This window comes from Pandoraea norimbergensis (assembly GCF_001465545.3).
In the GTDB taxonomy this organism is placed as follows: Bacteria; Pseudomonadota; Gammaproteobacteria; order Burkholderiales; family Burkholderiaceae; genus Pandoraea; species Pandoraea norimbergensis.
Map to the genome: position 1 here is coordinate 1,317,728 of NZ_CP013480.3, position 922,746 is coordinate 2,240,473.

General features: G+C 63.2%; 770 protein-coding genes, 17 tRNA genes, 2 pseudogenes and 3 riboswitches (1 of these 792 running past the window's edge). Of the genes and pseudogenes, 446 read left to right on the forward strand and 343 right to left on the reverse strand.

Annotation, left to right across the window (positions count from 1 at the left end):
* Together AT302_RS05965 and AT302_RS05970 are read left to right on the forward strand one after the other, a co-directional pair.
* Positions 1 to 2 carry a 2-nt sliver of a response regulator gene (locus AT302_RS05965; protein ID WP_237172080.1) on the forward strand. Its footprint begins 739 nt before the window's first position, so a 2-nt sliver of its 741-nt coding sequence is all that appears in the window; its start codon lies beyond the left edge, outside the window; only part of the stop codon is in view: it crosses the left edge, with 2 bases visible at positions 1 to 2.
* Positions 2 to 1,360 (forward strand): ATP-binding protein, encoded by a 1,359-nt coding sequence (locus AT302_RS05970; RefSeq protein ID WP_058377648.1) that lies wholly within the window; start codon positions 2 to 4, stop codon positions 1,358 to 1,360. Before AT302_RS05965 ends, AT302_RS05970 begins: the two co-directional genes overlap by 1 nt.
* Positions 1,361 to 1,405: 45 nt before the next feature.
* On the opposite strand, the gene AT302_RS05975 is transcribed toward AT302_RS05970, so the two are convergent.
* Positions 1,406 to 1,840 carry a hypothetical protein gene (locus tag AT302_RS05975; RefSeq protein ID WP_058377649.1) on the reverse strand — a complete coding sequence of 145 codons (435 nt, stop codon included), beginning with the start codon at positions 1,838 to 1,840 and terminating at the stop codon, positions 1,406 to 1,408.
* 346 nt (positions 1,841 to 2,186) lie between these two features.
* Between AT302_RS05975 and AT302_RS05980 the strand changes: the two genes are divergently transcribed.
* Positions 2,187 to 3,737 carry a DegQ family serine endoprotease gene (locus AT302_RS05980; protein WP_058377650.1) on the forward strand — a complete coding sequence of 517 codons (1,551 nt, stop codon included), beginning with the start codon at positions 2,187 to 2,189 and terminating at the stop codon, positions 3,735 to 3,737.
* 157 nt (positions 3,738 to 3,894) lie between these two features.
* Positions 3,895 to 4,341, forward strand: a complete 447-nt coding sequence (locus AT302_RS05985) for a hypothetical protein (RefSeq protein ID WP_058377651.1) — start codon at positions 3,895 to 3,897, stop codon at positions 4,339 to 4,341.
* A 130-nt stretch (positions 4,342 to 4,471) separates the two neighbouring features.
* On the opposite strand, the gene AT302_RS05990 is transcribed toward AT302_RS05985, so the two are convergent.
* The 3 genes from AT302_RS05990 to AT302_RS06000 all read right to left on the reverse strand — a co-directional run bounded on the left by AT302_RS05990 (position 4,472) and on the right by AT302_RS06000 (position 7,431).
* Positions 4,472 to 5,080: a hypothetical protein gene (locus AT302_RS05990; RefSeq protein ID WP_058380128.1), complete on the reverse strand. Its 609-nt coding sequence runs from the start codon at positions 5,078 to 5,080 to the stop codon at positions 4,472 to 4,474.
* 5 nt (positions 5,081 to 5,085) lie between these two features.
* Complete coding sequence (locus AT302_RS05995) at positions 5,086 to 6,093, reverse strand: DUF2515 family protein (RefSeq protein WP_058377652.1); 1,008 nt, start codon at positions 6,091 to 6,093, stop codon at positions 5,086 to 5,088.
* A gap of 315 nt (positions 6,094 to 6,408) precedes the next feature.
* Complete coding sequence (locus tag AT302_RS06000; RefSeq protein WP_058377653.1) at positions 6,409 to 7,431, reverse strand: XdhC family protein; 1,023 nt, start codon at positions 7,429 to 7,431, stop codon at positions 6,409 to 6,411.
* A gap of 339 nt (positions 7,432 to 7,770) precedes the next feature.
* Between AT302_RS06000 and AT302_RS06005 the strand changes: the two genes are divergently transcribed.
* The 5 genes from AT302_RS06005 (at position 7,771) to AT302_RS06025 (ending at position 10,883) form a co-directional block, all read left to right on the forward strand.
* A complete protein-coding gene (locus AT302_RS06005) occupies positions 7,771 to 8,388 on the forward strand; it encodes a CoxG family protein (RefSeq protein ID WP_064675045.1) in 618 nt (205 codons plus the stop codon).
* Positions 8,378 to 8,839 carry a winged helix-turn-helix domain-containing protein gene (locus AT302_RS06010; protein WP_084656040.1) on the forward strand — a complete coding sequence of 154 codons (462 nt, stop codon included), beginning with the start codon at positions 8,378 to 8,380 and terminating at the stop codon, positions 8,837 to 8,839. The genes AT302_RS06005 and AT302_RS06010 overlap by 11 nt, the downstream gene beginning before the upstream one ends.
* Before the next feature lie 121 nt (positions 8,840 to 8,960).
* Positions 8,961 to 9,632 (forward strand): cytochrome b/b6 domain-containing protein, encoded by a 672-nt coding sequence (locus AT302_RS06015; RefSeq protein WP_084656041.1) that lies wholly within the window; start codon positions 8,961 to 8,963, stop codon positions 9,630 to 9,632.
* An 83-nt stretch (positions 9,633 to 9,715) separates the two neighbouring features.
* Positions 9,716 to 10,528 carry a molybdopterin-dependent oxidoreductase gene (locus AT302_RS06020; protein WP_058377654.1) on the forward strand — a complete coding sequence of 271 codons (813 nt, stop codon included), beginning with the start codon at positions 9,716 to 9,718 and terminating at the stop codon, positions 10,526 to 10,528.
* 31 nt (positions 10,529 to 10,559) lie between these two features.
* On the forward strand, positions 10,560 to 10,883 hold the full coding sequence (locus tag AT302_RS06025) for a hypothetical protein (protein WP_058377655.1): 324 nt from the start codon (positions 10,560 to 10,562) through the stop codon (positions 10,881 to 10,883).
* 106 nt (positions 10,884 to 10,989) lie between these two features.
* Here AT302_RS06025 and modC read toward each other — a convergent pair whose 3' ends face one another.
* The 4 genes from modC to AT302_RS06045 form a co-directional block, all read right to left on the reverse strand.
* Positions 10,990 to 12,087, reverse strand: a complete 1,098-nt coding sequence (modC, locus tag AT302_RS06030; RefSeq protein ID WP_058377656.1) for a molybdenum ABC transporter ATP-binding protein — start codon at positions 12,085 to 12,087, stop codon at positions 10,990 to 10,992.
* Entirely contained in the window at positions 12,077 to 12,781 is a 705-nt protein-coding gene (modB, locus tag AT302_RS06035; RefSeq protein WP_237172081.1) for a molybdate ABC transporter permease subunit, read from the reverse strand. The genes modC and modB overlap by 11 nt, the downstream gene beginning before the upstream one ends.
* Before the next feature lie 232 nt (positions 12,782 to 13,013).
* On the reverse strand, positions 13,014 to 13,826 hold the full coding sequence (gene modA / locus AT302_RS06040) for a molybdate ABC transporter substrate-binding protein (RefSeq protein WP_237172082.1): 813 nt from the start codon (positions 13,824 to 13,826) through the stop codon (positions 13,014 to 13,016).
* A 449-nt stretch (positions 13,827 to 14,275) separates the two neighbouring features.
* Positions 14,276 to 14,941: a TetR family transcriptional regulator gene (locus AT302_RS06045; RefSeq protein WP_058377658.1), complete on the reverse strand. Its 666-nt coding sequence runs from the start codon at positions 14,939 to 14,941 to the stop codon at positions 14,276 to 14,278.
* A gap of 491 nt (positions 14,942 to 15,432) precedes the next feature.
* On the opposite strand from AT302_RS06045, the gene AT302_RS06050 reads away from it, so the two are divergent.
* The 8 genes from AT302_RS06050 (at position 15,433) to AT302_RS06080 (ending at position 25,011) form a co-directional block, all read left to right on the forward strand.
* The gene (locus tag AT302_RS06050) at positions 15,433 to 16,665 is read left to right on the forward strand and encodes an efflux RND transporter periplasmic adaptor subunit (RefSeq protein WP_058377659.1); all 1,233 of its coding nucleotides are present in this window, start codon (positions 15,433 to 15,435) and stop codon (positions 16,663 to 16,665) included.
* A 15-nt stretch (positions 16,666 to 16,680) separates the two neighbouring features.
* Entirely contained in the window at positions 16,681 to 19,860 is a 3,180-nt protein-coding gene (locus AT302_RS06055) for an efflux RND transporter permease subunit (protein ID WP_058377660.1), read from the forward strand.
* Positions 19,861 to 19,863: 3 nt separating this feature from the next.
* Positions 19,864 to 21,354, forward strand: a complete 1,491-nt coding sequence (gene adeC, locus AT302_RS06060) for an AdeC/AdeK/OprM family multidrug efflux complex outer membrane factor (protein ID WP_058377661.1) — start codon at positions 19,864 to 19,866, stop codon at positions 21,352 to 21,354.
* A gap of 430 nt (positions 21,355 to 21,784) precedes the next feature.
* Positions 21,785 to 22,045: an acyl-CoA-binding protein gene (locus AT302_RS06065; protein WP_058377662.1), complete on the forward strand. Its 261-nt coding sequence runs from the start codon at positions 21,785 to 21,787 to the stop codon at positions 22,043 to 22,045.
* Positions 22,046 to 22,404: 359 nt separating this feature from the next.
* On the forward strand, positions 22,405 to 22,809 hold the full coding sequence (locus tag AT302_RS27500) for a hypothetical protein (protein WP_157125700.1): 405 nt from the start codon (positions 22,405 to 22,407) through the stop codon (positions 22,807 to 22,809).
* Positions 22,806 to 23,777 (forward strand): PilW family protein, encoded by a 972-nt coding sequence (locus AT302_RS06070; RefSeq protein ID WP_084656042.1) that lies wholly within the window; start codon positions 22,806 to 22,808, stop codon positions 23,775 to 23,777. Before AT302_RS27500 ends, AT302_RS06070 begins: the two co-directional genes overlap by 4 nt.
* Positions 23,756 to 24,487, forward strand: coding sequence for a hypothetical protein (locus AT302_RS06075; RefSeq protein ID WP_157125701.1), 732 nt, complete (start codon positions 23,756 to 23,758; stop codon positions 24,485 to 24,487). The genes AT302_RS06070 and AT302_RS06075 overlap by 22 nt, the downstream gene beginning before the upstream one ends.
* Entirely contained in the window at positions 24,484 to 25,011 is a 528-nt protein-coding gene (locus AT302_RS06080) for a GspH/FimT family pseudopilin (protein ID WP_058377665.1), read from the forward strand. The genes AT302_RS06075 and AT302_RS06080 overlap by 4 nt, the downstream gene beginning before the upstream one ends.
* A gap of 117 nt (positions 25,012 to 25,128) precedes the next feature.
* Here the strand turns inward: AT302_RS06080 and AT302_RS06085 are convergent, their stop codons facing one another.
* From AT302_RS06085 to AT302_RS06095, 3 genes are all read right to left on the reverse strand, one after another.
* Positions 25,129 to 25,677, reverse strand: coding sequence for a DUF3318 domain-containing protein (locus AT302_RS06085; RefSeq protein WP_058377666.1), 549 nt, complete (start codon positions 25,675 to 25,677; stop codon positions 25,129 to 25,131).
* A gap of 13 nt (positions 25,678 to 25,690) precedes the next feature.
* Entirely contained in the window at positions 25,691 to 26,074 is a 384-nt protein-coding gene (locus AT302_RS06090) for a phage holin family protein (protein ID WP_058377667.1), read from the reverse strand.
* Positions 26,075 to 26,237: 163 nt separating this feature from the next.
* Positions 26,238 to 26,513, reverse strand: coding sequence for a DUF883 family protein (locus tag AT302_RS06095; protein WP_087691578.1), 276 nt, complete (start codon positions 26,511 to 26,513; stop codon positions 26,238 to 26,240).
* Between the two features lie 252 nt (positions 26,514 to 26,765).
* Here AT302_RS06095 and AT302_RS06100 point away from each other — a divergent pair, with 252 nt between their 5' ends.
* Positions 26,766 to 27,404 (forward strand): peroxiredoxin, encoded by a 639-nt coding sequence (locus AT302_RS06100; protein ID WP_058377668.1) that lies wholly within the window; start codon positions 26,766 to 26,768, stop codon positions 27,402 to 27,404.
* A 314-nt stretch (positions 27,405 to 27,718) separates the two neighbouring features.
* On the opposite strand, the gene AT302_RS06105 is transcribed toward AT302_RS06100, so the two are convergent.
* On the reverse strand, positions 27,719 to 28,912 hold the full coding sequence (locus tag AT302_RS06105) for an acyl-CoA dehydrogenase (protein WP_058377669.1): 1,194 nt from the start codon (positions 28,910 to 28,912) through the stop codon (positions 27,719 to 27,721).
* Positions 28,913 to 29,115: 203 nt separating this feature from the next.
* Between AT302_RS06105 and AT302_RS06110 the strand changes: the two genes are divergently transcribed.
* Positions 29,116 to 29,964: an IclR family transcriptional regulator gene (locus AT302_RS06110; protein WP_237172083.1), complete on the forward strand. Its 849-nt coding sequence runs from the start codon at positions 29,116 to 29,118 to the stop codon at positions 29,962 to 29,964.
* Between the two features lie 228 nt (positions 29,965 to 30,192).
* Here the strand turns inward: AT302_RS06110 and kynA are convergent, their stop codons facing one another.
* The 3 genes from kynA to kynB all read right to left on the reverse strand — a co-directional run bounded on the left by kynA (position 30,193) and on the right by kynB (position 33,295).
* Positions 30,193 to 31,179 carry a tryptophan 2,3-dioxygenase gene (kynA, locus tag AT302_RS06115; RefSeq protein ID WP_058377670.1) on the reverse strand — a complete coding sequence of 329 codons (987 nt, stop codon included), beginning with the start codon at positions 31,177 to 31,179 and terminating at the stop codon, positions 30,193 to 30,195.
* Between the two features lie 15 nt (positions 31,180 to 31,194).
* Complete coding sequence (gene kynU / locus AT302_RS06120) at positions 31,195 to 32,448, reverse strand: kynureninase (RefSeq protein WP_058377671.1); 1,254 nt, start codon at positions 32,446 to 32,448, stop codon at positions 31,195 to 31,197.
* 187 nt (positions 32,449 to 32,635) lie between these two features.
* Positions 32,636 to 33,295 (reverse strand): arylformamidase, encoded by a 660-nt coding sequence (gene kynB / locus AT302_RS06125; protein WP_058377672.1) that lies wholly within the window; start codon positions 33,293 to 33,295, stop codon positions 32,636 to 32,638.
* Positions 33,296 to 33,343: 48 nt separating this feature from the next.
* On the opposite strand from kynB, the gene AT302_RS06130 reads away from it, so the two are divergent.
* Positions 33,344 to 33,538: a hypothetical protein gene (locus AT302_RS06130; protein ID WP_157125703.1), complete on the forward strand. Its 195-nt coding sequence runs from the start codon at positions 33,344 to 33,346 to the stop codon at positions 33,536 to 33,538.
* 20 nt (positions 33,539 to 33,558) lie between these two features.
* Here AT302_RS06130 and AT302_RS06135 read toward each other — a convergent pair whose 3' ends face one another.
* Positions 33,559 to 33,996, reverse strand: a complete 438-nt coding sequence (locus AT302_RS06135) for a MarR family winged helix-turn-helix transcriptional regulator (RefSeq protein WP_058377674.1) — start codon at positions 33,994 to 33,996, stop codon at positions 33,559 to 33,561.
* An 8-nt stretch (positions 33,997 to 34,004) separates the two neighbouring features.
* Positions 34,005 to 34,523 (reverse strand): flavin reductase family protein, encoded by a 519-nt coding sequence (locus AT302_RS06140; RefSeq protein ID WP_058377675.1) that lies wholly within the window; start codon positions 34,521 to 34,523, stop codon positions 34,005 to 34,007.
* Positions 34,524 to 34,683: 160 nt separating this feature from the next.
* On the opposite strand from AT302_RS06140, the gene AT302_RS06145 reads away from it, so the two are divergent.
* The 10 genes from AT302_RS06145 (at position 34,684) to msrA (ending at position 44,547) form a co-directional block, all read left to right on the forward strand.
* Positions 34,684 to 35,730: a M29 family metallopeptidase gene (locus AT302_RS06145; RefSeq protein ID WP_058377676.1), complete on the forward strand. Its 1,047-nt coding sequence runs from the start codon at positions 34,684 to 34,686 to the stop codon at positions 35,728 to 35,730.
* Positions 35,727 to 36,542, forward strand: a complete 816-nt coding sequence (locus AT302_RS06150) for an alpha/beta fold hydrolase (protein ID WP_058377677.1) — start codon at positions 35,727 to 35,729, stop codon at positions 36,540 to 36,542. Before AT302_RS06145 ends, AT302_RS06150 begins: the two co-directional genes overlap by 4 nt.
* 9 nt (positions 36,543 to 36,551) lie before the next feature.
* The gene (locus AT302_RS06155; RefSeq protein WP_058377678.1) at positions 36,552 to 37,796 is read left to right on the forward strand and encodes an acyl-CoA dehydrogenase family protein; all 1,245 of its coding nucleotides are present in this window, start codon (positions 36,552 to 36,554) and stop codon (positions 37,794 to 37,796) included.
* An 83-nt stretch (positions 37,797 to 37,879) separates the two neighbouring features.
* Complete coding sequence (locus AT302_RS06160; protein ID WP_058377679.1) at positions 37,880 to 39,442, forward strand: class I adenylate-forming enzyme family protein; 1,563 nt, start codon at positions 37,880 to 37,882, stop codon at positions 39,440 to 39,442.
* Positions 39,443 to 39,685: 243 nt separating this feature from the next.
* A complete protein-coding gene (locus AT302_RS06165; RefSeq protein ID WP_058377680.1) occupies positions 39,686 to 40,432 on the forward strand; it encodes an IclR family transcriptional regulator in 747 nt (248 codons plus the stop codon).
* Positions 40,433 to 40,468: 36 nt separating this feature from the next.
* Positions 40,469 to 41,206, forward strand: coding sequence for a transporter substrate-binding domain-containing protein (locus tag AT302_RS06170; RefSeq protein ID WP_058377681.1), 738 nt, complete (start codon positions 40,469 to 40,471; stop codon positions 41,204 to 41,206).
* A gap of 107 nt (positions 41,207 to 41,313) precedes the next feature.
* Positions 41,314 to 41,982 carry an amino acid ABC transporter permease gene (locus AT302_RS06175; RefSeq protein WP_058377682.1) on the forward strand — a complete coding sequence of 223 codons (669 nt, stop codon included), beginning with the start codon at positions 41,314 to 41,316 and terminating at the stop codon, positions 41,980 to 41,982.
* Positions 41,979 to 42,755 (forward strand): amino acid ABC transporter ATP-binding protein, encoded by a 777-nt coding sequence (locus tag AT302_RS06180; protein WP_058377683.1) that lies wholly within the window; start codon positions 41,979 to 41,981, stop codon positions 42,753 to 42,755. Before AT302_RS06175 ends, AT302_RS06180 begins: the two co-directional genes overlap by 4 nt.
* A 19-nt stretch (positions 42,756 to 42,774) precedes the next feature.
* The gene (gene hutG / locus AT302_RS06185) at positions 42,775 to 43,722 is read left to right on the forward strand and encodes a formimidoylglutamase (RefSeq protein WP_058377684.1); all 948 of its coding nucleotides are present in this window, start codon (positions 42,775 to 42,777) and stop codon (positions 43,720 to 43,722) included.
* Positions 43,723 to 43,977: 255 nt separating this feature from the next.
* On the forward strand, positions 43,978 to 44,547 hold the full coding sequence (msrA, locus tag AT302_RS06190) for a peptide-methionine (S)-S-oxide reductase MsrA (RefSeq protein ID WP_058380133.1): 570 nt from the start codon (positions 43,978 to 43,980) through the stop codon (positions 44,545 to 44,547).
* 103 nt (positions 44,548 to 44,650) lie between these two features.
* Here the strand turns inward: msrA and AT302_RS06195 are convergent, their stop codons facing one another.
* Both AT302_RS06195 and AT302_RS06200 read right to left on the reverse strand, forming a co-directional pair.
* The gene (locus AT302_RS06195) at positions 44,651 to 45,364 is read right to left on the reverse strand and encodes a hypothetical protein (RefSeq protein ID WP_058377685.1); all 714 of its coding nucleotides are present in this window, start codon (positions 45,362 to 45,364) and stop codon (positions 44,651 to 44,653) included.
* Between the two features lie 184 nt (positions 45,365 to 45,548).
* Entirely contained in the window at positions 45,549 to 45,908 is a 360-nt protein-coding gene (locus tag AT302_RS06200) for a hypothetical protein (protein ID WP_058377686.1), read from the reverse strand.
* Positions 45,909 to 46,322: 414 nt separating this feature from the next.
* On the opposite strand from AT302_RS06200, the gene AT302_RS06205 reads away from it, so the two are divergent.
* Both AT302_RS06205 and fabV read left to right on the forward strand, forming a co-directional pair.
* Positions 46,323 to 47,861, forward strand: a complete 1,539-nt coding sequence (locus tag AT302_RS06205) for an MFS transporter (protein WP_058380134.1) — start codon at positions 46,323 to 46,325, stop codon at positions 47,859 to 47,861.
* Between the two features lie 189 nt (positions 47,862 to 48,050).
* Positions 48,051 to 49,244: an enoyl-ACP reductase FabV gene (gene fabV / locus AT302_RS06210; RefSeq protein WP_058377687.1), complete on the forward strand. Its 1,194-nt coding sequence runs from the start codon at positions 48,051 to 48,053 to the stop codon at positions 49,242 to 49,244.
* Between the two features lie 72 nt (positions 49,245 to 49,316).
* Here fabV and AT302_RS06215 read toward each other — a convergent pair whose 3' ends face one another.
* The 4 genes from AT302_RS06215 to AT302_RS06230 form a co-directional block, all read right to left on the reverse strand.
* Positions 49,317 to 50,483: a DUF72 domain-containing protein gene (locus tag AT302_RS06215; RefSeq protein ID WP_058377688.1), complete on the reverse strand. Its 1,167-nt coding sequence runs from the start codon at positions 50,481 to 50,483 to the stop codon at positions 49,317 to 49,319.
* Positions 50,484 to 50,589: 106 nt separating this feature from the next.
* Entirely contained in the window at positions 50,590 to 51,810 is a 1,221-nt protein-coding gene (locus AT302_RS06220) for an SAM-dependent methyltransferase (protein ID WP_058377689.1), read from the reverse strand.
* Between the two features lie 114 nt (positions 51,811 to 51,924).
* The gene (pdxH, locus tag AT302_RS06225; RefSeq protein ID WP_058377690.1) at positions 51,925 to 52,572 is read right to left on the reverse strand and encodes a pyridoxamine 5'-phosphate oxidase; all 648 of its coding nucleotides are present in this window, start codon (positions 52,570 to 52,572) and stop codon (positions 51,925 to 51,927) included.
* Positions 52,573 to 52,845: 273 nt separating this feature from the next.
* Entirely contained in the window at positions 52,846 to 54,903 is a 2,058-nt protein-coding gene (locus tag AT302_RS06230; protein WP_237172084.1) for an AsmA family protein, read from the reverse strand.
* A gap of 19 nt (positions 54,904 to 54,922) precedes the next feature.
* Here AT302_RS06230 and tcdA point away from each other — a divergent pair, with 19 nt between their 5' ends.
* On the forward strand, positions 54,923 to 55,771 hold the full coding sequence (gene tcdA / locus AT302_RS06235) for a tRNA cyclic N6-threonylcarbamoyladenosine(37) synthase TcdA (protein WP_058380136.1): 849 nt from the start codon (positions 54,923 to 54,925) through the stop codon (positions 55,769 to 55,771).
* Between the two features lie 150 nt (positions 55,772 to 55,921).
* On the opposite strand, the gene AT302_RS06240 is transcribed toward tcdA, so the two are convergent.
* Positions 55,922 to 57,574 carry an AMP-binding protein gene (locus AT302_RS06240; protein WP_058377691.1) on the reverse strand — a complete coding sequence of 551 codons (1,653 nt, stop codon included), beginning with the start codon at positions 57,572 to 57,574 and terminating at the stop codon, positions 55,922 to 55,924.
* Positions 57,575 to 57,981: 407 nt separating this feature from the next.
* Here AT302_RS06240 and AT302_RS06245 point away from each other — a divergent pair.
* Positions 57,982 to 58,058, forward strand: a tRNA-Arg gene (locus AT302_RS06245).
* 143 nt (positions 58,059 to 58,201) lie between these two features.
* A tRNA-Arg gene (locus tag AT302_RS06250) sits at positions 58,202 to 58,278 on the forward strand.
* Between the two features lie 212 nt (positions 58,279 to 58,490).
* On the opposite strand, the gene AT302_RS06255 is transcribed toward AT302_RS06250, so the two are convergent.
* The 3 genes from AT302_RS06255 to AT302_RS06265 form a co-directional block, all read right to left on the reverse strand.
* Positions 58,491 to 59,930 (reverse strand): efflux transporter outer membrane subunit, encoded by a 1,440-nt coding sequence (locus tag AT302_RS06255; RefSeq protein WP_058377692.1) that lies wholly within the window; start codon positions 59,928 to 59,930, stop codon positions 58,491 to 58,493.
* Between the two features lie 2 nt (positions 59,931 to 59,932).
* On the reverse strand, positions 59,933 to 61,426 hold the full coding sequence (locus tag AT302_RS06260) for an MDR family MFS transporter (RefSeq protein WP_084656539.1): 1,494 nt from the start codon (positions 61,424 to 61,426) through the stop codon (positions 59,933 to 59,935).
* A gap of 193 nt (positions 61,427 to 61,619) precedes the next feature.
* Positions 61,620 to 62,978: an HlyD family secretion protein gene (locus AT302_RS06265; protein ID WP_064675046.1), complete on the reverse strand. Its 1,359-nt coding sequence runs from the start codon at positions 62,976 to 62,978 to the stop codon at positions 61,620 to 61,622.
* A gap of 102 nt (positions 62,979 to 63,080) precedes the next feature.
* On the opposite strand from AT302_RS06265, the gene AT302_RS06270 reads away from it, so the two are divergent.
* The gene (locus AT302_RS06270) at positions 63,081 to 63,836 is read left to right on the forward strand and encodes a CerR family C-terminal domain-containing protein (RefSeq protein WP_058377693.1); all 756 of its coding nucleotides are present in this window, start codon (positions 63,081 to 63,083) and stop codon (positions 63,834 to 63,836) included.
* A gap of 128 nt (positions 63,837 to 63,964) precedes the next feature.
* Here AT302_RS06270 and AT302_RS06275 read toward each other — a convergent pair whose 3' ends face one another.
* Both AT302_RS06275 and AT302_RS06280 read right to left on the reverse strand, forming a co-directional pair.
* Positions 63,965 to 65,413: an amino acid permease gene (locus AT302_RS06275; protein WP_084656044.1), complete on the reverse strand. Its 1,449-nt coding sequence runs from the start codon at positions 65,411 to 65,413 to the stop codon at positions 63,965 to 63,967.
* Between the two features lie 214 nt (positions 65,414 to 65,627).
* A complete protein-coding gene (locus tag AT302_RS06280; RefSeq protein ID WP_084656045.1) occupies positions 65,628 to 66,716 on the reverse strand; it encodes a porin in 1,089 nt (362 codons plus the stop codon).
* Positions 66,717 to 67,027: 311 nt separating this feature from the next.
* On the opposite strand from AT302_RS06280, the gene AT302_RS06285 reads away from it, so the two are divergent.
* A complete protein-coding gene (locus tag AT302_RS06285) occupies positions 67,028 to 67,501 on the forward strand; it encodes an Lrp/AsnC family transcriptional regulator (protein WP_058377695.1) in 474 nt (157 codons plus the stop codon).
* A gap of 192 nt (positions 67,502 to 67,693) precedes the next feature.
* Positions 67,694 to 68,881, forward strand: a complete 1,188-nt coding sequence (locus AT302_RS06290; RefSeq protein ID WP_058377696.1) for an alpha-hydroxy acid oxidase — start codon at positions 67,694 to 67,696, stop codon at positions 68,879 to 68,881.
* A gap of 486 nt (positions 68,882 to 69,367) precedes the next feature.
* On the opposite strand, the gene AT302_RS06295 is transcribed toward AT302_RS06290, so the two are convergent.
* Both AT302_RS06295 and AT302_RS06300 read right to left on the reverse strand, forming a co-directional pair.
* A complete protein-coding gene (locus tag AT302_RS06295) occupies positions 69,368 to 69,799 on the reverse strand; it encodes a hypothetical protein (protein WP_058377697.1) in 432 nt (143 codons plus the stop codon).
* 134 nt (positions 69,800 to 69,933) lie between these two features.
* Positions 69,934 to 70,857 carry a LysR family transcriptional regulator gene (locus tag AT302_RS06300; RefSeq protein ID WP_058380139.1) on the reverse strand — a complete coding sequence of 308 codons (924 nt, stop codon included), beginning with the start codon at positions 70,855 to 70,857 and terminating at the stop codon, positions 69,934 to 69,936.
* Between the two features lie 330 nt (positions 70,858 to 71,187).
* Between AT302_RS06300 and tcuC the strand changes: the two genes are divergently transcribed.
* The 3 genes from tcuC to AT302_RS06315 all read left to right on the forward strand — a co-directional run bounded on the left by tcuC (position 71,188) and on the right by AT302_RS06315 (position 75,153).
* Complete coding sequence (gene tcuC / locus AT302_RS06305) at positions 71,188 to 72,510, forward strand: MFS transporter (RefSeq protein WP_058377698.1); 1,323 nt, start codon at positions 71,188 to 71,190, stop codon at positions 72,508 to 72,510.
* Positions 72,511 to 72,624: 114 nt separating this feature from the next.
* Positions 72,625 to 73,440 (forward strand): substrate-binding domain-containing protein, encoded by an 816-nt coding sequence (locus AT302_RS06310; protein WP_084656046.1) that lies wholly within the window; start codon positions 72,625 to 72,627, stop codon positions 73,438 to 73,440.
* Between the two features lie 138 nt (positions 73,441 to 73,578).
* A complete protein-coding gene (locus tag AT302_RS06315) occupies positions 73,579 to 75,153 on the forward strand; it encodes an amidase (protein ID WP_084656047.1) in 1,575 nt (524 codons plus the stop codon).
* Here AT302_RS06315 and AT302_RS06320 read toward each other — a convergent pair.
* From AT302_RS06320 to AT302_RS06365, 10 genes are all read right to left on the reverse strand, one after another.
* The gene (locus AT302_RS06320) at positions 75,136 to 75,369 is read right to left on the reverse strand and encodes a DUF3820 family protein (protein ID WP_058377699.1); all 234 of its coding nucleotides are present in this window, start codon (positions 75,367 to 75,369) and stop codon (positions 75,136 to 75,138) included. The genes AT302_RS06315 and AT302_RS06320 overlap by 18 nt on opposite strands.
* A 66-nt stretch (positions 75,370 to 75,435) precedes the next feature.
* Positions 75,436 to 76,071: a LysE family translocator gene (locus AT302_RS06325; protein WP_058377700.1), complete on the reverse strand. Its 636-nt coding sequence runs from the start codon at positions 76,069 to 76,071 to the stop codon at positions 75,436 to 75,438.
* A gap of 78 nt (positions 76,072 to 76,149) precedes the next feature.
* On the reverse strand, positions 76,150 to 77,682 hold the full coding sequence (locus AT302_RS06330) for an MFS transporter (RefSeq protein WP_064675047.1): 1,533 nt from the start codon (positions 77,680 to 77,682) through the stop codon (positions 76,150 to 76,152).
* 219 nt (positions 77,683 to 77,901) lie between these two features.
* Positions 77,902 to 78,870 carry an ABC transporter substrate-binding protein gene (locus AT302_RS06335; RefSeq protein ID WP_058377701.1) on the reverse strand — a complete coding sequence of 323 codons (969 nt, stop codon included), beginning with the start codon at positions 78,868 to 78,870 and terminating at the stop codon, positions 77,902 to 77,904.
* Positions 78,871 to 78,933: 63 nt separating this feature from the next.
* Positions 78,934 to 80,235 (reverse strand): c-type cytochrome, encoded by a 1,302-nt coding sequence (locus AT302_RS06340; protein ID WP_058377702.1) that lies wholly within the window; start codon positions 80,233 to 80,235, stop codon positions 78,934 to 78,936.
* 81 nt (positions 80,236 to 80,316) lie between these two features.
* Positions 80,317 to 81,186, reverse strand: a complete 870-nt coding sequence (locus tag AT302_RS06345) for an ABC transporter ATP-binding protein (protein WP_084656048.1) — start codon at positions 81,184 to 81,186, stop codon at positions 80,317 to 80,319.
* The gene (locus tag AT302_RS06350) at positions 81,180 to 82,331 is read right to left on the reverse strand and encodes an ABC transporter permease (protein ID WP_084656049.1); all 1,152 of its coding nucleotides are present in this window, start codon (positions 82,329 to 82,331) and stop codon (positions 81,180 to 81,182) included. Before AT302_RS06350 ends, AT302_RS06345 begins: the two co-directional genes overlap by 7 nt.
* A 6-nt stretch (positions 82,332 to 82,337) precedes the next feature.
* Positions 82,338 to 83,381, reverse strand: coding sequence for an ABC transporter substrate-binding protein (locus AT302_RS06355; protein WP_084656050.1), 1,044 nt, complete (start codon positions 83,379 to 83,381; stop codon positions 82,338 to 82,340).
* Between the two features lie 72 nt (positions 83,382 to 83,453).
* The gene (locus tag AT302_RS06360) at positions 83,454 to 84,350 is read right to left on the reverse strand and encodes a class II aldolase/adducin family protein (RefSeq protein ID WP_084656051.1); all 897 of its coding nucleotides are present in this window, start codon (positions 84,348 to 84,350) and stop codon (positions 83,454 to 83,456) included.
* 30 nt (positions 84,351 to 84,380) lie between these two features.
* On the reverse strand, positions 84,381 to 85,496 hold the full coding sequence (locus AT302_RS06365; protein ID WP_058377703.1) for an LLM class flavin-dependent oxidoreductase: 1,116 nt from the start codon (positions 85,494 to 85,496) through the stop codon (positions 84,381 to 84,383).
* 279 nt (positions 85,497 to 85,775) lie between these two features.
* On the opposite strand from AT302_RS06365, the gene AT302_RS06370 reads away from it, so the two are divergent.
* From AT302_RS06370 to AT302_RS06395, 6 genes are all read left to right on the forward strand, one after another.
* Complete coding sequence (locus AT302_RS06370; protein ID WP_084656052.1) at positions 85,776 to 87,134, forward strand: acyl-CoA dehydrogenase family protein; 1,359 nt, start codon at positions 85,776 to 85,778, stop codon at positions 87,132 to 87,134.
* Positions 87,131 to 87,793 carry a cysteine dioxygenase family protein gene (locus AT302_RS06375; RefSeq protein WP_084656053.1) on the forward strand — a complete coding sequence of 221 codons (663 nt, stop codon included), beginning with the start codon at positions 87,131 to 87,133 and terminating at the stop codon, positions 87,791 to 87,793. Before AT302_RS06370 ends, AT302_RS06375 begins: the two co-directional genes overlap by 4 nt.
* 165 nt (positions 87,794 to 87,958) lie before the next feature.
* Positions 87,959 to 89,578: a rhodanese-related sulfurtransferase gene (locus tag AT302_RS06380; RefSeq protein ID WP_157125910.1), complete on the forward strand. Its 1,620-nt coding sequence runs from the start codon at positions 87,959 to 87,961 to the stop codon at positions 89,576 to 89,578.
* A 159-nt stretch (positions 89,579 to 89,737) separates the two neighbouring features.
* Complete coding sequence (locus AT302_RS06385) at positions 89,738 to 90,877, forward strand: glycosyltransferase family 9 protein (protein WP_064675184.1); 1,140 nt, start codon at positions 89,738 to 89,740, stop codon at positions 90,875 to 90,877.
* Positions 90,878 to 91,063: 186 nt separating this feature from the next.
* Positions 91,064 to 93,376, forward strand: coding sequence for an autotransporter outer membrane beta-barrel domain-containing protein (locus AT302_RS06390; RefSeq protein WP_084656054.1), 2,313 nt, complete (start codon positions 91,064 to 91,066; stop codon positions 93,374 to 93,376).
* A gap of 229 nt (positions 93,377 to 93,605) precedes the next feature.
* Positions 93,606 to 95,333, forward strand: a complete 1,728-nt coding sequence (locus tag AT302_RS06395) for an autotransporter outer membrane beta-barrel domain-containing protein (RefSeq protein WP_058377707.1) — start codon at positions 93,606 to 93,608, stop codon at positions 95,331 to 95,333.
* On the opposite strand, the gene AT302_RS27505 is transcribed toward AT302_RS06395, so the two are convergent.
* Positions 95,223 to 95,864 carry a hypothetical protein gene (locus tag AT302_RS27505; RefSeq protein ID WP_157125704.1) on the reverse strand — a complete coding sequence of 214 codons (642 nt, stop codon included), beginning with the start codon at positions 95,862 to 95,864 and terminating at the stop codon, positions 95,223 to 95,225. The two genes, AT302_RS06395 and AT302_RS27505, sit on opposite strands and share 111 nt — an antisense overlap.
* Positions 95,865 to 96,125: 261 nt before the next feature.
* Between AT302_RS27505 and AT302_RS06405 the strand changes: the two genes are divergently transcribed.
* From AT302_RS06405 to AT302_RS06425, 5 genes are all read left to right on the forward strand, one after another.
* On the forward strand, positions 96,126 to 96,767 hold the full coding sequence (locus tag AT302_RS06405) for a hypothetical protein (RefSeq protein ID WP_058377709.1): 642 nt from the start codon (positions 96,126 to 96,128) through the stop codon (positions 96,765 to 96,767).
* Positions 96,715 to 98,703: a hypothetical protein gene (locus tag AT302_RS06410; protein ID WP_058377710.1), complete on the forward strand. Its 1,989-nt coding sequence runs from the start codon at positions 96,715 to 96,717 to the stop codon at positions 98,701 to 98,703. Before AT302_RS06405 ends, AT302_RS06410 begins: the two co-directional genes overlap by 53 nt.
* Positions 98,646 to 99,095: a hypothetical protein gene (locus tag AT302_RS06415; RefSeq protein WP_157125705.1), complete on the forward strand. Its 450-nt coding sequence runs from the start codon at positions 98,646 to 98,648 to the stop codon at positions 99,093 to 99,095. Before AT302_RS06410 ends, AT302_RS06415 begins: the two co-directional genes overlap by 58 nt.
* Before the next feature lie 65 nt (positions 99,096 to 99,160).
* Positions 99,161 to 100,777: a hypothetical protein gene (locus AT302_RS06420; RefSeq protein ID WP_058377712.1), complete on the forward strand. Its 1,617-nt coding sequence runs from the start codon at positions 99,161 to 99,163 to the stop codon at positions 100,775 to 100,777.
* A gap of 190 nt (positions 100,778 to 100,967) precedes the next feature.
* On the forward strand, positions 100,968 to 101,714 hold the full coding sequence (locus tag AT302_RS06425; protein WP_084656541.1) for an acyl-homoserine-lactone synthase: 747 nt from the start codon (positions 100,968 to 100,970) through the stop codon (positions 101,712 to 101,714).
* On the opposite strand, the gene AT302_RS06430 is transcribed toward AT302_RS06425, so the two are convergent.
* From AT302_RS06430 to AT302_RS06480, 10 genes are all read right to left on the reverse strand, one after another.
* On the reverse strand, positions 101,681 to 102,394 hold the full coding sequence (locus AT302_RS06430) for an autoinducer binding domain-containing protein (protein WP_058377714.1): 714 nt from the start codon (positions 102,392 to 102,394) through the stop codon (positions 101,681 to 101,683). The two genes, AT302_RS06425 and AT302_RS06430, sit on opposite strands and share 34 nt — an antisense overlap.
* 642 nt (positions 102,395 to 103,036) lie before the next feature.
* Positions 103,037 to 103,420 carry a DUF4180 domain-containing protein gene (locus tag AT302_RS06440; protein ID WP_084656055.1) on the reverse strand — a complete coding sequence of 128 codons (384 nt, stop codon included), beginning with the start codon at positions 103,418 to 103,420 and terminating at the stop codon, positions 103,037 to 103,039.
* Between the two features lie 8 nt (positions 103,421 to 103,428).
* Positions 103,429 to 103,821 (reverse strand): DUF1801 domain-containing protein, encoded by a 393-nt coding sequence (locus AT302_RS06445; protein ID WP_058377716.1) that lies wholly within the window; start codon positions 103,819 to 103,821, stop codon positions 103,429 to 103,431.
* 148 nt (positions 103,822 to 103,969) lie between these two features.
* Entirely contained in the window at positions 103,970 to 105,130 is a 1,161-nt protein-coding gene (locus tag AT302_RS06450) for an iron-containing alcohol dehydrogenase (protein WP_058377717.1), read from the reverse strand.
* Positions 105,131 to 105,205: 75 nt separating this feature from the next.
* Positions 105,206 to 105,856 (reverse strand): branched-chain amino acid ABC transporter ATP-binding protein, encoded by a 651-nt coding sequence (locus AT302_RS06455; protein ID WP_058377718.1) that lies wholly within the window; start codon positions 105,854 to 105,856, stop codon positions 105,206 to 105,208.
* Entirely contained in the window at positions 105,849 to 106,622 is a 774-nt protein-coding gene (locus tag AT302_RS06460) for an ABC transporter ATP-binding protein (RefSeq protein ID WP_058377719.1), read from the reverse strand. Before AT302_RS06460 ends, AT302_RS06455 begins: the two co-directional genes overlap by 8 nt.
* An 11-nt stretch (positions 106,623 to 106,633) precedes the next feature.
* Complete coding sequence (locus tag AT302_RS06465) at positions 106,634 to 107,647, reverse strand: branched-chain amino acid ABC transporter permease (protein ID WP_084656056.1); 1,014 nt, start codon at positions 107,645 to 107,647, stop codon at positions 106,634 to 106,636.
* Positions 107,644 to 108,540, reverse strand: a complete 897-nt coding sequence (locus AT302_RS06470) for a branched-chain amino acid ABC transporter permease (protein ID WP_058377720.1) — start codon at positions 108,538 to 108,540, stop codon at positions 107,644 to 107,646. Before AT302_RS06470 ends, AT302_RS06465 begins: the two co-directional genes overlap by 4 nt.
* 111 nt (positions 108,541 to 108,651) lie before the next feature.
* A complete protein-coding gene (locus AT302_RS06475; protein WP_058377721.1) occupies positions 108,652 to 109,962 on the reverse strand; it encodes an ABC transporter substrate-binding protein in 1,311 nt (436 codons plus the stop codon).
* 81 nt (positions 109,963 to 110,043) lie between these two features.
* The gene (locus AT302_RS06480) at positions 110,044 to 111,492 is read right to left on the reverse strand and encodes an NAD-dependent succinate-semialdehyde dehydrogenase (RefSeq protein WP_058380149.1); all 1,449 of its coding nucleotides are present in this window, start codon (positions 111,490 to 111,492) and stop codon (positions 110,044 to 110,046) included.
* Between the two features lie 286 nt (positions 111,493 to 111,778).
* On the opposite strand from AT302_RS06480, the gene AT302_RS06485 reads away from it, so the two are divergent.
* Positions 111,779 to 112,624 (forward strand): IclR family transcriptional regulator, encoded by an 846-nt coding sequence (locus AT302_RS06485; RefSeq protein ID WP_084656057.1) that lies wholly within the window; start codon positions 111,779 to 111,781, stop codon positions 112,622 to 112,624.
* Positions 112,625 to 112,951: 327 nt separating this feature from the next.
* The gene (locus AT302_RS06490; protein ID WP_058377722.1) at positions 112,952 to 113,590 is read left to right on the forward strand and encodes a flavodoxin family protein; all 639 of its coding nucleotides are present in this window, start codon (positions 112,952 to 112,954) and stop codon (positions 113,588 to 113,590) included.
* A gap of 50 nt (positions 113,591 to 113,640) precedes the next feature.
* Here AT302_RS06490 and AT302_RS06495 read toward each other — a convergent pair whose 3' ends face one another.
* A complete protein-coding gene (locus AT302_RS06495; protein WP_058377723.1) occupies positions 113,641 to 114,357 on the reverse strand; it encodes a GntR family transcriptional regulator in 717 nt (238 codons plus the stop codon).
* 162 nt (positions 114,358 to 114,519) lie between these two features.
* On the opposite strand from AT302_RS06495, the gene AT302_RS06500 reads away from it, so the two are divergent.
* From AT302_RS06500 to AT302_RS06525, 6 genes are all read left to right on the forward strand, one after another.
* Positions 114,520 to 115,740 (forward strand): pyridoxal-phosphate-dependent aminotransferase family protein, encoded by a 1,221-nt coding sequence (locus AT302_RS06500; protein ID WP_058377724.1) that lies wholly within the window; start codon positions 114,520 to 114,522, stop codon positions 115,738 to 115,740.
* Positions 115,741 to 116,096: 356 nt separating this feature from the next.
* On the forward strand, positions 116,097 to 117,374 hold the full coding sequence (locus tag AT302_RS06505) for an MFS transporter (RefSeq protein ID WP_058377725.1): 1,278 nt from the start codon (positions 116,097 to 116,099) through the stop codon (positions 117,372 to 117,374).
* Positions 117,375 to 117,450: 76 nt separating this feature from the next.
* The gene (locus AT302_RS06510; protein ID WP_058377726.1) at positions 117,451 to 120,519 is read left to right on the forward strand and encodes an FAD-binding and (Fe-S)-binding domain-containing protein; all 3,069 of its coding nucleotides are present in this window, start codon (positions 117,451 to 117,453) and stop codon (positions 120,517 to 120,519) included.
* A 150-nt stretch (positions 120,520 to 120,669) separates the two neighbouring features.
* Positions 120,670 to 121,755, forward strand: coding sequence for a DSD1 family PLP-dependent enzyme (locus AT302_RS06515; protein ID WP_237172160.1), 1,086 nt, complete (start codon positions 120,670 to 120,672; stop codon positions 121,753 to 121,755).
* 93 nt (positions 121,756 to 121,848) lie between these two features.
* Positions 121,849 to 121,924 (forward strand) — tRNA-Ala (locus tag AT302_RS06520).
* 15 nt (positions 121,925 to 121,939) lie between these two features.
* Positions 121,940 to 122,015 (forward strand) — tRNA-Glu (locus tag AT302_RS06525).
* Positions 122,016 to 122,133: 118 nt separating this feature from the next.
* Here AT302_RS06525 and AT302_RS06530 read toward each other — a convergent pair.
* Together AT302_RS06530 and AT302_RS06535 are read right to left on the reverse strand one after the other, a co-directional pair.
* Positions 122,134 to 122,430: a YciI-like protein gene (locus tag AT302_RS06530; RefSeq protein WP_058377727.1), complete on the reverse strand. Its 297-nt coding sequence runs from the start codon at positions 122,428 to 122,430 to the stop codon at positions 122,134 to 122,136.
* 103 nt (positions 122,431 to 122,533) lie between these two features.
* Positions 122,534 to 123,310 (reverse strand): AraC family transcriptional regulator, encoded by a 777-nt coding sequence (locus tag AT302_RS06535; protein WP_058377728.1) that lies wholly within the window; start codon positions 123,308 to 123,310, stop codon positions 122,534 to 122,536.
* 104 nt (positions 123,311 to 123,414) lie between these two features.
* Between AT302_RS06535 and AT302_RS06540 the strand changes: the two genes are divergently transcribed.
* Together AT302_RS06540 and AT302_RS06545 are read left to right on the forward strand one after the other, a co-directional pair.
* Positions 123,415 to 124,338 (forward strand): DMT family transporter, encoded by a 924-nt coding sequence (locus tag AT302_RS06540; RefSeq protein WP_058377729.1) that lies wholly within the window; start codon positions 123,415 to 123,417, stop codon positions 124,336 to 124,338.
* A gap of 266 nt (positions 124,339 to 124,604) precedes the next feature.
* Positions 124,605 to 125,510: an ATP-binding protein gene (locus AT302_RS06545; RefSeq protein ID WP_237172161.1), complete on the forward strand. Its 906-nt coding sequence runs from the start codon at positions 124,605 to 124,607 to the stop codon at positions 125,508 to 125,510.
* Here AT302_RS06545 and AT302_RS27185 read toward each other — a convergent pair.
* The 4 genes from AT302_RS27185 to AT302_RS06560 all read right to left on the reverse strand — a co-directional run bounded on the left by AT302_RS27185 (position 125,438) and on the right by AT302_RS06560 (position 128,348).
* Positions 125,438 to 125,800: a VOC family protein gene (locus tag AT302_RS27185; RefSeq protein ID WP_084656060.1), complete on the reverse strand. Its 363-nt coding sequence runs from the start codon at positions 125,798 to 125,800 to the stop codon at positions 125,438 to 125,440. The genes AT302_RS06545 and AT302_RS27185 overlap by 73 nt on opposite strands.
* Positions 125,801 to 126,068: 268 nt before the next feature.
* On the reverse strand, positions 126,069 to 126,602 hold the full coding sequence (locus AT302_RS06550; protein ID WP_407668828.1) for a hypothetical protein: 534 nt from the start codon (positions 126,600 to 126,602) through the stop codon (positions 126,069 to 126,071).
* 148 nt (positions 126,603 to 126,750) lie between these two features.
* Positions 126,751 to 127,512 (reverse strand): 3-oxoacyl-ACP reductase, encoded by a 762-nt coding sequence (locus AT302_RS06555; protein WP_058377730.1) that lies wholly within the window; start codon positions 127,510 to 127,512, stop codon positions 126,751 to 126,753.
* Between the two features lie 101 nt (positions 127,513 to 127,613).
* A complete protein-coding gene (locus AT302_RS06560; protein WP_084656061.1) occupies positions 127,614 to 128,348 on the reverse strand; it encodes a YoaK family protein in 735 nt (244 codons plus the stop codon).
* 208 nt (positions 128,349 to 128,556) lie between these two features.
* Here AT302_RS06560 and AT302_RS06565 point away from each other — a divergent pair, with 208 nt between their 5' ends.
* Both AT302_RS06565 and AT302_RS06570 read left to right on the forward strand, forming a co-directional pair.
* The gene (locus AT302_RS06565) at positions 128,557 to 128,982 is read left to right on the forward strand and encodes a TOBE domain-containing protein (protein ID WP_058377731.1); all 426 of its coding nucleotides are present in this window, start codon (positions 128,557 to 128,559) and stop codon (positions 128,980 to 128,982) included.
* A 181-nt stretch (positions 128,983 to 129,163) separates the two neighbouring features.
* Complete coding sequence (locus tag AT302_RS06570; protein ID WP_058377732.1) at positions 129,164 to 129,718, forward strand: nitrogen fixation protein NifQ; 555 nt, start codon at positions 129,164 to 129,166, stop codon at positions 129,716 to 129,718.
* Between the two features lie 43 nt (positions 129,719 to 129,761).
* Here the strand turns inward: AT302_RS06570 and AT302_RS06575 are convergent, their stop codons facing one another.
* A complete protein-coding gene (locus AT302_RS06575; RefSeq protein WP_058377733.1) occupies positions 129,762 to 130,499 on the reverse strand; it encodes a hypothetical protein in 738 nt (245 codons plus the stop codon).
* 231 nt (positions 130,500 to 130,730) lie between these two features.
* Here AT302_RS06575 and AT302_RS06580 point away from each other — a divergent pair, with 231 nt between their 5' ends.
* Positions 130,731 to 131,252, forward strand: a complete 522-nt coding sequence (locus AT302_RS06580; protein ID WP_058377734.1) for a DUF1993 domain-containing protein — start codon at positions 130,731 to 130,733, stop codon at positions 131,250 to 131,252.
* A gap of 23 nt (positions 131,253 to 131,275) precedes the next feature.
* Here AT302_RS06580 and AT302_RS06585 read toward each other — a convergent pair whose 3' ends face one another.
* On the reverse strand, positions 131,276 to 131,857 hold the full coding sequence (locus AT302_RS06585; RefSeq protein ID WP_084656062.1) for a GNAT family N-acetyltransferase: 582 nt from the start codon (positions 131,855 to 131,857) through the stop codon (positions 131,276 to 131,278).
* Complete coding sequence (locus AT302_RS06590) at positions 131,854 to 132,543, reverse strand: type 1 glutamine amidotransferase domain-containing protein (RefSeq protein WP_058377736.1); 690 nt, start codon at positions 132,541 to 132,543, stop codon at positions 131,854 to 131,856. The genes AT302_RS06585 and AT302_RS06590 overlap by 4 nt, the downstream gene beginning before the upstream one ends.
* Before the next feature lie 248 nt (positions 132,544 to 132,791).
* Here AT302_RS06590 and AT302_RS06595 point away from each other — a divergent pair, with 248 nt between their 5' ends.
* A complete protein-coding gene (locus AT302_RS06595) occupies positions 132,792 to 133,406 on the forward strand; it encodes a glutathione S-transferase family protein (RefSeq protein ID WP_058377737.1) in 615 nt (204 codons plus the stop codon).
* 19 nt (positions 133,407 to 133,425) lie between these two features.
* On the opposite strand, the gene AT302_RS06600 is transcribed toward AT302_RS06595, so the two are convergent.
* The 4 genes from AT302_RS06600 to AT302_RS06615 all read right to left on the reverse strand — a co-directional run bounded on the left by AT302_RS06600 (position 133,426) and on the right by AT302_RS06615 (position 136,226).
* Complete coding sequence (locus AT302_RS06600; protein ID WP_058377738.1) at positions 133,426 to 134,187, reverse strand: ABC transporter permease; 762 nt, start codon at positions 134,185 to 134,187, stop codon at positions 133,426 to 133,428.
* A gap of 8 nt (positions 134,188 to 134,195) precedes the next feature.
* Positions 134,196 to 135,125, reverse strand: coding sequence for an ABC transporter ATP-binding protein (locus tag AT302_RS06605; RefSeq protein ID WP_058377739.1), 930 nt, complete (start codon positions 135,123 to 135,125; stop codon positions 134,196 to 134,198).
* Positions 135,126 to 135,280: 155 nt separating this feature from the next.
* Positions 135,281 to 135,709, reverse strand: coding sequence for a VOC family protein (locus tag AT302_RS06610; protein WP_058377740.1), 429 nt, complete (start codon positions 135,707 to 135,709; stop codon positions 135,281 to 135,283).
* Between the two features lie 94 nt (positions 135,710 to 135,803).
* Positions 135,804 to 136,226 (reverse strand): YybH family protein, encoded by a 423-nt coding sequence (locus AT302_RS06615; protein ID WP_058377741.1) that lies wholly within the window; start codon positions 136,224 to 136,226, stop codon positions 135,804 to 135,806.
* A gap of 223 nt (positions 136,227 to 136,449) precedes the next feature.
* On the opposite strand from AT302_RS06615, the gene AT302_RS06620 reads away from it, so the two are divergent.
* Positions 136,450 to 137,103, forward strand: coding sequence for a TetR/AcrR family transcriptional regulator (locus tag AT302_RS06620; protein WP_058377742.1), 654 nt, complete (start codon positions 136,450 to 136,452; stop codon positions 137,101 to 137,103).
* 67 nt (positions 137,104 to 137,170) lie between these two features.
* Here the strand turns inward: AT302_RS06620 and AT302_RS06625 are convergent, their stop codons facing one another.
* Positions 137,171 to 138,085 carry a LysR family transcriptional regulator gene (locus AT302_RS06625; RefSeq protein ID WP_058377743.1) on the reverse strand — a complete coding sequence of 305 codons (915 nt, stop codon included), beginning with the start codon at positions 138,083 to 138,085 and terminating at the stop codon, positions 137,171 to 137,173.
* A 162-nt stretch (positions 138,086 to 138,247) separates the two neighbouring features.
* Here AT302_RS06625 and AT302_RS06630 point away from each other — a divergent pair, with 162 nt between their 5' ends.
* Entirely contained in the window at positions 138,248 to 139,006 is a 759-nt protein-coding gene (locus tag AT302_RS06630) for an SDR family NAD(P)-dependent oxidoreductase (protein ID WP_058377744.1), read from the forward strand.
* Positions 139,007 to 139,061: 55 nt separating this feature from the next.
* Here the strand turns inward: AT302_RS06630 and AT302_RS06635 are convergent, their stop codons facing one another.
* Positions 139,062 to 139,973, reverse strand: coding sequence for a DMT family transporter (locus AT302_RS06635; protein ID WP_058377745.1), 912 nt, complete (start codon positions 139,971 to 139,973; stop codon positions 139,062 to 139,064).
* The gene (locus AT302_RS06640; RefSeq protein ID WP_058377746.1) at positions 139,966 to 140,445 is read right to left on the reverse strand and encodes an Lrp/AsnC family transcriptional regulator; all 480 of its coding nucleotides are present in this window, start codon (positions 140,443 to 140,445) and stop codon (positions 139,966 to 139,968) included. Before AT302_RS06640 ends, AT302_RS06635 begins: the two co-directional genes overlap by 8 nt.
* A gap of 432 nt (positions 140,446 to 140,877) precedes the next feature.
* Between AT302_RS06640 and AT302_RS06645 the strand changes: the two genes are divergently transcribed.
* The 3 genes from AT302_RS06645 (at position 140,878) to AT302_RS06655 (ending at position 144,486) form a co-directional block, all read left to right on the forward strand.
* Complete coding sequence (locus AT302_RS06645) at positions 140,878 to 143,088, forward strand: TonB-dependent siderophore receptor (RefSeq protein ID WP_084656063.1); 2,211 nt, start codon at positions 140,878 to 140,880, stop codon at positions 143,086 to 143,088.
* 183 nt (positions 143,089 to 143,271) lie between these two features.
* Positions 143,272 to 143,856, forward strand: coding sequence for a TetR/AcrR family transcriptional regulator (locus tag AT302_RS06650; RefSeq protein ID WP_058377747.1), 585 nt, complete (start codon positions 143,272 to 143,274; stop codon positions 143,854 to 143,856).
* A 204-nt stretch (positions 143,857 to 144,060) separates the two neighbouring features.
* Entirely contained in the window at positions 144,061 to 144,486 is a 426-nt protein-coding gene (locus AT302_RS06655; RefSeq protein WP_058377748.1) for an organic hydroperoxide resistance protein, read from the forward strand.
* Positions 144,487 to 144,611: 125 nt separating this feature from the next.
* Here AT302_RS06655 and AT302_RS06660 read toward each other — a convergent pair whose 3' ends face one another.
* Together AT302_RS06660 and AT302_RS06665 are read right to left on the reverse strand one after the other, a co-directional pair.
* A complete protein-coding gene (locus AT302_RS06660) occupies positions 144,612 to 145,217 on the reverse strand; it encodes a DUF1439 domain-containing protein (protein ID WP_058377749.1) in 606 nt (201 codons plus the stop codon).
* Between the two features lie 169 nt (positions 145,218 to 145,386).
* Complete coding sequence (locus AT302_RS06665) at positions 145,387 to 145,590, reverse strand: SlyX family protein (protein ID WP_058380156.1); 204 nt, start codon at positions 145,588 to 145,590, stop codon at positions 145,387 to 145,389.
* 114 nt (positions 145,591 to 145,704) lie between these two features.
* Here AT302_RS06665 and AT302_RS06670 point away from each other — a divergent pair, with 114 nt between their 5' ends.
* Positions 145,705 to 146,022: a YnfA family protein gene (locus tag AT302_RS06670; protein ID WP_058377750.1), complete on the forward strand. Its 318-nt coding sequence runs from the start codon at positions 145,705 to 145,707 to the stop codon at positions 146,020 to 146,022.
* 43 nt (positions 146,023 to 146,065) lie between these two features.
* Here AT302_RS06670 and AT302_RS06675 read toward each other — a convergent pair whose 3' ends face one another.
* Complete coding sequence (locus AT302_RS06675) at positions 146,066 to 146,668, reverse strand: helix-turn-helix transcriptional regulator (protein ID WP_322788728.1); 603 nt, start codon at positions 146,666 to 146,668, stop codon at positions 146,066 to 146,068.
* A 128-nt stretch (positions 146,669 to 146,796) separates the two neighbouring features.
* Between AT302_RS06675 and AT302_RS06680 the strand changes: the two genes are divergently transcribed.
* Both AT302_RS06680 and AT302_RS06685 read left to right on the forward strand, forming a co-directional pair.
* Complete coding sequence (locus AT302_RS06680) at positions 146,797 to 148,293, forward strand: MFS transporter (protein WP_058377752.1); 1,497 nt, start codon at positions 146,797 to 146,799, stop codon at positions 148,291 to 148,293.
* On the forward strand, positions 148,290 to 149,426 hold the full coding sequence (locus AT302_RS06685) for a LysR family transcriptional regulator (RefSeq protein WP_058377753.1): 1,137 nt from the start codon (positions 148,290 to 148,292) through the stop codon (positions 149,424 to 149,426). The genes AT302_RS06680 and AT302_RS06685 overlap by 4 nt, the downstream gene beginning before the upstream one ends.
* On the opposite strand, the gene AT302_RS06690 is transcribed toward AT302_RS06685, so the two are convergent.
* Both AT302_RS06690 and AT302_RS06695 read right to left on the reverse strand, forming a co-directional pair.
* A complete protein-coding gene (locus tag AT302_RS06690) occupies positions 149,342 to 150,901 on the reverse strand; it encodes a sensor domain-containing diguanylate cyclase (RefSeq protein ID WP_058377754.1) in 1,560 nt (519 codons plus the stop codon). The two genes, AT302_RS06685 and AT302_RS06690, sit on opposite strands and share 85 nt — an antisense overlap.
* 110 nt (positions 150,902 to 151,011) lie before the next feature.
* Positions 151,012 to 151,476 (reverse strand): Lrp/AsnC family transcriptional regulator, encoded by a 465-nt coding sequence (locus tag AT302_RS06695; RefSeq protein ID WP_058377755.1) that lies wholly within the window; start codon positions 151,474 to 151,476, stop codon positions 151,012 to 151,014.
* A gap of 270 nt (positions 151,477 to 151,746) precedes the next feature.
* Here AT302_RS06695 and AT302_RS06700 point away from each other — a divergent pair, with 270 nt between their 5' ends.
* The 5 genes from AT302_RS06700 to AT302_RS06720 all read left to right on the forward strand — a co-directional run bounded on the left by AT302_RS06700 (position 151,747) and on the right by AT302_RS06720 (position 156,954).
* Positions 151,747 to 152,376 carry a LysE family translocator gene (locus AT302_RS06700; protein WP_058377756.1) on the forward strand — a complete coding sequence of 210 codons (630 nt, stop codon included), beginning with the start codon at positions 151,747 to 151,749 and terminating at the stop codon, positions 152,374 to 152,376.
* Between the two features lie 511 nt (positions 152,377 to 152,887).
* A complete protein-coding gene (cyoA, locus tag AT302_RS06705; RefSeq protein ID WP_084656064.1) occupies positions 152,888 to 153,964 on the forward strand; it encodes a ubiquinol oxidase subunit II in 1,077 nt (358 codons plus the stop codon).
* A gap of 15 nt (positions 153,965 to 153,979) precedes the next feature.
* Positions 153,980 to 155,959 carry a cytochrome o ubiquinol oxidase subunit I gene (gene cyoB, locus AT302_RS06710; RefSeq protein WP_058380157.1) on the forward strand — a complete coding sequence of 660 codons (1,980 nt, stop codon included), beginning with the start codon at positions 153,980 to 153,982 and terminating at the stop codon, positions 155,957 to 155,959.
* Between the two features lie 2 nt (positions 155,960 to 155,961).
* Entirely contained in the window at positions 155,962 to 156,588 is a 627-nt protein-coding gene (locus tag AT302_RS06715; RefSeq protein ID WP_058377758.1) for a cytochrome o ubiquinol oxidase subunit III, read from the forward strand.
* Entirely contained in the window at positions 156,589 to 156,954 is a 366-nt protein-coding gene (locus AT302_RS06720; protein WP_058377759.1) for a cytochrome o ubiquinol oxidase subunit IV, read from the forward strand.
* 237 nt (positions 156,955 to 157,191) lie between these two features.
* Here the strand turns inward: AT302_RS06720 and AT302_RS06725 are convergent, their stop codons facing one another.
* The 3 genes from AT302_RS06725 to AT302_RS06735 all read right to left on the reverse strand — a co-directional run bounded on the left by AT302_RS06725 (position 157,192) and on the right by AT302_RS06735 (position 160,759).
* Positions 157,192 to 158,976, reverse strand: coding sequence for a peptidoglycan D,D-transpeptidase FtsI family protein (locus AT302_RS06725; RefSeq protein ID WP_058377760.1), 1,785 nt, complete (start codon positions 158,974 to 158,976; stop codon positions 157,192 to 157,194).
* Between the two features lie 263 nt (positions 158,977 to 159,239).
* Positions 159,240 to 160,085, reverse strand: coding sequence for a DUF3047 domain-containing protein (locus AT302_RS06730; protein WP_084656065.1), 846 nt, complete (start codon positions 160,083 to 160,085; stop codon positions 159,240 to 159,242).
* A 47-nt stretch (positions 160,086 to 160,132) separates the two neighbouring features.
* The gene (locus AT302_RS06735; protein WP_058380159.1) at positions 160,133 to 160,759 is read right to left on the reverse strand and encodes a LysE family translocator; all 627 of its coding nucleotides are present in this window, start codon (positions 160,757 to 160,759) and stop codon (positions 160,133 to 160,135) included.
* Between the two features lie 235 nt (positions 160,760 to 160,994).
* Here AT302_RS06735 and AT302_RS06740 point away from each other — a divergent pair, with 235 nt between their 5' ends.
* Positions 160,995 to 162,536, forward strand: a complete 1,542-nt coding sequence (locus AT302_RS06740; RefSeq protein ID WP_157125707.1) for a hypothetical protein — start codon at positions 160,995 to 160,997, stop codon at positions 162,534 to 162,536.
* A 9-nt stretch (positions 162,537 to 162,545) separates the two neighbouring features.
* Here AT302_RS06740 and AT302_RS06745 read toward each other — a convergent pair whose 3' ends face one another.
* Positions 162,546 to 163,076 carry a chromate transporter gene (locus AT302_RS06745; protein WP_058377762.1) on the reverse strand — a complete coding sequence of 177 codons (531 nt, stop codon included), beginning with the start codon at positions 163,074 to 163,076 and terminating at the stop codon, positions 162,546 to 162,548.
* Positions 163,073 to 163,696 carry a chromate transporter gene (locus tag AT302_RS06750; RefSeq protein ID WP_084656066.1) on the reverse strand — a complete coding sequence of 208 codons (624 nt, stop codon included), beginning with the start codon at positions 163,694 to 163,696 and terminating at the stop codon, positions 163,073 to 163,075. The genes AT302_RS06745 and AT302_RS06750 overlap by 4 nt, the downstream gene beginning before the upstream one ends.
* A gap of 160 nt (positions 163,697 to 163,856) precedes the next feature.
* On the opposite strand from AT302_RS06750, the gene AT302_RS06755 reads away from it, so the two are divergent.
* On the forward strand, positions 163,857 to 164,822 hold the full coding sequence (locus tag AT302_RS06755) for a LysR family transcriptional regulator (RefSeq protein ID WP_058377763.1): 966 nt from the start codon (positions 163,857 to 163,859) through the stop codon (positions 164,820 to 164,822).
* A gap of 55 nt (positions 164,823 to 164,877) precedes the next feature.
* Here the strand turns inward: AT302_RS06755 and AT302_RS06760 are convergent, their stop codons facing one another.
* Both AT302_RS06760 and AT302_RS06765 read right to left on the reverse strand, forming a co-directional pair.
* Positions 164,878 to 165,480 carry a TlpA family protein disulfide reductase gene (locus tag AT302_RS06760; RefSeq protein WP_058377764.1) on the reverse strand — a complete coding sequence of 201 codons (603 nt, stop codon included), beginning with the start codon at positions 165,478 to 165,480 and terminating at the stop codon, positions 164,878 to 164,880.
* 46 nt (positions 165,481 to 165,526) lie between these two features.
* Positions 165,527 to 166,690 carry a transglutaminase-like domain-containing protein gene (locus AT302_RS06765; protein WP_058377765.1) on the reverse strand — a complete coding sequence of 388 codons (1,164 nt, stop codon included), beginning with the start codon at positions 166,688 to 166,690 and terminating at the stop codon, positions 165,527 to 165,529.
* A 233-nt stretch (positions 166,691 to 166,923) separates the two neighbouring features.
* On the opposite strand from AT302_RS06765, the gene selD reads away from it, so the two are divergent.
* Positions 166,924 to 168,024, forward strand: coding sequence for a selenide, water dikinase SelD (gene selD / locus AT302_RS06770; RefSeq protein WP_058377766.1), 1,101 nt, complete (start codon positions 166,924 to 166,926; stop codon positions 168,022 to 168,024).
* On the opposite strand, the gene AT302_RS27190 is transcribed toward selD, so the two are convergent.
* Positions 167,908 to 169,158: an FAD-dependent monooxygenase gene (locus AT302_RS27190; protein WP_157125708.1), complete on the reverse strand. Its 1,251-nt coding sequence runs from the start codon at positions 169,156 to 169,158 to the stop codon at positions 167,908 to 167,910. The two genes, selD and AT302_RS27190, sit on opposite strands and share 117 nt — an antisense overlap.
* Before the next feature lie 145 nt (positions 169,159 to 169,303).
* Here AT302_RS27190 and AT302_RS06775 point away from each other — a divergent pair, with 145 nt between their 5' ends.
* Positions 169,304 to 170,017, forward strand: a complete 714-nt coding sequence (locus AT302_RS06775; protein WP_058377767.1) for a TetR/AcrR family transcriptional regulator — start codon at positions 169,304 to 169,306, stop codon at positions 170,015 to 170,017.
* Positions 170,018 to 170,061: 44 nt separating this feature from the next.
* Here the strand turns inward: AT302_RS06775 and AT302_RS06780 are convergent, their stop codons facing one another.
* The 4 genes from AT302_RS06780 to AT302_RS06795 all read right to left on the reverse strand — a co-directional run bounded on the left by AT302_RS06780 (position 170,062) and on the right by AT302_RS06795 (position 174,769).
* Entirely contained in the window at positions 170,062 to 170,901 is an 840-nt protein-coding gene (locus AT302_RS06780) for an alpha/beta fold hydrolase (RefSeq protein ID WP_058377768.1), read from the reverse strand.
* Positions 170,902 to 170,915: 14 nt separating this feature from the next.
* Positions 170,916 to 172,490 carry a benzoate-CoA ligase family protein gene (locus tag AT302_RS06785; protein WP_058377769.1) on the reverse strand — a complete coding sequence of 525 codons (1,575 nt, stop codon included), beginning with the start codon at positions 172,488 to 172,490 and terminating at the stop codon, positions 170,916 to 170,918.
* 157 nt (positions 172,491 to 172,647) lie between these two features.
* Positions 172,648 to 174,225 (reverse strand): 3,4-dehydroadipyl-CoA semialdehyde dehydrogenase, encoded by a 1,578-nt coding sequence (locus tag AT302_RS06790; protein WP_058377770.1) that lies wholly within the window; start codon positions 174,223 to 174,225, stop codon positions 172,648 to 172,650.
* Positions 174,226 to 174,298: 73 nt separating this feature from the next.
* Positions 174,299 to 174,769 (reverse strand): DUF4863 family protein, encoded by a 471-nt coding sequence (locus AT302_RS06795; protein WP_058377771.1) that lies wholly within the window; start codon positions 174,767 to 174,769, stop codon positions 174,299 to 174,301.
* 248 nt (positions 174,770 to 175,017) lie between these two features.
* On the opposite strand from AT302_RS06795, the gene AT302_RS06800 reads away from it, so the two are divergent.
* From AT302_RS06800 to boxA, 4 genes are all read left to right on the forward strand, one after another.
* Positions 175,018 to 175,932, forward strand: a complete 915-nt coding sequence (locus AT302_RS06800; RefSeq protein WP_058377772.1) for a helix-turn-helix transcriptional regulator — start codon at positions 175,018 to 175,020, stop codon at positions 175,930 to 175,932.
* 112 nt (positions 175,933 to 176,044) lie between these two features.
* Positions 176,045 to 177,700, forward strand: coding sequence for a 2,3-epoxybenzoyl-CoA dihydrolase (gene boxC, locus AT302_RS06805; protein ID WP_058377773.1), 1,656 nt, complete (start codon positions 176,045 to 176,047; stop codon positions 177,698 to 177,700).
* Between the two features lie 89 nt (positions 177,701 to 177,789).
* Positions 177,790 to 179,217 carry a benzoyl-CoA 2,3-epoxidase subunit BoxB gene (boxB, locus tag AT302_RS06810; RefSeq protein WP_058377774.1) on the forward strand — a complete coding sequence of 476 codons (1,428 nt, stop codon included), beginning with the start codon at positions 177,790 to 177,792 and terminating at the stop codon, positions 179,215 to 179,217.
* Positions 179,218 to 179,276: 59 nt separating this feature from the next.
* Positions 179,277 to 180,530 carry a benzoyl-CoA 2,3-epoxidase subunit BoxA gene (gene boxA, locus AT302_RS06815; protein WP_058377775.1) on the forward strand — a complete coding sequence of 418 codons (1,254 nt, stop codon included), beginning with the start codon at positions 179,277 to 179,279 and terminating at the stop codon, positions 180,528 to 180,530.
* A gap of 149 nt (positions 180,531 to 180,679) precedes the next feature.
* Here boxA and AT302_RS06820 read toward each other — a convergent pair whose 3' ends face one another.
* On the reverse strand, positions 180,680 to 181,330 hold the full coding sequence (locus AT302_RS06820) for a TetR/AcrR family transcriptional regulator (protein WP_058377776.1): 651 nt from the start codon (positions 181,328 to 181,330) through the stop codon (positions 180,680 to 180,682).
* A 163-nt stretch (positions 181,331 to 181,493) separates the two neighbouring features.
* On the opposite strand from AT302_RS06820, the gene AT302_RS06825 reads away from it, so the two are divergent.
* Positions 181,494 to 182,075: a DJ-1/PfpI family protein gene (locus AT302_RS06825; RefSeq protein ID WP_058377777.1), complete on the forward strand. Its 582-nt coding sequence runs from the start codon at positions 181,494 to 181,496 to the stop codon at positions 182,073 to 182,075.
* A gap of 86 nt (positions 182,076 to 182,161) precedes the next feature.
* On the opposite strand, the gene AT302_RS06830 is transcribed toward AT302_RS06825, so the two are convergent.
* A complete protein-coding gene (locus AT302_RS06830) occupies positions 182,162 to 182,719 on the reverse strand; it encodes a DUF523 domain-containing protein (RefSeq protein ID WP_058377778.1) in 558 nt (185 codons plus the stop codon).
* Between the two features lie 224 nt (positions 182,720 to 182,943).
* Between AT302_RS06830 and AT302_RS06835 the strand changes: the two genes are divergently transcribed.
* Entirely contained in the window at positions 182,944 to 184,368 is a 1,425-nt protein-coding gene (locus AT302_RS06835; protein ID WP_058377779.1) for a hypothetical protein, read from the forward strand.
* Here AT302_RS06835 and AT302_RS06840 read toward each other — a convergent pair.
* On the reverse strand, positions 184,355 to 185,377 hold the full coding sequence (locus AT302_RS06840) for a LysR family transcriptional regulator (protein WP_058377780.1): 1,023 nt from the start codon (positions 185,375 to 185,377) through the stop codon (positions 184,355 to 184,357). The genes AT302_RS06835 and AT302_RS06840 overlap by 14 nt on opposite strands.
* Positions 185,378 to 185,519: 142 nt before the next feature.
* Between AT302_RS06840 and AT302_RS06845 the strand changes: the two genes are divergently transcribed.
* The 4 genes from AT302_RS06845 (at position 185,520) to AT302_RS06860 (ending at position 190,014) form a co-directional block, all read left to right on the forward strand.
* Positions 185,520 to 186,515, forward strand: coding sequence for a zinc-dependent alcohol dehydrogenase family protein (locus AT302_RS06845; RefSeq protein WP_058380161.1), 996 nt, complete (start codon positions 185,520 to 185,522; stop codon positions 186,513 to 186,515).
* Between the two features lie 134 nt (positions 186,516 to 186,649).
* Positions 186,650 to 186,757, forward strand: a riboswitch (ZMP/ZTP riboswitch).
* Between the two features lie 98 nt (positions 186,758 to 186,855).
* Positions 186,856 to 188,103 carry a serine hydroxymethyltransferase gene (glyA, locus tag AT302_RS06850; RefSeq protein ID WP_058377781.1) on the forward strand — a complete coding sequence of 416 codons (1,248 nt, stop codon included), beginning with the start codon at positions 186,856 to 186,858 and terminating at the stop codon, positions 188,101 to 188,103.
* Positions 188,104 to 188,121: 18 nt separating this feature from the next.
* Positions 188,122 to 188,604: a transcriptional regulator NrdR gene (nrdR, locus tag AT302_RS06855; RefSeq protein WP_058377782.1), complete on the forward strand. Its 483-nt coding sequence runs from the start codon at positions 188,122 to 188,124 to the stop codon at positions 188,602 to 188,604.
* Positions 188,605 to 188,895: 291 nt separating this feature from the next.
* Positions 188,896 to 190,014, forward strand: coding sequence for an autotransporter outer membrane beta-barrel domain-containing protein (locus AT302_RS06860; protein ID WP_058377783.1), 1,119 nt, complete (start codon positions 188,896 to 188,898; stop codon positions 190,012 to 190,014).
* A gap of 147 nt (positions 190,015 to 190,161) precedes the next feature.
* Here AT302_RS06860 and AT302_RS06865 read toward each other — a convergent pair whose 3' ends face one another.
* Both AT302_RS06865 and AT302_RS06870 read right to left on the reverse strand, forming a co-directional pair.
* On the reverse strand, positions 190,162 to 191,223 hold the full coding sequence (locus tag AT302_RS06865; RefSeq protein ID WP_058377784.1) for a porin: 1,062 nt from the start codon (positions 191,221 to 191,223) through the stop codon (positions 190,162 to 190,164).
* A gap of 524 nt (positions 191,224 to 191,747) precedes the next feature.
* Complete coding sequence (locus AT302_RS06870) at positions 191,748 to 192,686, reverse strand: LysR family transcriptional regulator (RefSeq protein ID WP_058377785.1); 939 nt, start codon at positions 192,684 to 192,686, stop codon at positions 191,748 to 191,750.
* A gap of 174 nt (positions 192,687 to 192,860) precedes the next feature.
* Here AT302_RS06870 and AT302_RS06875 point away from each other — a divergent pair, with 174 nt between their 5' ends.
* From AT302_RS06875 to AT302_RS06890, 4 genes are all read left to right on the forward strand, one after another.
* Positions 192,861 to 193,766 carry a VOC family protein gene (locus AT302_RS06875; protein ID WP_058377786.1) on the forward strand — a complete coding sequence of 302 codons (906 nt, stop codon included), beginning with the start codon at positions 192,861 to 192,863 and terminating at the stop codon, positions 193,764 to 193,766.
* 73 nt (positions 193,767 to 193,839) lie between these two features.
* Positions 193,840 to 194,787 (forward strand): NAD(P)-dependent oxidoreductase, encoded by a 948-nt coding sequence (locus AT302_RS06880; RefSeq protein WP_322788729.1) that lies wholly within the window; start codon positions 193,840 to 193,842, stop codon positions 194,785 to 194,787.
* A 71-nt stretch (positions 194,788 to 194,858) separates the two neighbouring features.
* Positions 194,859 to 196,373 (forward strand): aldehyde dehydrogenase family protein, encoded by a 1,515-nt coding sequence (locus AT302_RS06885; protein ID WP_058377788.1) that lies wholly within the window; start codon positions 194,859 to 194,861, stop codon positions 196,371 to 196,373.
* A 466-nt stretch (positions 196,374 to 196,839) separates the two neighbouring features.
* Positions 196,840 to 198,210 carry a DUF3100 domain-containing protein gene (locus AT302_RS06890; protein WP_157125709.1) on the forward strand — a complete coding sequence of 457 codons (1,371 nt, stop codon included), beginning with the start codon at positions 196,840 to 196,842 and terminating at the stop codon, positions 198,208 to 198,210.
* Positions 198,211 to 198,370: 160 nt separating this feature from the next.
* Here the strand turns inward: AT302_RS06890 and AT302_RS06895 are convergent, their stop codons facing one another.
* The 4 genes from AT302_RS06895 to AT302_RS06910 form a co-directional block, all read right to left on the reverse strand.
* Positions 198,371 to 198,949, reverse strand: a complete 579-nt coding sequence (locus tag AT302_RS06895) for an EF-hand domain-containing protein (protein ID WP_058377789.1) — start codon at positions 198,947 to 198,949, stop codon at positions 198,371 to 198,373.
* A 103-nt stretch (positions 198,950 to 199,052) separates the two neighbouring features.
* A complete protein-coding gene (locus AT302_RS06900) occupies positions 199,053 to 199,298 on the reverse strand; it encodes a hypothetical protein (RefSeq protein ID WP_058377790.1) in 246 nt (81 codons plus the stop codon).
* Positions 199,299 to 199,388: 90 nt separating this feature from the next.
* Positions 199,389 to 199,769: a hypothetical protein gene (locus AT302_RS06905; protein WP_058377791.1), complete on the reverse strand. Its 381-nt coding sequence runs from the start codon at positions 199,767 to 199,769 to the stop codon at positions 199,389 to 199,391.
* Positions 199,770 to 200,166: 397 nt separating this feature from the next.
* A complete protein-coding gene (locus AT302_RS06910) occupies positions 200,167 to 201,378 on the reverse strand; it encodes an MFS transporter (protein ID WP_058377792.1) in 1,212 nt (403 codons plus the stop codon).
* 733 nt (positions 201,379 to 202,111) lie between these two features.
* On the opposite strand from AT302_RS06910, the gene AT302_RS06915 reads away from it, so the two are divergent.
* Both AT302_RS06915 and AT302_RS06920 read left to right on the forward strand, forming a co-directional pair.
* Positions 202,112 to 202,756 (forward strand): TetR/AcrR family transcriptional regulator, encoded by a 645-nt coding sequence (locus tag AT302_RS06915; protein WP_058377793.1) that lies wholly within the window; start codon positions 202,112 to 202,114, stop codon positions 202,754 to 202,756.
* Between the two features lie 11 nt (positions 202,757 to 202,767).
* A complete protein-coding gene (locus AT302_RS06920; RefSeq protein WP_058377794.1) occupies positions 202,768 to 203,724 on the forward strand; it encodes a LysR substrate-binding domain-containing protein in 957 nt (318 codons plus the stop codon).
* 134 nt (positions 203,725 to 203,858) lie between these two features.
* Here the strand turns inward: AT302_RS06920 and AT302_RS28065 are convergent, their stop codons facing one another.
* The 11 genes from AT302_RS28065 to AT302_RS06975 all read right to left on the reverse strand — a co-directional run bounded on the left by AT302_RS28065 (position 203,859) and on the right by AT302_RS06975 (position 214,030).
* A complete protein-coding gene (locus AT302_RS28065; protein WP_237172085.1) occupies positions 203,859 to 204,218 on the reverse strand; it encodes a helix-turn-helix domain-containing protein in 360 nt (119 codons plus the stop codon).
* Positions 204,219 to 204,469: 251 nt separating this feature from the next.
* Positions 204,470 to 205,180 (reverse strand): ABC transporter ATP-binding protein, encoded by a 711-nt coding sequence (locus AT302_RS06930; protein ID WP_058377795.1) that lies wholly within the window; start codon positions 205,178 to 205,180, stop codon positions 204,470 to 204,472.
* On the reverse strand, positions 205,177 to 205,947 hold the full coding sequence (locus AT302_RS06935) for an ABC transporter ATP-binding protein (protein WP_058377796.1): 771 nt from the start codon (positions 205,945 to 205,947) through the stop codon (positions 205,177 to 205,179). The genes AT302_RS06930 and AT302_RS06935 overlap by 4 nt, the downstream gene beginning before the upstream one ends.
* Positions 205,944 to 206,918, reverse strand: a complete 975-nt coding sequence (locus tag AT302_RS06940; protein WP_084656547.1) for a branched-chain amino acid ABC transporter permease — start codon at positions 206,916 to 206,918, stop codon at positions 205,944 to 205,946. The genes AT302_RS06935 and AT302_RS06940 overlap by 4 nt, the downstream gene beginning before the upstream one ends.
* An 8-nt stretch (positions 206,919 to 206,926) precedes the next feature.
* Positions 206,927 to 207,847, reverse strand: a complete 921-nt coding sequence (locus tag AT302_RS06945; RefSeq protein ID WP_058377798.1) for a branched-chain amino acid ABC transporter permease — start codon at positions 207,845 to 207,847, stop codon at positions 206,927 to 206,929.
* Entirely contained in the window at positions 207,844 to 208,743 is a 900-nt protein-coding gene (locus AT302_RS06950) for an alpha/beta hydrolase (RefSeq protein ID WP_058377799.1), read from the reverse strand. Before AT302_RS06950 ends, AT302_RS06945 begins: the two co-directional genes overlap by 4 nt.
* A gap of 159 nt (positions 208,744 to 208,902) precedes the next feature.
* Positions 208,903 to 210,096, reverse strand: a complete 1,194-nt coding sequence (locus AT302_RS06955; protein WP_058377800.1) for an ABC transporter substrate-binding protein — start codon at positions 210,094 to 210,096, stop codon at positions 208,903 to 208,905.
* Positions 210,097 to 210,331: 235 nt separating this feature from the next.
* Positions 210,332 to 211,327: an amidohydrolase family protein gene (locus AT302_RS06960; protein ID WP_058377801.1), complete on the reverse strand. Its 996-nt coding sequence runs from the start codon at positions 211,325 to 211,327 to the stop codon at positions 210,332 to 210,334.
* A gap of 63 nt (positions 211,328 to 211,390) precedes the next feature.
* Positions 211,391 to 211,933, reverse strand: coding sequence for a 3-hydroxyanthranilate 3,4-dioxygenase (locus AT302_RS06965; RefSeq protein ID WP_058377802.1), 543 nt, complete (start codon positions 211,931 to 211,933; stop codon positions 211,391 to 211,393).
* A gap of 64 nt (positions 211,934 to 211,997) precedes the next feature.
* On the reverse strand, positions 211,998 to 212,438 hold the full coding sequence (locus AT302_RS06970; RefSeq protein ID WP_058377803.1) for a RidA family protein: 441 nt from the start codon (positions 212,436 to 212,438) through the stop codon (positions 211,998 to 212,000).
* A gap of 119 nt (positions 212,439 to 212,557) precedes the next feature.
* Entirely contained in the window at positions 212,558 to 214,030 is a 1,473-nt protein-coding gene (locus tag AT302_RS06975) for a 2-hydroxymuconic semialdehyde dehydrogenase (RefSeq protein ID WP_058377804.1), read from the reverse strand.
* 968 nt (positions 214,031 to 214,998) lie between these two features.
* On the opposite strand from AT302_RS06975, the gene AT302_RS06980 reads away from it, so the two are divergent.
* Positions 214,999 to 215,784, forward strand: a complete 786-nt coding sequence (locus tag AT302_RS06980) for a hypothetical protein (RefSeq protein ID WP_064675048.1) — start codon at positions 214,999 to 215,001, stop codon at positions 215,782 to 215,784.
* Between the two features lie 16 nt (positions 215,785 to 215,800).
* Here AT302_RS06980 and AT302_RS06985 read toward each other — a convergent pair whose 3' ends face one another.
* Positions 215,801 to 216,364, reverse strand: coding sequence for an SRPBCC family protein (locus tag AT302_RS06985; protein ID WP_058377806.1), 564 nt, complete (start codon positions 216,362 to 216,364; stop codon positions 215,801 to 215,803).
* Between the two features lie 253 nt (positions 216,365 to 216,617).
* Between AT302_RS06985 and AT302_RS06990 the strand changes: the two genes are divergently transcribed.
* The 6 genes from AT302_RS06990 to AT302_RS07015 all read left to right on the forward strand — a co-directional run bounded on the left by AT302_RS06990 (position 216,618) and on the right by AT302_RS07015 (position 222,517).
* The gene (locus AT302_RS06990) at positions 216,618 to 217,664 is read left to right on the forward strand and encodes a LacI family DNA-binding transcriptional regulator (protein WP_084656070.1); all 1,047 of its coding nucleotides are present in this window, start codon (positions 216,618 to 216,620) and stop codon (positions 217,662 to 217,664) included.
* A 235-nt stretch (positions 217,665 to 217,899) separates the two neighbouring features.
* A complete protein-coding gene (locus AT302_RS06995) occupies positions 217,900 to 218,913 on the forward strand; it encodes an extracellular solute-binding protein (RefSeq protein ID WP_058377808.1) in 1,014 nt (337 codons plus the stop codon).
* A 36-nt stretch (positions 218,914 to 218,949) separates the two neighbouring features.
* Entirely contained in the window at positions 218,950 to 219,774 is an 825-nt protein-coding gene (locus AT302_RS07000) for an ABC transporter permease (RefSeq protein ID WP_058377809.1), read from the forward strand.
* 5 nt (positions 219,775 to 219,779) lie between these two features.
* Entirely contained in the window at positions 219,780 to 220,583 is an 804-nt protein-coding gene (locus tag AT302_RS07005) for an ABC transporter permease (protein WP_058377810.1), read from the forward strand.
* 55 nt (positions 220,584 to 220,638) lie between these two features.
* Positions 220,639 to 221,682: an ABC transporter ATP-binding protein gene (locus AT302_RS07010; RefSeq protein WP_058380163.1), complete on the forward strand. Its 1,044-nt coding sequence runs from the start codon at positions 220,639 to 220,641 to the stop codon at positions 221,680 to 221,682.
* Between the two features lie 7 nt (positions 221,683 to 221,689).
* Complete coding sequence (locus AT302_RS07015; protein ID WP_058377811.1) at positions 221,690 to 222,517, forward strand: phosphodiesterase; 828 nt, start codon at positions 221,690 to 221,692, stop codon at positions 222,515 to 222,517.
* Between the two features lie 2 nt (positions 222,518 to 222,519).
* Here the strand turns inward: AT302_RS07015 and AT302_RS07020 are convergent, their stop codons facing one another.
* The 3 genes from AT302_RS07020 to AT302_RS07030 form a co-directional block, all read right to left on the reverse strand.
* Positions 222,520 to 223,719, reverse strand: a complete 1,200-nt coding sequence (locus AT302_RS07020) for a globin domain-containing protein (RefSeq protein ID WP_058377812.1) — start codon at positions 223,717 to 223,719, stop codon at positions 222,520 to 222,522.
* A gap of 177 nt (positions 223,720 to 223,896) precedes the next feature.
* A complete protein-coding gene (locus AT302_RS07025; protein WP_174554604.1) occupies positions 223,897 to 224,526 on the reverse strand; it encodes a flavodoxin family protein in 630 nt (209 codons plus the stop codon).
* A gap of 67 nt (positions 224,527 to 224,593) precedes the next feature.
* Positions 224,594 to 225,625 carry an MDR family NADP-dependent oxidoreductase gene (locus AT302_RS07030; RefSeq protein ID WP_058377813.1) on the reverse strand — a complete coding sequence of 344 codons (1,032 nt, stop codon included), beginning with the start codon at positions 225,623 to 225,625 and terminating at the stop codon, positions 224,594 to 224,596.
* 84 nt (positions 225,626 to 225,709) lie between these two features.
* On the opposite strand from AT302_RS07030, the gene AT302_RS07035 reads away from it, so the two are divergent.
* Positions 225,710 to 226,348, forward strand: a complete 639-nt coding sequence (locus AT302_RS07035; RefSeq protein WP_058377814.1) for a TetR/AcrR family transcriptional regulator — start codon at positions 225,710 to 225,712, stop codon at positions 226,346 to 226,348.
* 51 nt (positions 226,349 to 226,399) lie between these two features.
* Here the strand turns inward: AT302_RS07035 and AT302_RS07040 are convergent, their stop codons facing one another.
* Positions 226,400 to 227,476 (reverse strand): ankyrin repeat domain-containing protein, encoded by a 1,077-nt coding sequence (locus AT302_RS07040; protein ID WP_157125711.1) that lies wholly within the window; start codon positions 227,474 to 227,476, stop codon positions 226,400 to 226,402.
* A gap of 309 nt (positions 227,477 to 227,785) precedes the next feature.
* Here AT302_RS07040 and AT302_RS07045 point away from each other — a divergent pair, with 309 nt between their 5' ends.
* Positions 227,786 to 228,457 carry a DUF1415 domain-containing protein gene (locus AT302_RS07045; RefSeq protein ID WP_084656071.1) on the forward strand — a complete coding sequence of 224 codons (672 nt, stop codon included), beginning with the start codon at positions 227,786 to 227,788 and terminating at the stop codon, positions 228,455 to 228,457.
* 192 nt (positions 228,458 to 228,649) lie between these two features.
* Here AT302_RS07045 and AT302_RS07050 read toward each other — a convergent pair.
* From AT302_RS07050 to AT302_RS07060, 3 genes are all read right to left on the reverse strand, one after another.
* Positions 228,650 to 228,725 (reverse strand) — tRNA-Thr (locus tag AT302_RS07050).
* Positions 228,726 to 228,911: 186 nt separating this feature from the next.
* Entirely contained in the window at positions 228,912 to 229,925 is a 1,014-nt protein-coding gene (locus AT302_RS07055) for a class 1 fructose-bisphosphatase (RefSeq protein ID WP_058377816.1), read from the reverse strand.
* 106 nt (positions 229,926 to 230,031) lie between these two features.
* Positions 230,032 to 231,315 carry an aspartate carbamoyltransferase gene (locus AT302_RS07060; RefSeq protein ID WP_058377817.1) on the reverse strand — a complete coding sequence of 428 codons (1,284 nt, stop codon included), beginning with the start codon at positions 231,313 to 231,315 and terminating at the stop codon, positions 230,032 to 230,034.
* A gap of 207 nt (positions 231,316 to 231,522) precedes the next feature.
* On the opposite strand from AT302_RS07060, the gene AT302_RS07065 reads away from it, so the two are divergent.
* From AT302_RS07065 to AT302_RS07080, 4 genes are all read left to right on the forward strand, one after another.
* Positions 231,523 to 232,377 carry a LysR family transcriptional regulator gene (locus tag AT302_RS07065; RefSeq protein WP_456088862.1) on the forward strand — a complete coding sequence of 285 codons (855 nt, stop codon included), beginning with the start codon at positions 231,523 to 231,525 and terminating at the stop codon, positions 232,375 to 232,377.
* Positions 232,378 to 232,495: 118 nt separating this feature from the next.
* Positions 232,496 to 234,469: an aconitase family protein gene (locus AT302_RS07070; protein WP_058377819.1), complete on the forward strand. Its 1,974-nt coding sequence runs from the start codon at positions 232,496 to 232,498 to the stop codon at positions 234,467 to 234,469.
* Between the two features lie 331 nt (positions 234,470 to 234,800).
* Complete coding sequence (locus tag AT302_RS07075) at positions 234,801 to 236,225, forward strand: MFS transporter (RefSeq protein WP_157125913.1); 1,425 nt, start codon at positions 234,801 to 234,803, stop codon at positions 236,223 to 236,225.
* Positions 236,226 to 236,316: 91 nt separating this feature from the next.
* A complete protein-coding gene (locus AT302_RS07080) occupies positions 236,317 to 236,910 on the forward strand; it encodes a class I SAM-dependent methyltransferase (RefSeq protein WP_058377821.1) in 594 nt (197 codons plus the stop codon).
* A gap of 20 nt (positions 236,911 to 236,930) precedes the next feature.
* Here the strand turns inward: AT302_RS07080 and AT302_RS07085 are convergent, their stop codons facing one another.
* Positions 236,931 to 237,854, reverse strand: a complete 924-nt coding sequence (locus AT302_RS07085) for a LysR family transcriptional regulator (protein ID WP_058377822.1) — start codon at positions 237,852 to 237,854, stop codon at positions 236,931 to 236,933.
* Between the two features lie 128 nt (positions 237,855 to 237,982).
* Between AT302_RS07085 and metE the strand changes: the two genes are divergently transcribed.
* On the forward strand, positions 237,983 to 240,286 hold the full coding sequence (gene metE / locus AT302_RS07090) for a 5-methyltetrahydropteroyltriglutamate--homocysteine S-methyltransferase (RefSeq protein WP_058377823.1): 2,304 nt from the start codon (positions 237,983 to 237,985) through the stop codon (positions 240,284 to 240,286).
* Positions 240,287 to 240,405: 119 nt separating this feature from the next.
* Here metE and pepN read toward each other — a convergent pair whose 3' ends face one another.
* Positions 240,406 to 243,117, reverse strand: a complete 2,712-nt coding sequence (gene pepN, locus AT302_RS07095) for an aminopeptidase N (RefSeq protein ID WP_058377824.1) — start codon at positions 243,115 to 243,117, stop codon at positions 240,406 to 240,408.
* 212 nt (positions 243,118 to 243,329) lie between these two features.
* On the opposite strand from pepN, the gene AT302_RS07100 reads away from it, so the two are divergent.
* Positions 243,330 to 243,941 carry a DUF4136 domain-containing protein gene (locus tag AT302_RS07100; RefSeq protein ID WP_064675049.1) on the forward strand — a complete coding sequence of 204 codons (612 nt, stop codon included), beginning with the start codon at positions 243,330 to 243,332 and terminating at the stop codon, positions 243,939 to 243,941.
* 128 nt (positions 243,942 to 244,069) lie between these two features.
* Here the strand turns inward: AT302_RS07100 and AT302_RS07105 are convergent, their stop codons facing one another.
* The 3 genes from AT302_RS07105 to AT302_RS07115 all read right to left on the reverse strand — a co-directional run bounded on the left by AT302_RS07105 (position 244,070) and on the right by AT302_RS07115 (position 247,173).
* Positions 244,070 to 244,627 carry a TMEM165/GDT1 family protein gene (locus AT302_RS07105; protein ID WP_058377826.1) on the reverse strand — a complete coding sequence of 186 codons (558 nt, stop codon included), beginning with the start codon at positions 244,625 to 244,627 and terminating at the stop codon, positions 244,070 to 244,072.
* 13 nt (positions 244,628 to 244,640) lie between these two features.
* Positions 244,641 to 244,843: riboswitch (yybP-ykoY riboswitch) on the reverse strand.
* 24 nt (positions 244,844 to 244,867) lie between these two features.
* Entirely contained in the window at positions 244,868 to 246,739 is a 1,872-nt protein-coding gene (locus AT302_RS07110; RefSeq protein ID WP_058377827.1) for a hypothetical protein, read from the reverse strand.
* Between the two features lie 14 nt (positions 246,740 to 246,753).
* Positions 246,754 to 247,173 (reverse strand): type III secretion system chaperone family protein, encoded by a 420-nt coding sequence (locus AT302_RS07115; RefSeq protein ID WP_058377828.1) that lies wholly within the window; start codon positions 247,171 to 247,173, stop codon positions 246,754 to 246,756.
* A 778-nt stretch (positions 247,174 to 247,951) separates the two neighbouring features.
* Between AT302_RS07115 and AT302_RS27835 the strand changes: the two genes are divergently transcribed.
* Positions 247,952 to 248,824 (forward strand): phosphodiester glycosidase family protein, encoded by an 873-nt coding sequence (locus AT302_RS27835; RefSeq protein WP_167365784.1) that lies wholly within the window; start codon positions 247,952 to 247,954, stop codon positions 248,822 to 248,824.
* Between the two features lie 191 nt (positions 248,825 to 249,015).
* Here the strand turns inward: AT302_RS27835 and guaD are convergent, their stop codons facing one another.
* The 6 genes from guaD to xdhA form a co-directional block, all read right to left on the reverse strand.
* A complete protein-coding gene (guaD, locus tag AT302_RS07125; protein ID WP_058377830.1) occupies positions 249,016 to 250,344 on the reverse strand; it encodes a guanine deaminase in 1,329 nt (442 codons plus the stop codon).
* A gap of 19 nt (positions 250,345 to 250,363) precedes the next feature.
* Positions 250,364 to 251,788 carry an NCS2 family permease gene (locus tag AT302_RS07130; protein WP_237172086.1) on the reverse strand — a complete coding sequence of 475 codons (1,425 nt, stop codon included), beginning with the start codon at positions 251,786 to 251,788 and terminating at the stop codon, positions 250,364 to 250,366.
* Positions 251,789 to 252,130: 342 nt separating this feature from the next.
* Positions 252,131 to 253,171, reverse strand: a complete 1,041-nt coding sequence (locus AT302_RS07135; protein ID WP_058377831.1) for an adenosine deaminase — start codon at positions 253,169 to 253,171, stop codon at positions 252,131 to 252,133.
* Positions 253,172 to 253,316: 145 nt separating this feature from the next.
* The gene (gene xdhC, locus AT302_RS07140; RefSeq protein ID WP_237172087.1) at positions 253,317 to 254,444 is read right to left on the reverse strand and encodes a xanthine dehydrogenase accessory protein XdhC; all 1,128 of its coding nucleotides are present in this window, start codon (positions 254,442 to 254,444) and stop codon (positions 253,317 to 253,319) included.
* Entirely contained in the window at positions 254,444 to 256,792 is a 2,349-nt protein-coding gene (xdhB, locus tag AT302_RS07145) for a xanthine dehydrogenase molybdopterin binding subunit (RefSeq protein WP_058377832.1), read from the reverse strand. The genes xdhC and xdhB overlap by 1 nt, the downstream gene beginning before the upstream one ends.
* Positions 256,793 to 256,804: 12 nt before the next feature.
* Positions 256,805 to 258,277 (reverse strand): xanthine dehydrogenase small subunit, encoded by a 1,473-nt coding sequence (xdhA, locus tag AT302_RS07150; RefSeq protein ID WP_058377833.1) that lies wholly within the window; start codon positions 258,275 to 258,277, stop codon positions 256,805 to 256,807.
* Positions 258,278 to 258,486: 209 nt separating this feature from the next.
* Here xdhA and AT302_RS07155 point away from each other — a divergent pair, with 209 nt between their 5' ends.
* A complete protein-coding gene (locus tag AT302_RS07155; RefSeq protein WP_237172088.1) occupies positions 258,487 to 259,479 on the forward strand; it encodes a LysR substrate-binding domain-containing protein in 993 nt (330 codons plus the stop codon).
* 100 nt (positions 259,480 to 259,579) lie between these two features.
* Here AT302_RS07155 and AT302_RS07160 read toward each other — a convergent pair whose 3' ends face one another.
* From AT302_RS07160 to AT302_RS07175, 4 genes are all read right to left on the reverse strand, one after another.
* Positions 259,580 to 260,092: a disulfide bond formation protein B gene (locus tag AT302_RS07160; protein WP_058377834.1), complete on the reverse strand. Its 513-nt coding sequence runs from the start codon at positions 260,090 to 260,092 to the stop codon at positions 259,580 to 259,582.
* Positions 260,093 to 260,350: 258 nt separating this feature from the next.
* A complete protein-coding gene (locus AT302_RS07165) occupies positions 260,351 to 261,736 on the reverse strand; it encodes an amidase (protein ID WP_058377835.1) in 1,386 nt (461 codons plus the stop codon).
* A gap of 2 nt (positions 261,737 to 261,738) precedes the next feature.
* Positions 261,739 to 262,440: a GntR family transcriptional regulator gene (locus AT302_RS07170; protein ID WP_084656072.1), complete on the reverse strand. Its 702-nt coding sequence runs from the start codon at positions 262,438 to 262,440 to the stop codon at positions 261,739 to 261,741.
* 14 nt (positions 262,441 to 262,454) lie between these two features.
* Positions 262,455 to 263,162: a DUF2848 domain-containing protein gene (locus AT302_RS07175; protein ID WP_058377836.1), complete on the reverse strand. Its 708-nt coding sequence runs from the start codon at positions 263,160 to 263,162 to the stop codon at positions 262,455 to 262,457.
* 479 nt (positions 263,163 to 263,641) lie between these two features.
* Here AT302_RS07175 and AT302_RS07180 point away from each other — a divergent pair, with 479 nt between their 5' ends.
* Positions 263,642 to 265,441 (forward strand): cation:proton antiporter, encoded by a 1,800-nt coding sequence (locus tag AT302_RS07180; protein ID WP_058377837.1) that lies wholly within the window; start codon positions 263,642 to 263,644, stop codon positions 265,439 to 265,441.
* Positions 265,442 to 265,635: 194 nt separating this feature from the next.
* Here the strand turns inward: AT302_RS07180 and AT302_RS07185 are convergent, their stop codons facing one another.
* From AT302_RS07185 to AT302_RS07195, 3 genes are all read right to left on the reverse strand, one after another.
* Complete coding sequence (locus AT302_RS07185; protein ID WP_084656073.1) at positions 265,636 to 266,235, reverse strand: PaaI family thioesterase; 600 nt, start codon at positions 266,233 to 266,235, stop codon at positions 265,636 to 265,638.
* 154 nt (positions 266,236 to 266,389) lie between these two features.
* Entirely contained in the window at positions 266,390 to 267,118 is a 729-nt protein-coding gene (ribB, locus tag AT302_RS07190; RefSeq protein ID WP_058377838.1) for a 3,4-dihydroxy-2-butanone-4-phosphate synthase, read from the reverse strand.
* A gap of 96 nt (positions 267,119 to 267,214) precedes the next feature.
* A riboswitch (FMN riboswitch) is annotated at positions 267,215 to 267,392 on the reverse strand.
* 283 nt (positions 267,393 to 267,675) lie between these two features.
* Complete coding sequence (locus tag AT302_RS07195; RefSeq protein WP_058377839.1) at positions 267,676 to 267,873, reverse strand: heavy-metal-associated domain-containing protein; 198 nt, start codon at positions 267,871 to 267,873, stop codon at positions 267,676 to 267,678.
* A gap of 383 nt (positions 267,874 to 268,256) precedes the next feature.
* On the opposite strand from AT302_RS07195, the gene AT302_RS07200 reads away from it, so the two are divergent.
* The 5 genes and pseudogenes from AT302_RS07200 to AT302_RS07215 all read left to right on the forward strand — a co-directional run bounded on the left by AT302_RS07200 (position 268,257) and on the right by AT302_RS07215 (position 275,684).
* A complete protein-coding gene (locus tag AT302_RS07200) occupies positions 268,257 to 270,875 on the forward strand; it encodes a heavy metal translocating P-type ATPase (protein ID WP_084656074.1) in 2,619 nt (872 codons plus the stop codon).
* 126 nt (positions 270,876 to 271,001) lie between these two features.
* Entirely contained in the window at positions 271,002 to 271,823 is an 822-nt protein-coding gene (locus AT302_RS07205) for an endonuclease/exonuclease/phosphatase family protein (protein ID WP_064675050.1), read from the forward strand.
* 7 nt (positions 271,824 to 271,830) lie between these two features.
* Positions 271,831 to 272,211, forward strand: a pseudogene (gene cueR / locus AT302_RS28070) (Cu(I)-responsive transcriptional regulator); the annotation flags it as partial.
* 529 nt (positions 272,212 to 272,740) lie between these two features.
* Positions 272,741 to 272,881 carry a DUF3563 family protein gene (locus AT302_RS27510; protein WP_087686702.1) on the forward strand — a complete coding sequence of 47 codons (141 nt, stop codon included), beginning with the start codon at positions 272,741 to 272,743 and terminating at the stop codon, positions 272,879 to 272,881.
* A 550-nt stretch (positions 272,882 to 273,431) separates the two neighbouring features.
* Positions 273,432 to 275,684: a TonB-dependent receptor gene (locus AT302_RS07215; protein ID WP_084656075.1), complete on the forward strand. Its 2,253-nt coding sequence runs from the start codon at positions 273,432 to 273,434 to the stop codon at positions 275,682 to 275,684.
* Between the two features lie 117 nt (positions 275,685 to 275,801).
* Here the strand turns inward: AT302_RS07215 and AT302_RS27840 are convergent, their stop codons facing one another.
* The 4 genes from AT302_RS27840 to AT302_RS07235 all read right to left on the reverse strand — a co-directional run bounded on the left by AT302_RS27840 (position 275,802) and on the right by AT302_RS07235 (position 278,449).
* A complete protein-coding gene (locus AT302_RS27840) occupies positions 275,802 to 276,347 on the reverse strand; it encodes a DUF995 domain-containing protein (protein ID WP_167365785.1) in 546 nt (181 codons plus the stop codon).
* Positions 276,348 to 276,612: 265 nt separating this feature from the next.
* A complete protein-coding gene (locus AT302_RS07225; protein WP_058377841.1) occupies positions 276,613 to 277,275 on the reverse strand; it encodes a DUF799 domain-containing protein in 663 nt (220 codons plus the stop codon).
* The gene (locus tag AT302_RS07230; protein ID WP_058380170.1) at positions 277,272 to 277,670 is read right to left on the reverse strand and encodes a DUF4810 domain-containing protein; all 399 of its coding nucleotides are present in this window, start codon (positions 277,668 to 277,670) and stop codon (positions 277,272 to 277,274) included. Before AT302_RS07230 ends, AT302_RS07225 begins: the two co-directional genes overlap by 4 nt.
* Positions 277,671 to 277,798: 128 nt before the next feature.
* On the reverse strand, positions 277,799 to 278,449 hold the full coding sequence (locus AT302_RS07235; protein WP_058380171.1) for a CsgG/HfaB family protein: 651 nt from the start codon (positions 278,447 to 278,449) through the stop codon (positions 277,799 to 277,801).
* Between the two features lie 283 nt (positions 278,450 to 278,732).
* Between AT302_RS07235 and AT302_RS07240 the strand changes: the two genes are divergently transcribed.
* On the forward strand, positions 278,733 to 279,209 hold the full coding sequence (locus tag AT302_RS07240; RefSeq protein WP_058377842.1) for a nuclear transport factor 2 family protein: 477 nt from the start codon (positions 278,733 to 278,735) through the stop codon (positions 279,207 to 279,209).
* A 132-nt stretch (positions 279,210 to 279,341) separates the two neighbouring features.
* Here the strand turns inward: AT302_RS07240 and AT302_RS07245 are convergent, their stop codons facing one another.
* Positions 279,342 to 280,652 (reverse strand): Nramp family divalent metal transporter, encoded by a 1,311-nt coding sequence (locus tag AT302_RS07245; protein WP_058377843.1) that lies wholly within the window; start codon positions 280,650 to 280,652, stop codon positions 279,342 to 279,344.
* A 135-nt stretch (positions 280,653 to 280,787) separates the two neighbouring features.
* Here AT302_RS07245 and AT302_RS07250 point away from each other — a divergent pair, with 135 nt between their 5' ends.
* The 5 genes from AT302_RS07250 (at position 280,788) to AT302_RS07270 (ending at position 287,787) form a co-directional block, all read left to right on the forward strand.
* A complete protein-coding gene (locus AT302_RS07250) occupies positions 280,788 to 281,174 on the forward strand; it encodes a hypothetical protein (RefSeq protein WP_058377844.1) in 387 nt (128 codons plus the stop codon).
* A gap of 210 nt (positions 281,175 to 281,384) precedes the next feature.
* Positions 281,385 to 282,338, forward strand: coding sequence for a hypothetical protein (locus tag AT302_RS27845; protein ID WP_058377845.1), 954 nt, complete (start codon positions 281,385 to 281,387; stop codon positions 282,336 to 282,338).
* Entirely contained in the window at positions 282,268 to 283,932 is a 1,665-nt protein-coding gene (locus AT302_RS07260; RefSeq protein ID WP_058377846.1) for a Y-family DNA polymerase, read from the forward strand. The genes AT302_RS27845 and AT302_RS07260 overlap by 71 nt, the downstream gene beginning before the upstream one ends.
* Positions 283,933 to 283,983: 51 nt before the next feature.
* A complete protein-coding gene (locus tag AT302_RS07265; RefSeq protein WP_084656077.1) occupies positions 283,984 to 287,406 on the forward strand; it encodes an error-prone DNA polymerase in 3,423 nt (1,140 codons plus the stop codon).
* 69 nt (positions 287,407 to 287,475) lie between these two features.
* Positions 287,476 to 287,787: a HigA family addiction module antitoxin gene (locus AT302_RS07270; protein WP_058377847.1), complete on the forward strand. Its 312-nt coding sequence runs from the start codon at positions 287,476 to 287,478 to the stop codon at positions 287,785 to 287,787.
* Between the two features lie 63 nt (positions 287,788 to 287,850).
* On the opposite strand, the gene AT302_RS07275 is transcribed toward AT302_RS07270, so the two are convergent.
* From AT302_RS07275 to AT302_RS07300, 7 genes are all read right to left on the reverse strand, one after another.
* The gene (locus AT302_RS07275) at positions 287,851 to 289,224 is read right to left on the reverse strand and encodes a nucleobase:cation symporter-2 family protein (RefSeq protein ID WP_058377848.1); all 1,374 of its coding nucleotides are present in this window, start codon (positions 289,222 to 289,224) and stop codon (positions 287,851 to 287,853) included.
* 394 nt (positions 289,225 to 289,618) lie between these two features.
* The gene (locus AT302_RS07280) at positions 289,619 to 291,127 is read right to left on the reverse strand and encodes an HDOD domain-containing protein (RefSeq protein WP_058377849.1); all 1,509 of its coding nucleotides are present in this window, start codon (positions 291,125 to 291,127) and stop codon (positions 289,619 to 289,621) included.
* Between the two features lie 17 nt (positions 291,128 to 291,144).
* Positions 291,145 to 292,917 carry a putative bifunctional diguanylate cyclase/phosphodiesterase gene (locus tag AT302_RS07285; protein ID WP_064675187.1) on the reverse strand — a complete coding sequence of 591 codons (1,773 nt, stop codon included), beginning with the start codon at positions 292,915 to 292,917 and terminating at the stop codon, positions 291,145 to 291,147.
* A 71-nt stretch (positions 292,918 to 292,988) separates the two neighbouring features.
* The gene (locus AT302_RS27520) at positions 292,989 to 293,348 is read right to left on the reverse strand and encodes a hypothetical protein (RefSeq protein WP_157125714.1); all 360 of its coding nucleotides are present in this window, start codon (positions 293,346 to 293,348) and stop codon (positions 292,989 to 292,991) included.
* 151 nt (positions 293,349 to 293,499) lie between these two features.
* Positions 293,500 to 294,246 (reverse strand): cysteate racemase, encoded by a 747-nt coding sequence (cuyB, locus tag AT302_RS07290; RefSeq protein ID WP_058377851.1) that lies wholly within the window; start codon positions 294,244 to 294,246, stop codon positions 293,500 to 293,502.
* A gap of 116 nt (positions 294,247 to 294,362) precedes the next feature.
* Positions 294,363 to 295,265 carry a transporter substrate-binding domain-containing protein gene (locus tag AT302_RS07295; protein ID WP_058377852.1) on the reverse strand — a complete coding sequence of 301 codons (903 nt, stop codon included), beginning with the start codon at positions 295,263 to 295,265 and terminating at the stop codon, positions 294,363 to 294,365.
* A gap of 169 nt (positions 295,266 to 295,434) precedes the next feature.
* Positions 295,435 to 296,691 (reverse strand): D-amino acid dehydrogenase, encoded by a 1,257-nt coding sequence (locus AT302_RS07300; protein WP_058377853.1) that lies wholly within the window; start codon positions 296,689 to 296,691, stop codon positions 295,435 to 295,437.
* 214 nt (positions 296,692 to 296,905) lie between these two features.
* Between AT302_RS07300 and AT302_RS07305 the strand changes: the two genes are divergently transcribed.
* Positions 296,906 to 297,865, forward strand: coding sequence for a LysR family transcriptional regulator (locus AT302_RS07305; protein WP_058377854.1), 960 nt, complete (start codon positions 296,906 to 296,908; stop codon positions 297,863 to 297,865).
* Positions 297,866 to 297,902: 37 nt separating this feature from the next.
* Here the strand turns inward: AT302_RS07305 and AT302_RS07310 are convergent, their stop codons facing one another.
* On the reverse strand, positions 297,903 to 298,523 hold the full coding sequence (locus AT302_RS07310; RefSeq protein WP_058377855.1) for a hypothetical protein: 621 nt from the start codon (positions 298,521 to 298,523) through the stop codon (positions 297,903 to 297,905).
* 37 nt (positions 298,524 to 298,560) lie between these two features.
* Positions 298,561 to 299,976 (reverse strand): ATP-dependent RNA helicase DbpA, encoded by a 1,416-nt coding sequence (gene dbpA / locus AT302_RS07315; RefSeq protein WP_058377856.1) that lies wholly within the window; start codon positions 299,974 to 299,976, stop codon positions 298,561 to 298,563.
* A 193-nt stretch (positions 299,977 to 300,169) separates the two neighbouring features.
* Here dbpA and AT302_RS07320 point away from each other — a divergent pair, with 193 nt between their 5' ends.
* Together AT302_RS07320 and AT302_RS07325 are read left to right on the forward strand one after the other, a co-directional pair.
* A complete protein-coding gene (locus AT302_RS07320) occupies positions 300,170 to 305,275 on the forward strand; it encodes an NAD-glutamate dehydrogenase (protein WP_058377857.1) in 5,106 nt (1,701 codons plus the stop codon).
* A 277-nt stretch (positions 305,276 to 305,552) separates the two neighbouring features.
* On the forward strand, positions 305,553 to 306,815 hold the full coding sequence (locus AT302_RS07325) for an MFS transporter (protein ID WP_058377858.1): 1,263 nt from the start codon (positions 305,553 to 305,555) through the stop codon (positions 306,813 to 306,815).
* A gap of 821 nt (positions 306,816 to 307,636) precedes the next feature.
* Here the strand turns inward: AT302_RS07325 and pdxR (AT302_RS07335) are convergent.
* The gene (gene pdxR / locus AT302_RS07335) at positions 307,637 to 309,265 is read right to left on the reverse strand and encodes a MocR-like pyridoxine biosynthesis transcription factor PdxR (protein WP_058377860.1); all 1,629 of its coding nucleotides are present in this window, start codon (positions 309,263 to 309,265) and stop codon (positions 307,637 to 307,639) included.
* Between the two features lie 108 nt (positions 309,266 to 309,373).
* Between pdxR (AT302_RS07335) and AT302_RS07340 the strand changes: the two genes are divergently transcribed.
* A complete protein-coding gene (locus AT302_RS07340; protein ID WP_058377861.1) occupies positions 309,374 to 310,099 on the forward strand; it encodes a GNAT family N-acetyltransferase in 726 nt (241 codons plus the stop codon).
* A gap of 106 nt (positions 310,100 to 310,205) precedes the next feature.
* Here AT302_RS07340 and AT302_RS07345 read toward each other — a convergent pair whose 3' ends face one another.
* The 4 genes from AT302_RS07345 to AT302_RS07355 all read right to left on the reverse strand — a co-directional run bounded on the left by AT302_RS07345 (position 310,206) and on the right by AT302_RS07355 (position 315,501).
* A complete protein-coding gene (locus AT302_RS07345) occupies positions 310,206 to 311,498 on the reverse strand; it encodes an NCS2 family permease (RefSeq protein WP_058377862.1) in 1,293 nt (430 codons plus the stop codon).
* Between the two features lie 90 nt (positions 311,499 to 311,588).
* Positions 311,589 to 312,632: a porin gene (locus AT302_RS07350; RefSeq protein WP_058377863.1), complete on the reverse strand. Its 1,044-nt coding sequence runs from the start codon at positions 312,630 to 312,632 to the stop codon at positions 311,589 to 311,591.
* Positions 312,633 to 313,010: 378 nt separating this feature from the next.
* A complete protein-coding gene (locus tag AT302_RS27525) occupies positions 313,011 to 313,757 on the reverse strand; it encodes a hypothetical protein (protein WP_157125715.1) in 747 nt (248 codons plus the stop codon).
* Positions 313,758 to 314,661: 904 nt separating this feature from the next.
* Entirely contained in the window at positions 314,662 to 315,501 is an 840-nt protein-coding gene (locus AT302_RS07355; RefSeq protein WP_058377864.1) for a metal-dependent hydrolase, read from the reverse strand.
* A gap of 158 nt (positions 315,502 to 315,659) precedes the next feature.
* Between AT302_RS07355 and AT302_RS07360 the strand changes: the two genes are divergently transcribed.
* The 4 genes from AT302_RS07360 to AT302_RS07375 all read left to right on the forward strand — a co-directional run bounded on the left by AT302_RS07360 (position 315,660) and on the right by AT302_RS07375 (position 320,122).
* Positions 315,660 to 316,310: a TetR/AcrR family transcriptional regulator gene (locus AT302_RS07360; protein ID WP_058377865.1), complete on the forward strand. Its 651-nt coding sequence runs from the start codon at positions 315,660 to 315,662 to the stop codon at positions 316,308 to 316,310.
* Between the two features lie 92 nt (positions 316,311 to 316,402).
* On the forward strand, positions 316,403 to 318,010 hold the full coding sequence (locus tag AT302_RS07365) for a Na/Pi cotransporter family protein (protein ID WP_058377866.1): 1,608 nt from the start codon (positions 316,403 to 316,405) through the stop codon (positions 318,008 to 318,010).
* 263 nt (positions 318,011 to 318,273) lie between these two features.
* The gene (locus tag AT302_RS07370) at positions 318,274 to 318,516 is read left to right on the forward strand and encodes a hypothetical protein (RefSeq protein ID WP_058377867.1); all 243 of its coding nucleotides are present in this window, start codon (positions 318,274 to 318,276) and stop codon (positions 318,514 to 318,516) included.
* Positions 318,517 to 318,916: 400 nt separating this feature from the next.
* Positions 318,917 to 320,122, forward strand: coding sequence for an arabinose transporter (locus AT302_RS07375; RefSeq protein WP_058377868.1), 1,206 nt, complete (start codon positions 318,917 to 318,919; stop codon positions 320,120 to 320,122).
* Here the strand turns inward: AT302_RS07375 and AT302_RS07380 are convergent.
* Complete coding sequence (locus tag AT302_RS07380; protein ID WP_058377869.1) at positions 320,097 to 321,002, reverse strand: PhzF family phenazine biosynthesis protein; 906 nt, start codon at positions 321,000 to 321,002, stop codon at positions 320,097 to 320,099. The genes AT302_RS07375 and AT302_RS07380 overlap by 26 nt on opposite strands.
* 543 nt (positions 321,003 to 321,545) lie before the next feature.
* On the opposite strand from AT302_RS07380, the gene AT302_RS07385 reads away from it, so the two are divergent.
* Entirely contained in the window at positions 321,546 to 322,856 is a 1,311-nt protein-coding gene (locus AT302_RS07385) for an MFS transporter (protein ID WP_058377870.1), read from the forward strand.
* Positions 322,857 to 323,052: 196 nt separating this feature from the next.
* Here the strand turns inward: AT302_RS07385 and AT302_RS07390 are convergent, their stop codons facing one another.
* The 5 genes from AT302_RS07390 to AT302_RS07410 all read right to left on the reverse strand — a co-directional run bounded on the left by AT302_RS07390 (position 323,053) and on the right by AT302_RS07410 (position 328,209).
* Positions 323,053 to 325,293 carry an NADP-dependent isocitrate dehydrogenase gene (locus AT302_RS07390; protein ID WP_058377871.1) on the reverse strand — a complete coding sequence of 747 codons (2,241 nt, stop codon included), beginning with the start codon at positions 325,291 to 325,293 and terminating at the stop codon, positions 323,053 to 323,055.
* Positions 325,294 to 325,759: 466 nt separating this feature from the next.
* Positions 325,760 to 325,834 (reverse strand) — tRNA-Val (locus tag AT302_RS07395).
* A gap of 255 nt (positions 325,835 to 326,089) precedes the next feature.
* Positions 326,090 to 326,827 carry a DNA polymerase III subunit epsilon gene (gene dnaQ, locus AT302_RS07400; protein WP_058377872.1) on the reverse strand — a complete coding sequence of 246 codons (738 nt, stop codon included), beginning with the start codon at positions 326,825 to 326,827 and terminating at the stop codon, positions 326,090 to 326,092.
* Positions 326,828 to 326,893: 66 nt separating this feature from the next.
* Positions 326,894 to 327,340, reverse strand: a complete 447-nt coding sequence (gene rnhA / locus AT302_RS07405) for a ribonuclease HI (protein WP_058377873.1) — start codon at positions 327,338 to 327,340, stop codon at positions 326,894 to 326,896.
* 11 nt (positions 327,341 to 327,351) lie between these two features.
* Positions 327,352 to 328,209, reverse strand: coding sequence for a methyltransferase domain-containing protein (locus tag AT302_RS07410; RefSeq protein WP_058377874.1), 858 nt, complete (start codon positions 328,207 to 328,209; stop codon positions 327,352 to 327,354).
* Between the two features lie 14 nt (positions 328,210 to 328,223).
* Between AT302_RS07410 and gloB the strand changes: the two genes are divergently transcribed.
* The 9 genes from gloB (at position 328,224) to mdtD (ending at position 340,881) form a co-directional block, all read left to right on the forward strand.
* On the forward strand, positions 328,224 to 329,051 hold the full coding sequence (gene gloB, locus AT302_RS07415) for a hydroxyacylglutathione hydrolase (protein ID WP_058377875.1): 828 nt from the start codon (positions 328,224 to 328,226) through the stop codon (positions 329,049 to 329,051).
* A gap of 351 nt (positions 329,052 to 329,402) precedes the next feature.
* Positions 329,403 to 331,109, forward strand: a complete 1,707-nt coding sequence (locus AT302_RS07420; protein WP_058377876.1) for a transglycosylase SLT domain-containing protein — start codon at positions 329,403 to 329,405, stop codon at positions 331,107 to 331,109.
* Positions 331,110 to 331,306: 197 nt separating this feature from the next.
* Entirely contained in the window at positions 331,307 to 331,489 is a 183-nt protein-coding gene (locus AT302_RS07425) for a hypothetical protein (RefSeq protein ID WP_058377877.1), read from the forward strand.
* Positions 331,482 to 332,243, forward strand: a complete 762-nt coding sequence (locus tag AT302_RS07430) for a lasso peptide biosynthesis B2 protein (RefSeq protein WP_058377878.1) — start codon at positions 331,482 to 331,484, stop codon at positions 332,241 to 332,243. Before AT302_RS07425 ends, AT302_RS07430 begins: the two co-directional genes overlap by 8 nt.
* Before the next feature lie 73 nt (positions 332,244 to 332,316).
* On the forward strand, positions 332,317 to 334,074 hold the full coding sequence (locus tag AT302_RS07435) for an asparagine synthase-related protein (protein ID WP_058377879.1): 1,758 nt from the start codon (positions 332,317 to 332,319) through the stop codon (positions 334,072 to 334,074).
* On the forward strand, positions 334,071 to 335,918 hold the full coding sequence (locus AT302_RS07440; RefSeq protein ID WP_084656080.1) for an ABC transporter ATP-binding protein: 1,848 nt from the start codon (positions 334,071 to 334,073) through the stop codon (positions 335,916 to 335,918). Before AT302_RS07435 ends, AT302_RS07440 begins: the two co-directional genes overlap by 4 nt.
* A 341-nt stretch (positions 335,919 to 336,259) precedes the next feature.
* Positions 336,260 to 338,161 (forward strand): propionate--CoA ligase, encoded by a 1,902-nt coding sequence (locus tag AT302_RS07445; RefSeq protein WP_058377881.1) that lies wholly within the window; start codon positions 336,260 to 336,262, stop codon positions 338,159 to 338,161.
* Between the two features lie 117 nt (positions 338,162 to 338,278).
* Positions 338,279 to 338,851, forward strand: coding sequence for a hypothetical protein (locus AT302_RS07450; RefSeq protein ID WP_058377882.1), 573 nt, complete (start codon positions 338,279 to 338,281; stop codon positions 338,849 to 338,851).
* A gap of 569 nt (positions 338,852 to 339,420) precedes the next feature.
* The gene (mdtD, locus tag AT302_RS07460; protein WP_058377884.1) at positions 339,421 to 340,881 is read left to right on the forward strand and encodes a multidrug transporter subunit MdtD; all 1,461 of its coding nucleotides are present in this window, start codon (positions 339,421 to 339,423) and stop codon (positions 340,879 to 340,881) included.
* Positions 340,882 to 340,942: 61 nt separating this feature from the next.
* On the opposite strand, the gene AT302_RS07465 is transcribed toward mdtD, so the two are convergent.
* Positions 340,943 to 341,869, reverse strand: a complete 927-nt coding sequence (locus AT302_RS07465; RefSeq protein WP_058377885.1) for a LysR family transcriptional regulator — start codon at positions 341,867 to 341,869, stop codon at positions 340,943 to 340,945.
* Between the two features lie 242 nt (positions 341,870 to 342,111).
* Between AT302_RS07465 and AT302_RS28075 the strand changes: the two genes are divergently transcribed.
* On the forward strand, positions 342,112 to 343,509 hold the full coding sequence (locus tag AT302_RS28075; RefSeq protein WP_058377886.1) for a M20 family metallopeptidase: 1,398 nt from the start codon (positions 342,112 to 342,114) through the stop codon (positions 343,507 to 343,509).
* Positions 343,510 to 343,959: 450 nt separating this feature from the next.
* Here the strand turns inward: AT302_RS28075 and AT302_RS28080 are convergent.
* Positions 343,960 to 344,640 (reverse strand): annotated as a pseudogene (locus tag AT302_RS28080) (hypothetical protein); the annotation flags it as partial.
* Positions 344,549 to 345,394, reverse strand: coding sequence for a POTRA domain-containing protein (locus AT302_RS28350; protein ID WP_084656082.1), 846 nt, complete (start codon positions 345,392 to 345,394; stop codon positions 344,549 to 344,551). The pseudogene AT302_RS28080 and the gene AT302_RS28350, both read right to left, overlap by 92 nt.
* 434 nt (positions 345,395 to 345,828) lie before the next feature.
* Between AT302_RS28350 and AT302_RS07490 the strand changes: the two genes are divergently transcribed.
* From AT302_RS07490 to AT302_RS07520, 7 genes are all read left to right on the forward strand, one after another.
* Positions 345,829 to 348,171 (forward strand): bifunctional salicylyl-CoA 5-hydroxylase/oxidoreductase, encoded by a 2,343-nt coding sequence (locus AT302_RS07490; protein WP_058377890.1) that lies wholly within the window; start codon positions 345,829 to 345,831, stop codon positions 348,169 to 348,171.
* A 9-nt stretch (positions 348,172 to 348,180) separates the two neighbouring features.
* Entirely contained in the window at positions 348,181 to 349,005 is an 825-nt protein-coding gene (locus AT302_RS07495) for an SDR family NAD(P)-dependent oxidoreductase (protein WP_058377891.1), read from the forward strand.
* A 64-nt stretch (positions 349,006 to 349,069) separates the two neighbouring features.
* Positions 349,070 to 349,933 carry an enoyl-CoA hydratase family protein gene (locus AT302_RS07500; RefSeq protein WP_058377892.1) on the forward strand — a complete coding sequence of 288 codons (864 nt, stop codon included), beginning with the start codon at positions 349,070 to 349,072 and terminating at the stop codon, positions 349,931 to 349,933.
* A gap of 13 nt (positions 349,934 to 349,946) precedes the next feature.
* Entirely contained in the window at positions 349,947 to 351,155 is a 1,209-nt protein-coding gene (locus AT302_RS07505) for an acyl-CoA dehydrogenase family protein (protein WP_058377893.1), read from the forward strand.
* Between the two features lie 98 nt (positions 351,156 to 351,253).
* Entirely contained in the window at positions 351,254 to 352,897 is a 1,644-nt protein-coding gene (locus AT302_RS07510) for an AMP-binding protein (RefSeq protein WP_058377894.1), read from the forward strand.
* Positions 352,898 to 352,911: 14 nt separating this feature from the next.
* On the forward strand, positions 352,912 to 353,382 hold the full coding sequence (locus tag AT302_RS07515) for an acyl-CoA thioesterase (protein ID WP_058377895.1): 471 nt from the start codon (positions 352,912 to 352,914) through the stop codon (positions 353,380 to 353,382).
* A gap of 2 nt (positions 353,383 to 353,384) precedes the next feature.
* Positions 353,385 to 353,792, forward strand: coding sequence for a RidA family protein (locus tag AT302_RS07520; RefSeq protein WP_058380173.1), 408 nt, complete (start codon positions 353,385 to 353,387; stop codon positions 353,790 to 353,792).
* A 241-nt stretch (positions 353,793 to 354,033) separates the two neighbouring features.
* Here the strand turns inward: AT302_RS07520 and AT302_RS07525 are convergent, their stop codons facing one another.
* The 3 genes from AT302_RS07525 to AT302_RS07535 all read right to left on the reverse strand — a co-directional run bounded on the left by AT302_RS07525 (position 354,034) and on the right by AT302_RS07535 (position 357,104).
* The gene (locus AT302_RS07525) at positions 354,034 to 354,567 is read right to left on the reverse strand and encodes an ureidoglycolate lyase (protein ID WP_058377896.1); all 534 of its coding nucleotides are present in this window, start codon (positions 354,565 to 354,567) and stop codon (positions 354,034 to 354,036) included.
* An 80-nt stretch (positions 354,568 to 354,647) separates the two neighbouring features.
* Positions 354,648 to 355,667: an allantoicase gene (gene alc, locus AT302_RS07530; protein WP_058377897.1), complete on the reverse strand. Its 1,020-nt coding sequence runs from the start codon at positions 355,665 to 355,667 to the stop codon at positions 354,648 to 354,650.
* Between the two features lie 114 nt (positions 355,668 to 355,781).
* Complete coding sequence (locus tag AT302_RS07535) at positions 355,782 to 357,104, reverse strand: C4-dicarboxylate transporter DctA (protein ID WP_058377898.1); 1,323 nt, start codon at positions 357,102 to 357,104, stop codon at positions 355,782 to 355,784.
* Positions 357,105 to 357,457: 353 nt separating this feature from the next.
* Between AT302_RS07535 and AT302_RS07540 the strand changes: the two genes are divergently transcribed.
* From AT302_RS07540 to AT302_RS07575, 8 genes are all read left to right on the forward strand, one after another.
* A complete protein-coding gene (locus AT302_RS07540) occupies positions 357,458 to 358,225 on the forward strand; it encodes an SDR family NAD(P)-dependent oxidoreductase (protein WP_058377899.1) in 768 nt (255 codons plus the stop codon).
* A gap of 2 nt (positions 358,226 to 358,227) precedes the next feature.
* Complete coding sequence (gene treF, locus AT302_RS07545) at positions 358,228 to 359,865, forward strand: alpha,alpha-trehalase TreF (protein ID WP_407668829.1); 1,638 nt, start codon at positions 358,228 to 358,230, stop codon at positions 359,863 to 359,865.
* 222 nt (positions 359,866 to 360,087) lie between these two features.
* Positions 360,088 to 360,849 (forward strand): FadR/GntR family transcriptional regulator, encoded by a 762-nt coding sequence (locus AT302_RS07550; protein ID WP_058377901.1) that lies wholly within the window; start codon positions 360,088 to 360,090, stop codon positions 360,847 to 360,849.
* Positions 360,850 to 361,043: 194 nt separating this feature from the next.
* A complete protein-coding gene (gene carA, locus AT302_RS07555; protein ID WP_058377902.1) occupies positions 361,044 to 362,189 on the forward strand; it encodes a glutamine-hydrolyzing carbamoyl-phosphate synthase small subunit in 1,146 nt (381 codons plus the stop codon).
* A 30-nt stretch (positions 362,190 to 362,219) separates the two neighbouring features.
* The gene (leuE, locus tag AT302_RS07560; protein ID WP_058377903.1) at positions 362,220 to 362,888 is read left to right on the forward strand and encodes a leucine efflux protein LeuE; all 669 of its coding nucleotides are present in this window, start codon (positions 362,220 to 362,222) and stop codon (positions 362,886 to 362,888) included.
* Positions 362,889 to 362,906: 18 nt separating this feature from the next.
* Positions 362,907 to 366,155, forward strand: a complete 3,249-nt coding sequence (gene carB / locus AT302_RS07565) for a carbamoyl-phosphate synthase large subunit (RefSeq protein WP_058377904.1) — start codon at positions 362,907 to 362,909, stop codon at positions 366,153 to 366,155.
* Positions 366,156 to 366,453: 298 nt separating this feature from the next.
* Positions 366,454 to 366,930 (forward strand): transcription elongation factor GreA, encoded by a 477-nt coding sequence (gene greA / locus AT302_RS07570; protein ID WP_058377905.1) that lies wholly within the window; start codon positions 366,454 to 366,456, stop codon positions 366,928 to 366,930.
* Positions 366,914 to 367,441 (forward strand): DUF4149 domain-containing protein, encoded by a 528-nt coding sequence (locus AT302_RS07575; protein WP_084656083.1) that lies wholly within the window; start codon positions 366,914 to 366,916, stop codon positions 367,439 to 367,441. Before greA ends, AT302_RS07575 begins: the two co-directional genes overlap by 17 nt.
* A 190-nt stretch (positions 367,442 to 367,631) precedes the next feature.
* Here the strand turns inward: AT302_RS07575 and AT302_RS07580 are convergent, their stop codons facing one another.
* Positions 367,632 to 368,132, reverse strand: coding sequence for a YhbY family RNA-binding protein (locus tag AT302_RS07580; RefSeq protein ID WP_058377907.1), 501 nt, complete (start codon positions 368,130 to 368,132; stop codon positions 367,632 to 367,634).
* Between the two features lie 148 nt (positions 368,133 to 368,280).
* Between AT302_RS07580 and AT302_RS07585 the strand changes: the two genes are divergently transcribed.
* From AT302_RS07585 to phoR, 11 genes are all read left to right on the forward strand, one after another.
* Entirely contained in the window at positions 368,281 to 368,931 is a 651-nt protein-coding gene (locus tag AT302_RS07585; RefSeq protein ID WP_058377908.1) for an RlmE family RNA methyltransferase, read from the forward strand.
* A gap of 119 nt (positions 368,932 to 369,050) precedes the next feature.
* A complete protein-coding gene (gene ftsH / locus AT302_RS07590) occupies positions 369,051 to 370,925 on the forward strand; it encodes an ATP-dependent zinc metalloprotease FtsH (RefSeq protein ID WP_058377909.1) in 1,875 nt (624 codons plus the stop codon).
* Between the two features lie 398 nt (positions 370,926 to 371,323).
* The gene (folP, locus tag AT302_RS07595; protein ID WP_237172164.1) at positions 371,324 to 372,103 is read left to right on the forward strand and encodes a dihydropteroate synthase; all 780 of its coding nucleotides are present in this window, start codon (positions 371,324 to 371,326) and stop codon (positions 372,101 to 372,103) included.
* 221 nt (positions 372,104 to 372,324) lie between these two features.
* Positions 372,325 to 373,668 (forward strand): phosphoglucosamine mutase, encoded by a 1,344-nt coding sequence (gene glmM, locus AT302_RS07600; protein WP_058377910.1) that lies wholly within the window; start codon positions 372,325 to 372,327, stop codon positions 373,666 to 373,668.
* 450 nt (positions 373,669 to 374,118) lie between these two features.
* The gene (gene pstS / locus AT302_RS07605) at positions 374,119 to 375,153 is read left to right on the forward strand and encodes a phosphate ABC transporter substrate-binding protein PstS (protein ID WP_058377911.1); all 1,035 of its coding nucleotides are present in this window, start codon (positions 374,119 to 374,121) and stop codon (positions 375,151 to 375,153) included.
* Between the two features lie 137 nt (positions 375,154 to 375,290).
* Entirely contained in the window at positions 375,291 to 376,271 is a 981-nt protein-coding gene (gene pstC / locus AT302_RS07610; RefSeq protein WP_058377912.1) for a phosphate ABC transporter permease PstC, read from the forward strand.
* Complete coding sequence (pstA, locus tag AT302_RS07615; protein ID WP_058377913.1) at positions 376,272 to 377,168, forward strand: phosphate ABC transporter permease PstA; 897 nt, start codon at positions 376,272 to 376,274, stop codon at positions 377,166 to 377,168.
* Positions 377,169 to 377,227: 59 nt separating this feature from the next.
* The gene (gene pstB, locus AT302_RS07620) at positions 377,228 to 378,010 is read left to right on the forward strand and encodes a phosphate ABC transporter ATP-binding protein PstB (RefSeq protein WP_087686764.1); all 783 of its coding nucleotides are present in this window, start codon (positions 377,228 to 377,230) and stop codon (positions 378,008 to 378,010) included.
* Positions 378,011 to 378,032: 22 nt separating this feature from the next.
* Entirely contained in the window at positions 378,033 to 378,740 is a 708-nt protein-coding gene (gene phoU / locus AT302_RS07625; protein ID WP_058377915.1) for a phosphate signaling complex protein PhoU, read from the forward strand.
* Between the two features lie 36 nt (positions 378,741 to 378,776).
* Complete coding sequence (gene phoB, locus AT302_RS07630) at positions 378,777 to 379,478, forward strand: phosphate regulon transcriptional regulator PhoB (RefSeq protein ID WP_058377916.1); 702 nt, start codon at positions 378,777 to 378,779, stop codon at positions 379,476 to 379,478.
* A 128-nt stretch (positions 379,479 to 379,606) separates the two neighbouring features.
* Complete coding sequence (phoR, locus tag AT302_RS07635) at positions 379,607 to 380,965, forward strand: phosphate regulon sensor histidine kinase PhoR (protein WP_058377917.1); 1,359 nt, start codon at positions 379,607 to 379,609, stop codon at positions 380,963 to 380,965.
* A 100-nt stretch (positions 380,966 to 381,065) separates the two neighbouring features.
* Here the strand turns inward: phoR and ppk1 are convergent, their stop codons facing one another.
* Positions 381,066 to 383,180 (reverse strand): polyphosphate kinase 1, encoded by a 2,115-nt coding sequence (ppk1, locus tag AT302_RS07640; protein WP_058377918.1) that lies wholly within the window; start codon positions 383,178 to 383,180, stop codon positions 381,066 to 381,068.
* A gap of 152 nt (positions 383,181 to 383,332) precedes the next feature.
* Here ppk1 and ppx point away from each other — a divergent pair, with 152 nt between their 5' ends.
* Positions 383,333 to 384,853 carry an exopolyphosphatase gene (gene ppx / locus AT302_RS07645; protein ID WP_058377919.1) on the forward strand — a complete coding sequence of 507 codons (1,521 nt, stop codon included), beginning with the start codon at positions 383,333 to 383,335 and terminating at the stop codon, positions 384,851 to 384,853.
* Positions 384,854 to 385,001: 148 nt separating this feature from the next.
* Here ppx and AT302_RS07650 read toward each other — a convergent pair whose 3' ends face one another.
* Both AT302_RS07650 and AT302_RS07655 read right to left on the reverse strand, forming a co-directional pair.
* Positions 385,002 to 385,835 (reverse strand): GNAT family N-acetyltransferase, encoded by an 834-nt coding sequence (locus AT302_RS07650; RefSeq protein ID WP_058377920.1) that lies wholly within the window; start codon positions 385,833 to 385,835, stop codon positions 385,002 to 385,004.
* A gap of 179 nt (positions 385,836 to 386,014) precedes the next feature.
* Positions 386,015 to 386,491, reverse strand: a complete 477-nt coding sequence (locus AT302_RS07655) for a SixA phosphatase family protein (RefSeq protein ID WP_058380175.1) — start codon at positions 386,489 to 386,491, stop codon at positions 386,015 to 386,017.
* 209 nt (positions 386,492 to 386,700) lie between these two features.
* Here AT302_RS07655 and AT302_RS07660 point away from each other — a divergent pair.
* The 3 genes from AT302_RS07660 (at position 386,701) to AT302_RS07670 (ending at position 388,492) form a co-directional block, all read left to right on the forward strand.
* Positions 386,701 to 386,777 (forward strand) — tRNA-Pro (locus tag AT302_RS07660).
* A gap of 1,161 nt (positions 386,778 to 387,938) precedes the next feature.
* Entirely contained in the window at positions 387,939 to 388,196 is a 258-nt protein-coding gene (locus AT302_RS07665) for a type II toxin-antitoxin system ParD family antitoxin (RefSeq protein ID WP_058377921.1), read from the forward strand.
* Positions 388,193 to 388,492 (forward strand): type II toxin-antitoxin system RelE/ParE family toxin, encoded by a 300-nt coding sequence (locus tag AT302_RS07670; RefSeq protein ID WP_058377922.1) that lies wholly within the window; start codon positions 388,193 to 388,195, stop codon positions 388,490 to 388,492. The genes AT302_RS07665 and AT302_RS07670 overlap by 4 nt, the downstream gene beginning before the upstream one ends.
* 68 nt (positions 388,493 to 388,560) lie before the next feature.
* Here AT302_RS07670 and AT302_RS07675 read toward each other — a convergent pair whose 3' ends face one another.
* The gene (locus tag AT302_RS07675) at positions 388,561 to 389,487 is read right to left on the reverse strand and encodes a LysR family transcriptional regulator (protein WP_058377923.1); all 927 of its coding nucleotides are present in this window, start codon (positions 389,485 to 389,487) and stop codon (positions 388,561 to 388,563) included.
* Positions 389,488 to 389,585: 98 nt separating this feature from the next.
* Here AT302_RS07675 and AT302_RS07680 point away from each other — a divergent pair, with 98 nt between their 5' ends.
* The 3 genes from AT302_RS07680 to AT302_RS07690 all read left to right on the forward strand — a co-directional run bounded on the left by AT302_RS07680 (position 389,586) and on the right by AT302_RS07690 (position 395,624).
* Positions 389,586 to 393,059 carry a molybdopterin-dependent oxidoreductase gene (locus tag AT302_RS07680; RefSeq protein ID WP_058377924.1) on the forward strand — a complete coding sequence of 1,158 codons (3,474 nt, stop codon included), beginning with the start codon at positions 389,586 to 389,588 and terminating at the stop codon, positions 393,057 to 393,059.
* A 34-nt stretch (positions 393,060 to 393,093) separates the two neighbouring features.
* Entirely contained in the window at positions 393,094 to 394,032 is a 939-nt protein-coding gene (lhpI, locus tag AT302_RS07685; RefSeq protein WP_058377925.1) for a bifunctional Delta(1)-pyrroline-2-carboxylate/Delta(1)-piperideine-2-carboxylate reductase, read from the forward strand.
* A gap of 143 nt (positions 394,033 to 394,175) precedes the next feature.
* Positions 394,176 to 395,624 (forward strand): short-chain fatty acid transporter, encoded by a 1,449-nt coding sequence (locus AT302_RS07690; RefSeq protein ID WP_058377926.1) that lies wholly within the window; start codon positions 394,176 to 394,178, stop codon positions 395,622 to 395,624.
* A 23-nt stretch (positions 395,625 to 395,647) separates the two neighbouring features.
* On the opposite strand, the gene AT302_RS07695 is transcribed toward AT302_RS07690, so the two are convergent.
* Positions 395,648 to 396,520, reverse strand: a complete 873-nt coding sequence (locus AT302_RS07695) for an AraC family transcriptional regulator (RefSeq protein ID WP_237172090.1) — start codon at positions 396,518 to 396,520, stop codon at positions 395,648 to 395,650.
* 21 nt (positions 396,521 to 396,541) lie between these two features.
* Here AT302_RS07695 and AT302_RS07700 point away from each other — a divergent pair, with 21 nt between their 5' ends.
* The 6 genes from AT302_RS07700 (at position 396,542) to AT302_RS07725 (ending at position 402,008) form a co-directional block, all read left to right on the forward strand.
* On the forward strand, positions 396,542 to 397,393 hold the full coding sequence (locus tag AT302_RS07700) for an O-methyltransferase (RefSeq protein WP_407668830.1): 852 nt from the start codon (positions 396,542 to 396,544) through the stop codon (positions 397,391 to 397,393).
* 2 nt (positions 397,394 to 397,395) lie between these two features.
* Positions 397,396 to 398,130 (forward strand): siderophore-interacting protein, encoded by a 735-nt coding sequence (locus AT302_RS07705; protein WP_058377928.1) that lies wholly within the window; start codon positions 397,396 to 397,398, stop codon positions 398,128 to 398,130.
* 198 nt (positions 398,131 to 398,328) lie between these two features.
* On the forward strand, positions 398,329 to 398,907 hold the full coding sequence (locus AT302_RS27540) for a hypothetical protein (RefSeq protein WP_058377929.1): 579 nt from the start codon (positions 398,329 to 398,331) through the stop codon (positions 398,905 to 398,907).
* 500 nt (positions 398,908 to 399,407) lie between these two features.
* Positions 399,408 to 400,583, forward strand: a complete 1,176-nt coding sequence (locus tag AT302_RS07715; RefSeq protein ID WP_064675052.1) for a porin — start codon at positions 399,408 to 399,410, stop codon at positions 400,581 to 400,583.
* A 563-nt stretch (positions 400,584 to 401,146) separates the two neighbouring features.
* Positions 401,147 to 401,359 carry a 30S ribosomal protein S21 gene (gene rpsU, locus AT302_RS07720; RefSeq protein WP_010806331.1) on the forward strand — a complete coding sequence of 71 codons (213 nt, stop codon included), beginning with the start codon at positions 401,147 to 401,149 and terminating at the stop codon, positions 401,357 to 401,359.
* 175 nt (positions 401,360 to 401,534) lie between these two features.
* Complete coding sequence (locus AT302_RS07725; RefSeq protein WP_058377930.1) at positions 401,535 to 402,008, forward strand: WbuC family cupin fold metalloprotein; 474 nt, start codon at positions 401,535 to 401,537, stop codon at positions 402,006 to 402,008.
* 87 nt (positions 402,009 to 402,095) lie between these two features.
* Here AT302_RS07725 and AT302_RS07730 read toward each other — a convergent pair whose 3' ends face one another.
* Both AT302_RS07730 and AT302_RS07735 read right to left on the reverse strand, forming a co-directional pair.
* Positions 402,096 to 403,199 (reverse strand): hypothetical protein, encoded by a 1,104-nt coding sequence (locus AT302_RS07730; RefSeq protein ID WP_157125718.1) that lies wholly within the window; start codon positions 403,197 to 403,199, stop codon positions 402,096 to 402,098.
* 272 nt (positions 403,200 to 403,471) lie between these two features.
* A complete protein-coding gene (locus tag AT302_RS07735) occupies positions 403,472 to 404,347 on the reverse strand; it encodes a CsgG/HfaB family protein (RefSeq protein ID WP_058377932.1) in 876 nt (291 codons plus the stop codon).
* 514 nt (positions 404,348 to 404,861) lie between these two features.
* On the opposite strand from AT302_RS07735, the gene AT302_RS07740 reads away from it, so the two are divergent.
* Positions 404,862 to 405,236 carry a hypothetical protein gene (locus tag AT302_RS07740; protein ID WP_058377933.1) on the forward strand — a complete coding sequence of 125 codons (375 nt, stop codon included), beginning with the start codon at positions 404,862 to 404,864 and terminating at the stop codon, positions 405,234 to 405,236.
* A 4-nt stretch (positions 405,237 to 405,240) separates the two neighbouring features.
* Here the strand turns inward: AT302_RS07740 and AT302_RS07745 are convergent.
* From AT302_RS07745 to AT302_RS07755, 3 genes are all read right to left on the reverse strand, one after another.
* A tRNA-Arg gene (locus tag AT302_RS07745) sits at positions 405,241 to 405,315 on the reverse strand.
* Between the two features lie 104 nt (positions 405,316 to 405,419).
* Positions 405,420 to 405,983, reverse strand: coding sequence for an HD domain-containing protein (locus tag AT302_RS07750; protein ID WP_058377934.1), 564 nt, complete (start codon positions 405,981 to 405,983; stop codon positions 405,420 to 405,422).
* A 132-nt stretch (positions 405,984 to 406,115) separates the two neighbouring features.
* Entirely contained in the window at positions 406,116 to 406,676 is a 561-nt protein-coding gene (locus tag AT302_RS07755) for a helix-turn-helix domain-containing protein (protein WP_237172092.1), read from the reverse strand.
* A gap of 417 nt (positions 406,677 to 407,093) precedes the next feature.
* Between AT302_RS07755 and AT302_RS07760 the strand changes: the two genes are divergently transcribed.
* The 14 genes from AT302_RS07760 to AT302_RS07825 all read left to right on the forward strand — a co-directional run bounded on the left by AT302_RS07760 (position 407,094) and on the right by AT302_RS07825 (position 422,543).
* Complete coding sequence (locus AT302_RS07760; protein ID WP_058377935.1) at positions 407,094 to 408,260, forward strand: porin; 1,167 nt, start codon at positions 407,094 to 407,096, stop codon at positions 408,258 to 408,260.
* Between the two features lie 188 nt (positions 408,261 to 408,448).
* A complete protein-coding gene (locus AT302_RS07765; protein ID WP_058377936.1) occupies positions 408,449 to 409,246 on the forward strand; it encodes a GntR family transcriptional regulator in 798 nt (265 codons plus the stop codon).
* A 58-nt stretch (positions 409,247 to 409,304) separates the two neighbouring features.
* A complete protein-coding gene (locus AT302_RS07770; RefSeq protein ID WP_058377937.1) occupies positions 409,305 to 410,516 on the forward strand; it encodes an ABC transporter substrate-binding protein in 1,212 nt (403 codons plus the stop codon).
* A 4-nt stretch (positions 410,517 to 410,520) separates the two neighbouring features.
* Entirely contained in the window at positions 410,521 to 411,393 is an 873-nt protein-coding gene (locus tag AT302_RS07775) for a branched-chain amino acid ABC transporter permease (RefSeq protein WP_058377938.1), read from the forward strand.
* A gap of 30 nt (positions 411,394 to 411,423) precedes the next feature.
* A complete protein-coding gene (locus AT302_RS07780; RefSeq protein WP_084656087.1) occupies positions 411,424 to 412,500 on the forward strand; it encodes a branched-chain amino acid ABC transporter permease in 1,077 nt (358 codons plus the stop codon).
* A complete protein-coding gene (locus AT302_RS07785; RefSeq protein ID WP_058377939.1) occupies positions 412,493 to 413,269 on the forward strand; it encodes an ABC transporter ATP-binding protein in 777 nt (258 codons plus the stop codon). The genes AT302_RS07780 and AT302_RS07785 overlap by 8 nt, the downstream gene beginning before the upstream one ends.
* The gene (locus tag AT302_RS07790; RefSeq protein WP_058377940.1) at positions 413,266 to 413,976 is read left to right on the forward strand and encodes an ABC transporter ATP-binding protein; all 711 of its coding nucleotides are present in this window, start codon (positions 413,266 to 413,268) and stop codon (positions 413,974 to 413,976) included. The genes AT302_RS07785 and AT302_RS07790 overlap by 4 nt, the downstream gene beginning before the upstream one ends.
* A 10-nt stretch (positions 413,977 to 413,986) precedes the next feature.
* On the forward strand, positions 413,987 to 415,258 hold the full coding sequence (locus tag AT302_RS07795; protein WP_058377941.1) for a 3-isopropylmalate dehydratase large subunit: 1,272 nt from the start codon (positions 413,987 to 413,989) through the stop codon (positions 415,256 to 415,258).
* Positions 415,259 to 415,280: 22 nt separating this feature from the next.
* Positions 415,281 to 415,829: a LeuD/DmdB family oxidoreductase small subunit gene (locus tag AT302_RS07800; protein WP_058377942.1), complete on the forward strand. Its 549-nt coding sequence runs from the start codon at positions 415,281 to 415,283 to the stop codon at positions 415,827 to 415,829.
* The gene (locus tag AT302_RS07805; protein ID WP_058377943.1) at positions 415,823 to 417,538 is read left to right on the forward strand and encodes a hydantoinase B/oxoprolinase family protein; all 1,716 of its coding nucleotides are present in this window, start codon (positions 415,823 to 415,825) and stop codon (positions 417,536 to 417,538) included. Before AT302_RS07800 ends, AT302_RS07805 begins: the two co-directional genes overlap by 7 nt.
* Complete coding sequence (locus AT302_RS07810; RefSeq protein ID WP_058377944.1) at positions 417,535 to 419,604, forward strand: hydantoinase/oxoprolinase family protein; 2,070 nt, start codon at positions 417,535 to 417,537, stop codon at positions 419,602 to 419,604. The genes AT302_RS07805 and AT302_RS07810 overlap by 4 nt, the downstream gene beginning before the upstream one ends.
* 22 nt (positions 419,605 to 419,626) lie before the next feature.
* Entirely contained in the window at positions 419,627 to 420,244 is a 618-nt protein-coding gene (locus tag AT302_RS07815) for a cysteine hydrolase family protein (protein WP_058377945.1), read from the forward strand.
* The gene (locus AT302_RS07820; RefSeq protein WP_058377946.1) at positions 420,241 to 421,683 is read left to right on the forward strand and encodes an FAD-dependent oxidoreductase; all 1,443 of its coding nucleotides are present in this window, start codon (positions 420,241 to 420,243) and stop codon (positions 421,681 to 421,683) included. The genes AT302_RS07815 and AT302_RS07820 overlap by 4 nt, the downstream gene beginning before the upstream one ends.
* Positions 421,680 to 422,543, forward strand: coding sequence for an isocitrate lyase/PEP mutase family protein (locus AT302_RS07825; RefSeq protein ID WP_058377947.1), 864 nt, complete (start codon positions 421,680 to 421,682; stop codon positions 422,541 to 422,543). The genes AT302_RS07820 and AT302_RS07825 overlap by 4 nt, the downstream gene beginning before the upstream one ends.
* Before the next feature lie 125 nt (positions 422,544 to 422,668).
* Here AT302_RS07825 and AT302_RS07830 read toward each other — a convergent pair whose 3' ends face one another.
* A complete protein-coding gene (locus tag AT302_RS07830) occupies positions 422,669 to 423,892 on the reverse strand; it encodes a CaiB/BaiF CoA transferase family protein (protein WP_058377948.1) in 1,224 nt (407 codons plus the stop codon).
* Between the two features lie 244 nt (positions 423,893 to 424,136).
* On the opposite strand from AT302_RS07830, the gene alaS reads away from it, so the two are divergent.
* The 5 genes from alaS to AT302_RS07855 all read left to right on the forward strand — a co-directional run bounded on the left by alaS (position 424,137) and on the right by AT302_RS07855 (position 430,618).
* Positions 424,137 to 426,761: an alanine--tRNA ligase gene (gene alaS / locus AT302_RS07835; RefSeq protein ID WP_058377949.1), complete on the forward strand. Its 2,625-nt coding sequence runs from the start codon at positions 424,137 to 424,139 to the stop codon at positions 426,759 to 426,761.
* 328 nt (positions 426,762 to 427,089) lie between these two features.
* On the forward strand, positions 427,090 to 428,346 hold the full coding sequence (locus AT302_RS07840) for a YbfB/YjiJ family MFS transporter (RefSeq protein WP_058377950.1): 1,257 nt from the start codon (positions 427,090 to 427,092) through the stop codon (positions 428,344 to 428,346).
* A gap of 47 nt (positions 428,347 to 428,393) precedes the next feature.
* Entirely contained in the window at positions 428,394 to 429,164 is a 771-nt protein-coding gene (locus tag AT302_RS07845; protein ID WP_058377951.1) for a class II aldolase/adducin family protein, read from the forward strand.
* A gap of 71 nt (positions 429,165 to 429,235) precedes the next feature.
* The gene (locus AT302_RS07850; protein ID WP_058377952.1) at positions 429,236 to 429,430 is read left to right on the forward strand and encodes a 4-oxalocrotonate tautomerase; all 195 of its coding nucleotides are present in this window, start codon (positions 429,236 to 429,238) and stop codon (positions 429,428 to 429,430) included.
* 63 nt (positions 429,431 to 429,493) lie between these two features.
* A complete protein-coding gene (locus AT302_RS07855) occupies positions 429,494 to 430,618 on the forward strand; it encodes a threonine aldolase family protein (RefSeq protein WP_237172093.1) in 1,125 nt (374 codons plus the stop codon).
* A 243-nt stretch (positions 430,619 to 430,861) separates the two neighbouring features.
* Here AT302_RS07855 and AT302_RS07860 read toward each other — a convergent pair whose 3' ends face one another.
* The gene (locus tag AT302_RS07860) at positions 430,862 to 432,163 is read right to left on the reverse strand and encodes a chloride channel protein (protein WP_058377953.1); all 1,302 of its coding nucleotides are present in this window, start codon (positions 432,161 to 432,163) and stop codon (positions 430,862 to 430,864) included.
* 226 nt (positions 432,164 to 432,389) lie between these two features.
* Between AT302_RS07860 and AT302_RS07865 the strand changes: the two genes are divergently transcribed.
* The gene (locus AT302_RS07865; RefSeq protein WP_058377954.1) at positions 432,390 to 432,920 is read left to right on the forward strand and encodes an NUDIX domain-containing protein; all 531 of its coding nucleotides are present in this window, start codon (positions 432,390 to 432,392) and stop codon (positions 432,918 to 432,920) included.
* A 102-nt stretch (positions 432,921 to 433,022) separates the two neighbouring features.
* Complete coding sequence (locus AT302_RS07870; RefSeq protein ID WP_058380179.1) at positions 433,023 to 433,250, forward strand: sulfurtransferase TusA family protein; 228 nt, start codon at positions 433,023 to 433,025, stop codon at positions 433,248 to 433,250.
* A 143-nt stretch (positions 433,251 to 433,393) separates the two neighbouring features.
* On the opposite strand, the gene galU is transcribed toward AT302_RS07870, so the two are convergent.
* Together galU and AT302_RS07880 are read right to left on the reverse strand one after the other, a co-directional pair.
* Positions 433,394 to 434,278 carry a UTP--glucose-1-phosphate uridylyltransferase GalU gene (galU, locus tag AT302_RS07875; protein WP_058377955.1) on the reverse strand — a complete coding sequence of 295 codons (885 nt, stop codon included), beginning with the start codon at positions 434,276 to 434,278 and terminating at the stop codon, positions 433,394 to 433,396.
* A gap of 29 nt (positions 434,279 to 434,307) precedes the next feature.
* Positions 434,308 to 437,169, reverse strand: coding sequence for a valine--tRNA ligase (locus AT302_RS07880; RefSeq protein WP_058377956.1), 2,862 nt, complete (start codon positions 437,167 to 437,169; stop codon positions 434,308 to 434,310).
* A 110-nt stretch (positions 437,170 to 437,279) separates the two neighbouring features.
* Between AT302_RS07880 and AT302_RS07885 the strand changes: the two genes are divergently transcribed.
* Positions 437,280 to 439,601, forward strand: a complete 2,322-nt coding sequence (locus tag AT302_RS07885) for a UvrD-helicase domain-containing protein (protein WP_058377957.1) — start codon at positions 437,280 to 437,282, stop codon at positions 439,599 to 439,601.
* Between the two features lie 78 nt (positions 439,602 to 439,679).
* Here the strand turns inward: AT302_RS07885 and AT302_RS07890 are convergent, their stop codons facing one another.
* The 3 genes from AT302_RS07890 to AT302_RS07900 all read right to left on the reverse strand — a co-directional run bounded on the left by AT302_RS07890 (position 439,680) and on the right by AT302_RS07900 (position 442,023).
* Positions 439,680 to 440,489, reverse strand: coding sequence for a BPSS1780 family membrane protein (locus tag AT302_RS07890; protein ID WP_058377958.1), 810 nt, complete (start codon positions 440,487 to 440,489; stop codon positions 439,680 to 439,682).
* Between the two features lie 31 nt (positions 440,490 to 440,520).
* Positions 440,521 to 441,492, reverse strand: a complete 972-nt coding sequence (locus tag AT302_RS07895) for a homoserine kinase (protein WP_058377959.1) — start codon at positions 441,490 to 441,492, stop codon at positions 440,521 to 440,523.
* 159 nt (positions 441,493 to 441,651) lie between these two features.
* Positions 441,652 to 442,023, reverse strand: a complete 372-nt coding sequence (locus tag AT302_RS07900; RefSeq protein ID WP_150791001.1) for a hypothetical protein — start codon at positions 442,021 to 442,023, stop codon at positions 441,652 to 441,654.
* A 356-nt stretch (positions 442,024 to 442,379) separates the two neighbouring features.
* On the opposite strand from AT302_RS07900, the gene AT302_RS07905 reads away from it, so the two are divergent.
* Positions 442,380 to 443,624 (forward strand): YeeE/YedE family protein, encoded by a 1,245-nt coding sequence (locus AT302_RS07905; RefSeq protein ID WP_084656089.1) that lies wholly within the window; start codon positions 442,380 to 442,382, stop codon positions 443,622 to 443,624.
* 87 nt (positions 443,625 to 443,711) lie between these two features.
* Here the strand turns inward: AT302_RS07905 and AT302_RS07910 are convergent, their stop codons facing one another.
* A complete protein-coding gene (locus AT302_RS07910; RefSeq protein ID WP_058377961.1) occupies positions 443,712 to 444,446 on the reverse strand; it encodes an LOG family protein in 735 nt (244 codons plus the stop codon).
* Here AT302_RS07910 and polA point away from each other — a divergent pair, their 5' ends adjacent.
* The 4 genes from polA (at position 444,447) to AT302_RS07930 (ending at position 451,055) form a co-directional block, all read left to right on the forward strand.
* Positions 444,447 to 447,185: a DNA polymerase I gene (gene polA / locus AT302_RS07915; RefSeq protein ID WP_058377962.1), complete on the forward strand. Its 2,739-nt coding sequence runs from the start codon at positions 444,447 to 444,449 to the stop codon at positions 447,183 to 447,185.
* Positions 447,186 to 447,427: 242 nt separating this feature from the next.
* The gene (locus AT302_RS07920; RefSeq protein ID WP_058380181.1) at positions 447,428 to 448,855 is read left to right on the forward strand and encodes an NAD(P)/FAD-dependent oxidoreductase; all 1,428 of its coding nucleotides are present in this window, start codon (positions 447,428 to 447,430) and stop codon (positions 448,853 to 448,855) included.
* A gap of 284 nt (positions 448,856 to 449,139) precedes the next feature.
* Positions 449,140 to 450,015: a dienelactone hydrolase family protein gene (locus AT302_RS07925; RefSeq protein ID WP_058377963.1), complete on the forward strand. Its 876-nt coding sequence runs from the start codon at positions 449,140 to 449,142 to the stop codon at positions 450,013 to 450,015.
* Positions 450,016 to 450,206: 191 nt separating this feature from the next.
* A complete protein-coding gene (locus AT302_RS07930) occupies positions 450,207 to 451,055 on the forward strand; it encodes a ZIP family metal transporter (protein ID WP_407668843.1) in 849 nt (282 codons plus the stop codon).
* A gap of 194 nt (positions 451,056 to 451,249) precedes the next feature.
* On the opposite strand, the gene AT302_RS07935 is transcribed toward AT302_RS07930, so the two are convergent.
* From AT302_RS07935 to AT302_RS07945, 3 genes are all read right to left on the reverse strand, one after another.
* Positions 451,250 to 452,134 carry a sulfurtransferase gene (locus AT302_RS07935; protein ID WP_058377965.1) on the reverse strand — a complete coding sequence of 295 codons (885 nt, stop codon included), beginning with the start codon at positions 452,132 to 452,134 and terminating at the stop codon, positions 451,250 to 451,252.
* 52 nt (positions 452,135 to 452,186) lie between these two features.
* Positions 452,187 to 453,041, reverse strand: a complete 855-nt coding sequence (locus AT302_RS07940; protein WP_058377966.1) for a DMT family transporter — start codon at positions 453,039 to 453,041, stop codon at positions 452,187 to 452,189.
* A 340-nt stretch (positions 453,042 to 453,381) separates the two neighbouring features.
* Positions 453,382 to 454,497 carry an aromatic ring-hydroxylating oxygenase subunit alpha gene (locus tag AT302_RS07945; protein WP_058377967.1) on the reverse strand — a complete coding sequence of 372 codons (1,116 nt, stop codon included), beginning with the start codon at positions 454,495 to 454,497 and terminating at the stop codon, positions 453,382 to 453,384.
* A 229-nt stretch (positions 454,498 to 454,726) separates the two neighbouring features.
* On the opposite strand from AT302_RS07945, the gene AT302_RS07950 reads away from it, so the two are divergent.
* The 4 genes from AT302_RS07950 to folE2 all read left to right on the forward strand — a co-directional run bounded on the left by AT302_RS07950 (position 454,727) and on the right by folE2 (position 459,185).
* Positions 454,727 to 454,993 (forward strand): exodeoxyribonuclease VII small subunit, encoded by a 267-nt coding sequence (locus AT302_RS07950; protein ID WP_058377968.1) that lies wholly within the window; start codon positions 454,727 to 454,729, stop codon positions 454,991 to 454,993.
* 81 nt (positions 454,994 to 455,074) lie between these two features.
* On the forward strand, positions 455,075 to 455,980 hold the full coding sequence (locus AT302_RS07955; RefSeq protein WP_157125918.1) for a polyprenyl synthetase family protein: 906 nt from the start codon (positions 455,075 to 455,077) through the stop codon (positions 455,978 to 455,980).
* Positions 455,981 to 456,238: 258 nt separating this feature from the next.
* The gene (dxs, locus tag AT302_RS07960) at positions 456,239 to 458,173 is read left to right on the forward strand and encodes a 1-deoxy-D-xylulose-5-phosphate synthase (protein WP_058377969.1); all 1,935 of its coding nucleotides are present in this window, start codon (positions 456,239 to 456,241) and stop codon (positions 458,171 to 458,173) included.
* Between the two features lie 202 nt (positions 458,174 to 458,375).
* Complete coding sequence (folE2, locus tag AT302_RS07965) at positions 458,376 to 459,185, forward strand: GTP cyclohydrolase FolE2 (protein ID WP_058380183.1); 810 nt, start codon at positions 458,376 to 458,378, stop codon at positions 459,183 to 459,185.
* A gap of 81 nt (positions 459,186 to 459,266) precedes the next feature.
* On the opposite strand, the gene tsaD is transcribed toward folE2, so the two are convergent.
* Positions 459,267 to 460,298, reverse strand: a complete 1,032-nt coding sequence (tsaD, locus tag AT302_RS07970; RefSeq protein ID WP_058377970.1) for a tRNA (adenosine(37)-N6)-threonylcarbamoyltransferase complex transferase subunit TsaD — start codon at positions 460,296 to 460,298, stop codon at positions 459,267 to 459,269.
* A 90-nt stretch (positions 460,299 to 460,388) separates the two neighbouring features.
* On the opposite strand from tsaD, the gene AT302_RS07975 reads away from it, so the two are divergent.
* The 3 genes from AT302_RS07975 (at position 460,389) to dnaG (ending at position 464,335) form a co-directional block, all read left to right on the forward strand.
* Positions 460,389 to 461,639, forward strand: a complete 1,251-nt coding sequence (locus tag AT302_RS07975; protein ID WP_064675188.1) for a BaiN/RdsA family NAD(P)/FAD-dependent oxidoreductase — start codon at positions 460,389 to 460,391, stop codon at positions 461,637 to 461,639.
* A gap of 296 nt (positions 461,640 to 461,935) precedes the next feature.
* Entirely contained in the window at positions 461,936 to 462,382 is a 447-nt protein-coding gene (locus tag AT302_RS07980; RefSeq protein ID WP_058377972.1) for a GatB/YqeY domain-containing protein, read from the forward strand.
* A 69-nt stretch (positions 462,383 to 462,451) separates the two neighbouring features.
* Complete coding sequence (gene dnaG, locus AT302_RS07985; RefSeq protein ID WP_058377973.1) at positions 462,452 to 464,335, forward strand: DNA primase; 1,884 nt, start codon at positions 462,452 to 462,454, stop codon at positions 464,333 to 464,335.
* 14 nt (positions 464,336 to 464,349) lie between these two features.
* Here dnaG and AT302_RS28430 read toward each other — a convergent pair whose 3' ends face one another.
* A complete protein-coding gene (locus AT302_RS28430) occupies positions 464,350 to 464,673 on the reverse strand; it encodes a hypothetical protein (RefSeq protein WP_157125719.1) in 324 nt (107 codons plus the stop codon).
* On the opposite strand from AT302_RS28430, the gene rpoD reads away from it, so the two are divergent.
* Entirely contained in the window at positions 464,657 to 467,047 is a 2,391-nt protein-coding gene (gene rpoD / locus AT302_RS07995) for an RNA polymerase sigma factor RpoD (protein ID WP_084656092.1), read from the forward strand. The genes AT302_RS28430 and rpoD overlap by 17 nt on opposite strands.
* Positions 467,048 to 467,075: 28 nt before the next feature.
* A tRNA-Ile gene (locus tag AT302_RS08000) sits at positions 467,076 to 467,151 on the forward strand.
* Positions 467,152 to 467,236: 85 nt separating this feature from the next.
* Here the strand turns inward: AT302_RS08000 and AT302_RS08005 are convergent.
* Positions 467,237 to 467,692: a carboxymuconolactone decarboxylase family protein gene (locus AT302_RS08005; protein WP_058377976.1), complete on the reverse strand. Its 456-nt coding sequence runs from the start codon at positions 467,690 to 467,692 to the stop codon at positions 467,237 to 467,239.
* A complete protein-coding gene (locus tag AT302_RS08010) occupies positions 467,685 to 468,164 on the reverse strand; it encodes a cupin domain-containing protein (RefSeq protein WP_058377977.1) in 480 nt (159 codons plus the stop codon). The genes AT302_RS08005 and AT302_RS08010 overlap by 8 nt, the downstream gene beginning before the upstream one ends.
* Positions 468,165 to 468,273: 109 nt before the next feature.
* Between AT302_RS08010 and pdxR (AT302_RS08015) the strand changes: the two genes are divergently transcribed.
* The 6 genes from pdxR (AT302_RS08015) to AT302_RS08040 all read left to right on the forward strand — a co-directional run bounded on the left by pdxR (AT302_RS08015) (position 468,274) and on the right by AT302_RS08040 (position 473,974).
* Positions 468,274 to 469,674, forward strand: coding sequence for a MocR-like pyridoxine biosynthesis transcription factor PdxR (pdxR, locus tag AT302_RS08015; protein ID WP_058377978.1), 1,401 nt, complete (start codon positions 468,274 to 468,276; stop codon positions 469,672 to 469,674).
* 3 nt (positions 469,675 to 469,677) lie between these two features.
* Entirely contained in the window at positions 469,678 to 470,358 is a 681-nt protein-coding gene (locus tag AT302_RS08020; RefSeq protein WP_058377979.1) for a Crp/Fnr family transcriptional regulator, read from the forward strand.
* A gap of 109 nt (positions 470,359 to 470,467) precedes the next feature.
* Positions 470,468 to 470,884, forward strand: coding sequence for a RidA family protein (locus AT302_RS08025; RefSeq protein ID WP_058377980.1), 417 nt, complete (start codon positions 470,468 to 470,470; stop codon positions 470,882 to 470,884).
* A complete protein-coding gene (locus tag AT302_RS08030) occupies positions 470,862 to 471,917 on the forward strand; it encodes a 4-hydroxyphenylpyruvate dioxygenase family protein (protein ID WP_237172094.1) in 1,056 nt (351 codons plus the stop codon). Before AT302_RS08025 ends, AT302_RS08030 begins: the two co-directional genes overlap by 23 nt.
* Positions 471,914 to 472,804 (forward strand): prephenate dehydratase, encoded by an 891-nt coding sequence (locus tag AT302_RS08035; RefSeq protein WP_058377982.1) that lies wholly within the window; start codon positions 471,914 to 471,916, stop codon positions 472,802 to 472,804. Before AT302_RS08030 ends, AT302_RS08035 begins: the two co-directional genes overlap by 4 nt.
* A gap of 177 nt (positions 472,805 to 472,981) precedes the next feature.
* Positions 472,982 to 473,974 (forward strand): sulfonate ABC transporter substrate-binding protein, encoded by a 993-nt coding sequence (locus AT302_RS08040; protein ID WP_058377983.1) that lies wholly within the window; start codon positions 472,982 to 472,984, stop codon positions 473,972 to 473,974.
* A 46-nt stretch (positions 473,975 to 474,020) separates the two neighbouring features.
* Here the strand turns inward: AT302_RS08040 and AT302_RS08045 are convergent, their stop codons facing one another.
* Entirely contained in the window at positions 474,021 to 475,148 is a 1,128-nt protein-coding gene (locus AT302_RS08045) for an agmatine deiminase family protein (protein ID WP_058377984.1), read from the reverse strand.
* Positions 475,149 to 475,313: 165 nt separating this feature from the next.
* Here AT302_RS08045 and AT302_RS08050 point away from each other — a divergent pair, with 165 nt between their 5' ends.
* Complete coding sequence (locus tag AT302_RS08050) at positions 475,314 to 476,198, forward strand: LysR family transcriptional regulator (RefSeq protein WP_058377985.1); 885 nt, start codon at positions 475,314 to 475,316, stop codon at positions 476,196 to 476,198.
* 86 nt (positions 476,199 to 476,284) lie between these two features.
* Here the strand turns inward: AT302_RS08050 and AT302_RS08055 are convergent, their stop codons facing one another.
* The 3 genes from AT302_RS08055 to AT302_RS08065 are packed head-to-tail and all read right to left on the reverse strand — an operon-like array spanning position 476,285 to position 477,916.
* Positions 476,285 to 476,806 (reverse strand): phage tail protein, encoded by a 522-nt coding sequence (locus AT302_RS08055; RefSeq protein WP_058377986.1) that lies wholly within the window; start codon positions 476,804 to 476,806, stop codon positions 476,285 to 476,287.
* A 12-nt stretch (positions 476,807 to 476,818) separates the two neighbouring features.
* The gene (locus AT302_RS08060) at positions 476,819 to 477,355 is read right to left on the reverse strand and encodes a phage tail protein (RefSeq protein ID WP_058377987.1); all 537 of its coding nucleotides are present in this window, start codon (positions 477,353 to 477,355) and stop codon (positions 476,819 to 476,821) included.
* A gap of 9 nt (positions 477,356 to 477,364) precedes the next feature.
* Entirely contained in the window at positions 477,365 to 477,916 is a 552-nt protein-coding gene (locus tag AT302_RS08065) for a phage tail protein (RefSeq protein WP_058377988.1), read from the reverse strand.
* A 767-nt stretch (positions 477,917 to 478,683) separates the two neighbouring features.
* Here AT302_RS08065 and AT302_RS08070 point away from each other — a divergent pair.
* Complete coding sequence (locus tag AT302_RS08070) at positions 478,684 to 483,933, forward strand: IPT/TIG domain-containing protein (RefSeq protein ID WP_058377989.1); 5,250 nt, start codon at positions 478,684 to 478,686, stop codon at positions 483,931 to 483,933.
* 80 nt (positions 483,934 to 484,013) lie between these two features.
* On the opposite strand, the gene AT302_RS08075 is transcribed toward AT302_RS08070, so the two are convergent.
* The 3 genes from AT302_RS08075 to AT302_RS08085 form a co-directional block, all read right to left on the reverse strand.
* A complete protein-coding gene (locus tag AT302_RS08075) occupies positions 484,014 to 484,346 on the reverse strand; it encodes a hypothetical protein (RefSeq protein ID WP_157125720.1) in 333 nt (110 codons plus the stop codon).
* A gap of 348 nt (positions 484,347 to 484,694) precedes the next feature.
* Entirely contained in the window at positions 484,695 to 485,246 is a 552-nt protein-coding gene (locus tag AT302_RS08080; RefSeq protein ID WP_058377991.1) for an NADPH-dependent FMN reductase, read from the reverse strand.
* A 277-nt stretch (positions 485,247 to 485,523) separates the two neighbouring features.
* Positions 485,524 to 486,267, reverse strand: coding sequence for an ACT domain-containing protein (locus tag AT302_RS08085; RefSeq protein WP_237172095.1), 744 nt, complete (start codon positions 486,265 to 486,267; stop codon positions 485,524 to 485,526).
* Positions 486,268 to 486,731: 464 nt separating this feature from the next.
* Here AT302_RS08085 and AT302_RS08090 point away from each other — a divergent pair, with 464 nt between their 5' ends.
* From AT302_RS08090 to AT302_RS08100, 3 genes are all read left to right on the forward strand, one after another.
* Positions 486,732 to 488,612, forward strand: a complete 1,881-nt coding sequence (locus AT302_RS08090; protein WP_084656094.1) for a methyl-accepting chemotaxis protein — start codon at positions 486,732 to 486,734, stop codon at positions 488,610 to 488,612.
* A gap of 152 nt (positions 488,613 to 488,764) precedes the next feature.
* A complete protein-coding gene (locus AT302_RS08095; protein WP_058377993.1) occupies positions 488,765 to 489,121 on the forward strand; it encodes a GFA family protein in 357 nt (118 codons plus the stop codon).
* A 255-nt stretch (positions 489,122 to 489,376) separates the two neighbouring features.
* Positions 489,377 to 490,981, forward strand: a complete 1,605-nt coding sequence (locus AT302_RS08100; RefSeq protein WP_058377994.1) for a methyl-accepting chemotaxis protein — start codon at positions 489,377 to 489,379, stop codon at positions 490,979 to 490,981.
* Positions 490,982 to 491,251: 270 nt separating this feature from the next.
* Here AT302_RS08100 and AT302_RS08105 read toward each other — a convergent pair whose 3' ends face one another.
* Positions 491,252 to 492,748: an acetyl-CoA hydrolase/transferase family protein gene (locus tag AT302_RS08105; RefSeq protein ID WP_058377995.1), complete on the reverse strand. Its 1,497-nt coding sequence runs from the start codon at positions 492,746 to 492,748 to the stop codon at positions 491,252 to 491,254.
* A gap of 236 nt (positions 492,749 to 492,984) precedes the next feature.
* Between AT302_RS08105 and AT302_RS08110 the strand changes: the two genes are divergently transcribed.
* Positions 492,985 to 493,917: a LysR family transcriptional regulator gene (locus tag AT302_RS08110; protein ID WP_058377996.1), complete on the forward strand. Its 933-nt coding sequence runs from the start codon at positions 492,985 to 492,987 to the stop codon at positions 493,915 to 493,917.
* Here AT302_RS08110 and AT302_RS08115 read toward each other — a convergent pair.
* Entirely contained in the window at positions 493,845 to 494,411 is a 567-nt protein-coding gene (locus AT302_RS08115; RefSeq protein WP_157125721.1) for a hypothetical protein, read from the reverse strand. The genes AT302_RS08110 and AT302_RS08115 overlap by 73 nt on opposite strands.
* Positions 494,412 to 494,627: 216 nt before the next feature.
* Between AT302_RS08115 and AT302_RS08120 the strand changes: the two genes are divergently transcribed.
* Both AT302_RS08120 and AT302_RS08125 read left to right on the forward strand, forming a co-directional pair.
* Complete coding sequence (locus AT302_RS08120; protein WP_167365786.1) at positions 494,628 to 496,214, forward strand: EAL domain-containing protein; 1,587 nt, start codon at positions 494,628 to 494,630, stop codon at positions 496,212 to 496,214.
* Between the two features lie 339 nt (positions 496,215 to 496,553).
* Positions 496,554 to 496,820, forward strand: a complete 267-nt coding sequence (locus tag AT302_RS08125) for a hypothetical protein (RefSeq protein WP_058377999.1) — start codon at positions 496,554 to 496,556, stop codon at positions 496,818 to 496,820.
* Between the two features lie 34 nt (positions 496,821 to 496,854).
* On the opposite strand, the gene AT302_RS08130 is transcribed toward AT302_RS08125, so the two are convergent.
* The gene (locus AT302_RS08130) at positions 496,855 to 497,601 is read right to left on the reverse strand and encodes a hypothetical protein (protein WP_157125722.1); all 747 of its coding nucleotides are present in this window, start codon (positions 497,599 to 497,601) and stop codon (positions 496,855 to 496,857) included.
* A 584-nt stretch (positions 497,602 to 498,185) separates the two neighbouring features.
* On the opposite strand from AT302_RS08130, the gene AT302_RS08135 reads away from it, so the two are divergent.
* The 3 genes from AT302_RS08135 (at position 498,186) to AT302_RS08145 (ending at position 501,751) form a co-directional block, all read left to right on the forward strand.
* Positions 498,186 to 498,725: a cysteine dioxygenase family protein gene (locus tag AT302_RS08135; RefSeq protein ID WP_237172167.1), complete on the forward strand. Its 540-nt coding sequence runs from the start codon at positions 498,186 to 498,188 to the stop codon at positions 498,723 to 498,725.
* 306 nt (positions 498,726 to 499,031) lie between these two features.
* On the forward strand, positions 499,032 to 500,387 hold the full coding sequence (locus AT302_RS08140) for an MFS transporter (RefSeq protein WP_058378002.1): 1,356 nt from the start codon (positions 499,032 to 499,034) through the stop codon (positions 500,385 to 500,387).
* Between the two features lie 149 nt (positions 500,388 to 500,536).
* The gene (locus tag AT302_RS08145) at positions 500,537 to 501,751 is read left to right on the forward strand and encodes a multidrug effflux MFS transporter (RefSeq protein WP_058378003.1); all 1,215 of its coding nucleotides are present in this window, start codon (positions 500,537 to 500,539) and stop codon (positions 501,749 to 501,751) included.
* A 40-nt stretch (positions 501,752 to 501,791) separates the two neighbouring features.
* On the opposite strand, the gene AT302_RS08150 is transcribed toward AT302_RS08145, so the two are convergent.
* Positions 501,792 to 502,223 (reverse strand): thiol-disulfide oxidoreductase DCC family protein, encoded by a 432-nt coding sequence (locus tag AT302_RS08150; RefSeq protein ID WP_058378004.1) that lies wholly within the window; start codon positions 502,221 to 502,223, stop codon positions 501,792 to 501,794.
* 118 nt (positions 502,224 to 502,341) lie between these two features.
* Between AT302_RS08150 and AT302_RS08155 the strand changes: the two genes are divergently transcribed.
* Positions 502,342 to 502,872, forward strand: coding sequence for a GbsR/MarR family transcriptional regulator (locus tag AT302_RS08155; protein WP_058378005.1), 531 nt, complete (start codon positions 502,342 to 502,344; stop codon positions 502,870 to 502,872).
* A gap of 103 nt (positions 502,873 to 502,975) precedes the next feature.
* Entirely contained in the window at positions 502,976 to 503,428 is a 453-nt protein-coding gene (locus AT302_RS08160) for a hypothetical protein (protein WP_058378006.1), read from the forward strand.
* Positions 503,429 to 503,464: 36 nt separating this feature from the next.
* On the opposite strand, the gene AT302_RS08165 is transcribed toward AT302_RS08160, so the two are convergent.
* A complete protein-coding gene (locus AT302_RS08165; protein WP_058378007.1) occupies positions 503,465 to 505,849 on the reverse strand; it encodes a cytochrome P450/oxidoreductase in 2,385 nt (794 codons plus the stop codon).
* A 345-nt stretch (positions 505,850 to 506,194) separates the two neighbouring features.
* On the opposite strand from AT302_RS08165, the gene AT302_RS08170 reads away from it, so the two are divergent.
* The 3 genes from AT302_RS08170 to AT302_RS08180 all read left to right on the forward strand — a co-directional run bounded on the left by AT302_RS08170 (position 506,195) and on the right by AT302_RS08180 (position 510,006).
* On the forward strand, positions 506,195 to 507,088 hold the full coding sequence (locus AT302_RS08170) for an IclR family transcriptional regulator (protein ID WP_084656551.1): 894 nt from the start codon (positions 506,195 to 506,197) through the stop codon (positions 507,086 to 507,088).
* A gap of 289 nt (positions 507,089 to 507,377) precedes the next feature.
* Complete coding sequence (locus AT302_RS08175) at positions 507,378 to 508,232, forward strand: 4'-phosphopantetheinyl transferase family protein (RefSeq protein WP_157125723.1); 855 nt, start codon at positions 507,378 to 507,380, stop codon at positions 508,230 to 508,232.
* Between the two features lie 169 nt (positions 508,233 to 508,401).
* Positions 508,402 to 510,006 (forward strand): ABC transporter substrate-binding protein, encoded by a 1,605-nt coding sequence (locus tag AT302_RS08180; RefSeq protein ID WP_058378009.1) that lies wholly within the window; start codon positions 508,402 to 508,404, stop codon positions 510,004 to 510,006.
* Positions 510,007 to 510,144: 138 nt separating this feature from the next.
* On the opposite strand, the gene AT302_RS08185 is transcribed toward AT302_RS08180, so the two are convergent.
* Genes AT302_RS08185 through AT302_RS08200 form a run of 4 tightly spaced genes read right to left on the reverse strand, consistent with a single transcriptional unit; the run spans position 510,145 to position 514,967 of the window.
* Positions 510,145 to 511,089: an NAD(P)-dependent oxidoreductase gene (locus AT302_RS08185; RefSeq protein ID WP_058378010.1), complete on the reverse strand. Its 945-nt coding sequence runs from the start codon at positions 511,087 to 511,089 to the stop codon at positions 510,145 to 510,147.
* Between the two features lie 3 nt (positions 511,090 to 511,092).
* Positions 511,093 to 512,832 (reverse strand): dihydroxy-acid dehydratase, encoded by a 1,740-nt coding sequence (ilvD, locus tag AT302_RS08190; protein WP_058378011.1) that lies wholly within the window; start codon positions 512,830 to 512,832, stop codon positions 511,093 to 511,095.
* 48 nt (positions 512,833 to 512,880) lie between these two features.
* Positions 512,881 to 513,660, reverse strand: a complete 780-nt coding sequence (locus AT302_RS08195; RefSeq protein WP_058378012.1) for an SDR family NAD(P)-dependent oxidoreductase — start codon at positions 513,658 to 513,660, stop codon at positions 512,881 to 512,883.
* The gene (locus AT302_RS08200) at positions 513,657 to 514,967 is read right to left on the reverse strand and encodes an MFS transporter (protein WP_058378013.1); all 1,311 of its coding nucleotides are present in this window, start codon (positions 514,965 to 514,967) and stop codon (positions 513,657 to 513,659) included. Before AT302_RS08200 ends, AT302_RS08195 begins: the two co-directional genes overlap by 4 nt.
* 313 nt (positions 514,968 to 515,280) lie before the next feature.
* Between AT302_RS08200 and AT302_RS08205 the strand changes: the two genes are divergently transcribed.
* Positions 515,281 to 516,237, forward strand: coding sequence for a LysR family transcriptional regulator (locus AT302_RS08205; protein ID WP_157125724.1), 957 nt, complete (start codon positions 515,281 to 515,283; stop codon positions 516,235 to 516,237).
* A 19-nt stretch (positions 516,238 to 516,256) separates the two neighbouring features.
* Here AT302_RS08205 and AT302_RS08210 read toward each other — a convergent pair whose 3' ends face one another.
* Positions 516,257 to 517,105 (reverse strand): SDR family NAD(P)-dependent oxidoreductase, encoded by an 849-nt coding sequence (locus tag AT302_RS08210; protein ID WP_058378015.1) that lies wholly within the window; start codon positions 517,103 to 517,105, stop codon positions 516,257 to 516,259.
* Between the two features lie 246 nt (positions 517,106 to 517,351).
* On the opposite strand from AT302_RS08210, the gene AT302_RS08215 reads away from it, so the two are divergent.
* Positions 517,352 to 518,299: a GlxA family transcriptional regulator gene (locus AT302_RS08215; RefSeq protein ID WP_058378016.1), complete on the forward strand. Its 948-nt coding sequence runs from the start codon at positions 517,352 to 517,354 to the stop codon at positions 518,297 to 518,299.
* Positions 518,300 to 518,780: 481 nt separating this feature from the next.
* Here AT302_RS08215 and AT302_RS27545 read toward each other — a convergent pair whose 3' ends face one another.
* Entirely contained in the window at positions 518,781 to 519,011 is a 231-nt protein-coding gene (locus AT302_RS27545) for a hypothetical protein (RefSeq protein ID WP_157125725.1), read from the reverse strand.
* Positions 519,012 to 520,016: 1,005 nt separating this feature from the next.
* Between AT302_RS27545 and AT302_RS08225 the strand changes: the two genes are divergently transcribed.
* Positions 520,017 to 520,820, forward strand: coding sequence for a MetQ/NlpA family ABC transporter substrate-binding protein (locus tag AT302_RS08225; RefSeq protein WP_058378018.1), 804 nt, complete (start codon positions 520,017 to 520,019; stop codon positions 520,818 to 520,820).
* A gap of 165 nt (positions 520,821 to 520,985) precedes the next feature.
* Positions 520,986 to 521,150: a hypothetical protein gene (locus AT302_RS27550; protein WP_157125726.1), complete on the forward strand. Its 165-nt coding sequence runs from the start codon at positions 520,986 to 520,988 to the stop codon at positions 521,148 to 521,150.
* Here the strand turns inward: AT302_RS27550 and prpR are convergent.
* Positions 521,147 to 523,225, reverse strand: a complete 2,079-nt coding sequence (gene prpR / locus AT302_RS08230) for a propionate catabolism operon regulatory protein PrpR (protein ID WP_237172096.1) — start codon at positions 523,223 to 523,225, stop codon at positions 521,147 to 521,149. The two genes, AT302_RS27550 and prpR, sit on opposite strands and share 4 nt — an antisense overlap.
* 393 nt (positions 523,226 to 523,618) lie before the next feature.
* On the opposite strand from prpR, the gene prpB reads away from it, so the two are divergent.
* From prpB to AT302_RS08255, 5 genes are all read left to right on the forward strand, one after another.
* Positions 523,619 to 524,509 (forward strand): methylisocitrate lyase, encoded by an 891-nt coding sequence (gene prpB, locus AT302_RS08235; RefSeq protein ID WP_058378019.1) that lies wholly within the window; start codon positions 523,619 to 523,621, stop codon positions 524,507 to 524,509.
* A gap of 25 nt (positions 524,510 to 524,534) precedes the next feature.
* Complete coding sequence (gene prpC / locus AT302_RS08240; RefSeq protein WP_058378020.1) at positions 524,535 to 525,686, forward strand: bifunctional 2-methylcitrate synthase/citrate synthase; 1,152 nt, start codon at positions 524,535 to 524,537, stop codon at positions 525,684 to 525,686.
* 62 nt (positions 525,687 to 525,748) lie between these two features.
* Positions 525,749 to 528,361, forward strand: a complete 2,613-nt coding sequence (gene acnD, locus AT302_RS08245) for a Fe/S-dependent 2-methylisocitrate dehydratase AcnD (RefSeq protein WP_174554624.1) — start codon at positions 525,749 to 525,751, stop codon at positions 528,359 to 528,361.
* Positions 528,362 to 528,389: 28 nt separating this feature from the next.
* Entirely contained in the window at positions 528,390 to 529,583 is a 1,194-nt protein-coding gene (gene prpF, locus AT302_RS08250) for a 2-methylaconitate cis-trans isomerase PrpF (protein WP_058378022.1), read from the forward strand.
* Positions 529,584 to 529,759: 176 nt separating this feature from the next.
* Positions 529,760 to 531,208: a bifunctional 2-methylcitrate dehydratase/aconitate hydratase gene (locus AT302_RS08255; RefSeq protein WP_058378023.1), complete on the forward strand. Its 1,449-nt coding sequence runs from the start codon at positions 529,760 to 529,762 to the stop codon at positions 531,206 to 531,208.
* Positions 531,209 to 531,222: 14 nt separating this feature from the next.
* On the opposite strand, the gene AT302_RS08260 is transcribed toward AT302_RS08255, so the two are convergent.
* Positions 531,223 to 532,404, reverse strand: coding sequence for an MFS transporter (locus AT302_RS08260; RefSeq protein WP_058378024.1), 1,182 nt, complete (start codon positions 532,402 to 532,404; stop codon positions 531,223 to 531,225).
* A 203-nt stretch (positions 532,405 to 532,607) separates the two neighbouring features.
* On the opposite strand from AT302_RS08260, the gene AT302_RS08265 reads away from it, so the two are divergent.
* Entirely contained in the window at positions 532,608 to 533,537 is a 930-nt protein-coding gene (locus AT302_RS08265; RefSeq protein WP_058378025.1) for a LysR family transcriptional regulator, read from the forward strand.
* Between the two features lie 43 nt (positions 533,538 to 533,580).
* Positions 533,581 to 533,967: a VOC family protein gene (locus AT302_RS08270; protein WP_058378026.1), complete on the forward strand. Its 387-nt coding sequence runs from the start codon at positions 533,581 to 533,583 to the stop codon at positions 533,965 to 533,967.
* A 14-nt stretch (positions 533,968 to 533,981) separates the two neighbouring features.
* On the opposite strand, the gene AT302_RS08275 is transcribed toward AT302_RS08270, so the two are convergent.
* Entirely contained in the window at positions 533,982 to 535,133 is a 1,152-nt protein-coding gene (locus AT302_RS08275) for a glycerate kinase (RefSeq protein WP_058378027.1), read from the reverse strand.
* Between the two features lie 582 nt (positions 535,134 to 535,715).
* On the opposite strand from AT302_RS08275, the gene AT302_RS08280 reads away from it, so the two are divergent.
* The 4 genes from AT302_RS08280 (at position 535,716) to glpK (ending at position 540,550) form a co-directional block, all read left to right on the forward strand.
* A complete protein-coding gene (locus tag AT302_RS08280) occupies positions 535,716 to 536,237 on the forward strand; it encodes a hypothetical protein (RefSeq protein ID WP_058378028.1) in 522 nt (173 codons plus the stop codon).
* A 98-nt stretch (positions 536,238 to 536,335) separates the two neighbouring features.
* On the forward strand, positions 536,336 to 537,184 hold the full coding sequence (locus tag AT302_RS08285; RefSeq protein ID WP_407668832.1) for a DeoR/GlpR family DNA-binding transcription regulator: 849 nt from the start codon (positions 536,336 to 536,338) through the stop codon (positions 537,182 to 537,184).
* Positions 537,185 to 537,396: 212 nt separating this feature from the next.
* Entirely contained in the window at positions 537,397 to 538,947 is a 1,551-nt protein-coding gene (gene glpD, locus AT302_RS08290) for a glycerol-3-phosphate dehydrogenase (RefSeq protein ID WP_058378029.1), read from the forward strand.
* Positions 538,948 to 539,050: 103 nt separating this feature from the next.
* A complete protein-coding gene (gene glpK / locus AT302_RS08295) occupies positions 539,051 to 540,550 on the forward strand; it encodes a glycerol kinase GlpK (protein WP_058378030.1) in 1,500 nt (499 codons plus the stop codon).
* 839 nt (positions 540,551 to 541,389) lie between these two features.
* Here glpK and AT302_RS08300 read toward each other — a convergent pair.
* Positions 541,390 to 542,094, reverse strand: a complete 705-nt coding sequence (locus tag AT302_RS08300; protein ID WP_058378031.1) for a fumarylacetoacetate hydrolase family protein — start codon at positions 542,092 to 542,094, stop codon at positions 541,390 to 541,392.
* A gap of 56 nt (positions 542,095 to 542,150) precedes the next feature.
* Positions 542,151 to 542,570, reverse strand: a complete 420-nt coding sequence (locus AT302_RS08305) for a VOC family protein (protein ID WP_058378032.1) — start codon at positions 542,568 to 542,570, stop codon at positions 542,151 to 542,153.
* 180 nt (positions 542,571 to 542,750) lie between these two features.
* On the opposite strand from AT302_RS08305, the gene AT302_RS08310 reads away from it, so the two are divergent.
* Entirely contained in the window at positions 542,751 to 543,713 is a 963-nt protein-coding gene (locus tag AT302_RS08310; RefSeq protein ID WP_058378033.1) for a LysR family transcriptional regulator, read from the forward strand.
* Between the two features lie 15 nt (positions 543,714 to 543,728).
* Here AT302_RS08310 and AT302_RS08315 read toward each other — a convergent pair whose 3' ends face one another.
* Genes AT302_RS08315 through AT302_RS08330 form a run of 4 tightly spaced genes read right to left on the reverse strand, consistent with a single transcriptional unit; the run spans position 543,729 to position 548,317 of the window.
* Positions 543,729 to 545,255 carry an efflux transporter outer membrane subunit gene (locus AT302_RS08315; protein WP_084656098.1) on the reverse strand — a complete coding sequence of 509 codons (1,527 nt, stop codon included), beginning with the start codon at positions 545,253 to 545,255 and terminating at the stop codon, positions 543,729 to 543,731.
* Between the two features lie 7 nt (positions 545,256 to 545,262).
* On the reverse strand, positions 545,263 to 546,405 hold the full coding sequence (locus AT302_RS08320; RefSeq protein ID WP_058378035.1) for an ABC transporter permease: 1,143 nt from the start codon (positions 546,403 to 546,405) through the stop codon (positions 545,263 to 545,265).
* Entirely contained in the window at positions 546,402 to 547,364 is a 963-nt protein-coding gene (locus tag AT302_RS08325; RefSeq protein WP_058378036.1) for an ABC transporter ATP-binding protein, read from the reverse strand. Before AT302_RS08325 ends, AT302_RS08320 begins: the two co-directional genes overlap by 4 nt.
* On the reverse strand, positions 547,361 to 548,317 hold the full coding sequence (locus AT302_RS08330; RefSeq protein ID WP_058378037.1) for an HlyD family secretion protein: 957 nt from the start codon (positions 548,315 to 548,317) through the stop codon (positions 547,361 to 547,363). The genes AT302_RS08325 and AT302_RS08330 overlap by 4 nt, the downstream gene beginning before the upstream one ends.
* 253 nt (positions 548,318 to 548,570) lie before the next feature.
* Here AT302_RS08330 and folE point away from each other — a divergent pair, with 253 nt between their 5' ends.
* A complete protein-coding gene (folE, locus tag AT302_RS08335) occupies positions 548,571 to 549,137 on the forward strand; it encodes a GTP cyclohydrolase I FolE (RefSeq protein WP_058378038.1) in 567 nt (188 codons plus the stop codon).
* A gap of 109 nt (positions 549,138 to 549,246) precedes the next feature.
* Here the strand turns inward: folE and AT302_RS08340 are convergent, their stop codons facing one another.
* The 5 genes from AT302_RS08340 to AT302_RS08360 all read right to left on the reverse strand — a co-directional run bounded on the left by AT302_RS08340 (position 549,247) and on the right by AT302_RS08360 (position 555,315).
* Positions 549,247 to 549,855: a YbhB/YbcL family Raf kinase inhibitor-like protein gene (locus AT302_RS08340; protein ID WP_237172097.1), complete on the reverse strand. Its 609-nt coding sequence runs from the start codon at positions 549,853 to 549,855 to the stop codon at positions 549,247 to 549,249.
* A 200-nt stretch (positions 549,856 to 550,055) separates the two neighbouring features.
* The gene (cydB, locus tag AT302_RS08345) at positions 550,056 to 551,054 is read right to left on the reverse strand and encodes a cytochrome d ubiquinol oxidase subunit II (protein ID WP_058378039.1); all 999 of its coding nucleotides are present in this window, start codon (positions 551,052 to 551,054) and stop codon (positions 550,056 to 550,058) included.
* Between the two features lie 52 nt (positions 551,055 to 551,106).
* Positions 551,107 to 552,483: a cytochrome ubiquinol oxidase subunit I gene (locus AT302_RS08350; RefSeq protein ID WP_058378040.1), complete on the reverse strand. Its 1,377-nt coding sequence runs from the start codon at positions 552,481 to 552,483 to the stop codon at positions 551,107 to 551,109.
* Between the two features lie 229 nt (positions 552,484 to 552,712).
* The gene (locus AT302_RS08355) at positions 552,713 to 553,372 is read right to left on the reverse strand and encodes a DUF1345 domain-containing protein (RefSeq protein ID WP_058378041.1); all 660 of its coding nucleotides are present in this window, start codon (positions 553,370 to 553,372) and stop codon (positions 552,713 to 552,715) included.
* A gap of 119 nt (positions 553,373 to 553,491) precedes the next feature.
* On the reverse strand, positions 553,492 to 555,315 hold the full coding sequence (locus AT302_RS08360) for a CPBP family intramembrane glutamic endopeptidase (protein ID WP_157125727.1): 1,824 nt from the start codon (positions 555,313 to 555,315) through the stop codon (positions 553,492 to 553,494).
* A 264-nt stretch (positions 555,316 to 555,579) separates the two neighbouring features.
* On the opposite strand from AT302_RS08360, the gene AT302_RS08370 reads away from it, so the two are divergent.
* Positions 555,580 to 556,521, forward strand: a complete 942-nt coding sequence (locus AT302_RS08370; RefSeq protein WP_058378044.1) for a hypothetical protein — start codon at positions 555,580 to 555,582, stop codon at positions 556,519 to 556,521.
* A gap of 35 nt (positions 556,522 to 556,556) precedes the next feature.
* On the opposite strand, the gene AT302_RS28255 is transcribed toward AT302_RS08370, so the two are convergent.
* The gene (locus AT302_RS28255; RefSeq protein ID WP_257786046.1) at positions 556,557 to 556,685 is read right to left on the reverse strand and encodes a hypothetical protein; all 129 of its coding nucleotides are present in this window, start codon (positions 556,683 to 556,685) and stop codon (positions 556,557 to 556,559) included.
* Positions 556,686 to 556,922: 237 nt separating this feature from the next.
* Here AT302_RS28255 and AT302_RS08375 point away from each other — a divergent pair, with 237 nt between their 5' ends.
* Both AT302_RS08375 and AT302_RS08380 read left to right on the forward strand, forming a co-directional pair.
* On the forward strand, positions 556,923 to 558,311 hold the full coding sequence (locus AT302_RS08375; protein WP_058378045.1) for an MFS transporter: 1,389 nt from the start codon (positions 556,923 to 556,925) through the stop codon (positions 558,309 to 558,311).
* A 150-nt stretch (positions 558,312 to 558,461) separates the two neighbouring features.
* The gene (locus tag AT302_RS08380) at positions 558,462 to 559,394 is read left to right on the forward strand and encodes a LysR substrate-binding domain-containing protein (RefSeq protein ID WP_058378046.1); all 933 of its coding nucleotides are present in this window, start codon (positions 558,462 to 558,464) and stop codon (positions 559,392 to 559,394) included.
* On the opposite strand, the gene AT302_RS08385 is transcribed toward AT302_RS08380, so the two are convergent.
* Both AT302_RS08385 and AT302_RS08390 read right to left on the reverse strand, forming a co-directional pair.
* Positions 559,349 to 560,230 (reverse strand): class II aldolase/adducin family protein, encoded by an 882-nt coding sequence (locus AT302_RS08385; protein WP_084656099.1) that lies wholly within the window; start codon positions 560,228 to 560,230, stop codon positions 559,349 to 559,351. The genes AT302_RS08380 and AT302_RS08385 overlap by 46 nt on opposite strands.
* Positions 560,231 to 560,372: 142 nt before the next feature.
* The gene (locus AT302_RS08390) at positions 560,373 to 561,191 is read right to left on the reverse strand and encodes an isocitrate lyase/PEP mutase family protein (protein ID WP_058378047.1); all 819 of its coding nucleotides are present in this window, start codon (positions 561,189 to 561,191) and stop codon (positions 560,373 to 560,375) included.
* Positions 561,192 to 561,765: 574 nt separating this feature from the next.
* Between AT302_RS08390 and AT302_RS08395 the strand changes: the two genes are divergently transcribed.
* From AT302_RS08395 to mnmH, 4 genes are all read left to right on the forward strand, one after another.
* Positions 561,766 to 562,308, forward strand: a complete 543-nt coding sequence (locus tag AT302_RS08395; RefSeq protein WP_237172168.1) for a cytochrome b — start codon at positions 561,766 to 561,768, stop codon at positions 562,306 to 562,308.
* Entirely contained in the window at positions 562,305 to 563,816 is a 1,512-nt protein-coding gene (locus AT302_RS08400) for a glycosyltransferase family 2 protein (protein WP_058378049.1), read from the forward strand. The genes AT302_RS08395 and AT302_RS08400 overlap by 4 nt, the downstream gene beginning before the upstream one ends.
* Positions 563,817 to 563,860: 44 nt before the next feature.
* A complete protein-coding gene (locus AT302_RS08405) occupies positions 563,861 to 564,520 on the forward strand; it encodes a hypothetical protein (protein WP_058378050.1) in 660 nt (219 codons plus the stop codon).
* A 114-nt stretch (positions 564,521 to 564,634) separates the two neighbouring features.
* On the forward strand, positions 564,635 to 565,741 hold the full coding sequence (mnmH, locus tag AT302_RS08410; protein WP_058378051.1) for a tRNA 2-selenouridine(34) synthase MnmH: 1,107 nt from the start codon (positions 564,635 to 564,637) through the stop codon (positions 565,739 to 565,741).
* A gap of 15 nt (positions 565,742 to 565,756) precedes the next feature.
* Here mnmH and AT302_RS08415 read toward each other — a convergent pair whose 3' ends face one another.
* The 3 genes from AT302_RS08415 to AT302_RS08425 form a co-directional block, all read right to left on the reverse strand.
* A complete protein-coding gene (locus AT302_RS08415) occupies positions 565,757 to 566,215 on the reverse strand; it encodes a DUF2846 domain-containing protein (RefSeq protein ID WP_058380189.1) in 459 nt (152 codons plus the stop codon).
* 2 nt (positions 566,216 to 566,217) lie between these two features.
* A complete protein-coding gene (locus tag AT302_RS08420; RefSeq protein WP_237172098.1) occupies positions 566,218 to 566,670 on the reverse strand; it encodes a hypothetical protein in 453 nt (150 codons plus the stop codon).
* A gap of 332 nt (positions 566,671 to 567,002) precedes the next feature.
* Entirely contained in the window at positions 567,003 to 567,836 is an 834-nt protein-coding gene (locus AT302_RS08425; RefSeq protein ID WP_058378052.1) for an AraC family transcriptional regulator, read from the reverse strand.
* A gap of 154 nt (positions 567,837 to 567,990) precedes the next feature.
* Here AT302_RS08425 and aqpZ point away from each other — a divergent pair, with 154 nt between their 5' ends.
* From aqpZ to AT302_RS08440, 3 genes are all read left to right on the forward strand, one after another.
* Positions 567,991 to 568,689 carry an aquaporin Z gene (gene aqpZ / locus AT302_RS08430; RefSeq protein ID WP_058380191.1) on the forward strand — a complete coding sequence of 233 codons (699 nt, stop codon included), beginning with the start codon at positions 567,991 to 567,993 and terminating at the stop codon, positions 568,687 to 568,689.
* Positions 568,690 to 568,806: 117 nt separating this feature from the next.
* Positions 568,807 to 569,631: an SDR family NAD(P)-dependent oxidoreductase gene (locus AT302_RS08435; protein WP_058378053.1), complete on the forward strand. Its 825-nt coding sequence runs from the start codon at positions 568,807 to 568,809 to the stop codon at positions 569,629 to 569,631.
* 114 nt (positions 569,632 to 569,745) lie between these two features.
* Complete coding sequence (locus AT302_RS08440; protein WP_058378054.1) at positions 569,746 to 570,423, forward strand: TetR/AcrR family transcriptional regulator C-terminal domain-containing protein; 678 nt, start codon at positions 569,746 to 569,748, stop codon at positions 570,421 to 570,423.
* Here the strand turns inward: AT302_RS08440 and AT302_RS08445 are convergent.
* Positions 570,409 to 571,050, reverse strand: a complete 642-nt coding sequence (locus AT302_RS08445; protein ID WP_058378055.1) for a LysE family translocator — start codon at positions 571,048 to 571,050, stop codon at positions 570,409 to 570,411. The genes AT302_RS08440 and AT302_RS08445 overlap by 15 nt on opposite strands.
* A 103-nt stretch (positions 571,051 to 571,153) precedes the next feature.
* Between AT302_RS08445 and AT302_RS08450 the strand changes: the two genes are divergently transcribed.
* Positions 571,154 to 572,002 (forward strand): LysR substrate-binding domain-containing protein, encoded by an 849-nt coding sequence (locus AT302_RS08450; RefSeq protein ID WP_058378056.1) that lies wholly within the window; start codon positions 571,154 to 571,156, stop codon positions 572,000 to 572,002.
* An 11-nt stretch (positions 572,003 to 572,013) separates the two neighbouring features.
* On the opposite strand, the gene AT302_RS08455 is transcribed toward AT302_RS08450, so the two are convergent.
* The 3 genes from AT302_RS08455 to AT302_RS08465 all read right to left on the reverse strand — a co-directional run bounded on the left by AT302_RS08455 (position 572,014) and on the right by AT302_RS08465 (position 574,445).
* Positions 572,014 to 572,655: an HD domain-containing protein gene (locus tag AT302_RS08455; protein ID WP_058378057.1), complete on the reverse strand. Its 642-nt coding sequence runs from the start codon at positions 572,653 to 572,655 to the stop codon at positions 572,014 to 572,016.
* A 163-nt stretch (positions 572,656 to 572,818) separates the two neighbouring features.
* Positions 572,819 to 573,439, reverse strand: a complete 621-nt coding sequence (locus tag AT302_RS08460) for a LysE/ArgO family amino acid transporter (RefSeq protein WP_058378058.1) — start codon at positions 573,437 to 573,439, stop codon at positions 572,819 to 572,821.
* A gap of 100 nt (positions 573,440 to 573,539) precedes the next feature.
* Positions 573,540 to 574,445 (reverse strand): LysR family transcriptional regulator, encoded by a 906-nt coding sequence (locus AT302_RS08465; RefSeq protein WP_058378059.1) that lies wholly within the window; start codon positions 574,443 to 574,445, stop codon positions 573,540 to 573,542.
* A 101-nt stretch (positions 574,446 to 574,546) separates the two neighbouring features.
* On the opposite strand from AT302_RS08465, the gene AT302_RS08470 reads away from it, so the two are divergent.
* Positions 574,547 to 576,118: an MFS transporter gene (locus AT302_RS08470; protein WP_058378060.1), complete on the forward strand. Its 1,572-nt coding sequence runs from the start codon at positions 574,547 to 574,549 to the stop codon at positions 576,116 to 576,118.
* 53 nt (positions 576,119 to 576,171) lie between these two features.
* Here the strand turns inward: AT302_RS08470 and AT302_RS08475 are convergent, their stop codons facing one another.
* Positions 576,172 to 576,504, reverse strand: coding sequence for a hypothetical protein (locus AT302_RS08475; RefSeq protein WP_157125728.1), 333 nt, complete (start codon positions 576,502 to 576,504; stop codon positions 576,172 to 576,174).
* A 158-nt stretch (positions 576,505 to 576,662) separates the two neighbouring features.
* Positions 576,663 to 577,379 carry a GntR family transcriptional regulator gene (locus AT302_RS08480; RefSeq protein ID WP_084656100.1) on the reverse strand — a complete coding sequence of 239 codons (717 nt, stop codon included), beginning with the start codon at positions 577,377 to 577,379 and terminating at the stop codon, positions 576,663 to 576,665.
* A gap of 85 nt (positions 577,380 to 577,464) precedes the next feature.
* Between AT302_RS08480 and AT302_RS08485 the strand changes: the two genes are divergently transcribed.
* From AT302_RS08485 to AT302_RS08535, 11 genes are all read left to right on the forward strand, one after another.
* On the forward strand, positions 577,465 to 578,502 hold the full coding sequence (locus tag AT302_RS08485; protein ID WP_058378062.1) for an Ldh family oxidoreductase: 1,038 nt from the start codon (positions 577,465 to 577,467) through the stop codon (positions 578,500 to 578,502).
* Positions 578,499 to 579,731, forward strand: a complete 1,233-nt coding sequence (locus tag AT302_RS08490; protein ID WP_058378063.1) for an iron-containing alcohol dehydrogenase — start codon at positions 578,499 to 578,501, stop codon at positions 579,729 to 579,731. The genes AT302_RS08485 and AT302_RS08490 overlap by 4 nt, the downstream gene beginning before the upstream one ends.
* 8 nt (positions 579,732 to 579,739) lie before the next feature.
* Positions 579,740 to 581,194 (forward strand): NAD-dependent succinate-semialdehyde dehydrogenase, encoded by a 1,455-nt coding sequence (locus AT302_RS08495; RefSeq protein WP_157125729.1) that lies wholly within the window; start codon positions 579,740 to 579,742, stop codon positions 581,192 to 581,194.
* 119 nt (positions 581,195 to 581,313) lie between these two features.
* Positions 581,314 to 582,762: an MFS transporter gene (locus tag AT302_RS08500; protein WP_218918988.1), complete on the forward strand. Its 1,449-nt coding sequence runs from the start codon at positions 581,314 to 581,316 to the stop codon at positions 582,760 to 582,762.
* Between the two features lie 75 nt (positions 582,763 to 582,837).
* A complete protein-coding gene (locus AT302_RS08505; RefSeq protein WP_058378065.1) occupies positions 582,838 to 583,644 on the forward strand; it encodes an acetoacetate decarboxylase family protein in 807 nt (268 codons plus the stop codon).
* 108 nt (positions 583,645 to 583,752) lie between these two features.
* Complete coding sequence (locus tag AT302_RS08510; protein WP_058378066.1) at positions 583,753 to 584,676, forward strand: LysR family transcriptional regulator; 924 nt, start codon at positions 583,753 to 583,755, stop codon at positions 584,674 to 584,676.
* A 150-nt stretch (positions 584,677 to 584,826) separates the two neighbouring features.
* A complete protein-coding gene (locus tag AT302_RS08515) occupies positions 584,827 to 586,107 on the forward strand; it encodes a 3-isopropylmalate dehydratase large subunit (RefSeq protein WP_058378067.1) in 1,281 nt (426 codons plus the stop codon).
* Positions 586,104 to 586,607 carry a LeuD/DmdB family oxidoreductase small subunit gene (locus AT302_RS08520; protein WP_058378068.1) on the forward strand — a complete coding sequence of 168 codons (504 nt, stop codon included), beginning with the start codon at positions 586,104 to 586,106 and terminating at the stop codon, positions 586,605 to 586,607. Before AT302_RS08515 ends, AT302_RS08520 begins: the two co-directional genes overlap by 4 nt.
* Positions 586,608 to 586,648: 41 nt before the next feature.
* Positions 586,649 to 587,329, forward strand: coding sequence for an RraA family protein (locus AT302_RS08525; protein ID WP_058378069.1), 681 nt, complete (start codon positions 586,649 to 586,651; stop codon positions 587,327 to 587,329).
* Positions 587,330 to 587,384: 55 nt separating this feature from the next.
* On the forward strand, positions 587,385 to 588,587 hold the full coding sequence (locus AT302_RS08530) for an aminotransferase class I/II-fold pyridoxal phosphate-dependent enzyme (protein WP_058378070.1): 1,203 nt from the start codon (positions 587,385 to 587,387) through the stop codon (positions 588,585 to 588,587).
* 117 nt (positions 588,588 to 588,704) lie between these two features.
* Positions 588,705 to 589,607, forward strand: a complete 903-nt coding sequence (locus AT302_RS08535; RefSeq protein WP_058378071.1) for a glutamate/aspartate ABC transporter substrate-binding protein — start codon at positions 588,705 to 588,707, stop codon at positions 589,605 to 589,607.
* A gap of 124 nt (positions 589,608 to 589,731) precedes the next feature.
* Here AT302_RS08535 and acnB read toward each other — a convergent pair whose 3' ends face one another.
* The 3 genes from acnB to AT302_RS08550 all read right to left on the reverse strand — a co-directional run bounded on the left by acnB (position 589,732) and on the right by AT302_RS08550 (position 594,764).
* A complete protein-coding gene (acnB, locus tag AT302_RS08540) occupies positions 589,732 to 592,317 on the reverse strand; it encodes a bifunctional aconitate hydratase 2/2-methylisocitrate dehydratase (RefSeq protein ID WP_058378072.1) in 2,586 nt (861 codons plus the stop codon).
* Between the two features lie 229 nt (positions 592,318 to 592,546).
* A complete protein-coding gene (locus AT302_RS08545; RefSeq protein WP_058378073.1) occupies positions 592,547 to 593,332 on the reverse strand; it encodes an AraC family transcriptional regulator in 786 nt (261 codons plus the stop codon).
* A 130-nt stretch (positions 593,333 to 593,462) separates the two neighbouring features.
* Entirely contained in the window at positions 593,463 to 594,764 is a 1,302-nt protein-coding gene (locus AT302_RS08550) for an MFS transporter (RefSeq protein ID WP_058378074.1), read from the reverse strand.
* 303 nt (positions 594,765 to 595,067) lie between these two features.
* On the opposite strand from AT302_RS08550, the gene AT302_RS08555 reads away from it, so the two are divergent.
* From AT302_RS08555 to AT302_RS08580, 6 genes are all read left to right on the forward strand, one after another.
* Positions 595,068 to 596,810 carry an FAD-binding protein gene (locus AT302_RS08555; RefSeq protein ID WP_058378075.1) on the forward strand — a complete coding sequence of 581 codons (1,743 nt, stop codon included), beginning with the start codon at positions 595,068 to 595,070 and terminating at the stop codon, positions 596,808 to 596,810.
* A 61-nt stretch (positions 596,811 to 596,871) separates the two neighbouring features.
* Complete coding sequence (locus AT302_RS08560) at positions 596,872 to 597,837, forward strand: succinate dehydrogenase/fumarate reductase iron-sulfur subunit (RefSeq protein ID WP_058378076.1); 966 nt, start codon at positions 596,872 to 596,874, stop codon at positions 597,835 to 597,837.
* Positions 597,834 to 598,742: a CoB--CoM heterodisulfide reductase iron-sulfur subunit B family protein gene (locus AT302_RS08565; RefSeq protein WP_084656103.1), complete on the forward strand. Its 909-nt coding sequence runs from the start codon at positions 597,834 to 597,836 to the stop codon at positions 598,740 to 598,742. Before AT302_RS08560 ends, AT302_RS08565 begins: the two co-directional genes overlap by 4 nt.
* Positions 598,743 to 598,831: 89 nt before the next feature.
* The gene (locus AT302_RS08570) at positions 598,832 to 599,044 is read left to right on the forward strand and encodes a DUF1059 domain-containing protein (protein ID WP_058378078.1); all 213 of its coding nucleotides are present in this window, start codon (positions 598,832 to 598,834) and stop codon (positions 599,042 to 599,044) included.
* Between the two features lie 127 nt (positions 599,045 to 599,171).
* A complete protein-coding gene (locus AT302_RS08575) occupies positions 599,172 to 600,563 on the forward strand; it encodes an FAD-binding oxidoreductase (RefSeq protein ID WP_058378079.1) in 1,392 nt (463 codons plus the stop codon).
* Positions 600,564 to 600,719: 156 nt separating this feature from the next.
* Complete coding sequence (locus tag AT302_RS08580; RefSeq protein ID WP_084656104.1) at positions 600,720 to 601,898, forward strand: alpha/beta hydrolase; 1,179 nt, start codon at positions 600,720 to 600,722, stop codon at positions 601,896 to 601,898.
* A gap of 30 nt (positions 601,899 to 601,928) precedes the next feature.
* Here the strand turns inward: AT302_RS08580 and AT302_RS08585 are convergent, their stop codons facing one another.
* Entirely contained in the window at positions 601,929 to 602,633 is a 705-nt protein-coding gene (locus AT302_RS08585; protein ID WP_058378081.1) for a TetR/AcrR family transcriptional regulator, read from the reverse strand.
* A gap of 185 nt (positions 602,634 to 602,818) precedes the next feature.
* On the opposite strand from AT302_RS08585, the gene AT302_RS08590 reads away from it, so the two are divergent.
* The 8 genes from AT302_RS08590 (at position 602,819) to AT302_RS08620 (ending at position 610,752) form a co-directional block, all read left to right on the forward strand.
* Entirely contained in the window at positions 602,819 to 604,105 is a 1,287-nt protein-coding gene (locus AT302_RS08590) for an alpha/beta fold hydrolase (RefSeq protein WP_058378082.1), read from the forward strand.
* Between the two features lie 57 nt (positions 604,106 to 604,162).
* On the forward strand, positions 604,163 to 604,810 hold the full coding sequence (locus AT302_RS08595) for a VOC family protein (RefSeq protein WP_322788731.1): 648 nt from the start codon (positions 604,163 to 604,165) through the stop codon (positions 604,808 to 604,810).
* On the forward strand, positions 604,807 to 605,064 hold the full coding sequence (locus AT302_RS28360) for a hypothetical protein (protein ID WP_322788732.1): 258 nt from the start codon (positions 604,807 to 604,809) through the stop codon (positions 605,062 to 605,064). Before AT302_RS08595 ends, AT302_RS28360 begins: the two co-directional genes overlap by 4 nt.
* A 28-nt stretch (positions 605,065 to 605,092) precedes the next feature.
* Entirely contained in the window at positions 605,093 to 606,826 is a 1,734-nt protein-coding gene (locus tag AT302_RS08600) for an AMP-binding protein (RefSeq protein WP_058378083.1), read from the forward strand.
* The gene (locus AT302_RS08605) at positions 606,823 to 607,323 is read left to right on the forward strand and encodes an acyl-CoA thioesterase (RefSeq protein WP_058378084.1); all 501 of its coding nucleotides are present in this window, start codon (positions 606,823 to 606,825) and stop codon (positions 607,321 to 607,323) included. The genes AT302_RS08600 and AT302_RS08605 overlap by 4 nt, the downstream gene beginning before the upstream one ends.
* On the forward strand, positions 607,320 to 608,117 hold the full coding sequence (locus AT302_RS08610) for a maleate cis-trans isomerase family protein (RefSeq protein ID WP_058378085.1): 798 nt from the start codon (positions 607,320 to 607,322) through the stop codon (positions 608,115 to 608,117). The genes AT302_RS08605 and AT302_RS08610 overlap by 4 nt, the downstream gene beginning before the upstream one ends.
* A 34-nt stretch (positions 608,118 to 608,151) precedes the next feature.
* On the forward strand, positions 608,152 to 609,300 hold the full coding sequence (locus AT302_RS08615; RefSeq protein ID WP_058378086.1) for an FAD-dependent monooxygenase: 1,149 nt from the start codon (positions 608,152 to 608,154) through the stop codon (positions 609,298 to 609,300).
* A 69-nt stretch (positions 609,301 to 609,369) separates the two neighbouring features.
* Complete coding sequence (locus AT302_RS08620; RefSeq protein WP_058378087.1) at positions 609,370 to 610,752, forward strand: MFS transporter; 1,383 nt, start codon at positions 609,370 to 609,372, stop codon at positions 610,750 to 610,752.
* A 68-nt stretch (positions 610,753 to 610,820) separates the two neighbouring features.
* On the opposite strand, the gene AT302_RS08625 is transcribed toward AT302_RS08620, so the two are convergent.
* The gene (locus AT302_RS08625) at positions 610,821 to 611,747 is read right to left on the reverse strand and encodes a LysR family transcriptional regulator (RefSeq protein WP_058378088.1); all 927 of its coding nucleotides are present in this window, start codon (positions 611,745 to 611,747) and stop codon (positions 610,821 to 610,823) included.
* Between the two features lie 170 nt (positions 611,748 to 611,917).
* Between AT302_RS08625 and AT302_RS08630 the strand changes: the two genes are divergently transcribed.
* Positions 611,918 to 613,321 (forward strand): M20/M25/M40 family metallo-hydrolase, encoded by a 1,404-nt coding sequence (locus tag AT302_RS08630; RefSeq protein ID WP_058378089.1) that lies wholly within the window; start codon positions 611,918 to 611,920, stop codon positions 613,319 to 613,321.
* A gap of 24 nt (positions 613,322 to 613,345) precedes the next feature.
* Positions 613,346 to 614,671, forward strand: coding sequence for an MFS transporter (locus AT302_RS08635; RefSeq protein ID WP_058378090.1), 1,326 nt, complete (start codon positions 613,346 to 613,348; stop codon positions 614,669 to 614,671).
* Between the two features lie 65 nt (positions 614,672 to 614,736).
* Here AT302_RS08635 and AT302_RS08640 read toward each other — a convergent pair whose 3' ends face one another.
* The 5 genes from AT302_RS08640 to AT302_RS08660 all read right to left on the reverse strand — a co-directional run bounded on the left by AT302_RS08640 (position 614,737) and on the right by AT302_RS08660 (position 619,733).
* Positions 614,737 to 615,513, reverse strand: coding sequence for an alpha/beta fold hydrolase (locus tag AT302_RS08640; RefSeq protein WP_058378091.1), 777 nt, complete (start codon positions 615,511 to 615,513; stop codon positions 614,737 to 614,739).
* A 74-nt stretch (positions 615,514 to 615,587) separates the two neighbouring features.
* Positions 615,588 to 616,277, reverse strand: coding sequence for an AroM family protein (locus AT302_RS08645; protein WP_058378092.1), 690 nt, complete (start codon positions 616,275 to 616,277; stop codon positions 615,588 to 615,590).
* Positions 616,278 to 616,287: 10 nt separating this feature from the next.
* Positions 616,288 to 617,229 (reverse strand): DUF1177 domain-containing protein, encoded by a 942-nt coding sequence (locus tag AT302_RS08650; RefSeq protein WP_058378093.1) that lies wholly within the window; start codon positions 617,227 to 617,229, stop codon positions 616,288 to 616,290.
* Positions 617,230 to 617,275: 46 nt separating this feature from the next.
* Positions 617,276 to 618,922: an OPT/YSL family transporter gene (locus tag AT302_RS08655; RefSeq protein ID WP_058378094.1), complete on the reverse strand. Its 1,647-nt coding sequence runs from the start codon at positions 618,920 to 618,922 to the stop codon at positions 617,276 to 617,278.
* A 34-nt stretch (positions 618,923 to 618,956) separates the two neighbouring features.
* Entirely contained in the window at positions 618,957 to 619,733 is a 777-nt protein-coding gene (locus tag AT302_RS08660; protein ID WP_058378095.1) for an IclR family transcriptional regulator, read from the reverse strand.
* A gap of 188 nt (positions 619,734 to 619,921) precedes the next feature.
* On the opposite strand from AT302_RS08660, the gene AT302_RS08665 reads away from it, so the two are divergent.
* The 5 genes from AT302_RS08665 to AT302_RS08685 all read left to right on the forward strand — a co-directional run bounded on the left by AT302_RS08665 (position 619,922) and on the right by AT302_RS08685 (position 625,441).
* Positions 619,922 to 620,773, forward strand: a complete 852-nt coding sequence (locus AT302_RS08665; protein ID WP_237172099.1) for a MurR/RpiR family transcriptional regulator — start codon at positions 619,922 to 619,924, stop codon at positions 620,771 to 620,773.
* Between the two features lie 245 nt (positions 620,774 to 621,018).
* Positions 621,019 to 622,479, forward strand: coding sequence for an MFS transporter (locus AT302_RS08670; protein WP_058378097.1), 1,461 nt, complete (start codon positions 621,019 to 621,021; stop codon positions 622,477 to 622,479).
* A 54-nt stretch (positions 622,480 to 622,533) separates the two neighbouring features.
* Complete coding sequence (locus AT302_RS08675; RefSeq protein ID WP_058378098.1) at positions 622,534 to 623,211, forward strand: aspartate/glutamate racemase family protein; 678 nt, start codon at positions 622,534 to 622,536, stop codon at positions 623,209 to 623,211.
* A gap of 109 nt (positions 623,212 to 623,320) precedes the next feature.
* Entirely contained in the window at positions 623,321 to 624,679 is a 1,359-nt protein-coding gene (locus AT302_RS08680; RefSeq protein ID WP_058378099.1) for an MFS transporter, read from the forward strand.
* Between the two features lie 513 nt (positions 624,680 to 625,192).
* The gene (locus AT302_RS08685; protein ID WP_058378100.1) at positions 625,193 to 625,441 is read left to right on the forward strand and encodes a hypothetical protein; all 249 of its coding nucleotides are present in this window, start codon (positions 625,193 to 625,195) and stop codon (positions 625,439 to 625,441) included.
* A 210-nt stretch (positions 625,442 to 625,651) separates the two neighbouring features.
* Here the strand turns inward: AT302_RS08685 and AT302_RS08690 are convergent.
* A tRNA-Ser gene (locus tag AT302_RS08690) sits at positions 625,652 to 625,741 on the reverse strand.
* Positions 625,742 to 626,056: 315 nt separating this feature from the next.
* On the opposite strand from AT302_RS08690, the gene AT302_RS08695 reads away from it, so the two are divergent.
* Positions 626,057 to 627,808, forward strand: a complete 1,752-nt coding sequence (locus AT302_RS08695) for an acyl-CoA synthetase (RefSeq protein ID WP_157125731.1) — start codon at positions 626,057 to 626,059, stop codon at positions 627,806 to 627,808.
* Positions 627,809 to 627,921: 113 nt separating this feature from the next.
* Here the strand turns inward: AT302_RS08695 and hemW are convergent, their stop codons facing one another.
* From hemW to rph, 3 genes are read right to left on the reverse strand one after another with little or no spacing between them, the layout of a single operon-like run.
* The gene (hemW, locus tag AT302_RS08700) at positions 627,922 to 629,142 is read right to left on the reverse strand and encodes a radical SAM family heme chaperone HemW (RefSeq protein ID WP_058378101.1); all 1,221 of its coding nucleotides are present in this window, start codon (positions 629,140 to 629,142) and stop codon (positions 627,922 to 627,924) included.
* Positions 629,143 to 629,147: 5 nt separating this feature from the next.
* Positions 629,148 to 629,765: an RdgB/HAM1 family non-canonical purine NTP pyrophosphatase gene (gene rdgB / locus AT302_RS08705; RefSeq protein WP_058378102.1), complete on the reverse strand. Its 618-nt coding sequence runs from the start codon at positions 629,763 to 629,765 to the stop codon at positions 629,148 to 629,150.
* A gap of 2 nt (positions 629,766 to 629,767) precedes the next feature.
* On the reverse strand, positions 629,768 to 630,496 hold the full coding sequence (gene rph, locus AT302_RS08710; RefSeq protein WP_058378103.1) for a ribonuclease PH: 729 nt from the start codon (positions 630,494 to 630,496) through the stop codon (positions 629,768 to 629,770).
* A gap of 179 nt (positions 630,497 to 630,675) precedes the next feature.
* Between rph and AT302_RS08715 the strand changes: the two genes are divergently transcribed.
* The 4 genes from AT302_RS08715 to AT302_RS08730 all read left to right on the forward strand — a co-directional run bounded on the left by AT302_RS08715 (position 630,676) and on the right by AT302_RS08730 (position 635,079).
* Positions 630,676 to 631,605 carry a YicC/YloC family endoribonuclease gene (locus AT302_RS08715; RefSeq protein ID WP_058378104.1) on the forward strand — a complete coding sequence of 310 codons (930 nt, stop codon included), beginning with the start codon at positions 630,676 to 630,678 and terminating at the stop codon, positions 631,603 to 631,605.
* Positions 631,606 to 631,610: 5 nt separating this feature from the next.
* Positions 631,611 to 632,288: a guanylate kinase gene (gmk, locus tag AT302_RS08720; RefSeq protein WP_058378105.1), complete on the forward strand. Its 678-nt coding sequence runs from the start codon at positions 631,611 to 631,613 to the stop codon at positions 632,286 to 632,288.
* A gap of 100 nt (positions 632,289 to 632,388) precedes the next feature.
* Positions 632,389 to 632,595 (forward strand): DNA-directed RNA polymerase subunit omega, encoded by a 207-nt coding sequence (gene rpoZ / locus AT302_RS08725; protein WP_039397582.1) that lies wholly within the window; start codon positions 632,389 to 632,391, stop codon positions 632,593 to 632,595.
* A gap of 63 nt (positions 632,596 to 632,658) precedes the next feature.
* Complete coding sequence (locus AT302_RS08730; protein ID WP_058378106.1) at positions 632,659 to 635,079, forward strand: RelA/SpoT family protein; 2,421 nt, start codon at positions 632,659 to 632,661, stop codon at positions 635,077 to 635,079.
* A gap of 79 nt (positions 635,080 to 635,158) precedes the next feature.
* Here the strand turns inward: AT302_RS08730 and greB are convergent, their stop codons facing one another.
* Positions 635,159 to 635,719, reverse strand: coding sequence for a transcription elongation factor GreB (gene greB, locus AT302_RS08735; RefSeq protein ID WP_058378107.1), 561 nt, complete (start codon positions 635,717 to 635,719; stop codon positions 635,159 to 635,161).
* Positions 635,720 to 635,883: 164 nt separating this feature from the next.
* Here greB and AT302_RS08740 point away from each other — a divergent pair, with 164 nt between their 5' ends.
* The gene (locus AT302_RS08740) at positions 635,884 to 636,801 is read left to right on the forward strand and encodes a pirin family protein (RefSeq protein WP_058378108.1); all 918 of its coding nucleotides are present in this window, start codon (positions 635,884 to 635,886) and stop codon (positions 636,799 to 636,801) included.
* Between the two features lie 83 nt (positions 636,802 to 636,884).
* On the opposite strand, the gene AT302_RS08745 is transcribed toward AT302_RS08740, so the two are convergent.
* Positions 636,885 to 639,452 (reverse strand): cation:proton antiporter domain-containing protein, encoded by a 2,568-nt coding sequence (locus tag AT302_RS08745; protein WP_058378109.1) that lies wholly within the window; start codon positions 639,450 to 639,452, stop codon positions 636,885 to 636,887.
* Positions 639,453 to 639,717: 265 nt separating this feature from the next.
* On the opposite strand from AT302_RS08745, the gene trxA reads away from it, so the two are divergent.
* From trxA to AT302_RS08815, 14 genes are all read left to right on the forward strand, one after another.
* Positions 639,718 to 640,569 (forward strand): thioredoxin, encoded by an 852-nt coding sequence (trxA, locus tag AT302_RS08750; RefSeq protein ID WP_058380195.1) that lies wholly within the window; start codon positions 639,718 to 639,720, stop codon positions 640,567 to 640,569.
* Positions 640,570 to 640,615: 46 nt separating this feature from the next.
* Positions 640,616 to 641,203, forward strand: a complete 588-nt coding sequence (locus tag AT302_RS08755; protein ID WP_058378110.1) for an AAA family ATPase — start codon at positions 640,616 to 640,618, stop codon at positions 641,201 to 641,203.
* 295 nt (positions 641,204 to 641,498) lie between these two features.
* Complete coding sequence (locus tag AT302_RS08760; protein WP_167365787.1) at positions 641,499 to 642,431, forward strand: amino acid ABC transporter substrate-binding protein; 933 nt, start codon at positions 641,499 to 641,501, stop codon at positions 642,429 to 642,431.
* A gap of 99 nt (positions 642,432 to 642,530) precedes the next feature.
* A complete protein-coding gene (locus AT302_RS08765) occupies positions 642,531 to 643,505 on the forward strand; it encodes an amino acid ABC transporter substrate-binding protein (protein WP_084656107.1) in 975 nt (324 codons plus the stop codon).
* 331 nt (positions 643,506 to 643,836) lie between these two features.
* Complete coding sequence (kdpF, locus tag AT302_RS08770; protein WP_064675054.1) at positions 643,837 to 643,929, forward strand: K(+)-transporting ATPase subunit F; 93 nt, start codon at positions 643,837 to 643,839, stop codon at positions 643,927 to 643,929.
* Positions 643,926 to 645,731, forward strand: a complete 1,806-nt coding sequence (gene kdpA, locus AT302_RS08775; RefSeq protein WP_058378112.1) for a potassium-transporting ATPase subunit KdpA — start codon at positions 643,926 to 643,928, stop codon at positions 645,729 to 645,731. Before kdpF ends, kdpA begins: the two co-directional genes overlap by 4 nt.
* A gap of 28 nt (positions 645,732 to 645,759) precedes the next feature.
* Positions 645,760 to 647,886, forward strand: coding sequence for a potassium-transporting ATPase subunit KdpB (gene kdpB, locus AT302_RS08780; RefSeq protein WP_058378113.1), 2,127 nt, complete (start codon positions 645,760 to 645,762; stop codon positions 647,884 to 647,886).
* 54 nt (positions 647,887 to 647,940) lie between these two features.
* Positions 647,941 to 648,525: a potassium-transporting ATPase subunit KdpC gene (gene kdpC / locus AT302_RS08785; RefSeq protein WP_058378114.1), complete on the forward strand. Its 585-nt coding sequence runs from the start codon at positions 647,941 to 647,943 to the stop codon at positions 648,523 to 648,525.
* Between the two features lie 216 nt (positions 648,526 to 648,741).
* Entirely contained in the window at positions 648,742 to 651,579 is a 2,838-nt protein-coding gene (locus AT302_RS08790) for a sensor histidine kinase (RefSeq protein WP_058380197.1), read from the forward strand.
* Entirely contained in the window at positions 651,572 to 652,282 is a 711-nt protein-coding gene (kdpE, locus tag AT302_RS08795; RefSeq protein WP_058378115.1) for a two-component system response regulator KdpE, read from the forward strand. Before AT302_RS08790 ends, kdpE begins: the two co-directional genes overlap by 8 nt.
* 280 nt (positions 652,283 to 652,562) lie before the next feature.
* Positions 652,563 to 652,880 (forward strand): quaternary ammonium compound efflux SMR transporter SugE, encoded by a 318-nt coding sequence (sugE, locus tag AT302_RS08800; protein WP_058378116.1) that lies wholly within the window; start codon positions 652,563 to 652,565, stop codon positions 652,878 to 652,880.
* 250 nt (positions 652,881 to 653,130) lie between these two features.
* On the forward strand, positions 653,131 to 653,727 hold the full coding sequence (locus AT302_RS08805) for a DUF4126 domain-containing protein (protein ID WP_058378117.1): 597 nt from the start codon (positions 653,131 to 653,133) through the stop codon (positions 653,725 to 653,727).
* Entirely contained in the window at positions 653,714 to 656,263 is a 2,550-nt protein-coding gene (locus tag AT302_RS08810) for an ABC transporter permease (RefSeq protein WP_237172100.1), read from the forward strand. The genes AT302_RS08805 and AT302_RS08810 overlap by 14 nt, the downstream gene beginning before the upstream one ends.
* 35 nt (positions 656,264 to 656,298) lie before the next feature.
* Positions 656,299 to 656,745 carry a group II truncated hemoglobin gene (locus AT302_RS08815; RefSeq protein WP_058378118.1) on the forward strand — a complete coding sequence of 149 codons (447 nt, stop codon included), beginning with the start codon at positions 656,299 to 656,301 and terminating at the stop codon, positions 656,743 to 656,745.
* A gap of 54 nt (positions 656,746 to 656,799) precedes the next feature.
* Here AT302_RS08815 and AT302_RS08820 read toward each other — a convergent pair whose 3' ends face one another.
* Both AT302_RS08820 and AT302_RS08825 read right to left on the reverse strand, forming a co-directional pair.
* Positions 656,800 to 657,765: a hypothetical protein gene (locus AT302_RS08820; RefSeq protein ID WP_157125732.1), complete on the reverse strand. Its 966-nt coding sequence runs from the start codon at positions 657,763 to 657,765 to the stop codon at positions 656,800 to 656,802.
* A complete protein-coding gene (locus AT302_RS08825; protein ID WP_157125733.1) occupies positions 657,719 to 658,162 on the reverse strand; it encodes a hypothetical protein in 444 nt (147 codons plus the stop codon). Before AT302_RS08825 ends, AT302_RS08820 begins: the two co-directional genes overlap by 47 nt.
* Positions 658,163 to 658,463: 301 nt before the next feature.
* Here AT302_RS08825 and AT302_RS08830 point away from each other — a divergent pair, with 301 nt between their 5' ends.
* On the forward strand, positions 658,464 to 659,195 hold the full coding sequence (locus tag AT302_RS08830) for an alanyl-tRNA editing protein (RefSeq protein ID WP_058378121.1): 732 nt from the start codon (positions 658,464 to 658,466) through the stop codon (positions 659,193 to 659,195).
* Between the two features lie 43 nt (positions 659,196 to 659,238).
* Entirely contained in the window at positions 659,239 to 659,874 is a 636-nt protein-coding gene (locus AT302_RS08835; protein ID WP_084656108.1) for a DUF924 family protein, read from the forward strand.
* Between the two features lie 25 nt (positions 659,875 to 659,899).
* Here the strand turns inward: AT302_RS08835 and AT302_RS08840 are convergent, their stop codons facing one another.
* From AT302_RS08840 to AT302_RS08890, 11 genes are all read right to left on the reverse strand, one after another.
* Positions 659,900 to 660,427, reverse strand: coding sequence for a DUF2062 domain-containing protein (locus AT302_RS08840; RefSeq protein WP_058378123.1), 528 nt, complete (start codon positions 660,425 to 660,427; stop codon positions 659,900 to 659,902).
* A gap of 257 nt (positions 660,428 to 660,684) precedes the next feature.
* Positions 660,685 to 661,281, reverse strand: coding sequence for an LOG family protein (locus tag AT302_RS08845; RefSeq protein WP_058378124.1), 597 nt, complete (start codon positions 661,279 to 661,281; stop codon positions 660,685 to 660,687).
* A 3-nt stretch (positions 661,282 to 661,284) separates the two neighbouring features.
* Positions 661,285 to 661,953, reverse strand: coding sequence for a TetR/AcrR family transcriptional regulator (locus tag AT302_RS08850; protein WP_058378125.1), 669 nt, complete (start codon positions 661,951 to 661,953; stop codon positions 661,285 to 661,287).
* A 141-nt stretch (positions 661,954 to 662,094) separates the two neighbouring features.
* Positions 662,095 to 662,529 (reverse strand): diacylglycerol kinase, encoded by a 435-nt coding sequence (locus AT302_RS08855; RefSeq protein ID WP_058378126.1) that lies wholly within the window; start codon positions 662,527 to 662,529, stop codon positions 662,095 to 662,097.
* A gap of 38 nt (positions 662,530 to 662,567) precedes the next feature.
* Positions 662,568 to 663,605 carry a glycosyltransferase family 4 protein gene (locus tag AT302_RS08860; protein ID WP_058378127.1) on the reverse strand — a complete coding sequence of 346 codons (1,038 nt, stop codon included), beginning with the start codon at positions 663,603 to 663,605 and terminating at the stop codon, positions 662,568 to 662,570.
* An 89-nt stretch (positions 663,606 to 663,694) separates the two neighbouring features.
* Entirely contained in the window at positions 663,695 to 664,621 is a 927-nt protein-coding gene (locus AT302_RS08865; RefSeq protein WP_407668844.1) for a UDP-2,3-diacylglucosamine diphosphatase, read from the reverse strand.
* 269 nt (positions 664,622 to 664,890) lie between these two features.
* A complete protein-coding gene (locus AT302_RS08870; protein ID WP_058378128.1) occupies positions 664,891 to 665,877 on the reverse strand; it encodes an esterase/lipase family protein in 987 nt (328 codons plus the stop codon).
* Complete coding sequence (locus tag AT302_RS08875) at positions 665,874 to 666,377, reverse strand: RDD family protein (RefSeq protein WP_058378129.1); 504 nt, start codon at positions 666,375 to 666,377, stop codon at positions 665,874 to 665,876. The genes AT302_RS08870 and AT302_RS08875 overlap by 4 nt, the downstream gene beginning before the upstream one ends.
* 298 nt (positions 666,378 to 666,675) lie before the next feature.
* Positions 666,676 to 667,545, reverse strand: coding sequence for a DUF3106 domain-containing protein (locus AT302_RS08880; RefSeq protein ID WP_058378130.1), 870 nt, complete (start codon positions 667,543 to 667,545; stop codon positions 666,676 to 666,678).
* Positions 667,546 to 667,567: 22 nt separating this feature from the next.
* The gene (locus tag AT302_RS08885; RefSeq protein WP_058378131.1) at positions 667,568 to 667,999 is read right to left on the reverse strand and encodes a DUF3619 family protein; all 432 of its coding nucleotides are present in this window, start codon (positions 667,997 to 667,999) and stop codon (positions 667,568 to 667,570) included.
* On the reverse strand, positions 667,996 to 668,568 hold the full coding sequence (locus AT302_RS08890) for an RNA polymerase sigma factor (RefSeq protein ID WP_058378132.1): 573 nt from the start codon (positions 668,566 to 668,568) through the stop codon (positions 667,996 to 667,998). The genes AT302_RS08885 and AT302_RS08890 overlap by 4 nt, the downstream gene beginning before the upstream one ends.
* 447 nt (positions 668,569 to 669,015) lie before the next feature.
* Between AT302_RS08890 and AT302_RS08895 the strand changes: the two genes are divergently transcribed.
* From AT302_RS08895 to AT302_RS08930, 8 genes are all read left to right on the forward strand, one after another.
* Positions 669,016 to 670,785, forward strand: a complete 1,770-nt coding sequence (locus AT302_RS08895) for an acetolactate synthase 3 catalytic subunit (RefSeq protein WP_058378133.1) — start codon at positions 669,016 to 669,018, stop codon at positions 670,783 to 670,785.
* A gap of 87 nt (positions 670,786 to 670,872) precedes the next feature.
* Positions 670,873 to 671,364, forward strand: coding sequence for an acetolactate synthase small subunit (gene ilvN, locus AT302_RS08900; RefSeq protein ID WP_023595471.1), 492 nt, complete (start codon positions 670,873 to 670,875; stop codon positions 671,362 to 671,364).
* Positions 671,365 to 671,443: 79 nt separating this feature from the next.
* Entirely contained in the window at positions 671,444 to 672,460 is a 1,017-nt protein-coding gene (ilvC, locus tag AT302_RS08905; RefSeq protein WP_058378134.1) for a ketol-acid reductoisomerase, read from the forward strand.
* A 249-nt stretch (positions 672,461 to 672,709) separates the two neighbouring features.
* Positions 672,710 to 673,345 carry a phosphatidylserine decarboxylase gene (locus tag AT302_RS08910; RefSeq protein WP_058378135.1) on the forward strand — a complete coding sequence of 212 codons (636 nt, stop codon included), beginning with the start codon at positions 672,710 to 672,712 and terminating at the stop codon, positions 673,343 to 673,345.
* Positions 673,346 to 673,527: 182 nt separating this feature from the next.
* Positions 673,528 to 674,406 (forward strand): CDP-alcohol phosphatidyltransferase family protein, encoded by an 879-nt coding sequence (locus tag AT302_RS08915; protein ID WP_058378136.1) that lies wholly within the window; start codon positions 673,528 to 673,530, stop codon positions 674,404 to 674,406.
* Between the two features lie 223 nt (positions 674,407 to 674,629).
* Positions 674,630 to 675,115 carry a peptidoglycan-binding protein LysM gene (gene lysM, locus AT302_RS08920; protein ID WP_058378137.1) on the forward strand — a complete coding sequence of 162 codons (486 nt, stop codon included), beginning with the start codon at positions 674,630 to 674,632 and terminating at the stop codon, positions 675,113 to 675,115.
* A gap of 215 nt (positions 675,116 to 675,330) precedes the next feature.
* Entirely contained in the window at positions 675,331 to 676,875 is a 1,545-nt protein-coding gene (locus AT302_RS08925; RefSeq protein WP_058378138.1) for a 2-isopropylmalate synthase, read from the forward strand.
* A 236-nt stretch (positions 676,876 to 677,111) separates the two neighbouring features.
* On the forward strand, positions 677,112 to 678,371 hold the full coding sequence (locus tag AT302_RS08930) for a MerR family transcriptional regulator (RefSeq protein ID WP_058378139.1): 1,260 nt from the start codon (positions 677,112 to 677,114) through the stop codon (positions 678,369 to 678,371).
* Between the two features lie 9 nt (positions 678,372 to 678,380).
* Here AT302_RS08930 and AT302_RS08935 read toward each other — a convergent pair whose 3' ends face one another.
* Entirely contained in the window at positions 678,381 to 678,896 is a 516-nt protein-coding gene (locus AT302_RS08935; RefSeq protein WP_058378140.1) for a hypothetical protein, read from the reverse strand.
* A gap of 142 nt (positions 678,897 to 679,038) precedes the next feature.
* Between AT302_RS08935 and AT302_RS08940 the strand changes: the two genes are divergently transcribed.
* The 7 genes from AT302_RS08940 (at position 679,039) to AT302_RS08970 (ending at position 684,166) form a co-directional block, all read left to right on the forward strand.
* On the forward strand, positions 679,039 to 680,313 hold the full coding sequence (locus AT302_RS08940; RefSeq protein ID WP_058378141.1) for a branched-chain amino acid ABC transporter substrate-binding protein: 1,275 nt from the start codon (positions 679,039 to 679,041) through the stop codon (positions 680,311 to 680,313).
* A gap of 251 nt (positions 680,314 to 680,564) precedes the next feature.
* Positions 680,565 to 680,834: a 30S ribosomal protein S15 gene (rpsO, locus tag AT302_RS08945; RefSeq protein WP_058378142.1), complete on the forward strand. Its 270-nt coding sequence runs from the start codon at positions 680,565 to 680,567 to the stop codon at positions 680,832 to 680,834.
* 305 nt (positions 680,835 to 681,139) lie between these two features.
* On the forward strand, positions 681,140 to 683,287 hold the full coding sequence (gene pnp, locus AT302_RS08950) for a polyribonucleotide nucleotidyltransferase (protein ID WP_058378143.1): 2,148 nt from the start codon (positions 681,140 to 681,142) through the stop codon (positions 683,285 to 683,287).
* 215 nt (positions 683,288 to 683,502) lie between these two features.
* Positions 683,503 to 683,578 (forward strand) — tRNA-Ala (locus AT302_RS08955).
* Between the two features lie 162 nt (positions 683,579 to 683,740).
* Positions 683,741 to 683,816 (forward strand) — tRNA-Glu (locus tag AT302_RS08960).
* Positions 683,817 to 683,913: 97 nt separating this feature from the next.
* Positions 683,914 to 683,990, forward strand: a tRNA-Asp gene (locus AT302_RS08965).
* 99 nt (positions 683,991 to 684,089) lie between these two features.
* Positions 684,090 to 684,166: transfer RNA gene (locus AT302_RS08970), tRNA-Asp, on the forward strand.
* Between the two features lie 472 nt (positions 684,167 to 684,638).
* On the opposite strand, the gene gudD is transcribed toward AT302_RS08970, so the two are convergent.
* From gudD to AT302_RS08985, 3 genes are all read right to left on the reverse strand, one after another.
* Entirely contained in the window at positions 684,639 to 685,967 is a 1,329-nt protein-coding gene (gudD, locus tag AT302_RS08975; protein WP_157125734.1) for a glucarate dehydratase, read from the reverse strand.
* 258 nt (positions 685,968 to 686,225) lie between these two features.
* On the reverse strand, positions 686,226 to 686,945 hold the full coding sequence (locus tag AT302_RS08980; protein WP_058378145.1) for an SDR family oxidoreductase: 720 nt from the start codon (positions 686,943 to 686,945) through the stop codon (positions 686,226 to 686,228).
* A 129-nt stretch (positions 686,946 to 687,074) separates the two neighbouring features.
* Positions 687,075 to 687,968 carry a LysR substrate-binding domain-containing protein gene (locus AT302_RS08985; RefSeq protein ID WP_237172102.1) on the reverse strand — a complete coding sequence of 298 codons (894 nt, stop codon included), beginning with the start codon at positions 687,966 to 687,968 and terminating at the stop codon, positions 687,075 to 687,077.
* A 241-nt stretch (positions 687,969 to 688,209) separates the two neighbouring features.
* Here AT302_RS08985 and AT302_RS08990 point away from each other — a divergent pair, with 241 nt between their 5' ends.
* Complete coding sequence (locus AT302_RS08990) at positions 688,210 to 688,836, forward strand: hypothetical protein (protein ID WP_237172103.1); 627 nt, start codon at positions 688,210 to 688,212, stop codon at positions 688,834 to 688,836.
* Positions 688,837 to 688,883: 47 nt separating this feature from the next.
* On the opposite strand, the gene AT302_RS08995 is transcribed toward AT302_RS08990, so the two are convergent.
* The 10 genes from AT302_RS08995 to wrbA all read right to left on the reverse strand — a co-directional run bounded on the left by AT302_RS08995 (position 688,884) and on the right by wrbA (position 699,574).
* Positions 688,884 to 690,251 (reverse strand): MATE family efflux transporter, encoded by a 1,368-nt coding sequence (locus AT302_RS08995; protein ID WP_058378146.1) that lies wholly within the window; start codon positions 690,249 to 690,251, stop codon positions 688,884 to 688,886.
* Between the two features lie 17 nt (positions 690,252 to 690,268).
* Positions 690,269 to 691,999 carry an ArnT family glycosyltransferase gene (locus AT302_RS09000; RefSeq protein ID WP_058378147.1) on the reverse strand — a complete coding sequence of 577 codons (1,731 nt, stop codon included), beginning with the start codon at positions 691,997 to 691,999 and terminating at the stop codon, positions 690,269 to 690,271.
* A 271-nt stretch (positions 692,000 to 692,270) separates the two neighbouring features.
* Positions 692,271 to 692,537, reverse strand: a complete 267-nt coding sequence (locus tag AT302_RS09005) for a type B 50S ribosomal protein L31 (protein ID WP_058378148.1) — start codon at positions 692,535 to 692,537, stop codon at positions 692,271 to 692,273.
* A 168-nt stretch (positions 692,538 to 692,705) separates the two neighbouring features.
* Positions 692,706 to 693,548 (reverse strand): M90 family metallopeptidase, encoded by an 843-nt coding sequence (locus AT302_RS09010; protein WP_058378149.1) that lies wholly within the window; start codon positions 693,546 to 693,548, stop codon positions 692,706 to 692,708.
* A 110-nt stretch (positions 693,549 to 693,658) separates the two neighbouring features.
* Positions 693,659 to 695,278 carry an MFS transporter gene (locus tag AT302_RS09015; protein WP_058378150.1) on the reverse strand — a complete coding sequence of 540 codons (1,620 nt, stop codon included), beginning with the start codon at positions 695,276 to 695,278 and terminating at the stop codon, positions 693,659 to 693,661.
* A gap of 14 nt (positions 695,279 to 695,292) precedes the next feature.
* Entirely contained in the window at positions 695,293 to 695,793 is a 501-nt protein-coding gene (locus tag AT302_RS09020; protein ID WP_058378151.1) for a MerR family transcriptional regulator, read from the reverse strand.
* Between the two features lie 155 nt (positions 695,794 to 695,948).
* Positions 695,949 to 696,302, reverse strand: coding sequence for a hypothetical protein (locus tag AT302_RS09025; protein ID WP_058378152.1), 354 nt, complete (start codon positions 696,300 to 696,302; stop codon positions 695,949 to 695,951).
* A 630-nt stretch (positions 696,303 to 696,932) separates the two neighbouring features.
* Positions 696,933 to 698,354 carry an FAD-binding oxidoreductase gene (locus tag AT302_RS09030; protein ID WP_058378153.1) on the reverse strand — a complete coding sequence of 474 codons (1,422 nt, stop codon included), beginning with the start codon at positions 698,352 to 698,354 and terminating at the stop codon, positions 696,933 to 696,935.
* Positions 698,351 to 698,884, reverse strand: coding sequence for a DUF2069 domain-containing protein (locus tag AT302_RS09035; protein ID WP_084656112.1), 534 nt, complete (start codon positions 698,882 to 698,884; stop codon positions 698,351 to 698,353). The genes AT302_RS09030 and AT302_RS09035 overlap by 4 nt, the downstream gene beginning before the upstream one ends.
* 102 nt (positions 698,885 to 698,986) lie before the next feature.
* Positions 698,987 to 699,574, reverse strand: coding sequence for an NAD(P)H:quinone oxidoreductase (wrbA, locus tag AT302_RS09040; protein WP_058378154.1), 588 nt, complete (start codon positions 699,572 to 699,574; stop codon positions 698,987 to 698,989).
* 178 nt (positions 699,575 to 699,752) lie between these two features.
* Between wrbA and AT302_RS09045 the strand changes: the two genes are divergently transcribed.
* Positions 699,753 to 701,132 (forward strand): YihY family inner membrane protein, encoded by a 1,380-nt coding sequence (locus AT302_RS09045; RefSeq protein ID WP_084656113.1) that lies wholly within the window; start codon positions 699,753 to 699,755, stop codon positions 701,130 to 701,132.
* Here AT302_RS09045 and AT302_RS09050 read toward each other — a convergent pair.
* From AT302_RS09050 to AT302_RS09060, 3 genes are read right to left on the reverse strand one after another with little or no spacing between them, the layout of a single operon-like run.
* On the reverse strand, positions 701,122 to 701,445 hold the full coding sequence (locus AT302_RS09050) for a DUF962 domain-containing protein (protein ID WP_058378155.1): 324 nt from the start codon (positions 701,443 to 701,445) through the stop codon (positions 701,122 to 701,124). The two genes, AT302_RS09045 and AT302_RS09050, sit on opposite strands and share 11 nt — an antisense overlap.
* A gap of 40 nt (positions 701,446 to 701,485) precedes the next feature.
* Positions 701,486 to 702,304, reverse strand: a complete 819-nt coding sequence (locus AT302_RS09055; RefSeq protein ID WP_058378156.1) for an alpha/beta fold hydrolase — start codon at positions 702,302 to 702,304, stop codon at positions 701,486 to 701,488.
* Between the two features lie 14 nt (positions 702,305 to 702,318).
* Positions 702,319 to 703,605: an O-acetylhomoserine aminocarboxypropyltransferase gene (locus tag AT302_RS09060; RefSeq protein WP_058380202.1), complete on the reverse strand. Its 1,287-nt coding sequence runs from the start codon at positions 703,603 to 703,605 to the stop codon at positions 702,319 to 702,321.
* A gap of 474 nt (positions 703,606 to 704,079) precedes the next feature.
* Between AT302_RS09060 and AT302_RS09065 the strand changes: the two genes are divergently transcribed.
* From AT302_RS09065 to aroC, 3 genes are all read left to right on the forward strand, one after another.
* Positions 704,080 to 704,535, forward strand: a complete 456-nt coding sequence (locus AT302_RS09065) for a CBS domain-containing protein (RefSeq protein WP_058378157.1) — start codon at positions 704,080 to 704,082, stop codon at positions 704,533 to 704,535.
* A complete protein-coding gene (locus tag AT302_RS09070) occupies positions 704,532 to 706,451 on the forward strand; it encodes an MFS transporter (RefSeq protein ID WP_084656114.1) in 1,920 nt (639 codons plus the stop codon). The genes AT302_RS09065 and AT302_RS09070 overlap by 4 nt, the downstream gene beginning before the upstream one ends.
* A 64-nt stretch (positions 706,452 to 706,515) precedes the next feature.
* A complete protein-coding gene (aroC, locus tag AT302_RS09075) occupies positions 706,516 to 707,619 on the forward strand; it encodes a chorismate synthase (RefSeq protein WP_058378158.1) in 1,104 nt (367 codons plus the stop codon).
* A gap of 133 nt (positions 707,620 to 707,752) precedes the next feature.
* On the opposite strand, the gene AT302_RS09080 is transcribed toward aroC, so the two are convergent.
* Both AT302_RS09080 and AT302_RS09085 read right to left on the reverse strand, forming a co-directional pair.
* Positions 707,753 to 708,094 (reverse strand): MliC family protein, encoded by a 342-nt coding sequence (locus AT302_RS09080; protein WP_084656115.1) that lies wholly within the window; start codon positions 708,092 to 708,094, stop codon positions 707,753 to 707,755.
* 113 nt (positions 708,095 to 708,207) lie between these two features.
* On the reverse strand, positions 708,208 to 709,878 hold the full coding sequence (locus AT302_RS09085; protein ID WP_058378160.1) for an electron transfer flavoprotein-ubiquinone oxidoreductase: 1,671 nt from the start codon (positions 709,876 to 709,878) through the stop codon (positions 708,208 to 708,210).
* A gap of 178 nt (positions 709,879 to 710,056) precedes the next feature.
* On the opposite strand from AT302_RS09085, the gene AT302_RS09090 reads away from it, so the two are divergent.
* The 3 genes from AT302_RS09090 to AT302_RS09100 all read left to right on the forward strand — a co-directional run bounded on the left by AT302_RS09090 (position 710,057) and on the right by AT302_RS09100 (position 712,678).
* Positions 710,057 to 710,833, forward strand: coding sequence for an SDR family oxidoreductase (locus tag AT302_RS09090; RefSeq protein WP_058378161.1), 777 nt, complete (start codon positions 710,057 to 710,059; stop codon positions 710,831 to 710,833).
* Between the two features lie 275 nt (positions 710,834 to 711,108).
* Positions 711,109 to 712,170 (forward strand): DctP family TRAP transporter solute-binding subunit, encoded by a 1,062-nt coding sequence (locus tag AT302_RS09095; RefSeq protein ID WP_058378162.1) that lies wholly within the window; start codon positions 711,109 to 711,111, stop codon positions 712,168 to 712,170.
* Positions 712,171 to 712,294: 124 nt separating this feature from the next.
* Entirely contained in the window at positions 712,295 to 712,678 is a 384-nt protein-coding gene (locus AT302_RS09100) for an acyl-CoA thioesterase (RefSeq protein WP_058380204.1), read from the forward strand.
* A gap of 39 nt (positions 712,679 to 712,717) precedes the next feature.
* On the opposite strand, the gene AT302_RS09105 is transcribed toward AT302_RS09100, so the two are convergent.
* Positions 712,718 to 713,263 (reverse strand): PAS and helix-turn-helix domain-containing protein, encoded by a 546-nt coding sequence (locus tag AT302_RS09105; RefSeq protein ID WP_058378163.1) that lies wholly within the window; start codon positions 713,261 to 713,263, stop codon positions 712,718 to 712,720.
* Positions 713,264 to 713,501: 238 nt separating this feature from the next.
* Between AT302_RS09105 and AT302_RS09110 the strand changes: the two genes are divergently transcribed.
* A complete protein-coding gene (locus tag AT302_RS09110) occupies positions 713,502 to 714,200 on the forward strand; it encodes a CoA transferase subunit A (protein WP_058378164.1) in 699 nt (232 codons plus the stop codon).
* A gap of 23 nt (positions 714,201 to 714,223) precedes the next feature.
* A complete protein-coding gene (locus AT302_RS09115) occupies positions 714,224 to 714,862 on the forward strand; it encodes a CoA transferase subunit B (protein WP_058378165.1) in 639 nt (212 codons plus the stop codon).
* A gap of 151 nt (positions 714,863 to 715,013) precedes the next feature.
* On the opposite strand, the gene AT302_RS09120 is transcribed toward AT302_RS09115, so the two are convergent.
* Complete coding sequence (locus AT302_RS09120; protein WP_058378166.1) at positions 715,014 to 715,805, reverse strand: 3-hydroxybutyrate dehydrogenase; 792 nt, start codon at positions 715,803 to 715,805, stop codon at positions 715,014 to 715,016.
* A 199-nt stretch (positions 715,806 to 716,004) separates the two neighbouring features.
* Here AT302_RS09120 and AT302_RS09125 point away from each other — a divergent pair, with 199 nt between their 5' ends.
* The 15 genes from AT302_RS09125 (at position 716,005) to AT302_RS09195 (ending at position 733,089) form a co-directional block, all read left to right on the forward strand.
* Positions 716,005 to 716,892: an alpha/beta fold hydrolase gene (locus tag AT302_RS09125; RefSeq protein WP_058378167.1), complete on the forward strand. Its 888-nt coding sequence runs from the start codon at positions 716,005 to 716,007 to the stop codon at positions 716,890 to 716,892.
* A gap of 68 nt (positions 716,893 to 716,960) precedes the next feature.
* The gene (locus tag AT302_RS09130) at positions 716,961 to 717,317 is read left to right on the forward strand and encodes a RidA family protein (protein WP_058378168.1); all 357 of its coding nucleotides are present in this window, start codon (positions 716,961 to 716,963) and stop codon (positions 717,315 to 717,317) included.
* 47 nt (positions 717,318 to 717,364) lie between these two features.
* Entirely contained in the window at positions 717,365 to 719,674 is a 2,310-nt protein-coding gene (locus tag AT302_RS09135; protein ID WP_407668833.1) for a RelA/SpoT family protein, read from the forward strand.
* A 176-nt stretch (positions 719,675 to 719,850) separates the two neighbouring features.
* Positions 719,851 to 719,927: transfer RNA gene (locus tag AT302_RS09140), tRNA-Val, on the forward strand.
* Positions 719,928 to 720,167: 240 nt separating this feature from the next.
* The gene (thrS, locus tag AT302_RS09145; RefSeq protein WP_058378169.1) at positions 720,168 to 722,075 is read left to right on the forward strand and encodes a threonine--tRNA ligase; all 1,908 of its coding nucleotides are present in this window, start codon (positions 720,168 to 720,170) and stop codon (positions 722,073 to 722,075) included.
* Positions 722,076 to 722,127: 52 nt separating this feature from the next.
* Positions 722,128 to 722,646 (forward strand): translation initiation factor IF-3, encoded by a 519-nt coding sequence (gene infC, locus AT302_RS09150; RefSeq protein ID WP_084656116.1) that lies wholly within the window; start codon positions 722,128 to 722,130, stop codon positions 722,644 to 722,646.
* A 176-nt stretch (positions 722,647 to 722,822) separates the two neighbouring features.
* Entirely contained in the window at positions 722,823 to 723,020 is a 198-nt protein-coding gene (rpmI, locus tag AT302_RS09155; protein ID WP_058378171.1) for a 50S ribosomal protein L35, read from the forward strand.
* Positions 723,021 to 723,045: 25 nt separating this feature from the next.
* Entirely contained in the window at positions 723,046 to 723,405 is a 360-nt protein-coding gene (rplT, locus tag AT302_RS09160; protein WP_058378172.1) for a 50S ribosomal protein L20, read from the forward strand.
* A 139-nt stretch (positions 723,406 to 723,544) separates the two neighbouring features.
* The gene (gene pheS, locus AT302_RS09165) at positions 723,545 to 724,558 is read left to right on the forward strand and encodes a phenylalanine--tRNA ligase subunit alpha (RefSeq protein WP_058378173.1); all 1,014 of its coding nucleotides are present in this window, start codon (positions 723,545 to 723,547) and stop codon (positions 724,556 to 724,558) included.
* A gap of 86 nt (positions 724,559 to 724,644) precedes the next feature.
* Complete coding sequence (gene pheT / locus AT302_RS09170; RefSeq protein ID WP_058378174.1) at positions 724,645 to 727,086, forward strand: phenylalanine--tRNA ligase subunit beta; 2,442 nt, start codon at positions 724,645 to 724,647, stop codon at positions 727,084 to 727,086.
* A gap of 61 nt (positions 727,087 to 727,147) precedes the next feature.
* On the forward strand, positions 727,148 to 727,540 hold the full coding sequence (locus tag AT302_RS09175; protein WP_058378175.1) for an integration host factor subunit alpha: 393 nt from the start codon (positions 727,148 to 727,150) through the stop codon (positions 727,538 to 727,540).
* A 65-nt stretch (positions 727,541 to 727,605) separates the two neighbouring features.
* A complete protein-coding gene (locus AT302_RS09180; protein WP_058378176.1) occupies positions 727,606 to 728,001 on the forward strand; it encodes a MerR family transcriptional regulator in 396 nt (131 codons plus the stop codon).
* Positions 728,002 to 728,330: 329 nt separating this feature from the next.
* Entirely contained in the window at positions 728,331 to 730,604 is a 2,274-nt protein-coding gene (locus tag AT302_RS09185) for a bifunctional diguanylate cyclase/phosphodiesterase (protein WP_058378177.1), read from the forward strand.
* Positions 730,605 to 731,065: 461 nt separating this feature from the next.
* Positions 731,066 to 732,649, forward strand: coding sequence for a sensor domain-containing diguanylate cyclase (locus AT302_RS09190; RefSeq protein ID WP_084656117.1), 1,584 nt, complete (start codon positions 731,066 to 731,068; stop codon positions 732,647 to 732,649).
* A gap of 176 nt (positions 732,650 to 732,825) precedes the next feature.
* On the forward strand, positions 732,826 to 733,089 hold the full coding sequence (locus AT302_RS09195) for a hypothetical protein (protein WP_174554605.1): 264 nt from the start codon (positions 732,826 to 732,828) through the stop codon (positions 733,087 to 733,089).
* 102 nt (positions 733,090 to 733,191) lie between these two features.
* On the opposite strand, the gene AT302_RS09200 is transcribed toward AT302_RS09195, so the two are convergent.
* The 4 genes from AT302_RS09200 to AT302_RS09215 all read right to left on the reverse strand — a co-directional run bounded on the left by AT302_RS09200 (position 733,192) and on the right by AT302_RS09215 (position 735,250).
* A complete protein-coding gene (locus tag AT302_RS09200) occupies positions 733,192 to 733,386 on the reverse strand; it encodes a rubredoxin (protein ID WP_039397716.1) in 195 nt (64 codons plus the stop codon).
* Positions 733,387 to 733,594: 208 nt separating this feature from the next.
* Positions 733,595 to 733,930 (reverse strand): hypothetical protein, encoded by a 336-nt coding sequence (locus tag AT302_RS09205; RefSeq protein WP_058378179.1) that lies wholly within the window; start codon positions 733,928 to 733,930, stop codon positions 733,595 to 733,597.
* A 381-nt stretch (positions 733,931 to 734,311) separates the two neighbouring features.
* On the reverse strand, positions 734,312 to 734,626 hold the full coding sequence (locus AT302_RS09210) for a hypothetical protein (RefSeq protein ID WP_058378180.1): 315 nt from the start codon (positions 734,624 to 734,626) through the stop codon (positions 734,312 to 734,314).
* Between the two features lie 90 nt (positions 734,627 to 734,716).
* A complete protein-coding gene (locus tag AT302_RS09215; RefSeq protein ID WP_157125735.1) occupies positions 734,717 to 735,250 on the reverse strand; it encodes a hypothetical protein in 534 nt (177 codons plus the stop codon).
* 300 nt (positions 735,251 to 735,550) lie between these two features.
* Between AT302_RS09215 and AT302_RS09220 the strand changes: the two genes are divergently transcribed.
* A complete protein-coding gene (locus AT302_RS09220; protein WP_058378182.1) occupies positions 735,551 to 735,784 on the forward strand; it encodes a DUF3717 domain-containing protein in 234 nt (77 codons plus the stop codon).
* 31 nt (positions 735,785 to 735,815) lie between these two features.
* Here AT302_RS09220 and AT302_RS09225 read toward each other — a convergent pair whose 3' ends face one another.
* From AT302_RS09225 to AT302_RS09245, 5 genes are all read right to left on the reverse strand, one after another.
* On the reverse strand, positions 735,816 to 738,479 hold the full coding sequence (locus AT302_RS09225; RefSeq protein ID WP_058378183.1) for a sensor domain-containing protein: 2,664 nt from the start codon (positions 738,477 to 738,479) through the stop codon (positions 735,816 to 735,818).
* A gap of 231 nt (positions 738,480 to 738,710) precedes the next feature.
* A complete protein-coding gene (locus AT302_RS09230; RefSeq protein WP_058378184.1) occupies positions 738,711 to 738,929 on the reverse strand; it encodes an RNA-binding S4 domain-containing protein in 219 nt (72 codons plus the stop codon).
* Between the two features lie 91 nt (positions 738,930 to 739,020).
* On the reverse strand, positions 739,021 to 739,602 hold the full coding sequence (locus AT302_RS09235; protein ID WP_058378185.1) for a TMEM175 family protein: 582 nt from the start codon (positions 739,600 to 739,602) through the stop codon (positions 739,021 to 739,023).
* A gap of 89 nt (positions 739,603 to 739,691) precedes the next feature.
* Positions 739,692 to 740,984, reverse strand: coding sequence for a GGDEF domain-containing protein (locus AT302_RS09240; RefSeq protein WP_218918989.1), 1,293 nt, complete (start codon positions 740,982 to 740,984; stop codon positions 739,692 to 739,694).
* Complete coding sequence (locus tag AT302_RS09245) at positions 740,981 to 741,547, reverse strand: flavin reductase family protein (protein ID WP_058380207.1); 567 nt, start codon at positions 741,545 to 741,547, stop codon at positions 740,981 to 740,983. Before AT302_RS09245 ends, AT302_RS09240 begins: the two co-directional genes overlap by 4 nt.
* Positions 741,548 to 741,948: 401 nt before the next feature.
* Here AT302_RS09245 and AT302_RS09250 point away from each other — a divergent pair, with 401 nt between their 5' ends.
* From AT302_RS09250 to AT302_RS09260, 3 genes are all read left to right on the forward strand, one after another.
* Complete coding sequence (locus tag AT302_RS09250) at positions 741,949 to 742,911, forward strand: DUF72 domain-containing protein (protein ID WP_058378187.1); 963 nt, start codon at positions 741,949 to 741,951, stop codon at positions 742,909 to 742,911.
* Between the two features lie 107 nt (positions 742,912 to 743,018).
* Entirely contained in the window at positions 743,019 to 743,630 is a 612-nt protein-coding gene (locus AT302_RS09255; RefSeq protein ID WP_058378188.1) for an alpha/beta fold hydrolase, read from the forward strand.
* A gap of 111 nt (positions 743,631 to 743,741) precedes the next feature.
* A complete protein-coding gene (locus AT302_RS09260) occupies positions 743,742 to 744,389 on the forward strand; it encodes a glutathione S-transferase family protein (RefSeq protein WP_058378189.1) in 648 nt (215 codons plus the stop codon).
* 24 nt (positions 744,390 to 744,413) lie between these two features.
* Here AT302_RS09260 and AT302_RS09265 read toward each other — a convergent pair whose 3' ends face one another.
* Together AT302_RS09265 and AT302_RS09270 are read right to left on the reverse strand one after the other, a co-directional pair.
* On the reverse strand, positions 744,414 to 744,890 hold the full coding sequence (locus AT302_RS09265; RefSeq protein ID WP_058378190.1) for an OsmC family protein: 477 nt from the start codon (positions 744,888 to 744,890) through the stop codon (positions 744,414 to 744,416).
* A gap of 197 nt (positions 744,891 to 745,087) precedes the next feature.
* Positions 745,088 to 745,960: an IclR family transcriptional regulator gene (locus AT302_RS09270; protein ID WP_058378191.1), complete on the reverse strand. Its 873-nt coding sequence runs from the start codon at positions 745,958 to 745,960 to the stop codon at positions 745,088 to 745,090.
* A gap of 298 nt (positions 745,961 to 746,258) precedes the next feature.
* On the opposite strand from AT302_RS09270, the gene AT302_RS09275 reads away from it, so the two are divergent.
* From AT302_RS09275 to AT302_RS09305, 7 genes are all read left to right on the forward strand, one after another.
* Positions 746,259 to 747,401, forward strand: a complete 1,143-nt coding sequence (locus AT302_RS09275) for an ABC transporter ATP-binding protein (protein ID WP_058380208.1) — start codon at positions 746,259 to 746,261, stop codon at positions 747,399 to 747,401.
* Entirely contained in the window at positions 747,394 to 748,299 is a 906-nt protein-coding gene (locus tag AT302_RS09280; protein ID WP_058378192.1) for an ABC transporter permease, read from the forward strand. Before AT302_RS09275 ends, AT302_RS09280 begins: the two co-directional genes overlap by 8 nt.
* A gap of 38 nt (positions 748,300 to 748,337) precedes the next feature.
* Positions 748,338 to 749,132 (forward strand): ABC transporter permease, encoded by a 795-nt coding sequence (locus AT302_RS09285; protein ID WP_058378193.1) that lies wholly within the window; start codon positions 748,338 to 748,340, stop codon positions 749,130 to 749,132.
* A 23-nt stretch (positions 749,133 to 749,155) separates the two neighbouring features.
* Positions 749,156 to 749,617 (forward strand): (2Fe-2S)-binding protein, encoded by a 462-nt coding sequence (locus AT302_RS09290; protein WP_058378194.1) that lies wholly within the window; start codon positions 749,156 to 749,158, stop codon positions 749,615 to 749,617.
* Positions 749,614 to 751,089 carry an FAD/NAD(P)-dependent oxidoreductase gene (locus AT302_RS09295; RefSeq protein ID WP_058378195.1) on the forward strand — a complete coding sequence of 492 codons (1,476 nt, stop codon included), beginning with the start codon at positions 749,614 to 749,616 and terminating at the stop codon, positions 751,087 to 751,089. The genes AT302_RS09290 and AT302_RS09295 overlap by 4 nt, the downstream gene beginning before the upstream one ends.
* Positions 751,082 to 752,227: an NAD(P)/FAD-dependent oxidoreductase gene (locus tag AT302_RS09300; protein ID WP_058378196.1), complete on the forward strand. Its 1,146-nt coding sequence runs from the start codon at positions 751,082 to 751,084 to the stop codon at positions 752,225 to 752,227. Before AT302_RS09295 ends, AT302_RS09300 begins: the two co-directional genes overlap by 8 nt.
* 103 nt (positions 752,228 to 752,330) lie before the next feature.
* Entirely contained in the window at positions 752,331 to 753,377 is a 1,047-nt protein-coding gene (locus tag AT302_RS09305; protein ID WP_058378197.1) for an ABC transporter substrate-binding protein, read from the forward strand.
* Between the two features lie 140 nt (positions 753,378 to 753,517).
* On the opposite strand, the gene AT302_RS09310 is transcribed toward AT302_RS09305, so the two are convergent.
* The gene (locus AT302_RS09310) at positions 753,518 to 753,913 is read right to left on the reverse strand and encodes a BLUF domain-containing protein (protein ID WP_058378198.1); all 396 of its coding nucleotides are present in this window, start codon (positions 753,911 to 753,913) and stop codon (positions 753,518 to 753,520) included.
* A gap of 92 nt (positions 753,914 to 754,005) precedes the next feature.
* On the opposite strand from AT302_RS09310, the gene AT302_RS09315 reads away from it, so the two are divergent.
* On the forward strand, positions 754,006 to 755,538 hold the full coding sequence (locus AT302_RS09315; RefSeq protein WP_058378199.1) for a GGDEF domain-containing protein: 1,533 nt from the start codon (positions 754,006 to 754,008) through the stop codon (positions 755,536 to 755,538).
* A gap of 33 nt (positions 755,539 to 755,571) precedes the next feature.
* Here the strand turns inward: AT302_RS09315 and AT302_RS09320 are convergent, their stop codons facing one another.
* Entirely contained in the window at positions 755,572 to 756,660 is a 1,089-nt protein-coding gene (locus tag AT302_RS09320) for a helix-turn-helix transcriptional regulator (RefSeq protein WP_157125736.1), read from the reverse strand.
* Positions 756,661 to 756,909: 249 nt separating this feature from the next.
* Between AT302_RS09320 and AT302_RS09325 the strand changes: the two genes are divergently transcribed.
* Entirely contained in the window at positions 756,910 to 757,266 is a 357-nt protein-coding gene (locus AT302_RS09325; RefSeq protein WP_058378201.1) for a hypothetical protein, read from the forward strand.
* A gap of 33 nt (positions 757,267 to 757,299) precedes the next feature.
* Here the strand turns inward: AT302_RS09325 and AT302_RS09330 are convergent, their stop codons facing one another.
* Entirely contained in the window at positions 757,300 to 758,217 is a 918-nt protein-coding gene (locus tag AT302_RS09330; RefSeq protein ID WP_167365789.1) for a LysR family transcriptional regulator, read from the reverse strand.
* Between the two features lie 233 nt (positions 758,218 to 758,450).
* Entirely contained in the window at positions 758,451 to 759,230 is a 780-nt protein-coding gene (locus AT302_RS09335) for an AraC family transcriptional regulator (RefSeq protein ID WP_058378203.1), read from the reverse strand.
* 94 nt (positions 759,231 to 759,324) lie between these two features.
* Here AT302_RS09335 and AT302_RS09340 point away from each other — a divergent pair, with 94 nt between their 5' ends.
* From AT302_RS09340 to AT302_RS09350, 3 genes are all read left to right on the forward strand, one after another.
* Positions 759,325 to 760,866, forward strand: a complete 1,542-nt coding sequence (locus AT302_RS09340) for an efflux transporter outer membrane subunit (RefSeq protein WP_058378204.1) — start codon at positions 759,325 to 759,327, stop codon at positions 760,864 to 760,866.
* A 128-nt stretch (positions 760,867 to 760,994) separates the two neighbouring features.
* Positions 760,995 to 762,149 carry an HlyD family secretion protein gene (locus tag AT302_RS09345; protein ID WP_058378205.1) on the forward strand — a complete coding sequence of 385 codons (1,155 nt, stop codon included), beginning with the start codon at positions 760,995 to 760,997 and terminating at the stop codon, positions 762,147 to 762,149.
* On the forward strand, positions 762,146 to 763,744 hold the full coding sequence (locus AT302_RS09350; RefSeq protein WP_058378206.1) for an MDR family MFS transporter: 1,599 nt from the start codon (positions 762,146 to 762,148) through the stop codon (positions 763,742 to 763,744). Before AT302_RS09345 ends, AT302_RS09350 begins: the two co-directional genes overlap by 4 nt.
* A 66-nt stretch (positions 763,745 to 763,810) precedes the next feature.
* Here the strand turns inward: AT302_RS09350 and AT302_RS09355 are convergent, their stop codons facing one another.
* The 4 genes from AT302_RS09355 to AT302_RS09370 all read right to left on the reverse strand — a co-directional run bounded on the left by AT302_RS09355 (position 763,811) and on the right by AT302_RS09370 (position 766,584).
* Positions 763,811 to 764,056 (reverse strand): hypothetical protein, encoded by a 246-nt coding sequence (locus tag AT302_RS09355; protein WP_058378207.1) that lies wholly within the window; start codon positions 764,054 to 764,056, stop codon positions 763,811 to 763,813.
* A gap of 336 nt (positions 764,057 to 764,392) precedes the next feature.
* Complete coding sequence (locus AT302_RS09360; RefSeq protein ID WP_157125737.1) at positions 764,393 to 765,331, reverse strand: Rap1a/Tai family immunity protein; 939 nt, start codon at positions 765,329 to 765,331, stop codon at positions 764,393 to 764,395.
* Between the two features lie 235 nt (positions 765,332 to 765,566).
* The gene (locus AT302_RS09365; RefSeq protein ID WP_058378209.1) at positions 765,567 to 766,367 is read right to left on the reverse strand and encodes a class I SAM-dependent methyltransferase; all 801 of its coding nucleotides are present in this window, start codon (positions 766,365 to 766,367) and stop codon (positions 765,567 to 765,569) included.
* 28 nt (positions 766,368 to 766,395) lie between these two features.
* Positions 766,396 to 766,584 carry a hypothetical protein gene (locus AT302_RS09370; protein WP_058378210.1) on the reverse strand — a complete coding sequence of 63 codons (189 nt, stop codon included), beginning with the start codon at positions 766,582 to 766,584 and terminating at the stop codon, positions 766,396 to 766,398.
* A 171-nt stretch (positions 766,585 to 766,755) separates the two neighbouring features.
* Here AT302_RS09370 and AT302_RS09375 point away from each other — a divergent pair, with 171 nt between their 5' ends.
* A complete protein-coding gene (locus tag AT302_RS09375; RefSeq protein ID WP_157125738.1) occupies positions 766,756 to 767,445 on the forward strand; it encodes a hypothetical protein in 690 nt (229 codons plus the stop codon).
* A 125-nt stretch (positions 767,446 to 767,570) separates the two neighbouring features.
* Complete coding sequence (locus AT302_RS09380; RefSeq protein ID WP_058378212.1) at positions 767,571 to 768,323, forward strand: YoaK family protein; 753 nt, start codon at positions 767,571 to 767,573, stop codon at positions 768,321 to 768,323.
* Positions 768,324 to 768,374: 51 nt separating this feature from the next.
* Here the strand turns inward: AT302_RS09380 and AT302_RS09385 are convergent, their stop codons facing one another.
* Positions 768,375 to 769,850 carry a hypothetical protein gene (locus AT302_RS09385; protein ID WP_058378213.1) on the reverse strand — a complete coding sequence of 492 codons (1,476 nt, stop codon included), beginning with the start codon at positions 769,848 to 769,850 and terminating at the stop codon, positions 768,375 to 768,377.
* Positions 769,851 to 770,098: 248 nt separating this feature from the next.
* Between AT302_RS09385 and AT302_RS09390 the strand changes: the two genes are divergently transcribed.
* The gene (locus AT302_RS09390; RefSeq protein WP_058378214.1) at positions 770,099 to 771,499 is read left to right on the forward strand and encodes a DUF1254 domain-containing protein; all 1,401 of its coding nucleotides are present in this window, start codon (positions 770,099 to 770,101) and stop codon (positions 771,497 to 771,499) included.
* 61 nt (positions 771,500 to 771,560) lie between these two features.
* Here the strand turns inward: AT302_RS09390 and AT302_RS09395 are convergent.
* Positions 771,561 to 771,637 (reverse strand) — tRNA-Pro (locus tag AT302_RS09395).
* Between the two features lie 257 nt (positions 771,638 to 771,894).
* On the opposite strand from AT302_RS09395, the gene AT302_RS09400 reads away from it, so the two are divergent.
* Entirely contained in the window at positions 771,895 to 773,583 is a 1,689-nt protein-coding gene (locus tag AT302_RS09400) for an AMP-binding protein (protein ID WP_058378215.1), read from the forward strand.
* Between the two features lie 51 nt (positions 773,584 to 773,634).
* Here the strand turns inward: AT302_RS09400 and AT302_RS09405 are convergent, their stop codons facing one another.
* Positions 773,635 to 774,408: a sulfite exporter TauE/SafE family protein gene (locus AT302_RS09405; RefSeq protein ID WP_084656120.1), complete on the reverse strand. Its 774-nt coding sequence runs from the start codon at positions 774,406 to 774,408 to the stop codon at positions 773,635 to 773,637.
* 470 nt (positions 774,409 to 774,878) lie between these two features.
* Here AT302_RS09405 and gshA point away from each other — a divergent pair, with 470 nt between their 5' ends.
* Entirely contained in the window at positions 774,879 to 776,531 is a 1,653-nt protein-coding gene (gshA, locus tag AT302_RS09410; RefSeq protein WP_084656121.1) for a glutamate--cysteine ligase, read from the forward strand.
* Positions 776,532 to 776,662: 131 nt separating this feature from the next.
* On the opposite strand, the gene AT302_RS09415 is transcribed toward gshA, so the two are convergent.
* The 5 genes from AT302_RS09415 to AT302_RS09435 all read right to left on the reverse strand — a co-directional run bounded on the left by AT302_RS09415 (position 776,663) and on the right by AT302_RS09435 (position 781,826).
* Complete coding sequence (locus AT302_RS09415) at positions 776,663 to 776,986, reverse strand: AzlD domain-containing protein (protein WP_058378216.1); 324 nt, start codon at positions 776,984 to 776,986, stop codon at positions 776,663 to 776,665.
* Positions 776,983 to 777,732 carry an AzlC family ABC transporter permease gene (locus tag AT302_RS09420; protein WP_058378217.1) on the reverse strand — a complete coding sequence of 250 codons (750 nt, stop codon included), beginning with the start codon at positions 777,730 to 777,732 and terminating at the stop codon, positions 776,983 to 776,985. Before AT302_RS09420 ends, AT302_RS09415 begins: the two co-directional genes overlap by 4 nt.
* A gap of 291 nt (positions 777,733 to 778,023) precedes the next feature.
* A complete protein-coding gene (locus AT302_RS09425; RefSeq protein WP_237172104.1) occupies positions 778,024 to 780,495 on the reverse strand; it encodes a penicillin-binding protein 1A in 2,472 nt (823 codons plus the stop codon).
* Positions 780,496 to 780,671: 176 nt separating this feature from the next.
* Positions 780,672 to 781,304, reverse strand: coding sequence for a LysE family translocator (locus AT302_RS09430; RefSeq protein ID WP_058378218.1), 633 nt, complete (start codon positions 781,302 to 781,304; stop codon positions 780,672 to 780,674).
* A gap of 219 nt (positions 781,305 to 781,523) precedes the next feature.
* Entirely contained in the window at positions 781,524 to 781,826 is a 303-nt protein-coding gene (locus AT302_RS09435; protein WP_058378219.1) for a hypothetical protein, read from the reverse strand.
* Between the two features lie 291 nt (positions 781,827 to 782,117).
* Between AT302_RS09435 and AT302_RS28305 the strand changes: the two genes are divergently transcribed.
* The gene (locus tag AT302_RS28305; protein WP_058378220.1) at positions 782,118 to 783,737 is read left to right on the forward strand and encodes a methyl-accepting chemotaxis protein; all 1,620 of its coding nucleotides are present in this window, start codon (positions 782,118 to 782,120) and stop codon (positions 783,735 to 783,737) included.
* Between the two features lie 103 nt (positions 783,738 to 783,840).
* The gene (locus AT302_RS09445; protein ID WP_157125739.1) at positions 783,841 to 784,236 is read left to right on the forward strand and encodes a hypothetical protein; all 396 of its coding nucleotides are present in this window, start codon (positions 783,841 to 783,843) and stop codon (positions 784,234 to 784,236) included.
* 110 nt (positions 784,237 to 784,346) lie between these two features.
* On the opposite strand, the gene AT302_RS09450 is transcribed toward AT302_RS09445, so the two are convergent.
* On the reverse strand, positions 784,347 to 786,071 hold the full coding sequence (locus tag AT302_RS09450; protein WP_058378222.1) for an NADPH-dependent assimilatory sulfite reductase hemoprotein subunit: 1,725 nt from the start codon (positions 786,069 to 786,071) through the stop codon (positions 784,347 to 784,349).
* A gap of 53 nt (positions 786,072 to 786,124) precedes the next feature.
* Positions 786,125 to 787,957, reverse strand: a complete 1,833-nt coding sequence (locus tag AT302_RS09455) for an assimilatory sulfite reductase (NADPH) flavoprotein subunit (RefSeq protein ID WP_058378223.1) — start codon at positions 787,955 to 787,957, stop codon at positions 786,125 to 786,127.
* 564 nt (positions 787,958 to 788,521) lie between these two features.
* Between AT302_RS09455 and AT302_RS09460 the strand changes: the two genes are divergently transcribed.
* The 4 genes from AT302_RS09460 (at position 788,522) to zapE (ending at position 795,462) form a co-directional block, all read left to right on the forward strand.
* Positions 788,522 to 791,383, forward strand: a complete 2,862-nt coding sequence (locus AT302_RS09460) for a 2-oxoglutarate dehydrogenase E1 component (protein ID WP_157125740.1) — start codon at positions 788,522 to 788,524, stop codon at positions 791,381 to 791,383.
* Positions 791,384 to 791,472: 89 nt separating this feature from the next.
* Entirely contained in the window at positions 791,473 to 792,732 is a 1,260-nt protein-coding gene (gene odhB, locus AT302_RS09465) for a 2-oxoglutarate dehydrogenase complex dihydrolipoyllysine-residue succinyltransferase (protein ID WP_058378224.1), read from the forward strand.
* Between the two features lie 93 nt (positions 792,733 to 792,825).
* Entirely contained in the window at positions 792,826 to 794,256 is a 1,431-nt protein-coding gene (lpdA, locus tag AT302_RS09470) for a dihydrolipoyl dehydrogenase (protein WP_058378225.1), read from the forward strand.
* Positions 794,257 to 794,364: 108 nt separating this feature from the next.
* A complete protein-coding gene (zapE, locus tag AT302_RS09475; protein WP_058378226.1) occupies positions 794,365 to 795,462 on the forward strand; it encodes a cell division protein ZapE in 1,098 nt (365 codons plus the stop codon).
* Positions 795,463 to 795,490: 28 nt separating this feature from the next.
* On the opposite strand, the gene AT302_RS09480 is transcribed toward zapE, so the two are convergent.
* Entirely contained in the window at positions 795,491 to 795,817 is a 327-nt protein-coding gene (locus AT302_RS09480) for a hypothetical protein (RefSeq protein WP_157125741.1), read from the reverse strand.
* Between the two features lie 272 nt (positions 795,818 to 796,089).
* Between AT302_RS09480 and AT302_RS09485 the strand changes: the two genes are divergently transcribed.
* From AT302_RS09485 to AT302_RS09495, 3 genes are all read left to right on the forward strand, one after another.
* Complete coding sequence (locus AT302_RS09485) at positions 796,090 to 796,716, forward strand: DUF2939 domain-containing protein (protein WP_058378228.1); 627 nt, start codon at positions 796,090 to 796,092, stop codon at positions 796,714 to 796,716.
* Between the two features lie 180 nt (positions 796,717 to 796,896).
* Positions 796,897 to 797,373 (forward strand): DUF2147 domain-containing protein, encoded by a 477-nt coding sequence (locus AT302_RS09490; protein WP_064675057.1) that lies wholly within the window; start codon positions 796,897 to 796,899, stop codon positions 797,371 to 797,373.
* A gap of 267 nt (positions 797,374 to 797,640) precedes the next feature.
* The gene (locus AT302_RS09495; RefSeq protein WP_237172175.1) at positions 797,641 to 798,051 is read left to right on the forward strand and encodes a DUF2147 domain-containing protein; all 411 of its coding nucleotides are present in this window, start codon (positions 797,641 to 797,643) and stop codon (positions 798,049 to 798,051) included.
* Between the two features lie 317 nt (positions 798,052 to 798,368).
* Here the strand turns inward: AT302_RS09495 and AT302_RS09500 are convergent, their stop codons facing one another.
* From AT302_RS09500 to AT302_RS09520, 5 genes are all read right to left on the reverse strand, one after another.
* Complete coding sequence (locus AT302_RS09500) at positions 798,369 to 799,685, reverse strand: collagen-like triple helix repeat-containing protein (protein WP_058378230.1); 1,317 nt, start codon at positions 799,683 to 799,685, stop codon at positions 798,369 to 798,371.
* Positions 799,686 to 799,747: 62 nt separating this feature from the next.
* Complete coding sequence (locus tag AT302_RS09505) at positions 799,748 to 800,479, reverse strand: MarR family winged helix-turn-helix transcriptional regulator (protein ID WP_058378231.1); 732 nt, start codon at positions 800,477 to 800,479, stop codon at positions 799,748 to 799,750.
* Positions 800,480 to 800,562: 83 nt separating this feature from the next.
* On the reverse strand, positions 800,563 to 801,822 hold the full coding sequence (locus AT302_RS09510; RefSeq protein ID WP_167365790.1) for a collagen-like triple helix repeat-containing protein: 1,260 nt from the start codon (positions 801,820 to 801,822) through the stop codon (positions 800,563 to 800,565).
* A 313-nt stretch (positions 801,823 to 802,135) separates the two neighbouring features.
* Positions 802,136 to 803,875 (reverse strand): collagen-like triple helix repeat-containing protein, encoded by a 1,740-nt coding sequence (locus AT302_RS09515; RefSeq protein ID WP_064675058.1) that lies wholly within the window; start codon positions 803,873 to 803,875, stop codon positions 802,136 to 802,138.
* 27 nt (positions 803,876 to 803,902) lie between these two features.
* On the reverse strand, positions 803,903 to 804,214 hold the full coding sequence (locus AT302_RS09520; RefSeq protein WP_058378233.1) for a hypothetical protein: 312 nt from the start codon (positions 804,212 to 804,214) through the stop codon (positions 803,903 to 803,905).
* A gap of 1,154 nt (positions 804,215 to 805,368) precedes the next feature.
* Between AT302_RS09520 and AT302_RS09525 the strand changes: the two genes are divergently transcribed.
* The 16 genes from AT302_RS09525 (at position 805,369) to AT302_RS09600 (ending at position 823,179) form a co-directional block, all read left to right on the forward strand.
* Positions 805,369 to 805,554 (forward strand): Flp family type IVb pilin, encoded by a 186-nt coding sequence (locus tag AT302_RS09525; RefSeq protein WP_058378234.1) that lies wholly within the window; start codon positions 805,369 to 805,371, stop codon positions 805,552 to 805,554.
* 24 nt (positions 805,555 to 805,578) lie between these two features.
* A complete protein-coding gene (locus AT302_RS09530; RefSeq protein WP_058378235.1) occupies positions 805,579 to 805,776 on the forward strand; it encodes a Flp family type IVb pilin in 198 nt (65 codons plus the stop codon).
* Between the two features lie 13 nt (positions 805,777 to 805,789).
* Positions 805,790 to 806,269: an A24 family peptidase gene (locus AT302_RS09535; protein WP_058378236.1), complete on the forward strand. Its 480-nt coding sequence runs from the start codon at positions 805,790 to 805,792 to the stop codon at positions 806,267 to 806,269.
* Positions 806,270 to 806,506: 237 nt separating this feature from the next.
* Positions 806,507 to 806,911 carry a TadE/TadG family type IV pilus assembly protein gene (locus AT302_RS09540; RefSeq protein ID WP_167365791.1) on the forward strand — a complete coding sequence of 135 codons (405 nt, stop codon included), beginning with the start codon at positions 806,507 to 806,509 and terminating at the stop codon, positions 806,909 to 806,911.
* Between the two features lie 87 nt (positions 806,912 to 806,998).
* A complete protein-coding gene (gene cpaB / locus AT302_RS09545) occupies positions 806,999 to 808,018 on the forward strand; it encodes a Flp pilus assembly protein CpaB (protein ID WP_058378238.1) in 1,020 nt (339 codons plus the stop codon).
* Between the two features lie 109 nt (positions 808,019 to 808,127).
* Positions 808,128 to 809,522, forward strand: a complete 1,395-nt coding sequence (locus AT302_RS09550; protein ID WP_084656125.1) for a type II and III secretion system protein family protein — start codon at positions 808,128 to 808,130, stop codon at positions 809,520 to 809,522.
* A 28-nt stretch (positions 809,523 to 809,550) separates the two neighbouring features.
* A complete protein-coding gene (locus tag AT302_RS09555; protein WP_058378239.1) occupies positions 809,551 to 810,882 on the forward strand; it encodes an AAA family ATPase in 1,332 nt (443 codons plus the stop codon).
* Position 810,883: 1 nt separating this feature from the next.
* Complete coding sequence (locus AT302_RS09560) at positions 810,884 to 812,263, forward strand: CpaF family protein (RefSeq protein ID WP_058378240.1); 1,380 nt, start codon at positions 810,884 to 810,886, stop codon at positions 812,261 to 812,263.
* The gene (locus tag AT302_RS09565) at positions 812,260 to 813,183 is read left to right on the forward strand and encodes a type II secretion system F family protein (protein ID WP_058378241.1); all 924 of its coding nucleotides are present in this window, start codon (positions 812,260 to 812,262) and stop codon (positions 813,181 to 813,183) included. The genes AT302_RS09560 and AT302_RS09565 overlap by 4 nt, the downstream gene beginning before the upstream one ends.
* 16 nt (positions 813,184 to 813,199) lie before the next feature.
* Positions 813,200 to 814,234: a type II secretion system F family protein gene (locus AT302_RS09570; RefSeq protein ID WP_058378242.1), complete on the forward strand. Its 1,035-nt coding sequence runs from the start codon at positions 813,200 to 813,202 to the stop codon at positions 814,232 to 814,234.
* A gap of 2 nt (positions 814,235 to 814,236) precedes the next feature.
* Positions 814,237 to 815,307, forward strand: a complete 1,071-nt coding sequence (locus tag AT302_RS27560; RefSeq protein ID WP_058378243.1) for a tetratricopeptide repeat protein — start codon at positions 814,237 to 814,239, stop codon at positions 815,305 to 815,307.
* Between the two features lie 76 nt (positions 815,308 to 815,383).
* A complete protein-coding gene (locus AT302_RS27215) occupies positions 815,384 to 816,007 on the forward strand; it encodes a DUF3613 domain-containing protein (protein ID WP_157125743.1) in 624 nt (207 codons plus the stop codon).
* Between the two features lie 6 nt (positions 816,008 to 816,013).
* Positions 816,014 to 818,167, forward strand: a complete 2,154-nt coding sequence (locus AT302_RS09585; RefSeq protein WP_084656127.1) for a pilus assembly protein TadG-related protein — start codon at positions 816,014 to 816,016, stop codon at positions 818,165 to 818,167.
* Positions 818,168 to 818,262: 95 nt separating this feature from the next.
* Positions 818,263 to 819,660 (forward strand): sigma 54-interacting transcriptional regulator, encoded by a 1,398-nt coding sequence (locus tag AT302_RS09590; protein ID WP_058378246.1) that lies wholly within the window; start codon positions 818,263 to 818,265, stop codon positions 819,658 to 819,660.
* Between the two features lie 525 nt (positions 819,661 to 820,185).
* Positions 820,186 to 820,917: a DUF2968 domain-containing protein gene (locus AT302_RS09595; protein WP_058378247.1), complete on the forward strand. Its 732-nt coding sequence runs from the start codon at positions 820,186 to 820,188 to the stop codon at positions 820,915 to 820,917.
* Between the two features lie 369 nt (positions 820,918 to 821,286).
* Entirely contained in the window at positions 821,287 to 823,179 is a 1,893-nt protein-coding gene (locus AT302_RS09600; protein ID WP_170935863.1) for a potassium transporter Kup, read from the forward strand.
* Between the two features lie 78 nt (positions 823,180 to 823,257).
* Here AT302_RS09600 and AT302_RS09605 read toward each other — a convergent pair whose 3' ends face one another.
* Positions 823,258 to 825,615: a Tex family protein gene (locus tag AT302_RS09605; protein WP_058378249.1), complete on the reverse strand. Its 2,358-nt coding sequence runs from the start codon at positions 825,613 to 825,615 to the stop codon at positions 823,258 to 823,260.
* Between the two features lie 171 nt (positions 825,616 to 825,786).
* Here AT302_RS09605 and AT302_RS09610 point away from each other — a divergent pair, with 171 nt between their 5' ends.
* From AT302_RS09610 to AT302_RS09620, 3 genes are all read left to right on the forward strand, one after another.
* The gene (locus tag AT302_RS09610; RefSeq protein ID WP_157125744.1) at positions 825,787 to 826,614 is read left to right on the forward strand and encodes a hypothetical protein; all 828 of its coding nucleotides are present in this window, start codon (positions 825,787 to 825,789) and stop codon (positions 826,612 to 826,614) included.
* 74 nt (positions 826,615 to 826,688) lie between these two features.
* The gene (locus AT302_RS09615) at positions 826,689 to 826,892 is read left to right on the forward strand and encodes a YdcH family protein (RefSeq protein WP_058378251.1); all 204 of its coding nucleotides are present in this window, start codon (positions 826,689 to 826,691) and stop codon (positions 826,890 to 826,892) included.
* 134 nt (positions 826,893 to 827,026) lie between these two features.
* Positions 827,027 to 829,258, forward strand: coding sequence for an ATP-dependent DNA helicase (locus AT302_RS09620; protein WP_064675198.1), 2,232 nt, complete (start codon positions 827,027 to 827,029; stop codon positions 829,256 to 829,258).
* A 66-nt stretch (positions 829,259 to 829,324) separates the two neighbouring features.
* Here AT302_RS09620 and AT302_RS09625 read toward each other — a convergent pair whose 3' ends face one another.
* Positions 829,325 to 830,053 (reverse strand): glutamine amidotransferase, encoded by a 729-nt coding sequence (locus tag AT302_RS09625; RefSeq protein WP_237172105.1) that lies wholly within the window; start codon positions 830,051 to 830,053, stop codon positions 829,325 to 829,327.
* Positions 830,054 to 830,210: 157 nt separating this feature from the next.
* Entirely contained in the window at positions 830,211 to 831,035 is an 825-nt protein-coding gene (locus AT302_RS09630; RefSeq protein WP_058378253.1) for an outer membrane protein assembly factor BamD, read from the reverse strand.
* A gap of 21 nt (positions 831,036 to 831,056) precedes the next feature.
* On the opposite strand from AT302_RS09630, the gene AT302_RS09635 reads away from it, so the two are divergent.
* The 10 genes from AT302_RS09635 (at position 831,057) to AT302_RS09680 (ending at position 843,476) form a co-directional block, all read left to right on the forward strand.
* The gene (locus AT302_RS09635) at positions 831,057 to 832,217 is read left to right on the forward strand and encodes an RluA family pseudouridine synthase (protein ID WP_084656128.1); all 1,161 of its coding nucleotides are present in this window, start codon (positions 831,057 to 831,059) and stop codon (positions 832,215 to 832,217) included.
* Positions 832,198 to 833,043, forward strand: a complete 846-nt coding sequence (gene pgeF / locus AT302_RS09640; protein ID WP_084656129.1) for a peptidoglycan editing factor PgeF — start codon at positions 832,198 to 832,200, stop codon at positions 833,041 to 833,043. Before AT302_RS09635 ends, pgeF begins: the two co-directional genes overlap by 20 nt.
* A gap of 498 nt (positions 833,044 to 833,541) precedes the next feature.
* The gene (phaC, locus tag AT302_RS09645; protein ID WP_058378254.1) at positions 833,542 to 835,383 is read left to right on the forward strand and encodes a class I poly(R)-hydroxyalkanoic acid synthase; all 1,842 of its coding nucleotides are present in this window, start codon (positions 833,542 to 833,544) and stop codon (positions 835,381 to 835,383) included.
* A gap of 62 nt (positions 835,384 to 835,445) precedes the next feature.
* Positions 835,446 to 836,627, forward strand: coding sequence for an acetyl-CoA C-acetyltransferase (locus tag AT302_RS09650; RefSeq protein ID WP_058378255.1), 1,182 nt, complete (start codon positions 835,446 to 835,448; stop codon positions 836,625 to 836,627).
* Between the two features lie 199 nt (positions 836,628 to 836,826).
* A complete protein-coding gene (locus tag AT302_RS09655; protein WP_058378256.1) occupies positions 836,827 to 837,567 on the forward strand; it encodes a 3-ketoacyl-ACP reductase in 741 nt (246 codons plus the stop codon).
* Positions 837,568 to 837,730: 163 nt separating this feature from the next.
* Entirely contained in the window at positions 837,731 to 838,336 is a 606-nt protein-coding gene (phaR, locus tag AT302_RS09660; RefSeq protein WP_058378257.1) for a polyhydroxyalkanoate synthesis repressor PhaR, read from the forward strand.
* Positions 838,337 to 838,591: 255 nt separating this feature from the next.
* Positions 838,592 to 839,959, forward strand: a complete 1,368-nt coding sequence (gene rimO / locus AT302_RS09665) for a 30S ribosomal protein S12 methylthiotransferase RimO (RefSeq protein WP_058378258.1) — start codon at positions 838,592 to 838,594, stop codon at positions 839,957 to 839,959.
* Positions 839,960 to 839,993: 34 nt separating this feature from the next.
* Positions 839,994 to 840,917 carry a sugar kinase gene (locus tag AT302_RS09670; RefSeq protein ID WP_058378259.1) on the forward strand — a complete coding sequence of 308 codons (924 nt, stop codon included), beginning with the start codon at positions 839,994 to 839,996 and terminating at the stop codon, positions 840,915 to 840,917.
* Positions 840,918 to 841,014: 97 nt separating this feature from the next.
* Complete coding sequence (gene bktB / locus AT302_RS09675; RefSeq protein ID WP_058378260.1) at positions 841,015 to 842,196, forward strand: beta-ketothiolase BktB; 1,182 nt, start codon at positions 841,015 to 841,017, stop codon at positions 842,194 to 842,196.
* Positions 842,197 to 842,249: 53 nt separating this feature from the next.
* Positions 842,250 to 843,476, forward strand: a complete 1,227-nt coding sequence (locus AT302_RS09680) for a cystathionine beta-lyase (RefSeq protein WP_237172106.1) — start codon at positions 842,250 to 842,252, stop codon at positions 843,474 to 843,476.
* 52 nt (positions 843,477 to 843,528) lie between these two features.
* Here AT302_RS09680 and AT302_RS27850 read toward each other — a convergent pair whose 3' ends face one another.
* The 4 genes from AT302_RS27850 to serB all read right to left on the reverse strand — a co-directional run bounded on the left by AT302_RS27850 (position 843,529) and on the right by serB (position 851,289).
* Positions 843,529 to 844,383 carry a hypothetical protein gene (locus AT302_RS27850; protein WP_167365792.1) on the reverse strand — a complete coding sequence of 285 codons (855 nt, stop codon included), beginning with the start codon at positions 844,381 to 844,383 and terminating at the stop codon, positions 843,529 to 843,531.
* Positions 844,384 to 845,050: 667 nt separating this feature from the next.
* Positions 845,051 to 846,682, reverse strand: a complete 1,632-nt coding sequence (locus AT302_RS09695) for a deaminase domain-containing protein (protein WP_167365793.1) — start codon at positions 846,680 to 846,682, stop codon at positions 845,051 to 845,053.
* Between the two features lie 245 nt (positions 846,683 to 846,927).
* On the reverse strand, positions 846,928 to 850,113 hold the full coding sequence (locus AT302_RS09700; RefSeq protein ID WP_157125747.1) for a hypothetical protein: 3,186 nt from the start codon (positions 850,111 to 850,113) through the stop codon (positions 846,928 to 846,930).
* A 273-nt stretch (positions 850,114 to 850,386) separates the two neighbouring features.
* Entirely contained in the window at positions 850,387 to 851,289 is a 903-nt protein-coding gene (serB, locus tag AT302_RS09705) for a phosphoserine phosphatase SerB (RefSeq protein ID WP_084656131.1), read from the reverse strand.
* Between the two features lie 1,097 nt (positions 851,290 to 852,386).
* Here serB and AT302_RS09710 point away from each other — a divergent pair.
* Positions 852,387 to 857,630, forward strand: coding sequence for a hypothetical protein (locus AT302_RS09710; RefSeq protein WP_157125748.1), 5,244 nt, complete (start codon positions 852,387 to 852,389; stop codon positions 857,628 to 857,630).
* Entirely contained in the window at positions 857,585 to 863,287 is a 5,703-nt protein-coding gene (locus AT302_RS09715; RefSeq protein WP_157125749.1) for a hypothetical protein, read from the forward strand. Before AT302_RS09710 ends, AT302_RS09715 begins: the two co-directional genes overlap by 46 nt.
* A 22-nt stretch (positions 863,288 to 863,309) precedes the next feature.
* On the opposite strand, the gene AT302_RS09720 is transcribed toward AT302_RS09715, so the two are convergent.
* The 7 genes from AT302_RS09720 to mfd form a co-directional block, all read right to left on the reverse strand.
* Positions 863,310 to 864,326 carry a GlxA family transcriptional regulator gene (locus AT302_RS09720; RefSeq protein ID WP_058378267.1) on the reverse strand — a complete coding sequence of 339 codons (1,017 nt, stop codon included), beginning with the start codon at positions 864,324 to 864,326 and terminating at the stop codon, positions 863,310 to 863,312.
* 45 nt (positions 864,327 to 864,371) lie between these two features.
* The gene (locus AT302_RS09725) at positions 864,372 to 864,938 is read right to left on the reverse strand and encodes a cysteine hydrolase family protein (RefSeq protein WP_058378268.1); all 567 of its coding nucleotides are present in this window, start codon (positions 864,936 to 864,938) and stop codon (positions 864,372 to 864,374) included.
* 111 nt (positions 864,939 to 865,049) lie between these two features.
* Complete coding sequence (locus AT302_RS09730; protein ID WP_058378269.1) at positions 865,050 to 866,102, reverse strand: ornithine cyclodeaminase family protein; 1,053 nt, start codon at positions 866,100 to 866,102, stop codon at positions 865,050 to 865,052.
* 6 nt (positions 866,103 to 866,108) lie between these two features.
* Positions 866,109 to 867,143 carry a threonine/serine dehydratase gene (locus AT302_RS09735; RefSeq protein WP_237172107.1) on the reverse strand — a complete coding sequence of 345 codons (1,035 nt, stop codon included), beginning with the start codon at positions 867,141 to 867,143 and terminating at the stop codon, positions 866,109 to 866,111.
* Between the two features lie 37 nt (positions 867,144 to 867,180).
* Positions 867,181 to 868,464, reverse strand: a complete 1,284-nt coding sequence (locus AT302_RS09740) for an MFS transporter (protein WP_058378270.1) — start codon at positions 868,462 to 868,464, stop codon at positions 867,181 to 867,183.
* A gap of 253 nt (positions 868,465 to 868,717) precedes the next feature.
* Positions 868,718 to 869,935: an acetylornithine deacetylase gene (argE, locus tag AT302_RS09745; protein WP_058378271.1), complete on the reverse strand. Its 1,218-nt coding sequence runs from the start codon at positions 869,933 to 869,935 to the stop codon at positions 868,718 to 868,720.
* A 202-nt stretch (positions 869,936 to 870,137) separates the two neighbouring features.
* Positions 870,138 to 873,602 carry a transcription-repair coupling factor gene (mfd, locus tag AT302_RS09750; protein WP_058378272.1) on the reverse strand — a complete coding sequence of 1,155 codons (3,465 nt, stop codon included), beginning with the start codon at positions 873,600 to 873,602 and terminating at the stop codon, positions 870,138 to 870,140.
* A 108-nt stretch (positions 873,603 to 873,710) separates the two neighbouring features.
* Here mfd and ispD point away from each other — a divergent pair, with 108 nt between their 5' ends.
* Both ispD and ispF read left to right on the forward strand, forming a co-directional pair.
* Positions 873,711 to 874,433: a 2-C-methyl-D-erythritol 4-phosphate cytidylyltransferase gene (gene ispD, locus AT302_RS09755; RefSeq protein ID WP_058378273.1), complete on the forward strand. Its 723-nt coding sequence runs from the start codon at positions 873,711 to 873,713 to the stop codon at positions 874,431 to 874,433.
* Between the two features lie 30 nt (positions 874,434 to 874,463).
* The gene (gene ispF / locus AT302_RS09760; RefSeq protein ID WP_058378274.1) at positions 874,464 to 874,985 is read left to right on the forward strand and encodes a 2-C-methyl-D-erythritol 2,4-cyclodiphosphate synthase; all 522 of its coding nucleotides are present in this window, start codon (positions 874,464 to 874,466) and stop codon (positions 874,983 to 874,985) included.
* Positions 874,986 to 875,112: 127 nt separating this feature from the next.
* On the opposite strand, the gene AT302_RS09765 is transcribed toward ispF, so the two are convergent.
* From AT302_RS09765 to ompR, 4 genes are all read right to left on the reverse strand, one after another.
* Positions 875,113 to 875,640 carry a carboxymuconolactone decarboxylase family protein gene (locus tag AT302_RS09765; RefSeq protein ID WP_058378275.1) on the reverse strand — a complete coding sequence of 176 codons (528 nt, stop codon included), beginning with the start codon at positions 875,638 to 875,640 and terminating at the stop codon, positions 875,113 to 875,115.
* Between the two features lie 59 nt (positions 875,641 to 875,699).
* Positions 875,700 to 876,248 (reverse strand): peroxiredoxin, encoded by a 549-nt coding sequence (locus AT302_RS09770; protein ID WP_058378276.1) that lies wholly within the window; start codon positions 876,246 to 876,248, stop codon positions 875,700 to 875,702.
* A gap of 257 nt (positions 876,249 to 876,505) precedes the next feature.
* The gene (locus AT302_RS09775; RefSeq protein WP_058378277.1) at positions 876,506 to 877,849 is read right to left on the reverse strand and encodes an ATP-binding protein; all 1,344 of its coding nucleotides are present in this window, start codon (positions 877,847 to 877,849) and stop codon (positions 876,506 to 876,508) included.
* 144 nt (positions 877,850 to 877,993) lie between these two features.
* The gene (gene ompR / locus AT302_RS09780; protein WP_058378278.1) at positions 877,994 to 878,719 is read right to left on the reverse strand and encodes an osmolarity response regulator transcription factor OmpR; all 726 of its coding nucleotides are present in this window, start codon (positions 878,717 to 878,719) and stop codon (positions 877,994 to 877,996) included.
* A gap of 169 nt (positions 878,720 to 878,888) precedes the next feature.
* On the opposite strand from ompR, the gene AT302_RS09785 reads away from it, so the two are divergent.
* From AT302_RS09785 to AT302_RS09795, 3 genes are all read left to right on the forward strand, one after another.
* Positions 878,889 to 879,203, forward strand: a complete 315-nt coding sequence (locus AT302_RS09785) for a hypothetical protein (RefSeq protein WP_064675059.1) — start codon at positions 878,889 to 878,891, stop codon at positions 879,201 to 879,203.
* Positions 879,204 to 879,403: 200 nt separating this feature from the next.
* A complete protein-coding gene (locus AT302_RS09790) occupies positions 879,404 to 880,960 on the forward strand; it encodes a DUF1800 domain-containing protein (RefSeq protein ID WP_407668846.1) in 1,557 nt (518 codons plus the stop codon).
* An 8-nt stretch (positions 880,961 to 880,968) separates the two neighbouring features.
* Positions 880,969 to 882,204 carry a DUF1501 domain-containing protein gene (locus tag AT302_RS09795; protein ID WP_058378280.1) on the forward strand — a complete coding sequence of 412 codons (1,236 nt, stop codon included), beginning with the start codon at positions 880,969 to 880,971 and terminating at the stop codon, positions 882,202 to 882,204.
* A gap of 39 nt (positions 882,205 to 882,243) precedes the next feature.
* Here AT302_RS09795 and hpnD read toward each other — a convergent pair whose 3' ends face one another.
* Positions 882,244 to 883,212, reverse strand: a complete 969-nt coding sequence (gene hpnD / locus AT302_RS09800; RefSeq protein WP_084656133.1) for a presqualene diphosphate synthase HpnD — start codon at positions 883,210 to 883,212, stop codon at positions 882,244 to 882,246.
* A 31-nt stretch (positions 883,213 to 883,243) separates the two neighbouring features.
* On the reverse strand, positions 883,244 to 883,657 hold the full coding sequence (locus tag AT302_RS09805; RefSeq protein WP_058378281.1) for a DUF427 domain-containing protein: 414 nt from the start codon (positions 883,655 to 883,657) through the stop codon (positions 883,244 to 883,246).
* 267 nt (positions 883,658 to 883,924) lie between these two features.
* Here AT302_RS09805 and AT302_RS09810 point away from each other — a divergent pair.
* Together AT302_RS09810 and AT302_RS09815 are read left to right on the forward strand one after the other, a co-directional pair.
* A tRNA-Leu gene (locus AT302_RS09810) sits at positions 883,925 to 884,011 on the forward strand.
* A gap of 451 nt (positions 884,012 to 884,462) precedes the next feature.
* Complete coding sequence (locus AT302_RS09815) at positions 884,463 to 884,723, forward strand: hypothetical protein (protein ID WP_058378282.1); 261 nt, start codon at positions 884,463 to 884,465, stop codon at positions 884,721 to 884,723.
* Positions 884,724 to 885,104: 381 nt separating this feature from the next.
* Here AT302_RS09815 and AT302_RS09820 read toward each other — a convergent pair whose 3' ends face one another.
* Positions 885,105 to 885,713: a short chain dehydrogenase gene (locus AT302_RS09820; RefSeq protein WP_058378283.1), complete on the reverse strand. Its 609-nt coding sequence runs from the start codon at positions 885,711 to 885,713 to the stop codon at positions 885,105 to 885,107.
* Between the two features lie 106 nt (positions 885,714 to 885,819).
* Here AT302_RS09820 and AT302_RS09825 point away from each other — a divergent pair, with 106 nt between their 5' ends.
* The 10 genes from AT302_RS09825 to AT302_RS09870 all read left to right on the forward strand — a co-directional run bounded on the left by AT302_RS09825 (position 885,820) and on the right by AT302_RS09870 (position 918,473).
* Positions 885,820 to 886,743: a LysR family transcriptional regulator gene (locus AT302_RS09825; protein WP_058378284.1), complete on the forward strand. Its 924-nt coding sequence runs from the start codon at positions 885,820 to 885,822 to the stop codon at positions 886,741 to 886,743.
* A 1,013-nt stretch (positions 886,744 to 887,756) separates the two neighbouring features.
* Positions 887,757 to 888,446 (forward strand): RNA polymerase sigma factor, encoded by a 690-nt coding sequence (locus AT302_RS09830; RefSeq protein WP_058378285.1) that lies wholly within the window; start codon positions 887,757 to 887,759, stop codon positions 888,444 to 888,446.
* A gap of 146 nt (positions 888,447 to 888,592) precedes the next feature.
* Positions 888,593 to 889,363 carry an STN domain-containing protein gene (locus AT302_RS09835; RefSeq protein WP_157125750.1) on the forward strand — a complete coding sequence of 257 codons (771 nt, stop codon included), beginning with the start codon at positions 888,593 to 888,595 and terminating at the stop codon, positions 889,361 to 889,363.
* Between the two features lie 2 nt (positions 889,364 to 889,365).
* Positions 889,366 to 889,914: an RNA polymerase sigma factor gene (locus AT302_RS09840; RefSeq protein WP_058378287.1), complete on the forward strand. Its 549-nt coding sequence runs from the start codon at positions 889,366 to 889,368 to the stop codon at positions 889,912 to 889,914.
* A 110-nt stretch (positions 889,915 to 890,024) separates the two neighbouring features.
* Complete coding sequence (locus AT302_RS09845) at positions 890,025 to 891,056, forward strand: FecR family protein (RefSeq protein WP_064675060.1); 1,032 nt, start codon at positions 890,025 to 890,027, stop codon at positions 891,054 to 891,056.
* Positions 891,057 to 891,235: 179 nt separating this feature from the next.
* Positions 891,236 to 903,445 (forward strand): filamentous haemagglutinin family protein, encoded by a 12,210-nt coding sequence (locus AT302_RS09850; RefSeq protein WP_058378289.1) that lies wholly within the window; start codon positions 891,236 to 891,238, stop codon positions 903,443 to 903,445.
* A gap of 252 nt (positions 903,446 to 903,697) precedes the next feature.
* Entirely contained in the window at positions 903,698 to 904,396 is a 699-nt protein-coding gene (locus tag AT302_RS09855; RefSeq protein ID WP_058378290.1) for a secretin and TonB N-terminal domain-containing protein, read from the forward strand.
* The gene (locus tag AT302_RS09860; protein ID WP_058378291.1) at positions 904,386 to 904,889 is read left to right on the forward strand and encodes an RNA polymerase sigma factor; all 504 of its coding nucleotides are present in this window, start codon (positions 904,386 to 904,388) and stop codon (positions 904,887 to 904,889) included. The genes AT302_RS09855 and AT302_RS09860 overlap by 11 nt, the downstream gene beginning before the upstream one ends.
* Positions 904,890 to 905,081: 192 nt before the next feature.
* Positions 905,082 to 906,071, forward strand: a complete 990-nt coding sequence (locus AT302_RS09865) for a FecR family protein (protein ID WP_058378292.1) — start codon at positions 905,082 to 905,084, stop codon at positions 906,069 to 906,071.
* A 234-nt stretch (positions 906,072 to 906,305) separates the two neighbouring features.
* Positions 906,306 to 918,473: a filamentous haemagglutinin family protein gene (locus tag AT302_RS09870; RefSeq protein ID WP_058378293.1), complete on the forward strand. Its 12,168-nt coding sequence runs from the start codon at positions 906,306 to 906,308 to the stop codon at positions 918,471 to 918,473.
* 112 nt (positions 918,474 to 918,585) lie between these two features.
* On the opposite strand, the gene AT302_RS09875 is transcribed toward AT302_RS09870, so the two are convergent.
* The 4 genes from AT302_RS09875 to AT302_RS09890 form a co-directional block, all read right to left on the reverse strand.
* Positions 918,586 to 919,761 carry a WD40 repeat domain-containing protein gene (locus AT302_RS09875; protein WP_157125751.1) on the reverse strand — a complete coding sequence of 392 codons (1,176 nt, stop codon included), beginning with the start codon at positions 919,759 to 919,761 and terminating at the stop codon, positions 918,586 to 918,588.
* Between the two features lie 214 nt (positions 919,762 to 919,975).
* Complete coding sequence (locus AT302_RS09880; RefSeq protein WP_322788733.1) at positions 919,976 to 920,809, reverse strand: amino acid ABC transporter ATP-binding protein; 834 nt, start codon at positions 920,807 to 920,809, stop codon at positions 919,976 to 919,978.
* A complete protein-coding gene (locus tag AT302_RS09885; RefSeq protein ID WP_058378295.1) occupies positions 920,806 to 921,756 on the reverse strand; it encodes an amino acid ABC transporter permease in 951 nt (316 codons plus the stop codon). Before AT302_RS09885 ends, AT302_RS09880 begins: the two co-directional genes overlap by 4 nt.
* Positions 921,753 to 922,724, reverse strand: coding sequence for an ABC transporter substrate-binding protein (locus tag AT302_RS09890; RefSeq protein WP_237172178.1), 972 nt, complete (start codon positions 922,722 to 922,724; stop codon positions 921,753 to 921,755). Before AT302_RS09890 ends, AT302_RS09885 begins: the two co-directional genes overlap by 4 nt.
* Between the last annotated feature and the right edge of the window lie 22 nt (positions 922,725 to 922,746).

Below are 922,746 nucleotides of genomic sequence, written 5' to 3' on the forward strand. Positions count from 1 at the left end.
GATGCGCTCGATCCGTCGCCGTCTGCTCGTCGGCCTGCTGCTTACGCTGGTCGCGGCGCTGTTGCTCGCGGGCATCGCCATTTTCCGTCAGGCCCGTACCGAGGCCAACGCGCTGTTCGACTTCCAATTGCAGCAAATGGCGTTGTCGCTGCCTGCCGAGCCGTTTTCCAGCGTGCCGGGCGACCATAGCGATGCGGGCGGGCTGGTGATCCAGATCTGGAGCCGAAACGGCGTCGAACTGTATTACTCGCATCCACGCACCCCGTTGCCGCCGCGCGCCGAACTGGGGTTCACAACGGTACAGACGCCTGAAGGCGACTGGCGCGTGTATGCGGCGCTCGTGGGCGACAACGTCGTGCAACTGGCGCAACCGATGGTGATTCGCGATTCGCTCGCAGTATCGATGGCGCTGCGCACGCTGTTTCCGCTGGTCATTGCGATGCCGATTCTGGCGCTGCTCGTGTGGATTGTCGTTGGCCGGGGGCTGCAACCGCTGCGACGGGTGACGCGCGCACTCGATGCCCGCGCGCCGGGGGCGCTTTCCGAGTTGCCTGAGGCCGGGCTGCCGGACGAGGTGCGCCCGCTCGTGCGTGCGCTCAACAGCTTGCTCGGAAGACTCGACGAAGCGCTTGTACAGCAGAAAGCGTTTGTGGCCGATGCTGCCCATGAGCTGCGTACGCCACTGGCCGCGTTGCAATTACAGGTGCAGTTGCTGGAGCGCGCGCACACGGACGAGGAGCGCGCTGAAGCGATGCGCGATCTGCGTGATGGCGTACGTCGCGCGTCGCATCTCGTGGGGCAGTTGCTGACGTTGGCGCGTCAAGAGCCTGACGCCGCACGCGCGGCGAGTGCGTTCACCGAGTTGCCGCTCACGCCGTTGCTGCAAGACGTGGTGGCGCATCACGCGGCGCTGGCCGTGGCGCGCGGTATCGATCTGGGACTGGATGCGCCTGATGACATGGCTGCGCGTGCGCACGTGCATGGCGACGGCCATGCATTGCAGACGCTCTTCGGCAATCTCGTGGATAACGCACTGAAATACACGCCGCAGGGTGGGCGAATCGACGTGCGGCTCGTGAGCGCTGGCCCGGTGACCGTCGAGGTCGAGGACACCGGCCCGGGCATTGCCCCGGCCGAGCGTGAGCGCGTGTTCGATCGATTCTTCCGGGGCGGGGACGGCGAGCCGAACCAGTCGGGCGATGTCCGAGCGGAAGGCAGTGGCCTCGGGCTGGCGATCGTGCGCAATATTGCGCAGGCGCATGGCGCGCGAGTCGAGTTGCTCGATGCACGCGGCGGTCATGGTTTGCGCGTGCGTGTGAGTTTCGACGCTTCGGCATCCAGCGTCCCGCCAGCGCTTTGATGTGTCAAAAGTGCGCGGCGCAACATCGCGCCGCGCTGCCAGACGTCACCCACGCGTCACGTTCGTGACCTTGTCGTTTTCAATGGTGAGCGTACGGCGCTCGGGGCGATGATCGCGGGTGAGCGGCATGGCCTTGCCGTCCTGCTCGCCGATGCGCCACGGGCAGCCTTGCAGCATCGACTTGGCTTCGGTCAGCGACTTGCCCACGATGGCATTGTCCGACGGTGTTTCCCGCGAGCAGTTGCCTTGGGCCTGCTGCGTGCCCTGCATCCCCTGCGCAGCTTGCATCCCTTGTGTGCCTTGCATCCCCTGTGCTTGCGTCGAATCGGCAGGGCCTTGTGTGCCCATACCGTTGCCTTGCATGCCACTACCGTTGCCCGGGGCGGCCTGCGCGGAAAATGCCAACGCCATGCCGAGTACGAAGCCTGCGGTGCCGACAGCGCGCGCGGCGCGAGCCAACGTCGAATCAGTGGTTTGCATCGTGATGCCTCCTGAATACGTGAGTGGGTGAAGGGTGGAACGTGAAGTCCATGCGGTGCGAAATGGCACCACCTTGCCACCGTAGCCAGCGGGGCACACCGCACGCAAGGCGAACCACGCGAGCCCCGCTATCAAACGCCTGCAAGCGTTACGCATAGCGATCAGCATTGCGTCGCCCTGCGCTCGATGCGTGACACCCTCATCCGAACGGATATCGCGTCGACGCTCTTTGGATTGCCGCCTCTACGATCTCTCGTCGCCACTTTGTCGGGTCTTAAGGTTCTCTTAAGGGAGCCTCTCTACGATCACAGTCATGTCAAACGTGGTCGTCTGGAAGGAGAGACTCATGCGGACTTCGAAGCTCACTCGTACGTTGGTTGCTGGCGCTGTGCTCGTCGCATTGACGGGCGGCTATGTCGCGGGTCGTCAACACTGGCAGGCGCCGCTCGCCTCGGACGTGGTCTCCGACGCCAGCGCGGCGTTGCCGGCCGCTGCCCCGGCAACGGGCGTCGTCAATACGTCGAATACCGCACCGCGCATGCTGGTGCCGGACTTCTCGCAACTCGCGGAACAATACGGACCGGCCGTAGTCAACATCAGTGTGACGCACGATGGGAAACCTTCGGCGGGCCGTGGCGCTTCGACAATGCCGATGCCGCCGGGCATGGATCAGAACGATCCGTTGTTCCAGTTCTTCCGCCACTTCTACGGCGCGCCGGGTAACGACGGCGGCGATGGTGGTGACGATGGCGGCAGCAGCGCCGACAGCGGACCGACGCGCAGCCTCGGCTCGGGCTTTATCGTGAGCCCGGACGGCTACATCCTGACCAATGCGCACGTCGTTGACGATGCGAGTCAGGTGACGGTGAAACTGACCGACAAGCGCGAGTACAAGGCGAAGGTGGTGGGCAGCGACAAGGCGAGTGACGTGGCGTTGCTCAAGATTGCCGCGACCGATCTGCCGACGGTGAAGATTGGCGATCCGTCGAAGTCGAAAGCCGGTGAATGGGTGGTGGCCATTGGCTCGCCCTACGGTTTCGACAACACCGTAACGGCAGGCATCGTATCGGCGAAAGCGCGTGCGTTGCCTGACGAGAATTACACGCCGTTCATTCAGACGGATGTGCCGGTCAACCCGGGCAATTCGGGCGGACCGCTGTTCAATTTGAACGGTGAGGTCATCGGTATCAACTCGATGATCTACTCGCGTACCGGTGGCTTCCAGGGGCTGTCGTTCGCGATTCCGATCGACATGGCGATGAAGGTCAAGTCGCAGCTTCAGCAGTACGGCAAGGTGAGTCGCGGGCGCATCGGCGTGACGATTCAGGAAGTGAATCAATCGCTGGCGAAGTCGTTTGGTCTGCCTAAGCCGACCGGGGCACTCGTGTCGTCGATCGACAAGAACGGCCCTGCGGCGAAGTCCGATCTCAAGGCGGGCGACGTGATTCTTGCGGTGAACGGCGCGACCATCAACGACTCGGTGCAACTGCCTGAGAAGATCGCCGATATGCGCCCGGGACAGACCGCGACGCTGACGGTGTGGCGTAACGGCGCGCAGCAAACGGTGTCGGTGAAGGTGGCGGCGCTTAGTGAGAAGAAGGACGTGGCAAGTGCCGACGATTCGGCCACGCACGGCCGGTTGGGGCTCGCGGTGCGCGAACTTTCGCCGGACGAAAAGCGTGCGGCGCAGGTGACGAACGGTTTGCTCGTCGCGCGTGCAGGCGGCCCGGCAGAACAGGCTGGCGTGCAAGCAGGCGACATCATTTTGTCGCTCAACGGCACGCCGGTGACAAGCGCCTCGCAACTGAGCGACAAGCTCAAGAAGGCGGGCAATAATGTCGCGTTGCTTGTGCAGCGCGACGGGCAACAGATTTTCATCCCGGTCGATCTCGGCTAAGGCGAGTCACGCAGTTGAAGACGCGCCGCCGAGGGCGGCACTCGCGGGATGCCACGCACTACCTTGTGTGCCGGCGCGGCTGCGGTGTCATCGCAGAGAGACCGCCGCCGTACCGGCACGATCCGGCATCGTGAAGTCATGAAACGGGAGGTCGAACATGTGGCAACAATGGCAACGCTGGTCAGTGGCAGGTGCCACGGCCGCTGTGCTGGCAGGCAGTCTGGGCGGTATCGGGCTGGCGCACGCACAGGGCGGCAATCTGCCGCAGGAGATGCATCAGGGCAACGTGACGTACGTCTCCGGGGGCATCGATAGCGACGAGTCCGGCGCGTTCAAGCGCTCGGCAGGCGGCTGGCCGCTATCGATCGAGATGGCGGCGCGCGGCGACGGTGCGAACGAGTATGTGGCCGATGCGCAGGTGCAGATCATGCGTGGCGGCGAGACGGTACTCGATGCGCATTCGCGCGGGCCGTTCATGCTGGTGAAGTTGCCCGCGGGCGACTACACCGTGAAGGCGACTTACAACGGCAAGCCCATGACGCGGGAAGTGAAGGTGCCCGCCAAGGGGCATGCCACGGCAACATTCTTGTGGCCGCACGATTGATGTGCCGATCGATCCGCAGCCACGGATGAGGGAGTAACCCAGGTAGTTTGCAGTACCCGTAGCAACGAGTGAGCGAGTTGCGCCGCCGAAAGGCGGCGTTTTTTTTATGGGTGGTTGTTTTACTTCACGATTAGAGAAACACCACGTCCGATAACGCGATGGTAATCAGATAACGAACCTTGCCCGGTCTCGTTTCTTCGCCGAAGCTGCGAATGTTAATGGACACTTGATACTTGTCGTCAGCCTGCCAGCGGGTCGTCGGTGCATCGTCGTTCTTTTCGATTGCGGCTCTCGTTTCTGGAGAATCCAAGCGTGGATGAGGGCCGCTGTGGTGTTGTACCCGCCATCCGCCTCGTTCGAACTGGTCTTGTAGATCGGTCACGATCGCCATGGCATCGTCGAGTAGCAATGTTCTGACTTGTGGCGAGAGTCTGAGCGACGAGACCTTGCCATGATCGTCATACATTACAGCGAGGAACTTCGCTGGCGGGCTGACGAAACCAAACTGAGCGTCGACGAAACGCAGCGTTGCGGGGCGAGTTACGTGACCGAACCAACCCCGGCCGGGTACTTCGGGGGGGAGTGTGGAGCGCGATCGCTGTCGTGCATGCTCGTACGGCTCCCCAATCGTGAGGGTGACTTCATCAACGGGTCGTGCGATCACGTATATAAACCATGTGGATGCGAGGGCAAGCAGGCCCCACAGCGTGTACTTTTTCCATGGGAAACGTCGATGCATTGTGGTCATCTGGCGTGAGCGATCAGGTATAGCGAGTTTTCGATTAGGACTTTCTGCTTCGGATCCTTGAGCAGCGCGTCAAACTGCGCTGCCAGTCGCAATGTGAATTCCAGACGCTGTCCGACGTTTGAAAGGTCGGCGAAGGGTTTGTCGCTGAACCTCACGACCTTGGTGTCCGTGTTGGGGAGTTCGCATTCAACTGCCAGCGTCAACTGGATTTCCTTGGCCGATCCGGTTGGGAAGCTAGTTACCCAAAGGAACTGGTTTGCGCGCATCAACGATGCAAACATCCAGTCCTCGTAGATTGCGGGTCGCAATATGTTGACCTGCTCGTGGCGGGCAAGATAGTCCACCCCCAGCGCAATATTCCCGTTCTCAATCGCAGAGAATCCGTCCGTTATTTCCGCCCATGGCTCACCAAACGGGACATCATCATTCAGTTCCCACCGCACCCTGCCTCGTAATTGCATGCGTTCACGCAAGCATTGCTTAAACCGCCGAAGCCCATATTCCTTGTAAAACATATGCAGCGGCCAAACATCGAGGAATAGCGCCATATTTCCTTTGGCGAGCATTTCGTACACCGTCGCGGCACCCGCACCTTCCCCCTGATCGGGCATCCGTACGCGCGGCGAGTGAACGGGCGACATTTGCTCCAGCAGCGAGCTACTCCCGCGCCACTTCTGGTAGTCGTCTCGTTGCTGATTCGACTTCTCGAACAAGGCACGGGCATTGAGCAACCCGCACCCAACTTGTTTCGAAGCAAATGCGGCTAGCCCGGCCCATTGAAAGCGCCGGTCACCCAGCCACAACTTGGCGTATTCCGCATTGATGCGGCGATTACGTGCGATCGGATCGGCGACGGCAACGATGGCCTCGGCTTTCTTCTGATAGAAGCGCCACATCTCGACGCATTCGTGTCGGTCGTCGTCGCGCTTTTTGCGCGCGGCAGCGGCGTCATCGAGCCGGTTGGGATAACAAACGGGGCAGCTTTTATCTTCGCAAGGCGTCACGGAGGTTCTTTCGCAGTGTCTTGGTAAGGGGGCGACCGCCAACCATTGCAATGCGGAGAATCAGTGCGAGCAGACGCGTCCTCCACATCGCAAAAGTGACGGTGAATCGAATGTCACGATGGAACGTGTGAGACGCGGTTTTAGATCAGGAATGGGACGAATGCCCCAATTCAGGCGGGAGAATATGAAGAGTCCCATTGAAACCGAGTCCTTTCGGTCTCAATGGGGCACTACGAACCTAACGGATAGCGCAGGGGAGGCGAGCCCCCCACTCAGGTCGACGAAGCTGCCGGCCGCGTGGGGGCAAACAGCCGATCAAGCCGCTGTACGGCATTCCGAGGCGGGTGCTGCGTTGTCCAGATCGTCCTGCGAGCGCACCGCGAACGTTTGCGTCACCGTAATGCCGTTCTTGATGGCGGTCATCTCGGCGAGAATCGCCACGGCAATTTCAGCGGGCGTGCGCGCGCCGAGATGCATGCCGACGGGGCCATGCAGCCGCTCGATTTCCTCCAGACTCAGATCGAACAACGAGAGCCGCTCGCGGCGCCGCGCGTTGTTCACGCGTGAGCCGATCGCCCCGATATAGAACGCGGGCGACTTGAGCGCTTCGAGCAACGCCATGTCGTCGAGCTTTGGATCGTGCGTGAGCGTGAGCACGGCACTGTGCGAGTCGAGTTGCAGCCGTACGATCAGATCGTCGGGCATCTCGCGCGAGAGCTCGGTGCCCGGCACCTGCCATTCGTCCGCATACTCGGTGCGCGGGTCGCAGACGATCACGTGATAGTCGAGCGCGTTGGCCATGCTCGCCACGTATTTCGACAACTGCCCGGCGCCGATGACCACCAGCCGATGGCGCGGGCCGTGCGACGTGATCAGGCGTTCGCCATCGAATTCGACCGACGGCGTGCGATGGCCCGGTGCAATTTGCACCGCACCGTTGGTCATGTCGAGCTCGCGCACGACGAGGCGGAATTGCGAGATGGCGTCGAGCAAATCGGGAATGCGCGACGATTCACGCACCGGTTCGAGCACCAGTTGCAGCGTGCCGCCGCACGGCAAGCCAAAACGATGGGCCTCTTCAGCCGTCACGCCATAACTCGTGATCTGCGGCCGGTCTTGCGGCCAGTCCCCCGCGCGGATGCGCGCGATGAGATCGTCTTCGACGCAACCGCCGGAGACGGAGCCGACCAGATGGCCGTCTTCACGAATTGCGAGCATCGAGCCCACGGGGCGCGGGGCCGAGCCCCACGTACGCACGACAGTGCCCAGCGTGACGAAAAAGCCCGCGCGGGTCCACTGTACGGCGGACTTCAGCACTTCCAGATCGACACTGTCCATTGCACGGTTCCTTCGCCATTACGCGAGCGGCGGCCCGGATGGGCCACGGCACCGAAGACGCGGTCACACGGCAATGCCAGCACGTTGACAACACTTGTCCGCGAAGCGCGGAGGCAAATGCCGATGCAGGCAGCCGAGGGACCGGCTGTTGCCGAAAAGATACCGCTCGATGTGATGCGGCGAGTATATCGCGCCCGCGCCCACCTTGCCTTGCGCTGTATTCGAGCGGATATTCGGCAGGAGACTCCCATGGCGGGAACTCGTGTCACAATGCTTCGATGTTCGAGACGATTCCGTATTCCATATTCCGTATGGCCTGACGGCAAAGGGGAAAGGGCAATGGAACTTCAGAACCGCCGGCAATTGCCGATGGCGCGAGACGTCGCATGGATCGCGCTGAACGATCCCGGCGTATTGCGCCAGTGCATTCCCGGGTGCGAATCGCTCGATCGGCTAGACGACACTACCTGGTCGATCGTGATGTCCGCGTCGGCGGGGCCGGTCAAAGGGCGCTTCACCGGGCGCATGACGCTCACCGACGTGATCGCGCCGACCTCATACACCCTCCATTTCGACGGTCTGGGCCCGTCCGCCGGGTTCGGACGCGGCACGGCCGCCATTACGCTCCAACCGCAAGGACCGATGAACACCGTACTGACTTACGACGTGCACGCCAAGATCGGCGGCGAACTTGCGCACGTCGATAACTCGCTGGTCGACGACGCGGCGCGCCGCTTCGCCGACGAATTCCTGACCCGTTTTATTGCCGTCGTCGCACCGCACCACGCCGTGGGCGAACCCGTGGCCGCCGATGGCGAGGTGGCGGCCGCCATGGCGACGGGCGCGGCGACGCGTGAGCGTTCTCCGGCACGCAGCCCGTTGTCGCGCTGGTGGCCGTGGGCCGTGGCCGCCGTCATCCTGATTCTCATTGTGATGTGGGGGAACCATGCCAGCTGAGCGTCGTTCGGGAAAGACCGGCGCGGCCGGTGCGGCTGACGCCCCGCAAGCGGTGGCCAAGACGCCAGCAAAGCCCGGCGTGGCCGGTTACGACGTGCGCGTGCGCATTCGCGACGGCGACGCGCCCGTGTTCGGTCCCGGGCGGCTTTCGCTGTTGCGCGCCATCGACGAGACGGGCTCGATTTCGGCCGCGGCCCGTGGCATGGGCATGTCGTACCGGCGGGCATGGTTGCTCGTGGAGGCGATGAATCACGAGTTTCGCGAGCCGTTGGTGACGCGCCACATCGGCGGCGTGTCGGGTGGCGGGGCGCAACTCACGCCTTTCGCGCAGAACCTGACCGCGCATTACGACACCCTCATCCGGGAGATTCGCTCCCTGCTAGACGCCCATGTACCAACCTTCGACGCTTATCTGAAGGGCGGCCCGGTACAGGATCCCGACGACGCGTAACCCCGTAATTCCACGAGTCCTGACCAAATCTCACAAAATGATTATCTTTTCGACAGGACTTTGTGACTGAAAGCGCACGACACTGTCTCCATCGACGCCAAAAACAAGCGATGGAGACGTCATGCAAGCCGCCACGAAACCTTCTGCTGCACACGAGCCCGCCGCGCACGCCGAGCGGGCTCCCTCGCCACCCCCGGCCCCCGGCGCCTCGCCGGTAGTTCAGCCGGGCTGGTTGCGCGTCACCCACTGGATCAACGTACTGGCCGTGCTCGTGATGATTACGAGCGGCTGGCGCATCTATAACGCCTCCCCGCTGTTCGACTTCCGTTTTGCCAACGGCATCACGCTCGGCGGCTGGCTTGGTGGCGCACTGCGCTGGCACTTCGCGGCAATGTGGCTGCTCGCGGCCAACGGCCTCGTCTACCTGCTGCTGAATCTGGCGAGCGGGCGCATGGCGCGCCGTTTCTTCCCGCTGTCCGTCAAAGGCATCCTGCACGACGCGTTTGCTGCGTTGCGCGGCCGTCTCGCGCATGCCGATCCACGTCACTACAACTATGTGCAACGCGCGGCGTATTTGTTCGCCGTGCTCGATCTGGTGTTGCTCATCGCGTCGGGGCTCGCCATCTGGAAGCCCGTGCAACTCAGCTTGCTGTGCGATCTGTTCGGCGGATTTCAGGGCGCGCGGTGGGTGCACTTTCTAGCGATGTCAGGGTTGGTGGCCTTCATCGTGGTGCACGTGGTCATGGTGGCGCTGGTGCCCCGCACGCTGCGCACGATGATTACCGGGCGTTGAGCGTCCGGTAATCACCAGAATCCCATCACACGATGTAACGCGATCTCAAAAGCGAACACACAGGCTCAGGACGAGGCACTGCCATGGCTTTCTTCAAACGTAACGACGACAAGACCTCGCTGATCGTGCGCGACGGCGACGCGATCCTCAAGGAAGCGCGCACGCTGGTGACGCGCCGGGTGACAGAGCCGTCGCGCCGTGCGTTTCTTTCCCGCACGTTGTCGCTGGGTGGCGTGGCGTTGCTCTCGGGGTGCTCGCTCGACGACAACGCCAGCGTCGAATCGGCGCTCGACACGATGTCGCGCTGGAACGATCGCGTGCAGGCGGCGCTGTTCCGCTCTGATGTGCTGGCGCCGACCTTTTCGGCGTCGCAGATGACGCGGCCGTTTCCGTTCAACGCGTTCTATTCGATGGACGAGGCCCCGGTGGTCGACGCGGCCGACTACCAGTTGGAGTTATCGGGCCTGATCGCCGACAAGGCGGCGTGGAACCTCGACACGCTGCGCACGTTTGCGCAGGCACGTGCCGCCGAGCAGATTACGCGCCATGTGTGCGTGGAAGGGTGGAGTGCGATCGGGCGCTGGGGCGGCGTGACGTTTTCCGATTTTCTCAAACGTATCGGCGCCGACACCACGGCACGCTACGTCGGCTTCAAGTGCGCCGACGATTACTACACGAGCATCGACATGCCGACGGCACTGCATCCACAGACGCTGCTCGCGCTGACGTACGACGGCCAGACGCTGCCGAGGGAGTACGGCTTTCCGATGAAGCTGCGTATCCCGACGAAGCTTGGCTACAAGAATCCCAAACATATCCGCGCGATTTTCGTCACGAATACGTACCCGGGCGGGTACTGGGAAGACCAGGGCTACAACTGGTTTGGTGGCAGTTGATTTTTCTCACTCAATTCATGGAGCAACGACAATGAAAATGCGATATCTGGCAGTGATGACGATGGGCCTCGCACTCGGCACCGGCGCGGCGTTTGCGCAGGACGCCATGAGCAAGGGCGATGCGATGGGTCAGCAAATGGACAAGAGCGGTTCGATGTCCAAGGACGGCATGTCCAAGGGCGGCGCAATGTCCAAGCACGATGCCATGGGCAAGGGCGACGCGATGAGCAAGGGCGGCGCAATGTCCAAGGGCGATGCCATGGGCAAGGGCGATGCGATGAGCAAGGGTGGCGCGATGTCCAAGGGCGATGCCATGGGCAAGGGCGACGCGATGAGCAAGCCGCAGGGGCAGTGAGAGGCTACCGGGCGTCGCGGTGAAGTTCTGCCGTGACGCCCGGTGTGTTGGTGCTGTCTTGCGGTGCAGTCTTGTTAATGCCTAATGCCTAACGCCTAACGCCTTGTCAGCGTGTGAGAGCGACCGACTTGATCAGCAGATACACCTCGCGCGCCGGCGCCAGTTGCAGTTGATCGGCGGAGAAACGCGTGATGCGCGCATGCATCGGCGTGCCGTCGGGCAGCGTGGCTTGCACTTCCACCGAATCGCCGAGATCGCGTAGCGCGCTGACGCGGGCCGGCAACACGTTCAACACGCTGGTCTGCGTCGGTGGCTCCGTGGCAACGGCAACATCGCGAGCGCGCACCAGAATCCGGCAGACGTCGCCCGCTTCGCCGCTCACACGCGGCACGCGCAGGCGAATCGTGGCGCTGCCATTCACGGCAAGCTCGGTCAGTCCGTAAGCGGCGTCCTGCGCAACCACCTTGGTTTCCAGCACGGTTCCCGGCGCTTCGGCAGCGCCGTCGAGCGCATCGCGATGCAGGTTAAGCACATCTGCGGGATTGCCTTGCGAGATCGTGCGGCCTTCGCGGAACAACACCACCTGATCGGCCAGACGCATCACTTCGTCAAGCGAGTGCGTGACGTAGAGCACCGGCAACTTCAGTTCGTGCCGGATGCGGTTCAGGTAGTCGAGCACTTCCATGCGTCGCGAGTGATCGAGCGAGGCGAGGGGCTCGTCCATGAGCAACAGGCGCGGGCACGACAACAGCGCACGGCCGATACCCACGCGTTGCTTTTCGCCGCCCGAGAGTGCACCGGGCCGACGGCTGAGCAGATGGCCGAGGTTGAGCACTTCGACGACGTGATCGAGCGGGATGGCCCCGGTGCCGGCCGCGCTCACGTCGCGACGTCGCAGCCAGCGGCCGAATAGCAGGTTCTGACGCACGGTCAGGTGTGGCAGCAGGCGGGCGTCCTGAAACACGTAGCCGATGCGGCGCTGCCACGTTGGCAGCGCGATACCGGCGGCGCTGTCGAAGAGCACGTCGTCGCCGACGACGATGCGCCCGGCTTCCGGTTTCAGCAGACCGGAGACGGCATTGACGACCGTGCTCTTGCCACTGCCAGACGGCCCGAACAGCGCGGTGACGCCCATACCAGCGGCGAACTCGGCATCGAGCTGGAACCCGCCGAAGCGGTGTTGGAGGCGAACTTCAACCGTCATAACCAAGCGCCTTGCGATTACCGAAGCGAATCAGCACTTCAGAGAAAATGAGCGTGGCGACAGCCAGCACGACGGAAATGGCGCACAGGCGCCAGACCATCGCGTCGCCGTCGGGCACCTGCGTTGCCGTGTAGATCGCCAGCGGCAGCGTCTGCGTCTGCCCGGGAATATTCGAGACGAAGGTGATCGTGGCGCCGAACTCGCCTAGTGCTCGTGCGAACGCCAGAACGAAGCCGTGCAGCGCGCCGGTGGCCGTGAGCGGCAGCGTGACCGTCAGGAACGTCAGCCACGGACCGGCACCGAGCGTTTGCGCCGCTTGTTCGAGCTTTGTGTCAGAAGCTTCGAGCGCCTGCCGAATCGCCCGCACGAGTAACGGAAAACCCATCACCCCGGCTGCGAGCGCGGCCCCCGTCCAGCGAAACGCGAACGTGAGGTTGAACCACTCGCGCAGTAGTTTGCCGATGGCACCCTGCGCGCCGAACAGCACGAGCAGTGCAAAACCGACGACGACGGGCGGCAGCACGAGCGGCAGGTGGAGGATGGCATCGAGCAGCGCCTTGCCGGGGAAATTCCGGCGCGCGAGCAACCAGGCCGCTGCGTAGGCGAAGGGCAGGCTGCACAGCGTGCCCCATAGGCCGACGCGCAAACTGAGTTCGACGATGCCCCATTCTTCCGGGGTAAGACTCATGGACATACGGCGAGAACACCTTGAAAGGATCCGCGTGAATCGGTGCCTGTGCAACGTGGCAGGCGCACATGGCAAAACCGGGGCTGTCGAGGACAGTCCCGGTCTGGGTTCGCTATTGCTGTCTTGCTGTCCGGGAGCGGTACCCACCGGGGGCACCCGCCTCCCGCATGTTACGAGAGATGGCGCGCGATGCGTGGGCGCGAGGGTGTCGCGTTCACGCTAAATTTGCGCGCGCGAATTAAGGACGCGTGAAGCCGTAGCGCTGGAAGGTCGCGAGGGCGGCCGGCGTCGTGATGAACTTGTAGAACGGATCGGCGGCAGCGCGATCAGCCTGCTTGGTCACGGCGACCGGATAAACGATCGGCGCGTGGCTGTCGGCGGGGAACGTGCCGGCGATACGCACACGCTTCTCGGCGTTCGCGTCCGTCTTGTACACGATGCCGTACGGCGCTTCGCCGCGAGCCACCAGCAACAGCGCGTTACGCACGTTGTCGGCAGCGGCGACCTTACCTTGCACCTTCGACCAGACGCCGAGCTTTTCGAGTGCCGCCTTGCCGTAGAGGCCTGCGGGCACGTGGGCCGGATCGCCCATCGCGAGCTTGCCGTTGCCCAGCTTGCCGTCGAGGTCGACGCCCGGCTTCAGGTCCACGTCGCCCGACGTGGTCGTCGGGGCGATCAGCACGAGTTCGTTGCCCAGCAGGTTGCGGCGCGATGCCGTGTCGATCAGGTCATGCTTTTGCGCGTAGTCCATCCAGTCCTGGTCGGCCGAGATGAAGAGGTCGGCCGGTGCGCCCTTTTCGATCTGGCGGGCGAGCGTGGAGCTGGCGCCGTACACGAGCACCGGCTTTTTACCGGTTTCCTTGGTGTAGGCTGCCGACAGATCGTCGAGCGCGTCTTTCATGCTGGCGGCGGCAAACACTTGCTGGGCGGCGGCCTGGCCGGCGAACAGCAGGCTCGCGCCGATGGCGGCGGCGCCCAGTACGCGGCGCAGCGTCACGCGCGAGTGAGTGGCTTGGGGCTTGTTGGGCGTAGCAGTAACGACAGCTTTCACAGGGTGGTCTCCAGCATGTAGTGGCTTGATGGTCTTGCGAAGTCGTGCGAAATCCGAACGCTGCGCGGGCGATGTCCACGCGATCGCGTTGCAAACGCAGTTGCGAAATTGCAACGGTGGCGCAACGGGGACACTGCGACATTGCGGCGCAATCGCTGCAAGACAGCAGTGAACAAGCGGTGGCATCGGCGCCGTGATGGTGCGTCGCGTTGTGTAGGATTATATATAACGGTGCGACGCTGTACAGGTATACGAAGTATCACGGCGTCCGAATGGATTTCGGCGCGGTAACACCGCATGCGGATGCCGAATATTCGGGACGGCGGATGAAATGCTGTGCTCTCACGCGACGACGCATTCCATACCCATCAAAAGAAGCAGGCACCGCGGAGGGTGCCTGCTAATTAATATATGTACTAAATCGGAAATCGGGGGATTCGGGCGATTCGTTACGCCATGGCTGCCGTTTTCGACGGCGCGCCGGGACGCAGCATGGCGGGGCTGGTGCGCAGCATGTCGAAGAACCCGTCGACGATGGCGTCGCACTCCAGACCGAGATCGTAGTCGGGCAGGAACAGCCAGTCCGACATCATGCCGACCACCAGTGCGTGCAGCATGATCGCCGCACGCCGTGTGTCGAGCCGCGCGGGCAGTTGACCGCGCTCAATGGCCCGTTCCATATCGCGCATGATGCGCTGCTTGCCGTCGGCGCAGGCTTCGCGCTGACGATCGAGCACCGAGAGCATCTCGTTGGTGTATTCACACTTGTGGAACAGAATGTCGAGCACGCGGCGGCGACGCTCGTTGCGCGCCGTTTCCTTGAGTACCAGCTTGCAGATGTCGTGCATGCGCACCATCGGGTCGCCGTGCTCGGGTTCGGCACATTCTTCGTCGATCATCCGTTCCATCGGCAGACGGATACGGTCCGTCATCGCATTGAACAGATCGATTTTGTTCTTGAAGTGCCAGTAAATCGCGCCGCGGGTGAGGCCGGCGGCTTCGGCGATGTCGGCCAGCGATGTGCGCGACACGCCCTTCTGTGCGAACACCGTCTCTGCGGTGTCGAGCAACAGGTTGCGCGTCTCTATCGCTTCCTCTTTGGTTCTGCGGGCCATCGTCGTGTCACGGGAACAGCGGAAATTGTGGAAGGTGATGTAAACCGCGCCGCTTTATGGTGCGACGCAATGCGATTTACATACATTCATGAATGTATCTATAATAGCAGCCGCTTGCTCTATTGCACAGGGACCATTTAAGCTCCTTCGACTACGGGAAACACCTGAAGGGGCCCGAGGGGGCGATCCGACAGAGGAGAGCCGCTCGCGGTTGCCGTCTGTCACCTGGTGTCCCGGAGCCTGTTCGACGATCCACACGAGTGCCAGCACTGGCGGTGTATGCCGCGCTGGGGCACGCGACCGGTAGCGATCCGGGCTCAACCCGATCATTTGCGCTGCCGGTTCGCCGCCGTCCGGTGACCCGTTGCCTGACACTCGCTTGCCCGCCTATGTGCGATGGGATTGCGGACCGGCCTTCGCCGTCGCAATCGTCGCAACGTACTGGTTACTTGTCATTTTGTTTGACCGCATTCCATTTATCGGGGGCGTATATGCACGTCAAGAGAAGTTCACTGGGGATGGTCACTGCCGTGGCACTCGCGGTTTTGACCCTGGCCGCGTGCGGCAAGAAGCCGCAGCAGCCGCAGGGCATGGTGCCGGAAGTTGGCGTCGTGACGCTGCAACCTCAGAACGTAACACTGACGACCGACCTGCCCGGACGCACCTCGCCCTACCGCGTCGCCGACGTGCGTGCGCGCGTCGACGGCATCGTGCTCAAGCGCGACTTCACTGAAGGCGGCGAGGTCAAGGCAGGACAGCGTCTGTACAAGATCGATCCGGCCACCTATCAGGCCGCCTACGAGAACGCCAAGGCGACGCTCGCCAAGGCTGTGGCGAATCAGGCATCCACCAAGCTGCTGGCCGACCGTTACAAGTCGCTGGTGGCCGTTGAAGCCGTGTCGAAGCAGGACTACGACAACGCTGTGGCCGCCGCACTGCAAGCCGATGCCGACGTTGCTGCCGGCAAGGCTGCCGTCGATACGGCACGCATCAACCTCGGCTACACCGACGTACCGGCCCCGATTACGGGTCGCACGGGGCTGTCGCAAGTGACCGAAGGCGCATACGTGCAGTCGGGTGCCGCCACGCTGATGACCACGGTGCAGCAGATCGATCCGATGTACGTGGATGTCACGCAATCGGCCACCGACGGCCTGCGTCTGCGCCGCGCACTGGCCGACGGCAAGCTGCAAAGCGCGGGTCCGAACGCTGCCAAGGTGGAACTGACGCTGGAAGACGGCAGCAAGTATCCGCTCGACGGCAAGCTGCAATTCTCGGACATCACCGTCGACCAGACCACCGGCTCGGTGACCGTGCGCGCGATCTTCCCGAACCCCAACCGCGAGTTGCTGCCGGGCATGTTCGTGCACGCCAAGCTGGCCGAGGGTGTGAAGGAAGGCGGGTTGCTGGTGCCGCAACAAGGCGTCACGCGTGACCAGAAGGGCCAGCCGACCGCACTCGTCGTGAACAAGGAAGGCAAGGCCGAACTGCGCCAACTGGTGACCGATCGTGCGATCGGCGACAAGTGGCTGGTGACGTCGGGTCTGTCTGCGGGCGAACAGGTGATCGTTTCGGGTCTGCAAAAGGCGCGTCCGGGCGCACCGGTGAAGGCCGTGCCGGCGCAACTGCCGGGTGCTGCGCCGGCACCGGCGGGTGCCAGCGCACCGGCCGCTGCCGACCCTGCCACGCAGGCGAGTGCTGCTTCGGCCGCCAAAGCTCAATAACGCGGAGCCTTATTCATGGCAAAGTTTTTTATCGATCGCCCGATTTTTGCGTGGGTGATCGCGATTGTCATCATGCTGGCCGGTGCGCTTTCGATCCTGAAGCTGCCGGTCTCGCAATATCCGCCCATCGCACCGCCTTCGGTGCAGATCACCGCGACCTACCCGGGCGCTTCGGCGCAGACCGTGCAGGATACGGTTACGCAGGTGATCGAGCAGCAGATGAACGGGATCGACAACCTCGAGTACATGTCGTCGACGTCTGACGGCTCGGGTACGGCACAGATCACGCTGACCTTCTCGCAGGGCACGAACCCCGACATCGCACAGGTGCAGGTGCAGAACAAACTGCAACTTGCCACGCCGCTGCTGCCGCAGCAGGTGCAACAGCAAGGTATCAAGGTGGCCAAGGCGACCAAGAACTTCTTGCTGGTGATCGGTGCGTACTCCGACGACGGTCAGATGACCGACATCGACTTGGCGAACTACATCGCAGCCAACGTGCAGGATCCGATCAGCCGTGTGAACGGCGTGGGTCAGGTGCAGCTCTTCGGCTCGCAGTACGCCATGCGTGTCTGGGTCGATCCGCAGAAACTCAACGGCTACAACCTGACGGTCATCGACGTTTCGAACGCGATTCAGTCGCAGAACGTGCAGATTTCGGCGGGTGAGTTGGGCGGTGCACCGGCAGTCAAGGGGCAGCAGCTTAACGCCACCGTGACGGCCCAAAGCCGTCTGCAAACGCCGGAGCAGTTCCGCAAGATTCTGCTCAAGGTGAACAAGGACGGCTCGCAGGTTCGTCTGGGCGACGTTGCGCGTATCGAACTCGGCGGTGAGTCGTATCAGGTGGTGGCACGCTACAACGGCAAGCCCGCTGCCGGTCTGGCCATTACGCTGGCCACCGGTGCTAACGCGCTGCAAACGGCAACCGCCGTCAAGCAGGCGGTCACCGAACTGGAGCCGTACTTCCCGCCCAGCATGAAGGTCGACTACCCGTACGACACCACGCCGTTCGTGAAGATCTCGATCGAGGAAGTGATCAAGACCCTCATCGAAGGTATCGTGCTCGTGTTCCTCGTGATGTATCTGTTCCTGCAAAACCTGCGGGCGACGATCATCCCGACGATTGCCGTGCCGGTCGTGTTGCTGGGTACGTTCGGCATCATGGGTGCGGCAGGCTTCTCGATCAACACGCTATCGATGTTCGGGTTGGTGCTCGCCATTGGTCTGCTGGTTGACGATGCCATCGTGGTGGTGGAAAACGTCGAGCGGGTGATGGCCGAAGAGGGGCTGAGTCCGAAGGAAGCGACCAAGAAGGCCATGGACCAGATCATCGGTGCTCTGGTCGGCGTGGCGCTGGTGCTCTCGGCCGTGTTCGTGCCGATGGCGTTCTTCGGCGGCTCGACGGGGGCTATTTATCGCCAGTTCTCGCTGACCATCGTGGCGGCCATGGCGTTGTCGGTGCTGGTGGCTATCGTGCTCACGCCGGCCATGTGCGCGACGATTCTCAAGCCGATCAAGAAGGGCGAAGTGCACGAGAAGCGCGGCTTCTTCGGCTGGTTCAACCGCACGTTCGACAAGGGTTCGAAGAAGTATCAGAGCCAGGTCGAGCGCATTCTCAAGCGCAGCGCACCGCTGATGATCGTCTACGTGGTGATCGTGGCGGCGGTGGGTTTCCTGTTCGTGCGCATGCCGACGGCCTTCTTGCCGGATGAAGATCAGGGCTACTTCTTCAACCTGGTGCAGTTGCCGCCGGGCGCGACGCAAGAGCGCACGCTCGAAGTCATGAAGCAGGTCGAGAAGCACTACCTCGAGAAGGAAAAGGACGCCGTGCGTTCGATCTTCACGGTGACCGGCTTCGGCTTCAACGGCCGTGGTCAGAACGTGGGTCTGGCCTTCACGATGCTGCGTCCGTGGGAAGACCGTCAGTCGTCCGATCTCAAGGTGCAGGCCGTGATTGCGCGTTCCTATCAGGCTTTCGCAAGCGTGAAGGACGCCATGATCTTCGCGATCAACCCGCCGTCGGTGCCTGAACTGGGTAACGCGGGCGGTATCGACTTCGAACTGCAAGATCGCGCGGGCCTCGGCCACGATGCATTGATGGCGGCACGTAACCAGATGCTGGGTGCGGCGGCGAAGAACCCGAACCTTGCGAACATGCGTCCGAACGGTCTCGACGACACACCGCAGTACAAGGTGGACGTCGACGAAGAGAAGGCGTCTGCGCTGGGTCTGTCGATTGCCGACGTGTACAACACGCTCTCGGCGTCGTGGGGTTCGTCGTACGTGAACGACTTTATCGACCGTGGCCGTGTGAAGAAGGTGTACGTGATGGCAGAGGCGAAGGACCGCATGCTGCCGCAGGACATCAACAAACTCTTCGTACGTAACGCCAGCGGGACGATGGTGCCGTTCTCGGCCTTCGCGACCGGCAAGTGGACTTACGGCTCGCCACGTCTGGAGCGCTACAACGGTGTGCCGGCAGTGGAAATTCAGGGCATGCCAGCACCGGGCAAGTCGAGCGGTGACGCCATGAAGGCGGTCGAGGAGATTGCGAAGGATCTCCCGCCGGGTATCGGTCTAGAGTGGACGGGGCTGTCGTTTGAAGAGCGCATTTCCGGCTCGCAGGCACCGGCGCTGTACGCCATCTCGATTCTGATCGTGTTCTTGTGTCTGGCCGCGTTGTATGAGAGCTGGTCGATTCCGTTCTCGGTGATTCTGGTGGTGCCGCTGGGTGTGTTGGGTGCCCTGTTGGCTGCGTCGCTGCGCGGGTTGTCGAACGACGTGTACTTCCAGGTGGGTCTGTTGACGACAGTGGGTCTGTCGGCGAAGAACGCGATTCTGATCGTGGAATTCGCCAAGGATCTGCAAATGCAGGGCCGCACACTGATGGAAGCGACGATGGAAGCCGTGCGACTGCGTCTGCGCCCGATTCTGATGACGTCGATGGCGTTCATTCTCGGGGTGCTGCCGCTCGCGATTTCCAACGGTGCCGGTTCGGCTTCGCAGCACGCTATCGGTACCGGCGTGATCGGCGGTATGCTGGCGGCAACGTTCCTCGCGATCTACTACGTGCCTGTCTTCTTCGTGCTGGTGCGCAAGCGCTTCGCTCATGAAAACCTGGACACCGTGGAACATCCGGAAGCCCGTCATGAAGCACCGGACGCGCCCGAAGGCCCCGCCAAGGAAGGAAACTGACCTATGAAGCACAAAGCATTGCCGATTGCCTTGGCGGCAGCGTTCCTGGCAGGCTGTACCCTCGCACCGCACTATGAGCGGCCCGAGGCACCGGTCTCCACGACGTTCCCCACTGGCCCGGCTTACAAAACGCCTGGTGCGGCCAACCAGAACGGCGCGACCGATCGCAATGCGGTCATCGCGGCCGAGCTGGGCTGGCGCGACTTCTTTACCGATCCGCGTTTGCAGAAGCTGATCGAGATCGCGTTGGAGAACAACCGCGATCTGCGAGTCTCGATGTTGAACGTGGATGCTGCGCGTGCGCAGTATCAGATCCAGCGTGCGGCGTTGCTGCCGAACGTTGGCGTGGCAGGGCAGGGCTCGGTGCAGCGTTCGCCGGCCGACCTGTCGTCGTCGGGGCGCGCGGGCATCAGCCGCAGCTATCAGGTCGGTGTGGGCTTCACGTCGTATGAGCTCGATCTGTTCGGTCGTATCCAGAGCCTGAAGGATCAGGCGTTGGAGACGTACCTCTCGACCGAAGACAACGCGAAGGCTGCGCAGATCACGCTGGTGTCGGAAGTTGCGTCGGCGTATCTGACGTTGCTGGCCGATCAGGAACTGCTCAAGCTCACGTCCGACACGCTCAAGAGCCAGCAATCGTCGTACGACCTGACCAAGCGCAGTTTTGACGTGGGCACGGCCTCCGGGCTGGATCTGCGTCAAGCGCAAACGCCGGTCGATACGGCGCGTGCAAACTTTGCGCAGTACACGCGTCAGGTCGCACAGGACGAGAACGCGCTGACGCTGCTCATCGGCCAGCCGTTGCCGGCCGATCTGCCGTCAGGGCGTCCGCTCGACGGGCAAGGGTTGTTGGCCGATCTGCCGGCGGGGCTGCCGTCCGATCTGCTGCTGCGCCGCCCGGACATTACGGCGGCCGAGCACACGCTCAAGGGCGCCAACGCCAATATCGGCGCGGCACGTGCGGCGTTCTTCCCGTCGATCTCGCTCACTGCGAGCGCGGGCACGGCGAGCGCGTCGTTGAGCAACTTGTTCAAGGGCGGCCAGGGTGCGTGGGCGTTTGCGCCGACCATCACGTTGCCGATCTTCGCGGGCGGGCAGAACATCGCCAACCTCGAATTGGCCAAGGTGCAAAAGCGTATCGACATCGCGCAGTACGAGAAGTCGATTCAGACGGCATTCCGCGAAGTCTCGGACGGGCTGGCAGCACGCGGCACGCTCGACGATCAGGTGTCGGCGCAAGAATCGCTCGTGAAGGCGAGCGACGAGAGCTACAAGCTCTCGGACCTGCGCTACCGTAATGGCGTGGACAGCTACCTGAACGCGCTGGTTTCGCAGCGCTCGCTGTACACGGCGCAGCAGTCGTTGATCGCAACGCGTCTGGCCCGCTGGACCAACCTCGTGACGCTGTACAAGGCGCTCGGCGGTGGTTGGGAAGAGCGTACGGTCCCGGCGAACGCCAACGCCGCATCGGCACCGGCAGCATCGGCGTCGTGATGGTGTCGTGATCGTGTCGTGATGGTGTCGTAATGGCGTTGCGAGACGTCTTGCCGATGTAAATTTTCGGCGCGCGATTGTCTCGCCAGCCTGCAAGACTTGTAGTGTGAGACGCCCGGCAACTCGCCGGGCGTTTTTCATTTGCGCGCGCGTGTGGCGTTGGCGACGCGCGGTGCGCGGGGTCGTTCGCGTGTCGTCCTGACGCGTGCGTGCGCGTAACGTAGTGATACAACGCGAGCGAAATGCTCACAGTTCCCGAGAGGTTTAGACGCAGGGTTCTACGCTGGCCTCTACCTTGCGTGAGGCTTCATCGTTATCCTTGCCCCAGTTGTATTCGCAACACACCGAGCGTCCACGCGAATGTAGGCAAGTGATGGCAATCGACGCCCGGTGCACTTATAAGCTGACCGTTTTTCCAGGGAGAGACACCATGAGCGATCTTCAAGCCCGTTTCGACGAGGCAGTGGCACAGTCCAAGACGCTGCCCGAACGCCCCGACAATCTCACGCTGCTGCGCATTTACGCGTTGTATAAGCAAGGCACGGAAGGCGACGTGTCGGGCGCACGTCCGGGCGCGATGGATTTCGTTGGCCGCGCCAAGTACGACGCGTGGGAAATGCTCAAGGGCAAGACGAAAGACGACGTGCAACAGGCGTACGTCGAGTTGATCGAAACGCTCAAGCAGGGCTGATGGCGAAACGTTGAGGTCGGCGGGCAGCGGTAGTTTTTGCTGTGCGCAGTGGTCTCGATGGTTTTTGCTTGCGAAGGAACGGCGACTTTGGTCGCCGTTTTTTTATGTCCGGACGGATGCGGCGGTGTGCAGATGTGGCCCCTGAGGCGCACTGTGTTTGCGGAGTGCGGGCGCGTATCGAGCGGTGGTTTTTGCGGTGGTGTCTGATTGGCGTGAGACGTGTGCGGAGCGACGATGAACGCGTTATTCAGCCAACGAGGTAGCGAAGCATGCAACAGGATCGCAGACATCAAAAGCGCCGGTCAGACCGCAAGACGCAGCGAGATGCGGCCCGTGGGAATGGCCGCAGGGTCGTCGTCATGACGCCGCGAGATGTGTCGAAAAACGCGCTGCAACGATTGGCGTATGCGGCACGGGCAACTCACGTCGGGCCTACGGATCAGCCGGTCAACCGGCCCGCTGCCGGGCGGACGGCGCTGGCAGCACTACCCGCACTATCCGCGCCATCGGCGCTACCGGTGCCACGTAAGCCCGCGGCTGCCGAGCCGCGAAATGTGTCGTCGCCCGGCAGGCTGGCGGGCCTGCGACGTACCCGCGCCTACCGCGCGCGAATGCGCGGCGCCGCGTTGCTCGAAGTGATGTTCATGTCGGCGGTGCTGCTTGCCGGTGCCGGTGGATTTGCTCACTGGCAGGCAGTCGGCGGTGTGCCACAGCAAGCTTCGGCGGTTGCCGACGATGCGCAGCAAAGTGGGGAACTGGCATGAGACGTCTCGTCATGGGTCGCCGCCGGTGCCCCGCCCGCGCATGGCATGCGAGGGGATTTACGCTGCTGGAACTCACGCTCGCGATGCCATTGGGGTTGTTGGTGGTGATGGCCGCCATCGCCATCTATCTCGCCGGCCTCAGGCTCTGGCGCGTGCAAGTCGCGCGGCTGGACGTACAGCAACGGGCCGTCTTTGCGCTGACGCAACTCACGCGTGCCGTCCAAATGGCGGGATATCGCAACTGGGACCCAATGGAAGGCGGTGCGATGCCGCCACTCACAGGCAAGCGTGATTGGGTTTCGCTTCGTGCCGCGGACGAATGCGCGAGCAGCGTTGAGACATGTCCACGCCGGGGCTGGCAGGGGAGCGCACTCATGGAAGTGCAGTACCACGGGGCCGGTGTGAAACCCGGTAACGGAGCGATTCAGAACTGCGGCGGGAAACGCGCGCCAACGACCTTCTACTCGAATGACCGGCACATCAACATCTTCTATGTCGCCAAGGGCGAGGACGGCTCGCCGTCGCTGTTCTGCCGATACAACGACCCGGAAAAAATGCCGTCGAAGCTGAAGCCGGGACAGGTGTTGGTGGCGGGTATCGAGGCGATGTATGTGCGATTGGGGGTGCGTGGTGGTGGCAGTCGCGTTATCGGCGGAGAACGGATGTTCTGGATTGATCCGGTGAAAAGTGCACGAGGAAAGCCTCCGCTCGTGCCGATTGGCATGCGCGATTGGGAAGACGTTGAGGCGGTGGCTTTTTCACTTGTGCTGCGTGGCGCGCCTCGTGCGGGCGCGAAGAAAGGCATCGCACGCGTGGTCGAGGTCTTTGACGCGAAGTCTGGCGGGGGGATGTACAAGCGGCTTTCCGATGCGGGTCAGTTCCACCTGCAAGTGTTTACTGCCATTGCGTATCGACGCAACGACGGCGGCTTTGGCAAGGAGGCCGCGTGGTTGGCGTCTTCCTCATGATGTGGCTGGCGGCGCTCATGACGTTGGCGGCGTCGGGCTCGCATCATCGCCAGTTGTCAGGGCGCTTCGCGGCATACACGAATGATCGGGCGCGCGCGTTTGCGGCGGCAGAGGGCGCGCTTTCCGAGGCGCGGCACTGGCTAACACATGACGCAAATGCGGTGGACATTGCCTCGGCACGAGACGATACCGCTGGCCCGTACGGCATCCTCGCGCCCGAGAACCGTATCGATTGGCCGCTGGATCGCACGCGGCGCTGGCAGACGATGCGCTGGGATAGTCGCGAGGCGACGAATGAATCGACACGCGGACGGTACTTTGTCGAGCGGATCGCTTATGCCCCGGAAGCACTCGCCGTCGCCATCGGCGTTGGTGCCCGAGCGGCCGGATCAATCGTGCCGAGTGAATCTGAGAAGCGGGATGCCTTGCCGCGCCGGTACCGGGTCAGTGCTGTGGGGTATGCCGACCTGCCGGGCACGAACGTGTACTTGCAGGCGATCTATGAGGTCAGGCGTGTGGTGGTCCCGGAGGGTGTTTCCGGCGGGGCCGCGCCCGTATTCACGTCGCGTCGCCTCAACTGGCGAGAGGTGACGGTCTGGCAGCGTTCTTCGCCCGAGGGGCGGAATGACCGGATTGATCGTGGAGGGCGTGGAGGGCGTGGAGGGCGTGGAGAGTGGGGCCGCTGGGGCGGTTGGGGGAGGGGACGATGATCGTAGTCGGCGATCGTACGCTGCGTACGCGCGGCATCACCTTGCTGGAGTGCGTAGTGGTGACGGCCGTGTTGGCGATCGCCATGATGGCGGCCGCGCCGTCGATACAGGCGGTTCGCAATCGGGTGGCGGTCGAGATCACGGCGCGCGCGCTGCTTGCCGCGATCAATACGGCGAAAGCCGAAGCGTTGGGGCGACACCGCCGGGTGACCATCGCCCCTCACGATGGCGAGCAATGGGGCAGCGGCTGGGTGACGTTCATCGACGATAACCTCAACGATCGCCACGACGCCGGCGAGCGATACCTCGCCCGCTACGCCCCGCTACCGGCGGGTGTGGACATCACGACGAGATGGTCGCTCTACCAGCAGCCGGTGGTGGCATTCGAAGAAAACGGATTCATGCGTGTCGAGAAGGGGGGATGGCTGTCGGGAAACATCGAGATCAGCGGCCACGAACGGTGCATTCGCATCACCTTCAACGCTTACGGGCGGCCACGCGTGGCGATGGCGTGCGACGTGTGAGTTCGGCGATGGTGTGAAAACACATCGGCCGACGCACGAAGCGTCGGCCGACAGGTTCAAAGCATGGGAGATGAAAGGACGAGCGCGCTAAGGACGAACGTGCTACGGCCGAGCGTACTAAATGAGCGGCGGTGCGCCGCCATCGTTCGCGCCGGGCTTGGTGGTACGTGTCGCAGTCGCCCCCCCGGCCGCATTCGATTGCCCGGTGGTAGCTGCCGGTGATGAGGCGCCATCGGTGGTACCGCCCGGCGTCTGCGATTGCTGCCACATCTTGAAGCCTTGATAGGCCAGCACACCGAGGCCGCCCCACTTGAGGCCACGGCGTACGACGCGCCCGACCGGCGTATGCGACAAACCGGTCAGTGCAAGGGAGGCAACGGAGCTGACGAGCGGGTAACGCTCAAGCAGGCCGCCGAGCTTGAGGCCTGAACCGGCGAGCCCGCCAAGGCCACCGAGGCCGCTGAGCTTCGATAGGCCGCCGGGCAGCAGATAGCGCATCCAGCGGAAATTGCGCAGGCGTTCGCGGGTGTTGTGCGTTACCTGAATCAACTCGGCGCGTTCGACGGCGATACGGGTGAGTACCAGTTCCTTGCGAATCGCCAGCAGGTCGTGACGCGAGCGCCGCGAGGGGCGCTGGCGCCGGGTGCGATTGGGTTCTAGCGGCACGGGGCGGTCTCCTTCAGTCCGGACGCAGCGCGTCGCGGTCCTTTTCGAACTCGGCCAGCGTGGCCTCGAACGGCATCGGGGCATCGCGCAGGATGTTGCGTGCGCGCACTGCGCACCACAAGGCGAGCAGCAGATACACGATGAAAATACCGGTCATCGCCTGGAGACGATACGTGTCCCAGAACACCACGATGACCAGGGCGGTCAGCGAGACGAGCGAGAGAACGCCAAAGAGCATCGCGGCAAGGCCAAGGAAGGCCACACCCATCAGGCGCTCTTTTTCCTCGGTGAGTTCGATGCCGATCAGTTCGATGCGCGACTGGACGATCTCGAGCAACGCGCCGGCGATACGCCGCAGCGAGGGCCGCGGCGGGGTCGTGCGATCATTGTCGGTCATGGGCTGGACTCGGCGGGCCGCCCGAACCTTCGCGCGATGGCGCTGGGTCAGGCGAGCTCCGCTTCAGACTGAATGGGCGAATAGTGAATAGCGGGTAGCTAGTCAGCGGTGCTGTGAACCGTTCGCGCCGGCAAGCGCCGACGCGGCACTGACTGGCAAGCGCTTACTTGCGGTTGAGCAGCAGGCCGATCACCACGCCGATACCGGCGGCGATGCCCACGGCTTGCCACGGATGATCGTGCACGTAGTCGTCGGTCACGCGGGCCGCTTGCTTGCTCTTTTCCACCACGACGACTTGCACGTCGGAGGCTTTTTCCTTCGCTTGCTTGAGCAGCGCCAGGGCCTTGTCGCTCAGCTCGGATGCCCGTTCGCCGGTCGTGTTCGCGGCTTGCTTGAGCAGGTCTTCGGCGTCAGCCAATACGGTTTTGATGTCCGTCATGAACTTCTCCTTGTTGGTATGCACTTGCGACAAAGTCGTCACCTGATTGCCTTGGGAGTCAATGCAAAAAGGGCTAAGGTTGGATATGGGGGTTATCGTAACGCTTTCAACGTGTCGTTGCCAGAAAACAACAACCGTTGCGGCGCTATATTTCCAATTCTTATTTGCAACCAATTTTTTATTCGTTCTTGCAAAGCTTAGCATCCTTTAGTCTTTACCCCACTCAGTTGAAGGATCTCAAGGAGACCGTAAATGACTTTGCGTTTGGGTGACATCGCTCCCGACTTCGAGCAGGATTCGTCGGTTGGCACTATCAAGTTTCACGAATACCTCGGCAATGGCTGGGGCGTTCTGTTCTCCCACCCGGCCGACTACACGCCGGTGTGCACGACCGAACTGGGTCTGACCGCCAAACTGAAAGGCGAGTTCGAAAAGCGTAACGTCAAGGCCATCGCTCTGTCGGTGGACGATGCTGAGTCGCACAAGGGCTGGATCAGCGACATCAACGAAACGCAGAACACCTCGGTCAACTTCCCGATCTTGGCTGACGCTGACCGCAAGGTTTCGCAGCTGTATGACATGATCCATCCGAACGCCAGCGAAACCGTGACGGTGCGCTCGCTGTTCGTGATCGATCCGAAGAAGAAGGTGCGTCTGATCATCACCTACCCGGCAAGCACGGGCCGCAACTTCGACGAAATCCTGCGCGTTATCGACTCGCTGCAACTGACCGACAACTACTCGGTCGCCACCCCGGGCAACTGGAAAGATGGCGAAGACGTGGTGATCGTGCCGTCGCTCAAGGACGAAGCCGTGCTCAAGGAAAAATTCCCGAAGGGCTACAAGGCCGTACGTCCGTACCTGCGTCTGACGCCGCAGCCGAACAAGTAATCGGCCGTGCGCAACCGGTAGCGGTGCCACCGGCGGACACAAAAAAGCCAGCTCGAGAGAGCTGGCTTTTTGTTTTGCATGGGGATCTTCCACCGGCTTCTTGCCCGGCCATGCAGTCCACGCCATACCTTGCCCGCCACTTGCCTTTCAGTCGGCATGACGGCTTGTCGGGTACGCGCCGTTGCTCGGGGGATTGACGGCCCGCAACACGCGGCCTGAGAACGACGCGTACCCGACAAGCCGGGCAAAGCGCGAACCGCATGCACGTCGCGTGCGGTTCGCGCTTTTGATCCTGCGAGAGGATCGGCAGACGATCAGAAGAACGCCTGAATACCCGTTTGGGCGCGGCCCAGAATCAGCGCGTGGATATCGTGGGTGCCTTCGTACGTGTTGACCACTTCGAGGTTCACGAGGTGACGCGCGATGCCGAATTCGTCCGAGATGCCGTTGCCACCGAGCATGTCACGGGCGAGACGCGCCACGTCGAGGGCCTTGCCGCACGAGTTGCGCTTCATGATCGAGGTGATCTCGACCGCGGCCGTGCCGTCGTCCTTCATGCGACCCAGACGCAGACAGCCTTGCAGGCCTAGCGTGATTTCGGTCTGCATATCGGCGAGCTTCTTCTGAATCAATTGGTTGGCAGCGAGCGGGCGGCCAAACTGCTGACGGTCGAGCACGTATTGACGTGCCGTGTGCCAGCAATATTCGGCGGCACCCAGGGCACCCCAGGCGATACCGTAGCGCGCCGAGTTCAGACAGGTGAACGGACCCTTCAGCCCCGAGACACCCGGCATCAGGTTTTCTTCCGGCACGAACACCTGATCCAGCACGATTTCGCCGGTGATCGACGCGCGCAAACCCACCTTGCCGTGGATCGCGGGTGCCGACAGACCCTTCCAGCCCTTTTCCAGAATAAAGCCGCGAATCTTTTCTTCACCGTTCTCGTCGGCGAGCTTCGCCCACACGACGAAGACGTCGGCGATCGGCGAGTTGGTGATCCACATCTTGCTGCCGCTCAGCTCAAAGCCGCCCGCGACCTTCTTCGCGCGGGTGATCATGCCGGCCGGGTCCGAGCCATGGTTCGGTTCGGTCAGGCCGAAGCAGCCGATCCACTCGCCGCTGGCCAGCTTCGGCAGGTACTTCTGCTTCTGCGCTTCGCTGCCGAACTCATAGATCGGCACCATCACGAGCGACGACTGCACCGACATCATCGAGCGGTAACCCGAGTCGACACGCTCCACTTCACGCGCGATCAGACCGTACGCCACGTAGCTCAGGCCGGGGCCGCCATACTCTTCGGGAATCGTCGGGCCGAGCAGGCCGATCTCACCCATTTCGCGGAAGATCGCGGCGTCGGTGCGTTCGTGACGGAATGCCTCGAGCACGCGCGGCATGAGCTTGTCGTTCGAGTACGCCGCAGCGGCGTCACGAATCATGCGCTCGTCGCTGGTGAGCTGTGCGTCGAGCAACAGCGGATCTTCCCAATGAAATTGTGCGTTGCCTGCCATGACCTATCTCCTCCGATGTCCTCGAAAAACAGTCTCGCGACCTGTGTCGATTCAGCGAGTTTGCGGAAATCGACGTCTTGACGAAAGTTCCGCAATGCGGAACAATGTTCTGAAATCGAAGTTAGTTTAACACTAAAGTTTTTTGTCGGGCAACGGCTGGTGCGTGCACCGGCCGTCCTTTATTTCTTGACGCGGAGTGTGCGATGGCTGTGGTCAAAACGTCTTTGTCTGCCTTTGCCGGGGCGCCGGCGCATGGTGTGCCGCCGTCGCATGATGAGCGCAAGTTCGTGACGGCGCTCGCGCGGGGTCTTGAACTACTGCGGGCCTTCGGTCCCGACGACGCATTGCTCGGCAACCGCGACTTTGCGGCGCGCACCGGGTTGCCAAAGGCGACCGTGAGCCGTCTGGCTTACACGCTCACCGAACTGGGATATCTGCGTTACGACGTCGATCTCGGCAAATATGCACTCGACGCCGGTGTGCTGGCACTCGGTTACGCCTTCCTAAACGGCACCGACATGTTGACGCTCGCACGTCCCCACATGCGCGCGCTGGCGAAGGAAATGGGGTGTTCGATTTCACTCGGCTGTCGCGAGGGGCTCGACATGATGTATCTCGAAACCATCCGCAGCGACGCCGCGCATCTCACGCTGGGGCTGACGGCAGGCTCGCGCCTGTCCATGCTGACGAGTTCGATGGGGCGCGTCTACCTCGCGGTGATGACGCCGACCGAGCGCGAGACGATGCTAGCCGACCTGCACGATGCCTACGACACCAACCCGGCAGCGCTGCGCAATATCGGCTGGGCTGCGCTGGAGGCGAGCGTGGAGAAGGGGCTGGAGTCGTACAAGCGCGAAGGCTGCTGCTACTCGTTTCGCGAGTGGCACGAGGGGGTGAATGCGGTGGCGGTCCCGCTGCGCGACGTGCGGCAAAACCGGTGGCTGGCCATCAGTTGCAGCGGTCCGTCGTCATCGATTCCCGACGCGATGTTCCGCGACGAAATCGGCCCGCGATTGAAGCAACTGGCGGCGCGCCTGACAGGGCAGGCGTAATTCGCAAATCGCCACATCACCAAATCGCCAAATCGCCAAATCGCCAAATCGCCACATCACCAAATCACCAAATCACCAAATCACCAAATCACCAAATCACCAAATCGCCAAATCGCCACGGCCCGGACGTCAGACAGCACGATCCGGGCCGTCGATAAAACAATGCCGGCAGCAACGCCACCGGCATCAACAACTTCACAGCCGCATTACAACAACTTCACGGCAACTTCACAGCAACGTACGCACGTGCCAAAGCTCTGGGAACAGCACCACATCGAGCATCTTGCGCAGATAAGGTGCACCGTTCGTGCCCCCCGTCCCTTGCTTGAAGCCGATGATGCGCTCGACGGTCGTCACGTGCCGGAAGCGCCACTGACGGAACGCATCTTCGAGATCGACCAGTTCCTCGGCCATCTCGTACAGTTCCCAGTGCTGTGACGGGTTTCGATAGACCTCAAGCCAAGCCGCCTCCACGCTCTCGTCGTGTGGCGTCGGCGACGTCCAGTCGCGATCGAGCCGCTCCGGTGAAATCGCAAAGCCGCGACGCGCCAGCAATCGCACCACTTCGTCGTAGAACGACGGCGCGTTCAGTGCCGCTTCCACTAGCTTGAACAAGTCCGGCCGATGCTCGTGAGGCTTGAGCATCGCCGCGTTCTTGTTGCCCAGCATGAACTCGAGAATGCGGTACTGGTACGACTGGAAGCCTGATGAGCTACCCAGCGACGGACGCATCGACGAATACTCCGACGGCGTCATCGTCGCGAGCACGCTCCACGCCTGCACCAACTGCTCAAGAATGCGCGACACACGAGCGAGCATCTTGAACGCAGGCGGCAGCGCGTCGTTGTGTACCGCCGTGCGCGCAGCCTGCAACTCGTAGAGCGCCAGCTTCATCCACAACTCGCTCGTCTGATGCTGAATGATGAACAGCATCTCGTTGTGATCGGTCGAGCGTGGATGTTGCGCATTGAGGATCGGATCGAGCGACAGATAGTCGCCGTAGCTCATGCTCTTCGAAAAATCGAGCTTGGCGTCGTGCCATTGCGAGTCACCGGCCGATCCAGCCGCCGAGGTCGCAGCAGCACTGCCCGCCGCCGGTGTATCGGCCGATGCGCCGTGTCCGAACGGGCACCCGCCCTGCGGCGCATCAGGCGCTTGTGGCGCCTTGCCCGGGAGGTCATGCACGTTGCTGGCGGGGGTAGAGGTCTTTGTCATGCGTACTGCTCCTGCTTAGGTCACCGTGCCACGGCGATGGAATTCGGGCTTGTCCCACGAACCGGTGGTGAGCACGTCGCGCAGAATCTCGACCGAGTCCCACACGTCGGCAAAGCTCGTGTACAGCGGCGTCATACCGAAGCGCATGATGCGCGGCTCGCGGTAGTCACCGATCACGCCACGGGCGATCAGGGCCTGAATCACGGCAAAACCTTCCGGATGCTCGAAGCTCACCTGCGAGCCGCGGTCGGCGTGGTTACGCGGCGTCACCAGCGTGAGCGGGAACTCGGCGCAACGTTCTTCCACCAGTTTGATGAACAGGTCGGTGAGGGCCAGCGACTTGCGGCGCAGGGCATCCATCGACGTTTGCGCAAAGATATCCAGACCGCATTGCACGAGGGCGAGCGAAACGATCGGCTGCGTGCCGCAGAGGTAACGGCCGATGCCGTCGTCCGGCGTGTATTCCGGTGTCATGGCAAACGGCGTGCGGTGACCCCACCAGCCCGACAGCGGTTGCCAGAACGTGTCCTGATGACGCTTGTTCACCCACACGAATGCGGGCGAGCCCGGGCCGCCGTTCAGATACTTGTACGTGCAACCCACCGCATAGTCGGCGTTCGCGCCGTTCAGGTCGACAGGCACAGCACCGGCCGAGTGGCACAGGTCCCACACGGCGAGTGCGCCAGCGGCGTGAATCTCGGCCGTGCGAGCCGCCATGTCGTACATCGCGCCCGTGCGGTAGTTCACGTGCGTGAGCAGCACCACGGCCACATCGTCGCCCAACGCGCCTGCCAGCTCGGCGGGCGAGTCGATCAGGCGCAGCGAATAGCCGTCGTCGAGCAGGCGCGTGAGGCCTTGCACGATGTACAGATCGGTCGGGAAGTTGCTGCGCTCGGAGACGACCACCTTGCGTTGCGGTGCGCGCGTGCGTTGCGCGTCGAGCGCAGCAGCCATCACCTTGAAGAGGTTGCTCGACGTCGTGTCGGTCACCACCACTTCACCCTTGCCTGCGCCGACGATCGGTGCCATGGCATCGCCCAGCGTGCGCGGCAGCGCAAACCAGTTGGCATCGTTCCAGCTGCGAATCAGGCCGTTGCCCCATTCACCGGTAATCACTTCTTGCGCGCGCTTGGCCGAGGCGATCGGACGCGCACCGAGTGAGTTGCCATCGAGATAGATCACGCCCTGCGGCAGGTCGAATTGCGCGCGCAGCGGGGCAAGCGGATCGGCCGCGTCGAGGGCCAAACAGTCATTGCGGGAAGACGTCATGGTGTCAGGTAATGAATAAAGACAATGCGTTAAAAATCGAAAAGGTTTGTGAAGTGCAAGGTCATCGTCACCACGCTCGGCGGGTTCGCCGCGTGACGACGATGTCCTTCGTACGGCCCGCGTCAGTCCTTCATTTCATCCGTTTGAGAAGGACCGCGCGTGGCTCTGTGTGTGTTTGTCAGGTGTTTCAGGTAAGCGAGCGCAAGACCGCGCGTACGGGGCTCGCATCCAGTCGCATGAACTTGAGCGGCAGCGCAATCAATTCGTAATCGGCCGGGGCAATCGCATCGAGCACGAGCCCTTCGAGAATCGCCATGCGATGTGCGCGAATGCGATGGTGCGCGTCCATCGTTTTGCTTTCCTGCGGATCGAGCGACGGCGTATCGATGCCGACGAGCTTCACACCGTGCGAGGCGAGCAGATCGATCGTTTCGGCCGCGACGGCGCAAAACGCGCTGTCCCAATGAGACACGGGCGCTTGTTGGTAAGTCCGCAGCAGCACGCGCGGCGGCACGTCTACCAGTTGGCCCGCAACCATGTCGGGCGTGACCACCGGCGATGCGCCGAGGCAATGAATCACGCGGCACGGCCCCAAATAGGTGTCCAGCGCCACTTCACCGATGCACGCACCGTCCTCGTCGTAATGACGCGGGGCATCGGCATGCGCGCCCGTGTGCGGCGACAAGGTGATGCGTCCGACATTGACGGGGCACCCGGGGCCGATCTGCCACACCGCTTCTTCCGAAAACGGCGTGTCGCCCGGCCAGACCGGTGTGTCGGCCGAGAGCGGAGGGCTGATATCCCACACGCGACGTGTGTCGGTGCGGTGGTTGTGAGGTGCGGTCATGGCCTTGCTCAAATACAAGATTCGATACAGGGCATCTTAGAAGAATTCGTGTTGCAAGTGCTTGCGTATTCGCTGGCCGCGGTGACCGAATTCGCCGCCGTACAAACGCTTTTGTGGATTATTCGGCAGAAAATTCGACAATATCGCGATGTGGTCGAATTTATAACGAATGACGCCCGGTTGTTTGGGAAGGCGCTGTGTCAGATCCGGAACGGACCCAAGCAGAAGAATGTTGTGGCTTGAGCGAGGCGCAGACGGAAGCGTCAGCGTGCCATTTCGTCGATGAGCCGGCGCAGCGTGTCCTTGAGTTGCGACGACTGCTCGGCGCCGAAGCGTGCGAGCACACCGGCTTCATGGCGGCGCGCACTGACCAGCAGCGGCGCAACGCGCGCGCGACCTGCGTCGGTCAGCGAGACGAGCGACTGGCGACGGTCGGTCGGGCTTTCGCCGCGCACCACGTCGCCGGTCGCCTCTAGCCGGTCGATGACCTTGGTCACCGTCGGCTGTTTGGCGAGCACGATATCTGCCAGTTGGTTGATGGTGCGCGCCTGCCCGTCGGAGAGCGTGGCCAATACGCGCCACTCCGATACCCCCAAGCCAGCCGCCGCGACTTCACGATGAAACTCATCGGAGACGAGCGCACTCGCGCGGGCGAGCAGATACGCCAGATAGTCGTCGACAAACGGCACGCCGGCTCCCATGACCCGCACTACCCGAGCGACTGCGGCTTGTGGAAGCCACCGGCGTGGAAGACGAGCGGCATGCGATTGGCCACATCGGCGTGTACCCCGCAACGCTCCACTTCACCCACGAAGATGACATGATCGCCTTCGTCGTAGCGGCTGCGGTTATGGCACTCGAACCACGCGAGCGCCCCGTCGAGCACCGGCGTGCCCGACGCCGAGAGCGTGTACGGCACACCCGCGAAGCGATCGCCCTTCATCGTGGCAAAGCGCTGGCAGATGTCGAGTTGATCGGCCGCCAGTACATTCACGGCGTAGTGCGAGTTCTCGCGAAACACCGGCATGCTGCCCGCGCGCGTGGCGAGGCTCCACAGAATGAGCGGCGGCGTCAGCGACACCGAATTGAAGGAGCTTGCCGTAATACCGATGAGCGAGCCGTCGTCGGCGCGCGTGGTAATGACCGTGACGCCCGTGGCAAATTGCCCGAGTGCCTGGCGAAAGGCGGCGTTGTCGAAATCTGGCGCCGTGGCGCGTTTGGCGTTCACTGTCCCTGCACTCCCGTCGGGCAAATTTGATCGGGTTGATTTGTATGAATATTCATATACTATGGCACGAACAACAGATCGACAAGACGCGTGACGGCCGACGATGTGCCACGGAGCATGGGCCCCTGGCAAGCGGGAGGTCAGACGCTCAGGAGACGATATGCTGATCGAGCGAATCGAGCATAAGTGGATCGACGTATTTGCCGAGACCTTGCGGCGCTGCGACATACAACCCGGTGATGTGGTGGCGATTGTAGCTGAAACGCAATCCCGGCCTGTCAATGTGGAATTAGCCGAACTCGCCGCGCAGGCGCTCGGCGCGAGGCCTTTCCGACTGGTCGTACCGAGCCCGCGCGTGAGTGCGCCGGTGCCTGTGCGCTCCACCGGCGCCAGCGATGCACTGGGGCAGCTTGCCCCTGTCGTGGCGGCCCTCAAGGGGGCAGCGCTGGTCGTCGACTGCACTGTGGAAGGGCTGCTGCACGCCCCCGAACTGCCCGAGATTCTGGGTGGCGGCGCGCGCGTGCTGATGGTCTCGAACGAACACCCCGAAATTCTGGAACGCTGCGCCACCGACCCGGCCCTTGAGCCGAAAGTGCGCGCCGCGATCAAGCGTTTGCGCAGTGCAGCAGAAATGCACGTCACCTCGAACGCCGGTACCGATTTGCGCATCAGTTTGCGTGACGCACGCGTCGGCGGCGTCTGGGGCTGGTGTGCCAAACCGGGGCAGGTCGCGCACTGGCCGGGTGGTCTCGCGCTGGCATTCCCCGCCGCGCACAGCGTCAACGGCCAACTCGTGCTGGCACCTGGCGACATCAATCTCACGTTCAAACAGTACTTGCGCGACCGCATTGCGCTCACGGTCGAGGACGATTACGTCGTCGAGATCGAGGGCGAAGGCGTCGACGTCGATCTCATGCGCGAGTACTTCGCCGCGTGGGGCGACCGTGACGCCTATGCGGTGTCGCATGTCGGTTTCGGTTTGAACCAACGCGCCCGCTGGGATGCGCTCGCCTGTTACGACAAGCGCGACTGCAACGGCACCGAGCAACGCGCTTTCGCCGGTAACTTCCTCTATTCGACCGGCGCGAATGAGGTGGCAGGGCGTCATACGCTGGGTCACTTTGACCTGCCGTTGCGCCGCTGCACCATTGCGCTCGACGGCGACGTCGTCGTACGCGACGGGCTGCTGCAAGGCGAGTTCGCATGACGGCCGCCAGCACACCGACGCCCGCCTTCGGATCAGCGGGCGATGGCCCTCTGACGCTGGTGCTGCTGCACGGCATTGGCGGCAATCGCAACGTCTGGCCGTCGCAATTCGACACCTTTACCCGCGACGGGCATCGCGTCGTTGCTTGGGACATGCCCGGCTACGGCGAGAGCCCGATGCCCGCAACCGCCACGATGGCGGCGCTGGCCGACAGCCTGCGCGCCTTGCTCGATACGTTGACAGCGTCAGGTGCCTCGCGCTTCGTGCTCGTCGGGCACAGCATGGGCGGCATGGTGGCGCAGGAATTGATGGCGCGCGGCGAACCGTTCACGCACGACGTGGCGGCGCTGGTGCTCTGTGGCACATCGCCCGCGTTCGGCAAACCGGACGGTGACTTTCAGCGTGAGTTCGTGCGTCAGCGCACCGCGCCGCTCGATGCGGGCAAAACACTGCGCCAGATGGCCGAAGCCATCGTGCCCGGCATGCTGGGCGAGCCTGACGACGCGACACGTGCAAGCGCCCACGCCATTGCCGTGGACGCCATGGGCGCACTCACGCCCGACGCGTATCGCGCGGCGTTGCAGGCGCTCGTCGGTTTTGAGCAACGTTCGGCGCTCGCGCGTCTCACCGTGCCGGTACTGCTCATTGCCGGCGAACACGACACGAATGCCCCGCCGAAGGTGATGGCGCGCATGGCGGAATCGATTGCCAATGCACGCTACGTTTGCCTGCCCGGCGCGGGCCATCTGATGAATCTGACGCATGCGGCGCCGTTCGACGCCGAAGTGCGCGCTTTCCTCGCAACACTCTAGGAGACAACCGTGGCCTATCAGCCCCCTTCGATCGTCGGCGAACACTATCCGCTCACCGACAAGCAACGTCGTCTGCTGGCGCTCGCCGAGCAGGTGGGACGCGAGTCGCTCGCGCCGCGCGCCGCCCGCTGGGACCGTGAAGCCACGTTCCCGTTCGAGAACTACGACGACATGCGCGCCGCCGGGCTGCTCAAGCTCTGCATTCCCGAAGCGCACGGCGGGCTGGGGGCAGACTTCGCCACGTACATGATGGTGTCGGCAGAACTCGGCCGTCACTGCGGTGCCACCGCGCTCACGTTCAACATGCATACGTGCTCGATGATGTGGACCGGCATTCTGGCCGACGATCTCGACATGACCGAGGAACAGCGCGTCGAACACGCCCGCTATCGCGAGCATCATTTCGCGCGCGTGACGAAAGACGGTGCGGTCTACGCACAACCGTTCTCCGAAGGCAGCGCGGCCGCCGCAGGCAAGGCCCCGTTCGGCACCACGGCCACCAAGGTCGATGGCGGCTGGATGATCAACGGGCGCAAGATCTTCGCGTCGCTCTCGGGCGCTGCCAACTATTACGGTGTGCTTTGTACCGAAGACAAGCCCGAGTTGTCGATGAAGGACACGATGTACATCGCCGTGCCGGGCGACGCGCCGGGCGTGACGGTCACCGGTGACTGGGACCCGCTGGGCATGCGCGGCACAGTCTCGCGCACGCTGTTGTTCAAAGACGTGTTCGTGGCGGACGAGCTGCAACTGATGCCGCGCGGTGTCTACTATCAGGCGGCGAGCCGCTGGCCGCACATGTTCATGACGCTCGCGCCCACTTACATGGGCATCGCGCAGGCGGCCTATGATTTCACCGTGAAATACCTGCGCGGCGAAGCCGAGGGCATGGGTGCACCGATCAAGCGCCGGATGTATCCGACCAAGCAGATCGCGGTGGCGCAGATGCACATCATGCTGGAGCAGACGCGCGCGCTTTTCCTGCGCGCGTTGCAGGACGGCCGCGCCGACCCGGGCAAGGAAGCGCGCCTGCGTGCCTACGCTGCGCAATACACGATCATGGAGAACGCTAACGAGATGTGCCGTCTGGCGATTCGCACGTGCGGCGGGCAGTCGATGCTCAAGACGCTGCCGCTCGAACGGATGTATCGCGACTCGCGTTGCGGCGCGCTGATGCTGCCGTGGACGGCCGAACTCTGCCTCGATCGCATCGGGCGTGAAGCGCTTTACGAACCGGGCGAACGCGACGAATAAGCCGCACGAACAAGTTGCACCAATAAGTCGCACCAAAAAGCGGCACTGTGCAAGCTGAAACACCTCTTGTCACGGAGGACAAGTTGACGCCTTTTGTAGAAGCGCTTGCCCGTCACGCGCGCGCCACGCCCGAGCGGCTGGCGCTGCGTTGCGGTGTGGGACAGCAGGCTGAAGAAACCGACTACGCCGCCCTGTGGCGACGCATCGAGCGTGTGGGCGGACATCTGCGCGAGACATGGCGTATCGCCCCGGGAGATCGCATTGCGTGCCTCGGTCTCAACGACGAATTGCAGATCGCGCTGCTGTTTGCGTGTGCGCGCGCCGGTGCGATCTTTCTGCCGCTGAACTTCCGGCTCGCAGTGCCGGAACTTGCTGCCATCGTGCGTCACGCGGGCGTGCGCGTGCTGTGGTTCGACGCCGAGCATCGCAACGCGGCGCGCGAGATTCGCGACGCGCTCGAACAAGAGGCCATCACCGATCTGCCGCCACCGGCCATTGCGCCGATCGAAGGCTTGATCGCCGTGCCTTCGATCAAGCCGGTGGTGTATCCCGACGTCGCGCCGGATGCACCTGTGCTGCTGGCTTACACGTCGGGCACAACCGGCGAGCCGAAAGGCGCTTTGCATACGCAGGCGGGCCTGCTCGCCAACGCCGAAGCCAGTTGGTGGGCGCACGACATGCGCGCCGACGATCACGTGTTGTCGACGCTGCCGATGTTTCACGTCGGGGGACTTTGCATTCAGACGTTGCCGGCGTTGCTGCGCGGGGCGAGTGTCACGTTGCACCCGCGCTTCGATCCGGCGGCATGGCTTTCCGATGTGGCGTCGCAGCGACCCACACTCTCGTTGATGGTCCCCGCCACCATGCGCGCGGTGCAACTGCATCCGGCGTGGCTGACGACCGATCTGTCGTCGCTGCGCGGTGTCATGGCCGGCTCGTCCGTGGTGCCGCTATCGGCGATCGACGCGTTTCACACGCGCGGCATTCCGCTGGGGCAGGTGTATGGCGCGACCGAGACCGGTCCGGTGTCGATTGCACTGCGCTTCGGCGAAGCGAAGGACCATCCGGGAGCCGTGGGCCGTGCGTGTCCGGCGGTGGAAGTGCGATTGGCCGATACCACGGGCAACGAGGTCGCGCCGGGCGAGGTCGGCGAAATTCTCATCCGCGCCCCGAACGTGATGCGCGAATACTGGCGTGCCCCGCAACATGCGTCGTTCGTCGAGGGCTGGTTCCGCTCGGGAGACCTGGCGCGCTTACGCGAGGACGGCTGCTTCGAAGTGGTCGGGCGCAGCAAGGACATGATCATCTCGGGCGGCGAGAACATCTATCCGGCGGAAATCGAAAACGCACTGGTGGATTGCCCGGGCGTACTCGAAGCGGCTGTGGTGGGCGTGGCCGACGAGCGTTGGGGAGAGGTGCCGGTCGCCGCCATCGTCGCTGCACCGGCGGCGGGTTCGTCGGCCGAAGTGACGCCGCAGGCCGTGCTCGATTACCTCGGCACACGCATCGCACGCTTCAAGTTGCCTCGCCGGGTGGTGATACTCGACACATTGCCGAAAAGTGCGCTTGGGAAAGTGCAAAAACCGATTCTCACTGCGTGGCTATCGAAACCGGAGGACGGGCAAATCCCAACTGTCAGTCGATAATCAGAGGACTTCTTCAAATTACTCTGTAAAACGCCAAACCCCTTGTGAATCAAGGGGTTTGGCGTTTTTGCTTGTGTCGCTTACGCAATGCATAAGGGAAAATCCCTATGAGTAAATTCCCATTTTGTTACCATCCCGTGGGAATTTGATTTTTTACTTTGGGAATTTCCTCGCAAGATACGCCCATGTCGTCATCGGCGTTCAACCCCGCCGATTTTTTTGCTTTTTTCTGGTTTTAGGACGATGGACACCACCGAAGCTCACTCGGTCTCCGAACGCGTTTTACAGGTCCTCGTGACCGTAGCGCGTCACGGACGCCCGATCGCGGCACGCGAGATCGCCGCGCAGACGAGCCTGCCGCTCTCCACGGTTTACCGCCACCTCGTACCCCTGAAGAAATGGGGGCTGGTGCAGGAACACGCCCATGAGGCGTTGTATGAACCGGGTCCGGTCGGCGTGCAACTGGCGTGGGGTTTCGACCACAACTCGCATCTTGTCACGCAGGCGCGTGAAGAAATCGACGCCCTTGTGCAGCGCACCGGCGAGACCGTCGGCCTGCTGGTCGCCGCCAACGGTCAGGTGGTCTGCCTCGACATGCACGAGAGCGAGCAATCGCTGCGTTGCTCGTTCGCGAAGGGCCGCGCCCATCCGCTGGTGCACGGCGCCTCGGCCAAGGCCTTGCTCTCCTTCCTGCCGCAAGCGACCCGCGAAACCCTGATCGGCCGTCAGTTGGCTGGCCAGCCGGTCGCACAGGAGCGTCTGATTGCGCAGGTCGAAGAGATTCGCAAGCAGCGTTATGCGGTGTCCGAGAGCGAAGTGGATTTCGGCGTCTGGGGCGTGTCGGCCCCGGTGTTTGCCGCCAAAGAACGCCTGGAGGGCACCATCACGCTGATGGCGCCGGCCGTGCGCGTGGCTCAGCGCCACGAAGAGCTGATCCGCCTGACCGTGGCGGCAGCCGAGCGTATTTCGAACCGATTGCAATATTTTTAACCGGTTACCCGACCGAGACTACACGAGGAGTACCAGATGAAATTGCGTCACATTCTGTTCACGATGGCGCTGGCCGTCACGTGTTCGAGCAAGGTTTTTGCCGCTGACGACGTGCTGCGTGTCGCCACCGATGCCACCTTCCCGCCGTTCGAATACGTGGAAAACGGTAAGCGCACCGGCTTCGACGTGGAAATGATCGAAGCACTCGGCAAGGCCATGGGCAAGAAGGTCGAATGGACCGACATCGACTTCAAGGGTCTGATTCCGGCACTGCAATCGAAGCGCGTCGATGTGGCCGCCTCGGCCATCTACATCACCGACGAGCGCCTGAAGGTCGTGAACTTCACGCACCCGTACTACACCGGCGGTCTGGCCATCATGGTCAAGGCTGACAACAACACCATCAAAGAGCCGGCCGATCTGAACGGCAAGAAGGTGTCGGTGCAGGTGGGCACGAAGTCGGTGCAGTTCCTGACGGAAAACTATCCGAAGGTGCAGCGCGTGGAAGTCGAGAAGAACCAGGAAATGTTCAACCTGGTGGAAATCGGCCGTGCTGACGCTGCCGTGACCGGCAAGCCGGCGGCGCTGCTGTACGCCAAGGCACGTCCGGGCGTGAAGGTGCTCGACAAGACGCTGACGATCGAGCGTTACGGTTTTGCCGTGCGCAAGAGCGACACCGAGCTGACCAACGAAATGAACCAGGCGCTGGAAAAGATTCGTGCCGACGGCACCTACGCCGCACTGGTGACCAAGTACTTCGGCACGTCGAAGTAAGTTCGCAAGCCGCTATGACCTGAGACCGGGCGGATATGTTGTCCGGTCGCAGGTTGGCGGTGGCAAGTAAGTCGCAATAAAGCAGTAGAGTAACTGACGGAGTACGCATGGAACTCGATTTTTCGCCGGTGTGGGCAAACTGGCAGGACCTCGCGCACGGCGCGCTCGTTACCGTCGAGGTAACTGTCTGCGCGCTGGCCTTGGGCTGCGTGTTGGGCTTGCTGGTCGGCATGGGGCGCCTGAATCCGGCGCATCGCATCCGCTACGGCATCTGCACCATTTACGTCACGTTCATTCGTGGCACGCCGCTGCTGGTGCAGCTCTTTATCCTGTTCTTCGGCCTGCCGCAGTTCAACATTCTGCTGCCGGCGTTCCTGTGCGGTGTGCTGGGTCTGGGCATTTATAGCGGTGCCTACGTCTCGGAAATCGTGCGGGGCGCCATCCAGTCGATCGAGCGCGGCCAGATGGAAGCTGCCCGCTCGCTCGGTATGCCCTACGGCATGGCCATGCGCTCGGTGATTCTGCCGCAAGCGATCGTGCGCATGATTCCGCCGCTGGGTAACGAATTCATCGCGTTGATCAAGAACTCGGCACTCGTGTCGTTGCTCACCATTCACGACGTGATGCACGAAGGCCAGAAGATCATCAGCGTGTCGTACCGCTCGCTGGAAGTGTATCTGGCGATTGCGTTTGTTTATCTGATTCTGACCGGTGCCACCACGCTGCTGTTGCAGCGCGCCGAGAAGTCCCTGCGTGCCGGAGGTGCCGTGCAATGAGCAATGTGAAGAAAGACATCGGCGCGCCGATTCTCAAGATCGAAGGGCTGGGCAAGGCCTACGGCAGCCATCAGGTGCTCAAGGGCATCGACTTCGAAGTCGATGCACGTCAGGTGGTCGTGGTCATCGGGCCGAGCGGCTCGGGCAAGAGCACGTTCCTGCGCTGCTGCAACGGGCTGGAGACGGCCGAGCAGGGCACCATCGAGATCGTCGGCAAGAAGCTTGTCGATCACGGCAAGATGATGAACGAGAACGCGCTCAACGAACTGCGCACCGAAGTGGGCATGGTGTTCCAGTCGTTCAACCTGTTCCCGCATCTGACGGTGCTCGAGAACGTCACGCTGGCACCGAAGAAGCTGCGCGGCATGAAGGGCGCGGAAGCCGAGAAGCTGGCGCGCGAGTTGCTCGCCAAAGTGGGGCTCGCCGCCAAGGCCGACGTGTTCCCGGGCACGCTCTCGGGCGGTCAGAAACAGCGCGTGGCCATTGCGCGTGCGCTGGCCATGCAGCCGCAGGTCATGCTCTTCGACGAGCCGACGTCGGCGCTCGATCCGGAACTCGTGGGTGAAGTGCTGCAAGTGATGAAGGCGCTCGCCAACGACGGCATGACCATGCTGGTCGTGACGCACGAAATGGGGTTCGCTCGCGAAGTGGCCGATGTGGTCGTCGTGATGGATCAGGGCCGCATCATCGAAGCGGGCGCGCCCGAACAGATTTTCACCGCACCGCATGAAGCGCGTACGCGTGAGTTTCTGCAAGCAGTTATCGCACGGTAAGGGCAAGGCAGGTACACGTATGACAATCGATCGAACGGTGTGGCAAGGCCGTGTGGATACTGGCGAGGCCGGTCACACGCTGCGTCTGCATCAGGTGCTTCGCGACTACGATGCGGCGCAGGTTGCAGGCGGCGCTGTCGTCCTGGGTTTTTGCAGTGACGAAGGCGTGCGCCGCAATCACGGGCGTCAGGGCGCGGTAGCTGGCCCCGACATGCTGCGCCGGGCGTTGGCGAGCCTGCCCGTGCAGGGCACGCCGGCCGTGTTCGACGGCGGCAACATCGTGTGCGCCGACGACCGGCTCGAAGCGGCGCAAGCCGCTCTCGGCCATCGCGTGGCCGAAGTGCTGGCCGCGGGCGCGCGTCCGGTGGTGCTCGGCGGCGGTCACGAAATCGCCTACGGTACGTTCCTGGGCATCGCCGAACACTTCGGCGACCGCCTGCGCGACGAGCCGATCCTGATCCTCAATTTCGACGCGCACTTCGACTTGCGCGCACAGCCGACGGCTAGCTCGGGGACGCCGTTCTGGCAGATCTCGCAGCTGCTCGCCGGGCGTCAGGCGCCGTTCCATTACGCGTGTCTCGGCGTGAGCCGGTACAGCAACACCGACGCACTGTTCGAACGTGCGAAGGCGCTGGATGTCGACTTCTGGCTCGATTCGGAAATGCTGGCGCATCGTCTGCCGGAAATGTGCGAACGGCTCGAGAAGAAGCTCGCCCGCGTGAGCCACGTCTATCTGACCATCGACATGGATGTATTGCCGGGCGAGAAGGCCCCGGGCGTGTCGGCACCGGCGGCGCACGGCGTGGCGTTCGAAGTGGTCGAGACGCTCATCGGTGTGGTCCGCCGTTCGGGCAAACTGCGTGTGGCCGATATTGCCGAGTACAACCCGACGTACGACCGCGATGGATTGACGGCGCGTGTGGGTGCGCGTCTGCTGCACCCGCTGATCACGCAATTGGAAGGCTGAGCCAAGGCCGAGTGCCTCGCGGGACGGAAAGCACGAAGGGAAGCAGGACGGAAAACCGAATGCACGGTTGCGTGCGGGAGACGATGGGCGAGAAGGGTTATTTGCGCCAATCGCGGAATTTCTGCGCGACAATAGGGCGGGCGATCGATGGTGATCGCCCGCCCTATTTGTTTGGTGCGTTTTTTGGTGCGCTGCCGCAAAATTCCCCGGATTTCGCGGGTCGCGCGCCGTCCGAAGTCGACAAGCGAGGTCACGATGACAGAGCAGACGAATTCCCCCAACGATGCCCACACCGAAGTCGCCACCTTGGCCGGTGGTTGTTTTTGGTGTCTCGAGGCTTGTTACCAGCAGCTCGACGGCGTGAAGCGCGTCGTCTCAGGGTATGAGGGCGGTCAGGTCGATAACCCGAGTTACGAGCAGGTTTGCGAAGGCGATACCGGCCACGCCGAGGTGGTGCGCCTGACTTACGATCCGGACATCGTCAGCTATGAAGAATTGCTGATCGTGTTCTTCTCGATTCACGATCCGACCACGCTGAACCGGCAGGGCAACGACGTCGGCACGCAATATCGTTCGGCGATCTTCTATCACGACGAAAAGCAGAAGCAGGTCGCCGAGCATCTGATCGCCGAGTTGATGGCCGAGATGACCTATCCGGCACCGATCGTCACGCAGGTCGTTGCCGAAGAGACGTTCTGGCCGGCGGAGGCGTATCACCAGAACTACTTCGTTCAGCATCCCGATCAGGGCTACTGCGCGTATGTTGTCGCCCCGAAACTCAAGAAATTCCGCGAGAAGTTCTCGCGCCGCTTGAAGGCTGCTTGAAGGCCGCTTGAAGGCCGCTTGAACGTAAGCGCCGGACTCGCACGTGAGACAGATACCGAGCTCACGTGCGGCGTCGCGTGCCGCGCTTACGCATCGGCGGCGTTCAGAGAACGGCGCAGCGCAGACCGGCCCTCGGCATCGTCTGCGCATCCGCCATCGCCAGTGATTCGGTATCACGGCGTTGATGGCATGTCGCGAGATGGTGCGTGAAATCGGAAATTTGCAGCATCGCCGGCGTGATCTTTGTCTCCCTGTTTTCCCGTGCACCGTGCCCTGCCATCCCCGCGGCCCCGTAATGGAAGTCGATGATGGCCGCGTGAGCGCTCGCGACATCGCGCCGATACTCGTTGGGGGTATCGAGAAACATAAGCTCGCTGGCACCGAAGTCCAACAGCTCCGCCTCGCTGGGCACCCCCTCACTGACCGAGAAGACGCCGCTCGCCACCGCGTGCGCGCCTACGTCATAGCGTAATGCGTTGATGGTACCCGGCGCGTAATCGGGTTCGTCGCGCAGTAGCGACAGCAGACCGATCTGGCCGATGACCCGTTCAAGCGAAGTGGCATCTCCTTGCGGATGCAGCGTGAGAATCGTCGCCAGCATCTCGCGCAGTTGGGCGTTGCCCGGCACGCAGGCGTTCGGGCAACCGTCTCGTGGCGTCAACAATTCCATCAATGCGTTTCGAACATAGCGGTCGACTGGCACCGGCTTGCACTCGACGACACCGAGCCGGAAGCGATCGATCGCCCCGAGGGACAGCGACGGCCCCGGGGGCCGGGCCGGTAGTGCATTGGTCATTGCGCGCAGGTCGGTGGCCACACGGGGCGATTCGACCGAACGCAGGCCGAGGCTGGAGGGTTCGCCTGGCAGGGGAAGGGCGGGAGCGAGGGCGTAGGAAGGTGGGCAAAGCGTTGGGGTGGCGACTGCAAGACTCGGCATGTAACGCGATCTCCGGAGAGTTGAAAAGGATTGAGACGGAGCAGGGAGCTGGCGGGATTGAGTCTCATCCCACCACGTTCACTGGCATTCCCTCGGCTTCGGCGAACAGAATCAGGCAGTGTTCCCCCACGTCCAGCGCGTGACCGTAGGCGGCGTCGAAGCTTTCGAAAATGAAGGCTTCTCGGGCGTCGGCGACCTGTTGCGTCACGATTTCGAACCGATGGTGATCGAACCGGATATCGAGATACGTATCGCTCTCATGAAACCAGACGACGTAGCCGCCGAACGGCAGCGAGGCCGGTGGCTCGCGCACCGTTGCCGTGCCGGGCGTGGCGGTGCCGGGCGCCTCCTGCGCCAAACGTGCATTGGGCGGCTGCGCGTCGAGCCAGCGCTGATAGTCTTCACGAAAGGGCCGATCCGTCATGGGCGTATCTCCTTGGGAATGACAATGGCGCCTGTGAGGCGCCGGGGCGATGGTGCGATAAGTGACGTCCGCCGGTTGTTGCGAACGGGCTTGTCTTTGCCGAATTTGCGTCGGGTCGGGCGCGCAACCGGCATCGAGAGAGGCCCCTTCGACGGCGCGAGGCGCACGATCATCGGGACGTGTTGATAGTGCCTTCCCGGGCCGGGCGGTAGTGCAAGGGACTTCCGAAAACGGTCTAGGACAACACCTCGATCCAGCAAATTCGCCAATCCCCAGACGATTTCCACTGAAAACCCGCGCCGATACTAAACGTTCATATCTTCATTATTTTTCGCATAGAATGACGCTTCCCCTCATGAAGTCTTCAGGTAGTTAGCCGTGCGCCCCCTGCCTTTTCGCGATGCGTTGATGGCCATGATTGGCATCGCGCTCGTCAACATGCTGGTCGCTCTTGACCAGACCGTTGTCAGTACTGCCCTCCCGTCCATCGTCGCCGAACTCAAGGGTTTCGAGTATTACGCCTGGATCGCCAGCATTTATTTGCTCGCGTCCGTCGTGACCGTGCCGGTTTTCGGGCGGCTGGGCGACTATTTCGGCCGTCGCCAGTTCGTCATTGCCTCCGTGGTCACCTTTACGGCGGCCTCGGTGCTGTGCGGTCTGGCGCCCAATATGCCGTTCCTGATCTTCGCGCGCGCGTTGCAGGGCCTCGGCGGCGGGATGATGGTCGGCACGGCGTTCGCGTCAGTGCCCGATCTCTTTCCCGATGCGCGTTCGCGCGTGCGCTGGCAGGTGGTGATCACCACGGCGTATGGCATCGGCACGGCGGCCGGCCCCTCATTGGGCGGTTTGCTCTCCGAGCACTTCGGCTGGCGCTCGACCTTCTTCATCAACCTGCCGGTCGGCCTCGCTGCGCTGTATTTCGTGTGGCGATATCTGCCGAAATTCCCGTCGGTGCACAAGGGCGACGTCCGCGTCGACTGGCGCGGTGCGCTCTGGATCGCGGTCGTGTTGGGTGGTTTTCAGGTGTTCATCGAGAACGTGCCGGCGCATGGCGCGTCGCTCACGAATCTGTTGCTCATCGTGGCGGTGGTCGTCGGTTTTTGGGTGTTGTTGCGCACCGAGCGTCGTGCCACGCACCCGATCGTGCCGCTCGACATGTTCCGGCACCCGCAACTGGTGGTGCTTTTCACGCTATCCGTGCTGATCGGCTTCGTGATGTACTCCCTGATCTTCTTCGCCCCGCTGCTGCTGCAAGGCGGCTTTGGCCTGAGTCCGCAAACGGCCGGGCTCATCGCTACGCCGATTGCCGCGTGCATTGCGCTGGGCAGCTTCATCAACACGCCCATCGTGGTACGCCTGTCGCGCCCGACCAACATGTTGATCCTCGGCTTCTGCCTGCTGGCCGTCGCCTCGGCCGGTGTGGGGCTGGCGCATCGTGAAACCTCGCACGCCGTGCTCGCGCTGATGATGGCGTTCGCGGGCATCGGCATCGGTTTCATCCTGAACAACATGAACGTGTTCGGGCAGGAGATCGCCGGGCGCGAGCGCTTCGGCATCACTACCGCGCTGCTTCAGTCGACACGCATGGTCGGCGGCATGCTCGGCACGACCATCGTCGGCACGCTCGTCAACCACTGGTACGCGAGCGGCGTGGCCGGTGCGGTGTCGGCCTATGACGGCACCCCGGCGTCGCATGCGGTGGCACGTGCCCTCGACCCGCGCATTCTGATCGACCAGGCACTGCGCGGCGACCTGCTCACCGACCTGCGTGCCATGGGGATCGACGGCATGCCGCTGGTCGAAACTGCCCGCCAGACGCTGGTCAACGCCGTGCACGCCGGCGTGCTGCTCACCGGTGTCGCGGCGATCATTGCCGCGCTGCTGGTGCGCCGCATCCGCCAGATCCAGTTTCCGAAGCGGCTCGACCGGTCGGCGGTCGTCGCGCCGGAATAAAGCGATAGCGGGACGACAACACGTCTGCAACGCCTCGGATTTTTCCGAGAACACCCCGGGCGCAAGGCTGAAAACCGAAGCGCCTTGCGGGGAAATGGCCGCCAAAATGCCGAGGGCGCGTCGACCTCGTTTACAATGCGCGGTGTTTGCCGGTATGCGGCATCACCGAATTTTGTGAACGAGGTTTCCATGATCATCAAGCCACGCGTGCGCGGCTTCATCTGCGTCACCACCCATCCCGTTGGCTGCGAAGCCAACGTCAAGCAACAGATCGAGTACGTGAAGGCCCAGGGCCCGATCGCCAACGGCCCGAAGAAGGTACTTGTACTCGGCGCTTCTACCGGTTACGGTCTGGCCGCCCGCATCACCGCCGCGTTCGGTTGCGACGCCGCCACGCTCGGCGTCTTCTTCGAGCGCGCCGGCTCCGACACGAAACCGGCAACGCCGGGTTGGTACAACACGGCGGCGTTCGACAAGTTCGCCACCGAAAAGGGGCTGTACGCCAAGAGCATCAACGGCGATGCGTTCTCCAAGGACATCAAGGCCAAGACCATCGAGACGATCAAGAACGATCTCGGTCAGGTCGATCTGGTCGTCTACAGTCTCGCTGCACCGCGCCGCATCCACCCGGAAACGGGGCAGGTCTTCAATTCCGTGCTCAAGCCCATCGGCAAATCGGTGACGCTGCGCGGTATCGATACCGACAAGGAAGTGGTCAAGGAATCGGTGCTCGAACCCGCGTCGCAGGAAGAGATCGACAACACTGTGGCCGTCATGGGCGGTGAAGACTGGCAAATGTGGATCGACGCGCTGGCCGACGCCGGTGTGCTCGCCCCGGGCGCCAAGACCACGGCATTCACGTATCTCGGCGAGAAGATCACGCACGACATCTACTGGAATGGCTCGATCGGTGCCGCCAAGCGCGATCTCGACGACAAGGTACTGAACATTCGCGCCAAGCTCGCCGCCAACGGTGGCGACGCTCGCGTCGCCGTGCTCAAGGCGCTGGTCACGCAGGCCAGTTCCGCGATTCCGATGATGCCGCTGTACCTGTCGCTGCTGTTCAAGGTGATGAAGGAACAGGGCACGCACGAAGGCTGTATCGAGCAGATCTACGGTCTGTACAAGGACAGCCTTTACAACGCCTCGCCGTTGCTCGACGCCGATGGCCGCGTGCGTACCGATCAGAAGGAACTGTCGCCGGAAGTGCAGACGGCCGTGATGGCGCTGTGGGACAAGGTGACCAACGACAATCTGTACGAACTGACCGATTTCGCAGGCTACAAGCAGGAATTCCTGCGCTTGTTCGGCTTCGAGATCGATGGTGTGGACTACGACGCCGATGTGAATCCGGACGTGCAGATCCCGCATCTGGTCGCATAAGTTGACCCGGTAAGCTTCACAAGGTTGTGCGACGAGGGCCTGACCCCGGCGAATCGCTTGAATTCGCTGGCGTCAGGCCCTCGGCGTTTCTACGTCCGCGGACTCGGTGTGTGGGATGGTGGCATCCGCCGTCGACAGTTCGGCAATTCGCTCCGCCAACGCCTGACACGATAGCGGCGACGAGCCCTCGGCCTTGTTGTTGACGATCACGTAGACGGGGTGACCGGCGAGCGCATAGTGCGTGGCCAGCGCGGCGAGCACGTCGCGCGTCGTCGGATCGGGATCGACGATCTTGTCGAACGGCGCGTACTTCGCCTTGGCTTGCTCGTAGCGATGCCCGCTATTCAGATTCCAGCGGACTACCAACGGTCCGGCGCCGGCTTCATCGAGCATCGCCAATGCGGCCGCCTGCCGTTCGACATGTGGCATACGGGCATGCAGGCCGATGCAGTAACGCACGCCCAGTTGCCCGAGCGCGCGCATCAATCGAGGCGTCAACAACGCGCCGTCGCGAATCTCCAAGGCGTAGCAGGGGCCCGGGGTCGGCGCATCTGAATTCGGATCGCCCGGCAGCGCCGGAAGTGGTGGCAGCGCCGCGAAAAATGCTTCAATACGCTGCACCAATGCGGGAATATCACGCAGCAGTTCCGAGGGCAGCGGCGACATCTGGAAAACCAGCACGCCCGCCTTGGCGCCGAGCCCGGTCAGACAGGGCGTGACAAACTGCTCAGTCGCAATTCGCGCATCGAGAAAGCAGGGGTTCGACGACAGACCTTCGCCTTTCTCGCCGCGCACGACGGCGTCTGTCACCACGCTCGGCGCCTTGACCAGAAATCGGAAGCTGTCGGGCACTTGCTCGGCGTACTTCTGATATTCGACGATCGTCATCGGCTTGTAGAACGACCGGTCGATGCCGACGCAGCGCAGGACCGGATGACTCGCGTACGCGGTGAGCCCCTGACGGGAGAGCTTGGTGTCGCTGTAGTCGTCATCCCAGACAATCCCCTTCCAGCCCGGAAACGACCACGACGACGTCCCCAGCCGGATGTTGCCGGGGAGGGTGTTACCCGTGGATTGCAAGGCGGGGGAGACAGCTGCCGCACCGACACCGCCGCGACGGGGCGTGCCCGCGCGGCGGTCGGTAGATTCGGGGGGGGGTGGGGCAGGGCCTGCCTGCCTGGCGCGCCCGCCCGGCGCAGGATCGTCAGGCGGTGCCCCAAACAGATCGAACTGACTCATGAATACCTACAGATGACGCGATGGATGACGGTATGGACGACGACGGACAACGCGATTAAACCACGTCCGGCGCGTTGGCCGTCGTCCCGCAAATCTCGTCAGCCACTTAGCCGCCGATCGGGTTCGCGTACATGTAGCGGCGCGACCACGGCAGGCCCTTCGCTGGCTGCCCCGCCTTGCGGCACACGATCTGATAAATCGACACATGATCGTGTTCGAACGCATACGCGCAACCGGCCAGATACACGCGCCACACGCGGAAGCGTTCCTCGCCCGCCAACTCGCGCAGGCGCGGCGCCTGCGCTTCGAAGCGTTCCGACCAGAGCGTGAGCGTACGCGCGTAGTGACGACGCAGACTCTCGACGTCGCTCGCTTCGAGCCCCCCACGCTGCATCGACTCCAGCGCAAGGCTGATGTGCGGCAGTTCACCGTTGGGGAATACGTACTTGTCGATGAATTCGCCGCCGCCCATGGCGGTTTCGCCACTGTCCGGGTCGGTCGAGGTGATGCCGTGATTCATCGCGACGCCGTCGTCCTTGAGCAGCGATGCCATCTTGGCGAAGTAGTCCGTGAGGTTCTTGCGGCCCACGTGCTCGAACATGCCTACGCTGGTGATGCGATCGAACTGGCCTTCGACGTCGCGATAATCCTGAATGCGGATCTCGATCTGATCTTGAAGACCCGCTTTCCTGACTCGCTCGGTCGCCAGATCGTACTGGTTCTGCGAGAGCGTAACGCCCACACATTTCGCGCCGAACTTCTTGGCCGCGCGAATCACCAGCGCTCCCCACCCGCAGCCGATATCGAGCAAGGTCTGCCCGGGCTGCACCTGAATCTTCGTGAGGATGTGATCGATCTTCTTTTCCTGCGCCGTATCCAGGTCTTCGTCGCCCTGCTCGAAGTAGGCACACGAATAGACCATGTTCTTGTCCAGCCAGAGCTGGTAGAAGTCGTTCGATACGTCGTAATGAAACTCGATCGAGCGCTTGTCGGACTGTTTCGTGTGATTGAAGTGGCGTGTGATGCGTCCGAGCGGACCGATCGCCGAGAGACTGCTGCCGGCGAGCGCGTAGCTCATGTCGATAACGTCGGAGAGCTTGCCTTCGACGTCGATCTCGCCCTTCACATACGCCTCGCCTAGATTGTCGAGGCTAGGGGTCAGCAAGCGCGTCATGGCCGCAGGGCCATTGACGCGCAACGTCACGCTGGGGTTGTCGAACGCACCAAAATCATAGTGCTGCCCGTTCCAGAGCGCGAGGCGGATCGGCAGGTTGGAGGAAGTCTTGACGCCGCTGACCCAGCTTTCGAGTTTTTTCTCCCACAACATGGATGTGCTCCAAGTGTCACCAAAAAAACTTTAAGTCCGTACCGCACGGCGCGGCGACGTCTCCTCGTCAAACGGGCGGGCAGGCGTACCGCGTCGGCCAAGCCGATGCGTGGGTCAGGGTGAAAGGCGCGCTACGCGCCACGACCCATCGGCAAGCCGGAAATACTTGATGCGATCATGCAGGCGCGACACGCGGCCCTGCCAGAATTCGATGCTCTCGGGGTTGAGGCGATAGCCGCCCCAGTGCGGCGGGCGCGGCGGGGCGTCGCCAAACTGGCGCCGGAAATCCGCTTCACGCTCCTCGATGATGCTGCGATCGGCCACTTCGGCGCTCTGCACCGAGGCCCATGCGCCCAGCCGTGAGCCGACCGGACGCGAGTGATAGTAGGCGTCGCTTTCTGCTTCGGTCACCTTCTCGACGCGTCCCTCGATGCGCACCTGACGCTCGAGTTCGACCCAGTGGAACAGCAGACAGCCGTAAGGCGTCGCGGCCAGTTCCTGCCCCTTGCGCGATTCGTAATTCGTGAAAAACGTGAAGCCGCGTTCGTCGACGCCTTTGATGAGCACGATGCGGGCGTCGGGGCGGCCGTCGGGCGTGACCGTGGCGAGCGTCATGGCATTAGGCTCGGACAGTTGAGCCTTGAGCGCTTGCTCAAACCAGTGCTGGAATTGTTCGATCGGACTGGGCGCTACGTCGCGCTCGGAAAGTGAGCCGAGGGCGTAGTTTTTGCGCAGGTCCGCGAGTGATGGCGTCTGGGTCACGACGATCGTTGTCGGTCAGTTGCGGTTGGGGGTTGCGACACAGTATAGCGAAGAGTCGGCGAATTTGCGCACGTGGTGATTTGTCGCATCGCCGACACGCCATCGCGCCGAATGCCGCGTAGTACGGGCATCCAGCGCCATGTGCTTGATATTTAAGGAGTGAACTATTTTGCGGGCTCGCCGGGACCGGCGGCCGGCGATGATCCCGGCGGGGTGCCGCAAATCCCTGTGGCTGGCATGGGATTTGCGCGTGATTTGCGACCTCAACCGGGCTCAGGGCGCTTCGCGGTCTGCCCCGAAAGTGGGCGCCGTACCGGGGCGCTGCGCGCCGCGTGGGGGCGTGGCCGATTTCCCGCTGGCGCCGGGCACCGGCTTGACGGCTCCCGGGTTGCGGCTCGCCGGGCGTTGCAGGTTGGCGAGCAGCTCACCGCACGGGCTGTCCTTGCCCGGACCGAGTTCGAGCAGTGGCACGAGGGCGGTGTACGGGGCGAGCACCCCGAGCGCGATGGCGCCGCCCGCCCGGGCAACCAGCGTCGGCACGTTCACGCCCACGTCCGGATGCTTGAACGTGCCGTGAACGTACAGGGGTGAGCGCAACGACAGGAGACCGAAGTGTTTCGGCTCGGGGCGGATCGTCAGGTTGAAGCGCTCGCGCTTGAGATCGACCTGCCCGGTCACACCGATGCTCGTGTCGTCGGTATCGATCACGAAGGTGCGGGCGTCCATGATGCCGTCGCGTACGGCAAAATCGGCCGCGGCGCAGCGCATCTCGATCTGCTTGTCGCCAAAGAGCTTGGTGAGCACGATATTGCCCACATTCATGCCGAGGTATTGCAACAGCAGCTTGCTGACCGAGCCGCGATCGATCAGCGTCTTGATCTCGCCGTTCGACGAACCGGCCAGCGCAGCCACCGAGTTTCCGGTGGCGGTGAGTGCGGCGTCGCCGTTGACTTCACCGACGCTGGTCTTCATCAGGTCCACCTCGGGCAGCAATTCCTTCATCTTCAGATGTCGCAACGAGATCTGCGAATCGACCTTCATCGGCTCGGCCTGACCGTTGAGTACCAGATTCGACGTGATGCGCCCGCCCGCCACCCCGAACTCCAGCGGCTTGAGGGAGAGCACGCCGTCGTCGAGCACCACATGCGTGACGAGATTGTCGATCGGCAGGCTCTTGTCTTTGATGATCTTGCGGCCGGTGAACTGCACATCGGCGTCGATGGCGCGCCAGCGGTCTGTCTTGAACGGATCGACGGGCAGTACCTTGTCCGACGGCGGCGCTTTCGGCTTGCCGGAAAGGTCGCTGCCGCCCGATGGGTTCTGGCCGCCCACGACCGGGCCCAGATCGACCAGTCGCAACTGATTCGAGACCACGGCGCCTTGCAGAATATTGCGCGGCTGGCGCTGACGGAACACCAGCGTGCCCGACAGATCGCTCTGGCCGACCTTGCCCTGAAAGCGTTCATAACGCCACACGCCGGCCGTATGCAGCAGGTGGCCGTTGGTTTCGTAAGCGGGGGTTTCCGGCAGCAGCACGCCGGTAATCGGGTAGAGGTCGGCCATCGTCGGGCCGGCCAGACGCAGGTGCATGTCGAGCGCGGAGAGCGTGGCCGGGTTGGTGAACGTGCCGCGCGCCGCAATCTGTGTGCGCCCGATACGCACGGTGGCGTCGAGCGGGTAGGGGTCGCCCGAGTCCTCCAGCGAGAGCACGTCGCCGCCACGCGCCTTACCGGTCACCGCGGCCTTGCGGAAGGTGCCCTTGAGCGTTACGCCGATGCCGTACGGGGCTTGCCCGTCGATGGTGGCGACGTTGGCGGTCAGGTCGAGTTGCTGCGGCACGATATTGGCGCGAATCACGCCGTCTTCGAGAATCAGACGGCCGATGCGAAACTTCCACGGCGAGGGCTCGCCGTTGCTCTTGGTGAAGGTCCAGTTGTTCTGGCCGTCGGCCCGCTCTTCGACAAGAATCTTGGGCGCTGAGAGTGTGACTTCGGGCAGGACGATGTGCTTGTCGAGCAGCGGCAGCCATTCGAGCGAGAACGTGAGGCGGCCGAGCGAGATCATATTCGGCGTCTCGCTCCACGCAACATTGCCTAACACGATATCATTCGCGATCAGGCGAGGCCTCGGCAGCCAGCGCCCCAGTCCCGGGGTCTGGGCGTTCGGGGCGAGCCAGTGCAGTGACAGGTCGCCGCGAATCTCGAACGGACGGCCGGTCGCGGTGCTCACTTCCCGGTTGATCCAGGGCCGGGCGTAGTTCCAGTCAAACCACGTGATGAACGCCGCGAATGCCAGCACGATGGCGACCAGAGTGATCGCCAGCCATTTCAAGGACGTTATCCATCGCATCATGAACAGTACCCCGTCGATTATTGTTGCTCCGGTGCCTGCCACGCCATCGGAGGAGGATTTTGACGCGAACCGCCGTTTTGGCGGTATCGCGCGTTTATACGGTGACGACGGCCTCGCGCGCCTGCGTGAGGCGCACGTTGCGGTCATCGGCATCGGCGGCGTTGGTTCGTGGGTGGCCGAGGCCCTGGCGCGCAGCGCCGTAGGCAGGCTCACCCTCATCGATCTCGATAACGTCGCCGAAAGCAATACCAATCGTCAGGTGCATGCGCTTGACGGCAATTACGGCAAGCCGAAAGTTGCCGCGATGGCCGAACGTATTCTGGCCATCAATCCTGCCTGTCAAGTTACGCTTATCGAGGACTTCGTGGAACTGGAGAACCTCGACACGATGCTTGGCGGTGGCTTCGATTGGGTGATCGACGCCATCGACAGCGTGCGGGTAAAGACGGCGCTTATCGCGTGGTGCGTGGCGCACAAGCAGCGTCTCGTCACCGTCGGCGGGGCCGGCGGTCAGATCGATCCGACACGCATTCGTATCGACGATCTCGCTCGCACGATTCAAGATCCGCTGCTTGCAAAAGTGCGTGCGCAATTACGCAAGCAACATGGTTTTGTCCGTGGTCCCAAAGCCAAGTTCAACGTGCCGGCCGTGTACTCCGATGAGCCGTTGCAGTACCCCGAAGCGGTATGTGCGCCGGGCGAAGCTCCCGATGCCGCTAACGGCCCTCAGGGGCTCAATTGCGCGGGTTTCGGCTCAAGCATGTGTGTCACAGCGACATTCGGCATGGCGGCTGCCGCGCACGTTCTGAAGCAAATGACGATGCGTGCCCCGAAAGCACGCACCTGACGTGTCTTTGTTTTACCAAGTCACGCGCGCCACGTCTGTAACCAAAAGTTACTAATGGGCGCCGTGTCGACGTGACGGCGCGACTGAGCGTGAAATAAAAAACGGCCGGGGGACTGAACAGACCCCGGCCGTTTTTCATTGAGATACCGATCAGCGAAGTTCGCGGCGCAGTACCTTGCCCACGGGCGTTTTCGGCAGTTCCTTGCGGAACTCGATCACATGCGGCACCTTGTAGTTCGTGAGGTGCTGGCGGCAGAAGTCGATCACGATCTGCTCGGTCAGGTCAGACGACTTCTTGACGATGACCGCCTTGACCGCTTCGCCCGTCCGCTCGCTGGGCACGCCAACGACGGCCGATTCGAGCACGCCCGGGCACATCGCGAGCACGCCTTCCACTTCGTTCGGATAGACGTTGAAGCCCGACACGATAATCATGTCCTTCTTGCGATCGGTGATACGAACGTAGCCTTGCTCGTCCATCGTGCCGATGTCGCCAGTGCGCAGCCAGCCATCGGGCGTGACGGTCTTCGCCGTTTCGTCTTCCCGGTGCCAGTAGCCCTTCATGACTTGCGGACCACGCACGCAGATCTCGCCTTCCTGACCGAAGCCGAGGGCTTCGTTGGCGTCGTTGCGAATGCTGACCTCGGTGGACGAAATCGGCAGCCCGATCGAGCCGTTGAACTCGCTGCCGAGCGGGTTGATGCACACGGCCGGCGAGGTTTCGGTGAGGCCGTACGCTTCGATGAGCGGATGCCCGGTCACTTGCCGCCAGCGCTCGGCCACGGCGCGTTGCACAGCGGCGCCGCCACCGAGCGCGCACTTGAGTGCGCTGAAGTCGAGCTTGTCGAACCCCGGGGTGTTGAGCAGGCCGTTGAAGAGCGTGTTCACGCCGGTCATGAACGTGAACTTCCACTTGCTCAATTCCTTCACGAAGCCCGGCATGTCACGCGGGTTGGTGATGAGCAGATTGAGCGCGCCCAGTTGCAGGAACACGAGGCAGTTCGCGGTCAGGCAGAAGATGTGATACAGCGGCAGGGCAGTGACGATGATCTCCTTGCCCTCTTCGAGACCGGAGCCGATCCAGGCGCGCGCCTGCAACATGTTGGCGATCATGTTGCGGTGCGTGAGCATCGCGCCCTTGGCCACGCCGGTGGTGCCACCCGTGTATTGCAGGAAGGCGATGTCGTCGTGACCGAGCTGCACGTCGTTCAGCTTGGCACGCGCGCCTTGCGAGAGTGCATCGCGAAACGACACGGCGTGCGGAATATTCCAGTCGGGCACCATCTTCTTCACATGACGCACCACGTAGTTCACGATCCAGCGCTTCGGGGCGGGCACGAGGTCGCCGATGGCCGTCGTGATGACGTGTTTGACGGGCGTGTCGGGCAGGGCCTTTTGCAGCGTAGCGGCGAAGTTCTCGATGACGACGATGGCGGCGCAGCCGGCGTCCTTGAGTTGGTGTTCGAGCTCACCGGCGGTGTAGAGCGGGTTGACGTTCACGACGACCATGCCGGCGCGCAGGATGCCGAAGACGGCGACCGGGTATTGCAGCAGGTTGGGCGACATGATCGCGACACGCGAACCGCGCTCGAGACCGGGCAGACTTTGCAGATAGGCGGCGAAGTCGCGCGATTTTTTCTCGAGGTCGGCGAACGTCATCGTCACGCCGAGGTTCGAGAAGGACGGGCGATTTGCGAATTTCTGGCAGCTTTGAAGAAACAGGTCGTTCAGCGAACGATACGCGTTGACGTCGATCTCGGCCGGCACGCCGGGCGGATAGCTCTTGAGCCAGACTTTTTCCATGAGCGCCTCCTTGAATATGGTTTTTATCGCATCGTCGCTTCCGGGGGAAGGGGGTTCCCCGTGGCGCCGTGCCTGTTTTGAATGTCGACGCGCGAAATGGTGCGCTGCCCGATGTTCCCTTGGGGAACTGTGCTCGGAGCAAACGGCGCCGTGAGCGCAGAAATCATGCGTCGCAAAAAGCCGTAGGATACCGTGTCGTTTGCGCGCGTAGCAGAGGGAATCCCATGATTTGGCGCGGGTTTGCGTGGAGTAATTGTTCTAGCGGCAAACACTTGCCACGGTGGGCGATTCCGCGCTAATCCCGCATGGAATGCGCGGTGAGGCGGGGAAATCAGGGATATGACAAAAGAATTGCAAAAAACACTTGCGCGGTGAGTTGGTTTCTTACATAATTCTGTTCTCACAGCGCGGCTGTAGCTCAGTTGGATAGAGTACTTGGCTACGAACCAAGGGGTCGTGGGTTCGAATCCTGCCAGCCGCGCCATCTGATTCGAGGGTCTCCTCACGGAGACCCTTAGTTTTTCGGGAGAGTCTTTCCCGTTGGCGCACCTAGTATTAGGCATGCGTTGATGAGAAAGCGTATCGACGGCGTCAAATCGTCTGGTCGGTGTCTCGCGTGCAGTTTGTGCGGCTGTAGCTCAGTTGGATAGAGTACTTGGCTACGAACCAAGGGGTCGTGGGTTCGAATCCTGCCAGCCGCACCACGTAGTAGAAAAAACGCTCCAGAGGCGAAAGCTTCTGGAGCGTTTTTCATTGGTGCGCCGCAAATGACGAAGGAACGTTGCTAAGCTGCGAAAGTGTCCTTGCCCTCCGATAATGCGTTTGCGCATGTTCAATTTTTCGGGATGTTCAAATTTCTTGAACAAGAAAATTGAACATTCCCTACGGCTCGATGCGTGCGCCGATTTGCTTTGTTTTACCCCACCTGCCACCCCAACCCCAGCGCCTTTTGCAGCGTAACGAACGACTTGAGCAGTTGCGCGTCGCCAGCGATGCGGTCTTGTTCTGCGGAGAATCGTGTGCGTTCGGCGTCGAGCCAGTCGAGCGTGCTTGCGGTGCCGGCGCGATAACGTTGACGTGTGAGCGTGGCGGCGCGTGTGGCCGAAGCCTCCACACTGCGCAGCCGGTAGACGTTCTCGCGCTGGTGTCCGTAACGCGTGAGCGCAACGTCGGCGTCGCGTAGCGCCGTCAACACGGCACTCTCGTACTTCGCCTGCGCCTGATCGCGTCCGGCCTTCGCGCCGTCGACACCGGCCTGCACCCGGCCGAAGTCGAGCACATTCCATTGCAGGCGCGGCAGCGCCATCCAACTGAAGTTCTCCTTGCGAACAAGATGACCGGGGTCGAGTGCCGAATAACCGAGCTCACCCATGATCGAGAGCTTCGGGAACCAGTTGGCCGTCTGCACGCCGATCTGCGCGTTCTGCGATGCGAGGCGTCGCTCTGCTGCACGAATATCCGGACGCGCCTGCAACAATGCCGTCGGGTCCCCGATCGCCACTTTCGCAGGCACTGTCGGCAACGCCTTGGGTGTCTTGAACTCCGCGTCGAGCGCGCCCGGTGCACGGCCCGTCAGCAGCGCCAGCTGATCGAGCGATTCGATGACGTCCGCCTCCAGCGGCAACACACGCGATTGCGTCTGCTCCACCTGCGTCACCAGACGTTCCACATCAAGCTCAGATGCCACACCACCGGCACGCCGCTGGCGCGTGAGGTCCAGCATCTCGCCCTCAAGCTGTGCGGAGTCGCGCACCAGTGCCAGACGCGCCTGCTGATCGCGCAACGCGACATACGTCTGCGCAACCTCAGCCGCCAACTGCACATGCGCGTCTGCGAGATCTTCCGACGCCGCATCGGCATCGGCGCTCGCCGCTTCCACGGCCCGGCGCGTGCCGCCAAACAGATCGACTTCCCAACTGGCATCGAAACCCGCGATATACAGATCGAGCGGACCACGCCCGCTGCCGCCATTTCCACCATTCCCGCCGAGCAAGCTCAAATCAGGGGAACGCGTGCGCAGCATGGTCACATCCACCGTGCCCTTCGGCAGCAGATCGGCCTCGTGACTGCGCAGGCTGGCGCGCGACTGACGCACTTTGGCCTGTGCTGCGCGAATGTCCGGACTGTGCGCGATGGCGTCGTCGATGAGGGCGGTGAGTTGCGCATCGTCGAGCGCCGTCCACCAGCGTGCCACGCCGGGCGTATGCGCTTCGACGCCACTACCCGCATGCGGATAAGTACCTGTGCGCATGGCATCACCGGCCACGTCGGGCGCGCCATGGTAATCGGGGCCGACGGTGCAGCCCGCAACGAGAAGCGCCGAAGCAACGGCCAGGGTTCGCAAATAAAGAGTCATGATCAGTGCCCGCCGGAGCTGAAACCCGCGGGTTGCTTGAGCAGCAGGGCAAGCGGCACGCATAACAGCAGCGCAATGCCCAGCGCATAGAAGGTCTCGGAAAACGTAATCACACTGGCTTGCTGCGCAATCTGGGCGGCGAGTTGCGCCGTGGCCTGTAGCTGCGCGTGGGCCATATCGCCCGTCTGCGCAAAGAAGCCGGCCGCGTTCGCCGCCAGATGCTCCTGTCCGAGCGAGCTGTTGGCAGTGATCGTCTCGCGCAGCATGGCGTCGTGATAATCGGTGCGACGGTCGATCAGGGTGCCGAGCAGGGCCAGGCCCACCGAGCCGCCAAGATTGCGCGCCATGTTGTAGAGCCCGGCCGCATCGCCCGCGTCCTGCGCCTCCACGGCCGCCATCGAAGCCTGATTGAGCGGCATCATCGCGAGCATCTGCCCCACACCGCGCAGCAACTGCGACACCGTGAAGTCATGCCCGACGCTCTGCGCCGTCAGGTCGATGTCGAGCATGCAACTGGCGAAGAAACACAGCAGCCCGACAATCACGAGGAACCGGATATCCACGCGGCTGATGAGCCGTGGCAGGAACGGCATCATCAGAAACGCGGGCAGCCCCGAGAGCAGCATGATGTTGCCCGACTGCTGCGCGTTGTAGCCCGCAATCGTCGCGAGAAACTGCGGCAGCAGATATGACACCCCGTAAAGCCCCGCGCCCACCGTGAACACGATGTAGATCACGCTCGCGTAGTTCTTGTTACGCAGCAGCGAGAGCTTGACGATGGGTTTCTCCGCAGTGAACTGCGCCACGAGCATCATGCCGATACCCACGGCCGACAGAATCGACAGCCAGATGATCATGTGCGAGTCGAACCACCGCTCGCGCTGACCTTCTTCGAGTACCACCGTGAGCGAACTCAGGCCGATGGTCAGGCCGACAATGCCGAGCCAGTCGGCTTTGACGAACGCATGCAGATTGGTCGGCTCGCGCTTCAGGCCGAGCATGAGCAGCGAGACGATGGCCACCGAGATCGGCAGATTCAGGAAGAAGCACCAGCGCCAGTTCGCGTTTTCGGTGAGCCAGCCGCCGACCACTGGGCCGAGCAACGGCCCGAGCAGCACGATCAGCCCGAACATCGCCATGCCGACCGCCATCTGATGACGTGGCAAGCGAGTGCGAATGATCATCTGCGCGGTCGGAATCATCGCGCCACCGGCGAAGCCCTGACCGATGCGCCCGATCACCATCTCCGGAAGACTGCTGGAGATGCCGCACATCATCGAGAAGATGGTGAAGAACACCGCGTTGAGCGTCAGAAAGCGGCGCAGACCCAGCACGCGCGTGAGCCACGCCGCGAGCGGAATCATGACGATTTCCGACATCAGGTAGCCGGTCGAGATCCAAGTGCCTTCGGTGCCCGAGGCGCCGATCTGGCCTTGAATCTGCGGCAATGCCGAGTTGGTAATCGAGATGTCGAGCGTGGCGAGCAGGGCGCCCATCGCCCCGGCCGCGACGGCGATCCAGTCAGACGCCGAGGCGTTGCGAGGTGTGGCGGTGGCCGCACTTGCGCTGCTACCGCCGCCGCTGCCGCCACCCGCGCCGGTGCCCGCAGCGACGACGCTGCGCGCTTCATCACGCGAAAGCGTGCCCGACTCGCCCGGCGAGCCTGCCGGGGCGGGGAGCGTGTGTGCTTCAGCCACGTTGCACCCCGGTGCTGTTGCTCCCCGGCGTAGCGTGCGCGTTGGTGTTGGTCGCCGGTCCGACGATGCTGTTCAGCGGCGCACTCAGCGCCAGCGGTGCGATCGCCTGCGCCGACGGGTTTGGCAATGCCGCCTGCGCGGGCTTCGCCGGTGCCGGTGTCGTTTCCTTGCGCCCATGCGTGTCCACGTCCGCGGTGACCGACAAGCCGGGCAGCAGGACTGTGCGCAGCGATTCGGGCACGTCCAGTCGAATGCGGACCGGCACACGCTGCACGATCTTCGTGAAGTTGCCGGTGGCGTTCTGCGCCGGCAGCAGCGCGAACTGCGCGCCCGTGCCCGGCGAGAGCGAATCGACCACACCGTGAATTGGTTCACCGGGCAGTGCGTCGACGTGCACCGTTACCGGCTGGCCTGGGCGCATATGGCCGACCTGCGTTTCCTTGAAGTTCGCCGTCAGATAGACGTTTTGCACCGGCACCACGGTAAGCAGGCGAGTCCCCGGCTGGGCAAACTGCCCGACGCGCACCGCGCGATCCCCCACACGACCGGCCAGCGTGCTCTTGACCACCGTATCGGCGAGATCGAGTTCGGCCTTGCGTGCACTGGCCTGCGCCACCGACAACTGCGCTTTGGCCTGCGCGAGCGCGGCGTTGAGCGTATCGGTCTGGCGCACGCTCGCATCTACGCTGGCTTCGTTGCTCTTGAGCGTGGCGTCGGCGCGTGTGCTGGCGTTGCGCAACTCGGCGAGCCGTTCATCCGTTTCGGCACCCGTGGCGACGAGCGGTGCGTAGCGCTTGACCTGTCCGGCCGAGTACGCGGCATTGGCCCGGGCGCTGTCCAGCTCAGCACGCGTCTGCGCAATGTTGGCGGCATGCTGACCCAATTCGGCTTGGGCGCGAGCGACATCCGCTTCGCGGGCCGCGACCGTCGCCTGCGCTTCGTCGTAAGCGGCCTGATACTGACGGCCGTCGAGCTTGACGAGCGGCTGGCCGAGCGTGACGGTCTCGTTGTCGCGCACCAACACCTCGGTCACGTAGCCGCCGACCTTCGGGGCGACGGTCATGCTGTCGGCTTGCAGATAGGCGTCGTCGGTCGATTCGATAAAGCGTCCGACAAACCACCACTGCGTGCCCCAGCCAACGGCGGCGATCAACGCCAGCACGCCCGCACCGATGGCGAGCCTTTTGCGACGGGGGTTGCCGGGGGCTTTCTGGGCGGGGCGATTCGCGCCGTCCGGCGCGGCGGACGGGGCTGCGGTGCCGGGCGCTGTCTTGGCCTCTTCGGGCTGACGCGTGGCCGTATCGATCGACTGTGCCGACGTTTCGAGTCGGGCCTGCGCTGCGGTAGACATCGGAAAACTCCTAAATTATTCCAATTGGCAGAATTATTCCAGTTGATCGATTTATGTCAAGTGTTATATTTTTGACGAAAGTTTTGGGAAGCAAGGAGATTCATGGCACGGACACCACCGCAGACACAACGCGCGCCACGCGCGGCAGCCCGCCCGCGACACGCGGTCGACACGGGATACCAGCGTGGCGAGGAAACGCGCGCGCGCATCATCCTGGCGGCGATCAAATGTTTCGGCGAGCACGGTTTTGCGGGCGCTTCGACGCGCGACATTGCCAACGAGGCGGGGGTGAACGCCCCGGCGTTGCAGTACTACTTCGATAACAAGGAAGGGGTGTACACGGCGTGTGTCGAGTACATCGTCGACGTGGTGTGGACGCAGTTAGGCGAGGCCGTGATGGCGGCCGAGGCGGTGATTGCCGATCCGGCGGCGGGCGATGCGCGCCTGATCGACGCATTCTGCGCGTTGCAGGACCGCAAGGCAGGCTTTCTCGAAGACGTGCCGCAAATCGACGGCTGGCACATGTTCATGGCGCGCGAGCAGGCAGGGCTTGGCCCGGACGCCGGCTTCAAGGTGTTTCACGAGCGCTTGTCGCGACGGATTGCGGCGGTGACCGGCGGGATCGTGGCGCGCCTTTGCGGCACCTCGACGGACGACGAACTCACGCTGATGCGCGCCGTGTGTATCAGCACCACGGGGATGGCGTTCCGGGTGATGGGCCGCTCGGTCAATTGCTCGATGGGCTGGACCGGCGACGACCCCGAGCGCAATCGCCGGATTCGCGAGGTGATTGTGGGGCAGACGCGCGACATGCTGGAACTGCTGGTGAAGCGCCGCGATAAAAAAACGGATGCGTAACCTCTCGCAACCCAGTGCAACTGTCACACGCTGAAACATCGCGGGGGCGCCAAGTGGCGCCCCCGCTGCATTTCAGTCGAGCCTTTTGCCGACCTTCCCGCTGGACTTCGTGCCGATTTTTCCGGCGATCACGGCTGCGTGGCCGCTTGGGTTTGCGCCTCACCATCGCGCTTGCGATACCAGAGGAAATACACCAGCAGCACCACGGCGACGAACGGCACGCCGAAGAGCAGCGTCATGCGGAACACGCCGGTAAAGAGTGTGGTGACCATGACGGCAGCCATCAGCGCTGCGCCCAGCAGTGTGAGCCACGGAAACCCCCACATGCGAAACGCGAGACGCGGATGATCGCCGCGCTGCCACGCCCGGCGGAAGAAGAAATGCGTGACGAAGATCATCATCCACGTGAGCATGGCGCCGAACATCGAGATCGCCATCATGAACGTGAACGAAGACTCCGGATAAAGGAAGTTCACCAGCGTGGCCAGCGCAATGCCCACCGTCGAGAGCATCAGGGCGGCGAGCGGCACACCGCGCTTGTTCACCTCGCCGAAGCGTGCGGGCGCGTAGCCGGCGCGCGAGAGCGAGAACATCATGCGCGTGGTGATGTAGAGCTGGCTGTTCATCGACGAGAGCGCGGCAATCAGCACCACGAAGTTGATGACCCCCGCCGCGCCCGGAATGTTGATGGCCTGCATCACTTTCACGAACGGGCTTTCGTCGTGACCGGCGGCCGTCCACGGCACGATGGCGAGCATGAGCGCCAGCGTGAGCAGATAAAACAGCACGAGGCGCACGACCGTCGAGCGGAATGCGCGCGTGACGGCACGCTCCGGGTTTTCGGCTTCACCGGCAGCGACCGCAATCATCTCGATGGACAGATAGCTGAAGATCGAGATGATCACCGCGACCCACATGCCCCACAGCCCTTTCGGAAAGAAGCCGCCGTGCGCCGTGTAGTTCGCGAAGCCAGCGGGCGAGTGATCGGCGTTCACCACTGAGCCCGGCGCGATAAACACCACGTAGGCACCGATCATGATGAACGCGACGATGGCCGCAATCTTGATGAGCGAGAAACCGTACTCGATCGCGCCGAACAGGTTCACCGACATGGCGTTCACGAGTACCAGCGCGGCAGAAAATCCGGCCACCCAGTACCAGCCGGGCACCTGCGGGAACCAGTACTTCATGTAGACGGCGATGGCGCTCACTTCCGTGCCAACAGCGAGCACGATGCACGACCAGTAGGCGTAGCGCACGAGAAAGCCGGCCCACGGCCCGATGTAGTGCTCGGCATACGCGCCGAACGAGCCGGACGTCGGATGCGCGACGGTCATCTCGGCGAGGCATCCCATGAGCATCAGCGCGATGAGCGCGCCTATGCCGTAGGAGAGCAGTACGCTTGGGCCCGCAAAGCCGATCGCGAAGCCACTGCCGAGGAATAGCCCGGTGCCGATGGCACCACCGATGGCGATCATGGCCATCTGACTGGCGGTGAGCGAGCGTCGCAGACCTTGCTCGCGGCGTGTGATGTGAGAAAAGCTACGGGGAGACGGGGGCAGGGGAGAACGCGACATGGCACACCTCTTGGGGCGCCGTCGACATCAGGGCGGCACCCGCATGAAAACCGCATTGCTTGTTATTGCCCGTTCGCGCCCGACTGACGAACGCAACTAAAACACGGCGCGACCGGACCCCACCGCCCCGGCCGAAGCCGGGGCGGGTGAAACCACTGCAAAAGTTGGGACTAAGACCAGCGCGGCAGGCGCGGCTGGTGCGGGTGATGCGACATCAGAAGATGTGGCGGATACCCGTGCCCACGCCCACTTGCGTCGAGTTACCCGGCAGTTCGACGCGTGCGGCGCCGCTGACCTTGTTGTAATCGACCGTGCCGTAGACCTGCGTGCGCTTGGACAGCGCGTACTCGGCGAGCAGCACATAGGTGTAACGACGGCCCGAACCGGCATCGCCCGCTTGGGCGTTGATGTTCTTGATGTCGTCGAAGTAGGCGGCACCCGTGATCGCGAGGTTCGGCATGGCCTGAATGGTCGTGCCGAGATAGAACGTCATGTCCTTGCGCGGGTTGTCGTTCAGGTTGCCCGTGGCGACAGTTTGCGACGGATCGTTGAGCGTGCCGTCGAGCCAGCCGCTGCGGTCGCGACCGCCCATGTAGCCGACGAACACCTTGGCGATCGAGACGCTGTAGATACCGCCCAGGCCCCACATCTGCTGCACGCGCTTGCTTGCATCGCGGGCTTGCTGATACACGCCGGCAAGCTGGAACGGGCCCATCGCATAGGCGGCACGCGCACCCCAGTAATTGCTGGCAGCCATCGTGCCGGCCGTGTTGCCGAAGCCGTAGGTCGCACCGACCGACAGGCCGCCAAACGTCCCGGCGTAGCTGACCGCATTATCGACGCGGCCGCGCGTGATGTTGTACATCCACGAGTTGTTTGCGTAGTTGCCGATCGTGAGCGGGTCGAAGTCGCCGTAGACGTTGAACGCCTCGGTGGCCTGACGGCCGATCTTGATGGTGCCGTACTGGTTTTGCAGGCCGACGAAGGCATAACGATCGAACAGGCGCGGGCCGTTGGCCAGCGTTCCGTTCTGCGGGTTGATACCCGATTCCAACTGGAAGATCGCCTTGAGGCCGCCACCGAGGTCTTCTGTGCCCTTGAAGCCGAAACGGCTGTTGGTCACGGCGCCGTTGGTCACTTGCCACAAGGCATCGTTATTGGCATTGGCGTTGGTCTGGTAGCGAACGCTCTGGTCGACGATCCCGTAGAGGGTGACCGAGCTTTGGGCGGCGGCGGTAGTGCTGAAAGCCAGGCCGCAAGCGGCCGTCACAATGGCCAGGCTGGCCGGAATTGCAGACTTCATGGGTCTCCTTTTTAGTCTTGTAGACATCAGCTAATTGTCGAAACTGGCCCGCTTCTCCTTCCGATATAGGAGACGGCGGACTCTTTTTTGCACGACAACGGCGACAACCGGAACTGCACTTTTGGTGCCTTGGGTGGTTGCGCAACGCGAGCAATCCCCCGATGTCCGGCGCAAACAATGCAGCCTCCCGGCTGTAAGCCGAGCGCTATCATATCAATGCAAAATTTGAATTTGCTTGCTATTTATGCCGAGCAACTGGCGGGGAGTCGAAGGATCTGCCAAAATCCCGGAAAACTTGATGGATTCTGCCAATGAACCTTGACCTTGCCGATCTGCGCATCCTGCGCCATCTGGAACTCAACGGCCGTATCTCCAACCAGGAGCTGGCCGATGCTGTTGGTTTATCGCCTTCAGCGTGCCTGCGCCGGGTCAAATTACTTGAAGACCGGGGCGTGATTTCCGGATACCGCTGTATCGTGGACGCACAGCATATCGGTCTGGAGTTCGAAGCGCTAGTGCAAATCACATTGCGTCCGGACGTCGATCAGTGGCATGAAAAGTTTCTGGCTTGCGTGCAGAACTGGCCTGAAGTCGTGACCGCACGAATTGTCACCGGATCAGCCAATTACATCTTGACGGTAAGAGCCCGCAACCTCGCGCATTACTCCGACTTTATCGTCAATGAGCTATACCGGGCGCCGGCTGTGATGTCGATTCAATCGAACATCGTGCTCAAGACAATCAAGAACACGCAGTCGCTCGTTGATCTCGTCAAGCAGAAATAAAACAATAGAAGATATTAACTACCTGTAATTCTCGCAATAATCGCTTCTCAGTCAATTCTCAATCTGCGATACGGGATTTTCAAATTGGAGATGCTCGTTGTATATCATCGCAAGTTGATTTGAATTGAGTCGGATTGCCGTCAACCGATGCCGGTCTTTGAATCGGCACTATCAAAACCAAAGAGACGCAGCATGGCAGTGATTACCACCATCGAGGACTTGCGGGTTCTCGCTCAGCGGCGCGTACCGCGCATGTTCTACGAGTATGTCGATTCGGGTTCGTGGACCGAGTCGACATACCGCGCCAACGCGCAAGACTTCGGCGCGATCGGCTTTCGCCAGCGGGTGGCGGTCAACATCGAGCATCGGAGCACGCGCACGACGATGTTGGGCACTGACGTGGCGATGCCGGTGGCACTGGCCCCGACCGGCATGACGGGCATGCAGCATGCCGACGGCGAAATTCTGGCGGCGCGCGCGGCCGAGGCGTTCGGCGTGCCGTTCACACTCTCGACCGTATCGATCTGTTCGATCGAGGACGTCGCGGCGCATACCAAGGCGCCGTTCTGGTTCCAGTTGTACGTCATGCGCGATCGCGACTTCATCGAGCGCCTGATCGACCGCGCGAAGGCGGCCGGGTGTTCGGCGCTGATGGTGACGATGGATTTGCAGATCAGCGGGCAGCGCCATCGCGATATCAAGAACGGTCTGTCGGCGCCACCCAAGCTCACGTTGCCGAACATCATGAACATGATGACCAAGCCGCGCTGGTGCATGGGCATGCTGGGGACGAAGCGCCGCACGTTCGGCAACATCGTCGGCCATGCAAAGGGCGTGGACGACATCGGTTCGCTGGCGGCATGGTCGGCGGCGCAGTTCGATCCGTGTCTGTCGTGGGACGACGTCGAATGGATCAAGAAGCGTTGGGGCGGCAAGCTGATCCTGAAGGGCGTGCTCGATCCTGAGGATGCACGCGCGGCACGCGACACCGGTGCGGACGCCATCGTCGTGAGCAACCATGGCGGGCGTCAGCTGGACGGCACGATGTCGACGATTCGCGCGTTGCCTGACATCGTGGCGGCGGTCGGGCGCGACACGGAGGTCTGGCTTGACGGCGGCATTCGCTCGGGGCAGGACGTGATCAAGGCGGTGGCGCTGGGCGCGAAGGGCACGCTGATCGGCCGTCCATTCCTGTACGGGTTGGGGGCGATGGGCGAAGCCGGCGTGCGCCGAGCACTGGAAGTGATGGCGAAGGAAATGGATGTGACGATGGCACTGACGGGCCGCACGACCGTCGACCGTCTCGACCCTTCGATGCTCCTGCCGGGCAGCTACCCCACGGGTCTCGGTCCGTATCTTCCGGAGCCGGGCAGGGCGTAAGGGAGATTGCCGGTACGACGTTGGGTATCGACATAGAAAGCCGCAGCCATTCGCTGCGGCTTTTTTCATTGGAAGGCTAGGGTCTTTCCGATAACGGACGGCTGAGCTTCAAACTGGCTCCACGCGGGGCGATGATGCGGCGTTCATCCCTCAACACTTAGTAGCCTGTGGCGGACTATGTCGACCTATCCCTTTACGCTTGAACGAGACACAAATGGCACCCTACTGGTGAGGTTTCCGGACGTGCCCGAAGCAATCGCCGTCGCTGATGACGAGGCTGACGCACATGTGCAGGCACGGGAAGCGCTTGAGGCTGCATTGGTGTTTTACGCGAAACGACCGCTTCCAAAGCCGTCCTGCCCGAAGGCTGGGCAAGCAACCGTCACGTTAGTTGTCATGACCTGACCCCGCAACAAAAAACGCCCTGCAATTCACTCGCAGGGCGTTTTGTCATCCACCAGCCGTTACCACCGGCATCCGCACCAATCAATGACGGTAGTGCTTGTGATGGCCGCGGCGCTTGCCGTGGCGATAATCGTCGTCGTAGGAATTCGAGCGTGACATGTTGCCGCCGAGTGCTGCACCGGCACCGCCACCCAGTGCTGCGCCGATCAGGCCGCCGGACTGGCCGCCCATCGCATTGCCGGCTGCCGTGCCTGCGCCGCCGCCCAGTGCACCACCCAGAATGGCGCCCGTGCGTTCGCGACGGTTCGACGTAATCGCGCCACCGGCACCGCCGCCGACTGCACCACCCACGACTGCGCCCGTGCTGCCGCCGAGCGCACCGCCCACGGCCGCACCGGCCACGCCGCCCAGCGCGCCGCCGAGGGCATTGTTCATATCACCGGCCGTGGCCGTCAGGGAAGTAGTTGCGGCCAGTGCAGCCAGCACCACCATCGGAAGAATTCGCTTGAACATGAGGCTCGTATAGATTCGGGTTAATTGCGCAGCCAAGTATAAGGAGCCCTCGCCACACTGCCCGCACCTCAATGTTTCCTCTTTCGTAAGACGGGTAACAAAGTGTATCGGCACGTGATCTTCGTGCCGTTTGGTTATAGGGCCGGCTCTGCTTTCCGGCGCGACGTCACCTTCATCTCCGCCACATACCGGTAGAGCTGTTCCGCCGCCGGCGAGAGCGGCCGGCCCTTGCTGCGAATCATGCCCATGCGGCGTGTCACCACCGGATCAATCAGCGGCACGCTCGTCAGCAATGGATGCTCGGCCCCCGGCATGGCCATCGTGGGCACCGCCGCCACCCCGAGTCCCGCTTCCACCAGTCCGAGCATGGTCGTCACGTGCTGCGTCTCGCAGATGCTCGGCGGGCGCTGCGGCAACCCCGTCAGCGCCTGATCGAGCAACAACCGGTTGCCCGACACCTTGCCGACCGTGATGTAGTCGTACTCGTAAAGCTCGCGCCACGTCACGCGCTTCTTTCCTGCGAGCGGATGATCGCGCCGGCACGCGGCCACGTAGCGCTCCTGCAACAGCAGCTTGAACTCGATGTTCGGCTCTTGCGAACCGATGAAATTGAGCCCGAAGTCGGCGTCGCCGTTGACCACGGCCGCCAGCACTTCATTGGCGCTCGCATCCAGCACCGAAATGCGAATGCGTGGAAACGCCTTGTGATATCGCGAAATCACCTGCGGCATGAAGTAGTAGGCCGCTGACGGCACGCAGGCAATCGTCACGTGCCCAAGGCTCGTGGACGCCACATCGCGAATGCCCAGCAGCGCGTTATCGAGATCGGCCAGAATCCGCTCCGCATCGCGAGCGAACGCTCGACCCACATTCGTGAGGGCGACCCGCCGTGTGCTGCGCTCGAAGAGCTTCACGCCCAGCGCGTCTTCGAGCTTGTCGATGCGGCGCGATAGCGCAGGCTGCGAGAGATGGATGGACTCGGCCGCGCGCCGGAAGCTCGATAGCTGCGCGACGGCGCGAAAGGCTTGCAGATCGTTCAGATCGAAGTTGATCGCCATGACGTTCGGGGGGGAGAAAAACGTTTGTCTGACGGAGTGTTCGGTGATGGTGTTGTAGCCAGTAAAACGCAACAAAAACGCGCGCGACTCAAGGCGCCGCGAGTCTACCTTGTTACCGCTCGGTCGGTGCATCAGCATCCTACGATTGATAGCGTATGCGCATCAATCTTTCCAAAACTTGCAATTCACAAGGGTGGAACTTACGGCGCAACATTGGCGGCTTCAAAAAAGCGCCCATGACGGTCTCGACACGTCCCCTGGCAGAGGCGCAGCAATGCGACGATTTTTGCGGACCGACCCCCCGGGCCGCAGGCAACACGGAGACAGCGCATGCCACAGCGCCCCCAAGACGCGATTTCGCGTCGACCCTCGAAAGCCGGCGCGGTACTGCGCGTCACCGCCGGCAATTTCCTCGAACAATTCGATTTCTTCCTGTTCGGTTTCTACGCCACCCAGATTTCGCGCGTCTTCTTCCCGACGGACAGTGAATTCGCCTCGCTCATGCTGACCTTCGCCGTGTTCGGCGCGGGCTTCCTGATGCGACCGCTCGGCGCCATCATCCTCGGCGCGTATATCGACAACGTCGGCCGCCGCAAGGGCCTCGTCACCACGCTCGGTATCATGGCGAGCGGCACGATCCTCATCGCCTTCGTGCCCGGCTACGCCACCATTGGCATGGCTGCGCCGGTGCTGGTGCTGATCGGCCGCCTGTTGCAGGGCTTCTCGGCCGGGGCTGAGCTCGGTGGCGTGTCCGTCTATTTGGCGGAAATCGCCACGCCGGGCCGCAAGGGCTTCTACACGAGCTGGCAGTCGGCCAGCCAGCAAGTGGCCATCGTCGTCTCGGCGGCGCTCGGGTTCATCCTGTCGCTTACGCTCACGGCGCAACAGATTGGCGAGTGGGGCTGGCGTCTGCCGTTCTTCGTCGGCTGCATGATCGTGCCGGTGATCTTCGCCCTGCGCCGCTCGCTTCAGGAAAGCGACGAGTTCAAGCAACGCAAGCGCCATCCGTCGGTCGGTGAAGTCTTCCGCTCGATGGCGGCCAACGCCGGTGTGGTGATCGGCGGCGCGATGCTCGTGGCGCTCACGACCACCGCGTTCTACCTGATCACCGTCTACGCCCCGACCTTCGGCAAGAGCGTGCTGCACCTGTCGAGCACCGATGCGCTGCTGGTGACGCTGTGCGTGGGCGTGTCGAACTTCATCTGGCTGCCGATCGGCGGCACGCTGTCCGACCGCATCGGCCGCCGCCCGGTGTTGCTGCTGTTCGCGGGCCTCACGCTCGTCACCGCTTACCCGGTGCTGTCGTTCCTGGTGCAGGCGCCGAGCTTCTCGCGCATGCTGATCGCACTGCTGTGGCTGTCGTTCCTGTACGGCATGTACAACGGCGCGATGATTCCGGCGCTGACCGAAGTCATGCCGCCCGATGTGCGCGTGGCCGGCTTCTCGCTGGCGTACAGCATCGCTACGGCACTGTTCGGCGGCTTCACGCCGGCCCTGTCGACGTACCTGATTCACGCTACCGGTGACAAGGCTGCCCCCGGCTACTGGATGAGCTTTGCGGCCCTGTGTGCGATCTGCGCGACGCTCGCGCTGTATCGCGGCCGCACGGGCGGCCAAGGCCAGACGCGCACCGATCTGCGCACGGCCAACTGATCGTGAGGCGGGAAACATGCGCATCTGCCTGCTTCCCGCCTTCTCTGCTTTCTCTGCCTCGTCGGTCTTGACGCAGGCATCCCCCCAGAAAAACACAATCGAGCGAGACAACTCATGAATGCCCTGACTTCCAAGGCGCGTATGCGCACGGCCCGACGTTTGCTCAGCGCCATTGGCGCCGGCCTGTTGATGGCCACCGCACTCGGTGCCACCTCCGCCAGCGCAGAAGACCTGCGCGTGATGAATTCCGGTGGCTTCACCGCCGCCTACAAGGCGTTGCTGCCGAAGTTCGAAGCGGCCACGGGCGATCACGTCGACACGGCGTGGGGCCCGTCGATGGGCAAAGCCCCTGAAGCCATTCCCAACCGCCTTGCGCGCGGTGAATCGGCAGACGCCGTCATCATGGTCGGTTACGCACTCGACGATCTCATCAAGGCAGGCAAAGTGCGTGCCGATTCTCGCGTGGAACTGGCCGATTCGCGCATCGGTGTCGTGGTGAAGGCAGGCGAGCCGGTGCCCGACGTCAGCACGCCGGAAAAGCTGAAAGCCGTGCTGCTCGCGGCCAAGTCGGTCGCGTATTCCGATAGCGCCAGCGGTGTGTACGTCGAGCGCGAACTGTTCAGCAAGCTGGGCATTGCCGATCAGATGCGCGGCAAGTCGGTGATGGTGCAGAAGACGCCGGTCGCCGAGAAAGTGGCAGCGGGCGACTACGCCGTAGGCTTGCAGCAAGTGAGCGAGTTGCTGCCGGTCAAGGGCATCGCGTTTGCGGGCAAGATTCCCGAGTCGCTGCAATCGGTGACGCGCTTCGCGGGCGGCGTACCGGTGAATGCCCCGCATCCGGACGAAGCGAAGAAGATGCTGATGTTCATGGCCGCCCCTGCTGCGGCGCATGACGTCGAGTCGACCGGGCTGGATCCGCTCACCCACTGACGCATCAACGCACGAACGAAGCGGTGAAGCCGGGAGCGAAAATTTTTCCTCTCGGCAGCCGTGGCGGGTTTGACCGACAATGACGCGTCAGACAACGGCGTCGCCGACAGAGCGACGCCCCGCCAAGGAGAGAGACAAATGGCCTCTGTGCCGAATGTGCCGAACGTACCGACCACGGCGCCGACCCCGGCAGCCGTCGATTCACAAGCGGCCGCCTCCGCAAATTCCCCGCACACTACCCACGCCGCAGAACGACTCGACGACATCGTCGCGCTCGACGCACTGGGTTTGTCCGAAGCGATCCGCACGCGACGCGTGTCGTGTCGCGAAGTCATGCAGGCGTACCTCGCGCACATCGCCCAACATAACGCAGCCGTCAACGCCATCGTCTCGTTGCGCGACGCTGACACGTTGCTGCGCGAAGCCGACGAGCGCGACCGGCAACTGGCGCAAGGTGAGTATCTCGGCTGGATGCACGGCATGCCGCAGGCGGTGAAGGATCTCGCGTCGTGTGCCGGCTTGCCCACACGCAAGGGCTCACCACTCACGTCCACCGGCCCCGACACACAAGACAGCATCAGCGTCTCGCGTCTGCGCGCGGCGGGCGCGATCTTCATCGGCAAGACCAATGTCTCCGAGTTCGGGCTCGGCTCACATAGTTACAACCCGGTCTTCGGCACCACGCTCAACGCTTACGACACCAGCCGAATCGCAGGGGGCAGCAGCGGCGGCGCGGCCAGCGCGCTCGCCATGCGCATGCTGCCGGTGGCCGACGGCAGCGACATGATGGGCTCGTTGCGCAATCCGGCGGCGTTCGGCAACGTGTACGGCTTTCGTCCGTCGCAGGGGCGTGTGCCGTACGGCCCGGCGCCGGAAATCTTTGTTCAGCAACTGAGCACTGAGGGACCGATGGGGCGCACCGTCGCCGACGTCGCGCGGCTCCTCGCCACGCAGGCCGGTTACGACGCGCGCAGCCCGCTCTCGCTGGCGCACGCCCATGATCCAGCGCAGTTCGCGGGTGCGCTGCATCGCGACGTGAAGGGTTTGCGTCTGGGGTGGCTGGGTGACTACGGTGGCTATCTGCCGATGGAAGACGGCGTGATGGCGCTGTGCGAAGCGTCACTGCGCGACTTTACGGAGATGGGCTGCGAAGTCGAAGCGTGCGCGCCCGACTTTTCGATAGATCGTCTGTGGCAGACGTGGCTCACGCTGCGTCACTGGCTCGTCAACGGTTCGCTGGGCGAGATGTATGCCGACCCTGCGCGCCGCGACAAACTCAAGCCCGAAGCGCAATGGGAAGTCGCCGGTGGCGAGCACTTGCGTGCGGCGGATGTGTTCCGCGCTTCGATTGACCGCAGCGAGTGGTACCGGTCGCTCGCGCGTCTGTTCGAGCGTTACGACTTTCTGCTGCTGCCCTCGGCACAGGTCTTCCCGTTTGAAGCGCAAACGCATTGGCCGGCATCGGTGGCGGGCAAGTCGATGGACACCTACCACCGCTGGATGGAAGTGGTGATCGGCCCGACGCTGGCTGGCTTGCCGGCGATCAGCGTGCCGGTCGGTTTCGATGCGCGCGGGTTGCCGATGGGCTTGCAGATCATCGGCCCGGCACAGGCGGATCTTGCCGTGCTGCAACTGGCGCACGCGCACGAGCAGCGCACGCAGTGGGTGCGCCGGTTCCCGCCCGCGATGCTGGCCTCAGGCCGGACCGCGTGAAGCCTTAAGCGGTTTCAGCAAATCGCCGAGCGCGTTGTGATCGATTTCATACATCAGCGCGAGCAGGCGGCCGATCTCGCCCGTGGGAAAGCCTTCGCGGGCAAACCAGCTCAGATAGTTGGCGGGCAGATCGGCAATCATCGTGCCCTTGTGTTTGCCGTAAGGCATCGGCGTGGTGACGAGCCGCAGCAGCGCGTCGGTGTCGAAATCAATCATGTGAACAAATCGCGTGAGCGCCCGGAGGTCGCATAAAGCGTCACGCTATCACATACGGCGCCGATGTCACGCGCGCGCTGTCTGTAGCAATCGCCACCCGACTACGCCGAAGACCACCGCGAGTCCGCCATCGAGCCAGCGTCGCAGCCGCAAATAAATGCGCCGCGCCGTCTGCGTCGAAAACAGCAACGCGTAGCCGCAGAACACCGTCACGCTGATAGTGATGCATCCCGGCAAGATGGCCGGCTGCACCGCGCCGTCATGCGATGACGACAGCGCAACGATCGACACCCAGCTCAACACGGCCTTCGGGTTCGTCAAATGCAGCAGCGCGCCGCGCAGATAGATTCGTTTCAGCGGCTCGCCTTCCGTCGACACGGCGGTCTTATGAGATGACGGATTGAGCGCAGCACGTCCCGACTTGAACGCGAGCCACAGCAGATACACGCCGCCGAAAATCTTGAGCGCGACGAGAAACTGCGAGTAAGCGATCAAGGCCGCCGAAACGCCGAGCATGGCGACTGTCGCCCAGAACATCGATCCCGAGATGACGCCGAGCGCAAACGTGAGCGCGGGCTTGCGGCCATGATTCGCGGCGATGGACATGATCGCCAGATTGCTCGGCCCGGGGCTCGCGGTGCCGACGAAGTAGGCCGTGTATGCCACCAGCAGGTTGGCGGAGAGAAAGGTGACGTCGGCCATCGAGCGCCTCATGCGTCGTTGATCAGGGGAGTCTTCGCAGTGTCGACGCCCCCGTCGTGCGATGCCATAGACAGTTCGTCAATCTCTCACCGAGCCAGTTGCCAGACGCCCGTGGTTGCCGTCGCCGGACGATGCATCGGGGGCATGGCGGCGATAGCGGAACAACACGCCCGCCATGACCACGCACGTCAGGCCGCCGCCGATCATGGCCAACGCGAACCCTTGCGTCATGGCGACACGGTAAGCCTGCGGCAACCAGTCGAGTTGTCCGTCCATCACATGTGCCGTGACGGCCAGACGCGCCAATGCCGAGGCCTCGGCAACGCCATGGACCTGTGCCGCCGAGGCGAGCTCCTGCATGGCGCGCAGGCTCATCACGCTGCCGAGCAGCGCAATGCCCATCGTCATGCCGGTCTGGCGCAAGGCGTTCATCGTCGCGGAGGCCATGCCGGTGCGCTCGGCAGGCGCGAGCCCCATGACCGTCATGCCGGTGGCGGGCACCGCGAGTCCCATGCCGAGGCCGAGCACGGCAAACGACGTGCCGACGATCCAGAACGGCGTGTCGTGGGTAAAGGCGGCCATCGCACACATCGTTAGCCCGATCGCGCCATAGCCCGCGACCATCAACAGGGGCAGGGCGACGCGATGGGCAATGCGGCCGAAGAGCAGCGACGTCACTCCCATCATCAGAAACTGAGGCATCAACTGCCAGCCGGTCGCCGCTGGCGTGTGGCCTTGTGCTTGCTGTAGAAACAGTGAGAGGAAGAACAGACTGCTGTACCCCGCGAAGCCCAGTGCGAACGAGGCGATATTGGCCACCCGCATGCGTGGGTCGCGCAACAACGCCAACGGCAGCAGTGGACGCGCCACGCGCCGCTCGACGCAGACGAATGCGATAAAGGTGACGACGGCGATGGCGAAGACGGCGGCCAGCGATTCGCGCGGGGTGTCGGGCTCACCAAGTTGAATCAACCCATAGGTCAACGCGCCGAGACAGATCACGCTCAATACTTGCCCTGCCGGGTCGAACACACCGTGAGGGTTGCGCTCGCGCGACGGAATGCCCCAGATACCGAGCGTCAGTGCAATAAGCCCCAGCGGTTCGTTCACGAGAAAGATGCTCTGCCAGCCGAAATGCTCCACGAGCAGGCCGCCCAGCAACGGCCCGAGAATCAGCGCGAGCGCACTGAATGCCGACCAGCCGCCGATGACGCGTGCCCGCTCGCGGGGATCGGGAAACGCATGCGTGAGAATCGGCATCGCGCTGGGAATGAGCAGGGCGCCCGCCACGCCCTGAATCGTGCGGCCAACCAGCAACGGGGCGAGGGTGTCGGCACAGGCGCAGACCGCCGAGCCGAGTGTAAAGAGTGCGACGCTCGCGCTCCACACGGGCTTGTGGCCGTATCGATCGCCGAGCGGCCCGGCACTCAGCATGAACGCCGAGATGGCAATGGCATAGGCATTGACGACCCATTGCAGTCCCGCCATGTCGGTGTGCAGACGGAGTTGGAGCGTGGGCAGCGCCACGTTGACGATGCTGATGTCGAGCGACGCGAGGAACGTGCCGAGGTAGGCCGCACAGACTAATGCGCGGCGGCGAGAGGGTGGCATGGTGACATCCCGGTGGTCGATAAATTGAGAATGGTTCTCATCTTAATTAATCGACTGACCGTCGGTCAATGGAATTTTTCTACGCAGTCGAGACGTGTATCGATGCGGCGGTGCGGCGATGCGCAGTGCTGTGGTGTCGTGCTGCCCGGGGTGCCAACCTGAGGCGACGTCCGCCCGCCCCGCACAGCGGAAGTGCCGGGGCCGGGCGAGGCCGTTCGCTTACGCCGTAATCGGGAAGCTTCGGTCGTAGGTTGGTTTCACGTCGAGCGGCTGGCGTAGCAACCCGACCTGCGCGTAGAAGTCGGCGGTGCGTTGCTGCTCGGCGACGAGTGCGTCGTCGATGTTGCGCCACTTGGTTGCACGGCGGGAAAACTGCAAGCGCGCGGCTTCGGGCGGAATGCCGATGATGCGCGCCATGGCTGCCGAGAACGCATCCACGTGCTGATACGACCAGACCTGTGCGCGCACCACGCGCGAGAGGAAGTCGCGCAACACTTCACGCTTCGCGGCGAGCGCCGAGTCGGTGGCCGCGAGGTAACTCAGCCCCGACCACAGCCCCCGTCCATTGACGAGCACGCGCCCGCGCCCTGTGGTTTCCGCGACGGCGGTGTAAGGCTCCCACGTGGCCCACGCATCGACCGACCCGCTGGCCAGCGCGGTGATGGTGTCGGCGGGCGGCAGAAAGCGGAAATTCACGTCGGCCGGTTTGAGCCCGGCCGCCGTGATTGCCTTGAGCGATACTAAGTGACCGATGGACCCGCGCGTCGTCCCGATGTTCTTGCCCTTGAGATCGGCCGCAGTGCGCAGCGTCGAATCCGGCTGCACGATGAGGGCCGTACCGTACGCATCGGAGCGATTGGCGCCGATGATCTTGATCGCAGCACCGGCGGCCAGCGCAAAGATGACGGGCGCGTCGCCGATCGGGCCGCAATCGACTGCCCCCGCGTTAAGTGCTTCGGCAAGCGGTGCGGCGGCAGGAAATTCCGACCACTGAATGTCGTAGGGCAACTGCTTGAGTTCGTCTGCTGCTTCTAGCAGCGCGCGCAGCCCGCCCTTCTGATCGCCAGCCTTCAGCAAGGGGCGTCCTGACTGTGCGAATGCAGAACCCGGCAGCGCAAGCGTAGTGAGTGCACCGGCGGCGCTCGACGTCGTGACGTATTGAAGAAACCTGCGGCGAGAAATCGTCATGGGAAAACCTGTCGTATTAGAGGGAAAGCGGTGGTTGGACGGTCCGGCGATGCCGCCTTGGCATCAATGCACGAAGCCGCCCTTGATGAAGCGCACCGGCTCGTTGTCCATCTGGCGCAGCGTGGCGCTCAGCGGGTCGGGGGCGGCGGGTGATGTGAGTAATGCGCCGACGGATGCGGTGGTGCACAGCAAGCCCCCGTCGGCCCAGCCACGCTTGCCTGCGGGGGCGAGCGCACGCAGCCAGCCGTCGCGGTCGGCCAGCCATTCGGTGCCGGCGAGCTCGGCCGGCGTTGTCCCAGCGATCTGCGCAAAGACGGGCCACGCATCGGGCGAATCGGCAAGGCAATCGGCGCGCGCGCCAAGGGTTGTCGCGTTCGACGCGACCGTCGTCGCGATGGCGGGCCGTGCCGTCGCGCGCAGGCCATCGGCGAGCGGCGCCGAGACACGTCGCACCCCCGCAGTTGCGCCCGGCAGCGCGCGCAGCCGGGTATCGAACACGGCCGTCTCATCGCGACGAATCAGCAGCGTCAGAAAGCGGGGATCTTCGAACGGCGCCGGATGCCGCGCATCGACGGCCACCACACGTACCCGCTGCGTGCCACGCCATTGCGAGAGGCTTCGTGCGGGCGCATCGCCGCAGGTGACAGTCAACGCGGGCAACGCAATCGGCACGGGCCAGCTTCCGCCCGCCGCCATACCTGCTGACGCCGACAGGACGCGCATGTAATCGAGTGCGGCCCAGATTTCCTTGTCACTCAGTCGACCGGTAAAGCCGGGCATCGTTACGCCAGCGTCGTCGCGCATGCCGTAAAGCACATGCCAGAACAACTCGCCGTCGGCGCGACGGCTGAGTAAGGCGCTGGCCATCGTCGGCGGCCAGCGCCGCAGTGCCGCCGCTTGCGGCCCCTCGCCGCGACCATCCGCGCCATGGCATGCCGCGCATTGCGCCGAATACACGTGCGAGCCCCGCGCGATGCTCCCGACGGTGAATCCGCTGGGGTTGGTGTGGAAGCTGGTCGGTACTGCTGCTGTGAGCCATAGCGACGACGACGGCCACGGGGCGGCGACGAGCGATGCGACGGCCGCCACGATCAGCCAACGGCGCGCACGCCGCCAGAAGATGGCGATCAACACGCAGGCGATGGCGAAGGCCAGCGCGGCCAGCGTCCATGCAAACTGGCGGGCCAGCGCAACGTCGATGATGAGGTTCTCACCGGCGATGCGTGAGCCCCACGGCCACGCGGGCGCCCCATGCGTCTCACCCGCGATGCCGAGCGCATGCAGCGCCCACAACAACGCGGCCTGCACGGATTGCAGGCCGAGCAGAAGCGCGTTGAGCCAGACGTGTGTCGGAGGCAGTGTCATCGGGCGCGCTCCGGTGGCGCACCCTTCAGCGTGCTCGTCGGCGCGCCTGTCAGCGCGCCTGTCAGCGCGCCGGTCAAAGTATTACCAGCTTGCATCGAGCCCCAGATGTCGCAGCGCCTCATGACGCAGTTCGGTGATACGGGCATCGCCGCGATGGCGCGGGTAGGGCAGATCGACACGCAGCTCGGCAACGATGCGCGCAGGGCGCGGGCTGAAGATGACCACGCGCTGTGCGAGGAAGATGGCTTCTTCCACATCGTGTGTGACCAGCAGCGACGAGAACCCCGCGCGCTGCCACAGTTCCACGAGTTCGCTTTGCATCGCCAGCCGGGTGAGCGAATCGAGCTTGCCGAGCGGTTCGTCGAGCACGAGCAGACGCGGATCGTTCACGAGCGCACGGGCGAGTGCCACGCGCTGCGCCATGCCACCCGAGAGTTGATGGGGGAACGCGTCTGCGAATTCAGACAGCCCCACGCGCGCGAGTGCCGCGTCGACCCGATCGCGTTCGCGCGACAGCACGCCGCGCGCTTGCAGACCGAGCGCGACGTTATCGCGCACGCGTCGCCACGGGTAAAGCGTCGGGTCCTGAAACACGACGATGCGCGACGGATCGGGGCGCGTAATCGCCGTGCCGTCCTGCGTGATGGTGCCGCGCGTCGCCGTCTCCAGACCGGCGACCAGCCGCAGCAAGGTGGATTTGCCGCAGCCACTCGGGCCGAGCAACGCGACGAATTCGCCGGGTGCCACGCTCAGGTCGACCCCGTCGAGCACCTGCAATGGCGCTTGCCGTGTGCCGAACCAGTGACTCACGCCGCGAATATCAATCTGCGCACCGGTGTGGTTAGCGGCTGCCTGACCGGCATGGGTCGATGCTTCTGTCGCAGCGAGCCGCGCCGCAGCCGAATCGCCGCGCGTCGTATCGGATGAAGGGGAGATAGCCGTGCTTACCATTTGACGGTTCCTTTCTGCCACGCGAGCGCGCGGTCGCGAACGGTGAAGAGCAGGGTGATGACACCGGAGAACAGCAACGCCATGACGATCAGTGCGGCGTACATGTTCACGTAAGAGGCCCAGCCTTGCGCCCACGTGAGATACCAGCCGAGGCCAGACTTCACGCCCATCATCTCGGCCGTTACCAGCACCGAGAACGACGCGCCCAGCCCCATGAACAGGCCGACGAAAACGTTGGGCAGCGCTGCCGGAATGGCCACACGCAGCACGAGAAACGCGTCGGACGCGCCGAGCGTGCGCGCCACGTCGTAGTAGCTCTTGTTCACGCTGGCCACACCGGACCACGTGAGCACGGCGACGGGAAACGCCGTCGACAGCGCAATCAGGAACGCCGCAGCGGAATAGCTCGACGGGAAGAAGTAGAACGTCAGAGGCAGCAGTGCCGTGGCCGGCACCGGGCCGAGCACGCGCAGCACCGGATGCACCCAGTAGCCGATGGCGCGAGACCAGCCGATCGACACGCCGATCAGAAAGCCCGCCACCGCACCGAAGCCGAAACCGAGGCCCAACAGCCGCAGGGTATTGAGCGCGCTGTCGCCCAGACGTTGCCAGTCTTCGGTGTAGACCTCGATGAGCGCTTGCGGCGGGGCAAAGAACGGCGTGGGCAGCGAGGCCGTCTTCGCCGTGAGGATTTCCCAACCCGCGAGGACGACGGCGATGGCCACGAGCCACGGGCCGCTGCCGGTCAGCGCTTCGCGCAGACGCAGCAGGGGAGACGTCGTGCGCCCTGCCACCGACAACACCGCCAGCGCCGCAGCGACCACCAAGGCAACAACCCCCAACTCGTCGGTGAAGGCCCAGTCGGAGAAGCCGACGACCTTGTTGGGCCAACGCAGCGTGATCGCGCCAAACGCGGCCCACGCGAGTGCTGCAACGAAGCCGACGCCCCACAAGGGCGGCGTGCGGGGGGCGGCAAAGAGTTGATCGAGACTCGTGTCGTCGAAGGCGTTGGCAAAGTGACTGGCAGAACCGGTGACGTGTGATGCGCGTTCGCGCAGCGAGGGGCCGTCGGCCTGTTCGGCCAGCTCCAGTGCCCCAGCGGGGCTGGCGGCACGCAATGCGGCATTGTCGAGAATGGCACTCATGGTGTTTTACCCCAAGACATTGGCGTAGACGTGCTGCGCCAGTTTCTGCGGATCGGTCGACTTCTTGAGCACACCGATACGGCGGAAGTCATCGGCGAAGAACGCGATCTCGTCGCGCAGATCGACACCGGTCGGATGGTGCGAGTAAGTGAGCGTGGCGTAGAGCTTGCGCAGGTCTTCGGGGCTGATCTTCGGCGAGTACTTGGCGAAGATCTTGGCGGCCTCGTTCGGGTTCTCATTGACGAATTCGGTCGCCTGCACGATCGAGCGAGCCAGCGCGCTTGCCGCCGCCCGGTCGTTACGCACCAGTTCGCCGCGTGCGCCAATCACGCAGCAGACCTTGCGTGCGTACTCGCCGGTGAGGTTGGTCGCGAGTTCCACGTACGCGCCGTTGGTGCGCTTTTCCAGCAGATAGAGGTTCGGGTCGCCGTCGGCGATGGCCTGAATCTCGCCCTTGTCGACGGCCACGCCGAGCAGGTCGGCCGGGTACTGACGCCACGTGATGTCGCGCTCGGCATCGATGCCGTGTTTCGAGAGCAGGATCTGGAAGAAATGCTTGCCCGGGGCGGCGAGATCGGACACGCCGACCGTCTTGCCTCTGAGCGATTCAAGCGACGTGATGCCGGCGGCCTTCGAGCCCAGCAACCGCACGCAACCGCCGTGCGAGCTGCCGATGATCTTCACGTCGAACCCGGCTTCGAGTGGCTTCAACCAACGGTGAATCATGCCGACGGCAGCGTCGGCCTTCCCAGTGGCAATCGATTCGAGCAACTGGTCGGTCGAGCCGCTGTAGTTGATGAGATCGACCTGAAGCCCGTTTTTCTCGAAGAAACCCCGCTCCTGCGCGGCCACGATGGGCGTCAGGCAGAACGAGTTCTGGTTCCACGCGAACGTGAGCTTGCGCTTCTGCGACCATGCCTTGCGGCCGAGCAGCAACGCTGGCGCCGCAAGGGCCACGGCCCCCCCGGCTCGCAACACCTTGCGGCGCCCCGTCTGCACGTTATCGATCACTGACGACGGCGCGGTATTCCCCTTTTCCAGAAACTTCATGACGACGATTCCCCTGTTTGTTTTTGATGGTGGGTCAGAACTGGTTTCGATGTGGCGGATCAGTCGAGCCAATCAGTCGAGCAGATCGGGCTCCGCTTCGACGAGCCCTTCAAACAGGCTCTCGAAGGAATACAGCGCGCCCTCGGGGCCGCCGACCTGACTGTGCGTATGACGTGCGGTAGCCTCATCGATGGGCTGCGGCGTACCGGCGGCTTCGGCGAGCAACTGCGTGTGGGCGGCGTTCTCTAGCGCGATGTACCACCAGGCGGTGGCTTCTACGGTCGGACCGGCGGTGAGAATGCCGTGGTTCTTGAGAATCACGCCCTTCACCGTGCCGCTGCCGTCGGGCTTGTTCAGCGCGTGGGCGATGCGTTGCCCTTCGCTGTCATCGACCACCATGCCGGTGAAGTCGTCGAACAGTGCGTGGTCCTCGAAGAAGCCGCACGAGTCTTGCGTGAGCGGATCGAGCGCGCGGCCCAGCGTCGACCACGCCTTGCCGTAAGTCGAATGCGTGTGTGCGGCGGCAACGAGGTGCGGATGCGCTTCGTGAATGGCGGCATGAATCGCAAACGCTGCCTTGTTCAGCGGCCGGTCGCCGATGACCGTCTCGCCTTTCGAATTCACCAGCAGCAGGTCGGAGACCTTGATGCGCGAGAAATGCACGCCGAGCGGATTGACCCAGAAGTGGTCGGTCAACTCGGGGTCGCGCGCGGTGATATGCCCGGCGAGGCCGAGATCGAAACCGTGACGCGCGAAGATGCGAAAAGCGGCGGCCAGACGTGTCTGGCGATGGCGGCGCTCGGCGAGCACATCGCTTCGCACGGGCGGGGCATCGAACCAGAAGCGCTGTTGCGGCGCGGCGTTGAGGACCAGCCCCGTGGGCGTGGTGTGTGTCGGGTGAGTGGCGTGACCGGCAACGTTATCGTTGCGGGCAAAGGCGGTGGTGTTGACGGGCAGAACGGCGGCCATAGTGTTTTCCTTGAGGTCGGCTGGACGCGATCAGGCAGCGCGACGTGCAGCGCCGTTTTCACCGTTCTCGCTGTTCTGGCGGTCGCGTTCCGCAACGAGCGTGCGCAGGCGCGGAATCAGTTCGCGGCCGTAGTCGATGGTGTCGCCCAGCGGGTCGAAGCCACGAATCAGGAACGTGCTGACGCCAAGGTCGTAGTAATCGAGGAGCGCGTCGGCGACTTGTTCGGGCGTGCCGACGAGGGCGGTCGAGTTGGAGCGGCCGCCGATGAGCCCGGCGATCTCCGTCCACAGCACTTTGTCGAGGCGTGCGCCCTTGTCGGCGGCCGCCAGCAGACGCCGGGCGCCTTCGCTTTGCAGGGCCGAACCTTGCGACAGCCCGGCAGCGGCGCGAATCGCTTTCGCTTGCGCCAGAATCTGATCGGCGCGGGCCCACGCCTTCGCTTCGGTCTCGGCCAGAATCGGGCGGAACGACACCGAGAAGCGCGGCGTGCGTCCGTGCACGGCCGCCGCCGCACGCACGCGGGTGGTCAACTCACGCACCTGATCGAGCGACTCGCCCCACAGCGCATAGATGTCGGCGTGCTTGCCCGCGACTTCGAGGGCGGCACCGGAAGCACCGCCGAAGAAGATCGGCACGTGCGGCTGTTGCACCGGTTTGACTTCCGAGTAGCCCTGCTTGAAGCGGTAGTACTGACCGTCGTGATCGAACGGGTTGTCTTCCGTCCAGATGCGGCGAAGGATGCCCAGATACTCGTCGGTGCGCGCATAGCGCTCGTCATGCGAGAGAAAGTCACCGTCGCGCGCCTGTTCCTCATCCGATCCGCCGGAAATGAAGTGCACCCCCAGACGGCCACCGCTGAACTGGTCGAGCGTGGCGATCTGGCGCGCGGCCAGCGTCGGCGCCGTAAAGCCCGGGCGATGCGCGAGCATGAAGTGGATGTTCTCCGTCACCGTCGACGCATAGGCGATGGTGAGCGTGGCCGACGGGCTGGTGGAGTGGTGCGGCACGAGAATTCGGTCGAAGCCAGACTGCTCGTGAGCGCGGGCGAACGTGCGCACATAGTCGCGGTCGACTACGGGGCCACTTTTCGGGTGAATTTCGGACTGCTTACTGCTTTGGATCATGCCGATGATCTCGACGCTCATGAGCGCTCTCCTTGCTTTCTCTTGTGGGGCAACAGAGGCGGCAGCGCTGACAGGGCGACGTGGGCCGGTTTGCGCTACACGCCCATCGATCGGAACAGACGGTGAACGGGAGTGAGCCTACGCAAACAAATCTCGGCCGTTAAATAATCATTTACGCAAAGATTATTCAATATGGATGGTTGGGCTTATCCCGCGAGCGCCTTACGCTGTGAGCACTACGTACAACCCGGCGACCCGGTGCAACCTGCACCTAACGCGTATTTGCTTATTCCAAATCTCATGGCTACCGTTGCTCAACCTTTCGAGTTGGCCGCGTCGGGCGACGACCGTACCGGCGTCTCCGGCGCTGTGCTGCATCTGGCAAGCACGCAGGGGGAGGCGCGCCATGCAGGCGCAGATGCCCGTGCCCTGCGTTCCGACACGTTCGCGCGTTCGCTGGACGCGCTACTGCCGCAGCTCACCCGCGACTTCGCTGCGGGGGCGGCCGCGCTCGATCGCGATGCCCGCTTCCCCGTAGATAACTTCGCGCAATTGCATCGTCACGGGCTGATTGCCGCCGTGATTCCGCAGGCCCATGGCGGTCACGGCGCAGGGTTGGCCGAGGCACGCCGCATCATTGGCGCCGTAGCGGCTGGCGAATCGGCGACGGCGCTCGTGCTGACCATGACGTATTTGCAACATCGTTCGCTGGTGCGTACCAGCACGCGATGGCCTGACGCACAACGCAGCGACGTGTTCCGTAGCGCCGTGACCGACGGCGCGTTGATCAATGCGTTGCGCGTCGAACCCGATCTGGGCACGCCGGCGCGTGGCGGCTTGCCATCGACCGTCGCGCGCCGTACGGCAACGGGCTGGCGGCTCTCAGGCCGCAAGCTTTATTGCACCGGCATTCCGGCGCTAAGCTGGCTATCGGTCTGGGCGCGCACGGATGAGGCCGAGCCGCGCGTCGGCGTGTTTCTCGTGCCGAGGCCGGCCAGTTTTCAGGACGCCGGGGATGCGCTGGATCGTCCGGGCATTCGCGTGGTGCCGAACTGGGACCATCTGGGGCTGCGCGCTTCGGGCAGTCATGAGGTCATCCTCGAAGACGTCGATCTGCCGTTTGGCAATGCCGTCGATATTCGTGCGCTGCACGAGTGGGCACCGGCAGGCATCGGCCAGCGCGATAACGACGCGCACATCGAACAGCAGGCATGGATGAGCGTGCTGCTGGGCACGCTCTATGACGCTGTGGCGCGGGCGGGCACCGAATGGCTCGTTACGTTCCTGAATACGCGGGTCCCGGGGAATCTGGGCGCGCCGCTCGCCACCGTGCCGCGCGTGCAGGAAACCGTCGGCGAGATCGCGACGTTGCTGCATGTCAACCAGCGTTTGCTCGATGCCGCCGCTGCTGCTGCCGATGCGGGCCAGCCCGACGACGATATCGCCAGCGGTGCGCTCAAATTCACCGTGACGGGCAATGCCATCCGGGTACTGGAACTGGCCTTGCAACTCACGGGCAATCACGGGCTCTCGCGCAATAATCCGCTGGAGCGCCATCACCGCGACGTGCTGTGCAGCCGCATTCACACGCCGCAAAACGACACTATCCTGAGCGCGGCCGGCCGGCGCGCGCTCGCTGCCTTTCAGGTTCACGCATGACCGCTGCTTTGGTTGAAAACACCCCGCCCAACGTCTCGGACGTTGCTAATTTGTCCGCGCACGACTACGACGCGCTCGATCCGCTACGTAATTTTGTCGCAGCATTTTCACGGTTGCTGGAACGGCGCCCGCACGAGACGACGTTGCTCGAAGAAGGTGCAGGCCTGCTCGCGCAACTGGTCGCGCGTGACGACTGGTTGCCCGACGCGTTTGCTACGCCGCACCCCGAGCACTATCAGCAATACCTGCTGCATTGCGATTCGGGGCAGCGCTTCAGCATCGTCAGCTTTGTCTGGGGGCCGGGCCAGCGCACACCGATTCACGACCACACGGTTTGGGGACTGATCGGCATGCTGCGGGGCGCCGAGGATTCGCTGCCTTATGTGCTCAACGCGAAGGGCGTTCCGGTCGAAGCCGGTGAACCGGTGCGTCTGGTGCCCGGCGACGTGGAGATTCTTTCGCCGCGTCTGGGCGACATTCACCGCGTGACCAATGCCTTCGATGACCGTGTTTCGGTGAGCATTCACGTGTATGGCGCGAACATCGGCGCCGTGCACCGCAGCGTGTTCACCGAAGCGGGCGAGCGCAAAGGCTTTGTCTCCGGCTACGCCAACGCACAATTGCCGAACCCTTGGGGCAGGGCGGCGCAGCGCGTCTGACCCCCTCGTGCGGCATGGCGCTCACGCCATGCCGCAGCGCACCACATCGCGCGGCACGGGCGGCCGGGGCTTCTGCCACAATGGCCGTCTGGCTGCGCAGGCCATGCCCTCCCTTTTGCATGCTTCCGTATTGAAGGAATTGCCGTGTCCGATCATTCGACCGACGTGCCGTCGCAGACGGCTGATACCACCGCCTTCCCCCAACTGACCTTTGCCGACGTGCGCGCCGCGTTGCTCGCTGGGCAGGAGATCGCCCTGCTGGATGTGCGCGAGGAAGACCCGTTTGCGCAGGCGCACCCGCTGTGGGCGGCCAACCTGCCGCTGTCTCGCGTGGAAATCGAAGCGTGGGCGCGCATTCCGCGCCGCGATACGCGCATCGTCGTCTACGGCGAGCACGACGGGCAAGACCTCGCGCCGCGCGCCGCCGCCGTGCTGCGCAAGCTGGGCTATGGCGACGTGACCCTGCTCGCGGGCGGCCTCGATGGCTGGATTGCCGCGGGCGGCGAAGTGTTTCGCGACGTGAATGTGCCGAGCAAATCGTTCGGTGAATGGGTGGAAGGGCTGCGCCACACGCCGTCGTTGTCCGCGCAGGAAGTGCAGGCATTGCTCGACAACGAAGCCGATGTGGTCGTGGTCGATGCGCGGCGCTTCGACGAATACCAGACCATGAACATCCCCGGTTCGACCAGCGTGCCCGGTGCGGAGCTTGTGCTGCGCGTGCGCGAACTGGCCCCTGACCCGGCGACGCGTGTGATCGTCAATTGCGCGGGCCGCACGCGCAGCATTATCGGCACGCAGTCGCTCGTGAATGCAGGCCTGCCCAATCCGGTCGCGGCGTTGCGCAACGGCACCATCGGCTGGACGCTGGCCGGTCAAACGCTGGAGCGCGGGGCGCAGCGCCGTCATCCGGCGCAGGTGCGTGAAGCGACGCTTGCCGTCGCGCGTGAAGGCGCGCGTGCCGTAGCCGACCGTGCTGGTGTGAAGCGCATTGCGCTGGATGGTGTGGCGACGCTGAACGCGCCCGGCCGTACCGTGTATCGCTTCGACGTGCGCACGCCGGAGGAATACGCAGCCGGTCACTTGCCGGATTTCGCGAGTGCCCCGGGCGGACAACTCGTGCAGGAAACCGATCATCAGGCCCCCGTGCGAGGCGCATGGATCGTGCTGGCGGACGACGATGGCGTGCGCGCCGACATGACCGGCTCGTGGCTCGCCCAGATGGGCTGGACCGTGTACGTCGTGGAGCCGCACAGCGCGCACGCGCGCAGTGCACAGGGCGGCTGGCCGTTGCACACGCCGAGCGCGCCGGACGTGGCCTCGGTCACACCCGCGTTGCTCGCCCGCTGGCTCGACGATGCGGCCCCGGGTGAGATTGCCGTGCTCGACTTCACGGCGAGCGCCAACTACGTCAAGCGGCATATCCCGGGTGCTTGGTTCGTGATTCGAGCACGACTGGCCGAGGCGTTGCGTGCCGTCGGTCCGGCGCAGCGTTATGTGCTGACGTGCGGATCAAGTTTGCTTGCACGATTTGCCGCGGCTGATCTGCGACGTCTCACGGATGCCGAGATCGTCGTGCTCGAAGGCGGCACGCAAGCGTGGATCAATGCCGGGCTGCCGCTGGAGACCGGTGAGACCCGTCTGGCCAGCGCGCGCGACGACCGCTATCGCCGTCCCTATGAGGGCACGGATAACGCGGCCGAGGCGATGCAGGCCTATCTGGACTGGGAGTTCGGGCTGGTGGATCAATTGCATCGCGATGGTACGCATCGCTTTCAGGTGATCTGACGCAGCAGCCCGGGCATTCCCGACAATCTCCGACAAACCGGGCAGTCTGCGTCGACGCGGCGGCAGGCGTGGCATACTCCGGTTTTTCCGAGGTCGCCGACGGGCTCATCGACGTGAGCGCGGGCCGGTACGGCGGCCCGCTTGCTCTCCGATTCGATCATGCCATTGCAGCGTTTCATTGCCCGCCGACTGGGCGCCCTCACCGAGCCGAGCACGCGTATCCCCTACGCGTGGGTGTACCACGAGCCGGACGTCTTCCTGCAACGCACGTCGCATCTCACCGTCGCCAAGAAGTATCTGCATCGCCGCCTGCGTCTGGCGCTGAGCGGTCAGGCGAGCCGCGAGGTGCGCCACGTGCCGCCCAACGCGCGCGTGTTGTGGATCTACGGCGGCAAGGCGTCGGTCGGCGACGCCGTGATGGACCTCTCGGGGCGTGCGCTGTTGCGCGGTCGTGAGGCGCCGGTCGATTTGTTGATCACCCCCAGCCTCAAGGCAGTCTTCGAAGGCGACGACATCTTCCGGCACGTCTACGACGACCCGAAGGCTGTGAATCCGGCCGATTACGACGTTGTTGTGATGCAGGAATTCAACTACCCGACGCTGCGCATCAAGCGACGCCATTTCCCGACACTGCCGTTTGCGTGCCTGTTCCGCTTCTTCCACGGCCCGGACCGAAATCAGACGCAATTCAGTCTGGCGGCGGTCAACGATGTCTTTGCCCTCGGACTCGGCCCCGACGAATTGTTCTCGCGCGCCAAGCCGTATTTGCGCGCCGAGACCGATCTGCCCGAAACCATCGCGCAACAACTGCCGCAGCGTCCGTATCTCGTGCTGGCGATGGGCGGCGTGGAGCCGCGCCGTACCTACGCGCACTGGCGCGAGTGTCTGGCGGCCTACGACGCAGCGATAGCCGGTATGCCCGGGTTGCCGGCCGGTATCGTGCTGCTGGGGTCGGGCAATGGCGCAGACGCCGCCAAGGCACTGATGGAAGCGCAGTTCGCACATCTTCAACTCGTCTCGTTTGTCGGTGAACTCACGTTGCGCGATGCCAAGCGTGTGATCGCCAACGCCGCGCTTTTCGTCGGCGCCGATGGTGGTTTGATGCACGTGGCGCACACGACGCCGACGCCCAGCGTCACGCTGTTCGCGAAGGCGGAGCCGCCGTATCTGCGTCTCACGCCGGGCTGCCAGTCCACCCCGCTGCAAACCGAGAGTGACGTGAGTGCGGTCGATCCGGTCGAACTTGCCGATACGATCGTGGCAACGCTGGCGTCGTCGCCATCGGCACTGCCGCGCTGATTTTCGCCTTTCACCCCCAAATCGCCCAATACCGCACCTGTCAACGTTGACAGGTGACGCTGACCCCCGCCAGGCCTATGTTGGTCGCAGGCGGCGGCGTCGACACGGCCATGTCAGGTTCGATCGTACGTGGAGGGTTGTCGCGTTGTGCTGTCCGTCGTTCCTTTCTGAAAAGGAGCCAGCGTCATGCCTACGTCAACTTCCGCGGCACCCCGGCAGCGCGTTCTGGCTTCGGCCATCGGACTCGCCCTTGCGACACTCGCGATGTCGTCACAAGCAGGCACGGTGATCGGGACCAATCAGGTCATCGACGCCCCCGGCGACGCGACCGAAACATGGACGGTCACCAACACTGGCTCACTCACCGTCAATAACGGCGCGGCGACCAACTGGATTGCGATTCAGGGGGCGCCACCGTCAACCGGGCCTTCGACGCTGACGACCGACGGCGCGACGATCATCTCGACCGCACCGGCGACCGGTGGCGGTGCACCGCCCGCCGCGATCACGATAGAGAATTCCAGTGCGACGATTTCGAATTCGACCGTATCGAGCGCGACAAACCCCGGTATCCAGTTGGTTGGGCAGACCACCGCAGGCCTTGTCGCACCCACCGCGACAGTGACGAACAGTACGGTTTCGGGCTTCCAGTACGGCATTTCGGTATCGTCGAACGGCGTTCTCACGTTGAATAACTCGAACGTGAGCGCCGGGACCGGCGCCGCTGGCGGGATCAACGGCGGCGTCGTGAACTTCGACTCGACGGTGGTCGCCACGGGCGGCACGATCAGCGGCAACATCTCCGGCGTGACAGCGACCACGACCAACCTGACCACGGAGACGACCTCTAACACGACCTTGAGCGGCGTCAAAGTGAGCGCCGCGACGGGTGCCGCGATCGTGGTGCAACCGGCCCGTCCGGCAGCCGCCTTCGAGGGCCACACAGCCAATATCCTGATCGAGGCGGGCTCGACACTCACGGGGGGCAACGGTTACGCCTTACAAGCCACCGGCCTGATCACGGCCAATGCGACGATCGACAATTCGACCATCGTTGGCAACGTCAGCGGTGACGGCACGGCTACGCTCAACCTGACGTTGCAGAACAACGCCAACCTGACCGGTTCGCTCGCCAATATCAACGTGCTGGCGGTCAATTCGAATGCGACGTGGTTCCTCGTCAGCGATAACACGGTCGGCACCGTGACGATGAATGGCGGGAACATCGACATCTCGGGTACCGCGCTGGGCACGCCGACCACGCATACGCTGACGATCGCCACGCTCTCCGGCACCGGTACGTTTCTGATGAGCACGAATCTCGGCACCCACACCGGCGACCTGCTCAACGTGACGGGGACGGCCACGGGGACCTATCAGCTTCACGTACGCAACTCGGGCGGCGAGCCGACCAACCTTGCACCGCTCACTGTCGTGCAGACCGGTGGCGGCGGTGCGGCGTTCTCACTGGTCGGTGGCAAGGTCGATGCCGGGGTGTACAGCTACACACTGGAGCAGCAGGGCAACAACTGGGCACTGGTCACAAACCCCGGCTCTCCGGGAGACCCCGGCGAGGGGGATCTGACACCGGGCGCGGAAACCGTGCTCGGCCTCTCCGGCGCGGGGCCGACGGTCTGGTACGGGGAAGCCGCCATTCTCCGGTCGCGGTTGGGCGAACTTCGTATCGGAGACCAAAGTAATAGCGGTGTCTGGGCACGCGCCTTCGGCAAGCAATACAACGCGAAGCCGGAGGACGGGACAAGCTACCGCCAGACGCAGTATGGCGTGATCGGTGGTGTCGACGGTGTCGTCGGTCAGGCGTGGGGAGGCACATGGCTCGTCGGTGCAATGTTGGGCACGAGCCACAGCAAGCTGAGCTTCGACAATGGCTCGACCGGTGGCGTGAACAGCTACACGGCGGGCTTGTATGCCACATGGATCACGAAGGCTGGCTGGTACTTCGACGGCCTGGTGAAGTTCAACCACTTCGTCAACAGCGCGGACGTCATCATGAGCGACGGCACGGGCTCGCATGGCGGCTTCAATAACAACGGCATCGGCGCGACGCTCGAATTCGGGCGGCACATGGAGTTCGGCAACCGCTGGTTTGTCGAGCCGTACATTCAGGCGTCGATGGTGCGCATTGGCGGGGATAACTTCTCGCTGGATAACGGCATGCAGTCTTCGACGTCTCACACCGGGTCGGTCGAAGCCCGCATTGGCGCGGCGTTCGGCAAAACGATCGAACTGTCCGGCGGCGCGCTGCTGCAACCGTACCTGAAGCTCGCCGTGATTCAGGAGTTCATCACGAGCAACCAGATCATGATCAACGGCATTAACTTCAACAACGACACCTCCGGCACGCGCGTCGAGTTCGGGGCGGGTGTGGCGGCACAACTGCGTCACAACATGCAGATTTACGCCGAAGTGGAAACGAGCGCCGGACACAAGATCAGCCAACCTTGGGGCGCCCAGATCGGCCTGCGTTACGCCTTCTGATGACATTCACCCATCGACGGCATCGGTTCTGTGGGAGGATGGGCCGATGAAAAGTCGTGAATATTTCTGAAATTAACCATTAAATCAGTGGTTTACATCATATTTCGCCCTACCGTCTGCCTCGTTGGTCAACTTTCAACGAGGTCTCCTCTTGGCGTATTCGACGTTCTCCCCGCGTTCCCGGGTTTCCACACGTTCCCAGCACTTTCCTCTGCCCACGCCCGCCCAGATGCCGATGCGTCTGCTCGCGGCATCCGTCTTTCTCGCCGTGGCCGCACTGTCCACCGACGCACGGGCGCAAGACCTCATCATCGACACCCCGTGTATCAGTGCTGACCTCAGCGGCTTTTGCACCCGCGAGCACGACGAGCTCGACGGCAACAGCATGACCGTGACCGGCGATGGCCGAGCCCGGCTGATCGGCGCGACGGACCGCGCGACTTCGTTGGAGTATTTGCGGGTGCTGGATGGTGGCACCGTTGAGGCATCGAATCTGCATATCTCCGGCGACATTACCAGCAACATCGCAGACGGTCTTCTGAGCGTCGTCGATGGCAGTCGGCTAGCGTTGTCCGATTCGACCGTCATCAATAGCGGTGACGTCGCGCTCTCGGTCGGACGCTCGACACGAGATCCGTCGCTGGCGCCGGCGATCGCGAGTCTGGAGAACGTGAGCCTGAAAGCCGTCGGACGTGGGGTGCTCCTGACGGGCGACGCGTTGCTCGAGATGTGGGGCGGTGAGGTAATTGCCGAGCGTGGCACGGGCCGGTTGAATTACGCCGTGCAGGTCACCGACAGTGCGTTTCGTGCTTACGGTACGCGCCTGGTCGGTGCCGATCACGCAGTGGTCGTCACGACCGAAGTCAATCCGACAACGGCTGGCTCGGAGGTCATCCTCTCCGGTGCGACGCTTGAGTCGGAGGATGGCGCGGCCATCAGCATCTACCGCGAGCGAGGTTCCACACCGGATGAATTCAACGTGTCGCTCGCCATCGTGAACGGCACGACCATCAAGGCGGGCAACGGCACGCTGATTGAAGTGGGTTTCGATCAGGTGGTCGATGACCCGCTTAGCGTGGACATTACGGTCGACAACAGCCGTCTGGAAGGCGACATCAAGTTCAAGGACTACGTCGATTCCGACCTTACGCTGTCGAATCATGCCGTCGTCACCGGACGCATCGAAGGCGCTGACCGTCTCCATCTCAACGATGGCGGCGAATGGCGCCTGATCGAGAATAGCCAGACGGCAAACATCGCGATGCAGGGCGGTATCGTCGACATTCACGGCACGGCGGCCGAAGGGCAGTACCACACACTGGAAATCGGCTCGCTCTCTGGCACCGGCATGTTCCGCATGGGCGTGGATTTGACCGATGCCGTGAGTGACCAACTGCATCTGACGGGCGGCGATTCGACCGGTGACTTCAGCCTTGCCGTGAAGAACACCGGCACCGAGGCGAAGGTGGAGCGTCACCAACTCGTGCAGGACGACGGCGGTAGTGCCGGATTCTCGGTGGTGGGCGACAAGGTCGATTTCGGTGCCTACTCGTACAGCCTGCAAAAGGAAGTGATCGACGGGAAGACCTATTGGCATCTCGTGCGTGACGGCGGACCGTCGGCGGGGACCGATTCGGTCGTCGGCATTTTCAGCGCCGTACCGACGGTGTGGGCGGGAGAGGCAGCCACGCTGCGTACCCGTCTGGGCGAAGTGCGTATGGCTGAGACAAAGGAAGGTGGCGTCTGGGCGCGTACGTTCGGTAATCGCCACAACGCGAGTCCGACCGTTGGTCAGGGATATTCGCAAGATCAATGGGGTTTGATCGCGGGTGCAGACCGTGTGATCTCACGCGACGACAACGGCACGCTGTTGGTAGGCGCGATGGCCGGTATCGCCTTGGATACGCCCGGTATAGCTGTGGATCGTGCAGTCGAGCACGTCGCCGAGGGCGGTTAGCTTGGCATCGCTCAGGCCGTCCGTTTCAACGCCGTCTGGCAAGTCGAGTCGTCCAAGCAGGGGCGAGCCCGGCGCTTCGGTATCGACGATGTAAGTGAGGAGCGGCGCGTCGTCCGTCACGTCATGCGAGATCGAGGACTCCAGGAAATACGTCAATGTGTGCGCGCGGTCTGCGCGGGGTGCCGGGATCGTAAAAACCAGGACGCCGTTGGTGAATTCGTCCATCGTGATGTCGCGCACGGGCTGTGGCACATCGTCGATTTTGAGATGGACAAAGTCACCGTCATACCAATTGGGCAGCAGGATGGATGTGATCGTCAGGTCATTCGCCTGCCAGGAAGACAGCAGCAACAACTGCTCCGGAAACCCCGTCGGAATGGTGGCCAGGGCGGCCGCGTCGATGACGAGGTTGTTCGGCGCGTCCAGGATGGCGGTGGCCCCTGCCTTGCCCGGCGGCTTGTCCTTCTTGAGCGCGATCTTACGGCGGCCGGGGACTCTGTACTGCGCATAGTTCGCAGAATCGCGTTTCATGGCGGACTCCTTCGTCTACTGATTCGGACGTGCGTCTTGCCCGGCGGTGTTTGACGCCGGGACACTGCCGCAATCGGCAGTCCCGTCGCTCGCACGCAGCGTCGGGGAGCCCATTGTGGAACCGGAGATTTGCGCCCGGTAACTGTCAACGTTGACAGTTGGCGCGCGTGATGCCGGCGTGGCTTGATGGGGAACCGGTTTGCCGGCCGCGCCACGACTCGTGTGGCATTTCTCCGGCGCCATGATCATGCGGAGACGACCATGCTCACGAACGACGCCCTGTCCGCGCTTCAATCCAATGCTTCAGCCAGTGCGGGGGGCAGCGCGGCGGGCTCCCATGTCGTGCTAGCCCCTGTCACGCGCGATCCGACCTATGGCGCACTGGTTGACTTCGCCCCGCCGCAGATCCCGGCGGCGCAAGCCTATGACGGCATCGGCGCGCGCGACGTCAACAAACCCGACGGCAAGATCAAAGTGATCGTGACGCCGAACATTCTGTGGGACATCGGTGACTCGATTGCGCTGTACTGGGGCGACGATCGCGTGGCCGTCGCGCACCACGTGCTCGGGGCCGGTGATCTGGACTTACCGTTGACGCTGGAAGTCGATGTGCTCGTCGTGCAGCGCCTCTACGATGCCTCGGGGCTGCAAGTCAGCCCGGTCGATGTCTGGTACCGGTTCACGACCGGTAATACGGGTGACGAACAGCTCTCGGTGGCAACGACGATCATCGTCAAGCTCACCCTGCCGGGCGGCCCCGACCCCGATCCCATCGGAACACCGTGGACCAATGAGAACCTCGCGCCCGCCGAAATTCCCGAGGGCATCATCGGTGGGCCGGATGCCGACAATGGCGTGCCCGTCGCAGCGCAATTCGCTCACGATTCTCGGCCAACCCGCTGATTTGCCTGCACCGCGTGTGGTGGAGGCAAATGGCGACGAACTTGATCCGGACGATGCCGTGACCGGTGCCAACGTGGTCATCGACGTGTGGCCGGAAATGGCGGCGCAGGATGGGGTGATGTTGCGTTGGGAGGGTGTCAAGGCGAGTGGTGCGCCGTGGGTCCATATCGACGAGCAGATCATCGCGGCGCCGGCCGTGGGCCAGCCGGTCAATTTTCTGGTGCCGCCTGAGTACGTGTCTGCACTCGCCGGTGGCACGGTCACGGTGTATTACATCATCACCCCGGCAACGCCCGGGGCGTTGCCTCGCGAGTCGGCACGCGTCATGTTGACCGTGCTTGGCGAGGTGACCTTGCCTGCCCCCGATGTTGACGGGGTGAGCAACGGCGAACTCAATCCGCCGGACGATCCCGCGGCTGGCGTCAACGTCACCGTCCCTGCGTGGGAATTGATGAGCGTCGGCGACGTGCTGGAGGCGTTCTGGGAAGGGCAGACGGCCGCAGGAACGGTCAGTGCCGAGCACACGTTGACGGCCAGCGATCTGAATCAGCCGTATGTTTTCCTCGTGCCGCGTGAGTTTGTCGATGCCAACGCCGCGGGGCAGGATTTCGTCGACGTGTGGTACCGCGTGACGCGCACCGGGCAGCCCGCACCGCAGAATTCGGCGGTGAACCGGTTCCGCGTCATCACGCCGCTAGCGCCCGCATTGCCACCGCCGGAAGTCGACGAGGCCGTGGGTGACATCCTCGATCCCGAGCCGCTGCCCGCAGCGGGCGCGACGGTTCGGGTGAAGCCGTATGACGGCATGGTCGCTGGCGACGCCATCACGATTCGCTTCGGTGCAGGCTCGGGAGGCGGAGAGCACACGGACACGCTTGATGTCACCGCGAACATGGTCGGGCAGGACATCACCCTGCGGGTGCCGAAATCCAAGGTGCAGTTCCATGCGGGCAGTACCGTCGTCGTCAACTACACCGTGTATCGTCTCGATGGCCGCGAGCAGGATTCGGAGGATCGGGTGCTGACGGTGCGCACCGACGACAAGTGGCCTGCGCCCGGTGTCGACGATGCCGAGGACGATTACCTTGACCCCGAACTGGCGGCGCTGGGTGCGACGACGCGCATTTTCAGCTACGCCGGTATGCAGCGCGATGACCGTGTCGTGCTGCACTGGGGGAACCCGGGCGATGCCGGGTACTACACCGACAGCATTACGTTGAGCACCGAAGTTGCTGTGTCCGGCCCGCTCGCCGATGTCGATGCCCCCGAGTGTGAACAGGCGGTCAATGGCGCGCTCAATCCCGACGATCTGGGTGCGCCGGGCGCGAGCTTCGTCATCAAGGCTTATGCCGGTATGGCGGTCGGTGACTACATCCTGCTGCGTTTCGACGCGGGCGGCCCGAACGAAGCGACGGCCGATTTCGACGTCACGACCAACTTCGTGGGGCAAGACGTCACGATCCGGATTCCCAAGAACAAGATCGTGCCCGCGCTCGATACCGCGGTCGACGTCGACTACGTGATTGAACCCGCCGCCGGTGGTGACAGCATCGCATCCGAAATCCTGTCGCTGTACATCGGCGTGCGTGACGACGTTGGGTTGACGGCGCCGTCGGTCGATGAGGCCGATGGCGATCATCTCGATCCGGAGTACATCGAGTACGGCGTGCGCGTGCGTATTCCCGTGTACGACGACATGGCGATCGACGACGAGATCGTGCTGCACTGGGGGGCCGAGGGCGACGCCGGGTACTACACCGACAGGATTACCGTGCGAGCCGTGCGCGAGGTCACGTTCCCGATCCTGACGGAGAATCTCGAGCCGTTTCTCAACAAGACGGTGCCCGTGCCCACAGCTTCAGGGATGTGCGGCCATGGATGCCGCTCAGAGTGCGCTCGGCTGACGACACCCTCACGCTCAATCCGGCCAACGTGACAGGTTCTGGCGTGCAAGAGAGTTTGCTCGGCTATGCGGCATTCGTCGCGCACCTGAACAAGGGCAACGTGCTGGGTTGGGGCTCGGCCGCTCACGGGGCGACGGTGCCGTCGACCATCATCACGTATGACGACGTGATTGAAACCAGTTCGACAGAGGGCGCGTTTGCCGTGCGTCGCAGCAACGGCCGGATCGCCGTGTGGGGTATCTACAGCGACACGGAAGCCTTCGCCGCCGTGTTGGCGGATGGTGGCGTCGTGACCTGGGGCGTCGCAGCCGGTGGCGGCGACAGTACGGCGGTCAAGCCGATTCTGGATTCCGGCCTGACTTACGAAGCCACGTCTGCCGTGCGGGGCCGCGCATTGACGGCGCTGACACGTCAAATGTCATGAGGTGAATCGCCGCCGGGAGCGCGCCTCTGCGCCCCGGCCTCGCCGGGCATCACCGGAGCACGACCATGTATCTGGACAAAGACACCAGCGGCAAGCGCAACGACGCCGCTTCGCTCGAAGGGCCCACGGTGGAAGAGGCCGAGGGCGACTCGCTCGACCCCGGTTCACCGTCAGCTACGGTCGTCGTGCCGCTATACGAAGGCAAGGCCGTGGGCGACGCGGTCACGATGCATTGGGACGGCGCGACCGACGCGGGATCCACCAGCGACAGCATTCTGGTCACCGCGTCGAACCTGCCGCGCGTCATTCGCTTTCATGTATCGGCACCGTTCATCGAGGCGAACGACGGCGGTTCCGTTGATGTGTACTACGCCGTCATGCGCGCCGCGGGCGGCAACGATACGTCCGACGCGCTCACGCTCACCGTGGGCGAGCCCGCCCCGGAACCCGGGCGCGTGTTGCCGCCGGAGATCGACGGTGTGGTCGGCGGCGTGCTGAATCTGGCGGATGTGCCCGCGGGAGGCGTGAAGGCGAGCGTCGCGCCGTACGGCGGCATGGCGCGTTACGACGTGGTGTTCATCAGCATCAACGACGGCGAGTGGGAAGACGCGAAGTCGATTGCGACCGACGCCGAGGTGGGGCAGCCGGTCACGTTCACCATTGCACGCGACGTGCTGACGCGCTTCGTGGGGCAAGCCGTATCGATACGCACACAGATCATCCCGGCGTCGGGAGAGCCGTTCGAGTCCAACGCGTTGACGGTGCGCATTCTCGAACCGGTCGGTGAGTTGCCGGTGGTCGAGGTGCCATTGGCCGATGGCGATTCGCTCGATCCGGCGCAGGTGGCGGGACCGACCGTGGCGGTGATCGTGAAACCCTATCAGGACATCGCAGAGGGCGATGTGATCACGCTCACGTGGACCAACGCGAGTGGCGCCCCGGCGGCGTTCGTCGAGACGGTGACCGTTGGCGGCACACCGCAACAGGACTACGTTTTCGAAGTGCCACGCGCACACGTCGACCAGAACCGTGATCAATCCGCGTTGTTGTCTTACACGGTCAAGCGCGGTGGCGGGGCGCCGGTCGCATCGGAGGCACTCACCCTCTTCATCGGCGAGGCCTTCGAGGCAGCCGTCACCATCGACGCCACCGGCAAGGGTTACATCGTTGCAGAGAAACCGCCACTGGTCGTGCCGGTGTTCGCGACCTACACGCGCGAGGGCAGGTTCGGCACAGGCCCGTACACCTATCAGACGAGCGACGCGGACGTGGCGCAAGTCAACAACACGGGTGTTGTCGTGGCGACGGGCAATGGCAGTGCGACGATTTCAGCGACCGACAGCCTTGGCCAGACGCGCAGTCATTCGCTGACTGTCGTGGGCATCCGGCAGGTGTTCTTCGTGAGCCCGTCGGCCAACTTTGCGGGCGCGAAGGTGGCGTGTGCCACTGCCGGACTGGACATGGTGTCGCTCGACGACATGAAAGCGTTCTGGCGCGTCTATTACCCGAGTACGGGGCCGGTGGCGGGTTACATGGGATGGTTGAGCTACCTGTTCTGGACCGGCACACAGATCGGTGCGGGCACGGCCTATGCCTACGATCTGAACGGCGGCTCGGAGCAGGGTAATGCGACGGGGCGCAACGAAGCGGACTTCGTGCAGGTGATCGGCATCGCGCCGTGATCGATGAATCTGTATTAGTGGAATTCGGACTATTGACCGATACTTGAAAGCACATGGGTCTGGAAAATGGAAGCAGGCACCTGTCAACGTTGACAGTTTCCGCCCATTTTTGGTGCCGATACCCTTGTTTCATCCAGCCTGTCGACGGAGGTATGCGATGCGGGTAGATGTCCTGAGGGGCGCACAGATGATGCCGTCGACGCGCGCAGAAATCGCACGCTTCAGGCACCGGATCTTTGTTCAGAAGCTGGGGTGGTGTGTTCCGGCGTCACCCGTGGCGGCCCGCGCGACGATTGGTGAAGAATCCGACGAGTACGATCACGACGATACCGTCTACGTGACCCTGCGCGGCGACGGCGACGCCATCGTCGGTTGTGCGCGCCTGCTGCCCGCCACCCGCCACTTCCTGCTTGGCGATCACTTCCGGCATCTCGTCGACGACATGCCGGCTGCCGTCGTCTTCGACTATCAGAAAATATTCAATCTCGAAGCAACGGCGAGCCTTGCAGACGAGTCCACGAGACCGGCTGCCGTGTGGGAGTTGTCGCGATTTGCGCTGGAGTCTGCCGATGTGTGGACGCCCCGGTCAAAAGGCGCGATGGAGCAATCCACGCAGGGCGCGCGCGAGTTGCTGCGGGCCGCCGTGTTCACCGCGCGGGCACTGGGCGCGCACCGGCTCATTGGCGTGACCTATGTCAGCCTCGCACGACTGTTTGCGCGTCTGGGGGTGCCTACCTACAAGCTGGGGGTCGCGTATCGCATTGACGGGCGCTGGGTGGCGGCCTACCGGATCGACATCGATACGGTGGCGCTGGCGGCGCTTGGGTTGATGCGAACCGCCGCACCAGATTCGGATAACGCGCCGGCGCTGCCGTCCACATCGTCCGCTCTGCCGGGCGCGAATCAGCGCCACATGACCAGACGAATGGCGCTTTGAACCTTGTTGCGACAGCCGGTCTTGTCCAGACAGTTGCGGATATGGAAGTTGACCGTGCGTGCCGAAATACCGAGGATGTCGCCGATTTCGTCGGCGGTTTTGCCTTCGGCGGTCCAGAGCAGTACTTCGCGCTCGCGTGCCGAGAGTGAGTCCATATCGAAAGGCGGATGTTGCGGCCGTAGCAGCCGGCTCATCGACTCGTGCGTGTAATTTGACAACACGCCCATGCCAACGTCGAGCGATTGCAGTTCAGAAGCGGACAGCTTGTCGTGGGCTCGCCCGAAGCTCAGCAGCCCGAATTCGCCGTGCGGCCCCCAACACGAACGTCCCACACCGTGATTCAGACCGAAGTCGGCGGCTTCCTGCCAGAAGGCATCTGCGCGCGGCATGCTCGGGTCGCGCCAGACCATTAGCTTGTCGCTTTGCGTGCCGACCAGCACCGTCGGATCCACGTCGAGAAACCCTTGATTGCAGTAGTGCGACATCCAGCCGGTCGGGTACGTGTCGAACACGCGGACTTCGGCTTGCGTCGCAGAGCGGTGGCTGCGAAAGCCGTAGCAGCAATATTCGAAACCGATGCGGCTCGAAAAATTGACGATTCGTTGAAACAGCTTCTGCGCATCGTCGATGTCGATGCAATCGTCGTGAATCGTTTCGAGCAGATGCATCAAGGCAGACATGATGCCTCCAGGGGGAGGGACTTCTAATCAACTTACGGACGACTGGTCTGGCTTGCGGCACCCTGATCTGATCGCGTGCACGCGTCCAGCGCGGTCTTGGCCGCGTCGGCCCTGGGGCGTGCATTCACGTCGGACTTGGTAAAGGAAGGGCGTGACCGAAGGGCTCCCGCAAACCCGGTCAATCTGTTTTCTGACGGGGTGCAATTGCTGCACCGAATGTTTCATTTGTACTTTTGGTCGCTATTTTTTCGGCGACTCGGTTAATTTCGTACGTCGATGTGATGAAGAATATCACCCGGGATCGGAGAGTCAATGCGTTATTTCCTTGTGTTCCGAGACAATATCTTGCGCTTCGAGACGTCTGAGATTAACCGTTACACATTGAATGAATGGTTCTTATTCATCCCGAATGTCAGTGTCCAGTGCAGGATATCGTGCCAATTCTTCTGGTTGTCAGGAGTCTTTGCTGGCGGCATATTGCGGGATTTTTTCAGCGAAAAGGATAATTGATTTGTACTTCTGGTGAATTTCGCAAAATGAAAACTATGTGTAAATCGATGTAACTAATTAATTTTCAATTTACTGTTTTATTTTTGAAAATTCTATTAAGCGGTTATTTATATGAATCGATTTGCGTCGCATTCATGTATTGGAACGCCGTAAAAATGTATCGAATGTTGCAACAAACGATGCGGTGTTACCTCGATTCGTTTCCCGCACAAAGGCACGAAACGCCTCGCTGCGAGCTAGCCATGACTCGATATCGCCGATGATGGTCAGCTTGACCCGGTAGTTCACGAGCTTTTGCAGGATGACGCCGGCGAGGCCGGTTTCGAGCCGGAAAAAGTCGTCGTGCAGCACGTGGGTGTGCAGGGCGACCCAGTCCACATCGTTCTCCCATGCGGCGGACAGCAGGTCACCGACGTCGGCTTCACGGGATAGCGCGTTCGCGGGGGCGTTCCAGATCAGAACGGGACGATGGTCGAGCGTGACGATTTCATCGCGAGGGTTGAGGGCTTGCGGCATGGGCGGTATCAGCGTTGATTGGCAGCGATAGCGGCACGGATGAGGGCGATGAGTGCCTTCTCGTTTACGGTGTCGCCTTCATGGAGGTCGATTGCACGACGGGTATTCCCGTCGAGGCTGGCGTTGAAGAGCTTGGCGGGGTCGGGCAACGAGGCACCTTTGGCGAAGGTCAGCTTGACGGCCGCCTTATACGACTCGCCGGTGCAGAGAATGCCGTCGAGCGACCAGACCGGCACGCGCCACTTCCACTCCTCGGTGATGCCGGGATCGGCCTTCGTGATGATGGCGCGAACGTGGGCGAGCATGTCGCCGCGCCAGTCACCCAGTTCTGCGATGCGCGCGTCGATGAGTGCGGCGGCATCGAGGGGCGCGGGGGGAGTCTCCGACTGGGGCTTCTTCATGGCGAGTGCCTCCGGGGGAACGCGGCAGGCGTTCGGGAGCGCACATTGTAAAACGAGAGGAATTCGGGGAGAAAAACGGGGAGGGGCGAATCAGGGCGAGCGGCAGGCGCTGCGCCCGTCCCGGAGGACGGGCGCAGGGGTAGCTAAATCAGAACGCAGCGCTATAGATAGCAAACGCGTCCGCTTCATTGACTTCGCGGGGGTTGTTGACCAGCAGGCGGGTCTGAAGCATGGCGTCGCTGGCCATCCGTGCGATGTCGTCCTGCTTCACGCCCACTTCACGCAGCGTGCGCGGAATGGCGGTCGCCACGATCATCGATTCGATGTGGCGGATCAGCGCATCGGTTTTGGCTTCATCGCTGCCGGTGGCGTTATCGCGCAGGATCACGTCGGCGAGTTCTGCATAAAGCTTGCTGGCGGCGGACGCGTTGAAGCGCATCACGTGCGAGAGCACCAGTGCGTTCGAGAGCCCGTGCGCCACGTGGAAGATGCCACCGATCGGGTAAGCCAGCGCGTGCACGGCGGCAACGGGCGAGTTGGCAAACGACTGACCGGCGAACATGGCGCCCACGAGCATGGCTTCGCGTGCGTCGCGGTTGTCGCCGTCGTCGCAGGCGGGCAGCAGGTTGCGCGAGAGCAGTTCGAGGGCCTTCACGGCCAGCATGTCCGAGACCGGGTTCTTCAGGTGCGCCGACGTGTAGGCTTCGATGGCATGCACCATCGCGTCGATCCCAGTGGCGGCGGTCGCTGCGCGCGGCAGACCGAGCGTGAGTTCCGCGTCGAGAATGGCCAGATCGGCGAAGAGTTGGGGCGAAACAACGCCCATCTTCGTCGTCTCGCCGGTCGTCACGATCGAGACGGCGGTGACTTCCGAGCCGGTACCGGCGGTCGTCGGCATTTGCACCAGCGGCAGGCGCGTGCCCGTCACCTTCTTCACGCCATACATGTCCTTGAGCGACTGCGTGCCCGGCAGCAGCACGGCGAGCAGCTTTGCCACGTCCATCGACGAACCGCCGCCCAACCCGAGCACGATTTCCGCATCGCCCGCGCGTGCGCGTTCGGCGGCTTCGAGCACCACGTGTTCGGGCGGATCGGCGATCACGTCGTCGATCACCGACACTTGCCAGTCATGCTTCGTCAGATCGGCCAGTGCCGGGTTCAGCAGACCGCTCTTGTGCAGAAAGCCGTCGGTGACCACGCACAGGCGCTTGCCCGACGGAAACTGTTCACGCAGCAGCGCGCCGAGACGGCGGGCTGCACCAAATTCCACAATGACGGTGGGGACCGTCTGGAAACGAAACGGATTCATCATCGTTTTCCTCTTGGTGACTGCGTGCGGCACACATCGATGCATCAGCGCAACGACGGGCCGCACGCCACAAAACTAGACAGACGCCGCGACCATCTGGCCGCGATCGATACGGTAGACGTTATCGAGCACCGCGCCCGCGTGTTGCAGGTCGGCGCCCGACAGAATCACGGCGAGGCCTGCGCCGCGCATCTGACCGATCACTTCCGCGATGCGCTTCGAGAGCGCCGGGGCCACGCCCTCGAACGGCTCATCGAGCATCAGCAGGCGCGAACTCGTCATCAACGCGCGTCCGACGGCCACCAGTTTCTGCTGGCCTCCCGACAATTGCAAGGCACGGCGCGGCGCCCATTCGCGGGCTTCGGGAATGATGCGGTAGACCGCGTCGAGACGCGTCTGCACATCCTTCGCCTTCAGGGCCCACGCGGGCACGCAGAGATTCTCTTCCACGGTCATGTCCGGAATCAGGCGACGGTCTTCCGGCGCGTAGCCGATACCGAGCGACGTGCGCTGATGCGACGGTGCGCGCACCAGATCCACATCGTCGAACGTCAGCGTGCCCGAGGCCGGCTTCACCAGCCCCATGATCGCGCGCAGCGTCGTCGTCTTGCCCGCACCGTTACGGCCGATCAGACCCACGATGGCACCCTTGGGCACCGAGAACTCCACCCCGCGCAGAATGTCCGTCGCGCCGAAGCGCACATTCAGATTCTTGACTTCAAGCATGGGCCACCTCGCCCGTGGTAGTGGCCGAGCCGCCGGTCGCAGGCACTGCGGCCACCGTCTCGCCGATGATCAACTCGCGCACCTGCGCGTCGGCCAGCACCACGTCGGGGGTGCCATCGGCCAGAATGCGGCCGTCGCAAAAGGCCAGCACGCGGTCGCTGTAGCGGCGCACGATTTCCATATCGTGTTCCACGAACAGCACCGTGATGCCGAGCAGGCGCGCGGCGTCCAGCACGCGGTTCATCACGTCGAACTTTTCTTCCGCGGCCACGCCGGACGTCGGTTCGTCGAGCAGCAGCACTTCCGGCTTGCAGACCATCGCCAGCGCAATGTCCAGCAGCTTGCGAACGCCCTCGGGCAGCGTGCCCGAGATCATGTCCGCAAATTCCAGCACGCCCAGACGCGCCAGACTCTCGTTCGCCAGATCGGCCGACAGCCCCGAGATCGCCAGCGCAATCTCGATGTTCTCGCGAGCCGTCTGCGAGCCGAATAACTGCGGAATCTGGAACGAGCGGGCAATGCCCAGACGCGTGATCTTGCGCGGGGCCAGCCCCGTGATGCGCTTGCCGCGAAACACGATCTCGCCGCGATCCGGTTTGATGTAGCCCGTGAGCATGTTCACGAACGTGGTCTTGCCTGCGCCGTTCGTGCCAATCAGCCCGACCACGCTTTGCGCGTCGATATTGACCGTGATGTCTCTGGCAGGTGTCACGCTGCCGAAGGTCTTGTACAGGCCCGTAGCCTCAATGATGTGATTCGATGCCATCTCGCCAGCCCTCATGCCGTCGCGTCGCCCGAGGCGCGCGCCGTCTTCGTTTGCGTGACCGGGTGTGCGGCCGCTGTCTTGCGACGGCCCAGCCCAAGACTCGTGAGCCCGCCCGGCAGGAACGCGATGATCGCCAGCATGATGGCGCCCATCACGATTTGCCACGTGTTGGGTGCGTAGCGATAGGCCATCGCGCGCGCCACTTCGAGCAGCAGGGCACCGATGAACGGCGAGAACGCGAAGCGCGTCCCGGAGAGCACGGCGATGAAGACGAACTCGCCCGACGTCGTCCAGAACGCCATGTCCGGGTCGATGTGGCCAATGTTGAACGCCTGCAACGCGCCGCCCAGCCCGGCCAGTGCCCCGGCGATGATGTACGTCAGGTGAATGTTCTGGCGTGCCGAGGTGCCCAGATACTCAACGCGGATCTCGTTGTCCTTGATCGCCGGACCGAGACGCCCCGGTGTCGAGCGCATGTACAGCGCCACTACCATCACGCAAAGGATCGCCGCGATAAAGCCCACGGCGAACAGGTTGGTGCCCGTGAGTTGCCACGGCGTTGCGCTGCTGCCCAGCGTCGGGGCGTTCACGTTGAAGCCGTCGCTGCCGCCAAGTTCAACGTTGTTGAGCAACAGGCCGTAGCAGATCATCGACAGCGCCAGCGTCAGCATGGCGAAGAAGATGTCGCGATAGCGCGCGAGCAGGAAGCCGAGCACGAACGCGAGCACAGCCGACACGATCATCGACAGCGCGAGCAGGGCAAACAACTCCGTCAGGCCGTAGAAGTTCATGCCGAGGCCGACGCAATACGCGCCGACCGCGAAGAACAACGCCTGACCGAACGAGGCGAGACCCGTGCGCAACAACAGCGCGAGACCCAGCGCCACGATGCCTTTCGACAGCGCGACGGAGACGAGAAACTGCCACTGCGGCAGCGCCAGACCCGCCGCGCCGATGACGACGAAGCCGATCACCGCGAGCCACGTGCCGGGCGCGCGCAGGTGAGAACAGATTGCGGAACTCATATCTTGCGAGCCTCCATCGGAGCGAAGATGCCTTTGGGACGCACAGCCAGCACCAGCGCCATGACGATGTAGATCGAGAACAGCTCGCCTTGCGGCCAGTAATGCACGGCACTCGCGCGCACCAGCCCCACGAGCAATGCGCCGAATGCGGCGCCGGGCAGCGAGCCGAGCCCGCCGATCACCACCACGGCGAACGTCAGCACCACGATTTCAACGCCCATGCCGGGCGCGACCGAGACCGTCGGTGCCGTGAGTGCGCCACCGATGGCGGCGAGCACCGCACCTGCCATGAACGTGATCACGAAGTAGCGGCTCACGCGAATGCCCATCGCCTGACTCACTTCGCGGTCGTGAATCACCGCGCGCAGCAAGCGGCCGCTGCGGGTGAACTTCAGGAACGTCGTGAGGCCCACGCCTGCGATCAGCGCGACGCCCACGATCAGGAAGTTGTAGTTCGGGTACGAGAGGTCACCCACGTCGAAGTTGCCGAGGAAGCTGTACGGCTCCGAGACGGTGTACGGGTCGACGCCCCACACGAGCTTGATCGCGTCTTCCATGATCAGGAAGAGCGCATAGGTGACGAGCAGCAACACCACCGGGTCTTGCCCGTAGAAGCGCTTGAGCACGCCGCGCTCCATGATGAAACCGATGGCCCCGCCCGCGACCATCGCCGCCAGCACGAGCAACAGGTAGCTCACGTAGAGGTTGCCGCCCTGGGCAACCCACGGGCCGATCAATGTCACGCCAGCGTACGCGCCAAGCGCGTAGAGGCTGCCGTGCGCCATATTCAAGATTTTCAGCACGCCGTAGACGAGGGTCAGTCCCAGAGCAACCAGGAACAGCCACGCGGCGTACATCACCCCGTCCACCAGGACGGCGTAGATCTGCGACATCTCGCATTCTCCTTGGAACGCAGAGCGGGCAGCGCGCGATACACGGCGCCCGCCCTGCGGGTACGACTCAAGCTTGCTTTGTTACGTTGAAGCAGCGAAGGCGTGATGGCCTTAGTGCTTCAGGCCGCCCTTGATCCAGTCGGCCGACTTCACACCTTCGGGCGGCGTGACTTCTGCGATCGAGTACTGCTTCACGTCCGTCACGGTGACCTTGCCGTTCACGTTCTTCACGATGCCGAACGCGGTGCCTTGCGCGGCCTGGTGACCCTTGCCCAGCGTCAGACCGATCTTGCCGGCCGGGGCTTCGAAGGCGAGGTGTTCGAACGAGGCGATGACCTGCTCCGGCGTCGGCTGCTTGCCGCCGTTAGCGGCCTGTGCCTTCTCGTAAGCGGCCTTGAGCGCGAGAATGCTCTGGTTCATCTTGTACGACGGGTAGCTCGGCGTGTCGTTGAACTTGGCGCTGTAGGCCGTGCGCAGCCAGCGGTTCAGCGCGTTGTCCGGCGCGAACATGCCGTACATGCCGCGAGCACCGATGATCACGCCGTCGGGCAGACGCGTCTTGCCGTGCGTGGCCGTCTCGCCGGCGGTCAGCACCGTCAGCGACTTCTTGAACAGATCGCGCGGACCGGCCTGCACCACGAGGCCTTCCAGATCGCCACCCCAGAAGCTGGAGTGCAGCACGTCCGGGTGGGCGGCGAGCAGGCTCGAGATGCCGGCGTTGTATTGACCCGCGCCCAGTTGCGGCATTTGCGAGCTGACCGACTTGGCGTTCGGCTTGAGCGACTTCAGCGTGCCTTCGAAGTCGGCCCACGCGTCCTGACCCCACGCGTAGTTCTGGTTGATACCGGCGTACGTTTGCAGATCGGGCTTGCGCTCGGCGACATAGCGGGCGGCGCCCACGTTATCCATCGTGGCGGTCGCCACCGGGCGGAACACGTACTTGAAGCTCGCGTCTTCGAACACGCGCGGCGTGCCGCAATCGAAGAACAGCGTGACCTTTTTCATTTCTTCGGCCACCGGCGCAATCGCCAGACAGTTGCCCGAGGACGTGTAGCCGACCACATAGTCCACGCCCTGATTCAGCAGGTTGCGGTACTCGCTCACTTGCTTGCTGGTGCTACCGGCTTCGTCGATGTAGACGAGCTCGATCGGTGCACCACCGAAGCCCTTGGCGGCGTACGGTGCGGGCACCTTGCCGGCGTTGAGTTCTGCGGCCGTGACTTCGGCGGCGTTCTTGGCGGGCACGCCGAACGGGCCTGCGGCGGCGCCCGACATGAACGTGACGATGCCGATCTTGATCGGCTTCACGGCCGGGGTCTGGGCTTGTGCCGTACCGGCAACCGAGGCAATGGCGGCGGCGGCCGCGAAGGTCGCGGTAGCGAGGGCGAGCGGCTTCATGCCGCGCTGGATCACGCGCTTCATACTGGTTTCCTTTGGTGGTATTGCGACTTGTGTCGTGTTATCGGTCTAGTGCCGTTAGTGGGTGCCTGTTCGTACCGGGCATCACACTTGCAGGCACAGATACTTCAGTTCGAGGTATTCCTCGATGCCGTAGTGCGAGCCTTCGCGGCCCACCCCGGATTGCTTGATGCCGCCGAACGGGGCGACTTCGTTGGAGATCAGCCCGGTGTTCAGGCCGACCATGCCGTACTCGAGGGCTTCGGCCGTGCGCCATGCGCGGGCGATGTCGCGCGTATACAGATAGGCAGCCAGACCGAATTCGGTGTCGTTGGCGAGGGCCACGGCGTCGATGTCGCGCGTGAAGCGGAACAGCGGGGCCACCGGGCCGAAGATCTCTTCGCGCGCCACGCGCATCTGCGAGGTGGCGTCGGCGATGATCGTCGGTGCGTAATACGTGCCGCCCAGCGCATGCGCTTCGCCGCCGACGAGCACTCGGCCGCCACGCGCCTTGGCGTCTTCCACCAGCGTCACGACCTTTTCCACGGCCTTGCCTTCGATCAGCGGGCCGATGACCACGCCGTCTTCCAGACCGTTGCCGACCTTCATTTCGGCCACACGCTTCGCAAACTTCTCGGCGAACGCGTCGTACACGCCGTCCTGAATATAGAAGCGGTTCGCGCACACGCACGTCTGACCGCCGTTGCGATACTTCGCGGCAATCGCGCCTTCGACGGCGGCGTCGAGATCGGCATCGTCGAACACGATGAACGGGGCATTGCCGCCCAGTTCCAGCGACAGACGCTTGATCGTCGGTGCGCATTGCGCCATGAGCAGACGGCCTACGCCGGTCGAGCCGGTGAACGACAGCTTGCGCACGGTCGGGTGTGCGGTGAGCACGCCACCGACGGCGCGCGCGTCACCCGTCACCACTTGGAACACGCCTGCGGGAATGCCGGCACGATGGGCCAACTCGGCGAGTGCGAATGCGGACAGCGGGGTGAGTTCCGACGGCTTCACCACGATGGCGCAGCCGGCGGCGAGCGCGGGCGCGACCTTGCGCGTGATCATCGCGGCAGGGAAATTCCACGGCGTGATGGCGGCGCACACGCCGACCGGTTGCTTGATCGTGACGAGACGCTTGTCGGCCGCCGGGGTGGCCAGCACGTCACCATCAATGCGCTTGGCTTCTTCGGCAAACCACTCGATGAAGCTGGCTGCGTAGGCGATTTCGCCGCGCGACTCTGCCAGCGGCTTGCCCTGTTCGCGGGTCATCAGATACGCGAGATCGTCCGTGTTGGCGATCATCAGGTCGAACCAGCGGCGCAGCACGGCGGCGCGCTCCTTGCCGGTGCGGGCAGCCCACGGCTTCTGGGCGGCTTCGGCGGCAGCCACGGCACGGGTGGTTTCTTCCGCGCCGAGTTCCGGCACGCGGGCCAGCACTTCACCCGTGGCGGGGTCGAGCACGTCGAACGTCTTGCCGCTGTCGGCAGCGATCCACTGACCGTCGACCCAGGCGAGTTGCTTGAAGAGGGTGGTGTCTTTGAGTTGCATGGTGGTGAGCCGGGGACGCCGGCAGAAGTCGTTGATGGAATGACGCGCCACGTGGATACCGAGGTCTCCACTCACTCGGCTGGCGGCTTGCCGTTCCATCTATTGAACGGTATTCTATGTATTGAATTGAATTCTACGTATTGAACGGTATCGGTGCAACTAGGTGGTTTTCCTAGGGCGGAATGAGAATAACTTCCCCGTACCATGCTGGCGGCACGCCACCGGGCGAGCCGTTGTTTCACGCCGTTTTTCAGTTACCCACTTCCCTGAAGCCGATTTCCGATACATGCCCAAGCGCAAACTCGACGTCCCCGCCAACACGACTCTCGCCGCCCATGCCAACACGGCTCCCGAGGCAGAGCCGCTCAAGACCACGGCCCCGGCGGTCGTGCGCGCGGTGAATATCCTCGACGTGATCGCCGCGTCGAGCGAGCCCGTGGGGCTGGCCGATCTGGCGCGCGAGACAGGCGTGCCCAAGAGCACGCTGCACGGGCTGTGCGACACGCTGGTCAAGCTGCGGCTGGTCAAGCGTCACGCCAATGGCGGCATGACGATGGGCTCGTACGTGATGGGGTGGGCGAACGCGTTCCTGTCGCAGACGAACATCACCGAGGAGTTCCGCGCGGTGTGGGAGGACTCGCGGGCGTTTGCGCAGGAGACCGTCACGCTGTCGGTGCTCGATGGCGCCGAGGTGATCTATCTCGCCTGTCACAACGGCAACCGTCCGTTGGGTGTGACGTTCCGTATCGGCATGCGCTTACCCGCCCCCTACACCGCCACCGGCAAGGCCATGCTCTCGACGCTGCCCGCGCATGAAGTCGCCGATCTGCTGGCCGGTGCGTGGCCGGCACCGCTGACCAAGGCGAGCGTGGCGACATATCCGGCGTTGTCCGACGAGATGGCGCAGGTGCGCCGCGATGGGTATTCCATCGACAACGGTCAGATGCGTGAAGGGATGATCTGCTTTGGTGCGCCGGTCTTCGACGCGTCGGGCGAGCACGCGGTGGCGGGGCTGGCGGTGAGTTTTCTGACCAACGAAATCGATGCGGTCACGGGCGAACGTATTGGCCGGCAAATGCGCGAACTGGCCGACCAGTTGTCGATTCGTCTGGGAGCGCCGGCCCGACGCTAAGCCGGCCGAACGACGCGACGACAAAACCCATGCTGGCGGCCCGGCTATTGCGGTTATTGGGCCAGTGCGGCAAACCTCAGGCGCGAACGCTGTCAGCTTCGCGCCATTTTTCTGTCAGAACAATGTAATGGCCCGGACAGCGTGGCGTGGCCGTCCGATTGTTATCGTTTACGGAACAGTCATGTTCACGAATGCGGGCTATCCCCTAAGGGTTATCGCTGGCATCATCTGGCCTTGACTGATGTCCAGACAGCCAACGGAAGCGAAGGGAAGCGCGATCCGGGCGGTGCCATGGGGCGGACATCCTGAGTTAGGAAGCACTACGCCATGTCCAATATCGCAATCGTTTACTACTCGCAAGGCGGCGCAACCGCCATGATTGCCCATTCGGTTGCCCAAGGCGTCAACGACGCCGGTGCACACGCACAGTTACTCAGTATCGAACCGCATCAATTGATCGACGGTCAGTGGCACGACGAAATGATGCTGGCGCGTCTGGCGAATGCCGACGCCATTATCTTCGGTGCCCCGGCGCTGCAAGGCGGTATCGCTGCGCCGCTCAAAGCTTTTGCCGACGCCACGATGGATATGTGGCGGGCGAGCAGTTGGCGCAACAAGGTGGCAGGCGGGTTTTCGTTCAGCTACCGTCCGGGCGACGACAAGCGCAACACGCTCGACTATTTCGCCGCACTCGCCGCCAAGCACGGCATGGTGTGGTCCGACCCGGAAGACCCGGACACGCCGGACGAAGGGCTGCATGCCCGCCGTCTCAAAGACTTCGTGAGCGTGACGGGTCAAGGGGTGGAAGCTGACGCGGCTTACGCGCTCGATCCGGCGGATGTCATCGCCGGCAAGCAATACGGCCGTAGTGTGGCGGCGCTCGTCGCGCGTCTGGCCGGTGAAGTGCTGGAATCGCCCGCCGTGCTCGCACGCCGTGCGCGGGAGGCTGCCGAGCGCCGGCTGTGAGGCGCCCGGCGTCGGCCGGGGAGGGTGCGCGCCTAATCGACTAAATCGACTTAGTCGTTGCGCACGTCCCCGACCGGCTCCGCATGAATCTGCAACACCGCATCGCGCTTGGCGAGCAGGTGCTTGCGCAAAATCTCCGATAGCCGCTTACCGTCTTTCGCTTCGAGTGCGGCAATCATCTGCTCATGCTCGTCGATGGCCCGATCCCACTTATCAGTGCGGAAGTTCGAGCGAAAGCGCAGCGCCATCAAACGGCGATTGATCGAAATGTACGTCTGACGCAACGCCCCGTTGCGCGCGGCTTCATTGATCCGATCGTGAATCTCCTGATTACGCGCGTAATACCCCGGCAGATCGTGCTGCGCACGACACGCCAGCATGGCGTAATGCAGCGCCTTGATCTCGGCCAGTTCGACGGCAGTCATCCGCTCGGCGGCCAGCTCACCAGAAAACCCTTCGAGCGCACTCATCAGCTCGAACGTCTCCCAGATCTCCTTTTCCGTCATGCGTGCCACGCTCGCCCCGCGATTCGGCGCGATGTCGATCAGCCCCTCGGCGGCGAGCACCTTGAACGCTTCACGCAACGGGGTGCGCGAAATACCCAGCGTCTCGCATAGCTCACGCTCGTTGAGCTTCACCCCCGGCGCGAGCACGCCTTCGATGATGAGCTTGCGCAGGTGTTCGACCACGGTGTCGTGCAAACGCAGGCGTTCCACGCGTGGGATCTCGGTTCCGGTAATCGTCGGCAAGTCTTCCATCTTTTGCATTCAAAATCATCAAACCTTCATGGCGGCGATTGTACCGTACTGAATCCCGCTCCCGTCCCGCCCGGGTAAACACCTGTATTAAAAGTGTTTCTCACCCCTTGCGAGAATTTTCGGCTCTGCTAAAGTATTTTGCATGCAAAATTCAAAAGGAGAGAGTCGTTCATGTTGAAGCTCGATTTCCATCCCTCGGGGCGCCACTTCCTGCAAATTCCCGGACCGAGTCCGGTGCCGGATCGCATTCTGCGCGCCATGAGCTATCCCACCATCGACCATCGCGGCCCGGAGTTCGGCGCGCTGGGCCGCAAGGTGCTCGCTGACATCAAGAAGATTTTCAAGACTGAACAGCCGGTGGTGATTTATCCGGCTTCGGGCACGGGCGCCTGGGAAGCCGCGCTCTCCAACACGCTCTCGCCCGGCGACACCGTGCTGATGTTCGAGACGGGTCACTTCGCCACGCTGTGGAAGAAGATGGCCGAGAACCTTGGCCTGAAGCCGGAATTCATTGGCCTGCCCGGCACCGACGGCTGGCGTCAGGGCGTGAAGCCCGAGATGATCGAAGCGCGCCTGCGCGCCGACACCTCGCACGGCATCAAGGCCGTGTGCGTGGTGCATAACGAAACGTCGACCGGCGTGACTTCCGATATCGCGGCCGTGCGCCGTGCCATCGACGCCGCCGGTCACCCCGCGCTGCTGCTCGTCGATACGATCTCGGGTCTTGGCTCGGCGGACTACCGCCACGACGAGTGGGGCGTGGACGTCACCGTCTCGGGCTCGCAAAAGGGTCTGATGCTGCCGCCGGGGATCAGCTTCAACGCGGTCTCGCCGAAGGCGCTTGAAGCCGGCCGCCACGCGAAGATGCCGCGCGCGTTCTGGGGCTGGCAGGAAATCATCGAAGCCAACAAGAACGGCTACTGGCCGTACACGCCGAACACGAACCTGTTGTACGGCCTGTCGGAAGCGCTCGACATGATTCTCGAAGAAGGGCTGGACAACGTGTTCGCCCGTCACCAGCGTCTGGCCGAAGCCACCCGCCGTGCGGTGCTGGCATGGGGCCTCGAGATTCAGTGTCAGGACCCGGCGGTGTACAGCCCGGTGCTCACCGGCGTGGTGATGCCGCAAGGCGTGGATGCCGATGAGGTGCGCAAGCGCATCTACGAGCGTTTCGACATGTCGCTCGGTCAGGCGCTGGGCAAGATTCGCGGCACGATGTTCCGCATTGGCCATCTGGGCGATTGCAACGATCTCACGCTCATGGCCACGCTCGCGGGTTGCGAGATGGGCCTGCAACTGTCGGGCGTGAAGCTGGCCGGTTCGGGGGTGGTGGCGGCGATGGCCTATCTGGCCGAAGCCAAGAGCACGCCGTCGCTCAAGGCCGCCGCCTGATCTGGCGATCGAACGACCCGGCGATCAGGGTGAACAGGCCCTACGGTAGCGCCCCGATCTGGAGGCCGATTCTGTCGCAGACCGAATCGTTGATCGGGGCGTTTGCCGGTTTTTGCGGTGGCTTACCGCTGGCTTGCCGCTAGTCGAGCGGGTCGTTGAACGCCTTTACCTGAGACAGTTTTCGGGAAACGGGCGGGAATTACGGGGTATGCCATGCACGCCCTTGCAGTGAATGCTTTGCTTGCAATTCAGCCGGCGCCGGGCCATGTCACAGAAACTGCCCGTGCCGCAGCAACACCTCACGCGCCGCCTGCTGCGAACGGGCGCGCCCTACGGGCTGTTTCAGGAGACATGCAATGAAGCTTTTCAGAGCGACGAGAGTCGTGCTGGTGATGCTATGCGTCATGTATTTCATCACCTACCTAGATCGCGTCAACGTCAGCACCGCTGCTGCCGGCTTCGGTAAGGAATTCAATCTCAACAAGACCGAAATCGGTCTGGTCTTTTCGGCCTTCGCCTATCCCTACCTTGTCTTCCAGATCATCGGCGGCTGGGTGAGCGATCGCTTCGGCGCCAAGCGCACGTTGCTCGTGTGCGGTGCGTTGTGGGCCGTCGCGACCATTCTCACCGGCATGGCGGGCGGTCTCGTCACGCTGTTGCTCGCGCGTTTGTTGCTGGGCTTGGGCGAAGGGGCAACGTTCCCGGCGGCCACGTCGGCCATGTCGCGCTGGATTCCCAAGGAAAAGCGCGGCTTCGCGCAGGGCATCACGCACGCCGCCTCGCGTATCGGTAATGCGGTGGCACCGGCGCTCGTCGTGGCGATCATGGCCACGCATGGCTGGCGCGAGTCGTTCTATCTGTGCGGTATCGTGAGCCTGGTGTGGGTGGTGGTGTGGGGCTTCACGTTCACGGAGCGTCCGCAAGATCATCCGCGCATCACGACCGAAGAGCTTGCCACGTTGCCGGCACTGAAGGCCAAGAGCCCGTCGGTGCCCTGGGGGCCGCTGTTCAAGCGCATGGCACCGGTCACGATCGTGTACTTCTGCTACGGGTGGACGCTGTGGCTCTTCCTGTCGTGGATTCCGCAATACTTCCTGCATAGCTACGACCTCGATCTGAAGAAGTCGGCGCTGTTTGCGTCCAGCGTGTTCTTTGCCGGGGTGATCGGCGATACGCTCGGCGGCATCGTGACCGACAAGCTCTACGAGCGCACCGGCAGCCTCAAGAAGGCGCGTAGCTGGATGGTATCGGTGTGCATGCTGCTCACGCTGATTTCGCTGGTGCCGATGATGTTCACGCACCACCTGTATGTGTCGATGGCCTGCCTCGCATTCGGCTTCTTCTTTGCCGAAATGACGATCGGTCCGATGTGGGCGATTCCGATGGATATCGCGCCGGAATACTCGGGCACGGCCAGCGGCATGATGAACACGGGCTCGGCGCTCGCGGCCATCCTCTCGCCGGTGATCTCGGGGTATCTGATCGACCGCACGGGCAATTGGGAACTGCCGTTCCTCGGCAGCATGATCCTGATGGGAGTCGGCGTGATCCTCGCCTTCCGCATGCAGCCCGAGAGCAAGTTCTCGAGCGCCGGTGAAGCCAAGGGCGCGAGTGCCACGCGCCAGCCGGCATAAGCCACATTCTCCTGCCGGGCGGGCATTGGCCCGCCCGTGCAGCGACGCCTCAGGCCAGCTCAACGCCAGCAACGTCATGAATCCGCAATCGAAATCCTCTGCTTCCTCTGTGCTCCAGCCCGTGCATCTGATGCCGATGCAACGCGGCGGCGTGGCCCTGACCCCGTTGCAGGAACGACTGCGCCGCGAACTGCGCGGTGAAGTGCTGTTCGACCGCGCAAGCCGGGGCCGCTATGCCACCGACGCGTCGATCTATCAGATCTTCCCGATCGGTGTGGTGGTGCCGCGCGATCAGGACGACCTGATCCGCGCCCTCGATATCGCGCGCGATCAGCACGTGCCGGTGCTCGCCCGCGGGGCGGGGACGAGTCAGTGCGGTCAGACCATTGGCGAAGCGCTCGTCATCGACAACAGCAAATGGCTCAACCGCGTGGTGGCGTTCGATGCCGATGCGCGCACGGTGACGGTCGAGCCCGGCATCGTGCTCGATCATCTGAACGCGTGGCTCAAGCCGCACGGCCTGTGGTTTCCGGTGGATGTGTCCACCGCCGCGCAATGCACGATCGGTGGCATGACCGGCAACAACTCGTGCGGTTCGCGCTCCATCGAGTACGGCAACATGGTGCACAACGTGCTTGCCATCGATGCGGTGCTGGCCGATGGTGCGCAACTGCATTTCGGCTCGCTGCATACGCCGCCGACGGATGCACGCACGCAAGCGATTCTGGCCGGTGTGCACGAGATTGCCGTGCGCGAGCAAGCAGAACTGCGTGAGCGTGTGCCGCGCGTGCTGCGCCGCGTGGCGGGCTACAACCTCGATCTGTTCGACTGTCTGAATCCGCGCGCTTATACCGATGACGGCGTGGCGAACTTGTCGCACTTGCTGGTCGGCTCGGAGGGCACGCTCGCGTATAGCCGTCAGATCACGCTGAAGCTCGTGCCGCTGCCGGTGCACAAGACGCTCGGCGTGGTGAATTTCCCCACGTTCTATCAGGCGATGGATCTCACGCAGCACATCGTCAAGCTGGGGCCGGTTGCGGTCGAGCTGGTCGATCGCACGATGATCGATCTGGCGATGGACAACGCTGCGTTCCGGCCCGTGATCGAGAAGGCGCTGGTGGGCGATCCGCAGGCGATTTTGCTGGTGGAGTTCGCGGGCGACGACGCGGCGGTACTGCGCGCAAAGCTCGACGATCTCTCCACCTTGCTGGGCGATCTCGGCTTGCCCGACAGCGTGGTGAACATGCCCGAGGCCGGGCCGCAGAAGGCGCTGTGGGAAGTGCGCAAGGCCGGGTTGAACATCATGATGAGCATGAAGGGCGACGGCAAGCCGGTGTCCTTCATCGAAGACTGCGCCGTGCCGCTCGAACATCTGGCGGAGTACACGCGGCGTCTGACCGAAGTGTTCCATCGTCACGACACGGAAGGCACGTGGTATGCCCACGCGAGTGTGGGCACGCTGCACGTGCGTCCGATTCTCGACATGCGTCGCGACGGTGCGCACAAGATGCGCGCGATTGCCGAGGAAGCGGCGGCGCTGGTGCGTGAGTACAAGGGCGCTTATTCCGGCGAGCATGGCGATGGCCTGTGCCGCGGCGAATGGGTGGCCTGGCAGTACGGGCCGCGCATCAATGCGGCGTTTGGCGAGATCAAGCAGTTGTTCGACCCGGAGAATCGCTTCAACCCGGACAAGATGGTGCGCCCGCCGAAGATGGATTCGCGCGAGCTGTTCCGCTTCGCCCCGGGATATGCGGCCAAGCCGCTGACGCCCGCGCTCGACTGGAGCGCGTGGAACGTGAAGCGCGAAGCGCTCACGGGCGAGCAGACGGCGCCCGGCACCGGCAGCGACGCCTCGAACGGTCTCGCATCGGCCGTGGAAATGTGCAACAACAACGGCCACTGCCGCAAATTCGACGCGGGCACGATGTGCCCGAGCTATCGCGTCACGCGCGATGAGCAGCACGTCACGCGAGGGCGTGCCAATACGTTGCGCCTCGCAGTATCGGGGCAGTTGGGCGAGGACGGGCTGGCCAGCGATGACGTCAAGGAGGCGCTCGATCTGTGCGTGTCGTGCAAGGGCTGCAAGCGCGATTGCCCCACGGGGATCGACATGGCGCGCTTCAAGATCGAAGCCCGTCATGCACGGGCGAAGCGCCACGGAGTGTCGTTGCGCGACAAGATGATTGCGTATCTGCCGCGCTATGCGCCGTGGGTCAGCCGCGTCGGTGGCCTGCTCGATGCCGCACAGCGCCTGCCGGGCGGGAATGCCGCTAAGCGCTGGCTGGGGCTCGCGCTGGAGCGTTCGGTGCCGGCGTTGCGGCGGTCGTTCCTCGATGGGCAGGCACCGCTCGCGCATCTTGCGAATGGGCGTCAGGCCGCGCCCGGCGAGCGTGAAGTGTTGCTCTTCGTCGATACGTTCAACAACTACATGGAACCCGAGAACGCGCTGGCGGCGAAGCAAGTGCTCGAAGCGGCGGGGTATACGGTGCACGTGAACCGGCGTGACGGTGAGCGGCCGCTGTGTTGCGGACGCACTTTTTTGGCAGCCGGACTTGTGGATGAGGCGAAATCCGAAGCGCGCCGGTTGCTCGATGCGGTGCTGCCGTATGTCGAACGTGGCGTGCCGATCGTGGGACTGGAGCCGTCGTGTCTGCTGTCGCTGCGCGATGAAGTGCTCGGCTACGGCTTTGGCGACACCGCACGCAAGGTGGCAGACAACGCGTTCCTCTTTGAGGAATTTCTGGTTCGCGAGCACAAGGCAGGCCGTTTTTCAGTGAACTGGCAAGCGTTGCCCGATGACGTGGGCGAGGCGCTCGTGCACGGTCATTGCCATCAGAAGGCGTTTGACGCGTTCTCGCCGGTGACGGCGGTGCTTGGTTGGCTGCCGGGGCTGAAGGTATCATCGATCGAGTCGTCATGCTGCGGCATGGCGGGCAGTTTCGGTTACGAGGCCGAGCACTACGACACCTCGCGCGCGATGGCCGAATTGTCTTTGTTGCCAGCCGTCCGGCAACGTAACGCCAATGCCATCGTCGTGGCCGACGGCACCAGTTGCCGTCATCAGATTCACGATGGTGCACACACGCAGGCGCTCCACGTGGCGCGCGTGCTGGCGAAGGCGCTGCCCGCATCGCTGTCCGCGTAATTTGCCGCGCGCTTCCGTCAAAGGATTGTCATGCCTGATTCGGTCAACGCTGTTTCGACGTCTGCTTCTGTAGTGTCTTCCGCTGTGCCGCCGGCAGTCGGCGGCATTGCCGTACCGCCCGTGGCGAAAGTGGGCGACGCGCTCGCCCAGATCGCCACGCCTTCGCTGGTACTCGATCTCGACGCCTTCGACGCCAACATCGAACGTATGGCGAGCGCGGCCGCTGCCCGAGGCGTGGCGGTGCGCCCGCACGCTAAGGCGCACAAGTCGACGAGCATTGCCCGTGCACAAATGGCGGCCGGCGCTGTCGGCGTTTGCTGCCAGAAGGTCACCGAGGCTATTCCGTTCGTCAATGCAGGCATCGGCAATATCCACATCAGTAACGAGTTCGTTGGCGAAGCGCGCGTCGCACTGGCTGTCGCGATGGCCGCACGCGTGACGCTGTCGGTTTGCGTGGACGATGTGCGTCAGGTCGCACCACTCGGCATGGCGGCCAAGCGTGCGGGCGTGCGCATCGCCGTGTTGCCCGAAGTCGACGTGGGGCAGGGACGTTGCGGGGTGGATTCGACGGACGCCGTGGCGGAACTGGTCGATGCCATCGATCACTACGAAGGGTTGCGCTTCGGCGGTTTGCAGGCTTACCACGGTAGCGCACAGCACATCGCCAGTTGGGATCTGCGGCGCGACACGGCGCGGCAAGCGGCAGACAAGGCCGCTGCGTATGTCCGCTTTCTCGAAGCGCGTGGTATCACTTGTCCGGTCGTGACGGGCGGTGGCACCGGCACGGCGGAGTTCGATATCGAAAGCGGTGTATACACCGAGATTCAGCCGGGCTCGTACGCGTTTCTCGACGGGCACTACGGCTCGCTCGAATGGCGCGACGACTGGCGCTTCCGGCATGGGTTGTTCCTCGCGTCGACGGTAATGAGCACCGCGCGTCCGGGCGTGATAGTGTGCGATGCAGGACTCAAAAGCGTGGCGACCGATTCGGGCTTGCCGCGATTCTGGTTGTCGCAGCAGGCGGGCAAGCCGCATTACCGTACGGCCTCCGACGAACATGGCGTGCTTGAGCTGGCGTCGGCAACCGAAGACAGTATGCCGTGGCTTGGTGAGACGATTCTGCTGGTGCCGGGGCACTGCGACCCAACGGTCAATCTGTATGACCGGTATGTCGCGGTACGGCACGGACGTGTGGAAGCGCTTTGGGCAATCGAGGCGCGCGGGCTGAGCCAGTAAAGGCTCGGATGTTGTCGAAATTCTCCAAAAAATTTGGAGAGGGGGCTTCACAACTTCAAAAAGCTGCGCTATAGTCTCACTTCTTCGCCGCACGGGGGTATAGCTCAGCTGGGAGAGCGCTTGCATGGCATGCAAGAGGTCAGCGGTTCGATCCCGCTTACCTCCACCAAACGGAAGACTTTAAGTCCCCTTCGTCTAGAGGCCTAGGACATCACCCTTTCACGGTGAGTACAGGGGTTCGAATCCCCTAGGGGACGCCAGATTCATCGGCGTGACACTCGGTTAGCTCCGGTTGCACGTCAGATAATCGGTTGTCGGCAAACGCGCTTGGCTTCATCGCCAAGCGCGTTTTGTTTTTTGTGCCGCAGAAATTCACCTTCAGCGCACCGGCGTACTCGCCATCTTCCCTACGACGGTCTTCCACGGCCGCACGCGCCACGATTTCACCAGCCCGTTGCGCACATACGGATCGGCATTGGCAAACGCCTCGGCCGACGCCGCGCTTTCGCCCTCGAACAGCAATGCCGCCGTATCGACGGGATCTTCCAGTGCACCCGCCAGCAACAAATCACCCCGATCTACCGCTTGCCATGCGAGCGCCAGATGCGCGTCGCGATATTCGGCGCGCCGGTCGAGATAGTCGTCGACGAGTTCGTAAGTCAGCAGGTAATGCATGAGCGTGTCTCCGTGTTGGGGTTCGTTGTGAAATTCGTGTCGGGATGCGCGGTGGCAAGGTGACGCGTGGGTGCCGTGCGCCGTTCAGCGCATCAGCGGTGGATCAACGATAGAACGCCGACGGCGGCACGCCGAAGTGCCGCTTGAACATCGCGGCAAACGCGCTTTGACTAGCATAGCCGTGATCGAGCGCGACGTTGACGATCTTCTCGCCATGCGCGAGCGCTTCGAGCGCCTGTAGCAATCGTGCCTGCTGCCGCCACCGGCCGAACGTGATTCCCGTTTCCGCCGCAAATCGCCGCTGGAAGGTCTTGGCCGACAGGCTGACTTCGCGCGCCCAATCGTCGAGTGTGGCGGCATCGGCCGGTGTCTGCACCAGCCGGTCGCACACGCGGGCGAGCCGTGCGTCACGTGGCCACGGCAGATAGAGCGGCAGCACGGGCAGGGCGGTCAACTCGTCGAGCAACAGCCGCATGAGCCGGGCGTCGCGCGAGTCCGGGGCGTAGTCGAGCGGAATGGCGATGGCGGCGAGTATCAATTCGCGCACGAGCGGTGAGATGTCCACCACACAGCTCGCTTGCGGCAGCTTGGCGGCATCGGGTTCGACGAATACCGTGCGCATCTTAACGTTGCCGCTCATCTGCACCGTGTGTTCCAGCCCGGCGGCCAGCCACACGCCGCGTGTCGGCGGCACCACCCAGCGCCCGGACGGCGCCGCGACGATCATCACCCCTTCGATGGCATAGAGCAGTTGCGCGCGCCGGTGCCGGTGCGACGCAATGAAGGTGTTATGGGGGTAATCGATCGCCATCGCGGCCATCGGCATGGGCGTGCGTTCGAAACGAAGGTGATCGGTCGGCACCAGATCCGTCGGCGGCATGACGATGTCTTTTTTGAGATAGGTTTGGTTATTTTAGCGTGAGACACCCAAAAGGTTATCACCGACGATGGCCCTTCCTTTTTCTGACTTCTGTGGGAATCGTCATGGGGTACATCCTGTATCCGTTGGGCGCCATGCTGTTGTGGGCCGGCAACGTCATCGTCTCGAAACTCTCTGCCAGCGCCATCGCGCCCTCGGCGATTACGTTCTATCGGCTAGTACTGGCCGTAGCGGTCCTGACACCGTTCGTCATTCGGCCGCTGATGCGCAACTGGTCGCATGTGCGCCCGCAGTTGGCGAAGCTCGGTTTCCTCGGCTTTCTGAGTATGTCGTTCTATCAGAGCCTGTCGTATCTCGCGGCGCACAGCACCACCGCGACGAACATGGCCATCGTGACGGCGCTCGCACCGCTGCTGACGTTGCTCTGGAGTGTGGCGCTGCTGCGCGAGCCGCCGACCCTCGGTATGCTCGTCGGCGGTCTGATGTCGCTCGCGGGGCTGGTGTACCTGATCGGGCGGGGCCATCCGGCCACGCTGCTCGACGGCGGTATTCACTTGGGCGACGTGCTGATGCTGATCGCGTCGGCGTCGTACGGGCTGTACAGCGTGTTGCTGCGCCGCTGGCACGTCGCGTTGCCGTCGACACAGTCGGCGTATGTGCAGGCGTGCGCGGCATTGATCACGATGATTCCGATGGTCGCGCTGGTGCCCGCCGGTCAGGCGCAACTCAACGTGGCGACCGTGCCGCTGGTGCTGTATGCGGGGCTCGGCGCGTCGATTCTGTTGCCGATTCTGTGGATTCAGGGCATTCGCCATCTCGGCCCCAACCGTTGCAGCATGTTCATCAACGTGCTGCCGGTGATGACGGCGGTGCTTGCCGTGCTGATGCTCGGTGAGCAATTACATACCTTCCATATTCTTGGCGGTGGCGTCGCGCTGGTGGGCGTGGCGATCGCGCAGCGCTGGAAGCGTCCGTTGCCGGGCTTCGGCGGGGACGATGCATCGGATTCGGATGAGGTGCCGGCATGACAAGCACAGCGTGGAAATCAACGGCACATCGGGAGCGAGGAACCACACCGGCTAACGGTCATGAGGCCGTGCCGGGACAGGGCGCGGGCGACCGCGCTTCGACGGACGCGCCGTTGTACAGCGGGCAGCAGGGGCCGGGGGGCACCTCGCCCGTGGCGCGGGCGTCGGCAGCGCAGGCATCGCCATCCATCAACTCAGGTACTACACCGGGCAGCGTACCCGGCAACGTCGGGGGCCAAGACGCCCTTGCGCCGCTCTGCGAACGACTGGATCGCCTCACGGCGCTGGTCGAACAGTGGCTGACCGGCGACAAGTCGCCGTCGGTCGACTGGCGCGCTTCGGTGGCCTTTCACTGGCGCGGGTCGCGCGGCGGGCAGGGAGGGCAAGGTGGCGCAAGGCTCGTGCCCGTCACCGATCCGCAACTGATTTCGTTCGACGACTTGCGCAACGTGTCGCGTCAGCGCGAAGTCATCGAGCGCAATACGGCGCAGTTTGTTGCCGGGCATCCGGCCAACAACGTACTGCTCACGGGCGCGCGTGGCACGGGCAAGTCGTCGTTGGTCAAAGCGTGCCTGTACCAGTTCGCGCCGTTGGGGCTGCGGCTGGTGGAAGTGGACAAGGCCGATCTCGATGATCTGCCGCACATCGTCGGCTTGCTGCGTGCGCGCCCCGAGCGCTTCGTGCTGTTCTGCGACGATTTGTCGTTCGAGCCGGGGGAGTCGAGCTACAAGGGGTTGAAGACGGCGCTCGATGGCTCGGTGTCTGGTGGTGCGGCGAACGTGCTGGTGTACGCAACATCGAATCGCCGGCATCTCGTGCCGGAGTCCGCCAGCGACAATCTCGACACACACGCGGGCGCGAACGGCGAGCTGCATCCGGGCGACGCGGTAGAAGAGAAGATCTCGCTCTCGGAGCGCTTCGGTCTGTGGCTGACGTTCTACGGCTTCTCGCAAGACGAGTATCTCGCGGCCGTCGCCCTCTGGCTCGGGCATCAGGGCTTCGACGATGCGCAGATCGCCGAAGCACGGGAAGCCGCCTTGCAGTGGGCGCTCACCCGGGGCGCTCGCTCCGGGCGTATCGCCGCGCAGTTTGCCCGCGACTACGCGGGGCGGCGCTTCGCGGCGTCGCTGGACGCGGCTAAATCAGACGTCCCGCCCACGGCTACCCCGTAAGTGCTCACTATGCGACGGTCCTGCTCGGCGGCGGAAAACGCCTCCCAGAGCAGGCCGTTGCAATCGGTGCTGCTGCTGTATTCCGGTGTGGTGTCGTCTTCGAAGCCGACGTGGCGCAACTCCCCTGCCCGCGAGGGCGACTGGTTGATCGAGAAGTTGAGCAGGTCGGTGCGCCACATGGCGTAGGCGCCGGGCACCACGGCCGAGGGCGGCTGGCCGAGGCGGACCGAGTAATCTTCGATGGACTGGTCGAGATCGCGCACAGCGAGCGCGATGTGAAAGCGTTTCATGGGGTCTCCCTTTTTCAGTGACGAACGACGCACGCGAAGGATGCGACGCGAGCGATGGCTCGCTTACCGTATCGGCGGTCGTTGTCACAGATCGTAGGAGAGGCTGGCGCCGCTAGCCAGACGGCGCGTTATCCCGGTACCCACGGTAACGGGCTGTCAAGCCGTAAGGCGAAGGGGGAGCGTTGGTCTCGCGTCCGGTGATGTTGCCGGAGCGCGCGCGCCCGCGTGATGGGCGCCGCATAGATGACCGCAGGCCGTGAGCGGGCGCTTACTGGGGCCGCTGAAAATCGTTGGCGACCCACGCCTGAGCGCTGTTACGCGAGAGCTTGAAGTTCGGCTGAACTTTCACCGACGCGATGGTTTCGCCGAAGCGGTCGATCGCGCTGAGGGTGGCGTACGGATCGTACTCGTCGGGCACGATGTCGAGCGTGACTTCGATGTCGCCGTCCGGGCCATCGACGCTCACCCGTTTGTGCATTTGTGCGCGCAGTTGCTGCTCGTGACGGCGCAGCACTTCGGCGGCGGTCTTCACCAGCGTATTGAAGGCGTTCACGTCGAGCGGTTTCGGATTCTTCTTGTCGCGGCCCATCGTCCACGGACCGACAAGGGCGGGTTCGGACTCGCCATCTTTGTACATCGCGACGGCCCAACCGTCGTCTTCCTCGTTCTTGATCACCTTGGCCGTCCAGCCGTCGTCGCACCACAGACGTGCCTCGTGGATGACGCCATCGTTGTCGATGAGGTCAGCGTCGGCAGGGGTCTCGGGGGCGTTCGGATAGGCGTTGGCGGGTGTTGCAGTCACGGTCGGGTCAGGAGGGAGAGAGGCGAAGTGCGCAATTTTACCGCGTCCGGCGTTAGCGCGGACGCGGCCGTAGCTGACGGGGCTGCGCATCGACGTTCAGCCCTGAAGTTCCGCCCCGAAGTTCAGCCCCGAGGTTCAGCCCCGAAGTTCAGCCTTTCACCAAGCCCCCGTCCACGATGAGATTCTGTCCCGTCACGGCGCGCGCCCACGGCGAGAGGAAATACAGCACGGCGTCGGCGAACTCGTCGGGTGTCGTGACACGGCGCAGCGGCGTGAGGCTTGCGATGAGGTCGAACACGGCTTCCGGCGTGGCGGCGCTCGCGTCGGTCACGCGCAGCAGGCCACCGGAGACCATGTTCACCGTGATGCCGTCGGGACCGAGATCGTTGGCGGCCGTGCGCGTCAGTGACAGCAGCGCAGCTTTGGCGGTCGTGTAATCGTGGTACGGCACCACCGGGTTCTGGAACAGGTTGGTGCCCACGTTCACGATGCGTCCGAAGCCAGCTTCGCGCATGCCGGGCAACGCGGCCTGCATGGTGTTGAGCGCGCCTTTGACGGCGCCTTCGAACTGCTGCGTGAAGCGCGACCACGAGATATCGGCCAGTTGCGGGCGCGCGTCGCCGTCGAAGCGGAAGTCAGCCAGCGCATTGTTCACGACCGAGACGATCGGGGCACCGGTGCGCTCTCGGGCTTCGGCAAAGAGCCGGGCGACGGCCTTCTCGTCGGTCACATCGGCTTGCAAGGCAATCGCGCGCGGTCCGATCGACTCGGCCAGCGCACGCGCGGCGGCATCGCTGCGCAGATAGTTGATGATCACCCCTGCGCCCTCGCGCGCCACGGCGCGCGTGATGGCCGCACCCAAACCGCGGGCGCCGCCCGTGACGAGCACCCACTGCGATTCCAGCTTCATTCCGATGTTCCTTGTCGTGTGCTTGTGATGTTCTGATGCGCGTCGTGCGCACCGGGCGCCATTATCGCGCGTTCTACGGGGTGCCTTGTGCCGGAGGCACGTCACTCATTCGCTGCGGCCAACGCACTCAGCAGGACCACGGGCAACAACACGCACCAGAAACTTGTCCAGTGATACGCGAAGCCGCCGAAAACCGCGCCCACGGCAAATGCCGCCAATGCCGGAATCATCTTTTTCAGGCGGGTACGCGCCGCCTTGTCGTCGCCCGAGTTGCCGCTCGCCAGTTCCACCATGTCGATGACGATTTGCGTGGTGTTGCCCGTCATGATCGTCGTGGGTGCGAGGTCGGCCAGCAGCAGTCGCCCGATCGCGTTCTGAATCGCCAGCGCGGCGACGCCGAACATGCCCGCCAGAATGGCCAGCGGGGCATCGGCCGAGACGATGGGGCGCGCGATCATGCCCACGATCATGAAACCGAGCAACAGCAGCGTCTGCGTGGCCAGCAGCAGACGCAGCGGACGGCGCCCTGCGCGTGAAAAACCTTGCACCGCCAGCTTGACCATGGCGACCACCGCGACAAACACCGGCAACGCGAGCAATTTCGCAAGCACGCCGACATGTGTGCTCGCCACAAGCTGCACGCCGATCATCACGAAGTTGCCGGTGACATGAGCCGTGAACAGGCCGAACAGCGCGATGAAACCCACCACATCGATATAGCCGGCGACAAAGGCCAACGTCATGCCGATGTTGGTCGGCTTTGCGAAATGAGTGACACAGAGGCGGGCGAATGACGCGGCTTGCGTCGGTGTGGGGATGTGGCGGGGCGTTCCCATGAGGACTCCTGTTCGCAAGGCGGCGCGGTGCAGTGCGGGGCGTACGTGGGCATGGCGGGTGCTGATGAAGCATATCACCGCAAGTTGGATGTCTCCGTCAGGTCGACCCGCTATACTTCAACCCACTGCGTGGCACACGGCATGAAACACTGAACAACATGCTGTGCGTCACGTATTGTCCGAACCAATGAATGAATGGAGATTCCCGATGAAGACCAGCGCACGCAACCAGTTCACCGGCAAGGTCGTCGCCCTGCAACGTGGTGCCGTCAATGACGAAGTGACGCTGCGCACCGATGCGGGTCAGGAAATCGTCGCTGTGATTACGCACGAGAGCACCGTGAACCTCGGTCTGAAAGAAGGCAGCGAGGCTGTGGCGCTGATCAAGGCGTCGTCGGTGATCGTGATGGTCGACGCTGACGCGAGCAAGGTGTCGACGCGCAACGTCATCACCGGCAAGGTGTCGCGCGTGGAAACCGGCGCTGTGAACAGCGAAGTCGAGATCAAGGCCGATAACGGCGCGGTGATCGCGGCCATCGTCACGAACGAAAGCGCCAAGCGTCTCGGTCTGCAAGCCGGTCGTGAAGCCGCCGCGCTGGTCAAGGCGTCGAGCGTGATCGTGGCGGTTGCCTGAGCGTTCATCTGCGCGATTTGCTGCACGCGCGGATCACTGTCGATCCGCGTGACTGAACCGCAGCGTCACGGAGGGCTTTCATTCCGATGACGCTGAGCATGTTGTAAGTTCGCCGGCGCAATGTTGCGCGCCGGCATTTGTGGGAGCAGCGTTATGTGGATTGCCATATAACGCGACGACGATGACATCGTTGAGTCTTTTGCAACCTTCGCACGCGCGCCCAGAAGGCGCGATCTTCGCGGCGTTGTTCCTCCCGAACGCGACGCCTGAGCGGGCTGCCCGGCTCGGGCTTTCGGGGGCCGCATTCGCGGATCTGCTGCGCCGCCATTTCGCGCCCGTGCCTGCCGAGTGGCGCGCGCTGGTGGCGGATCTGCCGACGCCCGCCTGGGCGGCCCACGCCACGTTCGTGGTGGAAATGCGCGAGATGCTGCGCCGCCGCGCCGACCCGATTCTCCACCCGACCGACGCCGCCGATATGGCGACGATTCTCGCCACCGCCTGCCTGCGTCCCGATCACCTTTGGCGCGATCTGGGCTTGTCGGGGCGCGACGACGTCACCGCACTGCTCACCCATTTCTTCCCGACACTCGCGGCTGAGAACACGGCGAATCTGCGCTGGAAGCGGTTTCTTGCCGAGGCCTGCGCCACTGCGTACGGCCGTGCGCCTGCGCCCGCACCGGGGTGCCCCGGTTGCGAAGCCTACGGCGAGTGCTACGCGCATCTGCGACAGCGCTAGGGCGCGCCATCAGTCGTGTATGCGTTGCAGTCGCGCGGTGTCGCTAAGCCGCTACCGCTGCTGGCGACATCAGATGCGTCATCAGAATCGACAGGTTTTCGGCGTTGCGTCCTGCCTGGGCGGTGGCATTGCCGTCGTTGACCGTTTTGTCGAGCACGCGCTCGACGGTCTGGTTGAGGTCTTCGGCAAAAATGCCTTGCTCGTCATTGCAATGCAGTCCGAGAACGGCCAGCGCATGGCAAAGCGCCGGGGAATTCGCGAGAAACGCGCTCTGGGCACGGAGCACGGAATCGGCCGTTCTATCGAGCACCGTGCCCACACCGAATTCGTGGAAATGCGTGGCGACGTGGTGCCCGTTGTAGCGCATGGACAGGAGCAGACGCGCCTTGTCTTCCAGGTTCAGCCCCGGGTCGCCGAATTGCGCGAAACTCATCCAGTCCTGTTTGGCCGGCAGCGTGAAGTCACCGATCTGAAAGGCGCACGACGGCGTCTCGCAGACGTGCCAAGTGAGCAGATCGTCGCGTGAGGGCGCGATAAGGTCAGTAAGCCTCCTGAACGCCTCGAACTGGTCTGCGGCGGTCTCGGCATGCGCCAGCCGGAACAGGGTCACCTTGGCGTCTTCCTTGCACGTGCCCAGAAAGTAGTCTTTGATTCGCCCCCACAGGCTCGTGACATCCCTTTCGTACTTGGCGCTCACGCAGAGCCGTATATTCGCGGCATCCAGCGTGCGGTAGTCGTAGTTGCCGATGCACGTGGCAGCGGCGGTGATGGCGGTCGACATGACAGGCTCCTCTTGGGTTTTGGTGGCAGCCCCGGTGCGTCTGCGGTCGCTGGAAAGCAAGGACCGCCGGGGTCAGTCGGGAGTGTGAGGTGCGGGGGATGCATCGGGATTTCACAAATCGATCAGTACGGACCGGTGCACGGCGAGAATTGCCTTGCGCTGATAGCATGTGCGTTTGCACGGCGCAGTGCCCGCTGCGCCCACGTCCCTGCCCCCGGAAGGAGCTTCACCATGTCGATTTCCCTTTATCGCGCCACCGTTCCCGTCTACCTGCGCGGCTTGACGGTCATGGCCGACTACATCAAGAAAGCGCGCGCGCATTGTGAAGAAAAGTCGCTCGATCCCGAGACGATTCTGAAGGCGAAGCTGGCGCCGGACATGCTCGATTTCACCTCGCAGGTGCAGCGCGTCAGCGATACGGCAAAGTTTGCCGTGTCACGGCTGACGGGCGTGGAGTCGCCGAAATTCGAAGACAACGAAACGACGTTCGATCAACTGCGTGATCGCATCGCCAACACCGAAGCGTTTATCGCCGGTGTGCTCGAAGACCGTTTCGAAGGGGCGGAGTCGCGCGAGATCACCTTGAAGTTCAAGGCCTACCAGACGACGATGGATGGCGTGGATTATCTGCTGAAATTCGGCTTGCCGAACTTCTACTTCCACGTGACGACGACGCACGACATTCTGCGCGCGCAAGGCGTGGCCGTCGGGAAGACCGACTACCTCGGTCCGTACGAAATGGAAAAGATCTGAGTCTGAACCGCCGCCGTCAGCGGTCAGTGCGTCGAAATCGGCAGGTACATGCGTAACTCGTCCTGATACGTGTTGCCGATGCGCATGGCATCGGGCTCACGGCCGATTTCGACAAATCCGAACGATTGATAGAGTGCGATCGCCGCCCGGTTGGTCGCACTCACTTGCAGCGTCAGATGGCGCAGGCCGGGTTGGGAGCGCGCGAGCGCCACCGCCGATTCGATCAGCGCCCGGCCAATGCCGCGCCCGACGCTGTCGGCCTGTACATACATCCCCCACAGAAACCCCACGTGCGCGAACTTGCTGGCCTTCTGCCGGCCTAGCCCGAGCACGCCGACGAGACGTTCGTCGCTGCCTTGGCGATCGAACGCACCGAAGACGCCCACATCCGGGCGCACCTCCAACCACTCGCGCACCCGCTCGATCGGCCAGTCTTTTTCGACTTCATAGCTGGAACCGAATGCTTCCGGGTGGGCCTGCAAGCCCGCCAGACGCAACGCCTGAAAGGCGAGTGCGTCGGCCGGCACCAGACGCCGCACGTCGACGTCTGCGGCAGCGGCCGTGGTCGTCGTTTTCGCCATCGTCGGACGGGCAGGAGGACTCATGGCAGACGTGGCTCCATCATGGCGAGTACCGTGCGGGCGGCCTCTTCGGACGAGGCGGGATTCTGACCGGTCACGAGGCGGCCGTCGCCGACGACGTGCGATTGCCAGTTGTCGGCCTTTTCATACAGCCCGCCCAGCTTCGCGAGTTCGGTTTCTACGAGGAACGGCACGATGTCAGTCAGCCCGACGGCCGCTTCTTCATCGTTGGAGAAGCCCGTTACGTGCCGCCCGCGTACGAGCGGTTCGCCATTGGCATCGCGCACTTTCAGTAACACCCCGGGCGCATGGCAGACAAAGCCGATGGGCTTGCCGGCGCGCTCGAAAGCTTCGATCAGACGGATGGAGTTCGGGTCTTGCGCGAGATCCCATAGCGGGCCGTGGCCGCCGGGATAGAACACGGCGTCGTAGTCGTCCTGCTTGACGTCGGCCAGCCGCAGCGTGGTGGCGAGTGCCTTTTGCGCGTCGGGGTCTTCGCGAAACCGGCGCGTGGCGTCGGTCTGTGCGTCGGGCTCGTCGCTCTTCGGATCGAGCGGCGGTTGCCCGCCGGCCGGTGAGGCGAGTGTGACCGCGAGCCCTTCGTCGATGAAGACGTAATAGGGCGCGGCGAATTCTTCGAGCCAGAAACCGGTCTTCTTGCCCGTGTCGCCCAAGCGGTCGTGCGAGGTCAGAACCATCAGGATGTTCATGAAACGTCTCCCTGTCGAGTCAGCCGTGCGAATCATTTTACCTGCCATAGCGTTCACTCGCAGGCGACAGGTTGTGGCGTTACATGTTCCCGGTCAGGTGCCTGAATTCAATGGGTGGACGACGGTTACCGGCGCGGCTTGTGAGCAGAATTGACAGAAAGCCGCAAAGGAATTCGATTTGCGGGCCGCAGCGCGTCCGCTATGCTTGTGCGGATGCGGGCCACGCCCGAAGCCCACTGGAGCGAGACATGCAATTGATTGGAATGCTGGATTCCCCGTACGTACGCCGCACGGCCATCTGCCTGAAGCTGCTTGGCCTGCCGTACGAGCATCGCTCGCTGTCGGTGTTCAGCACCTTCGACGCCTTTGCCGCGATCAACCCGGTGGTGAAGGCCCCGACGCTGATCGCCGACGATGGCACGGTGCTGATGGATTCGACGCTGATTCTGCAATATCTGGAGTCGCTGGTCGATGCCGAACAGCGCTTGATTCCGGTCGACCCGGCCGAGCGGCTGCGCGCCTTGCGCCTGACGGGGCTGGCGCTGGCGGCCTGCGAAAAGTCGGTGCAATTGGTGTACGAGCGCGAACTGCGTCCGCTCGAGAAGCGGCACGAGCCGTGGACGGATCGTGTGCGCACGCAGGTGCGTGCGGCGTTTCGTGGGCTGGAGGTGGAGCTGGCGCAGGTGCCGATTCTGGCAACGCCGGACGCGATCGGCGAGCATGGCGTGACGATCGCCGTGGCCTGGCGCTTTCACCAGTTGCTCTTGCCAGAGGTCGATTTCAGCGCGGAGTTTCCGGAAGTGGCCCGGTTCTCCGCGCAGGCAGAGGGGATGCCCGCGTTTCGCGAGACCCCTCCGATCTGAAGATGGCGAGTGTCGGACGTCAGTTCTTGAGACGGTAGCCCGTCTTGAACATCCACGCGATCACGGCGACGAACACTGCGAGGAACACCAACGTCATGCCGAGGCTCACGCCGACGCTGACGTCGGCCAGCCCGTAAAAGCTCCACCGGAACCCGCTGATCAGATACACCACCGGGTTGAACAGCGTCACCGTGCGCCAGAACGGCGGCAGGATATGCGTCGAGTAGAAGCTGCCGCCCAGGAACGTGAGCGGCGTGATGATGAGCAGCGGCACGAGTTGCAGTTTCTCGAAGCCGTCTGCCCAGATCCCGAGGATGAAACCGAGCAGGCTGAACGTGATCGCGGTGAGCACCAGAAACAGAATCATCCAGAACGGATGCTCGATGCGCAGCGGCACGAACAGCGCCGCAGTGCCGAGCATGATCACGCCCAGAATGACCGACTTGGTCGCCGCCGCCCCGACGTAGGCGAGCACGATCTCCATGTACGACACCGGCGCCGAGAGCAACTCGTAGATGGTGCCGGTAAAGCGTGGAAAGTAGATCCCGAACGAGGCGTTCGACACACTCTGCGTGAGCAGCGAGAGCATGATCAGGCCCGGCACGATGAACGCGCCGTACGGCACGCCCTCGATCTCCGGAATGCGCGAGCCGATGGCCGCGCCGAACACCACAAAATACAGCGACGTCGAAATCACGGGCGAGATGATGCTCTGCATCAGCGTGCGTCGCGTGCGCGCCATCTCGAAGTTGTAAATCGCCTTCACGGCGTAAAAATTCATGGCGCGGCTCATCCTTCTTTTTTGTGCACGAGCGAGACGAAGATGTCTTCGAGCGAGCTTTGCGTCGTATTCAGATCCTTCACAGCGATGCCGGCGCGTTCCAGATCGCGCAGCAGGGCGGCGATGGTCGTCTGTTCGATGTTGGCATCGTAGGAAAAGACCAGTTCGTTGCCTTCCTGTCCGATCGTAAGACCGTAGCCGCCCAGCGCATCGGGCACGGCCGAGAGCGGCTCGCTCAGTTGCAGCGTCAGGTGCTTGCTGCCGAGACGGCGCATGAGTTCGGTCTTCTCTTGCACCAGCGTGATTTCACCGCCGGTGATGATGCCCACGCGGTCCGCCATTTCTTCGGCTTCTTCGATGTAGTGCGTGGTGAGAATGACGGTCACACCGGTCTCGCGCAGCGACTGCACCAGCCGCCACATGTCGCGGCGCAACTCAACGTCGACACCGGCGGTCGGTTCGTCGAGGAACAGCACACGCGGCTCGTGCGAGAGCGCTTTGGCGATCAGCACACGCCGCTTCATACCGCCCGAGAGCTGCATGAGGCGGTTGTCTTTTTTCTCCCAGAGCGAGAGCGAGCGCAGCACCTTTTCGATGTGCGCCGGGTTCGCGGGCTTGCCGAACAGGCCGCGCGAAAAAGAGACCGTGGCCCACACCGATTCGAACGCGTCGGTGGTCAGCTCCTGCGGCACGAGACCGATGGCTTCACGCGCAGCACGGTAGTCGGTGACGATGTCATGACCGTCGACCGTGACCGTGCCCGAGGTGGGCCGCACGATGCCGCAAATGGTGCTGATGAGGGTTGTCTTGCCGGCGCCGTTGGGGCCGAGCAGTGCGAAGATCTCGCCGCGGTGGATATCCAGGTTGATGTTCTTGAGCGCCTGGAAGCCCGATGCGTACGTCTTCGACAGATTTTGGATTGAGATCACTGGAGGCATGGCGGCGACGATAGCACAGGCTTGCGGAATCTGTTGGCGAGGGGCGACGGCTGTGCCGCGTGCGAAACGGGCACCGGGTCGTTGCCAACCCGATGCCCGTGGACCCGCCCTTGAGGGGGCGGGCTGATGCATTGCTTGCTGCGGACTTTCGTACGTCAGGCCTTCGGCATCTCGCGCGGCACGATCACCATCCAGTTCATGCCGAAGCGGTCCTTGACCATGCCGAACGTGATGGCGAAGAAGGTCGGTCCGAGCGGCATGCCGATCTCGCCGCCGTCGGCCAGTGCGTTGAAAGCCTTTTCGGCGTCTTTGCTTTCGGTGAAGTCGACCGACAACGAGAAGCCGTTGAAATTCGGCTTACCGCTCACCCGGCCGTCGGACACCATCACCATCGTCTCGCCAATGGTGATCTCGCCGTGCATGATCTTGTTCTCGCTGCCCGGCGGCAGCATGCCTTCCGGACACGATTCGGGGCTGTCGCCGTAACGCATCATCATGCCGGGCTTGGCACCCAACGCCTTTTTGTAGAACTCCAGCGCTTCTTCGCAACGACCTTCGAAAAACAGATAGGAATGAACTTGCATGGAATGCTCCTCGATCTCTTCTGGGGATGGGGGGCTGATACCCGCAGGCGACGGCCCCTGATACGGTCAAACAAGGTGAATCAACAGTGACAGCTCAACACGGTGCCATCGTCATCGGCACCGACGCATGCTCGTGCACGACACGCCAGCGGCCCTCGGTCTTGCGATAGCAGACGGTGGCTCGCACGGTGGCGCCACGCGACTGGCCGTCCGGGCTCGTATTGCGCACAGTGTTCACGCTGTGACTGAACGCCAGTTCACCGGCGAGCGTGAGTTGCCACTGCGCCACTTCGAAATGAATCGGCCCGACCGCATGGCTGAACCAATTCTCGAGCAACTCGCGGTACGCCTCGATACCGCGATGCTCAGCGGGTGGCATCACGTCGAACAGTACGACCTCGGGGTCGTAATGCGTGAACAGCGTGCCGACCTTCTTGTTGCGCACGGCGTCGAGCCATGCCGCATTGATCGCACGAATGGCGGCTTCGTCGCCGTGTGCGGGATACGTCTCAACCATAGTGCCTCCTGATGCAAAGCGTGTGACTTCGGGGGGACTGCAACGGCGACGAAACGAAACGACTGAAATGAACGCGGGCGCGGCGTAAGAGCGGGGGGAATGACGCCTGCGTCGACCGTCCCGGCGCGTGCAAATGACACTTTTTGCGCACTGCAACTTGCCTTTGTGGACAGTGTACACAAACAATAGCAGACATAATGGACACTGTCCACAAGGAGTTGCAATGACAGAAGAAGACACAACAGCGGGGCCGGTGCGCACGACTTACCGTCACGGAGACCTGCACCGGGCCTTGCTGGAAGCGGGGATTGCGCTTGCGCGCGAGGGTGGACCGGACGCCGTGATCCTACGTGAAGCCACCCGCCGGGCCGGGGTGGTTCCCAACGCCGCGTATCGGCACTTTGCCAACCGGCAGGATTTGCTCGACGCCGTGCGTTCTGCGGCGCTGGCTGAACTGGCGCTCGCAATCGAGCAGGAACTCGCCACCCTCGACGCCATGCCGCAGGACGATGCGGTGGCGCTCGCGCGTGCGGGGTTGCGGGCGGTAGGGATTGGCTATCTGCATTACGCCCGGCACCATCCGGGGCTGTTTCGCACGGCGTTTGCGAGTTCAGAGAATGTGCGCGGGCCGGCCGATCCGGAGAAGGCGGGAGCGAGTGGGTTGAACCCGTTCCAGTTGCTCGGCGCGGCGCTCGACCGGATGCTGGCGGCGGGGATCATTGCGCCGTCGCAACGGCCCGGTGCGGAATATCTGGCTTGGGCCGCCGTGCACGGGTTGTCGGTGTTGGTGATCGACGGCCCGTTGCGGGATCTGCCGGACGAACAAGTCGATGCGCTCGGCTATCGGCTCGTGGCGATGGTGGAGCAGGGGCTGTAAGGCACCGGCGGCATCCGGGGCGGGATGACGTGCAGGCCGACGTGCCGACGTGCTGGTGTGCTGGTGCCTATTTGCCCTCGGTTGCCGTCAGCTTCGGCGTGAGCAGATCGGCAAGCCAGTTCATGAAAGCCTGCGCGCGGCGGGGCAGGTGGCGGCGGTTGGCGTAAAGCAACGTCACCGCCAGCGGTTCCGCCTGAAACTCCGGCATCACCTCGCGTAACGTGCCTTCCGCCAGATGCGCGCGCACGCCGGTTTCCGGTGCTTGAATCAGCCCAAGTCCTGCGAGGCAGGCCGATTGATAGGCATCGGTATTGTTCACGGTCAGCACGCCGTCCATTGGCCACTGAGCGTAACGCTCACCATCGAAATACTCCCAGCCGATGGGCCGCGTGCCGAGTGTGGTCGTGTAGTGAATCAACCGATGCTCATGCAGGTCTTCGAGTGATTTCGGCTCGCCATAGCGCTTCAGATAGGCGGCACTGGCGACGTTCACCTGACGCAGCGATCCTAGTGGCCGTGCGATCAGTGTCGAATCGGCGTTGGTGCCGATCCGCAGCACGCAATCAAACCCTTCTCGCACGAGATCGACGCGCCGGTCGGTGCTCGACAGCTCGACGCGCAGCGCCGGATGCAACGCCAGAAACGCCGGGAGTTGCGGAATCACGACGGTGCGCGCGATTGTTGCCGGCAGGTCGACGCGCAGCCGCCCGGTGAGCGCTTCATCGCGCGCCACGAACATCGTTTCCCACTCTTCCATATCGGCGAGCAGGTCCTTGCAGCGCTCAAGGCACGACTGACCGTCCTGCGTGAGTTGCACGCGCCGGGTGGTCCGGTGGAGCAGGCGTGTGCCCAGTTTGGTTTCGAGTTGCTTGATGGCGTTGGACACGCTGGCGCGCGGCAGTCCCAGACTGTCGGCGGCCTGCGTGAAGCTGCCGGTCTCCGTCACCCGGACGAAGATGCGCATGGCGTCGAGTTGATGCATAGCGGGCGGTGGCCGGTGGACGTGCCGGTCGATTGTTATCGGAATTTGATCAGTTTAATCAAATTCATCGGGTTTATTGGTGGAATTCGTTGCAATAGGATGTTGATACCGAGGCGTTGTCAGCACCTACCGCATGCAGCGCTCGAACTCAGGAGTTACACCATGACCCGCAAGATCGTTCTCATCACCGGTGGCAGCCGCGGTCTGGGCCGCGCTTCGGCACTGGCCGCCGCCCGTCGCGGTAACGACGTCATCGTGACCTATCGCAGCCAGCGTGCCGAAGCCGACGCGGTTGTTGCCGAGATCGGCAAGCTTGGCGCGAATGCCGTGGCCCTGCCGCTCGACGTTGCCGACAGCGCGCAGTTCGCACCGTTTGCCACCGAAGTGAAGCGCGTACTCAAGGAAGTCTGGAAGCGCGACACGTTCGACTTTCTCGTGAACAACGCCGGCACGGGGCTGCACGCACCGTTCGCGGAAACCACCGAAGCGCAGTTCGACGACCTCGTGCGCATTCACCTGAAAGGCCCGTATTTCCTCACGCAGACGCTGCTGCCGTTGATCGCCGACGGCGGGCGCATTCTGAACGTGTCGAGCGGTCTGGCGCGCTTCTCGCTGCCGGGCGCATCGGCCTACGCGATCATGAAGGGCGGCATCGAAGTGTTCTCGCGCTATCTCGCGAAAGAGTTGGGCGCGCGCGGCATTCGGGCCAACACGGTTGCGCCGGGGGCGATTGCCACCGACTTCAACGGCGGCACGGTGCGTGACAACGCGGGCGTGAATCAGATGGTCGCTGCGAACACGGCACTCGGCCGCGTGGGCGAAGCCGAGGATATCGGCGGCATGGTGGCGGCGCTACTGGCGGACGAAACGGGCTGGATCAACGCGCAACGCATCGAAGCCTCGGGCGGCATGTTTGTCTGATCGGCGAGCGGTTGTGTCACACAGGGGCTTCGGCCCCTGTTTTTTACGTGTGGCCTCAATGCGCGCCGCGACGCCCGCGCATCCAGCCGGACCATGCAACGGCCCCGACGATGCACGCGCCGCCCACGAGCATCTTGAGCGTGGGTGAGGTGCCGAACAGCACCCACGCGAAGGCGATGGCGTACACCGGTTCCAGCGCAATGACGACGGCCGCCTGACTGGCTTTCACGGTGCGCAATGCGTGGATGAACAGGGTGTAAGCGAGCGCCGTGCATACGATGCCGAGGCACGCGAGCCAGCCCCATTGCGACGCGGGCAGGTCGAGCGCTTCGCGGCCGACGAAGGGCGCGAGCACGATCACGATGGCGAGGCACTGCCACCAACTGGCCTGCAACGGCGACGCCTGCGCACTGAGCACCCGGTTGGAGAGCGCAATGACGGCGTAGATCGCGCCGGAGAGCACGCCCCACGCGAGGCCGATGGTGGCGTTGGCCTGCCAGTCGAATTGCGGTGTGACAAGGGCAAGCCCGATGCACACCAGCGCGATGACACCCGCGTCGCCAAACGTCGGACGCTCACGGCGCAGCGGCCATTCGAGCAGGATGACGAACGCCGGGAAGCACGCAAAACCCAGGGTGCCGACGGCGACCCCGCCTTCCTTGATGGCAAGAAAGAAGGCCAGCCAATGCACGGCAAGCAGGACGCCTGCGATGAGCAGACGCACCGCAGACGACGGCGCGAGACCTTGCCAAGGCGCGCCGCCCGAGAGCCGCGCAGCACTGCGCAGGCCGGCGAGTCCCGCCATGGCGATGACAGTGAGCGCCAGCCACGAGAACAGACCGCGGCCGAACACGATCATCGTGCTCGATGCCGCAATATGCTCGCCGAACAGCGCGGACGCGCCAAAGAGCATGGCGGCCGTGTGCAAGGCAAGTTGTTGACCGAAGTGCGACGTGCCCTCAGGCATCGCCGGACGCGTCGGGCACCGGCACCGCAGTCGTGTAAAGCACCTGCTTTAGCGCGAAGCTGGAGCGGATGTTGCGAATGCCGGGGATGCGCGAGATACGATCGGTGATCAACGTCTCGTAGGCGCTCATGTCCGCTACCATCACGCGCAGCAAATAGTCGGCGTCACCCGACATCAGATAACACTCCATGACGTTAGGCAGGGCGGTGACGGCGGCTTCGAAGGCGTCGAGGCCGTCGCGATGCTGGTTCTCCAGCGTGACGTGAATGAACACGTTGATGTGCAACCCGAGTCGCGCCGGGTCGAGCAACGTCACGCGTTGCCGGATATAACCCGCCGTTTCGAGCGCTTTTACCCGCGCCAGACAAGGCGAGGGCGAGAGGTTCACGCGCGAGGCGAGTTCCACGTTGGTGAGGCGGGCGTCGGCTTGCAGCTCCCGCAGAATCTTCAAATCAATGGCGTCGAGTTCCATACCACAATGCGCTGCGGCCCCTGATAAGGACCGGCGTTCCAGTCAATTGGCCGCCCGGTAGGCGACAGTGCCGCAATACTAGCGTATTTATCGCGTATTTCGCGCTGGTATCGACGCCCCCTCCATCCCCGCCACTTAGGCGCCCCATTTGCCGCCCCGCTTGCGTCCCCATTAGCCCCCGGTTGGCCCCCCGTTAGCGATGCGCTCGCGTCGCAGGGCACCTGACGAGAGATACCCCCGCCGTCAATATTCCCTTCGTCGTAAGGGTTTGGAATGTTGTATTTGGGTGTTGTTTCTCCCGGCACGGCTCAACGTTTGTTGACGATGCGTGACAGTCTGCTAACATCCCGCGTCACAAATGAGAACGTTAACGATTCTCATTACCAATAATTAGCAAAAAGCATATTGCACTCGTCACTCGGGATTTTTGTCATGTCTTTCGATTACGCCTCACGTGCACGCCGCGTGGCCGGCCGCCGTATTTCCGGCACCAAGTTCGTTCCGTTCACGCCGATCACCTTCGCCGCCATGTTGGCATTGGGCGTGAGCGCCCCGGCGCTGGCCCAGTCGGCCGACACAAGCGCGCAGGCGCCTGCCGCTAGCGAGACGCAGGCCAACGACGCCAACGCCGCGCAGGCCACCCTCAAAGCCACGACCGTGACCAGCTCGGTGCTGCGGGAAACCCCGCAGAACCTGAAGCAGTCCGTGTCGAACGGCGCGCTCGGCTCACGCAGCCAGCTCGATACGCCGTTCTCGACCACGGTGGTGAGTCAGGAACAACTCGAACAACGTCAACCGGCCAAGCTCGGTGATGTGTTCTCGACCGACGCCTCGGTCACCGACGGCAGTAACGCATTCGACGCGTGGGCCGGTTACGTCTACGTGCGCGGCATGCCGATCGACTGGCAATACGGCTTCAAGCTCGACGGCCTGCCGGTGATGACCTACGGCGTGACCATGCCCTACGAACAATTCGACCGCGTGGAACTGCTCAAGGGCCTGTCGGGCTTCATGTACGGCTTTGTGGCACCGGGCGGCGTGATCAACTACGTGACGAAGAAGCCCACCGACGAGCGCATCGCCAGCGTGGACGTGGGCTTCCACTCGGAGGGCATCTGGCGCGAACACGTCGATCTGGGCGGGCGTGCCGGGCCGGACGATATGTTCGGTGCCCGCCTGAATTACACGCACGAAGAGGGCCGCACTTATACGGACGGCAATCTGAATCGCGACACGGTGTCGGTCGCGCTCGACGCCCGCATCACGCGCGACCTGACGTGGAATTTCGGCGCGATGTATCAGGACCGCCGCGCGACCGGCACGTCGCCGTCGCTCTCGACGTACAGCTTCACGGGCAATCAACTGCCCGGTCCGATCAACGCGTCGACGTCGAACCTGCAAACGCAGGCAACGCACCTGAACACGATCACGCAGTTCTATACGACGGGTCTGCAATATCAGATCAATCCGGACTGGAAGGTGTCGGCGAACTACGCGTTCAACAAGTCGACGCGCGACCGTAACGAGGCGACGCTGTATCTGTTGAACGGTGCCGGCGACTTCAGCGGGCAGAACGATCTGGGCTCGGAGACGAACATGTTCCGCGCGTGGCAGATCACGGCCGAAGGCAAGCTGCGCACGGGCCCGTTTGCTCATCAACTGACGTTCGGTATCGCCTCGCAGTACCAGACGAACGACTATGCCTATGTCTACAGCCCGACCTATCTGGGCAATCTGTATCAGGGCACGTCGTATCAGTACTACGGCAACGGCACGCCGCTTCAGGCGCAGCGCTCCAGCGCCATCGAGCAACGCTCGGCCTTTGCCTCGGACACGGTGCAGCTCACGGACCGCTGGTCGGTACTCGCCGGGGTGCGCTTCACGAACTACAACCAGACGAACGCGCAGGGCGTGTCGACGTACTCGAAGAACGGCGTGGTCACGCCGACCATCGCGGTGATGTATAAGCTCACGCCGAATACCACGGCTTACGCGAGCTACGTCGAGGCGCTGGAAGCGGGCGAAGTGGTTGCCGTGCAGTACGCGAACGCGGGTGCCGTGCTTAACCCGGTGAAGAGCCGTCAGTACGAAGTGGGCGTGAAGACGGAGCAGTCGAACTGGAGCGCAACGGCGGCGCTGTTCCGCATCGAGCGCGGTGCCGTGTACACGGATGGCAGCAATGTGCGTGTGTCCGATGGCCAGTCGATCTATCAGGGGATCGAAATGGCCGGCTCGGTGAAGCTGGGCACGCAATGGACGCTGGGCGCCAGCGCCATGGCGCTCGATAGCTGGTACTCGCGCACGAATGGCTTCGATGGTAATCGGGTGGGCGGCGCGCCGCGCTTCGTGCTCTCAGGTAACGTCGATTACAAGATTCCGTATGTGCCGGGCCTGTCGGTGGGCGGCGACATCCGCTACAACGGCCGTACGGTACTGAACCCGGCGAACTCGCTCACGGTGTCGGGCTACACGCTGATCAACATCGGCGCGACGTACCGCACGCGCGTCGCCGGCAAGGACGTGACGCTGCGCGCGGCTGTGAGCAACCTGACGAACCGCAAGTACTGGGAATACCAGTACGACAACTACATCAAGCCGGCCGACCCGCGCATGGTCAGCCTGAACGCCAAGATCGATTTCTGATCGACGCGCCGGGCGTGATCCGGCAGGCAAGATCAGCAAGACCAGACAGCGGCTTTCGGGCCGCTGTTTTCTTTTGGGCGGGAAGGGTCGGAGAAGGCCACAATCGCCCCGATTGAAAGAATCAATCGACGTCACTCGAAAAACACCTTGCTTATCTATCTACCAGTAGATAAACTTCGCTACATGAATCGCACAACGACATCGCCGGGAACCCCCACCGTCAGGGAACATCTGCTCGAGCAAGCGCAGACGTTTTTGATGACGCGAGGCTACAACGGCTTCAGCTATCGGGATCTGTCGGAGCGGGTCGGTGTGAAGACGTCGAGCATCCACTACTACTTCCCCGCCAAGGAAGATTTGGTGCTTGAAGCCGTGAAGGCTTATGACGAGGCGATCGGTGCAGGGCTGGCAAGCATCGATGAGGCATTGCCGGCAGCGCAGAAGCTGTTGCTGTACGCCGAGGCGTTCGGACGTATCGCCGCCGATGGCCATCGCATCTGCCTGTGCGGCATGCTCGCGGCAGACATTGAAACGCTGCCCGAACCGGTGCGCGAGGCGGTGCAGAAGTTCTTCGCGTACCACGAGGCTTGGCTGGCACGTGTGCTGGCGGAGGGTGTCGCAGATGGATCGCTGAAGCTGACGTCCTCGCCGGAAGCGGCGGCACGAGCGCTGTTCGCGGGGTTTCAGGGCAGCGTGATGGCATCGCGACTCTTCCGGTCGCCGTCGCGGCTCGGGGACGTGGTCACGTCGGTGTGTGCGATTGCGTGAGCGGGTGAAGCACCCGACAGGGTTAAAGGAACACGGGAGCAAGACTCCCGTTTATTTGAGTTCATTTATCTATCTATGAGTAGATAAATAAATATGAGGTTGTTGTCTAAAGCCAGACAAACGGGACGCATGAAATCGGTTAGCGTCACGGTTATCGTCAGGCAGGTGCATTAAGATCGTTTTTCCACTTACCAGGAGTTCGTCATGTCGATCGAAAAAGTGCTGTACACCGCCCATGCCACCGCCACCGGGGGCCGTGACGGCCGCGCCGTTTCGTCGGACGGTGTGCTTGATGTGAAGTTGGTGGTGCCGAAGGAAATGGGCGGCCCGGGCGTGGGCGGCACCAATCCGGAACAACTGTTCGCCGCCGGTTACTCGGCTTGCTTCTTGGGCGCGCTGAAGTTTGTCGCCGGTAAGGAAAAGGTCGCGCTGCCGGCTGAGACGAAGATCGACGGCAGCGTCGGTATCGGCCAGATCCCGACGGGCTTCGGCATTCAGGCCGAACTGAAGATCAGCGTGCCGGGACTGGATCGTGCCGTGGTCGAAGCGCTGGTGCAAAAGGCCCACATCGTGTGCCCGTACTCGAACGCGACGCGTGGCAACATCGACGTGACGCTGACGGTGGTCTAAGCAGAGGGCTTGCGCTGATTCGTCCGCGTTGACGAGCCAGTAGTGAAGCAGAAAGGGCTGAGTGCCATACGGCAACTCAGCCCTTTTGCATTTTTCGAATCGCGTGGCGTGGGCCATCGTCCCGGCTACTTCGTCTTGACCTCGACCTTGATGCCATCGGGCAGTACGGTGATCGCGCCGGGTTCGACATCGCGTCCGCCGTAGCGCAGTTGTTCCGGCTTGAAGGTGTAGATCGCGTATTGATTAAGCACCTGTTGGGCGACGGTGCCGCCCACGGCGCTTAGTTGCTGACCATAGGCGGGCGGCATGCCGTCGACATCCACGCGCTCGACGCTCGGATTGTCGAGCACGACCGCCCGTTTGACCGGATCGTATTTGAGCGCACTCGACATGGCGATCACGCCCTTGAGCGGCTGCCCGCCGATCAGCACGTTCGCGACCTGTGCATCGACCTGCGTGTTCACGCGATTGGCCTGCGGATTGAATCCGAGCTGCGGATGCGTCAACTCCACCGAGAGCAACTGGCCGTAACGCAGTGTCGTCGGGAAACGCTTGTCGACCGCGCTCTCGATTTCCTGACGCGTCATCGTGTATTCCCCCGTCCAGATGTTGTACGCGGCGCGCGCCGGACGTACGGCAGGCACGAGTACGAGGCCGAGCGCGCCGGCAGCGGCGAGTCGCAGCATGTCGCGGCGTGAGGGCGAGGCGTGCTCGTCGGTGATGCCGCTCATATCGGTTGGGGAAATGCGAGGCAAGCTACGGCGTGAAGTCATATCGCGATGGGCCGGGAGGCCACGGGAGACGTAATCGCACGAGAGGCCCGTGCGCAAACCGTCGATGGTGCTGGGACTGCGCTGGCGCCGATTCGTTCGCAATGGGCGTGCCGCCTGCCGGATGCCATCAATAGTGCGGGGGAATTTCGTGGCGCGGATTGCTGTCGTTGCCACCCTGTCCCTGCGACAGCATTTGCTGGTACAGCGCGCTGAACTGCTTTTGCAGCAGATCGATCTGCCGCTCCTGACGCGTGACGATCTCGTTGAGCGTCTCGATCAGGTCTTCCTGAAACGCCGTCTTGACTTCGAGTTCGACGATGCGCGATTCCAATGATTCCATGACCTTCTCCGGTGAACGCGGCATTGTAGGCTATCGCCGGATGCATTGACGCACGCGATGTAGGCCTTTGCCGGACGTGGCAGGGGTTCTGGGCATAATCGCACCATGAAAACCTTTCTGCTTTATGTCGTCACGGCTGTGGCGGAAATCGTGGGCTGCTATCTGCCGTGGCTGTGGCTTCGACAGGATCGCAGTGCATGGCTGCTGGTCCCCGGCGCGCTGGCGCTCGCGCTGTTCGCGTGGTTGCTCACGTTGCATCCGGCCGCTGCCGGGCGTGTGTATGCGGCGTATGGCGGCGTGTACATCACGGTCGCCATCGTCTGGCTGTGGGCCGTCGACGGCATGCGCCCGACCCCGTGGGATCTGGCGGGCGTGGCGGTGGCGCTGCTGGGCATGGGCCTGATTGCGTTTCAGCCGCGCTGAAGCGTCGGAAACCAATGGCCTCGCTGGCCTGATGGCCCGGCGCTCAGTTCGTCCGAACGCGATACGTGCAGCGCTGACCACCCGCGAGAATATGCGTTTCGCGCGTGACGGTGCCGCGCGCGCCCACCAACTCTTGAAACAACTCCAACTCGCTGCTGCAAAAGCCCTGACACGTCTTGGCGGCGGCGCAGATCGGGCAGTGATCTTCGATCAGCAGCCAGTCGTCGCCGTCACGCTCAACGCGCGCCATATAGCCCTCCGCCGACCGAATCTCCGCGAGTCTCGTCAGCCGTTGCGACAGCGTCGGCAGCGGATCGACCGCGTGTTTGTACTGCGCTCGCGTTTCCGCCGCGCGTTGCGAGATCAGGCGATGCAGCCCCTCGTCGCCGAAGAGTTGCTTGATCGAGCCGATCAATTGAATGGTGAGATGGGAATGGGCATCGGGAAAGCGGTTGTGACCGGCGCCGGTGAGCATCCACGCCTGACGCGGTCGCCCGGCGCCGCGTGACGGCATTGTCTCGCCCACGACCAGACCGTCTGCCACCAGCTTCTGCACCTGCTGACGCGCCGCTTCCGCCGTGATGCCCAGCCCGGACGCGACCTCCGCCGTCGACGCCGGTCCCTGTGTCTTGAGCCAATGCAACACACGCTCGTGTGCGGCATTCGGAACCGTCGCCCTATTATCCAAGTGGTTATTTGGGTAATTCATTGTGCCGCATGTAATATCCAAGAATTATCTTGCATATTAGTCGGCCTGCGGTCGACTGTCCATCTATGACTACAACAACGACGACAAATGCTGCGGCGCCGGGATGGCGCGATCTGTTGACCGGCAACAACGGCTGGCGATCGCTGGCGCTGGCAGGTGGTGTGGCACTGCACGCCACTAATGTGTATGTCGCGACGACGGTATTGCCGTCGATCGTGCGCGAAATCGGCGGTCTCGATCTCTATTCGTGGAACACCACACTGTTTGTGGTGGCGTCGATTCTCGGGTCGGTGTTCGCGTCGAAACTCTTCACGTCGCTCGGGCCGCGCACCGCGTACGTTGCGGCCCTGATCGGTTTCAGCGCAGGGACGATCGTTTGCGCGGCGGCCCCCACGATGGCGTGGATGCTGGCAGGGCGCACGTTGCAGGGCTTCGGCGGCGGCATTCTGCTCTCGCTCAGTTATGCGCTGATTCGCGTGGTGTTCGCGCCGCCGCTGTGGTCGCGAGCGATGGGACTGGTCTCCGGCATGTGGGGCGTCGCCACGTTGTGCGGACCCGCCGTGGGCGGTGTGTTCGCGCAATTCGGCCACTGGCGCTGGGCGTTCTGGTCGCTCTTGCCGGTGGTGGTCGGGCTCGCGCTGATCATTCGCGCGCAGGTGCCAGCCGGGCGCGTATCGCAAGCGTCGGGGAGCGCAGATGCAACACAAGCCGACGAAAACCACGCGGTGCCTTGGTTCAAAGTGATTCTGCTGTCGGCGTCGGTCGTGGCGATTTCGTTGGCCGCCGTGGTCAGCTCTCATCTGATGGCCGCCGCGTGGGTGATCGTCGGTTTGGCGCTGGCGTGGTGGCTTGCCCAGCGCGAGCGCAGCGCCCGACATGCAGTGCCGCGTCTGCTGCCGACCGGGGCGTACTCGTTGCGCACGCGGCTCGGCGCGCTGTACGCCGCGATGAGCTTGCTCGGTATCGCGACGACGAGCGAAATCTATATCCCGTATTTCCTGCAAACCCTGCACGCTCAGACGCCGTTTGCCGCCGGTTATCTGGCGGCACTGATGGCGGCAGGCTGGTCGGTCGGTTCGATGACGAGTGCCGGGCGGCACGGCAATGCCGCTGAACAGCGCGTGAGACTGGGGCCGGTGATCGTCACGCTCGGCATGATCGCGCTCGCTTGGTTGTTGCCGCAGGCCGCGCTGTTCGAAACGGCGACGGGTGTCACGGCGCTTTGCGTCGCGCTGTTTGCGGTCGGCGTCGGTGTCGGCATGGGCTGGCCGCATCTGCTCACGCGCGTGATGACGGCGGCGCGTCCGGGGGAAGCCCATCTGGCGTCGGCCTCGATCACCACCGTGCAGTTGTATTCGATGGCGCTCGGTTCGGCACTCGCGGGGCTCGTCGCGAACTTGGCCGGTCTGGCCGATGCGCAATATGCCGACGTGCAGCGTGCGTCGGTCTGGTTGTTCGCTGTATTTGCGCTGGCACCGGCCGCGGCCGCCGTGCTGGCTTTGCGGGGCCGCGTCGCGGCGCCAGCGGCGTCCCTTCCCGAGCAGGAGCAGGAGGCATCATGATCGATCGGATCACCGCCATGCGCACCTTCGTGCGTGTGGCCGACGTCGGCAGTTTCACCAAGGCAGCGGCCTCGCTCGACCTGCCGCGCGCCACGGCGACGACACAGGTACAGCATCTGGAGCGCTGGTTCGGCGTGGCACTCTTCACGCGCTCGACGCGGCGTGTCGCGCTCACGATTGAAGGCGCGGTCTACTACGAGCGATGTGCGGCAATTCTCGCCGACATTGAAGAGGTGGAAGCGGGGCTGTTCGGTGCTGAAGTGCAGTTGCGCGGACGCCTTGCCGTCGTACTGCCTCCGGTGATCGCGCGTGAAGTCGTGATGCCGGCGATGGCGGAATTTCAGGCGCGCTATCCCGGGCTCGAAATCGCAATCGATGCGACACCGGCGCACGGCGACTGGCGTGGCGATGGCGTGGAGTGCGGGGTGGTGCTGGGCGAGTTGCCCGATTCGCGGCTGGTGGCGCGGCATCTGGGGGACTTGCCACGCGTGACCTGTGCGAGTCGTCGCTATCTTGAAACGCATGGCGTGCCCGACGATCTCGAAGCACTGACCGCGCATACATCGGTGAAGTGGCTGACGGCGCCTGCGGAGGCGCTGTCGTCGGCTTCGGTGTCGGCTTCGGTGTCCGCTTCGGCAGGGCAGGCGCCCCGCTCAGCTTCGGCAGCGAATGACCCGTTGCCTGCGCTCGGTTCGATGCTCGTCACTTCGTCGCCGCCCCCGGCGTTGGTCACCGCCCGGTGCGGCGATTTGACCTTGATGGTCGGCGATCGGGCCACGTGCGTGCGCACGCGCGGACAACTTCATGTGGGCGATGAGGCCGCGTATCTTGCCGCAGGGCTCGAAGGGCTGGGGCTGATTCAACCGACGCTGCTGGCAGCGGCCCCGTATCTCGCATCGGGACGTCTGGTGCCGGTGTTGCCGAAGTGTCCGCCACCGCCGTTGCGACTGTCGGTGGCGTACCCGGCGCAAAAGCGCGTCTCACCGCGCGTGCGCGCCTTCGTCGACTGGCTCGCGCAGATTTGCGAGCCGCTCGCTACGCAGCACGGTTATGCGCCACCTACGCCACCCGCCGGTCCGCTGCCGGAGGGCAAGCCGTCCAGCACGCGCCGCTCGTTCAGACTGCCGGCGTAGTGATTGCGCTTTTCTTCGTACATCAGCAGATCGGCTTTCTGCACCGTGGCTTCGAGGCGCTCACCGGCCTCGCACGTGGCCATGCCCATCGAGAACGACAGCGGCGTGCCCGGATAGAACGAGTTGTTGAGTTCGACGAGTTGACGAATGCTCTCCATCATCGCCGCACCGCCCGTCGCATCGGTTGACGGCAGCAGCAGCGCAAATTCGTCACCGCCAATGCGCGCTGCAATCTGCGGCGCCACCACCGACTTGCCGAGCACTTCACCTGCACGACGCAACAGCGCGTCGCCTGCGGCGTGGCCGAGCTGGTCGTTCACCGCCTTGAGTCCGTTCAGATCGGCGACGATCACCGTCACCGGGAAGGGGCCCTTGCGCTCCAGACGGTTCAATTCATCCACATAGAACGAGCGGTTGCGCAGCTTGGTGAGTACGTCGTGCTTGCCGAGGAATTCGAGATACGACTCGGCCTTCTTGCGCGCGGTAATGTCCGTGAGCGCGACGAGCACCAGATCCCAGCGCGGCTCATGGCCGGGGAGCACGGCAAATTGCAGATGGACGTTGATCTCGTTGCCATCGAGCGCGTAGTTCACGACTTCGCGCTGCTGGAAGAGTTTGTTTTCCCACAGGTCGATCAACTGCTCGCGGAAGTTGTGCCGCATGTCGTCGCGAAATACATCGGGCAGACGCGAGAGCAGGGTGGCCTTGTCGGTTGCCACGAACATCGCGAGCGTGTGACGGTTCACGTCGAGCACGTGAATCTCGTTCATGCAGCGCTCGACAAACTCGGGATGCACGTCGGTGAAGGTGCGAAAGTCAGTGATGCCGCGCGCACGTGCGTCGTCGAGCAGCAACTTGATCGCGCTGAAATCTTCCACCCACAACGAGACCGGCGAGTATTCGAAAAGCCCCCGCGCGTATTGCTCGCCCATGGTCACGCGCTCGCGTGCATGTTCGAGTTCGGTCACGTCTTCGAGCGAAATCAGCACGCGGTCGAGCGTGGTTTCGTGCCCCGGGAGGACCGAGCCGTTGAGCAGCACGTCCAGCCGCCGTCCGTCGAGCGTGTAGTTGACGGTCTTGCTGGTGAAGTGCGTACGGCCATCCCAAAGCTGGCAGAGCTCTTCGATATGCGTCTTGAGCATGTCGTCGCGGAACACGCGCGGCAGGTTCGCCACGAGCGCGTCGAGCGACGGCGCGTTGAACATCGAGAGCGTTTTGCGATTGACTTTGATGACGCGAATGCGCTGCGAGCAAGCCGACACGTGTGCCGGATCGGTCTTGAAGTGCGCACGCAAATCGGTCACGCCTTGTGCCCGCCATTCGTCGAACAGATGCCGCACGCCGCTGAAGTCTTCGAGCCAGAGCGAGACCGGCGCAAGATCGAACATGACGGCGTCGTCGCTGGCAGCAGACGGGAGATTGGCCGCTGGGGCAGCGGAAGACGTGGAAGGTACGGCAGGCATGGCGTCCGGCATGTGGCACCTGAAGTCGGGTCAGGCCGTCATTCTAAGGTGAAAAGGCCTTAACCCCTATGGGACGAAATGGGGCCGTAATCACGAAGCCACAGGGAAGAAACCGCACCGAATCACAGCAACGGCGCACCGGTGTCGCGTTTGACTTCACGCAGCGAGAGCATCGACTCGATGGAGGAGACGCCGGGCAGTGCGCGCAGCACGTCGCGCGTGAACAGGCCGTAGTCGTCGAGATCGGTGGCGACCACGCCGAGCAGATAGTCGGCGCTGCCTGAAATGTTGTGGCACGACACGATGCGGTCGATGGCCTGCACCTCACGCTCGAACTGCTCGGAAAGCGCCCGGTCATGCACGGCAAAGCGCACGTGCACGAAGGCCACGACACCCAAGCCCAGCGCACGGCGGGAGAGTTCTGCCCGGTAGCCAGTGATATACCCGTCGGCTTCGAGCCGCTTGAGGCGGCGCGCACACGGGGTTTCGGAGAGCGACACGCGCTCGGCAAGCTTGGCGTTGGAGATGCGACCGTCGCGCTGGACGATGGCGAGAATCGCCCGATCGATGGCGTCGAGTTCGTTCATGGTGGGTATCCCGCTACAAAATCTGCTGCAAAGACGGCATTCCACCACGATCTGCGGTGCTGGGGAAGTGTTACCCCTCATCCGGATGGCTTAAGTCGCCCGGATATCGTTAAAAAACGGCCTTGAAGGATTGTCTTTTGATTTCTCTTGATATGGAGGAATCAACTAAATATGGCCATTATTGATGATGGAAAACGCCACGTTTCTCTGCGTGATTAGCGAGATCATGAATGCCTTTCCGGTCATTGTGACCGGCTCCGGAGACGTTTCATGGTTTCGCTTCAGTTGCTCACGGTTTTCATCGGCGCGCTTGTGGTGGTGTACGCATTGCCCGGCCCCGACATGGCGCTGGTGATGCAAACGAGCATGGTGCGCGGCGTGCGGCATGGGTTGGCGACGTCGGTCGGGCTGGCACTGGCACGCGCCGGTCATGTGACGCTCTCGGCGTGTGGCGTGGCGGCGCTGCTGCGCGCGGCTCCGTGGCTGTTCGAGACGGTACGTATTGCCGGCGCAATCTATCTTGCGTGGATCGCGATCCAGATCTGGCGCTCGCCGGCGTTTGGCATCGAGGCGCTGTCGACGTCGCGTGAAGCGGCGCCACCGCTGACGCAGGCGGTGCGCCGTGGCGTGTTGTCGAGCGTGCTGAATCCGAAGGCGCTGCTGTTCTGTTCGGTGTTGTTGCCGCAGTTCGTGCGCCCGGAAGCGGGGCCGGTGTGGTCGCAAGTGCTGGAGTTGGGGGTGTTGCTCGTGGCAGTCGGCGCGGTGTTCGACGTGACGCTGACGTTCGGCGCAGCCCACATCGCGCGCTGGTTGCGTACGCGCCCGCTTGCACAAAAAGTACAACGCTGGTCGTTCGCGGCGGCGCTCATGGCGTTCGCACTCAGGCTGTCACTCGATTGACCTGACTCGCGGTAAGCTACCGCACTTCCCTCTGGGCAAACCACTGCACCAACCCGGTGCATTTCGCTGCGACACCGCAATTATGGGTGCGACAGAACGTCGCACCTATTGAAAAATGGGAACGTTCCCCAATTGCTGCATTGCACAGCGTTTGCCGTCAAAAGCCCCCATAACTACGTTGAAAACGTCGCGCGCGTACGCGGGTGACCGGCGCGACACATTGTCGCGCAGCCGTGCCCATCATGTCCGGCCTTATTAAACTTCGGCATAATGCCGCACCGTGATGGAAGTAAAAGCCAAGAAGTCGGACAGTGACTTGAGGCCTGCGGGCGGCAATCTGCCCCGGTTCCCGTCTTTTCGATGACACAGTCGTCGTAGTTCGGCCGGTGCAATACCGGCGCGGCGACTGCTCCCGTCTCACCTTAACCCTTGCCATCCTCCTGCGACCCTGCATCAGGCCGGTAAGCCCGTGTTGTGCCGTTCGCTGGCCAACTCAACCCTGTCGTGTGACATGAAGAAACACAGAAACCCGCGATTGCTTAGGCTCCTCGCCTTGTGTTCGCCGCTGCTTTTGGCTGGCTGCGACATGGCGCTGCTCAACCCCAAAGGGCAGGTCGGAGAAGAGACCAAATCCCTGATCCTCACGGCCACCTGGCTGATGTTGATCGTTGTGATTCCGGTCATCGTGATGACGCTGTGGTTTGCGTGGAAGTACCGCGCGACCAACAAGTCGGCCCGCTACGAGCCGAATTGGTCTCACTCGACGGCCATTGAGGTCGTGGTGTGGCTCGTGCCGATCATCATTATTGCGATCCTCGCGCGCATTACCTGGGTCAGCACCCACGAACTCGATCCCTACAAGCCGCTGCAAAGCGACGTGAAGCCGATCACGGTCGAAGTGGTGTCGTTGAACTACAAGTGGTTGTTCATCTACCCGGAACAAGGCATCGCGACGATCAATGAACTGGCCGTTCCGGTCGATACCCCCGTGAATTTCAAGATCACGTCGGAATCGATCATGAACTCGTTCTTCATCCCGGAACTCGGTAGCCAGATCTACTCGATGGCCGGCATGGAAACGAAGCTGCATCTGATCGCGAATCACGTCGGCTCGTTCGACGGCATTTCGGCGAACTACAGCGGCGGCGGTTTCTCGGGCATGCGTTTCAAGACGCTGGCGATGACGGACAACGACTTCCAGCAATGGGTGACGAAGGTGCGTGAGTCGAAGAAGGTGCTCGACAAGTCGACCTACGCTTCGACGCTGGCACCGATGAGCGAAAACACGCCGGTAACGTATTACAGCTCGGTCGACGCGAACATGTTCCAGTCGATCCTGCACGCCCCGATGGCCGCGGGCATGGCTCAGCAGCACGAGGGTCACGCCGCCGGTCACGATGCCCATGAAGGCATGGACATGAAGGGCATGGACATGAAAATGGAAATGAAGGGCGCGGGTACTGACGCGGTGGCGGCTCCGGCTGCGGCAGCGAACGTGCAGAACGGCCAGCCCATGACCATGGCCATGGACGCCGGCGCGCACGCGATGCACGCCGCCGGTACGGCCGCGCACGCGCACAAGGAGTAAACAACAATGTCAACGCTGTTTGGCAAACTGACCCTCGAAGCCATCCCGTACCACGAGCCGATCATCGTCGGCGCCGTGGGCATGATGGTGCTGGGTGGGCTGGGCATCCTCGCGCTGCTCACCTACTTCGGCAAGTGGAAGTACCTGTGGAATGAGTGGATCACGTCGGTCGATCACAAGAAGATCGGCATCATGTACGTGCTCGTGGCGCTGGTCATGCTGTTGCGCGGCTTTGCCGACGCCATGATGATGCGTACCCAGTTGGCACTCGCCCACAACTCGCCTGGCATTCTGCCGCCGGAACACTACGACCAGATCTTCACCGCCCACGGCGTGATCATGATCTTCTTCGTGGCAATGCCGTTCATGACGGGCCTGGTGAACCTCGTGGTGCCGCTGCAAATCGGCGCACGCGACGTGGCTTTCCCGTTCCTGAATACGCTGTCGTTCTGGCTGTTCGTGGCCGGTATGGCGCTGGTGAACCTGTCGCTGGGCGTGGGTGAATTCGCACGCACGGGCTGGCTGGCTTACCCGCCGCTCTCGGGCATTCAATTCAGCCCCGGCGTGGGCGTGGATTACTACATCTGGGCTTTGCAGATTTCAGGCTTGGGGACGTTGCTCACGGGTGTGAACTTCGTTGTCACGATTCTGAAGATGCGCGCTCCGGGCATGAACCTGATGAAGATGCCGGTCTTCACGTGGACGGCACTGTGCACGATGGTGCTGGTGTGCGCCGCGTTCCCGGTGCTGACGGTGACCCTGGCGCTGCTCTCGCTCGACCGCTACCTCGACTTCCATTTCTTCACGAATGAGTTGGGCGGCAACCCGATGATGTATATCAACCTGATCTGGATCTGGGGTCACCCTGAGGTGTACATCCTGATTCTGCCGGCGTTCGGTATCTTCTCGGAAATCATCTCGACGTTCTCGGGCAAGAAGCTGTTCGGCTACAAGTCGATGGTGTACGCCACGGCCGCGATCATGGTGCTGTCGTTCCTCGTGTGGGCGCACCACTTCTTCACGATGGGCTCGGGCGCCAGCGTGAACGCGTTCTTCGGTATCGCGACGATGATCATTTCGATCCCGACGGGCGTGAAGATCTTCAACTGGCTGTTCACGATGTACCGCGGTCGCGTGCAAATGACCGTGCCGGTGCTGTGGACGCTGGGCTTCATCGTGACGTTCGTGATCGGCGGTATGACGGGCGTGCTGCTCGCCGTGCCGGGTGCCGACTTCGTGCTGCACAACTCGCTGTTCCTGATTGCTCACTTCCACAACGTGATCATCGGCGGCGTGCTGTTCGGTTACATCGCCGGTATGAACTACTGGTTCCCGAAGGCTTTCGGCTTCAAGCTCGACGAGCGTCTGGGCAAGTACAGCTTCTGGTGCTGGATCATTGGTTTCTACCTCGCCTTCATGCCGCTGTACGTGCTGGGTCTGATGGGCATGACGCGCCGTCTGAACCACTACGACAACCCGGCCTGGCAGCCGTGGCTGATCGCCGCACTGATCGGTGCGCTGTTCATCGCCGCCGGTATCGCCTTCCAGGTGCTGCAAGTGGTGGTGTCGATCAAGAACCGCAAGGCGCTGGCCGACACGACGGGTGACCCCTGGAACGGCCGTACGCTGGAGTGGATGACGTCCTCGCCGCCGCAGTTCTACAACTTTGCCGAAGAGCCGCGCGTGCACGATGTGGACGAGCTGGCCTACCGCAAGGAACACGGCATCAAGAGCGATCTGAAGACGAGCTACGCCCCGATTCACATGCCGAAGAACACCGGCGCCGGTTTCATCATCAGCGCGTTCTCGCTGGTGTTCGGTTTCGCCGCAATCTGGCACATCTGGTGGCTGGCTATCGTTGGCTTCGTCGGCATGATCGTGGCATTCATCTGCCGCAGCAACGACGATTCGATCGACTACTACGTGCAGTCGCCGGAAGTGGTGGCCATTGAAAAGGCCCACCATCAGGCACTGGCTGTAGCAGCAAAGGCTTAATCATGACGAGCGAAGTTCTTAAACACACGGGCTCGCATGCGGATGCGCATGCGCATGACCACGCGCACCACGACACCGGCGGCAATACGATCTTCGGTTTCTGGGTGTACCTGATGACCGACTTGGTGCTGTTTGCCGGCCTGTTCGCCACCTTCGCGGTGCTGCGTGACTCGTCGGCAGGCGGCCCCACCGGCAAGGAGCTGTTCGACCTGAAGTTTGTGCTGGTCGAAACGTTCATCCTGCTGTTCTCGTCGATCACCTACGGCTTTGCCATGGTCGGCCTGCACGGCGGCAAGAAGGGCACGGTCATGGGTTGGCTGGCGGTGACGTGGCTGCTGGGCGCCGCGTTCATCGGCATGGAACTGTATGAGTTCCATCACCTGATCCTGGAAGGCGCCGGCCCGCAACGCAGCGCATTCCTGTCGTCCTTCTTCGCGCTCGTGGGCACCCACGGCCTGCACGTGGCCTCGGGCCTGCTGTGGATGGCCGTGCTGATGTTCCAGATCGGCAAGAAGGGCCTGAGCTCGACGAACACGACCCGCCTCCAGTGCCTCTCGCTGTTCTGGCACTTCTTGGACGTGGTCTGGATCGGCGTGTTCACGGTCGTGTACCTGATGGGAGCGATGTAAATGAGCAATAGCAAATCGGTGCAATCGCACGGCCACGAAGCTGGCCATAATGCCGCCGGTGGCAGCCACGGCAGCGTGAAGTCGTATCTGATCGGCTTCGTGCTCGCAGTGATCCTGACCGTGGTGCCGTTCAAACTGGTGATGGACGGCACAATGCCCCCGTCGACAGTGCTGCCGCTGATTCTCGGCGCAGCCCTGATCCAGATGATCGTTCACCTGATCTACTTCCTGCACATGGACCGCTCGTCGGAACAACGCTGGAACATCATGGCGTTCCTGTTCACCGGGCTGATCGTCGTGATCGTGCTCGTGGGCTCGCTGTGGATCATGCACAACGCCAACTCGCTGATGATGCCGGGGATGTAAGTTTTTCCTTCTCGGTGTTAGTGGTAAACAAAAAGGGCAGTTCGAATGATCGAACTGCCCTTTTTGTCTTGAGGGTTACGATGCGATGACGCCGACCGTTTGACTACCCGCTCCGTCCTCTCCCGCCACCCCGGCCCGCGGCGCTTGCCGGCCCTCCGGCTCACTCCAATTTAAAGTCGCTCCGCCAGAGGGCCGACAATCACCGCTCATATTTCCCGTCGTTTCACCACTCCCACCCTATCCATGCGGTCCCGGATCGTCCGCTGGTGTATCCGTGGTCGGGGCAGCCAATATCACGCCCGGCTTCACCGGCAAGTCCGGCCTGATGCCCAACAAGGGCAACGCTTGGGATGCAATCTCCGCAAACGCCGGGCCCGCCGCCTGTCCCCCAAAGTGCTGCGATGCCTTCGGCTCATCCACCGACACCGCAATCACCAATCTCGGTGCCGACAACGGCGCAATCCCCACAAACGACGCCCGATACTTCGAGTGATCGTAGCCGTGCACACCCGCCTTGTACGCGGTACCCGTTTTGCCGCCAATGCTGTATCCCGCCACCTGCGCCGTCGTCGCCGTACCCCCCGTATCCACCACGGCCGCCAACATCTTTCGCATCTCCGATGCCGTACGACTATCAATCACGCGTACGCCCTCCGGCTGCACCTGAGCGTCCGGCTTGATGATCGTGATCGGTACCAACACCCCATCGTTCGCAAAGATGGTGTACGCACGCGCCAACTGGAACAACGACGCCGAAATACCATAGCCATACGCCATCGTCGCCTGCTCAATGCGCCGCCACGATTTATACGGACGTAACCTTCCCGAGACGGCCCCCGGGAAACCGAGCTTCGGCTGCTGACCCAACCCAATCTCGGTGAACATGTCCCACATCTCCTCCGCCCGCAACATGGTCGACACCTTGGTCATGCCAATGTTGCTCGACTTCTGAATCACACCCGCCGCCGTCAATACCCCGTTCGCGCTATCGTCGCTGATGGTCGCCCCCTCGAACACATACCGGCCCGGGCCGGTGTCGATGAGGGTGGCCGGCGTCAGACGATGCAAGTCCAACGCCAACGCCATGGTGAACGGCTTGAGAATCGAACCCGGCTCGAATACGTCGGTGAACACCCGGTTGCGCAACTGCTCACCGGTCAAATGCTCGCGATCGTTGGGGTTGTACGTCGGGAAATTGGCGAGTGCCAGCACCTGTCCGGTCTTGGCATCGATGACGACGGCCATCGCCGCCTTCGCGCCGGTGCGATCCAGTGCGTTCTTCAACGCCTCGTACGCGATGTACTGCACGCGGGTGTCGAGCGTCAGGCGAATGTCCTTGCCGTCGCGCGGCGGGCTGGAGTCGTCAAGATCCTGAATGGTGCGGCCGATACGGTCCTTGATGACCCGCCGTACCCCGGCTGCGCCTTCAAGCAAGGGCTCTTCGCCCAACTCCATGCCTTCCTGTCCCTTGTCCTCGACGTTGGTGAAACCCACGACGTGGGCGGCAACGTCGCCTTCGGGATAGAAACGCTTGTACTCGCTGCTCTCGTACACGCCGGGAATGCCCAGCGCTTCGATCTGCTTGCCGATCTCGGGCGATACCTGCCGCTTGATGTAGACGAATTTCTTCTCGCCGATCAACTTGCTGCGCAAGTCCTTAGCGGGCATGTCGAGCAACTTGCTCGCTTGCTGGATATCGCTGTCGGACAGGTCGTCCGGTACTTCGGTCGGCACGGCCCACACGGTGCGCATGGGCAGGCTGGTGGCCAGCACGCGACCGTCGCGGTCTTCGATCTTGCCGCGCACGGCCGGCATGACGATGGTGTGCTCGTAACGCTTTTCACCCTGCGCGATGTAGAAGCCGTTGCCGGGCCCCGCAATCCAGAAGGCTCGCACGACCAAACCGATGAACGCGAGGGTGATGACGATGACGACAAGTTTGGAGCGCCACAACGACATGCGCGATTGAAGGACCGGACTGGCGGAGAACGTGACGTCCTTGGGCTGGCGTTTCTTTTGCATGGCGCTCGCGGGGCGTTGAGATGCGATGACTGCGGTGAGCCAATCAACAGACTCTGGCTCAAATTCTAGGCCAGATAGCGTAGCACGCAAGCGACTGTTGCAATAGCGCAAAAGCCCCGTCAGACGGGGCTTGCGGCGTTTTTTTCGGTGACGTTGCGATGTGCTCGCGTATGGGTGTCAGCAGGTGAAACCGGACGCGAAAAATCGGCGGGAAAACTTCCGCCTCGATTCGCCTCGATTCGCCTCCACCCGCTTCGGTGACACTACTTCGCTGCGCCGAATCGGATGTCGCCGTACCAGGCGTGTGAACTCGCGTGAGTGTTGTCGCTGTCGGTGAAAACCCCATAGCCGAGCAATTTGCCGGGCTTCTGGTGATAAACGCGCTCGTAGTCGGCCGCGAGATTGCGCGAGAAGGACTGCCATTTGCCGACGCTGGCGTCGCCACCCGCCACGACGAGCATCTGCACGCGGTCGGTATGCGGGTTCTGGATGACGCTGCCGGGCGCGGCATCGTTGGACCAGATGTACATCAGCGTGGCGTAGGGCAGGTCTTCGCCGCCCGCCTTGGCGAGGCTCATCGCCGCCCGGTCGCCGAAGGGCAACGACGATTTGTCGCCATCGAAGAAGAAGACGATCCGCGCAGGCGAGTCCTCTTTGTCGGCCTCGCGGTTGTTGGCGCCGGGAATAGCACCCGCCACTTTCCAGCGCCACGAGACGGTCGGGGTGGCCGCGAGATCGATGCCGTCGCCCTTGTACATGAGCGCCGAAGCCGAATCCACGGAGTTGGCTTCGATCACATTGCGCCCCTCGTCCGCCACGACGGTGTATTGCGTGATTTTCTTGCCTTTGACGACGGGCAGATTCTGCGCCCCGGCAGGCAGCGCGTTACCCACGGCTGCCTTCGAGAAGAGGGCGCCACTCTCGGCATCGCCATCCGCCGCCAGCGCCACGCGCGGGGCGAGGCCAACGAAGGTGAGGGCGAGTGCTGCGGCGTACAGGGCGTACAGGGCGCACAGGGCGCGCCCGCCCGGAGAGATCAACGGGCGGCGGAAGGTGCTGGAATTGCTGGAATTGCTGGAATTGCGAAGCGGCGAGACGATGCGTTGCATAGTGAGCGACTCCGGCTTTGAGAGGGGCGCGGCAGGCCCCGGAACACTTACCGCTGCTGCATGGCGACGCGCAAACCGAGTCCGATGAAGATGGTGCCGATGATCTTGCCCTGCCAGCGCAGCAGCCACGTAAAACGCTTCACGAACCGGCCGAGCGGGCGTACCGACAAGGCAATGGCCGCCGTATACACGGCACTCATGGCGACGAACACCATCCCCAGCACCAGAAACTGCATGAACACGTTGCCTTCGCTCGCATGCACAAACTGCGGCATGAAGGCGAGGAAGAACAGCGCGGTCTTGGGGTTGAGCACTTCGGTGGCGACGGCCTGCGCAAACGCGCGCGTGGGCGATACCTGCGGTGCCACAGGCAACTGCGGATCGCTGGGGCGCTCACGCAACGCCTTGATGCCGAGATAAATCAGATAGCCCGCCCCGATGTACTTGACGACGTCGAACGCCAGCGCAGAGGTCATCAGCACCGCCGACAAGCCCACGGCAGCACACAAGGTATGGACGAGATCACCGAGGGCGATGCCCATGCCCGTCATGATGCCGGCGCGGCGTCCGCCCTGCACGGTGCGGGTGATGGTGAGCAGCACGGCAGGCCCGGGAATCAGGAACAGTCCGAGCACGACAGCGAAGAATGTGGCGAGGGTGGCAATGGTCGGCATGGTGTCTCCGTAGAACAAGACCGCTTGAGCGGCAGCCCGGTGCGGCGCAGCCGCCAACAGGCAACTGCCGCCGGACGGCACGATTGCGACATCATCCCAGATTTGGGGCGCGCCTGCTGCGGCACCCGCCACAATGCGTTTTGCCACAGGGCTCTTGGAAATCACGGAAGCGTGGCGGGCCGCGCCACTTCATGCTGCGCAGCTCTTCAATGCTACCGGGATACCCAAAATGCCAATGCTGACTCCAGTTGATCTGATGTCTCGTCTGGTGCGTCCGGGTCAGGCGTTCGGGCACGTGCTGGACGTACTTCGAGCGGGTGAATTCGCGAGCAACGTCGCGAAGGTACAAAATTGCTCGCAAACCTACGGATGCTGTGAGCGCACGACGATCAACGAAACGGCCATGGTGCTCACACACTGTGACGAAGGGCCGGATTACTTTCGCGCCGAGAGCTATATCCATGGCATCAACGGATTCAGCGAATATTGGGCGCCCCTCGTCGCGCTCGTCTCCACGGGCCTCGGATGGTCGGCGCAGGCCGCACTCGACAAGCTATTCGCGTCGTGGCTGCATTCGTCCCATTGGATTCCACCGACGATCGGCGGGGCATTTCCGCCACCGGCCAACGACGAAGCCTCCGCCACGACACCATCGGATATTTCGCCGGACGAGTTGCGCGCCAACCAGCAGTACGACGCAGCCCGCGAGCTGGCAGCGTGGAGAAAGCCCGACTTGCCGCAGGCAGACGCGGACATTGCCCGGGCACTGATCGTGCATCTGGCGAACACGCCGCGCGCGAGTGACATGGATAGCTGGCACGTCATTGCGTTATGCGGGCTCTTGGCGCATGGACTCGACTTCCAACTGAGCCAAGCGGACGCGCAAAACCTTCGCATCATCCCCGGGATGCCTTCGTTGATTCGTCGCGACGATATGTTCGTGTTGCTCCACGATGTGCTCGTGCCGGAGTGGGAGACAGACGACGAGGGAGCACCGACGTTTTCGGTGCATCCGGTCGATGTCCAACTATTCGATCCGGATGAAACCACTGACGATCTCGGCGAAGATCCGAGGGGCACGCCTTTTCGATCGTCGCCAGAGACGATTGCACGCCGAAAGCGGGAAATTCGCGAGTGGCGGGAGCGCATTACGGAGGTGGGCGCCACAGAGCGAGTCTGCTCGCGCGTCGTGTCACTGATCGCCGCGAGCGTGCGCAACGACTGCGGCGTGCGAACCGATTGGCGATATCTCTTCAACATGCAGATGTCCATCGCGTCGGTGTATCTCGAGACCTGCGCAGACGTACTCGAGCGCATCGGCAACAGCGTCATGGCGGATGTCTCGCCGCGGGACATCTGGAAGTGGCACGACGCGGCCCCGATCGATACCCATGGACCACGGCTGCCGTCAATGCCGATGCCCGTGGCGCAGTGGCTGGCGCGTGTTCTGATTATCGAAGCCGGGGTTCAGACAACGCCGACGGTGCATTCGGCATTCGGATTTGCGGCGATGGCCCGGATGGACACACCGCCTGCGCTGGTCATCGGTTCACCCGCGTGGAGCGAACTCGTCAAGGGCGTGGAAGTCATGGGCAACGCGCACTGGCGTGTGTCGTTCGATACGGTCAGCCGGGCTGGCAGAACCGGAGAGAACCCGGTGCCCGACGCGAGCAAACCGGATGCCCCCGAGCGTGAAGCGTCGGCTCGCTGGCAAAAACCGACGCGTAACCGGACAGCACGACGCAAGCACGGCCACGCGAACTGGCGCCACGGTTGAGCGCTTCGCTTACAGCCACGCGCCCCCAACCAACCCCGCCACACTGCCCGCCGCCAACCACCACAGCGGGTGGACACGCGTCCGGATAGCCAGCACGGCCACGCTCGCAGTAATGCCAGCAAGCAGCCACGACGTGGCCGACGCCTGAGCAATGAGTGCGGCACTGGCGGCAACGAGTCCGGCCGTCATCGGCATCAACCCGGCCTGAACGATGCGTCGCCACGGCCGGTCCTTGAACCGTTGCCACAGGTGCAGCACGAAGATCGTAATGAGCGACGACGGCCCAAACTTGGCGAGCGTGGTGACGAGCATCCCCTGCCAACTGGCGACATGCCACCCCACCAGCGTGACGATCATGAGATTCGGGCCAGGCGCGGCCTGCCCGAGCGCGAACAGCGCGCTGAATTCTTCGGAGGTCATCCAGTGATGGATGTCGACGACCTGACGCTCCATCTCCGGCAGGATCGTGTTGCCGCCGCCGAACGCGAGCACGGACAACTGCGTGAAGATGAGCGCGAGCGAGATAAGGGTGCCGGTCATTGCGAAACCCTCCACGTGGCATAGATCGAGAGCGGCGTCATGATCAACATGGTGAGCACGAGCGGCACGCGCAATACGGCAATCATGATGAAGCACGCCGCCGCCACACCGGCCAGCACGGCAGACTTGCGCAGCGGCCAAGACACTTTCCACGCCATCTGTATCAGCAGGCCGGCCGCCGCTGCCGCGAGCCCCGCGAAGAGATGCTTCACGTGCGGGTCGTTCTGAAAGTGCTGATAGACCATGCCGAGCATGATCACAACGGCGGACGGCGCGGCAATCAATCCGAGAATCGACGCCAATGCGCCGCGCCAGCCGTGAAAGCGCATGCCCAGCGCCACGGACAAGTTGATGATGTTGCCGCCCGGCAGAAACTGGCACAGCCCGAGCAGATCGGTGAATTCATCCGGCGTCAGCCAGCGGTGCCTGTCGACGATCATGCGGCGTGCGAGCGGCAATGCGCCGCCGAACGCGGTCATGCCCAAGCCGAGAAAGCCAAAGAAAAGCTGACGAATGCTCGGGACGACGGTGTCGTGGGTGTCTGGAGTACCGGAGATCGGGAGATCAGGCGGACGTGTCGCCGGGGTGGCGAGTTTGGTGGACGGAGCCGGAATGCGCATGGCGGGAATCTTCTGGAACTACAACAGCCGTGGGGGCCGCCCGGCAGGAGGTGACATCGCTGAAGGAGATGCACGGGCGCCGCGCGGGACAACGTCAGAGTAGGTCGATTGCGCTATATTGTCCAATATATGGAAGTGACTGGAATCATATCGAACCAATATGGCAAACATCGACATCCGGCTGCTGCGTTATTTCATTGCGGTGGCCGAAACGGGCCACATGACGCGTGCGGCTGAGCGGCTCGGCATCGGTCAGCCGCCGCTCTCGCAGCAGATTCGCGTGCTGGAGACACAACTGGGCGTGACGCTCTTCGAGCGGTTGCCTCGCGGCATGGCGCTCACCGATGCGGGGCAGGCGTTTCTGGGGGATGCCTACGACGTGGTGCGCAAACTCGATCAGGCGGTAGATGATGTTCGGCGTGTGGCCGCAGGCGTAAAGGGGCGGCTCGCCGTGGGCTTTACGAGTTCGTCGGCGCTGCATCCGTTCGTGCCCGCTGTGATTCGTGCGTTTCGAGCCGATGCGCCAGCGGTCTCGCTGATGCTCGACGAGAGCAGCACGACGGAATTGCTTGATGGACTGCGCGACGGTCAGCTCGACGCGGTCTTCATTCGTCAGCCGTTGGGCGATATTGCGCAGATTGCCATCGTGCCGGTGTTGGAGGAGCCGATGGTGCTCGCGGTGCCCTCATCGCATCCGCTGGCGCTCAAAGGGCGCGCGGGCAAGGCAGCGGTACCGCTGACGGCGCTCTCGGCGGAGAAGCTGATTCTCTATCGACGCCGCACGGGGCAGGGGCTGTACGACGCGATCATTGCCGCGTGTCACGGCGCGGGGTTCAGTCCGCACATCGAGCAGGAGGCGCCGCGTCTGCCGTCGACGCTATCGCTGGTGGCGGCCGGGTTGGGGGTGTCGATCGTGCCCGCATCGCTCATGCGCATGCAGGTGGAGGGCATCGTCTACCGGCCACTGACACCGGCACCGCGCGCGCCGCTGCACTTCGCATATCGGGAGGGGGTACTCGCCGGGCCGACGGCGCGTTTGCTCGATCATGTGCGCACGGCGGCGAAAACGGGCGGATGGGGCGACGTTAGCTTGTTGAATGGAATGAGTGAGAAGGGCGGGAGGTGACGTTCGCCGGACAGCGATCGCTATCCGGCGCGGCCATCTTCCTCGATGGATGTCCTCAAGCCGTAGAACCCCCGCCGCCCTGTTGCAGCAACGCCTCGATATGTCCGTGCAGGCCGACGTCGGTCCATTCGAGCTCGCCCATGCGCCAGAAGCGCGCATTGCCGGCACGGTCGACGAGGTAAGTCGCCGGCAGCCCGACGGAGCCGTAGCGTTTGAATACCGAACCGTCGCGATCGAGCAGCACGGTGCCGTCGATGGGCAATTTCGAGAGAAATGGTTTGACGGTCGGCGGCGACTCTTTCACGTTCACGGCCACGAGGGCCAGTCCGCGATTGCGATACTGCCGGGCGACTGCGCCCATTGCCGGAATTTCTTCGCGGCACGGGCCGCACCACGTGGCCCAGAAGTTAAGCACCACCACACGCCCGCGCCATTCCGATAACGCATGCTGCTGACCGTCCAGCCCCTCCAGCGTGAACGCCGGGGTTGCCCCGCGCCACGCCGAGAGCGTGCCGCCGGAGTTGCCCGCGAGCGCGCTGTCGTCGACTTCGGCACCGGGCTTGCCCGGCCCTGCGGCGAGCGCCGGGGTGTCGATACCGGTCAGCGCCCCGGCCGTGCCGAGTGCGCCCAGCGTCTGAAGAAAATGACGGCGTTGCATGGTGAAGCTCTCCTTCGTTGTCTGATGCAAGTCCTGCAAGTCCAGATCAGGCCTTGAGTTCGCGCGCGCTCATGCGATAGCGGAAAGCGTCCGGGTCCAGACTGTCGAGCCGGCCCTGTGCCACTTCACCATTCGGATACATGAGGAACGGCACGGAGCCGTCGCGCTTGTCACGCGCGCCCGGCAGCGGCACGTCGGCACCGTGATTGAACGCGACCCAGTTCATTTCCCACTGGCCGAACAACATCGCCCGCGCCGCACGCACGCGCAGATCGTTGACCGGCAGACCACCCGGCACTTCTTCGAGCACGACCTTGCGGACGTCCGCCGGATCGACCGGCACCCAGCCATACCCAGCCGCATAGAACTCAGCACGGCAATGCTGGGCACGCGTCACGTCGCCCGCTTTGCCAAGACTGTTGAACCCGTGATTCGACGCCGCCACGCGAACGCCGTAAGCATCGCGTGCGGGAATGCCGACCGACCGTGCGAGCGCGGTGAACAAGGCGTTGATGTCGGCGCACTTGCCTGCAAGGTCGCCCGTCGTGAGGATGTAGCGTACGTCGCCGGTGCCGCAACCGCGCACCGACCCTTCGCGGCGGCAGTTGTCGACGATCCACTGATAGATGGCCTGCGCTTTCGCCACGTCGCCGTCCTGCCCGCGCGTGATGCGCTGGGCCGTCTCGCGCACGAGACCGTCAGTCGGTTGCAACTCGGTCGGTTGCAGATAGCGGCGCAGCACTTCGGCCGACTCGCGCGGCGCATTCGCCGACGGCGGCTGCGACAGATCGACGCGGCGGTCGCGCGTGGCAAAGGTGTTGATGAGCGTCACCGTCCGTGCCGGGCCACCCTGCGCAGGCGCATCGGGCCATGCGACGGCGAGCATCGGCACGTCGACACCGGCGGCACCGCGCACCTTGCGCAATTCCGCTTGTGCGCCCGGCGCTTCCCAACGCGTGCCGAGCGCTTGCTGGTACGTGGCGGAGGGCGAAATCGCGACCGGCAGCCAGACGTTGGCAGGGCCAGCGGAGGCGGGCAGGTCGACTTGCGTCGTCAGCTCGAAGGTGCGCCAACCGTCGGCCGCATTGGGCGCATTCGTTGCGGCGGGTTGCGAGGTAGCGGCATCGGCCCGGCCGGAAATCAGCGCGGCGGGCAGCATGGCAGCGGGTACGGTGGACGCGGCGAGCGAGAGAAAACGACGACGTTGCATGATGGAATCCCCGTCAGAATCAGCGCCCACGGCGCATGGTGGTTGGGATGTCGTTCGACCGGCGACGCCATAGCACGGGCCATCGGGCGAAAGCTGCTCCATAATACGTCGTCTTTTGGCAAACTGTCGTCATCGCACCGCAGGGTATGTACGTAGTCTGAGACAGACATGCCGCACATCCCTTCCGCGCGCCACGAGCGCCACGAACGCCATCCAATCCAACGCCAACGACCATGACCGCACACGATGCCACTCAGGTGGATGCTTCTCAAGCCGCGCCGCAGACGACGCCTGCCGCCCCGCGATTGACTTCGCTCTCGCACGGTGGCGGCTGCGGCTGCAAGATCGCACCGGGCGTGCTCTCGGAACTGCTCGCACGCAACGACGCGCCCATGCCGATGCCGGCCGCCTTGCTGGTGGGCACCGAGACCTCGGACGACGCGGCGGTCTATCAGTTGAACGACGAGCAGGCGATCATCGCCACGACCGATTTCTTCATGCCGATCGTCGACGATCCGTTCGACTTCGGCCGCATCGCCGCGACCAACGCGCTCTCTGACATCTACGCCATGGGCGGCAAACCGATCTTTGCGCTGGCGATTGTCGGCATGCCGATCAACGTGCTGCCGCGCGAGACGATCCGCGACATTCTGCGTGGTGGCGAATCGGTGTGTGCCGAAGCCGGTATTCCGATTGCAGGCGGTCACAGCATCGACTCGGTGGAACCGATTTACGGGCTGGCGGCGATGGGCGTGGTGCATCCGAAACGCATCAAGCGCAATGCCGACGCACAGGCAGGCGACGTGCTGGTGCTGGGCAAGCCGCTCGGCGTGGGCGTGATGTCGGCGGCACTCAAGAAAGGCCTGCTCGACGCTGACGGCTATCGCAGCATGATCGATGCAACCACGCGTCTGAATCGTGTCGGCCCCGCGCTGGCCGCACTGCCGGGCGTGCATGCGCTCACCGACGTGACGGGCTTCGGTCTGCTGGGACACACGCTGGAAATGTGCCGGGGCGCCAATCTCGCGGCGTACCTGCGCATGTCCGACGTGCCGCTGTTCGATGGCGTGCGTGAACTGGCCGACAAGGGCTGCATCACGGGCGCCTCGGGACGCAACTGGGCGTCGTACGGCAGCGCCGTGGAACTGGGCGAGCGCCTCACCGACCGGGATCGCGACCTGCTGTGCGACCCGCAGACGGCGGGCGGGCTGCTGGTGTCATGCGCCCCGGGCGCGGTCGACGATGTGCTCGCCGTATTCCGTGCCGACGGTTTCGCCGAAGCCGGTATCGTCGGTGCCATGCGGCCGGGCAAGCCAGGCGTGCGTGTGATCTGATCCGGCCAGCAAGCCGTCGAGTAAGTCACCGATTTCGATGCCGTTCTTGGCGGCATCCATCTGCTCGTCGGGCATGGGGCCGTTGCGCCGCATATCGACGAGCGCTTGATTGAGATCGACGTAAGGTCGCATGCGCTCCTCGTATTCGGCAAACGCATGCGCCGGGTTCGGCCAATGCTGGGCCAGCGAATACGCCAGCACGGCCGCACCGACCAGCGCAAGGCTGGTGCCTTGCCCCGAGAACGGTGAGGCGCAATGCGCCGCATCTCCTGCGAGCGCCACGCGTCCCTTCGACCACGACGGCATGCGAATCTGCGCCAGTTCGTTGTAATAGAACTCGTCGGTGGTCTGCATAGCCGCGATCAACTTGGGGATGTCGCCGCCCAAGTGTTCACAATGTGCCGCGACGAGCCGCTTCTGCGCTGCCATGTCGCTACGCGGCAATGCAGGGACCGGGGCCGTGAAGCCCACGCCGATACGCAACGAATCCTGATCGAGGCTCGGGTAGATGATGTACCCCACGCCGCCCTCGCGATGGCCCAGTTGCCAGTCCTTCAGGTCGATCAAGTTGGGCCTGGAGAACAAGGCCAGCACCATGTTCAACGGCCGCACGACGCACGCCTCATCGTCGAAGCACAGGCGGCGCACGTTGGAATAGGTGCCATCGGCGCCAATCACCAGATCGAAGCTGCGTGTCGCGCCTTTCTCGAAACTCACCACGACTTGATCGCCCTTATCGTCGATGGCACGAATGCTGTCGTCGTAAAGCCACTCGACGTCCTCGCCAAGCGCACCTGCCAGCAACTCACAGAGATCGTCGCGGAAGACTTCGATGTCGCCGATGTTGATCCGGCCGCCGCTGAAGGTCCGCTCTTCGGAGCGATCGACTTCGTTGCCCTGTGCGTCCAGCATCGACATGCCTTTGAGTTGTGTTCGCAGCGCCTTTGCCGCCCCCAGCAACCCCATCGCCTCGACCACATCGAGCGCAACGCCACGAATGTCGACCGCCTGACCGCCCCGGCGCAGTTCGGGCGCGCGCTCAACCAACGTGGTGGCGAAGCCTGCGCGGTCAAGCCAGTAAGCCAGCGCCAGACCACTCACGCCAGCGCCGGAGATCAATACGTTTGCCTTCATGAATGCCTCTCGTTCGGATAGGTCGTTCCGGACATCGACGGGGCGGCGGTCGCCATCCATTCGCCAATGTTTCCAGTGGAAAGATTTTGACGAGACTCCCGATTGCCGTCAATATATTTTTCCGTTGGAAACATTGACCTCAGGTATGACAGACAACTCCCCCGGCAAGCCTGCCGACAATCCAGCCGATGAAACCGCCCGCACGCCGCGTGCCGGCCGTGGCGCGAAAGTGCGCCCGTACCATCACGGTGGTCTGCCGGAAGCGCTATTGCAGGCCGCCGAGACGGTGCTCAAGCGCGATGGCCTGCGCGGGTTGACGTTGCGCTCGATTGCGCGTGAGGCGGGGGTGTCGCACACCGCGCCGCAGCATCACTTCGGCGATACGGCAGGGGTGTTGAGCGAACTCGTGGCCGACGGGCATCGGCGGCTGGCGGCGGCGATGTCGGCGCGTGCCAGCGAAGCCAAACCCGGCCCGGCGCGTCGTAAGGCGGTCGCGCACGCGTATATCGATTTCGCGGTGGCGAATCCGGACATGTTCCGCCTGATGTCACGAAACGAGTTGCTCGATCTGGCGCGCACGTCGTTGCAAGACGCTCGCCGTAACTCCATGCGCTTGCTCTCAGGCGTGCTCGACCCCGCACCGGTGGTGGATGCGCAGGGCAATAACGAGTGGTGGGGAGAGTTGGATGCCGAGCGGGCCGTCACGATGGCGGCGGGCTGGGCGTACGTGCATGGTCTGGCGGCGCTGCTGGTCGATCAGCGCTTTGCGGGGCTGGTGCGCCGCACGCCGTCCATCGAGGATGCCAAGGCGCTGGTGTATCGCGCGATCGAGGATATGGCGATTGCGCCGGAGCGTTGAGCCCGCCCCGGCGCGGTGAATCGGTGAATCCGTAAGCAGGTGAATCAGGCCGCGCGCTGATCGCCCGCCGCTTCGACTTCGCCGCCGCCGTCGATAAACGACACGATGGCTTGCGCCAGCGCCTCGGGTGCATCGCGATGCGGGGAGTGTCCGCAGTCGGGCAGCTTCACCACTTTCGCATGCGACACGTTGGCGGCAATGCTGTCCATCTGCGCCATCGTGCCGTACTCGTCGTCTTCGCCCTGAATCGCGAGCAGCGGCTTCTCGATACTCGCCACGGCACCGACCAGATTCCACTCGCGAAACGCCGGGTTCAACCAGATGTCGTTCCAGCCCCAGAAGGCGCTTTCCACATCGTCGTGATAGCGCGCGAGCTTCGTGCGCAGATCGGTCGTCTCGAAGACGGTTTTCGTCTTGGCAATACTCTCGACCGACACGTCTTCCACGAACAGATGCGGTGCCAGTACGACCGCGCCTGCGAGCCGGTCGGGGAACGCTGCCGAGAACAACAGCGCAATCGAGCCGCCGTCGCTATGGCCTACGAGCCACACGCGCCCGGCGGCCTCGGGGCCGACACCGACCGCATCGAGAAACGCAGGCAACACCTCGCGCGCCTGCTTGTGCATGAAGTCGACCGGCCACTTCTCGTCATGCGGGCGCGGCGTCGAACGGCCATAGCCGTTGCGTGAAAACACGAGGCCGCGATAGCCGCCCGCGTCGCACAACTGCTGCGGCCAGTCTTTCCACATCGCGACCGACCCCAGTCCTTCGTGCAGAAAGACCAGCAACGGCGCGTCGGTGCGCTCACGATTGAGCCACCGGTATTCCAGCGAGAGCGGCCCGTGCGAGGCCGTCTCGATCCGGGCGAACTGTACGTCCGACATTGTCTCGTCTTCTCCTATAGCAACTCGCGCAGCTTGAAGCGCTGGACCTTGCCCGTCGCCGTCTTCGGCAGATCGTCGACGAACACCAGCTCGCGAGGGTATTTGTGCGGCGCCAGACGCGCCTTGACGAACGCCTTGAGCGTCGTCGCCATCTCGTCATCGGCCACGACACCGGGCTTGAGTACGACAAACGCCTGCGTCTTCGTCAGACCGTTGTCGTCGCGGCCGACCACGCCCGCTTCGAGTACCGCGTCGTGCTGCATGAGCACCATCTCGACTTCGATGGGCGAGACATATTGGCCGCTGACCTTGAGCATATCGTCACTGCGCCCGGCATAGACGTAATACCCATTGGGCAGACGCTGGTACTTGTCGCCGCTCTTGAGCCAGTCGCCGAGGAATGTGGCGCGCGATTTCTCGCGATTACACCAGTACATCAGCGCGGCACTCGGGCCCTTGATGTACAGGTCGCCGATCTCGCCGTCGGGGACGGGCTGGCCGTTCTCGTCGCGCAGTTCCACCGAATAGCCGGGCACCGCTTCGCCGGTCGTGCCGTAGGCCACTTGCCCCGCGCGATTCGACAGGAAGATGTGCAGCATTTCAGTCGAGCCGATGCCATCGAGAATCTCGGCACCGAAATGCGCGGTGAAGCGCTCGCCGATTTCGCGCGGCAACGCTTCGCCTGCCGACGTGCACAAGCGCAGCGCGACGTCTTCGCGGGCAGGCAGGTGCGGCGATGCGAGCAGGTTCGCGTAGAGCGTGGGTACGCCGTAGAAGATCGTCGGGCGATGTTGTTTCAGGCGCTGCGCCACCGCTTCGGCGGTCGGCCGCTCGGCCATGAGCAACACCGTGGCGCCGACGGACAACGGGAACGTGAGGGCGTTGCCCAGCCCGTAGGCGAAGAACAATTTCGCGGCCGAAAAGACCACGTCCTCTTCGCGAATGCCGAGCACGTTGCGGCCGTAGGTTTCTACCGTCCAGTACAGGTTGGCGTGCGTGTGCACGGTGCCCTTGGGCTTACCGGTGGAACCCGACGAATACAGCCAGAACGCAATGTCGTCGCCTGCGGTGTCGGCGGGCACGGCGCTGGGCGGCCCGTCGATGAGCGAGTCGAACGTGACGGGCGGCGTGTGTTGTGCGGCATCGGCAGCCTCCGCGACGGCGATCGGCTGCGACACGACACACGGCGGCGGTGCGCTGGTCTTGTCGAGTGCCGCCTGCACGGTCGGCATCAACGCGCCCGAGGCGATCACGAGTTGCGCCTTGCTGTGCGCGATCATGTACGCGTAATCGTCGGCGGTGAGCAGCGTGTTGACGACAACCGGCACTACACCGGCATACAGCGCGCCGAGAAAGGCGACGGGCAGGTCGATGGTGTCGAGCATCACGAGCAGGATGCGTTCTTCCCGATGCACGCCTGCGCGTGCGAGTCCCGTAGCGAAGCGCCGGCTACGCTCGGCAAGCTCGCCATAGGAGAGCGATTGTGTGTCGTCGAGATACGCCGTCTTGGCGGCGCGAGCGCGATTGAGCGCTTCAAGGTGCGCGGCGAAGTTGAAGTTCGCCGGCGGTGGGGTGAGTACGGCTTCCATGTTGCCTCCGGTGGATCGCCGCGCGTGCCCTGCACACGTGCGAGGGCAACGCGCACGTGGCGTTGGTTCTCTTCGGCGCTCTGACGGCGCCTGTATGAAACACCTTGACTACGACGGCTTGCGACTGCTTTCAGCGACGTTCGACGGCTACCGGCCACTACTTCGGTAATTCAACGGCATCCGCCGTCAGGGATTCGACCAACGCTGCGGGGCCTTGTATGGCCGAGCGCACGTGATAGAAACGCAGCGCACGCAGCCCGCCCAGTTCTTCACCGCCACCGGCGCGGCCCGGGCCGCCATGCAGCGACTGCGGCATGACGTTGCCGTGACCGGTCTGTGTCTTGGCGACCGACGGATCGACGGCATGCACACGGCCATGCGCATCGGCCAGCGCAACAGCGGGCGCGTGCATGGCGAGTGCGTCGTTGCTGAACAGCGACACGACGAGTGAACCCTGACCGCGTTTGGCCAGTGCAATGGCCTCGTCGATATCGCGATAGCCGACGAGTGTTGCCACCGGCCCGAAGACTTCCGTGTCGTGCACGCGCTGACCGGACGCGCCATTGCGCAGGCCGAGCAGTACCGGCGCGACGCAGGCGCTCTCCGCGGCGGTATCGACAAAGGTGGCATCGCGATTGCCGTCATAAAGCGTTTCCGCTTCGGCTTGCAGATCGGCAATGCCTTCCAACACGGCACGCTTTTGCGACAGGTTCACGAGGGAACCCATTCGCACGGTGTCGTTGCGCGGGTTGCCCACTACGGTCTTCGCCAGCCGCTCGGCAATCGCTGCCGCTGCCGCATCGAAGTGTTCCACCGGCACCAGCGCGCGACGAATGGCGGTGCATTTCTGGCCCGACTTGACGGTCATTTCGCGGGCCACTTCGCGCACGAACTGATCGAACGCAGCGGTGCCGGGCGCGGCATCGGGCAGCAGCAGGGCGCTGTTCAGACTGTCGGCTTCGACGTTGATGCGCGCTGAGCGCTCGGTGAATGCGGGATGTGCGCGCAACGTGGCGGCGGTGGCCGCCGACCCGGTGAACGACACCACGTCGAACGGACCGATGCGATCGAGAAGCCCGGCGGCGCTGCCGCAAATTACCGAGAGACTGCCTGCCGGCAGTACGTTGGCGGCGACGACATCGGCCACCATGCGCTGCGTCAGCCACGCAGTGGAGGTCGCAGGCTTCACGATCACGGGCACGCCTGCGAGCAGCGCTGCGGCGGCTTTCTCCCACAACCCCCACGACGGAAAGTTGAAGGCGTTGATGAAGAGCGCCACGCCCGGTGTCGGGCGCAGGACATGGCGCACGGCAAACGAGCCATCTTTCGCGAGCGGCGTTGCCGCGCCATCGAGCAGCGTATGCGCGTCACCGAGTGCGGCGCCAAGCTTGGCGTAAGTCGACAGCGTATAAATTGCCCCGTCGATATCGACGGCGGAGTCGGTGGCCACGGTGCCCGAGTTGGCGGTGGCAATGGCGTAGTAGTCGTCGCGATTCGCCTGCAATGTGGTGACGATCTGCGACAGCCGTTGCGCGCGCTCGGCGAACGACAGTGCCCGCAGCGCAGGCCCGGCGGTATCGCGCGCGAAGGTGAACGCGGCATCGAGATCCAGTCCGTCGCTCGACACACGGGCGAGGGTGTCGCCGGTGACGGGGTCGGTGAGGGCAGTCCCCTCACCACGACCGGCGACCCATTGGCCAGCGACGTAGTTTTCCAGCAAGACAGGCGTACTCATGGCAAAGACTCGGTGAGCAAGCGCACAGGCACCGGGCGGCCGCGTGGGAGCGCGGCCACCGCAGGATTGGGCGTCAGGCGCTGCGGGTAAATTCGATGGCCCCTTGGGGCAGGAGATAAAGCACCAGCGCGCGACCGTGCGCCACGGTCGGGCGATGCGCCGTGCCGGGGCCGTAGACGCACCAGCCTGCGGGATGCCCGTCGAAGGTCGCGCCGGGCGTGAGCGGCATGATCAGATCGATTTCGCCATTCGGATGCGTATGGTGCGGACCGGCCAGATCGGCCATGTCAACCACATCGACGGAAAAACCGTGGGTATCGGGGGTGGGCTTGATCACACGGCCATAACGAATGCCACCGCCTTCGCGGTTACACAGCCAGCCATCGGCAACGCCGGTCCGGCAGGCGGCGGTGAGGGCCGCGAAGCCTTCGGAATCGGCACCGTAATGGGTGTTGAGCCAGTCGGCGAGGCCGGCGTCGAGCGCACGGCCGTCGAGCTGTCGCGTAAGGTCGGCGATCAGCGCCTGAAATTGGGGCACATCCATCCATGTCTCCTGGGGATGACGCAATGGCAAGCTGACCGCTTTTCACCTCGGCGATCGCCATCGGGCGATGGCATGGCGGCGGCTCGCACTGTCTTGTTCTGACGATCTTCCGTCCAACGGTTTGACGTCGATCAGGCCGGGCTAACGCCCGTGTTTGCTTTTTTATCGACGCATGGTGAAAATTAGAGCATGCAATTTTCGCTGTCAAGCAATATATTACATGTTACGTGTTCTGAGGATCTCGCCCAATGAATAAGAGTGCGCCTGCCGATGGGGTGTTGACGGCGCGTGCCGCCGTAGAGAAAGACCCGTTTCTGGTTGCGCTGGGCGAGCGCGTGCGCACGCTGCGCGCCCGTCGCGGCCTGACACGTAAGGCGCTGGCGCTCGACGCCGATGTGTCCGAGCGCCATGTCGCCAACCTGGAGTCGGGCGTGGGCAACGCGTCCGTGCTGTTTCTGCGCCAGCTTGCACAAGCACTAAATTGCACATTGGCGGAAATCGTCGGCGATGAGACCACGTCCTCCGCCGAGTGGCTGCTGATTCGCGAAATCCTGCACGGTCGCGATGGCGAGGCGCTCACGCGGGCCCGTCAGGCGCTCAGCGAGTTGTTTGCGGGCAGCGAGCGTGACCCGGACCGGCGTGGGCGCATTGCCCTGATCGGGCTGCGTGGCGCGGGCAAGTCCACGCTGGGCCGGATGCTGGCCGACGACATGCATGTGCCGTTTGTCGAACTCAACCGCGTGATCGAACAACTGGCCGGTTGCCCGCCTTCGGAAATCTATTCGCTCTATGGCGCTACGGCCTACCGCCGCTATGAGCTGCGGGCGCTGGAAGCCGTGGTGGCCGAGCATCCGCGTGCCGTGATCGCGTCGCCCGGTGGCATCGTGAGCGACGCGTCCACCTTCAATTTCCTGCTCACCCATTGCTACGCGGTCTGGCTGCAAGCCTCGCCGGAAGAGCATATGAAACGGGTGGTGGCGCAGGGCGACTTGCGTCCGATGTCGGGCAACGCGGAAGCGATGGACGATCTGAAGCGCATTCTCGCCGGCCGGCAGGACTTCTACGCCAAGGCAGATATGAGCTTCGATACGGGCGGGAAGGCATTGGCGGACGCCTATTTGCAGCTGCGCGGACGTCTCGCAGTGCAGTTATCGTCCGACTGAATGTCTCGCATCTGCAAAATAATTCATTTTTATTCAAGTTAACCGTTGACGATGGGTTTGTGCTGCACTATATTGCAATTCAACAAGATCATTATTCGAGTTGGAGGCAATCATGTTCGGCAAACCCCACGTCGACTACCGTACGGACCCCACGCAGTACAAGCACTGGAAGCTGAGTTTCGAAGGCCAGGTCGCCACGCTGATGATCGACATCGCAGAAGACGGCGGCATTCGCGAGGGCTACAAGCTCAAGCTCAATTCGTACGATCTGGGTGTGGATATCGAGCTGCACGATGCCGTTCAGCGCATCCGCTTCGAACACCCTGAAGTCAAGACCGTGGTGGTCACGAGCGCGAAGGACCGCGTGTTCTGCTCGGGCGCCAACATCTTCATGCTGGGCGTGTCCTCGCATGCGTGGAAGGTCAATTTCTGCAAATTCACCAACGAAACGCGCAACGGTCTGGAAGACTCCAGCCGCTACTCGGGCCTGAAATTCCTCGCCGCCGTGAACGGCGCTTGCGCAGGCGGCGGTTACGAGCTGGCGCTGGCCTGCGACGAGATCTATCTGGTCGACGACCGCTCGTCGTCGGTGTCGCTGCCGGAAGTGCCGCTGCTCGGCGTGCTGCCGGGCACGGGCGGTCTCACCCGCCTGACCGACAAGCGCCATGTGCGCAACGACCGCGCCGATATTTTCTGCACCATCGTGGAAGGCATTCGCGGCGAGCGCGCCAAGCAATGGCGTCTGGTCGATGACGTGGTCAAGCCCGCGCAGTTCGCACAAACCATTGCGGCACGCGCGCTGGAACTGGCGCAGCAAAGCGATCGCCCGGGCGGCAAGGGCGTGACGCTCACGCGTATCGAACGCACCGACGAAGCCGACGCCATTCGCTACGAATTCGTCGATGTGGAAATCGATCGCACCAATCGCACGGCCAGCCTGACCGTGAAGGCACCGAAGTCGGCACCGCCGCAGGACATCGCCGGCATCGAAGCCGCCGGTGTGCGCTGGTGGCCGTTGCAGATGGCGCGCGAACTCGATGACGCCATTCTCAATCTGCGCACCAACGAACTCGACATCGGCACATGGCTGCTGCGTACCGAAGGCGACGCCCAACACGTGCTGGCGGCCGACGCCTCGCTCATCGCACATCAAAGCCACTGGCTCGTGCGTGAAACCATCGGCATGCTGCGCCGCACGCTGGCCCGCATCGACGTGTCGTCGCGCTCGCTGTTCGCGCTCATCGAGCCGGACTCGTGCTTCACCGGCACGCTCGCCGAATTCGCCTTCGCCGCCGACCGTACCTATATGGCCGCGCTGCCCGCGAGCGAAGAAGACGAACCGGCGATCACGCTCTCGGAAGTGAACTTCGGCTTGCTGCCGATGGTGACCGATCAGTCGCGTCTCGCCCGCCGCTTCTACGAAGACAAAGCGGAACTCGACGCCGTGCGCGAGACCATCGGACGCCGCGTGCGTCCGGACGAGGCCGAACGTCTGGGGCTGGTTACCGCTGCGGTGGACGATCTCGATTGGCCGGACGAGATTCGCATCGCCATCGAAGAGCGCGCGGCCATGTCGCCCGATGCGCTCACCGGTCTGGAAGCGAACCTGCGCTTCAACGGCAAAGAGACGATGAACACGCGCATCTTCGGGCGTCTGTCGGCCTGGCAGAACTGGATCTTCACCCGTCCGAACGCCGTCGGCGAGAAGGGCGCGCTGAAGGTCTACGGCAAGGGCAACAAGGCGCAGTTCGACCTGACCCGCGTCTGACCCGACCCAGCGATAAGACGCGCGACACGACACCGCGCGACACGACGAGACGTTTCCACAGATACGCACGAGACACGAGGAACCCCACGATGGCTTCGATCAACTACAGCGAGAAGATCCCCAACAACGTCAATCTGTCTGACGACCGCACGCTGCAACGTGCGCTCGAACAGTGGCAGCCGAACTTCCTGTCCTGGTGGGGCGACATGGGCCCGGAAGGCTCGCACGGTTTCGACGTCTATCTGCGCACTGCCGTCAGCGTGGACCCGAGCGGCTGGGCGCACTTCGATCATGTGAAGATGCCGGACTATCGCTGGGGCATTTTCCTCACGCCGGGCGACACCGATCGCAAGATTCATTTCGGCGAACACAAGGGCGAAGCCGTGTGGCAGGACGTGCCGGGCGAGCATCGTGCCAACCTGCGCCGCATCATCGTCACGCAAGGCGATACGGAACCGGCGTCGGTGGAACAACAGCGCCATCTGGGCCTGACCGCGCCGTCGATGTACGACCTGCGCAACCTGTTTCAGGTGAACGTGGAAGAAGGGCGCCACCTGTGGGCGATGGTCTATCTGCTGCATCGCTACTTCGGCCGCGATGGCCGCGAAGAAGCCGAAGCGCTGCTCGGCCGCCGCTCGGGTGACGAAGACAACCCCCGCATTCTCGGCGCGTTCAACGAGAAGACGCCGGACTGGCTCGCGTTCTACATGTTCACGTATTTCACCGATCGCGACGGCAAGTTCCAGCTCTCGGCATTGGCGGAATCGGGTTTCGATCCGCTCGCCCGCACCACCAAGTTCATGCTGACCGAAGAGGCGCACCACATGTTCGTGGGCGAGTCGGGCGTGTCGCGTGTGATCTCGCGTACGGCGCAGGTGATGAACGAACTGGGCACCGACGACGTCTCGAAGCTGCGTGCGGCAGGCGTGATCGATCTGCCGACGATTCAGCGCTACATCAACTTCCATTATTCGGTGACGATCGATCTGTTCGGTGCCGACCAGTCGTCGAATGCGGCCATCTTCTACAGCTCGGGTCTGAAAGGCCGCTACGAAGAAGGCAAGCGCGATGACGACCATCAACTCAATGGCCAGATGTACCGTCTGCTGGGCGTGGACAACGGCAAGCTCGTGGAGCGCGAAGTGCCGATGCTCAACGCGATGAACGAAGTGCTGCGCGACGACTACATCAAGGATTCGGTGGCCGGCGTGAACCGCTGGAACAAGGTGCTGGAGAAGGCCGGTATCGACTTCCGCCTCACCGTGCCGCACAAGGCATTCAATCGCCAGATCGGCACCTTTGCGGGTGTGCGCGTGTCGCCGGATGGCCGCGTCGTGAGCGAGACCGAATGGGCTGCACACGAACGTGAATGGCTGGCCACGGCAGAAGACCGCGCCTATGTTGCATCGCTCATGGGCCGTGTGATCGAGCCGGGCAAGTTCGCCAACTGGATTGCGCCGCCCCCGCTGGGCATCAACCGCCAGCCGATCGACTTCGAATACGTGCGGTTCAACTGAAGCTAAAGCTGAAGCGGGCCAGTCGAGCCCGCAGCGCAACCCCACAAGGAGACAGCATCATGAACGGCCCTGTTCCGGTCGAAGTCCTGAAGCAGCATTTGATCGATCCGGAGATCTGCATTCGCTGCAATACCTGCGAGGAGACGTGTCCGATCGACGCGATCACGCATGACGAGAACAACTACGTCGTGCGCGCGGACACGTGCAACGGTTGCATGGCGTGTATTTCGCCGTGCCCGACAGGGGCCATCGACAACTGGCGCGACGTGCTCAAAGCCGAGTCGTATTCGGTCGACGCGCAGCTCACGTGGGACGAATTGCCGATACAGGACGATGCGCTGGCCGGTCAGGGCGCGATCGGTGAGGCTGCGGAAGGTGCCGCGCAAGGCGATGCCGAGTCTGCCGAGCCGGTGATTGGCGGCTCCGATCTCGTGCGCGGTTCGGTTGTGCCGCCGTGGTCCGCCGCCAAGCCGTACGTCAATCTGTACAACCACAAGGCGCCGGTGCAGGCTACCGTCGTCGGCAACTATCGCGTTACCGACGCGAGCACGGAAAGCGATATTCATCACATCGTGCTCGACTTCGGTAAGCAGCCGTTTCCGGTGCTCGAAGGCCAGTCGATCGGCATCATCCCGCCGGGTACGACGGCGGACGGACGCGCGCATCACGCGCGGCAGTATTCGATTGCCTCGCCGCGCGACGGCGAGCGCGCGGGGTACAACAATCTGGCGCTGACCGTGAAGCGCGTGACGAAGGATCATCACGAGCAGGAAGTCGGCGGTGTTTGCTCGAACTATCTGTGCGATCTGAAGAAGGGCGATATGGTGAACGTGATGGGCCCGTTCGGCAGCACGTTCCTGATGCCCAATCACGCCGACTCGCATTTGCTGATGATCTGCACGGGCACGGGGGCCGCGCCGATGCGCGCGATGACCGAATACCGCCGCCGCCGCCGTCTGAAAGGGGCGACGGGCAAGCTCATGCTGTTCTTCGGGGCCCGCACGCAGGGCGAACTGCCGTACTTCGGCCCGCTGCTGAATCTGCCGAAGGATTTCATCGATACCAATCTGGCCTTCTCGCGCACGCCGGGGCAAGCCAAGCGTTATGTGCAGGACGCCATGCGCGAGCGCGCGGCCGACGTGGCGGCGCTGCTGCGCCATGAGCACACCTACATCTATGTGTGCGGCCTGAAGGGCATGGAAGACGGCGTGTTGCAGGCACTGCAAGCGATCGCCGGTGAAGCGGGACTTGACTGGCAGGCGTTGTGGCAACGGATGAAGACGGAAGGGCGCCTGCATCTCGAAACGTATTGAATCGTCAGATGCCTGTCCGGTTACGGCAACGTGGCAGGACAGGTACACACCATTGACCGACGGCGCTTTGCGCCGGCTTGACACCGCGTGCTTCGGCACGCGGTTTTTTTTGTCCCGTCGATGGTTGACGTGGATGTGCCGCGATGGCGCTACCGGATCGGCTTTGCGATGGGGGACAGCATGCGCAGGCACGCCTCTGAGAGGCTTTGCGCAAACTTGGTGCAGTCTTGCGCGCGCTTCGGTTTGGCCGCGATGAGGTCGTCTGTCGCGCCGTGAACGCCCGAGTAAATCAGCAGCGCCACCACGCGAGGTTCCTCCGGCGCCCACGCGCCCGCCGCTTTGCCGCGCACGATGATGTCGGTCAACTGCTCGAGAATCGCGTTCTTGTCTCGATTGGCGCGGTCGTGGTGGTGGTGATGGGTATAAACGATGTCGTGCGTGCGGTAGGTCTTCACATACGTTTCGACATTCGTCTGAATCCACACGCGAAGCCGTTGCACCCAGTCGTCTGCTGCGCAGGCATCGACGGCGTCCTGCAACGTTGCCATGAACTGCGCGGTATAGCGTTGGCCCAGCGCGTCGAGCATCTCGTTCTTGGACGCGAAGTAGTGATAGAAGGTGCCCTTGGCCACCTGTGCCTTCTCGACGATTTCATTGATCGTCGTGGCTTCCACGCCCTGTGCCAGAAACAATGCTTCGGCTGCCCCCATCAGTTCTTCAAGACGAACCTCCGCCGGTTTGGTACGGGGGCGCGTGGGGGCGGTCTCCGGCAGCTTCGCTTTAACGGGGCTCACAGGCATCGGGTCAGTTCACGAGAGTCAATAATGGGGCAGTGCCGGGGCAGTGTCGGGGCAGCGGCGTCAGTTTAAGGGAAGTCCGCCAACGCTGTCCCGAGGGCGTCACCGGAATTGGGTAACATGGGCGTGCTGTTTCCTTCCATTTTTTCTCTGAACGGAGAGTCTCATGGGCAAGAAGCGGATTCTGGTACTGGCTGGCGACTACGTCGAAGACTACGAACTGATGGTGCCCGTGCAGGCACTGATGGCCGTGGGGCATCGCGTGGAAGTGGTGTGTCCGGGCAAGAAAGCGGGCGACAAGGTGCGCACGGCGATTCACGATTTCGAAGGCGATCAGACGTACAGCGAGAAGCGCGGTCACGATTTCACGCTCAACGCGACGTTCGATGGGTTGTCACCGGCCGATTTCGATGCGCTGGTGATTCCCGGTGGACGCGCGCCGGAGTATCTGCGCCTGAACGAACAGGTGCTCGCCGCCGTGCGGCATTTTGCCGAGAACGACAAGCCGATCGCGGCGATTTGTCACGGCGCGCAATTGCTGGCGGCCGCCGGTGTGATCGAAGGGCGCGAGTGTTCGGCGTATCCGGCGTGTGCCCCGGAAGTGCGGCTCGCAGGCGGCAAATACATGGAGATCGAGATCGACGCGGCGCACACCGACGGCAAGCTCGTCACAGCACCGGCATGGCCCGCGCATCCCGCGTGGATTGCACAGTTCCTCGCCGTATTGGGGACGAAGATCGAGCTTTGAGAATGCGATGATGCCGTAAGCAGCGGGGGCCAATGACGGCCCCCGTTTTTCATTGCCGTCACGGGCCTTGCAGATCTCAGGACACTTCAGCTGCCTTGGCCGTCCAACGCATGCAAACGGGCGTCGGCGGCGGCGAGCGTGTGTTCGCTGAAGACTTCGATGCCGTGCTCGCGCAGTAACGCAGCGGCCACCCCGCGTCCCGCGATCTTTGCGCCGGTAAATGTCCCGTCGTACACGAACGTGCTGCCGCACGACGGGCTTCCTTCCTTCAATACCGCAATCCGGATGCCGTGACGCTGGGCGATGGCCAGTGCACGCTGGGCGCCGTCGATGAATTCGGCCGTAACGTCGGCACCGGTGTCGTCGATCACGCGCGCGACCTGCTGCCAAACACGTTCACCGCCAGCCGCAGCGCTGATCTCGGCGGGCGGGCGCGGTGTGGCCAAACCGCCCGCGACCTCCGGGCAGACGGCGGCAATGAGGCCCGCCTTGCGCCAACGTTCGAGGATGGCGGCGCCGTCGGCTTCGCAAGGCGCCGCGCGCCCGTGATAGCGAACCGGCTGACCGAGCAGGCAACTGCTGACAAGAATGCGCGGGGTGCGAGCGGCGGGCATCGCGAGGAGAGAAGTGGGCTGCGTAGACATGCGCCGGAGCCTATCACGGGGCGCGCGTGGGTGTGAATGTGTCAGCGCAGTCAGCCCCATCGGGTTAGTCAGGTTTGTCCGAATGCGGCGCATTTTCGAAAGCCTTTCGTCGCGCGGCGCAGCAGAATCCGCCGATTCTGACCACGGCTGTTGACGCGCAGAACGGGCGCGCGGCGGTGGTCTCTTCAAACGATCAAACGATCGCACGATGATGGAGGATCGCCATGCACCGCGTTGACCTTGCCCGTACCTACGGCGTTCCGGATGGCACGCGCCTTTCGCCTGTGCCGGAAGTGTTGCCGCCGCCGCATGCCGCTATCTCAGCGCTGCCGGAGATGGGGCCGCACGGCATGCACGACGCTGTTGTTGGCCACGACGGCAGCGCGGCGGCCTTGCCAGCGATCGGACCCTATGATTTCTCGTCGGCAGAGCGCGTGCGTGACGCACTGCCGATGGGCGCGACAGGCGCCGCAGTGCGCATGACACTCGCGTCTCACTCGAATGCCACGCAATACGTGGTCAAGCGTTGCCCCGATGCGTGGCACACCACACAGGCATGGCTTGCGTCGCGTCTTTTCGGCGTAATGGGGTTGCCGACCCCGACGACGTTTCTCGTGCGCGGGTGCGACGAGGCTTTCGACGGCACGCGCGAGTCCGGCCGGCTGCATCTCGCGAGCGTCTATCTGGCATCGTATGAAGACTTCGGCCTTTGGCTGATCGGTGAAGAAGCGCGCCGGGCGGTCGTAGGTCAGGCACAAGACAGCGAGCGCACGACGATCTGCGACGGCGCGCGCATCGGCGCCCACATGGCGGGCCGAGTCATGGACAAGTTGTGCAAGCAGGAGGGTGCGGCGTTCTGGGCACTCTCGCCGCAATGCGCGCGGATCTACGCGGACGAGCTAAAAAGCCGTAATGCCATGCTCGGCCTGCTCTGCGAGATGTTGCCCGACGTCTACCAATGCGAACTGGAGCGGCACTACATCGCAGCGCTCTGGCTGGGTAACTGGGACTTGTGCAACGTGTTCATGGAAAACGTGGGCGTGTGGCGCGACAAGGAGGATTTGCCGCGCATGATGACCGTGGACTTCGGTGCGTGTCTGGAGATGGGATTTCAGGGCACCTGCAAGGACACTGGCTACGAGGTGGCGGTGAATCAACGCACTGGCTTGCCTGCGCTGCCGCCGCTGACGTTGACGTTCCGGCGTGATGCCGCATGTTTCTCGGCCGAATTGCCGTCCGATGCGCTGACCGATCTCACGCAATTTCCTTACGGTGAACAGTACGCGCCGTTCGTGCGCCGCTTGAAGGGGTTCACACCCGACGCCACGGAAGACGTTGTCGTCGAGGCGTTGAAGAACCCGACCGGCACGCGTGCCGTGGCTGCCGAAATGGCCTATCGGCTCGGCAGAATTCATCAGGAAACGCTCTTGCCGTGGGCGAGCACCGCCAGTGAGCTTGCCCGCGCGGAGACGGGCGGCCCTCTCCACGGCCGATGCGATGCGCCCGAGCAGGTGCACCGCCTGCTGTCCCGGCGCGACAGTCTCGTGCGGTTGTTGGGCGGGGAGTGGGCGGCGCAGGCGTGGGCGCGCGCGCATCCGACACGCGCGTGCGCCATCATTGCCCAGCAGTCACCGTTTATGCGCCCTTGAATTCCGGCATGAGCGCAGACACTAGCGCGTCGATGGCGGCGCGCAGCTTCGGCGACGGATGGCGCGTATCGGGCCAGACGAGATGCAGCGGGGTGCCGGCCGCGCGCGTGTCAGTCATCAGTCGAACCAGTGTGCCGTGGCTCAGCGGCAGGGCGGCTACCCAGTGCGGAATGCAAACGACGCCGAGCCCTTGCTCCGCCGCCGTGACCAGTGCCACGAGATCGTCGAGTACGAAACGCGCCGTGCGCCCCCGGCGAAAACCGGCGGCCGCGTGGCCTGCGGGCAATGAGGTATTGGCAGCGTTATCCGTCACGGTATCGGTATGCGTTCCTCCGCCGGCGTGCGCGACGTTCGCCACCGCGCAGGGCACAAACGTCGGCCATTCGTAAAGATTGCCGCCCCGGCCGTACATCAGGCGTTCGTGATCGGCCAACTCGGCGAAGGTGCGCGGGGTGCCGTATTCGGCCAGATACCCGGGTGACGCGCACAGGATCATCGTCTGCTCGCCGAGCGAGCGCGCCTTGAGGCCGGGTGTGTCGTCGAGCCGCCCGCTGCGCACAGCCAAGTCGTAACCTTCTTCGATCAGATCCACGCGCCGGTCGCTGAACGCCATTTCCAGACGCAATTGCGGGTGCGCCTTCGCCATGGCCAGCAGCACCGGGGCAATGCACTGCCGCCCGATCTGCACTGGCATCGTCACTCGGAGCTTGCCCATCGGCGACTGCGTGCCGGCGCTCAGTTCGTCTTCCGCCTCCGACAATTCGGACAGCACCTTGACGCAGCGTTGATAGAACGTCTCGCCTTCGTCGGTCAGATGCTGGCTTCGCGTCGTGCGGTAAAAGAGCCGTACTCCCAGCCGCGCTTCCAGCCGGGCGATGCGTTTGGCCACCGCCGAGCGCGTGAGATGCAGCCGCTCGGCGGCGCCGGCAAAGCTGCCTGCGTCTACCGCCGCCACAAAGGCGGAGATGCCCGAGAGCCGGTCGGGGGTATATCCGTCACTGATTTCCATTAATTGATTCCAATTTGTCGCCAATAAGTGGATAAATTGCCATCACTGCTTCGAAGTATTCTCCAATAAGCTGATTCCTGTCTACCCGACGCGCTTTCCGTGCGGTGGGGCTCCCCAAGATAAGGATCAAGCGATGAAAACGATGAAACAGTGGCAAATGGCGACGCTGGGCGAAAACGCACTGGCGCTTGCTACGGTCGACGTTCCCCAGCCTGGCCCGGGTGAAGTACTGGTGAAGGTGAAGGCGGTGTCGCTCAACTTCCGCGATGCGCTGATGATCGACACCGGCATGGGCTTGCCGGTGACGTTCCCGTTCGTGCCGGGCTCGGACATGGCGGGCGAGGTGGTCGCCGTCGGCGAGGGTGTGACACGGTTGGCGGCGGGCGACCGGGTGATCAATACGTTCTGGGACCGCTGGATCGACGGCGAAGCTGCACCGGACGGACTCAAGGTCTTCGGTGGCACCTTGCAGGGCGTGCTGCGTGAATATGCCGTCTTTGCCGAAGACACGCTGCTGGCGGCGCCGGTCACGCTCGATGACGTGGCGGCCTCGACGCTGACCTGCGCGGGGCTGACCGCATGGTTCGCGCTGTTCGAAGTAGGACACAAGTTGCAGCCGGGCCAGACGGTGCTCTCGACCGGCACTGGCGGGGTCGCCTTGTTTGGCGCGCAATTGGCGCTCGCGCATGGGGCGAAGGCGATTGTGACCAGCGGCAGCCCGGACAAACTGGCGCGCGCGGCGGCGCTGGGCGTGACACATGGCGTGCTGCGCACGGAAGGCTGGGCCGACGAGGTGCTAGCGCTGACGAGCGGGCGGGGCGTCGAACAGGTACTGGAACTGGCCGGCGGCGATATGGCCGGGACCATGCGGGCGCTGGCGCCTAACGGCAAGGTGTCCGTGATCGGCATGCTCGACGGCGAGACCCTGCGGGCGCCGGTTTATGGCGTGTTGGGCAAGCGGGCACAGATTCAGGGCATCGGCGTCGGCCATCGCCGGGCGCTCGAAGCGCTGGTCGCTGCCGTGGATCGCCATGAAATCGTGCCGGCCGTCGACGCCGTGTACGACTTCGCCGATGTCGGTCAGGCGCTGGCACACCTGCGCCGGGGGGCGTTCGGTAAGGTTGTGGTGCGCGTGTGAAGGGGATAAAGCGGAGATAAAGCGGAGATAAAGCGGAGATAAAGCGGGGCGGCGGCGGGAGGTAAAGGGCGCCAACCGCGGGGCGGCAAGGGCGGTTGCCTAACGCCCAAAGCTCGCATACACTATCGACGCCACAAACCCCGCGTGACTGGCGATTAGGGTGCACAGCCTTGTGTGCCCGAGGTGGAGCAACCCACCGGGAAGCGCTGGGGTCTTATTTGCCGTTCGCCTGGGCAGCCGTGATGGTTGGTGCTGCCCTGTCTATCGTCTTCCAAAGCACAAAGGAAGATGCGCTGCGCCATCCCCTCCCGGAAAACCTGTTCAATTCAACGCAAACGCCATGTTCGATAAATCGAAATCCACTGTTGCCGCCGTCGATCCCGAAGTCTGGGCCGCGATTCAGAAGGAAGATCAGCGTCAGGAAGACCACATTGAGCTGATCGCGTCGGAAAACTACACCAGCCCGGCCGTGATGGAAGCGCAGGGCTCGCAGCTGACCAACAAGTACGCTGAAGGCTATCCGGGCAAGCGCTATTACGGCGGTTGCGAATATGTCGACGTCGTTGAGCAACTGGCGATTGACCGAGTGAAGGCGCTGTTCGGGGCGGAAGCCGCGAACGTGCAGCCGAACTCGGGCTCGCAAGCCAATCAGGGCGTGTATTTCGCCATGCTCAAGCCGGGCGACACGATCATGGGCATGAGCCTCGCCCACGGCGGTCACCTGACGCACGGTTCGCCGGTGAACATGTCGGGCAAGTGGTTCAACGTGGTCAGCTACGGCCTGAACGAGAACGAAGACATCGATTACGACGCTGCCGAGAAGCTCGCGCAGCAACACAAGCCGAAGCTGATCGTGGCCGGTGCCTCGGCCTTCTCGCTGAAGATTGATTTCGAGCGTATGTCGCAGATCGCCAAGTCGGTCGGCGCGTACTTCATGGTCGACATGGCGCACTACGCGGGTCTGATCGCTGCCGGTGTGTACCCGAACCCGGTGCCGCACGCCGACTTCGTGACCACCACGACGCACAAGAGCCTGCGCGGTCCGCGCGGCGGCGTGATTCTGATGAAGGCCGAGTTCGAGAAGCCGATCAATTCGGCCATCTTCCCGGGCATTCAGGGTGGCCCGCTCATGCACGTGATCGCCGGTAAGGCCGTCGCGTTCAAGGAAGCCGCTACGCCGGAATTCAAGGCTTACCAAGCGCAAGTCGTGAAGAACGCTCGCGTGCTGGCCGAGACGCTGGTGGCGCGCGGTCTGCGCATCGTGTCGGGCAAGACGGAATCGCACGTGATGCTGGTCGATCTGCGCGCCAAGAACATCACCGGCAAGGCAGCGGAAGCCGCCCTGGGTGCTGCGCACATCACCGTGAACAAGAACGCGATCCCGAACGATCCGGAAAAGCCGTTCGTCACGAGCGGTGTGCGTCTGGGTTCGCCGGCCATGACCACGCGCGGCTTCAAGGAAGACGAAGCCAAGCTGGTCGGCAACCTGATCGCCGACGTGCTCGACAACCCGGAAAACGAGGAAAACCTGGCCAAGGTGCGTGCACAAGTGGCCGAGTTGACCAAGCGTTTCCCGGTCTACGGCTAAGCGGACGGCCCCGCACGCATGCGTTGCCCGTTCTGCCGGCATGACGACACGCAGGTCATCGACTCGCGTGAAGCGGAAGACGGCGCTGCCATTCGGCGGCGCCGGCGCTGTCCGTCGTGCGACAAGCGATTCACCACTTATGAGCGCGTCGAGTTGACGATGCCGGCCGTCGTCAAGAAAGACGGCAGCCGTGCGGAGTACGACCGTGCGAAGGTGCGCGCCAGCATGCAGTTGGCGATTCGCAAGCGCCCCGTGAGTGCCGAAGCGATGGATGCCGCGATTGCGCGCATCGAGTACAAGCTGCTGGCCGGTGCGGAGCGCGAAGTGGTGAGCCAGCGCATTGGCGAACTGGTGATGCGCGAGCTCAAGCGTCTGGACAAGATCGCGTACATCCGGTTCGCGTCGGTGTATCGCAGCTTCGAAGACATTGCGGAATTCCGCGATGTGCTCGAAGAGATCGACAGCACCGACGTCAAGCCTAAGCGAAAGCCGGTGGCCTGAGCGCGAACGCGGCAAACGCTGCACATGCAGGACGGAAAACCCGTCGTTCCCGAAAGGGTACGGCGGGTTTTTTATTGGCTATTCATTCCGTGAAGTTAATGTCGGGAATTTTCAATGTTGGGAAATAATTTAATTGAAGATTGGGTGATGTATTAAAAGACTGCAGGGGTGACCGGCTTTCAATAAGTCGCCTCATAGAATTCGCGATCCTTGACGGATGGCCGTCTGCCACCGTCTGGAAGGTGATGAAGCTATTCATCATTTCTCGCGAATTAAATGAGGGGTTATCAAATGAAAGCAGTGAGTCATCAATCGTTCGCGCTTCGTATCACCGGTATGTTCTCGGCGGCGGTTGTGCTTGCCGCGACAGCGGTGTCGCCGGCGAATGCCGAAGACGTGGCTGAAATGCGCCGCACGCTCATCGTGCTTTCGGGCGCGGCGCTGTTGAACGACGCCGCGACGGCGCAAGGGGCGGCCAGTGCATTCCAGCGGGCCATGCAAACGCGCACGATGAGCGGCGGCGCGACGTTCGATGACGCCACCGGCAAGGGCGTTGCCCTCGGCAGCAGAGACCTCGTCGGCTGGGCCTCGTTCACCGGCGAGCGCTCGCATCAAAACGGCGAAACGGGGTTGTTCGATGTGCGTGGTGTGAACGGCGCCATCGGCGTGGACTCGCGAATCGGTGCGAACACGATCGTCGGCGGCTCATTGGGCGTGGGCAATCACAACTCGCAAATCAATGACCAACTCGGCGAAGCCCGGGTCAACAGTGTCAGTCTGGGCGTGTACGCGTCGCATCTGAGCGACCAGCAGTGGCTCGTCAACGGCGGCGCGTCGTACACCAATCACAGCCTGAAGACCGATCGCAGCAGCGACACGAGCGGTGTGTCGCCGCGCCTCAAAGGCAACACACGAGGTAACACCTTCGGTGCCTTCGGTGAAGTGGGACGGCGCAATTCGGTCGCCGGCATCAACGTGGATTCGACGTTGGGCCTGCGCTTTCTGTCCACACGCGTGAACGCCTTCAATGAGACCGGTGGCGGCGACATCACCGCTCAGAATGCCCTGAAAATCGGCGCGCAGTCGCGGACGTCAACCCGTGGCATCGTCGGTGTGCGCCTGTGGCATGAGCTGGTCAACGTGGGGGGCGGCAAGGCGATCCCCTCGCTACGCGTGGCGTACGAGTACGAGTTCGGCGACAAGCGCAGCAGCCTGACCAATGCTTTCTATGGCGCCACGCGTTCGTTCACGGTACAGAGCGCGAAGCTCGGGGCCCACATCGTCACGGCCGATCTTGGCGTTGACGTGCAGTTCCAGAAGCAGCTCGAAGTGCATGTCGGGGGCAATATGAGCGCACGTCGTGGCGAAACCAGCGTGGGGGGCGGTGTCTCGGCGAGGTATCGCTTCTAAGCCGGGACTTCCGCCCGATACGTGACGGCAGAAAGTCGCGACCACCGCGTGCACAAAGCTAAACCCGCCGCAGCCCAAAGGGCCCGGCGGGTTTTTCGTGACGCGACCGACTTGACGGCCTTGCGCTGTCACGCAACTGCCGCGACTTCAGAAGGAGTGCGAGATCCCGATATACGCCCCGGTCTGGCCCTTCCCCGGCGGCGGATTGTCGAGCGAATCGCTCGGAATCGCGGCGACCGAGAAGCTCTGGTTGGCGCTGTTCAACACGTAAGCGACCGTGCCATACAGGAAGGTGCGCTTTGAGAGGTTGTACGTCGTGCCCAATTCGAACATCGTCGCGTGACCGAAGCTCGGCACGTTGACGTGATACACGGCGGCATTCGCGGCCCACACTTGTGTCGCCTGATACTTCACGCCGGCCCAGTAGTGATCGGCGCGCGTAGCGAAGTTCGGTGTCGGTGCATCGGGTGCCGACATGTGCGTGTAGCCCAACGACACCGTGAAGCGGTTCAGGAAGACGTTGGCACCGGCGAAGTACTCGCGTGACGACGCGAACACGTCGGTGAATCGCCCGTTGGAATCGCGAATTTCGTCATACAACGCGCGCAACTGGAAGCGGTCGTGGGTGTACGTCAACTGGGCGCCCAACCCCCGGCCGCTGGTGAACTGGCCGACGACGTTCGAGAAGGCGTACTGGCTCGCAATGTCGAAGCCATACCAGTTCGGGCTCTGATAATTGACGGTGTTACTCGCTTGCGGCCAGTTGCGTCCGCGTACCAGCGACGCCGACGAGAAGGCCTGCTGCTGGAACGGATCGAAGTCCCACACCCCGTTACTGATGAACAGGTTGCGCCCGATCGTGAACTGCCCCCAACCCTGCGAGACGAAGCCCACCAACGCGCGCCGGTCGAAGATCGAACCCGAGCCGTTGTTGTTGTAGCCGTTCATCAACTGGAAGCCGCCTTCCAGATTGAATACCGCATGCAATCCCTGCCCGAGATCTTCATAGCCACGCAGGCCGAACAGGCTCGTGCCGTAGTCACCGCCCTGCGCACTCCAGCGCGAGGTGGTGCCGCCGTTGCCGTCCTGCAAGTTGCTCATGTACTGAAAGCCGCCATCGAGACGGCCATAGAGTTGCACGCTGGATTGCGCGTGCGCGATCGTTCCGATGCTGCAAAGCAGGCTAGCTGCGATGAGCTTCTTTTTCATGGTCTGCTCCCCAGGTTGCGTTTGCCCCGCACCTTCGACTTGCGTGGTTATGACCGTCGTCGTCGCGCGCCGTCCATGCGGAGACAACGCATTACGGTTTCGGTAAAGCCTGAAAAATCGTCACGAGTGGTGAGACATCGGCATGCAGGAACGCCGGGGCAACGCGAGCCGCGTGAGGGGACGCGGGCGCTTGCGAGTGATGCCGTCACGCTCTGGTCGTCAGAGTTCGTAGTCATGGCAGTCCACTGGCGTTGGGGATGCAGCGGACGCGATCCTGACGCGGGCCGTGCAACCGGAATCGGTGGCGAAGGGGGCGTGTGGCAACCGTTGGCGGTGCTGTCACGCAAAGGAGACTTTTGCTGTTACGCAAAGCGCACCTTCGCTCGAATGGCTCATTTATATCCGAATTCGATGCCTCGCAACATCGGGTAAAGGCTTAGTACCCCGATTGTTGCGTGGCTACAACCTGGTGGCGCTATTCCAAACTGCCAAACTGCCAAACTGCGGTATTGCAAACGAGGCAATCAGTCGGGGGCGCCGAACGCCTCCATCTTGCTGGCCAGATGGGTGAGCAAGCGATTGGCCGCGCCGGAAAGGCGCCGCCCCGCACGGGTGATGAGATGCGCTTCGGCGCTCGCCAGAATCGGATGATCGACGGGTAGCGCACACAGCACACCCGCCTCGACTTCTTGCGAGACGGCAAACGTCGGCAGAAAGGTCGCGCCCAGCCCTGCGCGGACGAAGTGCTTGAGCACCGAGATCGAGTTGGTCGTCACGGTCGCGTTCAGGCGGTGCTTCTCGGCCTGCTCGGCCAGTTCCATCAATTGACGGGTGCCGTACGCGCCGTGCATGAGCGCGAGCGGGGTGTCGTACAGGTCGTCAAGCTTGAGCGCGGTGCCCGGCGGTTGCTGGGCGAGGCGGGCGCGCAACGGCGAATCGGGTGCCACGATGGCGTGCACGGGCTGACGCATCTGGGCGCGCGAGACGATCTTGGGCTCGGCGGGCGGGTTGTACACGAGCCCGATATCGGCATCGTCCTCGGCCACGGCCCGCATGACCTCGTTCGTGCCCGCCAGATCGAGCGTGAGCGTGATGTCCGGGTAGCGCTTGCAGAAAAACCGCAGTGGCGCGCCCATCAGATCGCTCACGAAACCTTCTCCCACGGCAAGCCGGATATGGCCGCGCCGCAGCCCTCTTACTTCTTGTAGTTTCGCCAGCAGGTCCTCTTGGTGCGCCCGCTGCTCGCGGTAGTACTCCATGAGCAGGCGGCCTGCCTGGGTCAGGTGCACGCCGCGCTTGTGACGCTCGATCAGCGGCAATGCGAGTTCCGCCTCCAGCAGGGCGATCTGACGGCTGACGGCGGACGGCGCGATGTCGAGCCGGTCGGCGGCAGCGCGGATAGTGCCGCACTGCACGGCTTCGAACAGATAGGGCAGGCGGTTTTCATTGATGGCGGGTGTCATGCCCTAAAGACTAATAATTAGAACAAAAATCTTCAAGCGTTGTCATTGAGCGTCGTTTTTTTTCACTCCACACTGCGAAGCATGCGGATCGGCCCCATCGACGGGCAACGAACCCAGGCGAGGCCCGACGACGGCGGCCCGATTCCGCGCCAGATTTCACGTGAGGTGCCGTAGATGATTCCTCCGGGCAATACCCGATTCGGTATCGATCATCCGCTGGTCACAGTGCATGACCATCCGCGGCGTCTTTCGCATTACCAGCGTATGGGCTTCACCCCGTCCCCGGTGTCGTATCACCCGTGGGGCACGGTGACCTCGCTGATGATGTTCGGCAACAACTTCATCGAACTGATCGGCGTGGACGACGCCCGGAAGTTCGGCACGAATGCGCAGGGCGACTTTTGTTTTGGCCGGTTTCTTGGCCGCTTTCTGGCTCGCGAGGAAGGCGTATCGCTGGTCGCGCTACATAGCAAGGACGCGCGCGCCGACCATAGCCGGCTGACGCAGGCCGGGCTCGAAACCCAGGGTTTCATCGACTTTCGACGCTCGATGACGAAACCCGACGGCACGCCTGACGAAGCCGTGGTGTCGCTGGGGTTGTTCGTCGATGACCGGCTCGGCGACGCTTCGAATTTCATCTGTCACCAGCATCGGCCCGAGCTGATCTGGGTGCCGGATTGGCAGCAACATCCCAACGGGGTGACCGGCGTAGTGGGCGTCACGTACGTGACACCCGACCCCGAGGCGCTACGCCAACTGGCCACGCGCTGGCAACGGATCTACGGCGCACGCCATGTCGACCTGTATCAGGGCGGCGCGATGGCCGATACCGGATGCGGGCATTTCCGGGCGCTCTCGCCGCAACGGGCCGAGGCCCGCTTTGCCGCCGTGGGGTTGCCGATGGCACAGGCCACACGCACCCATGCTGTGGCGCTCACGCTGCACGCGCCGGACCTCGCGCACATCGAGGCGCTGTGGCGCGAGAACGGGGTGCCGTATGGCTACAACGAGCATGGCCTCGTTGTCGAACCGGAGTTCGCAGGTAACGTGGTGCTGGAGTTCGTGAATCACCATCACTGATGTATCTCTGAATATTCCGTAGTATTCCAAAAAAATAGCGTGCTATGAATAGACAACCCGCCGGTGCAGACCGGTGGGTGGAACAACGCGGCGTTGCCCGTGGGGGCGGCGCCATTCTCGCAGTGAAACTGGAGTCAACATGAAAATCATCGGAGTGGTCGGTCTGGGCAATATGGGGCGTGGCATGGCGCTGTCGTTACAGCGCGGCGGCTTCACGGTGCTCGGTTTCGATCCGTCGCCGGCCGCCGGGGCGGCGCTGGCGGAGGCGGGCATCGGCTTGCGCAATTCGGTCGCGGAACTGACCCGTGAAGCCGACGCGCTCGTGCTCTCGCTGCCGACCTCGCAGGTTGTCGAAGCCGTGGTGAACGGTGCCGACGGCATTGCCGCCAACGGCCGCGAAGGGCTGATCGTGATCGACACGTCCACGGCCGATCCGCAAAGCACGCGGGCGCTGGCCGCGACGCTGCGCGAGAAAGGCATTGCGCTGGTCGATGCGCCGGTCTCGGGTGGCCCGAAGGGCGCGTTGAACGGCACGCTCACGATGGTGCTGGGCGGGTCGGTCGACGACATCGCCCGCATCGAGCCGGTGCTGGCCACGATGTCGGCCAAGCGTGTGCACATCGGCGATGTGGGCGCGGGTCACGTGACCAAGCTCATCAACAATCTGATGTGCGCCGCACACCTGATCGTGGCGGGTGAAGCGATGCGTCTGGCGACGGCAGCGGGTGTGGAGCCCGCACAGGTGCTCGAAGGCCTGAACGCCGGCTCGGGCCGCAGCGGCATTACGCAGACCAATTACCCGACGTGGATTCTGAACGACGCGTTCGACTCGGGCTTCACGATGAAGCTCATGCGCAAGGACGTGCGCTTGGCCATCGCGCTCGCTGAACAGACCGGCACACTCGATAGCGGGCCGCTGTCGGCCGAAGTCGGCCGCCTGTGGGCGGCCAGCGCTGCGTCGGTCGGTGATGACGAAGACTTCAACCGCATCGTGCAGTTCATCGAAGCCGGTCGCGCTTAATTTCCCCACATTCATTGATACCCCGAGGCGCCGCTACGGCCGCCTCGGGGTGCATCGCACGGAGTATTTTCATGGCAGACAACCAAGCCGCCGCCTTGCTTGGCGCATTCGCAAAGTTTTTCCCCAACGCGACGACCATCGGCTCGTACGTCAACGGTGAGCTGGTCGCGGGCACCGGCGAGAGCACGATCGACATCGTGAACCCGGCGACCGGCCAGACGGTATTGACTTACCGCGACGCCGGCGCCGACGTGGTGGCGCAGGCCGCCGACGCGGCGCAAGCTGCGCAAAAGACCTGGTGGGCGCTGACACACGCCGCACGCGGCCGTGTCATGCAGGCCATTGGCGCGAAGGTTCGCGAGAACGCCGAAGCGCTGGCGCAGCTCGAATCGATCGGCGCAGGTAAGCCGATTCGCGATTGCCGTGGCGAAGTCGGCAAGGTGGCCGAAATGTTCGAGTACTACGCCGGTTGGACCGACAAGTTCTTCGGCGACGTGATTCCCGTGCCGAGCACGCACCTGAACTACACGCGCCGCGAAGCGATGGGCGTGGTGTTGCAGATCACGCCGTGGAATGCACCGGTGTTTACCTGCGGCTGGCAACTCGCTCCGGCCATTGCGATGGGCAACGGCGTGCTGCTCAAGCCGTCGGAACTGACCCCGGCCAGCTCGCTGGCGGTGGCCGCGCTGGCAGAACAAGCCGGCCTGCCGCGCGGCCTGATCAACGTGCTCGCAGGCTTCGGTCACACGACCGGGCAAGCTGCGATCTCGCATCCGGTCATCAAGAAAGTGGTGTTTGTGGGCTCGCCCGCGACCGGCAGCAAGATCGCTACGGCAGCGGCGCAGCGCCTGTTGCCGAGCGTGCTGGAACTGGGTGGCAAGTCGGCCAATATCGTGTTCAACGATGCCGACCTCAAGCGTGCGTGCCTTGGTGCGCAAGCGGCCATCTTCTCGAGCGCCGGTCAGAGCTGCGTGGCGGGGTCGCGCCTGCTGGTGCAGCGCGGCGTGTATGACGAGATGATCGATATGCTGGCGCGCGGTGCCGAAAAGATTCGTGTGGGCGAGCCGATGGACGACGCGACCGAAGTCGGTCCGATCTGCAACCGCACCCAGTATCAGCACGTGATGAACATGATCGATGCGGGCGTGGCGGGCGGGGCGCGTCTCGCGGCCGGTTCGCAGCAACGCAGCGACGGCGGCTTCTTCGTGCGCCCGACCGTGCTGGCCGACGCGAACAATCAGATGGGCGTGGCGCGTACCGAAATCTTCGGGCCGGTGGTGGTCGCCATTCCGTTCGATACGGAAGAAGAGGCACTGGCGATCGCCAACGACAGCGAGTTCGGTCTGGCCGGTGCCGTCTGGACGCAAGACGTCGCGCGCGCGCATCGCGTGGCTGCGCAGGTCAACGCCGGTACGTTCTGGATCAACGGCTACAAGACGATCAATGTGGCCTCGCCGTTCGGTGGCTACGGCCATAGCGGCTACGGTCGCTCTAGCGGCGTGGAAGCCCTGTACGAATACACGCAGACCAAGAGCGTGTGGGTCGAGACGGCTGCCAACCCGGCAACGCCGTTCGGCTACGTCTGATCGTCTGATGGTTTGACGCGTAGGGCGCGCGGTTTTCCGCTGGTTTCCCGCCGTGCGGGAGCCGCGCGCAAGCCGTGAGAATGTGCTGTCTTCTTGCGTGTAGTTGTCTGGAAAGTGAGGTTAACGTGTCAGGCGCGGGTCGCGAGGCCCCGTTTGTCGCGTCGCCGTTTCAGCCTGCGAGATTCGTGGCCTGAACGGGTTTTTTACCCGCGTATAATGCCGCCCTTCGGGTGGTTCTGCGCGGGGCGCTGTTACTGTCACCGAGGCGTGCCAACATGTCGCTGCGAGGCGCTGTGGGGGAAGTCCGCAGCCGTTGGGCGGACGGCGCGTCGAATTACCTCGACCACCGGTTGATCCAGCATTGACCAGCGGTTACTTACAACGTTAATCACCGAATTGTTCGTACCCCGTCCGGTCGACCGGATGGCACCGGACCGGTTCAACAGCAAGTGCAGTGGAGACCCAGATGGCAGTCATGGAACAAAACGCGGCCAAGCCGCAAGGGGGCGCCTTCAACGATGGCGTGCGCCTGTACGTATGGGCGATCGTGATTCTTGTGATCGCAGAACTGATTGGCGCAATCAGCATCAAGGCCGGTCACGGCAAGATCGTGCTGTTGCCGATGGTCTGGGCGTTGTTGCTCGGCGCAGCGCTCGGTTTGTCGTCGGCACGTCTGCCGCGCTTCGCACAGATCGACCTGTCGATGCAACACAAGGCTGCCGCCATTCTGCAACCGGCGCTGCTGCTCTTCGTCGCCAAACTCGGTCTGCTCGTGGGCGGCTCGCTGCCCAAGCTCGTGGCCGCCGGTTGGGCGCTGGTGTTCCAGGAGTTCGGCCACTTCGTCGGCACGATCATCCTCGGCCTGCCGGTCGCCCTGATGCTCGGCATCAAGCGCGAAGCCATCGGCGCGACCTTCTCGGTCGGCCGTGAGCCGAGCCTCGCGATCATCGGTGAAAAGTACGGCTTCGATTCGCCGGAAGGCCGTGGCGTGTTGGCCGAGTACCTGACCGGTACGATTTTCGGTGCCGTGTTCATCTCGCTGTTCGCCGGCTTTATCGCCAGCCTGAACATCTTCAACCCGCATGCGCTCGCGATGGGTGCCGGTGTGGGTTCGGGTTCGATGATGGCCGCTGCTGCCGGCGCCATCGCGGCGCAGCAGACGCCGGAAGTCGCCAAGGAAGTCGCCACGTTTGCCGCGGCGTCGAACCTGATCACGACGACGATCGGTACGTACTTCACGCTGTTCATCTCGCTGCCGCTCGCCGTCTGGGGCTATCGCGTGATGGAGCCGGTGCTGGGCCGCATGACCAAGCGCGGCCGTGCCAACGCCGAAGCCGCTGCCGTGGCCGACGCCGAAGCCGCACAGGAACTCAAGCAAGCCAGCAAGGCGCACACCGTCGACATGAACTTCGGCGCGCGTTTGTTCGCCTGGGTGTTCTCGGGCGCGCTGGCACTGCTGGGTAACAGCATGGCCTTCAAGACGTCGTTCATCGACGGTGTGCCGGGCATGCTGGTCATCATCGGCGCCGTGCTCGTGGGCGAAGCGCTGTACTACGTCACGCGCCGCAAGGTGCCGGCCGTGTGCTGGGTGTCGCTGGTCGCCATGTTCCTGACGTCGCCGGCCTTCCCGTACGCGCCGATCGTCGAGCAGTTCACCGGCAAGATCAACTTCCTGTCGCTGGTGACCCCGATGCTGACCTTCGCCGGTCTGTCGGTGGCCAAGGACGTGCCTGCTTTCCGCAAGCTGGGCTGGCGCATCGTGGTCGTGTCGTTCCTCGCGAACGCCGGCACGTTCATGGGTGCAGCCGTGATCGCGCAGTTCTTCACGCATCCGTAATGCCTGCACGTGGGCGCTTGAAAAAGTGCCCGCGACGTGAAGTCTCCGGTGGTCGACCGCCGGGGGCCGAAGTTTGAATAAAAAACGCCACGGCAATCGTTTGCCGTGGCGTTTTTTATTGGCCGGAGAGTGGCGGGTTGTACTTACCGCCTAACCCGGTTCAGGGCTTCGTCGTGGCCGCGTCGGCCTGAGCGCGCTCGTGATAGTAGCGGCGGAAGTAGGCGCGAATCTCGGCGGGCGAGAGTTTGCCGTCGTGATTGACGTCGATTTCGTCGAAATGCTGATACAGGAACGGTTCAGCGGCGGCGACCTCGTCACGGCTCAGATAGCCGTCGCCATCCTTGTCGGCCGCTTTGAAATAGCGCTCGAACGTGGCACGACGGGCTTCGAGTTGACTGCGTTGATAGGCCGCCCATTCATTGCGGTCGATCTTGCCGTCGTGATTGGTATCGATGGCATCGAACGAGCGCTGCAAATACAGACCGAGTGCGGCGTTCTGGTCGGCAGCATCGCCGAAGTCGGGGCCTGCGGCAGGCGGCGGCGGGGCCGTCGGGGTCGTGGGCACGACACCGTTGATCGGTGCGGCCGACTGCGCGTAGCTCGGCAGCGCGACCAGCGAGAGAGCGGCAGCGCCGGCACAGAGCGTGATCGCGGCCAGCGTCGCGCGGCCGATACGGCGCGTGCGCAGGGTTTCAATCGTTCGAAGGGAACGTTGGCGTTTGGATTCGGAAGTGGTCATGTCGCACTTTCTCCTGAAGGTGATGCGGTAGGGCGGGGCGCAACGTCGGGCTTACCGTCGAGGGTCAATGGTCGAGGGTCGAGGGTCGATCGTTGATCGCCGATCAACGACGGCGATCGCCCGTCACGACGTTACCGATCACGCCGCCGACGACGGCACCCCCGACGGTGGTGCCCAGATCGCCACCGGAGATCAGTGCGCCGCCAAGCGCGCCGACACCGGCACCCACGGCGGTGTTACGTGACTCACGCGGCGTCATACCACCGCAACCTGCCAGCGAGCCGATCAGCGCGGCCCCGAGAAGCAGGGTGCCGGCAGTGCGCGAGATCCGTTGTTGAGTCGTTTTCATGAAGCATGGCTCCTTCAAAGGGGCGCGTTGCCCCGGGTGTTGCAGGCCACGCGCGATTGGATCGTGTGGGCCTGCTGTTCGTGGAATGCATCAGTGGGCCGTGTCGGACCCGTTCTCCGGTGCGCCCATGCCATTGGCCGGGTTGCTCTCCCGATACGCAGGAGGCGGGGGCGGCGGCGGATACGGACGCCCTTGGGCATCGGACGGATACGGACGGCCATAGCCATCGGTCGGCGGGTACGGACGCCCGTAGGCATCGGTCGCCGGGGCCACCGGCGGGGGCGGTGCGGCGTATGGGCTGCACGGCGTGCCAGCGGCATACGGCGGCGGCCCGCAGTCAGACTGATACGCCGGGTTCGTCGACTCGTTGCCGCGATACGGCAGGCGAGGTTGCGGCGGTGCCTGATACGCGCACCCTGCGATCGTGAGCAGCACTGCGGCGAAACCCGTCGCAGTGACGGCTGAAGCCACGCGCCGCGTCGGGAGACTCGATGTCCGCGGCGCGCCTTGATGGGTATTGCCAGCAGCGCCGGAATTAGCGCCAGTTCGGTTGATTCGCATCATGACCTCCTTGCGAGGGTAGTGTTCATCCCACCCGTCGTCATCATGGATAGACAAGGGTTCGACGCTCGATGCGTGAATAAGATCGCGCGATCTTGTAAGTCTTTGTAATGGCCTCGAGCGGTACCGCTTCGCGAACCCAATCGACTCGAACTACGCAAGTAGCGTTAGTTAACTTTAGTACATGTGATGCACTCCGAACTATGTAGGAGGGCACTGACACCTGATGAAGGAAGGCGATGTAGGACGCGCGGACGAGCCCATGGGAAAAGCGATTGCGTGCCGCTTTCATGCGGTTGTCGTTGCATCACAAGAAGTTCGCGCTGCGCTTACCGGTCGCGTGCACTGCGCATGCAAGCAAGCCCGCCGCCACACCGAATGCACAGACGCCGTCCCAGCCCCACGCACTCCATGCCATCACGCCAAGTGCGGAGCCCAGCGCGCCCATCAGGAAATAGACACTCATGTAGAGCGTGTTCAGACGGCTGGCGGCTTCGGCATCGAGCGCGAAAATGCGCGTCTGATTGGCGATCTGCCCCGTCTGCACGCCGAGATCGAGCACGATCACGCCGAGTGCGAGGCCCACGAGACTCGCCTGTCCGACCCAGAGCGTGGCGAACGACAGCACCACCGCACCGATACCTGCCCACAACACGCGATGCGGTCCGCCGCGATCGGTGAGGCGTCCGGCAAGCGGGGCCGCAAGCGCGCCCACGATACCGATGACACCGAAAGTGCCTGCCACGCCAGCGTGCTGCCCATGCACAGGACTCGCGAGCCAGAGCGTGAGCGTGGACCAGAAGGCGCTGAATGCCGCAAACAGCAGACCGCCGATGAGCGCCGATGCGCGCAGCGCAGCGTGCCGCCCAAAGAGCGTGACCATCGAACGCAGCAAAGCAGGGTACGTCATCGACGTAGTTGGCGGCGCGTATGGCAGACGTCGGCCGAGCAAAGCCGCCAGACACAGCATGGCAAGGGCGGCCATGCCGAACATCGCGCGCCAGTGCCACCACGTAGCCACCCAACCTGCGAGCGTGCGTGCGCCGAGAATGCCGATGAGCAGGCCGCTGACGACCGTGCCGACGACAGCGCCGCGCCGCTCGGGCGGTGCCAGTTGTGCGGCGAGGGGCAGGATGTGCTGGGCGACAGTGCCTGTCACGCCGATGGCAAAGCTAGCGACGACGAGTATCCAGAAGTGCGGTGCCGATGCCGCGAGCAGCAGCGACGCACACAGACCGAGCATCTGCCACACGATCAGACGCCGGCGGTCGGCAACGCGGTCGCCCAATGGGGTGAGCAGCAGCAGGCCCGCCGCATAGCCCAGTTGCGCGGCGGCGGGCACCATCGACAGTTGCCAGCCCGACGTGTCGAAGCGCGTGCCGATGTGGCCGAGCATCGGATGACAGTAGTTGAGATTGGCAACCGCCAGCCCGCAGGCCACGGCCATCAGCCAGATATCGGCGCGGCGCAGCGGGGCAGCGTGCGGTGCCGGGGAAGGAGACGCGTTGGATCGGAACATGATGAGCGGCGCACGGGCTCATCCGGGGCATGGCATCGCGTATCGCGTCGTATATGACGTCGACCGTTTCCCGTCAGCGCGTTGACAGCCCACCGACAGCTCACTGACAGCTCACTGACAACCCATCGGCAACCGGCGGTCAGTCATTCGTCAGTGCGCTACCGGCGGGGACGCGGCGAGGCAAAAGTCTCGCAGACAGCGCCTCGATTCACGCTCGGAAAATAGCCATTGAAAAATGAGAATGCCGAACGGGTGACGGCTCACACGAAGGTTTCCCGGAGGCACGGCGGCAAGCGGAAAGTCCCCATGCTAAGGACGATGCCGTGGGCTGCGGGCATGCGCGCTAAAACATCAGATAAGTCCCATGACGACATTGCCGCCGTGGCTTGCGGATAAAGGCGTACGGCCGCGAATGCCACACGCGGCGCAGCGTTTTTTCGTCGGAAAAAAGGCTCGCCCGTACGGATAAAACACCCCGTTTTCTATCGATTTTCGAGGGAATGGGCCATGCGCGTAATACGCGGTAATCCGGCGCATAACGCGATGTCTGTCATCGTAAACCGCGTTGTATGCGTTGGAATACCGGGAAAGTCCGGGGGAGTGTTTGCGCTTAGTTTTCGCCGCAAGCTGCGTGAGCGCTGGCATACTACCCCCGCTGACGTTCGGTATTGACCTCAGCGTGAGGTTGAGAAATTTCGATTGAGGTGCGTGGCCTAACCGCGCAGGCTTACTCATGCCACAAGTCAAGAAAGAAGACATTCGTCTGGCCATCCTCGAAGCGTCGCACGCCCTTTTTCTCGAGAAAGGGTACGTCGAAACGACCATGGTGCAGATCGCCAAGCGCGCGGGTATTTCGCACGCGAACATTTACAGCTACTTCACTGCGAAGCTGCAAGTCTTCTTCTGCGTCTACGAGCGCTGGTTCAAGGCACGCATCGCTACGCTCGAAGCTGAAGTGCTTGCCGCCCACGGTGCCCACGCGCGCATGCGCAGCCTGCTCAGCGGCCTGCTGGTGGAGACGCCCCGGCTCGACAACGGCTTCTCGCACAACCTGGTGCAGGCACTGGCCACGGTGACCCCGGGCGACCCGTACGACCCGACGCTGTTGCAATGGTTTCGCGAGCGGCTCTCGGCCATGCTGGCCGCCAGCGCGCCGAGCCTCGCGCGTGACAGCGTAAGGCGTGCGCGTCTGGTCGACATGCTGGTACTGACGTTTGACGGCTGTCTCGTGAATCATCACGTCAACCCGTCATCCCTGCCGGATGTGGCGATGCTCGAAGAGTTCGTCACCGCCTTTCTGTCGGCCGAGCCTGCCGACCCGACACCGGTGCCGCAGGGGGCCGGGCCGGGTTCGCCGCCCTCGGCGGCAGCGGCCTGAACAGGATCCCGATGCGTTCATTGCCCTGGACTGCCCTCAACCTCGGGCGAAAGCTCAAGTTCCATCAACTTCAGGTATTCGATCGTGTGCTCGAGACGGGCTCGCTGGTGCGTGCCGCCAACGAGACGGGCCTTACGCAACCTGCGGTGAGCAAGATCGTGCATGAGCTGGAGGCCTGCTTCGAAGGGCCCTTGTTCGTGCGTAGCAACCGGGGCATGCAGCCGACGGAGCTGGGCGAATTGCTCGGGCATCGCGTCAAGTCGCTGATGGCCGAGTTGCGCTACCTGACCGATGAAGTCAACGCGTTCAGCGCGGGCACCAGCGGGCATGTGATTGTCGGCACGCTGATTTCGGCGTCGGCCGACCTGCTGCCACGCACGATCGCCATGCTCAAGTCGCGGGCGCCCGGCGTGCTGGTGACGGTGCGCGAGGCGACCACGGCGCAACTGTTCCCGGCGTTGGCCAGCGGCGATCTCGACATCGTCGTCGGCCGATTGCCCGAGCGGGCGCTGCCGGTCGCCAACGCCTTCGCCCTGACACACGAAATTCTCTTCAACGAATCGCTCTGCGTGGTCGGTGGCATTCGTCACTGGGCTGACTCGGCGGCGCGGGTGCCGCTGGCGCAATTGCGCGAAGGGTCATGGATTCTGCCAGTGCCCGAGTCGCCGTCGCGGCTGGCCGCCGAGCGCCTCTTTCACGATGCTGGGCTGTTGCTGCCCGAGGACGTCGTCGAGTCGCTGTCGATCCTGACCAATATCGGTTTGATGCTCGAATCGCCACGCGTGGCGCTCATGCCGCGTGCGGCGGCTAAACCGTTTGTCGACTCTGGCCTGCTGCGGGTATTGGCCGATACGGTATCGGGCAGCTTTGGCGACGTGGGTTATTCGCTGCGCTCGGACAAACAGCCGAGCCCGGCGTGCGAGCGCTTTGTGGTGTGTCTGCGCGAGGCGTGCGGCTTGAAGCCCTGACGGGCGACGCAGGAGAGAGAAGGGACGGCGGCAGCGACAGCCACAATGGGCAGTTCGGGCAGCTCATCGACGGTGCGCCGACCGCCGCCCTAAGCATCTGCGCGTGATGCGCATCCGCAGTTCATTGCCGGGCATCAGAGTCCGGCGAGCGCCGAGACGAGCCCCGGATTCTGTTGCACGAGCCGGATCAGGCACACCGCCTGAGCATTCGGCCGTGCGCGGCCTTGTTCCCAGTTTTCCAGCGTGCGCGGATTCGTCCGCAGGTAATGCGCAAAGACATTGCGTGACATGCCCAGATGCTTGCGCAAGGCGAGCAGTTCTTCGGGAAACACTTCCAGTTTGGGTAGCGGGGTACGCGGTAATTCCTTGATGTTGAGCGGCAAGTCCGCAGGGAGTCCGCTCTTGACGTGCGTCGGCTCGGTGGGCGGTGGCGCCCCGGTGTCCTGCGTGAGCAGCCAGCGGAACGGATTGGAAGGCGTATTCGAGTAAGCCATAGTCCTGCCCGGTGTCAGTGGGTGAAAGTTAAGTGGAGAGCGTGCGCGGATGGTGTAAGTCGCGCCGGGCTTGTGAAGTCAATCAAGCGGGACTGATTGCAACACAACGTTTGCCCGGGCGCTTTCACAAAACTCTCGTGGTTTTCGCGTCTGACACCTATCGAGTACTACGCACTCAGGTGATGCCTGAGTGCCGCAGAGTGGGTGCGCGGGCGCAGCGCACGGCCGCCACCCGTCACTTCAGACCGTGCTCACACGCCGAGATAGGTCTGCAACTGCGCCATGTCGCGACGCAGCCCGGCGGAGTCTCCCTGCCACGCCACACGGCCCTTGTCGACGATGTAGTGACGATCGCCCAGCTCGAGCATCGGCGCCAGATTCTTGTCGATACAAAGAATCGACAAACCGCTGCCTTTGAGTTGCTTGAGGCATTGCCAGATTTCACCGCGAATGAGCGGCGCGAGGCCTTCCGTCGCTTCGTCGAGAATGAGCAATTTCGGATTCGTCATCAGCGCGCGCCCAATCGCGAGCATCTGCTGCTCACCACCCGAGAGATTGCTGCCGAGATTTTTCTCACGCTCGCGCAGGCGAGGGAACAGGTCGTAGATGCGTGCGAGCGTCCACGGCGAACTGGCACCGTGGCGATTGCCTGCCGTCGCTACGAGGTTCTCGCGCACGGTCAGTGTGGGGAAGATCTGGCGGCCTTCGGGCACCAGCCCCATGCCGGCGCGGGCAATGCGATGCGACGGGCTGGCGTGAATCGGCTGACCGTCGAAGACGATCTCGCCGCGCGCAGGGCGCATGAGACCGGTGATCGACTTCACCGTGGTCGACTTGCCCATGCCGTTGCGCCCGAGCAGCGTGACGAACGCGCCGCGCTCGATATCGAGCTGCATGCCGAACAGTGCCTGACTCGCTCCGTAATACGACTCGACGCCGGCCAAAGACAACAGAGTGCTCATGCCGTCGCTCCCAGCATTTCGTTGCGGGTTTCGTCCCCGAGGTAGGCTTCACGCACGCCCGCATCGTTGCGGATCGTGTCGGCGTCGCCGCAGGCAATCGCGCGGCCGTAGACCAGCACCGTGATGCGGTCGGCCAGCGCGAAGACGGCGTCCATATCGTGTTCGACGAGCACGATGCCGTAGTCGCCTTTGAGTTCGGCGAGCAGATGCGTCATCTGCTCCGATTCGGCCTGCGACATCCCCGCCATTGGTTCGTCCAGCAACAGCAGCCGGGGTTGCCCGGCCAGCGCCATGGCGAGTTCCAACTGCCGATGCTCGCCGTGGGCGAGGGCGGACGCGGGAACGTTCATGCGTGCTGCCAGTCCGGTGCGCGCCAGAATCTCCCGTGCGGGATCGACGAGCGACGCCTGACGAATAGCCGGACGCCAGAACCCGAAGCTGTGACCTTGCATCGCTTGCACGGCCACCAGCACATTCTCGAGCGCGGTGAATTCGCGAAACACCGAGGTGATCTGATACGAGCGGGCGAGACCGGCACGCGCACGTTGCTCGATCGGCATGCCGGTGATGTCGCGTCCGTCGAAATGGATCGACCCTTCGTCGGAGCGCAACTCCCCGGCCAACTGGCCGATGAGCGTGCTCTTGCCGGCGCCGTTCGGCCCGATGATGGCGTGCAGCTCGCCCGGGGCAACGTCCAGACAGAAGTGATCGGTGGCGGTGAGCCCGCCGTAGCGTTTGACCAGTTGGTCGACTTTGAGCAGGCTCATGCTTTGCCCTCCACTGCGCGTGCGCGGCGCGCGAGGCGCACTTGCAGGTCACCGAGCAGGCCGTACAGGCCGCGTCGCGAGACCAGCACCGAGATCACGATCAGCGGGCCGAAGATGATCATCCAGTGCTCGGTCAGTCCCTTCAGGCCTTCTTCGATGAGTAGCATGGCGGTGCTGCCGAGCACCGGGCCGAAGAACGACCCAAGCCCGCCCAGCACGACCATCACGATCAGTTCGCCCGACGCCGTCCACGCCATGTAGGCGGGCGAGACGAAGTGGGTGAGGTTGGCGTAGAGCATGCCGGCCACGCCGCACACCATCGCGCTGATGATGTAAGCCACGAGCTTGTAGCGCAACGTCGGGTAGCCCAGCGCACGCATGCGGCGGTCGTTCTGGCGGCTGCCGCGAATAACCATGCCGAAGCGCGCGTCGACCAACCGGCGGCCCGCCCACACGCACAGACAAAGCACGGCGAAGGCTACGTAGTACAGCACCGTCGGGTTATCGAGCGACACATTGCCGAAGCGGCTGGCCGCGGCGACCGGCAGTCCATCGTCGCCGCCGTACTGCTTCAGGCCCACGGCCAGAAAGTAGAACATTTGCGCGAAGGCGAGCGTAATCATGATGAATGCGATGCCGGTCGTGCGCAGCGAGAGCAGGCCGGTGAGGGCGCCGACGAGGGCGCACACCAGCAGCGTCACGCCCAGATGCACGAAGCCGTTATCGATGCCGTGAAAGCTCAGGATGCCGACCACATAAGCGCCGAGCCCCAGATAGAGCGCATGACCGAAGCTGACCATGCCGCCGTAGCCAAGAATCAGATCGAGCGAGACGGCGGCGATGGCGAACACCACGATGCGGCCGAAGAGGGTGAGATAGAACGGCTGTTGCACGGCCGTCGCGTAAATGGGCACCAGCGCCAGAAAGGCCAGCAACAGCAGCGGCACGGCGGTGCGAAGATTCAGTTTCATTTCCATCGTCAACCGTGTTTGACCGGGAACAGGCCTTGCGGACGAACCGCGAGTACCGCGGCCATGACAAGGTAGATGAGCATCGAAGCGAGCGCGGGGCCGGCGGTGTCGGCCGTGCTGCGCTCCATCAGACTGCGAAGCAGCGTGGGCAATGCCGTGCGGCCGACCGTATCGACCACCCCGACGATGAGCGCCGCGAGAAACGCGCCGCGCACCGAGCCGATGCCGCCGATCACGATCACCACCATCGTGAGAATCAGAATCGGCTCGCCCATGCCCGGTTGCACCGAGAGAATCGGGCCCGCCATCAGACCGGCGATGCCCGCGAGAATCGCCCCCAGCCCGAACAGCAGCGAGTTGAGCAGCACGATATTCACGCCAAGCGCACCGACCATCTGACGATGCGTCGCCCCGGCACGTATCAGCATGCCGATGCGCGTGCGGTGAATCAGCAGATAGCAGCCGAGTGCGACGGCCAGCCCCACCAGAATGATGAGGAAGCGATACGCCGGGTATTGCAGGCCGAACAGATCGACGGTGCCGCCCAGCCACTCGGGCACTTCCATGTAATAGGGCGACGGGCCCCAGATCATGCGTGCCAGTTCGTTGAAGAACAGGATCAGGCCGAACGTGGCGAGCACCTGGTCGAGGTGATCGCGGTCATACAGCGTCTTGAGCGCCACGAATTCGACGATCAGGCCGATGATCAGCATCGCCGGAATGATCGCAATGGCGGCCAGCGCGAACGACCCCGTATGGTTGTAGACGGTGGCCGCGATGAACGCGCCCATCATGTACAGCGAGCCATGCGCGAGGTTCACGAAGTTCATGATGCCGAACACCAGCGTGAGCCCGGCCGCCATCAGGAACAGCAGCACCCCGAGTTGCAGCCCGTTCAGGCACTGCATGATGAAGAGGGTGAGGCTCATTTGGCTTCCCTGTGGTTCGTGGCGGTGGCCGTGCCGGCGAGCAACCCCATCTGACGGAAGATGGCCTGCGTGAGCGGGCTGGCAGGGTCGTTCAGCGTCAGCACGATATCGAAGTGATTGGTGCCGGGCATCGGCACGTATTCGCCGGTAAAGCCGCGCTCACGCCATGCCGCAAGGTAATCCACGCTCTGGCGCTTGAACTCGGCCGTCTCGGTTTCGCCGTAGGACACGACGATCGGGCAGCCGTGGGCGGGCAAATGAAACTGCGGGCTGTTGCGGGTGGCATCGTCCGCGCTGAGCTTCATCCATTCGTTGATGTGCGTGAACGGAATCGGCGTGAGATCGAACAGGCCAGAGAGCGGTGCGGCACCGGCAATCACGTCTTCCGGCACGCCATATTTCGCATGCCAGCCCTGCGCGAGCAACATGCCCGCGAGATGCCCGCCTGCGGAGCTGCCGCACACGTGAATGCGTTTCGGGTCGCCATGATGCGCCCCGATGTGACGATGCACCCACGCGAGCGCGCGGCGGGTCTGATCGACGATCGTGTCGAGCGACGCGCCGGGGGCCAGCGTGTAGTTGATCGCAACGACAGTGGCCCCGGCCTGCGTGAACGCGGGCGCCATGTTGCTGGAGTCGCTCTTGTTCAGGGCGCGCCAGTAGCCGCCGTGCACGAAGAAGAACACGGGCGCACCGGGCGTGGGGGCGGGAAAGATGTCGAGCGTCTCGTCGGGATGATCGCCGTAGGCGACGTCGAGTACGCAGGGAACCGTGGCGCGGGCGTGCGCGCTATCGGCGGCGTATTGCTTCAGGATGTCGAGGACGTTGGGCGTGGTGGCGCGGGCGTTGTACTCAACGTCCAGCTCGGCCTCGTCGAAATTGCGGTAGCGCTTCATAAACCCTCGTAGTGCTCAGGTAATGCTCAACTGGTCCAGCGGATACGGGTCGTTCAGATGTGCAGGTCGTGCAAGAACAGTGCCGCCGATGCAATGGCACCGGGGCACTTGCGCCCGCCCGCATTTGGCACGGGCGGTGTCACGAGATACGACGCAGGCTTACGACTTGATCTTGCACTGCGTGGCCAGGTCGGCACGCGTCTGGATTTTGATCTGGCCCTTGGTCGCGAAGGCGGCACCTGCGCTGTCCTTGACCACATCCACGCGATAGAACTGCGCGATCGGAAACTGGTTGCTGGCAAACTTGAACGGGCCACGCACCGACGAGAAGTCGGCTTGCTTGAGCGCCGCGCGCAGTGCTTCGCGATCGGCCACGCTGCCCTTGGTCTTGGTGAGTGCCGAATCGATCAGGTTGGCCGCGTCATACGACTGCGCGGCGTACATCGACGGCACGCGGTTGTATTTCTTCTGGAAGGCCGTGACGAACTGCTTGTTCTGCGCGTTGTCGAGGTCCGGCGAGTAGGGCGCGCTGGTAATGGCGCCCACGGCGAGTTCCTTCAGCGCGGGCAGGGTCGAGCCGTCGATGGTCGACACGGAGATCAGCGGAATCTTGCCGAGCAGTCCGGCCTGACGGTATTGCTTGACGAAGTTCACGCCCATGCCGCCCGGGTAGAAGACGTAGACAGCATCGGGTTTGGCCGCCTGCAACTGGGCGATTTCTGCCGAGTAGTCGGGCTGGTTGACCTGCGTGTACACCTCGTCGACGATCTGGCCCTTGTAGTCGCGCTTGAAGCCGTTCACGGCGTCGCGTCCGGCCTGATAGTTCGGGGCCATGACGTACATCTTCTTGTAGCCCAGATCGCTCGAGAGCTGACCACCGGCCTCATGCAACTCATCGTTGTCCCACGAGGTCGAGAAGAAGTTCGGTGAGCATTGGGCGCCCGCAATCGGGGTCGGGCCGGCGTTTGAGCCGACCATGACCACACCCGCGTTGGTCACGTTCTTGTGAATGGCCATCATCACGTTCGAGAACGTCACGCCGGTGATGATCGACACCTTGTCGCGCTCCACCAGCTTTTGTGCAGCCTGCACGCCCACGTCGGGCTTGAGCTGGTCGTCTTCTTTGATCACTTGCACCGGCACGCCGCCCAGCTTGCCGCCCTTTTGCTCGACGGCGAGCATGAAGGCGTCGTACTGATCCTGACCGAGCGCACCGCCCGGGCCGGAGAGCGTACCGATGAAGCCGATCTTGACCTCGGCATGCGCACCGCCGGCGGTGAGCAGTGCTGCGGCGGCGGCAATAGCGCCCAGGACTGCGATCGTTTTGCGTTGCGTGGTCTTCGTTCCCGTCATCATGGTCTCCAAACTAAGTTCCGGAACTGGCAAACACTGTGAGCAGAGGGGGCGTGCCGGGCGACCTGAGCGCTTCTTCATGGCGGTCATCGTCAGCCGGGCACGTCGGTCATACGTAGGCGTTATTTCGATGGCTTACGTTAAATTGTTTAAGCATCAAATATTTCAGTGCCCAGCCTAAACGACGCCTATTACGTAGGCAAGCAATTTCAAAAACACCTCGGGAAAGCACCAGTTACAGCCCGAAGAACTCCCGGGCGTTGCCGGCCAGAATGCGTTCGCGGGCGTGAGCGTCCAGCCCCGGCTGATCGGCCACCAGCTTGCCGATCTCCTGTTCGCCGAGCGGGAACGGGTGGTCCGAGCCGAGCATGACGCGCTCCACGCCCATCGTGTCGACCAGCAGGCGCAGGGCGCGCGGATCGAACACGGCGCTGTCTACGTAAAAGCGGTCCAGATAATGAGACGGCGGATGCGGGCTGTCGGCGCGCACGATGTCGCGGCAATGCCACGCGTTCTCGGCGCGGCCCAGCAGGTAAGGGAAGCCGCCGCCGCCGTGAGCGAAGCACAGCTTGAGCGAGCGCGGCAGGCGCTCGAACGCTCCCGAGAGAATCAGCGACAGGATGGAGAGCTGCGTCTCGGCGGGCATGGCCACGAGCCAAGGCATCATCCATTTCTTCATGCGGCCATCGGTCATCATGTCCCACGGGTGCACCAGCACGGGGATGTGCTCGTTGCCGCAGTGCCGCAAAAACGCGACCAGATGTTCGTCGTCGAGGTCTTTCGGTCCGAGGTGATTGCCAATCTGCACGCCGACGTGGCCGGTGGCCTTGGCGCGCGAGGCTTCGGCGCAAGCCAGATCGAGGTCCTGCAAGGGCACTTGCGCCATCGCCTTCAGGCGCGTGGGCGCATAGGCGCAGTGCTCCAGCGCGAGATCGTTCATGCGCTGCACCCAGTCCATCACGGCATGGCCGTCGTAGCGATAGCCGAACATGATCGGCGTCGCGCAGACCACTTGCAGGTCGATCCCGTGGCGGTCGAGTTCTTCGATGCGCAGCGCGGGGTCCCACAGCGCGCGATAGACCGGGCGGAAGGCTTTGTCGGCGAGCATGATGTTGCCGGTCTCGCCGTTCTCGTCAATGCGCAGCCACGGCGCGGTGGCGGCGTCCAGTCGGGCCGCTTCTTCCTGCGTGATACGCGGGAAGAAGTGGGCGTGCATGTCGATTTTCTTCATGAAGTGACTTGTTCTGTCGGGTAGTGGGCGTAGGGCCGGGGGCCGAGGTCGACGGGCGCCGCGTCAGGCCGCCGCCGGGGCTGATGCAGCGCGCCCCGGGTGGATCTCGCCGCAGCTCGGGCAACGGCGCAATGTCTCGCTGCCGTAGAACGCGTCGAACAGCGGCGGCAGGTCGGTCACGATGCTCTTCAGTTGCACCTCGACGCGATGCACCTGCGTGCCGCACTTCAGGCAATACCACTCGAAGCCGTCGAGCAGGCCCGCCGGACGCTGGCGCTCGATGACCAGACACAGGCTGTCGGCCTCGGGGCGTTGCGGCGAGTGGCGCACGTGCGGCGGCAGCAGGAAGATGTCGCCTTCCTTGAGATCGACACGCGCTTCACGGCCATCGATCCAGAGCTTGAGCCACGCGTTGCCCTTGAACTGATAAAAGAATTCTTCGAGCGGATCGTCGTGATAGTCGGTGCGGTGGTTGGGGCCGCCGACCACGGTCACGATGAAGTCGCTGTCCTGCCAGACTTGCTGGTTGCCGACCGGCGGCTTGAGCAGATGGGCATGCTCGTCGATCCAGTGCTGGAAATTGAAGGGTTTGCCGTACGTCAACATGCTGTCTCCCGAATCATGTCGCGTTGAATTTCTTGCTCGTGGGCGCTTGTCTGTCTCGCCTTGTTCAGCGTGCGCGCGGCGAGTACGCCACGCACTTGATCTCGATGAGCAGCAGCGGATGCGGCAACTGGTGCACGGCCACGGTGGTGCGCGTGGGGCCGTTCTCATCGAAGTATTCGCCGTACACCTCGTTATAGCCGCCGAAGTCGTTCATGTTCACGAGAAACGAGCCCACTTCCACCACATCGGCCAGCGTCGCGCCTTCGCTCGCGAGGATGTCGCGAATGTTCTCGATGACGGCGCGGGTCTGTTCGCGAATGTCGAGCTGGGTCACGCCCAGCGCATCGACCTGCGCACCGGCGTAGCTGTTGTCGGGCCGGCGCGAGCTGGTGCCCGAGACGAACAGGAAGTCGCCCGCGCGCTTGATGTGCGGGAATTTGCCGCGCGGCTTGGCCTTGCCCGCGACGACGCGGGCTTGGGTGTCTTGCGATTGCGTTGCGCTCATGGGTGACGCGTCTCCGTGTTTTTTCGTGGGCTTCTGTTGTTTTGTCAGCGTGCGGCGCACGGGCGCGGGGGTATCGACCCCCATCGATAGCCCCCGCGCCGTCGCCTCACATTGTCAGGTCAGAGTTTGATGCAGATGTTGGTGATTTCGGAATAGAAGTCGAGCGAGTGACGCCCGCCTTCGCGCCCGAGCCCCGACAGCTTCACGCCGCCGAACGGCGTGCGCAGGTCGCGCAGGAACCACGTATTCACCCACACGAGACCGGTCTGGAACTGACGCGCCACACGGTGCGCGCGCGACAGGTTTGTCGTCCACACGCAGCCGGCCAGACCGTAGTCGCTGTCGTTCACGCGGCGGATGACTTCGTCTTCGCTGTCGAACGGCGCGACGTGGCACACCGGGCCAAAGATTTCTTCGCGCACGCAGCGCGCCGTATCGGGCAGGCCGGTCCAGACGGTCGGCTGTACGAACGCACCTTCGTCGCGGGCATCTCCAAACACGGGGACACCGCCACCGGTGACGACAGTCGCGCCTTCTTCGACGGCCAGCTTGTAATAGGACAGCACTTTTTCACGATGCTTGCGCGAGACGAGCGGGCCCATCTGCACGCCTTGCGCGTCCGGGGCGTCGATGCGCAGGGCAGCGGCGCGCTCGGCCAGCGCCGCGACAAAGCGTTCGTAGATCGGACGCTCGACATACACGCGCTCGGAGCACAGACAGACTTGGCCGGCGTTGGTGAACGACGAACGGACCACGCCGTCGACGGCGGCGTCGAAGTCGGCATCGGCGAACACGACGGCGGCGTTCTTGCCACCGAGTTCGAACGAGATTTCCTTCACGCCATCGGCCACGGCTTTCATGATGGCGCTGCCCGTGCGCGACTCACCGGTGAACGTGATCGCAGAGACATCGGGGTGCTTGGTGAGGAATTCGCCCGCCGAGTTGGGACCGAAGCCGTGCACGAGGTTGAACACGCCGGGCGGCACGCCCGCGGCGTCCATAACTTCGGCGAGCAGCGTGGCCGACGACGGGGTTTCTTCCGACGGCTTGGTCACCACGCAATTGCCCATGGCGAGCGCCGGTGCCACTTTCCACGTGAAGAGCAGCAGCGGCAGGTTCCACGGCGAGATGATGCCGATGACGCCGAGCGGCTTGCGGGTGACGTAGTTCATCACGTCGCCGCCATCGGCCGCGCGCATCTCGTACATCTCGGTGCCCGCCGTCTTGATCAGATCGGCGAACATGCGGAAGTTAGCGATGCCGCGCGCGATGTCGAGCGTGCGGGCCTGTTCGACCGGACGGCCGGTGTCGGCGACTTCAGCGGCGACGAAATCGTCGAAGCGTGCCTGAATACCGTCGGCGATGCGATGCAGCACCGCGGCGCGCTCGGCCGGGGTGGTCTTGCCCCACGGGCCTTCGTGCAGGGCGCGGCGGGCGGCGACGACAGCGCGGTCGACGATGGCGGCATCGGCTTCGCAAACCTTCGCGATGAGCCGGCCGTCGACAGGGCTCACGTTATCGAACTGACGATCGGTGGCGATGAACGCACCATCCACGTAGTGCCGCAGCAGCGGCGGGGTCGCAAGGCTCACGAGGTCTCCAGATACATTAGTGTTTTGCGGGGCGGTGGCGCTTGGGCGGGCGTGTCGCCGGGAGCGTCACGCGGTAGCAGGCGACAGCCACCGCCAGATGCCCTCCAGTCTAGGCATCCAGCGATATAAAAAATAATGAAATCTGGAGTGGTGTCTATTCCTTTGTGGAATATCGACATCTGCCGCAAGGGGCTTGGCCCGAAAGCCATCAGACGGATGTCAACAGCGCTTCCAGGGGGCCACACCGAGAATTGGCGCTCTTTTCTCTTGGGCTGCCGATGGCTGGGTTAGCTTGAGCTTCACGTTCTGAGGCTCGGGTGCCGCGTCGTTTTCCGCGCCGTCTGCGCCCATCCCGACCCGCCTCAATGAAACCTGCCTGCTCTGCGGCACCCGGTGCCGACCGCTTTTCTCCCTATCTTTCTACCTATCCGAATCGCCCCCGATCGGGCGTTGCCCGCGTGTCCTCGCAGACCCGGCATCAGACTGCCATGCCTCGCCTTCCGGCGTCCGCCACCGTTCACGGTCTCGATACGCCGCCCAGCGAAGCGACGATCCACCAGTTATTCGCCGAGGCCCTTGCCAGCGTGCTGCAATCGCACGTCGATCTCATCAGCCCTCGTTATCCGACGGTTAGCGTGGCCCCGTGGAAACACGACGTCGGCGTCTGGGTGATTCGCTTCTCAACGCCCGGTCCGTTGATGCCTGCACCAAGCTCACCGACCTCACCGACCTCACCGACCTCACCTATCTCACCGCCCCCGGCGGGGGAGGCGGGGGCGAGTTGTGCGCCAACCCGCAGGTTGCACCTCACGCTCAGTCATTTCGATTTTGCACGTTGCGAAGTCAGACAACGCAGCGGTACTGTCCCCGAAGACCGCGCGCTAGCTTGGGCAGGCGCCGCAGCCCGGCAATGTCAGCGAGCGCAGACTGCGCAAGGGCGGGCTTCCACATCAACGAACGAGGGCCCATTGCGCTGGCATTGGCAAGTCGAGGCACTGCCGCCACTGCGTACTGAGGACGTCGACGCGTTTGAACTGGACCTCTCCGGCTATCTGCAACGTCTGGTACGTACCCCAACGCCACCACCGGTGCCGGTCTCCACCCGGGCCCACACGACAGGTTCCACATACTCTGCGGTTTCGGCCGCTTCGGAATGCGAACCCGCCGCGTCTGCGCCGCCCGACATCGCTTCGCTGGCGTGGTGTCCGGAGGGCATCCCGATGTTTCACGCATCGTCGCCAACGCTGATGCGAACCCGGGATCTCGCGCGCTACCTGTTTGCACGCCGGCGCTTCGCCCCCGCGCGTGACCTCTGGCGTGAACTCAACGCGTGGGGCGTTCCCAAATCGGCACTGGCAACGTTCCTGACCAACGACATGGCGACTCGCGCGCATGTCGAGCGGGGGCTTCGTGAAACCTGGAATGGGCGATTGGTCTGTCTCGACGATCTCGTGGCGTGGGATGCAACGGCAGCACGTTACGAGGTGAGAGAAGACCGGGTGGAGGCCGCGTCAGGGTTTGCGAAGTCGCGCCATATCGACTCGCGACAGTTTGAAGAGGTGACGTCGATAATCGCCCTGAACGAAGTGATGGTCTGTCACGCACAGGGCAGGCCGCTCGAAAGCCTCGATCACGAATGTGTCGGTCTGGATATCTCGGTGATCAGACGTGCAGCCACGCTGCCGCCGACGTACCTGTTCAGAATGCGTCGCGCCAGACTGACGCGTGACACGGCCAACACGTCACCGCCCTGAGGAATGCGACAGCGCGTCACCGCCCGTCATGACTGGCCCGGGCACGGGCGGCGCGCAGGTCGCGCGGCGTGCGGTCTTCGCCAATGGCGGCAGGCGGCAGGTCCGTATCGAGGCATTCCACCAGATGCGCATTGAGCACGGCAGCAAGCCCTTCACCGCCACGGCGCATCACGTAATTGTGGTTCCAACGGAATAACGGCTGGGCGAGCGGTGCCAGCTTGCTCATCCATGCACGGTTGGTGCGCACATCCCATCCATAGCGAACGACGGTAATCGACCCCTCGGTGTCGAACCGCCACAGGCCGGTGCCTTCCGCATCGCCGCTGGCCTCCACCCGGATTTCACGCATCGATTCGACGTGTGTGACCCGCGTGTCGAAGGTGAGCGAGTAGGGCAGCGCGCCGTGCCACGTCAGACGCCGCAAGGCACCCACGCCATCGGCTCCGCCGGCATCGAGCGTTTGGACTTCGCGCACGCAGGGCCACCAGCGGGCCCAGTGGTCGACGTCGCGAATGGTGTCCCAGACTTCTTCGAGCGGTGCAGTGAGCCGCCACAAGGTGAGGAAGTGATATTCGTTCATGGCCAATCCCGGTCGTAGTGGGTGGGGGTGCCGTCACGCCCGATGCATGGGGAATTTCAGTATAGGTCGCATCCCCGGGCTTCGGCGGCGGCGAAAAAGGGCGGCCGGCTGTCATCAATTCATCACAATGTCTCCATAGAATCCCGGAGTGAAAACGTTTTCGTAAACGTTTACATTTACGCAAAAGCCGCTAACGGTCGATATTGCCCCAATGGGCCGATTCGCCGCGCGGCACCACAAGAGGAGACTTGGCTTGGCAGATATCCGGGATGTCGCGCAACGCGCGGGCTGTTCGATCGCCACCGTGTCACGTGCGCTCAATTCGCCGCAACTGGTGCGTCCGGAGACGCTTGCCCGTGTGCAGGCGGCTGCCGCCGAGTTGAAATTCCGGCCCAATGCGCTGGGCCGCCAGTTGCGCGGCGAGCGCACCGGCCTCATCGGGGTGATGCTGCCGACGCTGGGCAACCCGGTGTTTGCCGATTGTCTGGAAGGCATCGAAGCCGCCATCGACGGCACCGGCCGCCGCCTGTTGCTGGTCACGACCCAATACGACCCCGAGCGTGAGCGCAACGCCATCGAGACGCTGCTGCAACAGCGCGTGGACGGCCTGCTGCTCACCTTGGCCGACGCCGAACACAGCGCGCTCGTCGACGACCTCGCCGCCGAAGGCGTGGCGTGCCAACTGGTCTACAACGACGCCCCGAACCGGCCATGTGTCTCAGTCGACAATCGCGCCGCCGCCGCGCAAGGCGTGGCCATGCTGATCGAGGCAGGGCATCGTGACATCGTCATGGTGACCGGGGCGCTGCACGCGTCCGATCGCGCCAAGCGCCGCTTTCTCGGCTATGGCGACGCGATGCAGGCCGCCGGGCTCACGCCGCTGCCGGCCTTCGAAATCGATTTCAACAGTGGTGCACGTGGCGAGCGGGTGCGCGAGTGGCTGGCGCAGCGCGAGCGCGACGGCGCACGTCCCACGGCGTTGTTCTGCTCGAACGATCTGCTGGCGCTCGGCGTCATGCGCGCGTTGCGTGAGGCCGGGCTGCGGGTACCCGACGATATCTCCGTGCTCGGCTTCGACGGGCTGGCCGTGGGTGAGCTGCTCTCGCCGACGCTTGCCACCGTGGTGCAACCCAGCGTGGAGATTGGCCGGCACGCCGCACAACGGCTGCTCGCTCAGATCGAGGGCCGGCCGGCCGGCGGCGCTTCGCCCACGTCAGCGACGGCAGAGATGAGCCACGCGCTAATCCTGCCGCACGCGATTCGCCGGGGCGGCACGGTGGCGCCGCCGCCGCGCAAGTGACATCAGGTTTCAAGCAACACGTTTCAGGCAGGACAGCAGCACAAAGCATCGACAAGGAAATTGGCCGGCGACTCGCTCCATCACTTCGTGGCAGAGAGCGCAGCGACGGCCGAGGCAATCAGGCATCAGGCCGCAAGGCCCGAATCGTCAACATCGACAGCAACGCAGTACCGACCGCACCTACCCGGCAGCACGCGAGTGCCGCCAATGGTCAGACGCTCAGGAGCCCACAGAAATGAAGCTTTGGATCACCCGCGCCGCCCGCACGCTGGCGCTTTTCACCCTGCTCGGCGCTGGCGCCGCGCACGCCCAGCAGACGGCAATCTGCTACAACTGCCCGCCGGAATGGGCGGACTGGGCCGGTCAGGTCAAGGCCATTGCGCAAGACACCGGCATTCGTGTGCCGCTCGACAACAAGAACTCGGGCCAGGCCGTTGCGCAGATGATCGCGGAACAGAAGGCGCCGGTGGCCGACATCGTCTACCTCGGCATCACGTCGGCGATCGAAGCCGGCAAGAAGGGCTTGCTCGCCCCGTACAAGCCGGCCCATTGGGATCAGGTGCCGGCCAATCTGAAGGACCCGAACGGCCTGTGGACCACCATCCACTCGGGTACGGTCGGCTTCTTCGTGAACCGCGATGCGCTGGAAGGCAAGCCGGTGCCGCGTTCGTGGGCCGACCTGCTCAAGCCGGAATATCGCGGCATGGTGGGCTATCTGGACCCGAGCAGCGCCTTCGCCGGCTACGCCGCAGCGATTGCGGCCAATCAGGCACTGGGCGGCTCGATGGACAACTTCGCCCCGGCCATCAGCTTCTTCCAGAAGCTCAAGGCCAACGCGCCGATCGTGCCGAAGCAAACGGCCTACGCGCGCGTGCTCTCGGGTGAGATCCCCATCCTGATCGACTTCGACTTCAACGCCTATCGCGCCATCTACAAGGACCGCGCCAACGTGCAGTTCGTGATTCCGATGGAAGGCACGGTGTCGCTGCCGTACGTGATCGCGCTCGTGAAGAACGCCCCGCACGCGGACAACGGCAAGAAGGTCATCGACTACACGCTCTCGGACAAGGGTCAGGCGCATTGGTCGCAAGCGTTCCTGCGTCCGGTGCGTGCCAGCACGATGCCGGCCGACGTGGCGGCCAAGTTCCTGCCGGCCACCGACTATGCACGGGTGAAGCCGGTTGACCTTCAGAAGCTCGCCGACCAGCAGGATGCGTTCGGTCAGCAATATCTGAAGAACGTGCGCTAAGCACGCCCTACGGGACTGAGGAAGAGGAACGAGACGATGCGTGACCTGACCCTGCCGCGCGCCTGGCGTGTGGCACTCCTGCTGCCTGCGCTGGCGGTGTTTCTGGCCTTCTGGCTGTTGCCGATGGCCGCGCTCGTGCAGGTGAGCGGCGACGGTCATGCGTTCGAGACCTACCGCGCCATTCTCACCAACGCGCGGTATCTCGACAGTCTGTGGCAAACGGTGGTGCTCTCGGCACTGGTCACACTCGCCACGCTCGCGTTGTCGCTCGTCGCAGGCCTCTTTCTCACCCGGCATGACTTCGCGGGCAAATCGATTCTCGTGTCGATGCTCACGTTGCCGCTGGCGTTCCCCGGCGTGGTGGTCGGCTTCATGGTCATCATGCTGGCGGGACGGCAGGGGCTGATCGGCGATTTGACGCTCAAGCTCGTCGGTCACAAGCTGGTGTTTGCGTATTCTTTGGCCGGGCTGTTCCTCGGCTATCTCTATTTCTCGATTCCGCGCGTGATCCTCGCCGTGATGGCCGCTGCGGAGTCGCTCGATCATTCGCTCTCGGAAGCGGCGTCATCGCTCGGCGCCGGGCCGTTTGCCATTCTGCGCGACGTCACGCTGCCGGCGCTCGCCCCCGCACTGATCGCATCGGGCGCGATGTGTTTCGCGACCTCGGTCGGTGCCTTCGGTACCGCGTTCACGCTCGCGACCGACATCGACGTGTTGCCGATGACCATCTACACCGAGTTCACGCTTAACGCGAATGTGGCGACAGCGGCGGCGCTCTCGGTGATTCTCGGCATCGTCACATGGGCCGTGCTGATGCTCGCGCGTAATTTCGCCGGGCAGACGGTTGCCGCCGGAGGCTGATCCCCATGCTCAAGAAAACCCTTTTCACGCTGCAACTGCTGCTCACGCTGCTGATGTGCGCGTTCTTGCTGGTGCCGGTCGGCATGTCGGTGCTCGCCGGTTTGTCGGTCAATTACTTCCGGGGTCCGTCGGCCGGTCTCACGTTCAAGTGGGTGATTCAGGTCTGGCAGGACTATCACGACGCCATTCTCAACTCGCTGTACGTCGGCGCGGCCACGCTCATTCTCGTGACGCTGCTGGGTGTTCCGGCCGGCTACGTGCTGGCGCGCTGGAATAGCCGCATGGCCCGCTGGATCGAAGAGCTGCTGACGCTGCCGATCGCCCTGCCGGGGCTGGCCAGTGCGCTGGCGTTGATCAGCGTGTATGGCGGCATGCGCGACTTCCGCCAGAGCCTCGCGTTCATCGTGGTGGGGCACGTGATCTTCACGCTGCCGTTCATGGTGCGTGCCGTGGCGGCTGCGTGTGCCGATTCGCGCATCAAGCTGATGGAAGAGGGCGCAGCGAGTCTCGGCGCGACCTTTCTGCGCCGCTTCATGACGGTGGTGCTGCCCAATATCCGCAGCGAGATCGTGGCGGCGGCGCTCATCGTGGTGACGCTCTCGCTCGGTGAATTCAACCTGACGTGGATGCTGCACACGCCCGATACCAAGACGCTGCCCGTGGGGCTGGCTGACGCGTATGCGTCGCTGCGTCTGGAGATCGGCAGCGCCTATACGGCGGTGTTTTTCGTGCTGATCGTGCCGCTGCTCGTCGTCATGCAGATGACGGCGCAGCGCGCCAAGGTTCGCAATGCGCGCGGCCGTACTTGATACGCACAAGCACACGCACGCGCCATTGCACACAAAGCATGCCAAGGAAATTGCGATGAAACTGACTTCGATTCCGATCCATCTCGAACGCTGTGCCAAGACGTTCAACGGCAACACGGTGTTGCAGCCGCTCGATCTGACGATCGGCGCAGGCGAGACACTGGTGCTGCTCGGCCCGTCGGGCTGCGGCAAGACCACCACGCTGCGCATGATCGCAGGCCTTGAGCGCCCCGATGCGGGCGGGCGCGTGCGCTTTGGCGATGAGGACGTCACCCGTCTGCCGATCGAAAAGCGCCGCGTGGGCATGGTCTTCCAGAACTACGCGTTGTTCCCCAACTTCACGGTGCGTGGCAACGTGGCCTACGGGCTGAAGTTGCGCGGGCTGCCGTCGGCGCAGGTCGACAAGCGCGTGGACGAATTGCTCGACCTCGTGCACCTGACGCCCTACGCCGACCGCGCCATTGCGCAACTCTCGGGCGGTCAGAAGCAACGCGTGGCGCTGGCCCGTGCGCTCGCGCCGGAACCGCGCGTGCTGCTGCTCGACGAACCGCTCACCGCGCTGGACGCGAAGCTGCGCGAAACCGTGCGCGCCGATATGGACCGTCTGCTGCGCGGTCTGGGGGTGACGACGGTGTATGTCACGCACGATCAGGACGAAGCGATGGCGCTGGGCGACCGCATCGTGGTGATGAGTGCCGGGCGTATCGAACAGATTGGCGCGCCGCGCGACATCTATTACCAACCGGCGTCGCGCCACGTGGCGAACTTCGTCGGCACGCTCAATCGCATTGCCGGGGTGTGGCGCGAGGGGCACTTCCATACGGAAGGCGGACGGCTGGCGTGCCCGGACGTGCGCGCCGATGCGCAAGAGCTGTATTTCCGCCCGGAAGACGCCATTGTGGTGCCGCCGGTCGATGCGCCGCTCGTCGGAAAAATCGAAGCCGTGCAGTTTCTCGGCGATCGCACCCGTCTCACTGTCGGTGGGGTGTCACCGGCGGGCGCGGTGCTGGTCGAAGTTTCGAGCCGTCGCGAATGCCGCGTCGGCGACCCGGTGGGCCTGTCGTTGCCTGCCGCTCATGTCTTTACGCTTCACGGATAACCCGCTCATGCTGTTCGCGCAAATCAGCGACCTTCACATCAAACGGCCCGGCAAACTGGCCTATCGGCGTGTGGATACCGCCGCCTATCTCGAGCGCTGTGTGGCGCGTCTGAATACCCTCGTGCCGCGCCCCGACTTTGTGGTGCTGACGGGCGATCTGGTCGACTTTGGTGCTCGCGAAGAATACGAACACCTGCGCCGCCTGCTGACGCCGCTGGCAATGCCGTACTACCTCGTTATCGGCAATCACGATGGCCGCGACGCCCTGCGCGAAGTGTTTCCGGAACACACGTATCTCGGCAAGCCGGGCGCGTTCGTGCAGTACACGGCGATGTTCGGGCCGCTGCGGCTGGTGGCGCTCGATACGCAAGACCCGCCCAATGGCGGCGGCCGTCTGTGCGACGAGCGGCTCGACTGGCTCGAAGCAACACTCGCCGCCGATACGGCGACGCCGACGGTGATCGCCATGCATCACCCGCCGTTCGCCTGCGGTATCGAACATATGGACGTGCAGGCGCTTGATGCGGGCGATGCGGCCAAGCTGGCCGCTGTCGTGCGTCGCTTCGATAACGTGGAGCGACTCATCTGCGGCCACGTGCATCGTCCGATTCACACGCGCTTTGCCGGCACCATTGCCAGCGTGTGCCCGTCGCCTGCGCATCAGGTCGCCCTCGACTTGCGCGAGGGCGGTCCGTCTGCGTGGGTGCTCGACCCGCCTGCGTTCCAACTGCACCGGTACACGCCGCAAAGCGGTCTCGTGTCACACCTTGGCTTCGTCGATGATGCCGGTGGCACGCACCCGTTCTACGACGCGGCGGGCAAGCTGATCGACTGAAATCAGCCCAGATCGAGCGCTTCCGGACCGAACACTTCGCGATGGATGCGCTCGGCAGGCACGCCCTGATCGCGCAGTGCACGCCATTGCGTCTGCATGAACGGCGTCGGGCCGCACAGCAGGTATTCAGCGCCCTCGGGCAACGGCAGACGGGTCACATCCATGCGCCCGGCGAAGGTGTAGTCAGTGCCTTCGCACTCACTCGCCAACGGCGTCTCGAAGAACGTGGCGACGCGCAGATGCGGCAATTGCGTACCGGCATGCAGCCATTGACGGCGCAGTGCCACGTGGGCGGCGTTACGCGCCGCGTGAGCAAACACGATCTCGCGGCGCGAGCCGTTGGCCGCCAGCGTGGCGAGCATCGACATCATCGGCGTGATACCTACGCCAGCACTCAACAGCACCAGCGGATGGGCGGCGTCCAGCGCCGTCGTGAATTCGCCATACGCCGGGCTCACCTGAATACGATCGCCCGCCTTCAGATTGACGTGCAGCCAATTCGAAACTTGTCCGGCCGGTTTGCCGTTCGACGCATCTTCGCGCTTGACGGTAATGCGCCAGTGCGGCGCCGTGGGCGAATCCGACAGGCTGTACTGGCGGCGCTGATGCAGGCCGTCCGGCAGCGTGACGGCCACGCTCACATATTGTCCCGGCACGAACTCGCCCGGCGAGGTGCCTTCCGGCGTTTGCAGATAGTACGAAACGATGTGCTCGGTCTCGCGATCGACGTCGGTCACGACCAGTTCGCGCAGCGCGCCCAGCGGTGCCTGCGTGCGCTCGGAGAGACGCGCCTCGGCTGCGATCAATTCCCCCGCCAGCAGCCAGTACGCTTCGTCCCACGCGGCGATCAACTCAGGCGTCGCGGCCTCGCCCAGCACGTCCTTGATGGCGGCCAGCAGATGGCGCCCGACGATGGGGTAATGGGCCGGCGTGATACCGACCGAGACGTGCTTGTGAACGATGCGCTCCATCACGGGCGCCAGCGCAGCAGCGTTGTCGATGTTGGCCGCGTAGGCAAACACCGCCGACGCGAGCGATTGCTGCTGCGCGCCGCTGGCCTGATTCCCCATGTTGAAGAGATCGCGCAGTTCGGGATGTGCCTCGAACATGCTGGCGTAGAAATGTCGCGTGATGGCGAGTCCGTGGTCGCGCAGCACCGGGACGCTGGCGTCGATATACGGGCGGGAAGCAGCGGAAAGCATGGGGCACACTCCGAAGTGTTATGAGTTCTGTCACGGGCGCGACGCTGAGGGCTTCAGACGTCGCGCACCACGGAGTGATTATAAGATGTAAATAAAATGCATCTTTAAGGGTGCGCCCAAATGCCGCATCTCAGGCGAGGGGGATTCGGTGCGCTTTCCCACGGCAGATGCGAAGCGTCAGGCGAGCGCCGACGCAGTAGACAGCCCCGGCACGTGTTGGGCGATACGTCCGCGTGCGAACTGAAGGGCTGTCTGGGCGACGCGCTCGCCGAGATGACGTGCGGTGGCGAGGTCCGCTGCGGGCGGTGCCAGATCGGGGCCCTGATCGGTGTTCGATTGGGCTGCCGCGCCTAGCCAGAAGCCGAGGCGGTTGAGATCGTTCGCCGAGCCCTGCGTGGAGTTGTTTGCGGGCGGCAGACCGAGGTTCACCCAGTGCATGCCGTGCTGCGCGGCAAAGAGCGCCATCTGGATGAGGGTGGCGAGTTTGTCACCGGCGTGTGCGCCGGAGTTGGTAAAGCCCGCAGCGATCTTGTCTTGCCACACGTAGCCTTTCGTCATGACGATGTTCGACGTGGCTTCGGCAAAGACTCTGAATTCTGCCGACGTGCCGCCCATGAAGGTCGGCGCGCCGAAGATGATGGCGTCGGCCTGTTCCAGATCGTCCCAGCGCGAGGGCGCGGTTTCGCAGGGAATCAGGAGGGCGCTCGCACCGTCGGCGCGTTCGACACCTTCCTTGACGGCGGCGGCTTGTCGCGCCGTGTGGCCATAGCGACTGTGAAACACGATCGCGACGTTTGTACTCAACATGCTGGACTCCATTCGATCAGGGGATGAGAGGGGGATGGGGTATAGGTCGTATCTCAAGGGGGCTTGCTCACAACTCGACCAGCACCACACCTTTGAGCTTGCCCGCGCAGGCTTCCTGCAAGGCGAGCGGTGCGTTCTCCAGGCCGTGGAACATCGTGCACGGCAGGTGAAAGCTGCCGTCGAGCCGCCACGCGCTCTGACGCTTGATCCATTCGTCGAAGACGTCCTTGTCGTCGTCCGCGCTGTAGCCGCGCAGCGTGATGCCTTTGATCGGTAACTGGAAGGCGTCGATTTCGGTCGGCGCCACCGACGTGGAGTGGTTCGCGTGCAACTCGGCACCGAGTGCGCCCAGAATCGCGAAGCGCGCCCCGTCGCGGGCTTGTGCAACGGCGGCGGTCAATTGCTCGCCGCCGACCATATCGACGAAGACGTCGATGCCGTCGGGTGCGGCTTCGGCCAGTTGGGTCGCGAAGGGTTTGCCGTTGCGCACGATTACGGCGTCGTAGCCGAGGGCCTGCGTCATCCAGCCCGCTTTCTCGGCACTGCCGGTGCTGCCGATGACACGTGCTGCGCCGAGGCGGCGGGCGATCTGACCGGCCATCGAACCGATGGCACCGGCACCGCTTGAGACCAGCGCGGTGTCGCCACGTTTCACCGTGATACCCCGCGTGAGCGCGGCGTAGGCCGTCCAGCCATGGCCGAGATAGGCAGCGGGGTCGAGTGGCCCGCCCGGCAGCCGTTTGCACTGCCGCGCGTCAACCACGGCGTGTTCGCGCCAGCCGAGCCAATGCGAGACGATCATGCCCGGCGTCAGGCCGGATTCCGGCGTGGCGGCGATCACTTCGCCAATCGCGCCGTCGGCGAGCGCGTCGCCGGGTTTGAGTGTGGGGAACGGAATACCCTTGATGGCCGTGGCTTCGCGGCTGGCCATCAGCCGTGTGGAGATCGAGACACGAAACCATCGGTTGCGCACGAGCACTTCGTGCGGTGCCAGCGGCGGCAGCGAGCGGTCGGTGAGTGCGAAATATGACGAGGTCAGCGTGCCCTCGGGATGGGCTGTGAGCGTGACTTCTCGGGTGGTGCGGGGCAGGGCTGACATGGCAAAGTCCGTGGCAAAAGCAGGGGCAACATGCGCTCGGGAATCGACGCAGGTATATTGGAATTTTTGCGTGGAACCCCCGCCATGCCTACTCGCCTTTCCTCAGGGCCGGTCGCAGCCCGCAGAGTCCCGCGACAGCAGCGTTCGCGGGCGACGGTCGATGCGATTATCGAAGCGGCGGCTCGCGTTCTCGGCGCGCGCGGCTGGGCCAAATTCAATACCAACGAAGTCGCCAACGTCGCCGGTGCGAGCATTGGCTCGTTGTATCAATACTTCCCCGACAAGCTGGCGCTGGCCGAGGCGATTCGGGAGCGCCATCTCGACGCCGTACTCGCTGTTCTGCCCGATCCGGACGCGCCGCAAGTACCGACGCGCCTCGACACGCGCGTTGCCGACCTGATCGACGGCGTCATCCGGATTCACGCAGGTGACCAGCGTATGCATCACGTGTTGCTTGAGGAGGTGCCACTCTCGACCCGTACGCAGGCCTTCGACGTGGAGTATCTGCGCCGCTATCAGGCGCTGATCGTGCCGGACGGGCAGGCGGCGTGCGAACCGCGCGACGCCGTTGCGGCGAGAGTGCTTGCTGCCGCAGTCGAAGGGGTCGTGCATGCGGCGGTATCGCGCGGTGAACTCGGTTCGCCCGAGGTACGCCGGGAGCTCAACGGTTTTGTGGGCGCTTATCTGCGCGAGCGCCACGGTGGACTGGCGCTCAGGGGCTGACGCACAAGCGATGGCGATACGCGCCGGGCAAGCCGGATATCGGGCCGCCGCTCAGCCGCGGTTACCGGCGCCTGTCCAACGCGCATAGTGCGACGCGAGAAAGATGAAATGCTTGCGCTGAAATTCAGGGAGCAGGTCGATGGCCGTTTCCCCGCTGGCGTTGACGCTAAGGATATCGCCGCCGGCGGCCAGTGCCGCTACGATCGCAATGATCGCCGCGCTGTACTGCGTGGATTCGGGGCGTAGGGTTCGGGCGAGGTGATGCAACACCGAGTTCATTTCCCGGTCCGTCGCCAGTGGCGGCGCGCCGAACTGGAGTGCCACGCGCGCGGCATCGATATAACCGTCGACGACAAGGCGCGCGGCGAGTGGCATGCCGTTCAGATCTACGACGGACATGTCGGCACCGTGTTCGGTCAATAGCCCGATGCGATCTTGCAGCGTACGGTTCATCTCGTGAGACGTCACGCCGGCATTGCGGGCAGCGCGTGTCGCGGAGGCGAGCACGGTGTGGAGCAGGGGGCGGCCACTCGAATCGCACTGACTGGCGCACGGGCTGATGTCCAGCAAGAATGGCAGCCAGTCAGGCGCGTGCGTGGCGCACAGATGCGAGAGCGGGGGCAGGCTGTGCCCCATACGGTACGGATCCGGGACATCAACGGCGGTGTCGCGTCCGACGGCGACTAGGACCCGCAACGCCGGGCCAAGATTCGGGGGACGGGGGTCCGGTACGACCTGTGAGTGCAACTGTTGGCTCAAGTGATCGACGAACAGCCGTTGGTAGCCATCCGGCGTCGCGCCGTACTTGAGCCAGAGCAGCAGCCCTTCATCGGAAAACAGCAGGTCGAGGTTGTCGCGACTGGGCCAGTCGCGCAGGGGCGCCGTGCAGAACATGCCGGTGTCCCGGAGCTGATCGAATGTGCGGGCCGTCACCGGCCGAGTGAGCAGCGAGATCACGGCCGTGCGCAGCTTCCCCGTGTCGTCGCGACTGGCTTGGCCTTCGAGGCTTGCAAAGGCGCAGAGCGAGAGCAGTTCATCGGCAGCAGCGCACCCGGGGCACGAGAGAATGCTCGTGAGCAATGCCGTACCGATGCGGCCTTCCCGGGACTCGGAAAGTACGTGGGCCAAGGGTTGTCTTGCTAACGCCCCGAGGTGGGCGTTGGGTCCTGCGGCGGTGGTGACGGGCGCGGCGTGAGGGGACAGCGGGCGACACAGTGGGTGAAACCGGGGGCATGAACGGATTGATGCGAGGCATGGCGGCGTGAGGTGGCATGGATGCGGTGAGGGAGAGCGGCATCATGCGAGCGCACCGGCGTCGCGGCTGTCGTTTCCTGCGGTGGCGTTGCTGACTCTGTGCGATCCGTGACGCGCTTACAATGTCGCCTTGATGCGCCGCGCTCATGCGTCGCCATGATGCTTTTTTCCAGTAGCTTGCCCATGTCCGATTCGAATGACCTCGGCGCCACGTCGCCCGAGACAGAACCCCAGACCGAAGCGACCGCAGCCGTGATTGCCGCCACCCGTCATTGGCTCACGCGCGCCGTCATCGGCCTGAATCTTTGCCCGTTTGCCAAGGCCGTGCATGTGAAGCGCCAGATCCGCTATGTCGTGAGCGATGCGCACGACATGGAGGGCGCGCTGCTCGATCTGGAGCGCGAATTGCAGTGGTTGGCCGAAGCCGACCCGGAAGCGGTCGATACCACGCTGTTGATCCTGCCCGATGCGCTGCTCGATTTCCACGAGTACAACGACGCGCTGTTTTTCGCGGAGCGCATGCTCAAGCAACTGCGCTTCGAGGGCGAATTGCAGGTGGCGAGTTTTCACCCGGACTATCAGTTCGAAGGCACCGATCCGGACGACGCGGAGAACTACACCAACCGCTCGCCGTACCCGATTCTGCATCTGCTGCGCGAGGCGAGTATTGATCGCGCGGTGGAGGCGTTTCCGGATGCGGAGGAGATCTTCGGACGTAACGAATCGCTCTTGCGCAAGATGGGCGTGGCGGGTTATCACGCGTGGATGGCAGAGCCTGCGGAAGACGAAGACGGGGCGAATGACAACGCGATGGGTGAAGCCGATGCCGGCAAGCCGACGGGGGGTGGAGAGTAAGGCTTCGCTGGCAAGCCACGTGGGGGTATCGACAGCGGGTAGGTGACGATACCCCCAGAACTACCCCCAACAAGCGTTGGCGCGTACGAGATTGAGCGTGGAAAACAAAAAAGCCGCGCGACGGAATCGAGCGGCTTTCTTGTTGACTACGTACTACCTTCTGCTTGCATGACCAGGGACTGAAGAAGTCGCTGGTGCCGGAGAGAGGAATCGAACCCCCGACCTTCTCATTACGAATGAGCTGCTCTACCGACTGAGCTACTCCGGCGCTGCGAAGAAGTGAGATATTAGCAGGTTTTCCGCGATTGTCACGACTTTTTTCAGAGATTTTTTGTCGTCAGCGCGCGTGCGCCGCGTAAATCCTTGAAATTACAGAATTCCTGCGCTTCGTCATCGCGAAAATTTTTTGCGCGCAGTGCGCCAACCTCGCGATGACGAAAGCCGTCGGCCTCACTTACGCCTTGTCGGCCTCGTGGTGATAGCCGGTCACGCGCTCGACTTCGTTCTTCGAGCCGAGGAACACCGCCACGCGCTCGTGCAGTTTCTGCGGTTGAATGTCGAGAATGCGCTGCACGCCGTTGGTCGCGGCACCGCCCGCCTGTTCGACGAGGAAGCTCATCGGGTTGGCTTCGTACATGATGCGCAGCTTGCCCGGCTTGTCCGGATCACGCTTGTCGGCCGGGTACATGAACACGCCGCCGCGCGTCAGGATACGATGCACGTCGGCCACCATCGAGGCGATCCAGCGCATGTTGAAGTCCTTGCCGCGCGTGCCTTCCTTGCCTTGCAGCAACTCGCCGATGTAACGCTGCACCGGCGGGTACCAGTGGCGCTCGTTCGACATATTGATGGCGAATTCCTTGGTGTCTTCCGGAATGCGCATGCCTTCTTGCGTGAGCACCCACGAGCCCATTTCACGATCGAGCGTGAAGCAGTTCACGCCATGACCCGTGGTCAGCACCAGCACGGTCTGCGGGCCATACACGGCATAACCGGCGGCGACCTGTTGCGTGCCCGGTTGCAGGAAGTCCTGCTCGGTCGGGTCCGTCACGCCTTCCGGGCAACGCAGCACCGAGAAGATCGTACCGATCGACACGTTCACGTCGATGTTCGACGAGCCGTCGAGCGGATCGAACATCAGCAGGTATTCGCCTTGCGGGTAACGGTTGGGGATGTGGAAGACGTCTTCCATCTCTTCCGACGCCATGGCCGCGAGATGGCCGCCCCATTCATTGGCTTCGAGCATGATCTCGTTGGAGATCACGTCGAGCTTCTTCTGGACTTCGCCTTGCACGTTTTCACTGCCGGCGCTGCCCAGCACGCCACCGAGGGCGCCCTTGGACACGGCGTGGCTGATCGACTTGCACGCGCGCGCAACGACTTCGATCAACAGACGCAGCTCGGCGGGAATGTTGCTGTATTCCCGCTGCTGTTCGATGAGATATTGGGTGAGGGTCTTGCGGCGCATAGGGGCCTCCAAAAGCAAAAAAGCGTTCGTATTTCGCGACGGACGCAATTTTACCCGCAAAGACCCGCCGCCCCGGCGAAAAAACGCGGGGCGGGGCACTGAAGGATCAGTCGAGTCCGTCGAACAGGGCGTCGTCCGGGCCGACATGCGAGGGCGAGCGCCACGTGGCGTCGCGCATGCTGTGCTGCACTTGCTTGTCCACGCCGAGCAGAATCGCGAAGATCGCCATGCGCACCGGAATGCCGTTGTCGGTCTGGCGGAAGATCGCCAGACGCGGGTCGTGATTCAGGTCGGTCGACAGATCGTTGGCGCCCGGGCGGCTGTCGCGCGGCAGCGGGTGCATGATGATCGTGCGGCTGTCGCAGTACGTGTTGATGAGCGCTTCGTTGATCTGGAAGTCCGGCGTGTAGCCTTCGATCGCTTCGTCGGCAAAGCGCTCTTTCTGAATGCGCGTGGCATAGACCACATCTGCACCGGCCAGATCGGCAAGCGAGTTGCTTTGTACGATGACGTGGCCGTTCTGCGAAATCTGATCGAGAATGTACGTCGGCATTTCGAGCGACGGCGGCGAAATCAGCGTGAACTTCAGGCCGCGATAGAGCGCGAGCAGTTTGATCAGCGAGTGCACCGTGCGGCCGTAGCGCAGGTCGCCGACCATCGCCACATGGGCGCCGTCGACCAGTTTGCCCAGACGCGAGAATTCGCGGCCGATGGTGTACAGATCGAGAATGGCCTGACTCGGGTGTTCGCCGGGACCGTCGCCGCCGTTGATCACCGGGATATTGGTGGCGCGCGCAAACTCGGCGACCGAACCCTTTTCCGGGTGACGCACGACCAGCGCGTCGACATAGCCGCTCATCACGCGGCTCGTGTCGTAAATCGACTCGCCCTTGGCCATCGACGAGAACGTGAAGCCGGTGGTGTCGCACACCGAGCCGCCGAGTCGGCAGAACGCCGAGCCGAAGCTCACGCGGGTGCGGGTACTGGCTTCGAAGAACAGATTGCCGAGCACTGCACCTTCGAGCACGCGCGAGATCTTCTGGCGGCGGGCAATCGGTTGCATGATGTCGGCGACGTGGAACAGCTCTTCGAGCGAGTCGCGCGAGAACTGATCGACGGAGATCAGATGCGGCTTGCCGTCGAGACCCATGCGTTCACGCAGCGGCTTGTGTGCGCTTTGCGTAGATTCCGCAGACGGCGCTTCACGGCCGAGGATTTCGCCGACGAATTTCTCGACGATGCTCGGCATCGTGCGATATTCGCTGGAATCTTCGGGGAGCAGCCAGGTGTCGAGGGCGCGCCGGCGAACGCCGATACGCTCGGCGAAGGTGTCGCGGGTCATGTTCAGGCGACGCATCGCGTCGCGCAGGAAAGTCTGCTGTGCACTCATGGTCGGGTCGGCAGGGCTGTGTACGCGATGCGTATAATAGGCGTCGATTCGTTGTTTGTCCAGCAAAAGACGTGCCCCTTGTAGGGCCGCGCCAGCCGGGCGTTTCCGGCATTTCCGGCGTATTGCCGCACAGGTATGGAAAACCTTCTCCGCAAGCTCGACCTCACTTCTTTGCGCCTTTTCGTGGCTGTCTGCCAGGAGCGGAGCATGGCGCGCGCGGCTGAGCGCGAATTCATCGCGCCGTCGGCCATCAGCCGGCGTATTGCCGATATCGAAGCCATCGTCGGCCTGCCGCTGATTCAGCGTCATCAGCGCGGCATTACCGTCACGCCGGTGGGCGAAACGGTACGCCGCTACGCCGAGCGCATTCTCGGCACCATCGAGTCCCTCGGTGCGGAGCTGTCGCAGTTCCATGAAGGGGCGCGCGGCAGCGTTCGTATTGCCGCCAACCTGTCGGCCATCGTGCAGTTTCTGCCTGAAGACCTTGCCGCATTCGGCCGCGTGTTCTCTGCGGTGGACGTCGAACTCGACGAACAGCACAGTAATGAAGTGCTGCAACGCGTGGGTGAACGCGCCGTGGACGTGGGCATCTGCAACGCCGTGGCCGGGATCGAAGCCTTCACGATGGTGCCGTACCGGCGCGACCGGCTGGCCGTGATTCTGCCGGTCGGCCACCCGCTCGCCGCCCGCACGGGTGAGATTCCGTTTTCGGCCTGCGTGAACGAAACGCTCGTCGGCCTGCAAGGCAACAGCGCCCTCACGCAGTTGCTGCGTCAGCAGGCGAGTGCGGCGGGCGCGTCGCTGCGCATCAAGATCCGGGTGTCGAGTCTGGACGCGCTGTGCCGCATGGCGCACGCCGGGCTGGGCATTGCCATCGCGCCGGAGCAAGTTGGCCAGTTGTATGTGGGCAAGCTTGACGTGGTGGTGCGTCCGCTCACCGACGAGTGGGCCCATCGCCAACTGTGGATGGTGTTTCCGTCGCGTGAACAACTCAGTGCGACCGCTTCGGCCGTGGTGAATTTCCTCGCGCAGGGGCAAGGGCAGCAGGGCGAACCATCGTAAAAGGTGATGGGGGATAGGTGAGGGCCAGGCCTTCGCAAACCGTCATGCCGGGATTGCCAAGACGGCACGGCAGGCCCATAAGGCCGCCGCTATGCTGTCTTTCGGAGGTAATCGCTGCATGGAAGACATCATTCGTTTTGACGGCCGCATTCTGTTCTTGTCCGACGACCCGGCCATCGTGCGCCGGCAGATCGCGGGCGAGATCGTCACCCGCGCCGAGGCCGGCACCTTGCGTGAGAACGTCTCGACCGACGAGATCACGCCCGTCACGGTCATGCTCACATACGACGAGCGCCTTGGCCGCTACCCTTATGTCGGTTTCAAAGCGGGGAACGAACTCCCCATCGGCGAGCACGACATTCGTCGCGGCGGCTTTCAGGTCACTGTCGCCGGCAAACGCTACGGCAAGGGCTCATCGCGCGAATCGAGCCCGCTCGCGGAGTTGTCCGCCGGCATCCGGCTCATCGTGGCCGAGAGCTTCGAGCGCATCTATCAGCAGAACTGCGACAACATCGGCATTCTGACGACGACCGACTTCGGCGTGCTCGATCGCATTCTCGCGGGCGAAGCCATTCCCATCACCGAATTCCTCAAGGGCCGCGACGCCCTCACGCAGCAGATCATCCGCAGCGGGGGCCTGCTCGCCTACAGCAAATTTGCCGAATGGCCCGTGCCGGTGGCCGATGAAGTCAATGCAACGGCGGCTTCCACCGCTGACGCGCCGCCGCGCACGCTCGTCGAGAAGATCATTGCGCGCCGCCTGCATCCGGCCACGCCCGGTGCCGCGCGCGGCGACGGCGTGTTCGTGGCGGTCGACTGGCGGTTCTCGCACGATTACTTCACGGGCATGTGTGCGCACTTGATGCATCGGGCGTTTGGTGAGCCCGCGCCATTGCACGACCCGGCGCGCATCATCGCGTTTCAGGATCACCTCGTGCTGGCCGCGCAGAGTCACCCGCACGTCACACAAGGCTTGCTCCCCGGTGTGGCGAATCTGACGAGCGGTCACCGCGAGTTTGTGGCGCGTTATCCCGTGTTGGCGCATGGCGAACTGACCGATGTCGACGGCGCTTCAGGAGACGCCGGCGCCGACGGTATCTGCCACGCGCTCATGGCGGAGCGTTATGCGCTGCCGGGGCAGATCGTGATCGGTACCGATTCGCATACGCCCCACGCCGGTGCGCTGGGTTGCCTCGCCTTCGGGGCAGGGGCCACGGACATCGCGAATAGCTGGACGACGGGCTACGTGCGTTGCAAGGTGCCCGAGACGCTGCGCATCGAGATCGACGGCGCGTTGTCGCCGGGCGTGACCGCCAAGGACGTGGTGCTGCATTTGCTGCGTCTCGACGCGATTCGCAGTGGCGGCGCGATCGGTCTGGTGTTCGAGTACGGCGGCAGCGCCGTGCGCGCCATGTCCATCGACGAGCGCGCGACGCTGACCAACATGGTGGCGGAGCTGGGAGGATTCACCGGCATCGTCGCGCCCGACGAGAAGACGGTTGCCTTCCTCAAGACGCGCCGTGGTGTCGACTTCACCGTCGAGTCGTGGATGACGAGCGATGCCGGTGCGGTGTATCGCGACGTGATCCGCATCGACGCGACGTCGCTCACGCCGATGCTCGCGCGCCCCGGTGACCCGGGCAATGGTGTGGCGTTGAGCGCACTGGAAGCGCCGGTGTCGATCGATATCGCTTACGGCGGCTCGTGCACGGCGGGCAAGCGCGACGACTTCGACGCGTATCACGACGTGCTCGCATGGGGGCTCGTGCACGGCATGCGCGTAGCACCGGGGCGCTCGCTGTTTCTGCAATTCGGCACGATGGATGTGCGCGCGTACTGCGAATCGCGCGGCTATCTGAAGACGTTCGAAGCCGTGGGCGCCACGCTCATCATGCCCGGCTGTGGCGCTTGCGCGAACTGCGGGCCGGGGCAGTCGACCACGCGCGAGCAGGTCACCATCAGCGCCATCAACCGCAATTTCCCGGGGCGTTCGGGGCCGGGCAGCGTGTGGCTTGCGAGCCCCTATACGGTGGCGGCGAGTGCATTGGCGGGGCGTATTGCGAGCTTCGACGAGCTTCAGCGCATGGCGTAATTTGGAGTAGAAGCCGATGCTGTGCCGTTGAGCGAAACCGAAACGATGTGCCGTGTGGTGTGCTTGCAACGACGGTGTCGTGCCGCCGATTCTGAACATCACAAATTTTCGTTGTGCATGAGAAGTGTGAAGAAAGCGGTGACCGGCGCGACATCATTCGTGGCAGAATTTCGGCCTCGCGCCTGTTGATTCATGGTGTATCGCGACGCAACGCCCACGTAGTTTCATGTGCTTCAAACGTGATGTCACTGGGCGATGCGTCGACAAAAAGCTGTTCGGCCATGACCGGACAGGCCCGGAGACGACTTTCATGCCATCCCCCCAAGTTTCGATGCCTTCCTCGCCTGCCACCTCTGCCGCCGCCCATGCGCGCGCGGCCTCAACGCTCACTGCCGGTGAGATTTCTGCCCGCCTCGACCGACTGCCGCCCACACGCACCGTGTGGAAACTGGTGGTGCTGTTGAGCCTCGGGTTCTTCTTCGAACTCTACGATCTGCTCTACACCGGCTATATCGCGCCGGGACTGGTCAAGAGCGGCATCCTGACGCCGACCACGCCGGGCTTGTTCGGCACCACGGGCGTCGCGAGTTTCATCGCGGCGCTGTTCTCCGGCCTGTTCATCGGCACCATCGCCTGCGGCTTCCTCGCGGACCGTTTCGGACGTCGTGCAGTCTTCACCGGCTCGCTGCTCTGGTACACGGTTGCCAACGTCATCATGGCGTTTCAGGAGACGGCCACGGGCGTGAACTTCTGGCGCTTTATCGTCGGCCTCGGCATCGGCGTCGAGCTGGTCACCATCGGCACGTACATCGCCGAACTGGTGCCCAAGCAGATTCGCGGCCGCGCGTTCGCGTGCGAACAGGCGGTGGGCTTTACCGCCGTGCCGGTCGTGGCGTTTCTCGCTTACTGGCTCGTGCCGCGCGAATTCCTCGGTCTGGAAGGCTGGCGCTGGGTGGTGCTCATCGGTGCCCACGGTGCCGTGTTCGTCTGGTGGATTCGCCGCGCATTGCCCGAGAGCCCGCGCTGGCTGGCGCAGAAAGGGCGTCTGGAAGAAGCCGATCGCGTGCTGAGCGCGATTGAAGCGAAGGTCGCTGCCGAGTACGGCAAGCCGCTGCCGCCGCCGGGCGTGCCGGAGCCGGTCGTGCCCAAGGGCGCGTTCCGCGACATGTGGGTGCCGCCGTACCGCAAGCGCGCCATCATGATGATTCTGTTCAACATCTTCCAGACGGTGGGCTTCTACGGTTTCGCCAACTGGGTGCCGACGCTGCTCATCAAGCAAGGCGTCACCGTGACCACGAGCCTCGGCTATTCGAGCGTGATCGCGCTGGCGGCGCCCATCGGGCCGCTGATCGGCCTGTGGATGGCCGACAAGGTCGAGCGCAAGCACGCCATCGTGTGGACCGCGGGCATCGGCATCGTGTGCGGGCTGGTGTTCTCGCAGGTGACGTCGTCGTTCCTGCTGATCGCGATGGGCATTGGCCTCACGCTCGCGAACAACATCATGTCGTACAGCTATCACGCTTATCAGACGGAACTGTTCCCCACGGGCATTCGCGCTCGCGCCGTCGGTTTCGTGTATTCGTGGAGCCGTTTCTCGGCAATCTTCACGGCGTTCCTGATCGCATCGGTGTTGCGCAATTTCGGCGTGACCGGCGTGTTCGTGTTCATCTCGCTGGCGATGCTCGTGGTCATGCTGTCGATCGGCCTGATGGGCCCGCGTACGCGTGACGTGGCGTTGGAGAAGATTTCGCAGTAAAAACGATTCACCGGCTTCGGGCGATCGACGGATCGTGAGGTGCCCGAAGCCTCGAAGCCTTCACACTTCACGTCCCTTGGAGGACGAGACCATGGCGGATCTGCAAACCGAAGCGGCCTACGAGGCCAATGCCGTACGTTACAGCGAAGACTGGCTCAACCAGCCGCCGCCGGACGATATGTATGCGCTGCTGGTGCGCCACTTCGTGCCGGGCGGTCGCACGGTCGATGTCGGCTGCGGCAATGGACGCGATGCGGCGTGGCTGGCGCAGGCGGGATTCGATGTGACGGGTTACGACAACTCGCCCGCGCTGGTCGACCTCGCGCGCAAGACGTTTCCGTGGGTGTCGTTCCATGTGGGCAAGCTGCCGCAACTCGAGAACGTGACCGACACCTTCGACAACGTGGTCTGCGAGACGGTGCTCATGCATCTGAGCGCGGCTGACGTGCCCGCTGCGGCCGACCGGCTCTGGACGCTGGTGCGCCCCGGTGGCGTGCTCTACGTGTCGTGGCGCGTGACCGAGGGGGCCGACCAGCGTCATGAAGACGGCCGCCTCTATAGCGCGTTTGCACCGGATGTCGTGCGTGCGGCGTTGCACGAAGGCGTCGTGCTGCACGAAGAAGACGTGACGAGCGCGAGTTCAGGCAAGCGCGTTTGCCGCCTGATCGTGCGGCGGCCCGCCTGACGCCACGCCATTCAGGATCTTCAGAGCAGTTCGATTTCCGGCAACGAGAGCAGGCTCGTCTCGCGCATCAGCGAGACGAATTCCCCGATATACGGACGCGCCGTAATCGCGGGTAGCGTCGCCGCCCACAACTCCGAGGTCAGCCCCTTCGGCGTGATCGGCCGTGCGCTCACATAGCGCCGCTCCAGATAGCCGGTGACGGCCCACAACGGCAGGGCCGCCAGCCCGCGTCGGCTCGCCACCAATTGCAGAATCGCGACCGTCAGCTCGGTGGTGCGGCGCGTGGGTTCGATGCCCGCCGGGCGCAGCACCTGACGCACGATGTCGAGCATGTCGTCGGGCACCGGGTAGGTGATCAGCGTCTCGTCGCGGAAATCCTCGGCATCGAGGTGCGTCTTCGCGGCCAGCGGGTGATCGTTGGCCATCAACGCCATCATCTGGAAGCGGAACAGCGGGTGAAAGTCCACCGCTTCGCCTTCTTCACGCTCCGAGATGATCGCCAGATCGGCGCGGTCCTGATGCAGCAGGCCGATCGGGTCGGCATGAAAGCCCGACACGATATCCAGTTCGACTTCCGGCCAGCGCACGCGAAACGCGTCCATGGCGGGCATCAGCCAGTCGAAGCAGGTGTGACACTCCACCGCAATGCGCAGCGTGCCCTGCGTGCCCTGTGCCAGCCGTGTGAGATCGCGCCCGGCCTCATCGACGGCAGGCACCACCTGTTCTGCCAGTGCTAGCAAACGCTTGCCGGCTGGCGTAAAGACCAGCGGTGACGACTTGCGCACGAACAACGGCAGCCCGTAGAAATCTTCCAGCGCCTTGATCTGGTGCGAGAGCGCCGATTGCGTCAGATGCAGCCACAGCGCCGCACGCGACACGCTACCGGTATCGCGCAACGCCAGCAGCGTTTGGAGGTGCCGAAGTTCGATGGGTGATCGCTGCATGAATTAATTTAATGTTAAATGGCAAAAACTTTCGTTTGAATAATACATGGGCGACCGGGATACTGCCACTCTGGGCGGAAATTACCCGCCGGTTTCGCACAACATCCGCCTTCTGGAAGACCCCGCTCATGGCCCAAGCCCACGTACTCGGACTGCCGCGCATTGGCGCGCAACGTGAACTCAAATTCGCGCAGGAGGCGTTTTGGCGCGACGACATGGACATCATGGCGTTGCAGGCCACCGGGCGCAGCGTTCGCGCTGCCAACCGCGCTGCGCAGCGTGCCGCCGGGCTCGACTGGATTACCGTAGGCGACTTCCATTGGTACGATCAGGTGCTCTCCACGCTGGCACTCGTCGGCGGCCTGCCGGAGCGGTTCGGTGCCAAGCCCCAGGCGCTCACGCTGAACGACTACTTCACCGCCGCGCGCGGCAACGCGCAACACAGCGCGATGGAAATGACGAAGTGGTTCGATACCAACTACCACTACCTCGTGCCCGAGTATTCGCCGCAGACGCGCTTCGGCAAGGGCGTCGACTGGTTGTTCGAAGAAGTCGCCGAGGCGCTGACCGAGGGTGCCAACGTCAAGCCAGTGCTGCTCGGTCCGCTCTCGCTGCTGTTTCTCGGCAAGGAGAAGGGCGGGCTTGAGGATCGTCTGACGCTGTTGCCCGACTTGATCACGCAGTATGTACGCGCGCTCTCGCGTCTGAAGGCGCAGGGGGTGACGTGGGTGCAGATCGACGAGCCGATTTTCGCGCTCGACTTGCCGGAGCGCTGGCGCGAGGCGTTCGCACCGGCCTATGCCGAACTCGCCGACGTGGCGCCGTCGCTGCTGCTCACGACCTACTTCGGGGATGTCAGCGAGCATGCGTCACTGCTCGCGTCGTTGCCCGTGGCCGGTGTGCATCTCGATGGCGTGCGCGCCCCGCAACAACTGGCCGCATTCGCCGCGTGCTGGCCCGCAGACAAAGTGCTGTCAGCAGGCGTTGTCGATGGCCGCAATGTGTGGCGCTGCGATCTGGCACGCGCACGGGCATTGCTGATGCCGCTGGCCGAGCCACTGGGCGAGCGCCTGTGGGTGGCGTCCAGTTGCTCGCTCATGCACTGCCCGGTCGATCTGGCGAGCGAAGTGTGTCTCGATAAGGAAGTCCGCAAGTGGTTGGCGTTCGCTGTGCAGAAGCTGGGTGAAGTCGCGTTGCTGCGCCGTTCGCTCGACCCGGGTGAGTTTGCGTCGGCCGATGTGCGTGCCGCGTTTGTCGCCGATGGCACGGCGCAAGCGGAGCGCCGCACCTCGCCGCGAATTCACAACAGCGTGGTGCAAAAGCGGCTGGCGGCGCTGACCGATGCCGACGCGCGCCGCGCCTCGGCCTATCCGGTGCGTGCCGAGGCGCAGCAGGCATGGCTCAAGCTGCCGGTGTTGCCGACGACCACCATCGGGTCGTTCCCGCAGACGCCCGCCATTCGCAGTGCACGCGCCGACTTCAAGCGCCGCGTGATGTCGCATCTGGACTATCTGGAAACGATGCGCGCGCAGATTCGTCTGGCGATTGAAAAGCAGGAAGCGTACGGCCTCGATGTGTTGACGCATGGCGAAGCCGAGCGCAACGACATGGTCGAGTATTTCGGTGATCTGCTCTGGGGGTTCGTGAGCACGGAACACGGCTGGGTGCAGAGCTACGGTTCGCGTTGCGTGAAGCCACCGGTCATCTACGGCGACGTGTATCTGCCCGAGCCGATGACGGTGACGTGGAGCGCCTATGCGCAGGAGCTGACCGACAAGCCCGTTAAGGGCATGCTGACCGGACCCGTGACGATGCTGCAATGGTCGTTCGTTCGCGATGACCAGTCACGCGAACTCACGGCATTGCAGATCGCGCTGGCGTTGCGCGAAGAAGTGGCGGCGCTGGAAAAGGCCGGTGTGCGGGTGATCCAGATCGACGAGCCGGCGCTGCGCGAAGGGCTGCCGCTGCACGCGAACGACTGGCCGTCCTATCTGGCTTGGGCCGTGCGGGCGTTCCGTGTGTGTTCGTCGGGCGCGGCAGACGACACGCAGATTCACACGCACATGTGCTATTCGGAATTTCACGACATTCTGCCGTCGATTGCCGCGCTCGATGCCGACGTGATCTCGATTGAAGCTGCGCGCTCGAATATGGAACTGCTGGGTGCTTTCGAAGCGTTCGAGTACCCGAACGAGATCGGCCCGGGCGTGTACGACAATCATTCGCCGCGCGTGCCGTCGCAGGCGGAGATGGAGCGCCTGATCGAGGCCGCTCTCGTGCGGATTCCGGCCGAGCGGCTGTGGGTCAATCCGGACTGCGGTCTGAAGACGCGTGACTGGGGGCAACTCGACGGCGCATTGACGAATCTCGTGGCGGCGGCAAAGGCGGTGCGTGAGCGATTGGGGCTGGCGGTGACGGCACAGGCTGCCTGATTCATCGGCTGATTCGGCTGATTCAGCTCAGACGCCCGGCCATGAAGAAAGGCGATGCGTATTTCTCGCATCGCCTTTTGCTTGTCTGCGTCACCACATCAGCGTGACTGCCCAGCCGTTCAGGCCAGCGCCTTCTCCACGATTTCGCGCACGTCTTTCGACAGTGCTTTGTGGTCCGCGACTTGTTGCAACGCATCGCGCATGCGGTCACGCAGCGTCGGCGTGTACTTGCGCCAGCGGTCGAGCACGCGTGCGAGGCGTGCAGCGACTTGCGGGTTCAGGGCGTCGAGCGAGAGCACTTGTTCCGCCCAGTACTGATAGCCCGAGCCGTCGGCAGCGTGGAACTGCGCCGGGTTGCCGCTACAGAAGCTGAAAATCAGCGAGCGTGCGCGGTTCGGGTTCTTGATCGTGAACGCCGGGTGACGCATCAGCGCGCGCACCGCATCGATCACGCAATGACTGCCGTCGCCGCGTTGCATGGCCTGCAAGGCAAACCATTTGTCGATGGCCAGCGCTTCGTGTTCAAAGCGCTGATAGAAGTCGTCGAGTGCCTCGGCGGCGTGATTCTGACCATGCGCCGCATCGCCGTCACGCGCGGCACCGCCACGTTGCACGAGCGCCGTGAGGGCGGCGAAACGGTCTGTCATGTTGTCGGCGGTGTCGTATTGCGTGCGGGCGGTTTGCGCCACGCCGGCGTCCGACAGTTCCATCAAGTACGACAGCGCGAGGTTCTTGAGCGCGCGTTCGCCAGCCGATGCGGCATCCGGGCGATAGGCACCCGGCACGCGGTGGTTGTGATACGCGGCCAGCCACTCGGTATGCAGCGAGGCGGCCAGACGCTGACGCAGATACTGACGCGCCGCATGAATCGCGGCCGGGTCGATCTCGCTCATCTGCTCGCCGAGGTACGACTCGGCCGGCAACGTAAGGGCCTGCGCGCGGAATGCCGGATCGAGCGTTTCGTCGCGCAACACCTGACGGAAGGCTTCGAGCACGTAGCTGTCCACGCTCGGCAGTTGGCCCATCTGAATCGATTCGACCAATGCCAGCAACTGACGCGTGGCGAGACGCTGGCCCGCTTCCCAACGGTTGAACGGATCGCTGTCGTGCCCCATCAGGAACGCGAGTTCGTCGATGGTGTATTCGTGCTCCACGATGACCGGCGCGGAGAAACCGCGCAGCAACGAGGGCATCGGCGTGTGATCGACGTCCACGAACGTGAAGCTCTGACGCTCCTGCGTGAAGTCGAGCACGCGCGTGGTGGCTGCCGGGGCGTCCGTCGATTCACCCGCCAGACGCAGCGCCATGTCGCGACCGTCGCGATCGAGCAGGCCCACGGCAAACGGAATATGGAACGGCTGTTTGACGAGCGCGCTGTCGTGCAGCTCCACGCCGACCTTCGGGCAGCGTTGCGTGAGCGTGAGCGTGTAGGTGCGTGCGGCTTCGTCAAAAGTGGCATCGACCGTCACGCGCGGCGTGCCGGCCTGGCTGTACCAGCGGCCGAATTGCGTCAGGTCGCGCTGATTGGCGTCGGCCATCGCGGCGCGGAAGTCGTCGCACGTCACGGCTTGACCGTCGTGACGCTCGAAGTACAGGTCCATGCCCTTGCGGAAGCCGTCGCGGCCGAGCAGCGTCTGATACATGCGCACGACTTCGGCGCCTTTCTCGTAGACGGTGACGGTGTAGAAGTTGTTGATCTCGACGTAGCTCTCGGGGCGCACCGGGTGAGCCATCGGGCCCGCGTCCTCGGGGAACTGCGCCTGACGCAGCACGCGCACGTCGTCGATACGCTTGACCGCACGGCCCGAGTCCGAGCCCATCATGTCGGCCGAGAATTCCTGATCGCGGAACACCGTCAGGCCTTCCTTGAGACTCAACTGGAACCAGTCGCGGCAGGTCACGCGGTTGCCGGTCCAGTTATGGAAATACTCGTGGCCGACCACGGCTTCGATGTTGCCGAAGTCGTCGTCCGTCGCGGTGGCGGCATCGGCCAGCACATACTTCGTGTTGAAGATGTTCAGGCCCTTGTTTTCCATCGCGCCCATGTTGAAGTCGCTCACGGCGACGATCATGAAGCGGTCGAGATCGAGCACGCGGCCAAAGCGCGTCTCATCCCAGCGAATGGAATTGATGAGCGAGTCCATCGCGTGTTCGGTCTTGTCGAGGTCTTGCGGCTGGACCCAGACCTGCAACAGCTTTTCGCGGCCATCGCCAGCGACGATGCGGGCTTCGCGGCACACCAGACGGCCTGCGACGAGTGCGAACAGGTAGCTCGGCTTCTTGAACGGGTCGTCCCAGATCGCGAAGTGACGGCCATCGGGCAAATCGCCCTTGTCGATCAGGTTGCCGTTGGCGAGCAGTACCGGATACGCTTCGCGATCGGCGCGCAGCGTGACGGTGTAGGTCGCCATCACATCCGGACGATCGAGGAAGTAGGTGATCTTGCGAAAGCCTTCGGCTTCGCATTGGGTGAAGAAATTTCCGCCCGACACGTACAAGCCCATCAGCGACGTGTTCTCCTGCGGGCAACAACGCGTGACGAGCGTGAGTTCGAACGCTTGGGGCGGTGCCTCGACGGTGAGCGTCTCTTCGCCGGTGCGGTAGCCGCTCCACGGCTTGCCGTCGACTTCGAGGCTCACCAGTTGCAGGCCCTGACCGGCCAGTTCGAGATCGCCACCCGCGCCTGCCGGGTTGCGATGCACGCGCAGGCGGCTGGTCACGGTGGTGACGTCGGGAGCGAGGTCGAAGTCGAGTTGGACGGTGTCGATCAGGTACGCCGGAGGCGTATAGTCGGAGCGCTGAATAAGGCCAGCGATATCGGTTCTGAGCATGGACGGTGATTTTGCGGACGGCCAAGGATTCACAAATTGTAACGGATTGCCGCGTTTTGGCTCGTCACTTGGTGCAACGTCGAAAAATTGGGAGAATTTTGCCCGTGCGGAACCGTCAAAGATTCGGGAGGTGCACGAGGCACCGTCCTATGCTTAAATCGGCGCGAGGGGCTCGCTTTGCCGTACTTGGCATTTCTCTGGAGCAGTGAATCATGTGGAAAAGATGGGGAATGGCGACGCTGGTCGCTGCCAGCGCCATGCTGGCCGGCTGTGCCAGCACGGTCACGAGCCAGGTGACCGCGTTTGGCGACTCGCCGGGCTTTGATGGGCCGCGCACCTACGCGCTCACCCGTACCCCGGAGCAGCAGAACAATCAGGAGCACGCGACCTACGAGCAGTGGCTGCGTAACCGGCTGGCCGGTGACGGTTTCGCCGAGCAAAGCCCGTCGTCGGCGCACTATCTGGTGGGGATGAGCTACGGCATCAGTCAGCAGATGATGCGCGTGGCCGAGCCCGCTTACGACCCGATGTTCGCGCGGGGGCCGTGGGGCCCGTGGGGACGTCCGTGGGGTTGGTACGGTTATCCGTACGGGGGCGCGATGCCGGCCTACATCGAGCGCGACTATCCGTATGCGCTCAAGGGGCTGCAACTGCGCTTCACCGACCGGGCGAGCGGCAAGGAGGTGTATCGCGTGTCGGCCGAGACGAGCGATGGCGGCACGTCGCTGGCGTCCACCATGCCGTATCTGATCGATGCGGCGCTCAAGCAGTTGCCGTTCCCGAGCGGGCGCACGGTCAACGTGGAGCAGAAGGTCGGACAGTGATGGGTGAGGGCGCAGCACGGCAGGCCGTGTGCTGCGCTGTCATGTGACAGGTCACGCAGACGCCGGGCAGGGCGTCGTGCCGCTGGAGAGCGGCGCGACACCTTGCCCGGCGTTTTTGCTTTTCTGCGTTACTGCATCAGCGTGATGATGCCGAGCACCAGGAAGATGACGGCGGCCACCGCATGGACGGCGCGCGTGGGCAGGCGTCCCGAGAACTTGTGACCGACCAGTACGGCGGGCACGTTGGCGAGCATCATGCCGAGCGTGGTGCCGGCGACGACGCCGAAGAAGTCCTGATAGCGTGCGGCGAGCATCACCGTGGCGATCTGCGTCTTGTCGCCCATTTCGGCGATGAAAAACGTGAGCACGGTGGAGGCAAATACGCCGAGCTTGCGCTTGGTGTTGGCGTCTTCGTCGTCGACCTTGTCCGGAATCAGAATCCAGATCGCCATGCCGATGAACGATGTGACGACGGCCCACTTCATGATCGACGGGCTGATGGCGGTCGACAGCCATTCGCCGAGCGCACCGGCAAAGCCGTGATTGACGAGCGTGGCGACGAGAATGCCAAGAATGATCGGCACGGGCTTTTTAAAGCGCGCAGCGAGAACGAGGGCCAGCAATTGGGTTTTGTCGCCGATTTCGGCGAGACCGACGACGCCGGTCGAGATGAGGAATGGGGACACCTTATTTTTCTCCGCCGGGCCACGTTAATGCGAGCCAATGACAATGCATCCCGGCCCGGTTGGCGGAAGCATCGTCATCGGTCTCGCCAGGCCCTTCGGCTGCGCACGCCATAGCCGAAATCGGCCAAGTCTGTTGACGTACGCCCCTGCCGGTACACGCAATACTCGCAAGACGCGATGTGCACGACAGGGCGGCTACTCCCCAATGAATCGGAGCGGATTATAGCATCGGTCCCGGGGCTATGCGCAAGCGACCTGATCGGGGCGCAGTCTGTGATGTTCGCTGGCCCCCATGCCGAGGCGGCTGACGATCAGATCCAGTTCCGCCTCATGCAAGACGCCGGCCTCGATAGATGCCTCAATCTCCCTCACGTCCTTCTCGATCGTGTGCATGGCGCGCTTGTGGCCGTTGCGCACGTCGCTGCGCGGCTCGGTTTGCGACGCTAGCAGATGGGTGAGTAATTCACGTTTCAAACGTGCGAGCGTGAGTTCCGTTTCGGCCTGTCTGCTCGGCTCGTTGCCGACGTGCACCTCCGACGAGAGATAGCCGGTTGTCTTCTCGGTGATGACACGGCGATACGGAATGTGACCTTGCCAGCTGGCGTGGCGCTCCGGCGTGAACATGTCCTTGTGTTCGAGATAGGCGACGTTGTGCCCGAGCAGGGCAAACGGCTCCAGCGCGCCGCTGCGAATGCCAACCAGGCGTGACCCTGTTTTCGAGAGCAGGGTGTCGATGAAGTACCACTGATTTTCCCGCGCCGCGAGTAGCTGTTCTCCATCGAATTTGCCGTTCCAGAACCGGCCGATTTGTGGCCGGATTTCCGGGCGGTTGGGATGACGGTCGAACGTCCCTTTGGGCAGATCTGACGCAGGGTTGATGTAGGTGTCGGCGATGTCAAACACGTTCAGACCTTCGTCTTTCAGGCGACTCGCAATCTGTTCGAACATGAGTGGGCGCGAGATTGCCTGCGACTCGCGTTCGTTGGCGCCTTCGCGATCGGCAATCCAGAGTCCCACGCTGTTCTTGTCGAGTTTGTGGTGTCGCACGAGCGAGTCGACGGCGTCATCGATGCGTTGACGTGTTCCCGGTTCGACGAGATTCCATAGGCGTTGACGGATTTCCCCCGGCAGCGCATTGGCGCGTGCTTCGCTTTGCGCAAATTGGCGTCGAATGAGTTCAGTGGTGACCGAGATATGGAAGATGTGTTCATCCTTGGCGATCAACGCCGTCAGGCCGGCGGCGCCAGGGCCCGCCTTGAACTTGTCGCGCGTGTTCGGCTCGTCGAGGCTCTCCCGGGCGTTCTTGAGCGCCTTCCCGGTATCGTCAAATTTGAAGATCGAGACGCGCTCCTTTGCGTTTGCAATGCCGTTCTTCTCCAATGCTTCGGTCATCACCTTGCGAGCGGTCTCGGCATCTTGTGCCTGACGCGTCACTTCCTTTGGATCGCCTTGGGCGGCATGGCCGATCACGACGTTCAGACGAGGCTCCATCAGCGCGGCAATGATCAACGTGTACCGGTCGCCGGTGGCATAGCCGGGCAAGAACGTGAAGACTTTCCTGTTTTCGTCTTCGAGCACGGCGGCGAAGGGCTTGTCGCGCTCGTGAAGGTACGGCAGGCCCTTGCCGGTCGCCGGGTCGATACAGAATTCCTGATTCCTCATCACATTGGCCTTGCCGACGATATGTCCGCGCAAGGGCATGTGTGTGGCACGCGCCGTTGCCTGCCTGAGGGCCTCTGCGCCGATATCGGCACGGAATCGCCGCGAAGAATCGAAGTGTTCTCCAACGTGCCGCTCCAACTGGGCCGTCGCGTTCGTGGTTTCGCCGGCAGGGTTGGAGGCACTGAATCGCTCATCGAGCCGCGTGTCGCATTGCAGTGAGGAATCTGCGTGCGTGGTGGTATCTCCCAAGCTCGCGCGGGTGGAAGCGCCGGAGATTTCAGCAGGCGTCTTGGGGAGTGAGATATCTGAGGCAAGCGTGTTGCCCGTCATCGCCAGAAAATCGAAAAGATGGAGATCGGGAAACTCGCGTTCGGGGCTGATGGAGACGCGTCCGATGGATTTCGGCGGTGCTGCCAAAGCGTGGTTGAAGTAGGTTTCGAATTGAAGCATGGGGGGGCTCGTGATCAGGTGTTAAGCAAGTGGAGGGTGCGGTTCGGCACGGATTCGCTGACGTCGCACATCGTGCGATGGATTTGCGATCGCATGTCTGCGAGGCGGGCGACACGCTTGGACAATTGCTCCGGCGTCGCCTCGTGTGGGCCGAATGAGTCGAACAGACGCACCGTATCGGTCGGGCGGTGCATGGCAAGCCAAACGCTTCCCATCGTCTGAATCTCTGCATTCAGGTGAAGGAGGCAGTCTCTGGCGGCGCTGTCGAGTGAGGCGGCGGGCAGGGGCAGCGACGTGTGAATGACCAGCCGGTCGTGCCCCGCAACGGTGTCGACGTGCCACGTCTGTCCGTCGGCATCGGTCACGCAGAGGGAGCGAGGTTCGGGGGGGCCGTCGGCATGAAGATCGCGGGCCAGCCGGGACAACGCTGCCATCGGGGTTTCAGCAAGGGGGCGGGGGGCGTGCAACTGACTAACTCCAGATTGAATGGGCCAAGACGTCGTGTCATGACACGACATCGTTACGAAGGCGCAGGACGACATGCCCGGCGCACTCACTCTGACTGCACGCCGGAAAGGCACGTTCGCCGGAGAAGCCCCGGTGAAACCCGTTTGTGCCGCCTGCGCTGATGCGTCGTGGGAATTCCCTTCGATGTTGGCAAACGACGGGAGGGCGGCGACGCCGTCACCGGTTTGAATACGGTCTTGTGTGCGCTTTCGCACCGCAACGACGCGAATGCCACAGTTCCGTGCAGTGAAGGAGAAGCGATGGCAGGGACGGCGTCATGCAAGTGGATTGCGCTGGCGTGGGAATGCACCCATGAGGAATCGCGCGTCGCATTGGCGAATGCGAAATGCGATGCCCGGAACCGACAGCGCAGGAGCCGAAGTGCAGCGACGATGCGTGCCCGTTTCCGATGACGCGGTGAGCGCCGCTAACGCGGTATCACTCGTGCCTCGTCGAGGCAAACCTGGAGAGTCAATGCTGACTGTGGTCAAAGCGCGAGGGCCAGCCGAGTGTCCATCTACCTACCGGCAATCGGACGCGGCCGACACGCTGGTGCGCTCGCTGAAGGCTGTTCGGCAATTGCCGGGGATCCCCCCTTTATCGACGGCACCGTCCACGCGTGACGAGCGGTTGACGCGCGCAAAGGCGCTTATGAGCGGTGTCGCGACGCGGCGCCATGTGCACGTGCGGAGCGTTGCGCCCGGGATGATTCTCGTCAGGGTCGCGGGCGATGCGCGATGCTTTGCCCGCGTGGGGATGGACGACGCGTTTTCCGACGGGCCGGATATGGCGTACCAGCGACTGGCCTATGTATCGGTGGCGTGGCCTCAGCATCAGAGCCGGGTGCTGGGCGGTAATGCCGGGCTCAGTAGCGTAGATGCGCTCGCCAACGAGGCCTTTGGGGCATCGAACGGCACCGGCGGTGCGGTGATCAACGGGGCTTTTTTCAATTTCCAGCGACGCACCGATGCCGGGCACCCGGAACATGCGCCAATCGGCGCGCTGCGCGCATCCGGGCGGTGCAGCGACGGACTGCCGTTACCGGCGGCGTATCTGGACGACTACGTGGGGGTGCGATTCGACGACGGCTCGCATCTCGAGACGGCGCCCATGTTGTCTGCGCGCGGCAACGCCGCATTTACGCGCGAACGGCTCGCAGGCGACGCGTACCATCTCCCGCCCGATTTCTCATTCGCCTCGGCCTGTATCCACCCGGGAGAACTACAGCACGCTGCCGATCCCAACCCGCGGGCGGCGATCAGCCTGCCGATGGCATTCCAGCGCAATAACGTCAGGCTTGTCGTGGGCATGGCGAACGGACGTGGCAGTACCTGTCGCTCGGGTTATTCGCTGCCGGCGTGGGCCGGTGTCATGGCGCGCATCGATCGTCTGGATGCATTGCCCCATCAGTCGGTCAATCTGGATGGCGGCAATTCGATTGCGCTGGTGATCAGCGACGGCGAGGGGCGTCGATACCGCATCGGTCAGCCGCAGGAGGACCGGCATATCGCCAGCGCGATTGCGTTTGTGCGCTATGCCACGCAGGTAGGTCCGTCATGCCGGTCTGGGGGCGGTTGACGGCGGCGCGCAGGATGCAAAAAAGGGCGGCCGAAGCCGCCCAAGGAGATCCCCGACCGCATGCCCCTTGCGCACGGTCGGCGACCGCGGGGGAACGTGCGCCGCGCCAAGGCGGCGGCGTACGTTTCCTCGCGAAAGCAATGCAACAACGTCATGCACGGCATTACTGCGCAAACCTCAGCGCCTCGATGTCAGTGCGCCGCGCGTCGGTGCACCGGCTTGCCGGCGGCGTACGTCGTGGCGATGGCACGGTCGTCGCCGAGCATCGCAAACGCGAACAGCAACTCTTCGAGCGACTCGGCCAGTGCCGAACGGCGGGCGAGCAACGGCGTCGCCTTCGGATCGAGCACCACGAAGTCGGCTTCCGCCCCGACTGCCAGCGTCCCGATGGTGCCGTGCAGATCGAGCGCATGTGCGGCGCCTTCGGTGGCCAGATAGAACATGCGTTCGGCCGTGAGGTGATAGCCCGACAGGCGCGCGACCTTGTGCGCCTCGTTCATCGTTTGCAGCATCGAGAACGTCGAGCCGCCGCCCACGTCGGTGGCAAGCGTCACCGGCATGCGCGTGGCTTCGGCGGACGCGAAGTCGAACAAGCCGCTGCCGAGGAACTGGTTGGACGTCGGGCAATGCGCGGCGACGGTGCCGGTCTCGAACATGCGGCGGCGGTCGTGGTCGTCGAGCCAGATGCAATGGCCGTACACGGCGCGCCGGCGCAGCAGCTTGTAGTGGTCGTACACATCGAGATAGCTGCGATGGCCCGGGAACAGCGAGCGCACCCATTCCACTTCGTCGGTGTTCTCAGCCACGTGGCTCTGGATGAACACGTCCTGATAGCGCTGCGCCAGTTCGCCGCATACGCCGAGCTGGGCTTCGGTCGAGGTCGGCGCGAAACGCGGCGTCAGGGCGTACATCTGACGGCCGTGGTTGTGCCAGCGCTGGATCAACGTCTCGCTGTCGCGGCCGCCGCTCTCAGCGGTATCGCGCAGGAATTCCGGACAGTTGCGATCCATCATCACCTTGCCGGCGATCATGCGCAGGTTGCGCGCATCGCTGGCCTTGAAGAAGGCATCTGCCGAACCCGGGTGCACCGTGCAATACACGAGCGCCGTGGTCGTGCCGCCACGCAGCAGTTCATCGAGGAAGAACTGGGCGACGTCGGCCGCGTATTCCGGGTTTTCGAAGCGGCGTTCGGTCGGGAACGTGTACTTCTCGAGCCAGGGCAGCAGGCCGGGCGCAGGCGACGCGATCATGTCGGTCTGCGGATAGTGAATGTGCGTGTCGATAAAGCCCGGCGTGATGATCTTGTCGCGCAGGTCGTCGATGGGCGTGCCGGCGGGGAGCGTGGGCGCCACCTTGGCGTAGTCGCCCACGGCGGTGATGCGGCCGTTTTCATACGCGACGATGCCGTCGGTGTGATGCACCGTGCCGGGCGTACCGTCGAGGTAGGCGCGTGCCGGGTCGTGCGTGAAGTAGACCAGTTGCGCGCGTACGGCGCGCAAGGCTTGGGTCGTGGTGGACATTTGCAGGGTCCTTATGTCGTTACATTTGCGTGAGCAGCAGCACTGCCAGCGCGGCGACGATCCACATCGCCGGCTTGATTTCCTTGGCGCGCCCGGTGAACAACTTGAGCACGACGAAAGCGAGGAAGCTGTAAGCGATGCCGTCGGTAATGGAGTACGAAATCGGGATCATCACGAGCGCGATGAAGCTCGGGATGGCCTCGTCCATGCGGTGCCATTCGATGCGGGCGACGGATTCCATCATGAACACGCCGACCAGAATCAACGCCGGGGCAGTCGCGATGGCGGGCACCAGCGAGAGCATCGGCGAGAGGAACAGGAACGGCAGGAACATCAACGCGCAAACGACGGCCGTCAGGCCCGTGCGTCCGCCTTGGGCAATGCCCGCGGCCGATTCGATGTAGGCGTTGGCCGGGCTCGTACCGAGCGGGCCGGAAATCAGCACCGAGAACGAATCGACGATCATGGCCTGACGCATGTTGCGCGGATTGCCGTCGCGATCCTTCATGTTACCGGCTTCGGCAATGCTCATGAAGGTCGAGAGGGTATCAAAGAACGCGGTGAACAGCATCACGAAGATGAACGGCAGGTACGCGACTTTCAGCGCACCCAGCAGGTCGAGCTGGCCGATGCCGGAGAAATCGGGGGCTGCGAAGAAGCCGTGGAAGTTCACAAGCGTGGCGGTGGCGATTTCCTTGGGGAAGTACGCGGTGCCATCGCCCCAGAAACGGCCGATGGGAATGGCCATCAGGGTGGTGACGACGATACCGATCATCAGCGCGCCGTTAACCCGGCGGGCGACCAGCACGGTGGTCAGTGCCAGCCCGATCAGGAAGGTGACGGTCGGCGGCGACAGATGCGCGAGACGCACAACGGTGACCGGGTCGCTCACCACGAGCTTGGCGTTGACCAGCCCGATCACGGTGATGAACAGGCCGATACCGCACGAGATCGCATAGCGCAGGTTGGCCGGAATGGCATCGACGACGAAGCGTCGCACGTTCAGTGCCGCGAGCAGCGCGAACAGAATGCCCGACCAGAACACGCAGCCCAGCGCGGTCTGCCACGGCATGCCGACGCCATGCACCATGGTGAAGGCGAACAGGGCGTTGAGGCCCATGCCGGGGGCGACGAGGACCGGGTTACGGGCGTACAGGCCCATGGCGCAGCTGCCGAAGAAGCTGATGAGCACGGTGGCGGTCAGCGCGGCCGGGAACGCCATGCCGGTCTTCGACAGAATGGCCGGGTTCACGACGATGATGTACATCGCCGCGAGGAAGGTGGTGATACCCGCTATCACTTCCGTACGGAACGTCGATCCGAGTGCCGTGATACCGAAATAACGATCGAGTGCCGATGCAGGCTGCGCGCCCGCCACGCGCGTGGTGTCGTGTGCCGCTTCGGGCGCGGCGCTGCCTGCCGGGGGGCTGAGCGATGAGTCCATGGGGTGTTGTCTCCGATGTTCTTAGATGTCGTGTGCCTCTTTGACGTCGCCGGTGTGGGGGCACCGGGATGCGCGCATTTGGGCACGCTCGAAAAATAGCATTCACGTCTGGTGAAAATATTCCTTATGCGGAATGTCGGTCATCACCCGGGGCTAATACATCGTGCCGACATTCCCGGGGAATAGCGGTGGTTCTCAATGCGGCGTCTCACATTCCCACGGCTGGCATCGCTTGAAGGATTGCCGTGCGTAAATCGCCATAAAAAAACGCCCGAAAATATTTCGGGCGTTTTTGTGATCGCGTGGTGCTGAATATGCGCTTAATTCACACGCGATTCACGCTTACGTCGCGTTGGCCGCGCGGAATTGCGCCAATTCGCTGATTAGCGCGTGTTTTTCGCCGTCACTGATGAACGACGCCTCAAAGCTGTTTTGCGCCAGCGTGTACGCATCGTCCATTGTCATATCGAGCGCATGGAAGGTCGCGAGGAAGTTTTCATTCAGATAACCGCCGAAATACGCCGGATCATCGGAATTGATCGTCACGGCCAAGCCTCGCTTCAACAACTGATGCAAGGTGTGCTGGCCCATATCCTCGAACACTTTCAAACGCACATTCGACAGCGGACACACGGTCAACGCGATCTTTTCGCGCGCGAGGCGCTCAAGCAACGCTTCGTCTTCGATGGCGCGCACGCCGTGATCGACGCGCTCGACTTGCAGGGTGTCCAGCGCTTCGTAAATGTAGGCGGGCGGGCCTTCTTCGCCGGCATGCGCGACGATGCGCAAGCCCAGCGCCCGGCAGCGCTCGAACACGCGTGTGAACTTGGCCGGCGGATGCCCCTGTTCCGAGGAGTCGAGCCCGACACCGATCAAACGATGCCCGTGGCTGTTGAAGTACGGCAGTGCGGTTTCCAGCGTCTGCAACGCGTCTTCTTCCGACAAGTGACGCAGGAAACACAGAATCATGCGGCTGGAGATGCCGTGCTGCGTCTCGGCTTCGGCCAGCGCGCGTTCGATGCCGTTGATCACCGTCTCGATCGAAACGCCGCGTGCCGTATGTGTCTGCGGGTCGAAGAAGATTTCGGTGTGACGGATGTTGTCTTGCGCGGCACGCGCGAGGTACGCGCGCGTCATGTCGCAGAAATCGTCCTCGGTCAGCAGGACGCTCGCGCCCGCGTAATAGATGTCGAGGAACGATTGCAGATCGGTGAAGGCGTACGCGTCGCGCAAGGCCTCCACGTTGGCGTACGGCAGCTTGACGCCATTGCGTTCTGCCAGTTGGAAAATCAGCTCGGGCTCCAGCGTGCCTTCGATATGCACATGCAGCTCGGCCTTGGGCATGGCACAGATGGTCTTGGCTTGTTCTGGCGTGAGTGGCATGGAATTGGGTGTTGTTGTTGGGGGATTGGGCGGGATTCTACCGTCGCAGGCGTGTGCCGGTCACGTGCACTGCGCAGGGCAAGGCGTGTGCGATGCGCACGAATGGGTTGTGCACTCACCGGGGGAGGGTGGGCAAGGCCGGCTGTCAGATCGGCGCACCGGCGCGATCGGGCGCCGTGGCAGGGGCGTCGCCGTGGCTGCCGGCAGCACCGGCCGTCGTGCCCGCTGGCGCACTCAGATGCATTTGTTGTTCGCGCACCCGCAGCAACTGTGCGGCGACGGCGATGGCAATCGTTGCCGGGGCCTTGCCGGTGATACCCGCCACGCCAATCGGGCAGATCATCTGCTCGAAACGCTCCGGCGGCACGCCCCGGTCGCGCAGCCGGTGCTCGAACTGGCGGCGCTTGGTCATGGAGCCGATCAGCCCGAAGTAGGCAAAATCGTCACGCTTGAAGATTTCTTCGCACAGCCGCTGGTCGAGCGCATGGTTGTGCGTCATCACGAGGAAGAATGCGCCCGGCGGCGCTTCGGCCACGACGGACTCGGGGGTGTCGGTGGATTCGACCGTGGTATTGGGCGGTACGGTGTCGGGAAACGTCTCGTGGCGCTCGTCGGCCCACGTCACGCGGCAGGGCAACGTCGCGAGCACTTGCACGATGGCCTGACCGACGTGACCGGCCCCGAACAGCACGATATGGAAGTCGCTCGGTGCGAGTCGCTCGCTCAGCCACAACCAGCCGTCGCTGCCTTGCCAGAAAGCGCAGGCGGCGTCATCGGCGTCGCGTGTCAGCGTGTGCGGATGGGCCAGCGGTTCGCTCGCATCGAGTTCGGTCAGCAACACCGGGCCGCCTTGCTGCTGGCTGGCCACGGCGTTGGCACCGGGGGCGCCGAAGGCCACACTGCGCAGGCTGGATTCGCCTGCGCTCAGCCGCTTATGCAAGGCGCTGACCCACGCCAGATCGGTGAGTGTCAGCACTTCAAAGGCGAGCGTGACGGCGCCGCCGCAGCACTGGCCCAGACTCGGGCCCAGCGCAAAACGCTCGACGTGCCGCCCGCCCTGTTGCCCGTACTGTTTGAGCAGTTGACGCGCGACTTCCATCGCGCGCCATTCCAGATGGCCGCCGCCGATGGTTTCCCACACGTGCTCGCGGGTCACGAGCAAATGCGTGCCCGCTTCGCGCGGCGCCGAGCCTTCGACGCGCGCGATCGTGACCAATACGGCGGCTTCACCGCGCGCGAGCAGTTTGTGGGCGGCGTCGACCCAGCGATGCATCAGCCGGCGCTCCGCGTGCGCAACTCGGTAATTGCCATGAGCAGCGCCTCGGACGTGGCCGGCGCATTGAGCACCGGTTCGTCGCGATGGTCGTTCACGCTGGCGACGGCGTCGCGCAACGCATTGAACACGGAGAACGGCAGCAACAGCGGCGGCTCGCCCACGGCCTTCGAGCGATGGATCGAGTCCATCACGTTGGTGTTGTCGAAGAGCGCCACGCGGAAGTCGGTCGGGCAGTCGCTGATCCCCGGGATCTTGTACGTCGACGGGGCGTGCGTCATCAACTTGCCGTCCTTGTTCCACCATAGCTCTTCGGTGGTCAGCCAGCCCATGCCCTGAATGAATGCCCCTTCGACCTGCCCGATATCGAGCGCCGGGTTGATCGACTTGCCCGCGTCGTGCAGCACGTCGGCACGCAACAGGCGCCATTCGCCGGTCAGCGTGTCGAGCACGACTTCGGACACGGCCGCGCCGTACGCGAAGTAGTAGAACGGATTGCCGTTCATCTTCGCCGCATCCCACGACAGGCCCGGCGTGGCGTAGAAACCGTCAGACCACAACTGCACGCGCGCCCAGTAGGCTGCTTCGACGAGATCGGGGAACGCGACTTCATTGCCGTTGGCCGTCACGACATCGTTGGCGAATTGCACGTCGTCAGCTGAGCCGCCGTATTTTTGCGCGGCAAACGCGGCCAGTCGCTGGCGAATCTGCCACGCGGCATTTTGCGCTGCCTTGCCGTTCAGGTCGGCACCCGTCGACGCTGCCGTCGCGGAGGTGTTGGCGACCTTGCTGGTGTCGGTGGCCGTCACGCGAACGTGCGAGAGATCGACGCCCAGCTCGTGCGCCACGACTTGCGCCACCTTGGTGTTCAGCCCTTGCCCCATCTCGGTGCCGCCGTGATTGACCAGCATCGAGCCGTCACGGTAGACGTGCACCAGCGCACCGGCCTGATTGAAGGCCTGCACGTTGAACGAGATGCCGAACTTAAGCGGCGTGAGTGCCAACCCCTTGCGCAGCACGGGGCTCGTGCGATTGAACGCGTTCACGGCGTCGCGGCGTGCGCGATAGTCGCTGGTCGTTTCCAACTCGCTGACCAGCTCGTGAATGATGTTGTCCTTTACGGTCTGCCCGTACGGCGTGGTGTTGCGATCGGTGGTGCCGTAGAAGTTGACGCGACGCACGTCGAGGGCATCTTTGCCCAGACGGCGTGCAATGGCGTCTTGCAACACTTCCATGATCAGCGCGCCCTGCGGGCCGCCGAAACCACGGAAAGCGGTGTTCGATTGCGTGTTGGTCTTGCCGCACAGCGCGCGCAGGTCGGCGTCGGGCACGTAGTAGGCATTGTCGAAGTGGCAGATCGCGCGCGTGGCGACCGGGCCCGACAGGTCGGCGGAGAAGCCTGCGCGCAGCGTCATGTCGACCTTCGCGCCGGTGATGCGGCCGGTGTCGTCGAAGCCTACGTCGTACTCGAAGTAGAAGCCGTGACGCTTGCCGGTCATCATGAAGTCGTCGTCGCGATCGAGGCGCAGCTTCACGGGGCGCTTGAGGCGCGTGGCGCACAGCGCCGCGACGCAGGCAAACAGGCCCGATTGCGATTCCTTGCCGCCAAACCCGCCGCCCATGCGACGGCATTCGACCAGCACCTGATGGCTGTGCCAGTGCAGCGCATGCGAGACCAGCATCTGCATTTCGGTCGGGTGCTGCGTCGAGCAGTAGACGTGCACGCCATCGTTCTCTTTCGGAATGGCGTACGAAATCTGCCCTTCGAGATAGAACTGCTCCTGCCCGTTGCATTCGAACGTGCCCGTCAGGCGGTTCGGCGAGGCTTGCAACGCCGCATCGGCATCGCCACGGCGCAGGTGATACGGCGGCAACACGCCGGCGCCTGCGGCCTTGGCGGCCTGCGGCGTAAGAATGGACGGCAGGTCTTCGTATTCGCCCTTCGCCAGACGTGCAGCACGGCGCGCCGCGTCATGCGATTCGGCCACGACGGCAAACATCGGCTGACCGATGTATTGCACGATGCCGTCGGCGAGAATCGGATCGTCGTGGATGACCGGGCCGCAATCGTTCACGCCGGGAATGTCGGCGGCGGTCAGCACGGCGACCACGCCTGGCGCTTTGCGCACGGCGTCGAGATCGAGTGACAGAATGCGCGCGTGCGCCTTGGGCGACGGGCCCAGTGCGCAGTGCAGCGTGCCTTGAACTTCGGGGATGTCGTCGGTGTAGGTGGCTTCGCCAGCCACGTGGAGGACGGCCGATTCGTGCGGACGCGAGCGGCCCACCTGGGCGCTCGATGCCGTGGTGGTACCGGTCTGCGTCATGAAGCCTTCAACTTGCGTGTTCATGGGCGGCTCCGGTCAGACGTTGGCAAACGCATTGACCTCGTGCGCCGCCAGCGGCGCGTCGGTACGCGTTTCCAGGAAAAAACGATACAACAGATTCTGCGCGCCCGCGAGCCGGTAAGCACTCGTCGCTCGCATATCCGACAGCGGCTGGTAGTCCGTCGGCAACGCGGCCATCGCGGCGCGCACGGTGGCCTCGGTCCACGGTTGTCCGTTCAGCGCCGCTTCGATGGCGGCACCGCGCTTGGGCGTCGCGGCCATACCGCCGAAGGCGATACGGGCCGAGCGCACCACATCGCCGTCGAGGTCGATGGCGAAGGCCGCGCACACGGCGGAAATGTCCTGATCGAAGCGCTTGGCCAGCTTGTACGTGCGGAATCGCTGGGGCGTGCGCGGATACGGCACGCGGATGCCCTGCACGAACTCACCCGGCTCGATGGCGCTCTTCTGATAGGCGATGTAGAAGTCCTCCAGCGGCATTTCGCGCACGCGGTCTTCACGGCGCAGCACGATGGACGTGCCCAGCGAGATCAGGCCCGGCATGGAGTCGCCGATGGGCGAGCCGTTGGCGACGTTGCCGCCGAGCGTGCCCGCGTTGCGAATCGGGAACGACGCGAAGCGCTGACGCAGTTCCGCCAGTTCGGGGTAGTGCTTGACCAGTGCGTCGAAAGCATCGTTGAGCAGGGCGCCTGCGCCGACATAGATGCCGTTCGGACCTTCCGAAATCTCGCGCAGTTCCGCGACTTGCCCGATATAAATCAGGTGTTTGAGATCGCGGAATTGCTTGGTGACCCACAGGCCCACGTCCGTGCTGCCCGCGAGAATGCGTGCGTCCGGGTGCGCGGCGCGCAGCGTGCCCAGCTCGGCCAGCGAGCGCGGGGCGTGGAACAGGTGGTTGTCGTGTTCGTACGTCAGCATCTCACCGCGTTGCAGCGCTTGAAGCTGTTTGGCGAGCGCGGCACGATCGAATTCGTGGCGCGGCAGGTCGTACATCTTCTGCGCAGCATCGACGATCGGGCGGTAGCCGGTGCAACGGCACAGGTTGCCGGACAGCACGTCGTCGATTTCGCGACGGCTTGGGCAGCCCGCCGATTCGGGGCGGTTCAGATACATGGCCCACAGGGACATGACGAAGCCGGGCGTGCAGAAGCCGCACTGGGAGGCGTGGCAGTCGACCAGCGCCTGTTGCACCGGATGCAGCTCGCCGGTCGGCGCGCGCAGGTCTTCTACGGTGAACAGGGCCTTGCCATCGAGGGTGGGGAGAAACTGGATGCACGCGTTGACCGCGCGCAGGGAGACATCGCCATCGCCGGCCAGCTCGCCGATCACGACGGTGCAGGCGCCGCAGTCGCCTTCGGCACAACCCTCCTTGGTGCCGGTGCAATGCAGGTCTTCGCGCGTGTACTGGAGCACGGTTCGGGTCGTATCTTCGCCCGTGACTTCGTGCACCTTGCCGCGGTAATAGAAGCGGATGGGTTGTGTCTCCATGATTCTCAGTGTAGTGCAGTGAATTGTTGTCGATGCGCCGGGACTGCTCCGGCGTGGGGATGAGCCGAAGATAGCACCGGCGCGGGAGGTAAATATTTCGTGCCCATGATGATGGCTATTCGGTCGCCCCGATGACGCGGCATTGTCATAAACTATCGTTCATCCCCCCGTTATCAGACGTTCAACACGTCCACCGAGCCCCCGTCCCCATGCAAAGACCCCGCGAACAGATCGACGCCTACCTGCTGCGGGTGCTCCATACGCTGCTCACCGAACAAAGCGTTTCACGCGCCGCGCTCAAGCTCGGCCAGTCGCAACCGGCGGTCAGCAACTCGTTGCGCCGGCTGCGCGAAATCACGGGCGACGCCATTCTGGTGCGCGGCAAGAGCGGCATGGTCGCCACCGAACGCGGCCGCGAACTGCTGGGTTTTGCGACCGACGCGCTCGCCGCCATCGACCGTATCACCCATCCGGCCACCGAATTTGCCCCGCAGACCACCACGCGGGCGTTCCGGCTGGGCGCGCCGGACTATCTCGACGCGGTTTTCCTGCCCAATATCGCCGAAGTGCTGCGCCGCGATGCGCCGTCGGCGCGCTTGCACGTCCAGCCGATCAATGCGGGCTTCGACTATGCCGGTGCACTGGAAAACGGCTCGCTCGATGTGGTGATCGGCAACTGGCTGGAACCGCCGCCGCAACTGCACATGTCGCGTCTGTTCGACGACGAAGTGGTGTGCATGCTCGGTGCGCAGCATCCGCTCGCGAACAAGGGCATCTCACTGAAGCACTATCTGGAATTGCCGCATCTCGCGCCCACGCCCTACGTGGCCGAGCGGCAGAGCTTTATCGACGGCTGTCTGGCGGAGCAGGGGCTGCGGCGCAACATTCAGATGACGATGCCGTACTTCGGGCTCGTGCCGTACGTGCTGATGCGCACGGATCTGGTGTTTACCACCGGGCGGCAGTTTGCGCAGCACTACGCGCGCTATTTGCCGATTCGCGTGCTGCCGTCACCGTTCGCGTTCCCGCCGATGCGGTTCTATCAGCTCTGGCACGAGCGGACCCACGCGGCCCCAGAGGTGACGTGGCTGCGCCGGCGTGTGGCGGAAGTGGCAACGGAGCTGGATGCGGCCGGGAGTGGTGCCGGTGCAGGCAATGGCGCGGGGCTCACAACGGATGGCACGGTGGCCGGACGGCCTTAAAGACAAGACTGGCCGCCCGGGAGGACGGCCAGTGAGACAGACTTCGATATCGGGCGGTGCCCAGCGGGCACACGTCGATATCGAATCAGGGAACGACGCCTTAGCGCAGCGAAATCGCGCGACGCGGACGATGCAGCGCCAGCGCCAGAAAAATCACGACAAACGCGGCCAGCGACCACATCGGCAGCGTCAGGCCGAGAATCGGCGGATACATCGTCTGACACATGCCCTGCACCTGGAAAACCTGCGGCAGCATGCGCGAGGTCGGCAACGCGTCGACAAATGCTTCGACGACGTCGTAGCCGCAGCTCACCATCGGATTCGCCTGCACGTAGATCAGATAGGCCGATGCGGCCATGCCGCCAATCGCCGACAGCGCTGCAAGCACGCGCGCGAACTGAATGCCCGCCCAGCCGCGCGAGACCGCCCCGACCAGCCCGAAAATCGCGATCAGCACCAGCGAGTAGCGCGCCAGAATGCACAGCGGACAAGGGTCTTCGTGCAGCACGTACTGGAAGTACAGCGCGCCGCCCAGCAGGGCCAGGCACACGAGGGTCAGCAGGAAATACAACGAGCGTTCGCGGCGCAGGGCCGGGTCGATTTGAGCGTTCATGTCACTTCGGGCGGATGGACTATCGGATAACAGACGGCACGCTGATGCCCGTAAACCCCCGTATGACGCGGGCGCCGGGCACATGGGCTGGCATTGTAACCCCGCGTCGATTCGCGCGTGAGACGAAAAAATACGGAACTTTCCGCCCAAAAATCAGACGTTTGCGCTCCCCGGAGAGCTATCAGAACTCACAGGGTGCCTGAAGCCGGTGGCGACGAACCGGACGGGACGTCACCACCGCGACCGCCAGCCGCTGGTTCAGCCGCCCAGTCCTGCCGCGCGCAACGTGTGCTCGATGGCCCGGCCGACCGGGAACAGGCGCGCATCGTCGCCCGCTGCGCCGCTCACCATCAGGCCGATGGGCGCTTCGCCAGCCGCCTGACACGGCAGCGAAAACGCGCAGCCGTCGATCATGTTGATGGCCGTGGGGTTGCGCAGCACCAGCGCATTGGTGGCCGTGAAGGCCTCGTCGCTGGCTTCCAGCGGGGCGATCGCCGGCGGCGTGAGCGGCACGGTCGGGCACAGCACTGCGTCGAAGCTCTGCCAAACGGGATTTGCTGCCCCGATGAGCGCGGCTCGCGCTTCGATCAGGTCGATATAGTCGGCCGCCCCGGCAGGCTCGCCCTTGCGGATGCGTACGAGCACTCGCGGGTCGTACCCGTCGGCGCGTTCGGCCAGCAGCTTGCGATGCCACGCGAACGCTTCAATCGGCGAGAAGCCGAAGCGGTTGATCGCGGGCAAGTTCTCGAAGGGGGCGAATTTGAATTCGACGAGCGTCGCGCCGGCCTTGGCCAAGGCGGCGAGTGCACGTTCATAAATAGCGATGGCGGCGGGCTCCGCGCCATCGAGCACGTAGTTCGTCAGCACGCCAAACCGCATGCCCTTGAGCGAGCGCAGCGGCGCAGGCGTTTCAATCACCGGTTGACCGGACAGAATGGCATCGACCCACGCGCAGCAATCGACCGAGCGGCCGATCGGGCCCACTGAATCCAACGTGGTCGAGAGCGGCACGGCGCCGTCGCGCGGTGTGCGCGAGGCGGTCGGCTTGAAGCCGGTCAGGCCGCAAAATGCCGACGGAATACGGATCGAGCCGCCCGTGTCGGTGCCCAGCCCCACGGCGGCCATACCGTCCGCCACCGATGCAGCGGCGCCCGAGGACGAGCCCCCGGCCACGTGGCCCGTCTCGCGCTGCCACGGCGAGCGCGGATGGCCGTAATGCGGGTTGAGGCCCAGTCCGGAAAACGCGAACTCGGTCATGTTGGTGCGACCGACGATGACGGCCCCGGCCTGACGCAGGCGCGCCACGGCGGGGGCGTCGCGCGTTGCCGGTGCGGCGTCGGCCAGCACGGTAGACCCGGCGCGCGTGACTTGTCCCGCCACGTCGAACAGGTCCTTGACGGACACCGGCAAGCCCATCAGCGGCGACAGGCGCACACCGGCGCGACGCAGGGCGTCCAGACCGTCGGCGGCGGCGCGCGCAGCGTCAGCGTCCACCTGCGTGAAGACGACGTTGCCTTGACCCGCCGGATCGGCGATGCGCGAGAGCGCTTGCTCGGTCAGGGCGCGGCTGGTGGTGCGGCCGCTGTCGAGTGCGGCGGCCAGGTCGGACAGGGGGCGTTTCAGATCGATGGCGTCGTGGCTCATGTTCAGATCGCTTTCAGAATATGGGTGCGGAATTCTTCGATATGCCGGGCAATTGCCCGGCGGGCGCGCTCGGCGTCGTGTGCCGCCAAGGCTTCATAAAGTTCGAGATGCTCGTCAAACACGCCTTCCAGATGGCTCGGCGTGGACAGTGCGAGAAACCAGAAGCGCAGCGAGCGCTCGTGCAGGCCGCGCAGCAACTCGGCCAGCGTCTGGTTGCGCGAAGCGCGCGAGATCGCCAGATGGAAGTCGCGGTCGATGGCCATCATGACGGCCACGTCGCGTGCCGCGATGGCCTCGCGCGAGCGCGCCAGCACGGCTTTGATGGCCGCGAGGTCGTCGGGTGTCGCCGCGCGGGCGGCCAGTTCGACGCAGTAGGTCTCGTTGATCATGCGCACGTCGATGATTTCGAGCGCGTCGTTGAGCGAGACCGGCGCCACCATCGCGCCTTTGCGCGGCAGGATCACGAGCAAGCCTTCGAGCGCCAGACGATGCATCGCCTGATGCACCGGCGTGCGCCCGAGCCCTGTCGACTGCATCAGTTGGGCCTCATTGAGCGTTTCGCCCGGGCGCAGCCGCAAGGTGATGATGTCGTGCTTGATTGCCTCGTAGGCGCGCTCGGTAAGACTGCGGCCATCGGCGGGCGCAGCGGTGCGAGCGGAGGCCACAGGGGCGGGGGCGGAAGCGTCGGGCGTGTCGTTGAGCATCGAATCGGGGGAGATCAGTCGGCGATGGCCAGCGCCTGCGTGGCGTAGCGATGCCGGATAGCGCGGCCGAGCACCGGGTCGCGCAGTTCGATTTCGAACACGTCGCCTCCGGCGACGCCGCCGATGGCAGCGAGTGTGCCACAGAACATCGCAGCACCAGCAGGCAAGCCGTCCGGGCCCAGTTTTGCCATCAATTCCTGCGGCGAGAGCAGGCTGGCCACCGTGCCTTCCTGATACAGATGCCGGGCACCGTCGCGCGTGACCCACGAACGAAGTTCCAGTTGATCCCAGTGACCTGCCACGTCGGCAAAACGCCACGCCTCGCGCGCAACCGGCTTGCCGCAGATCTGTTTCGACACCGTCACGCCGTACGCCTCGACTTTGCGGTCGGTGTGGTCGGAGCCCACGCTCACCAGCAAACCGGCGTCGCTCTGCACGAGCACGCACTCGGCTTCGCCGCTGCTGGTCTGGCCGACCACGTCGATGGCGTCGTCCTGCGACAGCAAGGCCGGGGCCAGCCGGTAGAAGCACGGCGTGGTCGACGGACGGCGCACCCCGAGGGCAGCCAATTCGGCGATGTGATGCTCGACCGCGTCACGGTCGCGCCCGGCCCAGCCGGCAATGATCAGCGTATCGACACATGCGGTGACGGGCACCTTGGCGGCCACGGAGGCGTCGCCCTGTGACACCGCAAGCACCGCAAACGACAAACGGGAACTCATGAAAACGCACTCCTGTGAAATTCGATTGATATTGTTGTGATATTTCACAGTGCGACGCGACAAAACGCAAGTAAAAAAATTTCATCGGAAGGGGCGATTCGCAGGAATTTTGGGGAATTTTTTGTGAAGAGCCCCGTCAATCATGGGTTGCGCGCGTCTCCGCCCATCGCGTATATTGATTCGGCGCGCGCGGGTTGTATCGCGGTCGCACTGTGCCTTGCGGACATTCCCCCTGCGTTGGACCTCCAGCGCCGGGTATCCGAATGAGGCGCATGCAAGACCGATCGCCCGGCGGCAAGCCCGCGCCAGGGGCGACACGCGCAACGTCTATCAAGCCGGCAGGGTCTCAGCCGGCTTCCCACCTTTATCAAGCATCACGCCTTGTGTTGGCGCGGCGGCCTTCGGGTTGCGGCGCGGCGTTTGGCGTGACATCAAGAACAGCAATACCGGCGTAACACGCCGCGGGGAGAACGTATCGGATGCATCACGCCATCGACTTCATTCAGGACCTGGCCGTCATCATGCTGCTTGCCGGCATCGTGACGGTCATCTTCAACCGGTTCCGGCAACCGGTCGTGCTCGGCTACATCGTGGCGGGCGTGATCATCGGCCCGTACACACCGCCGTTTGCCCTCATACATGACGAGAAGACGATCGGCATTCTGGCCGAACTCGGGGTCGTGTTCCTGATGTTCTCGCTGGGGCTGGAATTCAGCTTGCGCAAGCTCGCACGCGTGGGTGTGACCGCGTTCGTGGCGGCGCTGACCGAGATCGTGTTGATGCTCTGGATCGGCTACGAGATCGGCCGCTTCTTCGGCTGGAAGGCGATGGACTCGATTTTCCTCGGGGCCATGCTGGCGATTTCGTCGACCACCATCATCGTCAAGGCACTCGACGAACTCGGCATGAAGAAAGAGCGCTTCGCACAGCTCATCTTCGGTGTGCTGATCGTGGAAGACGTGCTGGCCATCGGCATGATCGCGCTGCTCTCGGGCATTGCCATCAGCGGCTCGGTCGATGCGGGCGAAGCCACGTTCACGCTGGGCAAGCTGCTGCTGTTCATGGTCGTGTCGCTCGTGGTGGGCATCTTGCTCGTACCGCGCATTCTCGGCTACGTGGCGAAGTTCAAGAGCGACGAGATGTTGCTCGTGGTGGTACTCGGCCTGTGCTTCGGCTTCTGTCTGCTGGTTATTCAGATGGGCTACAGCGTGGCACTCGGTGCGTTTCTCATCGGCGCGATCATGGCCGAAGCGCGAGAGTTGCACACCATCGAGCGGCTGGTCGCGCCACTGCGCGACATGTTCAGTGCGATCTTCTTCGTGACCATCGGGCTGCTGCTCGATCCCCATGTGCTCAGCACGTACATCGTGCCGATTCTGGTGATTACGGTGGCAGTGGTGGTCGGCAAGATCGTGTCGTGCGGGCTCGGGGCGTTCATGTCGGGGCAGGATGGCAGAACCTCGATGCGGGTGGGCATGGGCCTGTCGCAGATCGGTGAGTTCTCGTTCATCATCGCGTCGCTGGGGCTGTCGCTGAAGGTGACGAGCGACTTTCTGTATCCGATTGCCGTGGCGGTGTCGGTCATCACGACGCTGCTCACGCCGTACCTGATTCGTGGCGCCGATCCGTTCACGGGCTGGCTCGGCCGTGTGATGCCGGGGCGTCTGTCGTATGTGCTCGGGCAATACACGCAGTGGCTGCAAAGCATTCAACTGACGGGCGACAGCGCGGCCATCGTGGGCATCGTGCGACGCATTGTGGTCAGCGTGGCGATCAATCTGGCGCTGGTGGTGACGATTTTCCTCGGCGGCGCGTTCTTCTACCGCCGTCTGGCGGAATTGATGTCGCCGTGGGTGCGCGATCCGAGTCTGCAAAGCGCGGTGGTCTGGGGCGGTGCGCTCGTGGTGTCGCTGCCGTTCCTGATTGCGGTGTATCGCAAGCTCAAGTCGCTCTCGCTGCTGCTTGTCGAGTTGTCGGTGCCGCCGAGCCTGACGGGACGCTATACGCTGCAAGTGCGTCGCGTGGTCGCCGAGATTCTGCCGATCGCGGCAATGGTCGGCGTGATTCTGCTGGTGGCGGCGCTCTCGGCGAGCATTCTGCCGTCGACCGAGATGATCGTGCTGATCGTTGCGGGGACGGTGGTGCTGGCCGTGGTCATGCGAAGCTGGTTTGTGCGCATGCACGCCAAGCTGCAAATCGCGCTCAAGGAAACCATGGAGCACCAGCCGGAAAGCGATCACGGTGGCGGCCCGCAGGGCGGTGGTGGTGGTTCGCACTGAGTTGCACGGATTGAAGTGACTGACGGCGCGAAGGATGTTGCGCCGTAGTCGCCTATAAAAAAAGCCCGCCGGAGCATGGTCTCCGGCGGGCTTTTTTGTTCCGTGCCCTGACGTAATCCGCGTATTACGCCTCGCGCCGCTCGCCCCTTCGATCTCGCGGGCTTACGACCTCTCGACCTCTCGACCTCGCGGCCTTATCCCTTGCGCGGCGGGAAGTCGAAGACTAGGCAAGTCGTGGTCGCGTGTGCGTAGAGCGTGCCGTCCGGTCCGACGATACGGGCTTCGGCAATCCCGACCTGACGCCCGACCTGAATCACTTTGCCTTCGGCGCGCACCAGCGGCACGTCACGCGTGAGCGCGCGCACCATATTCGTCTTGAGTTCGAGCGTGGTGTAGCTGCGCCCGGCGGGCAACGTCGAATGGATGGCACATCCAACGGCGGAATCCAACAGCGTGGCGAACCAGCCGCCGTGGATCGAGCCGAGCGGGTTGTAGTAGGGAAGCGCCGGTTTGCCCTGAAAGATCGCGTGACCATCGGCGATATCGATGGCGATGAACCCGAGCGTTTCGCTGATCGGCGGCATCGGCAGCTTGCCGTCGAACATCGCCTGAAAAATCTCGTTGCCTGACAGGCCGATGACGTCCGATGGGTTCGCCACGCCATAGCGAGCTGCGCCATCGCGCTCGACCCGTGCACGCACGGCGGCTTCGTCGGCTTGCCACTGGGCAAGCACCGCAGCAGCATCGGGTTTGTCGGATTTGACGGATTTGAGGGTGGGGGCACTCTGCGTCATGACGTCTTCCTCGTAACTTTTATGATGATAGGCATGTCAGGCGATTATAGAAGCGGTTTCGCATGACCGTGTATCACGGCGTTAGAGGGAAATGTCGACGGGGCCAGTGTGGGTATCGCATCCCGGAGAGCGTGCGATACCCATCTCGGCGTGCTTACGCTGCTTGCGCCTGATCGCGGCGGTACGTCGCCAGTTCGTCGATCGTGAGGATCGGCAGGTTGTGCAATTCGGCAAAGCGCTCGATCTCGGCGCCACGCGTCATGGTGCCGTCCGGGTTCATGAGTTCGCACAACACGGCGGCTGGCTTCAGGCCGGCGAGCATCGCCAGATCGACCGAACCTTCCGTGTGGCCGCGGCGCGTCAGCACGCCGCCCGGCTGCGCACGCAGCGGAAAGACATGACCGGGGCGTGACAGATCCGACGGCTTGGCGTCGTCGGCAATGGCGGTGCGAATGGTGGTCACGCGGTCAACGGCAGAGACGCCGGTCGTCACGCCCTGACGTGCTTCGATCGTTACCGTGAATGCGGTGCCGTAACGGCTCTGGTTCTGGTCGACCATGGGCGGCAGATCGAGACGGCGCAGGGTTTCGTCGGGCAGGCAGAGGCAGACGATGCCGCTGCACTCGCGAATCAGCATGGCCATGGTGGCGGGCGTGATCTTCTCGGCAGCGATGATCAGATCGGCTTCGTTCTCGCGGTCGAGATCGTCCATGAGAATGACGGGACGGCCCTCGCGCATCGCTTCGAGCGACGCGGCAAGGCGCACTTCGACCGGCGGCAGATTGGCGAACGCGGGGTAGGCCAACAGGTTGTCGTCCGCGTTGGCGGCGGTGGCTGTCGAAGCTTGCGGTACGGCTTGGGTGTTGCTGGTATTGACGGACATGAAACGCTCCTCGCGTAAATGGATCGGGCGAAAAACGTTTCAGGGCATGCGAACGGACGTCACCATGGGACGGCATCCCATGGAGCGCGGGTATCGACGCATCTTCTCTCATCCGGACTATGACCGTCGGCTCTGGCTTCGCACCAGATCTGCTGACCCTGCCTGTGTTGCGAAAGCAACGGTGGCAAGCGCTCGCGGGCTCATGAGCGTGCAGCGCGAACTGCACCTCTCACATACCGCCGGTGGGGACTTTCACCCCGCCCTGAAGACGTGTATGCCAAGGACGCAGCGTGTCATGAATGCCATGAGTGCCCCAAAGGGCGGCGACTGCATCTTCAGCGAGACAAAGCGTAGCACAAGGTGCGGGAAGTCTGCTCGGGAGGCAGCGTTGGCGGCAGGGGAATGCGGGGGCGGTAATTGCGTGTCCGGGGGCAGTTGTGAGGTGCGGTGCTGCGCGGGGAATGTGGGGGAACGACGATGCGGAGGACGTGGGTGGAAGTCCGGGGAGCGGGGCGTCCGTGAGGCGGGCCCGCCTCACGGTTCTCCGGCCGCCGTGCTTAGTTGGTGCTCTTGACCGTATAGCCGGCGTCGGCGATGGCTGCCGTCACTTCTGCCGGGGAGAGGCGGCTGTCGACATCGACACGGCCTGCGCCCAGATCCACATTGACCTTCGCGGCAGCGTCACGCTCGGTGATGGCACGCGTGACGGCCTTGACGCAATGACCGCAGCTCATTCCTTCGACTTGTACTTGCATGATGTACTCCTTGAGTAACTGACCAACAGGTTCGAGGTTGGGGGAGCCCGGAGGCTTTCGTAACTTCGGTTTCCCTCTCGACGTGAAGCGATCATAGACCTTCCTATAACGGGAAGCTCAAGCGATTTTTCAGCCTATTCGTGTGACGCGTCAGACGCGGCCCAAACCCGGGTGGTTCCGGTGGCGTTATGGTGATGGCTTGTCTTGCGATGGGTTTGCGTTCTCGCCGTCGGCCCGCCGATGCCCGGCAATCGCTCGCCAGAGGATGGCCAGCGGCCGCCGAGGCATTATGTCGCGGCGAGTTGCCGCAATACGCTTGACCTTCCTGTCATGGCAAGGTCTATGCTTCGACACATGATGACAGTGCTCATGGAGGCGCTCAAATGACTCAGAACTGGTCGGTCGGCATCGAAGGCATGACCTGCGCTTCGTGCGTGACGCGTGTCGAGAAGGCATTGCGGCGCCTCCCCGGCGTCGCCAACGCGACGGTCAATCTCGCCACGGAGACGGCGGCGGTGGAGGCATCGCCGGACGTGACGCCGTCGGCATTGCTGGGCGCCGTGGAGCATGCGGTGAGCGACGCCGGCTATCAAGTTGCGGAGCAATCGTTCGAGTTGGCCATCGGCGGCATGACCTGCGCGTCGTGTGTCGGACGTGTCGAAAAAGCGTTGCGTGCGGTGCCCGGCGTGGTGGAGGCGAGCGTTAATCTGGCGACGGAGAAGGCCACGGTGCGCGGCGTTCGCGGCGCGGTGGATGCGGCCGTACTCACGGCTGCCGTGCAGAAGGCAGGCTACGAAGCGACGCCGGTCACTGACCCGGCGGCCGAGGCGGCCTCGCATGAGGGCCCGGCGTGGTGGCCGGTTGCCGTAGCGGCGGTGCTGTCGTTGCCGTTGTTGTTGCCGATGCTGCTCGAACCGTTCGGGGTGCATCTGATGCCGCCGTCGTGGGTGCAATTTCTGCTCGCCACGCCGGTGCAGTTCTGGCTTGGCGCCCGGTTTTATCGCGCGGGTTACAAGGCCGTACGGGCCGGCAGCGGCAACATGGATCTGCTCGTCGCGCTGGGGACGACGGCCGCTTATGGCTTGAGTCTGTACGAATGGTGGCGCGCGCCCGAGGGCAGCATGCCACATCTGTATTTCGAGGCGGCGGCGGTCGTCATCACATTGGTGCTGCTCGGCAAGTGGCTTGAGGCGCGCGCCAAGCGCCGTACGGTCGAGGCGATCCGCGCGCTGGCGGCGCTGCGTCCGGAGACGGCGCGTGTGCTGCGAGACCCGCATGGCGCGGCCAATGAAGTGAGCGTGCCGCTCGGTCAGGTGGTCGTCGGCGATTGGGTCATCGTGCGTGCCGGTGAACGGTTGCCCGTCGACGGCGTGATTCGCGACGGCGCGAGTCAGCTCGATGAGTCCTTGTTGACCGGCGAGCCGTTGCCGATCGACAAGGCGGCAGGCGACACCGTCGTCGGCGGTTCGATCAACGGCGCGGGGACATTGCGTGTCGAAACGACGGCCGTGGGTGCCGATAGCGCGCTCGCTCGCATCATTCGCATGGTCGAAGACGCGCAGGCGGGCAAGGCGCCGATTCAGCGTGCCGTCGACCGGGTGGCCGCCGTGTTCGTGCCGGTGGTCGTAGTGATCGCACTCATCACGCTGGTGGCAGGCTGGGCCTTGGGAATCGGGTTCGAAGCCGCCATGCTCAATGCAGTGGCAGTGCTGGTGATTGCTTGCCCGTGTGCGCTGGGGCTGGCGACACCCGCCGCGATCATGGTGGGCACGGGAGCCGCCGCGCGGCAGGGCATTCTGATCAAGGATGCCGAGGCACTTGAACTGGCGCATCGCGTGAGCGTCGTCGCCTTCGACAAGACGGGCACGCTGACCGAAGGCAAGCCACGTCTGGTGGCCTACTTGCCCGCACCGGGTGTGGAAGCCCAAACGCTGCTGCGCTGGACAGCGGCCGTGCAGTCGGGAAGTTCGCATCCGTTGGCGAAGGCTGTGATCTCGGCCGCTGACGAGGCCGGTCTCGCGGCTAATGTGCCGGTCGCGAGCGACATTGCGGCGTTGCCGGGACGTGGCATGCGCGCTCGCGTTACCGAGTCGGGTGTCGTGCACGCGCTGCAATTGGGCAATGCACGGTTGCTCGACGAACTGCATGTGTCGCAAGGCGAATTGGCGCAGGAGGCCGCACGGCTGGCCAGCGAAGGGCGCACGGTGTCGTGGCTGGTGGATATGGGGCGCGATGTCGGTGGCAACGTGGGTGGCATCGGCGATGGCGAGGCTCAGGCAAGTGCCGATGCGAACGGTATCGAATCTCCCCGGTTGCTGGGTTTGCTGGCCTTCGGCGACACCGTCAAGGCCTCGGCGCGAGAGGCAGTCGAACGGCTGCACGCATTGGGCGTGCGCACGGTGATGGTGACGGGCGACAACGCTGGCAGTGCCAATGCGGTAGCGGCGGCGCTGGGGCTCGACGAGGTGCACGCCGATGTGTTGCCTGAGCATAAGGCGCAAGTCATAACGCAACTCAAGCGCGACGGCGCGGTCGTAGCGATGGTCGGCGACGGTATCAACGACGCCCCGGCACTCGCGGCAGCCGATGTCGGCATCGCCATGGGGTCCGGTACCGACGTCGCGATGCAGACCGCCGGTATTACGCTCATGCGTGGCGACCCGCTGCGGGTTGCCGACGCCATCGACGTGTCGCGCCGCACATGGTCGAAGATCCGGCAAAACCTGTTCTGGGCGTTCGCGTACAACGTGGTCGGCATCCCGCTGGCCGCCTTCGGGTTGTTGAGTCCGGTAATCGCCGGGGCGGCGATGGCACTCAGCAGCGTGAGCGTCGTGAGTAACGCGCTGTTGCTGCGCCGCTGGCGTCCGGCGAATAGCACGATCGGGGCGGGTGGAGCGGGCGCAGCGACGGCGGTTGCGGGCGTGGGAGAGAACGGAGCGCCGGGGCAAGCTGCCCGGGCGGCGCCGGGCGATTTGCCCGGGCACACGCCGAACGGCGCATAATGAATCGATCAGGGGCGACGCACTGGGGGATCACGCCCGATGCGGCGCCCAGATCTCAACGTGACTTGAAATTCGCCGAAAGCGACCTCATCTGCTTGATATCGTCTGTCTTCCGGCGTCAGGTCCATGCTGCCGAATATGAATAGTCTGCATATCGCGAGTTACAACATCCACAAGGGCTTTTCCGCATTCAACCGTCTGCGGGTCCATGAGTTGCGCGCCGGGCTGGAAGGGCTCGCGCCGGATCTCGTGTTCTTGCAGGAGGTGCAGGGCATGCACCAGCGCCATGCCTCGCGCCACAGCAACTGGCCGATACAGCCGCAGCACGAGTTTCTGGCGGGCGGCATCTGGCGCGACCACGCTTATGGGCGCAACGTGGTGTACGAGCACGGACACCACGGCAATGCCATTCTGAGCCGCTATCCGATCGTCAGATCGGACAATCACGACATCACCACCTATAGTTTTGAAAAGCGCGGCATGTTGCACTGTGAAATCGCGGTGCCGGGCTTGCGGCAGCCGTTGCATTGTCTTTGTGTGCATTTGTCGTTGGCCGGGCCCGGACGCCGCCGGCAGTTCGACATGCTGGCAGAGCGCGTGGCAGACGGCATTCCGGCGGATGCGCCGCTGATCATTGCCGGCGATTTCAATGACTGGAGCAATCAGGCGGACCGGCTGCTCGCAGAGAAACTGGCGCTGACCGAAGTATTTCAGAACCGGGTGGGGCGTCCCGCCCGTAGTTTTCCGAGCGGCTTGCCGCTTTTACGACTTGACCGCATTTACGCACGCGGCTTTGATATCGAAGGGGCGGAGGTGTTGCATGGCCGCCCCTGGTCGAGAATCTCCGATCATTCGCCCATCAGCGCCCGGCTTATGCCGTCGGACGATGAGAAAGCGTCAATGAATGGTGCTTCCACCCCGCCGTTCAACCCTCGATCCCCCCTGTGAGGCAGCTATGAACATCGGACAAGCGGCGCAGGCCAGCGGCGTGACGGCCAAGATGATCCGGTACTACGAAAGTATCGGCCTGATGCCCCCGAGCCCGCGCTCCGACGCCGGTTATCGGCGTTATGGCGAGCAGGATCTGCACCTGCTGCGTTTCATTCGTCAGTCGCGGCGGCTGGGCTTCGGCATCGATCAGATACGCCAGTTGCTCGCGCTCTGGCAGGACCGTGGGCGCTCCAGCGCGCAGGTCAAGGCGCTCGCGCAGTCGCATGTCGACGAGCTCAATCAACGTATTGGGGAATTGGTCGCCATGCGCGACACGCTCTCGCATCTGGCCGTGCACTGCCATGGCGACGATCGTCCCGACTGCCCGATTCTCGAGGGCATTGCCGCAGCCACCTTACCGACGCCTTCCAGCGCATCGGCAGCATCGACGCCGGTGACGGCATCGGCCGGAGGCGCTAGTGCGGTGGCATCCACGGCGGGCGCAGCGAATGTGCCGGTGCAGCAAGCGGCGGCGACAGGGGGCGCCGCCGGGGCACCGTCAGGGACATCGGGCAAAGACGGGGACGCTCAGGCGTGCCACGTGCCACAGGGCTAAGCCGGTCGGCGCGGCGCTGCCAAGCGCTTGCGCATCGTCTCAGATCACCCATGATGCGCCGCAACAGCGGCGCTTTTTTTGATCTGTTGTTTTTTGACCGGCATCCCGCGACGCACTGCCGCAGGCGATTTTGTAGATCTCTGAAAATTTCTATCTATATGATTGTTAAGATATTTATTTGGAATTGACTGGATTCGAAGTGACGCTCTAGCAGAATTTGTGTGGTTTTCACATATCGGGGCTAACCCTTTACGGGAAAACCCTATATAATGCGAAGCACTGCTGCGATGCAGCACACTAAATGAATTGGAGAAACGTCATGTTTGCCGCCCTGTTTGAAGTCGTGAACACTTGGTTTGAAACTGCTGAACGCCGTCGTCGTGAATCGTTCCTGGCTGAGTCGAAGGACATCATTGAGCTGGAACAACGTATCCGCGCGCTCGAAACCGCCGGTTACTAAGTAGTTAAGCAGCCAATAAGCCGCTAAAAAGTAGTTGTAAGTCCCCCGGACGAACGGTCGTCGCTGGCGCAATCAGGCTGGTCGATCGTCACATTGGGCGATTCCCGTCATCGTTGTGATGACGTGCGACAGCGCCCCAGCCGTGAGTCCGGATGCCATGTCCTCGTAGTTCCGGACTGGCACACGCAATAGCCCGCCAATTGGCGGGCTTTGTCGTTTACGGCCGAAACGTCAGAAGTTACCAACGCATCCCGCTCAACGGTCCGGTGAGCATTTTCATCGTTATCCACCGAAACACGCGTATTGCCTGACCTCCCATAAATAACAGGCTCACTGAGTTGTATTTGAGTAATTGATAACAGTAATGATTCTCATTAAACTTCAGGCGAGCTGAGCTGTCGCGTAGGAGGTGTTGTCGCGAGGGCTGGCTCCAAGACGTCGGTGTTGTCGGCGGCAGCGCGCTTTGTCGTACGAAGCCCGCCGCCGGCGAAACGCTTCCAGTCCCGGATGGCCTCGCTTGCCGGGACGTATTCTTCAAGCCGTACCCCTCATGTCTGACTCCACCAGTTTGTCTCTGCCGACGCGTGTTGCACGCGGTCGTGCTTTTGCGTCCGCCGCTGCCGGTGCACGCTATCCGGTGCTGCGCCCGACGGTCGCCGCTGTCGCGCTCGCCTTCGGTTCGCTCGTGTTCTCGGCGGGTGCTGTCGCACAATCTGCGACGCCCAATGCCGCCGCACAGAACGACGTGGCGCTACCCGCCGTCACGGTGCAGGGTGCCCGCGAGGCATCGCCGAACGATCCGCCGCCCGCGTATGTCGGCGGTCAGGTGGCGCGAGGCATGAGCTTTGGCGTGCTGGGGAATCAGAACAATCTCGATGTGCCGTTCAGCATGAGTGCGTACACATCGAAGATGATCGAGGACCAGCAGGCCCGTACGTTGGCCGACGTGCTGGATAACGATCCGTCGGTGCGCATGTCGCGGGGCTTCGGCAACTTCGCGCAGACCTTCGTGATCCGGGGCTTCACGCTCGCCGGTGACGATATTTCGCTCAATGGTCTCTACGGCATCACGCCGCGTCAGTTGGTCTCGACCGAAGCGCTTGAGCGCGTGGAGTTGTTCAAAGGTGCCAACGCGTTTCTGAACGGCGCGTCGCCGGGTGGCTCGTCCATCGGTGGCGGCGTGAATCTGCAACTCAAGCGTGCGGAAGACACACCGCTCACGCGCGTGACGGTCGACACCAGCGGGTCAGGCGAGCTGGGCGCCCATGTGGACGTCGGCCGCCGCTTCGGCAGTGAAGGCCAGTTCGGCATTCGCGTGAATCAGGCCGTGCGCGATGGCGAGACGTCCGTTGACCGCGAGCATTCCAACTCGAATACCACCGCCGTGGCGCTCGACTGGCGCGGCGACAAAGTGCGCGTGTCGGCCGATTTCCTGTATCAAAAGGAACACATCGGTTCGGGCCGTGCGCTCTACAACTTCACGGGCAACGTGTTGCCCGCGCCCCCGGCCGCCACGTCGAACTACGCCCAGTCGTGGAGCTACACCACGCTGGAAGACAACGTCGGTATCGTGCGTGCCGAGTACGACTTCCTGCCGAACTGGACCGCGTACATCACCGGTGGCGTGCGTCACACCAACGAGAACGGCGAGTACTCGAACCCGACGTGGAAAGGCTCACCGAGCACGATTACCGCCACGCGCCTGAACGCACCGCACCAGGAAGACGCGCTCTCAGGCGAAGTCGGCGTGCGCGGGCGTTTCAGCACCGGGCCGGTATCGCATTTCGTAACCGCTGGCGTGTCGGGCACGCGCCTCGATTCGCAGTCGGCCTACACGTATGCGGGCGCATTCTCGACGAACTTCGTCAACCCGCCGCAGGTGCCGTATCCGGCCACCACGCTCAAGGGCGGCAACCTCGACGATCCGCAGACCACGGCACTCACGTTGCTGCGTAGCGTGGCGGTCTCCGATACGGTGGGCTTCTTTAACGACCGCGTGCTGGCGACGGTCGGCGTGCGTCATCAGTCCATCGGCGTGAACAACTACGGCTACACCGGTGTGCAGACGCTGGCGTACAACGACTCGATCACCACGCCGGTGTTCGGTCTGGTGTTCAAGCCGTGGCAGAACGTGGCCTTCTTTGCCAACCGCAGCGAAGGGCTGGCGGCAGGCTCGACGGCGCCGCAGGGCACCAACAACTATGGCCAGTCGCTGCCGCCGTACCGCTCGAAGCAGTACGAATTCGGCGCGAAGTACGACACTGCGCGTTTTGGCGCATCGGTGGCGTTCTACCAGATCGAAAAGCCGTCGGCGTACACCAACGCGGCCAATTTCTATGTGGCCGATGGGTCGGAGCGCCATCGCGGTGTCGAAGCCTCGGTGTACGGCAGCCCGGTCAAGGACGTGCGCGTGATTGCCGGTGTCTCGTACATCGATGGCGAGTTGCTCAACCAGTCGAGCGCGGCCACCAATGGCAATCGTCCGGTGGGCGTGCCCACGTTCCAGTACAACCTCGGTGCGGAATACGACGTGCCTTGGGTGCCGGGCCTCACGCTCAATGCCCGCTGGATTCATACGGGCCGTGAGTACGCCAACATTGCGAACAGCGCGTCGATTCCGGCATGGGACCGCTTCGATCTGGGGGCGCGGTACGCCATGCAGATCTACGGCAAGCCGACGACGTTCCGCGTGAGCGTACTCAACGTGACGAACAAGGCTTACTGGTCGAGCGTGTCGTCGAGCAACTACCTGACGCTGGGCGCACCGCGCACGTTCCTGATGTCGATGACGACGGACTTCTGAGTTGACCGTCGTGTTGCCCCCTCTGCCACACTGACGACGGAAAACGCAGTCGACGCAGTCGCGCCCCGGCGCTGTTCGCAGCCCCGGGGCGTTTTATCGTCTGGCGGTCGCGTTTGGTCACTTCTCGATGCTGAACTCCGTGGCCATGGCCGCACCGTTGGCGAGCGACGGCACGCCGTAATACTTGTCGCCCACCTTGAACATGAACCGGCACCAGTTCTCCGTCAGGGAGCGCCACTCCAGATTCACACAGTAAGAGCCGTTGTCGTTGACCGACCACGTACCGGTGGCATGAGCGGTCTGCACAGTGCGGGTGGTGGAGCCGATGCCGCCTTTGTTATCCGTGGTGGCGTTGAGCGAGCCGTCGGTCTCGTTGACCCACTTGCGCGTGCTGCCGTTATTGAGCAGGTTGGTGATGTGCGCGCCCGGCATCAGCGAACGCAAGTCGTCGACGGAGAGTTGCTGCCCGTTGGCTTGCTTGATGTCGGACAAGTGCATCGGGTCGGCGTGTGCGACGGACGACAGGGCGCAAAAGCAGAGCGCGGCGAATGAGCCGAATGCACCGAGCGTAAGGGGAGTAAGGAGAGAAAGGGAAGAAAGGGAAGTGCGGGGAAGGTGACGGAAGCGGAAGAGGCTGATGAAGCGAGTGGTGAGGCTGAACATGGTGACTCCCGGACGAAGCCTGAGCACGACGCCTGCGCACACAAACACACGCGTAAGCGTGTATCGACGGCGGTGTATGACGTACGGCAAATGGCGTCTTGCGATGCATTCCCGCGCTTGGGTGCGCGGTGTGGCTATCGGTCCGGGTAGTGCGTGTAATGCGTAATCACTATAGGCGCTGGCAGGCGTGAGCCCAATCCGGCGCAACCCGGGGACGGCACAGTTCGCACCACCCCGGGGCAAAACAAACGAGCGCCAGACGTGTTTAGTCCGTGCCGTATTTCGGCGAACGCGGGCCGTAGAGCATGCCATTCGGACGACCTGCCGAAAGCAGCCGTGCGTTGGCCGTGCCGGCGACAGAATAGCCGGCATTGGTCACGCTGTTGATGACTTGCTTGAGCGCTGCCGTGACCAGCATGCCGATCAACCCACCACCGCTGCTGTTGCCGCCTTCGTTGTTGGACGCCGACGCGGTGCCGCTCCACAACTTGGCCCCCGTGCGCAGATCGACGAGTTCTGCCGATGCCGTGACCACCGTTGCGCTGTCGAGCACCATGTACTTGGTGCCGTACTGCGAAATCTTGATGTAGAGCGCCGCGTCGGCGCCGAAGATTTCATGCAGCTTGGCGGGGCTCACCTGATGAATGTCACCGGCGACCGTCAGGCCATTCTGGCGAAACGATTCGTCGACGAGCGTCACTGGCAGCACGTAGTAACCGGCTTCGGCCAGCGGCAGTGTCACTTGCGAGAGCACGCTGTAGGTGGCGTCGATGTCGGGCGACTCGTTCAGCGGCGGCAACACCACGATCGACTTCGGCTTGCTCTGCTTGAAGGCGGTGTAGTCGTACTTGGCCTGATTTACTGCGCAACCGGTCATGAGGGCAGCCAGTGCGGCGACCGTCATCCATTTGAAAACACGGGCGATCATTGCTTCACCTCTGCGGTCTTGGGCGTTTGGGAGGTCTTGGGCGTCTTGTCCTTGAGCAGGAAGTCGATGTAGCCGGCCGACTCAGGGAACAACTGCTTCTCGGTCTGGAATTCCTCGACCATCTTGTCGGACTTGCCGACCGAGGCGTAGAGCAGGCCAAGGTGCGCGTGATAGCCCGGCGGCGCAGCGTTGTTGGCGGCCTTGATCTTCTCGAGGTCGCGCTCCAGCGCAATGATCTGCGCTTCCTTCGATTCGCCTTTGAAGTATTCGTAGACCTGCGGCTGATAGCCTTCCCAGTCGTACAGGGGCTTCGGCGCGGTGGCGCAGCCGGTGAGTACGGCGCCACCGAGGGCGGCGGCCATGGCGGCGCGCCCGAATGAGAACTTGCGTTGCATGGTGATGGAGTCCTGATGAACGTGTCTGCGTGCGGTGTCACAAGACGCGCCGGCTTGCACGTGGCGTGCGAAGCCGGCGTCGTCAGTGACAACGCCGGTGACATGCTGCAAATGGAATGGGGGCTGGCTTACTTGCCGGGCTTCCAGGCGCCGCTTTCGATGCCGGTCACCAGGTTGTTCACGGCTTCGCGCATGGCCAGGTCGAGGACCTTGCCGTTGAGCGTCGAGTCGTAGCCTGCCGTGCCGCCGAAGCCGATGACTTCGCGATTGGACAGCGCGTATTCGCCCGCACCGCCGCTCGAGTAGACGACTTCCGAGGTGGCGATATCCACCACGTTCAGGTTCACCTTGGCGTACGCAATCTGTTCGCGGCCACGGCCGAGAATGCCGAAGAGCTGCTTGTCGCCCACTTCCTTGCGGCCGAACTCCACGACGTCGCCGGTGATCACGTAGTCGGCGCCCTTGAGCTTCTGCTGCGTCTTCTTGATGTCGGCTTCCTGACGGATCTCGGCCATGTTGTCGCGGTCGAGCACGTTGAAGCGGTTGGTCTGTTGCAGATGCGTGATCAGAATCGTCTTGGCCTGACTGCCGAGGCGATCGACGTTATCGGAAAAGACACCACGCATGTAGGCGGAGCGGTTGTCGAACTTGCCCACGGCGATCGGCGTACGCACGCCGACAAACGGACGGCTGGCGCTTTCGACCTTGGCAACTTCAACGGAGCGCGAGCTTTCGGTGGCGCAACCGCCGAGGACGCCGACGGCGAGCATGGCGGCCATGGCGATGCCCGGCAGCGCGATGCTGAACTTCTTGTTTTGCACGGTGATACCCCTGTAGATGTCTTGGCGCCCGGCAGGCGGTGCGCAATGCACACTCGCGGCGGGCGCTGATTTCCTGGTTCGCTGGCTTCCTTACCGACTTCTGCTTTTTTATAAAACTGCATTGGTAAGGGGTGCTGATCTTAGCATGCAGATTTGGGGTGTTGGGGGGTGACGAGCATCGCTGTTCTCTTGGCGATACACTCGCACCACCCGTGTTCCTATTTTCGAAAGGAGCGTTGCCATGGCAGACAGTGAAGCCCGTCCTCCGTTTCCGCCGTTCACCCGCGAGACGGCCATTCAGAAAGTGCGCATGGCCGAAGACGGCTGGAATTCGCGCGACCCGGCGCGCGTAGCGTTGGCATATACCGCCGACAGCCGCTGGCGCAACCGTGCGGAATTTCCGCGAGGGCGTGACCAGATCGTCGAGTTCCTGACGCGCAAGTGGCAGCGCGAGCTGGACTACCGGCTCATCAAGGAGTTGTGGGCGTTTACCGAGAACCGGATTGCCGTGCGCTTCGCCTATGAGTGGCGGGACGATTCCGGTAATTGGTTTCGCTCTTACGGCAACGAGAATTGGGCGTTCGATGCGCAGGGGCTGATGGCCGAGCGCCACGCGAGCATCAACGACACCCGCATCGCCGAGCACGAGCGGTTGTATCGCTGGCCGCTCGGCCGCCGTCCCGACGATCACCCCGGGTTGAGCGATCTCGGCTTATAGGTGTCAGGCCTGCTTAGGATTTTTTAGCCTCTTCAGGTTGGGCACGGTTTAGGCGTCCACCCAGAGATGGCGATGCGTTTATCGGCATAGGTACGCAACTATGTGTTTGCACGCCTGAGCCACGTCCTTCTCTCAATCCAACCCGACGATCAGCAGCAGGTTCGTCGCGGTAATCACGATAAACAGCGCCCACGCAACGACTTGCGTGGGCCGCCCGATCGTATTGCCCTGCATCACGCGCGGGTCGCTGACCGAGCGGATGAGCGGCCACATCGCAAACGGCAATTGCAGACTGAGCAGCACCTGACTCCACACGAGCAATTTGCCGACGGACCCATCGCCTAGCCACAGCACACCGATCAACGCGGGAATGAGGGCGAGTCCGCGCGTGATCAGACGTCGCTGATAGCAGGGGATCTTCATGTGCAGAAAGCCATCCATGATGACTTGTCCGGCGATCGTCCCGGTGAGCGTGGAGCTTTGGCCCGAGGCGAGCAGGGCAATGCCGAAGAGGAAGGCCGCCGCACTGCCCGCGATGGGCGTGATGAGCTGATAAGCCTGTTCGATGTCGGTGACGCTCGTCTGGCCGCTGGCGTGGAAGACCGAGCCCGCGAGGATGAGGATGGCGGCGTTCACGAACATGGCGATCACTAGCGACACCCACGTGTCGATGCGCACGAGCGCGAGCGTGTCGCGGAAGTCCCCGCGTTTGCCGCCGGCCACGCGTCGTGTCTGCACGATGGACGAGTGCAGGTAGAGGTTGTGCGGCATGATCGTGGCGCCCACGATACCGAGGGCCAGCACGATGGCATCGCGCCGGTCGTGGCTGGGCGCGCCGGGGACGAGTCCGGCGGCCACCGCGTGCCAGTCGGGCGGCACCATGGCCACTTGCGCGACGAAGCAGAACGCCATGGTGGCGATGAGCCCGAGCACGATGGCTTCGATCTGCCGGAAGCCTTTGCCTTGCAGGCCGAGCACGATCATCGTGTCGAATGCGGTGAGCACGATTCCCCACGCAATGGGCACGCCGAGCAGCAGTTTGAAGGCGAGAGCGCAGCCGAGGACTTCGGCGATATCGCAGGCGATGATCGAGACTTCCGCCGTGACCCATTGCACGATGCGTCCGGTGCGGCCGTAGCGTTCGTAACTGGCCTGAGCGAGATCGCGGCCGGCGACGAGGCCGAGCCGGGCCGCGAGCATCTGGAGAAAGATGGCGGCGATGCTCGACAGCGCGACGACCCAGAGCAACGAGTAGCCGAATTGCGAGCCTGCCTGAATATCGGTGGCCCAGTTGCCGGGGTCCATGTAGCCGATGGCGACGAGCAGGCCCGGCCCGGCAAACCGTTTGAGTTTGCGCCAGCGCGATTCGCTGGCGTCGATCACGATGCTGCCTTTGACTTCGGCGGGACAGAACGGCGCAGTGGCAGTGGTCGGCAATGGCATGAGGGGGAGGGCGAGAGCGCGCAATTGACGACGAGCATACCGGTACGCCGGTGTTGTGGCGACCCTCAGTATTTCGCTTGAGTGGCGCTGGCGTTTGCCAGAGAATGCTCAGTGCTCGAATAACGGGGGAACACAATGAGCAAGGTTACGGGATCGGTTGCGGTGAACGAAACAGGGTCGAAGCGCAAGCGTGCGCTTGGGATTTATGCGTTGGCACTCGTTGTCGGATGGCTGATTGCGGAAGCCATTCAAATGTTCACCGGCCGAAGATCGGAAATGCATGCGGTGCTGCCCTTTGGCTTGTTCTTTTTGTGGGCAACGCTCTTTGCCGGCGCGCTGTTCATCAATACGCTCGGTGTGCTCGGCAAGCTATTCGGCGGGGGCTGGGCTCGTCTCAAGGGAGATCGGTATTACGGGGAAGAAATTCCGCTCGTGAGCTGGTTGCGCGAACCGAGTGGGTTCTTCGCGATTGTCCTGCTCCTTACGCCGAACACTATCCTCTGGCTGAAGTCGGCCTTCTAGCCCTGGCCTGAGCCCGGTCGCATGCTTTGATTGACTGGCGTGCGCCTCGCGCGGCTGGCTGAAATTGCCGACTGAAGTTACCAACGAACCACAAAGCCCCGGCGCATCGGGGCTTTGTCGTTTTTATCGACGCCCCTTCAACACCCACACAGACACGCCAATAGCGTTCTACCTGCTATACTGTATATTCATACAGTATTTTGGTGTGTCATGACCCTGCCGCTCTCCTCTTTGCCCGCCGGGCTGTGGCGTGCCAGTGAACTGGCGCAATACCACCGTGCCGGCCAACCGACAGGCTTTGCCGCGCTCGACGCGGAGCTGCCCGGTGCCGGCTGGCCGCATGGTGCAGTGACCGAGTTACTGAGTGAGCGCCCGGGCATCGGTGAGTGGCGGCTGCTGGCACCTGCCCTGCGCGATCTCACGCAAGCGGGCCAGCCGGTGATGGTCATCGCGCCGCCAATGCTGCCGTATGCCCCGGCGCTGGCGGGGTGGGGCATCGATCTGCGCTGGTTGAGCGTGGTGACGCGCCCGGAGCGTAACGCGCCCCGTTCGGCACCGGCAACGCGAACGACCACACGAATGGCAGCAGGAACGACCACACGAACAGCAATACGAACGACAGCAGGAACGACAGTAGGAACGACGGCACGCGCGCGCGGTGTTCGCGCAGAAGATCGCGACATGCTCTGGTGTGCCGAGCAGGCACTCAAGAGCGCGTGCTGCGGGGCCGTGCTGGCATGGCTGCCGGCAGCGACGCCCGAGCAGATCCGGCGGCTTCAGGTCGCCGCGGGCGGGGGAGATGCACTCGCATGGGTCATGCGCCCACCGACGGCAGCGGCCACCGCGTCTGCCGCATCGCTACGGCTTGGGTTGAGCGTGGGCGAGGACAGCCGCCTCGGTGTGCAATTCCACAAACGCCGGGGGCCGCCGCGTACCGAGCCGCTCTGGCTGACATTGCCTGCGCCGTATGTGCGTGCGGAACACCCGACACAACCGGTGGCCGGGGACGATGCTGCCGTACCGTTGGCCCCGCGGCCAGCGCCTTCATCCGCACCCTCTGCGGTGCCTTCTGCCTCTGCTTCCGGAGTTTCGCATGGCTTGCTGGATCGCCCTGCACCTGCCATTTCTCGCGCTCGAGATCGCCTCCCCGCCAACGCGGGCTGACGTCGACACGACCGTCGTGCTCGCGCAGTCGCGCGTCTGGCAGGCGAGCGAGGCGGCGCAGGCAGCGGGCGTGCAACCCGGCATGCGTCGTGGGGGTGTCCTCGCGTTGTTGCCGCAAGCCCGATTTCACGAGCGCGACGAAGCCGCCGAGACCCTCGCGCTCGAAGCCTTGGCACTGGCGTTGTTGCGTTTCGGTCCTGATGTCGCGATCGCGTCGCACCAGTGCGTGCTGATCGACGTCGCGCCGAGCCTGCGTTTGTTCGGCGGTCTGGCGTCGTTGGCGGCACAGGTGCTCGATAGTGCCGATGCTCTCGGGCATCGCGCGTCGCTGGGTGTCGCGGCGACGGCCAGCGCAGCCGCATTGCTGGCACGTGTCGGCGACAGAGGGGATGCCCCGGTGTTCGCCGGGACGCTCCCCCCGTGTTTGCCACCACCGCTGGCGGCGCTGCCGCAGCAACTCGATCCGTTGTCCGTGGCGTTGCTGCACGAGGCGCAGCCGTGGCTCGACTGGCTGGCGCAGATCGGTTGCGCAACGCTGGGCGAATTGCGTGCTCTGCCCGCTAGCGGCATGCGACGCCGTTGCGGTGCGGCGTTGCCGGCGTCGCTTGCGCGGGCTTATGGCGAAACCCCTGAAGCCCCGGACTGGTATCGCGCGCCGCCGCACTTCGAGGCGGTGCTGCCGCTGCCGTCGCTCACACATGATGTGGAAGTCTTGCTGTTTGGCTTGCGCCGCCTGCTCGCACAACTCACTGGCTGGCTGACGGCCGGGCAACTGGCGACGCGTGCCCTCACGCTGGTGCTTGAGCATGAGCCGCTCGGGCGTCACACGCTTGAACCGACGCGTTTCGACATTCGGCTGGCCGAGGCGAGTGCGGCGCCGGCGCACCTGCTTTCGCTGTGCAAGGAACGATTGGCACGTTCGCCGCTGGTCGCGCCGGTGCTCACGTTGCGGCTGGATGTCACACAAACCGCAGCACACGTGCCACTAAGCGGCAGCCTGCTGCCCGAGCCGGGACGCGCCCGGCAGGATTTCGTACAACTGATCGAGCGCATGGCGGCGCGTTTGGGCGACGAGCACGTGCGACGGCTGCAAGTGCGTGGCGACCACCGGCCCGAAGCGGCGTTTGCGAGCGTGGCGTATGGCGCGGGCGGGGCCGCGACAGGGGCAGGTGGGGGCAGCGGGGCAGCAAAGACAGCCAAGACGGCAAAGCGCCCGGGCACCGGCAATGCCCGGGGAGACAGCGTGTTGACCGAGAACGTGGCGGCAGCGGGTTCGCGCGGCGAGATCCCGCTAGGCATCGCCCATGGAGAAGCGGCGGCACGCGCGGCGCGTGCGCCATTGCCGCCTCGCCCAGCGTGGTTGCTCGATGCGCCGCAGCGGCTCATGGTGCGCGACGAACGCCCGTGGCGGCAAGGGCCGTTGCAGTTGGTCAGTGGCCCCGAGCGTATCGAGGCGGGGTGGTGGGAGCCGGGTACGGTCACGCGCGACTACTTCATTGCGGCCGATACCACCGGGGCGTTGCTGTGGCTGTTTCGCGAGCGGCCCGTCCACGGGGCGGACGCCGCGTGGTATCTGCACGGCTTGTTCGGCTGAACGCGCCTGAGCGAGCCCGAGCGAGCCTGAACGAGCCGGAAGGGTGTTTCCATGGATATCGACGATTTCTTACCTTGGCAGGGCCCGACCGAAGGCCTCGCCGCCAACGATGACAGTGCCGACGAATCGGTTGCCAAACCCACGGCGCCGGTCGACCCGCGTGCGGCCGACGACGGCAGCCTGCCCGCGTATGCCGAACTGCACTGCCTGTCGAACTTCTCGTTTCAGCGCGGGGCATCGCATCCGGAAGAGCTGGTCGCACGTGCGGCGCATCTGGGCTACACCGCGCTGGCGATTACCGACGAATGCTCGCTCGCGGGCGTGGTGCGGGCATTGGCTGAGGTCGTGCAGCATCCGTCGGTATCACTCATCGTCGGCAGTGAATTTCGGCTGACACCAGAGGCACCGGACACCGCCTCGTCATCGACGAAAGCGACGACATCGTCACAACGCGACGGACTAGGTCGTCAGGTAACCGGTGAGTTCTCGACAGACTTGTTCACTGACGCCCTCTCGTCGGACCTTCGAGCACTGGGCACCGTGCATCTGGTGGCACTCGCTCAGCATCGCGAGGGCTACGGCAATCTCTCCGAGATGATTACGCTCGGGCGCATGCGTGGCCCGAAGCGTGGATACCGGCTGCATGCGCGCGACTTCAGTGCACCGGACGAAGCACAGGCGCATCTGCGCGGCTTGCCCGGTTGTCTGCTGATTCTCGTGCCCGATGCCGACGCGAGCGCCGCGCAGATACTTGCGCAAACCCGCTGGGCGGCAGCGACCTTCGGCGAGGGGCGCGTGTGGCTTGCACTTGAACGGCGCCATCGTGCCGACGACGAAGCCCATCTGGCGAAACTGCGCGCTATCTCGACCGAATGCGGCGTGCCACTCGTCGCCACGGGCCATGTGCTGATGCATGTTCGCTCGCGCAAGCCATTGCAGGACACGCTGACCGCCATCGGGCTGGGCCAGCCGGTACAGACGTGCGGGCTGGCGCTCACGGCCAACGCAGAACAGCACCTGCGGGCGCGCTTGCGGCTTGCATGGCTCTATCCAGCGGAGGCGCTGGCCGAGACGATTGTCATTGCTTCGCGTTGCCATTTCGATCTGCGCAGCCTGCGTTACGAGTATCCGGAAGAGCTGGTGCCGGCAGGTCACACGCCGCCGACTTATCTGCGTCAGGAGGTCGAAGCCGGGCTGAAGCGCCGCTACCCGGCGGGCATTCCGCAGAAGGTCCGCAAGCTCATCGAAGACGAGCTCAAGCTCATTGGCGAGCTCGAATACGAGCCTTATTTCCTGACGGTCTACGACATCGTGAGCTTCGCGCGCAGCGTGAACATCCTGTGTCAGGGGCGCGGCTCGGCGGCCAACTCGGCGGTGTGCTATTGCCTGGGCATCACCGAGGTCGATCCCGATCAGGTGAAGTTGCTGTTCGGGCGGTTTCTGTCGAAAGAGCGCAACGAGCCACCCGATATCGACGTGGACTTCGAGCATCAGCGGCGCGAAGAGGTCATCCAGTACATCTACAACAAATATGGCGTGGACCGCGCCGCGCTGGCGGCGACCGTAATCAGTTACCGCATGCGCAGCGCGGTGCGCGATACGGGGCGCGCGCTGGGCATTGATCTGTCGATCGTCGAGCAGGTGGCGCAGAGCCAGCAGTGGTGGGATGGCCGCGAGAATCTGCTCGCGCGGATGGCGGCGCAGGGGCTCTCGCCCGATGCGCCGACCACACGGTTATGGGCGGATCTGGTGGCGCGGCTGATTGGCTTTCCGCGTCACTTGTCGCAGCACGTGGGGGGCTTCGTGATCTCACGCGACAAGCTCTCTCGGCTGGTGCCGATTGCACCGGCGGCGATGGAGAATCGCTACGTCATTCAATGGGACAAGGATGACATCGACACCCTCAAGCTGCTCAAGGTCGACGTGCTGGCGCTCGGCATGCTCAGTGCGTTGCGCCGCACGCTCGATCTGCTGGGCGAGTGGCGAGGTGTGCCGATGACGCTGGCCGATATTCCGAAAGAAGATCCCGCGACGTACGGCATGATTCGCCGCGCCGACACCATCGGCGTGTTCCAGATCGAATCGCGTGCGCAGATGAGCATGCTGCCGCGGCTAAAACCGGAAACGTACTACGACCTCGTGATCGAAGTCGCGATCGTGCGGCCGGGGCCGATTCAGGGCGGCATGGTGCATCCGTATCTGCGGCGCAAGCAGGGCAAGGAGAAGGTGGAGTATCCGCGCGAGGAGATCAAGGCGGCGCTGGAGCGCACGTTGGGTGTGCCGATTTTTCAGGAGCAGGTGATGCAGGTCGCGATGATTGCGGCCGACTTCACGGCTGGCGACGCCGATCAGTTGCGACGCTCGATGGCGGCGTGGCGGCGCAAGGGCGGACTTGAGAAATTCCAGACGCGGATCATCGACGGCATGTTGAAGAACGGCTATCCGCGCGATTTTGCCGAAGCCATCTGCCGGCAGATCGAGGGCTTCGGCGAGTATGGTTTTCCGGAGAGTCACGCCGCGAGTTTTGCGTTGCTGGCATATGCGAGTGCGTGGCTGAAATGCCATGCACCGGAGATGTTTTTGTGCGGCTTGCTCAACAGTTTGCCGATGGGGTTTTATTCGGCGTCGCAACTGGTGCAGGATGCACGGCGGCATCGGGTGGAAGTGCGTCCGGTCGATGTGTGCGTGAGCGATGTCGACTCGCTGCCCGAGGCGCGCATCGGGCGCTATGGCAATGCGCGGCGCCCGGCGGTGCGGTTGGGGTTGTCGCTGGTGAAGGGGTTGTCTGGCGAGGGCGCGACGGCGATTGAGCGGGCGCGCCGGCAACGGCCGTTTACCGACATCGACGATCTGACCGCACGTGCGGCGTTATCGCGGCACGATCTCGATGCGTTGGCGGCGGCCGATGCGTTGTCGGGGCTGCTGGGCAGTCGGCGTCAGGCGCGTTGGGCGGTGGCAGCGTGGCAGCCCCCGACGCCATTGCTGGGGGCGACGACCTTGCGCGACGCCGTGCCGGGGAGTGCCGGCGAGCGGGTAGTGTTGCCACCGATGCTGGAGGGGCAGGACATCGTGGCGGACTACGCGAGCACGGGGCTGACGTTGCGCCGGCATCCGTTGATGTTGTTGCGCGAGAAGCTTGAGAAGATGCGCGTGCGTACCGCGAAGGCGTTGCAGGCGGACGCGGTGCATGGGCGGCGGGTAAGAGCGGCGGGGATCGTGACGGGACGGCAGCGGCCGGGCACGGCCAATGGCACGGTATTCGTATCGCTGGAAGACGAGACGGGCATCATCAACGTGATCGTGTGGCCCGATCTGGTCGAGACGCAACGCAAGGAATTGCTGGCGTCGTCGTTACTGGGCGTGGAAGGGGTATGGCAACGCGAGGAGCGCGTGATGCATCTGGTCGCCCACCGCCTGATCGATCTCTCGTCGATGCTGGGTGAGCTGACCATCTCAAGTCGGAATTTTCATTGAGGGGTTTTCGATAGGATGGAGCTTTCGCGGTATCGCGATCGATTCCGCAATGTTTCCCGAGGACCCACCATGACCCGACAAGTACCCCTGGCGACACCGGGCGTGATCCTCATGCAGGATTGGCTCGGCCCGATGGGCCTCTCGCAATACGCGCTCGCGAAGGCGATCAGCGTGCCCCCTCGCCGCATCAACGAGATTGTGCTTGGCAAGCGGTCGATTACTGTCGACACTGCACTGCGACTCGGTGCGTTCTTCGGCGTCGATGCGCAGAGCTGGTTGAATCTGCAAAATCACTACGATGCTGAAATCGCCAGAGCGGAGATCGCCGACGAGCTACGTGAAATCAAACGTAACGCCAAGCATCTTCTGGCGGCTGCCTGAGTCGACAATAAACAAGGGGGCACGCATGCCCCCTTATTCATTCTGCTGATTCCGCTACAGCCGTCAATGCGCCGCGTCCGCCTGTCGGCCGGCTTCCTGTGCAAGCGCGCTGGCTTCTTCTTCGCTACGCAGCCCGTTGAAATGGAAGTTGAGCAGCACCGCGCTGATCGACGCCAGCAAAATGCCGCTGTGGAAGAACGGCGCCAACGCGTGCGGCAGCTTCATGAAGAACTTGTCCGAGGCCACCGGAATCATGCCCACGCCGATGCTGATCGCAATGATGTACAGGTTGTAACGGTTTTTCGAGAGATCGACGGTCGAGAGAATCTTCACGCCCGTGGCCGTCACCATGCCGAACATCACGATCCCCGCGCCACCCAGCACGAACTGCGGCACCGACGCGACCACGTGCGCTACCTTCGGGAACAGCCCGAGCGCGATCAGGATCAACCCGCCCATCGCACACACCCAGCGGCTCTTCACCCCCGTCACGCCAACCAACCCCACGTTCTGCGAGAACGAGGTGTACGGAAACGTGTTGAATACACCACCGATCAGCGTCCCCAGCCCATCGACCCGCAGACCGCGCACCAGCGTCTTCTGATCGACCGGGCGCCCCACGATGTCGCCCACGGCGAGAAACATGCCGGTTGATTCGATGAACGTCACGAGCATCACCAGCGTCATGGTGGCGATAGCAATCGGGTCGAAGCGCGGCACCCCGAAGTGGAACGGCATGACGAAGCCGAACCATGCCGCTTCGCTCACACCCGTGAACGATACTTTGCCCAACGCCACCGCGATCAGGGTGCCGAACAGAATGCCGAGCAGCACGGCAATGTTCGAGAAGAAACCCCGTACGTATTTGGTGATGAACAGAATGCACAGCAACACGGCGAACGACACGCCCAGATAGAGCGGATTGCCATAGTCGGGGTTGCCGAAACCGCCCGCCGCCCAGTTGATCCCCACGCCCATGAGCGAGATGCCGATCACAGTAATGACCGTGCCGGTCACCACCGGCGGGAATAGCCTCAGTAACTTCCCGATGAAGGGCGCAATGAGAATGCCGATGATGCCCGCCGCAATCGTCGCGCCGTAAATATCGAGCAAGCCGAGATCGGGGTTGGTGCCGATGGCGATCATCGGGGTCACGGCCGTGAAGGTCACACCCATCATGATCGGCAGGCGCAGGCCGAAGATCCACAGGCCAAGCGTCTGGATCAGGGTGGCGATACCGCAGGCAAACAAATCGGCATTGATCAGAAAGGCAATCTGGTCGACCGACATCTTGAGCGCACCGCCGATGATCAGCGGTACCGCCACCGCCCCCGCGTACATCACCAGCACGTGTTGCAAGCCCAGCGTGAACAGCTTGGGGAGCGGCAGGCGCTCGTCGACCGGATGCACCGGTGCAGCTGCGGCAGTTTGCGTCATGTCTTCTCCTGATCCGACGTTACGGTGGGACATCGTTGTGTTACATGGCGAACCGAGCGTAAATTTTTTATTGACGCACAGCGAGTGCAGTCAAAAACAAGCCGGTGCGGCAGCGCGTGTCAGGCGAGCCGTGCAATGCGTTTTACGATGGAGAAAAACTGCGGTATTGGCGACATGGTATGCCGTTGCGGAGCACCGCACCAGATGGGCTGAAAAGCCTTGTCGCGTATGGGGTTGGCGTGAATGCCGAAGAGGGTAGGGATGGCGCGGGGCGCAACACAGCGGTGCCAGAATCGTCCAGCGAGAAAATGCCGAAGCCGCGACGCGGCTCCGGCATATATCGAATCCCGAATACTAAAGATTGCTCCCGGCGTATGGCCGCAAGCCGGTGAGATCAGCGCGTACCGGTGGTGCCGGTGGTACCGGTCGGCTTGCGCAGCGAGTCGCTGGCGGTGACCGGTGCGGCACCCCCGTGCTGTGCTGCGCTCTCGAGTTTGCTGGAGATCTCTTCGCCCATGTGATGGAGAAACTCCATTTCCTTCGCGCCGATGCCGCCCGCGCAAAGGGCGCCGCCCCAGTCGCCGTAGAGCAGTGCCACGGTCTGGTTGCGCTGACGCACCGGCAGCAGGAAGAACGACTTCACATGCGCGAAATGCTGTCGATGCCAGATCGGGATACGCGGCACGATGCGCGGCTCGCGGGCATTGTCGATCAGGATGGCGCGACCGTTGGTGAGCGCCAGATGGAACACGTCCGGCTCGAACGCCTCGGGGAACGTGAGGCCCAGCAGCGGCTGCACGTCGCGCCCAATGCCGAAGCGCATCTCGAAGACCTTGCTCGTCGGCACGCGCACGAACGCGGCGCAGTTGACGAAGCCCAGCGATTGCAGAATCGCTTCCAACGTCAGGTTGAGCAGCCCGACGGCATCGGTCTCACCGGTCGCGGCCCGCACTTCGGAAAGCCCGTCGGCCAGACGCCGTGCCGAGTCGAGCGGCTTGCCGGCCGGCGGCGGGTTCTTGTTCGAGGCGCGGGTGCTGATCGCGATGAATTCCTGATGGCTCGTGTCGCGGGCCATTTCTTCGCCCACGGAGACCACTTCGCTGATATCGAGCGCCAGCCGGTCGGCGTAACGCTCGGCCAGCTCGGCCAAACGCGCCGGGTCGGCACCACGCGTGAGCTCGGTCACCATCTCGTTCGACATGTTCGCCACGGCGCACAGCCAATCGGCGTGCGAGAGCGGGGCGTCGCCTTCGAGATCGATGGGGCGCATGCTCGTCGCAATCGATTCGGGCAGGCCCCACTTGCGCGCGGCCGCTTCGGCCAGCTCGGGGAACGTGATGCCGAGTACGCGCTCACAGGCATCGCTGTCGCTGATGCCTTCTTCGACGGAAATTCGTTGAATCTCGACCCATTCGTTGGGGAAGCAGTAGGTCACGAGCAGGCGCGCCACATGATGCAGCAGCGTGCAGACCACGGCTTCTTCACCGTCGCGAATACCGTTCTTGGCGGTGATGTCGCGTGCGAAGGCCCCGGCGAGGGTGGCGCGAGCAAGCTCGCGCGCCATATCGTCACGGCGCGAGGCGACTTCGCCGAAGCCTTCCAGCAGCTTCAGGCTCAGCGCCAGGTGACCGATGGTATCGACGCCCAGAATCATGATGGCGCGCGAGACGGTCGTCACGTTGCAGCCGAACGGGGCGTACATGGCCGAGTTGGCCAGCCGGATCACTTTCTGGGTGAGGGCAAAGTCCGACAGCACCGACGACGCCAGGTCGGCAGTGCTGGTGTTTTCGCTTTGCATGGCAGACACGATGCCCGTGACCGAGCGTTGCAGCGACGGGAAGTCGCCGCGCTCAGCCATGCGCTGCCACAGCAATTCGAGCGTTTTTTCTTTCGTCAGGCTCATGTTGGCGGGGTGTCCGGTCAGTGTCCGGCATCCACGTTGAGGCGTCCGCTCGCGAAGGCCACCTCGAGTTCTCCCGCAGGCAGGGCTTTCGACACCAGCCAGCCCTGGATGGAATGGCAGCCGCGATCGATCAGCATCTGCCGTTGTTCTTCGGTCTCCACCCCTTCAGCGACCGCCGACAGACCCAATTCGCGTGCCAGCCCCAGAACGGCCGTCACAATCGTACGGTCGTTCGGTGACGTCGGCATGTCTTTCACGAAGCTGCGGTCGATCTTGAGCGCCGAGAGCGGGAATCGCTTCAGATAGCCCAGACTCGAATAGCCGGCGCCAAAGTCGTCCACGGCAAAGCGCACGCCCAACGTCTGCAATTCGCGCAAGACGAGGTTGGCCTGCTCCGGGTCGCGCATCAGCACGCTTTCGGTAATTTCGAGCACCAGCCGATGGCCTTCCACGCCTGAATCGGCAATCGCTTGCCAGACCAGACTCGGAAACGACGGATGGTGGAACTGCTGCGCCGAGACGTTGACCGACATGTACAGCCCGTCGAGCCGGGTGCTGCCCCAGCGCGCGAGCTGCATACAAGCGGCGCGCAGTGCCCAGCCGCCGAGCAGGTTGATCAGGCCGTTGGCTTCGGCCAGCGGAATGAACTCTGCGGGCGAGACCGGGCCGAGCGCCGGATGCCAGCGCATCAGCGCTTCCACACCCTTCACGTTGAGCGTGATCGGGTCGCAGATCGGCTGATAGTGCAAACTGAATTCACCGTTGTGAATGGCCTCGAACATGGCCGATTCCAACGAGAAAGCCTTCCGGTGCAGATCGCCCAGATCGTCCGTGTAGACGAACAGACCGTTGCGGCCGCGATCCTTGGCGCAATACATGGCGGCGTCGGCGTGCTTGATCAGCAGGCCGGCGGAATCGCCGTGTTGCGGGAAGAACGACACGCCGATGCTCGTGGTCAGGTGGAGCAGTTGATCGCCGACCTGAAACGGTTGCTGCACGGCGGAGAGCAGGCGCTTCATGATGCCGCCCAGCGCTTGTTCGTTGTCGCAACCAGGCAGCACGAGCACAAACTCGTCGCCGCCCATGCGCGCGGCCATGTCGGTTTCGCGAATCTGGGCGATCAGGCGTTGGCCGGCGTCGCGCAACAATTGGTCGCCCACGTCGTGGCCGAGCGAGTCGTTGACCTTCTTGAATCCATCGAGATCGAGCAGGGCGACGGCAAAGTTCGGGCCGCCTTCACGGGCGTGCTGAATCGCCTCGGTGATGCACTGCTGAATATATTGACGATTGCCGAGCCCGGTCACCGCATCGCGCACGGCCAGATCGGACAGGCGCGCTTCGTTTTCCTTGAACGCGGTGACGTCTTCCCCTTGAATCAGGAAGGTGGCAGGCGCGCCGGCGATACGAGGGGTGTACTGGGCGATGCGAAGCCGCATCCAGATGCGATCGGTCAGACCGCGCAGCAGTCGTACGGTGCACTGCTGGGGACCGAGGGTCTGGGCGGCGGAAAAGGCATCCTGCAACAACGGGACATCTTCGATGCCGGTCAGCTCCATGAGCGTCGCGTGATCGATGTACTCACGCGAGTACTCGAGCAGGCGAAGGGAGGCATCGGCAATGAAAAGGAAGCGGCCGTCGGCCGCGACATGTGCCGAGAGTCCGCCGGTCAGCTCGACCAGCGCCCGGGATAACGCCGGGGCCGGTGCCGGGGCGCTAACCTCGGCGAGTGCCGGTGCCAGGGTCGACGGTTCGACCAAAGGCACACCGGCTGGGAGTCGATCTGAACTCATTGTTGTTGTCTGTGCATGCTTCACGTCGAGCGCGACGCCGCTCATCTGCTTCCCCGTTCAGGCAAACGCGCTCATGGCCGGACTGGGTCCGGCAGGTGTCCGATGGATTGTGGGCCATTATAGCCAAAGACGCCAGCGATTTTGGTGGCTGCAACCCCCGTTTCATGCCGCTTTCCACAGGTTTTCCCTTGTGGGTTTTTTTCTGACAAGAGGACGGGATATTTTTCCTGCGCCACATCTGCCGTCTGGCCCATAACTGCCTCGAGAACGGCGTCTTTCCACGACGCCGGGCGGGACTGCCAAGCGTTATCGTGCGAGCGCCAGTCTACCCAAGCGCGAGCCGTTTGCGTGAGTTCGAATGATGGATTTTTGTCATTGCGATGCAACATCGCAATTCGAACAGGCAGGAGTCGATTCGTAGGAATACCCATCGGTGCGCATCCATTCTCATGAATGCCTATGGGCCTACTCACAACGTGGGAATGCGGGGGCGGGGAGGGAGGCGCGGAAGCGGATGAAGCGGATGAGGCGGATGAGGCGGATGAAGCGGGACTCCGGCGGCGCGGCCGAAGTCCTGAAAGATTACTGCTGTGACGTGCTTGTGTGGCTGTCGTGACCTTCGTGAGCCAGCGACCACGCGATGCAGGCGCGCGCCAATGCGGCAGAGGCATCCAGACCGAAACGCGCCAGCGGGGTCTCGCACATGGCCAGCGCGACCGGAATCTCCGTGCAACCGAGAATGACGCGCTGTGCGCCAGCCGCCAGCAACGGCTCCATCGCCATCGCCAGCGCCTCGCCACCCCGGCGGATCTCGCCCGCCTTGGTCAGCCGGATCCCCTCGTTGACCAGCGCCTGCTGGGCAAGCGGTTCGGCCGCCGAGACAAAGTGGTAACCCAGCGCTTCAAGCCGCGGACGATAGACATTGGCATGGTGCGTGCCTTCGGTCGCCATCAATGCGATGGGGGACCCCGGGGCGACGCAACGCGACAGTTCGCCTGCCACGGCATCCACCACGTCCAGCACCGGCAGATGGGTCCGGGTGCGCAACGCTTCCAGCCACGCATGCGCGGTGTTGCAGGCAATGGCAATGCAGCCCGCGCCCGATTGTTCCAGCGCATGAACGCCATCGAGCATGCCGTCCAGCGGCGACGCGCCATCGCGCAACAACGCCTCGGTACGGTCCGGAATCTGGGGCACGGAATACAGAATGAACGGGATGTGGTCCTGATCCCGGTCCGCCGGGTGCTGATCGACGATCTTGCGGCACAGGTCGATGCCCGCGGCTGGCCCCATGCCGCCCAGAATGCCAAGCGTAGCGTGCGTGTTCATGATGGTGGCAATTCAACTGACTGATGAAAATGATGCTTCGGCTGTCCGGAGGGGGGCTTCTCCCTCCCCCGGACTGCCGACGGACTGCTTTATGGCTTGACTACTGCTTCAACCGATCAGTCGTACGCCTTCGTGACCGGGTCCTTGAACATGGCGCGCATCTCTACCGTCATCGGGTAGTTCATGTTCTGGTTCTTCGGCGGCACCGGCTGCGTGAACCACTTGTTGTACAGCTTCTCCATTTCGCCCGACTTTTCCATGTCGGCGATGACCGTGTTCACCACCTTGGTAAAGGCCGGATCATCCTTGCGCAGCATGCACGCATAGTTTTCGAACTGGAGGTTCGGGCCGACGATCTCGTAACCCTTGGCTTCGTCCGCCGGCAGGGCGGCGCGCTGACCGTACAGCAGCGGCTCGTCCATCACGAAGGCCACAGCGCGGCCTTGCTTGACGGTCAGGAAGCCGTCCGAGTGTTCCTTGGTCTGGATCAGGTTGAAACCGATCTCGCCCTTCTTGCCCGACAGAATGCGGTCAGCCGTGGTGCCGGCCGTCGTCGAAATGGTCTTGCCCTTCAGGCTGTTCAGGTCGGTGATGCCCGAACCCGTCTTCGCAATCATCTTGATCGAGTACAGGAAGATGTTGTGCGAGAAGCCGACTTGCTTCGCACGCTCGAAGGTGTGGGTGGTCGAGCCGCACTCCAGATCGATCGTGCCGTTTTGCATCAGCGCGATACGGTTCTGCGAGGTGATCGGCGTTTCGGTGATCTTGATGTTCGGCAGGTTCAGGTCTTTCTTGACCGCGTCGACAATCTTCAACGCGATTTCCTGCGAGTAGCCGATCGTCTTGCCCGCGTTGTCCGTGTACGAGAACGGAATCGACGATTCGCGCACCCCGAGTGCGATCACGCCGGTGTCCTTGATCTTCTTGAGCGTTCCGGTCACTTCCTGCGCGCTGGCAGTGTGCGCGAACAGGCTGGCGGCAGCGCTGACGAGCAGCAGAGGGGCAAACAGCTTCTTCATGGTCTCAGTCCTATAGGAACAAATGGTGCGGTGGTCCGCACCGTTGGAATATCAAACCAAAAATACCGATACAACCAGACACGCCTTCCCAACGGTCCCCGTGGGAGTGAACAAATGCTTGCCGGCATACGATCGGCCTGGAAGGCCTGTCATGTTCCGGCACCGCGCATTACGCGGCCAGACGGGCAAACCCTGCCAGATCGACGGCCGGACGCTCGCCATCGATCGCATTGGCGATGACGCGCGCCGCGCCCATCGACAACGTGAAACCCAAACCGCCGTGGCCCACGTTCAGCCACAGATTTCCCAGCCGCCCCGCACGCCCCAGAATCGGACGCCCATGCGGCGTGGCCGGACGCATCCCCGTCCACTCCAGTGGTGCATGCGCACCGCGCAAGGCCGGGAACAAGTCGCCCGACAGCGAACGCAAGGCGTCGATGCGATGTTCGGCAATCCGAAAGTCGTAACCGACCAGATCGGCGATGCCCGCCACGCGCAAATGCTCGCCCAGACTCGCATACACGACCTTGTTGTCGGCATCCGTCACCGACACCTGCGGGCGCGCATCGACCGGTGCGTCGCGATACGTCAGGCTGTAACCCTTGAGCGGGTACAGCGAAATCGATTCGCCCACGGTGCGCAACAGCGGCATGGCCGCAAGACCGTTGGCGACAACCACGGCATCGACGGCGATATCTCCCGAGCGGGTGCGCACGGCGCGCACAGTGTCGCCACGCACGTCAAAGCCGGTAACGTCATGCTCGAAGCGCAACGCGCCGCGGGCATGGGCGCCGACGAGTCGCGCCAGTTCCTTGCACAGCAACTGGCAGTCGCCGGTGCCTTCGCCCGGGGTATGAATCCCGCCCGCCAGTTCGCCGGCAATCTTGCCGAGGGCAGGTTCCAGCGCAGCACAGGTGGCGGCGTCGACGCGACGCTGCGCGTAACCGAGGCCGTTCGCCAGTTCAAGCGAACGCTCTGCGGCGGCGAGCTTGGCGGCGTCGCGATACACCACGAGTTTGCCGCTCAGCCGATAGTCGAACGACACCGACTCCTGTGCGAGAAATTCCAGCATCACTTCGCGGCTATGCAGCCCGAGCGAGAGCAGACGCAACGTCGAACTGGCATTGGCCTGCGTGTTGCAATGCTTGACGAACTCGAGCGACCAGCGCCAGAAGTCCGGATCGAACGAAGGTTTGATTCGCAACGGCCCGGTGCGCGAGAACAGCAGTGACGGCAGTTGCGAAAGCACACCCGGTGCCGCCAGCGGCGACACGTAGCCGTAGCTCAACTGGCCGCCGTTGGCGAAGCTCGTGCCCAGACCCGGACCACGCCCGCTGTCGATGACCGTGACCTCGTGGCCGGCGCGCAGCAACTGATACGCGCTGGCGAGGCCGACGATGCCCGCCCCGATGACTCCAATATGCATGACGATGAATAACAACCAAAAACACAGTGAATTGCAAGGCGGAAAATATTCGCGGCAGCAGGACGGGGACCCCGCCGCAGGCGCTTTCTCCACGGCCTTTGTTACGCAGTGTAGAACGATAAAAATCGCCAACCTATGCGGTTTTGAGGCAGCATATGTCTTTTAGCTATAGGGTCGGCGCGACGCGCGGCTCACCACAGAGGCGGCAGCAGGCATGAAATTGCGGCATATCGAGACGTTTCGCGCAGTGGTTCTGACAGGCTCGGCCAGCGGCGCGGCGCAACTGCTCAACGTCTCGCAACCGGTGGTCTCACGCGTGCTGCAACACGCCGAGCAACAACTCGGCTTCAAGTTGTTCGATCGCGTGAAGGGCCGCCTCGTGCCCACGGCCGAAGCGCGCAGGCTCTACCCCGATGTCGAGCGCATCTTCAGCGATCTGGAGCGCCTGCGCACCACCTCGCGCAACCTGCGCCAGCACGGCGTCGGTCATCTGCGCATCGCCGCCACCCCCAGCCTCGCGCAAAGCCTGCTGCCCGCAGCCATCGAGCGCATGCGGCGGGCGCATCCCGACGTTGTCTTCGAACTCATCACGCACCACACGACGGAGATGATCACGGCGATCCTGACGTCGTCGGTCGACGTGGGCATCGTCTCGGCACCACCGATGGCGGCCGGTATCGTGAGCCGTCCGATTGCGCAGGGGCACATCGTGCTGGCCGTGCCGGCAGCGTGGCCCAAGCTGGCCCGTCGCGGGCAAGCCAGCGCCGAAGCGCTGATCGGCCGCGATCTCATCAAGCTGCACGACGACACACCGCTGGGCGCACTCATCAATGAGCGTCTGGAACAGACGGCGCTTTTGCAGGATGCCGAAGTGATGGTCCAGACGTACTCGCTCGCGGCTGCGCTGGTGGAACACGGGCTGGGCTACGCGTTGCTGGACCAGTTCACGGCCGCTAGCGCACACGTGCAGACGCAATGCCTGTACCGCGTGGCACCGGCCATCGAATTTCCCGTGGAAATGCTGCGCCCGGCGCATGAGCCGGAATCGGTGCTCGCCGATACGTTACGCCGTCATCTGGCGGATGTTGCAGAAGAGCTCAGTGCGCGCGCCGAAGCGCTTTGCGAAGGGCGCGAAATCGTCCTCGCGCCCGGTGAGGATGCGGACGAGGGCTGAGGCAGCGCCATCACGTCCTTGCCGAATCACGGCGGTGTTACCGGCAACCCGGTTCGCTCTTCACTTCGAAGTAAGAGAACGGCTGTCCTTGCAGCTTGCCCGCCAGCGACGGATAGTTTGCCGCCACGAAGCGGCGTGCACCGGCCATATCGAACTCGGTGCGTAACCATATCTGCCCGTCGTGACTGTCGAGCACGAGGGTGCCCGCATAAATGACATCGCCCCGGCGCACTTGCACCGTCGGCACCTTGCGGCCCTTGCAATAGCGGAAGCGGTAGCTGTTGTCGGCGGGGACGAATTCCATCGGGCCGAAGCGCTCGTTGCGCATGAGCGGCGAAACTCGCATGGCGACAAACCCGCGCGTCGGCGGGTTGGTGTTGAGGGTGCGCGTGACTTTGCCGCCGACGATGCCGTTGACGGTCTGCGAGAAGTCCGAGTAGTTCCACGGCCCCCAGGTGCTTTGCAAAGGCGTGTCGAGCCCGACGATCACGATGGCGTATTCGTCGAGGGTGTCTTCGGTGAGTTGGGGATTGGGCGGGACGCCCTTGGAACTGCACGCGGCGAGCAGCGCCGCAGTGAGAAGTGCCACAGTGACAAGCGCCGCGCACTGCGCAGCAAAGGGGGACAACAGGGCGCGTAACGTTTGCGACGACCTCATTGCAGCCTCCTTGCCGCGCGCGGCGTGGGTAGGTAGCTTAGTCCTGCTGCATGTACCGCACTTTGACCTTACGGTTCTTGACGCGACCGTCGTTGAGCTTGCGCAGCGCCACGGGGGCGATATCGCGCTCCACAGCAATATACGTGAAGTTCTCGAGCACGTTGATCTTGCCGATCTGGCTGGCCGCAAAACCTGCCTCGCCGGTCAGCGCGCCGAGCACGTCGCCCGGACGGATTTTGTCTTTCTTGCCGCCATACATCTGAAGGGTCACCATCGGCGGCAGCAAATGGCCGGCGCCCGACGGCGTCAGCTCGTCGAGCTTGTGCCACGGCACTTCACGGCCTTGCGACGCTTCGATCGCCCCCACCCGGCCCATCTCGTTCATGCTGACCAGACTGAACGCCCAGCCGTCTTCGTCCGCGCGGCCGGTACGGCCAACACGGTGCACGTACACCTCGGGGTCGGGCGTCACGTCCACGTTGATCACGGCTTCGAGCTGGGTGATGTCGAGCCCGCGCGCGGCCACGTCGGTCGCGACAAGCACCGAGCAGCTACGGTTCGCAAACTGAATCAGCACCTGATCGCGCTCGCGCTGTTCCAGATCGCCATGCAGCGTCAGCGCGTGGAAGCCTTCGGCAAGCAGCACGTCGGTCAGATCGCGGCACTGGGCGCGGGTGTTACAGAACGCAATCGTGCTGACTGGGCGGAAGTGGTCGAGCAACAGCCCCACGGCGTGCAGACGTTCTTCTTCGCGCACTTCGTAAAAGCGCTGGCGAATCTTGCTGGCGTCGTGCTTTTCTTCAAGGCGAATCTCGCGCGGCGAGCGCAGCAGGCGCTGGGCGAGCTTGCCGATCCCTTCCGGATAGGTCGCCGAGAAGAGCAGCGTCTGGCGCGAGGCCGGCGTCTGGCGGGCAACCGTGGCGATGTCGTCGAAGAACCCCATGTCGAGCATGCGGTCGGCTTCGTCGAGCACCAGCGTCTTCACGTTGGCCAGCGAGAGCGTTTCGCGCTCAAGGTGATCCATGATGCGGCCCGGCGTGCCCACCACGATGTGCGCGCCGTGCGCGAGGCTCTCAGCCTGCGGACGCAGCGGGGCGCCACCGCACAGCGTAAGCACCTTGACGTTGTCTTCGGCGCGGGCGATGCGGCGCACTTCCTGCGCGACCTGCTCGGCAAGCTCGCGGGTCGGGCACAGCACGGCGGCCTGCACGTTGAAGTCGCGCACATCGACGCGCTGGAGCAGTCCGAGCGCGAAGGCGGCGGTCTTGCCGCTGCCGGTCTTGGCTTGTGCAATGAGATCGTGCCCGGCGAGCATGTCGGGCAGCGCGGCGCCCTGAATGGGCGTCATCGAGACGTAACCGAGCCGTGCGAGGTTCTCCTGCATGGCAGGCGAGAGCGGCAGGCTCGAGAAGGGGGCGCCGTCGGCGCGTGAATCGGGGGCTTTTGAAGTCATGCGCAATTATACCGGCTTATCTCCGTCCAACCGGCGGGGTGCCGGCGCTGCCATACTGGGCGTCGTGCCGCCGTAGCGGGCTGCCGCCGCGGGTTGCCGCCGGTCTCCCCGACGCACCATTGCTGCCCGGGGCCACCCGGCGTAGCATGGCCTTGCCTGTCGATGACTCGTCCCATTCCTGCCGAGGTTTTTCATGCCTGCGCATCCGGAAGAGAAGGTCCGCCAGCACATGGCGGAAGTCGTGACCATGGCGCGCGAGCGCGCGCCCGACGTCGCTGCCCAGTTCGAACCCTTCGTATTGCATTACTACGGTCTTGCCGATGCCGAGGAGGTCGTCTCGCGCAGTGTCGCCGATCTTTATGGCGCGGCGATGGCGCATTGGCAACTGGGGCAGAAATTCGTGTCCGGCCAGCCCCGCATCCGTATCTACAATCCCACACTCGACCAGCACGGCTGGCATTGCAGCCACACGGTGGTCGAGATCGTCAACGACGACATGCCGTTTCTCGTCGACTCGGTGACGATGGAAATCAACCGGCAGGGGCTGGCGCTCCACTCGGCGTTCCACCCCGTCTACCGCGTCACCCGAGATAACACTGGCAAACGGATTGCTGTGGCCCCCGGCGGCGGTATCCGGCGCAGCACCATGCCGGCTATCGGCGACGGGGCCAGTGCAGCCAGCCCGAGCGGCAAGACAGCGCGTGGCGGCACAGGCAACGGCGGTGCTGCGGGCGCGGCACAGGTCGGCGCGCTGCTCGGCGCTACAGCCGCAGCGGGCGCGGCCTCGCCAACTGGCGACGGTGGTGGCGCCAGTCAGGACGGGGGGCGTTTCGAATCGTATATTCACATCGAAGTCGACCGCTTCTCCGAACCCGAGCGCATTCAGGCGCTTGCCGACGGCCTGCAACGCGTGCTCGGCGACGTGCGCGCAGCGGTGGAAGACTGGCGCGCGATGCAGGCGGCGGCCCACGCGGCCATCGAGGCGCTCACGCAACGGGCGGCGCAGAAGGGCGTGAGCGAGCAGGAGCGGGCGGAAGTGGACGAGGCGCAGGCCTTCCTCGACTGGATGCTCGGCCGCCACTTCACCTTCCTGGGCTATCGCGATTACGAACTCGTGGAGCGCGACGGCGCGCATTATCTGCAAGGTGTGACGGGGACCGGGCTGGGCGTACTGCGTGAATCGCGCCGCGACGCCGCGTCGCCCGACGTCACCCGCCTGTCACCGGGCGCCATCGGCATCGTGGAAGCCAGCACGCCGATATTCCTTACCAAGGCGAACTCGCGCGCCACCGTGCACCGGCCGGGCTATCTGGACTATGTGGGCGTGAAGCGCTTCGACGCGCAGGGTCGCGTTTGCGGCGAGCGCCGCTTTCTGGGCCTGTACACATCAACCGTCTATATGGTGCCGGTGGAAGATATCCCGCTGGTGCGCCGCAAAGTTGCCGAAGTCATCGGGCGCACGGGTTTCCTGCCTAACGGCCATCTGGCCAAGACGCTCGTCACCATTCTCGAACAGTACCCGCGCGACGAACTCTTCCAGATCGATGTCGACGCGCTGGCGGAAATTGCGCTTGGCATTCTGCGCTTGCAGGAGCGCCAGCGTACGCGGCTCTTTGTGCGGCGCGACCGGTTCGACCGTTTCGTGTCGTGCATGGTGTTCGTGCCGCGCGAGAAATTCAATACGGACCTGCGCGTGCGGGTGCAGAACCTGTTGCTGGCGGCCTATCACGGCACCGGCGTGGAATTTACGCCGCAACTCTCCGAGTCGATGCTCGCGCGCATTCACATTACCGTTCGCACGGAGCCCGGCCATGTGCCCGACGTCGATGTGAACGAACTCGAAGCGCGCATCGTCGAGACGTCGCGCCGCTGGCAGGACGACCTCTCGGAAGCCCTGCGGGAGCAGTTGGGCGAAGAGCGGGGTATGCGGGCGCTGCGTCGCTATGCGCAGGCGTTCCCCGCCGGGTATCGCGAAGACTATGCCGCGCGCGTGGCAGTGCGGGACGTGGAATTGATCGAGCCGCTGCTGGGCGCGCGCCAGTCGGCCACGGGTTGCTCGCAGTTGTCGATGCAGCTTTATCGTCCGCTCGAAGCCTCGCCCGGCGCGTTGCGTTTCAAGATTTATCAGGCGGGCGAACCCATCGCCCTCTCGCGCAGCCTGCCGATGCTGGAGCATCTTGGCGTGCGCGTGAACGACGAGCGGCCGTATCGCATTGAGACCGCTGACTCGGGCGCGATCTGGATGCACGATTTCGGCATGACGAGCCTCGATGGTGCCGACGTCGATCTTGAAAATGCGCGGGCGCGTTTCGAAGACGCCTTCGCGCGTATCTGGGCGGGCGACGTCGAGAACGACGATCTGAACCGGTTGGTCTTGCAGGCCGGGCTCACGTGGCGCGAAGTGCGCATCCTGCGCGCGTACGCCAAGTACATCCGGCAAGTCGGCTCGACCTTCAGCAATGCCTATATAGAAAGCGCACTGACGGGCAATCCGTCCATTGCAGGGCTGCTCGTGCGGCTATTCCTTGCACGCTTCGACCCGGCGCTTCCAGCGCAGACGCGCACCCATCAGTCGGAGCGGTTGCGCGCACAAATCCATGCGGCGCTCGAAGACGTGCCCAATCTCGACGAAGACCGCATCCTGCGCCAGTTTCTCGGGGTGCTGGAGGCGACGCTGCGCACCAACTACTTCCAGCGCGGGAAGGACGGCACGACGCAGAAGCCTTATCTGTCGTTCAAGTTCGATCCGTCGAAGGTGCCGGGTTTGCCTGAACCGAAGCCGATGTTCGAGATCTGGGTGTATTCGCCTCGGGTCGAAGGGGTGCACCTGCGCGGCGGGCGCGTGGCGCGTGGCGGTTTGCGCTGGTCCGACCGACGGGAAGATTTCCGCACCGAAGTGCTGGGCCTCGTCAAAGCCCAGATGGTGAAAAACACCGTGATCGTGCCGGTGGGCTCGAAGGGCGGGTTTGTCGTCAAGCAGCCGCCGGCGCCGGGCGATCGCGACGCCTTTCTGGCCGAAGGCGTGGCGTGCTATCAGACCTTCCTGCGCGGTTTGCTCGATCTGACCGACAACTATGTCGACGGCCAACTCGTGGCGCCGGCCGACACCGTGCGATACGACGCGGACGATCCGTATCTCGTGGTGGCAGCCGACAAGGGCACGGCCACGTTCTCCGATTATGCAAACGCCATTTCGGCGGAGTACGGCTTCTGGCTGGGCGACGCGTTTGCGTCGGGCGGCTCGGTCGGCTACGACCACAAGAAGATGGCGATCACTGCGCGCGGTGCGTGGGAGTCGGTCAAGCGGCATTTCAGCGAGATGGGCGTCGACACGCAAACGCAGGACTTCAGCGTGGTCGGTATCGGCGATATGTCGGGCGACGTGTTCGGCAACGGCATGCTGCTCTCGAAGCATATCCGGCTGGTGGCGGCGTTCGATCACCGGCATATCTTTCTCGATCCGACGCCCGATGCGGCGGCCTCGTTCGCCGAGCGCGAGCGGCTGTTCCAGCTGCCGCGCTCCAGTTGGGGCGACTACGACGCCAAGCTGATTTCCGCGGGTGGCGGCATCTTTCCCCGCAGTGCCAAGACGATTGCGCTCTCGCCCGAGGTGCGTGAGCTAATCGAGACGGACGCCACCGAAATGGCCCCGACCGACCTGTTGCGCGCCTTGCTGAAGGCACCTGTCGACTTGCTCTACAACGGGGGTATCGGCACCTACGTGAAGGCGAGCACGGAATCGCACGCGCAAGTGGGCGACCGGGCGAACGATGGGTTACGCGTGAACGGGCTCGACCTGCGATGCAAGGTCGTTGCGGAAGGCGGCAATCTCGGCCTGACGCAATTGGGCCGTATCGAATACGCGCAACACGGCGGACGGATCAACACCGACGCGATCGACAATTCGGCGGGCGTCGATTGCTCCGATCACGAGGTGAACATCAAGATTTTGCTGGGCATCGTGGTGGCCGATGGCGAGATGACGCTCAAGCAACGCAACACGTTGCTCGCCGAGATGACGGAAGAGGTCGGCACGCTTGTGCTGCGCGACAACTATCTGCAAACGCAGGCGTTGTCGCTCGGGCGTTTGCGTGCGGCAGCGGCGCTCGACGGCGACGCCCGGTTCATGCGGTATCTCGAACGGGGCCAGCGGCTTGCGCGGGCGATCGAGTTCCTGCCCGACGACGAGGCGCTCGACGCACGGCGCGCGGCGGGCACGGGGCTGACATCACCCGAGCGTGCCGTGCTTATGGCGTACAGCAAGATGTGGCTCTACGACATGCTGCTCGCCAGCACGTTGCCCGATGCGGAATTCGTCGCGGAAGAATTGCCGACGTATTTCCCGACGCCGTTGACCAGCCGGTGCGGCGCGGCCATGACGCGGCACCCGCTCAAGCGCGAAATTCTGGCGACGATGCACGCCAATGCGCTCGTCAACCGGGCGGGCGTGACGTTCGTCCATCACCTGAGTGAGGAGACGGGCGCCGACCCGGTGGATGTCGTGCGCGCGAGCCTTGCAGCACGCGGTGTGTACGGGCTCGACGCCTTGTGGGAAGAAGTCGACGCGCTCGATGCCCGTGTGTCGCATGAAACGCAGGCGGCGTTGTTCACCGCGCTCGCGCAGTGGCACGAGCAAGCGACGCTGTGGTTCCTGCGTCGTCGCCTGACGGACGTGCCGCAAACGGTGGAGCGTTTGCGTGGCGTGCTCGATCCGTTGCTGCCGACACTGGATTCGCTCGTGAGCGGCGAGGCGGCTGAAGAAGCGCGGGCGAAGCGTCAGACCTTCGTCGATGCGGGCGTGCCGCCTGCGCTGGCGCAGACGGCGGCCGGTATCGGCGCGCGCGTGGCCTTGCTCGATATTGCCGAAGTGGCGAGCACAAGCCGATGCGAACCGGCACTGGCGGCGCAGGTGTATTTCGCGCTCGACCAGCCGCTGGGCTATGGCTGGCTGCACGCAGGGGTGCTCGGGCTGCCGGTGCAATCGCATTGGCAGCGTCTGGCGCGGGCCACCTTGCTGGAGGAGTTGTCCATCCTGCGGCGGCGTTTGACGGCGAGCGTGCTCGACGGCGAGCCGACGAAAATGACGGAAACGACGGAAACCACGGATGCGGCATCAGACAAGTCCGTCACGGCGCCCGCCAGCACCCAAGCCGACGCCCGGGTGGCTGACTGGCAGCAGGCGCATGCCGACTCGCTGGCCCGCTATCACCGTGTGCTGGCCGACCAGGTGGCGTCGGGCAGCGCCGATCTGGCGATGCTCTCGGTCAGTCTGAAATCGCTCGCCGAAGTCGGACGATGATGTTGTCGTACCACCTTGCCATCGCGTTGTTGTGATATTGGCTGGTCTCATACGGGGCGGGGATTTTCTCCCGCCCCGGCTCACATGTCATTCCAAATTGAGTGTGATTGAGTCATCACACCTCATCAAATCCGTCAACTATTAAGCGTTTACACAAAAGACGCAAAACGGCGTATCATTCGGGAAAACCCTAGGATTGAACTGGCCCGCGCAAATGCTTGCCCATTGCGCGGGTTGTTACGTCCTGGGGTTTCGTCGATTCTCTTTTCCCTTCGCAATGTCAAACGACGCCCGCACCCCTACGCAGTTTGCGACGACGCTGCAAATCGTCTCGACCGTGTTCTTCACGTTCCTCTGCTACTTGACCATCGGTTTGCCGCTCGCGGTGTTGCCGTCGTTCGTGCATGTGGATTTGGCTTACAGCTCTGTCATTGCCGGTCTGGCGATCAGCGTGCAGTATCTGGCGACGTTGCTCTCCCGCCCGTACGCCGGTCGCACGGCGGATGCGTGGGGGCCGAAGCGCACGGTGCTGTGCGGTTTGGTCGCGTGCGGCGCATCGGGCTTGCTCGTGGCGCTCGGCGGCGTGTTCTCCGGCGTGCCGTGGCTCTCGCTGGTGGCGTTGATTCTCGGGCGTCTGGTGCTGGGCTTTGGTGAAAGCTGGGTGTCGACCGGCGCGATCATGTGGGGCATCGGACAAGTGGGCCCGGCGAATACCGCACGAGTGATTTCGTGGAATGGCGTCGCGACGTACGGCGCACTGGCGCTGGGCGCACCGCTCGGTGTCGCCCTCGACAACGCATACGGCATCGAGGCCTTGGGTGGCGCGATTGCGCTGTCCGGTGTCGTGGGTTTGCTGTTGGCCCGCATCAAGCGTGCGACGCCTGTGATTCATGGCGAGCGTCTGGCGTTTCGTGCGGTGCTGGGGCGTGTGATGCCGTTCGGCATGGGGCTGGCGTTGGGCTCGATCGGGTTCGGGGCGATCTCCACGTTCATTACGCTGTACTACGCCAGCCATCATTGGGACAACGCTGCACTGGCGCTGACTGCGTTCGGCGTGTGTTTCATGGGCGTTCGGCTGGCGCTGGGCAGCAGCATCGCGCGCTTTGGCGGTTATCGCGTCGCGATGGTGTCGTTTGCACTGGAAGCCTTCGGCCTGATCGTGCTTGGCGTTGCCCCGACCGGCTTTACGGCGTTGCTGGGCGCGGCACTGGCGGGCGCGGGTTTCTCGCTGGTGTTCCCGTCGCTGGGCGTGGCAGCGGTGAACCTGGTGCCGGCGCAGAATCGCGGCGCGGCGCTGGGCGCTTACTCGGTATTTCTCGACGTTGCGCTGGGTGTGACCGGGCCGGTCGCTGGCTTGATCGTCGGCGCCTATGGTTATGCCGAGGTGTACCTGTGCGCTGCCGTGGCCGCCGTCGCTGCGGTGTTGCTCACGGTCTGGATGTCGCGTGCCGCCCGGGCACGTGCGGCCAGTGAAGCGCAGGAAGCCGACGAAGCTGGCAAGGCAGCCAGCGGCGCCAAGAAATCCCCACAAGCGGCGTAATCCCGCACGGCGGCGACAAGCCGCCGTTGCGGTGAAAATGCGCCGCTGACGCATCGATGGGTATCCACCCATAACGCGTGCACTCCAGCGATCTCTCGAAAGAATCCCCGTACATTGCCAACACGCCCTCGGATGTTCCGAGGTTTGATGGAAATATTTCGGTATCCGAAATGATATGTAGTGGATGGAGTTTCCCGGAGTGAGTGATGGGGCAGAGATCGCGTGCGAGTGGAAAACGGGAAGCCGGCAGTTGCGGCACGCAGAATTTAATTTGCCCCGAGAGCGATTCGAAGAAGTGCTGGTTTGCCGGCGCTTCGGCGGTCAAATGATGTAAGCCGACACCTTCTGGGACTCCGGATTCTTTTGCGAGGCAGTGATGGCAAGCGGACGAGCGATAGCAGCAGTACTGGTGACATTGGCGCTTGTGATGGCCGCGCGCTCGATGCGCCCACCGGCATCACAATCCGAGTCTGTCCCTCAGCGATGTCCTGTTTCTCAGGAGGTTGTCCGACTGATGGGGGCGAGGGGATATGCGATGCTCAGTCACCAGGGTGACGACTGGTTGCCTTTGATGGTGCCCCCTGGTGGCGGCCGTGACGATGCGCCGCCCATGCTCGTCAACTGCACCTATGCGTTGGTATCCGACGCGGGTGTAGACGCGTTCTACTGGCCGGCCGAGACCAAGGCGGACACCTCGTTGCCCTTGGGCGTGAGGCGTTTAAGTGTTCCGAAGGGGTCTTTCGGCACGCTGATGTCGCTCTGCAACACGAGCGCGGGCCCGGGGCAGGGACGGTGCAGGGGGTGACCGGGCGGCGCGTGAATCACCGGCCAACTTTGCCTTGCGCGGCAACAATCGCGGCCAGTCGTTTGATGAGCGACGGAATACGTGCCGCGTCCGTATCGCCGTAGCCGATGACGAGCCCGTTATCGGCCGGTTGCGGATCGAGTGCGAAGCTCGACAGTGCGCGTGGCCCCATGCCTTCGCGCAAGGCGGCCGCCACAATCGTCTTGTCGTGGAATGTAGGATCGAGACGTACCGTCAGATGCAGACCGCAACGCTCGCCGATGACCGCGTATGCCGGATCGAAGTGTTCGGCGAGTGCCTCGCGCAAAGCGGTCTGGCGCTCGCGATACAGGCGTCGCATGCGGCCCAGATGTCGCGCGAATTGTCCGCTGCGGATGAAGTCGGCCAACGCCAGTTGTTCGAAGCGATGGCCGCCGCGAAGCAGTTCATCGAGGGCATCTCGCGTTTGCGCGGCAAGTTGGGTTGGCAAGATCAGAAAACCGAGCCGCAGTGCGGGAAACATCGTCTTGCTGAACGTGCCGACGTAGACCACCGGCGCGTCGGGCACCATGCCTTGCATGGCGGCGATCGGCTCCCCTTGATGGCGAAACTCGCTGTCGTAATCGTCTTCCAGAATCCACGTGCCGTAGTGGCGAGCCTGCGCAATGAGGTCGAGCCGGCGTGACGCCGACAGCACACTGCCCAGCGGGTATTGGTGCGATGGCGTGACGTACACCAGACGCGGCGTCGACGCGGCCCACGCACCCGGCGGAATCACGATGCCTTCGTCGTCGACACGCATGGCTTGCACGCGTACGTCGCTCGCGTGAAAGGCGGCTTTTGCGCCGCGATATCCGGGGTCTTCCATCCATACCGTGTCGCCGGGGTCGGTGAGCAGGCGCACGCAGAGGATCAGCGCTTCGTGGGCTCCTTCCGTGATGACGACTTGCGACGCGTCGCAACGCACACCGCGAGAGATGCGTAGGTGTTCGGCGATGGCTTCGCGCAGCGCGGGTTCGCCCAGCGGGTCGCCGTAGTGATAGTGGCGTGGTTGCGCTTCGCGCATCACGCGCTCTAGCGTGCGGCGCCATGTGCTGGCCGGAAATCGCGTGAGGGAGGGCACGCCCGGCACGAAGGGCAATGGCGATTCGTTCGCCCGTGCGGCGTGGCTTGTGGCGGGCAAGCGCTGCACCCGGCGTGACGCGCTCGGCGCGGCGGCAGGCGAGTCGCTGACGTTGGTCTCGGGTGTCTGGCTCGCGGCGTCGACGCTCATGGTTTTGGCGACAGCCGAGTCCCCGGTCGATCTGCGGCGGGCCGATTGTTTAGCTGCTTCTTCGGCCACACGCGGGTCGAGCGAGAGCTGGGCGACACGGGTGCCAAGCCGGTGCGGCACGATGAAGCCTTCGGCGGCCAGTTGGTCGTAGACGATCGACACCGTGTTACGTGAGACAGCGAGATCTTCCGCGAGCGTGCGCGAGGCCGGCAAGCGTGCCCCGGCGGGAAGCCGTCCTTCGAGAATGGCGTGCTTGAGCCGGGCAAGCAGTTGCTTCTGGAGCGAGAGGCCACGTCCCGTGCCGGTGTTCAGCGGGCTGTCGAACAGCGCGGCGACGTTCTCGGGCCCCGGATCGTTGTGAATCTCACTGACGTGCTTGGCGGATGCTGACATGACGTGGCACCATTAGATTGCTTCAATGTGGTGCTTTTTATCGTACCATCAATGCGTTACTTTGGTGTCGTGACACTTGCGTCCATCACGTTCCTGGAGAGGACATTCATGACTGAAGCAACGCTGTTCAACGAATACGATCAACCTATCGGGCCGCCCGTGCCGGAGTGGACGCCGCGCGCACAGCCGCCCCGCACCCCCATCATTGGCCGTTACTGCCGTGTCGAACCGCTCGACGTGGAGCGTCACGCGAAGGATTTGTTCGACGCCTACGCGAGCGCTCCCGACGGGCGTGACTGGACTTACATGGGCGTAGGCCCGTTCCCCGATTTCGATACCTACTACACGCATGCCACCAAGCAGGCCGCCTCTACCGACCCGATGCACCATGCGGTGATCGATCTGGAGACGGGCAAGGCGGTGGGCACGCTCGCACTGATGCGAATCGACACGGCCAATGGCGTGATCGAAGTGGGCCACGTGGCGTATTCACCGTTGCTCAAGCGCACCCGCGCGGGTACGGAAGCGCAGTACCTGCTGCTCAAGCGTGCCTTCGACGAGTTGGGTTATCGCCGATACGAATGGAAGTGCGACGCGTTGAACGCGCCGTCGCGCCGCGCGGCCACGCGCTACGGCTTCACCTTCGAGGGCATCTTCCGTCAGGCGATCGTCTACCGTGGCCGCAGCCGTGACACGGCGTGGTTCTCGATCACCGACGGCGAGTGGCCTGCCATCAGCCGTGGTTTTGCGCAGTGGTTGTCGCCGGAGAATTTCGATGCCGAGGGTGAGCATCGGGCGAGTCTGGCCGAACTGATTTCGGTCGCGAAGGGATAACCTTCCGATAAAAAAACGCCCCGCTGGAAGCGATTCCAGCGGGGCGTTTTGTCGTTCAGAGACTGGCGTTGCGCGTTGGCGCACTGCCAGCCAGTCTCGCCGGATTTTATCCCGGGAAGAACGCGTACTTCAACACGAACAGCACAGCGATGACCCATGCGGCCGGGTGCACGTCCTTCGCACGGCCCGTGAACAGCTTGAGCACGGCGTAGGAAATGAAGCCGAATGCCAGACCCGTCGCGATCGAGTACGTGAACGGCATGGCCAGGGCGGTCAGGGCGGCCGGGGTGGCTTCCGTGATGTCGTCCCATTCCACGTCGAGCAGTTCGCGCAGCATCAGGCCGGCCACGTAGAGCAGGGCCGGCGCCGCGGCGTAGGCCGGGACCGAACCTGCCAGCGGCGCGACGAACAGTGCCAGGATGAACAGCCCGGCGATGGTGAGGGCGGTGAGGCCTGTACGACCGCCGGCTTGCACGCCCGAGGCGCTTTCCACGTAGGCGGTGGTGCTGCTCGTGCCCAGCAGCGAGCCGAAGAAGATGGCGATCGAGTCGGCGAACAGTGCGCGTCCGAGCCCCTTGTATTGCGTGCCTTCGAGCAGACCGGCGCGCTTGGCCACGCCCATCAGCGTGCCGGTAGCGTCGAACACTTCGACCAGCACGAAGGCCAGAATCACGTGCACGAAGCCAGCGTGCAGTGCACCGGGGATATCGAGCTGGAGGAACGTCGGCGCGAGGCTCGGCGGCATGGCGAACACGCCCTGAAACTGGTTCAGGCCGAGCACCATCGAGAGCACCGTCACGACGAGAATGCCGATGAGGATGGCACCTCGAATGCGCAGGGCATCGAGCACGGCGATCAGGAAGAAGCCGAAGATTGCGAGCAGGGCTTGCGGCGAGTGCAGATCGCCGAGGCCGATCTTGGTGGCCGGGTTGGCCACGACGATGCCGGCGTTACCCAGTGCGATGATCGCGAGGAACAGACCGATACCGGCCGCGATGGCGCAGCGTAGCGATTTGGGTACCCCGGCAATGAGCCACGATCGCACCCCAGTCACGGTCAGGATGATAAAAATACACCCCGAGATGAAGACTGCGCCCAGCGCTTGCTGCCAGGTGTAGCCCATGGCACCCACCACGGTGAACGCGAAAAATGCGTTCAGGCCCATACCGGGGGCCATACCGATCGGGTAGTTGGCCACGAAGGCCATGATCACCGAGCCAATCGCCGCCGCCAGACACGTCGCCACGAACACGGCACTCTTGTCCATGCCGGTGGTGCCGAGAATGTTGGGGTTGACGAAGATGATGTAAGACATCGTCAGGAAGGTGGTGAGACCTGCCACCATCTCTGTCCTGACATTGGAGCCATGCTCCTCGAGTTTGAAGAATTTGGTCAGCAACGTGCGCTCCTATTCACTTTGTTATGCCGTCGTCCGTGTGCAGCGGGGGCGCGCGCATTGTACTGCGCGCGCGCCGTGCTGCCGAGTTTGTCAGAACTTGGTGCGCATGCCCACCCCGAAAGTATTGCCGGCTTCCAGCCCCGACACCTTGTCGTTGAGGTAGGCGGCATACAGATCGGTGCGCTTGGAGAGGTTGTAGTCGTAACCGACGGCCCACGTGTTGCGGCTCACGTTATTGGCACCGGTGTTCTTGGTATAAGCGTAGGACGCCATGACACTGCCGCCACCGAGCGGCACTGACACACCGAACTGGCCGCCGTTGGACGTGAGGTTGCCGCCGGTGATGTTGTTCTTGATGTACTGATACTGGCCGTAGAGCTTGACGATCTGGAAGTCGTACGTGAGACCGGCCTGCAACGCTTGCTGATTGCGGAAACCGGTAATGCCGGCTTGATCGTCGGGCGTCGAATCGAATTTCACTTGCTGGAACGCGACGGTGGCAGCGAGCGGGCCATGGAAGTACATGGCGGCGGCGCTCCACTTGTTCTGGCCGGCCTCACCGGCCTTGTTGCCGAATGCGTACGAGAAGCTAGCGCCCAACCCCTTGTAGTCGGGCGTGGCGTACATCACGCCGTTGCTCCAGCCGGAGTCACCCACGATGCCTTGCCCCGATTGGCCAAGGAACGTGTGATAGACCATCGGGCTGAAGGTATAGGAATCGACAAACGGGTTGAACAGAATCGTCGACACGAAGTACGACGTGGTCAACCGGCCCATCGTGATGGTGCCGAGCGTGTTCGACTGGAGACCCACGTAGGCGTTGCGCGAGAAGAAGCTATCGCCCGTGTAGCGGCCGTAGTTACCGTTTTGCGGCAGGAAGAAGTCTTCCAATACGAAGATGGCCTTGAGACCATCGCCCAGATCTTCGCTACCCTTCATGCCCCAGTACGACGTGGACATGCCGCCGCCGCCCTGTGTCCATGCCCGCTCGCCGCCGGGTATTTTAGCCGCGCCGACCCAAGCGTCGACCTGCCCGTAAAGCGATACGTTGGATTGTGCTTGTGCCGCCCCTGCCGCCGCACCACAAACCGCGAGGGCGAACGCGCCCCGCAGCCATCCCGCTGCCTTGCTCATGAATGTGTCTCCGTCTCGTTTTGATTTATGCGTGCGCCTTGTACAGTTGTTTCACCGATGCATTTCAGGGGCACGCCCGAGTCATTGACACTGACTTCACGTTGCGCGGTATCGGTGCTGCTTTAAGGCGTGATCATTATTATCAAGACGGTAATGTCGAAATATCATCGGGGTTTGATACTCGGTATTACGTTGTGAACTTCATACGGCGCGGGTTAACACCGAAGTTTTCTTAAAAAACTTTCAAAAAAATGGCCGTCGCGATGGACGGCCTTAAGTCTCTTGAATCGTAGTGTTGATTCTTGAGACGAGCAGGAAACTGGTGGACTTCCTATTTCTAGGCAAGCGACAGGCGGGAGGGCGAGTGGATTCGAAATCTCATCGCGGAGGAGCCAGCATGACGGGAACTGGTCGCGCCTGCACAATACCGGCGTCCACGGGGGCTATTCCGTCTCTGCCGCCATTGAGCGCGCTCATCGCTTGTACAAGTCCGTCGGCGTAATAGTGGCGGCGCGGGGGCGGGGGGAAGCACGGAGAGTCGCCCCATTGTTGCGTGACGGGGTCCCACTGTGCGTAGCATTCCTCATATCTATAAACAGATGGTGAGTCCCCGTTGGGATACGTCTCCATGCTTTGATGAGGTGCTCCCGGCAAGACATTGATTGGCACGTCCACATGCGGGCGGTTGGCCGAGATATCTGTGAAGCGCCCCGAACGTTCCGAATTCAGACCCAACGTGTCGGCGTTGTCGTTCACCCATTGCGCGAAGACATCCCAAAGTTGTCGATTGTGAAGTAAGCCCGGAATCCGCAGTTCTTGACCCGAGAATCCATCAGTCGAGCGGACAACAACTACCTCCGGCGGGTTATTGCGCCAAACGGGATATTTTCCGTAGCCGTTGGTCGGGCTGGAGAATAAGTCTATTTTGTCTGGCCATTTGTCCTTGAATTCGTATTCGAGCGGATGCTTGTAAAAATTGGACTGGTGCGACGGCGATGCGGGATGGGGGGAGATATAGGGCCAGTTTTGCTTCAACAGATGACGCGTTGTCGAATTCATCTGGGCATTAGACACTTCGTTGTCGCGCGGGTTGCCATACGCAACGGGGCTGTAGACTGCATTCATCGCATTATCTCCAAATGACTTTCAGAGCCTCTTAGACGGAAGTGTCTTAACGGCTCGCGTTCAATCTGTCACACAAATCGAGCGCGATATTCGAAGTCATATGGAGTTGGGAGTCGTCATTGCTGTCATGTGAAAAATCATTGCGGACACACTGGGAAATTGGCGTTTGGTGTTGAGCTGACACTTTGACGCTGCCTCGGTCAGCGCCTGCGGTCTGCCGCCGGTACGGCCCCCGTTTTCGTCGCTCCCCGTTACTCGCTTTGGAAAACGGGGACCGCACCGACGGCCATCTCTATTCCTTCGCATCGTCGCAACCGATTGTCCCACCCACATCGCTATGCTCCGCCACTCTCCCATCCCGATAACACCATCTCCTCCAACGTAAAGGGTCTCGCCAGTCGTCCCCACGTGCTTCGCATCTGCTGGTGACGACCGTCGAGACCCTCGCTCCTCCCGATGTCGTTCTCCATGCCCGGTCCACGAAGGTCTCCGTAGTGAATACCCATGGGACTCAACGCGAAGCGGGTCTCCCGAAGCGATCACCTGACCCGACCGGGAGTCAAGAAGTACCGCGGGGATGTCGAGGGTCTCGGCGCCCATCCCCAGCAGATGCAAAGCACGTGGGGATGGGCGACGAGGCCCTCTGCGTTGGAGAAGGCGGTGTTATCGGGATGGGAGAGTGGCGGGGCATGGCGACGTGGGTAGGGCGATCGGGGGCGACGTTGTGATGGCGTGAGACGAGCTGTCGGGCCGGTCCCCGTTTTCCAAAGCGAGTAACGGGGAGCGACGAAAACGGGGACCGGGCCGGCGGCCGACCACGGGCGTGTGAGTCTCGGGAACTCAGTGCATCGCAAAGGTCATCGTCAGCCACGAACGCCGCAAGCCGCAAGCCAAACGCCACCGCTCAACGCACCGCCCGCCAATCCGCGTTATGCGCCGCCAGCCAGTTTTCAGCCAATTGCGGATCGCCGTGGTTGTTCGGATGGAACCCCGTCGACATGTACTTCAACATCGGCCCAGTGCAACGCCACACCACGCCATCGCGGCCGAAGAACATGGTCGTGAAACCCCACCACGTACTCGGTTTGAATAACGTCCCGTCGCGCCACAAATTGCTAATCGTCTGCGCATGACTTTCCAGCGCGAACATCATCAACACGTACACATACGTGAGAATGCGCATCCGCTCGCTGCCACCCAACGCGCGATACAGATCGAACGCTACCGCCTTGTGCTCGGTCTCTTCCGCCGCATGCCAGCGCCACATCAGTCGCATCTTCGGCTCGGCCTTCGCCAGCCAGCGGTCGTAACGCAACGCGCCGTCGCCGAACACCGCCGTGCAATGCTCATACGCCGCAGTCACCGCCAGCATGTACATCGGCGAAAGCTTGCGGCGCCGCGCAAATTGAATCCGCCGCGTCGCCCAGTTTTCCCAATGGTTCACCAAACCCTGCTTGGTCAACTGTGCGTTGTACTGCCCGTGGATATGGCGGTGCGTCGCTTCCTGTCCGATGAACTGCGCAATGTCGGCGCGCAATTTGTCGTAGCGCGCATCCTCAGGCAGACGATCCATCGTGTCCCGAACGGAATCGATAAACGACTGCTCGCCAACCGGGAAACTCATCGACAATGCGTTGTAGTACATCGTGCGGTAGGCATCCCCACTGTGCCAGTGGCGCTCGAAGCCACTCGCCAGATCGACCGTAAGCTTGCGAACGGTAAGGGCTGAAGTGTCTGTGGTCATGGCGCTTGCCTCTCAAATATCTCAACAGGTTGGGCGGAATCGCAACGGCCGGGTTTCGTGCCACCGGCGTGTCGTCACTTGAATTCCTCAACGAATGTGAGCATTATTCATTTCTTGCGCACTTTGCCGCAACTCGCTTCCCGCTCAGGTTTTTCGACATGTCCACACCTAAATCGCCCGCCCCGCTCAATGCCCCGTCCACTATGCGAAAGCGGCCGATGCAAGCCCGCGCGCAACACACGGTGGAGACCATTTTCGAGGCCACTGCTCAGGTTCTTGACGAGGAAGGCGAGGGTGCGCTGACGACCAATCGTATTGCCAAGAAGGCCGGATTCTCGATCGGCACGCTGTATCAGTACTTCCCGACCAAGGAAGCGATCCTGCTCGCGATGATTGCCCGCGAACGCCGTCGGGTGATGGACGAACTCAACGAACGGCTCGCGCGCGCAGCAGAAGAGGGCGCTGACCCGGAGCGCGTGATTCGCGAGCGGCTGCGTGTGCTGATCGAAGCGTTCGGCTCCGGCGGACGCGTGAAGCGCTCGCTCATCAAGATGGCCTGGCAACTCGATCATCACGAAAACATCATGCAGGCCCTGCGCGAAGCCTCGGAACACATTGCCATCGCGATGGCTCGACGCGATGCACCGGGCATGCGCCCGCCTACCGCCGCGACGGTGTTCGTGCTCACCCGCGCCGTCATGGGCACGCTGCGCTCGGCAGCGCTCGAAGACTCGCCATTGCTTGGCACTCCGGAGTTCGAGGACGAGCTTTACCGGTTATGCTGGGGCGTTTTGCGCGCAGACGTTTGATTGTCGTTTTAGTGTCGTTTGAATGTCGTTTGCATGGCGTTTAAGTAAGGCTTGGGTGTCTTCTCTCCCGTCGCACTAAGGAAACGCGTTCCATGGGCGAAATCGTCAAGGCGGTAAGCATTCTGGCTGGCGGTGTCGGCATCTTTCTAGTCGGCATGTCGATGATGTCCGACGGCCTCAAACTTGCCGCCGGACCTGCTCTCGAACGTATCCTTGCCGGGGCCACACGCACGCGCTGGCAAGCCTTCGCCTCGGGCGTACTGGTCACCGCCATCACGCAGTCGTCATCGGTCGTGACGATTGCCACCATCGGGTTCGTCAACGCGGGCCTGCTCAAGCTCGGCGGCGCGCTCTGGCTGATGTTCGGCTCGAACCTCGGCTCGACGATGATGGGCTGGATCGTCGCCGTCATTGGCCTGAAATTCAATATCGATGCCTTCGCCCTGCCGATGATCGCAGTCGGTGTTGCCTTGCGCCTCACCGGTGCAGGCTCGCGACGCGGGGCCATCGGTAACGCACTCGCCGGTTTCGGCCTGCTCTTCTTCGGCATCTCCCTGCTGCAATCGGCCTTTATCGATATGGCCGGCGCGATTCGTATGCCCGACGGGGAAGGGCCACTCGATGTCCTGCTGCAAGTCGTCGTGGGTTTCGTGCTGACCTGCATCGTGCAGTCGTCCGCTGCCGCGATGGCCATTACGTTGACCGCTGCGCAAAACGGCATGCTCGGCGCGCAAGGCGCTGCCGCTGTCGTGATCGGCGCGAACGTCGGCACCACGGTGACCGCCGTCATTGCGGGCATCGGGGCCACCCCCAACGCGCGCCGGGCTGCCATGGCGCACGTCGCGTTCAACGTCGTCGCTGCGTTGGTGGCGCTGCTCCTTCTGCCATGGATGATCGGCGCGATTACCGCTGCCATGAAATGGCTGGGCTACACCGACGATCCGGCTATCAAGCTCGCCATCTTCCACACGACGTTCAACGTGCTCGGCGTGCTGCTGATGATTCCGCTCGCCACGCCGCTGTTGCACTGGCTACAGCGGCGTTTTCGGACGCGGGAAGAGGACGAGGGCGCGCCGCAGTTTCTCGATGACAACGTGCTTCAGGTGCCGCAACTGGCCGTGGAAGCGCTCAAGCACGAAGTGGATCGACTTGGCGATATGTGCCGCCATATGGTGCGCGGCGCACTCCTCGGGACCAGCGCCGGCGTGCTGGCACAAGAGCACGCTTCGGTCACGCGCCTGGGCGGCGCGTGCCAGACGTTCGCGGAGCGCATGAGCCGCGTAGCGATGGAGGCCGCCGCTGCACAGGCACTGGCCGACACGCTGCGCACACTTCGCTACTACGAGAGCGCGGCGGAGCAAGCCGTCGCCGCTGCGGCACTGCGAGACCAGACGACCACGGCGACGGCAGGCTCCGATGTCTATGCCGCCTTCCTGCGCGAAGCGACGGCACTGCTCGATCACGTGGAAGGCGATGCCATGCCCGCCGATGGCGGTCAGTCGCTGACGACGCACGCCGCCGCGATGGAAGCCTCTTACGGCGGACTCAAGGCGAAATTGCTCGCCGACGGCGCAGCAGGCACCGTGCGTATCGCCGTCATGGAAGAAGCGCTGCGCCGCTACAGCGCCCTGCGGCGCGCGTTGCAACAAACGGTCAAGGCAAGCACGCGTCTCGCGAGAGGCACGGACCCGATCGACTGACCGGCGGGGCGTTTCAGAGGGCGCAGTGCCCCGTGTCAACGTCGCGTGACCCATCGCCGACAGTGAGCGACGGCGCGAGAGGGAGGGCGGCGAGGGGGAGGGCGGCCAGCACATCGCACCGAGAACGATATCTACCAATATGGTAGAAAAAATACCAAATTGGTTTGTTGTTGATTTATAGTTAACGCACGCTGCGTTAGCGGAATCGTTCGTCGAATCCTTTGCGTCGTGGCACCTCCCCCCATCCACCGCTAAGGACTGTTGTGCTGAATTTCATCCGGGACGCGATCGCGCTCATCAAGCGGCACAAAGGTGCGTTCGTCGTGCTCAACGTGACGTTCTTCGGCCTTGTCGGCCTGAGTTTTTTCACCGCCTCCGACAAGCCGGACCTGCCGCCTGAGCGCGAACCGCGTGTGCCGATCCGGGTCTTGGTGCATGCGCCACTCGTCAAAGCCGGGCGGTTCATTTTCTGTCTGCCGCCATCCGGCCACTGTGGCCGTCGCTGACGACGTCGCGTGTTGATTCGTGTTGTTGCGCTGCGTCACCTCATCTTGCGTTACACGAAACGCCCCGCTAGAATCCGCAAATGATTGATGGCAGACGGTGACGATTCATGTGACTCACATGATGATGTGCCGGTGTCACGTAAGCGTTCACGTCAACCAACGCATTCTCCGCGACAGCGGTCGGTCAGTCCGGCTTATCGGTCGAGGGGTGTGCGTTCGTATGTCGACCGCCGGACAATGCCATCCATTGCGCCGGTCCTCTTCCGCGCTGCGCGTCTCCCTTCCCCTGATTTTCCCGATTCGATTTTCCTGACGACCTCCCGCGTCGCGGTCATTCGACTGCCGGCCTGCATCGCCATTGCTTTGTCGTGTGCGCCGGTCTTACGTGGAGTCTTCTCGCATGTCGTCTTCCGCTGCATCGCCCGCTCAAGCGGCTGCCGCAGCACCCGCCAACGCCACCGCGTTGCTGGTGCGCTTTTCTCTCAATGTGTTTCTCGCCTGCCTGACCATCGGCATGTCGCTCTCGGTCGTGCCGCTGTTCGTGCACGACACGCTCGGGTATCACAACATCGTCGTCGGCTTCGCCGTCGGCATTCAGTCGCTGGCCACAGTGCTCACCCGCAAGTTCGCCGGACGCACCGCCGATCAGCGCGGCGCCCGTGTCGCCTTGCAACGCGGCCTGCTGTTCGTCGTACTGTCGGGCATCGCGTTGCTCGCGACCAGCCTGCTCGTATTGCCCGCCGGGCCGCGCCTCGGCGTGCTCACGGTCGCGCGTTTGCTGCTGGGCGTCGGTGAAAGCCTCGTCATTACGGGCACGCTCACCTATGCCATCGGCAGTCTCGGTGCCCCGCAGTCGGGCCGCGTGATGTCGTGGACCGGTGCCGCCATCTTCGGGGCGCTCGCCGTCGGTGCGCCGGTCGGGCTCTCGCTCTACGGCAGCACGTCGCTCGTGGGCGTGGCCGTCGCCACCTGTCTGTTACCGTTCATCGGATGGTGTGTGATCGCGCGCATTCCCGCCGTCGCGCCCGCCCATCACGCAGGCGGCGCACTGCCGTACTCACAGGTGCTGCGCATCGTCTTTTTGCCGGGGCTCGCCCTTGCCATGCAGGGGGTCGGCTTCGCCGTGGTCGGCGCATTCGTCGTGTTGTTCTTCGACTCGGCGCGCTGGTCGGGTGCCGCGTTGGCGCTGTCGGCATTCGGGCTGGCGTTCGTGCTGATGCGCCTGATCGGCGGGCGCTGGCCCGAGCGATTCGGCAATCTGCGCGTCGCGCAGATTTCGATGATCGTGGAAGCGCTGGGTTTGCTGCTGGTGTGGCAAGCACCGGGCGCAGGCGTGGCACTCGTGGGTACGGCGCTCGCCGGTGCCGGTGCATCGCTGATCTTTCCGTCGCTCGGTATCGAAGTCGTTAAGCGCGCACCGGCAGCCAGCCGCGGCACCAGTCTGGGGACGTATGCCGCGTTTCAGGACATCGCCATTCTGCTGACCGGGCCGCTGGCCGGTGCCGTTGCCAATCCGTTCGGCTATCGCGCTGTGTTTCTTTGCGGTGCCGTCGCGGCCGTGCTCGGTGCGGTCGTGGTCGTTACATTGCGTGCACGTCGCCGCTGATCCAGCACCCGGCTGCGGCGTCGAGCGTATCGCGTAGCGTCACGGTGATGGCTGACGGATGCCCCATCGCCACGCCCTGACGCACCACGACGCCGCGCTCGCCCGGGCGCAGCCAACCAAAACGGCGTGCGCCGTAGAGCAGGGCGGCGGCCGCAATGCCGGTCGCCGCATCTTCCGGATATCCCGACGAACGCGGAAATTGACGGGCCTGCAAGATCGGCAGCGATTTGCCGTCGCCGACATCCTCGCGCGCACACGGGTACAAGCCCGTGGAGCCGATGGCGTCGCAGGTGGCTAGCATCGTTGCGAAGTCGGGTCGGAGCGCTTGCAGTTGCGCCACATTGCGCAACGGGACGAGGGTCTTCACGCGGCTGGTGGCGGCATTACAGATGCCCTCCAGCGCAATGTCGTCCGGCGAGATTCGCAACGCCGCGCAAATGGCGGCGATGGCGCTCGCGTCGATGATCGGTTCCGTGCGTCCCGCCGGTTGGCTGACTTCAATATGCTCGCCGTCGGCTGCCACTCGGCCTTCGACGATCCCGCTCAACGTTTCGATCCGCACAGGCTTGCCGTCCCAACGCCCCTCGCGTCGCAACACCCACAACGACCCCAGCGTCGCGTGCCCGCACATCTCCATCTCGTGATTTGGCACGAAGAACCGGAAACGCCAGTCGTTGCCGCTGTCTTCAGGGGCCATGACAAATGCGCTTTCGTGGCCGTAATGGGCCGCGACACGCCGCATGTCTTCGGCGCTCATCGCATCGGCATCGAGCACGATGGGGGCCGGGTTGCCGCCGTTGTCGGCCGCCGGAAAAACACTGACCAGCGAGACAGCGGCCGGTGCGGGAAGTGAAAACGGAAGTGGGCTGTGCAACGTCATAGGCGTGGGGAAATCGCAGGAATCAATCGTGAAAGATTACGCTTTGCGCGGGGTGTCCGTCAGCCTCTTCGAAAAGGTATTTTCGGACGCGCGCCGCATATTGCCGGTGTGTCAGTGCTGGTGTGGCCCGCACGGCAAGGCGATGCGCGAATGACATGGCGACGATTGATGCGCGATGTCAATTCGCGTGGAACGTCACATTGTTACGACAAGCGAAACCGCATGCACTTTCAGAAAATAACCATTGACTGAATCAGTGCTCGAAGTCGAGCGGCGTTTGTTGGTTTACAATCGCGCCGGCCTCCCGAAAACGAAAGGGGATGGCAGGGTGAGAACCGTGGCGCATCGGCCTATCCGGCTGGGGCGCAACGTCCGGAGACAAGGCTTCGGGCCCCGTGTGATGCATTCCCGTCACGCGAGAATCGTGCGGTCTGTGAGAGCAGTCGAGTAGGTAAGGCAGCGTGATCGGTGCGAGTGGTCCGTAGGCAGTGTTGCAGTGGCAGTTCTGGCTGCGAGGGCAGCCAAAAGATCGAAGTGGAGACCATGAGTACTATCGCTAGCGGTACCAATACCGGCGCACGCACGCGCGAAATCGAGGCGCAAGCCTACGCGAAAGCCACCTGGCGTTTGTTGCCGTTCCTGTTCCTGTGTTACGTCGCGGCCTACCTTGACCGCGTGAACGTCGGCTTCGCCAAGCTGCAAATGCTGAACGATCTTCAGTTCAGCGAGACGGTGTACGGTCTGGGGGCCGGCATCTTCTTCATCGGTTACTTCTTCTTTGAAGTGCCGAGCAACATCATCATGCACAAGGTCGGCGCCCGTCGCTGGATCGCCCGCATCATGATCACGTGGGCCGTGCTCTCGGCCGCTACGCTGCTCGTCAAGACACCGACGCAGTTCTATCTGGTGCGCTTCTTCCTTGGTGTGGCAGAGGCCGGGTTCTTCCCGGGCATCGTGCTGTATCTCACGTACTGGTTCCCGGCACAACGCCGTGGGCGCATGAACGCGCTGTTCATGATCGGTATTCCTATCGCCGGCGTGTTTGGCGGCCCGCTGTCGGGCTGGATTCTCTCCGCATTCAATGGCGTGGGCGGCTGGGCCGCATGGCAATGGCTGTTCTTCATCGAAGCCATTCCGTCGGTGATCCTCGGCGTGGTCACGCTGATGTACCTGCCGAACGGCATCCGCTCGGCCTCGTGGCTGTCGGACGAAGAGAAGACGATTCTCGAGAACAACATCGCACAGGACGGCGCAGGCAAGGCACAACACTCGATCGCGTCGGTGTTCACCAACAGCCGCGTGTGGCTGATGGCACTGATCTACTTCTGCTGCATGATGGGCCTCTATGGCATCGGCTTCTATCTGCCGACGCTGATCAAGGCCAGCGGTGTGAAGAGCGCGCTCGACGTCGGTCTGTTGACCGCCATTCCCTACGCTTGCGCTGTCGTGAGCATGATCACCGTGGCCCGCAGCTCGGACCGCACGGGTGAGCGCCGCTGGCACTTTGCCGTGGTCTCGTTCGCCGGTGCCATCGGTCTGTATCTGAGCACGGTGTGGGGCAATAACGTGCCGCTGGCCATGGTCGCGCTGTCGATCGGCACGGCAGGCATGCTGGCCACGATGCCGGTGTTCTGGACGTACCCGAGCGCACTGCTCGTGGGCGGCTCGGCAGCCGCGGCCATCGGCATGATCAACTCGATCGGCAATCTGGCCGGCTTCGTGAGCCCGTTCATCATCGGCTGGCTCAAGGACGTGACGCAAAGCACCAACGCAGGCATGTACTGCGTGTCGGCGGCGCTCGCGCTCGGTGCCGTGCTGGCACTCACGCAGTCGAAGGCTCAGGTCAATCGCTGATGCGATTGATGTAATCGTCTCATGTCATCAGTCACCCGGTTTGCGCCGGGTGGCGAGACAAATAAAAAAGCCGGCAATTGGATTGCCGGCTTTTTTTTATTTGCTGCGTGCGACGCGTTGAAGATCGGTGGCAGCAGAGCGGCCCGCAAGGGCCACCCGTGCTGCAACGTCACACAAGCATCGCTTGGGGTACGACTTACGCCTTCGCGACGCTTTCCAGCGCGGCGTTGAACGTCTTGCTCGGGCGCATGACCAGATCGAGCTTCGCGAAGTCCGGCTTGTAGTAGCCGCCGATGTCGGTCGGCTTGCCTTGTACGTCGGCGAGTTCGCCAACGATGGTCTTCTCGTTCTCGGTCAGTTGCTTGGCCAGCGATGCGAATTGCTTGGGCAGCTCGGCGTCGTCCTTCTGCGCGGCCAGTTCTTGTGCCCAGTACATCGACAGATAGAACTGGCTGCCGCGGTTGTCCAGCTCGCCGGTCTTCGGCGACGGACCCTTGTTGTTGTCGAGCAGCTTGCCCGTGGCAGCGTCGAGCGTCTTGGCGAGAATCTTGGCGCGTTGGTTACCCGTCTTGATGCCCAGGTCTTCCAGCGACACGGCCAGTGCGAGGAATTCGCCGAGCGAGTCCCAACGCAGATGGTTTTCTTCCACCAGTTGCTTGACGTGCTTCGGTGCCGAACCGCCTGCACCCGTTTCGTACATGCCGCCACCGGCCATCAGCGGCACGATCGACAGCATCTTGGCGCTGGTGCCCAGTTCCATGATCGGGAACAGGTCGGTCAGGTAGTCGCGCAGAATGTTGCCGGTAACCGAGATGGTGTCCAGACCGCGAATCACGCGCTCGAGGGTGTAACGCATGGCGCGCACTTGCGACATGATCTGGATATCGAGACCGTTGGTGTCGTAATCCTTCAGGTACGTTTCGACCTTCTTGATCAGTTCGGCTTCGTGCGGACGGTACGGGTCGAGCCAGAACACAGCCGGCATGCCCGAGTTGCGCACGCGGTTCACGGCGAGCTTCACCCAGTCGCGGATCGGTGCGTCCTTGACCTGGCACATACGCCAGATGTCCCCGGCTTCCACGTTTTGCGACAGCAGGACTTCGCCGGTCGCGATGTCGACAATGTTCGCCACGCCGTCTTCGGCGATCTCGAACGTCTTGTCGTGCGAGCCGTACTCTTCCGCCTTCTGCGCCATCAGGCCCACGTTCGGCACCGTACCCATCGTGGTCGGGTCGAAGTTGCCGTTGGTTTTGCAGAAGTTGATGATTTCCTGATAGATGCGCGCGAACGTGCTTTCCGGAATCACGGCCTTGGTGTCCTTCGGACGGCCATCGGCACCCCACATCTTGCCGCCGATGCGGATCATGGCCGGCATCGAGGCGTCGACGATCACGTCGTTCGGGGCGTGCAGATTCGAGATGCCCTTGGCCGAATCGACCATCGCGAGTTCCGGACGGTGCTCATGGCACGCGTGCAGATCGCGGATGACTTCTTCGCGCTGCGTGCTCGGCAGCGTTTCGAGCTTTTCGTACAGATTGACCAGGCCGTTGTTGACGTTCACGCCCAGTTGGTCGAACAGCTTGCCGTGCTTCTCGAAGGCGTCCTTGTAGAAGATCTTCACGGCGTGGCCGAACACGATCGGGTGCGAGACCTTCATCATGGTGGCTTTCACGTGCAGCGAGAACATGACACCGGTCTCGCGCGCATCTTCCATCTGTGCTTCGTAGAACTCGCACAGGGCCTTCTTGCTCATGAACATGCTGTCGATGATTTCGCCGTCGAGCAGCGAGACCTTCGGCTTGAGCACGATCGTCTTGCCGCTCGTCGTGACGAGTTCCATCTTGACGTCACGTGCGCGATCGATCGTCATCGACTTTTCGCCGTGATAGAAGTCGCCATGCGTCATGTGCGCGACGTGGGTACGCGAAGCCATGCTCCACTTGCCCATGCTGTGCGGGTGCTTCTTGGCGTAGTTCTTAACGGCGAGCGGGGCGCGGCGATCCGAGTTGCCTTCACGCAGGACCGGGTTCACGGCCGAGCCGAGGCACTTCGAATAGCGCTTTTGAATGGCCTTTTCTTCGTCGGTCTTCGGATCTTCCGGGAAGTCGGGGATCTTGTAACCCTTCGATTGCAATTCCTTGATCGCGCTCTGGAGCTGGAACACCGATGCGCTGATGTTCGGCAGCTTGATGATGTTCGTGTCCGGGTCTTGCGTCAGACGGCCCAGTTCGGCCAGATTGTCCGGCACGCGCTGTTCTTCCGTCAGGAATTCGGGGAACTCACCGAGGATACGGCCCGAGACCGAAATGTCGCTCGTCTCGACCGCCACGCCGGCCGGCGCAGCAAACGTACGAATGATCGGGAGGAAGGAGCTCGTGGCCAGAAGCGGCGCTTCGTCGGTCAGGGTGTAGATGATGCTGGGTTGCTGCTTACTCATCGCGAAGTCTCGAATCCAAGAATCAGGAAAAGGTGGGGGAACGCCGCCGACTGGAAACAGCCCGGTAGCCATGTGCGAATTTCCCTGATTGTGACACGGGTCGGGGGCAAAACTGAAATGCCTTTTCGTAATGTGAAGGCTTAGGTCTTATATAAGACTCGCCCTATAGGCCCCGTCGGACGGTTCAAACGCCCGCAGCATGCGGCACTCGGCCCTTGCGGTGGTGGCAAGGCGGCCGTGTCGAGGCACAAGCCAACGCTTGCCGACGCACGCGCAGCGAAAAATACGAACGGATCATCGCGAAAAAGGCAATGAAAACGACGCCGTTGCGGATGAGGCGATCAACTTCGGGACTGCTGGGAATTAAATTGCGCGGGGAGGGAGTTGCGCAAGAATCAGTATTTCGGAGGTGGGCTTTTCCGTCTCGGGGACTGACTCACCGCTGAGTCGGAAAAGCCTGAAATACTGGTGGGTGGTACAGGGATTGAACCTGTGACCCCTGCCGTGTGAAGGCAGTGCTCTACCGCTGAGCTAACCACCCAAATCATTAACTAAATCAATGACTTAGTGTTGATTGCTGAAGCTTTCGTTTCGCAATCAGGAGCAGAACTTTAACTGTTTTCGTAGAAGTCTGCAACCTTTCTTTTAATCTTATTTTGCTGCCGTCGTGATGATATCTCTCGATCACTTCACGTCGTTTCTTGCGATGACTCGCAAGCAGCAAAGAAAGCGATTATAGGGACGTTTTTTGCGCTTGTGAAGGGGTTCCTGCGAAAATTTCGCAGAAATCGCCAACTCACGCTGCGGGTGCCGCTTCGCCTTCAGGCGGTGCCGGTTCCGTGCGCCACACGCAGGTGCCCTTGATGCCCTTGTCGATCTCGCTCAGCACGCCGTCGTGCATCGTCACTTCTTCCGCGGCGGCAAGAATGACCGGCAATTCGAACTGACGCAACGAGATCTTCTCGCGCTGATTGCCGTCCTCATCGTCGCCATCGCCCGCGTCGATCACGAGGCTCTTCTGACCCCGCGTCATCGCCAGATAGACGTCGGCCAGCAATTCCGCGTCGAGCAATGCGCCGTGCAGCGTACGGTGCGCGTTGTTCACGCCCAGACGTTCGCAAAGTGCATCGAGCGAGTTGCGCTTGCCGGGGAACATTTCGCGCGCACGCAGCAGCGTGTCGATCAGGCTCGCGCAGTTCTCCATAAACGGCGGCCAGCCCATGCGGCCGAATTCCATGTCGAGGAAGCCCAAATCGAAGGCCGCGTTGTGGATGATGATCTCGGCGCCACGGCAATACTCACGCAGCTCTTCGGCCACGTCGGCAAACTTCGGTTTGTCGGAGAGAAATTCGGTGGTCAGGCCGTGCACTGCCAATGCGCCCGGATCGCTGTCGCGCTCGGGGTTGATATAGAAGTGCAGGTTGTTGCCGGTCAGGCGGCGATTGACCAGTTCCACGCAACCGATTTCCAGCAGGCGGTCACCCGTCCTGGGGTTCAGGCCAGTGGTTTCGGTATCGAGAATCAGTTGTCGCATGGTGTTCGGTGTCTTTCAGAATTGGCTTGCAGGCATCGGGCTAAATCGAGATGCGGGCGCAGGCGGCTATGCCCGGCGCAGACTCTCGACGCCGCGATTGGCGAGTTGGTCAGCGGCTTCGTTGCCTTCGTGACCGGCGTGGCCCTTCACCCAGCGCCACTCGATGTCGTGCTTTTGCGAGACGGCATCGAGTTCTTGCCAAAGGTCGGCGTTCTTCACGGGTTCCTTGGCGGCCGTTTTCCAACCGCGCGCCTTCCAGCCGTGAATCCACTCGCTGATGCCTTTCTGCACGTATTGCGAATCGGTGTGAAGCACCACCTGGCAGGGCTTGTTCAGCGCCTCGAGCGCGCGGATCACCGCGAGCAATTCCATGCGGTTGTTGGTCGTGTTGGCTTCGCCGCCGAACAGTTCCTTGCGGTGCTTGCCTGCGACGAGCAGGGCGCCCCAGCCGCCGGGGCCGGGATTGCCTTTACAGGCACCGTCGGTATAGATATCAACTTGCGGCAAGGTTATCTCTCAAACAATCAATCAGGCAGGTCGGCCATTTCCGCGATCTTGCGATGCGTCGTGTTGGGCGTGGCCACCGGCGCCGCAGCCGGCTGGAGGCCGAGTATACGCTTGCGCACTTTGCCGACCAAGCGCATGCCGCGCACGCGCTTGACCGCACGCACCGCATAAAGCGCACCAAAAATCGGCCACCACCGGTCGCCGGCCGGTTCCATGAAGTCGAACCGTTGCAGCCAGTGTTCGCCCCGCAGCGGCGGGCGGTAGCACCCGAACCGGCCACGGTCGATATCGAACGAGAGCAGCTTGAGCCAGTCCTTGAGCCGCGTGAACGCGATCAGGTCGGCCCCCGGCGGCAGGAACGGTGCGCCAGCCAGCTTGCCGAGTTCTTCACGGGCGCCCCACAGACTCAGATTGTTGAAGCCGGTGATGATCACCTGCCCCTCGGGGACCAGAATGCGCTCGACTTCGCGAAGAATGTCGTGCGGGTTTTCTGCAAATTCGAGTACGTGCGGCAACACGACGAGATCGGTGCTGGCCGTGGCGATAGGTAATTCGTCGAAGCGGCTAACGAGGATGTCGCGCGTGACCATCTCGGGCGATGCCGTGTCGCATGACAGGTTGCCGGTGGTATCACTGGCGGCCTTGGTCATCAGGGGAGGGGCTTCCGCGCCGCGCGGCGCGGTGAGGACGAGACCCCGGTAAGGCATGCGGTTCTCGCGCAGCGTATCGAGCTCGGGGCGGCCAAGTTGCAGCGCATGATAGCCGAACAGATCCCCGACCCATTGGTCGAAGAGGGCCTGTTCCCATGCAAGCGCGTAGCGGCCTGGCGGTGAGACGAGCCAAACGGGCCAGTCTATAATCGGACGTTCTGACATGGTGGCGAGTATATATGGATGCGCACGCAGATGCGGTGACCGGGCAGTCGACCGGTACACTGACCGTCTTTCCCGTCCCTGCGTTCCAGGACAATTATCTCTGGGTCATCGATAACGGCAAAGATGCCGTGGTCGTGGACCCGGGCGACGCCGCGCCGGTGCTCGCCTATCTCGATGCGCGCCATCTGACGCTGCGCGCCATTCTCATCACGCACAAACATGCCGACCACATCGGTGGCGTCGACGCGTTGCTTGCACGCTTCAATGTGCCGGTGCACGGTCCGGCGCACGAGCCGATCGCCTGTGTCGATCATCCGCACGAAGGCGGTGAGACGTTTACGATCGAATCGCCGGCCATGACGCTGAATGTCGTCGATGTCCCCGGTCATACGCTGGGCCACATCGCTTACTTCCTCGGCGAAGGGGCGGCAGGTGCACCCCGGCTGTTCTGCGGCGACACGCTGTTCTCGTGCGGTTGCGGCCGACTCTTCGAAGGCACGCCAGCGCAGATGCTGACGTCGCTCGACAAGCTCTCGGCGTTGCCGCCGACCTCGCTCGTGCATTGCGCGCATGAATATACGCTATCGAATATTCGCTTCGCGCTGGCGGTCGATCCCGACAATCAGGCGCTGGTGAACTGGCACGACAAGGCGACAGCGCTGCGTGCCGCAGGTCAGCCCACGCTGCCCACGACGCTCGCCCAAGAGCGCGCCACCAACCCGTTCCTGCGCAGCGATGCCCCGGCGGTGGTGGCGTCTGCCGAAGGTCATGCCGGGCGCCCATCGCTCTCGCGTGAAGCGGTCTTCGCGACCGTGCGCGGCTGGAAAGATACCTTCCGTTAAGCGGGCTCACTAGTCGCGAGAACGTCAGGCTGTCAACAGCCTGACGTGCCATAACCTCTGTCCCAATCCGAGCGTTGACACCTGCACGGGTGCCTGCTCCGCCTTGCCGTATCGCCCCGGATGTGATGTTTCGGTGTCATATCGATGGCATCGTATATGGGCAAAATGCGCGAAGTACGTGTGGCGAAGCGTTGACAATTCAGGCCTTCGATCTAAGGAATAACCCTGATTTTTCGGGCGTTTTGGGCGAATATTTGCAAAAAATTTAGGCATAAAGGTTGACGCATCCGAAGGGTTTCCTTAACATCCTTGCCAATTTCATGAAGATGTCACCCTATTCGAGCCCGATCAATGCGACTTATCGTTAGCTTGCTTCTGACGCTGCTTCTGGCGGCTTGTGCCAGTACAGCGCCACCTACAGGTGCATCGAATTCCACGCCCGAAGCGCAGAGCAAGTCGCCGCTCGCATCGAATGCCAAGGGAAAGCAACGCGTGTCGAGCGATCAGACGATCGACCTTGATACCGACTCGATCAATGATCTGGCCTACGGCAGCGACGATGCCGACCTCTGGGCCCGCATCCGCCATGGCTTCTCCATTCCCGATCTCGACACCGATCTCGCGCAGGACCGCACGCAGTGGTACGCGCAGCGCCCCGAGTACGTGGAGCGCATGATCCAGCGTTCGAACAAGTATCTGTTCCATATCGTTGAAGAGCTTGAGCGCCGTCATATGCCGACGGAACTCGCGCTGCTGCCGTTCGTGGAAAGCGCCTACAACCCGCAAGCGCTGTCGACGGCCAAGGCCGCCGGCATGTGGCAGTTCATCCCGAGCACCGGCAAGACGTACAACCTGAAGCAGAACATGTTCCAGGACGAGCGCCGCGACGTGCTCGCCTCGACCACCGCCGCACTGGACTACCTGTCGAAGCTGTATGCGATGTTCGGCGACTGGCATCTGGCACTGGCCGCGTACAACTGGGGCGAAGGCAATGTGCAACGCGCCATCGACCGCAATCAGGCGCAAGGGCTGCCGACCGATTATCTGAGCCTGCGCATGCCGACCGAGACGCGTTACTACGTGCCGAAGTTGCAAGCGATCAAGAACATCATTGCGCACCCGGAGCTCTACAGCGTGAAGCTGCCGGAGATTCCGAATCACCCGTATTTCGTGAGCGTGACCACCAAGCGTGACATCGACGTGGCGCTGGCCGCCAAGCTGGCCGATCTGCCGCTCGATGAATTCCGCGCACTCAACCCGTCGTTCCGCAAGCCGGTGATTCTTGGTGCTGCCCAGCCGCAGATTCTGCTGCCGTTCGATAGCGCCGAAGTTTTCCAAAAGCGCCTGAAGGGCTACGACAAACCGCTGTCGAGCTGGACGACGTACACGTCGGCATCGCGCGAGCGCCCGGAAGACGTGGCTCGCAAGCTCGGCGTCGACGCCGCCGTGATTCGCTCGGTGAACAACATTGCGCCGCGCATGCGTCTGAAAGCGGGCTCCACGCTGCTGGTGCCGCGCTCGGATGACATCGACGAAGACATCAGCGCATCGGTGGCGACCAACGCCGTGCTGGCGCTGGAGCCGGATCTGCCCGACACCCGCAAGGTGATGGTGCGTGCCCGCAAGCACGACACGCTCGCCGCCGTCGCATCGCGCAGCGGTGTCTCCGTGGCCCAGATCAAGGGCTGGAACCATCTGCGCCGCGACGCGCTGACCGGCGGGCAACTGCTGGTGCTGCATGTGCCGGTGAAGGATGCGTCGCGTGTGATGGCGGCGTCGGCAGCGCCTGCTGCCCCTGTCGCCGCGTCAGCCAGCAAGGATGATGACGACGCGCCGCGCACGCGTCTGGTCAAGGGCAAGAACGGCAAGATGATTCGTGTGGTCGACCACCGTCCGGCCGCCAAGACGACCAAGACCGTGGCATCGACCGCGAAGGCTGCACCGGCCAAGTCGGCTGGCAAGGCACCGGCAAAGGCGGCGACCAAGACGGTTGCCAAGACGGCAGCTAAGCCGGTCGCCAAGGCCCCTGCCAAGGTCACGAAGACCGCACAGCGCTAAGACGCTTCAGACGCAGCACAAGTTTGTACCCGACGCCCGTGAGATCACTCTCACGGGCGTTTTGTTTTTCCCCTCGGTAAGCGGTTACCGATTCCGGGCACCTGCCTTCGGAAAATTCCCATAAATGCACTGGCTCTCGTTTCCTATGATGGAGACGCGGACGATTCCGTTCGTGCCCATGACATAAGGAGTGCTAAATGAATAAGGCAATGGCAACTGCGAAAGAAGTGTCCGAACTCGAAGCGCTGGCCGCCGTGGACGCCACGCATGCCACGCGTGGCGTGCTCGGCAACGACGCGGAAGGCATCACGCTCCTGCCGCTGTGCTTCAAGCCGATCTGCATTCCCACGTTGCCGCCGCTGACCGGGGGCCATGCCTGAGGTGTCCGACCCGACACACATCGGAACCGGCGCGTGTGCGGACGCGCCGGTTTTCCGTCATCTGGCACCCGATGTTCACATCGCGGGTATCGACGGTCACGTCGTGGTGCTCAAGCTCTCGGATGACCGCTACTTCAATCTCTCCTACAAGCACTCGCAGGGGTTGCGCCGATTGATCGGCTGGCGCGTTGACGGCGATATTCCCGGTGATGTTCTGCTCGCCACGCAGGCGATGTTCGACGCACAAGGCATTCTCGCGCCCGGTGCGCACGCCACGCCCGATCCCCGTATTGCGAAACGCGATATGTCGCCGCGACTCGGCTTCGACGCATGGCTCGCCATGCCCGCCGACGTGACGCGCGAGTCGCGGGTGCGTGACGTGATGCGCGCGGGGTACTGGCTCTGGCAGGCCCAGCGCGTGACGCGGCGCGCGCGCATGCGCGGTGTGGTCGACATGGTGGCGCGCTCGCAGTCCGGCGTTAGAACGCAGTACGGCGCGCCTCAGGACTATCTGCCTTACGTGGCCGCGATGCACAGCGCCGCGCTGGTATATCCGCAATGCTCGCCATGTTTGCCGTGGTATGCCGCGCTCACCGCTTGGTGCGCACGCGACGGCTTGCGCCTGCGGCTGGTGATCGGCGTACAGCGTCAGCCCTTCTATGCGCACGCGTGGACGGAGACCGACGCGCGGGTGATTGGCGACGACTTACGCCGACGCGAGCAACTCGCCGTGATCTACGAGACACCGGTCTGATTTGCGACCGAGTTGGCGTCGCACCGATTGTTGAATCCCTCAAACATTCAAGCATCCCAGCACGGAGCCATTGATGAAACTTGCCCGCCTGAGACCGGGACCTGCCGAGCGGCACGAACCCTTTCCCGACGCCGTGGTGATGCGCGGTCTGGACGGCGTGCCGGTGGCGCGCATTCGTCCCGATGCCGACAGTACGCGGCTGCATTCGAGCGGACAGAGCGAACTGCTGGCCTGGTACATCAGCGGCACGTTGTTTCTCAAGGAGGATGGCCGGGAGGTCGCCCCGGGCATGGATGTAGCGCGGTTGGCGCTGGAGTCGCCCGAGCGCTTTGTGGAGCGTTACTGGGGGCACTATCGCGTCATCGTGCATGACCGCTGGCGTGGCACGACGCTGGTGCTCTGCGACCCCTGCGGGCAGTGTCCGACGTACTACCGCTTTTGCCGCGATGGCGCCGTGCATGTGGGGGCTGACCCGGCAGCACTGGTCGACGATCATCCCAGCTTCGATAGCCTCGCGCTGAAGTCGTTTCTCGTGCATGGCGATCTGGGAGGCGTGCAGTGTGCGCTTTACGATGTCGAGCGGCTGCCGCTGGGCCACGCGCTGTGGATCCCGGAGCGCGGTGCGCCACAAACGCGTGTCGTGTGGTGGCCTGACTGGCGGATGGCCGATCACGATGCGCAGAACGTGGCCTCGGGCGAGGGCCTGTTGCGGCTACTGCGACGTTCGGTGGAACGTAGTGTCGGCGACCGGCCTGCGGTGCTTGAACTGTCGGGCGGCGTAGAGTCGACCTCGCTCGCGCTGGCACTCGCCGAGTCGGGACGGGCGGACACCTGTACGGCGATCAATCATCGCGATCCGTCGTCGCCGTCGAGCGACGAGTCGCATCATGCCGGCAGCGTCGCGCGCCATGTGCGCATGGCCTTCGAGCGGCTGGATATCGACTGCGCAGCGTTCTCGCCATCGCCGTCGTCGGCAATCCCGCGTCTCGCCCGCCCGGCACTGCATCTGTGCATGCTGGCGCAGCTCGATGCCGTGCGTGAGCGGCTGAGTACCTACAGTGGCCATCGGCTGGTGAACGGCCACGGTGGTGATGCCATTTTTCTTGCACCGCCGCCCAATGGGGCATTTCTCGATGCTTTTGCGGACGGTCAATGGCGCCGTGCATTCAGCGCATGGCGCGATCTGGCAGTGATGCAGCGCTTGCCACTGTGGTGGGTCGCGCAGGGCGCGTTCGCGCAACTCGGGCAGCGTCATGCGAACCCGGATGCCGCGCTCTCGACGGGGCTGCTCACGCCAGCGGCCCGCATTGCCGATACGCCGCGCACTGAACCGTTGGCGTCGGCGTGGCTGTCGCGCTGGGCGTTGCGCGTGCGTCCCGGCAAGCGGGCGCAGGTCCTCGGCATTCTCGGCAACCTGCGCGACGTGGAAGTGCAACCATCGCTCGCCCCGGCAGGTACGGTATTTCCGTTCCTCACACAGCCCATGGTCGAAGCGGGGTTGAAGATGCCGACCTACCGCCTGTTCAATGCGATGCATAACCGCCTGCCGCTGCGCCGCGCAGCGTATCTGGCGAGCGGGTTGCCGAATCTCTGGCGGCGTGACAAGGGCGTGTTGACGGGCATGGTGGGGGCCGGCGCTGCAGCGAATCTGGCCCATGTCGAAGAGGTCTGTCTCGACGGTTATTGCGCCGCATCGGGCTGGATTGACCGCGACGCTTGCCGCCGGGCGATCGGACGCGTGGCGCACCATCATCTCGAATCGATGACGACGATCCGCCGGCTGTACGCGATCGAAATGTTCGTACGCGGTTGGCGCGCGGGCGCGGTATGACGAGGCAAGCTGGCTGGCAGGCGCTATGTTTTGTGCTGCGAAGGCTCTGGGCGCGCGAGACGCAGACATCGCGTCATCGTGTTTGGGTGGTGATGGCGGCGCTGGCGGCGGCGTTCATGCTGGCGTTGCGGCTTGTGGCGCCGTGGGTGCTCGGGCTCGCGGTCGATGCACTGACGGGCGAGCGGGCAGTCGGTTATGCGTTGCCGTTGGCGACGGCCTACGTGGTGCTTTGGTCGGCAGCGGCGATTGGCGAGCGCGGCAAAGACTTGTTGATTCAGCGCGCGATGGAAGACCTGCGACGACGTACGGCACTGGGTTATCTGTCGCGGCTTGTCGGCCTGCCGGCGCATCGCGCACGCGAGGTGAATGCGGGACAGACGCTGGATTGCCTCTTCCGTGTGGAGGTGGCGTTGCCTGTCATCGTGACCGGTCTGGTGTTCGGGTTGCTGCCGCTGGCGGTGCAGGTGCTGGCGACGGGCATCATCCTGATGGTCAACTTCGGTGCGATGTACGGAGTGTTGCTGGGCGCTACGGTGGTGGCCTATGTGCTGACACTGCGTCCATCGCTTGCCCGTGTGACGCGCCGCGAAGCGCAGGCGAACGATATCTCTCGTGCCACGATGGGGGCGCTTGCTGACACGCTGACGCAACTCGAATGTGTGAAGACGTTTGCGCAAGAGCCCGCAGAGATCGGCCGACTGTCGCAACGCCTGCGCACGCGCTATGTAGCGGCGCTCGCGACGGCGACTACGGCGCAGGTCACGAGTGCGTGTCAGATGGCGATCATGGCGCTCGGGGTGTCGGCCATGACGCTGCTCGCTGTGCGTGACGTCATGCGCGGCGCGGAACCCGTCGGCACGCTGGTGCAGATCAACGCCTATCTGCTGCAATTCGCGCTACCGGCGGCGATGCTGGGCGCGCTGGTGTCGCAAGTGGCGAGAGCGCTGGTCAGTGTTGACGAGCATCTGCGCGATGCCACGAGTGGGCCGATGACGGACGACGTGGAAGGCGTGGAAGATGTGGACGCAGCGAAAGAGGCGAACGAGTCGGGACAAGGCGGCGCAACTGCGGCGGCAGGTGCTCTGGCCGTGCCGTCACCGCGCGCCCCGTGCATCGAACTTGATCAGGTCGGCGTGACGCTGGGTGACGGCACGCCGGTGGTTGCGCGTGTCAGCCTCAGAATTCGTGCCGGAGAATACGTGGCAATCGTCGGACCGTCGGGCGCTGGCAAATCCACGTTGTTGCGCCTGATGACAGGGCTCACGTTACCGACGCAGGGGCAGGTGCGCATCGATGGTCGTGCGCTCAATGGTGTCGCCGCGACGGCACTGCGTCGTGTGACCGGATTCGTCACACAAGACTGCCGGCTGTTCGACCGGTCCGTGTTTGAGAATGTCGCCTATCGAGCGGGCCTGCTCAATGCAGCGCTTCCCGACGATCCCGCGATTCGCGACGAATTCATGCGTGTGGCGACCCTTGCCGAAGTGCCGGACGTGATTTCGGTCATGGGACTGTCCGGCGGGGAGCGTCAACGGGTAAACATCGCCCGCGCTCTGTGGGGGCGCCCCCGATGGCTGCTGTTCGACGAACCCACCGCTGCGCTCGACGCCCTCACCGAAGCCCGCATCCTCAACCGTCTGGCTCACGAACGTGCAGGCGCGACATGCGTGGTCGTGGCCCATCGGCTGGCGGCCATTTGTCGCGCCGACCGGATTGTCGTGATGGATCAAGGGCATATCGTCGACGTCGGCACCCACTCGGCGCTGCTCGCCCGAGGTGGCCTGTACGCCCGTATGTGGCAGGCGCAGCAGGCCGATCTCGGGGCCGAAGCCGTGCTTGGCTAACGCGCTTGGTTCGGCTCGCTGGTTGCCCGCGCCCCGAGCGGCTAACCCATCCCCCCGCGTTCTCCTCGTCAGACTTGGCAATATTCTCCGCGTAATCCCTAGGTTCTACAGCGCCCTGAGCCGCCCCCGGGGTAAGCCTTCCGTAAGCGTCAACGCGCACACTGAACGTGAGGCATCCTAGGGTGTCCGACGAATTCCATGCCATACCCGCTTTGCTGTCGATACCCGCTCGGTGTATCGACATTGCCGGCTTGATCCGGCGCCGCGCGTAGTCCAGTCCTGTGCTGCATTCAGCGAGGGTGCGACGCGCGCGAGCCCACCAAAACATGCAAGGAGACATCATGACTTCGTATGCGTCGTTTCACGCCCGCTCGGTGACGCCCGAATCGCGCGAGGCGTTCTGGGAGGAACAAGCGCGTCTGATCGACTGGGAGACGCCATTCACCAAAGTGCTCGATTACGACAAGCCGCCGTTTGCCCGTTGGTTTGTCGGTGGCCGCACCAACCTTTGCCACAACGCGGTCGATCGCCATCTGCCGTCGCGTGGCTCGCAAAACGCGCTGATCTGGGTGTCGACGGAAACCGAACAGGAGCGCGTGTACACCTACGACGCGCTGGCCGCCGAGGTCAATCGCATGGCCGCGTCGTTGCAATCGTTGGGCGTGACGCGCGGCGAGCGCGTACTGATCTACATGCCGATGGTGCCCGAGGCGCTCTTCGCGATGCTGGCCTGCACCCGCCTCGGCGCAATTCACTCGGTGGTGTTCGGCGGGTTTGCGTCGGTGAATCTTGCCGCCCGCATTGACGATGCGCGCCCGAAAGTGATCGTGTCTGCGGATGCCGGCTCGCGCAACGGCAAGGTGGTGCCCTACAAACCGCTGCTGGACGAAGGGATTGCGCTGGCACAAAGCAAGCCGGGCAACGTGCTGCTCATCGACCGTGGCCTCGCGCCGATGGATCGGGTCGAAGGGCGCGACGTCGACTATGCGGCCCTGCGCGAGCAGCATCTCGATGCGTTGGTGCCGTGCGAGTGGCTCGAATCTAGCGAGCCGTCGTACGTGCTTTACACGTCGGGGACGACGGGCAAGCCGAAGGGCGTGCAGCGCGACACGGGGGGCTACGCGGTAGCGTTGGCTTCGTCGATGCAGCACATCTTCTGCGCGAAGCCGGGCGACACGATGTTCTGTGCGTCAGACATCGGGTGGGTGGTCGGGCATAGCTACATCGTGTATGCGCCGCTGCTCGCAGGCATTGCCACGGTGATGTACGAGGGCACGCCGATTCGTCCGGACGGTGGCATCTGGTGGCGCATTGTCGAGAAATATCGGGTGACGCAACTGTTCACGGCACCGACGGCAATTCGCGTGCTCAAGAAGCAGGACCCTGCGTATCTCACGCAATACGATTTGTCTTCGCTGCGGCTGATCTTCCTCGCGGGCGAGCCGCTGGACGAGCCCACGGCGCGATGGCTGACGGACGGTGTGGGAAAACCTGTGGTCGACAACTACTGGCAGACGGAAACGGGTTGGCCGATTCTTGGGATGGCGCGTGGTATTGAGGAACTGCCGAGCAAGCTGGGCTCGCCGGGCAAGGCCGTGTATGGCTATGACGTGAAGCTGGTTGACGAGGTCACCGGCGAAGATTGCGGGCCGAATCAGAAGGGCGTGCTGGCCATCGAAGGCCCGCTGCCGCCGGGGTGCATGAGCACGCTGTGGGGCGACGACGCGCGCTTCGTCAAGACGTACTGGGAGACGGTACCTGGGCGCCAGTTGTATTCGAGCTTCGACTGGGGCGTGCGCGACGACGATGGCTATTACTTCATCCTTGGGCGCACGGACGACGTGATCAATGTGGCGGGTCACCGGTTGGGGTCGCGCGAGATCGAGGAGAGTATTGCGAGCCATCCGGCGGTGGCGGAAGTGGCGGTGATCGGCGCGCAGGACGCCCTCAAGGGGCAGGTGGCCATCGCGTTCGCCGTGCTGCGTCAGCCGGCGTTGGCAGAGACGGTGGAGCAGCGGATGGCGCTGGAGGGCGATGTGATGAAGACAGTGGACAAGCAACTGGGCGCGGTGGCGCGTCCGGCGCGCGTGTACTTCGTGTCGATGCTGCCCAAGACACGTTCGGGCAAGCTGCTGCGCCGAGCGATTCAGGCGATCTGCGAGGGCCGCGAGACGGGCGATCTCATCACGTTGGAAGACCCGACGGCGCTGGAACAGGTGCGTGAGGCCGTGCGAGGGAAGTAACAGGCGGGTGGTTGTAGAGCGCTGCGGCACAGTTGATTTTTCGGACTGTGCCGCAGTGCTTTGGAAAAGCGATGATGGGATGATAGCTGCTGGCCCCTCGCTCTCCGGAAGTTCTCCATGCAGCTCACGTCGTCTGAACGATTTGACCAGTTCATCGGTACTCAACTGGCTGAGGCAGTCCTGCCTCGCACAACGCTCGACTTCGATGCCGAACTGGCGTTGTGGCATCGCAATCTCGATATTTTCTACAAGTTCGTTGAGTCGAGCCTCTCACCGTATGTGGAGGACGGGCGTGTGCTCGTGCGTTACGGCGAGGTACAGATCAGGGAGGCGTTGATCGGCGTCTATCGGGCGCGTTGCGCGCAGCTCCACATCGGCAGGGACGAGGTGACGTTGACCCCGGTCGGGACCCTCCTGCGGAGCTCGCGCGGGCAGATCAACATGAAAGGCCCGCACGGCAGCGCTCGCTTTGTCGTGGTCCCCCCGGAAGTCTCGCGTCGGTGGCGCCGTGCTGATAACCCCCTTTGGTATGGCGAGCCCGGAGACGAGAATTCGGCACCCGAAACTTGGATCTGGAAGCTTGCCATGCCCCAGCGAGATACCACTTTCATCCACGTTGATGCGGAATTTTTCCAGGAAGCCCTGATGGGTGTCACCGCGGGGATATGCCTTGACGATGATGATCGTTGAACCTGAGCAGCGCGGTGTGCCAACGTCAATGCCCTCTCCAGACGACACCACCCGATGTTGGCGGGATATCCGTCGAGCACTTGGCGCCTACTGCGAAACCTGTGTCTCGGGTCGCCATTCACGAGGTCGTCCCGCCGATGGTCAAGCGGATGAAGCCAACGACTCAAGTTGTGAGACGTTAGCGGTGGAACTCGATCATGCCGGATCGTTGATGCTCCTTGCTGCGGTGGAGGGCGCAGTCCGGATCGACTATCAACGACGTGTGCGCGGCTGCTCTCGAGATCGTCTCTCACGGGCCATGCGTTCCTTGCACAGGAAAAAGGGGCATCGCGCACGCTTTGAAAGCGATTTGCTTCGTCTTTGGGGTGAGGAGGCCTTGGTCCAACGAGAAACTATCCAGGACTTGATTTATGCCATGCGCTATCGACACTGGCTGGCGCACGGTCGATGTTGGTCCGAGGATCTGCATAGGGACTACGCATTCGATGACATTGACGAGATTGCCGTTGCATTCATGGAGGGTATGCGAACATACGCGGATCCGTGATTTCCGTCGATGACGTGGCGCTATGACCGAACCCACCCTCACTGCCTGGCGACAAAAGGCGATGCTTCTCGTCGTGTCCGTTGGCTTCTTCATGCAGACGCTGGACTCGACAATCGTCAACACGGCATTGCCTGCTATGGCACGCGATCTCGGTCAGTCGCCGCTGCACATGCAGGCAGTCGTCATTGCCTACGCACTGACAATGGCTGTGACGATTCCGCTCTCGGGGTGGTTGGCCGACCGGCTCGGCACACGCATCGTTTTCACGAGCGCACTGACGATCTTTTCCATCGGCTCGGCGATGTGCGCCTATTCGACCACGCTCGATGCGCTCGTCCTCTGGCGAGTGGTGCAGGGGTTTGGCGGCGCTATGTTGTTGCCCGTGGGGCGTTTGGCGGTGCTTCGCGCATTCCCGCGCGAGCAATACCTGCAAGCACTGGCGTTCGTCGCCGTGCCGGGCATGATCGGTCCGCTGATCGGCCCGACCCTTGGCGGCTGGCTGGTCAAGGTGGCCTCGTGGCATTGGGTCTTCCTCATCAATGTGCCGGTGGGCGTGCTCGGCTGCGTCGCGGCGCACTTCTTTCTGGTCAATGCGAGGGCACCACATCAGACCCGGTTCGACATCAAGGGTTACCTGCTCCTCTCCGTCGGGATGATTGCCACGTCGCTGGCGCTCGACCGTCACGCGGACATGGCCGGGGCGCATGCCCTCATGCTCGTGTTGCTGGTCGTCGGGTTTGCCGGTTTCGTCGCCTATGGGCTTTATGCCAATCGCACGCCGCAGCCGCTGTTCTCGCTGGCGATGTTCCGCGTGCATACGTTCAGCGTTGGCCTGCTGGGCAACCTGTTTGCGCGTATCGGCATTGCGGCGGTACCTTACCTCGTACCGCTATTGCTTCAGGTCAGTCTTGGCTATTCCGCATTCGAGGCGGGGTTGCTCATGTTGCCGATCACGATCACCGGCATCTTTGCCAAGAGCCTCGCGACGCACTTGGTGACGCGGTACGGTTACCGTTCGGTGCTGGTCTGGAACACGATCCTCGCGGGCGTGGTGATGGCGAGTTTCGCGCTGGTGACGCCGCATTACCCGGTGCCATTGCTCATCGTGCAGTTGGGGATTCTCGGCGGTGTGAATTCGATTCAGTTCACCGCGATGAATACGCTGACGCTCAAGGACTTGAATCCGGACGATGCCAGCGGCGGCAATAGCCTGTTCTCGCTGGTGCAGATGCTGGCGATGAGCTTCGGTCTGACGGTCGGCGGCGCGTTGCTCGTGACGTTCACCGGGGCGTTTGGCGAGAGCGCGGGCGTTGGTGCGTTGCCGGCGTTCCGCGCAACGTTTGCTTGCGTCGGGTTCATCACCTGCTGTTCGGCATGGATCTTCGCGCAATTGACCGATCGGGAACAACTCGCGAACGACGAACACGTGACGCCCGCACAGGCCGCTGCCGCAGCCACGACACCGCCGCCGCCCGCCAACTAGGCGACGTTGACTGTCACCAAGCGGTACGAAGGCTCCGGCGACACCGGCAGCGTGAAACGCGTCAGTCGCGTGCAGCGAGCGGCCGGTCAAGAATCTCAGGCGCACGGATTGCATCGATCAGCAGCCCGAGGAACGCTTCGACGGGCGCGGGCAGTGTGCGGCCAGCCATCGTCTGCACTTGCAGCGAGCGCTGATGTAACGCCGGGTTGCGGATCGGAATGGCGACCAGACCTTCCGGCGCGAGGCGGCTGCGTACGGTCAGCAGGCCGGTGAGGGTGACGGCGTTACCTGAGCGCACAAAGCTGTGCAGTGCCGCGTGGTAGTTGCTGACGAACACGGGCTCGAACAACAGCCCTTCGAGCGTGCAGCACAGATCGAACATCTGCCTGATGGTCACACCGGCATTCGACAGCGCGAGCGGGTAGGGCAGCAGGTCAGCCAGCGCCACATCGCGACGCTTCGCCAACGGATGCGCGCGTGCCATCAACGCGTAGATCGGTGCGGGCTGGGTGTGCACGACCTGCACGCCTTTTTCCGGCGCCACGCTGAAACAAACCGCAATGTCGGCCTCACCATCGCGCACCCGCTCGGTTGCCACGAACGGTGAGACGACATCGAGCAGGAAATGCGCGCCGGGGTAAGCCTCTCGGAAGCGCGCGAAAACCTGTGGCAGGAAATCTCGCGCTACACCCTCGGCGCTTGCCACGCGAATCGTGGCGCGTCCCACTTCAGTCAGCCCCCGAATTTCCGACGTCACCCGCTCGGCATCGAGCAAGACGCGCCGCGCGTGATCGGCCAGCATTTCTCCCGCCTCGCTAAGCACCATGCCCCGAGGACGTCGCTCGAACAGTGGCGTGCCCAGATCCTCTTCCAGCTTGGCGATCTGTCGGCTCAGTGCCGATACCGCGACGTGCAGGCGCTCCGACGCGCGGCTGAGCGACCCGGTTCGAGCCACTTCGAGAAAGTAACGCAAGGCGTGAGTTTGCATGGGCGAGATGGGGCCATGGACAAGGGCGGAAACAACGATAGGCAAAGGCGCTGACACGCGCGGAATGCTCGCTTTCTGCTTTGCCGAAACGGCAAAGAAACGTTCGAAATATTATCATTGTTGTCAAAAAAACCGACTTCTAGAATGGCCTGAACGGTTGTGCCAGAGCGTGCTACCGACACGCGTCGCAGCGCTTGTGCGAGCCCCGGCCGCCGTCCCCATAAGCCATCTGGAGACATGCAGTGACCCGTAATGCCGCAATTGCCCAAGCCACCGCCCAATACGATTCGGGCGCATTTCTCGATACCCTCAACCGCCGCGTGGCGTTCAAGACAGAGAGTCAGGAAGCTGATAGCGGCGAGATTCTCCACGCTTATCTCGCAGACGAAATGACCCCCGCGCTCGCCGCGCTGGGTTTTACCTCGCGTATCGTGCCGAACCCGGCGCCGGGCGGCGGTCCGTTCCTGATTGCGGAACGCCGCGAAGGTGACGACCTGCCCACGGTGCTGACCTACGGTCACGGCGACGTGGTGCGTGGCTACGACGCGCAATGGCGCACCGGCCTGAAGCCGTGGGAGATCGTCGTCGAGGGCGACCGTTGGTACGGACGCGGCACCGCGGACAACAAAGGGCAGCACACGATCAACCTGGCGGCGCTCGCAGAAGTACTCGCCGCACGCGGCGGCAAACTTGGCTACAACGTGAAGATGATCGTGGAGATGGGCGAGGAAATGGGCTCGCCCGGCCTGCACGCAGTCTGTGAACAACTGCGCGAGGAGTTGCGTGCCGACGTCCTGATCGCCTCCGACGGTCCGCGCTTAGCAGCAACGCACCCCACGGTCTTCCTCGGCTCGCGCGGTCTCGTCAACTTCAAGCTGAGTCTGAATCTGCGTGAAGGTGGTCACCACTCGGGCAACTGGGGCGGCTTGTTGCGCAACCCGGGCGTGGTGCTGGCCAACGCGATTGCGTCGATGGTCGATGGCAACGGCAAGATTCTGGTCGAAGGGCTCCGTCCGCCGGCGCTGCCTGCGTCGGTGCGCCGCGCGCTTGCCGGTCTGGAAGTCGGCGGTGGTCCGAACGATCCCGAAGTCGATGCCGACTACGGCGAGCCGGGCCTGACCCCAACCGAGCGCGTGATCGGCTGGAACAACATCGAAGTGCTGGCGTTCAAGACGGGCAACCCCGAAAAGCCGGTCAACGCGATTCCCCCCTACGCCTATGCCCACATGCAGATCCGCTTCGTGGTCGGCACTGACTGGGAGCGACTGGGCGAGATCGTACGCCAGCATCTCGACGCGCACGGCTTCACGATGGTCGATGTGGAAGTGGAGCGCGGGGTGATGGCGACGCGCCTTGATCCGGAGGACCCGTGGGTGTTGTGGGCACTGGCGTCGATGCGCGAGACCACCGGCAAGCCGCCGGTCCTGCTGCCCAATCTCGGTGGCACGTTGCCGAACGATGTGTTTGCCGACGTGCTGGGCTTGCCGACATTGTGGGTGCCGCATTCATACCCGGCCTGCTCGCAGCATGCGCCCGACGAGCACTTGCTTGGCTCGGTGGCGCGTGAGGCGTTGCAAATCATGGCGGGATTGTTCTGGGATCTGGGCGACGTCGATCTGAAAGAGGGAAAACCGCGATGAACACATCTGCAACCGCCTCCGGGGCGGGGCACACGGGAAGTCTTCCGGATGTCGGCGCGGAAGCTTCTTCCGATGCCCGCACGACCGCCCACGTGCCCGTCTACAAGTTGATCGTTGCCACGTCGATTGGCAATGCGCTCGAATGGTATGACTTGATCGTCTACGGTTGCCGTCACCCGCATGCGCGACTGTACCGCTGGTGTTGTCGAATGTCCGTGTCTCGATCCGTGCGTCACGCGCGGCAAGCTTGATGGCTCCAGTGCGATTGCTCAGGGCTTCCGTGATGTTCAGGTGCGCGGGCGCATCGCCCTGCGGGTCGGACTGCACAATCTCGCCCGTGTCGTTGTCGAGCCGGACTGCATTCATCGTCAACCGGGCGGAGGACATCTGCCCGCGAACGTTGCGGATCGTGTTAGCCGACGTATCTAGATGGCCAGCCGTATCCAACTTGCCGCCGGAATTGTCCAGAACATTGCCCACGGCAAGCACGACGTGTTGACGGGCGAGAATCTGACCGCCGGTGTTCAGAAGGCTGCCCGCCGTCTCGAACCGGAACGTACCGTCCGATGCCCATCTCCCGCTATTGATGGCATTGCCGGCCGTAACGGCCACATCGCCCTTGCCAGCGATCTCGCCTTGGGTGTCGTTGCACGAGGCGTTGAGCAACTCGCGGGACACGTTGATTCGCATCTCCGCATCGCTCAACGCCAATAAACGACCGCCGTCGTTGTGCAGCGCCCCAGCGTCGAGCGAGAACAGGCCGCCCGATTGAATCAGACCGACTTGATTGCTCATCAACCCGTGCGTGAGCAAGTACAGCGCGTGCTGCGCGGAGACGGTGCCTCTGTCATTGCGCCCGCTATCCGCGCTCACACGCATCGTGCCGTTGGTGGCGAGTGTGCCGTCGGCGTTATCAAATAGGCCCGTTGACAGGCGCAGCACCCCCGCGCCCGCGTGCTCGATCTTGCCCGACGTGTTGTCCAGCGCCGTCGAGGTGACTGACAGGTCCTCGCCGTTGGCGGTGATTTGGCCGTTGCGGTTATCCAGCGCACCGGGAAGGGCGAGTTTCGTGGAGGATGTTCCCCACTGAGAGATGCTGCCGCCCCGATTGCTTAACCCGGCGGAGGTCACTGACAGGTGCTGCGTCGGCCGAGATCACCCCCGGGATTAGCCGCAGCGTCAGGCGACCGCCCGTCAGATCCTGTTCGGGCACCACCACGCGTGTCGTCAGCCAGCCGCGGGCCAACACGGCATCTGTGGCGAAGGTTGCTATCTGGGTGACCCCCGCAGCCCCCGCGCACTGCGTGATGAACGGCGTCAGGGCGCTGTGCATGAATTCGAATGACGCAGGGAGAGGCGTACCGTCCACGGTGGCGACATCGATGTCGCGAAGCACCACGCATGGCGCTTCCGCCGGTAGCGTGGTCAGTGGCGCGGTGTCAGGCGCCGTTGGTGCGGCGGGCGCGACAGGTGTGACGGGGGACAGGCGGACATCGGGGGCGTCGCTACGTCGGCCGCGTTCTTCGGTCTCGCGCCGTTGCTGTTCGAGCCGCTGGTCTTGCACGCCCTGACGGGTGGCGTCGCGAAGGTCGGGGAGGGGAACGGGCTGTACGGGCCGTGTAGCTTGAGTGGACGGTGCGGTGTCGGCGGCGTTCGCCACAAGGGAGACGGCGAGGACAAGCGCTGCGGCAACTGCATGCGCAATACGGCGTCGCGCCGCGAGCGTTCGGCACCATCCACCGCATCTGAGGACTATGTCGCCGATGCGGGGCGGGAAAAAATCAAGACTGGCACGGTGTGTCACGAATGCATTGCCCGATGATGAGTTCGAAAACGCAGCGCGCAACAAGACACCCGTCGGCCGAAGGCCGTCGGTACGTGTCATTTCGTGTGCGCACGCAGGTGCGGGAGGAGGGCGTAAAAGCGAGCACGACAGGCGTGCTACAGCCGGGGGGGCTTACACCTACGCGTTAGGCCGGGGTTTGCAATGAGAACCACAGATGGCGAAACAGACAGCGATTTTGTCAGTCTGGCGGTGACTTGTAATTGTAAAAATCGCTCAAATGACGAGAATCGGAATCGTCCGATACGGTGTTACGTGATATCCCAAGCTGTTTTTGGCATGTGGACGCATGATTTAAGCATTTGGTAATCGCGAGCCGATCGCTCGTCGATACCTCGCGTTTTCCCCAGTCCCCGGCCCGAAATCCGAGCTTGTAGCGGGTAATTTTTTTCGCTAGTATTTTAGGCATAAACTATTTACGATTTAACAAAGATCGACGTGAACGGTGTGTGGTCTGTGTTTTCCGGAGGGTGGAGATGAATATCGTCTGTATCGGTGGCGGTCCTGCCGGCCTGTATTTCGGGTTGTTGATGAAGCTGCGCCAACCGTCGCACCGCGTGGTGGTGGTCGAGCGCAATCGTCCGTACGACACCTTCGGTTGGGGCGTGGTGTTCTCCGACGCCACCATGGACAACCTCCAGGTCGCCGATCCGGTGAGCGCCGCACAGATCAACGAGGCCTTCAATCACTGGGACGACATCGATATCCACTTCGAAGGCCGCACCATCACCTCGGGTGGCCACGGCTTCATCGGCGTTGGCCGCAAGAAGCTTCTCAATATCCTTCAGGCACGGTGTGAAGCGCTCGGCGTGGAACTCGTCTTCGAGACGGATGTTTCCGACGATCAGGAGATCGCCCGCCGTTATCAAGCCGATCTGGTGATCGCTTCCGATGGCCTGAACAGCCGCATTCGCACCCGTTACGCCGACTCGTTCCGCCCCGACATCGACACGCGCAAGAATCGCTTCGTCTGGCTCGGCACGCATCAACGCTTCGACGCCTTCACCTTTGCATTCGAGAAAACCGAGCACGGCTGGTTTCAGGCTCACGCCTACCAGTTCGATGCCGACACGTCGACGTTCATCGTCGAGACCCCCGAGGAAGTCTGGCGCGCCCACGGCATCGACCAGATGAGCCAGGAAGAGGGTGTGAAGTTCTGCGAGCAACTGTTTGCCAAGTACCTCGGCGGCAATGAGCTGCTGAGCAACGCCAAGCACCTGCGCGGCTCTGCGATCTGGATTCAGTTCCCGCGCGTGATCTGCGAGCGTTGGGTGCACTGGAACGATATGGACGGCAAGCGCGTGCCGGTGGTGCTGATGGGCGACGCTGCCCACACGGCGCACTTCTCCATCGGCTCGGGTACCAAGCTCGCGCTCGAAGACTCCATCGCGCTGGCCGACGGTCTGGGGACCGACGGCGTCGATGCGCTGCCGCGTGTCCTCAACGATTACGAGGCAGCGCGCAGCATCGAAGTGCTCAAGATTCAGAACGCCGCGCGTAATTCCACGGAATGGTTCGAGACCGTCGATCGCTACGCCAATTTCTCGCCGGAACAATTCGCCTACTCGCTGCTGACCCGCTCACAGCGCATCTCGCACGAGAATCTGCGCGTGCGCGACGCGGCTTATGTCGACGGTTTCGAAGACTGGCTTGCGTCGCACGCGGGTGTGGAACGCACCGCCGGTCAGCACTCGATTCCGCCGATGTTCACGCCGTTCAAGGCACGCGGACTCACGCTCAAGAATCGCATCGTGATGTCGCCGATGGCCATGTATTCGGCCGTTGACGGCGTGCCGGGCGACTTCCATCTGGTGCACCTTGGCAGCCGCGCGCTGGGCGGCGCAGGCATGATCGTCGCCGAAATGACCTGTGTGTCGCCCGACGCACGTATCACGCCCGGATGCCCGGGGCTGTGGAACGACACGCAACGCGACGCGTGGAAACGCATCGTCGATTTTGTGCACGCCGGCGGCGACGCGAAGATCGCCATGCAGATCGGCCACGCCGGACGCAAAGGCTCGACGCGCCTCGCGTGGGACGGCATCGACCAGCCGCTCGATGACGGCAACTGGCCGCTCATTTCTGCCTCGCCGCTGCCCTATATCGACGGTGTCTCGCAGACGCCCCGCGAAATGACGCGCGCCGACATGGACCGCGTGAAAGACGACTTCGTGCAAGCCACGCGCCGCGCAGCCGAGGCCGGTTTCGACTGGCTTGAACTGCACTGCGCGCACGGCTATCTGCTGTCGAGCTTCATCTCGCCGCTGACGAATCAGCGCAGCGATGAATACGGCGGCTCGCTGGAGAACCGCCTGCGCTATCCGCTCGAAGTGTTCCACGCGGTGCGCGCCGTGTGGCCGGAGAACAAGCCGATGTCGGTGCGTATTTCCGCCAGCGACTGGGTCGAAGGCGGCATCACGCCGGACGACGCAGTGCTCATCGCCCGTGCCTTCAAGGCCGCAGGCGCCGACCTCATCGATTGTTCGTCGGGTCAGGTGAGCAAGGAAGAGAAGCCGGTTTATGGCCGCATGTTCCAGACGCCGTTCGCCGATCGCGTGCGCAACGACGCCGGTATTCCGACAATTGCCGTGGGCGCCATCTTTGAGGCGGATCACGTGAACAGCATCATCGCGTCGGGCCGCGCAGACCTGTGCGCACTGGCGCGCCCGCATCTGGCCGACCCGTTCTGGACGCTGCACGAAGCGGCAAAGATCGGCTACAAGGATCTCGCGTGGCCGGCGCAGTACTATGCCGGCAAACGTCAGTACGAGACCAATCTGGAACGTGCTGCCGCCTACGCACAACAGATCGGTAAATAAGGACGCGTGATGACGCAACAGACAACGCCGGCTATTGCGGCTATCGCCGCAGTGCCCACTTCGCTGACAGGCGTGCACGCCCTCGTGACGGGCGGCGCTCGCGGCATTGGCGAAGCCGTGGCGCGCTCGCTGCTCGCACAGGGCGCGCGTGTGACGCTGCTCGGGCGCAGCGAGGCTGCGCTTGAGGCAGGGGCGAAGGCACTGGCCGCCCACGGTGAGGTCAATTGGGTGAGCGCTGATATCGCCGATGCCGCCGCTGTCGAAGCCGCTTTCGCGCGCGCAGCGGAACGCTTCGGACCAGTGCAGGTGCTCGTGAACAACGCAGGGCAGGCGGTGAGCGCACCGTTCGGCAAGACCGACAGCGCGCTGTGGCAACAGATGATCGGCGTGAACCTGACCGGGACGTTCCACTGCATTCAGGCCGCGCTGCCCGCGATGGTGACCGCCGGCTGGGGCCGAATCGTCAATGTGGCAAGCACGGCCGGGCTGGTCGGGTATCCGTACGTCACCGCCTATTGCGCAGCGAAGCATGGGGTCATCGGTCTCACGCGGGCGCTGGCGCTGGAAGTCGCCAAGAAGGGCGTGACGGTCAATGCCGTCTGCCCGGGCTACACCGAGACCGACATTCTGCGCGACACGATTGCGAACATCGTCGCCAAAACGGGCCGCAGCGAAGCAGAGGCGCGCGCTGAATTGGCCAAACACAATCCCCAAGGACGTCTGGTGCAACCGGATGAAGTCGCTGACACGGTGCTGTGGCTGTGTCAGCCCGGCGCGGGCGCGATCACCGGCCAATCGGTCGCGGTTGCTGGTGGCGAAGTCCTGACAGGCTGATAACAATCGAATGGCGTCAGATGGCCCGATCACGGTGCCGATGACACCCAAGGAGGCAAAGGTAATGAGTGACGTGAAACTGACCATGGCGCACCACAAGCGCCCGTTCGCGAACTTCGAGGCCAAGCATTTTCTGTGGTCGGTGTCGAACGACGCCCAAGGGCGTCCGAGCATCGGCACCATCACGCTGAACCGGCCCGACAAGAAGAACCCGCTCACGTTCGACTCGTACGCCGAGCTGCGCGATCTGTTCCGTGGTCTGGTCTACGCAACGGACATCAAGACGGTGGTCGTGACGGGCGCGGGCGGCAACTACTGCTCGGGCGGCGACGTGCATGAAATCATCGGCCCGCTCACGCAGATGCGCATGCCGGAACTGCTCGATTTCACGCGCATGACGGGCGATCTCGTCAAGGCGATGCGCGCGTGTCCGCAGCCGATCATCAGCGCAATCGACGGCATTTGCGCCGGTGCGGGCGCAATGATGGCGCTGGCCTCGGACATGCGTCTGGGCACGCCGCAGACGAAGACGGCATTCCTCTTCGTGCGTGTGGGGTTGGCCGGTGCCGATATGGGGGCCTGCACGCTGCTGCCGCGCATGATCGGTCAGGGCCGCGCATCGGAGCTGTTGTACACGGGGCGCGTGATGACGGCGGACGAGGGGCTGCAATGGGGCTTCTTCAATGCGTTGCACGATGGCGGCGCGGTGCTCTCGGCAGCGCAAACGCTGGCCGATCAGATTGCTTGCGGCCCGACGTTCGCGCATGGCGTGACCAAGAAGCTGCTGCATCAGGAATGGAACATGGGCGTGGACGAGGCCATTGAGGCCGAAGCCGAAGCGCAGGCCATTTGTATGCAGACGCAAGACTTCCGCCGCGCTTACGACGCTTTCGTCGCGAAGCAGAAGCCGGTATTCAAGGGCGACTGAGGCGAGCCAAACGATGAGCCAGAACACGACGCACAACGTGCACGTCAGCACCCCGCAGAACGCCCGCAATGGCGACTTCCTCGCGTGGCCGTTCTTTGACGAGGCGCATCGCCAGCTCGGCACGCAACTCGACGCGTGGTGCACGCAAGAGCTGCATGTCGATCATCACGCTGACACCGATGCGACCTGCGTGTCGCTGGTGCGCCAGTTAGGTCGCGCGGGTTGGTTGAAGTATTGCGTGCCCGCCAGCCACGGCGGCGCGCTCGACAAACTGGACTCGCGCGCGCTGTGCGTGTTGCGCGAGACGCTGGCCCGTCACGACGGGCTGGCCGACTTCGCTTTCGCCATGCAAGGGCTCGGCAGCGGGGCCATCACGCTCGCTGGCAGCGACGACCTGAAGCAGCGCTATCTGCCGCGTGTCGCAGCGGGTGAGGCGATCGCGGCATTTGCCCTGTCGGAACCTGAGGCGGGGTCGGACGTCGCGGCAATGGCTTGCACGGCAACACTCGACGGCGATCACTACGTGCTCAACGGCGAGAAGACGTGGATCTCGAACGGCGGCATCGCCGATTTCTATTGCGTGTTCGTGCGCACGGGGGAAGCGCCGGGCGCGCGCGGCATCAGCGCCTTCGTGGTCGACGCCGATACGCCGGGGCTGACGATCGCCGAGCGTATCGACGTGAGCGCGCCGCATCCGCTCGCGCGTCTCAAATTCGACAACTGCCGGGTGGCGGCGTCGCAGCGATTGGGGGAAGCGGGGCAGGGCTTCAAGGTCGCGATGATGACGCTCGACATCTTCCGGGCATCGGTCGCCGCGGCGGCGCTGGGTTTCGCGCGCCGTGCGCTGGACGAAGGGCTGGCTCGTGCGAAATCGCGCCAGATGTTCGGTCAGACGCTCGCCGACTTTCAACTGACGCAGGCAGCGCTGGGCGATATGGCGACGTCCGTGGACGCGGCGGCGCTGCTGACGTACCGCGCGGCATGGCAGCGCGATGTGCTGGGGCAGCGCACCACGCGCGAGGCCGCGATGGCAAAGATGTTTGCGACGGAATCGGCACAGCAGGTCATCGACCGTGCGCTGCAAATGTTTGGTGGTGCCGGGGTCGTGTCGGGCGCCATTGTGGAACGGCTTTATCGTGAAATTCGCTCGCTGCGAATTTACGAAGGGGCCACGGAAGTGCAAAAACTGATCATCGCGCGCGAACTGCTTAAAGACGGCTAGACGGCTAGACGGCTGAACGTTGCTAACGGCACGTTGACCGCCGGCCACTGGCCGACCTCATGCTGCATTGCTGGATTACCGGGGGCAAGGAGAAGCACATGGAACGATCTGGACATCTCGACACTTTCGCGCGCGACAATCTGCCGCCCGCCGATCAGTGGCCCGAGTTTCTGCTCGACAATCCCGACGTGGCGTATCCGGCGCGCATCAATTGCGCCGCGGAATTGCTCGATCGAACGATTGCACAAGGGCGCGGCGACGCACCGGCGATTTACTCGGTCGAGAACGGCCAGCCGACGACCACGTCGTATCGCGGTCTGCGCGAGATGGTCGACCGGATTGCTCATGTGTTGTGCAACGACATGGCACTGGTGCCGGGCAACCGCGTGTTGCTGCGCGGCCCGAACAATCTGTTCATGGCGGCGGCTTGGCTCGCGGTGATCAAGGCGGGTTTGGTCGGCGTGCCGACGATGCCGCTGTTGCGCGCGAAGGAACTCAAACAAATCATCGACAAGGCGGAAGTCAGCGCCGCGCTGTGCGACGGCCGCCTGAAGGAAGAGCTGGAATTCAATCGCCAGACGGGGCATGAGTATTTCTGTCCGGCGTTGACGCAGGCGGTGTACTTCCACGACGCAGGTGAGCACTCACTGGAGGCCCGCATGGCGCGTCAGCCGGCGAGCTTTGAGGCTTGCGACACGGCGGTGGATGACGTCTGTCTGATCGCGTTCACGAGCGGCACGACGGGGCAACCGAAGGGCACGATGCACTTTCATCGCGACGTGCTCGCGATGTGCGATCTGTTCCCGCGTCACGTGTTGAAACCGGGGCCGGACGACATCTTCTGCGGCACTCCCCCGTTAGCGTTCACTTTCGGTACAGGCGGCTTGCTTACGTTCCCGCTGCGTGTGGGGGCGGCGACGGTGCTGCTCGAAAAGCTCACGCCGGACTCGCTCTTGCAAGCCATTCAGGACTATCGCGCGACGATCTGTTTTACGGCGCCGACGTTCTACCGTCAGATGGCCGGGTTGGTAGGTAAGTACACGCTATCGAGCCTGAAGAAGACGGTCTCGGCGGGCGAAGCGTTGCCGGATGCGACGCGCCAGTTGTGGAAGCAGGCGTCGGGTATTGAGATGATTGACGGGATCGGCGGCACGGAGATGATCCACATCTTCATCTCGGCCGCGAACGGCGACGTGGTGCCGGGCGCGATCGGTAAGCCGGTACCGGGCTACATCGCGATGATCGTCGACGAGAACATGCAGCCGTTGCCGCCGGGCAAGGTCGGCAAGCTAGCGGTGAAGGGCCCGACAGGGTGCCGCTATCTCGCGGATTCGCGCCAGAAGAACTATGTGAAGCAAGGCTGGAATCTGCCGGGCGACACGTTCATGTGCGACGAAGCGGGCAATTACTACTATCAGGCGCGCTCGGACGACATGATCGTCTCGGCGGGCTATAACATCGCGGGCCCGGAGGTGGAGTCGGCGCTGTTGCAGCACCCCGCCGTCGCGGAGTGCGGCGTGGTAGGGGCGAACGACGACGCGCGCGGTCAGATCGTGAAGGCGTACGTGGTGCTCAAGCCGGGTCAACCGAGTGACGAGGCTATGGTGAAGACACTTCAGGAGTATGTGAAGGCTAACATCGCGCCTTATAAATATCCGCGTGCCATTGAGTTCGTGGACGCGCTGCCGCGCACGGAAACGGGCAAATTGCAGCGCTTCAAGCTGCGGCAGATGGCGCAGTAAGGGAGGAGTGAACTATGTCGGGGACTGACGTGGCCACGCATGCATTCGTGAAGCCGCTGCTGGTGCGCTTCAAGCATTGCGATCCGGCAGGCATCGTGTTTTATCCGCGCTACTTCGAGATGATCAACGATCTGGTCGAAGACTGGTGCGCCGAAGGGCTAGGATTGTCGTTCGGCGAAATGCATCTGCGCGATGGACTGGGCGTGCCGACGGCAAATGTCGAATGCCGGTTCAGTGCACCGAGTTTTTTAGGCGATACGCTGACGCGTTCGCTGGAAGTCACGCGTCTCGGACGCTCGTCAATGACGCTGCGTATCCGCTTTGCGGGCGCAAACGACGAGACGCGTTTGCAAGCCACGCTGGTGTTGGTCTGGGTCGCGAAAGGCGAGGGCGGCAAGCCCGCACCCATCGCGGTACCCCCGGCCCAGCGCGCGGCAATTGTGCGCTTTGCCGCACCCGATTCTGTAATTGAAGGAGTGACCTGATGCTGCAAGTTCTGCAACCGCCCGAGTGGGCGAAACCGCGCGGCTACGCGAACGGCATGGCGTTCGAGATGTCGGTAGGCAGCCGCATCGTGTTTGTCGGCGGTCAGATCGGCTGGAATGCGCAGCAACGCTTCGAGACGGACGATTTCGCACTGCAAGTGCGTCAGACGCTGGAAAACATCGTGGCGATTCTGGCGGAAGGCAACGCGAAGCCGGAACACATCGTGCGCATGACCTGGTACGTGAAGAACAAAGCGGAGTATGTGGCTAACTATCCGGCGATCGGTGAGCATTACCGCGCAGTCATCGGGCGCCACTTTCCGGCAATGACGGCTGTGGAAGTGGCCGATCTGGTGGAAGACGAAGCTAAGGTGGAAATCGAAGTGACCGCGGTGGTGCCTGCGGCCTGATTTTTTTCGCTAGCGGGGAAGGGACGGAAAACCTCCCCGCTGGACAGACCGAAGCCCCTTCCCGCTGCTCAGACAGTGTTCAACTCGCCTCGGGAAGGGGCTCCGGTCTATCCTCATCCACCGCGCTGGTCCCTCCGGCGACACCGCCCCCTCCGCTCCTTATTTCCTCTTCCCGCCAAACAAAAACGCCAGACATCGTCTGGCGTTCTTGTTTGATCCCCTGTAAGGCTGTCTCTGTCTGTTACGCAGCTTTCTGCTCGCCCTGCACTTTGTCCAACTCGGCCTGCGTCAACCAATACGATCCCGGCAAATCCTGCTCATCACAGTTGTGACCCTCACCACCCCGGTCCACCACGATGAAGTCACTTACCTCATGCAGCGCCAGCAACGGGTGATGCCACACACCACGTGCGTAATTCACGCCCTGCCAACCATCCGAGACGAACGCTCGCATCTGGCTCACGTCCAACTCGCCCGCCGGTGCTACCACCACCAAATACGGCAAGGTCTTCAACGGAATGAACGCCTGACTGCCCAACGGGTGACGCTCCAACATCTTCACCTCGTACGGCAACGTGCGCGGCTGACCTCGAAACACATTCACCAACGTGCGGCCACCCTCCGGCCCCAAATCCACCGTCGCCAAATCGTGATACCGCTCAGTCGTCCCGCCATTGATCGCGAAATGCTTCGCCCCCGCCAACTCGATCACGTCGCCAAACGCCGCAAACGACTCACGCGTCAACCGCTCTATCTTCAATGCCGGACCCGCCATATCACGCTCTCCTTCTTGTTTTATCCACTCGCGCACTCGCCGCCCGACTCTGCGGGCGGCAGTTGCACTCTGTCTTTTGCTTACTGCTTTCCGCCCAACCGGCCCCACAGGCGCAGGCGCGACACGCCCCCGTCCGGGATGATGTTGAACCGGATATGCGTGATCGCACCCAGCTTCTGAATCTGCTCTTCAAAGAAGAACTGCTTGTCCATCGCCAACTTCTGCTCAGGCAACAACACGGGCCAGAACATGGACTGCGTAATCAACGACTGCTCGGTACCACCCGTGACGTACGCGCCCTGAATGGAGCAGCGGTCAGGGAAGTTGCCCTTGAAGTGCGCCGTATCGACTTCGATCTTGCCGATCTCGCCCGGCTGCGCCAGCGCAATGATCGCCCAGTCGTTACCCGGCTCACGACGGCGGCGCGTCTCCCAACCATCACCCATGTTCACGCCACGGCCCGGCATCAACAGGTTCGACGCCAAGCCGAAGTGCTGGTTGTTGGCCGCGACGACGTAGCCGCCGTTTTCCATGGCGATCAGGTCGATCAACTCGTCGCGCGAACGATTGTTCCAGTCGCTCTGCGGCAAGCCATACAGGCGCAGGCGCGCCAGACCACCGTCCGGATACAGGTTCACGCGCACGTGCGTGGCCGGGCGCTGGCTGGTGATGTCGTGATAGTGATGCGAGTTGCCTTGCAGCGTGGTCGACGCGAGCAGCTCGAACCACTCGGCGTTCTCTGCCGGGGCGCCGTCGGGGCTGTAGCAGCCTTCCAATGAGGCGGCCGGCGGGAAGTTGCCCGTGAAGTGGCTGGTGTCGAGATCGACGCCGAACAACACGCCCGGACGCGCCAGCTTGACGATGCACCAGTCGTAACCGTTGACGCGCTTGCGACGCGTCTCCCAACCATCCATCCACTTGCCGTTGTCGTCGTACTTGCCGGGGATGAACACGGCAGGGTCGGGGTTGAGCATGCGCTCTTTGGCCGCGAAGAATTCGTCGCTGGCGACCAGTGCCTGTGCACCCAGACGCGGATCAGCCAGATTGACGTAACGGCGCACGAAATCCGGTGCGTTCGGGTCTTGCGGGGCGAGGGCCATGTTGCGTTGAACTCCAGATGAAGTGGCCGACGCCGTGGGGGGGGCGTCGGCGAAAGTGTTGTGAGTCGACCTTGAGTGACTCGTTTGCTTAATTTGTCGGTGCTGTCAGTGGCATCAGTGCTGCATAACCGGCGCAACCTCTGCGGCGTCGGCTTCCGCCACTTGCGTCACCGGCTCGTACGGCAGCTTGCCGTTGAGTACCTGATGCGCTCTCGCAAAGTCGACGTCTTTCTCCCACGCGGCCACGACGAGCGTCGCCACGCAGTTGCCCAGCAAATTGGTGATCGCACGGGCAATCCCCACGAACCAGTCGACCGGCAGAATCAGCACGAGACCAATTACCGGAATGGCGGGGATTGCCGCCAGCGTCGCGGCCAGAATCACGATGGCGGAGCCCGGAATGCCGTGCGCACCCTTGGACGTCAGCAACGATACGAGCACGACGAGAATCAGATCGTGGATCGACAGCGGGGTATTGGTGGCCTGCGCAATGAAGATGACCGCGAGCGTCAGGTAGATGGAGAACCCGTCGAGGTTGAACGAGTACCCGGTCGGCACGACCAGACCCACGGTGGACTTCTTGATGCCCATCCACTCGAGCTTGCGCATCACGGTCGGCAACACGGCATCGGATGACGCCGTGCCCAGCACGATGGACAACTCTTCGCGGAAGTATTTGATGAACTTGAAGATGTTGAAGCCCGCCAGACGCAACACGCCGCCCAGCACCACGGTCACGAATACGGCACAGCTCAGATAGAACACAAAGACGAGCATGCCCAGTTGCTTGAGCGACGACGCACCGTATTTGCCAGTGGTGAACGCCACGGCACCCAACACGCCCAGCGGCGCCAGACGGATGATGAACGCCATCACGCGGAAGAACACGTGGCTCAGGTCTTCAATGAAACGTGCGACCGGCTTGCCCCGCTCGCCAAGCGCAGCCAGCGCACAGCCGAACATCACGGAGAAGACGAGAATTTGCAGGATGTCGCCCTTGGCGAACGCGTCGGTAATCGTGTTGGGGATGATGTTCAACAGGAAACCGGCGGTGTCTTTGAGACTCTTGGCGTTCTCGGTGTACGCCGCCATCGCGCTCGGGTCGAGGCTGCGAATGTCGATGTTCATACCGACACCCGGGCGCGTCACCCACGCCAGCACGGCACCGATCACCAACGCAAAGGTGGTGATGATCTCGAAGTACACGACGGCCTTCACGCCGACGCGGCCCACTTTGCGCAAATCGCCCGCGCTCGCCATACCGCTGACGACCACGCAAAAGACGATGGGGCCAATGACCATCTTGATGAGCTTGAGGAAGCCATCGCCCAACGGACGCAAGGACTCGCCCAATTGCGGAAACCAGATGCCGAGTGCCACGCCTACTACCAACGCGATGACGACTCGGCCAAACAACGAACGGAACAGCCTGGGCATGGTGTGTCTCCTCTGCCTGCGTAGATCTTGCGGATTTTGTTGATCTCTACTTCGACGGATTGCTCTTTCGGGGGCTCTGCGGTACAGCGCTTTCCTCACCATCAGCCAGTTTATCGTTACAAGTCATACCGGTCTGACCAGTGGTGTTATGGCGAATATTAGAAAGTCAATATGTGGCGGTCAAGGCGCACGCGCTGAGGGGATACCCTAGGGTCGTGACTGACTCGCGAGACGCGGGTTTCGCAGGCTGAACCCGTACGGTTTCTCGGGTATGACGGCCGGAACTTCGGTTTCCGGCGCGGGGTCGCACTGGGTATCCCCAACAAGTCGCAAACACAAGTCAGGGAGACGCCATGCGAATGAAAGACACGGTGGTACTCGTCACGGGCAGCGCGCAGGGTATCGGGCGCGCAATCGCCATCCGGCTGGCACAGGAAGGTGCGCGCATCGTGGTGGAAGACCGGCAGGACAGCACGATGGCAAAGCAGACGCTGGACGCGGTGCGCACGGCGGGTAGCGATGGTTGTGTGATCGCTGGCGACGTTGGGCGCGTAGCCGATGTTCAGGCGGTGGTGGCGAAGGCGGTCGAGCAATTGGGGCGGCTGGACGTGCTGGTCAATAACGCCGGAGTGGAGCGCCGAGCCGCCTTTCTGGACGTGACGGAAGCCGACTACGACCTCGTGCTGGACATCAACCTGAAAGGCGCGTTCTTTCTCACACAGGCCTTTGTGAAGCACCTTCGCGACACGAAGCGCGGCGGGCGCATCGTCAACGTCAGTTCGGTACACGAAGAGTTGCCGTTTCCCCACTTCACCAGCTATTGCGCCAGCAAAGGCGGCATGAAGATGATGATGCGCAATCTCGCCATCGAACTCGCGCCGCTCGGCATTACGGTGAATAACGTCGCGCCCGGCGCGGTTGGCACGGCGATCAATCAGCAACTGCTCAAGAACCCGGCGGAACTCGACGCGCTGCTTGCCAACATCCCGCTTGGCCGTCTTGCCGATCCGAGTGAAGTGGCTAACGCGGTGCTGTTTCTCGCGTCGCCGGAAGCCAGTTACGTGACGGGGACGACGGTGTTCGTCGATGGCGGGCTGCTCTGGAATTATTCGGAGCAATGACCATGACCGACACCGCGCAACGCACGCTCTCGCAAGGGGGCATGACGCCAGAGGTCGCGCATGTCGCGCCGTCGGATGTGCTCACGCCAGCCGATCGGTATCAGGAGTTGTTTGTCGCCGTGCAGACGCAACGCATCTTCCCCGATAGCAAGACGTTCGTGGACTGCGTGCCGACGCTGGCGCCGGTGGAGATTCTCCGGCGGTATCGCGATGACGCCAGCCGACCCGGCTTCGATCTCTCGGCGTTCGTCTCCGGGCATTTCACGATGGAGCGCATTCCCGACAGCCACTATGTGTCGGACCCCGGACAGGGGCTGGTCGCGCATATCGATGGCCTCTGGGATGTGCTGACCCGGCTGCCGCAAGCGCATCCGGCTGACAGTTCGCTGCTGCCGTTGCCGCAGTCTTACGTGGTGCCCGGCGGACGCTTTCACGAACTCTATTACTGGGACTCCTATTTCACGATGCTCGGCCTCGCCCAAAGCGGACGCCACGATCTGCTCGTGAATATGGCCGACAACTTCTCGTTTCTCATCGATACGTACGGTCACGTGCCGAACGGCAACCGCACGTACTATCTGAGCCGGTCGCAGCCTGCGATGTACGGTTTGATGATCGAACTCTTCGAGTCGCACGGCGTGGCGCGTGCGGTCCGCTATTTGCCACATCTGCTGCGTGAGTACGCCTTCTGGATGGAAGGGGAGGACTCGCTCGCCGTCGGTGACACGTTCCGTCATCTGGTGCGTCTGCCCGACGGCGCGCTGCTCAATCGCTATTGGGACGAACGCGACACGCCGCGCGAGGAGGGCTATCTCGAAGACGTCAATACGGCACTGCACGCGCCCGCGCGCCATGCGGGGGAGGTCTATCGCGATCTGCGCGCCGGGGCAGCGTCGGGCTGGGATTTCAGTTCGCGCTGGCTCGGCGACGCCAACGATCTTTCGACGATTCGCACGACGGCGATTCTGCCGGTCGATCTGAATAGCTTTCTCTTCGCGACGGAGCGACAGATCGCACGACTGAGCGAAGCGGCCGGTGACGCGCAGCAAGCGCAGGCGTTCGCGGCGCGCGCCGAAGCGCGCCGACGTGCGATGACGCGCTATCTCTGGAGTGACGACGACGGCGCGTTCATGGACTATGACTGGCAGCTCGGGGCGATTCGACGGCAATTGACGGCGGCGATCGCCGCGCCGTTGTTTGTCGGTATGGCTTCGCGTGAGGAGGCGCATCGCACGGCGCGGGCGATGGCCGATCGTTTGATGGCGGCGGGCGGGTTGCGCACGACAGAGACATCCATGCAGACGTCGAGCCTCCAGCAATGGGACCCGCCCAACGGCTGGGCGCCACTGCAATGGATCGCCATTCATGGCCTGCGCAAGTACGGCGAAAATCGGCTGGCCACGGAGATCGCCCATCGCTGGCTCGCGACGGTCGGAGCGCTTTACACGCGGGAGAGCAAGCTGGTGGAAAAGTACTCGCTGCACACGAGCGACGCGATGTGCGCTTGCGGCGGCGGGGGCGGAGAGTATCCGCTGCAAGACGGCTTCGGCTGGACGAACGGCGTGGTGCGGCGCCTGCTCGGTGACCATCCGGAACATCATGCCCACACGGCACTGGCGCGCGGGCGGCCGCGAGGGTAACCACGAGCGCAGGGTTGGTGGCGGTGGTGAGGGCGGCCGGGCAGGCGGGAGGCAGGCGGGAGGCAGGCGGGAGGCAGGCGGGAAGCAGGCGCGCAGCGGGCCCGGCGGGTAGCGCTTGCAGCCCATGGGAGGGCGCTGCATCCGCCGATATTTGGCGTCGTACAATGCGCCATACTGATCCGCGCGTATTTCGCGGAATTCCCGCACGACTTGTGAGGCCTCATGAAGCATTCGGCACACGCCGTAACCGACGCTGCCGTCGCCATCATCCGCGAGCGCATTGAGCGTCAGGTCTATCCGACCGGCGCGATGTTGCCGTCGCAACGCCAACTCGCCGAAGAACTGTCGATCAGCCGCGCCTCGCTGCGCGAAGCCCTCTCGACGCTCGAAGCCCTCGGCATGGTCTCGATTCGCCCCGGCAAGGGCGTGTACGTGAGCGACGCCTCGGCCCGCGTCGGCGTGGCCTGGCGCTTCGCCGACCAGATTTCGCTCGCCGACACGTATCAACTTCGCTATGCGCTAGAAGGCTTCGCCGCGCGGCTGGCCGCCCACGCCGCCAGCGCCGACGAAATGGCGTGGCTCACCGACAACGTCGACGAGATGAAGGCTGCTCTGATCGAAGGCGACGTGGATACGGCCGCACAGCTCGATTTCGCGTTCCATCTGCGCATCGTCGGGCTCGCCGGCAACGGCGCCATTGCCGATATCCTGCGCGGCAGCACTGAAATCGTCATGGAAAGCCAGCGCCTGCCGTTCTATCAGCGCGAACTCGTGCTTTCTACCTATCATGAACATATGGAAATCCTCGACGCCCTGCGACGCCGCGACGGCGCCGCCGCAGGGGCTGCGATGGAGCGCCATATCGTGCTGGCGGCCCAGCGGGCGGGCATTCACTTCCCTATCCCCTCTGCGTATTCGTCCGCCGGCGGCCTTGCCCCCAGGGAGAACGCAGAGCGTACTGGTACTCCACACGTTCAGCTTTGAGATGAAAGGGATTTGCGCTATACTTTGAGGGTTTTGGTCATTTAACCCTCACCCTAGCGCCTACCCGCCTGACATCTCGTCCGCAGTCCGAGCATCCGCTGTGCGCATATTCCGCGCAATTCCGGGGCCCGCGCTGATGTCATCGCGGCGGACGATGGGGCTGGCAGCCGGGGTGAACCCTTCAGGAGTTTCCCGTGCTGCCGTCATTCCCACCCGCTATTCTCGCGCTCGCTGACGGCACGGTCTTTCGTGGGTACGCCATTGGCGCTGCCGGTCACACCATCGGCGAAGTCGTGTTCAACACGGCCATCACCGGCTATCAGGAAATCCTCACCGACCCCAGCTATGCGCGCCAGATCGTCACGTTGACGTATCCGCACATCGGCAACACGGGCGTCAACAGTGAAGACGTCGAAGCCACGAAAGTCCATGCCGCCGGCCTGATCATCAAGGATCTTCCGATCCTCGAATCGAATTTCCGCGCCGACAAAACCCTGTCGCAATATCTGAAAGACGAAGGCGTCGTTGCCATCGCCGGTATCGACACGCGCCGACTCACCCGCATTCTGCGCGAGAAGGGTGCGCAGAACGGCTGCATCCTCGCCGGTGAAGAAGCCGACGAAGGCAAGGCCATCGCGCTCGCCCAGTCGTTCCCGGGCCTCGCCGGGATGGATCTCGCCAAGGTCGTCTCGACGACCGAGCGCTACTCCTGGACGCAGACGGAATGGCGTCTGGGCGAAGGCTACGGCGAGCAGAAAGACCCGCAGTTCCATGTGGTCGCCCTCGACTACGGCGTCAAGCGCAACATTCTGCGCATGCTCGCCGAGCGTGGTTGCAAGGTCACGGTGCTGCCGGCCCAAAGCTCGGCTGACGACGTGTTCGCCTTGAACCCGGACGGCGTGTTCCTCTCGAACGGCCCCGGCGATCCGGAACCGTGCGATTACGCCATCGCCGCGACGAAGACGTTCCTCGAGCGACGTATCCCGACGTTCGGCATCTGCCTCGGCCACCAGATCATGGGCCTGGCCGTCGGTGCGAAGACCCTCAAGATGAAGACCGGCCACCACGGCGCGAACCATCCGGTGAAGGACCTGGCCTCGGGCCGCGTGGTGATCACCTCGCAGAACCACGGCTTCGCGGTCGACGCAAACAGCCTGCCGGACAATGCGCGCGTCTCGCACGTGTCGCTGTTCGATGGCACGCTGCAAGGCTTCGAGCTGACGGACCGCCCGGCATTCTGCTTCCAGGGTCACCCGGAAGCCTCGCCGGGCCCGCACGACATCGGCTATCTGTTCGACCGCTTCGTGCAGTCGATGGCCGACGCGAAACAAACCGCCTGAGCGCGACGAACGGATCAGGAAACACGCACCATGCTCGGAAACTCACTCGGCATCGTCAACCTCTGGACCTATCTGGCCGGAGTGGTGGTGGTCATTCTGCTGCCGGGGCCGAATTCGATCTATGTCCTCTCGGTCGCCGCCCAGCGCGGCGTTCGGCAAGGCTACGCGGGCGCCTGCGGGGTGTTCCTCGGCGACACGATCCTGATGGCCCTCGCGGCCGCAGGCGTCGCGTCGCTGCTGCACGCCCAGCCGGCCCTGTTCTTCGTGGTGAAGTACTTCGGCGCGGCTTACCTGTGCTGGATGGGTTTCAACATGCTGCGCGGCGCCGTGAAGAACATCCGTGCCGCGCGCGAGAACCCCGCGGCACCGGCGTTGCCGCCGAAGCAGGTGGATGCCGACCGGCCGTTCCGGCGCGCACTGGTCATCAGCCTGCTCAATCCGAAGGCGATCCTGTTCTGCGTGTCGTTTTTCATCCAGTTTGTCGATCCGGGCTACGCCTGGCCGGCGCTGTCGTTTGCCGTGTTGGGCGTGATCGTGCAGACGTGTAGTTTCCTGTACCTGAGCACGCTGATCCTGGCCGGTTCCCGTCTGGCCGAGCACTTCCGGCGACGTCGCCGGTTGAGCGCCGGGGCGACCGGCGGCGTGGGCGCGCTGTTCGTCGGCTTCGGTGTGAAGCTCGCGACCGCGACGCTGAGTTAAATTTTTGTTGAGAACGTTATGCCAAAGCGCACAGACATTAAGAGCATCCTCATCATCGGCGCCGGCCCGATCATCATCGGTCAGGCATGCGAGTTCGATTATTCCGGCGCACAGGCCTGCAAGGCACTGCGCGAGGAAGGCTACAAGGTCATCCTGATCAACAGCAACCCGGCGACGATCATGACCGACCCGGATACGGCCGATGTGACCTACATCGAACCGATCACCTGGGAAGTCGTCGAGCGCATCATCGCCAAGGAGCGCCCGGATGCCATTCTGCCGACCATGGGCGGCCAGACCGCGCTGAACTGCGCGCTCGATCTGCACAAGCATGGCGTGCTCGACAAGTACAAGGTCGAGCTGATCGGCGCCTCGCCGGAAGCCATCGACAAGGCTGAAGACCGTCTGAAGTTCAAGGACGCGATGACCAAGATCGGTCTCGGTTCGGCCAAGTCGGGCATCGCTCACTCGATGGAAGACGCGCTCGCCGTGCAAGCGCAGATCACCGCCGAGATCGGTGGCAGCGGCTACCCGATGGTGATTCGCCCGTCGTTCACGCTGGGTGGCTCGGGCGGCGGTATCGCCTACAACCGCGAAGAGTTCGAAGAGATCTGCAAGCGCGGTCTCGACCTCTCGCCCACGCGCGAACTGCTCATCGAAGAGTCGCTGCTCGGCTGGAAGGAATACGAGATGGAGGTCGTGCGCGACCGCGCCGACAACTGCATCATCGTCTGTTCGATCGAAAACCTCGACCCGATGGGCGTGCACACCGGTGACTCGATCACGGTCGCACCGGCCCAGACGCTGACCGACAAGGAATACCAGCTGCTGCGTAACGCTTCGCTGGCAGTGCTGCGCGAAATCGGCGTGGAGACGGGCGGCTCGAACGTCCAGTTCTCGATCAACCCGAAGGACGGCCGCATGGTCGTCATCGAAATGAACCCGCGCGTGTCGCGCTCGTCGGCCCTCGCATCGAAAGCCACCGGCTTCCCGATCGCCAAGATCGCCGCCAAGCTGGCGGTCGGCTACACGCTCGATGAGCTGCGCAACGACATCACGGGCGGCGCCACGCCGGCCTCGTTCGAACCGACGATCGACTACGTCGTGACGAAGGTGCCGCGTTTCGCGTTCGAAAAATTCCGTGAAGCCGATGCCCGCCTGACGACGCAGATGAAGTCGGTCGGCGAAGTGATGGCGATTGGCCGTACCTTCCAGGAATCGTTCCAGAAGGCCATGCGCGGTCTGGAAGTCGGCGTGGACGGTCTGGACGAAAAGTCGACCGACCGCGACGAGATCGTGGCCGAGATCGGCGAGCCGGGCCCGGACCGTATCTGGTACGTGGGCGACGCATTCCGTCTGGGCATGAGCCTCGAAGAGGTGTACGCCGAGACCGCGATCGACCCGTGGTTCCTCGCGCAACTCGAAGCCATCATCAAGAAGGAAAAGGCACTCGGCGGCCGTACGCTCGAGAGCCTGACCACCGAAGAACTGCGCTTCCTGAAGCAAAGCGGCTTCTCGGATCGCCGCCTGGCCAAGCTGCTCGGTACCGACCAGACCGCCGTGCGTAAGGCGCGTATCGCCCAGAACGTGCGCCCGGTCTACAAGCGCGTGGACACCTGTGCGGCCGAATTCGCGACCAACACCGCTTACATGTACTCGACCTACGAGGAAGAGTGCGAAGCCCAGCCGACCAACAAGAAGAAGGTCATGGTGCTCGGCGGCGGCCCGAACCGCATCGGTCAGGGTATCGAGTTCGACTACTGCTGCGTGCACGCGGCGCTGGCGTTGCGCGACGATGGTTACGAAACCATCATGGTCAACTGCAACCCGGAAACGGTGTCGACGGACTACGACACGTCGGATCGTCTCTACTTCGAGCCGGTGACGCTGGAAGACGTGCTCGAAATCGTCGATCTCGAAAAGCCGGTCGGCGTGATCGTGCAGTACGGCGGTCAGACCCCGCTCAAGCTCGCACTCGATCTTGAAGCGAACGGCGTGCCCATCGTCGGCACTAGCCCGGACATGATCGATGCGGCCGAAGACCGTGAGCGTTTCCAGAAGCTGCTGCACGATCTGGGTCTGCGCCAGCCGCCGAACCGCACTGCTCGTGCAGAAGACGAAGCGCTCAAGCTGGCCGCCGAGATCGGTTACCCGCTGGTGGTGCGCCCGTCCTACGTGCTGGGTGGCCGCGCCATGGAAATCGTCCACGAGCCGCGTGATCTCGAGCGCTACATGCGCGAAGCCGTCAAGGTGAGCCACGACAGCCCCGTGCTGCTCGACCGCTTCCTCGACGACGCCATCGAATGCGACGTCGACTGCATCTCCGACGGCACGGACGTCTACATCGGCGGCGTGATGGAGCACATCGAACAAGCCGGCGTGCACTCGGGCGACTCGGCTTGCTCGCTGCCGCCGTACTCGCTGTCGGCCGAAACGGTCGCCGAACTCAAGCGTCAAACGGCCGCGATGGCCCGGGCGCTGAATGTGGTCGGCCTGATGAACGTGCAGTTCGCGATTCAGCAGGGCAACGGCGTCGACACGATCTACGTGCTCGAAGTGAACCCGCGTGCGTCGCGTACGGTGCCGTACGTCTCGAAGGCAACCGGCCGCCAACTGGCCAAGATCGCCGCGCGTGCGATGGTCGGCCAGACGCTCAAGGAACAACGTGTGACGAGCGAAGTCTCGCCGCCTTACTTCAGCGTGAAGGAAGCCGTGTTCCCGTTCGTGAAGTTCCCGGGCGTCGACCCGGTGCTTGGACCGGAAATGCGCTCGACGGGTGAAGTGATGGGCGTGGGCCGCACGTTCGGCGAAGCGCTCTTCAAGTCGCAACTGGCCGCAGGCTCGCGTCTGCCGGCCTCGGGCACGGTGCTGCTCACGGTGAAGGATGCGGACAAGCCGCGCGCGGTCGAAGTCGCTCGCATGCTGCACGCGCTCGGCTACCCGATCGTGGCGACGCGCGGTACGGCCGCGGCGATCGAAGCCGCCGGGATCCCGGTGCGTGTGGTCAACAAGGTGAAGGACGGCCGTCCGCACATTGTCGACATGATCAAGAACGGCGAGATCGCGCTGGTGTTCACCACGGTGGACGAAACCCGCACGGCGATTGCCGATTCGCGCTCGATCCGCATGTCGGCACAGGCGCACAAGGTCACGTATTACACGACGATCTCGGGCGCCCGTGCTGCCGTGGAAGGCCTGAAGTACTTGCAGAACCTGGAGGTCTACGACCTGCAAAGCCTGCACGCGCTGCTGCCGGCCCAGGTCTGATCGGGGCACGGTAACAGGGCGGATCTCCGGCGCGGTTCAGGCTGCGCCGGGGAAAGTCGCAAAAATGGCGCGTAGGCCGGGGAACCCATCCCCGGCCTACGCGCCAAATGCATTATGTGGTGCGGATTGCCGCGCGATTCGTCACCTGTCGAACTTCGACGCGTGACTGGATTGGCAGCTACGGCAAGTCTGCTACACTAACGCCATATAGGTGTCACAGCCGCGGTCAAGCGGCGTTCGCAAAAAGTGCGAATGCGGCTTTGCTGCGGCAATTTTTTTGTCTTTCGGAACAACGCGCATGAGTACCATTCCTCTGACCAAGCGGGGCGCCGAGCTGCTCAAGGATGAGCTGCACCGCCTGAAGACCATCGAACGTCCGGCCGTGATCATTGCGATCTCGGAAGCCCGTGCGCAAGGCGATCTGTCGGAAAATGCCGAATACGACGCCGCCAAGGAAAAGCAGGGTTTCATCGAAGGCCGTATTCAGGACCTCGAATCGAAGCTGTCTGCCGCGCAGATCATCGATCCGGCGGCACTTGATGCCGAGGGCCGTGTGGTCTTCGCCGCAACTGTCGAACTCGAAGATCTCGATAACGGCGGCACGGTGCTGTATCAAATCGTCGGCGACGACGAGGCCGATCTGGAGCACGGCAAGATTTCGGTGAGTTCGCCGATCGCGCGTGCGCTCATTGGCAAGCATGCAGGCGACGTGGCCGAAGTGCAGGCCCCGAGCGGCGTGCGTGAGTACGAGATCATCGATGTCCGCTACGTCTGATATGACGACTGGCGTGGTGTCGGCCAGCGGAGCGCCGCGACTGGAACGATTGTTCCGGTTGGTGGCGACCGTCTGGTGCGGCAGCCAATGGGCGATCGGCTATATCGTCGCGCCCACGCTGTTCGCTGTGCTTGAGTCACGCATGGTGGCTGGCACGGTGGCGGGTCGACTGTTTCACACGCAGGCGTGGCTGAGTCTGGTTTGCGGTGTGTTGCTAGTCTGGTTGGCCACTGCCCTCGTGGCCCGAACGGCCGACAAACAAGCCGCACGCCGTTATCGCGGCCTGCGTTGGCTGGCGGTGGCGATGATGGTCTGTGTGCTGATCAGCTCGTTTGCGTTGCAGCCGTTCATGGCGCAATTGCGGGCGGCGGCGGAAGCCACTGGCGTCGAAATCGGGCAATCACCGTATGCAACACGTTTCGGCTTGCTGCATGGTATTTCCAGCGCTATCTATCTGTTGCAAAGCTTGCTGGGTGTGGCGCTGATCTGGCGCCAGCCGGTGCGCGGCTAAATGCCGCAGGCGGCGAGGGCGGACACTTCAATCAATTGTCTACACTCGTTGCCCAATAAAAAACGCGCCCGACATTGTGCGGGCGCGTTGTCTTAGGGGCGGTGGAATCGTGAAAGCGAACCTCCGTCCCGGTCAGGCGCGAAGCGGCGTGTTTTCCGCTTCGATTCGCTTCGATCCGGAATGCTCCGGATCAGTCGTTGCGTTGACGCTTGACGCTCGTCTGACGCTTCTTGGCTTTCTTGACGATACCGCCGGCCGTCATGCGTTCGTTACCGCGCACGGTCATCTTCTTGACGGCGGGGCGGCGACTGGAATGCGGGCTGTTCTTGACGACCGTCACGGTGCGCGGTGCGCGGCCCTTGACGGTGGTGCCAGTACCGCCGGAGCGTGCGCGCACCGGGGTTTCATCTTCGTCCGGGGTCGGGCGATACACCACGAGCAGTTTGCCGATGTGTTGTACCGGCGCTGCACCGAGTTGGTCGCAAATGGTTTCGTAAATGGCGATGCGTGCGTCGCGTTCGTCACCGAAGACACGGACTTTGATCAGTTCGTGGGCCTTCAGGGCGCCGTCGATTTCCTTGAGCACCGCTGGCGTCAAGCCGTCGGCGCCGATCAGAACGACAGGATTCAGCGCATGGGCGGCGGAGCGCAGGTCGGCGCGTTGCGCCGGGGTCAGGGTCAAAGCAGACATAGAAGACAGACGAGAGACAAACGAGACAAACGAAGAGGAATGCGCCTGGGAGCGATCACCGGAGCGCCTGCCACTGGCAGGTCCGACTCAGCATTTTGGGCGCGCAAGGGCGTATTATCCTGCAAATTCGCAGTGTTTTTGAAGAATTATGGCAAAAAACCGTTTCAGCCACGCCTGGCTGCACGATCACATCAACGATCCCTACGTCAAAATGGCGCAGCGAGAGGGCTATCGGGCCCGCGCAGCGTACAAGCTCAAGGAAATCGATGAACAGGACCGGCTGATCAAGCCGGGCCACGTGATTGTCGACCTTGGCGCAACTCCTGGCAGCTGGAGTCAGTACGCCCGCAACAAGCTCGCAGCAGGTAAGCGGGCCGACGGCGGCATCGACGGCACGATCGTCGCGCTGGACATTCTCCCGATGGATCCGATTGCCGATGTGACCTTCCTGCAAGGCGACTTCCGCGAGGACAGCGTGCTCGAACAGCTCGAAGAAATCGTCGGAGGCCGGAAAGTGGACCTTGTACTTTCCGACATGGCCCCCAATTTGTCAGGTGTCGCGGTGGCAGATGCGGCGCGGATCGAGCATCTTTGCGATCTGGCGCTGGATTTCTCTCAACGGCACTTGAAACCGGAAGGGGCGTTACTGGTCAAATGTTTCCACGGCAGCGGCTATAGCCAGATTGTCGAAAAATTCAAACGCCAGTTCAAAACCGTGGCGCCGCGCAAGCCCAAGGCGTCTCGCGACAAATCTTCCGAAACTTTCATTCTGGGTCGGGGTTTGAAAAATCCGGCTTGATGCCCGTCAAATCAGCGCTCTGGCGCTATGTTGGCGGTAGAGAATCACTATGGCGGTGCGCCTGCGAGTGGATTAGAATGAATTCCTGGCGCGAAGCGATTTCATGAAGGAGCAACGCTTTGAACAATAATATGTTTTCCAAAGCGGCGGTGTGGTTAGTCATCGCGCTGGTCTTGTTTACTGTTTTTAAACAGTTCGACAAGCCGCACGTCCAGGAGGGCGTGACGTACTCCCAGTTCATGGACGATGCCAAGAACGGCAAGATCAAGAACGTGATAGTGCAAGGGCGTAGCCTTCAGGTGACGCCGAGCGACGGCCAGAAATACACCATCGTGTCGCCGGGCGACATCTGGATGGTGGGCGATCTCATGAAGTACGGCGTGCAAGTCTCGGGTAAAGCCGACGACGAGCCGAACGTGCTCATGTCCGCACTGTATTACCTCGGACCAACGCTGCTGATCATCGGCTTCTGGTTCTTCATGATGCGGCAGATGCAGGGCGGCGGTAAGGGCGGTGCCTTCTCCTTCGGCAAATCCCGCGCGCGTCTCATCGATGAAAACGCCAATCCGGTCACATTTGCGGACGTCGCCGGTTGCGACGAAGCCAAATACGAAGTCGGCGAACTGGTCGACTTCCTGAAAGATCCTCAGAAATTCCAGAAGTTGGGCGGCCGTATTCCGCGTGGCGTGCTGCTGGTTGGCCCGCCGGGGACCGGTAAGACGCTGCTCGCGCGCGCCATTGCTGGCGAAGCGAAGGTGCCGTTCTTCAGCATTTCCGGTTCGGACTTCGTTGAAATGTTCGTCGGCGTGGGCGCTGCCCGTGTTCGCGACATGTTCGAAAACGCCAAGAAGCAGTCGCCGTGTATCGTGTTCATCGACGAAATCGACGCGGTCGGCCGTCATCGCGGCGCCGGCATGGGCGGCGGTAACGACGAACGCGAACAGACGTTGAACCAGATGCTCGTCGAAATGGACGGCTTCGAAGCCAACTCGGGCGTCATCGTGATCGCCGCAACGAACCGTTCGGACGTGCTGGACAAGGCATTGCTGCGTCCGGGCCGTTTCGACCGTCAGGTCTACGTCGGTCTGCCGGATATCCGCGGCCGTGAGCAGATCCTGAAGGTGCACCTGCGCAAGGTGCCGATTTCGAACGACGTCGACGCGTCGGTGATCGCACGTGGCACGCCGGGTATGTCGGGTGCCGATCTGGCGAACCTCGTGAACGAAGCGGCATTGTTTGCCGCGCGCCGTAACAAGCGCATCGTCGAGATGCTCGATTTTGAAGACGCGAAGGACAAGATTTTCATGGGGCCGGAGCGCAAGTCGGCTGTCATGCGCGACGAAGAGCGCAAGGCGACCGCTTACCACGAGTCGGGCCACGCAGTGGTGGCCATGTCGCTGCCGGGCGCTGACCCGGTGCACAAGGTGACGATCATTCCGCGCGGCTGGGCGCTGGGCGTGACGATGCAGTTGCCGGAGCACGATAAGTACTCGGAGTATCGCGACACGATGCTCGTGCAGATCGCCATGCTGTTCGGCGGCCGTGCAGCAGAAGAAGTGTTCCTGAATAAGATGTCGACGGGCGCTTCGAACGACTTTGAGCGCGCCACTAAGCTGGCTCGCGACATGGTGACCCGTTACGGTATGTCTGACGCCCTGGGCCCGATGGTCTACGTCGATACCGAGCAGGACTCGATGTTTGGCCGGATGTCGGCCAAGTCGGTGTCGGAAGCCACGCAGCAAAAGGTCGACGCGGAAGTTCGCCGCATTCTGGACGAACAATACGCACTGGCCCGCAAGCTGCTGGAAGACAACCGCGACAAGGTCGAAACGATGACCCAAGCCTTGATGGACTGGGAAACGATCGACGCCGAACAGGTCAAGGACATCATGGAAGGGCGCCCGCCGCGTCCCCCGAAGAATGGTCCGTCGAGCGGTGGCGCATCGGGTGGCAATCCGCCGCTCAAGCCAAGCAACACGCCGGCAACCGTCTAAGACAGACGCCGTTCGGTGAGTTGACCGATAGCAGTTCAGGAAGTATCCAGTAAAAAGGCCGGCAAATTGCCGGCCTTTTTGCTTTGGCACCCGTGACTATCGGCCGATGAAGCGTTCGGTGAAGCGTCCGATGAAGGGATGTCAGGAATTCTGAAATTCCGTGTTACCGAGTGTTTCCGTGGTCGATACACGAAGTGAATCCGGTAACATTACGGCCATATACGATAAGGTCCTACCGAGCCACGAGTTTTCGAATGTCCACCGAGCCGCTGCCATCCTCCGTTCCCCCGACCGACGACATGACGTTTGCCGTCGCTGGTGACACTACTCCGCCCGCAAAGCCCGACACGCTGGCCCTAGGGCCGCGTTTTCGACTCGACGCGCGGCGTGTGCACGTCATGGGCATTCTCAATGTCACGCCTGACTCGTTCTCCGACGGCGGCAAGTTTGCTGCCCGTGACGCGGCGTTGCGTCATGCCGAACGACTGATTGCCGACGGTGTGGACATCCTCGACATCGGTGGAGAATCCACACGCCCGGGCGCCGAGGCGTTGCCGGAAGCCGCCGAACTCGAGCGCGTCGTCCCGCTTGTGGAGGCCCTGCGTGACTGCGGCGTGCCGCTCTCCGTCGACACGTACAAGCCCGGTGTGATGCGTGCGGTTCTGGCCGCAGGCGCCGATATGATCAACGATATCTGGGGCTTTCAGCAGCCGGGCGCCGTGGACGCCGTGCGCGATAGCGAAGCAGCGCTGTGCATCATGCACATGCTGCACGACCCGAAAACCATGCAGGACGCGCCGATCTACACCGATGTCGTGACCGAAGTGGCGGCGTTTCTCGATGGTCGCGTCGACGCGATGATGTCCGCAGGTGTTGCGCCGGAACGTCTCTATCTCGATCCGGGATTCGGATTTGGCAAGAATCTTGCGCATAATCTCGCTTTGCTCAAGCACCTGCGCGTGCTCTCGCGCGATGGTTTGCCCCTGCTGGTCGGTATGTCGCGCAAGCGCATGCTGGGTGAGATCACCGGCAGGCAGACGCCGATGGAGCGTCAGGTGGCGAGTGTGGCCGCGGCAATGTGCGCAGCGGATCGTGGCGCCGCGGTCGTGCGTGTTCACGATGTGGCGGAAACGGTCGACGCCCTCAAGGTGTGGCAAGCCGTACGCGACGCCGAGTAAGATCGCGGACCTGCTGGCGAGTTGCCAGCGAGGCCGAATGTGGCCGGCAGGGGGCAAGGGGCAGGGGGCAAGGGGACGTGACTGGGACGTCTCTGGTCAAAAATGTCAGCTAGCGCAAACCTCGCCCGGCTAAGAAAATCGTTCACAACGAAAGCAATGGGAAAGAAGCGCGCGACAGGACCTTTCACGGTCATGACGCGCCAACAGGGAATGAAGCAACGATGAAACGACGCTATTTTGGCACCGACGGGATTCGCGGCACGGTGGGCGAGGGGCCCATTACGCCGGAGTTCGTGCTTCGATTGGGATATGCCGCGGGCCGCGTGCTGGCCGGCAACCAGTTACTGGGCCGCCCCACTGTGCTGATCGGCAAGGACACGCGTGTTTCGGGCTATATGCTGGAAGCCGCGCTCGAAGCGGGCTTTGCTGCCGCGGGTGTCGACACGATGATGGCCGGTCCGATGCCAACGCCGGCCGTGGCTTACCTGACGCGTGCGCTGCGTCTGGCGGCCGGCGTGGTGATCAGTGCTTCGCACAATCCGTATCACGACAACGGCATCAAGTTCTTCTCGGCCAACGGCAACAAGCTGCCGGACGAGACCGAACTGCAAATCGAGGCCGAGCTCGACAACCCGATGAGCTGTGTGCGCTCCGAGCAGTTGGGCAAGGCTCGCCGTCTGGACGACGCCGCCGGACGCTACATCGAATTCTGCAAGAGCACGTTCCCGAACGAGTTCGACTTGCGTGGCGTGAAGATCGTGGTCGATTGCGCGAACGGGGCGGCCTATCACATCGCGCCGCACGTGTTCCATGAACTGGGCGCGGAAGTCATTGCCATCGGCAATCAGCCGAATGGCTTCAACATCAATGAAGACTGCGGTGCGACCTCGCCCGACGCCCTCATGCGTGCCGTGCGCGCCAACCACGCCGACATCGGTGTGGCGCTGGACGGCGACGCAGACCGCGTGCAGATCGTCGACGGCGCGGGCCGGCTGTATAACGGCGACGAATTGCTCTATCTGCTGGTCAAGGACCGTCTGGAACACGGCAGTGTCCCGGGTGCCGTCGGCACGTTGATGACCAACATGGCCGTGGAAGTGGCACTCAAGGGCCTTGGCGTGCCGTTTGTGCGGGCCAAGGTCGGCGATCGCTACGTGCTGGAGCAGCTCTACAAGCACGGCTGGCAGATCGGTGCCGAAGGTTCGGGCCACATTCTTTGTCTCGACAAGCACACGACCGGCGACGGCATCGTCTCGGCATTGCAAGTCCTCGCCGCCGTTCGCCGCGCCGATAACAAGCCGCTGGCAAAGCTGCTTGAAGGGGTGCGCCTGTTCCCGCAGCACATGATCAACGTGCGCACGCCGGTCGGTTACGACTGGCTGGCCGATACGCGTCTGGCCGCCGAGCGCGATGCCATCGAGGCAAAGCTGGGCGATTCGGGCCGCGTATTGATTCGTGCATCGGGCACCGAGCCGGTGTTGCGCGTCATGGTCGAAGCCCGCGACGAGTCGCAAGCGACGGCGTTCGCTCAGCAACTGGCCGACATTGTGAAGTCGGCGACCTAAGTCCGCCGCCCAACGGGCTCGCCGTTCCTGAAATCAGCGTTACCGTCACTGCCGTCGGGGCCAATTTATCCGCACCGACGGCAGCAGCGCAAACATTCCCATGTTGGGATGCCATGCCTGTTGCATCCCTCCCACTCTCTCCCCCCACTGTCACATTTGTGACAGCCTGCCGTCCGTCGTAAGACCAATTCCGACAGTGTCACGGTAATGACACATCCCCTCAAAGCCCCCGCCAAGCTGGATTCATCGTCATAGGAAAGCTCTGAAACCCGCGTCGATATTGGGTTTCACGAAAACGTCATCGACGCTGCGCACTGTGTCGAATATGACAATCCCGGGGCGGTGAGATGACAGTCAGATGGTGAATATCCGGAAATGACACATGATTGTCACATTCGGACTCTATTCTTCGAGCCATCCACACGCTGTACACACCACTCGGAGAAATCCATGAAGCTGATGAAGACTGCGATTGCCGGCCTGGCTGGCGCACTGTTCGCCGCTGGCGCAATTGCGGGCGAGATTACCGGCGCCGGTAGCACGTTCGCGGCCCCTATCTACACGAAGTGGGCCGATTCGTACCAGAAGGCGACCTCGAACAAGGTCAACTATCAAGGTATCGGCTCCTCGGGCGGCATCAAGCAAATTCAAGCCAAGACCGTCGATTTCGCCGGTTCTGACGCCCCGCTGACGGACGAAGAGCTGGCCAAGCAAGGCCTGTTCCAGTTCCCGACGGTGGTTGGCGGCATCGTGCCGGTGATCAACGTTCCGGGCGTGAAGCCGGGCGAACTGGTGCTGTCGGGCGAACTGCTCGGCGACATCTACCTGGGCAAGATCAAGAAGTGGAACGATCCGGCCATCGCCAAGCTGAACCCGAAGGTCAAGCTGCCGGACACCGACATCGCCGTGGTTCGCCGCGCCGACGGTTCGGGCACGAGCTTCGTGTTCACGAACTACCTGTCGAAGGTCAACGCCGAATGGAAGAGCAAGGTTGGCGAAGGCACGACGGTGAACTGGCCGACGGGTACGGGCGGTAAGGGTAACGACGGCGTCGCCGCCTTCGTGCAACGTCTGCCGGGCGCTATCGGCTACGTGGAATCGGCCTACGCCAAGCAGAACAAGCTGACGTACACGGCCCTGACCAACGCCGCTGGCAAGGTTGTCGAGCCGAACGCCGAAACGTTCAAGACGGCTGCCGGTCACGCCGAATGGTCGAAGACGTTCTATCAGATCCTGACGAATGAGCCGGGCGAAAAGTCGTGGCCGATCGTGGCTGCCACGTTCGTGCTGCTGCACCAGAAGGCTGACGCCGGCAAGGAAGCGCAAAGCGCCGAAGTGCTGAAGTTCTTCGACTGGTCGTTCAAGAACGGCAACCAGACCGCGACGGAACTGGACTACATTCCGCTGCCGGAAGATGTCCTGAAGCAAATCCGCGCCGGCTGGAAGGCAAAGGTGGCCGATTCGGCCAACAAGGCTGGCATCTAAGACGCCTGCCCGGCACCGTGCCACGCTTTGCGGCGTAGCGCGGTGCTCCAGACCTGCTTTATCCGCGCCGCCCGCGCCGCCGCCTGATGGTTGATCCGGCAACGGCTGGCGGCGCGTCTCACGAAAGAGACGACATCATGGCAGAAGCCACCAGCCCCCTCGCAACGCCGGGCGCCGCTACGCAGCGGGCTCCGTCTTCCGCTGGCGACATCCTTTTCGCACTGATCGCCCGCGCCGCCGCCGTTATCACGCTGCTCCTGCTGGGCGGGATCATCGTGTCGCTCATCGTGAGCGCACTGCCGTCCATCCAGAAGTTCGGCTTCGCGTTCCTGTGGACCAAAGAATGGGATCCTCCTGCGGATCAGTTCGGGGCCCTGGTGCCGATCTACGGCACGATCGTGACGTCGATCATCGCGCTTCTTATCGCTGTGCCGGTCAGCTTCGGCATTGCGCTGTTTCTCACTGAACTCTCGCCCGTATGGCTGCGTCGCCCGCTGGGCACCGCCATCGAGCTGCTGGCCGCCATTCCGAGCATCGTCTACGGGATGTGGGGTCTGCTGGTTTTCGCCCCGATCTTCAGCCAGTACTTCCAGAAGCCGCTGCAAGGCCTGCTTGGCAACGTGCCCGTGATCGGCGCGCTGTTCCAGGGCCCGCCGCTGGGCATCGGTATTCTGCCGGCCGGCGTGATCCTCGCGATCATGATCATTCCGTACGTTGCCTCGGTCATGCGCGACGTGTTCGAAGTGACGCCCGTGCTGCTCAAAGAATCGGCCTACGGTATCGGCTGCACGACCTGGGAAGTGATGTGGCGTGTGGTGCTGCCGTTCACCAAGACGGGTGTCATCGGCGGCGTCATGCTCGGTCTGGGCCGCGCGCTCGGCGAGACCATGGCTGTCACGTTCGTGATCGGTAACACGAACCTGCTCGACAACGTTTCGCTGTACTCGCCGGGGAACAGCATTACCTCGGCACTCGCCAACGAATTCGCCGAAGCCGGCCCCGGTCTGCATACCGCGGCCCTGATGGAACTCGGCCTGATTCTGTTCTTCATCACCTTTGTGGTGCTGGCGCTGTCCAAGCTCATGCTGCTGCGCCTCGAAAAGGGCGAAGGTAAATAAATGACCCAACAAGCGCTCGAATTGGAAACGCCCGACGTGAAGCCTACCGACGCCTTTACCCGCGTGCGGCTGCAAGCCTACCGCCGCCGCAAAAATGTCTTCGCGATCGCGATGTCGCTCGCGGCGATGGCCTTCGGCCTGCTCTGGCTGCTGTGGATTCTCTACACCACGCTCTCGCTGGGCATCGGCGGCCTGTCGCTGTCGCTGTTCACCGAAATGACGCCGCCGCCGAATACGGCAGGCGGGGGACTTGCCAACGCCATCGCCGGCAGCCTGATCATGGTCGGCGTGGCTACGCTGATCGGCACGCCGCTGGGCATTCTCGCTGGCGTGTATCTGGCGGAATACGGCCAGAAGTCGTGGCTGGCAAGCATCACGCGCTTCATCAACGACATTCTCTTGTCGGCGCCGTCGATCGTGATCGGCTTGTTCGTCTACGCCCTGGTGGTTGCGCAGATGGGCCACTTCTCGGCATGGGCCGGCATCATCGCGCTGGCGCTGCTGCAAGTGCCGATCGTGATTCGCACGACCGAGAACATGCTCAAGCTGGTGCCGAATAACCTGCGCGAAGCGGCCTTCGCACTGGGTACGCCGAAGTGGCGCATTATCGTGAAGATCACGTTGAAGGCGTCGATGGCAGGTATCGTGACGGGCGTGTTGCTGGCCGTGGCGCGTATCGCCGGCGAGACGGCACCGCTGCTGTTCACGGCGCTCTCGAATCAGTTCTGGTCGCTGAACCTGAACCAGCCGATGGCCAACCTGCCGGTCACCATCTTCAAATTTGCCATGAGCCCGTTTGCGGAGTGGCAGGCGCTTGCCTGGGCAGGCGTGTTCATCATCACCCTTGGTGTGCTGTTCCTGAACATTCTGGCGCGCACGCTGTTCGCGAAGAAGTAACCGAACGCGACAACAAACGACGCGACGACATAACGCATACCTGACGGCTGAGACAGACCATGACGAATCCGACACAAGAAATCAAGCTGCCCTCGAAGATCGAAGTCAAGAACCTGAACTTCTTCTACGAGAAATACCACGCGCTCAAGAACATCAACCTGCGCATTCCCGACCGCAAGGTCACGGCCTTCATCGGCCCGTCGGGTTGCGGCAAGTCCACGCTGCTGCGCACGTTCAACAAGATGTACGCCCTGTATCCGGAGCAACGCGCCGAGGGCGAAATCAACATGGACGGCGAAAACCTGCTGACTTCGAAGCAGGACATCGCACTGCTGCGCGCCAAGGTCGGTATGGTGTTCCAGAAGCCGACCCCGTTCCCGATGTCGATTTACGACAACATCTCGTTCGGCGTGCGCCTGTTCGAGAAGCTCTCGCGCTCGGAAATGGATGATCGCGTGGAGTGGGCGCTGACCAAGGCGGCGCTGTGGAGCGAAGTGAAGGACAAGCTGCAACAGTCGGGCTACGGCCTGTCGGGCGGTCAGCAACAGCGTCTGTGCATTGCGCGCGGTATTGCGATTCGCCCGGAAGTGCTGCTGCTCGACGAGCCGTGCTCGGCGCTCGACCCGATTTCCACGGGCCGCATCGAAGAGCTGATTGCGGAACTCAAGGATGACTACACCGTGGTGATCGTCACGCACAACATGCAGCAGGCGGCACGTTGCTCGGATTACACGGCTTACATGTATCTGGGCGAACTGATCGAATTCGGCGAGACCGAGAAGATCTTCATCAAGCCGGACCGTAAAGAAACCGAAGACTACATCACCGGCCGTTTTGGTTGATCCCCACGAGGAAACCTGCGACATGAACGATAAACACCTTTCCAGCCAGTTCGATTCCGACCTGAATCAGGTTTGCTCGCGCGTCCTCGAGATGGGCGGCCTGGTCGAATCGCAGATCGTCACCGCCATGCAGGGCCTCATCGGGTTCGACCGTGCATTGGTCGACGAAGTGATCGCCAACGAGCACCGTCTCAACACGCTGGAAGTCGAGATCGACGAAGAGTGCAGCAAGATCATTGCGCGTCGCCAGCCGACCGCGCGCGATCTGCGCCTGCTGCTCTCGATTTCGAAGACGATCACCAACCTCGAGCGCGCAGGCGACGAGGCTGAAAAGATTGCCAAGCGCACGCGTCACCTGCTTGAAGACGGTGCGGCACAGAGCGTGAATTTTGCCGAGATCAAGCTCTCGGGCGAAATGGCAGCGCAGTTGCTGCGTCGCACGCTGGACGCGTTTGCGCGTCTGGATATCGTGGCGGCGGCCGAAATCGTGCGCGACGACAAGGCCATCGACAATGAATTCCGTGGCTTCGTGCGAAAATTGGTCACGTACATGATGGAAGACCCGCGCACCATCTCGGCTGGCCTGGATTTCCTGTTCATCGCCAAGGCCATCGAGCGTATCGGCGACCACGCGAAGAACATCGCCGAATTCATCATTTACATCGTCAAGGGCACCGACGTCCGGCACATTTCGCGCGAAGATTTGCAGCGCAAAGTGCAAGGCGAATAACAAGCTCGACATTACTGAAGGTTTGAGAGGCAACCGATGCCCAGCAGCATTCTGATCGTAGAAGACGAGCCGGCGATTTCCGAGCTGATCTCCGTTAATCTGCAACATGCGGGTCACTATCCGATCCGGGCGTACAACGCCGAGCAGGCGCTCACGCTGATTAGCGACGTCCTGCCGGATCTCGTTCTGCTCGACTGGATGCTGCCCGGCAAGTCGGGCGTGACCTTCGCGCGCGAACTGCGGGCGAACGAGCGCACCAAGCACGTGCCCATCATCATGCTCACCGCGCGCAGCGAAGAGCAGGACAAGGTGATGGGCCTGGAGATTGGCGCGGACGACTATGTCACCAAGCCGTTCTCGCCCAAGGAACTGATGGCGCGCATCAAGGCGGTGTTGCGCCGCCGTGCGCCGCAGCTGACCGAAGATGTGGTCAGCGTGAACGGCCTGAAGCTCGACCCGGCCACGCACCGTGTGACGAGCCATCAGACGAGCGGCGACATCAAGCTCGATCTGGGCCCGACGGAATTCCGCCTGCTGCACTTCTTCATGACGCATCCAGAGCGCGTGCACAGCCGCTCGCAGTTGCTCGATCAGGTGTGGGGCGATCACGTGTTCGTCGAAGAGCGCACCGTGGACGTGCACATCAAGCGTCTGCGCGCTGCGCTCAAGCCTGCCGGGCACGATGCTATGATCGAGACCGTACGCGGCAGCGGCTACCGCCTGACGAAGTCGGTCTGAGGCGCTCCGAGGCTGAACCCTGACGTGCGCCGTCGGCGCCGTCAGCCGTCGTTCCCCCCGCGACTGACGATGGCATTTGACCGTCTCGTCAGCCTTGGGCAAGGGCGGCAAACCCCTGTGCATCGTCTATGAATATCATTTGGGCCCGTGCGCTGGCGTTCCTGATCCTGCAAGCGGCCATTTCCGTGGCCGTGGGCTGGCTTCTCGGCGCGCGCGCAGGCTACGTCACCGCAATTTTCTTGCTGGTGGTGCAGCTTTTCTTCAACGTCTACCACGCGCAACGCCTCTGGCGTCTGCTCGATGCCCCGGTCTACGGGGAAGTGCCGAGCGCGCTCGGCCTGTGGGGCGAAATCTACTACCGTTTGCACAAGCTCGCGAAGCGCTGGCATAACCAGGTCAAGCAGGTCGAGCAGCAGCACGCGCGCTTCATTCAGGCCATTCAGGCCTCGCCTAACGGCGTGATCATGCTCGACGAGCATAACCAGATCGAGTGGTGCAACGCGATTGCCGAGACGCACTTCGGTATCGATGCCAAGCGCGATCTGCGCCAACAGATCACCCATTTGCTGCGCACCCCCGCCTTTGTGCATTACCTCTCGTCCGAGCGTTATGACGAGGCGCTGATCATGCAGCATATGGGCGTGAAGCGGAACAACGTGCTCTCGATGCAGGTGTTTCCGTATGGCGATAACCGCAAGCTGATCATCTCGCTCGATGTGACCGATCTGGAGCGCACGGACGCCATGCGCCGCGACTTCGTGGCCAACGTCTCGCACGAGTTGAAGACGCCGCTGACGGTGCTCTCAGGCTTTCTGGAGACGGTGGGCGAGCTGCCGCTTTCCGCCGACGAAATTCAGCGTTATGTCGAGATCATGCGGCAGCAGGCATCGCGCATGCAGAGCATCGTGAACGACCTGCTCACGCTCGCCAAGCTCGAAGGCAGCGGCAAGCCGCCTTCGGATGAGCGGATCGACATGGGCGTGCAGATGCGCACCCTGCGCAGCGACGCGGAAGGGCTCTCGCAAGGCCAGCATGCGATCGAGGTCACCGGTGTCGACGGGTTGGACGTGCGCGGCGCCGAAGGCGAATTGCACAGTGCCTTCAGCAATCTGGTGAGCAACGCGGTGCGTTATACGCCGCAGGGCGGCAAGATCTGCATCGACTGGAGCGCGACCGACGATGGTGGTGCGCGCTTTACCGTCATCGACTCGGGGCTGGGGATTCCGGCGGAACATATCCCGCGCCTGACCGAGCGGTTCTATCGCATCGATCGCAGCCGGTCGCGTGATACGGGCGGGACAGGGCTGGGGCTGGCCATCGTCAAGCACGTGCTTACGCGCCATCAGGCGGACTTGCGAGTCACGAGCGAGGAAGGGCGTGGCAGCACGTTCAGCATCCATTTCCCGCCGTCACGGGTGGTTCACCGTGCGCCGGCGGATTTGCCGGCACCGGCTGCCGCGCCGTCGAACGTGGCTGCCAACGGTTGAGCGGTTCGCCACGCGGGCTGGCACGATCCCAATGTAAAAAAGGCGTCTGACTGAATTGTCAGACGCCTTTTTTGTGCCCAGATGACGATCGTTCGCGCGGTTAGTTGCCCGTCTGCACGTACTGCGTCAGCTCCTGCATGAGCGCCAACTGGCTGTTGAAGGGCTTCTTGCCTGCGCGACGGCGCAGGTAGCTGCCATCCGGGCGCATGAGCCACGCGGACGTGTTGTCGCGCAGATGGACCATCAGACCCTCGCGAATCACACGGGCCTTCAGGCGTTTGTCATGCACGGGGAAGGCCACTTCCACGCGGCGGAAGAAGTTGCGTTCCATCCAGTCCGCGCTTGAGAGCATCACCTTCTCGTCGCCATGCGCATAGAAGTAGTAAATGCGATGGTGTTCGAGAAAACGTCCCACGATCGAGCGTACGGTGATGTTCTCCGAGAGCCCCGGCACGCCCGCGCGCAGCGAGCAGACGCCGCGCACGATGAGGTCGATCTTCACGCCGGCGCGCGACGCCTTGTAAAGCTCGGCAATGATGGTCGGATCGAGCAGCGCGTTCATCTTCGCGATGATGCGGGCCTTCTTGCCGGCGGCCGCCGCTTCCGTTTCGCGCCGGATGGCTTCGAGCAGGTGCGTGTGCATGGTGAACGGCGACTGCCAGAGACCGTGCAACTGCGTCTGCCGGCCGATGCCGGTGAGCTGCTGGAAGACGACGTGCACGTCCGCGCAGAGCTTTTCATCGGCCGTCATCAGGCCGAAGTCGGTGTACAGGCGTGCCGTGCGCGGGTGGTAATTGCCTGTGCCGAGGTGCACGTAGCGCTTGAGGTAGGTCTTCTTGCCCTCGTGCGTGCGGCGCACCACCAGCAGCATCTTCGCGTGGCACTTGTGGCCGACCACGCCATATACGACGTGTGCGCCGACCGCTTCGAGCCGTGCAGCCCAGTTGATGTTCGTTTCCTCGTCGAAGCGGGCAAGCAACTCGACGACCACCGTGACTTCCTTGCCGTTGCGCGCGGCTTCCATGAGCGCATCCATCAGCGACGACTCGTTACCCGTGCGGTAGATGGTCTGCTTGATGGCGACGACGTCAGGGTCGCGGGCGGCCTGCAACAGCAGCTCCAGCACCGGCTGGAAGCTGTCGTAGGGGTGGTGCAGCAGCACATCGCCCTGATCGATGAGATCGAACATGGCCGGCGAGGCGATCATGCGCTTGGGCAAAGCCGGCACGAACGGTGCGAATTTCAGATCGGGGCGATCGACCATCTCGGGCAGCGGCATCAGGCGCACGAGATTGACGGGGCCTTTCACGCGGTAGCAATCCGAGTCGGTCAGGCCGCATTCCGTTTGCAGGCGGCGAACGAGTCGCGCTGGCGCGCCGGAATCGACTTCCAGACGCACGGCGTCGCCGAGGTGGCGGGCGGGCAATTCGCCTTGCAGGGCGGTGCGAAGGTTCGTGATTTCGTCTTCGTCGACGAACAAATCGCTATTGCGGGTGACGCGGAACTGATGGCAGCCCTTGGCCGTGAGCCCCGGGAACAATTCGCTCGAAAATCGAAGCATGAGCGAACTGAGCAGGACGAAGCTGTTGGGCAGCGGCGCGAGGGATGCGGGCATCGGCACCAGACGGGGCAGGGCGCGCGGGGCTTGCACGATGGCGAGTTCCGCGTCGCGTCCGAACGCGTCCTTACCTTCGAGTTCGACGGCGAAGTTCAGGCTTTTGTTGAGTACGCGCGGGAACGGGTGAGCCGGGTCGAGCCCGATGGGCGTGAGTACCGGCACCAGTTCGCGCATGAAGTAGTCGCGCGCCCATTCGACTTGGGCGTCGTTCCACTGGCCGGAGGGGTGAAACGCGATGCCTTCGGCCTCGAGTGCGGGCATCAGGCTGCCGAACATGGCGTATTGCTTTTCCACGAGCGCCTGTGCCCGGGAACACACTTGCGTGTAAACTTGCTGAAAAGTCATGCCGTCGGGCGTGAGCATGCCCGGATTTTCGCGCATCTGCTCCTTGAGTCCGGCGACGCGGATTTCGAAGAATTCATCCAGATTGCTACTGACGATACAGACAAAACGCAGGCGTTCGAGCAGTGGCGTGGCCGGGTCGGCTGCCTGGGCGAGCACGCGTTCATTGAACGCAAGGATGCCAAGCTCGCGATTGAGCAGCGGATAATTCATATTGAACGTGCGAAAGACATGGGATTGGCGTGAATTCTTCATCCGTATTGTTACAGTTATATGACATTCACATTTGTCAACGACGTGTCATATTCACTTTGTAACGTATTCGTCATTTATCTGTCGAGTGCGCGTCACGCTTTTCGTGTGCAACAAAGCGTATTTCGACACTCATCGCCCAGGCGCACCCCCACATGAGTACCCCTTCGCCTTTATTAGCGGCCGTCGATCTCGGCTCGAACAGTTTTCGCCTGATCATCGGCCGGGTGGAGGAAACCTCCGCAGGTACGCAGATCTACCAGGTGGATGCGCTGCGCGAACCGGTCAGGCTTGCCGCTGGCCTGAACGCGGAAAAGTATCTCGATCACCCGTCGCAGCAACGCGGCTGGGATGTGCTCAAGCGCTTTGGCGAGCGGCTGCGGGGGTTTCATCCCGATCAGGTGCGTGCGGTCGCGACCAATACGTTGCGCGTGGCGAAGAACGCGCAGGATTTCCTTGGTGAAGCGCAACGCGCGCTCGGGTTTCCCATCGAAGTGATTGCCGGACGCGAAGAAGCGCGGCTGATTTATGCGGGCGCAGCGCATTCGGTACCGACTTGTCCGGGGAATCGACTTGTCGTGGATATCGGCGGCGGTTCGACGGAATTCATTATCGGTCAGGATTACGAACCGTTGATCATGGAGAGTCTGTACATCGGCTGCGTAAGTCACAGCCGTTTGTTCTTTCCCAGCGGCAATGTCGATGACTATGCGATGAAGCAGGCCGAGCTGGCCGCGCGTCGCGAAATTCAGATCATTTCGTCGGCGTTTCGCGAGGCGGGGTGGTCGCAGGCGATCGGCTCATCGGGCACGGCGCGTGCGCTGGCGGAATTGCTGGAGGCCAACGGCTTCAACGACGGCGGGGTGCACGGCCTCACCCGTGGTGGCCTGGAGCGGCTCAAACGGGCGCTCATCAAGGCAGAGAATGCCAATCGTCTGAAGCTGGCCGGTTTGAAGCAGGATCGCATCCCGGTGCTGCCGGGCGGCCTGTCGATCATGCTGTCGGTGTTCAATGAGCTTGAAGTCGATCATATGGAGACGACCGACGCTGCGCTGCGTCTGGGCGTGATGTACGACTTGCTGGGCCGTACGCAGCATCAGGATATGCGCGCAGTGACCGTCGAGCAGTTTGTGCGGCGCTATGGCGTGGATCGTGCGCAGACTGAGCGTGTCGGGCGTCTGGCGATTGCGTTGTATCGGCAATTACCGGTGGCTGGCGACGAAACGGATGCCGACGACGGTCGTGAAGAGGACGAAGCGCTGCTCGGTTGGGCATCGTCGCTGCACGAGATGGGGCTGTCGATCTCGCACAGCGCTTATCACAAGCATTCGGCCTACATCGGCAGCAATGCGGACATGCCAGGCTTCTCGCGTCCCGATCAGGCGCGTCTGGCGGAGTTGCTGCTGGGGCACGTTGGCAAGCTGGGCAAGCTGGCGTCGCAGGCGCAGCAAGTCGACTGGCAATTGCTGTTCTGCCTGCGGCTGGCGGTCTTGTTTTGCCGCCGCCGCATCGACGCGCTGCCCGAGAGCATCGAGGTGAATCGTCTTGATGACGGCTTTGAGGTGACGGTGCCGCGTGCGTGGATCGACGCGAACCCGCTGACCGATTACAGCTTGCAGCGCGAGGCGCAGGAGTGGGAGAAGATTGGTCAGCGCTACAAGGTGGTGTACGCCTGAATGGGGCGTTTTCCCGCGCTTCTCCGCTGTTCCTCTGCGCCAACAAATCGACTTGGTGTTGCAGACATGAAAAAGCCCGGCAATTTGCCGGGCTTTTTTTGTCCTTTTGATGAGGACTGAATTGGTTGGGGGGAGTCAGTGGCCTTGATCAGGCGTTCTGGAGTTTGCTGAGCAGTTCCGGTCCGAGGAAGTGTCGCGCGTAGCGCGGGTTCATGTCGGACAGGCGGAACATCGTCAGGAAGTCGGCCGTATTGAAGTCGGGGTCCCATGCCGGGGCACCGCAGATGCGGGCGCCGAGGCGCAGGTAGCCTTTGACTAGCGCGGGCGGCTCGACGTCGAGGCCCGATTGCAGTTCGTTGATCGGCAGGGCGATACGCGGCACGGCGTGGTACTCGGCGGGTGCCATGGCGCTTTCGCTGTCTTGCAACTTGCGATAGAGGCTGGCGGCGTAGTGGCCACCGTCGGCCATGGGCACGCTGGCGCAGCCGAGCATGGTCTCCAGGCCGTTACGCACCATGTACTCTGCCAGACCGCTCCAGAGGGCCATGATGACGGCACCGTTGCGGTAGTCAGGGTGCACGCACGAGCGGCCGGTCTCGAGCATCTTGGGGCGCAGATGGTCGAGGCGTGAGAGATCGAATTCACTCTCGGAGTACAGACGGCCGAGGCGCTTGGCCTGGTCGGGGGGCAATACGCGGTAGGTGCCGACAACCTTGAGCGAATCCTGATCGCGAACGAGCAGGTGATCGCAGTATTGGTCGTATTCGTCGACGTCCAGGCCTGCCGGGCCTTTGACCGATGCGCCCATTTCTTCGGCGAAGACCTGATATCTCAGTCGTTGGGCTTCACGAAGCTCGCTTTCGTCGCGTGCCCACGCCACAGCCAGATTCGGTTTGACAGGCGTTTCAGGACGAGGAAGACGCCTCCGCGACGTAGGGGTCAGCGAAGAGAGCGGCATGGTGGGGTTCGGCAGGTCGCGCATAAAGGCCCTTTTTGTGACGGTCGCGTTGCGACGTACTTTAAAAAGCATCAATGTCGATTCCGTGAACGGGAGGCGACAATTCTATGACAAAACTTGGAATCTCACGCGGCAGATCCCAAGGCGAATGCCTTGAAAGCGCCATTCCACCGGCTTTCCGGCGCTTTCACGTGAGGTCGAAATCAAAGTAGATCGGGGTTGATGACGGCACGCACGACGACCTGACTTTCGTCTTCGCGGCGACGCGAGGCGAGCCACCAGATGCCGGCTTTCTTGATGGTCCAGTAGGCTTCCTGACCGCTGATGAGCAGGCTGGCGAGTTGGCCGAGGGCGGGTTGGTGGCCGACGATCACGACATTCTGAGCGGTGCCGGGCCAGTCGATGGCGCCGAGCAGGGTCATGGCGTTCGCGCCGGGGGCGAGATCGCGCACGATGCGGGGGCTGGGGGTGAGGGCGTGCGCGGTCTGCACGGCACGTACGGCGGGGCTTGAGAGGATGATGGTGTCTTCGGGCAGTCGGGCGCGCAGCCACAGGGCGGCTTTTTCGGCTTGTTTGCGGCCGCGATCGGTGAGTTCGCGGGCCAGATCGGCTTGCGCGCTGAGGGCGAGGGTGGCGGGCAGGTTTTCGGCGTCGGCGTGACGCCAGAGAATCAGGTTCATCGACACGGGTTCGAGCATGTTGAACCTCCCAATATGGCGGGTTTTCGTGGCGGCGGCGTGACCGTCGGCGAGACTTTTGCGGCGTGCGGCAACTACGTAATCGCAAGCGAGTGCATGGCCATTGTGCCAGCCATCGGAAAGAATTCTTGCAGAATTGGCGCGTCTATTTGACGCAGCGCCGAGAACCCTCTACAATTCGCCCTCTTCGTCGGAGCGTAGCGCAGCCTGGTAGCGCATCTGATTTGGGATCAGAGGGTCGTAGGTTCGAATCCTATCGCTCCGACCAGCAGGATTGAAGGTGAAGGGGTTAGCTTCGGCTAACCCCTTTTGTTTTTGTGCGGGCGATGCTCCCAATCGTCGTTGGCACCGCTAGTACCCCCGGGACATCTCCATGGTGTACCTGCCACCCTTCTGATCGGCAGCGTTCGAATTCCGTCCGCGCGGTGCTCAATGCATCACCGCAAGGTGCTGGCCATGAGCGCCCACATGCCCTGTCGCACGTAAAGCCGCATTACCTTCCCCACGCGACGACACAACGCTCCAAAAAAAGGCGCTTCAGGCTGCCGTTGCCCTGCTTCTCCTCCCGGTAAGCCAAACTCATCATTCGATCGGCTCTTAGGGGCTTACAACGCAATCTGGTGTGTTGTTTGCACCGTTTTGCCACGGCTAACCGGCTACCTTCCGAGTTTTTTGATTTGTTACGCCTAGCTCGTGGCATGAGACGCAGGCATAGCGCGCCCATGTAGCGGCCGAATCGCCTCCACCTGACTATCCACGAGATGCGGTTTCTGACGCCGCGCTCGCGCCGAAGCGTTGAATCGCCCTCTAAACTCAGTTCCTTCACGGCCCCATGTTTGGTCGAGCGGAACCGGGTTGGAGGCCGAGACAAAGTGCGCCCATCTCAGTGCTTTGGAGCTCCAAATGATTTGGATCGTAGTGGCGGTTGTAACAATCAGCGCACTCACAATTCTTGCCACGATACTGGCGTGGAGGAACGGCAAGCGGATGAACCGTGCGTCGAATAGCGAGCCGTCGACGATAGAGCGGGACAGATGGGTCCGTTCTCCCCGGACAACCCGAAATAAGAAACTTCGACGCTTTGACCGAGCCAAGATCTACTACGACCCCAAGCAATTTCGACGCCCTCGTTAATCGGCAGATGCGCATGTTGCGACGAGGTTCGTCCCGCTGCTGTCGTGGAGCTTAGCGACCCGCAACGCGACACGCCGATGCGTTCACATCGCATTCGTCAAATTGACTCCGTTATGCGCTCCTTGATTTGCTGGAACAACGCGACACAACGGCTGCGGCGATCAGAAAGCAGTTTGGGGAGTGGACTTCATCTGGCGACGCGTAGTCGGGGTTTGGTTCAGGTGATTTTTTGATAACTATTGATAAGGATGATAAAGTGACACGCGTCGCAGCCAGATATCTACTGGAGAAATTCATGATCAGCGCTGAACTAGGCCGACAGCTTGAGGCTTACATCACAGAGCTTGTCGAGAAGGGGCGTTACGGCTCGAAGAGTGAGGTGCTGCGCGAGGGAGTGAGACTGATTCAGGATCGGGAAGCTCAGCTCGCGGCGCTGGATGCCGTGGTCGAGCGGAGTGTCGCTGACTCGGACGCTGGGCGTGGCCAGCCGGCTACTGATGTGTTCGACCGACTCGAGAGGAAGTATCAGGCGATGGTGACCGACAAGGCATGATCGTTCACATACTCCCGGAAGCCATCTTCGACCTTGAATCCATCGGCGATTACATCGCGCTCGACAACCCTGGCCGGGCGATAACGTTCATTCAGGAGCTGCGGGCCAAATGTTTGGACCTTCCCGACATGCCGCTCGCGTTCCCGTTGGTGCCCCGCTACGAGCGATACGGAATCCGTCATCGGGTTCACGGTAACTACCAAATCTTCTACCGCGTGATCGAGTCGAAAAAGCGAGTCGATGTCGTTCACGTCATCCACAGCGCGCGCAACTACGCTGCGATTCTGTTCCCGTAAGTGTTCCATCAAAGAATCTGGAGAGGGCGAAAGAGCGCTTCGGCCGAGTGAGTTGCCATCCGCGTCCATCACTCCACCCCCATATGCCCGCGATCGTTGATTTCGCGGATGAGTGAGCGCAGCGCGCTGACGATACGCTCGGTTAAGCCCTCGGGCGGACGTCGTTTCGCCCACACCAGTCCCACATCCATCGACGGCACGCTTGTGCTCAGATCCCGCCGCAAGATTCGTCCACCATCGATCGACCATGGGCGGTAGACCAGATCCGACAGAATCGACACGCCATAGCCTTGCGCCACCAGACTGCGAATCGATTCAATAGACCGCGTGCGGAAATGCACGACCGGTTCAACATGCGCTGCATGCCAATAGCGCTCGACCGTCTGCACGTGTTCGTCCATATCCAGTAGCAGAAACCGCTGACCCCGTACGTCGTCGAGCGTGACGCTCGCCTTGTCGAGCAACGGGTGCCCGGGGCTCGTCCAGAGCCGGCGCGTGGAGCGCAGCATCGTCTGCAAGACCAGCCCGTCGGCCACCACATTCGACACCAGCAGTAACGCCAGATCGATGTCGCCGGCGAGCACCTCCGCTTCCACCGCTTCGCGATCGCCCTCGATCAGCGTGAGTTCGACATTCGGGAAACGCTTGGACAACATGCTCGCCACCGAAGGCAACAAATACGCCGAAATCGTCTCAGTGACCGCAAGCCGCAGGCGCCCGCCAGCATCGTCGGGCAAGGTGCGTGCTTCGTGAAGCGCATCGTCGGTGGCGTTCAAAATGCGATACGCATGCCGTAGAAACCGTTCTCCCGCCTCAGTCGGGCGCAACCCCTTCGCATGCCGGACGAACAACTGCGCCCCCACGATCACTTCCAGATTCTGCAACGCAATCGTCAACGACGACTGCGAAGCACTGCACCGTTCGGCGGCCCGCATCACTTGCCCAGTCTCGGCCACGGCCACGAAATACTCGATCTGACGGAGGGTTGGCTTCATTTAAAAAATCAATATTGCAAAGTATATTTTTTATATTAGTAATAAAAAGAGCCGCTGTATAGCATCGGAACATCGATTCCTATAGAGACGGACGGGACATGGTTCAGGAGGTCAAGCCCGGGTTCTGCACGCTGTGCAGATCTCGCTGCGGCACGCTCAATCGGGTGGAAAACGATGCACTGATTGCGGTCGAACCCGATCCGTCGCATCCGAACGGCGCTGCCATGTGCCGCAAGGGCAAGGCCGCGCCTGAACTCGTGCATCACCCCGACCGGCTGACGACACCGTTACGCCGGACCGCGCCCAAGGGGGCAGACGATCCCGGCTGGCAGCGCATCTCGTGGGACGAAGCGCTGACTGAAATTGCGACGCGGCTAGGCGACATCCGCCGAGAAAGCGGAGCACATGCCGTGGCCTTCGGCGTGACGACGCCGAGCGGGACGCCGTTGTCCGACAGCATCGACTGGATCGAACGCTTCATCCGGGTGTTCGGCAGCCCGAACACCGTCTACGCGACGGAAATCTGCAACTGGCACAAAGACTTCGCACACGCATTCACGTTCGGCTGCGGCATGCCGACGGCCGACTATGCGCAAGCGGACGTCATCATGCTCTGGGGCCACAACCCGACGAGTACCTGGCTGAGTCAGGCCAACGCCATCGGGCGCGGACGTGTCCGCGGCGCGAAGCTGCTCGTCGTCGACCCGCGCAAAACGCCGCTTGCTGCCGACGCCGACGCGTGGCTGCCGGTGCGCCCCGGCACCGATGCCGCATTGGCGCTCGGTCTCGCACGCAGGCTGATCGACACCGGGCGCTATGACGAGACATTCGTGCGCCGGTGGACCAACGCCCCATTACTCGTGCGCAACGACAATGGCCTCTTCCTGCGCATGGGCGATCTGAACACGACGCCTGCGGGCGATGCGCTTCCCGATGCCTTCGTGATCTGGGACGAGGCCACTGGCGCGCCTCAGGCCTACGACACAACGCACGCGCTAAGCCGCGACGCCGCCAATCGCGCGGCCCTGCGCGGCGAATTCATCCTGAGCGCCAATGACGGCTCGCACATCAGTTGTCGGCCGGCGTTTGATCATCTTTGCGAAGGGCTCGCCGATTACGATCCGGTGACGGTGAGCGAATTGTGCGGTGTCTCGCCTGAACAACTCGATGCCGCAGCCAACCTGTTCACCGGCGCCCAACGCGTGGCTTATCACGCCTGGTCCGGTGTCGCGCAGCATGCGAACGCCACGCAAATCGAGCGTGCCATCGCTGTCGTCTATGCACTCACAGGAAGCTTCGACCGGCGCGGCGGCAATCGCGTGATGACGCGCCAACCCGTGAACGCCGTCAGCCAGCACGATCTGTTGAGTCCTGAGCAACAGGCGAGAGCACTGGGCATCGACGAACGCCCGCTGGGGCCGCCAGCGCGTGGCTGGGTGACGGCACGCGACACGTACCGGGCGATTCTCGACGGCGATCCCTACCGCGTGCGAGCGCTGTTCTGCTTCGGCACCAATGTGCTGGCTTCGCAGGCCGACTACGAGATGGCGCGCGACGCGCTCGAAGCGCTCGAATTCCACGTCCACTGCGATCTGTTCGAGACGCCCTCTGCGCGTTACGCCGATATTCTGCTGCCGGTGAATACGCCGTGGGAGCGCGAAGGACTGCGTGCGGGCTTCGAAATCGACGACCGGGCCGACGCCTTGATTCAACTGCGTCAGCGCATGGTGTCGCCGCGCGGTGAATCGCGCAGCGACAACGACATCGTGTTCGATCTCGCCGTGCGGCTGGGGATGGGCGAGGCCTTCTTCGGCGGCCGTCTCGAAGCCGGCTGGAATTACCAGCTTGCCCCGACCGGACTCGACGTGCAGACGCTGCGCGCGCATCCCGAGGGCATCTCACGTCCGCAGCCGCAGTACGAGCGCAAGTACGCTCGCACCGAGGCAGGCGGCGTGCGCGGGTTTGCCACCGAAACCCGGCGCGTCGAGCTGTATTCCGAGCGGCTGCTGCGTCACGGCTATCCGCCGGTGCCAGTGCATGTGGCTGTGCGTGCCACGACCGAAGTCGACGGGGCACATTTCCCGCTGGTCCTCGGCTCAACCAAGAACGGCTACTACTGCCACAGCCAGCATCGCGGACTCGCGAGTCTGCGCATGCGTGCCCCCGACCCGGTGGTGCATCTGCATCCGTCGTTGGCAGAGCAGAAACAACTCGCCGCGGGCGACTGGGTGAAGGTGACGACACCGGCCGGTGTTGCTCGCTTTCGCGCCGCGTTCGACGAAGGGCTCGCGCCCGATGTGGTGCTCGCAGAGTATGGCTGGTGGCAGGCATGCGACAGCGTAGGCCGTCGCGGCTTCACCATGGCCGGTGAGCAGTCGAGCAACTACAACGCGTTGGCGACGGCGCAGGACATCGATCCCATCAGCGGATCGTCGCCGTTGCGGTCATTACGCTGCGACATTACACGTGATGCAGCAAGCGATCCGGCGCATCGGCCGTGGCAAGGCATGGCGCGATTTCGCATTGCCGGACTCACCCCGGCGGCAGACGGCGTTCGCGCCATCGCGTTCGAACCGCTCGACGAAGTGGGGCTGCCCGACTATCTGGCGGGACAGCATGTGACCGTGCGCGTGCCGATTCCGGGCCACGCGCAGCCCCTGACTCGTGCCTATTCGCTCACAGGACCGGCCAATGAGCGCGAGCGTCGCGGCTATCGCATTGCCGTGCGGCATCAGCAAGGGCGCACGCGTGAAGGCGAGGCGTTCGAGGGCACGGTGTCCAGTTGGCTCAACACGGGTGCGCGCGTGGGCGATGTCATCGAACTGGGCGCACCGTCTGGACGCTTTGTTTTGCCGCTGCAAACCCGACAACCGGTTGTGTGCTTCGCCGGCGGTATCGGCATCACGCCGTTTCTCTGTTATCTCGAGTCGCTGGCAGCGCAAGCGGAGCAGGCCGGACACGCGACGACGCAGACCCCTGAGGTTTGGCTGCATTACGCGAACCGAAACGGTGCCACGCACGCATTTCAGGCGAGACTGGCGGCGCTCGCGCTGCGTCTGCCCGGCATCCACATCGTCAATTACTACGACGCACCCCGCGATGCCGATGTGCTTGGCCGCGATTACGCCACCACCGAGCGGTTGTCTGCTGCCGTGGTGTCCGACGACCTGATCGCCCGTCGCGCACGCTTCTACCTGTGCGGCCCGGAGCCCATGATGGCCGCCGTGATGGGCGGGCTTGCCGCCCGTGGCGTGCCCGCGTTCGACATGTTCAAGGAAGCGTTCCGCTCGCCGAGCGCGCCGCGTGTCGATGCCGACGCCGCATGGCCGGTCACCTTCGCCCGGTCGGGACGCGAAGCCGTCTGGACGCCGTCGCAGGGCAGTCTGCTGTCGTTTGCAGAATCGCTGGGGCTGACATTGCCGAGCGGCTGCCGCGTCGGGCAATGCGAGAGCTGCGCGGTGCGCGTGCTGTCCGGCGAAGTCGATCACATGAGCGACGTCGCGCTCGACGAGCCCGGCATGTGTCTGGCCTGTCAGGCCGTGCCGCGCGAAGCCGTCGTGATCGACGCCTGAAATTTCCATCCCATTTCGAAGAGGAACCTTGTTCATGAAAATCATCGACGCCCAAGCCACTCGCGACGCACTGGCGTTCGGCCCGTTGCTGGACGCATTGCGCACCATGTTCATCGAGGGGTGCGAAGTGCCGTTGCGCCACACGCACATCATTCCCGAACCGGGGATGCAGGCCGGCATGACCGTGCTGATCATGCCGGCATGGCAGCCGGGCGGGCTGATGGGTATCAAGACGGTGAACATTGCGCCGGCCAACGCACAGCGTGGTGTGCCGGGGCTGCATTCGACCTATCTGCTGTACGACGCGAGTACCGGCGTGCCGCTCGCGCAGATGGACGGCAACGAGATCACATCGCGCCGCACGGCAGCCGCCTCGGCGCTGGCCGCCTCGTATCTGGCGCGCGAAGACGCGTCGCAGCTTGCGCTGCTCGGCGCGGGACGCGTCGGTTCGCTGGTGCCGCTCGCGTACCGTGCTGTGCGCTCAATCACGCATGTCAGCGTGTGGGATCGCGATACGCAGGCCGCAGGACGTCTTGTCGAGCGCTTGCAGGAGCAGGGTCTCGATGCCGTCGTCAGCAAGAGCGCCGAAGCGGCTGTCGACGGTGCGGATATCGTCACCTGCGCGACCCTCGCCACCGAGCCGGTGGTGCAGGGCGAGTGGCTTGCCCCGGGCGTGCATCTGGATCTGATCGGCAGCTTCACGCCGCAGATGCGTGAGGCCAGCGACTCGTGTTTTGCGGGGGCTTCGCTATTCGTCGACACCGAGGAAGCGCTGGCGAAATCAGGCGAACTGCTCGGCCCGATGTCGCGCGGTGTGTTCTCGGCGCAGGACGTGCGCGGCACGCTGGCCGATCTGTGCCGCGCGGGACGCTTGCGTCGCGAGGGTGCTGGCGAGCGCACGGTGTTCAAGGCGGTCGGCACGGCGCTGGAAGATCTGGCGGCCGCTAAGCTCGTCTGGCAGGCAACGCAATAAGACCGATCGCGTCGAGCGCGACAGCAAAAAGTGGCGGGCGGCGGTGTGCCGCAACCGAGGGGCAGGGGACTAGACGGAAATACGGGGCGGGCAGTGCGCGGTACGGCATCGCCGATCAATACACACATAAGGGAACGCAGGAAATGAAACCGGGAACTTCACTATCGAGCACGATGGAAACGCCACACGACGGCGGCCCTCTGGAGCGTCTGGCGGCGTCGGTCACACGCTGGTCGGAACGCTGGTTTCCCGACGCGTATCTATTCGCGGCGCTGGCGGTCATCGTCTGCGCGGGCGGCGCGTTGGCGATCGGTGTGCCGGCCGTCAAGGTGGGTGTGGCGTTCGGTGACGGCTTCTGGAGCCTGATTCCGTTCACGATGCAAATGGCCATCGTGGCCATCTCGGGCTACGTGGTGGCGGTCTCGCCGCCGGCGGCGCTGCTCATCCGCAAGATGGCGGCTTTGCCGCGCAGCGGTCGCAGCGCGGTGGCGTACGTGGCGTTCGTCAGCATCGTGCTCTCGTTGTTCAACTGGGCCATCAGTCTGGTGTTCAGCGGCTTGCTGGTGCGGGCGATTGCGCGGCGCGAGAACATTCGCATGGATTACCGTGCCGGTGGCGCGGCGGCCTATCTGGGCATGGGCGCGACGTGGGCGCTCGGCCTGAGTTCGTCCGCCGCACAGTTGCAGGCCAATCCGGCGAGTCTGCCGAAGGCGCTGGTCGAGATCACCGGCGTGATCCCGTTCTCCGACACGATTTTCCTGCCGCAGTCGATGGCGATTGCGGGCGTCCTGACGGTGGTGTCTGTCGTGCTGGCCTATTTTTCGGCGCCGCGTGACGCGCGTGCGACGTTGGCCGCCGACCTCGGCGTGTCGCTCGACGATACGACGAAGACCTACGCGAAGCCGCAACGTCCGGGCGATTGGCTTGAGTACAGCCCGATCGTCACGGTGCTGATCGTGGCGCTCGGTGTGCTCTGGATCGGGCACGAGTTCACGACGAAAGACCCGTTGCTGGCGATCTCGAACCTGAACACGTACAACTTCGTCTTCTTGATGCTGGGCATGCTGCTCAACTGGCGTCCGCGCCGCTTTCTCGATGCGATTGCGAAGTCGGTCCCGTCGGTGGCCGGCGTGTTGATTCAGTTTCCGTTGTATGGGGGCATCGCGTATCTGCTGACCAAAGCGCCGGGCATCGATGGGCAGACGCTCTCACATCATCTGTCGAGCTTCTTCGTGGCGATCTCGTCGCAGTCGTCTTTCCCCGGCGTCATGGGCGTGTATTCGGCGGTGCTGGGCTTTTTCGTGCCGTCGGGCGGGGGCAAGTGGATCATCGAAGCGCCTTACGTCATGCAGGCCGCCAACGATCTACATGTTCATCTGGGATGGGCGGTGACGGTCTACAACGCCGCCGAAGCGTTGCCGAATCTGATCAATCCGTTCTGGATGCTGCCGTTGCTCGGCGTGCTCGGTCTGCGTGCGCGCGATGTGGTCGGTTATACGTTCACGCAACTGCTGGTGCACTTCCCGGTGGTGATCGTCATGCTGTGGCTGCTGGCGCAAACGTTGACCTATCATCCGCCGGTCATGCCGTGATGGTGTGATGGTGGGGAAGGGCGTCATTCGCCGGATACCGCCTCTGGGTATCCGGCGTCCTTGAGATCGGTAGCGGTCGAAGTGCGCCTGTCAGGCAGTCTTTCCGCCATGTACCGCCCCGGCGACGTGCCGAGTGCGGTGCGAAACATCGTCACGAAACTCCCGGCGCTTTCGTAGCCCAGGTCGTCAGCCACCTGCTGAACGGACGCGCCGCTACTCAGCCATTTCACCGCCAGCATGAGATTGAGTTGCTGCCGCCAGCGACCGAAACTCATCCCGGTTTGCTCGGTCAGCAAACGCGAGAGCGTTCGCTCGCTCACGCCCACGTGTCGTGCCCAGGTTCGTATCGTTCCGCGCTCGGCGGGCGTCTCCATGATGGCCTCGGCAATCTTGCGAAGCCGCGAATCGGACGGCATCGGCAGATGGAGATTGCCAATCGGCGCGGCGGCGAGTTCGTCGAGCAGCAGCACCGCCAGGTGCGACTCCGCACCGCCTTCCGGGTAGCGCATCGGAAACGACGCGGAGCGAATCACCAACTCGCGCAGCAGTGGCGTCGTCGAGATCGCACAGCACGTCGACGGCAGATGCGATGCCACGGCTGGATCGATGAAGGCCACGTACACCTCCACGGTGCCCGCCGCCGTCACCTTGTGCAGCACACTGCCGGGCACCCAGAGCGCGCTCTGGGGCGGCACCATCCACAGACTGCCCTCGATCTCGCAGGTGAGCGCGCCGCGCAGCAAGAGCATGAACTGCGCCTTCTTGTGTGTGTGGAAGTCCTTCTCATGCCGGTGTTCGCCATCGTCAGTGGTGGCGACATCGATGCCCGCAGCACCGATCGTCACCACCGGGCGAGGGACGAGGTCCGGGTCTTCCCATTCGAAGGGATCGGTCAAGGAGGTCAGCACAGGCATGGCATGAGCGCTCAGGCGCGGTTTTCAGACGATTGGCAAGAATTCAGAACATATTGGCGGAATTTCCCAATGTCGCCAAGTCACGCCTTTTCTACCATGCATCCACGGCGCGCGGATTTTCCGTTCGCCATGGCGCATAGGAAGCGAATCATGGATTCATTGAGTGTCGGGCGTGTCGAGCAAACCTTGCAGCGGCTTTTTCTTGAGGCGGAGCAGGCCGACGGACAACTGATGGCGCAGTTCGACACCGGCTCGCCAGCGCACGCCGAGCAAACCCTCGCCGAAGCCGTCGACGAGATGATGGCTGCGGAGCGGCGCGATCTGCGCGGCGTCTATCGGGGCTATGCAAAGAACTTTCTCAACGTCACACCGGCGTATGGCCGATTTCTCTATGAATGCGCGCGCATCTGCAAAGCGACACGCATCGTCGAGTTCGGCACGTCGATGGGCATCTCGACGATCCATCTGGCGGCGGCGCTTCGCGACATGGGCGGCGGTCATTTGATTGGAACGGAGCTTGAGCCGGAGAAAGCAGCACGGGCACGCGCGCATCTCGAGGAGGCGGGGCTTGCCGATCTGGTCGACATCCGTGTCGGCGACGCGCGCGAGACGCTCGCCGATGTGGGCGGCGAGATCGACATGGTGTTGCTCGACGGCGCGTTCAGCCTCTATCTGCCGATACTCAAACTGCTGGAGCCGCATCTGAAGCCCGGCACGCCGATTCTTGCTGAAAACGCTTTCGATCACGACAACGAGTATCTGGCGTACGTCCGCAACCCGGCGAACGGGTATCTCTCGCAACCGATCCCCATCGACGAGGGCCGGGGCAACGAATTTACGGTGGTGACGCGATGAACATGAGAGCCCCCGACGCCGTGATACCCCAACCGGGGCCTGTCAGCCGCGCCCTGATTCGCCTGTTCATGAAGCAGGCGCGCATCGTTCACGCAGAAGCACTCGCCGATGACGTTCGTCTGCTGACGATTGAGAGCGCCGCGTTCCGAGGCGTCGACTGGGTGCCCGGACAAAAGATTCAACTGACCATGGGCTCGGCATTTGTCGCGCGAACCTACACGCCGATCGAATGGGATAGCGCGGCGGGCAGAACCCGCATCGTGTCCTATGCGCACGGTAGCGGGCCGGGAAGTACGTGGGTGCGCAATGTGATGCCGGGCGACGAGTGCACTGTCTTCGGCCCGCGAGCATCGCTCGATGTCGGTCGCATATCGGGTGTCTGCGTGATGCTCGGCGACGAGACGTCGATTGCCTTGATGTATGCGTTTCGCCAGCGCCTTGCCGACAACGCCGTCAGGTGTCTGCTTGAAGTCGGCGATTTGGTGGATACGCATGAAGTGCTGGGGCGGCTGGGCCTCGACGGCGTCGAATTGTTCGGTCGTTCGGCGGGCGATGCGCACCTTGATGACATGGCGAGTCGCTTGTCGGCACCTGCGATGGCCGGTGCGACGTTTGTCCTGACGGGTAAGGCTTCTTCTATTCAGCGCTGGCGCCGGGAACTGAGCGCACTCGGCGTGCCTGCCGCAAGAATCATGGCCAAAGCGTATTGGGCGCCCGGCAAGACGGGGATGGACTGAGTCGGTGTTTCTCCTGTTCGGCGACGTGGGGTGGTGATGGGGACGCCGGTGTTCCCCGTCGTTGCTGGCTGAGTGCTTGATGTCGCGTGCGAGGGCATATCGTTTTCGTCGTGATAGGATCGCTCTATCCACGTGAACGTAGTCGTGGCATTTATCCGATCCGGGCTCGCCATCAGGCGAACACATCAGGAGGCCAGTATGTCTGCCGAGCAGAAGACGTCGCATCGCGGGTTCACCATCATCACCGTTCTCGAGCGGCTCTCCAAAGGCCGCGCGCGACTCTCCGCCAAAGTGCTGGCGAATGACGAAGGTCACAAGCAGCGGCTCGGCGGCAAGAAACTGCTGCAAGCGAAGCGCTGGTTCGATCACTTCGCCGACGATCTGGCCGAGCCGGTGATCGCTGGCCTCAAGCACACGATCGATCTCGAATTGGCTGCCGCCGCGCGTACGGCTGCCGCGAAAGCAAAGGTGTCGGCCGACACCGCCAAGCCTGCAAAAGCGGTTAAGCCCGCTAAGCCCGCTAAGCCCGCTAAGCCCGCTAAGGTTGCAAAGGCTGCCAAACCCGCGAAAGCTGTTAAACCCGCAAAGGCAGCAACGCCGCCCAAGGCGGATAAACCCGCCAAGCCGGTGAAAGCGGCGAAAGCCACCAAGCCAGCCAAGCCGGCGGCGACGCAATCCGCCAAGCTGCGCAAAGTCGTCAAGCCGGCCAAACCGGCGCCGGTCGGTACGCCTGCTGCAAAGCCCTTGAAAACGGTCCCGGCTAGCGGCACAGCCTGAGTCGCTGACTGACTGTGAAAGCGTTCGGCAACTAGCAACGCGAAAGACACATCGCTCGCAACGCTGTCTGAATCTGCTGCAAGAAAAACGGCGCGCGCCTCTTCGGCGACGCGCCGTTTTCTTTTTGGGTGGTGCCGATATTCGTTGAATCGTGCAGAGATTTTCAACGCATCACGCCACTTCATTCCTCCTCCCGAATAGCGGATATCACGCTCACCGAAGCAATGCGAACGTGCGTGCATATGTTGCCAATTACGAGTGTTGCAATCGCACCACTGCTGTGCGAAACGGCCATTTCTCGTGTCAGAATGCACCCGCTTGCGAATGACCGGCGGTGCTTTTCCCTCATAAGGAAAGCACCGCTGATCATTTGGTGAGTACTCCATTGCATATGCGGTTGCAGCAATCCGTGTCACGGGGCACGTGGCAGCCGGCATCGTCTGGAGAGATCCGCTCAGCGGACAAGAATTCAAAAAAAATCATTACCAAAGAGGATAAGAATGAAGCGCATCCAACGTACCGCACTGGCCCTCGCCAGCTTCGCAGTGGCCGCACCGGCCATGGCTCAAAGCAATGTGACGCTCTACGGCGTGATCGACGCTGGCATTGGCTATGTGAACAACGTTGCCTCCGGCCTGAACGCCAAGGGCGCCCACAACATCCAGGCCGTGAGCGGTATCGGCCAAGGCAACCGTTGGGGCCTGAAGGGCTCGGAAGATCTGGGCAGCGGCCTGAAGGCCGTGTTCGTGTTGGAAAACGGCTTCGCGCTCACCAACGGCACGATGTCGCAGAACGGCCGCATGTTCGGTCGTCAGGCCTACGTCGGTCTGCAAAGCACGCAAGCCGGTACGGTCACGATCGGTCGCCAGTACGACTCCGTGGTCGACTTCGTGAGCCCGCTCACGTCGGCCAAGCAGTGGGCCACGCAATACGGTGCGCACGTCGGTGATATCGACAACCTGTACAACTCGTTCCGCGTGAACAATTCGATCAAGTACACGAGCGTGAACTACAACGGGTTCTCGTTCGGCGCACTCTACGGGTTCAGCAATCAACCGAACACCGGCAACGGCACGGGCTTCTCGAACAACAACGCATGGAGCGTGGGCGCTTCGTACGCCAACGGCCCGTTGATGGCTGCCGCCGGCTACATGCACCTGGCTGGCCCGGGCACGGCTAACGGCAACGGTGCCGTGACCAACGACTACTCGAGCGCCACCGACATCTTCTACACGAGCGCCGTCGACAAGCACGATATCGCCGCTGCTGGCGTGTCGTACCAGATTCAGGCCGCGACGATCGGTTTCGTGTACAGCTACGCGAAGATCAACTACGTCAACCAGTCGTCGATTCGCGTGAACACGTTCGAACTGAACGGCAAGTACCAGATCACGCCGAACCTGTTGGGCGGTCTGGCATTCGTCTACAGCGATGGCAGCGTGAGCGGTGCGACGGCACTGTCGGGTATCAGCAAGGGCACGAAGCCGCGCTGGTTCCAAGTCAACGCTGGCGGCGTGTACGCGTTCAGCAAGCGCACGGAATCGTACCTGACGGGCGTCTACCAACGCGCAACGGGTGATGCAGTGGTGGCAGCGATCGACAACGTGGGCGGCCCGACGGGCACCGGCGCACAGTCGCAAATCGCCGTGATCGCTGGCCTGCGCCACAAGTTCTAAGCAGGCAGGGGCCGAGGGCCGAGGGTCGAGTGCCGAGGGTCGGCAACGGCTCCGGCCGTCTACGGGAAAGCGGGTTGTGGGGAAATCGTGCGGTGTCGTGCTGATTTTCCGCGTCTTTCCTGCTTTTCCCGGCCCAAACGGGCTCCGCTGCGGTTAGTGGAGCCCGTTTGCATCATAGGGTCCGCAAATCGTGTGCAATACACGCGCTTTGTGTGTATAATCCCGACCTTGTCCAAAACTTGGGCATCGCGGGGGAATTGTGCTCAGTGACGAACGAAGAGCGCGGTTTCGCCATCAGTCAACCCATTCAGCCAGTCTGGAAGGCGGGATGTACGCTTCGGGGCCAGCGCAAATGCGCAGGTAGCGAGGGCGAACATTAAAAGCCAATCGGGAGATCGCCGAGGAGGTGAGTCGCGGTCCCGCCAGATGTGGTGTAGTGCAGTCCGTGGCAAGTCCGTTCGTCGCGCCTGGCAGGAGGAATCTCCGGCAGGGCGGTGAAGGGTATCTTTGCGCGGTAGTTAATATTCCGGCTCTCTGAGCCGATTCACTATACGAGTTATTGCATGACCAAGATCGTTATCAAAGACGGTGAACCCGTTGAAGTCGCACTGCGTCGTTTCCGCCGCGCCATCGATGGCACGGGCCTGATCAAGGAAGTCAAGGCACGTGCGGCTTACGAAAAGCCGACGGCTGAGCGCAAGCGCAAGAAGGCTGCTGCCGTGGCCCGTCTGCGTAAGCGCCTGCGCAGCCAGACGCTGAAGAAGAAGATGTACTAAGCATGCCTTGCGCCGTTACGGCGCATTGGTTTGCGAAGTCGAGAAAACCCGCCGCGAGGCGGGTTTTTTCTTGGGCGGGTCTCATGTGGTGCTTTGCTACACTCTGGGCCACAGCGCTCTGCAATACCCCGCCCTGCAATACCCATCAAGCGCGATATTTCCCCACGATTCCGATATGAAAACGTTGACTCACGAAGCGCTCGACGCGCTGACCCAGCAAGCCGAACAGTCGCCGCGTCTGCGCATGAACCAGAATCTGCACGACGCGCTTGAAGACCCGATTCAGCGTCTGGCGATCGCCATGGAACCGGCGACCTACATTCGCCCGCATCAACATCAGCAGACGTGGGAGTTGCTCACGTCGCTGCGGGGCCGTTTTGTCGTGCTGACGTTCGACAACGAAGGTGTTGTCACCGACCGGAAAGTGTTGGGCGAAGACACGGCGGTGACCGAAACGGCGGCCGGCACGCATCACGCTGTGCTTTCGCTCGATGCTGGTGGCGTGATCTTCGAAGTGAAGCATGGCCCGTATCGCCCGTTTGTCGAAGCCGATTACGCGAGCTGGTCGGCACCGGCGGACACGCCGGAAGCCACCGCCTTCATGGCGTGGGTGAAGACGGCGCAGATCGGGGATCGCTGGGCGGCCTGAGTGACAGGTGGCTAGCCGCTGGAGGCTTGTTTTTCCAAGCGGCTTGCCTGGCCAGAGGTGAGGGCAAACCTGTGCAGGTTTGCCCGGTCAGCGCGTCCAGCCCTGAAATTCGGCGGAGAGCGAGTGTAATGCTTGTGCTGCCGCCTCTACCGCATCGCGCCAGTCGTTTGCGGCCTTCCCTGCCTTCCCCGCGTTTGCCGCGTTTGCCGCTGGTGCGCCGAACAGCCGCATCTGTGCGTACCCGATGACGGCCGACTGCGCCGATGCGTCCACGTGCCAGACAGGCACGCCCAGCCCCCCGGCGAGGTGGGTGCGGGCAATATCCAAAGAAATCACGAGGTCCAGATTGTCGATGAGGGCAGCCTCGTCGGCGAGGTCGTCGCAATCGGCGCGCCAGTCGATCCAGTCGACACGCGAGGGTGGTGTCGCGTCGGTGACCGCGTGAGCGTGCGTGCCGAGCGGCACCCACGAAACGCCGGGTACTGCGAGCAGCGGGATCAGCGGTGTCAACGCGGTCAGCCGCGCGAGTCCGGCGAGTTCCGTTGATTGGTCGGCGGCGTTCGCGCTAGCGGGCGACCGGCCAAAAGCGGCCGCATCGTCCGGCGTCGTGCCCATACCGGCACGTTGAGTGCCAGCCGTGACGCCGGGCCATGCAATCCCTACGCAAAGCCCGTGTTGTGCTGACGCGGCCAACCGGTCGCGCCAATGACGTGCGGACGTGGCGGCGACGCGCAGATGGGGCATGCCGGCATGCGCGGCGGCGGCGTGTGGACCGAGGGTCCGGGCCAGCGCGCCCAGCGCACAGCGAAGATCCCAGTCGGAGACGTCGCGCGGCATGCGCGAGAGTACGACCACGCGATCTCCCAGCGACCATTCCACGAGTCGCCGCACGTTGGCGGGGCCAACAAATCCCACTTTGCCGAATCGTGCCGCGGCGGTCTCCAGATGACGCAGTTGCCCCACGATGTCACCCTCGTGCCCGGTGCCGATCACGATCAGGTGCTGATGCAACGTGTCGCCACCCCCAGCCCACGTCGGCAAGGGGCAATCGGGATGCGGGCTCAATGCTGCGCCGACTTGGGCCCAGGCATGGGCGATGGCATCGGTGGTGTCAGGGAGCGAGGCGTTACCAAAAGCGTCGCCCGAGGCAGGCGAGCAGGGGGTGGGCGTGCGAGAAGAAGGCTTCGTCATGCGAATCCCGGCGTCGAGAATGGGCAATCCGGCGAAGAGACCGCACCGGGCGTCCGACAGGGGCCGAGGGGCGGCAACGTGCGCCTGCGCAGGTCTGGCAGGCTCGTGAGAAATGATAGGGGAGGGGGCAGGCGGTCGCGGTGTGTGGCTTTTGCCATCGGGCCGGTTTCGTTTGCCGGCGGGCAAAATATTTGTCGCCGGACGACGTCGCGGAAGACGTCATCCGGCGCCCAGTGCCAGTCGCCAACGCAGCGGTTGGCGGGCGCGTGAAATTACTGCGAGGCGGTCTTCTTCTTTTTCACGACCTTCTTCGGTGCGGGTGCATCGTCGTCCTGAACGCCCAGTTGACCGCCCGTGCCCAGGCCACCGGCAACGTTCTGTTGCTTGTAATTCTTCACGGCGCGCACGACGTTGTTGTACGAGTCGGTGAACGCAGCGACGATGACCTTGCCTTCCGCCGTGTTCGAATAGCCGCCCAGCGAGCCGCCGGCCGAGCTGCCGATGATGCGGCCCAGTGCGCCGAAGTCCATGCTGCTGGCGCTGCCTTCTGCGGCGGCGATCTGCACGCTGGAGCGATTGTCGATGACGGTCAGCAGCGTGCTGGCTTCCTTCGAGTTCATGCTGCCGGCGAGCGCACCGATGGCCGCGCCGATGCCGCCCGGCAGCAGGCCGGCGACGCTGGCGCCAGCACCGCCGGCGTTGTTGTTGGTGAACGTGATCGACGGGCTGATCGCGTAGTCGGCGGCCACCATCTTGCCCTTGCCGAAGTTCGATTTGTTACGCAGTTCGCCCGAATCCTGAAGGGCACGCTCGCCCATGATGGTATTCATGCCACGGCCGCGATCGACCACGACGAAGCAGTTCGACTGTTGTACCAGGAGCTTGAGCACGGGCACTGTGGAGCCCAGTTTGTATTGACCGGTCAGCACGCCGTACCACGGGGCGGTGGTGTCTTCGATGACGGCGATCGTGCCGAGCGGGCGGTCGCATTTTTCGAGCTGCTGATTGGCATTTTCCGAGTTCGCACCGCCAGCTGAGCCAGTGGCAGCCGTCTTTGCGCTGCTGCTGCCCATGTTCATGGTGGAGCAACCCGCCGTGATGCCTGCTGCGAGAAGCAGGGCGGTGACTTTTACGAGTTGGTGTGCCATTTTCCTAGTTCTTTAGAATGTTGTTCTGGAAGATGGGCAGCGTTGCCGGTGTCGATAAAGCGTCGAGCCGGCCGAGTCGGTGTCGCTGCCGCATGCCAGGAGTCCTGAAGCGGAGAGATCGGCATTGATAGGCGATCTACGGTAGGACTCCTACGCTGAAATGCTCCGTAAGAACATCCCGCGCCGCATGCTAGCACGTCGGAAATGGGTGGCAATCCTATCAAAAATCACGGGGATTACGAATGGATTAGGGCACTGATTCCCGGTGTATTAGGAAAAGATTAAGGGTTATCCATACGTATATTAACTATCTTCCGGCAACGCCAATGGCGGCGGGAGTTTGCGAGCCGTCTATGTGACGTTATTATTACGGCGATACGCATAGGGATGATGTTATTCGGCAAGTGCGATCAGACGGCCATTAAGGTTGCGATGAAGTCAAAGGCGTGCGAATCAAAGCGCACCCAAGTCCTCCGGGGGTTATTGGTAAAACTGTAATCAGGAGAGCGACGCAATGGCAGCAAGCATGAATGGCACGATCGCATTGGCGGGCATGGCTGGTGTTCTGACGATGGTTTTCGGTGCGGTGCCGGCCTATGCCGCGGGTGGCATCTGTAATGGCCGTTCCGCAATCATTACGGCATGGCAATGCACGGAGAATGGCAAGACGGGAACGTGTCTGCTGTGGGGCAGTGACAAGGTGCGTGCAGGTGCGTGGACCGTCAAGGGCGCCTATGTGCTGGAGGGCCCGGATCTGAGCGCGAAGAGCGTCAGCTATCAGGAAGCATGCGGGACGGGGCGCTGTGCGCGACCCGAAATGGCCGGGTGCTCCGAGCCCGTTGATGCGGGAACGCCGAAAACGCAGGCGTATCGGACGTTGACCAACTAGTCCTTGGTCCCCCCGACAGGAATCGAACCTGTATCTAGCGCTTAGGAGGCACTCGTTCTATCCATTGAACTACAGGGAGGGCGCGAGGACTGCCGATACGTGGATCGTAGGTCTCGCGAGCGCAAGAGTATATCAAAAAGCTATTTCCGGGCGGCGGCGACATGTAACGGCCCGGGATTCCGCCTAGGCGAGGCGCGCCCTTGTCGCCTCGTCGATCTGTTCGCGCACGGCACGCAGCAGTGGTATCGCATCCGTGTACTGCCGCCCGTATGCCAGATTGAACGCGTAATCGAAGTCCGGCGGATTAAGGCCCTGCGTGTGTTGCAGCAGGGTTTCGAGCTTGTCGAGCGCTTTGACCGCGCGGGCTTCGGGCGTCGTTGCCTGCACGTACTCCTCCCACCAGCCGACGATTTGCGCACGCATCGCCGCGTCCAGCGGTTCGCATATCGTCAACAGGTCGCGTCGCTCGACGTCGTCCTTGCTGCCACCCGCCAGCTGCGCCGGCGCGGGTACGTCGCCACCCAACGCTTCGCCCAGATCGTGAACAAGACATAACGCCAGCACCTTCGTACTGTCGACGTCGCCCAACTGATCCATGAACAACATCGCCATCAGACTGAGTCGCCAGCTGTGCTCGGCGGTGCTTTCCTGACGTCCGGACGACGTGTAGCCACTTCTGAGCACGTCCTTCAGCCGTTCACACGTGCGCAGAAAATTCAGCCTGCCTTCGATCTGTTCTTGCGTCATATGAGTCATGTGCGTCATGTGAGCCGCCTCCCGTTCCAGTCCATGCCATTACAACGCATCAGCATAGGTCTGGGCCGTCGCCGGCGCTACGCATAAATTATGCGTGGCAGACGCTGCCAGTCTTCACCGCGATCACAGCGTCTCGACCAGCCGCGCAACGGTGCCGTCGGAGAGCGTGAGGCGCGTCCATCGGCAGCGGCTGGCCCGAATCGGCACCTCCGCCGAAGCATTGCTGCCGGTATCGAACTCGATCGACGGCGCGCGCTGTTCATACCATCCCGCATCACGCAGTGAGGCTTCGCGCGCGACGATCGCCTCGGTCGCGAAGGGCCACAACGACACCCCCATCAATATCGGCAACGGCTGCGAAAACTCCGCCGCACGCGATGCGGAGCACGCGAGCAAGCGATGCGTGTGATCGCACACGAGATGCACGGCGCGCGCGTCGTACGTCACCAACCGTTGCAACGCGTAATCACCCGCCGAGTCCAGCCGCGCCGCGAACAGCGCTTCGATACGCGCGAGCGCATCGTCCGTGATCGGCAACGTACCCGCTTCCCAGCGCGATACTGTCGACTGCGAAACGCCGAGCCATTGCGCCGCATGCGCCTGCTTGATACGTCGCAATACGCGCCACCGCCGTAACGTCGCGCCGGGCGCCGCCAGCGCAGGCATACCCGCTCGATTTTCCATGGTGTGTCTCCTGCAACACTGAACTCGGGAATTTCCCGATAGAACAACTGTGCGCGCCATTTGTTCCATTGACGCTACAAATTGGCGCTCCTAGAGTCGGGGCCATGATGACTCGACCCAACCCGCTCATGAAAACGTCCGCCCTCAAGCGTGCGACGTATCGCGTTCTGCGCGAGTAGCCGCTGCCCCTCGACGCACGCCTCACATCGCGATAGCCCATCTCGCCAATCGCATCTTTGCGTGAGCGCGCGTTCTCCCACACCGCCCCTTGCCGATCGACGTGCGCTACCCGCGCACGGCGCGGCGTCGTGCGCCCTGACGTTTGCCTGCCGCCCGGCGATTGCTGCTTGCGGCGACGGCTGACGCCCGGCGTCGTGGGGCACTGTTTTCTTCAACAAAAGAAAGACGCCAAGCCCCATGACGCATATCACTCGCAAAACGCTACCGCTCGCCAGCGCCGCACTCCTTCTCGCGACAACTGCGGCTCCCGCCTTCGCCCAATCGAGCGTCACGCTCTACGGCGTTATCGAAGCCGCCATCGTGTCACAAAATCACGCCAGCCCAACGGGCGGCCAAGTCGTCTCGGTCAATCAGGCGGGCGAGGGCTTTCTCTCGGCAAGCCGCTTCGGCCTGCAAGGCATCGAAGACCTTGGTGGTGGAACGAAGGCACGCTTCGTGCTCGAAAACGGCTTCAATTCGCAAGCCGGCACGTTCGATCAACAGGGGCAACTGTTTGGCCGGCAGGCGTTCGTCGCTTTGCAGGGCGTGTGGGGCGAAGTCGCGCTGGGCCGTCAGTACACCGGCGCGGTCGTCGCGATCTCGATGGTTGATCCGATCTTTATCGGCGCACCGCCCACAAACTCGTGGCTCGTGTACCTCACCGGTCAGCGATTCAACAACGCACTGACGTGGACGAAGAAGTTCGGCCCGTTCGGCATGAACCTGCAATACGCGCTCGGCGGCATTGCAGGGCAGGCCTCGGCGCGCTCGTCGGCGTCGGGCGGTCTCTCGTGGGAGCAGGACGGCAACGTCTTCACCGGCCAATTGCAGCAAACGCACGATTCGCAATGCCGCTCGGCGAAAACGTGGTCGCTCGGCGCGAAGGTGAGTTACGGCCATTGGAAATTCCATGCCGACTATCTGCAAAGCCAGCGCGATCCGGGCTTCGATGTGACCAACGGAGGCCTCGACTACGCGTCGATCACCAACATGAGCACTGCCGCCACGCCGACCACAGTGGCCGCCATCGGCTCGGTGTTCTCCGCCGCGCGTCGCGATCAGTTCTTCACGCTCGGCGCGAGCTATCTGCTCAATCCGTCGTGGCAGTTCATCGTGGCCTACATGCAGGACAACACGAGCGCCGTGAACTTCAGTGGCAAACGGCAGACGGTCTATGGCGTCGTCGATTACTTCTTCTCGAAGCGCACCGACGTGTATTTTGCGGCGGCGTACGAGCGGGTCGATGGCGGCTGGTCAGGACTCTTCGGCACGACAACCACCAATTGGACCGGTGGCAATGGCGTGAAGCTCAATGGTTACGACAACCAGATGAGCTACTACGTGGGCCTGCGTCATCGCTTCTGATGACCGATGAAACGCAAGCGGCGCAGCATCGAAAAATGCTGCGCCGCATGAGGAAACCCCTTGCTGTGCCTGCGTTTGCAGGGCGTCGCGCAACGAATCTGAAATAGCTTAGGTGTTTTCCCGATAGGACATTTTGTCTGTCCATTTGTTCTATTGACCGGACATTATGACACTTCCAGAATCGCCGCATGGATACCCCACTACCGCTTCCGAAGTACCACCAGATCTACCTCGTGCTGCGCGAGCAATTGCAGGAGGGGCGTTTCGACCGGGACGGCGTGCCGGGCGAGCATCTGCTGGCCGAACAGTTCAGTGTCGCGCGCATCACGATCCGCAAGGCCATGGAAATGCTTGTCGCTGACAAACTCGTCGTGCGGCGCCCGGGGCTGGGCACGTGGCCCTTGCATGCCGGGCAACGCACCGGTGGCGGCATGGGCGGTATCTCTCGCGAAAAGGCACACCTCACGGGCTTGCTCGAGAACATCGTCAACATGGGCTTGCGCACCACGGTGTCAGTGCTGGAGTCGTCGCTTGTCGGCGCCAGCGACGCGGTAGCCGATGCCCTCGCGCTCGCCCCCGGTGCACCGGTCTACAAGAGCATTCGTGTGCGAAGCACGCAAGCCGGACCGCTCTCGTACATCACCACGCATGTGCCCGAGGGCATTGCAAAGATCAGTCGCGAAGAGTTGGAGCGCAAGCCGCTGCTCATGCTCCTCGAAGAAGCCGGTGTCGAACTCGGTGGCGCCACCCAAACCATCTCCGCGCGTCTGGCCGACGCCGTCGTGGCGCGCCATCTCGACATTGCCGTCGGCTCCGCGTTGCTCGCGGTCACGCGTCTGGTGCGCGACGTTGCCGATCGCCCGGTGCAACTGCTGCAAGGCCTGTATCGCCCCGATCGCTACCAGTACCAGCTTCAGCTCTCGCGCGTCGGTGATATCGACGCCAAGGTCTGGGTCAGCGAAGAACTATCCGCTCAATTCCACTGATCCACCGCTCGCAATTGCCCACCACCGCCCACTACCGCCTAAGCCCGGAGAATCGTCAATGAGTTCGCGTCGCACGTTCCTGCGTCAGTCCACCGCTCTGGCCGCGCTCGCCGCCGCCACCACCGCACCGTTTGCCGCGCGCGCTGCGGGCAAGCCCATCAAGATCGGCGTGTTGCACCCGGTCACCGGTGCGCTTGCGTATTCGGGCCAGCAGTGCCGCCTCGGCGCGCTGCTCGCCATTGACGACATCAACGCGGCCGGTGGCATCAAGTCGCTCGGCGGCGCGCCCATCGAAGCCGTGCTTGGCGATGCGCAGTCGCGCCCCGAAGCCGGTTCGGCCGAAGTGGAGAAGATGAACGAAGCCGGCGTGTCGGCAATCGTCGGTGCCTATGCATCGGCGATCTGTCTGGCGACGACGCAGACCGCAGCAAAATACGGTCTGCCGCACGTGGTGGATGTCGGCGTCGCCGATCAGATCGTCGAGCGGGGTCTCACCAACACCTTCCGCTTCGGCCCGGGCTATCGCATGTGTTCGCTGCGCGCGGTCGACGACCTCGCCGCACTCAACGATGCGGCGGGCAAGCCTGCCAAAACGGTGATGATCGTGCATGAAGAGTCGCTCTTCGGCACCGGTACCGCTGCCTTGTTGCAGAAGGAATTGCCGGCGCGCGGCTTCGAAGTGAAGGAAGTCATCAAGCATGCCAACCCGACGCGCGACTTCAACAACATCGTGCTGCGCATGCGCTCGGTGAACCCGGACATCGTGATTCCGGCGAACTACTACAACGAGTACGCGCTGCTGCTGCGCGCCATGAAGCAGCAGAAGATCCGCCCGAAAGCCATCTACTCGGTGCTGGGCGGTGCGGCGTCGAGCTACAAGTTCCTGAAGGAGTTTCCCGAGATCGCCGACGGCATCATCGATTGCAACCACTGGTTCAATCCGAAGGATGCGCGCGTGGCCTCGCTAAAGAAGCGCACGGAAGCCAAGGGGGCGTTCTTCAGCTACGAAGTCTTCATGACGTACACCGCCATGATGCTGCTGGCCGACGCCATCGAGCATGCCAAATCGGTCGATCGCGCGGCGATCACGGCGGCGCTCGCGGCAAGCACGTTCAAGGATCACCTGATGCCCTACGGCCCCACGAAGTTCGTGAACGGCCAGAACACGGGCGCGCAGCCGCTGCTCACGCAAGTCTCCGGCGGCGACATCAAGGTGATTCTGCCGGACAGCTACCGTCAGGTCGCGCCGGTCTTCCCGCTCAAGGCCTGACGCGATGCTCGACCCGGTCATTCTGCTCTCGGCCCTGCTCAACGGGCTGACGACCGGCGCGGTGTATGCCCTTATCGCGCTCGGTCTCACGCTCGTCTACGGCGTGCTGCACATCATCAATTTCGCGCACGGCGCAGCGCTCATGGTGGCCCTGTACGCCGTCTGGCTGCTCCGCGAGAAGCTCGGCATCGACCCCTATCTGGCGCTGCCGTTCGTCACGCTCGGCATGTTTGCGCTCGGCTATGCGTTGCAGCGGGTGGTCATCGAGCGGGCGAGCCACGGCAAGGACGAGAACATTCTGCTCGTCACGCTCGGGCTGGCCATCGTGCTGGAGAACCTGGCACTCGTGTGGTTCAAGTCGGACACCCACACCATCGACACGCCGTACACGCTCGCTACCGTCGATATCGGGCCGGTCATGCTGGCCGTGCCGAAGCTGATCGCCTTCGGCGGTGCACTCGCAACGGCAGCCATCCTGTTCTGGATCATGCGCGCTACCGATCTTGGCCGCGCGATTCGGGCGGTCGCGAAAGAGAAGCACGGCGCAAAGCTCATGGGGATCGACGTGGAGCGCGTATATGCGGTGTCGTTCGGCATCGGCATGGCCTGCGTCGGGGCGGCGGCGTGTTTCCTGTTGCCGACGTACTACGTCAATCCGCAGGTCGGCGGTGGCTTCGTACTGGTGGCCTTCACGATCGTTGTGCTCGGTGGCATGGGCAGCTTCACGGGGGCACTGGCCGGTGGCTTGCTCATCGGTGTGGTCGAGTCGCTCGGCGGCCTGTGGTTGGGCGATTCGCTCGGCCAGATGGGCATCTTCGCCATTTTCATCATCGTCGTGCTGCTGCGTCCGCAGGGGCTGTTCGGTGCGCGCGCCTAAGGAGCCTGAAGACATGTGCAGGAGCAAACGATGAAGGACCTTCGATTAATTGTGCTGTTCGGGGTCGTCGTCACGGCGCTGCTCGCCACGTTGCAGTCGGGCGTGTGGCTGTCGTTTCTGATGATGACGCTCTACACCGTGCTGCTATCGCAGTCGTGGAATATTCTGGGCGGTTTTGGCGGGCAACTGTCGTTCGGCCATGCGTTGTTTTTCGGCGTAGGTGCCTACGCGCAGGCGATTGCACAACTGCAATGGGGCTGGAATCCGTGGCTGGCGATGCCGTTCGCCATTGCGATGGGAACGCTCGTTGCTGTGGTCGTGGGGGCAGTGACGTTCCGCTACGGCCTCAAGGGTTCGTACTTTGCGCTTGTGACGCTGGCGTTTGCCGAGGTCTTTCGCATTCTTGCCGTGTCGTTGCCGTTCACCGGCGCAGGCGTCGGCTTGATGGTGCCGTTGCATCAAAGCGCCGCGAACTTGCAATTCGCTTCGCCGCGCGGCTACGCCTTCGTGCTGCTGACGTTCGTCATGGGGGCCTTGTTGGTCACGGCGTGGTTGCGCCATTCGCGCTTCGGCGCATGGTTGCAGGCCGTGCGCGATAACGAAAACGCGGCGCGGGCGGTCGGTGTCAACCCGCTGCGAGTGAAGCTCGGTGCCATCGCGTTGTCGGGGGCGTTCATGAGTGCGGCGGGCGTTTGCTACGTGCAGATGTTTCAGTACATCGACGCCGGCATTGCTTTCGGTTCGACCATCTCGGTCGAGGCGCTGGTGGGCGTGATCGTCGGCGGTCTGGGCACGCTATGGGGGCCGGTGCTTGGGGCAGCCGTGCTGTACACGCTCGGCGAACTCACACGCAACCTGTTTGGCGAATTGCCCGGCCTGTCGATGGTGATCTACGGCGCGGTGTTGATTCTGATCGTGATGTTCCTGCCGCGCGGCATCACCGGCGCGGGTGCCTCGGTGCGCCGTGCACTGGGCATGGGGAAAGACAAGCCGCAAGCGGACGGCACGTTCCGCGCAAGCGACACCAGCATTGCGAGTGCCACGAGCGCAACGAGCGCAACGAGCGCAACGAACATTGCGGCAAGTAAGGAGAAGGCCCGTGTCTGACGCCTTGTTGAAAGCCGATGGCCTGTCCATCACGTTCGGTGGCCTGAAGGCCGTGCAGGACGTCAGCCTGAGCATTCGGCCGGGCACGCTCACGGCGCTCGTGGGGCCGAACGGTGCGGGCAAGACGACGTTGTTCGGTTTGCTCTCGGGGTTTCTGACGCCCACGGCCGGAAGCGTCGAGTTTCAGGGACGCGACATCACCGGACAGGCGCCGTTTGTGACCGCGCGTCAGGGGCTCACGCGCACGTTCCAGATCGTGCAGCCGTTCGGCGCGCAAACCGTGCGCGAAAACATCGCCGTGGGTGCGCATCTCCATCAGGGCAATCGCCGCGCGGCACTGCGCGAAGCCGAGGAGATCGCGTTTCGCACGAACCTGCAAGCGCAGTTGGACAAGCCGGCTGCCGACCTGACCGTGTGCGGGCGCAAGCGTCTGGAACTCGCACGCGCACTGGCGACTCGCCCGCGCTTGCTGCTGCTCGACGAAGTACTCGCGGGGCTGAATCCGAGCGAGATCGACGAAATGATTCCCGTGGTGCGCGAGATTGCTGCCAGCGGTGTGACGGTGCTGATGATCGAGCACGTCATGCGCGCCGTGATGAGTCTGGCCGAACATGTGTGGGTGCTGGCGCAAGGCAAGCTGATTGCCGCAGGCACGCCGCAGGAAGTGACGTCGGACCCGGCGGTGGTGGAGGCCTATCTAGGCCATGGCACGGCGGCGCGGCTGGCGGCGCAGGCGGCCCAGTCGGCACAGGCCGGAGGTGCGCGATGAGCCATTTGCTCGAAGTCGAAGGCTTGCGCACGGGCTACGGCCGCGTGGAGGTGCTGCGAGGCGTCGATCTGACGGTCGGCGAAGGCGAGATCGTGGTGTTGCTTGGCAGCAATGGCGCAGGCAAATCCACGCTGAACAACACGCTCTCGGGAATCAATCCTGTCTGGGCGGGGAGGGTGCGCTTCGACGGCCATGACCTGACCGGCCGCCACTACCGCGAGGTGGTCAAGGCCGGGTTGATTCAAGTGCCTGAAGGGCGTCGCATTTTCCCTAACCTGAGCGTGCGTGAAAACCTGGCGCTCGGGGCATTCGCACGAGGCCGTGCCGGTCGCGAGCGCAGTCTGGAACGCATGCTCGATCTGTTCCCGCGTCTGCGTGAGCGCATCGCGCAGCCTGCCGGGACGATGTCCGGCGGCGAGCAGCAGATGCTTGCCATCGGGCGCGGGCTGATGGCCGAGCCGCGACTGCTGATTCTTGACGAACCCTCGCTGGGGCTCTCGCCACTCATGGTCGAAGAGCTGTTCGCCCTGATCGCACGCTTGCAACGCGATGGTCTGTCGATTCTGCTCGTCGAGCAGAACGTGGGGCAGTCGCTCGAAACCGGCCAGCGTGGCTACGTGCTGGAGAACGGCTCGATCCGTCACAGCGGCACGTGTGCGGAGTTGCTCGCGAGCAGCGAGCTTCGCCGTGCCTATCTCGGAATGTAAGGGACTTACCGTGGCTCAAACTCTGACGCAAAAGCTGCTGGCCGCCGCCTGCGGGCGCGCCGAAGTAGCGGTGGGCGAGATCGTGACCTGCCGGGTCGATCTCGCGATGTTTCATGACTCCAGCGGCCCGCGCCGTCTGCAACCGATGCTCGAATCACTCGGCGCGCAATTGTGGGACAAGTCGAAGGTCGTGCTGGTGATCGACCACTACGTGCCGGAATCGGACGACGAGTCGCGCCGTATCGTGCGCATCGCCCGCGACTGGGCGCAGGCACAGGCGTTGCCCAATGTCTACGACTCGGTCGGTATCTGTCACGTGGTCGTGCCTGAGCACGGACACCTTCGCCCCGGCATGTTCTGCGTGGGCGGCGATTCGCACTCGCCGACCGGCGGCGCGTTCGGTGCTTACATGTTCGGTATCGGCAGCACGGAGATGCTCGGCGTGGCGGTGTCTGGCGAAATCTGGGTGAAGGTGCCCACGACGATCCAGATGCGCTGGGACGGCCGCTTGGCCGATGGCGTGACGGCGAAAGACATGATGCTGCACATGATCGGGCGTTTCGGCATGAACGGCGGACGCTATCAGGCGATCGAGTTCTGCGGCGAGGCGGTGCGCGCGCTGTCGATGCAGGAGCGCATGACGCTCTCCAATATGAGTGCCGAACTGGGCTCGCAGGTGGGGCTGGTCGCGCCCGATGCGACGACCGTCGAGTATCTGCGCTCGGTCGGTGTTACCGATGGGATCGATGCCACCGATGTGACGCGCTGGCAAAGCGATGCGGATGCGGTGGCCGAAGTGCACGCGTTCGATGCCAATACGCTGGCCCCGCAAGTTGCCGCACCTCACAGTCCGGCCAACACGCGTGCGATCGATGCCTTTGCCGATATCTCCGTGGACGTGACCTATCTGGGCGCATGCACTGGCGCGAAGCTGGAGGATTTGCGGGCCGCCGCCCGCGTGCTCAAGGGGCGTCGCGTGGCCGAAGGTATGCGCTTCGTCGTCGCACCAGCGTCCGCGCGTGATCAGGCGCAGGCCGCGCGCGAGGGGGTGATGGACGTGCTGGTGGCCGCTGGGGCCCAAGTGCTGGCCAATACCTGCGGTGCCTGCGCAGGCTATGGCGGCTCGATTCCCGAAGGCGCGACGGTGATGTCGAGCACGGCGCGCAACTTCAAGGGCCGCATGGGCGCAGAGACCGCGCAGGTCTATCTCGGTTCGCCCTATACGGTGGCCGCTGCGGCGCTCACGGGCCGCATTGCCGATCCCCGCGACGTGCTCGCCTGACCCAGTTCTTTCAACGCCACTCATGACATTGCCAACGTCTTCTCCCGACGCACTTGCGCCCGTCCACCGCACCTGGGTGGTGGGTGCCGACATCGATACCGACGCGCTCGCACCGGGTGCCTACATGAAATTCGGCATCGACGAGATCGCTCGCCATTGCCTGCACCGCGTGCGCCCCGAATTTGCCGCGCAAGTCAGGCCGGGCGACGTGTTGGTGGCCGGTCCGAACTTCGGTATCGGCTCTTCCCGCGAACAGGCCGCTGCCGCGCTTGTGCATCTGGGTGTGCGCGCCGTGATCGCGCCGTCGTTCAACGGACTCTATTTCCGCAACGCCTTCAATGTGGGGCTGTTGCTGCTGACCTGCGCCGACGCGCAGTGCATTGCCGAGGGCGAGACCCTGCGGCTGGCACCGCGCGTCGGTTTTATCGAACGCGCCGACGGCAGCCGTCTCGCCTGCGAGAACGTGCCCGGCTTCCTGCTCGACATGGTCGAGGCGGGCGGTCTGCTCAATCTGCTCAAGCGGCGCAGTTCGACATCTCACGCGACACCTAACGGAGCTTCTTCATGCTAGATCCCGTCACCCTGGCGGTCCTCAAGGGCCGGCTGGAGCAGATCGCCGACGAAATGGACGCGACGCTCTACCGCAGTGCCTTCAACCCGATCATTGCCGAGGCGCACGACGCTTGCCACGGCATCTACGACGCGGCGACCGGCGCGACGCTCGTGCAAGGCAAGTCGGGCCTGCCGGTTTTCGTCGGTGCGATGGCCTTTGCCGTGCAGGCGGCGGCGCGCGCTGCGGCCGAGCGCGGCGGCATGGTCGAAGGCGACGTGTGGCTCTTCAACGACCCCTATGAAGGCGGCACACACGCAAACGACTTCAAGCTCGTGCGCCCCGTGTTTCGCAATGGCACGTTGTATTGCTTCCTCGCGTCCGCTGCCCATTGGCACGACGTGGGCGGCGCGGTGCCGGGCAACTACAACCCGGCGGCGACCGAGTGCTGGCAGGAGGCGGTACAGATTCCGCCGGTGCGTATCCTGCGGCGCGGCGAACTCGACGCCGACGTGCTCGCGATTCTCAAGGCGAATACCCGCTTGCCCGATAGTCTCTGGGGCGATTTGAACGGGCAACTGGCGGCGCTGGAACTGGGCGCACGGCGGCTGGACAACCTGCTCGACGAGTACGGCGACGGCACGGTGCAAGACGCGCTGGTGCAACTGCGCGAGCGCGCCGTGAAACTCATGCGCGCGCATGTCGCTGCGCTGCCCGACGGCGAATATACCTATCACGACACGCTCGACAACGACGGCGTACGCGACGAGCCGCTGACCATCGCGCTGTGCATGCGTGTGGCGGGCGACACGCTGACGCTGGACTTCACCGGCACGTCGCCGGCCTGCATGGGGCCCGTGAATATCTCGCGCGCCACGGCCATCGCGGCGTGTTACGTCGCGCTCAAACATCTGTTCCCTGACGTACCGGCCAATGCGGGCGTGCTCGATGCCGTGAAGTTCGAACTGCCGGAAGGACTGCTGATTTCGGCCCAGCGGCCACGTCCGGTCGGCGGTTACACCGAAACCATTCTGCGCATGATCGACGTGATCTTTTGCGCGATGGCGCAAGCCGCCCCCGAGCGGGCGATGGCGCAGGCCTACGGCACGATCAACGCGCTGTCGATTGCGGGCCATCGCACGGACGCCGAGCGCAAAGGCCAGCGCTGGGTGATGTTCAGCTTCTTCGGCGGCGGCCACGGCGGGCATAGCGATGGCGATGGCCTCTCGCATGGCAACGCGCCGATTTCGACGGCCACGATTCCACCGGTCGAGATTCTGGAAGCCGCGTATCCGGTGCGGTTCACCCAGTGGGCATTGCGTCCGGACTCGGCCGGTGACGGTGAGCATCGCGGCGGGCTCGGGGCCATCTACGAAATCGAACTGCTGGAAGACAGTGCCGAAGCGTTCGTTTTCGGCGAGCGTGGACGCTCGGCACCGCAGGGCATCGCAGGGGGTGAGGCGTCGGTGCCTAACGTCTTTCAGTATCAGAACGAAGGCGAGTGGCATACGCCGCCGATGGCCTCGAAGATGCTCGGCATCAAGCTCGCGCGCGGAGAGCGTGTGCGTCTTGAGACGCCGGGCGGTGGCGGGTACGGCGACCCGGCGCGGCGCGATGCGGGCGCACGAGCGCATGACCGGGCGATGGGGTATGTGACAAACGCGGTGACAAGAGCAGGTGAGGGCGCAGACGCTACCACTGGCAAAGCAACGAAGGAGCAACAGGCATGAGCGCAGCAGCCAACCCGAACCCCTCGCTGGTCGTCGGTGTCGACGTCGGCGGGACGTTTACCGATCTGTTCGTGCTCGACGAAGCGGCCGGCGTGGCGCGCATCGTGAAGGTGCCGTCGACGCGTGGCGAAGAGGCGCGCGGCTTCATGAACGGTATCGAGCGTGTCGAATCTGCCGGGCGGGGTGGCGCTGCAGCGATTGCCACCATCGTGCACGGCACGACAGTGGGCACCAACGCGCTGCTGGAGCGCAAGGTGGCGCGCACCGGCATCATCACGACGACGGGCTTTCGCGACGTGCTGGAAATGCGCCGCCGCGACCGGCCGGCTACGTGGGGGCTGCGCGGCAATTTCACGCCCATCGTGCCGCGCGATCTTCGTCTGGAAGTCGATGAACGCGTGTTGGCCGATGGCACGGTGCACACCGATGTCGATATTGCACAGGTGGAAGCGGCCGCGCGCGCGTTGCTCGAAGCCGGTTGCGAGGCCGTGTGCGTGTTCTTCGTCAATGCATACGCGAATCCGGTCAACGAGCAACGCGCGGTGGCGGCGGTGCGCGCACTTTGGCCCAATAGCAATGTGACGGCAGCGACAGAAGTGCTGCCGGAAATCCGAGAATTCGAACGCTGCTCGACGGCAACCCTCAACGCGTCGCTGCAACCGGTGGTCGGCGGCTATCTGACGCGTCTGGCACGCGATTTGAAAGCGCAGGGCTTCGATGGCGAGTTGCTGGTCGTGCAGAGCAACGGCGGAATCATGTCGCGCGAGACGGCTAGCGATGTGCCGGTGCGCACGGCGCTTTCCGGGCCGGCGGCGGGCGTGATTGCCTGTGCGGCCATTGCGCGCGCGGCAGGCTTCCCGAATGCGGTGACGGGCGACATGGGCGGTACGTCTTTCGACGTGTCGCTGGTAGCGGGCGGCGAGGCGTCGCTCTCGGCGCAGACGTCCATCGAATTCGGCATGGTCGTACGCTCGCCCATGATTCAGATCGAAACGATTGGGGCTGGCGGCGGGTCGATTGCCTCGGTCGATGCCGGTGGCCTGCTTCAGGTGGGGCCGGAATCGGCGGGCAGTATCCCGGGGCCGGCCTGTTACGGGCACGGCAATCTTCGCCCGACGGTCACCGACGCGAATGTCCTGCTCGGACGTATTGCCGCCGACCGCCCGCTGGGTGGCGGTCTGCTCGGCAAGCTCGACAGCGATCTCTCGGCGCAGGCTATCGGCAAGCACGTGGCCGAGCCGCTCGGGCTTGATGTCTACGCCGCCGCCGAGGCCATTCTCACGGTGGCCAACGCCAAGATGGCCGGGGCGATCCGTCTGGTGTCCATCGAGCGCGGTCACGATCCGCGTCAGTTCGCCTATATGCCGTTCGGCGGCGGCGGAGCGCTGCACGTGTGCGCGATGATGCGCGAAGTCGGGACGACCACCGGCATCGTGCCGCGCTATCCGGGTGTGACCTCGGCACTGGGGTGTGTGATCGCCGACATGCGCCACGACAGCGTGCAGACGCTCAACAAGCCGCTCGCGGTGCTCGACACCGACGATCTCGTCGCCCGCATCGAGGCATTGCAGATCGCGTGTCAGCAACGTCTCGACTCGGCGGGGGTGCGTTTCGATGCGGTCAAGGAAGTCATCGAACTCGACATGCTCTACGTGGGCCAAAGCCACACGGTGCGTGTGCCGGTGGCGCGTGAGGCGCTGCACCGCGAAGGTATCGCGCTGGCATTCGAGACGGCGTATCGCGAAGCCTTCGGCCGCGCGCTCGACGGGATTGCCGTGCGCATCATGAATCTGCGATATGCGCGCATCGGCGTGCGTCCGAAGTTCGATCTCGGTGTGCTCGCGCCGCAAGCCATCGAGATGCCGTCATCGCTCGGCACGCAGCGGGTGTATCACGCAGGGCAGTGGTGGGACGCTGTGCGGTTTGCTCGCCTCGATCTGCCGGTCGGCGCAAGCGTGGCCGGCCCGGCGATTCTCGAGCAGTCGGATACGACGATCTGGCTCGAACCGGGGTTCTCCGGGCGCGTGGACGCGCTGGGCAACCTCCTCATCACGCGCAACGCGTGAGCGGCCACCCGGGAGTCATGTCATGAGCCAGAACAACGTGCTCGATGCGGCGCGCACGGCGCTCGTCATCGTGGATTTGCAGAACGACTTCATTACCCCCGGCGGGGCCTACGACCGCGGGGGCGCGGCGACGCCGCAAGCTCAGGCGCTGCCGGCGCGTATTGCGCCGATCGCTCACTCGCTCAAAGCGGCGGGCGGTTTTGTCGCCGCGAGCCAGTTCACGCTCTGGCCGGATGCGCAGGGTGAGCCGATGATTTCGCCCCATCTCAAACAGTTGCGGCCGTTTCTGCGACGTGGCGATTTTGTGGCCGGATCGGCAGGGCACGCGACGGTGGCGTCGCTTGCTGAACACGTGGATGTCTCGGTGTGGAAGGTCGCGTATTCGGCGTTCTTCAACACGCAACTCGACTGGGTGTTGCGACGCGCGGGCATCGAAACGGTGGCCGTGTGCGGCATTGTGACCAATGGCGGCGTGGCCAGCACTGCACGCGATGCCCACATGCGCGACTACCGTGTGCTGGTGCTCTCGGACGGCTGCGCTGCGCCGACGCCGGCCGCCCATGACGCGGCGCTGGCTGATCTACGCTCGGTCGGAGACGTTGTGACTTGTGAGGCCTTCACCGGCCGGATCGCCGCATGAGCGCGCCGCTTGCACCGGTGATTCGCAAGGGGCGTCCGCCCGTCGACGATTTGCCGCAACTGAGCGTGGTGATCGTGGGCGCGGGGGCTTGCGGGCTGACCGCCGCACTGGTCTTGCAGGACGCAGGCATCGACTGTGTGCTGCTGGAGCGCGACGCGGTGCCGAGTGGATCGACGGCGCTGTCGTCGGGTTTCATCCCAGCGGCTGGCAGCGAGGTGCAGCAGGCGGCAGGTATCGACGATAGCCCGGCGCAGTTCGCACACGACATCTTGCGCAAGACCGAGGGCAAGGCGGCCGCCCATCTGGTCGAGGCGTATGCGCGGGCTTCCGGCCCGGCCATGGATACGTTGGCGCGCCACGGTTTGGCGTTCGAAATTCTCGATGGGTTTCTGTATCCCGGGCACAGCGTGCGTCGTATGCACAGCCTGCCGGAGCGCACGGGGGCGGCGCTGATGGCAGCGCTTGAGCGCGCCGTGCAGGCGACGGATGCGCCGCTGCTCACGCGAACCGTCGTGCGCGAACTCTGGACCGATGACGACGACCGCATTAGCGCCGTGGGTGGCGTGCGGCCCGACGGTGCGATGGAGTATCTGGGCTGCGACATGCTGCTGCTTGCCTGCAACGGCTTCGGTGGGAATGCGGTGCTCAGGGGCGAGTGGCTGCCCGAGATGGCGCAGGCGGTCTACGGCGGTCACGAAGGCAACGACGGTAGCGCGCTGCTTTGGGGGCAAGCGCTGGGGGCGGCACAGGCCGACCTCGGTGGCTATCAGGGCCACGGCTCGTGGGCAACGCCGCACGGCGTGTTGATTTCGTGGGCCGTCATCATGGACGGCGGCGTGCAAATCAATCGCAACGGCGAGCGCTTTCACGACGAGACGCACGGCTATTCCGAAGCGGCGGTGAACGTGCTGGCGCAGCCCGACGGTGTGGCGTGGAATGTGTTCGACGCGCAGACGCTCGCGCTGGCACGCACGTTTCCCGATTTTCAAGAGGCCGAGGCGGCGGGGGCGCTCAAGACCTGTGGCGATATCGATGCGCTCGCGACTGTCATCGGGTGCGATGCGCAGACGCTGCGCACGACATTGGCAGGGATTGCCCCCGGGGTCACGGCAGACGACGGGCGACGGTTTGTCCGCACACTTAGCGCGCCGTATTACGCCGTTAAGGTCACCGGTGCCTTGTTTCACACGCAGGGCGGGCTCGATATCGACGCGCATTGCCGCGTGTTGTATCCGGACGGCAGGCCGTTCCCGAACTTGCTCGCCGCCGGTGGGGCTGCGCGCGGCGTGTCGGGCAATGCCGTGTGGGGCTACTTGTCAGGTAATGGACTGCTCTCGGCCGTCGCGGGCGGCTACCTTGCGGCGAAGACCGCCATCGATGCGTTGCGGGGTGTTTCTGCTGCGGCACTCGCCACCCATTCACAGGAGATTTCCGAATGACGTTGTCGTCATCTCTCAAACACCGGCTCGGCGACGGCGTGCTGCTCGCGCCGGGTGTCTACGACGCTTTGTCGGCACTGATCGCCGAACAGGCGGGCTTCGAAGCGCTTTATCTCTCGGGCGCTTCGATCGCCTATACCCGGCTCGGCCGGTCGGACATTGGTCTGACGACCTATCCGGAGGTGGAAGACACCCTCGCGCGAATCGCGGAGCGTGTGTCGGTGCCGGTGATCGTCGACGCCGATACCGGCTTCGGCAATGCGCTCAACGTCAAGCGCACCGTGCGCGGGTTTGAGCGCGCTGGCGCGGCGATGATTCAACTGGAAGACCAGACGTTCCCGAAACGTTGCGGGCATCTCGACGGCAAGGGCGTCGTGAGTGTGCAGGAAATGACGGGCAAGGTACGCGCTGCCGTTGATGCACGTCACGATGCCCGTACGCTCATTCTGGCGCGTACCGATGCGGTAGCGGTCGAAGGTCTGGATGCCGCGCTCGATCGCGCCGAACAGTATCTGGAAGCCGGTGCGGATGCGTTGTTCATCGAGGCGCTGCGCACGACGGAACAGATGGTGGCGGCGTGCGAGCGCTTTGCAGGGCGTGTGCCGTTGCTCGCCAACATGGTGGAGGGCGGTAAAACGCCGGTGCAAAGTGTGCAGGCGCTGGCCGATATCGGTTTTCGTATCGTCATCTTCCCGGGCGGCACGGCGCGTGCCGTGGCCCACACGTTGCAGGGTTACTACGCCAATCTGCACACACAAGGCACGACGGCCGCATGGCGCGAACGCATGCTCGATTTCGACGGACTGAATGCGGTGATCGGTACGCCGGAATTGTTGGCGCAGGGGAAGCAGTACGAGTAAGCAAGATGCGTGCGGCACCCGCGCGGAAACGAGGCGGGTGCGGCGCCGAAAGCATCGGCGCGTGACGTGGGTCGCGCCGGTAGATGGGCCCGTCGCGGATGACTTCGCGACGGGCCTTTTTTGCTTCAGACGATGCCGGTCTCGCGCAGCGCCGTGATCTTCGCGTCGTCGAACCCCAGACGTTCGCGCAGGATATCGTCGCTGTGCTGGCCGAGCGTGGGCGGTGCCGTGCGTGCGACCGGCGGGGTTTCGCTCATCTTCATCGGGCTGGCCACGAGGCGCGCGACGCCGCCTGACGGATGCGGCAATTCGATGGCCATTTCCCGTGCGACCACCTGCGGGTGGGCAAACACTTCCGGCAGCGTGTTGATCGGGCCGCACGGCACGCCTGCGGCTTCGAGCTTGTTGATCCAGACGTCCTTGCCGAACTTGCGCACCATCTCGACGAGGATCGGCACCAGCACTTCACGATGGCGAACACGCGCCGGATTGGTGGCAAAGCGCACGTCGTCGGCGAGCGCGGTTTCTTCACCGGCTTCCACGAACCTGCGGAACTGACCGTCGTTGCCCACGGCGACGATGATCCAGCCGTCGTCACCCGTCTGGAACGTCTGATATGGCACGATGTTCGGATGCGCGTTGCCCCAGCGCACGGGCGCCTTTTCACTGGCGAGGTAGTTGGTGTTCATGTTGGCGAGCATGGCAACCTGCGTGTCGAGCAGCGCCATGTCGATGTACTGGCCTACGCCGGTGCGGTCGCGATGGGTGAGGGCGGCCATGATCGCCAGACTCGCGTACATGCCGGTCATCAGGTCGGCAATCGCCACGCCAGCCTTTTGCGGGCCACCGCCGGGCAAGCCGTCACGCTCGCCCGTGATGCTCATGAAGCCGCCAATCCCCTGAATGATGAAGTCGTAACCGGCGCGTGACGCGTGCGGGCCGTTCTGGCCGAAGCCCGTGACTGAGCAGTAGACGAGATCGGGTTTGACCGCTTTGAGCGAGGCGTAGTCCAGACCGTACTTCGCGAGCTGGCCCACTTTGTAGTTCTCGACGACGACATCGCTTTGCGCGGCGAGCGCACGGACGATGGCCTGCCCCTCGGGGCGCGAGATATCCAGCGTGAGCGAGCGCTTGTTGCGGTTTGCCGCGAGGTAGTAGGCGGCTTCGGCGGTATCGTTGCCTTCGGCATCGCGCTGGTAGGGCGGCCCCCAGCTGCGTGTGTCGTCGCCCACGCCGGGACGCTCGACCTTGATCACGTCCGCGCCCAGATCGGCCAGATTCTGCGTGGCCCACGGACCGGCCAGCACACGTGAAAGGTCCAGCACCCGGATATGACTCAGCGCGCCCATCGTTATCTCTCTCCTTGATCGCTTCGCACGGTGACGGCGTGGCACGTCATGTGCGAAACATTGTTTTGCAATGCGGAACTTGTGGCGAAGAGTCTATGGCGGAGTCTCGGCGTCTGACCAGCGCCGTTTCGCACTGCGGTTGGCGCGCCGACGCTGTGTGGGTGCCGATTTCCCGTATAATCAAAAGTTTGCAAAATATCCCGCCAGGCGCAGCCAGCCCGGCCCCCACGCTCTCAAGCACGCTATGAAAGTCGCAGACATTCGGGAAAAATTTCTTAACTTCTTCGAGTCGAAGGGCCACACGATCGTGCGCTCGTCGAGCCTCGTGCCGTCCAATGACCCCACGCTGCTGTTCACGAACTCCGGCATGGTGCAGTTCAAGGACGTCTTCCTCGGGCTTGAGACGCGCCCCTACAAGCGAGCGACCACGGCACAGCGCAGCGTGCGCGCCGGCGGCAAGCACAACGATCTGGAGAACGTGGGCTACACCGCCCGTCACCATACGTTCTTCGAGATGTTGGGCAACTTCTCGTTCGGCGACTACTTCAAGCGCGAAGCGATCCAGTACGCGTGGGAACTGCTGACCACGGTCTACCAGCTCCCCAAGGACAAGCTCTGGGTCACCGTCTATCAGGAAGACGACGAAGCCTACGACATCTGGGCGAAGGAAGTCGGCGTGCCGACCGAGCGCATCATCCGCATCGGCGACAACAAGGGCGCGCGCTACGCGTCGGATAACTTCTGGCAAATGGCCGACACCGGCCCGTGCGGTCCGTGCTCGGAAATCTTCTTCGACCACGGCGCCGACGTGTGGGGTGGCCCGCCGGGATCGCCGGAAGAAGACGGCGACCGCTACATCGAGATCTGGAATCTCGTGTTCATGCAGTTCAACCGCGACGAGCAGGGCAACATGACCCCGCTGCCCAAGCCGTGCGTTGACACCGGCATGGGGCTGGAGCGCATCGCCGCTGTGCTGCAACACGTGCACAGCAACTACGAAATCGATCTGTTCCAGCACCTGATCAAGGCTGCTGGCCGCGAGACCGGCGTGACCGATCTGGCAGCGAACTCGCTCAAGGTGATCGCCGATCACATCCGCGCGTGCTCGTTCCTGATTGTCGACGGCGTGATTCCGGGCAATGAAGGCCGCGGCTACGTGCTGCGCCGTATCATCCGCCGCGCGATCCGCCACGGCTACAAACTTGGCCGCAAGCAACCGTTCTTCTACAAGCTGGTGCCGGATCTGGTCGCCGAGATGGGCGTGGCCTATCCGGAACTGGCGCAGGCGCAGCAGCGCGTGACCGACGTGCTCAAGCAGGAAGAAGAGCGCTTTGGCGAAACCATCGAGAACGGCATGGAGATTCTCGAAGGTGCGCTGGCCGATCTGGCCAAGCGCGGCGTGACGACGCTCGACGGCGAACTCGCGTTCAAGCTGCACGACACGTATGGTTTCCCGCTCGATCTGACGGCAGACGTCTGCCGCGAGCGCAGCATCACGGTCGATGAGGCCGCCTTTGACGCCGCCATGGCGCGCCAGCGCGAGCAGGCCCGTGCGGCCGGCAAGTTCAAGATGGCCACGGCGCTGGAATACGACGGCGACAAGACGCGCTTCCAAGGTTATGACCGCCTCGCCCTCGAAGGCGCGAAGGTCACGGCACTGTATGTCGACGGGACGAGCGTGACCACGCTCAAGGCCGGTCAGCAGGGCATCGTGGTGCTCGATACCACGCCGTTCTACGCCGAGTCGGGTGGTCAGGTGGGCGATCAAGGTTTGATCACCACGGCCGGTGCACGTTTCGGTGTGTCGGACACGCAGAAGATTCAGGCAGACGTGTTCGGCCACTACGGCAAGCTCGAATCGGGCGAGTTGAAGGTGGGCGAGGCCGTGACGGCGCAAGTCGACGCGGTGCGCCGCGCGCGCACCGTGCGCAACCACTCGGCGACTCACTTGATGCACAAGGCCTTGCGTGAAGTGCTTGGTGGCCACGTGCAACAGAAGGGCTCGCTGGTCGACGCCGACAAGACGCGTTTCGACTTCGCTCATAACGCGGCAATGACCGCCGACGACATTCGCCGTGTGGAAGACATCGTCAATGCGGAAGTGCTGGCCAATGCGCCGGTGCAGGCTGCGCTGATGTCGTTCGACGACGCGGTCAAGGGCGGTGCGATGGCCCTGTTCGGCGAGAAGTACGGCGACGAAGTGCGCGTGCTCGACATCGGTTCGTCGCGTGAACTGTGCGGTGGTACGCACGTGGCGCGTACGGGCGATATCGGCCTGTTCAAGATCGTGATGGAAGGCGGTGTTGCCGCCGGTATCCGTCGCGTGGAAGCGATCACCGGCGACAACTCGGTGCGCTTCGTGCAGAAGCTCGACGATCAGGTGAATGAAGCCGCAGCGGCACTCAAGACGCAGCCGGCCGAACTGACGCCGCGTATCGCGCAGGTGCAGGAGCAGGTCAAATCGCTCGAGAAGGAACTGGCAGCACTCAAGTCGAAGCTCGCGTCGAACCAAGGTGACGAACTGGTCGAGCAGGCTGTGGACGTCAATGGCCTGAAGGTGCTGGCCGCGCAACTCGAAGGCGCCGACGCCAAGACCCTGCGCGAGACGATGGACAAGCTCAAGGACAAGCTGGGGAGCGCAGCCATCGTGCTGGCTGCCGTCGAAGGCGGCAAGGTCACGCTGATCGCGGGTGTGACGGCGGATGCCACCAGCAAGGTCAAGGCGGGCGAACTGGTCAACTTTGTGGCCCAGCAAGTGGGCGGCAAGGGCGGCGGCCGTCCCGACATGGCACAGGCGGGCGGTACCGACCCGTCGCAACTGCCGCAGGCGCTCGCCGGCGTGCAGGGCTGGGTGGCCGGCAAGCTGTAATGCCGGTGTGACATCGAGGCGTGCGGCGGCGCTTGCCGTTAGGCTGCCGCCACGCACACCCCGGCTGTCATTCGCTCGGCAGGATGTTTTCGCAAACGCGCGCTTCGGCGCGCGTTTTGCATGGGTGTCGCGATGGCGCACCGATTGCCCCTGATGCCTTAGGGGAACAATCGCATTCGGTGATGTTTTCCATGTAAAGTATTCGGCACGATAGTGGGCATCGACGTGAGCGGATAGCGCTGACTGAGCCTGCGTGCACCGACTCTCGCGTTTCGGACTGCACATCTTCCGAGCCCCTGATACGCCCGTTCGCGGGTTAGCCAACGCCATGTCAGCCACACTCGCCGATTCCGCCCGACCTGCCTCGTCGCATCAACCGTCGCCGGAACGCGCGGCATGGCGCATTGCGCTGTCGTGCATGCTCGCGTTGTCGATCGCGATGGGCATCGGCCGCTTCGCCTTCACGCCGATGCTGCCGCTCATGTTGCACGAGCATCTCGTCGACATTCAGCACGGCAGTTGGCTGGCATCGCTCAACTACGCCGGCTATTTCATCGGTGCACTCTCGTGCATGTGGCTGCGTTTCACGCCGACATTCCTGATTCGTTTTGCCCTCGCCGCGACGGTCGTACTCACGCTCGCCATGGGGCTGCTGGAGTCGTTCATGGTGTGGGCGATCGTGCGCACACTGGCCGGTGTGATGAGCGCATGGGCGATGGTGTTCTCGGCGGGATGGGGCTTTCGCAAGCTGGGCGAGTTGCGCATGCCGAGTCTGGGCGGCGTGATCTTCGCGGGGCCGGGAGCAGGCATCGTCGTGACCGGCTTGCTCGCCAATCTGAACAGCGCATTCGGCTGGCCGGCGCGTGGTGGCTGGTTGCTGTGCGGCGTACTTGCGCTGGTGTTGCTGGCGGTGATCTGGCGCACGTTCGTCCCCGATGCGGCCGATGCGTCCGCCGCGTCCGCCGCAGTCAAGCCGGAGGGCGATGCCCCCGCTCATGCAGCGCCGCATGCCGTCAATCACGGCAGCGGCGAGAACGTGATTCCGATTACCGTGTTCTATAGCTTCGCCGGGTTCGGCTACATCATTACGGCGACGTTCCTGCCGGTGATTGCGCGTCACGCGTTGCCCGGTTCGCCGTGGCCCGATCTGTTTTTCCCGCTGCTCGGCCTGATGGTGATTCCCGGCGCGATCATCGGCGCGCGTGCGCCTGTGTCGTGGGACAACCGCCTGTTGCTGGCCGCCTGCTACGTCATGCAGGGGCTGGGCGTGGGCATCGGGATCGTCTTGCCGAACGTTGTGGGCTTCGCGTTGGGCAGCGTGCTCGTCGGCCTGCCGTTCACGGCGATCACGGTCTATACCGTGCGTGAGTGCCGCCGGCTGCGTGGGGACAATGCCAATGGCCTGATCGGGCTTGTGACGGCATCCTACGGCATCGGGCAGATCGTCGGGCCGCTGGTGGCTGCACCGCTGGTCGAGACGACCGGCAGCTTCACGGCGGCGCTGTTGTGCGCTACGGCCGTGCTCGCGCTCGGTGCCGTTGGCTTCGTCTGGGACTGGCGGCGCTCGCTTGAACGCGCTCCCTGAGTGCGCCGCTTGAGCGGCGCTTCCCACTTTGCGCAGGAGCATTTCACATGGCTTTTACATTGCAGGCGGGCCGCAAGGCTGCCACGGGCATGAGCGACGCCGAGCAGCGCATGCGTGTCGACCTCGCAGCGTGCTACCGGCTCGTGGCGATGCACGGCTGGGACGATCTCATCTATACCCATATCTCGGCCATGGTGCCCGGCGAGCCCGGACACTTTCTGATCAATCCGTTCGGACTGGCGTTCGATGAAGTGACGGCGTCGAATCTCGTGAAGATCACGATGGACGGCGAGATTGTCGGCGACAGCGAACATCCCGTGAATGTCACGGGCTTTGCGCTGCACGGCGCGGTGCATGCGGCTCGCCCGGACGCCGTTTGCGTCATGCATCTGCACAACACGGCAGGCATCGCCGTCTCGATTCAGCCGCACGGCCTGCTGCCGATCTCGCAACATGCGCTGCGTTTTCACGAGCGGATCGGCTATCACGACTACGAGGGTCTGGCGTTTTCGCCGTCGGAGGGCGAGCGTCTGGTGGCGTCGCTCGGGGCGTATCCGGCGATGCTGTTGCGCAATCACGGCACGCTCACGGTTGGCCGTACGGTCGCAGAAGCCTTCGTGTTGATGGCGACTTTGATCAAAGCGTGTGAAATTCAGTTGCAGGCGCTCGTGGGCGGCGCGCCGCCTTATCTGCCAAGCGCTGCGGTGCAGGACAAGACGGCCGTGCAACTTGAAGACGGCGGTGCCATCGAGGGCGAGATGGAGTGGCCCGCATTGCTGCGCAAACTCGATAGAATGGACGGCTCGTTTCGAGACTGATTGCATGGCATCACAGTGAGCCGCATCGGATCTGAACGAGTCACGACAACAACATCAGGAGAGAGATAGCAATGCCAACGTTTCACGTCGAGTTGTTCGAAGGCCGTACGGTCGATCAAAAGCGCGCATTCGTGAAGGCCGTGACCGCAGCAGCGGTCGAGACCCTCGGTTGCTCGCCGGAATCGGTCGACATCATCATTACCGATACCAAACGCGAGAACTGGGCCACGGGCGGCACGCTCTGGTCGGACCCGCGTCCCGAGTAAGCCGGCCGCAAGGCCCAAGGTCGGGGGTCGACCGGCGATCCCCGTTGCATTGAAGAGGTCGTCATGTCGCAACACCCCGCCAATTCCACGAATTCCACGCCTTCCACCAACGCCGCACATCCCGCGGCTCACGCTGCGCAGGACGTGCCGCAACACTTCGCCTCGGATAACTACGCGGGCATCTGCCCGGAGGCGCTGCACTATCTCACCGAAGCCAATGCCAGCGGTCACGAAGTGGCCTACGGCGACGACACGTGGACGCAGCGCGTTTGCGACGGTGTTCGCACGCTGTTCGATACCGATTGCGAGGTGTTCTTCGTTTTCAACGGCACGGCAGCCAATTCACTGGCGCTGGCGTCGCTCTCGCAGTCGTATCACTCGGTCATCTGCCATGAACTGGCACACGTCGAGACGGACGAGTGCGGTGGTCCGGAATTCTTCTCCAACGGCGCCAAGCTGCTGACCGCACGCGGCCGCGAGAACGACGGCAAGCTCACGCCGGATGCCGTCGAGTCGGTGATTAGCCGCCGCTCCGATATTCACTTTCCGAAGCCCAAGGTGGTCACGCTCACGCAGGCGACAGAAGTCGGCACGGTGTACTCGGTCGATGAAGTCAAGGCGATTGCCTCGGTCGCCAAGCGACGCAATCTGCGCGTGCATATGGACGGTGCGCGGTTCGCGAACGCTGTCGCGACGCTCGGCTGCCATCCGGGCGATGTGACGTGGCGCGCCGGGGTCGACGTGCTGTGCTTTGGGGGGACGAAGAACGGGTTGCCGGTCGGCGAAGCGGTGGTGTTCTTCAACCGCGCGCTGGCGGAAGATTTCGCGTATCGGGTGAAGCAGGCCGGACAGCTCGCGTCGAAAATGCGCTTCATTTCCGCGCCGTGGCTGGGCATGCTCGAAAACGATGTCTGGTTGCGCAACGCGCGGCACGCAAATGCGATGGCGCAATTGCTGGCCCAACGGATTCGCGACGTGCCGGGGGTCTCGATCATGTTCGAGACGCAGGCCAATGCAGTCTTTGCCGAGTTGCCGCTGCACGTGATCGAAGCGCTGCGCGCCAAGGGGTGGAAGTTCTACACGTTCATCGGCGCAGGCGGTTGCCGCTTCATGTGCGCCTGGGACACGCGTCCGGAGACGGTCGAGCGTCTGGCAGCCGATATTCGGGCGCTGAGTGTGGCAGGGTGAGTTTGTTCGGCAATAAAAACTATTTGATCGAACAGTTTTCGTGAGATATCCCTCGTTTTCATCCAATTCTGTTCGATCGTACAGTTTTTGCCTGACAAGCTTGTATGGAAAAAAGGCCCGGAACTAGCGGCAACGTTTGGTGGGGAAATGCGCTGCTTGCGCGCCATTCGTCATACCGTAATTGAGGAGGCTATCCGGCGTCTCGACGCTTAATCGTGCCGGGAGAGCGATGCTCCTGGCATCCTAACCCTTCGGCGTCGCCGGCGTCTCCGGCGTGAGAAACCGGTGCGCGAGCGTGTGATAGAACGATGGCGAGAACGCCTTCGAGACTTGCGTGGCGAGCAACGCAACGGCCATGAGCGGGATGACCATCTGGTGGCCGTCGATCATCTCCATGACGATCACGAACGACGTGATCGGCGATTGCGTCACTGCCGCCAGATAACCCACCATGCACAGCGCGGCCATCGCAGGCAACGGCACCACGGCCGTGACGTGCGACATCACATTGCCCAGCCCCGCGCCGATCGCGAGCGACGGGGCAAAGATACCGCCCGGAATTCCCGACAGATACGACACGGACAACGCGCCGAATTTCAGCAGCGCGTAGAGCGGCGAGAGCGCTTCGTGCGATTCGAGCAGCCCGCGTGCCTCGGCGTAACCGCTGCCGAACGTGGTGCCGCCGGAGACGATGCCAATCACGGCAATCACGACCCCGCACAGGAAGGCAAAGCGCACCGGATGCGCGCGCCGCATACCCACGAGCGACGCAGGCATCCAGCGCGGCACGTTGAGCATCAGCCAGCAGAACAAGCCGCCCGCTACACCGGTCAGCAGGCTCGCGAAGATCAGCACGGGGATCAGCGTCCATTGGAATTCGCTGATCGCCTTGATCTGCCCGAAGTAGAGATAGTTGCCCTGCAAGCCGAGTGCGACAACGCCGGAGAAGATGATCGCGGTGATCAATGTGCCGCTGTTGCGTGCAACGAAACTACGGCTCAATTCTTCGATGGCAAACACCACCCCGGCAAGCGGCGTGTTGAAGGCGGCCGCGAGCCCGGCCGCAGCCCCGGCCAGCGTCAACTGCCGTTCAATGTGAGCGCTGCTGCGGCGGTAACCGCGGCGCATCGCATACATGAGCGAAGCGCCGATCTGCACCGTGGGGCCTTCGCGTCCGATCGTGAAGCCGCACAGGATGCCGAGAAACGAGATCGCGATCTTGCCGAACATGATGCGCAGCGTCAGCAGCGACCGGGAGAGGCGGCCGTCCTGAAGCGTGGCGATGACCTGCGGAATGCCACTGCCTTCCGAGCCTTTGAAGAATTTTTGCGTCAGCCAGATGGCGAGCGCAGCGCCCAGTGGCGTCACGATCAGCGGCAGCCAGAAGCCGTGTGCCAGCATGCGCTGAAATAATTCGAAGCCGAAGTCGACCAGCTTCGCATAGGCCACCGACACCAGACCGACGAGCACCGCGCCTAGCCAGAACACGCCGTAGTTGTGCCACAGACGGCGCGAACGATGGGCGCCGGTGCGTGCGATTCTCATCGGCAGCGAGGCCGCAGGGGGCACGCTGGATGGCGCGCTGGGGGGCGGTGATGACGCCTCGGAAGCGGGGGGAGTGTCTGACACGGGGCGGGGGCGAATGTTGAAAGACGTCGGCCGATTATACGCTTCGGATTTCGGGACGCCGGCCCGCTACGTCCCGGAAATTACCGAATGTGCAGCGCGTCATGAGTTCATTTAAGATATTCGGATTCGCCGAAGAACGATCATGAACGAACTCACTTTTTGTCCCCGCTGTGCCTCCCCGCTCGACTCACGCGATGTTGCCGGGCGCATTCGCCGGGCATGTCCCGATACGGCTTGCGCTTTCGTCCACTGGGATAACCCGCTGCCGGTCGTGGCTGGTCTCGTCGAGTATCGCGGACAGATTCTGCTGGCCCGCAATGCCGCGTGGACGGAAGGCATGTTCGCGCTGATCACCGGTTTTCTGGAGCGCGACGAAACGCCCGAAGACGGTATCCGTCGCGAGATCAAGGAAGAGACCAATCTCGAAACCGATGCGATCTCGCTGCTCGGCGTCTACGAATTCATGCGCAAGAACGAGCTGATCATCGCCTATCACGCGGTGTGCGATGGCGACATTCTTCTCTCGGAAGAACTGGCGGAATTCCGTCTGGTCGCGCCGGAGCAAGTGCGGCCATGGCCCGCCGGCACGGGGCACGCCGTGGCGGAATGGTTGCGACGGCGCAATCTACCGGTCGAATACGTGGAGTCGGCGCGGTTGTCGATTGCCGGCTGAGATCGTGCATCACAGTCTGCGCGCGGCGACTACGGTAGAATCGACGTTTCCGGGCAACGCCCGGCAGAAAATACGAATGAGACCGACAAGAGGGACATGAGCATGGAATTCCAGAAAGAAGTCGACGCACGCGGCCTGAATTGCCCGCTGCCGATTCTGCGCGCCAAGAAGGCACTCGCCGACATGCAGAGCGGCGAAGTCCTGCGCATCGTGGCGACCGACCCGGGTTCGGCGCGCGACTTCGCTGCCTTCGCGAAACAGACTGGCAACGAGTTGCTCGAATCGCGAGAAGAAGAAAAGACCTTCTACTTCCTGATGCGCCGCCGTTAAGCGGCGTCCGCCGCGCCATCAAGCCATCTCAGGCGCGGCAGACACAAAAAAGCCGACGGACATGCCGTCGGCTTTTTCATTGGTGCTGATCCTGTCGGCGACCTTGCTGATAACGCCTCACCGGCTCAGACCCTGCACACACATCACTTGAGGTCGCCGTGCGTATCGCGCAGATACTCGCGGAAGGCGTCCTTCAGTTCCGGGTGGCGCAGCGCAAATTCCACCGTCGCCTTCAGGTAACCCAGCTTGCTGCCGCAATCGAAACGCGTGCCCTTGTAGCGATAGGCCAGTACGACTTCGTCGTGCAGCAGCTTCTGAATGGCATCGGTCAACTGGATTTCACCGCCGGCACCCGGATCGATTTCACGGATGCAATCGAAGATGCGCGGACGCAGCACGTAGCGGCCCACCACACCCAGGTTCGACGGCGCCACTTCCGGTGCCGGCTTCTCGACGATGTTGGTCAGCTTGACGATGTCCGTCTCGCCCCATTCCTTGCCTTCGACAATGCCGTACGAGCGGCTTTGCTCGATGGGGATCTCTTCGACGCCGATGATCGAGTTGTGATACTGGTTGTACAGATCGACCATCTGCTTGAGCACGGGCGGCTCGCCGTCGAGCAAGTCGTCGGCGAGGATGACCGCGAACGGCTCGTCGCCCACGAGCTTTTCGGCACACAGCACGGCGTGTCCCAGACCCAGTGCTTTGGGCTGGCGCACGAAGAAGCAATCGACGTTCGCGGGCTTGATCGAGCGCACGGCGTCGAGCAGTGCAAGCTTCTGCTTCGTTTCGAGTTCGTATTCGAGTTCGAACGCGGTGTCGAAGTGATCTTCGATCGCGCGCTTGTTACGACCCGTGACGAAAATCATCTCGGTGATGCCGGCCGCTGCCGCTTCTTCGACCGCGTACTGAATCAGTGGCTTGTCGACGACCGGCAACATTTCCTTCGGGCTCGCCTTGGTCGCCGGGAGGAATCGGGTGCCGAGGCCCGCAACGGGGAAAACGGCTTTGGTGACAACTGTTTTCATTGGTATCTCCCTCTTGGATAGCGCAGATCTCAGGCGGGCAGGCGGGCGAGCTGGGCCTGCAATTTGCCGAGAACCGCTTCAAAGTCGACCAATCGTTGCTTCTCAAGTTCCACCACGTTAGCCGGGGCGCGTGCCACGAAGCTCTCGTTGGACAGCTTGCCGTGGCACTTCGCGATCTCGCCTTCAAGGCGTTTGACTTCCTTGCCGAGGCGTTCGCGTTCTGCGGCGACATCGATCTCCACCTTCAGCGCCAGCTTGTTGGCACCCACGATGGCCAGCGGTGCACCAGCGGCTTGCGCGTCAAGCGAGGCTTCGTCGGCGAGCACCTGTACTTCGGAAAGCTTGGCCAGCGTTTGCAGGTACGGAGCAATCGACTTGAGGAAGTCGACGTCGCCCGCGACCAGCAGCGGCACACGCAGTGCCGGCGAAAGATTCATCTCGCCGCGCAGGTTACGGCACGCGTCGACAGCGGCCTTCAACTGCTGCATCCACGCTTCGTCGCCCTCGTCGATCTTGCTGGCATCGGCCACCGGATACGGCTGCACCATGATGCTGGCTTCGCCCGGTGCCTTGTCGGCGGGGTAGCGCCCGGCAAGCGGTGCCACCTTCTGCCACAGCGCTTCGGTGATGAACGGAATCACCGGATGCGCCAGACGCAGCACAGTCTCAAGCACGCGCAGCAGGGTGCGGCGCGTGGCGCGTTGCTGCGCCGGCGTGCCGTTCTGAATCTGCCACTTGGCCAGTTCGACGTACCAGTCGCAATACTCGTCCCACACGAACTTGTAGATCGTGGTGGCGATGTTGTCGAAACGGTAGTCGGCGAAGCCCTTCGCGACGTCGGCTTCCACGCGCTGCAACAGCGACACGATCCAGCGGTCGGCGCGCGAGAAATCGAGTTGACCTTCCGGACCGCAGTCGCCCACGCACGGCGCCATGCCGCAGTCCTGACCTTCGCAGTTCATCAGCACGAAACGCGTAGCGTTCCAGAGCTTGTTGCAGAAGTTGCGATAGCCTTCGCAGCGCGCCAGATCGAAATTGATGTTGCGGCCCAGCGTGGCCATCGACGCGAACGTGAAGCGCAGCGCATCGGTGCCGAACGGCGCGATGCCTTCCGGGAATTCCTTGCGCGTCTTCTTCTCGATGGTCGCCGCCTGCTTCGGGTTCATCAGCCCGGTGGTGCGCTTGGCCAGCAAGGCGTCGAGCGTCACGCCGTCGACGATGTCGATCGGGTCGAGCGTGTTGCCCTTCGACTTGGACATCTTCTGGCCTTCGGCATCGCGCACGAGCCCGTGCACGTACACCGTCTTGAACGGCACCTTGCCGGTGAAGTGCGTGGTCATCATGACCATGCGCGCCACCCAGAAGAAGATGATGTCGAAGCCGGTCACGAGTACCGACGACGGCAGGAAGTGCTTGAGTTCCGGCGTTTCCTGCGGCCAGCCCAGCGACGAGAACGGCACCAGCGCCGACGAGAACCACGTGTCGAGCACGTCTTCGTCGCGCTTGAGTGCGCCGGTGTAGCCGGCGGCGCTCGCCTTGGCGATGGCTTCTTCTTCCGAACGTGCGACGTAGATGTTGCCCGCATCGTCGTACCACGCCGGAATCTGGTGACCCCACCAGAGCTGACGCGAGATGCACCAGTCCTGAATGTTTTCGAGCCACTGGTTGTACGTGGTCGTCCAGTTCTCGGGCACGAACTTGATTTCACCGCTGCGCACGACGTCGAGCGCGGTTTCGGTGATCGACTTGCCCGGATGGAACGTACCTTCCGGCGCCGGCTTGCTCATCGCCACGAACCACTGGTCGGTGAGCATCGGCTCGATGACCGTGCCCGTGCGGTCGCTGCGCGGCACCATCAGCTTGTGCGCCTTGACCGATTCGAGCAGGCCCTGGGCGTCCAGATCGGCAACGATTTGCTTGCGCGCGTCGAAACGGTCGAGGCCACGGTACTTTTCCGGGCCGTTCTCGTTGATCTTCGCGTCGAGCGTGAGAATGCTGATTTGCGGCAGGTTGTGACGCTGACCGACCGCGTAGTCGTTGAAGTCGTGCGCCGGCGTGACCTTCACCACGCCCGTGCCGAATTCGAGGTCGACGTAATCGTCGGCGATGATCGGGATTTCGCGGTCCGAGAGCGGCAGCTTGGCCATCTGGCCGATCAGGTGCTTGTAGCGCTCGTCTTCCGGGTGAACCATCAGCGCGACGTCGCCCAGCATCGTTTCCGGGCGCGTGGTCGCGACCGTGAGCGAGCCCGAGCCGTCAGCGAGCGGGTAGCGGATATGCCACAGCGAGCCTTCTTCTTCCTCGCTCACCACTTCCAGATCGGACACGGCCGTGAGCAGGGTCGATTCCCAGTTCACGAGACGCTTGCCACGATAGATCAGCCCCTGCTCGTGCAGCGTGACGAAGACGTCGCGCACGGCCTGGGACATTTTGTCGTCCATCGTGAAGTATTCGCGGCTCCAGTCGATCGAGGCGCCCAGGCGGCGAACCTGCCCGGTGATCGTGTTGCCCGACTTTTCTTTCCATTCCCACACGCGCTCGACGAACTTCTCGCGGCCGAGGTCGTGGCGCGAGACTTTCTGCGCGTCGAGCTGGCGCTCGACGACGATCTGCGTGGCAATGCCGGCATGGTCGGTGCCCGGTACCCAGAGGGTGTTGGCGCCTTTCATGCGGTGATATCGCGTCAGACCATCCATGATCGTCTGGTTGAACGCGTGCCCCATGTGCAGCGTGCCGGTAACGTTCGGCGGCGGCAATTGGATGCTGAAATCTTCGCGGGCGTCGTCGAACGTCGGCCGGGCATAGCCCCGGCGTTCCCATTCGGGGCCCCAGTGGGCTTCGACGTCCTGCGGCTCGAAGCTCTTGGCAAGCGTATTGTCGCTGTCGCTCATGGATTGGATGACCGTGTAATGCGTGAAACCTTGAATTATAAAAGATTCGGGGCGTTTTCCGCGCCGCAGCAGGATTTATAATCGGGCTTCACTCGAAAATCATTCCCGACATGCCCGATTTGCTAGCTAATCTGAACCCGGAACAACTGGCCGCCGTGACCCTGCCCGACGAGCCTGCCCTGATTCTCGCGGGTGCGGGTTCCGGCAAAACGCGCGTGCTAACCACCCGTATCGCGTGGTTGATCCAGCAAGGCCACGTGGGCCCCGCCGGCATTCTGGCGGTGACTTTTACGAACAAAGCCGCCAAGGAAATGCAGGCGCGCCTTGGCGCGATGCTCCCGATCAGCCCCCGCGCCATGTGGATCGGCACCTTCCACGGGCTGTGCAACCGGATGCTGCGCGCGCATTTTCGCGACGCTGGGCTGCCGCAGAGCTTCCAGATCCTTGATCAGGCCGACCAGCTCTCCGCCATCAAGCGGATGATGAAGGCCGCCAATGTCGACGACGAGAAGTTTCCGCCCAAGAATCTCCAGTATTTCATCAATAACGCCAAAGAGCAGGGCCTGCGCCCGCACGAGGTCGAGGCCAACGACGCGTTCAACCAGAAGTTTGTCGAGCTGTACGCGTCGTATCAGGAGCAATGCCAGCGCGAGGGCGTGGTCGATTTCGCCGAGCTGCTGCTGCGCTGTTTCGAGTTGCTCAAGCACAACGAACCGCTGCGGGTGCATTACCAGACGCGCTTCCGCCACATTCTCGTTGATGAGTTTCAGGATACGAACAAGCTCCAATACGCTTGGCTCAAGATGTTGGCGGGCGGCAACAGCGCGGTGTTCGCTGTGGGCGACGATGATCAGAGTATTTACGCGTTTCGTGGTGCTAACGTCGGCAATATGGCCGACTTCGAGCGCGAATTCCGCGTTCGGTACATGATCAAGCTGGAACAGAACTACCGCTCGCACGGCAATATTCTTGACGCCGCCAATGCGCTGATTTCGAACAACGCCCGCCGTCTGGGCAAGAATCTGCGCACCGATGCGGGGCATGGCGAGCCGATTCGCGTTTATGAGGCCGCAACCGATCTTCAGGAAGCGAGCTGGCTGGTCGAGGAAATCAAGGCGCTCGTGGCGCAAGGGCTGTCGCGGCAGGACGTCGCCATTCTCTATCGCAGCAACGCCCAGTCGCGGGTGATGGAGCACGCGCTCGTGGGCGCGGGCATTGCGTATCGTGTTTATGGCGGCCTGCGCTTCTTCGAGCGTCAGGAGGTGAAGCACGCGCTTGCCTATCTGCGACTCATCGAGAATCCGAATGACGACACGGCGTTCGTGCGTGTGGTCAATTTCCCGACACGCGGTATCGGGGCGCGTTCGCTCGAACAACTGGCCGACGCGGCCCGCTTGTACAACTGCTCGATGTACGCCGCCGTGCCCTATATGACCGGCAAGGCGGGCACCAATCTGACGGCGTTCGTGCGCCTGATCGAACAGATGCGCCGCGAGACGGAGCGCCTGACGTTGCCGGAAGTGGTGACGCATGTGGTCGATGCCAGCGGGCTGATCACGCATTACCAGTCAGAAAAGGAAGGTCAGGACCGCATCGAGAACTTGCAGGAGTTGGTGCATGCGGCCACGGCGTTCATCGCGGAAGAGGGCTATGGGCTGGATGCCCCCGCCCGCCTGATCGCCATGCGCCCCGCGCTGCCGGGGGCGCCCGATGTACTGGCCTCGCCCGATGGCGTGGTCGATGCCGATACGCCGGTGGAGATGACGCCGCTGGCGGGCTTCCTGTCGCACGCCTCACTCGAGGCCGGTGACAATCAGGCCGAAGCCGGGCAGGACGCCGTGCAACTGATGACCGTGCACGCCGCCAAGGGGCTGGAGTTCACGGCAGTCTTCGTGACGGGGCTTGAAGAAGGGCTGTTCCCGCACGAAAACAGCGCGCAGGAGCTTGATGGGCTCGAAGAAGAGCGTCGCCTGATGTACGTGGCGATCACGCGGGCCAAGGAGCGCCTGTACCTGTCGTTCACGCAAAGCCGCATGCTGCATGGCCAGACGCGCTACAACGTGCGCTCGCGCTTCTTCGAAGAAATTCCCGAGGAAGTGCTGAAATTTCTGACGCCGCGTGCCCAGCCGGGCGCGCGTGCGGCCCAGACCGAACCGGCATGGGGGCGTGACTGGTTCTCGCGTCCGCAGGTGAGCGCGCCGCGTCAGGAAGAATGGGCGGCCACGAAGTCGGAGCAGGCGCTGGCAGACCGCTCCCGCTCGGCCGGGACTGGCTTCAAGGTCGGGCAGGGCGTATTCCACACCAAGTTCGGCGAAGGCAAGATCATCGGGCTGGAAGGCGCGGGCGATGAAGCGCGTGCGCATGTGAAGTTCGGCCGCCACGGTGAAAAGTGGCTTGCACTGGCGGTGGCGAAGCTTCAGCCGATCGAATGATCGCTTGCCTGCACTCCCTCAGATGAACAAAGGGCACCCGAGGGTGCCCTTTGTTTTGTACTGACTAGCGTCGGCGGCTTACGCCTCCGGCGGTGCCACGTTCGGATCGATCGCGCCGATTTCCTGCACGCCGAAACAGCCGCGATAGCTCGCGTAGAACGAGCAATACAGCACGGCGGTGAACAGGATCGAGTAGGGCATCAGCACGATCATCGCGTACTTGCCTGCGCCAATCACCGTCATCACCAGCGCGATGATCACCGGCAGCACCGTGGCGACAAGCGCCGTGCAGATACCGTAGACGACAAACGCGCGGATGTTTCGCACGCAGGCGGTCCAGCTGAAAAACAGCGCCTTAACGGGCGACACGTCATGCCAGGCCACGAGCACCGGCGCGAACCAGAACGCCATCGCGACCGGCACGTAGGCGACGGCTGCCGCCAACATGGCCTGCGGCATTGAGCCGCCCACGAGCGAGTCTTCGTCGATGCGGGTGCCGAACAGCATCTTGCCCAGCAGGTCGCCGTCGTCGAAGAGCGCGGAGAACAGAAACACCACGATCATCGCGGCGATGTAGTAGCCGCCCAGCGCGAGCAGCCGGCGCGCCACGTCCTTGCCGTGGCCGCGGAACCCGTCGAGCAGCACGGGCGGCAGGACAGGCTTGTTTTTGATGATGTCGCGACACGCCGCCATAAAACCGACCGACAGGCCGGGAATGAACAGTAGCGGCAAAAACGCGCCCACGACCGGCAGGATCGAGAGCAGCATCACGCCGAACAGATAGGCGAAGAGCAGCGTCAGAATGGCGAGCGGGTTCTTGCGGAATAGCCAGATACCCTGGCGCAGCCACACATAACCACTCTTCGGCGGGACTTCAAGCAATTGCATAGGGTTCGATTTGCTCCGATTGGGCGTCGGGTCACAGCCAGGGAATGGAAACGGCTTCGATGCGTTCGCGCAGGATTCGTTCGAAATGCCCCGGATCGTGCGGTTTCAGCATCTCGGCCGCGCGCGGCAGATGAAAATCATACAGGCGCGAGAGCCAGAAGCGCAGCGCACCCGCTCTGAGCATGTCGCGCCAGTGCGACGCCTCGATGTCGGTGAGGGGACGCACGGTCTCATACGCACGCAACATCGCATGCACGCGGGCGTCGTCGAGCACGCCCGTGCTCAGATCGCAGCACCAGTCGTTGACGGTCACGGCAAGATCGAACAACCACTTGTCGCAGCCGGCAAAGTAAAAGTCGAAGAAGCCGCCCAGACGCGGTGCACCATCTTCGTCCTTGTCGAACAACACGTTGTCGCGGAACAGGTCGCAATGGCACGGGCCTGACTGCATGCCGCGATAGTCGTCGCTGGCGAAAAACGCTTCCTGATGCGCCATTTCGCTTTCCAGCAGGGCGAGCTCCGCGGCGCTCAGGTACGGCTTGACCGCCGGCGCGGCTTCGCGCCACCAAGGCAGGCTGCGCAGATTGGCCTGCTCCAGCGTGTAGTCGCGCCCGGCCAGATGCATGCGCGCGAGCATCGCGCCGACATGAGCGCAGTGCGCGGGCGTGGGCGCCAGTTCCGAGCGGCCCGCCAGCTTGGTCACGATGGTCGCGGGCTTGCCATTCAACTCACCGAGAATCTCACCCGTGCGATCCGGAATCGGGTCGGGCACCGGCACGCTGTGGTGGGCCAGATGTCCCATCAATTGCAGATAGAACGGCAATTGCGTGGCGGTGAGCTTCTCGAACAGCGTCAGGACGAACTCGCCGCGCTCGGTCGTCAGGAAGTAATTGGTGTTCTCGATGCCGGAGCTGATGCCCCGAAAGTCGAGAACTTTCCCCAAATCGTAGCGTTGCAGCCACTGATCGAGCTGCTCGGGCGAGACGGAAGTGAAAACGGCCATGCGTGCGTCGGGTGGATAAGACTCAAACAAACGGCCCGCGCACGTGCAACGGGCCGCTTGGCGAAAGCTGAGGCGCGGGCGGAAAACATTGGCGCCCGCGTGGCAGCGGTGAGTGGGGCAGGATAACAGAGGTCTCGGTGGAGACCCCTGCGGCAGGTATCAGAACTTCAGGCCGACAGAGGGCAGACGATCGGTTTGCGACGTGTTGTCGCGGATCTTCGGCGCATTGTCCTGCGGTGTCGTCAGTTGGTAATTCGTGCCGAAGCGCGAATGCACATCGATTTCGGTGGGCTTGCCGCGATCGCGGTACTCGGTCACGGTGGTGCCCTTGTCGTCGACGTAAAAGCTCGGCTTGCGTTCCTGATTGACGTCGACCGTCGACGTGCTGGTCGCCGCAGCGCGCGCGTCGGCTTCGCGTTTGGCGGCTTGCGCGGAAGTCTCGTTGGCGTCCTGCGCGAAAACCTGACCGGCGAACAGCAGACTGGCGCCAAGGGCCAGGGGGAGGGCGCGTGACAAGAGCGTTTTCATCATTATTCTCCGAGGGCGGGAACGCATCCGTGCCGGGGCGGCTGTGCGGCGTGACGACGCAGTGGGTTCCAATATGTGCATTCTATCAAACGTGCCTCACTTCGCATCGTGAAATATGGCGCCAAGCACCGTGGTTGCTTGCGTTCCGGCAGTTTCAGCGTGTTTCTTCACAATTGATAACAACGGCGCGCGTGCCACGCTGCGAAACTGAAGTGCATTGCGACGATTTGCTTATTACCTGAGCTTATAAGGGAATCACGAATCGTTCGTTTTCGAGGGCGAAGGCTTCTGGCATCCTGCGAAGTTGTCTCAATGGGTGGCCCGGTGCCACCCATCTGCATTTTCGGAGTTTGCAAGCCATGTCGTCTTCTGCCGCCTCGGCCGCCGTCAAAACGGCGCCCCCCTCGCCGTCGTCCCCTACGTCGTATAACGCACGTCCGCTGGCCATCGCGCTGGTGCTGATTGCTATCGGCATCGTCTATCTGCAAGCCACGGTTGGCCCGAAGCAGGCCGCCCTTGCCGGTGTGGGCGCACTGCTTGGCGTTGCGCTTTATCACGCCGCATTCGGCTTTACGTCGGCGTGGCGCGTATTCATCGCGGACCGTCGCGGCGCCGGTTTGCGCGCGCAGATGGTGATGCTCGCCGTCGGCGTCGTGCTTTTCTTCCCGGCGCTGGCCGACGGCACATTGTTCGGCAACAAGGTCGTGGGGCTAGTCTCGCCGGTAGGCGTATCGGTGGCCTTCGGGGCGTTTATCTTCGGCGTGGGTATGCAGCTCGGCGGCGGGTGTGCATCGGGCACGCTCTATACCGTAGGCGGTGGCAGCACGCGCATGATCGTCACGCTCGCGGCGTTCATCGTTGGCTCGGTGGTCGCGACGGCACACCTGCCTTGGTGGGAATCGCTGCCGCACATCAAGCCGGTGTCGCTGGTGAAGGTGTGGGGCCTGTGGCCGGCACTGATCGCCAATCTCGCCTTGTTCGCCGCCATCGGCGTGTTCACGTTGTGGGCCGAGAAGCGCCGTCATGGCCGTGTGGTCGGTGTGCCGATGACGCAAAGCGCCAAGGGCCGCCCGGCACTGTTGCGCGGTCCGTGGCCGTTGCTGTGGGGTGCTCTGGCACTCGTGCTGCTCAATTTCGCGACGCTTGCCTTGGCCGGTCGTCCTTGGGGTGTTACGTCGGCGTTCGCTCTGTGGGGCGCCAAGGCCTTCATGGCGATGGGCGTGGACGTGGCGTCGTGGCCGTACTGGGCCAAACAGACGGCCGTGCTGAACGCGCCGGTCGCGCAGGACGTCACCACGGTGATGGACATCGGCATCATCCTCGGCGCGCTGGCTGCCGCCTCGATTGCCGGCAAGTTCGCACCGATCTGGAAGATTCCCGTGCGCTCGCTGCTCGCCGCAGTCGTGGGCGGGTTGTTGCTCGGCTACGGCGCGCGTCTGGCGTACGGCTGCAATATCGGCGCGTACTTCAGCGGCATCATCTCGGGCAGTCTGCACGGCTGGCTGTGGCTGGTGGCGGCGTTCTTCGGCAACGTGTTCGGCACGCGTCTGCGTCCGTTCTTCGGGCTGGAAGTCGAGACCACGCCGCGCGAGACCGGCTGCTGAGATAGCCGTCTGACCGGCTCGGCAGAATGAGAAACGGCGCCTTGCGGCGCCGTTTTCTTTTGAAGCATTGAAGCTTTCGGGAAAGCGTTACAGATAGAACATCTTCTCGCTCGTCTCGGTCTCGGGCTCGATGTGTCCGTCGTAGAAGTCGAACACGGCCTTGAGAATCTCGTCAGGATCGTCGATGACCTGTACCAGATCGAGATCCTTCTCGCCGATGAGGCCCATCGGCAGCATCGTCGAGCGCACCCAATCGAGCAGCCCTTTCCAGAACTCCGTGCCGACCAGAATCACCGGCACGTGGCGCGATTTCTGCGTCTGGATGAGCGTGAGCACTTCGGACAACTCGTCAAGCGTGCCGAAGCCACCCGGCATGATGATGAAGGCATCCGAGTTCTTCACGAACGTGACTTTGCGCGTGAAGAAGTGCCGAAAACGCAGCGAGATGTCCTGATACTGATTGCCCTTTTGTTCGTGCGGCAGCTCGATGTTCAGGCCCACCGTCGGCGAGGCGCCGCCATGCGCACCCTTGTTGGCGGCCTCCATGATGCCGGGGCCGCCGCCGGAGATCACCGCAAAGCCGCTGTCGGAGAACTTGCGGGCGATGGTCATCGTCAGTTTGTAGAACGGCGACTTGGGTTTGATGCGCGCGCTGCCGTAGATGCTCACGGCGGGCCGGATCTCGGACAGGTACTCGGTCGCCTCAATGAACTCTGCCATAATCGTGAACATCTGCCACGACGCGCGCGCCTTCTTGGCTGTGGCGCGCTCATGGTCTGCCAGCATGCGCAGACTCGGTATCACTTTTCTTCTCTTGGTCATATGTCGGAACAGCAAAGTCTGGAAGGTAAGACGCTCTTATTGGTCGATGGTTCGAGTTATCTTTATCGAGCCTATCACGCCCTGCCGGATTTGCGCGGCCCCAATGGCGAGCCCACGGGCGCGCTCCACGGCATCGTCAACATGCTGCGTCGCATGCGTAAAGATGTACATGCAGAGTATAGCGCCTGCGTTTTCGACGCCAAGGGCAAGACGTTTCGCGATGACTGGTACCCCGAGTACAAGGCGAACCGTCCGTCGATGCCCGACGACCTGCGCGTCCAGATTGAACCGATTCACGAAGCGGTGCGAGCCATGGGCTGGCCGCTGCTCATGATCGACGGCGTGGAAGCCGACGACGTGATCGGCACGCTGGCCAAACGCGCCTCCGAACTCGGCATGCGCGTGGTGGTGTCCACCGGCGACAAGGATCTTGCGCAGTTGGTGAACGATCGCGTCACGCTCGTGAACACGATGACCAACGAGACGCTCGACGCCCCGGCGGTCGAAGCCAAGTTCGGCGTGCCGCCCGCGCGCATCGTCGACTACCTGACGCTGGTCGGCGATACCGTCGATAACGTGCCGGGCGTCGACAAGTGCGGCCCGAAAACAGCCGTGAAGTGGCTCACACAGTACGGCGACCTCGACAATCTCGTGGCGAACGCGGCAGAAGTGAAGGGCGCCGTCGGCGAGAACCTGCGCCGCGCGCTCGACTGGCTGCCGATGGGCCGCAAGCTCGTGACGGTCGCGCTCGATTGCGATCTCACGCCGCAAGTGACTTCGATTGAAGCCAGCTTGCAAACCCAGCCGGAAGACACGGCGACGCTGCGCGATTTCTTCGCACGCCATGGCTTCAAGACGCTGCTGCGCGAGGCCGAGGCGGCCGTCGCCGTGAAGGCCGGTGAGGATGCGCCCGCACCTCAAGCCGATACCCTTGAGCGCCACTACGAAGCGGTGCTCACATGGGAGCAGTTCGATGCGTGGATGAAGATTATCGAAGCCGCCGAACTCACCGCGTTCGATACGGAAACCACCTCGCTTGACGCGATGCAGGCACAGTTGGTTGGCTTGTCGTTCTCGACCGAGCCGGGCCGTGCTGCTTATATTCCCGTCGCTCACCGCGCACCGGGCGAAGTCGAACAACTGCCGCGCGACGAAGTGCTCGCACGTCTCAAAGGGTGGCTCGAAGACCCCGCGCACAAGAAGGTCGGGCAGAACCTCAAGTACGACGCCCATGTGCTCGAGAACTACGACATCCATCTGAACGGTATTGCCCACGACACGTTGCTCGAATCGTACGTGCTGGAATCGCATCGCAGCCACGATATGGATAGCCTCGCGTCGCGCCATCTGGGGGTGACGACGATCAAGTACGAAGACGTGTGCGGCAAGGGCGCGAAGCAGATCGGTTTCGATGAAGTCAGCGTGGAGCAGGCAACGCAATACGCCGCCGAAGACGCCGACATCACCCTGCGTTTGCACCGCGCGTTGTACCCGGATCTGGCGCGCGAATCGACGCTCGACTTCGTCTACGCCGATATCGAAATGCCGACCGCACGCGTGCTGCAACGCATCGAGCGCAATGGCGTGCTGGTGGATACGGCAAAGCTCGCGGCGCAGAGCGAGGAGATCGGTCGACGCCTGGTCACGCTTGAAACCGAGGCCTACGCGCTGGCGGGCCAGACGTTCAATCTGAATTCGCCCAAGCAGATCGCCGATATCTTCTTCACGCAACTGCAATTGCCTGTCGTCAAGAAGACTGCCAGCGGCGCACCGTCGACCGACGAAGAGGTCTTGCAGAAGCTCGCCGAAGACTATCCGCTGCCGAAGGTGCTGCTGGAGAACCGGGGCCTCGCCAAGCTCAAGTCGACATACACCGACAAGCTGCCGAAGATGGTGAACCCGAACACCGGGCGCGTGCACACGAACTACGCGCAGGCGGTGGCCATCACCGGCCGGCTCGCATCGAACGATCCGAATTTGCAGAACATTCCGGTGCGCACCGCCGAAGGGCGCCGCATTCGCGAGGCGTTCATTGCGCCGCCGGGCAGCCAACTGGTGTCGGCGGATTATTCGCAGATCGAGTTGCGCATCATGGCGCATATCTCGGGCGACGAGAGTCTGCTGCGTGCGTTCGCCAATGGCGAGGACATTCACCGTGCCACGGCGGCCGAAATCTTCGCGGTAACGCCGCTCGAAGTGTCGTCGGAGCAGCGCCGCTACGCCAAGGTGATCAATTTCGGCCTGATCTACGGCATGAGCGCGTTCGGTCTCGCGGCCAACCTCGGTATCGAGCGCGATGCGGCCAAGCAATACATCGACCGCTACTTCATGCGCTATCCGGGCGTGGCGCGCTACATGGACGAGACGCGCAAGAGCGCCAAGGCGCGCGGTTTCGTCGAAACGGTATTCGGTCGCCGCTTGTGGCTGCCCGATATCAATGGCGGCAACGGGCCGCGCCGTCAGGCGGCTGAGCGCGCGGCAATTAACGCGCCGATGCAAGGCACCGCGGCCGACCTGATCAAGCTCTCGATGATTGCCGTGCAGCGCTGGCTCGACGATAGCGGCTTGCAAACGCGTCAGATCATGCAGGTGCACGATGAACTGGTGCTCGAAGTCCCGGATCACGAACTGGCAGAAGTCAAAAAGCGCTTGCCGGAGCTGATGTGCGGCGTGGCGAAGCTGCGCGTACCGCTGGTGGCCGAGGTGGGCGTGGGTGAGAACTGGGAGCAGGCTCACTGATTCTTTGCGCGAGTTTTGAACGGTTTTTGAATCGGTTTTGCAGGGCGTTTGAAGGCGTTTGCACGGGCTCAACATGAGCGCTGCAATGGGGCCGGTAGGGGTTTGCAACGGTTGCGCAATAGCGGAAATAGGGATTGAGCCATACCCTATGACCGCACTCTGCGGTAAGGTGATCGCTATTGCCGGGCGGACAAGTGCCGACCGGCCGGACGGTTTTCCAAGCACGGGGAGTTATCGTGAGTGTGCATCGTATTGTGGTGGTCGGCGGTGGTGCCGGCGGTCTGGAGCTTGTTACCCGGTTGGGCGACAAGTACGGGCGTGGCAAGGACGTTCAGATTACGTTGGTCGATCGTTCGATGTCGCACATCTGGAAACCCCTGCTGCATGAAGTCGCAGCCGGCGTGATGGACACGGCGACGCATCAGCTCTCGTACGTTGCGCAAGCCAACTGGCATCACTTCGAATTCGCTGCCGGCGAGATGATCGGTCTCGATCGTGCGGCGAAAACGATCCGGCTTGCCGCGCTTCCTGCCGCAGCCGACGAAGGCGAGGGCGATTTGCTGCCCGAGCGTACGCTGCCCTACGACACGCTGGTGCTCGCCATCGGCAGCACGACCAACTTCTTTGGCGTGAAGGGCGCGCAGGAAAACACCATCGCACTCGATACCGTCGAACAGGCGGAGCGCTTCCGCCGCCGCTTGATGGCGGCATGCGTGCGTGCCCAGAATGCGGCGCAATCGCCGGTGGTGCCGGTGGTTGCCGAGGCTGCGGCCGTGACACCGCCTGCCGAGGTGGGGTCGCCCGGGGCGGCTACGGGGGCGTTGTTGAGTGCGCCCAGCATCGCGAGCAATGCCATCAGCGCCGAGGACCGCCGCAAGGTCAATCTGGTGATCGTGGGCGCGGGGGCGACCGGCGTGGAGCTTTCAGCGGAACTGCGCAACACCGCTGAAGTGCTGCGCTCGTACGGCCTGAAGCTCGATCCGCGTAAGGACGTACGCATCACGATCATCGAATCGAGTCCGCGCATTCTCAAGGCGTTGCCGGAGCGTGTGTCGAGCGCAGTGGCCGGCCTGCTCGGCAAGCTCGATGTCGACATTCTGTGTGGCGATTCGGTCGCAGAAGTGCGTCCGAACGAAGTGACGACCACGGCTGGCAGAGTGCTGCCTGCGGATATCACCGTGTGGTCGGCGGGCATCACGGCACCCGCCGTGCTTGGCACGCTGGGGCTTGCAGTCAACCGCCTGAATCAGATCGAAGTGCAGCCGACGCTGCAAAGCGTGACCGATCCGGATATCTTCGCGTTCGGCGACTGCGCCAGTTGTGCGTGGCCGGATCACGGCTTCGTGCCGCCCCGCGCACAGGCCGCTCACCAGCAGGCGAGCTTTCTGGTCAAGGCGATCGATGCCCGGCTGAAGGGGCAGAGCCTGCCGACGTTCACCTATCGTGACTTCGGCTCGCTCGTCTCGTTGGGCAAGTTCAGCGCGGTGGGCAACCTGATGGGCGGGCTCATCGGCGGCAGCATGTTCATCGAGGGCTTGTTCGCGCGGGTGATGTACACGTCGCTCTATCGCATGCACGTGGCGGCGCTGCACGGCGTGTGGCGCATGATGCTCGACACCGTGGCCAATCGCTTGCGTCGCTCGACCGTGCCGCGCGTGAAGCTCCACTAACGTTGTCCATCGCGGCAGATGTGGCCCCGTGTGGCCGCATCGTCGCCGCTGCCTCGCCAGATTCTTGTTCAAAATTCAGACACTTCCGAGTGCTGGCGAGGTTCTCTCCGAGTGCAAGTTCTGCACGCTTTCTAGTAATATCCGAACGTACTGTCGCGCCCGGAATCAATGGCGCGGAGCGACTGTTCAGGGCCATTCCGGGCTGTTCAATCGTTTTTCTTCGGTTCCCCTCGTTTTCCTCCGTTTTCTTTTCTTTACCCACTGCTCTTCTCCTGGAGTGCGACATGTCGCAAGCAGATCTGGATAGTCTCGTGCCCGAAGTGGCGCCCCGTAACCGGCGCGATTTTCTGAAGACGGCCGTCGGGTCGGCGTTCGCACTGGCGGTGCTGCCGGTGGCGGCCGAAACCATTACCACCGACACTCAGGGGCTCGACGCGGGCGAGGTCATGCTCGACGTGCCGGGCATCAAGATGCCGGTGTACTACGCCAAGCCGGCGGGCAAGACGCATCTGCCGACGATCATCGTGGTCTCGGAGATCTTCGGGGTGCACCAGCACATTGCCGACATCTGCCGCCGCTTTGCCAAGCTGGGCTACCTCGCGCTGGCCCCGGAATTGTTTGCGCGTGCCGGTGATCCGCAATCGCTGGGCACCATCGCCGAGATCCAGTCGCAAATCGTCTCCAAGACGCCCGATCAGCAAGTGTTGACCGACATCGACGCCACGGTGAAGTGGGCGGTGGCCAATGGCGGCGACGAGAAGCGTCTGGGGATCACGGGCTTCTGCTGGGGTGGCCGCATTACCTGGCTGTACGACGCCTACAACCCGAACGTGAAAGCCGCCGTTGCGTGGTATGGGCGGATCGTGGGTGACCCGAGCGCCAGCTTCCCGCGCAACCCGATCGACATTGCCGGCCAGCTTCATGCGCCGTTGCTTGGTATGTACGGCGGTAAGGACACCGGCATTCCGGTGGCCAGCGTCGAGCAGGCGCGCGCAGCCCTTGCCAAGGGCAACGCGGCGTCGAAGGCCTCGGAGCTGGTGGTGTTCCCGAACTCGGGCCACGCGTTCTTCGCCGACTACCGCGCCAGCTATGTGGAAGCCGATGCCAAGGCGGGCTGGGCGAAGGCGCTCGAATGGTTCCGTAAGCACGGTGTCGCCTGATCGGCCTTGCACGCCGGGCCATCCTAAGTCACATCAAGCCATACCGAGCCATATCAAGCCATACGAGGCTGTACCAAGCACTATGCAGGGCAAACCGTCGGGGCGCGTAGGGACGATGGTTTGCCTGCCAGCGGAAAAGCTGGTTAAATCGCCGGCTTGCCTGCGGGAGAACCACCATCGACGCCACGCTCATTTTCATTTTCATCGCCACGCTTGCCTCGGGCGTGCTGAGTCTCGCCGGTGCGGCCTCGCTCTCGCTGGGCTTGCTGTCGCGGCTTATCGACAAGATGGTCAGCTTCTCGGCGGGCGTGCTGCTTGGCACGGCGTTGCTGCATCTGCTGCCCGAGAGTCTGGAGTCGCACGTCGATGCCCACATCATCACGCGCTGGCTACTGGGCGGCTTGCTTGGGTTCTTCTTGCTAGAGAAGCTCGCGCTGCTGCGTCACAGCCACCATCACGAAGGCGACGGGCATCATCACGAGCACGGGCACGACGCGCATGAGGCGGGCAAGGGCGGCTGGATGATCCTCGTGGGCAGTGCGATTCACAATTTCGCCGATGGCGTGGTGATTGCGGCTGCGTTTCTGACCGATCCGAGGCTGGGTGTCGCCGCCACCGTGTCGATCACCGTGCACGAGGTGGCGCATAAGCTGGGCGACTTCATGGTGCTGCTCAACGCAGGGTTCAAGCGTCGCAAGGCGCTGGTGCTCACGCTGGCATCGAGTTTGACGGCGTTGGCGGGTGGCGTTCTCGGCTACTTCATGCTCGACCGCTTGCAGAGTCTGATTCCGTATCTGCTGGCCTTGGCGGCAAGCAGCTTCATCTATATCGCGGTGTCGGATCTGATGCCGCAAATGCAGCGCCGCACGTCGCCGCGGGACGCCTTGCCGCAGATCCTGCTAATTGCGGTGGGGCTGGCGCTGGTGGTCTGGCTCAACGGTCACGACCATGAGCATGGTCACGGGCACGACCACGACGGCGGCGGCAGTGCGCTGGCATTGGTCGGTGGTCACGACACCGGGAAGTCGGCGGGGCAGTAACTGCCTGGCGGGACGCGAAGCACCTAGATCAAGGTGACGAAGGCGGTAGGCGGGAGATCGTCGTTGCGGCCTTCACGGTCACACGGGTTTCTAATGATCATTGCAGTGTCCCGCAAAGTAAAAAGAGCATCCCGAGGGATGCTCTTTTTATTCCTGTACTCACCAACGCTGAGCCGGTAACAACATCACCCGACTCAGGGTTGCGCGCCCGTCGACACGGGGCGGCGCTTGTCAGCGCACCATTCGCTCCACGATCCCGGGTACAGGCTGGCCCCGTGCAGACCGGCGACTTCCATCGCGAGCAGGTTATGGCAGGCGGTGACGCCTGAGCCGCACTGCGAAATCACGCGCTCGGGCTGGCGGTCCTTGCCGATGACCTGAATGAATTCCTCACGCAGGGTCGCGGCAGACTTGAACCGGCCGTCCGCGCCGAGGTTGTCTTTGAAGAATCGGTTCGCCGCGCCCGGGATATGGCCGCCGATCGGGTCGATTGTTTCGTTCTCACCGCGATAACGGTCGGGTGCGCGGGCGTCGATCACCAAACGCTCGTGCGAACTGAGATTGCGCTCGATGGCAGCCGCGTCGGCGGTGGTGGCCAGCGGCTCGCCCGGCGTGAAGTCGCCTTCGGGCGGCGCTTCCGGCGGGGCCGCGTCGAGCTTGAAGCCGGCGCTTTCCCACGCTTGCAGGCCGCCGTCGAGCACGGCCACCGACTCGTGGCCCAGCCAGCGCAACAGCCACCAGAGACGGGCGGCGTACATGCCGCCCTGTGCGTCATACGCGACAACCTGCTGACCCTTCGACAAGCCGCACGCAGCCAGATGGCGCATCAGCGTGTCGCGATCGGGCAGGGGGTGACGGCCGTTCTTGCCCGTCGGCTTGCCGGACAGGTCGCGTTCGAGATGCGCGTAAAACGCACCGAAGATGTGCCCTTCGACGTAGGCGGCTTCGCCGGCCGCGGGGTTGGCGAGATCGAAGCGGCAATCGAAGATGATCACCGGGGCACCGCCACCGGCGGCTGTTTGCATCAGGGCGTCGAGATTTTGCGGGCTGATGAGCGTGGTGAAGTGGGTGTGAACCATGACGTCTCCGCAGGCGGGCGTGGGGGAAGGCGGGCGAAGCCGCGACGACCCCTCAGGAGGTGGTCGTAGGCCGGCGCAGCGCGGTCATGCCACTCGCCACGATGAGCAGCATGCCGATCCAGCCAGCCAGCGCGGGCCAATCGTCCCAGACAAGCATGCTGATCAGTGTAGCGAAGATTACGCCGGAATATTGCAGATTCGCGGTGACCAACGTGTTGCCGAGGCTGAACGCCCGTGTGAGCGCGGTTTGCGCAATCAACGCGGCGACGCCGATGGCGAGCATCAGGCCGGTACCGCGCCATGTCAGGGGGTGCATGCCCTCGATGGCCACCCAGCCCAACCCGAGCAGAACGCCCCCGGCGGAGAAGTAGAAGACGATGCGCCAGTCCGGTTCGCCAGCCGCACCCAAATCCTTTACCTGCATATAGGCGATGGCGGAGAACATGCCCGAGATCACGCCGGCAACCCCGCCGCCCCATGCCTGACTGTCGACCGTTGGTTGCAACAACAGCGCGACGCCGACAAATCCCGCAAAGATGGCGGCTACCAGCCGGAAATCGGTGCGCAGACTGCCGCGCATGGCCGCCGTCGCCATCACGATCAGCGAGATCCAGATGGGCGACATGTAGTTGAGCGTCATGGCCGTCGAGAGCGGCAATTGGGTGAGCGAATAGAACCAGAGCCCGAGCGAGATTACGCCGGCGGTACTGCGTTTGACGTGGGAGCCGAAGTGGCGCGTGCTGATTGTCTGACCACGTATCCCGGCGATGACCAACAGCACGATGACACCGATCAGGCTGCGGTAAAGAACGATTTCGCCGGTGTTGTATTCGTTTGCCGCCAGCTTGATGCAGAGCCCCATCAACGTGAACATGAAGGCGGAGACCAACATCCAGAGCGATTGCATGGCGAATTGTGGCCGATGGATCGGCGATGAGGAGCTATCGGGAGCGTATCTGCGCGTAACTGACCAGATGGCGCAGGGAAAGACAGGCAGGCGAGGCCGAGGGGAGCGATGCAGAAGTCATGCGGCCGTGGTGATAGCCGTGCTGGCGTGCGGTTGTCTCCTCAGAGCTCTGCGTCTCCTGATGCCTTCGTCGCCCGGTATCTATCGAAAGCATGGCGACGATTCTAACGAAAACGGCGGGCACTTGGCCCGCCGTCTTCACTTATTTCGGCAAATATTTAATTCAGTCTCGCGGGTACGACACCGCTGTCTCATCAGATGAGATTTTGTGGGCAATGACTCAAAAATCACCCATCTGGCGCCGCAGGAACTCATGGAAGTGCTGCATGCCGTCTTCCATCGGACTTTGGTACGGGCCGACTTCAGATACGCCGCGTTCGTACAACGCGCGGCGTCCGGCATCCATGCGCTCGGCGATCTCGTCGTCCTCGCGTGCGGTTTCCATGTACGCCGCCCGTTCCGCTTCGATGAATTCGCGCTCGAAGAGGGCGATTTCCTCGGGGTAATAGAATTCGACGATGTTCGTCGTCTTCTGCGGGCCACGCGGAATCAGCCACGACACGACCAGCACGTGCGGATACCACTCGATCATCAGATGGGGGTAATACACCATCCAGATCGCGCCGAAGTCCGGCGGTACACCTTCGCGGTAGCGCAGCAGCACGTCGTGCCATTGGCGATAGATCGGGCTGCCCGGCTTGCCGAGACCTTCATGCACGCCAACCGTTTGCACGCTGTACCAGTCGCCGAACTCCCAGCTCAGGTCTTCGCACGAGACGAAGCTGCCCAGCCCGGGGTGGAACGGCACGACGTGATAGTCCTCGAGATAAACCTCGATGAACGTCTTCCAGTTGTAGTTACATTCGTGCACTTCGACGTGATCGAACATGAAGTTCGAGAAGTCGAGATGGTGCTTCACGCCGAGGCGCGAAAGATCGACCTGCACGTCGCGGCCTTCTGCCTCGAACAACAAGCCGTTCCAGCGTTGCAGCGGGAACTTGCCGAGGTTCAGGCAGGGCTTTTCCGGGAAATGCGGCGCGCCGAGCAGTTCGCCCTTCGTGTCGTAAGTCCAGCGGTGAAGCGGGCACACGATGTTGCGCGCGTTGCCACGGCCATTGAGCATGACCGCCTGGCGATGGCGGCAGACGTTGGAGAGCAGTTCGATGCCGCCGTGCTCGCCCGCACCGTTGCGGACCAGCATGCGGCCTTCCTGCTCGGCCGGGAGGGCGAAGTAATCGCCGGCTTCCGGGATCATCAATTCATGGCCCACGTAGCGGGGACCATGCTGGAAAAGGACTTCACGCTCGCGGGCCAGGAGGGCCTCGTCGAAGTACGTGTAGACCGGCAATTGGCTCGAGGCCGGTTTCAGTTGCAATGCGCTGCTTAGATTGGACATTCCCACTCCCGTCGAGCTTGGAAAGCAGTGAACAACCCAACCATCGAAAAATCGATTTAGGGGAACCGATGATTATACCCGGTATGCGCGTCAAGCGGCCGCTAAGTCCATGATTTGCGTTAAATATTGTCCGAAAAATGTCGTCACTTGCGCTTTTGAAGCGATTCGCGCTCTGCGAGCCGGGACGCTTTTGCCGTAAAATGGAACATTCGACCCGAATTTTGCGTTTATGGCCAAGACTGCAAAGTCGCAAGACGTGGCACCTGAGGTGCCGCAAGACCTGCCCGAAACCTATGAAGCCGCACTCGTCGAGCTCGAACAGCTCGTCGGCCGGATGGAAGGGGGCGAGCTGGGTCTGGAGGAATCGCTGGGGGCATACCGGCGTGGCGCGGCCTTGGTGAAATATTGCCAGGGTTTGCTCGAAAAGGTTGAGCAGCAGGTCAAGGTGCTCGAGGGCGAAACATTGAAGCCGCTCGACGCAGACCGCGACGAATAAAAGGCGTTCGAGGCGTTCGAGGCGATCGAGTTACGCCGCATGGCGACCCATAACACGCACGGCCGGACCGGTACGTGCAGGATGAAGACGATGGCGGATCAGAATATCAAGGCCTGGATGCAGGCTGTGCAGGCTCGTGTAGAACAGGCGCTCGACGCCGCGTTGCCCAAGTCCGCCGATGGCGGCTCGGCACGGCTGAACGACGCAATGCGTTACGCAGTACTCGGTGGCGGCAAGCGTGTGCGTCCGCTGCTTTGCTTTGCTGCCGGTGAAGTGACGCAGGCCAGCGAAGCGGCGCTCGACCGGGCGGCCAGCGCGGTGGAAATGATTCACGCTTACTCGCTCGTGCACGACGATCTGCCGTGCATGGACGACGACGATCTGCGTCGCGGCAAGCCGACGGTACACGTGCAATATGACGAAGCCACCGGCTTGCTGGCGGGCGACGGACTGCAAACGCAGGCGTTCGCGTTGCTCGGTGAAGCGACCTCGGACCTGAGCGCAGCACAATCGCTCGCGCTGGTGCGTGAACTGGCAGTCGCCTCGGGCGCGCTCGGCATGGCGGGTGGTCAAGCCATCGATCTGGAGAGCGTCGGCATCAAGCTCACCCAGTCGCAACTCGAAAACATGCATCGCCTGAAGACCGGCGCGTTGCTGCGAGCTTCGCTGCGTATGGGCGCGATCTGCGGCCGCGCACTGTCGGATGACGAAAGCGCGGCACTCGACGCTTATGCGGCGGCGGTCGGATTGGCATTCCAGGTGGTGGACGATATTCTCGACGCGACGGCCGATTCGGCCACGCTCGGCAAGACGGCTGGCAAGGATGCCGCCAACGACAAGCCGACTTACGTGTCGCTGATGGGGCTTGATGGGGCACGTGGCTACGCCGAGAAGTTGCGCGCCGATGCCCACAAAGCCAGTGAATCGCTGGGTAACGCCGAGCGTCTTCGCGCGCTGGCCGATTACGTGGTCGATCGTATCAACTGATAGTTGGTGGGGTGGATCATCCGCCTTCAGGCGGTAACGTCTGCTAACTATCAGAAGTAGCGAAACGCTGCTCAAGAAACAAGTGAACAGATTTAGAGGCGATTTCGGCTGAGGATTACGGGACCCGGAACCGTCTGCGGTAGTGACAAGCAAGGGCAAGGAGGGTCGGCGCGGTCTCCCCACAGAACGCACCGGCAGGACATCGGCGACAGCGCTCAGGGGGTGCTGCCCGACAATACGCCTATATATGGAACGACGATGTACGAACTGCTAAATACCATCGATGACCCGGCCGCATTGCGGCGTCTGGAGCGTCGCCAACTGGCACCGTTGGCCGAAGAGCTGCGCGCTTTCGTGCTCGAGAGTGTGTCGCGCACGGGCGGGCACCTGTCGTCCAATCTCGGCACGGTCGAGTTGACGATTGCGTTGCACTACGTGTTCAACACGCCGGAAGATCGCATCGTCTGGGACGTGGGCCATCAGAGCTACCCGCACAAGATCCTGACCGGTCGACGCGGGGATATGGGCACGCTGCGCCAGTTGGGCGGCATCTCCGGCTTCCCGAAGCGTGACGAATCGCCTTACGACACGTTCGGCACGGCGCACTCCAGCACGTCGATCTCGGCCGCACTCGGTATGGCGCTCGGCGCACGTACCAAGGGCGAGCACCGTTTCGGCATCGCCGTGATCGGTGATGGCGCGATGACTGCCGGCATGGCGTTCGAAGCGATGAACAACGCGGGTGTGCACGAAGACGTGCCGCTGCTGGTCATCCTGAACGACAACGACATGTCGATTTCCCCGCCGGTCGGCGCGCTCAACCGCTACCTCGCCCGCCTCATGTCGGGTCGTTTTTATGCGGCTGCGAAGAAGGGCGTGGAGAAGGTGCTGAGCGTGGCGCCGCCGGTGTTGGAGTTGGCCCGCAAGTTCGAAGAGCATGCCAAGGGCATGGTCGTGCCGGCCACGATGTTCGAAGAGTTCGGCTTCAATTACATCGGCCCGATCGATGGTCACGACCTCGATTCGCTGATCCCGACGCTCGAAAACATCAAGAATCTGAAGGGGCCGCAGTTCCTGCACGTGGTGACGCGCAAGGGCTATGGCTACAAGCTGGCGGAAGCCGATCCGGTGCTGTATCACGGCCCGGGCAAGTTCAATCCGGCCGAGGGCATCAAGCCGAGCACGAGCAGCAAGAAGACGTACACGCAAGTGTTCGGCGACTGGCTGTGCGACATGGCTGCCGCAGACAAGCGCGTCGTCGGTATCACGCCGGCCATGCGTGAAGGCTCGGGCATGGTCGAGTTCGAAAAACGCTTCCCGGAGCGTTACTACGACGTCGGTATCGCCGAGCAGCACGCGGTGACGTTCGCGGGCGGCATGGCGACCGAAGGCCTCAAGCCGGTGGTCGCGATCTACTCGACGTTCCTGCAACGTGGCTACGATCAACTGATTCACGACGTCGCGCTGCAAAACCTGCCGGTGGTGTTCGCGCTGGACCGCTCTGGTCTGGTGGGTGCTGACGGTGCGACGCATGCAGGCGCGTACGACATCGCCTTCATGCGTTGTATTCCGAACATGGTGGTGATGGCGCCGTCGGATGAAAACGAGTGCCGCCAGATGCTGTACACGGGTGTGCAAATCGATGGTCCGTCGGCAGTGCGCTATCCGCGTGGTGCAGGCACGGGCGCCGCGATCGAGCAGACGATGACGGCCCTGCCGATCGGTAAGGGCGTGGTGCGTCGTGAGGGGCAGGCCGAAGCGGGTCGCCGTGTCGCGATTCTCGCGTTCGGCAGCATGGTCGCACCGGCATTGAAGGCGGCAGAACAACTGGACGCGACGGTGGCCGACATGCGCTTCGTCAAGCCGATCGACGACGAGTTGATCGCACGTCTGGCGCAAACGCACGACTATCTCGTGACGGTGGAAGAGGGCAGCATCATGGGCGGCGCAGGCTCGGCCGTCGCGGAATCCCTGCTCACCGGTGGGGTTACTCGCCCCGTACTACAATTGGGCCTGCCCGATCGCTTCATCGATCATGGCGACCCCGCGCTGCTGCTGGCTTCGGTTGGCCTCGACGCTGCGGGTATCGCGAAGTCGATCAACGAGCGATTCGATCTCACGTCGCAAGACGCGACCGAGGGATCGAAGACATCGAAGGCATCGGACGAGGTGACGACAAAGCTCGTCGCCTGATTGGTCGGTCGTTAGCCATACCTGAACGATCCGGCTTTCGCGCCGGATCGTTTTGTTTTTGAGAAGCGCTTCCCACATCCCGTGCCGGGGCTCTCCGGCACGTTCCCGATGACTCTCGCCAGCGGCTCGCGAGCCCGGCATCGGAATGCGTTTGCCCATTGCCTCCCCCCAAGTCGGCTTGCCGGCACAGAAGGATGAATTGATGAACCAGATGAACCCCGCTTTCGTAATGCCGGACGTGCAGAGCAGCGTCGATACCCGGCAGATCCCGATTCAGCGCGTCGGTGTGCGCGGTGTGCGTCACCCGCTGTCGGTGCGTCTGGCCGGCGGTGACGTGCAGGCGAGCGTCGGCCTGTTCAATCTCGATGTGCATCTGCCCGCCGATCAGAAGGGCACGCACATGTCGCGTTTTGTCGCGCTGCTCGAAGAAAATCGCGCGCCGCTCGATCTGGCGGCATTTCGCGCGATGCTCGACAGCATGCTCGTCAAACTGGAAGCCGAAGCCGGTCGCATCGAAGTGACGTTCCCGTATTTCATCAACAAGACGGCGCCGGTGTCCGGCGTGCAGAGTCTGATGGACTACGAGGTGACGCTCACGGGTGACGTGCGCAACGGCGTGTCGCGCATCTGGCTCAAGGTGCTGGTGCCGGTGACGAGCCTGTGCCCGTGCTCGAAGAAGATTTCGCAATACGGCGCGCACAACCAGCGTTCGCACATCACGATCGATGCCGAACTTTCCGGTGACATCGCCGTGGAAGATCTGGTGCGCATGGCCGAAGAAGAAGCCTCCTGCGAACTGTGGGGGCTGCTCAAGCGTCCGGACGAGAAGTTCGTGACCGAGCGTGCTTACGAAAATCCGAAGTTCGTGGAAGATCTCGTGCGTGACGTGGCGACGCGTCTGAACAACGAGCCGCGCGTCGTGGCGTATGTACTTCAGGCAGAGAACTTCGAGTCGATCCACAATCACAGCGCCTATGCCGTGATCGAGCGCGATAAGCGCGTGACGGCATAAGCCGCTCGGATCGAAAGCCATAAAAAAACCGCTCTTCGGAGCGGTTTTTCTTTGGGCACTTGCCGGGCGAACTGAGGTGGATCAGGCGGTGCGCACGATATCGGCCAGATCCCAGCGCGGGCGCACGGTGTAAGCGTATTCGCTGTCGGCTTCGTCCGGCCAGTGCTTGAGGCGCATCGCCCCGGCAAACGCGATCATCGCGCCGTTATCGGTGCAAAACGCCAGATCGGGGTAGTGCACGCGATAACCGCGTCGCTTGGCGGCTTCGTTCAGTCCCTCGCGCAACTGCTTGTTCGCACCGACACCACCGGCGACCACCAGTGTTTTCATGCCGGTCTGCTTGAGTGCTGCCATCGACTTGGCGACCAGCACATCCACAATGGCATCGACGAAACCGCGCGCGAGGTCCGACTTCTCTTGCTCGCAGACGTTGCCGTCAAGTTTGCGCACTTGGGTGAGTACCGCGGTTTTCAGGCCGCTGAAGCTGAAGTCGAGATTGCCCGAGTGTTTCATCGGGCGGGGCAGGTCAAAACGCCCGGGGGTGCCGAATTCGGCCAGCCGCGAAACGGCGGGGCCGCCCGGATAGCCGAGGCCGAGCAGTTTGGCCGTCTTGTCGAAGGCTTCGCCGGCGGCGTCGTCAAGCGTTTCGCCGAGCATGGCGTACTGCCCAAACGCGCGCACTTCCATCAATTGCGTGTGACCGCCCGAGACGAGCAACGCGACGAACGGGAAGCCGGGCGCGTCTGGAGCCAGCAACGGCGAAAGCAGGTGGCCTTCCAGATGGTGGACGCCAACGACCGGCCGATCGAGCGCAAACGCCAGCGCATTTGCCACGCTCGCGCCGACCAGCAGTGCACCCGCCAAGCCGGGGCCTTGGGTGTAGGCGATGGCATCGACGGCGCTAAGCGGCTTGCCGGCTTGGGCGAGCACCTCTTCGGCCAGTGGCAGCGCGCGACGGATATGGTCACGCGACGCCAGTTCGGGCACGACGCCGCCGTATTCGCGATGCATGGCGATCTGCGAATGCAGGGCGTGCGACAACAGACCGGCCTCGGTGTCGTAAAGGGCGAGTCCGGTTTCGTCGCAGGAGCTTTCAATGCCTAGAACCAGCATGGCGGGAGGAGAGGCGCGCGGCGTCTGTCAAAAAGGGGAACCGAGAAGTATACCAGTCACCCCCGACGCCCGCCGGTTACAATGCGCGCCATGGAAAAGTTCGATGTAGCGATTGTGGGTGCCGGTGCTGCCGGCCTGATGTGCGCGGCCGCGGCCGGGCAACTCGGGCTGCGCGTCGTCCTCATCGATCATGCGACGCGTCTGGCGGAGAAGATCCGTATCTCGGGCGGCGGGCGCTGCAATTTCACCAATATCAACGCGGGGCCGGCCAATTATCTGTCGGACAATCCCCGTTTCTGCCGTTCGGCCCTGGCGCGCTATACGCCGCGTGACTTTCTGGATCTACTCAAACGTCACCGCATCGCGTGGCACGAGAAGCATCGCGGGCAGCTGTTTTGCGACGAAAGCGCCGAGGACATCATCGAAATGCTCCGCAAGGAGTGTGCGGCGGGGCATGTGCACCGGCGCATGCCTTGTTCGGTGCATACGGTCGCGTATACCGAGGCGGGTGGGGCTCATCCGTACCACTTGACGACAGATGCGGGTCATATCGCTGCAAAACGCCTTGTGATCGCGACAGGTGGTCTCTCGATCCCCAAGATCGGGGCAACCGATTGGGGCTATCGCATCGCCCGTCAGTTCGGTCTGGATGTCATCGAGCCGCGTCCGGCGCTGGTGCCGCTGGTGTTCGACGCCGCCACGTGGGCGCCGTTTGCCGGCCTGTCCGGGCTTTCGCTCGAAGTGGACGTCAGCACGGGGAAGGGCAAAGAAGCGGGCAGTTTCGTGGAAGATCTGCTGTTTACGCACCGAGGGTTGTCCGGGCCGGCGATCCTGCAAATCTCCAGCTTCTGGACGCCGGGGCAGCCCATTACGCTAAATCTGGCACCTGCGACCGACATCGAGTCGGCGCTTTTCGAGGCGAAAGCGACGTCGAAGCGCCAACTCGCCAATCTGCTCGCACAGTGGGTGCCGGCACGGCTGGCCGATGCGTGGGTGGCCAATAGCGGGCTTTCGCCGCAGGCGCGGGTGCAGGAGTTGTCGGACAAGGCGCTGCGCTCGCTCGCGGAGGCATTTTCCGGGTGGACGCTCAAGCCGTGCGGCTCGGAAGGGTGGCGCAAGGCGGAAGTCACGCGCGGCGGCGTGGACACGCGGGCGCTGTCGTCGGCCACGCTGGAGGCACGGGCGCAGCCCGGCTTGCACTTCATCGGCGAAGTCGTCGACGTGACCGGCTGGCTGGGGGGGTACAACTTCCAATGGGCTTGGGCGTCGGCCGTCGCTTGTGCGCAGGCGATGTCGGAAAGCGTGCGGGTGGCCTCCGCCGGGGGCGACGCCCTGTCGTAGACGGCCCCTGGGTCGCCGTGATACGCTCTCTCCTTCGTGGAGACGGCGCTTTCCGACAGTCAGATCGTCCGTCGAACCCGTTCCGATGCCGCCGACGTGCGGCATCTGCGTCTCCATCGAGCCCGCTTGTGAATTGTCTTCCAAGCGGGTTTTTGTGTTCTTTGCCACTGTTTGAGGTCAGCGCCAGCGTATTGGCCGCGGCCGCAGGCGGTGTGTGCCAAGCCTTGCGGGCCGTCCTTTTCTTTGGGGCGGCATGCACTACACTGAAACGTATTCGAATTCCGGAATCCCAGCTCATGAGTCTGAAAGAACGCATTACCGAAGACATGAAGACGGCCATGCGTGCCAAAGCCGCCGAAAAACTGGGGACCATCCGCTTGCTGCTCGCCGCGATCAAACAGAAGGAAGTCGACGAGCGCATCTCGCTCGACGACACGGCGGTCGTGACCGTGATCGACAAACTCATCAAGCAACGCAAGGATTCCGTCAGCCAGTTCCAGGCCGCCGGCCGAACCGATCTGGCCGACAAGGAAGCCGCCGAAATCGAGGTGCTTCAGGTCTATATGCCGCAGCAACTCTCGGCAGAAGACGTGGCACAGGCCGTTAAGGCTGCTGTGGCGCAGACCGGCGCGGCGGGTCCGCAGGACATGGGCAAGGTGATGGGCGTGCTCAAGGGCCAACTGGCCGGGCGTGCCGACATGACGGCCGTGTCCGCGCAGGTCAAGGCTGCGCTGGCCGCGTAATCCGGATATGCGGTCTGGCGCCGTCGCTTTTGCGATGGTTCGCGACCGCGTTGCGATGGCATCTATCCAGTGATTCCCCAGTCGTTCTTGCAGGACTTGCTCAACCGCGTCGACATTGTCGAGGTGGTGGGTCGTTACGTGCAGTTGAAGAAAGGTGGGGCGAACTTCATGGGACTTTGTCCCTTTCATAATGAGAAGTCGCCCTCATTTACGGTGAGTCCGACCAAGCAGTTCTATCACTGCTTCGGGTGCGGCGCGCACGGCAGCGCGATCAGCTTCCTGATGGAGCATGCCGGCCTTGGTTTTGTCGAGGCGGTTGAGGAGTTGGCCCGCAATGTCGGGCTCGATGTCCCCCGCGAGACGCCGCTGCCGGGGGCGCCCCCTGCGGCGCAGCAGCGGGCTCAGACGCTTGGTCTGGTGGATGTTATGACGCGTGCGTGTGACTACTACCGCAAGCAATTGCGTGGCGCACGTACGGCGATCGACTATTTGAAGGGACGTGGCCTGACGGGGGAAATTGCCGCCCATTTTGGTCTGGGGTACGCCCCGGAGGGCTGGCAGAACCTTGAGGCGGCGTTCCAGGATTACCGCGACGACCAGTTGCTCGAAGCCGGGCTGGTGATCGAGAGCGACAAGGGCGAGCCGGGCAGCACCAAGCGCCGTTACGACCGTTTTCGCGATCGGATCATGTTCCCGATCCGGAACACGAAGGGCCAGGTCATCGCCTTTGGCGGACGTGTGCTGGACAAGGGTGAGCCGAAATATCTGAATTCGCCGGAGACGCCGCTCTTCAGCAAGGGCAGTGAGTTGTACGGCCTGTTCGAGGCGCGCGTGGGTATTCGCGACGCGGGCTACGTGCTTGTGGTCGAAGGCTATATGGACGTGGTGGCGCTGGCGCAATTGGGCTTTCCCCAGGCGGTAGCGACGCTGGGAACGGCGTGTACGCCCATGCATGTGCAAAAGCTGCTGCGCCAGACCGAGACGGTGGTGTTCAGCTTCGACGGCGATGCTGCTGGCCGCCGTGCGGCGCGACGTGCACTTGAGGCTTGCCTGCCGCATGCCGACGACAACCGGAGTTTCAAGTTTTTGTTCTTGCCGACCGAACACGATCCGGACAGCTATGTGCGCGAATACGGGGCTGACGCGTTTGCGGGTGAAGTCTCGCGCGCCATGCCGTTGTCGCAGTTCCTGATCGGTGAGGTCACGTCGGGCAAAGATATGCAGCAGCCGGAAGGCCGCGCACGGGCACTCTTTGAGGCGAAGCCCCTGTTGCAGCAGCTTCCCGCGAACGCATTGCGCGGACAGATTTTGCATGCGTTGGCCGAGCGCGTCGGCAATTCCGTCGAGGAAGTCGCGGAATTGTGCGAATTGCAGGTGAGTGCCGCGCGCCGCGCTAATGCTTGGGATAAAGCACCTGCCAAGCGCGAAAAACGACGCGTCGTAGGTACCGAGCACCGTGCCTTGCAGAACCTGCTGATGTTTCCGGCGCTTGGAAACGAACTGACTGAGGAAGAGACCAAGATATTGGCGGATGTCACCCAGCACGCGGAGATCTTCGCGGAAGTGCTCGGACATTGCCGTGAGTTGGGCGCGCAGGCTGAATTCCGATATCTGCACGATCGTCTGCGAGCTTCGCCGAATTGGGCCAGTTTTGATGACATCATCCGGGAAATTCTCTCGTTCGAGGAGAATGCCCGCGATTTGATGCTGTTCGACCCTGCCGACGAGGAGCAGGTCGAACGTCGAGAGGAACAAGTGTCGTTGCGCTTGACCGAGCTGCGTAGCGCGATCCGGCGCATGCAGTACGAAAGTCTGTGCAGCGAACTCGAAACGATTTTCAAGCGGACGTCACTGACGCCCGATGAAATCCGCCACGCTCAGGCGGTGTCGCGGCAACGCGACGAACTGAAGCGGCTGCTGGCTCCGGTCGGCACAGGGGGCACGCGAAGTTGAGGTAAGTCAGCGTGCTACAATAGAAGGTTTTCAGTGGGCTGTTTTCTGGCAAGCGAGATCGCTATGGCAAAGATGACAACGACCAGCGGAAAAAAGACGGTTATCCCTGCACCGAAGGCAAAGCGCGCGACAAGCGCGGCGGCGGCATCTGGTGGGAAGGGGGCGTCTCGCTCTGCGGAGGCTGGCGTTGCAGTAAAGGCCACAAAGGTATCGCAAGCCACGAAGAAGACAGCCAGCCAGGCAAGTTCGGCGAAACGTACTACGCAAGATAAGGCAGCCGCCGGCGCAAAATCAAAGACGACCGGCAAGACGGCTGCGAAGGTGACCGATGTCACCACGCGAAAGAGTGCGACCGCCGCAGGGGTGGGGGCTGCGAAATTGGCCAAGCCAGCAGCCAGGCCCACGGTGAAGTCAACGCCGCCCGTCAAGGCGACGAAGGCGGCGACAAGCCCGAAGGCGACGGCCGGCGAGAAACCGCAGGCCCGACAACCCGCTGAAAAAAGCGCGAAGAGCGCAACCACCGCCAAGGCAGCGACCTCGGCGGGCCGCAGTACACCTGCGACGCAGGCACCACCCAGCAAGACCGGTGCCTCCCGCAAATCCGAAGTTGTGGAAGTCGTCACGACGGCAGAAGTTGCGTTGCGCGTCCCCAAGACGCGTGGCAGAGCCGCGAAGACTCCCGCTCCGGATGCGCAGAACGTCGCAGCGAATACTAACGATCAACCCGTGAACGAAGATCAGACCAAAGTGGAAAAGCAGAAGGCGCGAGATCGCCGGGCAAAAGAGAAAGCACTGCTCAAGGACGCATTTTCCTCGCACCAGCCCGGTACGGCGGAGGAACTTGAGGAACGTCGCGGCAAACTGAAGGCGCTGATCAAGCTGGGTAAGGAGCGTGGCTTCCTGACCTTCGCCGAAATCAACGACCACTTGCCGGACGAGCTGGTTGAGAGCGAGGCGCTTGAGGGCGTGATCGGCACGTTCAACGACATGGGTATTGCTGTGTATGAGCAAGCGCCTGATGCCGAAACGCTGTTGCTCAACGACAATGCACCGAACGCTGCTTCGGACGACGAAGTCGAGGAAGAGGCTGAGGCAGCCCTGTCGACCGTTGACTCCGAGTTTGGCCGCACGACGGACCCGGTGCGCATGTACATGCGCGAAATGGGCACGGTCGAGCTGCTGACGCGCGAGGGCGAAATCGAGATCGCCAAGCGTATTGAAGAAGGCCTGAAGCACATGGTGCAGGCCATTTCTGCGTGCCCGACGACGATCGCCGAAATTCTGGCGATGGCCGAAAAGGTCGAGCGTGAAGAAATGCGCATTGACGAAGTGGTCGATGGCCTGATCGATCCGAATGCAGACGCCGTTGCGGCGGCGGCTGCGGCCTCTGACGACGAAGACTTCGACGCTGACGCGGAAGAAGAAGAGGAAGCCGAGGAAGAGGCTGACGAGGAAGACGACAGCAGCAGCGGCGGCGGTGCTTCGGCAGCGCAGGTCGAGCAGCTCAAGCGTGACTCGCTGGCCAAGTTCGCTGCGATTGCCGATTGGTTCGGCAAGATGCGCCGTGCGTTCGAGAAGGAAGGTTATCAGTCGAAGCCGTACGTGAAGGCTGGCGAAGCCATCCAGGCCGAACTGATGACGATTCGCTTCACGGCGCGTACGGTCGAGCGTCTGTGCGACACGCTGCGCTCGCAAGTGGACGAAGTGCGTAACGTTGAGCGCGCGATTCTGTACATCGTGGTCGACAAGTGCGGCATGCCGCGCGCCGATTTCGTGGCTCGCTTCCCGGGCAACGAAACGAATCTCGACTGGATTTACACGGTCGTGGCCGACAACAAGGCTTACAGCACTGTGGTCGAGCGTAACGTGCCGGCCGTGCAGGAACTTCAGCAGAAGCTGATCGACCTTCAGGCGCGTGTGGTGTTGCCGTTGGCGGAGTTGAAGGACGTCAACCGCAAGATGTCGGAAGGCGAGCGTCGTGCGCGCAAGGCCAAGCGTGAAATGACCGAGGCAAACTTGCGTCTGGTGATTTCGATCGCGAAGAAGTACACGAACCGTGGTCTGCAATTCCTGGATCTGATTCAGGAAGGCAACATTGGCCTGATGAAGGCGGTGGACAAGTTCGAATACCGTCGCGGTTACAAGTTCTCGACGTATGCCACGTGGTGGATTCGTCAGGCCATTACGCGCTCGATTGCTGACCAGGCCCGTACCATCCGTATTCCGGTGCACATGATCGAAACGATCAACAAGATGAACCGGATTTCGCGTCAGATCTTGCAGGAAACCGGTGTTGAGCCGGATCCGGCAACGCTGGCCGAGAAGATGGAAATGCCGGAAGACAAGATCCGCAAGATCATGAAGATCGCGAAAGAACCGATCTCCATGGAGACGCCGATCGGTGACGACGACGATTCGCACTTGGGCGATTTCATCGAAGATACCGGCACGGTGGCGCCTGCGGATGCGGCATTGCATGGTAGTATGCGCGACGTCGTGAAGGACGTGCTTGATTCGTTGACGCCGCGCGAGGCCAAGGTGCTGCGCATGCGCTTCGGTATCGAGATGAGCACGGATCACACGCTCGAGGAAGTGGGCAAGCAGTTCGACGTGACGCGTGAGCGTATTCGTCAGATTGAGGCCAAGGCGCTGCGCAAGCTGCGTCACCCGAGCCGCTCCGACAAGCTCAAGTCGTTCCTCGAAGGCAATTGATTGCTGCTGAGCGAGCGCCGGTAGTTAAGGGCCGTTAGCTCAGCGGTTAGAGCAGGGGACTCATAATCCCTTGGTCGCTGGTTCGAACCCAGCACGGCCTACCAAAGAAGTAAGAAAGCCCCTGACGGTGACGTCAGGGGCTTTTTGTTTTTCAAGTCCGTCCTACCTACCGGCGGGACTCAACATGCCTCAGCAATCCACGGCCGCCTGAGGCGCATTGCGAAAGCTGATGGCCATGCGGTTGTACGCGTTCATTAGACTGATGGCGATCGTCAGGTCGACCAACTCACGCGCATCGAACACTTCACGTGCTTCGGCATACTGAGCATCCGGCACGCCCGTTTGAGCGACGAGCGTGACTGATTCGGCCCACGACAGTGCCGCACGCTCGCGGGCGTCGAACAGATGGCCAGCTTCCCGCCATGCCTGCACCAGCGCGAGCTTTTCCACGTTCACCCCTTTCTTCAGCAGGTCTCGCGTGTGCATGTCGAGGCAGAACGCGCAGTTGTTGATCTGCGAAACACGCAAATACACCAGCTCGACGAGTACCGGCGGCAAGCTCGATTGCGTGACGTAGCTGTACACGCCACCGAGCGCTTTCGCCCCCCCGGGCGCGACTTGGTTGTAATCGAGTCGCTTACTCATGTGAGTTCTCCTTCGTAGCGCCTGCGGCAGGCAGCGGCGTGGTCAAGTCTTTGTCTTGCGTATCGACGACAAACACGGCAAGCAGCTTCGCGGGTTTCGTCTTGCTGGCATTACGGCTGACCCGGTGGATGGCGCCCGGGGTTTCAAAGAAAGCTTCGCCCGCGCGATAAACACGCTTCGGCCCGTCGTCGACCTGAGACTCGATCTCGCCCGAAACGACATAAGCGTAGATGAACGCAGACTTCGCATGCGCATGTGGCACTGAAGCGCCCCCGGGCGCGTAGTCGACGACCACGGCCTCAAGCGATTTGCCGGGGACGTTCGGCAGCGCATGGGCGAAGTTGGGCGTAACGGTCTCACCGTTGCTGTGGATGTTCGGTGCGCCATGGGCGCTCGCCGGGGCCGCCAGCGAAAGGTTGGCTGCGACGGCAGCCACGGTTACGGCGAGCGAGATGATGAAACGAGATTTCATGAGAGCGTTCTCCTGTTTGCGTTCTGCTATTCTCGTGCCGGGTTGGGCCAACAGAAAGCACCAAGAATCAACATTCTTGCTGTACCACCAGCCCTGCCGGGAGGGGCCAATGACGCTTCAGATTCAACTCGACCGCTCTGCGGCAACGCCACTGTCCGAGCAGATCCGTTTGGCGATCAGCGCCGCCATCGAGCGTGGCACGCTGGCGCCGGGGGCGCGTTTGCCGTCGTGGCTCGACCTCGCCGCACAGCTCGGCGTGGCAAGAGGCACGGTCAGGCTTGCCTACGACCGGCTGTCGGACGCGCAACTCATTACGGCGTCGCGCGCCGCAGGCACACGGGTGGCGGAGCGGCCGCTTCGTCGCAAGACGCCCGACACCGCCTACGATCCGGGCCCGTTTATGCGGACCTACGAAGGGCTCACTGCCGGGCCGGCCATCTTCCAGATGGGTGTCTCGGCCCAGCAGACGCTACCGGCGAAGCTCTTCACTCACGTGCGCGCATTTGCCCTTCGTGCCGAGACCAACTCATCCGTCGTGTATCCGGACCCACGCGGTGAACCGAACCTGCGCCGGGAAATCGCGGCGTACGTCAGCCTTGCACGCGGCATCGCATGCTCGCCCGATCAGGTCATCGTCACGAGCGGATTCAGCGGCGGGCTGGGTCTGGCGCTGAGAGTGCTGGGGTTGGAGGGAAAACAGGCGTGGGTGGAGAATCCGGGCTTCCCGTTCGCCAGACACGGTCTGACGCTGGCCCATCTCAAACTCTGTGCTGTGCCTGTCGACAGCGAGGGAATCGACGTGGCCTACGGCATTGCCAACGCACCCGAGGCTTCGCTGGTGCTGGTGACGCCCGGACAGCAGGCGCCGCTGGGCCCGACGCTGTCGTTGGCGCGACGTCTTCAACTGTTGGACTGGGCGACGAAAAACGACGCATGGATCATTGAAGACGACTATCTCAGCGAATTGCAGTTGAGCGCCCGTGCGGCACCCGCACTGGCGTCGCTGGACCGGGGCCAACGAGTCATTCATATCGGCTCGTTCAGCAAGACCATCAGCCCCGCGCTACGGTTGGGGTTCGTCGTCGTTCCGCCGCCGCTTGCTTCGAAGTTTGCCGAAGTCACCGCCTGTCTGGCCCCCGCGCCTTGGCCGTCGGTGCAGCTCGCCGCCGCCAAGTTCATGGCGGAGGGCCACTATCTGCGGCATCTACGGCGGTTGAAGCGTCTATACTTCGCGCAACGTGCGGCGCTTCTCCAGTCTCTTGAGACGCACGCATTGGAAACCGTATCCGCCGGCCTTGCCGTATTGGTTCGCTTGCCCGATGGCGTGTCGGATGTCGACGTGGCGGGCGCGTTGCTGACGTACGGGCTGGGACCCGCGGCCCTGTCGCCTTGGTATGTGACGCCCGAGACCGCCCGGTCAGGGCTCTTGCTGGGCGTGGCCACCGCACCTGAAACCAACTTGGCACGCGCCTCGGCGCGCCTCGCCGAAGTCATACGTCGCTTGAGATGACTTATGCCTACGAAAAAACTCGCGCTTCCCACGACGCAAACTTGGCATCTCGACGACGCGACGGCCGATATCTGGACACAAGCGGCCCATCTCGGACACAGAAAGAAATACGTCAAAGGCACCGTCATTTATCGGCAGGGAGAGCAGGGTTTCACCTTCTACTTCCTGCTCGCCGGGCGAGTGCAGGTCTCCATTTTTCAGCACGATGGCGCCGAGTTCATTCTTGAAGTGATGGGGCCGGGGTCGATGTTTGGTGAAAGCCCTGCGGTGGAGGGCGATAGCCGCATTGCCACCGCGATCACGGTCGAAGATGCCGAGCTCATCGAATTCGACATTCGCGCGATCTTTGATGCAATTCCGGCGCGTCCTGAATTGGCCGTGTCGTTGATGCGCATCATTGCACTCAAGCAACGCGTGCTCGCATCGCGCATTCAATATCTGGCGCTGCCCAAACCGGAAATGCGTATCGGCGAACTCCTCGCCCGCCTTGCCGACCTGTATGGCGAAGTGCACGAAGGCCGCACGCTGATTTCGATCGCCCTGACCCACGAGCAGATCGCCGCGATGACCGGCGCTACGCGTGTCACCGTGACCCGCGCGTTAAAGCGCCTGACCGACCTTGGCGTGATCGAATTAAAACAACGCCGCATTTGGGTCATCGATCGCTCACGACTTCTCGGCTGATTTGGTAGCGCGATATACAGACTTGGCGTTTTCGCCTCGATAGAGTGATGTGCACGCAGTCCCTTGCGAATTGCCCATTCCTCTATTCCCCTAGCGAGAAGGAATCACCATGAGCCATATCGAGCGCTTGCGCCTGCCTGAAGACGATGCCACTTTCGGCGGCAATCGTATCTTCGATCTGTTTCAATATTCACCGGCGGTCACCGCCAACGGACTGGTGTTTATCGCGGGTCAAATCGGTCTGCGGGCCGACGGTACGATCCCCGAGTCGCCGAAGGAACAAATCGATGCCGCGTTCAAGCGCATCGCTGCCGTGCTCACCCACTTGGGGCTCGACTTCACCGACGTCGTCGAGTTGGTCTCGTACCACACGGACCTGACGAACCATCTGGCAGACTTCCGCGCGGTGAAGGCGCAATACATCCGCGCAGATTTCCCGGCGTGGACCATTCTTGGCATCGCCGCGCTGGCTCGCCCCGAGCTGATCGTCGAAATCAAGGTCGTTGCCGCAACGCGCAAGGCCTGACATGAGCGATCCAGTCAAAACGGACGGTTTCGCCTTTGTCGAATTCGTTGCCGAGAATCCCCGAGCACTCGTCGCGCTATTTCAGAAGCTGGGTTTTCGCGTTCGCGGACAAGCGCGGGGTGACGTGTATCTGATGACGCAGGGGGCCGCGGCGTTCATCGTGAACGGGATGTCGAGCCGCTTCCGCGAGACGCATGGCACATCGGTGCGCGCCATTGGCATTCGTGTGAATGACGCTGCGCGTGCACAGTCACAAGCGTTCGCAGGCGGGGCTGCGGTGGCGCTGGCGAGCAAGGAGGGTGCCTTCGTTGTCGATGCCCCGGCAATTCTCGGCATCGGAGACAGCCTGGTGTACTTCGTGGATTTCGACTTCCGGCAGGTATTCAACGCCTCAGTTGAAGCAGGGAATATCGCTGATGGCGGTGCCAGCATCGTGGCGGTCGACCATACGTCGAACATCGTGCATCCGGAGAACCTCGATCGCTGGGCGAACTTCTATCGCGACACGTTCGGCTTTGCGGAGAAGCAATACCTTGAAGTCAAGGGACACATGTCCGGGATGCGCGCGCGCTCCATGGTCAGCCCATGTGGCCGCGTGTCGATTCCGGTGGCAGCGGCGGCCCATGACAAGCCCGGGGTGCTGAACCAGAACGACGAGTTCATTCGTGACTATGGCGGAGAGGGCATCCAGCACATTGCCCTGTTGACCTCTGACATTGAAAACACCATCGACAAGTTGAGTCAGGCGGGAATTGAGTTTATGCAGGCGCCTTCGCCAACGTATTACGCTGGCATAGCAACTCGCCTGCCCAATCACGGAATTGACGTTGAACGCCTTGCTGGCCGAGGTATTCTCGTCGACGGAAAGGGGCCTAAGCGTGTGCTTCTACAGCGTTTCACGAAAAGGCAAATCGGCCCCGTGTTCTTCGAAATCATCGAGCGACGGGGCGAGGACGGGTTCGGCGAAGGCAATTTCAAGGCCCTGTTCGAATCGCAGGAGAAGGACCAGCAAGCGCGCGGCTTGAACGAATGAATCGAGGAGACATAACAATGCGGAAAATGACCCGGCTTTCACTAGCGTTCGCCATCGCAAGTGCTGCGTGTATTTCAAATGCCGGCGCGGCAGGACAGACAGGATATTTAGGGCCGGCGGGCTCGTGGACGCATCAGGCGTGTCTCGACCTTTACGGCGCCGCCGACTTGGTGCCACTTGCCCGGGAGGATTTGTTCGCGCAGTACCGGTCGGGTCAAGTGAGCCGTATTTGTGTGCCGGTGACCACGTCCGCCGTTGGCGTCACGCCGTACCTTGACGACGTTCTCGCGTTACCCGATGGGCAGATTGTTGCGGAGTATCCCAAGATGCTCGGCTACAGCCTGCTCGCCAACCCGGGCACGAAACGCGAGGACATCAAACAGGTGCTGGCCCATCCTGTGGCACTCGAAGAGGTGAAGCCTTGGCTGGATAAGGAAATGCCCGACGTGCAGCGCGTGGCGTCGGCAAGCGGCGGTGCAGCGGCGCAAACGGTCGCCAAGGGCGGCCGCCACGATCAGGCGTCGATGGGGCCCAAGGTAGGTGGAGAAATCTACGGCCTTGTGGCGCTGGCGAACGGCATCGAAGAGGGGCCCCAAAATGTTACGCGATGGTGGGTGCTGGGCCGGGAAATGCCCGCCCCCACGGGTAACGACAAGACGTCACTGCTGGTTGAAACCGCCGACGCGCAGTTCTCAACGGTGCTCAAGGCGATCGATGGAAGCGGCGTGAAGATTCTCGATATCTACGAGCGTCCGAGCAAAAAAACGCTGGACACCCATCGGTACGTCGTTGAAGTCGCCGGGCACGCAAAAGTAGGCGCCCTCGCCACGTTTCTGGCGGCGAATCCGAACATTCGTGTGCTCGGCTCCTACCCGCGAAAGTATTGAGCGGAACTTGCGCAGGCGTTACCAGATGCCGAGGGCGGGTCAGAATCGATAGTTCGCTCGCAAACTACCTTGCTGCACCGATGCGCGTGACGTCATAAGCATTCCACAAGCGATTCGTTCCCCTCGTGGCGGTGGCCGATTAGTCTGGACGGCACACTAAACTTCGATGGATTCGCCATGTCTGCCCATTTCTCCGCGGTTCGCCGCCGTTTGCTGACGACCGGCGCTGCGGCGCTTGCCTATGCCGCCGCCGCCCCGATCGCCTCCGCACAATCGGGGGCGCCGGGGGCCGCAGGCGCGACCGGTGGGCGGGTGCTTCGCATCGGCAATCAGAAGGGGCTGCTTACGCTACTCAAGGGGCGCGGCACGCTGGAAAAGCGCCTCGCGCCGTTGGGCGTCCATGTGACATGGACTGAATTCCCGTCAGGGCCGCCCCAACTCGAAGCGCTCAACGTCGGGTCGATCGATTTTGGCGATGTCGGCGAAGCCCCGCCAGTGTTTGCCCTCGCGGCCGGCGCGCCGTTCGTCTATTTCGGGCAAGGCGTCCAGCGGCCGAATAGCGAAGGGCTGCTCGTGCCGAAGACATCGCCGATTACGTCGTTTGCGCAGCTCAAGGGCAAGCGCGTCGGGTTCACCAAGGGCTCGAATACGCACTATCTGTATGTGCGCTTGTTGCAACAGGCGAACCTCAAGCCGCAGGACGTCACGCCGGTGTTCCTGCAACCTGCCGATGCGCGCGCGGCGTTCGAGCGCGGTGCCATCGACGCGTGGCTGATATGGGACCCCTTCCTCGCCGTCGCACAGAAGTCACTTGATGCGCGCCTCGTAGCCGACGGCACGGGTCTGGTCAGCAATCGCCTGTACTTCTTCACGTCGCGTACCTACGTTCAACACAACGAGGACGTACTGCGCGTCGTCATCGAAGAACTCAACACTGTCGATAAATGGGTCGAGGCCAATCGTGCGGCCGCCGCGTCCGAATACGCGCAGTTGTGGGGCGTGCCGCGCGATGCGGTCGAGTTGGTGCTGTCGCGCCAGCGCTTCGGCATCGAGCGGATCACGCGCGCTACGCTGGCCGAACAGCAGCAGATCGCCGACGCGTTCCTTGAACTCAATCTACTGCCCAAGCGCATCGACGTCGCACAAGCCGCACCGCCGTCACTGGGGTGAACGACGGCGCGGCGATAAAAACCAGCGCGACGCGCTGCTCTCTCGATCAGGCGGGCTGCTGCTGCGTCGTGCAGTGAATACCGCCGCCGCCCCCTGCGATGCCGTCGATATTGATCTGCACGATCTCTCGCTTGGGGAACAGATCACGCAGCTTGTCGCGTGTGCTTTTGTCCGTCTGACTGTCGCCGAACTGGGGTACGATCACCGCGCCATTGCACACGTAGAAGTTGACGTAGCCGGCGGCAAATTCGTCTGACTCATAGGTGCTGCGCACGCTGTTCGGGCCGGGCAGCACGACCACTTGCAGCTTGCGTCCTGCGGCATCCGACGCCTGTCGCAGAATGTCGAGGTGGCGCACGGTCACCGCATGGTCGTAGGAACTCGTATCGCTCTCCATATGGGCGATCACCACCCCCGGGCGGGCGAATCGTGCGTAGAAATCGGTATGGCCGTCGGTAATGTCCTTGCCCGCGATCCCCGGTAACCAGATGATCTTGCGCAGGCCCAACAGCCGCTTCAGTTCCAACTCGCATGCCGCCTTGTCGACGCCGGGGTTGCGGTTGCGATTGAGCACGCAACTCTCGGTAATGATGGCGGTGCCTTCGCCGTCGACCTCAATGCCACCGCCTTCGAGCACCAGACGTGTGCTCAACAGGCGCACACCGGCTTCCTGTGCGACAAACGCGGCGACCTTCGCATCGTCGGCATGAGCCTGCTTCTTCCCCCAGCCATTGAAGTTGAAGTTGATGCCTGCCTTTTCGCCGCTGCGCCCACGGACAAATACAGGCCCGGTGTCGCGTATCCACAAATCGTCGATCGGCTGCACGATCAGGTTCACCGCGTCGCCGCATTTGCGTTGGGCGACGTCGTAGTCTTCCTCGCGCACGAGCATGTTGACGGGCTCGAAGTCGCCAATCGCCTGAGCGATCCGCGCTAACCCGTCTTGGGCCGCCTGCTGCATGCGGCGCCCCCAGATGTCTTCGCTCGGCCCAAAGGCCATCCACGTTGCCGTGTGACGTTCGCCTTCGTCCGGCATCGTCCACGACAGCGCATTGCCGTCCGGCGCGCCAGCGGCGAATGCGCGCCGGGTCAAACCACCGGTGACGGCACCACTCACCAGTGCGGCGCCCGAGGCCATCAATCCGCGCTTCAGAAAACGGCGTCTTGCTTGCATATCTCCATCCTGTCGATGCATTTGCGCACGAGATTACGCCATCGAGCGATCGCCGGTGCGTCGGCAATTCAGGCAGTCGACGCAGTTTGCGTCATCCTGTCGATAATAAAAAGAGAGGTTTATTGCTATTATTGATCAATTTTTCTCATATCTTGGTGGGCATCGATGACTCGGCAGCGTATTCCTTCGCTCAAATTGCTGATGGGCTTCGAGGCGGCGGCCCGCCACGGCAATTTTTCTCGGGCGGCGGACGAATTGCATATTTCGCAATCGGCCGTCAGCCATCAGGTCCAGCAATTGGAAGCCGAAATCGGCCAGCCGCTCTTTCGGCGCGTCGGGCGGGGCGTGGAATTGACGGTCGCGGGCGAAGTGCTCCAGCGCAGCGTGCAACGCTCGGTCGACACGTTGCGGAACGGGCTAGGCCGTATCGCGACTTATCTCGACCCCGGTCTCGTCGCTATCGCGGGCCCGGCGTCATTGCTGCATGGCTGGCTGAGTCCGCGCATCGAGCAACTTCAGGCGAGCAACCCGGCACTGTGTCCGATGCTCTCGACCGACGAAGCGGCGCGGTTCATCGACGAGACGGATATCGACATTGCCATCAGCGATCGGCCGCTTCAGCAAACCGGTCTTCTGGAGATCCCGTTCCTGAAAGACGAGTGGGTGATTGTCGCCGAGCGAGACTTGGCTGAACGACTGGCAAGCGTCGCCCACGACCAGCATCCTGCGCAGGTTTCGCTGATCTGTCTGGAAGAGAGTTTTACCCGTGACGAAACGGCGGCGCTGTTTCGCGATGCACTGGCCCCGTTTTGCAAACGCGCCATCTTTGACGACGAACGTCTCCTGCTCGATGCCACGTTGCGCGGGCAGGGCATCGCGTGCATCTCGCGATTGCTGGCGGACGAAAGCCTGAAACAAGACCGCCTGCGCGTGCTTCCCGGCTATCCCCGCATAGCAGGGCGCACGTGGTGGGTGTCGCGCGTCGAGGGCGAGCCGCGCTCGGCATTCGTGACGGAAGTCTTCGACTGGCTGATCGCGCAAGCCGCATAACGTCTGGCGGAAAATAGAAAACCGGCACCCCGCCAGCGAATGGCGGAAGTGCCGGTCTGAAAACAACGACGATTTCGATGCGCGCTTTAAGGGCGCGGCGGGAACTCGCCGTTTTTAATCGCGATACAGAAATTCAACGGCAGATACGGTTGCATGTTGTTGTGCGCACCGCTGGTGCAGGCGGGGCCGACCGTCAATGGCGCGAGCGATGCGAGCGACAGATCCGACGTGTTCTCGCGATACGCGTTGTTGCCGCCGACAACAAAGCGGGCGGGCAACTTGTCGCTGGCCGACTCGCCCGCGGGACGCGTGGAGTTCACATAGGCCGTATGCGTGTGCAGCGGCATGTGCTGGTCTTGGAGCGTCACCGTCGGACTCCCCTCCACCTTGCCTATCTGGGGCGCATCCGTGGTTCCCCGCGATACCAATCCACGCAGATCCGGCACCGCGAACGTGGTCCTGCCGTCCCCGCCGTACGTCGTGCCAATCACGGCATAGAGCTCAGGGAATAAGCGAATCTGAAGGATCGTACCGTCGCAGACAGCCCAGTCGACCGGCGCATAGTTGAAGGCGTAGAGCCGAATTTCGCCAATGTAGTAATCGTCCATGGAGCTCTCTGGTCAGCCTTGCGATGGGTAGAGGCCGGAGACGCAGATGATGTAGTTCATCGACGCCGTGGGCATGACGTTGGGGTGCGCAGTGGGCTGAGCATTGCCGGCCGGTGCAATGGCGGGCGCCGCCAGTGCTGCCTTGGTGGGTACGGAACGTACCCCCGAGTCATAAAACACCGCACTGGTTTTCGCCAGCGTCACATCCGGGCCCGGCGTGGGCGACGTGGCGTCGGCCGTCGAGGCGTTGATCGTATGCAAGTGGCCCGGCACGTCCGAGGGCTGGAGCGTGACCGTGTCGCTGCCAACCTGCTGACCAAGCAGCCGTTGCCCGGATCCGGGCACTTGCCCCATGCCGATCGGCACCCGCAGGCGCAGGTCGGGCAGACGGAAGTTGCTTCTGCCGTCGCCACCGTACGTCGTACCGATCAGCGAGAACAGCACCTCGTAGTCGGACGCGATGTTGAGGAGTTCCCCGTTGCAGAACTTCCACCCCTGAGGGGGGTAGTTGCCGGCGAACATGCGAATTTCACCAATGTAGGCTTCCATGTCCGGCTCCTAGGGGCGTGGCGGGTAGAGGCCGCCCTGAACACAAATGATGTAGTTCAGGACCAGCGAGGATTGCATGTTGTTGTGAGCGGTGGCGTCGTTCGTCGCGCTGCTCGCTTCGGGCGATTCCGCTGTGAGCGTCTGCGCCGTTACCGGGCCATAAAGGGCGGTGCCAACTACGGTCGGCAAGTCCGGCTGCGAGATCACACTCTTGGCGAGCAGACGGTCTTTACCGGTACCGGCGAGCGGCTGCGTGGCGTCGTTGGTCGCCGCACGAAACTCATGCGAATGCGTGGGCACCTGCTGAGCATTGAGCGCCACCGTTTCGGTACCCCCGGGCGCACCTTGGTTGTACGTCCCTGGCAGCCGATGCATCGCGACGCGCCCGCGCAGGTCGGGCAGCCCGAAGGTGACTCGGCCGTCGCCACCGTACTGTGTGCCAAGCAGGGAGAACAGCACCTGATTGATATTCACGTTGAGCAGGCGCCCGTCACACGGTAGCCACCCCCTTGGTACGACCGGAAAAGCACACAAACGTATTTCCCCGAGATATGAGTCCATCCGTTTCTTCCTGGTTAAGTGGCGACGCCACGATCTTTGAATTCTTATAGGCGCGCATTTTGCCATCGTCATATTTCATTTCAAATATATTTCGGCTCCCTTATTAAATTTCGATGAGTAAAACGATTGTTTGGAAATGCCTGATTTTTAATAAAAAAGACATCGGTGTATTGGTGAATACCCTTGACTCATTGCGGTAGATTAGGTTTGCCGAGAATCGGGCTTGACGCGCAAGGCAATGGTGCCTACCCTTGCGCAGAAATTAGTCAGGTGTCCGTCAGTTCATTCCGGGCATTCACGAATAAACGATGTTTCGGGCATTTCCGGAGCACGAAAGCAAAATTACAAATGGGTCTTTGCCGCATACGGGGCGGGGACTTCGGGGGAAGTCAAATGAAAACGCAATGCCAACGGGGCGAGCCGGTATTCATACGACGGGTGTTCTGCCCGTCAGCCGGCCGCAATACACGTGTGTTGCCCGGCCTGTCTCAAATACCCACGCGACAAGTCATTCCCGATTGATCTGAGCCAGCGAACGCCGCGAGTCAGCACTCGCGGTCTTCGCTTGCGTGCTCGCTTCTCATGCGCCTGCGTGACAAGCCAGTGTTCTGCCGCTCACGCGTGTCGGCTCCCCGCCAAGTCATTTGCTTCTCTCCCGGTTCGCCATGTTGCCTAGTCTTCAATTTCCTCTCGCGTCCGTACGCCGTCGGTCATCAAATACTCCCGTCGCCTGGTTTTACTGGCTGCGTGCCCTGCTGACCCTGCTTGTGCTGTTCACCGCGTCGTCGTCGGCGTGGTCGCAGGCATGCGTCACATGGACGGCCACGTCAGCGCAGCTCTCCGGCGGGAGCTATCGCTACACGTTGCCGCTCAATGACGCATGCGATCCCACGGCGGAAGGCTTGTACACGTCGCCGGGGCAGATCGTTGGTACTGCGCTTGCGGCGGATGGCTCATCGTTGTCCGTCGATCTCGGCACCTTCCCGTACGACATCCTGGTCTTCACGCCGAAACTCGGCACCACGCAGACCTCGTGGACGTTCACGTTGTACCGGGCCAGCGACGCGCCGGTCACGGTGGCCATCAATTTCCCTGTGCCAACGGTCACCTCGCTTTCCCCGAGCGGGGGTCCGAACAGCGGCGGTACGGCCGTGACGATCACCGGGACCGGTTTTACCGGGGCCACCGGGGTTAACTTCGGTGCAACCCCCGGGACAGGTGTTGTGGTGCTGACCGATACGACGATCGTCGCGACATCCCCTGCCGGAACGTCACCCGTCGACGTCACCGTCACCACCAGCGCTGGCACCAGCGCCATAAACGCGCCAAACGACAGGTTCACATACACACCGACGGTGACGGGGGTGTCGCCGACGTCAGGGCCCGCCGGCGGCGGTGTGTCGGCAACGATCACGGGAACCGGCTTTACCAATGCCACATCGGTGACCTTCGGGACGAACGCCGCGCTGCCCTACATCATCGTGAGCGACAGCACGATCACGGTGTCGAACGTGCCCGCCGGGACGGGCACTGTCGACGTGAAAGTGACCAACAGCGCTGGCACCAGCGCGACTAACGCGAGCGATCGGTTTACCTACCTCGCGGCGCCCGTCGTGACCTCGGTGACACCGAATGCCGGTGCGCCAGGCGGCGGAGCGAGCGTCAGGATCCAAGGTTCGGGGTTCAGCACCGGCGGCGTGCCGTCGGTCAAGTTCGGCAGTACACCGGCGCCGAGCTTTACCCTCGACAACGATGCGCAAATCACCGTCACGTCTCCCGCGGCGGCGGCGGGCACCATCGACGTTACGGTCACCAACAACAATGGCACCAGCGCGACCAGTGCCGCCGATCAGTTCACCTACGCGGGCGTCCCCACCGTGACATCGCTCGGGACGAAGGAAGGCCCGCTCGCCGGCGGCACGACGGTGACGATCAATGGGACTGGCTTAAAGACAACGACCGCAGTGGCGTTCGGCGCGGTCAGTGTGCCCTTCACGGCTGTCAGCGACACGCAGATCACGGTGACATCGCCCGCGAACGCGAGCGCAGGCGTCGTCGACATCGTTGTCACCACACAGGGGGGCACCAGCGCGACCAGCAGCGCCGATCAGTTCACGTACATGGCCCTGCCCACGGTGACGAGCCTTGCGCCGACGTCCGGCCCGGCGGCCGGAGGTACGACCGTGGCTATCAGCGGCAGTGGCTTCACCTCCACCGCAACCGTGAGTTTCGGTGGAACGGCGGCGACGAACGTCCAGTTCGTGAGCGCATCCCAGCTAACGGCTCGCTCACCTGCTGGCACGGGCACCGTCGACGTGAGGGTCTCGACCACCGGCGGCACCAGCGCGACCAGCATGAACGACCAGTTCACGTATCGGGCGGCGCCGGCGATCTCCGGCCTCTCGGTGACCGTTGGGTCCCCGGCGGGCGGCACGCAGACCAAGATCACGGGTACCGGATTTACCGGCACAACCAGTGTGACGTTCAACGGCTCACCGGCGACGACTTTCAATATCGACAGCGACACGCAGATCACGGTGACATCGCCTGCCGGCTCGGCGGGAACTGTCAATGTCGTGGTGACCACGCCGAATGGTACGAGTGCCGTCGGTCCGTCGAGCCAATTTACCTACGCGGCGCCACCGACGGTTTTGAGTTTGGGGCCCACTACCGGCTCAACGGCCGGTGGCGATTCGGTCACGATCACGGGCTCGAATTTCTACAACGGGGTCACGACAGTCAAGCTCGGTGGTAACACTGCAACAATCACCGCGATCAGTTCGACCTCGATCACGTTCACGACACCTGCGGGCTCGCCAGGTCTGGCAACGCTCACGGTCGATACGCCCGGCGGAACCTCCACGACAGGCGGCGCCTTCACCTATGTCGCGGTGCCTGTCGTGACTTCGCTTTCCCCGGCGTATGGGTCGACGAGTGGAAGCAACCCCGTGACCATCTCGGGCAGCGGGTTCACGGGCGCGACAGCGGTGAAGTTCGGGGCGACGGCCGCAGCCTTCACGGTCAATAGCGATTCGCAAATCAGCGCGACGGCACCGGCGGGTACCGGGGTCGTGGACGTGCGCGTGACGAACCCAGCGGGCACGAGCGCCATCGTGACGGCGGACAATTACACCTACGCCGGTTTGCCAACGGTGTCATCGACGGTGCCTGCCTACGGGCCAGTGGCCGGTGGCACGACCGTGACCATCACCGGCACGAATTTCATCTCCGGCGTGACGGTCGTGATGTTTGGTGCTCAATTGTCGAACAGCGTGACGGTCAACAGCTCGACGTCGCTGACGGCCACAGTACCGGCGGGCACGGCAGGCGCTGCCAACATCCTCGTCACGACGCCGTTGGGCAGCAAGACGGTGGTCGGCGGCTATACCTACTACGCGGCACCTGCCGTCACGTCGATTTCGCCGACGAGCGGCCCGGCGAGCGGCGGGACATCCGTCACGATTACGGGGACGGGCTTCAACAATGTGACGGGCGTGTCGTTCGGTGGCACGTCGGGCACGAACATTACGGTCAACGGCACGACACAAATTACGGCAACGGCGCCGGCGGGCTCGGGTGTCGTCGACGTGCGCGTGAGCGCCGCTGGGGGGACGAGCCCCGTTACGGCGGCGGATCAGTTCACTTATCTCGGCGCGCCTGCGGTGACCAGCGTCACCCCCAATACCGGCCCAACGACGGGGGGCACGCCCGTGACCATCACGGGCACGGGGTTCACCGGTGCCACGGCGCTTAAGTTCGGTACAGTCAACGGGTCCTCTGTCACCGTCCTCAGCGCAACGCAGATCACCGCGGTATCGCCGCCGGGTACCGCAGGCGTGACCAACATCACGGTGACGACGCCGAATGGCACGAGCAGTACCACCCCTGCCAATCAGTTCACCTACACGTCGCCCGTTGCGGTCACCCTGGCGCCGACGACATTGCCGACGCCGGTGGCGGGGCAAGCCTACAGCCAGACGATGACGGCGTCGGGCGGCACCTTGCCGTACAGATTTACCGTGACGAACGGCACCTTGCCGGTGGGTTTGACGCTAAATGTCACGACCGGTGCGCTCACAGGTACGCCGAGCGCCACGGGGACCAGCACGTTCACGATTTCGGTCACCGATGCCAGCACCGGACCGGGCACGCCGCTGACCGCTTCGCAGAGCTATACCTTCAACATCACGGCGCAGGCTGCATCGGCACCGGCGATCGATGTGAAGGCGCTGTCCAACGCGCCGATCACGATTCACGCGACGGCGAACGCCGTAGGCGGCCCGTTCACCCGCGTGGCCATCGTCACACCGCCTGCCAGTGGCACGGCAGTCGTCAACGGTGAAGACATCGTCTACACCCCGGCGGGCAACACGAATGGCGTGGTCACGTTCACCTACGCGCTCACTAACGCTGCGGGTACTTCGGCACCGATTGGCGTCACGGTGACGGTGCAGGCGGTGCCGGTGACGGCGCCGGGGTTGCAAGCGAGCGTGAGTGCCAACGAGGCGACCAATATCGACATCACGACGGGTGCGACCGGTGGCCCGTTCACGGCGGCAAACGTCATTGCGGTTTCGCCCGCGAATGCAGGCACGGCCACCGTCGTGGCGGTTGCCGGTGCGGCGCCGGTGAGTGCAGGCGGCGTTCAGCGGCTTCGCGCTGCTGTGGTTGCGCCCACGCAGTACAGCGTGCGCTTCGTGCCGGCGGCCGCCTTTGCGGGCATGGCCGTGATCACGTACACGCTGTCCAACGAGAACGCCACGTCAGCGCCGGGCACGTTGCAGGTGAGCGTTGCGCCACGTAAGGATCCGTCGACGGACCCGGATGTGACTGGCCTCATCGGCGCACAGGTGGAAGCCGCACGCCGCTTCGCCACGACACAGATCGGCAACTTCAACCAGCGTCTCGAAGCGTTGCACGGCAAGGGGCGCGCCCCGTCGAGCAACGGCCTGAATGTGGTACTGCCGTCGCCGGATCGCGATCGCAATGTGTCGCGCTGTCAGGATGTCGTGGGTATCTCCGAGCGCGACGCGTGTCTGCGGGGTGATGTGAGTCCGCTGGCGCTCAACAAAGCGAAAAGCCTCGACGTACGCGACAAGAGCGTGGGTACCAGCGGGGTCGGTACGGGTGACAGCAGCGTGCCCGATCTGCCGGGCGAGGGTGCCAACGACGACAAGCGTTTCGCGTACTGGACGGCTGGGTCGGTGGACTTCGGTTTCGCCAATATGGCGGCCAATTCGGCCGCGCAGCGCTCGGGCTTCAAGTTCACGACGGGCGGTGTCACGCTCGGTGCCGACTATCGGTTGTCCGACCAGTTGTCGCTCGGGGCGGGTGTGGGCTACGGGCATGACGCGACCGATATCGGCAGTTCGGGCACGCGCAGCACGGGCGATAGCTACAGCGGTGCGCTGTATGCGAGCTTCCGCCCGATCCCGACGTTGTTCGTCGATGCGGTGGCGGGCTTCGGGACGCTGAACTTCAGTTCGCGCCGCTGGGTCATCGATGCGAACGACTTCGCGAGCGGCAAGCGCAGCGGTCAGCAGTTCTTTGGTTCGCTGTCGGCGGGTTACGAGTTCCGCAACGATGACTGGCTGTTCTCGCCGTATGGCCGTCTGACAGCGTCGCGCTCCACGCTGGATCAATACAGCGAAACGGGTGCTGGGCTGAACGCGCTCACGTACTTCAAGCAGAACGTGAACACGTTGTCGGGCACGCTCGGTGTGCGTGCCGGGTTTGCCAAGGCGACGCCGATCGGCACCTTCTCGCCGTATATCCGGGTGGAGTTGCAGCACGACTTCAACGGACAGAGCATGGCCGGGCTGGCCTATGCCGACATCGCGGGCAGCGGGCCGGTGTACTTCGTGCCGGGCAGCCCGTTTGGCAGCGATCGCGTGCAGGTCGGGTTCGGGTCGAAGTTGCGCACCGGCGTGCTCGTCTTCGGGCTGGATTACAGCGTGACGACGGGGATGGGCGGCTTGCAGCAGGGCGTGCGATTGACCTTCACCGCGCCATTTTGAGCGGTGAGGGGGCTTAGTCGGTAAGCCCGTAGAACCTGTAGAACGAGAAAGGCCAGCCCGAGAGGCTGGCCTTTTTTCGTTTAGTCCAACGCAGGTTCTTCGGCTACCTTGCGTTGCTGCAATCGGCGGAAGAAGGCGGCGTTGTGGATGTCGGCGACATCGAACACGCTATCGGCGGCGCGCATGACGGCCGCGTTGAACAGCATGCGGATCTCCGCCTGACCGGCAGCCGCACCGCCTTGCGCCGTGACCTGTCGGGCAATTTCACCGATCATCGCGCGCTTGATTATGTCGAACGAGGCATCCGGCCGCCCGTCGAGATGATTCATGTGGGCGAGCAGCATTCCCAACACCTGCGCGTGAACGAGTTCGGTGGCCCGCTGCTCCATGGCCAGTACGTCATTCTCAGTCATGAGTACCCCCGATGAACGATGTGTTGTGCGAAGGGAAGCTTCGCCAGCATAGCACCGCCCGTGGGGGCTCGCTGGGACCTCCCCGGCACCTCGTTCAGATCGCGTTCACCTCGCGCTCACCCCGCGTGCGCCTCTGATATTAGTAATAAAAACGGTTACCAAGATGCGTAGTAACTACTTGAAATCAGTGGGATCGCCATCCCTTGTTCAAACGGTTACGGTTACGCCGCGGGGAGTGATGTGCGTAGTGCTGAGGAATAAAGTCGGTTACGCCGATGATAACGAACGGCGGCTTTCGACCCGGAACGGTCAGTGAACTCGGACGATAACGGCCATTCAAGCGACACGCTACGAAGCAAGCGCCTGTCCCTGCATCAAACGAATCGATGCCGCGAAGTTGGCTAAGAACGCGGATACTTCATGTTCATAGCTGGGTGATTGCAACAGCGTCGTAATTTCAACCGGGGACTTTCCGATAAGGGGGACGCGCAGAAATGCGGATTCAAGGAAACCGGTACTGATTGTGGATAGGACAAGCCGCAGAGAGGCCAGCATATCGTCGCCACGATGAGACGCATGCGCTATCGCAATGGGCTTGCCGATGACTTCAAATCGAGAAACCAGCCAATCGATTGCATTCTTCAGGCCTCCGGGCAGAGCTCTGACATATTCGGGACTGGAAATGATGATTCCGTCGGCAGTTGATACAAGCTCTAGAAACTCAGCTACTGGTACAGGAACGTCTGCTCCCTCTGCGTCGGGTGAAAAAACAGGCAGAGTGTCCAGCCGGGCGAAGACAGCTAGCTCAACACCAGTTGGCAGAAAATACCTCATCGCCGTCAAAAACGCAGTATTTGTGGATTCGCGGCGCGCGCTACCCGAAATGGCCAACAACTTCATGTGGATGTGCTTTCCCAGTCACGGCACTATCGCCGCTAAATCCCAATCATCTTAGCGAAAGACAGCGAATCAAACTACGAAACCCGGTTTGAGGAGCATGCGGCATCCGTTGTCGACGATTCAGGATCGTCGGGTGACCGTCTCTTGTTGGCCGAAAGCGGTCCTCGCACTTTGACCGCTACACGGCCCGCGCCCGGCAGCGTGGCCTACGGGTCACTCCGACTCCGCTACGCCGTTACCGTTTTTATTCCTATTTACACCTCGGCCCGATGAGTTTTTACAGCCATGCCGCCGGCACGCCGCCGCGCTTGCGCCGCTCCTCGGCACCGGCGTGCCAGCCGGGGTAGCTGTCGGTGGCCACGCCGAGCGAAATCAGTGCGCCAGCGACCTTTTCGTTCTTCGCATCCTTGGCGACGGCGTAAAGATTCGGCGGCGTATCCGGCGCCCCGGGGTGGCTGCGCGACACCAGACTTGGCTCGCTCAGATTGACGCCGTACTTTTTGAAGAGCGTCAGTTGTTCGACGGCGTTCGGGTAGTCGTCTTTCACGACGAGATAGGGCAGGCTCACGTCCATGCCTGTGCCGGGCATCGTGACGCCCATGCCGCCGCGCAGAAACAGCTCGACCGCGCGCAGGTCGCCCATCCGGCTTGCTTTGGCGAACTCGTAGGGGTCCCACTTCATGCCGATGTTGTTGAGTTCGACGCGCGGGTCGTCGCTCTTGCCGTTCTTGATATCGAGCAGCAGCTTCTGCACGTTGGCGACCCACTGGACGTTGGCGGCACCCAGCCCGCCTTGCTCGGCGTGCCTGCTGCTCGCGATCGCACCGAAACTGAAAGCGCCCGCACACAGCCCGGCACAGACGACCAGACTGCCGTGCATGCGTTTTTGTCCGCCGATCAGGCGTGTGGCGAGCAGCACGACGAACACCAGCACCGCAAACCCTGCCACGTAATTGATGTAGGGGAAGAACGGCCGGACGAAGTCGAGGACCGGGATCAGGATGGCGGTGGAAATTGTCATGACGGCGTTGATCGGACCGATATGATCGGTGACCCACCGTCCCCCTTCCACGTACGTTTGCGTTTTCATTATTTTCGAGATGCGTGGTGTTTTGACGTTGCGACGTGTTTGCGGCCGCGAGCGCGCGCACGATGATACCTGCGCACCATCATCGTCACGATGACGGGCGTTGTCATCCTGTCAGCACTGACAGGGACACGCAACTGGCCCCGCCGGGAGTGGCCCGCTTGGCATGCCTGATGTTTCGCTATCCGTAACGTCACGGCCGGATGCGGTTGCACCTTCGTGCGAGATTATCGTGAAATGGGTTTCCCTTTTCGAGGTGATTTCGGGTTAACACCTAAAGTTTCGCCGGGTCTGGCCGTAAGTCATGAGGTGGAACCTCCCACCTAGTGGAACCGGTGGCCTGGGGCGCCGGTTCTGGTCTTTGAACTCCTAGCCGCAGGCCTGCCAGTCCATTCAGCATGACAGTATCTTCGCTTAGAACACGGATCATCCTGATCGCGTGTGCCACCGTCGTCGGTGCGCTGATTCTCTCCGGCATTACCACCTACCTCATCGTGCGCACCAGCATGATGTCGACCATTTCCAACACGCTCGACGCCGTGGCGCGCGGCAACACCCTCGCTGTCGAGCGCTGGGCGGCTGCCAAGGGCCAGTCGGTGGTCGGCACGGCGGCTGCCGTCGAAAAGGGCGAGCAGGGTGTTGCGCTCACGAAGCTGCTTGGCGCGACCAACGGCTTCCCGATCTCCAGCATCGGCTGGAGCGACAAGTCGTATTTCTCGAGCGGCCCCACGCCGCCCGACTACGATCCGACCGCACGCCCCTGGTACAAGGGCGCCACCGCCGCGGGCAAGCTGACCGTCGTCAAGCCGTACGCCGACATCGCCTCGGGCAAACTCTACGTGTCGTTCGCCGCGCCGATTCTGCGCGACGGCCAGACGCTCGGTGCCGTGAGCGGCGCCGTGCCACTCGACGCAGTGCAGGAAGTCGTCAAGGCCGTGCATCCCACGCCGTCGAGCCTGGCCTTCGTGGTCTCGCGCGACGGTCTCGTGATCGCGCACCCCGACGAGAAGCTGATGCTCAAGCAGTCGAGCGATCTCGCGCAAGCCCTCACGCCCGACGCGCTCGCCAGCCTCGAACGCGCCAAAGACCCGATGGAAGTGCAACTGGGCGGCGACGCCAAGCTGCTCAAGGTGCAGCCGGTGCCGGGCACCGACTGGCTGTTCGTGGTCGCCCTCGACAAGGCCGAAGCGACGGCAGGACTGTCGCAAGTGCTTAGCGCGACCATCGTCACGCTGATCGTGCTCACGCTGTGTGCCATCGGTATCGCCAGCTTCTTCACGTCGCAGGCGTTCAAGCGCCTGTCGCAAGTGCGCGACGCGATGGATACCATCGGCTCGGGCGGCGGCGATCTGACGCGCCGTCTCGATGTCGTCGGCAACGACGAAGTGGCGCATATCTCGCGATCGTTCAACGCGTTTGTCGACAAGATCAGCACGGTGATGATCGACGTGCGCTCCGGCGTGCACGGCATGACGTCGGCGACGAGCGAAATCGAAATGGGCAACCGCGATCTGTCGCAACGCACCGAAGCCTCGGCCGGCACGTTGCAGGAAACGTCGGCGGCGCTGACCGAGTTGACGGCCAGCGTGAAGCAGACTGCCGAAGCCGCCGAACACGCCACGCGTCTGGCTAACGATGCCAGCGAAGCCGCTGCGCGCGGCGGTGACGTCGTCACGGGGGCTGTGACGACGATGAGCGAGATTGCGCAGTCGTCGGAGCGCATCACCGAGATCATCAGCGTGATCGACGGCATCGCATTCCAGACGAACATTCTCGCGTTGAACGCTGCCGTGGAAGCGGCGCGCGCCGGTGAGCAGGGCCGTGGTTTTGCTGTGGTGGCGGGCGAAGTGCGCACGCTGGCACAACGCAGTGCGGCGGCCGCACAAGAGATCAAGACGCTCATCGAAGCCTCGGTGCAGAACGTCAAGAGCGGCACGCAGCGCGTGCAGGCCGCGGGCAATACCATGGGCGAGATTGTCGATGGCATTGGTCGCGTGCGTCGTCTGATCGTGGAGATCCACAGCGCGATGACCGAGCAAAGCACGGGCATCAGCCAGATCGATCGAAGCGTGGCGGAAATGGATCAATCGACGCAACAGAACGCTGCGTTGGTTGAAGAATCCGCCGCCGCTTCGGCCATGCTGAGCGAGCAGGCCCGCAATCTCGCCGATACGGTTGCGCTGTTCCAACTGCGCGAGCATAGCCGTCACGGCGTGACGGTTATGCACACGCGCACGGGGTCGGGTTCGCATCGCGACGAACCCGCACTCGCGGCGTAAGCCGACGTCACCTACCTACGTCTCCTGAGACGGCGGCCAACGAACCGGCGGTAATTTACCGCCATTCGTCATCGCGCTGCCCGCCCGCCAGATTTTGTCGCAGAATAGGACACTGTCTGGCGGGTATCTCATCTTCATTCAGGAGACACATCATGACGACTCAGCAATACGAAGGCGGCTGTCATTGCGGTGAATTACGATTTTCCGTAAATATTGATTTGTCCAAAACAATTGCGTGCAATTGTTCGATTTGCAAAAAACGTGGATTGATTCTCGCATTCGCACCGCGCGGTGAATTCACGCAGACGTCCGGTGTGGATTCGAATCGCGAATACCTCTTCAATAAACATCTGATTCACCATCAGTTCTGCCAGAAGTGCGGCGTCGAGGCGTTTGCCTTCGGCGAAATGCCCGACGGCACGAAGATGGCGGCAGTCAACGTACGCTGCATCGATGGCATCGAGCTCGATACCGTGCACCCCACGCCAGTCGATGGTGCCAGCCGGTAATTGCATCTCATTCCACATCTCTATAAATAGATGGAATCGTATATTTAAGCGGATACCATTATTTGGATTTTGCAGATGATGGTTTGTCATGCAAAACCGGAAAATGAAACGGCGCGTCAATCGCGCCGTTTTTAATTTCCAGAAATATTGTGAAAGTCATTCCGTGGGAATCGAGGGATTATTGACTCAAGATTATTGAATGGACTTCCGTTATGCCATGCGATTGTTCGTGTTTTATCGCATTCTGGAGTTGGCATGAAGTTCTTGGGTAGTCTCAAAATCGGCACGCGCCTGACCATCGGGTTCGCGATCACGCTGGTGCTGCTGTGCATCGTGGGCGGTATGGCGGTGTATCAGGCATCCCGCATTTACGGCGGTACACGCGATCTCGCCGACAACTGGCTGCCCAGCGTGCAGACGCTCGGCACCGTGCAGGTCGGCGCCAATGCGGCACGGCGCGCCACGCTCGCCGCACTGTTGACCACGGTGGAACAGAGCCGCATCGACGAGACGAACAAGCGTGCAGCGGCCATCGATCTCGTGAACAAGACGCTTTCGGCTTACGGCAGTCTGGTGGCCTCCGACGAGGACCGCCGTGCCTACGAGGCCGTGCGCGAGGCATGGTCCAACTATCTCGCCATCGACAATCGCATCGCCGAACTGGCCAAGGGCGACGAGGCCGCGCAGGGGCAGGCGCGCACGCTCGCCATGACCGACGCGGTGCAGTCTTTCTCAGTGCTCAGCCAGAAGCTCACCGAACACGTCGCGGTCAATCGCGCGGGCTCGGTAGCGGCGGGCGATGCCGCAGCGGCCGATTATCACGCGGCGTTTATCGCAACCATCGTGCTGATCGTGCTGGCACTTGGCGTGAATATCGTCATCGCGCTGGTCATTACCCGTTCGATCACGGTGCCGATCGGCCGCTGCGTCGATATTGCACAAACGGTGGCGCGCGGCGATCTCAGTTCGCGAATCGACGTGCAGGGTCAGGATGAACTCGCGATGTTGCTCGGCTCGTTGCGTGACATGAACGGCAAGCTGGCTCAGGTGGTCGGGCAGGTGCGCAACACCAGCGAGAGCATTGCTACCGGCTCGGCACAGATCGCGGCAGGCAATACCGATCTGTCGTCGCGCACGGAGCAGCAAGCGGCATCGCTGGAAGAGACGGCGGCCAGCATGGAAGAGCTCACGACGACGGTCAAGCAGAACGCCGACAACGCCGAGCAAGGCAATGTTCTGGCTTCGAACGCGTCGCAGATTGCGCTGCGCGGTGGTGACGTCGTGCGTCAGGTGGTCGAGCGGATGCGCGAGATCTCCGAAGGCTCATCCCGCGTGGGCGACATCACCAGCGTGATCGAAGGCATCGCCTTCCAGACCAACATCCTTGCTCTGAATGCCGCCGTGGAAGCGGCACGCGCCGGTGAACAAGGCCGTGGCTTTGCCGTGGTGGCGGGCGAAGTGCGCACGTTGGCCCAGCGCAGCGCCAATGCCGCCAAGGAGATCAAGGAGTTGATCGACGCGTCGACCCGTCAGGTGAACGAGGGCGCGAAGCTCGTCTCGGAAGCCGGTACGACGATGGACGAAGTGGTGCAGGCGGTGAAGCGTGTGACCGATCTGATGGCGGAAATTGCCGCGGCGTCGACGGAACAGCGCACCGGCATCGAGCAGGTCAATCAGGCGGTGATGCAGATGGATACCGTCACGCAGCAGAACGCGGCGCTGGTGGAAGAGGCGTCGGCGGCAGCGCAGTCGATGGCTGCGCAGTCGAGCGGCCTGCGCGAGCTGGTGTCGATCTTCAAGCTCGATGCTGCGGCCAATCAGTCCAACCCGTCCAACCCGTCGCATCGCTTGTCCGCCTGACGATTCAACCGTTTCAATCGTTTCAACCGGCCAATAAAAAGCGGCTCGCCGACGTCAGCCGGCGAACCGCGAATGCCAGAACGCTCTCACCAGCGTCCGGCCCACGGGACCGCATGCGTCCCATGTTCTTTCTGCCGCGACATTGGCGCGGGCGTATCTCGCTCGGCCGGCACGAGGCTCGTGCGGCCGTCACCGGCAACTGGCCGCCTGCCCCCCGGCGTGGCGGCCGTTGCCTTGTCGATTGTCTTGCGTGCGTGTGATCGGCGGCGCTTACTTGCCTGCGAGCATCGACCCGCGATCGCGCAGGTTGATGTGCATCTCGAAGGCGCGTTCCAGCGCATGCGGCGTGTGGCCGCCGTAACGCAGGGCGTCGCGGTAGTAGTCGCGCAGTACGTCGCGATACGACGGGTGGGCGCAGCGATCGATCACCAGATTGACGCGCTCGCGCGGTGCGAGCGTGCGCAGATCGGCGAGCCCTTGCTCCGTCACGATGATGTCGACGTCGTGCTCGTTATGGTCGACGTGCGGCACCATCGGCACGATGCTGGAAATCTTGCCGTCCTTCGCCACCGACTTGGTCGCGAAGATGGCCATGCGCGCGTTGCGCGCAAAATCTCCCGAACCCCCGATGCCGTTCATCATGTGCGTGCCCCCCACGTGCGTGGAGTTCACGTTGCCGTAGATATCGGCTTCGAGCGCGGTATTGAGCGCAATCAGTCCCAAACGGCGAATGACTTCCGGATGGTTGCTCACTTCCTGAGGGCGCAGCACGAGCTTGTCGCGATAGCGTTCGAGATTGCCGAACACGCGATCCTGCACGGCCTGCGAGACGGTGATCGAAGACCCCGACGCGAAGTCCATCTTGCCCGCGTCCATCAATTCGAATGTGGAGTCTTGGAGCACTTCCGAGTACATCGTCAACTGCTCGAACGGCGAATCGATGAAACCCGTGAGCACGGCGTTGGCAATGGTGCCGATACCCGATTGCAGCGCGGGCAGCGTGCGGGGCAGTCGCCCGCGCGAGACTTCGTGCTGGAAGAATTCGATGAGATGACCGGCAATGCGCTGCGTATCGGCATCGGCGGGCAGGGCGTTGGACGCGCTGTCCGGCGTGTCGGTAATGACGATGGCGGCGATCTTCTCGGGGGCGATCTTCACGGCGGTCGTGCCGACACGGTCGCGCACGTCGACAATCGGCAGCGGTGAGCGATGCGGGCGCTGACCGGGGATCCAGATGTCGTGCATACCCTCGAACGCGAGCGGCTGCGCGAGATTGATCTCTACGATGACCTTGTCGGCGAGGATTGCGAAGCTCGCAGAGTTGCCGACCGACGAGCTGGGCACGAGGCTGCCGTCTTCGGTGATGGCCACGGCTTCGATCACGGCCACGTCCAGCTTGCCGAACTGACCGGCACGCAGGAATTCGACGGTCTCGGACAGATGCTGGTCGACAAACATGACTTCGCCGCGATTGATCGCGCTGCGCAGTGTGGTGTCGACTTGAAACGGCAGGCGCTTGGCCAGCACACCGGCTTCGGTCAGGGTCTTGTCGGAATCGTGGCCGAGCGACGCACCGGTGATGAGCGTGAGCTTCATCGGGTGGGCTTTGGCACGCTTGGCGAGCGCAATGGGCATGTCCTTGGCGTCACCGGCGCGGGTGAACCCGCTCATGCCGACCACCATACCGTCACCGACCAGCCGGGCGGCATCGTCGGCGCTCATCACCCGGTCGCGTAGCGACGCCAGGCGGATGCGGTCTTCATACATCTTGAGGCTCCTCGTCTCTTTCTTATCCGATCCTCCGGTCCGCATTCCGCCGCTTGAGGCTGAACTCGGCCGATCGATCGCTTTGACGCAACGGCGGTGGGTACACCTGTCACGCTTGACTCGAAGTGTATTGACCCCTCGGCTACATTTCCAATATATTGAAAGTGCTGTTTGGATACTTTTTATATATTGATTGGGTTCACCCTTTATGGGGCTGGGCTGACGCGGGAGTGGGTATGGAATTGCGGCATTTGCAATATTTCATTGCGGTCGCCGAAGCGCGGCATTTCACCCGGGCTGCGGCGCGTGTGGGCATTCAGCAGCCGCCGCTCAGTCTTCAGATCCGGCAGTTGGAAGAGGAACTGGGCGGGCCGCTATTCATTCGGCTGCCGCGCGACGTGGTGCTGACGGAGTTGGGGGAGGCGTTTCTGCCGGAGGCGCGGCATATTCTCGAGCGCGTCGAGCGGGTGAAGCGGCAGATGCAGCAGATATCGCGTGGCGATGCGGGCCATATCCGGATCGGCTTTGCGGGCGCGACGTACTTCGAGCCGAGCATTCCGGCATGGATTCGTGATTTCCGGGCGCGCTATCCGGACGTGCAACTGCATCCGCAGCAAAGCAATACGGCGAGTCTGCTGGCCGCGTTGGTGAACGAGGAGGTGGATGCGGCGTTCGTGCGTACGCCTGTCGACGCGCCGCCGGGCATCGTGACCGTGCCGGTGGTGGATGAGGCGATGGTGCTGGTGCTGCCGCTGGGGCATCCGATGTGCGCACGCGAGCGCGTGCCGCTCGCGGCGCTGGCGCAGGATGAATTCATTCTGCTGCCGCGCGAGATCAGTCCTGCGCTGTATGACCGCACGATTGCGGCGTGCGAGGCGGCCGGGTTCCGGCCGAAGCTGGGGCAGGAGGCGCCGCAGATCACGTCGATCGTGCCGATGGTCGCGGCGGGCTTCGGGGTGTCGCTGGTGCCCGCGTCAGTCAGTCAGATTCGTACGCCCGGCATGGGCTTCTGGCCCATTGACGCAGCGATGGGCGAGGTGCCGCGTGCGCCGATCAGCCTCGCGTTTCGCGCCGCCCACGGCTCAGCGGCACTCGGTCACTTTATTGCGATGTCGCCGTCGGGGTTGCCGGGCGGTGAGGGCAATGGCATTGCGGCACCGGTGGCCTGATCGCCAGAGGGCTTCGCTTCGTTGGCAATGTCGTTGGTGATTTCGTTGGCAGCAAGTGCGCCGGGCGAACCGGCCGCAGGGCTGATCGCGGGCGATGCGGCAATCACCCGCGTGGGCGCCAGCACGATGCCATTGAGCGAGCGGCCCGTGCTGCTCGATTTGCCACTGTCGGCATAGTCGCCATAGCCACGGTGGCTCGGGCTAGTAACTGCATCTGCACGCGTCGGCAACCAGCCCCTTACGCGCAATTGGTTCACCAGCATGGGATGAATCAGCAGGGAGTAAAGCAGGCAGGTGAGGGGCAGCGAGATCACCAGCGCTGATTCGTCCCAGACGAACGCAGGGCCAAGTGCGAGCACGACCCAGATGAGCGCATGCCAGCCAAAGCCGTGCGCCAACAGGTAAAGCGGTCCGAGAAAGAATGCCGCCACGCATGACCGGTACGTGATCTCCACGACGTCCCCGCTTGCCGGGTTGCGAAATTTGAGTGTCATCGCGAAGTGGGGGGGCGCTGTTGAGCAGAAACCCACGTTACACGAGTGACGACCCCATTTCGTCCTACCATTTGTCCCGCCTGTTGTCGCAGGCGCACGCCCCAGTCATGTGGCAATCCGATGTATTTGACGACCGGCAACTGGCTGCGGAACAGGTAGGCTACACTTCGACCATGCCCCGTCGGGATCCGGGGCCCTATGGGGACTCCCACCGCCATGCGCACTCTCCGAAGGCTTACCCGTTGGCTGCCTGTCCTCGTCGGTGCCATCGCAGGCGTGATCGTCATGCTGGTCGCCGCCCAAGTGGTTCAGACGCGCGTCGACGATTTTCGCCTGCGTTTGTTCGTGCGCGACATCATGGGCTACATGAACGACGCCTCGATCTCGCGCCGTAATGCGCTGTTTCAAGCCCCTCAGAACACCGACGTTCCCTGTACCGACGACGATATCCTCGGCCTGCGCCGCGTGGCGATGCGCAGCCCCTATTTTCACGATATCGGGCGAGTCCACGACGCAAAGCTGCTTTGTACGGCCATGGTCGGCCGTCTCGCGACGAACCCCACGCTGCCACCCCCCGACCACGAAACACTTAACGGTGTGAAGCTCTGGCACACCATCACCGGCGTCATCACGCCCGGCGTCCAGGTCGATGCGGTCGGTTGGGGCGACATCGTGGTGTTCAGCTCTCCGGTGCTGCCGCCGCGACTCAGCACCCCCGATCGTGGGTTTGCGTCCATCGCCTCCACCTACGACAAGCGGTTTCAGTTCTGGCGTGCCGGTCTGTTCGACGATCAACGTCAGGTCGAACTCGGTGTGACATCACGGTGGTTCGAAATCGGCCCAGTGCGTCACTACTCGACTTGCTCGAACGCGGTGGATGTCTGCGCGTCGGCGGTCTACACATCGTCGAGCATTCTGCATAACCCGATCGGTCTGGCGATGGCGTTCGGCATCGGCGCGGCGCTGGGCGGCGCAGTGGGCTTGTCATGGCGATCGCGCAAACGCTACCGGATGTCGGTGGATTGGGTGACGCAGCACGCCGCCGAGACCGGGGGCATCACGGTGGTGTATCAGCCACTGGTTCGGCTACGGGATCGCAAGATGATCGGCGTGGAGGCGCTCGCCCGCCTGAACGACAGCGCCGGCAAACCGATATCACCTGAAATGTTTATTCCGATTGCCGAGCGGCGTGGTGTCATTGGCCTAGTGACGCGGCAAGTCGCGCGGCGGGCGCTGATCGACATGCATGGGCGCGCGCTGGCCGATTCCGAATTTCACATCAGCATTAATCTCGCCGCCGAAGATGTCGTGGACACGACGTTTCACACATTCCTGAATCACATTGCGGCGTCATTGCGCGTGCCGCGGACACAAATTGCACTAGAGATTACGGAACGTTCCACCGACAGCATGAAGCGGCTGGGGGATGCGCTGGACCGGTTGCGCGCTGATGGTTATCAAATTCATATTGACGACTTCGGCACCGGTTTTTCGAATTTGGCTTACCTGTCGACACTCCATGTCGATGCGCTGAAGATCGATCGCATGTTCACGCAGGCGATTGGCGCCGATACGGTGGGCAGCGCAATTGTCGATCAGATATGCAAGATGGCAGCACTGCTGAAAGTGGGCGTGATCGTCGAGGGTGTGGAAACGCGCGCGCAGGCCGTTTATATGCTCGCGCATTGTCCCGAGGCAGTGGGGCAGGGGTGGCTTTTCGGGAAAGCCGTTCCTGACGATGAATTGCCATCGCCGGAAGCCCTTATGAAAGCGATGGCAGACGATGCGCAGACGGTCGCTTAAATCTGCCTGTGCGCCGAGATTGCGTTTTTCGTGCGAGTGTTTCTGTGAACTATTTGTGGCGGCTCACTGATGGTGAGAGAACTGGCCGGCAAAAATTGGTAATGATTATTTTCGTTATATCCGGCGAATTACCGAGAATAACGACACGCATTCGGCGCTAGATTGGAACCACCGTGGTCCTGATGTGCCCCCGACCTCCACGGACTATCCGGCTCGCCGATCTGGCGGGCCGCTTTTTTTTCCCGTGATGCACCATGATTTGTTCGCATGTTAGGATTCTCCAAAAAAGCAGCATTGGTCTTGTGACGCCACAGCTGTCGATTTGCAGATGGGGGACATATGGATAAATCTTTTCGTTTTTCTTGGCATTACGTGAGCGACACGGCTCCCGGTGTGCCGTTCGACCTTGAGGGCGCGGTCACGCTGCGCGCCGACGACCGCTTTGACGGTGCCGTCGATGCTTACTCAGACGGGAATTACATTGGCCGATGCGAGTATTCGAGCATTGAAGCCAGTGATGCGTCACTGGCCGCCGAACAAATCCGTAAACGCATCGAGCGACGCATCGAAGATCGCGTCGCTCGTGAGCATCCGGTCACACATTGACCGCATTGAAAGCCGTGAATGCCAGCTGGCGCACTTAGCGCCAGCGTCGGCAGCAGCCACCCCCCCAGTGGCCACCCCAACCGCCACCCCAGCCACGTCCCCACGAGAATGAGAGCGATACGTTGCTGACCCATGGCGACGGGGCGAAGCCCGGGTAAAACGGCGCATAGTCCGGGAACGCCGGATACGCCGGATACGCCGGATACGTCGGATACGCCGCATAGGCGGGATAGGGTGCGTTAGTCGGATACGTCGCGTAGGTCGGGTAGGCCGAATACGCGGGGTACGCAGTGGGGTAGGTCGTATACACCGGTGCGTTCGACGGTACTTGCGACGACTGCGGCGGCACGTAATCAGGCGGCACGGGCGAACCGTTCGGATACACGGGTGCACGCTGCGGCGACGGCCGGTAATCTGGCGGCACCGGTGAACCATTCGGATAGGCAGGCGGCGCAGCACCGCTGCCGTTGCCCGGTCGATAGTCCGGCGGCACCGGTGAACCATTCGGATATGCCTGACGGGCAGATTTTCCCGGTGGCGGAGGCGGCATGCTGACGCCCGCGGCGGGTTGCGCCTGCACCGGCGCTGCCGAAACACTCGGCGTCGGCACGGGTGCCGTGGAAACATCGGTGACAGCACCGGCGGAACCGGGCGCTGCACGCAGCGCTTGCGGCGCATTGGGATCTTGCGAAAACGTCAGCGCGCCACCCGGATACTGCACGACGTAGCAACCGGCGAGCGGCAGGGCACAGAGCAAAGCGGCGAGCGGAGCGATTTTCATGGCGAGGAGTGTAACGCAGGAAATCGCAGCACCGTGGGCCAGCGCCACGATATTGAACTGCGTTTGCATTACGATCGATTAAGCACGCGCTAACCACTTGTGAATCACGTGGCGCGGGTTGCACCTGTTCGAAAGCGACAGGCAAAAAAAACGGCCAGCGCGTTGCTGGCCGTGAAATCCACCAGGAGGAGGTGGAGGAGACAGGTGCAACTATATCAGGGAAATCCCTGAACGGGTAAACCTGCGACGAAAAAATATGTAGAAAAACCACAACTGCGACAATTCGTCGCTTTTTGGGACGCTAAACCCGCAATTCCACGCCTGATATACCTCTCAGGTGCGTCACCCGAGCCATTTCCCGTGGCGCGGATGGAGAAAAACCACAAAGTCCGGGCAGCGCGTAGCCACCGCTACCACCGCTATCACCATTACCACCGACCGTCTTCGAGCAGAGGTATCCGATGTCTTCCAACGCCAGAAAGTGGGGCAATCACGCTGCCGATGCGCCCATCTCCCGCGAATCCGCGGCGGTGCCCGGCAAACGCGCCGATGCGCTTGCGCCCTTGCAGACGTTCGTCGCCGCCATGACCGCGTTGGTCGATCGTCAGCCCGATGAGCCCACGATCGTGGCCGAGGGGCGCGCCGCACTGGCGGCACTGGTCGCCGACGATACGTGGCTTCCTGAGGAATTCACGCGGCCCGACCCGGCGCGTTACACGCAATACCGGCTCTACGTCGACCCGCAGGCCCGCTTCAGTGTGGTGAGTTTTGTCTGGGGGCCGGGGCAGTCGACGCCCGTGCACGATCACACGGTGTGGGGACTGATCGGTATGCTGCGCGGCGCCGAAGATTCGCTGCCGTTCATCCATTCCGCGAACGGGCAACTGGTGTCTGCCGGTGACCCCGTCCGGCTGTCGCCCGGCACCGTCGAAGCCGTCTCCCCCTCCCTCGGCGACATTCATCAAGTGCGCAACGCCTTCGATGACTGCGTGTCGATCAGCATCCACGTCTATGGTGCCGACATCGGCCGGGTAGAGCGCGCCGTGTACTTGCCGGACGGTACGCGCCGCAGCTTCATCTCCGGTTACGCCAATCCCGACAGCCCCAATCTCGTCGCGCGCTGAGCGCGTCTTTTTCCTTCCGATTCAGCGTCTTTCACTGCATTCCCGGCGGCTTGCCCGCCGGCGAATCCGTTCGCCATTTCCCTTGAGAATCTAAGTGTTAACACCAGGCATCGAATTACGTTCGGCGATATAAACTTCCGCAAAGCGTAATTTCATGCGTGTGAGGATTTGCCGTGCCCGTCCTTCGACCCGACGCATGAAATGCTTCGCTCGCCTACCGGCGCGGCGAGGTGCCCGGCGCACGGCAGAGACAACACCCGCCGGCGTATCGACCGGGGCGCAGTGACAAGAACGTTTGGAGACAGGATGAAAGCAGCAGAAGTGAATGTCGGCGCGTTGATCGACGAAAGCCGTCTGGGTGGCTATCAGTGGTGGGTGATTGCGTTGTGCGCCATGTGTCTGGTGGTCGATGGTTTCGACGTGCAGGCGATGGGTTACGTAGCCCCGGTGGTGATTCGCGAGTGGGGTATCGCGAAGGAAACGCTTTCGCCGGTGTTTGGCGCGGGGCTGTTCGGCATGCTGGTGGGCTCGCTCACGTTCTCGGCGCTGGCTGACAAGCTGGGCCGCCGTCCGGTGCTGATCGGCGCCACGCTGTTCTTTGCCGTGTGCATGATCGTCACGGGCTTTGCCAATTCGATTACCGAACTGGTCGTCTGGCGTTTTGCGGCGGGCCTGGGTCTGGGCTGCATCATGCCGAATGCGATGGCGCTGGCAGGCGAATACAGCCCGCGCCGCATTCGCGTCTCACTGATGATGATGGTGTCGTGCGGCTTTACGCTCGGTGGCGTGGTCGGCGGCCTGATCACGGCGGCGATCATCCCGAGTCTGGGCTGGCGCGCGGTGTTCTTCATCGGCGGCGCGATTCCGCTGGTGCTGGGCTTCCTGATGTGGGCCTCGCTGCCGGAGTCGATTCAGTTTCTGATGTTCAAGAAGAGCGACGCGGCGCGCATTCGCAAGCAATTGCAGCGCGTGGCACCGTCGGCGAACCTGCCGGCTGATGCCCGCTTTGTGCTCGACGAGCAGAAGGCCAAGGGCGTGCCGTTCATCGAGTTGTTCAAGGATGGCCGCGCGCGCATGACGCTGCTGCTGTGGGTCATCAACTTTGCCAACCTGCTCGACATGTACTTCCTGTCGAACTGGCTGCCGACGGTGATTCGCGACGCCGGTTATTCGACGCAGGTGGCGGTCATGGCGGGCACGGCGTTGTGGACGGGCGGTGTGATCGGCACGTTGCTGCTGGGCCGTGTGATTGATCGCGTGGGCTTCACGAGTGTGCTGGCCGTCACGTTCCTGATCGCGATTGCGGCGACGGCAGCGATCGGCAATCCGGCGGTGATGGTGTCGATGGTGGCGGTGTTCGCGGCGATCTTCTTCGCGGGCTTCTCGATCATCGGCGGTCAGCCGGCGCTCAACGCCTTGGCCGCGACGTACTACCCGACATCGCTGCGCTCGACCGGTATCGGCTGGAGCCTCGGCGTTGGCCGTATCGGCTCGGTGCTGGGCCCGGTGCTCGGCGGCGCGCTGATGCACCTGCAATGGTCGTCGTCGTCGCTGTTCCTGGCGGCAGCCGTGCCGGCCTGCGTCTCGCTCATCGGCGTGCTGGCGATTGCCCGCATGCAACGCGGCGACGGCGGCAAGATGCGCGCTGCGACGGCGAGCTAATGTTGTGATGGTTTTTCTGCCGTGTCCGAGCGCCTGAAATTGAGCGCAAGGTAACGTGGTTCAACGCCCGCCAGCGGTATCATGGCGGGCGTTGTGCTTTTTGCACGGCATCTCGAGCACGCTATCAGCACGTGATAACTAAAACGAAAATGACACAGACGTCCGAACTCTCTCCCGCCTTGCCGACCGAGCGTGTTTTGCTGGGCATTCTTGGCCTGTTCATGATGATTGCCCCGGCGTCGACGGATATGTATCTGCCGGGGCTGGTGACGATGCGCCACGAGCTTGGTGCGAGTGCGGCGGCTGCGCAGCTCACGCTCTCGTATTTCTTTCTGGGGTTTGCGTTCGGACAACTGCTCTGGGGGCCGCTGGCGGATCGCTTCGGGCGGCGCTGGCCGATGGCTGCGGGCATCGCGCTCTATATCTTCGGCAGCGTGGGCTGCGCATTCTCCGACACCATCGATCACATGATGATGTGGCGTTTCGTGCAGGCGCTCGGCGGCTGCGCGATGCCGGTCATTGCGCAAGCGATCGTGCGCGACGTGTACGGCGCGCGAAACAGCGCCCGCGCGTTTTCGATCATGTTGCTGGTGATGAGCGTGGCCCCGATCGTGGCGCCGCTGCTGGGCGGCCAGTTGCTGCGCTTTACGACGTGGCGGGTGATCTTCGGGATTCTTGCGGCGTTTGGCGTGGTGGCCATGCTGGCATTGTGGCGCTTGCCGGAAACCGGCGCGGTGCATGCGCGCACGGTGGGTGGCCCGCGTGCCATCGTCATGTCGTACTGGCATTTGCTGCGCGACAAGCATTTTGTCGGCTACATGGTGGCGGGCGGTGCGGTGTTCGGCGCGTCGTTCACGTACATCACCGGCACGCCGCTGGTGTACATGGAGTACTTCCACGTGTCGCCGCAATTCTTTGGCGTGCTGTTCGGCATCAACATCGTCGGCATGGCCTCGATGACGATGTTCAACTCGCGCCGCGTCGGGCAGATCGGGTCTTATCGTCTGATGCGGGCCGGCATCATCGGCTGCGCGGTGGTGACGTCGGTGCTGTGCGCGACAGCTTGGCTGGGCATCGCGATCCTGCCGTTGATGGTGGCGCTGTTGTTCCTGTTCATGTCGCTGCGCGGCATCATTACCGCGAATTCGGTGGCCGGCGCGATGGCGAATCATCCGACACGCGCGGGCGCGGCGGCGGCGCTGGTCGGCAGTGTGCAATACGGCTTCGGTTTCGCTGCGGGGGCGATGCTCGGCGTGCTCAACGACGGCTCGCCGCGACCGCTTGCGACGGTCATGTGCGGCTTCGCGCTGCTGGCATTGGTGTCGATGTTGCTGATGTTGCCGGGCAAACGCGCGGCGGCGTGACGGCGAGTCATCGTGAAATGAAGCCGCCAACGCTTACGGCTCAGGGTTTGCGGCGCGGGTCGCCGTAGGCCTTGGTAGCGCAGGTGCCGTCCACGCAATCGGGCGCTGCGCGTACCCCGAGCCACTGGGAGACACGAAGGCGGTTGCGCGCAAACAGGCGGTAGAGCACGCGCGCCGCAGACCGCAGCGCAGGTACACGCAACGGTGCCACCAGCCAGCCGCGTCCGGTCAGCGTGTAGGCGGCGAAGATGGCATCGATGCCGATCAGACACTCCCCCTCGGCGTCCCACGCATGCATCTGCGCATTGAGTGCGGACAGACTCACGCCGAGCGGTGCGGGGTCGAATGCCGGCGCGGAAATATCCACGAACGCCAATCTGTCTGCCCGATCTCTGGCGCGCAGTTGTCTGATTTCCCTCACGCAGATCGGACAGTTGCCATCGAAATACACCGTCAGTGCCGTGGTGTCCATCGCAAACACTCCCGTTTCATTTGTTTCTGTCATTAACGAAATTACGTCGCAATGATGGGGGCGTCAAGGTGAAATTTCTGTCTTGACAGAAATTTCCGTAATGTCTAGATTTGAGTCCATGGAACTCACACCGATCACTGAACGATTCATTCTGCACTGGGGCGAGATGGGGTCGCGCTGGGGCGTCAACCGGACGGTGGCGCAGATTCATGCGCTGCTTTATCTGGCCGGGCGGCCTGTCCCTGCGGACGAAATCACCGACACACTTCAGGTGGCGCGCTCCAACGTGAGCACGAGCATCAAGGAGCTTCAGTCGTGGCGGCTCGTACGCACGGTGCACGTGCTGGGCGACCGCCGGGAACACTTCGAGACATCGACCGACATCTGGGAGTTGTTCAAGCTGATCGTGGAAGGGCGGCGTCAGCGCGAGATCGATCCCACGTTGACGATGTTGCGCGACACGCTGATGAGCCCCGAGATGTCGGCAGAAAGCCGCGAAACCGAGCAGCGAATGCGCGATACGCTGGACTTTCTCGAAACACTCACGACGTGGTCGGACGAGATGCTGCGGCTCAAGCCCGAGACATTGATGAAGACGCTGGGCGTGGGCGCAAAGATCAGCCGCACGGTGCGGCGCAAGAAGTCGTAAAGCAGAGAGGCAGGTAGACCGGCGGGCGAAACATCAGAGGGTCGTCCGCATTTTTTTACTTCAATATTTCTGTTTATACAGAAATTACTGTAGGAGGTGTGAAATGCAATCGATGCTTTTCTTCGCCTTATCTCTGGTGATTCCCATGACAAGCGGGTTGCTGGTCACCCGGTACCTGGGTCCAGTGCTTGGCAGGGTGCTCACGGACTTGTGTGGCACCCGTGAGCGCGCCGATTTCTGGGTGCGAATCTGTATGGTGCTGCTGGTGGCGTTGCCGCTCTTTCTGGTGCTGCTGGTCTCGCCGGGCAGGGTCTGCCGACTGGATGCCATGGAATGCGCGGTCAACTTGATACGCGGCGCGAGCTTTTTCACGGTGATCGGCTTGTTGCTGGGCGTCTGGATCATTGCCTCGATGGTGCGCCGATACTTGCCGAAGCCCGGCGCTAAGGCGCACACAGAAAGTCTGGCACCCGCCCCGGCCCCTGCGTTGACCTCGGGCCCGGCCCCGGCCCCCTCCTCAGTTCCAGTGCCGATGTCGCAGCGCGCCCAGCAATAATGCCGCCGGGCGTGCCCGAGACCTGCGTTGTCTCTGTTACAGCGCCAGCACCAGCTTCTTCCCGCAGGCGCGCGAGCAGCACGACATCATCTTCGTGTTCGCATCGCGCTCTGCGCGGGTGAGCACCACGTCGCGGTGATCGACGTCACCGTCAAGCACCTGCACTTCGCACGAGCCGCACAAGCCTTCTTCGCAATCGCTCTGCACATCGATATTCGCGGCGCGCAGTGCAGTCAGCAGCGTCTGGTCGGCCGGCACCATCACCGTAATGCCCGAATCCTTCAGCGTGACTTCGAACGCGTGTTCCTTCTCCGGATCGAGCGTGCCCAGTTGCGACTGGAAGTGCTCGACGCGCAGCGTATCTTCAGGCCAATGCGCGCAGCACTCTGCCAGACCGTCGAGCATGCGCACCGGGCCGCAGGCATAGACCTGCGTGTCGGCGCGCGGTGTCGCGAGCAACTGCCCGTACTCGGCGCGCTGGCCTTCGTCCTTCACCCACAGATGCAGACGTTCACCGTGCTGAGCCTGAAGCTCGTCGATGAGCGCCATGGTGCGGCGGCTGCGGCCGCTGTAGTGAATCTCGTAATCGATGCCCAGTGCCTTCGCACGACGGGCCATCGCGGCGATCGGTGTCACGCCAATGCCGCCGGCAACGAAAATCGCGCGCGGCGTCGTTTCATCCAGACGGAAGTGATTGCGCGGGCCGCGAAGGCGCAGACGGTCGCCGGTTTGCAGCCGGGTGTGCACCCAGTTCGAACCGCCACGGCCTTCCGGCTCGTGCAGTACGGCGATCTCGAACGCACCGGCGTCAGCCGGGTCACCGCACAGCGAGTATTGACGCGACAGGCCCGTATCGCCGCACTCGATATCGATGTGCGACCCCGGTGCCCAGCGTGGCATGGCTCGCCCGTCGGGGGCGACCAGACGGAGCTTCACGATGCCTTCGGCAACGGGCGTTACGGACTCGACCACGACCGGACGCGTCACGCTATGGCCCGACGGCTCGCCAATGCGCACCGGCGAGTGGTTCGTCAGCACGGCCGGGTCGGCGCGCTCCGGGTTCATCGCCGGATTCCATTCGACCCACACGTGCTCCGGGCCACGGAACGACGTGTTCGGCACGTACGAGAACTGCTGTTCAGACAGCTTCATATGCGGCAGACGGCGGGTGAACTCTTCGAGGAAGATCTGCATTTCCATACGCGCAAGGTTCTTGCCCATGCACTGGTGCGAACCGTAGCCGAAGGTGAGCTGATCGCTCGCGTTCTCGCGGCGAATGTCGAACAGGTCGGCGTCGGCAAAGTGGCCTTCGTCGTGATTGGCCGACGACGTGACGATAAGCAGCTTGGAGCCTGCCGCGATCTCGATGCCGCCGATGGTGACGTCCTTGGTGGCCAGACGGCGCCACGCGGCCACGGAGCCGTTGTGGCGCAGACATTCTTCCACCGCATTGGGAATCAGCGACGGGTCTTCGCAGATTTCGCGCCAGACGTCCGGATGCTGCAACAGCAGCTTCATCGCGTTGGCGGTGGCGTTGGCCGTGGTTTCGTGGGCGGCGACGATGCCCGCCATCATCATGGAATGCAGGTACGAGTCGGTGACGACTTCGGGGTAATCCTTCTGCTTGCGAATACCGTATTGCATCCAGCCCGGGCCGTCCGGCTGCTGGCGCATCTTGTCGAGAATCTTGCCCGCGAGTTGCCAGAAGTTACCGACGGCATGCGCGACGGCGACCTGTTCTTCGGGCTTCGGGCGTCCCCACGTGTTGACGGTGTGCGCGATGGAATACTCGCGCAGCTTGTCCATGTCTTCTTCGGGCACGCCGAGAAAGTGCAGGGCGACGGTCAGCGGCACTTCCCACAGCATCTGGTCGACGAGGTCGGCGCGGCCATCGTCGATGAAGCGATCGACGTACTCACGGGCCAGTTGGCGCACGAGCGGTTCGTGATGCTTGAGATGCTCCGGCGTGAACGGCTCCATCAGCACGCGACGGCGCGGCATGTGCGCGGGTTCGTCTTCGTTCACGAGGGTGCGGTTGAGCGCGAAACCGTACGATGCGAGCACGGCGTTCGCTTCGGCGCCAGTCGGCGTGATCTTCTCCAGCGCAATCGACGGGCTGAACGTCAGGTTGTCGCGAAAGATGGCCTTGATATCGTCGTAGCGCGTGACCACCCAGTAGCCGAGTTTGGGGCTGTAAAACACCGGCTCCTGATCGCGCGCCCAGCGCACGTACTCGGGCGGGTCCTGCTGATAGCCGTCTTCGAACGGATCGAACTCGGCGGCGCGGGCACTGATGGGGCAGCCGTTTGGCGCGACAGACGCAGCAGGCGAGGCAGTGGTCGCGGGTGCCTGATGGAACGGGCAGCCAGCGGCGCGCGCGGCTTCGTTAGCTTCGGTATTGGGGGAAGTGCTTTGGCTCATCCGGTCACGCTCTCTGGGTCCGGTGCGGCGTCGCCAACTTACGGCCTGCGACGTCACACGCAATCAAACAAGTGTAGAGGAGCGTCGCCGGTTCGGCCCACATGACACACGGCTTAGCCATCATCGTCATTACGGTACCTACGGCACTCGCGCAAGGCGGGGACGTCTCCTCAGCTCGATGCGATACGTTCTCTTACGTCACCTTTTCGTCAGCAGACGGACGTTCGCATTCTGTAAATCTGTTAAGCGTAAATATAATACGCATTGCGTAAATAAGTAGACTGGGGTTAACCTCTACGTCTCATGACGTCGGACGACGCGGCATTGCGTCATAGAATCTCGCCGATGACAACAAACAAACGACCCACCGCTGGCCGACCGCGTAGCGCGGCCACGCTTTCCGCTGCTTCCGGTGCTGCGGGCGCCGACAGCGACGCTCCGCGCGAGCGCGGCCGGCGCCAACGCGTGCAATCCGCCGAGACCGGTATGGTGGTGCTCAAGGGCCTCGCCAGACTGGGCGGGCGCGCGAGCCTCACGGTGCTGGCGCAGTATGTTCAGCAAAGTCCGGCGAAGGTGCACCGGTATCTGATGAGTCTGGTGGAGGAGGGGCTCGTCGCGCAGGACACGGATTCTCAGCATTACCATCTGGGCCTCGAAGCGATGCTGATCGGTGTGGCCGCCATGCGGCAGGCCGATCCGGTGCGCGCGGCGGAACCGGCATTGGTGCGGCTGCGCGAGTCGTTCGAAGTCACGTGCTTCATCGCGGTGATGGGGAACAAGGGCCCGACGATCGTGCGCTTCGAAGAACCCGGGCTGCCCGTGACCATCAACGTGCGCATCGGCTCGGTGATGTCGGTCCTCTGGTCGGCCGCCGGACGCGTGTTCCTCGGTCTGCTGGACGATCCACAGGTGCTGGCGATGGCCGAGGCCGAACTCGCCAACGCCACGCCGGAACATCGGGCGCAACTCGATCCGGTCGATCCGATCGGCACGCTTCGCCAATCGGTGCGCGCGGCCCAAGGGGCCAGTGTTCGCGATACGAACCTGACCGGCATCAGCGCGCTGGCCGCGCCCGTCTTCAACTACGATGGCCGCCTCGTGGGCGTGATCACGGCACTGGGCGCCACCGGCGGGTTCGACCCGCGCCTCGATAGCCCCATCGGGGAAGCGGTTCGCCGCGAAGCACTCGCCGCCAGTCACGCGCTCGGCTATCGGCCACCGCTGCCAGCGAGCGCCTGATCGTCAGCGCCTAAGCGGCCCGGGGGCACTGTCCCCTGGGCGCTGTAGTCCCAGTTCCCGCCATCCCGCCATCCCAGCACCGCATGCCCCATCGGGGCATGACGTCTATCTAGGGCGTTTCCTATTGTTTTTGAGGGTTTTGTGCCCTGCATCGCGTGCACTCACGTGCTATCATTTGATAATGATTCTCATTACCATTTTTCAGAATCAACCTAATGAATGGCCGACGATGACGTGACGCCTCTCTGACCGTCATCGGAGACCTCGCCCGTGGAGGTCGCAAATGCTCATGTTGAAACGTACTGTCGATCTCACGCCTCGCGTGTTGTCGATTCCTTCTCCTGCGCTGACCTACGTGCCGCTTGGCCAGTTCGGACAAGGTGCGCGCAAGGTGTCCGGCGGTGCCCGCCACCGTGCTCTCGCCAGTAGCGACGCAATCGACGGGGAAGTCGGCCCCGCCAATAGGCAATCGCCGCAATGTGAAAGCGACGAACTCTGGCTCTGGCGTTTTTTGCTCGCCGGCCGTCCATTTGGTGCTACGGGGGCCGCTGTCGGCGGACCGGATGACGGCGCGACGTGGCTGTCGCCCGCCGAACACGCACTGGCCCGCCGCCTGCCGCGTACCCAAATGCGGCATCGCTTCATGTCGGAACGCATCGCGCTGCGCTGGATCTTCGGCCGCTGGTTTCGCTGTGCGCCCGCCGCTGCCCCCGTCCCGGCGGCGACGCCCGGTGTTTCCTCCTTCGAATGCGACAGCCCGCACGGCAAGGTATGGATCGACATGGCGCACGCAGGTCTCTGGCTGTTTGTCGCGCTTGGTCATGGGCCACTCGCTCTCGCCGCGCATGCTCCCGTCGGCGCGGTCGCGGAGATTGCCGACGACAGCGAGGCGCTGGCTGCGCAAGACCCCTTCGCCGTGGCGCGCGACGCCGCTCATCGTCTGTGTCTGGCACGGCTGGCAGGCGAGGGTGAGTCGCTCGCCTCGGGGGCCAACGTGCCGCTGCTCGCGCACCCCTACGTGAGCGTGCCCTATGCGGGGCGCACCCGCTATCTCTACGATATTTCCGTCGGCTCGCGTCTGACGGTGGTGGCCGCACGCGACACGATCGTGCATCGCATGCGTGGCTTTGGTTGGCAGAACTGAGCGATGACCGTCGGCTTCATCCTTTGACGGTGAGCCGGTGGGCCGGTGGGCGTGGTGAAACGCAGTGGCGGTAGCGGAGGCGAGGGCGGCATCGGCAGGCCCGGGGAATTTGCGCTATTCTGCCCCGTTGTTGTGCCATCCCGTCATCGACTTCCTGGAGAAGAAGCTCATGCGCCGTCGCTATCGCCATACTCTCGCTGCTGTCCTAACGGTTCTTTCCCTGCCGCTGATTCCGCTCGCGGCGCACGCCAAAGCCCTCACGGTCTGTACTGAAGCCAGCCCTGAAGGCTTCGACGTGGTGCGATACAACTCGCTCACCACGACCAACGCGTCGGCCGATACGGTGTTCAACCGCCTCGTCGAATTCGACGCCGCACAGGCCAAAGTGGTGCCGAGTCTCGCAACGAAGTGGGAAGTGAGCCCCGATGGTCTGACCTACACGTTCACGCTGCGCCCGAACGTCGCGTTCCATAGCAACGCGGATTTCAAGCCGACGCGTGCGCTCAACGCCGACGACGTGGTGTTCACGTTCGACCGCATGCTCAACCCCGACGCGCCGTGGCACAAGCTCACGCCGTCGGGTTTCCCGCACGCGCAATCGCTGTCGCTGCCCAAGCTCATCAAGTCGGTGCAGAAGGTCGATGCCGACACGGTGCGCTTCACGCTGTCGGAACCCGATGCCACGTTCCTGTCGATGCTGTCGATGGGCTTTGCTTCGATCTATTCGGCCGAATACGCGGACAAACTGGTCGCGACCAACAAGACGGATGATCTGAATGCCCGCCCGATCGGCACGGGGCCGTTCGTTTTCCGTAGCTATCAGAAAGACGCCATCGTGCGTTTCGACGCGAACAAGGCGTACTTCGCGGGCAAGCCGGCCTCGGACCAGTTGATCTACACCATCGTGCCGGACGCCGCCGTGCGTGCGCAGAAGGTGAAGGTCGGCGAATGCCAGATTGCCCTTTCGCCGAAGCCGCTCGATGTGCAAGCGGCCCGCAGCGACAAGGCGCTGAAAGTGGTGGAAACGCCCGCGTTCATGACGGCCTTCGTCGCGATCAACACGCAGCACAAGCCGCTCGACGACAAGCGCGTGCGTCAGGCATTGAACATGGCGTTCGACAAGCCGAGCTATGTGAAACAGGTCTTCGAAGGCACGGCGACACCGGCGGTGAACGTGTATCCGCCGAATACGTGGAGCTATGCGAAGAACGTCGCCGACTATCCGCACAGCATCGAGAAGGCGAAGAAGCTGCTGGCCGATGCGGGGTTCCCGAACGGTTTCGATACGACGATCTGGACGCGTCCGAGCGGCAGTCTGCTCAACCCGAACCCGAAGGTGGGCGCCGAGATGTTGCAGGCCGATCTGGCGAAGATCGGGGTGCGCGCGCAGATTCGTACGGTGGAGTGGGGTGAGTTGATTCGTCGCGGCAAGGCTGGCGAGCACGACCTGCTGTTCATGGGCTGGTCGGGCGACAACGGCGATCCGGACAACTTCCTGACGCCGCAATTTAGCTGCGCCGCAGTGACGTCAGGCACGAACTTCGCACGTTTCTGCGACAGCAATCTGGACAAGCTGATTGCGGACGGCAAGCGCACGCACGATATCGCCGCCCGTACGGTCAAGTATCAGGCCGCACAGAAGGTGATCAAGGACGATGCGCTGTGGATTCCGCTGGCTCATCCGAACGCGGCCGTGATTACGCGCGCGGGTGTGACGGGCTATCAGGTCAGCCCGTTCGGCCGTCAATACTTTGCCAACGTGGAAGCGAAGTAAGCCGGTGATGCCGCAGCATTGAGCCGCATCATTAAGCTCCATCATTAAGCTTCATCACTAAGCAATATCACTGCGCAATAACACCGAACCGCCGCGCTGATTCGACGTCATCCGAATCAGCGCGGCGGTTCTTTTTTATCAATTCCCGCGTTGGCTTTTCACTGGATTCTCTGCTTCACTCTCTGCCTCACTCTCTTCCTCTCCGATTCGAAAAATCTGTGAGAGATCGGCATCGGCCATGCCGCGATCGGCGGCGTCTTGCAGCAGGCGGCGCACTTCGGGAATCACCCGTTGCACGGTCGCACTCGTGTCTGCCAGTTCGGCAATCGCATCGAGGTCTTTGAGTATGACCCGGACCGTGCCGGTCGCGTGATCGGGCGGCGTGACCATGCGCGGCCAGAGCGTTTGCATCAACACCGAGTCGGCCCAGCCGCCAAACAGGGCTGACGGCACTGCGCCCGTATCGATGCCGTTGCGCTTGGCGAGCACGAACGCTTCGGCGAGCCCGGCTAGCGTGGTGGCAACGATGGCCTGATTGGCGAGCTTGGTGGTTTGCCCCGCACCCACGTCGCCCATGCGCGTCACCCGTGCCGAGAACGCCCGCAACGTCGGCATCACGGCGTCCACGGCCTCTGCCGCGCCGCCGGCCATCACCGCCAATGTGCCAGCCTCGGCACCCCCCGTGCCGCCGGAGACCGGGGCGTCGATCCAGACGTGACCCGTTGCTTCTGTCCAGCGCGCCGCCAACGAACGCGTGAGCGCCGGCGACAGCGTGGAGTGATCAACGAGATAGCGCGGGGGCTTGGTTGCGTGCACGAGTCCGTGCTCGCCAAACACCACGTCTTCTACCGCCTTGCCATCGCCCAGACACAGCAGGGCAATGTCGACCTGCCCGCCGAGCGCCTGCGGGGTGTCGCAGGCGCGCGCGCCCGCCGTGGTCAGTGCGGTCAGTTTGGCGGCGGACCGGTTCCAGACGGCGACGTCGTGCCCGGCGGCCAGCAGCCGTTGCACCATCGGCTCGCCCATGCGGCCGATGCCGCAGAACCCGACTCGTAGGGGAGGCTTCGGATGCTTCGATTCCATGCGTTATTCCTTGGCGTTGGTGGGTGTCTCCCCGATCGACGCTTCGTAGGGCCAGTCCACGGCGCCCGAGTGCGTGACCGCACCGAGCTTGGCGGGACGCACCAGCGCCTCGTACTTCTCGAGCACGCCGCCGAGGCGGCCGCGCACGAATGGCTTGGTGCTGGCCGCGCGGGCGGCGAGTTCGTCGTCGGAGAGTTCGACGTCGAGCTTACCCTTGATCGCGTCGATGTGGATGCGGTCGCCATCGCGCAGCAGCCGGATCGGCCCGCCAGCGGCTGCCTCCGGACCGACATAGCCGATGCACATGCCTCGCGTGGCCCCTGAGAACCGGCCATCGGTGAGCAACGCCACCTTTTCACCCATGCCTTGCCCGTAGATGGCCGCCGTCACGCTGAGCATCTCGCGCATGCCGGGGCCGCCCTTCGGCCCCTCGTTGCGAATTACCAGCACGTCGCCTTCGCGATAGGTGCCCGCCGCGACCACCGCCATGCAGTCTTCTTCCGTTTCGAAAACGCGCGCCGTGCCCGAGAACACCAACTGCTTGAGCCCGGCGGTCTTGAGTGCGGCGCCGTCCGGCGCGAGATTGCCGCGCAGCACGACCAGTCCCGCATTGGGTGAGAGCGGTTCCGTATGCGGTTTCACCACGCGCCCATCGGGGCCGGGGAACGCACGCAGTGCGGCTTCGAGCGTTTCGCCGCTTTGCGTGAGCGTGTCGCCGTGAATGTGGCCGCCAGCGAGCAGCGCGTTCAGCACGGCCGGCACGCCGCCCACATGATGCAAATCAACGGCCAGATAGCGCCCGCCCGGCTGCATGTCGCCGATGAGCGGCGTGCGCGCCAGCACTTCGGAGACATCGTCGAGCGTGAACGAAATCCCCGCCTCGTGTGCGATAGCGGGGATATGCAGCATCGCGTTGGTCGAGCCGCCGGTGGCCGCCACGGCGGCACAGGCGTTTTCGAGGCTCTTGCGCGTGACCAGATCACGCGGCATGGGGCCGCCATTGCGCAGCGCGCGCATCACGTTTTCGCCCGCGCGGCGGGCGATGGCGATGCGCTCGCTGTACACGGCTGGCACCATCGCCGAGCCCAGCGGCGCAAGCCCCAGCACTTCCGCAACCATCGCCATGGTGTTCGCCGTGAACTGGCCCGGACACGACCCGGCAGTCGGCGTGCAGCGCTTTTCGATGCCGCGCAGAGTATCGAGCGACATATCGCCACGCTGCGCCGCACCCACCGCTTCGATGGCGGTGAGAATGGTGGCCTGCGTGCCGTCCGGCGCGACGCCCGGCAGCATGGCGCCGCCAAAGAGGAAGACGCCGGGCACGTTCACTCGCACCATGCCCATCAGAATGCCCGGCAGCGTCTTGTCGCAACCGGCCACGCCCACGAGCGCGTCGTAGCAGTGCGCGCGCACGAACAACTCCACGCTGTCGGCAATGGTCTCGCGCGAGACCAGCGAGAAGCGCATGCCGGAATGGTTCATCGAGGTGCCGTCGGAGACTGAGATCGCAGACCCGCGAATCGGTACACCGCCGCCTGCCGCGACGCCAAGCCGCACGTTGTCGGAGATCTGGCCGAGCGACATGGAGCAGGGCGTGTTCTCGCCGAACGTGTCGACAATGGCGACAAACGGCTTGTCGATGGCCTCGTCGTCAAGGCCGGTGGCGCGCAGAAAAGCGCGGTGCGGTGTGCGCGTAATGCCTTCGGTGACCGTGCGCGAACGGTGTTTGTGCAGATCAGTCATGGGGAATCCTGTTGTTCTGTGGGGGCTGGGGCGCCGTCGTGCTCAGGCTCAGGTATTGAGCAGCAGGCCGTTTTCGATCGCGAGCACCTGCCCGGTCATGGCCGGGGCATGGGCGGCGAGGAACCACGCCAACTCGGCGATTTCCGCCGGTTGCGATACGCGCTTGAGCGGCGCGTTCTCGCGCATGCTATCGACCACGCGCCCATACGCCTCGTCGCCCAGCACGCGGCGCAGCAGACCGTCGTCGACCATGCCGGGGGCAATGGCGTTCACGCGGACTTGCGGCGCGAGATTGCGCGCCAGCGACAACGTCAGCGAATTGACCGCACCCTTCGACGCCGCATAGGCAATCGACGACCCCGTGCCATTGAGCGACGCCAGCGACGAGATGTTGATGACAGTGCTCGACCGGCCCGCCGCCGCACTCTCGCGCAGCAACGGCGTCGCGGCGCGTGTCATCTGGAACATGCCGATGAGGTTCACGCGATAAATCCGCTCGAACTCCTCGGCGTCGATCGCTTCGAGATCGCTGTGCGCAATCACGCGCGTGGTGCCTGCGCTGTTGACGAGCGTATCGAGACGCCCCCACTGCTCGGCGACACGCGCCACCATACGGCGGCAGGCGCCGTCGTCGGCCACATCGGCATCGACCACGAGTGCCTGTGCGCCCGCGTCGCGGCATTGTGCGGCCACGGTCTCGGCGGCATCTCGCGTGCTGTCGTCGAAGTTGTTGATGGCCACGGCCCAGCCGTCACGGGCGAAGCGCAGCGCGGTAGCGGCACCGATGCCGGTGGCGGCACCGGTGACGAGACAAACGGGAAAACTCATGCGTGACTCCGTTGCGGCTTGAGCGTCATCACGAGGATGGCACCGGCCACCAACGCGCACGCCAGCACGATCATGCCCGGCAGCAACTGGCCGGTACTGTCTTTGAGAAAACCGATGACATACGGGCTGACGAAGCCCGCGAGATTGCCGGTCGAGTTGATCAGGGCGATGGCGGCAGCAGCGCCTGCGCCCCCCATCATCGCCGTGGGAATGCCCCAGAACACCGGCGCGATGGAGTTGATGCCGATGGCGGCCACGACGAGTGCCGCCATCGACCACCAGAGATGTTGTGCCAGCAGCACCGACGCGAGCATGCCCGCCGCGCCAAGCAGGCAGCAAATGGCGACGTGAAGGCGGCGCTCGTTGCGGCGGTCCGCATGACGTGCGACCAGAATCATCGCGACCGCGCTGATCAGCGAGGGCACCGCCGAGAGCAGCCCGATATTGCCGAGATTGGCGACACCCGCCGCGCGAATCATCGTCGGCAGCCAGAACACCAGCCCGTAGTTGCCCATGGCGATGCAGAAGTACAGCAGGCCGAGCATCCACACTTTGCCGCTGCCGAAGACTTGCCGCACGCTGTGATGCGCGCGCGTGCGGTCATCGGCGGCGAGGTCGGCGGCGAGCAGACGCTTCTCTTCGGCGGAGAGCCACTTCACGGTTTCGATGCGGTCTTGCAGCACGAAGAACGCGGCAATGCCGACCACGAGCGAGGCGAGCCCTTCGATCAGAAACAGCCACTGCCAGCCGGCCAGCGCGTGCACGCCGCCGAAGTGCTGCATGATCCACCCGGACAGCGGGCCGCCAATGGCACCCGACACGGGGATGGCCACCATGAACAGCGCGATGATCTGCGAGCGCTTGCTCGACGGGAACCACTTCGACAGATACAGCACGATGCCGGGGAAGAAGCCGGCTTCGGCCACACCGAGCAGGAAGCGCAGCACGTAGAACGACACCGGCCCCTGCGTGAACATGGTCAGGCACGAGATGATCGACCACGTGACCATGATGCGGGCGATCCACATCCGCGCGCCCACGCGATGCAGGATCAGATTGCTGGGCACTTCAAAAATGAAATACCCGAGGAAAAACACACCGGCGCCCGCGCCATAGACCGTCTCGGACAGCGACAGGTCGGCGAGCATTTCCAGCTTGGCGAAGCTCACGTTCACGCGGTCGATGTAGGCGACGATGAAGGCGAGAAAGAGGAACGGGATGATGTGCCAGGTCAGCTTGCGATACAACGCATCGCGTTGCACCGGGTCGACGGCGAGGCTTGCGCCGCCGCTCAGGGACGTGCTCATGGGTGTTGTCTCCGTGGACGCGTGCCGTAGGGCACGTCGAGTTATCTGGCAGCGTGGCGCTCGCGCATCAGGTTATGCGAGGTGAGGTGGTTTGTTCGACATCGCGGAAGCTCCCGGGAAGCGGGAGATGTCCGCCGAATGCCTTAAAACGCCCTGCACGACAGCGCTGCTCGCTCAAAGGGTAATGTCAGGCACAGGCTCGCCGCAAATCACACTTTCACCCTGTGGCATTACCGTTTGGTTATGATGTCGGCGCCTGAACCATTCTTTGCCGCCAAGAGGCGGCGCTCACCGATCTCGCGAGGCATCCGCTGTGGCAACGACCGATAACACCATCGAACGCTTCTTTCGGAGTGGGCTGAAGCTCGGCCATCTGCGCATTCTGGTGACGTTGGGCGAGTTGCGTCAGGTGACGCGGGTGGCTGCCGCATTCCACGTGACGCAGCCAGCCATCTCCAAGCAGATTGCCGAAGTGGAAGAGGCGCTGGGCGCACCGGTCGTGCAGCGGGTGGGTAATGCGGTTGAGCTCACGGGCATCGGGCGCGTACTGGTAGAGCGGGGCACCGAAATACTGCGGCAGATCGAACTCGCGCGGCGCGATGTGAGCGCGCTGACGGCGGGGACGGCAGGCCACGTGCGCTTCGGTGCTGTGGTGACGATTCCGCAACCGCTTATCGCCCACGCCGTGGAGTTGTTCACGCGGCGTGCGCCGACGGCATCGTTTTCGTTTGTCGAAGCCACGCTCGACCGGCTGCTCAAGATGATGGACGAGGGCAATCTCGACCTCGCGCTGGGGCGCAATCGCGTGACCGGGCATTTGCCGGTCATGCGCCACGAGTCGCTGCATCACGAGCCGTTCGTGTTTGTGGTGGGCGCCCGCCACGCGTTGGGCGGCCCCGATACGGTAGTCAGTTGGGACGACCTGCACGACGTGCGCTGGATCACCCCGATGCGCGGCTCGCCTGCCTTCGCCACGATGGTCGAAATGCTGGCCGAGCACGGCGTGACGCTGCACCATCCGGCCATCGAATCGAGTTCGCTGGCGTTGAATCTGTCGTTGCTGCGCGGCGGCGACTTTGTCTCGATCCTGCCGCTCTCGCTCGCCCGTCGTTATGTGCAGCGGGGCAGCATGCGCGTGTTGCCGCTGCCCCCGCTGGCCCCCTTGGGCGAGGCAATTCTGTACTGGCGCGAAGACACCACCACGCCCGCCGCGCAACTCTTTGCCGCATGCCTGCGCGAGTCGTCGGCCGAGTTGATCGAGGCGGGTTGAGTGGTGCTTATGCCGGGTCTTATGCCGTAGCCAGTGCGGCGCGTTTCACGCCATAGCGTGCACCCGGTGTGCCGTGACCGAGGTGCTGCGAGAGCAAACGGCGCGAGGCTTCGTGGGCGGTCCACTCGGCACCGTCCTGCAACGGGGGAATGGTGACGATTTCCCCCTGATCGAGCCCGGCCAGCGCGGCGTCGACCAAGTCTTGCGACGACATCAGCCATTCCTGCGGCAACTCGCCGTGCGGCTTGCCCGCCACATCCCAGAATTCCGTCACCGTAGCGCCGGGCAGAACTGCCTGCACGCGCACGCCCTTATCCGCCAACTCGTGATGCAGCGATTGCGACAGCGTGAGCACGAAGGCTTTGCTTGCGCCGTAGACGCCATTCAGCAACTCGGGCGCGATGGCAACGATCGACGCAATGTTGATGATCGTGCCGTGCCCGCGCGCGACAAATCCCGGTACGGCGGCATACGTGAGCCGGGTGAGAGCGGTCACGTTGACGTCGATCATCGTGTTCATCTGTTCGACGTCGGCTTGCAGCAGCGGTGCTACGGCACCGAAGCCGGCGTTGTTGACCAGCGTGTCGATGCGGGCGTCTTCGCGCAGACGGGCTTCCACCCGGGCCTGTCCTTCGCGGGTGCCGAGATCTGCGCTGAGGATGTCGACGTGGCGGCCGGTCTCTGCCTGAATGCGTTGCGCGACGTCGCGCAGACGGTTGGTGTTGCGGGCCACGAGAATCAGATCGTGACCGCGACGGGCAAGGCGATCGGCATAGATTGCGCCGATGCCGGAGGACGCGCCGGTCACGAGGGCGGTGCCCGGTGCGCGTGAGGGGGTGGCTGTGGTGTTGACTGTGGCGTGAGACATGATGAATTTCCTAGGTAGATGAGTGGTGAACCAATTGCGTTGGCCGCGTGGGTCGTATTGACTGCCTTGGTGGTGTTGATACGTGACGCTGGCCAATGACTTCAGTGTGGTCTCGATTGCCAATGTCTCAAATGACAGGAAAACCACTTTTCAGGACATTTTTGTCCGGCGCCTGATCGCCACGCCGACTAGAATCGAAAGCATTGCAATCTCTCGCGCCGGTCTGCACCCGGCACGTTGTCAGCCATGGCGCTACGCATCGGGTTGGTGGTGTATCCGGGGTTTCAGATGATTTCGCTCGCGGCGATGTCCGTTTTCGAGATCGCCAATTTCGGGCGGCCGGCGCCGCTCTACGACGTGAGCGTTGTCTCCGTGTCGGGCGGACTGGTGCGCGATTCCACAGGCATATCGGTGGCGACCGAGGCGATTGGCCGGCGGCGCTTTGACACGCTGTTGGTGGCGGGGGCAACGGTCGTGATGCCGACCGAGCCGGCACTGATCGCGGCGTTGCGTCGTGTCTCGCCGCGTATGCGGCGAATGGCGAGCATTTGTTCCGGCGCCTTCGTGCTGGCCGACACGGGCCTGCTCAATGGGCGCCGGGCGACCACGCACTGGGGGCAGGCGCATGCGCTTGCGCAGAACTATCCCGAGGTGATCGTCGAAGAGGATCGCATCTTCATCAATGACGGCCACGTGTGGACGTCGGCCGGGATGACGGCGGGCGTCGATCTGGCGCTCGCACTGGTCGAAGCAGATTTTGGCGGCGAGGTTGCACGGGAGGCGTCGCGCCAACTGGTGGTGCACTACCGGCGCACCGGCGGGCAGTCGCAGTTCTCGACGTTATCCACGTTGGAGCCGAATTCGGATCGGGTGCGTACCGCGCTCGCGTATGCCCGAGAACATTTACGCGAACCGTTGTCGGTGGAACAACTCGCCGCGCAGGTGCATTGGAGCGCGCGCCATTTCAGCCGCGAATTTACGTTGCAGACCGGACTCACACCGGCCAAGGCCATTGAGAAGTTGCGACTCGAAGCCGCGCAGGCGCTGCTTGAAGATGGCGAAGCGTCGATTGCGCGGGTGGCGGACATCACCGGTTTCGGCGACGAAGAGCGCATGCGTCGCGCCTTTGTTCGCACACTGGGCAAGCCACCACAGGCGCTGTTGCGTGAGGCGAGGGAGCGCGTTCGCGCCTGATCCGGTCGCGCCAGCCGGGCGGGGCGCGCACGGGTGTATCGCTCGCCACGACAGTGACCATTTGGCCGTCATGCGGCGCTAATCCAGCATTCATGCGGGCTTCATGCGAAAACGGACAGGCAAAACGGGCCGCTTTCGCCGAGGTGCAGGTTGTAAGCGTTTCATGAACGAAACACTTTCTGCACCTCGACCTTCGATGTCTCGCAAATCTAATTAATAGTTCTTTATAAATCAATGGGTTGAGTGCGCTGGCACGAAATTCGCGTACATGAAGCGTGTATGGCGAAGCGCCAACCCGGATTTCCGCAGGCTGTTGGCAAGGGGTTCCTGTGCATTTGTGCACGGGCCGGCCCAGTATTGCCCGCGTTTTTCGTAGCTGCGCTCACGCCGTAATGCCGGACCTTTTGGCGGGGTCGGGTGTGTTCCGAAGTGAGTCGTGCGCGTGCGCGGGGAGGGGACCATGAACGGGTTCAAGGCGACATTAGTAGGGGCAGCAGCAGCGTTGATGCTCTGCGGAATTGCGATTAATGCTACCTATGCGGCCGGTGGCGGCGGTGGCGGGCGCGGCGGAGGCGGTGGCATCGGCTTCGGCGGCGGCGGCGGTATCGGAAACGGTGGCTTCGGCGGCCTCGGCGGATTTGGTGGCACCGGAACAGGGACGGGCACAGGTCCCGGCGGTGTCGGAATTGGCGGCTGCGGCTGCGGGAGCCACGGTAGCAGCTCCGGCGGCAGCAGCTCTGGCGGTAGCAGTTCAGGTGGTAGCAGCTCCGGCGGCAGTAGCTCTGGCGGTAGCAGCTCAGGTGGTAGCAGCTCCGGCGGCAGTAGCTCAGGTGGCAGTAGCTCGGGTGGAAGCAGCTCTGGCGGCAGTTCCAGTGGCGGCAGCTCCGGCGGTAGCAGCTCAGGCGGCAGCTCAGGCGGGAGTTCAGGCGGCAGCTCAGGCGGGAGTTCAGGCGGCAGCTCAGGCGGGAGTTCAGGCGGCAGCTCCGGCGGCAGTTCCGGCGGCAGCTCGGGCGGGAGCTCAGGCGGCAGTTCGGGCGGCAGCTCAGGTGGCGGCATTGGCTCAGGTAGTAGCGGCGGCGGCGGCGGTGTTGCTGGCCCCGGCGGGCGCGGACTGGGCGGAGCGGCGGGCGGCGGCGGACTTTCCGCGTTCGGTGGTCCGGGCAATGTCGGCGCAGGCGGCGGATGTTCGATGAATGGCCAGGGCGGCGAAGAGCCGTGCCCCTGAGTCAGTGGCGGTGGCGGGCCCGCACGCGTTCGGCACAGCGCGTGCGGGGTCTGTCCAGAGATCAAGTTGGCTAGCGAGTTTCGCAGGTTGTTCGTCGGTTCCTGACGCGACCGGCTGCCGGTGTTACCGTCAGCCGTGCCACCCCCCCGGCCCGTGATCAGGCTGTTCTCCCGGCGAAGCGCCCCTTCGGTTATCCGAAGGGGCGTTTTTTTGTGCGCGCGCGTTGATCCATGTCTCAACCCACTTCCTCGTGATTTGCCTGCGCTATCGATGCCGGTAAGGGATATCGAAATGCCGATAATGTATTTCGCGTTAACCCCTATCTATGGCAGCATCCGGGTCTGGGTTGCTGCCGGCTGGCCTTAGGGGGAACAGGCGCTAACCGCGCGCTGGCACCTGTGACGGCACCTCGCAGCCGTCATACCGCGCAGACGACCCTTGCGACCCAACAGGTTCCAATAAGTCAAACAAGCATCGAAGGAGAAATCGAACATGCTGTCCCGTCAACTGATCAACGCATTCATCGGCGCAACGTTTGCGCTCGCTTCGCTCGGCGCTTCGGCCCAAACGGCTGATAAGCCCCTCAAGGTCGGCACCATGGCCGGCTCGGATGCGCAGATCTTCGAAGTCGTGAAGAAAGTGGCCCATCAACGCGGCCTCGAAATCAAGATCATCGAATTCAGCGACTACGCCCAACCGAACGCCGCGCTCGACGCCGGCGATCTCGACGCGAATGGCTTCCAACACAAGCCATTTCTGGACAGCCAGGTCAAGGACCGTGGCTACAAGCTCGTGACCGCAGGCCTCACGTACGTGTCGCCGCTGGGCTTCTACTCGAAGAAGTACAAGTCGCTGAAGGATCTGCCCAACGGTGCCAAGGTCGGTATCCAGAACGACCCGTCGAACGGCAGCCGCGCACTGCTGCTGCTCCAGAAGGAAGGTCTGATCAAGCTGCGCGCCGGCCTCGAAGGCAAGAACGCCACGCCGCTCGACATCGCCGAAAACCCGAAGAAGCTGAAGATCGTCGAACTGGAAGCCGCCCAACTGCCGCGCGCACTGCCGGATCTGGACGCTGCGTCGATCAACACGAACTTCGCCGCGCAAGCCGGTCTGGTGCCGCAGCGTGACGCCATCGCCATCGAAGACCTGAAGGGCCCGTACGCCAACCTGATCGCCGTGCGTGCGCAAGACCTGAACAAGCCGTGGGTCAAGCAACTGGTCGATGCCTACCACTCGGACGAAGTGAAGGAATTCATCAAGACGCAGTTCAAGGGTGCGCTGATCGCGACCTGGTAAGTCTTGACGGCGCTTCTGGCGCCGATGCAGGCAAGCTGACGAAAAGCGGGCTCAGTCGTGAACTGAGCCCGCTTTTTTCATGCCGTGGCAACGAATAAATGACGTCGCAGGCGGGGCAACCCTTGACTAGAATGGAATCGACATTCCGATCGACAGGAGGTTGCCATGTCCATGATCAATGTCTCGATGATGCTGGTAGCGCTACTGGTGGGGTTCGCGATCGGCATGCTCGTAGATCACTTCTGGGTGACGCACCACGACGAGTCAGGCCCCGAGCACAAACGCCTCGACTGGCACGATATGTGGGAGCGTATCCGCCACCAGCATTAACGCAGCTTTCGCCACAGCGTCGAACGGCTGATGCCGAGCGCTTCGCATGCCGCCATGCGGTCACCACCGCAGGCGGCAAGCGTCGTGTGAATGCGCTCAAGTTCAGCGGCGGCGCGGCGCTCGCGGCCGGTCAGCGGCGCTTCGGCAGGTGTGTTCGCCTGATCTGCGTTCGCACGTATTTCCCGGCCGCCGTTCGTTTTTGAAACATCCTGCAAATCCCGCGAAGTCTCGGACTGCGCTGCGCCGCCCAACTCCGGCGCAATCTCGATCAATCGCGCACGGCTGATTTCGCGCGCATTCACGACGTCGGCACACACCACCGCAATACGCTCCAGCAGATTCTCCAACTCGCGCACATTGCCCGGCCAGCGATACATGGCGAGCAGCGGCAGCAGCGACGCTTGCAGCGCATCGACGCTCATGCGCGCCCCTGCCCGCGCAAGCGCCCGTTCGAGAAACAGTGGTGTGAGGCGCGGCAAATCTTCCATGCGCTCGCGCAACGGCGGCAACACCATGCGCAGAATGTTAAGGCGGTAATACAAGTCCTCGCGAAACACACCGGCCGCCACTTGCTGGCGCAAATCGCGGTGCGTCGCAGCAATGACCCGAACGTCACACGGAATCGGTTCGTTGGCGCCCAAGCGCAGCACTTCCCGCTCCTGCAACACGCGCAACAAACGCGTCTGCAACGGCATCGGCATCTCGCCAATTTCATCGAGAAAGATCGTGCCGTTATGGGCGGTCTCGAACAGCCCCGCCTTGCCGCCGCGCCGCGCGCCGGAGAACGCGCCGTCCTCGTAACCGAACAACTCGCTTTCCAGCAACGTTTCCGGAAATGCCGCGCAGTTGATTGCGACGAACGGGTAGTCACGCCGCCGGCTCGCGTTATGAATGCCTTGCGCCAGCAACTCCTTGCCGGTGCCGCTCTCGCCATGCACCAACACGGTCGAATCGGTTTGCGCGTAGCGGCGTGCGAGGGCACGCACGTGTGTCATCGCCGCCGAGTCGCCGATCAGATCATCGAGCCGGTAGCGTGCCACCAGATGCCGTGGCCGATGCCGCGAGCGCAGCGAACGGTCCACCCGCGCGAACGCCTGTGAATCCTGACAAGTGAGGAGTGCCCCCGTGAGCGTGCCCTGATCGAGCAGGGGAATGCGGTTGACCACCCATGTCTTGCCCGCCATCGTGACGATGGCCTCCAGCTCGGCACTCGCGCTTTCCAGCGTGCGCGAAATGTCGAGCCCAGGCGCAATCGAGTCCAGCGGCCGGCCGACGACGTCGGCGACCGTTACGCCCAGCATGCCCGCCATCGAGGCATTCATCGCTTCGATGCGTCCATTCAGATCGACCGCCGCGACGCCTTCGCGAAGGTGGCGCAGCACGGTGTCGAGCCGCTCGCGGCGCTGCGCTTCGATGCGCCCGAAGCGAGCCACTTCAAGCGCGGTGTCGAAGGCGGCGCGCACGGAGTCCTGCGAATACAGAAACACACCAGTGAGGCCCGCGCGTTCGGCCAGTTCGGTCACGAGGCCGGGGCCGACGATGACTTCCGCGCCCTCATCGCGCAGACGGTGAACAAGGTCATCCGCATCGTGCGCATCGAGATAGGCGTGCTGCGAAATGTCGAGACCGAAGGCATGCTTGAAGCGCTCGAATTCCGGCGCCGGGCGTGCATAGGACACAAGGGCGATGCGTGAGGCGGGCGACGTCGACGGCAGCGCGCGGCGTGCGCGTGCCAGTGCATGCATGACGTCGAAGCCGGTCACTTTGACAAGCACCACAGGCAACGCGACGCGCTCGCGCAGAAATGCGCCGTTCGAGCCTGCTGCGACGATACCGTCGACACTGCCTGCGGGCAGCCGCTCGAGCGCTTCGATGACCGCCTCGTAACCCTTGTCGATGATCTCCACGTCGGCCTGCGCCGCGTAGTCGGGAACGATGTCGCGATACAACTCACCGAGCTTGCTGATGCCGACCGCCCAGATCACCGGCTTGCGCACGGCGGTGGCAGGCAGTGCGATGCCAGAGCGCGACAACGCAAGCGGCAGACGGGACGGGTCGGACGGGGAGGCTGGCATGCGCAGATCCTGAGTGGCTTGGCGACGAGGGAAGGGGGACGCAACATCCCGCTATCGCCGCGAAACGAATCGCGCTATCGTAGCACGGTGTCTCAAATGTTCCATTTTATGTTTCAAAATGAAACCGATTGCGACGTACAAAGCATTCCCAAGAGAGACCGAGCCTCGCGGCACTTGACGTAAACGTCACAAGCGCGCCAAATTTCCGCTGCTAAATGAATGTGTTAGCGGCGTCGTGAGAATCGCCGCCGCGATGAGGGCTGCCCGCTGGCACGCCCATTGCTATCTACAAGCCGCTACTTAAGAAATATCCACCGCTTCAAGCGGAAACCGCACGTATCAACGCACACTCACCGCGCCTGCGATCGGGCGCAACACGACCGAGGGACTCAAGTGACGCATACCATTCGTTCGGCCGGCGCCGCCTTCCGCGAGGCCGTCAAGACCGAGCAACCGTTGCAGGTTGTCGGCGCGATCAACGCCAATCACGCCTTGCTGGCGAAAGCCGCGGGCTTCAAGGCGATCTATCTGTCAGGCGGCGGTGTCGCTGCCGGCTCACTGGGCTTGCCCGATCTGGGAATCTCCACGCTCGACGACGTGCTCACCGACGTGCGCCGCATCACCGACGTGTGCGATCTGCCGCTGTTGGTCGATGTCGACACCGGTTTCGGCCCGTCGGCGTTCAACATCGCGCGCACCGTGCAATCGCTGATCAAGTTCGGCGCGGGCGCGATGCACATTGAAGATCAGGTCGGCGCCAAGCGTTGCGGCCACCGTCCCGGCAAAGCGATCGTGACCCAGCAGGAAATGGTCGACCGTATCAAGGCCGCCGTCGATGCCCGCACGGATGAGAACTTCGTGATCATGGCGCGCACCGATGCACTGGCCGTCGAAGGCTTGCAAGCCGCGATCGATCGCGCCTGCGCGTGCGTCGAAGCCGGTGCCGACATGATCTTCCCCGAAGCCATGACCGAACTGCCGATGTACCGCCAGTTCTCCGATGCCGTGAAGGTGCCGGTGCTGGCGAATATCACCGAATTCGGCTCGACGCCGCTCTTCACCGTCGAAGAACTCAAGAGCGCGCAAGTCGGTCTGGTGCTGTACCCGTTGTCGGCGTTCCGCGCCATGAATAAGGCGGCGCAGAACGTGTATCACACGATTCGTCGCGACGGCACGCAAAAGGCCGTACTCGACACGATGCAAACGCGCGCCGAGCTCTACGAGAGCATCGGCTACCACGCTTACGAACAGAAGCTCGACGCCCTGTTCGCACAACAGAAATAACCGAATCCCTGATCTGGAGGAAAGCATGAGCGAGACGACTGCAACCGGTTTCAAGCCCAAGAAGTCCGTGGCCCTGTCGGGCGTGACTGCCGGTAATACCGCGCTGTGTACGGTGGGCCGTTCGGGTAACGATCTGCACTACCGTGGCTACGACATTCTGGATCTGGCCCAGACCTCGGAATTCGAAGAAATCGCCTACCTGCTGGTCTACGGCAAGCTGCCGACGGTGGCAGAGCTCAAAGGCTACAAGGCCAAGTTGAAGTCGCTGCGCGGGCTGCCCGCGGCGGTCAAGACGGCGCTCGAAGCGGTGCCCGCTGCGGCGCACCCGATGGACGTGATGCGCACTGGCGTGTCGGTGCTCGGCACGGTGCTGCCGGAGAAAGACGATCACAACATTCCAGGCGCACGCGACATCGCCGACCGCCTGATGGCCAGCTTCGGTTCGATGCTGCTGTACTGGTTCCACTTCAGCCAGAACGGCGTGCGCATCGACGTGGAAACCGACGACGACAGCATCGGCGGCCACTTCCTGCACCTGCTGCATGGTGAGAAGCCGTCCGACCTGTGGGTTCGCGCGATGCACACCTCGCTGATTCTCTACGCCGAGCACGAGTTCAACGCGTCGACGTTTACGGCGCGCGTGATTGCCGGCACGGGGTCGGACATCCATTCGGCGATCACCGGTGCTATCGGCGCACTGCGTGGCCCGAAGCACGGCGGCGCCAACGAAGTGGCGTTCGAGATTCAGAAGCGCTACGACTCGCCGGATGAGGCAGAAGCCGACATTCGCGCCCGCGTGGAAAACAAGGAAGTGATCATCGGCTTCGGTCATCCGGTCTACACCGTGAGCGATCCGCGCAACAAGGTGATCAAGGAAGTCGCGCACGAGCTGTCGAAGGATCAGCAGAACACGAAGATGTACGACATTGCCGAGCGTCTCGAGACGGTGATGTGGGACGTCAAGAAGATGTTCCCGAATCTGGACTGGTTCAGCGCCGTGAGCTACCACATGATGGGCGTGCCCACGGCGATGTTCACGCCGTTGTTCGTGATCGCACGCACGTCGGGCTGGAGCGCGCACATCATCGAGCAGCGCATCGACAACAAGATCATTCGCCCGAGCGCCAACTACACCGGACCGGAAGATCAGAAGTTCGTGCCGATCGAAAAGCGCTGAGCACTGTCCGGCGTAGTGCCGGACTCGCCGGACTTGCCGGACTTATAACTTCCTCACAAATGATGAATACCGACTACCGTAAATCCCTGCCCGGGACGTCGCTCGACTACTTCGACGCCCGGGCCGCCGTCGAGGCGATTGCCCCGGGGGCTTATGACACGCTGCCCTATACCTCGCGTGTGCTTGCGGAAAACCTGGTGCGCCGCTGCGACCCGGCGGCGCTGACCGAGTCGCTTAAACAACTGATCGAGCGACGCCGCGATCTGGATTTTCCGTGGTTCCCCGCGCGTGTGGTCTGTCACGACATTCTCGGCCAGACGGCGCTTGTCGATCTCGCAGGCCTGCGCGATGCCATCGCGGCGCAAGGCGGCGACCCGGCGTTGGTCAACCCCGTCGTGCCGACGCAACTCGTGGTCGATCACTCGCTGGCAGTGGAGTGCGGCGGGTTCGATCCGGATGCGTTCGCGAAGAACCGTGCCATTGAAGACCGTCGCAACGAAGACCGTTTCGACTTCATCAACTGGACCAAGAAGGCGTTCAAGAACGTCGACGTGATTCCGCCCGGCAACGGCATCCTGCACCAGATCAATCTGGAGCGCATGAGCCCGGTCGTTCAGGTGAGTCAGGGTGTGGCGTATCCCGACACGCTGGTGGGCACGGACTCGCATACCCCGATGGTCGACGCGCTGGGCGTGATCGCCATCGGTGTTGGCGGCCTCGAAGCCGAGAGCGTGATGCTGGGCCGCGCGTCGTGGATGCGCCTGCCGGATATCGTCGGTGTGGAACTGACGGGCAAGCCGCAGCCGGGCATTACGGCCACCGACATCGTGCTCGCGCTGACCGAGTTCCTGCGCAAGTCGAAGGTGGTGTCGGCGTATCTGGAGTTCTACGGTGAGGGCGCGGCCAACCTGACGCTGGGCGACCGCGCAACCATTTCGAACATGGCGCCCGAGTTCGGCGCCACGGCGGCGATGTTCTACATCGACGCGCAAACCATCAAGTACCTGAAGCTCACGGGCCGCGACGACGCACTGGTCGAACTGGTCGAGACCTATGCCAAGCAGACTGGCCTCTGGGCAGACACGCTGACCACTGCGCAGTACGAGCGCGTGCTGACGTTCGATCTGTCGAGCGTCGTGCGCAACATCGCCGGGCCGTCGAACCCACACAAACGTGTGCCGACGAGCGAGCTGGCCGAGCGCGGCATCAGCGGCAAGGTCGAGAACGAGCCGGGCCTGATGCCCGACGGCGCCGTCATCATCGCCGCCATCACCAGCTGCACAAACACCAACAACCCGCGCAACATGATTGCGGCCGGCTTGTTCGCGCGCAACGCCAACCGCGCAGGCCTCGCGCGCAAGCCGTGGGTAAAGAGCTCGCTCGCGCCCGGTTCGAAAGCCGTCACGTTGTATCTGGAAGCCGCTGGTCTGCTGCCGGAACTGGAGCAACTCGGCTTCGGCGTGGTCGCCTATGCCTGCACGTCGTGCAACGGCATGTCGGGTGCGCTCGATCCGGTGATTCAGAAAGAGATCATCGAGCGCGATCTGTACGCCACGGCCGTGCTGTCGGGCAACCGCAACTTCGACGGCCGCATTCACCCGTATGCCAAACAGGCGTTCCTCGCATCGCCGCCGCTCGTCGTGGCTTATGCGATTGCGGGCACGATCCGTTTCGATATCGAGAAGGATGTGCTCGGTGTCGATGGCAACGGCCGCCCGGTGAAGTTGGCCGACCTGTGGCCGAGCGACGAAGAGATCGACGCCATCATTGCGACGAGCGTGAAGCCGGAGCAGTTCCGCCGTGTGTACGAGCCGATGTTCGCGGCATCGGTCGATAACGGTGAGCGTGCCGACCCGTTGTACGACTGGCGCGAGATGAGCACGTACATTCGCCGTCCGCCGTATTGGGAAGGCGCACTGGCGGGTGAGCGCTCGCTCAAGGGCATGCGTGCACTGGCCGTGTTGGGCGACAACATCACCACCGATCACCTCTCGCCGTCGAACGCCATCATGGCCGATAGCGCAGCGGGCGAGTATCTGACGAAGATGGGTCTGCCGGAAGAAGACTTCAACTCGTACGCGACGCACCGTGGCGACCACCTGACGGCACAACGTGCGACCTTCGCCAACCCGACGCTCAAGAACGAGATGGTCGTGGTCGACGGGCATGTCAAGGCGGGCTCGCTCGCGCGCATCGAGCCGGAAGGCAAGGTCACGCGCATGTGGGAAGCCATCGAGACGTACATGGCGCGCAAGCAGCCGTTGATCGTGATTGCCGGGGCCGACTACGGTCAGGGCTCGTCGCGCGACTGGGCGGCCAAGGGCGTGCGTCTGGCGGGCACCGAGGCGATTGTGGCCGAAGGCTTCGAGCGCATTCACCGCACCAATCTGGTCGGTATGGGCGTGCTGCCGCTGGAATTCAAGCCGGGCACCGATCGCAAGACGCTGGGTATCGACGGCACGGAAACGTTTGACGTCATTGGCGAGCGCACGCCGCGCGCCGATCTCACGCTGGTGATTCATCGCCACAAGAACGGCCGTGACGAACGCGTGGAAGTACCGGTGACCTGCCGTCTGGATACCGCCGAAGAAGTCTCGATCTATGAAGCGGGCGGCGTGCTGCAACGCTTTGCGCAGGACTTTCTGGAATCGTCGCAAGCGGGCGCTTCGGCCTGAATCAAGCGAAGCACCGAGGAGAAACGAGATGGCGCATCAGCCGCAAATCCGCATTCCCGCCACGTATATGCGTGGCGGTACCAGCAAGGGTGTGTTCTTCCGCCTGCAAGACTTGCCCGCCGCGGCGCAAGTACCGGGCGCCGCGCGCGACGCGTTGCTCATGCGTGTGATCGGCAGCCCCGATCCGTATGGCAAGCAGATCGACGGCATGGGCGGGGCCACGTCGAGCACCAGCAAGACGGTGATTATCGCGAAGAGCGAGCGGCCCGGTCACGATGTGGACTACCTGTTCGGGCAGGTGTCGATCGATCAGCAGTTTGTCGACTGGAGCGGCAACTGCGGCAATCTGTCGGCCGCCGTGGGGCCGTTCGCCATCAGCGCCGGGCTGATCGATGCGTCGCGCGTGCCGCACGATGGCGTAGCTGTCGTGCGCATCTGGCAGGCAAACATCGGCAAGACGATCGTGGCGCACGTGCCGATGACGGCCGGTGCGGTGCAGGAGACGGGCGACTTCGAACTCGACGGCGTGACGTTCCCGGCCGCCGAAGTGCAACTCGAATTCCTCGACCCGGCCGCGGAAGAAGAGGGTGACGGCGGCGGCGCGATGTTCCCGACGGGGCATCTCATCGACGATCTCGAAGTGCCGGGTGTCGGTACCTTCAAGGCCACGATGATCAACGCGGGTATCCCGACGATTTTCCTCAATGCCGAGGACATCGGTTACCGGGGCACCGAGTTGCAGGACGCGATCAACAGCGACCCGAAGGCGCTCGCCATGTTCGAGACGATTCGCGCCCATGGGGCGATTCGCATGGGCCTGATCAAAGACGTGTCGGAGGCGGCCAAGCGTCAGCACACGCCGAAGGTGGCGTTCGTGGCAAAGCCGGCCGATTACACGGCGTCGAGCGGCAAGGCGGTGAAAGCGGGTGACGTCGATCTGCTGGTGCGCGCGTTGTCGATGGGCAAGCTGCACCACGCGATGATGGGCACAGCGGCCGTGTGCATCGGCGCGGCAGCGGCGATTCCCGGCACGCTGGTCAACCTCGCGGCAGGTGGCGGCGAGCGCAACGCGGTGCGGTTCGGGCATCCGTCCGGCACGCTGCGCGTGGGCGCTGAGGCAGGCCAGGTCGACGGCGAGTGGACGGTCACCAAGGCGATCATGAGCCGCAGCGCACGCGTGCTGATGGAGGGCTGGGTTCGGATTCCGGGCGACGCGTTCTGAGGGCAGTGCCACGACGGTAGCGGGTTTCGGCGGCTGGCAAGCGTTGCGCTTGTCAGCCGCTTATCATTGGGAATCACGAAACGCCGCTGCGGAGGTTTCAGTGCCGGGCGGTGTTGATCAAACGTCACACGAGCCACACGAGCCACACGAGCCACACGAGCCACAGGAGGCAGCCGATGTCCGCTGGCATTTCGAATGTGCGTCCCGCGCCCGACAAGGTACTCACCGACATTGTCGACTACGTCCTCACCTACGAGATCCGCAGCGATCTCGCCTTCGACACCGCTCGCAACTGCCTGATCGACACGCTGGGCTGCGGCTTCGAAGCGCTCTCGTATCCCGCCTGTACCAAGTTGCTCGGGCCAATCGTGCCGGGCACGGTGGTGCCGAATGGCGCGAAGGTGCCGGGCACGCCTTATCAACTCGACCCGGTACAGGCCGCGTTCAGTCTGGGCGCGATGATCCGGTGGCTCGACTTCAACGACACATGGCTGGCTGCGGAATGGGGGCACCCGTCCGACAATCTCGGCGGCATTCTCATGACTGCCGACTGGCTTTCGCGCACGGCCGTCGCCGAAGGCGGCAACCCGCTGACGATGCGTCATGTGCTCGCGGCGATGATCAAGGCGCATGAAATTCAGGGCTGTCTGGCGCTTGAGAATTCCTTCAATCAGGTCGGGCTTGACCACGTGGTGCTGGTGAAAGTGGCGTCGACGGCGGTGGTCGGCGAGATGCTCGGCCTTACGCGTGACGACTTGATCAATGCGTTGTCGCTGGCGTTTGTCGACGGCCAGAGTCTGCGCACCTACCGGCACGCGCCGAACACCGGCAGCCGCAAGTCGTGGGCGGCGGGCGATGCCACGAGTCGCGCAGTGCGTCTTGCGTTAATGGCGCGCGCGGGTGAAATGGGCTACCCGTCGGTGTTGACGGCGAAAACGTGGGGCTTCTACGACGTGCTGTTCAAGGGCAAGCCGTTTGCATTTCAGCGGCCCTATGGGTCGTACGTGATGGAGAACGTGCTATTCAAAATCGCTTTCCCGGCAGAGTTCCACGCGCAGACGGCGGCCGAGGCGGCGATGACGCTGTACCGGCAGTTGCAGGACGCAGGGCGTAACGCGGCAGATATTCAGTCGGTGACCATCCGCACGCATGCGGCGGCGATCCGGATCATCGACAAGCAGGGGCCATTGGCGAATCCGGCCGATCGCGATCACTGCATTCAATACATGGTGGCGGTGCCGCTGTTGTTCGGCCGGCTTACGGCAAACGATTACGAAGACGTCGTGGCTGCCGATCCGCGCATCGATGCCCTGCGCGCCAAAATGGTTTGCGTGGAAGAGCCACAATTCACGCGCGACTATCACGACCCGGACAAGCGCTCGATTGCGAATGGGCTGACGGTGACGTTCAACGACGGCACCACGCTGGCCGAAGTGCTCGTCGAATATCCGATCGGCCACAAGCGTCGTCGCGACGAAGGCATTCCGCTACTGGTGGAGAAATTCAAGACGAACCTCGCGCGCCGATTTGCGGCGCGTGCACAGGCTCGCATTCTTGACGTGGCGCTGGATCAACAGCGGCTCGAAGCGATGCCTGTGCACAAGTTTGTGGATCTGATGGTGTGAGGTAGCGAATCAACTCATTCCGCGCTCGCCCCGGCCTGTGCCGTGCGGCGCGGGGTGCCGAGCCAGTGAATGGCCAGTGCCGTCACTCCCAGCGCGATACCGAACCAGACGATGCCGGACCAGCCGTAACGCGTCATCAACCAGCCGCTGAGCGTGGCGCCGATTGCACCGCCAAAGAACGTGGCTGTCATGTAGAGACTGTTGATACGGCCTTGTGCCTTCGGGTCCACGGCGAACGCGCGCGTCTGATTCGACACCAAGCCCGCTTGCACGCCAATGTCGAGTACCACCACGCCGATCACCAGCAAGGCAAGCGACGTCTGCGCGCCGCCCAGCAACACATACGCCAGCGTCACGATGCCGATACTGGCGGCGATCACGCCACGTGGCCCGATCTTGTCGGTCGCCCGCCCGCCAAACGAGGCGGCGAATGCACCGGCCGCGCCAATGATGCCGAAGCCACCCGCCCATGCGCTGCCAAGGTGCCACGGGCCGTCGGCAAGCAAGGCTGCCAGATTCACCCAGAAGGCATTGAAGCAGGCCCACAGCAGCGCCTGAATCATCATCGATTCGCGAATCGGCCGGTTGTCGCGCATCAGCGGCCAGAGCGACGCCAGCAACTTGCTGTACGACAGGTTCGTACTCGGCACCCCCTTCGGCAGCAGTGAGGCCGCCGCGATGAAGACCGGAATCATGAACGCCGCTTCGAGCGCATACACCGCTCGCCAGCCGTACGCTTCACCGACCGCGCCTGCAATCGTGCGGCCAAGCAGAATGCCGACCATGATGCCGCTCACCACAGTGCCGACCGAACGTCCGCGCTGGCTCGGCGGCGACATCACGGCGGCGAACGGCACGAGTTGTTGCGGCACGCAACTCACAATGCCCAGACCGAACGACGCAGCAATCAGTGCCCAGATGCCCGGTGCGACGGCAGCCGTCGCGGCAAACACGAAGGCGAGGGCGATCTGCGTCAGTACGAGTTTGCGGCGATCGTAACGGTCGCCGAGCGGCAGTAGCAGCGCGAGCCCCGTCGAGAAGCCGAGCAGCGCCGCAGCGGCGACCAGATCGACCGTGGTCAGATCGACGCCCAGATTCTTGGCGATCAGCGGCAGAATCGGCTGCGTGCAATAAATGTTGGTGACGACGGCACCTGCGATGATCGCCATCATGACGATCTTGCCGCGCGACGCCATTTCGGGCGCGGGATGCGGTGGTGTCGGGAGTGTAGGTTCGCGCACGATGGGCTCCTGAAGTATCGATGGATGGGTTCCGGCGTCGACGCACTTCCTGCTGTCGTTGCACGCCCGAAACCCTTAGCCGCAACAGTACGCGCTTGCATCCAGAGAGAGAATCCATCAGGATCGGGAATCATCTTTCCAAAATTTGGTAGGGTTCCATGAACCGGCTAGAGTCGATGTCCATCCTGATTGCCGTGGTCGATGCGGGCAGCCTGTCGGCGGCGGCGCGCCGGCTCGACATGCCATTGGCGACCGTCAGCCGCAAGGTGGGGGAGCTGGAAGCGCATTTGAAAACGCGGCTGTTGCATCGCACGACGCGCCAGTTGTCGCTGACGGAAGCGGGCGCTTCTTATGTCGCCGCCTGCCGCCGGATTCTTGAAGACCTCGGTGAGGCCGAGCGCGCTGCGACCGGGGAATACGCGACGCCGAAGGGGGAGTTGGTGGTGACCGCGCCGGTCGTTTTCGGGCGCTTGCATGTATTGCCGGTACTGGCCGAGTTTCTCGCGCAATATCCGGAGATCGATGTGAGTCTGGTGCTGACCGACCGCGTCGTGCATCTGATGGACGAGCACACCGATGTCGCGCTGCGCATCGGCGAGTTGCCCGACAGCTCGCTGGTGGCGGCGGGCATCGGCACGGTGCGCCGGGTGATCTGCGCGAGTCCGGCTTATTTGACGAACCACGGCACACCCACAAAGCCGCGTGAACTCGCGGGCCATGCGTGCATCACATTCGAAGTGCTGGCATCACGGCGCGCGTGGGTGTTCGGCGCGGGCAAAGGTGAGCAGTCGATTCCGATTCACTCGCGTCTGGCGGTCAACACGGCGGAGGCGGCCATCTCGGCGGCAGTGCTAGGCGTCGGGCTCGTGCGGGTGCTGTCCTATCAGGTGGCGCAGGCATTGCAGGACGATGCACTGCGCGTGGTACTGGACGATTTTGAATCGGCACCGCTACCGGTCAGCCTTGTCCACAAGGGGCAGACCCCGCTGCCGCTCAAGCTGCGCGCATTTCTCGATTTTGTGACGCCGCGTCTTCGTGCGCGCATTGCCCCTCGTATTACCGCTCGTATCGCCCCTGTTACGCGATGACGTTGCCATGCCAGCAAATTTCTGACTGACAAGGAGCTTTCGGATGATCGATCACATGGAAGTGATGGTTAGCGATTTCGCGACGAGCCGCGCGTTCTATCGTGACGCACTGGCAGCCATTGGCTATTCGCTGATTGCCGAGAAGTCGGCGCAGATGACGGGTAACACCGATATCGCGGGGTATGGCGAGAACGGCCACCCCGATTTCTGGATCAGTCGCGGCACACCGAACCGGCCCGCGTTGCACGTGGCCTTTCGTGTGCCGGCGCGGCGTATCGTCGATGCCTTCCATCGGGCGGCCGTCGCGGCAGGGGGCACCGATAACGGTGGCCCCGGTCTGCGCGAGCGTTACGGTCCCAACTACTACGCTGCCTTTGTGATCGACCCGGACGGGCACAACATCGAAGCCGTCTGCTACGCGCCCGACTGAGCGCGTCGCCAGACTTAGCCCTTGTGCGTATAGCGCAAGCGAGCCATCTGCTCGGCGCTGTCGGTCAGCAGACCGGCGGCATCGGCAATCGCCTTTTCCAGCGTGGTCGGCCCGAAGGTCAGCGAGAAGCATCCCGAGAACACACGTGAGAGGCTCTCCAGTGCGGTGCGGTCGATGGCGCCCGAGAGCAACGATGCGGTGGCACCGGCCTTGATCGCAACTTGCGCGGCGATCATCGGCGTTTTGCCCGAGAGCGTCTGACCGTCGCTGCGGCCTTCGCCGGTGATCAGCCAATCGGCACCTTCCACGGCTTGCGGCAGGCCCACACGTTCGGCGACCACTTCGGCACCTGAGCGGAACTGCGCGCCCAGCAGATGCAGCGCAAAGCCCAGACCACCGGCGGCACCGGCACCGGCACGGCTCGCCGCCTCATTGGCGCTGAACGCGCGGTGTGCGTGAGCGGCGAAATGCGCAATCGCACGGTCGAGCGGTTCGACTTGCGACTCGCTCACGCCTTTCTGCGGTCCGAAAATCGCCGTCGCACCCTGCGATCCGTTCAGCGGGTTATTCACGTCGGACATGGCGATCAGTTCGCAGTCCTTCAGACGGCCATCGAGTCCGTTCAGATCGATCGACGCCACACGGTGCAGCGCGGCCGGCACAGGCGGCACCGCTTCACCGGCTTCGTCGAGCAGACGGGCACCGAGGCCGACCAGCAAGCCCGCGCCACCGTCATTGGTGCTGCTGCCGCCCAGACCGATCAACACGCGACGTGCGCCGGTGTCGAGCAGCGCACGCAACAGTTCACCCAGCCCCACGGTCGAGCGCTCGGCCACGGGCGTTTGCATGCCCACCGGATCGGTGATGCTCACGACATTCGCACTCTCGAGCACGCCGGTGCCGTCGGGCATGACGCCGTACTCGGCGGTGACCGATGCCTGACCGGCACCGCGCACCGACAGCGGCACGCGACGCCCGCCCGCGGAGAGCAGCGCTTCGAGCGTGCCTTCGCCGCCGTCGGCCATCGGTCGCAAGCGGATCTCGGCCTGCGGTAGCACGCGGGCAATGCCGGCCGCGATCGCGCGCGCAACTTCGGGCGCGCTCAGCGAACCTTTGAACGAATCGGGGGCGATGACGATGATCGGGGCTTGCGCATTGCTGGACATGGCAATCGGGATGGTCGGAATAGGTTGGACAGAGTCACTCACTGGTGCCGCAGCGCTTGGTCTGAGCGTGGCCCGCCAAGGCGTCCGCTTGTGGCGGACCGACCGGCCGGACGGTTTGTCCGGAGACCGGCGAGGCAGACTCTCACGTGCTGGATCTTGCGTTTTCTCAGGGATTTGTCAGCCCCGAGGCGGCGCGGCGCAGTGTGACAGAAACCAGCAATATACGCGATTCGGGCCACCGCGCATTGCGCGAATTGCCATGCTATGAATAACACGAGTAAGATGAGCGCCAGCCGGCGGTGCGTCGTCCTATGCGTCACATTGCCGACGATTCCGGACGTGCACGTACACGTACCGGGCATTCCAAAGCAGTATCAAAGCAGTATCAAAGCGGTACCGAAGTTAATTCAACGAACATAACGGCGCGAGCCACGGCCCGTCACGGATGCTCAGCATCACGTGAGCGTCGGCCATCGGCGCCGAGACCAGATACGAAGCTGTCGCCACGCCCGCCCTCGGTTTTGCCTGTATTTGCAGGCCCGGCGCAACGTGTGCGGTGGCATGGCCAGCGTGGAGCGGGGCATGAAGTGGGGCACTGAAACCAATACCGGCGCGACGCTCGTCGCGCCTCGTCGCGGGGTGCGCGCGTCAGGGCGGGGTGCTCTGGCAGTGGGCTCGGCGTGGCTCGCGGCAGCACTGCTCGCCGCTTGCGCGCAGACTGCACCGGTGCAGGCGCACGACGATCCGCCCTTGGGCAGCGTCGCCGACGTTGCACCGGAAAATGTAAAAGTCGAGACGTTACCGGCCTATCGCGACACCATTGCCGACGCCAGAAACAACGGTGCCGTCTGGCAAGGGTCGTCCAAGAAGACCCTCACGCGGGTGAGTGCCTGCACGGCCAAGCTCTGGAAGAAGCAGTTGCCTTACGCGCGCATCGACCGCACGAAGGCCGGCACCGGGCAGACGCTGCAACTGTCGTCGAAAGACGAGGGCGTACTCGCCATCCTCGATCTTGCACCGCACAAACCCGGCAGCGAAGGCTCGCTGTATCTGGGCTCGACCGGCTCGCAATCGCTGGCCGACGCCGTGCGGCAGTGCCTCTGATTCTCGGCGCGCCTGCCAAACGTCTTGTATCTGTCACTGTGGTGTCACAGTACTGCGCGGTATGATGGCGGCAAACGTGCACCCGCTCCGGGTGCACGATGGCTTTCTCTTCGCGCGTGCCGATGTCTCCTACCGAATCCGTCGATGTTTCCGATGTTGCGACCGTCGCGCAGGACGCCGGACAGGCGTCGCTGAACCCGCGCCAGCAGTCGCTCTTCGATGCCGTGCGCCGCGACGGCTTTCTCACGGTCGACGAACTCGCCGTACGCTTTGACGTTACGCCGCAGACGATCCGGCGCGATATCAACTTTCTGGCCGAACTGAAGTGGGTGCGCCGCTACCACGGCGGCGTGGGTCTGCCGGGCGGTGCCGAGAACGACGCCTACGATGCGCGTCAAACCCAACTGGCCGACGAAAAGCATCGCATCGCCGCACGCCTTGCCGAGCAGATTCCCGACCACGCCTCACTGTTTATCAATCTGGGGACCACCACGGAAGCCGTGGCGCGTGCATTGTCACGCCATCGCGGGCTGCGCGTGATTACCAACAACCTGCACGTCGCTGCGATGATGAGCGGCTATCCCGATGCCGAAGTCATCATCGCCGGCGGCGTGGTGCGCGCTCGCGATCAGGGGGTGACGGGGGAAGCGACGCTCGACTTCATTCGCCAGTTCAAAGTCGACTTCGGCATCATCGGCATCTCGGCCATCGATGCCGACGGCACGCTGCGCGACTTCGATTACCGGGAAGTGCGCGTCGCCGAAGCCATCATCGCGCACTCGCGCACGGTGTTTCTCGCCGCCGATCACAGCAAGTTTGGCCGTCCCGCGCTGGTGCGGCTCGGCCATCTGTCGCAGATCGACGCACTGTTCACTGACCGCGCCGTGCCTCCCGCGATGGCGCAGGTGATCGCCGACGCGGGCACACAGATCCACGTCGCCGATTGAGGGCGATGGGATTCAACGACAGTGTCTGACGGCCCCGCAAAGTCAAATATGCGCGAAATCCAACAAGTCCACCGTGGAATGTGCGATTTCGAACGTCTTGAGGCGTCATATGTTAAAATTCGAATGTCAATGTTCGAAAACGAACATTTTGCGATCCCCCAGTCAACTTGACGCCAATCCCCCGGAGTGACGACGTGCAACCATCCGCCCAAATGCCAACGGACCCAACGCTAGCCCCCTATGACCTGTTGGTCGTGGGCGGTGGCATCAACGGCGCCGGGATTGCACGCGACGCGGCCGGTCGCGGCCTGCGCGTGATGCTCGTCGAGCAGGACGATCTGGCGTCGCATACGTCCTCAGCCAGTACCAAGCTCATTCATGGCGGGCTGCGCTATCTGGAGTACTACGAGTTCGGGCTGGTGCGTAAAGCGTTGCAGGAGCGCGAAGTGCTGCTGCGCGCCGCACCGCACATCATGTGGCCGCTGCGCTTCGTGATGCCGCATATGCCGAACCTGCGTCCGGCGTGGCTGATTCGCGCGGGGTTGTTCCTTTACGATCATCTGGCCCGGCGTGAAATTTTGCCGGGCTCGCGCGGTATCGACCTGCGTCAGCATGCGGCCGGTGCGCCGTTGCGCCGCGATATCACGCGTGGCTTCGTCTATTCCGATGGCTGGGTGCAGGACGCGCGGCTGGTCGTGCTCAACGCACAAGATGCCGCCGAGCGTGGCGCGACGGTGCTCACGCGCACGCGTCTGGTAGGCGCCGAGCGCGGCGAGCATATGTGGACGGCCGAGGTGGCGTCGCTGACGACCGATGGCACGGAGACGTCGCGTCAGACGGTGCGTGCGCGCGCCATCGTGAATGCCGCCGGTCCGTGGGTGGGTCACTTGCTCGGTGATGTGCTGCGCCAGCCCGCGACGCATAGCGTGCGCATGGTCAAGGGCAGCCACATCGTCACACGCAAGTTGTTCGATCACGACCACGCCTATATCTTCCAGAACCCTGACAAGCGCATCATCTTCGCGATTCCGTACGAGCGCGATTTCACGCTGATCGGGACGACCGATATCGAATACCACGGCGACCCCGCCAAGGTGGCGATCAACGACGACGAGATCGCATATCTGTGCAAATCGGCCAGCGATTACTTCACGAAACCGGTTGTGCCGACCGACGTGGTGTGGACTTACGCAGGCGTGCGTCCGCTGCTCGAAGAGGAAGTGTCGAATCCGTCGGCCGTCACGCGCGACTACACGCTTGAGCTGGACGCACCGGCCACGCGTGCGCCGCTGCTGTCGGTGTTCGGCGGCAAAATCACGACTTACCGTCGCCTCGCAGAAGAAGCGCTGTCGCGATTGCACGCCCCGTTGGGCATCAAGCAGGGCGACTGGACCGCTGGCGCACCGCTGCCGGGCGGCGACATGCCCGAGCCCGATGCGGGGGCGTTCGAGGTGTCGTTGCGCGCGCAGGTGCCGTGGCTGCCGGAAGCCCTTGCGCATCGCTACGCCCGCACGTACGGCACGCGCACGCATGTGCTGCTGGCCGATGCCCGGTCGCTCGACGATCTTGGCGAGCGCGTGTGCGGCGATCTCTTCGAGGCCGAGTTGCGCTACCTTGTGCAATACGAGTGGGCGCGCACGGCACAAGACGTCCTCTGGCGCCGCACCAAACTGGGCCTGCACGTCGGCAAAGACGGCGAAGCCAGCGTCGTGCGTTGGTTCGAACGCCAAACGGAAAACGCGCCGGCGCTGGCGACCCGCTGAAGTCGATTAGAACGATAGGATTGCCCCCGCGCCTTGCTTTACTGCGCGGGCGGCAAGCCAACCTACCGCCGCACCGGCGGGCTGTATTCAGGAGACGACCTACATGTCAGGACCCTATATCCTCGCGTTCGATCAGGGCACGACCAGTTCGCGTGCGTTGTTGTTCGATCGCGACGGGCATGTCGTGGCCACGGCGCAAAAGGAATTCCGTCAGATCTATCCGCATCCGGGCTGGGTCGAACACGACCCGCGCGAAATCTGGTCGACCCAAGCCGGTGTGGTTGCCGAAGCGCTGACGCATGCCGGTGTTGGCGGCGTCGACATCGCGGCCATCGGCATCACCAACCAGCGCGAGACGACCATCGTCTGGGATCGCCGCACGGGCGAGCCGGTGTACAACGCCATCGTGTGGCAAGACCGCCGCACGGCCGACTTCTGCGAGCGGCTGCGTGCCGACGGTGCGCAAGATATGGTCGCGAGCCGCACGGGCCTGCGCATCGATGCGTACTTCTCCGGCAGCAAGATTCGCTGGATTCTCGATAACGTCGCCGGTGCACGCGAGGCCGCCGAAGCCGGGCATCTGGCGTTCGGCACAGTCGATAGCTGGCTCGTCTGGCATCTGACCGGCGGCAAGCTGCACGTGACCGACGTGTCCAACGCGTCGCGCACCATGCTCTTCAACATTCATCGTCTCGAATGGGACGACGAGTTGCTCGCGCTGCTCGGCGTGCCACGCCAGATGCTGCCCGAGGTGCGCTCGTCGAGCGAGGTGTACGGCCATACCACCACGTCGCTGCTCTCGAAGCCGGTGCCGATTGCGGGCATCGCAGGCGATCAGCAGGCGGCACTGTTCGGGCAGATGTGCCTGCGCCCGGGCATGGTGAAGAACACTTATGGCACCGGCTGCTTCATGGTGATGAACACCGGCGACAAGCCGCAGGCATCGAGTCACAACTTGCTGACGACGGTGGCGTGGAAGATCGGGGAGCGTGTCGACTATGCGCTCGAAGGCAGCATCTTCATCGGCGGCGCCGTCGTGCAATGGCTGCGCGACGGGCTGGGCATCATTCGTCACTCACGCGACGTCGAGGCGCTGGCGACCAGCGTGCCCGATGCCGATGGTGTCGTGCTCGTGCCCGCGTTTGCCGGGCTTGGCGCGCCGCACTGGCAGCCGCATGCGCGCGGCACGCTGTTCGGCGCCACGCGTGGCACGACGGCGGCGCACGTTGCGCGGGCGGCGCTCGACAGCATTGCGTTCCAGACACTCGACGTGTTGCGCGCGATGGAAGCGGACGCGGGGCTGCATGTCGCCGAGTTGCGCGTCGACGGCGGGGCGGCGGCCAACGATCTGCTGATGCAATGGCAGGCCGACCTGCTGGGGGCCGACGTCGTGCGCCCGAACGTGATCGAGACAACCGCCGCCGGGGCCGCCTACCTCGCGGGGCTTGCGGTAGGCTTCTGGCCGGATATCGATACGCTGCAACGCCAATGGCAGTTGCAACGGCGCTTCTCGCGCAAGCTTTCGGAAGAGGACGTGAGTCGCGCCGTCAAAGGCTGGCAGCGCGCGGTGAGGGCGGCAAAGGTGTGGGCAGAGGAAGGCTGAATTTCAGCCCCGCTCCCCACATCAACGCATCGCCCGTCCGGGGGCGACTTGGCGGCGATCGCCGGCCGCTTCGTGACGGCGATGCCGCCAACTGGCGCAACGCTCGCGCGGATGACTGCGGGCTGATTTGGCCGGGCTCGCGGGGGCGAGCGACCGGGCACAGGGACTGAGGGCGCAAGGCCCGGTTCGGCGCATCTGCATGATCCCCTCCCCGACAGTTACCGTCGCATGTCGCGACCCATCTCACACTGGTTCACTGGTGCAATCCGCCCGCGTCCGGGGCGCTCCCGGCGAGGGTGCGGCGTCGGGCGTGCCGGGGCCATGTGGCGTGCATGGCGATGTTCCCGAAGCATGAAACCCTGGCGAAGAGACTTCTCCGGAGGCGGACGGCTTGCCCCCTTCACGATGCGAGAAGCGTGCCATCTGCTGCAACTCTATGAATCTATAGAGGAATTTACCGATCGAAACGGGGTATCCCGACGGGTTCGGTGAAAAACGTTTCAGGAATGAAAGATAAGTACGGCAGCGGCGGGGGGACTTGAGCCGGAGGTGGTATCCGGGTGCTGCGACAGGGCGCGCGTCACGATTGTTCGTGCCAGTGACGGCAAATTAGGCAATGCACTTGACACCCAATGCCGACGGGCATTTGCGCCGACACATGCATAGTTATGCAAAGGGTTATCAACAGTAGTTGTGGATATCCTTGGCGCAATGATCCGCAGGCGAAAGCCGCCCCCGGATCATTGGCGACACGCTCAATACGCGGGGCCGCCAATCGGGGGCGTGCCCCCGGTGTAACAGCCCTGCATTGATGTGACGTGATGCGACGTGATGTGAGCTCAGGCGGCCGGTTTCTTGCCGACGGTGAAGGTGATCTCGCCCACCCCCGCGACGCCTGCGGTGACCTTGTCGCCCGGTTCGAGCGGACCGACACCGGCGGGGGTGCCGGTGAAGATCAGGTCGCCTGCCACCAGCTTCACGCTGCGCGAGATTTCGGCGATGAGATCGGGCACCGACCAGATCAGCTCATTCAGATCGCCGACCTGACGGTTGTCACCGTTCACGTCGAGCCACACACGGCCGTCCTTGGGATGACCCACTTCGGCCACGGCATGCAGCGGGCCGCACGGCGCCGAGGCGTCGAACGCCTTGCCCCAGTCCCACGGACGGCGCGTGTCCTTTGCCTGCTGTTGCAGATCGCGACGCGTCAGGTCGACACCCACGCCATACCCCCACACGAGCGAGAGGGCCTGCGAAGCGTCCACGTTCTCGCCGTCGGCGCCAATGGCCACGACCAGCTCGATCTCATGGTGCAGCTCGCTGGTGAGCGGCGGGTAGGGCAGCGTGCCCTCGGCAGCCACCACGGCATCGGCGGGCTTCATGAAGAAGAACGGCGGTTCGCGATCCGGGTTGCTGCCCATCTCACGCGCGTGCGCGGCGTAGTTACGGCCCACGCAGAACACGCGGCGCACGGGGAACCGGGCATCGCTGCCGGCAACTGCAACCGACGCCTGCGGCGCCGGCGAAATGACGAATTGGCTCATGAGAAAACTCGTGGCGTTATGAAAACTTCGGAAACTCTGGAAATGGTCCCCGCGGATTACTTGGCAAACACCTGCGACAGATCGGCAAACGCCTTGAACTCCAGCGCGTTGCCGGCCGGGTCGTAGAAGAACAGCGTGGCTTGCTCGCCCACTTGCCCGGCAAAGCGCACATGCGGTTCGATCACGAAACGGGTGCCTGCCGCGCGCAGACGCTCGGCGAGCGCATGCCACGCGGGCATGTCAAGGATAACGCCGAAATGCGGAACCGGAACTTCATCGCCGTCGACCGGGTTGGTGATGCGCTTGCCGGCTTCATCCGGCGAGAGGTGTGCGACCAGTTGATGGCCGAAGAAATCGAAATCGATCCAGTGATCCGAGCTGCGGCCTTCGGGGCAGCCCATCACGCCGCCGTAGAAGCGGCGGGCGGCTTCGAGGTTATCGACGGGGAAGGCGAGGTGGAACAGGGGCGTGGCCATAAAGGTCTCCGGTGCAATGTGGGGTTGAACGGCGCTTCGGCGGCGGGGTGTGGAAAAGGCGGCGCCGTGCGTCGAAATCGGCCCGCCAGACGGCGCAGCCTATTTGCGGTAAATTCTATCCATCGATAAAAATAATAAGAAACGAATAATTCGACGACTCAGCATCAAAAATTTCGATTCATGATCCGATACCTCAAAACCTTTGTCACGGCAGCCGAAACCGCCTCGTTCTCGGCGGCGGGGGCGCGTCTCGGTTTGACGCAGTCCGCCGTGAGCGCGCAGATCCAGCGGCTGGAGGACGATCTTGGTGTCCTGCTCTTCGAGCGCACGGGACGCGCGGTGTCGCTCTCCGACGACGGTCGGCGTTTGCTCGCGCAGGCGCAGGGTGTCGTGTCGGCCTATCAGTCGATGCGCGGGGAAGCCGGGGCGCAGGGCGCGCAGGCGGCGCTGGCACCCATCCATATCGGCGCCATTCTGACCGTGCAACTGGGGCTGTTGCCCGGCGCGATTCAACGCTGGTCGGCGGGGGCATCCAGATTGGCCGGGGCCTCGACGAGCGCTGGGTCACCGGCGTCATTGGCACCGGCATTGCCGCATCTGAACATCGTGCCCGGCATGTCGGTGCAGTTGCTCGCGCAGATCGACGCGCGCGAACTCGATCTGGCCGTGATGATCCGCCCGCGCATCGGCGTGCCGGCCGACATGAAGTGGATCACGCTGATGCACGAGCCGTATGTCGCCATCGCGCCCAAGGGCACGCGTGGCACTGTGGCCGACTGGGCGGTGGCGCTGCCGTTCGTGCGCTACAACCGGCGCTCGTACGGCGGCGATCTGGTCGAGCGATATCTGCGCCGCCATCGGCTGTGGGTGCGCGAGGGCGTTGAGCTGGATGAACCCGAAGTCATCTTGCGCATGGTGCGCGCGCGGCTTGGCTGGGCGATGGTGCCCGCGACGTTGATCGGCTTGCCGGGCGACGGCGTGGCCACAGGAAAGACGGCCGCGGCCGGTGTGCAGGTCTTGCCGCTAAGCGGCGTGCCGCTGACCCGCGAGCTGGGGGTGCTGGCGCGTCAGTCAGCGCTCAAGCGCGAACCGGTGGCAGCGCTGGTGAAATGCCTGACCGACGAGGCGCAGTCGCGCGGATAAGCGGGCGTCGACGCGTCACTTCTGATCTGGCGTGGCCGCTGCACTCGTTGCGTTCGCTGCATCTGTCACACCACCGCCCAACGCCTGCCAGAGCGCCGCAGTGTCTGCCAGTCGTGCGCCTTGTGATTCAAGTTGGGCGCGTGTGGCATCCAGCGCCTGACGTTGTGCGTCGAGCAACGAGAGATGACTGATGCCGCCAACGCGATAGCGATCGGCGGCGATTCGGTAAGCCGTCTCGGTGCGCTTCGCAGCGTCGGCCCTTGCGGAGAGCGTATTCGCATCGGCTTCAAGCGCGCGCATCGCATCGGCCACTTGGGCAAGACCGAGCAGCACCGTGTCCTGATACGACGCCAGTGCCGCGTCGTAGGCGGCCACGGCCGAGCGTCGCTGTGCACGCAATTCCCCGCCCCGAAAGATCGGCTGCAACAGGTTCATGCCGATACTCCAGATATTGATGCCATCGCCGAGATCGGCCATGCGCATGCGCTGCGTGCCGAAGCTGCCCGAGAGCGTGAACTGCGGATACAGGTTGGCCGTGGCCACGCCCACGTCGGCGCTCGCCTTGTGCAACATCGCTTCGGCGGCGCGAATATCGGGGCGTCGCTGCGCGAGCGTCGAGGGTATTGCTACCGGTACGGTCTGCGGCAAACGCAACGAAGTGAGATCAATGGCAGGCGACGTGAAGGCACCCGGCGGCTTGCCGAGCCATCGCGCCAGTTGGTGATCGTATTGCGCAATCTGCAAGCGCAGCGGCGGCAATTGCGCCTGCGACTGCGCGACGAGCGCGGCCTGATTCTGCACGTCGAGCACGGCAACGCCGCCTGCGCGCTGGCGCGCCTGTGTGATGTCGAGTTGCGCCTGTTGCGAGCTCAACATGCCTTCCAGCGCCGAAAGCTGGGCGCGCAGCGTGGCTTGGCGCAGTGCCGCCGTCACGACATTGCCCGCCAACGTCAGCCGTGCCGCTTCAAGCTCGAAGCGCTGGTAGTCGACTTGCGCAGCCAGACCTTCAAGCGCCCGGCGCGTGCCACCGAACACGTCGAGCGTGTACGAGATATCGATGCTCGCGTTGTAGAGCGTGAACGGCCCCGGGTTCGGCACGCCGGTGATGCCCATCGATTGCAGATCGACCTGTTCACGCGTGGCCGAGAGCTTGAGGTCCGCCGACGGCAGCAGCCGTGCACCCGACTGCCCACGAAAATCCTCCTGCGCCTGACGCAACTTGGCCTCGGCCTGCTTCAGCGTGGGACTGTCGGCAAACGCCTGCGCCACGAGGGCATCGAGCGTAGGCGAACCGAAGCGGGTCCACCAGTCGAGCGGCACGTTCGCATCGGGCGTGAAGGTCTGCGCCTCGCCCTGCCTGCTGTCGGCACTTGCCGTCGTCAGCGGGGCAGCGCCGGTCGTGTACTGCGTGGCATCGGGCGGCGTGGGCGTCCTGAAGTCGGGGCCAACGGCGCAGGCGCTCAGCAACACGGCGCCTGCCAGCATGGTGGCAGCGGTACGGGGTTGAATTCGGCTAAATGGGCTCACTCGAATTATGCGCATGGTGGCCTCAGTCGAGCGTGCGTTTGTAGAACTTCACGGCCACGGTCATCAGCACGGCGGAGAAGACCAGCAGCGGCCACAGATCGTGCCAAGCGTCGCCCCAGCCGTTGCCTTTGAGCAGAATGCCGCGAATCAGCCGGTTGAAGTACGTGAGGGGCAGCACGTTGCCGATGGCTTGCGCCCACTCAGGCATGCCCCGAAACGGGAACATGAAACCCGACAGCAGCATGTTCGGCAAGAAGTAGAAGACCGTGAGTTGCATCGCCTGCAACTGGTTCTGTGCGAACGACGACACCGTGATGCCAACGGTAAGATTCGCCGCGATGAACACCAGCGCCGACAGATAGATCGCGATCACGCTGCCCACGAACGGTACGTGAAACACGAACCGTGCGGCGAGCAGGATGATGGTTGCCTGAATCAGGCCGATGGCGATGTACGGCACGATCTTGCCCAGCATCACTTCGATGGGCAGCACGGGCGTAGCGAGCAGGTTCTCCATGGTGCCGCGCTCGCGTTCGCGCACGATGGCGAGGCCGGTCATCATCGCGAGCGTCATGGTCAGAATGACGCCCATGAGCCCGGGAATGATGTTGTATTGCGTGATGCCCTCGGCGTTATAGAGCCGGTGCACTTGCACGTCGAACGCGCTCTGACCGCCCGCGAGCGAGGCAAGCCCGCCTGTCAGGTCCTTTTGTGCAACCGACTGCGCAATCGCCGGCAGGGCACCGAGTGCCGAGGCCATGGCCATCGGGTCGGTGGCGTCGGCTTCCACGAGTAGCGCAGGGCGCTCACCGCGCAGCAGACGACGTGTGAAATCGGCGGGAATGTTCACCACGAACTGCACCCGTCCCTGCGCGAGCGCGGTACGCCCGGCTTCTTCGCTGTCGAGCGTTTCGGTAAAACGGAAGTATTCGGAATGCTCCATCGCGGCCACGAAGCTCCGCGTGAATTCACTGTTGTCGTGAATCAGCGCAGCGGTGGGCATGTGCTTCGGATCGGTATTGATCGCAAAGCCGAAGAGTGTGAGTTGCACGAGCGGCACGCCGATGATCATGGCGAACGTCACCCGGTCGCGCCGCAGTTGCAAAAACTCCTTGCACACGATGCTCCACCAGCGCGAGAGCGAGAACCCGAACGTCGCGTTCATGCGTCGTCTCCGAAGTTGTCTTTCGCGTGGCTCATCAGATAGATAAACACGTCTTCGAGGCTGGTGTCGATGGGCGTGACCGTGAGGCCCTTGGCGCCAGCCTGCGCGCGCAGCGTTTTCTCCAGTGCGGCAGCATCCTGACCGCTGACGTGCAAAGCGCTGCCGAACGCGACGGTTTGCGCTACACCCGGTTGTTCGCGCAGCTCGCGCGCCAGATCGACAAGGTTGTCGCCGTGCACGGTCCACGTGGACAGATGCTGGCTTTCGATGACCTCGGCCGCCGTGCCTTGCGCGAGCAACTCCCCGTACGAGATGTAGGCGAGCTTGTGGCAGCGCTCGGCCTCATCCATGTAATGCGTGCTCACGAGGACTGAGATGCCTTTCGCGGCCAACTCGTGCAGTTCTTCCCAGAAGTCGCGCCGGGCGGTCGGGTCGACCCCGGCGGTCGGTTCGTCGAGCAGCAATACGCGCGGTTCGTGCAACATGCACGCGGCCAGCGCGAGCCGTTGTTTCCAGCCGCCGGAGAGCGAGCCGGTGAGTTGTTTCGCGCGGCCTTTCAAGCCCAGATTCTCGATGGCGCGGTCGACGGCTTCACGGCGATTCGGCATGCCGTACACGCGGGCGACGAAATCGAGATTCTCGCGAATCGTCAGGTCTTCCCAGTAAGAGAAGCGCTGCGTCATGTAGCCGACTTCGCGCTTGATCTGCGCACTCTCGCGCACGATGTCGTAGCCCAGACAGGTGCCGCTGCCCGAGTCGGGCGTGAGCAACCCGCACATCATGCGGATACACGTGGTCTTGCCACTGCCGTTCGGGCCGAGAAAGCCGAAGATTTCGCCGCGCCGCACTTGCAGCGAAACGTCCTTGACGACGTGTTTGTCGCCGAAATGCTTGTTCAGGCCATTCACATCGATGGCGAGCGAATCGTCACGCGCGTGCGGTGCCGGGGCGGCGCTCATGGCCGGCTCACCTGCACCGGCTGCCCCGGGTTGAGCTTGATCGCGTCTGCCGGCGCCGGATGCGCCTCGACCATGTACACGAGCTTGTCGCGCGTATCGTTGCTGTAGATCACGGGCGGTGTGTATTCCGCTTCGCTGGCGACATACGTGATGCGGGCGTCGACACCGGCACCGCACCCGTCACAGGCGATATGCACGGCCTGGCCGGCCTGCAAACTGCCCAGTGCCGACTCGGGGACGAAGAAGCGCACCTTGATGTTCTGCGGCGGCAGCAGGCGCACGACGGGGCTGCCTGCATTCACCCATTCGCCGACGCGGTACATCGTGTCGTACACGCGCCCGGCAGCCGTGGCCACGGGGTGCTTCTGCGCGAGTTGCCAGTCGGCCTGCGCGAGCGATGCACGCGCCACGTCGACCTGTGCCGCTTGCGCCTGACGTTGCGCCTCGCGTCCGGGCAGCCGTGCTACGGCGAGACTGCTTTGCAACTCCTGCACGTGGGCCACGCTGCTGCGGGCATCGGCGCGGCTCGCGTCGAGTTGTTCACGTGAGATGCCACCGGCGGCGTACTGCGCCTGATCGCGGTCGAATTGCGCGACCGCCTTATCGCGCGTGGCGATGGCTTGCGTGATCTGCGCCTGTGAGACGGCAATTTCGTCGGGGCGCTTGCCGGTGTAGAGGTCACGCAACTGGGCTTGCGCACTCGCGAGCGTTTCGCGTGCGTGGGCCTGTGCGGCCAGTTCATAAGTGGATTCGAGATCGAAGAGCCCGTCACCGGCCTTGACCTGCTGGCCGCGTGCGACCGAGAGTTTCTGCAACGTGCCGGCTTGCGACGAGGCCACGTTGACGAACTCGCCTTCGGCATAGCCCTGCCACGGCTTGGTGCCGTTATCGCCGCACCCGGTGAGCGCCAGCAGGGCGGCCAGTGCGGCAACGGTCATCACGTTGGTGCTCATGGGGGTCTCTCCCGGCATGATGCGTCTCGTGTCTCTGGTCGCGCGTCCCGGACCAGGCGGTTGTCCGCTGCCACCTTAGCGCAAAAGCGCGTGCTGCCGCAATTCGGGCAAGCGGGGCTGTGCGTCGAGACCGAAGGGCTGTCCATGCGCGGGCCGGGACTCTCTGCTATTGTGCGCACATATCCGGTAGCGCACGGGGGCGCGTGCCGTCAGGGCGCAGCGTGCCGGACCTCATGCAAGGAGCTTGATTTTTATGTCTCACGACACGTTCGACGAAAACGACTGGAAGCGATTCCTCAAACATCTCGGCGAAGACCCGGACCGCCCCGGCCTGCACGAAACGCCTGCCCGCGTGAGCAAGGCATGGCGTCAATGGACGTCCGGCTATGGGCAAGACCCGGCCGAAGTCCTCAAGGTCTTTGAAGACGGCGCAGAGCAATACAACGAATTGATCGTCGTGCGCGGTATTCCTGTCTATAGCCATTGCGAACACCACCTCGCGCCATTCTTCGGCAAGGCGACCATCGGCTATTTGCCGAACGGCAAGATCGTGGGGCTCTCGAAGCTCACGCGACTGGTCGATTGCTTTGCGCGCCGCTTGCAGGTGCAGGAGCGTCTGACCGTGCAGATCGCCGATGCGTTGATGACGCACCTGCAACCGAAGGCGGTCGGCGTGGTGGTGTCGTGCCGCCACATGTGCATGGAAAGCCGTGGCATTCGCACGGCGGGCGAAGAAACGGTGACGTCGTCGATGCTCGGCGAATTGCAGCCGAACCTTGCACTTCGCACGGAATTTCTCGCGCTGGCACGCGACAAGTAACGCGACTCACAAAGTCAGCCGACGCATCAGCAAAAAGCGCCGACCGGATTGCCCGGGTCGGCGCTTTTTTCATGTGCGGCTGATGTTGCGTCGCCGCCATCCGTGACCGCTATCGTGCGTAGCGGGCGACGATCGTCGAGCCGTTGAGCGTATGACCGGCGAGCGCAGCCGTCAGGCCGTTGGCATCGAGGCCCGGCGGCAGGCGGCCCGGTTCGAGATCGGTGGCCGTTACGCTGATGATGTAGTGATGCGGCGCGTCGCCCACGGGCGGGCAGGCGCCGCGATAGGCGGTGGCGCCGCTGATGTTCTTGCCGACGGTGACCTGTGCGGTCGTTTCGTTGCCTGCACCGGCCGCCAGTCCGGTGGCCGTAGCCGGGATGTTGTAGGCGAGCCAATGCACCACACCGCCGCCCTTGGCCCCGTCCGGGTCTTTCATCGTCACGACGACGCTGCGCGTGCCTTGCGGCAGTTGCTTCCACTCGACGGGCGGGCTGATGTTCTGACCGCCGCATTCGCCAAGCCCCGCGTGTGCGGCGGGCAGCATGCCGTTATCGGGGAATGCGCTGGACGACACGCTCATACCTTCGGCCGCTTGTGCGACGCTCGCGCCTGCCGCCAGCACACCGAAGGTCAGCGCCATCGCCATCGCGCTGGCGTGGCGGCGGGTGACGAAGGGCTTGCGGCTGGACAGTCCGGGGACTTCAAACATCAGATTCATGGGCGTTCCCTCCTCATTTGGCGGAAGCAATGATGAGCTTGAATGGTAGTGCAAGCAGCGCCGTGCCCGCTACACCCGCACACCAGAGAGCGACAAACCACCCCCAGCGAACCAGCATTTGCCGCCATGCCGGGGTGTCGACGGATGTGGCTGTCACGTCTTGGCGTTCGCGATCGCGCCGCACGGCGGGCCGCGTGAGATCAGTGATAGTGCGCATCGTGTGCCACCTTGCCGCGAAAGACCCAGTACGCCAGCATCGTGTAGCCGAGGATCACCGGAATGATGAACGCTGCGCCCCACAGCGTGAATGACAGGCTCGATGCGGGGGCCGCGGCCTCCCACAGCGTGACGCCCGGCAGAATCGCGTACGGATACGCGCTGATGAGCAGCCCGCTGTAGCCGAGAAACACGAGACCGATGGCGAGCCAGAACGGCGTGGCGTCATGGGCGCGCCGGAGCACACGGCGCATCACGAACGTGGCGCCGGCCACGAGGAACGGCACCGGCAGCATGCGCCAGAACCATTCGCCGTCGAACCAGCGTTCGGCCACGAGCGGCAGACGCAGCGGCGTCCAGAACGAGACGATCACCATCGTGCCGACCAGCGCCAGCGTGAGCGGCCACGCGAGCGTGCGCAGACGGCGCTGCAAATCGCCTTGCGTCTTGCCGATGAGCCAGCAGGCGCCCAGCAACGCATAGGTGATGAGCAGACCCAGCCCCGTGAACAAATTGAAGGCGGTCAGCCATGCGAAGGCATCGCCCGAGAACTGACCGTTCTCCACGGGAATGCCCGACAGATACGCACCCAGTGCCACACCCTGAAAGAACGTTGCGCCTGCCGAACCGCCGATAAAAGCGAGATCCCACCATTGCCGTGTGCGTCGCGACTTGCCGCGAATCTCGAACGCCACGCCGCGAAAGATCAGGCAGACCAGCATGAACACCAGCGGGAGATAGAGCGCGGAGAGCAACACCGAATACACCATCGGGAATGCGGCGAGCAGGCCTGCGCCACCCAGTACGAGCCACGTCTCGTTGCCGTCCCACACGGGGGCGACCGAATGCATCATGACGTCGCGTTCGCTGGCGTCGGGAAAGAACGGGAAGAGGATGCCAATGCCGAGGTCGAAGCCGTCGAGCACGACGTAGAGAAAGAGGCCGAGCGCGATGATGGCGGCCCAGGCTAAGGTCAGATCCATGAGAGTTCTCGAGTTGGCGGGTGTCGATCGCGTTCAGAACGCGCGTCAATCATCAGTAAGCAATGGCGAGCGGGGCGTCGGGCGGCTTGCGCTGCGGGTCCGGGGTGTCAGCCGAATCGGGGCCGCCGCGCAAGATCTTCAGCAGGTAATAGATGCCTGTGCCGAACACGAGGAAGTACGCGATCACCAGCACCAGCAGCGACACCTGCACCTGTTGTGCGCTCACGGGCGAGAGCGCGTTGGCGGTGCGCATCACGCCGTAGACCACCCACGGCTGACGTCCCGCTTCGGTCGTGACCCAGCCGGCGAGCAGTGCGATAAAACCGGTCGGCGAGAGCCACAGCACGGCGCGAGCGAAACCGCGTGACGTGAACAGCTTGCCGCGCCGGCGCAGCCACACGGCGGCGATGGCCACGGCGATCATCGCGAGGCCGAGGCCAACCATCACGCGAAAACTCCAGAACACCAGCGGTACGTTAGGCCGTTCGTCCTTCGGGAACTCCTTCAGGCCACGAATCTCGCCGTCCCAGCTATGCGTGAGGATCAGGCTGGCCAAATGCGGCACTTCCACGGCATAGCGCGTGGTCTCGGCCTTCATGTCGGGCCAGCCGAAGAGGTTGAGCGGTGTGCCGCCGGTCTTGGTCTCCCACAGCCCTTCCATGGCCGCGAGCTTGGCCGGTTGATGCTCACGCGTGTTCAGACCGTGCAGGTCACCCACGAACGCTTGCAGCGGCGCGAAGATCAGCAGCAGCCACATCGCCATCGAGAACATCGTCTTCACCGCCGGGTCGCGACGCCCGCGCAGCAGATGCCATGCGCCGGTGCCCGCGACGACCAGCGCGGCCACCACGAACGCGGCAATGCTCATGTGCGCCAGACGATACGGAAACGACGGGTTGAAGATCACGTCCCACCACGACAGCACCACCACGCGCCCGTCGACGATTTCGTAACCCTGCGGGGTCTGCATCCAGCTATTCGACGCGAGAATCCAGAACGTGGAAATCAGCGTGCCGACGGCCACGCACAACGTCGCGCCGAAGTGCGCACGCGGGCTGACGCGGTTCCACCCGAAAAGCATGATGCCGAGGAAGCCGGCTTCGAGAAAGAAGGCGGTCATCACTTCATAAGTCAGCAGCGGCCCGGTCACGGCACCGGCAAAGCTTGAGAAGCCTGACCAGTTGGTGCCGAACTGATACGCCATCACCACACCGGAGACCACGCCCATGCCGAAACACACGGCGAAGGCCTTCGACCAGAACTTGCACAGGTCGAGATAGTGCTGCTGGCGTGTCTTGAGCCACATGCCTTCGAGCACGGCGATAAAGCTGGCCAGCCCGATGGAGACGGCGGGGAACACGATGTGAAACGAGACCGTGAACGCAAACTGAATGCGCGCGAGGTCGAGAGCTTCGGGAACGACTGTCATGATGCGCTCTATGTAAGTAGATGGCCCTGTCTTGTATGTATTTATTGATGGTATTTCACCATCTGTTTGCGTACATAGTAGGGCTTGCTGCATTGCAGCACGCGTGACAAGTCGTCGCATGTGGCGCAATGACGCGCCACAGCGATTCATCAAATAGCTAGCTATTTGTATGTTTTATAAGGAATTTATGTCGGCACCCCGTGCGACGTCATGTCACACGGGGCAGGGCTCAACTGAGCAAGCTGGCCCCGATATTGATCGACAGGCCCAGGACGGCAAGATTGAAGAAGAACGAGAGGATGGCCTGCGCGAGCGTGGCGCGACGCATGCGGCGCGAGGAGAGACCGATGTCGGCGGTTTGCGAGGCGACGGCAATGGTGAACGAGAAATACAGGAAGTCCCAGTAGTCCGGGTCGCAGTCGCGATCGGGCCAGACCAAGGCGTAAGGCGATTCGGTATCGGTGAAGTACAGGCGGGCGTAATGCAGCGTGTAGATCGTCGGCACGAGAAACCAGCCGGCGATGAGTGTCGCGGCGGCAAACAGCACGTGTTCCGACGCCTGATGCGGCACGCCACTCTTGGCGTTCGCCAGTTCATGCACGATCGCCACCACACTTGCCAGCGCCGACAGGCAGACCACCGTGAGCACGATCACCGCGCTCTGATCTTCTTGTTCGGCAAAGCGCTCGATGCTGCGCTTGGGCGCGGTGACCATCATGAACCAGATCATCGCCAGATACGACCACGCGCCCGCGTTCCAGCCAATCAACGTGCGCGTGACCGGGCTGAAATGCCCCTGCACGAAGATGCCGACCAGCACGCCGATAGCAATAGCGATGAGCAGCCGGGGGTGGAAGCGAACCAGATGCGGAAAGAGCTTGGCGTTCATTGGCAAAGTCCGGACGGCGGCCGGGGAGGGCCGCCAGTGCACAGATTATCGCCCACGCACCCTCTCGAATGCACTCGCCATTCACTCGCCACCGTCACCCAATATTTCCGGTGCCTTCGCTATCCCCGGGCGAGCACCATCAAAACGAAAATCGTGTTGTTGATGGCGTGCATCGTAATGGACGCGCTCAGGCCGTGGGTCTTCTTCGCGAGCCATCCGGTCGTGAGGCCGAACACAAAGAAGAACAGGAAATGCTTCGCATCAACGTGAACGGACGCGAAGATGAGTGCCTGCCAGACGTTGGCTGCAACGAAGCTCATATGGCGGGTCAGGCCGCCGAGCAGGCATCCGCGGAAGACGAACTCTTCGACGAAGGGCACCACCACCGCGATCAGCAGCAACGCCAGCCCGGGGCCGCCCAACTGCGTTGCACTGCGCACGATGAAATCGTTCACGGTTTGGGGGGCTGTGGGGAACGCGTGGCGTGCGAACACCCATGCGCTGAGCGCGGCGAAGACAAGCAGCACGGCTGGCCAGATGAACCAACGCGCTTTCCATGGACCTGAGCCGAGCCACTGACGCCAGCCGAAGCGCCAGACCATACGCGCCAGTGCCAGCGCGATGACGCCGAGCGTGATGAAGTGAGCGATGGCCAGCGTCGGTTGCGGGGGCGGCACGCCGGTGCCCGTGCCCAAAACGGCGGGCGGTGGCGCGATCTGTCCGATGACGAGGGCGGGAACCACCCACGAGGCGAAGCAGAACACGGCCAGTGCATACCACGCGTGGCGCAAGCCGATGCGCTCGAAGATCGCCGCGGGCGGACGGCCCTTGCGCGCCCTTACCGTGCCGACGTAGTGGGCCGGGAACATCAGAAGGCCCGGCGCCAACACGATGCAAACACCGGTGGCCAACAGCGTCAACAGCAGCGTCGCGAAGACCGGACGCATGGCGGCGCCCGGATCGATCATCAGCAGGACGGCATACGAGCGTGCGAGTTGCCAGCGGTTGCCGGTGTCGTGTTCGAGCGAGGACTGAATCGCCGCCGCTGCCGCACGGCCGTCACGGGCGGCGAGGCCGACCGAGAGGCGCAGCGCACGGAGTTGCGTTGTCTCGGGGCCGCCGGGTTTGGATTCGGACAGCGCACGTTGGGCGCTGGCGACGTCACCCGCCTGAAGGTAGGCACGCGCGCTCGTATAAGGATCGATTTTGAGGCCGGCTTCCTGCATGCGAACCAGCAGATCGCGGGCGGTCGTGCCCGGCAGCACATCGTGGGCCGTGTTGATGCGCCCGCTGGCCATCCAAGGCACCTTCGGCGCCGGGGCGTCCATCAACAAACGCTTCGCCTGTCGCTTGTCGCCGGTCATGGCGAGGTGGCGCACGGCGATCAACAGCACGGGCGTTTCCGGTGATAACTCGGCGGCGTCGACGGCCTGTATACCCGCGTTGCGCTTGTCCTGAACGGCTTCGTAGGCGTTGGCGAGCGCGGCGTGCAGGCGGGCGCGATCCTGCGGCGGCCATTGTCTGGCGTTGGGCAGAAGCGCCATGCCTTGCTCGACGGCCTCTTTGCCGTAGACACCTTGCAGCAGATACAGCGCCACTTCCGGCGCGTTGCTGAATTTGTCTTTCAGCGTTTGCCGGCAGGACTTGAGGTCCGCCTGCGCCTGCTCGGTCCAGTGCGAGTCCTCGGACCACGCGTAGTTCTGGATGAACTGACAGCGCGCCAACGCGAGCGCCGAGTCTGCGGGGCGGGCGCGAGCCGAGGCATCGAGCGTGGCGACGATCTCGCGATACTTGGCGAGCGAAGCGGCGTCGACCTGCCGGGTCATGGCGTCCTGATCCGGCAGCGCATTGCCCGAGGCTGGCGCAGCAAACAAAGGGGTGAACGAGGGAAAGCCGAGGGTGGCCAATGCCACGCAAAGAAGAAAGCGAGACAAGCGATGCACGCGTGATTTCCCCAGAATGTTGTTGTCGCCAACCGCCGCATTGGCGAACCGTCAGCCTGATTGGCTTAACGACCGATGGGGCGCGAACTGTAATGCGCCCGCCCGGGTTCGCGATTCACTGCTTGGAGGAAGTCCTCGGGAATCGCCGCCGGGCGTCGCTTGTCGCCGAGTACGGCGCGGCGCATGATAAGCAGCGCCTGAATGCCGATGTCAGGTGCACAAGAGGGACCGACAAGATCGTTGAGACAAGCGAGGTCGATCACGATGAACGCAAAATGGGAAGCCCTGCTGATCTGGTGGCAGCGGCGGCGCGAGAACGGGGCGTCGGACGGTGTGTACTACAGCACGATCATGTTGATCGCGCTTGGGCTTGCGGTTCTTGTGATCTCGACGCGGGAGATGTCTGTCGTCCCAGCTATGCTCGTGATCGCCAAGTTCGCCCTGATCGGGTCAATACTGGCCCGGATGTTTCGAGAAAATCTGCTCGCCACTCTGGTGATGTGTGTGGTGACGGTGGCGATCGTCTCCGTGCTTTTCGTGCTGCTCGTTGTCTATTTGAGCTCGCGGGACCATGACCGTGTCAGCACCTTGCCCCCCGCGTTGTCGCTGCTGCACCCGAATGCCGATGGTGCAGAACTAGTCGACTACCGGTTGGGTGAACGTCTCGATGTGCCCGAATGCCCGAGCGCAGCAGGGAGTCTCCAGCGCAGCTATCAGGGGCCGGACGGCAGGGCATGCTTTCGTCATCTGACCAGTGAACGCATCGGCAGCCCGTTGGGCACCGACGAGAATATCGTCGTGGACCGGCTCGATCTGGCGCGATTCGAAGTTTTCAGCGTGGTTCAGCCGGTTTGCGTTGCGCTACGCGATGGGCGCATCGTCGGCGTCGCCGTGCATGTCGCCAAGCACCGACGCTACGACGTACTGCGCTCGATGCAGGACACTTTCCTGCAGCCGGCGGCGCACGTGCGGTGGCAGGCCGTTGCCCGGAGCGACAGCTATTACGACCGGGATCTCTGGACATCGGCACACGTCAGAAGTGCGATGTACACGCTGACGGTGCCGCCCGTTGGCCGTTCGGTGGGCTCTGTCGATTCGATGCTCGTGATGGAGTTGCCGGACGGGCCGCGCCCATTCGCGGCCACCCGCATGTCGCTGGGCGATTGCCCCGCCATTGCCCTCGACTATCAGCCCGACGCAAGTTAAGCCACGTCAAGCCACGGTTTGCACGGAAATGCACGTCAATGGTGCGCCGCCGCATCGCGATGCGGCATTGTGCCCGTTGTGATGTCATGCCCGGCGCAGTGTTTCGCTGCTGAAAACAGCAGCCGCATGTGTTCCTTCATCTCAGGCAATGCCTCGAAAGCCATGATGCACGGCCTTCACGGCGAATTCTTCGCATCGCCGGCCTCCCCATGGCACGCCAATTGCTAATCCTTGCATAAGGCCAATGGCGGCTGAGTGAAGACAAGCGAATTTTCTGCACCGCATGAACGGCCTCGCGAGAGCGGGGCATTCGGGGCAACGGCGTCCCGAGGCAATAGGCCTGCTCACAGGCATATCGCTTCGGGACGCCTTTTTTTTGGCATACGAACACGAGGGTTCCCATGAGCACGCTCACGCAATCGTTGAAAAGTGGCAACTGGCGCGCGCTGGTTGCGTGTTTTCTTTACTTCGACACGGGCTTTACCGTCTGGGTGATGCTCGGCCCGCTGGCCCCGTTCATCGGCAAAGACATCGCGATGACACCGGCGCAGACCGGCTTTCTCGTGGCCGTGCCGGTGCTTGGCGCGGCGATTCTGCGCGTGACACTGGGCAATCTCTATCAGGCCTTCGACGGCCGCAAGATCGCGTTGATGGGGCTCACGCTGTCGGCAATTCCGTCGGTGGTGCTGTTGCTCATGCCGGGTACGCCGTCGTACACGTTGCTGCTCGTGTTGGGCGTGTTCCTCGGTATCGGCGGCGCGAGCTTCGCGGTGGCCTTGCCGATGGCGGGCAGCAACTATCCGCCGAAGGTGCAGGGCCTCGTGCTCGGGCTGGCGGCGGCCGGCAATATCGGCGCGGTGCTCGACGGCTTCATGTTCCCGGGGCTTGCCGAACAGTTCGGCTGGGCTCGTGCCGCAGGCGCTGCACTGCCGCTGCTGGCGCTTGCCGCGCTCGCGCTCGTGTTCTGGGCCAAGGATCAGGGCGTGAAGTCGGGCAGTGCGCCGCGCGCGTTCACGAGCTTCTTCATTACGGTGTTCGGTCTCGTGGCACTGGTGTTGTGCGTGCATGCCGGTGCGTTTGGCGAAGGCAAGGCGGGCGTGCTGCTGCTGCCGGTGCTCGGTGCGTTGCTCGCCATCGCCGTGTTGCCGCGCCACTATCGTGGCGTGCTGGGTGAGCGCGATACGTGGGTCATCATGCTGGTCTACAGCATCACGTTCGGCGGCTTCGTCGGTATGTCGTCGTACGTGAGCACGCTGCTCATCGCGCTGTACGGCATGCAACGCATCGAGGCCGGCTTGTTCATGGCGTTGCTCGCGTTCCTCGGCGCGTTGGTGCGCCCGATCGGCGGGCTGGTCGCCGACAAGATTTCGGGCGTGCGTGCGCTGGTGCTGCTGCTTGCCGCGATTTCGATCTGCGACTTCGTGTTTGCCGCGTGGATGCCGCCGCAAGGCGCCGGTATTGCACTGCTGGTGGTGATGTACCTGTGCTTCGGGCTGGGCAACGGTGCGACGTTCCAGTTGGTGCCGCAGCGCTGGCAAGGCAAGACCGGCCTGATGTCGGGCATCATCGGCGCGGCCGGTGGTATCGGCGGCTTTTATCTGCCGGTGATCATGGGCATGGCGAAGGAGTCGACGGGCAGCTATCAGATGGGTTTTGCCACGTTCGGTGCACTGGCGGGCGTGGCGTTCGTGCTGGTGGTCGTCTTGCGCACGCACTGGATGTCGTGGGCGTTGCCCAAGGAAGTGCCGGGCGGGGCGGTGTTGGCGGGCGGTGTCGCGCACGTCGAATAAGGTTTCCGCAAACGCTGGGACGGCCCGTCAGTGCCATCGCGCGACGGGCCGAGTTGTTTTGCAGCACTGAGTAAGTGGCGGATCAAGCGACGCATCAAGCGACGCATCGAATAGACTGTCGGGCACGAATGGAATCCCGCAGGAGACATCATGCGTCTGGGTGTGCCCAGCCTCTCGGCGTTGCAGGCTTTCGAGGCCAGTGCCCGACATCAGAATTTTGCGCAGGCCGCGCAGGAACTCGCCCTCACGCACGGGGCGGTTTGCAAGCGTGTGAACGAGCTGGAAGGACACTTGGGCGTGGCGCTGTTCGAGCGCGTGAAGCAGCGTTTGGTGCTCACACCAGCCGGGGCCGAGTACGCGAAACGCATCCGCGTGCATCTTGACCAGATTCGCCGCGATACGCTCGACGTGGTGCAACAGGGCCGCGAAACCGAACTGGAAATTGCGGTTGGTGTGACGTTCGCTGCGCAGTGGCTGATTCCCCGGCTGGACGACTTTTACGCGAGCACGCGCGACGTGCGGCTGCATATCATCGGGCGCGACCAGCCGGTGTTCTTCGACGACTCCGCCTTCGACGCCACGATCTACTTCAGCACGCGTTTATGGCCGGGCATGCCCGGCACGGCACTCATTACCGACGACACACTGATGCTGGTCGCCGCGCCTCGATTACTGGCAGGGCGATCGTTGCTATCGAACGACGAAATTGCGGCGCTGTCGTGGATTTGTGTGCGTGATCTGCCGCGCGCGTGGGACGACTGGCTGGCCACGCAAGACGCCGCGCAGTTGAAGCCCCAGCGCAGTGCGCAGCGCTACGACATGTTCATCATGGCGATCAACGCTGCCGTGGCGGGTCTGGGTGTGGCGCTGTTGCCGCGCGTGCTGATCGAGCGCGAACTGGCGAGCGGCACGCTGGTGCAGGCGCATGCGCACACACTCGCCAACCCGCAGACCATCTATTTCTCGTATCCCGCGCAACGGCGCGACTGGGCGCCGTTGCAGCAGTTCGACGCATGGCTGCGCCGTGCGGTTGACGACTATCGCGCGGCCAGATCGGGGCTTTCGCGCAGCACCTGCTCGTAGAGCCCCTGAAAGCCGAGCCACGCGACGTAATCCGAACCGAGCAGGCGATGCACTTCGCGCGCCTCGGTCTCGGTCAACACTTCCAGCGGCCCGGCGGCTTCCGCCAGCAACTGCACCTGCGCACAGCGCTCCATGGCGAGAAAGCGATACGCGGCCGCATCGACCGACGAGCCGACCGTGAGCAGCCCGTGGTTGAGCAGCACCGCCGCACGTTTGTGTCCCATGGTCTCGGCGATGCGGCGGCCCTCGTCGGCCCCCAGCACGAGCACGTCGCCGCGAAAGAGCACGTGGTCGTCGTAGAACAGGCAGGCTTCCTGATTGATCGGGGCGAGCGGGCGCGTGCGCGCGGAAAACGCGCGTCCGTGCGTGGTGTGCGTGTGCGCCGCGGCTTCGACGTGGGGCAGGGTGGCGTGGATGCCGGCGTGAATCGCCATCGCCGCGGCATTCACGGGACCATCGCCTTCGTGAAGGCGGCCCGCTTCGTCCACAAGAATCAGATCGTCGGGATGAATCGATGAAAAGTGCTGCGCGTAGCGATTGACCCAGAACCGGTCGTGAAACTCGGGATCGCGCACGGTGATGTGCCCGGCAATGCCTTCCGCGAGCCCGAAGCGCGCGAAGATCCGGAACGCCACCGCCAGTCGCAACTTGCGATCGGCGCGTGCGTCGGCAACGTTATCGAAGACGCGCGGTTTGGGTAGCGGTGCGCCGAGTGGCGTGGGGATGGCGAAGGCGTCAGAGGCATCGGGCGTCGCGCGAGCGGCTGACGTCTCGTGCGGCAAAGGCGGCAAAGGCGGCAAAGGCGGCAAAGGCGGCAAGGGGGGCGGCAAAGGCATACGGCACTCCGTGGGGTAGGGATGCCGGTCGCACCGTGCCAGATGGCTGACGGTACGCCGGCTTGCCGCCCATTGTCCGAAGGGGACCGCGCTGCGTCTATCGACGAAAAGTCATGGGGTATGTCCGACGTCAGGGGCAGCGTTACTTGCCGAACAGCCCGTTGAGCGTGGCCCCGCTCGCTGCGCCGTTGAAGCCGTCGAAACGGCCTTCGGCGAGCGCCGTCGCGGCACTCATGAAACTGCCCCATGCCGTGCGAGCCAGTGCGCCGCCCACGCTCACCCGTCGTACACCGAGGCTGCGCATGTCTTCCAGCGTCAGCGGCGAGTTGGCGCCGATCAGCACGTTGACCGGCTTCGGTGCGACCGCGGCCACCACCGCGCGGATCTGTTCCGGTGTCTGGATGCCCGGTGCGTAGAGGCAGTCGGCCCCGGCTTCGGCGTAAGCCTTGAGACGGGCAATGGCATCGTCGAGATCGGGCACCCCGGCGAAGAAGTTCTCCGCGCGGCCCACGAGCAGCGTGTCGCCACCGGTCTCGTCAATGGCACGGCGCGCCGCCTTGATACGCTTGACTGCCTCGTCGATCGGGAACAGCGGCGCGTTGGCGTCGCCCGTCGAGTCTTCGATGGACAGGCCGGCGACGCCGGTCGCCACCGCGAGCTTCACGCTTTCGGCGACCTCTTCAGGTGTGCTGCCGAAGCCGCTTTCGAAGTCGGCATTGACCGGCAGGTCGGTGGCCGCCACGAGCGACTTCAGATGGGCGAGGACGGTGTCGCGCGTCACGGCATTGTCGGGATGGCCGGTCGACCATGCGAAGCCCGAGCTGGTCGACGCGATGGCCTGAAAACCGGCATGTTCGAGATAGCGGGCGCTGCCGGCATCCCACGGGTTGGGGATCACAAAACAACCGGCAATATGCAGTTCACGGAAAGCGGCGCGTTTTTCGGCGGTGCTGCGTGGCATGGCAGTCTCCTCTGGCGGATGGCGGCGGCATCCGAGGCCTCGCGCCGGTGGCCGGTGCCGAGTCTGATGCGCACGTCTGAAGGCACGATCATCGCGGTTTTGCCGCAGGCTCGCAAGCACCGGGCAACCCGGCTTTCCTTTGTCTGCCTTTGCGTTTCTTGCGCAATGGCTTCGCATGACTTGATCGCCCGGATAATCTTCGCCGAGCGGGTGTTTCGGTGTGCTGGTTTTAGCTGCCGATGTTGATGCGCGACTCATAGCCGGTTTTGAACGCTTTAACCGGTTTCGAAACGGTTTTGTGGGCGTGCCAAGCGCGATATTTGTGTTCAGGCGAAACTTCGGCAGACACGCCGAATCAATCTCGGTAATTCGCGGTAACAAGCTTTTTTGCGGCAATGCGGGAATAAGCGCGCTTCAACGGGCGTTATGCAATCATCTTCCCCAGTTTTTCAGGATGCCCGTCGTGAATCCACTACCCCCATCGCCCGCTTCCTCCGCTTCGTCTTCTTCGTCCTCGCGGCGTCATGCCAGCGGTGTTGCGCTGTATGAAGACGCGAAATACACGCGCGTCGCCATGTTGCTGCACTGGGCGGTGGCGTTGCTGATGCTCGGTAACGTCGCTATCGGCCAGACCATCGCGTTGCTCTCCGATGCCACGCTCGAAAAGATCGACGTGCGCTTCTGGATCGATCTGCACAAGTCCATCGGCATCACCGTATTGGGTCTGGCCATTCTGCGCATTCTGTGGCGTGTGACGCACCGGCCGCCTGCGCTCTCGCACGTCTTCGCGTCGTGGGAGCGTGCGAGCGCCCATCTGGTGCACTGGCTGCTCTACGTGCTGATCTTCGCGTTGCCGCTCTCAGGCTGGGCGCACGATTCGGCTTGGGTGGCTGCGTCGACACACCCGCTGGTGCTCTTCGGCACGTTCCCGTTCCCGCGCATGGGCTTTCTGATGGCGATGAGCGACGCTAGCAAGGATTACTGGCATGGCGTGCTTGGCAATGTGCACACGTACTGCGCCTATTCGTTGTATGTCTTGCTCGCGCTGCACGTCGGCGGTGCGCTCAAGCACCAATGGATCGACCGACACTCGGTCCTGAACCGGATGCTGCCATGAGCGTGACGACGACCCGGCTCGATGCCGCGCGCGAGCTGCACTCGCCGCGTTTCACATTGCCCGCGACGCCGTTGGCGAGTTGGCTGGTCCATGGCACGGTCGCTGTGCTCTGGTGTTTGCTGTTCGCGCAGGCGTTCGTGCTGAAAGGCGTGTTTGCTTGGGGCACGGGCGTGGCCTATGTGGCCTATGACACCGTGCTGCTGGCGTTCGTGTTCTGGAAAGCATGGCGATTGATGCGGCCGGATCCCGAAGGCACCTCGACTTCGCTGGCGCGTACTGATGGTCAATCCGCCAGCGCGAAAACCACGGCGCTCACGATGGGTGTGGTGGTTGCCGCGCACAACGAAGCCGCGGCACTGCCGGTCACGTTGCAAGCGCTCATGTCGCAGCAACGCGTGCCTGATCTGATCGTCATTGCCGACGATGGCTCGCGAGACGGTACGGCGGCGCTGCTGGTCGAACACTACGGGTTGTCGGATCCGGGCGAAGGGGCGTTGAGCCCACCGAGTCTGACGTATCCGAACCTGCGCTGGCTGCGCGTGCCGCATGGCGGCAAGGCGCGCGCACTCAATGCGGCGTTGGTCGGTGTGGACACCGATATCGTGATGACCGTCGATGCGGACACGCTGCTCGATGCCGGGGCGTGCGCCGCCATGCACGACGCGTTTGTCCGTCGTTCGAACCTTGTTGCGGCGACCGGCGTGTTGACGCCCGTGTGCGGCCATACGGTCGGCGCGCGCGTGTTGCAGTTCTTCCAGACGTACGAATACATCCGCAATTTCATTTCGCGCTTTGCGTGGATGCGCGCCGATGGTCTGTTGCTGATCTCGGGGGCGTTTGCGTGCTTCCGCCGCGAGGCCGTGCTTGCTGTGGGCGGCTTCGATCCGGCGTGTCTGGTCGAAGACTATGAGCTGATTCACCGCCTGCGCCGCTATTCGGTCACGCATGGACTGGGTTGGGACGTTCGCGTGATTGGCGGTGCACAGGCGCTGACCGATGCACCCGGCACGCTCACGAGCTTTCTGCGTCAGCGGCGCCGCTGGTTTGCCGGTTTCCTGCAAACGCAGTACTGGTATCGCGACATGGTGGGCAATGGGCGCTACGGCAATCTTGGGCGGTTGATGTTGCCGGTGAAGGCGTTCGATACCCTGCAACCGATCTATGGCCTCACCGCGTTCGCGTTGCTCGTCACGTTCGTCTGCGAGGGACATTACGGCGTGGTGCTACCGGTGTCGGGCATCATTCTGGGCAAGATCGTTCTCGATCTGGGCTTCCATCTGTGGTCGGTGCATGCGTACCGTCGATGGACGGGGCACCGCACCGGCACGAGCCTCGGTCTGGCGTTCGTCGCCGCGGTCCTTGAGCCGTTCTCGTTCCAGTTGATGCGCCATGCGGGCGCGGCGCTGGGCTGGGGGCACTTCCTCACCGGGCGGCAACATTGGGGGGTACAGGTGCGACGCGGTATTCTCTCGGGTGAGCGCGGGGCATCAGTCCCTCGCGACAGTTGATTCCTCAACTCCCCTGAGCGTCGCCAACCGCGACCTGACCCGAGATGACGCGAACGCAGACGTGGCTGGCGATGGTAGGTGCTTTGGGCGGCGTGCTGATGGTTGCCGGGTGCAGTGCGCCGGTGGTCAAACCCGCCGGACCGGACTATGCGGCGTTGGGCGGGGCGGCCGAAGTGCGTGGCGATTGGGACGCCGCGCGGCGCAACTTCGGTCAAGCCGTGCTAGTCGCGGATCAGACCGGATGGCCGGCGGCACAGCGTGCGGCGATGCATTACGACTACGGCCGCGCGTTGGGCGTGACTTGCTACTACACCGAAGCCGAGCGCGAACTGAGTCTGGCCTACGATCTCGATATTTTGACGGGGCAATACCGCTATCCGGCACTCGTCGAGTTGGGGCGGCTGGCGCTGGTGCAGCGTCAGTTTGCGCAGTCGGCCAACGACTTCTCGCGCGCACTTGGCTCACTTGACCGGACGCAGGCGGTGCGCCACGCACCGTTTGCCTATGCCGAATTGCTGGACGACTACGCGCTGGCGTTGGGCGGGATGGGCGAAGCCGAAGCGGCGACGCGCATCATCGACCGGGCGGCCAAGGTGCGCGCCGAATTGACCACGCAGTACCTGCAAGCGACATCGCGAACGCCTTATGGCACGCAATGCGGCAAGTTTGCGGCGGAGTCTGTCGAGCCCCGCCGGGCGCAATAACACCGGGGTCGAATCGGCTCGGGCAGGCAGCGTAAGGTGGCGAGCGTGCCATAATTCGTCCAATCCCTTGACCTTCACGTGTTGCGATGTTGTTCGCAATACGGTCCCGCCCCCTTGAACAATCTCCTCGTTCCTCTTGAAAAAACCGGTGATTTCGACGAAATCATCGACGTGCGCTCGCCGTTGGAGTTCGCGGAAGACCATATGCCCGGCGCGATCAACGCCCCGGTGCTGAGCAACGAGGAGCGCGCGATCGTCGGCACGATGTACCGGCAAGTCTCGCCGTTCGAAGCCACCCGGGTGGGCGCGGCCATGGTCGCGCGCAATATCGCGGCGCATCTCGAGACAACCTTCGCCGACCGGCCGCGCAACTGGCGCCCGCTGGTGTACTGCTGGCGAGGCGGCAAGCGCTCGGGGTCGATGACGGTCTGGATGAATCTGATCGGCTGGCGCGCCCGGCAACTCGATGGCGGGTACAAGACCTACCGGCGCGAAGTCGTGGCGTCATTGGAAACGTTGCCGCCCTCGCTGAAGTACGTGGTGCTGGCGGGGCACACGGGCACCGGCAAGACACGGCTGCTACATGCGTTGGCTGACGCCGGTGCGCAGACGTTGGATCTGGAAGCGCTGGCGATGCACCGCGGCTCGTTATTGGGGGCAATGCCCGACGCGCCGCAGCCGTCGCAAAAATCGTTCGATACGGCGCTGGTCGGCACCTTGCGAGCGTTTGATCCGCAACGGCCGGTGTTTGTGGAAGCGGAGAGCCGTCGCATCGGGCTGATTTCGCTGCCCGAATCGTTGATGACGTCGCTACGCGGCACGACGTGTGTGGAAGTTCGCGCACCGCATACCGAGCGAGTCGATCTGCTGATGCAGGACTATGGACACCTCTTTGCGCAGCCGGACTATTTCCGTGCGCAGTTGCTCAAGCTGGTGCCGTTGCATGGGCGTGCTGTCGTGGGAGAGTGGCTTGAACTACTCGATGCGCAACGCCAGCGAGAGTTGTTCGAGACGCTGGTGATCAAGCACTACGACCCGGCGTATTCGCGCAGTTCGCGCAAGATGCTCAGCGGTCCGCCGCCCGCCATGCCGTTTGACTTCCACCCGCTCGTGCCGGATTTGCGTGCACAGGCGCAGGCTTTGCTGGCGTGTGTCGAGCGCGATGAGGCGATCGGTGCCTGCGGCCTCGATCGCCTCACGTCAGCGGGCGCTGCCGGCTGACGTTTTCCTGATGACTTACTTCGACTGAGCGACGGCGTCCTTGCCCGTGTAGCTCATCGAATCCAACGCGGCTTCGCCCACTTCCGGTTGCTCAAGTTCGAGCACCACATGGCCGATCAGCAGGCCCATCGACACCGAACTGCGCACGTACTTCGTCTCGCCCGAGTCGAGCGAGAAGCTGAGCGTCTTTTCCGTTTCGGTCGACGCCGATGCCTTGTACTGGCCTGCCGGACGATCGACGAAGAAGAAGCCGCCCGGCTTCGACGAGCCGACGATCTCGTCATTCAGACGAATTTCCGGTTGCACTGCCGCGCCGAACGGCGAGGACGAGCGATAGAAATAGACGCGGCCTTCGCCGGTCTTGATCGTCGGAATTGCCGAGGCCATTTCGGCACGCTTCGGGCCGGACGCGCAACCGGCGAGGAAGAACGACGCGGCCATGCCGGCGAGAAGCAGACGCGAGACTTGTTTCAGGTTCATTGTGATTTTTCTTTCAAGTTAAGAGAAACAACGGTGGAAAGCGGCGAGTAAGTGGCTTCGCCGGGCAGGAAGAAGCCGACGAGCTTCTGATCCTTGACGACGATCCACGCTTCGTGAACCTGACTGCCTTCGACCGTCAGAATGCGGCCGACCGGGCGATAGACGCTGCCTTGCACAACGCTGCCGGCCTCTTTCCAGATCGAGCCCTCGGGCAGATTGCGCTCATAACCGGTGTCGAGCTTGAACGTGACCGGCGTTTGCAGAGCAAACAGGCGCGCGTTGTCGAGTGACGTGCGGCTGAGCGTCGCGGGTGTTGTCGAGACACTTGCGCAGCCTCCCAGCGTGAGGCCCATTGCCACAGAGAAGGCCGCGAGTGCGGCGCGCGCGCGTAGGCGTGACGAGGCAGCGCGCCGTACGCCGGCGCGCTTGCTTGACGAAATGTGTGCCATTTTTAGATAAAGCCGTTATCTGATGTCGTTGTTATCGTTATGCCCGGCATCGCGCCGGGCGACTGCAAGGACTACTTACGGCATGGGCATCAGACGCACCTGCGGAACCGGTATCTGGACTTCAATTTGACTTCTTGTCAGATAACGCATCGTCCCCGAATTGACTTGATGCGCGGGCTCGCAGGCGTAGTGTCGAATCCCGGGCGTGATATTACTTCCGGATTCGATTCTCGTGAAGTGGGAGTGACAGGGGTGCTTCGGGTTGCGATGTATTTTCGAGACAGATGCGACGGGCGAGCCCGGGACAACTCGGGCTCGCACCGCTTGACGCGTTACTTCACCGGCAGACAGATGCGCGTTTGCAACGCTGCGGGCGGCGTGGTGCGCGGGTCGTTGAGGTATTGCTCGAACATGGGGAAATCGGCGGGTTCCAGGCCGCTGCTCGGCAGCCATTCTGAAAAGAGCCAGTTGTACGGTTTGCTCATTTCGTTGTACGGCCCGGTGTAGGTCAGGATCGCGCAGCGGCCGGCCGGGATCTCGAAGCGTTCGAGATCGTTGCCGAGCTTGGCGTCCGGGGCCACGGACATGCCCGCGAGCGAGCGCAACTGATCGACAGGGACTTGCTCCGGGTCGTCGAAATACACGCCGAAGCCGGTCGATTCCGGCTGGGCCAGCCCGAGTGCGCCCGCAAGCATGAAGGCGCGCACGAAGACCGGGCCAATTTCCTGATAGTCGCCTTGATGCTTGAGTACGGCGAGCGTCGTGGCGGGAACCGATTCGATGGTGATGGGGTACATGGTGAGCTCCAGAGGATTGAAGGGTCCGGAGCGGGCGTCCCGATAACGTCCCGGCGGCATGCCGAAGTACGCACCGAAGGCCCGGTTGAACGCGGCGTCCGACGTATAGCCGGCACGCGACGCCACAACACGCATGGAATCCTCAGACCCTGCCAGCGCAACCGCAGCGCGGTGCATCCGGATGCGTTGCACGGTGCCGTTCACCGTCTCGCCCATCAACGCGCGATAAATGCGGTGAAAGTGATACGGCGACAGGCATGCCAGATCCGCCAGTTGATAAAGATCGGGGGCGGTGTCGGGATGACTGGCCAGCCATTGCAGCACGGGCTCCATGCGCTGGGCATACCGAACGTGGGTCTCAGGTTTCATTTGCGCTCCTTGGTCTGCAATGTAGCCAGAGGCCGTTTGCCGATTTTGCGATATTTCACAATTATCAAGCGTTGTCTCGATGGTTTTGCCTACGTAGCCCTAGTATCGCGCCTCCATGGCCGTAACAGGCAAAGGTGAATTCATCGGAGGCATCATGTTTCGACGTATGTTGGCAGAAAGCATCGGCACGTTCTGGCTGGTGTTCGGCGGTTGCGGCAGTGCCGTACTCGCAGCGGCATTCCCGCAACTCGGCATCGGCTTTGCCGGCGTGGCATTGGCGTTTGGTCTGACCGTGCTGACGATGGCATATGCCGTCGGTCACATCTCGGGCGGGCATTTCAATCCTGCCGTGACACTGGGGCAATGGGCCGGTGGATTGTTTCCGGCGAAGGACATCGCGCCATACATGGGTGCGCAGGTGTTTGGCGGCATGGTCGCCGGCGGTGTTCTGTTCGTGATCGCGAGCGGAGCGCCCGGATTCGACCCGTCGGCATCCGGCTTCGCCGCTAACGGCTATGGCAGCCACTCGCCCGGCGGCTACTCGCTGGCGGCGGCCGTGGCGATCGAACTGGTGCTGACGGCGTTCTTCGTCGTGATCATCAACGGTGTCGTGTCGCGCCCGGCACTCACGGCGGTTGCCCCGATCGCGATCGGCCTCGCACTCACGCTGATCCATCTGATTTCGATTCCCGTGACGAATACGTCGGTGAACCCTGCGCGCAGCACGGGCGTTGCCGTCTTTCAGGGCGGCTGGGCGATCGATCAACTGTGGGTGTTCTGGCTCGTACCGTTGATCGGCGGCGTCATCGGCGGACTGGTGTCGCGCGCCTTGCGTCCCCAACCTGAAAACTGACGTTGACAACTAACACTGTTAGATTAGACTAACGGTGTTAGTCTTGCTGGCACCTTGATGCGGTTTGAGGGTGCCGGCATGTTTGCTTGTCAATTGCATGAATTGAGGACGAATGCCATGTCAGAGAAGGTCTGGTTTATCACCGGTGCATCGCGAGGATTTGGGCGCGTCTGGGCCGAGGCGGCATTGCGGCGCGGCGACAAAGTGGTGGCGACGGCCCGGTCGCTCGCCGATATCGAGGATCTGGGCATTTACGGCGATGCCGTGTTGCTTCTGCCGTTGGACGTGACGAATGGCGATGCCGTGTATGGCGCAGTTCACCGGGCGCATGCGCATTTCGGACGACTGGACGTGGTCCTCAACAACGCGGGCTATGGGCTCTTCGGCATGCTGGAAGAGACGAGCGAAGCACAAGCCCGCGCACAGATGGAAACGAACTTCTTTGGCGCGCTATGGGTGATGCAGGCAGCGCTGCCGATCTTGCGGGCGCAGGGGCATGGGCACCTTCTGGCCGTATCGAGTTTTGCAGGCGTCGTGACGTTTCCCAGCGCATCGGTGTATGTCGCATCGAAGTGGGCGCTCGACGGCATGTGCGATGCGCTGTCGAAAGAAGTGGCCGGCTTCGGCATCAAGGTCACACTCATCGAGCCGGGTGGCTACGACACGGATTGGCGCGGCAGTTCGGCGCAACACGTGACGAAGCTCGACGCCTATGCGGAGTTGCGCGGTCAACTTGCGGCGGCGATGGGCAACCGCAAGCTCGGTGACCCGGCGGCAACCGCAACCGCGATCCTCGCTGTGGTCGATGCCGATGAACCCCCGTTGCGGTTGCTGCTCGGCGCGGGCACCGTCGATATCGCGACGCGGACATATCAGGAGCGAATCGGTGTCTGGCAACAGTGGGCCGACGTCTCGGCGGCCGCACACGGCGGCGCGGGTTGACCCACGTAGATTGATCCACGCTGAGCGATCGCCCGCCATCGCCCGCCGTCGTCGATACCCCCGCACTGCCTGCGCGATGATAAGCTAACGCCGTTAGTTTTGACGGGAAACACCATGGCGATTCAACGGGACGACGTCGTACAGACGGCGCTGGCTTTACTCGACGGCGGGGGAATGGAGGGCGTGACGTTGCGCAAGGTGGCGCAGGCGCTCGACATTCAGGCGCCGTCGCTCTACTGGCACTTCGCCAACAAGCAGGCGTTGCTCGATGCAATGGCAGACGCGATGTTGCAGGATGTCGCGCGCGATGTGTCGCCGGATGCGGACTGGCGAGCGGTGTTGAACGCGGTCTCGCTTGAGATTCGACAAGCCTTCAACGCCTATCGTGATGGTGCCCGGGTGTTCGCCGGGACGTACGAGACAACGGAAAACGTGTTGCGCACCGGCGAGGCGATGATTGCCGCCTTCGTGCGCGCGGGGGCCGACATCGAGTTGGCGACCACAACGGCATTCAGCGTGGTCTATTACGTGGTGGGTTTCGTGATCGAAGAGCAGGCGTTCGAGGCGGAAGCCTCAAGCGAAAAGTCAGCGGAAAGCGTGGCGCGCAAGACGGCGTTCCTGAATGCCGCCAAGCAGACCTATCCGCTCAGTTGGCAGGCTCGCCAACACTTGTTCGCGCCCGACTTCGATAGGCGGTTTTCCGTGGGCATCGATTTATTGCTCAGTGGTTTCGCCCAGCAACTGACCGACGGCAGCAAGAAAAAGGCCCCGCGCCGCTCAAACGCCCGCTGAGAACGTGTCGATCAGCATGCGGGCGGCCAGCGCCGCGAGCACTGCACCCATGAACCACCGTTGCAGAGTCAGCAGGGCCGGGCGCTGCGCGAGAAACTTCGCCGTACTTCCCGCGCCGATCGCGACGGCGCCGTTGACCAGTACAAACGCCAAAATCACGACCGAGCCCATGGTGATGGAAGTCTTCAGCAGGTTGCCGCCCTGATCGCGGACGAACTGCGGCACCAGCGTCAGAAAAATCATCGCCAGTTTCGGGTTCAGCAGACTCGTCGTTGCGCCCATCACGAAGAGCCGGCGCGGCGGCTCGTACGAGAGCTCACGCGCTTCGAACGGTGAACGCCCGCCCGGCTTGACCGCCTGCCATGCGAGATAGAGCAGGTAGGCGGCGCCCGCCACGCTTAGCGCACTCATCCCGTACGGCACATGCATGAACAGCGCCGTAATGCCGAACGCCGCACTCAGCATGTAAAAAAGATAGCCGATGATCACGCCCGCCAGCGAGACCAGTCCGGCCGCCCGGCCCTGTGCGATCGAGCGCGACATCACATAGATCATGTTCGGACCCGGCGTAATCGCCAGCAGGCCGCAGATGGTCAGAAACGCATAAAAGGAGGCGGCATCGCGCATGGTCTTGCTCGGCAGGAGGCAGGGATCGCACTTAGTATCCGAGCGTGCCTGACCTCGGTAAAGCAATATAATCTGAGCCAATTCATCAGATTTTCTGAGTAATATGAAAAAGCTCGATCTCGATGTGCTGGAAATGGTGGTGGCTGTTGCGGAGACCGGTTCGTTCGTGCGCGGTGCCGAGGCGGTGCATCGCTCGCCGTCTGCGCTGAGCATGCAGATCAAGGCATTGGAAGACGATCTGGGCAAGCCGTTGTTCATCCGGAACACACGGCGCGTGGCCGTGACGGCAGAAGGGCAGACGCTGGTGGACTACGGGCGGCGAATGCTCGAGATGCGCAGTGAAGCGTGGGCATCGATCGTGCGGCCCGAGATCAAAGGACGCGTGACCATCGGCGTGCCCGACGACTATGCGTCGTCGTTGCTGCCGCAGGTGCTCCGCAAGTTTGCGGTGGCGCACCCGCGTGTCGAGATTCGTGTGATCGGGCTGGCCAGCAATGCGCTGGTTCCCTTGCTCAAGGACAACACGCTGGACCTGGCCTGCCTGACCAAGGTGAAGGGGCTGCCGGGAGAATTCATCCGGTTCGAGCCGTCCGTCTGGGTGGGCCCGCCAACGCGGCCCGTGTGGAAGGAGCGCCCGCTGCCGGTGGCGCTGTTCGCGCCCGGCAGCACGGCGCGTGCGACTGCCATCGCAGCGCTTCAGCGTGCAGGCATCAAGTACCGCATGTCTTACGAGAGCCCCAGCCTGCTTGGACTCATCAGCATGGTCGAGGCGGGGCTCGCGGTCGCACCGCTCGCACGATGCAGCGTGCCTGCGCATCTTGTTCAGCTCTCGCAGAGCGACGGCCTGCCCCCGCTGGACGATCTCGAAGTGGTGCTGGCGCGCAGCGCAACGTCCAACCGCCCGCCGTGCGACTTTCTGGCGGAGCAAATTCTGACCGAACTGCGCACCTGAGCGTCACTGCATCAGCCGATCCACGCGGAATTTCGAATCACGCTACAGAAATTGCCGCGATGGAAATGCGGGTCCTTGTCGGCCAGCACGTCTGCCTTGACGTTGCCGAACGTCGTTTCCGGCTTGTGCTTGATGCCGTCGTAGAACGCCTGAATGATGTCTTCCTTGAAGTGCACGGTGCGCGGGTGGGCACGCACGACGGCCTCTCGTTCGATCTCGCTGTACTCGGGATAGGTCAGGCCCAGCACATCCATTTCGACGCCCGCAGTGACCAGCGCGACCACCGGATGCATATGCTGGGGGATGCCGGGGGTGGTGTGCAGCGCGATGGCCGTCCACACCACGTCGATGTCCTGCTGTGCAATGCCTTTGCTCTTCAGAAAGTCGCTGGCCGCGTTAGCGCCATCGACTTCAAATCGTTCGCAGGCGCTGCTGTGTTGATGCGTGAGCCCCATGTCGTGAAACATGCAGCCGCAATAGAGCAGCTCGGGGTCGAACTTTAGCCCGCGATGCTGGCCGGCGAGCGCGGCGAAATAGAAGACGCGGCTTGAGTGATGGAACAGCAGGGTCGACGCGGTGTCACGCACGATCTCCGTGATTTCACGCGCGAACTGACTATCGGGCACGGCGATACCGGCAACATTGGCAGACATGAGGAACCTCCAGAAGGGGACAGCCCGGACAATTCGAACTGTGCGGACACTTCCAATTCTGCGCACCGCCGCCCCGGATCGCTACCGGCTTGCGGGGCCCATTTCCGCCAGATGCGTGTTCATGTCGGCCAGCCGCCAAGGGAGACTATCGGCGAAATAGAGGCTAAAAATGACCCGTGGCCAGATGCGCCGCAATGCCGAACATCATGACGGCGACAAAGCCGTCGAGCGCACGCCACGCGATGCTGCGTGAGAAGAGCCAGCGGCACGCGTACGAGACATACGTCAGAAAGAAGAACCACGCGAATGAGGCCGCGACCGCACCCACCGTAAAAGGCCAACGGGCGTCGGCCGATTTGCTCGCGGTGATGGCGCCGATCACGAGTACGGTGTCGACCCATGCGTACGGGTTGAGTAGCGAGACGGCTGCGGTGCCGAGCAGCGTCTGTCTGAGCGAGTAGCGCTGTGAGCCGCCGCCGTCTTCAGCGTTGTGCTTGCCCCGCACCGCCGAGCGCAGCGCGAGCAACCCATGGCAGACGAGATACCCGATGCCGCCCCACAGGGCGAGACTCAGAACGATGGGTGTGCGCGTGAGGAGTGCTGCAAGGCCGCCCGTGCCGAGCGCGATAAGCAGCGCGTCGCTGCCGGCACAGATCAGGACGATCAGTAGCAGGTGCTGGCCAGTGACCGAGCGCCGGATGACAAAGGCGTCTTTCGGTCCGACGGAAGTAAACAAACCAAGGCCAAGCAGCAGCCCTTCGGTAAAGACTGAGGTGTCTGACATACGTCATGCCGACAACCTCTTAAGCTGAACCGGGTGGAGTTACAGGGCGTCGCCACTATAGAGGGAATGTGTGACGGCTGCAATCGCGCGCCGGCTGTTCTTATTCGAGATCGATCCGTGGAAGATTTGCCACGAGCGCATCGATGGCGCAGCGCGTTTTCAGCGGCATATAGGGCGTTTTCGGCCACACCGCATGGATCGCCAGTGGCCGCACACCACAACGCTCCCTTAATGCGACAAGCTCACCGGTAGCCACATATTTCGCCATCAGCCAGCACGGAATTTGCACGAGTCCGAGGCCGGCAACGCCAGCGCCGGCAATCGCCTGCACGTCGTCCAGACTCACTTGCGGCTTGATTTGCAACTCGTGCTCGACGCCCTGCGCATCGTGCATGCGCCAACCGCACACCACACCCGCTCGCGAATACATGATGCCCGCATGCCCGGCGAAGTCGTCGATCTCGACGGGGCTGCCATGCTTCGCCAGATAGGCTGGCGAGCCGCCGATGCTCACGTCCTGAACTCCCAGACGCCGCGCCGCCAGGCTCGTGCTGTCGCGTAACTCGCCAATGCGCACCGCGAGATCGATGTTCTCTTCGACGAGGTCGACCGCCCGGTCGGTGAACGAGATATCGATCTGAAGCTCGGGGTGTTGGCGCGCGAGGTCGAACAGCACCGGGGCGACGCAATGGTGCCCGAACGCAATCGGTGCGCTCACCCGCAACTGACCCCGTGGCGCGCTGTGTCCACTCTCCAGCTCGGCCTCACCCGCCTCCAGCTCGGCAAGCGCTCGCACGCACCGGTCGTAATATGCCTGCCCGGCTTCGGTGAGCGTCTGACTGCGCGTGGTGCGATGGAGCAGGCGTGCCCCCAACCGGTCTTCAAGTCGCGTAATGACTTTGCCGACGGCCGAGCGGGTGAGGTTCAGGCGCTCGGCCGCGAGTGTGAAGCTGCCGGCTTCAATCACCTGCACAAAGACCGCCACACCATCCAGATTGATTGACATATTCGGTCCTTGTGGTTGCGTTTTATGGGAAAAACTGTCGTCAATGGGGAATCTGATTCCCGATATAGTACATCGGCCAAATACTTTTCTCTGCGATACCTATGACGCTTTCCCGAGACCCCAAAAACGCGCTGGCGCTAGCGGCGATCTGCCTGACATCGCTGATGTTCGGCCTTGAAATTTCCAGCGTGCCGACAATTCTCCCGACCCTTGAGCGCGTGCTGCACGCAGACTTCAAGGCCCTTCAATGGATCATGAATGCCTACACGCTGGCGTGCACGACCGTACTGATGGCCACGGGCACGCTGGCCGATCGCTTCGGACGCCGGCGCGTCTACGTCGCCAGCATCGTGATTTTTGCGGTGACGTCACTCATCTGCGGGTTGGCGCAAAGTGCTGCGGTGCTGATCGTCAGCCGGTTTCTGCAAGGTGTCGGCGGTGGCGCGATGCTGATCTGCATGGTGGCCGTGCTGTCGCATCAATTCCGGGAAGGGCGTGAGCGCAGCCGGGCGTTTGGTGCATGGGGCATCGTGTTTGGCAGCGGTCTGGGCTTCGGTCCGATCGTCGGCGGGTTGATCGTTGCCGTGTCCAACTGGCAGTGGGTGTTCCTGATTCACGTCGTGATTGCGCTGGTAGCGCTCGGCCTCGTGTTTGCGGGCGTGAAGGAGTCTCGCGATCCGCACGCCGAGCATCTGGACCTGCCGGGCATCGTGACGCTGTCGTTGTCGACGTTCGGCCTCGTCTACTACATCACGCAGGGGCCGGACCTCGGCTTCGACAGCCCCATCGGGTTGAGCATCATTGGCGCGTCAGCCCTGAGTTTCATCGCGTTTCTCATCGTCGAGAAGCGCAGTCCCCGGCCCATGTTCGATTTTTCGGTGTTCCGTGTCCGCGCGTTTTCCGGGGCGATGTTCGGCTCGATGGGAATGAATTTCAGCTACTGGCCGTTCATCGTTTATCTGCCGATCTATTTTCAGGGCGCGCTCGGCTATAGCAGCGTGAACACTGGGTTGGCGCTGCTCGCCTATACGGTGCCGACGCTCATCGTGCCGCCGTTCGCCGAACGTCTTGCGCTTCGGATTGGCGCACGCAAGGTGATTCCGCTGGGCATGTTCACGATTGGCCTTGGCTTCCTGCTGATGCGCTTCGGCATTGATATGGCGCATGCCAGCTGGCTGACCGTGTTGCCGGGCTGTGTGTTGTGCGGTGCCGGATTGGGGATGACCAACACGCCGGTGACCAACACGGCGACCGGCGCGGTGTCGTCGAACCGCGCGGGCATGGCGTCGGGCATCGACATGAGCGCACGGCTGATCAGTCTGGCGATCAATATTGCGGTGATGGGGTTCGTGCTGCTCGAAGGCGTCAGTGCCTATCTCGCTCGCGCGTTGCCGGCGTCTTCAGATGCACTGTCGCTGCGCTGGCTCGCGGAGAAGGTGGCGGCGGGCAGTCTCGACCAGTTGGCGCAGGGCAATGCGGCATTGTCGGCGGCCGACCCGAACGGTGTCATCGTTCATGGCGCGTTGGTGCACGGCTTCGGCCTGGTGATGTTGTACGGTGTGATCGGCGCGTGGGTGCTGGCGGCGCTGAGCTATGCGGCATTCGGGGCAGGCCCGCGTGCGCAGCATCAGGAAGTTGCTTTCGACGACGGGGTGCGTCCGCCGAGTTTGTAAGAAAGACTGACGCCGGAGGTTGCCTCCGGCGTCAAACCGCGTGTTCGGGACGCTTAGGAAAACACAGGATTCTTGTCGGCCAGACCCACGACTTCGTCATAGATGTGGTCGCGCGTGCGACCGTCAACGCGCTGCCAGAGTCGCGCGAGCCAGTACTTCATCCTGAGCTTCGTGATGACGGCGGCACTCACCGGCGTGGCGGGAAACTGGATGTTCTCGCCGACCAGCTTGCCGTCGAGATACGCATGGGCATTGGCTCTGACGTACACCTTGGCCTGCATCAGACTGGTGGCCCGGGAGGCGAATGCGAGATCCAGACAGGTCAGTGTCCAGACGGAATCTCGTTGTTCTCCATAGACATGAAGCAGTATGTGTTCCTTTCTCATGATCGACTCCTCGTTGATGCGTGCATGACCGGATCTCTGGCTGATCCTCGTGGCTTTTGCGTGGGAAGTCGGTTCGCTATCGCACCGACTCACCCGCCATTACCACGTACGGTCGAGGCAACGTCGGAATCTGCTTCTCGCCTGCGGCGGTGAGACGATCAGAGATTATCGAAGAACGGCGCCATGCGATCGCGCGAGCAGGCAATGTGATGCGCCATCGCGTCGCGGGCCGCTTCGGCATCACGCGCACAAAGCGCTTTCACGATGTCGGCGTGCTCGGTGATCGCTTCTTCCGTCACACGCGAATGAAAGCGCAAACGGAAGACATGCATATGCGCGTGAAGACGCGACAGCGTCTCGGCAATCAACTCGTTGCCGCTGCACGCCGCAATCCACGCGTGGAACTTCGCATCCTGTAGCGCAAACTTCCCGTAGGCCACCTGCGCATTGCCGCCCGAGACGTTCTCCATACTCTCGGCCAGCGTCTTCAATTCGGCCAACGCCGCGTCATCCATCAACTGGGCCGCCTCGGCCGCCGCGTAGGGCTCCAGCAGCATGCGCATGTCGTAGATCTGCTTGAACCGGTCTCGCGTGGGCATGGCGGCGGCGCTGTAGCCGACGTTGTGCGTCTTCACCACCAGTCCCTCGTTCTCGAGGCGAATCAACGCGGCGCGAATCGGCGTTTGCGAAACCCCCAACTCTCTGACGAGGGCATCGACGGCAATTCGGCTTCCCGGCGCAATGGCGAGGGAGATCAGCCGGGAGAGCAGCGTCTCGTAAATCTCATCGCCCAGCGCGCGTCGAGCCGACAGGTGGCTCGCGTCGTGCTCGGCAGCGGCGAAAAAGGTGGTCGATCTTGGATCTAGGTTGGACATGGATGGCTCTCCGGGATAACGCGCTTGACCGTGCCAGATTATAACCCTATCCTGTCGCAAATCAGATATCCGATCGGATCGTATTTTGACAGCCAATCTTTTATCGTGCCAAGAGGCCACCGAGGTCTCCGTTCGGGCACTCACGCGTCACGGGGTTTCTCAAGAGAACGCCCGCATTCAGACAGAACAATGGGTCGAGGCGGAACTGAGAGGGCGGGCCTCGCACGGTTTGCTCCGCCTGCCTCGCATCGTCGAGCGCCTTCAGAAAGGGCTTGCGCATCCGCTGAGTCATGGCGTGCAGCAATGGCGCGGTTCGTCGCTGCTCGATGTCGACGGTGAGCGCGGGCTGGGCCCGGTGGTGGCGTTCGCCGCCCTTGAAAAAATTTCGGCGCGCGCCAAAGAAACGGGTCTTGCCGCCGCGATGGTTCGCAACAGCAACCACTTGGGCATGCTGGCGCTTTATGCCGAGCGCATTGCGGCACAAGGGCAGGTGCTGATTGCGCTCTCCACCAGCGAGGCGCTCGTGCACCCGTGGGGCGGCAAGCACGCCATGCTCGGCACCAACCCCGTGGCGATCGGCGTGCCCGCGTCGCCGCATCCGTTTGTGTTCGACATGGCGACGAGTGCCGTGTCGATGGGACAGATTCACGACTATGCCAATCAGAACCGCCCACTGAAACCCGGCTGGGCGCTCGACGCCGAAGGCAATCCGACCACCGATGCGCACGCGGCCAAAGCCGGTGCCATCGCACCGTTTGGCGACGCCAAGGGCTATGCGCTCGGCATTGCGTTCGAGGTGCTGGTATCGAGCCTGACGGCGGCCGCACTTGGCACCGACGTGCGCGGCACGCTGGACGCCGAGCATGTCTGCAACAAGGGCGATGTGTTCATCGTGCTTGAGTCGGCACCGGGCGGCATGGCCGGGCAAATCTCCGCGTATCTCGATGCGGTTCGTGCATGCGAACCCGCCGACCCGCAGCGACCCGTGGTCGTGCCGGGCGACCGCGCACAGACGCAACGCGAGCGCAGTTTGCACGAGGGCTTTGCGCTGGCGCCCGACGTCTGGGCACGCATTCGCGAACTCGCTGGTATTTCCCCCGACTCAGCACAGGATCAGAAATGAACCCACTCTTCGGCACCATGAGGGCGCCTGCCAACGTCATTTTCGGCGAAGGCCAGCGCTTCGGCCTCGGCACTGTTACGGCCCAGATCGGGCGCCGCGCGCTGATCTGCACCGACGAACGTCTCGGTGCTTCGAAAGAACTACAGGAGATGCTCGGCAGCCTGCATGAAGCGGGTGTCGAGACGAAGGTGTCCACGCACACGCTGCCCGAACTGCCGTCTGCCAGCATCGAACAATGCCTTGCATTCGCCTCGGCCTTCGACCCCGACGTCGTCATCGGCATCGGCGGCGGAAGCTGCATGGACATGGCCAAGCTCGTGAGCTTGCTGCTGGCCCACGGTGGCCCGGCGAGCAAGTTCTATGGCGAACTGAAAGTGCCGGGTCCGATTCTGCCGGTCATCGCCATTCCGACCACGGCGGGCACAGGCTCGGAAGTCACACCGGTGGCAGTGATGGCGGATGAAAGCCGCGATCTCAAGGTCGGCATCTCCAGCCCGTATCTGATTCCGCACATTGCCATTTGTGATCCGGAACTGACGTTGACGTGTCCGCCGGGACTGACGGCCATTTCAGGTGCCGATGCGCTCACCCATGCCATCGAGGCGTTCACGGCGGTGCAGCATCCGCGCACGCCGGCCTTGCCGCACGAACGTGTCTTTGTCGGCAAGAACCTGTTGAGCGATCAGTTCGCCTTGGCGGCTATCTGCGCCATCAGCGAGTTCTTGCCGCGCGCCGTTCGCGACGGCAGCGATCGCGAAGCCCGCTCGATGGTGATGTACGGCTCGCTGTGCGCGGGCCTGGCGTTCGGTGCGGCGGGTACCGCTGCGGCGCACGCGATTCAGTACCCGATCGGTGCATTGACACACACGGCCCATGGGCTGGGTGTGGCGGCGCTGATGCCGTACGTGATGGCTTACAACGCACCGTCGTGTGCCGATTCGCTGGCGGAAATCGCCAAGGCGATGGGCGCGCAAGGCACCGATGTGCAGGCACTGGCCGACGAGAGCATCGTCCGTGTTCGTGCGCTGCTGGCAGAGATCGGCATCCCGTCGACGCTGGCCGGTCTGGGGCTGAAGGCGATCGATCTGCCTTGGGTTTCCGAGCAATCGATGCTCTCTGCCCGACTGGTTAACAACAACCCCCGTCCGCTACAGGCGGCCGATATGGCCGAAATTCTCGAAGACGCCTTCCGTGGCCGTCTGCGCGACACCCAACCCTCCAACGCATGAGAACCGAAATGTCGACACTTGCTCTTGGTATTGAAGTCCCTACCGACTTGTTCATTGGTGGTCAGTGGCGTGCACCGGCCTCGGGGCGTCGCATCGACGTGATCAATCCGTCGAACGAAGAGGTGCTGGCGACGGTCGCCGACGCGAGCGTTGAAGAGGCCATGCAGGCCGTCGATGCGGCCGCGGCTGCCGCGCCCGGGTGGGCGGCGACGTCACCGCGCGCGCGTGCTGATATCTTGCGCCGCGCGTACGAACTGATGGTGCGCGATGCCGACAGCCTCGCCCGCCTGATCTCGCTGGAAAACGGCAAGGCGCTGGCCGATGCGCGGGGTGAAGTGGCCTACGCCGCTGAGTTCTTCCGCTGGTTCGCTGAAGAGGCCGTGCGCATCAATGGCGATATCAGCATCGCCCCGTCGGGCGCCAGCCGGATCATCGTCCAATACCAGCCCGTGGGTATCGCGTTGCTGATCACGCCGTGGAATTTCCCGGCGGCGATGGCCACGCGAAAAATCGGTCCTGCGCTGGCGGCCGGCTGCACTTGCATTCTGAAGCCCGCGACGGAGACGCCACTCACGGCCTACGCACTTGCCAACCTGCTGGCGGAAGCCGGTGTGCCGGCGGGCGTGGTCAACGTGCTGACGACGTCGTCGGCGGGCAAGTTCGCCAATGCGATTCTGGACGACGCCCGCGTCAGAAAGCTGTCGTTCACCGGTTCGACGGAAGTCGGCCGCGTGCTGCTGCGCAAGGCCGCCGACTCGGTGGTGAACTGCTCGATGGAGTTGGGCGGAAACGCCCCGTTTATCGTGTTCGACGATGCTTCGATCGACGCGGCCATCGAAGGCGCCATGCTCGCCAAGATGCGCAACGGCGGCGAAGCGTGTACGGCGGCCAACCGCATCTACGTGCAACGCGGCATCGCTGACGAATTCAGCCAACGTCTGGCGCAGCGCATGGGCGCACTGACGGTGGGCGACGGCTGTCTCGACACCACGCAGTGCGGACCGCTGGTCAACGCCGGGGCGGTTGCCAAGGTGGCGTCCCTCGTTGACGACGCGGTGGCGAAGGGCGCGCGTGTGCTCACGGGCGGCGAGCGGCTGGATCGAAACGGCTATTTCTATCAGCCGACGGTGTTGGTGGATGTTGCACCGAATGCCGACCTGCTCCATGAAGAGATTTTCGGGCCGGTTGCACCGATCGTCATCTTCGACGACGAAGATGAAGTCATCGCGTTGGCCAACGCTACCGAGTACGGTCTGGTGGCCTACGTGTACACCGGCGATCTGGCGCGCGGCCTGCGCGTGTCGGAGCGAATCGAGAGCGGCATGATCGCGCTCAATCGCGGCATTGTGTCCGACCCGGCCGCCCCGTTCGGCGGCGTGAAGCAGAGTGGTCTGGGCCGTGAGGGCGCTCACCATGGGCTGCTGGAGTTCTCCGAAGCCAAATACATTTCGACGCAGTGGTAAAACCCCCGGGCGGTGGGGCGGGGCGTTTGCCGGCGTCACCACCGCATTTGCAATAGCCATAGCAACAGCCATCGCCAAATCTGCGGGACAGCAGAGCGCCAGCGTTTCAGGAGACGATTGTGAGTTCGAATCAGTCATCGATACCGCCCATCAACATCGCATCGATCAACGATGTGATCCGATTCATTGATTCCCAGCCTCGTCTTGTCGGCGTTGCCCGGTTTGCGTGGCTGGTGGCCCTTGGGGGCTTGTTTCTGGATGCGTTCGCCAACTCGGCGCTGGGCTCCGCACTCGGGCCGCTGACGGCGCAGTTGGGCCTGAGCCCCCGCGAAGTCGGTTTGCTCACGGCGTCGTCGGCGTTCGTGGCGCTTATCGTCAATCCGTTCGGTGGCTGGCTGGCAGACCGGTTCGGTCGCGTCAAGCCGCTGATCGCGACGAAGCTGATCTACATCGCCGGGGCCATCATCGCGGCCGTCGCCGTGAATTTCGAGATGATTCTTGCCGGGCGAGTGCTGGTGGGTATCGCGTACGGGATCGACTTCAGCATCGCGATCGCCTTGCTTGCCGAGTACACGCCTGCCAAACACCGCGCAAAGCTGAACCTGTGGAATGGCGTGTGGTACATCGCCGTCATCGGCAATTTGCTCGTCACGTTGTTGTTCAGCCAGTTGGGCATCGGGCAGAACATCTGGCGTTATTCCATCGCGTCGTCAGGCATTCTGGCGCTGGTGATTCTCGGTTTGCAGATCAAATATCTCTCCGAGAGTGCGACGTGGCTGGCGCGCCTCGGACGCATGAAAGACGCCGCGATCAGTCTCGGGAAATTGTTTCCGGACCACCGCTTCGTCGCACGCGAGACCGCGCGCAACGATGTGAACGAGAAGACGAAACGCGCGGGCAACTTTGCGCAATTGTTCCGGGGCAACTATCTGCGCCGTACCGTGCTTTCCGGGGTGATTTCGCTCTGTCAGTACATGCAGTATTCGGCGGTAGGTTGGTACCTGCCGGTGATCTCGCTGCTGCTCTTCTCGAACAACTTCATTCACGCCACGATCGCTGCGATCGTGTTCAATTGCTTCGGCGTGCTGGGCGGCTTCTCATCACCGTTTTTTGGCCGCCTCTTCGGGTTGCGCAAGGCGGCGCTGTACGGCTTCGGCATCGTCTTTCTCGTGCTGGTCGGCATGGGGCTGCTCGACGGCAAGGTCGACCCGATGCTGCTCTCCATCTTCCCCGCGATGCTGATCTTCGCGCACTCCGCTGGCCCGGCATCGAACGGAAAATCGATCGCCGCGCTGTCTTATCGGTCGGAAGTTCGCGCGACCGGCACGGCCTTCACGGGCTTCCTCGCGAATGTGGGCGCTGCGTTCGGTCTCTTCGCGTTCCCGGTGCTGCGCGGGAGCTTTCCGCTGGGGACCGTGCTGCTGATTCTGAGTGTCGTGCCGCTGGTCGGGTTGATCACCTGCATCGTCATTCAGTGGGACCCGACGCGCAACGGCTTCTCGGCGGACGAAGAAGCTGAGACCGATGTGCCTTCCGGTCAACCGGCCGCGATTCCCGCCCAACAATGATTGGTCGGAACAACGAGCAGAACAACGAGCAGAACAACGATGCCTGAGTGGCCTCAGGCAATTACGGAGAACGTTATGAGTGAATTGAAAGGATTTCTCTTTCCGCAAACCCCGACGGGCGTGGCATCGCTGATTCCCGATCCGCCTTGGTACTACTCGGGCACGTGGCTGACGGTGGAGTACCGCACGAACCCCGATCGCATCAAGGCGCTGTTGCCCGCGCCGCTGGAGCTGGCCGACGAAGACCCGGGACGTGTCGCGATGGTCTGGGCCGACTGGCAGTCGTGCTCGACCGGCGGTGCCGAGATGCTGGACCCCGTTCGCGCGCAGTATGCCGAGGCGTTTCTCGCCGTGAAGGTGAAGTTTCAGGGGCAGACGTTCACGCGGATTGTGCACATCTGGGTGGACCGCGACTTCTCGCTGGGGCGTGGCATTCACATGGGGTATCCGAAGAAATTCGGCTCCATTTACCAGACGCGGCCGTTCCCCTACGGTCCGGCCCCGCGACTGGCGCCGGGCGGCCGCTTCGGTGCGAGTCTGGCAACGTACGACCGCCGCATCGCGCAAGCCACGATCACGCTGCGAGAGCAAGTGAAGACCGGCGGCCCCACGGTCAATATCTACCCGCTGCTGCATACGCGTGTGCTTCAGTCGATCGAGAAGGGCGGTGGCGAATCGCTCAACGAACTGGTGACGCACAAGCCCGCGAAAGCCGAATGCGGCGACCCGTGGGTGGCCGACGCCGAACTGGCGTTGTTCGAATCGCCGACCGAAGAACTCGCGACGTTGGCGGTTGAAGAAGTCGTGGGCGGGTACTACCAGCAGATGGGCACGGTGTGGGACGGTGGCGAGTTGCTGCTCGACAATCGCCAGACGGCCTGACGACATCGCCCGGTACGGCAATCGGTGAGTGTATGAAGGTGGGTGACGGGGGTTGGGGTATCTTATGGCGGCAAAGCAAGCCGCGGTAACTGCCGCCGACGGGACATCATGATCACCTTCAAGCAAATCGAAGCGCTGTACTGGGCCAACAAACTCGGCACCCATGCGGCTGCCGCCGAGCGACTCCACACGACGCAGTCGGCCGTGTCCAAACGGATTACGGAAGTCGAGGAGTTTCTCGGCGTCGCCCTGTTCGGCCGTAGCGGACGGACCATGCAACTCACGGCAAAAGGCCGCGAGGTGCTGGAGGTCGGCGAAGAAATTCTTCAACTGCGCGACCGTCTGCTTGAGCGCATGGGCAAGCCGGTGGATGTGGTCCGCCGGTATCGCATCGGGGTCACGGAGCTGATCGGCCTCACGTGGCTGCCGAAGCTGGTGCAGGAAATGCGGGAGAAATACCCGCTGGTCTCTATCGAACCCGAGATCGATCTCAGCACCGCGTTGACGACCAAGCTGCAACGCTCCGATATCGATCTGGCCATCATTCCACTCACCGCCACCGGCCCCGGGTTCACCGCGGTGCCGCTCGACACCATGGCGCTCCAGTGGATGTGCAGCCCCTCGCTGACCGATACCTCGAAGACACTTTCCCTCGGCGAAATCGCGCAGCATCCGATCCTGATGCAGATCGACACCTCGGGCGTCGATGCCGTTTTCGATCGTTGGTTTCAGGCCAAGGGGCTGTCGATTCGCCGGATGTACGCGGGCAACAGCCTGAACGCGCTCAGTGCGCTGACGGTGGCCGGTTTCGGCGTGAGCTATCTCCCCGATCTCTACTTCGACGATCTGGTCCAGCACGGGCTGCTCAAGCGCGTGCCGGTGGACGAACCGTTGCCGACCGTGCGCTACTACGCCGTCTATCGCAATGATGGGCCGGTGGAGTTCAGTGCCGACATTGCCGCGCTGGCGCAACGCCTGTGCGACTTCCGCAAACCACAGTTCGCTCCCCGCCCGGCGTCCCCCGCCGCTTGACGTCCGCTCGCCTGCCACGGGAAACGTGAAATTTTTTCCGGCTTGAATACGCCTTTTTTTCGCTAGTTTCAAAAAGGCGTCATCCCCATACTTGTTTGCCATGGATGCCCGTTGGGTATCCGGTAATTCGGGTTTCAAGGAGTGGGGGCAATGGCAGGTCAGACGCTTTCCGAAAAGTTGCTGTCCCGTAAAGCGGGCAGGGTCGTACGTGCGGGCGAGATCGCCATTTGCACCGTCGATTTCGCGCTGGGCACCGACGCATCGGTGCCGATGGCGCTCGACTATTTCGACGCCATGGGCGGTACCGCACCGCTGCATCCGGCGCAACTGGTGTTCGCCTTCGATCACTACGCACCCGCGCCGTCGGCTAAGTCGGCGCTGTTACAGGCGCGTATCCGCAAGTTCGCTTCGGCCCATGCGGTCAAAGTTTTCGACGTCGGCGCCGGTATCGGCCACCAACTCATGGTCGAACAGGGCTATGCCCGCCCCGGGCGTCTGCTCGTCGGTGCCGATAGTCACTCGGTGATGTACGGCGCCGCTGGTTGCTTCGCCACCGGCATCGGCTCGTCCGATCTGGCGGCGGTCATGATGTCCGGCAAAGTCTGGCTCAAGGTGCCCGCGAGCATTCGCGTGGAACTGACCGGCAACCTCGCGGCTGGTGTCGGGGGCAAGGACATTGCGCTGGCGCTCGCCCGCATCCTCGGTGCCGACGGCGCGGCTTACAAGACGCTCGAATTTCACGGTGACGGCATTGCCGGGCTCGATTTCGACGATCGCCTCACGATCGCGAACATGGTGATCGAGATGGGGGCGAAGAACGCCCTGTTTCCCGTCGATGCGACCGTGCGCGACTATCTCGCAAAGCGCCCCATGCAGGGTGTGGAGGACAGCGAAGACACACTTACGGCGGACGACGACGCGCAATACGCCGAGCGCATCACGCTCGATCTCGCGACGGTCGAGCCCAACGTCGCCCGTCCGCATCAGGTCGATAACGTGGTCACCGTTTCCGAGCTTGAACACACGCCGATTCATATGGCGTATCTCGGTACGTGTACCGGCGGGCGCGTGAAGGACTTTCAGGAAGCGCTGGCGGTATTGCGCGAACACGGTGGCCCTGCCCCGGGCGTGCAACTGGTGGTGACACCGGCGTCGCGCGAAATTATGGAAGCCCTGGTGCGTGGCGGCGAACTGGCCGATTTTCTCGCCTTCGGTGCCATTGTCGTCACACCCGGATGCGGTTCGTGCTGCGGCACGGGCGGTGCCATTCCCGGCGACGGCGTCAACGTCGTGTCGACGGCCAATCGCAACTTCAAGGGCCGGATGGGCAACGCCGACGCGAACATCTATCTCGCCTCGCCGCAAGTCTGCGCCGCCAGTGCGGTGGCCGGTTATCTCGTAGCGCCATCACAGCTTGGCCATCGCTCATGAACGCACAAACCATTGAAGGACGCGCACGCTGTTTCGGCGACGACGTCAATACCGACTACATCATCTCGTCGCGCCGCAAGCGTGACTCGCTCGATCCGCAAGTGCTGCGGCAGTACCTGTTCGAGACGACGCATCCCGACTTTGCTCAGAGCGTGCGCGCTGGCGACTTGATCGTTGCGGGCAAGAACTTCGGCTGCGGGTCGGCGATGGAAGTTGCCGTCACCGCCGTAGTCGGCGCGGGCGTGCGTGTGGTGCTGGCGCAGACCTTTGCGCGCACTTACTTCCGCAACGCCATCAACAACGGCTTGTATCCGGTCGAGTGCGATACGTCGCGCATCGGCGAAGGCGATACGGTGCGTGTCGTCTTCGGCGAGCAGACGCAAGTCTGGATCAACGACGAGACGACACCGCTGCACGGCGCGCCCATTGCGCCGGAAATTCTTCAGATTCTGAACGCCGGCGGACTGGTGCCGTATCTGCGCGCGCACCGCACGCTCTGACGGCGCATTCCAAATGCTTCCCATTCTTCGATGAGGACACCATGAACGAACACAACCAAGCGGGATTTCGCGTGCTGCCGATGCCGGCCCCAATCCCTGCCGACATTCTCGACGCCTACGCCAATATCGTCACGTCGCACATCAGCGACAGCATGCAGCGCATTTGCGGGGTGCAGGGCTTGCGTGCGTATCACGCGGGCAAGCGCCTCGTCGGCCGAGCGATCACCGTGAAGGTGCGTCCCGGCGACAACATGATGATCCACAAGGCGATGGATATGGCCGCGCCCGGCGACGTGATCGTGGTCGATGCGAGCGGCGATGTAACGCAGGCCCTGATCGGCGAGTTGATGCAGATTCACGCGGAAGTGCGGGGTATCGCTGGTTTCGTAATCGATGGTGCCGTGCGCGATATCGGCGCGTTTCGCGCGGCCGACTTCCCCTGCTATGCACGCGGCAACACGCACCGTGGACCGTTCAAGGAAGGGCCGGGCGAAGTCAACGTGCCGGTGAGCATCGGTGGTCTGGTCATCAACGCTGGCGACCTCATCGTCGGCGATGAAGACGGCGTGGTCGCCGTGCCGCCCGACCAATGGACCTACGTGCTCGGCAAGGCACGCGAGCAGGCCGCCCGTGAGGAGCAGCGCAAGACGGCGATTCGCGCGGGCAAGGACAAGCGCGACTGGATCGACGAGCGTCTGCGCAAGCTCGGCGTGATCGCTTGAGCGTGCTTCCGCTTTCCTGCTTTCCCGTCCCCCATTTCTACGGAATCGAAACATCATGAGTTTGTTGGCTACCCGCATGGGCCGGATCAAACCGTCGCCCAGTTCTATGGCAACCGGCCGCGTCAAGGCACTGCGCGCACAGGGCAGAAACATCATCGGGCTCACCGCCGGTGAACCCGACTTCGATACGCCCGATCACATCATCGAAGCCGCATACGCCGCGATGAAGGCCGGCAAGACCCGCTATACGGTGGTCGACGGCACGCCGGAACTCAAGCAGGCGATCTGCGAAAAATTCCGCCGCGAGAACGGGCTCGACTACGGCATGGATCAGGTGACGGTCGCCAACGGCGGCAAGCAGATCATCTTCAATGCCCTCACCAGCACGGTCGACGAAGGTGACGAGGTCATCATCGCCGCGCCGTACTGGGTGTCGTATCCGGACATGACGCTGCTCAACGGCGGCACGCCGGTGATCGTCGATTGCCGTGCGGAAGACGGCTACAAGCTCACGGCGGCGCAGCTCGAGGCCGCGATCACGCCGCGCACCAAGTGGGTGATTCTGAATTCGCCGTGCAACCCGACGGGCGCGACCTATACCCGAGAAGAGTTGCAGCGCCTCGGCGACGTCGTGACGAAGTACCCGAACGTGATGGTGCTGACCGACGACATCTACGAATACCTGATCTACGACGGCGAGGCGTTCTTCACGTTTGCGCAGGTCAACCCGCATCTGCTTGATCGCACGCTGACGGTGAACGGCGTTTCCAAGGCGTATGCCATGACGGGCTGGCGCATCGGTTTCGCGGGCGGCCCGCGCGACTTGATCAAGGCGATTGCCAAGCTTCAGTCGCAGAGCACCAGCAGCCCGTCCGCCATCAGTCAGGCGGGTGCGCTGGCCGCGCTTACCGGCACGCGCGACTTTCTCGTCGAATGGAAAGCCCAGTACACGGCGCGCCGCGATCTCGTGGTCGAACAGCTCAACGCGATTGAGGGGCTGCACTGCGCGAAGCCGGTCGGCGCGTTCTATGCCTACCCGTCGTGCGCCGGTGTGATCGGCAAGACGACGCCGGAAGGGAAGGTCATCAACAACGACACCGATTTCATTCTCTATCTGCTCGACACGCAGGACGTCGCAGTGATTCAGGGCGAAGCCTTCGGTATCTCGCCGGCATTCCGGCTCTCGTTTGCCACGTCGATGGAAAACTTGCGCGAAGCGTGCGCGCGAATCGCACGGGCGTGTGCTGCGTTGACTTGATGCCGTGATGACGTGATGCCGTGGTGTCGCGTCGAGCGTTCCATGCATTCCACGTATCTGCATTCCCTTCTGCATAACCATAAGTAACCGCTTTCGATGGCGGGTGGAGACGACAAGATGAAGTACATGAGCTACGGGGTTGTGTTGTTGGCGCTGATGAGCGGTGTGGCGAATACCCAGGCTGCCACGCCGCTCACCGGGTCTCTGAAGAAGATCAAGGAGAACAACGTCATCGTGCTGGGCAATCGCGAGTCGTCGGTGCCGTATTCGTACTACGACAACGGCCAGAACGTGATCGGCTACTCGCAGGAGATCGCTTTGCAGATCGTGGAGGCGATCAAGAAGGAGATCGACGCGCCCGGCTTGCAGGTGCGCATGATGCCGATTACCGCGCAGAACCGCATTCCGCTGGTGCAAAGCGGCACGATCAATCTGGAGTGTGGCGGCACGACGAACAACGCGGAACGCCGCAAGCAGGTCGAGTTTTCGAACACGATCTCGATTACGGAAACGCGTCTGCTGACGAAGCGCACCTCGGGCATCCGGTCATTCAACGATATCGAAGGCAAGACGATTGCGGTGACCGCAGGCACGACCTCCGAGCGCTATCTGCGCAAGAAAATTGCCGAAGCGAAGATGAATGTGATGATCGTGGCGGCAACCGATCACGCGCAGGGATTCATGATGGTGCAGCAGGGCCGCGCGGCCGCGTTCTTCATGGACTCGGACGTGCTGTCGGCGGAGAAGGCCAAGGCGAGCAAGTCGGATGACTACATCATTACCGGCGAGCCGCAGACGTTTGAAGCCATCGCCTGCATGCTGCCCAAGAACGATCCGGCGTTGAAGGCTATCGTCGACAAGACGATTGCCCGTATCCAGACGAGCGGCGAGGCCAACAAGCTGTATCAGAAGTGGTTCATGTCGCCGATTCCGCCGCAGAACATCAACCTGAATCTGCCGCTGAGCCAGAAGCTGAAGTCGGTGTTCGAGACGCCGAATGATGTGTCGCTGGATGACTAAAACGAAGCTGACTACCCGGTCTTTCCCGTCGTCGCTGCGCAAATAAAAAGCGCCCCGAGCTTTCACTCGGGGCGCTTTTTTTGACGCTACGGCGCAACCGACGCGCCGTAACCCGACCGCAGGCTTACGCCTTGACGGTGTCGGCCACTTCCTTGAAGTCTTCGATCTGGTCGAAGTTCATGTACTTGTAGATCTTATCGCTGTTGGCGCTCAGCACGCCCATGTCGGCCATGTACTCTTCCTTGCTCGGAATCTTGCCCAGACGCGAGCAGATTGCCGCCAGTTCCGCCGAGCCAAGGTACACGTTCGTGTTCTTGCCCAGACGGTTCGGGAAGTTACGGGTCGAGGTCGACATGACCGTTGCACCTTCGCGCACTTGTGCCTGATTACCCATGCACAGCGAGCAGCCTGGCGCTTCGGTACGGGCACCGGCAGTACCAAAAACGCCGTAGTGGCCTTCTTCGGTCAACTGCTTCTGGTCCATCTTGGTCGGCGGGGCGACCCACAGCTTGACCGGAATGTCGCGCTTGCCTTCGAGCAGCTTCGAGGCGGCACGGAAGTGACCGATGTTGGTCATGCACGAGCCGATGAACACTTCGTCGATCTTGGCGCCGGCCACATCCGACAACGTCTTCACGTCGTCCGGGTCGTTCGGGCAGGCCACGATCGGCTCGTGAATGTCGGCCAGATCGATCTCGATCACGGCAGCGTACTCAGCGTCGGCGTCCGGGCCCAGCAGTTGCGGGTCGGCCAGCCATTGCTCCATCGCCGAGATACGGCGCTGGATACTGCGCGGGTCTTGATAGCCTTCGGCGATCATCCACTTCAGCAGCGTGATGTTGCTGGTGATGTACTCGATGATCGGTGCCTTGTTCAGGTGAACCGTGCAACCGGCGGCCGAGCGCTCTGCCGAGGCGTCCGACAGTTCGAACGCTTGCTCGACCTTCAGGTCGGGCAGGCCTTCGATTTCGAGAATGCGGCCCGAGAAGATGTTCTTCTTGCCTTGCTTGGCGACCGTCAGCATGCCTTGCTTGATGGCGTACAGCGGAATGGCGTTGACCAGATCGCGCAGCGTCACGCCCGGTTGCATCTTGCCCTTGAAGCGGACCAGCACCGATTCCGGCATGTCCAGCGGCATCGTGCCGGTGGCAGCGGCGAAGGCGACCAGACCCGAACCTGCCGGGAAGCTGATGCCGATCGGGAAGCGCGTGTGCGAGTCGCCGCCGGTGCCGACGGTGTCGGGCAGCAGCATGCGGTTCAGCCACGAGTGAATCACGCCGTCGCCCGGACGCAGGGCGATACCGCCGCGCGTGCTGATGAAGTTCGGCAGCGTGCGGTGCGTCTTCACGTCCACCGGCTTCGGATAGGCCGAGGTGTGGCAGAACGACTGCATGACGAGGTCGGCCGAGAAGCCCAGGCAGGCCAGATCCTTCAGTTCATCACGGGTCATCGGGCCCGTGGTGTCTTGCGAGCCGACCGAGGTCATCTTCGGTTCGCAGTACGTGCCCGGACGCACGCCTTGACCTTCCGGCAGGCCGCAGGCGCGGCCGACCATCTTCTGAGCCAGCGAGAAGCCACGGCCGCTGTCGACCGGTTGCTGCGGCAGGCGGAACAGGGTCGACGGGGCCAGACCCAGCGCTTCACGTGCCTTGGCGGTCAGGCCACGGCCGATGATCAGCGGAATACGGCCGCCAGCGCGCACTTCGTCGAACAGCACGTCGGACTTGACCTGGAACTCGGCGATCACTTCGCCGTTCTTGAGGGCCTTGCCGTCGTACGGGCGCAGCTCAACCACGTCGCCCATTTCCATTTGCGACACGTCGAGTTCGATCGGCAGGGCGCCGGCATCTTCCATCGTGTTGTAGAAGATCGGGGCGATCTTGCTGCCCAGACACACGCCGCCGAAACGCTTGTTCGGCACGAACGGGATGTCTTCGCCCGTGAACCACAGCACCGAGTTGGTCGCCGACTTGCGCGAGGAGCCCGTGCCGACCACATCGCCCACGTAGGCGACCAGATGGCCCTTGTCCTTCAGCGATTCGATGAATTTGATCGGGCCGCGCTTGCCGTCTTCTTCCGGGGTGATGCCGGGACGCGTGTTCTTCAACATGGCCAGCGCGTGCAGCGGGATGTCCGGGCGCGTGGTGGCGTCAGGGGCCGGCGACAGGTCGTCGGTGTTGGTTTCGCCCGTGACCTTGAACACGGTGATCGTCAGGCTTTGCGGCACTTCCGGACGGCTGGTGAACCACTCGGCGTCGGCCCAGCTTTGCAGCACGGCGCGCGCGTTGGCGTTGCCCTTGTCGGCCAGTTCCTTGACGTCGTGGAACTGATCGAACATCAACAGGGTTTTCTTCAGCGCGTCGGCAGCCACCGTGCCCACTTCGGCGTCGGCGAGCAACTCGATCAGCGGGGCGATGTTGTAACCGCCCAGCATCGTGCCGAGCAATTCGGTCGCGCGGGCACGCGAGATCAGCGTGCACGGCGTCTGACCCTTGGCCACGGCGGCCAGGAAACCGGCCTTCACGCGGGCGGCTTCGTCCACGCCGGCGGGCACTCGGTGGGTAATCAGTTCGACCAGCGTCTGTTCTTCGCCGGCGGGGGGATTCGTCAGCAGTTCCACCAGTTCGGCGGTCTGTTGAGCCGACAGCGGCAGGGGAGGAATACCGAGTGCGGCGCGTTCGGCCACGTGAGCACGAAAGTTTTCAAGCATTTGGGGACCTGCTGGTATTGAGTTTCAGGAGAAGGCCTTGTGGGCCTCCATGGGTGTTCCGGACACTGCTTTGCCCGCGATTTTAGTCCCCACAACTCATAAGGTCAAATGTCTTATGTCTTATATAAGAGTTGAAAAAGCAACAGTTGTCCGGCGGGTGCCGGGTGGCGTGGATTTCAAAGGGGGCGTCGCAGGGGGCGAGGCAGGTAAGGCGCGGTAGGGCGAGGGCTCAGGTGAAGTACTGGCCGGGCGTGCGTCCGAGGGATTTGCGGAACATTTCGATGAAACCGGTCGTGCTTTCGTAGCCGAGCTCATTGGCGACCGCTGAGACGGCGCGGCCTTCGGCCAGCCGGTAAAGCGCCTCTTGCAGGCGCACATGGCGGCGCCATTCGTCGAAAGTGAGATTGAGTTCGCGGGTAAATAGCCGCGACAGCGTGCGTGCGCTGGCACCGACGTGGTCGCCCCATTCCTGCAACGTGCGGTTGTCTGACGGCTCGCGCAGGAATTCGGTGCACAGGCGGGCGAGGCGGCGTTCACGCGGAATTTCGAGCGAAAGCGGAATCTCGTCGCTGAATTCGAGCTCGTCGCGGATGATCTCGAAGAACTTGTCGACGTGGCGCTTGCGCAGCATGGGTTCGTCGGTGGCGGCGGCGCGCAGGATCAGTTCGCGCATCAGGTTCGAGACGACGAGCGGTTCGCAGGTCTTCGGCAGGTCGGCCACGACGTGCGGCGAGATCAGCAGGTTGTGCATGCCGAACGACGCACGCAGGCGCACGGCGTGCAGCGTCATCGGCGGAATCCAGACGGCGCGCTGTGGGGGCACGACCCACGTGCCGCGAGGCGTGTCCACGGTCATGATGCCTTCGCTGCCGAACAGGACTTGCCCGTAGGGATGCACGTGCGGCTCGACGCCACCGCCCGACGGAAACTCGAACGCCAGCCCGACCATGGGCGCGGGCGAGATTCGCGACTCGAAGAACTCGACATCCTGTGCGGTGATGATCCGGGTCTGCATGACGTGCCACCTGGCTTCAGGGGAAAGGAATGCGCGTTTCATTCTTTCCTTAACGTCGGTTGCAGGACATGGGGGTTAACACGAGGCTGGAGGTCGAGCCTCCAGCCTGCAACTACCTGATTGACAACGGTTATTCGAGTGCTCGCCCGCGCGTTTCCGGCATCCAGAGGACGGCCGCCACCGTCAACAGGTTGAGTGCAATCAGATACGCGGCGAACCACCCCAGATGTCCGTGGTCGGCCAGCCAGTTCTGAAGGTATGGGGCGGTGCCGCCGAAGATCGCCACCGTCAGCGAGTAGGGGATGGCGACGCCGGTGGCACGAATGCGCGTGGGGAACAATTCCGCATAGACCGCCGGGGCGATGGCGGTCCACGCGGCCAGCACGACCAGCCCAACGCAGATCGCCAGCGTCAGCCGCACGAAGGAGCCGTCGATGAGCATCAGCGCAGGCACGATGACCAGCGCCGATCCGCCCGCACCCAGCAGCAGGTTGGGCTTACGGCCGATGCGATCGGAGAGTGCACCCCAGAACGGCTGCACGGCCATGTAGACCAGACAGCCGATGCACAGCGCCCATAGCCCCTGACGCGCATCGACCCCCTTGAAGTGCGTGGCGAACGTAATGGCCCCCGACATCCACGTGTTGAACGTCAACGTCGGTCCCGCCGTGAGGGCAATGATTCGCAGCACCGATGCGCGGTGCTCCCAGATGGCGTGCGCCATCGGTTGTGTCGGTACACCTGAGCGCGCCTCGCTCTGCTCCTGTTCGAACGCGGAGGTTTCTTTGAGTCGACCACGCAGGAACAGTGCATAGACCCCGAGGGCGGTACCGAAGAAGAAGGGGATGCGCCAGCCAAAGCGGGTCATCTCGTCGGCGGAGAACACCTGCGTGAGCACCAGCCCGACGGCGGTGGCCAGCAGCGAGCCGCCGGTGATGGCGATGAACATGCTGCTCGACCACAAGCCGCGCCGGTTCACGGGGGCGCTTTCCACCAGGAACGTGAACGATGCGCCGATCTCGCCTCCCAGACCGAAGCCTTGAAGCAGGCGCCCGAAGACGAGCAGCGCCGGGGCCATCAGGCCAATGGACGCGTAGGTGGGCGACACCGCGATAACAAGACACCCGGCGGCGGTGACAGCCATCGAAGCCACCATCGCAAAGCGGCGGCCACGGCGGTCGGAAAGCCAGCCGAAGTAGATGCCGCCGATGGGGCGCAGCAGAAAGCCGACGGCGAAGACGGCCAGTGTCGACAGAAAGGCGGCGGTCGGGTCTTCCGCGTGAAAGAACTGCGTTGAGAAATAGCGCGAAAAGAGCACGAACGAGGCGAAGTCGTACCACTCAAGCGCGTTGCCGATACCCGCGCCCAAGATGACCGACTTCGCCGGCGAACCGCGCTCGTTGCGGGCGACGGCTTGCAGGGTCGCATCCATGGTGTGTCTCCTCATACCAAATAGTCGTTGTTATTTGTCTTACGGCCCTGCTCACATTAGCGTGACTTGCCCGCCCGGCACACCGCGCGCGGGACAACACATATCGCAAAGCGGACAAAATTTTCTACCGGGGCGGCTTGCCTCGTCCGGGAGCGTTTTGAGGCGCTCTTGCCGCGCCGCGCACATTGGCCGCTTTGGTGGATGACGTGTCCCGATCGCTGCATCGGTGCCGGGTGGCCTGCCCACAATGGTCACATTCCATTCACACGTTTCGACAACCGGCCCCAGGAGGGCGCTGCTGCGATGAGGGTGATCAATTGCGATGTGGTGGTCGTTGGCGGCGGCGGGGCTGGCACCTATGCCGCGTTGCGCCTGCACGATCTGGGCCTGAAGCCGATGCTGATCTCCAAGGGGCTGGTCGGCAAGAGCGGCGCGTCGATCATGGCGGGCGCGGTTATCGTCGGCTCGAAGATGCTCGGCGGCACCGAGCAGAACGCGGCCGCTTCGCTCGAATTTTTCGCGAAGTACTACAGCCATTTCCTCGTCGATCAGTCGTATCTGGCGGCCGCCGGTCACTGGATCGAGAACACTTTCTATCCGGAGATGGAGTCGCTGGGATTGTTGTTCTCGCGTGAGGCCGACGGCCAGATCGCGATGAGCCACTCACCGGTGCGCTGGGCGGTTGCGCCCATGCAGGGGCAAACCGGCATCTTGCTGATGGACATCCGGCGCAAGCAACTGCAAGCGCGGGGCATTCCGATGCATGAGGAGTGCGTGGTCACCGCGCTGCTGCGCAACGCGAATGGCGAAGTTTGCGGCCTGACGGCGCTGGACTACGTGCACGGGGAGATGTTCGCCGTGCATGCGAAGGCGGTCGTCATGGCGACAGGGCACGCCGACCGGCTGGTGCGCCGCTCCACGGGCACGCGCGAGCAGACCGGCGACGGCATTGCGCTGGCGCTGCGCGCGGGCGCGGAAATGACCAATCTGGAAATGCAGTTCTGGCACATCAGCGATTTCGCGAACCCGCCGACGTGGCAACGCCTGCACGTGTATCCGAACCCGCTGGTAGGGACCGACCAGAGTTCGCGTGTGTACAACGCGCAGGGCGAATGCTTCTTCGAGCAGGCACGCGATGCGCCTGCCGCACTCGCGCCGTACTCGCTTCAGGTGAAGCGCCTGACCCAGCAGGTGCTCGCGGGCAAGGCACGCTTTAGCGGCGGCTACTACACGTCTTACAGCCATGTCGATGCGGATGTGCTGCGGCGCTATCAGTACGCCGGGTCGGCGTTCGAGAAGCTGGGGCTGGACATCACACGCGACAAAGTCGAAGCGCGCACCACGATGCATTACCGGCAGGGCGGCATCGAGTCTGACCCGCACTCGATGCGCACCAGCGTAGACGGCTTGTGGGTGGCGGGCGGCGTGGGCGCTCACGTGACGGGGAGTCTGGCTGTCGCGATCTACGACGGCGGGCTGGCGGCGGAGTCGGTCGCCGGAGGGCTGCCGGACCATCACCGGCACGACGATCTGACGGCGCAGCAGATCCGGGGAGAGGAACAACGGGTCGAGGCGCTTCGAACGGGCACGGGCGCGGGGGCGGGCGGTAGCCCTCAGCAGCCTCTGGCCCCCATGCACGTCAAGACCGGCATCTGGGATGCGATGGGCGAAGCCTACGGCCTGATCAAGAGCGGCGACGCGATGCGCGAGGGACTGGCCCGGCTCGCCGTGTTCCGCGAGCGCGAGTTGCCGCGCATGACACCGCCGAGCGCGTCGCGGCGCTTCAACACGGCGTGGCTCGATGCGCTGGATGTTCACAACCTCATCGATGTCTGCGAGGTCACGCTGCAAAGCGCCTTGAAGCGCGAGGAGAGTCGCGGCAGCTTCTATCGCACCGACTTTCCGTACGTCGACAACACCGCGTGGCAGTGCAAGAACATCGTGGCGCGCGACGGCAGCGACTACCGGTTCAGGAAGGAGCGCTATCCGGCGGGGGGCATCGCGCCGGGGTTCGACCGGCAGGAGTATTTCAGCGTGCCTTGGTGACCCACTGTCATCCCCGCCTCAACAATTCATCCATAACCATCCATTCGCGCAGAGGGGACCCATGCATTCGGACGTCAGGCAATTTCGGGGTGACATCGACAACGGCAGTGAACTGACGACGGTGACGCTGCACATTTCGCGCTTCGATCCGGAGACGGATGCTGCGCCCTATGTCGAGACCTTCGCGGTGCCGGGGGTGCCGCACATGCGCATCATCGACGCCCTGAACTACGTGCAGGAATCGCTCGCCGTCGATATCGGATTTCGATGGTATTGCGGCACCAAGAAGTGCGGCACCTGCGCCGTGCGGATGAACGGACGCGAAGTGCTCGCCTGCTGGGAGGCGGCCGAAGCGGAGATGCATATCGAACCGCTGCGCCATCTGCCGCTGATTCGCGATCTGGCGGTTGACCGGGCGCCTGCCGAAGCGAAACTGGTGTCGTTGCAGACATGGCTTCAGCGGTCGAAGCCGTATGGCGGGTTTCCCGAGCCGATCAATGCGGCCAACGCCGCGACGCTGCGCGCCACGATGGATTGCCTGAGTTGTCTGGCCTGTTATTCGGCATGCCCGGTGCTCGATTTTCCCGACGACATCGCGTTTGCCGGACCTGCGCCGCTGGTGCATCTGGCGCGCGTCGCGCTGGACGCCCGCGACGATGCGCCGCGTCTGCAAGCCATTCTGGACGAGGCGCACGTTCACCATTGCGTGTCTTGTTATCAGTGCGAAGCCGTTTGTCCTGCGCACATACCCATCGTGAGTGCCGCGATTGAACCGCTCAAGCAACTGGCTTACGCGCACGCCCGCGACGCGTCGCCGCATGCGCGCACGTTCATGGATATCGTCGCGCGACGCGGGCGTATCGAGCCCATGCTGCTCGTGCTTGGCACGCGTGGCTGGCGCGCCGTGCTGCAACGGCCCGGCCGCACCCTCAAGCTGATGCTGCGTGGCAAGGTCAGCCCGTTGGCGGCGCTACTGCGCCGGCCGGTGGACGGCATCAAGACGATCCGGCGAATTTTCTTTAAATGAGTTCTTTCCACCAAGGCACTGACATGCAAATCGCCTTCTACCCCGGATGCAGCGCACGTACCACGTGTGGTGAGCTACTGGACGCCACCCATGCCGTGGCAGACCGGCTGGGCATCACGCTGGAAACGCTGACGTCTGCCACCTGCACCGGCAGTCGTGAGATTCGTGCGGCCGACCCGGAGCGCTTCGTTGCGCTCAACGTGCGCATCATCGCGCTGGCCGAGGCGAAAGGCCTCGATCTCATGACGATCTGCAATACCTGTACGTTGAATCTGATCGAAGCCAAACAACGCGTGGACAACGACCCGGCGTTGCGTGCGCGCGTGGACCGCAAGCTCGCCGAGGAGGGGCTGGTCTACCGGGGCACGGCACGTGTGACGCACTTTCTCTGGTATCTGCTGGAGGAGGTCGGCGAGACGCGGTTGCGAGCACTCGTCAAAACGCCGTTGTCGGAACATCGGATCGCGGCGTTCTACGGCTGCCACATCGTCCGGCCGCCCTCGGTTTTCGGCGACACGGATGCGCGTGACGTCAGATCGATTGAAACGCTCGCGCAGATTTTGGGCTGCACGACCGTCGACTATTCCGGCAGAACGGCGTGCTGCGGTTTCCACTGCTCGGCGCAAAGCGACGTGATTCCCATCAAACTCAGCGGGCGCCACGTAGCTTCGGCGAAAGCGGCAGGCGCGGATGCGATGGTAACGCCGTGTCCGCTATGTCATACGGTGCTCGACACCTATCAGGACGACATGGCACGCGATCTGAACACCTCGCTCGATCTGCCGGTGCTGCATTTGCCACAGCTTGTCGGGTTGGCGTTGGGTATCGATGCGGCGGCGCTGGGGCTCAAGCGACACGTTGTGCCGGTTAAGGACGTGCGGCGGGGTCCGCCGGCGTTGCCGTGACCCCGGTTCATGGCAGGGTGTGGAAACAATTTCACCACCCGCGACCTATACTTTCTGAGTGATTTTGTTCCTAGAAGGAGGAGAAGATCATGACCCGAAAGTACATCGATTGCCGGGAGTTCCCGAGCGAGACGAACTGCTCGGTCGCGCTATGTGCTGATTCCGAAGGTGAATTGCTGGAGGCTGCCGTGCAGCACGCGATCACGGTTCACAAGCATACCGATTCGCCGGCGTTGCGCTCACAGTTGAAGACGCTTTTCCATGACGGCACACCGCCCGTAGATGCACCGCGTCACGGGTAATTAGCGACACAGAGTCACCAAAGACGACGCCCATAGTCGCCCTCTTCTCAAGCGGGCAAAGCCTTGGAGATTTGTCGAGTCTCCCTGCGATTGCCTCAGGTCCGGGCCACACAGCATGAGGTGTCTTATGACCCACTTATCCACCGAGGCAATCGGCGCGTTGAGCGCGTCCACAAGAGGCCAGGTGTTGCTGCCCGGCGACCCTGATTTCGATCGGTCACGACGTCTTTGGAATGCCATGATCGACCGCCACCCGGCTGTGATCGTGCGCTGCGCGGGTGTCGCCGATGTGCGCCGGGCCGTGGACTTTGCGCGCGATAACAAGCTGCCGCTCGCCGTGCGTGGCGGCGCGCACAACATCGCCGGCACGGCGGTGTGCGACGGCGGGCTGATGATCGATTTGTCGCCGATGACATCGGTGCGTGTCGATCCGGTGGCACGCCGTGCCTATGTCGAACCGGGCGCCACGCTGGGCGATTTCGATCACGAAGCACAGGCTTTCGGTCTCGCGACGCCGCTCGGGATCAACTCGACAACCGGCGTATCGGGCCTGACGCTTGGCGGCGGGTTCGGTTGGCTTACCCGGAAATACGGCATGACGATCGATAATCTCTTGTCGGCGGATGTCGTGACGGCCGACGGGGAACTGGTCCACACCGCTGCCGATGCGCACGAGCACCTTTTCTGGGCGATTCGCGGCGGCGGTGGCAATTTTGGCGTCGTCACGATGTTCGAGTTTCAACTGCACCCGGTCGGGCCGCAAGTGTACGGCGGCCTTGTCGTCTTGCCGTTGGCGCAGGCGAAAGACGCGCTCAAACGCTATCGGGTTGCCGCGCGCGATATGCCCGACGCGCTTTCGGTATGGGCGGTGTTGCGCCTTGCACCGCCGTTGCCGTTTCTGCCGGAGGCGGTCCACGGCAAACCGGTCGTCGCGTTTGCAAGCTGCTACACCGGTGCGCTGGAAGACGGCCCGGCGGCGCTGGCGGCGGTGCGCCAATTCGGTACCCCGTATGGCGAGCACCTCGGCCCGATGCCGTATGCCACGTGGCAACAGGCGTTCGATCCGCTGTTGACGCCCGGCGCACGCAATTACTGGAAGTCGCACAATCTGGCCGACTTGCCGGATGGGCTGCTCGACGTGTTGATCGACGCAATTGGCAAGCTGCCGTCGCCGCAATGCGAAATCTTCTTCGGGCAGATCGGGGGCCAGGCAAGCCGCTATCCGGCGGACGCTACGGCTTATCCGAGCCGCGATACCCAATATGTCATGAACGTGCACGGACGCTGGGACGACCCGGGCGACGATGCGCGATGTGTCGCGTGGGCACGCGCGTTTTTCGACGCGGCCGCGCCATTTGCACTGGGTAGCGCTTACGTCAATTTCCTGACACAGGACGAAGCGGAGCGGGTCGGGGCAGCCTATGGCCCGAACTACGAGCGTCTCGTTGCCGCGAAAACCCGGTATGACCCGCATAACCTGTTCCATCACAACCAGAACATCAAGCCGGCTCGCGATTAATACCCGAAGGGGCAGCCTCGATCGGGCGCAGGCCGATCGCCGGTCATCGTCTGCCCCAGTTGCCGGCGCGCGACGATTACGGTAGCGTTGCGCAAAATTGTCGGACCGCACTATCCACGCAAGCTGTCGTCAGAACAATGCATCGCGGAGGCTGCTATGAAACGGGGTTTGGGGCTCGGGGGAGTACTCATGGGCACGCTGCTGCTTGCGGCGTGTACGTTGCCAGGGGTGTCTGACAAGACACTGAGCGCGGTGGGCTATCTACCGCCAACCACGGCGGAGATTCCGCTGAAGACGGGGCCGACGGCGTCGACATTCGACTATCCGGTCATGTTCGGTACAACACGCAAGGCGTTGTCCGCCGGGGCAGGCTTCTCAGACGATCGGGATGAAGCGCTTCACTATGGCCGCGTGTTCGTCACGATCCCCAAAAATCACCGTGTGGGCTCGCTGGGCTCGGACATCGGCACGTACTTCGGAAGCGATCCGAAGCTGACCGTGAACCGTTTCGAGTCGATACCGGGAGAGGCGCAATTTCTTGCCATCGCGCAACGTGAACTTCGGCCGGTCACGGGCCCCGAAAGCGGCTATGTCGTGGTGTTCATCCACGGCTACAACAACGCCTTCAACGACGCGGCACTGCGCGCGGCGCAACTGGGGGCTGATCTGGATGTGCCTGCGAACAACATGTTCCTGTTTTCGTGGGCAGCGAGAAGCGGGGTCACCAAGTACACCTTCGACGAGGCAACCGTCGACACCAGCGAGGTGTATTTCCGGTCGTTTCTGGAGACGGTCGCCAAGGCGGCAAACGGGCGAAAGATTCATATCGTGGCGCACAGCATGGGGAATCGGGCATTGCTGCGCGTGATTGCGTCCGGTGTGAATACCGTCTCTTCGGAGCGGGGTATTCGGTTCGGTCAGATCATCCTCGCCGCGGCCGACGTCGATCGCGATCTGTTTGCGCAACTCGCACCGAACTATCTGAAAGTGTCGGACCGAACGACGGTCTACCTTTCCCCGTACGACTTTGCGGTGGCGGCGTCCAGCCATGTCCACGACTATCCGCGCGTCGGCTGTGGAACGGCCCCGCAAGTGGTCGTCCCCGGCATCGACAACGTGGTCTCGAATCTTCCGGAGGACTTCCCGTCACATGCTTATTTTGCAGAGACGCTCCCTCTCCTGACGGATATCAAGAACCTGATGCTGCGCAACACGCCCGCGCGCTCCGGGGATAAGTGGAAGCGGGTCGATGGCTACTGGGTGGTCGGCGGTGAGCCCAAGAGCGGGAAGGTTGTCTGCCGGACTCGCAACACGCTGATGCCCGCGGCCCGATAGCCAGAAATCAGATCGAGCGCGGCAGGCGCGTTACGTTGCCGCTTTGCCGCGCTCGGTGGCGAGGTGCCGCTCAAGCAAGTCAATATCTTCGCGCAGCAGCTTGATCACCCCGGCAGCGCCCGGTTCACCCGGTTGCCGCCCGGGCGCCTGCTCGACGGTGCGCAACGCCATATCGGCAATCTGCTCCGCGATCTCTTCGGCCTTGCGCGGGCCTGCGGGCGTGAACCACCACGCCGTCCAATTGCACATGCCGATGATGGAAAACGCGGCGACCTTCGCATCCATCACGCGGAACTGACCCCGCTCGATCCCCAATTCGATGGCATGCCGGAACTGCTCCAGCACGGTCCGGCGAGACTGCTCGGCCAGCTTTTTCTGCTTGGGCGGCAGGTTGTCCTCATTGCGCTCGACGACGCGAAATTGCAGCGGGTGCGTGAGAATCAGGTGCGCATGGCGCAGCACGAGATGGCGCAGCATCGCCGAGGGCTGCTGCAAGTTTTCCGGCAACGCCTCGGAGGCGAGCTCGCCCGCCGCGCGGGTGACCACCGTCGTGAGGACTTCGAGAATCGCTTCCTTGCTCTTGAAGTAGTAGTACAGCGCCGGCCGGCTGACGCCGACGACATCGGCAATGTCGTTGAAACTCGTGCCGTCGAATCCCCGGTCGATGAACAGCCGCGTAGCGACTTCCAGAATGTTTTCCCGCAACGCGTCGCTTTTGGTCTGTGCTTTGGTCATGGCCACTGTCTGGCGCGTCTTTTGACGCAGGCGTCAGAAAACCAACACCTTAACCAAATTCCCTCGCGGCGCAAAGCGCTGTGCCACGGTTGTTTACGGGTTTTTACTACTTCGTCAATTTTTTGCAAAAATGTTTACTCATTCGTAAAAAATTAAACTAGTATGTAAAAAAATGGAGGTGGCAGATGAGTCAACAGCAACAGGGTCGCGGCGACGGCCAGAGCGCGACCGCAGGGTTTCTGAACACGGACTGGAATCCGCGCGACCTGCCGCTTGGCGCGAGCACGCGCAACGTGGTGCTGCGCACGGGAGACGGCGCGGCCACGAGCGGATCGCTTTACGCCGCCGGGTCGCCTGATACGGTGGTCTGCATCATGCATCCGCGCGAATTCATGGCGTGTCATTACCTGATTCCGGATATCGTCGAAGCGGGCTTCGCGGCGTGGACACAGGCGCCGCGCTCGGTGGGTAACGACATGCGGCTCGAACACGAATTTGCGCTCTACGACGTGGCCGCCGGCATGCGCTTTTTGCGCGACGCGGGCTTCAAGCGCATCGTGCTGCTCGGCAATTCGGGCGGCAGCGGTCTTTACGCACTCTATGTGCAGCAGTCCGGTCTGGCGCCCGACGCGCGTATCGAACGCACCCCCGGTGGACGCCTGACAAAGCTGGCGTCGCTCGACATGCCGGTCGTCGATGGCGTGGTGTTCGTGGCCCCGCATCCGGGGCAGGGCGCGTTGCTGCAAACGTGTATCGACCCGTCGGTTGCCAATGAGCACGACGCACTGTCGGTCGATCCGACGCTCGATCCGTTCGACCCGGCCAACGGTTTCGTGCCGCGAGAACCCGGCACTCCCGCATCGTCACGTTACGACGCCAACTTCGTCACGCGTTACCGTGCGGCGCAAACGGCCCGCGTGGCCCGGCTCGATGCAATGGCCCGCGATCTGATCGCCGCTCGTCAAGGCGCGCGCGAACGGATGAAGCGGGAGGGCGGCAGTGCCGATGGTGCGCTGCGCCGTATGGCAGCCCACACACCGTTGATGACCGTCTGGCGTACCGACGCCGATCTGCGTTGCTTCGACCTCACACTCGATCCTTCGGACCGTCGCTACGGCTCGTTGTGGGGCAGCGACCCGTTCGCATCGAATTACGGATCGGTGGGTTTCGGGCGCGTCTGTTCGCCCGAAGCGTGGCTGTCGACGTGGTCGGGACTGTCGTCGAACGCGCTGCTCTCGAAAACGGCGGCTGCCATCGTGCAGCCGACGCTGCTCATCGAATACACGGGCGATCAGGCGTGCTTTCCGAGTGTGATCGCGGACATCTACGCGAGCCTCGGCACGACGCACAAATCCCATCGGCGCGTGCGCGGCGATCACCACGGCCGCGCGCTCGCACCTGAGGACGAAGCTGGGCGCTACGTCGCGGGACGCCTCTTGCAAGACTGGCTGCGCGAGACGTTTCCGCAATGACGGCACCAGTCACTCCTTTCTGGCCAACCTATTTACCCGAACTCCGGGAGACACGACATGAAGTTGAATGACATCCCCGCTGCGGATCTCGCCTTGCGTCTGCATGGCGTTGACCACACGGCCCGGCCGACGTGGCGATTGCGCGAAACCGTCGAGTTTTATCGCGACGTGCTCGGGCTGCCGCTGATCCACACGATCTCCGCGCGCGGCTGGGGACCTGCCACGCACCCCGATTTCCTGCATTTCTTCTTCGATAGCGGCAACGGCAGCACCATCGCGTTTTTCTACTATCTCGGCAGTGACGAGCCCGCGACGCTTGCCCGCCATCAGGGCAGTGCGCCGTTTCCCGACGATCATGTGTTCGACGCCACGCACACCGCATGGCTGGTCGATACGCAAGCCGATCTGCACGCGTGGAAAGCCCGTCTGGAAGCGCGCGGTGTCGAAGTGTCGGCCGAGACGGCGCACGAGGTGATCGAGTCGATCTACTTCCGCGACCCGAATGGCTATTTCATCGAGATCACCCGGAAGCTGCGCGCGCTGGCGAGCATCGACGCACGCGATGCAGCCGCCACGCTTGAGGCCGCGATGGAAATCGAAGACGAAGCCCGCGAGGGGAGCGCACCCTTCACGTGTATCGACGCCGTCTGGCTGCGCAAAGCGCAACGCCTTAATCAGCGCCTGCGCGAGGAGCGTCAGTCATGAGTGCCCAGCCGTTGCAGATTTTCGTATTGAACGTGCCGGAGTTCGCGTCACTGATCGATGCAGCACGGCGGATGCCGGAATGCCGCATCGAGACAGCAGGCGACTACACGGTGATTGCCAGCGACGTGCCGATTGCCTTCGAGCGCCGGGCGTTGGGGCTGAAGCCTGCTGTCTGGTACGGCCTTTTCACGGGCGGCCTCGACGCTCGGATCGACTACGAACGCGACATCGTGCGGATCGCTCCGCGCGCATAAGTTCGCGACAGACCATGCAGGAGACAGCATGAGCGGTATTCATCACCGTATTTATCATCGGATCGACGGCGTCACGTACTGTCCGCCAGAACTGGCGCAGCGATATTTCGCGTCGAACGCTTGGCGAGATACGACCCTTGGCGATGCGTTGCGGGCGACCGCCGCGCGTGTGCCGGATCGCCCCGCCTATCTCAGCGACGAGGCCACGCTGACCTTTGCCGAACTGGACGCGCGCAGCGAGCGGCTGGGCGCAGCGCTGATCGAACTGGGTCTGCGACCGGGCGAACGGGCGATCTTCCAGATGGGGACGACAGTCGATACGGTCGTCGCGCTGATGGGCGCCTACAAGGCGGGCGTGGTGCCGGTTTGCGCGGTGCCGCAATACCGGGAAGTCGAAATCGGCCAACTGGCGGCGCAGTCGGGCGCTCGCGGCTATTTCGTACAGGCGGATTTCTCTAGCTTCGATCTCGTCGGGTTTGCGCGCCAGATGATGGACCGGCACGCTTCGATCGAACACCTGCTGGTCGCGCGAGCGGCGAGCGATGGGCTTACGAGCGCGGGCGCTCACGGCATCGAGCGACTCATTGATGCCATGCCGATCGAGCGAGCACGCGCCGTGCTGTCAGATATCCGCATCGGCAGTGAAGACGTCTTGAGTTTTCAACTCTCGGGCGGCACGACGGGCGTGCCTAAGATCATTCCGCGCTTTCATGCGGAATATCTCGGCCACTCGCTCGCGTGGATGCGCCACATCGGCATGACCGAGCACAGCCGCATGATCTGGTCGTTGCCGCTGCTGCACAACGCGGGCCAGCTTTATGTGCTCGCATCGACCGTTGCCACCGGCATGACGACCGTGCTGATGCCGCGCGTCGACATCGCCCGCATGCTCACGCTGATCGAAATGCATCGCGTCACGCACGGGCTGTCGATCGGGCCGGTTGCGCCGCAAATGATCGCGTACAAGGACGTCGCCCGGCATGATCTGTCGTCGCTGGAACTGTTCGGTACGATGAGCCGCGCCGATTCGCTCGAAGACCATCTCGGCGTACCGTGCTTCAACCTTTACGGTACGACCGAAGGCTTGCTCATGGGTGCCGGGGCAGGGTTGCCTGCTGCCGTTCGGCACCACACGCAGGGCTTGTCGGGATGCGAGGACGACGAGATTCGCGTGCTGGTCCCGGGCACCGACGTGCCGGTAGACGAGGGCACACCGGGCGAGTTGTGTTTTCGTGGGCCGTCGAGCCTGCGCGGGTATTACCACGCCCCCGAAGCGACGGCGCAGGCGCTCACCCCGGACGGCTTCGTGCGCACCGGCGACATGGTGACCGCGCGCGTGGTCGACGGCGTGCGTTGCTTCGCCTTCGAAGGACGCTTGCGCGACAACATCAATCGCGGCGGCGAGAAAATCGGCTGCGAGGAGGTCGAGGCGTTCGTGAGCCATCACCCTGCGGTGGCCGACGCCAAGCTGGTTGCCATGCCTGACCCGCTCTATGGCGAGAAGGGCTGTGTCTATCTGATCCTTCGACCCGGACATGCCGCACCGACCGTGGTGGAGCTGGCGACCTTTCTCGTCGGCCACGGGCTGGCGAAGTTCAAGTGCCCGGAGCGTATCGAGACGGTCGACGAGTTTCCCGTCACGCGGGTGGGGAAGGTCGATAAAGCGTCGCTGCGTGCGGCGATTGCGGGCCGCATTGCCTCGGAGTCTGCCGAGTCGATGGCCGTGCATGCCGGCGCACATGCCGGAGAGGAGGGCAAATGATCAGCACCGAATACGTGTTGAGCGAGCAGCCCTTCGTCGTGCGCCGGCGGGTGCGCTGGGGCGAGTGCGATCCGGCGGGCGTCGTCTACACGGCGACGTTCTCCGACTACGTCATCTCGGTTGCCGAACTGTTCTACGGATCGCTCTTCGGCGGCACGCCGCAGGCCGTGAAGGATCGCCATGGTTTCGGCACGCCGACCCGCGCGCTCGAATTCGATTTCCGCCGCTCGCTCTGGCCCGACGACACCTTCGACGTCAGCGTTGAAGTCGACGGCATCCGCACGCGCACCTTTACGTTGCTGATGACTGCGCGCAAGGCCGATGGCGAGATTGCGTTCGTCGCCCGGCTCACGCCGGTCTGCATCCAGCGCGGCAAGCGTGAGTCCATTGAGATGCCAGCCGTATTGCGCGCGGCACTTGACCAATACCAAACGCGCTGCCGAACGGGCTACGAAGCGGCAGGCGCGACCACATTTGCGGGAGAACCGACCCCATGACATCCACGAATTTTCGTAATTCTCAAAGTTTTCGCATCGGCCAGATCGTGCCCAGCTCGAACACCACGATGGAGACTGAGATCCCCGCGATGCTGCGTGCGCGTGAACAGGTTCTACCGGAACGCTTCACGTTTCATTCGAGCCGCATGCGCATGCATCGCGTGGTGAAGGAAGAACTCGAAGCGATGAATCGGGAGGGTTTGCGCTGCGCTGCCGAGCTTGCCGACGCGCGCGTGGACGTGATGAGCACTGCGTGTCTGGTCGCCATCATGGCGATGGGGCCCGGCTACCACCGGCAGGTCGAGGAAGACCTGCGCCGCGTGGCGCGTGAAAACCATTGCGAGGCCGCGGTCATGACGTCGGCGGGCGCGCTTGTGGCGGGGCTGAAGACGCTCGGCGCTCGCAAGGTATCGCTGATGGCTCCGTATATGAAGCCGCTCACGCAGGCAGTGGTCGAGTACATCGAGCACGAAGGTATCGAGGTGGTTGATGCGCTGTCGTTCGAGATTCCGGACAACTTGGAAGTCGGACGCCGCGATCCGATGCAACTGCTCGAAGACGTCAAACGTTTGAATACGGCCAACGTGGATGCAGTGGTGTTGTCCGCCTGTGTGCAGATGCCGTCGTTGCCCGCGATTCAGTTGGCGCAGGACGCACTGGGTTTGCCCGTGACATCGACTGCCGTGAGTACCGTGCGCCAGATGCTCGATCACCTTGGGCTGGCCCCGGTGGTGCCGGACGCGGGCGCGCTGCTGGCGGGTGCCGATGCCAAGGCACGCGTGCGGATCGCTTGACGCCACTGCTATCCCCAGAACAAAGGAGTCCATCATGAAAATCGCCGTCATCGGTGGCGGGCCGGCGGGCCTGTACTTTTCGCTGTTGATGAAGCAGCGCCATCCGGAGGACGACATCGTCGTCCATGAGCGCAATGCTGCGCACGCCACTTATGGCTGGGGCGTCGTCTTCTCCGACATCGCCCTCGCGTTCCTGAAGGAGGCGGATGAGGCTTTCTTCCGCAAGTTCACGGCGCACCATACGCGCTGCGACTACATGGAAATCGTCCATCAGGGCGTGCCGGTGCGCTTGAGCAATAACCACTTCTCGCGTACGTCGCGCATCGACATGCTGCGTGTGCTGCAAGAGGCGTGTGCAGAGGTGGGCGTGGAGGTTCGGTACAACAGCCACATCACTGACCCGGCACAGTTGCCTGATGCCGACGTCGTGATTGCCGCCGACGGTGTGAACAGTGAAGTGCGCACTCGCATGGCCGAGCATTTCGCGCCGAGCTTCGACGAGCGCCGCAACAAGTTCGCGTGGTACGGCACGACGCAGTTGTTCCACCCGGTGTCGCTCATCTTTCGCCAGACGCCGCATGGCGTGTTCATGGCGCATGCCTATCAATACAGCCCGGGGCACTCGACGTTTCTCGTTGAGGTCGATCCCGAAACGTGGCAGCGCTGTGGTCTCGATACCGCCACAGAGGACGAGAGCCGGGCGTTCTGCGAGCAGATTTTCGCCGACGATCTGGGCGGGCATGCGCTGCTCACGAACCGTTCCAACTGGTTTCAGGCACGTGTGGTCAGCAATGCGCGGTGGTCGCACGGCAATGTGGTGCTGCTTGGCGATGCGCTGCGCAGCGTGCATTTCTCGCTCGGGTCGGGAACGCGCATGGCGATGCAGGACGCCATCGCATTGTTCGAGGCACTTTGTGCGAATCGCAACGATGTCCCTGCGGCATTTGCAGCGTTTGAGGAAAGCCGACGCGGCGCGTCCGACCGTTTTCAGGACGCCGCGCGACGCAGTCTGGACTGGTACGAGTCCGTCGACAAGCGCATGCAACTCGACCCGGTGAGCTTCGCCTACGACTACATGCTTCGCACCGGACGCGTAAGTCACGAGGATTTGCGCCAGCGCGACCCGGCGTTCATCGCACAGGTGGAAGCGGTGAAGCCTTCGTTGCGAGAGCACGCGGCGTAGCTGGCAGGACAACCCCGAACCATCCAAAACAAGGCGCAGACAAGCGTCATATCAGGACAGGAGACATTCATGGACAAGCACGACACCCGGCAAGCGTCAGTCGACGTGCGGGACTTCATCAACGCGGCCCCCGTGTCGCGCTTTCAGATCATGATCAGCGTGATGTGTTTTCTGATCGTGGCGCTGGACGGTTTCGACATCGCGATCATCGGCTTCATTGCGCCGCATATTCGGGCGGAGTGGCAGTTGTCGATGGTGTCGCTCGGGCCGTTGTTCAGTGCGGGGTTGCTGGGCCTGATGGTCGGGGCGTTCTGTAGCGGACCGATGGCGGATCGCATCGGACGCCGCCGGGTGTTGATGCTGTCCGTGGCGTGGTTCGGTGCAGCGAGTGTCGCGGCGGCGCTCGCGCCGAACGTGACGTGGCTCATCGCGCTGCGTTTTCTGACGGGGCTGGGGCTCGGCGGCGCGATGCCCAATGCGATCACGCTGACGTCCGAATTCAGTCCCGAGCGTCGCCGGGGCACGCTGCTCACGCTGATGTTCTGCGGCTTCTCGCTGGGGTCGGCACTGGGCGGTGTAGTGACGGCGTATCTGGTGGCGGATTACGGCTGGCGCGGTGTGCTGGCGCTTGGCGGGCTGTTGCCGCTGGCGCTGGTGCCGGTGCTGTGGTTCACGTTGCCGGAGTCGGTGCGTTTTCTGGCGATTCGCAGCGGCACACAGGCGCAGATCGCCGCGATTCTGAAGCGCGTGGCACCGGATCGCGTGACGGCGGGGCAGCAGTATTCGGCGTCGGATGACCGGCTGCCGGCGTCGCCGGTGGTGCAACTGTTCCACCGCGACTATCGTCGTGGGACGTTGCTGCTGTGGCTGGCGTTCTTCATGAGTCTGCTGTTGCTGTATCTGCTCATCAACTGGCTGCCGATTCTGGCCGAGCGCAGCGGGATGACGCTCAAGCAGGCGTCGATGTTTGGCGGTCTGTTGCAGGGTGGCGGGGTGTTGGGGGCGATCGTGCTGGGGCTGCTGATCGACCGGTTCCATCCGTACAAGGTGGTGGCGGTGGCGTATCTGCTGGGGGCCGTGTGCGTGGCGTCGTTGGCGGTGGCCGACAACGCTGTGTGGCTGGCAATCGGGATCTTCGTGACGGGATTCTGCGTGAGCGGGTCGCAAGTCTGCGCGAACGTGATTGCGTCGGCGTATTACCCGACGTCCAATCGTGCAACGGGGGTTGCGTGGGCGCTAGGCATCGGGCGTGTTGGTGCGGTGGCGGGATCGCTGGGCGGAGCGTTCCTGCTCGCCGCAGGGTGGAGCAACGCGGGGCTGTTCATGATTCTGGCGATTCCGGCGGCGCTGGCGGGGCTGGGGATTTGGCTCGCGGGGGTGCGGCGGGCGAGGGCGAGGGCGGGGGAGGTGGCGGCGGGGAGCGCGCCGGCGGAGACGGCTGCCTCCGTCTGAGCCGGATCTCGGTGTCGAGGGCGAGGCTCAGCGCTTGATCGGTGTGTCGCGAATAGGCTTCCGTACCTTCATTGACTGGCACGCTGGGTGCGCTGACTGTTCCGGGTGAGGTCAATGCAGAACTGGCGAACCGTCTCGAGAACAGGCGACTGGGTGCGTCCCTCCAGCGTGATGAAGGCGTACTGCGCGTCTGCGCTCTCCGGCAGATCGAGGCGCACTACTGACACATCGCCGCTATTCACCCACGCGCGCGCCGTCGCAACAACACCGAAGAAGACGGCGTCTGTCGCGAGCACCGTCTCGATGAGCGCGGCAACCGAGTCCGACGACGCCCGCAGCAAACGCGCCGGGTGCGCGTCGGGCCCGAAGCGCTTTACCAGTTCGCGCGTCATCTCGTCACTGAGCATGGTCCCGACAACCGGGTACTGCATCAGGTCCGCGAACTCGACCCGACGGCGCTTGGACAACGGATGACCGCGCCGGCACAAAAAGCCCGATTGCACGCTGCCCAGTAACTGGACGTGAAGATCCTCCTGTGGCGCGATAGCTCGTGAATGCACGAGCAGGGCGTCGAACGTGCGCTCGCGCAACGCTGCCAGTTGCGCTTCGGGATTGCCCGTCGAAAGGTAAATGCCGACGTGCGGGTACTCGCGCAACATGTACGACAGCAACGGCCCGGCGAACATCGCATTAGGCGCCGATCCCAACCCCAGACGAATCGTTCCGCCATCGCCTTGCACCAGCAACTGCGCGGTGTGCTTCAGATCGACCGAGTCCGACACGATCTTTCGCGCCCGCTCTGCCACCAGCACGCCAAACGGCGTGAGCTCGTTGCGCTTCCCGATGCGGTCGATCAGCCGCACCCCAAGTTCCTGCTCAAGCATCTGAATGCTCCGGCTCAAGGCGGGCTGCGTGAGATGAAGCGCCTCCGATGCTCGGCTGAACGACCCCGTCTCGACTAAAGCCAGAAAGTGCTCAAGGTGATGCAAATTCATCGCGGATTCCTGTGCGAGGGCTGGATGTGTCGCGTCATTTTCTCAAATGTATATCAGTAAATGTAATCAAAATTACAAAAATAATGCATTGGACACATGATTTTTGGGTTTCTAACATGACTCATCACCTAGCGGCCTGCGAAGCCGATCATTCATTGATGGAGACACCCATGGTCCAGCGCGTACTGGAATTCCTTGAAGCCGAACACGATGCGATTCTGTCGCGTCTGAAGACCTATCTGCGCATTCCCAGCGTGAGCCCCGATCCGGCGTTCGGCGTGCACATGGCGCATGCGCGGCAATACCTCGCCGCGCGTTTGAAAGACATCGGCCTCGCGAACATTCGTGAACTGGACGGCGGTGGTGAGCCGGCCGTTTATGGCGAATGGCTGGGCGCGCCGGGCAAGCCGACGGTGCTCATCTACGGGCACTACGACGTGCAACCCGAAGACCCCATCGAACTCTGGAAGAGTCCGCCGTTCGAGCCGACTGAGCGCGATGGTTGCTTGTTCGCGCGGGGCGCCTCCGATGTGAAAGGGCCAACAACCATCGCGCTGGAAGTTGTCGCAGCATTTCTGAGGGTCGCCGGTGGTTGCCCGGTCAACGTGAAGGTTTTTCTTGAGGGTGAGGAAGAGACCGGGAGTCCGACGCTCGCGGAAATCATCACGCGGCATCGCGAGTTGCTCAGTGTGGACGCTGTGCTGTCGGCCGACGGTGGCCGTGCGAGCGCGGTCGTCCCGACCATCAACACCGGTGCACGCGGCAACGGGCAGTTGGAGTTTCGTATTCAGACGGCGGTGAAAGACTTGCACTCGGGCCGCTATGGCGGCTGTGTGCGCAACGCATTGCATGAAATGGCGAAACTGGTGAGCTCGCTTCATGATATCGATGGCGCGGTCGCCGTCGACGGTTTTTACGCTGACGCGAAGGCGCTGACGCCGCTTCAGAAGTCCGACACGGCGGCATTTCCCTTCGATGCGTCAGCGTTCATTGGCGACGTGGCAGCGAGTCATCATGGCGAGCCCGGTTTCACGCTGCGTGAGCAGGTGACGCTGCGCCCTTCGCTCGATGTCAACGGGATGTGGGGCGGCTATTCGGGGCAGGGCGGCAAGACGATCATTCCGAGTGTCGCGACAGCAAAGCTCACCGTGCGGTTGGTCGAGGGGCAGCAGTCGAAGGATGTGCTCGCAAACGTTGTGCGGCACCTGCGTCGCCAATGCCCAGAGGGGGTGTCGCTCGAAATTCTTCATCAGCACAACGGTGCGCCTGCTTCGTCGTTGCCGTCATGGCATCCGCTGGTGCTGGCCACGCAAACGGTGCTGCGCAACGAGACGGGCCGCGAGCCGATTCAGGTACGCCTTGGCGCGAGTGTGCCGGTCACGGCGATTTTCAAGGAGATGCTGGGCATCGAAACGCTCATGTTCGGCTACAACCTGCCCGACGAAGATGTCCACGCGCCGAATGAGTTTTTCCGCATCCGGTCCATCGGCGAAGGGCTTCGCGGTTGGTCGCTTCTGCTCGACGAACTGGGCCGCTACGAGACCCCGGCCTTCCATGCCCAAGACGCACGATAACGAGAATAACGTCAGGAGACGGACATGAGAGATTCGCTGAAGACTGCCGTGCCCCAGCCTGCGCGCGTTACGCGCACGCGGCTGCTGGTGGCGACGACGATCGGTAACGCGATGGAGTTTTTCGATTTCACGGTATTCGGATTCTTTTCGATCGTGATTGGCCATCTGTTCTTTTCACCCCTTAGCGCGGACGGGCAACTGATGTCGGCCGTTGCGACGTTCGGCGTCGGCTTCGTGATGCGGCCTATCGGCGGCATCGTCATCGGGATTTATGCCGACCGGGCTGGCCGCCGCGCGGCGATGACGCTCACACTCTCGCTCATGGCGCTGGGCGTCTGCATGGCGGGGCTGGCACCGACCTATGCCGATATCGGTATCGCCGCGCCGGTCATCATGGTCGCGGCGCGTCTGATTCAAGGGTTCTCAGCGGGCGGCGAAGTCGGGCCCGCCACGACGGTGATGCTCGAACATGCACCGAAAGGGGCGCGCGCCTTCTATACGAGTTGGCAGCTCGCGAGCCAAGGGATGGGGATCTGCGCCGGTGCCGCGATGGCGGCCGCCCTCTCGCACTTTCTCTCGCCCGAGGCGCTGTACTCGTGGGGATGGCGCGTGCCGTTCCTGCTGGGCGCATTGATTCTGCCGGCAGGCATCGTCATTCGACGTCAGTTGGGCGCGATGGAGCCGCAGCCGTCTGACGGCGAGTCCGTCCCCGATCATTCACCGCTGGGCGACCTGTTGCGCACGCAGCGACGCAATCTTGTCGCAGGCATCCTGTTGGTCATGGGCGGCGTGGTGACGGCGTACATGCTGATCTTTTTCTTGCCGACGTATGCCATCCGAGAACTGAAGCTCGACGAGTCGGCATCGTATGCCTGTGCGATGGCGTCGGGCTTGGTGCTTGCGGTCGTGTCGCCGATTGCGGGGAAGATTGCCGACGCCTACGGACGGATCAAACCGATCCTGATCTCGCGTCTGGTATTGGTCGGGATGTTGTACCCGGCCTACATGTGGCTGAGTAGCGAGCCGAGCGTCTTCCGTCTGTTCGTGATCATCGTCGGGCTGAGCTTCGTGTACACCCTTCAGGGCGCGCCGTCGGTCACATTGATTCCGGAACTGTTTCCCCGATCGATGCGCGCCACAGCCACTGGGGCGGTGTACAGCTTTGGCGTCGCGATCTTCGGCGGGCTCACGCAACTGGTCGCGGTCTGGCTGATTCACGTCACTGGCGACCGGTCGTCGCCTGCGGTGGCCACGACGCTTTGTCTGGTTCTCTCGACGTTCTCACTGCTCCTGATTCGGCGCGCTCCCGAGATTGAGGGGAGCGGCAAATTGGGCAGATATGCGGCTTGAGTCATGCAACGCCAACAGGCGTTGCCGTCGGGCCAGCGCGCCGGGGCTTGGCGCCTGACTTCTCGTCAGTCGCCCGGCTGGCGAATCCAGTCGGCAATCAAGCGCACGGTCTGCGCCTCGAAGTTTGGGTAGCCATGCCAATGCTCAGCTTCACAGGGATCGCCTTTGGGCGAGGAGCCGCCATCGACAAGGATGAACTTCTTGGCGGGCGCGTTCTTTAGGCCGCCGACGATGGCTTCTGCCTGACTCGGTACACAGATCGGGCAGGCATCGAACTTGTGGTGAAGCACCAGCGTCGGCACGTCGATCTTTTCGATGTCTTGTGCACCGATCGCACCGGCCTTGCGATTGGTGACGCTGGAGGTCAACACCAGTCCTGCGATATGCGCTTTCCCGAGGGCAATCGCGGCAGCGGTGCCGGAGACTGTGCCGCGACTGGTTCCCACGAGCCATACCGGCTTACCGAACGTCTGAGTGGCATAGTCAACGACGTTGCTGATCTCTTTCACATGCTCGCTGCTGATGCGCTCCGGGAAATCGAGCGTTCGCAGGTCGCTGGCCCGGAACATCACCAGCACGTTGAAACGTTCGTCCGCAAACAATTGCCGTGAGCGGACAAGGAAGTTCATGCTGCCCGGCTGACCGTTACTGATACGGCCAGTGCCCGAATCACCACCGGGTAGCAGGATGAGCGTGGCCGTAGCGTTGGGTTTCTCCATCGCATACACCGGCACGTAGGTGTTGGCTCTCCCGGCATCGATGTGCACGAAGCCATCGGCGGCTTGCGCAAAGACGGGCAGGACGAGCGCGATGACAAAAAGGATGACGCGAGGTAGACGCATGATCGCCCCCTTGGCGGTGTGAATTCGATCGGATGATAACGGACGAATGTGACCCCGGGGGCGGCGGTAATCCCTTACACCAGCGTCGCGGTCAAACTGGCGACGAGCGTGTTCGACAACACAACGGGCAGGTTCGACGCCGTCTGCGCGATGTCGCGATGACGTTCGACAAAACCCATGCAATCGAGCACGAGCATTTCGGCGCCTTGTTCGCGCAGGGTGCGTGCGGCACTGGCCAGCGCTTCATCGCCTGCGGCACCCGTCGCATACGGTGACGCGGCGGCGCAGATCGGCGGACGTTGCAGCGCTCCCCACTTGTGAAACTCGCTTTCAATCTGCCCGGCAAGCGGCACCACGATGCCGACCTGACGGCTACCGGCGAGCGCTGCGGCGGCCGGCGGTACGATGCGGTCCGGTTCGACCAGCCACGCGTGACGGCAAGCAAGGCCTTCGAATTCTCCCGTGCACAAGATCAGAATGACCGTGCAGCCCAGTGCCTCAAGCGCGTCGAGTTTCACCTGCAAAGCGCGCTGAATCGCGGGCTTGCCGAGTTCCACCGAGTCACCGCTGAGCAGGCGCGATATCAGAACGCCATTGCCGCCCTGCGGTGAAAAGGCCGCGTCGATGGCGTCACGGTCCAGCCCATCGAGCACGCCCATGTGGACTACCGGCACATCGGCCGGCAGATGCGCATCGAGAATCGGCGTGATGTCGGCGCGCGGTGCTTGGCCGATGGTCAGTGTCCCCAGTTTGTGCTGGCGCATGGGCAATGCCTCAGTGGGGTTGGCGTTTGGAGAGGTGAGCGAGCGAGCCGTACAGCGCGATCAGGCGGGCGTAGTCCTCGGTGTCGTAGAACTGGCACGTGCCCCGGCCGAACTCTTTGGCGACTTCCACGGCGAACTTCACCGCGAGTGCGATATCGGCTTCGTGGCTGGCGCCTGTGCCGCAGCCGGGGACGATGCTCTGCGTGGTGATCGCCACGCCCACCACCGGTGCACGTGTGGCGATCGACGGCTGCATGATGCTGTTCAGGTGATAGACGCCGTTACCGTAAGGTGTGATGTCCTGCGTGGTCACCGGGAACGTGACGGCGGGTTGGCCGCTCGTCATTTCCATGATCCGCAGCAGGTCTTCCGAGACGCGCAGGATGTAGCCCTCTTTGACCGTCGGCGAGATCGCATAGCCCTTGTGATTGATGATGCGGTTGCCCTTGGTGGTGTCGAGGGAGAGCACGGCGTCCATCTCGTCCCACACTTCGTGGGCGTTCACATCTTCGGTGTCGATCGGGGAGTCCATGAAGTCGACGGGCTCATGCGGACGCGTCGGCGCATCGGGGCAGATATGCGTCGTGATGAAGACGTCTCCGGCAAGGGCGTCGCCTTGTGTTCGCATATGGGCGAGCTTCAGCGCGGCGGCGACGGCCGCGATGGCGCCGTCGGCGTCTGACACCAGACCTATCCGTGAGGGGCGGGCGCCGATGCCCCCCAGACGGCCAACGATGCCCAGACTCGGGGCCGCACCACCGGCTCGCTTGCCGACGTCGCCGGGGATGCAGATCTTGACGAAATCGGTGGCCCCTTTCTTGCCCTCGATTTTCAGGACCTCGACGGTGACACCGTGCGCGGCATAGGGCGCGAGCAGGTCGACCACGGTCTGGCCCGAGGCATGGGCGCTGTCGAAGGCTTCGAAGACTTGGAGAGTTTGGCTAAAGCTCATGATGACGATTCAGGTTCCAGAAAAAGATGGCAAGATCCGCGCGGCTTCAATGCGTGCGCGAGCGGATCAACGAACTGCCGAAACTGAAGATGGCGTCGCCCGCGATGATGCCGGCGGCAAAGACTTCCATGGTGTTGCGCACGCGCTCGCCGGCGGTGCGCTCGATTGCGAAGCGCAGGGCAATCCCGATGAGCACAGCCCAGCCCGCGGCCGGGTTGGCGATGAGCAGCCCCGTGGAGAACAGCACACCGAGCTGGCGCTTCGGGCCGCCGATGAACTGCAAGGCGGCGCCCGCAATGGCCCAGAGCATCAGGGAATGCAGGACGCCCGGTGCAACACCGGCTTTGATGGTCGACACATAGACCGCTGCCACAGGCGGCACCTGCCCGTTGGCGAAGAAGCTCGAATGCGCGAAATACACCACCGGAATCGCGATGACGAAGGCGAGCATCGCGGCCATGAGTTGCTGTCGGCGCCCCGCAAGTTCGAAGGCAGGGTTGCTGCCGTGACCGCGCAGGATGAACCCCGCGCGCAAGTCGTAGCCCATGTCGGCGAAGGCGGGGCCGGTGGCGGCTGAAAAGCCGCACAGCACTACGAGCGCCGCGGGCGGGAATCCGATCAACATGCCGATCAAGAGCGTGATGAGCGCGACCGCGAAGGCCGGGAACCAGCCCGAGTGCATCGCGGCAATCCCGACGATCAATTCATGCACGAACGCGGCGAAAGCGGCATACACGATGAACAGGATCAGCATGCCCGGCGACATGTCGGCATACAGGCCCGCACCGAATGCCACAAGCGTCGCCAAGCCGATGTAGGCCACGCCACCGAAACGTAATGACCGGCGAATACTCGGTGCACCCGCAGCAGCGGGCGTGTGCACGTCTGTCGCAACATCGGCGGCGCTACGGGCCGGCCGGTCGCGCCAGACCATTCGCACGATCTGGAGCAATGCGACGATACCGGCGCCAATCATCATGCCGTGCGGAATGTAGGCCTTCTCGACAGCGAAACCGAACAGCGGCATTGAATAACCACGCAGCAGAAAGCCGAAACCGAGCATGGTCAGCGCCCAGATATTGCCGATGAACGCGGTGCCGAATGCCGACATCGGAATGCCGAACCACGAGCCGAGCATGCCGATGCCGAGACCGGCACCGAGCACGCGCGCCTGATGCCCGCCAACGTCGCCTGCCTTGATGGCTTCAGCCGCAGCCACACCCTGCGGCCATGTGCCAGTCGCGGGGAAAATCTTGGTGTCGAACATGCGATAGAGCATGTAGCCATCGAGCAGCATCGCCAGCGAGACGCCGATGAACATCGGCATCACCAGGTCGGCACGGCCCATCAGGAACGGAATGCCGATGGGGAGCAACAGGCTGTTGGCGGCGCCGAACGTGGCAGCCGAGATGGCGCTTTGCGCGAGGTTCTGCACGTGAATCGAACGATATTGCGCAAAGGCTCGCAACGGCACGCGTGCACAAATCATCGCGACCAGCGCGCCGATGATCGCGGTGTTGGGCGTGACGCCCAGCTTGACCAGAAGTTCGATGCCGATGATCGCGCCGAACACGCTCAGGGCGCTTAACAGCAGCAGGTTTGCCGGTGAGAAAGTCGACGGATGTTGCGGCGGCGGAGCCTCGGTGCTCGTGGCATCGGGAGGCGTCGGAAGGGCAGAGGACGACGTATTCATGATGAGAGATCGACAGGTCGTACGAGTGAGCGAACTAACGGGGCGAGGTCCAGAACGGATCGCCAACGGAGCGACCGATCAGCTCTGCGTGGGAGGCCACGCGCTGCGCAATCGCCTGAATTTCCGCCGCGGGGAGCATCGCGGAGGGAAACGTCATACAGAACGACAAGCACTCGCCGCTGTTGGGATCGGCAACCGCGCATCCCACTGAGCAGACACCGGAAAGGGCTTCGTTCTCTGCCACCGCATAGCGAAGATCGCGAACGGTTTGAAGTTTTTTCAAAAGGGCATCGAGGGTCGCGGGGCCGCCAATGGGTTGCCCGTTTTCGCGCAAGGTCGGCAAGCCGTCTGGGAAACGGGTGCCGATCTGCTCATCGGTTTCGCGCGCGAGAAGCGAGCGGCCGGTGGAGGTCGCCCACGATGCCAAACGATGGCCCGGATTGGTCATGGCGCGCAGGGCCTGCGAGCCGGGACGCACACGCAGCACGACGACGTCGTCACCGTCGAGCACCGAGACATAGCCCGTGTGGCCATATTCCTGACCCAGTTCGTCGAGCGCTTGGGCGCACATCTCGATCAACGGGGTTGATGCGCGCACGAGGTGTGAGAGTTCGAGCAACAGCAAAGACGGGCGATAGGCCAGCGTCGTCGGGTTTCGGACCAGCAGCCCTTCTTCGGCCATCTGCTTGAGCACGCGCGAGGCGGTGCTCTTGGGCATGTCGAGTCGCTCGACCAGATCGGTCATCGTCACTTCGGCTTGTCGCGCTGCCATCAGGCGCAGCACCGCCGTTGCGGTTTCCAAGATGCTCATGTGCGTTATAGGTTCCATAAAATGGAACCGAGTTCCATGTAATGAGATCCAGTCTATGCCGCAAAATTGAGCGTCAAAATGAAATCGATCTAGTTGTTTACCCTCGAATGGCGAATTCGCGCCGATTCGCGCGACAATAGCCGACCCTAAACTGCCCGCCGCAACCACCCTCGCTTATGGCACCTCACGTGAAGAAGTCTTTCGTCGGCAGGATTCGAGAACAGCTGGATCAGCTCTCGCCATCGGAGCGGCGTCTGGCGGAGTTCGCACTGGATTTGCCGGGGGATCTGGCGGGGTACACGGCGTCGGAGCTTGCGACGCTGGCGCAGGTGTCCAACGCTACCGTTACGCGTTTTGTGCGACGTCTGGGCTACGCGTCGTTTGACGATGCGCGCAAGCACGTCCGCTCGGAACAACGCGCGGGCTCGCCGCTGGCGATGGCGGCGACGACACCGGTGACCGAAGCCGTCGCCGACGATCTCGTCGGGGCGCAACGTCAGCAAAGCCTTGCCAACATCGACGCGACCTATCGGCGCCTCTCGTCCAACGAAATCGCGCAGATTGCTGCGGCCATTCTCGCGGCCCGCAAAGTCTGGGTCGTGGGCTTCCGGTCGAGCCATCCGCTCGCGATGTATTTCCGCTGGCAACTGCTGCAAATCGTGCCGAGCGCGCAAGTGATTCCGGGTGCAGGGGAGACGTTGGGCGAGCACCTCGCGGGCATCGGTGCGGATGACGTTGTGATCGTTTTCGCGCTGCGCCGCCGTATCCGTCAGATGCCGGCCATCGTTGCGCAACTCGCCAAGGCGTGCCCGAATCTCGTCTACATCACCGAGCGAGCCGAGCGTAACGCAGCGGCAAAGACGCCCGCGAAGTGGTCGCTGCAATGCGATGTGCAAGGGCCGGGCGTGCTCGACAATCACACGGCGGTGATCGGTTTGTGCCACCTGATCGTGACGCAAGTGATGACGCTGGCGGGCAATCCGGGGCGTCGTCATCTTGGTCTGGTGGAAGCCTTCCACGACGCGCTGGACGAAATCTAAGTCCGCCTTCTGCACGGGGACGCTGCGCGCCGTAGCGCCCCGGGCATCAAGCTTTTCCTAACTTTTCCCTGATCGAACTCTGCGATTGGCGTCTCTCGCCAAGGGCTTCGCACGTCCGGTGAAACCCTGATATGAAAAATAATTTTCAAAAACAAATAATCTGAAAAAATATTAACCGAACAAGGTTCATCAGAGGGCGAGGCAATCGGTCGCAAGGCGCCAATTGAGGCGCAGGGAGTTTTACGATGGGCGCAGAAGTGGTCGTATCCTCGTCGGAACCAAGGTTGCAGCAGCTCGAACGGGCGCTCGACGACATTGGCGTGACGCCGTCACACAAGAAAATCCTCGCACTGATTCTGTTCGGGGTGTTGTTCGACGTTTTCGAGCAGAACGCTGTCGGTCTTGTGGGGCCGTTGCTGCGTGAGTACTGGGGCCTTTCCGGTGCGCAGATCGGCTTTCTCAATACGCTGACGTTCGGGGCCGCCGCGATCGGGCGATTGGGGTCCGGCTACATCGCCGACCGCTACGGACGCCGCACCATGCTGAGCATCAACCTGATGCTCTTCACGCTGGGCGCATTGATCTGCGCCTTGGCCACGAACTACACCATGCTCGCCGCAGGGCGCTTCATCGTCGGCTTCGGTCTGGGCGGCGAGATCTCGATTGCCGTCACGATGCTGGCGGAGTTCTGCTCCTCGCGCTTCCGTGGCGTGGCCGTGGGCGCGATCAACGTCGCGGGTGGCGGGCTCGGCAATATGCTGGCGCCGGCGTTCGGTCTCGCGGTCTTTGCGTTCTTCCCGGGGCCGGATAGCTGGCGTTGGTTGTTCGGTTGTCTGGTGCTGCCAGCATTCTTCGTGCTGCTGTATCGCCGCTTCATTCCGGAGACGCCGCGCTTCTTGTTCTCCAAAGGCCGGGTGGAGGAAGCCAATCGTGTGCTCAACATTCTCGCCTCGGGCAAGCTCGGCAAGTCCGCCGGTGGGGAAAAGCGCTATCTGAGCGAAGCGCCGGAAGGTGAGCACCGCGCTCAGAAAGTGCGCTTGCGCGAGGTCTTCGTCGGACCGCTGGCGCGACGCACTGTCGCTGTGGGCATCGCCGTTTGCATGACGTACGGCGCGCAGATTTCGGTGCTTACGTTGATGCCGACGATTCTCATGGCGCAGGGCTACACGCTCAACAAGAGCTTCCTGTTCACCATCGTGATGCAGTCGGGCAGCTTGCTCGGTGCGATCACAGCGTCGTATTTCGGTTTCCGCTTTCCACGCAAACGTGTCCTGACGACTGGCGCCATCGCGGCGTGCGTCATCGGTTTGTGTTTCGGCTTTCTGTCGAAATCGCAGCCGTTGATTCTCGTGTTCGGCGCGGCTTTCCAGTTCTGTGTGCTTCTGCTCAATACGTCCATCTGGATTTACGCCCCCGAGCTTTACCCGACGCGAGTGCGCGCGTTCGGCACGGCGTTCATCCTCGCGCTGGGCACGCTGGCAGGCGCGGCAATGCCGCTGGTCGCCGGACGCGTGTTCGACCAATACGGCATCGGCGGCATGTTCGGGATGATGGCCGCGATGTACGCGGTGTTCGCCCTTGCGCTGACGTTCGCGCCGGAGACGTTCGGTAAGCCGATTGATGGTCCTGATGTGCCGGGTGATGCACCGAACGATACGACGCCTGCCACCGCGCGTGCTGCCGCAGGTGCGTCGCCCGCCGCCTGATTTTCCTGACGCGTTTTGATTTGTTCTGACTCGTTCTAACTCGCCGAGATTTTCATGACTCAAATACTGCTCCTCAACCCGAACACGTCGACGGCGACGACGCAAATGATGGTCGACATCGCCCGATCGTATTTCGTCAGTGTGATGGCGTCGCCACCGACCGTCGTCGGGGCGACGGTGTCGCGCGGTGCCCCGATGATCGTCAACGAGCAGGATCTGGCCGTGGCAGCCGAGGCGGTGAACGACCCGCAGGTCGTGGCGCTGGCGGCGCAAGCGGATGGGGTGATCGTCGGTGCGTTTGGCGACCCGGGCATGGAGGCTTTGCGTGCGCGTCTGGAGGTGCCGGTCGTGGGGATCGGCACGGCCTCCGTGCGTGAGGCGGCAGAGGGCGGGCGTCGGTTCGGTATCGCCACTACGACGCCGCTGCTGGCCGATTCGATTGCGGCGAATGTGCGCAAGCTCGGGCTTGGCGCGAGCTTCACCGGATCGCGCTTTACGACGGGCGACCCACTGGCACTTGGGGATGTGCCTGCGCAACTGGAGACCAGTCTTGCAAGTGCTGTGCAGGCCTGCATTGCGCAAGACGGTGCGCAGGCCGTGGTCATCGGCGGCGGGCCGTTGGGGGAGGCGGCGCAGGCGTTGTGCGAGCGCTTCTCCATTCCCGTAATCGGGCCAGTGCCTGCGGCGTGTCGTGCTTTGCTTCACGCCATGCGGCTTGATGAAGCGGCTTGAATGACGCCGCCTGAAAACCCGTTAAAGCGACAAAACGACGCAAACACGCGCGCCGTCGATGGTGCGAAATAAAACGTACGAGAGCATGCCGAACCCGGCAGGAGATGCCATGAACCAACAACCTGTGTCGCCGGCCGGCGATACGAACAATGTCTTCGCGAATCCGAGTCAGCAAATGCTCGACCCGATCTACAAGAAGATCATGTGGCGGATCATTCCGTTCATCTTCGTGCTGTGGATGCTGGCGTGGATCGACCGCGTAAACGTCGGCTTCGCGAAGCTGCAAATGCAGCAGGATCTGGGCTTTAGCGAAACGGTCTACGGCATCGGTGCGGGCATCTTCTTCCTCGGGTATTTTTTTCTGGAGATTCCGAGCAACTGGCTGTTGCTGCGCATCGGTGCGCGACGCACGCTGGCGCGAATTACGTTGGGCTGGGGGACGATTTGCGTGTTGATGATGTTCACGCATTCGCCAGCGTATTTCTATGTGATGCGTTTCCTGCTTGGCGCATTCGAGGCGGGTTTCCAGCCGGGGGTGTTGCTCTATCTCACGTTCTGGTTTCCGGCGCATCGGCGGGCGAAGGCGTTCGCGTGGTTCATCTCGGCGTCGGCAGTGTCGTCGGTCGTGGGGGCGCCGCTGGCTGGGGCGATCCTCAATGGGATGCATGGTGTGAACGGTTGGGCGGGATGGCAGTGGCTGTTTCTGCTTGAAGGCGTGCCGACGGTGCTCGCGGGCATGCTGGCCGTGTGGTTTCTGGTGGATAAGCCGGAGCAGGCCAGTTGGCTGTCTGAGCAGGAGAAGCGACTGCTTCAAGCGGATCTGGATCGTGACGGCGCAAGTGCTGGCAAGCGCGAGCACAGCTTCATGCTGGCCGTGCGCAGCCCGAAGCTGTGGTTGCTCACGGGGATCTACTTCGGCATCGTGGCGGCGAACGCGACGCTCTCGTTCTTCGCACCGACGATCGTTCGGGCGTTGGGTCCGACCAACCCGTTGCATATCGGATTGCTCGTCGGCGTGATGTACGTGTTCGGGGCGATCTTCCAGATTGCGATTGGGTACAGCGCGGACAAGCGTCGCGAGGCACGGATGCATTGCGCGATTCCGGTGTTCATCGGTGCGTGCGGTTTGGCGGGTGTTGGGGTGTTTGCTGGGAGCAATGGCGTCGCGGCGTTCCTGTGTCTGGTGGTGGCCGTGTCGGGCACGATGGGTGCGATCCCGGTGTTCTGGCAATTGCCGAATGCTTACCTTGCAGGCGGCGCTGCTGCGATGGGTGTCGCGTTTATCAACTCGGTAGCGAATCTGGCCGGGTTTGGCTCGCCGTACTTGCTGGGTATCGTCAAGGACGCGACGGGCAACTTCAACGGCGGCCTTTGGATCGTGGCGGCGCTCGAAGCGTTCGTCGCCGTGCTGATCTGGTGGCGGTTGCGTCGGCGGGAAGAGGCGGGTGGGGTGGGGGCGTTGGTTTGAGGTGGGCTGTATTCAGTCGGCGATGGTCATGTGGGCGTCTCTAAGGCGGCATAAGTGCGTGCATCAAGCTGCGTAGAGCGCCGCATTCGATCTGGCGGTCACCTTGAAAATTTGCCGAGAAAGGGGCTGTTTTCTGTTGCTCAACGTGCGATTCGTCAGAGCTTTCCCAAGTACTTTCTAGGGATGCGTCCGAATAAGGCGCGGTGCTGTAAAGTTGCGCTTCCCTGACATTGTCATGCGCTTCCTGGCCCAATATTCTTGAGCCGTCACGTCCCAAACGTGACCGGGATTTGCAGCCCGACAATGAGTTCACGGGCACACAGCCGCGATGTTCTGCGGCTATCGTGTGCATGATCCTGTACGTCTTCCTTATGGGTGGGCTTGGATTGGGACACCGTCAGGTGTGCCGTTGAGCCATGTTCATTGCGGTCTGCAAACCTAATCCAATGCCCGCCCACCCTCCAGTAGATGGATGCGTGAGCGGGATTCAAACGGTTAGCAAAAGGACACCGCATGACATTCCCCACATCTACCTCCCCCGCTGTTCGTGACTCACTCGACAGGCTGCAATGCCTGTCGGAACGCCTCGTCGCACTTTGCATGGTGGCGGCAAATCAAGAGAGCGCGGAATCCATTCCTCCAGAATTCGCAAACGCATACTTCGAGCAGATGGGGGACCTTGCGGATGAAGTTCTCGATGTAACGCAACGGTTGGATGACGATTTGAGTTTTGTTGGCAACGGCATGCTCGTGCCCAATTGATCCCGTCACCTTTTCGCCTTTGCTTGGTGCCTCTTACTACGAGAGGCACTTTCACGTTTGTGCGTTTGTTATCGCGCCAAAGACCTGTCGCGGCGAGATGCAGGTCAGGGGCTGCTGCCTAGTTGCACTGAGCACACACGGAACGATCTGACTCTTGCTGAGCACCGACCGAAAAAGTCCGTTGCTAATATCGGGAACTTAAAGAAACTCTGGCGGAGGCGGTGAGATTCGAACTCACGGAAGGGTTACCCCTTCGCTGGTTTTCAAGACCAGTCCATTAAACCACTCTGGCACGCCTCCGGGGCGTTGCGCACGACCAACTGTCGTGGCCTGTTGATGCCGTCTGGAACGACGGCTTCGAGAAGCGTGCGGTCCGGGGGAATCGGCGTCGGGTTTCCGACGCAGTCCGGTACCGCACGGCAGCGCGCATTATACCCGCTCGCCTCCCGATGTGAAGCATCAAACACACCAAAATCGCCTCACACCCCGCTTAAATCCAAGAGTTCCCCCATCTCCCCCTTGTTTTGTCCGCGTCCGGCATGCATCATGCTTCCAGACGTACGGTGACCGCTCCCGGCGTGCCGTGCGAGGCCAGACATGACCCGGAGACACCGCATGGATGCCGACACCTCCCGCGATTCCGCCCGTGAGACGTCAAATGACGCCAGTGGCGAGCGCGCGACCCATACCCGAAATTCCCCAAGCATCCCGAATACCGCGGGCGAAGCCGCCTTCGCGTGGCAGATTCCCACGCTCTACAACATCGGCGTGGACGTCTGCGATAAGTGGGCCGACGGCTCCAACCGTCTCGCCCTCATTCACGAGAGCGCCGACGGTGTGCACGTGCGGCTCACCTTCGACGTACTAAAAGAACTCTCCAATCGACTCGCCAACGAATGGCGCGCCAACGGCGTCAAGGCCGGCGATCGCATCGGCATTTTCCTGCCCCAGTCGCCCGCCACGCTCGTTGCCCACGTCGCAGCCTACAAGCTCGGCGCCATCGCCGTGCCGCTCTTCACGCTGTTCGGCCCCGAAGCGCTCGCCTACCGGCTGCAAAACTCCGGCGCCGCCGTCCTCGTCACGGACCTCGCCAGCATCGGCAAGATCGACGACATTCGCGGCGAGTTGCCCGACCTGCGACTCGTCTATGTCGTCCACGACGATCTGCCCGAAGCCCATCACCATGTCTCGGATGACGAAGACTGGGGTGTCGCCGAAGATGGCTTGCTTGCGCTCTGGCCAGCCATCGCCCGGCGCGAAGCCGCTTTCGAGCCAGTGCAAACGCGTGCAGACGCGCCCGCGTTGATCATCTATACCTCGGGCACCACCGGCAAGCCGAAGGGTGCGCTGCACGCGCACCGCGTGTTGCTTGGGCATCTGCCCGGTGTCGAAACCTCGCACAACGGCTTTCCCCATGAAGGCGATCTGATCTGGACGCCCGCCGACTGGGCTTGGATCGGCGGGCTGCTCGATGTGCTGCTGCCAGCCCTTCACCATGGTGTGCCGGTGCTCTCGCGACGCTTCGAGAAGTTCGATCCGGTCGCCGCGTTCGATCTGATGGCGCGCCACGGCGTGCGCAACACGTTCCTGCCGCCCACTGCGCTCAAGATGCTGCGCACCGTTACGTCGCCACGCGAACACTGGCCGCTGCAACTGCGTTCGGTCGCCAGCGGCGGAGAATCGCTCGGCCCCGAACTGCTGGCGTGGGGGCGCGAACACCTCGGCGTGGACATCAACGAGTTCTACGGGCAGACGGAATGCAACATGGTGGTGTCGTCGTGCGCGTCGGAATTCCCCGCGCTGCCCGGCGCCATCGGACGTGCCGTGCGCGGTCACGCCGTGACCATCGTCGATGACGACGGTGTGCCGTTGCCGGTCGGTGCGGTCGGTAATATCGCGATTGCCCGGCCGAACCCAGTCATGTTCCTCGGCTACTGGCATAACCCCGACGCCACGATGGAAAAGTATCGCGGCGACTTCCTGCTCACCGGCGACGCGGGCTTTGTCGACGAACAGGGCTATATCACGTTCACTGGCCGCTCGGACGACGTCATCACCAGCGCAGGCTATCGCATCGGCCCCGGGCCCATCGAAGACTGTCTGATCCGGCATCCGTCGGTCCAATTCGCCGCCGTGATCGGCGAGCCGGACGAACTTCGTACGGAAATCGTGAAGGCGTTCGTCGTGCTGCGCGAGGGCTTTGAACCGTCGGATGAACTGTCTCGTGAAATTCAGAATTTCGTGAAGACGCGGCTCGCCGCCCACGAATACCCGCGCAAGGTCGTGTTCCTGCCGGAATTGCCGATGACCGTCACTGGCAAGATCATTCGGAAGGCGCTGCGGGAGATCGGTACGGCGTTGGGGTGAGGGCAGGGCGCTGTCGTCGCCCCGACGCATGATCGCCCTATGAAAAATGCCCGCCACATCTATCAGGATGTGGCGGGCATTTAAACAACGGTTTCGACTAGCGGTAACAGCGGTTAGCTACCCGATCGGTCCAGAAACATCCCTTGCAGGTCGTTCAGGAATCGCTGTCCCAACTCGGTCGGCGCAATGCGTTGCGGGTCGTCGACGAGCAGTCCCTTTTCGACGGCAGCCGTCAGCCCCTTCGCGATCTTCGACATCGGCAAGCCAGTGCGATCGGCGAACAACTCGCTTTTCACGCCGCCCGTGAGTCGCAGCGCGTTCAGCATGAACTCGAACGGCAGATCGCGCGCATCGACTTCGTTCTCTTCCTGCACGGCGCTGCCAGCGGCAGCCGCTTCCATAAAGCGTTGCGGATGCTTGTGCCGAATCTGACGCAAGACCCGATGCGGGAACGAAATCTTGCTATGCGCGCCCGCCCCAATGCCGAGGTAGTCGCCGAATTCCCAGTAGTTCTGGTTGTGCTTCGCGCGACGAAGCGGTTGCGCATAAGCCGACACTTCGTAATGCTCGAAGCCGCCAGCTGCCGTACGCTCGGCAATCCAGTCCTGCATGTCGGCCGCAGTGTCGTCGTCGGGCACGGTCGGCGGATACTTGTGGAATTGCGTGTTCGGTTCGAGCGTGAGGTGGTACAGCGACAAATGCGGCGGCGAGAAAGACAGCGCCGTTTCCACGTCCTGCTGACACTGCGCAAGCGTCTGGTTCGGCAGCGCGAACATCAGGTCGAGATTGAAGTTGTCGAAGTTCGCCTGCGCGATTTCGATGGCGTGACGTGCTTCGTCACCGTCGTGAATACGACCCAGCGCCTTCAGATGCTCGCTGTTGAAGCTCTGAATCCCGATCGACAGACGGTTGATGCCACTCGCCCGGAAACTGCGGAACTTGTCGGCTTCGAACGTGCCCGGGTTCGCCTCCATGGTGATCTCGGCGTCGGCGTCGAGCGGCAACAGCGCGCGCAAATCCGACAGCAACCGGTCAAGCCCGGCGGCCGACAGCAAGCTGGGCGTGCCGCCGCCGATGAAGACGGTATGCACCGGACGTCCCCACACCAACGGCAGCGATTGCTCCAGATCCTGACGCAACGCATCGAGATACGCTTGCTCGGGAAACGCCTGCGCGCCGCCCGCGCCACGCCACTCGTGCGAGTTGAAGTCGCAATACGGGCACTTGCGCACGCACCACGGAAAGTGCACGTACAGCGACATCGGCGGCAAGGCCGGCAAGCTGATTTTGCCGGGCCGCAGGAAGTTCTGTACGGACATCGTGGATTCAGTCATACCGCTCACGCCTCCCGGCCCAGCTTTTCGAGCAGCACACGCAGCGCGCGAGCGCGGTGGCTGTGGGCGTTCTTCACGGCAGGATCGAGTTCCGAAGCGGTCTGATTCAACGAACGAATCAGGAAGTGCGGGTCGTAGCCGAAACCGTGCGCGCCGCGCGGTGTGTCGACGATTTCACCGTCCCAGCGGCCTTCGGCAATGATCGGCTGCGGATCTTCGGCATGACGCACCAGCACCAAAGCAGCGAAGTAATACGCATCGCGATAGCCGGGCTTGTCGGCGTGCGGTGCCAGTTGTTCGATCAAATGCTTGTTATTGGCGGCATCCGACTTTTCACGACCCGCACGTGCGGCGTAGCGCGCCGAATAGACGCCCGGGGCCCCGCCGAGAATCGGCACGCACAGCCCCGAATCGTCTGCGAGCGCGGGCAGGCCGGTGGCCGCCGCCGCATGGCGTGCCTTGGTCAGCGCGTTCTCGATGAAGGTCACGTGCGGCTCTTCCGCCTCCGACACGCCGAGCATGCCCTGCGGCACGAGTTCAATGCCGAGCGGCTCGAACAGCGACGCAAACTCACGCAGCTTGCCCGGGTTGTTCGACGCCAGCACGATCTTCTGCATCGCCATCGTTACACTCCCAGCGCGCGCTTTTGCGCATCGATCAGCTGACGAATGCCGGCATCCGCCAGATCGAGCAGCACATTGCTTTGTTCGCGCGTGAACGGGGTGCCTTCGGCGGTGCCCTGAATTTCCACGAAACCGCCTTCGCTCGTCATGATGACGTTCATGTCGGTGTCGCAGGCGGAGTCTTCCGCGTAGTTCAGGTCAAGCACCGGCTGGCCTTGGTACATGCCGACCGACACGGCCGCCACGTGGGCGCGAATGGGCGACGCTTCGAGCTTGCCGTCGGCGATGAGTTTCGACACGGCGTCGTGCGCGGCGACGAACGCGCCGGTGATCGAGGCGCAACGCGTGCCGCCGTCGGCCTGAAGCACGTCACAGTCGATCTGGATGGTGCGCGGACCGAATTTCTCCAGATCGAACACGGCGCGCAGCGAGCGGCCGATCAGACGCTGGATTTCCTGCGTGCGGCCGCTTTGCTTGCCGCGTGCGGCTTCGCGGTCGCTACGGGTGTGCGTGGCGCGCGGCAGCATGCCGTATTCGGCTGTGAGCCAGCCCTGACCGGAGTCGCGCAGAAAGCCCGGCACCTTTTCTTCGACGCTGGCGGTGCAGATGACCTTGGTTTCGCCGCATTCGATGAGCACGGAACCTTCGGCGTAACGGGTGTATTGGCGGGTAATGCGCACGGGGCGCAGTGCGTTTTGCGCACGGCCGTCCGGGCGGGTGATTTGCGTCATGTGAGAGTGTCCTGCGAGGGTGAATTTATGCAGCAATACCCGAATGGTATCGCTAAACGCGATTCGCCAGCCCTTCGGCCGGAAAATGCGATAATCGCATTTCATCCATGCATGCAAAACCGGCTGCTGCATCCGTCCCGCTGACAAAGTGTCATGGGCGCGTGGTACCGGTCACCCCGATGAAAGACAACAATATCTATAGTATGACCGGCTACGCCAGCGTCACGCGCGACATTGCGCATGCCGATGGAGCCGCAGGCGCGAGCGTGTCGGTCGAATTGCGCACGGTTAATTCGCGCTTCCTCGATCTGGCTTTCCGTATGCCGGAAGAGGCGCGCGCGTGCGAACCGACACTGCGCGAAGGCCTGACGGCCAAGCTCTCGCGCGGCAAGGTCGACATCCGTATCAACGTGCAACGCCCCGAAAGCGGTGTGAATGGCGCGCTGAATATCGACGCCGTGCGCCAGCTCGCCGATCTCGAACAACAGGTGCTCGCGCTCTTTCCCGATGCGGAACGGATGCGCACCGGTGAAATTCTGCGCTGGCCGGGCGTGCTCGGCGAAGAGTCGGTCACGGCGGAAGCCCTGCGTGAAGCCGTCATCGACGCCGGCCGCGCTGCCATCGGTGACCTCGTCGACGTGCGCAAGCGCGAAGGCGCGCAACTCAAGCAAAGCCTGATCGAGCGTATCGAACGCATGGAAACGATCCTCACGGGCCTGCAACCGCTCGTGCCGGAACTGGTCGCGCGCCATCAGCAGAAGATCGTCGATCGTCTGCATGAAGCGCTGGGCATCGTGATTCCCGAAGGGGCCGCGGCACCGGGCAAGGAAGAGATTGCCGATCGTATTCGTCAGGAAGTGACGATGTATGGCGTGCGCATCGACGTGGCGGAAGAACTCACGCGCCTCGATGCTCACCTGAAGGAAACCCGCCACATCCTCGACAAGGGGGGCTTGGTGGGCAAACGGCTGGACTTCATGATGCAGGAGCTTAATCGCGAAGCGAATACGCTCGGCTCGAAGGCCGCCTCGAAAGAACTTGCCGATGCGTCGATGGAGCTCAAGCTCTATATCGAGCAGATGCGCGAGCAAGTGCAGAACCTGGAGTAACTCGCATGTCCCCGCAATCGCCCATCCCGCAAACCGCCTTGCACGCCGAATATCCCGGCAATCTGTTCATGGTGGTCGCCCCCTCGGGCGCGGGCAAATCCACGCTCGTGAACGCACTGCTCGCGCAGGACGACGAGATCCGTCTGTCGATCTCGAGCACCACACGCCCGCCGCGTCCCGGTGAAGAGGACGGCGTGCAATATCACTTTCTGAGCGCAGAAGATTTCGTCGCGCGCCGCAAGCAGGGGGAATTCCTCGAAAGCGCTGAAGTGCACGGCAACTACTACGGTACGTCGCGCGTGTGGATCGAAGAACAGATGCGCGACGGTCACGACGTGCTGCTGGAAATTGATTGGCAAGGCGCGCAGCAGGTGCGCAAGCGCTTTATCAATGCGGTGGGCATCTTCATTCTGCCGCCGTCGATCGCGGCACTTGAGGAGCGCCTGAAGAAGCGCGGTCAGGATGAACCGAACGTCATCACGCGCCGTCTGCTGGCGGCTGGTGGCGAGATGGCTCACGCCCCGGAAGCGGACTTCATCATCATCAATGAAGACTTCCAGCGTGCGCTGGCGGAGCTGCAATCGGTGGTCACGGCCACGCGTTTGGGCTTCACTTCGCAGCGCGCGCGTCACGAATCACTGTTCATCGAACTCGGCATTCACTCGCCGCAGGAAGACGAATAACCCGTTTTACGTATCGCTGCGCGCTGGCTGGCGTTCGCGTTTTGCGCGAGTGTTCGCCGGCTGCGATAGAATACGCCCTATATTGAGAAGGAACCTCGTTATGGCCCGAATTACCGTTGAAGATTGCCTGAAACAAATCCCGAATCGCTTCGAGCTCGCACTCGCTGCGACCTACCGCGCCCGCCAACTGGCGCAAGGTCACACGCCGAAGCTCGAGAACAACAAGGACAAGCCGACCGTCGTCGCGCTGCGCGAAATCGCAGCGGGTCAGGTGGGCATCGAGATGCTCAAGAAAGTGCCGCTCTGATTTTCGGGAGACAGCACTAATGCGATGTGACGTTCCGGGCCGCTCGACGATGCAGGTACACGTATGAGTCACGCGAAATCACCGGCCACGTCCATCGCTGCGGATGAACCCAAAGCGGGGGAGCCCAAGCCCGAGCGCAAGAAGAAAAAGGGCGAAAGCGCCACGCGGCAGTACATCGACGCACTGCTCGAACAGTCGTATCGGCACCTCTTCGGTCCGACCGCGACGCCCGAGCAGCCGCGCAAGCACGAGGTCGTATCGATTGCCCGTCTGAAGGGCATGCTTGGGGAGTACCTCAAGGAAAGCGAACTCGCGCAGATCAAAGAAGCCTTCCAGTTCAGCGACGAAGCCCACCTGGGCCAATATCGCCAGAGCGGACAGCCTTACATTACCCACCCCGTCGCCGTAGCCGAGATCTGTGCCGAGTGGAAACTCGACGCACAGTCGATCATGGCTGCGCTGTTGCACGACGTGATGGAAGACCAGGGCGTGACGAAGGCCGAACTCGCTGAGCGTTTCGGTCCGAAAGTCGCCGAACTGGTCGACGGTCTGTCGAAACTCGACAAGATGGAGTTTCGCAGCCGCGAAGAAGCGCAGGCGGAGAGTTTCCGCAAGATGCTGCTCGCCATGGCGCGCGACGTGCGCGTCATCCTCGTCAAGCTCGCCGACCGGCTGCACAACATGCGCACGCTGGGCGTCACGTCGACCGAGAAGCGTCGCCGCGTGGCGCGCGAAACGCTCGACATCTATGCGCCCATCGCCCACCGGCTGGGCCTGAACAATACCTATCGCGAACTTCAGGATCTGAGCTTCGCGAATTACCATCCGCGTCGTTACGCCGTGCTCGATAAGGCCGTCAAGGCCGCGCGCGGCAACCGGCGCGAGGTGGTGGGCAAGATTCTCGACGCCGTCGAGAAAGCCCTCAAGGAAGGCGGCGTGAGTGCCGACGTCTTCGGCCGCGAGAAGACGCTGTTCAGCATCTACAACAAGATGCAGGAAAAGCAGCTCTCGTTCTCGCAGGTGCTCGACGTCTACGGCTTCCGTATCGTCGTTGAATCGAATCCGCAGTGCTATCTCTCACTCGGTGTCCTGCACGCGCTCTACAAGCCCGTGCCGGGCAAGTTCAAGGACTACATCGCCATTCCGAAGGTCAACGGCTACCAGTCGTTGCATACGACCCTCGTTGGCCCGTTCGGTACGCCCATCGAGTTTCAGATCCGCACCCGCCACATGCACGAGATTGCGGAAGCGGGCGTGGCGGCGCACTGGCTGTACAAGAACGGCGGCGCCGACATGAACGATGTGCAGAAGTACGCGCATCAATGGTTGCAATCGCTGCTCGACATTCAGAGCGAGACCGGCGATTCGACCGAATTCCTCGAACACGTCAAGATCGACCTGTTCCCCGACGCCGTCTACGTCTTCACGCCCAAGGCGCGCATCATGGCGCTGCCGCGCGGCGCCACGGCGCTCGATTTCGCCTATTCGGTGCACAGCGATCTGGGTAACCAGTGCGTGGCCGTCAAGATCAACAACGAGTTGCTGCCGCTGCGCACCGAGTTGAAGAACGGCGACATCGTGGAAGTGATTACCGCCCCGTATTCAAAGCCCAACCCCGCGTGGCTGGGCTTTGTGCGTACCGGCAAGGCACGCTCGGTGATCCGGCATTACCTCAAGACGATGCGTTTTGCCGAATCGGTGCAACTTGGCGAGCGTCTGGTCGAGCAGGCATTGAAGGGCTACGGCCTGACCATGAGCGAGATTTCTCCGGAGATCTGGGAAAAGCTCGCGCAGTGGACCGGCAACAAGGATCGTCAGGACATCTTTGCCGACATCGGCCTCGGACGCCGCGTGGCGGCCGTCATGGCCAAGCGCCTCGCGGTGCTCTCGTCGGGCAAGGAAGGCGAGAACGACGACAGCCCGGACGATCCGGATGCCCCGCGTACCGGCGACGAGAATGTCGGCCCGCCGGTGCTCATCACCGGCACCGAAGGCATGTCGGTGCAGTTCTCCGCCTGCTGCCGCCCGATTCCGGGCGACGCGATCATGGGCTATATCGGCATCGGCCTCGGCATGGCGATTCACACGACCGATTGTCCGGTCGCGCGCCGCATCCATCGCAAAGATCCGACGCGCTGGATCGACGTGGCCTGGGCACCGCTGCCGGGCCGCATGTTCGACGTCGGCATCAAGGTGCTCGTGCATCACAACCGTGGCGTGTTCTCGCGTGTGGCGGCCGATATCACGGCGTCGGACGCGAACATCGTGCACATCGGGATGGATGAAGTCGTGCCGGACGAGTCGGCCACCCTGCGCTTCCTGATTCAGGTGAGCGATCGGGTGCATCTTGCCAACGTGATGCGCCGTATCCGCGTGAATCCGGACGTGATGCGTGTGGCCCGCGAGCGTCCGAGTGAACGGCATCAGGAAGAGTTGCACGCCAATCACGCGATGCGTATTGCCCGCGAGCGCGGTCCCTTCTGATGATGTGACGGCCGACGCACGCCAGTCTGGCGCGGCGTCGGCGTTTCAATGATTTCCCTTTAATGACTTTGCGCTGCCGTCATTCCGATGGCGGATAGTGCACGTCCAGAATTTCGATCTGTTCGAGTCCGGCCGGCGTGCGCAGGGGCACGGTGTCGCCGACCTTGGCCTTGGTGATGGCGCGCGCCATCGGTGAGATCCAGCTGACGCGGCCCCGGTCGAGATCGACCTCGTCGATGCCCACGATCATGATGGTGTGCTCGTCGCCCTTGCCGTCGGCATAAGTGACTTCTGCGCCGAAAAACACCTGATCGACGTTTTCCTGCCGACGCGTGTCGACGACTTCGGCATTGTCGAGCCGTTTGGTGAGAAAGCGGATACGGCGATCGATCTCGCGCAGGCGGCGCTTGCCGTAGATGTAGTCGCCATTCTCCGAGCGGTCGCCGTTCGACGCCGCCCACGAGACGATCTTCACCACCTCGGGACGCTGATTGTCGATCAGATCGAGCAGTTCGTCCTTGAGCCGTCGATAGCCGGCTGGCGTGATGTAGTTCTTCGTGCCCGCAGGAATTTCGGGGGCGCCGGCGTCGAGATCATCGTCGTCGTCGCCGCTGTCTTCTTTGACGAATGCTTTGTTCATGAGCCTGAGCGCACCGTAGCGGCGCGCAGTAAAAGCGTTTCGGGATGCCTGCATTATAGGAGCGTTGCGGCGGGTCATTGCGACCGATGCGTCATGGAGCCGCCGCGCAATGTCCTCTACAATCGATCATCGTTCCCCCACAGCCAGTTCAGGAGCTTCGCGTCATGACCGGTTCCTCCAGCCCTACCAGCGCCACCAGCCCGTTTCTCGCCGTCCTCAAGCCGCATACGAGCGACATTGGCGCGTTCACGGTGCAACGCAGTCTGCCGAGCCTGCCGTTCAAGACGGTCGGGCCGTTCATCTTCTTCGATCACATGGGGCCAGCCACGCTTGCGCCGGGGCAGGGCATGGATGTGCGCCCGCACCCGCACATCGGGCTGGCGACGGTCACGTATCTGTTTGACGGGGAAATCAATCACCGCGACAGCCTCGGCAGCGATCAGCGCATCACGCCGGGGGCCGTGAACTGGATGACTGCCGGTCGCGGCATCGTGCACTCCGAGCGCACCCCGGAAGACGTGCGCGAGCGCGGCGGTGACGTGCACGGTATTCAGACGTGGGTCGCCTTGCCGCAAGCCGATGAGGAGACCGAGCCATCGTTCTCGCATCACGAGGCGTCGTCGCTGCCCGACATCTTTGCACCGGGCGTGCATATGCGCCTGATTCTCGGCGAAGCCTTTGGCGAGACGTCACCGGTGAAAGTGTTCTCGCCGATCTTCTATCTCGCGGTGGAAATGGCGCCGTGCGCGGCCTTCGTGTTGCCCCCGGAGTACGCGGAGCGCGCCATCTACACGGTGCAAGGCGAGGTCACGGTGAACGGCGAATCGTTGCCCGAGCAGCGCATGGGCGTGCTCGCACCGGGCAGCGATGTGAACGTGGTGGCGGGCGATCAACCTGCGCGATTGATGCTGTTGGGCGGCGCGCCGCTCGATGGCGACCGCTTCATCTTCTGGAATTTCGTGTCGTCGAGCCGCGAGCGTATCGAGCAGGCCAAGACTGCCTGGACTGCGCAGCAAATGGGCCACGTGCCAGGCGAGACGGAATGGATTCCGATCCCGGAACGTAAGCCTGCGGCAAAGTAGGTTCGTTTGCTGTTTAGAAAGCCCGCAGCCGGATTTTCCGGCTGCGGGCTTTTTTATGCTCGCCAATCACGTGGACGACATTGCTACGCGCTCAGCACGATCACCGAACAGCGGCGCTCTTCGAGCAAGCGATGCGAGATGGCACCGAAGTTGAGACGGTCGCCGAAGCGCGGTTGCACACCGAGCACGAGCAGGTTGTGTTTGCCGTGATGGATCTGATGCAGCACCGCTTCGTCGACCTTGCCGCCAGCGAGCAGGCGCGTGCGCAGCGTCACGCCATTGCGTTCTGCGAGCGCTTGCAGGTTCTCAAGCATGGCGGCTTCCGCAGCGTCGGGCCGCAGAGACCGTGGGCGCCAGCGCTTGTGCATCATCCCCGGTGCCATGCGTGCCGAGACGTGCAGCGCCGTCACGGGGGCGTTGGTGGCGCGTGCGAGCGTGATGGCCAGCTCGGCGGCGTGGCGGGAATAGTCCGTGCCCGAGACCGGCACGAGGATATCGAGCGGCGCGTCGGGCGTGCGCGCGTGGTCGCCGTGGGCAAGGACGATCGCGATGGCGCCATCGAACGCCTTCGTGAGCGGCAGCACCCCAGTGGGCAAGGGCAGGGGCGGAACGTCGGAATCGGACTCTTCGCCGGGGGCGTCGAAGCCCGCGATCACAAAACCGTAGCCCTTGCCGATTTCGTCGGAAATGCGCGTGGCTTCGTGGCTGGTGTCGGCTTGCTTCGCTTCTTGCTCGCGCGCTGCGTCGGAAGGATCGCTCGCGACGAACTCGCCGTCTTCCGTTGCGTTGCTGACGCGCTTGTCGTCGTGCGCTTCACCGACGGGTTCATGCTTGGGGGCAGGGTCGGCGTCGCGTTGGCGATCGTCGTCAACGGACGCGGCGGTGGCTGCGCCGTTCGCGTCACCTGCGTCGTTATCGACCGGCCCGTGCGGCAATTCTGGCGTCTTCTGCGGCGCTTTGCCCGTGCGCTCGCGCAGCACCAGCCGCTCGGCTTCACGCCGCAGGACTTTAGCGGTGTCGTCCGGGTGTTTTTCTTCTTTGGCGGCGTCCTTGCGATCCTTGGCTTTGTCGTCGACACCCGGCGTCCCCGGCGCACGGGGAATAGCGAGCATTGCGGCGCTCAGGGCAATGTCATAGGCGTGGCGTCCGGCACCTTCCTCGTTGGCGGTGTCATCGGCATCAGCGCGTTTTTTCTCCGATCGGTCAGGCGTACCTTCCTCGGCATCATCCGGCGCAGGCGCCAGCACGGTTGTCAGCGTGCCGCGCACACCGGCCGTCAGCCCCGCGATCCATGCGGCGAAGCGGCCGTTGGCACTGCCGTCCACTGCCGCGAGAATGCGTTCGACATTCGGCAGGAAATCCTTTTCCTCGGCAGCTTCCTTCTCAAGCCGTGCCTTCTCTTCGGCCGACAGCGGAATACGCACCAGCGCGCGCCGCAGCACGGGCGGCATGATCAGCGTGGTGATCAACGCCATGATCACGACCATCGTGAATAGGTCTTTGCTCAGCACGCCTAGCGACAACCCGATGCTCGCGACGATGATCTCGGTCGAGCCGCGCGCATTCATCCCGGTGGCGAGCGCGAGCGCTTCCGCAGACGACATCCCGCCGAGACGTCCGCCCAGAAAACACCCGGTAAATTTGCCGATGCTGGCGATCAGAATCAGCCCCGCCACCAGCCCGAGCATCCGCCAGTCGAACAGAATGGTGAGATCGACCGACAACCCCGCCACGCCGAAGAACACCGGCGCGAAGAGGGCGACGATCAAGCCGCGCAACTGCGCTTCGATCTGCTCGGTGAGAATTGGCGATTGCCCGATCATCACTCCCGCCATGAACGCCCCCAGCGCGGTATGCACGCCGAGCTTGTCGGTCGCGAGCGCCAGCACGAAGGTGATCACCAGAATGGCGCTCAGCACCGGCATCTCGCTGGTGAAGCGATCGTTGGTCCAGCGAATGGCTACCGCGACGGCACGCTTGCCGACGGTGAAGCACAGCACGATGAACAGCAGCGTGCCGCCCAGACTGAACGACAGATGACCGATATCGATCGAGCCACTGGCGCCAAGCCCGGCGATGGCTGCGATGATGATCCACCCGGTGGTGTCGTCGAGAATGGCCGCCGCGAGGATGATCTGCCCGATATTGCGGCGCAGATAGTCGACCTCGCGAATCACCATCGCGACCACCTTCACCGACGAGATCGACAGCGCCGTGCCGATGAACAGCGACGTCACCAGCCGGGCTTCGGGGTGCGGGAGCAGATTGTCGGGGAGATGCCAGCCGAGGGCGAAGCCACAGGCAAACGGAATGATCATGCCGCCGGCGGACGCGAAGATCGCCATGCGCTTCATGCGCCGCACGAGCCCCAGATCGGTCTCGAGTCCGGTCGATAGCAGAAGCAGCAGAACGCCGAGCTCGGACACCGCGTCGAGCATCTTCTTCTGCGCTTCGTTGTCGGGGAAAACTGCGTGCTGCCAAGCGGGTAGCAAGGCGCCGAAGACCGAGGGGCCGAGGAGGACGCCTGCGAGCAACTGGCCCATCACGGCGGGTTGGCGCAGACGCTGCATGACCTCGCCGAGCAAGCGCCCGACGAGTACCAGCAAAAGCAGTTGTGTAAAGAAGATCGCCGTGCCGTGGCCTGCGTGCATGTGCCTCCCAGCGTGTCATGCGACGGCGCGCAGCGCTCAGTGTGGCGCTCGGCGGCGATGACGGCCGGGACGGGAACCCGGCGCGCTCGCGCGCGTCCGTACCGATATGCCCAGTTTTGCGATTACCATGCGTTATTCATGCATCAAACCAGTCATGCATCCTGCAAGCGGTCGTTAGTGAAGCATCCATGTCGAATCCATGACGGATTCGTCGCCGAATAACGGCCACCGTTCACGCAATTTACCACGCTCTATAGGTCATATGATCGACACCAACCTCGCCAGTTTCGACGACGACGTGCTGGCCGTCTCGCATCAAGTGCCCGTGCTTGCCGATTTCTGGGCGCCTTGGTGCGGCCCGTGCAACGCGCTCGGGCCGTTGCTGGAAAAGCTCGAAGCCGAGGCGCAGGGTCGCCTGCGGCTCGTGAAGATCAACGCCGATGAGAACGCCCAGCTTTGCGCCGACTACGGCGTGCGCAGCTTGCCGACGGTCGTGGCTTTCGTCGATGGCGAGCCTGTCGACCAGTTTGTCGGCGCATTGCCCGAGGGCCAGTTGCGCGCGTTCATCGAACGTGTCGTGCCGAACCCTGCGGACATGGCGCGTCGTGTGGCGCGCGACGCCATTGCCGAGGGGCGGCCGGAAGTCGCTCGCGACGCACTGCAAGCTGCGCTGGCGCTCGACCCCGCGCACGATGAAATTCGACTCGATCTGGTCGACGTGCTGATTGAAATGGGGGATCTTGCGGGCGCACGCACGGAACTGGCGCTGATCTCGCCGCGCACGGCCGCTGGTGGCAATGTGCGCATCGCGGCGCTGGAAACGCGTCTGGCCGCCGCCGAGCAAGCCAGCCACCTGCCACCCGCCGCGCAATTGCTGCAACGGGTGCAGGCCGAGCCGGACAATCTTCAGGCGCAACTCGATCTTGCCAATCGCTATCTGGCCGATCATTCGTACGAACAGGCGCTCGAAACGCTGTTGAGCATCGTGCAGCGCGATCGGACGTTTGGCGACGACGTGGGCCGCAAGTCGATGCTCGCTGTGTTCGACGCGCTGAGCAGCGCCGATCCTGCTACCGTGGCCACATGGCGCCGCAAGCTCAGCGCCGCGCTGAATTGATGACCGTGCCCATGGACTTCGTGAAGCGCAATCGCAAGGTGACGGTATGACGCGCCTCGTATTCTTCTGCGGCCACGCCGGTGCGGGCAAGACGACGTTGGCCAAACGGCTGATTCGCCCGCTCATTACGCGCAGCGGCGAGGCCTTCTGCCTGCTGGACAAAGACACGCTCTACGGCGAGTTCAGTGCCTCCGTGATGGGGGCGCTCACGGGGAATCCGAACGACCGCGACAGCCCCATGTACTTGCAGACGTTGCGCGAGCCCGAGTACGCCGGGCTGCTGGAGACGGCGCGCGAGAACTTGCGGCTTGGCGTGAACGTGCTGGTGGTCGCGCCGCTTTCGCGCGAGTTGCGCGAAGGATTGCTGTTCGATCGCGGCTGGCTTCGGGTAGAGGACGACGTGAGCGTGCATGTCGTCTGGGTCGATCTCGATGAGGCGAGCGCCAAAGCACGCATCGTCAGCCGTGCCAACCCCAATGACGCGTACAAGCTCGCACACTGGGACGAGTACCGCGTGCGTCGCATCTTGCCACCTGCGGCCGCTTTCCCCGGGCTGTTGCGCTTCGACAATACGTCGCCGACGGCGGAAGACGACGAACAGTTGTTGCTGACGTTGCTCACGCAGACGCGTTGAGCGTGCTTGTGAAAATAGCGCAAGGGGAATAGTCCGAAAACGCAGGACAGGTCGTAGGCGCCGGCCCAAGGCATTGCTAAGGTGCGACTTTCCCCACCTTGAGCACGCCGCCATGACTCTCTTCTTTTGCCGGATGTTGCCGCGGATATTGCAACTGATATTGCAACTGATATCGCAGCACTCGCGCCTGCCCGCTGGAGGGCGGTACGTCCTGATACGCCGGGCCGTTCGTTACGTGGCCGCTGCTGGCGTGGGCCTTACGTGCGCTGCGCCAGTCGGCGCGACCCCGATAGGTGTGCCGACGGCATCCGCGCCCGAACTGACGGCGCCGGCAGAGACTGACGCCGGGAACACCCTCACAACTGCCTCACCCACATTGGAGCGCATTCGCCAGCGTGGTCGCATCGAGCTTGGTTACCGGCAATCTGCCGTGCCGTTCTCCTTTGCCGACAAGCACGAGCAGCCGCAGGGGCTGGCGTGGGCGTTGTGTCAGAAGATCGTGCCGGCGATTCAGCGAGAACTCGGGTTGCCGCAGTTGGATAGCGTGCCGGTGCGGGTGATCGAGCAGATGCGCGCACCGCTCGTCAAAGGGGATGCCATCGATATCGACTGTGCGCCCTCGACATTGACGCCCGAGCGCGCCGAACAGGTTGCGTTCAGCCTGCCCTACTACGCGGCGCATGTGCGCCTGATGGTCCGGCGCGGCAGTGGCATCGGCTCGATCGACGCCATGCGTGGCCTTCGACTCGTGGTGGTGCAGGGCACGACGGCAGAGCGTCTGGTGCGGGCACGTCAGGCGGAGATCGGGTTTCAACTGCTGATGGCGCGCGATTACGACGAGGCGTTTCATCTGCTGCGCGAACAACGAGGGCAGGCGCTCGCGCTCGACGACGTGCTGCTTCAGGGCTTGCGCACGACGACCAAGACGCCCGATGCGTTCCGTGTCGTGGGACCACCGCTGGCCGATACCCCCGAGTACTACGCCCTCGTGCTGCGCAAAGACGACCCGGCCTTCAAGGCGGTGGTCGATGCGGCACTGGTCGAACTGTTCCGCAGCGGTGAAATGGCGCGCCTGCAAGGTCACTGGTTCCAGAATCCGACACCCCCCTACGGCGTGAACCTGCACATGCTGCCGTCGCCCGAGGTGCAGGCGCTGTGGGAAGCCGCGCGGCAGAAGTCACCGCAGGCATCACGGCGAGCGTCAGACCAAGAATCGCGCCAAGAATAAGCTAATGAGAAAAGTGGCTTTGCGCCGGGCGGTGCAATTCTGTAAATTGCTATCGTGCTATTAATGCGATAGGAATTTTCTGTGAACGGTTGGCATGAAATGAATTGGAAAGTCGTCGCCCGACGCGTCGCCCTCAGTCTGTCGGTGAGCGTTGCCGCGCTGGGTACCCTCTCTGGCGTCTCTACGGCGGTTGCTGCGCCTGCTAAGGCCGCCAAGTCCGACGTCGCGGTGGTTGCACTGCCGAAGATCAATGGCGATCTGACGGGCACGCTCAAGAAAATCCACGACACGGGGCTCATTACGCTGGGTTATCGCGAAGCCGCGATCCCGTTTGCCTATGTGAACGACAAGGGCAAGCCCGTGGGTTACACCATGGACCTGTGCTACGCCGTGGTCGACGCGGTCAAGTCGGCGCTCAACATGCCGAACCTGAAAGTGCGTGAGATGTCGATCACGCCGCAGAACCGCATTCCGCTGGTGAAGAACGGCACGGTCGATCTGGACTGCGCCCCGAACACCATCACGCCGGAGCGGGCTGAACAAGTGGGCTTCAGCCACCCGTACTACGTGTCGGAAGTGCGTCTGTTGGTCAACAAGAAGGACAACATTCGCGGTCTGGAAGACCTCAAGGGCCAGAATCTCGTGGCGTCTGCCGGTTCCACCGGCGAGCGTCTGGCACGTATTCAGGCCGACAAGGGTGGTTTTCGCGTGATTCCGGCGCGTGACCACGGCGAATCGATGATGACGCTCGAAACCGGCCGCGCCAAGGCATTTGCGCTCGACGACGTGCTGCTCGCCGGTTTGCGCGCCACGGCCCGCGAGCCGGGCGACTTCGCCATCGTAGGTGCGCCGCTCGAAACCGAATTGAACGCGCTGATGCTGCGTCGCGACGACCCGCAGTTCAAGAAGTTTGTCGATACGACGCTGGCGCATGTGTTCAGCTCGGGCGAGATCCGCCGCATTCAGCAAAAGTGGTTCCAGCAGCCGATTCCGCCGCGCAACGTCAACTTGAATCTCGAACCGAGCAAGGAAGTGATCGAGGTCTGGCGCGAGGGTTCGCAGGTCACGGAGTGATCCACCGGGGGTAGCAGGCAGCCTGACTGCGCCGCCCCCCGAAGACCCGCAAAAACAAACGACAACGCCCGCCGATAGCGATATCGGCGGGCGTTGTCGTTTACACGTTGTTTACACCGTCCTTACCCCTTTTGTCCCCGTCTTTACGCGCCGATCCGTATCTTTCAGATCACGGCTGGCATGCGCATGCGAGGGCGCGTCGCGTCCGTGGTGTGCCGGCCGCCACACGATAGGGAGTTGTCATGGATTGGTTATATCTCGGCGTGATGGCAGTGTTTACCGCTGCGACCGTCGGCTTTGTCGCGTTTTGCGCGTCGGTAGGGGGGCAGCAATGACAGCCATGTACTGGCTGAGCGGCGGACTCACGCTCGCGCTGCTCGTTTATCTCGTCTACGCGCTCTTCAAGCCGGAGGATCTCGCATGACACTCAATGCCTGGATTCAGCTCGGCGTATTTCTCGTCGTGCTACTGGTGCTGGCGCGCCCGCTCGGCCGTTTCATGGCCAACGTGCTCGCCGGCGAGTCGCGCGTGAACCGGTGGTTTGCCCCGGTCGAGCGCGGCCTCTATCGCTTGTGCGGTATCGATCCCGAAAAGGAAATGCACTGGCGCGCCTACGCGATCGCCCTGATCGGCTTCAACGCCGTGGGGGCGTTCGCGGTCTACGCGCTGCAACGCTGGCAAGTCTGGCTGCCGCTCAACCCGCAGGCGTTCGGCGCGGTCACGCCCGATTCGTCGATGAACACTGCTGTCAGCTTCGTGGCCAACACGAACTGGCAGGGGTATTCGGGCGAGTCGACGATGAGCTATCTCACGCAGATGCTCGGCCTCGCGGTACAGAACTTCCTGTCCGCAGCCACCGGTATCGCTGTGGTGGTGGCGCTCATTCGCGGCTTCGCGCGTCATACGGCGAAAACGATCGGCAACTTCTGGGTCGACATGACCCGCATCACGTTCTACGTGCTGATCCCGCTGTCGGTGCTGTTTGCCGCGGCGTTCATGAGCCAAGGCGTGATTCAGAACTTCGACGCCTACAAGGACGTCGCGACGGTGCAGGCCACGCACTACGACAATCCGGTCCTCGGTCCGGACGGTCAGCCGAAGATGGACGCCGCTGGCAAGCCGGTCACGCAGCCGGCCGTGACGTCCACGCAGACGTTGCCGATGGGGCCGGTCGCCTCGCAAGAAGCGATCAAGATGCTCGGCACGAACGGTGGTGGCTTCTTCAACGCCAACTCGGCGCACCCGTACGAAAACCCGACGCCGCTGTCGAACTTCCTGCAAATTCTGGCGATCTTCCTGATCCCGGCGGCGCTGTGCTTCACGTTCGGCCGCATGGTCGGTGACCGTCGTCAGGGTGTTGCGATTCTCGCGGCGATGACGATTGCGTTCTCGATTGCTGCGGTGGCGACGGTCTCGGCGGAGCAGGCCGGCAACCCGGTGCTCACCCCGCTCGGGGTCGATCAGCAGGTCAGCGCGACGCAGTCGGGCGGCAACATGGAAGGCAAGGAGACGCGCTTCGGCATCGTGGCGTCGGGCATCTTTGCGACGGTGACGACGGCGGCGTCGTGCGGTGCGGTCAACGCCATGCACGACTCGCTCACGCCGCTGGGCGGCATGGTGCCGATGCTGTTGATGCAGTTGGGCGAAGTGGTCTTCGGCGGGGTGGGTTCAGGCCTGTACGGCATGCTCGTCTTCGCGATGCTCGCGGTGTTCGTGGCGGGGCTGATGATCGGCCGCACGCCGGAATATCTGGGCAAGAAGATCGAAGCGTTCGAGATGAAGATGGTCGCTGTAGCCGTGCTCATGACGCCGATGCTGGTGCTGCTCGGCACGGCACTCGCCGTGATGGTGCAAGCCGGTCAGGTGGGGGTGGCCAACCCGGCGACACACGGGTTCTCTGAAATTCTCTACGCCTTCAGTTCGGCCGCGAACAACAACGGCAGCGCCTTTGCGGGGCTCTCGGCCAACACGCCGTTCTACAACAACACGCTGGCCATTGCGATGTGGTTCGGCCGCTTCTGGGTGATCGTGCCGGTGCTGGCGATTGCCGGTGGTCTGGCCGCGAAGAAGCGCATTGCCGCCACGTCGGGCACGTTGCCCACGCATGGACCGCTCTTTGTCGTGCTGTTGCTCGGCACCGTGCTGCTGGTGGGCGCACTCACCTACGTGCCGGCGCTCGCGCTGGGCCCGATCGCCGAACATCTGGCGATGATCGGCGCGCATTGAACAATGAAATGAGGCATTCGAGGCACTCATGAATCAATCTGCAGGTAATACCGTCACCCGGCCGGTCGGCGAGGGTCATACATCGGCTGTGAAGTCGATGTTCGACCCCTCGATCGTGAAGCCGGCCATTGTCGACTCGTTCCGCAAACTTCACCCACTTACGCAAGCGCGCAATCCGGTGATGTTCGTGGTGTACGTCGGCAGCATTCTCACCACGGTGCTGTTCGGCATGGCCCTCGCAGGGCATGCCGAAGCCAGCGCGCCGTTTATCCTCGCCATTACGTTGTGGCTGTGGTTCACGGTGTTGTTCGCGAACTTCGCCGAAGCCCTGGCCGAAGGGCGCAGCAAGGCGCAGGCTGCATCGCTGCGTCAGGCCAAGAAGAACGTGCCCGCCAAGCAACTCCGCGCGGCGGCGCGTGATGCCGAATGTCTGGTCATCGACAGCGCCAGCCTGCGCCGTGGCGACTTCGTGCTGGTCGAAGCGGGCGACGTTGTGCCCGCCGACGGCGAAGTGGTCGAAGGCGTCGCATCGGTCGACGAGTCGGCCATTACGGGGGAATCGGCACCCGTGATTCGCGAATCGGGCGGTGACTTCACCGCAGTCACGGGCGGCACGCGCGTGCTGTCCGACTGGATCGTCATGAAAGTGACGGTCAACCCGGGCGAGGCGTTTCTCGATCGCATGATTGCGATGGTGGAAGGCGCCAAGCGTCAGAAGACGCCGAACGAAATCGCGCTGACGATTCTGCTCGTCGCCCTGACGCTGGTGCTGCTGCTCGCCACGGCCACGCTGCTGCCGTATTCGATCTACAGCGTGCTGGTCACGCAGGCAGGGCATCCGGTCACGATCACCGTGCTCGTGGCGCTGCTCGTGTGCCTGATTCCGACGACCATCGGCGGCTTGCTCTCGGCCATTGGTGTTGCCGGCATGAGCCGCATGATGCAGGCCAACGTGATCGCCACGTCGGGCCGTGCCGTGGAAGCTGCGGGCGACGTCGATGTGCTGCTGCTCGACAAGACCGGCACTATCACGCTGGGCAATCGTCAGGCCTCGCAGTTCGTGCCCGCCCCGGGTGTGGACGAGCGCACGCTGGCCGATGCCGCGCAACTCTCGTCGCTGGCCGACGAAACGCCGGAAGGCCGCAGCATCACGGTGCTCGCCAAGCAACGCTTCAATCTGCGTGAGCGCGAGATGGCCGGCCTGCACGCCGTGTTTCTCCCGTTCTCGGCGCAGACGCGCATGAGCGGCGTGGATCTGGCCGACAAGCAGATTCGCAAGGGCGCTGCCGAAGCCGTCAAGCGCTACGTGGAGTCGGCCGGCGGTGTGTGGCCGGCGGCGCTGGCGACGTCGGTCGATGAAATTTCGCGTCGCGGCAGCACGCCGCTGGTGGTGGCCGAGCAAGACGGGCAAGGCACGCGTGCGCTGGGTGTGATCGAGCTGAAGGACGTGGTCAAGGGCGGCATCAAGGAACGCTTTGCCGAACTCCGCCAGATGGGCATTACCACGTTGATGGTCACGGGCGACAACCGCCTGACGGCCGCAGCGATCGCGGCGGAAGCCGGTGTTGATGACTTCCTCGCCGAAGCCACGCCGGAAGCCAAGCTCGCGACCATTCGCAAGTATCAGGCGGAAGGCAAGCTGGTGGCGATGACCGGCGACGGCACCAACGACGCACCGGCGCTTGCGCAGGCCGACGTGGCCGTGGCGATGAACACGGGCACGCAGGCCGCGAAAGAGGCCGGCAATATGGTCGATCTGGACTCGAACCCGACCAAGCTCATCGAGATTGTCGAGATCGGCAAGCAGATGCTCATGACGCGCGGCAGTCTCACCACGTTCTCGATTGCGAATGACGTGGCGAAGTACTTCGCGATCATTCCGGCGGCGTTTGCGACCACGTATCCGCAACTGGATCAGTTGAACGTGATGCGCCTTGCCAGCCCGTCGTCGGCCATTCTGTCGGCGGTGATTTTCAACGCGCTGATCATCGTGGTGCTGATTCCGCTGGCACTCAAGGGTGTGAAGTATCGCCCGCTCGGTGCGGCAACGCTGCTGCGCCGCAACCTCGTGATTTACGGGCTGGGCGGCATTCTCGTGCCGTTCGTGGGCATCAAGGCGATCGACATGATCATCGCCGCGATGGGCTGGGCCTGATCGGCCGGCGCTGTTGCCCACTTGGTCATTGCAGAACTCTAAGGAATAGACGTCATGAAAACCCTGTTACGCCCGATGCTGAGCCTCTTCGTCGTGCTCTCGGTCATTACGGGCCTGGTGTATCCGCTGGTCGTGACCGGCATCGGCCGGGTCGCGTTTTCGCGCGAAGCCTCGGGCAGCCTGATCTACAAGGACGGTAAGCCGGTCGGCTCATCGCTGATCGGGCAGAACTTCGACGAGCCGAAGTACTTCTGGGGCCGCCTGTCGGCCACGGCGCCGATGCCTGACAACGGTCTCGCGTCGGGCGGTTCGAACTACGGCCCCCTCAACCCCGCACTCGCCGACGCCGTGAAGGGCCGTATCGCGGCACTGCGCGAAGCTGACCCGACGGCAGCGCTGCCGGTGCCGGCCGATCTGGTGACGGCTTCTGCCAGCGGTCTCGACCCTGAGATCAGCCCGGTAGCGGCGGCTTATCAGGTCAGCCGTGTCGCTAAGGCCCGTGGCCTGACGCCGGATGCGGTGCAAACCCTCGTCGCCCGCTACACGCAGGGGCGTCAATGGGGAATTTTCGGAGAGCCGCGGGTGAATGTTCTGAAGCTCAACCTGGCGTTGGATGGCTTGACGCCCGGTAGCGTCTGAAAAGCCGGCAGCGCTGCCGGGCAGGCTGGCGAATCGCTGGTCTTGTCCGGCAGCGTGCGGTAGATTGGCGGCACGCCCTCGACGCGTGCCGTTTTTGCTTTGCCCGATGTACCGAATGCGCATGGAATGCGCACGGCATGTGAACCGATTTTGCGTATGTCTCGCCGGCTGGCGAGATGGCGCGCGTCTTTCTGGTGGACTGATCCGATGGCTGGCATTGAACGCCCGAACCCCGACGACTTGCTCGACAAACTGCAACGCGACGAAGCGCGCGAGCAGCGCGGCCGGCTGAAGATTTTCTTTGGCGCGTCGGCGGGTGTCGGCAAGACGTTTGCCATGCTGCAAGCGGCGCGAAAGCTGCGCGAAGAAGGCACCGACGTGGTGGTCGGGGTATTGGAGACGCATGGCCGCGAAGAGACGGCCCAAATGCTCGAAGGGCTGGAAGTCCTGCCGCAGAAGTCGGTGGAGTATCGCGGGCGTCTGCTGCGCGAGTTCGATCTCGACGGCATGCTGGCGCGCAAACCGGCCGTCGCGCTGGTCGACGAACTGGCCCACGCGAATGTGCCCGGGGAGCGCCACACGAAGCGCTGGCAGGACGTCGAAGAATTGCTGGTGGCTGGCATCGACGTGTACACCACGCTCAACGTGCAGCATCTGGAGCGGCTCAACGATGTGGTCGGCCAGATTACCGGCATTCGCGTCTGGGAGACGCTGCCGGATCGGGTGTTCGATCTGGCAGACGAAGTCAAACTCGTCGATCTGCCGCCTGATGAACTGCTCGAGCGTATGCGGGAGGGCAAGGTGTACATGCCCGCGCAAGCCGAGCGGGCGGTGCGTAACTTCTTCCGCAAGGGCAACCTGATTGCGTTGCGCGAACTGGCGCTGCGCCGCACGGCCGATCGGGTGGATGCGCAGATGCGCGAGTACCGCGCCGATCAGTCGATCAGTCATATCTGGCAGGCGCGCGAACGCCTGCTGGTCGCGATCGGGCCGGGCCCGGAAGGCGTGGCGCTTGTACGCGCGGCGGCACGGCTGGCCGCGAGCCTGCGGGCCGACTGGCTGGCGGTGCATGTCGAAACCCCGGCCATCTTGCGACAGTCGCAGGTGCGTCGCGAAGGCACGTACGCCACGCTTAAGCTGGCGCAGGAGTTGGGGGCGGAAACGCTGACGCTTGACGGCGCCGATGCCGCGCCTACGTTGCTCGCCTATGCGCAGATGCGCAATGTGTCGAAGATCGTGGTGGGCGCGAGCGGTGCGCGCCGTTGGTGGACCGCACGTACGCCGCTGCATGAGGGATTGATACGGCTCGCGAGAGGCGTGGATGTCGTGCTGATCGGCCCAGCGGCGGGCGATGCGACGGCCGACAAACGTGTGGTGCGCGGCGACTGGCGCGACTGGTTCGATACCGCGCCGGAACTCGGATTGGTGGGCGGGCCGTGGCGCGCTTACGCGTGGGCCGTCGGTATCTGTGGGGTGGTGTCGCTCGCGGCGGCGGAATTGACGCGGTTTCTCGATCTCGCCAATATCGCCATGCTCTACCTGCTGGGCGTGATCATCGCGGCCATGCGGCTGGGCCGTGGGCCGGGTGTGCTGGCGTCATTCCTGTCGGTGGTCGCGTTCGACTTCTTCTTCGTACCGCCGAAGATGTCGCTGTCGGTCTCGGACACGCAGTACCTGCTCACCTTCGCGGTCATGCTGACGGTGGCCCTCGTCATCAGCCATCTGACGACGAGTCTGCGGTTTCAGGCGCGCTTGGCGACCTGGCGCGAGCGGCGCACCGGCGCGGTCTATGCGATGGCGCGGGAACTGGCAGCGGCGCTGACGACGCCACAGATCATCGAAATCGGCTCGCGCCACGTGCGGGAGGTGTTTCAGGCGCGCGTGGCATTGCTGCTGCCCGACAGCCAAGGCAGTGTGCGGCAACCGGTGGAGAACGCACAGGCCGAGACCATGCCGGCGCATATCGATACGGACGTCGCGCAATGGGTCTACGACCGTCAGCAGGCTGCCGGGCAGGGCACCGACACGTTGCCTGCGTCGGACGCCTACTACCTGCCATTGCGTGCCCCCATGCGTACGCGTGGGGTACTGGTGGTGGCGCCGGATAACCCCGCGACGGGGGCGATTGCGACACCGGAACAACTCCGGTTGTTGGATACCTTCGCCGCGCAAATTGCCTTGGCCCTTGAGCGCGTGCATTACGTCGAGATTGCGCAGGATGCGCTGGTGACCATGGAGTCGGAGCGGCTGCGCAACTCGCTGCTGTCGGCGATTTCGCATGATCTGCGCACGCCGCTCACGTCCATCGTCGGCTTTGCGAGCATGCTCAGCCGCAATGCCGAGACGCCGGGGCCGTTGCGCACCGAACTGGTCGATGCGATTCACGAAGAAGCGCAGCGCATGACGGGGCTCGTGACGAACCTGCTCGATATGGCGAAGTTGCAGGCGGGCGGGGTACAGCTCAATCGTCAGTGGCAGATGCTCGAAGAAGTGGTCGGTACGTCGTTGCGCGCGTGCCGCCGCGTATTGGCCGGGCATGAGGTCAGTACCCGGTTGCCGGCGGATCTGCCGCTGCTGCGCTTTGACGCCGTCTTGCTGGAGCGGCTCTTTACCAACTTGCTGGAAAACGCGGCCAAATACTCGCCCTCGGGATCGCACATCGAGATTGCCGCCCGTACGCTCGGCGATGAAGTGGAAGTCAGCGTGAGCGACGACGGGCCGGGGCTGCCGGTCGGGATGGAGGGCCGTATTTTCGAGAAATTCATGCGCGGGGAGAAGGAGTCGGCCAAGCCCGGGATCGGCTTGGGGCTCGCGATCTGCCGGGCCATCGTGGAAGCGCACGGCGGTAGAATCGAGGCCGCCAACGTGCCGCAGGGGCACGGCGCGCGTTTCAGTTTCACGCTGCCGGTGGAAACGCCTCCCGTCGAGCCGGAAGTGCCTGACATGAACGAGTCGTCGGGGGATTCCGGGTTGAACCACGATCTTTCCGAGTCATCTGAATTACCTGAATCGCCAGCCTCGCCTGACGCCAAGGTCACAAAAAGTTATGAGTGAACCGACCATCACCATCGTGGTGATTGAAGACGAACGCCAGATCCGCCGGTTTCTGCGCACCTCGCTGGAAGCCGAAGGCATGGTGGTGCACGAAGCGGAAGCCGGACGCCAAGGCATGGTCGAAGCCGCCACGCGCAAGCCCGACCTGCTGATCGTCGATCTCGGACTGCCTGACATCGACGGCGTGGAAGTCATTCGCGAAGTGCGTGGCTGGACGGATATGCCGATCATCGTGCTGTCTGCCCGCAACGAAGAATCGGAGAAGGTGGTCGCGCTCGACGTGGGCGCCGACGACTATCTGACGAAACCGTTCGGGGTATCGGAGTTGCTGGCGCGCATTCGCGCCCAGTTGCGCCGCCATCATCGCGGCGGCAATTCCGAGACGCTGGGCGAAGCCTTCTCCTTTGGCGACATCAGCATCGATCTGGCGCGCCGAAAGGTGACGCGAGCCGGTGAGGCCGTGCATCTGACGCCGATCGAATACCGTTTGCTTGTGACGCTCGTTCGCCATGCCGGCCGCGTGCTCACGCACCGGCAATTGCTCAAGGAGGTGTGGGGGCCGTCGCACGTCGAGAGCAATCACTATCTGCGCATCTACATGGGCCACCTGCGGCAGAAGCTGGAGGCAGACCCGGCACAGCCGAAGCACATCCTGACCGAGACGGGCGTGGGGTATCGGCTGGAAGTGGATACGACCGCCTGAAGCGCGCGCCGGGTCCCTAATGCGCTGACTCCCTACATCGCTTACGCAATGACTCCCCGTCGCATTGCGGCTGCCCGATCAATTCCATGTCACCGGTAGGGCGTCCTACGGAAGGGCGCCTGCTTTGCTAAAATCCGGGGGTTCCGTCGTCCGCCTCCAGCGGCAATGATCCGAAGTTGATTCGGTTTCCGATGGAACCCGTCGTGCCGGGACGACCCGGTGCACGGATTCACCTTTCTTCCGGGGACGACCCCGATCTGTCCATTCATCGGAGTCATTCATGGCCTGGATCCTTCTCGTCTTTGCGGGATTGCTGGAAGTGGCTTGGGCCGTCGGTCTGAAGTACACGCAAGGCTTTTCGCGGCTAGTGCCGTCCGTTTTCACCATCGTCTCGATGGTCGGCAGCGTGTGGTTGCTGGCGTTGGCCGTTCGTACGCTGCCGCTGGGTACGGCGTATGCCATCTGGACCGGTATCGGCGCGGTGGGCGCCTTCATTCTCGGCATCATCCTGTTCGGTGAATCGGCCTCGGCGGCGCGCATTGCCAGCGTCACGCTGATTCTGGCGGGGCTCGTGGGCCTGAAACTCACCGCGGCGTAAGCGCACTGGGCGCTCCGGCATGGCCGTTGCCAGCCGGAGCGGCCCCCCGCGCAGCGCCCCCAAAATGTCACCGGTGGTGCGTTGCCGCAACGCGCGGCATAATGACGCCGTAACGATGATGCCGGTGATGTCGGCAAACTCGGTGATATCCGAAATGCCGGTGGCATCGACCTTGAACACCGTTACCGCGCCGGCAATGTGAGGCGCGTGATCGCACGACGCCGCCATACCGGCGGCAGCGAGGGTCACCATGCTGGAATCGATTGCGCTCGGCGCAGGGCTGTCCTGGGGCAGCGGCCTGCGGTTATACCTGACGGTGTTCTGCGCAGGGCTGGCGGCGCGTCTCGGGTGGTTGCATCTGCCGCCGTCGCTGGCGGTGCTGGCGTCCACGTGGGTGTTGGCGGCGGCCGGTGTACTGGCCGCGATCGAGTTCTTTGCCGACAAGATTCCCTTCGTCGACAGCGCGTGGGATGCGGTGCATACGTTCATCCGTATTCCGGCGGGCATCGTGCTGGGCGCTGCGGCGCTCGGCCAGATGGACCCGACCGTGACCGTGCTGGCCGGGCTGGCCGGGGGCGCGTTGGCGAGTACGGCACATCTGGCCAAGGCCGGTAGCCGGGCGCTCATCAATACGTCGCCGGAACCTTTCTCCAATGTGGCGGCCTCAGCCGGCGAAGATGTTTCCACGGTGGGCGGTCTCGCGCTCGCATTCTTCCTGCCGGCCGTCTTTCTCTTGATGTTGCTGGTTTTCGTCGTATTGGCGTGGTGGTGGCTGCCGCGTGTCTGGCGTGGCTGGCGCTCTGTGCTGGCCCGGGTCAAAGGATTGAGGAACGATGGGGTTCACTGATGTTGCCCGCCAGTCGTGGCGGATGTTCCTGCGCGACTGGCGTGCAGGCGAGCTGCACCTGTTGCTCGTGGCACTGCTGTTGGCCGTCGGCGCGCTTTCCAGCGTCGGTTTTCTCTCCGATCGTATGCAGGGCGGGCTTGAGCGCGATGCGCGCCAGATGCTCGCCGCCGATCTCGTCGTTCGCAGCGACGCCCCTTTAGCCCCCGATTTCTCCCGTCAGGCCCATGCCGACGGGCTCGCCACGGCGGTCGTCGCCAACTTTCCCAGTATGGCCAGTGCCATTGGCGAGAACGGTCAGGCCGGCGCCAGCCGGTTGTCCTCGCTCAAGGCCGTCAGCGATGGCTACCCGTTGCGTGGACGCGTGCGCACTGCGGCGGATGCCGCCGCCAACACGCCGGACGCCCCCGCTGCCGATATCCCGGCGCCCGGCACGGTCTGGGTCGACGCGGCGCTGCTCGACGCGCTGCACGTCAAACCCGGCGATAACGTTCGCGTGGGCAACCGCTCGCTGCGCATCGCTGCCGTCATTACGCGTGAAATGGATCGCGGCTACGGTTTTGGGTCGCTTGCACCGCGCGTCATGATGCGGTTCGACGAGCTTCAGTCGACGGGTCTCGTGCAGTTCGGCAGCCGCATCACCTACCGGCTGCTCGTTGCCGGGACCGATGCGCAGGTCAGGCAATTCCGCACGTGGGCCGCCCCGGCGGCCGAGCAAGCCCGTGGTGTACATCTCGAATCGCTCGAAGAAGGCCAGCCGCAGGTGCGCCAGACGCTCGACCGGGCCGAGCGCTTCCTCTCGCTCGTAGCGCTGCTGGCGGCTGTGCTGGCCGCAGTCGCCGTCGGCATTGCCGCGCGCCGGTATAGCGAGCGGCACCTCGACGCGTGTGCCGTCATGCGTTGTCTTGGCGTGTCGCGCGGTTCGTTGCGCGGCATGGTGACACTCGAATTCGTCGGCCTTGCGCTGATCGGCGGTGCGTTGGGGGTGGCGCTCGGTTATGCCGCTCACTGGGCGTTGCTGGCCCAACTGGGGAATGTGATTCCGGCGGGGCTGCCTGCGCCAACGTGGCGTCCGGCGGCATTCGGTCTCGCTAGTGCACTGGTGATGCTGCTGGGCTTTGCCTTGCCGCCGCTGCTGCCGCTGTCTGAAGTGGCACCGCTGCATGTGCTGCGCCGCGATGTCGTGGGCGGCGCGCGTCGTCAGGGCTGGCTCGCGTATGGTGCAAGTGCGTTGGCCTTCGCCGCGCTGCTGCTGTTTGCTGCCCGGGACCTGCGCCTTGGGGCGATGGTGGCGGGGGGCTTCGTGGCGGGCGCGATCGTGTTCGCGGCGCTCGCATGGCTGGCGATTCGCGGGCTGGCCGCGTGGGCGCGTCGCAGCGGTCCGGCGGGCGGCGCGATGGGAGGCATCGGCTGGCGGTATGCGCTGGCTGGGCTGCGTCGGCGTGGACTCGGCAGCGCCTTGCAGGTCGTTGCGCTGGGGCTGGGCTTGATGGCGTTGTTGCTGCTCGCCGTCACGCGTAACGATCTGGTCGCCGGCTGGCGTCAGTCGAGCCCGGTCGATGCGCCCAATCGCTTTGTCATCGATATCCAGCCGGGTCAGGACGCGCCGGTATTGGCGCAACTGCGCGCGGCCGGTTTGCCCGACGTGCAGCTCTCGCCGATGATCCGGGCGCGGATGACGGCGATCAACGGCCAGCCCGTGACGGGTGACCGTTACACGGAAGAACGCGCCCGTCGACTGGCGGAGCGGGAATTCAATCTGTCGTACACGACGGCATTGCCCGACGGCAATCGCGTGACGGCGGGGCAGTGGTATGGCGACTCGACGGCGCCGCAGATTTCGATGGAGGAGGGCATTGCGAAGACGCTTGGGCTCAAGCTGGGCGACACGCTGCGTTTCGAAGTGACAGGACAGACGATCGATGCGCCGATCACCAGCCTGCGCAAGCTCGACTGGGGTTCGATGCGGGTGAATTTCTTCGTGGTCATGCCGCCGGCGGCGCTGCGCGATTTTCCGATGACGTGGATCACGTCGTTCCATCTGGATGCGCCCCAGCAGGGCGTGGCCGATGCGCTCGTGCGCCAGTTCCCCAACGTGACGGTGATCGATACCGGCGCGTTGCTCGCGCAGATTCAGCAGATTCTGTCGCAGGTCATCGATGCCGTGCAGGCGTTGTTCCTGTTCACGCTCGCGGCGGGGGTGCTGGTGCTTTATGCAGCGCTTGCCGGCACGCGTGACGAACGCATGCGCGAGAGCGGTATTTTGCGCGCGCTGGGGGCGTCGTCGCGGCAGTTGCGCGACGTGCATCTGGCGGAATTGGTGACGGTAGGGGCGCTGGCCGGTTTGCTGGCGGCGTTCGGTGCCGGGGCGCTTGGCTGGGCACTCGCGCGCTATGTGTTCGAGTTTTCGCTGACGTTCAATCCTTGGCTGCCGTTGCTGGGCATTGCGGCGGGCGTGCTGTGCGCGCTGGCCGGCGGATGGAGCGGCCTGCGGGCGGTGTTGCGCCAGTCGGCGCTGCGCACGCTGCGCGAGGTATAAGGCGTTTGCTTCCGCGCTCGGGCACAATAGCGCCCATGACGACCGAAAACTCTTCCCAAACTTCCCCGATCGCGGACGACGACGCGCAGGACACGCCTGCGCAGCCGACCGCGTTCTCCTTGCTCGGCGGCGAAGCGCGCGTACGCGAACTCGTCGACCGCTTCTACGACTTGATGGATCTGGAGCCGGAATTTGCCGGTATCCGCAGCCTGCACCCTGAGTCGATGGATGGCTCGCGCGACAAGCTGTTCTGGTTCCTGTGCGGCTGGCTCGGCGGCCCGAACCACTACATCGAGCGATTCGGCCATCCGATGCTGCGCGCCCGTCATTTGCCATTCCCGATTGCCAGCAGCGAGCGCGACCAATGGCTGCGCTGCATCGCACTGGCCATGCAAGACATCGGCGTGGAAGCCTCGCTTCAGGAACGGCTCATGCAGGCGTTCTACGGTACAGCGGACTGGATGCGCAACCGGGCAGGTTGACGGGCGCAGGTTCAGTCCCTGCGACGTGATAGCGAGCAGCGACGCGGCGCGTGCTTACACGGCAGTCTTTGCTGTGAGAGCACTGTGTGTTCCCGGCTCGACGCCATCGATGTCGATGCTCACGTCCCCGGACGCGTTTCCCGTGAGGGGAGTCTCGGCATTAGCCTCGACGTCATCTTGCATCGTTGGCGCGGTCAGGCCAGCGCCGCAAAGCCGTTGCTTGATCTCCCCAACCCATTCTGGAAGCACCGTCATCAGGTTGCGGCCGTACTCGTAGAGGTGGCCGCCCGTCGATGAGGCCAGACCGGCCGCGGCGGCGGTAATGCCCAGATCCCGGTCGAAATGCTCGGCCGCTTCGCTTCGTTGTTTCGTGGTGTCGTGGGGATGAATTTGCGATGCGACGACCAGGCCGAACGACGTCGTCGAGGCGGCAATGTGCTCGAAACTGTCCAACCGTTTTCGGGCGGGTTCCGATGCGCCATATTTCTCGGCCAACCAGTTCATCCACGTGATGCCGCTGATTTCCTGCGCATTGGCATCCGGATGCTTGCGGTAGTGGTCGATCTGCGCCAGCGTATTGAATAGCCCGGAGACCGCGACGCTCAGTGCGAAGTCCACGCGTAGCCACTCGCGGTTGATTTCTTCCTCGCTCTCGTACTTCGCGGCATTCAAATCCATGAACGGCACCACGAAACTCAGGACTCGCGCCGAGGTGCCGATCATCCCTTTGGCAATGGCGTGCTGACATTCCCGGCGTTCCGGGGCAGGGTCGAGAAGCTGCACGTTTGCCACTTTCGAAGCGTAGTGCCGGATCCGGTCGGTGAAGCCTTCCCGCAGTTGCGTCAGGGCGTTGCCGATACCGGCCGATGAAGCACCCGCTTCGTTGGCGGCGGGGGCGTTGGCTGCCGGATCGACGTAGGCAGGATGCGTACTGAAGCTTAAATTCATAGCGATATCTCGGGGAGCGAAGTGTTCAGAGCGTGGCGAGCAGTTGCCGGGCCCGGAGACCGAATTCGGCATGCAGCGGAATGCGGCGGCTGATTTCCGTCACCGCTTGTAATACGCTGCGCGCCAGTTCGAGATCTCTCGTTTTGATGAGGCAACAAGCGGCGACGTACGCGGGCTCAGGGTCTTCCGAGTCGAGCATGGCGGCGGTGATCAGCGGGCTCGCGGCCAGCGCGTAGGCCTGTCTTTCGTAGAGGGCGTAGCCAAGCAGCTTGAGGGCACCCAGATGCAATGGGCGCTTACGCAAGAGCGCCGTCAGGTGGGCGACCGTGCTTTCATGATCGCCCGCGTCATAGCGGGCGCAGGCATGCAGGAAGGACGCCCGATCGTCCGGATCGCCGTCGAGTTCTTCCAGCGCGGCAGCGGTCGATTCGGCACGACGTGGCACGCCGTGGGGGGCTTCTGGTCTCATCTCGACTCCTTTCTGTTACATGCCACATCGTCCGCGGCACTCGGAATCATCCTAAGCGGCCACCTCGCCCCGTTCTGTTGCCGTCAGACATTGCTTTGGTTTGCGAGGCGAATGTCAGATCGATTGGGAATTGCTGACCGGTTCTTCATGCGCCGTGACGCATTCGATGGGACTTTGGCCAGAAGCCGGGAACTCGGACGACGCCGTTCGGCGTTCACCGTACTGGTCCGAAAGCGAGGGATTGGCCCTTGTCATGACTGCCGAAACCGCGCGACTATGTCCAATTCCAGAAGGAGACACCATGACAACAGAAGCGCTGTTCCGACAAGACGCCTATCTGCGCCAATGCGAGGCGCGCATCACTCATATCGACGAGAACGGCATCATGCTCGATCGCACGGTGTTCTACCCGCTTGGCGGCGGGCAGGCTGGCGATGCGGGTGCGTTCGTGCTGGCAGACGGCACGCGTCTCGCGATTGCCGACACCCGTAAATCGAAGCACGAAGGCGCGACGCCTGACGACGCCGTTCACGTGCCCGCCGAAGGGCAGGCCGAGGCACTTGCCGGGTTGTCGGTCGGTGATGTCGTGCAAGCGGAGATCGATTGGGAGCGGCGTTTTCGCCATATGCGCTTTCACACGGCGTCACATCTGATGTGCGCCGTGTTGCCGCATCCGGTGGACGGTTGCAGCATCACGCCGGAATACGCACGGCTCGACTTCGTGACCAACGACCCTATCGAGCGCGAGGCTGTCGAAGCCGGTTTGGCGGCATTGGTTGCGGCGGCGCGCGCGGTGCGCATCGACAGCATCAGCGATGAAGAGATGGCGGCGCGTCCGGAACTGGTGCGCACGATGAGCGTGAAGCCGCCGGTGGGGCTCGGCCGTGTGCGTCTCGTGAGTATCGAAGGGATCGATCTTCAGCCTTGCGGCGGCACGCATGTGGCCAACACGGCGGAAATCGGTGCGCTGCGTGTGAGCAAGATCGAGAAGAAGACGTCGCGCACGCGCCGTGTCGTGCTGGCGTTTGCGTGAGTCTGGCATCATGCGGGCTTCCCGTCCCGAGATGAGAGGCACCATGTCGAACCACTCCCCAGCAACTGCACCCTCGACGAACGCGATGAACGCGGCGAACGACGCGCCATGGCAGGCGGTCCTCGATTTCTGGTTCGGCACGCCTGACGCCGAGGTGTACGGGCTGGCCCGGCCGGAGTGGTTTCGCAAATCAGAGGCGTTCGACGAGGAGATTCGCGCGCGTTTCGGCGCCAGCTACGCGCAAGCGCTCGCGGGCGAACTCGACGACTGGGCGAACACGCCGTTGGGCGCGTGCGCCTTGATCGTGATGCTCGATCAATTTTCGCGGAATCTGTTCCGAGGCAAGGCGGGGGCGTTTTCCGGCGATGCACGGGCGTTGGCAGTGGCCCGCCGGTTGGTGGAGGCGGGCGACGATCAGCGTCTGCCAACGCCCCAACATCGTGTGTTTGTCTACCTGCCGTTCGAGCACGACGAATCGCTCGAAAGTCAGCACCTCTCGCTTGAGTTGTACGAACAACTCGCCAAGTCACACGGGATGGTCGATAACCTCGATTACGCACGCCGCCATGCGGTGATCATTGAGCGCTTCGGGCGCTATCCGCATCGCAATGCGGCGTTGGGGCGTGCATCGACGCCCGAGGAAATCGCGTTTCTGAAGGAACCCGGCTCGTCGTTCTGACGACCGGTGAGGGGCCGGCGAGCGGCTATTGTCGTGCTGCCGCCACCGCCTTGCGCTGCTGGTGCCAGCGGATCGCAAAGAAGCCGATGACGTACGCCAGCGCGGCGCTCACGCACGCGCTGGTGGCGAGGCCGGTGGCCAGATGCAGCGTTGCCGCGCCGAAATCGAAATTCGTCACCTGCGTCCATAAGCCTTCACTGGCCCGTGTGGCCGCCGCAACGCCCGCCTCGATCTCTTCCCGGGGTGACCATTCCAGCATCCAACGCCCCAGACGGTGTGCCCCCAGATACACGAACGGCACCGTCAACGGGTTGGTAATGAAGGTGCCTGCCGCGGCGATAAACAAATTGCCACGCAGAAAAGCCGCCGCCAACAACGCCACGAGAATCTGTCCCACCGGGAACAGAATGCCGAAGAACACCCCGCAAGCCAGCCCGATCGCCACACCGCGTGGGGTGGCTTGCCAAAGACTGCGACGCAGCAACAGACCCGCATGCGGGCGCAGCCAGCGAGAACGCAAGAGCCGCATCGGGCGAAGCATCTTTAACATCATGGGCAGGTCGCTCGTCGAGGAAGGGAAACCCGGGCGGGCACGGGGCAACTGATGTCTGAGTTGCGTGCGTCACAAGAGTTCAACGGCAGGCCCGGCATGGGTGAACGCTTGCCGCAACGGCGCAAGGCGAGGCACTGTGCGGTGTGTATTTCCGGGGAGGCGGGCACGCGCGAGGTGCCGGCGGCGGTACGGGGAGGTGCGGCGTGGGGAAGCCCGCGCGGCCATCACACTGACCGCGCGGTGGGGCGTCTGAGCCCTTAGATCTGCGTGCGCTGGTCGGACCAGCGATTGATTTGCGACGGCTTGAAGTGGCGCACGGTTTCGAGCAGCGCTTCGGGCGAAGCGGCAACCTGCAACTGATCGAGTTGCGGGCCCTTGAGGAATTGCTCCGTGACCATCGATTTCAGGAACACGAGCAGCGGATCGTAATACTGCTCGACGTTGAGCAAACCGATCGGCTTGGCGTGGTAACCGATCTGCAACCACGTGAACACTTCGAACAGCTCTTCGCACGTGCCGATACCGCCCGGCATGGCGATGAACGCGTCCGACAGGTCGGCCATCATCTGCTTGCGCTGGTGCATGTTCTCGACCACATGCAATTCGGTCAGCCCGGTATGGCCAACTTCCTTCTCCATCAGCGCTTTGGGGATGATGCCGATGACCTGGCCGCCATGCGCGAGCACAGCGTCCGCAATGATGCCCATCAGGCCGACCTTGCCGCCGCCGTACACGAGCCGGATGCCGGCTTCGGCCATATGACGGCCCAACTCACGTGCCGCTTCGGCATAGGCCGGTCGCACGCCGGTCGCCGCGCCGCAATAAATACAAATGGATTTGACTTCCGGGGTCATGCCTTACTGCACTCCTTTGGACGATGATTCGTGAGCCATCCGGTCGTACATCGCGCGTGAGCTGCCTTTCAGATACGGCGCCATTTGCGAGAGGATGTGATAGCTCGCCTGATGCAGGCCCGCGCCGATCTCCTCCGGATCGTTGTACTTGCGCGGATTCATCACGAATTGATAAGACAACCAGTACGTGGAGAGCACCACCATGTTGGTGGTGACCACTTCGATCTGCTCCGACGTGATTTCCATTTCGCCGTCGGCGACGAGCATGTCGCACATCTCGCGCGCGAAGCGCTTCTTGTGGCCCACGATCTGTTTGAAGTGCGTCTCGAGCGTCCGGTTACGGGCGAGCAGATCGTTCAGGTCGCGGTAAAGGAAACGGAAGCGCCACAGAAACTCGGACATGTATTGCAGATACGTCCAGACTTCATCGAGCGTCGGTTTGTGATCGTCGGGCAGCCGCAGTCGCCTTTCGATTTCCTGCTCGAACTGCGCAAAGATGCTGTTGATGATGTCGTCTTTGTTGCGGAAGTGGTAGTACAGATTGCCGGGGCTGATTTTCATCTCCTCGGCAATCGTGGTGGTCGTAACGTTGGGTTCGCCGATTTCGTTGAAGAGTCGAAGCGACACCTCAAGAATTCGTTCGCGGGTTCGGCGTGGCGGCTTTGCTTCCATGTCTGTCGGCCCCGGTTGGCGGCAAGCTCGGCGAAGGAGTTTCTCCGCTTGCGTTTATGAAGTAAGTATCACTGGGTACGGCGCCGATTATACCCGGCAGCGGGGCGCTGCCAAGCATGGGAAGGTGCGCCGTGAGCGATCTTAGAAAAACGCGGAGCGAACGAGTTCGACGATGACGGGGCCAGCCAGAGACGCCCAGGTGAGCAAGCACAGGCCGAGTGCGACGAGCACGGCGGCGCTGCCGAAATCCTTGGCACGTTTGGAGAGTTCGTGCCGTTCAAGGGAAATACGGTCAATGGCCGCCTCGATGCTCGAATTGACCAGCTCGATGATCAGCACGAGCAGGATCGATCCGATGAGCAGTACACGCTCGACGGCGGTGACCGGCAGAAAGATCGCTGCCGGCAGCAAGATGGCGGCAAGCGCCAGTTCCTGCCGGAAAGCGCTCTCTTCGAACACGGCAAACTTGAATCCGGACAAGGAGTACTTCAATGCACGCCAGGCGCGCATGACGCCCCGGTTGCCCTTGTACGGATTCGGCGTTTTGTCGCGTGGCGGCGGATGGTCGATGAACAAGCGTCAGGTTCCTCGCCGCAACGGGCTTGAGAGGGAGATCAGAGGGCAGGCGCGAGCGATGACGACTCGGGCGTGCGCGGGTGCAGGTGCGAAACAAACTCTTCTGAGGCAGCCTGCCACGAGAAACGTTCCGCCCATGCCCGTGCACTTTCGCGCGAGACCTTGAGCGCATCAAGGCACGCTTCACGCAGATCTTCGCGCAAAGCCCCCGCGTCGCCTTCCGGGCACCCATGCATCACGTCGATGGGGCCGGTGACCGGGTAAGCCGCCACGGGCAGGCCGCAGGCCATCGCTTCGAGCAGCACCAGACCGAACGTGTCGGTGCGGCTGGGGAAGACGAACACGTCGGCCGACGCGTACACCTTCGCAAGTTCGGGCTGCGAGAGCATGCCGAGATAATTCACATCGGGATAACGCGAGCGAAGTTCCGCCAGTTGCGGCCCTTCACCGGCGACCCATTTCGAGCCCGGCAGGTCAAGCTTCAGAAATGCCTCAATGTTCTTCTCCACGGCAACGCGTCCTACGTAGAGGAAGATCGGATGGGCTGAATTTAACACATGCGATTCCTGCGGGCGGAAGATGTCGAGATCGACGCCGCGCGTCCACAGCACCACGTTGTTGAAGCCGTTGGCTTCGAGATCGCGCTTGACCACGGGCGTGGGCGCCATCACCGCGCGCGACGGCTTGTGGAACCAGCGCAGAAAGCGGTACGTGGTGGCCAGCGGCAGACCAAAACGCGCCTGCACGTACTCGGGGAAACGCGTGTGATAGGCCGTGGTGAACGGGAAATCGTTGCGCTTGGCCCACTTGCGCGCGGCCATGCCGAGCGGGCCTTCCGTAGCGATGTGCAGAGCGTCGGGCGCGAAATCCTCGATCCGGCGTTTCACCTGAGCGCCGACGAAGAATGCCAGTCGAATTTCGGGGTAGGTGGGGCACGGCAGCGTGCGGAATTCCTGCGGTGTGAGCAGCTCGACGCGATGGCCGGCGGCTTCCAGTTGAGCGCGCGTGTTCTTCAGCGTGCGGACCACACCGTTAATTTGCGGATCCCAGGCGTCGGTGACGATCATGATTTTCATCGGGCGCTCCTTCGCGCACGTGGCGCGAGTCATAGGTGAAGTCATCGGGGCCAGTGCTGACGTGCTGATGCGCTGATGCGCTTAAGCACTCAGGCGCTGACCGGCGTGCTCTTGGCCGTGGCGCGCACGCCACGTTTTTGCGTCCAGTAGATGATGCGTAACTCGCCTTCGGTGGTTTCGACCAGCGCCGAGAGGCTCTCGACCCAGTCGCCGTCGTTGCAGTACAGCAGGCCATCGATCTCGCGAATCTCCGGCTTGTGGATGTGGCCGCACACCACGCCGTCGCAACCGCGGCGGCGCGCTTCGTCGGCCATGACGTTCTCGAACGCCGAGATAAAGTTCACGGCGTTTTTCACCTGATGCTTCAGGTACTGCGAGAGCGACCAGTACGGGAAACCGAAGCGCGTACGCACACGGTTGAACCAGCGGTTGAGCAGCAGCGTGAGCGTGTAGAGCGAGTCGCCCAGATACGCGAGCCACTTGGCGTGCTGAATCACGCCGTCGAACAGGTCGCCGTGGGTGATCCAGAGGCGCTTGCCCGTGAGCGTGGTGTGGAAGGCCTCGTCGCGCACGGCAATGTCACCGAAGGCGAGACCGCAGAACTGCCGCGCCGCTTCGTCGTGATTGCCCGGCACGTACACCACCTGCGTCCCCTTGCGCGCCCGGCGCAGCATCTTCTGCACGACGTCGTTGTGCGCTTGCGGCCAATGCCAGCCCTTGCGCAGATGCCACCCGTCGATGATGTCGCCCACGAGATAGAGGTAGTCCGACTCGTGATGGCGCAGAAAGTCGAGCAGGTAGTCGGCCTGACAGCCCTGCGTGCCCAGATGGATGTCCGAGAGCCAGATCGTGCGATAGCGCGTGATGCCTTCGGGCGGCGGATCGAGCGGATCGGGAGTGTCGGGCGGCAGGTCGATCGTGGAGGGCGGTGTGGCGGGGGGCGAAGCGGGCGGGGCGGTTGGGCGTCCCGGTGGTGCGTCGGCAAAGCGACCGGCGCGAGCCGCAGGGGGGGTGATCGGCAGCTCAAAGGTGGGTGTCGTCGTCATAGCGGCTCGCACGTCGCGTTGAACATGCGTGCATTACGCCGTGCCTTCGTGAAGGCACGATGACAGTCACGGACGTGTCTTGAATGTGTCTTGGACCGTGGTGGCGATGCGACAGGGTTGCGCGCCTATGCCGTGGGGGCCGGCGTGTCGATTACTGCGGATTACAGCGGGGTGTTTGCGGGCGGGGAGGAGATGCGGGATCGACGCTGCGTGCTGGGCGAGGCTGCCGAAAAACGGCATCAAGCCCCGTGGCGTAAGCCTTGCGCGACACGTTCGAGGGTTTCCAGCACGAGCGCCCGCGCCCGCGGATGGGTGCCGAGCGACACGTGGCCGAGCTTGTCGAGTGCGATGTTGCGCGCGCCCGGCAATACGGAAGTGCGCACGGGATACACGACATTGTCGTGATACGTGTAAATCGATGTGATGCGCGCGCGCCCGGCATCGCTTTCGCCGTTGGCGAGGGCGACCAGCCATTCACTGCCGAGGCCCATCTGGTGGACGTTGCGTCCGATGCCGTGACGGGCGTGCAGTGTGCCGAAATGCGGTGAGCCCAGCGTGATGGTGTGGATGACAGGCAGCGTCGGGAAGCGGCGCAGACAGGCGCGTGCCGCAATACCGCCCATGCTGTGCCCGACCAGCACGACCGGCAGGCGGGTGCGTTCGGCCAAGGCTTGGGTAGCGTTGGCGATGGCCTCGGCGTAGTCGTCGATGTCACCGAATATCGGCCCGAGATTGATCGCGTCGTTGTGATATCCCGCATCGGCCAGATGGTGCGAAAAGCGCAGCCAGAATGCGCGATTGCAGCCGTAGCCGTGCAACAGCAACACGGCGACCGGGCGCGCCGGACCGGTGGGTGAGGCTGTCGGTGCGGTGCTGCGCCACGGCTGGTAGACGTCGAGCAGCAGGATCGAGGCCGCGCACTCATACGCCCAGATGGCGATGTTCGTACCGCCGCTTGTGCGGCGTTCCGGTGTGGGGTCGGCGTTGGCCGCCATGGTGAATCCTGCCGCGAGGCCAACGGCGTGCGACACCGGCAGCCAGAGCAGCGTCCACAGGAGCGTGGTCCATGGGCTGTGCCACGTGGCCCATGTGGCGATGGCGACGACGAGCGAGAGCAGAATCTCGACGCCGCCGAAGATGACGTGCGGGCGCGATGCGCGATAGGGGCGAACTGCCCCGGTGGTGCCGGAGGGACCCGAGGGGCCAGCGTCGCGCGGTGGACTCATTTGCCCAGTACGCTCACGAGACGCGTGCCCGCGAGGCGGTCATGCACGAACTGGTGATCGGGCATGACACGCATGGCCAGCGCCCAGAGCACGATCCAGCCACTGAGCAGCGCAACGCTGTTCCAGCCGGTCAGACCCAGCGTCCAGTCGAGCGCCATCGCGGGCAGAACCCAGAGCCACGCGAGCACGTAGCGTGCAATGGCACGGCCGAAGCTAAGCGATTGGCCGTGGGCATCGACCACGCGGATCTTCCATGTCTTCATGGCGAGTGTCTGCCCGCCATGCGTCCAGAACCATACGAAGTAGGCCCCCAGCACAAGGAACAACCACGCCTGCATCGCGTGGCGATACATCAGTCCGCTGTGTTGCTGGGTCAGTGCGCTGAACAGGTAGCCCGCGAGAAACAGCACGCCAAAGAGCAGTAGCGACTCGTAGACCATCGACAACAGGCGGCGGCGCAGCGTCGGCACGGCGTAGCTGCCGCCATCGGGCGCGGGCATGGCCGGCCCGGGGCGTGACTGGGCAGCGGAGGGGGCGCCGCGTGAGGCGGACGAGGGATCGCGGGTCGTAGCGGAGTCGGTCATCGCAGCGTGGTCTGAGGTCTTATTGTCGGGTGCGCCGGTCGTGGCACGCCCGCACTGGGCAATGCGTCGCCCATTATGCGGAAGATTGCCGTGATGGGCCAGCCAACGGGTTAAACGGGCTAAACGGGTTAAACGGGTTATGCGTGGGCGCGCCTCAATGCAAAACGGCCGCCCGGAGGCGGCCGTCTGATGACGCGTTGGCAAGACCAAGCGATCAGTTGTGGTGGTACAGATCCGAGTTGAAGACGGCGTCGCCGCGATCGTTGACCGAATTGCCGTTCGCGCTCGCAGCACTGGCGGCGGCAGCGGTGCCACTTGCGGCAGCGGCCGAGGCGCTCTGGCCCGTGCCCGGTGCGGCTGCCGGTGACGACGCGCCGCCCGGCGTGGACGGGCCCGGTACCGGCAGGCTGCCGTTCTTGCCGGTGGTGCCGGCATCCTTGCGATGCACCGCGGCGTACGGATTCTTGACGCCTGTGCGGCCCGACGGCGGCGCGCTTACCACGTTGGGACGGTTGGACTGCTTCTTGTCGTCCGCGGCCAGACGCTTCTTCTGATCGTCGGTCAGTTGCTGATACTGCTGCCAGACCTGCGCCTTACGGTCCGGCGGCAATGTCTTGGCGTTCTGATAGCTTTCGCGCGCCAGTTGGCGTTGCTCGGGCGTCAGGCGCACCCAGTCGGCCATGCGGTCGTGCAGGCGTTTGCGGCCTTCCGGCGAGAGCGTATCGAAGCGTTTGGCGATTTCGACCCACTTTTCGCGCTGGCGATCGCTCATGCGATTCCAGTCCTGTGCAAGCGGCGACAGGGCTTCGCGCTGGGCAGGCGTGAGTTTGGCCCAGTAACCACCGGGCGACGGCAGGGCGGCTGCCGGAGCGCTGGCAGCGGTGCCAGAGAGGCTGCCGACGGCTGCACTGGCGACACCGGGCACGCCCGATGCTGCCGAGGCACCCGATGCATTGGCATCGGCGACGACCGGCGGTGCGTCGGAGATCGGCTCAGGGGCTTGCGAGCGGCGCAGCGCTGCCGTGCCGGCGAGCGCGGCCACGATAAGCGCGGCGACCAGAAAAAGTACGTTGCGTCGCGTCACAGGGCGGTCTTGGAGGGTGGGACTACTGGGCACGCTTCAGATAGGCGTTGAAACCGTGATCGGCGTAAGCCGACAGCGGCAGTTCGTCGCTGAGTACTGCGGCATCGATGTCCGCAAGGTCCTGAATGTGTTGCTGATGTTCCCAGTAGGCGATACCCGCCAGACCGATCACCAATGCGGCGAGCGGCCAGAGCAAGCCCAGACGGCCCAGTTTGTCGAATGCGCGGCGCGGCCCGCCGATTTCCGGCGTACCTCCCACGGCACCGACACCTGCGAGCACCAGCGCCGGTTGCACAACGGCCACCGGTTCGGGCTTCTTGCGCGCAAGCGCTTCCTGGCGTGCAGCCGCCAACCGGGCCGCAATATTCGGCGACGGTGCGTCGGACGCTTCGTCAAGCAGCAGTCGCACGCGATGTGCGAAGCGAATTTCCCTCGTTTCCAGATCGTGACTCATAACCTGATCCCTTTTGCCTTCAACGCTGCCGCCAGCGCGTGTGTGGCGCGTGAGCAGTGCGTCTTGACGCTGCCTTCCGAGCACCCCATCGTGGCAGCGGTCTCGGCAACGTCCATGTCCTCCCAGTAACGCATGAGGAAGGCTTCTCGTTGACGTGCAGGTAGCTTCTGTATCTCGGATTCAATAATGGAGAGGATTTCCGCCCGTGAAACCTGGTCCTCGCTGCTCTCGGTCTGTACTGACCCATCCTGTGAGAGCAAGGTTTCCAGCGGATCGTAATCGTCGCGGTCGTCGTCGGCGGCGCCCCCGAGATTCGAGAATAGCGTCACCCAGGTGTTGCGCACCTTTTGACGCCGGAAATAGTCGTGAATCGTGTTTTGCAGAATGCGCGTGAAGAGCAGCGGCAGGTCGGCCGGCGGCTTGTCGCCGTACTTCTCGGCGAGGCGGATCATCGCATCCTGAACGATATCGAGGGCGGCCTCGTCGTCACGAACGGCATAGACGGCCTGCTTGAAGGCGCGCCGTTCGATGCCCGCGAGAAAATCCGCCAGTTCCTTGTCAGATGCCATCCGGTGGGGTGCACGCAGCGTTGCCCGCTGCGCCTTTGAAATGCCGTGTAAGCGTAAAGATTACGTAAAGATCGCGTAGTCGGTGCGGATGCTACCAAAAACGCGCGCCCATGTAACCGCTTTTCACCGCGTGTGCTTCATTGCCACACGTAATGATTCGAAAGGCTTCCTATCGTGTAAGGATTGTGCACCAGCATGGGGCGCAATAGCGCATGGTGTGGGAATGTTGCGAAGCGGACTTCGCAATCATGCTGCAAATGCATAAACCTGCTTGACCATTTTGCTGCAAACCAGTAAATTTGCCAGTTCGCAATATCTGTGATTGTCTCAATATCGGCACGCTTAAAAGGTGTGTCCATCATTTAGACGCGCAGCTTGAGCCCGGACCATAAGTTCGCGGGGAGAGCACCCGATCAAAATTTTTGCCGAAACTTTGAAAGGTCGACAATGAACATGCCAAGCGCGGAATTCTCCGAGGCGGAAGCAACTCGCCATCAAAACACTTCCGAAGACATGATTGGCGCCGAGATTCTCGTGCGCTCGCTTCAGGAAGAGGGTGTCGAACATCTGTGGGGTTACCCCGGTGGTTCGGTGCTCTACATCTACGACGAACTCTACAAGCAGGACAAGATCCAGCACATCCTGGTTCGCCATGAGCAAGCTGCCGTGCATGCGGCCGACGCTTATTCGCGTTCCACCGACAAAGTCGGCGTGTGCCTCGTGACGTCTGGCCCCGGCGTGACCAATGCGGTCACCGGTATTGCCACGGCGTACATGGATTCGATCCCGCTCGTGATCATTACCGGGCAGGTGCCCACGGCCGCCATCGGTCTGGACGCCTTCCAGGAATGCGACACGGTCGGTATTACCCGTCCGTGCGTCAAGCACAACTTCCTCGTGAAGGACGTGCGCGACCTCGCCGCCACCATCAAGAAAGCCTTCTATATCGCCAAGACCGGCCGTCCCGGCCCGGTGCTGATCGATATTCCGAAGGACGTGTCGAAGGCACGCTGCCGCTTCGAGTATCCGAAGTCGGTGTCGCTGCGCTCGTACAACCCGGTCACGAAGGGCCACTCGGGCCAGATCCGCAAGGCGATGAGCCTGCTGCTCTCGGCCAAGCGTCCCTATATCTATACCGGCGGCGGCATCATCCTGGCCGATGCATCGAAGGAACTGAACCAGTTCTGCGACCTGCTCGGCTATCCGGTGACCAACACGCTCATGGGCCTGGGCGGGTATCGCGCAAGCGATCCCAAGTTCCTCGGCATGCTGGGCATGCACGGCACGTACGAAGCCAACATGGCCATGCAGCACTGCGACGTGCTCATCGCCATCGGTGCGCGCTTCGACGACCGCGTGATCGGTAACCCGGAACACTTCACCTCGACGGCACGCAAGATCATTCACATCGATATCGACCCGTCGTCGATTTCGAAGCGTGTGAAGGTCGACATCCCGATCGTCGGCGACGTGAAGGAAGTGCTGCGCGAAATGATCGAGAACCTGCAAACGGCCGAACATGGCCCGGACACCGGGGCGCTGGCCGACTGGTGGAAGCAGATCGAGGAGTGGCGCTCGCGCGACTGCCTCGCGTTCGATCGCGAGAGCGAAATCATCAAGCCGCAGCATGTGGTCGAAACCTACTGGAAGCTCACCGAAGGCGATGCCTTCGTGTGCTCGGACGTGGGTCAGCACCAGATGTGGGCCGCGCAGTACTACCGGTTCAACAAGCCGCGCCGCTGGATCAACTCCGGTGGTCTGGGCACGATGGGCTTCGGCCTGCCGGCGGCCATGGGCGTGAAGATGGCGCATCCGGATGCTGAGGTCGCCTGTATTACCGGCGAAGGCTCGATCCAGATGTGCATTCAGGAACTCTCGACGTGCCTGCAATACCGCACGCCGATCAAGATTCTGTCGCTCAACAACCGCTATCTGGGCATGGTTCGTCAGTGGCAGCAGATCGAATACAGCAAGCGTTATTCCAGTTCGTACATGGATGCGCTGCCGGACTTCGTGAAGCTCGCCGAGGCCTACGGTCACGTGGGCATGCGCATCGAGAAGTCGTCGGACGTTGAGCCGGCACTGCGCGAAGCGTTGCGCCTGAAGGACCGCACGGTATTCATGGATTTCCAAACGGATCCCACCGAGAACGTCTGGCCGATGGTTCAGGCCGGCAAGGGCATCAGCGAGATGCTGCTGGGTTCGGAAGATCTGTAACAAGGCGCTTGCGCGCCGCAGTGCGAACGGCCAAGGCCAGTGCACGGGCGCAGCGAACCCACAAAATTGGACAATCCGGGATACACCATGAGGCACATTATTTCTGTTTTGCTCGAGAACGAGCCGGGCGCGCTGTCGCGCGTTGTCGGCCTCTTCTCCGCACGTGGCTACAATATCGAGACCTTGACCGTCGCGCCGACCGAAGATCGTTCGCTCTCGCGCATGACGGTGGTCACGACGGGCTCCGACGATGTCATCGAGCAGATCACCAAGCACCTGAACCGACTGATCGAAGTGGTGAAGGTGGTCGATCTGACCGAAGGCGCACATATCGAGCGTGAGCTGATGCTCATCAAGGTGCGCGCCGTGGGCAAGGAGCGCGAAGAGATGAAGCGGATGTCGGATATTTTCCGCGGCCGCATCATTGACGTAACTGAAAAGACCTACACGATCGAACTCACGGGCAACTCGTCGAAACTCGACGCGTTCATCGAAGGGCTCGATCGCACGGCGATTCTTGAGACGGTACGTACCGGCGGCTCGGGAATTGGTCGCGGTGAGCGCATCCTGAAGGTCTGACCGGTAACGGCAACGCGGTAAGCGGATTTCGATCCTTTCTGATTTCAGTTTAATTTTAGTAATACGGGACAATTTCAAAATGAAAGTTTTCTACGACAAAGACGCCGACCTCTCCCTCATCAAGGGCAAGCAAGTCACGATCATCGGTTACGGCTCGCAAGGCCATGCCCACGCACAGAACCTGAAGGACAGCGGCGTGAACGTGACGGTCGGTCTGCGCAAGAACGGCGCTTCGTGGAACAAGGCGGTCAACGCCGGCCTGAACACGCAAGAAGTGGCTGAAGCCGTGAAGTCGGCCGACATCGTCATGATGCTGCTGCCGGACGAGCAAATCGGCGACGTGTACAAGAACGAAGTGCACGAAAACATCAAGCAAGGCGCCGCGCTGGCCTTCGCACACGGCTTCAACGTTCACTACGGCTGCGTGATCCCGCGCGCTGACCTGGACGTCATCATGATCGCCCCGAAGGCCCCGGGCCACACGGTGCGCTCGACGTACTCGCAAGGTGGCGGCGTGCCGCACCTGATCGCCGTCGCACAAGACAAGTCGGGCGCCGCTCGCGACATCGCGCTGTCGTACGCTGCCGCTAACGGCGGTGGCCGTGCCGGTATCATCGAAACGAACTTCCGCGAAGAAACGGAAACTGACCTGTTCGGCGAACAAGCCGTGCTGTGCGGCGGTACCGTCGAGCTGATCAAGGCCGGTTTCGAAACGCTGGTGGAAGCTGGCTACGCGCCGGAAATGGCGTACTTCGAGTGCCTGCACGAACTCAAGCTGATCGTCGACCTGATCTATGAAGGCGGTATCGCCAACATGAACTACTCGATCTCGAACAACGCCGAGTACGGCGAGTACGTCACCGGCCCGCGCGTCGTGACGGAAGAGACGAAGAAGGCGATGAAGCAGTGCCTGACGGACATCCAGACCGGCGAATACGCCAAGTCGTTCATTCTGGAAAACAAGGCAGGCGCGCCGACCCTGATCTCGCGCCGCCGTATCACGGCCGAGCACCAGATCGAGCAAGTTGGCGGCAAGCTGCGCGCGATGATGCCGTGGATCGCCAAGAACAAGCTGGTCGACCAGTCGAAGAACTAAGTACGAACGACGACGTCGCGGTTCAGGCCGTTTCAGTCGTTTCAGTCGTTTCATTCGTATTCGCCGTCCGCCGTGCCGTGGCCTCCGCCGCGGCCCGGCGGACGGTTTTTTTTGTGACGTGGGCGTGTCAGATGGCGAAAAAGTGTCGTCTCGTCCCGCGCATTGCTACAATGCCGCCACGCCACGGTTTGGCCCAAAGCAGGCCGACCCGCTCACTCAACCGTTTTCCCAAGGACGCGAGTCAATCGCATGAATTATCCTCACCCGATCATCGCCCGCGAGGGCTGGCCCTTCCTGGGCATCGCCGTCGCCGTCGCGCTTGTCGTGCACTTTCTGGCAGGCGTGTTGTGGGCCGCGCCGTTCTGGGTGATCGCCCTGTTCGTGCTGCAATTCTTCCGCGATCCGCCGCGTCAGGTGCCGCAGCAGGCAGGCGCCGTGCTTTCGCCGGCCGACGGCCGCATCGTCGCCATCGAAACCACGCAGGACCCCTATGCGGGCCGTGAAGCGCTGAAGATCAGCGTGTTCATGAATGTTTTCAACGTTCACTCGAATCGTGCCCCGGTTGACGGCACGGTGACCAAGGTGGAATATTTCCCGGGGCGTTTCTTCAACGCCGATCTCGACAAGGCGTCGCTTGAGAACGAGCGCAATGCGCTGGTGATCGACGTGGGCGGTCAGATCGTTACGAGCGTGCAAGTCGCCGGCCTGATCGCGCGCCGCATTCTCTGCTACGTGAAGCCGGGCGAGACGCTCACGCGCGGCCAGCGTTACGGTTTCATCCGTTTCGGTTCGCGTGTCGACGTGTACCTGCCGCTGGGCTCGCGTCCGCGCGTGGCCATCGGCGACAAGGTGTCGGCCACCTCGACGATCCTCGCCGAACTGTGATCGGCACGGTTTGAACAAGCCGGGCCGGGCGGGGTGATGCTAATTTTTGTGAAATTAGGTGCGTCACCCTGCCGCGGCCTGCAACTGCTTTCGCTTCTCGCGTTCCAATAGCGGTGATCCGTCGCGGAATTAGGGTGAACAGACCCTGATCCGCAGCCTTTAGCATCGTCAAGGAGGTTCAGATGCCGGAAAACCATCGCGGCCGCTTGCGCAACAATGTCAGACACCTTTCTCCGTTTGGCCGTCATAAAAACCCTTCCGCGGACGCATCGATGAACGAAGACCACGACCAGGTTGTGGACGAAGAGCTGCCGGTACGCCCGCGCAGCCGCGGTATTTACCTGTTGCCGAACGCCTTTACGACGGCGGCGCTGTTCTGTGGCTTCTTTGCCATCGTGCAGGCCATGAACGACCGTTTCGAACAGGCCGCTATCGCCATCTTTTTCGCCATGGTGCTCGATGGCATGGACGGGCGCGTAGCCCGCATGACCAACACCCAGAGCGCGTTTGGCGAGCAATACGATTCGCTTTCCGACATGACGTCGTTCGGCGTGGCGCCGGCGCTGGTCATGTACGAATGGATTCTCCACGAGATCGGCAAATGGGGCTGGCTCGCGGCATTCGTCTATGTGGCCGGTGCGGCGCTGCGTCTGGCGCGCTTTAACGCGAACATCGGCGTGGTCGACAAGCGCTTCTTCCAAGGTCTGGCCAGTCCGGCGGCGGCGGCGCTCATTGCCGGGTTCGTCTGGATCACGATCGACAACAAGCTGCCCGTGAACGTGTTCTGGATGCCCTGGGTGGCGTTCGGTCTGACGATCTACGCCGGGATGTCGATGGTCTCGAATGCACCGTTCTACAGCGGCAAGGCGCTCGATGTGCGTCAGCGCGTGTCGTTCGGGGTGGTGCTGCTGTTTATGGTCGGCTTCATTCTAGTGTCGTCCGACCCGCCGCTAGTGCTGTTCGGCATGTTCTGCCTGTACAGCATTTCGGGCTACGTGCTGTGGGTCATCCGCTTCGTGAAGGGCCGCCGCCAGCGGATCTTCGGTGAGGTGGACGAGTAAAAGCGCGGTTGAATCACATAAGGGGCGTCCGGGGACGCCCCTTGTCACATCTGCCTGTCAGTATTGTCAGGTGAACCTGCATGGCGATGCTGTAGTCTAGTGAACTGTTGTCTTGCGAGCGCAGGCTCCGAAGTACCCCCTCGGCGCGGACACCTCCCGGTCAATCATGGCTGGGCCCGGTTTCGGCGCCGTTTCCGTAGTTCTACGTGACGAAGGAGAAATCATGGGCATTCTGGACTTCGTGAAGGAAGCCGGTCAGGCACTGTTGGGCAGCAAGGCGCAAGCCGCCGAGCCGCCCCCGCCTGGCCCCGATGCGGACGCCGCCAACCGGACGGCCGCCGAGGCCATCGAGAACTACATCAAGACGCAGAACCTCGATGCCACGGGCCTGACCGTGACCTTCGACGGCGCATCGCGCACCGTGACGGTGTTCGGCGTGGCGGCCGATCAGGCGACCAAGGAAAAGATTCTGCTTTGCTGCGGCAACGTGAAGGGGGTCGCGCAGGTCGACGACAAGATGTCGGTGTCGACGGCGTCTGCCGAGGCGACTTATCACACCGTCGAGAGTGGCGACACGCTCTCAGCCATCTCGAAGAAGGTCTACGGCGACGCCAACAAGTACAACGTCATCTTCGAGGCGAACAAGCCGATGCTTTCCAGCCCGGACAAGATCTACCCGGGGCAGGTGCTGCGCATTCCGCCGGCCTGACATAGTGGTATTCGTCTCCTGTTGAGACAAAACGGCCCGGCAATTGTGAATTGACCGGGCCGTTTTTTTGGGCAATGATTTCGCACCGCTATCGCCACGCAGCCCGCCGTCTCCCGACCGGCCCCGCCCGCGCGCGCCGCTTGCCACCCGGGCAAGCGTGACGACAAGACGCCAAGAACAAACCAAACCCTACGAGATCCCCACAGGAGTAAGTCATGGCTGACAAGCTGATCATTTTCGACACGACCTTGCGCGACGGCGAACAGTCGCCCGGCGCCTCGATGACGCGCGACGAGAAGATTCGTATCGCCCGCCAACTGGAGCGTCTGCGCGTGGACGTCATCGAAGCCGGCTTTGCGGCCAGCTCGAACGGCGACTTCGAGTCGATCAAGGCAATCGCCGGTATCGTCAAGGACAGCACGGTGTGCTCGCTGGCGCGCGCCAACGACCGTGACATCGCCCGTGCCGCCGAGGCGCTCAAAGGGGCCAACTCCTCGCGTATCCACACGTTCATCGCCACTTCCCCGCTGCACATGGAGAAGAAGCTGCGCATGACGCCCGATCAGGTGTTCGAACAGGCCAAGCTTGCCGTGCGCTTTGCCCGTCAATTCACCGACAACATCGAATTCTCGCCGGAAGACGGCAGCCGCTCGGATCTGGACTTCCTCTGCCGCGTGCTCGAAGCCGTGATCGACGAGGGCGCCACGACCATCAACGTGGCCGACACGGTCGGCTACGGCGTGCCGGAACTCTACGGTCAACTCGTGCGTACGCTGCGTGAGCGCGTGCCGAACTCGGACAAGGCCGTCTGGTCGGTTCACTGCCACAACGATCTGGGCATGGCCGTGGCGAACTCGCTGGCCGGTGTGCAGTTGGGCGGCGCGCGCCAGATCGAGTGCACGATCAATGGTCTGGGCGAGCGCGCGGGCAATACGTCGCTCGAAGAAGTGGTCATGGCGCTCAAGACGCGCAAAGACTACTTCGGTCTGGAACTGGGCATCGACACGACGCAGATCGTGCCGGCATCGAAGCTGGTGTCGCAGATTACCGGTTTCAACGTGCAGCCGAACAAGGCCGTGGTCGGCGCCAACGCCTTTGCACACGCGTCGGGCATCCATCAGGACGGCGTGCTCAAGGCGCGCGATACCTACGAAATCATGCGCGCGGAAGATGTGGGCTGGACCGCGAACAAGATCGTGCTGGGCAAGCTCTCGGGCCGCAACGCGTTCAAGCAGCGCTTGCAGGAGCTGGGTATCGAGATGGAGTCGGAGCAGGACGTGAACGCCGCGTTTGCCCGCTTCAAGGAACTGGCCGATCAGAAGTCGGAAATCTTCGACGAAGACATTCTGGCGATCGTCTCGAACGAAGCGCAGGCGGAGAGCGGCGAGCACTTCTATCTGGTCTCGATGGCGCAGCACTCCGAGACCGGCGAGCGCCCGAGCGCGCGCGTGGTGTTCACGGCACAGGGCAAGGAACTGGTGGGCGAGTCTGAAGGTAACGGGCCGGTCGACGCAGTGCTCAACGCCATTGAATCGCAGGTGCAAAGCGGTGCCGAGCAACTGTTGTACTCGGTCAACGCGATCACCACGGGCACCCAGTCGCAGGGCGAAGTGACCGTGCGTCTGTCGAAGGGCGGCCGTATCGTGAACGGCGTGGGCACCGATCCGGACATCGTGGCCGCATCGGCCAAGGCGTACCTGTCGGCGCTCAACAAGCTGTATTCGAAGGCCGAGAAGCTCAACCCGCAACTCACGCCGTAATGTTGCCGGTGAGGGGGTAAGGGCGGCCGGGATGCAATGACAGGTGTGGCCGGCGGTCGTTTCATCCGGCCTTGCGCTTACCCCGGGCCATAGAAAAAGCCGCTGCTTTCGTTGTAACGAGGGCGGCGGCTTTGTCGTCTCTGGCGGCGTGACTCAATTCGCTTGCAATTCGCTTGACCCGGCCCCCGGGGCCGGCCCGAACATGCGCTCATCCCTAGCCCATGAAGGAGCGATGTATGGTGTCTTCCGATCGAAATCTCACGGCGTCCGAGGCGGCGCGACAGCTTGGCGTATCAGGCAAGGCGCTGCGCCTCTACGAGCAACACGGCTTGCTGGCGCCGGGGCGCACTGCTGCGGGGTATCGTCAGTACGGCCCAGAGGACATGGTCCGTGCGGGGGAGGTCGTGGCACTGCGCAAACTGGGTCTGAGCGTGGCGCAGGTGAAGGCGGTGCTGGGTGGCGATGCGCAGGCGCTGGCAGGGGCGCTCGAGTTGCACGAGGCGATGCTGCTGCGCGATATGGCAGCCCGCGCGCACCAGATCGCCCGGGTGCGCGAACTGCGTGCTGAGCTTCGCAATGGACGGATGCCGGCGTCCGGCGCGCTGACACAACTGCTGCGCGATCAGCGTCACGACGAGTCGGGCAGGGTGCCGCTGGACGTCGGCTTCGCGCTGCCTTGGCCGTGGGGCGGCGAGTGGTTCGAATTGCAGGATCTGCCAGCGATCACGTTTCTCACGGGCCCGTTGGGCAGCGGCAAGACGCGGCTGGCGATGCAACTCGCCGAATCGATACCGGGTGCCACGTTTGTTGGTCTGGATCGATCCGCGCCGGAAGGTGCACCCGCTTTGGTGCGGGCTTCGGCTGACGACGCTGCGCGCATGGCGCGCATCGATCGAGCCACCGCATGGATTCTGGAAGCGGGCGGAGAGGCCAGCGCCGATTTGCGTGCGCTGCTGATGGCACTTGAAGCCGACGAGGATGGCGCAGCCAACTCGGTTGACGAAGTTGGTGAAGCTGACGAGGCCAACGAGGCCAATGAGGCCAACGAGGCCAACGAGGCCAACGAGGCCAACGAGGCCAACGAGGCCAACGAGGCCAACGAGGCCAACGAGGCCAATGAGGCCAATGAGGCCAATGAGGCCAATGAGGCCAATGAGGCCAACGAGAAGCGCACCTCTCCTGTCGTCGTTGTCGACATGGTGGAGCAGGGGTTGAATCAGGCGACGCAGGAGGCATTGATCCGCTTCCTGCGCCATCGCGCGGCCATGTCGCCCCAGCGGTTGATTTTGATGACGCGCTCGGTGCACATCCTCGATCTGTGCGCCGTCGAGCCCGATGAGTTGTTGATCCTGTGCCCGGCAAATCACGCGCCGCCGTTCAGCGTTGCCCCGTATCCCGGTGCGCGCGGCTACGAGGCGCTCGCGTCATGTCTGGCGCCGATCGATGTACGGGCGCGCACGCAGGGCATGATTTCGTGGCGCCCGCCCGCGACCTGAGCCAGCGGCTCAGAACATGTTGTTGTCGCGCTTCTCGTGCAGCGGATCGGGGCTGATCTGCGTGGTCTTCACGACCCCATCGACATCGAAGTAGAAATTCATCATCGTGAACCACACGTCATCCTGCTTGAAGCGGTAAGTCCAGACTTCACGTTTCATCAGCGGAAAGGCCGACGTCTCGACCGGCTCGCCAAAGTGATGCAGCACGTCGGTCTTGGTCCACTTGTCGATTTCGACCTTGTTGAACTCGGGGGTGGACAGGACCTGCGTGGTTTTCAGCAAACGGCCCTGTGCATCGAAATCGACGGCAATAGTCTCTTCGCCGAACGGCTTGGTCGGGTAGAGCCATCGGGTGACGCCGGGGGCGAGCGGATAGACCTCCTTCGGTTTGCCGAGCTGGGCCTGAACGTCGGCTTGCGACAGATTCGGTGACAAGGTTTGCCATGCCGGGGTGTAGCAGGCGGTGAGCGACAGGGCCAGCGCGGTGGTGGCAAGCGTTGCGCACACTCTGGAAATCAGGGTCATGAATAGCCTCGCATTGACGCGGAAATACCGCACAGCGGCATGCCGCTAGCATACCGCTGTGTGACTTATCGTGGGGTGCCGCGGCTTGCCGGGTGCGGACCGGGCAGTTATGATTCGCGCCGAGAGAGTTACTGGGGCCTCGATGAAACTTCACGTCTTGCTGGCGCGCTTGTTGCCGTGCCTATGCGCTGTTGGCCTGTTGGCTGCTACCGGAATGGCGCACGCTGCGCCGCCGATTCGCCTCGCGCTCATCGAAGGCATGAGCGGGCCGTTCGGCAATGCGGGCGCGATGGTCGAGCGCAATCTGCGCTTCGCGATCGAGCGCGTGAACGCCCGTGGCGGCGTGAAATTGCGCGACGGCGCGCATCCGCTCGAACTCACCGTTTTTGATAGCAAGGGAGCGGTCGAAGACAGTTTGGTGCAGCTCAAGGCGGCCGGTGATCTGGGCATTCCCTTTGTCTTGCAGGGCAACAGCTCGGCGGTGGCGTCAGCACTGATCGACGCGATCAACAAGCGCAACGCCCGCGAGCCGGGCCAGCGCATGCTGTTCTTCAACTACTCGGCGGTCGATACCGCGCTCACCAACGAGCAATGCAGCTTCTGGCACTTCGCCTTCGACGCGAATGCCGCGATGCGCATGCAGGCGCTGACCGAGGCGATCAAAGAAGATCCGAGCATCCAGAAGGTTTATCTGCTCAATCAGGATTACAGCTTCGGCCGGCAGGTCGCCGGGCTGGCTCGGCAGATGATCGGAGCGAAGCGTCCCGACGTGCAGATCGTGGGTGAGCAGTTCAGCCCGGTGGGCCGCGTGAAGGATTTCACGCCGTACCTCGCGCGCATCCGCGCCGCCGGTGCCGATACGGTGGTGACCGGTAGCTGGGGCAACGATCTCACGCTGTTGGTGAAAGCGGCGCGCGAGCAAGGCATGGAGCTGAAGTTCTACACGTTCTATGGCAACGCACTCGGCGCGCCTGCCGCCCTCGGTGACGCCGGGGTGGGGCGCGTGTATGCGGTGGCCGAGTGGCACCCGAACGTGGGTGGCGAGGCCTCGGATGCCTTCTACAAGGCGTTTCGCGCGCGTTATCCGGAGGCCCGTGACGACTATCCGCTGCTTCGCATGAGCGTGATGATCGACATGATCGCGTCCGCACTCGAACAGGCAGGAACCACCGACGTGACGACCGTGGGCCGTGCGCTGGAGAACCGCCGGATTCGCGAGGCGCCCGCCGACGCATGGATGCGCCCGAACGATCACCAGATGATCGAGCCGTTGTATGTCTCGGTGATGCGCCGTGCCGGCGAGCCGGGCGTGAAATTCGACAACGAAGGCTCGGGCTACGGTTTCAAGACGGTGATGGAATTGCCCGCCAGCAAGGTGGCGCTGCCGAGCACCTGCCGGATGGCACGGCAGCGATGATTGGTGCGAATTTCGCGACAATCGGGTGATTTTGGGCCGATTGTTCGGAGGATTTCTGGATTTTTCGCGCCGAAATCGAGGCGTCAGGCCCGCCCGCTGGGGCGGGGCGCGGAAAATTGTGGCGGCCTGATGGCAATTCCCGTATAATCGCGCACTTGCAGTTTTTGTTTATGCGCGGCGATGTCGCGCATGTTTTTGTAAGTTCACGGCACGGCCATTCTTCCGTGACCGCTTGTATCCAAGGAAAGCAAATGTCGAACGCAGAAATCAAGAAGTCGGACGTCGTGGCGCAATACGCCCGCACGGCCAATGACACCGGTTCCCCCGAAGTGCAAGTTGCGCTGCTGACCACGCGCATCAACGAACTGACGCCGCACTTCAAGGCTCACATGAAGGATCACCACAGCCGCCGCGGTCTGCTGCGCATGGTGAGCCGTCGTCGTAAGCTGCTCGATTACCTCAAGGGCAAGGATGCTGACCGCTACCGCGCCCTGATCGAGAAGCTGGGCCTGCGTAAGTAAGCGATTACGATTACGACGAGATGCCTGTATCAGCGTGCTGATGCAGGCATTTTGTTTTTGGGCGACGCCAGATGAGCATCATTTTGATGTTTTTCAGGCGGCCAGCCCGGTCCTCGCACCGGGTTTCCGAGTTACGGGGCCTCGTCGGCAAGCAGGGCTTGTGTCATTCCAGGGTCGCATCAGAGAGCAGCACGGCAACGCGCCGAGCAACGCTGGAATGGCATAACACTCCCCCCTGTGCGGCGTCGGGACCACCCCGGCAGCGATATCGCGCCGCTGCTGCATTCGCGCGATTCGATAAAGGAGTGCAAATGTTCAATAAAGTCGTCAAGTCTTTCCAGTGGGGCCAAAACACGGTTCGCATGGAGACGGGTGAGATCGCTCGTCAAGCGTCGGGCGCTGTGCTCGTCGACATGGACGATACCGTCATTCTGGCAACGGTTGTTGGCGCCAAGAAGGCCAAGGCAGGCCAGGACTTCTTCCCGCTGACCGTCGATTACCTTGAAAAGACTTACGCCGCCGGCAAGATCCCGGGTGGCTTCTTCAAGCGTGAAGGCCGTCCGTCGGAAAACGAAACGCTGACGTCGCGCCTGATCGACCGTCCGATCCGCCCGCTGTTCCCGGAAGGCTTCTACAACGAAGTCCAGGTGGTGGTGCAGGTTGTCTCGCTGAACCCGGAAGTGCCGGCCGATATCCCGGCCCTGATCGGTGCTTCGGCCGCGCTGGCCATCTCGGGTCTGCCGTTCAACGGCCCGGTTGGTGCCGCACGCGTTGCCTACGTCGACAGCCAGTACGTGCTGAACCCGTCGCGTGAGCAGATCGCCAAGTCGCAACTGGATCTGGTCGTCGCCGGTACGGAACAAGCCGTGCTGATGGTGGAATCGGAAGCCAAGGAACTGCCGGAAGACGTGATGCTGGGCGCTGTGGTGTTCGGTCACGAGCAACTGCAAACGGCCATCAACGCGATTCACGACCTGGTGCGTGACGGTGGTAAGGCTGAGTGGGATTGGACCCCGGCCGGCAAGAACGAAGCGCTGATCGCACAAGTGACCGAGCTGGCTGACGCCTCGTTGCGCGCCGCTTACCAGACGCGTGAAAAGCAAGCACGTACGCAAGAACTGCGTACCGTGACGAGCGACGTGCTGGCCAAGCTGGGTGAAGCTGCTGCTGCCAAGGGCGAAGCTGCCCCGGACGCGATCGAAGTCGGCAACATCCTGTTCGATCTGGAAGCCAAGATCGTGCGTAGCCAGATTCTGGCAGGCGAGCCGCGTATCGACGGCCGCGACACGCGCACCGTGCGTCCGATCTCGATTCGCACCGGCGTGCTGCCGCGTGCGCACGGTTCGGCACTGTTCACGCGTGGCGAAACGCAGGCACTCGTGGTGGCCACGCTGGGCACCAAGAGCGACGAGCAGATCATCGACGCGCTGCAAGGCGAGTACCGTGACCGCTTCATGCTGCACTACAACTTCCCGCCGTTCTCGACGGGTGAAACGGGGCGCGTGGGTTCGCCCAAGCGTCGCGAAATCGGTCACGGCCGTCTGGCCAAGCGTGCTCTGGTGGCTTGCCTGCCGGGCGCTGACGATTTCGGCTACACCGTGCGTGTGGTGTCGGAAATTACCGAGTCGAACGGTTCGTCGTCGATGGCATCGGTGTGCGGCGGCAGCCTCGCCATGATGGACGCTGGTGTGCCGCTGACCTCGCCGGTCGCCGGTATCGCCATGGGCCTGATCCTCGACGGCAACAAGTTTGCCGTGCTGACCGACATTCTCGGCGACGAAGATCACCTGGGCGACATGGACTTCAAGGTGGCAGGTACGTCGAACGGCGTGACCGCACTCCAGATGGACATCAAGATCCAAGGCATCACGAAGGAAATCATGCAAGTGGCACTGGCGCAAGCCAAGGAAGGCCGTCTGCATATTCTCGAGAAGATGACCGAAGCCCAGTCGGGCGTGCGTACGGAGCTGTCGGAATTCGCACCGCGCATGGTCACCATCAAGATCAACCCGGAAAAGATCCGTGACGTGATCGGCAAGGGTGGTTCGGTGATTCGCGCGCTGACCGAAGAAACGGGCACCAGCATCGACATCTCGGACGACGGCGTGGTCACCATCGCCAGCCCGAGCGCTGAAGGTATTGCTGAAGCCAAGCGTCGCATTGAACTGATCACGGTGGAAGTGGAAGTGGGTCAGGTCTACGACGGCACCGTGCTCAAGCTGCTTGAGTTCGGCGCGATCGTCTCGGTGCTGCCGGGCAAGGATGGTCTGCTGCACATCTCGGAAATCCTGAATGAGCGCATCAACAACATCAACGACTACCTGAAGGAAGGTCAGTCGGTGCGTGTGAAGGTGATTCAGCAGGACGACAAGGGCCGTCTGCGTCTGTCGCACAAGGCTCTGACCGAAGAAGAGCGCGTTGGCGCAGCGGTTGTGACCAAGCACGAAGGGTAAGCCACGACGAGCCGGTAGTTGAGCTAATCAATTCGGCTTTTCAGTGGTTTCGGCGGGGTAGTGTGCTTGCATGCTGCCGCGTTGAATGAGAACGGCGACTCTGTGGAGTCGCCGTTTTTCATTTTTCGCACGAATCGGCAAAATAATGCGGAAAAAGTGCGGGAGGGGTATTTACAGGAAATGGGTTTGTCATTAGAATCTCATTTCTCTGTTCGGGGGGTATAGCTCAGCTGGGAGAGCGCTTGCATGGCATGCAAGAGGTCAGCGGTTCGATCCCGCTTACCTCCACCACGGATTCCGAAGCTTGATTTTCAGGCGCGTCGAAAGAGCAAGATTCTTGCAAAAACGATGCAAAAAACTTGAAAATAAAGCTTCACAAGCGAAGAAATGTTGTTTAGAATAGCGTTCTTCGCGAAATGCAGTAAAGCGAAACAGACAAAGTTTGACGATTTTGTCCCCTTCGTCTAGAGGCCTAGGACATCACCCTTTCACGGTGAGTACAGGGGTTCGAATCCCCTAGGGGACGCCAGAATTGGTGCCGGTAGCGAGTCGGTGTCAGTTTGAAAATGCCACGAAGTCGGTGGCAAAAGCCCGCTGAAAGTTTGGCGGGTTTTTTTGTCGGTTTTGGAGCGGTAGTTCAGTTGGTTAGAATACCGGCCTGTCACGCCGGGGGTCGCGGGTTCGAGCCCCGTCCGCTCCGCCAAAACCTACGAAGTTCGGTGATCTGCGCATGAAAATGCTGCAATGCCGGACAACTAGCAGGAAAGCAAAGTGATTGACATCACGATGCCGCAGCAAGTTTGGAGCGGTAGTTCAGTTGGTTAGAATACCGGCCTGTCACGCCGGGGGTCGCGGGTTCGAGCCCCGTCCGCTCCGCCAAATAAAAAGCCTGTTCAACGAAAGTTGGACAGGCTTTTTTCTTTGGTGCAGCGGAGGGAGCCGCCTTCGCGGCTCCCGGCGGGGATCGAAGGGAATCGCTTGCAAGCGATTCCGCGGCCTGCGCATGTGTAGGCGAGCCCCGTCCGCTCCGCCAAATAAAAAGCCTGTTCAACGAAAGTTGGACAGGCTTTTTTCTTTGGTGCAGCGCATTTTAGGCAATCCCAGCGTGCGCTGCGAGGTCGGATTTCAGCACGAATTCACCTGAATTTTCTTCAAAAAACGGATTGCGGATGTTTCGCGTGAATTTCTGATATCGCGCAATTAGTTCGCATTAAGGCCGTGTCGTGACAGACACCCTCCGATCAGGCACCAAAACCGTCTCGCCGAGACGTCAAAAAGGGCGTGAAGCGGTGCAGATCGATATCCGACGCAACGCCCCACACCCTTCAATGTCACGCCCTTGCCGGGCCGCTCAACGCACGAGGCAGGGCCGCTTCGGATCGAACTTCCAGTCCGGAATCAAGTACTGCATCGCCACGCTGTCATCGCGTGCACCGAGCCCATGTTCAAGGTACTGCGCATGGGCAGCTTCCACGGCGTCCATGTCGAGCGTCACACCCAACCCGGGTGTCGTCGGCACCTGCACCTTGCCATTCACGATTTGCAGCGGGTTTTGCGTCAGGTACTGACCGTCCTGCCAGATCCAGTGCGTATCGATTGCGGTGATGTTGCCGGGTGCCGCAGCCGCCACGTGCGTGAACATGGCGAGCGACACGTCGAAGTGATTGTTCGAGTGCGAGCCCCACGTCAGGCCCCAGTCGTTACACATCTGCGCGACGCGCACGGAACCCTGCATCGTCCAGAAGTGCGGATCGGCCAGCGGAATGTCCACTGACTGCAACTGAATCGCGTGGCCCATCTGACGCCAGTCGGTCGCGATCATGTTGGTGGCCGTCGGCAGGCCGGTGGCGCGCCGGAATTCGGCCATCACCTCGCGTCCCGAGTAGCCGTTTTCTGCGCCGCAGGGGTCTTCGGCGTAGGCGAGCACGTCGTGCTTGTCGCGGCACAGACGAATGGCTTCCGCTAGTGACCATGCACCGTTCGGATCGAGCGTGACGCGCGCTTGCGGAAAGCGCTTCGCCAGCGCAGTGACGGCTTCGATTTCTGCGTCGCCTTCGAGCACACCGCCTTTGAGCTTGAAATCCTGAAAGCCGTATCGCGCATGGGCGGCTTCCGCCAGACGCACGACAGCGTCGGGGGTCATGGCCACTTCCGTGCGCACGCGTTCCCAGTCGTCGCGGGCGTGGCGGTTGTCGTCATACGGCAAGTCCGTCGCGTGCCGGTCACCGATGAAAAAGAGATAACCCAGCATGGCCACTTCAGTGCGTTGCTGGCCTTCGCCGAGGAGGGCGGCGACCGGCACTTCGAGATGCTGGCCCAGCAGATCGAGCAGTGCCGCTTCGAGGGCCGTGACCGCGTGAATCGTCGTGCGCAGATCGAAGGTTTGCAGGCCTCGGCCGCCGGCGTCGCGATCGGCAAATGTACGGCGCGTCTGACCGAGAATCGCCTGCCCACTGGCAATCGACTGGCCGACGACATACGGACGTGCATCTTCGAGGGTCTTGCGAATTGATTCGCCACCGGGGACTTCGCCAACGCCGGTGTGTCCGGCGCTGTCTTTCAGGATCACCAGATTGCGCGTGAAGAACGGGCCGTGGGCGCCGCTCAGGTTCAGCAGCATGCTGTCGCGTCCAGCGACAGGAACGACACGCAGTTCGGTAACGATGGGGGTTCGGGTCATGGCGAGTGAGGTCTTGTCTGACGAAGGCGTAAGTGGGTACATACAGGCTTGTTGTATGTCGTCAGACAACATTCTAGGGAAACTTCTTTCCGATGCCTTTTCGGGTATACCCTTTTGCGGGTGAAATTACCGGCGGCAGAACTGAATCGGGCGTTCATCCGAGCAGGGAAGGGATGGCGCCGTCGACGCCGGTGCGCGAATCGAGTCTCACGTCGATCCGTCATGTGCTTGATGGAATTGTTGTCGTACAACTATGCGTCATGAGCGTCCGCCAAGACTGCCGCCGCCATCGACACCCAGTACCTGCCCGGTGACGAAGCTGGCCGATTCCGACAGAAAGAAGACGGCAGCCGAAGCAATTTCGGCGGGGTCGCCGAGGCGGCGCATGGGGATGGTGGCGAGAATTCTGCGCTCGGCTTCGCTGCCGACGGGGCGCGATTTGCGGAACAACTCGGTTTCCACGGGGCCCGGCGCGACGGCGTTGCTGGTGATGCCATATTCCGCGAGTTCGAGTGCCCAGGTGCGCGTGCATCCCACCAACGCGCTTTTTGCTGCGGCATACGCGGTGCGATCCAGTCCCCCGTAGATGGCGCGGCTGGTGATGTTGACGATGCGCCCGTAACGGCGCGCCTTCATGGCGCCAACAAAGTGTTGCGTCACCTGAATTGCCGCACGCACGTTCAGATCGAACACCTGTTGCAGTGTGGCGAAGTCGAGTTGCTCCAGCGGCTGTGGCGACGCGATGCCGGCATTGTTTACGATGCCGGTGATCTCGAAGCGCCCGCCGATACTGTGTAGCGTATCGCGCGTCTGATCCACGTCGGCGAGATCGCATTCGACGAGTGTGCCGGGAAAATTGACATCGGCCGTATGGCGCGCGATGCCCACGACGCGGTGGCCTTGTTCCGCGAGCAGGGCGCTGATCGCGAAGCCGATGCCGCGTGTGGCACCGGTGACGAGAAACGTTTGCTGTGGCATTCGGAAGCGGTGCGCCGAAGCGAGCCTGCGGGGGCGCCCGGCGCTCTCAAAGGTGGCAGAACGAATGAGTGTATGCCTGAAGTGCGCAGACTGCCGGGCAGCCTCGGCTGGCCCGATTGCCGCCGTGCGCTACCCGGCGATCACTGGCCGATGTGTGTCGGGCGCGCGGCTGACCAGCCAGTCGATGAAGGTGGCCAGGCGCGGGTCGTCGTCAGCCCGATACAGGCAGTGATAGGGCGGGCCTTCGAGACGGACGGTGTCGTCGAAGAGGGCGACCAGCTTGCCGCGATCGAGATCGTCCTGAATCACGGCGCGCGGGGCGAGACAGATACCGTGTCCACTCGACGCCGCGCGCAGCGCCAGCAGAAACTCGTCGAAGATCGGCCCGCGTAACGTTTCGCCCACGCTGACTTGCGCGCAATGGAACCAGTATTGCCACCCTTGCGGCAGGCCCGCGTAGTGCAGCAGCGGGGCATGAAGCAGATCGGCGGGGGTGTGCAACGCTTCAAGCGACGGGAGGTCCGGGGCGCAGACCGCCACCGCCTCGCTGCGCAACCAGGGTTTCGAGACGAAGCCCTGGCGGCGCAGTTCCGGCGTGTATCGGCGAATCACGACGTCACTTGTTTCGTCGATTTGCCCGACGTGCTGATCCGGCGTCGTGACGATTTCCACCTCGATGTCGGGATGATGGCTGCGGAAATGAGCGAGTTGCGGCAGCAGCCACGCGTGCGTGAACGACGTCGAGGCGTTCACACGAATCGGCAAGTGGTGAGTGCCGTCGAGCATCTGCTCGGTGGCTTCGGCGAGCCGGCCGAGGCAGGCCGATACGTCCGTCCAGTAGTGGCGGCCGCGCACCGTCAGGCGCACGGTACGGCCATCGCGTTCGAACAGTTTCTGGCCGAAAAAGGATTCAAGCACGCGAATTTGCTGGGCGACGGCGCTCTGGGTGACGTTCAGCGCTTCGGCGGCAAGCGTCAGGCTGTTCAGCCGGCCGGCGGCCTCGAAACTTCGCAGGGCGTTCAAGGGCGGCAGTCGGCGCGAGGGGCGCAGGGGGCGCATGGCGGAACCTTGTAGAACGGCTAATGCGTTAGCAAGAATAAGTCGTTTGTGGCGAGCATCGCGGGTTCCTATTATAGGTGCGCTCTCTCGTCCTCCTAAGCTCATGAGTCATCTCTCTGCGCCGCACATCCCTGTCGTGAAATCGCCTGGCTTTCCCGTTTCAGTCTGTCGTATCAGCGGAAGCACCCGCCGTACGGTGGCGGGTGTGGGGTCAGTCATCGCCGGTCTCTCGTTGCTCGCCGGGATTTCCGCTTGCGCGAGCCCGCCGGCCAACGAGCGGGAGACGGGCAGCGGCGGGCAACTGGTGCGTTATAGCTCGCGGCAGGTCAGCGTCGATCTGACCGACGCGCAACGCGAGACGCTACGGCAACTGCGGGATCATGTGTTCGCGGAAACGCAGCAGGCGCGCATCCTCGAAGCGATATCCAGAACACTCACCAAGGAGGGTTACGCACCGGTTTCGGTCGACACCGAGACGGGTGTCGTCGAGGCCGAGCGCAACACGGTGCTGGTGCCGAAATGGCGGCAGATTGCGCGGGGTGTCCTGAAGTCGCGCATCGGTGCTCTGCCGGCCAAGCCGGATCACGAGCGCATGGCGGTGATCGTCGCCGTGCGCTCAGCGCAGGGCGAACCGGGCAAGCCGGGTGATCGGGGTGATCGGGGTGAGCGGGGTGATCGGGTTCAGCAGGTCGAACGGGGTTCGCTGGTGCGGGTGCGGTTCGATCGCACCGTGTGGGACAGCAATGGCGATGCGCGAACCGAGACTGTGCTGGAGAAAGACGTGTACGACGGGTTCTTCAGTGCGCTGGATCTGGCCGTTCGAGCAAACTAGCGCGCGCCAGCGCGAAGCCGCGCAAGGGAACGGGGCGGGCTCGCGGGTTAGCTCGCCAGACCTCGTCCGCCTTTCGCGCTTGCGACCCAGCGCAGGTAGCACAGCAGGCCGCACGCCGCGACCGCGAGGCTCGCGCCGTTGGCAAACCAGAAGCCGGTAGCGCCGTGCAGCCACGTCGGGGAGAGCCCCCAGCTATCGAAGCCCAGCACGTAGCCGCCACCGAGACCGACGCCCCACAGCGACACCGCGTAGATGACGGTCGGGATGACCGCCACTTTCCATGCGCGCAGCACGAAGACGGCGCTCACTTGCAGTGCGTCGAACAGGTGATAGAACGCGACGAAGGCCAGCAGTGGGGTGGCCACGGCGGCCACCGCCGGGTCGGTCGTGTAGGCTTCCACGATCCACGGGCGGGTGAGCCAGACGAGGCTCGCCAGCCCTGCGCTGAGCATGCCGGCGAACAGGATGCCGTGGCGTCCGACGAGGTGAGCGGCGCTGAAGTTGCGTGCGCCGATGGCCTGCGCCGTGAGTGTCGCGGTGGCAATGGCGATCGACATCGGCAGCATGTACGTCAATGCGCCGAGGTTGGCGGCGATCTGGTGACCGGCCAGTGTGGTGTCGCCCAGGCGCGTGATGAAGATCGCCATGAACGAGAACGCCGTCACTTCGATCAGGTAGCTCAATCCCATCGGCACGCCGAGCTTCAGCAGCGTACGAATGGCGTGCCATTGCGGCCAGCAGAAATGCGAGAAGATGCCGAACTCGCGCAGCTTCGAATGCCGCACCATCAGCGTGAGCCCCAGCGCGCACGACACCCAGTTGATCGCCGTCGTGGCAATGGCGCAGCCCGTGCTGCCCAGCGGCGGAATGCCGATGCGCTCGACGCCGTAAATCAGGGCGAGATTGAGCGGCACCTTCAGCGCGAGACCGGTGACCTGAATGGCCATGACGATGCGCGGTTGCGCGACGGCCGTCGACAGCGACGAGTACACACGGAACAGCAGTGCGGCGGGCAGGCCGAACGCCAGAATCTGGAGATACGCGCTTGCCCGCACTTCCAACTCAGGATTGGCTTGCGACAGACGCAGGATGAATTGCGGATGCGTGAGGAGCAGGAAGCCCGGAATCGCCAGAAAGAGGGCGAGCCAGATCGCCTGACGCACTTCCTCGCCGATCTCCAGTCGCTCACCGGCGCCGAAGCGTTGGGCCGCGATTGGGGAGAGCGCAACGAGAATGCCCATCAGGCCGACGTACACGGTGATGTAGATCGAGCCGCCGAGGGCGAGCGAGGCCAGATCGAAGGCCGAGGCGCGCCCGACCATCGCCGTGTCCATCACCCCGAAGGCGATGACCGCGAGCTGGCCGATCAGAACCGGCCACGCGAGCGCGGCGATGCGTTTGATGTCATGCCACATGGGACGAGGGGAAGAGGTCAACGCGGACGCGCCGAACGGCGCCACGGACGCTCTTGCAGCACGTAGAGGCGGAAGCGTTCGTCACGGTCGGCCGCACGGCGGCCTTCCCAGAGCTGACGCCATTCGTAAGGGGCGAGCGAAAGCGGTTCGCTATAGTCTTGCGAGTCCTGACGCAGCAGCACGTCGCAATCGTCGTTGCTTGAGCCGAAGCGCATCTTGCCGAAGTAGGCGAACGACGCGAGCTGCGCATCGCCCACGCGTACTGTGCGAATGCAGGTGTAGTCCGCGGGCAGGTGGGCCGAAATCTGCGCGGCCACGTCGCGATACGTTCGGCCGTAGTTCACTACCGGCAGCCAGAGCGTCATGAGCAGCACCCACATCAGGGTCGTGCCGCCCGAAGAGAGCACCACGCTGCGCCACATGACCTTCGGGCTGCGCGACACGCGCCACGCCACGAGCGTGACCCAGGCGCCGGTTACGGCGAGCGCGCTGATCAGCGTCACCCAGCTGAATTCCGGCACAAAACCGGGCACCAGTCGTCGCAGGTTACGGGCGATCTGAGCCGGGAATCCGAAGACGCCTGCGAGCCAGACGATCCACACGAAGCCGGCCAGCACCGTGAACGACAGCACGGCGAACCAGTCGATCGCGTTGACCGTGCCACGCTTGAGCGACGGCAGGCCGAATGCGGCGATGATCGAGAGCGCGGGCAGGGCCAGCATGAAGAGCTGATTGCCCTGATGCGCCTGCAACACGATCAGCACCAGCACCGGCACGGCGAGCGCCAGTGGAATGGCAATGTGCGGGGCACGGCGCATGCCGCGCCACGAGTACAGCGACCAGGCGGCCAGCGGCCATGCCGGCCACGCAAACAGCGCCAGATTCTTGGTGATGTAGCTGAGCGAGTTGATCGACGGGCCACTGAAGGCGTCGACACCGATGTCGGCCCATTCGCCCAGCCAGCTACGTGCGCCATCGGCGAACTTGAGTGCGGCCAGCGGCCATGCGCAGGCGATGATGAGCGCGACGGGGGTCGATACGACCAGCAGCATGCGCAGCGGCACGGCCCGGCACAGCACGCCCACGGCGATGCCCGCAATCCACAGCGAGAGCGTCATCAGCGGCGACGACGCGAGCGCCATGCCACCGAGGGCGAGGCCGAACCAGACCGCGCCCTGGCGCGGCTTGTCGAGGCTGCGCACCAGACCGTAGATCGCCATCGAGATAAGCGTCAGTTGCCCGACCGTGGCGGTGGTTTCGTGACCGCGTTCGGCGAGACCGAAGCAGGCGAGCAGAATCAGCAGCGCGCCATCGGCGAGGGTGCGGCCGTAGTCGCGCGGTTCGGGTTCGCCGCCGAAGGCATATTTGAACGGTTGCACTTCCGGGCGGCGGCCCAGCAAATAGGTGCCGTACCAGATGAACGTGCAGGTGGCGTAGAAGCACAAGCCGGTGACGATGCGCGCGGCGTCCGGCGCGTCGAGCCACGAGAAAGTGCGAATGGCGAGGGCGCCCAGCCACGAGACCAGCGGACCGGCGTCGTAGATCGGCTTGCCGGCGATATTCGGCAGCAGCCAGTCGGACAACTGGCCGTGCGCCATCGTCCACATGATGCCGAAGCCGGCGGCGTCTTCGTTCTTCCACGGATCGCGACCAAACAACCCCGCCAGCACATAGATGACGCAAATGGCAAAGAGCAGCGAGCGAGGAAGCGCGCTGGTGGCAGAGGCGGTGATGCGAACTCGTTTCATAGGCCGGACGACGTTACCGGCCATGTGGCCGGATCGCGGAAAAACAGGGCGCGAGCCAGAAATGGCTCAGGAGAAAATTCGGGGAAAACCAGAAAAGCCGACAGTATGACAGTAACCCGCAGCATGGCGCAGGCCACGCCCAACAAAAAAGGGCAGCCTGAGCTGCCCCTTTCCGATGCTTTCCAACGCCGGGGGATTTCTCCCCGATTTACCAGCCCGCCGGACGTGCCGTGGGCCAGTTTTGCGTTGAGCGGTGTGTCGCCTGTAAAACTTAGGCGACCTTGCCGCCGGCACGCGTGCCGAACTTCTTCTTGAACTTGTCGACGCGGCCTTCGGCATCCATGATGCGCGTTTCGCCGGTGTAGAAGTTGTGCGATGCCGACGACGTATCCAGCTTCACGAGCGGGTACGACTTGCCGTCGATCTCAACGGTTTCCTTCGTCTGGATCGTCGAGCGGCTGATGAATTGGAAGTCGATGCCCGGCGTCATGTCCTTGAACACGACTTCGCGGTAATTCGGGTGAATGCCTTCTTTCATGATGGACCTTAGGTTAAGTCGGTAGCCAGTCTGCGCGGGAGTTTCCCCGCTAACGCCGCCGCGCACGTTTGAACTGATACAAACTTGTGCGACTGAATTGGCGTCAACCACTTTCCGGGTGAGCAAAACGCGCATTATGCCACGGAAATCCGGAATTCCGCAACGATTTCATAGGCTTGGCGCGCTGGGTGGTGGCGCCTCGCCGGCCGTTGGCGGTGTCGCGGCCGGATCTTGCAGGAAATACCGGGAAAACAGCGTGTACAGGGCCGGATATTCGGTGCGGAACGCCACCGGGGCGACGAAGAACGCTTCGGCGCAGACCGCGAAAAACTCCGATTCGTGCTCCGTGGCGTACGGGTCGAGCAGCGAGGTCGACGCGAAGGCGTCCCAGTGAGCGTCCGGCACATTCGACACGTGGTGGCAAAACTCCTCGTACGCCGGGTCGAAGACCTCGCACCATACCTGTTCCGTCAGATCGCCGTGCAGGCGCCGGATGAGCGGGGGAACGCCATCGGCTTCGCCGTTCTCCATGTCGATCTTGTGGACGAACTCGTGAATCACCACGTTGTAGGCCAGCACGTCGCTGGCTTGCACGTCCTGCCACGAAAGCACGACCGGGCCGCCATCCCAGGCTTCGCCGCTGGCCTCCTGTGCCACGTCGTGCACGACGCCGTCTTCGTCCTGCACTGTCTTTCGAATCAGAAACTCGCCGGGATAGAGCACGATGCCCGACCAGCCGCGATAGAGCGCGGGCGGCAGATTGAGGATCGGCAGGCAGGCCTGTGCGGCCACCGACACCTGCATCGCTTCCGTGAGCGGCAGGTCATGGGCCGTGGAGAAGTGCTTGCCGCCCAGAAAATCGCCAGCCAGCGCGCGCAGTTTGTCCAGATCGGCGGCGCTGCGGGTGGCCAGAAACGGCAGGGCATCGACGACTTCGCGCCAAAGGTCATCGTCGATGGCGCGGCTTGGCGTGCGCGACGGCATGAGGCGTGACAGCAAGGCTTTGAGCATGACGGCCGGGGCAGCAACAGCAAGAGTGGGGCGCCGGAAGCGGGCTGGCACGAACAAGCTTGAACCCGTGTGCATATATGAGCGAGCCATCCGGCGGGCACGTCACGATTCTAATTTAGCTGCTTCTGGAACGCTGCAAATATCGCGCCGCACAGCGCCACGATGGCGATGAAATGAAAGCCGTCGATGAACGACAGAAATGCGGCCTGCCGTTCGATCATCTGTGCAATCTGGGCAAGTGCCGCGCCGTGCGCCTGCGAGAGCGCGACCCCCGCGTGCGCGAGCGCATTGGCGAGCGTGTCGAGCGTCTGCGTGAAGATGGGGTTGTACGGGTTGGCGACTTCCGTGAGGCGAGTGCGATGCAAGGCTTCGCGATGCTGCTCGAACGCCACGATGGTCGACACGGCAAACGACCCTGAGAGCTGGCGCAGGATGTTCTTCAGCCGGTAGCCGTGCACGAAGCTTTCGTGATCGAACGTGCGGAACGTGAGGTTGGCGACCGGCAGCACCGTGAAGATGCCGAATACCGCTTTGAGCGCGAGCACGCCGTAGAGCTGATTTTGTCCGGCGTCCGGCGGCATGGCGCCAAGCCACAGACTGGTGGCGATGGTCATCACGAAGCCGCTCACGATCAGGTACTTCTTGCGCGTGATGAACTTCGCTACGCGGAAATAGGCCATGAGCAGGATGACCGTCAGCAGCGCCGAATAACCGAGCAACTGCCCCGTGCGTTCCACCGTGAAGCCCAGCCCTTGTTCGAGCAGGCGCGGCATCAGATAGCTCTGCGTATTCGCCAGATAGTAATAGGCGGCGTAGAGCAGCAGACCAACCTGAAACTCGCGTCGGCGCAGCGATTGCAGGCGGATGAACGGTGCCGGGTGTTGCCACTGGTGGTAGCCGAACCACACCAGCGCGCCCACGCCGGCCACCGTCAGCAGCGGCAGCCAGGGCGTTTGCAGCCAGAGCGTGTAGCGCATTTCCTGAAGCACCACCTGAAACGCGCCCATCGCGAGCGCGAACGCCATGAACGGTGCAAACGGGTAACTGCCACCGGTGGCGCGATCACGCAGCCGGCCGACATCGGGAATCGCGAACCAGGCGAGGGCGGCGAGCAGCACGGCGGGTGGCGCGGTGCACAGGAACAGCGTGCGCCATGTGTACGCCGAGACCAGCATGCCGCCGATGAGTGGGGCGGCGGCCGAGCCCGTGAACAGCAACAGGGCGAACGTCTGTACCGTTTTGCCGCGACGCTCTGGGGGCACGCTGACTTGCGCGAGGATCCGGCATGAGCTCATCCAACTGCCCGCGCAGAAGCCCTGACAGGCCCGGGCGATGACGAGTTGCGTGACGCTCTCGCTGGTTCCTGCGAGGACAGCGCCGCACGCGTAGAGCAGCAGTGAGGCCGTGAGATAACGCCGGTAGCCGATGCGTTCGACGAACCATTGTTGTTTGAGGATGGCGAGTACCGAGGCGATGCCGTAGGCCGTCGTCATCCAGACGAATTCTTTGGGCGAGGCGTCGACGCCGCCCGAGACGTAGACCGCAAAGTAGACCAGCAGCGCGTTCTCGAAGAATTCGAGTCCCGGGATGAGGCCCAGTGCGTAGCGATAAGCTTCGGCGCGCAGGGGGCGCTGCGAGCCGTTACCACTGGCACTGTTGGCGCCGCCCGGCACCGGCGCGCGGGGCGGCGGTGCGGAAGCGGAACCGGTGGGCGGGGTGGCAGAGGTCATGGCGGGCAAGGGGGTTACTGTTTGCGCAGTTTGGCCGCACGTTCGGCGAGTAACTCGTCGGCAGGAACACCTTGAAGCCGTTGGTCGATGTATTGGAGGTCGTGGGTGATTTGCGCTTCCATTTTTTCGGCTTCGCGCAGTTCGCGCCGGACTTGAGCGGTGCGTTCGCGCAGCGTTTCGAGTTGCGAATGGAGGGCGTCGCGCACGACCTGGAGGTCTTCGTCGTTCATGCGTGACTTGCCGGCTTCGACCAGTCGCATGGGGCGTTTGAGCATTTCCGTGATGGCGGCGATGGAGAAGCCGAGCGAGCGCATGCGGAGAATGCGGCCAAAGGTCGCGAGGTCGGCCTGCGTGTACATGCGGTAACGGCCTTCGCTGCGGGCGGGCACGACGAGATTGAGTTCCTCGTAGTACTTCAGCGTGCGCGCCGTGACGCCGAGTGCCGTCGCGGCTTGACTGACCGTCAGCAGGGCGTCGTCGCTGGGAGATGCGTGTTCGGTGGGATCTGCGGGCATGGCTGCGCCTCCGATCAAGAATGGCGCATCGTAACACAACCTGCACGTGAACGTATAGGTTTGAGTGTTGAAGGCCCCTTTCCGAGGCGATCTGAACCGGTCTTGGCAGCGGAAAGGGGCTTCGGTCGCCCTTGGCGGGCGGTCTTGATCAGGCGTTAGCGCCCTGCTTCATTCGGCGCGGTTTCCCAGCGAATGGCGCGAACACCGGGGGTATCGCCGAGTGTGGAAACAAGGTGGACCAGCGCGGCGCGTCGGCTGCGTTCGCAACGCAGGACATAGTCGAGTTCCAGCAGGTAGCCGCCGGAGCGGTCGGCACGCGCGGCGGTTTCCAGCTTGAGTTGATGGGTTTGAAGGGCAGTGCGTACCTTGACGTCGATAGCGCTGGCTTTCGAGGCGAGCGTGAGCACGACCAGCCGGTATTGCGGCGAAGTCGTCGTCGTGGCTGATGTGGCGGGCGTGCGGGCACGATGGCGGCCGAACAGCGTGGGGATGAGCATTTGCAGCGTCATGGGTCCTCCTGAATCAAAGGCCTGATATCGGGATAACGGGATATCGGGCCTGAGACGGCGGATGCCGGGGCTTGGCGGCGTGTTTCGCTTCTGCAGCGTTATGCATCGAAATGCAGCGCACGCGTGCAGGCCTTGGGCCCGCGCACATGGCGGTGCTGCGAATGCTGAAACACGTGAAGGCTACGCAAGCGTCGACAGGCTAGGCGTGCGTGCATTTGCTGCCGGTGGGCTGGCGAGCCGATACGCGCATCAAGCGTGTCGTACCCGGGTGCGCGAGCGCATCCGGTGATAGCTGAACTGCGGTGGGGGTGCTGTAAAACGTGATCGCTGCCGATGAGATCGGTGCGATCGATGCACTACCGCTGCGACATTGGGAGCCGGCAGCGGCAGTCGGGGAGCGACTGCGGGTTACCGGGCCAACGCGTCGTCGGTCATTGCCGACGCTTGCGTGCTGCTAGAGCAACTGCCCACGGAAAACTCCGTCGTTATTGGAAAGACGTGATTTTAGGTTTTTATCGCGCTTCTGTAAAGAAAGTGGCGCGATTTCGCGGCGTTTTGTCGCGAAATTGACGATATTTTTACGGAAAACAGAGGTTTTTCGAGTGATAGGCGTTGAGGCCCGCCGGCACGTCAGTCCGGCAGCACCTTCCCGGGGTTCATCAGGCCGAGCGGATCAAACGCGGCCTTGATCTGGCGCATCAGTGCCAGTTCCACCGGCGACTTGTAGTGTGCCGAGGCGTCGCGCTTGTACTGGCCGAGCCCGTGTTCCGCGCTGATCGTGCCGCGATGGGCATGCACGCTGTCGTGTACCGCCGATGTGACCGGCGTTTGGTAATCGCGCAGGAAGGTTTCGGGATCGACGCCGTCCGGTGCCATCACGTTGTAGTGCAGATTGCCGTCGCCAAGGTGCCCGAACGTCACCATGCGGGCGCCCGGTGCGATCTTTTGCACGATCGGATCGGTCGCGGTGAGGAATGCAGGGACCTGCGACACCGGCACCGCAATGTCGTGCTTGATGTTCAGTCCGGTAGCCGACTGGGCGAGTGGAATGCTTTCACGAAGGTGCCAGAGCGCATTCGACTGCGCGAGGCTGGCCGCGACGATGGCGTCGCGCACGATGCCGCTCTCGATGGCGGCGGCGAGCAGGCGTTCCAGCAAATCGCGGGCATGCGCTTCGCTCTCGTTGTCGGAGAGTTCGAGCAGCACCGCTTGCGGATGCGTTTCGGCAAACGGATAACGCTGCTGCGGGAAGACTTGCGCGACGAGACGCAGACAGAAATCCGACATCAACTCGAAGCCCGTGAGCAGCGGGCCTGCCATCGACTGCGCGAGATTGAGCAGTGCCAACGCCTGCGCCGAGCTATCGAGTGCGGCGAGGGCGGTCATGCGTGCAGCAGGCTGTGCGAAGAGTTTCAGCGTCGCAGCGGTAATCAAGCCGAGCGTGCCTTCCGCGCCGATGAACAGATCGCGCAGATCGTAGCCGGTGTTGTCTTTGCGAAGGCCGCGCAGGCCGTCCCACAATTCGCCCTGCGGCGTGACCACTTCCAGACCGAGGCATAGTTCACGCGCATTGCCGTAACGCAGCACTGCCGTGCCGCCTGCGTTCGTCGCCAGATTGCCGCCAATCGTGCAACTGCCTTCCGCCGCGAGGCTCAACGGGAACAGGCGCTGCGCGGATGCCGCTGCGGCCTGCACGTTGGCCAGCAGGCAACCGGCTTCGGCGGTGAGCGTCATGTTGTCGGCATCCACCTGACGAATGCGGTCCAGCCGTCGCAAGCTGATGACCACTTGCCGCCCGCTCGCGTCCGGTGTCGCGCCGCCTGCGAGCCCCGTGTTGCCGCCCTGCGGCACCATCGACACGCCGTGCGCGACGCACAACCGGACGAGCGCAGCCGTTTGCATGGCGTCGGCGGGGCGCAGCACGGCGAGCGCGCGGCCCACGTAACGCTTGCGTTGATCGATCAGATACGGGGCGACGTCCGAGTCGTCATGCAGAACGTGATCACGGCCGAGCAGGCCGATGCAGGCGGAGAGGAAAGCGGTGTCGTTCATTGCGGCTGACGCGCTGCCGTTGCCTGCTGAGCGCGAGCCTTCGCGGCGCGCTTGAACGGGCGCAGATAGAAAACGGTGGCGAAGAAGAACACGACCGACAACGCCGTTTCGATCCACGCGAGCAGCACGGACGGACCGGTATCGGTCATGCCGCGTACAACGCCTTCGGCGAGAAACAGCAGGATGAACATGCTCGACCATTGCAGCGTGTACAGATTGCCACGCAACACGCCGCGCAACGGCAGCAACAGAAGCAGCGCCTTGAGCACCAGCCACGACCCGCCCGGACGCAATGGCGCGAGCCAGAGCTCCCACGCGACCGAAAGGGCAATCAACGCGAGCAGGCTGACGATGCTGATGCGGCGTAGCGTGCTGGACGCGGAAGCGGCTGCCGATGCGGTCGGGGCAGTCGATGCTGCTGCCGTGGCCGCACCGGCCGAACCAGAGGCATGGGGTGCTGCTGGCGTTGCCTGCGTGGCAGGCACGTCACGCGGATCGATCGATTCAGACTCGGGCGGTGTTGCAGTCATGGGCTGTCTCGGTGGCCTTAACTACTACGGCTACTGCATGGAGTGATGTGTGGCGTGCGTCGCCTCTGAATGGGCGTTCCCCACGCAGTCACGCAAAGAACGTCATTCTGCCAGCTTGAGTGCCGCGCGTGCGAGACGCGCGCCGAGTGCCGATGCCAGTTGGCGTTCGTCCGCCGAGAGCGGGTTGCCGTCATGCGCGAAGTGCGTCGCGCCGTACGGCGATCCGCCCGTGCGCGTGCTCGACAATGCCGGTTCCGTGTAGGGCAGGCCCATCAGCAACATGCCGTGATGCAGCAGCGGAATCATCATCGACAGCAACGTGCTTTCTTGGCCGCCATGCAGGCTCGCCGACGACGTGAATACGCACGCGGGCTTGCCCGAGAGCGCGCCGGAAAGCCACTGCGGCGTCGTGCCGTCGAGGAAATACTTCAGCGCGGCGGCCATATTGCCGAAGCGCGTGGGCGAGCCGAGCGCCAGACCGGCGCATTCTTCCAGATCGCGCAGTTCGACATACGGCGGGCCGCTGTCGGGAATATCGGGGGCGCTGGCTTCACATACCGTCGAGACGGCGGGCACCGTACGGACGCGAGCTTGCGCGCCCGGCACGCTGTCGATGCCGGAGGCGATGCACTGCGCGAGTTGAGCGGTCGTGCCGTGACGGCTGTAGTACAAGACGAGAATTTCGGTCATGAAGCGTGCGTATCGAGTGAAAACCCAGCAAAAAGTGCGGGTATTATAGGGCGTTCCTACGCGAGTACCGTGGCTCTTGTCCTTGCGTGGCACGGCTTCTCAGTTGCCCCTCGGTTGTTCTGCTTCCGTTCTTATGTCGTTCCTCTGCTGTTTCTCTGTCCGTATTCAGGAGCCCGATTTGATCAAGCTGTCCCGCATTAACTGGAACAACGTTCGCCAATTGCTGAAATACGCGCTTGCGCGCGCTCAGGACGACCGGATTCCCCAGGTTGCGGGTAGCCTCACGTTCACGTCGATTCTCTCCATCGTGCCGCTGTTTGCCGTGACGTTCGCGTTGTTCACGGCTTTCCCGATTTTCAAATCGTTTCGCGACTCGCTACAGGGCTTTTTGATCGAGCATCTGATGCCGGAGAGCGTCAACGCGCAAATTTTCGGCTATCTCAACCAGTTTGCGTCCAAGGCCACGAGCCTTACCGCGTTCGGCCTGATCGGTCTGCTGGTCACCGCTGTGCTCACGTTGATGACGGTCGAGTCCGCGTTCAACGTGATCTGGCGCGTACCGCGCCCGCGTCCGCTGGCGCAGCGGCTGCTGATCTACTGGAGCCTGCTCACGCTCGGGCCGCTGCTGTTCGGGGTGAGCCTGTCGATCAGTTCGTACATCTTCACGCAGTCGATGTCGCTGGTCAGCACGCTGCCGCCTGCCGTCGCCTCGCTGCTTAGTTTGATTCCCCCAGCGCTGACGGCCGTGGCGTTCATGCTGATGTATCTGTACATGCCCAACTGCAAAGTCGACTGGCGCGATGCGCTCGCCGGCGGTGTGGTGGCCGCTGTAGCGTTGGATCTGACCAAACGCGGGTTCGGTTTGTATATCCGGCAGTTTCCGACATACACGGCGGTCTACGGAGCGTTTGCGGCCGTGCCGATCTTCCTGTTGTGGATCTATCTGTCGTGGCTGGTGGCGCTGCTCGGTGCAACGATCGCATCCGTCCTGCCCGCGCTGCGGCTGGGGCATTTTCAGTACCCGCGCTTTCCGGGCAGCGATCTGCTCGATGGCCTCACGCTCATCCATTTGCTCAATGAAGACCGGGAAACCGGCGGGAATGGCCGCACGACGGTGGAACTGGCCCGCGCTATGCGCACAAGCCTCGATCATGCCAACGAGTTGCTGCTGCGGCTCGAACGGATGGGCTGGGTTGGCCGCCTGATGATGCAACCGCCGGCCGAGCGCTGGCTGCTGCTGGCGAACCCGCATACGGCAACGCTCTCGCCGCTGGTCGCCAAATTCGCGCTGAACGTGGAGGAATTGGCCCGGCAGATGGAGCGTCACGCGCTAGATGGGGCGCATCTGGCCGAGATCCTGCGTGAAGGCAAATGGGACGTGCCGCTCATCGACGCGCTGCCGCGCGAAGTCCCGCCGGACGATGGCGCGTCGGCGGCGGGGCCTGACGGTAGCGAAAACGGTGAGCGCGGCGAAGACCGGGACGACCGGGAAGACCGGGAAGGCCGGGAAGGCCACGAGGGCGGTGTAGGCGGCGACGGCCGGAGCGCTAGAGCTTGATGCGCCCGAGGCAGATGTCGCGAAACATCACCCAATCGCCCAGCAGGCTGTAGAGCGGGTGGCGAAAGGTGGCCGGCCGGTTCTTCTCGAAAAAGAAGTGGCCGACCCACGCAAATGCATAGCCGCACACGACGGCCGCCGGCAGCCACCAGACGTTGCCGGTGAATGCAAACACCAGCACACACGCAATCACGCCCCACGAGCCGACGAAGTGCAGTCGGCGGCAGGTGACGTTACGGTGTTCGCCCAAGTAATACGGGTAGAAATCCGCAAACCGCTGAAACGCGGGTGCGGCGTCGTGGGAATCTCGCATGACCGGCCTCCTTTGCGAGTTGACGCACTAAGTGTCGCGCTCAGTGTCGCATGAATTGCACGAGGGCATCGAGCAGCGCGTCCGGCTGTTCCGTCATGATCGCGTGGCCCGCGTTGACGGTCTGAATCGTCACGGGGGCACCGCCTTCACGCAAGGCGTCGAGCAGTGCCTTCGCGGCGCGCGGGGGCGTCATCTGATCGCGCTGCCCGAGCACTGCCAGCACCGGACACTTCACCTGAGCGGCGGCCTCCCAGCCGTGTTCGTAGCCATTGCAGGCTTCGAAGTCGGTCAGAAACACCTTTTCTCCCGGATTCCGTTTCGCCACGCGTTCCATCAACCGCTGGTTGCCGCCCCACGTCCAGAACCCCGGCCCGGGGGCCGACGGCTTGGCGGCCATCGTGCTGTGCGACCACTCGTTGACGAGGGCGATGGCTTCCGGCTCGCGCTGTGCGGCGGCGTCCAGTAGCGCGTCGGAGACCTTCATCGGATAGGCCGTGCCGACCAGCGCGATTTTCGACACGCGCGCCGGATGACGCGCCGCCGCGTCGAGCGCGACCAGCGAGCCCATGCTGTGACCGACCCACGCGGCGGTTTCGACGCCTGCCGCATCCAGCACGGCGACGACCCAGTCGGCCAGTGCGCCGATGCTCGTGAGCGGCGCGCCGCTGCTGCGATGGTGACCGGGCAGGTCGAGGGCTAGCACGTTCATGCCGTGATTCGCGAGATAGCGGCTTTGCAGCCCCCACACGCTGTGATCATGCTGGGCGCCGTGCACAAAGACGACCGTCGGCTGTGACGGCTGAACCGGTTTGCCCGCCGTGTACGCGTAGACAGTGTTGCCCGCGATATTGAAGTTCATGAATCGTGTCCCCGTTATCGTTTGGTCGATGCCTTCAGGCCGCGCTTGAGGTCTTGAATCAGATCGTCCGGGTCTTCCAGTCCGATCGACAGGCGCACAGTGCCTTCGCCAATGCCGGCCGCCGCCAGCGCCGTCGCATCCATGCGGAAGTGGGTGGTCGATGCGGGATGAATGACGAGCGAGCGGGCGTCGCCGACGTTGGCCAGATGCGAGAACAACTGCAACGACTCGATGAATCGACGCCCGGCTTCCCGGTCGCCTTTCAAGTTGAAGCTGAACACGGCCCCCGCGCCGCGCGGCAACAGCCGCTTGGCGAGCGCGTGATCCGGGTGCGTGGGCAGTTCGGGGTAGGCGACCGATGCGACCGCTTCATGCCCGGCCAGAAACTCGACCACGCGGCGCGCATTGTCGACGTGGCGGGCCATGCGCAGCGGCAGCGTCTCGATGCCTTGCAGCAACTGCCACGCCGCCTGCGGATGCAGACACGCGCCGAAGTCGCGCAACCCCTCGCGGCGTGCGCGCAGCAGGAAGGGGGCGACGGAGCTTTCTTCGGCAAACACCATGCCGTGAAAGCCATCGTAAGGTTCCGTCAGTTCGGGAAATTTGCCGCTCGCCTCAAAGTCGAACGTGCCGCCGTCGATCAGCACGCCGCCGATCGTCGTGCCATGCCCGCCGAGAAACTTGGTGGCCGAGTGATACACGAGATCCGCACCATATTCGAACGGCTTGATCAGCCATGGCGTGGTGAACGTGCTGTCGACCATCAGGGGCACACCGGCGTCGTGGGCAATCTGCGCGACATTCGGAATATCGAGCACGTCGAGCCCCGGGTTGCCGAGCGTCTCACCAAAGAAGAGGCGCGTCTCGGGCCGTACCGCCGCGCGCCAGCCGTCGAGGTCGCCGGGTCGCACGAACGTGGTTTCGATACCGAAACGGCGCAGCGTGTAATGCAGCAGGTTGTGCGAGCCGCCGTACAGCGCACTCGATGCCACGATATGCGCGCCCGCACCCATCAACGTGGCAATCGCCAGATGCAGCGCTGCCTGTCCGCTGGCGGTGGCAATCGCCCCCACGCCGTTTTCGAGTGCAGCCATGCGCTCTTCGAACACGGCGTTCGTCGGGTTGGAAATGCGTGAGTAGACATGCCCGGCGCGCTCCATGTTGAAGAGCGCAGCGGCCTGATCCGAGTCGGTGAAGACGAACGATGTGGTTTGGTAGATCGGTGTGGCGCGTGCCCCCGTGGTGGGGTCGGGGGCGGCCCCGGCATGCAGGGCGAGCGTGTCGAAATGCGGTACGGACATATCGGTGATGGCCTCGTAGCACAAGAAGGAACAACGGGAAATGAGCGGGAACGTCAGCGGCAAGATCGATGACGCGCCGACGACACTGAAATGTCATGTCCACAGCGCGCTCACTTGACGTATACGGCAATCCTAGCACCACCTTCGTGCGCACCGACAGGCTTTCGCGGGGGAGTCAGGGAAATTGCGGTGCTGTCCGAGTCGGCGCGTCAGGTGTTGTCCGAGCGAGAGGGAAGAATCGGCTGAAAACCCGCGCCACACGGCGATGGACGGCCCATCGCGCCTTTCCTTTTGGGAAGCTTTCCGATAGCATCACTTCAACTAATTACAATTCAGTGCGGAGACGCTGGCAGACCTGCCGGTGATTCGCGTCGCCATTCGGATTTTTGAATTTTCGAACTTTCGAAGTCCGGTGGTGGTTTTCGGCAGCGTTCCGAAACCGCCGCCCGAGTCATGCAAAGAGGAGTGTGTGCCATGCGTGTGTCTGACATCCTGAAAGTAAAGGGCAACACCCTTTTCACCGTGACCCCGGAAACGTCGCTGGCCGAAGCCGTCGACACGATGGCGGAGCACGATATCGGTTCGCTGGTCGTGATGGAGTTCGGCGATCTGGTGGGCATGCTGACGTTCCGGGAAATCATCAATACGATCAGCAAGAACGGCGGCACCGTCGGGACGTCGACCATCCGCAAGGTGATGGACGATCACCCGCTCACGTGCACACCGGAAACGGACGTCAACGAAGTGCGCCGCATGATGCTGGAGCGTCATGCGCGCTATCTGCCGGTGATGGACAGCCGCACGCTGATGGGCGTGATCTCGTTCTACGATGTGGCGCGTGCCGTTGTCGAAGAGCAGTCGTTCGAGAATCGTATGCTCAAGGCCTACATTCGCGACTGGCCGGCTGAGGAAGCGGAAAGCACCAAGTGAGCGAACCGAGCCAGCGCGGGGTGCGCGGCGAGGGCCACCAATCCCGGTTATTGAGAGAGCGTCGTTTCGCGCCGTTTTTCTGGACCCAGTTCCTGGGCGCGATGAACGACAACGTGTTCAAGATCGCGTTCACGTCGCTCGTGACGTATCACGCGACCCTCTTCCAGAATGTCGATGGAAAGACGGCCGCGTTCCTGATTTCTGCGATCTTCATTGCGCCATTCCTGCTGTTTTCTGCCACGAGCGGGCAGATTGCCGACAAGTGGGACAAGGCGCGCCTGATCCGCTTCGTCAAGACGCTGGAGATCGCCATCATGGTCGTGGGTGCGGCCGGCTTTCTCTGGGCGAGCGCACCGCTGCTCTATGTCTGCACATTCCTCATGGGGTTGCACTCGACGTTGTTCGGACCGGTGAAGTACGCGTATCTGCCGCAACATCTCGGGAATCACGAACTGGTGGGTGGCAACGGACTGGTCGAGATGGGCACGTTCGTCGCGATCCTGATCGGTACCATCATCGGTGGCGAGATTGCCGGTGTCGGGGCGTCGGCGCTGCCGTGGCTCGGTGGCGTGTGCGTCACGCTGGCGCTGCTCGGGCGGCTCGTTTCTACTTGGGTGCCCTCAACACCTGCCGCACAGCCGGATCTGCGCATCAACTGGAATCCATTTACGGAGACTTGGCGCAACCTGCGCATCGCCCGCACCGACCGCGCGGTGTTCCTGAGTCTGCTGGGCATTTCGTGGCTATGGTTTTTGGGGGCGACGTTCCTCGCGTCGTTCTTCAATTTCTCGCGCGATGTGCTGGGGGCCAACCCGAATGTTGTGACGCTGCTGCTCGCCATGTTCTCGGTGGGTATCGGTATTGGCTCGATGCTCTGTGAGCGCTTGTCGGGCGGCAAGGTGGAAATCGGTCTGGTGCCGTTTGGCTCGATCGGCATGACCGTTTTCGCGGTGGATCTGTACTTTGCGAGTCGCGGCGGTGTGCCGGGCGCGACCTTGCAGACCGTTGGCCAGTTTCTCGCCCAGCCGGGCCACTGGCGCATTCTGGCCGATCTGTTCTTGCTCGCGATGTTTGGCGGCTTCTACAGCGTGCCGCTCTACGCGCTGATTCAGAGTCGCAGTGCGCCGTCGCACCGTGCGCGCATCATCGCCGCCAACAACATTCTCAATGCGTTGTTCATGGTCGTGTCGTCGTTGATGGCCATGGCGCTGACGCGCGCCGGTTTCACCATCGACCAGTTGTATCTCGTGACGGGGATTCTCAACGCGCTGGTGGCCGTCTATCTCTATGCGCTGTTGCCGGAGTTCCTGATCCGGTTCGTGATGTGGCTGCTGCTGCATACGGTGTATCGCATCGACGTCAAAGGCGCCGAGCGTATTCCCGACGAGGGGCCGTGTGTGCTGGTGTGCAACCACGTGAGCTTCGCGGATGCCGTGGTGATTGGTGCATCCATCCGGCGGCCAGTGCGCTTCGTCATGGATCACCGGATTTTCCGTATCCCGGTGCTGTCGTGGTTCTTCCGCACCGTCAAAGCGATTCCGATCGCGCCGGCGCACGAAGATGCGCAAGGCCTCGCGCGCGCTTATGAAGCCATTGCTCAGGCGCTCGACGCGGGGGAAGTGGTCTGTATTTTCCCGGAGGGCAAGCTCACGGCGTCCGGGGAGTTGCAGGCGTTCCGGCAAGGGGTACAGCGCATTCTCGAGCGCTCGCCCGTGCCCGTCGTGCCAATGGCACTGCGTGGGCTGTGGGGCAGCTTCTTCTCGCGGCATGGCGGTGCGGCGATGACGCGTCCGTTCAAGCGCGGCATCCTCAACCGGCTGGAGCTGGTCATCGGCGAGCCGGTGACGGCCGTGCAGGCAACCCCCGAGGTACTGCGCGAGCGTGTCCTTGAATTGCGAGGCCCTTGGCCAGTCTGAGCGCGGCGGGGCGGGATCGCTGGCATAATAGGGCCTTCCCGTCTCACCCCAACCTGATCCCCGTATGTCTGGCAATACGCTTGGAACCCTGTTTACCGTCACCACTTTCGGCGAATCGCATGGCCCGGCCATCGGTTGCGTCATCGACGGCTGCCCGCCGGGAATGGCGCTCACGGAAGCCGACATCCAGGTCGAGCTGGATCGCCGCCGCCCCGGCACGTCGCGCCATGTCACCCAGCGCAACGAGCCCGATGCCGTCGAGATTCTCTCCGGTGTCTTCGAGGGCGTGACGACGGGCACCCCCATCGCCTTGCTCATCCGCAATACGGATCAGCGCAGCAAGGACTACGGCAATATCGTCGAGACGTTCCGTCCCGGCCATGCCGACTACACCTACTGGCAGAAATACGGCGTGCGCGATTATCGCGGCGGCGGCCGGTCGTCGGCACGTCTGACGGCCCCGGTGGTGGCAGCAGGTGCCGTTGCCAAGAAGTGGCTGGCCGAGCGCTATGGTGTGCAGATTCACGGGTGCATGACGCAACTCGGCGATATTGAAGTGCCGCAGACCGATTGGTCGCAAGTGTCGCAAAACCCGTTCTTCGCAGCGAATGCCGACGTCGTGCCGCAACTCGAAGCCTATATGGACGACCTGCGCAAGGCGGGCGACTCCGTCGGCGCGAAGCTGCGTGTGGTCGCGACGGGCGTGCCGGTCGGTCTGGGCGAGCCGCTGTTCGATCGCCTCGATGCCGACATTGCACACGCGATGATGGGCCTCAACGCCGTGAAGGGTGTCGAGATCGGTGCGGGTTTCCGCAGCGTGACGCAAAAGGGCTCTGAGCACGGCGACGAGCTGACCCCGGAAGGCTTCGTCGGCAACAATGCCGGCGGGATTCTGGGCGGTATTTCCACCGGGCAGGATGTCGATGTTTCGATCGCCATCAAGCCGACCTCAAGCATTCGCACGCCGCGCCGTTCCATCGACAAGGCCGGCGATGCGGCGACGGTCGAGACGTTCGGACGTCACGACCCGTGTGTGGGCATTCGCGCAACGCCGATTGCCGAGGCGCTGCTGGCCTTGGTGCTGATCGACCACGCACTGCGCCATCGTGCGCAATGTGGCGACGTTCACGTCGGCACGCCGGTGATTGCTTCACACGCACCGGAGTAAATTTGCGACACGTTTGCGGCGGCGCTGACCGTTCGCAAAGCTCGCAGGCTGCGCATAGAAAAAACGCCAGACGATTTGTCTGGCGTTTTTTATTTCTACCGACCGCTACCGACCGCTACCGACCGCTACCGGCTTATTCCTTGCACTGCGTGATCGGCTGCTCGCCCTTCGCGGTGTAGAGCGTGCCTTCCGGCCCTTTGCTCCACCAGATAAGCGTTCGCCCGACATGCTTCTCACCGCTCGCGGCCCGCGCAGGTTTGAGCACTTCGCGCTTGCCGGCCCAATACAGCGTGACGTCGCCGCCGAGATTGTGATCGTCATAGACCACGACCGCGACGTGCCCGTTTTCGCAGAGATAACTCATGGTCTTTGCCTGCACCGCCGGGCTGGCGATCAATAGCGCACCGGCAAGCGCAGCACCTGAGATAGCCGTTGAACGAAGGGAAAACAGCGAAGTTGGGGAAGTTCTTGGCATGAAGCCTCCTTGCCTTTGGCGTGAATCGAGCGAGGGTTCGCGACCGTCAGTCAGCGTTCGCAAAGCGACCCGCGAAATGACAAACCGCCGGGCGAACCGGCGGCTGTCGGGAATTACATGTTCGGATAGTTCGGCCCGCCGCCACCTTCCGGCGTGACCCACACGATGTTCTGCGTCGGGTCCTTGATGTCGCACGTCTTGCAATGCACGCAATTCTGCGCGTTGATTTGCAGACGTTCCGAATCGTCGTCGTTCTTCACGAACTCATACACCCCGGCCGGGCAATAACGCTGTTCCGGTCCGGCGTATTCCGAGAGGTTGATGCCGACCGGCACGCTCGGATCTTTGAGCGTGAGGTGCGCCGGCTGATTCTCTTCGTGGTTGGTGTTGGAGATGAACACCGACGACAGACGATCGAACGTGAGCTTGCCGTCCGGCTTCGGATAGACGATCGGCTGGCACTGCGCCGCCGGCAGCAGGCATTCGTGATCGGCCTTCTTGCGGTGGATCGTCCACGGCATCTTGCCGCCCAGCAGCTTCTGCTCGATGCCGGTCATCAGCGTCGCGACCGTCAGGCCCTTCTTGAACCACTGCTTGAAGTTGCGCGCCTTGTTCAGTTCCTCGAACAGCCACGATTGCTCGAACGCCACCGGATAGGCGCTCAATTCATCGCGCTGACGCTCGGCCGTGAGTGCATCGAACGCTGCATCGGCGGCCATCATGCCGGTCTTGATGGCGGCGTGGCTGCCCTTGATGCGGCTGGCGTTCAGGAAGCCGGCTTCGCAGCCGACCAGTGCGCCGCCCTTGAAGACAAGCTTGGGCAACGAGAGCAGGCCGCCGGCCGTGATCGCGCGCGCGCCGTACGACACGCGCTTGCCGCCTTCGAGGAAGTGGCGAATCGACGGGTGCGTCTTGTAGCGCTGGAATTCTTCGAACGGCGACAGATACGGGTTGCTGTAATCGAGGCCGACGATAAAGCCGACGGCGACCTGATTGTTCGGCAGGTGATACAGGAACGAACCGCCGTAGGTGTGCGAATTGAGCGGCCAGCCGGCCGTGTGAACGACCAGACCTTCCTTGTGCTTGGCCGGATCGATCTCCCACAATTCCTTGATGCCCAGACCATAGGCCTGCGGATCGCGGCCTTCGTCCAGATTGAATTTGCGCATCAACTGGCGGCCGAGGCTGCCGCGTGCGCCTTCAGAGAAGATGGTGTACTTGGCGTGCAGTTCCATGCCGAGCTGGAAGTTCTCGGTCGGCTCGCCGTCCTTGCCCACGCCCATGTTGCCGGTGGCAACGCCCATCACGGCGCCGTTTTCGTCATAGAGCACTTCGGCGGCAGCAAAGCCCGGGAAGATCTCGACGCCCAGTGCTTCGGCCTGCTGGCCCAGCCAGCGCACCACATTGCCCAGGCTGATGACGTAGTTGCCATGATTCTGGAAGCAGGCAGGCAGCAGCCACGACGGCGTGGAGGTCGCGCCCGTTTCCGTCAGAAACAGGAAACGGTCTTCGCTGACGGGGGTGTCGAGCGGCGCGCCGCGTTCCTTCCAGTCGGGGATGAGTTCGGTGAGCGCCTGCGGATCCATGACGGCACCGGACAGGATGTGAGCGCCGATTTCCGAGCCTTTTTCCAACACACAAACGGAAATCTCCTTGCCGGCTTCCTGCGCGCGCTGCTTCAGACGGATGGCCGTGGACAGACCGGCCGGACCGCCGCCAACAATGACGACGTCATACTCCATCGATTCCCTCGGGCCGTACTGCTCGAGCAGCTTGGGATCCATTGATGCTCCTGTTATAAACGTTAGAATTCGTGGGTGCGGCCATTTTCCGGGAATGGGGAACACCTCGCAACCGCATATTAATAGCACGATCGTTCGGTTTGCTAGGTAAGAAGCTCTAGCGGCGGGCTATGCGGCACTGTCGTTATTCAATGCGCGTCCGGGCGCGAGGGAGATCAGGATGGGGCGTTCGCTGAATCTGGAAGGGAAGGTGGCCTTGGTCACGGGCGCGTCGAGCGGGCTCGGCATGCAGTTTGCCAAGGTGCTCGCGCAGGCCGGGGCGAAGGTCGTGCTGGCCAGCCGCCGCGTGGAACGGCTCAAGGAGTTGCGCGCTGAAATCGAGGCGCTGGGCGGGGCGGCCCACGTGGTACCGCTCGATGTGACCGACTACGACAGCATTCGCGCGGGGGTGGCGCATGCCGAGACCGAAGCGGGGGCCATCGACATTCTCATCAACAATTCCGGGGTCTCGACACAGCAGAAGCTGGTCGACGTCACGCCGCAGGAATACGACTACGTGCTCGACACCAACACGCGCGGCGCGTTCTTCGTGGCGCAGGAAGTGGCCAAACGGATGCTCCGGCGCGCCAAGGGCGACCCGCAGCGTCAGCACCGGATCATCAATGTGGCGTCGGTAGCCGGTCAGCGCGCGATTCCGATGCTCGGCGTGTATTGCGTGAGCAAGGCCGCGGTCATTCACATGACGCGCGCGATGGCGCTCGAATGGGGCCGTTTCAACATCAATGTGAATGCGCTGTGTCCGGGCTACATCGATACCGAGATCAATCACGATCACTGGCAGACGGAAGCCGGGCGCAAGCTCATTCAGATGCTGCCGCGCCAACGCGTTGGCGAGCCGAGCGATCTCGACGGGCTGATTCTGCTGCTGGCGTCGGACGATTCTCGTTTTATCAACGGCTCGATCATGACCATTGACGACGGTCTGGCCGTGGGTTGAGCGGTGTACAGGCGGATGTGAGACGACGTGTGGCTGCATGCAGTGGCACGAACTGGCACGAGGAGATGCAGCGCGTAAGCCACGCATGACATTGCCTGCGATCGCAAGGTTGGCCCCCGATTGCGCAGGCTCGCTGCAATGCGGCAATCGGGGATTGTCCGAGGCAGTCGTGTGCGGGGGGCGGGCGCATAATTCGTCGATGCACACGGGGTTGTGAAGGACGTCGCGCTTCAGGCAGCGCCAGACGTCGGAACCCGAATCGTCTCGAGGACACCATGCGTAATCCAGGCTGGCGGGGGCTCATCGGAGTCGCGCTTGCCCTCGCCGCAACGGCATTGCCCGTTGCCGCTCAAACCTACAAGCCCGAATACACACTGTCGATCGTGCCCGATGCGGGCACGCCCTGGGGCAAAGGCACGCAACTCTGGGCCGATATGGTCCGGGAGCGCACGCACGGGCGCATCAATATCAAATTGCACCCGGGGGCGGCGCTGGTCGGCGGCGACCAGACGCGCGAATTTTCGGCGCTGCGCCAGGGCGTGATCGACATGGCCGTCGGTTCGACGATCAACTGGTCGTCGGCGATTCCCGAATTCAATGTGTTTTCGCTGCCGTTCCTGCTCAAGGGATATCGCTCGCTCGATGCCCTCACGCATGGCGACGTGGGCCGCGAACTTTTCCGCCGCGTGGAGGAGCAGGGCGTGGTGCCGCTGGCGTGGGGCGAAAACGGCTTCCGGCAACTGACCAACTCCCGCCGCCCGATTCGCTCGCCCGACGACATGCGCGGCTTGCGTTTTCGTGTGGTCGGCTCATTGCTGTTCAACGATATTTTCACGGCGCTCGGGGCGTATCCGACCCAGATGACGTGGAACGATGCGATTCGCGCGCTGCGCAACCGCAAGATCGACGGGCAGGAAAATCCGATGACGATCTATAACAACGTCCGGCTCGATACGGTCGGGCAGCGTTATGTCACGGTGTGGGATTACGTGGCCGACCCGATCGTCTTTGTGGTCAACCGGCAGGTATGGGATAGCTGGTCGGCGCAGGACCGCGACATCGTGCGCGACGCCGCCGTGGAGGCCGCTCGTTTCGAAGTCACGCTCGCGCGGGAAGATCTGCTCAGCTCGGGGCGTGCGATGTGGGAGGAGTTGGAGACGCGCGGCGTCAAGGTCACGCGGCTCACACCCGACCAGCGCCAACGGTTCATCGACGCGACGCGCCCGGTTTATATGAAGTGGAAAGTGCTCGTCGGCCGCGATCTGGTGGAACGGGCCGAAGCCGCGGTGAAAGGCGACGAGGTCGCGACCAACCGAGGCCAGCCCCTACGGCGCTAGTGCCCGGCCACCGGGCCAACGCGCTACACTTTGTCTCCATGACGCCCTGCCGACCGTCGGCGGGGCGTTGTCTTTTCACCATGGAGAATTCGCAGTGTCGTCGCAATACAAGGAAGTCTTTCGCATGAGCATGCCGATTCGCTGGGGCGATATGGATGCGTTCGGTCACGTCAATAACACCGTCTACTTCCGCTATATGGAGCAGGTGCGGATCAGTTGGCTGGAGACGCTCGACGTCGCCTCGGAAGAGCGCTCGGCGGGCGAGGGCCCGGTCATCATCAATGCACACATGACGTTTCTGAAGCAACTGCGTTACCCGGGCGATATCGATTGCCGCATGTTCATTGGCGAGCCGGGACGCACGAGCGTGGACACCCGTTTCGAACTGCGCCGTGCCGACACGCCCGACGTGATCGCGGCTGAAGGCGGCGCAAAGATCGTGTGGGTGAACTATCTGGAAGAGAAGTCGGTGCCGCTGCCGGCATCGATTCGCGCACTGGTGGCGTAAGCCCGCGTCGGCGCGCGGGCTGGTTGGGCGGCTAGCCGCTCAGTTGCCCAACAGTCGCTGAACCAGTTCAGTGGCAGTGCCCGCGCCGTATTTCTGCATCAGGCGCGCGCGGTAGATATCGACCGTGCGCGGGCTGATTTCGAGAATTTTGCCGATTTGCTTGCTGGTCTTGCCTTGCACCAGTTGTGCGGCAATTTCTCGCTCGCGTGCGGTGAGGGCGACGGCGACGCGACGCGTAGCCGACATGTCCTCGAAGGTCCAGAGGCCGGCCGCATGCGGATCCTTCACGTCGAGCGAGCGCCCCGTCACATGGCACCAGAACAGTTCGCCGTTACCCCGGCGCATGATGCGCTCGTCGGAATATACGCCCTGCGAACTCATGATCGGCGGAATGCGCTCGCCAATGCGTTCGAACTCTTTCGGTGAGGGGTACAGCACCTGAAACGACTGGCCGATCAGCGCTTCGTGCTCATAACCGAAGATCTTGCCAAGCTCGCGATTGCAGTCTTCGATGATTCGCTGGCGGGAGATGACCAGACCCACTGGGGCAATGTGAAAGGCTGTCTGGTAGTCGAACGTCGGCATGGGGGCTGGGCGGAGCAGGGGGCTGATCGGGGCGGTCCGTGCGCCGGAGCGCCGCGTGCAGCGGCCCGGCACGCGGGAAGATATGTAATTTCACGTATTGTGCCCCATTTGCACGGCACCGTAAGCTCTATGATTGCATGAGACGCGTGGCCGCAAGGTTGGACCGGGCAGCGCGAGCGACGCAACGCGCAAGCGCGCGGCATAATTTCAATTCTCAACCGAGGGAAAGGGACAAACGATGAACAAGGTATTCGCCAGCGCCAAGGAGGCGCTCGCCGGTGTCGTCGCAGACGGGCAAACGCTCGCTGTCGGCGGCTTCGGCCTGTGTGGCATTCCGGAGGCCCTGATCGCTGCGTTGCGCGACTCGGGTACGAAGGGGCTCACCTGCATCAGCAACAACGCGGGCGTCGACGGCTTCGGCCTTGGCCTGCTGCTCGAGACGCGTCAGATCAAGAAAATGATCTCGTCGTACGTCGGTGAGAACAAGGAGTTCGAGCGCCAGTACCTGGCCGGTGAACTCGAACTTGAATTCACGCCGCAAGGCACGCTCGCCGAAAAGCTGCGCGCCGGCGGTGCCGGCATCCCGGCATTCTTCACCAAGACCGGTGTGGGCACGGTCGTCGCCGAAGGCAAAGAAACGCGCGAATTCGATGGCGAAACCTACGTCATGGAGCGCTCGCTGCGCGCCGACGTGGCCCTGATCAAGGCCGCCAAGGCCGACCGCGCCGGTAACCTCGTGTTCCATCGCACGGCACGCAACTTCAACCCGATGGCCGCCATGGCCGGGAAAGTCACGATCGTGGAAGTCGAAGAGCTGGTCGAGACCGGCGCCATCGATCCGGATGATGTGCATTTGGCGGGCATCTTCGTTCAGCGCATCGTGCTGAACAAGACGCCGGAAAAACGCATCGAACAGCGCACGGTACGTGCCAAGTAAGCGCCGGGATCAAGGAGATAACCATGGCATGGAATCGTGATGAAATGGCGGCGCGCGCGGCGCGTGAGCTTGAAGACGGCTTTTACGTGAACCTCGGCATCGGCTTGCCGACGTTGGTGGCCAACCATGTGCCGGACGGCATGGAAGTCTGGCTGCAATCGGAAAACGGCCTGCTGGGCATCGGCCCGTTCCCGACCGAAGACGAAGTTGACGCCGACATGATCAACGCCGGCAAGCAGACGGTGACGACGCTGGCGGGTTCGTCGATCTTCTCGTCGGCCGACTCGTTCGCGATGATTCGCGGCGGTCACATCAACCTGGCAATCCTCGGGGCGATGCAGGTCAGCGAGAAGGGCGATCTGGCGAACTGGATGATCCCCGGCAAGATGATCAAGGGCATGGGCGGCGCGATGGATCTCGTGGCCGGTGTCGGCCGTGTGATCGTGCTCATGGAACACGTGGCCAAGGGCGATGCGCACAAGATTCTGAAGGCGTGCGATCTGCCGCTCACGGGCGTGGGTGTGGTCAATCGCATCATCACCGACCTCGGTGTGATCGACGTGACGCCGGACGGCCTCAAGGTCGTCGAGCTGGCAACGGGCGTGACGAAGGAAGAAATTTCGCAGAAGACCGGGGCGCCGCTCGATACGAGCGCTGTCTGAGGGCTGAAGCGTTGATGTGCTGAGGGCAGCCGGGCCGTTGAACCCGGTTGTCGATGGAAGGCAAAACGGGCGGGGATATCCCCGCCCGTTTTGTTTGGCCGCGCCGTTTCCGGTGCGGCACCGATAGTGCCCGGCGCCGCTCAGATCGCGATTACTGCGCGACCCAGCCGCCATCCATATTCCAGGCGACGCCGCGCACTTGCGCACCGGCATCGCTGCAAAGAAACACGGCGAGCGCGCCGAGTTGGTCGGGCGTGACGAACTCGCCCGAGGGTTGCTTCTCGCCCAGCAGCGAGCGTTTGGCGTCGTCGCTCGACAGGTGTTCACGCGCGGCGCGATCGTCGATCTGCTTCTGCACGAGGGGTGTCAGCACGAATCCCGGGCAAATGGCATTGGCCGTCACACCGCTTTGCGCATTCTCCAGCGCGGTGACTTTCGTCAGACCGACGATGCCGTGCTTGGCAGCAACGTAGGCCGACTTGCCGGCCGAGCCGACCAGGCCATGCACCGAGGCGATGTTGATGATGCGGCCCCAATTGCGCGCGCGCATCGTCGGCAGCGCGAGGCGCGTGGTGTGAAACGCCGACGTCAAATTGATCGCGATGATCGCGTCCCATTTGTCCGTCGGAAAATCCTGAACTTCGGCCACATGCTGAATGCCGGCATTGTTCACGAGAATGTCGACGCCGCCGAATTCGGTTTCGGCGTATTGCATCATCGCTTCGATCTCGCTGGCACGGCTCATGTCGGCCCCGTGGTAACCGACCTTCACGTCGGCGTGACCAGCCTTGGCGGCGGCCTCGGCAATGGCCTTGCGGGCAGCGTCGGCATCACCGAATCCGTTCGCGATCAGCGTGGCTCCTTGTGCCGCGAGCGCCTGTGCCATCCCTAGGCCAATACCGCTGGTCGAGCCGGTCACGAGGGCGATCTTTCCTTTCAGCATTACGTCGTCTCCGTTGGCATATTGCGTGTGAAAGTTGCAGCGAGCCGCTGTGACTGAAGCGCGATGCGGCCCATGAGTCGACCCATTCTAGCTTACGGTTCGCGGCAAGCGCGGTAGAATTCGGGCTGTATACCGATCAATACGGTCAATACGATCCATACCGATCCATACCGATCCACATCGATCCGATGAGTCTGCCATGCCGATCCATGCGAACCACGTGCCACGTCTGTCGAGCGTTCAGTGTCTGAGCCCCTCCGGTCTGCATCGCATGGCGTATGCGGAGTGGGGTGACCCCGAGAACCCGCGCGTGTTGGTGTGCGTACATGGGCTGACGCGCTGCGGTCGCGATTTTGACGCGATGGCGCGTGCGTTCGCCGACGACTATCGTGTCGTATGTCCCGACGTCGTCGGGCGCGGTCAATCGGACTGGTTGCGCAACGCGGCGGGCTATGTCGTGCCGCAGTACGCGTCTGACATGGTCACATTGATTGCGCGCCTGGGCGTTGCGACGGTCGACTGGTTCGGCACGTCGATGGGTGGACTGATTGGCATGGGGCTGGCAGGTTTGCCGGACTCGCCTATTCGCAATATGGTGCTCAACGATGTCGGGCCGCATATCGATGCGTCGTCGCTCGTGCGCATCGGTCAGTACGTCGGCATCCCGAAACGATTCGCGTCGATGGATGAAGCGGTCGATTATCTCTGGTCGATCTCGTCGTCGTTCGGGCCGCACACGCGAGAGGAGTGGCGTGCGCTGAGCGAGCCGTTGCTCAAGGCGGACGGCGATGGCTACGTGCTTCGCTACGACCCGGCGATCGGTGCCGCGTTTTCGGCCGTCCCGGCAGAGGCGATTGCGGCCGGCGAGGCGATACTCTGGGCGTCGCTCGCGGCATTCCCGGGCCGCACGTTGATCGTGCGTGGCGAGCAGTCCGATCTGCTCTCGCGCACGACGCTTGAACAAATGCTGGCACACGCACAACATGCGCGTGCCGTAGAAATTCCCGGCGTGGGTCACGCGCCCACTTTCGTGCATGACGATCAGATCCAGATCGCACGCCGGTTTTTTGACGGATATGCCGACTGAACTGGTGCCGATGCGCGTCAGACGGTGGCTGGTCCGAAGTCTTAGAAGAATACGAGGAGTCTTACATCATGGCAGTACAACGTTTCTACGTCGAAAAGCGCTGGTCGGATATGGCTGTGCATAACGGCACCGTCTACCTGGCCGGCCAGACGCCCGACGACCGCACGCAAGACATGGCGGGGCAGACGCGTCAGGTACTCGCCCACATCGATCGCTTGCTCGCCGAGGCCAACAGCGACAAGACCCTGATTCTGTCGTGTCAGATTTTTATCGCCGACATGAAGCACTTCGGTGAAATGAATCAGGTGTGGGACGACTGGGTGCCGGCCGGCAACGCGCCGCCGCGCGCGACGGTCGAGGCGGCCTTGGCCGACCCCGCAATGCTCGTTGAAATTGTGGTCGTGGCCGCACAGCGCGAAAGCTGAGCGTACGACCCGTACTCTGAGGGGCACTCGCTGCCCCGTGTAACGACATGACCCAACATCAAGCGCCGACGCCCGCTGCCACGAACTCGACGAATTCCAAGAATCCGACGAGTGCCACGGCGGGTGTGGGCGACGCATCGCTGCCCGCAGCATTGCCCGCGACACTCGACGACGCGCTCGCGTTCGCCGGCGTGCTGTGCGGCGAGAACGTCCTCTCGTCCGGCGAGCCTGTCATGGCGCATGCGCGCGGCATGCTCGCGATTCTCGACACGTTGCGTGTGGACGAGGCGACGCATCAGGCCGCAGCGCTCTTCTGCGCGGGCGAATTTCTCTCCGATACGCAAACGACACTGACGCAGAAGTTTGGCGCAGAGGTCTCTGCGCTGGTCATCGACGTCCGTAAATTGCAGCGTCTCTCGGGCGCGGGCTCGCTGGCGGCGCATGCCATGCCGTCGGACGGGCGCGACCGCGACGCCTCCGATGAACGCAAGTCGCAGGTGGAAGCCTTGCGCAAGATGCTGCTCGCGTTTGCGCAGGACATTCGCGTTGTGATGATCCGGCTGGCCTCCCGGCTGCAATCGCTGCGGTGGTATGCCGCGCAGAAGAAGGCGCCGCCGGAGGACATGCCCCACGAAGTCCTCGAAATCTACGCGCCGCTGGCAAACCGTCTCGGGATCTGGCAACTGAAGTGGGAGCTGGAAGACCTCGCGTTCCGCTTTCTCGAGCCGGTGACGTACAAGCAGATCGCCAAGTTGCTCGAAGAGAAGCGGGTCGAGCGGCAGACCTTCATCGAAGGGGCGATCGAGCGGTTGCAAGACGAACTGGCGCGTGCCGGTGTCAAGGCTGAAGTGTCTGGCCGGCCGAAGCACATCTTCAGCATCTGGAAGAAGATGCGCGGCAAGGCCGTCGACTTCGCCGAGCTTTACGACGTGCGCGCGTTTCGCGTGATCGTGGACGACATCAAGGATTGCTACACCGTGCTGGGCATTGTCCACAACCTGTGGCAGCCCATTCCGAAAGAGTTCGACGATTACATCTCGCGGCCCAAGCCCAACGGCTACAAGTCGTTGCATACCGTGGTCATCGGCGACGACGGCCGGGCGTTCGAAGTGCAGATCCGCACGCACGAGATGCACCACTTCGCCGAGTACGGCATCGCCGCGCACTGGCGCTACAAGGAAGCGGGGCAGCGCGGGTACGGTGGCGCGTTTTCGGCGGGCGACGCTTACGACGAGAAGATTGCGTGGTTGCGGCAGTTGCTGGCGTGGAAAGACGATGTCGCGGACACGGTGGGCGCCGAAGGGGCAGCGCAGCCCTGGGAGCAGCTCAAGCGCGCCACCATCGACGACCACATCTATGTGCTGACACCGCAGGCGCGCGTGATTTCGTTGCCGCAGGGCGCTACACCGATCGACTTCGCCTATCACCTGCATTCCGAGCTGGGGCATCGCTGCCGAGGCGCGCGGGTCGATGGCGCGATGGTGCCGCTCAATACCGGACTGCAAAACGGCCAGACGGTCGAGATCGTGACCGTCAAGCAGGGTGGGCCGTCGCGCGACTGGCTCAATCCGCAGTTGGGGTATTTGCAGAGCCACCGGGCGCGGCAGAAGGTGCGCCAGTGGTTCAACACGATCGATCTCGAAGAGACGATTTCGCACGGCCGCGCATTGATCGACAAGACCTTGCAGCGCGAAGGCAAGACGTCGGTCAATCTGGAAGAACTGGCGGCGCGGCTGGGCTTCAAGACGCCGGACGACCTCTACGCGTCGGTGGCGAAAGACGAGTTCAGCCTGCGTCACGTCGAGCAGGCGCTGTCGGGCAACCTGCCCGGGCCCGATCCGCGCGACGAAGATACGCTCGTCGCCAAGAAGAGTTTGGACACGAGCGTTGCGCAGGGCGCGAAGAGCGGCGTGCTGGTGGTCGGTGTGGGGGCATTGCTCACGCAGTTGGCCAAGTGCTGCCGTCCGGCGCCGCCCGATCCGATTGTGGGATTCGTCACGCGCGGCAAGGGCGTGTCGATCCACCGGCAGGACTGCACGAGTTTTCAGGCAATGAAGGCGCGTGCGCCTGAGCGGGTGATCCAGACCGCCTGGTCGGGTGATGTGCTTGAGGGCCGTGGCGTAGCGGCATACCCGGTCGATATCCAGATCGAGGCGACGGATCGTCAGGGGCTGCTGCGCGACATCTCGGAAGTGTTTTCTCGCGAGAAGCTCAATGTCACGGGCGTGAGCACCCAGTCGAAGGGGGCGCAGGCGTTCATGCAATTCACCGTCGAAGTACGCGATGGCGGTCAATTGCAGCGCGCGCTGGCGCAACTCACCGGGGTGACGGGCGTCGTGTCGTCCCGGCGTCGATAGGTGGGGTAAAGCAAGACGAAAGCGGGACAAAATCGGGCGGGCAGGGCAGAAGGGTGGCGCGGTTTCTGCGCAAGGAAGTCACCGGAAAGCCCCACCCGACGCGGTTTTTAGTGATCAGGCACAATAATCGCTTGGCGACGTGCGGAAATCTTGCTAGAATCTCGTTCTCTTGCAATAGGCTCGTAGCTCAGCTGGTTAGAGCACCACCTTGACATGGTGGGGGTCGTTGGTTCGAGTCCAATCGAGCCTACCAACGAATTTTGAAGCATTACAGTCCGCGAGACCCCGCAGACACAGACGCTGGAAGAAAACACTCATGTTGAAAACGGCCCGAACTTTCACAGTGGTGAAGGTACGACGTTAGTCGAGGGTGTTTTTCGTCTGGATGCAAGGAATGAAGAGACGGCCTCGACGACAGTCGAGGCCGTTTTTTTTCGTGGTTTTGCCGCGTGGCGTGGGCCGCGCGTGACGTTTTAGCGCATGGGAGTGCGACATGATTTCGGTACGTTTGCCTGATGGTTCGCAACGCCAGTACGAAGCCCCGCTGACGGTGGCCCAGGTCGCCGGCTCGATCGGCACGGGTCTGGCCAAGGCGGCTCTCGCCGGCCGCGTCGACGGTAAGCTCGTCGATACGTCCTATCTGATCGATCGCGACGTCAATCTGGCAATCGTCACGGACAAGGACGCCGACGGTCTCGACGTCATCCGTCACTCGACGGCTCACTTGCTGGCGTATGCCGTCAAGGAGCTGTTCCCCGAGGCGCAGGTCACGATCGGCCCGGTCATCGAGAACGGCTTCTACTACGACTTTGCATTCCACCGCCCCTTCACGCCGGAAGATCTCGAAGCCATCGAGAAGAAGATGCACGAGCTCGCCAAGAAGGATGAGCCGGTCACGCGCGAAGTGCTCTCGCGTGACGACGCCGTGCGTCTGTTCCTGTCGATGGGCGAGAAGTACAAGGCCGAGATCATCGAATCGATTCCCGCGACGGACGAAATCGGTCTGTACCGCGAAGGCAAGTTCGTCGATCTTTGCCGCGGTCCGCACGTGCCGTCCACGGGCAAGCTCAAGGTCTTCAAGCTGATGAAGGTGGCCGGCGCCTACTGGCGCGGCGACGCGAAGAACGAGCAGTTGCAGCGCATCTACGGTACGGCCTGGACGAAGAAGGAAGATCAGGAAGCGTACCTGCACATGCTGGAAGAGGCCGAAAAGCGCGATCACCGCAAGCTGGGCAAGGCGCTCGACCTCTACCACATGCAGGAAGAGGCGCCGGGTCTCGTCTTCTGGCACCCGAAGGGCTGGACGCTCTGGCAGCAGATCGAGCAGTACATGCGCCGCGTCTACCGCAACAACGGTTACCAGGAAGTGAAGGGTCCGCAGATTCTCGACCGTTCGCTGTGGGAGAAGTCGGGCCACTGGCAGAACTACAAAGACAACATGTTCACGACGGAATCGGAGAACCGCTCCTACGCGCTCAAGCCGATGAACTGTCCGGGCCATGTGCTGATTTTCAACTCGTCGCTGCATAGCTATCGCGATCTGCCGCTGCGCTACGGTGAATTCGGTCAGTGCCACCGCAACGAGCCGTCGGGCGGCTTGCACGGCCTGATGCGCGTGCGCGGCTTCACGCAGGACGATGGTCACATCTTCTGTACGGAAGACCAGATTCTCGACGAGTGCGTGAACTACACGGCCCTGCTGCACGCGGTGTACAAGGATTTCGGCTTCTCGGACATGATCTACAAGGTCGCGACGCGCCCTGAGCATCGTGTCGGTTCCGACGAAAACTGGGACAAGGCCGAATTCGCGCTGATGGAATCGCTGCGCCGTTCGGGCTGCGAATTCGTGATCGCCGAGGGCGATGGCGCGTTCTACGGTCCGAAGATCGAGTACACGCTCAAGGATGCGCTGGGCCGTCAGTGGCAGTGCGGCACGATGCAGGTCGATTTCTCGATGCCGGAGCGTCTGGATGCCGAGTATGTGGCGGAAGACAACAGCCGCAAGCGTCCGGTCATGCTTCACCGTGCCATTCTGGGTTCGTTAGAGCGTTTCATCGGTATTTTGATCGAGCACCATGCTGGTGCAATGCCCGCCTGGCTGGCGCCGGAGCAGCTGATCGTGATGAATGTGTCCGAAAAAACGGCCGATTACGCACTCGAAGTGACGAAAAAGTTGCAAGAACAAGGGCTTAGGGCTCGGGCCGATTTGCGCAACGAGAAAATTAGCTATAAAATACGCGAGCACTCGTTGCAGAAAGTTCCCTATCTCGTGGTAGTGGGGGACAAAGAGCAAGAGGCGAATACGGTAGCCGTGCGTGCCCGTGGCGGCGTGGATCTGGGTGTGATGCCCGTTGACGCGCTCATCGAACGTCTTGCGCAAGAATGCGCATCGTTCCAATAACGCCTGTCGGACAGCGCGGCTAAATTTTTGACTTTTTTCGAGGAATAGCAACATCGCTACCGATAAGTCGCATCGCATTAATGGCGAAATCACCGCGCCTGAAGTGCGTCTAACTGGCGTTGATGGCGAGGCTCTCGGCATCATGAAACTGGCCGAAGCTTTCCGTCTGTCCGAAGAGGCTGATGTCGATCTGGTGGAAATCGCACCGACGGCGCAGCCGCCGGTGTGCCGTCTGATGGACTACGGCAAGTTCAAGTATTCGGAACAGAAGAAGGCGCACGAGAACAAGCTGAAGCAGAAGATTGTCCAGATCAAGGAAGTCAAATTCCGGCCTGGCACTGACGACGGCGACTACAACGTCAAGTTGCGCAATCTGAAGCGGTTCCTCGAAGACGGCGATAAGACCAAGATCACGCTGCGTTTCCGCGGCCGTGAGATGGCTCACCAGGAAATCGGTGCTCGTATGCTGGAACGTCTGAAGTCCGACCTCGAAGAGTTCGGTCAGCCGGAACAGATGCCGAAGATGGAAGGCCGTCAGATGATCATGGTCATCGCGCCGAAGAAGAAATAAGCCGTGGCGGTGTCGACTGACACTGCCGGGCATTAAAGAATTGCACTGCGGCCCGAGAGGGTCGTAGTAGCGATACAGGGTGCAGTCAGGCCCTGAACACAAGTGATCCCGGGTTCTACAAGGGGCGCGATTTTGGCGTCACACCTGTGATCATGTTAAAAACCTCGGAGTTTTTCATGCCTAAGATGAAAACCAAGAGCGGTGCCAAGAAGCGCTTTCGCGTGCGTCCGGGCGGTACCGTTAAGCGTGGTCAGGCTTTCAAGCGTCACATTTTGACGAAGAAGTCCACCAAGAATAAGCGTCACCTGCGCGGTGCCGTCGGCGTTCATGATTCCGATATGAACTCCGTACGCGCAATGCTGCCCTTCGCTTAAACCCCGACTTAGATAGGAGAGAAATATGCCTCGAGTCAAACGTGGGGTCACTGCACGGGCCCGCCATAAGAAAGTCATCGCAGCAGCCAAGGGTTTCCGCGGCCGCCGCAATAACGTCTTCCGCATCGCTAAGCAAGCGGTTATGCGCGCTGGGCAATATGCCTATCGCGATCGCCGTAACAAGAAGCGCGTGTTCCGCGCCTTGTGGATTGCGCGTATCAATGCAGGTGTGCGTCAGCACGGTATGACCTACAGCGTGTTTATCGCTGGTCTGAAGAAGGCCTCGATCGAACTCGACCGTAAGGTGCTGTCCGACATGGCCATCAACGACAAGCCGGCATTTGCCGCGGTTGTCGCCCAGGTGAAAGCCGCCGTCGCAGCCTGAAGCTGTAGTTAGCGTATAGCGCGTTTTACCGCGCGCCATTCGCCAGGAGGGGGCTCTCATCGGAGCCCCCTTTTGTTTTTCGACTGCTTTTTTGCATGTACATGCGGCCATTCGACCGCCTAACTTGAGCCTGTAGCATATGGATCTGGAACTTATCGTCAGCGAAGCGCAGCGTGCGTTCGCCGCCGCTCCCGACGCCGCCGCGCTGGAAAACGAGAAAGCCCGCTTTCTTGGCAAAACCGGCCAATTGACCGAGTTGCTCAAAGGCCTCGGCAAGCTCGATCCCGAAGCCCGCAAGAGCGAAGGCGCACGGATCAACGCGGCCAAGCAACAGATCGAAGGCGCCTTGCAGGCGCGCCGTCAAGCCATGGCCGATGCGCTGCTCGATGCGCGCCTGTCCGCCGAGGCCATCGACGTGACGCTGCCCGGGCGTGGTCTGGGTGCCGGTAGCCTGCACCCCGTGCTCAATACCTGGGAGCGCGTTGAACAGATTTTCCGTTCCATCGGCTTCGACGTGGCCGACGGCCCCGAGATCGAAACCGACTGGTTCAACTTCACTGCCCTGAACAGCCCGGAAAACCATCCGGCCCGTTCGATGCAGGACACCTTCTATGTCGAAGGTAACGACGACGCCGGCAAGCCGTTGCTGCTGCGCACGCACACCAGCCCGATGCAGGTGCGTTATGCGCGCATGAACAAGCCGCCGATCAAGGTCATCGCCCCGGGGCGTACCTATCGCGTCGACTCGGATGCCACGCACTCGCCGATGTTCCATCAGGTCGAAGGCCTGTGGATTGCCGAAGACATCAGCTTTGCCGACCTGAAGGGCGTGTACACCGATTTTCTGCGCAAGTTCTTCGAGCGCGACGACATTCAGGTGCGCTTCCGCCCGTCGTACTTCCCGTTCACGGAACCGTCCGCCGAGATCGACATGCAATTTGAAACCGGCAAGAACGCCGGCAAGTGGCTGGAGATTTCGGGTTCGGGGCAGGTGCATCCGAGCGTGGTGCGCAACATGGGTCTCGACCCCGAGCGCTACATCGGTTTCGCGTTCGGCTCCGGCCTCGAGCGCCTGACGATGCTGCGCTATGGCGTGCAGGACTTGCGTCTGTTCTACGAGAACGATCTGCGCTTCCTGCGCCAATTCATGTAATTGATGTCGACGGCCCTGTGCAGGCGCGCCAAGTTGCTGCCGCCGGGCTCTCGGATGTGAAGACTTAACTGCGAGCGAACTGATCCATGCAATTCTCTGAATCGTGGCTGCGTACCCTGGTCGACCCAGATCTGTCGACCGACGCGTTGGCGCACGCCCTGACGATGTCCGGGCTCGAAGTCGAGGAAACCGACCCCGTCGCCCCGCCGTTTACCGGCGTCGTGGTGGCGAAGGTGCTCGAAGTGGCCCGTCACCCGGATGCTGACCGCCTGAACGTTTGCCAGGTGGATGCCGGCACCGGCGAGACGCTCACCATTGTGTGCGGCGCGCCCAATGTTGCCCCGGGCATCAAAGTGCCGTGCGCCACGGTTGGCGCCGCACTGCCGCCGGCAGAACCCGGCGCGGCCCCGTTCCAGATCAAGATCGGCAAACTGCGCGGCGTGCAGAGCTTCGGTATGCTGTGTTCTGCCCGTGAGCTCAAGCTCTCGGAAGACCATGGCGGTCTGATGATCTTGCCGGAAGATGCCCCCGTCGGCATGAACATCCGTGAGTATCTCGACTTGGACGACACCGTCTTCGTCGTGAAGCTCACCCCGAACAAGGCCGATTGCCTCTCGTTGCTCGGCGTCGCGCGCGAAGTGGCCGCGATCACTGGCGCCCCGCTGAAGGATTTGCCGGGCCAAGGCGCGCAGCCGTCGACGATCGCCGACACGTTCCCTGTCAAGATCACCTCGCCGGAAGGCTGTGGTCGTTTCGGTGGCCGTATCATCCGCAACGTGAATGCCGCGGCGCCGTCGCCGCGCTGGATGGTCGAGCGCCTTGAGCGCGCCGGTCAGCGCAGCATCTCGGCACTGGTCGACATCACCAACTACGTGATGCTCGAACTGGGCCAGCCGCTGCACGTGTATGACCTGAACCGTCTGCAGGGCGGCATCGACGTGCGCTTCGGCCGCGCGGGCGAAACGCTCAAACTGCTCAACGAACAAACCGTCACGCTCGACGAGAGCGTGCTCGCCATTACTGACGCCAGCGGCCCGATCGGGCTGGCCGGCATCATGGGCGGCGACTCGACCAAGGCCGGTCTGGAAACGCAGAACATCTTCCTGGAAGGTGCGTTCTTCTTCCCGCAAGCCATTCAGGGCCGCGCCCGCAAGTACAACTTCACGAGCGATGCGTCGCACCGTTTCGAGCGCGGCGTCGATTTCGCCGGCAACGTGCGTGCGCTGGAACGCGCCACGCAACTCGTGTTGGAAATCTGCGGCGGCCAGGCTGGCCCGCTGGAAGATCAAGTGGCGCGTCTGCCCGAGCGCAAGCCGGTGACGATGCGTGTGGCCCGTGCCGTTAAGATTCTCGGCGTGCCGGTGAGCGAGCAGGAGATGGGTGAGATCTTCACGCGCCTCGGTCTGCCGTTCGCGCTGAAGGACGGTGTGTTCGAAGTCACGCCGCCGTCGTATCGCTTCGACATCGAAATCGAAGAAGACCTGATCGAAGAAATTGCACGCATCTACGGCTTCGACCGCATTCCGGCCAACCCGCCGGTCGCGGCAAGCGCCATGCGTCCGACGCAAGAAGGCCGCCGCTCGCAGCACGCGGTGCGTCACGCCATTGCCGCGCGCGACTATCACGAGACGGTGGGCTTCAGCTTCGTCGACGTGGAATGGGAAGCTGACTTTGCCGGCAACGACAACCCGATCAAGTTGCTCAACCCGATCGCGAGTCACCTTGCCGTGATGCGTTCCACGCTCATCGGCAGCCTGATCGCGACCACGCGCTACAACCTGAACCGCAAGACATCGCGCGTTCGCGTGTTCGAAATCGGCCGCACGTATCACCGCGACAACACGGTGGCGTCGGGTGAGCTGACGGTGGGCGGCTATCGCCAGCCAGTGACCGTGGCGGCACTCGCCTACGGTCCGGTGTTCGACGAACAATGGGGCGCCGCATCGCGTCAGGTCGACTTCTTCGACGTGAAGGGCGATCTCGAAGCACTGCTCGCACCGCGTACCGCACGCTTCGTGAAGGCCGAGCATCCGGCCTTGCATCCGGGACGCAGCGCGGCCATCGAAGTCGACGGTAAGCGCGTCGGCTTCGTGGGTGAATTGCATCCGCGTTGGCAGCAGAAGTACGATCTGCCGCACGCACCGGTGCTGTTCGAGATCGAGGCGGAGGCGCTGTTCGCGCGCGATGTGGCGAGCTACGAGGAGATCTCGAAGTTCCCGCCGGTCACGCGAGATCTCGCACTCGTGGTGTCGCAGTCGCAGGCGGTGCAGCCGCTGATCGACGCGATGCTGGCGGCACGTGAGGACGACCCGGCATGCAGCGTGGTGCAGTCCGTGCGCCTGTTTGACGAGTTCCGTCCGAAGGCCGGCGCAGCGTCGGGATCGCTTGGCGCGCAAGACAAAAGCCTGGCGTTTCGTGTTACTCTGCAAGACCCCTCGGGTACCCTCCAGGACGAGACCGTCGAGCGCGCTGTCGCTGCGTTGGTACAACGGGTTGGAGACGCGTTCGGCGCACGATTGCGCGCGTAAAGCATTGTAGAGTCTGGTTGCGAGTGGTTTATCGCACTGTCATCGCCATCGCGTGGGACGTATGAACGAAATGAATCCTGGTGAATTTGAAGCCATGCTCGCGGCGCAGCGAATCGCGCTGGGTCGTAGCGAAGTGAACGAAGTCGGCACCGAAGCGCCGACGCTGACCAAGGCCGAACTGGCCGAGTTGTTGTTCGAGCATGTGGGTCTGAACAAGCGCGAGGCCAAGGATATGGTCGAAGCGTTTTTCGAATCGATCCGCGACGCGCTCGAATCGGGTGACAGCGTCAAGCTCTCCGGCTTCGGCAACTTCCAGTTGCGCGACAAGCCGCAACGCCCGGGCCGCAATCCGAAGACGGGGGAGGCGATTCCGATCGCCGCCCGTCGTGTCGTGACCTTCCACGCCAGTCAGAAGCTCAAGTCGATGGTGGAGTCTGGCGTACTGAGCAAGTAAGTCCCCGGCCGCCGCTTTCTGTGGCGGCCGTATCCTAACTGTCGTTCAAACACGCTGACGCCGCGATGGATCACGTTGCCTTGCCGCCGATTCCCGCCAAGCGTTACTTCACCATCGGTGAAGTGAGCGAGTTGTGTGGCGTCAAGCCGCACGTGCTGCGCTACTGGGAGCAGGAGTTCACGCAACTGCGCCCGGTCAAACGCCGTGGCAATCGACGGTACTACCAACATCATGAAGTCCTGCTGATCCGGCGTATCCGGGAACTGCTCTATGAGCAAGGCTTCACCATCAACGGTGCCCGCAACCGGCTTGAAGCCGACACGCCGCGGGGTGCCCGCAACGCGGTCGCCGCTGCGGCACGCGCTGCCACCGAGGCGGGTGCGGACGATACCGAGACTGGCTTCGACGTGGACGATCTGCGCCGCAAGCTCGAAGGTGTCATCGATCTGCTGAAGACCTGAACTCTGCGTCTGCGCTTTCGCCGCAGCGCGTCTGTCTCCGGGATTCTCCCGATGCGGCGAACGCCGAAAACTCCGTAATCCAAGATAAGAGACGCCGTTACGGCGGGGCTGCGCTCGCCGGTCGTACGATCGGCATGCCAAGTGTCCGGGCGCGCGATAAACATCCCCCGATTGAGTGACGTGGAACGGCTTTCAGGGTCGGGCCGATTGTCTTACACTTGCCGGAAAACATGGCGGCGATATCATTCGCCACCCGTTGGATCCTCTGAACATTCCGGGCCAACATCGACCATCGAGCGGGGGCGCGATGGCTGAAAGGATCTCGACCTATGGTGGAACCGAGCACGGCGGGAGCGAGGCGGGGGCGCTGGACGACGTCCTATCGTTCAATCGTCGCGATTCTGATTTTCGGTTTCCTGATCCTTGTCCTCGTCTGGACAGCGGTGCTGTGGCGCATTTCCCTCGAACACAAGGCCATTCTGCGAGACGCCGCCGCGTCGGCATCGACCGTCGCCAGCGCGCTGGAACAGCAGACCTTGCGCGCTATCCGTCAGGTCGATCAGATCACCCGCTTCGTCAAATTCGAGTTCGAACATCATCGCAGCGAGTTCAGTCTGAACGGGGCGCTGGATGCGGGGATCGTCGCCGACCGTCACATGGTGCTCGTGAGTCTGGCCGATGCCAAAGGCAACATCACGGCGGCCACCATCCCGGGGCGTAGCAACGGCGTGAGCATTGCCGATCGCGAGCATTTTCGCGTTCATCTCGACGACGCGAGCGAGAACCTCTTCATCAGTCACCCCGTATTCGGCCGCGTATCACGCAAGTGGGTGCTGCAATTCTCGCGTCGTCTGAACAACCCGGACGGCAGCTTCGCCGGGGTCGTCGTCGTTTCGCAAGAGCCGAGTTACTTCACCGCAGACTTCTACACTAACGCCGTGCTCGGGCAGTACGGTCAGATCGCTGTGATCGCCGACGATGGCACGCTGCTCGCGCGCAGCACCGGCGCAGGGGTGGCCGTGACTGGGACGGGCGAGTTGCCGCCGTTTCCCGCCGCGCAGCGTAACTCGGGTGTACAGCGCGATCCGATCGACGGTGTTGAACGCGTGGTGGCTTACCGCCATCTCGGCGACTATCCGCTGGCCGTTCAGGTTGGCTTGTCGATGGACGAGGAACTCGCTGAGTATCGTCACGTGGAGCGCGTCTATCTCACGATGGCGACGTTCGTCTCGGTGGCGCTGGTGGTGTTCTTCGCGCTCATTGCCTACCTGATGCAGCGCCTGATCGGTCGCGATCAGCAACTCACACGGTTGATCTCCTACGACGCGCTAACCGGGCTGCCGAATCGCTATGCATTGATGGAGTCGTTGCGAAACGACCTGGCCGATGCGGGCGACGTCGGCAAAGTGGCCTTGCTGCATATTGATCTGGACAACTTCAAGAGCGTGAACGACACCCTGGGGCACGCGCAGGGTGACGAGATCATCCGGCAGGTGGCGGAGCGCTTTATCGCGCGCGTGCCGTCCGACGCTTTGCTGGCGCGCTTTGCCGGCGACGAGTTCATGGTGGTGTTGCGGGGCGACGAGGCGGTGACTCAAGCCGAACCGCTCGCCGAAGCCCTGCTTGCCGTCTTGAAGGCGCCGATGGTGGCCGATAGCACGTCGTTTGCGCTGCACGCGAGTATCGGTGTGACCTTCTGGTCCAAGCCGGAGGAAACCGAAGCCGATCTGATCAAGAAGGCCGATCTCGCCATGTATTCGGCGAAAGAGGCGGGCAAGAGCGTCGTGAGGGTGTACTCGCAACAGATGACGTATCAGGCGCACCAGTTAGTGGTGTGGGAGCGTCAGATGGAGCAAGCGCTCGCCAACGGTGAGTTTTTCCTGGCGTATCAGCCGATCGTCGCGCTTGAGTCGGATTGCATCTGCGGCATGGAGGCATTGATCCGGTGGCGTCACCCCGAGCGTGGCGTGATTGCCGCGGGGGAATTCATCCCGCTGGCCGAGACGACGGGGCAGATTGTCGCCATCGGTGAGTTTGCTTTGGCGCAGGCCTGCCGGCAACTGGCCGCGTGGCGCGATACGCCGATGGCATCGTTGCGCCTCGCGGTAAACGTCTCGTCGGTGCAGTTCTGGCGCGGCGATATCTGCGAACTGGTCGAGCGTTACGTGCGTGAATACGACATCGGGCCCAGCCGCCTGGAGTTGGAGATTACCGAGTCGGTGATGGTCAAGAACCCGGCGCTGGTCGAGTCGAAGATCAACCAGCTCAAGCGCACGGGCGTGCGAATCGCGCTCGACGACTTCGGTACCGGTTATTCGTCGTTATCCTATCTGACGCGCTTCGCCGTCGACACGCTCAAGGTCGACCGCTCCTTTGTCGAATCGATTCCCGACTCGTCGCGCTCGTGCCTGATGATTTCGAACATCGTGAACATTGCGCGCTCGCTGGGTATCGAGTTGATCGTCGAGGGCGTGGAGAACGAACGGCAACTGGCGTGGTTGCGTCACTTTGTTCCGTTGGCGGCCCAGGGCTACTGGTTTTCCCGGCCGGTGGAAATCGAACAGATGGAATCGGTAATTGCGCGTTTCGGCATTTGCGGATAAAAGGAGCGGAAATGATAAAGGCCGAACCTTTCTAGTTAATAGATTAAATAGGGATTCGTAATAAGTCGGTGTTTTGGTAGTCTTTGGTTCTGGTAGACCGTCGGAGTGCTATAGAATTAGCGGGACTTCGCCAGATAAAGAGAGCGCAAGCGGGACGCAAGAACACCACCGGAAGCAGACCACAAGAATGATCACGGCAGACTGTCAACAGCCTGCAATTGTCGGGGTGGAGAATAGTTTGCAGCAAGGATCCGGAGGCACGGGGCGCGACAAGCCGAGGATCGGGAACGGGGAAAAGAGTTAGACGCGCAGACCAGAATTGGCAGGTATTTGCCGGCACATCGGATGCCGGTCGCGACCAGAACTTCTGTCCGGGGAAAGACAGAAGCGCGATCAATTAAGGCGAACCGCTTTGCCAACGTAACAAGTGAAAAATATTAGAACGAGCGTTTGATTTTCGGATGAGGATACGGCATTGGCTTTATGCCGCCTGCGTTGCGGTTGGCGTGCTGGTCGCCTGCTGGGTCGCGGCGGACCGGACCGCCACCTCGTTGGTTGGCGATAAGCTCGCGCAGAGCGTGGAGGCCGGGCAGACTGTGGCCGATCGCGTGGCCGAGGGCATGATTCACGCCATCAACACGGATCTGTCCATGGTGAGGGCGATTCCTTCGACGCTGGCCGAAGTGGACCTGTTGCGCGACGTGCTGCGCCCGGCCAACGGGCCGGCGAGCGCACCCGACGTCGTGGCGCGGGCCAACGACTTCCTGCAATCCGCACAGGGCTATTTCGGCGTCGACCGGGTGTGGGTCATCGACACGCGGGGCGTTTGCGTGGCCGCGAGCAATTTCCGCGATACCCCTTCGCCCGTCGGGCAATCGGCGGCGGGAATGCCGTACTTCACGAATGCCATTCTGGGCGCACGTTTCGAAAGTTACGCGGCGGGTTGGGAGCATCAGGCACCCGGCCTCTATTTCAGCGCGCCGGTGTATCGCGAAGGCATCCTCATCGGCGTGGTGATGACCAAGATCGGGCTGGCACGCCTGCGTCACTGGGTCGCCAACGGCGAGTCCTTCATCACCGACGGTAACGGCGTGGTCATCATGGCCAACGACCCGCGCTTCGAAAACCGCTTCATGCTCGACGGCAAACTCGGCGGGCTGTCCGAGGTCGAGCGGCAGGCGCTTTACCAGCGCAACGATTTCTCGCGGATGCCCATCTTTCCGTTCAAGCGGGCACCGGGTCGTGCCAACGCTTGGGTGCCGCAGGAACTGCTCGACCAGATGTCGGAATTCGACGAGTTCCACAAGCCGTTTGTCATCACCACGCGCGCGAGTTCGAGCAACGATCTGACCGTCTACGCTGTGGAAAACGTCGACGCGTGGGAGAGCCTGACTCGCCAGCACGCGAAGGATTTTGCGCTGTGCTTCCTGCTGTATCTGGGCGGTGTGATCATCCTGATGATGGCCGGGCGCATCTATTGGCGCGAGCGCACACTGCACCGGCAGACGCGTCAGTCGAACGAGGAATTGCGGGCCGCGAACAACCAGTTGGCCTTTGAGGCGAGCTACGACGAACTGACCGGCAGTCTCACGCGCCGTTATTTCTTCCATCGCTTCGATCAGTTGCTGGAGGCGGCGCAGCGCAAGAATGAACCGATGAGCCTGATCGTGGCCGATCTCGACCACTTCAAGTCGATTAACGATACGTATGGGCACGCGATCGGCGATCAGGTGTTGTGCCGCTTTGTGCTGGTCTGTTCGTCGACGCTGCGCGGTGACGACCTGATCGGGCGCATCGGTGGCGAGGAGTTTGCGATTCTGCTGCCCGGGGCGAGCGAGCGTGATGCGCTGCGTGTGGCTGACCGTATCCGCGAGCGCTGCAAGCGCGAGTCGCTCGAAGGCAGCGAGCCGCCGCTGCGTTTCTCGGCGAGCTTCGGTATCACCGAATGGCAGGATGAAGATTCACCGATGAACATGGTCGAGCGCGCCGATATGGCGCTCTATCGGGCCAAGCGCGCCGGACGCGATCGGTGCTGGGTGTTCTGAGTCGGTCGCCGTATTCGCGCTGTTCGACATATTCCGGCGCCGTTACCAATGTCACGTTTGGTAACCAAAGAGGGTGCACGCATCGTGCATCTTGCGGGAACCCGCATGTCTAACGAGTAAGCGTCGCACCGCATTTCGGCGGTGTGACCCGAGTGACTCATGCGGGAGACATCATCGTGAAACGCTTACTCATGCTGGCTGGCGGCGCGGCAATCGCGACGCTCATGGCGGGGTGTGTCGCTGTGCCTTATGGCGGCCCGGCGTACGGCACGGCCTACGGTTCCGACTACTACAACTACTACGGCTACGCGCCGGGATACGCCGTCGCACCTGCGCCGGTCGTGACCGTCGGCGTCGGCGGTTACTACGGCGGTGGTTACTACCGCGGTTGGCGTGGCCGAGGCTGGGGCGGCCGTGGCGGCTGGGGCTGGCACCATTAAAGCGCGCCTAAGCGGACCGCTCGACGAGGTATCAAGCGGGACCGCTATGCCGCCGCGCCGCTACGTCGCTAACGGCACGCGGCCGACATTCACCTGACCCGCTCAGAACTCCGAGAGGGCGAAGTCTTCCTTCGAGACGTCGCATTCCGGGCAGCGCCAGTCGGCGGGCACATCGGCCCAGCGCGTACCGGGGGCGAGGCCGTCATCCGGTGCGCCTTCGGCTTCGTTGTAAATCCAGCCGCAGATCAGGCAGATCCAGCTCTTGAATTCGGTCGGGGTATCCAGCGTGGTGGTCATGACGTTCGGGTAACGGGAGAGCTGCGGGAAAGCGTCAGGGAAACTGGCGCGACCCGCATTGTAAAACACGTGCTCGCCGAATTCCTGTTCACCCGATACCCGCCGGCGGGAAAGTTAATCCAGATCAAATGCAAAAACGCCCGCGCGCGAGGATACGGCGGGCGTTGTCGTTCGCGCTATCGGCGACGCGACGGGTTACGGCCAGAATTTACCAGTGGATCGAATTGAGCAGAATCGGGGCCATCTGCGCGAGTGAATTGAGCAGCGACATGGCGGTATCCCGGTTCGACACTTCCCGCCACAACCGGCTTCGCTCGACGACCCGTTGCCGGTCTTCGGGCGTTTTTACGTCGGGGGAGCGCAGTTCTTTGATGAGATCGATGACGGAGGCACGGTCGACCGTTTCGGTCACCGAGTGGTGCGCGAGCAATTCGTCCAGATGGACGCGTTCGGCCTCGTTGATATTGCTGTCGGTATTGGCCGTAGCCGGGGACGATGGTGAAGCGGACGACGGTGCAGCAGACGGCTTGTCGGATTGGGTCATACCAGACGTTCTCCCGGAAGTCACTGAAGAGCCACGCCGCCAACGCGCCGCGAATGTAGCGCGAAGTGCGGCGGCTTGACTCCATCATAGGCCGATTCACGGGCGCTGCGAACCCTCCCATGATGGGTAAAACAAGGGGTGGCGCAGGGTTTTCAGCAGCAACTTAATGCATGTCAAAGCCATGACATCGACGCCCAGATGCGGGGCAAATCGTCAAGCGCAAAAAATTTGCTCAAGGCTGACGCCGAAACGGGCAATCCTCTTGACAGCGTGGAACGGCGGGGCTTTTCAGTGGGTGGTGCCGGGTTATCCAGTGGGTTATCCACAGAAGCTGTGGGTAACTTTTCGATATTCGCCAGCACGTTTACCCGTGTCAGTCGATCAACGGAAGAGCGGGCGCAGCATGAGCAGCGCGAAAAACAGCGCGACACCGACCGGCAACAGACCCGTGAAAAAGGCAGGCCACGGGGCGCGGCCCTTGCGGCGTGCGCCGAACGACGAGATCAGGCCGGCACAGAGGCACAGCACGCCGACGCCCCACGTCGGATTGGGGTTCTTCAGCACCCAGGCGGCCGCGGCCAGCAGGCCGATCCAGGCCAGCGGCGTGGCGCCGGGCGGCGGTGGCTTGACGCTCGAAGCGGTGGCTGCCGCAGGGCGTTGGGTCTGACGGGGCGTGTCTGGCGTTTCGTTGGGCATCGAGGCTCCGGAGAATGCGGTGACTCGCGCGGGCGCCGGGGCGGCCTCGCGCGCGAAAGCCGCAGCATAGCAAACGTCGACCGTCGACGCTCAGGAGGCGACAGTCGGCAAGGTAACGCCGGGTGATGTCGCGGGCACGGCATGCGTGGCGTGAGACTCGTGCGCTGCGTGGACTGGCATGCTGACGTACCAGACGCTGGTGGTGTCGGTGTCGCGCGTCGGAGCGAACTCCGGGAGATTGGCGCACCGGTCATCGAGGTCGATGTAGCGCTTGAATGGCTTGATAGGCTTGATCCGTGGTGCCTGCGGCTGGCTCGACGGTAGTACCGGACCGTCAGCGCGTGGCGTCACGCGTATCTCGACGCAGGGCTGATGGAACGGGTCGGCTGGCGCGCCGGTGGCCGGCGGGATGCCCTGCGCATGGGCGTGCGGCGCATGCAGGACGCATAGCGCGGATAGGGCACTCAGCGCACAGAACGCCATGAATCGCCAGGACGGCCGCCCGGGCACGACGTTCCCGATACCCACGATATCCACGATATCCGCGATACGCACGGGCGCTTGGGCGATCCATTGGGCGCAGCTTGCGCGGGACTTGCGGGGTCTGGCAGGGCTCGGCGGCATGGCGGGCTCCGTCGGGACGAGCGTTGGATCGACGAACATCGTCGGTGCCGGGGGATGCAATTCCGGCACGTCATGTCTGCCATAAGCCAATATCGTGCCGGAAGTGGTAATTCCATGATTTTTATGGAATTTTCAGTGCCGGGCGGAAGGTGTCGATGCCGGAACCCGCATCAAGTGTTGCAGTTCCGAAACGTGGGCCTGAGAATCGGACTCTGTAAAAGGCGATTCAGGCGATTCTCTGATCTTGCGATTACTGTATATAATCACAGTATTCCATTCAACGGCGAGACCGAAATTCCGATGAAATCCAACTATTCCATCGCCGAAATCGAGCAGGCGATCAACTACTGGACCCGTCGTCAGGCGGCCGACAGCCATTGGGCGCTGTGTCCGTCGGCGCGTGTGCTGGCCGATATTTACGGAGAGATGATTTACCGCCACGACACCAGTATTGCGGCCGAGGCTCTCAATGAGCGCCAGAGTCAGGCGATCGAAACCGCCTTGCATCAGATGGAGTTGGGGCTCGCCCCCTGACCAACTCCGGCCCCCGGGCGTCGCATTGCCCTCAGGGCCGAACGATGGTCGTCACAGTGGTCGATGTGACCGTGGTCGAGCGACGGCGGGCATCCCAGCGTTCCAGCCATTGCTCAAGGTCCTCCGCGCTGAGCGCAGGCGCGAACAAAAAGCCCTGTGCCACCCGATAGCCCTGTGCGATCAGCAGATCGCGCTGGGCTTCGTCTTCGACCCCTTCCGCGACAACCGTCAGATGCAAGCTCCGGCCGATGCTGATGATGGCATTGGTGAGCGCACGCACGGTCTCGTCGCGCGTCACGTCGTGCACGAAGCTGCGGTCGAGCTTGAGTTCCGAGACGGGCAGGCGGCGCAGATAGCCGAGACTCGAATAGCCCGTGCCGAAGTCGTCCATCGACAGCCGCACACCCATGGCATGCACTTCTTCGATGATGCGTCGCGTGCTCGGATTGTGGTCCATCAGCACGTTTTCGGTGATTTCGATGGCAAGACACGTCGGCGGCAGCTCATTGGCAGCCAGCGTATCGGCGATCATGCGCGGCAGGTCGTGATCGTGGAAGTTGGTCGGCGACAGATTGACCGACATGTTGCCGATCGCCACCCCGCGACGGCGCCAGTCCGCCAGTTGCCGGCACGATTCGCGTAGCGTCCACGCCCCCAGTTCGCCGATCAATCCGCATTCCTCCGCCAGCGCGATAAAGCGTGTCGGCGACACGTCGCCGTACTGCGGATGCACCCACCGGGTCAGCGCTTCCACCCCGCACACCGACTCGTCGAGCAGATTGATCTGCGGCTGGTAATGCAGCCGCAGGGTGTCGCGCCGCAGCGCGTCGCGCATGGCCGTTTCCAGCTCAAGGCGCTCCTGCGCGTGGATATTCATGTCCTCGTGATAGAACCGCACGCTGCCCGGGCTGGCCATCTTCGCCTGATACATCGCCATGTCCGCGCGCTGGAGCAGGATATCGAACTCCTGCCCGTGATTCGGATACAGGCTGATGCCGAAGCTGCCCGACGGGGTGAGCGTTACGCCATCGACCTGGCAGGGCGCGGTGAGCGCATTGCGCATGCGTTCGATGGCCGCGTCGAGCCGCTCGGGATCGCACTCGGTGAGCACGGCCACGAACTCGTCACCTGAGAGGCGCGCAACGATATCAGCACCGCGCAACGACCGGCGCAGGCGCTGGGCAATCGTGCGCAGCAACACGTCGCCGGCCTGATGGCCGAGCGAATCGTTGACCTGCTTGAAGCGATCCAGATCGAGGAAGATCACCGCCATGCGCGTGTTCAGCTCGTGCGCGCTGGCAATGGCCTGCGCGGCCAGCACGCCGAGCATGCTGCGATTCGGCAGGCCGGTGAGGCTGTCCGAGAACGCCAGTTGACGAATGCGCGTGCGCGATTCGTCGCGCTCGAACGCCAGTTTGCATAGGTGCACGCACACGTCGACCAGCCGTTCGTGCAAGGCGTCGGGGCCGCGCGCGGTGCGGTAATAGAACGCGAGCACGCCGAGCACCCGGCCATCGTTGGCGATGATCGGCATGGCCCACGAGGCGGCCAGCCCGTAGGTCGCTGCCATGTCGCGGAAATCGGCCCAGCGCGGGTCGTGGGCGATGTCGGTCACGATGACGCGCCGCGCCTGAAAAGCAGCCGTGCCGCAAGTGCCCACATTCGGGCCGATGGCAATGCCGTCGATGAACTGGTGATACTGCGCGGGCAGGCTCGGGCCGGCTTGCGGCCGCAGGTGGCCTTCGGCGTCCACGCGCACGACCGAGGCCATGACTTCCGGCGCAATCTGCTCCAGCTCACGGCAAATCAGCATGAGCACTTCCACGAGCGGTGCGTCACGCACCATCGCGGCCAGTGCCTTGTGCTGCAACACTTCCTGAATCTTGGACTGCGTGATGTCCGTGAAAAGCGCCACGGCATTCACGAGCTTGCCATTCGCGTCGAGGATCGGGTTGGTGACGATCGACGCCCAGAGCGGTTGGCCCTGTGCCGTGCGCACGAGCACTTCGCAATGGCAACTGCGTCCGTCGCGGGCCGATACGAGGCAGCCCGTCAGGGCCTGCTGCACGTCGACGGCAGCCGCACCGCTGGCGAATTCGTCCACCGGCGCGTCGCCAAACGGGCTATGCCCCGATTTGCCGACCACTTCGTCGGCCCGGTAGCCGAGCATGCGGGTGAAGCCCGCGTTCACATAACAGACCACGCCCTGCGCATCGGTGATGAGCACGGCGTTATCGGTCTCGTCCACGCCGAGCGAGAGCAGGTGCAGGCGGGCGTTGTCCTGCGCTTCGCGCTCGACGCGATCGGTCACGTCGGCGGCAAGCTTGATCACGAAGGCGAGTTTGCCGTCGCGATCGAAAACGGGGTTGTAGGTGGCTTCGAACCAGACGGTGCCGCCATCGCGACGGCGGCGGCGCACTTGATCGGTGTGGGCGTGGCCGGTGCTGATCACGCGCTCCAGCGCGTTACCGCAGGTGGCGTCGCCTGCATCGCACAGTGTGGCGTGCGGCTGGCCGATCAGTTCGTCGCGGGTGTAGCCGACCACGCCGAGCAACTTGTCGTTGACGTCGACGATCGTGCCCTCGGGGGTGAGGGTGAGCATGCCGAGCGAGCGGTCGAGCGCTGCGAGCAACGCATCGCGCCCGGGCGTCGGTGTTGCGCCGGCGGTGGACGACGGTGAACCGGGCACGGCCATCGCAAGGGCCTCCTCAGACGACCTGCGGACATTGTCGGGTGTTACAGGGGCTGGCACACCAAAAACGCTTTCAAGTATAGCGGCCTGCGGGGGCAGGCCGACATGGGAGAAACCGGGAGAGCGCACGGCTTGCGTGCGCGCTGGGGCTGGGTGCGTGGCGGCTTGGGCTGGACGTAGGGCTGGATTTCAGGCGGTAACCCGTGAGGTGGCGGCCACTGAAGCGGCAACCACTCAGGCGCCAACCACCTTGATCCGGACGCCGTCGAGCGAAACGATCTGCCCGGCGCGGATTTTGCACGTCTTGCGGGATTCGGGCTTGCCGTCGACACGTACGAGGCCACTCGCGACAAGCGCCTTGCCGGCGCCTCCGGAGTCGGCCACGCCGGCGACTTTGAGCAAGTCGTTCAGGGCGATGAATTCGCCAGTGAGTTCAAAAGTAACGTTTTGCATGATGGACCGGATACTACGTAAAAACCCGATGCGCGTCGACTGTCGAAAATTTCGAGTTGCCGGCTTATCGGCTTATCGGCTCATCGGCTTGTCAGCTCTCGATCACATGCTCGATGCGGCGGTCCGGAATGAGCCAGACGATGGCGACCAGCGCGTACAGGCCGAGCGACACGGCCGGCGCCACGAACGCGAGGCCGATGGCCAGCGCATAGCCGAGCACGGAGAGCTTGCCCTTGGCGTCCCGGCCGATGGCGGCAGCCAGCTTGAGGTTGGCGCCTTCACCGTGCACGGCCAGCAGGGCGCGCGTGAGAATGTAGTACGCCACGGCGGCCATGAAGAGCACGACGCCGTAGAGCGCTGTCGGCCACGCGGTGAGGTGGTTCTCACCCAGCCAGTGGGTGACGAACGGAATCAACGACAGCCAGAACAGCAAGTGCAGGTTGGCCCACAGCACACCGCCCGAGACGCGCTGCACCACATGAAACAGGTGATGGTGATTGTTCCAGTAAATGCCGACGTAGATATAACTCATGATGTACGTCAGAAAGGTCGGCAGTACTGGCAGCAACTCGTCGAGATCAGTGCCGTGCGGCGCTTTCATCTCGAGCACCATGATGGTGATGATGATGGCGATCACGCCATCGCTAAAGGCTTCCAGTCGGCTTTTGCCCATGGTGTCGGTTGGTTGGTGCTGGTCAAAGTGGGAAGCGAAAACGCAGAGCGGCGCGGCGGGCGAAACACTCCGCCACGCGCCGCCGGCATTCAGACAATGGCGACCCGATTGCGGCCGGCTTGCTTGGCGGCGTACATCGCGCGGTCGGCGCGTTGCAGCACCGCACCGAAATCGGCGTCGTCGGGGGCAAGACTCCCCACGCCGATGCTCGCGGTAAAGCGCACGGGGCCGGTGGCGCCCGGCACGCTGGTGTTACTGATGGCAGAAAGCAGACGGTCGGCGGCCTGCACAGCGCGATGCGCATCGGCTTCGGGCAGCAGCACGGCGAATTCTTCCCCGCCGAGCCGTCCCATGACGGTGCCTTTGCGCAGCGTGGCGCGCGCCACCAGCGTCAATTCGACGATGACGCGATCGCCAATCGCATGGCCCCAACTGTCATTGATGGCCTTGAAGTGATCGATGTCGATCATCAGCACGGCGAGCCGGCGGCGCTGGGCGCGGGCGGTGGCAAACGCTTGTTCGGCCTGCATGAGAAACGCACGCCGGTTGAGCGCACCGGTCAGGCCGTCGCGCATGGCCATGTCGCCGAGTACCTGATTGACGCGGCGCAGTTCGAGTTCGTCGACCACCAGCGCAGACAGGTCGGCGAGCAGGCCGCGCATTTCGGCGTCGAGCGTGCGGGGGCGGCGGTCGATCACGCAGAGGGTGCCGAGCCGGTGACCTTCGGGCGTGCGCAGTGGGGCGCCGGCGTAGAAGCGAATGTGCGGATCGCCAGTGACGAGCGGGTTATCGGCGAAGCGCCGGTCGGCGTGGGCGTCGGGCACCACGAGCACGTCGTCGCTCAGGATGGCGTGTGCGCAGAACGCCATCGAGCGGGGCGTCTGAGTGGCGTCGATACCTTGTTTGGCCTTGAACCACTGACGCGACTCGTCAATGAGCGACACGAGCGAGATCGGCGTGCCGAGCACGTACGAGGCGATTCGCACGATGCGATCGAACGCGGGTTCCGGGGAAGAATCGAGGATGTCATAGCGGCGCAGGGCCGCCAGACGTGCCGCTTCGTCGATGGTCGCGCCGCGGTTGGCGGCGAATGACGTGGGCAGCAGGCTATGCAGAGAATCTTGCGTTAGCGGTAGCGGCTGCGGTGAATGCGCTCCGGGTGTGGTCATATCGCGACGGGCAGGTATGGCGTAGCGAGTGGATGACAGCAGCTCCGTCACGGGCAGCATTGACGACGGCGACTGCGCGAAGGGTGTGGCGCCCATTCTGCCGCGCATGTCGTCGCTTGGCAAATTAGGGGGCGACAGCAACTCGCCGTGCCAGAGTTCATGGGCGGCACGTGTGTTGTCGCCGAGCACCGGTGTCGGAGCGCTGTGGGTCATGATTTGACTTCGAAGGCTTCACCGGTCTCGAAGAAGTTGCCGCCGGCGATATAGTGAATACTGCGCGACACGCCGGGCGCGAACTGCCAGTGCCCATCGCGAAACGCGCGCGGATCGGCCCAGGCCGCAACGACCTCGCCGAGAAAGAGATCGTAGCGATCCTGATTGTGCGGCTCGGGGATGACGCGGCATTCCAGCCAGGCGACGCACCCCCCGATGAGCGGTGCCTGAATGTGACTGCCTTCGAACGCATGGACGCCGGTGCCGTCGGTGAACTTATCGGTGTCGCGGCCAGAGACGCTGCCGACGGCCAATGTTTCGCGGGCGATGATGCGCGCCGGCACGTTCAATGAAAACTCGCCCGAGGCTTCGACCAGTTCGCGGGTCAGCGTATTGCGGTCGATGACCACGGCGACTTTGGGCGGCGAGAAGTCGAGCGGCATGTTCCACGCCGCCGCCATGACGTTGCGACGCCCGGCATGGGCGCTGCCGACGAGCACGGTCGGGCCGTGGTTGAGCAGCCGGTAAGCTTTAGGCAATTCGACGGGCAGGCGTTCGGTCATTTCGGTCATGGCGGGCACTCGACAAGCTTGGCTTCGGTAGAGCGGGTCATGATAGCGCGGCTCGCGCGGCGGCGACGCTTGCAATAGCGGGTATAGCGGGTATGGCGGGAGTCAAACGGGGCCATGCCCCGCCATCTGAAAAAACGGCCCGCAGGGTGAGCTGCGGGCCGACAAACGGCACGGTGCGGGGAGCTCGTGCCGGATCAGATGTGAAGCTAGTATGCAATGGCATCGTCCCAGTCCGGTCCCCACGAGGTGGGGTGGCAGCGCGTTCTGTATCAATACAAAACGCGACACCCGGTCGGCATTGCGACGATGAGGCAATGCGCGTGGCAGAGGTGCAGCAGACGCGCACAATGCGCAGAAGGCGAGCGAGCGTTTTTGAAGCGTGAGGAGGGCGTATGAGCGGCAACGTATACGTGGGCACGGCATCGTGGACGGATAAGTCGCTCATCGCATGCAAGCGGTTTTATCCACCGGGACATGCGTCGGCCGAAGCGCGTCTGCGCTACTACGCGAGCCGCTTTCCGATGGTCGAAGTCGACAGCAGCTATTACGCGATGCCGTCGGGATCCAATGCGCAGCTTTGGGCGGAACGCACCCCGCCGTCGTTCGTCTTCAACATCAAGGCATTCCGTCTGCTCACGGGGCACCAGACGCCACGTGTCGCCTTTCCCAAGGACTTGCAGGCGGCGCTGCCACCCGGTCCGCGCGCGAATGTCTACTACAAGGATGTGCCCGCGGCTCTACAAGATGAAATCTGGCGGCGCTATCTTGAAGCGCTCGCACCGCTCGCGAGGGCGAACAAACTCGGTCTGGTCCACTTCCAATTTCCGCCTTGGCTCACGGGCGACAAAGCGAGTCGTGCGCACATCGAAATGTGTGCCGAGCGCATGGCAGGCTACGGCGTCGCTGCCGAGTTTCGCCACCATCACTGGTTTGACGACGCGCATCGCGACGCCACACTCGCATGGCTGCGCGAACTGGGCTGGGTCAACACCATCGTCGACGAACCTCAAGGCTTCACGAACAGCATTCCGACGGTCTGGGCGGCCACCTCGCCACGCGCCGCCGTCCTGCGTCTGCACGGGCGCAATCACGAAACTTGGAACGTACGCGACAGCACGGCCGCTTCGGATCGCTTCAATTACGACTATCGCGAAGCGGAACTCGCCGCGCTCATCGACCCGATTCGCATCATCGCGAAGGAAGTTGCCCACGTGTACGTGGTGTTCAACAACAACTATGAAGATCAGGGGCAACGCAACGCGCTGGCGCTCATGAATCTGCTCGGCGATAGCGCTATCGCGCGAACTACTGCGCCGACGCAACTCCCACCCGATGAAGCGGCTTCGCTCTTCTGACCGCTTCGGTCTATCCTCTCTTCCTTTCCGGTACCTCTCACGAAACCATCAGGTTTCTTCAAGGCTTACCGGTGCTTCGTTTCTCGTAACCCCTTGGAGCTTTACGCGTGCCCACGCCGTCTCAATTGCTTTTCCTGCCCGGTGCCTCGGGCAACACCGCCTTCTGGCAACCGGTGGCCGACCAACTCTCGCATCCGGCAACCCGTGTCGTGCTCGGCTATCCCGGCTTTGGCGCCACCCCGGCCGACCCCGCCGTGAACGATATCGATGCGCTGACGCAACGTGTCGTCGCGCACCTCGATCAACCGACGGCCATCATCGCGCAATCGATGGGCGGCATTCTCGCCATTCGCGCCGCCCTCGCACGTCCGGAAATGGTCACGCACCTTGTGCTGTCGGTCACCTCCGGCGGCGTCGATATGCATGACCTCGGCGCGAAGGACTGGCGCGACGGGTTTGCCGACGCGAACCCCACGTTGCCCGATTGGTTTCTGACCTACCACGCTGACCTTTCGCCCGATATCTCGCGAATCACACAACCCACGCTACTGCTCTGGGGAGACGCCGACCCGCTCAGCCCGGTTGCCGTCGGTGAGCGTTTGCACACCCTGCTGCCCGATGCGCGCCTCCATGTAGTGGACGGCGGGGCGCACGATCTCGCCTACGCGCATGCAGCCGACGTGGCACCGCTTATCGACGCACATCTCGCACGCGTCTGACCCGGGCCGGTCGCGTCGAACGAGGGGGCGCGAATGTCGTGCTGACAGTTTTTGGCGCAGTACCATGTTTTGATAGCCGTAACCTGTGTTCACCTCTGGAGGCAGACGAACATGACGACCGACCGGCGAATCACGTTTTTTCACGCACCCAACACGCGCTCGACCGGCGTGTTGGTGCTACTCGACGAATTGCAGGCTGACTACGACCTGCATCTGCTGCGCTTCGCCACCGGCGAACAACGCAGCGCCGACTTTCTCGATATCAACCCGATGGGCAAGGTGCCGGCCATCCGCCACGGCGATGCCGTGGTCACGGAACAGGCGGCGGTGTACATGTACGTCGCGGAGTTGTATCCGGAGAAGGGGCTGTCGCCGCCGCCGGGGGACCCGCGCCGTGGCGCGTACTTGCGATGGATGGTGTTCTACGGTTCGTGTGTCGAACCTGCGGTGACCGACAAGGCGCTGGCGCGTCCGGTGATGGAGCACTCTCGCTCGCCCTACGGCGATTACGACGAAGTGATGTGGACGATCGAGCGACACCTGACGCAGAACCCCGGCCCATGGTGGCTGGGCGAGTCGTTCACTGCCGCCGATGCGCTGTGGGGCAACGCCTTGCACTTTCTCACGCAGTTCAAGATGGTGCCAGCCAGCCCCGCCATTGCGGCATATGTGGAACGCTTTCGCGCTCGCGACTCGGTCAAGCGCGGACACGCGCACGACGCCGAACTGGCCAAGAGCCTGGCTGCGAGTGGCACGTGACGCCACTCGCTGGATAGGCTTGCGTCAGTCAGGCAACACGTCGATTTGCGGTTCGCAGTCGATGGGGAAGTTGACGGAATTGGCGACGTAGCATTTGGCGTGGGCTTCGTGGTGCAGCTCGGCCGCAAGCTTAGCGTCGCTGCCCGCGCGTAAGGTCACGTGCGGGCGCAGCAGGATTCGCGTGAAGCGACCCTCTTGCGGCGTATCGATCATCGTGCCGAGGGCATCGTCGCGATATTGCTCGACACGGATACCCGCGTCGGAACAGAGGTGCAAATACCAGAGTTTGTGGCAGGCGCTTGCCGAAGCCACCAGCAATTCCTCGGGGTTCCAGCGCGCGGCGTCACCCCGGAAGGCTGGGTCGGCAGAGCCCGGAATCTCGGGCTTGCCGTCGGCGTCGATCACATGATTGCGACCGTACTCGCGGTAGCCCGATGTGCCGGTGCCCTGATTGCCGATCCACTCGATGCGAACGCGGTACTGGTGTTCTCCTGATGCCATGACGTGTCTCTTTGCGAAGGTCAAGAAGTCGGAAGGTCGAAAGCCCTAAAGCCCTAAAGCCCTAAAGCCCTAAAGCCCTAAAGCCCTAAAGGTGGGGGCGACGTGCAACGCGCCATTCTTGCAGGCCTGCGTCATCACCGCTAGCCATTTTCGGCCATCAAATTCTTGTGCTTCCCCGCCGAATCACGCCATGCCGCTCAGGCAAGCGGCTCGGTCGTCAGCGCGCGCGTGAGCCCATGCATGGGCCGGCGCATGGCGACGTCGAACGGGTTGGTCTGCGGGCCGATCAGCTCCGCCTGACGCCGCAGCAGTTCCACCACCATGGGCAAACGGTCTTGTGAGAGTCTCGCCGCCAGTGTGCCGATACTCAGCGCGGCCACGGCATGTCCGGTGCGGTCGAAGATCGGCACGGCGACGCCCGCCATGCCTTCGAGCACGCCACTGTTGCTGCCCGCATACCCCAACTGCCGCACGCGCTCGATCTCCGTGCGCAGATACACCTCGTCAAGCACACCGTAACCCCGCAGGCGTGGCACGTTGAAGCGGATGATTTCTTCACGCTCGGCTTCGGGCAGAAAAGCAAGAATCGCCAGACTGCCCTGACCGACCCCCAGCGCCACCCGCCCGCCAATGTCGCCGGTAAACGACCGGATCGGGAACGGGCCCTCGCACATGTCGAGACACACGGCATCGAAGCTGCTGCGCACCAGCAGAAAGATCGTGTCGCCGAGGCTGGCGCACAAGCGCAGCAGCGACGGGCGGCAGAGCGTGCGCATGCCGCTCGGGTTGCCGGCCTGCGCCGCCATGGCGAAGAAGTCGACACTCAGCCGATAGAGCTTGGAGGTTTCGTCCTGCTCGACGACTTGCTCGGCAATCAGGGCATGCAGAATGCGGTGGACGGTAGCCTGACTGAGCCCGACCGCCTTGGCGATATGCGTGACGCGCTCGCCTTCGGGCTTAGCGACGCCAAGTGCGCGGATGACAGCGAAGGTGCGTTGCAGAATCCCCGCGCCGGTGGCGTCGGTGGCTGCGGGCGCATTGGCCTCGCGGGGTGAATCGGAAGTGCGCATTAGGGTCTCGAATTATTCCGTCAAACGAAATACTATCGCAACCGGCTACGACTTGAAAACAGCCGCGATGCGTCGGAAACCGCGAAAACATTGAATAATCATCATAAATTAGGGATTATCCCGAGACGCTGACGCGAAACAAATGCCTAACGCATTCGCGTATATATTCCGCCAAACGAAATAATCATAAAATTTATCTCGTTTCATGGAATCGTTATCTTGCGGCAAGGAATTTGGCTCGCTACTGTTCGATGCAATTGCATCAACTGCGGTGCTCACGCGCCCGAAGGTAGTGACCATGTCTTTTCTGACTCTGACGGATGTCTCCAAAACGTTCGGCGAATTGAATGCTGTCTCGAACGTCAATCTCTCGGTGGAGAAGGGCGAGTTTGTCTCGCTGCTCGGCCCTTCGGGCTGCGGCAAGACGACCACGCTCCAGATGATCGCCGGCTTTGTGGAAGCCACGACCGGGCGCATTACGCTCGACGGGCGCGACATCACGAACATGCGCCCCAACAAGCGCGGGCTGGGCATCGTGTTCCAGAGCTACGCGTTGTTCCCGCACATGACGGTGGCAGACAACGTCGGCTTCGGTCTGGAGATGCGCGGCATCGACAAGACCGAACGTCAAGACCGGATTCGCGAAGCGCTCGCCCTGGTGCGCCTCGATGCACTGGGTCATCGGTTCCCGCGCGAGTTGTCGGGCGGTCAGCGCCAGCGCGTGGCGATTGCGCGTGCCGTGGTGATCGCGCCGCCCGTGCTGCTGCTCGACGAACCGATGTCGAACCTCGACGCCAAGCTGCGCGAAGACATGCAGTTCGAACTTCGCTCGATCCAGCGCAAGATCGGTACGACCACGATCATGGTCACGCACGATCAGTCGGAAGCGCTCTCGATCAGCGACCGTGTGGTCGTGATGGAAGCGGGCCGCATCACGCAGGTCGACACGCCGTACCGCGCCTACGAGCGCCCGGAAAATCAGTTCGTCTCGCAGTTCATCGGCAAGGCCAACATGCTGGCGGGCCGCGTGTCGGCACGCGATGGCGACCATCTGCATGTGGAACTCGACGGCAAACTCACTGGCAAGATCATGCAGCGCGCGCCGCTCGCCGACCTCTCGCCGCGTGAGCGCAGTGTGGCCGTGGGCGACGCTATTACGTTGTGCCTGCGTCCGGAAAAGGTGCGTCTGTGTGCGCCGAACGCGGGCCGTGTGTCGGCGACGGTGACGAGCCGCTTCTTCCTCGGCAGCCAGTGGCTGTACCGCGTCGACAGCGCGTTGGGCGAAGTGCTGGTGTGTTGCCAGAACGAAGGCGGCGAGCCGCTGACGGAAGGGGCATCGGTTGGCCTCGACTGGCATACGGAAGCGGTGCGCTTCATCGCGCCAGCAGCATCGACAACTGCGGCAGCATCGACCGCGGTGGGAGGTCCGGCTCATGGCTGAGACGCTGCAAGTGACGCGGGCGGCACCGGCACCCAAGGCGCGCGCGCCGTGGCATGCCTATCTGCCGCTGTGGGTGATGAGCGCCCCGGCTATGCTGTTGTTCACGGCTTTGGTGCTCATTCCGTTGTTGATGACGCTTGCCCTCACGTTCTATCAGTTCGATCCGGCCAGCGGCCCGATTGCGGCGTTCCAGTTCGATAACTACGCCGAAGTCCTGTTCGATTCGTACTTCCACACGATCTTTCTGCGCACGTTCGGCATCTCGCTGACGGTCACGGCGGTCTGTGCCGTTGTGGGCACGTTCGAAGCCTACGTGCTCTCGCGCATGGGCGACCCGTGGCGCTCGATCTTCCTGCTCGTGATTCTCTCGCCACTGCTGGTCTCGATCGTGGTGCGCGCGTTCGGCTGGAGCATGCTGCTCAGCTCCGGCGGCCTGATCAATCAGGCGTTCGCGTTTGTCGGCATGGGCCCGTACAAGATGGAGTACACGAACTTCGCCATCGTCGTGGCGCTGGTGCACGTGATGCTGCCGTTCATGGTGATTCCGGTGTGGACGTCACTGCAACGCCTCGACCCGCAGACGGAGAACGCGGCGCTGTCGCTGATGGCCTCGCCCGCTACGACGCTGCGCCGCATCGTGTTGCCGCAACTGGTGCCGGGCATTCTGTCGGGCAGCCTGATGGTGTTCGGCTTGTCGGCCAGCGCGTTTGCGATTCCGAGTCTGCTGGGCGGACGACGTCTGAAAGTGGCGGCGACGGCCGTGTACGACCAGTTTCTCAGCTCGCTCAACTGGCCGCTGGGCGCCACTATCGCCGTGCTGCTGCTCGTGGCAAACCTGATCGTGATGCTGACCTACTACCGCGTGCTTGAGCGCCGTTACGCGCGCAGCATGGGTTAAGCGCAGCGACCGCAGAACCGAACTCTACTGCCACCATCATGCGTAAAAACAGTCCTCTGGCGCTCGCGTTCCACACGCTCGTCATTCTCTTCGTGCTCGCGCCGCTGATCATCGTGACGCTCGTTGCCTTCACGCCGGAAGAAACGCTCTCGCTGCCCACGCACGGCTTCTCGCTGCGCTGGTTCCGCGCGATTCTCGACTATCCGGACTTCATTGCCTCGTTTTTCACGAGCCTGAAGCTCGCGTTCCTGTCGGCCACGCTGTCGCTGTTGATCTCGCTGCCGGCGGCGCTGGCCATCGGCCGGGCCCGGTTTCCGGGGCGTAATTTCCTCAACGGTCTGCTGCTCTCGCCGCTGGTCATTCCGGGGCTGGTGCTCGGCATCGCACTGCTGCGTTTCTTCGCGATGCTCGGTGTGACGGGGTCGTTCGCTGCGCTGACGTTCGCTCACATGATCGTGATCACGCCGTTCATCATGCGGCTCGTGCTCGCATCGATCAGCGGGCTCGATCGCAGCGTGGAGCATGCCGCCGCGTCGCTGGGCGCCGGGTCGTGGACGACGTTTCGCCGCGTCACCATGCCGATGATTCTGCCGGGTATTACGGGGGGCTGGCTGCTGGCGTTCATCAACAGCTTCGATGAACTGACGATGTCGGTGTTCATCACGTCGCCGCAGACCATCACGTTGCCGGTGCGCATGTACATGTACGCGACCGAATCGATCGACCCGATGATGGCGTCGGTGTCGGCACTCGTGATCGTCATCACGCTGGGCGCGATGTTGTTGCTCGACCGCGTCTACGGCCTGAACCGCATTTTGATCGGTCAGCACTGAGCGAGCGCTCACAGAGACTTCTCATGTCCCGCCTCATGCAAGATCTGCAACATTCCCCGCAACTGGCGCGTCTGGCCGAGACCTCGCGCGCGCCGGTCACGTTTTATCTCGATGGCGCGCCCGTGCAAGCACTCACTGGCGACACGGTGCTCACGGCCATCCTCATGCATCAGCGTCACGTGCGCATCAGCGAATTCAATGGTGCACCGCGTGCAGGCTTTTGCCTGATTGGTGCCTGTCAGGATTGCTGGGTGCGCTGCGAGGCGGATTCCGTGGATACCGCTGACGTGGCTGATGCCGCACGTGGTCACACCGCCGCGAAACCTCAACAACTGACACGTCTGCGCGCGTGCTCGACGCTCGTGCGTCCGGGCATGCGCATCGTGACGAACGCAGCGATTGCATCGACTGCAAACGACGGCGAGTCCACCGAGTCCACCGATTCCGCCGAGTCTGCCAAGGCAACGCCCGGAGGTCAGGCATGAGCGCGCGCCCTGAGGTGGTGATCGTCGGCGCCGGCCCGGCCGGTATTCGCGCGGCGCAGACACTCGTCGCAGCGGGCATTCGCCCGATCGTGCTCGACGAAAATGCCCGCTGGGGCGGCCAGATCTACCGTCAGCCGCCGGCCGACGCAGGCTTTGCCCGAAGTAAGCAGACGCTCTACGGTTTCGAGGCGGCGAAGGCGGATGCCGTCCACACCACGATGGCGGCGCTGCTGCCGCAGATCGACTACCGCCCCGACACGCTCGTCTGGGCGTGCGATCCGGCGGACCCATCGGCCGATGCAGTGAATGCGTCGCAGGGCGCGAGCCGTGGGCAACGTCTTCACACGATGCATGCGGGCCGCGAGATCGCGGTGCCGTTCACGCATCTGCTCATCGCCAGCGGCGCGACCGATCGCGTCTTGCCGGTCCCCGGCTGGACGCTGCCGGGCGTGTACACACTGGGCGGCGCGCAAGTGGCGCTCAAGGCCCAAGGCTGTGCCATCGGCGAGCGCGTGGTCTTCGCGGGCACCGGGCCGTTGCTGTACCTCGTCGCGTATCAATACGTGAAAGCGGGCGCTAACGTCGTTGCCGTGCTCGACACCAGCGAATTCGCCGCGCAGGTGAGAGCGACGCCACGTCTGCTCAACCAGCCTGGCACGTTTGCGAAGGGCCTCTATTACGTCGGCTGGCTGCGTGCGCGTGGCGTTCGTATCGAACACGGCGTGACGCTGAACGGTATCGATGGAACCGCCGGCGTGCGAGCCATTCGCTGGCAGCGCGACGGACGTGAGCACACACTGGGGTGCAGCGCACTCGGTCTGGGTTTCGGGCTGCGTCCCGAGACGCAACTGGCCGATCTCGCCGGCTGCCACTTTGTCTTCGACGATCTGAATCAGTGCTGGCTGCCGGAGCGCGACGCGGCGGGCCGCAGTTCGCAAGCGGGCATCTATCTGGCGGGGGACGGCGCCGGTATCGCCGGTGCCGATGCCGCCGAGATGGCTGGCCGTCGTGTGGCCCTCGCGATGCTCGAAGACCTCGGCATCGCTGCACCGTCGCTTCCCGATGCCCCGGACGCGCTCGCGCTTGAACGACGCCTCGCGAGTATCCGGCGTTTTCGCGTCGGCATCGAGCAGGCGTTTGCGTTGCCCGCTGACCCGTCGGCCCAGTGGCCCGACGACATGTTGGTGTGCCGCTGTGAAGAGATCGACGCGCGCACGTTGCGCGAATGCGTGCGCCACGATGGTGTGACAGAGATCAACCGGCTGAAGGCGTTGACTCGCGTGGGCATGGGCCGTTGTCAGGGCCGCATGTGCGGCGAAGCGGCCTGCCATCTGCTGGCTGAAGCAACGGGTCAGACGCTCTCGCAGGTCGGACGCCTGCGTGCCCAAGCTCCCATCAAACCGATTCCGATTGCCCCGATGCTTTTTGACGAAAACGTCGCCGCCATTCCCGAGGAGGCGCGCGATGAGTGAGACCTTGCACTACGACGTAGTGGTGGCTGGTGGTGGCCTCGTCGGCGCATCGGCGGCCCGTGCGCTGGCCGAACGTGGCCTGCGCGTGGCGCTCTTCGAACGGCGTTACTGCGGCGCGCAGGCAAGCGGCGTGAACTACGGCGGCGTGCGCTGTCAGGGCCGTCCGGAAGAACAACTGCCGCTGGCCATGCGCGCTCGCCGTCTGTGGGACCGCTTGCCCGAACTGGTCGGCATCGATGGCGAATTCGTGCGCTCGGGTCATCTGCGGCTGGCCCGCCGCGAGGCCGATCTTGAACCGCTTGATGCATGGTCGGCGATGGCCCGCACGCACGGTCTGGAAACGGAAGTGTTTCGTGGCGCGGCGTTCCGGCAACGGTTTCCGTGGCTGGGCGACGGTGCGGTCGGCGGCTCGTTGTGCCTGAGCGATGGCCACGCTAACCCGCGTCTCGTGTCGCCTGCCTTCGCGCGCGCTGCACGGGCACTCGGTGCCGACGTGCGCGAACGCACACCGATTACCGCCATCGCTCACGACGGTGTGCGCTTTCAACTGAGCGCGCAACCGGCCGAGGGCGACACGTTGCGTGTGAGCGCTGACTGGTTGCTCAACACGTCGGGCGCGTGGGCCAATCACATCGCCGGTACGTTTGGTGAGCGTGTGCCGATGCATCCCATCTATCCGAACATGTGGGTCACTGAGCCGTTGCCGAAATGCATCGGTCACAACCTCGGCGTGTATGGCGGCGGTGTGTATGCGCGTCAGGTCGAACGGGGCAACTGCGTGATCGGCGGCGGACGCGGTACCGGCAACGGCGAGTACGCCCAGCCGTCCGCCGACACCACACGCGCGGTCATGCGCGAAGCCTGCGCGCTGGTGCCCGCCTTGCGCAACGCGCTGCTCATTCGCACGTGGAGCGGGGTGGAGGGCGAAACGCCTGACAACAACCCGATCATCGGCGCGAGTCGCACCACACCGCGCCTGCTGCACGCGTTTGGCTTCTCGGGCGGCGGTTTCCTGTTGGCCCCGGGCGTGGGCGAAGTGCTGGCCGATCTCGTGACGCAAGGCGAGACCGTCACGCCACTCGATGCCTTCGGGATCGACCGTTTCACTCAGGTGGCGTCGAACGCTGCGCTTGCCTGACGCATCACGCAGTCGCTCGCTATTTCACTAGTTACGCAATCACTCAACGTCAAAAAACGTCACTCATACGTTCCTTACCTCTCGAAACGCAAGGAGAACCACGATGAAGCTATCCAAGAAGGTCGTCATGTGCGCTGCGGCGCTGGCACTGGGCACGAGCAGCGCAGCCTGGTCGCAGGCCAAAACGCTCTACATCGGCATGAACGGCGGCCCGATGGAAAAGGCCTACACGAGCCAGGTCTTTCCGGAGTTCGAGAAGGCCAACAACGTGAAGGTCGTGGTGGTGCCGGGCACGTCGTCGGACGTGCTGGCCAAGCTGCTCGCCAACCGTAACAGCCCGCAGATGCACGTCGTGTTTCTCGACGACGGCGTGATGGCGCGCGCCATCAGCATGGGCGTGTGCCAGAAGCTCGACGACTCGCCCGTGCTCAAGGAGTTGTACCCGTTCGCTCGCGTGAAAGATGACATGGGCGCAGGCGTTCAACTGGGCATGACCGGCATTGGCTACAACACCAAGATCTTCAAGGAGAAGGGCTGGGCGGCGCCGACCTCGTGGACCGACTTTGCCGATCCGAAGTTCAAGGGCAAGGTGGTGTTCCAGTCGGCATCGAGCAGCACGTTCGGTCTGCATGGCTTCCTGGCGCTCAACCGTATCTGGGGCGGCAGCGAGACCAATGTCGAACCGGGCTTCACCAAGTGGGCGACGACCGTCGGCCCGAACGTGGTCGAGTACATCCCGAATTCGGCCAAGCTCTCGGAAATGATTCAGACGGGTGAAGCTGCCATCTTCCCGCTCACGCCGACGGCCGTCAGCGACCTTCAGGACAAGAACATCCCGGTGGCCTACGTGGCGCCGAAGGAAGGCGCGGTGCAGTTGCTGGTCGACCTGTGCGTGGTGAAGAACAGCCCGGACAACGCCTTGGCGCAGAAGCTGGCGCAGTACCTGCTGTCGGCACGCGGTCAAACGCTGGCCGCAGCGGCGGGCGCTTACATCCCGACCAATCCGCAGGCCACCGTGCCGGCCTCGATGCAAAAGCGTCTGGGCAAGATCGACGATCTGGTCAAAGACATCAAGACCGTGGACTGGGACGCCATCAACCAACGCCGTGCCCAATGGGACCAGCGCTGGAACCGTCAGGTCGAGCGCTAAGACGGAGCCGCATCGCAGGATCGGGGCCACCTGATCCTGCGGTTGGCAAGCGCCTTTGATGTAACGAAAAACGCCGGGCACCTCTGGGGGGCTGCCCGGCGTTTTGTTGTTGGCCTGTCGTTGGCTTGCGACGAAGCAGGTTACATCGCGTCCGATTTTTCGGCGAGGCTGGCAAACGCGGCCACCAGCGCGGCATGATCGGCCGGCATGACGAAGGCACGCAGGGCCTGCGCCGGGGTGTCGAGCATCAGATAGCCCAGACTCCAGGTCGGGAAAGCGCCGGGCGTATGGGGTGTGCCGTCGAGCAGCACCTGAATGTCGTCATGATGTTGCGAGGCCTCGATGCGCTGGCGCGCGTCGGCGAGCGGCTCGCTCGGGCCTTCGATGTATTGATAGAACGTGACGCCGTCGTAGAGCAGTACCCCGGTGATGCCATAAGTCGCGTTGAAACCCCGTGAGTTGACGATGATCTTCGAGAGCATGAGCGGATCCAGGTCGGGCAGGGCACGGCTCAGGTACGCGTAGCACTCGGTCATGGGAGGGGTCCGGAAGGCGGTAATGAAATACGATGATGGATCGGGGTGACGCGCATTAGAATACCTCATCTTCTCGCGAGGAAAGGACGGGCATGTCGACACCTTCAGGCCCTCACCGTCTTCAGATCTGGGCAGGCAAGCGCTTGCGGCGGGTGGTCGACAAGTTCGACCGCCGGCCGGTCATGATCGGCATCGTCGGCACGGTCATCGCGCTGGCTATCCTGATCGGCGTGGCCATCTCGCTCGAGAACAACCGCGAGGGGCGGATCGAGTCCACGCTGGACCGCGCCCAGAGCGCGGCGACCGTGGTCGCGACCAGTCTGGGCGGCAACATCGCCGTCTACGACACCCTGCTCAAAGACATGGTGCGCGACGCGGAAAACCCCGCCACGCCGCTCTTTACCGACCGGGTGCGCGACCGCGTGCGATTCGGCCAAATGCTGAGCCGCGATTTTCTCGACGATGCTTACGTGGTCGACAAGTCGGGCAAGATCGCGGCCCCGCTGCATCCGGATTCCGACCGGCTGGTCGATGTCTCCGATCGCGACTACTTCCGCTCGCATCTGGGCAACCCCTCGCTTGGCCTGTACATCTCGCAGCCGTATGCCTCGCGCGTACATGGCGGCCTGTTGTCGGTCGCGCTCACACGCCGCGTGAACGCACCGGACCATTCGTTTGCGGGGGTGGCGGTCATCGCCCTGCGTCTCGATCACTTCCAGAATCTGGTGACGGAGGTCGAGTCGATCGACGTCAAGACCATCCAGATCGTGGAAGACAAGGGCACCGTGCTGGCGTGTGCGCCCTGTGGCGACGCGCTGCCAGGGACCGTCGTGAGGTTGCCCGGTAATGCCACGCGCGATGGCGATCTGCTCACGGCGTTGTCGTTTCCCGCAGGGGCACGTGCCCATGACTACCGGTCGGTGCGGGTGCCCGGGGCATCGTTGTATGTGGTGATCACACCGTTGACCACGGGCACGATGCGCGAATGGCGCTGGAACGTGGCGACCTTCGGTTCGATTGCGCTGGCCTGCGCGGCCACCCTGATTGCCGGGTCGTGGCTGCTGGTCGCGGCGATTCGAATGCGCACCACGGCCATGACACGGCTCGCGAGTCTGTCGGTGACCGACGGTCTTACGGGGCTGAGCAACCGTCGCGCGCTGGACAGCAAGCTCGCGCTGGAGTGGCGCCGGGCGCAACGTTCGGGCACGTCGCTGTCGGTGCTGTTCATCGACGTCGATTACTTCAAGCACTTCAACGACGAATACGGCCATGCCGTGGGTGACGACGTGTTGCGGGCGGTGGCACATAACATCGCCGGGCACATGCGCCGCGACGCCGATATGGCCGCGCGCTTCGGCGGCGAAGAATTTGCCGTGGTCATGCCCGACACGCCGGCGGCGGGGGCGGCGAAGATGGCCGAGCAAATCCGGCGCGACATCGAGCGCCTGCAAATTGCCCATACGGGCAGCGCAATGGGTACGGTGACGGTGAGCGTGGGGGCGGCGACCGGACTGGCCGCCGAAAGCGAGAGTGGCGAGGCGATTCTGCGCGCCGCCGACGAGCAACTCTATCTGGCCAAACAAGCTGGCCGCAATTGCACGCGCGCCACCGTACTCAAGGCCTGATCACGCCGCGCTCAGTCCGCGCTCAGTCCGCGATCACGGGCTGAGCATGGCGGCGAGACGCAGCAATTCCCCCTGACGATGGCACCCGGTCTTGCGCAGAATCGCCGACAGCTGGGTGCGCAGCGTACTCGTGCCCAGTTGCAGCACATCGCTGCATTCGCCAATCGTGAGACCTGCTACGAGGTGATGAAACAGGCGCGCCTCGGCCCGCGTGAGGGCGAAGTGTTCGCGCAGCGCGGCCTCGGTCGGCACGTTGAAGATGCTGCGCCGTTCCACCCGAATGCCGACCGCCGAGCGCAGTCCGTGATTCATGTTGTTGCCGAGCGGGCGCAACGTCAGCCGGAACGCATGGCCCCATGAGTCGGGGACCACGAGCGATGCGGCCACCCCGGTAGTACTCACTTCGGCGAGCGTCGCGGCGAGTCGTGCCTGCCATTCGGACTGCCGGTGCGTGAGGCGTCGTTGTTTGAGCACGAGTTGGCAGTCGGGGCTGCCGAGCAGCACGTCGAGACCTGCGGCGGCGTCGAGTGTCCAGCCGTCGGGCGAGGCAATGAGAAAACCTTCGCGAGTCGGGTCGAGCATCTGGCCGAGTGCATCGAGGCTCATGCGGGTAGCGGCGCGCCGTGCGGCGAACGCCGCTGCCAGCAGGCGTTCATATTCGGCGATGCGCGCGGCATGGGCGAAGTTCGGTTCGACCACATGCATGCGCTGGATGCTCAGGGCGGTGAGCACGTCGCTGTCGTTGCAGATGACGACGCCGACCAGTTGTTGAAGCTGGTACGGGCGCATGAATTCGTTCCAGAACACGCGGTCGTTCGGCGACTCGTGTTTGAGCGCGATGGACGAGTCGTACCAGGTACCGGCGGGGGCGTCCCAGAAGCGGCGGGTCGAGTCGTCGTACTGGTAGTAATGCTGCGCATATTCCTGAATCAGGCTATCTTCGTGCCCCGCCTGTTCGATGAATCGCACCGAGCGGCTTTGTTTATCGTGGCACAGGAACGTGGCCGCCTCCGCGCCGAGAAAGTCGCGCGCGGTCTGCACAACGTCGAGCCAGTCTGCCTGCCCGGCGCCGACTGCCTGAACGGCGTCCGACGCGCGTCGAAAACTGATGTCGTCCGACATGGGATCCCCCGTCATCACTTGCTATCCCGTGGGCCTGAGGCCCATTTTTTGCGCAGTGTAGCAGAAGAAACTACCGGAAATGACAGGGTTGGGGATACCCCTCGGGGGCGGGTTGAACGGTGATGCAACGGTGGCGCAACTGTGATTTGTGCGGGCGACAAATGGCTTTTCGGCTGAGACAATTCAGTCATGTCGAAAGACCCACAACCGATGACCACAGGTCGTCGACCCAGCCAAACGGGGGCCCATATGATCCGCACCAACTTCATCGCTGTCTGCCTGTGTCTGGCTGTCGCATTGTTCGGCGGCAACGCCAGCGCCCAGTCGTATCTCGGCGCCAGTGATCTCGGCAGCATTCGTCAGGGGAATCAGGCTGCACCAGCGCTGCATCCGTCGACCGGGCTCCGTGCCTCGGCACCTGTTGCCGACGCGCAATCGGCCAGCGAAGCCATCAACCGTGTCGCGAGCGAGCGCAACGGCGCGCAGCCGGGTCCGAGCGCTCAGGATGTTGCCGCGACCCAACGTGCGCTCGATACGCGCGACTTGCAGCATCCGCGTCAGACCCGCACGTTCGATGCGATTGCCCGTCCGTCGCGGCCTGAGTAATGCAGCGAGCCACGAGCCAGCGAGCCGCAAGCATTAGCCGTTGGGTGCACCGTTGCTGCTATGCCCGGCCGACGCGTGCAACTGCTGGCGTATCGGGTCGCGCATAAAGTCGACCCAAACGCGGATCTTCGCGTCGAGATGCTGGCGCGAGGCGTAGAGCAAGTAAAGATTGACGCTGGCCGATGCGCATTGCGGTAACAGCGGCACAAGACGGCCTTCGCGTAAATCGTCGACCACGACGAACGAGGGCAGCAGCGCGATACCCACGCCTTCGCGCGCTGCGATCACCAACGACGCGGCGGTATCCACCGTGAGCACCGGGTCGATGGCGAGGGGATCATCATCTTCACCGGAAAATCGCCAGAGCCGGTCGTCGTACGATGGCGCGACCAATTGCAGACACCGATGGGTCACCAGATCCTGCGGCGAGCGCGGCAGACCGTACGTCTCCACATACTCGGGCGAGGCGCAGAACACGCTGCGAATCGGGCCGAGATCGATACCGACCAGATCCGAGGGCGGTAACGCAGCGCTCACCACGAGCGCGACGTCGTACTGGTCTCGCACCAGATCCGGCAGCCGCGGCGCGATGGTCAGGTCGACGCGTACGTCGGGGTAGGCCCGTTGAAACGGCTCGGCCAGCGGAATCAAAAAGCAGTTGGCGATGCTCGCGCTGCAATGCACGCGTAGGCGCCCCCTTGGGTGGTGCGCTGCCCCTTGCGCTTCGCGCTCGCTGAGTTCGACCGCGTCGAGCACGGCCCGCGTTCGCGACAGATAACGCTGGCCGGCTTCCGTGAGTGCCATCGAGCGCGTCGTGCGATGCAGGAGCCGGATGCCCAGATGCGCTTCGAGGGCGGAAATGGCGCGCGTGACTTGCGACGGGGTTTGATCGAGGCGTTGCGCGGTGCGCGAAAAACTTCCGGCGTCCGCCAGAATGACGAATGTCCGCATGCAGTGAAGAAGATCCATCGGATAAAGGCCTGCCGGCAGTACCGGCCAGCGTCGGTGAAGAGGATATCGGATCAACATCACTCTATCGACGCGGTACCGCTGAGTGCGCTCGCAATGCGGCCTGTCGTCGTCGCGATCCGGACAACTTCAACGACTTCGACGCCGCTAGCTTCTGCCATCGCTACAACGGCTACAACTGCCGCAACGGCGATCAGCGCTGTCACCCGCTACCGTCAACGTTCGCGGAAGTATTCACTCGGCGGCACGCCGAGGGTTTTGCGAAACATGGCAGCGAAAGCGCTAGGGCTGTCGTAGCCGTGTTCGAGCGCCAGCGTCAGGATCGGCGTGCCGGTGGCCAGCCTCGGCAGACTGAGCAGCAGCCGCGCATGGCGGCACCAAGCACCGTGGGTCATACCCGTCTCGCGCTTGAAGGTGCGCGCGAGGGTGCGCTCGTTCATATGCGCAGTCTGTGCCCAGCCGGCCAGCGTGACCGGTTGCGACGGATCGTGAATCAGCACCGTGCACAAGGCGACAAGCGCAGGGTGTTGCGGCATTGGTACATGCAGCGAGAGCGCGGGCGCTTGTTCGATCTCGTCGAGCATGAGGGCCACGACGCGTCCGTCGCGGCAGTGCACGTCGGACATCACCGCTGCCGGGGTCAGTGTCCCGGCGGCCAGAATCAACGCTCGCAGCAGCGGGGTGACGGTAATCACGCGGCATTTGGCCGGCAACGCGGTGCGCACGCCGGGGGCAACGAACACGGTGCGCATCTGCACTTCACCGGCCATTTCGATGGCGTGTTCAGTGCTACCGGGCACCCAGACGGCGCGTCCCGTCGGCACGACCCAACTGCCTTCGTTCGTGCGCACGATCATCACGCCAGCGATGGCGTGAATCAGTTGGCCGTGGCGATGCGAGTGCATGGGATAGGCTGCGCGGGAGGGCGGATCGGTCGCCACGATGGCGACGGGGGGCGGGGCGCTGCCCGTGTGAATGTCAATCAGGATGTCCATTTTGCGACGATGAATGTGCAGTCTTCGCGCGATTGCCGCGCGGTGTTCACCATACCATCGGATCTCCTGATTTGTCTGCTCGCTGCTCCCTGCCATGGTTCTTGTCGCTTCTGCTGTCTCCGGGGCTGTTTTGCCTCGTTTGTCATCACTTGTTTCATCACTGGCTATTGCGCTCACCTGTCTTGCTGGATGTAGCGTGGGACCGGCTTATCACGCCCCCGAGCCGACGACCGGGACGCAGGGGGCGTTTGCTTCGCTATCACAAGCTTCCCAACTCCTCCCAGCCCCGCCAGCCCCGGTCACGACGGGCGACGTGCCAACGCACTGGTGGCGCCTGTATCAAGACCCGGTACTCGACGCACTCGTGCGCGACGCGCTCACGCAGAACCGCGATCTCGCGGTCGCAGCAGCGCGCGTGCAGCAGGCGCGGGCGGTCTTTGACGAAACCGGCGCCATGCGGCTGCCACAGACTGACGCTTCGTTTGGCGTGCAGTACGGCAAACCTGCCGCCGATCAGACCGTCGCCGCCAGTCGTGGCACGCAGGCCAACACCCGATGGGCCTGGGCACCGTCGTTTGCGCTGTCGTGGGAAGTCGATCTCTGGGGCCGTGTAGGGCATGCGATCGATGCTGCCGAGGCGGAAGCGGACGCTTCGCTTGCCGACGCGCAGGCGATGCAAGTGGTGGTCGCCGCACAGACGGTGGCGGCTTACGCGCAGGCCTGCGGCTTTGCGCAGCAGCGCGACGTGGCGCAGCGCACGCTCGATATCGCCACGCATATTGCCGACCTGACACGCACACAGCAGGTGCGTGGCTTGGTCTCAACGCTCGAAGTCATTCGCGCTCAGGCGTTTGTCGACGACACCCGCGCGAGCTTGCCGGTGCTTGAGGGTAACCGGCGTGCCGCGCTCTATGAACTTGCCGTGCTCACCGGGCAGCCCCCGGCGGCGTTGCCGGCGCCAGCCGAGCAGTGTCAGCGAGTGCCTGCGCTTGCACAGCCATTTCCCGTGGGCGATGGTGCGAGCTTGTTGCAGCGGCGGCCCGATCTGCGCGCGATGGAGCGACGGCTCGCGGCGGCGACCGCGCGTGTCGGGGTGGCAACAGCAGACCTCTATCCGGGTATTTCGCTGGGTGGCGGCGTAGCGTGGTTATCGACATCGGGCAGTCTCGCATCGCTGGGCAATCGTTATAGCGTGAGCTGGGGCGTAGGCCCGCTCATCCGCTGGCAGATCCCGAACATGACGGCCAGCCGCGCGCGTCTGGCCGCCGCTAGGGCAGATGACATCGCCTCGCTTGCGGCATTCGACGCGCGCGTGCTGGTCGCACTCAAGGAAACCGAGCAAGCGCTCACGCACTACGGCGCGCAATGGGCTCGCCGTGATGCGTTGCGGGCATCCCGCGCGCAACACGCACAGGCGCTGATGCTGGCCGAGCGCAGTTATCGGGCGGGTGCCATCGACTTCCTCGAACTGCTTGACGCGCAACGCTCGCTCGCCGTTGCCGATGCGGCGCTGGCGCAAAGCACGCTGCGCGTTGCCGACGATCAGGTGGCCGTTTTCCGCGCCTTGGGTGGCGGATGGCAGCCCGATGCAGAGGCGCTACCCCAGCCGGTTCCTCACAAAACGGCAGCGCGCTGACGCTGCCCGGATCTCCCCCTGAAAAGGCGACGCTGTCTGACTGACTGCGCTCGCCCTGAAGCCGATGCCACCGACGCGACGTGCACGGCTTCCCTTTCTTTGCCCGACCTTTCTTCGAGAGTCTTGTCATGAGTTCTGTAGCCTTGCCCGGTCAGCCACTGCGTGTGCGCCGGAAGACGTGGATGCTTGCCGCCGGTGCGGCTCTGAGCGTTGCCGCCATCGCAGGTGGCGCACATTGGTGGCTGACCGGCCGCTTCTTCCAGTCGACCGACGATGCCTACGTGCGCGCCGATACCGTCACCGTCAGTCCGCGCGTGGCCGGTTACGTCAGTCAGGTTGTGGTGGACGATAACCAGCGCGTGAAGCACGGCGATGTGCTGGTGCAGCTTGACGATCGCGACTACCGCGCACGCGTGACGCGGGCGCAGGCGGCAGTGCAGGCGGCGACGGCCGACGTGCAGGCGCAGACCGATGCGGCGGCGACGCTGGACGCGGAGCTAACGCGCCAACGCAGCGTGATCGCACAGGCGCAGGCGGAGGTGGCAGGTGCGAGCGCCGAAGCGCGGCGACAGACCGCCGATGCCGCACGCTATCGCGATCTGCTTAGCGATGGGGCCGCCAGCCAGCAGCGCTGGGAACAAGCTGCTGCCGAAGCGAGCAAGGCGCTGTCGGCACTGGCGCGGACGCGGGCGGCCGGTGATACACAAGTGGCGCAGCAGACCGTGCTTGCACGGCGTCGCGAGCAAAGCAAGGCGGCGATTGCACAAGCGCAGGCGCAGCTCACCGCAGCACAGGCAGCGCTCGTGTTGGCGGAGAACGATCTTGTGCACACGACGGTGCGTGCAAGCCGCGACGGCACCGTCGGTCAGCGCACGGTACGGGCAGGGCAATACGTCGAGACCGGCACGCCGTTGCTCGCGCTGGTGCCACTCGATGACGTGTATGTGGTCGCCAATTTCAAGGAAACGCAGATCACGCGCATGCAGCCGGGGCAGCCCGTCGATATCGATATCGACGCGTTTCCCGAGCACGCGCTGCATGGCCGCGTGACGGGCTTCGCGCCGGGCTCGGGGGCGGAATTCGCGTTACTGCCACCCGACAACGCGACGGGTAACTTCACCAAGATCGTGCAGCGTATTCCCGTGAAGATTCGATTGGATCGAACGCAGAACGGCGGGCGAGGCGTGCCCGCACTTCGCCCCGGCATGTCAGTGATCGCTCGCGTCGATACACGTTCTGACTCGCGTCCTGATCAGCAGTCGGACAAAGGGGCGGCGCAATGAGTACGGCATCGTCCACGCCGGGCGCGGGTGATGAAGCATCGGAAAAACCTTCCGAGCATGTGTCGCTGCGGGCTTGGGTTGCGGTGCTGGGGGGCGTGTTCGGTTGCTTCATGGCGGGCATGAACGTGCATGTGACGAACGCCTCGTTACCGGATATTCGTGGCTCGCTCGGTGCCAGTTTTGAAGAGGGCTCGTGGATCACCACGGCGTATCTCGTGGCGGAAATCATCGTGATTCCGTTGACCGGATGGCTGGTGTCGGTGTTCTCGGCGAGGCGCGTGCTGGTGGTTGGCACCAGCGGCTTTCTGGTCTTTTCGCTGGCGTGTTCGCTTGCGCCCGATATCAATACGATGATCGCGGCGCGGGCGTTACAGGGCGCCTTCGGCGGGGTGCTGATTCCGATGTCGTTTCAGTTGATCGTGTCCGAGTTGCCGGTGTCGCGACATCCGTTGGGTATGGCGCTTTTCGCCGTTGCCAACAACGTGGCGCAGGCGGCGGGGCCGTCGTTGGGCGGGTGGCTCACCGACATGTACTCATGGCGCTGGATCTTCTATTTGCAGATTCCACCGGGCCTGGCGTTACTTGCCGCCATCGGTTGGGCGATCAAGCCAGCGCCCGTGCATCTCGATCAGCTCAAACGAGCCGACTGGTTCGGCATCGGAGCGATGGCTGTCGGTTTGAGTGCGTTACAGATCGTGCTGGAGGAGGGCGGTCGCAAGGACTGGTTTGCGTCGCACGAAATCACGCAACTGGCGATCGTTGCGGTCGTGGGGTTGGGCGTGTTCGTGTGGACGCAGTGGCATCGCAAGACGCCGTTCATCAATCTGCGGTTGCTGGGACGATACAACTTCGGTGTGGCAAGTCTGATGCAGTTCTTGTTCGGTGCGGTGGTGTTTGGGGTGGTGTTTCTGGTGCCGAACTACTTTGCCGAATTGCATGGTTTCAGCGCACGCGATATCGGTCTGACGATGATTCCGTATGGCGTCGTGCAGTTTGTGATGTCGTTTCTGACGCCACCGCTCATGCGACGGATCGGTGCCCGACCGACCATCATTCTGGGCTTTGCGCTGGTGGCGGCGGGTTGCCTGATGAACATCCACCTCGACGCGAACTCGGGCACCAACGTCATTGTGCCGTCGCTGATCGTGCGAGGGATCGGACAGTCGTTGGTGGTAATTGCGTTGTCGGTGATGGCGGTGGCCGGCATCGAGCGGGCGCAGGTCGGCTCGGCATCGGGCGTCTTCAACATGGTGCGCAACGTCGGTGGGGCGATCGGTATTGCGGTGGCGAGTCAGATTGTCGTGGAGCGTCAGAAACTGCACGCGATGCGCATTGGCGAGTCGGTCACGCTCTATGCGGAGGCGTTTCGCGAGCGCATGCAGGTGCTGAGCGGATGGCTGGCGCACGGCCACGGTGTGCCCGGCAATGTGCGCGAAGCAGCGCTGTCGCTGATGCAACAGCGCGTGATGCGTGAGGCGCTTTTCATGGCGTATAGCGACACGTTTCTGCTTGCCGGCATCGCAATGATCGCGTGTACCGGGGCAGCGTTTCTACTCAAGACTAAAAAAACGCAAGCCGCCGCGACGGCTAAATAGTCATGGGCCGGTGGCGGTGCGCCACGGACTGGAGAAACGAAAGTTTGCTTAGTTTGCTCGGTCAGCTTATTCGGCGAGTGCCGGAATCGCGCCCTCCTGAAACAGAACCCGCGGCGAATCCATCGTGCCGGACTCGTCATCGACCAGCACTTCGTAGGCGGCGATGCCGGCAAAACCCGAGGCCATGGCCTGTGCGATACGTACAGCGCCGAATTCGGTACTGGCTTGGCGAAGCTCGCCGGGTTGCAAGGCGCCGTCCTTGTTTTTGCGATAGGGCACGACGATAAATTTGACGGATTTCGGATCACTCACGATGCAACTCCCCAAGGAACATTGGTGAAGGGAATGTAGCACAAGATACTGTACAAAAAAACAGTAATGATTAAATGTACAGTGTTTTTTTGAGGATGATCGGTTTGTTGTGTTGTTTCCAGTCTTCTTCTGAGGATCATGGCGAATTCGGTTCACCTCGTTTCGTGGCGAGACGACGGTGTTCTCATGGAACACGGCGTCCGCCCGCTTGCTGACCAAGTGCGGGTTCACTCACGAGGGGACGCTTCGCAAAAGCTTTAACAAACTCGGCGTGTTGGTCGACACAGAGGTGTTTGCGCTCGTGTGTGAGCGCAACGCATAGGTGGAGGCGGCAGATTACTGCGTCGGTTTGCTTTCGGATGAGGCGTGAACTGCTTGGTCGACTGCCTTCATAAAATCTGCGCGGTTGGTGACGGCGATGGCATGCCACTGGTCGTTGGGCAACGTGAGGGGTCTGCCATCCGACTTGCCCGGGGTCAACCCGCTCACAACGGCTTTTGCCCCGTGAAGGCTGATCCATCGATGGTCGTAGCGGTAGGGTGTCGCCTCATCCCATTTGACGACCTTTTGCGCGATGGCCTGAAGACGGGGTAGATCGTCTGCCTGCGCGCGCCGCAGTTCGATGGGGGTTTTTCCGATCAGGGCGGTGATCGCGCTGATCGCCGAGACGTCGGTGCAGATGCGCGCATCGAACGAGCCGCGAACGCGTCCGGCGTTGTACCAGAACAGTGCGTCTGCCACGCGGCCCTGCCGGTAGAGCACCGATGAGAGAGCGAAGAATACGGGCGGCGCGTGGTCGGCAGGATTCGCGATGATGGCATCGATGATGGCATCGTTTTCGTGCCCTGTCGTTTGCTGCAATCGCAACACGGTGGCGTTCGTCTTTGCCATATTGATGCTGGCATATTCGCCTTGCGGCGTGACTTCGAGTCGGCGTACACCCGATGCGCCAAGTTCCTCCATTGCCATGTTGCCGATGTTTCGCGCACAGGGGAACGTGCGGGCGATCACCCGAATGGCCTCGGGATCGGAGAACCGGTTATTCAGTTCGGGGTGGGCCGTGGCGTAATCGCGCAGCACGCTGGCGACGGTTCTGACGCTGGTTTCCTTCGGAAAGCAGAACGCTTTGCCGTTGTTGGCTTTGAGAAGGCCAATGAGCCAGGCGGACGACTCTTCCGGCGAGGTGTCGGCTGCGGCAGTGGTAGCGGTGGTAGCGGTGGTAGCGGTAGTGCAGCCGCTGGCGCAGATGAGCGCCATTGGCAGAACAGGCAGCAACGTGCGAGCCCATTTCCCGTACGCCAGTCCAAGTCCCCTCGTGCGTAATCGCATCTGATAGCTCCGTATTGTTGTCATGCGTTTTTGGCGGAACTTCTTTGAAACGTATGCTAGCGAATGACGGTGGCGATTGCCAATGGCGGAAATTGGAGGCGGGACTCTGCTTTTCTTGTCGAGGGGAGAGAGCGGCGGGGCGGGCGGCCGCAGACCGCCGCGCGGTTACGGCAGCGATGCTTTAGCGCTTGCGGGCGCGCGTTGCGAGAAACGTGGGCAGGAAGCGATCGACAACGAAACGCGGGTTGGGTTGATCGTCTTCGTAAAACCCTTCGATGGCGAAGCCGGCGTCGAGTTGTCCGCCGATCAAGTCGCCGAGTGAATGACCGAAGACCAACGCTTCACCGGCGTCGCGCTTCTTTTGAAGCTGATCGGGTGACAGATCGTTCAGATCGGAGTAGGGCAGTTTGTATTGCGGACGGATCAGGCCTTGTTTCGCGAAGTCGGGATCACGGTCACCAATGAACACGACCGGGTTGTAGAAACTCGCGAGCAATGCGCCACCGGCTTGCAATACGCGATGGCATTCGCGCCAGACCGGGCGCACATCGGGCACATAAAGATTCGAGATCGGGTGAAAGACGATGTCGAACGATGCGTTATCGAACGCGCTTAAATCGCGCATGTCGCCTTGACGGGTGTTTAGCGTCAGGCCGTCGCGCTCAGCGACTTTGCGATCCTGTTCAAGCTGCGCGTCCGAGATGTCGAAGACGGTCACGAGCGCACCGGCAGCCGCAAGCACGGGGGCTTGCTGCCCGCCTGCGGAGGCGAGGCAGAGGATGCGTTTCCCGGCAACATCGCCCAGCCAGTCCTTCGGCAACGGACGCGGCGTGAGATGCACGTTCCAGTTGCCGAGCTTGGCCGCCGCCACCGTTTCCGGACTCACAGGACGTGACCACTCGCGCACTTCAGCCGCTTGTTTGTCCCAGGCGGCGCGATTGTGCGAGAGGAAGTCGAGAGGGGGCGTGGGCGTTGTAGACATCAGCGGTATTGCGCGGGTGGTTTGTGTTTCAGCCGCCGGCGAGTTTCTTGGTCAGGTTTTCGAGAAGGCTGTGCAGATACGCTGCATCGCGTTCACCAGAAGCTGCCGGGTCGGTGACGCCCTTCGATCCTGTCAGGGGAATGCCTTGAGCCTTGATGAGCTCCTGGACGAAGGTTCGTGCAATTTGCCGGGCTTCCGGCAGTTCGTAGAGGGCCATGTTGTGACTCCGATGTTGTGACAAGAGCCGCGATTGTGCCATAGCGGTCGAATCAGCCCGTGGCAGCTGCGACGAAGCGCAGCCGGACACGACGCGCGCCACTCCGTCAAATGGAGGATGCCCACGTGGGTGGTGGCTCATACAATCGCATAAAAACGGAAGGGGGCGGCGATGCGAAGCATGCTCGGCATGTTGTTGGCGGGCGTCTCGATAGGGGTGTCGGCACAGGGGTACAACTGCGATTGTCAGCAGATTGTCGGGGCATGTGCTGCCTCGATCGTTGTGGTTCCGACGGAATCCACAAAGGGGAGTTATGGGGCGGATATCAAGATCACGTCGACCAGCCCGATGTGTGCCAAGGTCGATTACTACGTCGACGGGACACCCTACTTCACGATTCTCAGTCAGGGAAATCAAGGCGATGATCGCGTCTTTGGAACCCAGCCGATTACGCGAAAGAATGTTTCCGACGTGAGCTGCAAGGTTTGCCGGCAAGTTGGCGGCAACGTTGCGAAACCGCCGGAGAACGAGGTGAAGCGCGTGTTGGGTATTGGCGGGAGATGGCACGCGTCTGCGTGTCCGGGCGCGCCGGGATGGTGGGGCGGCGGTGGGCCGCCACGTGACGTGACAGTCACGTTGAGCGCGAATGGCGGGGCGGTTTCCGGCACCCTGAGTGAACACAGCCCGGCGTACTCGTATTCGGCATCGCTTACCGGGACGCTCGTCTCCGGGAGCGCGCGCGTGAGCAGCAGTGTCGGCAGTACACACGAAATGTCGCTGTCGCCGGATGAGCAGTCGCTTACCGATCGCTGGTGCAACAAGGATGGGGGGTGTGCCGTCTGCGCCATGACGCGAGAGTGAGGGCGGCGGGGACAGTTTGGGTGACGAGAGCGACGAACATGTCATGAGAGGGCACTTTAACGCCACGCGTTAGAATCGACTTTCATGCCTGTTCCCGTGCGCCTTTGCTTTGAGTGAGTTGCGTCATGCCGATCAATTACCTGCGAGGATTCACCCAACCCGTGCGCACGGAGGCGGCCAATCGGCGGCTGGGGTGCTCGCTGGCGTTCGTTGCCGGTGCCGCTAACGCGGGCGGCTTTCTCGCGGTCGGGCAGTACACATCGCATATGTCGGGCATCGTGGCATCGCTCTCGGATGATCTGGTGCTGGGACAGTTGGTGTACGTGCTCACCGGCATCAGCGCACTTCTCGCGTTTCTCTTCGGCGCGGCCACTTCCTCCATCCTCATCAACTGGGGGCGCCGTCATCAGACGCACAGCGCCTATGCCGCCCCGTTGTTGCTGGAGGCGGTACTACTCATTGGCTTCGGCTTACTGGGGGCGAGCCTCGAACATCATCGATGGTTGTTTGCGTCCGCGACGGTGGCACTGTTGTGCTACGTGATGGGGCTTCAGAACGCGATCATCACGAAGATATCGAAGGCAGAAATTCGAACGACGCATGTCACCGGGTTAGTGACCGACATCGGCATCGAGCTGGGCAAGATGCTGTACTGGAATCGGCCGGGTCTCTCGGCAGAACCGCAACGGGTCGCGGCCGATCAGGGCAAGCTTCGGCTGTTGGCATCATTGCTCGGGATGTTCTTCCTCGGCGGCGTCGCGGGCGCCCTCGGCTTTAAACACCTTGGCTTCGTGTCGACGGTGCCGCTGGCGCTGATCCTCATCATGCTGGCGATCGTGCCGTTGCTTGACGATATTTCGCATCGACCGATGCGATGAAATGTCGGCGAGTGTCGGCCCGGCTTCATCAAGCGCCGACAGCGTTACGCATCAAGAACGGCAGAGCTTGAATATCTCTTCCGACAGCAGGCGGCGTGCTCCCAAGCGCAAGCCTGCCCCGGCGGCGGCCACTGAATAAAGCGTCGCCCTGTCTTCCTCCGTGAGCGCCTCCGGGTTCAGGGCCTCGGGAGGTATCGCATACCACCACTGCACGCGGGTAATTTGATTGCGGCTGGCCTGCTCGTGGGTCAACGGTGCGACGGGCGTATGTATCAGCGAAGTTGCCTTTTGGGAAAGGTGCATATAAATGGATTTCTGGTCATGCTTGCCGACGGCTTTGTTCTTCAACGTATTCATGTCTTTGCCGTTCTCAATCAGATTCAGCACCCCGTTGCTGTCGATATAAGAGACGTCGACATTCTTGGTCATTTCTTCATGCTCGGCGTCTTTGTAGTTCGAGCCGCTGAAGACGACTTCGCCTTTCGCAAGCTCGTCAGGTCGGACGTTGAGGATGGCGTCCAGCTCGGAAGTGATGCCTTCAAAGGAAAGCGGGATGCCGCCCCCCTTGCTGATACCGAAAAACGCATCGAAGTGCGCGCCGCCAAACGGGCTGTAGTCCTTCGGCGCGTCCGGCAGAGGGGCCGTTACCATGCCAAGCGTCGCTTTAATGCCTGGCCAGTCATAGGGTAGGCCGGCCCGTTTGGCGTGAGCCAGCGCCTCGATCCGACGTACGAATGCGCTAGCGATCGATGCGTGGAACTTCGAAATAAGGGCCAGCTTGAAGCCGATCAGCGCCGCGCCTTGGGGGCCTGCAATGCCAACAAGCTCCGCGCTAAGTGGCATGAAAGTCGCTGCAAAGGTGGGCCAATCACCTGCCCATTGCTCTTCAGATGTCATTGATGCATACGCTTTCCACTTCTCCGCGATCTTCGGCGCTTCCTCTTCGTTCCGTTTCCCTCGTATCTCCGCCTTCGCGCTGCGAATCTCCTTGTTGATCGCAGCGATCAGCGCCTTCACGTTGTAGAACTCGGTGTCTTTCCACGTGACATCGATCAACGTTTGCAGGGCGGGGGGTGGAAACCGGCGCTCATAATCTGTCACGGGCTTCGCTAGCGCGAACTCCGGCGTTGCCATCAGTTCAGCGTAAGACTTTGAAGCGTTTTCGATCTGTATCTTGACGCGTTGGATGGGGGAGGGCGTGCCTGATCCCGGGCGGGCAAGTGAAAGCTGCCGGGGCGTGCTGTTGCCGGATCGTACGGGGGCCGCTTGCATCGCCGCCTCATTCGATATCGCTTCAGTCGGCTTCATCCGCCGTTGTACCGGTTGCCCGAAAAGCGACTGCATACGCTGGTGTTGTGCGAGCACGCGCGGGCTGGTGTCGGCTACAGCCTGTAACGTTGCCAAGGGCGAGCGTACCGTCTGGTTGTCAGTCGGGCGGTGCTCAGGGGCTTGGGCGCTCCGGGCCGTACCCTTCGCACCGGGCAAAGTGTCCTGAGTCGGTTGCGGCTTCTCTGCGTAAGATTTCACAGCATCGTGCTCCTGCGTGCGTGGCGCATTCTCGGATACAACGTGGCGAATTGACTCAGAGTATCTGTATTTCTACGGGCAAGGGAAATAGGTAATATCCGTCTGGATGGTTTGCCTTGTATCACACAACGGTTACATTTCGTCATCCCATCAATTTCGTTAGCGCATCGGCACGCATCGTCATATTTACACCGGCTTCCTAAGCGAATTCGATCACCCCGTAGTGTTCCGAAATCAGGAGAGCATGGATGAAAAACGCGATTCTCGTTGCACTGTTGCTGTCCTCTCAAGCGATGCAGACCAGCGCGGAAACACCGCCAACGCTGAATCGAACCGAGGTCAGCCGCGCAGAGCAGGCGGTCATTTGGGCGATGCCCGCAGTCAATACCGACCTGATGCGGCAAGCCGCCATCAAGGCCGGTGCGGGGGAGAACGAGATTGTCTATTGGTCGCGTCCGGTGGACTGGCGCAACCAGACGCTCACGCCCAATCCGGATGCGATCTACCTGATGCCGTTCTTCAATACGAAGCAAGGGCCGATGGTGCTGGAGATTCCGCCGGCGGGTCCGAATGGCTCGATCACCGGCAACATTGACGATGTGTGGCAGATGCCACTTGAGGATGCGGGTCCTTCAGGGGCTGACAAAGGGGCAGGTGGCAAGTACCTGATACTGCCGCCGGACTATCGCGGTCAGATTCCGAAGGGGTACATCGTGCTGCGCTCACCCACGTACAGCGGCTATGCTCTGATCCGCTCCACGTTGCGCAGCCACAGTGACGTCGATGTTGCCGATGCCGTCACCTATGGCAAGCGGGTCAGGCTGTATGCGCTGGCGAATGCCGCGAAGCCGCCGCCGACGCGGTTCGTCGACGCCAACAATGCGTTCTTCGATTCGACGATCCCTTACGACATTCGCTACTTCCAGTCGCTTGATCGTGTCGTTCAGACCGAACCGTGGCTCGAACGGGACAAGGTCATGATCGACTTGCTCCGCTCCATCGGCATCGAGAAAGGGAAGGCGTTTGCCCCTGACGACAGGAGAGTTGCCACGCTCAACGAGGGCGCGCGCAACGCGCACGAATGGATCGCATATCAGTCGGAGCGGGCCTACGAACCTTATTTTCCTAATGCGCGTTGGGTGGTCCCTGCTGCATCGGCGTTGGTGCAGGATGCGTCGAAGGGGTATACGGAGCCCAACATCTATCCTGTCGATGCCCGTGCGATCGTTTATTCGATGGGGTATGTGGGGATTAAACGATTGGGCGCGGGACAGTTCTATCTGCTGTCGTGGCAAGACAAGAACGGTGAGGCGCTTGATGGCGGGCAGCAATATCGGCTGACGGTGCCGCGCGACGCGCCGATGCGTCAGTATTGGTCGGTGACGGCGTATAGCCGCGCCACGCATGCGCTGATCAAAGACGTGCCGGGCGCGAGCCGTTCCTCGCAAGTCCCCGATATGGAGAAAGGTCCCGACGGCTCGGTGACGGTTTACTTTGGTCCCGAAGCGCCGGCAGGTCACGAGAAGAATTGGGTGCCGACGAAGCGCGGAGAAAAGTTTGAGCTGCTGTTCCGCTTATATGGACCCACGCAGCCGCTCTTCGACAAGACGTGGGTGTTGCCGGATCTTGTGAAGATCGGTACCGAATGATTGGCCTTCGTGAGAAACGAAAAAACCCGCACAGCCAAAGACTGTGCGGGTTTTTCTATTCTGGTCGGGGCGAGAGGATTTGAACCTCCGACCACCTGCACCCCATGCAGGTACGCTACCAGGCTGCGCTACGCCCCGTGAGAGACACATCGTTAAATGTATCGCTCGAAAGCAGGCGATTATAGCAGAGCTTTTTGCAGGAATGAAAGCGTCTGTGCGCATTCTCCGCATATTTTTTCTTCCGCCTACATCGCATGCCCGAGGCGCCCCCTTCGCGCATCGCGCCCGCATCGCCCGCAAGCGCACACCCGAACCCCATGATGGTTATCCCGAATGTCGCATTCAGAGGGCCTCCTCATAATGGAATCCTGCCTATCGAGGCTTGGAGACAAGCGATGCCGCATATCCAGGGATTCGACGCCGCGCGCGACCTCTTGCTCGCGCAGCGCGCCCACTACGACGTGGCGTACCGTGACTTCCGCTGGCCCGTGCTCACCCGCTTCAACTGGGCCCTCGACTTCTTCGATCCGCAAGCACAGAACAACGACCAGCCCGCCCTCTGGGTCGTCGAAGAAGACGGCAGCGAAACGCGCCTCTCGTTCGCCCAGATGTCCGCACGCTCGAATCAGGTCGCCAACTTTCTGCGCGCCCAAGGCGTCGCGCGTGGCGATCGCGTGCTGTTGATGCTGCCCAATCAGGTCGAACTCTGGGATCTCATGCTTGCCTGCATGAAACTCGGCGCCGTCATGATTCCTGCCACCACATTGCTTGCCGCCGGTGATCTCGTCGATCGCATCGAACGTGGCCGCGTACGCCACGTCGTCACCACCACACGCGACGCGCTCAAGTTCGCCAACCTGCCCGGCAACTACCAACGCATTGCCGTCGGTGACCATCCGCCCGATGGCTGGACCTCCCTCGCACCCGCCTACGACGAGCCCGACATCTTCACGCCCGACGGCACCACGCTCGCCACCGATCCGCTGCTGTTGTACTTCACGTCCGGCACCACGTCGCGTCCGAAGCTCGTCTTGCACACGCATCAAAGCTACCCCGTCGGACACCTCGCCACGATGTACTGGCTCGGTCTGCAACCGGGCGACGTGCACTGGAACATCAGCTCACCCGGATGGGCCAAACATGCGTGGAGCTGCTTCTTCGCCCCCTGGAACGCGGGCGCGACGATCTTCATCTACAACTTCTCACGCTTCGATGCGCGCGCCGCACTCGAGACCGCCGCGCGCTGCGGCGTCACCACGCTGTGCGCACCGCCCACTGTCTGGCGGATGATGATTCAGGAAGACCTTGCGCGGCACCCGGTGAAATTTCGCGAGCTGATCGGCGCAGGCGAGCCGCTCAACCCCGAAGTGATCGATCAGGTCAAACGCGCGTGGAATATCACGATTCGCGACGGTTACGGACAAACCGAGACGTGCTGCCAGATCGGCAACTCGCCGGGACAACCTGTCAAAGCCGGGGCGATGGGACGGCCGATGCCCGGCTATCGCGTCGTGTTGCTCGACCACGATGGTGTGCCGGCCGATGAAGGGGAGATCGCACTCGTCATCTCGCAGCGCCCGACCGGGCTGATGCAAGGCTACGAAGACGATCCGGAGAAGACTGCCGACGTCATGCGCGATGGCTACTACCGCACGGGCGACGTCGCCATGCGCGACGACCATGGTTACTTCACCTATGTCGGACGTGCCGACGACGTGTTCAAAGCCTCGGACTATCGCATCAGCCCGTTCGAGCTCGAGAGCGAACTGATCAAGCATCCGGCCGTGGCAGAGGCGGGCGTAGTGCCCAGCCCCGACCCCGTGCGTCTCGCTGTGCCCAAGGCGTTTGTTTCTTTACGCACCGGTTTCGTGGCCGACGAGAAACTCGCGCTCGATATCCTCCGGTTCTGCCGCGATCACCTAGCGCCGTACAAACGCATTCGCCGTCTGGAATTCTGTGAATTGCCGAAGACAATCTCGGGCAAGATTCGACGCGTCGAACTACGCCGAACGGAAGAAGGGCGAAGTCTCGACTCCCGGCGCGAACTCGAATTCTGGGATGTCGATTTCGCCGACTTGAAGTGATGCGGCGGGGCGCTTGCCCCACGCCGCTTTCTACTTGCCTGCTTGCCTGCCTCAGCGCATGTGCTGAATCACAAGCTCGGCACCCAGCATCGCCAAACCGATGAAGAAGCAGCGGCGGAACACCGGGGCGCTCACCCGGCCACGTACCCATTGCCCGAAGAACATGCCGCCGAGCGCCGGTGCCAGAGCGAGCAGCGACACACCGATGGCATGTCCGTGAAAGATGCCGTCGCGTGCCAGTCCGGCGGCGAGCGCCACCGTCGACACGGTGAACGACAATCCCAGCGCCTGCACCAGATCGTCCTTGTCGAGATCGAGCGCTTGCAGAAAAGGCACAGCCGGAATCACGAAGACGCCGGTGGCCGCTGTCACCAGCCCCGTGATCACGCCGATCACACCGCCCAGCGCGCTGACACGCCCGTGCGTCCATGTCGGCGGAATTCGCATGCGTACCGCCGCGAGCCCCAACGCCGCGTAAGCCAGCAACGCCACGCCCAGCGCGATGCCGGGCGTATTTCCCCCGTCTGCCAGCCACCCGCCACCAGCCCACGTGCCGATGCAGATACCCACCAGCATCGGCCAAAGGCGTTTCGCCAGCGCCACGAAGCGTGGGCCGGCGAGCAACTGCCAGACGTTGGTGACCAACGAGGGCACGATGAGCAGGGCGGCGGCCTCGGCCGTCGGCATTGCCAGCCCAAGCAGGCCGACGGCGACCGTCGGCAAACCCAGCCCGATCACGCCCTTGACGAAGCCCGCGAGCAAGAAGGTGACGAGCCCCAGAGAGAGCAGGGGGATGAGGTCGTTAAGGTGTTGTGTATTCATCATGCTGCCCAGTATCGGTGCGCATGACCCCAACGCCAATGTGGCATTCGCGCAGGGGGACTCAGGCTGACACTGAGGCTCTTATTTCACGCTGACCGGCCCTGACCGGACACGCGTGAAGTCGTTGAAAAGGCCGCCGCGCTGGCGCGCGCCGGGCCGCCCGGGGCGGGCGCTAATGCCGCCGACTAACGGTCAACGCACTCGCGATCGGCAGGCGTTGACGCGTGATAATGGCGTTTTCGGCGGCGTCCGACGCGCTTTGGCGTTTTCAGTTATGCTCAGGCCAAATTCGCGCCGTGCCGCGCCTGAAGTGCCTGCCGGAGCCATGCCCCGGCGAGCGCCGCGTCAGGCCATCGGCACCCCGTAGACCACCGTACGCCACCGTGCCCTCGACAGATCATGGCTTTGCCGTGACAGGCACCGGCGGCGACAGCCATGCCGTACAGCATCGCGCCTCACCAGAGGGATGGAAGTTGGAAAACAAGAATTGCCAGAACGAACGACGCGACGCGTCGACCGCCGGTAACGTGCTCGACCGGCGCCTCGCACTCATCATGCAGCCCGCCCATCGCGCGCTGCTTGGTCAGGGCTTGTCCGGTATCGAACGCGAAACCCTGCGCGTCGAAGACAACGGCGCCCTCGCACTGACGCCGCACCCGCGCGCGTTGGGCTCGGCCCTTACCAACGAAGAAATCACCACCGACTACTCGGAATCGCTGCTCGAGTTCATCACGCCGCCTCAGCACGACGCCGCCGAAGTCATCGCCCGCCTCGACGAGATCCATCAGTTCGCCTACCGCAAGCTCGGCACCGAACTGCTCTGGAGCGACTCGATGCCGCCCGCCTTGCCGCCGGAAGAGATTATTCCGATCGCCGACTACGGCACGTCGCATATCGGCCTGCTCAAGCACGTGTACCGTCGCGGGCTGGCGTTGCGCTACGGCAAGCCGATGCAATGTATCGCCGGCATCCACTACAACTTCTCGCTCGCGGAACCCGTCTGGGAACTGCTGCGCGAACAAGAGGGTGTCACCGACGCGACGGCGTCCGCTCGCGACTATCAGTCCGCGCGCTATGTGGCGCTGATCCGCAACTTCCGCCGCTATAGCTGGCTGCTGATGTATCTGTTCGGTGCATCGCCGGTGCTGCATGCCGAGTTCCTGCGCGGGCGTGAACACGGGCTCGATTCGTTCGATGCGGGCACGCTCGGTCTGCCCTATGCGACCAGCCTGCGCATGAGCGATCTGGGCTATCAGAACAGCGCGCAATCGGAAGTCTCGCCGTGCTATGACTGCCTGCCGAGCTATATCGACGCCCTCACGCAAGCCGTCAGCCAGCCGCATCCGCCGTATGAGGCGCTGGGCACCAAGCGCGACGGCGAGTGGATTCAGCTCTCGACCAATCTGCTGCAAATCGAAAACGAGTTCTACGCCACGATTCGCCCCAAGCGCGTGACGTACAGCGGCGAACGCCCGGTGCAGGCGCTTGCGCGTCGAGGTGTGCAGTATGTGGAAGTGCGTTGTGTCGACATCGACCCGTTCCTGCCGGTCGGTATCGATGTGGATACGGCACGCTTCATCGACGCCTTCATGCTGTTCTGCGCGTTCGAAGACAGCCCGTCGTGCTCGAATGCCGAGAACATGGAGAACCGCGACAACTTCGCGCACGTGGTCAAGGAAGGCCGTAAGCCGGGCCTCGTGCTGCATCGCGCCGGTGAAGCCATCACGCTGTTCGACTGGGCCGAGCAACTGCTCGATCGTATCGACCGCACGGCCGCGGCCTTTGACGCCCAGCGTGGCGGTGCGCATTACGCCCACACGATGGCCGTGCAACGCGCCAAGGTGCAGGATGTGACACTCACGCCGTCGGCACGTGTGATGGCGGCGCTCGAGCCGCTGCGCGGCACCGAGGGCGGCGCGTTTCAGGCGTTCTCGCTGGCGCAGAGCAAGCGGCATGCGCAGACGCTGCGCGCCATGCCGCTTGATGACAAGATCGTCGAGCACTTCGAAACGCTGGCCCACAAGTCGCTGGAGACGCAAGCCGAGTTGGAGCGCACGCAAGTCGGTGACTTCGACGCTTTCGTCGCGGCGTATCGCGCTGGCACGCTCGGGACGGTGTCGGTCTGACGTTACCCGTGAGAGGGGTTTCCCCCTCGGCACTGAGTGATCGAAGTCCATCGCTCAAATGAAAAAAGCGCCTCGCAAGGGCGCTTTTTTCTTATGGCTGAGTCGGCCGAGCGATCACCGGTCGCGCGACATCAACCCAACACACCGAACTGCCAGCCGAAGAACACGGCCAACCCAAGGCCGATGGTGAGTAACTGGTGCCGCGTGGCGGCGCATACGGCAATCGCGGCAAGCGCGGCGACCAATTGCGGATTGCGCCACGTCAGCTCAAGTCCGTGGCCATGCGGCGCGAGCGTCATGGGCACGATGATGGCCGTGAGCACGGTCACGGGGACGAACGACAGCGCCTCGCGCAGCCACTCGGGGAAGCGCACCCGGTCGCCGAGCACGAAAATGCCCGCCTTCACCGCGAACGTCACCACGGCCATGCCGAGAATGGCGATGACGTAGTTCATTGCGCACCTCCCGGTCCCGTTGTGGTCTTGCGTGCCGTTGCATCGCCACGTCGGCGTGCATGCAGCGTCACCATGCCGGCCACGATACCGGCCGTTACCGCCACGAGCAGTCCCAGCTTGTACGGCAGCCCCTGACACAGATACGCGGCGGCGCCCGCCACCACCGTGGCCACGGCCCACGGCATGCGCGCCATCTGCGGCACGATGATCGCGATGAACGTTGCCACCATCGCAAAATCGAGCCCCAGCGTTTGCAGGCGTGGAAACGCTGCGCCGAAGATCAAGCCCACAAGCGTCCAGAACTGCCAGTTCACATACATCGATAAGCCGGAGCCGAGGAAGTACCAGTGCCCCATCGGATCGTCGGGATGCTTGTGAAAATGGCTGCTGGTGACGGCGAACGTTTCATCCGTCAACGTGAAGCCGAGCAGACAGCGCCAGCGCAGATTCAGGTGCCGGACGTGCGGCAGCAGGTTGGCCGCGTACAGCATGTGACGCAGGTTGACGATGAAGGTCGTTGCCCAGAGCACCGCGTAACCGACGCCCGTTGCAAACAGCCCGGCCGCGATGAACTGGCTGGAGCCGGCAAAGACGGTCAGCGACATGAGCTGGCCATGCCATGTGGCCATTGGCGTGGTGGCGACCAACGCCCCGAAGATCAGCCCGAACGGCGCGGCGCCGACGATCATCGGGAAGGTGTCGCGAATGCCAGCGGTAAAGCTGGCCGCGCGGGACGGGACGGACATGACGGTGCTGACCTCAAAAAGCGGTTGCGAATGGCTGTGAGCATATCGCGCCGCCCCCGGGCTGACTTGTACGTTCTTGCGAACGGCGGGTAAGCCCTGAGTCAGTCCTGAACAAGCGGCGAGTCAGCCGTTGGAAGCCCGGAAGGGCGGGGGGGGCGACGCATGGCCGCCGCCCGGTAGCGTGTCCGTCCCGCCGCAAATGCAAACGGCCGCCATGAAGGCGGCCGTTTCAGTCCTGCATTCCAGCTAAAAGCCTGCGGCGGCTTTTGGCCGGTCAAGCCCGGTCAACCATCAGGGATGTTTGAACATGTCGAGAATGCGGGCTTTTTCGCTCGCATCCACGCCACCCGGCGACGGTGCCTGACCGGCTGCCGGCGGCGGTGCGGCTGGCGCGTTCGAGTTGTTGCCGAAGAACGGCAGCGAGAAACCGCCGCTGTTGTCGTCGATACCGATGCTCGCCACGAAGCCGTTGCCCGGCATCTTGTCGGACTCGTAAAGCTCGCCGTTCACGACGCTCACGCCGTCGGGCATGGCCATCTGCTGCTGCGGCACGCCGTTGAGGGCGACGCCCATGTACTTCGTCCACACCGGCAACGCCAGTTGCGCGCCGAATTCGCGGCTGCCCAGCGTCTTGGGCTGGTCGAAACCGAGCCACGCCACCGCCACGAGCGAATGCTGATAACCGGCAAACCAGCCATCGAGCGCGTCGTTGGTCGTCCCGGTCTTGCCTGCCAGATCGTTGCGCTTGAGCACGTTGGTGCCCGAGCCCGTGCCGCGCTGGGCCACGCTTTGCAGCAGGCTGTTCATGATGTAGGCGTTGGGTGCCGAGATCGCACGCGCGGCATTGACGCCCGCGATCACCGGCGTGGCTTTGTTCAGCACATTGCCGCGCGCGTCGCGAATTTCGCTGATCAGATAGGGCGCCACACGGTAACCGCCGTTAGCGAACACGGCATACGCACCGGCCAATTGCAACGGCGTCGTCTGACCGGCACCGAGGGCCATCGGCAGATACGGCGGCACCTTGTCGGCATCGAAGCCGAAGCGGGTCGCAAAGTCCTGCGTGAACTGCGTGCCTGCGAATTGCAGCAGGCGGATGGCGACCAGATTCTTCGAACGTTGCAGCCCTTCGCGCACTGTCATCGGGCCGCTGAAGGCGTCGTCGTCGTGCGGGTCCCAGGCCTGTCCGCCGGTCTGGGCGGGCGGCAGGTTGAGCGGGCCGTCCATGACCATCGTCGCCGGGCTCACACCCTTCTCGACAGCGGCCGAGTACACCACCGGCTTGAACGTCGAACCCGGCTGACGCCATGCCTGCGTCGCACGGTTGAACTTGCTCTGATTGAAGTCGAACCCGCCGACCAGCGCACGAATAGCGCCGTCGTCCGGCGAGAGCGACACGAGCGAGCCCTGCACCTCGGGCAACTGGGTCACGCGCCACTTGCCGCGCGCGTCTTTCATGATGCGAATGATCGAGCCCGGACGAATGCGCACCTTCTCGGCAGCCTTCGCCGACAGCGCAGAGGACGCAAAGCCGATGCCGTCGCCGCTGATGGTCACGGCATCGCCCGAGAGCGGGATCGCGGTGATCTGCGACGTGCTGGCGGCGACCACGACGGCGGCCACCAGATCGCCGTTATCAGGGTGTTCGAGCAGGGCGTCTTCAATCGACTGCTGACGATCGGGCATCGGGGCGGGCAGTTCGACGAAGCCCTCCGGGCCGCGATACGAGTGGCGGCGCTCGTAATCGAGCACGCCCATGCGCACCGCTTCATACGCCGCCTGCTGCTTCTTCGAGTCGAGCGTCGTAATGACCGTCAGGCCGCGCGTGTACGTCTCGTCCTTGTATTGGTCGTACACCGCCTGACGCACCATTTCGGCCACGTACTCGGCATGCACGTTGTATTCGTTGCCGGCCGTGCGCGTACGAATCGGCTCGTGCAGGGCATCTTCATACTGATTGCGGGTGATGTAGCCCAGATCGAGCATGCGCTTGAGGATGTATTCCTGACGGATCTTGGCGCGCTTCGGATTGACGATCGGGTTGTACGCCGACGGTGCCTTGGGCAGCCCGGCCAGCATGGCCGCTTCCCCCAGCGAAATGTCCTTCAGATCTTTGCCGAAATAGATGCGCGCGGCGCTCGCGAAGCCGTAAGCACGCTGACCCAGATAGATCTGGTTCATGTACAGCTCAAGAATCTGGTCTTTGGAGAGCGCCGACTCGATCTTGTAGGCGAGCAGCATTTCGTAGATCTTGCGCGTGGCCGTCTTCTCGCGGGAGAGGAAGAAGTTGCGGGCCACCTGCATCGTGATGGTACTGGCGCCCTGCGCCGCGCCACGGTGGATGACGTCGGAGACGCCTGCTCGCAGAATGCCGATGAAGTCGACGCCGCCGTGGTCGTAGAACCGGTAGTCCTCGATGGCGAGCACGGCCTTTTTCATCACGTCGGGAATCTGGTCGATGGTGACCAGACTGCGGCGCTCTTCGCCAAACTCGCCGATCAGCACGTTATCCGACGTATACACGCGCAGCGGCACTTTGGGCCGGTAGTCGGTGATGACGTCGAGCGGCGGCAGGTTCGGGCGCATGACGATCAGCGCATAGCCGACGATCAGGGCGCCGATAATGGCCAGCCCGGCAAACGCGGTAATGATGACGCCGAGGGTGCCGAAGCCGCGCTGGCGGCTTGCGGCGCGCAGGGCGGGCCTGCCGCGGCGAGTGCCGGATGAGGGGGCGGGAGTGGAAGTAGCTGAAGTACTGGGCACCGGATCAGACGGCGCACGAGGCGGCAAATAATGCTTCAAGGACATACCCAACGAAAATTGCAGGATGGGAACAGGCCGGCCGGCCTAGCGCTGCGTGGATCCCCGCCGCGCGGCGAATTTGGCAAATCGGAAAATCGCAGAAGTATGCCACGCCGGGGCGGGCCACCTCGAAAAACTCAACGGCGGGCTTCTGTGGCCATGCGCAGGGCCAGCGCACCCAGCACACCGCCCATGAGCCAGCGCTGAATGCGCAGCCACGCGGGGCGTTGTGCGAAGAACGTTGCGATGGCACCTGCCGACAGCGCCACGCTGGCGTTCACCAGCACGCTGCAAACGATCTGCGTCGTACCCAGCACCAGCGACTGTGTAAGCACGCTGCCATGTTCCGGGTGCACGAACTGCGGCAGCAGCGCCAGATACAGCATGGCGATCTTCGGGTTGAGCACGCTCGTGAACAGGCCCATCAGGAACAGACGGCGATTGCTGTCACGCGGCAAGGCGCGCACTTCGAACGGCGAACGCCCGCCCGGCTTGAGTGCCTGCCACGCCAGCCAGAGCAGATAGACGGCACCGCCGAAGCGCAACACGTCGTACGCGAACGGCACCGCGAAGAGCAGGGCGGTAATGCCGAAGGCGGCGCTGATCATGTAGACCACGAAGCCGAGCGCGACACCGCCCAACGAGACCAGTCCCGCCGCAGGCCCCTGACACAGGGAGCGCGAGATCAGATACATCATGTTCGGCCCGGGGGTAAGGGCCATGCCGATGGCGACAAGCGCGAAGGCCAGCCAGGTTGCGATTGAAGGCATGTTGGGCGAGGCAGTCGAGTAGGAACTGATGGATGACCCGTCGCGGCGGCGGGGATTGCAGTCATCGCAATCCTTACAGCCGTCACCACGATCTCGGGTATACCAGCGGGTCAAAAAACGTAAGCTGCAAGATACCACGTCAATGGCGTGCACGCCGGTTCGGTGCCATTGGGGCTGTCAACCCCTGATCTGGCGGGCTTCCCCGCCATTTCACCGGGTTCAACCCAGCCGTTTTAGAAATATCGTCATTTCCTTCTCAGCCTGACGGTCACCGTGCGATTGGGCCGCCGCAATGCCACGCGTCCACGCGTCGCGGGCACCGTCAATATCAGCGGCGCCTTGTCGCGCTTTTCCCAGCAACTTCCACGCGGCGGTGTACGCCGGATCGAACGCCACGCAATGGGTGAGGTGCTCGGCCGCCACCGCGTAGTTCTGGGTGTCCAGATAGGCTTTTCCCAGCCCGAATCGCAGCAACGCGTTGTCTTTGCCTGCGGCCAATAGCTTCTCGAGACCTTCGATCATGATTCGAATAAGTTGTATTGATATATAAAATATGACATATCATCGGACCGGCTCCCCAGTCCGTCGAATGCCTCTCTCGTTTTGCTGCACAAGACGGCTGCGCGGCGGTGAGGCGTGCATCGCTCGCTTGATTTACGTCAAGACGAGCGTGTGCAAAGGCTTGGCGGGTGGGCACGTAAACCCGCAGGATGCTCAAGTCTGGCGCGCGCCGCGCCGATGTCACAAGTATGACCGGCCCGTCAGAGGCCGGACAGGGGGTGAGCCACCCATGATAGAGACGGAGACGACAGCATGTTGCGGAGCTTTTCGATTAAGGCGCGCCTGGGTTTGACCATGGCGTTGTTGGCGGCATTGTTGATTCTGATGGGCGCGCTGGGTATCGCCGGCATGACGCGCACGGGCGATGCACTGCGTGAGACGTATGCAAGTCATCTTGCGGCGACGGTGGCACTGGGCAAGGACAACGCCACACTGGCCCGCACGCGAGCCATTCTGGACCGCGTGGTGCTTCACCCCGATTCTCCCGACGTCCCCAAGGTCGTCAGTCGCGCGCAGGGCATGCTCAAGGATGCCGACGCGGCGTGGGCTGCCTATCTGGCACTGCCCCGTGGCGCCGAGGAGCAACGCATGGCCGATGAGGTTGCCGCGCGCCGTGCGACGTTCTTCGAGAAGGGCATGAACCCGATGATCGCCGCCATCAACGCGGGCGATCGCGTGGCCATGGACGACATCACCATGAACTCGCTGCCGAAGAACTATGCGGCGTTGACGACGGTGAGCGACGCGCTGGCGGCCTACAAGATGAAGCTCGGACGCGAGACCTATGAGGCCTCGATGGCCGAACTCGCCATCTTCCGCTGGGTGAGCGTGGCCGCCACGGTGCTGGGCGTGTTGCTCTCGATTGCCTGCTACTTCTCGCTGCGCGGCGCGATCATGCGGCCGCTGCACGACGCGCTGGCGCATTTCGAGGCGATCTCGGCCGGTCAACTGGACAATCAGATCGAGGTGCGCGGCAAGGACGAGATGTCGCTGCTCATGCGCGGCGTCGATGCGATGCAGTCGCGGCTGGCGGGCACGATTCGCGGTGTGCGCCGCAGTTGCGACGCCATGGCCACGGCGTCGGCAGAGATTGCGGCAGGCAACACGGATCTGTCGGCCCGCACGGAGCAGCAGGCGGCATCGCTGGAAGAAACCGCCTCGTCGATGGAAGAATTGACCGCGACCGTCAAACAGAATGCCGACAATGCACGTCAGGCGAGCCAGCTTGCCGTCAACGCATCGGACATTGCCTCGCGCGGCGGACAAGTCGTCGCACGGGTGGTCGATACGATGCACGGCATTTCCAGCAGCTCGACGCAGGTCGTGGAAATCATCAGCGTGATCGACGGCATCGCCTTCCAGACGAATATTCTGGCGCTCAATGCGGCGGTGGAAGCGGCGCGTGCGGGCGAGCAGGGGCGGGGCTTCGCGGTAGTGGCTGGCGAAGTGCGCACGCTCGCGCAACGCAGCGCCACGGCAGCGCGCGAGATCAAGGCGCTCATCGAGGCCTCGGCGCAAAAGGTGGCCGATGGGTCATCGCTGGTGGCCGAAGCGGGCCGCACGATGAACGACATCGTGCAAGCGGTGCAGCGCGTGACCGACATCATGGGCGAAATCTCGGCAGCATCCGACGAGCAGAGCGGTGGCATCGAGCAGGTGAATCAGGCCGTCACGCAAATGGATACGGTCACGCAACAGAACGCGGCGCTGGTCGAGCAGGCCGCCGCTGCGGCTGCCTCGCTCGAAGATCAGACGAGCGCCTTGCGTACTGAGATGGCCCGCTTCCGGTTAGGCGATGAAAGTCACGCTGGCGGGCAACGGCGTGCCGCGCTGCATGCCGTGGCGACACCGCCGTTGACGTTGGCGGCATGATATCGGCAGCCGTTGCCGAGGCCCGTTCTGGGCGCGTTCATGGCGGCGGCGCGCCGAACCGGGTAACATTCGGCATCTTTTGTTCAGTTGAGGGTGTCGAGGTATGAAGCGAATGGCGCTGTTGGCGGCAGTAGCGATCCTGGCAGGTTGCGGTCCGATCAACCAGATGAGCCGGCCCGATCCGGCAACGGGGCGACTGCTCGACCAGGGGACCGAAGCCGACCGCTTCATGGTGCTCAACTGCATTTATCACGGCTGGAGCGAGCTGTCGCCGAACGTCGATTCGACTGGCTATGCCCGTCAAGGCGCCGACCGCGTGCGCGTCTATCGCGGACCGGATGCCGAGGGTAAAGCGACTTACAACCCGTACGTGGACATCATGCAGGGTGGTTTCGGCGCCCGCGTGCAGTACTACGAGACGCCGGGCAGCAAGCTCTCGCCTGACTTCGAAGCCACCGTCAGGCGCTGCATGGTGCCGTACGCAGGCAGCAACGACTGACGTATGAGGTGGTGATGCGGGACTTCGGTGCCGCACTCGTACGGTAAGCCATCAACAAAAACGCGACGGGAAAACCGTCGCGTTTTTGTTTTCTGCTCCCACCGTAACGATCAGCCGTGGAAGTCCTCACGGGCTTCGACCACTTCCTTCACGATGCCTTGTCGCACGAGGAAGTCACCGAACTTCTCGCCAGCTTCGCGTGTCTTGGCATATTGCTGGAAGAGGGGGGTGAGCTCCGCCACGATCTGGTCGTCGTTGACCGACTCCTTGTAGAGCTTGTTCAGTCGCTGGCCGTGGAAGCCAGCGCCCAGATACAAGTTGTACTTGCCCGTCGACTTGCCGACCAGACCGATTTCCGCCAGATACGGACGTGCGCAACCGTTCGGGCAACCGGTCGTGCGGATGGTGATCGGCTCACCGGCAAGACCGGTGTCGTCCAGCACCTTTTCCAGACGCGTCACCAGCTCGGGCAGCGCGCGTTCGCTTTCTGCCAGCGCGAGACCGCAGGTCGGAAAGCCCACGCAAGCCATCGAGTTCAGACGCAAGGCACCTTGATGCTTGCCGTCGAGCAGACCGTACTCCTTCACCAACGCTTCGATCTGCGGCTTGTTCGCTTCACTCACGCGACCGATGATCAGGTTCTGATTGCCGGTGATGCGAATGTCGCCGTCGTGCACCTTGGCGACTTCACGCAGGCCGGTCATCAGCCGGTAGTCATCCCAGTCTTTCACGCGGCCATTCTGGATGAACAGCGTGAGGTGCCACAGATCGTCGGCGCCCTTGAGCCAGCCGTACTGATCGCCGTTGGTGGTGAACTTGAATGCGCGCACCGGCTCGAGATTCCAGCCCAGATAGCGATTGAGTTCTTCCTTGAACCACTCCACGCCACGGTCGTCGATGGTGTACTTCAGGCGTGCGTGCTTGCGGTTCGTACGGTCGCCGAAGTCGCGCTGCACGAGCAGTACCTTCTCGGCCACGTCGACGATGCGGTCCGCCGGCGTGTAACCGATGACGGTGCCCGCACGCGGATACGTCGCGGCGTCGCCGTGCGTCATGCCCATGCCGCCGCCTACCGTCACGTTGAAGCCTTCGAGCTGGCCGTCGGCGTTCACGATCGCGATGAAGCCCAGATCGTTGGCGTAGATATCGACGTCGTTGTTCGGCGGAATCGCGATGGCGATCTTGAACTTGCGCGGCAGATAGTGCTTGCCGTAGATCGGCTCGTGATCTTCTTTACCCGCACCCAGACGCTTGTCGCCCAGCCAGATTTCACGGTACGCGGTGGTTTGCGGCAGCAGGTGCTGGTCGATCTTCAGGCACCAGTCGAGCGCGGCCGCGTGGGCCGGCGACAGATGCGGGTTGTTCGACACCAGCGTGTTGCGGTTCACGTCGCCGCAAGCGGCGATGCTGGTCATGGCCACTTCGTCCATGCCGCGAATGAGCGGGCGCAACTGGTGCTTGAGCACGTTGTGATACTGCACGGTCTGACGCGTGGTCAGACGAATGGTGTTGCCGCCGTATTTCTGCGCCAGCTCGTCGAGCTTGAGCCATTGCTCAGGCGTGCACACGCCGCCCGGCATACGCAGCCGGATCATGAACTGGTAGGCCGGTTCGAGTTTCTGCTTCTGACGTTCGCCGCGCAGGTCGCGGTCGTCCTGCATGTACGAGCCGTGGAACTTGAGCAACTGGGCGTCACGCTCGAAGATCGCGCCCGTGAGCGGGTCGGCGAGGCCTTCGGCAATGGTGCCGCGCAGGTAGTTGCTGACGTCCTTGATCTTCTCGACCTCGGAGCGCGCTGCCGCGGGCGCGGCGTTGGCTTGCGTTGATTGCGTCATGTGGGCTGCTGTTATCGACTGCTGTTATCGGTTCAGGCTGAATCGTTCTTCGATCAGTACACGTCGCGCTGATAACGCTTCTCGCGTTGCAGCGTCTTCACGTACTCGGCGGCGGCGTCGGCGGCCAGACCGCCATGCTCGGCCACGATGTCCACGAGTGCGGTGTTCACGTCACGCGCCATCTGGTCGGCGTCGCCGCACACGTAGAGGTGGGCGCCTTCTTGCAGCCATGCGTACAGTTCCTTGCCTTGCTCACGCATGCGGTGCTGCACGTAGACCTTGTCTTCGGTGTCGCGCGAGAAAGCCAGATCGATCTTGTTGAGCGCGCCGTCTTTCACGTAGCGCTGCCATTCGCGCTGGTACAGGAAGTCGGTGCGGAAGTTGCGATCACCGAAGAACAGCCAGTTCTTGCCCGGGGCGTCCAGCGCCTGACGCTCTTCGACAAACGCGCGGAACGGGGCGATGCCGGTGCCCGGGCCGATCATGATGACCGGGGCGTTGGTGTCGCCCGGCAACTTGAAGTTGCGGTTCGCTTCAATATAGACCGGCACCGTTTCGCCTTCGCGGGCGATGTCGGCCAGATACGTCGATGCGACACCGCGACGCGCGCGGCCATGGCTGTCGTAGCGCACGGCACCCACGGTGATGTGCACGGCTTCCGGGTTCGCGGCGAGGCTCGATGCGATCGAGTACAGGCGCGGCTGAAGCGTGCGCAGCGTGCCGACGAATTCGGCCGCCTTCACCTTGCGGGCCGGGAACTGGCGCACGACGTCGAGCACGTCGCGACCATACAGATAGTCGCGCAGGGCGGCTTCGTTACCGACGGCGAGCAGCGCCTTGAGTTCGGTCGACTCAGCCAGCGCGGCGTACTTCTCAAGGAAGGCGCGCGAGAGCGTGGTGATGTCGTAGGCGCGCAGGAACGCGTCGCGCAGGGTAAGGGTGCTGTCTTGCGTGGTCGTGGTTGCTTGCGGGTCGAGGGCAAGCGTATCGATCAGGTCGTCGACCAGCGTGTCGTCGTTCTTCACGACCACACCCAGCGCGTCGCCCGGCTCGTATGTGAGGCCCGAGCCTTCGAGCGAGAGTTCGACGTGATGCACTTCCTTCGACGAGCCACGGCCCGAGAGCTTGATGTTCTCGAGGACGGTCGCTTCGAACGGATGCTTGCGGCTGTACTGGCTGGCTGCGGCGGCCGGCGCTACGCCGCTGGCGAGGGCGGCGAGGCTGAACCCGTCGTTGCCTGTGGCATTGCCGGCGCCTGCGGTGGCCGGTGCGGCCACACGCTTGAGGGCTTCAACGGCTTCTTCGATCCAGCGCTCGGCCGGGGCGTCGTAGTCGACGTCGCTGTCGACACGGGCCGTCAGGCGCTCGGCGCCCAGTGCGGCGAGGCGCGTATCAAAGTCTTTGCCGGCCTGGCAGAACTTCTCATAGCTCGAATCGCCCAGACCCAGCACGGCAAAGCGGGTGCCCTGAAGCTTCGGGGCCTTCTCGCCATGCAGGAATTCATAGAAATCGCGGGCATCGTCGGGCGGTTCGCCCTCGCCCTGGGTGGACACTGCGACGAGCAGCAGCTTGTCGTTCTTCAGGCGTGACGCTTTATAGTCACCCATCGCGAACAGGTCGACTTTGAAGCCGGCGGCGACGGCGCGTGCTTTGGCGTGTTCGGCGACTTCCTGCGCGTGGCCCGTCTGCGAACCATACAGAATGGTCAGCTGCGGCGCGGCGGCGCTGGCCGTCGCGGCCGGGGCTTGCGTGCCTGCCTGTTTGACCGAGTGATTGATACCGGCGAGAAAGCCGCGCACCCACGCGAGCTGTTCGGTAGAAAGGCCTTGGACCAGTTGGCTGAGCAACTGGGCCTGCTGGGCAGTGAGAGGCGTCGTCTCTTGCATGTCTTTGTTGGCTCCAGGGGCCGGACCAGCGCGGAAGCCCGGGCGGGTCTGACCCGTCAAGCCACCCCCAGATGGACCGGCAAGGGGATAGTCGACACGATATCGGTCACTGATTAGAAATTAAAATAATAAAATTTAATTCCTATATATCCAATTTCCATATAAGCATAAAGCGGAAACCGTTTGCCGATGCGATCCGGCGTTACCGCCCCATGGGTGATGACGGCGTGTTGACGGCGCATTCGAGGGGCGGTGTCGCAAAATCGGGGTCGAATAGCGGCAGGATAGCGGCAGTCGGTTGCGGGGTGTTCGCGCGTCAAACGCCCGTTTGCAGGGCCGCTGACGTGGTCCTGAGGCGTAACGGACGGTAACGCCGGTCAGCCCCGTGTGACGGCTTTCCGGCCCGGTGGGTGCGGGGAAAACGTGCTATGCTCCTCGCCGTGATTGATCAGGTCCTTCCAAGCACCACTTGATTCACGCAATCCGCTATCCGGTCAGGCCGTGTCGCGGAAGGTTTCGTAACCCGCTATTTCTCGAGCTACTCGTAGAAAAGGTGAGCGCAAAATGAGTTTGATGGAACAATTCCAAGCGAACTCGTATCTCTTCGGCGGCAATGCCCCCTACGTTGAAGAGTTGTACGAGTCGTATCTTGATAATCCGGCTTCTGTGCCGGACAACTGGCGCCAGTATTTCGACGCGCTGCAAAACGTTCCCGCTGTTGATGGTTCCAACGCCAACGACGTGGCTCACGCCCCGATCGTGGAGTCGTTCGCCCAACGCGCGAAGGCCAATGCCTTCCTGCCGCGTACCGGTGCGTCCGACATGGCCGTGGCCCGCAAGCAGGTTCACGTGCAGTCGCTCGTTGCCGCCTACCGTTTTCTGGGTGCCCGCTGGGCCAACCTGGATCCGCTCAAGCGTCAGGAACGCCCGGCCATTCCGAAACTGGAACCGGCCTTCTACGACCTGACCGAAGCCGACATGGATGGCGTGTACTCGGCTGAGAACACGTACTTCGGTTTTGAGCAAGCCAGCCTGCGTGACCTCCTGAAGTCGCTGCGCGACACGTACTGCGGCTCGATCGGCGCCGAGTACATGTACATCAGCGACCCGGTGCAGAAGCGCTGGTGGCAAGAGCGTCTGGAGAAGGCGCGTGCAACGCCCAACTTCACCGCTGAAAAGAAAAAGCACATTCTGGAACGCCTGACGGCCGCTGAAGGCCTCGAGCGCTTCCTGCATACCAAGTTCGTCGGCCAGAAGCGCTTCTCGCTCGAAGGCGGCGAATCGTTCATCGTGGCGATGGACGAACTGGTTCACCACGCCGGTGCCAAGGGCGTGCAAGAAATCGTGATCGGCATGGCCCACCGTGGCCGTCTGAACGTGCTGGTCAACACCCTCGGCAAGATGCCGTCGGACCTGTTCGCCGAATTCGAAGGCAAGCACGTCGACGATCTGCCGGCCGGTGACGTGAAGTACCACAAGGGCTTCTCGAGCGACGTCTCGACGAGCGGTGGCCCGGTCCACCTGTCGCTGGCGTTCAACCCGTCGCACCTGGAAATCGTGAACCCGGTGGTCGAAGGTTCGGCCAAGGCCCGTATGGACCGCCGTGGCGAAGCCGATGCCGCCAGCGTGCTGCCGGTGCAAGTGCACGGCGACGCGGCCTTCGCAGGCCAGGGCGTCGTGATGGAAACGCTGAACCTCGCGCAAACGCGTGGTTACGGCACGCACGGCACGGTGCACATCGTCATCAACAACCAGATCGGCTTCACCACGTCGGACCCGCGTGACGCCCGTTCGACGACGTACTGCTCGGACGTGGTCAAGATGATCGAAGCGCCGGTGCTGCACGTGAACGGCGACGATCCGGAAGCGGTCGTGCTGGCCATGCAACTGGCCCTCGAATTCCGTCAGGAATTCAAGAAGGACGCCGTGGTCGACATCGTTTGCTACCGCAAGCTGGGTCACAACGAGCAAGACACCCCGGCGGTCACGCAGCCGCTGATGTACAAGAAGATTGCCCAACACCCGGGCACGCGCGCACTGTACGTCGAGAAGCTGGTCACGCAAGGCGTGATCACTGCCGAAGAAGGCGACGGCTTCGTCAAGGCCTACCGCAAGGCCATGGACGACGGTCACCACACCATCGATCCGGTGCTCTCGAACTACAAGAGCAAGTACTCGGTGGACTGGGTGCCGTTCCTGAACAAGCAGTGGACCGACAAGGCCGACACGGCCGTGCCGCTGGCTGAACTCAAGCGTCTGGCTGAGCGTATCACCACGATCCCGGCGAACTTCAAGGTTCACCCGCTCGTCGAGAAGGTCATCAACGACCGTCGCAAGATGGGTCTGGGCGAGCAGCCGCTCGATTGGGGTATGGGCGAACACCTGGCATTCGCATCGCTGGTCTCGTCGGGCTTCGCTGTGCGCCTGACCGGTCAGGATTCGGGCCGTGGCACGTTCACGCACCGCCACTCGGTGCTGCACGATCAAAACCGCGAACGCTGGAACGACGGTACGTACGTGCCGCTGCAACACGTGGCCGAAGGCCAAGCCAACTTCACGGTGATCGACTCGGTGCTGTCCGAAGAAGCCGTGCTGGGCTTCGAATACGGTTACTCGACGGCTGAGCCGAACACGATGGTGCTGTGGGAAGGCCAGTTCGGCGACTTCGCCAACGGCGCCCAAGTCGTGATCGACCAGTTCATCTCGAGCGGCGAAGTGAAGTGGGGCCGCGTGTCGGGCCTGACGATGCTGCTGCCGCACGGCTATGAAGGCCAGGGTCCGGAGCACTCGTCGGCACGTATCGAACGCTACCTGCAACTGTGCGCCGATACGAACATGCAAGTGGTTCAACCGACCACGCCGGCACAGATTTTCCACCTGCTGCGCCGTCAGATGATCCGCCAGCTGCGCAAGCCGCTGATCGTGTTCACGCCGAAGTCGCTGCTGCGTCACAAGGAAGCCGTGAGCGACCTGTCGGAACTCGCCAAGGGCGGTTTCCAGACGGTCATCGGCGAGACCGATGCTTCGATCGACGCCAAGAAGGTCAAGCGCGTGGTCGCCTGCTCGGGCCGCCTGTACTACGACCTGATTGCCCGCCGTCGCGAAGACAAGTCGACCGACGTCGCGATCGTCCGTGTGGAACAACTCTACCCGTTCCCGCACAAGGCGTTCGAGAACGAGCTGAAGAAGTACGAAAACCTCGCCGAAGTGGTGTGGGCCCAGGACGAGCCGCAAAACCAGGGTCCGTGGTTCTACATCGAACACCATCTGGCAGAGAGCATGAGCGCCGGTCAGAAGCTGGCTTACGCCGGTCGTCCGGCCTCGGCCTCGCCTGCGGTGGGCTACTACGCCAAGCATTACGAACAGCTCAAGCAGCTGCTCGATACGGCTTTCGGTCGCCTGAAGGGCGCGACCGTGGTGCAGTAACCGGTTAGGTCTTACAGCGGTCGTCCTCCCCCAGGGACGGCCGCTGCCGTATTTCCGAATTGAACGTTTATCGAATCCAGGATCCAGAAATGGCCATTGTTGAAGTCAAAGTCCCCCAGTTTTCCGAGTCGGTTTCCGAAGGCACCCTGCTCGACTGGAAGAAAAAAGTCGGCGAAGCCATCGCCCAAGATGAAACCGTGATCGAAGTCGAGACCGACAAGGTCGTGCTCGAAGTGCCGGCCCCGGCCGCAGGTGTGCTCGTCGAAGTGACGGCCAGCGCTGGCGACACGGTGACGTCGGAACAAATCATCGCCAAGATCGACACCGAAGCCAAGGCAGGCGCTGCTGCACCGGTCGCCGCCAAGCCGGCGGAAGCCGCTGCACCGGCCGCTGCTCCCGCAGCCGCTGCTGCCACGGGTGGTGCTTCGGGTGGCATCGCCAGCCCGGCCGCTGCCAAGGTGCTGGCCGAGAAGAACCTGTCGGCAACCGACGTTGCCGGCTCGGGCCGCGACGGCCGCGTGACCAAGGGCGACGCCCTGGCCGCCGGTGCCGCCAAGCCGGCTGCTGCTGCTTCGATCCCGGCCCCGGCGCAACGCGCCTCGCTGCCGTCGGTCGCTGCTGCCGTTGGCCGCGACACGTCGCTGGAAGGCCGTCCGGAACAGCGCGTGCCGATGTCGCGTCTGCGCGCCCGTATCGCCGAGCGCCTGCTGCAATCGCAACAGACCAACGCCATTCTGACCACGTTCAACGAAGTGGACATGAAGCCGGTGATGGACCTGCGCAACAAGTACAAGGACAAGTTCGAGAAGGAACACGGCGTGAAGCTGGGTTTCATGTCGTTCTTCGTCAAGGCCGCTGTGCACGCGCTCAAGAAGTACCCGGCCGTGAACGCCTCGATCGACGGTAACGACATCGTCTACCACGGCTACTTCGACATCGGTATCGCTGTCGGTTCGCCGCGTGGTCTGGTGGTGCCGATTCTGCGCAATGCCGACCAGATGAGCCTGGCCGACATCGAGAAGAAGATCGCCGAGTACGGCAAGAAGGCTGCCGACGGCAAGCTGTCGATCGAAGAAATGACCGGCGGTACGTTCTCGATCTCGAACGGCGGTGTGTTCGGCTCGATGCTGTCGACCCCGATTATCAACCCGCCGCAGTCGGCCATTCTTGGCGTGCACGCCACGAAGGAACGCGCTGTCGTGGTGAACGGCGAGATCGTCATCCGTCCGATGAACTATCTGGCCATGAGCTACGACCACCGCATCATCGACGGCCGCGAAGCCGTGCTGAGCCTCGTCGCCATGAAGGAAGCGCTGGAAGATCCGGCGCGCCTGCTGCTCGACCTGTAAGCGTTAGCGCGCACTGCGCGGTGTCTGCCCGGCCATGCTTGCGTGGCCGGCGCACCGCGCCTCCCCCTGCCGTCAACCTCACTGAGTCTCAAAATGGCAAACAAAGAATTTGATGTCGTCGTTATCGGCGCCGGCCCCGGCGGTTATATCGCCGCGATCCGCGCTGCCCAACTCGGTTTCTCGGTCGCTTGCGTCGAGAAGTGGACCAACCCGGCCGGCAAGATGGTGCTGGGCGGTACGTGCCTGAACGTGGGCTGCATTCCGTCGAAGGCACTGCTCGCGTCGTCGGAAGAGTTCGAAAAGGTCGGTCATCACCTGGCCGATCACGGCATTACGACGTCGGACGTAAAGATCGACATCGCCAAGATGCTCACGCGCAAGCAAGGCATCGTCGACAAGATGACGGGCGGTATCGAGTATCTGTTCAAGAAGAACAAGATCACGTGGCTCAAGGGTCACGGCAAGATCATCGCCAAGAACGACGCTGGCTATCAGATCGATGTGACGGGCGCCGAGAACGAATCGGTCAACGCCAAGAACATCATCATCGCCACGGGTTCGAAGGCCCGTCACCTGCCGGGCATGCCGGTCGACAACCAGCTCATCTCGGATAACGAAGGTGCGCTCTCGTTCGACACCGTGCCGAAGAAGCTGGGCGTGATCGGCGCTGGCGTGATCGGTCTGGAACTGGGTTCGGTGTGGCGCCGTCTGGGTGCTGAAGTCACCGTGCTCGAAGCCATGCCGGAATTCCTGGCTGCCGCCGACGCCGGCGTCGCCAAGGAAGCCGCCAAGCAGTTCAAGAAGCAAGGTCTGGACATCAACGTCGGCGTGAAGGTCGGCGAAGTCAAGACCGGCAAGGACAACGTCACGGTCGAGTACACGGACAACGCGGGCAACGCCAAGACGCTCGTCGTCGACCGTCTGATCGTGTCGGTCGGCCGCGTGCCGAACACCGACGATCTGGGCCTGGGCAACATCGGTCTCGCGACCGACGAGCGCGGCTTCATCCCGGTGGACGACCACTGCGCTACCAAGCTGCCGAACGTGTACGCGATCGGTGACGTGGTGCGTGGCCCGATGCTGGCCCACAAGGCGGAAGACGAAGGCGTGCTGGTCGCCGAAGTCATCGCCGGTCAAAAGCCGCACATCGACTACAACTGCATTCCGTGGGTGATCTACACCTCGCCGGAAATCGCTTGGGTCGGCAAGACCGAGCAGCAGCTGAAGGCCGAAGGCCGTGAGTTCAAGCCGGGTCAATTCCCGTTCGCGGCCAACGGCCGTGCGCTGGGCATGGGTTCGTCGGATGGTTTCGTGAAGGTGCTGGCCGATGCCAAGACCGACGAAATCCTCGGCGTGCACGTGATCGGCCTGAACGCTTCGGACCTGATTGCCGAAGCCGTGGTGGCGATGGAGTTCAAGGCGGCGTCGGAAGACATCGGCCGTATCTGCCATCCGCACCCGTCGCTGTCCGAAGTGATGCGCGAAGCCGCCCTCGATGTCGAGAAGCGCGCGCTGAACAAGTAAGCGGGTTGCACTGAGAAGTTCGAACAAAGGCGAGGCAACTCGCCTTTGTTTTTTCCCGACTCCTGATCCACGTTGCTCTTTTTGCCCGTCTTCCGGCGCGCTGTCCGCATGAACGTTCGCGAATACTACCTACAAGAACTGGCCGCGCGCGGCTACCAGCCCGACGAAGCGCAGGAGCGTGCCGTCGATCGACTGCAACAGTGCTACGACGAATGGGCGGCCTACAAGGCCAAGCGCTCGAACACGCTCAAGAAGTGGCTCGTGCACCCGGATCTGCCCAAGGGTGTGTACCTGTGGGGCGGGGTAGGGCGCGGCAAAAGCTTCCTGATGGACAGCTTCTACTCGGTCGTGCCGTTGCAGCGCAAGACGCGCCTGCACTTCCACGAGTTCATGCGCGAAGTGCACCACCAGTTGCAGGCGCTCAAGGGCTTGCCCGATCCGCTGGACGAATTGGCCAAGCGCATCGCCAAGCGCTACCGCCTGATCTGCTTCGACGAATTCCACGTGTCCGATGTGGCCGACGCGATGATCCTGCACCGCCTGCTCTCGGAGCTGTTCAAGAACGGCGTGCAGTTCGTGATGACGTCGAACTATCGTCCCGACACGCTGTACCCGGACGGCCTGCATCGCGATCGCGTGCTGCCCGCCATCAAGCTGCTCGAAGAGAAGCTCGACGTGCTCAACGTCGACGCCGGTATCGACTATCGCCGCCGCACGCTGGCGCAGGTGCAGGTCTATCACTACCCGCTGGGCAATGAAGCGAACCGCGCGCTGCGCGCCGCGTTTGCCGAGATTGCCGGGGTGCCGGATGAGAGCCCGCTGCTGCATATCGAACAACGGGAGTTGAAGGCATTGCGTCGCGCAGGCGGCGTGGTGTGGTTCGATTTCCACACGCTTTGCGGCGGTCCGCGCTCGCAGAACGATTACCTCGAACTGGCGAACCGTTTCCATACCGTGGTGCTGTCGGATGTGCCGCAGATGACGCCGCGTATGGCCTCGGAAGCGCGCCGCTTCACGTGGCTCGTAGACGTGTTCTACGACCATAAGGTGAAGCTGCTGATGTCGGCGGCGGTGCCGCCCGAGCAGTTGTACACCGAGGGCACGCTGGCCAACGAATTCACGCGGACAGTGTCGCGTCTGGTGGAGATGCAGTCGCTGGAATATCTCGAAACGCCGCGCCGTGTGGTGGACACGTCGCTGACCTGATGTTGCCGGTCTGACCGCGCGGCGCGAATCAGCGGCCGCGGTTGTTGTTGCGCTCGCGCGGCGGTTGCGGCGGCGGGGCCTGGCGCTGTTCGCGAATATGGTTGTAGATATCGCCCCGCAAGTCACCTTGCGGACGCACCTCTTGCGGTGGGCGCGACGGACCATTCTGGCCACCGCGTGCCCCATTGTTCCCGCCGTTGTTGTTGCCATTGCCGCGCCCGTCCGGGCGCTCGCTTCCCTGCGCAAACCAGCCGGCGAAGAACCGGCCATGTGACGCTGTCTGCGCCATCGCGCCCATCGAGGCGCCTGTCAGCAGGACGAAACAGAGTATCGGGACAAGTCGGGTGTGACGCATGCTGCCACCTCCTTGTCGGTTAAGTTGCCGCGCGGTTCAGCCTGAAATTCGGTCTGCCAGCCGGCCAATCGTTCGGCCAGCGGCAGCACATGCGCAGCCAGCGTCCCGAAAGGGAAACTTGCGCTCGCGCGTGTACGGATCGTGCGGCTACGCTTCGAGAGTAAGAGGGCTGGGCCCCACTTGCTGTAAAGATTTGTAAAGCAATGTAAGCCGGTACGCGGGCGACGCGATGTGCTACGTACCATGCGATGTTTATCGTTGGAGTTTTCCCAATGCGTAAGTTGTGGATTGCCCTAGTGGCGTTGGTGGTGGTGCTGGGCTTGCTGTTCGGCACGCCTTATTACACGTTGTGGCGCGCACGCGACGCGGCGAACGCGCGTGACGCCGATACGCTGTCGACGTATGTCGACTATCCGGCCGTGCGCGAAAGCCTGAAATCGAGCCTGCACGACGAACTCTCGCGTCAAATGGACAAACAGCGCGGCAATGCCCTTGGCGCGCTGGCGCTGGCGTTTGGCGGCTGGGTGTCGGATCGGGTGGTCGAAGCGCTGCTCACGCCGGAAGCGGTGGCCGCCATGCTGCGTGGCGACAGCACCGGCTTGCCGCCCGCACCGGGCGCGCCTGCGCCGCGTGATGTCACGCCACCGAGCGCCACTAACGACGGCGGTAGCTCGGCACCGGCCGCACCTTCGACCGGCAGCGGCGAAGCCGCACCCTCCGGCGCGGCGCCGGCCAACGAGCGCGCGCGCACGCTCACGCGCACCGAGTTTCAGGACTTCAACCACTTCCTCGTGCACGTCTCGCGCAGCGACCGTCCCGAGCGCGTGGTGACGTTCACGCTCACGCGCCGAAACCTTGTGCAGTGGCGTTTGACGGCCATTGCGGTGCCCCCGCTGTAATCGATCGTGCGCCGTCGGGGTGCCTCGTTCGGGCCATCGTGGGCAGCGTGGTAAGCACCGGAAATAAAAACGACGCAAAATGCGGTGACAATGCCCGGTTTCGGCCAACGGAATTCCGTCTGGCGCACACGTCGCGGGCAGCACAAGGAACCTCCCTTCTACGGGACGAAGGTAAGTCTGATGCAGATTTTGAATACGATGTCATGGCGGCGGCTGGGCGCCTGTGCGCTGCTGGCCACGTCACTGATGGGTGGCGCGGCGCAAGCCGCGTTTGCCGACGAGACGACGCCCGCGGGTGTGTGGCGAATCATCGACGACAAGTCGGGTGAGCCCAAGGCGCTCATCACCATCACCGAGAAGAACGGCGAATACGTCGGCGCGCTCACGCGAAGTCTCGGCCGCCACGATGCGCTCGAGCGTGTCTGCTCCGCGTGCACCGACTGGCGCAAGGGGAAGAAGCTTCAGGGGCTAGAGATCATTCGCGGCCTGCACAAAGAGGGCGACGAATATACCGGCGGCAAGATTCTCGACCCGGACAGCGGCAGCGAGTATGGCTGCAAGGTGAGGGTGGTCGACGGCGGCAAGAAACTCGAAGTGCGCGGCTACCTTGGCGTGACCTTGTTAGGGCGAACCCAGACGTGGGTGCGCGAAGAGTAGCGGCCACAATCTCCTTCCTGAGATCGCAGGAAACTCCCGGAATTGACGCATTGAAGCGGCCCCGCGCTAGAGGACTTCCTCAGCACGGGGCCACGCCTTTGGCGTAATCTTCAAAACGGCTGACGCGCGCGGCAGCACGAGACTTGCCGGCGAGTGAGTCCTACGAGAATCAATTCCGTATCTGGGAGGAAGACAATCATGATGCAGATTTCCAATGCGACGTCGTGGCGACGTCTGGGTGCACGTGCACTGGTGGCAGTTGCCCTGATGGGCGGTGCGACGTTGGCGATGGCCGCTGACGCCATGACGCCCGCAGGCGTCTGGAAGACGATCGACGACAACACAGGCAAGCCGAAGGCGCTCGTGACGATCACCGAAAAAGACGGTGAATACATCGGCACGATTACCAAGGGTCTTGGCGAGAGCGACGATCCCGAGCGCATTTGCACGGCTTGCACCGACGCGCGTAAGGGACAGAAGATGCTCGGCCTTCAGATCATCAACGGCGTCCGCCGCGACGGCGACGGATTCGACGGCGGCAAGATTCTCGACCCGGAAAACGGCAAGGAATATCGCTGCAAGATGACGGTGATCGACGGCGGCAAGAAACTGGAAGTGCGTGGCTACATCGGCGTATCGCTGCTGGGCCGCACGCAAACCTGGATTCGCGAACAGTAAGCCGTACGCGTTCTCGACACGATACAAAAACACCCGCTTCGGCGGGTGTTTTGTTGTGGGCACAGGTTATGGACGAGACACGCACGACGAGCTCGACACGCACGACACGCACGTATGGGCACAGAAGCACGCATGCGACAAAGCCCGGGCAGTGTCGCCACACTGTCCGGGCTTGCCGCCCTCCCTCGCCCTTCAGACACTTCAGACACCTATTTCAAGACGCCGTCTGCAGGCTATCTGCACTACGCCACCTTTCACCCCCAGCACTGCTCCCTCTCGCGAACTACGAACTACCGGCCCTGCATTCCATTCACCGCTTATTTTCCTAGTCCGCCCAGCAAGCCCGTTACCGGCGCGAGCAGGCCACCCGCGCCACCAGAACCGCCAGACGTGGTGCCCGCAATCGACGTGAGCGGTGCGGTCACCGAACTCAGCAATGCGGTGACCGGTGCGAGCGGGTTGCTCGCGCTGCCCGAGCCTCCCGCAGCGTTCGTCACACCACCCAACAGGCCCGTCACGGCACCGAGCGGATTGCTGGCCGATGACCCAGACCCAGCCGATCCCGATCCCGACAACCCGCCCAGCAAACCAGTGACGGCACCGAGCGGGTTGCTGCCCGTAGCGCCCGATGAACCCGTGGCACCGCCCAATCCTCCCAGCAGCCCGGTCAATGCGCCCAACGGATTCGTGCCGCTGGCCGATGTCGGTGTGACGGTCGTATTGCCGACGTTGGCGAGTACCGTGCCGAGCGCATTGGCGCTCGTGCCGCTGGTGCTGCCGGTCAGCAATCCCCCCGCACTGGTCACGGTGTTGCCGAGTGCCATGAGCGGATTGGCGAGACTCGCCACCACGGCATTCGGTGCCGCACCCTTGACCTGCGCACCAGCGGAATTCAAGGCACCGCCCACCGTACCGAGCAAGCCGGAAAGCGGCGCACCCAACCCGGTGGTGTTACCCAATGTTTGTGTGGTGTTCACCACCGTATTGGTGATCGGTGTGACGGCCGACGAGAGTGCTGTCGTTGCCTGCACGACCGGTGCACTGGTCAGCACTTGCGTGAGTGCCGCGCCGCCTTTCACACCGCCCTGACCGACGGTCGCGACCACATTCCCGAGCACACCCGTCAGCGTGTCGACAGGCGTACCGGCCAGCGGGCCGCTCTTGCCGATGCCGGCGATACCGCTGCCGAGCGAGACGCCGGCATTGCCCAGATCGGTCACCACGTTGCCGGTGCTGGCGAGCGTGGTGCCGACGGGGTCGGTACCGGATTTACCCAGTTGTCCGAGACCGTTGCCCACGCCCGTACCCAAGTCGGTGACGGCATTGCCGGTTTGCGTGAGCGCGCCGCCAAAGCCCTGATTGACTTGCGGCGAAACGCCCGGGATCGTCGTGCCCGACACCTGATTACCGACTGCACTCACCACCGAGCCAACTGAACTTACAACACCATTGCTGCTGGTGGGCGTGGTCGGGTTGGTGGGGTTCGTCGGGTTTGTCGGATTGGTGGGATTCGTCGGGCTGGTGGGCGTGTTGCCCGTCGCACCGCTGCCGCTGCCCGAACTCGAGCAACCCGTAACTCCCACGACACCTGCCACCAGCGCGGCGAGCAGGGTAGGACGCAAGTGCTTCGACATGACGTGTCTCCTTAATTGGGCCGACTCGAGGGCCGACTCGTGCGCAGATGCGCCGCGCACGCTCACGTGCGCGCCGGAGCCGGCCGGCCGGTCGAAACCAGTCCGGCGATGTCCTGATCCGCTTCGAAGCGCAGACGGAAGGTCTCGCTCTTGAGCGTGCGGATGCTCTGCACCAGAAAGTCGTGAATGGCAGCGAGTTCGTTCTGGTCGTACGCGGCGCTCACGGCCGTGAGTTCGCGCGACACCGACGACAGGAACTGCTCGATTTGCGCACAGCGCTCTTCGATGGGATGAATCATCACCATGCGGCGATCGTGCGGGTTCTTCTCGCGCTCCACGAAACCTGCGCGCTCCAGCCGGTCGATGACGGTGGTGATGCCGCCCGAGCTCACCCCCATGAGCTCGGCGAGTTGCCCTGCGGTAATCGATTCGAGTTCGAGAATCAGATCGAGCGCGTTCAGATCGGTGACGTTCAGGCCGAGCTGTTCGGCGAGTGCGGCGTGATAGAGCGCGGTGTACACGGCGAGCCGGCGGCCGAGTGAGCGGACGATGCCAGAGACGAGATCGTTGCGGTTCGTGTGTCGATCGCTCATGGTGCTGTGCGCTCCGTTGAGCTGGGAGGCGGACGGCGCCGCCCCGTAAGCGGCACCGTGGTCGGTGCCGGAGGTGTTGTGCAAGTGGTTCGAAAATGCGCCGTTGCCGGTGTCGCGAATCGCTGCCGGTTCGGTCATTTGCGTGGCAGATTCGCCATGGCCGCGCATCAAAAGGCCGGTGTCGGGAATGAAGCGGGCCATGGCATCTCCTTATCGATCAAGTGCGCATCAACCAGTCAGTGGATGACCGTTGCGCGATGGGTATTTCGCTAGAACGCTGCGGGTTACTTCGCAACCGTTCCCAGACTGCCGAGCAAGCCAGTGACCGGTGCAAGCAGTCCGCCGAGGCCACCTGCTGCGCCCGAGCCGGTGCTGCCGCCTGCCGCGCCGGTAACACCGGAGAGCAGATTCGTCACGGGGGCGAGCGGGCTGCTGCCGCCCGAGCCACCTGCGGCACCCGACACGCCCGAGAGCAGGTTGGTGACCGGGGCGAGCGGGCTGCTGCCGCCCGAGCCGCCTGCGGCACCCGACAAGCCCGAGAGCAAGTTGGTCACCGGGGCCAGCGGGCTGCTGCCGCCGGTCGATCCGCCGAGGCCACCCAGCAGGCCCGTGATCGAGCCGAGCGGGTTGCCTGCCGAGCCGGTGCCGCCGCCTGCCGCCGTGGTGCCAAGGTTGCCGAGCAGCGAGCCGAACGGATTCGACGAGCCGGTGGAGGTCTGGCCATTCACGAAGCCACCCAGCCCGGCCACGGTGTTGCCGGTGGCGATGACCGTGCCGCCCAGCGCATAGACGACCTGGTTCGAGGACGCGCCGCGCAACGTCGTGCCAACCGTGCCTACGGTGTTGCCCAGCGTGGTGAGCAGGTTCTGTACCGGTCCGCCGAGGCCCGTGGTGTTACCCACGGTGCGGGTGGTATCGGAGACCACATTGGTGATTGGGGTGATGGCCGACGACAGGGCCGTGGTTGCCGTCACGAGCGGGCCGCCGGAGAAGGCTTGCTTGAGGATCGCGCCGCCGGCAATGCCGCCTTGACCGACCGTGGCTACCACGTTGCCGAGCGCACCGGTCAGCGTGTCGACCGGCGTGCCGGCGAGCGGGCCGCTCTTGCCGATGCCTGCGACACCGCTGCCCAGCGAGACGCCTGCGTTACCCAGATCGGTCACGACGTTGCCGGTGCTGGCGAGCGTGGTGCCGACGGGGTCTTTCGATGCGCCGATCTGGCCGAGGCCGCTGCTCACCCCGTTGCCGAGATCGGTGACGGCGTTGCCGGTCTGCACGAGGGCGTTGCCCATGCCTTGCGTGGCTTGCGGCGAGACCAGCGGCAGGTTGGTGCTGGCGACCTGATTGCCCAGAGCGCTCACGACGTTGCCGGCGGAGCTGACGACGCCGCCTGCGCCGGTGGCCGTGGTGCCGACAGCGTTCGGGGTGCCCGTGGTGCCGGTGGCCGTGGCCCCGCTTCCGCCGCCGCCGCTGGAGCAGCCGGTGAGAGCGATCATGCCGATAGCGGCAGAGGCCAGAAGGGTACGTTGCAGTGCGTTCGACATGATGTTCATCTCCCTGATCGTTTTACTGTGTCCCGGCGGCATGCCGCGCGGAGTTGTCTGTGGTTATGTCTTCGGTTGCCGGGTTACTTCCATTTCAGAAACCTGGGCCGGTCGCTCTGTAGCCGCTGAAGTCGGGTGAGGCGGCGAGGGCGGGCGGCGTTCGGGGTGGACCGGATCCGGACCTTCTCGACCCGATGTGCGGACATCGGGAGGAGGGCCGGATCGCGGCGATCACAGGCGGGTGGGGGAATCGCTCGGGTCATGATCGTGACTCCTGTTCTCGCGTCTGTCGGTCGATGTGGGTCGGGGCGACTTACTTCTTGCCGCCGCCGAGCAGGCCGCCGAGCAAGCCGGTCACCGGGGCCAGCAGACCGCCGTTAGCGCCTGCCGAACCGGTGGCACCGCCTGCGGCACCCGTCACTGCGCCAAGGAGGTTGGTGACCGGTGCCAGCGCGCCAGTGGAGGCCGAGCCGCCTGCGCCTGCCGAAGCACCGCCCGAGCCAGCCGAGCCGCCTGCGCCTGCCGAAGCCGAACCACCCAGCGCGCCAGTCAGGCCGGCCACGAGGTTGGTCACCGGGGCCAGCGGGTTGCTACCCGATGCGCCACCCGTTGCACCGCCAAGGCCACCCGTCAGACCCGAGACCAGATTCGTCACCGGGGCGAGCGGGTTGCTGCCCGACGTACCGCCAGCGGCGCCGCCGAGGCCACCCGTCAGACCGGAGAGCAGGTTCGTGACCGGGGCGAGCGGGTTGTTGCCCGACGTACCACCTGCGGCACCGCCGAGGCCACCCGTCAGACCGGAGAGCAGGTTCGTGACCGGGGCCAGCGGGTTGTTACCGCCACCCGACGCACCGCCAGCGGCGCCGCCGAGCGTGCCCGTCAGGCCAGTGAGCAGATTCGTGACCGGTGCGAGCGGGCCGCTGCCCGTGCCCGTGCCGCCAAGGCCTCCCAGACCACCGAGGGCCGAGGTGAGCGGGGCGAGCGGGTTGGTGCTGGTGGGCGTGCCATGCACGAGGCCGCCGAGGCTGGCCACGGTGTTGCCCACGCCTGCCACCAGACCGCCGACGTCCGTGGCAATCGGGTTGTTGAGTTGCGAAGCCACCTTGGTGCCGACACCGGCCAGGCCGCCGCCGACTTGCGCCAGCAGGCCAGCCACCGGCGTACCGAGGCCCGTGACGTTGCCGACCGTTTGCGTGGTGTTGGTGACCACATTCGTGATCGGCGTGATGGCCGACGACAGGCCCGTGGTGAGTTGTTGCACCGGGGCGCTGGTGATCGTGCTCGTCAGGCTGTTGCCGATAGCGACGCCACCGTTGCCGACGGCCGTCACGACACCACCGAGCAGCGTCGTAACACCATTGATCGGGGTGTTGGCCAGCGGGCCCGTTTGACCGAGACCGGCGACGGCGCTACCCAGTTGCGTGCCGGCGGTCCCCAGGTTCGAGACCACGCCGCCCAAGCTGGCAAGCGTCGGGTTGAGCGGGTCGGAGACCGAACCCAGCTTGCCCAGACCGTTCGTCAGGCCATTGCCCAGCGTTTGCACGGCGTTGCCGGTGGAGACGACTGCCCCTGCCAGACCGCTTTTCGTTTGCGTGCTGACCAGCGGCAGTTGCGTGCTGCCGAGCGTGGTGCCCAGATCGCTGACCGTCTTGCCCACTTGCGTGACGACGCCGGTGCTGGCGGTGCCTGCGACCGTGCCGATCGGGTTGGTGGACGCGCCACCGCTGCTGCTGCCACCGCTGCTGCTGCCACCGCTGCTGCTGCCACCGCTGCTGCTGCCACCGCTGCTGCTACCGCCACTGCTGCTACCACCGCTGCTGCTACCGCCACTGCTGCTACCGCCGCTGCTGCTGCCACCGCTGCTGCTGCCGCCGTCGGTACCCGTGCCGGTACCCGATCCGCCGCCGCTGCCGTCGCCGCCGCTCGAACCGGCGCTGGTGCCGCCGCCCAGAGAGCCGCTGGTGCCGCCCGAGCCGGAGCTGGCGCAGCCGGTCATGGTGACGATGGCGAGAAGGCAGGCCGAAGCGATAAGGTTGCGTTGGATGCTGTTCATGATGGTGTCCTCTGGTCGTTTATGTGATCAGGCGAGCGCGTCTTGCGCAGCCAGTCGGGTGTTCATGCGTTGTGCGATGAGTGCGAACAGGAGCGCCTCGACGGCTGCGCTGGTGGGGCCCGTCATCGCCAGGGCCTGATTCGTACGTTGAGTGCCTGCCGCGCCGAACGGTGTGGCGGTGGCGTGTACGCCACCGCCGTCCTCACCGCTCCTCCCTGGGCTTGCGCCTCTACGATCGTCTTGGGCGGCAGCGCTGCGCTGCATGGCCCTGACGCGCTGCTGCGAGGCGGTAAGGCCTGCGGTGCCGAGCGTCGTTTGTTTGGTAATGCCAATGATCATGGTGTCCCCCGGTGATCTTTAGCGTTGCGATGCAGGGATATCCGCAAGAGGTGTGCCAATCTCTAAATCCGGGTTTGAATAAACGCTCTAGTTTTTTTGTCGATCGCCGGGAAAGCCTGTATTTATTTGCGTTTCGCAAAACAAGAATCTTTTGGATCGAGAGATCGAGCACTGGCACGCCTGATCAAAAATCAGGGTTAACGAGATCGGGAAAAGGTGAAAGCGGAGGTAATTCCGGCGAATTGCCGTTCCCGTTACGGGGGGCGTTACGGGGAACGTTACGTAACGCGCTTCCCATGCATTCGGGTAAATACGTGCGTCAAAACCCGAGTGCCGGCACGTGCAGTGGCTATTGCAGGAGATTCGTGTAAAGGGGGATCAGAACAGTTGCCGGGGTGACGTAATTTTTCGAAATCACGTTACGACTGCCGTTCGAGAAGCCGTGTCGATTGCGCTGTGGCAAAGATGATTGACCCTGCGGAAAAGGGTGCGTGCAAGATGTAAATGAGACGGAATACGATCGGTACGCGCCGCGCTAATACAGACGATGCGGAAATACCACGGATGGCGAAAGATTTCGAAAGATTCGGTGGTTGCGCGCAAGGGCGCCGGCATGTGAGATTCCTCACGGTGCCGCAATTGGCAAGGGTTGCGAAGCGATTGCCGGAATCAAGCGTGGGCCTGATGGGCGTAACCGCTGCGAAATACGGGGAACGCATGACGAGTGGACGATGAATGAATAGTTATTTAAATGTCCGCTGCATTAGAGGCGTTGTTTCGCTCACACGCGCAGAATCATGGTTTTCCCTCGCGCGTGTTGCATTGCTTAGTTTTGGAGTATTGTTTGATCAACCCGCGTAACGTTTTCTTACATTCTCAAGGGTGATTGGTAGGAAGGCTCTAGTTTTTGCGTTTTAGTTTAAATTAGCATCGAAAAAAAATAGTACGCGATCCCGATGGTTGTTACAGCATGGCGGGAAATAATGGCGTACAAAGTAAAAGAGGTTCGAAAGCCTTGCTACGCAACGAACCCGAGGCCGAAGTCCAGAACTGATAAGCGATATGGCGAGTTCTCGTCGTTCAGGCAAAACCTGAGAGTGACTTGCCATGTATGCCAACGGGCGCAAAGCGCCTTAATAGTGAGGGCGGGTGAGATGAAACTCGGCAATCGTATTCGACTGTTTGCGCGCGATGAGCGTGGTGTGACCGCGCTGGAGTACGGCATTCTGGCTGCTGTTGTCGCCGTGATTATTGGCGTCACTGTCTCCCCGGCATTGCAGGGTGTCTTCACATCGGTTTTCTCGAAGGTTCAGTCGGTCGTGACGTCTGCGGGCGCCTGACGGTGCTGGCGCGGGGTGCGGACTATGCGAATCGCGCAGCGTAAGCGTTACGGGCGGCGGGGACTGCGGCGTCAGCTGGGGGTTACGGCGCTGGAGTACGGCATTCTCGCCGCCATCGTGGCGCTGATCATCGGGACTACCGTCTACACCCAGTTGGGCAGCGCGATCTCGTCGATCTTCAGCACGATGTCGTCAGCCGCCATCTCGGTGATTTCGCACTGACACGAGGGCCAGCGTGCTCACCTTGTTGTGGTTGCTTTGCGTGCCGATCGTGGTCACCGATCTGATCGCACGCCGAATTCCTAACGTGTGGCTGCTGTGGGTTGGCGCGCTTGCGCTGGTCTGGATCGGGTGGCAAGCATGGCAGGGAGAACCCCGCGTGTTGTGGGTTCACGGGCTGGGCGCGCTGCTGGGATTGATCGTACTGCTACCGTTCTGGTGGCGGGGCGTGATGGGGGCGGGCGACGTCAAGCTGTTCGCACTGATCGGCCTGATTGCCGGCTACCCGGTGCTGCTGCCGGTGTGGTGTCTGGCAAGTGTCGCGGCCGGCCTACATGCCCTCGTCTTGCTTGCGGGGCGTCTTGCTTGGCTGAAAGGCTGGCGGGAGCGCACGAGCGCCACGGCGGCGTGGCAACGGATTGAGCGCTGGCGGGCCGGACGTATCGGGTTGCCCTACGGGGCGTATCTGGCGGTGGCCGCGCTGGTGGTGCGGTAGCGTTTCGAGACAACAGAACGCAGCAGTTGAAATAAGCGTGTCGAGTGCCGCAGAAAGCGGCACCGCAATAACGGGAGGCGCGGGCGACGCCGCGCGAATGAGTGGGACCTATGCGTCGCCAAACACGGCCTGCAAGCGCCGTGCGCGACGGGGAGTGTCGTCATGAAGCGGTACGGGACACAGGCAAGATCAGGGTTGCGATCGGCGCGTTCGCGTGGGGTCGCGGCACTGGAATTCATGCTTATTCTGATGATCCTGTTGCCCGCGTTCTATGTGGCCGTCGCGTTCTCCCTCACCATTCTTGCCCGCCAAATGCTGACACAGGCTGCGTCTGAAGGCGGTCGCGCCATGCTTCGCGCCGGCACGCTGACGCAGCGCCAGACTTACGCCACGCAGGCGGTGGGCAATACGCTCGCCTGGCCTGCTTCAAGCGCGGTGACAACCAGCTTCGTTGCCGACACCACCTATCCGTGTCCGGCGTCCGGGGCATCGAGCAGCGGGTCGCAATGCATCGTTCATATCAACCTCAGCCTGAATCAGTTGATGACCGTCAACTGGCCGGGGCTGGGGAGTCTGGTGCCGTCGACCATCAACGGCACCGCAGCGGTAACACTCGACACGTCGACGCTCGGCGGCAGTTGAGTCTGAAATTGAGTTGGCAGTCGATGTCATGCCGCCGGTTACCCGGCGCCCGAAATTTGTGACTGAACGGCCGCAAGGCCCCAAGCCATGAACAAAGCCACCAAGATTCTCGCAACGCTGCTGGTCGTTATCGGGGTGCTGCTTGCGCTCCTTGCGCTGCGATTGGGAACGAACAACGCCCCGGCGCCGACGGCAACGCCTTCACCGGTGACCCAGACGCTCACGCAGCGGTACCCGGCCGTGGTGGCGGCCAAGGCACTCTCGCCCGGGCAGGTCATCGCTGCCGACGCCGTCAAGCTCGTGCAGTTCGACGCTCAGACGCCCGGCGCTTTCACCAACCCCGCCGATGTCGTGGGCCGCGTGCCGCTGGTAGCCCTTGCCGCTGGGGTCCCTGTCACTCAGAACACCCTCGCGCGCGGCCTCGCCATGCAACTCGCCCCGGGCGAGCGCGCCGTCGCGCTGCCGGTCACCGAGGCCGTGGGCGTTGCCAACCGCATCCGTCCGGGCGACTACGTCGACGTGTTCTTCACGATGAAGACCAATCAGGCCCCGGGCCCGGCCGTAGGGCTGGCCGACGATACGCAGGCACGCCTGCTCGCCTCGCGGGTGCGGGTGTTGAGCTACGGCAACGCGTCGCTCGATGACGTGACGCCGCCGCCCGCCACGCCGGGTGTCGCGTCCACGGTGCAAGCCGCAGCGGCAACGGCGCCGCCGCCCCCGCCGCCCAATGTGAACGTGCAGCCGCCGATGCCGGCGACTGCCGCCGTGGTGGCCGTGCCGGTGGCCGACGTCAACCGCGTGGTGCTCGGCACGCAGCAGGGAAAGATCACGCTCGCACTGCGCAACCCGGCCGATGACGCCAAACCGGATACCTCGCTGTTCCCGTCGCCGCCGCCGGTGTTGGCGGGCAAGGCTGGCCTGAAGGGTGACGACAAGGCTTCGCTCGATACGCCCGAAAACCAAGCCTACGCCGGCATCGCCACCACCGGGCTGGCTGGTGCGCCGGTCAAGGCAGCCGCCGCGCCGCGTCCGGCGGGTGGCGGGCAGGGCGGTGGCGGCACGATCGAAGTCGTGCGCGGCGCCGAGCGCTCGACGGCGTCATTCTGAACCGCAGGACATTGGAAGACCACGTAGAAACACAGAGAAAACCACGTACAGGAACGCTTGACCCAAGGCTTTCAAGTTCAATCGAAACAGTGACCGATACAGCCACGCCATGATCAGAAGCCAGGTTCGCACTGCCAGACGAGACGTCAGACGTGTCACGGGGACGCTGTTGTGCTTTGCCGCGCTGGTTGCGTGCGCAGCCACAGTGTCGGTGCGTCTGGCCGAAGCGGCTGACCCCTCTCAGAGCGCCAGCATGCGCTCGCTGACGCTGGGTGTGCATGAGCAGCGCGAGCTGCCGCTGCCCGGCACGCTCGAACGGGTGGCCGTGGCCGACCCGGCCATCGCCGACGTCGTGGTGCTGCGCGGCACCGGCGGGCGTCGCGGTTCGGTGTTGGTGGTCGGCAAGAAGGCGGGCACGACACAGGTGTCGGCATGGCCGCGCGGAGGTGACGCCGTGCGCTGGGAGGTGCATGTGACCGGCGATCTGCAAAGCGCATTGGGCGATACCGGCACGGCGAGCGTAGACGCACGCGGCAACGCGGCGCTGATTCAGGGCCACGCGAACACGATGATGGAGCACAGCGGCCTGCAATCGGCGGCGGTCGATGCGACGGGCAAGGGCGGTGTGGTGGTCGATCGTTCGACGGTGGGTGAAACGGGCGTGGTGCAGGTCGACGTGAAGATCGTCGAAATCAACCGCAACATCCTGAATCAGATTGGCGCGAGTTTCTCGGCATCGAAGAAGACGGGGTCGGGCAGCTTTGGCGTGGTCTCGCAACTGGCGTCGGCGTTTGGCGGCTCGGGCGGGACGGGCAGCGGTCAGGTGTCCAGCTTCGGCTCGTTCTTCGGGTCGATCACGCGCGGTGCCTTCACGCTCTCGGCGGCCATCGATCTCGTGCAGACCAACGGGCTGGGCCGCATTCTGGCGGCGCCCACGTTAGTGGCACTCTCGGGCCAGAGCGCGAGTTTCCTTGCGGGCGGTGAGATTCCGGTGCCGCAATCGGGCGGCCTCGGCACGACCACAGTGACGTACAAGCCGTTCGGGGTGGGATTGACGGTGACGCCGACGATTCTGTCGCCCAACCGCATTGCTTTGAAGGTGGCGCCGGAAGCCTCGGACATCGATTACACCAACGCCATCGTGACTGATTCGGTGCAGATTCCGGCGATTACCACCCGGCGTGCCGACACGACGGTCGAGCTGGGCGATGGCGAGAGCTTCGTCATTGGCGGGTTGATTTCACGTACGACGACCGCTTCGGTCGACAAGATTCCGTTGCTCGGCGACCTGCCGCTCATCGGCGCATTTTTCCGTGATTTGAAGTACTCGAGTGCAGAAAAAGAGTTGGTCATCATCGTAACGCCGCATCTGGTCAAGCCGGTCGCCGCCGGCGTGACCATGCCGTTGCCGGGCGACACGCGCGAGCAGCGTCCCGGGCAGGTGTGGGGCGCTTACTTGATGGGCGTGGCAAGTGACAGCGAACTGCCGGGGTTCTCGAAATAACACTGGCGGAGCAGTAAGGAGTGCAAACATGAACGCACCGACGCGAATACTGGACACCATGACTGAGTTGCATCGCTTCCTCTTTTGCAGCGCGCATGCCGGCCACGGTCAGTGGCTTTCGGCGGCGCTGCGCGAAGAGGGCGTCTTGCTACAGGAAGCGGGACGCCCTGCGCAGTTGCAACAGCGCATCGGCGATCTCGATCCGCAGGTGGTGTTGCTCGATTTTTCGGGCGAACCGACCGGCCACGCCGAAGAGCCGGCCGACGGCGGCATCGCTCAGGCCGCCGAGCTCGCACAAATGCTCAAGCGCGTGGCACCCAAGCTGCCGCTCGTGGCGGTGGGCTCGATGGTGCGTGCCGACGGCATGAAGGCCGCCATTCGTGCAGGCGTGCATGACTTCATCGACATGCACTCCACGCACGAAGAGGCGCTCGACGTCATTCGCCGCGTCATCGATCAGACGCCGCCGCCCAGCGCTTCGGGGCCGGCCAGACACGGCCGCTTCGTGGTGCTGCTCGGCGCACGCATCGGCGTGGGCTGTAGCACGCTGGCCGCGCATCTGTCGCAGCTGTCGCAGGAGCTTGCGGTCGGCACGCCGTCGAACAAACCGGTCAAGGCGCAGGCGGGCAAGGACGACAAGTTTGATGTCTCCCTGCTTGGCCACGTCGCGCTGCTCGATCTCGGGCTGCCATCGGGCGATGGTCTGCTGTACCTGAATACGCAAAGCCAGTTCAGCTTCGCCGAGGCCGTGCAGAACCTGCGCCGCTTTGACGAGACGCTGGTGCACACCGCCGTCTCGCACGCATCGAGCGGGCTGGCCGTGCTGCCGCTGCCGCTCGATCTCGGCGATATGCGCAGTGTGGCGGCGGCCGATGCGCTCGCCCTCACCGATCGCCTGCGCTCGTTCTTCGATCTGATCGTGGCTGATCTGGGCGGGTTTTCGAATCCGTCGTTCGTGTCGAGTCTGGTGCGCGCGGCCGACGAGGTGTGGCTCGTGGTCGATCAGAGCGTGGGCGCGATTGTCTCGCTGGCCTCGCTGCTGCGCGATCTCGAAGAGAAGAGTGTGGAGCGCAGTCATCTGCATCTGGTGCTCAACCGCTATGACCCGCGTTACGGCATGGCGGCCGACCAGATTGCCAAACGCTTCGATGTGCCGCTGCTCGCCACGCTGCCCGACCGGCCGCTGGCGATGCTCTCGGCAACCAATCAAGGCAAGCTGATTCTCGATACGGCACGCAGCGATCCGTACGTGCGGGCGTTGCAACCGCTCGCCGAACGACTGCTTGCCGCGCAGCATGCAGGCGCTGCGGCACATCGTCAGGCCTCGGGCTGGCTTGGCCGCTTCATTGGAAAGCACTGATATGACCGACTCGATCGAATTTGCGGACGACAGGCGCGCTTTTGCCAACTCGCAGCAATTTCAGGACATCAAGACCGCAGCGCACGAGCATCTGCTCGCGCGGATCGAGGAGCTCGGTGCCGAATTCGGCCGCTGGAGCCGGGGTGCCATCCAGCAGTTTGTCGACCTGGAGATGGACGGCTTCGTCCGCCTTCGCCGCATTCCGATCAACGAGGCCGAGTTGCGTCAGATTTCCGACGCGCTCACGAAAGAGCTGGCCGGTTTCGGCCCGATCGAAGACCTGCTGGGGGACCCCGAGGTCGAAGATATTCTGATCAACGGCTACAACGACGTGTACGTGTCGCGCAAAGGGGTGCTGGCGCGCGAGGCGTTGCGGTTCTCCGACAATGCGCACTTGCTGCGGATCGTGCGCCGTATTCTGGCGCCGATCGGCCGCCGGCTCGACGAATCGAATCCGATGGTCGATGCGCGCTTGCCCGATGGCGGCCGCTTGAACGTGGTGATCGAGCCGCTGGCGGTGGATGGGCCGGTGGTGTCGATCCGGAAATTCCGCAAAGACCCGCTCAAGCCGTCCGACCTGCTCGCGCTCGGCAGCTTCAACGAAGAAATTTACGGACTGCTCGAAGCGGCGGTGCGCTCACGCTGCAACATTCTCGTGTCCGGCGGGACCAGCTCGGGCAAGACCTCGCTGCTTAATGCGCTGGCCAGCTTCATTCCCGCCACCGAGCGCGTGGTGACGGTGGAAGACACCGCCGAACTCTCGCTCAACCACCCGCACGTGGTGCGTCTGGAGTCGCGCCAAGGCGGCTTCGACGGCTCGGGGGAAGTGACCATCCGGGACTTGATCCGCAACAGCTTGCGGATGCGCCCGGACCGCATCATCGTGGGCGAAGTGCGCGGCTCAGAAGTGCTTGAAATGATGCAGGCGATGAACACGGGCCACGAAGGCTCGATGGCGACGATTCACGCCAACTCACCGCGCGAGTGTCTTTATCGCCTCGAAATGCTGGCGGGCTTCGCGGGTTTTCAAGGCAGCGAAAGCAGCCTGCGCCGGCAGATTACGAGCGCACTCGACTTCATCGTGCAGATCGGCCGGCTCTCCAGCGGACGCCGGCGCATTCTGTCGATCACCGAAGTCACGGGGGTTTCGGACACGGTGATTTCCACGCAGGAGCTTTATCGCCACGAGACCTTTGCCGGGGCCGACGGGGAAGAAAAAGACCGTTGGGTGTCGCTGGGCATTCAACCGCACTCGCCCAAATTGCAGCGCTACAAGGACCAGACGCGCAACGCGACGGCGGCCGCCGCGCACGCCGCGCAGCAGCAGGGCAATACGCCCCCCGATTCCGGTGGCGGCGGCTTCTTCGGGCGGCGTCGATGAACCCCCTCGTGTTGTGGGTCGCTTGCGTCGCGCTGTTCTTGGTCGCTGGCGGACTGGAGCTTTGGCGGCGTACTTATCAGCGCGCCCGCGAGCAAGCGACGAGCGCGTTTCTCGAGCGCCAACTTGCCCACAACGCGCCGCAATTCGCTGCGGCTGAAGGGGCCATTGGGCGTGTCGCACGCCGCAAGGCGCTGCCGTGGGAGTTCTTCTTCGAGCGTGCCGGCGTCATTCCGACGCCGGGGTTCTACGCAATGCTGGTGGGCGGTGGCTTGGCGCTCGCGTTGATTTTCTGGGTTTGGCACGGGCCGTTCTCGGCGTTGATCGTGCTGATTCTCTATGTGCTCGGCGTGGTCCTGCGTTACTGGCTGAAAGGTGTGCGGCGGCATGCCGAGATCGTGCGTCAGTTGCCGATCTTTCTCGATGGCATGGTGCGCATGCTGACGGTCGGCAACAGCTTGCCGGCAGCATTCCAGACGGCGTCCGGCAATGCCGACATGCCGTTGCGTGAGTTGCTCGACAGCGCCGTGCGGCAGGTACAGGCGGGGGTCGATCTCGATGTCGCGCTCAAGCAGATTGCCCGCGTGTACCGCGTGGAAGAGATCTATCTGTTCGCGTCGGTGGTCGATCTGTCGACACGGTTCGGCGGGCGCGCCGATCAGATTCTGTCGCGCATGTCTGGCTTCATGCGCGATCGTGAACAAGCGCAGGCCGAGTTGCATGCGTTGTCGTCCGAGACGCGGATGTCGGCGTGGGTGCTGGCCGCATTGCCGATCGTGGTGAGCGCGTTCCTGATGCTGTTCAATCCGGCGTTCTTCGAACCCATGTTCCAGCAAACGTCGGGCCAGAAAATTCTCGCGGTCGGTCTCGGACTGGAAATCGCGGGCGGCTTCATTCTGTACCGGCTGGCCAAGTCCATCTGAGCGAGAGGCGCCCCTTATGAACCTTTCGGCCTTCACGTCGTTCGCTTCGGAGTCGCACACGTGGCTGATGTTCGGCCTGCTGCTGGTCGCCGCCGGTCTGTTGCTCGCGGCCTCGGCGATCCTGCTGCGCGGCATGCGTCAGGACCGCAGCGGGCGCGTGATCGACCAGATGCTGGCGAATCGTCAGCAGCAGACGCTGGCGGCACTGCGCGCGGCGACGGCCCCGATCGGCAGCTCGCTGTCGCCGGGCGATGAGGAGGAGGGCACCAACACCGGGGCGAAAGGCTGGCGCTCGCTTTTCGACCGCGCGGCGGCACTCGGCAAGCAATGGTCGGAAACGCGCTTCGGGCAGTACCTGATCGCCGCCGAAGATCGTTTGCTGCTCGCGCAATGCGGCTGGGACAGCGTGCGGGCGAAATCGCTGTTCCTGTTCTCGCGCGTGGCGCTGGCGGTCGTGCTGCTGCTCTTCGTGTGGATCTGGCTCCCGGGCGGTGGCGGGTTGAGCACGATCTTGCGGTTGCTCGGTGCCGTGGGCGCGGGCCTGCTGCTGCCGAAGTTCTACGTGCAGCGCCGTGCGGCACAGCGCCGTCGCGAGATCGTGGAAGAACTGCCGTTGCTCATCGACTTGCTGCGGTTGTTGCAAGGCGTGGGGCTGTCGATGGATCAGAGTTTGTATGTGGTGGTGTCGGACTTCCGTGAGGTGCTGCCCATTCTCTCGAAGGAGTTCGAGAACGCGAACCGCCAGTACGCCTCCGGGCGCGGTCGCGAAGCGTCGATGGTGCGGTTGCGGGAGGTGTACGACAACGACGACCTGCGCGCGCTGGTGCGCCTGATTGCGCAGGTGGAACAACATGGCGGCGCCGTGCAGGAGCCGTTGCAGCAGTTCAGCGACCGGTTGCGCGAGCAACGGCGGCAGACGATGAAAGAGCGTATCGGCAAGCTCACGGTCAAGATGACCCTGGCGATGATGCTCACGTTGTTGCCCGCCCTGATGCTCGTGGTCGCCGGGCCGGCGATTCTGTCGCTGGCGAAGACTCTGGAGGGCTTGTAGTCATGACACGAACCGAATTGACGCGGGTGGGCCTGGCGGCGCTGTGCGTGGTGATGATCGCCGGGTGCGCATCGAAGGGCGGCGGTTACGGTGCGCCGTCGGCGGCAGCGCTCATGCGTGCGCAACAGGACGACGAGGTGAGGGCCAAGACTGCCGCGCCCGACACGAAGGAGTTGTACCTGTCGATGATTCGCGAGATGCAGGAGCGGGGCGCCTATTTCGCTTCGTTGGCGCACATCGAGCAGTTCCGGATTCAGTACGGCAACTCGCCTGACGTCGACATTCTGCGGGCCGACGCGTTGCGTGAGACCGGCCAGCCGGACGCTGCCGAGGCGACGTATCGAACGCTGCTCGCCAGCCCGGTGGCTGCCGCCGCGTGGCATGGGCTCGGGCTGGTCGCCGCGCAGCGCAAGGACTATGCAGGTGCAACGCAGGCGCTGCGTGAGGCGGTGAGCCGTGCGCCGACCGAACCGTTCTATCTGAGCGATCTTGGTTTTGCGCAGCTGTGCAACGGCGACGCGGCCGGTGCACGGGTGCCGCTTGCACAGGCCGCAGAACTGAAGCCGGACAGCCGCAAGGTGCTGAGCAATCTGGCCGTGTATCTGCTGGTGACGGGTGAGCGTTCGCGCGCCGATCAGATGATGACGCAGGCGAAGATGCCACCCGCCACGCGCGAAGCGATCGACAAACTGGCGACCGATATCCGCACGCAGACGCAGGCGGCGCGCGCTGCCGCCGATGCTGCGGCCGCTCGGGCGGCGGCGCAGGCTGCGGCTGCGATCGTGCCACCCGCGGCGACGGTAGCGGCGGCTACGGCTGTACCGGCAGCACGCGCAGCCACTGTGACCGCGACGGCAACGCCGTCGGCCTCGGCCAGCGCCGTGGTCGTGCGTCTGCCGGAGCCCGGCGCGCGTACCGTGGCAACGACGGCCGATGCGGCACCGAATCGTACGACCGCAAACGCAGGGGCGAACGGTGCCGATGCCAAGCTCGCGCGGGCCAGCGATGTCGCGCGCAGTGACATGCCGACGTCGATGCTCGACCGGTTTGCCAATTCGTCCAATTCGCAATAAGCGCAGGCGTCAAGCTCACGACGACGCCCACAGAACGCGTCACGCAAAAGTAGTCACGCAACTTCAGGGAGACGTGATGATGGCAGGCCAAATGCAACGATGGGAGAGGTTCTCCCCGCAGACCCGGGCGACAGATCGGGACGTGCCGGGCCAGAGCGGTCTCGCTGCGCAGTGCCTTGCGGGCATCGCACTGGCGCTGTGCGCGAGCTGGGCCGGCGCACAGTCGGGCCCCCTGACCGGTCAGATGGGCGGTGCCGACGCGCGTACGGTGGCGCAGGCCACCGCCGCACCGGCGACGACCAGCGCGGCACCGCAAGTTTCGTCAACCGACGCAACAGTCGCGCAGGCCACGCAGGCAGCACCGGCAACCCAACCGGCTCAGGCCGCGCAGGCAAGCCGTGTGCCGCCGAATAGCGTGCGCCGCACGACACCGTTACGGGTGGGCGAGCACGCCGCAGACGGCATGCTGGGCGACGAGACCGAAGCGTTGCTCGCGTTGCAGGCGAGCAATCAGGCGGCGGGGCGGGGCTTGCCGATGCTTGGTGCGACGGCGTCGCGGGCTTACAGGCGCTATCTCGAAAGTTTCAACTACGCCATTCCCGCGTTCTATCCGACGATGGTGCAAAGCGATGGCGCGGGCGGTGGTGGTGGCGGCGGTGGCGGGGCGGTTTCAGGCGGAGGGGCTGGCGCGAGCCAGTAATTCGTCATGACACCCCGTGCGCGCACGCGCAAAACGGCTCGCTCCGCAGCATCTGCCGCGCCTCGTGACCACCATGCGACATGGTTGGGCAACTTGCGCTGGGCGGGTGGGCGGCAGCGTGGCTCGGTGCCGATCGTGGCGTTCTCCTTCGTCATCGTGGTGCTGATTCTCGCGTTGGCCATCGACGCGGGCTATGCCTTCATGAAGCGGCGCGACCTGCAACGCACCGCCGACATGGCGGCGCTTGCCGGGGCGCAGACGCTGCCGGGGTGCGCCAATGCGACTTCTTACGACACGGTGGCCCGCGCGAACGTGACGGCCAATCTGGGGGCCGACGCCGCCAAGACAACGGTGGCGACGGCGTGCGGCATCTGGACGAATCCGACCGCGAGCGCCACGACACCGGGCACGTTCGCAGCGGTCGGGGCGGGCGGCCCAGCGAGCGGCAATGCCGTGCAGGTGACGTTGACGCTGCCGGTGGTCTCGTTCTTCCAACTGACGGGAACGCGAAACATCACGGCGACGGCGATCGCCCGCAAGGCACCCGCCGTGGTGACGTTCACCGTCGACTCCGGGTTGCTCGCGCTCAACACCAATAACTCTGTACTCGCGCCGTTGCTTCAATCGATCGGCATCTCGCCGGCGCTCTATGTCGGGGCGGCGCAGCAGCTCGTGGGCGTCAACATCACGCCGCAGGGGTTGTTGCAGGCGCTGGGCGTCCCGGTCACGGGCGATGTGTCGGTGGCATCGCTCTCGGGGGTGGCAGCGGTCAAGAACCTGACGCTGGGTGCGTTGCTCAGTGCGACAAACACGGCGCTGGCGGCGCAAAACGGCGCGCTGTCGGTGTCCGTGACGGCGTTGAACAATCTCATCAACGTATTTGGCAACAGCCCGGTACTGAGTCTGCCGATTCAACTGCTGGGTACCGCGACGAGCCCCGGCATCATCGCCAATATCGATGCGGCCGGTGTGACAGCGGCCAATGCACTCACGGCCAATATCGGCGTGGCGGATCTGATTTCGGCGGCCATCGTCGGCGCGAACGGCAACAACGCGATTGCGATCAACGGGCTCAGCATTCTGGGCAACGCCGTCAACGTCAGTGCGAACGTGATCTCGCCGCCGCAGGTGGGCGTCGGCGGTGTCGGGGCCACCGCGACGACGGCGCAGGTGCGGTTGTTCCTCACGATCAATACGGCGGCGGCCTCGGGCTCACTGGGTTCGGTCGCGGGTTCGCTGCTCAACTCATTGGGCACGTCCTTGAATTTGCCATTGGTGCTGGAAGTCGCGCAGTCGACCGGGACCGTCACGGCAGTGCAATGCGGCGCGACACCGTCAACGACGATTCAGGTGAACTCGGGACTCGTCAATGTCTGCGTCGGCGCGGCGGCCAGCGGTGTGAACGTGAAGACCAATCCGGCCAGTTGCACGACGCTGATGACCAACCGCGTGAACATCGCCACGTTGCTGGGGCTTATCAACGTCTCGGGCAACGTGAATCTGTCGCTCGTGACGAATTCGCCTGCGCCGATTACGTTTAGTGGACCGTTCCCACAGAAGGTCGGACCGATCGGGTCGAGCGTGAATCTCAGCCAGATCGTGACGGCGCTGCTCACAGGGTTGTCGCTGGATGTGAGCGCGTCGGGGTCGTCGTCGTCGAGCACGGTGGCCGGTGGGTTGGTGGGCAACGTGCCGAGCGCCGCGGTCGGGTCGACGATTACGACAGTCAATGGTTTCCTGAGCAACGCCGCAAACGGCCTTCAGTCCACGGTGAATGCGCTGGGTACGACGCTGGGCGGTGTGCTGACGCTGAATCTGCCGCAAGTACTCGGCGGTGTGGGGGGGCTCGTCAACGGGTTGGTGAACACCCTCGGCGGCATTGTGAGCGGGCTGCTGGGTGGTCTCTCCGATCTGGTGTGCAACCTGACCGGCAGCGGAGCGAACCAGTGCCGGATCGACAACGTGAAGAGCGGTCTCAGCACCAGCAACATCTCGCCCGTGCTCGGCAGCATTCTCTACACGCTGCTCAACCCGCTTCTCACGCCGATCAGCACGTTGCTCAACACGCTGCTCAACGCACTCGGCATCACGCTCGGCATGACGACGGTGACCGTGGACAGCATCAACTGCCAGAACGGGCTGGTGCAACTGGTGTATTAGCGGAGCTCACAAGACATCACCCGATAACGCGATAACCCGACGACAAAACTTCACCATGACGGACGCCCGGGGCGTTCGGCGACCAGCGGAAAAGCATGAAAAGCAAGCCAGTACGTGAAGACCTCGACGTGTATGTGTGGGAAGGCAAGTCAGATATTGCCGACCGGGTGGCGCATTGCCTCGCCAGTTTCGACATGGAAGTGATTCGCGCCGACGGTGCCGACCTGTCGCGCGAGCGCACCAAGACGCGGGCGTCCATCGCGGTGGTGAGCGTCTCGGTGATCGAAGGGGCGGCCACCAACGCGCACGAGTGGCAACTCGGCCACGGCATGCCGGTGATCTGGGTCGCGACCGCGCCGCGCGAGAACGATCCGCGTACCTATCCGCCCGAATACAGCAACATCCTCACACTCGACTTTTCTGGCGCGGAGCTGCGCACGCTTATCTTCAAGCTGTCGGGTGCGATTGCGGAGGCCGACCGCGCGCCGGCGCCGGCCGATCCGCTCGTGGCGCAGTCGAGTGCCATGCTCAACCTGCTGGCCGAAGTCGATGCGTTCGCCGATTGCGATTCCAACGTGATGATTCACGGCGAGACCGGTGTCGGCAAGGAGCGTATTGCCCGGCTGCTGCATGACAAGCAGACGCACTACGGACAGGGGCCGTTCGTCGCGGTGAACTGCGGGGCGATTCCCGACGGCCTGTTTGAGTCGCATTTCTTCGGGCACGCGAAGGGGGCGTTCACGGGAGCGCTGTATTCGCACAAGGGCTATTTCGAGCAAGCCAACGACGGCACGCTGTTCCTTGATGAAATCGGCGACCTGCCGCTTTATCAGCAGGTGAAACTGCTGCGCGTGCTGGAAGACAGCGCAGTCACGCGTCTGGGATCGGTCCAGCCTGTGAAACTGGATTTCCGGCTGGTGGCGGCCACCAACAAAAACCTGAAGTCGATGGTGCGCGACGAGTTGTTCCGCGCCGACCTGTTCTATCGGCTGGCGGTGATCGAGCTGCACATCCCGAGTCTTGAGGAGCGCGGGCCGATCGACAAGCTGGCGGTATTCAGCACGTATCTTGGCAAAGTCGCGTCCGACCCGGACATCGCCGGCAAGGTGCCGCCTTGGTTGCGCGAACTGGTCGAAGGCGGGGTGTTTCCCGGCAATGTGCGCGAAATGCGCAACATCGCCGAACGGGTGGGCATCATCTACCGGCAGTTGGGGACGTGGGACGAACGCCGCATCCGGGCGATCTTTGAGGCGCTGGCGACTGGCGTGATCGTGCGCCCCGACGACCCGGCCCGCGCCGTTGCGCTCACCGACCGGGCGCGCTGGGATGCCACCGAGCGTACCCGTATCGTCGCGGCGCTCGATGCCAACGGCTGGCGCCGGCAGGACACGGCCAACGCGCTGGGCATCAGTCGCAAGGTCCTGTGGGAAAAGATGCGCAAGTATCAGATTCTGGGTAACGACTCGGAACTGGCCAGCGAATACGAAAGCTGACGTGTCGAAGGCGGGGCGATGCCGCTGACGCGCATCGCAAACGAGGCGCAAACGGGGCGCAAGTCATGATCACAAAAGCGCCTTGGCCAGCCTTCCGTGCATTGCGTAGGCCATGGCCTTTTAAAACCCTGCAATGCAGGGATTTGTCTGACACACAACTTCGACTTAAGGGAAAACCTTCGGCTGCGGGGTTGCGTGGTGTCAACAGTTGAAATCCTACCGGCTCAATATTGCATTCCGCGCTTGGAAGAGCGGCGCGCAATGGATAGAATTGGCGGCTATTGTGAGCGTGCGGTTATTATCTGCCGGCAGCGCGGGCACCTGCCGGGACCACAGAGGTATCCGGACGGAGGCAAGCCAGCGTATCGGGAGAGAGGCAGGACGGCGACGGGACATGATGTCCGTTACACTGTCGTGGCAAAAATACGCAGGTCTCAGATCCTCGGGGCGGAGTCCGGGGGGGCGAATGAAGGCGACGCATAAGGGTCGTTAAACGATCCGGTCGATAACAGGAAAACAGATCAGATGAAAATCAGTGATTGCCGGGGGCGGTTTTGGTTGGGCGTGGGGGTGGCATGCCTGGCAGCCTGGGGGACGTCAGCGGGGGCCGCAGATGCGGTCAAGGATGTGACCGGTTCGACGACGCCAGGTCAATTCGCCGCACCGGCAGTGCCCGCGCAAGGTCTCTCGGCCCCGGCTTCGGCCTCGGGCACGATTCAGGAACTGCGCGATCGCATCCAGAACAAGGAAGTCACCGAACTTCGCACGACGTACAACGGCCGCTACGGCGCCAGCCTCTTGTTCTATCCGCAGACCATGGGGTATTACGTCGCGCTGTTCCATGAGGGGCAGTTCTGGCGTGTGGTCAAGCTGAACAACGAGAAGAAGGCCGAAGCCCTGTACGGCGACTTCGTGCGTCAGACGCAGGTGCTGGCCGACGTCGAGATTCGCCGCATTAAGCTCGAAGCGCAGAAATCGCTCATGGAGCGCCAGTTGGCCGAGAGCGAAGCCCGCCTGAACGCGGTGCAGAGCGATCTGGCTATCCAGCGTCAGCAGGAACAAGCGCTGGCACAGAACCAGCAGGCCGTGCGTGAGCAGGCTTCGGCGCTTGAGACCGAACGCAGCGCAGCGCGTATTCGCCTGACGGACCTTCAGGGTCAGATCCGTTCGCTCGAAGCCGAGCAGAACAGCGCCGACTCCGATCTGGTCCGCTCGGTCAAGAGCACCGGCAACCGCAAGACGACCAAGCGTCACTAAGTCGATTGCTTGCCGTCAGCTTGTGAAAAAGCCGCCTTCGGGCGGCTTTTTTCATGGGGAATCGATAGGGATGCCCCTTTCGCTACACGCAATTGCCGGGACTGTCGACCGGCGAATCGCGCATGTCTCGCATTTGCAACTCGAATTGCCGGAAAAAGCGCGTTGCCCCGCTGGGGTCGGGGTGGCATGCGGCCCCGGGAAAACCACGTGGCGGCGCGCTGGTCACGGGGCGCGGCTCCAATTATCCTAGGCGAACGTGTCGTGTGTGGCGTCCGGCACTCGGGGGCCGTCCCGACTAGCTAGGGACTCGGCAGCCAGTTAGAATAGCGCCCATTTTGTGCAGCGCAATAAAGCGATTACCCAAACCTTATGACGCAAACCATACGACAGGGGCATCGCCCTCAGCCCATGCCTGCGCTGATGGTCGCAGCCATTGGCGTCGTCTTCGGCGATATCGGCACCAGCCCGCTCTATGCGCTCAAGGAATGTTTCGATCCGCAACACGGCATTCCGTTTAACCAGCAAGCCGTGTTCGGCATCATCTCGCTGCTGTTCTGGGCGCTGGTCATCGTCGTCTCCCTGAAGTACGTGCTGTTCGTGATGCGCGCCGACAACCGGGGCGAGGGCGGTGTGCTCGCGCTCATGGCCCTCAGTCTTCGCAGCGTGCGCGCGGGCAGCAAGTGGGCGTCCGTGCTCATGATGCTGGGGATGTTCGGGGCCTGCATGTTCTACGGCGATGCGGTGATCACGCCAGCCATTTCCGTGATGTCAGCGGTCGAGGGGCTGGAAATCGCGGCGCCATCGCTCACGCGGTTCGTGCTGCCGATCACTATCGTCATCCTGATCATTCTGTTTTCGATGCAGAAGTCGGGCACAGCCAAAGTGGGCCGCCTGTTCGGCCCGGTGATGGTCGTGTGGTTCGTGATTCTCGGCGTGCTGGGCGTGTACAACATGTTCGCGGCGCCTGAGATCATCAAGGCCATCAACCCGTATTACGGCATCCATTTCATTCATACGCACGCCTTGCAGGCCTACATCGTGCTGGGCTCGGTGTTCCTGGTGCTGACCGGTGCCGAGGCGCTGTATGCCGACATGGGGCACTTCGGTATCCGTCCGATTCGCTTCGCATGGACGGCACTGGTGTTCCCGGCGCTGGTGCTGAACTACTTCGGTCAGGGCGCGTTGCTGCTGAGCAACCCGAAGGCGATCGAGAACCCGTTCTTCCTGATGGCACCGGACTGGGCGCTACTGCCGCTGGTGGTGGTCGCCACGGCGGCGACCGTGATTGCATCGCAGGCCGTGATCTCGGGCGCGTTCTCGTTGACCAGTCAGGCGATTCAGCTCGGCTACGTGCCGCGCATGAAGATCCTGCATACGTCCGATCGTGAAATCGGCCAGATTTACATGCCGGTGATCAACTGGTCGCTGCTGCTGGTGATCATCTGGATCGTGCTGGCGTTCAAGTCGTCGAGCAACCTCGCGGCGGCGTACGGTATTGCCGTGACGACCACGATGGTGATCACGACGATTCTGGCGTGCGTGGTCATGGTCAAGGTCTGGAACTGGAACAAGTTCCTGGTGGCGCTGATCATTACCGGCTTCCTCGTGGTCGACTTCGCGTTCTTCGGTGCGAACCTGATCAAGGTCGAAGAGGGCGGCTGGCTGCCACTGGCGCTCGGCGCGTTCCTGTTCTTCATGCTGATGACGTGGCACAAGGGGCGCCAGTTGCTGCGCGAGCGCACGGCCGCCGACGGTATTCCGCTGGGGCCGTTCCTGCAAGGGTTGCTGGCCCATCCGCCGCATCGCGTGGCGGGCACGGCGATCTATCTGACGGGGGGCAACACGCTGGTGCCGGTGAGCTTGCTGCACAACCTCAAGCACAACCGCATCCTGCACGAGCGCACCATCTTCCTGACGTTCCGCACGGTCGACGTGCCTTATGTCGAAGACGACAAGCGCATGGAAGTGAAGGACCACACGGGCGGCTTGTACAGCGTAGTGTCGACCTTCGGTTTCAACGAAACGCCGGACGTGAAGGAAGTGCTGCATCTGCTCGAAGAAAAGACGGACATGCATTTCGAACTGATGGATACGTCGTTCTTCCTGGCCCGCGAAACCGTGGTGCCGACCAAGCTGCCGGGGATGTCGATCTGGCGCGAACGCCTGTTCGCGTGGATGCATCAGAACGCAGCCAAGCCGACCGACTTCTTCAGCATCCCGGCTAACCGGGTGGTCGAGTTGGGGACGAAGATCGAGATTTGATCGACGTAAGCGATCTGAGCGTCATGAAAAAAGCCCGCGAATCCGAAGATCGCGGGCTTTTTCTTATGCTGGGCTGGCTTAGCGCTTGAGCTTGGCGAACGCGGCTGCCATCGCGTTCACCGTTTCCGGTTCACGCTGACGCCCGCCACCACCGCTGCGGTTGCCGCCATTGCCACCATTACCACCGCCACGATGGCCGCCACCGCCGCCACCTGCGCCCGGACGATCGTTCTCGCCGGCCACCGGCAGGTCGTCGTTCAGGCGCATCGTCAGCGAGATGCGCTGGCGTCGCGGGTCGACCTCAAGCACCTTCACCTTCACGATGTCGCCGGCCTTCACGACTTCGTGCGGATCTTTGATGAATTTGGTCGACATGGCCGAGACGTGCACCAGACCGTCCTGATGCACCCCGATGTCGATGAACGCGCCGAATGCCGCCACGTTCGTGACGACACCTTCGAGTTGCATGCCCGGCTTCAGGTCGGTGATCTTTTCCACGCCTTCCTGGAACGTCGCCGTCTTGAACTCAGGACGCGGATCGCGGCCCGGTTTTTCCAGTTCGGTCAGGATGTCCTTCACCGTCGGCAGACCGAAGCGCTCGTCGACGAACTCGGTCGCGGAGACGCTGCGCACCACCGAACCGTTGCCCATCACGTCACCGATGCTCTTCTTGATCTTCGCCAGAATGCGCTCGACCACCGGGTAGGCTTCCGGGTGCACCGACGAGCGGTCCAGCGGGTTGTCGCCGCCGTTCACGCGCAGGAAGCCGGCGGCCTGTTCGAATGTCTTGTCGCCCAGACGCGGCACCTTCTTGAGCGCCTCGCGGCTCGCAAACGGACCATTGCTGTCGCGGAAGTCCACGATGTTCTTCGCGAGCGTGCTGTTCAACCCCGACACGCGGGCGAGCAGCGGGGCCGAGGCCGTGTTCACGTCGACACCGACGAAGTTCACGCAATCCTCGACCACGGCGTCCAGCATGCGGGCCAGTTCGCGCTGATTCACGTCGTGCTGATATTGGCCGACGCCAATCGCCTTCGGCTCGATCTTCACCAACTCAGCCAGCGGATCTTGCAGACGGCGGGCAATCGACACGGCGCCACGCAGCGAGACGTCAAGTTCCGGGAATTCCTTTGCTGCGAATTCCGAGGCCGAGTAGACCGAGGCGCCGGCTTCCGACACCACGATCTTCTGCAACTTCAGTTCCGGGTGACGCTTGATCAGTTCGAGCGCGAGCTTGTCGGTTTCACGCGAGGCCGTGCCGTTGCCGATGCTGACCAGTTCGGCGCCGGTGGCAGCTACCACCTTGGCCAGACGTGCGAGCGAGCCGTCCCAGTCGCGACGCGGCTCGTGCGGATAAATCGTGTCCGTGCCGAGCAGCTTGCCCGTGCGGTCCACGACGGCCACCTTCACGCCGGTACGCAGACCCGGGTCCAGACCGATCACGCTCTTCGGGCCGGCCGGTGCTGCGAGCAGCAGCGCCTTGAGGTTGCGCGCGAACACGCGAATGGCTTCGCTCTCGGCGCTCTCACGCATTTGCGTGAGCAATTCGGATTCCAGATGCGGCTGCACCTTCACGCGCCAGCACCAACGGCACACGTCGCCCAGCCACTTGTCGGCGGCACGGCTCTGGTTGCGAATGCCGAAATGGCCGGCGATGACGCCTTCGCACGGATGCGGCACCTGCACGTCGAGTTCTTCGCCAAGCCCCAGCTTGACCATCAGAATGCCGAGATTACGGCCGCGGAAGAGGGCGAGGGCGCGGTGCGACGGCACCGAAGCGATCGGCTCGGCGTAGTCGTAGTAGTCGCGGAATTTCTCGCCTTCCTCGTTTTCCTTGCCTTCGATCACCTTCGACGACACCACGCCCTGATTCCACAGGTAATCGCGCAGCTTGCCGAGCAGCTCGGCCGTCTCGCCGAATTGTTCGGAGAGGATGTCGCGCGCGCCATCGAGGGCAGCCTTCACATCGGCCACGCCCTTCTCGGCGTCGACAAATTTGGCGGCTTCGGTTTGCGGATCGAGCGTCGGGTCGGCGAGCAGCGCGTGGGCGAGCGGCTCGAGGCCGGCTTCGCGAGCGATCTGCGCGCGTGTGCGGCGCTTTTGCTTGTACGGGAGATAAAGATCTTCGAGCGTCTGTTTCGTCTCGGCGGCCACGATGGCCGTGCGCAGCTCGTCGGTGAGCTTGCCTTGTTCCTCGATGCTTGTGAGGATCGCCGCGCGACGGTCTTCGAGTTCGCGCAAGTACAACAAGCGCTCTTCGAGCGTGCGCAGTTGCGTGTCGTCGAGGTTGTCGGTCACTTCCTTGCGGTAGCGCGCGATGAAGGGCACGGTGGCGCCTTCGTCCAGCAATTGCACGGCGGCGGCGACCTGGCGTGGCTGCACGCTGAGTTCGGCGGCGATGCGTTGAACGATCTGAAGGGCTACGTTTTGCGTCATGAGTGTTGCGAATTACCCAAGTGCCAGGAGCGGGGCATTTTGCCATAAACCGCGGGCGCGTCCGGGCAGGCAATGCTAAAATTTGGCATCACTCTGCCCAACCTCATGATTTCCTTCGCAAAATTGTTTTCGCGCCGTCGCGCTGGTACGTCATTCGCTGCATTTGGCGTGATGACGGCCGTAGCGGCCGCTGCCATCGTTGCTTTGCCTGCCACGTCGTTCGCGCAGGGACTTTCGGCTGTCGAAGCCGCGGGCCGCACGACCGATCAGATTCGTGTGCCCCATGTTCCCTTTGACGCCACGGCCGATCGCACGCCGTCGGCGGCCAGCAGCGCATCTGCTGCGGCCGCTGCTGCCGAGGACGACAAGCCGGTCGCGTACGACGACAAGCTCGATATGCATCCGGATGACGACGACTTCGCGGGTCGCCGCGCCGTGCTCGAGCGCCAGCGCGCATGGATCGACTATCGCTTTCAGCAGGCGAAGTACGAATGCGCGTCGAAGTTCTTCGTGAACTACTGCGTCGACAAGGCGCGCGACGAACAGCGCGAAGCCCTCAAGGCCGTGCGTAGCCAGCGTCTGGTGCTGGAAGACGCCGAACGTAAGGCGCGCGCAGCGGACCGTGACGAGCGTCTGGACGCGAAGCGCGCACAGACGGCCGCCGAAGCACCGCAACGCGCCGCCGAGCGTGCGCAGAATGTGTCGGATTATCAGGCCAAGCAGGCCGAGTATCAGCAGCGTGTGACCGAGCGCACGGGGCAGGCGCCACAACGTGCGGCCAATAGCGAGCAGTACAATGCCAAGCAGGCCGAGCAGCAGAAGAAGCTCGACGAAGCGAAGGCGACGGCGGATCAGAAGGCTGCCGAGCGTGCCGAAAACGTACGGAAGTACGGCGAGAAGCAGGCGGAAGCCATCGAGCGCCAGAAGAAGTCCGACGAGCGCAAAAATCAGTCGCAGTCGGGGAACACGCCGGCGCAAAAGGCGCTGCCCGGACAGTAAGCGAGGCCGGGCCACCGGGCCGGCCAATGTGGCCGGTGCCGGCATCACTTGAGAGTTGCAGGAGAGTTGCCACGATGCAGCACGATCTTCACTCCATTGGACGCCGCATCATCGAGTTGCAGATCGAACACCGCGATCTCGACTTCCTGATCGACAAGTTGCTGACGGAGCCGACGTACGACGAACTGCAAGTCACGCGCCTGAAGAAGCGCCGTCTGAAAATCAAGGACACCATTACCCTGCTGCAAGTGCAGCAAACGCCGGATCTGCCAGCCTGACGCGGGCCGGACCGGCCATAGCGCCTTCTCCGTGTGACGTGAATCAAACCGTTTGCGCGACACTTTTTCATTGCCGGCGCCGCGAATCGTCAGTTTTCGATTCGCGGCGCCTTTGAGTTTTATTTGCCGTTTTGATCGATTCAACCGCCACTGCCAGCGATTCCCCCGACGACGCCACTTCCGACGACACGCCGACCTTCCATGGACTCAAGCCGCTTGCTGCGCGGCGAGAGCGCGAACTGGAGGAGATTTTCGGCGACGGCGGGATGCTGGCGCGCGCCATCGACGGCTATCGTTCGCGTGAGCCGCAGACCGAGATGGCCCGCGCGGTCGCGTCCGCCATGGACACGCACGACTCGCTGATTGCGGAGGCGGGGACGGGCACCGGCAAGACGTACGCGTACCTCGTGCCCGCCATGCTCTGGGGCGGCAAGACGATCATCTCGACCGGCACCAAACACCTTCAGGATCAGATTTTCGCGCGTGATATTCCCACGGTGCGCCGCGCGCTTGCCGTGCCGGTGAGCGTGGCCATGCTCAAGGGCCGCTCGAACTATCTGTGCCACTACTACCTTGAGCGTGCGCAGCAGGAAGCGCGCTTTGCGTCGCGCCACGAGGCCGCGCAATTGCGCGAGATTGTGACGTTCGCGCAGATCACGAAAAGCGGCGACAAGGCCGAACTGGCGTCCGTGCCCGAGAACGCGCCCATCTGGGCACAGGTGACGTCGACGCGCGACAACTGTCTGGGACAGGAATGTCCGCGTTACAAGGATTGTTTCGTGATGCTGGCCCGCAAAGAGGCGCAGCAGGCCGACCTTGTCGTGGTCAATCACCATCTGTTCTTTGCCGACGTGATGTTGCGCGACACGGGCATGGCCGAGTTGCTGCCCAGCGCGAATACCGTGATCTTCGACGAGGCGCATCAGTTGCCCGAGACGGCGACGCTGTTCTTCGGAGAAACGGTGTCCACCGGCCAGATTCTCGAACTCGCGCGCGATTGCGTGGCCGAGGGGCTGATTCATGCGCGTGATGCGGCCGATTGGGTAAAGTTGGGCGCTAATCTCGAACGGGCGGCACGCGACGTGCGACTGACGTTCGGGCCTGATAACACGCGCATGTCGGTGGCGCAGTTGGCCGACGATCATGAATTGTTCGGCGCGCTCGATGACGTGGACGTCGCGTTGCAGGACCTGATCGAGACGCTGCAACATCAGGCCGAACGCGCTGAAGCGCTTGGCGCTTGCCTGCGCCGCTCGCTCGAGTTGCATCAGCAGCTTGAGCGTTGGCAGACGGGGGCGGCACCGCCCACGCCGGGCGAAGCACCGTTGCCGTTGCTCGATCCCGATGCGCCGCGTGTGACCGATGGCAAACGCGAGAAGGCGGCGAAAGCGGCCATCGCGCGCGAGGCAGAAGCGGCGCGCGCTGCGGCCGAAGCCGAAGCGTCTGCGGACGCGCAGAACGGCGAGAGTGGCAAGCAGAAGACTTACACGCCGCCAGAGACGGTGCGCTGGATTGAAGTTTTCTCGCAGGCGGTGCAGTTGCATCAGACGCCGCTGTCGATTGCGCCGATCTTCGCGAAACAACGGGCTGGCGCGCCGCGCGCATGGATCTTCACGTCGGCGACGCTCTCGGTAAAGGGCAATTTCAACCACTACGCTGCGCAACTCGGGCTCGATGCGGGCAAGTCGCTGACGCTGGCGAGTCCGTTCGATTACCCGAATCAAAGTCTGCTGTATGTGCCGCGCGGCTTGCCGCAGCCGTCTGCACCGGGATTCACCGACGCGGTGCTGGATGCCGCATTGCCGGTGCTAGAGGTGAGCGGTGGCCGGGCCTTCGTGCTGTGTACTACGCTGCGAGCGGTCAATCGCTCGGCGGAGCGCTTGCGTGAGGAGTTCGACCGGCGCGGCTGGCCGTATCCGCTGCTCGTGCAGGGCGAAGCGAGTCGTACCGAGTTGCTGGACCGTTTTCGAGCGCTTGGCAATGCGGTGCTCATCGGCAGCCAGAGTTTCTGGGAGGGGGTGGATGTACGCGGCGAAGCGCTTTCGCTCGTCATCATCGACAAGCTGCCGTTCGCGCCGCCTGACGATCCGGTGCTGGCTGCGCGGCTCGACGCACTGACCAAGAAGGGCTTGAGTCCGTTTGCCGTGCATCAGTTGCCGCAAGCGGTCATCACGCTCAAGCAGGGGGCAGGGCGGCTGATTCGCTCCGAGCGTGATCGTGGTGTGCTGATGATCTGTGACCCGCGTCTGGTCGACAAGCCTTATGGCCGGCGCATCTGGCAAAGCTTGCCGCCGTTCAAGCGCACGCGCGAACTGCCGATCGTGCGTGGCTTCTTCGACGAGATGGCGGCGGACGCCGAGGCTTGAGCGGCGTCAGCGGCTTCAGCGGCTTATGAGGCCTCAGCGCGCTTCGCGCTGACGACGCCTCAGGCCTCAGATCTCCAGCGCGTCGAGCCAACGTCCCACGACGGCTGGCGCTGCATCGGCAAGCCGTGCCTGATAGGTGCGTGCGTCGGCACGCAGCGTCACCGGGCTCACGCCCGCAGCCCCCAATTCACACGCGTGCCCCACGAGCCACGACTCGATGCTCGCAGCATCGGCTTCCAGATGAAATTGCAGACCCAGCGCATGCTTGCCTAGCGAGAACGCCTGACGCTCACCGACGTGGGTCCGCGCCAGATGGGCGGCGCCGGGTGGAATATCGAACTGGTCGCCGTGCCAGTGCAGCACCGGCACGTCATCCAAGGCGGCCAACGGCGAGGCTTCACCAGCCGGTGTCAGAGCGACGGGCGCGTAGCCGATCTCCTTCACGCCCAACGGCGCCACCTTCGCACCGAGCGCGCGCGCCATCAATTGCGCACCCAGACAGATACCGAGAATGGGTGCCTTTGCATCGAGACGCGCTTTCACCAACGCCAGTTCGTCGGCCACGAAAGGATAGTCGGCCTCGTCAAATGCACCGATCGGACCGCCGAGCACGACCATCAGATCGGGCGACAGTGCATCTAGGGTGCGCAAATCGGCAATGGGGGCATCCACATACTCGATCGCGTAACCACGTTGCCGGAAGTACGGCGCGAGCGTGCCGAGATCTTCGAAATGGACGTGGCGCAGGGCGAGCAGGGTCTTGACGGGCAGGGCGGCAGAAGGGGGCGAACTCACGCGACAAACTCCTTAGGCAATATCCGGTGAAAGCCACAATGTAAGCGGAAAACAAAAAGCCCTCGCAAGCGAGGGCTTTTCGATGCAACCGGAACGTTCGACCCGATGCTGGTTCAGCGCCGAATCAATGCAGCATTAAGGCTGCATTCATACCGACTTAACGCCAGAGTTGCCACCACGACTTCTTGCCAGTGCCATCGTCGATACGATGACCCACCGTCAGATAGCCGCTGTTCGGATACGTCTTTTCCATCACGCGGCGGGTGTCGTCACGCAGTTCGGTCATGCCGAGTTTGTCGTACGACTTGATCATGATGCCCAGTGCGTCTTCGAGCGCCGGTGCCTTGTCGAAGTCTTGCAGGGCGCTCTGCGCGCGATTCACGGCCGCCAGATACGCGCCACGACGATAGTAGTACTCGGCGGCGTGCACTTCGTGCGCGGCCATCGCGTTGACGGCGTAGCGCATGCGCAGGGCGGCGTCGTTCGCGTACTTGCTGGTCGGATAGTGCTCGACCAGATACTTGAAGCTGTCGTACGCCGAGCGGAGTGCCTTCGGATCGCGCTCGCTCAGATCTTGCCCCGAGAAGCGGCCAAACAGACCCAGATCGTCATTGAAGTTGATCAGGCCCTTGAGGTAATAGGCGTAATCGATCGACGGGCTATCCGGATGCAGACGAATGAAGCGGTCGATGGCGGTAAGCGCCTGCGCCTGTTCATTGTCTTTGTAATAAGCGTAGGCCGTGTTGATCTGCGCTTGTTGTGCATGCGGGCCGAACGGGTCGCGCCCTTCGAGCAACTCATAATACTTGGCGGCCTTGGAGTAGTCTCCACCGTCGAAGGAGTCCTTGGCTTCCGAGTATAATTTGTTCGTCGACCAGCTGGCCGTTTCGTCGACTTTCTCCGGCAGAATGCCGCAGGCGGCCACGCCGCCGACCAGAATAACGGCCAGCGTAAGATGTTTGACAAGTTTCAGGGCTTGCATGCTCGTTGGCTTCACTTCTCGATGACCCGTTCAATAGTGCCGGATTATAGCGTAACCGCCTCATTTGCCACGGAAAATGCGGAGGACTCGTCTGACGACGACCTCGACTCGCTTCCCGTAGCTTTCCCAGGTGCCCTCGGTGGCACCCCCAATTCCGACAGCGATTCTACCTCTGCCACGGTGGCAGGGGCTAACGATGCTGCACCGCTCGTCGCCACACTCCCCGATGCCCTCGCTGGCGAACGCCTCGACAAGGCACTCGCACAATGTTTCCCGGAGTATTCCCGCAGCCGGTTACAGGCGTGGGTCGAAGACGGCCGCGTCATGCTCGACGGCGTCACGGCCAAAGTCCGCCAGAAAGTCGCGGGTGGCGAGGCGGTCACGATCACGCCCGCAGCGTTACCTGAGCAACAAGCGTTTACACCGGAACCGGTGCCGCTCGATGTCGTTCATGAAGACGCCGCGCTCGCCGTATTCAACAAACCGGCAGGGCTCGTGGTGCATCCGGCGGCCGGCAACTGGTCGGGCACCTTGCTCAACGGTCTGCTTCATCGGTACGGGCAGGCGGCGGCCGACCTGCCGCGCGCGGGTATCGTGCACCGACTGGATAAGGACACCTCCGGCCTGATGGTCGTGGCGCGCACGCTGATTGCCCAGACCGATCTGGTGCGGCAATTGCAGGCGCGTACCGTCAAGCGTCATTACGCAGCGCTGGTGTGGGGGCGCCCTCCGTTACGCACCGTCGTCGATGCCCCGATCGGACGCGATCCGCGCGAGCGCACACGCATGGCGGTGGTGCATGGGAATGGGGGCAAGCCGGCGCGCACACGAGTGGTCACCGTGGCGAGCGCCGAGTGGGAGAGCTCGCCGGTCTCGTTGGTGCTGTGCTCACTCGATACCGGACGGACTCACCAGATTCGCGTGCATCTCGCGCATCTCGGACATTCGCTGCTGGGCGACCCGCTCTATAAGCCGCGTCATCGCCGTCCGGCATTGCCGGGCGATTTCTCGCGTCAGGCGCTGCATGCTTGGCGTCTGGGGCTGATTCATCCCGTCGACGGCAACGCGATGCACTGGCAGGCACCGTTGCCTGACGACATGTGTGAACTCATGGCCGCGCTCGGCCTCGAATTCGACTTCTCAACCCTCCCCGATTCGCTCGATGACTTCTTCCCGGCATAACCTTGACCATGCACGAGAACGTGAGCAGGACGCATTCCCCGATGACTGGATCGTGCCCGACTGGCCCGCGCCGTCGAACGTGCGCGCCGTGTTCACGACGCGTGCAGGCGGGGTGAGCGAAGGGCCGCAAGCCACGTTTAATCTCGGGTTCAAGGCAGACGACGACCCCGCAGCGGTCACCGCGAATCGTGCGTTGCTGGCGTCGCGCACTGGCGTGCCGTCGGCGTGGGTGGCGCAAGTGCATGGCCCGCGTGTGGTCGACGCACAAGACGCACTCGACGCCGTTCGCGCTGGCGAACCGTTGCAGGCCGATGCGAGTGCCACGAAGGCGATCGGTCTGGCGAGCACGGTGATGGTGGCCGATTGCATGCCCGTCCTGCTGTGCGATGCACAGGGGCAAGCCGTGGCAGCCGCGCATGCTGGGTGGCGCGGGCTTTGTGCCGGTGTGATCGAGCAGACCGTGCAGGCTTTGCGGGCGCGTTTGCCGCAAACGGGCACGCGTGCCGAGGTCATCGCATGGCTTGGCCCGTGCATCGGGCCGCAGACGTTCGAGGTCGGCCCGGAAGTGCGCGAAGCGTTTCTTGAGGCCGCAACGCCTGCCGAGCGCGATGCGACGCTCGCGGCTTTTGTCGCCCATGGTGACCCTGCTGTGGGGAAGTCGCTGGCTGATCTTTGCGCGCTGGCGCGCTTGCGGTTGGCGCGTGAGTGGGTGACGAGCGTGTCAGGAGGGCAGTGGTGTACGGTCAGCGATTCGGCGCGGTTTTACTCGTATCGCCGCGATCGGACGACTGGCCGCATGGCGGCGCTGGTGTGGCGGGTGGCGTAATCCATCGTGCATTTGATGACGCGGGTGTGACGGCGCTACTGACTGTGGGATCCGTGTCACGGTCGGAGACGTGCTTCACGCCGGCATTGGCCTCGCCTGTTGCTGCGTCATCAGGCCGCAGTTCGGATTGCCGTTCAAGGTGTAGCCGTCTCGCCCGCCGCATGCGGCCACCGGCGATATAGAGCAAGAGCAGCACGGGCGCGACCCCGCCGCCAATGAAGATAAACAGGCCGAGCCAGACCGACGGGGCGGTGATGGCGACCATCGCCAGAACATAGAGCCAGCCGAGAGCGACAATCAGCATCGGGACAAACGCGCATTCAAAAATTGGCGGGGCGGCAGGACAATTCCCACCGGACGTACGCCGCAAGCATTGACACGCCTGCGCTCGCACGCAAGAATGCATTTCAGGCGGGGCGCAACGCTCGCGAGGCGTAGCACGCCGCCGCGTTTCGGGCACTGGCCCGTGAACGCAACGGACGTGACGCTCAGGCTATCATGAATCGCGCCAGTGCCAACTTCGATCCGGCCTCGTTTGCCGCCTCGTTTGCTCAGCAGTTTCCCTCCGCTTCGCTCTCCGCTCAGGACATGTCGCAGTGGTTCAGTGCCGCCCAACAAATGTTCGGCGCATTGCCGGGCGCTGTCGGCCCGACCACCGCGAGTGCTCCCGGTGCAGCGAATCCCTTCAGCCATCTCTTTGAAATGTTCGGCGCCGCAGGCAATCTGCCGCAGCCGTCGCCCTTGCACGTCGACCCCGCGCGCCTGAGTGCCCTTCAGACGGAATACGGGCGTGAATTTTCCGAACTCGTTGCGAGTTTCAACCACCCCGGGCTCGATAACGCCCCGCCGCTGGGTGACCGGCGTTTTGCGGGCGAAGGCTGGCGTAACCCGTTCTACGCGTTGCCCGCCGCGCTTTACCTGCTCAACGGCCGTTTTCTGATGCGCATGGCCGAGCTGGTCGACGCAGACGCGAAGACGCGCGAGCGAATTCGCTTTGCCGTCGAACAGTGGGTGGCGGCGAGCTCGCCTGCCAACTTCATCGCGACCAACCCCGACGCGCAGCAGCGTCTCGTGCAGACGCATGGCGACAGCCTGCTCGCCGGGATGCAGCATCTGCTCGTCGATATGGGCAAGGGCAAGGTGTCGCAGACCGACGAGGCCGCGTTCGAAGTGGGGCGCAACGTTGCCACCACGGAAGGGGCGGTCGTGTTCGAGAACGACCTCATCCAGCTTATCCAGTACAAGCCGCTCACCCCGACGGTGCATCAGCGGCCGTTGCTGGTGGTGCCGCCTTGCATCAACAAGTACTACATCCTCGATCTGCAACCCGAGAACTCGCTCGTGCGCTACGCCGTGGAGCAGGGTCACACGGTGTTCGTCGTGTCGTGGCGAAACCCCGACGCATCGCTCGCGCACAAGACGTGGGACGACTACGTCGGCGAAGGCCCGATCGCGGCCATCGACGTCGTGCGTGAGATCGCTGGACAGCCGCAGATCAACGCGCTGGGCTTCTGCGTCGGCGGTACGTTGCTGGCCGCCGCGCTTGCCGTGTTCGCTGCGAAGGGCCAAAACGGCCGCAAGTCGCCGGTGGCGAGTGTGACGTTGCTGACCACGCTATTGGATTTTTCCGATACTGGCGTGCTCGACGTGTTCGTCGACGAGCCGCATGTGCAGTACCGTGAGAAGACCATCGGGGGCGCGCTCGGCCAGCCGCCGGGGCTGATGCGCGGGGTGGAACTGGCCAACACGTTCTCGTTCCTGCGCCCGAACGATCTGGTGTGGAACTACGTGGTCGACAGCTACCTGAAAGGCAACGCGCCGCAGCCGTTCGATCTGCTTTACTGGAATGGCGACGGTACGAATTTGCCGGGCCCGATGTTCTGCTGGTACCTGCGTCATCTTTATTTGCAGAACGAACTGAAGCAGCCCGGTGTGGTGCAGACCTGCGGCGTGCCGGTCGATCTGGGAACGATCGATGCGCCGGCCTATGTGTTCGGATCCCGAGAAGATCACATCGTGCCGTGGACGTCGGCGTTCCGTTCGCTGCCGTTGCTGGGCGGCGAGCGCCGCTTCGTGCTCGGCGCATCGGGGCACATCGCCGGGGTGGTCAATCCGCCGGTCAAGAAGAAGCGCAGTTATTGGCGCAATGACGACGTGGGCGTCGAGTCCGGCGACTGGCTCGCGGGGGCGACGGAGCACCCGGGAAGCTGGTGGACGGACTGGAGCGATTGGCTCGCCGGCTACGCCGGAAAACGCGTCAAAGCGCCAAAGTCGTATGGTAATGTTGCTTATGCCCCCATCGAGCCGGCGCCCGGCCGCTACGTCAAGGCGAAAGCCTGAGCGGGAGCGGCATTGCGGGTACGCCCTTTGGTTCGACTTATTTTGAAAACGAGGAAAGAGACATGACGGATATCGTGATTGTGTCGGCTGCGCGCACCGCAGTCGGTAAGTTTGGCGGGTCGCTCGCCAAGGTGGCGGCGCCGGATCTGGGTGCCATCGTGATCGACGAGGTCCTCAAGCGCGCCAAGCTCAAGGGCGAAGATGTGAGCGAAGTGATTCTGGGTCAGGTGCTCACGGCCGGTTCGGGGCAGAACGTGGCGCGTCAGGCAGCCATCAAGGCAGGTCTGCCGACGATGGTGCCGGCCATGACGATCAACAAAGTGTGCGGCTCGGGTCTGAAGGCCGTGATGCTCGCCGCCAACGCGATCGCAGCGGGCGACGCCGACATCGTGGTTGCCGGCGGTCAGGAGAACATGAGCGCAGCCCCGCACGTGCTGCCGGGTTCGCGCGACGGTTTCCGCATGGGCGACGCGAAGCTGGTCGACACCATGATCGTCGACGGTCTGTGGGACGTGTACAACCAGTACCACATGGGTATCACGGCCGAGAACGTTGCGAAGGAATACGGCATCACGCGCGAAATGCAGGATGCGTTTGCCGCCGCTTCGCAGAACAAAGCAGAAGCCGCACAGAAGGCCGGCCGTTTCGACGCCGAAATTGTGCCGGTCTCGATTCCGCAACGCAAGGGCGATCCGCTCCTGTTCAACACCGATGAGTTCGTGCGCCATGGCGTGACGGCCGAATCGCTGGCCAGTCTCAAGCCCGCCTTCTCGAAAGACGGCACGGTCACTGCCGCCAACGCTTCGGGCCTGAACGATGGTGCCGCCGCGGTGGTGGTGATGTCGGCTAAGCGCGCCGAGCAGCTCGGCCTCAAGCCGCTCGCCCGCATCGTCGCGTACGCAAACGCGGGTGTCGATCCGTCGGTAATGGGTATCGGTCCGGTGCCGGCATCGCAACGCTGCCTCGCCCGCGCGGGCTGGGACGTGAAAGACCTTGACCTGATGGAAATCAATGAAGCGTTTGCCGCGCAGGCGCTGGCGGTGAACAAGCAGATGGGCTGGGATACCTCCAAGATCAACGTGAACGGTGGTGCGATTGCCATCGGTCACCCGATCGGCGCGTCGGGCTGCCGTATTCTCGTCACGCTGTTGCATGAAATGGCGCGCCGCGACGCACGTCGCGGTCTGGCCTCGCTGTGTATCGGCGGCGGCATGGGCGTTGCGCTGGCAGTAGAACGTGTGTGAGCGCGCTTGAGCGTACTTGCTGCGTGCAGTAACCCACAACGAATCAAACCGGTGACGCCCGTGCGTGCAACGCGCGCGGGCTTGTTGCCGGAGGCAGTCAGGAGACGGAAGGTTCGCGTGGGAACGCGCGGCCTGCGCGTCGGTCAATTGGCAGTCGCAACAGGCGGCAGATTTGCCGTTATTTAGGGGGAAGCGTTCCATGACTCAACGCATTGCATACGTGACAGGCGGGATGGGCGGTATCGGTACGTCCATTTGCCAGCGGCTGTACAAAGACGGCTTCAAGGTCGTGGCGGGCTGCGGCCCGAATTCGCCGCGCCGCGTGAAGTGGCTGGAGGATCAAAAGGCGCTGGGTTTCGATTTCGTCGCTTCCGAAGGTAACGTCGGTGATTGGGATTCGACCAAGGCTGCTTTCGACAAGGTGAAGGCGGAAGTGGGCGAGATCGAGGTGTTGGTGAACAACGCCGGTATCACGCGCGACGTCGTGTTCCGCAAGATGACGCACGAGGACTGGGACGCGGTGATCGCGACCAACCTCACGAGCTTGTTCAACGTCACCAAGCAGGTGATCGAGGGCATGTGCGAGCGTGGCTGGGGCCGCATCATCAACATCTCGTCGGTCAACGGCCAGAAGGGCCAGTTCGGTCAGACGAACTACTCGACGGCCAAGGCCGGTATCCACGGTTTCACGATGGCGCTGGCGCAGGAAGTTGCTACCAAGGGTGTGACCGTCAACACCGTGTCGCCGGGCTATATCGGCACGGACATGGTGCGCTCGATCCGTCAGGACGTGCTCGACAAGATCGTGGCGACGATTCCGGTCAAACGTCTGGGCGAGCCGGCCGAAATCGGTTCCATCGTGGCGTGGCTCGCATCGGAAGAATCGGGCTTTTCGACGGGAGCGGACTTCTCGCTCAACGGCGGCTTGCACATGGGCTGAGCGGTGGCAGGGCGGAAGCGCGGGTGCGGGCCACGGGTATGCACCTTTTCCGCCGCGGGTTAGGGCTTTGCCGCATAGCAGCAAACGCCCTAAAATCGATAATATGTGACTAACCCCGACCGTCGGTCGGGGAAGTCCTTCATAAAAGCAGGAAACCCACCGCATGACCGCGAGCAAGAAGACTGACGAGCGCCTGATCAAAAAGTATCCGAACCGGCGTTTGTACGATACGCAGACCAGTACGTACATCACCCTTGCCGATGTGAAGCAGTTGGTGCTCGAGACCGAGGAGTTCAAGGTCGTTGACGCCAAGACGGGCGAGGACCTGACCCGCAGCATTCTGCTGCAAATCATTCTGGAAGAAGAGACCGGCGGCGTGCCGATGTTCTCGAGCGCCATGCTGTCCCAGATCATCCGCTTCTACGGCCATGCGCTGCAAGGGATGATGGGCACGTACCTCGAGAAGAACATCCAGACCTTCATCGAGATTCAAAACAAGCTGTCCGATCAGTCGAAGGGCATCTACGAAGGCGCGGCCTTCAACCCGGACGTCTGGGCGCAATTCATGAACATGCAGGCGCCGATGATGCAGGGCATGATGACCAACTACATCGAGCAGTCGAAGAACCTGTTCGTGCAGATGCAAGAGCAGATGCAGAGTCAGGCCAAGAACATGTTCAGCACCTTCCCGTTCCCGGGTGGACCGGGCGGGCCGGGAATGCCGGGCACGCCAGGGGCACCGGGCAAAGATCCGAACAAGAAGCCCTGAGGCATGGCTTGGGGCGCGAGTGCATCGCGCCGGCATGACGTTGCGGTGTGGCTCGGGGCGCACACCGCAACGATAGTTGGAACGCACAACGGGCGAACAAGGTAAAATGCGCGGTTCTTCGCTGCGGGTTGTGCCCGTGGCGCGAGTATCGGCAGGCGGGCAGGGCGTTGACGACGGCGAAATCGCTTCGTTGGCGCACCGGCAGGCTCACTGTCCGGTCGTTACACCGTATTTACTAGATCAGGATTTCGCCCCATGTCCCGCCCATTGCCCGCCGGCACTCCCAAAGTCGGCTTCGTTTCGCTCGGCTGCCCCAAGGCTCTGGTTGACTCCGAGCAAATCCTGACCCAACTGCGCGCTGAAGGTTATGCGATTTCCGGCACCTACGACGGTGCCGATCTCGTGGTGGTCAACACCTGCGGCTTTATCGACGCCGCCGTTCAGGAAAGCCTGGATGCCATCGGCGAAGCGCTGGCCGAGAACGGCAAGGTCATCGTGACCGGCTGCCTGGGCGCCAAGAAGGACGCCGCCGGGCAAGACATCGTGACCACCGTCCACCCGAAGGTGCTCGCCGTGACCGGCCCGCATGCGCTGGGCGAAGTCATGACGGCGGTGCACACGCACCTGCCCAAGCCGCACGATCCGTTCAGCGATCTCGTGCCGGCCGCCGGCATCAAGCTCACGCCGCGCCACTACGCGTATCTGAAAATTTCCGAAGGCTGCAATCACCGCTGCACGTTCTGCATCATCCCGTCGATGCGCGGCGATCTCGACTCGCGCCCGGTGGCCGAAGTTATGCTCGAAGCCGAGAACCTGTTCAAGGCCGGCGTCAAAGAGCTGCTCGTGATTTCGCAGGACACCAGCGCGTACGGCGTCGATGTGAAATATCGCACCGGTTTCTGGAACGGCCGCCCGCTGCGCACGCGCATGACCGAACTGGTCACGGCGCTGGGTGAACTGGCCAAGCAGTACGGCGCATGGGTGCGTCTGCACTACGTGTATCCGTATCCGCACGTGGACGAAATCATCCCGCTGATGGCCGAAGGCCACATCCTGCCGTATCTCGACGTGCCGTTGCAGCACGCGCACCCCGATGTGCTCAAGCGCATGAAGCGTCCGGCGTCGGGTGAAAAGAATCTGGAGCGCATTCAGGCGTGGCGCAAGGCATGCCCGGACCTGACGATCCGCAGCACGTTCATCGCTGGTTTCCCCGGCGAGACCGAAGCCGAATTCGAATACCTGCTGGACTTCCTGAAAGAAGCCGAGCTCGACCGCGTGGGTTGCTTCGCGTATTCGCCGGTCGACGGCGCCAAGGCCAACGAACTGCCGGGCGCACTGCCCGACGAAGTCCGTGAAGAGCGCCGCGCACGCTTTATGGAAGTGGCCGAAGAAATTTCGGCGGAACGCCAGCAGCGCAAGGTTGGCAAGACGATTCAAGTGATCGTCGACGAAATCAATCAGGACGGCGGCGTTGCCCGCTCGGCTGCTGACGCCCCGGAAATCGACGGTCTCGTGTACATCGAACCGACCGCCAAGGCGGCCAAGCGCCTGAAGGTTGGCGAGTTCGTCAGCGTGACGGTGACCGGCGCCGACGGCCACGACCTGTGGGGCGAAGTGGTCTAAGGGAATCGAATCGATGACACAAGCCCAATCACAGATGCAGCAAACGCCGCAAGTGCTCGCCATGGGTGAAGCCATGGTCGAATTCAACCAGTCGCCCGACGATGCCCGTCAGTACCTTCAGGGCTTTGGTGGCGACACCTCCAACTTCGCCATCGCCGCACGCCGTCAGGGCGTGAGCACGGGTTTCGTGAGCGCGGTTGGCGACGACCTGTTCGGCCGCATGCTGCTCGACCTGTGGCAAGAAGAGGGCGTCGATACGACGACCGTGCGCGTCGACACGCAGGCCCCGACGGGCGTGTACTTCGTGTCGCACGACGAGACCGGCCACCACTTCGACTATCTGCGTGCCGGTTCGGCCGCCAGCCGGTATCACGCGCAGGATCTGCCGCGTGACGCACTGGCCAGCGCTCAATTTCTGCACCTGTCTGGCATCAGCCTGGCGATCAGCGTGAACGCGTGCGACGCGGCCTTCGACGCTATGTCGAAGATTCGTGCGGCGGGTGGTCAGGTGTCGTTCGACACGAATCTGCGCCTCAAGCTGTGGCCGCTGGCCCGTGCCCGCGCGACCATGCGTGAAGCGTTCAGCCTGACCGACGTGTGCCTGCCGAGCTGGGACGATGTCACCGCAGTCACCGGTCTTGAAGACCGTGATGCGATTCTCGACGAACTGCTCTCCCATGGTGTGAAGGTCGTAGCACTCAAGCTGGGTCGCGAAGGCTGCTACGTCGCAACCCCGACCGAGCGCCGCATAGTGGCGCCGTACCCGGTGCAGGCGCTCGACGCCACTGGCGCGGGCGATTGCTTCGGCGGGGCGTTCGTGGCGCGTCTGGCGCTGGGCGACGATCCGTTCACGGCTGCGCGCTACGCCAACATCTGCGCAGCGCTCTCGACGACCGGTTACGGCGCAGTCGCGCCGGTGCCGCGCACCGAGCAAGTGCTGGCCTTGATGGGCGCCTGACAAAACAACTGACGTTTCCCTCCACTGAGCCGCCCATCGCGGTAACCCGGGCGGCGGTATACTCGTTTGCAAACTTATATCCACACGGAGAAGAGACATGCAACGAGACGTCGTGATCGTCAGTGGTGTACGTACGGCCATCGGTGATTTTGGTGGCAGCCTGAAGGATTTCGCGCCGACCCAGCTCGGCGCGATCGTTGCCCGCGAAGCCATGGCGCGCGCGGGTGTTGGCGGTGAAGACGTCGGTCAGGTCGTCTTCGGTAACGTCATCCATTCCGAACCCAAAGACATGTATCTGGCGCGCGTGGCCTCGATCGAGGCCGGCGTGAGCCAGCACGCCCCGGCGATGACCGTGAACCGCCTGTGCGGCTCGGGTCTGCAGGCCGTGGTCTCCGCTGCGCAATCGATCCTGCTGGGCGACACCGATATTGCGATGGCCGGCGGTGCCGAGAGCATGAGCCGCGCGCCGTACGTGATGCCGGGCGCACGCTGGGGCACGCGCATGGGCGAATCGCGCCTCGTCGACATGATGCTCGGCGCATTGCACGATCCGTTTGCCAACATCCACATGGGTGTGACGGCCGAGAACATCGCGAAGAAGTGGAACATCACGCGTGACGATCAGGATCGTCTGGCCGTGGAGTCGCACCAACGCGCGGCACGCGCCATGGCCGCCGGTTACTTCACGGACCAGATCGTACCGATCACAATCAAGTCGAAGAAGGGCGATATCGCGTTCACGACGGATGAGCACGTGCGTGCCGACGTCACACTGGAAGACATGGCGAAGCTGCGCCCCGTGTTCCAGAAAGACGGCACGGTCACCGCAGGCAATGCGTCGGGCCTGAACGACGCGGCCGCCGCCCTCATCCTGATGGAGCGTGCCGAAGCGGAACGCCGTGGCGCCAAGCCGCTCGCGCGTCTGGTCAGCTACGCGCATGCCGGTGTCGATCCGAATTACATGGGCATCGGCCCGGTGCCGGCCTCGCGCAAGGCGCTGGAGCGTGCGGGTCTGAAGGTGAGCGATATCGACGTGGTCGAAGCCAACGAGGCATTCGCCGCGCAAGCTTGCGCCGTCACGCGCGATCTGGGGTTCGACCCCGCCAAGGTCAACCCGAACGGCTCGGGCATCTCGCTGGGCCACCCGATCGGCGCCACCGGTGCGCTGATTACCGTGAAGGCTTTGCATGAATTGCAGCGCACCGGCGGCCGTTATGCGCTCGTGACGATGTGCATTGGCGGCGGGCAGGGCATTGCCGCCGTGTTCGAGCGCGTGTAAGTTACACCCCGGGGGCCGGCGTTGTTGCCGGCCCGTGTGATTCCGGAGCTGTGATGACGCAAGACAACCGCAAGCCCTCTGGGGCGCTCGACAAGCCGGACGCCAACGGCTGGCACTGGCAAACCAATATCCTCCACGCCGACACCCAGTTGCCCGCTGGTTTTGCCGCGATGCCGGTGCCTGTGGCACGCGCCTCGACGGTGATCTTCCCCGATCTTGCCGCCATGCGTGCGCTGGACTGGAAGAACGACAGCCAGTGGCGCTACGGCCTGCATGCCACGCCCACCTCGATGGAACTGATGCGGCGTCTGGCGGCGCTCGAAGGCGGCAAGCACTGCCTGCTGTTCCCGTCCGGTCTGGGCGCCATCTCCAACGTCTATTTCGGCCTGATCCAGTCGGGCGACGACGTGCTGATTCCCGATAACGCCTACAGCCCGAACCGTGAGCACGGCGACTGGCTGCAAGCGTCGTTCGGCATCACCGTGCGCTATTACGACCCGTTGATCGGCGACGGCATCGGCGCACTGATTCAGTCGAACACCAAACTGATCTGGCTGGAAGCGCCGGGTTCGGTGACGATGGAAGTCCCGGACATCCCGGCGATTGCCCGCGTGGCGCGCGAGCGCGGTGTGCTGACGGCCATCGACAATACCTACTCGGCAGGCATCGCCTTCCGCCCGTTCGATCACGGGGTGGACATTTCCGTGCAGGCACTCACCAAGTACCAATCGGGCGGCAGCGATATTCTGATGGGCTCAGTCGTGACCATTGATGACGATGTGCACCATCGCCTGAAACAGGCCCGTATGCGCATGGGCGTGGGTGTTTCGGTAGACGATTGCAGCCTTTTGCTGCGTAGCCTGCCGAACATGCAACTGCGCTTCGAGGCCCACGACCGTGCGGCGATGACGCTGGCGACGTGGCTCAAGACGCGCCCTGAAATCGTCGCCGTGCTGCATCCGGCCTTCGAGGATTGCCCGGGCTATCAGAATTTCCGTCGCGACTTTACCGGCGCGGGCGGCCTGTTCTCGGTGGTGTTCGACGAGCGCTATTCGCAAGCGCAGATCGATGCCTTCATCGAAGCGCTGCGTCTCTTCAAGATCGGCTTTAGCTGGGGTGGGGCACACAGTCTGGTGGTGCCGTACCGCGTACCTTCGATGCGCACGGCGATGCCGTGGCCGCATAAGGGGGCGCTCGTGCGCTTCTATATCGGTCTGGAGGACGTGCGCGATCTGCAAGCCGATATCGAAACCAGCCTGAGCGCGCATCTGGTGGGGTAAGCCGGTCATGTTGGCATGCGGCGTGTGTCGGGGGGGAACCCCCGATTCAGCGTTATTGCTCTTTGTTGGTCGTCCGGATCGAACCGTCGGGTGCTTGAAATTGTGCGCTCGCGATCCGGCTTGATTCTCCCGCCTTCTTGCGTGACTGTCCGGACGTTGACGGTTCGCTCAGTTTCTTGTGGCGCGCTTCAACTTCTTCCGTCGTGGTCTTGCTACTCAGTTTGTCCTTCCTTTCCTGAAGTTGGGGCAAGGTCATACCCCGCGAATGCAGCAAGCGCTCCGCAATAACTTCGGTCGCGGCATCGCTTCGCGCGGTTATCACTCTCTCGGCCTTGGCTTCTGCGTCGGCTTCGACTTGCTTGGCCGCTTTTTTCCTGGCCGTTTCGTTGGCTAGCGCAAATGCTGCATAGCCCCCGCTTTGCGCCGTTAGCAGGGTCTGTTGCTTGGCTGCTTCCTTTATCGTCTGCGCATTGCGAATGACGGCCGAGGTCGTCGCCTGCGCCGCTTCTTTGACCACCTGCGCCGTCTGCGACAGGGTCTCCTCCAGTTTCGCCTCCGCTGCACGAGTCACCGCGATGGTCGACACCTCGGGCAGGGCTTGTCCGGCCTGATCGGCAACGTCGGACGTGCCCGCCACCGCGCGCCCGGCATCTGGCGAAACCATCTGACGATGTGCTGACTGTGCTGACAGCACGCGTGCTTCAAAGGCGTCGCGTTGCGCATGTTCGTCGGCATGCGGGTGAGCTCTCAGATGATCAACATACGTCTCGACTTCGGCTTCGATAATGGCGTCGATTGCCCCGCTACGCACTTCGAAGAGGCTGTTGCTGTAGCCCGGGCCGATATCCTGGAGGATGTCGCTGGCAATTTTCGAGGGGGGGTCTCCCCCGGCAGCACCTGTGACCATGCCGTCTGCACGGCCTCGATCACCATCTCGCGCAAAGCACGTTGTTCGTTGATGGTGACGTAAGGCATGATCTCGCGCAGACGTGTGCTCAGGTGATCGGCTTCCAGTTTGAGTACGACGTGCTCAGATATCGCTTCCCGAATGTGATCGATGACTTGCTCCACGGCATGAAGCGTCGTACTAATCGGGGGAATGGTCTGTCGGCGAGGGCGAAGCCGGAACGTCAGGATCATCGCCCCGAGTCGACCTTCGACCTGCCGAATTTCACGGTATGTCGGCATCAGATTATCGGCGCTCAGGCGGTTGAAGAGTGCCCGCCGGCAATCGTTGGGGACGCGTGGTGCGTTTAGCAATTCAACGAAAAAACTTGTCCCGCCCGCCGGCATTCTTATCAACAGTGACAGGACTTGCGCACGTGGGACGCCGGCGGCCAGCAATTCGTGCAGCAAGCTGGCCCACGCTTCGGCAAGCGGCTGGAGTTCGGAGGCGCGATGCCCGCTGAGCGAGATATACCTGCGACCTTCCACGCTCGACAGCGCATTGAGAATCGCCCGGCTGGAAACGATGTTGTCATTGAGAAGCCCGGCGACGAGTTGCACGTAGTCCACGTTCACCTGGAAGGCGAGTTCATCGGCCCCGCTGCCCTTGACGAAGTGCAGACCCACGGTCAACTCATGTAGCAACTCAGGGGTGAGTAACCGACGTGAAACCATGCGCATTGAGGCAACATCGCCGACCAAACGAAAGCCTCGCAGGTCGTTGGCCGTCGCCGCGACTTGCTGTAGTACGCGAATCGTCGTGTGCTGCTGTTCGCTACGGTCACACCATAGTCACGGTGGAAGACGAAATCGATAGATTGCCCGGTGCGCTCCTGAAGAATGGACAGGACGCTGGCGCATGAATCGCACGTGTCGAACAAGCTATTCATGTGGATGCTGGTGAAGATCGGACTGTCACGCGTGTCATGCACGACGACGTTGGTGATCGTCTGCTCGCAATCCCTGAGTCGGTTGATGGAAGATTGCGTCCTCACGCCCAGCGCGGGCAGGTTGATACGCACGTCATCCGTCTGGACGTCCGCATTTCGACGCCTGTGCCCGATACGGCGATTCGCGTCGACAAAGGTGATGCCGCCCAGCGTCACTTCATCGGCTTCACCCATTGCGGTGTGAATGTGCAATTCGACCGACACGGTGCGATGACTGCCGGATGTCGAGAAATACACCATCCGGCCGTGCTCGTTGGTGAACGTGGCGAACGCGATATTTCCGCCGTTCAATTGCCGCCGGAGATCGCCAATGCCCGCAGCACTACCGATGTTCCAGTTGTCACCGAGCGGGAAGACATGATCGCGACCGAGGATCGCCTGATAAATGACGACATCGTCGCTGTGTTCCGCCGCATTGAACTGCTGACGGCTGCGCAGGCTCGATTTGCACGTTTGCACATACTGCATTTGGGCGGACTCGGACGCCATTACCCTGAAGGTGGCGTCGCGTCTCGACATGTCTGGCGATAAATTCCCGGACACATGCGCCATAACGGTTCTGACCGTTTCGGTTGATGTCAGCATGAACGGCATTGCCTTCAGTTGACTCCTATGTTCGAGAAACAGATCGATGGAGCGTTTGTCGTCCGGCACCAGAGGGTCAAGTCGACGCATTGACGTCGTGGCGTGAGGCTCGCGCATGATGCTCCCCACGTAGATCATTCCCGGGTCCGCTTCGACGACGACATGCGGCGAAATGCCGCCAATTCGAAGCCCGTTGACGGTCTTCCGATACGGCAGACCCGTCACGATATCTTCGAGTAACACCGGGACGAGTTCGAGGCCTGCGGGTGGCGGGTACGGGGTACCGTCCATGCCGGCAGGGGGGGCCGGCAGATGCAGCGGGCGTGGTTCACCCGGCGTCCCCTTAATGAATTGATGAAACACCGGCCGGGAAGGTAACGCGAGCTTGCGAGCGTCTTTGGGACTCAGATGCGTGACCCGAAGGTCCCAATCTGACGCTTTCACATACTTGCCTTCGTTCACGAAGACCCCTTGCCAGGACTGCGTGCCCAATGTGCCGTCTGAGTGGACGGTGGCCGGAGCGAAAGCAACGCTGGAAATCGCGTCGGATGATTTTGAAGGATGATTGGCCGACGAGTGGCGCGCTCGGCCTGAGGAGACGCTCTTCGCTCCCGGTCTCTTTTCTTTTTCCGGGTCGGCGATGAGATCCGTCAGTCGCGGATGCGATTTGCTGGTGCGAAATTGCGGAAACGGTGGTCGAACGACTGACGCTTGCACCGGCGCCAAGTGCTGATTCGCACGGGAAGCACTGGCGGGGCGCAAGCGTACCCCGGCGATGCTGGCGGTGGGAGGCGTTTCAGGCGGTTGCGTCGATGTCCCCGGGCGGGGCGACGGGGGAGCACTGGCGGGCGGAGAAATCATGATTTTGCGCACGGTCGCGTCGAGTCGGTATTGACCGAGCGTGGCAAGTTGTCCGTTGCAGCACTTCCATCATTCGCTCACACGCCGTGTTCGTGAAGAATCCCCCGCCGTTAGCGAAAGCGCGTGTTGATCGTGCCGTCCGGGGTTTGGTACTGCGCCCCAGCTAAGCGGCTCGGGCCGGGCATTTCACGCGTCGCCGATGTCGAGGTCGACGCCAATGCCGATGTAGATGCCGATGTAGATGCAGATGTCGATGCCGCAGGTGCTCGCAACGCCCGCCAACGCCGTTCTAGTTGTGGCGTGGTGTTCTGTGCCGGTTGCGGCGTCGTGTTGTCGCGCAACCGCTGCCAGCGCTGCTCGAGTTGCGGTGTCGTCATCCCGCGCAGTTCAAGCAGGCGCCGTGCTGCCTCGGTGCTCCAAACGAAGCCGCGCGATGCGCTCTCTCTGTCGAGTCGCGAGGCCGTTTCTTGCTCAAGTCTCTCGGCGGTGCGTTTTTTCGATTCGGCTTGCACCTTGACGTACGCGGCGAGTCCTTTGACCTGTACGCTGTCGAGTGCCCGTTGCTTTACCTTTTGTCGAACGGCCTCTGCGTTGCGCCTTACCACCGTCGCTGCCACCGCGTCCGATGCGTCGGCGGCCTTCTGCGCCCCTCCCGCAGCTTGCGCGACGATGGCCACTTGGGCCGCTGCCCGCGCCGACGTGGTGGCGGCCGCGCCCTGTGCCACCAACGCTTCGGCTTGTGTGTCGACCGAGGGCATGGAAGTCGGGACGGATGTGCCGTCGGAGATCAATTGCCGATGGGCGGCCTTTGCACTGGCGACATGCGCCTGGAACGCTGTTTTCACCGCGTCCACATCGGCATCCGGGTTCGCACGAAGGAATTCGATATAGGCCGAGACTTCGACACGGATGATCGTGTCACGCGCCGCTTTGCGCGATCTGGCAAGGTCGCGACCGTAGCCGGGACCGATATCGTCGAGCACCTGTCGGGCAATTTCCGAGGGCGGGTGTTCGCCCGGCAATACTTTCTGCCATGCGTTCTGCACGACATTGCCGACCATCTCCCGCATGGCCTGCTGCTCACTGATCGTGACGGTGGGCATCAACTCGTGCAGACGGGTTCGCAGGCGATCGGCCTCCAGCCTGAGCAATACCTTTTCGGAAATTACGCGCCGAATGTCATCGATGACGGCCGGCACGCTGTGTTGCCCGAGCGCCATTTCGGGGGCTGGCTTCTGGTGAAGGCGCAGTCGAAACACAAGAATCGCCGCCCCCAGTGGCCCTTCGATGGCGCGTAAATCGTCAAACGACGGCATTAGGCGCTCCGCGTGCAAACGGTTCAGCAGCGCGCGTCGGCAATCGCTGGGCTCACGTGGTGCATTCAGGAGTTCAACAAGAAAACTAGCCTGATACGGTCCGCTTCTGCCCAGTAGTACGCGCAAAACGGGCTCACGTGAAACGCGCTTGTCCGCGATCTCGTGCATCAAATCCGCCCATGCGTGCGCCAGCGTTTCGAGTGCCGGCGCGCGATGCCCGAGCAGCGAGGCGTAGTTGAGCCCTGCTTCGCTCGACAGGGCGTTGAGCACGGCACGCGCGGGGAGCGTTTTCTCGCTGACCAGCCCGGCGAGCAGCCGCAAGTAGTCGACGTTGACGCGAAACGCGAGCTGATCGGCGTTGTCGCCGTGCGCGTAACGCAGACCGATTGCTAACGCCTGCAAGACTTCGGGCGTTAGCAATCGTCGCGCCGTCATGCACTTCGCCGCGGCGTCGTTCACCATGCCTTGCGCGCGCAACGCACTCGCCGTGGCAAGCAGCGTCTGCAATGTGCGAATGGTCCCGTCAGTGCTGCTCTCGGCAGACGCACCGTAATCCCGGTGATAAACGAAATCGACGGCGTGCCCCGTCAGTGTCTGAAGTATCGAGAGCGCGCTCGCGCATGAGTCGCACGTGTCGAGCAGGCTATTGAAGTGAATGCCGGTGACGATAGCCCGGTACCGCATGTCATGCACGATGGCGGCGGCGATCGTCTGCTCGGCATCTTTGAAGCGGGATGGCACGTCGCCCTTGCCCTCGCCAAGCACCGGCAGATCGACCAGGCCGGTGGTTTGTGTGCCGGGTGCGCTTTGCAATACGCGTTTCACGCGTCGTCTCGCGTCGACATAGGTAATGTCATTGATCGTTATCTCGTCGCCATCACCCATCGCTTCATGGATGTGCAGTGTCATCGTATCGAGGCGCCTGCCACCCGAGGTTGAGAAATACAGGACACGTCCATCCTCGCTGCCGAGCGCGGCGAACGCGAGGTTGCCCCCCTGCAAATGCGCCTTGAGATCGGTGATGCCCGCCGCATCGGCGAGGTTCCATTGACCGTCGACCGTGAAGACGTGATCCGGACCGAGAATCGTCCGGTAGACAAGCGCGTCGTCGACGTGCCTTGCGCCGTCGAACCTTTCGCGGCTGTCGATGCTGGTCTTGCATAGCTCGACATAGCGATGCTGCGCCTGTCCGGAGGTCAGTATCTTGAAGGCGATCGCCTGATCCCGGGCCGTCGGCGATGGGTGCTGCGATACGTGCTGCGAGACGTTGGCGAAGGTTGTCGCCGGGGCGAGTAGTTCCGGCAACACGCTCAACTGGTTTTTGTACTCAAGGTACAAATCGATGCAGCGTCGATCCATCGGCACCTTCGGGTCCAGACGACGCAGGTGTTTCGGGACGCCGCTGTTGCACATCGTGCTTGCCACGTAGAACTTGCGCGGCCCCACTTCGACAACGATATGGGGCGACGTCCCGCCAATACGGCAACCGGTCACGGTCTGCCGAAACGGTACGCCGTCGACAATATCTTCGAGCTCGACCTGGGTGAGCGAAAAGTCATTCAGTGAAGGGTATTGAGCGGCAGGGCGGTCGACGCCGGCGGGCGCGTCGCACGTTGGCAACGGGTGACTCGTCGGGGTGCCCACAATGGACCAGCGATAGACCGGCTTGGACGGAAGTGCCAGATGCTGGGCGCCCTTGTCGTCTAGGAGCGTCTTCTGGGCGTCTTGGCCCGTGACCTTTACGTATTTGCCGTCGTGGACAAAAAGGAGCTGCGGACGCGCCGAGCTGCCCGATGCTGCCGCAGGGAAGACGGCACCGGGCGTGATCGTGACCTGCGACACGAGGTTCACGACGTCCTTGACTGAGATCGACGGTGTCGCCGCGTCGGCGGGCTTGCTGCCTGTCGTCTTGACGACGAGAAAGTCCTTGAGTGCCGCGTGCGAGGTGCTCGCGCTCAGTTGGGGGTACGAATCTCGCAAGGTGGGCGGCTTTGCCGGCGTGCAGAACGAAGCCGTGCCCGTGGAACTTGGTGCACGCAATTTGACACGGCCGTGAGTACTCGTGTGCGGTGCCTCAGGACTGGCGGGCGGCGTCGCCGCAGGCGCCGACGTGCGGACAATGGACGAGGGATTCATGAACTTGCGCAAGCTCGCGTCGAAAGAGTGTCGAGCAAGCGTGGCAAGTTGTCCGCAGCGAAACTTTCATGATTCGCTCAGTGACCCCGAGTGTGGGAATGTGCCCGGCGTGCGGCGTCAGTCCTCGCGAAACAGCGACAGCAGCGCGTCGAGTCCCACATGATTGAACGCCACCGAGGCGCGCTCGCGCACCACTGGTTTGGCGCGGAATGCGACCGACAGTCCGGCAATCGCCATCATCTGCAAATCGTTCGAACCGTCGCCCATGACGATGGCTTGCGACGGCGTTGCGCCGAACTGTGCGGCGACTTCGGCAACCGTACGGGCTTTCACCTCGGCATTGACGATCTCTCCGATCACACGGCCGGTCAGCTTGCCGTCGACGATCTCCAGCGTGTTGGCGCGGGTGACATCCAGATTCAACCGGGCTTTCAGTCGATCGGTGAAGAACGTAAAGCCGCCCGAGACCAGTAGCGTCTTGATACCCAGCGCTTGCACGCCGCGCAGCATGTTTTCGGCACCCGGTGACAGTTGCAGGCGTTCCTCGTAGACCTTTTCCAGCGCGCCGGCATCCAGCCCCTTGAGCAGGGCGACGCGGCGCGTGAGGCTTTCGTTGAAGTCTTTGATCTCGCCGCGCATCGCGGCTTCGGTGATGGCCGAGACTTCGGCCTTCAGGCCGCAGTAATCGGCGATCTCGTCGATGCACTCGATCGTGATCAACGTCGAGTCCATGTCCATCGCCACCAGCTTGAAATCCGACAGGCGGCGTGCGCTGTCGACCAGCACGGCGTCGACACCATGCGTCTGCGCGAAGGCCGCCATGGCGGCACGCAGTGCCGGGGTGTCGGCGACATCGGCTACGCGTGCCACGCCCGGTGCGAACGTCGTGGCGGCGCCCGGAACGAGTGCGCGAATCGCATCTGCCGGCAGGGCGTTCGAAGAAGCGGGCGAACCGCCCGAATGGCCCACGTGGGCAGCGTGGGGCGAAGTGGCGCCCAGAATGACGAGATCGTTGGCCATCTTGAAAGGGAGAGTCCGGCGAAATTTCGGAAACAGGCACCTGCCGACCCACAAGCCGTGTCTTGGGGCTTTTATCGGGCTTACGGCAGGCGCGACCGACATTCTACCGGGTTGACGGCCCGGGAGTCCCGAACCTGGGACGATCGTGCGAGCCGACGGCGCCAGTGCCCCGGTTTTGCGCTTTTCAGCCAAGCGCCTTGGGGTTTGCCGCAAAGCCCGCCTCGCACCTTACGCACGCGTCGCGATGAGCGAAACGTGACAGCGCTGTCGCCGGTGCCCGCCAGAGAATCCGAGTCGAATTTCATCCACCCAAGCGTGACGCGGCGCATGTCGAAAGGGGCGGGCCAACCCACTTGCCGGAAGCTCATATGCGAATCGATTCGGGAGGCCGTCCTCCCTGGCAATTGCATGGCGACGAGGTATCTGCGCACGCGGCGTCTCGCCTGCGGCAATGCTGGCAGGCGAAGACCCAGCGACTGTGCCCCCTCTCCGTGCATCACCTGGAGTGGCGTGCTCAGGTCGCGTACTGCCTGCTGGCAAAACCCACTTGCTGGGGGGTACTCGGGGCGATGCTTGCGCCGCGCCTGTTGGCGGGTGACCACCGGCTTCCCGTTTCCGGTGTGCTGGAAATTGTCGACACCTCGGGTGTCAGTCTCGAGCATCTGAACATTCCCGCGCCATGCGATGGCGTGCGCCATGCCAGCGAGATGCAGTGGCCGCTTTGCCGCGACGGTGCAAACTTTGGCGTGTGGCGAGGCGGGACCGTCGACTGGGCCGGCGAAGGGCGGCCCTACGGGGGGCTGTGCCACGCGCTGATTGCGTCGGCTAACGGCGGCCGCGTCGCCAACGTCAGTGACGATGACGTCCTGCCGATGATCGAGTCGCTGCCGGCGATCGTTTGCGACGCGCCGGACACGGCCGCCGCGTTATGGGACGAACTTATGGGCAGCGGTCTTGCCGACGAGCGCCCCCATCATGGCCTGATGCCTGTGTGGGCGATGTGCCGGCGTGGCGTGTTGTGGGCGGCCGGGGGCGTGGCCGCATACACGGTGGCTCATGCGGGATCGCCGATACTGGGCGCAGTCGCCGCTGGGACATTGCAGGCCGCCGTGCTCGGCGAGGCGATCGGTCAATTGAGCCGTACCGGTGCCGATCCGGACGAGCGACGCAAATTCGTCGCGGCGCTGGTGCTGGCATTGCCTTCGTTGGCCCGGGCGGATATCGACGCGTTGATGTCGCAGATTGACGGTGCCGACCCACGACTCGATTTCTTCCATCTGACCGGCGCGATCCGCCGCCGACTCGACACGCGTCGTCCGGAGCAGACGCCGGCTGACGTGATCGCCAGACTGTCCTTGCGCGATTTCGAACGCGCAGCCCACGAGAATAGGCGGCGCACGACGCCCCCCGAGCATTTTCGCAGTGAGCAGATATTGAGCGCACTGCTGGCGCTGGCGCATGCGAGCGGCGTACTGTCTCCTTGGGGACGCGCATTGGAAATCTCCACAGAACCTTATGGCAAACGCGTCGCGACATGGAATGCGCAACTCGACGCGTGGGATCGGCAAGCGTTCGGTCTGAGCCACTCGGTCACGCCCGCTACCGCCTTGCCGCGCGCCCCCGTCAAATGTCCCGACGAGGCCGGCATCGTGTCGGCATCCGTCGTCCCGCCGGCAAATCAGAGCCGAGTATCGGCACCCGATCCCCGGCCCGATTCGCCTGGGCGGGCTGCGCGCATGTGGCCACACGCTGAAGCGCGCCACGTGAACCTGGTCAGTGCCGGTAACGCACGCAACGGCGAAGGGCATGGCCTGCTGCCGGGCGTCATGGCCGAGATGGATGATGTGATCGAGATGGTGAGCCGAGGCGATGCCCGGAAAATGTCGGCCGACCCCAGCGATCCGCTGCTCGATAGCGGCGTGGCGATTGCCTCGTGGGGCGTGGGCGCCGCGGTAAGGGCCGGCGTGCAATCCCGTACCGTGCATGTCGCCGGCATCGGATTGAGTGTGACGGCGACGCTTGTGGTCCTGCGTTACGTCTACGAATGGTGCAGGACGTGGCTCGGCAATGCGCCCGATATCGAAGCGCTGCCCGTCAGCGAAGCGCAAGCGGCCGGCCAGATCACGCTGTCGTCGTACGATCTGCGCAATCGCTTCGACCTGGAGCAGATACTCACGTTGACCGAATGGCTGGCGGTGAACAACAGCGACAGCGCGATTCGTCAAACGGCGGCGACATACATGGACACCCTGGTGACCAGTGTTCTCGCGCATCGCCTCAACCTGACCCGTGACGCCGCCGCGCTGTTTCCGGCGAATGCCAATATTTCCGTCACATTCCGGGAGGTGTCGTTTCTCTCCTTGGGCTACGCCACAGGCGGCGCGGCCGCCAGTCTGACCCGCCAGCAGAATTTCACGCTCCAGGAGATTGCCGTTGGCCGGCACTATCTGGATGAATTCATGAAGCTCGGTGGCGTCCGGCATGTCGTCTCCGTGCGCCCGGCGGACGACACGCCGAATGTCCGCAGGTTTCTCGAGAAGGTCAACACCGACGCGTTCCGGCAGGAACTTCACGATGCCGATGTCTTGCGGCTGGAGGTGTTGAGCCGGTCGCCTCAGGCGCTCTCCGCGTTCTCGCTCTATATCGGAACACGCATCTATGGGCTGCTGTGGCGGGCGCTGTCTGCCGAAGGCATCCCGGCGTGGGCCGCTTCACTCGGCGAGAGTGCGTTTCAACGGCGAGCGGGCGCGCCTCAACCCCGACTGGTGACGTTTCAGGGCAATGTCGTAGCCGGCATGCTCGCCTTGCGTAAGTCCGACGGCAATGCGGCCCTGCTGCTGTCGGTGCGGCACGGCGAGTGGCTATGGTGGCAACGCGAGACCGCCGCGCACGAGCCATTCCAGACGTTCATGAAGCGGCATCTGACACTACGGGAACAGACGCTGATCGATCGTCCCTTTCGAATAAACGCCCTTCAGTTTCAATTCGCAGAGCCGTACGGGCCGGTGGACGTCGACCCGGCGGAATCGTTGCCGCGGACGCCGCGCACCTGGTACGAAACGATAGGGGCGCTCTTCGGCCGCGATTTCGATTTCCGGGGTAATCAGACGCTGGAGTACGCCCTGTGGGACGCAGAAATTAGATCGTTGCGCGAGAACATGGACGTCACGATCGTGACGCACGAGTGGCGTGATCACCGCGACCGGACGGAGCTGGCACGCGCGATGCTGCAAGGGACGACAGGCACCCTGTTTCCCTTGTTGTTCGGCGCATTTCCGCTTGCCCCGTGGGTCGTGCCGACGGTTCTTGCCGGGGGGGCAGCGGCGGGCGCGGTCAATCTCGTGATGATCGTGAAAAGTGCGTCTCATGGCGATCTGGCGCGTTTGCGCCGCGCGCACCATGACTTCAAATTCGGTGCTGTGATGATGTTCATCCACGGGTTGCCGATCGGCACGCCGGTGGAGCGGGTGTGCCGGGCCGTATTCACCTACGTCGGTACGGCGTCCCGGGAACTCACCCGGCAGGCGGATGAGGTCATCAGAACATCGCTCATTGTCGAGTCCACCGAACTCGAATGGGTGGAACGCGCCAGGGCGCTGGCGGTGCATGTGGCGGCCCACGGAGAGACAACGCAATTGAAGCAAGAGCGGCCGTGGGACACGATGGTCCGGTTGCGATCGGGGGGCGAGACTGCCATTTACAGGACGATGACGATCTCCGGCCGTGCCGCAAGCGGAGAAGCGCAGGCAGTGCTGGGAGGGTTCCCCCTCAGGGTAGAGACGCAGGACCAGCTCCTGCGTTTGCCGAAGGGCTACCTGTTCGCCATCGCGAATACGACGGGATCGATGTCCTTTACCGGTGTGACGTATGGCGGTGGCGTGGTTTTCGGCAAGTGCACCGACGCGGGCAATACCGCCGTTCGTCCGATATTCAGGCGCTTCGATTTTGGTACTGCCGATGCAATGACGTTTCTCGATGGCGGGTGCGTGGAATTCCGGGGCGTGCCCGTCGACGTTCTTATTGAGGAAACACTTCGGCAACGCCTGCCGCCACTGGCGTTGCCCGCGTTGGAAGCGATGCCGCCTCTGGGAGGGCGGTCTTGCCGGCCGATGACGGCGAGATCGGAGACGACGCAGTCGACGCCTCGTGCATCGGTGCCGCCACCGGACGACCCCGTAACGCAAAACCGGTCAATTGTTCTGACGCGTTGGTCCAATGAGTTCTCGCAAGACTGGCAACGCGGTGCGGTGTCGTACGAGACGTCCCGCCGTTGGGCCGACATCGTGAGCCGATGGCGAGCGAATTGCGACGATGCGAGCCGGCAACGACTGCCGGTCGGTGCTAAGGCGTTGACGGTCATCGACTATCGGGCGCATGCCACGATGGCGGAGGCAGACTTGCTGCCGACGGTAAAGGCCATTCGGGATTCATGGTACATGCCCGAGTTCACCGAAGCCTTGGCGGACGTGATGGCCCGTGTGGAAAGTGGTTTGATGCTCTGGCACCTGCCGCGGGTGGCACCGAACTTTAAGGCGTTGATTCTGATGCGGTTGCAAGGTGAGCCCCTGTGCCTGGCTCACCTTGCGGAGGTCGATCCACCGGGCACTCACCCGCCCCATACTGCCGCGTTGGAAGGGGTCGTAGGGCTGCGTCGCGGTGAGTTCCATCTGATGTTTTCGCTACGCACAGGCGAGGTGCTGACATGGACGGGCAGCGCCAGGGTCAGAGGGCGGGGCGCGTTGCAGAACTTCATTGCGCGGCACCTGAGCGAGCGCGACGTTGCCGAGTATTCAGAAGTCCTGGCCGAGAGCGGCGGGTTGCATGTGGGCGAGAGCAAGATCCACGTCAGTCTTGTCGCCAGCCAGGACGCGCACACGACGCTCGCGCACGCCATGCGCGATTGGCTGCTCTCAGACGTGCCATGCCGCGCACGCACGCATGCCCGGGCGCGATGCGCACGCATCGAGAAAGACGACGACATGCTCTATCTCGTGGCCTACGCGGCGAATGTGTTGCCGCAATACCGCCGGGACGCACTAGTGAGCGCGGTGCAGCGAATCGTCGGCCCCGGCAGTGAACGGCGTATTCGATTGCCGCAGCGTTACCGGGACGCCCCCGATGGCGTCGAGCCGCAGGTCAATCCCGACTTGCCGTTTGCGCACTTCCTCGGAGTGTCGATCCGGGATTTCGCTGCCGACATTTTCGGGCCGGTCAATGGTACGGCAACCCCCGATCTGGCAAGCCAGCTGGCGGTGCGCTTCATGCAGACACGACTGCCGCATTACGTCTCGCATGTGGCACATCGCGATGTGGCCCAGCTTGTCGGTTCAGGTGCGGGGAACGCGACCTTCGGCAACGCGTTGCTGGCCGCAAGCCGCCCGTTTTGTAGCGGGAGATTTGCTGCTGTGGCGAATGTTCTGCTCGATGATGTGCTGTCGGTTGCCGACAGGAAGGGCGAACTTGTCAACATCACCGATCTCGACGCGCTGATGGCCATTCCAGCCGGATACCGGGTGTTTCTTGCCGATCCGTCCGTTCTCCGGCGCGGACCGGACATCCTGTCCGATATGGTGAGCCTCGGCGCGGGGGCAATGGCGGCGTGGCGCCGCAGTGCGTTCCTTGATGTGCCGCCTCCGGTATATGACCGTGTCGATCTGACAACGCCAAACGAGCTGATGTCTTTCGTCAATGGCAGCTTTCAACTGGCGAGTGGCCGGGCCGTCGGTGTATGGGCTGAGAAGAACACGCCGGGCTTGTACGCCGACCCAAGGTTCCCCCGCGAGCGTGAAGGGGAGGTGGATGGGAGTGAACTGCTGGGCAATCTGACCCGGCTCACGTCGGTGAGCGATGCCTTGCGTCACGGGGTCAAACCGAATCTGACCTCATTGCTGCCCGATGTCCGAGCGGTGATGGAACATCACTTCGCCACGGACATTCGGTACCGGCTTGTCCTGTCCTGGTCTGACCCTTTGCAACGCAAACCTCACACCAACATCGCATTGACCGGGGTGGCGGGGCGGCGCCTGCAACGCAGTCCGGCATCTTGCCGGGTGGTTGTGGATTTGTTTGCGATCTACGTGCTAGGTAGCCAATTCGGCGTGTCGAGCGTGGGGTATGTCGTCAGCGAAGCCGCGTGGCAGCGCGAATACCTGAAGTACGCCGGCGATCGTTGCATCAAGTACATCGACTTCGACGATATGGCCGCAGCCGTCGCGGCAGCCGCGACCTACTGCGCCAGTCCCGGCGTGCAACCTGACGAACGTCAGTCGAGGGCGTTTCTTCTGCACGCCCCCAGATGGACGAATCCTTTACAACCGGGCTGGCATCAGCGCCAACAATGAACCCTACACGTATTGAAACGGGAGCCCCCGCGCTCTGGCAAATGCAGGCGACGGAGGTGCCAGCCGATGCGGCTTCGCGTCTGCGTCAGCGCTGGGCCGCGCAGGCAAATCACATGGCGTTTTCGCCCGTGCACGGTATGGAATGGCGGGCACAGGTCGTATTCCGACTGCTGGCACAACCCGAGCATTGGGGGGCGCTCGGGGCGATATTAGGTCCTCGGTTGCTGGCGGAGTGCGGCCGGTTTGGTGTTTCGGGCGTGTTGGAAATCCTCGACGCGTCGGGGGCGCAAAGGGAGCGTCTGGATATCGCCGCCCCGCGCGATGGTGCCGTGATTGCACTCGACTCGCCCATACGGATCTGCCGCGACGGTGCACGCTTCGGCGTCTGGCGGGAGGGCGGCGTCGAATGGCCCGGCGAAGGGAAGTCTTACGGTGGTCTGTGTCACGCGTTGATGGCCGCTGTGTCGCGAGGCAGCGTGGATGACGTCAGCGATGAGTCTGTCAGACCGATGATCGAGTCGATACCGGCACTCGTCTGTGACGCACCAAATGCCGCCGCCATGCTCTGGCACGAGTTGATGGACAACGTTACCTGCACCGGTACCGACGGGGCGGAGCGGCCCAAATTCGCGGCGGCGCTGGCCCTGGCATTGCCGATGATGGGGCCGTCGGAAATCGAAACCTTGATGACGAAGCTGGAGGGGGCGGACGCCCGAATCGACTTCTTTCACCTGACTGGCGCGATTCGCCGTCGGCTGGACGCGCGGCGCTCCGGTCAGACGGTGGCCGACGTGATCACCCGGTTCCGCATTCGGGACTTGGAACGGGCGGCGCGCGAGAACGCACGGCGAGAACCCGATCTTGCGTGCGGTAAGGCAGTGCTTGAAACGCTGCTAGAACTGGCGAGTCAATGCGGCGTGCTCGACCCTTGGCGCGGCACTCAGGAAGCCGCACGCCAAAGTCGACGCATCGAAGCATGGGACGACACGTTGTACGAGTGGGACCGGCAGACGTGGCGGCGTGCCGTAGCGACGCCGCCTGCACCTGCGCCAGCACCATCGGCCCCGGCACGCCTCGGCCACGCCATTCCCTCCAAGGCACCGACAGATCAGGTGCCGTTTGCGGTACCCGGCACAGCGCATGCTAAACCGTGGCCGTTGAGCGTGATCAAGCCAGTCCGGCACGCCGCACGCAACGACTTGACGCCTGCCACGGCAGGGGGCGTGTTCGCGTTGCCAGCGCCTGCCGATCACGCTGCCGAAGCCGCGATCGATGCAGGCGCCCCCTTGCTGGGGGCAGGGACGTTGATTGCCTCATGGACATTGGGCCGGGCGCTGCGTGTCGGGATGAACGCTCGCACGGTGCAGACGGGGGGCGTAGCCTTCGGCGTTATGGGCGTGCTCGCGGTGGCCCGATATGCCTACGATTGCGCGAAGGCGTGGGTGGGACATGAAGCTAGCCACGTGTCCGCCCCCGATCATGCGCCTACGGCATTACCCGAGAGCGCCAGGCCGCCACGACAAACGCTGCGTGAGGCACTGGACCTGAGTCAGCTGCTGACACTGGATGCCTGGATGACGTGGGATCACGCGGCAGAAACGTATGCCCGAGGCGTTAGCGCTTATACCGAATCGCTGATCCGCGAGGTGCTCGAGCAGCGTGGCACTGTGCCGTCGAACCTCACGGCGCTGTTGGAGCAGCGAGCGACGGTGACTTACCGGTCGGTGCCGTTTCTCGTGATGGGCAATGCGCATGGCGTGCCGTTCATGACCTACCCGGAGCGCGAGCAGATATCGCTGCGCGACATTGCACTTGGGTCCCACTACCAGAAAGAATCGCTGAAGCTCGGCGCGATCAAGGAGGTCAGGTCGGTGACGGCGAGCGACGGCAACCCGGACGTCATCCGTTTTCTGAGCGAGGTCGACAACGATGCCTTCCGGCAAGCCCTATACGACGAGGACATCGCACATCTGTCGCAGTTGGAACAGGCCACCGACGCGATCTCGGCATTCGGGCACTACGTCAACTCCCGGGCGTTTACTACGATCTTGGAGGCGCGGTCGTCCAACAACACCCCCAAATGGGCAACCGACATCGTGAAGCAAGCGGCGGCCGAAGGGGAGCGAGGGAACAGCTTGCGGTTGTTGACGTTCCACAAAAAAGTGATGCCCGGCCTGCTGGCGGCGCGGCACAACAGCGGTGAAAGCGCCTTGCTGCTGTCGCTCAAGAGCGGCACTTGGTTCTGGTGGGATCGAACGGTGGAGCGAGGCTTACCCTTCCGGGAGTTCATGGCCAGTCACCTGTCGGCGCGCGATCTCGCCAAGCTGGACAGCCCGATACACATCAGTGATATCCAGTTCCGAATTGGCCGGGATTTCAGCCCGTCGTCGATGCACGGGTGGGGGCCAAGGGCAGGTGGCCCGGTCGGACTGTGGTTTGCCGATTCCGCGACCCGTCGAGAGATGTATGTGCCCGACTTCGAGTTTCATTCGAGCCAATCGATCAGGGACGAGTTGTGGCAGGCGGAAGTCCGCACGGTCCGCGAAAACATGGACATGCGCGTTGTCACTAAATCCTGGCGCGAGCGCCGTGACCGTACCGCCATACAGCACGCCATGCTGCAAGGTTCAGGCGTTTTCTTCCCATTGCTCTTCGGCGCGTTCCCCTTGTCGTTTTGGGTGTCCCCAGCCGCGTTTGGTGCTGGGGTGACGACGAGCTTCGCCAACCTGATGCTGATTTCGACCGGAGCCGCGGATGTGGATCTGGAGGGTTTGCGCAAAGCGCAGCACGACATGAAATTGGGCACGCTGATGATGTTCGTGCACCTCTTGCCCGTCGGCGCACCGGAGTGGCGGATCTTCAGGGCGGCGTTTGGATACACGCTGGCGGCATCGGGCAGTTTGCTGCGCAGGAGCCATGCCATTGTCGACGTCGTGCCGCCTCACTTCATCGCCGAACGGCGTGCCATGGTGCAGAGCCTCGTCGGGATTGCAGACATGCATGTGCCGGACAACGCAACACCGAGTGAGGATCCCCCACGGCCGTGGGATGTCATCGCCCATGTGCGAGCGGCGTATACCGAGAGACGCGACACCGGTGAGCGTCGGACGGGGGGCATCAGCAACCGTAACGTCGCTCGTTTCCTGGGGCTGCGGCGCGCGCCGGTCACGACGCGCGATGAACTGTTGCGACTGCCCGAGGGTTACGCCCTCGCATTGGCGGACGAACTCGGCACCATGTTCTTCGCGGGGATGACCTGCGGCGGCGGCCGGGTGGTGGGCAGCAGCACCGATCCCGCCATCGTGGCGTTGCCGACCGATTTTTCCGTCGTCGATTTCGGCAGTACGCATGCCGGCGTCCTGACGTTTCATCAGAACGACAGCGTAGAGATCGCCGGCAATATGCTCTCGATGTTCATCGACGAAACGATTCGGGAGCGGGTGCCGGCGGTACCGATATTCGGGGCAGACCTTAGACGCCCCATGGCACCGCCAGCACCCGTGGACACGAATGCGACGTCGCCTGCACCGGTGACTATTCTGCAGCCGCCCGCCAATGTGACCGTGCCTGAAGCCTACGTGCCGTGGCGCGACATCGTGGACCAGTGGCGAGGCAATCGGTCCAGCGTGCCGTTGCGCACGACGGACCGGATCGCGCCGTATAAGGTGCTTGAATTCCGGAACGTGATTTTCAGGCGCTGGAATAAAGCCGGATTCAAGGAGGCATTGTCCGATGTGCTCGCACGCGTCGAGACAGGCGTGCTGCTTTGGCACCTGCCGTTTCTTGATACGCAGAGCCGGGCACTGGCACTACGACGTCTTCAGGGGGATGAGCCGCTTCGTACGGCACGCTTGCATGACGCGACCCTGTATGGCGTGGTGGCGTTGAGTGGGGAGGAGAAACTGAGCGATGCAGAAGTATTGGACGGGACTCGCAACTACCTGCTGGTGTCGTTGATTACAGGCGACGTGCTCGGATGGAAGGGCAACCTGACGATCAAGGGGCAGCAAGCCTTGCAGGCATTCATCAGGCCGCATCTTAGCGAGCACGGGCTCTGGATGTACAAGAACTCGTTGAACGAAGATGGCGAGCTTCCCGGCGTGCCCACCGATGCCAGTCCTGATCCTCTGGCTGCCGTTGCGTTCATGAACCGTCTTGGCGGGCATGACGATATGGTGAGCGACCTGCACAATCGAATTTTCTGGGATCTGCACTGCCGGGCCAGCGACGTCGATGCCTGCAAGCAGGACCATCGCGCGCACGACATGCTATTTCTGGTGGGCTATGCCGCCAGTGTTTTATCGATGGACGACGCGCAAAAGCTGACACGTGCGGTGCGCGCGCTCCTGAGACCGAGAGCATCCGACAATCCGTTTGCGTCACCCCGCGAGGACACCAGTGCAGAGTCCGCGCACACCCGATGGACGGGGCCTGACCTCTCGCTGGCGCATTCCATTGGGCTCACGGCGCGCGAAGCGGCCGCCGCCAATGGTAAGTACCCGTTGGCCGACGAGACACCCGATGATGCGATGTTGCACGCGATCAACCTTATCGACGCCCAATTGACGCCTTACACCACAGGCATTGCCCGTGGCGAGATGGCGGGGCTCGTCGAATGGGGGCTGAACAGCAGCACGTTCGGCAGGGCGCTGCTCAACGCGAGTTTTTATCTGGAGGGGGCAGACAGGTTTTCGGCGGTGATTGACACCATCGGAGACGCGATGCCGATTCGTGTCGACGGGTACACGTCCGGGAGCTTCCGGCGCGGGCTGATTCAGATCACGGACGAGCGGTCGCTTGCCGCCGTCCCGTCGGGCTATCGCCTTTTTTTGACCAGCCCGCTGGAGGACCACTACGACGTGCATGTGTGGTACGAGATGTTCAGCCTCGGGCAGGGTGTCGTGGCGGGGTGGCCGAGAATCTTCGAAAATGGCGGCGTTCCCACCCGTCTGGAGGAAATCAATCTGTTGAAAAACAACACGTTGATTACGTTTAGTCACGACGGCGTGAAATTGAACGACGGTTCGAGCGTCTCCTTGTGTGCGGAAGGACTCACGCCGGGTATTCATGCCGAGCCCCGTTGCTTGCCCGCGGGCAATGGCGCCGTGGATGGCGCGCTGCTGGAGCGGGAGATCGTGGCGCTGCCGTCCGTGCTTACCGCGATCCAGGGGTATTCGAATGGCGCCGATGTCGTGCTGCTGGAAGCGATTCATTCAGAGATGCGACGGTTCAACGTGACGAACATTCAGTACCGTGTCGTGCTCTCGTGGTTGCACGCCAACCAGTTCAAACCCGATTGGTTGCTTGCGCTGGTGGGCGATGCTGAAAAACCTCTCCGTCGAAGCGAGACGCCTTGCCGGCTCGTGGTCGACATTTTCGCGAGTCGCGCATTGCCCGAAACCCCTCATCCTCCCTATTTCGGCTATGTCGTGAGCGAAGCGCAGTGGCAAGCGGCGTATGCCGCGCGTGCGGGCAAGCGCCATATCAAGTACGTGGATTACCTCACGATTGAAGGTGCCTTGAACGCGGCGCCGACGTTTTCCGATACGCGGGGCGTGTTGCCGTTTGACTACCACGAGAATGCGCTGCTGCTGCACACGCCGCCATGGCCGAACTTTCCGCCGCCGGGGTGGCACCCGAGGGAGAGCTTCAGGTGAGTCGGGCTGGCGTCCTCGGTGATCAGTGGTTCACGGGGCGGCGCGCGTGGCTTGGCGGTACCGCTTCGAACTTGTGCCAGACGCGGCGCATGTGGCGCGCCGAGGCGAAGCCCGCTCGCTCGGCGATGCGCTCAAGATCGAGCTGGCTATTGCCGAGCATTTCCCTTACCAGCGCAATGCGCAACCGGTGCAGGTAGTCGATCGGGGCGGTGCCGGAGTGTTCGCGAAAGAGTCGTGTGACCTGTCGTTCGCTGGTGCTGGCGATTTCTGCCATCGCCGCGAGTGTCCAGTCGCGCGCGGGATCGGCCGCGATGGCGTCCTGCATGCGGTGCAACGCCGGGTGCAGATGATTGCGGCCTTCGAGCCACGGCGAGAGCTGCGGATCGGCGCCTGCGCGGCGTGAATACACAACCATCTGGCGGGCAATCGCGGCGGCGCACAGCGGGCTGGTGACTTCGGCAATGAGCGTGAGCATCAGATCGAGACCGGTGGTGACACCCGCGCTGCTCCAGACGTTGCCATCCTGCACATAGAGCCGGTTGTCGGCCACGCGTGCACCCGGCGCGAGCGCTCGCAGCGCATCGCAACTGCCGTGATGCGTGGTGCACATACGCCCGTCGAGCAACCCCGCCCGTGCGGCGAGCAGCGCGCCGGTACAGATGCACGCCAGCCGATGCGTGGGACGCACCGTACGCCGCAGCCACGCGACGGCCAGCGATTCGGCTTCATCACCTGAGTCGGTTGACGCCGTCGTTGGCGCAGCGTCGTCATATATCGCCGCGATCGGCAGCGGTTTTTCCACCGTGCCCGTCACGACAATCCATGCATCGTCGGGTACACCGTCGGGCAACACGGTCAATGGCGAGAGCCGCAACCCGATCGACGTGTCCACCGACGCCCGGGTGCCAACGTAATGCAACACGAACCGAACCGTGTCCTGCTGCATATTGGCCATGCGCAAGGCTTCTGCCGGTGCTGCGATGTCCAGCAGCAGCGCGTCAGGCATGACCAGCAGGTAGACAGGTTGGATTCGTGGCATCACGCGAGCGCCCAGACGAAGGACAAATTCGGACAGATCCCGACGTTACACCGCCGCGAGCGCTTCCTCAACCGTGACGATGCGCGCGAAGCGGTCGACCAGCACGGTTTCGGTACGTTCTTTCAGGTCGGCAACCGAGAGTTCGCGGCCGGTGCGCGGGTGTTTCATCGGGAACGTGAGCGTCGCTTCGGTGACGAAATCGACTTGATAACCGGCGTCGGAGGCGGCACGCGTGGTCGTCTCGCAGCACTGTTCGGTGCGGATGCCCGACACGATCAGGCGCGTGATGCCATGTTCCACCAGCCACGGGCCGAGCGTGGAGCCGGCCAGTGCGCTGTGCTTGACCTTATCTACCGTAAAGACCGGCTCGATGCGAAGCTCTTCGAGCGTACGCACGAAGCCTGAGGCGCGCGCGAACACGCCCGAGTCGATGTGGAAGACTTGCACGACCGGCACGCCACGGGCGACCGCGCCATCGACCAGCGCCTGCTGGCGCGAGAAGTACGTGGCCAGATCGTCTTCGCGCCAGTACGGGCGCTGGCGGAACGATTCCTGCGCATCGATGACGAGCAGGGCAGTGCGGAATGCTTGTGACGATTGAGCTTGCGACATGACGAACTCCGTGGAGTGGGGTGACGATGGCCCCATATTACGGAGGTTCACGCGCGGGCGACAGACCGTGTGCGGACGGGAAGCGGACGGATTCGGACAGCCCTGCGGCACTCAGATGGCGGCGCGTACCCCAACGCTTTCGCCCGACGGGGTCTGCGCACGCCGATAGAGTGCGGCGGCCAGTGCCACGTCTTGCGCGCCCATGCCGAGCGATTTGAACAGCGTGACGTCCTCCGCGCTGGTCCGGCCGAGGTGTCGGCCGATAACCAGTTCACCGAGTTCGGCCAGCAGATCCTCCGGACCGATGCGGCCTTCAGCGGCAGCGGCGAGATAGTCACCCGACTCGTTGACCGTCGACTCGCGGCGGTCGACAAACAGTCGGGCGCGCGCCATCAACTCGGTATCGGCTTCGCGATGGCGCGGCGTGCTGCTGCCGACCAGATTGACGTGCGTGCCCGGTGCCAGCCAAGCGGAGTGCAGCACCGGCTCGGTGGTGTTGGTCACGGTCACGACGATATCGGCATCGCACACGGCGGCTTCGACGCTGTCGGCGGCCTCCAGTGTGAACCCGTAGTTCGGTTGTTCCTTGTCGACAAACGCTTGTGCACTGGCGCGCGAGCGGCTGGCCACGCGAACGTGTTGCAACGGTCGCGCGGCAGCTAAGGCGGCAAGGTGCCAATGCGCTTGATGGCCTGCGCCGATCAGCGCGAGACGCGTCGCGTCGTGGCGCGCGAGCAGGCGGGTCGCCAGCCCGGTGACGGCGGCGGTGCGAATGCCGGTGATTTCGGCGGCATTCATGACCGCAAGCAACTCGCCTGTCTCACCGCTCATCAGCACGACACAGCCCTGATGCGGGTCTTTCCCCAGCATGCTGTTGCCGGGGAAGAACGTGCCGACCTTCGCCCCGTAGACCGGCGGGTTGTCCTCGCTCGCTTCATTTCCCGCGCTTCCCGCAATAAACGCCGGCATCATCCCCAGCATGCCTTTCGCACCGAGCGCTTCCGGCGGCCGGATGATTTGACGCAGGGGCAAATAAATTTGCTCACGCGCCAGTGCGGCGAACATCTCCGACATGACGGGAATCGCGTCGGCGACAGGCATCAGCGCCGCGACTTGCGCGGCGTCGAGCAGCAAAACGGCAGGCGAGGGCGAGGTGGCGGTCATCGTCGGTCAGGCGTTGGCTTCTGCCGCCAGTGCGGCGTCGATATGACGCTGGAACGTGGCAGGGTCAGTGTTCGTGCCGCACAACAGCACGCCCACTCGCTTGCCGGCAAGCTTCTCGCGCAGCGGCCCCATCAGGGCGGCGGTGGCTGCCGCGCAAGCCGGTTCCACGGCCAGCTTCAATTGACGGAACAACGTCAGCATACCGGCGCGCATCTGATCGTCGGTCACCGTCACCAGTTCGTCGATATGACGGCGGCACAGCGTGTAGCTGTACAACTCGGTGTGCGGTGCCATGAGGCTGTCGGCAATGCCCGTCATCGGGCCCATCTTGACCGGACCGTTCGCCGCAAAGCTCTGCGCCATGGCATCGGCACCCGCCGGTTCCACGCCGTAGACCTTCACGTGCGGCGCGAACAGCTTGAATGCAGTCGCGACACCCGCGATCAGACCGCCACCGCCAATCGGCACGATGACGGCGTCGAGATCGGGGGCTTGTTGTGCCCATTCATAGCCGAGCGTTGCCGTGCCCAGTACCGTGCGATAGCCGTTGAACGGGTGCACGAAGAAACGGCCTTCCTCCTGCTCCACGCGTTTGACCGTCTCGAACGCCTCATGCACGTTCTCCGCCAGCACGAGGTCGGCGCCGTACTCACGGCACAGCGACGAACGTGCGGGGCTGGCGGTCTTGAGCATCACCGTCTTCGCGCTCACGCCCATCGCCTGCGCAGCGTAAGCCACCGCCACGGCGTGGTTGCCCGCAGAAACGCAGGTCACACCGGCTTGGCGCTGCGCATCGCTGAGTGCGAGCAGATTGGAGAACGCACCCCGTGCCTTGAACGTGCCCGAGGCTTGCAGCAGTTCGTACTTGAAGGTCAGTTGCGTGTCGCCCAGCGTGGGGAAATCGCGACGCGTGAAGACCGGCGTATTGCGCACGTACGGCCCGAGTTGCTCGTGCAGCGCGGCAATGGCTTCTTTGGTGGGCGCGGGCTGGCCGTCGATGGTTTCAGCGTGCAGGTCCGGGGTGGCGTTCGGGTGAGTCACTTGGACATTGTCTCCAGAATAGGCGCGGTGGATAGCGTTAGCGCAGACCTATGCTACGCACGCGCAGCAGGGCGGTAATGCTGATCAGGGCCGCAAAAATCAGATAGAAGCTCGGCGCGAGCTTGTTGCCGGTAGCGCCGATGAGCCACGTGATGATAAACGGTGCGAAGCCGCCGAACACGGTAGCCGCGATGTTATAGCCCAGCGACAGGCCCGTAGTGCGCACCTGCACCGGGAACAACTCGGTGAGCAGAGCGGGCAGGGCGCCGAAGTAGGTCGTCATCAGCAGGCCCAGCACGATCTGGAACACCATGAGCGAACCGAACGTCGGGTTGGCATCCAGAAAGCGGAACATCGGGTAGACCAGTACCAGCAGCGCCACGGCGGCCACGAGCATCGGCTTGGTGCGCCCGTGCGTGTCCGACCAGTGGCCGACGATCGGCGCGACGATCAACTGCACCACGCCCGTCAGCAGCACGGCGGAGAAGGCGGCCGATGACGGAATGCCCAGTTGCTTGACGGCATACGTCGGCATGTAAAGCACGAGATACGTGGCAACGGTCGCCATGACCACGACACCGATGGCCAGCAGCAGGCGTTCCTTCTGGCTCGTGAAGGTGTCGCGCAGCGGGCTTTGCGTCGGCTCTGCGTCGAGGAACTCGGGCGTCTCGTCCAGACGGCGGCGAATGTAGTACGCGACCGGACCGATCAGCAGGCCGAAGAAGAACGGCACGCGCCAGCCCCACGAGGCCATGGCTTCGGGCGTCAGGTTGCCCGTGAGCAAGGCGCCGAAACCGGCGGCGAGCAACGTGGTGAGACCTTGGCTCGCGACCTGCCAGCTCGAGAAGAAACCACGGCGTTGCGGCGCGTGCTCAGCCAGAAATGCCGTAGCACTGCCGAATTCGCCACCGGCGGAGAAGCCCTGAATCATGCGGGCGAGCACGATGCCGATCGGCGCGAGAATGCCGATCGACGAATACGTCGGCATGATGGCGATGAGCAGCGTGCCCACCATCATCAACAGGATCGAGAGCGTGAGGGCAGCCTTGCGGCCTGCGCGGTCGGCATACACGCCGATCACGATGGCACCGAGCGGTCGCATGAAGAACGACACGCCGAACGTGCCCAGCGCGATCAGCAGCGACACCGTGTCGTTGCCTGTCGGGAAGAACAGCTTGGCAATGGTCACGGCAAAGAAGCCGTACACCACGAGGTCGAACCATTCGAGGGCGTTGCCGATCGAGGCCGAGACGATCACACGCCAGGCGTGCGGGGAAGTACGGGCGGCCGGGGCCGTCGCGTCGGGGGCTGCTGCGCTCATGTGCGAGATCTCCAGATCCTGTCGTGCGTTATGTATGCGTTGAGTGCTTGTTATCTTGCTCGTTTGGACGTCCTGTGCGCTCTTGCGAAAGTCTTGGCGTTGCGATGCTTTCGACGGGCGTCTGGTACTGCGATCAGGTACTGCAACGCGCTTCAGCGGTGAAGCGCCATGGCAACGGGCCGCATCCAGAAGCGGAATGCGGCCCGGTGTTACGTCAGTCGGTGCGGTTGCCTAAAGTGGCTCAGGCAGGGGCTCAGGCGCCGACGGTGTTGCTGCGAATCAGCTTTTGCAGGAACGACTCGCACTGGGCGATCTGTTCGAGCGAAACGAATTCGTTCGGCTTGTGCGCCTGTTCGATATTGCCCGGGCCACACACGATCGACGGCACGCCTGCCAGTTGGAACTGACCGGCTTCGGTGCCGTAGGCCACCTTGCGCTTGTCGGTGTCTTTGGTGAGGGCGCGCACGAGTTGCGTGATGGCGTCCTGCTCCGAAGCGTCGAGCGCCGGGGCAGCGGCGATCTTCTTGAACTCGATACCGGCGTTCGGGTGTTCCTTCTGCATTTTCGGCACCAGCTCTTCGATCGCATATTGCTGAATGCGCGCGAAGATGCCTTCGGCGTCAACGCCCGGCAGGTTGCGGTATTCGAAAACGAATTCGCACAGCGCCGGGATCGTGTTCAGCGCGATGCCGCCCGAGATCGTGCCCGTTTGTGCCGTGGTGAACGGCACGTCGAACAGTTCGTCGAACGGGCCGACTTGCTTGAAGTGGTCGGCCAGATCGCGGATGTAGCAGATCAGGCGCGCGGCGTATTCGATGGCGTTCGAGCCCTTCGGCGTGAGCGACGAGTGCGCGGCATGGCCGCGCACGCAGCACTGATAGGCGTTGATGCCCTTGTGCGCCACGATCACGCGCATGCTGGTCGGCTCGCCGACGATGCAACCGTCCGGGCGAATGCCGCGCTCGCGCAGTTCGGCCAGCATCACTGGTGCGCCCACGCAGCCGATTTCTTCGTCGTAAGAGAACGCGAAGTGGAACGGCGTCTTGAGCTTGGCGTCGCGCATCTGGGGCAGCACGGTCATGACCGAGCCGATGAAGCCCTTCATGTCGCAGGTGCCACGGCCATAAAGATTGCCATCGCGAACTTCAGGCTTGAACGGGTCGGTGTCCCACGGCTGGCCGTCGACCGGCACCACATCGGTGTGGCCCGACAGGACGATGCCGCCTTGCGTGTTGCCGTCGGCCGCGGGCAGCGTAACGAACAGATTGGCCTTTCGTTTGGTGGCGTCATACGACAGCCACGGTTCGACGCCGGCGTCCTTCAGGCTGTCGCGCACCGTCTCGATCAGGCCGAGGTTCGATTCGCGACTCGTCGTGTCGATGCTGACCAGCTTCTTGATCCAGTCGAGCGATGCGGGTTGGGCGTCGTTGGCGGCTTGCGTCGCAGAGCTCAGGGGGGAAGCGCTTGTCATTCGAATCTCCGGGAATCTTCCAGTCATACGTACCGGGAAATGGTACTCAAAAATAATTTAGAGGTAAAAGATTGCTTGCACAACCATTCTTGCATTGCGGGAATTCATCGTTATTTGCGCGGGTAAACCATGCACGCCACGCACGCGCATGCGGGTTTGCCCTTGGTTTTCCGATGAATTGCCGCAGGGTGTGGTGCTCATGTCAGGCCGCGCGTGCGCCGGGGGAACTGATGGCGCGCAAGGTTTCCTTGATCGCACGCACGCGATCGGTCAGTTGCGGGTGCTTCGCTTCGATGCGCAGTTTGTCCTGACCGGCCAGCTTGATGTGGCGATGCTTCTGCACCAGTTCGATGATGCGCATCGGGTCCACGGCGGGCGTGGGTTCGAATTGCAGGGCGATGGCTTCTTCGCTCGCATCGATCTTGGTGATGCCCAGCGGCTTGGCGAGCAGGCGCATGCGGTGCGTCTCGATCAGCGCCTGCGCCTGCTGCGGCAGCTTGCCGAAGCGGTCGACCAGTTCTTCCTGAATCGTGTCGATCGCGTCTGCGTTCGTGCCGTTGGCCAAGCGCTTGTACAGCGACAGACGCTCCTGCACGTCGCCACAGTAGTCGCTCGGCAAGATGGCCGGCACGTGCAGGTTGATCTCGGTGGTGACTGCCAGCGGCGCGTTCAGGTCCGGCTCGCGGCCAGCCTTGAGTGCGCTTACGGCGTCGGCGAGCATGTCGGTGTAAAGCTGGAAGCCGATCTCGTGGATTTCTCCCGACTGCTTGTCGCCGAGCACTTCGCCCGCGCCGCGAATTTCCAGATCGTGCATGGCCAGATAGAAGCCGGCGCCGAGTTCTTCCATTTGCTGAATCGCTTCCAGACGGCGCTGGGCCTGCTTGGTGAGCGATTTCGGATCGTGCACCAGCAGGTAAGCGTAGGCCTGATGGTGCGAGCGGCCGACGCGGCCACGCAACTGGTGCAACTGCGCAAGACCGAACTTGTCGGCGCGGTGCATCAGGATGGTGTTGGCGGTCGGCACGTCGATGCCGGTTTCGATAATCGTCGTGCACAGCAGCACGTTGGCGCGCTGGGTCACGAAGTCGCGCATCACGCGCTCGAGATCGCGCTCGTGCATCTGCCCGTGGGCGACGACGATGCGCGCTTCGGGCACCAGTGCCTCCAGTTCCAGCTTGCGGTTCTCGATAGTCTCGACTTCGTTGTGCAGGAAGTACACCTGACCGCCGCGCTTGAGTTCGCGCAGCATGGCTTCGCGAATCACGCCGTCTTCTTCACGGCGTACGAAGGTCTTGATGGCCAGACGTTTTTGCGGGGCGGTAGCGATCACCGAGAAGTCGCGCAGGCCTTCGAGCGCCATGCCCAGCGTGCGCGGAATCGGCGTTGCGGTGAGTGTGAGCACGTCGACTTCGGCGCGCAGTGCCTTGAGCGCTTCCTTCTGACGGACACCGAAGCGGTGTTCCTCGTCGATGATGACCAGCCCCAGACGCTGGAACTGAATGTCGTTCGAGAGCAGCTTGTGCGTGCCGATCACGATGTCGACCTGCCCGTCGTTGATGGCCTTCACGCTCGTATTCACTTCCTTGGTGGTCTTGAAACGCGAGAGTTCGGCAATGCGCACCGGCCAGTCGGCGAAGCGGTCGGAGAAGGTCTGGGCATGCTGTTCGGCGAGCAGCGTCGTGGGGGCGAGCAGGGCAACCTGCTTGCCGTCGAGCACGGCGATGAACGCGGCACGCAACGCCACTTCGGTCTTGCCGAAGCCGACGTCGCCGCACACCAGCCGGTCCATCGGCTTGCCGCTGGTCATGTCGGCCATGACGGCGTTGATGGCGGCGGCTTGATCGGGGGTCTCTTCGAAGCCGAAGCTGTCGGCAAATTTTTCGTAGTCGCGCGGCGAAAGTTCGAACGCATAGCCCGAGCGTGCGGCGCGACGCGCGTACAGATTGAGCAGCTCGGCCGCCGTGTCGCGAATCTGCTGGGCGGCCTTGCGTCTGGCCTTCTCCCATTGACCCGAGCCCAGCGAGTGCAGCGGCGCGGTGTCGGGGTCGGCGCCGCTGTAGCGCGAGATCAGGTGCAGTTGCGAGACCGGTACGTAGAGTTTGCTCTGGCCGGAGTAGTCGAGATGCAGGAACTCGGTTTCACCTTCGCCGAGGTCCATGCTGATCAGCCCCTGATAGCGGCCGATGCCGTGCTGGCTATGCACCACCGGGTCGCCGACCTTGAGCTCGGCGAGGTCGCGCACCATCGAGTCGACCGACGTCGCCTGTTCCTGACGGCGTTTGCCGACACGGCGTGCCAGGCCTTCGTAAAGCTCGTTCTCGGTGATGAACGCGAGGTCTTCCGTCGGCAGCAGAAAGCCCGAGGCCAGCGGTGCGACGCCAATCGCGAAGCGCGCATCCGAGGTCAGAAAATCTTCCAGCGATTCGACCGAGACCGGGCGCAGATCGTTGTCGTGCAGCAGTTGCAGCAGCGTCTCGCGACGGCCCGCGGAGTCGGCGCAGAGCAGCACACGCGCGGGCGTGCGGGCGAGATACGCGCGTAGCGCGGCCAGTGGATCGTCGGCGCGACGGTTGACCGAGATCGTCGGCAGCGGGATCGCCCAACTGCCGTCGCCGGGCTTCGCCAGCGTCAGGCGGGCGAACGGCTTGGCGAACGTGAAGAAGTCCTGATCGAGCAGAAACAGTTGCTCGGGCGGCAGCACCGGGCGCTCGCGGTCGTGCGAGAGAAAGTTGTAGCGCTGACGCGTGTCGTTCCAGAAGCGCTGGATCGCACCTTCCAGATCGCCGACGAACACCAACTGGGCGTCGGGCGGCAGATAGTGGAAGAGCGTGGCCGTCTCTTCGAAGAACAGCGGCAGGTAGTACTCGATGCCCGCGGAGGGCACGCCGCTGCCCATGTCTTTGTAGATCGTGCTGCGGCTCGGGTCGCCTTCGAACACCTCGCGCCAGCGACCGCGAAACGCGGTGCGGGCGGGTTCGTCGAATGGGAATTCTCGGCCCGGGAGCAGGCGCACTTCCTTGACCGGATAGAGGCTGCGCTGCGTGTCCGGATCGAAAGCGCGGATGCTGTCGACCGTGTCGTCGAACAGATCGAGACGATAGGGCAGTGGCGAGCCCATCGGGAACAGATCGATCAGACCGCCGCGCACGCAGTACTCGCCGGGACGCATCACCTGCGACACGTGCTCGTAACCGGCGAGCGTGAACTGCGACTTCAGCTTCGCTTCGTCAAGCCGTTCGCCTTGCCGGAAGTAGAACGTGTAGGCCGCCATGAAGCTGGCCGGCGCCATGCGGTAGAGCGCGGTGGTGGCGGGCACGAGCACAATGTCGCAGCGTTTTTCGCCGAGATCGTGCAAGGTGGCCAGCCGTTCCGAGATCAGGTCCTGGTGCGGCGAGAACGTGTCGTAAGGCAACGTTTCCCAGTCGGGCAGCAGGCGCACGCGCGCCTCGGGCGCGTACCACTTGAGTTCTTGCTGGAGCCGCAGCGCGTCGGTCGCCTGCGCGCAGACAACCGCGAGCAGCGGCATGCGCTCCCGATTGGCTTCGAAGTAGCGGGCGATGAGCAGGGCGTCAGACGACGCGTGGGCACCGGCGAAGGCGTAACGCTGTCCCGCTTTCACGAGCGGCACAGGCACGGTATTACGGGATATGGCGTTAGCGGATGACATAGAAAAGCGTTGCAGAAATGGCAAAGCACGGGGCTCCATGAAGATGGGGCCCCGTGAAGATCAGCGTCTATTATAAAATCCCCGCTTTACCCTTACCTGCGTTTTATCGTGAGCGACCGACTTTTTGCTGTCATCCCGTGCGCCGGGGCCGGTGTGCGCGCCGGGGCCGACGTGCCCAAGCAGTACCGGAGCGTGGGCGGACGCGCCATGCTTCACTATGCGCTCGCCGCGTTTGACGCCTGTTCCGAGTTCGCCCAGACCGTGCTGGTGCTGGCGCCGGACGACAATCACTTCGATGGCCGCCGCTTTGGCCCTCTGCGTTTTGCCGTGCGCCGCTGCGGCGGGGCGTCGCGTCACGCGTCGGTGCTTGGCGGTCTTCAGGCGCTGACCGAATTCGGCGCGCAGGACAGCGACTGGGTGCTCGTGCACGACGCGGCACGCCCGGGCATCACCCCGGCGCTGATCCGCACGTTGGTCGAAGCCCTGCGCGACGACCCCGTCGGCGGCATTCTGGCGCTGCCCGTGGCCGATACGCTCAAGCGTGAAGACGCACCGGCGGCTGCCGGTGGACTGGCGGCCGTGGCCGCAACCGAATCGCGCGACGGCCTTTGGCAGGCACAAACGCCGCAGATGTTCCGTCTCGGCATGCTGCGTCAGGCGCTCGAAGACGCACTTGCCGCCGGTGCCGAAGTGACCGATGAGGCCAGCGCCATCGAGCGCATGGGGCATGCCCCCAAGCTCGTGCGTGGCAGTCTGCGCAACTTCAAGGTCACGTATCCCGAAGATTTCGCGCTGGCCGAGGCTTTTCTCGGCGCGGCTCGCCCGGCGTAAGCTGGGTCTCCTGCATTTGACGATCCCTTCATGACTGAACAAGCTGTTTCTTCCATTTCGCTCGCCGCCTTGTCCAAACTTCGCATCGGTCAGGGTTATGACGTGCATGCGCTCGTCCCCGGCCGTCCGCTGGTGATGGGCGGCGTGACCATTCCGTTCGATCGCGGCCTGCTCGGCCACTCGGACGCCGACGTGCTGCTGCACGCGATCACCGATGCCGTGCTCGGCGCGGCGGCGCTCGGCGACATCGGCCGTCACTTCCCGGACACGGACCCGACGTTCAAGGGGGCAAACAGCGTCGTTTTGCTGCAAGAGGCAATGCGCCGCGTGCGTGCGCAGGGTTACGAGATCGTCAACATCGACTGCACGGTGATTGCACAGGCGCCGAAGCTGGCCCCGCATATCGCCGCGATGACGCAGTCGATTGCCGACGCGCTGGGGATTACCGTCGGTCAGGTCAACGTGAAGGCCAAAACCAACGAGAAGCTCGGCTATCTCGGCCGTCAGGAAGGCATCGAGGCACAAGCGGCGGCGTTGCTGATGGGCGCGTAAGGCTTGAGATGTGAGGGGGTGATGCCCCCGAACGGCTGCCAATGAAAACGGCGCTGCGGGGTTGAACCCGGCAGCGCCGTTTTGCTTGGTGCGTCGTCAGACGAAAGCCTGACGATGACCTCCGACTTTATGCCGCTTCGGCAGCGATCACTTGCGCGGCAGCATTGATGACAGCGGCGATACGGCCGACGTCACGCAGTTGCGCGGTGCTCATGCCTTGTTCGGTGGCGAGCAGGTGATAGTGCGACTTCACGCAGAAGTGGCACTTGCCGACGATGGACGCGGCCAGCGCGTACATCTCGAAGCGTCGCTGATCCACGCCGCCCCGGGTGGCGTAGGCGTTCATGCGCAGTTGGGCCTTCTCGTTCTTGAGCTCGGCGTTGTCCGCCATCTCGAGATACGGGTACCACGTGTTGTTCATGCCCATGAGCGCGGCAGCGGTCAACGCGCCTTCCAGCTCTTCCGGGGGCAGCACACCCGATTCACGAATGGCCTTGATCAGCGGCTGGCTCTTCGCGGCAAACGCAGCGGCAAGGGCCACGCCCACGGCATCGGTGCCTTCCAGCGAGGAACGAGCGATCGTACCGTCGAGGTTCAGGCGGATGTCCTTGGCGTAATCGGGAATCTGCGCCTTAATCGCGTTCAGGAATTCCATAAATTTCTCCTATTGCGTTGGGCTGAAAAAGCCCGCTCGCGCGGGCTTCGAGGCAAAACTTACAGCGTGTTGCCACCGACCGCACGGTTGCACGGGCAGAGTTCGTCCGTTTGCAGACCGTCCAGAATACGCAGCACTTCTTCCGGGTTACGGCCAACGTTCAGGTTGTTCACCGAAACGTGCTGGATGACGTTGTGCGGGTCAACGATGAACGTTGCACGCAGGGCCACGCCAGCTTCCTTGTCACGCACGCCGAGCTGGTCGATCAGCGAACCGGTCACATCGCCGAACGAGTAGTGGTTCAGCTTGTTCAGGTCCTTGTGCTCACGGCGCCATGCCAGCTTCACGAATTCGTTGTCGCTCGAACCGCCGAGCAGCACAGCGTCGCGATCGGCGAAGTCGCCGTTCAGCTTGCCGAATTCGACGATTTCGGTCGGGCACACGAAGGTGAAGTCCTTCGGGTAGAAGTAAATGATCTTCCACTTGCCCGGGAACGAGGCTTCGGTGATGGTTTCGAAAGCCGACACGCCGTTTTCTTCGTGGTTGTTAAAACCAGGCTTTGCCGCTTCTACCGAGAACGCTTCGAGTTTGTCGCCGACAGTTTTCATCGATTTACTCCTTAATTGATGCGGTTAACGTTGGATGTCTTCAAATACATCGCAACCTGCAACTACCCGGGTTCACGCGATCCCGGGCAACTAACGGATTATACGCTATCGAATGATCGACAGCAATAGTTTGTATTTATGGCGGGGATAGTTAAATCAAATCCCGTCGATAGGATTTTGTGAGTGGCCCGAGGTGAGGGCTTTCATGAAGCGATTCGGGACCCCATTCGCGAGGCCCAATTTCCGCACGATACGCCTTATTTAGCAAGCGGAAATGACACGATGATTTCAAGGCCGGAGCCGGGGCGCACGTTACTCAGCGTTGCCTGCCCTTTGTAGCGCGACGCGATGCGCTGCACGATGGCCATGCCGAGCCCCGTGCCGTCGGCTTTGGTGCGGGCGGTGTCGACGCGGTAGAACGGACGGAAGACCAGCGCGAGTTGCTCCTCGGGAATGCCCGGGCCGGTATCGCGCACTCGCATCTCGACGCGCTCGCCAAGGACACGCGTCGTGATGTGCACGTTGGCGATGTCGCTCACGGCATCGCGTCCGTACTTGCGGGCATTCTCGATCAGGTTGTTGAGCAGACGCTTCAGGTCGGTGCGCTCGGCGAGCACGAAGGCCTCTTCGCCCAGTTCGACCGTGATGTTCAAATCTTCGCGCCCCTCGAACGCATGCACCGTTTCGCGCACGGTCTCCGAGAGATCGATGGTTTGCAGCACAGTGCGCGAGGCTGGCCGGGCGTAATCGAGGAAGCGGCCGATGATCTCGTCCATCTGTTCGATGTCGCTGATCATGTCGCGCTTGACCGATTCTTCCGAGGGGCTCATTTCGGTTTCCAGCCGCAGACGCGCCAACGGCGTGCGCAGATCGTGCGAGATGCCCGCGAGCATCAGTGCCCGGTCGGCTTCCAGCCGCTCAAGTTCCTGCACCATCTGATTGAAACTGCGGTTCGCCTCGGCGGCCTCACCCATGCCGCGCTCCGGCAAGGGGTCGGGCCGGTGGCCGCCGCCGATGGCGCGGGCCGCGTGTGCAAGTCGCGCGAATGGCCGGTTCACCAGCGCCGTGATGAAGGCCGCCCCGATCAGCGAGAGCGCCAGCGCGAACGTGCCCCAACTGAACAGCTGCAAACCGGTGGCGGTGTCGATGCGGTCTTGTTCGATGGCGACCCAGTAGTCGTCTTCATCGATCTTGAAGCTGATCCACATCGCGGGGATTTCGTTGACCGACGAGGCGATCACCGTGTCGGTGCCGAGCCGGCGCTGTACGTCGCGCGTGATCAGATCCGTCACCACGCCGCCGGCCTGCTTCTCGATCTTGTCGGCGGGTTCGCGCGGGTAGACGCGAATGCCTTCGTTGCTCTCGAGATCCTGCAAGAGCGCGCGGCGCAGATCGGGCTCGGAGTAGAGCAGGGCGGTGCGCGTGAGTTTGACGATCGACACGAGTTGCTGCGCCACGCGTTGGGCGCGCGGTTCGCGCTCGATCACGCGAAAGCTCTGATACCAGGCGGCCAGACTCACGCCGATCAGCAGGGCAATCAGGAAGAAGGTACGCCAGAACAGACCGCCGAACAGCCCGCGTACCATCCGGATCGGATGCATGGGGTTGCTCCGTCTAATGCGAAATGCGTGCGTGCACGGTTGCCCGGCCGGCCATCAGTGGCCCGCCCGGATAAGACACGACGCCGGTGCGCGAAGAGGTCGCGACCGGCGTCGTTTTGTTGCGTGAGACGTAAAGCCGAGCGATCACGCGCCGCCGTCCGGGATGAAGACGTAGCCCAGGCCCCAGACCGTCTGGATGAAACGCGGGCTGCCCGGGTCGGGCTCGATCAGCTTGCGAAGACGCGAGATCTGCACGTCGAGGCTGCGGTCGAAGACTTCGTATTCGCGACCGCGTGCCAACTCCATCAGCTTCTCGCGAGAGAGCGGCTGACGCGGATGACGGGCGAAGACCTTCAACACGGAGAACTCACCGGTGGTCAGTGCAATTTCCTGACCGTTCTTGGTGAGTGTGCGCGTCGCGAGGTTCAGGGCGAAGTCACCGAACTCGAACGTCTCCATGGTTTCACTGGGCGCACCGGGGAGTTCAGGCGGGGCCTGACGGCGCAGCACGGCGTGAATGCGGGCGACGAGTTCGCGCGGATTGAAGGGTTTCGGCAGATAATCGTCCGCACCCATTTCGAGGCCGACGATTCGGTCGACATCCTCGCCCTTGGCCGTTAACATGATGATCGGCGTGCGGTCGTTGGCGCCACGCAGACGGCGGCAAATAGAGAGACCGTCTTCACCGGGGAGCATCAGGTCCAGCACGAGCAGATCGAACCGCTCGCGCACCCAAAGCTTGTTCATGGCCGTGGCATTTTCGGCCACGAAGACATTGAAGCCCTGTTCCCCGAGGTAACGACGCAGCAAGTCGCGCAAGCGCGGATCGTCGTCGACAACCAGAATTTTGGAAGCGTTTTTATTTTCCATGCCACGTATCTTAGCTCGAAATGCCGCGAACTGAGGAGGCCGCCAAAGCGGGTTACAAAGGGTTACATAATTTACCCTACGGCTTGTGCGCTGACCATAGGCAGTGGGTACACTTGCACCCCTGCCAGGGCGAAAACCTGCCGCGTGGCATGAAGGACATACGCAAAAGATGAGATGGGCTGCTGAGTTTTCGCTACTGTTCGGGGGGATCATGCTCTGGGGACACCTGAGCGTGACGTATGCCCGTCCCGTGCCGCATTTCAGCGCTCAGACGCACGCCGCACCGAAGGTCGAGCGTGCTTCGCCGCAGCAACGCAACGCGCCAAAGAATTCACCTGCCAGCGATTCGAATGCCGAGCGTCGTGCCGACGATCTGCCGAATCCGCCGGCGGGCCGCCGTCCCAACGGCCATATGACCCCGGAAGACCGGCGCTTGCTTCGTCAGCATATTCAGGATGCGGTGCGCGAGTTGTATAGCCACTGATCCGCTTATAGACGAAGCCCAGCCCCGTTCGCCAACGTTGCCCCCTGTGATGCGAGCGCCTCATGAAGCCGAACCGAATCCAGCCAGCCTCGACCGACGCTGGCTTTTTTTGCGTCCACCGTTGGCCGGGACGTCTCTTTTCCGAACGGTTCGTTCGGCCCGATAGCGCGGCAACTGCCCGGTCATCTCTCGCCGCAGCGATGGTGGCGGTAGTCGCGCTGACAGCACTACCCGGGCAGAACGCCGGTGCCAAGCCAGCCACGGCCACGCAACATGCCTCGCACCGCGCAGCCCGCCCGCCCGCCGTTGCCGATCCGGCTCAGCGCACGTTGAGCGAGGGCGATGCCCGCTTTCTCCTTACACGGACCGGTTACGCCCCCGACGCACGTGAGCTGGCCCCGTTTGTCGGCTTGACGCGTGCCGACGCGGTTGACCGGTTGCTCGCAGAGACTCGCCGCACCGCGGTGACACCGGTGCCCGCGTGGGTCAACGAGGCGCCGCTCTACGGCGAGGCGGTCAAGAACTTGACCCAAGAACAGCGTCGCGCACTCGACCAGCGACGCAATCTCATGGCGAACCAGTTGGCTGGCTGGTGGGCGCAGGAAATGGCGACCACGCCGTCACCCCTTACCGAGCGCATGACCATGTTCTGGCACAACCACTTTGTCTCAAGCGACGACAAGGTGCGCGAGCCGGGGGTGCTCTATCGCCAAAACGTATTGCTGCGTGCCAATGCACTGGGCAACTTCGGCACCCTGCTGCACAGCGTGTCGAAAGACCCGGCGATGCTGATCTATCTCGACGGGGCGGGCAGCCGCAAGGGCCACCCGAACGAGAACTTCGCGCGCGAAGTGATGGAACTGTTCACGCTGGGCGAGGGGCACTACACCGAACTGGACGTGCGCGAGGCGGCAAGGGCCTACACCGGCTGGAGCATCGACCGGCCGACGATGACTTATCTCTGGCGGCCGAATTTCCACGACACCGATACCAAGACCGTGCTCGGCCAGACGGGGAATTTCGATGGCGACCAGATGCTCGACATTCTGCTCGCCCGGCCCGAGACGGCGACGTTCGTCACGACCAAGCTGTGGCGCGAGTTCGTCTCGCCGACCCCCGACACTGCGCAAGTCACCCGCGTGGCCGACGTCTTCCGTTCGAGCGGTTACGACATTCGCGCGGCATTGAAGGCGCTGCTGCTGACGCCCGCATTCTGGGACGCACGAACGCGCGGCACGCTGGTCAAATCTCCATCGGAGTTCGTGACGGATACCGTGCGTGAGTTCGACATCGGCTACGACGATCCGGCGATGCTCGCTCAGCAGATGCGGGTACTCGGGCAGGACTTGTTCCGCCCGCCTAATGTGAAGGGCTGGCCCGGCGGCGACGCGTGGATCGACAGCACGACGCTGCTGGCGCGCAAGCAGTTCGTCGAGCGCATGTTCCGTGCGACGGAAAACGCCAACGCGGGCGGCCCGGCGATGGCGCCGCCGATGGTGACGGCGCGCCCGGGTGTTCAGCGCACGGCGTACCAGCCGCAATCGATGCCGCGCACGGTGGCCGGCGTTCGGTTCGATCTGGCGCGCTGGCTGCAACCCTATGCATTGGGGCCGGTCGATGTGCCCGAGGCGAGCACGCGTGACGCTTTGCAGCGGGCGGTACTGCCGTTTGCACCGGCGGCACCGCAAACGGCCAGCGAGAATAGTGCGGCGTATTTGCAGGCGTTGTTGATGGATCCGGCTTATCAGTTGAAGTGAGGTGTGACATGCATCGACGCGATTTTCTGACATTCGCCGGTGGCCTCGGGGCCGCATGGCTGACCCCGGCACCGTTGCTGGCCGCCACGCAATCGCTCGGCGGTGCGTTCCCGGGGACGCTTGCCGGGGCGAGCAATTACGGCAATCTGCTGATCCTGATCGAATTGAAGGGCGGCAATGACGGTTTGAATACGGTGATCCCTTACGCCGATCCTGCCTACGCGACGCTGCGCCCGACGATCGGCATCAAGCGTGATCAGGTCGTGCAACTTGATGATCGCAGCGGGCTGCATCCGTCGCTGCGGGCGCTCATGCCGATGTGGCAGGCAAAGGAGTTGGCGATCGTGCAGGGCGTGGGGTATCCGCAGCCGAATCTGTCGCACTTCCGTTCGATCGAAATCTGGAACACCGCGTCGCGCTCCGACGAGTACCTGCGCGACGGCTGGCTCTCGCGAGCGTTCGCCGAGCACGCGGTGCCGACCGGTTTCGATGCCGATGGTGTGATCGTCGGCAGCGCGGAGCTAGGGCCGCTGGCGGGTGGTGCACGCGCGGTCACGCTGACCAACCCGGCGCAGTTTCTGCGCGACGCCAGCCTCGCGTCTGCCAATGCGGCGCAGGTAAGCAACCCGGCGCTGGCGCATGTGCTGCGCGTTGAGAACGATATCGTGAAGGCGGCCGATGGCTTGCGCCCGCGTCAGGGGCAATACGTGCTCAAGACGCCGATGCCGCAAGGCGCATTCGGCAACGTGGTGAAGACCGCCTTGCAGGTGGTGGCTGCGGCCGATTCGCCGACGGGGGTGCCGCAGCCCGGGCGCGGCGTGGCCGTGCTTCGCCTGACGCTGAACGGATTCGATACGCACCAGAACCAGCCGGGGCAGCAGGCCAACCTGTTGCGGCAGTTGGCGGATGGGATGATGGCGCTGCGCGCCGGGCTGACCGAGTTGAACCGCTGGCAGTCGACGATGATCGTGACGTATGCCGAGTTTGGCCGGCGCCCGCGCGAGAATCAGAGCAGCGGCACCGATCACGGCACGGTGGCGCCGCACTTTGTGGCGGGTGGGCGCGTGCGTGGCGGGATGTATGGCGACGTGCCGCGACTGGACCGGCTCGACGGCAACGGCAACCTGCCGTTCGCCGTCGACTTCCGCGATGTCTACGCGACGGTGTTGCAGCGGTGGTGGGGGCTCAACCCGCAATCGGTGCTGGGTGGCCCATTCCGTCCGCTGGATATTCTGCGGGCGTAGCACGGTGTTGCTGACTGGCGGCAGCGTGCCGCCAGTCGCTTACCGTGCTCGCCAGGCGCGCCAGAACTTGCGCAGCGGCGTGAGATCGATGCGTTGGTGCAGCACCTGATAGTCGCTCGCGGCGACTTCGTCGAGCAGGGCGAGTTGCAGGGCGGCGAGTGCGAGCAGCGGCTTTTGCTTGCGGCGGTCGCGCTTGGGAATGGCGGCCATTGCCTCGCGGATAGCCTTGCGTGCCCGCGCATCCTGAAACTTCATCAGCGCGAGAAATTCCGGCGAATACTTGCCGTTCTGAATATCCGCGGCGGTCACGCCAAAGCGTTGCAATTCATCGATCGGGAAATAGACGTATCCAGCGCGGGCATCGACGCCCGCCTCGGTGACGCGCCGTGCCAGCGCGATGGCATGGCCGAGCGCACGCGCGTGTGCGGGCGTCTGCGCGTCGTCGAAGCCATACACATGCGAGGCGAGTTCGGCGGGGGCGCCACCGGCGGCGTCGCAGTAGTGATTCAGGCCGGCGAAATCCAGATAGCGCATCTGCGACAGATCCATCTCTGCGCCATGCAGCACCGCGTCGAACGCGGTGCGCGACAGACCCGAGTCCTTGACCACCGGCGCGAGCGCTCGCGTGACCGGATGCACCGGCTTGCCTGCGAAGAGATTCGTGAGTTCCTGACGCCACCAGTCGAGCTTTGCGTGCGCGACGCCGGGGTCGTGCACAGCGCTGTGAATGTCGGCGATTTCCTGACAGAACGCGTGCACGGCGTAGGCGGCATCGCGTTTGGACGGCGGCAATTGCAGCAGGGCGTAGTAGAGCGCCGAGCCTTGCGGCCCCGCTTTCTGACGGCAATACGCGTTGGCCTGTGTGGGGCCGGCGGGGGTGCCGACATTGTCGTCGGCTGTCTCGTGGGGTTGCATGCGCTTCGGGGTATCGGTCGGGTCATTGGCCCGAACGTTGGCGCGCGGGCGCGCAGCCGGGGCAATGCCATGAATTGGGGCGAATTCTAGCATTGCTGTCCCGAGGCGGGTCGGGCAAGGACGATCAGTCGTCGAGGCGCTCGCTGGTGTCGATGCTGTCGACGCGGTCCGGGTAGAACGCGAGGTAGGTGGCGATGGGTTTGACGGCGTCGAATGGCGTGTTGTAGGTCCAGATCACGTTTTCGCCGGCCTCGCCCAAATCGGTGATGGAGTAGTAAGACGCGTCGCCCTTATAGGGGCAATAGGTGTGATGCGCGGTGGGTGTCAGGCGCGACATGTCGACGTCTTTGCGCGGGATGTACTGCACGGGTGGATACGAAGCTTCGCAAAGCGTGAGAGCGTTGCGCGTATCGGCAATGGTGCGGCCGTTGGCGCGCACGACGACGCGAGTGGTTGCGGGTGTGATTGCGATCGGATGTTCTGGTGATGGCTCTAGGTGTTTGCGGGCCGTCGTTGACGTGTGGGAGGGGGCGGTCATTCGAGAGCTCCTTATGAAGGGGGGCAATGTCAGTATCGGCACCCGCTTCACGGGCATCAACCCGGGCGTGCAGCGATGGGATTTGGGCATTGAATGGCCAAGCGTTGAACGATTGCCGACGATTTTCAGTTCGTGTAGAATGCTCGCCTGCTTTGACGCATGCAGCGGGGCGATCAGTCGCCCCTTTTCATGTCCGACTGGACCGCATGCCGTCGACCCGATGCCGGGATGTCGACACCTTACCGAGGTGACCGACACCCACGGGCTGCGAGGATGGCGAAATTGGTAGACGCACCAGGTTTAGGTCCTGACGCCCGAAAGGGTGTAGGGGTTCGAGTCCCCTTCCTCGCACCAACTCCCCGTTTTGGCATCGGTTTTGTCGGTCTCACTTCTTCCCTGAAATTCGCGCGAAACATCGTCTGGTAGCACCAGGCGGGGTCCTTCTGCGAATTCCGATCGTCTCCCTTCTTCACCCAAAATCTCACCTGTTCACACCTAATACCGGAGTGGCCTCCCGAGGCAATCGTGTTTGCGAATGGTCACGTCGTAATCGATGCGGCTTTTGGCGACCGTGACTGTTGAGGAAGCCAGCGACTGCGACGATGGACATTGACGGCTCGTGCCAGCTCAGCTCCGGCGAGTCGACTGCGCATCGGTCCAACTGGAACAGCCCGCCCGCAGAGACGTAATGCCGGGTAATACAGGCTTACAAATCCACGTAGGTGTCGCGTCAACATTCGTCGGCGACCGGGCGTTACTACGGCAAGGCCCACTCGTTTCAACTCAACAAGGAAGAGAGATACCGATGAAACTCAAAACTATCCCCATGCTTTTGTGCGCGGCTTTGATGGTGAATGTCGCGTTTGCCGATGAACTTCACGACAAGGCCATGGCAGCCACGCATGATCTTCAACGGTCAATCGAGGAAATGCACGTCATCCAAATGGAACACGGCGGCGAGTTCGGCGGCCACATGGCGCGAGCAGAGCAACTTGCGCGGCAAGCCGAGCAGGAACGCGTCGCAGCGCTTGAGTACTACCGGGCGCGCCACCCGGGCTGGCAGTAAGTTTCGGCGCAATCCGCCGGCAACAACGATTGGGTGGTCAAAATGAAATCAAAACGCTGTTACACGTTGGTCGCGTCGCTGCTGTTGGGAGCCTCGCTGTCCGGCTGTGTCGTCGCGCCAGTTGAACCAGCGGCAGTTGCCCCGGCAGGCGTTGTCTACGTTGCGCCGGTTGGGGTGGTGCCGGGCCCAGGTTATTCGTGGCGGTATCACCCACACCATGGCTGGGGATGGTGGCATCCGCGCTATGGGTGGCATCGCGGCTGGTAACGGGAGGTGATGGTGCGCGGGGACGCCCGCGCAATCCAGCATCTCAATTTTTCCATCCGCACATGCGAAAACCGACGGCACAAAGCGCTAGCGAGAGTGTCACCAGCCCATTTCTCAATGGCCGACCCGATATATGCGACCGCTGTGTACCCCTTCGACGCTACGCCGGTAGGCCATTGCGACACGTGCCGCGGGCACGCCTTCGTAGCCTGGAAAGAACGGACCAAATCGGTTCATCGATTCAATCAACACGGTCGGACTAACGGCATTGATGCGTATGCCTCGATGAAAATCGCACGCAGCAGCACGCACGAACCCTTCGATCCCGGCATTCGACGCGGCAGCATGGGCGCCTTGCGCAATGGGATCATCTACCGCGATGCCGGAAGTCAGCGTAATCGATCCGCCATCTCGCAGGTAATGTTGACCAATTAGCGCGACGCGTACCTGACTGAGCAGCTTGTCCTGCAAGCCCTTATGGAAATCGGCCGCCGTCATCTTTACAACCGGCTCCAGAATGACATTGCCAGCCGCAATAATGATGGCGTCGACGGTACCGATCCGCTCGAACAATGCGCTCACGCTTTCGTCGCTAGTAATGTCAACCTGATCATCCCCCCGCGTTCGACCGACACGAATCACCTCGTGCTTGTCATCTCTAGCAAGCTCATCCGCTACGGAACGACCCACGTCCCCTCCCGCACCCACGACGACGATCTTCATCACCACTCCTTTTTGAATTCAGATTCGAACGTCACCATTCTTCCCTGAATCAAAAGTGCCATAAATATGCTCTAATTTCTGACACTACTAACCACCAGTTCGCAATATGGATAAGTTGCGTGCCATGGAAACCTTCGTCGCTGTCGTGGAGGGAGGAAACTTTACCGAAGCCGCCAAACGGATGGAGATATCCGCGGTCATGGTCGGTAAATACGTGCGTGACCTTGAGGAGCGTCTCGGTGCGCGCCTGCTAGAGCGCACCACGCGCCGGCAGAATCTGACCGATGCCGGCCGAGTTTTTTTCGAAGATGTGAAGCGCGCGCTTGAACACATGCGTATTGCCGAAACTTCGGTTGAACGGCTTCGCGCGTCTCCGTCCGGTACGTTGCGTATCAGCGCGCCGATCACCTTTGGCGGTTGCGTCATCGCCCCGCTTGCCGCGACTTTCCGTCAGAAGTATCCGCTCGTGCGCATCGAGCTGGAATTATCCAATCGCAACGTTGATCTGATTGACGACGGTTTTGACGTCGCAATCCGCATCGGTGACTTGGGCGATGCCGACTTGATTGCAAAACCGTTGACCGCATATCGAATGGTCATTTGCGCATCGCCGGGTTATCTCGCGCAATACGGGCGTCCGCAGACACCGCAAGATCTGAGCGCACATCAGGTCCTGTCTCACTCGATGTGGCGTAGCCACGGCGGATGGCGTTTGGAGAATGACGACAGCCCGGATGCCACGACTGATTCAATGTTTACTTGCAACGATGGCAACGGCTTGCGGATGGCGGCAATCGCAGGGGCAGGCCTGTTGCTGCAACCGGAGATCCTGGTAGCCTCCGATCTGGCCAGTGGAACGTTGGTGCAAGTGTTGCAAGCCTATTCGCCCCGACCTCGACCGGTTCACATCGTCTATCGGCGCGACCAGCGCCCGTTGCCGAAACTCACCCGGTTTGTGGCGTATTTGCTTGATCACATATCGGAGCGAGACACGTCCCATCGCAACACGGAGCCTCCGACGAGTGGATGACGGCTCCCGGCCGGCCTCTGCGCGCTGGCACAAGCTCACCGAGTGCCAACATGGTGGTTCAACGTTATCGATTTCTTAAAATCACATCCCTCATGTGTATTGGGTCGCGGGGAATTCAGTGTATCCGGGGCGAGCGAAAAAACAGAAACAGCAATGTTTCAACATGGATTTTCTCGGACTCGTAGACGCTTGACGATACCCCCACGTCTAGACGAAATTGCAGTCTTCCTGCTCATAAGGTATCGCCGATGTTTCGAATTTCAGCACTCCCCATCTTTCTTTGCTTTGTGTCATTCGTTGGCAGCGCGTTGGCGGTTGAGCAATCCGAGAAGCATGCCGGGCCGGCCGTGAGTGTTCATTTCGACTACTACCGAACGGACTATGCAACCGTTAGGAGTCTCGAGGCGCGTCTTGGAAAAGCCATCAAACGCGCCCAAGTGGGCGAACTGAGCGAAAGCGAATTACACCTTGATGGAAATGACGGCTACCTCTACATGTACGGGCCCGATCCTGACCGACTGTATGACGTTGCTCGTCCAATCTTACGAGCCTATAGGTTGACTGCAAACGCGGAAGTTACGAAGTGGCGTGGCACGCGCCCGGAGACGTTCTTGCTTTTGCCGGGAAAAACCGACCCGCCTTCCAGTGGAACAAATCTCGTTTCGACTCGTTCCAGGTGATCCGGTCCTCGCGAAGATCATCGCGATCTGCGTGAAGGGCGTGAAGGGCGTTTATCACCAACGATGTCTGGCGACGGGTGGTTGAAAGTCGCGCCAAAGACCGTCCGGTCAGGCTAGGATGGGCCGTGCCGCGCGTCGGCACCCACTTTCGCCCCTTCGCCCGCAACCGGTCACACCCCCCCGTTACAAAAAAAGTGTGCGGATTTCCCCGTCGCCGTTCGTCATGTCATTGAAGCCGTAGTCAATGGCAGAGCGAAACGTTCATCGGTATCGGGGGCACACAATGTTTGTGCAGGGCAAGCGGGGAGAAGCCGGACCACGGGAGAGACTGCCGTGGATCTGAGTACCGAGCATGGATCGGGTCAGCCCGGGGAGGTCGGCGATGCGGCAGCAGCGCCTCGCCACAACGACGAATCCGGACGGGAAAACCCCGCCGGTGCACAACTGCGCGAGTGCCTGACGTCGAACTACGACCGGTTGCTCAGCCGTCTGTCGCGCCGCCTCGGCTGCTCCGATACGGCGAGCGACAGCCTGCACGAGGCCTGGGTGCGTTTGGGCAGTGCTACGCTGCCCGACGCCGTTCGCAGTGCCGAGACCTACGTTTACCGCATGGCTTACAACCTCGCCGTCGACCAGATGCGCGGGCGGCGCATGTGGGCCTCCGTCGCCGACGAGAACGATATCTTCGACGTTCTGCCCGATCGCGGGCCCGGCCCGGAAGCCGTGGCCGATGCCCGTTCCGAGCTGGCGGCGCTTGCCCGCGCACTGGAAGACATGTCGGGTCACCACCGGCGTGTGCTCATGGAGTTGCGCGTCGACGACCTCACCCGCGAAGAGGTGGCCGCCCGCTACGGCCTGTCGCTGCGCAAGGTCGACACGCTCCTGCGCCAGACCCTCGACTACTGCGCCATGCGCACGGGCCGTACGGCACACGGTGGCGTGCGCACTGAACGTCGCCCGGCAAGGCGCGGCACGATGCCGTCGCGCGATCAAAGCCAGTCCATGTGCCCGGACGAGGCTTGATGTGCTAACCCAAAGGCGCTGTCGGAAAGACGTTTGCCGTCTCGAAAGTCTGTCGTTTGTCACTGAAAATTCACATTATTCAACGACAGTGCTGGCGAGACAGCGGTTCCACGCATGCTTAGAACTCCGACAATCGTGCCACCGAAATGAGAGGCAATCCGCCATCGGCCAGTGGGCTAGTGCTGGCCAGCGTTATGTGCGGCTTGAGTTTCCTGTGCGCATTCGGGAGCGCGTTCGCGCAATCGCCTGAGGCCGCCGCATCGGCGTCCGAAGACACCGCCGAGCGACGGTTCACGTTCGATATTCCCGCACAACCCCTCGATATGGCACTGGATAGGTTTTCCACGGTTTCCGGCCGCGCCGCTGTGTTCAGCAGCGCGCTTGTCGCTGGGCGCATGGCCACCGCTGTGTCGGGGCGCTACACACCGCTCGAAGCGCTGCGCCTGCTGGTCAGCGGCACGGGGCTTGTCGTGGAGACGGCCAGCAGTCAGGGCGTGACTACCTTCGTGCTGGTGCCGGGCGGCGCGGCCACGCTCGAACGAGAGGCGCGCCAGCGCGCCGAGCGAGCGCGTCTGGCGAATTACGACGCGCTCGTGCAGTCCGAAGTCTGGCAGGCAATTTGCGACAACCCACGCACGGCGCTCTCGCGCTACCGGGCGCTGCTGCGCTTTCGGGTCGCCCCGGACGGGCAGGTTGTCGACGTCACGATCCTGTCGGCCCAGTCGACTCCATCGGCCTCATCGACCTCATCGACCTCATCGGCCAAAAGCGGGCCGCCGATGAATCGGCCGCTGATCGACACGCTATCGCGTGTGCGTATCTCGCAGCCGCCGATGCTCGACCTCCCGCAGCCCATCGCCATGCTGATCCTGCCCGAATCGCCCGACGGGCCGGCCTGCCGCCCCGGGGGGCATTAGCCATGACCGAGGAAGTCCGGCTGGCGCTGATGGCCTATCTGTCGAAGCGCTATGGCGATCTGAAGCGTCATCTCGTGCGTTCGCTGCGCAACCCGGAGCTTGCCGAAGACGCGCTGCACGACACCTGGCTGCGGCTCACGCGGTTAGAGGATCAGGAAACGGTGCTCAATCCGCACGGTTTCCTGCTGCGCATGGCAACCAACATCGCCATCAATCATCTGCGCAGCCATAGCCAACAGGCGAGTGCGAGCGATATCGACGAAATTCTCGAAATGCCGGACCCCGCGCCGGGCCCCGAACAGACCGCCGATGCGCGCGCAGAGATGGAGGCGCTCATGCGTGTCATCGGCCGATTGCCGCAGCGCCGGCGCGACGTGTTGTTGCTCGTGCGCTGGGAAGGTATGCCGCAAAAGGACGTCGCGGCACACCTCGGCGTGTCGGTGAGCGTTGTCGAGCATGAATTGCGGCGGGCGCAGGCATTTTGTGCGGAGCATATGGCCGCCCGATCGCCACCCCCACGGGCGTCAAAAAAATCTGGCGGAAAAGCGTGACGAAAAATGTCATCCATATGAAGGGCAAAAATATTCTGCCCGGTGAATGAGAAAAGCATGGGCACCCGAAAGCACAGGGTTACGAAACTGAACACGCGACATGCATCACCATGAGAACACCCTTGCCACCTGGATATCCGACTGATTCGAGCGGCCCGGCCGACCCGGGACGCTCGCGCGACGACGTACTCCGTCAGGAGGCCCGCGTCTGGCTCGCACTGCTCGCTGGCGGCGACGTGCGTCAGGTCGATCTGCACGCGTTCCGCCGCTGGCAGGGGGCAAGCGTTGCGCACGCCGCGGCCTTCGACGAGGTAAAGCGCCAGTGGCATGCCATGCGTCCTGCCATCGGCGAACTGCTGCGCAAAGACCCGGCGGTGGCGGCGCGCCACCGGCGGCTGATCGGTGGGGACGTTGCCGCCGGTCGCCGTGCCTTCCTCGTCGCCGGTGCGAGCGTCGCAGCGGTCGCGGGCGTGGCTGCCGTCTATCCGCCGTTGGGGCTGTGGCCCGCGTTGGCGACCTGGGGGGCCGACTACCGCACGGCCACGGGTGAGCAGCGAGACGTTGCGCTGGCCGGACGAGTCAATGTCGTGTTGAACACACAGACGAGCGTGCGCCAGCAGGCGAGTGCCGACGGCGCACGTGGACTGAAGCTGATCACCGGGGAACTCGCGGTGGACATGAGCGCGGCGCGCGACCCGTTCGTCGTGGTCGCGGGGGCTGGGCGCAGTGTGGCGACGGCGGGTCGGTTCGAAGTCCGCAACCTTGATGGCCGCGTTTGCGTGAGTTGTCTCGAAGGCACGGTACGGGTGATGCACCCGGCTGGCGAGCGCCGATTGATTGCGCGCGAGCAGACGGTCTATCGCGACGACGCCATCGGTGGCGTGGCAGGCATCGAGCCAGCAGCCGTGTCGGCATGGCGACGCGGCGAACTCGTGTTCCGCGAAACCCCCTTGGTGAAGGTGGTCGAAGAGATCAACCGGTATCGCCCGGGCCGGGTGGTGCTGATGGCGGACTCCCGCCGCAATAGCCCGGTGAGCGGGCGCTTCGCCATCGCGATTCTCGACGAGGCGCTGCTACAGATCGAACGCTCGTTCGGGCTGAATTCGCGCTCGTTGCCGGGAGGGCTGCTGATTCTGAGTTGATGCGCCGAAGCGCGCCACGAGGGGTTCGTCGAAAAAAGTTGGTGGTTTTTGTGCAGTGCACGTGTCTTTAGGAAGACGAATCCACCATGGGCTGAATCGAAATGAACACAGTCGGGCATCAGGGCGCAACAACGAGGTTTTCACGACGCCGCACGCAAAGCACACGGCGATTCCTTCCGATGTCGCCCGTGATGCAGGCGGTCGCCGTCATGCTCGCGACCGGGGGCATCTGGGGGCAAGCGCACGCCCAGCAGGCCTTCAGCAACGCATGGTTTGCGGCACGCGGCGCCGCACAGGCGACGGCCACGCAGACAGGACGTCTGCCCAACGGTGCCCCGGTGAGCTCGCTCATGGACCCGTCGGCGCAGCAGCAACAGGCCAACGCGCAGTTGCAGACGTCGATTGCCAATCTGAGCACAGCAGCACAAAGCATCGCTGCAATGCAGGCCGCGCAGGCCACTGCGCGTGCAGCAGCAGCCAACACCAACGCTACGATTCCCGACGGTTTGTCGGAGGGCGGCCTCAAGGTCGACACCAACAGCCTGACCAAAGGCTGGCTCAACGCCAACGCGCCCACGCAGACGGTGTCGGGCGGCAAAGCCAGCGTCAATGTTCAGCAGACGGCCGACAAGGCGATCCTGAACTGGGAGACGTTCAACGTCGGGCGCAACACGTCGGTGAACTTCCAGCAGCAAAGCGACTGGGCGGTGCTCAACCGAGTAAACGATCCGCAGGCGCGTCCGAGCCAGATTCAGGGTCAGCTTCACGGTGACGGTACGGTGCTGATTCTGAACCGCAACGGCGTGATCTTCGGTGGCACAAGTCAAGTCGATACGCGCAACCTCGTAGTGGCGGCAACGCGCATGAGCGACGCGCAGTTTACGAGCGGCCTCTATGGAGCGAACGGCACGACGCCAAGCTTCACCGATGCACTGGGCAAGGTCGAAGTGCAAGCCGGGGCCACGATCACGACGCGCGCACCGACATCGGTCACGCAGGGTGGCGGGTATGTGCTGCTGCTGGGGAAGGAAGTCAGCAACGCGGGCACGATCATCACGCCGCAGGGGCAGGTGGCGATGGCCGCAGGCGACAGCTTCGTGATTCGCAAGGGCGTAGGCACCGACGCGAATACGGCATCGACGACACGCGGTAACGAAGTCTCGCCGCAGTTCGTCGCGCAGAGTACTGCGGGCAAGGTCGTGAACACAGGCTTGCTGATGGCGCCTGAGGGCGACGTGACGATGGCGGGCCGGGACGTGCAGCAACTGGGCGTGGCGGTCGCGACGACGACGGTGAACACGCGCGGCACGATCCACCTGCTGAACTCGGCGAGCGACACGCTGGGCAAGGTGACGATGGGCAGCGGGGCGCTCACATCGGTGCTCATCAGCGACAACGGTGCGACGGCGCTCGACAGCCAGCGTACCGCCATGATTCAGGACTCGGCAGCGCAAGACCTCATTCGGACGCAAACGGTATCCGGTCTGTTCGACAACCTCTCCCGTCTGGGAGACCGCCGTGACCAGTCGCGCGTAGAAATCGTCAGCGGCGGCAACGTCGAATTTCAGAGCGACTCGCTGACGCTTGCCACCGGTGGTCAGATCGCCGTGAGCGCTATCGGGCGAAGCCTCGTGGCGACACGCGCACAACTCGATGTCTCGGGCGCGGTAGGCGTGTCGCTGTCGATGGATAGCAACAACGTCAAAGTGAACGTGCAAGGCAACGAGCAGCGCGACGCGCCGGGCAACCGCGACAACACCGCGCTGAACAATGCGAACGTGTACATCGACCGCCGACGTCTGATTTATGTCCCCCCGTCCGTCGGCGGGTACGCCAACCAGCGCTGGTACACGGGCGGGGGCTTGCTCGAAGTCGGTGGCTATTTGTCGAACGTGGCGCATGGCATCGGCGAGTGGGCGGCGCAAGGCGGGACCATTGCACTGAGCGGCGGCAATGCCGTCACGCAGGCCGGTTCGGTGCTCAACCTCTCGGGCGGCTCGCTGAATGTGCAAACGGGGTATCTGAACCAGACGTGGCTGAAAGGCGTGGACGGTCAGATCTACAACGTGAATACCGCGCCCGCGAACATGATCTACACGGGCGTGTACACCGGGTTCACCGTGGAGCACCCGCGCTGGGGCACTACGGCGACGGAAAGCTACGCGAGTCCGCTGATTGCGCCACAACGCGTGCTGCAAAACGGCTACACCGTGGGGCGCGACGCCGGACAGCTGATCCTCGCCACGCCGAGCGCATCGCTGGCGGGCGACGTGGTGAGCGCCACGTACCAGGGGCCATCGCAGGTCAAGGCTGCGCAGCCGGGGTTAGACGGATATCTACAGGGGCAGGGGGCGGTCGCACGGGGTGCCCAACTGGTACTCGGTAACTACACGTCCGCCGCCAACTGGGACGCAACGCTCGGACCGACCGGCGTGTTCTACAACCCCTCGCCAGTCGCGCAGAACATCGTGTTCGCCGACGGGCCATCGCCGGTGGATGCGGTGGCGGCGCCCGGCGTACTCTCACTCGACAGTCAATATCTGGGCCGCATCGGCTTCGGCTCGATACTCGCGGCGGCGGGGCAGACGCTCACCCTGACGGGGTCGCTCGCCGTCATGCCGGGTGGCTCGATTGCGCTCTACGCGCCGCAGCTAGTCGTCGGTGCAGACCTCACCGCGCACAGCGGCAACATTCTGTTGGGCAACGTCTTCAATACGGTTTCGCAGACGGGCGTCACGATAGAGACGGCAATTCGCAGTGCACAAGGCAACGCCACTGTGAGCGTGGCACCGGGCGTAAGGCTCGACACGAGTGGGCTCTGGAGCAACCTGTCGCTCGACGCAGACAACGCCTCACGCGTGCCGTTCGCAAGCGGGGGTAACGTGCGGGTCAGCAGCACCGGCGACGTCAGCGTCGGCAGCGGCGCGTTGATCGACGTGTCGTCGGGGGCGGTCCTGCGTGCGAGCGGCGTGCCCGACGCGACACAGGGGGGCAGCGTGACGCTCGCCGCCGGTCATATCGTCGACAGCGTGGGCGGGCAGGGACGTCTCGACCTGCAAGGCGATCTGCGCGGTTATGGCGTAGCGGGCGGCGGCACGCTGACGATCGAGACCAGCGGCAATATCGTCATCGGCAAGGCGGCCAACGATGCCTCGGTGCTCACCGGCAACGCGGCACCGATTGCGCTCGATCCCGGCGTGTTCAACACGGGTTTCTCGAACTATGTTGTCAATGCGCACAACGGCCTCGCGATTACCCCCGGCACGCAGCTCGACGTGAGCATGCCGGTACTGCGCATCGTCCCGGGGACGCTCACATCGGTGGCGACCGGCAGCGATCCGCGCGCCGCGCTGACGGTCTGGACTCCCCCGCTTTACACGGAATCGGTGCAGAACGCGACGCTTACGCCGCGCGGCGGTGCGAGTGTGTCGCTGACTTCGGGATATGCGCTCTCGGACGGCTCGGCGCCACTCACCGTCGGACAGGGGGCTGTGATCAGCGTCGATCCGGGTCAGTCCATCGTTCTGAAGAGCGAAGACCAGTTGACGATCGACGGCACGCTCAACGCCTGGGGCGGGAGCATTGAGCTCGCGGCCACGGGCGCGACGGTATCGGGCTATCGCGACTCTCTTACCCGTTCCGTCTGGATCGGCGACCACGCGAAGCTCGACGTGGCGGCGCGTCCGTACGTCGCCTACGACTCGCTCGGACGCGCCTATGGCGTAGCGGGCAACGGCGGCACCATCACCGTGGACCCGAGCGACGCCTTCGTGGTGATTCGCCCGGGGGCAGTGCTCGACGCCTCCGGGGCGACGGCGGTGGTCGATGCCAACGCCGGCACGGCTACGAGCGGTCCGGCGCGGCCGGTCACGCTGGCGGGCACCGGCGGCGGCATCGCGCTGCACTCGAACAACGGCTTTCTGCTGGACGGCACGCTGCTCGCGCGCGGCGGCGACGGCGCTACCGGTGGCTCGCTCGGCGTGTACTTCGACACGCGGAGCTACGTGAATCCGGACGCTGCTACCGGGGCATTGCTCAACAAACTTCACGACATCACGCTGGTGCAGCAGGCCTCCGCAAGCAATGCGGCCAGCGACATGGCACCGGGCACGGCGAGTCCGGCACTCGTGTTCGGCAACGCCGTCATCGGCGTGGACAAGTTGCATGCGGGCGGCTTCGATAATCTCACGCTCTCTACGCACGACCGGTTCGTGTTTCAGGGCGATCTCGATCTGTCGCTGGCGGGCAGCATCAATCTGAAGGGCGGTCTGCTCAGCGTGGCCGATGCCACACCCAACGCACAAGTGCGTATTGCCGCACCCTACATCCGCCTCGACGGCGGTTCGTGGGATTCTCCGGCAACCGTGGGCACCGTGCTCTTGCCCGGCCTGTACAACCTGCGCGCGGGGCAGGCACCCGTCGGCGACAGCACGCTGACGTTCTCGGGCAATCTGATCGACGTCGCCGGTAAGGTCGTGTCGGGCGCGAGTGCGCTCGTCGGCGTGGGCGGCGTAGGGGGCGTGCCGTTCCCGGCGACCTACGTTGTGCAGAATGGGTTCAGCGACGTGGTGCTCAACAGCCAGGGCGACATTCGCTTGAACGGTGGTCTGAACGTCGCGGGCAATATCGACATGACGGCGGCACAGATCTATCCCGTATCGTCGGCCTATGCGGCGGTGATAGCGGGCGACCGGTACGCGGGCATCGATCCCGGCAGCCGTTTGACGATCCGCTCGAACGGGAGTGGCGTGCCCACAGTGCCGTATTCGGCCTTCGGCCAACTGGTGCTGCTCGGCGGCACCATCGATCAGGGCGGTGTGGTGCGTGCGCCGCTGGGGACCATTTCGCTCAATACGACGGGCGGCAATCTCGGCACCGACTGGCAGAGCGTGGTGCTGCTCGGGCAGAGCACCACGGCGGCGATACAGACCGACCCGACGGTCATTCTGCGCAGCGGCAGCCTCACGTCAGTGAGCGGTGCCGGGCTCGATATGCCGTATGGCGGCACCTCCGACGGCGTTACGTACAGCGGCGCGAACACCACCGGGCGAAATACCACGCAGTTCAATCTGGCCGACACGTTTGTCACGCGCGGTGACAGCAGCGGTGCCAAGTCTGCCGATTCGTGGGTGTTGAGCACGGGCGTGAACATTGGGGCATCGCGTCTGGTCGGCGAGAGCGGCGCAGTGCTCGATCTGTCCGGCGGCGGCACATTGCGAGGTGAAGGGTTCGTCTCCGGGCGCGGCGGCTCGGTCAACGTGCTCACGACACCGCTCGTGAATGCCAACCCGGTGCTCAATGCCAACAGCCGCGCCAGCGATCAGGTCTATGCGATCTTGCCCGGCTACGCGAGCGCCTACGCGCCCGTCGTGCTCGACAAGGGGGCGGGCGATCCAGCGGTCGGCAAGCAGATCACCCTCGGCGCGGGCGTGCCGGGGCTGCCTGCTGGCACATACACACTGCTGCCGTCGAGCTTCGCGCTCTTGCCCGGCGCCTATCGCGTGGAACTCGCGGGCAGTGTCGCGCTGCGTCAGGGCAGCGATGTGCCTGCCATGCTCACCACCAACGGCTCGTGGACGGCCACCGGCACGCAGAGTGTCGCCGGCACCGGGCAGCGCGACAGCCAACTCACGCGGCTGATCGTCACGCCGGGCGATACGGTGCGTAAGTATTCGCAGTTCAACGAAACGACGTTCAGCGAATTTCTGCTCGCGCAGGCGTCGCAGTTCGGTGCGGTACGCCCGCGCCTGCCGGAAGACGGCAAGCTGCTCAGCATCAACTTCGTGACGGGATCACCGAACACCGATGCGCTCGACTTTGCGAGCACGGTGCGGTTCGGGGGCGCGAGCACGTCGAATGTGACCGGCGTCGACGGGGCCATGTTCATCAACGCCGGTGCCACGCCCATCGAGGTGCGCACGGCGTCGGCCACGCCGACGACGGGCACCGTCTCGCTTGTCGACCGAGATCTGAATGCGTTCGGCGCGCCATCGCTCTCGCTGGGCGGCAACTGGACGTACTTCGACGGCCAGTCGACCCTTGGCGACAGTGCGCGACTCTACTTCGGTCTGGACGGCAAGGAGCACGGCGGCGTGACGCTGGGTCAGGGCACCACGCTCAAGGCAGGGCAGGTGTTTCTCGTCGGCCCGACGATCGATGTGCAGACCGGCGCGAGCGTCGACACACGAGGCTTCAGCGGCAACGTCATCGATTCATCGCTCGGCTATGTCTACGCCACGGGAACCAAGGCCGGTCAGAACCTCACGGAGAATCCGGCGCTGCTGGCCGTCGGCAACGGCTGGCTCGATCTCCTGCCCTCGGAAGGGTATGGCCAGATCCATGTGGCCGACGGGGCGTCGCTGCTGACGCAGGGCACGATTGCATTCGCCGCCCCGGGCGGGTTGTCGCTCGGCAACGTGAACCTCGGCGCACGTTATCTGAGCGTCTCGCAGAACCAGATCAACATCGGCAACGCGACGGCGATGGCCAATGCCAACGCCGCCGGGGTGCTGCCCTCGGGTTGGCAACTCACGCAGGACGTGCTCGACAAACTGCTGCACCCGTCGGCCACGTCGGGGGTGCCCGCCCTGACACGGCTCACGCTCTCGGCCGGTGGTGCGTTCAATTTCTTCGGGTCGACCACGCTCGACACCGGCGATTCGCCGGTGCAGATGGTATTCAGTTCGCCGGCGTTCTACGGTCTTGGCGGCAGCAACGACGTGGTGCGCATTGCCACTGCCAATTTTCTCTGGAGCGGCATTGCCACCGGGGCAGGCACGGCGGCGCAGCCCTACCAGAGCCAGACACCGTCGAGCGTGCTCGCGGGTGGCCCGGGCACCGGCACCGGCAAGCTTGTGATCGACGCGAAGACCATCGAATTCGGTTACGACGCGCTCGCGCAGCCCCAGAGCCAGGTGGCGCTCGATCGCCTCGCGTTGGGGTTCTCCAGCGTGGCGTTGCAGGCCTCGCAACGCGTGACGGCCAACCATCTGGGCACGCTGAGCGTAGCGGGCACACAAATGCCCAACGGCTCGCGCAGCGGTGGCGATCTCGCGATCACGACGCCGCTGCTCACGGGCAAGGCAGGGTCCGCGATGACCTATACGGCGGGCGGCACGCTCTCGGTGAGCGCGCCGTCGGGCAGCAGTCCAGCGGGCACCACGAGCGAGACCGACCTCGGGGCGGCGCTCACACTGAACGCCCGCTCGGTGGCACTCGACACGGCCGTGGCGTTACCCAGCGGCAAGCTCACCGTCAACGCCGACGGGACGATTGCGCTCGGTGCGAATGCCGAACTCGATCTCTCCGGCCGCGACAAGGTGTTCTACGACGTCACGAAGTCGAGCTGGGGTGGCAAGGTCGTGCTCGCGAGCACGAGTGGCGATATCACCCAGCAGACAGGCTCACGCATCGATGTGTCAGCCGCGAACGCCGATGGCGGCTCGCTGAGCGTGAGTGCACCGCAGGGACAGGTGAGTCTCGCGGGCACATTGCGGGGCGCAGGGGGCGCGGGGCAGGCGAACGGCCAGTTCTCGCTCGACGCTGCACAGGTGAGCGACGCGGGGTTCTCTGCCCTCAACGGCTCGCTTAACGATGGCGGCTTCTTCGGCGCGCGCACGTTCCGGGTGCGACACGGCGATCTGAATGTGGGCGATGGCGTGCGCGCAGGCACCGTGAACATCTCAACCGACAACGGCAGTCTGCGCGTGCTGGGCACCATCGATTCGTCGGGCGCGACACCGGGCGCCATCGTGTTGTCTGCGTTAGGCGATCTGACCATTGACGGCGCTGCTGTCCTCGATGCGCGCGCGACGCAATTGGCGACCGATAGCTATGGCGCGCCGATCGACGCGCAGAACCGCGCCAACGTCACACTCACCTCGACGGGTGGCACCGTGCGTCTCGGTGGCGGCGCGCGCTTCGACATGCGCTCGCCGGACGGCATCGCGCGCGGGCATCTGGAGATCAACGCGCCGCGCACGGGCGAGACGAGCGGTGATATTCGTATCGACGCGTCGGCCCGCCCGGACGTGCGTGGCGCGGCGAGCATCGCCGTGAACGGTTTCTGGACGTACACGCCGCTCGATGCCAACCACACGATCACACAGGACAATGGCGACGCGTCCGGCAACCCGGTCGGCGCAGACGGCGTACTCGGCCTGAACCAGATCGACACGCGCAACCGGCAGTTCATCGGCAACGCGTGGGCGAACGCCAGCCTGCAATCGCGGCTCGCAGGTCTCGCGGGCTATGGCGGCACCTTCCACCTGCGCCCCGGCGTCGAGGTGACGAGTCCGGGCGATCTGAACACGAAGGGCGACCTCGATCTGTCGGGGCTGCGCTACGGCCCCGGTGTCGTCGCGGGCGTTCGTGGATCGGGCGAACCCGGCGTGCTAGTGATGCGCGCTGCGGGCGATCTGAAGATCAACGGCAATGTGACCGACGGCTTCGCGCCGCCTGCGGCGTCGCCCGATGGCACGATTTACCAGACGGTCCTCTCGGCGGTTACGCTCGCCACCCCGTACACCGTGGGCACGGGCGGCATGACGCTTGGCGCAGGCACGCAGTTGCCGCAAAGCGGCAGGCTCAATTTCAACGTCGCGCTCCCGGCGAACACGCAGATCTACCTCTCGGATACCACGCATACGCCGATCGATCTTTTGCTGGGTGGCGTGGGCAATGCCAACCGGCTGAAAGCCGGGGTTGTCACGACGGCGGACATCATTCTGCCGGCCGGTTATGTGATGAAGAACGGCACGGTGGTCGGGGCGGGTGGCTATCGCATTCCGGCGGGTACCAACACGACGTCGCTCGTGGGGATCGTCGGCACGACGACGAACAACTTGCTGCTGCCCTCCGGTACGATCCTCAAGGCCGGCATGAACGCGATCCAGTTCAACGACGCGGCGGCCTACGCCATGAAGGTCAGGGCCATGACGTGGCCGGCTGGAACGGACATCTCGGCCATCAAGGGGTACACGTTCGCGGTCCCGGTCGATCTTGCACAAGGCAGTGTCCTGCCCACAGGCATGTACGTGTCGACGGGAAGCGCGGCAGTGGGCAGCCGTCCGATCTGGGCGCTGGCACCGATGCTCGATCCGGGCACCGCGTCGTGGTCGATGCGGCTGGTGGCCGGCAGCGATCTCACCGGCGCTGACAGCCGGGCAGTCCTCACGGCAACGCAGGGCGGTGATTTGCTGCTGAACAATCCGTTCACCGTGAACGTGGCCGGACGAGGCGTGGGCACGCCTGCCGCCGGGATCAGCGTGCTGCGAACGGGCACGGGCGATCTCGAACTCTATGCGGCGGGCGACTATCAGCAGTCGTCGCCGTTCGGCGTGTACACGGCGGGCACCTCGGTGCCGGGCACGGGCGCAGGCACCGAATGGAATGCCGCGCGCGGCACGCTCCCGGATGGCACGTATCTGGGCAATATCGTGGCGGCGCGCACCGACTACGAGGCGGCGCTCAACGCGCAGCGCATGTGGTTCACGCAGAACGGCGGTGATTTCACGTTGTCGGCGGGCGGCAATATCCTCGGCTGGCAGGAGCCCAATTCGGAAATGGTTGGCACCTGGCTGCTGCGTCAGGGCGGCGCGGCGCTGGGGCAGGCCACGGCGTGGGGGATTAACTTCGGCACCTATGTGCTCGATGGCAACGGCGTTGCCTCATCGTCGGCGCTCGGGCTGGCGGCTTTCTCGGGGATGGGCGCTCTCGGTGGCGGACGCGTGAACGTGATCGCGGGCGGCAATATTGGCGCTGACACCGGCACGTCGCAGCGAAACGTCGTCGTGGCCGTCGGCGGCTCCGGCCGTGTGACCGGCAACACGCTTGTGCAGACGGGCGGCGGTGCGCTCAATGTGAGTGCGGGCGGCAGCATCTTCGGCGGTCTTTATGCGGATCTGCGCGGCAACACGTCGTTGCAGGCCGATGGCAATATCGGCGAGATGCTGCTGCGCAACTATGGGGTTTCACTCGAACAGGATCCACGCGGGCTGAGCAGTCACACGGCTTACTCGGCACTCAGCCGCGCAGGGGTGGGACTGGCCCCGGGCGACGGCACGGTGACGATCAATACGCTGGGCGACCTCGTCATGGGCAAGGTGATCGACCCGGGCCGCGCCGAGTCGCGCGTGTTGAGCGAGGGGGTGCTGAACGGCGCGCCCACGAGCGCCACAAACTGGTTCACGTTGTGGACCGATGCGACACGTCTGATGCTGTTCTCCGCAGGTGGCAACGCATCGCCGTTCGGCAGCTTCATCAACGATCTCACCAACAACGCGATGTACCTGCCTCCGGTGCTCGACGTCACCGCAGCGGGCGGGAGCATCTACTATGCACCGCGCCAGTCCGTCGACTATCTCATGCCGTCGCCGACCGGCTACTTCCAGTTTCTCGCGGCCGGTGGGGTCTCCGGCGTGGGGGCCAACAACGCCAGCTTTATCAGCAATCCGTTCGGCGCCCTCGGCACGTCGCTCTCGTCGATGGCCACACCGTTCCAGCCCGCGTGGCAGACGCCGACGGTCTCGAACTACTGGAACGGTGGCGTGACGTCGATCGACCCCGCGGATTTTTCGACTATTTACGAGACTCAGTACCAGTCGAGTTCCGGGCTGTACTGGGGCGGGGGCGGCACGCTGTTCATGTTCGGCCCGAATACGGTGACCGATGCGAGCGCCGATGGCCACGGACAGATCTCGCGTGTCTACGCGCTCGCGGGCGATCTGCAAGGCGTGAGAATCGGGCAGAGCCGTACGGCCACGTCCGGCACCGGTGCGCCGGTCACGTCGTACTGGGCGTCGAAGCCGGTGCGGCTGATCGCGGGTGGCGACATCGTCAACAGCGGCGGCCTTATCAAGAACACCGACCCGTCTGACATCTCGATGGTGGCTGCCGGCGGCAACATCGACTTCAATGGTGCGAACGCCACCGGCTTCACGATCATGGGGCCGGGCACGCTGGAAGTCTCCGCGGGGGGCGACATCTACATGGGCAACGTGGCGAACCTCACGAGCTACGGCGCCATCGTGCCGGGCGACCGCCGTCCCGGGGCCGATATCGTCGTGCAGACAGGCCTTGGCGCGGGCACGCCGGGGCAAGGGCAGACCGATGTGGCCGACTTCGCGCGCCGCTATCTCGACCCGGCCAATTTGGCCGACCCGAACCAACCGCTGACGTCACAGCCGGGCAAGGTTGCCAAGACCTACGATGGCGAACTGTTCGCGTGGTTGCAGGCACGCTTCGGCTATCAGGGCGACCGTGCGCATGCGCTTGCCGACTTCCTCGCGTTGCCCTCAGAGCAGCAACGCGTGTTCGTGCGTGAGACGTATTACGCCGAACTGCTTGCTGCCGGGCGCGAGTACAACGACGCTTCGAGCAAGCGCTACGGCAGCTATGTGCGAGGCCGTCAGGCCATCGATACGCTGTTCCCGAGTGTGGCGGCCGACGGCTCGTCGATCTCGCGCCACGGCAAGCTCACGCTGTTTCAGGGCAATACGACCAATGGTGGCGTGCGCACCATCGCGGGCGGCGACATCGAACTGCTGTCCCCGGGCGGTAGCGTGACGCTGGGTATCGAAGGTGTGGCGCCGTCGAGCGCCGCAACCACCGTGCCGGCGGGTCTGCTCACGCAAGGCGACGGCAGTATCCGGATCTACAGCCTCGACAGCATTCTTCTGGGCCTCTCGCGTGTGATGACGACGTTCGGCGGGGATATTCAGGCGTGGTCCGCCGAGGGCGACATCAACGCGGGACGCGGCGCGAAGACCACGGTGCTGTACACACCGCCGAGGCGTGTCTATGACGCGTGGGGCAACGTCGCGCTCTCGCCCAATGCGCCGAGCTCGGGGGCGGGCATCGCCACGCTCAACCCGATTCCCGAGGTCAAGCCGGGCGACGTGGATCTCGTGGCGCCGCTGGGCACCATCGACGCGGGCGAAGCGGGGATTCGTGTGTCGGGCAACGTGAACTTCGCCGCGCTTCAGGTGGTGAACGCCGCGAACGTGCAGGTGCAGGGCAAATCCACTGGCCTGCCTGCCATTGCCGCGGTCAACGTCGGTGCGTTGACCAACGCGAGTGCGACGGCGGCACAGGCCGCCACTGCCGCACAGGACGCCATGGCGCGTGACCGGGCGGCGCAGCGTCAGAACACGCCGTCGATCTTCACCATTCGCATGCTGGGTGCCGGCGTGGCGCCGGCGGGTGGGGCGGACACGCAAGGCGCCCGGCAGGACGGCAGTGCATGGCAGAGCGGCGATGCGGCGGCGAATTCGCCCGCTTACGACCGCCGCAATCGCGTGCAGATTGTCGGGCATGGGGCGGATCTGAGCCCGCAGGCCATGTCGTTGCTGACCCCTGCCGAGCGAGGGCGGTTGGCACAGGCGCAGTAAGCCGGTCATGCGCCGGACGGATCGGGGCGCTGAGTGCGCCCCGATCCACTGTCAGACGTCTTCTTACATCGGATTGCTCGCTATGTAACAAAAAATTCATATCGGACTGCTAGCCTGCGCGGTGACTTCTATTTCGCACGCTACCCATCGCGGCCGCTATCGGCCCGGGCCCGTTGTGCGCCCAACGAAGCGGACATGCTCAGAACCATAGCGACAAGCGTTCCGCGGCCGATATTGCTACTGTGTCTCGCGATGATCAGCATTAGCGCTTGCCCTGCCCGTGTCTGGGCGACGACTGCCGTCGCCGGCATCGTCGCCGATGCCGACGCATCGGGTGACGCGCTGCTGCGTTTCGACATCCCCTCGCAGCCGCTGCAATCCGCGTTGGAATCCTACGGCGCGTTCGCCGACGTTTCGCTGCTCTACGACAGCTCGCTCACTGCGGGACGTGTCTCCACGCCGGTGCAAGGTGAAATGACCGCCCGCGCGGCACTCTCCCGATTGCTCGACGGCAGCGGTCTCGTGCCCCGCTACACGGGATCGAAAACGGTGACGCTGGTCGCCGGTCGCACAAACAGCCCCGACGCCGATGGCGATGCCGCGACAGATCCGGCGGCGGCACGCCGCTACTTCGGACTGATTCAGACCCGCGTGCACGACGCATTCTGTGCGCAGCCACTGCTGGCACAGGGTGCGCGGCGCGTCGCCTTCCGGCTATGGGTCGGCACGAATGGTGTGATCGGGCCGGTGGCATTGCTTGGATCCAGCGGCGATCCCGCGACCGACGCGGCGGTCGTGAGCGCACTTCAGGGGGCGGGCGTGGGCGAGCCCGCGCCGCCTGCGCTGGCGCAGCCTTTTACGTTCGTGGTACAGCCCCGTGCCTCCGGGCGTAACTGGGGCTGTGAGGCGGCGACGGATGTGCCGAAGCCGGGGAGGTCGCATGGCCGATAGCAGCCGCGCTACCCTTCGCGAGTTGTTGGTTCAGCGCTACGCGCAACTGAAGACAATGCTCTCGCGCAAGCTCGGCTCGTCCGATCTGGCGGGCGACGCGCTACAAGACACCTGGTTGCGTCTGGAGAACAGCGAGAACATCGATTCGGTGCGAAACCCCGGTGCCTATCTGTACCGCATGGCGTACCACGCGGCGATTGACAAGCAGCGTGCGGAAGACCGGCGGCTGAGTACGGGGGAGATCGAGACCATGTTCGATCTCGTGAGTCCGGCACCCGGGCCCGATCAGATCGTCGAAGCGCAGTCCGATCTGGGCGAGCTGGCGCGCCTGCTGGAGCGCATGCCGGCGCGCCGCCGCGAAATCTTGCTCGCGGTAAGGCTCGACGGCCTTGCGCAGCGCGAGGTGGCGGAGCGCTTCGGCATCTCGCTTCGGCTGGTGGAACTGGAACTCCAGCGGGCGCAGGAATTCTTTTTGGAACACATGGACCGGTAGCGACGCGCGACGTGGCACGAAAACATGACAATCGTGCGACGTCGGTAAAAAAATATTCAGAAATTTTGCGGTTTTCGGCGGCCTCATCCGTCATGTCATTATGACGCGCCGAAATTCGGTCGCCCCTGGGGCGGCGGAGCGACGGCAGACCGCTGGTAGAGGATTGGCAAAGGCTTGGCAGACACATCGCACATGAAGGCAGCACCCGACACTTCGACCCGGCCCGCCACCGCGCGCGCCTTGCAGCAGGACGCCCACGCGTGGGTGCGACGGCTCACGTCCGGTGAGGCCACCGTTGCCGACGCGCAGGCACTCCAGCGCTGGTGCGAGGCGAGTCCCGAGCATGCGAGTGCGTTTGCCGAGGCACGACGCCTGTGGCGCGACCTTGGCCCAGCGGGAGAGATGGTGCGTGCGCGTGCGACAGCGGCAGCGACTCACCCGCCACGCATGAGCCGCCGATGGTTTTTGGGCGGCGCGCTGGCGTCCGCCGCCGGGGTAGGCGCGGCCGTCATCGCGCCGGCAGGCTTCTGGGGCAGCATGACAAGCATGGCCGGTGCCGATTACCGCACGGCCACGGGAGAGCAGCGTCAGATTGCCATGGGCGAGGGGGTGACGCTCGACCTGAACACGCGCACGAGCATTGCCATGCTTAACGGCACCAGCACACGCCAAGGCGTGGATCTGCTCGACGGCGAGATTGCCGTGGATAACACGGGGAGTGCCGGTAATGCGACGACGTTCGTGGTTGAAGCCGGTAAGGGACGTGTGACCGGCACCCGGGCGAATTTCGAAGTCCGGCATCTGGCTTCGCAGGTCTGCGTGACGTGTGTCTCGGGCAGTGTCGGCGTGTCGCTTGGCAACCAGCAGGTGGCGCTCGCTGCGCAGCAGCAGGTGACGTACGAAGGACAGCGTCTCGGGGCGGTGACATCGGTGGATACGGCGGCGACGTCGGCATGGCGCAACGGCGTACTCGTGTTCCGCGATACGCCGCTCGCTCAGGTCGCGGACGAGATCAATCGTTATCGCAACGGGCATGTGGTGGTGTTTGACAACCGGCTGGCGCAAAGCCGTCTGAGTGGACGTTACCGCATTGATCGTCTTGGCGAAATCTTCGCGCAGATTCAAGAGGTACTCGGTGCCCGGGTGACGCAGTTGCCGGGCGGTATCGTGTTGGTGGGGTGAGCTTGTCGTGGTGAGCGAACGCAAAATGTTCGCGTGAGGTTTGCGGGTTTTGATGATGAGCGTCGTCATCACAGGGAAGGGCGCTTGTCCCCGTGAAAGGGAGGGCGTCTGCTAACCGATTGCCATTGCAAACCCGACATGCCATCGAACTCGCAACCGACGCTTCTTCCTGCTTCTTCTGGCTCACAAGACCGTGATTCGCGACGTGCGCAACCGCGTCGCCGCCTTGGCCATGTGATCCTCAACCTACATCGCAAACCGCTGGTTCAGGCGGCGGCGCTCACGTTGCTGGCATCCTCGGCTGCGCACGCCCAGCAAGCGTTCAGCAACGCATGGTTTGCGGCACGCGGCGCCGCACAGGCGACGGCCACGCAGACAGGACGTCTGCCCAACGGTGCCCCGGTGAGCTCGCTCATGGACCCGTCGGCGCAGCAGCAACAGGCCAACGCGCAGTTGCAGACGTCGATTGCCAATCTGAGCACAGCAGCACAAAGCATCGCTGCAATGCAGGCCGCGCAGGCCACTGCGCGTGCAGCAGCAGCCAACACCAACGCTACGATTCCCGACGGTTTGTCGGAGGGCGGCCTCAAGGTCGACACCAACAGCCTGACCAAAGGCTGGCTCAACGCCAACGCGCCCACGCAGACGGTGTCGGGCGGCAAAGCCAGCGTCAATGTTCAGCAGACGGCCGACAAGGCGATCCTGAACTGGGAGACGTTCAACGTCGGGCGCAACACGTCGGTGAACTTCCAGCAGCAAAGCGACTGGGCGGTGCTCAACCGAGTAAACGATCCGCAGGCGCGTCCGAGCCAGATTCAGGGTCAGCTTCACGGTGACGGTACGGTGCTGATTCTGAACCGCAACGGCGTGATCTTCGGTGGCACAAGTCAAGTCGATACGCGCAACCTCGTAGTGGCGGCAACGCGCATGAGCGACGCGCAGTTTACGAGCGGCCTCTATGGAGCGAACGGCACGACGCCAAGCTTCACCGATGCACTGGGCAAGGTCGAAGTGCAAGCCGGGGCCACGATCACGACGCGCGCACCGACATCGGTCACGCAGGGTGGCGGGTATGTGCTGCTGCTGGGGAAGGAAGTCAGCAACGCGGGCACGATCATCACGCCGCAGGGGCAGGTGGCGATGGCCGCAGGCGACAGCTTCGTGATTCGCAAGGGCGTAGGCACCGACGCGAATACGGCATCGACGACACGCGGTAACGAAGTCTCGCCGCAGTTCGTCGCGCAGAGTACTGCGGGCAAGGTCGTGAACACAGGCTTGCTGATGGCGCCTGAGGGCGACGTGACGATGGCGGGCCGGGACGTGCAGCAACTGGGCGTGGCGGTCGCGACGACGACGGTGAACACGCGCGGCACGATCCACCTGCTGAACTCGGCGAGCGACACGCTGGGCAAGGTGACGATGGGCAGCGGGGCGCTCACATCGGTGCTCATCAGCGACAACGGTGCGACAGCGCTCGACAGCCAGCGTACCGCCATGATTCAGGACTCCGCCGCACAGGATTTGCTGCGCGGGGGCGCCTCGACGGGATTGTTCGACAACCTGTCGAAACTGTCTGACCGCCGCGATCAATCGCGTGTGGAGATCGTGAGTGGCGGCAACGTCGAATTTCAGGGAAATTCGCTGACGCTTGCCACGGGCGGTCAGATCGCCGTGAGCGCGACGAACCGCAGCTTTGTCGGCACGGGGGCACAACTCGATGTGTCGGGCGCGGTAGGCGTGTCGCTGTCGATGGACAGCAACAACGTCAAGGTGAACGTGCAAGGCAACGAACAACGCGACGCGCCGGGCAACCGCGACAACACCGCGCTGAACAACGCGAACGTGTACATCGACCGCCGCCGGTTGATCTACGTGCCGGCCTCGGTCGGTGGCTATGCCAACCAGCGCTGGTACACGGGCGGGGGCTTGCTCGAAGTCGGTGGCTATCTGTCGAACGTGGCGCACGGCGTCGGCGAATGGGCGGCGCAGGGCGGCACCGTGACGCTGGGCGGCAACGAGGTTGTGACGCAAACGGGCGCGTCGATCAACCTCTCGGGCGGCTCGCTGAATGTGCAAACGGGGTATCTGAACCAGTCGTGGCTCAAAGGCGTGGACGGTCAGATCTACAACGTGAATACGGCGCCCGCGAACATGATTTATACGGGCGTGTACACCGGGTTTAGCGTGGAACATCCGCGCTGGGGCACCGCGGCGACGGAGAGCTACGCGAGCCCGCTGATTGCGCCGCAACGCGTGCTGCAAAACGGCTACACCGTGGGGCGCGACGCGGGCCGTCTGACGATCTCTGCGCCCACGGCCGTGCTCGAAGGCAATGTGATCTCGAACGTGTACACGGGCCCGGTGCAGACGCAGGCGCGTCCGACTGGCCTCACCGACGGTTATTCGCTCAGTCAGTTTGCCGTGGCGCGCAGCGGCTCGTTCACGCTCGGCCAGTACGCCGGGGTGGGCCGCACCGATGCCTTCGCGAGCGATGTCGTAATCGGTGCCGTCGTCGACATCACGTCTGCCATGAAGGTGGGCGATGCACTCGACGCTGCGCGCAAGAATACGGTCTGGATCGACGCGGCACGCCTGAACGGTTATGGCCTCAGCGAGATCGATCTCGTGACGCGCGACGACATCGCTGTGAACGGCGATCTGCGTCTTGCGAATGGCGGCCGCTTGAGTCTGGTGGCGCCGCAAGTCGACATCAGCGGCAATGTCACCGTGCCGAGTGGCACCGTCAACATCTCGAACCTGTTCAATCAGGCGGGCAATCTGTATCCCGTCGCATTGATGCGCACGGACGATACGTCGAGCCTCACGCTGGCCTCCGGCGCGAAGATCGACACACGCGGGCTGTGGATCAACGGCACGACCGAGCCCGGCGCGATGTCAGGCGCGGCGTTCCTGAACGGCGGCAATGTGACGTTCGATGCGACGGGCGACGTGACGATTGCCGACGGCAGCGTGATCGACGTGTCGTCGGGCGGCGCGATTCTGGCGAACGGCAAAACGCGCGGCGGCACCGGCGGCAACGTGACGCTGATTGCAGGCGATTCGGCGAGCAATCACCCCATCACCGTGGGCGCGCTCGATCTGAACGGCCAGATTGTGGCGTATGGCGTGAATGGCGGCGGCAAGCTCACCATCTCCACGCCGGACGGCATCTTGATCGGCAACAACGCGAGCCTGTCGGGCGGCACGCTGGCGGCGGGCACGTCGGCTAATGTCTCGGTGAAGCTCGCGCAGCCGTACACCGTCCCCGCCGGCACACCGCTGCCGTTCTCGACGATCGACATGCACCTCAGGCTCGTGTTCGACGTGCCCACGCCGGCCCCCATCGATGTGGACAGTGGCTTCACCGGCGTGATTACCGGTGCCGCCTGGGTCGTGCCCGCCGGTGTCACGCTCATGACGCGGCGTCCACCCGGACAGTTCGGATACGACTATTGGTCCACGGGTCAGACCGTGCCTGCCGGCAAAGATGTGTTCGGCTTCAACGGAACGATTCCCACCGGCACGGTGATTCCGTCGAATGTCTTCACGTCGCCCTTGCCGGTATTGCCGTACAAGGTGGTCTACACGGCAGGCACCGTCAGCAATGTGGCGGTGACGTATCCGGCCGGTGCCATCGTGCCCGCAGGAACGGTTTTCGCTCAAGACGTTGCCGTGTTGCCGGTGCCGGTATTCAACGCGGGTGGATCGACCGGCGGCGCGACGTTCTTCAACGCGGGCTTTGCCAGCTACGACATCAACGGCGGTCAGGGCGTGCGTGTGGACAACGGCGTGACGCTCGCGCCGACCATGCCCGTCTATCGCTTCAATGCGGCCAGCGTGAGTGCACGCACCGGCAGCGATCCGTCCAAGGTGATGGACGTGGTGTTGCCGCCGCTCTTCGCCGAGAACGCGCAGACCGACACGCTGACGCAACGCGGTGGGGCGAGCCTCGCACTTCGCTCGCTCGGGCGCGACTATCAGGGCAATCCGACCGGCTCGGAAGTCGCGATCTCGAAGGGCGCGTCGGTCGTCGTAGATCCGGGGCAGAGCATCACGCTTGATTCGTTCAGCAAGATCACGGTTGACGGCAGTCTGGTGGCTCACGGCGGCAAGATCGCCCTCACGAGCGAAGCCGACAACGTGCTGCCCTCGGCGCGCAACTTCGACAACTCGGGCAACAACCTCGGCTGGGCGATCTGGCTTGGACCGACGGCGAGCCTTGACGTCTCGGGCCTCGGCTACACCGCGACCGACGCCTCGGGCCGCACTTACGGCACGGTACTCGATGGCGGCAGCATCGCGCTCAACGGCGGCCCGTCGTTCGTGATCGTGCGCCCGGGAGCCGAGTTGAACGCCGACGGCACCAGCGCCGTGGTCGATACGGCGACCGTATCCGGTCAACCGTCGAATGCAGCGGGCAGCATGATGCGCGTCTCCAACGGCGGGGCGATCTCGCTCGCCTCGACCAGCGGGCTGCTGGTCGACGGCAACTTGCATGCGAAGTCCGGCGGTGCGGGGGCGTCCGGCGGCGATCTGTCGCTCTCGCTGCTCACGCCAACATTCCAGGACAGAGCGAATGCGATTCCCGACAGTGCGCTGGTGGCGAGCCAATTCACGGTGACGCAGGCGCGCAGCACGCCTGTCGTCCTCGCCGGTCCGCAATCGTTGGCGGCACTCCCGTTCGGCTATGCCACGGTGAGCGCCGATCAGATCAAGGACGGCGGTTTCAGTTCCGCGTCGCTGCTCACCACCGACTACCTGATCTTCAAAGGGGACGTGACGCTCTCGCTCGACAAGAGCGTGAAGCTCATGGCAAATGCCATCACGTCGTCCGCGCCGTTCGCGGGCACGCAGCCAGCCACCAGCAACAATGTGCGCATCGCCGCGCCTTATGTGAGCCTCTCGGGCACACCGGCGATCTATCAGGACGGTTACCGCACCGGCTCCATCGGCAACCCCGATACGACGAACGTGCCGACCACGGCGACGTTCGAGGTCGATGCCAATCTCATCGATTTTCAGGGGCCGATATCGTTCTCGGCCAATACCCGGTATCTGGATGCGTCGTATCAGTGGGTATCGACGCCCGCCGCAGGCTTTCGGACGGCGCGTTTCGTCAGTCAGGGCGATATCCGGTTCCTGCCGACGCCGTCGCTGGACTCGGGCACTTCGCTGATCACGTCGTGGGACTTCGATTTCGAAGCTGCGCAGGTGTATCCGGGGACCGGGGCCGTCGCGAGTATCACGGCGGCCAACAGCAACCCGAACTACAACGGTACGATCCGGTTTGGACGCACGACCGACACCCTGCCGGATCAGCCGATGTCCGTGTTCGGCACGCTGATGATGACCGCGCCGACCATCGAACAAGGCGGCGTCCTGCGCGCCCCGTTCGGCAAAATCTTTATCGGCCAACTCATGGCGTCGGGGCGCGGGGGAGCGATTCTCCCTCAGCAAATCGATTTTCTGCCGGGCAGTGTGACGTCGGTCTCAACCGACGGTCTGACCATGCCCTACGGCGGCACGTTCGACGGTGTGACCTACAACTACAACGGTGCAGCCCTCAACGCCGCGTCGACGGTAGTGGCCGGGGGCTTCACATTCGGGGGCTACGGCATCGGGTCCGGCATTCGCATCCGGGGCAGTTCGATCAACGTCGACAGCGGCGCCGTGCTGGACCTGTCTGGCGGGGGCTCGCTCACCGGCGCGGGCTTCGTCTCCGGGCGCGGCGGTTCGGTCAACGTGCTGAACACGCCGCTTGTCAACGCCAACCCGACCATGACGCTCAGCAAGGCGGGCGACAAGGTCTATGCCATCGTGCCTGGCTACACGTCGGCGTATGCGCCGGTTTCGCCGGAGAACGGGGCGGGCGATCCGGCCATCGGGCAACGCATCACCATCGGCGACGGCGTACCGGGCCTGCCCGCAGGCACGTACACGTTACTGCCGTCGAACTATGCGCTGCTGCCGGGGGCTTACCGGGTCGAGATCGGCGGCACGGGGCAGAATCTTCCGACGAGCGCGACGGCGGCGGGCAACGGCACCTATCTGGTCGCCGGCTATACCGGCATCGCCAACACGTCGGTGCGCAGTCAGTTGCCGTCGACGTTGCTGGTGACGCCCGGCACGGCAGTGCGCAAGTATTCGCAATTCAACGAGCAGAGTTACAGCGATTTCTTGACGAGTCAGGCGGCGCAGTTTGGCGGATTGGCGCCGATGCTGCCGCGCGACGGCAAGGCACTCGACGTTGTGCTCACGACGCCCGCGACGATACCGACGGGGTCGGTCTTCACCTTCGACGGCACGGCACGATTCGATGCTGCACCGGGGGGGATCGCCGGGCAGGCGGCGGTGGAGCAGGTCGGTGAAATCACCACGGGCACGCGCACAGCGGGGTTTGCTGGCGTGTCGGTGGCCGCCGGTGACCTGAGCGCCATGGGGGCCCCGCGTCTGAGTATCAATGGCTATCCGGCATTCCTGTCCAACACCGGGTACTTCTTCTTCGCGAGCACTGGCGGCGCGCCTGCGGATCTCTACGTTCGCGACGGCGTCAACCTCTCGGCCGCCGAGATCTTTCTCGTCGGCAACAACGTGCGCGTGGGCAACAATGTGACGTTAAGCACCATCGGCAAGGGCACGGCGCCGTTCGACACGGCATCGACAGGGGCGCCGTACACGTCCAGCTATACGGTGCTCGGTCTGTCTAACGGCGACGTCGAGTTCTCTGGCTCACAGAGCAGCACTGGCACCATCAGCATTGGCAGCGGCTCGGGCTTGTTCGCGCAGGGCACGCTGGCCTTCTCGACCAATGGTGCGTCGACGCTCGATCCGAGCGCACGTTTTGGCGCACGCAATATCCTGTTGGCTGTGGGATCGTTAAACGTCGGCGACGCCGCGCAAGTGGCAGCCGCCGGGAATCCGGCGGGCGTGCTGTTCAATCAGGCGATGCTCACAACGCTGTTGCAAGGCGACCCGTCAAGCGGTGCGCCCGCGTTGCAAAAGCTCACATTGGGGGCGGCAGGTGCGATCAATGTGTTCGGCAGCAGCGAACTCGATGCCCGTGGTTCGGGCGTCAATCTGGTGCTGAAGGCCCCGGCCATCTATGGCTATGGGACGTCGGGCGATCACGCGACGATCGCTGCCGACCAGATCACATGGAACGGTGTGTCCGGCACGAGCGCACCTGTCATTGCTGCGGGTGGCCCGGGCACGGGAACGGGCAGCCTGAGTCTGGTGGCCAAAGAGATCGATCTCGGCACATACGTGTCCACCGACGCGACGAACGTGACGCGCACGATCTATGGTTTCAATAACGTCGACCTGACGGCGAGCGACCGGATCGTGTCTGCCGGGAATAGCGCGCTCTTCGTTTATCAGGCCCCGAGCACGCAGAGCGGCGATGTTTTCGGACAGAGCGGCACGGGCGGCAATCTCACCCTCGTCACACCGCTCGTGACCGGCTCGCCGAAGTCGATCATGCGCTATGCGACTGCCGGGGCGTTGAACATCGTCGCGCCGCAAGGGAGCGCACCGAGCGCCGCGACGTCCACCATTGCCGGTGCGGAAATCGACCTTACCGGTGACAGTGTTCGCATTGGCAGTACCGTATTGCTCCCGAGCGGCAAGCTCGTCGTGGATGCCACACACGACATCGTGCTCGACGGCAATAGCCGCATCGATCTGAGCGGGCAGCCGGTGCAGATTCAGAACGCCACCGTCTACGGTTTCGGCGGTACGGCGATCTTCTCCAGCGCACAGGGCAGCCTCTCGCAGGCGGCGGGCGGCACGCTCGATGTGTCGGCGCAAAACGCCAACGCGGGCGAAGTGACGATGAACGCCAGTCAGGGAACGTTGACGCTCGACGGCACACTGCGGGGCAGCGCGAACCCGGGATTCCTCAGTGGGGATTTCAATGCGTCCGCAGGCACGTTCGCGGACTTCGCCGGGTTGAATGCCTCGCTCAATCGGGGCGGCTACTTCGACGGCCGCAGCTTCGTCCAGAAGCAGGGCGATCTCGTGGTGGGCGACGGGGTGAGGGCGCACAACGTCGGCATCTCGGTGGACGCCGGCAGCCTGACGGTGAACGGCACGATCGACGCGTCGGGCACCTCGCCGGGCACGATCCGCCTGTCGGCGGGCAACGGACTCACGTTGGGCGGCAGCGCCGTGCTCGACGCACACGGCAAGACGTTGCAGGTCGACAGCTACGGTGCGCCCATCGAGGCGAAGAACCGGGGCCATATCGAGCTGAGCGCCGCTGGCGGCACCCTGACGCTCTCGCCGGGCGCCACGCTCGACCTAAGCACGCCGGATGGCCGCTCGTACGGGGACATCGTCCTCAACGCCATGCGCACGGGCGAGACGTCGGGCGATATCGCGATCAACGCGCCGGGCCCGTTCACGATTCGCGGTGCGCAGAGCATCGCGCTCAACGGTGTCTGGACGTACAACCTGTCGGGCGGCAGCACCATTTCGCAGAGCACGCTCGACACTTACGACGCCGCCAGCCAGACGTTCATGAACGCGGCCGCGGGCAATGGTGCCCTCGCAGCACGCACGGCGGGTCTGTCGGCTTATGGCAGCGCCTACCACCTGCGCCCGGGCGTGCAGATCGCTTCCGTGGGCGATCTCTCGACCATCGGCGACATCGATCTGTCGAAGTACCGCTATGGACCGGGCGCAGACCGGGATCCGAATTCGCCGACTTACGGCGCGGGTGAACCGATGGCGCTGGTTGTGCGCGCGGGCGGCAACCTGACGGTCAAGGGCAGTATCTCCGATGGGTTCCGCGCGTCGAGCGGCGCACCGGCCACCTATTCGCTGATCGACGTGACGACGGCAAACGGGTTTGCGAAACAGACGGGCAGCGACGGCAGCCATGCGTTCACGTACTGGTTCAACGAGACGAGCGACGTCTATTTCGCCACGGCATGGACCGTGCCCAATACCGCCTTTTACAACTGGTGGACGCAGAACTGGTGGGGGCCGTATGTCGACAGCAACGGCGTGTCGTACAACCCGGGCGATACCATTCCGGCAGGCACGACGATCAGCGCGCAGAACAGCTACGGTTTTGGGTTCGACGCGAGCAACCTGCCGCAGCTCTATGCAATGAGCAGTCCGGCCGTCGCGCCCAGCCCGGCGACGTCGTCGCAGGCGACCATGCTCGCCGCGGGCTCGCGCTCGGCGTCGATCCGGCTGGTGGGCGGTGCCGACCTCACGTCGGCCGACCAACGCGCACGCCAGAGCACTCGGGCGCTGGCCGGACAGGGTAACGTCACGCTGAGCGATCCGGCGTACAACAGTTCTCTCGCTGGCAAGTACTTCAGCGTGCTGCGTACCGGCACGGGCACACTCGATATTCTCGCGGGCGGCAGCTTCAGCGAAACCACTCCGTATGGCGTCTACACGGCGGGCACCACCTCCGCGCCGGTACTCGCCGCCGACGGCTCGAATCCGTACGACCTGCCGGGCGCGGCGAGCGGCGGGGGGCTTCATGTCTGGTATCCGGAGCACGGCGGCGACGTGCTGATCGCTGCACAGCAGGACATCACCGGCAACATCCAGATTGCCGACAACAGTCAGCGATACGACGACAGCAACTACACGGCGAACTGGCTGTGGCGTCAGGGCGGCAGCGGGGCGACCAGCGATCTGGGCGCATGGGGCATCAATTTCGGTTCGATGGCGGTCATGAGTCAGTGGGACCGCGTGCCGAGACTTGTCGGCTTTCAGGGGATTGGCACGCTCGGCGGCGGCAATCTGAGCGTGATCGCAGGCCGCAACGCCGGGGTGATGTCGTCGAACAGCGCGACGATTTCGCCCGGGCTCGATCTGGCGGTGGCATCGACCGGCCGTGTGCTCGCCGACGGCACCCTCGTGCAGACGGGGGGCGGCGATCTGACGGTGAAGGTCGGCGGCATGCTCAACGGACGCCCGTCCACGGGACGTTCCGACGCGGTGTCGGACTATTTCGGCTCGATCACCGATCTGCGCGGGAACACGACGATCGATGCGGGTTCTGTCGGCGCAACCGCGCCGTTTGGCAACGGCAGCTACTGGAAGAGTTTCGATCCGCGTGCGATGGACGTGAGCGTCATCAAGGGTGTCACGCAGACGCGTGGGCCGACGATCATTCCGGGGGACGGCACCGTCAGCGTGACCACGCGCGGCGATCTCGTGATCGGTGGTGTAGGCGATGCGGGCATGTCGACAAATCCGGTCATCGACGGTGCCTACTTCACGAACAGCACAGGGGCGATCGGCAAGGGCGGTGCCACGCAATTCACGCTCTGGACACCGACATCGGGCATTCGCTTGTTCACCGCAGGTGGCGACGTGATGCCGCTTCAGGGTGACCAGCAGGGCAATGCCACGACGAACAGCGCCTCAGGCTACTTCCCGGGCAGCCTGAGCGTGGTGGCCGCCAATGGCGACGTGCGGTTCGCGACGCCGATGGGTCCCTCGGATCCGAACAGCAACATCGAATTGATTGCGTCACCCGTCGGCCAGTTGCAGATTCTGGCCGCGGGATCGATCTACGGACAAGGGGCGACGGTTTCGCTGTCGGGGGCCGACATGGGTAGCCTTGCTACGCCGCAGCGTCCGTACTTCCAGACCATCAGCGGTGGCACCTCCAATGCGTCGGCAGATGCGCAGATTCGCCTGATCGCGAACAGCCCGTATGCCTTTGGCGAGGACAACGTCTCTACGCTGCTTCACGCGAATGACCCGCTGCCCGCGCTGGTCTTCGCGGGCAAGGATATCGACGATCTGAGCATCGGCCAGACGCTCAAGCCAATGGTCGATAGCGTTCGCCAATTCTTCCCGTCGCACAGCGTTTGGTACGTGGCGGGCAAGCCTTTCCAGGTGATCGCCGGGCGCGATATCGTCGGCGTCGGCACGGTGCCCGATGCGTTCTTGAATTTGTCGGATACCGACATCACGTTGATGCAGGCCGGGCGCGACATCATCTATCAATCGGCCAATATCGTCGGCCCGGGCCTGATGCAGATGCAGGCGGGACGCAATCTGTATCAGGGCTACTACGGCGCGCTCTCCAGTGTCGGCGATGTGGTGCATCCGTCGAATACGAGCGGCGGCGCTGACATTTCGGTGATTGCCGGTGTCGGCCCGAACGGCCCGGATTACGCGAGCTTCGGCAAGCTGTATTTCGACCCGGCCAACCGGTTGACGAGCGGCACGGTGTTGGCTGGCAGCGGCAAGGTGGTGCATGCCTACGGCGACGAACTCACGCAATGGCTCAAGACTCGTTTCGGCTACACCGGCACGTCGGCCGATGCGCTGGGCTACTTCCTCGCATTGCCGAAGACGCAGCAAGGCGTGTTCGTGCGTGAGGTGTACTTCACCGAGTTGTTGCTGGGCGGTCGCGAGTACAACGACCCGGCCAGCCCGCGCTACGGCAGCTATCTGCGTGGGCGAGACGCCATCGCCACGCTGTTCCCGGCGACGGACGCGCAAGGCAATGCGGTGAACTACAACGGCGCGATTACGATGTTCAGCAGCATCACCGGCATGAACAACGTGAACGGCGTGAACATTCCGGTGACGACTGACGCCGGGGTGCGCACGAACTTCGGCGGCAACATCCAGATGCTGAATCCGGGCGGCCGCACGCTGGTCGGCGTGGAGGGTGTCACGCCGGGAGCGAGCGCGGGCATCGTCACGCAGGGCGAGGGCGACATTCAGCTCTACAGCCGCGATAGCATTCTGCTCGGCCTGTCGCGCATCATGACGACCTTCGGCGGCAGCATTCAGGCGTGGTCGGCCACGGGCGACATCAACGCGGGGCGTGGGGCGAAGACCACCGTGCTCTACACACCGCCCAAGCGCGTGTACGACAACGTGGGCGACGTAACGCTCTCACCGTCGGTGCCGTCGAGCGGCGCGGGTATCGCCACGTTGGCACCGTTGCCGGAAGTGCCGCCGGGCGATATCGATCTCGTCGCGCCGCTGGGCACGATCGATGCGGGCGAGGCGGGGATTCGCGTGTCGGGGAATGTGAACTTCGCCGCGCTTCAGGTGGTGAACGCCGCGAACGTGCAGGTGCAGGGGAAGTCCACTGGCCTGCCCACCATTGCAGCGGTCAATGTGGGGGCGCTGACCAATGCGAGCGCGACGGCTGCGCAGGCTGCCACTGCGGCACAGGATGCGATGGCACGTGAGCGGGCGGCACAGCGTCAGAACACGCCGTCGATCTTCACCATCCGCATGCTGGGCGGCACCGACACGAATGCACCGGCAGCCGACGCAAAGGGGACTGCACTCCCGCCGCAGGCACGGGCTTACGATGCGTCGAGCGCTTTTCAGTTGGTTGGTAATGGGGTACTGACCGAGGCGCAGAAGATGGAGCTGACGCGCGAGGAAAAGTCACACCTTTGAAGCAGGTGACTTTTCACTGAGAGGTAACGGGGTGGTGTCCGTGTGCCGTCTGCTTGTGGGACGGTGCACGGGCGGTTTTGTCTTACGCGCGGGCTGCACAACCATCACGTGATCACTCGAAATCGATGATGCGGATGTCGCTTCCGATGGCATACAGCAGATGCTTCTCGTCCGGACTTAGCGCACACATCGACGGCCCGCGACTGCTGCCGGGCGTTTCGATCGAGTAGCGTGCCGTGTGGCTCTTGATGTCCCAGATCGTGATGGTGCGTGAGGACACCACATCGGCCTGACAGGAAATTAACGTGTTGCCGCTCGCACTTGGCAACAATGAGACGACCCTCCCAGAAACCGGCGAGAATGTCTGCACGACGCTTCCGTCCGCAAGCGAATACATGCGAATCGGATCGGCATTGACGGTGTGGACCCATTGTCCCGAACTCGTATCCAGATCGTCGCTGATTCCGCCGGTGTTAGTGCCGGTAAACGCGAACCGATCTGAACCACTTATCGCAAGCGCCGTCGGCCGCATGATATGAATGTCGCGTGCGATGTCCTGTTGTTCATCCGTTCTTAAGTTCACCTTGCGGAGCAGCGTTCTCGTTGCCAGTGCACCGACCATCTTCATGCCACGGCTATCGAGGCGCTTATCACTGCCAGCGAAATATAAGCTCTTTCCGTCAGACGAGAACACGATGGCAGCTGAAATTCCTACACCCCTAAGGTCGACTTCCCGAGGCGATCTGTTGGCCGTGGTGGTGTCGTGTACCAGTAAGCGTGCCGGTGTGTGGATTTGCGAGTTGCCCATTGGCGGATAGTCGACAGCCAGTGCCTTCCCGTCGCGGCTGAGGGCAAATCGTCTAACGGGAACGTACTTGCCATTACCCAGCGCTATGCCACCAAATACGCGGAGTTCCTGCCCGTCGCCGATTCGAAATTCGTGAATCTGGGCAACGCCCACGTACAGACGATCCCCCTCTGGTGCATAGGTCAGACCGCCCTCGATTGTGGCCCAAGGCAGAGGCATTTGCCGGACAAGTCGAGCATCACTCGTTTCATGAAGGCAGACACGTGGCTGGCTGCCCAGCAGGGCAAAATTGCGACTGTCCGGCGACCAGGCAACACGTGTCGCGCTGCACGGTGAGCTCACCGTTCGCATTCGAGAAAAAACGAGTTCCGTCGCACCCGGTATTGCGTTGGTACTGGGAGGATCGGGTTGTCCAATAACGCTCGACGATGCGGCAATGCCTACTGCGAATGCGATAACGCGACGCGTTCGGCTGCGCATGCGACACCTCCGTATGTGGCGACAACTGGCGAGGAAAGCAGCTGGGCGCGCACTTAGTGTGGGGCGAATTGTCGTCGGACCACTTCAGTGCGAAAGGCCGGAAATTTTATTTCTAGTTTTTCAACGGTGAAATTTATAGCGCTAACAAAAACTGCGGGAGGGAGTTTTTATTTCAAACGATCGTATAGATCCATCCGCAGATTGATTCCAAGACTCACCGCCCCGACGCCCCCGCCATCGCATCTCGCGTAAAGCGCCCCAGAAAGGCTTGCGTGCGCGGATGTTGCGGGGCCCCCAGCACATCTTCCGGCTTCCCTTGCTCGACCACGCGGCCACCATCCATAAACACGACGCGGTCGGCGGCGTCGCGCGCGAAGCCGATCTCGTGCGTGACCACGATCATCGTCTGGCCTTGCTCGGCCAATGTGCGCATCGTGTTCAACACTTCCCCCACGCGTTCCGGATCGAGTGCCGACGTTGGCTCGTCGAACAGGATCAGTGCCGGGCGAATGGCCAACGCGCGTGCGATCGCCACCCGCTGTTGCTGTCCGCCCGATAACTGGCGCGGATAAGCATCGGCCTTTTCGCTCAAACCCACTTGGTTCAGCAACTCCCGCGCATGTGCCTGTGCCTGCGCGGCAGACTCGCCGTGCACGCCGATCGGTGCTTCGGTGATGTTCTGCAACACGGTCATGTGCGGGTACAGGTTGAAGCTCTGGAACACCATGCCGATGTTTCGGCGCTGTTGTGAGATGCCCCGCTGCGTCAACTTGCGAAGACGCTGGCCTTCGAGCGAAAAGCCGATCTGCTCGTCGCCGACCATGATCACGCCCTGATCGATGGTTTCAAGATGATTGATACACCGCAGCAGTGTCGACTTCCCCGAGCCGGAAGGGCCGAGCAACACGACCGTCTCGCCACGTGCCACATCGATATCGATGCCTTTGAGCACTTCGTTGTCGCCAAAGCGCTTATGCAGATCGCGGATGGTCACCAACGGGGCGCCCATTGCTGTGCTCGAATTGGCTTGCATCATGGCTTCGCTCATCGGTTTTCTCCTTGTGCTTCGATGGCGTCCGCAGTAAATGGCACCGGCTTGCGGCGCGCAACTTTGCTGACGACGCCGACCTTTGCCTTCGCGCCCATGTCGCCAAAACCGCGCGAGAAGCGCTGTTCCAGCACGCGCTGCCCCAGATTCAGCACCGATGTGATCAGCAAGTACCAGAGCACCGCAACGATCAGCAGCGGTACAACTTCGAAGGTGCGGTTGTAGATGGTCTGCGCGGAGTACAGCAGATCGCTCATGGCGATGACGCTCACCAGCGACGTTGCCTTGATCATGCTGATGAGTTGATTGCCGGCAGGCGGGATGATCGAGCGCATCGCTTGCGGAATCACGATTCTGCGCAGCGCCCGCAGGCGGCTCATGCCGAACGCTTGCGCCGTCTCCATCTGCTTCGGGTCGACCGACGACAGACCCGCGCGAATGATTTCCGCCATGTAGGCCGCCTCGTTCAAGGCAAGACCCGCAATGGCCGCCGTCAACGGCGTGATCAGATCATTCGTGTTCCATGAATGACCGACCGATTCCCACGGCAGCGTGTAGCCGACCTTCGGGAACAACGTGGACATGTTGTACCAAAAGATCAACTGCACCAGCAGCGGTGTGCCTCGGAAAAACCAGATGTACAGCGACGAGATACTGCGGGCGAGCGCGTTGTCGGAAATTCGCGCAATCGCCAGCACCAGACCGATGATGCTGCCTAACACCATCGACACGACGGTCAGCGATAACGTGGTCTCCAGCCCGTGCAGGATGGAGGTCTCGTTGAGGTAGTGCCTCACCACTTCCCACTGGAAATTGGGGTTCTGCAATACCGCCCACAGCACCTTGGCGGCAACAGCAATCGCAATCAGCCACGAGAGCGCCTTTGCCCATGGAAAACGGGCGCGCGCATGACGGACGTCGCGCAAGGTCCAGTCGACGGATTTCATTTGGCCCCCGGTTTGTCTGTGGGCTTGCCGCCCGCGGCGGCGAGCTTGCCCGGAAGGTTCAGGCCGGCCTGCTTGATCATGTTGCCGCTCAACCCCCATTTCTGCATGATCTGCGCGTACGTGCCGTTGTCGATCAGCTTCTGGATGGCGTCCACGAGCAACGGGCCGAGCGGCGAGTCCTTCTGTACGACAGCTCCCTGAAACAGATCGTGGAAGCCGTTGGCCTGACCCACACCGCTCAGTTCCAGTTGGCCCTTCGACTGCTGCACGAAGTAGGTCAGCGGCGCTTGCGACGAGAAGAAGGCGTCAGCGCGGTTCGAGCGCACGGCGAGAATCGACGTCGGCTGATCCGTGTACGACAGAATGTTGATGGCCGGTTTGCCCTGCGAGACACACAGTTTGGTCTGGTTCTGCATCACTTTTTCGGCCGAACCGGCGGCCATGACGGCAATGCGTTTGCCGCAGGTGCTCTCGAGCGTGCTGATCTTCTCCGGGTTGCCCTTCGGCACGCCGAACACCACGAACTCCTGCACCCAGTCGACAAAGTCGTTGACCTTCTCGCGATCCGGGAAGTCGCCGATCGGGCCGATCGCCAGTTGATACCGGCCCGTTTTCAGACCGCTCAACACGGCGGACAGTCCGCTGACCGCCTCGTGCCGCACCTGCACGCCGAACAACTGCCCGAGCGCCAGTACGAGATCGCCGCTGGCGCCGTCAAGCTCGTGCGCCGACTTCACCACCGAGTACGGCGGGAACGATCCCTCGTTGACCGACGTCATGAAACCCGCCGTCACGATGCCCTGCGGCAAGCGGGCGCGCAACGCCGGATCGACCTTCTGCACCGGAATGGCCACCTCGGCGGCCATCGAAGTCAACGGCACCGTCGCGGCAACCGCCAGCACTGCGCTGCCGAGCATTGCGCCGCAAGTCACCCGGCGGACGAACTGGTTCAAACGAATCACGTGCATCACGATATGTTTCCCTGAAGTG

Coding starts and splice junctions, on each gene's coding strand:
- AT302_RS05970 (WP_058377648.1), top strand. CDS start 2: ATGCGCTCGATCCGTCGCCGTCTGCTCGTCGGCCTGCTGCTTACGCTG.
- AT302_RS05975 (WP_058377649.1), bottom strand. CDS start 1,840: ATGCAAACCACTGATTCGACGTTGGCTCGCGCCGCGCGCGCTGTCGGC.
- AT302_RS05980 (WP_058377650.1), top strand. CDS start 2,187: ATGCGGACTTCGAAGCTCACTCGTACGTTGGTTGCTGGCGCTGTGCTC.
- AT302_RS05985 (WP_058377651.1), top strand. CDS start 3,895: ATGTGGCAACAATGGCAACGCTGGTCAGTGGCAGGTGCCACGGCCGCT.
- AT302_RS05990 (WP_058380128.1), bottom strand. CDS start 5,080: ATGCATCGACGTTTCCCATGGAAAAAGTACACGCTGTGGGGCCTGCTT.
- AT302_RS06000 (WP_058377653.1), bottom strand. CDS start 7,431: ATGGACAGTGTCGATCTGGAAGTGCTGAAGTCCGCCGTACAGTGGACC.
- AT302_RS06005 (WP_064675045.1), top strand. CDS start 7,771: ATGGAACTTCAGAACCGCCGGCAATTGCCGATGGCGCGAGACGTCGCA.
- AT302_RS06010 (WP_084656040.1), top strand. CDS start 8,378: ATGCCAGCTGAGCGTCGTTCGGGAAAGACCGGCGCGGCCGGTGCGGCT.
- AT302_RS06015 (WP_084656041.1), top strand. CDS start 8,961: ATGCAAGCCGCCACGAAACCTTCTGCTGCACACGAGCCCGCCGCGCAC.
- AT302_RS06020 (WP_058377654.1), top strand. CDS start 9,716: ATGGCTTTCTTCAAACGTAACGACGACAAGACCTCGCTGATCGTGCGC.
- AT302_RS06025 (WP_058377655.1), top strand. CDS start 10,560: ATGAAAATGCGATATCTGGCAGTGATGACGATGGGCCTCGCACTCGGC.
- modC (WP_058377656.1), bottom strand. CDS start 12,087: ATGACGGTTGAAGTTCGCCTCCAACACCGCTTCGGCGGGTTCCAGCTC.
- modB (WP_237172081.1), bottom strand. CDS start 12,781: ATGTCCATGAGTCTTACCCCGGAAGAATGGGGCATCGTCGAACTCAGT.
- AT302_RS06045 (WP_058377658.1), bottom strand. CDS start 14,941: ATGGCCCGCAGAACCAAAGAGGAAGCGATAGAGACGCGCAACCTGTTG.
- AT302_RS06050 (WP_058377659.1), top strand. CDS start 15,433: ATGCACGTCAAGAGAAGTTCACTGGGGATGGTCACTGCCGTGGCACTC.
- AT302_RS06055 (WP_058377660.1), top strand. CDS start 16,681: ATGGCAAAGTTTTTTATCGATCGCCCGATTTTTGCGTGGGTGATCGCG.
- adeC (WP_058377661.1), top strand. CDS start 19,864: ATGAAGCACAAAGCATTGCCGATTGCCTTGGCGGCAGCGTTCCTGGCA.
- AT302_RS06065 (WP_058377662.1), top strand. CDS start 21,785: ATGAGCGATCTTCAAGCCCGTTTCGACGAGGCAGTGGCACAGTCCAAG.
- AT302_RS27500 (WP_157125700.1), top strand. CDS start 22,405: ATGACGCCGCGAGATGTGTCGAAAAACGCGCTGCAACGATTGGCGTAT.
- AT302_RS06070 (WP_084656042.1), top strand. CDS start 22,806: ATGAGACGTCTCGTCATGGGTCGCCGCCGGTGCCCCGCCCGCGCATGG.
- AT302_RS06080 (WP_058377665.1), top strand. CDS start 24,484: ATGATCGTAGTCGGCGATCGTACGCTGCGTACGCGCGGCATCACCTTG.
- AT302_RS06090 (WP_058377667.1), bottom strand. CDS start 26,074: ATGACCGACAATGATCGCACGACCCCGCCGCGGCCCTCGCTGCGGCGT.
- AT302_RS06095 (WP_087691578.1), bottom strand. CDS start 26,513: ATGACGGACATCAAAACCGTATTGGCTGACGCCGAAGACCTGCTCAAG.
- AT302_RS06100 (WP_058377668.1), top strand. CDS start 26,766: ATGACTTTGCGTTTGGGTGACATCGCTCCCGACTTCGAGCAGGATTCG.
- AT302_RS06105 (WP_058377669.1), bottom strand. CDS start 28,912: ATGGCAGGCAACGCACAATTTCATTGGGAAGATCCGCTGTTGCTCGAC.
- AT302_RS06110 (WP_237172083.1), top strand. CDS start 29,116: ATGGCTGTGGTCAAAACGTCTTTGTCTGCCTTTGCCGGGGCGCCGGCG.
- kynA (WP_058377670.1), bottom strand. CDS start 31,179: ATGACAAAGACCTCTACCCCCGCCAGCAACGTGCATGACCTCCCGGGC.
- kynU (WP_058377671.1), bottom strand. CDS start 32,448: ATGACGTCTTCCCGCAATGACTGTTTGGCCCTCGACGCGGCCGATCCG.
- kynB (WP_058377672.1), bottom strand. CDS start 33,295: ATGACCGCACCTCACAACCACCGCACCGACACACGTCGCGTGTGGGAT.
- AT302_RS06135 (WP_058377674.1), bottom strand. CDS start 33,996: ATGGGAGCCGGCGTGCCGTTTGTCGACGACTATCTGGCGTATCTGCTC.
- AT302_RS06145 (WP_058377676.1), top strand. CDS start 34,684: ATGCTGATCGAGCGAATCGAGCATAAGTGGATCGACGTATTTGCCGAG.
- AT302_RS06150 (WP_058377677.1), top strand. CDS start 35,727: ATGACGGCCGCCAGCACACCGACGCCCGCCTTCGGATCAGCGGGCGAT.
- AT302_RS06165 (WP_058377680.1), top strand. CDS start 39,686: ATGGACACCACCGAAGCTCACTCGGTCTCCGAACGCGTTTTACAGGTC.
- AT302_RS06170 (WP_058377681.1), top strand. CDS start 40,469: ATGAAATTGCGTCACATTCTGTTCACGATGGCGCTGGCCGTCACGTGT.
- AT302_RS06175 (WP_058377682.1), top strand. CDS start 41,314: ATGGAACTCGATTTTTCGCCGGTGTGGGCAAACTGGCAGGACCTCGCG.
- AT302_RS06180 (WP_058377683.1), top strand. CDS start 41,979: ATGAGCAATGTGAAGAAAGACATCGGCGCGCCGATTCTCAAGATCGAA.
- hutG (WP_058377684.1), top strand. CDS start 42,775: ATGACAATCGATCGAACGGTGTGGCAAGGCCGTGTGGATACTGGCGAG.
- msrA (WP_058380133.1), top strand. CDS start 43,978: ATGACAGAGCAGACGAATTCCCCCAACGATGCCCACACCGAAGTCGCC.
- AT302_RS06200 (WP_058377686.1), bottom strand. CDS start 45,908: ATGACGGATCGGCCCTTTCGTGAAGACTATCAGCGCTGGCTCGACGCG.
- AT302_RS06205 (WP_058380134.1), top strand. CDS start 46,323: ATGATTGGCATCGCGCTCGTCAACATGCTGGTCGCTCTTGACCAGACC.
- fabV (WP_058377687.1), top strand. CDS start 48,051: ATGATCATCAAGCCACGCGTGCGCGGCTTCATCTGCGTCACCACCCAT.
- AT302_RS06215 (WP_058377688.1), bottom strand. CDS start 50,483: ATGAGTCAGTTCGATCTGTTTGGGGCACCGCCTGACGATCCTGCGCCG.
- AT302_RS06220 (WP_058377689.1), bottom strand. CDS start 51,810: ATGTTGTGGGAGAAAAAACTCGAAAGCTGGGTCAGCGGCGTCAAGACT.
- tcdA (WP_058380136.1), top strand. CDS start 54,923: ATGAACAGTACCCCGTCGATTATTGTTGCTCCGGTGCCTGCCACGCCA.
- AT302_RS06240 (WP_058377691.1), bottom strand. CDS start 57,574: ATGGAAAAAGTCTGGCTCAAGAGCTATCCGCCCGGCGTGCCGGCCGAG.
- AT302_RS06255 (WP_058377692.1), bottom strand. CDS start 59,930: ATGACTCTTTATTTGCGAACCCTGGCCGTTGCTTCGGCGCTTCTCGTT.
- AT302_RS06260 (WP_084656539.1), bottom strand. CDS start 61,426: ATGGGCGCCCTGCTCGCCACGCTCGACATCTCGATTACCAACTCGGCA.
- AT302_RS06265 (WP_064675046.1), bottom strand. CDS start 62,978: ATGTCTACCGCAGCGCAGGCCCGACTCGAAACGTCGGCACAGTCGATC.
- AT302_RS06270 (WP_058377693.1), top strand. CDS start 63,081: ATGGCACGGACACCACCGCAGACACAACGCGCGCCACGCGCGGCAGCC.
- AT302_RS06275 (WP_084656044.1), bottom strand. CDS start 65,413: ATGTCGCGTTCTCCCCTGCCCCCGTCTCCCCGTAGCTTTTCTCACATC.
- AT302_RS06280 (WP_084656045.1), bottom strand. CDS start 66,716: ATGAAGTCTGCAATTCCGGCCAGCCTGGCCATTGTGACGGCCGCTTGC.
- AT302_RS06285 (WP_058377695.1), top strand. CDS start 67,028: ATGAACCTTGACCTTGCCGATCTGCGCATCCTGCGCCATCTGGAACTC.
- AT302_RS06290 (WP_058377696.1), top strand. CDS start 67,694: ATGGCAGTGATTACCACCATCGAGGACTTGCGGGTTCTCGCTCAGCGG.
- AT302_RS06295 (WP_058377697.1), bottom strand. CDS start 69,799: ATGTTCAAGCGAATTCTTCCGATGGTGGTGCTGGCTGCACTGGCCGCA.
- AT302_RS06300 (WP_058380139.1), bottom strand. CDS start 70,857: ATGGCGATCAACTTCGATCTGAACGATCTGCAAGCCTTTCGCGCCGTC.
- tcuC (WP_058377698.1), top strand. CDS start 71,188: ATGCCACAGCGCCCCCAAGACGCGATTTCGCGTCGACCCTCGAAAGCC.
- AT302_RS06310 (WP_084656046.1), top strand. CDS start 72,625: ATGAATGCCCTGACTTCCAAGGCGCGTATGCGCACGGCCCGACGTTTG.
- AT302_RS06315 (WP_084656047.1), top strand. CDS start 73,579: ATGGCCTCTGTGCCGAATGTGCCGAACGTACCGACCACGGCGCCGACC.
- AT302_RS06320 (WP_058377699.1), bottom strand. CDS start 75,369: ATGATTGATTTCGACACCGACGCGCTGCTGCGGCTCGTCACCACGCCG.
- AT302_RS06325 (WP_058377700.1), bottom strand. CDS start 76,071: ATGGCCGACGTCACCTTTCTCTCCGCCAACCTGCTGGTGGCATACACG.
- AT302_RS06330 (WP_064675047.1), bottom strand. CDS start 77,682: ATGCCACCCTCTCGCCGCCGCGCATTAGTCTGTGCGGCCTACCTCGGC.
- AT302_RS06335 (WP_058377701.1), bottom strand. CDS start 78,870: ATGACGATTTCTCGCCGCAGGTTTCTTCAATACGTCACGACGTCGAGC.
- AT302_RS06340 (WP_058377702.1), bottom strand. CDS start 80,235: ATGACACTGCCTCCGACACACGTCTGGCTCAACGCGCTTCTGCTCGGC.
- AT302_RS06345 (WP_084656048.1), bottom strand. CDS start 81,186: ATGGTAAGCACGGCTATCTCCCCTTCATCCGATACGACGCGCGGCGAT.
- AT302_RS06350 (WP_084656049.1), bottom strand. CDS start 82,331: ATGAGTGCCATTCTCGACAATGCCGCATTGCGTGCCGCCAGCCCCGCT.
- AT302_RS06355 (WP_084656050.1), bottom strand. CDS start 83,381: ATGAAGTTTCTGGAAAAGGGGAATACCGCGCCGTCGTCAGTGATCGAT.
- AT302_RS06360 (WP_084656051.1), bottom strand. CDS start 84,350: ATGGCCGCCGTTCTGCCCGTCAACACCACCGCCTTTGCCCGCAACGAT.
- AT302_RS06365 (WP_058377703.1), bottom strand. CDS start 85,496: ATGAGCGTCGAGATCATCGGCATGATCCAAAGCAGTAAGCAGTCCGAA.
- AT302_RS06370 (WP_084656052.1), top strand. CDS start 85,776: ATGGCTACCGTTGCTCAACCTTTCGAGTTGGCCGCGTCGGGCGACGAC.
- AT302_RS06375 (WP_084656053.1), top strand. CDS start 87,131: ATGACCGCTGCTTTGGTTGAAAACACCCCGCCCAACGTCTCGGACGTT.
- AT302_RS06385 (WP_064675184.1), top strand. CDS start 89,738: ATGCCATTGCAGCGTTTCATTGCCCGCCGACTGGGCGCCCTCACCGAG.
- AT302_RS06390 (WP_084656054.1), top strand. CDS start 91,064: ATGCCTACGTCAACTTCCGCGGCACCCCGGCAGCGCGTTCTGGCTTCG.
- AT302_RS06395 (WP_058377707.1), top strand. CDS start 93,606: ATGCCGATGCGTCTGCTCGCGGCATCCGTCTTTCTCGCCGTGGCCGCA.
- AT302_RS27505 (WP_157125704.1), bottom strand. CDS start 95,864: ATGAAACGCGATTCTGCGAACTATGCGCAGTACAGAGTCCCCGGCCGC.
- AT302_RS06405 (WP_058377709.1), top strand. CDS start 96,126: ATGCTCACGAACGACGCCCTGTCCGCGCTTCAATCCAATGCTTCAGCC.
- AT302_RS06410 (WP_058377710.1), top strand. CDS start 96,715: ATGGCGTGCCCGTCGCAGCGCAATTCGCTCACGATTCTCGGCCAACCC.
- AT302_RS06415 (WP_157125705.1), top strand. CDS start 98,646: ATGCCGCTCAGAGTGCGCTCGGCTGACGACACCCTCACGCTCAATCCG.
- AT302_RS06420 (WP_058377712.1), top strand. CDS start 99,161: ATGTATCTGGACAAAGACACCAGCGGCAAGCGCAACGACGCCGCTTCG.
- AT302_RS06425 (WP_084656541.1), top strand. CDS start 100,968: ATGCCGTCGACGCGCGCAGAAATCGCACGCTTCAGGCACCGGATCTTT.
- AT302_RS06430 (WP_058377714.1), bottom strand. CDS start 102,394: ATGTCTGCCTTGATGCATCTGCTCGAAACGATTCACGACGATTGCATC.
- AT302_RS06440 (WP_084656055.1), bottom strand. CDS start 103,420: ATGCCGCAAGCCCTCAACCCTCGCGATGAAATCGTCACGCTCGACCAT.
- AT302_RS06445 (WP_058377716.1), bottom strand. CDS start 103,821: ATGAAGAAGCCCCAGTCGGAGACTCCCCCCGCGCCCCTCGATGCCGCC.
- AT302_RS06450 (WP_058377717.1), bottom strand. CDS start 105,130: ATGAATCCGTTTCGTTTCCAGACGGTCCCCACCGTCATTGTGGAATTT.
- AT302_RS06455 (WP_058377718.1), bottom strand. CDS start 105,856: ATGCTTGAAGTCAAGAATCTGAATGTGCGCTTCGGCGCGACGGACATT.
- AT302_RS06460 (WP_058377719.1), bottom strand. CDS start 106,622: ATGGCATCGAATCACATCATTGAGGCTACGGGCCTGTACAAGACCTTC.
- AT302_RS06465 (WP_084656056.1), bottom strand. CDS start 107,647: ATGAGTTCCGCAATCTGTTCTCACCTGCGCGCGCCCGGCACGTGGCTC.
- AT302_RS06470 (WP_058377720.1), bottom strand. CDS start 108,540: ATGTCGCAGATCTACGCCGTCCTGGTGGACGGGGTGATGTACGCCGCG.
- AT302_RS06475 (WP_058377721.1), bottom strand. CDS start 109,962: ATGAAGCGCGTGATCCAGCGCGGCATGAAGCCGCTCGCCCTCGCTACC.
- AT302_RS06480 (WP_058380149.1), bottom strand. CDS start 111,492: ATGCAACTCAAAGACACCACCCTCTTCAAGCAACTCGCCTGGGTCGAC.
- AT302_RS06485 (WP_084656057.1), top strand. CDS start 111,779: ATGCCCAAGCGCAAACTCGACGTCCCCGCCAACACGACTCTCGCCGCC.
- AT302_RS06490 (WP_058377722.1), top strand. CDS start 112,952: ATGTCCAATATCGCAATCGTTTACTACTCGCAAGGCGGCGCAACCGCC.
- AT302_RS06495 (WP_058377723.1), bottom strand. CDS start 114,357: ATGCAAAAGATGGAAGACTTGCCGACGATTACCGGAACCGAGATCCCA.
- AT302_RS06500 (WP_058377724.1), top strand. CDS start 114,520: ATGTTGAAGCTCGATTTCCATCCCTCGGGGCGCCACTTCCTGCAAATT.
- AT302_RS06505 (WP_058377725.1), top strand. CDS start 116,097: ATGAAGCTTTTCAGAGCGACGAGAGTCGTGCTGGTGATGCTATGCGTC.
- AT302_RS06510 (WP_058377726.1), top strand. CDS start 117,451: ATGAATCCGCAATCGAAATCCTCTGCTTCCTCTGTGCTCCAGCCCGTG.
- AT302_RS06530 (WP_058377727.1), bottom strand. CDS start 122,430: ATGCATTACCTGCTGACTTACGAACTCGTCGACGACTATCTCGACCGG.
- AT302_RS06535 (WP_058377728.1), bottom strand. CDS start 123,310: ATGCCGCCGACGGATCTGGTGCCGACCGATCACCTTCGTTTCGAACGC.
- AT302_RS06540 (WP_058377729.1), top strand. CDS start 123,415: ATGGGGTACATCCTGTATCCGTTGGGCGCCATGCTGTTGTGGGCCGGC.
- AT302_RS27185 (WP_084656060.1), bottom strand. CDS start 125,800: ATGAAACGCTTTCACATCGCGCTCGCTGTGCGCGATCTCGACCAGTCC.
- AT302_RS06555 (WP_058377730.1), bottom strand. CDS start 127,512: ATGAAGCTGGAATCGCAGTGGGTGCTCGTCACGGGCGGCGCCCGCGGT.
- AT302_RS06560 (WP_084656061.1), bottom strand. CDS start 128,348: ATGGGAACGCCCCGCCACATCCCCACACCGACGCAAGCCGCGTCATTC.
- AT302_RS06565 (WP_058377731.1), top strand. CDS start 128,557: ATGAAGACCAGCGCACGCAACCAGTTCACCGGCAAGGTCGTCGCCCTG.
- AT302_RS06570 (WP_058377732.1), top strand. CDS start 129,164: ATGACATCGTTGAGTCTTTTGCAACCTTCGCACGCGCGCCCAGAAGGC.
- AT302_RS06575 (WP_058377733.1), bottom strand. CDS start 130,499: ATGTCGACCGCCATCACCGCCGCTGCCACGTGCATCGGCAACTACGAC.
- AT302_RS06580 (WP_058377734.1), top strand. CDS start 130,731: ATGTCGATTTCCCTTTATCGCGCCACCGTTCCCGTCTACCTGCGCGGC.
- AT302_RS06585 (WP_084656062.1), bottom strand. CDS start 131,857: ATGAGTCCTCCTGCCCGTCCGACGATGGCGAAAACGACGACCACGGCC.
- AT302_RS06590 (WP_058377736.1), bottom strand. CDS start 132,543: ATGAACATCCTGATGGTTCTGACCTCGCACGACCGCTTGGGCGACACG.
- AT302_RS06595 (WP_058377737.1), top strand. CDS start 132,792: ATGCAATTGATTGGAATGCTGGATTCCCCGTACGTACGCCGCACGGCC.
- AT302_RS06600 (WP_058377738.1), bottom strand. CDS start 134,187: ATGAATTTTTACGCCGTGAAGGCGATTTACAACTTCGAGATGGCGCGC.
- AT302_RS06605 (WP_058377739.1), bottom strand. CDS start 135,125: ATGCCTCCAGTGATCTCAATCCAAAATCTGTCGAAGACGTACGCATCG.
- AT302_RS06610 (WP_058377740.1), bottom strand. CDS start 135,709: ATGCAAGTTCATTCCTATCTGTTTTTCGAAGGTCGTTGCGAAGAAGCG.
- AT302_RS06615 (WP_058377741.1), bottom strand. CDS start 136,226: ATGGTTGAGACGTATCCCGCACACGGCGACGAAGCCGCCATTCGTGCG.
- AT302_RS06620 (WP_058377742.1), top strand. CDS start 136,450: ATGACAGAAGAAGACACAACAGCGGGGCCGGTGCGCACGACTTACCGT.
- AT302_RS06625 (WP_058377743.1), bottom strand. CDS start 138,085: ATGCATCAACTCGACGCCATGCGCATCTTCGTCCGGGTGACGGAGACC.
- AT302_RS06630 (WP_058377744.1), top strand. CDS start 138,248: ATGACCCGCAAGATCGTTCTCATCACCGGTGGCAGCCGCGGTCTGGGC.
- AT302_RS06635 (WP_058377745.1), bottom strand. CDS start 139,973: ATGCCTGAGGGCACGTCGCACTTCGGTCAACAACTTGCCTTGCACACG.
- AT302_RS06640 (WP_058377746.1), bottom strand. CDS start 140,445: ATGGAACTCGACGCCATTGATTTGAAGATTCTGCGGGAGCTGCAAGCC.
- AT302_RS06645 (WP_084656063.1), top strand. CDS start 140,878: ATGTCTTTCGATTACGCCTCACGTGCACGCCGCGTGGCCGGCCGCCGT.
- AT302_RS06650 (WP_058377747.1), top strand. CDS start 143,272: ATGAATCGCACAACGACATCGCCGGGAACCCCCACCGTCAGGGAACAT.
- AT302_RS06655 (WP_058377748.1), top strand. CDS start 144,061: ATGTCGATCGAAAAAGTGCTGTACACCGCCCATGCCACCGCCACCGGG.
- AT302_RS06660 (WP_058377749.1), bottom strand. CDS start 145,217: ATGAGCGGCATCACCGACGAGCACGCCTCGCCCTCACGCCGCGACATG.
- AT302_RS06670 (WP_058377750.1), top strand. CDS start 145,705: ATGAAAACCTTTCTGCTTTATGTCGTCACGGCTGTGGCGGAAATCGTG.
- AT302_RS06680 (WP_058377752.1), top strand. CDS start 146,797: ATGACTACAACAACGACGACAAATGCTGCGGCGCCGGGATGGCGCGAT.
- AT302_RS06685 (WP_058377753.1), top strand. CDS start 148,290: ATGATCGATCGGATCACCGCCATGCGCACCTTCGTGCGTGTGGCCGAC.
- AT302_RS06690 (WP_058377754.1), bottom strand. CDS start 150,901: ATGCCGGACGCCATGCCTGCCGTACCTTCCACGTCTTCCGCTGCCCCA.
- AT302_RS06695 (WP_058377755.1), bottom strand. CDS start 151,476: ATGAACGAACTCGACGCCATCGATCGGGCGATTCTCGCCATCGTCCAG.
- AT302_RS06700 (WP_058377756.1), top strand. CDS start 151,747: ATGGTTTCGCTTCAGTTGCTCACGGTTTTCATCGGCGCGCTTGTGGTG.
- cyoA (WP_084656064.1), top strand. CDS start 152,888: ATGAAGAAACACAGAAACCCGCGATTGCTTAGGCTCCTCGCCTTGTGT.
- AT302_RS06715 (WP_058377758.1), top strand. CDS start 155,962: ATGACGAGCGAAGTTCTTAAACACACGGGCTCGCATGCGGATGCGCAT.
- AT302_RS06720 (WP_058377759.1), top strand. CDS start 156,589: ATGAGCAATAGCAAATCGGTGCAATCGCACGGCCACGAAGCTGGCCAT.
- AT302_RS06725 (WP_058377760.1), bottom strand. CDS start 158,976: ATGCAAAAGAAACGCCAGCCCAAGGACGTCACGTTCTCCGCCAGTCCG.
- AT302_RS06730 (WP_084656065.1), bottom strand. CDS start 160,085: ATGCAACGCATCGTCTCGCCGCTTCGCAATTCCAGCAATTCCAGCAAT.
- AT302_RS06735 (WP_058380159.1), bottom strand. CDS start 160,759: ATGCCGACCATTGCCACCCTCGCCACATTCTTCGCTGTCGTGCTCGGA.
- AT302_RS06740 (WP_157125707.1), top strand. CDS start 160,995: ATGCTGACTCCAGTTGATCTGATGTCTCGTCTGGTGCGTCCGGGTCAG.
- AT302_RS06745 (WP_058377762.1), bottom strand. CDS start 163,076: ATGACCGGCACCCTTATCTCGCTCGCGCTCATCTTCACGCAGTTGTCC.
- AT302_RS06750 (WP_084656066.1), bottom strand. CDS start 163,696: ATGCGCATTCCGGCTCCGTCCACCAAACTCGCCACCCCGGCGACACGT.
- AT302_RS06755 (WP_058377763.1), top strand. CDS start 163,857: ATGGCAAACATCGACATCCGGCTGCTGCGTTATTTCATTGCGGTGGCC.
- AT302_RS06760 (WP_058377764.1), bottom strand. CDS start 165,480: ATGCAACGCCGTCATTTTCTTCAGACGCTGGGCGCACTCGGCACGGCC.
- AT302_RS06765 (WP_058377765.1), bottom strand. CDS start 166,690: ATGCAACGTCGTCGTTTTCTCTCGCTCGCCGCGTCCACCGTACCCGCT.
- selD (WP_058377766.1), top strand. CDS start 166,924: ATGACCGCACACGATGCCACTCAGGTGGATGCTTCTCAAGCCGCGCCG.
- AT302_RS27190 (WP_157125708.1), bottom strand. CDS start 169,158: ATGAAGGCAAACGTATTGATCTCCGGCGCTGGCGTGAGTGGTCTGGCG.
- AT302_RS06775 (WP_058377767.1), top strand. CDS start 169,304: ATGACAGACAACTCCCCCGGCAAGCCTGCCGACAATCCAGCCGATGAA.
- AT302_RS06780 (WP_058377768.1), bottom strand. CDS start 170,901: ATGTCGGACGTACAGTTCGCCCGGATCGAGACGGCCTCGCACGGGCCG.
- AT302_RS06785 (WP_058377769.1), bottom strand. CDS start 172,490: ATGGAAGCCGTACTCACCCCACCGCCGGCGAACTTCAACTTCGCCGCG.
- AT302_RS06790 (WP_058377770.1), bottom strand. CDS start 174,225: ATGAGTACGCCTGTCTTGCTGGAAAACTACGTCGCTGGCCAATGGGTC.
- AT302_RS06795 (WP_058377771.1), bottom strand. CDS start 174,769: ATGGATGTGCCCCAATTTCAGGCGCTGATCGCCGACCTTACGCGACAG.
- AT302_RS06800 (WP_058377772.1), top strand. CDS start 175,018: ATGAATAAGAGTGCGCCTGCCGATGGGGTGTTGACGGCGCGTGCCGCC.
- boxC (WP_058377773.1), top strand. CDS start 176,045: ATGTTCGGCAAACCCCACGTCGACTACCGTACGGACCCCACGCAGTAC.
- boxB (WP_058377774.1), top strand. CDS start 177,790: ATGGCTTCGATCAACTACAGCGAGAAGATCCCCAACAACGTCAATCTG.
- boxA (WP_058377775.1), top strand. CDS start 179,277: ATGAACGGCCCTGTTCCGGTCGAAGTCCTGAAGCAGCATTTGATCGAT.
- AT302_RS06820 (WP_058377776.1), bottom strand. CDS start 181,330: ATGCCTGTGAGCCCCGTTAAAGCGAAGCTGCCGGAGACCGCCCCCACG.
- AT302_RS06825 (WP_058377777.1), top strand. CDS start 181,494: ATGGGCAAGAAGCGGATTCTGGTACTGGCTGGCGACTACGTCGAAGAC.
- AT302_RS06830 (WP_058377778.1), bottom strand. CDS start 182,719: ATGTCTACGCAGCCCACTTCTCTCCTCGCGATGCCCGCCGCTCGCACC.
- AT302_RS06835 (WP_058377779.1), top strand. CDS start 182,944: ATGCACCGCGTTGACCTTGCCCGTACCTACGGCGTTCCGGATGGCACG.
- AT302_RS06840 (WP_058377780.1), bottom strand. CDS start 185,377: ATGGAAATCAGTGACGGATATACCCCCGACCGGCTCTCGGGCATCTCC.
- AT302_RS06845 (WP_058380161.1), top strand. CDS start 185,520: ATGAAACAGTGGCAAATGGCGACGCTGGGCGAAAACGCACTGGCGCTT.
- glyA (WP_058377781.1), top strand. CDS start 186,856: ATGTTCGATAAATCGAAATCCACTGTTGCCGCCGTCGATCCCGAAGTC.
- nrdR (WP_058377782.1), top strand. CDS start 188,122: ATGCGTTGCCCGTTCTGCCGGCATGACGACACGCAGGTCATCGACTCG.
- AT302_RS06860 (WP_058377783.1), top strand. CDS start 188,896: ATGAAAGCAGTGAGTCATCAATCGTTCGCGCTTCGTATCACCGGTATG.
- AT302_RS06865 (WP_058377784.1), bottom strand. CDS start 191,223: ATGAAAAAGAAGCTCATCGCAGCTAGCCTGCTTTGCAGCATCGGAACG.
- AT302_RS06870 (WP_058377785.1), bottom strand. CDS start 192,686: ATGACACCCGCCATCAATGAAAACCGCCTGCCCTATCTGTTCGAAGCC.
- AT302_RS06875 (WP_058377786.1), top strand. CDS start 192,861: ATGATTCCTCCGGGCAATACCCGATTCGGTATCGATCATCCGCTGGTC.
- AT302_RS06885 (WP_058377788.1), top strand. CDS start 194,859: ATGGCAGACAACCAAGCCGCCGCCTTGCTTGGCGCATTCGCAAAGTTT.
- AT302_RS06890 (WP_157125709.1), top strand. CDS start 196,840: ATGGCAGTCATGGAACAAAACGCGGCCAAGCCGCAAGGGGGCGCCTTC.
- AT302_RS06895 (WP_058377789.1), bottom strand. CDS start 198,949: ATGACCACTTCCGAATCCAAACGCCAACGTTCCCTTCGAACGATTGAA.
- AT302_RS06900 (WP_058377790.1), bottom strand. CDS start 199,298: ATGAAAACGACTCAACAACGGATCTCGCGCACTGCCGGCACCCTGCTT.
- AT302_RS06910 (WP_058377792.1), bottom strand. CDS start 201,378: ATGTTCCGATCCAACGCGTCTCCTTCCCCGGCACCGCACGCTGCCCCG.
- AT302_RS06915 (WP_058377793.1), top strand. CDS start 202,112: ATGCCACAAGTCAAGAAAGAAGACATTCGTCTGGCCATCCTCGAAGCG.
- AT302_RS06920 (WP_058377794.1), top strand. CDS start 202,768: ATGCGTTCATTGCCCTGGACTGCCCTCAACCTCGGGCGAAAGCTCAAG.
- AT302_RS28065 (WP_237172085.1), bottom strand. CDS start 204,218: ATGGCTTACTCGAATACGCCTTCCAATCCGTTCCGCTGGCTGCTCACG.
- AT302_RS06930 (WP_058377795.1), bottom strand. CDS start 205,180: ATGAGCACTCTGTTGTCTTTGGCCGGCGTCGAGTCGTATTACGGAGCG.
- AT302_RS06935 (WP_058377796.1), bottom strand. CDS start 205,947: ATGAGCCTGCTCAAAGTCGACCAACTGGTCAAACGCTACGGCGGGCTC.
- AT302_RS06940 (WP_084656547.1), bottom strand. CDS start 206,918: ATGAAACTGAATCTTCGCACCGCCGTGCCGCTGCTGTTGCTGGCCTTT.
- AT302_RS06945 (WP_058377798.1), bottom strand. CDS start 207,847: ATGAGCCTCACCCTCTTCATCATGCAGTGCCTGAACGGGCTGCAACTC.
- AT302_RS06950 (WP_058377799.1), bottom strand. CDS start 208,743: ATGAAGCGCTACCGCAATTTCGACGAGGCCGAGCTGGACGTTGAGTAC.
- AT302_RS06955 (WP_058377800.1), bottom strand. CDS start 210,096: ATGACGGGAACGAAGACCACGCAACGCAAAACGATCGCAGTCCTGGGC.
- AT302_RS06960 (WP_058377801.1), bottom strand. CDS start 211,327: ATGAAGAAAATCGACATGCACGCCCACTTCTTCCCGCGTATCACGCAG.
- AT302_RS06965 (WP_058377802.1), bottom strand. CDS start 211,933: ATGTTGACGTACGGCAAACCCTTCAATTTCCAGCACTGGATCGACGAG.
- AT302_RS06970 (WP_058377803.1), bottom strand. CDS start 212,438: ATGAGCGCAACGCAATCGCAAGACACCCAAGCCCGCGTCGTCGCGGGC.
- AT302_RS06985 (WP_058377806.1), bottom strand. CDS start 216,364: ATGAACGAATATCACTTCCTCACCTTGTGGCGGCTCACTGCACCGCTC.
- AT302_RS06995 (WP_058377808.1), top strand. CDS start 217,900: ATGAAGCTTTGGATCACCCGCGCCGCCCGCACGCTGGCGCTTTTCACC.
- AT302_RS07000 (WP_058377809.1), top strand. CDS start 218,950: ATGCGTGACCTGACCCTGCCGCGCGCCTGGCGTGTGGCACTCCTGCTG.
- AT302_RS07005 (WP_058377810.1), top strand. CDS start 219,780: ATGCTCAAGAAAACCCTTTTCACGCTGCAACTGCTGCTCACGCTGCTG.
- AT302_RS07010 (WP_058380163.1), top strand. CDS start 220,639: ATGAAACTGACTTCGATTCCGATCCATCTCGAACGCTGTGCCAAGACG.
- AT302_RS07015 (WP_058377811.1), top strand. CDS start 221,690: ATGCTGTTCGCGCAAATCAGCGACCTTCACATCAAACGGCCCGGCAAA.
- AT302_RS07020 (WP_058377812.1), bottom strand. CDS start 223,719: ATGCTTTCCGCTGCTTCCCGCCCGTATATCGACGCCAGCGTCCCGGTG.
- AT302_RS07025 (WP_174554604.1), bottom strand. CDS start 224,526: ATGTTGAGTACAAACGTCGCGATCGTGTTTCACAGTCGCTATGGCCAC.
- AT302_RS07030 (WP_058377813.1), bottom strand. CDS start 225,625: ATGTCAGCCCTGCCCCGCACCACCCGAGAAGTCACGCTCACAGCCCAT.
- AT302_RS07035 (WP_058377814.1), top strand. CDS start 225,710: ATGCCTACTCGCCTTTCCTCAGGGCCGGTCGCAGCCCGCAGAGTCCCG.
- AT302_RS07045 (WP_084656071.1), top strand. CDS start 227,786: ATGTCCGATTCGAATGACCTCGGCGCCACGTCGCCCGAGACAGAACCC.
- AT302_RS07055 (WP_058377816.1), bottom strand. CDS start 229,925: ATGCGCCGCAAGACCCTCACCCAATATCTCATCGAACAGCAGCGGGAA.
- AT302_RS07060 (WP_058377817.1), bottom strand. CDS start 231,315: ATGAGTGCACAGCAGACTTTCCTGCGCGACGCGATGCGTCGCCTGAAC.
- AT302_RS07065 (WP_456088862.1), top strand. CDS start 231,523: ATGGCGCGCGCGGCTGAGCGCGAATTCATCGCGCCGTCGGCCATCAGC.
- AT302_RS07070 (WP_058377819.1), top strand. CDS start 232,496: ATGGAAGACATCATTCGTTTTGACGGCCGCATTCTGTTCTTGTCCGAC.
- AT302_RS07075 (WP_157125913.1), top strand. CDS start 234,801: ATGCCTTCCTCGCCTGCCACCTCTGCCGCCGCCCATGCGCGCGCGGCC.
- AT302_RS07080 (WP_058377821.1), top strand. CDS start 236,317: ATGGCGGATCTGCAAACCGAAGCGGCCTACGAGGCCAATGCCGTACGT.
- AT302_RS07085 (WP_058377822.1), bottom strand. CDS start 237,854: ATGCAGCGATCACCCATCGAACTTCGGCACCTCCAAACGCTGCTGGCG.
- metE (WP_058377823.1), top strand. CDS start 237,983: ATGGCCCAAGCCCACGTACTCGGACTGCCGCGCATTGGCGCGCAACGT.
- pepN (WP_058377824.1), bottom strand. CDS start 243,117: ATGCTCAGAACCGATATCGCTGGCCTTATTCAGCGCTCCGACTATACG.
- AT302_RS07100 (WP_064675049.1), top strand. CDS start 243,330: ATGTGGAAAAGATGGGGAATGGCGACGCTGGTCGCTGCCAGCGCCATG.
- AT302_RS07110 (WP_058377827.1), bottom strand. CDS start 246,739: ATGCTTCAATTCGAAACCTACTTCAACCACGCTTTGGCAGCACCGCCG.
- AT302_RS07115 (WP_058377828.1), bottom strand. CDS start 247,173: ATGGCAGCGTTGTCCCGGCTGGCCCGCGATCTTCATGCCGACGGCCCC.
- AT302_RS27835 (WP_167365784.1), top strand. CDS start 247,952: ATGATTCTCGTCAGGGTCGCGGGCGATGCGCGATGCTTTGCCCGCGTG.
- guaD (WP_058377830.1), bottom strand. CDS start 250,344: ATGTCCACCACGACCCAAGCCTTGCGCGCCGTACGCGCGCAACTGGTC.
- AT302_RS07130 (WP_237172086.1), bottom strand. CDS start 251,788: ATGGACTCATCGCTCAGCCCCCCGGCAGGCAGCGCCGCGCCCGAAGCG.
- AT302_RS07135 (WP_058377831.1), bottom strand. CDS start 253,171: ATGCCACTCACGCCAGAACAAGCCAAGACCATCTGTGCCATGCCCAAG.
- xdhC (WP_237172087.1), bottom strand. CDS start 254,444: ATGCATCGCTGGGTCGACGCCGCCCACAAACTGCTCGCGCGCGGTGAA.
- xdhB (WP_058377832.1), bottom strand. CDS start 256,792: ATGAACACGCAAGTTGAAGGCTTCATGACGCAGACCGGTACCACCACG.
- xdhA (WP_058377833.1), bottom strand. CDS start 258,277: ATGGAGACACAACCCATCCGCTTCTATTACCGCGGCAAGGTGCACGAA.
- AT302_RS07155 (WP_237172088.1), top strand. CDS start 258,487: ATGCAAAGACCCCGCGAACAGATCGACGCCTACCTGCTGCGGGTGCTC.
- AT302_RS07160 (WP_058377834.1), bottom strand. CDS start 260,092: ATGAACGCTCAAATCGACCCGGCCCTGCGCCGCGAACGCTCGTTGTAT.
- AT302_RS07165 (WP_058377835.1), bottom strand. CDS start 261,736: ATGAGCCACGACGCCATCGATCTGAAACGCCCCCTGTCCGACCTGGCC.
- AT302_RS07170 (WP_084656072.1), bottom strand. CDS start 262,440: ATGCTCAACGACACGCCCGACGCTTCCGCCCCCGCCCCTGTGGCCTCC.
- AT302_RS07175 (WP_058377836.1), bottom strand. CDS start 263,162: ATGAGTTCCCGTTTGTCGTTTGCGGTGCTTGCGGTGTCACAGGGCGAC.
- AT302_RS07180 (WP_058377837.1), top strand. CDS start 263,642: ATGCATCACGCCATCGACTTCATTCAGGACCTGGCCGTCATCATGCTG.
- AT302_RS07185 (WP_084656073.1), bottom strand. CDS start 266,235: ATGACGCAGAGTGCCCCCACCCTCAAATCCGTCAAATCCGACAAACCC.
- ribB (WP_058377838.1), bottom strand. CDS start 267,118: ATGTCCGTCAATACCAGCAACACCCAAGCCGTACCGCAAGCTTCGACA.
- AT302_RS07195 (WP_058377839.1), bottom strand. CDS start 267,873: ATGCAAGTACAAGTCGAAGGAATGAGCTGCGGTCATTGCGTCAAGGCC.
- AT302_RS07200 (WP_084656074.1), top strand. CDS start 268,257: ATGACTCAGAACTGGTCGGTCGGCATCGAAGGCATGACCTGCGCTTCG.
- AT302_RS07205 (WP_064675050.1), top strand. CDS start 271,002: ATGCTGCCGAATATGAATAGTCTGCATATCGCGAGTTACAACATCCAC.
- AT302_RS27510 (WP_087686702.1), top strand. CDS start 272,741: ATGTTTGCCGCCCTGTTTGAAGTCGTGAACACTTGGTTTGAAACTGCT.
- AT302_RS07215 (WP_084656075.1), top strand. CDS start 273,432: ATGTCTGACTCCACCAGTTTGTCTCTGCCGACGCGTGTTGCACGCGGT.
- AT302_RS27840 (WP_167365785.1), bottom strand. CDS start 276,347: ATGTTCAGCCTCACCACTCGCTTCATCAGCCTCTTCCGCTTCCGTCAC.
- AT302_RS07225 (WP_058377841.1), bottom strand. CDS start 277,275: ATGATCGCCCGTGTTTTCAAATGGATGACGGTCGCCGCACTGGCTGCC.
- AT302_RS07230 (WP_058380170.1), bottom strand. CDS start 277,670: ATGCAACGCAAGTTCTCATTCGGGCGCGCCGCCATGGCCGCCGCCCTC.
- AT302_RS07235 (WP_058380171.1), bottom strand. CDS start 278,449: ATGGCCGCCATGCTCGCCGTCGGCGTCCTCGGCGGTTGCGCCACCGAA.
- AT302_RS07240 (WP_058377842.1), top strand. CDS start 278,733: ATGGCAGACAGTGAAGCCCGTCCTCCGTTTCCGCCGTTCACCCGCGAG.
- AT302_RS07245 (WP_058377843.1), bottom strand. CDS start 280,652: ATGCCATTGCCGACCACTGCCACTGCGCCGTTCTGTCCCGCCGAAGTC.
- AT302_RS07250 (WP_058377844.1), top strand. CDS start 280,788: ATGAGCAAGGTTACGGGATCGGTTGCGGTGAACGAAACAGGGTCGAAG.
- AT302_RS27845 (WP_058377845.1), top strand. CDS start 281,385: ATGACCCTGCCGCTCTCCTCTTTGCCCGCCGGGCTGTGGCGTGCCAGT.
- AT302_RS07260 (WP_058377846.1), top strand. CDS start 282,268: ATGGCTTGCTGGATCGCCCTGCACCTGCCATTTCTCGCGCTCGAGATC.
- AT302_RS07265 (WP_084656077.1), top strand. CDS start 283,984: ATGGATATCGACGATTTCTTACCTTGGCAGGGCCCGACCGAAGGCCTC.
- AT302_RS07270 (WP_058377847.1), top strand. CDS start 287,476: ATGACCCGACAAGTACCCCTGGCGACACCGGGCGTGATCCTCATGCAG.
- AT302_RS07275 (WP_058377848.1), bottom strand. CDS start 289,224: ATGACGCAAACTGCCGCAGCTGCACCGGTGCATCCGGTCGACGAGCGC.
- AT302_RS07280 (WP_058377849.1), bottom strand. CDS start 291,127: ATGAGCCTGACGAAAGAAAAAACGCTCGAATTGCTGTGGCAGCGCATG.
- AT302_RS07285 (WP_064675187.1), bottom strand. CDS start 292,917: ATGAGTTCAGATCGACTCCCAGCCGGTGTGCCTTTGGTCGAACCGTCG.
- AT302_RS27520 (WP_157125714.1), bottom strand. CDS start 293,348: ATGGGTATTCCTACGAATCGACTCCTGCCTGTTCGAATTGCGATGTTG.
- cuyB (WP_058377851.1), bottom strand. CDS start 294,246: ATGAACACGCACGCTACGCTTGGCATTCTGGGCGGCATGGGGCCAGCC.
- AT302_RS07295 (WP_058377852.1), bottom strand. CDS start 295,265: ATGAAGAAGCTGTTTGCCCCTCTGCTGCTCGTCAGCGCTGCCGCCAGC.
- AT302_RS07300 (WP_058377853.1), bottom strand. CDS start 296,691: ATGCATATTGGAGTCATCGGGGCGGGCATCGTCGGCCTCGCCAGCGCG.
- AT302_RS07305 (WP_058377854.1), top strand. CDS start 296,906: ATGAAATTGCGGCATATCGAGACGTTTCGCGCAGTGGTTCTGACAGGC.
- AT302_RS07310 (WP_058377855.1), bottom strand. CDS start 298,523: ATGAGGTCGTCGCAAACGTTACGCGCCCTGTTGTCCCCCTTTGCTGCG.
- dbpA (WP_058377856.1), bottom strand. CDS start 299,976: ATGACTTCAAAAGCCCCCGATTCACGCGCCGACGGCGCCCCCTTCTCG.
- AT302_RS07320 (WP_058377857.1), top strand. CDS start 300,170: ATGCCTGCGCATCCGGAAGAGAAGGTCCGCCAGCACATGGCGGAAGTC.
- AT302_RS07325 (WP_058377858.1), top strand. CDS start 305,553: ATGTCAAACGACGCCCGCACCCCTACGCAGTTTGCGACGACGCTGCAA.
- pdxR (WP_058377860.1), bottom strand. CDS start 309,265: ATGTCAGCATCCGCCAAGCACGTCAGTGAGATTCACAACGATCCGGGG.
- AT302_RS07340 (WP_058377861.1), top strand. CDS start 309,374: ATGACTGAAGCAACGCTGTTCAACGAATACGATCAACCTATCGGGCCG.
- AT302_RS07350 (WP_058377863.1), bottom strand. CDS start 312,632: ATGAGCAAGGCAGCGGGATGGCTGCGGGGCGCGTTCGCCCTCGCGGTT.
- AT302_RS27525 (WP_157125715.1), bottom strand. CDS start 313,757: ATGAATGCAGTCTACAGCCCCGTTGCGTATGGCAACCCGCGCGACAAC.
- AT302_RS07355 (WP_058377864.1), bottom strand. CDS start 315,501: ATGACCACAGACACTTCAGCCCTTACCGTTCGCAAGCTTACGGTCGAT.
- AT302_RS07360 (WP_058377865.1), top strand. CDS start 315,660: ATGTCCACACCTAAATCGCCCGCCCCGCTCAATGCCCCGTCCACTATG.
- AT302_RS07365 (WP_058377866.1), top strand. CDS start 316,403: ATGGGCGAAATCGTCAAGGCGGTAAGCATTCTGGCTGGCGGTGTCGGC.
- AT302_RS07375 (WP_058377868.1), top strand. CDS start 318,917: ATGTCGTCTTCCGCTGCATCGCCCGCTCAAGCGGCTGCCGCAGCACCC.
- AT302_RS07380 (WP_058377869.1), bottom strand. CDS start 321,002: ATGACGTTGCACAGCCCACTTCCGTTTTCACTTCCCGCACCGGCCGCT.
- AT302_RS07385 (WP_058377870.1), top strand. CDS start 321,546: ATGAGTACTATCGCTAGCGGTACCAATACCGGCGCACGCACGCGCGAA.
- AT302_RS07390 (WP_058377871.1), bottom strand. CDS start 325,293: ATGAGTAAGCAGCAACCCAGCATCATCTACACCCTGACCGACGAAGCG.
- dnaQ (WP_058377872.1), bottom strand. CDS start 326,827: ATGCGACAACTGATTCTCGATACCGAAACCACTGGCCTGAACCCCAGG.
- AT302_RS07410 (WP_058377874.1), bottom strand. CDS start 328,209: ATGTCAGAACGTCCGATTATAGACTGGCCCGTTTGGCTCGTCTCACCG.
- gloB (WP_058377875.1), top strand. CDS start 328,224: ATGGATGCGCACGCAGATGCGGTGACCGGGCAGTCGACCGGTACACTG.
- AT302_RS07420 (WP_058377876.1), top strand. CDS start 329,403: ATGCGACTTATCGTTAGCTTGCTTCTGACGCTGCTTCTGGCGGCTTGT.
- AT302_RS07425 (WP_058377877.1), top strand. CDS start 331,307: ATGAATAAGGCAATGGCAACTGCGAAAGAAGTGTCCGAACTCGAAGCG.
- AT302_RS07430 (WP_058377878.1), top strand. CDS start 331,482: ATGCCTGAGGTGTCCGACCCGACACACATCGGAACCGGCGCGTGTGCG.
- AT302_RS07435 (WP_058377879.1), top strand. CDS start 332,317: ATGAAACTTGCCCGCCTGAGACCGGGACCTGCCGAGCGGCACGAACCC.
- AT302_RS07440 (WP_084656080.1), top strand. CDS start 334,071: ATGACGAGGCAAGCTGGCTGGCAGGCGCTATGTTTTGTGCTGCGAAGG.
- AT302_RS07445 (WP_058377881.1), top strand. CDS start 336,260: ATGACTTCGTATGCGTCGTTTCACGCCCGCTCGGTGACGCCCGAATCG.
- AT302_RS07450 (WP_058377882.1), top strand. CDS start 338,279: ATGCAGCTCACGTCGTCTGAACGATTTGACCAGTTCATCGGTACTCAA.
- mdtD (WP_058377884.1), top strand. CDS start 339,421: ATGACCGAACCCACCCTCACTGCCTGGCGACAAAAGGCGATGCTTCTC.
- AT302_RS07465 (WP_058377885.1), bottom strand. CDS start 341,869: ATGCAAACTCACGCCTTGCGTTACTTTCTCGAAGTGGCTCGAACCGGG.
- AT302_RS28350 (WP_084656082.1), bottom strand. CDS start 345,394: ATGACACGTACCGACGGCCTTCGGCCGACGGGTGTCTTGTTGCGCGCT.
- AT302_RS07490 (WP_058377890.1), top strand. CDS start 345,829: ATGAATATCGTCTGTATCGGTGGCGGTCCTGCCGGCCTGTATTTCGGG.
- AT302_RS07495 (WP_058377891.1), top strand. CDS start 348,181: ATGACGCAACAGACAACGCCGGCTATTGCGGCTATCGCCGCAGTGCCC.
- AT302_RS07500 (WP_058377892.1), top strand. CDS start 349,070: ATGAGTGACGTGAAACTGACCATGGCGCACCACAAGCGCCCGTTCGCG.
- AT302_RS07505 (WP_058377893.1), top strand. CDS start 349,947: ATGAGCCAGAACACGACGCACAACGTGCACGTCAGCACCCCGCAGAAC.
- AT302_RS07510 (WP_058377894.1), top strand. CDS start 351,254: ATGGAACGATCTGGACATCTCGACACTTTCGCGCGCGACAATCTGCCG.
- AT302_RS07515 (WP_058377895.1), top strand. CDS start 352,912: ATGTCGGGGACTGACGTGGCCACGCATGCATTCGTGAAGCCGCTGCTG.
- AT302_RS07525 (WP_058377896.1), bottom strand. CDS start 354,567: ATGGCGGGTCCGGCATTGAAGATAGAGCGGTTGACGCGTGAGTCGTTT.
- alc (WP_058377897.1), bottom strand. CDS start 355,667: ATGGCCCTCGCCCCGCAAGACCCGAACGCACCGGATTTCGTGCGCCGT.
- AT302_RS07535 (WP_058377898.1), bottom strand. CDS start 357,104: ATGCCCAGGCTGTTCCGTTCGTTGTTTGGCCGAGTCGTCATCGCGTTG.
- AT302_RS07540 (WP_058377899.1), top strand. CDS start 357,458: ATGCGAATGAAAGACACGGTGGTACTCGTCACGGGCAGCGCGCAGGGT.
- treF (WP_407668829.1), top strand. CDS start 358,228: ATGACCGACACCGCGCAACGCACGCTCTCGCAAGGGGGCATGACGCCA.
- AT302_RS07550 (WP_058377901.1), top strand. CDS start 360,088: ATGAAGCATTCGGCACACGCCGTAACCGACGCTGCCGTCGCCATCATC.
- leuE (WP_058377903.1), top strand. CDS start 362,220: ATGCTCGGAAACTCACTCGGCATCGTCAACCTCTGGACCTATCTGGCC.
- carB (WP_058377904.1), top strand. CDS start 362,907: ATGCCAAAGCGCACAGACATTAAGAGCATCCTCATCATCGGCGCCGGC.
- greA (WP_058377905.1), top strand. CDS start 366,454: ATGAGTACCATTCCTCTGACCAAGCGGGGCGCCGAGCTGCTCAAGGAT.
- AT302_RS07575 (WP_084656083.1), top strand. CDS start 366,914: ATGTCCGCTACGTCTGATATGACGACTGGCGTGGTGTCGGCCAGCGGA.
- AT302_RS07580 (WP_058377907.1), bottom strand. CDS start 368,132: ATGTCTGCTTTGACCCTGACCCCGGCGCAACGCGCCGACCTGCGCTCC.
- AT302_RS07585 (WP_058377908.1), top strand. CDS start 368,281: ATGGCAAAAAACCGTTTCAGCCACGCCTGGCTGCACGATCACATCAAC.
- folP (WP_237172164.1), top strand. CDS start 371,324: ATGGGCATTCTCAATGTCACGCCTGACTCGTTCTCCGACGGCGGCAAG.
- glmM (WP_058377910.1), top strand. CDS start 372,325: ATGAAACGACGCTATTTTGGCACCGACGGGATTCGCGGCACGGTGGGC.
- pstS (WP_058377911.1), top strand. CDS start 374,119: ATGAAGCTGATGAAGACTGCGATTGCCGGCCTGGCTGGCGCACTGTTC.
- pstC (WP_058377912.1), top strand. CDS start 375,291: ATGGCAGAAGCCACCAGCCCCCTCGCAACGCCGGGCGCCGCTACGCAG.
- pstA (WP_058377913.1), top strand. CDS start 376,272: ATGACCCAACAAGCGCTCGAATTGGAAACGCCCGACGTGAAGCCTACC.
- pstB (WP_087686764.1), top strand. CDS start 377,228: ATGACGAATCCGACACAAGAAATCAAGCTGCCCTCGAAGATCGAAGTC.
- phoU (WP_058377915.1), top strand. CDS start 378,033: ATGAACGATAAACACCTTTCCAGCCAGTTCGATTCCGACCTGAATCAG.
- phoB (WP_058377916.1), top strand. CDS start 378,777: ATGCCCAGCAGCATTCTGATCGTAGAAGACGAGCCGGCGATTTCCGAG.
- phoR (WP_058377917.1), top strand. CDS start 379,607: ATGAATATCATTTGGGCCCGTGCGCTGGCGTTCCTGATCCTGCAAGCG.
- ppk1 (WP_058377918.1), bottom strand. CDS start 383,180: ATGAAGAATTCACGCCAATCCCATGTCTTTCGCACGTTCAATATGAAT.
- ppx (WP_058377919.1), top strand. CDS start 383,333: ATGAGTACCCCTTCGCCTTTATTAGCGGCCGTCGATCTCGGCTCGAAC.
- AT302_RS07650 (WP_058377920.1), bottom strand. CDS start 385,835: ATGCGCGACCTGCCGAACCCCACCATGCCGCTCTCTTCGCTGACCCCT.
- AT302_RS07655 (WP_058380175.1), bottom strand. CDS start 386,491: ATGAACCTGATTCTCTGGCGTCACGCCGACGCCGAAAACCTGCCCGCC.
- AT302_RS07665 (WP_058377921.1), top strand. CDS start 387,939: ATGATCAGCGCTGAACTAGGCCGACAGCTTGAGGCTTACATCACAGAG.
- AT302_RS07670 (WP_058377922.1), top strand. CDS start 388,193: ATGATCGTTCACATACTCCCGGAAGCCATCTTCGACCTTGAATCCATC.
- AT302_RS07675 (WP_058377923.1), bottom strand. CDS start 389,487: ATGAAGCCAACCCTCCGTCAGATCGAGTATTTCGTGGCCGTGGCCGAG.
- AT302_RS07680 (WP_058377924.1), top strand. CDS start 389,586: ATGGTTCAGGAGGTCAAGCCCGGGTTCTGCACGCTGTGCAGATCTCGC.
- lhpI (WP_058377925.1), top strand. CDS start 393,094: ATGAAAATCATCGACGCCCAAGCCACTCGCGACGCACTGGCGTTCGGC.
- AT302_RS07690 (WP_058377926.1), top strand. CDS start 394,176: ATGAAACCGGGAACTTCACTATCGAGCACGATGGAAACGCCACACGAC.
- AT302_RS07700 (WP_407668830.1), top strand. CDS start 396,542: ATGAGCGCTCAGGCGCGGTTTTCAGACGATTGGCAAGAATTCAGAACA.
- AT302_RS07705 (WP_058377928.1), top strand. CDS start 397,396: ATGAGAGCCCCCGACGCCGTGATACCCCAACCGGGGCCTGTCAGCCGC.
- AT302_RS27540 (WP_058377929.1), top strand. CDS start 398,329: ATGTCTGCCGAGCAGAAGACGTCGCATCGCGGGTTCACCATCATCACC.
- AT302_RS07715 (WP_064675052.1), top strand. CDS start 399,408: ATGAAGCGCATCCAACGTACCGCACTGGCCCTCGCCAGCTTCGCAGTG.
- rpsU (WP_010806331.1), top strand. CDS start 401,147: ATGACCAAGATCGTTATCAAAGACGGTGAACCCGTTGAAGTCGCACTG.
- AT302_RS07725 (WP_058377930.1), top strand. CDS start 401,535: ATGAAAACGTTGACTCACGAAGCGCTCGACGCGCTGACCCAGCAAGCC.
- AT302_RS07730 (WP_157125718.1), bottom strand. CDS start 403,199: ATGACGAAGCCTTCTTCTCGCACGCCCACCCCCTGCTCGCCTGCCTCG.
- AT302_RS07735 (WP_058377932.1), bottom strand. CDS start 404,347: ATGGCACACCAACTCGTAAAAGTCACCGCCCTGCTTCTCGCAGCAGGC.
- AT302_RS07740 (WP_058377933.1), top strand. CDS start 404,862: ATGGCAGCAAGCATGAATGGCACGATCGCATTGGCGGGCATGGCTGGT.
- AT302_RS07750 (WP_058377934.1), bottom strand. CDS start 405,983: ATGACGCAAGAACAGATCGAAGGCAGGCTGAATTTTCTGCGCACGTGT.
- AT302_RS07755 (WP_237172092.1), bottom strand. CDS start 406,676: ATGGAAAATCGAGCGGGTATGCCTGCGCTGGCGGCGCCCGGCGCGACG.
- AT302_RS07760 (WP_058377935.1), top strand. CDS start 407,094: ATGACGCATATCACTCGCAAAACGCTACCGCTCGCCAGCGCCGCACTC.
- AT302_RS07765 (WP_058377936.1), top strand. CDS start 408,449: ATGGATACCCCACTACCGCTTCCGAAGTACCACCAGATCTACCTCGTG.
- AT302_RS07770 (WP_058377937.1), top strand. CDS start 409,305: ATGAGTTCGCGTCGCACGTTCCTGCGTCAGTCCACCGCTCTGGCCGCG.
- AT302_RS07775 (WP_058377938.1), top strand. CDS start 410,521: ATGCTCGACCCGGTCATTCTGCTCTCGGCCCTGCTCAACGGGCTGACG.
- AT302_RS07780 (WP_084656087.1), top strand. CDS start 411,424: ATGAAGGACCTTCGATTAATTGTGCTGTTCGGGGTCGTCGTCACGGCG.
- AT302_RS07790 (WP_058377940.1), top strand. CDS start 413,266: ATGAGCCATTTGCTCGAAGTCGAAGGCTTGCGCACGGGCTACGGCCGC.
- AT302_RS07800 (WP_058377942.1), top strand. CDS start 415,281: ATGACATTGCCAACGTCTTCTCCCGACGCACTTGCGCCCGTCCACCGC.
- AT302_RS07805 (WP_058377943.1), top strand. CDS start 415,823: ATGCTAGATCCCGTCACCCTGGCGGTCCTCAAGGGCCGGCTGGAGCAG.
- AT302_RS07810 (WP_058377944.1), top strand. CDS start 417,535: ATGAGCGCAGCAGCCAACCCGAACCCCTCGCTGGTCGTCGGTGTCGAC.
- AT302_RS07815 (WP_058377945.1), top strand. CDS start 419,627: ATGAGCCAGAACAACGTGCTCGATGCGGCGCGCACGGCGCTCGTCATC.
- AT302_RS07820 (WP_058377946.1), top strand. CDS start 420,241: ATGAGCGCGCCGCTTGCACCGGTGATTCGCAAGGGGCGTCCGCCCGTC.
- AT302_RS07825 (WP_058377947.1), top strand. CDS start 421,680: ATGACGTTGTCGTCATCTCTCAAACACCGGCTCGGCGACGGCGTGCTG.
- AT302_RS07830 (WP_058377948.1), bottom strand. CDS start 423,892: ATGGGCGCGCTGAGTCATATCCGGGTGCTGGACCTTTCACGTGTGCTG.
- alaS (WP_058377949.1), top strand. CDS start 424,137: ATGAAAGTCGCAGACATTCGGGAAAAATTTCTTAACTTCTTCGAGTCG.
- AT302_RS07840 (WP_058377950.1), top strand. CDS start 427,090: ATGTCAGCCACACTCGCCGATTCCGCCCGACCTGCCTCGTCGCATCAA.
- AT302_RS07845 (WP_058377951.1), top strand. CDS start 428,394: ATGGCTTTTACATTGCAGGCGGGCCGCAAGGCTGCCACGGGCATGAGC.
- AT302_RS07850 (WP_058377952.1), top strand. CDS start 429,236: ATGCCAACGTTTCACGTCGAGTTGTTCGAAGGCCGTACGGTCGATCAA.
- AT302_RS07855 (WP_237172093.1), top strand. CDS start 429,494: ATGTCGCAACACCCCGCCAATTCCACGAATTCCACGCCTTCCACCAAC.
- AT302_RS07860 (WP_058377953.1), bottom strand. CDS start 432,163: ATGAGAATCGCACGCACCGGCGCCCATCGTTCGCGCCGTCTGTGGCAC.
- AT302_RS07865 (WP_058377954.1), top strand. CDS start 432,390: ATGAACGAACTCACTTTTTGTCCCCGCTGTGCCTCCCCGCTCGACTCA.
- AT302_RS07870 (WP_058380179.1), top strand. CDS start 433,023: ATGGAATTCCAGAAAGAAGTCGACGCACGCGGCCTGAATTGCCCGCTG.
- galU (WP_058377955.1), bottom strand. CDS start 434,278: ATGAAAACAGTTGTCACCAAAGCCGTTTTCCCCGTTGCGGGCCTCGGC.
- AT302_RS07880 (WP_058377956.1), bottom strand. CDS start 437,169: ATGAGCGACAGCGACAATACGCTTGCCAAGAGCTTCGAGCCGCAGGAC.
- AT302_RS07885 (WP_058377957.1), top strand. CDS start 437,280: ATGCCCGATTTGCTAGCTAATCTGAACCCGGAACAACTGGCCGCCGTG.
- AT302_RS07890 (WP_058377958.1), bottom strand. CDS start 440,489: ATGCAATTGCTTGAAGTCCCGCCGAAGAGTGGTTATGTGTGGCTGCGC.
- AT302_RS07895 (WP_058377959.1), bottom strand. CDS start 441,492: ATGGCCGTTTTCACTTCCGTCTCGCCCGAGCAGCTCGATCAGTGGCTG.
- AT302_RS07900 (WP_150791001.1), bottom strand. CDS start 442,023: ATGATGAAAACGCTCTTGTCACGCGCCCTCCCCCTGGCCCTTGGCGCC.
- AT302_RS07905 (WP_084656089.1), top strand. CDS start 442,380: ATGTCGTCTTCTGCCGCCTCGGCCGCCGTCAAAACGGCGCCCCCCTCG.
- AT302_RS07910 (WP_058377961.1), bottom strand. CDS start 444,446: ATGACCAAGAGAAGAAAAGTGATACCGAGTCTGCGCATGCTGGCAGAC.
- polA (WP_058377962.1), top strand. CDS start 444,447: ATGTCGGAACAGCAAAGTCTGGAAGGTAAGACGCTCTTATTGGTCGAT.
- AT302_RS07925 (WP_058377963.1), top strand. CDS start 449,140: ATGTCGCAAGCAGATCTGGATAGTCTCGTGCCCGAAGTGGCGCCCCGT.
- AT302_RS07935 (WP_058377965.1), bottom strand. CDS start 452,134: ATGGTTCACACCCACTTCACCACGCTCATCAGCCCGCAAAATCTCGAC.
- AT302_RS07940 (WP_058377966.1), bottom strand. CDS start 453,041: ATGCAATCGCTCTGGATGTTGGTCTCCGCCTTCATGTTCACGTTGATG.
- AT302_RS07945 (WP_058377967.1), bottom strand. CDS start 454,497: ATGTCCAATCTAAGCAGCGCATTGCAACTGAAACCGGCCTCGAGCCAA.
- AT302_RS07950 (WP_058377968.1), top strand. CDS start 454,727: ATGGCCAAGACTGCAAAGTCGCAAGACGTGGCACCTGAGGTGCCGCAA.
- AT302_RS07955 (WP_157125918.1), top strand. CDS start 455,075: ATGAAGACGATGGCGGATCAGAATATCAAGGCCTGGATGCAGGCTGTG.
- dxs (WP_058377969.1), top strand. CDS start 456,239: ATGTACGAACTGCTAAATACCATCGATGACCCGGCCGCATTGCGGCGT.
- folE2 (WP_058380183.1), top strand. CDS start 458,376: ATGAACCAGATGAACCCCGCTTTCGTAATGCCGGACGTGCAGAGCAGC.
- tsaD (WP_058377970.1), bottom strand. CDS start 460,298: ATGCTGGTTCTAGGCATTGAAAGCTCCTGCGACGAAACCGGACTCGCC.
- AT302_RS07975 (WP_064675188.1), top strand. CDS start 460,389: ATGGAAAAGTTCGATGTAGCGATTGTGGGTGCCGGTGCTGCCGGCCTG.
- AT302_RS07980 (WP_058377972.1), top strand. CDS start 461,936: ATGAGTCTGAAAGAACGCATTACCGAAGACATGAAGACGGCCATGCGT.
- AT302_RS08005 (WP_058377976.1), bottom strand. CDS start 467,692: ATGAGTAAGCGACTCGATTACAACCAAGTCGCGCCCGGGGGGGCGAAA.
- AT302_RS08010 (WP_058377977.1), bottom strand. CDS start 468,164: ATGAAATCTCGTTTCATCATCTCGCTCGCCGTAACCGTGGCTGCCGTC.
- pdxR (WP_058377978.1), top strand. CDS start 468,274: ATGACGCTTCAGATTCAACTCGACCGCTCTGCGGCAACGCCACTGTCC.
- AT302_RS08020 (WP_058377979.1), top strand. CDS start 469,678: ATGCCTACGAAAAAACTCGCGCTTCCCACGACGCAAACTTGGCATCTC.
- AT302_RS08025 (WP_058377980.1), top strand. CDS start 470,468: ATGAGCCATATCGAGCGCTTGCGCCTGCCTGAAGACGATGCCACTTTC.
- AT302_RS08035 (WP_058377982.1), top strand. CDS start 471,914: ATGAATCGAGGAGACATAACAATGCGGAAAATGACCCGGCTTTCACTA.
- AT302_RS08040 (WP_058377983.1), top strand. CDS start 472,982: ATGTCTGCCCATTTCTCCGCGGTTCGCCGCCGTTTGCTGACGACCGGC.
- AT302_RS08045 (WP_058377984.1), bottom strand. CDS start 475,148: ATGCAAGCAAGACGCCGTTTTCTGAAGCGCGGATTGATGGCCTCGGGC.
- AT302_RS08050 (WP_058377985.1), top strand. CDS start 475,314: ATGACTCGGCAGCGTATTCCTTCGCTCAAATTGCTGATGGGCTTCGAG.
- AT302_RS08055 (WP_058377986.1), bottom strand. CDS start 476,806: ATGGACGATTACTACATTGGCGAAATTCGGCTCTACGCCTTCAACTAT.
- AT302_RS08060 (WP_058377987.1), bottom strand. CDS start 477,355: ATGGAAGCCTACATTGGTGAAATTCGCATGTTCGCCGGCAACTACCCC.
- AT302_RS08065 (WP_058377988.1), bottom strand. CDS start 477,916: ATGGACTCATATCTCGGGGAAATACGTTTGTGTGCTTTTCCGGTCGTA.
- AT302_RS08075 (WP_157125720.1), bottom strand. CDS start 484,346: ATGACTGAGAATGACGTACTGGCCATGGAGCAGCGGGCCACCGAACTC.
- AT302_RS08080 (WP_058377991.1), bottom strand. CDS start 485,246: ATGAAGTTGTTGGCCATTTCGGGTAGCGCGCGCCGCGAATCCACAAAT.
- AT302_RS08085 (WP_237172095.1), bottom strand. CDS start 486,267: ATGACAATTTCCACCGCCATCCTGATCCCGGTCCTCGACTTCGTCCGG.
- AT302_RS08090 (WP_084656094.1), top strand. CDS start 486,732: ATGACAGTATCTTCGCTTAGAACACGGATCATCCTGATCGCGTGTGCC.
- AT302_RS08095 (WP_058377993.1), top strand. CDS start 488,765: ATGACGACTCAGCAATACGAAGGCGGCTGTCATTGCGGTGAATTACGA.
- AT302_RS08100 (WP_058377994.1), top strand. CDS start 489,377: ATGAAGTTCTTGGGTAGTCTCAAAATCGGCACGCGCCTGACCATCGGG.
- AT302_RS08105 (WP_058377995.1), bottom strand. CDS start 492,748: ATGTATGAAGACCGCATCCGCCTGGCGTCGCTACGCGACCGGGTGATG.
- AT302_RS08110 (WP_058377996.1), top strand. CDS start 492,985: ATGGAATTGCGGCATTTGCAATATTTCATTGCGGTCGCCGAAGCGCGG.
- AT302_RS08115 (WP_157125721.1), bottom strand. CDS start 494,411: ATGACACTCAAATTTCGCAACCCGGCAAGCGGGGACGTCGTGGAGATC.
- AT302_RS08120 (WP_167365786.1), top strand. CDS start 494,628: ATGCGCACTCTCCGAAGGCTTACCCGTTGGCTGCCTGTCCTCGTCGGT.
- AT302_RS08125 (WP_058377999.1), top strand. CDS start 496,554: ATGGATAAATCTTTTCGTTTTTCTTGGCATTACGTGAGCGACACGGCT.
- AT302_RS08130 (WP_157125722.1), bottom strand. CDS start 497,601: ATGAAAATCGCTCCGCTCGCCGCTTTGCTCTGTGCCCTGCCGCTCGCC.
- AT302_RS08135 (WP_237172167.1), top strand. CDS start 498,186: ATGACCGCGTTGGTCGATCGTCAGCCCGATGAGCCCACGATCGTGGCC.
- AT302_RS08140 (WP_058378002.1), top strand. CDS start 499,032: ATGAAAGCAGCAGAAGTGAATGTCGGCGCGTTGATCGACGAAAGCCGT.
- AT302_RS08145 (WP_058378003.1), top strand. CDS start 500,537: ATGACACAGACGTCCGAACTCTCTCCCGCCTTGCCGACCGAGCGTGTT.
- AT302_RS08150 (WP_058378004.1), bottom strand. CDS start 502,223: ATGGACACCACGGCACTGACGGTGTATTTCGATGGCAACTGTCCGATC.
- AT302_RS08155 (WP_058378005.1), top strand. CDS start 502,342: ATGGAACTCACACCGATCACTGAACGATTCATTCTGCACTGGGGCGAG.
- AT302_RS08160 (WP_058378006.1), top strand. CDS start 502,976: ATGCAATCGATGCTTTTCTTCGCCTTATCTCTGGTGATTCCCATGACA.
- AT302_RS08165 (WP_058378007.1), bottom strand. CDS start 505,849: ATGAGCCAAAGCACTTCCCCCAATACCGAAGCTAACGAAGCCGCGCGC.
- AT302_RS08170 (WP_084656551.1), top strand. CDS start 506,195: ATGACAACAAACAAACGACCCACCGCTGGCCGACCGCGTAGCGCGGCC.
- AT302_RS08175 (WP_157125723.1), top strand. CDS start 507,378: ATGTTGAAACGTACTGTCGATCTCACGCCTCGCGTGTTGTCGATTCCT.
- AT302_RS08180 (WP_058378009.1), top strand. CDS start 508,402: ATGCGCCGTCGCTATCGCCATACTCTCGCTGCTGTCCTAACGGTTCTT.
- AT302_RS08185 (WP_058378010.1), bottom strand. CDS start 511,089: ATGGAATCGAAGCATCCGAAGCCTCCCCTACGAGTCGGGTTCTGCGGC.
- ilvD (WP_058378011.1), bottom strand. CDS start 512,832: ATGACTGATCTGCACAAACACCGTTCGCGCACGGTCACCGAAGGCATT.
- AT302_RS08195 (WP_058378012.1), bottom strand. CDS start 513,660: ATGAGTTTTCCCGTTTGTCTCGTCACCGGTGCCGCCACCGGCATCGGT.
- AT302_RS08200 (WP_058378013.1), bottom strand. CDS start 514,967: ATGAGCACGTCCCTGAGCGGCGGCGCAAGCCTCGCCGTCGACCCGGTG.
- AT302_RS08210 (WP_058378015.1), bottom strand. CDS start 517,105: ATGTCTCACGCCACAGTCAACACCACAGCCACCCCCTCACGCGCACCG.
- AT302_RS08215 (WP_058378016.1), top strand. CDS start 517,352: ATGGCGCTACGCATCGGGTTGGTGGTGTATCCGGGGTTTCAGATGATT.
- AT302_RS08225 (WP_058378018.1), top strand. CDS start 520,017: ATGCTGTCCCGTCAACTGATCAACGCATTCATCGGCGCAACGTTTGCG.
- AT302_RS27550 (WP_157125726.1), top strand. CDS start 520,986: ATGTCCATGATCAATGTCTCGATGATGCTGGTAGCGCTACTGGTGGGG.
- prpR (WP_237172096.1), bottom strand. CDS start 523,225: ATGCCAGCCTCCCCGTCCGACCCGTCCCGTCTGCCGCTTGCGTTGTCG.
- prpC (WP_058378020.1), top strand. CDS start 524,535: ATGAGCGAGACGACTGCAACCGGTTTCAAGCCCAAGAAGTCCGTGGCC.
- acnD (WP_174554624.1), top strand. CDS start 525,749: ATGAATACCGACTACCGTAAATCCCTGCCCGGGACGTCGCTCGACTAC.
- prpF (WP_058378022.1), top strand. CDS start 528,390: ATGGCGCATCAGCCGCAAATCCGCATTCCCGCCACGTATATGCGTGGC.
- AT302_RS08255 (WP_058378023.1), top strand. CDS start 529,760: ATGTCCGCTGGCATTTCGAATGTGCGTCCCGCGCCCGACAAGGTACTC.
- AT302_RS08260 (WP_058378024.1), bottom strand. CDS start 532,404: ATGGCGTCGCGCGGCAAGATCGTCATGATGGCGATCATCGCAGGTGCC.
- AT302_RS08265 (WP_058378025.1), top strand. CDS start 532,608: ATGAACCGGCTAGAGTCGATGTCCATCCTGATTGCCGTGGTCGATGCG.
- AT302_RS08270 (WP_058378026.1), top strand. CDS start 533,581: ATGATCGATCACATGGAAGTGATGGTTAGCGATTTCGCGACGAGCCGC.
- AT302_RS08275 (WP_058378027.1), bottom strand. CDS start 535,133: ATGTCCAGCAATGCGCAAGCCCCGATCATCGTCATCGCCCCCGATTCG.
- AT302_RS08280 (WP_058378028.1), top strand. CDS start 535,716: ATGAAGTGGGGCACTGAAACCAATACCGGCGCGACGCTCGTCGCGCCT.
- AT302_RS08285 (WP_407668832.1), top strand. CDS start 536,336: ATGGCTTTCTCTTCGCGCGTGCCGATGTCTCCTACCGAATCCGTCGAT.
- glpD (WP_058378029.1), top strand. CDS start 537,397: ATGCCAACGGACCCAACGCTAGCCCCCTATGACCTGTTGGTCGTGGGC.
- glpK (WP_058378030.1), top strand. CDS start 539,051: ATGTCAGGACCCTATATCCTCGCGTTCGATCAGGGCACGACCAGTTCG.
- AT302_RS08300 (WP_058378031.1), bottom strand. CDS start 542,094: ATGAGCCAATTCGTCATTTCGCCGGCGCCGCAGGCGTCGGTTGCAGTT.
- AT302_RS08305 (WP_058378032.1), bottom strand. CDS start 542,570: ATGGCCACGCCCCTGTTCCACCTCGCCTTCCCCGTCGATAACCTCGAA.
- AT302_RS08310 (WP_058378033.1), top strand. CDS start 542,751: ATGATCCGATACCTCAAAACCTTTGTCACGGCAGCCGAAACCGCCTCG.
- AT302_RS08315 (WP_084656098.1), bottom strand. CDS start 545,255: ATGCGCATAATTCGAGTGAGCCCATTTAGCCGAATTCAACCCCGTACC.
- AT302_RS08320 (WP_058378035.1), bottom strand. CDS start 546,405: ATGAACGCGACGTTCGGGTTCTCGCTCTCGCGCTGGTGGAGCATCGTG.
- AT302_RS08325 (WP_058378036.1), bottom strand. CDS start 547,364: ATGAGCGCCGCCCCGGCACCGCACGCGCGTGACGATTCGCTCGCCATC.
- AT302_RS08330 (WP_058378037.1), bottom strand. CDS start 548,317: ATGAGCACCAACGTGATGACCGTTGCCGCACTGGCCGCCCTGCTGGCG.
- folE (WP_058378038.1), top strand. CDS start 548,571: ATGTCTCACGACACGTTCGACGAAAACGACTGGAAGCGATTCCTCAAA.
- AT302_RS08340 (WP_237172097.1), bottom strand. CDS start 549,855: ATGAATCTGATGTTTGAAGTCCCCGGACTGTCCAGCCGCAAGCCCTTC.
- cydB (WP_058378039.1), bottom strand. CDS start 551,054: ATGGATCTGACCTTAGCCTGGGCCGCCATCATCGCGCTCGGCCTCTTT.
- AT302_RS08350 (WP_058378040.1), bottom strand. CDS start 552,483: ATGACAGTCGTTCCCGAAGCTCTCGACCTCGCGCGCATTCAGTTTGCG.
- AT302_RS08355 (WP_058378041.1), bottom strand. CDS start 553,372: ATGAACGCCAAGCTCTTTCCGCATCTGGTTCGCTTCCACCCCCGGCTG.
- AT302_RS08370 (WP_058378044.1), top strand. CDS start 555,580: ATGAACGCAAAATGGGAAGCCCTGCTGATCTGGTGGCAGCGGCGGCGC.
- AT302_RS28255 (WP_257786046.1), bottom strand. CDS start 556,685: ATGGCTTTCGAGGCATTGCCTGAGATGAAGGAACACATGCGGCTGCTG.
- AT302_RS08375 (WP_058378045.1), top strand. CDS start 556,923: ATGAGCACGCTCACGCAATCGTTGAAAAGTGGCAACTGGCGCGCGCTG.
- AT302_RS08380 (WP_058378046.1), top strand. CDS start 558,462: ATGCGTCTGGGTGTGCCCAGCCTCTCGGCGTTGCAGGCTTTCGAGGCC.
- AT302_RS08385 (WP_084656099.1), bottom strand. CDS start 560,230: ATGCCTTTGCCGCCCCCCTTGCCGCCTTTGCCGCCTTTGCCGCCTTTG.
- AT302_RS08390 (WP_058378047.1), bottom strand. CDS start 561,191: ATGCCACGCAGCACCGCCGAAAAACGCGCCGCTTTCCGTGAACTGCAT.
- AT302_RS08395 (WP_237172168.1), top strand. CDS start 561,766: ATGTTGCTGCACTGGGCGGTGGCGTTGCTGATGCTCGGTAACGTCGCT.
- AT302_RS08400 (WP_058378049.1), top strand. CDS start 562,305: ATGAGCGTGACGACGACCCGGCTCGATGCCGCGCGCGAGCTGCACTCG.
- AT302_RS08405 (WP_058378050.1), top strand. CDS start 563,861: ATGACGCGAACGCAGACGTGGCTGGCGATGGTAGGTGCTTTGGGCGGC.
- AT302_RS08420 (WP_237172098.1), bottom strand. CDS start 566,670: ATGGCACACATTTCGTCAAGCAAGCGCGCCGGCGTACGGCGCGCTGCC.
- AT302_RS08425 (WP_058378052.1), bottom strand. CDS start 567,836: ATGAAACCTGAGACCCACGTTCGGTATGCCCAGCGCATGGAGCCCGTG.
- aqpZ (WP_058380191.1), top strand. CDS start 567,991: ATGTTTCGACGTATGTTGGCAGAAAGCATCGGCACGTTCTGGCTGGTG.
- AT302_RS08435 (WP_058378053.1), top strand. CDS start 568,807: ATGTCAGAGAAGGTCTGGTTTATCACCGGTGCATCGCGAGGATTTGGG.
- AT302_RS08440 (WP_058378054.1), top strand. CDS start 569,746: ATGGCGATTCAACGGGACGACGTCGTACAGACGGCGCTGGCTTTACTC.
- AT302_RS08445 (WP_058378055.1), bottom strand. CDS start 571,050: ATGCGCGATGCCGCCTCCTTTTATGCGTTTCTGACCATCTGCGGCCTG.
- AT302_RS08450 (WP_058378056.1), top strand. CDS start 571,154: ATGAAAAAGCTCGATCTCGATGTGCTGGAAATGGTGGTGGCTGTTGCG.
- AT302_RS08455 (WP_058378057.1), bottom strand. CDS start 572,655: ATGTCTGCCAATGTTGCCGGTATCGCCGTGCCCGATAGTCAGTTCGCG.
- AT302_RS08460 (WP_058378058.1), bottom strand. CDS start 573,439: ATGTCAGACACCTCAGTCTTTACCGAAGGGCTGCTGCTTGGCCTTGGT.
- AT302_RS08465 (WP_058378059.1), bottom strand. CDS start 574,445: ATGTCAATCAATCTGGATGGTGTGGCGGTCTTTGTGCAGGTGATTGAA.
- AT302_RS08470 (WP_058378060.1), top strand. CDS start 574,547: ATGACGCTTTCCCGAGACCCCAAAAACGCGCTGGCGCTAGCGGCGATC.
- AT302_RS08475 (WP_157125728.1), bottom strand. CDS start 576,504: ATGAGAAAGGAACACATACTGCTTCATGTCTATGGAGAACAACGAGAT.
- AT302_RS08480 (WP_084656100.1), bottom strand. CDS start 577,379: ATGTCCAACCTAGATCCAAGATCGACCACCTTTTTCGCCGCTGCCGAG.
- AT302_RS08490 (WP_058378063.1), top strand. CDS start 578,499: ATGAACCCACTCTTCGGCACCATGAGGGCGCCTGCCAACGTCATTTTC.
- AT302_RS08495 (WP_157125729.1), top strand. CDS start 579,740: ATGTCGACACTTGCTCTTGGTATTGAAGTCCCTACCGACTTGTTCATT.
- AT302_RS08505 (WP_058378065.1), top strand. CDS start 582,838: ATGAGTGAATTGAAAGGATTTCTCTTTCCGCAAACCCCGACGGGCGTG.
- AT302_RS08510 (WP_058378066.1), top strand. CDS start 583,753: ATGATCACCTTCAAGCAAATCGAAGCGCTGTACTGGGCCAACAAACTC.
- AT302_RS08515 (WP_058378067.1), top strand. CDS start 584,827: ATGGCAGGTCAGACGCTTTCCGAAAAGTTGCTGTCCCGTAAAGCGGGC.
- AT302_RS08520 (WP_058378068.1), top strand. CDS start 586,104: ATGAACGCACAAACCATTGAAGGACGCGCACGCTGTTTCGGCGACGAC.
- AT302_RS08525 (WP_058378069.1), top strand. CDS start 586,649: ATGAACGAACACAACCAAGCGGGATTTCGCGTGCTGCCGATGCCGGCC.
- AT302_RS08530 (WP_058378070.1), top strand. CDS start 587,385: ATGAGTTTGTTGGCTACCCGCATGGGCCGGATCAAACCGTCGCCCAGT.
- AT302_RS08535 (WP_058378071.1), top strand. CDS start 588,705: ATGAAGTACATGAGCTACGGGGTTGTGTTGTTGGCGCTGATGAGCGGT.
- acnB (WP_058378072.1), bottom strand. CDS start 592,317: ATGCTTGAAAACTTTCGTGCTCACGTGGCCGAACGCGCCGCACTCGGT.
- AT302_RS08545 (WP_058378073.1), bottom strand. CDS start 593,332: ATGCAGACCCGGATCATCACCGCACAGGATGTCGAGTTCTTCGAGTCG.
- AT302_RS08550 (WP_058378074.1), bottom strand. CDS start 594,764: ATGGATGCGACCCTGCAAGCCGTCGCCCGCAACGAGCGCGGTTCGCCG.
- AT302_RS08555 (WP_058378075.1), top strand. CDS start 595,068: ATGAGGGTGATCAATTGCGATGTGGTGGTCGTTGGCGGCGGCGGGGCT.
- AT302_RS08560 (WP_058378076.1), top strand. CDS start 596,872: ATGCATTCGGACGTCAGGCAATTTCGGGGTGACATCGACAACGGCAGT.
- AT302_RS08565 (WP_084656103.1), top strand. CDS start 597,834: ATGAGTTCTTTCCACCAAGGCACTGACATGCAAATCGCCTTCTACCCC.
- AT302_RS08570 (WP_058378078.1), top strand. CDS start 598,832: ATGACCCGAAAGTACATCGATTGCCGGGAGTTCCCGAGCGAGACGAAC.
- AT302_RS08575 (WP_058378079.1), top strand. CDS start 599,172: ATGACCCACTTATCCACCGAGGCAATCGGCGCGTTGAGCGCGTCCACA.
- AT302_RS08580 (WP_084656104.1), top strand. CDS start 600,720: ATGAAACGGGGTTTGGGGCTCGGGGGAGTACTCATGGGCACGCTGCTG.
- AT302_RS08585 (WP_058378081.1), bottom strand. CDS start 602,633: ATGACCAAAGCACAGACCAAAAGCGACGCGTTGCGGGAAAACATTCTG.
- AT302_RS08590 (WP_058378082.1), top strand. CDS start 602,819: ATGAGTCAACAGCAACAGGGTCGCGGCGACGGCCAGAGCGCGACCGCA.
- AT302_RS08595 (WP_322788731.1), top strand. CDS start 604,163: ATGAAGTTGAATGACATCCCCGCTGCGGATCTCGCCTTGCGTCTGCAT.
- AT302_RS28360 (WP_322788732.1), top strand. CDS start 604,807: ATGAGTGCCCAGCCGTTGCAGATTTTCGTATTGAACGTGCCGGAGTTC.
- AT302_RS08600 (WP_058378083.1), top strand. CDS start 605,093: ATGAGCGGTATTCATCACCGTATTTATCATCGGATCGACGGCGTCACG.
- AT302_RS08605 (WP_058378084.1), top strand. CDS start 606,823: ATGATCAGCACCGAATACGTGTTGAGCGAGCAGCCCTTCGTCGTGCGC.
- AT302_RS08610 (WP_058378085.1), top strand. CDS start 607,320: ATGACATCCACGAATTTTCGTAATTCTCAAAGTTTTCGCATCGGCCAG.
- AT302_RS08615 (WP_058378086.1), top strand. CDS start 608,152: ATGAAAATCGCCGTCATCGGTGGCGGGCCGGCGGGCCTGTACTTTTCG.
- AT302_RS08620 (WP_058378087.1), top strand. CDS start 609,370: ATGGACAAGCACGACACCCGGCAAGCGTCAGTCGACGTGCGGGACTTC.
- AT302_RS08625 (WP_058378088.1), bottom strand. CDS start 611,747: ATGAATTTGCATCACCTTGAGCACTTTCTGGCTTTAGTCGAGACGGGG.
- AT302_RS08630 (WP_058378089.1), top strand. CDS start 611,918: ATGGTCCAGCGCGTACTGGAATTCCTTGAAGCCGAACACGATGCGATT.
- AT302_RS08635 (WP_058378090.1), top strand. CDS start 613,346: ATGAGAGATTCGCTGAAGACTGCCGTGCCCCAGCCTGCGCGCGTTACG.
- AT302_RS08640 (WP_058378091.1), bottom strand. CDS start 615,513: ATGCGTCTACCTCGCGTCATCCTTTTTGTCATCGCGCTCGTCCTGCCC.
- AT302_RS08645 (WP_058378092.1), bottom strand. CDS start 616,277: ATGCGCCAGCACAAACTGGGGACACTGACCATCGGCCAAGCACCGCGC.
- AT302_RS08650 (WP_058378093.1), bottom strand. CDS start 617,229: ATGAGCTTTAGCCAAACTCTCCAAGTCTTCGAAGCCTTCGACAGCGCC.
- AT302_RS08655 (WP_058378094.1), bottom strand. CDS start 618,922: ATGAATACGTCGTCCTCTGCCCTTCCGACGCCTCCCGATGCCACGAGC.
- AT302_RS08660 (WP_058378095.1), bottom strand. CDS start 619,733: ATGAGCATCTTGGAAACCGCAACGGCGGTGCTGCGCCTGATGGCAGCG.
- AT302_RS08670 (WP_058378097.1), top strand. CDS start 621,019: ATGGGCGCAGAAGTGGTCGTATCCTCGTCGGAACCAAGGTTGCAGCAG.
- AT302_RS08675 (WP_058378098.1), top strand. CDS start 622,534: ATGACTCAAATACTGCTCCTCAACCCGAACACGTCGACGGCGACGACG.
- AT302_RS08680 (WP_058378099.1), top strand. CDS start 623,321: ATGAACCAACAACCTGTGTCGCCGGCCGGCGATACGAACAATGTCTTC.
- AT302_RS08685 (WP_058378100.1), top strand. CDS start 625,193: ATGACATTCCCCACATCTACCTCCCCCGCTGTTCGTGACTCACTCGAC.
- AT302_RS08695 (WP_157125731.1), top strand. CDS start 626,057: ATGGATGCCGACACCTCCCGCGATTCCGCCCGTGAGACGTCAAATGAC.
- hemW (WP_058378101.1), bottom strand. CDS start 629,142: ATGACTGAATCCACGATGTCCGTACAGAACTTCCTGCGGCCCGGCAAA.
- rdgB (WP_058378102.1), bottom strand. CDS start 629,765: ATGGCGATGCAGAAGATCGTGCTGGCGTCGAACAACCCGGGCAAGCTG.
- rph (WP_058378103.1), bottom strand. CDS start 630,496: ATGACGCAAATCACCCGCCCGGACGGCCGTGCGCAAAACGCACTGCGC.
- AT302_RS08715 (WP_058378104.1), top strand. CDS start 630,676: ATGAAAGACAACAATATCTATAGTATGACCGGCTACGCCAGCGTCACG.
- gmk (WP_058378105.1), top strand. CDS start 631,611: ATGTCCCCGCAATCGCCCATCCCGCAAACCGCCTTGCACGCCGAATAT.
- rpoZ (WP_039397582.1), top strand. CDS start 632,389: ATGGCCCGAATTACCGTTGAAGATTGCCTGAAACAAATCCCGAATCGC.
- AT302_RS08730 (WP_058378106.1), top strand. CDS start 632,659: ATGAGTCACGCGAAATCACCGGCCACGTCCATCGCTGCGGATGAACCC.
- greB (WP_058378107.1), bottom strand. CDS start 635,719: ATGAACAAAGCATTCGTCAAAGAAGACAGCGGCGACGACGACGATGAT.
- AT302_RS08740 (WP_058378108.1), top strand. CDS start 635,884: ATGACCGGTTCCTCCAGCCCTACCAGCGCCACCAGCCCGTTTCTCGCC.
- AT302_RS08745 (WP_058378109.1), bottom strand. CDS start 639,452: ATGCACGCAGGCCACGGCACGGCGATCTTCTTTACACAACTGCTTTTG.
- AT302_RS08755 (WP_058378110.1), top strand. CDS start 640,616: ATGACGCGCCTCGTATTCTTCTGCGGCCACGCCGGTGCGGGCAAGACG.
- AT302_RS08765 (WP_084656107.1), top strand. CDS start 642,531: ATGAATTGGAAAGTCGTCGCCCGACGCGTCGCCCTCAGTCTGTCGGTG.
- kdpF (WP_064675054.1), top strand. CDS start 643,837: ATGACAGCCATGTACTGGCTGAGCGGCGGACTCACGCTCGCGCTGCTC.
- kdpA (WP_058378112.1), top strand. CDS start 643,926: ATGACACTCAATGCCTGGATTCAGCTCGGCGTATTTCTCGTCGTGCTA.
- kdpB (WP_058378113.1), top strand. CDS start 645,760: ATGAATCAATCTGCAGGTAATACCGTCACCCGGCCGGTCGGCGAGGGT.
- kdpC (WP_058378114.1), top strand. CDS start 647,941: ATGAAAACCCTGTTACGCCCGATGCTGAGCCTCTTCGTCGTGCTCTCG.
- kdpE (WP_058378115.1), top strand. CDS start 651,572: ATGAGTGAACCGACCATCACCATCGTGGTGATTGAAGACGAACGCCAG.
- sugE (WP_058378116.1), top strand. CDS start 652,563: ATGGCCTGGATCCTTCTCGTCTTTGCGGGATTGCTGGAAGTGGCTTGG.
- AT302_RS08805 (WP_058378117.1), top strand. CDS start 653,131: ATGCTGGAATCGATTGCGCTCGGCGCAGGGCTGTCCTGGGGCAGCGGC.
- AT302_RS08810 (WP_237172100.1), top strand. CDS start 653,714: ATGGGGTTCACTGATGTTGCCCGCCAGTCGTGGCGGATGTTCCTGCGC.
- AT302_RS08815 (WP_058378118.1), top strand. CDS start 656,299: ATGACGACCGAAAACTCTTCCCAAACTTCCCCGATCGCGGACGACGAC.
- AT302_RS08820 (WP_157125732.1), bottom strand. CDS start 657,765: ATGCCGAATTCGGTCTCCGGGCCCGGCAACTGCTCGCCACGCTCTGAA.
- AT302_RS08825 (WP_157125733.1), bottom strand. CDS start 658,162: ATGAGACCAGAAGCCCCCCACGGCGTGCCACGTCGTGCCGAATCGACC.
- AT302_RS08830 (WP_058378121.1), top strand. CDS start 658,464: ATGACAACAGAAGCGCTGTTCCGACAAGACGCCTATCTGCGCCAATGC.
- AT302_RS08835 (WP_084656108.1), top strand. CDS start 659,239: ATGTCGAACCACTCCCCAGCAACTGCACCCTCGACGAACGCGATGAAC.
- AT302_RS08840 (WP_058378123.1), bottom strand. CDS start 660,427: ATGATGTTAAAGATGCTTCGCCCGATGCGGCTCTTGCGTTCTCGCTGG.
- AT302_RS08845 (WP_058378124.1), bottom strand. CDS start 661,281: ATGACCCCGGAAGTCAAATCCATTTGTATTTATTGCGGCGCGGCGACC.
- AT302_RS08850 (WP_058378125.1), bottom strand. CDS start 661,953: ATGGAAGCAAAGCCGCCACGCCGAACCCGCGAACGAATTCTTGAGGTG.
- AT302_RS08860 (WP_058378127.1), bottom strand. CDS start 663,605: ATGAAAATCATGATCGTCACCGACGCCTGGGATCCGCAAATTAACGGT.
- AT302_RS08870 (WP_058378128.1), bottom strand. CDS start 665,877: ATGAGTCCACCGCGCGACGCTGGCCCCTCGGGTCCCTCCGGCACCACC.
- AT302_RS08875 (WP_058378129.1), bottom strand. CDS start 666,377: ATGCCCGCGCCCGATGGCGGCAGCTACGCCGTGCCGACGCTGCGCCGC.
- AT302_RS08885 (WP_058378131.1), bottom strand. CDS start 667,999: ATGAGTCACGATCTGGAAACGAGGGAAATTCGCTTCGCACATCGCGTG.
- AT302_RS08890 (WP_058378132.1), bottom strand. CDS start 668,568: ATGGCATCTGACAAGGAACTGGCGGATTTTCTCGCGGGCATCGAACGG.
- AT302_RS08895 (WP_058378133.1), top strand. CDS start 669,016: ATGAACATGCCAAGCGCGGAATTCTCCGAGGCGGAAGCAACTCGCCAT.
- ilvN (WP_023595471.1), top strand. CDS start 670,873: ATGAGGCACATTATTTCTGTTTTGCTCGAGAACGAGCCGGGCGCGCTG.
- ilvC (WP_058378134.1), top strand. CDS start 671,444: ATGAAAGTTTTCTACGACAAAGACGCCGACCTCTCCCTCATCAAGGGC.
- AT302_RS08910 (WP_058378135.1), top strand. CDS start 672,710: ATGAATTATCCTCACCCGATCATCGCCCGCGAGGGCTGGCCCTTCCTG.
- AT302_RS08915 (WP_058378136.1), top strand. CDS start 673,528: ATGCCGGAAAACCATCGCGGCCGCTTGCGCAACAATGTCAGACACCTT.
- lysM (WP_058378137.1), top strand. CDS start 674,630: ATGGGCATTCTGGACTTCGTGAAGGAAGCCGGTCAGGCACTGTTGGGC.
- AT302_RS08925 (WP_058378138.1), top strand. CDS start 675,331: ATGGCTGACAAGCTGATCATTTTCGACACGACCTTGCGCGACGGCGAA.
- AT302_RS08930 (WP_058378139.1), top strand. CDS start 677,112: ATGGTGTCTTCCGATCGAAATCTCACGGCGTCCGAGGCGGCGCGACAG.
- AT302_RS08935 (WP_058378140.1), bottom strand. CDS start 678,896: ATGACCCTGATTTCCAGAGTGTGCGCAACGCTTGCCACCACCGCGCTG.
- AT302_RS08940 (WP_058378141.1), top strand. CDS start 679,039: ATGAAACTTCACGTCTTGCTGGCGCGCTTGTTGCCGTGCCTATGCGCT.
- rpsO (WP_058378142.1), top strand. CDS start 680,565: ATGTCGAACGCAGAAATCAAGAAGTCGGACGTCGTGGCGCAATACGCC.
- gudD (WP_157125734.1), bottom strand. CDS start 685,967: ATGACCCGAACCCCCATCGTTACCGAACTGCGTGTCGTTCCTGTCGCT.
- AT302_RS08980 (WP_058378145.1), bottom strand. CDS start 686,945: ATGCCACAGCAAACGTTTCTCGTCACCGGTGCCACACGCGGCATCGGC.
- AT302_RS08995 (WP_058378146.1), bottom strand. CDS start 690,251: ATGTGGCATGACATCAAACGCATCGCCGCGCTCGCGTGGCCGGTTCTG.
- AT302_RS09000 (WP_058378147.1), bottom strand. CDS start 691,999: ATGAAACGAGTTCGCATCACCGCCTCTGCCACCAGCGCGCTTCCTCGC.
- AT302_RS09005 (WP_058378148.1), bottom strand. CDS start 692,537: ATGAAAGAAGGCATTCACCCGAATTACCGCGAAGTCGTGTTCAAGGAC.
- AT302_RS09010 (WP_058378149.1), bottom strand. CDS start 693,548: ATGCTCAAAGCCTTGCTGTCACGCCTCATGCCGTCGCGCACGCCAAGC.
- AT302_RS09015 (WP_058378150.1), bottom strand. CDS start 695,278: ATGACCTCTGCCACCCCGCCCACCGGTTCCGCTTCCGCACCGCCGCCC.
- AT302_RS09020 (WP_058378151.1), bottom strand. CDS start 695,793: ATGCCCGCAGATCCCACCGAACACGCATCTCCCAGCGACGACGCCCTG.
- AT302_RS09025 (WP_058378152.1), bottom strand. CDS start 696,302: ATGACGCTGCAAATGCTCATCCCCACGCTGTTCGGCCGCCATCGTGCC.
- AT302_RS09030 (WP_058378153.1), bottom strand. CDS start 698,354: ATGAACGACACCGCTTTCCTCTCCGCCTGCATCGGCCTGCTCGGCCGT.
- AT302_RS09035 (WP_084656112.1), bottom strand. CDS start 698,884: ATGACTGCAACACCGCCCGAGTCTGAATCGATCGATCCGCGTGACGTG.
- wrbA (WP_058378154.1), bottom strand. CDS start 699,574: ATGACCGAAATTCTCGTCTTGTACTACAGCCGTCACGGCACGACCGCT.
- AT302_RS09050 (WP_058378155.1), bottom strand. CDS start 701,445: ATGCGAGATTCCCACGACGCCGCACCCGCGTTTCAGCGGTTTGCGGAT.
- AT302_RS09055 (WP_058378156.1), bottom strand. CDS start 702,304: ATGAACTTCAATATCGCGGGCAACACTGTCTACGCGTACACGGCGGGC.
- AT302_RS09060 (WP_058380202.1), bottom strand. CDS start 703,605: ATGTCCGTACCGCATTTCGACACGCTCGCCCTGCATGCCGGGGCCGCC.
- AT302_RS09065 (WP_058378157.1), top strand. CDS start 704,080: ATGCGTGTGTCTGACATCCTGAAAGTAAAGGGCAACACCCTTTTCACC.
- aroC (WP_058378158.1), top strand. CDS start 706,516: ATGTCTGGCAATACGCTTGGAACCCTGTTTACCGTCACCACTTTCGGC.
- AT302_RS09080 (WP_084656115.1), bottom strand. CDS start 708,094: ATGCCAAGAACTTCCCCAACTTCGCTGTTTTCCCTTCGTTCAACGGCT.
- AT302_RS09085 (WP_058378160.1), bottom strand. CDS start 709,878: ATGGATCCCAAGCTGCTCGAGCAGTACGGCCCGAGGGAATCGATGGAG.
- AT302_RS09090 (WP_058378161.1), top strand. CDS start 710,057: ATGGGGCGTTCGCTGAATCTGGAAGGGAAGGTGGCCTTGGTCACGGGC.
- AT302_RS09095 (WP_058378162.1), top strand. CDS start 711,109: ATGCGTAATCCAGGCTGGCGGGGGCTCATCGGAGTCGCGCTTGCCCTC.
- AT302_RS09100 (WP_058380204.1), top strand. CDS start 712,295: ATGAGCATGCCGATTCGCTGGGGCGATATGGATGCGTTCGGTCACGTC.
- AT302_RS09105 (WP_058378163.1), bottom strand. CDS start 713,263: ATGCCGACGTTCGACTACCAGACAGCCTTTCACATTGCCCCAGTGGGT.
- AT302_RS09110 (WP_058378164.1), top strand. CDS start 713,502: ATGAACAAGGTATTCGCCAGCGCCAAGGAGGCGCTCGCCGGTGTCGTC.
- AT302_RS09115 (WP_058378165.1), top strand. CDS start 714,224: ATGGCATGGAATCGTGATGAAATGGCGGCGCGCGCGGCGCGTGAGCTT.
- AT302_RS09120 (WP_058378166.1), bottom strand. CDS start 715,805: ATGCTGAAAGGAAAGATCGCCCTCGTGACCGGCTCGACCAGCGGTATT.
- AT302_RS09125 (WP_058378167.1), top strand. CDS start 716,005: ATGCCGATCCATGCGAACCACGTGCCACGTCTGTCGAGCGTTCAGTGT.
- AT302_RS09130 (WP_058378168.1), top strand. CDS start 716,961: ATGGCAGTACAACGTTTCTACGTCGAAAAGCGCTGGTCGGATATGGCT.
- AT302_RS09135 (WP_407668833.1), top strand. CDS start 717,365: ATGACCCAACATCAAGCGCCGACGCCCGCTGCCACGAACTCGACGAAT.
- thrS (WP_058378169.1), top strand. CDS start 720,168: ATGATTTCGGTACGTTTGCCTGATGGTTCGCAACGCCAGTACGAAGCC.
- rpmI (WP_058378171.1), top strand. CDS start 722,823: ATGCCTAAGATGAAAACCAAGAGCGGTGCCAAGAAGCGCTTTCGCGTG.
- rplT (WP_058378172.1), top strand. CDS start 723,046: ATGCCTCGAGTCAAACGTGGGGTCACTGCACGGGCCCGCCATAAGAAA.
- pheS (WP_058378173.1), top strand. CDS start 723,545: ATGGATCTGGAACTTATCGTCAGCGAAGCGCAGCGTGCGTTCGCCGCC.
- pheT (WP_058378174.1), top strand. CDS start 724,645: ATGCAATTCTCTGAATCGTGGCTGCGTACCCTGGTCGACCCAGATCTG.
- AT302_RS09175 (WP_058378175.1), top strand. CDS start 727,148: ATGAACGAAATGAATCCTGGTGAATTTGAAGCCATGCTCGCGGCGCAG.
- AT302_RS09180 (WP_058378176.1), top strand. CDS start 727,606: ATGGATCACGTTGCCTTGCCGCCGATTCCCGCCAAGCGTTACTTCACC.
- AT302_RS09185 (WP_058378177.1), top strand. CDS start 728,331: ATGGTGGAACCGAGCACGGCGGGAGCGAGGCGGGGGCGCTGGACGACG.
- AT302_RS09190 (WP_084656117.1), top strand. CDS start 731,066: ATGAGGATACGGCATTGGCTTTATGCCGCCTGCGTTGCGGTTGGCGTG.
- AT302_RS09200 (WP_039397716.1), bottom strand. CDS start 733,386: ATGACCACCACGCTGGATACCCCGACCGAATTCAAGAGCTGGATCTGC.
- AT302_RS09205 (WP_058378179.1), bottom strand. CDS start 733,930: ATGACCCAATCCGACAAGCCGTCTGCTGCACCGTCGTCCGCTTCACCA.
- AT302_RS09210 (WP_058378180.1), bottom strand. CDS start 734,626: ATGCCCAACGAAACGCCAGACACGCCCCGTCAGACCCAACGCCCTGCG.
- AT302_RS09215 (WP_157125735.1), bottom strand. CDS start 735,250: ATGCCGCCGAGCCCTGCCAGACCCCGCAAGTCCCGCGCAAGCTGCGCC.
- AT302_RS09220 (WP_058378182.1), top strand. CDS start 735,551: ATGAAATCCAACTATTCCATCGCCGAAATCGAGCAGGCGATCAACTAC.
- AT302_RS09225 (WP_058378183.1), bottom strand. CDS start 738,479: ATGGCCGTGCCCGGTTCACCGTCGTCCACCGCCGGCGCAACACCGACG.
- AT302_RS09230 (WP_058378184.1), bottom strand. CDS start 738,929: ATGCAAAACGTTACTTTTGAACTCACTGGCGAATTCATCGCCCTGAAC.
- AT302_RS09235 (WP_058378185.1), bottom strand. CDS start 739,602: ATGGGCAAAAGCCGACTGGAAGCCTTTAGCGATGGCGTGATCGCCATC.
- AT302_RS09240 (WP_218918989.1), bottom strand. CDS start 740,984: ATGACCCACAGCGCTCCGACACCGGTGCTCGGCGACAACACACGTGCC.
- AT302_RS09245 (WP_058380207.1), bottom strand. CDS start 741,547: ATGACCGAACGCCTGCCCGTCGAATTGCCTAAAGCTTACCGGCTGCTC.
- AT302_RS09250 (WP_058378187.1), top strand. CDS start 741,949: ATGAGCGGCAACGTATACGTGGGCACGGCATCGTGGACGGATAAGTCG.
- AT302_RS09260 (WP_058378189.1), top strand. CDS start 743,742: ATGACGACCGACCGGCGAATCACGTTTTTTCACGCACCCAACACGCGC.
- AT302_RS09265 (WP_058378190.1), bottom strand. CDS start 744,890: ATGGCATCAGGAGAACACCAGTACCGCGTTCGCATCGAGTGGATCGGC.
- AT302_RS09270 (WP_058378191.1), bottom strand. CDS start 745,960: ATGCGCACTTCCGATTCACCCCGCGAGGCCAATGCGCCCGCAGCCACC.
- AT302_RS09275 (WP_058380208.1), top strand. CDS start 746,259: ATGTCTTTTCTGACTCTGACGGATGTCTCCAAAACGTTCGGCGAATTG.
- AT302_RS09280 (WP_058378192.1), top strand. CDS start 747,394: ATGGCTGAGACGCTGCAAGTGACGCGGGCGGCACCGGCACCCAAGGCG.
- AT302_RS09285 (WP_058378193.1), top strand. CDS start 748,338: ATGCGTAAAAACAGTCCTCTGGCGCTCGCGTTCCACACGCTCGTCATT.
- AT302_RS09290 (WP_058378194.1), top strand. CDS start 749,156: ATGTCCCGCCTCATGCAAGATCTGCAACATTCCCCGCAACTGGCGCGT.
- AT302_RS09295 (WP_058378195.1), top strand. CDS start 749,614: ATGAGCGCGCGCCCTGAGGTGGTGATCGTCGGCGCCGGCCCGGCCGGT.
- AT302_RS09300 (WP_058378196.1), top strand. CDS start 751,082: ATGAGTGAGACCTTGCACTACGACGTAGTGGTGGCTGGTGGTGGCCTC.
- AT302_RS09305 (WP_058378197.1), top strand. CDS start 752,331: ATGAAGCTATCCAAGAAGGTCGTCATGTGCGCTGCGGCGCTGGCACTG.
- AT302_RS09310 (WP_058378198.1), bottom strand. CDS start 753,913: ATGACCGAGTGCTACGCGTACCTGAGCCGTGCCCTGCCCGACCTGGAT.
- AT302_RS09315 (WP_058378199.1), top strand. CDS start 754,006: ATGTCGACACCTTCAGGCCCTCACCGTCTTCAGATCTGGGCAGGCAAG.
- AT302_RS09320 (WP_157125736.1), bottom strand. CDS start 756,660: ATGTCGGACGACATCAGTTTTCGACGCGCGTCGGACGCCGTTCAGGCA.
- AT302_RS09325 (WP_058378201.1), top strand. CDS start 756,910: ATGATCCGCACCAACTTCATCGCTGTCTGCCTGTGTCTGGCTGTCGCA.
- AT302_RS09330 (WP_167365789.1), bottom strand. CDS start 758,217: ATGCGGACATTCGTCATTCTGGCGGACGCCGGAAGTTTTTCGCGCACC.
- AT302_RS09335 (WP_058378203.1), bottom strand. CDS start 759,230: ATGGACATCCTGATTGACATTCACACGGGCAGCGCCCCGCCCCCCGTC.
- AT302_RS09340 (WP_058378204.1), top strand. CDS start 759,325: ATGGTTCTTGTCGCTTCTGCTGTCTCCGGGGCTGTTTTGCCTCGTTTG.
- AT302_RS09345 (WP_058378205.1), top strand. CDS start 760,995: ATGAGTTCTGTAGCCTTGCCCGGTCAGCCACTGCGTGTGCGCCGGAAG.
- AT302_RS09350 (WP_058378206.1), top strand. CDS start 762,146: ATGAGTACGGCATCGTCCACGCCGGGCGCGGGTGATGAAGCATCGGAA.
- AT302_RS09365 (WP_058378209.1), bottom strand. CDS start 766,367: ATGTCTACAACGCCCACGCCCCCTCTCGACTTCCTCTCGCACAATCGC.
- AT302_RS09370 (WP_058378210.1), bottom strand. CDS start 766,584: ATGGCCCTCTACGAACTGCCGGAAGCCCGGCAAATTGCACGAACCTTC.
- AT302_RS09375 (WP_157125738.1), top strand. CDS start 766,756: ATGCGAAGCATGCTCGGCATGTTGTTGGCGGGCGTCTCGATAGGGGTG.
- AT302_RS09380 (WP_058378212.1), top strand. CDS start 767,571: ATGCCGATCAATTACCTGCGAGGATTCACCCAACCCGTGCGCACGGAG.
- AT302_RS09390 (WP_058378214.1), top strand. CDS start 770,099: ATGAAAAACGCGATTCTCGTTGCACTGTTGCTGTCCTCTCAAGCGATG.
- AT302_RS09400 (WP_058378215.1), top strand. CDS start 771,895: ATGCCGCATATCCAGGGATTCGACGCCGCGCGCGACCTCTTGCTCGCG.
- AT302_RS09405 (WP_084656120.1), bottom strand. CDS start 774,408: ATGATGAATACACAACACCTTAACGACCTCATCCCCCTGCTCTCTCTG.
- AT302_RS09415 (WP_058378216.1), bottom strand. CDS start 776,986: ATGAACTACGTCATCGCCATTCTCGGCATGGCCGTGGTGACGTTCGCG.
- AT302_RS09420 (WP_058378217.1), bottom strand. CDS start 777,732: ATGTCCGTCCCGTCCCGCGCGGCCAGCTTTACCGCTGGCATTCGCGAC.
- AT302_RS09430 (WP_058378218.1), bottom strand. CDS start 781,304: ATGCCTTCAATCGCAACCTGGCTGGCCTTCGCGCTTGTCGCCATCGGC.
- AT302_RS09435 (WP_058378219.1), bottom strand. CDS start 781,826: ATGATCGAAGGTCTCGAGAAGCTATTGGCCGCAGGCAAAGACAACGCG.
- AT302_RS28305 (WP_058378220.1), top strand. CDS start 782,118: ATGTTGCGGAGCTTTTCGATTAAGGCGCGCCTGGGTTTGACCATGGCG.
- AT302_RS09445 (WP_157125739.1), top strand. CDS start 783,841: ATGAAGCGAATGGCGCTGTTGGCGGCAGTAGCGATCCTGGCAGGTTGC.
- AT302_RS09450 (WP_058378222.1), bottom strand. CDS start 786,071: ATGACGCAATCAACGCAAGCCAACGCCGCGCCCGCGGCAGCGCGCTCC.
- AT302_RS09455 (WP_058378223.1), bottom strand. CDS start 787,957: ATGCAAGAGACGACGCCTCTCACTGCCCAGCAGGCCCAGTTGCTCAGC.
- AT302_RS09460 (WP_157125740.1), top strand. CDS start 788,522: ATGAGTTTGATGGAACAATTCCAAGCGAACTCGTATCTCTTCGGCGGC.
- odhB (WP_058378224.1), top strand. CDS start 791,473: ATGGCCATTGTTGAAGTCAAAGTCCCCCAGTTTTCCGAGTCGGTTTCC.
- lpdA (WP_058378225.1), top strand. CDS start 792,826: ATGGCAAACAAAGAATTTGATGTCGTCGTTATCGGCGCCGGCCCCGGC.
- zapE (WP_058378226.1), top strand. CDS start 794,365: ATGAACGTTCGCGAATACTACCTACAAGAACTGGCCGCGCGCGGCTAC.
- AT302_RS09480 (WP_157125741.1), bottom strand. CDS start 795,817: ATGCGTCACACCCGACTTGTCCCGATACTCTGTTTCGTCCTGCTGACA.
- AT302_RS09485 (WP_058378228.1), top strand. CDS start 796,090: ATGCGTAAGTTGTGGATTGCCCTAGTGGCGTTGGTGGTGGTGCTGGGC.
- AT302_RS09490 (WP_064675057.1), top strand. CDS start 796,897: ATGCAGATTTTGAATACGATGTCATGGCGGCGGCTGGGCGCCTGTGCG.
- AT302_RS09495 (WP_237172175.1), top strand. CDS start 797,641: ATGGGCGGTGCGACGTTGGCGATGGCCGCTGACGCCATGACGCCCGCA.
- AT302_RS09500 (WP_058378230.1), bottom strand. CDS start 799,685: ATGTCGAAGCACTTGCGTCCTACCCTGCTCGCCGCGCTGGTGGCAGGT.
- AT302_RS09505 (WP_058378231.1), bottom strand. CDS start 800,479: ATGGCCCGCTTCATTCCCGACACCGGCCTTTTGATGCGCGGCCATGGC.
- AT302_RS09510 (WP_167365790.1), bottom strand. CDS start 801,822: ATGTCGAACGCACTGCAACGTACCCTTCTGGCCTCTGCCGCTATCGGC.
- AT302_RS09515 (WP_064675058.1), bottom strand. CDS start 803,875: ATGAACAGCATCCAACGCAACCTTATCGCTTCGGCCTGCCTTCTCGCC.
- AT302_RS09520 (WP_058378233.1), bottom strand. CDS start 804,214: ATGATCATTGGCATTACCAAACAAACGACGCTCGGCACCGCAGGCCTT.
- AT302_RS09525 (WP_058378234.1), top strand. CDS start 805,369: ATGAAACTCGGCAATCGTATTCGACTGTTTGCGCGCGATGAGCGTGGT.
- AT302_RS09530 (WP_058378235.1), top strand. CDS start 805,579: ATGCGAATCGCGCAGCGTAAGCGTTACGGGCGGCGGGGACTGCGGCGT.
- AT302_RS09540 (WP_167365791.1), top strand. CDS start 806,507: ATGCTTATTCTGATGATCCTGTTGCCCGCGTTCTATGTGGCCGTCGCG.
- cpaB (WP_058378238.1), top strand. CDS start 806,999: ATGAACAAAGCCACCAAGATTCTCGCAACGCTGCTGGTCGTTATCGGG.
- AT302_RS09550 (WP_084656125.1), top strand. CDS start 808,128: ATGATCAGAAGCCAGGTTCGCACTGCCAGACGAGACGTCAGACGTGTC.
- AT302_RS09555 (WP_058378239.1), top strand. CDS start 809,551: ATGAACGCACCGACGCGAATACTGGACACCATGACTGAGTTGCATCGC.
- AT302_RS09560 (WP_058378240.1), top strand. CDS start 810,884: ATGACCGACTCGATCGAATTTGCGGACGACAGGCGCGCTTTTGCCAAC.
- AT302_RS09565 (WP_058378241.1), top strand. CDS start 812,260: ATGAACCCCCTCGTGTTGTGGGTCGCTTGCGTCGCGCTGTTCTTGGTC.
- AT302_RS09570 (WP_058378242.1), top strand. CDS start 813,200: ATGAACCTTTCGGCCTTCACGTCGTTCGCTTCGGAGTCGCACACGTGG.
- AT302_RS27560 (WP_058378243.1), top strand. CDS start 814,237: ATGACACGAACCGAATTGACGCGGGTGGGCCTGGCGGCGCTGTGCGTG.
- AT302_RS27215 (WP_157125743.1), top strand. CDS start 815,384: ATGATGGCAGGCCAAATGCAACGATGGGAGAGGTTCTCCCCGCAGACC.
- AT302_RS09585 (WP_084656127.1), top strand. CDS start 816,014: ATGACACCCCGTGCGCGCACGCGCAAAACGGCTCGCTCCGCAGCATCT.
- AT302_RS09590 (WP_058378246.1), top strand. CDS start 818,263: ATGAAAAGCAAGCCAGTACGTGAAGACCTCGACGTGTATGTGTGGGAA.
- AT302_RS09595 (WP_058378247.1), top strand. CDS start 820,186: ATGAAAATCAGTGATTGCCGGGGGCGGTTTTGGTTGGGCGTGGGGGTG.
- AT302_RS09600 (WP_170935863.1), top strand. CDS start 821,287: ATGACGCAAACCATACGACAGGGGCATCGCCCTCAGCCCATGCCTGCG.
- AT302_RS09605 (WP_058378249.1), bottom strand. CDS start 825,615: ATGACGCAAAACGTAGCCCTTCAGATCGTTCAACGCATCGCCGCCGAA.
- AT302_RS09610 (WP_157125744.1), top strand. CDS start 825,787: ATGACGGCCGTAGCGGCCGCTGCCATCGTTGCTTTGCCTGCCACGTCG.
- AT302_RS09615 (WP_058378251.1), top strand. CDS start 826,689: ATGCAGCACGATCTTCACTCCATTGGACGCCGCATCATCGAGTTGCAG.
- AT302_RS09630 (WP_058378253.1), bottom strand. CDS start 831,035: ATGCAAGCCCTGAAACTTGTCAAACATCTTACGCTGGCCGTTATTCTG.
- AT302_RS09635 (WP_084656128.1), top strand. CDS start 831,057: ATGACCCGTTCAATAGTGCCGGATTATAGCGTAACCGCCTCATTTGCC.
- pgeF (WP_084656129.1), top strand. CDS start 832,198: ATGACTTCTTCCCGGCATAACCTTGACCATGCACGAGAACGTGAGCAG.
- phaC (WP_058378254.1), top strand. CDS start 833,542: ATGAATCGCGCCAGTGCCAACTTCGATCCGGCCTCGTTTGCCGCCTCG.
- AT302_RS09650 (WP_058378255.1), top strand. CDS start 835,446: ATGACGGATATCGTGATTGTGTCGGCTGCGCGCACCGCAGTCGGTAAG.
- AT302_RS09655 (WP_058378256.1), top strand. CDS start 836,827: ATGACTCAACGCATTGCATACGTGACAGGCGGGATGGGCGGTATCGGT.
- phaR (WP_058378257.1), top strand. CDS start 837,731: ATGACCGCGAGCAAGAAGACTGACGAGCGCCTGATCAAAAAGTATCCG.
- rimO (WP_058378258.1), top strand. CDS start 838,592: ATGTCCCGCCCATTGCCCGCCGGCACTCCCAAAGTCGGCTTCGTTTCG.
- AT302_RS09670 (WP_058378259.1), top strand. CDS start 839,994: ATGCAGCAAACGCCGCAAGTGCTCGCCATGGGTGAAGCCATGGTCGAA.
- bktB (WP_058378260.1), top strand. CDS start 841,015: ATGCAACGAGACGTCGTGATCGTCAGTGGTGTACGTACGGCCATCGGT.
- AT302_RS09680 (WP_237172106.1), top strand. CDS start 842,250: ATGACGCAAGACAACCGCAAGCCCTCTGGGGCGCTCGACAAGCCGGAC.
- AT302_RS27850 (WP_167365792.1), bottom strand. CDS start 844,383: ATGGTCACAGGTGCTGCCGGGGGAGACCCCCCCTCGAAAATTGCCAGC.
- serB (WP_084656131.1), bottom strand. CDS start 851,289: ATGGCCAACGATCTCGTCATTCTGGGCGCCACTTCGCCCCACGCTGCC.
- AT302_RS09715 (WP_157125749.1), top strand. CDS start 857,585: ATGGACGAATCCTTTACAACCGGGCTGGCATCAGCGCCAACAATGAAC.
- AT302_RS09720 (WP_058378267.1), bottom strand. CDS start 864,326: ATGCCACGAATCCAACCTGTCTACCTGCTGGTCATGCCTGACGCGCTG.
- AT302_RS09725 (WP_058378268.1), bottom strand. CDS start 864,938: ATGTCGCAAGCTCAATCGTCACAAGCATTCCGCACTGCCCTGCTCGTC.
- AT302_RS09730 (WP_058378269.1), bottom strand. CDS start 866,102: ATGACCGCCACCTCGCCCTCGCCTGCCGTTTTGCTGCTCGACGCCGCG.
- AT302_RS09740 (WP_058378270.1), bottom strand. CDS start 868,464: ATGAGCGCAGCAGCCCCCGACGCGACGGCCCCGGCCGCCCGTACTTCC.
- argE (WP_058378271.1), bottom strand. CDS start 869,935: ATGACAAGCGCTTCCCCCCTGAGCTCTGCGACGCAAGCCGCCAACGAC.
- mfd (WP_058378272.1), bottom strand. CDS start 873,602: ATGTCATCCGCTAACGCCATATCCCGTAATACCGTGCCTGTGCCGCTC.
- ispF (WP_058378274.1), top strand. CDS start 874,464: ATGACTGAACAAGCTGTTTCTTCCATTTCGCTCGCCGCCTTGTCCAAA.
- AT302_RS09765 (WP_058378275.1), bottom strand. CDS start 875,640: ATGGAATTCCTGAACGCGATTAAGGCGCAGATTCCCGATTACGCCAAG.
- AT302_RS09770 (WP_058378276.1), bottom strand. CDS start 876,248: ATGAAAACTGTCGGCGACAAACTCGAAGCGTTCTCGGTAGAAGCGGCA.
- AT302_RS09775 (WP_058378277.1), bottom strand. CDS start 877,849: ATGCATCCGATCCGGATGGTACGCGGGCTGTTCGGCGGTCTGTTCTGG.
- ompR (WP_058378278.1), bottom strand. CDS start 878,719: ATGGAAAATAAAAACGCTTCCAAAATTCTGGTTGTCGACGACGATCCG.
- AT302_RS09785 (WP_064675059.1), top strand. CDS start 878,889: ATGAGATGGGCTGCTGAGTTTTCGCTACTGTTCGGGGGGATCATGCTC.
- AT302_RS09790 (WP_407668846.1), top strand. CDS start 879,404: ATGGTGGCGGTAGTCGCGCTGACAGCACTACCCGGGCAGAACGCCGGT.
- AT302_RS09795 (WP_058378280.1), top strand. CDS start 880,969: ATGCATCGACGCGATTTTCTGACATTCGCCGGTGGCCTCGGGGCCGCA.
- hpnD (WP_084656133.1), bottom strand. CDS start 883,212: ATGCTAGAATTCGCCCCAATTCATGGCATTGCCCCGGCTGCGCGCCCG.
- AT302_RS09805 (WP_058378281.1), bottom strand. CDS start 883,657: ATGACCGCCCCCTCCCACACGTCAACGACGGCCCGCAAACACCTAGAG.
- AT302_RS09815 (WP_058378282.1), top strand. CDS start 884,463: ATGAAACTCAAAACTATCCCCATGCTTTTGTGCGCGGCTTTGATGGTG.
- AT302_RS09820 (WP_058378283.1), bottom strand. CDS start 885,713: ATGAAGATCGTCGTCGTGGGTGCGGGAGGGGACGTGGGTCGTTCCGTA.
- AT302_RS09825 (WP_058378284.1), top strand. CDS start 885,820: ATGGATAAGTTGCGTGCCATGGAAACCTTCGTCGCTGTCGTGGAGGGA.
- AT302_RS09835 (WP_157125750.1), top strand. CDS start 888,593: ATGAGAGGCAATCCGCCATCGGCCAGTGGGCTAGTGCTGGCCAGCGTT.
- AT302_RS09840 (WP_058378287.1), top strand. CDS start 889,366: ATGACCGAGGAAGTCCGGCTGGCGCTGATGGCCTATCTGTCGAAGCGC.
- AT302_RS09845 (WP_064675060.1), top strand. CDS start 890,025: ATGAGAACACCCTTGCCACCTGGATATCCGACTGATTCGAGCGGCCCG.
- AT302_RS09850 (WP_058378289.1), top strand. CDS start 891,236: ATGTCGCCCGTGATGCAGGCGGTCGCCGTCATGCTCGCGACCGGGGGC.
- AT302_RS09855 (WP_058378290.1), top strand. CDS start 903,698: ATGATCAGCATTAGCGCTTGCCCTGCCCGTGTCTGGGCGACGACTGCC.
- AT302_RS09860 (WP_058378291.1), top strand. CDS start 904,386: ATGGCCGATAGCAGCCGCGCTACCCTTCGCGAGTTGTTGGTTCAGCGC.
- AT302_RS09865 (WP_058378292.1), top strand. CDS start 905,082: ATGAAGGCAGCACCCGACACTTCGACCCGGCCCGCCACCGCGCGCGCC.
- AT302_RS09875 (WP_157125751.1), bottom strand. CDS start 919,761: ATGCGCAGCCGAACGCGTCGCGTTATCGCATTCGCAGTAGGCATTGCC.
- AT302_RS09880 (WP_322788733.1), bottom strand. CDS start 920,809: ATGAGCGAAGCCATGATGCAAGCCAATTCGAGCACAGCAATGGGCGCC.
- AT302_RS09885 (WP_058378295.1), bottom strand. CDS start 921,756: ATGAAATCCGTCGACTGGACCTTGCGCGACGTCCGTCATGCGCGCGCC.
- AT302_RS09890 (WP_237172178.1), bottom strand. CDS start 922,724: ATGCACGTGATTCGTTTGAACCAGTTCGTCCGCCGGGTGACTTGCGGC.